The organism is Pseudarthrobacter sp. GQ63, assembly GCF_059758765.1.
Genome location: NZ_JCAXEF010000001.1, coordinates 281,056 through 931,269, shown reverse-complemented (window position 1 = coordinate 931,269; position 650,214 = coordinate 281,056). Strand labels below are relative to the sequence as shown.

The 650,214-nt window shown below is 64.9% G+C and carries 601 protein-coding genes, 9 tRNA genes, 1 other RNA gene, 4 pseudogenes and 3 riboswitches (1 of these 618 only partly in view); of the genes and pseudogenes, 233 read left to right on the top strand and 382 right to left on the bottom strand.

All coding sequences use genetic code 11. The annotated features are described in order from the left end of the window. Positions 1 to 279: 279 nt before the first annotated feature. The 5 genes from AC6CHP_RS04460 to AC6CHP_RS04440 all read left to right on the top strand — a co-directional run bounded on the left by AC6CHP_RS04460 (position 280) and on the right by AC6CHP_RS04440 (position 5,369). On the top strand, positions 280 to 1,524 hold the full coding sequence (locus tag AC6CHP_RS04460; protein ID WP_188728069.1) for a PucR family transcriptional regulator: 1,245 nt from the start codon (positions 280 to 282) through the stop codon (positions 1,522 to 1,524). A gap of 88 nt (positions 1,525 to 1,612) precedes the next feature. Beyond that, on the top strand, positions 1,613 to 2,542 hold the full coding sequence (locus tag AC6CHP_RS04455; RefSeq protein ID WP_498228284.1) for an ACP S-malonyltransferase: 930 nt from the start codon (positions 1,613 to 1,615) through the stop codon (positions 2,540 to 2,542). Continuing rightward, entirely contained in the window at positions 2,539 to 3,600 is a 1,062-nt protein-coding gene (locus tag AC6CHP_RS04450) for a beta-ketoacyl-ACP synthase III (protein ID WP_188728064.1), read from the top strand. The genes AC6CHP_RS04455 and AC6CHP_RS04450 overlap by 4 nt, the downstream gene beginning before the upstream one ends. 79 nt (positions 3,601 to 3,679) lie before the next feature. Continuing rightward, positions 3,680 to 3,925 (top strand): acyl carrier protein, encoded by a 246-nt coding sequence (locus AC6CHP_RS04445; RefSeq protein WP_009359314.1) that lies wholly within the window; start codon positions 3,680 to 3,682, stop codon positions 3,923 to 3,925. Positions 3,926 to 4,133: 208 nt separating this feature from the next. Continuing rightward, positions 4,134 to 5,369 (top strand): beta-ketoacyl-[acyl-carrier-protein] synthase family protein, encoded by a 1,236-nt coding sequence (locus AC6CHP_RS04440; RefSeq protein ID WP_188728062.1) that lies wholly within the window; start codon positions 4,134 to 4,136, stop codon positions 5,367 to 5,369. Between the two features lie 88 nt (positions 5,370 to 5,457). Here the strand turns inward: AC6CHP_RS04440 and AC6CHP_RS04435 are convergent, their stop codons facing one another. The 17 genes from AC6CHP_RS04435 to AC6CHP_RS04355 form a co-directional block, all read right to left on the bottom strand. Then, positions 5,458 to 5,961: a DUF3145 domain-containing protein gene (locus AC6CHP_RS04435; protein ID WP_066276789.1), complete on the bottom strand. Its 504-nt coding sequence runs from the start codon at positions 5,959 to 5,961 to the stop codon at positions 5,458 to 5,460. A 241-nt stretch (positions 5,962 to 6,202) separates the two neighbouring features. Then, positions 6,203 to 7,129 carry a tyrosine recombinase XerC gene (locus AC6CHP_RS04430; protein WP_498228283.1) on the bottom strand — a complete coding sequence of 309 codons (927 nt, stop codon included), beginning with the start codon at positions 7,127 to 7,129 and terminating at the stop codon, positions 6,203 to 6,205. Between the two features lie 109 nt (positions 7,130 to 7,238). Continuing rightward, positions 7,239 to 8,429 carry a DNA-processing protein DprA gene (gene dprA, locus AC6CHP_RS04425; RefSeq protein WP_377193076.1) on the bottom strand — a complete coding sequence of 397 codons (1,191 nt, stop codon included), beginning with the start codon at positions 8,427 to 8,429 and terminating at the stop codon, positions 7,239 to 7,241. Positions 8,430 to 8,440: 11 nt separating this feature from the next. Continuing rightward, positions 8,441 to 9,985, bottom strand: coding sequence for a YifB family Mg chelatase-like AAA ATPase (locus AC6CHP_RS04420; RefSeq protein WP_498228282.1), 1,545 nt, complete (start codon positions 9,983 to 9,985; stop codon positions 8,441 to 8,443). Continuing rightward, positions 9,986 to 10,342: a YraN family protein gene (locus tag AC6CHP_RS04415; RefSeq protein WP_066276799.1), complete on the bottom strand. Its 357-nt coding sequence runs from the start codon at positions 10,340 to 10,342 to the stop codon at positions 9,986 to 9,988. Positions 10,343 to 10,481: 139 nt separating this feature from the next. Continuing rightward, a complete protein-coding gene (locus AC6CHP_RS04410; protein WP_056335405.1) occupies positions 10,482 to 10,808 on the bottom strand; it encodes a DUF2469 domain-containing protein in 327 nt (108 codons plus the stop codon). A gap of 48 nt (positions 10,809 to 10,856) precedes the next feature. Next, positions 10,857 to 11,666, bottom strand: a complete 810-nt coding sequence (gene rnhB / locus AC6CHP_RS04405) for a ribonuclease HII (protein ID WP_229675225.1) — start codon at positions 11,664 to 11,666, stop codon at positions 10,857 to 10,859. A 2-nt stretch (positions 11,667 to 11,668) separates the two neighbouring features. After that, positions 11,669 to 12,496, bottom strand: a complete 828-nt coding sequence (gene lepB / locus AC6CHP_RS04400) for a signal peptidase I (protein ID WP_188728057.1) — start codon at positions 12,494 to 12,496, stop codon at positions 11,669 to 11,671. Next, the gene (lepB, locus tag AC6CHP_RS04395) at positions 12,497 to 13,171 is read right to left on the bottom strand and encodes a signal peptidase I (RefSeq protein ID WP_188728055.1); all 675 of its coding nucleotides are present in this window, start codon (positions 13,169 to 13,171) and stop codon (positions 12,497 to 12,499) included. 85 nt (positions 13,172 to 13,256) lie between these two features. Then, positions 13,257 to 13,616: a 50S ribosomal protein L19 gene (rplS, locus tag AC6CHP_RS04390; RefSeq protein ID WP_066276805.1), complete on the bottom strand. Its 360-nt coding sequence runs from the start codon at positions 13,614 to 13,616 to the stop codon at positions 13,257 to 13,259. Between the two features lie 282 nt (positions 13,617 to 13,898). Further along, a complete protein-coding gene (gene trmD / locus AC6CHP_RS04385) occupies positions 13,899 to 14,711 on the bottom strand; it encodes a tRNA (guanosine(37)-N1)-methyltransferase TrmD (RefSeq protein WP_498228281.1) in 813 nt (270 codons plus the stop codon). Beyond that, on the bottom strand, positions 14,712 to 15,260 hold the full coding sequence (gene rimM / locus AC6CHP_RS04380) for a ribosome maturation factor RimM (RefSeq protein ID WP_188728051.1): 549 nt from the start codon (positions 15,258 to 15,260) through the stop codon (positions 14,712 to 14,714). Positions 15,261 to 15,367: 107 nt separating this feature from the next. Further along, complete coding sequence (locus AC6CHP_RS04375; RefSeq protein ID WP_018759999.1) at positions 15,368 to 15,610, bottom strand: RNA-binding protein; 243 nt, start codon at positions 15,608 to 15,610, stop codon at positions 15,368 to 15,370. A 1-nt stretch (position 15,611) separates the two neighbouring features. Next, positions 15,612 to 16,034 (bottom strand): 30S ribosomal protein S16, encoded by a 423-nt coding sequence (rpsP, locus tag AC6CHP_RS04370; RefSeq protein WP_188728049.1) that lies wholly within the window; start codon positions 16,032 to 16,034, stop codon positions 15,612 to 15,614. A 215-nt stretch (positions 16,035 to 16,249) separates the two neighbouring features. Then, entirely contained in the window at positions 16,250 to 16,690 is a 441-nt protein-coding gene (locus AC6CHP_RS04365; protein ID WP_188728238.1) for a hypothetical protein, read from the bottom strand. 135 nt (positions 16,691 to 16,825) lie between these two features. Next, positions 16,826 to 17,701 carry a VOC family protein gene (locus AC6CHP_RS04360; protein ID WP_498228280.1) on the bottom strand — a complete coding sequence of 292 codons (876 nt, stop codon included), beginning with the start codon at positions 17,699 to 17,701 and terminating at the stop codon, positions 16,826 to 16,828. Between the two features lie 100 nt (positions 17,702 to 17,801). Next, entirely contained in the window at positions 17,802 to 18,884 is a 1,083-nt protein-coding gene (locus AC6CHP_RS04355; RefSeq protein WP_498228279.1) for an amidohydrolase family protein, read from the bottom strand. 77 nt (positions 18,885 to 18,961) lie between these two features. Further along, a riboswitch (TPP riboswitch) is annotated at positions 18,962 to 19,069 on the top strand. On the opposite strand from AC6CHP_RS04355, the gene thiC reads away from it, so the two are divergent. Next, positions 19,064 to 20,887: a phosphomethylpyrimidine synthase ThiC gene (thiC, locus tag AC6CHP_RS04350; protein ID WP_188728040.1), complete on the top strand. Its 1,824-nt coding sequence runs from the start codon at positions 19,064 to 19,066 to the stop codon at positions 20,885 to 20,887. (Overlaps the previous riboswitch by 6 nt.) Before the next feature lie 76 nt (positions 20,888 to 20,963). Here thiC and AC6CHP_RS04345 read toward each other — a convergent pair whose 3' ends face one another. Further along, positions 20,964 to 21,695 carry an alpha/beta fold hydrolase gene (locus AC6CHP_RS04345; protein WP_498228278.1) on the bottom strand — a complete coding sequence of 244 codons (732 nt, stop codon included), beginning with the start codon at positions 21,693 to 21,695 and terminating at the stop codon, positions 20,964 to 20,966. A gap of 107 nt (positions 21,696 to 21,802) precedes the next feature. Continuing rightward, on the bottom strand, positions 21,803 to 23,386 hold the full coding sequence (ffh, locus tag AC6CHP_RS04340; protein WP_188728037.1) for a signal recognition particle protein: 1,584 nt from the start codon (positions 23,384 to 23,386) through the stop codon (positions 21,803 to 21,805). 117 nt (positions 23,387 to 23,503) lie between these two features. On the opposite strand from ffh, the gene AC6CHP_RS04335 reads away from it, so the two are divergent. Continuing rightward, complete coding sequence (locus tag AC6CHP_RS04335; RefSeq protein ID WP_498228277.1) at positions 23,504 to 24,907, top strand: glucose-6-phosphate dehydrogenase; 1,404 nt, start codon at positions 23,504 to 23,506, stop codon at positions 24,905 to 24,907. 139 nt (positions 24,908 to 25,046) lie between these two features. On the opposite strand, the gene AC6CHP_RS04330 is transcribed toward AC6CHP_RS04335, so the two are convergent. Beyond that, positions 25,047 to 25,385 carry a P-II family nitrogen regulator gene (locus AC6CHP_RS04330; protein WP_104184824.1) on the bottom strand — a complete coding sequence of 113 codons (339 nt, stop codon included), beginning with the start codon at positions 25,383 to 25,385 and terminating at the stop codon, positions 25,047 to 25,049. Then, the gene (locus tag AC6CHP_RS04325; protein WP_188728033.1) at positions 25,382 to 26,743 is read right to left on the bottom strand and encodes an ammonium transporter; all 1,362 of its coding nucleotides are present in this window, start codon (positions 26,741 to 26,743) and stop codon (positions 25,382 to 25,384) included. The genes AC6CHP_RS04330 and AC6CHP_RS04325 overlap by 4 nt, the downstream gene beginning before the upstream one ends. Positions 26,744 to 27,024: 281 nt before the next feature. Between AC6CHP_RS04325 and AC6CHP_RS04320 the strand changes: the two genes are divergently transcribed. After that, complete coding sequence (locus tag AC6CHP_RS04320) at positions 27,025 to 28,215, top strand: MFS transporter (RefSeq protein WP_188728237.1); 1,191 nt, start codon at positions 27,025 to 27,027, stop codon at positions 28,213 to 28,215. A 16-nt stretch (positions 28,216 to 28,231) separates the two neighbouring features. Here AC6CHP_RS04320 and ftsY read toward each other — a convergent pair whose 3' ends face one another. Next, complete coding sequence (ftsY, locus tag AC6CHP_RS04315; RefSeq protein WP_498228276.1) at positions 28,232 to 29,440, bottom strand: signal recognition particle-docking protein FtsY; 1,209 nt, start codon at positions 29,438 to 29,440, stop codon at positions 28,232 to 28,234. Positions 29,441 to 29,516: 76 nt separating this feature from the next. Next, on the bottom strand, positions 29,517 to 33,104 hold the full coding sequence (gene smc / locus AC6CHP_RS04310; RefSeq protein WP_498228275.1) for a chromosome segregation protein SMC: 3,588 nt from the start codon (positions 33,102 to 33,104) through the stop codon (positions 29,517 to 29,519). A 233-nt stretch (positions 33,105 to 33,337) separates the two neighbouring features. Here smc and AC6CHP_RS04305 point away from each other — a divergent pair, with 233 nt between their 5' ends. Genes AC6CHP_RS04305 through AC6CHP_RS04295 form a run of 3 tightly spaced genes read left to right on the top strand, consistent with a single transcriptional unit; the run spans position 33,338 to position 38,090 of the window. Then, on the top strand, positions 33,338 to 34,360 hold the full coding sequence (locus AC6CHP_RS04305) for a 3-oxoacyl-ACP synthase III (RefSeq protein ID WP_188728026.1): 1,023 nt from the start codon (positions 33,338 to 33,340) through the stop codon (positions 34,358 to 34,360). Beyond that, on the top strand, positions 34,354 to 37,122 hold the full coding sequence (locus tag AC6CHP_RS04300) for an alpha/beta fold hydrolase (protein WP_498228274.1): 2,769 nt from the start codon (positions 34,354 to 34,356) through the stop codon (positions 37,120 to 37,122). The genes AC6CHP_RS04305 and AC6CHP_RS04300 overlap by 7 nt, the downstream gene beginning before the upstream one ends. Beyond that, the gene (locus AC6CHP_RS04295) at positions 37,119 to 38,090 is read left to right on the top strand and encodes an NAD-dependent epimerase/dehydratase family protein (protein WP_498228273.1); all 972 of its coding nucleotides are present in this window, start codon (positions 37,119 to 37,121) and stop codon (positions 38,088 to 38,090) included. The genes AC6CHP_RS04300 and AC6CHP_RS04295 overlap by 4 nt, the downstream gene beginning before the upstream one ends. A gap of 35 nt (positions 38,091 to 38,125) precedes the next feature. Here AC6CHP_RS04295 and mutM read toward each other — a convergent pair whose 3' ends face one another. The 5 genes from mutM to coaD all read right to left on the bottom strand — a co-directional run bounded on the left by mutM (position 38,126) and on the right by coaD (position 41,238). Further along, positions 38,126 to 39,097, bottom strand: coding sequence for a bifunctional DNA-formamidopyrimidine glycosylase/DNA-(apurinic or apyrimidinic site) lyase (mutM, locus tag AC6CHP_RS04290; RefSeq protein ID WP_188728020.1), 972 nt, complete (start codon positions 39,095 to 39,097; stop codon positions 38,126 to 38,128). Between the two features lie 2 nt (positions 39,098 to 39,099). Further along, positions 39,100 to 39,828 carry a ribonuclease III gene (gene rnc, locus AC6CHP_RS04285; RefSeq protein WP_498228272.1) on the bottom strand — a complete coding sequence of 243 codons (729 nt, stop codon included), beginning with the start codon at positions 39,826 to 39,828 and terminating at the stop codon, positions 39,100 to 39,102. A gap of 21 nt (positions 39,829 to 39,849) precedes the next feature. Continuing rightward, on the bottom strand, positions 39,850 to 40,053 hold the full coding sequence (gene rpmF, locus AC6CHP_RS04280; RefSeq protein ID WP_009356569.1) for a 50S ribosomal protein L32: 204 nt from the start codon (positions 40,051 to 40,053) through the stop codon (positions 39,850 to 39,852). Positions 40,054 to 40,089: 36 nt separating this feature from the next. After that, the gene (locus AC6CHP_RS04275) at positions 40,090 to 40,614 is read right to left on the bottom strand and encodes a YceD family protein (protein ID WP_188728016.1); all 525 of its coding nucleotides are present in this window, start codon (positions 40,612 to 40,614) and stop codon (positions 40,090 to 40,092) included. Positions 40,615 to 40,737: 123 nt separating this feature from the next. Continuing rightward, positions 40,738 to 41,238, bottom strand: coding sequence for a pantetheine-phosphate adenylyltransferase (gene coaD, locus AC6CHP_RS04270; RefSeq protein WP_104184832.1), 501 nt, complete (start codon positions 41,236 to 41,238; stop codon positions 40,738 to 40,740). Positions 41,239 to 41,281: 43 nt separating this feature from the next. Between coaD and AC6CHP_RS04265 the strand changes: the two genes are divergently transcribed. Continuing rightward, the gene (locus AC6CHP_RS04265) at positions 41,282 to 42,511 is read left to right on the top strand and encodes an aminotransferase class I/II-fold pyridoxal phosphate-dependent enzyme (RefSeq protein WP_498228271.1); all 1,230 of its coding nucleotides are present in this window, start codon (positions 41,282 to 41,284) and stop codon (positions 42,509 to 42,511) included. Beyond that, positions 42,511 to 43,296 (top strand): spermidine synthase, encoded by a 786-nt coding sequence (locus tag AC6CHP_RS04260; protein ID WP_188728012.1) that lies wholly within the window; start codon positions 42,511 to 42,513, stop codon positions 43,294 to 43,296. The genes AC6CHP_RS04265 and AC6CHP_RS04260 overlap by 1 nt, the downstream gene beginning before the upstream one ends. A gap of 28 nt (positions 43,297 to 43,324) precedes the next feature. Here AC6CHP_RS04260 and rsmD read toward each other — a convergent pair whose 3' ends face one another. The 4 genes from rsmD to thiL are packed head-to-tail and all read right to left on the bottom strand — an operon-like array spanning position 43,325 to position 48,210. After that, a complete protein-coding gene (gene rsmD / locus AC6CHP_RS04255; protein ID WP_104184834.1) occupies positions 43,325 to 43,948 on the bottom strand; it encodes a 16S rRNA (guanine(966)-N(2))-methyltransferase RsmD in 624 nt (207 codons plus the stop codon). A gap of 45 nt (positions 43,949 to 43,993) precedes the next feature. Beyond that, positions 43,994 to 46,261 (bottom strand): ATP-dependent DNA helicase RecG, encoded by a 2,268-nt coding sequence (locus tag AC6CHP_RS04250; protein WP_377193220.1) that lies wholly within the window; start codon positions 46,259 to 46,261, stop codon positions 43,994 to 43,996. Continuing rightward, a complete protein-coding gene (locus tag AC6CHP_RS04245) occupies positions 46,251 to 47,237 on the bottom strand; it encodes a DAK2 domain-containing protein (protein ID WP_498228270.1) in 987 nt (328 codons plus the stop codon). The genes AC6CHP_RS04250 and AC6CHP_RS04245 overlap by 11 nt, the downstream gene beginning before the upstream one ends. 22 nt (positions 47,238 to 47,259) lie before the next feature. Next, positions 47,260 to 48,210: a thiamine-phosphate kinase gene (gene thiL / locus AC6CHP_RS04240; protein WP_188728235.1), complete on the bottom strand. Its 951-nt coding sequence runs from the start codon at positions 48,208 to 48,210 to the stop codon at positions 47,260 to 47,262. Positions 48,211 to 48,468: 258 nt separating this feature from the next. On the opposite strand from thiL, the gene AC6CHP_RS04235 reads away from it, so the two are divergent. After that, positions 48,469 to 48,972: a DUF3515 domain-containing protein gene (locus tag AC6CHP_RS04235; protein WP_188728003.1), complete on the top strand. Its 504-nt coding sequence runs from the start codon at positions 48,469 to 48,471 to the stop codon at positions 48,970 to 48,972. A gap of 93 nt (positions 48,973 to 49,065) precedes the next feature. On the opposite strand, the gene AC6CHP_RS04230 is transcribed toward AC6CHP_RS04235, so the two are convergent. From AC6CHP_RS04230 to leuC, 6 genes are all read right to left on the bottom strand, one after another. Continuing rightward, positions 49,066 to 50,214 (bottom strand): D-alanine--D-alanine ligase family protein, encoded by a 1,149-nt coding sequence (locus AC6CHP_RS04230; protein WP_498228269.1) that lies wholly within the window; start codon positions 50,212 to 50,214, stop codon positions 49,066 to 49,068. A 2-nt stretch (positions 50,215 to 50,216) separates the two neighbouring features. Beyond that, the gene (locus AC6CHP_RS04225; protein WP_188727999.1) at positions 50,217 to 51,269 is read right to left on the bottom strand and encodes an NAD(P)H-dependent glycerol-3-phosphate dehydrogenase; all 1,053 of its coding nucleotides are present in this window, start codon (positions 51,267 to 51,269) and stop codon (positions 50,217 to 50,219) included. Further along, positions 51,266 to 52,039 (bottom strand): lysophospholipid acyltransferase family protein, encoded by a 774-nt coding sequence (locus AC6CHP_RS04220; protein ID WP_188727997.1) that lies wholly within the window; start codon positions 52,037 to 52,039, stop codon positions 51,266 to 51,268. The genes AC6CHP_RS04225 and AC6CHP_RS04220 overlap by 4 nt, the downstream gene beginning before the upstream one ends. A 9-nt stretch (positions 52,040 to 52,048) precedes the next feature. After that, positions 52,049 to 53,374, bottom strand: a complete 1,326-nt coding sequence (murA, locus tag AC6CHP_RS04215) for a UDP-N-acetylglucosamine 1-carboxyvinyltransferase (protein ID WP_066276889.1) — start codon at positions 53,372 to 53,374, stop codon at positions 52,049 to 52,051. A 151-nt stretch (positions 53,375 to 53,525) separates the two neighbouring features. Then, a complete protein-coding gene (gene leuD / locus AC6CHP_RS04210; RefSeq protein WP_188727996.1) occupies positions 53,526 to 54,137 on the bottom strand; it encodes a 3-isopropylmalate dehydratase small subunit in 612 nt (203 codons plus the stop codon). An 8-nt stretch (positions 54,138 to 54,145) separates the two neighbouring features. Continuing rightward, positions 54,146 to 55,600 (bottom strand): 3-isopropylmalate dehydratase large subunit, encoded by a 1,455-nt coding sequence (leuC, locus tag AC6CHP_RS04205; RefSeq protein ID WP_498228268.1) that lies wholly within the window; start codon positions 55,598 to 55,600, stop codon positions 54,146 to 54,148. Between the two features lie 113 nt (positions 55,601 to 55,713). Between leuC and AC6CHP_RS04200 the strand changes: the two genes are divergently transcribed. Both AC6CHP_RS04200 and AC6CHP_RS04195 read left to right on the top strand, forming a co-directional pair. After that, a complete protein-coding gene (locus AC6CHP_RS04200) occupies positions 55,714 to 56,433 on the top strand; it encodes an IclR family transcriptional regulator (protein WP_066276894.1) in 720 nt (239 codons plus the stop codon). A 50-nt stretch (positions 56,434 to 56,483) separates the two neighbouring features. After that, positions 56,484 to 57,029 (top strand): DUF1697 domain-containing protein, encoded by a 546-nt coding sequence (locus AC6CHP_RS04195; RefSeq protein ID WP_188727993.1) that lies wholly within the window; start codon positions 56,484 to 56,486, stop codon positions 57,027 to 57,029. Here the strand turns inward: AC6CHP_RS04195 and AC6CHP_RS04190 are convergent. From AC6CHP_RS04190 to AC6CHP_RS04155, 8 genes are all read right to left on the bottom strand, one after another. Then, positions 57,007 to 58,623 carry a GTPase gene (locus AC6CHP_RS04190; protein WP_498228267.1) on the bottom strand — a complete coding sequence of 539 codons (1,617 nt, stop codon included), beginning with the start codon at positions 58,621 to 58,623 and terminating at the stop codon, positions 57,007 to 57,009. The genes AC6CHP_RS04195 and AC6CHP_RS04190 overlap by 23 nt on opposite strands. Beyond that, positions 58,620 to 60,404 carry a dynamin family protein gene (locus AC6CHP_RS04185; protein WP_498228266.1) on the bottom strand — a complete coding sequence of 595 codons (1,785 nt, stop codon included), beginning with the start codon at positions 60,402 to 60,404 and terminating at the stop codon, positions 58,620 to 58,622. The genes AC6CHP_RS04190 and AC6CHP_RS04185 overlap by 4 nt, the downstream gene beginning before the upstream one ends. Before the next feature lie 112 nt (positions 60,405 to 60,516). Continuing rightward, positions 60,517 to 60,592 (bottom strand) — tRNA-Glu (locus AC6CHP_RS04180). Between the two features lie 137 nt (positions 60,593 to 60,729). After that, positions 60,730 to 60,801, bottom strand: a tRNA-Gln gene (locus tag AC6CHP_RS04175). 157 nt (positions 60,802 to 60,958) lie between these two features. Continuing rightward, a complete protein-coding gene (locus tag AC6CHP_RS04170) occupies positions 60,959 to 61,696 on the bottom strand; it encodes an HAD family hydrolase (protein WP_498228265.1) in 738 nt (245 codons plus the stop codon). 13 nt (positions 61,697 to 61,709) lie between these two features. After that, positions 61,710 to 63,224 carry a glutamate--tRNA ligase gene (gene gltX / locus AC6CHP_RS04165; protein WP_498228264.1) on the bottom strand — a complete coding sequence of 505 codons (1,515 nt, stop codon included), beginning with the start codon at positions 63,222 to 63,224 and terminating at the stop codon, positions 61,710 to 61,712. 50 nt (positions 63,225 to 63,274) lie between these two features. Continuing rightward, positions 63,275 to 64,051: a fumarylacetoacetate hydrolase family protein gene (locus AC6CHP_RS04160; RefSeq protein WP_188727985.1), complete on the bottom strand. Its 777-nt coding sequence runs from the start codon at positions 64,049 to 64,051 to the stop codon at positions 63,275 to 63,277. 10 nt (positions 64,052 to 64,061) lie between these two features. Continuing rightward, complete coding sequence (locus AC6CHP_RS04155; RefSeq protein ID WP_498228263.1) at positions 64,062 to 64,892, bottom strand: MBL fold metallo-hydrolase; 831 nt, start codon at positions 64,890 to 64,892, stop codon at positions 64,062 to 64,064. 138 nt (positions 64,893 to 65,030) lie between these two features. Between AC6CHP_RS04155 and AC6CHP_RS04150 the strand changes: the two genes are divergently transcribed. Then, positions 65,031 to 65,627 carry a hypothetical protein gene (locus tag AC6CHP_RS04150; protein ID WP_498228262.1) on the top strand — a complete coding sequence of 199 codons (597 nt, stop codon included), beginning with the start codon at positions 65,031 to 65,033 and terminating at the stop codon, positions 65,625 to 65,627. A gap of 85 nt (positions 65,628 to 65,712) precedes the next feature. Here the strand turns inward: AC6CHP_RS04150 and AC6CHP_RS04145 are convergent, their stop codons facing one another. The 10 genes from AC6CHP_RS04145 to ilvD form a co-directional block, all read right to left on the bottom strand. After that, positions 65,713 to 66,825 (bottom strand): branched-chain amino acid aminotransferase, encoded by a 1,113-nt coding sequence (locus tag AC6CHP_RS04145; RefSeq protein WP_498228261.1) that lies wholly within the window; start codon positions 66,823 to 66,825, stop codon positions 65,713 to 65,715. A 103-nt stretch (positions 66,826 to 66,928) separates the two neighbouring features. Then, the gene (locus tag AC6CHP_RS04140) at positions 66,929 to 67,981 is read right to left on the bottom strand and encodes a 3-isopropylmalate dehydrogenase (RefSeq protein ID WP_104184852.1); all 1,053 of its coding nucleotides are present in this window, start codon (positions 67,979 to 67,981) and stop codon (positions 66,929 to 66,931) included. 174 nt (positions 67,982 to 68,155) lie between these two features. Next, positions 68,156 to 69,715, bottom strand: coding sequence for a methionine--tRNA ligase (gene metG / locus AC6CHP_RS04135; RefSeq protein ID WP_188727976.1), 1,560 nt, complete (start codon positions 69,713 to 69,715; stop codon positions 68,156 to 68,158). Positions 69,716 to 69,749: 34 nt separating this feature from the next. Beyond that, positions 69,750 to 70,505, bottom strand: a complete 756-nt coding sequence (locus tag AC6CHP_RS04130; RefSeq protein WP_104184854.1) for an ABC transporter ATP-binding protein — start codon at positions 70,503 to 70,505, stop codon at positions 69,750 to 69,752. Then, the gene (locus tag AC6CHP_RS04125; RefSeq protein ID WP_498228260.1) at positions 70,502 to 73,297 is read right to left on the bottom strand and encodes an ABC transporter permease; all 2,796 of its coding nucleotides are present in this window, start codon (positions 73,295 to 73,297) and stop codon (positions 70,502 to 70,504) included. The genes AC6CHP_RS04130 and AC6CHP_RS04125 overlap by 4 nt, the downstream gene beginning before the upstream one ends. Before the next feature lie 209 nt (positions 73,298 to 73,506). Next, positions 73,507 to 75,096 carry a phosphoglycerate dehydrogenase gene (gene serA / locus AC6CHP_RS04120; protein WP_104184856.1) on the bottom strand — a complete coding sequence of 530 codons (1,590 nt, stop codon included), beginning with the start codon at positions 75,094 to 75,096 and terminating at the stop codon, positions 73,507 to 73,509. A 126-nt stretch (positions 75,097 to 75,222) separates the two neighbouring features. After that, entirely contained in the window at positions 75,223 to 76,248 is a 1,026-nt protein-coding gene (gene ilvC / locus AC6CHP_RS04115) for a ketol-acid reductoisomerase (RefSeq protein WP_188727972.1), read from the bottom strand. Positions 76,249 to 76,338: 90 nt separating this feature from the next. Then, complete coding sequence (gene ilvN / locus AC6CHP_RS04110; protein ID WP_009356538.1) at positions 76,339 to 76,851, bottom strand: acetolactate synthase small subunit; 513 nt, start codon at positions 76,849 to 76,851, stop codon at positions 76,339 to 76,341. Between the two features lie 2 nt (positions 76,852 to 76,853). Continuing rightward, on the bottom strand, positions 76,854 to 78,761 hold the full coding sequence (locus AC6CHP_RS04105) for an acetolactate synthase large subunit (RefSeq protein WP_104184858.1): 1,908 nt from the start codon (positions 78,759 to 78,761) through the stop codon (positions 76,854 to 76,856). Between the two features lie 343 nt (positions 78,762 to 79,104). Continuing rightward, a complete protein-coding gene (gene ilvD, locus AC6CHP_RS04100) occupies positions 79,105 to 80,823 on the bottom strand; it encodes a dihydroxy-acid dehydratase (protein WP_188727969.1) in 1,719 nt (572 codons plus the stop codon). A gap of 267 nt (positions 80,824 to 81,090) precedes the next feature. Between ilvD and AC6CHP_RS04095 the strand changes: the two genes are divergently transcribed. From AC6CHP_RS04095 to AC6CHP_RS04085, 3 genes are all read left to right on the top strand, one after another. After that, positions 81,091 to 82,296 carry a sunset domain-containing protein gene (locus AC6CHP_RS04095; RefSeq protein ID WP_498228259.1) on the top strand — a complete coding sequence of 402 codons (1,206 nt, stop codon included), beginning with the start codon at positions 81,091 to 81,093 and terminating at the stop codon, positions 82,294 to 82,296. Positions 82,297 to 82,345: 49 nt separating this feature from the next. Continuing rightward, positions 82,346 to 83,422, top strand: coding sequence for a PQQ-dependent sugar dehydrogenase (locus AC6CHP_RS04090; RefSeq protein ID WP_498228258.1), 1,077 nt, complete (start codon positions 82,346 to 82,348; stop codon positions 83,420 to 83,422). Between the two features lie 114 nt (positions 83,423 to 83,536). Further along, positions 83,537 to 83,612 (top strand) — tRNA-Lys (locus tag AC6CHP_RS04085). 224 nt (positions 83,613 to 83,836) lie between these two features. On the opposite strand, the gene AC6CHP_RS04080 is transcribed toward AC6CHP_RS04085, so the two are convergent. After that, positions 83,837 to 84,298, bottom strand: a complete 462-nt coding sequence (locus tag AC6CHP_RS04080) for a MarR family winged helix-turn-helix transcriptional regulator (protein WP_188728229.1) — start codon at positions 84,296 to 84,298, stop codon at positions 83,837 to 83,839. 96 nt (positions 84,299 to 84,394) lie between these two features. On the opposite strand from AC6CHP_RS04080, the gene bcp reads away from it, so the two are divergent. From bcp to AC6CHP_RS04040, 8 genes are all read left to right on the top strand, one after another. Beyond that, complete coding sequence (bcp, locus tag AC6CHP_RS04075) at positions 84,395 to 84,868, top strand: thioredoxin-dependent thiol peroxidase (protein ID WP_498228257.1); 474 nt, start codon at positions 84,395 to 84,397, stop codon at positions 84,866 to 84,868. Between the two features lie 98 nt (positions 84,869 to 84,966). Then, positions 84,967 to 85,048: transfer RNA gene (locus tag AC6CHP_RS04070), tRNA-Leu, on the top strand. 267 nt (positions 85,049 to 85,315) lie between these two features. Further along, the gene (locus AC6CHP_RS04065) at positions 85,316 to 85,990 is read left to right on the top strand and encodes a fasciclin domain-containing protein (RefSeq protein ID WP_188727963.1); all 675 of its coding nucleotides are present in this window, start codon (positions 85,316 to 85,318) and stop codon (positions 85,988 to 85,990) included. Between the two features lie 189 nt (positions 85,991 to 86,179). Beyond that, positions 86,180 to 87,850, top strand: a complete 1,671-nt coding sequence (locus AC6CHP_RS04060) for an ABC transporter substrate-binding protein (protein WP_498228256.1) — start codon at positions 86,180 to 86,182, stop codon at positions 87,848 to 87,850. A 79-nt stretch (positions 87,851 to 87,929) separates the two neighbouring features. Next, entirely contained in the window at positions 87,930 to 89,432 is a 1,503-nt protein-coding gene (locus tag AC6CHP_RS04055) for a malate:quinone oxidoreductase (RefSeq protein WP_377193254.1), read from the top strand. A 69-nt stretch (positions 89,433 to 89,501) separates the two neighbouring features. Then, on the top strand, positions 89,502 to 92,732 hold the full coding sequence (locus AC6CHP_RS04050; RefSeq protein ID WP_498228255.1) for an efflux RND transporter permease subunit: 3,231 nt from the start codon (positions 89,502 to 89,504) through the stop codon (positions 92,730 to 92,732). 137 nt (positions 92,733 to 92,869) lie between these two features. After that, the gene (locus AC6CHP_RS04045) at positions 92,870 to 93,979 is read left to right on the top strand and encodes an LLM class flavin-dependent oxidoreductase (protein WP_188727958.1); all 1,110 of its coding nucleotides are present in this window, start codon (positions 92,870 to 92,872) and stop codon (positions 93,977 to 93,979) included. Then, positions 93,979 to 94,461 carry a MarR family winged helix-turn-helix transcriptional regulator gene (locus tag AC6CHP_RS04040; RefSeq protein WP_104184868.1) on the top strand — a complete coding sequence of 161 codons (483 nt, stop codon included), beginning with the start codon at positions 93,979 to 93,981 and terminating at the stop codon, positions 94,459 to 94,461. The genes AC6CHP_RS04045 and AC6CHP_RS04040 overlap by 1 nt, the downstream gene beginning before the upstream one ends. On the opposite strand, the gene AC6CHP_RS04035 is transcribed toward AC6CHP_RS04040, so the two are convergent. Continuing rightward, positions 94,458 to 95,264, bottom strand: a complete 807-nt coding sequence (locus tag AC6CHP_RS04035) for a transglutaminase-like domain-containing protein (protein ID WP_188727956.1) — start codon at positions 95,262 to 95,264, stop codon at positions 94,458 to 94,460. The two genes, AC6CHP_RS04040 and AC6CHP_RS04035, sit on opposite strands and share 4 nt — an antisense overlap. 72 nt (positions 95,265 to 95,336) lie before the next feature. Beyond that, positions 95,337 to 96,149, bottom strand: coding sequence for a hypothetical protein (locus AC6CHP_RS04030; RefSeq protein ID WP_498228254.1), 813 nt, complete (start codon positions 96,147 to 96,149; stop codon positions 95,337 to 95,339). 145 nt (positions 96,150 to 96,294) lie between these two features. Between AC6CHP_RS04030 and AC6CHP_RS04025 the strand changes: the two genes are divergently transcribed. Beyond that, a complete protein-coding gene (locus tag AC6CHP_RS04025) occupies positions 96,295 to 96,957 on the top strand; it encodes a DUF1684 domain-containing protein (protein ID WP_104184871.1) in 663 nt (220 codons plus the stop codon). Positions 96,958 to 97,000: 43 nt separating this feature from the next. Here the strand turns inward: AC6CHP_RS04025 and AC6CHP_RS04020 are convergent, their stop codons facing one another. Genes AC6CHP_RS04020 through AC6CHP_RS04000 form a run of 5 tightly spaced genes read right to left on the bottom strand, consistent with a single transcriptional unit; the run spans position 97,001 to position 102,897 of the window. Beyond that, positions 97,001 to 98,155: a cysteine desulfurase family protein gene (locus tag AC6CHP_RS04020; protein WP_188727952.1), complete on the bottom strand. Its 1,155-nt coding sequence runs from the start codon at positions 98,153 to 98,155 to the stop codon at positions 97,001 to 97,003. Between the two features lie 3 nt (positions 98,156 to 98,158). Continuing rightward, entirely contained in the window at positions 98,159 to 99,076 is a 918-nt protein-coding gene (gene nadC / locus AC6CHP_RS04015) for a carboxylating nicotinate-nucleotide diphosphorylase (RefSeq protein ID WP_498228253.1), read from the bottom strand. Further along, positions 99,069 to 100,868: an L-aspartate oxidase gene (gene nadB, locus AC6CHP_RS04010; protein WP_498228252.1), complete on the bottom strand. Its 1,800-nt coding sequence runs from the start codon at positions 100,866 to 100,868 to the stop codon at positions 99,069 to 99,071. The genes nadC and nadB overlap by 8 nt, the downstream gene beginning before the upstream one ends. A 17-nt stretch (positions 100,869 to 100,885) precedes the next feature. Next, positions 100,886 to 102,190 carry a quinolinate synthase NadA gene (nadA, locus tag AC6CHP_RS04005; RefSeq protein WP_498228251.1) on the bottom strand — a complete coding sequence of 435 codons (1,305 nt, stop codon included), beginning with the start codon at positions 102,188 to 102,190 and terminating at the stop codon, positions 100,886 to 100,888. After that, positions 102,187 to 102,897, bottom strand: coding sequence for an NUDIX hydrolase (locus AC6CHP_RS04000; protein WP_174178087.1), 711 nt, complete (start codon positions 102,895 to 102,897; stop codon positions 102,187 to 102,189). The genes nadA and AC6CHP_RS04000 overlap by 4 nt, the downstream gene beginning before the upstream one ends. 257 nt (positions 102,898 to 103,154) lie before the next feature. On the opposite strand from AC6CHP_RS04000, the gene AC6CHP_RS03995 reads away from it, so the two are divergent. From AC6CHP_RS03995 to AC6CHP_RS03985, 3 genes are all read left to right on the top strand, one after another. Then, positions 103,155 to 104,537: an amino acid permease gene (locus AC6CHP_RS03995; protein WP_498228250.1), complete on the top strand. Its 1,383-nt coding sequence runs from the start codon at positions 103,155 to 103,157 to the stop codon at positions 104,535 to 104,537. Between the two features lie 73 nt (positions 104,538 to 104,610). Continuing rightward, entirely contained in the window at positions 104,611 to 105,450 is an 840-nt protein-coding gene (locus tag AC6CHP_RS03990; protein WP_377193272.1) for an alpha/beta fold hydrolase, read from the top strand. A 124-nt stretch (positions 105,451 to 105,574) separates the two neighbouring features. Next, complete coding sequence (locus tag AC6CHP_RS03985; RefSeq protein ID WP_188727940.1) at positions 105,575 to 106,222, top strand: phosphoribosyltransferase; 648 nt, start codon at positions 105,575 to 105,577, stop codon at positions 106,220 to 106,222. 187 nt (positions 106,223 to 106,409) lie between these two features. Here the strand turns inward: AC6CHP_RS03985 and AC6CHP_RS03980 are convergent, their stop codons facing one another. Then, complete coding sequence (locus AC6CHP_RS03980; protein WP_188727938.1) at positions 106,410 to 107,741, bottom strand: MFS transporter; 1,332 nt, start codon at positions 107,739 to 107,741, stop codon at positions 106,410 to 106,412. A 304-nt stretch (positions 107,742 to 108,045) separates the two neighbouring features. Between AC6CHP_RS03980 and AC6CHP_RS03975 the strand changes: the two genes are divergently transcribed. Beyond that, the gene (locus tag AC6CHP_RS03975; protein ID WP_188727937.1) at positions 108,046 to 108,780 is read left to right on the top strand and encodes an IclR family transcriptional regulator; all 735 of its coding nucleotides are present in this window, start codon (positions 108,046 to 108,048) and stop codon (positions 108,778 to 108,780) included. Here the strand turns inward: AC6CHP_RS03975 and AC6CHP_RS03970 are convergent. The 4 genes from AC6CHP_RS03970 to AC6CHP_RS03955 all read right to left on the bottom strand — a co-directional run bounded on the left by AC6CHP_RS03970 (position 108,777) and on the right by AC6CHP_RS03955 (position 115,515). After that, positions 108,777 to 110,075: an MFS transporter gene (locus tag AC6CHP_RS03970; protein WP_498228249.1), complete on the bottom strand. Its 1,299-nt coding sequence runs from the start codon at positions 110,073 to 110,075 to the stop codon at positions 108,777 to 108,779. The two genes, AC6CHP_RS03975 and AC6CHP_RS03970, sit on opposite strands and share 4 nt — an antisense overlap. Positions 110,076 to 110,318: 243 nt before the next feature. Continuing rightward, the gene (locus AC6CHP_RS03965) at positions 110,319 to 113,387 is read right to left on the bottom strand and encodes an AAA family ATPase (RefSeq protein ID WP_498228248.1); all 3,069 of its coding nucleotides are present in this window, start codon (positions 113,385 to 113,387) and stop codon (positions 110,319 to 110,321) included. Next, entirely contained in the window at positions 113,384 to 114,568 is a 1,185-nt protein-coding gene (locus AC6CHP_RS03960; RefSeq protein WP_498228247.1) for an exonuclease SbcCD subunit D, read from the bottom strand. Before AC6CHP_RS03960 ends, AC6CHP_RS03965 begins: the two co-directional genes overlap by 4 nt. Before the next feature lie 53 nt (positions 114,569 to 114,621). Continuing rightward, the gene (locus tag AC6CHP_RS03955; RefSeq protein ID WP_498228246.1) at positions 114,622 to 115,515 is read right to left on the bottom strand and encodes an aquaporin; all 894 of its coding nucleotides are present in this window, start codon (positions 115,513 to 115,515) and stop codon (positions 114,622 to 114,624) included. A 160-nt stretch (positions 115,516 to 115,675) separates the two neighbouring features. Between AC6CHP_RS03955 and AC6CHP_RS03950 the strand changes: the two genes are divergently transcribed. Continuing rightward, the gene (locus AC6CHP_RS03950) at positions 115,676 to 116,785 is read left to right on the top strand and encodes an ADP-ribosylglycohydrolase family protein (protein ID WP_498228245.1); all 1,110 of its coding nucleotides are present in this window, start codon (positions 115,676 to 115,678) and stop codon (positions 116,783 to 116,785) included. On the opposite strand, the gene AC6CHP_RS03945 is transcribed toward AC6CHP_RS03950, so the two are convergent. Both AC6CHP_RS03945 and AC6CHP_RS03940 read right to left on the bottom strand, forming a co-directional pair. Beyond that, positions 116,766 to 117,245 carry a DUF4395 domain-containing protein gene (locus AC6CHP_RS03945; RefSeq protein WP_377193286.1) on the bottom strand — a complete coding sequence of 160 codons (480 nt, stop codon included), beginning with the start codon at positions 117,243 to 117,245 and terminating at the stop codon, positions 116,766 to 116,768. The genes AC6CHP_RS03950 and AC6CHP_RS03945 overlap by 20 nt on opposite strands. Before the next feature lie 77 nt (positions 117,246 to 117,322). Next, positions 117,323 to 118,333, bottom strand: coding sequence for a 3'-5' exonuclease (locus tag AC6CHP_RS03940; RefSeq protein ID WP_188727923.1), 1,011 nt, complete (start codon positions 118,331 to 118,333; stop codon positions 117,323 to 117,325). Positions 118,334 to 118,415: 82 nt separating this feature from the next. Here AC6CHP_RS03940 and AC6CHP_RS03935 point away from each other — a divergent pair, with 82 nt between their 5' ends. Beyond that, on the top strand, positions 118,416 to 119,192 hold the full coding sequence (locus AC6CHP_RS03935) for a VTT domain-containing protein (protein WP_104184887.1): 777 nt from the start codon (positions 118,416 to 118,418) through the stop codon (positions 119,190 to 119,192). A 90-nt stretch (positions 119,193 to 119,282) separates the two neighbouring features. Here AC6CHP_RS03935 and rdgB read toward each other — a convergent pair whose 3' ends face one another. The 6 genes from rdgB to clpS form a co-directional block, all read right to left on the bottom strand. Next, on the bottom strand, positions 119,283 to 119,942 hold the full coding sequence (gene rdgB / locus AC6CHP_RS03930) for an RdgB/HAM1 family non-canonical purine NTP pyrophosphatase (RefSeq protein ID WP_498228244.1): 660 nt from the start codon (positions 119,940 to 119,942) through the stop codon (positions 119,283 to 119,285). Next, positions 119,939 to 120,697 (bottom strand): ribonuclease PH, encoded by a 759-nt coding sequence (rph, locus tag AC6CHP_RS03925; RefSeq protein ID WP_104184889.1) that lies wholly within the window; start codon positions 120,695 to 120,697, stop codon positions 119,939 to 119,941. The genes rdgB and rph overlap by 4 nt, the downstream gene beginning before the upstream one ends. Before the next feature lie 70 nt (positions 120,698 to 120,767). Further along, the gene (locus AC6CHP_RS03920) at positions 120,768 to 121,565 is read right to left on the bottom strand and encodes an MBL fold metallo-hydrolase (protein ID WP_104184890.1); all 798 of its coding nucleotides are present in this window, start codon (positions 121,563 to 121,565) and stop codon (positions 120,768 to 120,770) included. Beyond that, positions 121,562 to 122,560 carry a glutamate racemase gene (murI, locus tag AC6CHP_RS03915; RefSeq protein WP_498228243.1) on the bottom strand — a complete coding sequence of 333 codons (999 nt, stop codon included), beginning with the start codon at positions 122,558 to 122,560 and terminating at the stop codon, positions 121,562 to 121,564. The genes AC6CHP_RS03920 and murI overlap by 4 nt, the downstream gene beginning before the upstream one ends. Before the next feature lie 123 nt (positions 122,561 to 122,683). Then, positions 122,684 to 123,250 (bottom strand): DUF2017 domain-containing protein, encoded by a 567-nt coding sequence (locus AC6CHP_RS03910; protein ID WP_104184892.1) that lies wholly within the window; start codon positions 123,248 to 123,250, stop codon positions 122,684 to 122,686. After that, positions 123,243 to 123,614: an ATP-dependent Clp protease adapter ClpS gene (gene clpS, locus AC6CHP_RS03905; RefSeq protein WP_104184893.1), complete on the bottom strand. Its 372-nt coding sequence runs from the start codon at positions 123,612 to 123,614 to the stop codon at positions 123,243 to 123,245. Before clpS ends, AC6CHP_RS03910 begins: the two co-directional genes overlap by 8 nt. 155 nt (positions 123,615 to 123,769) lie before the next feature. On the opposite strand from clpS, the gene AC6CHP_RS03900 reads away from it, so the two are divergent. The 3 genes from AC6CHP_RS03900 to AC6CHP_RS03890 all read left to right on the top strand — a co-directional run bounded on the left by AC6CHP_RS03900 (position 123,770) and on the right by AC6CHP_RS03890 (position 126,887). Beyond that, complete coding sequence (locus AC6CHP_RS03900) at positions 123,770 to 125,098, top strand: nicotinate phosphoribosyltransferase (protein ID WP_104185158.1); 1,329 nt, start codon at positions 123,770 to 123,772, stop codon at positions 125,096 to 125,098. Between the two features lie 9 nt (positions 125,099 to 125,107). Then, the gene (locus AC6CHP_RS03895; RefSeq protein ID WP_498228242.1) at positions 125,108 to 125,746 is read left to right on the top strand and encodes an isochorismatase family protein; all 639 of its coding nucleotides are present in this window, start codon (positions 125,108 to 125,110) and stop codon (positions 125,744 to 125,746) included. 106 nt (positions 125,747 to 125,852) lie between these two features. Further along, positions 125,853 to 126,887 carry an AAA family ATPase gene (locus tag AC6CHP_RS03890; RefSeq protein ID WP_427117782.1) on the top strand — a complete coding sequence of 345 codons (1,035 nt, stop codon included), beginning with the start codon at positions 125,853 to 125,855 and terminating at the stop codon, positions 126,885 to 126,887. Between the two features lie 79 nt (positions 126,888 to 126,966). Here the strand turns inward: AC6CHP_RS03890 and AC6CHP_RS03885 are convergent, their stop codons facing one another. The 9 genes from AC6CHP_RS03885 to AC6CHP_RS03845 form a co-directional block, all read right to left on the bottom strand. Further along, entirely contained in the window at positions 126,967 to 128,748 is a 1,782-nt protein-coding gene (locus tag AC6CHP_RS03885) for a DEAD/DEAH box helicase (RefSeq protein ID WP_188727914.1), read from the bottom strand. Further along, positions 128,748 to 129,089, bottom strand: a complete 342-nt coding sequence (locus tag AC6CHP_RS03880) for a DUF3039 domain-containing protein (RefSeq protein WP_066277043.1) — start codon at positions 129,087 to 129,089, stop codon at positions 128,748 to 128,750. Before AC6CHP_RS03880 ends, AC6CHP_RS03885 begins: the two co-directional genes overlap by 1 nt. 98 nt (positions 129,090 to 129,187) lie before the next feature. Continuing rightward, positions 129,188 to 129,970, bottom strand: coding sequence for a glucosamine-6-phosphate deaminase (gene nagB / locus AC6CHP_RS03875; RefSeq protein WP_188727912.1), 783 nt, complete (start codon positions 129,968 to 129,970; stop codon positions 129,188 to 129,190). Between the two features lie 22 nt (positions 129,971 to 129,992). Further along, positions 129,993 to 131,564, bottom strand: a complete 1,572-nt coding sequence (locus AC6CHP_RS03870) for a transporter (protein ID WP_498228241.1) — start codon at positions 131,562 to 131,564, stop codon at positions 129,993 to 129,995. Continuing rightward, positions 131,546 to 132,421 carry an ABC transporter ATP-binding protein gene (locus AC6CHP_RS03865; protein ID WP_427117709.1) on the bottom strand — a complete coding sequence of 292 codons (876 nt, stop codon included), beginning with the start codon at positions 132,419 to 132,421 and terminating at the stop codon, positions 131,546 to 131,548. The genes AC6CHP_RS03870 and AC6CHP_RS03865 overlap by 19 nt, the downstream gene beginning before the upstream one ends. A 114-nt stretch (positions 132,422 to 132,535) precedes the next feature. After that, entirely contained in the window at positions 132,536 to 132,871 is a 336-nt protein-coding gene (locus AC6CHP_RS03860) for a DUF3253 domain-containing protein (RefSeq protein WP_498228240.1), read from the bottom strand. A gap of 10 nt (positions 132,872 to 132,881) precedes the next feature. Continuing rightward, positions 132,882 to 133,979, bottom strand: a complete 1,098-nt coding sequence (locus AC6CHP_RS03855) for an NADH:flavin oxidoreductase/NADH oxidase (protein ID WP_427117710.1) — start codon at positions 133,977 to 133,979, stop codon at positions 132,882 to 132,884. After that, positions 133,979 to 134,965 (bottom strand): co-chaperone YbbN, encoded by a 987-nt coding sequence (locus tag AC6CHP_RS03850; protein WP_498228239.1) that lies wholly within the window; start codon positions 134,963 to 134,965, stop codon positions 133,979 to 133,981. Before AC6CHP_RS03850 ends, AC6CHP_RS03855 begins: the two co-directional genes overlap by 1 nt. 52 nt (positions 134,966 to 135,017) lie before the next feature. Then, a complete protein-coding gene (locus tag AC6CHP_RS03845; RefSeq protein ID WP_498228238.1) occupies positions 135,018 to 136,724 on the bottom strand; it encodes a DUF8094 domain-containing protein in 1,707 nt (568 codons plus the stop codon). 191 nt (positions 136,725 to 136,915) lie between these two features. Between AC6CHP_RS03845 and AC6CHP_RS03840 the strand changes: the two genes are divergently transcribed. Then, positions 136,916 to 138,247, top strand: coding sequence for an AI-2E family transporter (locus AC6CHP_RS03840; RefSeq protein ID WP_188727900.1), 1,332 nt, complete (start codon positions 136,916 to 136,918; stop codon positions 138,245 to 138,247). A gap of 74 nt (positions 138,248 to 138,321) precedes the next feature. On the opposite strand, the gene AC6CHP_RS03835 is transcribed toward AC6CHP_RS03840, so the two are convergent. Both AC6CHP_RS03835 and AC6CHP_RS03830 read right to left on the bottom strand, forming a co-directional pair. Further along, a complete protein-coding gene (locus tag AC6CHP_RS03835; protein WP_188727898.1) occupies positions 138,322 to 139,122 on the bottom strand; it encodes an alpha/beta hydrolase in 801 nt (266 codons plus the stop codon). Between the two features lie 42 nt (positions 139,123 to 139,164). Further along, positions 139,165 to 139,521: an Rv1322 family protein gene (locus AC6CHP_RS03830; protein ID WP_066277065.1), complete on the bottom strand. Its 357-nt coding sequence runs from the start codon at positions 139,519 to 139,521 to the stop codon at positions 139,165 to 139,167. Positions 139,522 to 139,625: 104 nt separating this feature from the next. Between AC6CHP_RS03830 and nucS the strand changes: the two genes are divergently transcribed. Both nucS and AC6CHP_RS03820 read left to right on the top strand, forming a co-directional pair. Then, positions 139,626 to 140,321: an endonuclease NucS gene (nucS, locus tag AC6CHP_RS03825; RefSeq protein WP_188727896.1), complete on the top strand. Its 696-nt coding sequence runs from the start codon at positions 139,626 to 139,628 to the stop codon at positions 140,319 to 140,321. A 302-nt stretch (positions 140,322 to 140,623) separates the two neighbouring features. Next, complete coding sequence (locus AC6CHP_RS03820) at positions 140,624 to 140,827, top strand: cold-shock protein (RefSeq protein WP_011692441.1); 204 nt, start codon at positions 140,624 to 140,626, stop codon at positions 140,825 to 140,827. A 166-nt stretch (positions 140,828 to 140,993) separates the two neighbouring features. On the opposite strand, the gene AC6CHP_RS03815 is transcribed toward AC6CHP_RS03820, so the two are convergent. From AC6CHP_RS03815 to AC6CHP_RS03750, 14 genes are all read right to left on the bottom strand, one after another. Beyond that, positions 140,994 to 143,579 (bottom strand): DUF2156 domain-containing protein, encoded by a 2,586-nt coding sequence (locus tag AC6CHP_RS03815; protein ID WP_229675217.1) that lies wholly within the window; start codon positions 143,577 to 143,579, stop codon positions 140,994 to 140,996. Further along, the gene (locus tag AC6CHP_RS03810) at positions 143,576 to 144,886 is read right to left on the bottom strand and encodes an alpha/beta hydrolase (protein WP_498228237.1); all 1,311 of its coding nucleotides are present in this window, start codon (positions 144,884 to 144,886) and stop codon (positions 143,576 to 143,578) included. The genes AC6CHP_RS03815 and AC6CHP_RS03810 overlap by 4 nt, the downstream gene beginning before the upstream one ends. 5 nt (positions 144,887 to 144,891) lie before the next feature. Further along, positions 144,892 to 145,323 (bottom strand): DUF2550 domain-containing protein, encoded by a 432-nt coding sequence (locus AC6CHP_RS03805; protein ID WP_188727892.1) that lies wholly within the window; start codon positions 145,321 to 145,323, stop codon positions 144,892 to 144,894. 10 nt (positions 145,324 to 145,333) lie between these two features. Continuing rightward, positions 145,334 to 145,618: a F0F1 ATP synthase subunit epsilon gene (locus tag AC6CHP_RS03800; RefSeq protein WP_018760117.1), complete on the bottom strand. Its 285-nt coding sequence runs from the start codon at positions 145,616 to 145,618 to the stop codon at positions 145,334 to 145,336. Position 145,619: 1 nt separating this feature from the next. Then, the gene (gene atpD, locus AC6CHP_RS03795) at positions 145,620 to 147,074 is read right to left on the bottom strand and encodes a F0F1 ATP synthase subunit beta (protein WP_104184908.1); all 1,455 of its coding nucleotides are present in this window, start codon (positions 147,072 to 147,074) and stop codon (positions 145,620 to 145,622) included. An 83-nt stretch (positions 147,075 to 147,157) separates the two neighbouring features. Continuing rightward, positions 147,158 to 148,048 carry a F0F1 ATP synthase subunit gamma gene (locus AC6CHP_RS03790; RefSeq protein ID WP_104184909.1) on the bottom strand — a complete coding sequence of 297 codons (891 nt, stop codon included), beginning with the start codon at positions 148,046 to 148,048 and terminating at the stop codon, positions 147,158 to 147,160. A 73-nt stretch (positions 148,049 to 148,121) separates the two neighbouring features. Beyond that, complete coding sequence (gene atpA / locus AC6CHP_RS03785; RefSeq protein WP_188727890.1) at positions 148,122 to 149,759, bottom strand: F0F1 ATP synthase subunit alpha; 1,638 nt, start codon at positions 149,757 to 149,759, stop codon at positions 148,122 to 148,124. A gap of 79 nt (positions 149,760 to 149,838) precedes the next feature. Then, the gene (locus tag AC6CHP_RS03780) at positions 149,839 to 150,666 is read right to left on the bottom strand and encodes a F0F1 ATP synthase subunit delta (RefSeq protein WP_498228236.1); all 828 of its coding nucleotides are present in this window, start codon (positions 150,664 to 150,666) and stop codon (positions 149,839 to 149,841) included. After that, positions 150,666 to 151,217 (bottom strand): F0F1 ATP synthase subunit B, encoded by a 552-nt coding sequence (locus AC6CHP_RS03775; RefSeq protein ID WP_188727886.1) that lies wholly within the window; start codon positions 151,215 to 151,217, stop codon positions 150,666 to 150,668. Before AC6CHP_RS03775 ends, AC6CHP_RS03780 begins: the two co-directional genes overlap by 1 nt. A gap of 52 nt (positions 151,218 to 151,269) precedes the next feature. Further along, positions 151,270 to 151,473: an ATP synthase F0 subunit C gene (gene atpE / locus AC6CHP_RS03770; RefSeq protein WP_009356484.1), complete on the bottom strand. Its 204-nt coding sequence runs from the start codon at positions 151,471 to 151,473 to the stop codon at positions 151,270 to 151,272. A gap of 108 nt (positions 151,474 to 151,581) precedes the next feature. Further along, entirely contained in the window at positions 151,582 to 152,382 is an 801-nt protein-coding gene (gene atpB, locus AC6CHP_RS03765; protein WP_174179147.1) for a F0F1 ATP synthase subunit A, read from the bottom strand. A gap of 81 nt (positions 152,383 to 152,463) precedes the next feature. Beyond that, positions 152,464 to 152,802: an AtpZ/AtpI family protein gene (locus AC6CHP_RS03760; RefSeq protein WP_066277096.1), complete on the bottom strand. Its 339-nt coding sequence runs from the start codon at positions 152,800 to 152,802 to the stop codon at positions 152,464 to 152,466. Beyond that, positions 152,795 to 153,277, bottom strand: coding sequence for a hypothetical protein (locus AC6CHP_RS03755; RefSeq protein ID WP_498228235.1), 483 nt, complete (start codon positions 153,275 to 153,277; stop codon positions 152,795 to 152,797). Before AC6CHP_RS03755 ends, AC6CHP_RS03760 begins: the two co-directional genes overlap by 8 nt. Positions 153,278 to 153,385: 108 nt before the next feature. Further along, entirely contained in the window at positions 153,386 to 154,498 is a 1,113-nt protein-coding gene (locus AC6CHP_RS03750) for an MraY family glycosyltransferase (RefSeq protein ID WP_188727880.1), read from the bottom strand. A 286-nt stretch (positions 154,499 to 154,784) separates the two neighbouring features. Between AC6CHP_RS03750 and AC6CHP_RS03745 the strand changes: the two genes are divergently transcribed. After that, on the top strand, positions 154,785 to 155,681 hold the full coding sequence (locus AC6CHP_RS03745; RefSeq protein ID WP_498228234.1) for a glycosyltransferase: 897 nt from the start codon (positions 154,785 to 154,787) through the stop codon (positions 155,679 to 155,681). 24 nt (positions 155,682 to 155,705) lie between these two features. Here the strand turns inward: AC6CHP_RS03745 and AC6CHP_RS03740 are convergent, their stop codons facing one another. The 10 genes from AC6CHP_RS03740 to argS all read right to left on the bottom strand — a co-directional run bounded on the left by AC6CHP_RS03740 (position 155,706) and on the right by argS (position 168,522). Further along, entirely contained in the window at positions 155,706 to 156,479 is a 774-nt protein-coding gene (locus AC6CHP_RS03740; RefSeq protein WP_498228233.1) for a WecB/TagA/CpsF family glycosyltransferase, read from the bottom strand. Next, the gene (locus tag AC6CHP_RS03735; RefSeq protein ID WP_188727874.1) at positions 156,479 to 157,339 is read right to left on the bottom strand and encodes an L-threonylcarbamoyladenylate synthase; all 861 of its coding nucleotides are present in this window, start codon (positions 157,337 to 157,339) and stop codon (positions 156,479 to 156,481) included. Before AC6CHP_RS03735 ends, AC6CHP_RS03740 begins: the two co-directional genes overlap by 1 nt. Before the next feature lie 12 nt (positions 157,340 to 157,351). Then, entirely contained in the window at positions 157,352 to 158,224 is an 873-nt protein-coding gene (gene prmC, locus AC6CHP_RS03730; protein ID WP_498228232.1) for a peptide chain release factor N(5)-glutamine methyltransferase, read from the bottom strand. A 21-nt stretch (positions 158,225 to 158,245) separates the two neighbouring features. Next, entirely contained in the window at positions 158,246 to 159,319 is a 1,074-nt protein-coding gene (gene prfA, locus AC6CHP_RS03725; RefSeq protein ID WP_174179130.1) for a peptide chain release factor 1, read from the bottom strand. Positions 159,320 to 159,516: 197 nt separating this feature from the next. Then, positions 159,517 to 161,676, bottom strand: a complete 2,160-nt coding sequence (gene rho / locus AC6CHP_RS03720; protein WP_498228231.1) for a transcription termination factor Rho — start codon at positions 161,674 to 161,676, stop codon at positions 159,517 to 159,519. Between the two features lie 296 nt (positions 161,677 to 161,972). After that, entirely contained in the window at positions 161,973 to 162,947 is a 975-nt protein-coding gene (thrB, locus tag AC6CHP_RS03715) for a homoserine kinase (protein ID WP_498228230.1), read from the bottom strand. Between the two features lie 2 nt (positions 162,948 to 162,949). Beyond that, positions 162,950 to 164,056, bottom strand: a complete 1,107-nt coding sequence (gene thrC / locus AC6CHP_RS03710) for a threonine synthase (protein WP_498228229.1) — start codon at positions 164,054 to 164,056, stop codon at positions 162,950 to 162,952. Next, a complete protein-coding gene (locus AC6CHP_RS03705; protein ID WP_188727864.1) occupies positions 164,057 to 165,385 on the bottom strand; it encodes a homoserine dehydrogenase in 1,329 nt (442 codons plus the stop codon). Beyond that, entirely contained in the window at positions 165,386 to 166,852 is a 1,467-nt protein-coding gene (gene lysA, locus AC6CHP_RS03700) for a diaminopimelate decarboxylase (RefSeq protein WP_498228228.1), read from the bottom strand. Positions 166,853 to 166,857: 5 nt separating this feature from the next. After that, positions 166,858 to 168,522, bottom strand: a complete 1,665-nt coding sequence (gene argS, locus AC6CHP_RS03695) for an arginine--tRNA ligase (protein WP_498228227.1) — start codon at positions 168,520 to 168,522, stop codon at positions 166,858 to 166,860. Between the two features lie 181 nt (positions 168,523 to 168,703). On the opposite strand from argS, the gene AC6CHP_RS03690 reads away from it, so the two are divergent. The 7 genes from AC6CHP_RS03690 to AC6CHP_RS03660 all read left to right on the top strand — a co-directional run bounded on the left by AC6CHP_RS03690 (position 168,704) and on the right by AC6CHP_RS03660 (position 174,431). Continuing rightward, entirely contained in the window at positions 168,704 to 169,177 is a 474-nt protein-coding gene (locus AC6CHP_RS03690) for an FMN-binding protein (protein WP_498228226.1), read from the top strand. Between the two features lie 3 nt (positions 169,178 to 169,180). After that, on the top strand, positions 169,181 to 170,053 hold the full coding sequence (locus AC6CHP_RS03685) for an FAD:protein FMN transferase (RefSeq protein ID WP_498228225.1): 873 nt from the start codon (positions 169,181 to 169,183) through the stop codon (positions 170,051 to 170,053). Then, a complete protein-coding gene (locus AC6CHP_RS03680) occupies positions 170,050 to 171,594 on the top strand; it encodes a ferredoxin--NADP reductase (RefSeq protein WP_498228224.1) in 1,545 nt (514 codons plus the stop codon). Before AC6CHP_RS03685 ends, AC6CHP_RS03680 begins: the two co-directional genes overlap by 4 nt. Before the next feature lie 114 nt (positions 171,595 to 171,708). Next, positions 171,709 to 171,784: transfer RNA gene (locus tag AC6CHP_RS03675), tRNA-Arg, on the top strand. A gap of 369 nt (positions 171,785 to 172,153) precedes the next feature. Further along, entirely contained in the window at positions 172,154 to 172,849 is a 696-nt protein-coding gene (locus tag AC6CHP_RS03670; RefSeq protein WP_427117735.1) for a VldE C-terminal domain-containing protein, read from the top strand. A 135-nt stretch (positions 172,850 to 172,984) separates the two neighbouring features. Further along, entirely contained in the window at positions 172,985 to 174,037 is a 1,053-nt protein-coding gene (locus AC6CHP_RS03665) for a M4 family metallopeptidase (RefSeq protein WP_427117736.1), read from the top strand. A 61-nt stretch (positions 174,038 to 174,098) separates the two neighbouring features. Then, entirely contained in the window at positions 174,099 to 174,431 is a 333-nt protein-coding gene (locus AC6CHP_RS03660; protein ID WP_377193893.1) for a protealysin inhibitor emfourin, read from the top strand. 56 nt (positions 174,432 to 174,487) lie between these two features. Here the strand turns inward: AC6CHP_RS03660 and AC6CHP_RS03655 are convergent, their stop codons facing one another. Then, positions 174,488 to 175,456, bottom strand: coding sequence for a GlxA family transcriptional regulator (locus AC6CHP_RS03655; RefSeq protein ID WP_427117738.1), 969 nt, complete (start codon positions 175,454 to 175,456; stop codon positions 174,488 to 174,490). Between the two features lie 81 nt (positions 175,457 to 175,537). Between AC6CHP_RS03655 and AC6CHP_RS03650 the strand changes: the two genes are divergently transcribed. Beyond that, entirely contained in the window at positions 175,538 to 175,705 is a 168-nt protein-coding gene (locus AC6CHP_RS03650) for a hypothetical protein (RefSeq protein WP_181038013.1), read from the top strand. Positions 175,706 to 175,795: 90 nt separating this feature from the next. Beyond that, positions 175,796 to 179,791, top strand: coding sequence for an ATP-dependent RNA helicase HrpA (gene hrpA / locus AC6CHP_RS03645; protein ID WP_498228223.1), 3,996 nt, complete (start codon positions 175,796 to 175,798; stop codon positions 179,789 to 179,791). Positions 179,792 to 179,848: 57 nt separating this feature from the next. Here the strand turns inward: hrpA and AC6CHP_RS03640 are convergent, their stop codons facing one another. Genes AC6CHP_RS03640 through AC6CHP_RS03630 form a run of 3 tightly spaced genes read right to left on the bottom strand, consistent with a single transcriptional unit; the run spans position 179,849 to position 182,312 of the window. Continuing rightward, positions 179,849 to 180,274 carry an HIT family protein gene (locus AC6CHP_RS03640; protein ID WP_498228222.1) on the bottom strand — a complete coding sequence of 142 codons (426 nt, stop codon included), beginning with the start codon at positions 180,272 to 180,274 and terminating at the stop codon, positions 179,849 to 179,851. Next, on the bottom strand, positions 180,271 to 181,419 hold the full coding sequence (locus AC6CHP_RS03635) for an NAD(P)-dependent alcohol dehydrogenase (protein WP_498228221.1): 1,149 nt from the start codon (positions 181,417 to 181,419) through the stop codon (positions 180,271 to 180,273). Before AC6CHP_RS03635 ends, AC6CHP_RS03640 begins: the two co-directional genes overlap by 4 nt. Then, on the bottom strand, positions 181,416 to 182,312 hold the full coding sequence (locus tag AC6CHP_RS03630) for a sulfurtransferase (protein WP_427117743.1): 897 nt from the start codon (positions 182,310 to 182,312) through the stop codon (positions 181,416 to 181,418). Before AC6CHP_RS03630 ends, AC6CHP_RS03635 begins: the two co-directional genes overlap by 4 nt. A 76-nt stretch (positions 182,313 to 182,388) precedes the next feature. Here AC6CHP_RS03630 and AC6CHP_RS03625 point away from each other — a divergent pair, with 76 nt between their 5' ends. After that, entirely contained in the window at positions 182,389 to 183,492 is a 1,104-nt protein-coding gene (locus tag AC6CHP_RS03625; protein ID WP_498228220.1) for a PLP-dependent cysteine synthase family protein, read from the top strand. On the opposite strand, the gene AC6CHP_RS03620 is transcribed toward AC6CHP_RS03625, so the two are convergent. Further along, a complete protein-coding gene (locus AC6CHP_RS03620) occupies positions 183,489 to 184,145 on the bottom strand; it encodes an MBL fold metallo-hydrolase (RefSeq protein WP_498228219.1) in 657 nt (218 codons plus the stop codon). The two genes, AC6CHP_RS03625 and AC6CHP_RS03620, sit on opposite strands and share 4 nt — an antisense overlap. Before the next feature lie 94 nt (positions 184,146 to 184,239). On the opposite strand from AC6CHP_RS03620, the gene AC6CHP_RS03615 reads away from it, so the two are divergent. After that, entirely contained in the window at positions 184,240 to 184,704 is a 465-nt protein-coding gene (locus AC6CHP_RS03615; RefSeq protein WP_308421953.1) for a Fur family transcriptional regulator, read from the top strand. On the opposite strand, the gene AC6CHP_RS03610 is transcribed toward AC6CHP_RS03615, so the two are convergent. From AC6CHP_RS03610 to AC6CHP_RS03590, 5 genes are all read right to left on the bottom strand, one after another. After that, positions 184,701 to 185,579 carry a metal ABC transporter permease gene (locus AC6CHP_RS03610; protein ID WP_104184940.1) on the bottom strand — a complete coding sequence of 293 codons (879 nt, stop codon included), beginning with the start codon at positions 185,577 to 185,579 and terminating at the stop codon, positions 184,701 to 184,703. The two genes, AC6CHP_RS03615 and AC6CHP_RS03610, sit on opposite strands and share 4 nt — an antisense overlap. Further along, positions 185,579 to 186,394: a metal ABC transporter ATP-binding protein gene (locus tag AC6CHP_RS03605; protein WP_188727836.1), complete on the bottom strand. Its 816-nt coding sequence runs from the start codon at positions 186,392 to 186,394 to the stop codon at positions 185,579 to 185,581. The genes AC6CHP_RS03610 and AC6CHP_RS03605 overlap by 1 nt, the downstream gene beginning before the upstream one ends. After that, positions 186,391 to 187,380 (bottom strand): metal ABC transporter solute-binding protein, Zn/Mn family, encoded by a 990-nt coding sequence (locus AC6CHP_RS03600; protein WP_498228218.1) that lies wholly within the window; start codon positions 187,378 to 187,380, stop codon positions 186,391 to 186,393. Before AC6CHP_RS03600 ends, AC6CHP_RS03605 begins: the two co-directional genes overlap by 4 nt. Positions 187,381 to 187,513: 133 nt before the next feature. After that, entirely contained in the window at positions 187,514 to 188,584 is a 1,071-nt protein-coding gene (locus tag AC6CHP_RS03595; RefSeq protein ID WP_498228217.1) for a hemolysin family protein, read from the bottom strand. Then, the gene (locus AC6CHP_RS03590) at positions 188,581 to 189,987 is read right to left on the bottom strand and encodes a hemolysin family protein (protein ID WP_377193875.1); all 1,407 of its coding nucleotides are present in this window, start codon (positions 189,985 to 189,987) and stop codon (positions 188,581 to 188,583) included. Before AC6CHP_RS03590 ends, AC6CHP_RS03595 begins: the two co-directional genes overlap by 4 nt. 552 nt (positions 189,988 to 190,539) lie before the next feature. Here AC6CHP_RS03590 and AC6CHP_RS03585 point away from each other — a divergent pair. The 5 genes from AC6CHP_RS03585 (at position 190,540) to AC6CHP_RS03565 (ending at position 196,833) form a co-directional block, all read left to right on the top strand. Further along, positions 190,540 to 194,322, top strand: a complete 3,783-nt coding sequence (locus AC6CHP_RS03585) for a multifunctional oxoglutarate decarboxylase/oxoglutarate dehydrogenase thiamine pyrophosphate-binding subunit/dihydrolipoyllysine-residue succinyltransferase subunit (protein ID WP_498228216.1) — start codon at positions 190,540 to 190,542, stop codon at positions 194,320 to 194,322. A gap of 190 nt (positions 194,323 to 194,512) precedes the next feature. Further along, the gene (locus tag AC6CHP_RS03580) at positions 194,513 to 195,112 is read left to right on the top strand and encodes a GDSL-type esterase/lipase family protein (RefSeq protein WP_104184945.1); all 600 of its coding nucleotides are present in this window, start codon (positions 194,513 to 194,515) and stop codon (positions 195,110 to 195,112) included. An 84-nt stretch (positions 195,113 to 195,196) separates the two neighbouring features. Beyond that, a complete protein-coding gene (locus AC6CHP_RS03575) occupies positions 195,197 to 196,024 on the top strand; it encodes a DUF4097 family beta strand repeat-containing protein (RefSeq protein ID WP_498228215.1) in 828 nt (275 codons plus the stop codon). Beyond that, positions 196,024 to 196,635 (top strand): PadR family transcriptional regulator, encoded by a 612-nt coding sequence (locus AC6CHP_RS03570; RefSeq protein ID WP_498228214.1) that lies wholly within the window; start codon positions 196,024 to 196,026, stop codon positions 196,633 to 196,635. The genes AC6CHP_RS03575 and AC6CHP_RS03570 overlap by 1 nt, the downstream gene beginning before the upstream one ends. Positions 196,636 to 196,758: 123 nt before the next feature. Continuing rightward, the gene (locus AC6CHP_RS03565) at positions 196,759 to 196,833 is read left to right on the top strand and encodes a 50S ribosomal protein bL37 (protein ID WP_369299106.1); all 75 of its coding nucleotides are present in this window, start codon (positions 196,759 to 196,761) and stop codon (positions 196,831 to 196,833) included. 88 nt (positions 196,834 to 196,921) lie between these two features. Here AC6CHP_RS03565 and rsrA read toward each other — a convergent pair whose 3' ends face one another. After that, on the bottom strand, positions 196,922 to 197,182 hold the full coding sequence (gene rsrA / locus AC6CHP_RS03560; RefSeq protein WP_104184948.1) for a mycothiol system anti-sigma-R factor: 261 nt from the start codon (positions 197,180 to 197,182) through the stop codon (positions 196,922 to 196,924). Further along, positions 197,179 to 197,943: a sigma-70 family RNA polymerase sigma factor gene (locus tag AC6CHP_RS03555; RefSeq protein WP_188727825.1), complete on the bottom strand. Its 765-nt coding sequence runs from the start codon at positions 197,941 to 197,943 to the stop codon at positions 197,179 to 197,181. Before AC6CHP_RS03555 ends, rsrA begins: the two co-directional genes overlap by 4 nt. A 350-nt stretch (positions 197,944 to 198,293) precedes the next feature. On the opposite strand from AC6CHP_RS03555, the gene AC6CHP_RS03550 reads away from it, so the two are divergent. From AC6CHP_RS03550 to AC6CHP_RS03500, 11 genes are all read left to right on the top strand, one after another. Continuing rightward, positions 198,294 to 198,842, top strand: a complete 549-nt coding sequence (locus AC6CHP_RS03550; protein WP_188727823.1) for a DoxX family protein — start codon at positions 198,294 to 198,296, stop codon at positions 198,840 to 198,842. 6 nt (positions 198,843 to 198,848) lie between these two features. Beyond that, on the top strand, positions 198,849 to 200,237 hold the full coding sequence (aroA, locus tag AC6CHP_RS03545) for a 3-phosphoshikimate 1-carboxyvinyltransferase (protein WP_498228213.1): 1,389 nt from the start codon (positions 198,849 to 198,851) through the stop codon (positions 200,235 to 200,237). Then, positions 200,221 to 201,336, top strand: coding sequence for a ribosome small subunit-dependent GTPase A (gene rsgA, locus AC6CHP_RS03540; protein WP_498228212.1), 1,116 nt, complete (start codon positions 200,221 to 200,223; stop codon positions 201,334 to 201,336). The genes aroA and rsgA overlap by 17 nt, the downstream gene beginning before the upstream one ends. A 47-nt stretch (positions 201,337 to 201,383) precedes the next feature. Continuing rightward, positions 201,384 to 202,196 carry a histidinol-phosphatase gene (gene hisN / locus AC6CHP_RS03535; RefSeq protein WP_066277197.1) on the top strand — a complete coding sequence of 271 codons (813 nt, stop codon included), beginning with the start codon at positions 201,384 to 201,386 and terminating at the stop codon, positions 202,194 to 202,196. Positions 202,197 to 202,355: 159 nt separating this feature from the next. After that, a riboswitch (SAM riboswitch) is annotated at positions 202,356 to 202,469 on the top strand. Between the two features lie 34 nt (positions 202,470 to 202,503). Further along, positions 202,504 to 203,961, top strand: coding sequence for an aminotransferase class V-fold PLP-dependent enzyme (locus AC6CHP_RS03530; RefSeq protein WP_498228211.1), 1,458 nt, complete (start codon positions 202,504 to 202,506; stop codon positions 203,959 to 203,961). Positions 203,962 to 204,053: 92 nt separating this feature from the next. Continuing rightward, positions 204,054 to 204,812, top strand: coding sequence for a class I SAM-dependent methyltransferase (locus AC6CHP_RS03525; RefSeq protein WP_498228210.1), 759 nt, complete (start codon positions 204,054 to 204,056; stop codon positions 204,810 to 204,812). Between the two features lie 49 nt (positions 204,813 to 204,861). Further along, a complete protein-coding gene (locus AC6CHP_RS03520) occupies positions 204,862 to 205,602 on the top strand; it encodes a metal-dependent transcriptional regulator (RefSeq protein ID WP_377193859.1) in 741 nt (246 codons plus the stop codon). Continuing rightward, positions 205,599 to 206,027, top strand: a complete 429-nt coding sequence (locus AC6CHP_RS03515) for a fluoride efflux transporter FluC (RefSeq protein WP_188727812.1) — start codon at positions 205,599 to 205,601, stop codon at positions 206,025 to 206,027. Before AC6CHP_RS03520 ends, AC6CHP_RS03515 begins: the two co-directional genes overlap by 4 nt. Beyond that, the gene (locus AC6CHP_RS03510; RefSeq protein WP_104184955.1) at positions 206,024 to 206,443 is read left to right on the top strand and encodes a fluoride efflux transporter FluC; all 420 of its coding nucleotides are present in this window, start codon (positions 206,024 to 206,026) and stop codon (positions 206,441 to 206,443) included. The genes AC6CHP_RS03515 and AC6CHP_RS03510 overlap by 4 nt, the downstream gene beginning before the upstream one ends. Positions 206,444 to 206,497: 54 nt before the next feature. Beyond that, positions 206,498 to 206,866 carry a hypothetical protein gene (locus AC6CHP_RS03505; protein ID WP_104184956.1) on the top strand — a complete coding sequence of 123 codons (369 nt, stop codon included), beginning with the start codon at positions 206,498 to 206,500 and terminating at the stop codon, positions 206,864 to 206,866. 92 nt (positions 206,867 to 206,958) lie between these two features. After that, positions 206,959 to 207,093 (top strand): hypothetical protein, encoded by a 135-nt coding sequence (locus tag AC6CHP_RS03500; protein ID WP_268238372.1) that lies wholly within the window; start codon positions 206,959 to 206,961, stop codon positions 207,091 to 207,093. A gap of 2 nt (positions 207,094 to 207,095) precedes the next feature. Here the strand turns inward: AC6CHP_RS03500 and AC6CHP_RS03495 are convergent, their stop codons facing one another. The 6 genes from AC6CHP_RS03495 to ftsE form a co-directional block, all read right to left on the bottom strand. Further along, positions 207,096 to 208,079 carry a S1C family serine protease gene (locus AC6CHP_RS03495; RefSeq protein WP_377193857.1) on the bottom strand — a complete coding sequence of 328 codons (984 nt, stop codon included), beginning with the start codon at positions 208,077 to 208,079 and terminating at the stop codon, positions 207,096 to 207,098. Positions 208,080 to 208,271: 192 nt separating this feature from the next. Next, positions 208,272 to 208,640, bottom strand: a transfer-messenger RNA (tmRNA) gene (gene ssrA / locus AC6CHP_RS03490). A gap of 73 nt (positions 208,641 to 208,713) precedes the next feature. Beyond that, positions 208,714 to 209,187: an SsrA-binding protein SmpB gene (smpB, locus tag AC6CHP_RS03485; RefSeq protein ID WP_050054575.1), complete on the bottom strand. Its 474-nt coding sequence runs from the start codon at positions 209,185 to 209,187 to the stop codon at positions 208,714 to 208,716. An 84-nt stretch (positions 209,188 to 209,271) separates the two neighbouring features. After that, positions 209,272 to 210,720: a peptidoglycan DD-metalloendopeptidase family protein gene (locus tag AC6CHP_RS03480; protein WP_104184958.1), complete on the bottom strand. Its 1,449-nt coding sequence runs from the start codon at positions 210,718 to 210,720 to the stop codon at positions 209,272 to 209,274. A 26-nt stretch (positions 210,721 to 210,746) separates the two neighbouring features. Beyond that, positions 210,747 to 211,661, bottom strand: coding sequence for a permease-like cell division protein FtsX (gene ftsX, locus AC6CHP_RS03475; protein ID WP_104184959.1), 915 nt, complete (start codon positions 211,659 to 211,661; stop codon positions 210,747 to 210,749). Further along, on the bottom strand, positions 211,658 to 212,437 hold the full coding sequence (gene ftsE, locus AC6CHP_RS03470) for a cell division ATP-binding protein FtsE (RefSeq protein ID WP_188727803.1): 780 nt from the start codon (positions 212,435 to 212,437) through the stop codon (positions 211,658 to 211,660). The genes ftsX and ftsE overlap by 4 nt, the downstream gene beginning before the upstream one ends. 387 nt (positions 212,438 to 212,824) lie before the next feature. Here ftsE and AC6CHP_RS03465 point away from each other — a divergent pair, with 387 nt between their 5' ends. Next, positions 212,825 to 214,633 carry a S8 family serine peptidase gene (locus tag AC6CHP_RS03465; RefSeq protein ID WP_498228209.1) on the top strand — a complete coding sequence of 603 codons (1,809 nt, stop codon included), beginning with the start codon at positions 212,825 to 212,827 and terminating at the stop codon, positions 214,631 to 214,633. Between the two features lie 5 nt (positions 214,634 to 214,638). On the opposite strand, the gene prfB is transcribed toward AC6CHP_RS03465, so the two are convergent. The 8 genes and pseudogenes from prfB to AC6CHP_RS03425 form a co-directional block, all read right to left on the bottom strand. Further along, positions 214,639 to 215,757, bottom strand: coding sequence for a peptide chain release factor 2 (gene prfB / locus AC6CHP_RS03460; protein WP_498228208.1), 1,119 nt, complete (start codon positions 215,755 to 215,757; stop codon positions 214,639 to 214,641). 107 nt (positions 215,758 to 215,864) lie between these two features. Then, a complete protein-coding gene (locus AC6CHP_RS03455) occupies positions 215,865 to 216,311 on the bottom strand; it encodes a pilus assembly protein TadG-related protein (protein ID WP_498228207.1) in 447 nt (148 codons plus the stop codon). After that, positions 216,308 to 216,667, bottom strand: coding sequence for a hypothetical protein (locus AC6CHP_RS03450; RefSeq protein ID WP_308421952.1), 360 nt, complete (start codon positions 216,665 to 216,667; stop codon positions 216,308 to 216,310). The genes AC6CHP_RS03455 and AC6CHP_RS03450 overlap by 4 nt, the downstream gene beginning before the upstream one ends. Before the next feature lie 142 nt (positions 216,668 to 216,809). Further along, positions 216,810 to 217,187: a TadE/TadG family type IV pilus assembly protein gene (locus AC6CHP_RS03445; RefSeq protein ID WP_498228299.1), complete on the bottom strand. Its 378-nt coding sequence runs from the start codon at positions 217,185 to 217,187 to the stop codon at positions 216,810 to 216,812. A 51-nt stretch (positions 217,188 to 217,238) separates the two neighbouring features. Then, positions 217,239 to 217,487, bottom strand: coding sequence for a hypothetical protein (locus AC6CHP_RS03440; RefSeq protein WP_498228206.1), 249 nt, complete (start codon positions 217,485 to 217,487; stop codon positions 217,239 to 217,241). A 70-nt stretch (positions 217,488 to 217,557) separates the two neighbouring features. After that, a complete protein-coding gene (locus tag AC6CHP_RS03435) occupies positions 217,558 to 218,499 on the bottom strand; it encodes a type II secretion system F family protein (RefSeq protein WP_498228205.1) in 942 nt (313 codons plus the stop codon). Further along, positions 218,496 to 219,353, bottom strand: a complete 858-nt coding sequence (locus tag AC6CHP_RS03430; RefSeq protein WP_498228204.1) for a type II secretion system F family protein — start codon at positions 219,351 to 219,353, stop codon at positions 218,496 to 218,498. The genes AC6CHP_RS03435 and AC6CHP_RS03430 overlap by 4 nt, the downstream gene beginning before the upstream one ends. Next, a pseudogene (locus tag AC6CHP_RS03425) lies at positions 219,350 to 219,655 on the bottom strand (CpaF family protein); the annotation flags it as partial. The pseudogene AC6CHP_RS03425 and the gene AC6CHP_RS03430, both read right to left, overlap by 4 nt. A gap of 630 nt (positions 219,656 to 220,285) precedes the next feature. Between AC6CHP_RS03425 and AC6CHP_RS03420 the strand changes: the two are divergent. After that, positions 220,286 to 221,659, top strand: coding sequence for a recombinase family protein (locus tag AC6CHP_RS03420; protein WP_498228203.1), 1,374 nt, complete (start codon positions 220,286 to 220,288; stop codon positions 221,657 to 221,659). Between the two features lie 199 nt (positions 221,660 to 221,858). Beyond that, on the top strand, positions 221,859 to 222,953 hold the full coding sequence (locus AC6CHP_RS03415) for a DNA methyltransferase (protein WP_498228202.1): 1,095 nt from the start codon (positions 221,859 to 221,861) through the stop codon (positions 222,951 to 222,953). Between the two features lie 79 nt (positions 222,954 to 223,032). On the opposite strand, the gene AC6CHP_RS03410 is transcribed toward AC6CHP_RS03415, so the two are convergent. Further along, entirely contained in the window at positions 223,033 to 223,263 is a 231-nt protein-coding gene (locus tag AC6CHP_RS03410) for a hypothetical protein (protein WP_498228201.1), read from the bottom strand. Positions 223,264 to 223,325: 62 nt separating this feature from the next. Next, positions 223,326 to 223,559 (bottom strand): hypothetical protein, encoded by a 234-nt coding sequence (locus tag AC6CHP_RS03405; protein ID WP_498228200.1) that lies wholly within the window; start codon positions 223,557 to 223,559, stop codon positions 223,326 to 223,328. 266 nt (positions 223,560 to 223,825) lie between these two features. On the opposite strand from AC6CHP_RS03405, the gene AC6CHP_RS03400 reads away from it, so the two are divergent. Continuing rightward, positions 223,826 to 224,149 (top strand): hypothetical protein, encoded by a 324-nt coding sequence (locus tag AC6CHP_RS03400; RefSeq protein ID WP_498228199.1) that lies wholly within the window; start codon positions 223,826 to 223,828, stop codon positions 224,147 to 224,149. Here AC6CHP_RS03400 and AC6CHP_RS03395 read toward each other — a convergent pair. From AC6CHP_RS03395 to AC6CHP_RS03385, 3 genes are all read right to left on the bottom strand, one after another. Next, positions 224,135 to 224,476: a hypothetical protein gene (locus tag AC6CHP_RS03395; protein WP_498228198.1), complete on the bottom strand. Its 342-nt coding sequence runs from the start codon at positions 224,474 to 224,476 to the stop codon at positions 224,135 to 224,137. The two genes, AC6CHP_RS03400 and AC6CHP_RS03395, sit on opposite strands and share 15 nt — an antisense overlap. A 375-nt stretch (positions 224,477 to 224,851) precedes the next feature. After that, the gene (locus AC6CHP_RS03390; RefSeq protein ID WP_498228197.1) at positions 224,852 to 225,142 is read right to left on the bottom strand and encodes a hypothetical protein; all 291 of its coding nucleotides are present in this window, start codon (positions 225,140 to 225,142) and stop codon (positions 224,852 to 224,854) included. Continuing rightward, positions 225,132 to 225,473 carry a hypothetical protein gene (locus AC6CHP_RS03385; protein ID WP_498228196.1) on the bottom strand — a complete coding sequence of 114 codons (342 nt, stop codon included), beginning with the start codon at positions 225,471 to 225,473 and terminating at the stop codon, positions 225,132 to 225,134. The genes AC6CHP_RS03390 and AC6CHP_RS03385 overlap by 11 nt, the downstream gene beginning before the upstream one ends. Before the next feature lie 136 nt (positions 225,474 to 225,609). Between AC6CHP_RS03385 and AC6CHP_RS03380 the strand changes: the two genes are divergently transcribed. From AC6CHP_RS03380 to AC6CHP_RS03360, 5 genes are all read left to right on the top strand, one after another. Further along, complete coding sequence (locus AC6CHP_RS03380; protein WP_498228195.1) at positions 225,610 to 226,377, top strand: DUF2637 domain-containing protein; 768 nt, start codon at positions 225,610 to 225,612, stop codon at positions 226,375 to 226,377. Between the two features lie 76 nt (positions 226,378 to 226,453). Continuing rightward, positions 226,454 to 226,666 carry a hypothetical protein gene (locus tag AC6CHP_RS03375; protein ID WP_498228194.1) on the top strand — a complete coding sequence of 71 codons (213 nt, stop codon included), beginning with the start codon at positions 226,454 to 226,456 and terminating at the stop codon, positions 226,664 to 226,666. Positions 226,667 to 226,828: 162 nt separating this feature from the next. Next, positions 226,829 to 228,046 (top strand): hypothetical protein, encoded by a 1,218-nt coding sequence (locus AC6CHP_RS03370; RefSeq protein ID WP_498228193.1) that lies wholly within the window; start codon positions 226,829 to 226,831, stop codon positions 228,044 to 228,046. A 253-nt stretch (positions 228,047 to 228,299) separates the two neighbouring features. After that, on the top strand, positions 228,300 to 229,031 hold the full coding sequence (locus AC6CHP_RS03365; protein WP_498228192.1) for a hypothetical protein: 732 nt from the start codon (positions 228,300 to 228,302) through the stop codon (positions 229,029 to 229,031). Positions 229,032 to 229,106: 75 nt separating this feature from the next. After that, on the top strand, positions 229,107 to 229,739 hold the full coding sequence (locus tag AC6CHP_RS03360; protein ID WP_498228191.1) for a signal peptidase I: 633 nt from the start codon (positions 229,107 to 229,109) through the stop codon (positions 229,737 to 229,739). A gap of 121 nt (positions 229,740 to 229,860) precedes the next feature. On the opposite strand, the gene AC6CHP_RS03355 is transcribed toward AC6CHP_RS03360, so the two are convergent. Then, positions 229,861 to 230,415 carry a hypothetical protein gene (locus tag AC6CHP_RS03355; RefSeq protein WP_498228190.1) on the bottom strand — a complete coding sequence of 185 codons (555 nt, stop codon included), beginning with the start codon at positions 230,413 to 230,415 and terminating at the stop codon, positions 229,861 to 229,863. A 479-nt stretch (positions 230,416 to 230,894) separates the two neighbouring features. Between AC6CHP_RS03355 and AC6CHP_RS03350 the strand changes: the two genes are divergently transcribed. The 6 genes from AC6CHP_RS03350 to AC6CHP_RS03325 all read left to right on the top strand — a co-directional run bounded on the left by AC6CHP_RS03350 (position 230,895) and on the right by AC6CHP_RS03325 (position 237,235). After that, on the top strand, positions 230,895 to 231,635 hold the full coding sequence (locus AC6CHP_RS03350; RefSeq protein ID WP_498228189.1) for a M50 family metallopeptidase: 741 nt from the start codon (positions 230,895 to 230,897) through the stop codon (positions 231,633 to 231,635). Positions 231,636 to 231,678: 43 nt separating this feature from the next. Beyond that, positions 231,679 to 232,185, top strand: a complete 507-nt coding sequence (locus AC6CHP_RS03345; RefSeq protein WP_498228188.1) for a hypothetical protein — start codon at positions 231,679 to 231,681, stop codon at positions 232,183 to 232,185. Positions 232,186 to 232,734: 549 nt separating this feature from the next. Beyond that, positions 232,735 to 233,811 (top strand): hypothetical protein, encoded by a 1,077-nt coding sequence (locus AC6CHP_RS03340; RefSeq protein ID WP_498228187.1) that lies wholly within the window; start codon positions 232,735 to 232,737, stop codon positions 233,809 to 233,811. 15 nt (positions 233,812 to 233,826) lie between these two features. Further along, positions 233,827 to 234,228, top strand: a complete 402-nt coding sequence (locus tag AC6CHP_RS03335) for a hypothetical protein (protein WP_498228186.1) — start codon at positions 233,827 to 233,829, stop codon at positions 234,226 to 234,228. A gap of 15 nt (positions 234,229 to 234,243) precedes the next feature. After that, the gene (locus tag AC6CHP_RS03330) at positions 234,244 to 236,319 is read left to right on the top strand and encodes an FtsK/SpoIIIE domain-containing protein (protein ID WP_498228185.1); all 2,076 of its coding nucleotides are present in this window, start codon (positions 234,244 to 234,246) and stop codon (positions 236,317 to 236,319) included. A gap of 43 nt (positions 236,320 to 236,362) precedes the next feature. Then, positions 236,363 to 237,235 carry a hypothetical protein gene (locus AC6CHP_RS03325; RefSeq protein WP_498228184.1) on the top strand — a complete coding sequence of 291 codons (873 nt, stop codon included), beginning with the start codon at positions 236,363 to 236,365 and terminating at the stop codon, positions 237,233 to 237,235. 10 nt (positions 237,236 to 237,245) lie between these two features. Here AC6CHP_RS03325 and AC6CHP_RS03320 read toward each other — a convergent pair whose 3' ends face one another. Further along, positions 237,246 to 237,605, bottom strand: coding sequence for a hypothetical protein (locus tag AC6CHP_RS03320; RefSeq protein ID WP_498228183.1), 360 nt, complete (start codon positions 237,603 to 237,605; stop codon positions 237,246 to 237,248). Positions 237,606 to 238,109: 504 nt separating this feature from the next. Between AC6CHP_RS03320 and AC6CHP_RS03315 the strand changes: the two genes are divergently transcribed. Together AC6CHP_RS03315 and AC6CHP_RS03310 are read left to right on the top strand one after the other, a co-directional pair. Continuing rightward, a complete protein-coding gene (locus tag AC6CHP_RS03315) occupies positions 238,110 to 238,559 on the top strand; it encodes a matrixin family metalloprotease (RefSeq protein WP_498228182.1) in 450 nt (149 codons plus the stop codon). Between the two features lie 34 nt (positions 238,560 to 238,593). After that, positions 238,594 to 239,526: a hypothetical protein gene (locus tag AC6CHP_RS03310; protein ID WP_498228181.1), complete on the top strand. Its 933-nt coding sequence runs from the start codon at positions 238,594 to 238,596 to the stop codon at positions 239,524 to 239,526. 20 nt (positions 239,527 to 239,546) lie between these two features. Here AC6CHP_RS03310 and AC6CHP_RS03305 read toward each other — a convergent pair whose 3' ends face one another. From AC6CHP_RS03305 to AC6CHP_RS03295, 3 genes are read right to left on the bottom strand one after another with little or no spacing between them, the layout of a single operon-like run. Then, entirely contained in the window at positions 239,547 to 240,332 is a 786-nt protein-coding gene (locus AC6CHP_RS03305; RefSeq protein ID WP_498228180.1) for a metallophosphoesterase family protein, read from the bottom strand. A 39-nt stretch (positions 240,333 to 240,371) separates the two neighbouring features. After that, positions 240,372 to 240,698, bottom strand: a complete 327-nt coding sequence (locus tag AC6CHP_RS03300; protein ID WP_498228179.1) for a hypothetical protein — start codon at positions 240,696 to 240,698, stop codon at positions 240,372 to 240,374. A gap of 2 nt (positions 240,699 to 240,700) precedes the next feature. Continuing rightward, positions 240,701 to 240,928 carry a DUF2188 domain-containing protein gene (locus AC6CHP_RS03295; protein WP_498228178.1) on the bottom strand — a complete coding sequence of 76 codons (228 nt, stop codon included), beginning with the start codon at positions 240,926 to 240,928 and terminating at the stop codon, positions 240,701 to 240,703. Between the two features lie 435 nt (positions 240,929 to 241,363). Here AC6CHP_RS03295 and AC6CHP_RS03290 point away from each other — a divergent pair, with 435 nt between their 5' ends. After that, positions 241,364 to 241,705 carry a hypothetical protein gene (locus tag AC6CHP_RS03290; protein ID WP_498228177.1) on the top strand — a complete coding sequence of 114 codons (342 nt, stop codon included), beginning with the start codon at positions 241,364 to 241,366 and terminating at the stop codon, positions 241,703 to 241,705. A 344-nt stretch (positions 241,706 to 242,049) separates the two neighbouring features. Continuing rightward, complete coding sequence (locus AC6CHP_RS03285) at positions 242,050 to 243,939, top strand: cutinase family protein (protein ID WP_498228176.1); 1,890 nt, start codon at positions 242,050 to 242,052, stop codon at positions 243,937 to 243,939. A gap of 207 nt (positions 243,940 to 244,146) precedes the next feature. Here AC6CHP_RS03285 and AC6CHP_RS03280 read toward each other — a convergent pair whose 3' ends face one another. Further along, positions 244,147 to 244,446, bottom strand: a complete 300-nt coding sequence (locus tag AC6CHP_RS03280) for a DUF4193 domain-containing protein (protein ID WP_498228175.1) — start codon at positions 244,444 to 244,446, stop codon at positions 244,147 to 244,149. Between the two features lie 92 nt (positions 244,447 to 244,538). Between AC6CHP_RS03280 and AC6CHP_RS03275 the strand changes: the two genes are divergently transcribed. The 4 genes from AC6CHP_RS03275 (at position 244,539) to AC6CHP_RS03260 (ending at position 250,056) form a co-directional block, all read left to right on the top strand. After that, on the top strand, positions 244,539 to 245,243 hold the full coding sequence (locus AC6CHP_RS03275) for an SOS response-associated peptidase (protein WP_498228174.1): 705 nt from the start codon (positions 244,539 to 244,541) through the stop codon (positions 245,241 to 245,243). Positions 245,244 to 245,470: 227 nt separating this feature from the next. Next, positions 245,471 to 246,253, top strand: a complete 783-nt coding sequence (locus tag AC6CHP_RS03270) for a hypothetical protein (protein WP_498228173.1) — start codon at positions 245,471 to 245,473, stop codon at positions 246,251 to 246,253. A gap of 297 nt (positions 246,254 to 246,550) precedes the next feature. Continuing rightward, positions 246,551 to 248,134 (top strand): GMC oxidoreductase, encoded by a 1,584-nt coding sequence (locus AC6CHP_RS03265; RefSeq protein ID WP_498228172.1) that lies wholly within the window; start codon positions 246,551 to 246,553, stop codon positions 248,132 to 248,134. A gap of 71 nt (positions 248,135 to 248,205) precedes the next feature. Continuing rightward, positions 248,206 to 250,056 (top strand): glycoside hydrolase family 15 protein, encoded by a 1,851-nt coding sequence (locus tag AC6CHP_RS03260; protein ID WP_498228171.1) that lies wholly within the window; start codon positions 248,206 to 248,208, stop codon positions 250,054 to 250,056. Positions 250,057 to 250,484: 428 nt separating this feature from the next. Here AC6CHP_RS03260 and AC6CHP_RS03255 read toward each other — a convergent pair whose 3' ends face one another. Further along, complete coding sequence (locus AC6CHP_RS03255; RefSeq protein WP_498228170.1) at positions 250,485 to 250,808, bottom strand: histone-like nucleoid-structuring protein Lsr2; 324 nt, start codon at positions 250,806 to 250,808, stop codon at positions 250,485 to 250,487. A 174-nt stretch (positions 250,809 to 250,982) separates the two neighbouring features. Beyond that, complete coding sequence (locus AC6CHP_RS03250; RefSeq protein ID WP_498228169.1) at positions 250,983 to 251,753, bottom strand: hypothetical protein; 771 nt, start codon at positions 251,751 to 251,753, stop codon at positions 250,983 to 250,985. A 579-nt stretch (positions 251,754 to 252,332) separates the two neighbouring features. Between AC6CHP_RS03250 and AC6CHP_RS03245 the strand changes: the two genes are divergently transcribed. Further along, the gene (locus AC6CHP_RS03245) at positions 252,333 to 252,920 is read left to right on the top strand and encodes a recombinase family protein (RefSeq protein ID WP_498228168.1); all 588 of its coding nucleotides are present in this window, start codon (positions 252,333 to 252,335) and stop codon (positions 252,918 to 252,920) included. 90 nt (positions 252,921 to 253,010) lie between these two features. On the opposite strand, the gene AC6CHP_RS03240 is transcribed toward AC6CHP_RS03245, so the two are convergent. Then, entirely contained in the window at positions 253,011 to 253,691 is a 681-nt protein-coding gene (locus tag AC6CHP_RS03240) for a hypothetical protein (RefSeq protein WP_498228167.1), read from the bottom strand. Positions 253,692 to 254,389: 698 nt separating this feature from the next. Here AC6CHP_RS03240 and AC6CHP_RS03235 point away from each other — a divergent pair. The 6 genes from AC6CHP_RS03235 to AC6CHP_RS03210 all read left to right on the top strand — a co-directional run bounded on the left by AC6CHP_RS03235 (position 254,390) and on the right by AC6CHP_RS03210 (position 258,559). Further along, a complete protein-coding gene (locus AC6CHP_RS03235; RefSeq protein WP_498228166.1) occupies positions 254,390 to 254,845 on the top strand; it encodes an HNH endonuclease in 456 nt (151 codons plus the stop codon). A 337-nt stretch (positions 254,846 to 255,182) separates the two neighbouring features. Continuing rightward, positions 255,183 to 256,517, top strand: a complete 1,335-nt coding sequence (locus AC6CHP_RS03230; RefSeq protein ID WP_498228165.1) for a hypothetical protein — start codon at positions 255,183 to 255,185, stop codon at positions 256,515 to 256,517. A gap of 23 nt (positions 256,518 to 256,540) precedes the next feature. Further along, positions 256,541 to 257,224 (top strand): hypothetical protein, encoded by a 684-nt coding sequence (locus AC6CHP_RS03225; RefSeq protein ID WP_498228164.1) that lies wholly within the window; start codon positions 256,541 to 256,543, stop codon positions 257,222 to 257,224. Positions 257,225 to 257,370: 146 nt separating this feature from the next. Next, positions 257,371 to 257,535, top strand: coding sequence for a hypothetical protein (locus tag AC6CHP_RS03220; RefSeq protein WP_498228163.1), 165 nt, complete (start codon positions 257,371 to 257,373; stop codon positions 257,533 to 257,535). Continuing rightward, the gene (locus AC6CHP_RS03215) at positions 257,535 to 258,209 is read left to right on the top strand and encodes a helicase associated domain-containing protein (RefSeq protein WP_498228162.1); all 675 of its coding nucleotides are present in this window, start codon (positions 257,535 to 257,537) and stop codon (positions 258,207 to 258,209) included. The genes AC6CHP_RS03220 and AC6CHP_RS03215 overlap by 1 nt, the downstream gene beginning before the upstream one ends. Then, positions 258,206 to 258,559 carry a hypothetical protein gene (locus AC6CHP_RS03210; protein ID WP_498228161.1) on the top strand — a complete coding sequence of 118 codons (354 nt, stop codon included), beginning with the start codon at positions 258,206 to 258,208 and terminating at the stop codon, positions 258,557 to 258,559. Before AC6CHP_RS03215 ends, AC6CHP_RS03210 begins: the two co-directional genes overlap by 4 nt. Positions 258,560 to 258,969: 410 nt before the next feature. Here AC6CHP_RS03210 and AC6CHP_RS03205 read toward each other — a convergent pair whose 3' ends face one another. The 4 genes from AC6CHP_RS03205 to AC6CHP_RS03190 all read right to left on the bottom strand — a co-directional run bounded on the left by AC6CHP_RS03205 (position 258,970) and on the right by AC6CHP_RS03190 (position 262,310). Continuing rightward, positions 258,970 to 259,302 carry a hypothetical protein gene (locus tag AC6CHP_RS03205; RefSeq protein ID WP_498228160.1) on the bottom strand — a complete coding sequence of 111 codons (333 nt, stop codon included), beginning with the start codon at positions 259,300 to 259,302 and terminating at the stop codon, positions 258,970 to 258,972. A gap of 91 nt (positions 259,303 to 259,393) precedes the next feature. Next, on the bottom strand, positions 259,394 to 261,145 hold the full coding sequence (locus AC6CHP_RS03200; protein WP_498228159.1) for a hypothetical protein: 1,752 nt from the start codon (positions 261,143 to 261,145) through the stop codon (positions 259,394 to 259,396). A gap of 554 nt (positions 261,146 to 261,699) precedes the next feature. Next, on the bottom strand, positions 261,700 to 261,951 hold the full coding sequence (locus tag AC6CHP_RS03195) for a helix-turn-helix domain-containing protein (protein WP_498228158.1): 252 nt from the start codon (positions 261,949 to 261,951) through the stop codon (positions 261,700 to 261,702). Positions 261,952 to 261,986: 35 nt separating this feature from the next. Then, on the bottom strand, positions 261,987 to 262,310 hold the full coding sequence (locus AC6CHP_RS03190; protein ID WP_498228157.1) for a hypothetical protein: 324 nt from the start codon (positions 262,308 to 262,310) through the stop codon (positions 261,987 to 261,989). A gap of 49 nt (positions 262,311 to 262,359) precedes the next feature. On the opposite strand from AC6CHP_RS03190, the gene AC6CHP_RS03185 reads away from it, so the two are divergent. Further along, positions 262,360 to 262,638 (top strand): hypothetical protein, encoded by a 279-nt coding sequence (locus tag AC6CHP_RS03185; protein WP_498228156.1) that lies wholly within the window; start codon positions 262,360 to 262,362, stop codon positions 262,636 to 262,638. A gap of 288 nt (positions 262,639 to 262,926) precedes the next feature. Here AC6CHP_RS03185 and AC6CHP_RS03180 read toward each other — a convergent pair whose 3' ends face one another. Next, positions 262,927 to 263,541 (bottom strand): hypothetical protein, encoded by a 615-nt coding sequence (locus tag AC6CHP_RS03180; protein WP_498228155.1) that lies wholly within the window; start codon positions 263,539 to 263,541, stop codon positions 262,927 to 262,929. A gap of 226 nt (positions 263,542 to 263,767) precedes the next feature. Here AC6CHP_RS03180 and AC6CHP_RS03175 point away from each other — a divergent pair, with 226 nt between their 5' ends. Beyond that, positions 263,768 to 263,932, top strand: coding sequence for a hypothetical protein (locus AC6CHP_RS03175; protein ID WP_498228154.1), 165 nt, complete (start codon positions 263,768 to 263,770; stop codon positions 263,930 to 263,932). A 50-nt stretch (positions 263,933 to 263,982) separates the two neighbouring features. Here AC6CHP_RS03175 and AC6CHP_RS03170 read toward each other — a convergent pair whose 3' ends face one another. The 4 genes from AC6CHP_RS03170 to AC6CHP_RS03155 form a co-directional block, all read right to left on the bottom strand. Next, positions 263,983 to 264,498, bottom strand: a complete 516-nt coding sequence (locus AC6CHP_RS03170) for a hypothetical protein (protein ID WP_498228153.1) — start codon at positions 264,496 to 264,498, stop codon at positions 263,983 to 263,985. A gap of 1 nt (position 264,499) precedes the next feature. Then, on the bottom strand, positions 264,500 to 264,979 hold the full coding sequence (locus AC6CHP_RS03165; protein WP_498228152.1) for a hypothetical protein: 480 nt from the start codon (positions 264,977 to 264,979) through the stop codon (positions 264,500 to 264,502). A gap of 54 nt (positions 264,980 to 265,033) precedes the next feature. After that, positions 265,034 to 265,420: a hypothetical protein gene (locus tag AC6CHP_RS03160; protein ID WP_498228151.1), complete on the bottom strand. Its 387-nt coding sequence runs from the start codon at positions 265,418 to 265,420 to the stop codon at positions 265,034 to 265,036. 81 nt (positions 265,421 to 265,501) lie between these two features. Beyond that, positions 265,502 to 265,747 carry a hypothetical protein gene (locus AC6CHP_RS03155; protein WP_498228150.1) on the bottom strand — a complete coding sequence of 82 codons (246 nt, stop codon included), beginning with the start codon at positions 265,745 to 265,747 and terminating at the stop codon, positions 265,502 to 265,504. Between the two features lie 365 nt (positions 265,748 to 266,112). Here AC6CHP_RS03155 and AC6CHP_RS03150 point away from each other — a divergent pair, with 365 nt between their 5' ends. Both AC6CHP_RS03150 and AC6CHP_RS03145 read left to right on the top strand, forming a co-directional pair. Then, a complete protein-coding gene (locus tag AC6CHP_RS03150) occupies positions 266,113 to 267,279 on the top strand; it encodes a hypothetical protein (RefSeq protein ID WP_498228149.1) in 1,167 nt (388 codons plus the stop codon). Between the two features lie 21 nt (positions 267,280 to 267,300). After that, complete coding sequence (locus tag AC6CHP_RS03145; protein WP_498228148.1) at positions 267,301 to 267,900, top strand: hypothetical protein; 600 nt, start codon at positions 267,301 to 267,303, stop codon at positions 267,898 to 267,900. Between the two features lie 727 nt (positions 267,901 to 268,627). Here the strand turns inward: AC6CHP_RS03145 and AC6CHP_RS03140 are convergent. Both AC6CHP_RS03140 and AC6CHP_RS03135 read right to left on the bottom strand, forming a co-directional pair. After that, positions 268,628 to 268,858: an RCC1-like domain-containing protein gene (locus AC6CHP_RS03140; protein WP_498228147.1), complete on the bottom strand. Its 231-nt coding sequence runs from the start codon at positions 268,856 to 268,858 to the stop codon at positions 268,628 to 268,630. A 4-nt stretch (positions 268,859 to 268,862) separates the two neighbouring features. Beyond that, positions 268,863 to 269,134 (bottom strand): annotated as a pseudogene (locus AC6CHP_RS03135) (transposase); the annotation flags it as partial. Positions 269,135 to 269,495: 361 nt separating this feature from the next. On the opposite strand from AC6CHP_RS03135, the gene AC6CHP_RS03130 reads away from it, so the two are divergent. Both AC6CHP_RS03130 and AC6CHP_RS03125 read left to right on the top strand, forming a co-directional pair. Further along, entirely contained in the window at positions 269,496 to 270,068 is a 573-nt protein-coding gene (locus tag AC6CHP_RS03130) for a hypothetical protein (protein ID WP_498228146.1), read from the top strand. A gap of 38 nt (positions 270,069 to 270,106) precedes the next feature. Further along, entirely contained in the window at positions 270,107 to 270,463 is a 357-nt protein-coding gene (locus AC6CHP_RS03125; protein ID WP_498228145.1) for a hypothetical protein, read from the top strand. A gap of 121 nt (positions 270,464 to 270,584) precedes the next feature. On the opposite strand, the gene AC6CHP_RS03120 is transcribed toward AC6CHP_RS03125, so the two are convergent. The 14 genes and pseudogenes from AC6CHP_RS03120 to AC6CHP_RS03055 form a co-directional block, all read right to left on the bottom strand. Beyond that, positions 270,585 to 272,228 (bottom strand): hypothetical protein, encoded by a 1,644-nt coding sequence (locus tag AC6CHP_RS03120; RefSeq protein WP_498228144.1) that lies wholly within the window; start codon positions 272,226 to 272,228, stop codon positions 270,585 to 270,587. Positions 272,229 to 272,448: 220 nt separating this feature from the next. Next, positions 272,449 to 272,835, bottom strand: a complete 387-nt coding sequence (locus tag AC6CHP_RS03115) for a glutaredoxin domain-containing protein (protein ID WP_498228143.1) — start codon at positions 272,833 to 272,835, stop codon at positions 272,449 to 272,451. 80 nt (positions 272,836 to 272,915) lie between these two features. Continuing rightward, the gene (locus tag AC6CHP_RS03110; RefSeq protein ID WP_498228142.1) at positions 272,916 to 273,143 is read right to left on the bottom strand and encodes a hypothetical protein; all 228 of its coding nucleotides are present in this window, start codon (positions 273,141 to 273,143) and stop codon (positions 272,916 to 272,918) included. A 33-nt stretch (positions 273,144 to 273,176) separates the two neighbouring features. Next, a complete protein-coding gene (locus AC6CHP_RS03105) occupies positions 273,177 to 273,710 on the bottom strand; it encodes a hypothetical protein (RefSeq protein WP_498228141.1) in 534 nt (177 codons plus the stop codon). Positions 273,711 to 274,021: 311 nt separating this feature from the next. Next, positions 274,022 to 274,603 carry a hypothetical protein gene (locus AC6CHP_RS03100; RefSeq protein WP_498228140.1) on the bottom strand — a complete coding sequence of 194 codons (582 nt, stop codon included), beginning with the start codon at positions 274,601 to 274,603 and terminating at the stop codon, positions 274,022 to 274,024. A gap of 345 nt (positions 274,604 to 274,948) precedes the next feature. Then, on the bottom strand, positions 274,949 to 275,173 hold the full coding sequence (locus tag AC6CHP_RS03095) for a hypothetical protein (RefSeq protein WP_498228139.1): 225 nt from the start codon (positions 275,171 to 275,173) through the stop codon (positions 274,949 to 274,951). A 27-nt stretch (positions 275,174 to 275,200) separates the two neighbouring features. After that, on the bottom strand, positions 275,201 to 275,410 hold the full coding sequence (locus AC6CHP_RS03090; protein WP_498228138.1) for a helix-turn-helix domain-containing protein: 210 nt from the start codon (positions 275,408 to 275,410) through the stop codon (positions 275,201 to 275,203). Positions 275,411 to 275,457: 47 nt separating this feature from the next. After that, positions 275,458 to 275,868, bottom strand: a complete 411-nt coding sequence (locus AC6CHP_RS03085; RefSeq protein WP_498228137.1) for a helix-turn-helix domain-containing protein — start codon at positions 275,866 to 275,868, stop codon at positions 275,458 to 275,460. 50 nt (positions 275,869 to 275,918) lie between these two features. Continuing rightward, a complete protein-coding gene (locus AC6CHP_RS03080; RefSeq protein WP_498228136.1) occupies positions 275,919 to 279,473 on the bottom strand; it encodes a hypothetical protein in 3,555 nt (1,184 codons plus the stop codon). Between the two features lie 148 nt (positions 279,474 to 279,621). Continuing rightward, positions 279,622 to 280,092, bottom strand: coding sequence for a hypothetical protein (locus AC6CHP_RS03075; protein WP_498228135.1), 471 nt, complete (start codon positions 280,090 to 280,092; stop codon positions 279,622 to 279,624). A 133-nt stretch (positions 280,093 to 280,225) separates the two neighbouring features. Then, positions 280,226 to 280,615, bottom strand: coding sequence for a hypothetical protein (locus AC6CHP_RS03070; RefSeq protein WP_498228134.1), 390 nt, complete (start codon positions 280,613 to 280,615; stop codon positions 280,226 to 280,228). An 852-nt stretch (positions 280,616 to 281,467) separates the two neighbouring features. Next, positions 281,468 to 281,959, bottom strand: a pseudogene (locus AC6CHP_RS03065) (GntP family permease); the annotation flags it as partial. Positions 281,960 to 282,743: 784 nt separating this feature from the next. Then, positions 282,744 to 283,454: a hypothetical protein gene (locus AC6CHP_RS03060; RefSeq protein ID WP_498228133.1), complete on the bottom strand. Its 711-nt coding sequence runs from the start codon at positions 283,452 to 283,454 to the stop codon at positions 282,744 to 282,746. A gap of 308 nt (positions 283,455 to 283,762) precedes the next feature. Next, positions 283,763 to 284,113, bottom strand: a complete 351-nt coding sequence (locus AC6CHP_RS03055; protein ID WP_498228132.1) for a hypothetical protein — start codon at positions 284,111 to 284,113, stop codon at positions 283,763 to 283,765. A 159-nt stretch (positions 284,114 to 284,272) separates the two neighbouring features. Here AC6CHP_RS03055 and AC6CHP_RS03050 point away from each other — a divergent pair, with 159 nt between their 5' ends. After that, a complete protein-coding gene (locus tag AC6CHP_RS03050; protein ID WP_498228131.1) occupies positions 284,273 to 284,917 on the top strand; it encodes a hypothetical protein in 645 nt (214 codons plus the stop codon). A 96-nt stretch (positions 284,918 to 285,013) separates the two neighbouring features. Further along, a complete protein-coding gene (locus AC6CHP_RS03045) occupies positions 285,014 to 285,406 on the top strand; it encodes a hypothetical protein (RefSeq protein WP_498228130.1) in 393 nt (130 codons plus the stop codon). Positions 285,407 to 285,460: 54 nt separating this feature from the next. Here the strand turns inward: AC6CHP_RS03045 and AC6CHP_RS03040 are convergent, their stop codons facing one another. The 3 genes from AC6CHP_RS03040 to AC6CHP_RS03030 all read right to left on the bottom strand — a co-directional run bounded on the left by AC6CHP_RS03040 (position 285,461) and on the right by AC6CHP_RS03030 (position 288,284). After that, positions 285,461 to 286,435: a zeta toxin family protein gene (locus tag AC6CHP_RS03040; protein ID WP_498228129.1), complete on the bottom strand. Its 975-nt coding sequence runs from the start codon at positions 286,433 to 286,435 to the stop codon at positions 285,461 to 285,463. Continuing rightward, positions 286,436 to 286,870, bottom strand: a complete 435-nt coding sequence (locus AC6CHP_RS03035) for a hypothetical protein (RefSeq protein ID WP_498228128.1) — start codon at positions 286,868 to 286,870, stop codon at positions 286,436 to 286,438. A 688-nt stretch (positions 286,871 to 287,558) separates the two neighbouring features. Then, the gene (locus AC6CHP_RS03030; protein ID WP_498228127.1) at positions 287,559 to 288,284 is read right to left on the bottom strand and encodes a hypothetical protein; all 726 of its coding nucleotides are present in this window, start codon (positions 288,282 to 288,284) and stop codon (positions 287,559 to 287,561) included. A 302-nt stretch (positions 288,285 to 288,586) separates the two neighbouring features. Between AC6CHP_RS03030 and AC6CHP_RS03025 the strand changes: the two genes are divergently transcribed. Next, positions 288,587 to 289,801 (top strand): DUF805 domain-containing protein, encoded by a 1,215-nt coding sequence (locus AC6CHP_RS03025; RefSeq protein ID WP_498228298.1) that lies wholly within the window; start codon positions 288,587 to 288,589, stop codon positions 289,799 to 289,801. A gap of 266 nt (positions 289,802 to 290,067) precedes the next feature. Continuing rightward, a complete protein-coding gene (locus AC6CHP_RS03020) occupies positions 290,068 to 291,630 on the top strand; it encodes a hypothetical protein (RefSeq protein WP_498228126.1) in 1,563 nt (520 codons plus the stop codon). 195 nt (positions 291,631 to 291,825) lie between these two features. Here the strand turns inward: AC6CHP_RS03020 and AC6CHP_RS03015 are convergent, their stop codons facing one another. Both AC6CHP_RS03015 and AC6CHP_RS03010 read right to left on the bottom strand, forming a co-directional pair. Beyond that, positions 291,826 to 293,409 carry a hypothetical protein gene (locus AC6CHP_RS03015; RefSeq protein ID WP_498228125.1) on the bottom strand — a complete coding sequence of 528 codons (1,584 nt, stop codon included), beginning with the start codon at positions 293,407 to 293,409 and terminating at the stop codon, positions 291,826 to 291,828. Positions 293,410 to 294,599: 1,190 nt separating this feature from the next. Then, positions 294,600 to 294,977 (bottom strand): hypothetical protein, encoded by a 378-nt coding sequence (locus AC6CHP_RS03010; protein WP_498228124.1) that lies wholly within the window; start codon positions 294,975 to 294,977, stop codon positions 294,600 to 294,602. 256 nt (positions 294,978 to 295,233) lie between these two features. Here AC6CHP_RS03010 and AC6CHP_RS03005 point away from each other — a divergent pair, with 256 nt between their 5' ends. Continuing rightward, positions 295,234 to 295,407: a hypothetical protein gene (locus tag AC6CHP_RS03005; RefSeq protein ID WP_498228123.1), complete on the top strand. Its 174-nt coding sequence runs from the start codon at positions 295,234 to 295,236 to the stop codon at positions 295,405 to 295,407. 55 nt (positions 295,408 to 295,462) lie between these two features. Here AC6CHP_RS03005 and AC6CHP_RS03000 read toward each other — a convergent pair whose 3' ends face one another. From AC6CHP_RS03000 to AC6CHP_RS02980, 5 genes are all read right to left on the bottom strand, one after another. Continuing rightward, on the bottom strand, positions 295,463 to 298,504 hold the full coding sequence (locus tag AC6CHP_RS03000; RefSeq protein WP_498228122.1) for a type I restriction endonuclease subunit R: 3,042 nt from the start codon (positions 298,502 to 298,504) through the stop codon (positions 295,463 to 295,465). 4 nt (positions 298,505 to 298,508) lie between these two features. After that, positions 298,509 to 299,678 (bottom strand): restriction endonuclease subunit S, encoded by a 1,170-nt coding sequence (locus AC6CHP_RS02995; RefSeq protein ID WP_498228121.1) that lies wholly within the window; start codon positions 299,676 to 299,678, stop codon positions 298,509 to 298,511. Further along, positions 299,668 to 301,185, bottom strand: a complete 1,518-nt coding sequence (locus AC6CHP_RS02990; RefSeq protein WP_498228120.1) for a type I restriction-modification system subunit M — start codon at positions 301,183 to 301,185, stop codon at positions 299,668 to 299,670. The genes AC6CHP_RS02995 and AC6CHP_RS02990 overlap by 11 nt, the downstream gene beginning before the upstream one ends. A gap of 293 nt (positions 301,186 to 301,478) precedes the next feature. After that, positions 301,479 to 303,599, bottom strand: coding sequence for an AAA family ATPase (locus AC6CHP_RS02985; protein WP_498228119.1), 2,121 nt, complete (start codon positions 303,597 to 303,599; stop codon positions 301,479 to 301,481). A 338-nt stretch (positions 303,600 to 303,937) separates the two neighbouring features. Beyond that, positions 303,938 to 305,029 (bottom strand): TadA family conjugal transfer-associated ATPase, encoded by a 1,092-nt coding sequence (locus tag AC6CHP_RS02980; RefSeq protein ID WP_498228118.1) that lies wholly within the window; start codon positions 305,027 to 305,029, stop codon positions 303,938 to 303,940. 682 nt (positions 305,030 to 305,711) lie between these two features. Here AC6CHP_RS02980 and AC6CHP_RS02975 point away from each other — a divergent pair. From AC6CHP_RS02975 to AC6CHP_RS02965, 3 genes and pseudogenes are all read left to right on the top strand, one after another. Then, a complete protein-coding gene (locus tag AC6CHP_RS02975; RefSeq protein WP_498228117.1) occupies positions 305,712 to 307,769 on the top strand; it encodes a lysozyme in 2,058 nt (685 codons plus the stop codon). A 92-nt stretch (positions 307,770 to 307,861) separates the two neighbouring features. Next, positions 307,862 to 308,239, top strand: a pseudogene (locus AC6CHP_RS02970) (transposase); the annotation flags it as partial. A gap of 239 nt (positions 308,240 to 308,478) precedes the next feature. Next, positions 308,479 to 308,979 carry a GNAT family N-acetyltransferase gene (locus AC6CHP_RS02965; protein WP_498228116.1) on the top strand — a complete coding sequence of 167 codons (501 nt, stop codon included), beginning with the start codon at positions 308,479 to 308,481 and terminating at the stop codon, positions 308,977 to 308,979. Positions 308,980 to 309,095: 116 nt separating this feature from the next. Here AC6CHP_RS02965 and istB read toward each other — a convergent pair whose 3' ends face one another. From istB to AC6CHP_RS02930, 7 genes are all read right to left on the bottom strand, one after another. Next, the gene (istB, locus tag AC6CHP_RS02960) at positions 309,096 to 309,914 is read right to left on the bottom strand and encodes an IS21-like element helper ATPase IstB (RefSeq protein WP_498228115.1); all 819 of its coding nucleotides are present in this window, start codon (positions 309,912 to 309,914) and stop codon (positions 309,096 to 309,098) included. After that, on the bottom strand, positions 309,911 to 311,587 hold the full coding sequence (gene istA / locus AC6CHP_RS02955; RefSeq protein WP_498228114.1) for an IS21 family transposase: 1,677 nt from the start codon (positions 311,585 to 311,587) through the stop codon (positions 309,911 to 309,913). The genes istB and istA overlap by 4 nt, the downstream gene beginning before the upstream one ends. 258 nt (positions 311,588 to 311,845) lie before the next feature. Beyond that, positions 311,846 to 313,099 carry an oligosaccharide flippase family protein gene (locus AC6CHP_RS02950; protein ID WP_377193845.1) on the bottom strand — a complete coding sequence of 418 codons (1,254 nt, stop codon included), beginning with the start codon at positions 313,097 to 313,099 and terminating at the stop codon, positions 311,846 to 311,848. Positions 313,100 to 313,114: 15 nt separating this feature from the next. Next, positions 313,115 to 315,295, bottom strand: a complete 2,181-nt coding sequence (locus AC6CHP_RS02945) for a glycosyltransferase (protein WP_498228113.1) — start codon at positions 315,293 to 315,295, stop codon at positions 313,115 to 313,117. Positions 315,296 to 315,307: 12 nt separating this feature from the next. Continuing rightward, positions 315,308 to 316,729 (bottom strand): sugar nucleotide-binding protein, encoded by a 1,422-nt coding sequence (locus tag AC6CHP_RS02940; RefSeq protein ID WP_498228112.1) that lies wholly within the window; start codon positions 316,727 to 316,729, stop codon positions 315,308 to 315,310. Between the two features lie 3 nt (positions 316,730 to 316,732). Continuing rightward, entirely contained in the window at positions 316,733 to 317,731 is a 999-nt protein-coding gene (gene rfbB, locus AC6CHP_RS02935; protein ID WP_498228111.1) for a dTDP-glucose 4,6-dehydratase, read from the bottom strand. Between the two features lie 65 nt (positions 317,732 to 317,796). Further along, positions 317,797 to 318,546, bottom strand: coding sequence for a glycosyltransferase (locus AC6CHP_RS02930; RefSeq protein ID WP_498228110.1), 750 nt, complete (start codon positions 318,544 to 318,546; stop codon positions 317,797 to 317,799). Between the two features lie 239 nt (positions 318,547 to 318,785). Between AC6CHP_RS02930 and AC6CHP_RS02925 the strand changes: the two genes are divergently transcribed. From AC6CHP_RS02925 to AC6CHP_RS02900, 6 genes are read left to right on the top strand one after another with little or no spacing between them, the layout of a single operon-like run. Beyond that, positions 318,786 to 319,538 carry a glycosyltransferase family 2 protein gene (locus AC6CHP_RS02925; protein ID WP_188727776.1) on the top strand — a complete coding sequence of 251 codons (753 nt, stop codon included), beginning with the start codon at positions 318,786 to 318,788 and terminating at the stop codon, positions 319,536 to 319,538. Then, positions 319,538 to 319,924, top strand: coding sequence for a DUF2304 domain-containing protein (locus tag AC6CHP_RS02920; RefSeq protein ID WP_188728216.1), 387 nt, complete (start codon positions 319,538 to 319,540; stop codon positions 319,922 to 319,924). Before AC6CHP_RS02925 ends, AC6CHP_RS02920 begins: the two co-directional genes overlap by 1 nt. 2 nt (positions 319,925 to 319,926) lie before the next feature. After that, complete coding sequence (locus AC6CHP_RS02915) at positions 319,927 to 320,823, top strand: glycosyltransferase (RefSeq protein WP_498228109.1); 897 nt, start codon at positions 319,927 to 319,929, stop codon at positions 320,821 to 320,823. A 35-nt stretch (positions 320,824 to 320,858) separates the two neighbouring features. Then, positions 320,859 to 321,731, top strand: coding sequence for a glycosyltransferase (locus tag AC6CHP_RS02910; protein ID WP_498228108.1), 873 nt, complete (start codon positions 320,859 to 320,861; stop codon positions 321,729 to 321,731). Positions 321,732 to 321,786: 55 nt separating this feature from the next. Continuing rightward, a complete protein-coding gene (gene rfbA / locus AC6CHP_RS02905; protein ID WP_377193907.1) occupies positions 321,787 to 322,650 on the top strand; it encodes a glucose-1-phosphate thymidylyltransferase RfbA in 864 nt (287 codons plus the stop codon). A 56-nt stretch (positions 322,651 to 322,706) separates the two neighbouring features. Beyond that, on the top strand, positions 322,707 to 324,689 hold the full coding sequence (locus AC6CHP_RS02900; RefSeq protein WP_498228107.1) for a DUF6541 family protein: 1,983 nt from the start codon (positions 322,707 to 322,709) through the stop codon (positions 324,687 to 324,689). Positions 324,690 to 325,036: 347 nt separating this feature from the next. Here the strand turns inward: AC6CHP_RS02900 and AC6CHP_RS02895 are convergent, their stop codons facing one another. Genes AC6CHP_RS02895 through glf form a run of 4 tightly spaced genes read right to left on the bottom strand, consistent with a single transcriptional unit; the run spans position 325,037 to position 329,846 of the window. After that, positions 325,037 to 325,762: an ABC transporter ATP-binding protein gene (locus tag AC6CHP_RS02895; RefSeq protein ID WP_377193829.1), complete on the bottom strand. Its 726-nt coding sequence runs from the start codon at positions 325,760 to 325,762 to the stop codon at positions 325,037 to 325,039. Beyond that, complete coding sequence (locus AC6CHP_RS02890) at positions 325,763 to 326,644, bottom strand: ABC transporter permease (RefSeq protein ID WP_498228106.1); 882 nt, start codon at positions 326,642 to 326,644, stop codon at positions 325,763 to 325,765. Continuing rightward, the gene (locus AC6CHP_RS02885; RefSeq protein ID WP_188727765.1) at positions 326,641 to 328,662 is read right to left on the bottom strand and encodes a glycosyltransferase; all 2,022 of its coding nucleotides are present in this window, start codon (positions 328,660 to 328,662) and stop codon (positions 326,641 to 326,643) included. Before AC6CHP_RS02885 ends, AC6CHP_RS02890 begins: the two co-directional genes overlap by 4 nt. Continuing rightward, positions 328,659 to 329,846 carry a UDP-galactopyranose mutase gene (glf, locus tag AC6CHP_RS02880; RefSeq protein WP_188727763.1) on the bottom strand — a complete coding sequence of 396 codons (1,188 nt, stop codon included), beginning with the start codon at positions 329,844 to 329,846 and terminating at the stop codon, positions 328,659 to 328,661. The genes AC6CHP_RS02885 and glf overlap by 4 nt, the downstream gene beginning before the upstream one ends. 269 nt (positions 329,847 to 330,115) lie before the next feature. On the opposite strand from glf, the gene AC6CHP_RS02875 reads away from it, so the two are divergent. Then, a complete protein-coding gene (locus AC6CHP_RS02875; protein WP_498228105.1) occupies positions 330,116 to 334,288 on the top strand; it encodes an FtsK/SpoIIIE domain-containing protein in 4,173 nt (1,390 codons plus the stop codon). A gap of 20 nt (positions 334,289 to 334,308) precedes the next feature. Here AC6CHP_RS02875 and AC6CHP_RS02870 read toward each other — a convergent pair whose 3' ends face one another. Continuing rightward, positions 334,309 to 334,680, bottom strand: coding sequence for a hypothetical protein (locus tag AC6CHP_RS02870; RefSeq protein WP_229675212.1), 372 nt, complete (start codon positions 334,678 to 334,680; stop codon positions 334,309 to 334,311). 347 nt (positions 334,681 to 335,027) lie between these two features. Here AC6CHP_RS02870 and AC6CHP_RS02865 point away from each other — a divergent pair, with 347 nt between their 5' ends. Continuing rightward, on the top strand, positions 335,028 to 335,276 hold the full coding sequence (locus AC6CHP_RS02865) for a WhiB family transcriptional regulator (protein ID WP_015937605.1): 249 nt from the start codon (positions 335,028 to 335,030) through the stop codon (positions 335,274 to 335,276). Between the two features lie 120 nt (positions 335,277 to 335,396). Here AC6CHP_RS02865 and AC6CHP_RS02860 read toward each other — a convergent pair whose 3' ends face one another. Genes AC6CHP_RS02860 through AC6CHP_RS02845 form a run of 4 tightly spaced genes read right to left on the bottom strand, consistent with a single transcriptional unit; the run spans position 335,397 to position 343,751 of the window. Next, the gene (locus AC6CHP_RS02860) at positions 335,397 to 336,863 is read right to left on the bottom strand and encodes a sensor histidine kinase (protein ID WP_104184989.1); all 1,467 of its coding nucleotides are present in this window, start codon (positions 336,861 to 336,863) and stop codon (positions 335,397 to 335,399) included. A 28-nt stretch (positions 336,864 to 336,891) separates the two neighbouring features. Further along, entirely contained in the window at positions 336,892 to 341,745 is a 4,854-nt protein-coding gene (locus tag AC6CHP_RS02855) for an NAD-glutamate dehydrogenase (protein WP_498228104.1), read from the bottom strand. Between the two features lie 57 nt (positions 341,746 to 341,802). After that, on the bottom strand, positions 341,803 to 343,110 hold the full coding sequence (locus AC6CHP_RS02850; protein ID WP_188727755.1) for a CpaE/TadZ family protein: 1,308 nt from the start codon (positions 343,108 to 343,110) through the stop codon (positions 341,803 to 341,805). Then, complete coding sequence (locus tag AC6CHP_RS02845) at positions 343,107 to 343,751, bottom strand: hypothetical protein (protein WP_188727753.1); 645 nt, start codon at positions 343,749 to 343,751, stop codon at positions 343,107 to 343,109. The genes AC6CHP_RS02850 and AC6CHP_RS02845 overlap by 4 nt, the downstream gene beginning before the upstream one ends. 148 nt (positions 343,752 to 343,899) lie before the next feature. Here AC6CHP_RS02845 and AC6CHP_RS02840 point away from each other — a divergent pair, with 148 nt between their 5' ends. Continuing rightward, entirely contained in the window at positions 343,900 to 344,115 is a 216-nt protein-coding gene (locus tag AC6CHP_RS02840) for a helix-turn-helix domain-containing protein (protein WP_045729765.1), read from the top strand. Positions 344,116 to 344,155: 40 nt separating this feature from the next. Here AC6CHP_RS02840 and AC6CHP_RS02835 read toward each other — a convergent pair whose 3' ends face one another. Next, the gene (locus tag AC6CHP_RS02835; protein WP_377193811.1) at positions 344,156 to 344,728 is read right to left on the bottom strand and encodes a hypothetical protein; all 573 of its coding nucleotides are present in this window, start codon (positions 344,726 to 344,728) and stop codon (positions 344,156 to 344,158) included. A 96-nt stretch (positions 344,729 to 344,824) separates the two neighbouring features. Here AC6CHP_RS02835 and AC6CHP_RS02830 point away from each other — a divergent pair, with 96 nt between their 5' ends. Together AC6CHP_RS02830 and AC6CHP_RS02825 are read left to right on the top strand one after the other, a co-directional pair. Beyond that, on the top strand, positions 344,825 to 345,805 hold the full coding sequence (locus AC6CHP_RS02830; protein ID WP_498228103.1) for a LysM peptidoglycan-binding domain-containing protein: 981 nt from the start codon (positions 344,825 to 344,827) through the stop codon (positions 345,803 to 345,805). A gap of 41 nt (positions 345,806 to 345,846) precedes the next feature. Next, the gene (locus AC6CHP_RS02825; protein ID WP_188727747.1) at positions 345,847 to 346,344 is read left to right on the top strand and encodes an Rv3235 family protein; all 498 of its coding nucleotides are present in this window, start codon (positions 345,847 to 345,849) and stop codon (positions 346,342 to 346,344) included. A gap of 92 nt (positions 346,345 to 346,436) precedes the next feature. Here AC6CHP_RS02825 and secA read toward each other — a convergent pair whose 3' ends face one another. The 7 genes from secA to mtrA all read right to left on the bottom strand — a co-directional run bounded on the left by secA (position 346,437) and on the right by mtrA (position 356,689). Further along, positions 346,437 to 349,175, bottom strand: a complete 2,739-nt coding sequence (secA, locus tag AC6CHP_RS02820; protein ID WP_188727745.1) for a preprotein translocase subunit SecA — start codon at positions 349,173 to 349,175, stop codon at positions 346,437 to 346,439. Between the two features lie 84 nt (positions 349,176 to 349,259). Further along, positions 349,260 to 350,489 (bottom strand): winged helix-turn-helix domain-containing protein, encoded by a 1,230-nt coding sequence (locus tag AC6CHP_RS02815; RefSeq protein WP_377193805.1) that lies wholly within the window; start codon positions 350,487 to 350,489, stop codon positions 349,260 to 349,262. Positions 350,490 to 350,521: 32 nt separating this feature from the next. Then, positions 350,522 to 351,247, bottom strand: a complete 726-nt coding sequence (gene hpf / locus AC6CHP_RS02810; protein ID WP_104184996.1) for a ribosome hibernation-promoting factor, HPF/YfiA family — start codon at positions 351,245 to 351,247, stop codon at positions 350,522 to 350,524. A 144-nt stretch (positions 351,248 to 351,391) separates the two neighbouring features. After that, on the bottom strand, positions 351,392 to 352,315 hold the full coding sequence (locus tag AC6CHP_RS02805) for a ComF family protein (protein ID WP_377193803.1): 924 nt from the start codon (positions 352,313 to 352,315) through the stop codon (positions 351,392 to 351,394). A gap of 99 nt (positions 352,316 to 352,414) precedes the next feature. Continuing rightward, a complete protein-coding gene (locus AC6CHP_RS02800; RefSeq protein ID WP_377193801.1) occupies positions 352,415 to 354,133 on the bottom strand; it encodes an LpqB family beta-propeller domain-containing protein in 1,719 nt (572 codons plus the stop codon). After that, positions 354,130 to 355,875, bottom strand: coding sequence for an MtrAB system histidine kinase MtrB (gene mtrB, locus AC6CHP_RS02795; protein WP_364406462.1), 1,746 nt, complete (start codon positions 355,873 to 355,875; stop codon positions 354,130 to 354,132). Before mtrB ends, AC6CHP_RS02800 begins: the two co-directional genes overlap by 4 nt. A gap of 139 nt (positions 355,876 to 356,014) precedes the next feature. Next, a complete protein-coding gene (gene mtrA, locus AC6CHP_RS02790) occupies positions 356,015 to 356,689 on the bottom strand; it encodes an MtrAB system response regulator MtrA (RefSeq protein ID WP_104184998.1) in 675 nt (224 codons plus the stop codon). 513 nt (positions 356,690 to 357,202) lie between these two features. Between mtrA and AC6CHP_RS02785 the strand changes: the two genes are divergently transcribed. From AC6CHP_RS02785 to AC6CHP_RS02760, 6 genes are all read left to right on the top strand, one after another. Further along, positions 357,203 to 358,213, top strand: coding sequence for a DUF7847 domain-containing protein (locus tag AC6CHP_RS02785; RefSeq protein WP_498228102.1), 1,011 nt, complete (start codon positions 357,203 to 357,205; stop codon positions 358,211 to 358,213). Next, positions 358,203 to 358,880: a DUF4129 domain-containing protein gene (locus AC6CHP_RS02780; RefSeq protein WP_377193797.1), complete on the top strand. Its 678-nt coding sequence runs from the start codon at positions 358,203 to 358,205 to the stop codon at positions 358,878 to 358,880. Before AC6CHP_RS02785 ends, AC6CHP_RS02780 begins: the two co-directional genes overlap by 11 nt. Before the next feature lie 95 nt (positions 358,881 to 358,975). After that, on the top strand, positions 358,976 to 360,070 hold the full coding sequence (locus AC6CHP_RS02775) for a DUF4350 domain-containing protein (protein ID WP_377193795.1): 1,095 nt from the start codon (positions 358,976 to 358,978) through the stop codon (positions 360,068 to 360,070). Further along, on the top strand, positions 360,067 to 361,062 hold the full coding sequence (locus AC6CHP_RS02770; RefSeq protein ID WP_377193793.1) for an AAA family ATPase: 996 nt from the start codon (positions 360,067 to 360,069) through the stop codon (positions 361,060 to 361,062). The genes AC6CHP_RS02775 and AC6CHP_RS02770 overlap by 4 nt, the downstream gene beginning before the upstream one ends. After that, positions 361,062 to 362,354, top strand: coding sequence for a DUF58 domain-containing protein (locus AC6CHP_RS02765; RefSeq protein WP_377193791.1), 1,293 nt, complete (start codon positions 361,062 to 361,064; stop codon positions 362,352 to 362,354). Before AC6CHP_RS02770 ends, AC6CHP_RS02765 begins: the two co-directional genes overlap by 1 nt. A gap of 46 nt (positions 362,355 to 362,400) precedes the next feature. Then, complete coding sequence (locus AC6CHP_RS02760) at positions 362,401 to 363,114, top strand: DUF4166 domain-containing protein (protein ID WP_377193789.1); 714 nt, start codon at positions 362,401 to 362,403, stop codon at positions 363,112 to 363,114. Positions 363,115 to 363,138: 24 nt separating this feature from the next. Here AC6CHP_RS02760 and AC6CHP_RS02755 read toward each other — a convergent pair whose 3' ends face one another. The 9 genes from AC6CHP_RS02755 to AC6CHP_RS02715 form a co-directional block, all read right to left on the bottom strand. Further along, a complete protein-coding gene (locus AC6CHP_RS02755) occupies positions 363,139 to 364,206 on the bottom strand; it encodes a uroporphyrinogen decarboxylase/cobalamine-independent methonine synthase family protein (RefSeq protein ID WP_377193905.1) in 1,068 nt (355 codons plus the stop codon). Positions 364,207 to 364,208: 2 nt separating this feature from the next. Continuing rightward, positions 364,209 to 364,616: a chorismate mutase gene (locus AC6CHP_RS02750; protein WP_066277345.1), complete on the bottom strand. Its 408-nt coding sequence runs from the start codon at positions 364,614 to 364,616 to the stop codon at positions 364,209 to 364,211. A gap of 105 nt (positions 364,617 to 364,721) precedes the next feature. Then, positions 364,722 to 366,446: an ABC transporter ATP-binding protein gene (locus tag AC6CHP_RS02745; RefSeq protein ID WP_498228101.1), complete on the bottom strand. Its 1,725-nt coding sequence runs from the start codon at positions 366,444 to 366,446 to the stop codon at positions 364,722 to 364,724. Continuing rightward, positions 366,443 to 367,456 carry an ABC transporter permease gene (locus tag AC6CHP_RS02740; RefSeq protein WP_188727722.1) on the bottom strand — a complete coding sequence of 338 codons (1,014 nt, stop codon included), beginning with the start codon at positions 367,454 to 367,456 and terminating at the stop codon, positions 366,443 to 366,445. The genes AC6CHP_RS02745 and AC6CHP_RS02740 overlap by 4 nt, the downstream gene beginning before the upstream one ends. Positions 367,457 to 367,458: 2 nt before the next feature. Further along, on the bottom strand, positions 367,459 to 368,550 hold the full coding sequence (locus AC6CHP_RS02735; RefSeq protein ID WP_188727719.1) for an ABC transporter permease: 1,092 nt from the start codon (positions 368,548 to 368,550) through the stop codon (positions 367,459 to 367,461). Between the two features lie 142 nt (positions 368,551 to 368,692). Further along, positions 368,693 to 370,327, bottom strand: coding sequence for an ABC transporter substrate-binding protein (locus AC6CHP_RS02730; RefSeq protein WP_498228100.1), 1,635 nt, complete (start codon positions 370,325 to 370,327; stop codon positions 368,693 to 368,695). A 227-nt stretch (positions 370,328 to 370,554) separates the two neighbouring features. Then, positions 370,555 to 371,691: a tRNA 2-thiouridine(34) synthase MnmA gene (gene mnmA, locus AC6CHP_RS02725; RefSeq protein WP_427117460.1), complete on the bottom strand. Its 1,137-nt coding sequence runs from the start codon at positions 371,689 to 371,691 to the stop codon at positions 370,555 to 370,557. A gap of 207 nt (positions 371,692 to 371,898) precedes the next feature. Continuing rightward, entirely contained in the window at positions 371,899 to 373,128 is a 1,230-nt protein-coding gene (locus AC6CHP_RS02720; protein ID WP_498228099.1) for a cysteine desulfurase family protein, read from the bottom strand. Positions 373,129 to 373,174: 46 nt separating this feature from the next. Continuing rightward, positions 373,175 to 373,864: a hypothetical protein gene (locus AC6CHP_RS02715; protein WP_498228098.1), complete on the bottom strand. Its 690-nt coding sequence runs from the start codon at positions 373,862 to 373,864 to the stop codon at positions 373,175 to 373,177. A gap of 208 nt (positions 373,865 to 374,072) precedes the next feature. On the opposite strand from AC6CHP_RS02715, the gene AC6CHP_RS02710 reads away from it, so the two are divergent. The 4 genes from AC6CHP_RS02710 (at position 374,073) to AC6CHP_RS02695 (ending at position 377,224) form a co-directional block, all read left to right on the top strand. After that, complete coding sequence (locus tag AC6CHP_RS02710) at positions 374,073 to 375,023, top strand: J domain-containing protein (protein ID WP_188727711.1); 951 nt, start codon at positions 374,073 to 374,075, stop codon at positions 375,021 to 375,023. A gap of 22 nt (positions 375,024 to 375,045) precedes the next feature. Then, a complete protein-coding gene (locus tag AC6CHP_RS02705; RefSeq protein ID WP_498228097.1) occupies positions 375,046 to 375,513 on the top strand; it encodes a tRNA (cytidine(34)-2'-O)-methyltransferase in 468 nt (155 codons plus the stop codon). Positions 375,514 to 375,708: 195 nt separating this feature from the next. Next, a complete protein-coding gene (locus tag AC6CHP_RS02700) occupies positions 375,709 to 376,317 on the top strand; it encodes a sigma-70 family RNA polymerase sigma factor (protein WP_104185012.1) in 609 nt (202 codons plus the stop codon). Between the two features lies 1 nt (position 376,318). Continuing rightward, positions 376,319 to 377,224, top strand: a complete 906-nt coding sequence (locus tag AC6CHP_RS02695; RefSeq protein WP_498228096.1) for an anti-sigma factor — start codon at positions 376,319 to 376,321, stop codon at positions 377,222 to 377,224. Between the two features lie 82 nt (positions 377,225 to 377,306). Here the strand turns inward: AC6CHP_RS02695 and AC6CHP_RS02690 are convergent, their stop codons facing one another. The 4 genes from AC6CHP_RS02690 to AC6CHP_RS02675 form a co-directional block, all read right to left on the bottom strand. Beyond that, positions 377,307 to 378,086, bottom strand: coding sequence for a PIG-L deacetylase family protein (locus AC6CHP_RS02690; protein ID WP_498228095.1), 780 nt, complete (start codon positions 378,084 to 378,086; stop codon positions 377,307 to 377,309). A 4-nt stretch (positions 378,087 to 378,090) separates the two neighbouring features. Beyond that, positions 378,091 to 379,038 (bottom strand): electron transfer flavoprotein subunit alpha/FixB family protein, encoded by a 948-nt coding sequence (locus AC6CHP_RS02685; protein ID WP_377193767.1) that lies wholly within the window; start codon positions 379,036 to 379,038, stop codon positions 378,091 to 378,093. Between the two features lie 14 nt (positions 379,039 to 379,052). Continuing rightward, positions 379,053 to 379,853: an electron transfer flavoprotein subunit beta/FixA family protein gene (locus AC6CHP_RS02680; protein WP_188728208.1), complete on the bottom strand. Its 801-nt coding sequence runs from the start codon at positions 379,851 to 379,853 to the stop codon at positions 379,053 to 379,055. A 253-nt stretch (positions 379,854 to 380,106) separates the two neighbouring features. Further along, complete coding sequence (locus tag AC6CHP_RS02675) at positions 380,107 to 381,765, bottom strand: S1C family serine protease (RefSeq protein WP_377193765.1); 1,659 nt, start codon at positions 381,763 to 381,765, stop codon at positions 380,107 to 380,109. A 288-nt stretch (positions 381,766 to 382,053) separates the two neighbouring features. On the opposite strand from AC6CHP_RS02675, the gene AC6CHP_RS02670 reads away from it, so the two are divergent. The 3 genes from AC6CHP_RS02670 to AC6CHP_RS02660 all read left to right on the top strand — a co-directional run bounded on the left by AC6CHP_RS02670 (position 382,054) and on the right by AC6CHP_RS02660 (position 386,523). After that, complete coding sequence (locus tag AC6CHP_RS02670; RefSeq protein ID WP_498228094.1) at positions 382,054 to 384,087, top strand: TPM domain-containing protein; 2,034 nt, start codon at positions 382,054 to 382,056, stop codon at positions 384,085 to 384,087. Positions 384,088 to 384,197: 110 nt separating this feature from the next. Further along, complete coding sequence (locus AC6CHP_RS02665; RefSeq protein WP_188727696.1) at positions 384,198 to 384,989, top strand: PspA/IM30 family protein; 792 nt, start codon at positions 384,198 to 384,200, stop codon at positions 384,987 to 384,989. A gap of 100 nt (positions 384,990 to 385,089) precedes the next feature. Next, positions 385,090 to 386,523 carry a cryptochrome/photolyase family protein gene (locus AC6CHP_RS02660; RefSeq protein ID WP_377193761.1) on the top strand — a complete coding sequence of 478 codons (1,434 nt, stop codon included), beginning with the start codon at positions 385,090 to 385,092 and terminating at the stop codon, positions 386,521 to 386,523. Positions 386,524 to 386,570: 47 nt separating this feature from the next. On the opposite strand, the gene AC6CHP_RS02655 is transcribed toward AC6CHP_RS02660, so the two are convergent. From AC6CHP_RS02655 to AC6CHP_RS02635, 5 genes are all read right to left on the bottom strand, one after another. Beyond that, a complete protein-coding gene (locus AC6CHP_RS02655; RefSeq protein ID WP_188727693.1) occupies positions 386,571 to 387,503 on the bottom strand; it encodes a cytochrome b/b6 domain-containing protein in 933 nt (310 codons plus the stop codon). Positions 387,504 to 387,645: 142 nt separating this feature from the next. After that, positions 387,646 to 387,719: transfer RNA gene (locus tag AC6CHP_RS02650), tRNA-Met, on the bottom strand. A 135-nt stretch (positions 387,720 to 387,854) separates the two neighbouring features. Then, positions 387,855 to 387,928, bottom strand: a tRNA-Met gene (locus tag AC6CHP_RS02645). A gap of 122 nt (positions 387,929 to 388,050) precedes the next feature. Then, positions 388,051 to 391,035, bottom strand: a complete 2,985-nt coding sequence (locus AC6CHP_RS02640) for a UPF0182 family membrane protein (RefSeq protein WP_188728206.1) — start codon at positions 391,033 to 391,035, stop codon at positions 388,051 to 388,053. Positions 391,036 to 391,202: 167 nt separating this feature from the next. Then, positions 391,203 to 392,420, bottom strand: coding sequence for a YlbL family protein (locus AC6CHP_RS02635; RefSeq protein ID WP_377193759.1), 1,218 nt, complete (start codon positions 392,418 to 392,420; stop codon positions 391,203 to 391,205). Between the two features lie 132 nt (positions 392,421 to 392,552). On the opposite strand from AC6CHP_RS02635, the gene AC6CHP_RS02630 reads away from it, so the two are divergent. Next, positions 392,553 to 394,031 carry a zinc-dependent metalloprotease gene (locus AC6CHP_RS02630; RefSeq protein WP_377193757.1) on the top strand — a complete coding sequence of 493 codons (1,479 nt, stop codon included), beginning with the start codon at positions 392,553 to 392,555 and terminating at the stop codon, positions 394,029 to 394,031. A 35-nt stretch (positions 394,032 to 394,066) separates the two neighbouring features. Here AC6CHP_RS02630 and AC6CHP_RS02625 read toward each other — a convergent pair whose 3' ends face one another. The 3 genes from AC6CHP_RS02625 to nudC are packed head-to-tail and all read right to left on the bottom strand — an operon-like array spanning position 394,067 to position 397,881. Continuing rightward, complete coding sequence (locus tag AC6CHP_RS02625; protein ID WP_377193755.1) at positions 394,067 to 394,639, bottom strand: M48 metallopeptidase family protein; 573 nt, start codon at positions 394,637 to 394,639, stop codon at positions 394,067 to 394,069. Between the two features lie 26 nt (positions 394,640 to 394,665). Beyond that, positions 394,666 to 396,801 (bottom strand): ATP-dependent DNA helicase UvrD2, encoded by a 2,136-nt coding sequence (locus AC6CHP_RS02620; protein ID WP_377193753.1) that lies wholly within the window; start codon positions 396,799 to 396,801, stop codon positions 394,666 to 394,668. A 57-nt stretch (positions 396,802 to 396,858) separates the two neighbouring features. Further along, positions 396,859 to 397,881: an NAD(+) diphosphatase gene (nudC, locus tag AC6CHP_RS02615; protein WP_377193751.1), complete on the bottom strand. Its 1,023-nt coding sequence runs from the start codon at positions 397,879 to 397,881 to the stop codon at positions 396,859 to 396,861. Positions 397,882 to 398,024: 143 nt separating this feature from the next. Here nudC and AC6CHP_RS02610 point away from each other — a divergent pair, with 143 nt between their 5' ends. After that, complete coding sequence (locus tag AC6CHP_RS02610) at positions 398,025 to 399,314, top strand: macrolide 2'-phosphotransferase (RefSeq protein ID WP_377193749.1); 1,290 nt, start codon at positions 398,025 to 398,027, stop codon at positions 399,312 to 399,314. 43 nt (positions 399,315 to 399,357) lie between these two features. Here AC6CHP_RS02610 and AC6CHP_RS02605 read toward each other — a convergent pair whose 3' ends face one another. Genes AC6CHP_RS02605 through AC6CHP_RS02595 form a run of 3 tightly spaced genes read right to left on the bottom strand, consistent with a single transcriptional unit; the run spans position 399,358 to position 406,789 of the window. Further along, complete coding sequence (locus AC6CHP_RS02605; RefSeq protein ID WP_377193903.1) at positions 399,358 to 402,963, bottom strand: ATP-dependent helicase; 3,606 nt, start codon at positions 402,961 to 402,963, stop codon at positions 399,358 to 399,360. Between the two features lie 59 nt (positions 402,964 to 403,022). Continuing rightward, a complete protein-coding gene (locus AC6CHP_RS02600; RefSeq protein ID WP_377193747.1) occupies positions 403,023 to 406,376 on the bottom strand; it encodes an ATP-dependent helicase in 3,354 nt (1,117 codons plus the stop codon). Continuing rightward, a complete protein-coding gene (locus AC6CHP_RS02595; protein WP_377193745.1) occupies positions 406,373 to 406,789 on the bottom strand; it encodes an MGMT family protein in 417 nt (138 codons plus the stop codon). The genes AC6CHP_RS02600 and AC6CHP_RS02595 overlap by 4 nt, the downstream gene beginning before the upstream one ends. A 63-nt stretch (positions 406,790 to 406,852) precedes the next feature. Here AC6CHP_RS02595 and AC6CHP_RS02590 point away from each other — a divergent pair, with 63 nt between their 5' ends. The 4 genes from AC6CHP_RS02590 (at position 406,853) to AC6CHP_RS02575 (ending at position 410,340) form a co-directional block, all read left to right on the top strand. Continuing rightward, on the top strand, positions 406,853 to 407,563 hold the full coding sequence (locus tag AC6CHP_RS02590; RefSeq protein ID WP_104185031.1) for a 3'-5' exonuclease: 711 nt from the start codon (positions 406,853 to 406,855) through the stop codon (positions 407,561 to 407,563). Between the two features lie 326 nt (positions 407,564 to 407,889). Continuing rightward, on the top strand, positions 407,890 to 408,825 hold the full coding sequence (locus AC6CHP_RS02585) for an ABC transporter substrate-binding protein (protein WP_104185175.1): 936 nt from the start codon (positions 407,890 to 407,892) through the stop codon (positions 408,823 to 408,825). Between the two features lie 16 nt (positions 408,826 to 408,841). After that, complete coding sequence (locus AC6CHP_RS02580; protein WP_066277429.1) at positions 408,842 to 409,606, top strand: amino acid ABC transporter permease; 765 nt, start codon at positions 408,842 to 408,844, stop codon at positions 409,604 to 409,606. Beyond that, positions 409,603 to 410,340 carry an amino acid ABC transporter ATP-binding protein gene (locus AC6CHP_RS02575; protein WP_188727678.1) on the top strand — a complete coding sequence of 246 codons (738 nt, stop codon included), beginning with the start codon at positions 409,603 to 409,605 and terminating at the stop codon, positions 410,338 to 410,340. The genes AC6CHP_RS02580 and AC6CHP_RS02575 overlap by 4 nt, the downstream gene beginning before the upstream one ends. A gap of 121 nt (positions 410,341 to 410,461) precedes the next feature. Here AC6CHP_RS02575 and hemL read toward each other — a convergent pair whose 3' ends face one another. The 9 genes from hemL to hemE form a co-directional block, all read right to left on the bottom strand. Beyond that, positions 410,462 to 411,793: a glutamate-1-semialdehyde 2,1-aminomutase gene (gene hemL, locus AC6CHP_RS02570; protein WP_498228093.1), complete on the bottom strand. Its 1,332-nt coding sequence runs from the start codon at positions 411,791 to 411,793 to the stop codon at positions 410,462 to 410,464. 46 nt (positions 411,794 to 411,839) lie between these two features. Beyond that, entirely contained in the window at positions 411,840 to 412,937 is a 1,098-nt protein-coding gene (locus AC6CHP_RS02565; RefSeq protein WP_188727674.1) for an LLM class flavin-dependent oxidoreductase, read from the bottom strand. Further along, a complete protein-coding gene (gene hemB / locus AC6CHP_RS02560; protein ID WP_363955397.1) occupies positions 412,937 to 413,917 on the bottom strand; it encodes a porphobilinogen synthase in 981 nt (326 codons plus the stop codon). Before hemB ends, AC6CHP_RS02565 begins: the two co-directional genes overlap by 1 nt. Before the next feature lie 62 nt (positions 413,918 to 413,979). Further along, positions 413,980 to 414,867 carry a uroporphyrinogen-III synthase gene (locus AC6CHP_RS02555; RefSeq protein ID WP_498228092.1) on the bottom strand — a complete coding sequence of 296 codons (888 nt, stop codon included), beginning with the start codon at positions 414,865 to 414,867 and terminating at the stop codon, positions 413,980 to 413,982. 61 nt (positions 414,868 to 414,928) lie between these two features. Continuing rightward, positions 414,929 to 415,927 carry a hydroxymethylbilane synthase gene (hemC, locus tag AC6CHP_RS02550; protein ID WP_427117484.1) on the bottom strand — a complete coding sequence of 333 codons (999 nt, stop codon included), beginning with the start codon at positions 415,925 to 415,927 and terminating at the stop codon, positions 414,929 to 414,931. Beyond that, entirely contained in the window at positions 415,924 to 417,201 is a 1,278-nt protein-coding gene (locus tag AC6CHP_RS02545) for a ferrochelatase (protein ID WP_427117486.1), read from the bottom strand. Before AC6CHP_RS02545 ends, hemC begins: the two co-directional genes overlap by 4 nt. Beyond that, positions 417,198 to 417,899: a hydrogen peroxide-dependent heme synthase gene (hemQ, locus tag AC6CHP_RS02540; RefSeq protein ID WP_188727665.1), complete on the bottom strand. Its 702-nt coding sequence runs from the start codon at positions 417,897 to 417,899 to the stop codon at positions 417,198 to 417,200. The genes AC6CHP_RS02545 and hemQ overlap by 4 nt, the downstream gene beginning before the upstream one ends. A gap of 141 nt (positions 417,900 to 418,040) precedes the next feature. After that, positions 418,041 to 419,501: a protoporphyrinogen oxidase gene (hemG, locus tag AC6CHP_RS02535; protein ID WP_427117488.1), complete on the bottom strand. Its 1,461-nt coding sequence runs from the start codon at positions 419,499 to 419,501 to the stop codon at positions 418,041 to 418,043. Between the two features lie 4 nt (positions 419,502 to 419,505). Further along, positions 419,506 to 420,600, bottom strand: coding sequence for a uroporphyrinogen decarboxylase (gene hemE, locus AC6CHP_RS02530; protein WP_188727661.1), 1,095 nt, complete (start codon positions 420,598 to 420,600; stop codon positions 419,506 to 419,508). Between the two features lie 158 nt (positions 420,601 to 420,758). Between hemE and AC6CHP_RS02525 the strand changes: the two genes are divergently transcribed. Continuing rightward, on the top strand, positions 420,759 to 422,075 hold the full coding sequence (locus tag AC6CHP_RS02525) for a glutamyl-tRNA reductase (RefSeq protein ID WP_188727658.1): 1,317 nt from the start codon (positions 420,759 to 420,761) through the stop codon (positions 422,073 to 422,075). Positions 422,076 to 422,259: 184 nt separating this feature from the next. On the opposite strand, the gene moeB is transcribed toward AC6CHP_RS02525, so the two are convergent. Then, positions 422,260 to 423,459, bottom strand: a complete 1,200-nt coding sequence (gene moeB / locus AC6CHP_RS02520) for a molybdopterin-synthase adenylyltransferase MoeB (RefSeq protein ID WP_498228091.1) — start codon at positions 423,457 to 423,459, stop codon at positions 422,260 to 422,262. A gap of 83 nt (positions 423,460 to 423,542) precedes the next feature. Between moeB and AC6CHP_RS02515 the strand changes: the two genes are divergently transcribed. The 3 genes from AC6CHP_RS02515 to AC6CHP_RS02505 are packed head-to-tail and all read left to right on the top strand — an operon-like array spanning position 423,543 to position 424,821. Further along, entirely contained in the window at positions 423,543 to 424,208 is a 666-nt protein-coding gene (locus AC6CHP_RS02515; protein ID WP_104185043.1) for a TetR/AcrR family transcriptional regulator, read from the top strand. 48 nt (positions 424,209 to 424,256) lie between these two features. After that, on the top strand, positions 424,257 to 424,481 hold the full coding sequence (locus AC6CHP_RS02510; protein ID WP_174176440.1) for a DUF3107 domain-containing protein: 225 nt from the start codon (positions 424,257 to 424,259) through the stop codon (positions 424,479 to 424,481). Positions 424,482 to 424,518: 37 nt separating this feature from the next. Beyond that, positions 424,519 to 424,821: a hypothetical protein gene (locus AC6CHP_RS02505; RefSeq protein WP_104185045.1), complete on the top strand. Its 303-nt coding sequence runs from the start codon at positions 424,519 to 424,521 to the stop codon at positions 424,819 to 424,821. 161 nt (positions 424,822 to 424,982) lie between these two features. Here the strand turns inward: AC6CHP_RS02505 and AC6CHP_RS02500 are convergent, their stop codons facing one another. The 4 genes from AC6CHP_RS02500 to AC6CHP_RS02485 all read right to left on the bottom strand — a co-directional run bounded on the left by AC6CHP_RS02500 (position 424,983) and on the right by AC6CHP_RS02485 (position 427,770). Continuing rightward, positions 424,983 to 425,321: a 4a-hydroxytetrahydrobiopterin dehydratase gene (locus tag AC6CHP_RS02500; RefSeq protein WP_498228090.1), complete on the bottom strand. Its 339-nt coding sequence runs from the start codon at positions 425,319 to 425,321 to the stop codon at positions 424,983 to 424,985. A gap of 42 nt (positions 425,322 to 425,363) precedes the next feature. After that, positions 425,364 to 426,176 carry a thiazole synthase gene (locus AC6CHP_RS02495; RefSeq protein WP_498228089.1) on the bottom strand — a complete coding sequence of 271 codons (813 nt, stop codon included), beginning with the start codon at positions 426,174 to 426,176 and terminating at the stop codon, positions 425,364 to 425,366. 5 nt (positions 426,177 to 426,181) lie between these two features. Next, positions 426,182 to 426,418, bottom strand: a complete 237-nt coding sequence (thiS, locus tag AC6CHP_RS02490; protein WP_498228088.1) for a sulfur carrier protein ThiS — start codon at positions 426,416 to 426,418, stop codon at positions 426,182 to 426,184. Then, on the bottom strand, positions 426,415 to 427,770 hold the full coding sequence (locus tag AC6CHP_RS02485; protein ID WP_498228087.1) for an FAD-dependent oxidoreductase: 1,356 nt from the start codon (positions 427,768 to 427,770) through the stop codon (positions 426,415 to 426,417). The genes thiS and AC6CHP_RS02485 overlap by 4 nt, the downstream gene beginning before the upstream one ends. Further along, a riboswitch (TPP riboswitch) is annotated at positions 427,766 to 427,883 on the bottom strand. It overlaps the preceding gene by 5 nt. A 27-nt stretch (positions 427,884 to 427,910) precedes the next feature. Between AC6CHP_RS02485 and thiE the strand changes: the two genes are divergently transcribed. From thiE to AC6CHP_RS02465, 4 genes are all read left to right on the top strand, one after another. Continuing rightward, positions 427,911 to 428,660, top strand: coding sequence for a thiamine phosphate synthase (thiE, locus tag AC6CHP_RS02480; protein WP_188727647.1), 750 nt, complete (start codon positions 427,911 to 427,913; stop codon positions 428,658 to 428,660). 76 nt (positions 428,661 to 428,736) lie between these two features. Then, positions 428,737 to 430,227 (top strand): RNB domain-containing ribonuclease, encoded by a 1,491-nt coding sequence (locus AC6CHP_RS02475; RefSeq protein WP_498228086.1) that lies wholly within the window; start codon positions 428,737 to 428,739, stop codon positions 430,225 to 430,227. Positions 430,228 to 430,530: 303 nt separating this feature from the next. Further along, positions 430,531 to 432,219 (top strand): DEAD/DEAH box helicase, encoded by a 1,689-nt coding sequence (locus tag AC6CHP_RS02470; protein WP_188727642.1) that lies wholly within the window; start codon positions 430,531 to 430,533, stop codon positions 432,217 to 432,219. A gap of 8 nt (positions 432,220 to 432,227) precedes the next feature. Continuing rightward, entirely contained in the window at positions 432,228 to 433,100 is an 873-nt protein-coding gene (locus AC6CHP_RS02465; RefSeq protein WP_498228085.1) for a DNA-methyltransferase, read from the top strand. A gap of 61 nt (positions 433,101 to 433,161) precedes the next feature. Here AC6CHP_RS02465 and AC6CHP_RS02460 read toward each other — a convergent pair whose 3' ends face one another. Further along, positions 433,162 to 434,010, bottom strand: a complete 849-nt coding sequence (locus AC6CHP_RS02460) for a PHP domain-containing protein (RefSeq protein ID WP_188727639.1) — start codon at positions 434,008 to 434,010, stop codon at positions 433,162 to 433,164. 125 nt (positions 434,011 to 434,135) lie between these two features. Between AC6CHP_RS02460 and AC6CHP_RS02455 the strand changes: the two genes are divergently transcribed. Beyond that, a complete protein-coding gene (locus AC6CHP_RS02455; RefSeq protein WP_188727637.1) occupies positions 434,136 to 435,722 on the top strand; it encodes an aminopeptidase P family protein in 1,587 nt (528 codons plus the stop codon). A gap of 143 nt (positions 435,723 to 435,865) precedes the next feature. On the opposite strand, the gene AC6CHP_RS02450 is transcribed toward AC6CHP_RS02455, so the two are convergent. Then, entirely contained in the window at positions 435,866 to 436,774 is a 909-nt protein-coding gene (locus AC6CHP_RS02450) for a YflT domain-containing protein (protein WP_188727635.1), read from the bottom strand. 77 nt (positions 436,775 to 436,851) lie between these two features. Between AC6CHP_RS02450 and AC6CHP_RS02445 the strand changes: the two genes are divergently transcribed. The 3 genes from AC6CHP_RS02445 to AC6CHP_RS02435 are packed head-to-tail and all read left to right on the top strand — an operon-like array spanning position 436,852 to position 439,962. Beyond that, positions 436,852 to 438,135: a magnesium transporter MgtE N-terminal domain-containing protein gene (locus AC6CHP_RS02445; protein WP_066277496.1), complete on the top strand. Its 1,284-nt coding sequence runs from the start codon at positions 436,852 to 436,854 to the stop codon at positions 438,133 to 438,135. Beyond that, on the top strand, positions 438,119 to 438,820 hold the full coding sequence (locus AC6CHP_RS02440; protein ID WP_498228084.1) for a DUF1003 domain-containing protein: 702 nt from the start codon (positions 438,119 to 438,121) through the stop codon (positions 438,818 to 438,820). Before AC6CHP_RS02445 ends, AC6CHP_RS02440 begins: the two co-directional genes overlap by 17 nt. Beyond that, a complete protein-coding gene (locus AC6CHP_RS02435) occupies positions 438,820 to 439,962 on the top strand; it encodes an Mrp/NBP35 family ATP-binding protein (RefSeq protein ID WP_498228083.1) in 1,143 nt (380 codons plus the stop codon). The genes AC6CHP_RS02440 and AC6CHP_RS02435 overlap by 1 nt, the downstream gene beginning before the upstream one ends. A gap of 67 nt (positions 439,963 to 440,029) precedes the next feature. Here AC6CHP_RS02435 and AC6CHP_RS02430 read toward each other — a convergent pair whose 3' ends face one another. From AC6CHP_RS02430 to sigE, 3 genes are all read right to left on the bottom strand, one after another. After that, positions 440,030 to 440,437 carry a twin-arginine translocase TatA/TatE family subunit gene (locus AC6CHP_RS02430; RefSeq protein WP_188809721.1) on the bottom strand — a complete coding sequence of 136 codons (408 nt, stop codon included), beginning with the start codon at positions 440,435 to 440,437 and terminating at the stop codon, positions 440,030 to 440,032. A gap of 69 nt (positions 440,438 to 440,506) precedes the next feature. Next, a complete protein-coding gene (locus AC6CHP_RS02425; RefSeq protein ID WP_498228082.1) occupies positions 440,507 to 441,403 on the bottom strand; it encodes an anti-sigma factor in 897 nt (298 codons plus the stop codon). A gap of 7 nt (positions 441,404 to 441,410) precedes the next feature. Beyond that, complete coding sequence (gene sigE / locus AC6CHP_RS02420) at positions 441,411 to 442,025, bottom strand: RNA polymerase sigma factor SigE (protein WP_498228081.1); 615 nt, start codon at positions 442,023 to 442,025, stop codon at positions 441,411 to 441,413. 225 nt (positions 442,026 to 442,250) lie between these two features. Here sigE and AC6CHP_RS02415 point away from each other — a divergent pair, with 225 nt between their 5' ends. Further along, positions 442,251 to 442,883 (top strand): O-methyltransferase, encoded by a 633-nt coding sequence (locus AC6CHP_RS02415; protein WP_498228080.1) that lies wholly within the window; start codon positions 442,251 to 442,253, stop codon positions 442,881 to 442,883. A 58-nt stretch (positions 442,884 to 442,941) separates the two neighbouring features. On the opposite strand, the gene AC6CHP_RS02410 is transcribed toward AC6CHP_RS02415, so the two are convergent. The 4 genes from AC6CHP_RS02410 to AC6CHP_RS02395 all read right to left on the bottom strand — a co-directional run bounded on the left by AC6CHP_RS02410 (position 442,942) and on the right by AC6CHP_RS02395 (position 445,856). Then, complete coding sequence (locus AC6CHP_RS02410) at positions 442,942 to 443,109, bottom strand: DUF3117 domain-containing protein (protein WP_009357720.1); 168 nt, start codon at positions 443,107 to 443,109, stop codon at positions 442,942 to 442,944. A gap of 233 nt (positions 443,110 to 443,342) precedes the next feature. Then, the gene (locus tag AC6CHP_RS02405; RefSeq protein ID WP_498228079.1) at positions 443,343 to 444,638 is read right to left on the bottom strand and encodes a putative hexosyltransferase; all 1,296 of its coding nucleotides are present in this window, start codon (positions 444,636 to 444,638) and stop codon (positions 443,343 to 443,345) included. Continuing rightward, positions 444,635 to 445,018, bottom strand: a complete 384-nt coding sequence (locus AC6CHP_RS02400) for a DivIVA domain-containing protein (RefSeq protein ID WP_377089826.1) — start codon at positions 445,016 to 445,018, stop codon at positions 444,635 to 444,637. The genes AC6CHP_RS02405 and AC6CHP_RS02400 overlap by 4 nt, the downstream gene beginning before the upstream one ends. Before the next feature lie 55 nt (positions 445,019 to 445,073). Further along, positions 445,074 to 445,856 (bottom strand): LOG family protein, encoded by a 783-nt coding sequence (locus AC6CHP_RS02395; protein ID WP_104185063.1) that lies wholly within the window; start codon positions 445,854 to 445,856, stop codon positions 445,074 to 445,076. A gap of 105 nt (positions 445,857 to 445,961) precedes the next feature. Between AC6CHP_RS02395 and AC6CHP_RS02390 the strand changes: the two genes are divergently transcribed. From AC6CHP_RS02390 to AC6CHP_RS02375, 4 genes are all read left to right on the top strand, one after another. Continuing rightward, a complete protein-coding gene (locus tag AC6CHP_RS02390) occupies positions 445,962 to 446,717 on the top strand; it encodes an amino acid ABC transporter ATP-binding protein (RefSeq protein WP_188727622.1) in 756 nt (251 codons plus the stop codon). Positions 446,718 to 446,783: 66 nt separating this feature from the next. Next, a complete protein-coding gene (locus tag AC6CHP_RS02385; RefSeq protein WP_104185065.1) occupies positions 446,784 to 447,671 on the top strand; it encodes a glutamate ABC transporter substrate-binding protein in 888 nt (295 codons plus the stop codon). A gap of 85 nt (positions 447,672 to 447,756) precedes the next feature. Continuing rightward, on the top strand, positions 447,757 to 448,407 hold the full coding sequence (locus AC6CHP_RS02380) for an amino acid ABC transporter permease (RefSeq protein WP_104185066.1): 651 nt from the start codon (positions 447,757 to 447,759) through the stop codon (positions 448,405 to 448,407). Next, a complete protein-coding gene (locus AC6CHP_RS02375) occupies positions 448,404 to 449,243 on the top strand; it encodes an amino acid ABC transporter permease (protein ID WP_104185067.1) in 840 nt (279 codons plus the stop codon). Before AC6CHP_RS02380 ends, AC6CHP_RS02375 begins: the two co-directional genes overlap by 4 nt. A gap of 58 nt (positions 449,244 to 449,301) precedes the next feature. On the opposite strand, the gene dapE is transcribed toward AC6CHP_RS02375, so the two are convergent. After that, positions 449,302 to 450,438: a succinyl-diaminopimelate desuccinylase gene (dapE, locus tag AC6CHP_RS02370; RefSeq protein WP_377193707.1), complete on the bottom strand. Its 1,137-nt coding sequence runs from the start codon at positions 450,436 to 450,438 to the stop codon at positions 449,302 to 449,304. Positions 450,439 to 450,488: 50 nt separating this feature from the next. Between dapE and dapD the strand changes: the two genes are divergently transcribed. After that, on the top strand, positions 450,489 to 451,511 hold the full coding sequence (gene dapD, locus AC6CHP_RS02365; RefSeq protein ID WP_377193705.1) for a 2,3,4,5-tetrahydropyridine-2,6-dicarboxylate N-succinyltransferase: 1,023 nt from the start codon (positions 450,489 to 450,491) through the stop codon (positions 451,509 to 451,511). Between the two features lie 7 nt (positions 451,512 to 451,518). Then, positions 451,519 to 452,376, top strand: coding sequence for a transglycosylase SLT domain-containing protein (locus AC6CHP_RS02360; protein WP_377193703.1), 858 nt, complete (start codon positions 451,519 to 451,521; stop codon positions 452,374 to 452,376). A 61-nt stretch (positions 452,377 to 452,437) separates the two neighbouring features. Here the strand turns inward: AC6CHP_RS02360 and AC6CHP_RS02355 are convergent, their stop codons facing one another. Both AC6CHP_RS02355 and AC6CHP_RS02350 read right to left on the bottom strand, forming a co-directional pair. Then, the gene (locus AC6CHP_RS02355; RefSeq protein ID WP_498228078.1) at positions 452,438 to 453,049 is read right to left on the bottom strand and encodes a hypothetical protein; all 612 of its coding nucleotides are present in this window, start codon (positions 453,047 to 453,049) and stop codon (positions 452,438 to 452,440) included. 99 nt (positions 453,050 to 453,148) lie between these two features. After that, on the bottom strand, positions 453,149 to 453,751 hold the full coding sequence (locus AC6CHP_RS02350) for a TetR/AcrR family transcriptional regulator (protein WP_498228077.1): 603 nt from the start codon (positions 453,749 to 453,751) through the stop codon (positions 453,149 to 453,151). Positions 453,752 to 453,904: 153 nt separating this feature from the next. On the opposite strand from AC6CHP_RS02350, the gene galE reads away from it, so the two are divergent. Beyond that, positions 453,905 to 454,918, top strand: a complete 1,014-nt coding sequence (gene galE / locus AC6CHP_RS02345; RefSeq protein ID WP_188727612.1) for a UDP-glucose 4-epimerase GalE — start codon at positions 453,905 to 453,907, stop codon at positions 454,916 to 454,918. 156 nt (positions 454,919 to 455,074) lie between these two features. Here the strand turns inward: galE and AC6CHP_RS02340 are convergent, their stop codons facing one another. From AC6CHP_RS02340 to fdxA, 3 genes are all read right to left on the bottom strand, one after another. Beyond that, complete coding sequence (locus AC6CHP_RS02340) at positions 455,075 to 456,361, bottom strand: citrate synthase (RefSeq protein ID WP_066277559.1); 1,287 nt, start codon at positions 456,359 to 456,361, stop codon at positions 455,075 to 455,077. A gap of 227 nt (positions 456,362 to 456,588) precedes the next feature. Further along, positions 456,589 to 457,737, bottom strand: coding sequence for a succinyldiaminopimelate transaminase (gene dapC, locus AC6CHP_RS02335; RefSeq protein ID WP_377193699.1), 1,149 nt, complete (start codon positions 457,735 to 457,737; stop codon positions 456,589 to 456,591). A 14-nt stretch (positions 457,738 to 457,751) separates the two neighbouring features. Beyond that, positions 457,752 to 458,078, bottom strand: coding sequence for a ferredoxin (fdxA, locus tag AC6CHP_RS02330; RefSeq protein ID WP_026265673.1), 327 nt, complete (start codon positions 458,076 to 458,078; stop codon positions 457,752 to 457,754). Between the two features lie 136 nt (positions 458,079 to 458,214). Here fdxA and AC6CHP_RS02325 point away from each other — a divergent pair, with 136 nt between their 5' ends. After that, on the top strand, positions 458,215 to 458,454 hold the full coding sequence (locus tag AC6CHP_RS02325) for a putative acetyltransferase (RefSeq protein ID WP_377193697.1): 240 nt from the start codon (positions 458,215 to 458,217) through the stop codon (positions 458,452 to 458,454). 124 nt (positions 458,455 to 458,578) lie between these two features. On the opposite strand, the gene typA is transcribed toward AC6CHP_RS02325, so the two are convergent. Next, entirely contained in the window at positions 458,579 to 460,507 is a 1,929-nt protein-coding gene (gene typA, locus AC6CHP_RS02320) for a translational GTPase TypA (RefSeq protein WP_498228076.1), read from the bottom strand. 270 nt (positions 460,508 to 460,777) lie between these two features. Between typA and AC6CHP_RS02315 the strand changes: the two genes are divergently transcribed. Next, positions 460,778 to 461,659 carry an SGNH/GDSL hydrolase family protein gene (locus AC6CHP_RS02315; protein WP_498228075.1) on the top strand — a complete coding sequence of 294 codons (882 nt, stop codon included), beginning with the start codon at positions 460,778 to 460,780 and terminating at the stop codon, positions 461,657 to 461,659. Positions 461,660 to 461,728: 69 nt separating this feature from the next. Here the strand turns inward: AC6CHP_RS02315 and AC6CHP_RS02310 are convergent, their stop codons facing one another. The 8 genes from AC6CHP_RS02310 to ychF form a co-directional block, all read right to left on the bottom strand. Next, positions 461,729 to 463,435, bottom strand: a complete 1,707-nt coding sequence (locus AC6CHP_RS02310; protein WP_188727602.1) for a dipeptide ABC transporter ATP-binding protein — start codon at positions 463,433 to 463,435, stop codon at positions 461,729 to 461,731. A gap of 11 nt (positions 463,436 to 463,446) precedes the next feature. Continuing rightward, on the bottom strand, positions 463,447 to 464,397 hold the full coding sequence (locus AC6CHP_RS02305) for an ABC transporter permease (RefSeq protein WP_377193691.1): 951 nt from the start codon (positions 464,395 to 464,397) through the stop codon (positions 463,447 to 463,449). Next, positions 464,387 to 465,316: an ABC transporter permease gene (locus tag AC6CHP_RS02300; protein WP_377193689.1), complete on the bottom strand. Its 930-nt coding sequence runs from the start codon at positions 465,314 to 465,316 to the stop codon at positions 464,387 to 464,389. The genes AC6CHP_RS02305 and AC6CHP_RS02300 overlap by 11 nt, the downstream gene beginning before the upstream one ends. Before the next feature lie 129 nt (positions 465,317 to 465,445). Beyond that, positions 465,446 to 467,116 carry a peptide ABC transporter substrate-binding protein gene (locus AC6CHP_RS02295; RefSeq protein ID WP_104185080.1) on the bottom strand — a complete coding sequence of 557 codons (1,671 nt, stop codon included), beginning with the start codon at positions 467,114 to 467,116 and terminating at the stop codon, positions 465,446 to 465,448. Positions 467,117 to 467,378: 262 nt separating this feature from the next. Then, entirely contained in the window at positions 467,379 to 469,157 is a 1,779-nt protein-coding gene (locus AC6CHP_RS02290; RefSeq protein WP_498228074.1) for an ABC transporter family substrate-binding protein, read from the bottom strand. A 63-nt stretch (positions 469,158 to 469,220) separates the two neighbouring features. Further along, positions 469,221 to 470,843 (bottom strand): cryptochrome/photolyase family protein, encoded by a 1,623-nt coding sequence (locus AC6CHP_RS02285; RefSeq protein WP_498228073.1) that lies wholly within the window; start codon positions 470,841 to 470,843, stop codon positions 469,221 to 469,223. Between the two features lie 82 nt (positions 470,844 to 470,925). Further along, the gene (locus tag AC6CHP_RS02280) at positions 470,926 to 471,597 is read right to left on the bottom strand and encodes an SDR family NAD(P)-dependent oxidoreductase (protein WP_188727595.1); all 672 of its coding nucleotides are present in this window, start codon (positions 471,595 to 471,597) and stop codon (positions 470,926 to 470,928) included. Between the two features lie 39 nt (positions 471,598 to 471,636). After that, on the bottom strand, positions 471,637 to 472,722 hold the full coding sequence (gene ychF / locus AC6CHP_RS02275) for a redox-regulated ATPase YchF (RefSeq protein ID WP_188809700.1): 1,086 nt from the start codon (positions 472,720 to 472,722) through the stop codon (positions 471,637 to 471,639). Positions 472,723 to 472,822: 100 nt separating this feature from the next. On the opposite strand from ychF, the gene AC6CHP_RS02270 reads away from it, so the two are divergent. Continuing rightward, positions 472,823 to 474,064 carry a DNA recombination protein RmuC gene (locus AC6CHP_RS02270; protein ID WP_427117517.1) on the top strand — a complete coding sequence of 414 codons (1,242 nt, stop codon included), beginning with the start codon at positions 472,823 to 472,825 and terminating at the stop codon, positions 474,062 to 474,064. Positions 474,065 to 474,186: 122 nt separating this feature from the next. Here the strand turns inward: AC6CHP_RS02270 and AC6CHP_RS02265 are convergent, their stop codons facing one another. Both AC6CHP_RS02265 and AC6CHP_RS02260 read right to left on the bottom strand, forming a co-directional pair. After that, entirely contained in the window at positions 474,187 to 475,266 is a 1,080-nt protein-coding gene (locus tag AC6CHP_RS02265; protein WP_066277584.1) for a 4-hydroxy-3-methylbut-2-enyl diphosphate reductase, read from the bottom strand. Positions 475,267 to 475,275: 9 nt separating this feature from the next. Next, positions 475,276 to 476,127 carry a hypothetical protein gene (locus tag AC6CHP_RS02260; RefSeq protein ID WP_188727589.1) on the bottom strand — a complete coding sequence of 284 codons (852 nt, stop codon included), beginning with the start codon at positions 476,125 to 476,127 and terminating at the stop codon, positions 475,276 to 475,278. Between the two features lie 267 nt (positions 476,128 to 476,394). Between AC6CHP_RS02260 and xseA the strand changes: the two genes are divergently transcribed. Beyond that, positions 476,395 to 477,735: an exodeoxyribonuclease VII large subunit gene (gene xseA, locus AC6CHP_RS02255; RefSeq protein ID WP_498228072.1), complete on the top strand. Its 1,341-nt coding sequence runs from the start codon at positions 476,395 to 476,397 to the stop codon at positions 477,733 to 477,735. After that, a complete protein-coding gene (locus tag AC6CHP_RS02250; protein ID WP_066277590.1) occupies positions 477,728 to 477,946 on the top strand; it encodes an exodeoxyribonuclease VII small subunit in 219 nt (72 codons plus the stop codon). Before xseA ends, AC6CHP_RS02250 begins: the two co-directional genes overlap by 8 nt. A 28-nt stretch (positions 477,947 to 477,974) precedes the next feature. Here the strand turns inward: AC6CHP_RS02250 and AC6CHP_RS02245 are convergent, their stop codons facing one another. The 6 genes from AC6CHP_RS02245 to AC6CHP_RS02220 form a co-directional block, all read right to left on the bottom strand. Further along, a complete protein-coding gene (locus tag AC6CHP_RS02245) occupies positions 477,975 to 478,829 on the bottom strand; it encodes a polyphosphate kinase 2 family protein (RefSeq protein WP_427117521.1) in 855 nt (284 codons plus the stop codon). A 51-nt stretch (positions 478,830 to 478,880) separates the two neighbouring features. Beyond that, positions 478,881 to 480,101, bottom strand: a complete 1,221-nt coding sequence (locus AC6CHP_RS02240; RefSeq protein ID WP_066277595.1) for a pyridoxal phosphate-dependent aminotransferase — start codon at positions 480,099 to 480,101, stop codon at positions 478,881 to 478,883. A gap of 149 nt (positions 480,102 to 480,250) precedes the next feature. Beyond that, positions 480,251 to 481,213, bottom strand: coding sequence for an ABC transporter substrate-binding protein (locus AC6CHP_RS02235; RefSeq protein WP_498228071.1), 963 nt, complete (start codon positions 481,211 to 481,213; stop codon positions 480,251 to 480,253). After that, positions 481,210 to 481,956: an ABC transporter permease gene (locus tag AC6CHP_RS02230; protein WP_104185091.1), complete on the bottom strand. Its 747-nt coding sequence runs from the start codon at positions 481,954 to 481,956 to the stop codon at positions 481,210 to 481,212. Before AC6CHP_RS02230 ends, AC6CHP_RS02235 begins: the two co-directional genes overlap by 4 nt. After that, positions 481,953 to 482,633, bottom strand: a complete 681-nt coding sequence (locus AC6CHP_RS02225) for an ABC transporter permease (RefSeq protein ID WP_188809693.1) — start codon at positions 482,631 to 482,633, stop codon at positions 481,953 to 481,955. Before AC6CHP_RS02225 ends, AC6CHP_RS02230 begins: the two co-directional genes overlap by 4 nt. Then, positions 482,633 to 483,733: an ABC transporter ATP-binding protein gene (locus AC6CHP_RS02220; RefSeq protein ID WP_498228070.1), complete on the bottom strand. Its 1,101-nt coding sequence runs from the start codon at positions 483,731 to 483,733 to the stop codon at positions 482,633 to 482,635. Before AC6CHP_RS02220 ends, AC6CHP_RS02225 begins: the two co-directional genes overlap by 1 nt. Before the next feature lie 249 nt (positions 483,734 to 483,982). Here AC6CHP_RS02220 and AC6CHP_RS02215 point away from each other — a divergent pair, with 249 nt between their 5' ends. Then, the gene (locus tag AC6CHP_RS02215) at positions 483,983 to 484,996 is read left to right on the top strand and encodes a pirin family protein (protein WP_498228069.1); all 1,014 of its coding nucleotides are present in this window, start codon (positions 483,983 to 483,985) and stop codon (positions 484,994 to 484,996) included. Positions 484,997 to 485,010: 14 nt separating this feature from the next. Here the strand turns inward: AC6CHP_RS02215 and AC6CHP_RS02210 are convergent, their stop codons facing one another. Together AC6CHP_RS02210 and AC6CHP_RS02205 are read right to left on the bottom strand one after the other, a co-directional pair. Further along, complete coding sequence (locus tag AC6CHP_RS02210) at positions 485,011 to 485,958, bottom strand: N-acetylglucosamine kinase (RefSeq protein ID WP_427117525.1); 948 nt, start codon at positions 485,956 to 485,958, stop codon at positions 485,011 to 485,013. Positions 485,959 to 486,016: 58 nt separating this feature from the next. Next, the gene (locus AC6CHP_RS02205; protein WP_498228068.1) at positions 486,017 to 486,991 is read right to left on the bottom strand and encodes a LysR family transcriptional regulator; all 975 of its coding nucleotides are present in this window, start codon (positions 486,989 to 486,991) and stop codon (positions 486,017 to 486,019) included. A gap of 194 nt (positions 486,992 to 487,185) precedes the next feature. Between AC6CHP_RS02205 and AC6CHP_RS02200 the strand changes: the two genes are divergently transcribed. Beyond that, positions 487,186 to 488,424 (top strand): MFS transporter, encoded by a 1,239-nt coding sequence (locus tag AC6CHP_RS02200; protein WP_498228067.1) that lies wholly within the window; start codon positions 487,186 to 487,188, stop codon positions 488,422 to 488,424. A gap of 163 nt (positions 488,425 to 488,587) precedes the next feature. Beyond that, complete coding sequence (locus tag AC6CHP_RS02195; protein ID WP_498228065.1) at positions 488,588 to 489,091, top strand: Lrp/AsnC family transcriptional regulator; 504 nt, start codon at positions 488,588 to 488,590, stop codon at positions 489,089 to 489,091. Positions 489,092 to 489,133: 42 nt separating this feature from the next. Here AC6CHP_RS02195 and AC6CHP_RS02190 read toward each other — a convergent pair whose 3' ends face one another. Further along, entirely contained in the window at positions 489,134 to 490,381 is a 1,248-nt protein-coding gene (locus tag AC6CHP_RS02190) for an MFS transporter (protein WP_377194654.1), read from the bottom strand. A gap of 171 nt (positions 490,382 to 490,552) precedes the next feature. Here AC6CHP_RS02190 and AC6CHP_RS02185 point away from each other — a divergent pair, with 171 nt between their 5' ends. The 4 genes from AC6CHP_RS02185 to AC6CHP_RS02170 are packed head-to-tail and all read left to right on the top strand — an operon-like array spanning position 490,553 to position 493,044. Beyond that, positions 490,553 to 491,032: an Lrp/AsnC family transcriptional regulator gene (locus AC6CHP_RS02185; protein WP_188727573.1), complete on the top strand. Its 480-nt coding sequence runs from the start codon at positions 490,553 to 490,555 to the stop codon at positions 491,030 to 491,032. 28 nt (positions 491,033 to 491,060) lie between these two features. Then, positions 491,061 to 491,486 (top strand): DUF1761 domain-containing protein, encoded by a 426-nt coding sequence (locus AC6CHP_RS02180; protein ID WP_188727571.1) that lies wholly within the window; start codon positions 491,061 to 491,063, stop codon positions 491,484 to 491,486. 34 nt (positions 491,487 to 491,520) lie between these two features. Next, positions 491,521 to 492,516 carry a magnesium/cobalt transporter CorA gene (gene corA, locus AC6CHP_RS02175; protein WP_104185100.1) on the top strand — a complete coding sequence of 332 codons (996 nt, stop codon included), beginning with the start codon at positions 491,521 to 491,523 and terminating at the stop codon, positions 492,514 to 492,516. A gap of 3 nt (positions 492,517 to 492,519) precedes the next feature. After that, positions 492,520 to 493,044: a hypothetical protein gene (locus AC6CHP_RS02170; protein ID WP_498228061.1), complete on the top strand. Its 525-nt coding sequence runs from the start codon at positions 492,520 to 492,522 to the stop codon at positions 493,042 to 493,044. Here the strand turns inward: AC6CHP_RS02170 and AC6CHP_RS02165 are convergent. From AC6CHP_RS02165 to galU, 5 genes are all read right to left on the bottom strand, one after another. Then, positions 493,041 to 493,850 (bottom strand): CPBP family intramembrane glutamic endopeptidase, encoded by an 810-nt coding sequence (locus AC6CHP_RS02165; RefSeq protein WP_377194658.1) that lies wholly within the window; start codon positions 493,848 to 493,850, stop codon positions 493,041 to 493,043. The genes AC6CHP_RS02170 and AC6CHP_RS02165 overlap by 4 nt on opposite strands. 281 nt (positions 493,851 to 494,131) lie before the next feature. Next, a tRNA-Ala gene (locus AC6CHP_RS02160) sits at positions 494,132 to 494,204 on the bottom strand. Between the two features lie 139 nt (positions 494,205 to 494,343). Beyond that, complete coding sequence (locus tag AC6CHP_RS02155; protein ID WP_377194660.1) at positions 494,344 to 495,288, bottom strand: hypothetical protein; 945 nt, start codon at positions 495,286 to 495,288, stop codon at positions 494,344 to 494,346. 81 nt (positions 495,289 to 495,369) lie between these two features. Continuing rightward, on the bottom strand, positions 495,370 to 495,990 hold the full coding sequence (locus tag AC6CHP_RS02150; protein WP_377194662.1) for a GNAT family N-acetyltransferase: 621 nt from the start codon (positions 495,988 to 495,990) through the stop codon (positions 495,370 to 495,372). Positions 495,991 to 495,994: 4 nt separating this feature from the next. After that, on the bottom strand, positions 495,995 to 496,900 hold the full coding sequence (gene galU / locus AC6CHP_RS02145) for a UTP--glucose-1-phosphate uridylyltransferase GalU (protein ID WP_104185105.1): 906 nt from the start codon (positions 496,898 to 496,900) through the stop codon (positions 495,995 to 495,997). A 124-nt stretch (positions 496,901 to 497,024) separates the two neighbouring features. On the opposite strand from galU, the gene AC6CHP_RS02140 reads away from it, so the two are divergent. The 3 genes from AC6CHP_RS02140 to cpaB (AC6CHP_RS02130) all read left to right on the top strand — a co-directional run bounded on the left by AC6CHP_RS02140 (position 497,025) and on the right by cpaB (AC6CHP_RS02130) (position 498,914). Then, positions 497,025 to 497,648, top strand: a complete 624-nt coding sequence (locus AC6CHP_RS02140) for a 5-formyltetrahydrofolate cyclo-ligase (protein WP_498228058.1) — start codon at positions 497,025 to 497,027, stop codon at positions 497,646 to 497,648. A gap of 127 nt (positions 497,649 to 497,775) precedes the next feature. Further along, the gene (locus AC6CHP_RS02135; RefSeq protein WP_377194666.1) at positions 497,776 to 498,045 is read left to right on the top strand and encodes an FmdB family zinc ribbon protein; all 270 of its coding nucleotides are present in this window, start codon (positions 497,776 to 497,778) and stop codon (positions 498,043 to 498,045) included. Between the two features lie 104 nt (positions 498,046 to 498,149). Next, positions 498,150 to 498,914 carry a Flp pilus assembly protein CpaB gene (cpaB, locus tag AC6CHP_RS02130; protein ID WP_498228056.1) on the top strand — a complete coding sequence of 255 codons (765 nt, stop codon included), beginning with the start codon at positions 498,150 to 498,152 and terminating at the stop codon, positions 498,912 to 498,914. Between the two features lie 5 nt (positions 498,915 to 498,919). Here the strand turns inward: cpaB (AC6CHP_RS02130) and AC6CHP_RS02125 are convergent, their stop codons facing one another. The 7 genes from AC6CHP_RS02125 to AC6CHP_RS02095 form a co-directional block, all read right to left on the bottom strand. Next, on the bottom strand, positions 498,920 to 503,128 hold the full coding sequence (locus AC6CHP_RS02125) for an AAA family ATPase (RefSeq protein WP_498228054.1): 4,209 nt from the start codon (positions 503,126 to 503,128) through the stop codon (positions 498,920 to 498,922). 130 nt (positions 503,129 to 503,258) lie between these two features. Next, positions 503,259 to 504,848 carry a glutamine-hydrolyzing GMP synthase gene (gene guaA, locus AC6CHP_RS02120; protein ID WP_188727554.1) on the bottom strand — a complete coding sequence of 530 codons (1,590 nt, stop codon included), beginning with the start codon at positions 504,846 to 504,848 and terminating at the stop codon, positions 503,259 to 503,261. A 98-nt stretch (positions 504,849 to 504,946) separates the two neighbouring features. Next, complete coding sequence (locus tag AC6CHP_RS02115) at positions 504,947 to 505,477, bottom strand: DUF3817 domain-containing protein (protein WP_498228052.1); 531 nt, start codon at positions 505,475 to 505,477, stop codon at positions 504,947 to 504,949. Then, positions 505,474 to 506,310 (bottom strand): SURF1 family protein, encoded by an 837-nt coding sequence (locus AC6CHP_RS02110; protein WP_498228051.1) that lies wholly within the window; start codon positions 506,308 to 506,310, stop codon positions 505,474 to 505,476. Before AC6CHP_RS02110 ends, AC6CHP_RS02115 begins: the two co-directional genes overlap by 4 nt. A 92-nt stretch (positions 506,311 to 506,402) precedes the next feature. Continuing rightward, positions 506,403 to 506,891, bottom strand: a complete 489-nt coding sequence (locus AC6CHP_RS02105) for a PTS sugar transporter subunit IIA (RefSeq protein ID WP_188727548.1) — start codon at positions 506,889 to 506,891, stop codon at positions 506,403 to 506,405. 41 nt (positions 506,892 to 506,932) lie between these two features. After that, the gene (locus AC6CHP_RS02100) at positions 506,933 to 508,672 is read right to left on the bottom strand and encodes a glycerol-3-phosphate dehydrogenase/oxidase (protein WP_498228049.1); all 1,740 of its coding nucleotides are present in this window, start codon (positions 508,670 to 508,672) and stop codon (positions 506,933 to 506,935) included. A 120-nt stretch (positions 508,673 to 508,792) separates the two neighbouring features. After that, the gene (locus AC6CHP_RS02095; RefSeq protein WP_188727544.1) at positions 508,793 to 509,929 is read right to left on the bottom strand and encodes a GuaB3 family IMP dehydrogenase-related protein; all 1,137 of its coding nucleotides are present in this window, start codon (positions 509,927 to 509,929) and stop codon (positions 508,793 to 508,795) included. Positions 509,930 to 510,084: 155 nt separating this feature from the next. Here AC6CHP_RS02095 and AC6CHP_RS02090 point away from each other — a divergent pair, with 155 nt between their 5' ends. Continuing rightward, a complete protein-coding gene (locus AC6CHP_RS02090) occupies positions 510,085 to 510,690 on the top strand; it encodes a hypothetical protein (RefSeq protein ID WP_188727542.1) in 606 nt (201 codons plus the stop codon). Here AC6CHP_RS02090 and AC6CHP_RS02085 read toward each other — a convergent pair. The 7 genes from AC6CHP_RS02085 to AC6CHP_RS02055 all read right to left on the bottom strand — a co-directional run bounded on the left by AC6CHP_RS02085 (position 510,687) and on the right by AC6CHP_RS02055 (position 521,330). Further along, positions 510,687 to 512,531, bottom strand: coding sequence for an ABC transporter ATP-binding protein (locus AC6CHP_RS02085; RefSeq protein WP_498228047.1), 1,845 nt, complete (start codon positions 512,529 to 512,531; stop codon positions 510,687 to 510,689). The genes AC6CHP_RS02090 and AC6CHP_RS02085 overlap by 4 nt on opposite strands. A gap of 17 nt (positions 512,532 to 512,548) precedes the next feature. Then, positions 512,549 to 514,060, bottom strand: coding sequence for an IMP dehydrogenase (guaB, locus tag AC6CHP_RS02080; RefSeq protein WP_066277678.1), 1,512 nt, complete (start codon positions 514,058 to 514,060; stop codon positions 512,549 to 512,551). A 233-nt stretch (positions 514,061 to 514,293) separates the two neighbouring features. Continuing rightward, a complete protein-coding gene (locus AC6CHP_RS02075) occupies positions 514,294 to 516,372 on the bottom strand; it encodes an acyltransferase family protein (RefSeq protein WP_377090019.1) in 2,079 nt (692 codons plus the stop codon). A gap of 110 nt (positions 516,373 to 516,482) precedes the next feature. Next, the gene (locus AC6CHP_RS02070) at positions 516,483 to 517,589 is read right to left on the bottom strand and encodes a flavin-containing monooxygenase (protein WP_188727540.1); all 1,107 of its coding nucleotides are present in this window, start codon (positions 517,587 to 517,589) and stop codon (positions 516,483 to 516,485) included. Continuing rightward, positions 517,586 to 517,966, bottom strand: coding sequence for a hypothetical protein (locus AC6CHP_RS02065; protein ID WP_377194680.1), 381 nt, complete (start codon positions 517,964 to 517,966; stop codon positions 517,586 to 517,588). The genes AC6CHP_RS02070 and AC6CHP_RS02065 overlap by 4 nt, the downstream gene beginning before the upstream one ends. Positions 517,967 to 518,058: 92 nt before the next feature. After that, positions 518,059 to 519,702: a LuxR C-terminal-related transcriptional regulator gene (locus AC6CHP_RS02060; protein WP_498228044.1), complete on the bottom strand. Its 1,644-nt coding sequence runs from the start codon at positions 519,700 to 519,702 to the stop codon at positions 518,059 to 518,061. Between the two features lie 107 nt (positions 519,703 to 519,809). After that, positions 519,810 to 521,330 (bottom strand): ATP-dependent DNA ligase, encoded by a 1,521-nt coding sequence (locus tag AC6CHP_RS02055; RefSeq protein ID WP_498228042.1) that lies wholly within the window; start codon positions 521,328 to 521,330, stop codon positions 519,810 to 519,812. Positions 521,331 to 521,410: 80 nt separating this feature from the next. Between AC6CHP_RS02055 and AC6CHP_RS02050 the strand changes: the two genes are divergently transcribed. Further along, a complete protein-coding gene (locus AC6CHP_RS02050) occupies positions 521,411 to 522,016 on the top strand; it encodes a dihydrofolate reductase family protein (RefSeq protein ID WP_498228040.1) in 606 nt (201 codons plus the stop codon). A gap of 78 nt (positions 522,017 to 522,094) precedes the next feature. Here AC6CHP_RS02050 and groL read toward each other — a convergent pair whose 3' ends face one another. Next, positions 522,095 to 523,705, bottom strand: coding sequence for a chaperonin GroEL (groL, locus tag AC6CHP_RS02045; protein ID WP_498228038.1), 1,611 nt, complete (start codon positions 523,703 to 523,705; stop codon positions 522,095 to 522,097). 77 nt (positions 523,706 to 523,782) lie between these two features. After that, a complete protein-coding gene (gene groES, locus AC6CHP_RS02040) occupies positions 523,783 to 524,076 on the bottom strand; it encodes a co-chaperone GroES (protein ID WP_003805290.1) in 294 nt (97 codons plus the stop codon). Between the two features lie 227 nt (positions 524,077 to 524,303). Between groES and AC6CHP_RS02035 the strand changes: the two genes are divergently transcribed. Next, a complete protein-coding gene (locus AC6CHP_RS02035; RefSeq protein WP_498228036.1) occupies positions 524,304 to 525,236 on the top strand; it encodes a DMT family transporter in 933 nt (310 codons plus the stop codon). Here the strand turns inward: AC6CHP_RS02035 and AC6CHP_RS02030 are convergent. Then, entirely contained in the window at positions 525,164 to 525,535 is a 372-nt protein-coding gene (locus AC6CHP_RS02030; RefSeq protein WP_377194690.1) for a hypothetical protein, read from the bottom strand. The genes AC6CHP_RS02035 and AC6CHP_RS02030 overlap by 73 nt on opposite strands. Before the next feature lie 54 nt (positions 525,536 to 525,589). On the opposite strand from AC6CHP_RS02030, the gene AC6CHP_RS02025 reads away from it, so the two are divergent. Further along, positions 525,590 to 526,861, top strand: coding sequence for a THUMP-like domain-containing protein (locus AC6CHP_RS02025; protein ID WP_498228034.1), 1,272 nt, complete (start codon positions 525,590 to 525,592; stop codon positions 526,859 to 526,861). On the opposite strand, the gene AC6CHP_RS02020 is transcribed toward AC6CHP_RS02025, so the two are convergent. Both AC6CHP_RS02020 and AC6CHP_RS02015 read right to left on the bottom strand, forming a co-directional pair. Next, on the bottom strand, positions 526,845 to 527,654 hold the full coding sequence (locus AC6CHP_RS02020; protein WP_498228297.1) for a shikimate 5-dehydrogenase: 810 nt from the start codon (positions 527,652 to 527,654) through the stop codon (positions 526,845 to 526,847). The two genes, AC6CHP_RS02025 and AC6CHP_RS02020, sit on opposite strands and share 17 nt — an antisense overlap. Positions 527,655 to 527,761: 107 nt before the next feature. Continuing rightward, the gene (locus AC6CHP_RS02015; RefSeq protein ID WP_498228296.1) at positions 527,762 to 529,189 is read right to left on the bottom strand and encodes a glycoside hydrolase family 3 N-terminal domain-containing protein; all 1,428 of its coding nucleotides are present in this window, start codon (positions 529,187 to 529,189) and stop codon (positions 527,762 to 527,764) included. Between the two features lie 386 nt (positions 529,190 to 529,575). Between AC6CHP_RS02015 and AC6CHP_RS02010 the strand changes: the two genes are divergently transcribed. Next, positions 529,576 to 530,727 (top strand): glutamate--cysteine ligase, encoded by a 1,152-nt coding sequence (locus AC6CHP_RS02010; protein WP_188727522.1) that lies wholly within the window; start codon positions 529,576 to 529,578, stop codon positions 530,725 to 530,727. A gap of 112 nt (positions 530,728 to 530,839) precedes the next feature. Here the strand turns inward: AC6CHP_RS02010 and tsaD are convergent, their stop codons facing one another. From tsaD to AC6CHP_RS01980, 6 genes are read right to left on the bottom strand one after another with little or no spacing between them, the layout of a single operon-like run. Beyond that, complete coding sequence (gene tsaD, locus AC6CHP_RS02005; RefSeq protein ID WP_427117798.1) at positions 530,840 to 531,943, bottom strand: tRNA (adenosine(37)-N6)-threonylcarbamoyltransferase complex transferase subunit TsaD; 1,104 nt, start codon at positions 531,941 to 531,943, stop codon at positions 530,840 to 530,842. Continuing rightward, on the bottom strand, positions 531,940 to 532,446 hold the full coding sequence (rimI, locus tag AC6CHP_RS02000) for a ribosomal protein S18-alanine N-acetyltransferase (RefSeq protein ID WP_427117855.1): 507 nt from the start codon (positions 532,444 to 532,446) through the stop codon (positions 531,940 to 531,942). The genes tsaD and rimI overlap by 4 nt, the downstream gene beginning before the upstream one ends. A 44-nt stretch (positions 532,447 to 532,490) precedes the next feature. After that, positions 532,491 to 533,162, bottom strand: a complete 672-nt coding sequence (gene tsaB, locus AC6CHP_RS01995) for a tRNA (adenosine(37)-N6)-threonylcarbamoyltransferase complex dimerization subunit type 1 TsaB (RefSeq protein WP_427117800.1) — start codon at positions 533,160 to 533,162, stop codon at positions 532,491 to 532,493. Further along, entirely contained in the window at positions 533,162 to 533,704 is a 543-nt protein-coding gene (gene tsaE, locus AC6CHP_RS01990) for a tRNA (adenosine(37)-N6)-threonylcarbamoyltransferase complex ATPase subunit type 1 TsaE (protein ID WP_498228295.1), read from the bottom strand. The genes tsaB and tsaE overlap by 1 nt, the downstream gene beginning before the upstream one ends. 35 nt (positions 533,705 to 533,739) lie before the next feature. After that, positions 533,740 to 534,960, bottom strand: coding sequence for an alanine racemase (gene alr / locus AC6CHP_RS01985; RefSeq protein ID WP_188727517.1), 1,221 nt, complete (start codon positions 534,958 to 534,960; stop codon positions 533,740 to 533,742). A gap of 40 nt (positions 534,961 to 535,000) precedes the next feature. Then, positions 535,001 to 536,092 (bottom strand): carbohydrate kinase family protein, encoded by a 1,092-nt coding sequence (locus AC6CHP_RS01980; RefSeq protein WP_377194700.1) that lies wholly within the window; start codon positions 536,090 to 536,092, stop codon positions 535,001 to 535,003. Positions 536,093 to 536,161: 69 nt separating this feature from the next. Between AC6CHP_RS01980 and AC6CHP_RS01975 the strand changes: the two genes are divergently transcribed. The 3 genes from AC6CHP_RS01975 to AC6CHP_RS01965 all read left to right on the top strand — a co-directional run bounded on the left by AC6CHP_RS01975 (position 536,162) and on the right by AC6CHP_RS01965 (position 540,654). Further along, a complete protein-coding gene (locus AC6CHP_RS01975; protein WP_498228031.1) occupies positions 536,162 to 537,574 on the top strand; it encodes a family 4 glycosyl hydrolase in 1,413 nt (470 codons plus the stop codon). A gap of 75 nt (positions 537,575 to 537,649) precedes the next feature. After that, positions 537,650 to 538,915, top strand: coding sequence for a D-inositol-3-phosphate glycosyltransferase (gene mshA / locus AC6CHP_RS01970; protein ID WP_498228029.1), 1,266 nt, complete (start codon positions 537,650 to 537,652; stop codon positions 538,913 to 538,915). Positions 538,916 to 538,977: 62 nt separating this feature from the next. After that, a complete protein-coding gene (locus tag AC6CHP_RS01965) occupies positions 538,978 to 540,654 on the top strand; it encodes a formate--tetrahydrofolate ligase (RefSeq protein ID WP_498228028.1) in 1,677 nt (558 codons plus the stop codon). A 48-nt stretch (positions 540,655 to 540,702) separates the two neighbouring features. Here AC6CHP_RS01965 and AC6CHP_RS01960 read toward each other — a convergent pair whose 3' ends face one another. Next, a complete protein-coding gene (locus tag AC6CHP_RS01960) occupies positions 540,703 to 541,260 on the bottom strand; it encodes a DUF2306 domain-containing protein (RefSeq protein ID WP_498228027.1) in 558 nt (185 codons plus the stop codon). Positions 541,261 to 541,353: 93 nt separating this feature from the next. Between AC6CHP_RS01960 and AC6CHP_RS01955 the strand changes: the two genes are divergently transcribed. Next, a complete protein-coding gene (locus tag AC6CHP_RS01955) occupies positions 541,354 to 541,971 on the top strand; it encodes a MerR family transcriptional regulator (protein ID WP_377194710.1) in 618 nt (205 codons plus the stop codon). 127 nt (positions 541,972 to 542,098) lie between these two features. On the opposite strand, the gene AC6CHP_RS01950 is transcribed toward AC6CHP_RS01955, so the two are convergent. The 8 genes from AC6CHP_RS01950 to glmS all read right to left on the bottom strand — a co-directional run bounded on the left by AC6CHP_RS01950 (position 542,099) and on the right by glmS (position 554,884). Then, complete coding sequence (locus AC6CHP_RS01950) at positions 542,099 to 543,184, bottom strand: inositol-3-phosphate synthase (RefSeq protein ID WP_174176614.1); 1,086 nt, start codon at positions 543,182 to 543,184, stop codon at positions 542,099 to 542,101. 164 nt (positions 543,185 to 543,348) lie between these two features. Then, positions 543,349 to 544,389: an L-glyceraldehyde 3-phosphate reductase gene (gene mgrA / locus AC6CHP_RS01945; protein ID WP_188727504.1), complete on the bottom strand. Its 1,041-nt coding sequence runs from the start codon at positions 544,387 to 544,389 to the stop codon at positions 543,349 to 543,351. Positions 544,390 to 544,491: 102 nt separating this feature from the next. Then, a complete protein-coding gene (gene treZ / locus AC6CHP_RS01940; protein ID WP_498228024.1) occupies positions 544,492 to 546,261 on the bottom strand; it encodes a malto-oligosyltrehalose trehalohydrolase in 1,770 nt (589 codons plus the stop codon). Then, complete coding sequence (gene treY, locus AC6CHP_RS01935) at positions 546,258 to 548,585, bottom strand: malto-oligosyltrehalose synthase (RefSeq protein ID WP_498228022.1); 2,328 nt, start codon at positions 548,583 to 548,585, stop codon at positions 546,258 to 546,260. The genes treZ and treY overlap by 4 nt, the downstream gene beginning before the upstream one ends. Next, positions 548,582 to 550,822, bottom strand: a complete 2,241-nt coding sequence (gene glgX / locus AC6CHP_RS01930) for a glycogen debranching protein GlgX (RefSeq protein ID WP_188727499.1) — start codon at positions 550,820 to 550,822, stop codon at positions 548,582 to 548,584. The genes treY and glgX overlap by 4 nt, the downstream gene beginning before the upstream one ends. A gap of 66 nt (positions 550,823 to 550,888) precedes the next feature. Then, positions 550,889 to 552,484, bottom strand: a complete 1,596-nt coding sequence (locus tag AC6CHP_RS01925; protein WP_498228020.1) for an NAD(P)H-hydrate dehydratase — start codon at positions 552,482 to 552,484, stop codon at positions 550,889 to 550,891. A gap of 31 nt (positions 552,485 to 552,515) precedes the next feature. Next, positions 552,516 to 552,863, bottom strand: a complete 348-nt coding sequence (locus AC6CHP_RS01920; RefSeq protein WP_066277757.1) for a holo-ACP synthase — start codon at positions 552,861 to 552,863, stop codon at positions 552,516 to 552,518. Positions 552,864 to 552,991: 128 nt separating this feature from the next. Next, entirely contained in the window at positions 552,992 to 554,884 is a 1,893-nt protein-coding gene (gene glmS, locus AC6CHP_RS01915) for a glutamine--fructose-6-phosphate transaminase (isomerizing) (protein ID WP_498228018.1), read from the bottom strand. 106 nt (positions 554,885 to 554,990) lie between these two features. Here glmS and coaA point away from each other — a divergent pair, with 106 nt between their 5' ends. From coaA to AC6CHP_RS01895, 4 genes are all read left to right on the top strand, one after another. After that, on the top strand, positions 554,991 to 555,986 hold the full coding sequence (coaA, locus tag AC6CHP_RS01910; protein WP_188728180.1) for a type I pantothenate kinase: 996 nt from the start codon (positions 554,991 to 554,993) through the stop codon (positions 555,984 to 555,986). A 5-nt stretch (positions 555,987 to 555,991) separates the two neighbouring features. After that, on the top strand, positions 555,992 to 556,864 hold the full coding sequence (locus AC6CHP_RS01905; protein ID WP_498228016.1) for a M15 family metallopeptidase: 873 nt from the start codon (positions 555,992 to 555,994) through the stop codon (positions 556,862 to 556,864). Between the two features lie 113 nt (positions 556,865 to 556,977). Next, complete coding sequence (gene mscL, locus AC6CHP_RS01900) at positions 556,978 to 557,367, top strand: large conductance mechanosensitive channel protein MscL (protein WP_498228014.1); 390 nt, start codon at positions 556,978 to 556,980, stop codon at positions 557,365 to 557,367. Between the two features lie 181 nt (positions 557,368 to 557,548). Continuing rightward, positions 557,549 to 558,658 (top strand): hypothetical protein, encoded by a 1,110-nt coding sequence (locus AC6CHP_RS01895; protein WP_498228012.1) that lies wholly within the window; start codon positions 557,549 to 557,551, stop codon positions 558,656 to 558,658. Here AC6CHP_RS01895 and glmM read toward each other — a convergent pair. Then, on the bottom strand, positions 558,648 to 560,009 hold the full coding sequence (gene glmM / locus AC6CHP_RS01890; RefSeq protein WP_498228010.1) for a phosphoglucosamine mutase: 1,362 nt from the start codon (positions 560,007 to 560,009) through the stop codon (positions 558,648 to 558,650). The two genes, AC6CHP_RS01895 and glmM, sit on opposite strands and share 11 nt — an antisense overlap. Before the next feature lie 184 nt (positions 560,010 to 560,193). On the opposite strand from glmM, the gene AC6CHP_RS01885 reads away from it, so the two are divergent. Together AC6CHP_RS01885 and AC6CHP_RS01880 are read left to right on the top strand one after the other, a co-directional pair. Then, positions 560,194 to 561,432 carry a bifunctional glycosyltransferase family 2/GtrA family protein gene (locus AC6CHP_RS01885; RefSeq protein WP_498228008.1) on the top strand — a complete coding sequence of 413 codons (1,239 nt, stop codon included), beginning with the start codon at positions 560,194 to 560,196 and terminating at the stop codon, positions 561,430 to 561,432. Between the two features lie 178 nt (positions 561,433 to 561,610). Next, a complete protein-coding gene (locus AC6CHP_RS01880) occupies positions 561,611 to 563,428 on the top strand; it encodes an ArnT family glycosyltransferase (RefSeq protein WP_498228006.1) in 1,818 nt (605 codons plus the stop codon). Between the two features lie 63 nt (positions 563,429 to 563,491). On the opposite strand, the gene rpsI is transcribed toward AC6CHP_RS01880, so the two are convergent. Further along, complete coding sequence (gene rpsI / locus AC6CHP_RS01875) at positions 563,492 to 563,998, bottom strand: 30S ribosomal protein S9 (protein WP_364318834.1); 507 nt, start codon at positions 563,996 to 563,998, stop codon at positions 563,492 to 563,494. Positions 563,999 to 564,036: 38 nt separating this feature from the next. Further along, complete coding sequence (gene rplM, locus AC6CHP_RS01870; RefSeq protein ID WP_015937805.1) at positions 564,037 to 564,480, bottom strand: 50S ribosomal protein L13; 444 nt, start codon at positions 564,478 to 564,480, stop codon at positions 564,037 to 564,039. Positions 564,481 to 564,775: 295 nt separating this feature from the next. On the opposite strand from rplM, the gene AC6CHP_RS01865 reads away from it, so the two are divergent. The 20 genes from AC6CHP_RS01865 (at position 564,776) to AC6CHP_RS01770 (ending at position 580,986) form a co-directional block, all read left to right on the top strand. Beyond that, the gene (locus AC6CHP_RS01865; RefSeq protein ID WP_498228003.1) at positions 564,776 to 565,441 is read left to right on the top strand and encodes a prepilin peptidase; all 666 of its coding nucleotides are present in this window, start codon (positions 564,776 to 564,778) and stop codon (positions 565,439 to 565,441) included. 274 nt (positions 565,442 to 565,715) lie between these two features. Then, positions 565,716 to 565,916, top strand: a complete 201-nt coding sequence (locus AC6CHP_RS01860; protein ID WP_498228002.1) for a Flp family type IVb pilin — start codon at positions 565,716 to 565,718, stop codon at positions 565,914 to 565,916. 30 nt (positions 565,917 to 565,946) lie between these two features. Then, on the top strand, positions 565,947 to 566,147 hold the full coding sequence (locus AC6CHP_RS01855; protein WP_498228000.1) for a Flp family type IVb pilin: 201 nt from the start codon (positions 565,947 to 565,949) through the stop codon (positions 566,145 to 566,147). An 80-nt stretch (positions 566,148 to 566,227) separates the two neighbouring features. Beyond that, on the top strand, positions 566,228 to 566,626 hold the full coding sequence (locus tag AC6CHP_RS01850; RefSeq protein WP_498227998.1) for a TadE/TadG family type IV pilus assembly protein: 399 nt from the start codon (positions 566,228 to 566,230) through the stop codon (positions 566,624 to 566,626). After that, the gene (locus AC6CHP_RS01845; RefSeq protein WP_498227996.1) at positions 566,614 to 567,618 is read left to right on the top strand and encodes a pilus assembly protein TadG-related protein; all 1,005 of its coding nucleotides are present in this window, start codon (positions 566,614 to 566,616) and stop codon (positions 567,616 to 567,618) included. Before AC6CHP_RS01850 ends, AC6CHP_RS01845 begins: the two co-directional genes overlap by 13 nt. A 20-nt stretch (positions 567,619 to 567,638) precedes the next feature. Beyond that, positions 567,639 to 568,424 (top strand): Flp pilus assembly protein CpaB, encoded by a 786-nt coding sequence (gene cpaB / locus AC6CHP_RS01840; RefSeq protein WP_498227994.1) that lies wholly within the window; start codon positions 567,639 to 567,641, stop codon positions 568,422 to 568,424. Next, on the top strand, positions 568,421 to 569,620 hold the full coding sequence (locus AC6CHP_RS01835) for a CpaE/TadZ family protein (protein WP_400583445.1): 1,200 nt from the start codon (positions 568,421 to 568,423) through the stop codon (positions 569,618 to 569,620). Before cpaB (AC6CHP_RS01840) ends, AC6CHP_RS01835 begins: the two co-directional genes overlap by 4 nt. Further along, complete coding sequence (locus AC6CHP_RS01830; protein ID WP_498227991.1) at positions 569,617 to 571,074, top strand: TadA family conjugal transfer-associated ATPase; 1,458 nt, start codon at positions 569,617 to 569,619, stop codon at positions 571,072 to 571,074. Before AC6CHP_RS01835 ends, AC6CHP_RS01830 begins: the two co-directional genes overlap by 4 nt. Then, complete coding sequence (locus AC6CHP_RS01825) at positions 571,074 to 572,027, top strand: type II secretion system F family protein (RefSeq protein WP_498227989.1); 954 nt, start codon at positions 571,074 to 571,076, stop codon at positions 572,025 to 572,027. Before AC6CHP_RS01830 ends, AC6CHP_RS01825 begins: the two co-directional genes overlap by 1 nt. A 10-nt stretch (positions 572,028 to 572,037) precedes the next feature. Next, positions 572,038 to 572,910 (top strand): type II secretion system F family protein, encoded by an 873-nt coding sequence (locus tag AC6CHP_RS01820; RefSeq protein WP_498227987.1) that lies wholly within the window; start codon positions 572,038 to 572,040, stop codon positions 572,908 to 572,910. 29 nt (positions 572,911 to 572,939) lie between these two features. Beyond that, on the top strand, positions 572,940 to 573,131 hold the full coding sequence (locus AC6CHP_RS01815) for a Flp family type IVb pilin (protein ID WP_498227985.1): 192 nt from the start codon (positions 572,940 to 572,942) through the stop codon (positions 573,129 to 573,131). A gap of 263 nt (positions 573,132 to 573,394) precedes the next feature. Continuing rightward, on the top strand, positions 573,395 to 573,601 hold the full coding sequence (locus AC6CHP_RS01810) for a Flp family type IVb pilin (RefSeq protein ID WP_498227983.1): 207 nt from the start codon (positions 573,395 to 573,397) through the stop codon (positions 573,599 to 573,601). A 95-nt stretch (positions 573,602 to 573,696) separates the two neighbouring features. Further along, positions 573,697 to 574,071 (top strand): TadE/TadG family type IV pilus assembly protein, encoded by a 375-nt coding sequence (locus AC6CHP_RS01805; RefSeq protein WP_498227981.1) that lies wholly within the window; start codon positions 573,697 to 573,699, stop codon positions 574,069 to 574,071. Beyond that, positions 574,059 to 575,099 carry a pilus assembly protein TadG-related protein gene (locus tag AC6CHP_RS01800; protein ID WP_498227979.1) on the top strand — a complete coding sequence of 347 codons (1,041 nt, stop codon included), beginning with the start codon at positions 574,059 to 574,061 and terminating at the stop codon, positions 575,097 to 575,099. Before AC6CHP_RS01805 ends, AC6CHP_RS01800 begins: the two co-directional genes overlap by 13 nt. 29 nt (positions 575,100 to 575,128) lie before the next feature. Further along, complete coding sequence (cpaB, locus tag AC6CHP_RS01795; protein ID WP_498227977.1) at positions 575,129 to 575,866, top strand: Flp pilus assembly protein CpaB; 738 nt, start codon at positions 575,129 to 575,131, stop codon at positions 575,864 to 575,866. Continuing rightward, entirely contained in the window at positions 575,863 to 577,059 is a 1,197-nt protein-coding gene (locus AC6CHP_RS01790) for a CpaE/TadZ family protein (protein WP_498227975.1), read from the top strand. Before cpaB (AC6CHP_RS01795) ends, AC6CHP_RS01790 begins: the two co-directional genes overlap by 4 nt. Beyond that, the gene (locus AC6CHP_RS01785) at positions 577,059 to 578,594 is read left to right on the top strand and encodes a TadA family conjugal transfer-associated ATPase (protein ID WP_498227973.1); all 1,536 of its coding nucleotides are present in this window, start codon (positions 577,059 to 577,061) and stop codon (positions 578,592 to 578,594) included. Before AC6CHP_RS01790 ends, AC6CHP_RS01785 begins: the two co-directional genes overlap by 1 nt. Before the next feature lie 8 nt (positions 578,595 to 578,602). Then, entirely contained in the window at positions 578,603 to 579,535 is a 933-nt protein-coding gene (locus AC6CHP_RS01780) for a type II secretion system F family protein (RefSeq protein WP_498227971.1), read from the top strand. 7 nt (positions 579,536 to 579,542) lie between these two features. After that, the gene (locus AC6CHP_RS01775) at positions 579,543 to 580,427 is read left to right on the top strand and encodes a type II secretion system F family protein (protein WP_377194760.1); all 885 of its coding nucleotides are present in this window, start codon (positions 579,543 to 579,545) and stop codon (positions 580,425 to 580,427) included. A 94-nt stretch (positions 580,428 to 580,521) separates the two neighbouring features. Then, positions 580,522 to 580,986, top strand: a complete 465-nt coding sequence (locus AC6CHP_RS01770) for an Hpt domain-containing protein (RefSeq protein WP_188727453.1) — start codon at positions 580,522 to 580,524, stop codon at positions 580,984 to 580,986. Between the two features lie 6 nt (positions 580,987 to 580,992). Here the strand turns inward: AC6CHP_RS01770 and AC6CHP_RS01765 are convergent, their stop codons facing one another. After that, positions 580,993 to 581,781 (bottom strand): response regulator transcription factor, encoded by a 789-nt coding sequence (locus AC6CHP_RS01765; protein ID WP_498227968.1) that lies wholly within the window; start codon positions 581,779 to 581,781, stop codon positions 580,993 to 580,995. A gap of 254 nt (positions 581,782 to 582,035) precedes the next feature. On the opposite strand from AC6CHP_RS01765, the gene AC6CHP_RS01760 reads away from it, so the two are divergent. Then, positions 582,036 to 583,703 (top strand): sensor histidine kinase, encoded by a 1,668-nt coding sequence (locus tag AC6CHP_RS01760; RefSeq protein ID WP_498227966.1) that lies wholly within the window; start codon positions 582,036 to 582,038, stop codon positions 583,701 to 583,703. Here AC6CHP_RS01760 and AC6CHP_RS01755 read toward each other — a convergent pair. From AC6CHP_RS01755 to AC6CHP_RS01720, 8 genes are all read right to left on the bottom strand, one after another. After that, complete coding sequence (locus AC6CHP_RS01755; RefSeq protein WP_498227964.1) at positions 583,700 to 584,593, bottom strand: tRNA pseudouridine synthase A; 894 nt, start codon at positions 584,591 to 584,593, stop codon at positions 583,700 to 583,702. The genes AC6CHP_RS01760 and AC6CHP_RS01755 overlap by 4 nt on opposite strands. A gap of 32 nt (positions 584,594 to 584,625) precedes the next feature. After that, positions 584,626 to 585,222, bottom strand: a complete 597-nt coding sequence (rplQ, locus tag AC6CHP_RS01750; RefSeq protein ID WP_231454765.1) for a 50S ribosomal protein L17 — start codon at positions 585,220 to 585,222, stop codon at positions 584,626 to 584,628. A 71-nt stretch (positions 585,223 to 585,293) separates the two neighbouring features. Continuing rightward, positions 585,294 to 586,304 (bottom strand): DNA-directed RNA polymerase subunit alpha, encoded by a 1,011-nt coding sequence (locus AC6CHP_RS01745; RefSeq protein WP_013601812.1) that lies wholly within the window; start codon positions 586,302 to 586,304, stop codon positions 585,294 to 585,296. A gap of 131 nt (positions 586,305 to 586,435) precedes the next feature. Beyond that, positions 586,436 to 586,837, bottom strand: a complete 402-nt coding sequence (gene rpsK / locus AC6CHP_RS01740) for a 30S ribosomal protein S11 (protein ID WP_018769149.1) — start codon at positions 586,835 to 586,837, stop codon at positions 586,436 to 586,438. A 54-nt stretch (positions 586,838 to 586,891) separates the two neighbouring features. Next, positions 586,892 to 587,266, bottom strand: coding sequence for a 30S ribosomal protein S13 (gene rpsM / locus AC6CHP_RS01735; RefSeq protein ID WP_003803743.1), 375 nt, complete (start codon positions 587,264 to 587,266; stop codon positions 586,892 to 586,894). Positions 587,267 to 587,449: 183 nt separating this feature from the next. Next, positions 587,450 to 587,563, bottom strand: a complete 114-nt coding sequence (gene rpmJ, locus AC6CHP_RS01730) for a 50S ribosomal protein L36 (RefSeq protein WP_009358722.1) — start codon at positions 587,561 to 587,563, stop codon at positions 587,450 to 587,452. A gap of 70 nt (positions 587,564 to 587,633) precedes the next feature. Further along, positions 587,634 to 587,855: a translation initiation factor IF-1 gene (gene infA, locus AC6CHP_RS01725; RefSeq protein ID WP_009358723.1), complete on the bottom strand. Its 222-nt coding sequence runs from the start codon at positions 587,853 to 587,855 to the stop codon at positions 587,634 to 587,636. 171 nt (positions 587,856 to 588,026) lie between these two features. Then, the gene (locus AC6CHP_RS01720; protein ID WP_498227959.1) at positions 588,027 to 589,019 is read right to left on the bottom strand and encodes a P1 family peptidase; all 993 of its coding nucleotides are present in this window, start codon (positions 589,017 to 589,019) and stop codon (positions 588,027 to 588,029) included. 239 nt (positions 589,020 to 589,258) lie between these two features. Between AC6CHP_RS01720 and AC6CHP_RS01715 the strand changes: the two genes are divergently transcribed. From AC6CHP_RS01715 to AC6CHP_RS01705, 3 genes are all read left to right on the top strand, one after another. Beyond that, a complete protein-coding gene (locus AC6CHP_RS01715; RefSeq protein ID WP_181037972.1) occupies positions 589,259 to 590,215 on the top strand; it encodes a carbohydrate ABC transporter permease in 957 nt (318 codons plus the stop codon). 41 nt (positions 590,216 to 590,256) lie between these two features. Then, entirely contained in the window at positions 590,257 to 591,132 is an 876-nt protein-coding gene (locus AC6CHP_RS01710) for a carbohydrate ABC transporter permease (protein WP_498228294.1), read from the top strand. Between the two features lie 73 nt (positions 591,133 to 591,205). Beyond that, positions 591,206 to 592,549 (top strand): ABC transporter substrate-binding protein, encoded by a 1,344-nt coding sequence (locus AC6CHP_RS01705; RefSeq protein WP_498227956.1) that lies wholly within the window; start codon positions 591,206 to 591,208, stop codon positions 592,547 to 592,549. Between the two features lie 115 nt (positions 592,550 to 592,664). Here AC6CHP_RS01705 and map read toward each other — a convergent pair whose 3' ends face one another. The 23 genes from map to rpsJ all read right to left on the bottom strand — a co-directional run bounded on the left by map (position 592,665) and on the right by rpsJ (position 605,934). Beyond that, positions 592,665 to 593,492 carry a type I methionyl aminopeptidase gene (map, locus tag AC6CHP_RS01700; RefSeq protein WP_427117834.1) on the bottom strand — a complete coding sequence of 276 codons (828 nt, stop codon included), beginning with the start codon at positions 593,490 to 593,492 and terminating at the stop codon, positions 592,665 to 592,667. A gap of 72 nt (positions 593,493 to 593,564) precedes the next feature. Beyond that, a complete protein-coding gene (locus AC6CHP_RS01695; RefSeq protein ID WP_174176874.1) occupies positions 593,565 to 594,134 on the bottom strand; it encodes an adenylate kinase in 570 nt (189 codons plus the stop codon). A 5-nt stretch (positions 594,135 to 594,139) separates the two neighbouring features. Further along, the gene (secY, locus tag AC6CHP_RS01690) at positions 594,140 to 595,450 is read right to left on the bottom strand and encodes a preprotein translocase subunit SecY (RefSeq protein WP_104184330.1); all 1,311 of its coding nucleotides are present in this window, start codon (positions 595,448 to 595,450) and stop codon (positions 594,140 to 594,142) included. A 212-nt stretch (positions 595,451 to 595,662) separates the two neighbouring features. Further along, complete coding sequence (gene rplO / locus AC6CHP_RS01685; protein ID WP_066277850.1) at positions 595,663 to 596,148, bottom strand: 50S ribosomal protein L15; 486 nt, start codon at positions 596,146 to 596,148, stop codon at positions 595,663 to 595,665. Then, positions 596,149 to 596,355 (bottom strand): 50S ribosomal protein L30, encoded by a 207-nt coding sequence (rpmD, locus tag AC6CHP_RS01680; protein ID WP_066277852.1) that lies wholly within the window; start codon positions 596,353 to 596,355, stop codon positions 596,149 to 596,151. A 2-nt stretch (positions 596,356 to 596,357) separates the two neighbouring features. Further along, positions 596,358 to 597,080: a 30S ribosomal protein S5 gene (gene rpsE, locus AC6CHP_RS01675; RefSeq protein WP_066277854.1), complete on the bottom strand. Its 723-nt coding sequence runs from the start codon at positions 597,078 to 597,080 to the stop codon at positions 596,358 to 596,360. After that, a complete protein-coding gene (gene rplR / locus AC6CHP_RS01670; RefSeq protein WP_079596676.1) occupies positions 597,077 to 597,460 on the bottom strand; it encodes a 50S ribosomal protein L18 in 384 nt (127 codons plus the stop codon). Before rplR ends, rpsE begins: the two co-directional genes overlap by 4 nt. 2 nt (positions 597,461 to 597,462) lie before the next feature. Continuing rightward, entirely contained in the window at positions 597,463 to 597,999 is a 537-nt protein-coding gene (gene rplF, locus AC6CHP_RS01665; protein WP_104184331.1) for a 50S ribosomal protein L6, read from the bottom strand. 18 nt (positions 598,000 to 598,017) lie between these two features. Continuing rightward, positions 598,018 to 598,416: a 30S ribosomal protein S8 gene (gene rpsH, locus AC6CHP_RS01660; protein ID WP_041652213.1), complete on the bottom strand. Its 399-nt coding sequence runs from the start codon at positions 598,414 to 598,416 to the stop codon at positions 598,018 to 598,020. Between the two features lie 94 nt (positions 598,417 to 598,510). Further along, positions 598,511 to 599,092, bottom strand: coding sequence for a 50S ribosomal protein L5 (rplE, locus tag AC6CHP_RS01655; RefSeq protein ID WP_102975105.1), 582 nt, complete (start codon positions 599,090 to 599,092; stop codon positions 598,511 to 598,513). Then, entirely contained in the window at positions 599,092 to 599,454 is a 363-nt protein-coding gene (gene rplX / locus AC6CHP_RS01650) for a 50S ribosomal protein L24 (RefSeq protein ID WP_102975106.1), read from the bottom strand. The genes rplE and rplX overlap by 1 nt, the downstream gene beginning before the upstream one ends. A gap of 3 nt (positions 599,455 to 599,457) precedes the next feature. Next, positions 599,458 to 599,826, bottom strand: a complete 369-nt coding sequence (gene rplN / locus AC6CHP_RS01645; RefSeq protein ID WP_009358299.1) for a 50S ribosomal protein L14 — start codon at positions 599,824 to 599,826, stop codon at positions 599,458 to 599,460. A gap of 731 nt (positions 599,827 to 600,557) precedes the next feature. After that, positions 600,558 to 600,863 (bottom strand): 30S ribosomal protein S17, encoded by a 306-nt coding sequence (gene rpsQ, locus AC6CHP_RS01640; protein ID WP_013601827.1) that lies wholly within the window; start codon positions 600,861 to 600,863, stop codon positions 600,558 to 600,560. Then, positions 600,860 to 601,204: a 50S ribosomal protein L29 gene (rpmC, locus tag AC6CHP_RS01635; protein ID WP_498227950.1), complete on the bottom strand. Its 345-nt coding sequence runs from the start codon at positions 601,202 to 601,204 to the stop codon at positions 600,860 to 600,862. The genes rpsQ and rpmC overlap by 4 nt, the downstream gene beginning before the upstream one ends. Before the next feature lie 2 nt (positions 601,205 to 601,206). Next, positions 601,207 to 601,623 carry a 50S ribosomal protein L16 gene (rplP, locus tag AC6CHP_RS01630; protein WP_013601829.1) on the bottom strand — a complete coding sequence of 139 codons (417 nt, stop codon included), beginning with the start codon at positions 601,621 to 601,623 and terminating at the stop codon, positions 601,207 to 601,209. Next, positions 601,624 to 602,460, bottom strand: coding sequence for a 30S ribosomal protein S3 (gene rpsC / locus AC6CHP_RS01625; protein ID WP_104184333.1), 837 nt, complete (start codon positions 602,458 to 602,460; stop codon positions 601,624 to 601,626). Continuing rightward, a complete protein-coding gene (gene rplV, locus AC6CHP_RS01620) occupies positions 602,461 to 602,826 on the bottom strand; it encodes a 50S ribosomal protein L22 (RefSeq protein WP_009358304.1) in 366 nt (121 codons plus the stop codon). A gap of 38 nt (positions 602,827 to 602,864) precedes the next feature. Beyond that, a complete protein-coding gene (gene rpsS, locus AC6CHP_RS01615) occupies positions 602,865 to 603,146 on the bottom strand; it encodes a 30S ribosomal protein S19 (protein ID WP_003803803.1) in 282 nt (93 codons plus the stop codon). Between the two features lie 12 nt (positions 603,147 to 603,158). Beyond that, positions 603,159 to 603,998, bottom strand: coding sequence for a 50S ribosomal protein L2 (gene rplB / locus AC6CHP_RS01610; RefSeq protein ID WP_066277871.1), 840 nt, complete (start codon positions 603,996 to 603,998; stop codon positions 603,159 to 603,161). A 29-nt stretch (positions 603,999 to 604,027) separates the two neighbouring features. Further along, entirely contained in the window at positions 604,028 to 604,333 is a 306-nt protein-coding gene (gene rplW / locus AC6CHP_RS01605) for a 50S ribosomal protein L23 (RefSeq protein ID WP_102975110.1), read from the bottom strand. Next, positions 604,330 to 604,953, bottom strand: a complete 624-nt coding sequence (gene rplD / locus AC6CHP_RS01600; RefSeq protein ID WP_066277873.1) for a 50S ribosomal protein L4 — start codon at positions 604,951 to 604,953, stop codon at positions 604,330 to 604,332. The genes rplW and rplD overlap by 4 nt, the downstream gene beginning before the upstream one ends. A 4-nt stretch (positions 604,954 to 604,957) precedes the next feature. Further along, a complete protein-coding gene (gene rplC, locus AC6CHP_RS01595) occupies positions 604,958 to 605,608 on the bottom strand; it encodes a 50S ribosomal protein L3 (protein ID WP_013601833.1) in 651 nt (216 codons plus the stop codon). Positions 605,609 to 605,625: 17 nt separating this feature from the next. Continuing rightward, on the bottom strand, positions 605,626 to 605,934 hold the full coding sequence (gene rpsJ / locus AC6CHP_RS01590; protein ID WP_003803825.1) for a 30S ribosomal protein S10: 309 nt from the start codon (positions 605,932 to 605,934) through the stop codon (positions 605,626 to 605,628). Positions 605,935 to 606,344: 410 nt separating this feature from the next. On the opposite strand from rpsJ, the gene AC6CHP_RS01585 reads away from it, so the two are divergent. Beyond that, positions 606,345 to 607,781, top strand: a complete 1,437-nt coding sequence (locus AC6CHP_RS01585; RefSeq protein ID WP_498227944.1) for a GH1 family beta-glucosidase — start codon at positions 606,345 to 606,347, stop codon at positions 607,779 to 607,781. A 30-nt stretch (positions 607,782 to 607,811) separates the two neighbouring features. On the opposite strand, the gene AC6CHP_RS01580 is transcribed toward AC6CHP_RS01585, so the two are convergent. From AC6CHP_RS01580 to AC6CHP_RS01545, 8 genes are all read right to left on the bottom strand, one after another. After that, positions 607,812 to 607,937: a protein BatD gene (locus tag AC6CHP_RS01580; RefSeq protein ID WP_146072886.1), complete on the bottom strand. Its 126-nt coding sequence runs from the start codon at positions 607,935 to 607,937 to the stop codon at positions 607,812 to 607,814. A 101-nt stretch (positions 607,938 to 608,038) separates the two neighbouring features. Beyond that, a complete protein-coding gene (gene tuf / locus AC6CHP_RS01575) occupies positions 608,039 to 609,229 on the bottom strand; it encodes an elongation factor Tu (RefSeq protein WP_056334246.1) in 1,191 nt (396 codons plus the stop codon). A gap of 260 nt (positions 609,230 to 609,489) precedes the next feature. Then, positions 609,490 to 611,604 (bottom strand): elongation factor G, encoded by a 2,115-nt coding sequence (gene fusA / locus AC6CHP_RS01570; protein WP_104184337.1) that lies wholly within the window; start codon positions 611,602 to 611,604, stop codon positions 609,490 to 609,492. A gap of 68 nt (positions 611,605 to 611,672) precedes the next feature. After that, a complete protein-coding gene (rpsG, locus tag AC6CHP_RS01565; protein WP_026531948.1) occupies positions 611,673 to 612,143 on the bottom strand; it encodes a 30S ribosomal protein S7 in 471 nt (156 codons plus the stop codon). 1 nt (position 612,144) lies between these two features. Next, positions 612,145 to 612,519 carry a 30S ribosomal protein S12 gene (gene rpsL / locus AC6CHP_RS01560; protein WP_018773658.1) on the bottom strand — a complete coding sequence of 125 codons (375 nt, stop codon included), beginning with the start codon at positions 612,517 to 612,519 and terminating at the stop codon, positions 612,145 to 612,147. A gap of 387 nt (positions 612,520 to 612,906) precedes the next feature. Further along, complete coding sequence (locus AC6CHP_RS01555; protein ID WP_498227940.1) at positions 612,907 to 616,806, bottom strand: DNA-directed RNA polymerase subunit beta'; 3,900 nt, start codon at positions 616,804 to 616,806, stop codon at positions 612,907 to 612,909. Positions 616,807 to 616,923: 117 nt separating this feature from the next. Beyond that, positions 616,924 to 620,433: a DNA-directed RNA polymerase subunit beta gene (gene rpoB / locus AC6CHP_RS01550; protein WP_079596667.1), complete on the bottom strand. Its 3,510-nt coding sequence runs from the start codon at positions 620,431 to 620,433 to the stop codon at positions 616,924 to 616,926. Between the two features lie 293 nt (positions 620,434 to 620,726). Next, complete coding sequence (locus AC6CHP_RS01545; protein ID WP_427117842.1) at positions 620,727 to 621,200, bottom strand: hypothetical protein; 474 nt, start codon at positions 621,198 to 621,200, stop codon at positions 620,727 to 620,729. A gap of 265 nt (positions 621,201 to 621,465) precedes the next feature. Between AC6CHP_RS01545 and AC6CHP_RS01540 the strand changes: the two genes are divergently transcribed. Beyond that, complete coding sequence (locus tag AC6CHP_RS01540; RefSeq protein ID WP_427117843.1) at positions 621,466 to 622,665, top strand: acetyl-CoA C-acetyltransferase; 1,200 nt, start codon at positions 621,466 to 621,468, stop codon at positions 622,663 to 622,665. Then, entirely contained in the window at positions 622,665 to 623,162 is a 498-nt protein-coding gene (locus AC6CHP_RS01535) for an aminoacyl-tRNA deacylase (protein WP_190609663.1), read from the top strand. The genes AC6CHP_RS01540 and AC6CHP_RS01535 overlap by 1 nt, the downstream gene beginning before the upstream one ends. Positions 623,163 to 623,228: 66 nt before the next feature. Here AC6CHP_RS01535 and rplL read toward each other — a convergent pair whose 3' ends face one another. From rplL to AC6CHP_RS01490, 9 genes are all read right to left on the bottom strand, one after another. Then, the gene (gene rplL, locus AC6CHP_RS01530) at positions 623,229 to 623,603 is read right to left on the bottom strand and encodes a 50S ribosomal protein L7/L12 (RefSeq protein WP_066277893.1); all 375 of its coding nucleotides are present in this window, start codon (positions 623,601 to 623,603) and stop codon (positions 623,229 to 623,231) included. A 77-nt stretch (positions 623,604 to 623,680) separates the two neighbouring features. Continuing rightward, complete coding sequence (rplJ, locus tag AC6CHP_RS01525) at positions 623,681 to 624,265, bottom strand: 50S ribosomal protein L10 (protein ID WP_104184342.1); 585 nt, start codon at positions 624,263 to 624,265, stop codon at positions 623,681 to 623,683. 296 nt (positions 624,266 to 624,561) lie between these two features. Beyond that, positions 624,562 to 625,680, bottom strand: a complete 1,119-nt coding sequence (locus AC6CHP_RS01520; protein WP_104184343.1) for a GNAT family N-acetyltransferase — start codon at positions 625,678 to 625,680, stop codon at positions 624,562 to 624,564. Between the two features lie 7 nt (positions 625,681 to 625,687). Further along, positions 625,688 to 626,821: a GNAT family N-acetyltransferase gene (locus AC6CHP_RS01515; RefSeq protein WP_498227935.1), complete on the bottom strand. Its 1,134-nt coding sequence runs from the start codon at positions 626,819 to 626,821 to the stop codon at positions 625,688 to 625,690. Positions 626,822 to 626,948: 127 nt separating this feature from the next. Beyond that, positions 626,949 to 627,656, bottom strand: a complete 708-nt coding sequence (rplA, locus tag AC6CHP_RS01510) for a 50S ribosomal protein L1 (protein WP_066277900.1) — start codon at positions 627,654 to 627,656, stop codon at positions 626,949 to 626,951. 185 nt (positions 627,657 to 627,841) lie between these two features. Continuing rightward, the gene (gene rplK, locus AC6CHP_RS01505; protein WP_003803853.1) at positions 627,842 to 628,273 is read right to left on the bottom strand and encodes a 50S ribosomal protein L11; all 432 of its coding nucleotides are present in this window, start codon (positions 628,271 to 628,273) and stop codon (positions 627,842 to 627,844) included. A gap of 130 nt (positions 628,274 to 628,403) precedes the next feature. Beyond that, positions 628,404 to 629,207, bottom strand: a complete 804-nt coding sequence (gene nusG / locus AC6CHP_RS01500; RefSeq protein WP_104184344.1) for a transcription termination/antitermination protein NusG — start codon at positions 629,205 to 629,207, stop codon at positions 628,404 to 628,406. A 113-nt stretch (positions 629,208 to 629,320) separates the two neighbouring features. Next, a complete protein-coding gene (secE, locus tag AC6CHP_RS01495; protein ID WP_104184345.1) occupies positions 629,321 to 629,605 on the bottom strand; it encodes a preprotein translocase subunit SecE in 285 nt (94 codons plus the stop codon). Positions 629,606 to 629,686: 81 nt separating this feature from the next. Next, positions 629,687 to 629,759, bottom strand: a tRNA-Trp gene (locus AC6CHP_RS01490). Between the two features lie 277 nt (positions 629,760 to 630,036). Between AC6CHP_RS01490 and AC6CHP_RS01485 the strand changes: the two genes are divergently transcribed. Beyond that, a complete protein-coding gene (locus AC6CHP_RS01485) occupies positions 630,037 to 631,254 on the top strand; it encodes a pyridoxal phosphate-dependent aminotransferase (RefSeq protein ID WP_498227931.1) in 1,218 nt (405 codons plus the stop codon). Positions 631,255 to 631,402: 148 nt separating this feature from the next. Here AC6CHP_RS01485 and AC6CHP_RS01480 read toward each other — a convergent pair whose 3' ends face one another. Continuing rightward, the gene (locus AC6CHP_RS01480; RefSeq protein WP_181037973.1) at positions 631,403 to 632,086 is read right to left on the bottom strand and encodes a LuxR C-terminal-related transcriptional regulator; all 684 of its coding nucleotides are present in this window, start codon (positions 632,084 to 632,086) and stop codon (positions 631,403 to 631,405) included. Then, positions 632,083 to 633,504, bottom strand: a complete 1,422-nt coding sequence (locus AC6CHP_RS01475; protein WP_498227929.1) for an ATP-binding protein — start codon at positions 633,502 to 633,504, stop codon at positions 632,083 to 632,085. The genes AC6CHP_RS01480 and AC6CHP_RS01475 overlap by 4 nt, the downstream gene beginning before the upstream one ends. A gap of 124 nt (positions 633,505 to 633,628) precedes the next feature. On the opposite strand from AC6CHP_RS01475, the gene AC6CHP_RS01470 reads away from it, so the two are divergent. From AC6CHP_RS01470 to AC6CHP_RS01450, 5 genes are all read left to right on the top strand, one after another. After that, the gene (locus AC6CHP_RS01470; RefSeq protein WP_498227927.1) at positions 633,629 to 635,257 is read left to right on the top strand and encodes a PspC domain-containing protein; all 1,629 of its coding nucleotides are present in this window, start codon (positions 633,629 to 633,631) and stop codon (positions 635,255 to 635,257) included. A gap of 1 nt (position 635,258) precedes the next feature. Continuing rightward, on the top strand, positions 635,259 to 635,543 hold the full coding sequence (locus tag AC6CHP_RS01465) for a hypothetical protein (protein WP_377194790.1): 285 nt from the start codon (positions 635,259 to 635,261) through the stop codon (positions 635,541 to 635,543). Positions 635,544 to 635,546: 3 nt separating this feature from the next. Further along, complete coding sequence (locus AC6CHP_RS01460) at positions 635,547 to 635,804, top strand: PspC domain-containing protein (RefSeq protein WP_104184349.1); 258 nt, start codon at positions 635,547 to 635,549, stop codon at positions 635,802 to 635,804. 147 nt (positions 635,805 to 635,951) lie between these two features. After that, complete coding sequence (locus AC6CHP_RS01455; protein WP_104184350.1) at positions 635,952 to 636,977, top strand: ATP-dependent 6-phosphofructokinase; 1,026 nt, start codon at positions 635,952 to 635,954, stop codon at positions 636,975 to 636,977. A 78-nt stretch (positions 636,978 to 637,055) separates the two neighbouring features. After that, entirely contained in the window at positions 637,056 to 637,772 is a 717-nt protein-coding gene (locus tag AC6CHP_RS01450; RefSeq protein ID WP_427117851.1) for a GNAT family N-acetyltransferase, read from the top strand. Here AC6CHP_RS01450 and AC6CHP_RS01445 read toward each other — a convergent pair. The 5 genes from AC6CHP_RS01445 to AC6CHP_RS01425 all read right to left on the bottom strand — a co-directional run bounded on the left by AC6CHP_RS01445 (position 637,734) and on the right by AC6CHP_RS01425 (position 642,440). Beyond that, entirely contained in the window at positions 637,734 to 639,245 is a 1,512-nt protein-coding gene (locus AC6CHP_RS01445; protein ID WP_427117853.1) for a DHA2 family efflux MFS transporter permease subunit, read from the bottom strand. The two genes, AC6CHP_RS01450 and AC6CHP_RS01445, sit on opposite strands and share 39 nt — an antisense overlap. A 59-nt stretch (positions 639,246 to 639,304) precedes the next feature. Next, positions 639,305 to 639,709 carry an ankyrin repeat domain-containing protein gene (locus AC6CHP_RS01440; RefSeq protein ID WP_498227923.1) on the bottom strand — a complete coding sequence of 135 codons (405 nt, stop codon included), beginning with the start codon at positions 639,707 to 639,709 and terminating at the stop codon, positions 639,305 to 639,307. Beyond that, positions 639,706 to 640,791 (bottom strand): CAF17-like 4Fe-4S cluster assembly/insertion protein YgfZ, encoded by a 1,086-nt coding sequence (gene ygfZ / locus AC6CHP_RS01435; RefSeq protein WP_498227921.1) that lies wholly within the window; start codon positions 640,789 to 640,791, stop codon positions 639,706 to 639,708. Before ygfZ ends, AC6CHP_RS01440 begins: the two co-directional genes overlap by 4 nt. 99 nt (positions 640,792 to 640,890) lie before the next feature. Beyond that, positions 640,891 to 641,499, bottom strand: a complete 609-nt coding sequence (locus tag AC6CHP_RS01430; protein WP_104998656.1) for a nitrobindin family protein — start codon at positions 641,497 to 641,499, stop codon at positions 640,891 to 640,893. A gap of 173 nt (positions 641,500 to 641,672) precedes the next feature. Then, positions 641,673 to 642,440, bottom strand: a complete 768-nt coding sequence (locus tag AC6CHP_RS01425) for a permease (RefSeq protein WP_188727414.1) — start codon at positions 642,438 to 642,440, stop codon at positions 641,673 to 641,675. Between the two features lie 338 nt (positions 642,441 to 642,778). Here AC6CHP_RS01425 and AC6CHP_RS01420 point away from each other — a divergent pair, with 338 nt between their 5' ends. The 7 genes from AC6CHP_RS01420 to AC6CHP_RS01390 form a co-directional block, all read left to right on the top strand. Beyond that, positions 642,779 to 643,477: a winged helix-turn-helix transcriptional regulator gene (locus AC6CHP_RS01420; protein ID WP_066277942.1), complete on the top strand. Its 699-nt coding sequence runs from the start codon at positions 642,779 to 642,781 to the stop codon at positions 643,475 to 643,477. A gap of 33 nt (positions 643,478 to 643,510) precedes the next feature. After that, positions 643,511 to 644,482, top strand: a complete 972-nt coding sequence (gene mshD / locus AC6CHP_RS01415; RefSeq protein WP_188727412.1) for a mycothiol synthase — start codon at positions 643,511 to 643,513, stop codon at positions 644,480 to 644,482. Between the two features lie 131 nt (positions 644,483 to 644,613). After that, positions 644,614 to 646,863 (top strand): RNA degradosome polyphosphate kinase, encoded by a 2,250-nt coding sequence (locus AC6CHP_RS01410; protein WP_377194798.1) that lies wholly within the window; start codon positions 644,614 to 644,616, stop codon positions 646,861 to 646,863. A gap of 11 nt (positions 646,864 to 646,874) precedes the next feature. Next, on the top strand, positions 646,875 to 647,843 hold the full coding sequence (locus tag AC6CHP_RS01405; RefSeq protein WP_188727409.1) for an NUDIX hydrolase: 969 nt from the start codon (positions 646,875 to 646,877) through the stop codon (positions 647,841 to 647,843). Positions 647,844 to 647,924: 81 nt separating this feature from the next. Next, positions 647,925 to 649,556 (top strand): hypothetical protein, encoded by a 1,632-nt coding sequence (locus tag AC6CHP_RS01400; RefSeq protein WP_498227916.1) that lies wholly within the window; start codon positions 647,925 to 647,927, stop codon positions 649,554 to 649,556. After that, positions 649,553 to 649,951 carry a GntR family transcriptional regulator gene (locus tag AC6CHP_RS01395; RefSeq protein WP_498227914.1) on the top strand — a complete coding sequence of 133 codons (399 nt, stop codon included), beginning with the start codon at positions 649,553 to 649,555 and terminating at the stop codon, positions 649,949 to 649,951. The genes AC6CHP_RS01400 and AC6CHP_RS01395 overlap by 4 nt, the downstream gene beginning before the upstream one ends. A gap of 44 nt (positions 649,952 to 649,995) precedes the next feature. Next, on the top strand, positions 649,996 to 650,214 hold the 5' portion of the coding sequence (locus AC6CHP_RS01390; RefSeq protein WP_188727404.1) for a thymidylate synthase. Its footprint extends 585 nt past the window's final position; only the first 219 of its 804 coding nucleotides appear in the window; its start codon is at positions 649,996 to 649,998; its stop codon lies off the right edge, out of view.

Sequence of the window (650,214 nt, the reverse complement as noted above, 5' to 3'; positions counted from 1 at the left end):
CGTTCACTGGAGATGCTCGCCCGCCGCGGCGAGGTGGATGCGCAGGCCCCGATCAAGGCGATTGAGAAGTACAGGCTTCACAACGTCAATGCGGGCACCACGGGCAACGCTGGCGGCGAAGCCTAGCCTGTCTCCTAAGTAAAGACGCGACGGCGGCCCCCTCCGAAAGGCGGGGCCGCCGTCGTCCGTTAAGGCCCAGGGGCCATGTGACGCAGGGCAAGGTGGATTGTAGCCTTTGCACAAATGGAGGTTGCGGGACGCTGCCCGTATGCTCAAAGAATGCCAGCACCTGCCACCCCGTCCGCCAAGCGCAAACCGTCCACTCCGGGGGTTACTCCGGAGAAGTCGGAGACCCTCAAGAAACTGCGGGCAAACGTGGGCCAGCTGTCCACCACCACCATGCGCGAGCTGGAAAAGTCCCTGCCCTGGTACAGCCGGCTCAGCTCGGACGAGCGCTCGGCGCTGGGCATGGTGGCACAGAACGGCATTGCGGCTTTCGTCACGTGGTATGAGAGGCCCAGCTCTCCGTCGTGGATCCTGACGGACGTCTTTGGAACAGCACCCACCGAACTGACCCGCTCCATCAGCCTGCAGAAAGCGCTGCAGTTGATCCGGATCGTGGTGGAGGTGGTGGAGGACCAGGTACCGGTCATTGCACCGGAGGCCGACCAGCCGTCCCTCCGTGAAGCCGTGTTGCGCTACTCGAGGGAGGTTGCCTTCGCTGCGGCGGACGTCTACGCGCGTGCCGCGGAATCCCGGGGATCCTGGGATACCCGGCTCGAGGCCCTGATTGTGGACGCCATCCTGCGCGGCGAGAACACGGACGCTTTGCGCTCCAGGATCGCGGCGCTTGGCTGGAAAGCCCAGGAGCGCTTCACGGTCATGGTGGGCAACTCCCCTTCGGAGCCCAGTGCCAGCTACGTCAGCGAGCTGCGCCGGATGGCCGGCCGGTACGCGGAGGACGCGCTGGTGGGCATCCAGGGCGACCGGCTCATCCTCATCCTGGGCGGCGTGCAGGACAGGGAAACCGCATATGTGAAGCTCAGCGAGATGTTTGCTCCCGGCCCTGTGGTGTACGGCCCCGAGGCCGGTTCACTGTTGGAGGCCAGCGGTTCCGCCCAGTCGGCGTTTGCCGGCCTGACCGCGGCCAGGGCGTGGCCCTCGGCCCCCCGGCCCGTGGCTGCCGACGATTTGCTGCCGGAACGGGTCATCTCCGGGGACGACGCCGCCCGCCGTTCCCTGGTCAAGAACATCTACCGCCCCTTGCTGGCCGCGTCCAACGGGCTTGTTGAAACCCTCGGCACCTACCTGGAGCTGGGGCATTCACTGGAGGCGACAGCCCGGGAACTCTTCGTTCACGCGAACACCGTGCGGTACCGTTTGAAGCGCGTCTGCGACGTCACAGGGTGGGATCCGCTCCTGCCGAGGGAGGCTTTTGTCCTACAGGCCGCTCTCGTTGTGGGCCGTCTTTCGACGCCACCGAAAGCTGCGGTTGAACGCCAGCCGTCCCGGAATCAGCCCTGACGCGTTGTAGACTTCCTACAACCTGACCCCGTGAGCTTGGTGCGGACAAACACCGCTGGATCACACAGTAATTTGGAAAGCTGGATACGTGCTTGCAATAGTCTGCCCTGGACAGGGCTCACAGACCCCGGGTTTTCTGGCCCCCTGGCTGGAACTGCCCCCGGTGGCAGGCCAGCTGGCCGCCCTCAGCGACATCGCGGGCATTGACCTGATCGCCCACGGGACCACCTCAGATGAAGAAACCATCAAGGACACCGCCGTAGCGCAGCCCCTGATCGTCGCCGCCGGCCTGGTTGCAGCCGCTTCCCTGTTCGATGTTGAGCTCAGCTCCCTTCCGGTCATCCTGGCAGGCCACTCCGTTGGTGAAATCACCGCTTCCGCCCTTGCAGGCGTACTCACCGAGCAGGAGGCCATGACGTTCGTCCGGGAGCGTGCCAACAGCATGGCTGCAGCCGCTGCCGTCACCCCCACCGGCATGAGCGCAGTGGTGGGCGGCGACCCCGCCGAGGTCCTGGCGGCCATCACGGCCGCGGGCGCCACCCCGGCCAACGTCAACGGCGCGGGCCAGACCGTTGCCGCGGGAACCTTTGACCAGCTGAAGGCCCTGGCCGACAACCCGCCGGCCAAGTTCCGGGTCATTCCCCTGAAGGTGGCCGGAGCCTTCCACACGAGCCACATGGCTCCCGCAGTCAGTGCCCTGAAGGCGCTGGAACCCCAGCTGAAGCCGCAGGCACCGAAGGTGCCGCTGCTGTCCAACTACGACGGCGGTGAAGTCACCGACGGCCACGCCGCCGTCGGGAACCTCATTGCCCAGGTGTCACGTCCTGTCCGTTGGGACCGGTGCATGGAAACTATGGTCGCGCGGGGCGTCACCGGCGTCATTGAACTTGCTCCTGCCGGCACGCTTGCCGGCCTCGCCAAGCGGGGCATGCCCGGCGTCAAAACCGTCGCGGTCAAAACCCCTGACGACCTTTCCGCCGCACTGGCGCTTTTCGCAGAACTGGAGGGCAACGCATGAGCGTTCCCACGCTGAAACAGGCCCCGATTCAGGAGCACACCCGGATTCTCGGCCTGGGTGCCTTCCGGCCGGACGTTATCGTCACCAATGAGGACGTATGCCAGTGGATCGATTCCTCCGATGAATGGATCCGCCAGCGCACCGGCATCGTGACCCGGCACCGGGCCCCGGCCGGGGTCAGCGTCATCGACATGGCCGAGGGCGCTGCCCGCGAGGCCATGGATAAGGCTGGAATCCAGGCCTCGGACCTGGGGGCTGTCATTGTCTCCACCGTGACCCATCCCTACGCCACGCCGTCTGCCGCGGCCGCTCTGGCGGACCGCCTCGGCGCCACCCCGGCGCCTGCCTTTGACATCTCCGCGGCCTGCGCCGGCTACTGCTACGGCATCGCCCAGGGGGACGCCCTGGTCCGTTCAGGCGCCGCGAAGTATGTCCTGGTGGTGGGCGCCGAGAAGTTGTCAGACGTCATCGACAACCGTGAACGCACCATCTCCTTCCTGCTTGGGGACGGTGCCGGCGCCGTCGTCATTGGCCCCTCCGAAACTCCCGGAATCGCACCGTCGGTCTGGGGGTCGGACGGCAGCAAGTGGGACGCCATCGGCATGACCCGTTCCATGCTCGATGTCCGCGACCTTGGCCTGGCTGCCCGCCAGTCGGACTCGACAGGGGACCTTGCCCTGCTCGAGGAAGCCCAGGAACTGTACCCCACCCTCCGCCAGGACGGCCAGACCGTCTTCCGCTGGGCGGTGTGGGAGATGGCAAAGGTGGCCCAGCAGGCCATGGACGCCGCCGGAGTCCGAGCCGAGGACCTGGTGGCCTTCATCCCCCACCAGGCCAACATGCGCATCATCGATGAGATGGTGAAGAAACTGAAGCTGCCCGAGACGGTTACAGTGGCACGGGACATCGCTGATGCAGGTAACACCTCGGCAGCGTCCATTCCGCTGGCCACCCACCGCCTGCTGGCCGAAAAGCCGGAACTGAGCGGCGGACTGGCTCTCCAGATCGGATTCGGAGCCGGGCTCGTCTTCGGCGCACAGGTAGTTGTCCTTCCTTAGGAACGCCCCAACAGGCCGCAACCGCGTCCTGAACCATTTCCGGCAGCCCCTGCCGGCAATACAAGAAAAGGAGCCATCAATGGCTAGCAACGAAGAGATCCTCGCCGGCTTGGCTGAAATCGTCAACGAAGAAACAGGCCTGGCCCCCGAGGCCGTGGAGCTGGACAAGTCCTTCACCGAGGACCTGGACATCGACTCCATCTCCATGATGACCATTGTGGTCAACGCCGAAGAAAAGTTCGGCGTTCGCATCCCGGACGAAGAGGTCAAGAACCTCAAGACCGTCGGCGACGCCGTCAGCTTCATCGCCGGAGCACAGGCCTAGCCTGGGCTTTCGCCGTTGAATCGGCATGGCAGGGCTGCCGGTCCGGACGACCGGGCCGGCAGCCCGCCGCATTTTCCGGCACCTGCCCACGCAGGGACTGCTCCCAAGGGCCCTGTTCCTGGCAGTGTTGTTGCTTGCAGCAGAGTGCCGATCATCAATACGCGGGACCTCCGGCAGACGGATTCCCCACCGACGAAAGAGTGATCCCATGACACGCAAAGTAGTCATCACCGGTCTGGGTGCCACCACGCCCATCGGCGGCGATGTACCCACGATGTGGAACAACGCGCTCAAGGGGGTCTCCGGTGCCCGCACCCTGGAGGACGACTGGGTTGCCAAGTACGAGCTGCCCGTCCACTTCGCCGCGCGCTGCAGCACCCCGGCCCTGGACGTGCTCAGCCGCGTCGAGGCCAAGCGCATGGACCCGTCCACCCAGTTCGGCGTCATCGCAGCCCGTGAAGCCTGGGCTGACTCCGGCATCACCGACTTTGACAAGGACAGGCTGGCAGTCGCCTTCGCCACGGGTATTGGCGGCGTCTGGACGCTCCTTGATGCCTGGGACACCCTCAAGGAAAAAGGCCCCCGCCGGGTCCTCCCCATGACCGTTCCCATGCTGATGCCCAACGGTGTTGCCGCAGCCGTCAGCCTGGACCTCGGCGCCCGAGCCGGCGCCCACACCCCTGTTTCCGCCTGCGCGTCCGGCACCGAAGCCCTGCACCTTGGGCTCGACCTGATCCGCTCAGGCAAGGCCGACGTGGTCATGTGCGGCGGCGCCGAAGCCGCCATCCACCCGATGCCCCTCGCAGCCTTCGCCTCCATGCAGGCACTCTCCCGCCGGAACGACGACCCGCAGGGCGCCTCCCGTCCCTACGACACGGGCCGCGACGGCTTTGTCATGGGTGAAGGCGCCGGCGCTCTGGTCCTTGAGGCTGAGGAGCACGCGCTGGCCCGCGGAGCGCGCATCTACGGTGAACTGGCGGGAACGTCCGTCACCGCTGATGCCTACCACATCACGGCTCCTGACCCGGCAGGCCTGGGTGCCACCCGTGCACTCAAAGCTGCCATGTTCGATGGCCGCATCCAGCCTGAGGACGTGGTGCACGTGAACGCGCACGCCACGTCAACGCCGGTGGGAGACAAGCCTGAATACACTGCCCTCCGGGCTGCACTGGGAAACCATGTGGACAACGTCGCCGTTTCCGCGACGAAGTCCCAGATGGGCCACCTCCTGGGCGCATCCGGTGCTGTCGAGGCCGTCCTGACAGTGCTTGCTGTTTACGACCGGAAGGCACCGGTCACCATCAACCTGGAAAACCAGGACCCGGAGATCCCGCTCGACGTCGTCACCTCGGCCCGCGACCTGCCGGCCGGCAACATCGTGGCGCTGAGCAACTCGTTCGGCTTCGGTGGCCACAACGCCGTCATTGCGGTCCGCAGCGTCTGACCTTCAGGACGTTGTACCGCCTACAAGAGGAGGCCCCGCCATTCGGCGGGGCCTCCTCTTTGCTATGGAAAAATCAGGTCGACGGCGGTCAGCCCACCTGGTGGAGCCAACGAACGGGTGCGCCTTCGGCGGCGTGCCGGAACGGCTCGAGTTCCTCGTCCCAGGCCTCGCCGAGGGCAAGGGAAAGCTCGTGGTAGACGGCTGCGGGGTCACCGGCGCCTGACTCGTAGGCGTACCGGATCCTGTCCTCTGACACCATGATGTTGCCGTGCACGTCGGTGACAGCGTGGAAGATGCCCAGCTCAGGGGTGTGGGACCAGCGGCCGCCGTCGACACCCTGGCTCGGCTCCTCGGTGACCTCATACCGGAGATGCGCCCACCCCCGCAGGGACGACGCAAGCTGTGATCCCGTACCGGGGGCACCGGTCCAGGACAGCTCCGCCCGGAACATTCCGGGCGCGGCAGGCTGAGGGGTCCACTCAAGGTCCGTCCGCTTGTCCACGACAGATCCGATGGCCCACTCAACGTGGGGGCACAGAGCCGTAGGGGCCGAGTGAACGAACAGCACACCGCGGGTCATTGCAACAGACATTCCATCCTCCATAGCTCTAGGTACGTCTTCCCCAACGACCTCTGCCTGGATGGAACTGCCGTGCCGTGCACTGCGGCTGTGGTTCCTGCCTGCGTATTCAGATGTATCAGATAAAGCTGTGTCCGGGCTTACCGTGACGCAGGAAGCTGCTAGCTTCAAGCGGGACTTGAAAGTTGCCGGACGTGACTCTTATTGTGCCGTACCGCACCAAATTACGCCAGTGCGATTCTGCCCTTCGGACTTACGCCCTTGGGTGGGCCTGCTGGTAGCTCTGGCGCAGCCGGTCAACCGAGACGTGGGTATAGATCTGGGTGGTGGCCAGGCTGCTGTGCCCGAGGATTTCCTGCACTGCGCGCAGATCGGCTCCGCCGTCCAGCAGGTGCGTGGCCGCCGAATGCCGCAGCGCGTGCGGGCCTGACGCGGAGGTGTCCCCGAGTCCGGCGAAAAGGTCGTTGACCATGGAGCGGACCTGCCGCTGGTCCACCCTTCCGCCCCGGGCGCCCAGGAAGAGGGCCGGCCCGCTGTTGTCCCGGGCAAGCAGTGGCCTGCCGCGCCGCAGCCAGTCATCCACCGCGAGGGCTGCCGGAACACCGTACGGGACAGTGCGCTCCTTATTGCCCTTGCCGATGACGCGCAAAGTGCGCCGGTCCGGGTCCAGGTCATCAACATCCAGCCCCGCCAGTTCGCCCACCCGGACTCCCGTGGCGTAGAGCAGCTCCACGATGGCACGGTCCCGCAGGGCGAGCGGCGCACCCTCGGCCGCAGCTTCTTCCAGGGTGGACAGCAGCCTGGTCACCTGCCCGGCCTGCAGTACCCCGGGCAGGGACTGCCCGCGTTTCGGGGCCTTGAGCCGGAGCGCGGGATCGGTGGCGATACGCTCCTCCGCCATGGCCCAGGCCGTGAAAACCCTGACAGAGGCGGACCGGCGGGCCAGGGTGCTGCGCGCCGCACCCTCCTGGCTTTGGGCACCGAGCCATCGCCGGAGCGTTCCGAGCTCCAGGTCCTGGAGCCGGACAGCGCCTTCAGACGCAGCGTTGGACAGGAGGCTGCGGACATCGCCCAGGTATCCGCGGAGAGTGTGGGGCGAGACCGCACGCTCGGCGGAGAGGTACCGCGCGAAAGCGTCAAGCGCCCCGCCGAGCTCCGCCGGCAATCCCTCATGATCCACCCACCTACTCTCTCAGCTGCGGCAGGGAAACTACTGGCTGACACGCTCCACTCAACCGGGTGCCTGCGCTTCCCGTCCCGGGCGGCCCGGACCCGCCGGGCCGTGGGCGTCAGCCGGTTGCCCTGCCGCGTTTCCATCCTCCCCGTTCTGAGACGGCGAGGCCCAGCAGGCCCAGCCGGCCCAGCCCGGCCCGCACCGACTCCTGGGCCAGGCCAGCCACCACCGAGAGCTTTTCGACCGACGTCACGGAGCGCAGCGGCAGCGCGTCCAGGAGGATCAGATCCTCCAGCGTCAGCCCGTCCTGCACTGCAGCCTGCCCGTGGCGGGCATCAGGGAGGGCGGAGCCACTGGGGCCGGCCAGCTCGGCGACCTCGGCAGCATCCGTCACGCAGACGGCGCCGCCGTCACGCAGAAGCCGGTGGCATCCTGCCGAGTTGGCGCTGTGCACGGACCCCGGCACAGCGCCGACCGCCCGGCCAAGGGTCTCCGCGTGATGGGCGGTGTTGAGCGCCCCGGACCGCCACCTGGCCTCCACCACCACGGTCACGGCGGACAGGGCGGCAATGATGCGGTTGCGTTGCAGGAACCGGTAGCGGGTGGGGGCGGAGCCCGGAGGAACCTCGGCCAGGACGGCGCCCTGGTTGGATACGGCCCGCAGGAGGTCCTCGTTCCCCGAAGGATAGAACCGGTCCACTCCCCCTGCCATCACAGCAATGGTGGGGACCGCACCGGACGCTCCGGCGAGGGCGGCCCGGTGGGCATGCGCGTCGATGCCGTAGGCCCCTCCTGACACCACGGTGAAGCCACGCTGGGCCAGCGAGTAGGCAAGATCGCCGGTGACGGCGGCGCCGTAACTGGTGCTGTCCCGCGAGCCAACCAGGGCTATGGATGTTGCTGCTCCGGGCAGCGGCTGTTCCTGGCCCCGCCACCAGAGGCAGATCGGCTCCTGGATTCCGAGGTCTGCCAGCTGGACCGGCCACAATTCGTCCGACGGGATGATCAGCCGGCCGCCCAGTCGCGCCATGGTTGCAAGGTCCCGCTCGGGGGCCAGGTCGGGTATCCGGGGATGCCAGCGTTTCAGGGAAGCGGCCATCCCTGCCCAGCTGGTGCCGGAACCCCCGTCCGAGAGCAGCGCGGTGATCTCCCGCTCCAGCTCGGGGCCGGCTGACAGTTGCCCCGTGGCGATCCGCAGGGCGTCCACTGCGCCGGCCGCCTGCACCAGGGCAAGTCCGGCCGCGTCCTGGGGTTCCATGAGGCGTGAGAGGGCGGCTCGGGAACGCCGCTCGATGCCCATATCCATGGCTGCCTCCTTCATGCTGCCGCCGCCGCTGCCTGCCGAAGCCCCAGCGCCCGGCCGATGTCGTTGATGTCCGGTTGCTCCCGGTATCCCAAATCGGCAAGGGTCCATGCGAGCCGAAGCACCCGGTCATAGCCGCGCGCCGTGAGGACGCCGCGTTCCAGGGAATGGTCCAGGATGCGGGTGACTGCCGGCGGGAGCCGAAGCTCACCCCGGAGTATGCGGCCGGGGACCTGCGCATTGGTTTCCAGCCCGTAGGCGGCCAACCTCTCCAACTGACGGGACCGTGCGCCCAGCACCCGCCGTGCGACTGTTGCCGTGTCTTCCTCGGCCCCGGCCTGTCCGAAGTCGGCCAGGGAGACCCGTTCCACCTGAAGCTGGATGTCCACCCTGTCGAGGAGCGGACCGGACATCCTGGCCAGGTAACGCCGCCGCATCATGGGCGTGCAGGTGCAGTCGAGGCCTTTACCGGAGGCTTTGCCGCAGGGACAGGGGTTGGCGGCGAGCACAAGCTGGAACCTTGCCGGATAAGCAGCGGTTCCGGCTGAGCGGTGGATCACCAGTTCTCCGCTTTCCAGGGGTTGGCGGAGGGCATCCAGCACGCGGCGTTCGTACTCTGGTGCCTCGTCAAGGAACAGGACTCCGCGGTGGGCACGGGACGCGGCTCCGGGCCGGGGAAGCCCGGAGCCGCCCCCAATGATTGCCGCGGCGGTTGCGGAATGGTGCGGACTTTCGAACGGTGGCCGCCGGAGCAGCTGCACGGACGATGATGGCAGCCCGCACAACGAATGGATGGCCGTGACCTCCATGGACTCATGGTCGCCAAGATCCGGCAGGAGCCCGGGCAGGCGTTCCGCCAGCATGGTCTTGCCCGCACCCGGAGGCCCCGTCAGGAGGAGGTGGTGGGCCCCGGCAGCTGCGACTTCCAGTGCGCGCCGGGCATCCCCCTGGCCGGAGACGTCCGCCATGTCAGGGTAGGTGCCGGCCTCCACTCCTGCGTCCCCGGGGCTGTCCGGGTCCTCAGGTTCGAAATCCAGCGCAAGCTCCTGGGGATCCGCGCCGAATTCCAGCGCCAGCCGGGCCAGGGTGCTGAACCCCCGCACCCTGGCATCAGGAACCAACGATGCCTCCGCCAAGTTTGCCTGCGCTACGACGATGTCCGGATAACCGGCCTGCACCGAGGCCATCACCGCCGGAAGGATGCCGCGAACAGGGCGCAGCCGGCCGTCGAGTCCCAGCTCGGCGATAAACACCGTCCGCCCGGTGGGTTTGATGTCATTGGCGGCACGGAGTACGGCCATGGTCACCGCCAGGTCGAATCCGGATCCCCGCTTCGGCAGGGACGCGGGGATGAGGTTGGCGGTGATCTTCCGGCGGCTCAGCGGAATTCCGGAATTCTTCGCAGCCGACCGGATCCGTTCCTTGGCCTCGTTCAGGGAGGCGTCCGGCAACCCGAGCAATACGAATGCGGGGAGGGTCTGGCCAATGTCGGCCTCCACCTCCACGATGTAGCCGTTCAGCCCCACCAGGGCGATGGAGTAGGTGCGTCCCAGGGGCATTCAGCCCACCCCCCTGAGGTGCTCCACCAGGGGCGACCCGCCGCCGTCGTCAATCACCGCGATGACGTCAACGCGCCGCAGCGGCATCCGAAGCTCACGGTCCCGGCACCATGCGGCCCCGAGCCGGTGCAACCGCGCCAGCTTGTCCGGGCCAACGGCTTCAAAGGGATGGCCGTAATCCAGAGTACGGCGGGTTTTGACCTCGGCAATCACCAGGGCATCGCCGTCGAGCGCGACGATGTCTATTTCGCCCTCGGTGCAGCGCCAGTTGCGCTCCACCACGAGCATGCCAAGGGTTTCCAGGTAACCGGCGGCAAGGTCCTCCCCGTGCCGGCCCAGCAGGTCTTTCGATTTCATGTCTACCTCCGCAACCAGCCTGGACGGGCTGGGACACGAAGGACAGGACGGCGGTCCCCTATGTGGATGAACCTGGGCCGGCAGGCCCTGTGCAGGAAAGGTCAGCTGTGCAGGGGAAGTCCGGGCCCGCGCAAAAGCGCTAGTTGCCCAGGTCGACATCCTTGGGCAGGGCAAGCTCCTCGTTGCGCGGAAGCTCTTCGACGTTGACGTCCTTGAAGGTCAGGACGCGGACACTCTTGACGAACCGTGCGGAACGGTAGACGTCCCAGACCCAGGCATCCTGCAGGGTCAGGTCAAAGTAGACCTCGCCGTCTGCGCTGCGGGCCTGCAGGTCCACGTGGTTGGCCAGGTAGAAGCGGCGTTCGGTCTCGACAACGTAGCTGAACAGCCCGACGACATCGCGGTATTCACGGTAGAGCTGAAGCTCCATGTCGGTTTCGTAGTTTTCAAGATCCTCGGCACTCATGCTTCCATCTTGCACCATCGGCAGGGCGGCTGGTGTCCGGCGCGGGGCTCAGTCCCCCGCGGCAGCAGCTTCTTCCCCGCCTGGCCCTGCACCGTCCGGCAGGCCGGCGTCAGCCAGTTCCCCACCAAGGAGCCGCCAGCTGACCCGGTGGTATGGCGTGGGCCCGGCCGCACGGAGGACATCCCGGTGCAGTGCAGTGGCGTAGCCCTTGTTGACGTCCCAGCCGAAGTCAGGGAACTCACCGTGGAGCTCCCGCATCATCCGGTCCCGCTCAACCTTTGCGATGACGCTGGCAGCCGCCACGCTCAGGCACTGCATATCCGCCTTGACCTTGGTGTGAACCGGAGCGTCGCAGCTGGCCTCCACCATGGGCTCGTCGAACAGGGACAGCTGCCCGGCAGGTGAAAGCCAGTTGTGGCTTCCGTCCAGGAGCACCGCCTCGGGGCGGACACCCGCAGAAAGGACTTCCTGCCACGCCCTGGTTCCTGCAAGGCGCAACGCGGCGATGATGCCGATGGAGTCGATTTCCTGCGCTGAGGCGTGGCCCACTGCCGAGGCCACGCTCCACCGGCGGACCAGCGGGTCAAGGCGTTCCCGCTCCGCCGGGGCCAGAAGTTTGCTGTCCCGGACCCCGGCCAGGGGCTTCTGCCGTTCCAGGTCAACCACGGCGATGCCCACGCTGACGGGCCCGGCAAGCGCGCCGCGCCCCACCTCGTCCACACCGGCAAGGTACCGGATCCCCTGGGCCTTGAAGGTCCGCTCGTGCCGAAGGGTGGGCGCCTTCCCCGGTGAGGGAATTTTGGTGCCCGGTGAGGGAACCTTGGTGGAACCGGACCTGGGCTTGAGTGCGGCGGGCATGGTCAGGGCGCCGCCGGTACGTTGCGGAACACGTCCGGATAGTTGCCCAGGGTGGTGAACCGGCTCAGTGGCCAGGCAATGACGGCGGCCTTGCCTTCGAGGTCGGCAATGTCGATGAATCCGCCGTCGGAGTCCATGTGGGCGCGGGAGTCGGCGGAATGGTTGCGGTTGTCTCCCATCACCCACACCTTGCCCTCGGGGACAGTTACGTCGAAGTTGCGGATCTGCGGGATTTCAGCCGGATTGATATAGCTCTCGTTGATGGCGGTCCCGTTAATTGTCAGTCTACCGCCGGCATCGCAGCAGACCACATGGTCCCCCGGGAGCCCGATGACCCTCTTGACCAGGTGCTGCTCGGAGTTGTCCGGCAGCAGGCCAACGAACGTCAGCCCGTCCTGGACCCAGGTGAAGGGACCCTGCGGTTGTTCGGGCGCGGCCTGGAGCCAACCCTTGGTATCCCGGAAAACCACGACGTCGCCGCGGTTCAGTGCGAACGGCTCGGGGACCAGGAGGTTGACGAAGATGCGGTCGTCCACTTCCAGGGTATTGACCATGGATTCGGACGGGATGAAGAACGCACGGAACAGGAAGGTCTTGATCAGGAAGGAGAGGACGACGGCGATCACCACCACCGTGGCCACTTCCTTCAGCCATGCGAAGACGGGGCTGCCGGCGGGCTTCGCCGCTGACTTGGCGGCGGCGCGGCTGCCCGCGGCGCCGGACGCCGGCGCGTCAGGACCCTGGGCGGAAGTCCCGGGAACGGCATCGGCCGGAACGTCCGAAGCGCCTTCGTGGCGTGGTTCGGGAGTCCGCGCGTGGTTCTCGGGCATCTACTGTCCGTTCTCTGTTGTTGGTCCTGCAGGCGGACGGGGTACTGAAGCAAATCTATCAAGCGGCCAGATGATCTGGACCGGCCTGCCGATCACCCTGTCCAGCGGGACCATGCCGCCGCCCGGGGCTCCGAGCAGGCTGCGCGAATCGGCGGACACGGAGCGGTGGTCCCCCATCAGCCACAGCCGGCCATCAGGGACCACGGCACTGAACTTTTGGGTACTGGGGGCATCTCCGTTGAAGATGTAGGGTTCCGCCAGGGCCTCTCCGTTCACCGTCACGTTGCCGCCGGCGTCGCAGCAGGCCACCGAGTCCCCCGGGAGCCCGATGACCCTCTTGACGTAGGTGGTGTCGCTGCCGGTGAGGCCGATCCAGTGGGTGACGGCGGCCGCGCTGTCCACCAAGGGGCCGTTGCCGCTGTTGAGCGGGGCGAAACTGCCCCTTCCGTCAAAAACGACAATGTCCCCGCGCCGGATGGGCTCGGCGCGGAAGTCGGTCCGGGAAACCAGGATGCGGTCCCCGCCTTCCAGCACGGGTTCCATGGACGCGGACGGGATGAAGTACACATCAAGCCACAGCGATCGGACCAGTCCGCTGACCGCAACGGCCAGGATGACGGCCAGGAACGCAAAACGCCAGCCCATTTTCCGGGGCTGGCGTTTTGTGTGGTCCATGGTCCGTATCCTGGGCGCTGGTGCTGAATGGCTCCGGCGCTGGCCGGATACGGCTGCGGCCCGGCCTCTGCAGGTCCGAAAGGACCTACTTGGCGGTGCTGAAGTCGCGCTTTTCCTTGATCTTCGCAGCCTTACCGCGCAGTGCGCGCATGTAGTAAAGCTTCGCGCGGCGGACGTCACCCTTGGTGACGACCTCGATCTTGTCGATGATCGGGGAGTGAACCGGGAAGGTACGCTCCACACCGACGCCGAAGGAAACCTTGCGGACCGTGAAGGTCTCACGGACACCGTCGCCCTGGCGGCCCAGGACGAAGCCCTGGAATACCTGGACACGGGAGTTCTTGCCTTCGATGATGTTCACGTGCACCTTGAGGGTGTCACCCGCGCGGAACTCGGGAACATCGGTACGCAGCGAGGCTGCATCGAGGGAATCGAGAATATGCATAATTGCACTCCTGGTGAACGCCACAGGTCATTCACTTTGGGTCACGGCAGCAAAACCTGGGGCGCTCGTGGCGCACCGGGGATCTCCGCCGAAAGGTAAGTGGTCCGGCCACTTCACTGATTGATGAGGCCGGTTGCCTTAGCTGTTGGTTGCGCTCCCCCTGTGGCAGGTGCGGACCCAGCAGACACAAGGACTAATTTTGCCACACCGCGGGGGCTACAGCCAATCCTGCAGCTCCCGGAACCCAGGGAGCTGGCCACGGCAGCATGACGCATGAGGCCATTAGTCCTGCGGGATGCCTTCAGCGCCGGGGCGGCGGCGCAGGCGGCCGTCCACGACGTCGTATCCCAGGTCCTGCAGTTCGGTGCGGTCGGCACGTGGCAGCCTGCCGGCGTCGAACGCTTCGAGGAGGTCGGGGCGGCGCTCCGCCGTCCGCCGGAACTGTTCGTGGCGGCGCCACTGCGCGATCCTGCCGTGGTTCCCGCTCAGCAGCACGGCAGGCACTTCCCGCTCGCGCCACACAGAGGGCTTGGTGTAGACGGGGTATTCCAGGAGCCCGTCGGAATGGGATTCCTCCACCAGGGACTCGGGGTTGCCCACCACGCCCGGCAGCAGGCGTCCAATGGCTTCCACCATGGCCAGCACCGCAACCTCGCCGCCATTGAGGACGTAGTCCCCCAGACTGACGGGGCGGACGTCAAAATGCTCCCGGGACCACTCAATGACGCGCTCGTCGATGCCCTCGTAGCGTCCGCAGGCGAACGCAAGGTGCTCCTGCTCGGCCAGTTCGTACGCCAGCGCCTGGGTGAACCTCTCCCCCGCCGGCGACGGCACGATCAGGACCGGCCTGCCCGATCCCTCCGGGCGGTCGGCAGCGATGGACTCCAGGGCCTGCGCCCATGGTTCGGGCTTCATCACCATGCCGGCGCCCCCGCCGTAAGGCGTGTCGTCGACGGTGCGGTGCCTGTCCGTGGTGAAGGCGCGGAGGTCGTGGACGCGGAGGTCCAGGATCCCGTCCTGGCGGGCTTTTCCGATCAGGGACAGTTCCAGCGGTGCCAGGTATTCGGGAAAAATACTGACGACGTCGATCCGCATCTAGGCTTTCTCCTCCGGCTCCGAAGCGGCTGCCTCGTCCTCCGCATTCAGCTCGAAGAGGCCGTCCGGCGGCGTGAGGAGGATGAACCCGCCGTCAACATTGACCTCGGGCACGATCTGCTCCACGAAGGGAACCAGGATTTCCTTGCCCTCCGGCGTGGTGACCATGAGCAGGTCCTGGACAGGCATGGTGTTCAGTGCGGTGACCTTGCCGACCACGCGGGGACCGATCCTGGCCTCCAGGCCAACGAGTTCGTGCTCGTACCAGCCTTCGTCGTCGTCTTCGTCCAGCTCCTCGGTTTCGATGAAAAGCTTGGCGCCCCGGAGGGTTTCCGCTTCGTTGCGGGTCCCAATTTCGTCAAAGCCCAGCAGCAGGATGTCCTTGTTCCAGCGGGCGCTGATTACGGTGAGCGGGCCCGCTGACGCCGGCTCAACCACGAACTCGGTGCCCGGCACGAACCTGTCCCCAGGGGCGTCGGTCAGGACCTGGACCGTCACTTCGCCGCGGATGCCGTGCGGTTTGCCGATTCGTGCCACCTGAAGCTGCATGTGTTCCTCTGTGTTGAATGTGGTTTTCGGTGCTCTGGTAAAAGCACTCCGGCCCCTCCACCGCATGGGTGGAGGGGCCGGAGCTAAAACTGAATAGTGCCGAGCGCTCAGCGGCGGCGGTCGGTGTCGACAACGTCGACCCGCACCGGCTCGCCACCGGCCAGGGCTGCCACCACGGTGCGCAGTGCACGCGCCGTGCGGCCCTGGCGGCCAATCACCCTTCCGAGGTCGTCCTGGTGAACGCGCACTTCGAGGGTGTCCCCGCGGCGGTTGTTCTTGGAGCTGACCTTGACGTCATCCGGGGAATCAACGATTCCGCGGACCAGGTGTTCCAGCGCTTCTGCCAGCAATCTACTCAGCCTCGGTGGTCTCTGCTTCGGCCTCGGCGGGAGCTTCGGCTGCATCAGACTTGGATGCCTTCTTGGTGATGGCTTCCGGGATGATCACGGAACCTTTTTCCGGGGCGACGAAGGCTTCCTTCTGAGTCTTGGTCTTCAGGGTGCCTTCCTGGCCCGGCAGGCCCTTGAACTTCTGCCAGTCGCCGGTGATCTTGAGGATCGCGGCAACCTGCTCGGACGGCTGGGCGCCGACGGACAGCCAGTACTGGGCACGCTCGGAGTCGACCTCGATGTATGAGGGCTCTTCGGTGGGGTGGTACTTGCCGATCTCTTCGATGGCGCGGCCGTCACGCTTGGTGCGTGAGTCCGCGACGACGATGCGGTAGTACGGTGCGCGCATCTTGCCAAAGCGCTTAAGGCGAATCTTTACGGCCACTGTTGTGGTCACTCCTGTTTCAGAAAAGGGGGTGAACCCGGCGTTCTGCACCCGTGGGGCGGGCCGTACTTGCGGGTTCGAAGGACAGGATCCAGACGCGGAGAGAGGGGCCACGCAGATCGAGTACCTGTTTATTGTGCCAGATCAGCGCCAGGATTTCGACTCGGCGCGGCGTGACACGGGCGACGCCGGCTGGAGGTTCCGGCCGGATCAGCTCAGGCGGACCAGACGTACAGGCCGGTGCGCTCCGAGTCGTCAATTCCGCTGGCGAGTTCGGCCAGCCGCTGCACGTAGGTCCGCGCCTCTGCAGCGCCGAACGGCATGTCATCCTGCGCGGCCCATTGTTCGGCAACCTCTTCGAGGATGTCGCCTTCCCCTTCGGTTTCATAGGACAGCAGGTCCGCCAGGGCGCGCACCATGGCCGGGGGCACGGCCAGGAGCGAATCGCTGCCCACATCCACCATGGTCAGTTCGTAATCCGCTCCTCCGGCGTGCACGGCGGTACCGGCCAGGTCGCCCAGCTGCTCCACTTCGAAATCGCTGATGTCCGGGATCCGGACCGCGTCACCTGCGGGAGCGCTGCCGCCGCCGTCAAGGACGCCGGCACGCTTCAGTGCTGCGTCGTGGGTGGCAACAAAGATCTCGGTGAAGCCCATGGGGATTGCCCTCATTCCGTTGGCGGTGGTGCCGCCGGGAGGCTGCTCCTGCCCGGCCGTTCGAATTCAGCCTAGTTCGAATTCAGCCCAGTTCGGATTCAGCCCGGTTGGAATCATGCGTGGCACAGCCGGTGCTCAGCGCACAGCCACACGGATGCGGTTGCGCCACGGATCCCCGAAGCGGAGTTCGGCTCCGGTGTGGTGCGCGGCAACGCCGGCGACCTTGAGGCGGTCGGCGAGGGAGCCGACGTCGTCCCCTGACGGCACCTCGATAAGGACCTCGCCCAGGCCGAGGGTGTCCTTGCGCGGTCCCGCCCCGCGGCTGTTCCAGACGTTCATGGCCATGTGGTGGTGGTAGCGGCCGGCAGAGACAAACAGGGCCTGTCCGTGCCAGCCGGCGGTCTTCTCGAAGCCGAGGGTCCCCACGTAGAAGTCGCGGGCCGTCTGGACGTCGCCCACCTGGAGGTGCACGTGGCCGACGCCCGCCACGGACCCGAGCTGGCGCTCCAGGGAATCTTCCGTCAGGTGCTGCTCGAGGTACCGCTGCGGCGGGAGGGCCAGGCTGTCCATCACCACGTCAGTGCCGTTCCAGGACCAGTTGCTGCGCGGCCTGTCCCAGTAGAGCTCGATGCCGTTGCCCTCGGGGTCGTTGAAGTAGAAGGCTTCGCTGACAAGGTGGTCGGCGCTGCCGGTGAACGAGCGCGGTTCGAACCGGGCGGCGGTGGCGATGGTGGCGGCCAGGTCTGCCTGGTTCTCAAACAGCAGCGCAGTGTGGAACAGGCCGGCCTCTCCCCTGCCCGGAAGGTTCAGCCCGGGCGCGGGAGCCAGGTGCACAAGCGGCTTCTGCAGCCGGCCGAGGTAGATTCCGCCGTCCTGCTCGGCAATGACCTCCAGGCCGAGGGCGCGCTGGTAGTAATCGGTCATCACCTCCATGTCGCCCACCTTGAGCATCACGGTGCCCATGGCGAGGTCGGCAGGCAGAAGGTCCTGGCTTGCGGCTTGTGCAGTCATTGATAACTCCCGGTGCTGTGGGCCTTCCGGTCGGCAGCCCTTACACTCTTAAAATTACTTGAAGCTTCAATTTATTCCAAGTCCCGGGCCGGATATCTTTTCAGCGGATGACCCGACCGCCCAGGACAACGTGCGCCAGGCCATGGACCGCCTCCGGTACCTTCCGCGGGTCTTCCCGGCACACGACAACATCTGCCCGCGCCCCTTCTTCCAGGCCGTCCGCGCCCAGCCACTCCCGCGCACTCCAGCACGCGGCGTCCAGGGCAGACGCCATGGGCAGGCCCGCAGCATGGAGGGCCAGGATCTCGTCGGCGATCCTGCCGTGCCTGATCACGCTGCCGGCGTCGGTCCCGGCGTAGATCCGCACGCCTGCCTCGAACGCCTCAAGCACCCGTTCCTTCCGCCGTTCCCACAGTGAACGCATGTGCGCCGCATACCGCGGAAACTTGGGCGCCGCCTGGGCAGCAATGTCCGGGAACGTGGCGATGTTGACCAGGGTGGGCACAATGGGCACCTTCTGCTCCACGAACCTGGGCAGGTGCCTCGGCAGGAGGCCGGTGGCGTGCTCGACGCAGTCGATGCCGGCGTCCAGCACGTCACCGAGCGTCTCTTCCGCGAAGCAGTGGGCGGTAACGCGTGCGCCTTCGTCATGGGCGGCCAGGACGGCATCGCGGACGACGGCGGCAGGGAACGACGGCGCGAGGTCGCCGGCGTCGCGGTCAATCCAGTCCCCCACGAGCTTGACCCATCCGTCGCCTTCCCTGGCCTGTTTACGGACAGCTTCCACCAGGCCCTCCGGTTCGACTTCCTCAGCGAAACCCCGCAGGTACCGGCGCGTGCGCGCAACGTGGCGTCCGGCGCGGATCAGCACCGGGACGTCTTTTCTGTCCTGCAGCCACCGCGTGTCAGCAGGGGAACCTGCGTCACGGATCAACAGTGTGCCGGCCATCAGGTCCGTCCGCGCCTGCTCTTCGGCGGTCGGAGCATCCACCGCCCCTCCCACGCCGAGCCCGATGTGGCAGTGGGCATCCACGAAGCCCGGCAGCACCCATCCCGCCAGGATCCGGTCCGGGGCCTTTGCCGGCCGGCGGAACGTCAGGCGCCCGTCAACAGACCACAGTCCGCGCTGTCCACTCCCGGGTCCGGTCAGGACCGTCCCCGTGAACTCGATGATTTCTGCCATGTGCACCTCTTTCCTGCCCGGTCAGGCTAGCACCGGCAATGTGACAAGCCCCGAAAGAAAGGCTGTGGTAGCTTTCATCTTGACCACACGGGTGCCCCTGCAGGGGCTGAGATCGGGCTGACGCAGCCTGCGACCGTCGAACCTGTCCGGGTAATGCCGGCGAAGGAAGTGAGTATTCCTTGAATACACCAAATCAGCAGCTGAACCCTGCCCGCAACACCCCGGGTGCCACCACTGACGGGAACCCGCCCCCGGTGACGCAATCCCTGAAATCCCATTCCCTGGCCTACCTCGAGGACGCCGGGACCGGTATCCGTGTTCCCGTGACGGAAATCGCGTTGGAGCCGTCCCCCAACGGCGTTCCGAACCAGCCGTTCCGGACTTACCGGACGGCCGGTCCGGGGAGCGACCCCGTTCAGGGTCTTCCTCCTTTCCGCAAGGATTGGATCGAGGCGCGGGCAGACACGGAAGCGTACAGCGGCAGGGAGAGGAACCTGCTCGACGACGGCCGCTCGGCCGTGCGCCGCGGCGCCGCCAGCGCGGAGTGGAAGGGAGCGCCTCCCGTGCCCCGCCGCGCCGTCGAGGGACGGACCGTGACACAGATGCACTACGCACGGCAGGGCGTCATAACCCCGGAAATGCGCTTCGTGGCGCTGCGGGAAAACTGCGATGTTGAACTGGTCCGGAGCGAACTCGCCGCAGGACGGGCCATCATTCCCAACAACATCAACCACCCCGAATCCGAGCCGATGATCATCGGCAAGGCCTTCCTGGTGAAGATCAACGCCAACATCGGCAACTCTGCAGTGACCAGTTCAATCGCCGAAGAGGTGGACAAGCTGCAGTGGGCAACCCGGTGGGGCGCCGACACCGTCATGGATCTCTCCACCGGCGAGGACATCCACACCACCCGGGAATGGATCATCCGCAACTCGCCTGTCCCGATCGGCACCGTCCCCATCTACCAGGCCCTGGAGAAAGTCAACGGCGAGGCCAACGCCCTGACCTGGGAGATCTTCCGCGACACCGTCATCGAACAGTGCGAACAGGGCGTGGACTACATGACCATCCACGCCGGCGTGCTGCTCCGGTACGTTCCCCTGACCGCCAACCGCGTCACCGGCATTGTGTCCCGCGGCGGATCAATCATGGCGGGGTGGTGCCTGGCGCACCACCGGGAGAACTTCCTCTACACGCACTTCGACGAGCTCTGCGGGATCTTCGCGCGGTACGACGTCGCGTTTTCCCTGGGCGACGGCCTGCGGCCGGGCGCGACGGCGGATGCCAACGACGCCGCGCAGTTTGCCGAGCTGGACACCCTCGCCGAGCTCACGCAGCGTGCCTGGGAGTACGACGTCCAGGTGATGGTGGAGGGTCCTGGACACGTTCCGTTCCACCTGGTCAGGGAGAACGTTGAACGGCAGCAGGAGCTGTGCAAGGGCGCACCGTTCTACACGCTGGGCCCGCTGGTGACCGACGTTGCCCCGGGCTATGACCACATCACCTCCGCCATTGGAGCCACGGAAATTGCCCGCTACGGCACGGCGATGCTGTGCTACGTCACGCCCAAGGAACACCTGGGGCTGCCCAACAAGGACGACGTCAAGACAGGGGTGATCACGTACAAGATCGCTGCCCATGCGGCAGACCTTGCCAAAGGCCACCCGGGCGCCCACGAACGTGATGACGCACTGTCCAAGGCACGCTTCGAGTTCCGCTGGCGTGACCAGTTTGCGTTGTCGCTGGACCCGGAGACGGCCGAGGCCTTCCACGACGAGACCCTCCCGGCCGAACCGGCCAAGACGGCCCACTTCTGCTCCATGTGCGGGCCCAAGTTTTGCTCCATGCGGATCAGCCAGGACATCCGGGACGAATACGGATCCGCGGAGGCACAGGCAGCCCTTGCTGAAGCGGCAGCCGGCATGCGGGGCAAGAGCGAAGAATTCCTGGCTGCCGGCGGGAAAGTTTATCTGCCGGAGCTGAGCGTTCCGCCGGGGCGGTAGGAGCCTGCAGGTTCCGTCCGGCTGGTCATTGGGGGCCGGCCGGACGGGCTCCTGTGGAGGGCAGGTTCGGGCGGGATCAGGAGGCGCGTGCCTCCACGCGGCCTGAGTCGCTGATGAACGAACGGATGATGCGGTCCCCTTCCGGGGAGTCGTGGGGCCGGTGGCCGCCGGCGGCCGTGCGGTGATCCGCCCCGGTCTCACGGAGGTAGCCGGCGATCTCCTCGTAGAGCGGCTCCCAGCCGCCTGTCAGGACGAGCGTGGGCACGCCGGGAACGATATGCAGCGGGGCTTCCCAGGACGGCGCCTGCAGCCGCAGCCGCCTGGCAGAACGCTTCTCCTCGGCAGTCACCGGCTGCTGCAGGTCGGTGGCATAGACCCTGCGGACGAACTCGCGCTGGAAATCCTCGTCACTGAGTTGATGCCGGGCGTTGAACAGGGGCTGCATCAGCCCGATGTGCGCCGCCGTGGCCGGCAGTTCAGCGGTCAGGGACAGGCAGGCCGGCTCCACCAGGGTCAGCGAGTACACAAGGTCCGGACGTTCGACGGCGGCCATCATGGCGGAGATGGCTCCTTGCGCATGCGCCACGACGTGCCCGCCGGCGGTGCCCCGGCCGTCGTCCCCAAGGGATTCCAGCAGGATGCGCGTGTCCTCCGCGAACGAGGACGCAGTGGGTTCGGCAACGGGATCGAAGCCGTGGCGGCGCAGGAACAGGGCATCGTAGGACAGGGCTATCCCGTGCTGGCGGGGCCAGGCTGCGGCGCCGAAGCTGCCCGCGCCGTGCGCGAACACTACCCTCTGCTTGAACATGACCCAACCCTATTCCACGGCACCGGTATCCCAACCAAGTAGCGCCAAGTGTCGTTATGAACGGTCAAAACGACACCTGGCGCTACCTAGCTGGGAGAGGGGGATGGCTACTTGCCGAGGAACTTGTCGAAGCCCTTGGGCAGGTTCAGCTGGGAGGGATCGAAGTCGCCCGCCTGCTGGCCAAAAGCTGCGCCGGTGGGCAGCGCCTTGGCGGCGTTCGCCCGGCGGGCCTCGGCGTCCTTGCGCTCCTGCGCGGCTTTGGCCGGGTTGCCGGATTTGGCCTTCTTCTTGGGCGCGTTCTTGGCGTTCTTCCGGGCACCGCCGCCGGCCCCCGGCATCCCGGGCATCCCTGGCATGCCCGGCATCCCGCCCTGGGCCATCTTCTTCATCATCTTCTGGGCCTGCGCGAAGCGCTCCAGCAGGCCGTTGACCTCGGAAACGTGGACGCCGGAACCGCGGGCGATGCGGGCACGGCGGGAGCCGTTGATGATCTTGGGGGCCACGCGCTCATGCGGCGTCATGGACCTGACGATGGCCTCCACGCGGTCGATCTCGCGCTCGTCGAACTGCTCCAGCTGCTGGCGGATGTTCTGGGCACCCGGCATCATCATGAGCATTTTCTTCATGGAGCCCATGTTGCGGATCTGCTGCATCTGGGCCAGGAAGTCGTCAAGGGTGAAGTCCTCCTGGTCGGCGAACTTCTTCGCCATCCGGGCGGCTTCGTCCTTGTCCCAGGACTTCTCGGCCTGCTCGATCAGGGTGAGGACGTCACCCATGTCCAGGATGCGCGAGGCCATCCGGTCCGGGTGGAAAAGCTCAAAGTCGTCCAGGCCCTCGCCGGTGGACGCAAACATCACCGGCTTGCCCGTGACTGACGCGACGGAAAGGGCGGCACCGCCGCGGGCGTCGCCGTCGAGCTTGGACAGCACGATGCCGGTGAAGTTGACGCCTTCGTCGAAAGCGAGCGCCGTGTTCACGGCGTCCTGGCCGATCATCGAGTCGATGACGAACAGGACCTCGTTGGGCACGATGGCGCGGCGGATCTGGCGCGCCTGCTCCATCATGTCGGCATCGACGCCCAGCCGGCCGGCGGTGTCCACGATGACGACGTCGTGGAGTTTCTGGCGTGCTTCCTCCACACCGGCGCGGGCAACCTCAACCGGGTCCCCGGCAGGGTGTTCGAGCTCGGTGTAGGTGGCGCCGGGGTGCGGTGCGAAGACGGGCACCTTGGCGCGCTGGCCCACGATCTGCAACTGCGTCACGGCGTTGGGGCGCTGGAGGTCACAGGCCACGAGCATCGGGCTGTGGCCCTGTGCCTTCAGCCACTTGGACAGCTTTCCGGCGAGGGTGGTCTTGCCGGCACCCTGGAGGCCGGCCAGCATGATGACGGTGGGGCCGCTCTTGGCCAGGCGGATCCGGCGGGTTTCACCACCGAGGATCTCCACCAGTTCCTCGTTGACGATCTTGACGATCTGCTGGCTCGGGTTCAGTGCACCGGAGACCTCAGCGCCCAGGGCGCGTTCCCGTACCCGGCCGGTGAACTCACGGACAACTGGAACGGCAACATCGGCGTCCAAAAGGGCGCGGCGGATCTCGCGGACTGTGGCATCGACGTCGGCTTCGGTAAGCCTGCCTTTACCGCGCAGGTTCTTGAAGGTTGCTGTCAACCGGTCAGAGAGTGAATTGAACACGCGACGTGCACTTCTTTCAGTGGATGATCAGGGCAGTGGATGATCAAAGGCTGTTGATGATCGGGACTCGACTATCTAGGGTACCAAGCCGGGCCCGCAAGGTGGCATGCTGGCCAAATGACGAGCCAACCAACTGTTAAGACCCTGCTCATCCTCGGCGCCTCGGGGGACCTGACGGGCAGGCTGCTCCTGCCGGGACTGGCGCGCCTGGTGGCGAGGGGGCGTGCTGCGGGCCTCCGGCTGGTGGGGGCCGGATCCGATCCCTGGACCCCGGAACAGTGGCGGGAACGGGTGCATGCGTCCTTCGAGGCAGCCGCCGGGTCCGCAGCCGCCGACGGGAAGGAGGCCCTCCAGTCCCTTGAGAAGGAAACGGTATACCACCAGCTGGATGTCACCGCCGAGGGAGCGCTGGCCTCGCTTCTTGGGGCGCTCGAGGGACCCACCGCCGTCTACTTCGCCCTGCCGCCGCGCATCAGCCAGCTTGCCTGTGAGTCCCTCCGGCCGGAGCAGGTCCCGCCGGGCACGCGGCTGGTGATGGAAAAGCCCTTCGGTTCCAGTGAGGACTCGGCCCGCTCGCTCAACCAGACCCTGGTCCGGCTGGTCCCCGAAGACCATGTCCACCGGGTGGACCACTTCCTGGGCAAGGCCACGGTGCTGAACATCCTGGGCCTGCGGTTCGCCAACAATTTCCTGGAACCGGTGTGGGACCGGCACCACGTGGAAAAGGTGGAAATCATCTTCGACGAGGACCTCGCGCTGGAGGGGCGGGCCCGCTACTACGACGGCGCCGGCGCACTGCGGGACATGATCCAGAGCCACCTGCTGCAGATCATGGCCCTGCTGGCCATCGAGCCTCCGGCCACCATCGGTGAACGGGACCTGCGGGATGCCATTTCCGCCGTCCTCCGGGCCAGCAGCGTACCGGAGCCCTATGCCGGTTCCACCCGCAGGGCACGTTACACAGCCGGCCAGGCAGGAGGGAAGGACGTACCCGACTACGCACGGGAGGAAGGCGTGGACGCTGAACGCGGGACGGAGACGCTGGCCGAGATCCAGGTCAACATCGACAACTGGCGCTGGAACGGGGTCCCGTTCATTCTTCGGTCCGGCAAGGCACTGGGCGCCAAGCGGAAGGAGGCAGTGGTCACCTTCCGCCCGGTTCCCCACCTGCCCCGGGGCTTCACCGGCGTGGACTCCCCCAACAAGCTGCGCATCGGCTTCGGCCCGGACACCCTAAGGTTCGACGTCGACGTGAACGGGCCCGGGAACATCTTCAGCCTGAGCCGGGCCACCCTGGAAACCGAGCTCAGCGGCTCCGACCTCCTCCCCTACGGCGAAGTCCTGGAGGGGGTACTGGCGGGCGACCCGCTGCTGTCCGTCCGCGGAGATACGGCGGAGGAGTGCTGGCGGATAGTAGAGCCGGTCCTGCACGCCTGGCAGCAGGACTCGGTCCCCCTGGAAGAGTACGACGCCGGCTCTGCCGGGCCCGCAGCCTGGCCCACCGCGGTGCCCGGGGACTGAGCCGCAGCGGCTTGGGGCGGCGGCCAAGCCGCCGATCTGCGGCGCTGCCTTAAACAACGGAAGAGCGGGCAGGAAACCCTGGGGGTTCCTGCCCGCTCTTCTTGCTGTTCACGGATATTTCCGTGGAGTACCGCCGGCCCTAGATTGCGGCGACGCCGCGTTCACCGGTGCGGACCCGGACGGCTTCGGAGACATCCACGGTCCAGACCTTGCCGTCACCTGCCCGGCCGGTGTTGGAGCTGGCGATGATGACATCGAGGATGTCGTCCGCCTGCTCGTTTGTGGCCAGGACCTCCACGCGGATCTTTGGCAGCAGATCCACGTTGTACTCCGCTCCGCGGTAGACCTCGGTATAGCCGCGCTGCCGGCCATAGCCGCTGGCCGCGCTGACCGTCAGACCCTGCACGCCGTAGGCCTCCAGTCCTTCCCGGATGGCTTCGAGCTTTTCCGGCCTGACGATCGCTGTAATCAGTTTCATGCCCCCACGCTTTCCTTACCTGTTGCTGATTCTGTCTTCTGCGCACCCGTTGCTGCGTCGGATGCCTGCGCGGCGTCCGCCTGGGTCTTTCCGGTGATCATGTCGTGCAGGGGCTGGAAGCTTCCGCCGTGTCCCCCGACGCCGAACTCGTAGGCGGTTTCGGCGTGCAGGCTGAGGTCCACACCCACCGTCTCCTGTTCCTGCGAGACCCGGAAGCCCATGGTCTTGTGGATTGCCAGGGCGATGATCGTGGTCAGGATCGCGGAGTAGGCAATGGCAATGCCGGCTGCTGCGAGCTGCGCCCACATCTGGGTCATGCCGCCGCCGTAGAAGAGGCCGCCGCCGGCGCCTTCCTCGGGAAGGGCGATGAAGCCAAGGGCCACGGTGCCGATGATGCCGGAAACCAGGTGGACACCCACGACGTCGAGCGAGTCATCGAAGCCCCAGCGGAACTTCAGCCCAACTGCCAGGGCGGAGGCGACGCCTGCCACAATGCCCAGGCCAAGGGCACCGACCGGGCTGACGTTGGCGCAGGCGGGGGTGATGGCAACGAGGCCTGCCACCACGCCGGAGGCTGCACCGAGTGAGGTGGGGTGGCCGTCGCGGATGCGCTCCGTGACCAGCCAGCCGAGCATTGCTGCTGCCGGGGCGGCGAGGGTGTTGACCCAGATGAGGCCGCCCTGCTCTGCGGTGGAGGCTGCGCCGCCGTTGAAGCCGAACCAGCCAAACCAGAGAATGGCAGCGCCGAGCATCACGAACGGGATGTTGTGCGGGCGGTGGTTGGGGTCCTTGCCGAAGCCCCGGCGGTTACCGACGATGAAGACGAGGATCAGGGCTGCAACACCGGCGTTGATGTGCACCACGGTGCCGCCGGCGAAGTCGATGGCCTCGCCGAGTGCAGCGCCGACAGCGCCTTCGGTGCTGAACAGGCCGCCGCCCCACACCATGTAGGCAAGCGGGCAGTAGACCAGCGTGACCCAGACCGGAACGAAGACGGTCCAGGCGCCGAACTTGGCGCGGTCAGCGATGGCGCCGCTGATGAGGGCCACCGTGATGATGGCGAAGGTGGCGCCGAAGCCCACCGTGATGAGCCCGTCAGGGCTGTCAATGCCTTCAAGCCCGAAGTTGGCGAAGGGGCTGCCCACCATCTGAAGGAAGCCGTCCCCGGTGGTCATTGAGTATCCCCACAGGACCCAGATGACCCCCACCATGCCGATGGAGATGAAGCTCATCATCATCATGTTCAGCGCGGCCTTGGCCCGGGTCATGCCGCCGTAGAAAAATGCCAGACCCGGTGTCATCAACAGCACAAGCGCCGCCGACACCATGATCCATACGTGACCTGCGGTAAGTTCCATGGTGCACGCCTCTCTTGTCTATTTGGTCGAAATTGCGGAGATGATCCGCCTGCCAACGCCTTTTGCGTCCTGTAACGAGTGTGTCGGCGCTGTGTTTCGGCCGCGGAGGATTTGTATTGCGGGGCTGTTACAACAACCTCTAGGAAGTAAATGGTGCATATCTGGCTTGTTACGGTTATGTTTCACCCCTCCCGCCGAAGCCCGGCACCCACGTACGCAAGGACCACTGGACCATGACGGCAGATACCCGCGTGAGCCGCGCAACATTGCGGATTTTTTCGATGCTGCGCCGGGACAGGCAGAAGCTCCCGCGCGACATCAAGGTGATGCTGGCCGCGGCCTTCCTGATTGCGCTGGGATTCGGTCTTGTTGCCCCCGTGTTGCCGCAATTCGCCACAACCTTCGGGGTGGGAAATACCGAGGCGTCCGTGATCGTGGCCATCTTCGCGTTCATGCGGCTGGTCTTTGCCCCTGCGGGCGGCGCCCTGATAGGCCGGCTGGGCGAGCGCCCCGTCTATGTCACGGGGCTGCTGATCGTGGCGGCGTCCACCGCTGCGTGCGCCTTCGCCCAGGATTACTGGCAGCTGCTGCTGTTCCGCGGGCTTGGCGGCGCCGGCTCAGTGATGTTCACGGTGGCGTCGATGGCGCTGGTGGTGCGGCTCGCGCCGCCCGAGAGCAGGGGCCGCGTCTCGGGTGCCTATGCGTCCGCGTTCCTCATCGGGAACGTGTGCGGCCCGATCGTGGGCGGGCTGCTGGCAGGTTTCGGCCTGCGCGTTCCCTTCCTGGCGTACGCGGCTGCCCTGGTGGTGGCCGCCGTCGTGGTCCAGACGCAGCTGAGCCATCAGCGCCGGGGCAGCGGGCCCCGGCAGGAACGCCCCGACATGCCGCTGGCCGAGGCCCTTGCTGTAGGGACGTACCGGACGGCGCTGGTGTCCAGCTTCGTTAACGGCTGGGCCACGTTCGGGGTCCGGATGGCCACCGTTCCGCTGTTCGCGGTGGCCGCCCTCGGCGCGGGGCCTGAAGCGGCGGGGTTCGCGCTGGCGGTCTTTGCTGCCGGCAACGCTGCCGCCCTGACGTTCTCGGGCCGGCTGGCCGATACCTTGGGCCGCAAGCCCATGATGGTGGCCGGACTTCTCGTGGCGGGTGCCTCCACGGCTGCCATCGGCTTCACCACCGGGCTGGGCTGGTTCCTGGCGGCATCGGCGCTGGCCGGCATCGGCTCGGGACTCTTCGGCCCTGCCCAGCAGGCCGCCGTCGCCGATGTGATCGGCAACGGGCGGTCCGGCGGGAAGGTGCTGGCCGTGTACCAGATGACGTCCGACGTCGGCGCGATTGTGGGGCCGGTCCTGGCCGGCGTGCTGGCCGACCGGCTGGGCTACGGCTGGGCCTTCGGGGTGACCGGCGGCATCATGGTGGTGGCGGCGTGCACCTGGCTTGCCACCCGGGAGAGCCTGCGGAAGCCCGCGGCGTAACGGCCGGCTTCTGCTGCTAGTTCAGCAGCGCGTCCACGAAGCCCTCAACCTCGAAGGGGGCAAGGTCGTCCGCCCCTTCCCCGAGGCCGATCAGCTTCACCGGGACGCCCAAGGCCTTCTGGATTGCGACGACGATGCCGCCCTTGGCGGTTCCGTCCAGTTTGGTCAGGACGATGCCGGTGATGTTGACCACTTCGGAGAACACGCGGGCCTGGTTCAATCCGTTCTGGCCTGTGGTTGCGTCCAGCACCAGGAGGACCTCGTCCACCTCGGCCAGCTTCTCCACCACGCGCTTGACCTTCCGGAGTTCGTCCATCAGGCCCACCTTGTTCTGCAGCCGGCCGGCGGTGTCGATCATGACCACGTCGACTTCCTGGTCGATGCCGGCCTTGACCGCCTCGTAGGCAACCGAGGCGGGATCTGCGCCGTCGATGTCCGACTTGACGGTGGGAACGCCGACGCGCTGGCCCCAGGTTGCCAGCTGCTCTGCGGCGGCAGCACGGAACGTGTCCGCCGCACCGAGCAGGACGTCCTTGTCTTCTGCCACCAGCACCCGGGCAAGCTTGCCTACGGTGGTGGTCTTGCCGACGCCGTTCACGCCGACCACCATCATCACGGCAGGCCTGCCGGCGTGCCGCTGGACGTTGAGCGTGCGGTCCATGGTGGGATCGACGAGCTTGATAAGCTCCTCCCGCAGCAGCAGTTTGACCTGCTCAGGAGTCCGTGTGCCCAGCACCTTCACGCGTTCGCGCAGCGCGTCCACGAGCTGCATGGTGGGTTCGGTGCCGAGGTCTGCGAGGAGGAGCGTTTCCTCCACTTCGTCCCAGACGTTTTCGTCGATCTTGTCGCTCGAGAGCAGGGCCAGGAGCCCCTTACCCATGACGTTGTTGGAGCGGACCAGCCGTTCGCGGAGGCGGACCAGCCGGCCTGCCACAGGCAGCGGGGTTTCCACCGGAATGACTTCAAGTCCTGCGGCGTTGTCCGGGACCTCGGTGGTTTCCAGCCCTTCAAGGTCCGCGCCGTGCGGGGCCGTGCGGTCTGCCACCGAGCCCGGCCGGTCCTCCACGGCCGTGCTGCCGCCCCGCGGCTGGACGGGGTCGTTGGCGTCCCGCGTGCCGGGGTAGCGCGTGATGTTCTTCCGGGTCTTCATCAGGACCGGAATCAGCCCGCCGAGAACCACCAGGGCAGCAAGGATGGACAGAAGTATGGGAAGGATGTCATTCACTCCCCTAGCTTCTCATAGACCCCGGGGCTCTTTTGGGGGCCGGGGAGGCAGTTGACCTGCCGTTACACCGGCAGCGTCAGACTTCGGCCCCCAGCCTCTGGCTGATCACGGTGGAGACGCCGTCGCCGCGCATGGTGACGCCGTACAGGGCATCGGCAACTTCCATGGTCCGCTTCTGGTGGGTGATGACGATGAGCTGGCTGGATTCCCGGAGTTCTTCGAAGATCGTGATGAGCCGGCCCAGGTTGGTGTCGTCCAGGGCCGCCTCCACCTCGTCCATGACGTAGAACGGCGAAGGCCGCGCCTTGAAGATGGCAACAAGCAGGGCCACCGCGGTCAGCGAGCGTTCGCCGCCGGACAGGAGTGACAGCCGCTTGATCTTCTTGCCGGCGGGACGGGCCTCCACGTCGATGCCGGTGGTGAGCATGTCGGAGGGGTCGGTCAGGACCAGCCGCCCCTCGCCGCCCGGGAAGAGCCTGGCGAAGACCCGGGTGAACTGGGCCTGGGTATCCTCGAACGCCTCCGTGAACACCCGCTGGACGCGGTCATCCACTTCCTTGATGATGTCCAGGAGGTCCTTCCGGCTGGCCTTCAGGTCCTCCAGCTGGGCGCTGAGGAACTGGTGGCGCTCCTCAAGCGCGGCGAATTCCTCCAGCGCCAGGGGGTTGACCCTGCCCAGGCCGGCGAGGTCCCGTTCGGCCTTCTTCAGCCGCTTTTCCTGCTCTGCCCTGACATAGGGTTTACCCTCCACGATGTCCGCGCCGGTGTGGTCCACGGGGGCGCGAAGGGCGGCCCATTTATCACCGCTCTCCCCGGCCGGGACGGGAACCGGGACGTCCGGGCCGAACTCGGCCACCAGGGCATCGGGGGTGATCCCCAGTTCGTCAATGGAGCGGCTCTCGAGGGCCTCGATCCGTGCCTTTTGCTGGGTCCGGGCGAGTTCATCTCGGTGGACGTTGTCCGTGAGGTCGGCGAGCTCGCGGGCCAGCAGTTCGTTTGCGGTCCGGATCGCGGCGAGCTCCCGGTCCCGCTGCTCCCTGTTTTCTTCCGCAAGGTCCCGCTCATGCTGTGCCAGGTCCACGGACACGTCCACATGGCGAAGTGCCAGGCCGACGGCGGCGGAAACGGCTGCTGCCCGCCGCGCCTTGATGCGGCGGACGCGGGCGCGTTCGGCAGCTTCCTCGCGTGCCCTGCGTTCCGTGGCGGCTGCGCGCTCCAGGGATGCGGCCCGGTTCCGTGTGGCCGCGAGCTGCTCTTCGGCGCTGCGGAGCGACAGCCGTGCCTCCACTTCGGCGCTGCGGGCATGGGAGGCCGCTTGGGCCAGCGCGTCACGGTGCCCGGTGGAGGGCTCCTGTTCCAGCGGGACTTCCTGTGCTGCGGCCAAACGGGCGGTGACGGCAGCGAGCGCTTCCTCTTCAGCGGCAACGTTCTGCTCAGCCTTGGTCAGCGATGCCGCCAGGCGGTCGCTTTCCCCGACGGCGCTGCGAAGGACGGAGTTCAGGTGGCCCAGGCGTTCTGCCACGGCGGCCAGCCGGGCATCTGAGTCATGCAGCCTGTCCAGTGCGGCGTCGGCGCGCTCCTGCGCCTCGGCGCGTTGGGCCTCGGCGCCGGACAGGGCGAACCTGTTCCGCTCCAGGCCTGCCGTGACCTCGGCAAGCCCGCTCTCGGCGTCGTCCACGGCCGCCTGCACCTCAAGGAGGGACGGCGCCTTCGCCGAGCCGCCCGTGGCTGACAGGGCTGTAAAGATGTCTCCGGCCCGGGTGACGGCAGTCAGCTCCGGGTGGGCCGCCACCAGGGCGGAGGCGGCCTGGATGTCGGGGACGACGGCGGTGCAGGACAGCAGGTGCGCCACAAGCGGTGTGCACACGGACGCTGAGGTGACGAGGTCCGCTGCCCAGTGTGCCTCCTCAGGGAGGGGCACTGTGGCGTCCCCTGGCCTTTCCGCAGCGTCAGCGGCCGATTCGACGAGCAGCGACGCCCGTCCGGCGTCGTGGTCCTTGAGAAGCTGGACCACGGCAACAGCAGTTGCGGAATCCTGGACCAGGACGGCCTCGGAGGCCTCGCCCAGGACCGCAGCGATGGCGGTCTCGAAGCCCGGTGTCACAGTCAGTTGCCCTGCCAGGGTTCCGTGGATCCCTTCGAGGCCTGCATGCAGGGCGTGGCTTGCGCCGTCCTTCCGTTCGAGGCCCAGCTTCAGGGCGTCCCGCCGCGCCACCAGGGCGTCGCGCTTCCGAACGCCCTCGCTGACGGCGGCCTGGAGGCCTGCGATCTGCTGGACCACCATGTCCAGGGCGTCGCTGGCGGCCTCGTACTCGGCGTCGAGGGATTCCTCCCCCTCCTCAACGCCCGCCACCTGGTTTTCCAGGGCCGCGAATTCGGCCTGGGCGCGGGCCCGCCGTTCGGTCCCGGCGGCAAGTGATTCGCGCAGCCTGCCCAGCTCCGCCTGGGCGGATTCCACGCGGGACCTCGCCGCCGCCACCTGGCCGGCCAGGCGGGCCAGCCCCTCACGACGGTCTGCTGCCGCGCGGAGCTCTGCGGTGAGCCGCTTGTCCTCTTCCAGGGCAGCGCGTTCCGCTTCGGCCTTGTCCGCAGATGCTGTTTCGAGGGCGCTTCGCCGGTCCAGGATGTCGCGCTCCAGCTCGGCAAGCTCCTCACGGACCCTGGCCGCCTGGCGTTCCAGCTGTTCCGGATCGCGGCCGGGCGGCGGGGCCTCCACGGAACCGAGGAGGCTGTTGCGTTCCTGCGCCAAGGAGCACAGGGAACGCAGGCGCTCCCTGGTGGCGGACAAACGGTACCAGGCGTCCCTGGCGGCGTTCAGCTGGGGGGTTGCTTCAGCTGCACGCTGTTCCAGCACGGCCTGCTGGCGGCGGCCGGTCTCCAGCTGCCCGGCAACGAGGGCCCGGCGTTCCTTGAGGGCGGCCTCGTCCGCTACGTCCTGTTCCAGCGCCAGCTGCAGCTGGACGAGGTCGTCTGCCAGGAGGCGGGCGCGGGCATCGCGGACATCGAACTGGACACGCTGGGCCCGTCGGGCCACTTCGGCCTGCTTCCCCAAGGGCGTGAGCTGGCGGCGGATTTCTCCGGTGAGGTCGTTGAGGCGCTGCAGGTTGGCCTGCATGGCGTCCAGCTTGCGCACCGTTCTTTCCTTGCGCCGGCGGTGCTTCAGGATGCCGGCCGCTTCCTCGATGAAGCCCCGGCGGTCCTCCGGGGTGGCGTGCAGGACGCGGTCGAGCTGGCCCTGGCCCACAATGACGTGCATCTCGCGGCCGAGGCCGGAATCCGACAGAAGTTCCTGGATATCCAGCAGGCGGCACCCGGCGCCGTTGATGGCATACTCCGAGCCGCCCGAGCGGAACAGGGTCCGCGAAATGGTCACTTCGCTGTACTCGATGGGCAGGGCGCCGTCAGCGTTGTCGATGGTCAACGAGACGTGGGCCCGGCCCAGGGGCGGCCGGCCCGAGGTGCCGGCGAAGATGACGTCTTCCATCTTGCCGCCGCGAAGGGTCTTGGCACCCTGTTCCCCCATAACCCACGCCAAGGCGTCCACCACATTGGACTTTCCGGATCCATTGGGGCCAACCACCGCGGTAACCCCAGGCTCGAAATTGAAGGTGGTGGCGGACGCGAATGACTTGAACCCCCGGACGGTCAGGCTTTTGAGGTGCAAGGCGTTTCGGTTCTCCTGCTCGGCGGACGCGGATGGTGGGGACAGCCACGGATACCTACAATCTACTGCGGGGCCGGGGCATTTTCGCGCAGAAGCCCGCGCGGGCCGGGCCGGATGTCCTGCCAGGCATGTGCAGGAATGGACCGGCACCGGGCATGATTAGTCCTTGGGCTTTGTGCTTGAGGGGGCGGTTACCCGCCACAGCACAGGACGGACACGAACAGAGGCTTGATTTGATAGGGAATGCAACGTTCCGGCACCGCAACACCGCTCTGCTCTCGGTGATCAGCGTCCAGGCTCCGCGGATTGTCAGTTCCACGGAATTCGACCACCGGCTGGCATCCACCCTGCGCCGGCTGAAATTTCCCCCAAAGCTGCTCGAGCGGGTAGCCGGTGTCACGCACCGCAGATGGTGGGCCCCCGGTACCTCCTTCGACGACGCCGCCATCGAGGCGGGAGCGAAGGCCCTGGCGGACTCCGGCATTGAAGCGTCCGAGGTGGGACTGCTGATCAACACCTCCGTCACGCGGCGGAACCTCGAACCGTCTGTCGCGGTCAAGGTCCACCACGGACTGGGCCTCCCGTCCTCGGCCATGAATTTCGACGTCGCCAACGCCTGCCTGGGATTCGTCAACGGCATGACCCTGGCCGCGAACATGATCGACTCCGGCCAGATAAAGTACGCGGTGATCGTCAACGGCGAGGATGCCCAGGCCACGCAGGAGGCCACCCTGGACCGGCTGCAGAGGCCCGAAACAACCCGCGAGGACTTCAACCGCGAGTTCGCCACGCTCACGCTGGGCTCAGGGGCGGCTGCGGCCGTCCTGGGGCCGGCGGACGAACACCCGGGGGCGCACCGGATCCTCGGCGGCGTGATGCGGGCCGGGACGGAACACCACGAGCTGTGCGTCGGCGGCATCGACGGCATGGCCACTGACACAAAGGGCCTTCTCGACGGCGGCCTGCAGTTGGTGCTCGACGCCTGGCATGAGGCCCAGCCGGAGTGGGATTGGGGCTCGATGGACCGTTACGTCACGCACCAGGTGAGTACGGCGTACACCCAGGCCATCGTTGACGCCATTGACCTGGACCCGGACAAGGTGCCCATCACGTTCCCGCACTGGGGCAATGTGGGGCCGGCTTCCCTCCCCATGACGCTGGCCGCCGAGGCGCAGAACCTTAATGAAGGGGACCGCGTACTGTGCATGGGCGTCGGTTCCGGCCTCAACACCGCCATGGTGGAGATCGTTTGGTAGCCGCCGACTGGCCCGGCGTCGACCCGGAATGGTCACGCACAATCGATGTGCCGTCCACCTCAGGCGCGGATGAACCCGGAACGGTGCGCCGCTGGCACCTTCTGGACAACGGACCGCAGCTGTCCCGCCGCGGCCTGGCTCCCGCCGGCACGCTGCTGTGCGTGCACGGCAACCCGACCTGGTCCTACCTGTGGCGGACTCTGCTGGCCGCCGGATCCCATCCGGAGCAGCAGCCGTGGCGCGTGGTGGCCGTGGACCAGCTGGACATGGGCTTCTCCGAGCGGACCGGGACATTCCGGCGGCTGGCGGACAGGATCAACGATCTTGGCGACCTCACCGCCGCCCTGGGGCTGGACGGCCCCGTGGTCACCGTCGGCCACGACTGGGGCGGCGTGATCAGCCTCGGCTGGGCCCTGGCCCATCAGCAGCAGCTCGCCGGGGTGGTGCTGACCAACACCGCGGTCCACCAGCCTGCCGGCTCACCCATCCCGCCGGCGCTGCGGCTTGCCCTGCACCCCGCCGTGCATAAGTGGGGCACAACGACGTCGGACGCTTTCCTGCGGGTGACCCATGCCCTGGCCCGCCCGCAGCTTGCCCCCAAGGTCCGCCGCGCGTTTATGGCCCCGTACGCGGGCGCCGGCCGCCGCGGGGGCGTGGGGAACTTCGTGGCTGACATCCCCGCAGACGCATCCCATCCCAGCTTTGCCGCGCTCAGGCGCGTCGCCGAAGGGCTGCCCGGATTACACGTTCCAGCGCTGCTGCTCTGGGGCCCGCGGGATCCCATCTTTTCCGACCGGTACCTCAAGGACCTGATCGGCCGGCTGCCGGCCGCGAAAGTACACCGCTTCGAAGGAGCCGGCCACCTGGTTGCGGAGGACCGGGACATTGCCGGTCCCGTCTTCGAGTGGCTCGCCGGGTATGGCGGGGACAGTACGCCTGTTGGCGGAGGGACTGTGTCCGCGGCGGCAGCTCAGCCTGCCGTGCCTCGGCAGGCTGAATCTCCCGCGCCTGCGCCTTCCCCGACGCCGTCTTCACCCGCGGTGCCTTCAGCCACGGTGCCTTCCTTTGCGGAAGATTCCGGCACCCGCTTTACGCCTTTGTGGGAACCACTGGCGGAGCTCGCGGCAGGAGCGGCCGGCGGGGACACCGCCGTCGCGGAAATGGCCGCGGACGGGAGTGTTTCCCGTTCGCTCAGCTGGCTGGAGCTTGAACAGCAGATCGCCGCCGTCGCCAATGGACTCCGGCAGGCCGGGGTGCGGACGGGCAGTCGCGTGAGCCTGATGGTTCCACCCGGCGTGGACCTGACCGTGGTCCTCTACGCCTGCCTGCGGCTCGGCGCAGTGGTGGTGGTGGCGGACGCCGGACTCGGCACGCGGGGCCTGAGCCGCGCCGTCAAGGGCTCCGTCCCGGATTTCCTTATTGGCATCGACAAGGCCCTCGCGGCAGCATCGGTACTCGGCTGGCCCGGGCGGCGCATCAGCGTGCGGGACCTGCCGCCCGCCCGCCGCCGGCTCCTCGCCGTCGAGACCTCCCTCGCCGCCCTGGCCCGCCAGGGCAAGCTCTCGACACCTGTCCTGCAGGACCCGGACCCGGATGCGCCCGCCGCGGTGCTCTTCACCTCCGGATCCACCGGACCCGCCAAGGGTGTGGTGTACACGCAGCGGCGGCTGACAGCGATGCGGGATACCGTGGCCGCGACATTGGGGATCCGCCCTGGCGCACGCCTGGTGGCCGGATTCGCGCCGTTCGCGCTGCTGGGACCGGCCCTGGGGGCCGTCTCCGTGACGCCCGCCATGGACGTCACCGCACCGCGCACCCTCACAGCCCGCGCACTGGCGGACGCCGCCGCGGCCATCGACGCCACCGTGGTCTTCGCCTCCCCCGCGGCACTGCGCAACGTCCTCGCCACCCGGAACGGCTTGGGCCAGGCCGGCCAGCAGGCCCTGGGACGCGTGGAACTGCTGCTCTCGGCCGGCGCACCCGTGGCCGAAACGCTCCTCGCGGAGATGCAGCGGCTGCTGCCCCACGCCTCGCTGCACACCCCCTACGGAATGACCGAGGCACTGCCGGTCACCGACATCAGCTTTGAACAGATACGTGCCGCCGCGGCAGACGCTGCCGCCGGACATACGGCTGGTGCCGGCAACGGCGTGTGCGTGGGACGGCCGGTGCACGGCGCCCGCGTAGCTGTCATCCCGCTTGCTGCGGACGGTACCGCCCCCGGCAACACCCCCGTCACGGAGCCGGGAGTCACCGGCGAGATCCTGGTGAGCGCACCGCATGTGAAGGAAAGCTACGATCGGCTCTGGCTGACCCAGCGTGAGAGCATCCGCACGGCCGGCTGGCACCGCACCGGCGACGTCGGGCACTTCGACAGTGCCGGCCGGCTCTGGGTGGAAGGGCGCCTGGCCCATGTCGTGACCGCGCCGGACGCCGTGGTGACTCCGGTGGGCGCAGAGCAGGCCATCGAATGCGTGGCCGGCGTCGGGCTGGCGGCCGTCGTCGGCGTCGGACCTTCCGGGACGCAGGCCGTGGTGGCCGTCGTCGAGACGCTGCCGCAGGCCCGCCGGGCGGGTCCCGCCGCGCCGCAGCTCGCAGCGCGGGTCCGTGAAGCGGCCCGGACGGAAGGCGTCAGCGTCTCCGCCGTCCTGGTAGTCCCCTCCCAGCCCACCGACATCCGCCATAACGCCAAGATCGACCGGACCCGTCTGTCCCGGTGGGCCGCCGCCGTGCTGTCCGGCGGCCGGGCGGGCAGGCCATGAGGGTCCTGGTCACCGGAGCGAGCGGCCTGCTGGGCGGCGGGGTGGCTCGGCTGCTGGTCCGCCAGGGCCATGCCGTCAGCACCTTCCAGCGGCGCCCGGCCGGCGTCGACGGCGCCACGGACCATACCGGGTCCATCACGGACGACGACGCCGTCCGCCGCGCTGTTGCCGGCGCGGAGGGCGTTATCCACCTGGCCGCCAAGGTCTCCTTCACGGGCAAGGCCGCGGACTTCGATGCCGTAAACGTGGACGGTACGCGCCGCCTGCTCCGCGCGGCCCGCAGGGCGGGCGTCAGGGACGTGGTCTTCGTTTCCTCGCCGTCCGTGGCCAACTCGGGGGCCGCCATAGCGGGGTTGGGCGCCGAACCCGCGGACCCTGCCCGCGCACATGGAGACTATTCGCGCACCAAAGCCGAAGCCGAGCTGCTGGCGCTGGCTGCGGACTCCCCGGATTTCCGGGTCGCGGCGGTGCGCCCTCACATCGTCTGGGGCCCTGGTGACACACAACTGGTGGAACGGGTCCTGGACCGTGCCCGCCGCCGCCGGTTGCCCCTGCTCGGCGACGGGGCTGCCCTGATCGACACAACCTACGTGGACAATGCCGCCTCAGCCATCGCCGCGGCGCTGCACCGCATGGACCACATCCACGGCCGGGCGCTCGTGGTCAGCAACGGTGAACCACGGCCGGTGGGCGAGCTGCTGGCGGGCATCTGCGCCGCCGGCGGCGTCCCGGCTCCGTCCTGGTCCGTTCCGGGCGGCCTGGCGCGGGCGGCAGGCTCGCTGATCGAAGTTTTGTGGACCCGGGCCGGGCGGGCTGGGGAACCACCGATGACCAGGTTCCTCGCCGAACAGCTCTCCACCGCCCACTGGTTCGACCAGCGTGAAACCCGCCGGCTCCTGGACTGGGCACCGGCAGTGTCCATTGACGAGGGCCTGGCGAGGCTGGCCGGACACTACCGCGCCCGATAGCCGGCTGCTTTATCCGGCCTCCCGCGAGCGTTCCGCTACCAGCGGCCGTTCCGCGGCCGGGGCTGGCAGGCCGGGCAGGTGTAGGACGAACGGTTCATGAACTGCTCGCGCTTCATGCGGCTGGACACGCCAATTGCAGCGCAGCGCTTACACTCCAACCCTTCGCGGCCGTAGGCATTCAGGGACCGGTCGAAGTATCCGGAGGCGCCGTTGACGTTGACGTAAAGGGAGTCAAAGCTGGTCCCGCCGGCGGCCAGGGCGTCCAGCATGACCTCCCGGGCTTCCGCGATGACGCGTTCCGCCTCGGCACGCCGGAGCGTGTCCGTGGGCCTGGCGTAGTGCAGTCGGGCGCGCCAGAGGGCTTCATCGGCATAGATGTTTCCGATGCCCGACACCAGGCCCTGGTCCAGCAGTGCCCGCTTCAGCCCGGTTTTGCGTTTCCGGAGACGCCGGTAGAAGAGGTCGAACGAGAAAGCCGGGTCCAGCGGATCCCGTGCGATGTGCGCCGCCTCTCCAGCGATCAGCGGAAGGGGCGATTCACCGAGGCCGCCGGGGCCGCCGTCGTCTGTTGGAACCAGGCCCGTGACAAACAGGCCCCCGAAAATCCGCTGGTCCACGAACCGCAGCTGGTCGGGCATGCCGCTGCGCGGGCTGAGCCGGAAACGGACTTTGAGGTGCTTTTCGTCCGGCACGTCCCCGCCCTGCATCAGGAGCTGGCCGCTCATGCCCAGGTGTGCCATAAGCGCCACCTGCGGGACGCCGGCACTCTCCCGGGTTCCCGCCGGCGCGCCGGCGCCGGTGTCCAGAAGCGGCATCCAGAGAAACTTGCCCCGCCGCACAACGTCCCCGACGGTGGCACCCTGCAGGTTCCCGATAAAGTCCTCGGTGCCCAGCGCGTGCCGGCGGATCGAGCGTGGATCAACCACCTCCACCGCATCGATGGTCCGTCCCCGGACCCAGCTCACCAGTCCGCGCCGGACCACCTCGACTTCGGGAAGTTCGGGCACGGCTACGTTGCGGGGACGGAACCGGCGGACGTAGCTGCCCCCGGAGGGTTGCCGGCTCCGGAGAGTGCCCGCCAGGCGTCAGCAGCAGCTTCCTGCTCCGCTTCCTTCTTGGAGTGGCCGGAGCCCTTCCCGTAGGCGGTGCCACCGACGTGCAGGACTGCAGTGAAGGTCCGCGCATGGTCCGGCCCGGCACCATCCACGGCGTAGTGGATGGTACCCAGCTGGCGGCTGGCGGCCAGCTCCTGGATGCTGGTCTTCCAGTCCGTCCCGGCGCCCAGGGCGGCGGCGTCCTTGAGCAGCGGGCCGATCAGGCGCATCACCAGCTGGCGGGCTGTTTCGATGTCGTTGGAGACGTAGGTGGCGCCGATCAGGGCCTCCATGGTGTCTGCCAGGATTGACGCCTTGTTCTTGCCCTGGGTGAGCTTTTCGCCCTGCCCAAGGTAGATGAACTCCCCGATGCCCAGGCTGCGGCCGATGCCGGCCAGCGCGCGGGTGCTGACGACGGCGGAACGCCGTTTGGCCAGGTCGCCTTCGGGAAGGTCCGGGTTGTCCCGGTACAGGGCGTCCGTGACGGAGAATCCCAGGATGGAGTCGCCCAGGAATTCCAGGCGCTCGTTCGTGGGAATGCCGCCGTTTTCGTAGGCGTAGGAACGGTGGGTGAGCGCAAGACGAAGCGTCCCGGCGTCAATAGAGACACCGAGACGCTTCAGAAGCTCTTCAGTTGAAGACATCATGTCAGCCTGAGTGGCCGATTAGACGTCTGCGACCTTGCGTCCCTTGTACTCAAGGAACAGCGCAGTGCCGGCCGAGTCGGTGACGACCTTTGCCTGGTGCGGCAGGCTGTAGGTGACCTGGCCGTTCTCGACGGTCTTCACCAGGTGGGGGGCGGTCGCCTTCCACTGGGAGCGGCGGGCGCGGGTATTCGAGCGAGACATTTTCCGCTTGGGAACAGCCACGGCTAACTCATTTCTCTCTAGACAAACACGTACACATCAATTTTGCCGGTCAGGCTTAGCCATATCAGCTAGGGCAGCCCAGCGAGGATCCAGGACCTCGTGGTGGTGCCCCGGCTCGTCTTCCAGGCGAACTCCACATTCGGAGCAAAGGCCCTGGCAGTCTTCCCGGCACACCGGCTGGAACGGCAGCGCGGTCACTACTGCGTCCCGCAACACCGGTTCAAGATCGATTACATCGTGCTCGACTCGACGTTGCTCTTCATTATCTTCTTCGTCCGAAAGCTCCACGCCCTCATAGAAGAAAAGTTCCTGCACATTGACCTCAAGGTCATACGCAAGGGGATCCAGGCATCGGCCGCACTCACCTGTTACCTCGGTGAGCACGGTACCTGATACCAGAATTCCTTCGTGTACGGCCTCAAGCCTCAGGTCCAGCTCGACATCCGAGCCTTCCTGAACGCCAATGAGCGCCACACCAAGGTCACCTGGTGCGGGTACATGTTCCGTCAGTGTCCGCATGCTTCCCGGGCTGCGCCCGAGGTCCTTGACGTCGAACGCCAAGGGCGAACCAGCATCTCTTTTAATGAGAACTCCTGTTGAACATATGACCGACGTACCATCTTAGCCTGAAGAGCCACGGGGACTCAAACCGGCCGGCGCACAGTGCCGAAGTACCGGACAAGCTTACCCTTTTGGGTGCTGGTTGTGCGGAGGCTCGCCCGAGACCATCCGCCGCTGCACCGACCGGGGCACGTAGTCCGACACGTTGCCGCCAAGGCCTGCCACCTCCTTGATGAGGGTGGAGGACAGGTGAAGATAGTGCGCCTCAGCCGGCAGGAAGACTGTTTCCACGCCGCTGAGCTGCCGGTTCATGGTGGCCATGGGCAGTTCGTAGTCGAAGTCCGACGACGACCTCAGCCCTTTGACGATGGCTGAGACGCCCCGCTGCCGGCAGTACTCGGCCAGCAGCCCTTCCCCTACGGGTTCCACCACGATGCCCTTGAGTGAGGCGAGGGTTTCCCGCGCCATCTCCAGGCGCTCTGTCAGGGTGAACCTGTAGTTCTTGGCCTGGTTGGTGGATACGGCCACGATGACTTCATCGAAGAGGCCGGCCGCCCGTGCAATAACCTCGAGATGGCCGTTGTGGATAGGGTCGAAGGATCCGGGGCAGACAGCGCGTCTCATGCTCCGAACCTACCCCATGGGACGGCCGGGATACCATGACTGGATGCATGCACCACGGGAAGTTTCCGCCCCCACGGCTCCCGCTCCCTGGCAGCGCACAGCCCTCGGAGCAAACCTCCTCTCCCCCGGCGGAGGGCTGGGCGTCACTATCTTCGAGGAGATGACCACCCTGGCTGTCCAGACAGGCGCCATCAACCTCGGCCAGGGATTTCCGGACGAGGACGGACCACTGGAAATCAGGGAAGCCGCCCGGGCCGCCATCGCAGCAGGCGCGAACCAGTATGCGCCCGGTAAGGGCATCCCGGAACTGCGGGAGGCAGTGGCGGCACACCAGCAGCGCTTCTATGGCCTTTCGCCCGATCCCGCCTCCGAGGTGGTCATCACCACCGGCGCCACCGAGGCCATTGCCGCCTCACTCCTGGCGTTTGCCGGGCCCGGCGACGAGGTGCTGACGCTGGAACCCTTCTACGATTCCTACGGCGCGGTGATCGGCCTGTCCGGCGCAACCCACGTGACCGCCCCGCTGCTGGCCCCGGACTTTATGCCGCACATGGCAGCGCTCGAAGCCGCGTTCAGCCCCCGGACAAAGATTGTCCTCCTGAACAACCCCCACAACCCCACCGGCGCTGTCTTCCCGCGGGAAGTGCTGCAGCGGATCGTCGACCTGGCGCGCACCCACAACAGCGTCATCGTTACGGATGAGGTTTATGAACACCTCACGTTCGGCGTCAGCCACGTGCCGGTGGCATCCCTGCCCGGAGCCGCAGACCGCACCATCACCATCTCCTCCGCGGGCAAGACGTTCTCCCTGACGGGGTGGAAGATCGGCTGGCTCACGGGCCCGGGGGACCTGGTGGCCGCCGTGCGGACAGTCAAGCAGTTCCTCACCTACAGTTCGGGCACCCCGTTCCAGTCGGCCATCGCCCTGGGGCTGGGCCTGCCGGACTCCTTCTACGAGGGCATCGCGGCATCGCTGCAGAACAAGCGGGACATCCTGAGCGAAGGGCTCCGCGCCGCAGGGTTCGACGTCTTTTCCCCGCAGGGCACGTACTTCGTCAATGTTGACACTGCTCCCCTGGGCATCACTGACTCTGTGGACCTGGCCCGGAGGCTCCCGGCGCTGGTGGGAGTCGCCGCGATTCCCGTCCCCGTGTTCTGCCACGAGGAGGGTGCGCAGCGGACCCGAAGCCTGCTCCGGTTCGCCTTCTGCAAGAAGGACGGCGTCCTGCACGAGGCCGCCGGGCGCCTGGCTTCCCTCAGCGGCAGGCTCTGATGTCCGCCGGGCGTGAAACCCGGGCGCGGTTCCTGCGGACCACCGGGCAGCACGCGTCCATTGAACCGGATGCCTTCACCGAGGGCAGCTACGTCCTGAGTATCGGCGGCGCGGAACAGTCCCACGTCAACCTTGTCCGGCCGGAGGAAATCTTCTACGAGTACCTCCGCCGGATCGGCCACCTGGTGGACCTTGAAGCACCTGCCGGGGAGCCTGTCCGCGCACTGCACTTGGGGGCCGGGGCACTGACCCTGGCGCGGTACATCCAGGCAACCCGGCCGGGATCGGTGCAGTACGCCGTGGAGCTGGAGCGCGAGCTGCTTGACTTCGTCCTGCGCCAGCTCCCCCTGCCCGAGGGCACGGACCTGCGCACTGTCACGGGCGATGCCCGGGAATCACTGGCCCGGCTGGACCAGGAACTCCGGTTCGACGTCGTCATCCTGGACATCTTCTCCGGGCCGGAGGCACCGGCGCACCTGGCATGCAGTGCGTTCTACCGGGAAATAAGGGACCGGCTCAGCCCCGGCGGCGTGCTGATCGTCAATGTGGGTGACGAACCGGGGCTCACACTGGTCCGAAGCCAGGTGGCGGCCATGCGGGAGGCTATGGCGGATGTGGCTGCCTTCGCAGAAGCGGGCATGTTCGAGGGCCGCCACCCCGGAAACGTCATCCTCACGGGCACGCAGATCCCATGGCCCCGGGACTGGACAGCGAAACTGACCGCCCTGGGGCCGCACCCGGCGAAAGTCCTGGCCGGACTGGATCTGGACCCCTTCGCGGGCTGACCGTTAAACGGGGCAGGCTCCGGCCCGGCTAGCGTTCCGCCTGTTCCGCCGCTTCCGGAACGTCGCCCTCGTCAATGGCGTCAGGCACGTTGGGCTCCGCGTACCACAGCATGGTTTCGCCGTATTTCTTCTCGGCGAACCTGGCGAGGGCGTCAGGCCACTGCGGCTCCGGGGAACGGGATGACCGCTCCACCACCACCACGGCGGCAGCCGACAGGTGCGGTGCGAGCTTCTGGAGCGCGGCACTCAACGCCACCTCCTCAAGCGGGTACGGCGGGTCCATAAAGACAAGGTCCCACTCAGCGGTCTCCGGGGCACGGTCCAGGAAGGGTTCGACCTTCGAGCGGTGCACGGTGACGGCCTTGCGCCCCAGCACGCCGTTGACGAGGTCGGCATTGCGCTGGCACACGGCGCTTGCCTTTCCGTCCGATTCCACCAGGTCGACTGTCTGCGCTCCCCTGCTGCCGCTCTCAACCCCCAGTGAACCGGAGCCGGCATAAAGGTCCAGGACCCTGGCACCGGCAATGACGTTGAAGGCATCAAGCCGGGAGAAAAGCGCCTCCTTGACCCGGTCCGTGGTGGGCCTGGTCAGGGAACCGGGAACGGCTGTGAGGGGGGAGCCGCCGGCGGCCCCCGCAATGATCCGGCTCACTGGGCACTCCTGTCTGCGAAGCCAGGCAACCCGGCGCGCACCATGCTATCCGCGTTCAAGGAACGCCTCCTTTTCCGGATTGAGGTACTTCTCTATCGCTTCGGCAAGCTCGGGACGGTCCGCCAGGGCGGGGTCCCCGCCCACGATCTGCTGTGCATCTTCCCGTGCCCTGGCAATAACATCCCCGTGTTCCAGGACCCGCAGCAGCTTCAGGGTGGAGCGTCCGCCCGACTGCGAGGCCCCAAGGATGTCGCCCTCGCGACGCATCTTGAGGTCCTCCTCGGACAGCGCAAACCCGTCGGTGGTCGCGGCCACTGCCTCCAGCCTGCGCCGGCTGGGGTGGCCCGGCTCAAGGGAGGTTACCAGCAGGCAGGTTCCCGGGAGCCCGCCCCGGCCCACCCGGCCGCGGAGCTGGTGCAGCTGGGAGACCCCGAACCTGTCGGCATCAAGGATGACCATCAGGGTTGCATTGTGGACGTCCACGCCCACCTCGATCACGGTGGTGGACACCAGCAGCTTGATGCGGTTCGCCGCAAAATCGTCCATCACCCCGAACTTCAGGTCCGGCTCCTGCCGGCCATGGAGCGGCGCCAGCGGCACCCCGGACAATGACGGCTCCTCCAACAAATGCTCGACGACGGCGCTCACCGACGCGAGCTCCCGCCCGCCGTCGCCTTCCGTGTCCCCCGCCGGTGGCGCCGCTTCACCGGGACTGAAATCGCCGTCGTCGTCCGTACCGATCCTGGGGCAGACGACGTACACCTGGTGGCCCGCGTCAATCTCCTCCCGCGCCCTTGCCCAGATACGGCCTGCCCATGCCGGGTTCTCGGCGAGCCCCACCAGGTGCGTGGAAATGGGGGCCCTGCCGGCCGGCAGTTCGTTCAGGACGGACGTTTCGAGGTCACCAAAAACGGTCATGGCGACCGTCCGCGGGATAGGTGTGGCAGTCATGACGAGCAGGTGCGGGGGCTTCCTGGCCTTGGCCCGGAGCGCGTCACGCTGCTCCACGCCGAACCGGTGCTGCTCATCCACCACGATCAGGCCGAGGTCGTAAAAGGAAACGTTGTCGCTGAGCAGGGCATGGGTACCGATGACGATCCCCGCGGTTCCGGACGCGGCATCGAGCATGGCCTGGCGGCGTGCCGCTGTGGGCATGGACCCGGTGAGCAGCGAGACCTGGACGGAGGCGCCGTCCATTCCGCCCAGCAGGCCGTCGCTGGAAAGGGGTCCCAGCGTGCGGCGGATCGAATCGAAATGCTGCGCGGCGAGGACTTCCGTGGGCGCCAGCAGGGCCGCCTGGCCCCCGGCATCCACCACCTGCAGCATGGCCCTGAGCGCCACTACTGTCTTGCCGGAGCCCACTTCGCCCTGCAGGAGCCGGTTCATGGGGGTGTCCCGGGCCAGCTCGCCCCCCAGGGTCTCCCCGACGGCGGCCTGCCCGGCAGTGAGGGTGAAGGGAAGATCGGCGTCGAAGCGGGCCAGGAGACCGTCCGGAACGGGCCTGCGGGCGGTGGCTTCCTCCGCCGCAAGCTGGGCGCGGCGGCGGGCCAGCGCGGACTGCAGCACCAGCGCTTCCTGGTAGCGGAAACGGCGGCGGGCCTGCTGCCAGTCACCGGCTGACTCCGGCTCGTGGATCAGCCGGTACGCCGAGGCAATGGGGAGGAACTTCTCCCGTGCCGCGATGTCGGCAGGGATGGGGTCCGGCAGGGAGTCGAGGTCAGCGGTTTCGAGCAGCGTGGAGACGGCCTTCTGGATTTTCCAGCTGGGCAGCTTGGACGTGGCCGGGTACACGGGGATGGGCATGGCGGCCATCTTTTCCGGATCGCGGCCGTTGCCACTGAACATGTCCTCGTCCAGGAGCTGGTAGTCCGGGTTGGTGAGGCCGAGGGATCCCTTGAAGCTGGTGACCTTGCCGGAAAAGAGGGCCAGCCGGCCCTGGAGCAGCTCCGCCTGGGCCTTGTAGCCGTTGAAGAAGCTGATCTTGAGCGTCCCTGGCGCTTTGCCACGGTACTCCGTGCCACCTACCAGCCGAAGTCCCTGTTTCCCGTCGTCGTCCGAAACCACGACGTCGGTGATGGTGCCGCGCCGCGCCTGCATGCGGCGGGTGCTGCTGGACAGGACCCGCGCGATCAGGGTGACTTCCTCGTCCCGCGGGATCTCGCTGATGGGGGTCAGCTCCCCCCGGTTCATGTAGCGGCGCGGGTAATAGTTAAGCAGGCCCTCCACCGTGGTGATGCCCAGGTGCTTTTCAATGACTGCGGCGGAACGCTTGCCAAGCCGGCGTTCCAGCGCCAGGTCCAGTTCAGCGCTCATGCCCGCTGGAGTTCACTGCATCCGCTGCCGGATCGCGCGGCAGGGCTAGTTCGCTGATGCTGATGTTGGCTGGCTCACCGAGGGACCGGATGATCTCGACGGCGGGCTCCCCCTCGGGCACGTGGACGTGGACGCGCCACCGGTAGTTGCCCTCGGGATCGGGCCCGCTGCCCACCTGGCTCATGATGACCGATTCGCCGATCTCGTCCAGCCGCTGCCGGAGGGTGGCTGCGTTGAGCGGGGAAAGGCTGATGGTGCACATGACTTCCACGCCGTCGTCGTCCGGCATGGCGGTGTGGATGTGCGGATCCGACACGTCGTAGCCGTGCAGTCCGTCGAGGAGCTCGCTTTGGAGCTCCTCGCCCAGGATCGCCGAGCGCAGGCAATCGAGGATCAGCAGCATTCCCACCCCGCCGGCGTCCACCACGTGCGCGGAGGTCAGGGCGGCCAGTTGGTCTTCGGTGTGGATCACGGCTGCGAGGGCAGCTTCGACGGCGGCGTCCAGGGCGAGGCCCAGGGCGTGGTTGCTGTCGTCACCGTTTTGCCCTGCGTCCACGGCCGCGGCAGCCCGGGCTGCCGCTTCCATGACGGAGAGCATGGTGCCGGGAACGGGGTCGCTCAAGGCTGACCAGGCACGGATCTGGGCGCGGTTAAGCGCTGCTGCGAGGAGGGTGGATGTCAGGCGGGTGTGTCCCGCGAGCGGCTCAGCGGCGGCCGTCAGGAACACCGAGAGAAGCGTTCCCGAGTTTCCCCGTGCTTCCTCCATGGCGGCCTGGCCTGCGGTGGCCAGGACGGCGCCCACGTCCATCTGCGCAGGCTGGTCACCGCCGGCGGATACGGCCCGGGCGGCCGCCCGCACGGTGACGTAGAGGTTGGTCCCGGTGTCGCCATCGGCCACCGGGAAAATATTGATGGCATTCAGGCGGTCGCTGTGGTTGCCAAGTGCCGTCTCAGCCTTGCCCAACCACCTCTTCATCGCTTGCGCGTTGGCGGCAACCTTAGTGTGCAAAGTGATCCCATCCCCCGGTGTCCGCGGACCGGCCCGCTATTGTGACGACCGGGCGCTCGTTGATTCCCAGTGCTTGTATTGAGCCTATCGCAGTGAATCCGGCGGGCAGCAGGGTGCCGGAAGGGAATGTGGCCAGCAGCCCGTGGTCTTCCCCGCCGCCGAGCACCCAGCCGCCGGCATCCGTGTGCAGAAGGTCCGCTGCGGGCCGCAGGACGTCCTTGAGCCGCTCCAGCGGGCGCGGATGGAGGTCGACGGCGACACCGCTGGCTGCCGCCAGCCGCAGGCCGTCCCGCAGCATGCCGTCCGAGATATCCAGCATCGCTGTTGCGCCGGCAGCCCTCGCGGCAGGTCCCGCGGCCAGGGGCGGCCGCGGCCTGCACTGGAGTTCGGCCAGGCCGCGGAGCTCGGCGCTGAGTGTTTCCAGTGGAATGGTGGACTCCAGCAGGGCGAGGCCGGCGGCGGCGTGGCCGGCGGTGCCTGCGAGGGCAAGGGTGTCTCCGGGTTTGGCCCCGGACCGGAGGACTGCCGGGCCGCCGTCGAGGGTGCCCAGCACCGCAACCGTCACGGAAATTTCCCGGCCGCGCCCCAGGTCGCCTCCGGCCACCGAGCAGTTGGCTGCGCCGAGGTCCCTGATCCCGGAGGTGAGTCCGTCCGCCAGGTCCTCCACCCAGCCCACAGGGGTGTCAGGAGGAAGCGTGAGGCTCACCACCAGCGAGGTTGCGCTGGCCCCCATGGCGTTGATGTCGCTAAGGTTCTGCGCCGCTGCTTTCCAGCCGACGTCGAACCCGGTGGTTTTGTAGCCGCTTGGCCACTGGAGCCGGAAATCCTGGTCCTGGACCTGGGTGTCGATGCTGATGACAGTCCTGCCGTCCGGAGCGGCGATCACGGCAGCATCATCCCCCGGCCCCAGGAGGGTGGCGGCGCTGTGCGTGCCTTCCATGGCCAGCCGCGGAAAGATCCGGGCCAGCAGCTCGCCCTCGGAAAGGGCAGAGACAGGCGTGGCTGAGACAGGCAGGGCGGAGACAGTCAGCTGGGGCACGTCTGCAACGGGCTGGTCACTGCCGGATTGCGGACCGGGCTGGGGGCGGGAGGACGTGGGTTTTTCAGGCACCCCACTACGCTATCGCGGGGCCCTGACATTGAGGGCAGGCGGTGCCCGGCGTCGGGGCTGCCCCGTTCGCGGCGATAGGCTGGAGGGATGCACCGTCCCCAGCTTTCCCTGTCCGCCCGCACTGCCAGGCTGGCACTGATTGGGAGCCTTGCGGCCATACCCTTGACGTCCTGTTCGCCTCCCGTGGATGTTCCTGCCGCCCAGGACGCAGCCAACCCCGCCTGCGCTCCCATGATGGTGGCGTTGCCGGACGCGATTGGCGAGAACCCGCTCCGGAAGACCAACAGCCAGGCGACGGCCGCCTGGGGTGATCCATCCCTGGTGATCCTCCGCTGCGGCGTCAACGTCCCGGGACCCACGACAGACCGCTGCGTGACCGTTAACGGCATCGACTGGGTCATCAAGGAGGGCAACCCCGTCTGGACCCTGACGACCTATGGCCGCGAACCGGCAACCGAGATCCTGATGGACCCCGACAAAATCAGCTCTGCAACAGTCCTGGCAGACCTTGCAGCGGCCGCCGGCAAGGTACCGGCGGCCAGGAACTGCGTGGGCCAGGAGGACCTGCAGAACCTGCCGCCCAGCCAGTAAGGGTCCACGTTCCGGTCAGGGTGCCGGTGGTGGGCCCACGCCGGCAGGGTTCCCTGGCCGAAGCGGAGCGAGGTCAGGGTGCCGGTGGGAATGTCAGCGGAGCCCGGTTTTGCGGTGCAGCGCCAGGTAGATCAGTTCATCGATAAGGTCTGCGTAGCCCAGCCCGGAGGCCGCCCACATCTGCGGGTACATGCTCTTGGGCGTGAACCCGGGCATGGTGTTGATCTCGTTGATGATGAGCTCACCGGCGGGGGTGTAAAAGAAGTCCACACGGCTCAGTCCTTCGGCACCGACGGCGTCAAAGGCTGCCGCTGCGAGCTCGCGGACCCGGGCGATGGCTTCCTCGGGAATGTCTGCCGGGCAGCTGAGGGAGGCGGCGTCGTCCTCCACATACTTGGCGTTGAAATCGTAGAACTCGTGGGTGCCGCCGGCCACGGAGATCTCCCCGGGCATGGAGGTCCGCGGAGCGTCTGTGCCCCTGCCCTCGAGGACAGCGCATTCAATCTCCCGGCCAATAATCCCGGCCTCGATCACCAGCTTGAGGTCATGCTTGCGGGCTTCCTCGATGGCGGCGTCGAGGTCCGCCAGGGAATCAACCTTGGAAATGCCCATCGAGGAGCCTGCGCGGGCCGGTTTGACGAAGACCGGGAAGCCCAGCCGGTCCACCTGTTTCCGTACCAGCTCCGGGTCCTTGAGCCACTGCCGGTCGGTGACCGCCACATACGGGCCCACGTGCAGCCCGGCCGCCTCGAAGACCACTTTCATGTAGTGCTTGTCCATGCCCACGGCGGAAGCCAGGACGCCGGCGCCCACGTAGCGGGTGTCCGAGAGTTCCAGCAGCCCCTGGATGGTGCCGTCCTCGCCGAAGGGGCCGTGAAGCAGCGGGAAGACCACATCAACGGTTCCGAGCTCCTGGGGCACCTCGTTCGGGGAGGCCACGATCAGCTGGTGTTCGCCCCCGATTTCCGCCAGGGTGACGGTCTGCGGTGACGGCGCCACCTCTGGCAGGGCCGTCGACGCCAGGGACCATTGGGCGGTGTCGGCGCCCGCGAGGACCCATTGCCCGGTCTTGGCGATTCCAATCGGAATCACCTCGTACTTGTCCTTGTTGATGGCGCCGAGCACACCGGCAGCCGTTACGCAGCTCACGGCGTGCTCGCTGGAGCGGCCGCCGAAAAGTACCGCCACCCGGGGTTTCGCCCGCGGCGCGGTCTCCCCCGCGGCCAGGTTTTCGTGGGACATCGTCAGTAATCGCCTTCAGGTTTCAGTTCCCGGGACAGCAGGAGGGGCCCCAGTTGGTCAACGGACAGCTTGCCGGCCAGCACGGCAACGACGGCGGCAGTGATAGGCATCTCGACGCCCAGCTTGCCTGCCAGTTCGTGGACGGCCTGGCCCGATTTTATGCCTTCGGCGGTCTGGGTCATCTTCTGGCCCACCTCCTCCAGCGTGAGGCCCTGGCCGAGCAGCCGGCCCGCGGTGTGGTTGCGCGAGAGCGGCGAGGAGCAGGTAGCCACGAGGTCGCCCAGCCCGGCCAGGCCGGCCATGGTCTTGGCCTCGCCGCCCAGTGCCAGGGCGAGGCGGGACGTTTCGGCGAGGCCGCGGGTGATGACGGACGCTTTGGTGTTGTCCCCCATCTGTTTGCCCTCGCAGATGCCCACGGCCAGCGCAATGACGTTTTTCACGATCCCGCCGATCTCCACCCCAACGACGTCCGCCGTGGTGTAGGGCCGGAAATAGGGAGCGGTGCAGCTCCTGGCGATCCAGCCGGCAGCGGCGGAATCCGTGCAGGCAACCACCGATGCGGTTGGTTCTTCGCGGGCGATCTCCATGGCCAGGTTGGGACCGGACACAATGGCGATGCGTTCGGCGGGCAGGCCAAGCTCCTCGCCGATGACCTCGCTCATCCGGGCGTCCGTGCCGAGCTCAAGGCCCTTCATCAGGGAAACAACCATGGCGTCCGGCGCGATCAGGCCCTTCCACTCCCGCAGCTGCGGCCGTAAGGACTGCGCCGGGACGGCGATGACCACGAGGTCCGCGCCGTCCAGGACAGCGGCAACGTCCGTGGACGCCGAGATGCTCTCCGGGAGCGGGACGTCCTTCAGGTACTGCTCGTTGACGTGGCTGGTGTTGATCTGGTCCACCACTTCAGCGCGGCGGCCCCACAGCCTGATGCTGCGCGGATCCCCTGCTGCAGCCGCTGCATCAGCCAGGATCTTGGCGAACGTTGTCCCCCAGGAGCCGGCACCGAGGACAGCAACGGAACGGGCCGAGCCCGCCTGCCTTTCCCCAGCGGTCACGGAGTTTCCGTTCCAGTGCCGGGTTGCTGCTGTCCGCGCTCCACGAACCTGCCGTGCTTCGCCTGCTGCTGCTTGGCCGGGTCCCAGCGCTCCGCGGGAGGCTCTTCCTGGCGGATCTCCGCGAGAAGGCTGGTGATTGCGTCCATGATTGCGTCCGTGGCGCCTGTCAGTGTGGCTTTGTCCAGCGGACGGCCGGCGAAGGCGCTCAGGTCCACGGGATCGCCCACAACAACCCTGGACCTCTTGCGCGGGAACAGGTGGAACCGCTTGCCGTAGCGGGGGAAGACCTCGTGGGCACCCCAGTGGGCGATCGGCACCACCGGGATGCCGCCTTCAAGGGCGAGCCGCGCTGCGCCCGTGTGGCCCTTCATGGGCCACAGGGCAGGGTCACGGGTGAGGGTGCCCTCGGGATAGATGATGATGGCACCGCCCTCGGCAACGATCTCCTGCGCGAGCTGGAGGGAGCGGTTCGCCCCCGCCGTCGAACGCTCCACCGGGATCTGCTTGGTGGCCCGCAGGACCCAGCCCAGGACCGGAACCTTGAACAGGCCGGACTTGGCGAGGAAGTGCGGGGCAATCCCGTGGTTGTAGAGGAGGTGGCCCACGATCAGGGGATCGATCTCGGTGCAGTGGTTTGGCGCCGCAATAAAGCCGCCGGCAGGCAGCTTATCGGTGCCCTCCCACTTCTTGTCCATCATGAGGTTGAACAGGGGGCGGACTATTGCGGCGACCACCGCAAGGGTGGCGCGGCTCTTGGCCGGTTCCTTCACGTCTGCCCGCTACTTCGTGGTGGTGATGTCGAAGTCGGCACCCAGCCCGGCCAGTTTTTCGGTAAACCGTTCGTAGCCGCGGTTGATGATGTCGATGCCGGTCACGCGCGAGGTTCCCGTGGCCGCCAGTGCTGCAATCAGGTGGCTGAAGCCGCCGCGGAGGTCCGGAACGTCGATGTCGGTGCCCTTGAGCTGGGTGGGTCCGGAGATCACGGCCGAATGCAGGAAGTTGCGCTGGCCAAAGCGGCACGGCACGCTGCCCAGGCATTCCCGGTGCACCTGGATGCTGGCACCCATCCGGATGAGCGCATCCGTGAATCCGAAGCGGTTCTCGTAGACAGTCTCGTGAACGATTGACACGCCTTCGGCCTGGGTCAGGGCCACCACCAGGGGCTGCTGCCAGTCCGTCATGAAGCCGGGGTGCACGTCCGTCTCCAGGACCAGCGGGTTGAGCTTGCCGCCGTGGTGGTAGAAACGGATGCCGTCCTCGCCGATGTCCATCCCGCCGCCCACCTTGCGGTAGGTGTTCAGGAAGGTCATCATGTCCCGCTGGGATGCGCCTTCAACAAAAATGTCGCCCTTGGTGACCAGGGCAGCAGAGGCCCACGACGCTGATTCGTTCCGGTCCGAGAGTGCCCGGTGGTTGTAGCCGCCGAGGTCGCGGACACCTTCAATGCGGATGGTCCGGTCCGTCTGGACGCTGATGATGGCGCCCATCTTCTGCAGCACGGCGATGAGGTCGATGATCTCCGGCTCGGTGGCGGCACCGGAGAGCTCGGTGATGCCTTCGGCGCGGGTGGCGCTCAGCAGGACCTGCTCGGTGGCGCCCACCGACGGATACGGAAGGGAGATCTTTGCCCCGTGCAGGCCCTTGGGTGCCGAGATGTGGATCCCGCCGGGGCGCTTCTCCACCACGGCACCGAACTGGCGCAGCACGTCCAGGTGGTAGTCGATGGGGCGGTCGCCGATTTTGCAGCCGCCGAGATCGGGAATGAACGCCTCGCCGATGGCGTGGATCAGCGGCCCGCAGAGCAGGATGGGAATCCGGGAGTCGCCAGCGTGGGCGTCAATGGCAGTGCTGGAGGCCGTCTTGGCTGCCTTCGGATCCAGCGTGAGGTCCCCGTTGACCGGGTCCTTGACCACGGTGACGCCGTGCAGCTGCAGGAGGGAGGTGACCACCTCCACATCCTTGATCTCCGGGACGTTCCGCAACACCGAGGGTTCGTTGCCCAGCAACGCTGCCACCATCGCCTTGGGGACAAGATTCTTTGCTCCCCTGACGCTGACGCGGCCTGTAAGCGGGACTCCGCCGCGGATTGTCAGAACACTACTCATATACCGGTTTCCTTACGATCACTCGCCCCCAAATCCTTGCAAAGGCTCCAACCAAGCATAGGAGGTTGCGTTACCGAACCGAAATACGCAGGCGACGGCGGCAGGGCGTGGCGCGCCGCCGTCGCACCTTTTTATGACATGGAACTCTGCTTCAGCCCGCGGAGGAAAGGCGCGCAGGCAGGGTTTTGGGCTTGAACGAGGGCCGGGTGGCCTCGTAGGCCGTGATGTCCGCCTCATGCTGCAAGGTCAGCCCGATGTCGTCGAGGCCTTCCAGCAGGCGCCAGCGGGTGTAGTCGTCGATCTCGAAGGGCGCAACGATGTTTCCGCACACCACCGTCTTGGACACCAGGTCCACAGTGACTTCGGTCCCCGGAGCGTTCTCGAGTTCCTTCCAGATGAGCTCGATGTCGTCCTGGGAGAGCTCGGCGGCCAGCAGGCCCTGCTTGCCGGAGTTCCCGCGGAAGATGTCGGCGAAGCGCGAGGAGAGGACGGCCTTGAAGCCGTAGTCCTTCAGGGCCCAGACGGCGTGCTCGCGGGACGATCCGGTACCGAAGTCCGGGCCAGCCACCAAAACGGAGCCGGCAGAGAAGGGCTCCTTGTTAAGGATGAAGGACGGGTCCTTGCGCCATGCCGAGAACAGGGCGTCCTCGAAGCCGGTCCGGGTGATCCGCTTGAGGTAGACGGCAGGGATGATCTGGTCCGTGTCCACGTTGCTCTGCCGCAGCGGGACGCCGATTCCTGTGTGGGTGGTGAACTTTTCCATGGCGTGTCCTAGGCTGCGTCGGTGCGGATGGCGGCGGATTCGGGGGCCGGATCAAGGTCCGACGGCGAACTCAGGGTGCCCCGGATGGCGGTGGCAGCGGCGACCACCGGGGACACCAGGTGGGTGCGGCCGCCCTTGCCCTGGCGTCCTTCGAAGTTGCGGTTCGAGGTGGAAGCGCAGCGCTCCCCCACCTCCAGCTGGTCCGGGTTCATGCCCAGGCACATGGAGCAGCCGGCAAAGCGCCACTCGGCGCCGAAGTCCTTGAACACGCGGTCCAGGCCCTCGGCCTCTGCTTCCAGACGCACGCGCGCGGAGCCCGGAACAACCAGCATCCGGACGTTGGGGTCCTTTTGGCGTCCGCGGATGATGTCCGCGGCAGCCCGCAGGTCCTCCATGCGGGAGTTGGTGCAGGAGCCCAGGAACACCGTGTCCACGCGGATGTCCTTCATCGGGGTGCCGGCCTCCAGCCCCATGTACTGCAGCGCCCGCTCGGCGGCAGCCTTCGCGTTCTCGTCGCCGAAGTCCTCCGGGGACGGCACGGACTCGGACAGCGAGACGCCCTGGCCGGGGTTGGTGCCCCAGGTGACGAAGGGTTCCAGGGTGTCAGCGTCCAGGTCAACCTGGGCGTCGAAGACGGCGTCGTCGTCGGTGCGCAGCGTGTTCCAGTACTCGACGGCGGCGTCCCAGTCGACACCCTGGGGAGCGTGCGGACGGCCCTCCATAAAGGCGTAGGTGGTTTCGTCCGGCGCCACCATGCCGGCGCGGGCACCGGCTTCGATGGACATGTTGCAGATGGTCATGCGCGCGTCCATGGACAGCGAGCGGATGGCGGACCCACGGTATTCCAGGACATAGCCCTGCCCGCCGCCGGTGCCGATCTTGGCGATGACGGCCAGGATGATGTCCTTGGCGGTCACGCCGGGACGCAGTGTGCCCTCGACGTTGATGGCCATGGTCTTGAATGGCTTTAGGGAGAGCGTCTGGGTGGCCATGACGTGCTCCACCTCGGAGGTGCCGATGCCCATGGCCAGGGCGCCGAAAGCACCGTGCGTTGACGTGTGGGAGTCGCCGCAGACCACTGTCATTCCCGGCTGGGTGAGGCCCAGCTGCGGGCCGACCACGTGGACGATGCCCTGCTCCGCGTCCCCGAGGCTGTGCAGCCGGACACCGAACTCGGCGCAGTTGTTGCGCAGGGTCTGGATCTGGGTGCGGCTGGTGAGGTCGGCGATAGGCTTGTCGATGTCCAGCGTGGGAGTGTTGTGGTCCTCCGTGGCGATGGTGAGGTCCGGGCGGCGCAGCTTGCGCCCTGCCAGGCGCAGGCCTTCAAACGCCTGCGGTGACGTCACTTCGTGGACCAGGTGGAGGTCGATGAAGAGAAGGTCGGGCTGGGCGTTGGCACCGTCACCATCACCTTTGCGCACCACGTGTGCGTCCCAGACTTTCTCGGCCAATGTCTTTGCCATGGCCATCTCCCTTCACTGCTGTTTGGCTGATGAGATCAACTGAATCAGGACGGCTCGGCACTGCGCCAGCCGAAAGATTTGCATCTCAGATATTGAGACGGCAATATCATTACATGGACAATTCTAGTGGAGTCGGTGTCATTGATAAAGCGGCCCAGGTGCTTGATGCGCTCGAAGCCGGCCCCACCACGCTGGCGCAGCTTGTGGCAGCCACCGGCCTGGCCCGGCCCACTGTCCACCGCCTGGCCCTCGCCCTGGTCCACCACCGCCTGGTGAGCCGCGACATCCAGGGCCGTTTTGTCCTGGGAAGCCGCCTGGTTGAGCTGGCCTCGGCTGCAGGCGAGGACCGTCTGATAGCTTCCGCCGGGCCCGTCCTGATGCAGCTGCGCGACGCCACCGGGGAAAGCGCCCAGATTTTCCGCCGCCAGGGTGACTGGCGCGTGTGCGTTGCGTCGGCCGAACGGCCCATCGGCCTTCGCGACACCATCCCCGTAGGCACCCAGCTGTCCATGAAGGCAGGTTCGGCAGCGCAGGTGCTGCTCGCGTGGGAAGACCATGACCGCCTTCTCGAGGGACTGCAGTCAGCACGCTTCACGCCGACGGTCCTGGCAGGAGTACGACGCCGGGGCTGGGGACAGAGCCTCGGCGAACGGGAGCCGGGGGTCGCCTCCGTCTCCGCACCGGTGCGCGGACCGTCCGGCCGGGTCATCGCGGCCGTCTCCATTTCCGGGCCCATTGAGCGCCTCACCCGCCAGCCCGGCCGGCTGCACGCGGAAGTAGTGTGCAACGCCGGACGGCTCCTCACCGAAGCCCTCCGCAAGAACAACGACTGACGCCCGGCCTAGGCCGACGCAACCAGCCCGCCCGGCGCTAGGATTTCGCCATGGGCAGCTATGCGGTTTTTCTCCGTGGCATTAACGTGGGCGGCATCAACATCAAAATGGCCGCCTTGCGGGACGCCCTCCAGGCTGCCGGATTCCAGGACGCCGGGACACTGCTTGCGAGCGGAAACGTGGTCCTCACCAGCAACCTCGGCGCCGCCGCTGTGAAGCGCACCTGTGAGAAGTGCCTCCGGGATGCCTTTGGCTATGATGCCTGGGTGGTGGTCCTCGAGGCCGGCCGGGTCTCAGAACTCGTGGCGGCGTGCCCCTACCCGGACGACGACAAGGCCACCCATACCTACATCACGCTCTCCTCGGACCACGACGTGCTCGATGAACTCGACGCGGCCGGGGCCGCCCTGGAAGGACACCAGCAGAAGAGGCTGGGGCCGGAGGCGCTGGCCTGGCTGGCACCGGCCGGCGGAACCCTGGACAGCCCCTTCAGCAAGATCTCCGCCAAAGCGAAGTTCAAAGCCGCAACCACGACGCGCAACCTTCGGACACTGGTCAAGGTCCGGGACGCAGCTAGCCGGCTGCAGCCGTCCTGAGCGCAGCATCGAATGCGGCCTGCCTGCTGACCTCCAGCTCCACCGGTTCCACCACGAGTTCCTGCGCAACAGCAGCCACCGCGGCATTGAGCCTCTTCCGTGCCCTCGCTGCCCGTATGTTGGCCGCAGCCGCGGCTATGAAGCGGCCGGTGATGGCCAGGAAAATACCCAGCACCACACCCCCTGCAATCATCAGGGTGGGAATTGGCCAACCCTCCACCCGGGGCACCTCAGGCACGGGCATCTGGAAATAGCCCAGCGCAGCCAGGACGCCGAGCCAGCCCAGTCCGCCCAGGACGGTGAGCAGCGCCAGCCACTGCACCACGTTGAAAACTCCCCACCACCAGGACTTCCGGTTGGCGGCGAGGTCCGTTCCGGCGATGGCCTGGTCAAGTGCATCGGGCAGCCGCTCCCGCCCCTCCCTGGCGGCTCCCCGGATGGCGGCCCGCCAGGGCCCGGGAGCGCCGGTGCTCGCGGCGTCGGCGAAGTCACGCACGGCGGCGTCCGTGCGTGCCCGCTCCGGCGCACCTGCCGGTGGCAGGGATGTCCGGTTGAGCTCCGATGGCGCCGCGCTGCGCAGGTTGAGCCGCCGCAGCGGATCAGCACGGAACCGGGAGAGCCACCGGGTCACGGGCCAGCCCGTGCGCCTGACGGACTCCAGCCGGTAGGACTGGCCCACCGCGCGGACCACTACGGGAACGTTGGCTGCCACAGCCAGTTCGTCGGCAAGGCGGGTAATGGCCGCAGGCCGTACACCGGCTGCGGTTCCCTCGCCGGACACCGCGCCCAGCTCCGCTGATGCCTTGGTGATATCGGCAGAAAGCCGCTGCGACTGGGCCTTGCGTTTAATGGCAACCCCACGGATGGCAGCCCGGACCTGGTCAACGCCGGCTCCCGTCAACGCCGAAGCCGCAAGCACCTGGACCTTGGCAAGTCCGTCGCGGGCAAGGATGGAGCGCAGGGAATCCAGGACGGGCTGCACATCACGTTCCGGCAGCAGGTCCACCTGGTTCAGGACCACCAGGGTCACCGCGCCGTGCGAGGCCAGGCGGGACAGGAAGTCGTTGTGCACTGCCGCGTCGGCGTACTTTTGCGGATCAAGGACCCACACCAGGACGTCCACCATTCCCACCATCCGCTGTACCACCTCACGGTTGGATGCCTTGGTGGAGTCCAAGTCCGGCAGGTCCAGCAGGACCAGGCCGGTGTCCTCGTCCGCGAATCCTTCGACAGCAGCGGCGTGGTGGCGGTTGCGGACCTCCAGCCAGTCCAGCAGCGGTTCGCTGCCGTCCGCACCCCATACCCCTGCCAAAGGTTCCGACGTCGTTGGACGGCGCGCTGCCGCCGTCGCAATTTCCGCGCCGCTGACAGCGTTGAAAAGGGAGGATTTTCCGCTGCCCGTGGCACCAAAAAATCCCACCACCGTGTGGTCTGCAGAAAGCGACCGCCGCGAACTTGCGCGCTCCAGGACACTGAAGACTTCCTGCAGGGACTCGTCCGGAAGGACGCCTTCGCCAAGCTCGCGGGCGTCGTTGAGGGCGGAAAGCCGGCGGTCCAGCCGGGTCGCCTCCCGGGCGCCACTGTGGCGGCTCATGCGTTGTCCGCCAGCCGCACCAGGGCGGCGGCGTGCGCAGCCAGGGTGTCGGGAATGCTGCCGTCGTATTCCGGCAGGCGGGAGAGGAACTTGCGCCTCTCTTCCTGCAGCAGCACCAGGCATCGGGTGTGAAGGTCCTCGCGCGCTTTTTCGGCCATGCGCCTGACGGCGTCCTCGCCGAAGACGGCCTCGAGCAGCCGTTGGCCCACGACGGCGGTTCCTCCGGCGACACCCACCTCGAGTCCCGTGAGCCCCGCCGTCATGGAGAAGACGACGATCATCAGCGCGGCGCCGAGTCCGTTGATGCCGAAGGACAGCCAGCGGGCCTGCGTCCGCTTTCCCTGGCCCTCGGTGCGGATCATGTCCATCAGGGCTTCCTGCCAGGCCCGGATCTCTGCGGCGGCGCGGTCTTCAAAGCCCGGCGTTGTGCCGGAGAGGTCGTCCGTACCCAGCAGCTGGCGCCCGGCGGGATCGTTCCGCCAGCGCTGGTCCGTGTCCTCGGCGGCATTAACGGCCTCGTCAACAATGACTGCCTGCAGGCCGGTCTCGATGGCGGCTTCCACCCTGACGGCGGGTGCGGGTTCACCACGGAAGAAGGCACCCACGCGGTCGCGGAACCGTCCCACGTTCTGCTCGAGGGTGCGGAAGAATTCCCCCGTACCCACAAAGTCCTGCCAGCGGGCCAGCACCTCTCCCCTCAGGAGCGCGCCGTCCCTCGTGGCATCCAGGATGCGGTCCGCAGCGTCCCGGTAGGCCCCGACGGCCGCTTCTTCGAGGTTGGTGGCGGCGTGCTGCTGCTCCCGCGCGGCCTGCGAGACGGCGGAGACGCGCCCTGCCATCGCCCGCACAGTCCCGTTCAACGTGCGGCGGGCGATGTCGGAGCGGCCGGCGGCGTCGGCGGCCAGGTCCGCCAGCCAGGCCCGCAGCGGCTGGACGGCCCCGGCGGGCAGCATGCCCATCGGATCCAGGGTGGTCTCCGGAATGACGAACAGCTGCGCCGCGGCGAGGCCTTCCCGGTCAAGGAGGCTGCGCAGGTCCTCGCTGACTTCTTCTTCCGCACCCGGAGGAACCCTGTCCAGGACCACCCCCACCATGATGTCCCGCGAAGCGGCGTTGAGGAGCAGCTTCCAGGGCACGGCGTCGGCGTAACGGTTGGCAGTGGTAACGAAGACCCACAGGTCGGCGGCAGCCAGGAGCTGGGCAGCCAGCTTGCGGTTGTCATCCGAGATGGAATCAACATCCGGGGCATCCAGGACGGCAACTCCGGCGGGCACTCCCGGGTCTGCCACGAGGACAAGGGAAGACATGGCGGCTGCATCCGGAACCGCTCCTGCCCGGTTTGCCGGCACGGGGCTGTGGGTAACGGACCCACGAATCCTGCTGAGGCTCGGCAGCACACGCTGGCCCTCGAACCAGTCCGCCTCCGACGGGTGGTGCAGGAGGATGGGCTGGCGGGTGGTGGGACGGATGGCGCCTGCGCGGGTGACCGGGTGCCCCACGATCCCGTTCACGAGGGTTGACTTGCCTGCACCCGTGGAACCCCCGACGACGGCCAGGAGCGGAGCGTCAAGGCTCCGATACCGCGGAAGGATGTAATCATCGAGCTGGGCCACGGCGCTGGCTGCCTCACGCCGGGCCTGCTCCGAGTCAGGCAGGGCAAGCGGCAGCTCGGTGGCGGCCAGATCCTCGCGCACCTCTTCCAGCAGCGCGACGGCCGCCAGGGCTGCGGCACTGCCCGTGGGCGTGTGCTGCGGGTGGTCCTGCTCGTTCGGGGAGGTCACAGCAACATCATGCCAGTTCGGGCTCCACACGGCCGCAGTTCGGGCGCGCGTTGCCGGTGGGCTCCAGCACAAACAGAAAATGGCCCCGGGCTTGTGCCCGGGACCATTTCGCTGGTGACCCCAGCGGGATTCGAACCCGCGTTACCGCCGTGAGAGGGCGGCGTACTAGGCCGCTATACGATGGGGCCGTGTACTTTACCGTACTTTTGCCAGCGTTTCCGCTGGTCAAGCTCAGTGATTGTTTCACACACTTCGCTTTAGTTTCAAATCGGCGAACCGCCTGAAACCTTCCGTTTTGGGCTCTAAATCAGTGCTCAAACCAGAGCTGGGATACCAGGACTCGAACCTAGAATGACGGTACCAGAAACCGTAGTGTTGCCAATTACACCATATCCCAATGATACTTTCGGGCCGGTTTTCAGGGCGTTTGCCCTGCTCCGTGCGCCTCAGCACGAGAAATTACTTTACCCGAGACTTCGTGCTCGCACAAATCGGCCTCGGTGTGCCGGTCTGGGATGCGGGCCGGGCGTACGCCCGGCCCGCGTGGAGTGCCCTCAGGCGATAAGTTCGCCCAGCGACGACACCATGTTGCCCCGGAATTCCTGCACCTGTTCCCCCGCCCTGTTGAGCCAGACACCCAAGAGGCCGGCCGCCGTCGAGCCTTCCGCGTCCAGCAGGCGGTTGTCACCCACATAGAGCGTTTCCGCAGGTCCGGTGCCCAGGAGCCGGACACCTTCCAGGTAGATGGACGGATCAGGCTTTGCCACACCCAGCGTGTCCGTGCCCACCAGGCGCCTGACGCGTTCAAGTCCTGCGCCGTCCAGCTTGGCGCGCTGATAGTCGTGGACGTTGTTGCTAACCGCACCGTAAGGGACGCCGGCCTGGTCCAGCAGGTCCAGCAGCGGCATGACATCCGGAAACGGCTTCACGTAGGCGGGCTGCTTTTCCACGTATGCCGTGAGCCACTGGTGGGATTGCTCACCTTCTGCCAGCTCAACCCCGAAGTGGCCCAGGGCAGCGCGGCCGCGCAGCAGCCGCTGCTCGTTGAACGTCAGTTCCCCGGCCAGGTAGCGGTCGTAATAGTGGGTTGTTTCGTGCGTGAAGATGCGCCCGAACCTCTCCCAGCCAGCCTGGTCCATGCCCGGCAGCAGGTGTTCACTGACCTCCCGAAGGGCTGTGGTCATCGAAAACTCGAGGTCCACCAGCGTGTCGTCTATGTCGAACAGGATCCCGCGGACCGCCCCGAAGGGCGTGTCCAGGACACCGGCGCCGGCCCGTCGGGAAGCTGTCATCGCCGTGCGGTCATCAGCCACGGAAGGCCCGGAGCCTGCGAAGGGAGGATTCCCTGCCCAGGATGACCATGGACTCGAACAGCGGCGGGGAAATGCGCCGACCGGAAACAGCGGTGCGCACTGGTCCGAACGCGAGCCGGGGCTTCAGTCCCAGGTCTTCCACGAGAGCCTGCTTGAGCGCTGCCTGGATTTCTTCGGCGTTCCACTCCTGGACACTGTCCAGGGCCGCAATAGCTGCATCCAGTACCTCGTCGAGGTTTTGCGGAAGGCCTTTCCGGGCGTCGTCGGCAACGTCAATGGCGTCGTCGTCCTTGAACAGGAATCCGAGCATGTCCGGGGCCTCACCCAGAAGCGTGATGCGCTCCTGGATCAACGGCGCGGCTTCGGTCAGGATGTCCTCCTGCCGCGCCGTGAGCTCCTCCCCCACATAGCCCGCAGTGCGCAGGTAGGGCACCAGCCGCTCGCGGAAGTCCCCGGGGGCGAGCATCCGGATGTGGGTGCCGTTGATGGCTTCGGCCTTCTTGATGTCAAAGCGCGCCGGGTTGGCCAGGACGTCGTGGACGTCGAAGTTTTCGATGAGCTGGTCCACGGTGAAGATGTCCTCATCGGCGGAGAGGCTCCAGCCCAGCAGGGACAGGTAGTTCAGGAGGCCCTCGGGAATGAAGCCGCGGTCACGCAACAGGAACAGGTTGGACTGCGGATCACGCTTGGAGAGCTTCTTGTTGCCTTCACCCATGACGTAGGGCAGGTGGCCAAACTCCGGCATGTAGCTGGCAACACCGAGTTCCATGAGTGCACGGATGAGGACAACCTGGCGTGGCGTAGAGGACAGCAGGTCCTCGCCGCGCAGTACGTGGGTGATGCCCATGAGTGCGTCGTCAACCGGGTTCACCAGTGTGTAGAGGGGGGACCCGTCAGCGCGGACAATGACGTAGTCCGGGATGCTGCCAGCCTTGAACGTGATCTCGCCGCGGACCAGGTCGGTGAAGGTGACGTCCTCATCGGGCATCCGGACCCGCAGCACGGGCTGGCGGCCCTCGGCTTTGAAGGCGGCCACCTGTTCATCGGTCAGCTCACGGTCAAAGTTGTCGTAGCCCAGTTTGGGGTCGCGGCCGGCGGCGCGGTGGCGCGCCTCGACTTCCTCGGGGGACGAGTAGCACTCGTAGGCATAGCCGCCCTCGATCAGCTTGGCCACGACGTCCTTGTAGAGGTCCAGCCGCTGCGACTGACGGTAGGGCTCGTGGGGGCCGCCCACCTCCACGCCCTCTTCCCAGGTGATGCCAAGCCACTTCAGTGCCTCGAGCAGCTGCAGGTAGCTTTCCTCCGAGTCGCGCGCCGCGTCCGTGTCCTCGATGCGGAACACGAACGTGCCCTTGGTGTGCTTGGCATGGGCCCAGTTGAAGAGGGCCGTCCGGATCAGCCCGACGTGCGGGGTGCCGGTGGGCGACGGGCAGAACCGGACCCGCACGGGAGTGTCAGCAGAAACGGGGGGCAGGGAGGCAGCATTCGACGCGGAAGCAGTAGTCATAGTGGCTCCAACTTTACCGTCTGCCGCCAGGGGTCCGGGCGGCCCGGGCGTCAGCGGCGGACTATGGGGTTGGACAGGCGGCCGATGCCCTCGATCTCCACCTCAAAGCGGTCACCGGCGCTGACCAGGCCCACTCCGGCCGGCGTTCCGGTCATTATGACGTCGCCGGGCAGCAGGGTGAAGGCCTGGGACACGATGGACACCAGTTCGCGGACGCCCCGGATCATCTGGCTGGTGCTGCCGTCCTGCCGCAGTTCCCCGTTGAGCCGGCCCTGGATCTGCAGGTCCTCGGTATCCAGTTCCGTCTCGATCCAGGGCCCAAGCGGCGCCGAGGTGTCAAAGCCCTTGGCCCGGGTCCACTGCAGGTCGGTCTTCTGGACATCCCGGGCGGTGAGGTCGTTGCCGCAGGTGTAGCCGAAGATGACATCATCCACGCGGTCCTCGGGCACGTCCTTGCAGATCCGTCCGATCACCACGCACAGTTCCGCCTCAAAGGACACTTCTTCCGAGAAGTCCGGCAGCACCACGGGATCGTTGGGGCCCACGACGGCGGTGTTCGGCTTCAGGAACAGGAGCGGCTGGGCGGGGACTTCATTGCCCAGTTCATGGGCGTGCTCCACGAAGTTGCGGCCCACGCCGATGACCTTGCTGCGGGGGATGATCGGCGCCAGCAGCCGGACGTCCTCCAGCTTGTGGCGGACGGAGGTGCGCTCCACGCCGTTGAAGAAGGGGTCTCCATGGATGACAGTGATTTCCTCACTGCCGGTGTCACCTTCGACGACGCCGTAAAGGGGATCAGAATCAACGACAAACCTGGCAATACGCATGGCTCCTACCCTACCGTCTCGCCGGGCGTGGCTCCCCGGGCCACTGCTGCCCTGCGTCTCCCCGAAGGTAGTGGAGCTGGGCCGAGACGGACGTTTCGGCAGCGCGCCGCACGGAAGGGTCGACGTCGGCATAGACGACGTCCGCGACGTCACTGGCGGAGGCTTCCCGGCCGAGGCTGGCCAGCGCAGCACGCACCTGTTCGAGCCGGTCCAGGCGGTGCCTGCGATAGGCAAGGGCAACGTCTGCCAGGGACGGAAGGGTTGGTCCGTGGGCTGGGAGGACCGCTGCGGGACCTAGTGCCTCGAGCTTGTCCAGCGAGGCAAGGTAGTCGCCCAGGGTCCCGTCGGGGTAGTCAAGCATGGTGGTGCCGCGGCCGAGGATGGTGTCGCCGGAGAGAACCGAACCATGCAGCCCGTCACCGGGAAGGTGGAAGCAGACCGAATCTGACGTGTGGCCGGGAGTAGCCAGCACCCTCACCTCGAGCCCTGCTGCATGGATCACCTGCCCGTCCTTCAATGCAGCGCCTCCGCCGTGGCAGTGGGCCGCGTCTGCCGCCCGCACCGGGGCACCGGTCAGCTGGTGCAGCCGTGCAGCACCGGCAGTGTGGTCCGCATGGCGGTGGGTCACGAGGACCAGTTCAACGGGCCCCGCCGCGGCGAGTGCCCGCAGGTGGGCCTCGTCCAGCGGTCCGGGATCCACCACCACGGCGCCCGGGCTGCCCGGCGCCCTCAGGACATACGAGTTGGTCCCGTCCAGGCTCATGGGCCCGGGATTGGGCGCCAGGACGTACTGCGCCAGGGCGGAGCTGCGCTGGAGGACGGGACCGGAAGCTGAAGTCACTGTCCCATCCTTGCACTGCCTGCTGAACAAGGTGGGTTTCGGCCGCCGGAATAGAGCCGCCGGAATAGAACAGCCCGGTTTCCGGGTTGAGCACCCATGAAGACCACACGATCTCCCAGGAAGCCGGAATCACACACCATGAGCACCACAGTTACGCTTGCAGAGCTCCTCACCGACGCTGATGCCGCCGGCCACGACCATGCTGCCGCAGAGAAGAACAGCGGACTCCAGCACATCCACAATCACGCGACGGGCAGCATCGTGTGGTTTCCCACGTGGAAGAAGTTCCGCGAGACCGCCGATTGGAGCGAGGCAGTGGAGGGCGTGGCCGAGGATTTCCGGTCCGGGGCAGCCCCCGTAGACGAATGGGCGGCGAACTTCCTGGCTGAAGACCTGGATGTGCTCCTGGCACGTGCTGCCGCTTCAAGCGACGCAAACGTCTTTGTGCAGGAAAACCTCGTGCACCATCTGACCCGGACCTGGGCCGTAGGCGATGCCGTGGCAAAGGCAAAGGGGCAGGATCTTCCCACGGGCGGCACCACGCCCTCCGTCTTTGCCGCCTATCCCTATGACGTGTACGCCCAGGACGGCGGTGCCTTCGCGACGGCGCTTTGGAACGATGTTATTGACGCCCGGCGTAACCAGGCCATCGCCGAAGAAGCGGCCCGGAAGGCGCTGAAGCCTGTTTCGCGGAAGGCGCTGAAGAACGCTGCCCGAAAGTCCGCACGGCGCTGATCAGCCCGCCGGCGTCCTGCCGGACGAACGGCGCCTGCCGGACCCAAGTCCGGCAGGCGCCGTCGTATGTTCGAAAACTGGCAGGCTAGGCCAGGCGGGTAAGCCAGCCGTGCGTGTCCGGTACGGTGCCGGTCTGGATGCCGAGCAGCTGCTCGCGGATGGCCATGGTGGCCACCCCAGCTTTGGCGTTCTCGGAGCCAATGAATTCGGTGGCGTCCTTGAGGACTCCGATCGGCGTGATCACAGCTGCCGTGCCGCAGGCGAACACCTCGGCGATGTCACCGGAGGCAACGCCGTCGCGCCATTCATCGAGGGTGATCTTGCGCTCGGTGACCTCGCGGCCCATGTCCTTGGCCACCTGGATAACGGACATCCGGGTGATGCCTTCGAGAATGGTGCCGGTCAGCGCCGGGGTGACCAGTGAGCCGTCCTTCATCACAAAGAAGACGTTCATGCCGCCCAGTTCCTCGACCGCGTTATCGTTGAACTGGTCCAGGAAGAGGACCTGCTTGCAGCCGTTGGCTTCAGCCTCCTGCTGGGCGATCAGGGACGCTGCGTAGTTGCCGCCGCACTTCGCATCGCCGGTTCCGCCACGGCCGGCGCGGGCGTACTCCCGTGAGATCCAGATGGACACAGGCTTGAGTTCGCCGCCGAAGTAGTTGCCGGCCGGTGAGGCGATCACCCGGAAGGAGACCTCCCGTGCGGCGCGGACACCCAGGAACGCCTCGGTGGCGATCATGAACGGCCGCAGGTACAGCGCCTCACCTTCACCGGCGGGAACCCATTCCTTGTCCATGGCAACCAGTTCACGGATTGCGCCGAGGAAGTATTCGGCCGGCAGTTCGGGAAGGGCGAGCCTGCGGGCGGACTTGTTCAGGCGTGCCGCGTTTGCTTCGGGACGGAAGGTCCAGATGGAGCCGTCCGCGTGGCGGTACGCCTTGAGCCCTTCGAAGATCTCCTGGCCGTAGTGGAAGACGGCAGCCGACGGGTCCAGGACGATTGGCCCGTACGCCTCTATCCGGGCATTGTGCCAGCCGCCGTTGCCGTTCTCGTCCACGCTGTAGTCCACAATGGCGGTGTGGTCGGTGAAGTGGTTGCCGAATCCCGGGTTGGCCAGGATGGCTGCACGCTCTTCAGCAGACTTCGGGTTGGCCGAGGGCTGCTGGCTGAATTCGACGCCATGGGCAGTCTGAGTCATGGTTCCTCCACGATCGGCCGCCCCGGGTTCAGCGCTGAACGGCAAGGCGGCATTTGGTGATTCGAGACAAGCTTACGCCCGATGCCTGCGGCTCCGGCGCGGGTTAGAGTCCGGCCACGATGGCATCGCCCACGGCACTCGTGCTGCGGGCACCGCCGTCGCGCTTTTCGACGTCGGCAACCACTGCCGCTTCGATCTTGCGGGCCGCGGCAGTGTAGCCGAGGTGGTCCAGCAGGAGTGCGGCGGACAGGATCGCAGCGGTGGGGTCTGCCTTGCCCTGGCCGGCGATGTCCGGGGCGGAGCCGTGGACCGGCTCGAACATGGACGGCGCCGTGCGGTCCATGTTGATGTTGCCGGACGCGGCCAGCCCAATGCCGCCCGTCACGGCGGCGGCAAGGTCCGTGAGGATGTCGCCGAAGAGGTTGTCCGTGACGATCACATCGAAACGCGACGGATCCGTGACCATAAAGATGGTGGCGGCGTCCACATGCAGGTAATCGTGCGTGACATCCGGGAACTCGGTGGCCACGGCCTCAACCGTGCGCTTCCACAGATGCCCTGCGAAGACCAGGACGTTGTGCTTGTGGACCAAGGTGACGTGCTTGCGCTCACGGGCGCTTGCGCGGCGGAAGGCGTCGCGCACAACGCGCTCCACACCGTGCGCGGTGTTCAGGGAGACTTCGGTGGCCACCTCGTGGGGGGTGCCCGCACGCAGGGTGCCGCCGTTGCCCACGTAGGGGCCTTCTGTGCCCTCCCGGACCACGATGAAGTCGATGGCGCCCGGGTTGGCCAGGGGGCTGCCGACCGTGCCGTACAGCTTGGACGGGCGCAGGTTGACGTAGTGGTCCAGGCTGAAGCGGAGCTTGAGCAGCATCTCGCGTTCGATGATCCCCGACGGGATCCGCGTGTCGCCGGGGGCCGCGCCGACTGCGCCGAACAGGATGGCATCCCGCGTGCGGAGGTCCGCGAGGACTTCGTCCGGCAGGGTCTCCCCCGTGGCCAGCCAGTGCTCAGCGCCGAGCTTGTAGTGCGTCTGCTTGAGCTCGACGCCCTCCGCCGCCACGGCCTTCTCGAGGACCTTGACTGCCTCGGCAATCACTTCGGGGCCGATGCCGTCGCCGGGGATAACTGCAAGATCGATGGAGGATGCGCTCATGGATTCAGGTTAGCCAAGTTATCCATATGCTGGTCAAGCCGTCTCATAATCCGAACACCCCCAGGGACGCTCTCTCACTTCCTGCCGGAAAACAACCAACGCTCTCTCACCGCCTGTCCAGCGGTGAGAGAGCGTTGGGCCACAACCTGCAGGAAGTGAGAGAGCGTGGCCGGGTCAGGCGCCGGCCGGCTCCTCGTACTTGGGGAACACCGGCGACGGTGCGGGCAGCTCGGTCCCGGCCACAATCCGGGTGGGGATCGCTGCGAACTGCCGGGCTTCCCCCTCGGGCTGGCCGAGGGTTGCCAGCAGCGCACCGGTTGCCCGGGGCATGACCGGCTGGGCAAGGATGGCCACGATCCGCAGCACCTCAAGGGTCACGAACAGCACCGTGTTCATGCGTTCGACGTCGGTCTTCCGCAGGACCCACGGCGCCTGCTCCGCGAAGTAGGCGTTGGTGTCCCCCAGGACGCCCCAGATCGCCTCGAGGGCGCGGCTGAACTCCTGCTTCTCAAAAGCTGCCCGGGCTGACGCGAGGAGGGCGTCGGCCTGGGCCAAGATGGCAGTGTCCGCGGCAGTGAAATCCCCCGGGACGGGAACGCGGCCACCGCAGTTCTTGGCCACCATGGACAGCGAACGCTGGGCCAGGTTTCCGAAATTGTTGGCCAGGTCCGAGTTCATCCGCCCCACGATGGCGTCGTGGTTGTAGCTGCCGTCCGCGCCGAAGGGCACTTCCCGGAGGAAGAAGAAGCGCACCTGGTCCAGGCCGTACTGTGCCACGAAGTCCGCTGGGGCAACCACGTTGCCCAGCGACTTGGACATCTTCACGCCGTTGTTGTGCAGGAAGCCGTGGATCATTACCCGCTTGGGCAGCTCCAGGCCCGCGCTCATGAGGAAGGCGGGCCAGTAGATCGCGTGGAAACGGGAGATGTCTTTGCCGATGATGTGGACGTCAGCGGGCCAGAACTTCCGGAACGAGTCCGAGTCGACGTCCGGGTACCCCACGCCGGTGAGGTAGTTGGTCAGGGCATCCACCCACACGTACATGACGTGCTTGTCGTTTCCCGGGACCGGGACGCCCCAGTCGAAGGTGGTGCGGCTGATGGACAGGTCCTCCAGGCCGCGCTTGACGAAACTGATGACTTCATTGAAGCGGTATTGCGGGGCGCCGAATTCCGGGTGGGCCTCATACAGGGCAAGGAGCTTGTCCTGGTAGGCCGAAAGCCGGAAGAAGTAGCTCTCCTCAGCCGTCCACGTCACCTCGGTGTCCGTTTCCTTGGAGTAGCGCACACCGTCGTCCTTGACCACGGTGTCGTCCTCGCCGTAATAGGCCTCGTCCCGGACGGAGTACCAGCCCTCGTACTTGGACAGGTAGATGTCGCCGTTGGCCTCCATCTTTTTCCAGATGGCCTGCGAGGCGGCGTAGTGGTCCTCGTCAGTGGTGCGGATGAAGCGGTCGTAGGTGATCCCCAGGGCGGCGTGGGCCGCCTGGTAGACCTCCGCGTTCCGGTCCACCAGCTCCTTGGGCGTGATGCCTTCCTTTTCGGCCGCCTGGGCGATCTTCATCCCGTGCTCGTCCGTGCCGGTCAGGAACATCACGTCAAAGCCGTCCAGCCGCTTGAAGCGCGCCATCGCATCGGTGGCAATGTACTCGTAGGCGTGGCCGATGTGCGGCACGCCGTTGGGGTAGGTGATGGCCGTGGTGATGTAGAACGGCGTTTTCTCTGAAGCAGTCACGTGGAGGACGTTACCTTCGGTGGGGAGGGACGGGCTAGATGAGTTCGGTCAGGGTATCGCTGAGCCGGACAAGTTCGTGGTCGTGCGAGGCCACCAGCACGGCGATTCCGTCGGACGTGGTGTCCTTCAGGATGCTGATGATGCGGTTGGCGGAGGCCCGGTCAAGGCTCGCTGTGGGCTCATCCACCACCAGGACCCGGGTGCCCAGGATCAACGCCCGGGCTATAGCCACGCGCTGGCGTTCGCCGCCGGACAGCTGGGCGGGACGGTGCCGCATGCGCCGGCCCAGGCCAACAAGGTCCAGCAGGTCCTTGGCCATGTCCCGCCGCTGGTCCACTTCGCCATCTGGAACGGCCGGGAGGAGCACGTTCTCCAGGGCGCTCATTCCGTCGATCAGGGCGCCGCCCTGGTCAACGTAACCGATCAGCGCACGACGGCGGTCCGCAATTTCGTCGTCGCCCATGCTTTCGAGCGAATCGCCTTCCCAGAAGACGCGGCCCGACGTCGGCAGGGTCAGTCCGGCGCCTACGGTCAGGATGCTGGTCTTGCCGGAACCGCTTCGGCCGGCAACACAGTGCATCTCACCGGCGTGCAGGGTCAGGTCGAAGCCTTCGACCACGCTGACGGCTTCGGCGCCGCCCTTGCCGCCGCCATAGCGGATGGTGATGTCGCTCAGTTCCAGCGGCGTGGCGTGGTCGGCGGCCTTGACGATGGTGTTGGCCCGGGTCTGCAGGGGGACCTCACCGGAGCCGGACCGGCGGCTCCGCTGGACGTTGGTCGGGTTTGTCATTGGACCACTTTCGTTGCAATCGGTATCCAGCAAAGTACAGCCACGAGGCCGGCCACGCCCGCCCACAGCGCGGCGTAGGGTGCCAGCAGCAGGCCGATGCCCAGGGCGCCCAGGACGCCCAGGGGCAGGGCCACGGTACCCACCAGCGCGTTCTCGAACAGCCGGACCTGGCGGAGCATGTCCGGGTTCCAGCCCATGGCCTCGAGGATGCCAAGGTACTGGCGCTTGGCATTGAGTTCAAACCGCCCGGTGACCAGGGTCAGCACCAGCCCTACAGCAACTCCGGCGAGGGCCAGGAGGATGCTCGGAAAGGCAACGCTGGCCGCGGCCAAACCGCTTAGTGCGCTGGCGCCGGCAGCGCGCGGGATGTCGATGAGCAGGGCGGCCAGGCCGCCTGCTGCAGCCCCGAACACACCCACGGCTACGGCCAGGGACAGGGTGTTGAATTTGTTGGTGCTCAGCTGGCGGTTGGCGAAGGTCAGCGGTGAGTCCACCGGAATGAGCCGTTCGTCGTGCTGCGGTTCCTGGTCGATCTCGTCACGGTGGCGCAACTGCTGTGCGGCGAAGAACGCCGCCGCCGCGTACAGCACCAGGACAGACGCGGACACCAGGGCGGTGGAAAGGCTCCAGCTGGCCAGGCTCAGAACGATCCCGGCCACGGCCAGCAGGACCGCGCCGACGCCGAATTCCTCCAGGACCCAGCGGCGGATCCGGCCCTGGGTCCAGCCCATGGCACGCAGGGTTCCGGCTTCGCTCTTGCGCTTGCGGATGTAGCTCACGGTTGACGCGCCGGTCAGGAGCGCTGCGCCGCAGAGCGTCAGGAAGAGCAGGGTGATGTTCGTGCCGGACAGCGACCCGGTGACGGCCTCCGCGGCGTTCTGCCGGACCCAGGACTGCTTGACGGTCCCCAGGGCGGATTCCTTGCCGGCGTCGTCCTTGCTGTAGCCCGGAACGAAGATGCTGGCATCCTCCCGCGCGGAACCGGCCACGATGGTGGCCTCGAGGCCCATCTCGCGGATCTCCCCGGCCAGCTGTTCGACGTCGGGCTGTGCTTCCTTCCAGCTGCCGGGCGCCGTTGCACGGACCCGGACGGCGTCGATGACGCTGGCGTTTTCGGTGTAGCCGCGGGCAGCAGCAAGGCCGTAGTAGTCGGTAATGGCGCCTGCGGACTGGCTGGCGAGCCCGGTGGCACTCAAGGAGGGTTCAAGTTCCGTCGCGGGGACTTCGTTGCCCGCAGCGTCCTTGACCAGCGTGAAAGGGGTGGGGTCGTAGCCGCCCAGCGGCAGCTTGTTGACGTCCCCGGCGGCGGCGGAAACGGCCGAGGGATCGAATGTGCCGTAGACCATGGCGAGCGGGGCTGCTGCCTGCTCCCCTGTTTCCAGGTTTTCCCGGTAGGAGCGCTCATCCACGGGCTCGCGCTGGGTCTGGTCAACGGGCATGCCGTTGGCGCTCTTCTCGGGAAGCCGGTTGACGGTGACCCATTCGCCGGGCACTGCCGTCTTTGCCTCGGCACCGTTGGCGGCTGCTTCGCCGTCGGTGTACTTGGGCGCCGCGGCAAAGTCGGTGCTCCAGGTGGCGGGTGTGTAGAGGCCCTGGTTGAAGTTGCCGCTGCTGCCGAGCAGTGAGGAGTGGTCCGTGGAACCCGGCCATGACAGGACGAAGGGGTCCTTCGAAACGAAAGGCAGGTAGTCCTTGTCCAGGGAACGGGAGACGGTGCCGACGTCCTTGACGACCCTGCCGGCGTCGTCAATCTCTTCGATCCTGACGTTGTACTTCAGGTCCAGGGACGTCCCGGACCTGACGATCAGGGGAATGGCCTGGGAATCGTCAGTCAGCTGCCCGTTCCGCTTGGCCTGCTGGTACTGGGTCATCAGCGGCGCCCAGTACTTGAGCTTGACGCCGAGGAAATCCGGTCCTTCCTCCAGCTCGTCCAGGCTAATGCCGTTGGTGAAGAGTCCCTCGAGGTACCGTCCCACCGCGCCGGCGTCGCGGGCGTCACCCGGTGGCGCCTTTTCCAGCGGTGACAGGAAGTCGCCGGCGGAACCCAGGAGGGCGCGTTCGGCAGCCGGATCGACGGCGACCACGGACTCCGTTATTTCGGGGGCCATGGGCAGTGACACGGAAAGGTTGAAGAGGTTGTGTTCGGAGCCCCCGGCCGGGGCGGGAAACTTGATCCCGGTTTCGTCCCCGGGCGCTGCGATGCGGATGCTGCTGCCGCCGGCAGTCTGCTCCTCCACGAGCCTGGCCTTGCCAAGGGTGCCTTCGGCAGTGGATTTGAACAGCGTCTGCTCGGAGACGCCGTCGGAGCTGACTGCGCTGGCCGTCAGGCGGTACTTCCTGGTTTCATCGCCCAGGACCGATTCGGCAGCGGGCCACTGGTCCGGGGCGGTTGCCCCGGCGGCCTGGTCCGCGGTTGCGGTGCCGGCCAGCCCAGCGTTGTAGCCGAGGTAGTCCATGGCATCGAGGCGTGGGGATTCAAGGTTCTGGGTCACGCGGGAGACGAGGCTGATCGGGGCCGCCACGGAGGTGCCGGAGAGCTTCCTGATGGCCTCCAGCTGCTCGAAGCTGATGCCGCCGGAGCCATTGGCGATCTCGGGCTGCATGAGCGAGCCGGAGGAAGCCTTGGCCTGGACCAGGACGTCGTAGAGGCCGCGTGAATTTTCATCCACGGTCCTGTTCAGCGCTGCCTGGGACTGGCTTTGGACAAGGACCGACAAGCACATGGCTGCGATCAAGATGGCCGCGGTCAACAGCAGCACTTTGCTTCTGATGAACCTCTGGACGGCGTTCATGGAACTCCCTGAAACCTGGATTGCGTGCGCACATACGCGCCCCGCCCATGTGGACATGGACGGGGACGGATGAGCAAAAGATATTGGCCGGCCTGCCGGCCCGGTCCCGAACCAGGACCCAGCCATTGTAAGCAGACCGGCCAATCATACGTGGCCGTGCCGGGACTCGCCGCGGGCGGCCGGCGGTGCGGTGTTTCCCGGGGTGCGGGTTAGTCCTCCAGGTCCACTTCACGCACCATCTCGGCGCCGATGCCGGCCTTGATGGCGTCCAGGACCTGCTGGGGTACGGAGCTGTCGATGGTCAGCAGGGCAAGCACCTGGCCGCCTTCGTCAGAGCGTGCCACCTGCATGCCGGCGATGTTGATGTTGTTCATGCCCAGGATGTGGCCGATGGTTCCGATGACGCCGGGACGGTCCGTGTAGGCCACCACCACGAGGTGCTCGCTGATCGGGATTTCAACCTCGAAGCCATTGATGCCCACGAGCTTCTGGATCTGCTTGGGTCCGGTCAGGGTGCCGGCCACGGAGATCTGGGTGCCGTCACTCAGGGCGCCACGGAGGGTGAGGACGTTGCGGTACGACTCGGTTTCGGGTGTGGTGATCAGGCGGACGTTGATGCCCCGCTGCTCGGCGATGACCGGAGCGTTGACGTAGGAGACCTGCTCGGTCACGACGTCCGCGAAGATGCCCTTGAGGGCGGCCAGTTCCAGGACCTTGACGTCGAGGGACGAGATCTCGCCGGCCACTTCGACGTCGAACTGGGTCAGGGAGGCGTGCGTCAGGGCCGTGAAGATCCGGCCCAGCTTCTCGATCAGCGGGATGCCGGGACGGACGTCGGGGGCGATGACGCCGCCGGCCACGTTCACGGCGTCGGGCACCAGTTCGCCGGCGAGGGCGAGCCGGACCGATTTGGCGACCGACACGCCGGCCTTTTCCTGCGCTTCATCGGTGGAGGCGCCGAGGTGCGGGGTGACCACCACGTTGTCCAGCTTGAAGAACGGCAGGTCGGTGCTGGGCTCCTTGGAGAAGACGTCCACGCCGGCGCCGGCGATTTCGCCGTCCTGCAGGGCCGTGAAGAGTGCTTCCTCGTCCACCAGTCCGCCGCGGGCGACGTTGACGACGTAAGCGGTGCTCTTCATCTTCTTGAAGGCGTCAGCGCCCAGCATGCCCACGGTTTCCGGCGTCTTGGGCATGTGGATGGTGATGAAGTCCGCCTGTGCCAGGAGCTCGTCCAGGGTCACCAGCTGCACGCCGAGCTGTGCCGCCCGGGCTGAGGTGATGTAGGGATCGTAAGCGAGGATCTTGGTGTCAAAGCCCTTCAGGCGGGCAGCCACAAGCGCGCCGATCCGGCCCAGGCCGATGATGCCGATCTTCTTTTCGAAGAGCTCGATGCCCGTGTACTTGGAGCGCTTCCACTCGCCGTCCTTCAGGGCTGCGCTTGCCTGCGGGATGTGGCGGGCCAGGCTGAGGATGTGGCCAACGGTAAGTTCAGCTGCCGAAACGATGTTCGAGGTGGGCGCGTTGACCACCATGACGCCGGCCTGGGTGGCTGCCTTGATGTCCACGTTGTCCAGGCCTACTCCCGCGCGGGCGATGACCTTGAGGTTCTTCGCAGCGGCGATCGCCTCGGCGTCCACCTGCGTGGCCGAGCGGACCAGGATTGCGTCAACGTCGCCGATGGCGGACAGCAGCTGGGAACGGTCGGCGCCGTCGGTCTGGCGGATCTCGAAGTCCGGGCCCAGGGCCTCGACGGTAGCGGGGGAAAGTTCTTCGGCGAGCAGTACTACGGGTTTTGACACGGCTGATCCTCTGCGTTGCAGTCCGGGGGATAAAACAAGTCTAGGCCGACGGAAAGGCCGGGCTCACATTGTTAAGTGTGAACCCGGCCTCACAGTCTGTCTTTATAACGGCACGTTGAGCCAGGCTTAGCGGGCTGCGGAGCCTTCGACGTAGTCCACGTCCTGCTGCTGCCAGGCGAAGAGGGAGCGCAGTTCGCGGCCGACGGCCTCGATGGGGTGCTGCTCAGCCTTGGCACGCAGTGCCTTGAACTCCACGCCGCCGTTGTCCTGGTCCTCGATGAAGCGCTTGGCGAAGGCACCGGACTGGATGTCGGCCAGGACGGCCTTCATGTTTTCCTTCACCTCGGGGGTGATGACGCGGGGGCCGGAGACGTAGTCGCCGTACTCAGCGGTGTCGGAAACGCTCCAGCGCTGCTTGGCGATGCCGCCTTCCCACATGAGGTCAACGATGAGCTTGAGCTCGTGGAGGACCTCGAAGTAGGCGATCTGGGGCTGGTAGCCGGCTTCGGTGAGGGTTTCGAAGCCGTACTGGACCAGCTGGGACACGCCGCCGCACAGGACGGCCTGCTCGCCGAAGAGGTCCGTTTCGGTTTCTTCGGTGAAGGTGGTCTTGATGACGCCGGCGCGGGTGCCGCCGATGGCCTTGGCGTAGGACTTGGCCAGCTCCCACGCGGAACCGGTGGCGTCCTGCTCAACGGCGATGATGTCCGGGATGCCGCGGCCGGCTTCGAATTCGCGGCGCACGGTGTGGCCGGGAGCCTTCGGGGCGACGAGGATGACGTCAACGCCCTCGGGAGCCTCGATGTAGCCGAAGCGGATGTTGAAGCCGTGGGCGAAGGCAAGGGCCTTGCCGGGCTTCAGCTTGTCCTTGATGGAGTCATTGTAGATCGACCGCTGGTGCTGGTCCGGCGCCAGGATCATGATGACGTCGGCCCATTCGGCGGCGTCGGCAACGTTCTTGACCGTGAAGCCTGCGTCCTCGGCCTTGGCGATCGACGTCGAGCCCTCCTTGAGGGCGATGGCAACCTCGACGCCGGAGTCGCGCAGGTTGAGCGCGTGGGCGTGGCCCTGGGAGCCGTAGCCAACAATGGCTACCTTGCGGCCCTGGATGATCGACAGGTCGGCGTCGTCGTCGTAAAACATTTCAGTCACTTGCGTAACTCCTCTTGAGTGGGTTGTAGATAGGTGTCTTGTGGTGCGGTTGCGGGCGTTGCCTGCTGCCGGGCAGTGCCCGGCAGCTTCCTAGGCGGAACGCAACGCCCTGTCACTCATGGAGCGGGATCCCCGTCCAACGGCCAGGGTGCCGGACTGCACGATTTCGCGGATGCCGAAGGGCTCCAGCACTGAGAGCAGCGCTGCAAGCTTCTCCGGAGTACCGGTTGCCTCGATCACCAACGAGTCTGTGGACACGTCGACGACGGCGGCACGGAACAGGTCTGCAGCCTGGGTCACCTGCAGACGTGTCGCGGCATCCGCACGTACCTTGACCAGGATGTGGTCTCGCTGTACGGAAGATTCAGAAGTCAGCTCAACGATCTTGATGACGTTGATCAGTTTGTTGAGCTGCTTGGTGACCTGCTCGATCAGGTCGCCGTCGGCGTCGACGACGACGGTCATCCGGGAGATCCCCGGAACCTCGGTGGGTCCAACAGCCAGAGAGTTGATGTTGAAGGCACGGCGGGCGAAGAGGCTCGCGACGCGGGTCAGGACGCCGGGCTTGTCTTCGACCAGGACAGAGAGTGTGTGGCGGCTCATGGTCAGTCCTCTTCTTCCCATTCCGGGGTCATGTTGCGGGCAACCTGGATCTGGTCGTTGCTCACGCCGGCGGGCACCATCGGCCACACCATGGAGTTTGGGCTCACCACGAAGTCGATGACCACAGGCCGGTCGTTGATTTCGAGTGCCTTTTGGATGGTGGCGTCGATATCCTCGTCGCGTTCACAGCGGAACGCGGCGCAGCCGTAAGCCTCCCCCAGCTTGACGAAGTCCGGGATGCGGACGGTGTCGTGGCCGGTGTTGAGGTCCGTGTTGGAGTACCGGCCCTCGTAGAAGAGGGTCTGCCACTGCCGGACCATGCCCAGGGAGGAATTATTGATCACCGCCACCTTGATGGGGATCTTGTTGATGGCGCAGGTGGCCAGTTCCTGGTTGGTCATCTGGAAGCAGCCGTCGCCGTCGATGGCCCAGACCACGCGGTCCGGCTCGCCGACCTTGGCGCCCATGGCCGCCGGAACCGCATAGCCCATGGTCCCGGCACCACCGGAGTTCAGCCAGGCGTGCGGACGCTCGTACTTGATGAACTGCGCTGCCCACATCTGGTGCTGGCCCACGCCGGCAACGTAGACGCCTTCGGGTCCGGTCAGGGCGCCGATGCGCTCGATGACCCGTTGCGGTGCGCTGAGCCCGTCATCGGGTTCGGTCCAGCCCAGCGGGTAGGTCTCCTTGAGGTTGTTCAGGAAAGCCCACCAGGTGGTGAGGTCCGGGGTTCCGGATGCCTCGAACTGGGTGCGCACAGCTTCGGTGAGCTCAGGGATGATCTCCTTGACGGACCCGACGATGGGCACGTCCGCGGTGCGGTTCTTGGAGATCTCGGCGGGGTCGATGTCCGCGTGGATAACCTTCGCCATGGGCGCGAAGGTCTTGAGGACGCCGGTTACGCGGTCGTCGAAACGGGCACCGAGGGTGATGAGCAGGTCGGACTGCTGCAAAGCAGTCACGGCAGAGACGGTGCCATGCATGCCGGGCATTCCCATGTGCTGGGGGTGTGAGTCCGGGAAGGCGCCCTTGGCCATCAGCGTGGTGACAACCGGGGCTCCTGTGGCCTCGGCGAGTGCCAGCAGTTCCGCCGCGGCGTGCGCCTTGATGACGCCGCCGCCAACGTACAGCACAGGCTTGCTGGCCGCTGCGATCAGCTTGGCGGCCTCGCGCACCTGCTTGTTGTGCCCGCGGGTGACCGGGCGGTAGCCGGGCAGGTCGATCTTCGGCGGCCAGGAGAAGGTCATCTGGCCGACCTGAGCGTCCTTGGCCACGTCCACGAGGACAGGACCGGGGCGGCCGGTGGACGCCAGGTGGAACGCCTCAGCCATGACATGCGGGATGTCGTTGGGGTCCGTCACCAGGAAGGAGTGCTTGGTGATGGGCATGGTGATGCCCACGATGTCGGCTTCCTGGAACGCATCGGTTCCAATCACGCCACTGGACACCTGGCCGGTGATGGCCACCAGCGGAACGGAGTCCATGTGGGCGTCCATGATGGCGGTGACGAGGTTGGTGGCGCCCGGGCCCGAGGTGGCGATACATACGCCAACCCGCCCGGTCACCATGGCGTAGCCTTGCGCGGCGTGGCCGGCTCCCTGTTCGTGACGGACCAGCACGTGATTCATGCTCGAGGCCATCAAGGGGTCATAGGTGGGCAGGATCGCGCCACCGGGCAAACCGAAAATATCGTCGACGCCGAGTTCTTCGAGCGAGCGGACAATAGCTTGCGAGCCGGTCATCACCGTTGGGGGTACAACGTTGTTCGGCCCAAGGACAGGAGAGGCGGCAGCAAGGTCGGCGGCGACGACGGCCTGGTCGGCCGTCCGGTCGGCGCGTTCCGGAGCCTTGGTGGCTCCAGCGGACTTAGTAGCCATCAGCGAGGGGCTGATCGGCGATCCTTTGCTCATCGGACTCTTCCTTGTGGATCATCTGTGGTTCGTGGAAACTGCAGGAAATAAAAAAACCCCTCAGCCTGGCGGCTCTTCGAGGGGTTGCGCGTGACGGTTCGTTACCCGGGGCTAATGTGCCACGCGCTTGGTAAGGACGACGACGATGCCAGTAACGAAAGTCATGCGTTCAGTTTTCCCTCTGGGCAAGATGCGTGTCAACGAGCTGACCCGCGATCTCACCATGTGGACCCCATTGTCCACTCTATGGCTGCCCCCCAACTAGGTAGCAGCAAGTGTCGTTTTGAGCGTCCAAAACGACACTTAGTGCTACCTAGTTGGGATTGACGCCAATATACGGGTGCTACCCGCAGTATGCGCCCGTGCTGGCGCTGTGCACCAGCTTGGCATACTTGGCCAGCACGCCCTTGGTGTAGCGTGCCGGCAGGGGCTCCCAGCCCACCTTGCGGGCTTCGAGCTCTGCCTCGTCCACCAGCAGGTCGAAGCTGCGGGCGGCGATGTCCACGCGGATCCTGTCGCCGTCCTTCACGAAGGCGATGGGGCCGCCGTCGACCGCTTCCGGGGCCACGTGGCCGATGCACAGGCCGGTGGTGCCGCCGGAGAACCTGCCGTCCGTGAGGAGAAGGACGTCCTTGCCCAGGCCGGCACCCTTGATGGCGCCGGTGATGGCCAGCATCTCGCGCATGCCGGGGCCGCCCTTGGGGCCTTCGTAGCGGATCACCACGACGTCGCCGGCCTTGATCCGGCCGTTGTCCAGTGCGTCCAGGGCGCCCTGTTCGCGCTCGAACACCCGGGCGGTACCTTCAAAGACATCGGCGTCGAAGCCTGCGCTCTTCACGACGGCACCCTCGGGGGCCATGGTGCCGTGCAGGATGGTGATGCCGCCGGTCTTGTGGATGGGGTTGTCCAGCGCGCGGAGGATCTTGCCGTCCACGTCCGGCGGGTTGATGGCCTCGAGGTTCTCGGCCACGGTCTTGCCGGTGACGGTGAGGCAGTCGCCGTGCAGCAGGCCGGCGTCGAGCAGTGCCTTCATGATCACGGGCACGCCGCCGATCTTGTCCACATCGGTCATGACGTAGCGGCCGAAGGGCTTGAGGTCGCCCAGGTGCGGGATCTTGTCGCCGATGCGGTTGAAGTCATCCAGCGTCAGCTCAACTTCGGCCTCGCGGGCGATGGCCAGCAGGTGCAGCACGGCGTTCGTAGAACCACCGAACGCCATGGTGACGGCGATGGCGTTCTCGAAGGCCTTCTTGGTCATGATGTCGCGGGCGGTGATGCCTTCGCGCAGCAGGTTGACGACGGCTTCGCCGGACTTGCGGGCGAACTCGTCGCGGCGGCGGTCTGCCGAGGGCGGGGCGGCGGAGCCGGGCAGGGACATGCCGAGTGCCTCGCCGATGCAGGCCATGGTGTTGGCCGTGTACATGCCTCCGCAGGCTCCTTCGCCCGGGCAGATGGCCTTTTCGATGCGCGTCAGGTCTTCCATGCTCATCTTGCCGGCGGCGCACGCGCCCACGGCTTCGAAGGCATCGATGAGGGTGACTTCCTTCTCGGAACCGTCCTCAAGCTTGACCCAGCCAGGCATGATGGAGCCGGCGTAGAGGAACACGCTGGACAGGTCCAGGCGGGCTGCTGCCATGAGCATTCCGGGAAGCGACTTGTCACAGCCGGCCAGCAGCACGGATCCGTCGATCCGCTCAGCCTGCATCACGGTCTCCACGGAGTCGGCAATGACTTCGCGGGAAACCAGGGAGAAGTGCATGCCTTCATGGCCCATGGAGATGCCGTCGGACACGGAAATGGTGCCAAACTGCATGGGGAAACCGCCGCCCGCGTGAACGCCTTCCTTGGCGCCCTGCGCGAGCCGGTTCAGGGAGAGGTTGCAGGGAGTGATCTCGTTCCACGAACTCGCGACACCGACTTGGGGTTTTGCGAAGTCGTCGTCCCCCATGCCGACCGCCCGGAACATGCCGCGTGCGGGAGCCGCGTGGATTCCGTCGGTTACAACCCGGCTCCGGGGTTTGATGTCAGGCTTGTTCTCGGTTGCGATGTGGGTGTCACTCATAGGGGAAAGTCTATGGCTCCGCCGAACGGCGCAACGACAGATCCGGGACGATTGAGTGCAAAAAACAGAAAATTTCATTCAGATTATGGACAACCATCTCAAATAATGAGATGGATAGGGACTTCCCTCCCCCGCCTGTGGTGCGGCTCACGGATGTTGGCCGCCTGGGCCGGCGGCGGCCAACTTCCCCGTCAATCTGGACAGTTCTGACGGCCGGACGTAGCGTCGGGGAAAGTACACCTTGCCATCCGGACTGAAGGGCTTGCCATGGATTTTGTTTTCTGGATCATTTTGCTTGTTGTCATCGTGGGGGTCGTGTGGTGGCTGCTCAAGCGCAGCAGATCATCCACTGCGCCGGAGGCATCCGCCCCGGAGAGGACCCGTGCGGACGGAGCGCTTTCCAGCGGCAGTGCGGCGGCGTCCGCTGAAGCTGCCGGAACCACCGGCATCGCCGGCGCTGCAGGCTTTGGCAGCCCCGCCGAGCCGGCGGCTCCCACCACGGCCGACGATCGTGCCGGGGCAGCGGCACCGGCCCGCGAGGCAGAGACGGCACAGCCCACCGGCACGGAGGCGCGGGAAGGTTCCGGTGCTTCCTCCGCAGCCGCTGCTCCGGCAGCAACCGGCGTGGCTGGGGTCTCCGGATCCACCGCCGCCCCGGCTACGTCCGGGCAGGACGGACGCCGCCAGGACGACGACGAGTGGGAGACCCAGTGGTCGGAGGCTTCGGGCTCCTCCGCCGTTTCCCCGGGCGCGGCATCCAGGGGTGGCGCCTCCGCGGGGGGCGCTCCCACCCATGCAACCCAGGTGAATCCGGTTGGCGAAAGCGGCGTGCCCGCTGCAACGGGGCACCAGGCGGAACCAGCGGCAGCGCCGGATTCGGAATCCCACGGCGCCCCGGTCCACCACCCCGAGTACACCGGGCCCCACGCTCCCACGCTGCCGGGCGCGGAAACAGCCGCTGTGGAGGACGTTGACGACGCCGGGGCTGCAGGGCCTGCTCCGGCGCCTGCAGGTGCCGCCGGGCCACAGCCGGCCACCGGGATCAGCGCCAGCGCTGCGACACACGGGGGCGCCGGCGTAGCGCCCCGGCACGGCCAGGAAGGCAGTACAGCGGCATCCGCGGAAGCCGCCGTTGTTCCCGAGACCGCCGCCACAGCTGAGACCGCGGACCGCACCCAGTCTTCCGCGCTGGTGGAAACCGCAGCGGACCGCGACCAGCAGCCCCAGGCCGTTCCAACGCCCGAACCGGCGGGACACCTGGCAGCCGATGAGCCCTACGGCGCCGGCTCGGCAGCCGCCGGAACAGACGGCAGCGGCCCGGACGGGTACACCGTGAAGGGTGATGCCGGAGCCATGGTCTACTACGAGGAGGGACACCCCGACTATGAACAGGCCCGGGCCGACGTCTGGTTCGAATCGGAGGCGCATGCCGAGGCTGCGGGCTTCCGGGCACCACGGCGGCGGCGCCTCTAGCAGCGGACCAGCCGGCTCCGGCCAGCCCCCTCCCTGTCTCCGAAAGCGCTTGCCTGCTCTGGCTGCAGCCTGCCTCGTTGTGCTCCTGGCCGGCTGCACGGGCGGTGACGGCGGAGGGCCCACCGGAAGCACGACCCTCCCGGAGACAAATGACGTGCGGGTGCCGGACGTCGCCGAACGCCTTGAGCTTCAACTGAGCATCCCCTGGTCCGCCGTGTTCCTGCCGAACGGAACGGCCATCATCTCCGAGCGCGACACTGCCCGCATTATGGCAGTGCCGGCCGGAGGGGGCAGGGAAGCCGTAAGCCTTGGTGAAGTTCCAGGGGTGGCGGCCGCCGGCGAGGGCGGCCTGTTGGGACTTGCACTGTCCCCCGGCTTTGCCTCCGACCGCTACCTGTACATGTACTTCACCGCACTGGAGGACAACAGGATTGCCAGGGCAAGGGTGCAGGAAACCGGTGACGGTGGACTGTCCCTGGACCGGCCGGAGGTCATCTTCACCGGCATCCCGAAAGCCACCACCCACAACGGCGGCAGGATCCGCTTCGGCCCGGAAGGATTCCTGTACGTGGGGACGGGCGACTCGCAGCGGAGGGACCAGCCGCAGGACCCCGACGCCCTGGGCGGCAAGATCCTGCGGCTGACGGCCGACGGCGGTCCGGCGCCGGGCAATCCCTTCGGCAACGCCGTCTACAGCCTGGGCCACCGCAACGTCCAGGGCCTCGCCTGGGACAGCGCGGGACGGCTGTGGGCCAGTGAATTCGGCCCCGACGTCAATGACGAACTGAACCTGATCGTTGCCGGGGGAAATTACGGCTGGCCGGCGGTGACCGGCGCACCCCGCCGCCCCGAGTTCCAGGATGCAAAGGTCGTGTGGCCTTCAACCAGCGAATCGTCCCCCAGCGGCCTGGAGATCGTGGGATCCACCGCCTACCTCGGGGCGCTCCGGGGCCAGCGGCTGTGGACGGTGCCACTTGCGGGCGAGGAAGCCGGGACGCCTGTGGGCCATTTCACACGCCAGTACGGCAGGATCCGCGACGTCGTACGGACTCCGGAGGGCGGATTCTGGCTCCTGACCAACAACGAAAACCCTGATTTGGTGCTGGTTTTGCCCCCGTTCTCCTGATGCGGGAGCAGTCCAGGGCTCCGATTTCACATGGGCAAAAAGTTCGTGTAGAGTTTCATGTCGTTGCGGAGATCAACGGGGAAAGAAAAGCCCGATGATCACAGCAAATAAGATGCACCTCTAGCTCAATTGGCAGAGCAATTGACTCTTAATCAATGGGTTCCGGGTTCAAGTCCCGGGGGGTGCACCACTGGGAAAACAGCCTCCGGCTCGCGGAAACGCGAACCGGGGGCTGTTTTGTTGTGTGCCACATTGCAGGCGAATCTTTTGACATTCATTCCAAGTTTTCGCTTCCTGCTGCTGATCCTCAACAGGAGACCTTCGTCCGCCTCCACCAGACACCTGATGACCACCAAAAAAGGCGTGACCGCAGCTGAGAAGCTGTGGCCACGCCTGGGCGCTGGAGGCGCCGGTTTAGCGTGTTGACGGCGAGTTCTCTATCAATGCTCCCTCGCCGGGAGAATTGGCGAACTGGCTTGCGAGTTCCCGCACCACTGCCTGGAGCTCCTGCCGCAGCAGGTCCGGATCGATCGAGGCTGACGCCAGCACGGACCGTTCCATTTCCACCGCCGCCGCAACCGCTTCCTTGCCCTGCTCGGTAAGGGACACAACGTGGCTCCTGCGGTCCGAGGTGCTGCGGACCCGGACAATGTGCCCGTGGGCCTCCAAGCGGCTGAGCGTCTTACCCATAGTCTGGGCCTGGACGCGAACGTACTGCGCCAGCTGGGCTTGCGTCATGGGGCCCTGGGCATCCAGGACCTCGATGGCTATAACACCGGCGTGGGTGAGGCCGATGGCGCCAAGTTTTTCGTTCCAGGAGTGTTCGACGAGGCGCGCAGCAGTGGACAAGAGGCGCCCCGTGGGCCAGTGATCCATATCAGGCATAGCAGCCAGTATAGCCAAATAGGGATTAGCGCTGGTTCCCGGTGCTTACTAGGCTGGTGTGTCCCGCCTGCAACTAGGAGAAAAACATTGGCTGAAAGACTCGCTACCGGAGACGACGCGCCCGGTTTTACATTGAAGGATTCGTCAGGCACCGACGTCAGTCTGTCCCCCCGCCCGGGCCGCCACACCATTGTGTACTTCTACCCGGCGGCCGCCACACCGGGCTGTACCAAGGAAGCGTGCGATTTCCGCGACAGCCTGGCCTCCCTCCAGTCGGCTGGCTACGACGTCCTGGGCATCTCCCCCGATCCCGTGGAAAAGCTTGCAAAATTCGCAGCCAAGGAAGGCTTGGGCTTCCCTTTGCTCTCGGATACGGACCATGCGGTTGCCGAGGCATATGGCGCCTGGGGCGAAAAAAAGAACTACGGCAAGACCTATGAGGGGCTCATCCGTTCCACCATCGTGGTGGACCCGGACGGGAAGGTTGCTCTTGCCCAGTACAACGTCAGGGCCACAGGCCACGTAGCCAAACTTCGGCGGGACCTGAACCTGGGCGCCTGACAAAGATCCGCTAAGCCGGGGCCCTGCCGCGGCGACGCTACAATGGACACTGGCATCCGCCGTCGGGCCCTTTGGGGGCAGCAGCGGCCGGAAGCCCTGCGCGAGTGGTGAAATTGGCAGACACGCAGGATTTAGGTTCCTGTGCCTTCGGGCGTGGGGGTTCAAGTCCCCCCTTGCGCACTGTATGGTCCCCCGGCTGTGGCCGGGGGACCTTCGCATTTAACGCTCCTTTCGCCCCGCTCCCTCCGCCCGCCCCCTTCAGCGAGGTCCAGAAGGGGAATCCGGGCTCCGCCGAAAAACTCCAAGGAATTTACCCATCCACATCCTGCCGCCGGCCGAATAGACAGTGAGACACCAGCCAAGGGCAGGTGCCCACCAGCAAGTTTCGAATGACGCCGCAGGCACCACGCCCGCGGCGGGTAGATGCCACAACCAAGGAGAACCGACATGCAGACCATCAAGCGCACAACCTTCACCGTCGCAGGCGTTGCAGCAGCAGCCCTGTTCAGCCTGACTGCCTGCGGCGGGTCCGCAACCACCACCGCCTCCTCCGCCCCGGCAGCCGAGCCGTCCGCGTCCAGCATGGCCCCCTCGCCGTCGGCCAGCACCTCTGCCGCGGCCATGGACCCGGCCGCCAACCTGGTTGGCCCGGGCTGCGCTGCCTACGCCGAGCAGGTCCCCTCCGGCGCAGGCTCGGTTGAGGGCATGGCCCTTGACCCCGTTGCCGTCGCGGCATCCAACAACCCGATCCTCACCACCCTCACCTCGGCAGTGTCCGGGAAGCTGAACCCCAAGGTGGACCTCGTGGACACCCTGAACGGTGGAGAGTTCACGGTCTTCGCACCGGTGGATGACGCTTTCGCCAAGATCGATGCGGCCACCATCGAAACCCTCAAGACGGACGACGCGCTCCTGAGCAAGATCCTCACCTACCACGTGGTTCCGGGCCAGATCACTCCTGACATGATTGCCGGCACCCACGCCACCGTCGAGGGCGGCAGCGTGACCGTTACCGGCAGCGGCGACGAGCTCAAGGTTGACGACGCCAACGTGATCTGCGGCGGCGTCCAGACCAAGAACGCCACCGTCTACCTGATCGACTCGGTGCTGATGCCCAAGTAGGCACCAGGCAAGCCAGTTCCTTCCGGTAAAGCCGGGGGCCGTCCGAAAGGGCGGCTCCCGGCTTTTCTGCCCTGGCGGGAACCTGGCGGGAACCGTCCCTCCGGTTCCAGGTACCTCCAAGGAGCTTCTATTAGACTGGGCTCCGGCCCGCACGCGGCGGAGCCGGCAAAATCCCGAGGTGATAATCGAGTGCCCAGCAGTACATCGCGGCGGACGGTCATCAAGACCGGCGCTGTTCTCCTCGCCCTGGGCATGACCTCGTGCACCGCCGTCCCGGCCCCCTCGCCCTCCTCCGGCTCCCCCAGCACAACTGCCGCTCCCGAGCCCGGCGCCACCTTTAATTTCGGAACCGCAGCCCAGCCGCTAGGCCTGGATCCAGCCCTTTCCAGTGACGTTGAGTCCCAGCGCATCACCCGCCAGATCCTCGAAGGACTCGTGGGCGTGGACCAGATCACCGGGCAACCCACACCACTGCTCGCCACGGAATGGACCGAATCCAACGAAGGCCGCTCCTACACGTTCAAGCTCCGGACCGACGTTGTGTTCCAGGACGGAACCCCGTTCAACGCCGACGCCGTGTGCACCAACTTCAACCGCTGGTTCGCGTTCTCCCCCGACATAAGGCGGCAGGCGCCCGGCAGCTCCTTCAAGGGAGTCTTCAAGGCCCATTCGGATGAGCCGGAGCTCTCCATCTTCAAAAGCTGCACGGCCGAATCCGCGGACACGGTCCGGATAGACCTCACCCAGCGGTTCACCGCCTTCCTGCAGGCCCTCACCCTGCCTGCCTTCGCCATCGCCTCACCGGCAGCCCTCGCCGCGGGCACGGCTGACGTCCTGGACCAGAACCGCGGCGGCCAGCCCGTGTCATTCTTCGGGACCAATCCGGTGGGAACCGGGCCGTTCAGGCTCGCCTCGTGGGACGAAGGCAGTGTCACCCTAACCACCAGTACCTCCTATTGGGGGGAACGCGGCCAGATTGCCACCATCAACTTCGTGGCCTACGACCACCCGCAAGCCAGGCTCCAGGCCCTGCTGGACGGCAAGATCGACGGCTACGATGCCGTGACGGTGGGCAACTTCGACCAGCTGGTCAAGCGCGGAAAGCAGATCGTCCAGCGTGATCCGTTCTCCGTGATGTACGTGGGGATCAACCAGGACATTCCCGTGCTCAAGAATTTGAAGGTCCGCCAGGCCATCGAAATGGCGATCGATAAGGAAACGCTGATCCGCCGGTTCTTCATTGACAACACCGCCAAGGCCACGCAGTTCGTCCCGCCCAAGATCAGCGGCTTCAACAACGACGCCCCGGCCCTGGGCCATGACCCCGCCAAGGCCAAGGAATACCTCGAAGAGGGCGGGTACGCCGGTGAGGAGCTCAAGTTCTACTATCCCCTGAACGTCACCCGCCCCTACCTGCCCACACCCGAAAAGGTGTACGCCGAGATCAGCCGCCAGCTCACCGCCGTCGGGCTCAACATCCGTCCCGTGCCGGTGGACTGGGCGGACGGCTACCTGCAGAAAGTGCAGTCCCCCGGCGACCACGCGCTCCATCTGCTCGGCTGGAACGGCTCCTACTCCGATGCCGACAATTTCGTGGGCCCCCTCTTCGGGGAAAGGAACGGCGAGTTCGGCTACCACGACCCGCAGGTCTTTTCGAAGATCAACCGGGCGCGCGGGCTTCCGGAAGGCGAGGAACGGGATGAGCAATATCACACCATCAACGCCCAGATCGCAGCGACCGTACCGGCCATCCCCGTCGCCTTCCCCATCTCCGCCCTGGCCCTGTCCGACCGCGTACTGAGCTATCCGGCGTCCCCGGTCTTAAATGAAGTTTTCACGAAGGTGCAACTAAAGCCTTGACGGAGCGGCCCAATTTCAGTATGTCCGCTGCCCGGGGATATTCTGTGACAGCCAGAGCCGCTGCAATCGGAGACTGATCGTGACCTTCATTTCCAAGACCCCACATGCCGACGTCGTCCTGATTGGCGGCGGCATCATGAGCGCCACGCTGGGGGCATTCCTCAAGCAGCTTGAGCCGGACTGGACCATCTCCCTGTTCGAACGGCTGGACCAGCCGGGGCTGGAAAGCTCCGATCCGTGGAACAACGCCGGAACCGGCCACGCCGCCCTCTGCGAGCTCAACTACTCCCCTGCAGCCAAAGACGGCTCAGTGGACCCCTCCAAGGCGCTGCTCATCAACGAACAGTTCCAGCTTTCCCGCCAGTTCTGGTCCCACCTGGTGGACCAGAAGCTGATCGGATCCCCCAAAGGCTTCATCAACACCGTGCCGCATATGAGCTTCGTGATCGGCGAGGACCACACCCGGTTCCTGCGCGCGCGTTACGAGGCCCTCAAGCCCCACACGCTGTTCCGGAGCATGGAATACTCCGAGGACCACGCCCAGATTGCCAAGTGGGCGCCCCTGATCGTGAAGGGGCGCGACCCGAAGCAGCGCGTTGCCGCCACGCGCGCCGCCGAGGGCACCGACGTCGACTTCGGGGCACTGACGCGGGAGCTGACCACCTACCTCGGGAACAACGGCGTCGAAATCAACTACGGCCATGACGTGACGGGCATCTCCAGGGCGTCCGACGGCGGCTGGAACCTTTCGCTGAAGTACCCCAAGTCCGGTGAGCACAGCAAGATCCACGCCAAGTTCGTGTTTGTCGGCGCAGGCGGCGGCGCCCTGCACCTGCTGCAGGCCTCGGGCATCCCGGAAAGCAAAGGCTACGGCGGGTTCCCGGTCTCCGGGCAGTTCTTCCGCTGCACCGACGAAACCATTGCCGCGCAGCACAGCGCCAAGGTCTACGGCCAGGCATCGGTGGGCGCTCCCCCCATGTCCGTGCCGCACCTCGATACCCGGTACGTTGGCGGCAAGCGGTCGCTGCTGTTCGGCCCCTACGCCGGATTCTCCACCAACTTCCTGAAGAACGGCTCATACCTGGACCTTCCGCTGTCCATCAGGCCCAGCAACATCATTCCCATGCTGGCAGTGGCCAAGGACAATATGGACCTCACCGCCTACCTGGTGAAGGAAGTGGCCAAGAAGCACGCCGACAAGGTGGAGGCCCTGCGTGAGTACTACCCGGAGGCCAAGGACGGCGACTGGGAACTGATCACCGCCGGCCAGCGTGTACAGATCATCAAGAAAGATCCGCAGAAGGGCGGCGTGCTGCAGTTCGGCACTGAAGTGATCGCCGGCCGCGACGGTTCGATCGGCGCGCTCCTGGGCGCATCGCCCGGAGCATCCACTGCGGTACCTATCATGATCGAGTTGCTGAAGAGGACCTTCCCCCGGAACTTCAAGGGCTGGCAGCCCAAGCTCAAGGACATGATGCCCGGCTACGGGGTCAAGTTGGACGAGAACCCGGACCTGGCTGTCGAGCTGGAAAAGGCGACGGCCGCATCACTTCAGCTGGAGAGCGTTTCCGCCAACCACTGACCCTGCCGGGGCCGGCGGCCGGCACCTTCGGGTCCGTATCAGTCCCTCAACCCCACAGGAGATCATGCGATGTTCCGGCTGGCACAACTTTCACTTGCGAACCGGGCCCTGATCGCACTGATCACAGTCTTCGCCTCGGTCTTCGGCGTGATCACCATGTCGTCGCTGAAGCAGGAACTCATCCCCTCGATCGAGTTCCCGCAGATCACGGTGCTGACCGCCATGCCCGGCGCCTCCCCGGAGGTGGTGGACAAGCAGGTGAGCGGGCCGCTGGAGACGGCGCTGAACGGCGTGGAGGGGCTGGAATCCACCTCCTCCACGTCCCGCAACGGCGTCTCGCAGATCACCATGGTGTTCACCTACGGTTCGAACCTGGACCGTGCGAGGAACCAGATCGACCGCGCCATCTCCAACGCCAAGCGGTCCCTGCCGGAGGATGTCCAGCCGCAGGCAATTGCCGGCAGTATCAGCGACTTTCCCATCGTTTTCCTGGCCGTATCCTCGGACAAGACGCTCAGCGAGCTGAACGCAGACCTCCAGCGGCTGAGCGTGCCCCGGCTGCAGAAGATCGACGGCGTCCGCGGCGCTGACGTGACCGGCGGCGCCTCCCAGCACATCGAGATCCTTCCGCGCGGTGACGCCATGGCCGCGGCGGGTGCGAGCATCACCTCCATCCGGGACGCGCTGGAGAACAACGGTTCTCTGATCCCGGCCGGCACGCTCGAGGAGCAGGGCAAGACGCTCTCGCTGCAGATCGGCAGCCCCGTGGATTCCCTGACGGCCATCGAGGCGCTGCCGCTGGGCGGAGCCAAAGACGGAGCCACCATCGGCAGCGTGGCGGACGTGTCGCTGAAGGATGACGAACGGACATCCATCACGCGCACCAACGGGGAGGAAACCCTCGCCGTGTCCGTGACCAAGAAGCCCGAAGGCGACACGGTGGGCATCTCGCACGCCGTGCGTGACTCGCTGGACGAACTTGAGGCGGAACTGGGTTCGAATGCCAGGTTCACTCCGGTGTTCGACCAGGCACCCTTCATTGAGAAGTCCATCAAGGACCTCACCACCGAGGGCCTGCTGGGCCTGGGCTTCGCCGTTGCGGTCATCCTGGTGTTCCTGATGTCCACCCGCTCCACGCTGGTCACGGCGGTCTCCATTCCGCTCTCGCTCCTGATCACCTTCATCGGCCTGTCCGCCACCGGATACTCCCTGAACATCCTGACGCTGGGTGCGCTCACCATCGCCATCGGCCGCGTGGTGGATGACTCCATCGTTGTGATCGAGAACATCAAGCGGCACCTGAGCTACGGCGAGGACAAGGTCTCTGCCATCCTGACCGCCATCAGGGAGGTGGCCGGGGCCATCACCGCCTCCACCCTCACCACCGTGGCGGTTTTCCTCCCCATCGCTTTTGTTGGCGAGCTCGCGGGAGAGCTGTTCAGGCCGTTCGCCCTCACTGTCACCATGGCGCTGCTGGCCTCGCTGCTGGTCTCGCTGACCATCGTCCCGGTACTGGCCTACTGGTTCCTGAAGAACACCGGTGCCGCAGGCGCGGGGGCGGCAGCTCCCGCAGCCGCCCGGCGGAGCGCGGACGAGGCCCGTGCCAAGGCATTGGAAGCTGAACAGCGCAGCAGGCTTCAGCGCGGCTACCTGCCAATCCTTACCAAGACCCAGAAGCATCCGGTGATCACGCTGGTGGCCGCCGCCCTGGTCCTCGGTGCCACCGCCGCCATGACGCCGCTGCTGGCCACCAACCTCCTGGGCAATTCCGGGCAGAACAGCCTCACGGTCCGCCAGGTCCTGCCGGCCGGCACCACCCTCGCCGACACCAGCGCGGCAGCCATCCGGCTGGAGGAAGTGCTTCGCGGCATCGACGGCGTCAAGGACATCCAGGTGACCTCGGGCAACGCCCAGGCAGGTTTCGCCGCGCTGACCTCCACCGGCTCGTCCAACTCCACGTTCACCGTGGTGACGGATGAAAAGGCGGACCAGGAACAGCTGCAGGAGACGGTGCGCAGCGAACTGGCCAGGGTGCCCGATTCCGGCAAGATCTCGGTAGGGACGCAGCAGGGCGGTTTCGGCACCTCGTCCACCGTGGACATCACCCTCAAGGCGGCCAGCTCTGCCGACCTCCAGGAAGCCAGCGACACCATGGTGGCGGCGATGACCGGCGTGCCGGGCACCAGCGAGGTGGCGACCAACCTCGCGGCCAGCCAGCCCGTGGTCCAGGTCAGGGTGGACCGGGCCAAGACGGTAGCCGCCGGGCTCAACGAGGAACAGGTGGCCGGGGTCCTGGCGTCCACCATCAGCCCCATCCCGGCCGGAGAAGTCCGGATCGACACCAACGACTTTCCTGTCCAGATCGGCCAGGGCACCAGGTTCACCAGCATCGACGCCGTCCGTGGCATTCCCGTTCCGGCGGCGGGCGGGCCGGTGCCGCTGGGAAGTATCGCTTCCGTGGAACAGGTGGATGTGCCGGTGTCCATCACGGCCAGCAACGGCCAGCGCACGGCACGTGTGTCCGTAACGCCGTCGGACTCCAACCTGGGTGCGGTCAACGCGGAGGTCCAGAAGCGGCTGGCGGATGTCCAGCTGCCACCAGGGGTCACCGCTGATATTGGCGGTGCCACCACCCAGCAGCAGGAGTCCTTCCAGCAGCTCGGGCTGGCCCTGCTGGCGGCCATCGCCATCGTGTACGTGATCATGGTGGCCACCTTCAAATCCCTCATCCAGCCGCTGATCCTGCTGGTATCGGTCCCGTTTGCAGCCACCGGAGCCGTAGCACTGCTCCTGGTGACAGGCGTGCCCCTGGGACTGCCTTCGCTGATCGGCATGCTCATGCTGGTGGGGATCGTGGTCACCAACGCCATCGTGCTGATCGACCTCATCAACCAGTACCGGCAGCCCCGGGACGGCCGGCCGGGCATGAACGTGGCGGATGCGATCACGCACGGGGCACGGCAGCGCCTGCGCCCCATCCTGATGACCGCGCTCGCCACCGTGTTCGCGCTGACGCCCATGGCCTTGGGCCTCACCGGCGGCGGTGGCTTCATCTCGCAGCCGCTGGCGGTCGTCGTCATCGGTGGGCTGATCTCCTCGACAGCCCTGACCCTGGTGCTGGTGCCAGTCCTGTACAGGCTGGTGGAGGGCCGGCGTGAAAAGAAGGCGCTGCTCCGGGATCTCCAGGCCCGCCACGACTTCGGGCCCGGCCCGGACGTTGATGAGGAGTTCAGGGACTGGACGACGGGCATGGTTCCCAAGACCAGCGGCCGCCGCGCCGCTCCGGGCGGCCCCGCCTAAAGACCGGCCCGGGCCCGCACGGGCTTCACGGAATATTTTCCCAAGGGATGCGTTGTACCCTGCGGTAGATGCAAATGCATCTAAATTGGACTATACTGGGACCAAGCCCGGAGAGTCCACGAAGGGAAAGGCACATCATGCAGATCGGTGTTTTCAGCGTCAGCGACATCACCACAGACCCCACCACGGGGCAGACCCCCACCGAGAACGAACGCATCAAGGCGTCGGTGGCCATTGCCAAAAAGGTCGAGGAAATCGGGATGGACGTCTACGCCCTCGGCGAGCACCACAACCGCCCCTTCTTTTCCTCCTCCCCCACCACAACCCTGGCGTACATCGCGGCCCAGACTGAACGCATCACGCTGTCCACGGCCACCACGCTGATCACCACCAATGACCCGGTGAAGATCGCAGAGGACTTCGCGATGCTCCAGCACCTGGCCGACGGCCGTGTTGACCTGGTCCTGGGCCGCGGCAACACCGCGCCGGTGTACCCGTGGTTCGGCAAGAACATCCAGGACGGAGTGGAGCTGGCCATCGAGAACTACAGCCTGCTGCGGAAACTGTGGGACGAGGACACGGTGAACTGGTCCGGCAAGTTCCGGACGCCGCTGCAGAACTTCACGTCCACGCCCCGACCGCTGGACGGCGTCGCCCCCTTTGTGTGGCATGGCTCCATCCGCACGCCCCAGATCGCCGAGGTGGCGGCCTACTTCGGTGACGGCTTCTTCGCCAACAACATCTTCTGGCCCAAGGAGCACTACCAGCAGCTGATCGGCCTGTACCGCGAACGCTACGAGCACTACGGCCACGGCAAGGCAGACCAGGCCATCGTGGGCCTCGGCGGACAGTTCTTCATGCGGAAGAACTCGCAGGACGCCGTCAAGGAATTCCGCCCGTACTTCGACAACGCGCCGGTCTACGGCCACGGCCCCTCACTCGAGGACTTCACCTCGCAGACGCCGCTGACGGTGGGCAGTCCGCAGGAAGTTATTGAAAAGACCCTGACGTTCCGGGAGTACTTCGGCGACTACCAGCGCCAGCTGTTCCTGATCGACCACGCGGGCCTGCCGCTGAAAACCGTGCTGGAACAGCTGGATCTGTTCGGCGAGGAGGTCCTCCCCGTCCTGCGGAAGGAGTACGCGGCCCGCAAGCCGGCCCACGTTCCCGAGCCGCCCACGCACGCCGGCCGGGTGGCCGCGCTGCTGGCCGCCCAGGACGCGGAAAAGTCCGCCGCGGACGCGTGATGGCAGGCAAGAGCGCGGAGTCGCCGGTGCGGCTCGCCGCAGAAACCTGGGAGTCGCTGTTCCGGGCCCAGGTTGCGGTGATGCGGAAGCTGCAGTCCGGCCCGGCCTTCCGGAAGCTGGCAGTCAATGAGTACGACGTCCTGTTCACCCTGTCCCGGTGCCCATCCGGCTGGCTCCGGCTCAATGAACTCAACGACAACGTCCTGTTGAGCCAGTCCAGCCTCAGCCGGCTGGTGGAGCGGCTTGAGAAGCGGGGACTCATCGCGAGGATGCCCGCGCCGGAGGACGGCCGTGGTGTCCTGCTGAAGCTGACGGACGAGGGACGGGAACTCCAGAAGGAGATTGGCCGTGAGCATGTGCGCGACATCTCCGAACTCATGGGCCCGGCCCTGACACAGGCGGAACAGAAGGAACTCATGCGGCTCACCACCAAGCTGCGGAGTTCCCTGGGCCCGCGGCCGCCCCGGCAGGACCCCCGCTAGCCCAGGGCCACGAGCCTGGCGGGGTCCTCCACCGGCAGGCTGCCGTTGACCACGGCGGTGACCTGCATCTGGCTCAGGCTCAGGCTTCCGCCCACCGTGGACAGGAATGCGGTGTCGGCCGAGTCCCGCCCGGCCGTGATCCGCAGCATCGACTCGCGCGGGGCCAGGCCCGTGGGATCGATCACGTGCCATCCGCCTTCCACGTAGGCCTCTGCGACGGCATGGAAATCCATGGGGCTCAGGCCGGGGGCGTACACGGCGGCCAGGCGTGCTGGAATGTCCTTGGACCTCAGCAGCGCAATGGCCAGGTGGGCGAAGTCCCGGCAGACGCCGCGGCGGCTCAGGAGGGTTTCCACGGCGCCGTCGGTCCCGCGGGAGGAGCCGCTGATGTAGCGCAGCTCGCCGTTCACCCAGTTCCGCACGGCGTGCAGCAGCTCCCCGCCGGTGGCTCCGTCGAATTCCGCGTACGCGGTGGGCAGAAGGCGGTCCGACTCCGCGTAGCGGCTGGGCCGGACGTAGCGGATGCGGTCAGCAAGTTCCGCCTCCTCAGGCTGCGCCTTTCCGGCGACCGTGGCGGAGTACTCCACGACCACCTCGGACGGTTCCGCGAACTCCATGTAGTGGAGCCGGCCGCCGTGGTGGTCCGGCACCTCGCTCACGGGAACCTGCGCGCCGCCGGCCGTTATGGACAGGTTTTCCTCGAAGGACGAGTAGCCGGGGTTCCTGGCAGCGGCGATGGCCATGGCCACTTTGGTGTTGGGTGTGGTCTTGAAGACCAGGCGTGCGGAAACAGTGCGTTCCATGATTCTCCGGGGGTGTCGGCAGGAAAGAAGCCGCCGCCTGTCCCGGCCGGGGATGCGGGCAGGGAACGGGGACTAGTTCTTGATCTCCAGAGACATTAGCATCCGCTGGACGTTGGCGAAGTCAGCACTCTCGCCGGCGTACTTTGCGGCCTGCTCAAGGGTGTCGAATGCTTTGGCGGGCGCCACTTTTTCATCGGGCGCAAAGGCCCTGACGGACACCAGGTCACCGAAGGAGTAGTCACCTTTGCCCGCGGGCCCACGGACTATATTGCGCAGTTCGCAGGCCTGCCCGTCGGGGCCGCCAACCACGTTTGTGATGCCGTAGGAGCCGAAGAACCGGTACCCCTGGATTGCCCGGAACACCACCCTGGGCGGAATGGTCCCCTCCCCGCCAGCGGCGGACAGTTCAACAGGCACGCTGCTGATCACGGTGTAGGGCCGGCGGGCGTCCTCGGGACAGTCGGCGGACGACGGCGGGAGTCCCGTCCGCAGCGCCGCCATGAAGGTCCCGTCCGGCTTTTTCACCTCGATCTTCAAGGCACCGGGCAGGGTTCCCTCCTCAGGTGGGACCGATTGCGCTATCCAGGTTTCCGGCAGTTCGAAGATCACGGTTTTTGCCGGATCGGAGAAAGTCTTCCACGCGGAGGCTGTGGCGGCAGGCTGGGCTGTCGCGGAGCCGGACGCGGCGGGCGTGGCGCCTGGGGATGCCGCGGCCGATGCCGACCCTTCCGGCGGAGCGGTGGCGGTGGCAGCGGCGCCGGAATCACCGGGCTCCGCTGTCCACTCAGGCCCGCTGTTTGACGGGGTGGAGCAGCCGGCAAGGAGTGCGCCGGCCAGGAGCACGGCGGTCCCGGGCAGGACCCCCGCCGATGCAATGCGTCTCATGCAGCCAGCCTAACGGGACGGGGCAGCGGCAAGACCTGACCGAGGGCGGCGTTTCCTGCCTGCCAGAGGCGGCCGGAGCCGGGGCAACAGCGGTGCGTGTCGCCGCCGGCGGGGCATCACCGGCCCCGGGGACTAGGCTGGTGCTATGGCGGACATCCAGCACGGCGCAGCCGAAGATCACGTGGCGGGGATCTCCGCCGTCGACATTGCTGACTGGCGGCTGCGGACCTTTGCCTTGTACGACAATGTCCGCAAACTGTCCGTGGAAAGCCCGGCAGAAGCGCATTCCTACTGGCGGCACCAGCGCGACCTTCTTTTTGCCACGCACCCCGCCTCCGCGCTGTCCGAAACGGACAAGGCGCGCTTCTCCGGCCTGAAGACGGCTGACTATGATCCCATCTACCGTTTCCACGTCCCGCTGACCAAAGAGGGTGCGGGGCGGGAGATGAGCGTGGAAACCGGAACCGACGGGGTGGTGAACTTCGTCCGCCTTGGCACGTTCGACCTCCCCGAGATGGGGCAGCTCGCCGTGTGGAAGCTGCGGGGATACGGCGGCGGCATCTTCGTGCCGTTCCGGGACGCAACCGCCGGGCAGCCCGGCGGAACCTACGGCGCCGGGCGCTACCTGCTGGACACCATCAAGGGCGCGTTCCACGGGGTCAGTGGGACGGGTCCGGGCGCCGCCTTCGTCCTGGACTTCAACTTCGCCTACAACCCCTCCTGTGCCTACAACGAGGCCTGGGCCTGCCCCCTCCCGGGTCCGTCCAACCGGCTGGCCGTGGAAATCCCGGTCGGCGAGCTGTACTGACCGCTGAGGGCAGCAGCAAGCCCCAAAGCCTTGTGGAGGATGGCTAGCCGCCGAGCGCCCGCACGCTCTCCACTGCGTGGCGGACTGCCCCCGCTGCGGTGTTGAGGTCCTCCTCCGTGACCGCGGCATCGAAGCTGAACCGGACCGCTGTCTGAGCAACCTCAGCCTCATAGCCCAGCGCCGTCAGGACAGGCGACGGGGCATCGGACCCGGCTGCGCATGCTGATCCGCTGGAGCACACCACGCCCTGCCGCTCCAGCTCCAGGAGCACGGATTCGCCGCTGGTTCCCGGGAAACAGAACGATGCCACGGACGGCAGCCGGCGGGAAGGATGCCCGGTGAGGACCGCGCCCGGCACTCCGGTGAGCACTGCGTTGATGAAGGCATCGCGCAGGGCCGCCACACGACGTCGTTGTTCCTCCTGGCGGGCCTGGGCAAGCGTCAGCGCCGTGGCCATGCCCACGGCACCTGCCACGTTTTCCGTCCCGGACCTGCGGCCCCGTTCCTGGCCGCCGCCGTGAATGAGCGGCTCGATCCTGGTGCGGCCACGGACAAAGAGCACGCCGCAGCCCTTGGGCGCCCCCACCTTGTGGCCCGAAATGCTCATGGCGTCGATGCCCAGCGTCCCGGTGTCCAGGGGCAGCCATCCCGCCGCCTGGACCGCGTCCGTGTGGAAGGGAACCCCAGCATGCCGGGCCTCCGCAGCCAGCTCGGCCACCGGCTGTACGGTCCCCACCTCATTGTTGGCGTACATGATGCTGGCCAGCGCGGTTTCCGGACGCAGGACCGCACGGAGGGCTTCCGGCGTCACCAGCCCCGTGCTGTCCACGGGGACCACGTCCACCGCGAATCCGTGGAAGCGTTCCAGGTACCGTGCGGATTCCTCCACTGCCGGATGTTCGACGGCGCTGATCACCACCCGGTTAAGCTGCGGGCCGGCAGCCTGCCGCGCCAGGGCTATGCCCTTGACGGCCAGGTTGTCCGCCTCAGTCCCGCCGGACGTAAAGATCACCTCTCCCGGCCGGCAGCCCAGGACAGCCGCCACTGAGTCCCGTGCACCGGCGAGGGCCGTGGCAGCTGATTCACCCAGGGCGTGGTGGCTGGAGGGGTTCCCGAAGTCGCCGGTCAGGTATGGCCACATGGCTTCCAGCACCTCGCGGCGGACCGGGGTGGTGGCGGCTGCATCAAGGAAAATCATGGCTTACCCGGCTGTCAGTTCCACGTCCAGGCCAAGGTCCAGGGCTGCCACCGTGTGGGTGAGCGCCCCGACGGAGATGACGTCCACGCCGGTGGCGGCGATTCCCGCGACCGTGCTGAGGTTGACGTTGCCGCTTGCTTCCACGCGGGCCCGTCCGGCCACCAGCGAAACGCCCTGGCGGAGCTCCTCCAGTGTGAAGTTGTCCAGCATGATGGTGTCCACGCCTGCTGCCAGGACGGGTTCGATCTGGTCCATGCGGTCCACCTCGACTTCGAAGTGGGTGGTGTGTCCCAGCTGGGCTTTGGCCGCCAGGAGCAGCTCCGTCAGCCTGGCGGGGTCCCCTCCGGTCATCACGGCCAGGTGGTTGTCCTTCGCCAGCACTGCGTCGGAGAGGCTGTACCGGTGGTTGGCGCCTCCCCCGCACCGCACGGCGAACCGTTCCAGGATCCGGAGGCCGGGGGTGGTTTTCCGGGTGTCGGTGATCCGGGCCTGTGTCCCTTCGGCCAGCTGGACGAACTCCGCGGTCCTGGTGGCGATCGCTGACATGCGCTGGACCAGGTTGAGGGCCACACGCTCGGCGAGCAGGACCGCGCGTGCCCGTCCGCTGACCCGCGCAAGGTGGGTGCCGGCGTCGAACCTTTCCCCGTCCGCCAGCAGCAGATCCACCGTGGTGCCGGGGTCCACCAGCTGCATGGCGTCCCGGAAGACGGTGGCACCGCTGAAGACGCCGGGCACGCGGGCGTTCAGGACCGCCGTGGCGCGGGCATCGGCGGGAATGAGCAGCTGGGAGGTGATGTCCCCCGCCGGGGCGTCTTCGGCGAAGGCGCGCTCCAGGATCTCCCGGACGGGAGCCGCCGGCAGGGCGTGGTCCAGGCCAACGGCCCTGGCTGGCACGGGTGCGATTACGGAGTTTTCAGTCACGGACAAGGCTCGCTTTCGGGCGCAGGCGGGAGTGTTCTTGGAGTTCATCAGCGATGCCGGCGGCATCTGCAGGGCTGTCGCTCCGGTAATGGGCGCCCAGGGAGGCAGTCCGCTCCCGGGCGGCAGCCACGAGCAGCTGCGCAGCGAGCAGCAGGTTGCGGTCCTCATGCTCCCGCGGGCCCGGCCCGGCGGTTACTGTTCCGGGGAGAACGACGGCGGCCCACCGGTCAAGGGTTTCCGTCGCCTCCCGCAACAGCACCCCATTCCGCAGCACCCCGGCCTTGGCAGTCATCAAGCGCCGAAGAGCATCCCGCGAGAACGGCTCACTCCCCCCACCGAAGTTGGACGGCCAGCTCCCGAACGGAGCAACTGGCTCAGCTGGCGTCCCAGTTGGAAACCCCTTCGAAGGTGCGCTTCCCTCGTCGCCTGATGGGGCTCCGGAAGCGTACGTCAAAGGGAGGCCGCCCGCGGCCGAGCTAGTACGCGGAGGAGCTCCGTCAGGCGACACCCAACCAGAGACGGCACAGGAGGAGAGGAAGTCTTCAACAGCGCGGCGGCCGAAGACGAGTCCCTCGAGGAGGGAGTTGCTGGCCAGCCGGTTTGCCCCTTGGACGCCCGTGCATGCGACTTCCCCGGCGGCGTACAGTCCGGGCATCCTGGTCCTGGCGTGGAGGTCGGTGAGGACCCCGCCCATCCAGTAGTGGGCTGCCGGGGCCACGGGGACCAGGTCCCGGGTCCAGTCGATACCGGCCGCGAGGGTCTTTTCGGTGAGGGTCGGGAACCGCCGTGCCAGGAACCCGGCTCCCCTGGCTGCCTCGATGACGCGGGCGTCCAGGTACACGTGGCCGTTGGGGTCGCCGAGCTTGGCCAGGTGCAAGGCTATGCTGCGGGAGACCACGTCGCGCGGGGCAAGCTCTGCGTCCGGATGGTAAGCCCGCATGAAGCGCTTCCCGTTGCCGTCAACAAGGACCGCCCCTTCACCGCGGACAGCTTCGGAGATCAGCAGCGGCTCGCCTGGGGCGGGACCGGCTGGCCGGACCAGGCAGGTGGGGTGGAACTGGAAGAACTCCAGGTCGGCTGTCCTGGCTCCGGCGCGGACTGCGAGCGCCAGGCCGTCGGCGGTGGCGACTGCCGGGTTGGTGGTCTGGGCGAACAGCCTGCCGGCACCTCCCGTTGCCAGCAGGACGGCGTCCCCGTGCAGTGCTGCCCTCTTCCCGTCCTGCAGGAATTCCACTCCGGTGACCGTGCCGCCGTCGTGCAGGAGGGCGGTGGCGTGGGCGCCGGTGATGACCGTCAGGACACCTGCCGCCTGCCGGGAAAGCACAGCCTGGATGAGCGCGCCGGCCACCTTCGCGCCCGTGGCGTCGCCGCCGGCGTGGAGGATGCGCGGCGCGGAGTGGGCGGCCTCCAGCCCCAGCGCCGGGTCCCCGTCCGTCTCCACGTCGAAACGCACGCCGAACCGCTGCAGTCCGGCGATGTCACTCCGGGCCTCCGTGCACATCAGCCGGACGGCCTCGGCGTTGCAGTGCCCGGCACCGGCCTGGAGCGTGTCGGTGACGTGGGCCGCAACAGTGTCACCCGGGGATGGTTCATCCAGCACGGCCGAGATCCCGCCCTGGGCGTACCAGGTGTTGCTGTGGTCCAGTCCGCCTTTCGTCAGGAGAACCACGGACGCGCCGGCGTCGGCAGCCAGCAGCGCCGCATACAGTCCGGCAATGCCGCTACCCACGACGACGAGCCGGCGGCCCGCCGGCAGCACGGGCCCGCTGGACACTCTGTCCTCGCTGGACACTCTGGCCTGGCTGGACATTACGGCCTGGCGGCGAGCATGCGCTCGAGGGCGGTCCGGGCATGGTCCTGGACGGACTCTGCCACGGTGATGCGGTTGACCACCCGGCCGGCCACCAGCTCCTCCAGCACCCAGGCCAGGTACCCCGGGTGGATGCGGTACATGGTGGAGCAGGGGCAGATCACGGGGTCCAGGCAGAAGATGGTGTGCTGCGGGTACTCCGCTGCAAGCCGGTTCACCATGTTGATCTCGGTGCCGATCGCAAAGGTGGTTGGCTCCGTGGCAGCCGCGATGGCCTTCTTGATGAAATCGGTGGAACCGGCAGAGTCGGCGGCGTCCACGACTTCCATCGGGCACTCGGGGTGGACGATCACCTGGACGCCGGGAAAGTCTTTCCTGGCATTCTCGATCTGCCCCACGTTGAAGCGCTTGTGCACCGAGCAGAATCCGTGCCACAGGATCACCCGGGAATCGAGCAGGGCCTGCGCGTTGTTACCGCCCAGTTGCCTGCGCGGGTTCCACATGGGCATCTGCTCCAGCGGCACGCCCAGGGCTTTGGCGGTATTGCGGCCCAGGTGCTGGTCGGGGAAGAACAGCACGCGCTGGGCACGCTGGAACGCCCACTCTAGGACGGTCCTGGCGTTGGATGACGTGCACACGATGCCGCCGCGCTCACCACAAAACGCCTTCAGGGCTGCGGAGGAGTTCATGTAGGTGACGGGGAGGACCGGTACCCGGCCCTCGGCGTCGGGCTCGGTGCCGAAGACCTCCTCAAGCTGTTCCCAGCATTCGGCCACGGAGTCGGCGTCGGCCATGTCCGCCATGGAGCAGCCGGCCGCCAGGTTGGGGAGGATGACTGCCTGTTCGGGCGCGGAAAGGATGTCAGCGGTTTCCGCCATGAAGTGGACGCCGCAGAAGACGATCGCTTCCGCGTCCGGCCTGGTGAGTGCGGCGTTGGCCAGCTGGAAGGAGTCGCCCACGAAGTCGGCGTACTGGATCACTTCGTCCCGCTGGTAGAAGTGCCCCAGGATGACGGCACGGTCACCGAGGGCAGCCTTTGCCGCGAGGATGCGTTCGCCCAGCTCAGCGTCGCTGGCGAGCTTGTATTCCTCCGGCAGCTGGCCCTGGCGCGGGGTGGCGGCCGGCGCAACGTCTGCGCTGGAGGCGCCGGGACCATAGGCGGGGATTCCGGCGAGCGCCTCGGCGAGGTCGTAGTCCCACGGGCCCTTGGCCAGGGCGGGGCTGCAGGTGCTGCCTTTCGCCGTCGCGCCCTGTTCCGCCTGCTCGCGCGTGATCAGCTGGATTGCTGTGTTGACGCTGCTCATAGTGTGCTCCTGTTGTCTGGGTCAAGGCCGGGCCGGCCGGTAAAGCGGTAGAGGCGTGGGGGGCGGTGCTTGCCGCCCTGGAGGTACTCGCCGGTTTCCTCTATTTCGGGGGTGGACTTCAGCTGCCTGCGGAAGTTCGCCGGATCAAGCTCACGGTCCAGCACGGCCTCATAGACCTCGCGGACCTGGGCCAGCGTGAAGTACTCCCCCAGGAGGTGGTAGGCCACGGACCCGTAGGCCAGTTTGTTGCGCAGCCTCCAGAGGGCGTAATCCACGATCGCGTTGTGGTCGAAGGCCAGCTCCCCCAGCCGGTCCGCCCGGAACCATCGGACGTTTTCCGACTCATCGGCGAGCGCGGCTTCGGTCGGCTGGACCAGGGCCCAGTACACGATCGATACCACCCGCTGGGTGGGTGAGCGGTGCAACCCACCAAATGCATACAGCTGTTCCAGGTAGCTGGGGGCGAGCCCGGTGGTCTCCCTTAGGTTCCGGGATGCGGCGTCCTGGAGGGATTCCGCGTGGCTGAGCGGTCCGCCCGGGAGCGCCCAGAGCCCCTTGAAGGGCTCCCTGATCCGGCGGACCAAAGGCAGCCAGAGCGTGGGCCGGCCGGAGCTTTCGCTGGGCCGGAGGGCAAAGATGACGGTGGAGATGGCCAGGGAGGGGGGTGCCGCCTGGCGCTCCGACACGTTTGCAGAGCTGGAGTACATGTTCCACCGCCTTCCTGGCAGCAGGGGCGCTTCGTCGGCAAGGCGCCCGGTCTAGTTATAGTCAGTTTGACCAAAACTAATTGTACGGGCACCTGCTGGGAAAATGCCAAATGTTTCTGTCCGGCCGCTACGGCTGTCCACCAACCACTCGCCCTGCGCACTCCCCTGCGCCGAATACCGCCGGCGGGACGTAGACGGTAAATTCAAGTGGTCCCACAAGGAGCCACCATCCAGACCCCAAGAAGGTTCACGGCATTATGACGACGAAGTCCACCACAGCACATCCCGAAGGACGCCGCCTGCACCCCGTCCACAGCATGAAGCCCCGGCAGCTGACCATGATGGGGCTGGGCAGCGCCATCGGTGCCGGGCTCTTCCTGGGTTCAGGCGCCGGTGTGCAGGCCGCCGGCCCGGCGGTCCTCATTTCTTACCTGGTGGCCGGCACCCTCATCATCCTGGTCATGTGGGCGCTGGGAGAGATGGCAGCCGCGAACCCCAACAGCGGAGCCTTCTCCGTCTATGCCGAACGCGCCCTGGGCAAAACTGCCGGAGCCACTATCGGCTGGCTGTGGTGGCTCCAGCTCGTGGTGGTCATCGCCGCCGAAGCCCTCGGCGCAGCCGCCCTCCTCTTCTCCGTCTGGCCCGCCTTTCCGGTCTGGGCCTTGTCGCTGGTGTTCATGGTGGTCTTCACCGGCATCAACCTTGCCGGAGTAAGGAACTTCGGGGAGTTCGAGTTCTGGTTCGCCATCCTCAAGGTGGCTGCGATCGTGCTGTTCCTTGCGGTAGGCGCCGCCCTGCTCCTGGGCCTGCTGCCGGACGTCGCCTCGCCGGCGCTCTCCAACCTCACCGCTGATTTCGCCCCGGCGGGCCTTGGCGGCATCGCCTCGGCGCTCTTTGTGGTCATCTTTGCGTTCGGCGGTACGGAGATCGTGTCGGTGGCGGCAGCGGAGACCGAAAACCCGGAACGAAGCGTGGCCAAAGCCATCCGCACTGTGGTGTGGCGCATCCTGGTCTTCTACATCGGCTCCGTCTTCGTCATCGCCGCTGTCCTGCCGGCAACCTCCCAGAGCCTGTCCTCACCCTTCGCCGGCGTCCTGGACGCCGCCCGGATCCCCGGTGCCGGCACGGCCATCACCCTGGTGGCCGTCGTCGCACTCCTGTCCGCACTGAACGCCAACCTCTACGGTGCCTCACGCATGGCCTACTCCCTCGCCCAGCGCTCGGCCGCGCCCCGCTTCCTGACGCGGCTTTACGGCGCGAACGTGCCTATGCTGGCCGTCGGGGTCTCGGTGGCGTTCGGATTCATCGCCACCGTCCTGGAACTCCTCTTTCCCGAACGGATCCTGCCGGCGCTCTTCCAGCTGGTGGGGTCCACCTGCCTGGTGGTGTGGGGAAGCGCCCTCGTGTCGCAGCTGATCCTACGGCGCCGAGCTGACCGCGCCGGCACGCCCCTGCCCCTGCGGATGAAGGGCTTCCCCGGCCTGACCATCCTGGGACTTGTGCTCCTGGCCGTCATTTTTGCCGTGGGATTCAGCGCTGAAGGCAGCCGCATCCAGCTGTTCAGCACATTTGCGCTCATCGCGGGCATCGCTCTGGCCTGTGCGCTGGGCGCCCGGCTCACTCAGCGGTCCGGCAGGTAGAGTAACGTCCAAAAGCAAGAGGCACCGAAGCGCCGGGCCTGTCCGGGCGCCGTAGTTGATGAGGACTGACACCATGAGCGGCAGGCACAGCGGCCAACAGCAGACGCATACCGTGGAGGGCACGGACCCGCAGCTCTACGTGGCGGTGCACGAGCCCGCCGCTGACGCCGGCCTTCGCCCCGTCCTGCTGGTGCACGGCTTCTCTTCGTCGAGCAAGCTCAACTGGGAGGACACCGGGTGGGTGGCAGCACTTCTCGATGCCGGGCGGCGCGTCATCACGGTGGACCTGCCCGGACACGGCCGCAGCGGCGCGCCGGAAGACCTGGATTCGTACTCCCCCAGCAGGATCCGGGCGGACCTGCTGCAAACAGCGTTCGACGCCGGCGTTCGGCCTTTGCAGGAGGGGGAACCTTCCAGCGGCCTTGACGTGGTGGGCTACTCGCTGGGTTCCCGGCTCGCCTGGGAGTTCGGCGCAACCCAGCCGGAAATCACGCACCGCCTCGTCCTGGGCGGTCCCAACATCTCCGATCCTTTGGCGGAGTTCGATCTCCGGGCCGCACAGGACTACCTGGCCGACGGCACGCCGATCGCGGACGAATCCACGGCCCAGCTGCTCAAAATGGCGCTGCTGCTGCCCAGCAACAACATCTTCGCGCTGCTCTCCCTGGTGGAGGCCGTCAAAGCCGAACCCTACGACCCTGCAGAAGCCGTGCCCCACGTCCCCATGCTCCTGGTGGCCGGTGACAAGGACGAACGGGCCGGCAGCCTGCCGCAGCTTGCCGAGCTGGCGCGGAAGGCGGGCGGGACGGCTGAACAGTTGATCCTTCCCGGCCGTAACCACACAAACGCCGTCACCAGCAGGGCATTCAAGCAGGCGGCCGTCAGGTTCCTGGCGGGCCAGGAACCTGCCTGAGGGCTTCTTTATTCCGGCCCGTTCCGGAGACGGTTCTTCAGCGGATTTTGCCGGTCTCTGGAGGCGCCCGCCGTCCCCGCAAACGGTAGGCTGAACTTTAGGCTGGACGAGCCTGGAGGGACTGATGGGCACGATTTTCGAAGACCGTACGGACGCCGGTGAACGGCTCGCTGCTGTGCTCACGCAGTTTCGGGAGCGGCCGGACACAGTGGTCCTGGGCCTGGCCCGGGGCGGTATCCCGGTAGCGGCCGCCGTCGCCAAAGCCCTCTACCTGCCCCTCGGAACAGTCCTGGTCCGGAAGCTGGGGATTCCCGGCCACGAAGAAACGGCCTACGGGGCGCTTGCGTGGGTGCGGGGCCGCACCGTCCGGCTGATCAACAAACCGCTGCTGGACCGGGTCCTCGAACACGGCGTGCACCAGGAGTGGCTGGACGCGGTGGAACAGCGGGAGCGGGCCGAGCTGCTCCGCCGCGTGGAGATCTATCCCGGAGCGGACCTGGACGTTGCGGGAAAGACCGTCCTCCTGGTCGACGACGGGCTGGCCACCGGCGCCACCATGAGGGCAGCGGTAGAAGCAGTGCGTGAGGGCGGGGCGGCCACCGTCGTGGCGGCCGCCCCGGTGGGCTCCGTGGAGGCGGAGGCGTCCGTGGAACGGGTCTGCGACGCCGTGCTGTGCCTCCACCTGCCAGGCAAGTTCCGGGCGGTGGGCAGCTTCTACCGGCACTTTGACCAGCTGTCCGACGACGAAGCGATCAGCATCCTGGAGCAGTAGCGCCGCGGGCCTCTTCTTTTCGCAGTACGGCAATAGGGGACGAGCCGCCACGGCACAGGTGCCCAGACGGCGAAGCGGGCCGGACCGCCATGGTCCGGCCCGCCGTCGTCCTGCACTGAGCGGTGGTGGGCCCCCGCCGTCCGGGTTCCCTGACTGAAGCGAAGCGAGGTCAGGGGGACGGTGGGGATTAGTGGTGGCTGACGCCGAGCGGCCGCCCCTTGGTTTCCTTGGCCAGGACCACACCAACGGCGGAGATGACGCACAGGATCATGATGTAGATGCCGATGGAGCCTGTCCACTTGGTGGCCTGCAACAGGGTCTCAGCGATGGTCGCTGCGAACGCGCCGCCCAGGATGGCGCCGAACGCGTAGCCGATGGAGATTCCCGAGTAGCGCACGTTGGCCGGGAACATCTCGGCGTACATTGCGGACATCGGTCCGTAGGACAGTCCGAGCCCAATGGTGAGGACAAACAGCGCCAGTCCGTACAGCCAGATGTTCCTGGTATCGATCAGGGCGAACATGGGAATCATCCAGGCAAAGATGATGGCGTACCCGGTCAGGAAGGTCTTGACCCTGCCGATCCGGTCCGATATCCATCCGCCCGCCAGGGTGAAGATCAGCCAGCCGAAGGAGGCAAGCGTGGTGGCCAGGAGAACCTGGGGCGTTGGCATCTGCAGCGTCCGGGTGGCGTAGGCAATGAAGAAGGCGATCAGCAGGTAGCCGGCGGCATTGTTGCCAATGAAGATCATGGTGGAGTACAGGACCGGCTTCTTGTGGTTGCGGATCAGTTCTCCCAGCGGGGCCTTGCTTTCCTTCTTCCGTGCTGCCATTTCCTGGAAGACCGGGCTTTCGGCCACGGCGCGACGAATCAGGTAACCAACAACGATGAGGACAATGGAGAGAAGGAAAGGCACCCGCCAGCCCCATGAGGTGAAATCTTCCCGCGACATGCTGGTGTTGAGCAGGAAGAGCAGCCCGGTGGCCAGGATCATGCCGATCGGCACGCCAATCTGCGGGTAGGCGCCGAACAGGCCGCGCTTGTTGAGGGGTGCGTGTTCCACCGCCATCAGGGCCGCGCCGCCCCATTCGCCTCCTGCAGAGAACCCCTGGAGGATGCGGAGGAGGATCAGCATAATTGGGGCCCACGCGCCGATCTGGGCGTAGGTCGGCAGCATGCCGATCAAGGCGGTGGCAGCACCCATCATCACCAGGGTCATCACAAGGACTGCCTTGCGTCCCAGGCGGTCGCCCAGGTGCCCGGCCACCACGGCACCGAGGGGCCGGAAGAGGAAGCTGATGCCGATCAGGGCAAACGAGAGGATCTGCGCCAGGCCGGGGTCGGACTCGTTCAGCGGTGCCAGGAACAGCGGTGACAGCAGCGTTGCCGTCAGTTGCGCGAAGATGAAGAAGTCGTACCACTCGATGGTGGTACCGACGAGGGTGCCGGCGAGGACCTTGCGTTCCTCCCGCCGGGAGCTGGGACCGGCGAGTGTGTCCACCTTGGAAGGTGTGGTCATTGAAACTCCATTGTTCAAGGCAGCAGTGCTGCCGGGACGCCTTCAGGATTACCGACAGAACGGTCAGTTAGTTAGTAGGGTACACCGAAAATGTGAGGCGGAACACGGCCTTCCGGAACTTTCTTGCGCGGTTGGCAGAAGAGGCTTGCCTCTCCGTGGCGCCCGCTGCCCGGCATCCGGCGCCCGTGGACTCCCTGAAGCCCGAGTTCTATATTTGGAATGCCGTTTCTTATTCAGGACGCGAACCCGGGTAACCGGCCCGGTCTCGGGGCGTCGCCCATACCCGCAACCTAGGATGGACACCATGAATCCCACCGCCGCAGCCCAGGCCGGAGCAGCGCCGGCGCAGGCTTCCCCCTCCCAGACCCTGTCGCGGGGAATCCGTGCCCTGGAGATCTTGGCGGCAGCGCCCGGGCCGCTCACCATCGCGGAACTGGCGGATGCCATGGGCGTGCACCGCTCGGTGGCCTACCGGATCCTCCGTACCCTGGAGGACCATTCACTCCTGGTGCGTGACGACGCCGGCCGGGTCCAGCCGGGGCCCGGGCTTGCGGTCCTCGCGCGCGGCGTTTCCCGCAACCTGCAGGCTGCCGCACTGCCGGAACTGACGCAGCTGGCCAATGCCCTGGATATGACGGCCTTCGTCGCGGTCTGGGACCACCATGACTGCATCACCCTGCTCACGGTGGAGCCCCGGCATTCCGGTGCCACTGTGGCGCAGCATCCCGGCACCCGCCACCCCATCAACGCCGGCGCGCCCGGGATCGCCATCCAGTCCGCGCTCACCGAGGCGGAATGGGACCGGCTGGCCACGGGCATCCCCTACCGCCCCGAGGCTGCCGAAGCCCGCCGCAACGGCTATTCGGCCAGCCACGATGAGGTCATTGCGGGAGTTTCCTCCCTGGCCGCGCCTGTCAGGGTTCCCGGCGGCCGCCCTGCTGCGCTGGCGGTCGTCTATATCCGCTCATCCCGTGATCCCGCGGCGGTGGGAGCCGCGCTGGTTGAGAGCGCGGCAAGGATTGAACGGCAGCTGGCCTAGGGCTTCCGACGAAGAACGACGGCGGCTCCCGCTCCCAGCAGCGCCAGCCCCGAAGCTGCGCAGACCGGGACAAGGAAGGCCGCCGCGTAGCCGTGGGTTTCGGCAAGGTGGCCGCCCAGGGAAGACCCCAGAGCCGTGCCCGCCACGATGCCGCTGGCCAGAGCCGTCATCACGGTCCCCAGACGGCCCGCAGGAGCCACAGTCCCGCCAACAGCGAAAACCGTGACCATGACCGGGCCCACCGGGAGGCCCAGGATCAGCAGCGCCGCCACCATCGCGGGCATTGAAGACGGCAGGAGCAGCAACAGGGACAGCGCAGCCATCAGCGCGGCGCACAGTACCCAGCGCCGGGCCAGGCCGAAGCTCTGCGGCCAGTACGCAACGGACAGTGCGGCCACCGCCGAGCTCAGCCCCATGACGGCATACAGCAGGCCGGCTGCCTCAGAGCCTGCAAACCCTGCCGAGAAAGAACTCAGGGCGGTCTGGGTGGAACCGAAGAACGTCCCCATGCACACCATGGCGAACACGGGCAGGGCTACCGCCGCCGGGAGCCTTGCGGCCCGTGGCTGTGGACCGGCCGGCACCTGCCCACCCCTGGCGGGCCTGCTGGGCGGAACTGCCCGGTGCGTCCGGTGTACCGCAAAGGCGGGAACGAGGGTGATGGTCAGTGCAACCGCCACTGCGAGCGGCAGCCAGGGCGCCAGCAGGCTGGCCAGGATTCCCACCAGGGCGGGGCCCAGGACAAAGGTCACCTCATCTGCGGTGCTTTCGTAGGAAAGGGCGGTGTCCAGGTCCCGTGTTTGGTCCGTGGCCGAGCCATGGGCGGCCAGGGCCATCCATCGGACCCTGGCGAGCGGACCCACCTGGGGGCAGCTGGCACCGGAGACGAAGGAGGCGACAAGGACCGCTGCGGGGACACCCGGGGATTCCGCGGTGGCCCACACAGCCAGGATCAGGGCCACCACGGCAATGCTGTTCAGGAGCGCAGCGATCAGGAGCACGGGGCGCTGTCCCCGCCGGTCGGCAAGGGACCCCAGAACCGGCGCGCCCACGGCTGAACCGATACCCACGGCGCCTGCCGCCATCCCTCCGAGCGCGTACGAGCCACTGGCTGACGTGACCAGGGTCAGCGTTCCCACCGTCAGCATGGCCAGCGGCAGCCGCGCAAACAGGCCGAGGGGTATAAAGGCGCGGCCGGCAAGAAGGGGAAGCCTGGCGAAGCGGCCGCGGGAGGCTGCCGGGGTTTTTCCCGGGGCGGGTGGAGCAGCGGCGGCCGGTGCCGGAGGCGAGGGCAACTCTCCTGCGGCGGGGCCGGCTACGTGCGTGTTGGCTGGTGAAACGGGTGAGTTCAATTCCGGGCTCGTTCATGTCGTGCGCATCGTCCCTCCTCCCGATGCGCGCAACCCGGTAACACGGCAATTATACCGGCGCTTACGTATCCGGCCCGCAGCGAAGCCCGCCGGTTGTTGTGGCCGTACGGTCATCTGGCGCCTCTGCGCCGTCAGGTCACAGCGCAGATTGGCTAGAGGACCGCCCGGTCACACCGGCACGTCCGCGCCGTCCGATATCCGGAGGGTGGAGCCGTTCCGGCCCTTGAGCACTTGGAGCTGGGCGCCGATCCGCTGCTTCATCTCTGCGACATGGCTGACCAGTCCCACCACGCGGCCGCCGTCCCGCAGCCCTTCCAGGGCGTCCATCACCTGTTCAAGGGACTGCTCGTCCAGGCTTCCGAATCCCTCATCGACAAACAGGGTTTCAATTTCCACTCCGCCTGCCTCCTGCTGGACAACGTCCGCCAGGCCAAGTGCCAGCGACAGGGAAGCCATGAACGACTCCCCGCCGGACAGGGTGGAGGTGTCCCGGCGGAACCCGGTCCACTGGTCCACCACTTCAAGTCCAAGCCCCGATTTTGCTCCGCGCGCGGCCTTGGCGTCGGTGTGCTGGAGCAGGTAGCGGCCATCGCTCATGGCCACCAGCCGTTCGGAGGCGGCCACGGCAACCTGCTCCAGGCGGGCGGCCAGGACATAGCTGTTCAGGCTCATCCGGTAGTTGTTCTCGCCCCGCCCGGCCGCAGCATCAGCCAGCCCGGCCAGCATCTGAGCCCGCTCTGCCGGCTGCCGTGCTGAGCCTGCCAGGTCTTCGTACTCAGCACGGATGCCGCGCAGCGAGGCGAGGCAGCGGGCGGCCATCCCGGCAGCCAGGTCAGCATCCCGGGCATCCTGGAGGGCCTGTGCCGCAGCTTCACGCAGGGCGTCGAGCCGTGCCCCGTCCATCTCGTAGCCCGCGGACTTCTCCTCCAGCGCCAGCAGGACGTCGTCGGACGCGAACAACTCCTCCACTCTTGCTTCCTCGTCCTGGGCTGCCCGCACCCCTGCCTCGAGCGCAGCCGCCTCATCGGCGTCGAGCAGCTGCTCACGAGCCTCACGAGCGGATGTGAAACCGGCAGCAGGCAGGGCCAGTTCCAGTTGCTCCACTGCCTCCGCTGCCTGGGCCTCCATCCTGTCGAGGTGCGCCTGCGCCTCAACCGCCTTGTTGAGCACTGTCACCGCGGTCTCCAGCGCACGCAGCCGCTGGGCCAGGCTGCGGTGGGTACCCCTCAGCCCGGCCAGCGCCTGGTCCAGGGCCGAGGATTGTTCGGACACGTCGGCAAGTGACGCCGCGGTCCGGGCCAGGTCGCCTTCGGTACCGGTGCGGGATTCCTGGGCGGCCGCCGCTGCGGTCTCGAGTTTGCCGAGCCGCAGCCTGACTGCTTCCAGTTCCTTAACTGCCCCATCGGCGTCGGCGGCTGCCCGGCGCGCACCCTCCGCCGCGCTAAGGGCCTCGTCCTCCGCGGTGTCCCCGCCCTGCCCGGCGAGGACCGCCACCAGCTGGCTGGCCTCCCCCAGCTCGCGGGCCACCCGGGCAAAGGCGGCTTCCGCTGCTTCGTGGACCAGCCGGGCTTCTTCCTCTTCCTGGGCAAGTTCCGGGCCACCGGAGCTCCCCGCGGCCGGGGCGGGATGGTCCGGGCTGCCGCAGACGGGGCATTGTTCCCCGTGGACCAGCTTGGCAGCCAGCTCGGCAGCGGCATTGGCCAGCCGCTGCTCCCTCAGGTCCAGCCAGCGGCGTTTCGCCTCCAGCTGCCGGTCACGGCATTCGTCATGGCGGACCTTCACCAGGTCCCGGGCTGCAACGGCGGAGCCGTAGCGCCTGACCACGTCCAGCAGTTCCTCCGCTGCTGCAGCTTCCTTCCGGCGCAGGGCCGCAGTGGCCGCATGGTGTTCCAGGTCCTGCAGCCCGTCCTGGAGACGGCTCCGCTCGTCCGTCAGATCCTTGGCGCGCTTGCCGACTTGTTCCAGGTCCGCGGCAAGTTCCTCATGCTTCCCTAGCAGGCTGCTGTGGCGCTTCCGAAGGGCCTGCAGCCGGTCCTCGTCGGGCAGCCTGGCCTCGACCACGGCCAGGAGGGAGCGCAGCCGGCCCAGCTCGGTTGCAGCTCCAGCGGCAGGTCTTGCGGCATCCGCGACGGGGCCTGGCGCTAAGTGGAGTTCCAGCTCCGCCAGTTCGGGGTCCTCCCCAGCAGCCAGGCTGAGAAGGGTGAAGGCCGACTCCACGGCGGTAGCGGCGCTCCGGGCTTTGGCGGCACTGGCATCAACGTTCCGCAGCTGCCCCTGCAGGACCTCGGCCTTCCGGTGCCGGGCCAGCCGGAGGAGATGATCGCCAAGCAGCTGCGCGCCCTGCTCCACCGCCAGTTTCCGGGCTGCGGCGGAATCGAGCTTCCGGCGCCGGTCGGCGCGAAGTGTTTCGGCTTCAACTGCGTTCCTGCATTCGGTGCTGGCGGCCCCGGCCCGTCCTGCCTGCGCCGTCAGCTCCTCACGGCGGGCGGCCACCGCTTCCTCCAGCCAGCCGAGCCGCGCCTCGGTGTTCTCCGGGGAGGGAGCGCTGGAGCTGTCTAGGCTGAGGCGCGCAGCCTCGGCCTCCGCGCGGGCTGCCAGGAGTTCGAGCCGGCCCGCAAGGTGGGACACCTCATCCTTTGCTGCCTGCGCCTGGCGGGACAGCTCCTGCTCCACCGATTCAAACCGCTCGGTACCGAACAGCTTTTGCAGGAGTTCCAGCCGGTCCGTGGCCTTGGAACGCAGGAACGCGGCAAAATCTCCCTGCGGCAGCATCACCACGCGGGTGAACTGCTCGCGGTCCATGCCCAGCAGCGCCAGAATCTCAGCGCCTGCCTCGTCATTCCGGGCGGACTTGTCCGTCCAGGTCCCCCCTGTCCGTTCACGCAGCAGGGTCTTGGCCTGCTGGGTGGTAAAGCCGTTCTTCCCCCGGGCGCTCGGTTTGTCCCAGGCCGGGGACCGTGTCACTTCAAAGCGGCGTCCCTGGGCCGAGAACTCGCAGGTCACGGCGGGTTCCTGCGCCGGGTCCGCATGGTCGCTGCGGAGCCGCTTACCGTCCTGGCGGGCTCCCGGAACGGAACCGTAGAGGGCAAAGCAGATGGCATCCAGGACACTGGTTTTCCCGGCACCCGTGGGGCCGTTGAGCAGGAAGAGGCCGTGTGCGCTGAGCCGGTCGAAATCAATCTCCTCGGTGCCGGCGAAAGGGCCGAACCCCGAAATCTGCAGGCGGTGGATCCTCATCGGGAAGCCTCCAGGAGGCGGACGTTCTCCAGCGCGGCTGCGAGCGCCGCTTTTTCGGCGTCATCGGGGACCCTGCCCCGCACGTGTTCCAGGAAGCCGCAGCATACCGAGAGGTCGTCGGGTGCCTCGGCGAGCCTGCTGCTGTAGCTGGAAGCGGCCGCCGGGGTTCCACCCTCGGGGTCGAAGCCGAGGACCAGCGTGTCCGGGAACCGGGAACGGAGCCGTTCCATGGCCCGGGCTGGACGCTGGGCGTCTGTCAGCGTGACCTGGCAGTAGGCTGCTTCGGCCCACTGGTGCTCGGGCAGCTGAAGCAGCTCTTCCAGCGGACCGCGCAGCACGGCCAGCGCCCGGGGCGCTTCCCACAGGACTTCCTGCACGGAGCTGACACCTTCAGCTCCAACCTCCACGAGCCAGCCGCCCTTCCGGTGCGTGGCTTCGGAAAAGGAATACGCCAACGGCGAGCCGGAATACCGGACCTGCGGCGACAGGGCCTGGCGGCCATGCAGGTGGCCCAGCGCGGTGTAGCTAAAGCCATCGAAGAGGTCCAGCGGTACGGCTCCGACGCCGCCGATGCTGAGGTCGCGTTCGCTGTCCGAGCTGATCCCGCCGCTGGCAAACGTGTGCGCCAGGACCACGGAGTGGACGGCGGCGGACGCTGAACGCCGTTCGACATCCTCCCGGATCAGCGCTGTTGCCGCCCGGGTGACCTCGAAGTGGCTGGCAGTCTCCACCCCGAGCTGTTCGGCGACAAGACGGGGCTCGAGCCACGGTATGCCGTAGATGGCCAGCACAGCGTCAGCTGGGTGGCCGTCAGGGGCATCGTCCAGGGGCATCAACAGCGGCTGGTCCAGGCTCTCGACCCTGGTCCGGAGATGGACTCCCCCGCGTTCCAGGAGGCGGGAGGCGAAACCCAGGCGGATGGCGGAATCATGGTTGCCGCTGGTCAGCACCACCTGCGCGCCCGCAGCTGTCAGGCGGACCAGTGCATCATCCAGCAGGCGCACCACATCGACTCCGGGAAGGGCACGGTCATAGACGTCCCCGGCCACCAGGACGACGTCGACGCCGTGTTCAGTAACCGTGCGAACCAACTGATCAACGAAATCCCGTTGGGCATCGAGCATGCCAACGCCGTGGAAGGACCGCCCCAGGTGCCAGTCCGATGTATGTAGTAGCCGCATGTTTCTAAGCTATCGGCTGCCACTGACAGCAGGCGCAACCGCCGCGTTCACCGTCAGCCCCGTTTGCCGTCAAAGAATTCCTGGGCTTCGCTGGATCCGGGTTCGGCCGTTTCGGCGGGCTCCCCTGCCTCATTGGCTTCTCCGGTCCCGGCCTGCACAACGGCACCGGCAACGGCACCGGTACCAGCAGCTCCGATGCTCCGGAAGACCAGCCCGGCAATTGCAGCCCCCAAGAGCGGGGCGGCCAGGAATACCCAGAGCTGCCCCAGGGCCCAGCCCGAACTGAACACCGCAGACGCAACAGCGCGGGCAGGGTTGAACGGCAGGTTCCCTACCGACTGGCCCAGCTGCAGCAGCACCGCAAAGGTCAGGCCCACGGCCACGGGGGCCGCAGACCGGCTGCCCCCGTCCCGGGTGTCCCTGCCGGACGTGCCCAGGAAGACCGCGACGACAATAGCGGCTCCGAGCATTTCAAGGAGCAGCACTGCCGCCAGCGGCGCCTGGATGATGGAGTGTTCGCCGAAGCCGGCAGTCACGGTGTCAAAAGCGGTGCGGCCGTCCGCGATGCCCGGCAGGGTGCGCAGGATCCCGTAAAGCGCGAGGGCTCCTGCGAGTCCCCCCGCCAGCTGGGCGCACACATAGGCGGCCGCAGCTCCGGCCCTGATCCGGCCCGCCACAAGGTGCCCCAACGTGATGGCGGGGTTGAAGTGGCCGCCCGAAACGTGCGCGAACGCCAGCATCGCGGCGGTCACGGCCAGGCCCGCGGCGAGTGCCGCGGGAAGGGGGCTGGAATCCGGAATGGTGAACAGGGGCACGCCAAGGCCGGCCACCACGATGAACAAGGTGCCGAACGCCTCGGCCCCCAGCCTGGGCAGGAGCCCCGGCCGGGCGGCCTCCGGGCCGCTGGGCACCAGGACGTCGTGGGGGGCGGGTACGGGGGAACTCATGGCGGGACCCTTTGGTAGGCAGAAGATGGCGGTGCTGCCGCCGGACAACCCGTCCATTATTCCAGCCGACGCTGGACGTTTGCTGGTGCAGCGTATTTTGCGGAATGCCGGGGGTGGGCGCGCGTCCCGGCATCGCCGGAGGCCGCGGTAAATTTACAGCATGAGCATTGAACCCGGCCCGTCCGTGCCCGCCCTGAAATCCCGCATCCATGGCTGCCTGCTGGGCGGCGCGCTGGGCGATTCCCTGGGCTACGCCGTCGGCGCGGGGTCGGTTGAGGAGATCCCGAGCCGCTCCGGCGAGCTTGGCATCACCGCATTCGGCCCCATGCCCGGCACGTTCTCCGACGAAACCCAGCTGACGCTCTACACGGTGGACGGGCTGGTTGAGGCCCTGGAATGGGCGAATTCGGGCGTGGGCGCGGATGTGAACGCCTGCCTGTGGCTCGCCTACCTCCGGTGGCTGGCCACCCAGGGGGAAGCCGCTCCGGCGTCGGCCCCCACACCGCAGCCCCGGTGGATTGACGGGCACGCTGTGCTCCGCCAGCGGCGGAACCCCAGCACAACCTGCATTTCCGGGCTGGCAACGGGTGAAATGGGCACCTCGGTCCGCCCCGTGAACCCCGAATCGAAAGACTGGGGCACCGTGGTGCGGTCAGCACCGTTCGGGCTGATCCCGCACATTGCGCCCGACGCCGTCTACAAGCTGAGTGCCGACGCCGCCTGCCTGACGCACGGGCACCCCGCGGCGCGCCAGGCTTCCGGAATCTTCAGCCTGCTGGTTCACCGGCTGGTTTCGGGTGAAGCCCTGCCGGAGGCCGCCTCCGCCGTAACCGCCCACGCCCACACCCTGGGGGGTGTGGCTGAAGAATTGCCGGAACGCCTGGAAGCCGCGCTCTCACTCGCCGCGAGGGGCGGAACCACGCCGGAGGAACTCACCGAGGCGCTCGGTGAGGGCCGGACCGCCGAGGACGCCCTCGCCGTCGCGCTTTACGCCGTGCTCGCAACTGTCCCCGGCACGGGGACGGCTGGCGCAGGGACGGACGACGACGGCACGGACACCCTGCCCGTCCGTCACTTCCGGGAGGCGGTGTCCCTGGCGGTGAGCCATGGCGGGCGAAGCGATGCCACCGGTTCCCTGGCCGGGAACATCCTGGGTGCCTACTACGGCGAGGAGTGCCTGCCCGCAGACTGGCTGGAGTCGCTGGAGGCGCCTGAGGCAATCCGCGGCATGGCCGGTTTGCTGGTGGCCGTCACGACCGCCGAAGGCTGATGTTGTTGCACGCCTCGCAGACGTCCTCCGGGATCAGTCCGCGGCGCTGCAGGAAACCGAAGACCACGCATCCCAGGCAGAATCCGGCGAAGGCTTCAAGTGACGCCGCGACGATCAGGACGCCCAGCACCGCCCACGCCGCAGGGGCCGCTCCGGCCACGAACAGGGCAAGGGCTGCTGTGGAGACGGCCGCCCCCATGCCCTGCGCAAAGCGCTTGGGCGGTCCGGGCACCAGTTTCACCCGTCCCAGCCACGGGGTGATGACCTTGACGGACACCAGTGCCAGCGGCGAAATCCTCGGTCCGAAGAGCACGCGCAGCCAGAATCCGGCGGCGATGGCCAGCAGGCCCCACCCGGAGCCGACGGCAAGCGTGACAACCGCGAGTGCCACCACCAGTCCGGCAGTGACGCGGGCAGCGTACTCGTTGACCGGATTCGGGAAGGCGAACAGAGAACTCATGTGCCAAGGCTAGGGAGCGCTGGGTACCGGGGCAAAGGTTTGTTGCGCCCTGTGAAGAAGCTGCCGGACCGGGGGCCTCAGGCGATGGCTGCTGCCGCGAAGTCGCCCACCATCTGCAGGAACTCGCCTTCGGACAGTACTTCGATGGGCTGGCCGCGGTCATGAAGCTCCAGGACGCGCCGGGCTTTGCCGGTCAGCCGGCCGGAGCGGAGGTCGGAGGCAACAAAGCCGTCCCCCACCACCAGGACGGTGGTGCGCCCGGTCACCCGGCTCTCCGGCCGGGCGCCGACGTCGGCAGAGCGCCTTTTGGCTTCCGGGCGCCCTATGGACAGCTCCCCGGTGAAGACGACGGTCTGGCCGTACAGGGGGTGGCCCGGCTCGGCGTCGGGGTTGGGGAGCGGGTTGGCTCCCTCCTCCGGCCAGCCCGCCTGGAAGGGCCGGAGCGGCGCAGCCGTGCCGCCGCCGGCAGCGGCAAGGGCCGCGATGCTGGACTTGGACAGCCCGTCCGTGGCCGGGTCGAAAGCCTGCTGGCGCGGCATCACCAGCCCCAGCGACAGGTAGAGTTCGGCGATGCTGTTGGCCTGGTTCCGCCGGGCTATGTCGATCAGGATTCCCGCGCACGCCCGGGCGTCCTCGGCGGCGTCGTGGTGCTTCACCAACGGCACGCCGGCTTCCTCGGCGGCGAACGGCAGGGAGTTGGACACCAGCGAATAGCACCGCCGGGAAAGCATCACGGTGCACACATAGTCATAGGCGGGCCCCGGCAGGCCGGAGACCTCCAGGCCCGACCGGATCACGCCCAGGTCGAAGGCGGCATTGTGCGCGGCGAGGATGTCGTCGCCAATGAAGGCGCCGATTTCGGGGAAGAGTTCCCCGAAGCGGGGGTGCCCGGCCACGTCGTCAGCCCGGATGCCGTGGATCCGGACGTTGTGGTAGTCGAAGTGGTCGTGGTTCGGCGGAGGCCGCATCAGCCATGACGCCTCGTCCACGATCTGCCCGCCCCGTACTTTGGTCAGGCCAACCGCGCAGGGGGAGCCCCGGAAGCCGTTCGCAGTTTCAAAGTCGATCGCCGTAAAGTCCAAACCCACGGCCCAACCTTACCGCCGGACTGCTGTCCCTCCGTGCAGGCACAGCTCTGTCAAGTACCCTTGAGGGGTGAACTTTCCTGTGATGAATGACCTCGCCGTGTCCATGCTGGGCGGGGCAGGACCGGTGCAGCCCCAGCTCGCATCCTTCCTGCCCGACTGGCTGAACCCCCAGGTCTTCCTGGCCGATCCCGCCCTGGCGCCGTGGGTGGTGCTGCTCGTCTGCGGCATCGTCTTCGCGGAGACCGGGCTGCTGGTGGGCTTCTTCCTGCCCGGTGATTCCTTGCTGTTCACAGCCGGGCTCCTGGTGGCCACGGACACCATCAAGTTCAACGTGTGGGTCTTCGCGCTGCTGATCATGATTTCGGCCATCGTGGGCAACCAGACCGGCTACCTCATCGGGTCGAAGGCCGGGCCCGCCATCTTCAACAAACCCAACTCGCGCCTGTTCAAGCGGGAAAACGTGGAGAACGCGCACGCCTTCTTCGAAAAGCACGGCGGCAAGGCATTGATCCTGGCGCGCTTCGTCCCCATCATCAGGACTTTCGTCCCCGTCATCGTGGGCGTCGCCCAGATGAACAAAAAGAAGTTCTTCCTCTTCAACGTCATCGGCGCAGTGCTGTGGGGCGGCGGCGTGACGCTCCTGGGGTACCTGCTGGGCGACCGTATCCCGTGGGTCCGTGACAACCTGGACATCATCTTCATCGCGATCGTCCTGGTGTCCGTCCTGCCCATCGGCGTGGAGGTCCTCCGCGGCCTGTCCGCCAAGCGCCAGGCGAAGGCCTACGGTACCGACCCCGTGGAGGAGTTCATCGAGGAGCACGCCCCCGAGGACGAGCAGAAGACCCCCCGCCTCCCGTAATGTGCCCCTAAACCATCAAAGGTGTGCTCCCCGCCGCGGCGGGGAGCACACCTTTTTGGTTCACCGGCAACTGTTAAACCTCTGCGTCTGTCAGGCCTCTGCCCGGCGCAGCGCCTCAACGATGGCCGGCAGCAACGCGCGGAAGGCCTTGCCGCGGTGGCTGATGGCGTTCTTTTCCTCCGCGGACAGCTCGGCGCAGCTGCGGTCCTCCCCCGCCGGCTGCAGCACGGGATCGTAGCCGAAGCCTCCGCTGCCCCGCGGCTCGCGGAGCAGCACGCCCTCCAGCTGTCCGTACTCCACCACCTCGTGGCCGGGCCTGCCGTCCGTGTCCGGCACAGCCAGCGCCGCCGCGCAGACAAAGGCCGCACCCCGGTGGATGTCCGGCACGTCTGAGAGCTGGCTGAGCAGGAGCCGCAGGTTGGCGGCATCGTCGCCGTGAGTGCCGGCCCACCGGGCCGAAAAGATCCCCGGCGCTCCGCCCATCACGTCCACCGCAAGGCCGGAGTCGTCGGCAATGGCCGCCAGGCCGGTGGCCTCCGCAACGGCGCGCGCCTTCAGCAGCGAATTTTCGGCAAAGGTCACGCCGGTTTCGACGACGTCAGGGGCACCTGCCGCTGCCGCGTCCACCACCTGGGTGTCGACGTCGAGCCCCGGGACCTGTCCCCGCAGCAGCTCGCGGAGCTCCCGCAGCTTGCCCTTGTTGTGGGTTGCCAGGACCAGGCGGGGTACAGCTCCGCCGGCCGGGTTCACAGCGTGTCCGCCAGGGTCTCCCGCTGGATGGCGGCGAGCTGCGTGGTGCCCAGCAGCGCCAGGTCCAGGAGCTGGTCCAGCTCGGCCCGGTCAAAGGGTGCGCCCTCGGCCGTTCCCTGCACTTCCACGAACTTTCCCGAGCCGGTCACCACAACGTTCATGTCGGTTTCGGCCCGGACGTCCTCGACATACGGCAGGTCCAGCATGGGCACGCCGTCGATGATGCCCACGGACACGGCGGCAATGGTGTCGATCAGGGGCTGGGCATTTTTTGCGATCAGCTTGTTGTCGCGGGCGAAGCGGATGGCGTCTGCGAGCGCGACATAGGCGCCGGTGATGGCCGCCGTGCGCGTGCCGCCGTCCGCCTGGAGGACGTCGCAGTCCAGCACGATGGTGTTTTCGCCCAGGGCCTTGGTGTCGATGATCGAGCGCAGCGAACGCCCAATGAGCCGCGAGATTTCGTGGGTGCGGCCGCCGATCTTGCCTTTGACGGATTCGCGGTCGGAGCGGGTGTTGGTGGCCCGGGGCAGCATGGCGTACTCGGCGGTGACCCAGCCGCGGCCTTCCCCCTTGAGCCAGCGCGGTACGCCTGCTGTCAGGGACGCGGTGCACAGGACCCGGGTGTTGCCGAACTCGATCAGGGCGGATCCCTCGGCCTGGGTGGACCATCCGCGGGTGATGCTGATGGGCCGGAGCTGGTCGGGGGCGCGGCCGTCGGCGCGCACGATGGGTACTGCAGTTGCTTCAGAAGTCATGCCTTTAGCTTATCGACTGCACGCCCGGCCGATGCCGGGACCCGGAGCGAAGGCCGGGCAGACCGAAAGGCTAGATGGTGTAGTGCACTCCGGCGACCGCCACCGCGACGTCGCCGCCGAACACCGGGCGGGCCTCGGCCATCACCGTGGTCTGTGATGTCCACACGGGAATGTGCGTGAGCAGGAGCCGGCGCGCCCCCGCCGCCGCAGCCGCCTCCCCGGCCCGCTTTCCGGTCAGGTGGACGTCCTTGATGCCGTCATCACGGCCTTCCTCGAAGGCTGCCTCGCACAGGAACAGGTCGGCGTCCTTGGCCGCTTCCTCAAGCCCGGCACAGGAATCGGTATCACCGGAATAGGTCAGGGTCCGGGACACCAGGGTGCCGTCCTTGTCCGGCTCCACCACTTCCACCCGCAGGGCGTAGGCCTCCTCCACGGGGTGGTTCACGGCGAAGGGCGTCACGGTGAAGGGCCCCACGGTCACGGCTTCGCGTTCCGCCCAGTTGGTGAAGTCGAATTCCTCGTGCATCCCGGGGTCCAGCTCCAGGCCGTACGCCGTGGCCATCCGGTCTGCCGTGGCCGCAGGTCCCCAGACGGGGATCCGGCCGCGCCCCCAGCCGCCGGGCTTCCACCGGACAGCCACGTGCAGGCCGCACAGGTCCATGCAGTGGTCGGGGTGCAGGTGGGTGAGGAAGATGGCGTCAATGTCCTCGAGGTCAGTGTAGCGCTGGATGGCACCCAGCGCCCCGCTGCCCAGGTCCATGACCACTTTCCAGGTCCGCTCGCCGTCGTTTGCGGTCAGGAGGTAGCACGACGCCGGTGACCCGGGGCCGGGAAAGGAACCTGTACAGCCTACGATGGTGAGCTTCACTGGCCGGTTCCTCCGGTCACCGGGCTGCCCACGAAGTTGGAAATCCGCGGACGCGCTGCAGCGCTTTGGGCTGCGGCGATCATCTCCGGGGTGATCCGGGCCAGGCTCCCTGTGGGGTACTGGGCGGCCACGTGGTCCACATGCCGGACGGAGAGGACCTCGGGCCCGAGGAACCTCCGGGCCAGTGCCTCGAACTGGCCGGCGTCACCGGTGGCCACGAAGTGGTGCTCCGGCGGGGCAACGTCAGTGCGCTGCAGGTTGTGGGTGGCCAGGGCGCGGTAGACGTCCTTGGCCGTTTCCTCAGCGCTGGACACCAGGGTCACATCCGCCCCCATGACGTAGGAGATGACACCCGTGAGCAGCGGGTAGTGCGTGCAGCCCAGGACCACCGTGTCCACGCCGGCAGCCTTCAAGGGGGCAAGGTACTCCTCGGCGACAGCCAGCAGCGCCGGCCCGGTGGTGACCCCTGCTTCGACGTAGCTGACGAACTCCGGGCACGCCACGGAGGTGATGGCAAGGTCCGGCGCAGCGGCGAACGTATCTTCATAGGCGCGCGACCCTACGGTGGCGGAGGTGCCGATCACGCCCACCCGTCCGCTGCGGGTGGCGGCCACGGCACGCCGCACCGCAGGCTGGATGACTTCGATAACGGGGATGCCGTACTTGGCCGTGTACCTCTCGCGGGCGTCCCGCAGGACCGCGGCCGACGCCGAGTTGCAGGCAATGGTGAGCAGCTTGACGCCGGAGTCCACCAGTTCGTCCATCACGCCCAGGGCGTTGGCCCGCACCTCCGCGATGGGCAGGGGGCCGTACGGTCCGTGCGCCGTGTCCCCCACATAGAGGATGGACTCGTTGGGAAGCTGGTCGATGATGGAGCGGGCCACCGTGAGGCCGCCAACACCGGAGTCGAAAACGCCAATGGGCCGCGACTCCAGGGCGGCGGCGGGCAGGTCGCTGGCGTCGGACCCCGCTGCAGCGCCGGCTGACGGATCCATGCTTGAGGCTCTACTCATGATTATTCGAGGATAGGTCTTCCCCGCAGCTCCAGTCATGAACCTGTGGCCGGGAGCTCATGTCTGGTGTGTCACAGCGCAGGGACGGGGAGCAGTCCGCGCCGCTCACCGGCGGGAGTCCATGGACTGCAGCATGGCCTGGACGAGCGACTCCTGGAGCCAGGTGGCGAAGTTGTAGACCAGGGCCAGGTAGCTCTCCACGTCCTCGGCCTGGGACCAGTCCTGCATCAGGTGGACGTGCTCGGCGTCCTCCTCGTCCTGGATGTCCAGCCGCTCGGCGAGGACCAGCCGGACATCGTTCAGTGCCATGGACCAGTGCCGTGCGCCGTCGGACGTCAGGACGATCTCGTCCTTGTCCAGGTCCAGGGCCGCGGCCCGCAGGGCGCCGATCTTCGTTTCCCGCAGCGAGCGTTCGGTGAGCTGGCGGAACTCCAGGGAGGCGCCGGCGTCGTCCTTCATGACGTTGGGAAGCAGGCGCTTGACGGCCCGGTCACTAGGCTCTGCCACGTCCATGTCCAGGCCGATCAGGGCGGCCAGGGGATCCTGGCCGTCGCGGTCCTCCGGCTGGAGCATGGAGATGACGTCATGGATCAGGCTGCGCAGCAGGTCGCGTTCCGCGGGCTCAAGGTAGCCGGTGATGCCTTTGAGTCCGTACTTGAATGCCTTAGCCACGTTTTCCCTTGCCCTGTCCCCCGCCGGAGTTGCCGTTGTTCCCGCCGCTGGCTTTTTCCACGGTGGCCCACAGCCCAAACCCGTGCATGGCCACGGCATGGCGTTCCACCTGTTCCTTGCTGCCCGAGGCAACAATGGAGCGGCCCTTCTTGTGGACCTCCATCATGAGCTTGTTCGCCTTGCTCTCCGAGTAGCCGAAATAGCTTTGGAAAACATAGCTGACGTAGCTCATGAGGTTGACGGGATCGTTCCAGATCACCAGGTTCCAGGGGATGTCCGGTGCGGTCAGGGAATCTGTGGATTCCGCTGTTCCGGTCCGGGTGCCCTCCTGTGTATCAGGGCCGAGCGCAACGCTTAAGGTCATCTGTCCATTCTATGGGGATGCCGGACCCACGCCGGCGAGGGGCCCGCGGCGAAGCGAAGCGAGACGTGGGAGCCGGTGGGTGGGCCCACGCCGGCGAGGGGCCCGCGGCGAAGCGAAGCGCGACGTGGGAGCCGGCGGGGACTAGAGTGACTTTCGTGAGTACCTCCGCTGGCTGGGAGCATCCCCGCACGTCCTTTTACACCGACCACTACGAGCTGACGATGCTGCAGGCATCGCTGCATTCCGGGGCCGCGCACCGCAAGTCGGTGTTCGAGGCTTTTGCCCGGCGGCTGCCGGATGGCCGGCGCTACGGCATCGTGGCCGGCACGGGACGGCTGCTGGAGGGCATCGCCAACTTCCGCTTCGGGGACGCCGAGCTCGAGTTTTTGGAACGCACCAAGGTGGTCAATGCGCAGACGCTGGAGTACCTCGCGTCCTACCGTTTTTCCGGTGACATCTGGGGCTACCCCGAAGGCGAGGCGTACTTCCCGAACTCCCCCATCCTCATCGTCGAGGCCACGTTCGCCGAGGCCTGCATGCTGGAGACCTACCTTTTGTCCGTGTTGAACCATGACAGCGCCATCGCCTCGGCTGCTTCCCGGATGGTCACCGCGGCCGGCGGCCGGCCCTGCATCGAGATGGGCTCCCGGCGCACCCATGAGGAAGCAGCCACCGCTTCTGCCCGGGCAGCTATCATCGCCGGGTTCGACAGCACCTCCAACCTCGAGGCCGGGATCCGCTACGGGATCAAGACGGTGGGCACCGCCGCCCACTCCTTCACCCTCCTGCACGACACCGAGCGGGACGCGTTCGAGGCCCAGATTGCCTCGCTCGGCGACCACACGTCCCTGCTGGTGGACACGTACGACGTCGAAGCGGCCGTCCGCACGGCCGTGGACCTTGCGGGTCCTCGCCTGGGGGCGGTCCGGCTGGACTCCGGCGACCTTGTGGCCCAGGCGCAGTGGGTGCGCAGGCTCCTTGACGACCTCGGCAATGAAAACACCAAGATCGTGGTCACCTCCGACCTCGATGAGTACGCCATCGCCGCCCTGCAGTCCGCCCCCGTGGATTCCTACGGCGTGGGCACGTCCCTGGTCACCGGCTCGGGCGCCCCGACGGCGAGCATGGTGTACAAGCTGGTCAGCCGCACGGACGACGACGGAACGTTCGTCTCCGTGGCCAAGGCGGCCAAGAACAAGGCCAGCGTGGGCGGCCGCAAGTACGCGCTGCGCAAGCTCAACGAGCGCGGGATTGCCACAGCGGAAGTAGTGGGCGTCGGCCGCCGGCCGGAGGATGACGGCAATGACCGTCCCCTCCTGCAGCAGTTCATGAAGAACGGGGAGCTGCTGCCGGGCTGGACCGGCCACGAGGGCGTGCTGCGGGCCCGCCAGCGCCATGCGGATTCCATGGCGGAGCTGCCGCCGGTGGTCAACCGCCTGCAGCGCGGGGAAGCAGCCATCCCTACTCTCTATGAAGAAAACTGAGGAGAACCGATGTCCCGGGCACTGATCATCGTCGACGTCCAGAACGATTTCTGCGAGGGCGGTTCGCTGGCCGTTTCAGGCGGCGCGGATGTTGCCGGCGCCATCAGCGAATATGTGGACGCCCACCACGGCGAGTTCGACCACATCGTTGCCACCCAGGACTGGCATATCGATCCGGGGGAGCATTTCTCTGACACACCGGACTTCAAAGACAGCTGGCCGCCGCACTGCGAGGCGGGCACCCCCGGTGCTGAACTGCATCCCGACCTGGACACCGAATACATCCAGGCCTACTTCCAGAAAGGCCAGTTCTCCGCGGCCTACTCCGGATTCGAGGGCCTGCTGGCCCCCGAGGATGCGGTGCCCACCGGGGAACGGCAGCCCGGGGCCCTGCCCGGTCCCGCGGACGCCGAGAGGTTCGCTCCGGACGAAGACGCGATCGGGCTGGACGACTGGCTGCAGAGCCATGACGTGGAGGACGTCGTGGTTGTGGGAATCGCCACGGATTACTGCGTGATGGCAACGGCCCTGGACGCCGTCCAGGCCGGTTACTCCGTCACCGTCCTGCGCTCCCTGACGGCCGGGATCGCCGAGGACCTGGAGGAAGCAGTGGCCGAAATGGAACTAGGTGGCGTTGACGTAGCCTAGGGCAGCTACAGGAGTGGCCCGGCGCCCATGGGCAGCCGGCCCTTCGTTGTTTCACCCGCCCCTTGATCCCGGGGCAGGAACGGGAACCGGGTACTACAGTGGATGCATGGCTGCCAGCCGCAATCCGCTCGACGACCTGCGCGAAACCATCGGCCGCCTTGCCGATCAGCTCAAGCTGCCCGGCTCGGAGCGCGTGGACGACCTGGTCGGCGATCTCGTGGGTCCGAAGCCCGGGCCGGCCCGGCCATTGTCCGAGGTGCAGGCCGAGCTCGACGCGCTGGTTGGACTGGAGACAGTGAAGGAGCAGGTGCGGGCGCTCGTGGCACTGCTCCAGGTCCAGGCCCGCCGCAAGGCGCACGGACTGCCGGAGGTGGCCACATCACAGCATCTGGTGTTCCTCGGAAACCCGGGCACGGGCAAGACCACTGTGGCGCGGCTCCTGGCCGAGATGTACCGCGCGGTCGGCCTGCTGCAGAAAGGCCACTTGGTCGAGGTCGACCGTTCAGGCCTGGTGGGGCAGTACGTCGGGACGACCGCCATCAAAACGGATCGGGTGATCCGGCGTGCACTGGACGGCGTCCTGTTCATCGACGAGGCCTACGCGCTGTCCCCGGAGGACGGCCGGATGGACTTCGGCCCCGAGGCGATCGAGGTCCTGCTCAAGCGGATGGAGGACCACCGCCACCGCCTGGTGGTGATCGTGGCAGGGTATCCGCGGCTGATGGAGTCCTTCCTGCTCTCGAACCCCGGACTGCGCTCCCGGTTCGCCCGCGAGATCACGTTCCCCGACTACTCCGTGGACGCACTCCAGACGATCTTCAACCGGATGCTGACCCAGCACGGGTACAGGCTGGAGCCGGGCGCGGACCAGATGCTGCGCCGCATCTTCACCGGGCTCCACGCGGGCGAGGACTCCGGCAACGCACGGTTCGCCCGCACGCTGTTCGAGCAGGCGCTCAACCGCCAGGCGCTAAGACTGTCCCTTGACGAGGAACACAGCCTCGACGCGCTCGATCGTGAGGCCGTCATGACGCTCACCGCGGACGACCTCGTCGAGGCCGCGCTGGCCTTGGGCGAGGAACCGGAGCCGGAACCGACGCCGGAACCGGAGCAGCCACGCTGGTGGCGCTGGCTGGCCTGACCGGCGATGCGGCGGCTGCAAGGCGCACTTTCAGGGAGCAGTCCACTAAGCACCGGGCCACCTTATAGTGCCAGCCCCGCTATTTCCGGCCGATGAACCAGTCCTGGAGCTTCCGCAGTCGAGACTGCAACTGCTCCTCGTTCGCCTGGGCAACGGGCGGTCCGCCGCACACCGTCCGCAGCTTGGTGTGCACCACCCCGTGCGGAGTGCCGGTGCGGGCAGACCAGGCGGCCACGTTCTTGGCCAGCTCGTTGCGGAGGTCCATCAGCATCCGGTGGTCCGGGACGGCCGGAGCCGGGCTTTCCGCCGCCGCGGGTGCCTTCCGGTTCTTGCGGTTCAGCTGCTCGTGCTGGCGCTGCCGCAGCAGCGTGCCCACCTGCTCCGCGTCCAGCAGCCCGGGGATGCCCAGGAAGTCCATCTCGTCGTCGGACCCCACCTCGCCGCCCGTGCCGAACTCGCCGCCGTCGAACAGCACGCGGTCAAAGGACGCCTGCGAATCCAGGGCCTCGAACTTGCCCTTGGTGAGGCTGTCCGATGCCTTGTCCTCGCGGTTGGCCTCGGCCATCAGCGAGTCCTCGGGATTGAACAGGCCGTCCGCGTCTTCCTTCTCCGGGCGGTCCAGGGCGTGGTCCCGTTCCGCCTCCATAGAGTTGGCAAGGGCCATCAGCTGCGGCACCGAGGGCAGGAAGACCGACGCCGTTTCGCCCCGCTTGCGGGCACGCACGAAGCGGCCCACCGCCTGGGCGAAGAACAGGGGGGTCGATGTTGACGTGGCATACACGCCGACGGAAAGCCGCGGAACGTCCACGCCTTCGGACACCATCCGGACGGCCACCATCCAGCGTTTCTCGCTGGCGGTGAATTCCTCGATCTTGCTCGACGCCTTCGCGTCATCGGAAAGGATGACCGTGGGAGACTCCCCCGTGATCCTCTTGAGCTGTCCGGCATATGCGCGGGCGTCCTCGTGATCCGTGGCAATCACCAGGCCGCCGGCGTCGGGAACGGTGCGGCGCACCTCGCTGAGCCGCCTGTCCGCACCCGCAAGCACCGCCGGAATCCACTCGCCTGCGGGGTTCAGAGCGGTACGCCAGGCGTGGGACGTGATGTCCTTGGTCACCGCGGCCTCACCCAGCGACGCCGCCATCTCCTCGCCGGCACTGGTCCGCCACCGCATCTGCCCGGAATAGGCCATGAACATCACCGGGCGGACCACGTGGTCCCGCAGCGCATTGCCGTACCCGTAGGTGTAGTCCGCCTTGGAGCGGCGGATGCCGTCCCGGTCCTGGGCGTATTCGACGAAGGGAATGGGAGAGGTGTCGGAACGGAACGGCGTTCCCGTCAGCGAGAGCCGCCTGACCGCGGGGTCGAAGGCCTCGCGCAGCCCGTCACCCCAGGACAGTGCCTCGCCGCCGTGGTGGATTTCGTCAAGGATCACCAGCGTGCGCGCAGCTTCCGTCTTGGCGCGGTGGAGAAGCGGCTTGCTGGCCACCTGCGCATAGGTGACGGCAACGCCGATGAAGCCGCGGCCGTGCTGGCCGTCGGAGTTCTTGAAGTTGGGGTCGATGGCGATGCCCACCTTTGCCGCCGCATCCGCCCACTGCCGCTTCAGGTGGTCGGTGGGCGCCACGATGGTCACCCTGTTAACGGCGCCGGAGTCGATGAGGGTGGACGCCACCCTCAGCGCGAAGGTGGTCTTGCCGGCGCCCGGCGTTGCCACGGCGAGGAAGTCGCGTGGGCTGTTGCGCAGGTACAGGTCCAGGGCTTCCTGCTGCCAGGCACGGAGTTTCGGGGCGGTTCCCCAGGCTGCACGTTCCGGATAGGCCGGAGGCAGGGTGGGGCCGCCAAAGAGCGTCTCCGTCACTATTTGTTGTTGCCCGAGTCCCCTCCGGGACCCTTGCCGCCGTCGTTGCCCGGGCGGAGGCCGTCGTAGACCTCTTTGCACATCGGGCAGACCGGGAACTTCTGCGGATCCCGTCCCGGCGTCCAGACCTTGCCGCACAACGCGATGACAGGATCCCCGGTCAGCGCGGACTCCATGATCTTTTCCTTGCGCACATAGTGCGAAAAGCGCTCCCGGTCCCCGGGCTCCACTTCCTGGCGCAGTTCCTCGCGCTCAATGGTGGCTGTGGACGTTCCAGCCCCGGAAAGCTCGCGCATCGGGTCGTTTTCGAGAGGGTCCGTCGTGCTAGTCATGCCAACCATCTTAGCTGTTCCACCGGCCGGACGTTCGACGTCGGCGCGTCCCCTGCCGGCCGCCGTCGGACTTTGCGGCGGCGTGCGCCGGCAGCGGGCGGTGCGGGCTAAATCCCCTGCCAGGCGGGCTTGTTGTCATAAGTGTGCCGGTAGAAATCCGCCAGTTTCAGTGCCGACGCCGCGGCCTCGTCCAGCAGGACGGTGGCGTGCGGGTGGAACTGCAGGATCGACGCCGGGCAGATGGCGGCGACGGGACCCTCCACGAACTCGCGGACAGCCTGGGCCTTCTGCGCACCGGTTGCCAGCAGGATGACGTGCCGCGCGTCCATGATGGTCCCCAGTCCCTGCGTCAGGACATGGTGCGGGACGTCCGCCAGGCTGGAGAAGAACCGGGCGTTGTCCCTGCGGGTCTGTTCGATGAGGCTCTTGATGCGGGTCCTCGAAGCGAAGGAGGATCCCGGTTCGTTGAACGCGATGTGTCCGTCCGTTCCTACCCCGAGGAGCTGCAGGTCCACCCCGCCGGCAGCAGCGATCGCCTCCTCGTAGGCGCGGCAGGCAGCCGGGATGTCCGCGGCGGCACCGTCCGGCCCGTGGACGTTCTCCGGCCGGATGTTGACCCGGTTGGTGAACTCCCGGCGGACCACTTCCCGGTAGGACTCGGGGTGTCCGGGCGGAAGTCCCACGTATTCGTCCAGGGCAAAACCGGAAGCCCGGCTGAAGTCCAGGCCGTCGCGCTCATGGCGGGCAGCCAGCTCATCGTAGACCGGAAGCGGGGACGAACCCGTCGCCAGGCCAAGGACGGCATCAGGTCTGCGCCGGAGCAGGTCCTCGACGGCATCGGCAGCAAGCTTGGCGATGTGTTTGCTGCCGTTGAGGATGACGACTTCCATGCTGTTTCCTTCCGAATGCTCTTCAGCGGTTGACGGACACCTGGGCCAGCAGTTCGGGCCCGCGGGCGTCCAGCCATTTTCCGCCCAGCCTGACGCCTAGAACAAACAGGACCAGGCCCAGGACCGTCCCCGCGGTGAGGTTGATCCAGCCGAAAAGGCCGTTGCCCGTGACCACCTGCGCAACCAGGAGGCCCACCTGCGGCAGTACCAGGACCATAAGGACCAGCAGCCCTCCGAACTGCACCGCGAGGGTCTGCCCCACGTTGCCGGGCGGTTTCTTGAACGGGCTGTCGCCCGGCAGCGGAACAGCCACGGTGTACCGGGCCGAGACTACCGACGCCAGTCCCAGCCCGGTGAACAGGATGCCAAGGCTCAGGCCCAGCTGGCCGGGCAGGCCGGCCCAGTCCCCTGTCAGGGCGGAATACCCGAGGGCGAACACCAGCACCACCGGCAAGGCGAACGCCATGCAGGCCAGGGCGCGGCCCAGCCGGTCCGCCACTCCCCTGACGCCGGTGGCAAGGTGCAGGGCGAAAGCGGTGTTGTCGTAGGACACGTCGGCAGAGATGGACCAGGCAAGGATGAACGCGGAGAGCGGGGCAAGGATGCCCAGGCTGGTGAAGTCCCCGGTCTGGCTGCCCTGGAAGGCCAGCACCACGGGAAGCAGGGGGATCACCACCAGAGATCCCGAATACCGTGGATCCCGGAACCAGTACGTGAGGGACCTCGCCATGACCGCACCGGCCGGAGTGGCGGGCAGCACTCCCAGCAGTCCCAGCCTGCCGCCTTTGCGCCTGCCGCTGCCCGCGTACGGAGGAGTCACCAGCGCCCGTTCCAACAGTGATTTCCATGCCCACGCGAGCGCGGCCAGCGCTGCAACGGATACCAGCAGCTTCAATGCTGCCTGTCCCGGCTGCCCGGCGGCCACGTCACCGCCCAGCGACCACGGTGCGCCCAGCGGCGTCCAGGACAGCGTCCTGGCAAAGCCGGGCAGGAAACCGGTGGAGGCTGAGAGGCCCTGGCCTATTCCGGCCACAATGGGCCCCATCAATACCAGCGGCACCATGAACGCTATGGCGCTGATGTCCTTAAACCGCCGCGATGCGGCCAGGCTTGCCGTTGCCGTGGTCACCACTTTGGCGAGCACCACGCACGTCAGTACGCCCAGCACTGCCCCCACGAACGCGGCGAGCGCAGGAAGGACACCATGGGACCACGTGGCCACCGTGGACAGCGCCACCAGCGAAGTGGCCAGCCCCGGAATGCCGATCAGTCCGCCCAGGGCCAGCCCGGCCAGCATCTGCTTCATGGGGATCGCGAACGTAGTGAACCGTGCCGGATCCAGGGTCATGTCCGTGGCAGAGGCCACCACCGGCACGACGCCCCAGCCCAGGATGGCGGCGGATCCGCCGAGCACCACAGCGGTCTGGGCAAGGTCAAGAGGCGCGTTACGCAGCATCACCAGTGCCATCACAAGCGTTGCCACCATCCCCAGTGCGTAAAGCCCGGCGATGGCCATCCCCACCAGTTGCCACGGGCTGCGACGCAGGCCGTTGCGCAGCAGTGTCAGCTTGAGCCTTAGAAGGTGCGCAACCATTCCAGTCCTTCCGTGTGGCTGCGGCCGCCCACCAGCTGCACGAACCGGTCCTCCAGCGAGGCCCCGGCACGCACCTCGTCAACGGTTCCGGCGGCGAGCAGCCGTCCGTTGGCCACCACTGCCACGTGGTCGCACATGCGCTGCACCAGGTCCATGACATGGCTGGACACGATGACCGTGCCGCCCGAAGCGACGTAGCTGTCAAGGATGGAGCGGATGTTGGCCGCGGAGACCGGGTCCACCGCTTCGAAAGGTTCGTCCAGGACCAGCAGCCGGGGCGCGTGGATGAGGGCGGAGGCCAGCGCAATCTTCTTGGTCATGCCCGCCGAGTAGTCCACCACCAGGGTGCCGGCGTCATCCTGGAGATCCATGGCGGCGAGGAGGTCCGCAACGCGCGTGGCCACAGTCTCCCGGTCCATACCCCTCAGCAGCCCCGCATAGGTAATGAGCTGCTCGCCGGTGAGCCGGTCGAACAGCCGCACCCCGTCCGGCAGGATGCCCATCAGCCTCTTCGCGTCCAGCGGCCGCTGCCAAACGTCCACGCCGTGGACTGCCGCTGTCCCAAAGTCCGGACGCAGGAGGCCGGTTGCCATGGACAGCGTGGTGGTCTTACCGGCGCCGTTGGGGCCCACTATGCCGTAGAAGGAGCCGGCCGGCACGTCCAGGCTGATGCCGTCCACGGCGATCTTCCCGCCGAACCGCTTGGCAAGCCCGCGGATGGACAAGGCCGGCACCTGCGGTGCCGCACCGGGGTGCAGAGCCGGCACGGAATGCAGTGCATGGTCTGGTTGCGGGGCCGGCTCGCGTTGCGGGGCCTGATCGGGTTGCAGTGCCGGGTCGGGTTGCGGGGCAGTCATGAAGCCAGACTAGCCCTCGGGTACCCGCTGCGGGGTCCTCCCTGAGGAGTAGCGGGAAAGGCGTAGGAACCACTTCCGGCAGGACGCTGTCCGGCGACATCGTCCCGGGGCTCCCTAACGCACCTTCCGGATGCGGATGGGCCCCTTGGCGGTGGAGGGATCCACCACCGAGCCGCCTTGGGTGATCTGGACTTCGCCTGCGTCAACCAGCCGCCGCGCCGCCCTGCGGGCGGGCTCCATGAGGTTGCGCCACGTCCCGCCGCCGACAGCGCGGGCAGCCTCCGACGGGCAGATGGTGGACGTGGCGGCCCTGGCGGCCAGGAGTTCCAGGATGGCGGCTTCCAACTGCTGGTCGACCCCGCCGCCCGGCGCCGGCGCCCCCTCAGCAGCTGGCTCCCGCTCAGGGTCCGACGCGGGCTTTGGCGGAGTGCGGCGGTCCCGACTGGCCATCACGGGACCGTCAGAAGGTGCGCCGCGGAACGGCACGCTGGTATTGCGGCGGCCACGCGAGGTCATGGCCCAGTTCAAAGGCAGCCCTCAGCCACCAGTGCGGGTCCCGCAGTGCTGCCCTCGCGATGAGGACGCCGTCAGCCTGTCCTGTGGCGACGGCGTGTTCAGCCTGGCCTGCCGAGGTCAGCAGGCCAACGGTGCCGGTGGCCACTCCGGCTTCCTTCCGGATGGCTGCCGAAAATCCGGTCTGGTAGCCGGGGCCGGCCTTGATCTGCTGGTGGGCAACGGCGCCCCCGCTGGACACGTCGATAAGGTCCACACCGTGTTCGGCGGCCTGCCGTGCCAGGCGCACGGAAGCGGCCAGATCCACGCCGCCTTCTGCCCAGTCGCTGGCGGAGATCCTCAGGAGCAGCGGCATGGACTCCGGAATGACCGCGCGGACGGCGTCAACAACAGCCAGCATCAGCCGGTTCCGGCCCGTTTCGTTGCCGCCCCAGGCATCGGTCCGTGTGTTGATCAGCGGGCTCTGGAACTGGTGCAGGAGGTACCCGTGGGCCCCGTGGATCTCAATCGTGTCGAAGCCCGCGTCCACCGCCCGCACAGCGGCGTCGGCAAAGTCGCGCACCACGCCGCTGATCTGCTCCACGCTCATCGCCGCGGGGTCCGCGTACCCTTCGAAACCCAAAGGCGACGGGCCCACGGTGGTCCAGCCGCCGTCGGACTCCGGAACGCTGCCGTGCTTGCCGGAAAATGGCCAGTAGGTGGACGCTTTCCTGCCCGCGTGGGCGAGCTGCACGCCGATCTTGGCGTTGGCGGCGCCGTGCCGGTGGACAAAGGACGTGATCCGCTGCCAGGCTTCCGCCTGCTCACCGTTGTAGAGGCCGGCGTCGCGGGGGCTGATCCGGCCTTCCGCATTCACGGCGGCGGCTTCGGTCAGTATCAGCGCCGCGCCCCCGGTGGCGAAGGACCCCAGATGCATCAGGTGCCAGTCGTTCGGGACTCCCGGGGCGTCGTCGGGGTCGCAGCTGTACTGGCACATCGGCGACACCCAGCCCCGGTGCTGCAGCTCCAGCGAGCGGAGCCGCAGGGGCTGGAAGAGCGCCGGCACTAGAACAACACCCTCGCGAGGGCCTGGCGCGCCTTGGCAACCCGCTCGTCCGCGGTGCCCACCACATCGAACAGCTCCAGAAGCCGGACGCGGGCAGTCTCACGCTCCGGGCCGAAGTTCCGGCCAATGAAGGAGACCAGCCGGCTCAACGCATCCTCCACATGGCCGCCGGCCACATCAAGGTCTGCCACCCCCAGCTGGGCCTCAAGGTTGTCCGGCTCATTGGCCGCGAGCGTGCGCAGGGCTTCGCCGTCCTGGGCGGAAAGTGGCTGCAGCCTCCCCATCAGCTCCACCTGGGCCAGTCCGGCCTTGGCCTCATGGTCCGCAGGCATCTCGGTCAGCGCCTGGCGGTAGGCAACGGCCGCGGCAGCGTAGTCCCCCGCTTCGATGGCGTCGAACGCCGCCTGGTGCAGCGGCGGCAACGGCGGCGGAGCGTCCTCTTCCTCCGCACCGGCACCCAGGCTCCCGGTCACGCCGTTCGCGGCGGCCACTTTCAGCAGTTCGTCGAAAAGGCTGCGCACCTGCTGCTCGTCCGCGCTGCCCTGGAAGAGCGGCACCGGCTGGCCCTTGAGGACGGCCACAGCGGTGGGGACAGCCTGCACCTGGAAGGCTTGGGCAAGCTGCGGGAACGCTTCGATGTCCGCGGCGCCAAGGACCAGCCGGCCGCCGTAGCCGCCAACCACCCGCTCCAGGACCTCAAGCACGGCTGCCGACTCCGGCGAGTAGGAGGCCCACAGAGCAAACACCACAGGCACCTGCGCCGACAGCTCCACGAGCTGCTGGAAGTTGCCCTCGGTGACGTTGACCTTCAGTTCCTGGGCGCCGGGAGCGGCACCCGGCTGGGCGCCTTCCTGCGGCGTTCCGGTCCCGGCCGGTGAAGCTGCCGAGGCCGGGCGCTGCTTCAGGCTGGAAAGGTCGACGGCGCCGCGCAGGTTAAGCAGGTTGGCAGCGGCAGGAGGGACTGGGCGGGAAGCTGGCGAACTCATGCTTTCCACTCTAGCCACTCCGGCCGCTGCCGGGGCTACTGCAGGAAGGGGATTACTTGAAGCTGGCCCCCGTCAGGCCGCGGGTTGCCGCCACAAGCTTCATCGGGTCCGTTGAACCTGCCGGCGGCACGTACACGGCCACCGACTCGGCAAAGCTCAGGACCATGCCGGTGGTGGTTTCCTTGCCACCGGCCAGTGCCGCTGCGTCGTCACCGATGGTGAGCTTGTCGCCTGCGGCCTTGGGGGTCCCCTCGAAGCCGAAGTTGATCCGTCCCAGGACCAGCGCGCCGCCGTCAGCCGTGCGGAAGACAACAGTGCTTTCGGGGACCAACTTGTGGGTGAAGGAGAAGTTGCCGTTCTCACCGGACTTCACCACTTCGGCCTGGTAGGACAGGGTATCCGCGATGTACGGCGAGGACTCCCCTTCCACCAGCTTGTCCTTGAAGGCCGAATCTTCGGAGGTGAGGCGGTCCGCCAGGCCGGACAAGGCTTCTTCACCGCTGTAGAGCAGGCCCGTCTTGTCTGCGGGTGCCAGCGTCTCGGTGCCGTCCCGGCTGATGGTGGGGAACGTGGTGCCGGGCTGCAGCGGGTTGGTTTCCACGAGCTTGTAGTTCTCACGCGGCGAGGCCTGGACCAGCGTCAGCAGCTGCGGCACCACATTGCCCTCACCCTGGGTCACGGCCATGACGGACCGCGGCCATTCGCGGTCGCTGGTCACCACGGTGGTGAGGAGCTTGGTGGAGCGCACCGGCATGCGCGGCTCGTAGGAGCCTACCTGTGAACGGATCTTGTAGTTCTGGGTGCGGACTTCCAGTTCGGTCCCGCCCACACGGTCGGACAGCTTGGCGGCATCCTTGGCCGCATCTCCAGCGTCAACGGCGCTGGAGACCTGCTCCAGGATCCGGCGGAACTGGGCATCCAGCAGGACGGGGGAACCTGCCTCCTGCGCTGCGGGCGACGCCGTTGCCGCGTCCGCGGAAGGCGCGGGCGCGGGAGAAGTGGCACTTGCGGCGACGCCGGTCCCGGCCACCACGGCAGCGGCAACGACGCCGGCAGCAGCCATGGTCACCCGCGACGACGACTTTGCCTCGCTGCGGGCGCGGGCGCGCCGGGCAAAGCCGCTGCCCTCTCCGCCGCCCTCACCGTTGCGCCTGCGGGCAGAGAGCAGGGCCAGTACGATCCCGGCAACAACCAGCAGGGAACCAAGGACCATCAGGGGAACGGCCCAGGGTGTGGAGGTGTCGTTCGGGAACGTCATGGAGATGGAGGCAGGTGCGGGCTGCGTTCCGTCCGAGGCCAGCAGCAGGGTCCAGTCCCCGTCAGCCGGCGGGGTCCAGGAGTACTCAAGCTCCCCGCTGGCATTCTCGGTGGAAACCCAGAGGTCAGAGCCGGCAGGGTTGGGGGCAGTGGCCTCGCCGTCGGCGTGCTCAACCTGGAGCGACTCTCCGTCCTCGGTCACACCGGTAACGGTGTTGTGTGCGGCCTGGCCAACCCATGCGTCCACGTCGTCCGGCCTGCCGGAGGCCAGCATGAAGTTGCCGTCGCCCTCGATATCGATCTTGACTGTCCCGCCGTGAAGGGTCCGCAGGTTCTGGTCGATCACGGTGATCGGCGCAGCGGCAGCATCGGCCGGCGCGGAAGCCGTAAAGGTTTCGGAGGGGGCCCAGATGGTCCTCTGGCCGATGCCGGCCAAAAGTGTCAGGAGGCCGAGCAGCACGAGTGCGACTGCAGTCTTTAAACGCAAGGGAACACCTATCATCAGCGGGGGTTTAGTTTCAATAGTATCCGTTTTGTTATCGCGGGCCCGGATCGGGGCTTCGCGCAGGATCGCCAGCGGGGCTCTGAACAGGCCCTTCAGCTGTTGTTGACAAGGCTGCTGATAGTGTTTGCGATGATCATCACACCGGCCCGCCCATGCGGCGCCATGTACGGAACAGGCCCCAAAAACCAGTGACTGACAAGACGGACGAATCCTCCGCGGCACCAGAGAACCCGGGGGGCACGCAGCCGCCGGCAGCCGCTCCGCCTGGTCCTGGAAAAGGGCCTGGAAAAGGGCCTGGAACTGTCCGCCGGAAGAGGCCCGCCGCGGCTGCACTCGGGATGCTGGCCCAGCGGCTGCGGCAGCCTTTGCCGGGCGCCCAGCCACGTCTTCGGTTCGAGATGCCGCCGGAGTACACGCGGCAGGACGGGGACGGCGGAGGCGACAGCGGGGTGCAGCCCCAGTTCGGCAGTCCGGGCCCCCGAATTTCGCCACAGCACCCCCTGTATCTGGGCTTTATGGGAACCGTGGGCGTTGGGCTTGCACTGCTGGTCTACTGGATCGGCTCCAACACCACGCAACTGCTCCTGTGGATCGTTGCGGCGCTGTTCATCGCGCTGGGCCTTGAACCTGTCGTCAGTTGGCTGGAAGGCCGGAAAATCCCCCGTCCCGCCGGGATCCTGGTGTCCGTCACGGTACTGGTGAGCGCCGTCGTCGGCTTCTTCGCCACCCTTATCCCCACCATCGTCGAACAGGTCACGCAGATCGTCGAGCAGGCGCCGGTGTGGATCCGGGACTTCATCGATTCCGAGTTCTTCCGCAGCCTGGACGACCAGTTCGGTGTTCGCGACCGCGTCACGGAAGAGCTGGACAAGTTCGTGAACGACCCCGCGGCAATGGGCGGAATCTTTGGCGGCGTTGTCGGCTTTGGTTCCACCGTGGCCAACGGACTTTTCGGCACCCTGATCGTGCTGGTGCTGAGCCTGTACTTCCTTGCTGCCCTGCCCGCGATGAAGAAGTGGGGCTACCGGCTTGCGCCGCGGTCCCGGCGGCACCGTGTGGAGGCCCTGTCCGAGGAAATTACCCGATCGGTGGGCAACTACGTGATCGGGCAGGCGGTGGTTGCCCTCCTGAACGCCACCTTTGCCTTCATCGTGATGTCAATCGTGGGAATACCCTTCGCCCTGCTGCTGGCCTTCGTGGTGGCGCTGCTCGCCTTCATTCCGCTGGTGGGCGGAATGATTGCCGGGGTCGTGGTGCTGCTGGTCTCGCTTACGGAGGGCTGGCAGACCGCGGCCATCTACGGAATCTGCTACTTCTCCTACCTGCAGTTCGAGGCCTACTTCATCTCCCCGCGCATCATGCAGAAGGCCGTGGCCGTTCCCGGCGCCGTGGCTGTTATCTCGGTCATCGCCGGCGGCAGCCTGCTGGGGGTCCTCGGCGCCCTCATCGCCATTCCCACGGCGGCTGCTGTCCTGCTGCTGGTCAGGGAGATCTACATCGTCCGCCAGGACCAGCACTAACGCAGGAGCAGCACCACGGCAGGTCCAGCACCGGGCCGCCGCTGTGGGGCCGAACCGCGGCGGAACCAGGGATCCTAGGCGGAGGCTGTGGCGACGGGCCCGTCCCATTCCTGCGGCAGTCCCGCAGCGCCTGATCCTGCTTCGCTGACCTCATCCACGATTTCATTGAGGACCCGGGCAGCATACTTCTCCCCCACCCACAGGTGTTTGGCACCGTCCACGCCCACCACGCGGGCCTGCGGCACCAGGCTGAAGCGTTCGGCCGCCTCGGCAGGCTTGAGGAAGTCGTCGTGCTCCGGCACCAGGACCGCGAGCGGCTTTCCGGATGCCGCCCACTGCAACAGGTCCTTGTCCTTGGCCCGGTGCAGCGGCGGCGAGAGCAGGACTGCCCCCTCGACCTGGGACGCCACCGGCTCCACGGCCCCGTACATCAGGGCGAGTTCCGTGCCGAAGGACCACCCGACCAGCCAGCGGTTGGGCAGGCCGCGTTCGACGGCGAAGCGGACCGCGGCCTCCATGTCATGGCGCTCCCCTACCCCCTCGTCGAAGGCCCCGCTGCTGGTTCCGTGCGGGGATGCGGTTCCGCGGGTGTTGAACCGCAGCACGGCGATGCCGGCGAGCGCAGGCAGCCGGTAGGAAGCCTTGCGGTAGACATGCGAGTCCATGAACCCGCCGTGCGTTGGAAGGGGGTGCAGGGTGATCAACGTGGCATTCACGGGGCCGGATTCCGGCAGCGCCAGCTCGGCCACCAGTGTGTGCCCGTCTTCCGTATCCAGCTTCACCAGCTCGCGCTTGGCGGGCAGCACGGTGGAGGCACGGATGGGAGTGGGGCCTGGGCCCTGGCGGAATTCGTACGACGCCGGATCAAAAGTCATGCCTGCCAGCTTAGCGACAGCGGGCGCATCTTTGCCCTCAGGTCAGCGGTAGCGGTAACTGCGTGACATCCAGCAGTTGGTGTGCCAGTGCCGGCGCTCGGCCAGTCCGGCGGCAGCGCCGAACAGGTGGTCATCCTTCCAGACCACCAGGTGGGCCACACCGGGCGGCACGGCGGTGGAGCACTCGGGGCAGATATAGGTCTTTTCGGCGTTCCTGGCGGTCATGGTGCGCACCATCCACTCGCCGTCAGGGGCGCTTTCCCGCCGTGCAATCCCGGCACGCGCCCGTTCCAGGTCCAGCTCGGGCACCTCCCGGCTGCCCTTCTTTCCGGCGCCCGCCCTTCCGGACACGGAACCCTTTCCGGACACTGGGCGGCGGGGTCGGTTGGAGCGCGGCATGCATCCATTCTGCCCCAGCCGCCGTGCGGTTTCCTGCGGGCAGACCCCGGTGCGGTGGCCACCCCCTGCCAACTGCGTGCGCGGCAGACGGTAGTCTGTACGGCGTGCGACTTGTCATAGCCCGATGCTCCGTTGATTATGTTGGCCGGCTCAAAGCCCACCTCCCGCTTGCCACCAGGCTCCTGCTGGTGAAGGCCGATGGCTCCGTCCTGGTCCATTCAGACGGCGGTTCCTACAAGCCGCTCAACTGGATGAGCCCACCGGCCACCCTCAGGGTCTCCTCCCCGGAGGACGTGGATCTTGAGCTGGGGGTGATGGAGCAGTGGACAGTGCAGTCAGCCAAGACCGATGACCGGCTCATCATCAACATCCATGAAAAGCTCGATGAGTCGTCCCACGATCTCGGCGTGGACCCCGGGCTCATCAAGGATGGCGTGGAGGCAGACCTGCAGCGGCTCCTGGCGGAACAGATTGAAACGCTGGGGACGGGATACTCCCTCATCCGCCGTGAATACTTCACGGCCATCGGGCCGGTGGATATCCTGGCGCGCGACGCCGAGGGCGCCACGGTTGCCATTGAGCTGAAGCGGCGCGGCGATATCGACGGCGTTGAGCAACTCACGCGTTACCTTGAGTTGCTCAACCGCGATCCCCTGCTGGCCCCGGTCCGCGGGATTTTCGCGGCCCAGCAGATCAAGCCGCAGGCCAAGGTCCTGGCCAATGACCGGGGCATTGCTTGCATCACGTTGGACTACGACGCCATGCGCGGTGTTGACGACAGTGAGTCCCGGCTTTTCTGACCGTGCGGCCCGGCACTTCGTGGCCCGTTGCAAATGCCCCTGACGTGCGCATTAACCTCCTCTTCGCCCAAAATTTATCCATTTTGAAGCCCAAACCGTTGACCTGCGGGAACGGGCATGAAATTCTTATCTCAGTCTTTGTGTAGGTGTTTTTTCATGCTCGCAAGACATGTTGCGAGCGCGAAGCTCCTGCACCGCCGGTTCCTTTTCCAGGGGCGGCTGACCAGGATTCTTCTCGCGGAGTGACCAAGGCCGGCACGAGGTGTGCCGATCTTAAAAAGTTCCACAATGAGGAGAAATAAATGGCACAGGGAACCGTCAAGTGGTTCAACGCTGAAAAGGGCTTCGGCTTCATTACCCCGGATGATTCGGACGGTGACGTCTTCGTCCACTACTCCGAAATCCAGACCGGCGGCTTCAAGACCCTCGACGAGAACCAGCGCGTTCAGTTCGAAATCGGCCAGGGCGCCAAGGGTCCGCAGGCTACCGGTGTAACGCTGGTCTAGTCTCCGCCCGCCGCCGCACCAGCGGCCGGCAGCGAAAAATGGTCCCCGGCATTTGTGCCGGGGACCATTTTTATGTTCAGTTCCAGAAGCGGGAGTTGCCGGACAAAAGGTGGGGAAAACCCGGACGCCCTTGCGGGAGGAAATTCATCAGTAAATGCTGCGGCATTCACTTTCCTAAACTTCGCACCAAACGCGCGCCCTGCGCAAGCGAAAGCCCGGGGAGGTAGGCGCGGGTCAGTGCCCGGCCAATAGCCGGCAGGTGCAGCGGGTCCTGGTAATAGAGATAGAGTGCGCGGTACTCCGGCTTGAACCTTGATTTGAACGCCGCCAGGGACCGGAAACCGTAGACAGGTTCGAGGGCGTGCCCCACCAGGTCCAGGATTTTCACCAGGTTCTCCGGGCCCGGCTGCCCATCCTCCCTGCCGCCGGGGTTCTCCCCGGCAGGACCGCTTCCCGGCGCTCCTGCCTGCCCCACGGGAACCCGCGCCAGCGGGGAGCCGGACAGGGAGATCACCTCCACCGAACCGCGCAGCTCCAGGACCGCGGAGGCGATCAGGAATTCCATCACCCCGGGAAAACCTTCGGCGCCACGGCGCATGACGTCCAGTGTCCGGCTGACCAGCCGCCCGCCGTCGTAGACGGGAAGCCAGCTGGTGACGCCGTGGACGGTTCCGTTGCCGTCCACGGCGAGGCAGCACAGCACCTCCTCGTCCTCAAGCTCGTCCACACCGCCCAGGGTGAAGCCCATCTCGGGGACAGACTTTCCTGCTGCCCACTCTTCGGACACCTCGCTCAACCGTGACCGGAGCGCCGCCGGCAGCGAGTGGTACGGCCCCCACACGGCACGCACGCCCAGCTTGGCGGCCCGGTTCAGCGCAGTCCGGACGTTCTGCCATTCCTTTCCTTTGAACTCGAGCTCGCGGATCGGCAACCGCGTTTCCTGGGCAACGGCCACCCGGGCAAACCCCTGTTCCTGCAGCGCCGGCCACAGTGTGTCATCGCACGAATACAGCGCCGGAATCAGCGCGTGGCTCCGGCAATAGGCCAGGAATTCCCCGGTAACGCGCTGTTGGGCTTCCTTCGGTCCGAAGGCTCCGCCGAGGGTGAGGGCAACACTGCCGTGCTGCTGGAAGGCGACGGCGCCCTTGCCGTCGGAGCTGAACCAATAGGTGTTGGGTTCCCACAGCGCCATCCACGAGAGCGGACCACCGCCCTGGTGCAGCAGCGACCTGGCCCTGTCCCTGTCCTCCACGCCGGAATCGGTGCCGTGGGCCTTGCCCAGCAGCACCCACCACACTGCCGCCAGCGCGATGACCCAGAACACCGGTCCGGAATAGGCAAACAGCACGGACTCCAGGGCGTTACGGTCAGCGAAAACGCCGCGGTAGTGCTGCGGAATGGGAATGGGGACGTACTGCCTGGCCAGCTCAGCCAGCAGTCCCAGCAACCCGCCGTCGCGCTCCAGCCCTCCTGACCAGAACCAGGCCAGTGCATAGGAGCCGGCCAGGGCAAGCCACGTTCCTCCCGCCACCGCCGCCAGCACCCTGCGGGAGGACGGCGCTGTCTGCACCCGGAACTGCCGCCGGTTAGACCACAGGACCAGCGCCAGCAGCAGCGGCACCACCACAAGGGGAAGCACGTGGGCAAACGCGGAGCCCATCGGCCCGGCATTGGGCACCTGGCTCCTCGAGGGCAACAGGGCGAAGAGGGCAAGGTAGACGGCGGCCAGCGCCGTAACGGCCAACTGGATGGCGATGGCAATGTTCAGGGCAAGGCGGCGGCCGCGGCGCATGCCGTCCGCACAGATCAGCAGCAGGGCTACCGGAACCACCGCCAGGGCAAGCCCGACTGGACCGGCAAAACCGGCCCGGCCCTCTTCCAGGCAGGAAGCCTCCACCGTGGCGCCGCAACTGAACGCCAGCTGGCCAAGCGTCGGCAGCGGATTCAGGAGCACGTCGCGCAGCAGGGCCAGCGGGCCCGTGGGCGCCCGGGCGATCCCGGTCAGGATCGGCCCCACGGCAAAAACGGCGACCGTGAGGGCCAGGAGGTTCCTGGTTTCGCGCCCGGTTGACCGGTGCCGGTGGAGCTGCCCCTGGTCCCCCTGGATCCACCAGCCGGCCAGTAGCCCCAGCACGGCGCCCAGCAGCCCGATCACAGTTTCAGCGTGCCCTACATACAGGACCAGCAGGAGCGAGATGGACAGCACGGCTGTCCGCAGGCGGCGCTGCCACAGGACCGGCAGCCGCGCGCTTCCCGCCAGGCCCGCCGTCAGCAGCGGGGCATACGGGCCAACCAGGACGTCATCGGCCATCCGGTCCAGCCAGCCGTCCCCCACGTATCCCGCAACCTGGGTCACCAGCAGGAACAGCGTGACGGCGGCGAACTGGCCGCCCAGCAGCAGTGCGATGGCCGCCCGCGTTCCCAGCCTGCGCTCGGCGGGGCCCAGGAACACCACGATCATTAGCGCGGCAACAAGGTAGGCCAGCGGATTCGTGGCGAAGAAGAGGCTGGTGAAGAGGGACCACCAGTTGCCGTCCCGGAGCCCCGGCCCGCTGACACCCGCAAGCCCCATCAATTCTTCGGGCGGGCCTGCAGCGAAGCTGCCGGTCACTGCCCCCGCGGCCAGGAAGAGACCGAGCACCGCAAGCGTAAAGGGTGCCGCCTTCACGGCCGACGCCCCGTCCTTGAGGGCGGGCAGCACCACCGTGGACCAGGCAAGGCGGGCAGTCCGCACCTGCTTCTCAGCGGTCACCTGTCCAGCCCCCAGCGTTCGGCCAGGAAGTCGAGGGCATCGGCAATACGCTTCGAGGAGGTATCCCACGAGTGGCCGGTATGCTCCACCTCGTAGGCGCGCACCGTAAAGCCGGCATCCTCCGCGGCAGCGGCCAGGGTACGGAGGTACCCGACGAATTCCGGGTCGTCCTGCCCGGCGGTCAGGTAGAGTCCGCTGCCATCGAAGCGCTGCTCCTTCATGATGGCCAGGGGAGTCTGCCGGACGAAGGCCTCAGGGTCCCCCGGGAAGGACGCCTCGATGGTCTTGTGGCGCTCCTTGGCAATCGCCGGCTCCGCCTCGCCGGAGAAGGACAAAACCGAGGGGAAAAGGTCCGGATGCCTGGTTCCCAGCTGCAGTGCGCAGGTGCCGCCGAAGGAGAACCCTCCGGCCGCCCACCTGCGGTGGTCTGTGTCGACGGCGAGCGTGGACTTTATCCAGTGCGGGACGTCCTGGGAGAGATACGTGTCCGCGCGTGCTATCCGGCTGTCCATGCACATGGTGTTGGCGGACTGTGATCCGTTGGGGTCGGGCACCACCACCACGGGGGCCACTCCCCCGTGCGCGGCGGCGAAGGCGTCCATGTGGGACTGCAGTGCACCACCGGTCAGCCAGTCTGCAGGGCCGCCTGGCTGTCCCGCCACCAGCACCAGCACCGGGAGGGCGGGGCGGTTCTGCGCAAAGTAGGCGGGAGGGAGGTAGATGTAGGCTTCCCGGGTATCCATTCCGGAAACATCGCCCGGGATCACGGACCGGCGCAGCACTCCCCCGGCCGGCATCTCCTCCTGCGCTGTCCAGCCTTGGAGCGTGGCGCCGTCGGGCTCCCCAGGCTGGCGCATCAGCTCCCGCTCCAGCGCGGGGACCCTCGCCAGTGCCGTGCCAAAGAGGTCGCTGACCGTGCGGTTGAGGCCATAGTAGGCATTGATCTGTACCGCCGAGAGAGCCGCGACCAGGAGGACCGCGGCGAATCCGGTTCCGCGGCTCCGCCAGGTGCCGCGGGGCACCCGCAGGACCAGAAGGATGAGGGCGGCGACGGCGGCCACGATCCAGAGCAGCACAGCGTCCGGGATGTTCGCAGTGAAGACCGAGAAGACGTTGATGAGGGCCCAGTGCACGGCCGCGACCAGTGCGAACGCCGCCGCTGCGCCTGCCAGGACCCGGAAGAGCCAGTGCCGGGGGCGGGTGCCGTAAGGAGGCACCAGGAGGTACAGCGCCCCGGCGAGGCCCAGGATGAGGGAAACCCAGAAGACCGGCCCGTCCACGAGCCGGACCTCGAAGAGCCAGTCCACGTCGGCTAGCGCCAGGTGCCCACGCCGATGACCGGACCGGCCTCCAGCCAGGACGAGAGGCCTGTGTAGGCGTCGAATTTCATGGCGAGGCGCAGGTCCTTGCCTTCATACCGCAGTTCCACGATCACGACGTCGGGCTGGACCTTCACGGCCTCGGCCTCCGTGGGTTTGCGGCGGCCCAGCAGTTCAAGGCTGTGGCGCTTGAACTTGTGTTTGGGCCGGACGCTGAGGGAGATCAGGCGGAACCACTCGAGGTCGTTGTCCTGATAACGACAAACCCCCATCTGCCAGCTGTTTCCAGCCATGCAAATGGAGGCGTCCACCGTGCCGAGGGCACGCCGCAGGTTGAAGCGGCGCACCCCCGAAAGGCACAGTGCAAAGATCAGCAATCCAAAAGCGATTGCCATGGCGATGAACGGAAGACTCGATGCGTCCATCAAGGTGATGCTAGCGGATCCCAGCGGTAGCCGAGCCGCCCAGCTGGGCGTTGTCAGCAACGATGACCACGCGGTTGTTGTCCACGGAGAAGAACCCGCCGTCGACGTCTACCGCGATCCGGTCTCCCGATACCGGCTGGATCGCCAGTTCACCCTCGGCCAGGATCGCCAGCAGGGGCGAGTGGCCGGGCAGGATTCCGATTTCACCATCGCTGGTGCGGGCCTTGACCATCTTGGCCGCTCCGGACCACACGAAGTGGTCCGCTGCGACAATCTCAACCTCAAGCTCAGCCATATTACTTGGTCTGTTCCTGGATCTTGGCCCACTGGCGCTCGACGTCGTCGAGGCCGCCGACGTTGAAGAACGCCTGCTCCGCGATGTGGTCGAGGTCGCCGTCGCAGATCGCGGTGAAGCCTTCAACGGTGTCCTTGATGGATACCGTGGAGCCCTCGACGCCGGTGAACTGCTTGGCGGTGTAGGTGTTCTGGGACAGGAACTGCTGGATGCGGCGTGCACGCGACACGACGATCTTGTCCTCTTCGGAGAGTTCATCCACACCGAGGATGGCGATGATGTCCTGGAGTTCCTTGTTCTTCTGCAGGATCTGCTTCACGCGGACAGCCGTGTTGTAGTGGTCCTTGCCGATGTACTGGGGATCCAGGATACGGGACGTTGACGTCAGCGGGTCAACGGCCGGGTACAGACCACGGGAGGCGATTTCACGGGAAAGTTCCGTGGTCGCGTCGAGGTGTGCGAAGGTCGTTGCCGGAGCCGGGTCGGTGTAGTCATCTGCGGGAACGTAGATGGCCTGCATCGAGGTGATGGAGTGGCCCTTGGTGGACGTGATGCGCTCCTGCAGGAGGCCCATCTCGTCTGCCAGGTTGGGCTGGTAGCCCACGGCGGACGGCATGCGGCCGAGGAGGGTGGAAACCTCGGAACCTGCCTGGGTGAAGCGGAAGATGTTGTCGATGAAGAGCAGCACGTCCTGGTTCTGCACATCGCGGAAGTACTCCGCCATGGTCAGCGCGGACAGGGCAACGCGGAGGCGCGTTCCCGGCGGCTCGTCCATCTGGCCGAACACAAGGGCGGTGTCCTTGAGGACGCCCGCCTCTTCCATTTCAACCCAGAGGTCGTTACCTTCACGGGTACGCTCGCCAACGCCGGCGAACACCGAGGTACCACCGAAGTTGCGGGCCACACGGGTGATCATTTCCTGGATCAGAACGGTCTTGCCCACGCCGGCGCCGCCGAAGAGGCCGATCTTTCCACCCTTGATGTACGGGGTGAGGAGGTCGATGACCTTGATGCCGGTTTCCAGCATCTCGGTGGAGCCTTCGAGCGAGGCGAAGTTCGGTGCCTTGCGGTGGATCGGCCAGCGTTCGCTGATGTCCAGTTCCGACTCTGCAACGTCCAGGGGCTGGCCCAGCACGTTGAAGATGTGGCCCTTGACGCCGTCGCCAACGGGTACGGAGATGGGGGCGCCGGTGTCCACTACGTTGGTGCCGCGGACCAGTCCGTCGGTAGCCTGCAGGGAGATGGCGCGAATGAGGTTGTCGCCCAGGTGCAGGGCGGTCTCGAACGTGATGGTCTTGGTTACACCGTTGAGAGTAATCTCGGTGGTGAGGGCATTGTAGATGGACGGGATTGCGTCGGCCGGGAATTCGACGTCGACAACCGGGCCGATTACGCGCGCAATACGGCCGGTGGCACCGGACGTTGCGGCTACGTGTTCGGTAGCAGTGGCAGTCATCTCTCTCACTTCACTCAGTAGATGGCGTGGGTTTAAGTTTATCTTTGGTGGTGCAGGTCCAGCGGAATCCGGCCTGCTGCAGGCTAGGACGCGAGGGCGTCGGCGCCGGCAACAATCTCGGAAAGCTCCTGCGTAATTTCAGCCTGGCGGGCCGTGTTGCGCAGACGCGTGTACTTCTTGATGAGGTCCGTGGCGTTGTCGCCGGCGGACTTCATGGCCCGCTGGCGTGCAGCAAGCTCGGAAGCTGCTGCCTGCAGCATCGCCGCGAAGATGCGCGACTCGATGTAGCGCGGGAGCAGAGCGTCAAGAACGCGCTCGGTTTCCGGCTCGAACTCGTACAGCGGCAACAGGTCCGATTCAGAAGCAGCCTGTTCTTCCACTACTTCCAGGGGAAGCAGGCGGATGACCGTGGGCTCCTGGGTGACCATGGACTTGAAGCGGGTGTAAACCACGTGGATCTCGTCCACGCCGCCCTCTTCGTAGTCGGTCGCGAACTCGGCCAGCAGTGCCTCGCCAATTTCGCGCGCGGTGGTGAACTCAGGCGCATCTGTCCCTCCGGTCCAGACCCGTGCGTATTCACGGTTCCGGAAATCGAAGTAGGCCTGAGCTTTACGTCCAACGACGTAAGTCTTGACTTCCTTGCCTTCTTCGTGGAGCAGCTCGATGAGACCTTCCGCCTGCTTGAGCACGCTGGCCGAGTAGGAACCTGCCAGTCCGCGGTCCGCGGTAATTACCAGGACGGCGGCACGGCGGATCTGCTCCGGCTCGGTGGTCAGCGGGTGGTCGATTTCGCTTTGGCTTGCGACAGCAGAAACGGCGCGCGTGATCGCGTTCGCGTAAGGCAGTGAAGCTGCTACGCGCGCACGGGCCTTGCCGATGCGCGAGGTAGCGATCAGTTCCATCGCCTTGAAGATCTTACGCATCGACGTGGTCGAGCTGATCTTCTGGCGGTAGACCCGGATCTGGGCTCCCATACTTATCCTTTCCTAGCGTTCCGTAGGCCGGGTGTGCCGGGTCCTGTGGACCCGGCACACCCGGCCAATGGAACTAGCGCTTCTGCTTGACGATCTTTTCCTGGTCAACCTGGCCCTCGTCGATGGCGGCATATTCCTCATGCCCCGCACCGACCAGGTGGTTGTCACCCTCGCCAAAGAAGCCCTTCTTGAAGTCGACGATTGCCGACTTGAGAGCTGCCGCGGTGTCATCGTCCAGCACGTTGGTCTGCGCCAGCGTGGTGAGGATCGAGGACTTGTGCGCCAGGTGCTCCAGGAACTCGGACTCGAAGCGGCTGATGTCCTCAACCGGAACGTCGTCCAGGTAGCCGTTGGTGCCGGCCCAGATGGAGACGACCTGGTTCTCGACCGGGAACGGCGAGTACTGGCCCTGCTTCAGCAGCTCCATGAGGCGGGCGCCACGGGTCAGCTGCTGGCGCGATGCGGCGTCCAGGTCCGAGGCGAACATGGCGAATGCCTGCATGTCGCGGTACTGGGCGAGGTCCAGCTTCAACGTGCCGGAGACCTTCTTCATGGACTTCACCTGTGCGGCGCCACCCACGCGGGACACGGACACACCCACGTCAACAGCGGGGCGCTGGTTGGCGTTGAAGAGGTCCGACTGCAGGAAGATCTGGCCGTCGGTGATGGAGATGACGTTGGTCGGGATGTAGGCGGACACGTCGTTCGCCTTGGTCTCGATCAGCGGCAGGCCCGTCATGGAACCGGCACCCAGTTCGTCGGACAGCTTTGCACAACGCTCCAGCAGGCGGGAGTGCAGGTAGAACACGTCGCCCGGGTAGGCTTCGCGGCCCGGCGGGCGGCGGAGCAGCAGGGACACTGCACGGTAGGCCTCGGCCTGCTTGGAGAGGTCATCGAACACGATGAGGACGTGCTTGCCGCCGTACATCCAGTGCTGGCCGATGGCCGAACCGGCGTACGGTGCCAGGTACTTGAAGCCTGCGGGGTCGGATGCCGGAGACGCCACGATGGTGGTGTACTCCAGTGCGCCGTTGTCCTCGAGGGTCTGGCGGATGGCGGCGATGGTCGACGCCTTCTGACCGATGGCCACGTAGATGCAGCGGACCTGCTTGGTCACATCGCCCGAAGCCCAGTTGGCCTTCTGGTTGATGATGGTGTCGATCGCAATGGCCGACTTGCCGGTCTGGCGGTCGCCAATGATGAGCTGGCGCTGGCCGCGGCCGATCGGGATCATGGCGTCGATGGCCTTGAGTCCGGTCTGCATCGGCTCGTGCACAGACTTGCGCTGGGTCACGCCGGGAGCCTGGAGCTCCAGTGCGCGGGTGGTTTCGGCCTTGATCTCGCCGAGGTCGTCGATGGGCATGCCCAGCGGGTCGACAACACGGCCAAGGAAGGCGTCGCCCACGGGAACGGACAGAACCTGTCCGGTGCGGTGGACTTCCTGGCCTTCTTCGATGCCGGTGAAGTCACCGAGGATGATGACGCCGATTTCGCGGACGTCGAGGTTCTGGGCCAGGCCCAGCGTGCCGTCCTCAAAGCGAAGCAGCTCGTTCGCCATGACCGAGGGAAGGCCCTCAACACGGGCGATGCCGTCACCAGCGGTAGATACGCGGCCGACCTCTACGCGTTCTGCGTTTCCGGGTTCGTAGGACGCCGCGAACTCGTTCAGCGCATTACGGACGTCGTCGGCGTTGATGGTCAATTCGGCCATCTGCAGTCCCTGCTCTCCTGTTTTGTGATCACCGTTGCCGATGACCGGGGTTTCTATCAGTTTGTTTGTGCTTGTCCGGCTAGCCGGCCAGCTGGCGTTGCAGCTCGCCCAGCCTGGTGAGTACCGAAGCGTCGAGCACTTCGTCACCAACCTGGACGCGAATGCCGCCAATGAGTTCCGGATCAACGTTGAGGTTGATCTTCAGTTCCCGCCCGTACATGGCGTTCAAGCCCGCCTGAAGGCGTGCAAGCTGCGTCTGCGTCAGGGGACGGGTCACATTGACCGTTGCAATCCAGCGCTGCTGCCGCTTGGCCGCCAGCTCCGCGAAACGTTCCACCAGCCGGGTCGGCTTGATGCCGCGGGGCTGGGTAACGGCCTGCCGGATGAGGACTTTGGCTTCCTCACTGGCACCGGGCATCAGCTTTTCGGCAAATGCCGACTTGGCTGCGGCGCTGGCCTGTGTTTCGGACAGAGCACGTTGTACCTCGTGGCTGGAGGCAACAGCCTGGTTGAAGGAGAACAGATCGTTCTCCAGTTCTTCCAGGCCAGTGATTCCGGAGGCAGAAACGGCCGACTTGTTTTCAGCAACGGAAATGACCACCGTTGCGGCAAGAGTCTCGAGTGCATCGCCGATGTCACGGGCAGTTGCCCAGCGCAGGCTGGCCAGTCCGCTCGCGATATCTGCAGCATCAGCGGAGACTTTTCCGCCAACCAGCTGCCTGACCAGCGCCGACTTTTCGTCACCGTTGCGGGACGGGTCAGTCAGGGCGCGGCGCAAGCCAGCCGAGCTGTCCACCATTCCCAGAATTCCGAAGAGTTCCTTTGCCAGCTGCAGCGACGCCGTCGGAAGCTTGGCTTCCAACGCTGTCAGCGCTGTTGCCAGCGATTCGCTCGATACGCCTGCCATTACTTAGCTGCACCTGCGTTCTGGTTCTCCAGATCTGCCAGGAAGCGGTCCACGACCCGAGCTGCACGCTCGTCGTCGTTGAGCGATTCGCCGACGATCCGGCCGGCCAGGGTGGTGGCCAGGGTGCCGACCTCGGAGCGCAGGGACACAACGGCCGCCTGGCGCTCGGATTCGATCTGTGCGTGCGCCTGGGCCGTGATGCGGGCAGACTCTGCAGCTGCCTTCTCCTTGAGATCCGCGAGGATCTGGGCACCTTCGGCGCGGGCTTCCTCACGGATGCGGTTGGCTTCGGTGCGGGCGTCGGTCAGCTGCTGCTTGTACTCTTCGAGTGCAGCAGAAGCCTCAGCCTGGGCCTTTTCAGCCTTTGCAATGCCACCTTCAATGGCCTCGGCACGCTCGGCGAAGGTCTTTTCGAACATCGGGACAACGAACTTGACCACAATGAACATGAGGATGGCAAAGCCCACGAGGACAACGCCCATTTCCCAGACGTTGGGAACCAGGGGGTTGACTTCGCCCTCAGTGGCGGCTGAGATGATCAGCTGATTCATATTTCACCCGTCCTTTTCTACTCGGTTCTGTAAGTTCGCTTCGCTCTAAGGACTAGAGAACGAAGGCGAAGACCAGGCCGAGGATGGCGAGGGCTTCGGTGAGCGCAAGGCCGAGGAATGCGATCGGCTGCAGGACGCGCTGTGCTTCCGGCTGACGTGCAACGCCGTTGATGTAGGCAGCGAATACGAGGCCAACACCGATACCACCGCCGATTGCGGACAGACCGTAACCTACGAGGTTGAGATTGCCTTCCATTTTTCTTCCTTTCAAGATGCCACCCGTGTGGCAGGTTGTTTGGGTTGCTCTATCCCCGCGAGGGGAAGTTTTTATGTGCCTTGCGGCGCAATGCCGTGCGGCTGGTGCCTAGTGGCTGTCGGCGTGAAGCGCGCCTTCGATGTAGATCGCGGTCAGCAGCGTAAAGACGTACGCCTGCAGGACCATGATCAGGGCTTCAAGCATGTACATGGCGATCGCGCCGGCGAGGACCAGGAGCGAGGATCCCTTGAGCAGGATGTTCTCCTGCATGACGAGGAACTCGATGCCGTAGCCTGCGATCATCACGATGAGGTGGCCTGCCAGCATGGTGGCGAACAGACGGAGGCTGTGGGTGACCGGCCGGACCAGGAAGTTGGAGATGATCTCGATCGGGATCACGATCGGAAGAATGTACCAGGGAACACCTGAGGGCACGGTGGCCAGCTTGAAGTAGCGGAGCCCGTTCTTCTTGACGCCGATGGCGATCCAGGTGAAGTAGACGATACCGGCCAGCACATAGGCTCCGCCCACGTGGGAGAACGTGGGGAGCTGGAAGAACGGGATGGCGCCGTAGATGTTGTTAACCAGGATGAAGAAGAAGAGGCTGAACAGCAGCGGGACGTACTTGATGAAGTCCTTGCCGCCGATGATGTCCTTGGCGATTCCGTTGCGGACGAAGCCGTAGGCGGCCTCGCCGGCGAACTGGAGCTTGCCGGGTACCAGCTGCTGCTTGCGTGCAGCGAGCACGAAGAAGACGGCGATAAAGACGACAGAGAGGAGGACCAGCAGCATCTGCTTGGAGAATCCTTCTGCGGCACCCCACGGCAGGATTGCCGGCAAATGCATTTCGTTAATACCAGGAGGAGTGAATTCTCCTGAATCTTGGGCCGGGAGCGCAAGCGCGATCAACGCGTTTCCTCTCTGCAGTGTCCATCATTGGGCGTTGGGCGGGGATCGGCAGCCTGATGGCCTGCTGTTCCCCCTGTGAAATTATTTGGCATTAGTGTCGCCGTCCTGGGACGGCCCGCTGGCAGCATGACGCTCCCCAGCATTGTTTCGAGAACTGGTAAGGCCATGCATGTGGGAAAGGTAAAAACCTCCGACGGCTCCAAGCAGAGCGCCTGCGAGCACAATCCAGCGCGTTCCCCACACGTAATCCAGTCCCCACCCTATCAAACTCCAGACGATGATTCCGCCAATGATGTAGCTGAATACGGCCATGCCGGCGTTGTATCCGCCGCTGGTTCCGTCGCCTGATACACCGGGGGCGGAGCCGGTTGATCCGCCGTTGCCGTTGCGGCCTTCGTTGGGCTTCTTCGGATCACGCATCGGGGTTTTCCTTGGTTTCTGGATCGTTGTAGATCTGGAGGCGCGCTTTGCTGAAACCGTAGATCTCAGCAGCCTGCCACAGCACCACCGTGGTGACAGCGCCGGCAACAAACCAGCGCCCGTCCAGCCACTGCGGTGCTCCCACGACGAACAGGACGACGGCGAAACCGACCACCTTGACGAAGTAGGTTGCCACAAACATGCCAATGGCACCGGAAGGATTGCTGCGGCCCACGAAATGCCCTACAAGGAGGCTGATTCCGAAGAACAGCATCACCAACAGGCCACCGGACGTACTGGAAAGCGCCGCGTTCACGCCGTCCAGCAGCATGGCCGGTACAGCGCAAAGCAGCAGTCCGCACGCAGAAGCGATCGAGCTCAGCTTGAGGAGGTTCAGCCAGAGCGACGGGGTGGGGCCGGATGCGCCAACGCGTCCGTTGCCGGACAGAGGTCCGGACTCGGCGTTGGAGGTCATTCGATCCCAATCGTCGGCACCTGCGGAAGATCGTCAACAGGCTGTATGGAGGGGCAGCTTTGGCTGCCCCTAAATTCTACATGAGATAGAAATATTTCCGCACGGACGTTACGCCCGGGTCTCTTCCCCCCGGCGGGCAAGGTAGGGCCAGGCAGTGATGAGGCCCATGACCAGGGTGGCGAAGAGATCGATGGACAGAACAATCTGCCACGGGAATATGGCGAAGGCCAGTCCCCCGAAGGAGAGGATGGCGGTCCAGAGGTACATCAGGATGACTGCGGTGCGGTGCGAATAGCCGATGTCCAGGAGCTTGTGGTGCAGGTGTCCGCGGTCGGCAGACCAGGGCGAGCGGCCCCGGGCAGTCCGTCGCACCACCGCCAGGCCGAGGTCCAGCAGCGGAAGGAAGAGGACCGCGAAGGGAAGCAGGATGGGAATCACCGTGGAGATGCCGTTGACCCTGTCGTAGAGCCCCGAGGTGATCTGTCCCGTGGACACTACACCCGCCGAGGCCATCAGCAGCCCGATCAGCATGGCGCCGGAATCGCCCATGAAGATCTTGGAAGGAAACCAGTTGTGCGGCAGGAAGCCCAGGCAACTGCCCACCAGGACCGCGGTAATCAGCGTCGCAAGGTCTGAATAGTCCAGCAGGACCGCGTTGCGGTGCACCCAGTAGGCAGTGAAGAAGAACGCGGTGCCGCCGATGATGGCGACGCCTGCGGCAAGGCCGTCCAGCCCGTCGATGAAGTTGAACGCATTCATCGTGGTGACGATCAGTCCGGCAGTCAAGAGGACCCGGACGGTTTCATTCTCGAGGTAGATCGGCTCCGGAACCCAAGGCACGATGGTCATCTGAACTCCCCAGATGGCCACGGTCAGGCCTGCAATGCTTTGGCCGATCAGCTTCACCCACCACCGGATGTCCAGCAGGTCATCGGCAACGCCCACCAGCACAATGACGGCTGCGCCGGCGAGGACACCCCATGGCGAGAAGTTGTTCCGGTAGATGTCCTTCACGAAAAAGGACTGGCTGGCAACGATGAGGGCCACCATGACGCCGAGGAAGATCGCCACGCCGCCCAGGCGGGACATGGGAATGGAATGCATATCGCGGCTTCGGATGGGCATGTGGAGTTCAAGCCGGTGGCCGACGACCCGGGCCCCCCATGTAGCCGCATAGGACACGACAGCAGCCGTCAGTCCCATCAGCAGGTACATGATCATGGGGCGGGTTCCGTTTCCGGGGGGACGCTGCAGCCGGGCAACGGCACTGGCAGCTGGTCCTTGGCTATGGGGCTCACTGGCCGGGAATCTGTTCTTCGATAAATGAAACTTCTCCGTCGCCGAGCGCGCAGCAGGCAGTGCGTATTTCCTCATACGCGGTGCCTTACAGGGCTGTATTACAGTGGACTCTAGTCAAAGATACTAGCGCCAACAGCTTCATGGCTTCGCGCCACACTGGCGCATTGCGAGCGGGGAAATCCCTGTCAGCCATGCTGAAAGGACCCCCATGACCCCCCGCATAGCAGTTGCCGCCGTGACGTTCGACCGGCCGAAGGAACTGGCCGTCCTGCTGGATTCCATCAACGCCCAGACGGCCGCAGTGGACACAATCTGCCTGGTTGACAGCGGCAAAACCCCGGCGCGTGAAACAGCCGATGTGCATCCGAACGTTGATTACGTCCGCTCGGAGGCCAACCTCGGCGGTGCGGGGGGCTTCGCCCTGGCAGCACTCAAGGCAGTGGCCAGCGGAGCCAAATGGATCTGGATGATGGATGACGACGCCGAGCCGGCGGATCCGGAATGCCTCGCCACGCTGCTCCGTGAGGCTGAGGCAAGGGACCTGGAGGCGGTAGTTCCGCTGGTGACCGCGCCTGGCCAGCCGGACCGGCTGTCCTTTTTCTTCCGCCTCGACGGCAAAGTGACCCACAGCCGCGCCGAGGTGGAGAAGCTTGGCTTCCTGCCCAACGACGGGCACTTCTTCAACGGCGCGCTCATCCGCTCCGACGTTTTCTTCAAAGTGGGACTGCCGGACATGCGGCTGTTCATCCGCGGCGACGAGGTGGACTTCACCATTCGGCTGCGCAAGGCGGGCGTAAGGTTTGGCACCGTGACCACCACCGCCATCACCCACCCGCATGCGTTCTCGGAAACCCAGCATGTTTTTGGCGCTGGCTGGCACGTCATCGTCCCGGAGTCCGCGTTCAAGCGGTACTACTATTACCGGAACCGCGGCTACCTGATCCGCCGGTACTTCCGCGTCCGGTCCTTTATTGCGGACGTGGGCGGGTATGCAGGCTATTTCGCGCAGCGGCGGGACTTCAAAGGTTTCCTGGGGTGGGCCAGGTCCTTCTCCACCGGCCTGCGCGGCAAGGGCTTTGCCCCGCTGGAGGACCAGAAGTTCTAAGGAGCACTTCAGGACCTGCCGCGTTTATTTGCCGGGCCTGGGCACGGTTCGCTTCAAGCGGCGGCTTCCCAGGAGCCACAGCAGGACCCAGGGTTCTCCGAGCACACGGTAGGCAACACGGCGGGGATGCAGCAGCAGCCGCCAGGCCCATTCCAGCCCCATCCGCCCCAGCCAGCGTGGTGCAAGCTTCTGGAAGCCGGCCAACTGTTCGATGGCTCCCCCCACTGCGCAGTAGGTGGCCGGGGGCATGTCGGCGAGGCGCCGCTGCAGGACTTCCTCCTGGAGCGGCATGCCCAGGCCCAGCAGGACAAGCTGCGGCCGCTGCCCGTGCAGCCATTCAACAGCCCGGTCTTCGAGGTCCCCGTTCCAGCCCGCTCCGGGCAAACCTGCCACCCGGGCACCAGGGACAGTCAACTCAAGTTGCCTGACGGCCGCGGCATTTGCCTCGGCGCCGGCGCCGATCACGGCAATCCGCTCCAGACCGCGCACCTGGCCCAAAGCCGGCAGCCAGTCCGTGGTGCCCAGCCGGTAGTCCATGACCGGCCCTTCGGCTTTGCCGGTCCTCCCCCACAGCCAGAGCACGGGCGCACCATCCAGCAGGACCACATCGCTGCGCTGATAGAGGTCACGGAAACCCTCATCCGAGAGCGTCAGTGTGACGCTGTGCAGGTTGTGCCCCAGTACCGTGCGCGTGGAGCCTTCCTCGACGAAGCGGCTGAGTTCCGCCACCAGGTCCGGCACGCGAAGCGGGGTCGCGTCGACCTCCAGCACCGGGATTCGCTGGCGGTCAAGCGCCATCACGGTTCAGGGTTCCGGACCGGAGCCGGGACCGCTGCGGGCTCCTCGGCAGGAGACTCCACAGCGGCAGTCCGAACAACCGACGACCCGCCGGCAGGGGCTGCTTCTGCCGGTGCCGCTTCTTCCGCTGCTGCTTCTGCAGGCGCTGCTTCGTCAGGTGCCGCTGCCGCTTCTGCCGGTTCCTCCTCGGCCATGGGGATCTCGCCCAGGCCCAGGACTCCGGGTACGTGTTCGCGAAGCTGGTCCAGGGTCACCGCACCGTTCCGGACCACGCGCAGGCGCGGACCCGTGGCATCGACAATCGTGGACGGTACTGCGGCCTCACCTTCCAATGGCCGGAAGCCGCCTTCGAGGTAGACCTCCACGGAGTCCGCCAGCTGCTCGCGGGCGGCGGCGGCGGTCTGTCCGGGGGCATGGCCGGTGCGGTTGGCCGAGGATACGGCCAGGGGGCCGGTAAGGGTCAGCAGTTCCTGGGCGATCTCATCGTCCGGCATGCGGAGGGCCACAGTGCCTTTGGTCTCGCCAAGGTCCCAGTCCAGGGATGGCTGCGCGTGCAGGATGAGGGTGAGGCCTCCGGGCCAGAAGGCTTCCGCCAGTTTGCGGGCGTCGGCCGGGACGTCCGTGGCGAGGCCGTCCAGGGCGTTGATCCGCGGGATCAGCACGGGCGGCGGCATGGTGCGGCTGCGCCCCTTGGACACCAGCAGCATGGTCACGGCCTGGGGCGAGAAGGCGTCGGCGGCAATCCCGTAGACCGTGTCCGTGGGAAAGACCACGCACTTCTTTTCGCTGATGGCACGCTGGGCGTGCTCGAGTCCCTTGGCGCGCTCGTCGTCGCTGGTGCAGTTGTAGGTAGTGGTCACTCGCCTATTCTTTCACTCGCTGTGGTCCGGATCCGCGAGCAGGGCGCTGGTGGCGCGCTCCTTGCCGTTGAGGTCCAGATGCGTCCTGATCCCGGTCCAGTTTCCTGTACCGGCCAAATAGTCCGAAATCCAACCCGCCTGGACTTCTGCATGCTCCATCACGAAGTAGCCCCCCGGCCGCAGTAGGCGGGCAGCGGAGGCAGCGGCCGCCGTCGGAAGTTCCATGCCGTCCGCTCCCCCGCCGTACAGCGCCTCCGGCGGGTCATGAAGGGCGACTTCCGGCTCGGTGGGAATGGCTTCGGCGGGAATGTACGGCGGATTGGACACCACGACGTCGAAAGTTCCGTTAAGCTCGGGCAGCGCGTTCCGCAGGTCCCCCAGCACAAGCCGGACACCCAGCGGTGCCAGGTTTTTTGCTGCCCAGGCGTGGGCGAAGGGGCTGAACTCGACGGCGTGCACCTCCGCACCCGGCACCTCGTGGGCGATGGAGCCTGCGATGGCACCCGAGCCCGTCCCGAGGTCGACGATCCGCGGGCCGGCCATCCCGCGGACGTGGTCGATGACCAGCTGCGCCACCGATTCGGTCTCGGGGCGGGGTACGAAGACGCCGGGGCCAACAGCCAGCTCGAGGTAGCGGAAATGCGCCACTCCGGTGATGTGCTGCAGCGGTATGCGGCTGGCGCGCTCCGCCACCAGCGCCTCGTAACCCTCCGGCGCGGGCGCATCCCCCAGCATCATGGCACGCAGGCGGCCGAGCCCCACGTTCAGCAGGTGGTCGGCCAACAGCTCGGCGTCCACCCGCGGACTGGGGACGCCGGCGTCGCGGAGGATGTCCGTTGCCGCGCTGACAGCCTCCGCGAGCGACTGGCCTGGCTCGAGTGTCATGTCTGGAATTTACCGAAGGGACTAGTCGCCGATGGCGTCCAGGCGTGCCTGTTCGTCCATTTCGATGGCGGACTGGATGACCGGTTCCAGGTCGCCGTTCATGACCTGGTCCAGGTTGTACGCCTTGTACCCGGTGCGGTGGTCCGCGATGCGGTTTTCCGGGTAGTTGTAGGTGCGGATGCGCTCCGAACGGTCCATGGTGCGGATCTGGGATTTCCGCTGGGCGGAGTTCTCGGCGTCGATCTGCTCCTGCTGGTGCGCCAGGATGCGTGCCCGGAGCACGCGCATGCCCGCTTCACGGTTCTGCAGCTGGGATTTCTCGTTCTGCATGGCCACCACGATGCCCGTGGGAAGGTGCGTGATGCGCACGGCGGAGTCCGTGGTGTTAACGGACTGGCCGCCGGGACCGGAGGACCGGTAGACGTCGATCTTGAGGTCGTTCTGGTTGATCTCGAGCTCTTCGGGCTCATCCACTTCGGGCAGGACCAGGACGCCGGCGGCCGAGGTGTGGATGCGGCCCTGGGATTCGGTGACGGGAACGCGCTGCACCCGGTGCACGCCGCCTTCGAACTTAAGGCGGGCGTACACACCCTCGGCAGGATCGTTAGAGCTGCCCTTGACGGCAACCTGGACGTCCTTGTAGCCGCCAAGGTCGGATTCCGTGGCGGAGATGATCTCGGTCTTCCAGCCGCGGGACTCCGCGTAGCGGGTGTACATGCGCAGCAGGTCGCCGGCGAACAGTGCGGCTTCGTCGCCGCCTTCACCGCCCTTGACCTCAAGGATCACGTTGCGGGCGTCGTCGGGATCGCGCGGGATGAGGAGGCGGCGCAGTTTCGCGGCAGCCACCTCAAGGGCAGCTTCCAGCTCAGGCACCTCAGCGGCAAACTCGGGGTCTTCGGACGCCATCTCCTTGGCAGCGGCAAGGTCATCCCGGAGGCCTTCCCACTTGTGGTAGGCCTCAACAATGCCATTGAGCTGAGCCGAACGGCGCCCCAGTTTCCGGGCAAGCCGCTGGTCGGCATAGACAGCAGGATCCCCCAGCTGCGCCTGGATAGCATCATGCTCATCAAGCAGGCCCTGTACGGACTCAAACATTTAAAACCTCTTTCGACTTGTACAAGTCTAGTGACGCACACAGCGGCAGGTGACGTGCGCCGTCGTCGCATATTTTTGCCGGCCAGGGAGTGGCATCGGGCCTGTCGGAGCGTTGCGGCTGACGTACGCAGTATGTCAGCCGCAACGCGAAGGGGCGGGGCCGGCAAAAATATGCGACGGCCCCACCCCTGTTACAGCTACTTGTCGTTATCCGACTTCGCACCAAGCGTCGTCTTCTGGACCTGCATGAGGAACTCGACGTTGCTCTGGGTCTCCCGGATCTTGTTGGTCAGCAGCTCAAGGCTCTGCTGCGTTTCGAGTCCGGAGAGGACGCGGCGCAACTTCCACATGATCTTGACTTCCTCGGGGGAAAGCAGGTTCTCTTCGCGGCGGGTGCCGGACGCGTTGACGTCCACAGCCGGGAAGATGCGCTTGTCAGCCAGCTGGCGGGACAGGCGGAGCTCCATGTTGCCGGTGCCCTTGAACTCTTCGAAGATGACCTCGTCCATCTTGGATCCGGTCTCCACGAGGGCCGTTGCCAGGATGGTCAGCGAGCCGCCGTTTTCAATGTTGCGGGCTGCACCGAAGAAGCGCTTGGGCGGGTACAGCGCGGCGGAGTCGACACCACCGGACAGGATGCGGCCGGAGGCCGGTGCTGCCAGGTTGTAGGCGCGGCCCAGGCGGGTCATGGAGTCCAGGAGGACAACCACGTCCATGCCCATTTCCACGAGGCGCTTGGCGCGTTCGATGGAAAGTTCGGCCACGGTGGTGTGGTCGTCAGCGGGGCGGTCGAAGGTGGAGGCAATGACCTCGCCCTTGACCGTGCGCTGCATGTCCGTGACTTCTTCAGGTCGTTCGTCGACCAGCACCATCATGAGGTGGACCTCAGGGTTGTTGGTGGTGATCGCGTTGGCGATGGACTGCAGGATGAGCGTCTTGCCGGCCTTCGGGGGCGAGACGATCAAGCCGCGCTGGCCCTTGCCGATGGGGGCAACCAGGTCGATGACGCGGGGGCCGATCTTCTTGGGATCGGTTTCCAGCCGCAGGCGCTCTGACGGGTAGAGCGGAACCAGCTTGGCGAATTCAACGCGGTCCTTGAGCTCTTCGGCGGTCTTGCCGTTCACCGAGGTGACGCGGACCAGGGCGTTGAACTTCTGGCGGGCGGACTGCTGGCTGCGGTCTTCGCCTTCGCGGGGTGCGCGGATTGCACCGACGACGGCGTCGCCCTTGCGCAGGTTGTACTTCTTGACCTGTGCCAGGGAAACGTAGACATCGTTGGGCCCCGGCAGGTAGCCGGAGGTGCGGATGAACGCGTAGTTCTCCAGGACGTCGAGGATGCCCGCTACGGGCAGCAGGACGTCGTCCTCGGTAACCTCGACGTCATCGACGTCGGGTCCCTGGGAACGTCCGCGGCGGCGGTCGTTGCGGTCGCGGAAGCGGTCGTTGCGGGAGCTGTTGTCCCGGTCCTGGCCGCCGGAGCGGTCATTGCGGTCGTTCCGGTCGCGGCGGTTGCGCCGGTTGCGGCGGCTGCCGCCGTCGGAGTCGTCGCTGTCGCGGGTGTCGCGGTTGTCGTCGCGGCGGGCGCCTTCGCGCTGGCCTGCCTCACGGCTGCCGGCGTTGTCCCGGCCGCTGTCGGCATTCTCGCGGGCAGCGTTGTCGCGTCCGGCGTTGTCACGGCCGCGGGTGCGGCCGCCTTCGCGGCGGTCGGCGCGCTGGCCCGAGTCGCCGGTCTCCGCGGGAGCTTCGGTGCGCTGTTCCGGGGTCCGCTGTTCTGCAACGGCCTGTTCAGCGGGTGCTTCGGCGGCCTCTGCAGCCTGCGGCGCAGCGGCAGCTTCGCCACGGCGGCGGTTGCGGGTGCGCGGCTGGCGGCGTTCGGCAGCGCTTTCGGGCGCTTCGGTGGCCTCGGCGGCGGGTGCCTCAACCGGAGCGGCGGTGCTGGTTTCAGCGGTTGCCGGCTCAGTGGTTGCGGGCGCCACAACTCCGTCGCTGACGGCGCGCCGGCTGCGTCCGCGGCCACGTGCCCGGGTTCCTTCCGCGGGAGCTTCCGTTGCTTCTGCGGCAGCCGGGGAGGACACTGCGGGGGCGGCTGCCTGAGCGGCCGGGGTTTCGACGGCCTTTTCGGTTGCCCTGGCGGGAGCCTTGGTCATGGGGGTGCCGGCGCGGTGGGCGGAGATGGCCGAAACCAGGTCCCCCTTGCGCATCCGGGAACCGCCTGAGATGCCGAGCTGGCTGGCAAGTGCCTGCAGCTGCGCGAGCTTGAGGCCTGCAAGGCCGCTGCTCTTGGCGGGAGCTGCCGGTGATTCGGCAGCAGAAGATGATAGTTCCACAGCTGGCGACAGCTCAGTGGTTTCGGTCACGAAGGATCCTTCCCCCTCGACGGCGTCCAGACTGGGAGCTGGACGCGATGATTTGATCTGGGCTGCAGTTCAGATCTGCAGCCGGATTGCTCGGCCTTGCCGGTTGGATTTCGGCCAGCAGGGCCGGATACTGATTCACCTTGCGCTCCACCCATGGCGGGACGCCGGACTGACGCTTCAGGGGCAGTTTGAGTGCTGCAGATTCCTGCGACAGACCTAGCAGGCGGCACCGGAATGGATTGCGCAGTAAGAGACCAAGCGGCAACTAAGTGCAATAGCAGATCAGATAGGCGGAATTACCGCCGGTGCAACTCCACCTTAGCACCTTCGACGTCCACTGCCAGCTTCAGTACGCGCCAGGCAATATCCGGCGTGTTGGCCGCGGTGAACTGGCCGATGAAAGCCACGGCAGCGGCGGCTTCGGCCTCTCCGTTGGCAAGGACCAGCACCGTGGGCCCGGCACCTGAGACGACGGCGGCATGACCCGCGGCGCGCAGCGCACCAATGAGGGCTGCGCTGGGCCGCATCGCCTCGGCCCGGTAGCTCTGGTGGAGGTAGTCCTCGGTGCCGGCCAGCAGGAATTCGGGCTTGTGCGTCAGCGCGTGGATCAGCAGGGCAGCGCGGCCGGCGTTCATGGCAGCGGCGTGGTGGCCCACTGATGCGGGCAGCAGGGCACGCGCTGCTTCCGTGGACAGTTCGTAATCCGGAACCGCCACAACCGGGATGACCGGCTCCGCCACCGTGGCGCTGGTGCTGCTGTACTGGTCACTGTCCTGCCAGGACAGCGCCAGTCCGCCGAAGATGGCGGGAGCGACGTTGTCCGGGTGGCCTTCGATTTCACTGGTCAGCTGCAGGATCCAGTCCCGGCCCCGGCGGTCCGCCTCGGGAACCATGGCGTTGGCCGCCGAGACTGCGGCCACCACCGCGGAGGCGGAGGAGCCCAGGCCACGCCCGTGGGGGTTGACGTTGTCAGCGGTCACCTTCAGGCCGCCGTGGCGGAAGCCCAACCGTTCGAACGCCGCCTCCATGGCCCTGATCACCAGGTGGCTCGCGTCCCGGGGCAGGCTTTCCGCGCCCTCGCCGCGAAGCTCAAACAGGAGTTCGTCCGTTTCCAGGCTCTCCACCGTCAGGGTGTCGTGCAATGCAAGGGCCAGGCCCAGGCTGTCATAGCCCGGGCCCAGGTTGGCCGTGGTTGCCGGCACCCGAACGGTGACGATCTGGCCGGCCTCGATGGGTTGCAGTCCGACGGCGGCCGGCGAGGTGGTTTCCAAGGCTATTTTTCTTCCAGTCCCAGTTCAGCAGCAACGGTGACCACGTCGTTGGGTACTTTGACCGGCTGCACGTCGCTGCCGTCCTCGGTGCGCAGTGCCCACTGGGGGTCCTTGAGCCCGTGGCCCGTGACGGTGATGACGATGGTCTTGCCGGCCGGGACTTCCCCGGCGGCGTGCTTCTTCAGGAGCCCTGCCACGCCGGCAGCCGATCCCGGCTCGACGAAGACGCCTTCCCGGGCGGACAGCCAGCGGTGCGCGTTCAGGATTTCCTCATCCGTGACGGAGTCGATCAGTCCGCCGGATTCGTCACGGGCGCCGATGGCACCGTCCCACGAGGCGGGGTTGCCAATCCGGATGGCCGTGGCGATGGTGTCGGGCTCGGTGATGGGGTGGCCGGCGACGAAGGGCGCCGCACCCGCCGCCTGGAAACCCCACATCGCGGGGGTCCTGGTGGAGACTGCGGCAAGGGTGCCCGCTGTTTCGGACTCGAACGGAGCGGAGTACTCCTTGTAGCCCTTCCAGTACGCGGTGATGTTTCCGGCGTTGCCCACCGGCAGGACATGGATGTCCGGAGCGTCGCCCAGCGCGTCGACGATTTCGAAGGCGCCGGTCTTCTGTCCCTGGATTCGGGCCGGGTTCACCGAGTTCACCAGGAACACCGGGTAGGCCTCCCCCAGCTTCCGGGCGATGTCCAGGCAGTTGTCAAAGTTGCCGTCCACCTGGAGCAGCGTGGCGCCGTGGGCGATCGCCTGGCTGAGCTTGCCCATGGAGATCTTGCCTTCAGGCACCAGGACGGCGCACTTCAGGCCGGCGGCGGTGGCGTAGGCAGCAGCGGAGGCGGAGGTGTTGCCCGTGGAGGCGCAGACTACCGCCTGCGCGCCGGAGGCCACGGCGGCCGTCATGGCCATGGTCATGCCGCGGTCCTTGAAGGAACCGGTGGGGTTCATGCCCTCCACCTTGAGGTACACCTTGGAGCCGGTGAGCTCGGAGAGCTTCTGGGCATGCACCAGGGGGGTGCCGCCTTCGCCCAGGGTGATCACCCTGGTGGATTCCGTCACGGGCAGACGGTCAGCGTATTCGCGGATGACACCGCGCCATTGGTGAGCCACTTAGACTCCTTCTACCCGCAGAACGGATGTAACTGAATTGATGACGTCCAGGCCTTTCACGGCCTCGACGGTGGCCGCAAGGGCAGCCTCTGACGCACGGTGGGTGACGATCCGCAGCTCGGCGGATTCCACGTTGGACTCCGCGTCGCGGTGGATGGTCTGCCGCATGATCTCAATGGACACGCCATGCTCGGCGAAGAGCTGGGCGATCCTGGCCAGGACGCCGGGCTGGTCGGCGACGTCGAGCCCGATGTAGTAGCTGGTGACGGCCGCATCGATCGGCAGCGCCGAAACCTGGCCGGTGGTGGTTTCCGTCCGGCCCGGGCCGCCGAGGACCAGGCTGCGCGCGGCCGAGACAAGGTCGCCCAGGACAGCGGACGCCGTGGGGGTACCGCCGGCTCCCTGTCCGTAGAACATCAGTTCGCCGGCGTTCTCGGCTTCGATGAACACCGCGTTGAAGGCGCCGTGAACGGCGGCCAGCGGGTGCTCGCGGGGAAGCAGCGTGGGGTGCACACGCACGGAAACGCCCTCGCCGCCGCCTGTTTCTGTGTCTGCAACATTAAGCTTTTCCGCAATCGCCAACAGCTTGATGACAAAGCCGGCGTCCTTGGCCGCGGCGATATCCGCCGCGGTCACCGAGGTGATTCCTTCGCAGTGGACGTTTTCCAGGGCAAACCGGGTGTGGAAGGACAGCGAGGCAAGGATGGCGGCCTTTGCGGCGGCATCGTGGCCTTCAACGTCGGCAGTGGGGTCCGCCTCTGCGTAGCCAAGTCGCTGCGCTTCGGCGAGGGCATCGGCGAACTGCGCTCCGGTGGTGTCCATCTGGTCAAGGATGAAATTGGTGGTGCCGTTGACGATGCCCAGGACGCGCGTGATGCGGTCGCCGGCGAGGCTGTCGCGGATGGGCCGCAGGATAGGAATGGCGCCGGCAACGGCGGCCTCATAGGAAAGCTGGACGCCCGCCTTGTCAGCCTCCTCGTGCAGGGTGGGGCCGTCCTGCGCCACGAGCGCCTTGTTGCCCGTGACAACGCAGGCACCGTTGCGGAGGGCAGAGAGGATCAGCGTGCGGGCAGGCTCAATGCCGCCCATCAGCTCGATCACCAGGTCCGCGTCCTTCACCAGGGTGTCGGCGTCGGTGGTGAAGAGCTCCTGGGGAAGGTCCACGTCGCGCTGGGCGTGGACGTTGCGCACGGCGATGCCGCTCAGCTGGAGCTTCGCGCCAGCGCGGGCGGCAAGGGTGTCGGCGTCCTCAATGAGAATCCGCGCAACCTGGGCCCCAACGTTGCCACAGCCCAGCAGGGCCACTTTCAGGGTTCGCAATTCGGTCATTCAGACTCCCATGTCGCGGTTGAGCAGATCTTCTTCGGTTTCCCCGCGGACAATCAGCCGGGCAGATCCGTCGCGCACCGCGACAACGCCCGGCCGGGCCAGATAGTTGTAGTTGCTTGACAGGGCCCAGCAGTAGGCGCCGGTACCCGGTACAGCAAGCAGATCACCGGCTGCCACGTCCTCGGGCAGATATACATCTCTAACAACTATGTCGCCGCTCTCGCAATGTTTGCCCACCACGCGGGACAGCTGCGGGCCCGCTGCGGACGTGCGGGACGCCAGGATTGCCGAGTAATCCGCGTCGTACAGCACCGGGCGGGCGTTGTCGCTCATGCCGCCGTCCACTGAAACATAGCGGCGCGGATACGTAACGTTGTTGCCAGCGTCACTCGCGTCCCCGGCGGGCGCATCCACGCGCACGGTCTTGAGCGTTCCCACCTCATACAGGGTGAAGGTGGTGCTGCCCACAATGGCGCGGCCGGGTTCGATGGAGATGCGGGGAGAGTCAATGCCCAGTTCAGCGCAGGTGGAACGCACGACGGCGGCCATCGCCTCCGCAATTTCCGCTGCGGGGCGTGGGGTGTCCACAGGCGTGTAGGCAATGCCGTAGCCGCCGCCAAGATCCAGTTCGGGCAGGACGATGGAGTACTTTTCCTGCATGGCGGCGAGGAAGCGGAGGAGCTTCTGGGCGGCCAAGGCAAAACCGTCCGGTTCGAAGATCTGGGAGCCGATGTGGCAGTGCAGCCCCAGCAGTTCGATGCCCGGATGCGCCGACGCAGCCGCGACGGCTTCCTCGGCAGCTGACAGGCCCGCCTGTTCAGTGGTGTCCGCTGCCATGGAAAGGCCGAACTTCTGGTCCTCGTGGGCAGTGGCGATGAACTCGTGGGTGTGGGCGTGTACACCGGGCGTCAGCCGCAGCATGACTTTGGCCTGTTCCCCCCGACGTTCGGCGATGTCACCCACCCGGACCAGCTCGCCGAGGCTGTCCACCACAATCCTGCCCAGCTTCATGTCCAGAGCACGGTGGATCTCGAGGTCGGACTTGTTGTTGCCGTGCAAGGCAACGTCTGCGCCGGGTATGCCGGCCTTTGCCGCGACGGCAAGCTCACCGCCGGAAGCAGTATCCAGCCGGAGGCCCTCCTCTTCGACCCAGCGCACCACGGCGGTGCACAGGAACGATTTCCCGGCATAGTAGACGTCCACTCCCCCGCAGATATCGGCAAACGCATTGTTGAATGCATCGCTGAAGGCGCGTGCCCTGGCGCGGAAATCGTTCTCGCTCATGACGAACAGTGGTGTCCCGTACTGCTGCTGAAGCTCGCTGACCGGAATGCCGCCGACGGTGAGTTCGCCGGAATCGTTCCGGGCTGCGTCCTGTGCCCACATCTTGGGCTCCAGGGTGTTGAGGTCGGCGGGAACCGAAAGCCATTCGGGTGCCAGCGGGGAGTCTTTGCTCTGCGGTGACATGGGGGTCACATCCGTTCCGGGGCGGAGACGCCCAGCAGATCGAGGCCGTTGGCCAGCACCTGGCTGGTGGCGTCGTTGAGCCACAGCCGGGTGCGGTTGACGTCGGTCACGGCTTCATCGCCCATGGGCGCAATTCGGCAGGCGTCGTACCAGCGGTGGTAGGCACCGGCAATCACTTCAAGGTGCCGGGCCACCCGGTGCGGCTCGCGCAGCTCAGCGGCCTTGGCCACGATCGAGGGGTAGCTGCCCAGGTATGAGAGCAGCTCGTTCTCCGTGGCGTGGTCCAGCAGGGAGGCGTCAAAGGAGTCTTGGCCGTCCACCTGGCGTTCCACACCTGCGGCCACGGCGTTCCGGGCGGCGCCGCGGGAGCGGGCATGCGCGTACTGGACGTAGAACACCGGGTTTTCGTTGCTGTGCTTCTTCAGCAGCTCGGGATCGAGGGTCAACGGCGAATCCGCAGGGAACCGGGCCAGGGAGTAGCGGACAGCGTCCTTCCCGAGCCAGTCGATCAGGTCCTTGAGCTCGATGATGTTTCCGGCCCGCTTGGACAACTTGGCTCCGTTGACGGACACGAGCTGTCCGATCAGCACCTCGATGTGGAGCTCGGGATCGTCGCCGGCGCAGGCCGCAATGGCTTTGAGCCGGTTGATGTACCCGTGGTGGTCCGCGCCCAGCAGGTAGATCTTCTCGGTGAAGCCCCTGTCCTTCTTGGACAGGTAGTAGGCTGCGTCCGCGGCAAAGTAGGTGGGTTCGCCGTTGGCGCGGATCATCACCCGGTCCTTGTCGTCGCCAAAGTCCGTGGTCCGCAGCCACACTGCACCGCCGTCGTCGAACACGTGGCCCTGCTCGCGCAGCCGCGCCACGGCACTTTCGATGGCGCCGGCGTCGTGCAGTTCCTGCTCGGAGAAGAAGACGTCGAACTCCACGCCGAAGTCCGCAAGGGTGGCCTTGATGTCCTTCATCTGCGCCTGGTAGGCAGCAGCGCGGATGACCGGGAGGGCCGCTACTTCCGTCAGTTCGCGGATGTCCGGGTGCTCGGTAAGCACCTCGTGGCCAAGGTCGGCGATGTACTGTCCGGGGTAGCCGCCGTCAGGCACGGGAAGCCCGTGGAGCCGGTTGTAGACGGAGTGGGCGAAGACGTTCATCTGCGTGCCGGCGTCGTTGATGTAGTACTCGGCGGTGACCTCGGCACCGGAGGCGCGCAGGACGCGGGCGATCGCATCCCCCAAGGCTGCCCAGCGGGTGTGCCCGATGTGCAGGGGCCCGGTGGGGTTGGCGGAAACGAACTCCATGTTCACGGTGTGGCCGGCGAGCGCCGAGTTGGTGCCGTACTGCTTTCCGGCTTCGACAATCGCCTTGGCGAGCGCACCGGCGGCAGCGGCGTCCACAGTGATGTTCAGGAACCCCGGCCCGGCGATGTCCACGGCGGACACGCCGGCGATGGACTTCAGCCGTGCGCTGAGGATCGTGGCGAATTCCCGTGGGTTGGTGCCCGCCTGCTTCGCCAGCTGAAGGGCGATATTGGTGGCCCAGTCTCCGTGGTCCCTGTTCTTTGGACGCTCCACGCGCACCTCATCAGGCACAGCTGATGCAGGAAGGGCGATGTCGCCGGCGGCGACGGCTTCCTTCAGGCAGGCGGATATGGCGAGGGAGAGTTCTTCGGGAGTCACCCCTCTAGCCTACCGGGGGCCCAGTAACAGCAAGTAATTCGGGGCGTTTCCGATGCCTGGTGGTCCACAGGAACCGGTGAAGGCGGTCACAGGTTGAACCAATACGCTGGGTTTTGCGTTGACAACACCGTAACCACCCAGCAGTTCCTGCCCCGAGTCCACCGACGAAACGAGAGCCCTGATGAGACCCTCAGTCCGTAAAAGTGTTTATGCCGGAATCGCCGGCCTGTCCCTGGCAGGAACGGTGGCCGCCTGCGCCCCGTCTTCCGGAGACTCCTCCCCCGCGCCCGCAGCCTCCGGAAGCAGCACCACCGGAAGCAGTCCCTCGCCCGGCGCATCAACGCCGGCCGGCAGCGGATCCGGCTACAAGGACGGCACCTACAGCGCGGATGGAACGTACGTTTCGCCGAACGGCACCGAAACTGTGGGTGTTGAGCTGAGCCTGGCGTCCGGGACCGTCACGGACGTGCAGATCACCCAGCACCCGTCCAACCCGAACACCCGCAAGTTCCAGGGCGAGTTCGCCGGCGGGATCGCCGGGCAGGTGGTGGGCAGGAACATCGATGAGCTCAGTGTTTCCAAGGTTGCCGGTTCCTCCCTTACCAGCGGCGGCTTCAACCAGGCAGTGGAGCAGATCAAGTCGGAGGCCAGGTAGGACGTGCCGGGCGGCGGCTGGGAGGAGTTTGCGTTTGAGGGGATAGGCACGCACTGGGAGATATCCTCGCCGCGGCCCCTAGGTCCCCTCCTCCGGGCGCGCCTGCTCGGCCTGGTGGAGCGGTTCGACGCCGACTGGTCCCGGTTCAGGGCGGATTCCCGCGTCAGTGCCATGGCAAGGGAACCCGGAAAGTATGACTTTGCCGCGGAGGCTGGTGCGTTGGGGCAGCTGTACCGGGTTCTCTATGAGGCCACCGGCGGGGCCATGACGCCGCTCATCGGCCCAAGCCTGGAGCGCCTGGGGTACGGCGCCGGCTACTCCCTTCACCCCTCCGGCTCCGCACTGCCGGCGCCGGCCTGGGACGATGTGCTGGAGTGGGCCGGCAGCACCCTCACCACCGCGGCTCCCGTTGTGCTGGATATCGGTGCTGCCGGCAAAGGGCTGCTGGTGGACCTGGTGGCTGCCGAACTGGAGGCGGGAGGCGTGGACGCGTTCATCGTTGATGCCAGCGGAGACCTGCTGGTGAAGGGGCCGGATCCCGTTCCGGTGGCACTCGAACATCCGTACAACCCAACACAGGCCATAGGGGTGGTGCAGCTGGAGGGCCGGGCGCTGTGCGCCTCTGCGGCCAACCGGCGCGCCTGGGGCGACGGCCTGCACCACATCGTGGACGGAAAGACCGGCCGGCCTGTCAGGACCGCCGTGGCGACGTGGGCGCTGGCTGACACCACGATGCTGGCCGATGCCTTGGCAACAGCCCTCTTCTTTGTCCCCGGCGCCGGACTCCAGCAGGCCTTCGATTTCTCCTGGCTGACCGTTTTCTCGGACGGAAGTGCAGCCCACTCCGCAGAGTTTGAAGGGACACTGTTCACATGAGCCCTGTTGAAACCCCGAAGGCGCCGCCGGGCGCCTCCCTGGGCGCGCGGTTGGACACCGCGCTGGGCCGGTTCACCATGTACCGGCTGGTCCTCCTTGTCCTTGCAGTCCTGGCTGTGTACAGCCTGGTGCTCGATGCCCTTGGGTGGCTGACGTTCGGTATTCCCGAAATGCTGGCGCACCTGGTGCTGTGCCTCGGCCTGACGTACGCGTCGAACAGGGCGCTGGCGCCACTGTTCCGGGTCAGGCCGCACTCCGAGTCCTCGCTCATCACCGGCCTGCTGCTGTACTTCCTGTTCTGGCCCTCGTTCGCCCCGCTGGACGTGGCAGGCGTGGCGTTGGCCTGCGTGCTCGCGTCGGCATCAAAGTACGCGCTCGCCTGGCGCGGCCGCCACATCTTCAACGCCGCCGCGGCGGGAGCCTTCATGGCCGGGCTCACCGGGCTCAATATCGCAACCTGGTGGGCAGCCACCCCTGCCATGCTGTGGGTGCTGGTGCCGGGCGTCCTCCTGGTCCTGCACAGAACCCGGAAGTTCCTGATGGCCTCCGTGTTCCTTGCGGTGGCCACCGCCATCATCACCGCGGAACTCCTCCAGGCCGGCATGTCTGTTGGCATGGCGCTGTGGCAATCCCTGGCCCAGCGGCCGCTGCTGTTTTTTGTTGGCTTCATGCTCACCGAACCACTCACGCTGCCGCCTCGGAGGTGGCAGCAGCTGGCACTGGGTGCTGTTGTTGGCGTGGTGTTCGCTGTCCCCTACAACTTCGGTTTCCTGGCCAATTCTCCGGAGGCAGCGCTGCTGCTGGGCAATGTGATCGCGTTCCTGATGGGGCAGCGGGGCAGGGTGCTCCTCCGTTTCACCGGAACCAGGCCTTTGACGCCCAGCACCACCGAGTTCAGTTTCGAGCCGTCCCGGCCTGTCCGCTTTGTGCCTGGGCAATACATGGAGCTGGACCTTCCGCACGCAAAATCGGACGGAAAGGGACGACGCCGGGTGTTCAGCCTGACGGGTTCGCCCAGTGAACGCCTGGTCAAGTTTGGGGTGCGGACCGCGGAGCCCCTGTCCGCAGCCAAGAAGGTCCTCCTGTCGCTGAACCCGGGAGACGAGGTGACGGCCACGTCGGTTGGAGGGGACTTTGTCCTCCCCCGCGATCCGCGCAAGCCTGTCCTGCTGATTGCCGCCGGGATAGGCGTCACGCCCTACCTTTCGCACGTGTCCTCCGGAGGGTTGCGGGAGCGGGATGCAGTGCTGCTCCTGCTGGCCAGGAGCGCGGACGAGGTTGCCTATGCGGATGAGTTGCGGGCGGCCGGCATCCGCGTCCTGGTCCGCGTGGCGGATGGTTCCGTGCCGCCGTCGGGGTTGGCCAGCGCGTCCTGGGAAGGCACGCGGGTGGACGGCGAGGCCATCCGTGCCCTGGTCCCCGACGTCGCCGGCCGGGAGGTGTACGTCTCGGGATCCCCTGCGAGCGTTGCGTCACTGCGGCGGGCCGCCAAACAGGCCGGGGCGGCAAAAGTCCACGTTGACTCGTTCTCCGGCTACTGACTTTTCACCGCTTGGAGGCGCCTGGGGCAGTGCGGCCGCGCCGATTTTCCCTTGCGGGCCACCTTACTGCTAAGCTCTAGGACGTCCCGCCGGCAACGGCAGGAACCCCGGATTGCCCTCGTAGCTCAGGGGATAGAGCGTCTGCCTCCGGAGCAGAAGGTCGTAGGTTCGAATCCTATCGAGGGCACCAACGAGAACCACCAGAAATCACGGATTTCTGGTGGTTCTCTGCATTTCGGCGGGTGCTGCATTCAACCCGCACCCCAGGCCCGGGACTCCTCCCGTGGGAACTATTGGCCAGGGCTGTGAATTAAACCTTTCAGCAGTGCACCCCCTTTCCCCTCACCGGAGCACTGCCACCCAACGAAAGGCGCGTCATCGTAGGCCGAAACGCCGTGACAAGCACGAAAGTTCCCGGGCCGGCCCTGCCCCGGGAGCTGGCCAGTCCCACCCCCGATGTCCCGTTGCGGCATACCTGTGTGGTCCCATGCTGAGCCGCGACAGAACTCAAGGAGGCCGGCGCGGGCCGCTTCGACTGCTCCCGGGGTTTCTTGTTTTTGTGCTGTTCGCATCAGCGCTGGTACTCCTTGGGCCGGGCCTGCTCAGCGGTTTGCGGGGCGCCGGCGGTTCGCTGGTGTGGAACCCGGAGTGCATTGTGGAGACCCCTGACGGAAAGGTAGGGCTCAACCGTGAGGAGGCGCAACGGGCCACAACAGCCGTCGCACTCCTGGCCCGCGGTGTGGAGTCACCGGACACCTCCGGCATCGACGCGGCGGTGTTGCAGCAGCTGGCCGCCGGCCCACCCGGGGACGCCGGTCCTTCCCTGAGCTGCCGGGGCTCGGCCGCCTCGGGCCTGGTGGAACAGCAGCTGGGTGACACCGGCCTGACACCCCGTGCCGAGCGGCTGCGCGGAGCCATGACCGAGGTGTTCGGCACCCAAAGCCTTGGAGGGTTCGCGCCAGGCGGCGTCGGCCAGGGACATGGAGCTGAGTCCACGCACTACGACGGCCGGGCTGTCGATGTCTTCTTCCGCCCGGTGACCGGGGAGAACCGGCGTGCGGGGTGGATGCTGGCCCACTGGCTGGTCGCCCATGCCGACGAGCTGGAAATCCAGTACGTGATTTTCGACGACCGCTTCTGGAGCGTGCACAGCTCCCGGGGGCTATGGCAGGAGTACCGCGCACCCGAGCCCCGCAACGAGATCCTGCGCCACCTCGACCACGTCCACGTGGATGTGCTGGCCGGAGGCTCCTGACCACGGTCCGGGAACGGGACGGATTCAGTCTGGATTCTGTCTGGATTCGTACCGCAGACCAGGTGCGGCGTGAGCCTGCCAAGGATTGTCGGTGGCTCCTCGTAGTCTGAATTCACCAAGTTGAGGGGGTACGCCATGCACGGTCCGTTCTGTTCCATCGTCCCGCCCTACATGCTGAGGAGGCTGGCCAAACAGGGTGCGCCGGAGTTTTCGTCGGCGGCCAGGGCAGCCAGGGAAGCTCTAGGCCATGTCGAATCGTTTCGTTCAGCGCGGGCCCAGCCCGTACCGGACGTTCCGGCCGGCGTCCGCCAGGCCAAGCCCGGACCACCGCACCGGACCGTCTTTGACGCAAACAGCGCGGAAATTCTCCCTGGCACGCTGGTGCGCAAGGAGGGCGAGGCACCTGTCGGCGACGCCGCGGCCGACGAAGCCTATGACGGGCTTGGCCACACGCACCGGCTCTACGCCGACGTGTTCGGACGGAACTCCATCGACGGACGGGGGCTGCCCCTGAACGCCACGGTCCACTTCGGCCAGCTTTACGACAACGCCTTTTGGGACGGGAAGCAGATGGTTTTCGGCGACGGGGACGGTGAAGTCTTTGAACGGTTCACGAAATCCCTGAGCGTCATCGGGCACGAACTCGCCCACGGCGTTACCCAGTTTTCAGCTGCGCTCGTGTACCGGAACCAGGCCGGTGCCCTCAACGAATCCATGTCCGATGTCTTCGGCGCGCTGGTGGAACAGTACGTCAACAACCAGTCCGCTGCTGAGGCCAGCTGGCTTATTGGCGAGGGCATCTTCACGCCTGATGTGGAGGGCCGCGCCCTGCGCTCCCTGAGGGCCCCCGGAACGGCGTACGACGACGACGTGCTGGGCAAGGATCCCCAGCCGGACTCAATGGACACCTACGTGAGGACCAGCGCGGACAACGGCGGCGTCCACATCAATTCCGGCATCCCCAACCGTGCCTTCTACCTGGTAGCGGAGTCTCTTGGCGGAAACGCCTGGGACTCGCCCGGGCGCATCTGGTACGAGGCGCTCACCGGCGGATCGCTTCCGCCTGCCGCCACCTTCAGGGTCTTTGCCCGCGCCACGGCTGCGTCTGCCATGGAACTCTTCGGTTCCGGGTCCCCCGAGCATGACGCCGTACAGCTGGCGTGGGAAACTGTGAAGGTCAAGCTTTAACGGACGCCCGGCCGGCGCTTTTCGGCCGTCCGGGCTGTAGGGGAAGCCCAAGGACCAGGCCATGAAGATCAGCGTTGAGCGCACCGGAGGAATCGCCGCCATACCAAGGGTGTGGACGGTGGAAGCCCGTTCCGAGACCGCTATCAACCAGTGGCAGCCCATTGTTGAGGCGTGCCCGTGGGATTCGGTGCCCAGGACACCACGGGCCGCTGCGGAGAAGTTCGCCGGGCAGCAGCCGGACAGGTTTATTTATGCCATTCGGGCGGGGCAGCACCGGGCTGCACTTCCGGAGCAGGCAGTCACCGGGCCATGGCGGGTCCTGGTGGACAGCACCCGGGAAGCGGCGGAGGCATCGCGCGCCCAGCGGCGGCAGGACGGGGCATCCCCCGGCTGAGTGGTCCGGAAAGCCGGGCTTCGGCCGGAGTCCGGACCGCTTGTGCCAGGCAGGAGCTACCCCACCCCGACCAGCTGGCCGCGGAAGGCCCGGCGGTATGACTGCGGACTGGTGTCCAGGACCTTGGCGAAGTGGTGGCGCAACAGGACAGGGTGCCCGAAGCCTGACTCCCTGGCGATCTCGTCGATGGTGAGGTCAGTGGATTCAAGGAGCTCCTGGGCACGGAGTACACGCTGCGAGTTGAGCCAGGCTGCGGGGGTGGCTCCAGTCTCCGACCTGAACCGACGTGCAAAGGTCCTCGGCGACATGTGGACCCGTGCCGCCAGTTCATTCACGGTGTGCTCGTGCTCCAGGTTTTCAACCATCCAGCGCAGCAGCTTTTCCATGGGGGCTGAACCGCAGGTAGGCATGGGCCGGTCGATAAACTGCGCCTGGCCGCCATCGCGGTGCGGAGGAACCACCATGTCCCTGGCGATCGCGGCAGCCACGTGCGCCCCCAGTTCCACACGCACCAGGTGCAGGCAGGCATCGATCCCCGCGGCGGTGCCGGCGGAGGAGATGATGTTGCCGTCCTGGACATACAGCACGTTTTCGTCAACCTGCACGAGCGGATGTTCGGCGGCCAGCTGGCCCGAATAGTGCCAGTGGGTAGTGCAGCGGCGCCCGTCAAGCAAGCCGGCCCGGGCCAGGGCAAACGCTCCGGAGCAGATTGACATCACCCATGCGCCCCTGGCATCCGCAGCGCGGAGCGCCTCCAGAACCGGTTCGGGCAGTTCGTCGTCCCGGCCGTAGGGGGCCATGATGACCAGGTCCGCATCCTTTGTGGCCTCGAGTCCGAGGCCCACGGCCATGGACAGCCCCGACTTCAACGGCACGTTTCCCGGGTAGGGGGTGCACACCCGGAAATCGAAAGCCGGAACCCCGCTGCCCCGGGCCGATCTGTCGATGCCGAAGACCTCACACGCAGTACCGAATTCGAACATCGAGAAATTGGGAACCACGATGACTGCCACTGATCTGAGCATGCATCCATTGTGGCAGGAATTTAAGCTTTTTGGGCATTTCTGCCACTTCTTTCCTGCTGCTGACAGGAGAAGCATGGAGGCATGGAACTCCTCATCACCGCCCTCCTCATCGTGATCCTCCTCGTTCTCGCCGCCACCGTTTCAGCGCTTCTGCGTGACGGAAGGGGACATACGCCTCCAGTGGAATCCCACGAAGCGTGGTCAGCCCTGGACCTTCCCAGCATCAACTACACGCTCCGCGTCTTCTAAGCCGGCAGCACCTCCTCCGGCCAGCAAGGGCCGCAACTGCAGGCAGTCGAAGCGGGATGCCCGGGCTCCCGCAGTAGACTGTCAGCAGACATGACACTTCACATCGCCTATCCCGCTGAGCTGCCGGTCTCCGAACGGCGCGAAGACCTGATGGCAGCCATCGCAGCACACCAGGTCACCATCATTGCCGGCGAGACCGGCTCCGGTAAGACCACCCAGATCCCCAAGATGTGCCTTGAGCTTGGGCTGGGCGAGAATGGCCTGATCGGCCATACTCAGCCCCGCCGGCTGGCCGCGCGCACCGTGGCTGAGCGCATCGCCGAGGAACTGGGTGTGGACATCGGCCAGGAAGTGGGCTTCCAGGTCCGCTTCACCGGGGAAGTCAGCCGCGCCACAAAGGTCAAGCTGATGACGGACGGCATCCTGCTGGCGGAAATCCAGCGGGACAAGCTGCTGCGCAAGTACAACGCCATCATCATCGATGAGGCCCACGAGCGCAGCCTGAACATCGACTTCATCCTGGGCTACTTAAAGCGGATCCTGCCGCAGCGGCCGGATCTCAAGGTGATCATCACCTCCGCCACCATCGACCCCCAACGGTTTGCCAACCATTTCGGCACAGCCGACCAACCCGCCCCCATTGTCGAGGTCTCCGGGCGGACCTACCCCGTGGAGATCCGCTACCGCCCGCTGTCGCAGCCGCCCGGTGGTGCTGGCCTCGATGATGAGAATGGTTCCGACGACGAACTCGAGGAAGACCGCGACCCGCTCGACGCCGTCTGCGACGCCGTCGACGAACTTGCCGCCGAAGCACCCGGCGACATCCTGGTCTTCTTTTCCGGCGAGCGCGAGATCCGGGATGCGGCCGACGCGCTGCAGGCCCGCATCCAGTCCAACCGCCGGCTGGCCGGAACGGAAGTCCTTCCGCTCTTCGCCCGCCTGAGCCTGCAGGAACAACACAAGGTGTTCCACCCGGGCAGCAAGCGGCGGATCGTACTGGCCACCAACGTGGCCGAAACCTCGCTGACCGTGCCGGGCATCAAATACGTGATCGACACCGGAACCGCCCGCATCTCCAGGTACTCGCACCGCACCAAGGTCCAGCGCCTGCCCATCGAGCGCGTCTCGCAGGCGTCCGCCAACCAGCGTTCGGGGCGGTGCGGCCGCGTCTCGGACGGCATCGCCATCCGCCTCTACTCGGAGGAAGACTTCGAGTCCCGGCCCCTCTACACGGACCCGGAGATCCTGCGGACCAACCTCGCTGCCGTCATCCTCCAGATGACCGCCATGGGAGTGGCCCGCGGCCCCAAGGACGTCGAAAACTTCCCGTTCGTGGAACCACCTGAAACGCGGGCAATCAACGACGGCGTCACGCTGCTCCGGGAACTCGGCGCCCTCGCGGCCGCCCGGCCGCAGAACGGGACGGACGGAACGAAAAGCGGCGGCGGGCTCACCGCCGTCGGACAGAAGCTTGCCCAACTGCCGGTGGATCCCCGGCTGGGCCGGATGATCGTGGAGGCGGGAAAACGCGGCTGCGTCCGCGAGGTGATGATCCTGGCCGCTGCACTCACCATCCAGGACCCGCGCGAGCGCCCAACAGACAAGCAGCAACTCGCGGCGGAAAAGCACAACCGGTTCAAGGACGAGAACTCGGACTTTACCGGCTTCCTTAACCTCTGGAACTACATCCAGGAGAAGCAGCAGGAGCTCTCGTCGTCGGCCTTCCGCCGGATGTGCCGGGCCGAGTTCATCAATTACCTCCGGGTCCGGGAGTGGCAGGACCTGTTTGCCCAGCTGCGGCAACTGGCCCGGCCCCTGGGCATCAGCCTCGACAACAAGCGGCTTGCCGATCCGGTGGGCAACCACGAGGGCATCCACATCAGCCTTCTTTCCGGGCTCCTGAGCCACATCGGCATCCTTGACGAACGCAAGCGCGAGTATGCGGGTGCCCGGGGCAGCCGGTTCGCCATCTTCCCCGGCTCTGCCCTCTTCAAGAAGTCGCCCACGTTCGTGATGGCGGCGGAGCTGGTGGAGACCAGCCGCCTCTGGGCGAGGGTGGCTGCGAAGTTCGATCCTGTGTGGGCCGAACAGGTGGCGCCGGACCTGGTGAAGCGCAGCTACAGCGAACCGCACTGGTCCACCCGGCAGGGTGCGGTGATGGCCTACGAGAAGGTCACCCTTTACGGCGTGCCCATCATCGCCCAACGCAGGATCAACTACGGCAGGGTTGACCCCGTCGTCGCACGGGAACTCTTCATCCGCCATGCTTTGGTGGAAGGCGACTGGAAAACCCACCACAAGTTCTTCCACCGCAACCGGGCGCTCCTGCATGAGGTGGAGGAGCTGGAGGCCAGGATGCGCCGGCGGGACCTCCTGGTGGATGACGAGACGCTGTTCGAGTTCTACGATGCGCGGATCGGACCTGACGTGGTGTCCGAGCGGCACTTCGACAAGTGGTGGAAGGAGGCGCGGCAGAAGACCCCGGACCTCCTGGACTACGATAAATCGCTCCTCCTCAGCGATGACGCGGACGGCCTCGATGACTCCGCCTACCCTAAGACCTGGCTGCACAAGGGCTTCGAGCTTCCGCTGAGCTACGAGTTCCACCCGGTGGCTCCGGGGTCACCGCCCAACCCCTCCGACGGCGTTACCGCCGAGGTGCCGGTCCTGTTCCTCAACCAGCTGGACGACAAAGCCTTCCGCTGGCTGATCCCCGGGCAGCGCGTGGAGCTGGTGACAGCCCTGATCAAGTCGCTGCCCAAGCAGATCCGGAAGAACTTCGTTCCTGCCCCTGACGTGGCGCGCCAGGCGGTGGCAGTGCTGGAAACCGACTTTGATCCGGCGGCCGATGACCTGGAGCCGTCCCTTGAGCTTGCCCTGCGCCGCATCCGCGGGCATATCGTCCCGCCTGGATCGTGGAACTGGGATGCCGTCCCGGCCCACCTGCGCGTGTCCTTCAAGGTCGTGGACAGCAGGGGCAAGATCCTGGATGAGGGCAAGGACCTCGCAGCCTTGCAGGAGAAGCTGGCTCCGGCCACCCGGCGGGCCATTGCGGAATCCCTCGGCGCCACGCCCGCCTCCACGGCACCCGGCAGCGGCAAGTCCTCCGGCAACGGCAGGAAAGCGGCGCAGGCGTCCGGGACAGCGTTCGACGGCGGTTCCCCCGGAGGACAGCAGCCGTCCACAGTGCCGGGAACCGCAGATGCAGCCGGTTTCAGGGAGCAGGACGGCCTGGCGGAATGGAATTTCGGGACCCTTCAGCGGCAGGTGAGCAACTCGGTCAAGGGCCACACCGTCACGGGATACCCGGCGCTTGTGGACCAGGGAACGTCGGTGGCGCTCCGGGTGTTCCAGACGGCGGCAGAACAGGCGGAAGCGATGCGCGGGGGCGTCATCCGCCTGCTGGCCCTGCGCGTCCCGGCACCGGACCGCTACGTGCTGGAGCACCTGAGCAACACCGAGAAACTGACGTTCAGCCAGAATCCGCACGGCTCCGTCTCGGCCTTGATTGCCGACTGTGCGCTGGCGGCCATCGACAAGCTCACGCCCCAGGAACTGCCGTGGGACCGGGCGTCCTTTGACCGCCTGTATGAGGTGGTCCGGGCAGAACTGATCGATACGGTGTTCAGTGTGACGGCCGTGGTGGAGCGCATCCTTGCCAGCACCCGGCGGATCGAAAAGCAGCTGAAGGGGACCACCAGCCTGGCGCTGATTTCTGCCCTCAATGACGTCAAGAGCCAACTGGAGCAGCTGGTGTATCCGGGCTTTGTGGCACGGACGGGCTATGCACAGCTCAGCCAGCTCCCCAGGTACCTTTCCGCCATCGAAAAGCGGCTGGAACGCCTGCCGGGCAACGTCCAGCGGGATGCCCTCAACATGGCCGTGGTGCAGCGGCTCGAGGACGACTACGACGACGCCGTGTCTGCCCTGCTTCCGGGACGCAAGGCCGGACCTGAATTAACCCAGGTGCGCTGGATGCTCGAAGAGCTCCGGGTGAGCCTGTTCGCCGTCGAGCTCGGAACAGCGTACTCGGTGTCCGAGAAGCGCATCCGTGCCGTGCTCAACAAAGCGCTGGCCCCGGCCTAGGAGTCCCTCCCCCTGTCGCGGCGCGGACCCGCAGCCGGGTCCACGCCGGACTGGAGGTCAGGCCGGGACGAACTCGCCGTATCCCGCAGCCCGAAGGCCCTGGCGGAGTTTCACCGCATTGGCGTCCAGGACGTCCGGGTCCGGGTTCTGGTCCGCGGTGGCGAAGTTGAACTCCGCCATGCTCCGGGAAGGCCAGACGTGCACGTGGAGATGGTTGATCTCATAGCCGGCCACAATCAGGCCTGCCCGCGCCGCGTCGAAGACCTCCACCTGGACCGCGCCGATCCGGCGGGCCACTTCCATGACCTTGGCCAATGTCTCCGGGGATGCGTCGGTCCAGCGGTCCACTTCCTCGGTGGGGACCACCAGCGTGTGGCCGTCCGCGAGCGGCCCGGTGGTGAGGAAGGCAGCTACCTCCGGTTCCCGCCAGACAAAGCGTCCGGGGATTTCGCCGTTCAGGATCCTGGTAAACAGTGTGCTCATGCGTGTGCCTCCTTGGCGGGTGCGTGCAGGGTGCTGGTGTCCAGCACAAACCGGTATTTCACATCGCCTGCCACCATCCGGTCGTAGGCTTCGTTGAGCTGGTCGGCGCGGACCATCTCGATCTCCGCGGCCACTCCGTGCTCCGCGCAAAAATCCAGCATCTCCTGCGTTTCTGCAATGCCGCCGATGAGGGAGCCGGCGTAGGCGATCCGGCGCCGGATCAGTGCTCCCGGGTTGACGGGCGGCATCGGCTCCGAGGGGAGCCCCAGCTGGAAGAGTGCACCGTCAACGCGGAGTGTCCGGAAGTAGGGGTTGAGGTCGTGCGGAGCTGCCACGGTGTCGATGATGAGGTCGATGGTGCGGTTGGCGGCGGCCATCGCGTCCCCGTCCCGGGACAGGACAACCTCGTCCGCGCCGAGCTCAAGGGCGGCCGCAACCTTGGCCTCCGACGTCGTGAACACCACCACCCTCGCTCCCATGGCCTTGGCAAGCTTGACGGCCATATGGCCCAGGCCGCCCAGCCCCACCACGCCCACAACATCGCCGTCTTCGACCTCGAAGTGCCGCAGCGGGGAAAAGGTCGTCACCCCCGCGCAGAGCAGTGGCGCAGCGGAGGCAGGATCAAGCGCTTCCGGCACCCGCAGGACGTAGCGCCGGTCCACCACGATGGACGAGGCGTAGCCGCCCTGGGTGACGGCGTCACCGTTCCGGCGGTCCACGGCACCGTAGGTGCCGGTCATGCCGTTTTCGCAGTACTGCTCAAGGCCGTCCAGGCAGCTTTCGCAGTGACGGCACGAATCGACGATGCACCCCACGCCCACCCGGTCACCCACGGCGAAGTCCGCAACAGCGGAACCCACCCGGCTGACGGTGCCCACGATCTCGTGTCCGGGCACCAGCGGCCAGGTGCTGCCGCCCCACTCGCCGCGGGTGGCGTGCACATCCGAGTGGCACAGGCCGCAGAATTCGATGGCTATTTCGACGTCGTCGGCTTGGGGGGTGCGCCGGGCAAGGGTCAGCGGCACCAACCCGCTGTTCGGGGACGTTGCGCCGTAAGCGGCCGCCGGAACGCCTCCGCCGGACGCCGCCGTCAAAGGGGTGGCAGGGTGTGCAAGGGGCGGAGGTACGGGGCGTCCTGGAGTCATAGTGCGACGCTACCCTTGCCCGGAGGCGTGGTGCCACCCGGCCATCCGCTGCCGCGGCCCGGCTCAGCCCCGGTGGCCACGGGCAGGGCCGGGTTGTTGGACCATTCCGAGAATGAGCCCGGATAAAGTGCAGCGGGGAATCCTGCGATTTCCAGGGCTGCGACTTCGTGGGCGGCAGTAACTCCGGATCCGCAGTACACCGCGACCTGTACTCCGTCGCGGACACCCAGCGACTCGAACCGGCGGCGCAACGCGCCAGGGGCCAGGAACCGCCCGCTGCCGTCCACGTTTTCCGATGTCGGCGCACTGATAGCTCCGGGAATATGCCCGGCCCGCGGATCGATGGGCTCAAACTCGCCGCGGTACCTCTCCCCCGCCCGGGCGTCCAGCAGGAGGCCCGCGTCCGGCCAGGCGGCGGCTGCGGTGGCGTCGATGGCCTGCATCTTCCCGTTCGTCAGATGCACACCGCCGGGGTCCGGAACAACGGGCCCCGCTTCGAGCGGAAGCCCCGCGGCACGCCAGGCGGCCAGGCCGCCGTCGAGCAGGTATACCTCCGCCAGCCCGGCGTTACGGAGCATCCACCACACCCGCGCCGCCGCCATGTTGCCGCTGTCATCGTAGGCCACCACGACGTCACCGTCGTTGATGCCCCAGCGCCGGGCGCCCGCTTCGAAATCCTCGGCCGCCGGCAGCGGGTGGCGGCCCCGTTCGGGAACCGCAGGGGCAGCAAGTTCTGTCTGCAGGTCCACGAACACGGCACCCGGCAGGTGCTCCTGGAGGTAGTGGCGGTAGCCGTGGGGATCGCCCAGCGCCCAACGCACATCCAGCAGTACCGTGCGCCGGTGATCCGCCAGGCGGGCCTGCAGACCGGCAACGTCCATCAGGGGGTTCACTGCACTCCTCCAGCGGTGGTTTGGCCAACGGATCCACTCTATCGGCAGCCCTTCCCGCCGCGGGTAGGCTGGTGCGGTGAAGATCGAGCGAAGCGCCAGCCGGTACACCGCGGACCGGGACTGGGCGGACCAGGCAATCCGCAAGATCACGGCAGAAAACAACCGCTCCGCCGACACCCACCTCTACGCTGTTCCCCTTCCGGAGCACTGGGGCGTCCACCTCTACCTCAAGGACGAGTCCACGCACCGCTCCGGCAGCCTCAAGCACCGGCTGGCCCGCTCCATGTTTCTCTTCGGGCTGGTGAACGGCTGGATCCGGGAGGACACCACCATCGTGGAGGCTTCCAGCGGCAGCACGGCTGTGTCCGAGGCATATTTCGCGCAGCTCCTGGGACTGCCCTTTGTTGCCGTGATGGCACGCACCACCAGTCCCGAGAAGATCGCGTTGATCGAGCAGTTCGGCGGGTCCTGCCTGCTGGTGGAGCACGCGTCCGAGGTGTACGCGGCCGCACAGGAGGTCGCGGAGACCTGCAACGGCCACTACATGGACCAGTTCACCTACGCCGAGCGGGCAACTGACTGGCGGGGAAACAACAACATTGCAGAATCCATCTTTGGCCAGCTCGCGCTGGAGGAACACCCTGTACCCCAGTGGATCGTGGTGGGAGCCGGCACCGGCGGAACCAGTGCCACCATCGGCAGGTACCTCCGCTACCACAGCTACCCAACACAACTGCTGGTGGTGGATCCGGAAAATTCGGCGTTCTACCCGGGCTGGCGGGGCACGTCCGGCGCACCGGCAGGCCTGCCGTCCCGGATCGAGGGAATCGGGCGGCCGCGGATGGAACCCAGCTTCGTGCCGTCAGTGATCGACCGCATGGTGCAGGTGCCGGACGCCGCGTCAGTGGCCGCGATGCGCCACCTCCACGGCATCGCGGGACTCCACGCCGGCCCCTCCACCGGGACCAACCTTTGGGGTGTGTGGCAGCTGGTGGCAGAGATGGTGGCGACGGGCCGCTCAGGCAGCATCGTTTCGCTGATGTGCGACGGCGGTGAACGCTATGCGGGCAACTACTACAACCAGGACTGGCTGGCCGCCCAGGGACTGGACCCTGCGCCGTACGAAGCGGTCCTCCGGCAATTCATGGACACGGGCACCTGGACCGGAGACCTGGCCTAGACCTCCACAGACTCCCGGGCCGCCAGGTGCGTGTATTCGGTGCCGTACTTGGCACCGATCCGCTGGACATGGCCTTCCACAACCTTCAGGCCGTTCTCGTTGAGCAGCCCGTCGTGGATCTGGAATGCGCGCGGCGCCCTGACGCCGATCACGAAGTCCAGCACCTCGGCTGCCTTGCTCCACGGCGCGTGGAGGGGAACCAGCAGCGTCTTGACGCTGATGCCGTCCGGGATCACAAAGGAGTCCCCCGGATGGTAGACATTGTCGTCAATCACGTAGCCGATGTTGGCCACGATGGGGATCTGCGGGTGGATCAGGGCATGCTGGCCGCCGAAGCTGCGGATAGTGAAACCGGCCGCCTGGAAGGTGGAGCCCGGGTTCACGGCGTGAATGCGCGCGGCTTCGCCGGTGGCCTTGTCCTGCAGCTGGCCGGTAACACGCGCAGGGGCGAAGACTGCCAGTCCGGCGTTTGCGCGCAAAGCGTCCACCACGGCCGGAACGTCAATGTGGTCGGCGTGCTCGTGCGTTACCAGGACCGCTTCCGCGGACTGCAGGGCCTCAGCCGATTCCGAAAAGTTGCCCGGATCCAGGACCAGGACCCTGCCGTCTTTTTCCAGCCGGACACAGGAATGCGTGTACTTCGTCAGCTTCATAGCGCCAGCCTAGGGTCCGCCCCGGGACCATGTCCACGAAGCTCCGGCTGGTAATCTGGATCTTTGCCACCATCCTGAGGAAGCGAGTCCACCCATGCCCGTCGGCGCCAAGGCTGATTCCACCACGTCGTCCCCGGCGATGGGCGGCGGCAAGGAGCAGCGCGTCACGAAGCAGCGCAGGGCCGTCAGCGCGGCGCTGGATGAACTGGACGATTTCGTCAGCACCCAGGAGCTCTACCGGATCCTCCAGAACCAGGGCGTTTCGGTCTCACTGGCAACCGCCTACCGGATTCTCCAGTCGCTCGCGGACGAGGGCCTGGTGGACGTACTGCGCAACGGCGACGGCGAGGCCGTGTACCGCCGCTGCGCCGTTACAGGACACCACCATCACCTGCTGTGCCGGAACTGCGGCAAGGCAGTGGAAGTGGAGGCTCCGGCGGTGGAGACCTGGGCGGCGCGCACAGCCGCAGAGCACGGGTTCACAGAGGTGGCGCACACCGTGGAGATCTTCGGTCTGTGTCCGGACTGCACGGCGCGCAAGGCCGCCGGCAGCCTCTAAGCCGTTCCCGCCAGGACCCGCCCGTTGATTCCCTTCCGGGCCCGCACCGACCCAACCACCCGGCACACCACGTAGATCAGGAAGGACAGGGTGGTGACATAGGGGCTGATGGGAATGCGTCCTCCCAGCGCCAGCAGGATCCCGCCTACGGTGGCGGTCATCGCGAAGGCCACGCTGAGGAGCACCACGGCAACCGGCGAGGACGTCACCCGGAGCGCGGCCGCGGCAGGCGTGATCAGCAGGGCCAGGACCAGGAGGGCTCCCACCACCTGGATGGACAGGGCCACGCTGACGCCCAGCAGGACCATAAAGACGATGGCAAGCGTCCGCACGGGAACCCCGCGGGCCTCGGCAAGTTCAGGATCCACGCTGGCGAAATTCAGGGGCCGCCAGATGGCCACCAGGGCCACCATCACCACCACGGCCGTTCCGGCAAGCGCCTGCAGCTGGACCGTGTCCACGGAGACGATCTGTCCTGTGAGCAGGCCGAACTTGTTGGCGGCCCGGCCTTCGTACAGGGACAGGAACAGGATGCCCAGCCCCAGACCGAATGGCATGATGACGCCGATGATCGAGTTTTTGTCCCTGGCCCGGACACCCATCAGGCCCAGCAGCAGCGCCGCGGTGACGGACCCGATCAGCGATCCAAACACGATGTCGGCGCCGATGAGCAGCGCAAAGGCAGCCCCGGCGAAGGAGAGTTCGGAGATGCCGTGCACCGCAAACGCCAGGTCGCGCTTCATCACGAAGGTCCCCACCAGGCCGCCCAGGAGGCCCAGGACGGCACCGGCCCAGATGGAGTTCTGCACCAGCACCAGGAGTTCGCCGTAGTTTTCGAAGCTGAAGATCGCGCCGAGAATGCTGTCCGCGTCCATCAGGCTGCCTCTCCGGCCAGCACATGCGTTGGTGCATGGTGGTGGGTGGTGGCATCCGGCAGGCCCACCACCACGATGCGCCCGTTGGCGTGGATCACCTCAACATGGCTTCCGTAAAGGTCGGAGAGGACCTCGGTGGTCATGACCTCTTCGGGCGTACCCACCTTGAAGCGGCCGCCGGCCAGGTACAGCACCCGGTCCACGTAGTCGATGATGGGGTTGATTTCGTGCGTCACGAAAACCACGGCACTGTTCTGCTCACGGCACTGTTTGTTGATCAGGGCGCTGACCGCCTGCTGGTGGTGGAGGTCCAGGGAGAGCAGGGGTTCATCGCACAGAAGGATCTGGGGATCCGTGGCAAGGGCCTGCGCAACCCGCAGCCGCTGCTGTTCGCCGCCGGACAGCTGACCCACCGGAACTTTCGCGTATTCCGTGGCCCCAACAAGTTCAAGGAGCTGGTCGATTTTGCGGTTGGCCTTGCCCGGGGACAGACGCAGGCCCCACCGGTGGCCGTCAACGCCCAGGCCGACGAGGTCCCGGGCCCGCATGGGGGTGTCCGGGGCGAACGATTTCTGCTGGGGTATGTAGCCGATGAGGCTGCTGCCGCGTTCCACCGGGCGGCTGCCGAGCATGGCCTGCCCCCGGTGAAGGTCCTGGAGCCCCAGCAGGACCTTCAGGAAACTGGTCTTGCCGCTTCCATTGGGACCCAGTACGGCGAAGAACTCGCCAGGCATGATGTCCAGGTCCAGATCCTCCCAGAGCGCCCGCTTGCCGAACTTCAGGGACGCTCCGGTGAGGCTGACCACGGGTTTCAACTATTTGTCTCCAGAACGTTGGTGATGTTGTCCACATTGTCCGTCATCCACTCGAGGTACGTCTTGCCCTCCGGCAGTGTTTCACTGAAGTCAACCACCGGAACCCCCGCAGTTTCTGCCGCCTTCTTCAGCGACTCCGTCTGCGGGCCTTCGGTCTGGCTGTTGTAGGCGAGCAGGCGCACCGACTTCGAGGCCACAAGGTCCGAGGCGGCCTTGAGCACTGCCGGCGGGACGTCCGAGCCCTCTTCAATCGCAGCAGTGTAGTCCTCGGGCGTGGTGTTCACCAGCCCGGCATCCGCCAGGAGGTATACCGGCACCGGCTCAGTTACGGCCACCTGGGCACCCGCCGAAGCAGCCTTCAGTGCGTCCAGCTTTCCGTGCAGTTCTTCTATGCCGGCTTTAAAAGCGGCGGCGTTGGACTGGAATGTCGAGGCAGAGGCGGGCTCGAGTTCGGCCAGCTTGGCGGCGATCTCATCGGCCAGCTGTTCCACCGCCGGGAGGCTGTACCAGACGTGCTCGTTCAATTCGCCGTGGTCGTGGTCAGATTCGTCTTCTGCCGCGGGTTCCGTCGCCGGGGCGTCCGCGGTGGCTTCCTCTTCCTCAGGGTGGGCCAGGCCGGAAAGTTCGACGGCGTTGAGCACCTTCGCGTCGTCAAGGCCGCTGTCCTCCGCCAGGGTGTGGATGAAGTCGTCGTAGCCGCCGCCGTTTTCCAGGACGAGGTCGGCTTTCGAGACCGCAAGCCGGTCCTGGGCGGTGGCTTCGTAGGAATGCGGGTCCTGGCTGGTCTTGGTGATGATGGCGGTCACGCTGACCTTGTCGCCGCCAATCGTTTTGGCGATGTCACCATAGACGTCCGTTGAGGCCACGATGTTGATTCCGTCGGCGGCGTCCGGAGCGGGTTCCGCCTGCGGGCTGCACGCGGTTAGGAGCAGGCCGAGCCCGGCAAGGGCAGCGAGGGACGATCGGGCAGCGGCGGGACGGCGCACGGAAACCTCATTCAGTGGGGAGGGGCGAAAACAACCCTCCCAGCTTATACCTAAATGGGAATGATTCCTATTTAGAAAAGAAGGGTGCCATGGCAACGGTGCCCTCCGCCCACCGGAGAAGGGCACCGTTCCGCTATCCCCCGTTGGGCTGCCCCAGCCGCCGGATGCCGGTGGCCTGGGTTGCATCCCGGATCTCGCCGACGAGCTGCTCGATCACGTCTTCCAGGAACAGGATGCCCTTGGTGTTGCCATCGGGTCCGATCACCCGTGCAAGGTGGGATCCGGTGCGCTGCATAACGGACATTGCCTTCTCGATCTCATCGTCCAGCGCCAGGTTGGCCAGGGAGCGGATGCGGCTCTCGGCGATGGGCCGCTCATAGGCCTGCTCGGGGATGGACAGTACATCCTTAACGTGGAGGTAGCCGTACAGCATGTCGTCCTCGTCAAGCATGGGGAACCGGGAAAATCCGGTGCGGCTCACGGCCTTCTCGAACTCCACGGGGGTGGTGGCGGCCCGAAGCATGACCAGCTTCTCCAGGGGAACCATGATGTCCGCGGCTGTGTATTCGGAGAACTCCAGCGCGCCGGTGATGAGCCCGGCGTCGTCATCGACCAGCCCGTGTCGGGTGGACTCCTGAACAATGGACTGCACTTCCTCCAGTGTGAAGGAGGAGTTCACCTCATCCTTGGGCTCGATCCGAAGGAGCTTGAGGATGTGGTTGGCCGACCAGTTGAGGACCGAAATGACGGGGTGGACCAGCCGCGCAACGAACATCAGCGGCGGGGCAAGCAGGAGCGCCGCCTTGTCAGCCACGCTGACCGAGATGTTCTTTGGCACCATTTCCCCGAAGGTCACATGCAGGAACGTCACCAGCATCAGCGCCACCGCGAACGCAGCCACATCGGCAACTTCCTTCGGCAGGCCGAGCGTCTCGAGCGGTACGGCGAGGAGATGGTGGATGGCCGGTTCGGCCACCAGCAGGATCAGGAGGGAGCAGACGGTGATGCCAAGCTGGGCGCACGCCAGCATCAGCGACACGTTTTCCATGGCGCGGAGGGTGGTCTGCGCCCGCTTCGACCCGGCTTCGGCCAGCGGTTCGATCTGGCTGCGCCGTGCGGACATGACTGCGAATTCAGCGGCCACAAAAAAGGCGTTGCCGAGCAGCAGGACAGCCAGCCAGAAGATTCCGGCCCAGTCGCTCATCGTTCAGCCCTGTCGTCGCGTTGGTTCCTGCCGTTACGTGTGGACTTGTCGTCTTGCCTGGAATGGTCGTCCCGCTGGGAGCTGTCCGCCCGGTCGTTGTCGCCGGAGTCGGCAGCCGGCCGGAAGCAGATCCGGTCAATGCGGCGCCCGTCCATCCTGGTGACGCTCAGCGTGCCGCCGCCAACGGAGACAGTATCCCCAACGACGGCGATCCGGCCCAGCTTGCTCATGACGTATCCGCCCACCGTTTCGTAGGCTGCTTCGTCAGGGACGCTCAGCCGGGGAATCTGCTCTGACAGCTCGTCCGGGCGGAGCAGGCCAGGGAAGTACCAGTCCCCGGAGGCACTCTGCAGGAGTCCAGGGCGGACCTTGTCATGCTCGTCGGCCACCTCTCCCACGATTTCCTCCACCAGGTCCTCGAGCGTGGCGATGCCGGCGGTTCCGCCGTACTCGTCCAGGACGACGGCGAGCTGGAGGTTGCCTTCGCGGAGTTCCGCAAGCAGGGCGTCGAGGTGGATGGTCTCGGGGACCCTCAGCACCTCCGTCATGATGGCACCGGCTTCCAGGTTTTGGCGGCGGTCCCACGGCACAGCCACAGCCTTCTTAACGTGGACCAGCCCCCGGATGTCATCGGCGGAATCGCCAATCACCGGGAACCGCGAGTATCCGGTCCGGCGTGCAGCACTGAGGACATCCGACACGGGCTGGTCGGCATCGATCGTTTCCACGCGGATGCGGGGCGTCATCACGTCGGCCGCTGTCCGGGTGGAGAAGTTCAGGGTACGCGCCACGAAGTTGGCAGTGCCGGCGTCGAGCGTTCCCATGGCCGCGGACCGGCGCACCAGCGATGCGAGTTCCGCCGGTGTCCTGGCCCCGGAAATTTCTTCCTTCGCCTCCAGGCCGAAGACGTTCAGCACCTTGTTGGAGAACCCGTTGAGCAGCACGATGGCCGGTTTGAAGACAGCCGTGAATATCAGCTGGGGCCGGGCGAGCGCCCGCCCCACCGGGAAGGACAGCGCGATGGCCATGTTCTTGGGCACCAGTTCGCCCAGGAGCATCGAGAGCAGGGTGGCGAGCACCATGGCCAGGACCAGGGAGACCGAAGCGACGGCGACGTCGGGAAGTCCGACGGCGGCCAGGGGGGCTTCCAGGAGGCGGCCCACCGAGGGCTCCATCACGTAGCCGGTCAGGAGCGTTGTCAGAGTGATGCCCAGCTGGCAGCTGGACAGCTGCGTGGACAGCGATTTCAGGCAGGTGAGCAAAGGGACAGCGCCGGCGTCGCCGTCGTCAATGGCACGTTGGACCGTGGGCTGGTCCAGGGCAATAAGGGAGAATTCGACGGCCACGAAGAATCCCGTGCCGGCGATCAGCAGCAGGCCTGCTGCAAGGAGAAGCCATTCCACTCAGCATCCCGCCTGGAAGGCGGTGCTGAATGGCATGGCAAAGGAAGGGGAAATGCGGAGACTGGGCGGTCTTCCCGGCGGAGGGTGGTCGGCGGAAACCGGCGCCCGTTCCCCGGGGGCTCTGGACGGCTGTGCTGCCGGCGGATGATGGGCTCGTGTTCGGGGTTTGCCGGCTCTGCGGGTGGACTGCGCGGCGCTGCTCTTCATGCCCCGCTGACAGCCCCCAGGCCGGCACCTAGATTTACTGTCCATAAGAGCCTCAGTCTACAGGAGGCACCTGCGCCCGCTTCACCCGCGCTGCCGCCCGCCGGGCGCTTCGCGGGCGGCCTCTCCGGCGCCCCGCAACACACCGTTGATGACGCAGTTTCCCGCCATATTCCGCGATCCCCGCGTCACTTCATGATTTGGGTCACCCTTATTGGCAGTTAAGACACGATGCTCACTAGACTTGCAAAGGTCTGGGTTCAGAGGACGCAGAAATCGGTTCGAACGTGTTGCTGAAGCACCGTGGGGCCGGGGAGAAATCAAACTCATGGAAGAGGCGTATTTCAAGTGCCAGAGCAGCCTAGCCACCGTCTACCAGAGGAATTTGGCGGAAACGAGTGGCTCGTTGACGAACTGTACGAGCAGTACCAGCAGGACAAGAACGCCGTGGATGCCAAGTGGTGGCCGCTGTTTGAATCGTTCGGGTCGGGCAGTTCTTCTTCCAATGGAAATTCGGCCCACCCCGCTACCCGGGAAATGCCGTCAGTAAATGCAGCCCCGGCACCGTCGCCGGCAGCAGCACCAGCCGTCCCGCCGGTGCCGTCCGCACCTCCGGCGTCCGCGCCCGCAGCGGCAAAGAAGGCCCCCGCCACGGTTGCCCGCGACGGCGGCAAGAAGACGGAGGCCGGAACCGGCTCCCAGCCCATCCCGGCGCAGCTGCCCAAGAACGTCAAGGCACCCACCGCTCCTGAGGAAGACGTCGTCTCCGTCCTCCGCGGACCGGCAAAGGCAATCGCCACCAACATGGTCACCAGCCTCCAGGTGCCCACGGCCACCAGCGTCCGCGCCATCCCGGCCAAGCTGCTGATCGACAACCGCGTGGTCATCAACTCGAACCTGGCCCGCGCCCGCGGCGGCAAGGTTTCCTTCACGCACCTCATCGGCTACGCCGTGATCCGCGCTCTCTCCCAGTTCCCTTCCATGAACGTGTACTACGACGAAGTGGACGGCAAGCCCGTTGCCGTCCAGCCGGCCCACGTCAACTTCGGCATTGCCATCGACATGCCGAAGCCGGACGGCACCCGCCTGCTCATGGTGCCGAACATCAAGAAGGCCGAAACCCTCAACTTCTCCGAGTTCTGGCACACCTACGAGGACCTGATCAAGCGCGCCCGCAACGGCAAGCTGACGGCTGAGGACCACCAGGGCACCACCGTGTCGCTGACCAACCCCGGCGGCATCGGCACCGTCCACTCGGTGCCCCGCCTGTCCAAGGGCCAGGCTGCCATCATCGGCGTCGGCGCCCTCGACTACCCCGCGGAGTTCCAGGGCGCCAGCGAAAAGATCATCGCCCAGAACGCGATCAGCAAGGTCCTCACCCTGACCTCCACCTACGATCACCGCGTGATCCAGGGTGCCGGCAGCGGCGAGTTCCTCAAGCTTGTGCACCAGCTGCTGCTGGGTGCGCAGAACTTCTACGACGAGATCTTCGAGTCCCTCCGCATCCCGTACGAGCCCGTGCGCTGGAGCGCCGACAAGCAGGTTGATCCGGCAGACCAGATTAACAAGGTGGCGCGGATCCAGCAGCTGATCCACTCCTACCGGGTCCGCGGCCACCTGATGGCCGACACCGATCCCCTTGAATACGTCCAGCGCAAGCACCCGGACCTCGACATCCTGACTTACGGCCTGACGCTGTGGGACCTGGACCGCGAATGGCCCACCGGCGGCTTCGGCGGCAAGCCCATGCTCAAGTTCCGCGACATCCTGGGCGTCCTGCGCGATGCCTACTGCCGCACCACCGGCATCGAATACATGCACATCCAGGAACCGGAAGAGCGCAAGTGGTTCCAGGACCAGCTGGAACACCCCTACTCCAAGCCCAGCCGTGAAGAGCAGCTCCGCATTGTCTCCAAGCTGAACGCCGCCGAGGCCTTCGAGACCTTCCTGCAGACCAAGTTCGTCGGCCAGAAGCGCTTCTCCCTGGAGGGCGGAGAATCCCTGATTCCGCTGCTTGACGCCATCATGTCCGACGCCGCCGACGACGGCCTGGACGAAGTAGCCATCGGCATGGCCCACCGCGGCCGCCTGAACGTGCTCACCAACATCGCCGGCAAGACCTACGCCCAGGTCTTCCGCGAATTCGAAGGCACCCAGGACCCGCGCTCCGTGCAGGGCTCCGGTGACGTCAAGTACCACCTGGGCACCGAGGGGACCTTCACCTCGGACAACGGCAAGGAAACCAAGGTCTACCTCGCCGCCAACCCCTCCCACCTCGAAGCAGTGGATCCCGTTCTTGAGGGCATTGTCCGCGCCAAGCAGGACCGGCTGGACCAGGGCGAATCCTTCCCCGTCCTGCCCATCATGGTCCATGGCGACGCCGCCTTTGCAGGCCAGGGCGTGGTTGCGGAAACGCTCAACCTGTCCCAGCTCCGCGGCTACCGCACCGGCGGAACCATCCACGTGGTTGTCAACAACCAGGTGGGTTTCACCACGGCCCCGTCATCATCCCGCTCGTCCACATACTCCACGGACGTCGCCAAGATGATCCAGGCCCCTGTGTTCCACGTGAACGGCGACGATCCCGAGGCAGTGGTCCGCATCGGGCAGCTCGCCTACGAGTTCCGCCAGCGGTTCCACAAGGACGTCGTCATCGACATGGTCTGCTACCGCCGCCGCGGGCACAACGAGGGCGACGACCCCTCGATGACCCAGCCGCTGATGTACAACCTCATTGAGGCCAAGCGCTCCGTCCGCAAGCTCTACACCGAGTCCCTGATCGGCCGTGGCGACATCACCGAGGAAGAAGCCGAACAGCTGCTCCGCGACTACCAGGAGCGTCTGGAACGCGTCTTCGCCGAAACCCACGCGGCCCAGACGTCCCCGATCCCGATCGTCACGGCAGACACTGCCGCCGTCTCGGACATCGAGCGTCCCATCTCCCAGCAGTCCGACTCCGGTACCACTTCGCCGGTTTCGACGGCCATTTCCGCAGACACCCTGGCGCGGATCGGCAAGGCCCACGTGGAAATCCCGGAGGGCTTCACGGTTCACGCAAAGCTCAAGCAGCTGCTCGAGAAGCGCGAGCAGATGTCCCGCGAGGGCGGCATCGACTGGGGCTTCGGTGAAATCGCAGCCTTCGGTTCACTGATCATGGAAGGGGTCCCCGTACGCCTGGCCGGACAGGACTCCCGCCGCGGCACCTTCGTGCAGCGGCACGCCGTGTTCCACGACCGCGCCAACGGCAAGGAATGGCTGCCCCTCGGCAACCTTTCCGACGACCAGGCGAAGCTGTGGATCTACGACTCCCTGCTTTCGGAATACGCGGCCATGGGCTTCGAGTACGGCTACTCTGTTGAGCGGCCGGATGCGCTGGTCCTGTGGGAGGCGCAGTTCGGCGACTTCGTCAACGGTGCACAGACCATCATCGACGAGTTCATCTCCTCCGCGGAGCAGAAGTGGGGACAGCGGTCCTCGCTGGTCCTGATGCTGCCCCACGGCTACGAGGGCCAGGGTCCGGACCACTCCTCCGCAAGGATCGAGCGGTTCCTGCAGCTGTGCGCCGAAGAGAACATGATCGTGGCCAACCCCACCACCGCGGCCTCGCACTTCCACCTGCTGCGCCGCCAGGCCTACAACCGGCCACGCAAGCCGCTGATCATCTTCACGCCCAAGCAGCTGCTGCGCCTCAAGGCTGCCGCATCAACGGTGGAGGATTTCACAACCGGCACGTTCCGCCCCGTCATCGGCGAACACGAGCAGCTGGCGGGAGACGCCGTCGAACGCGTCCTCCTGGTCTCCGGCCGCCTGTACTACGATCTCCTGTCCACCCGGCAGAAGACGGACGACAAGACCACCGCGATCATCCGCGTGGAGCAGCTCTACCCGCTGCCGCACGAGGAAATCGCACAGGAACTCGCCAAGTACCCGAACGCAGAAGTTGTGTGGGCGCAGGATGAGCCCGCCAACCAGGGGCCGTGGCCGTTTATTGGCCTGAACCTGCCGGGCGCCCTGGAGCGCACCGTCCGGCTGGTTTCACGGCCGGCGTCGGCGTCCACTGCCGCCGGGTCCATGAAACGGCACGCCGCGGAACAGGATGTCCTCCTGAAGCAGGCATTTGCACGGAAGTAAGCACTAAGGCTGCCCGGCCGGACGTCGAAATCCCAGACTCCGGCCGGGCGGTTCTGTTTAATGGAGTCCACAGCGCTGATGGAAATACACAGCACTGGATGAAAAGCCCCAATCGCATGCACAGCCCAACCCCGTGGCCGGAACCAGGTCCACGGTGGCGGCGGCAAGGCACCGACGTAAAGAGGAACGCGTGGAAGACAGGAAGCTGCGGATTGCAGCTGTAGGAGATGAACTGCTGGCCGGACTGGGTGACCCCCGGGCCCTCGGCTGGCTGGGCCGCGTATTGGCCCGCACTCCCCGGGACAGCATGCTCCTCGAAAGCTACGCCCTCCCCTGCCCGGAGGAAGGAACGGAAGGCCTCGCTGCGCGCTGGCTGGACGAGGCCGGCCGGCGCTTCAGCGACAAAGCAGAGAACCGTCTGGTGATCGGGCTCTCCGGACGCGACATACAGTTCGGGCTCTCCACTGCCCGCAGCCGGCTCAACCTGGCCAACATCCTGGATTCGGCGTCCCAGAACCGCATCGAGGTCTTCGTCGTGGGCCCGCCGCCCACCCTGGACCCCGCGCAGAACAGGCGCCTTGACGAACTCAACACCGCCTTCGCCGATGTCACTACGCGGCGCAAGCACCTGTACGTGGACACCTTCTCCCCGCTCCTGAACCACGAACAGTGGCGCCAGGATCTGGCGGCCCAGGGCGGCACGCCCGGCCAGGCCGGCTACGGGCTGATGGCGTGGCTGGTGCTGCACCGTGGCTGGTTCCAGTGGCTCGGCCTCGACGCTCCGGAGTAACGCAGGTTCGCGATATATCTTGACCTGCCCCCACGGCGGGGGTACGTTGGGGAAGGTCAACACGATATATCGCCTGGAGGGCCCGTGACCGATCAAGAGTGGACTGTCACCAGTCCGGAGACCATCGACGTCGACGGCGTGACGTCACTGAAACTTGGCATGGTGCAGGGACGCTTCGACGTCGTCACGCACCAGGAACCCGTCACCCGGGTAGAGATCTCGGATGTGCACGGCGACCCGGTGGCTGTCTCCCTGAGCGGCGGAAGGCTGGAGGTCCGCCACCAACTGCACGGCCCCCAGGGCTGGTTCAAGAACCTCATGGGAACGGTCAACCACAACAGCGAAAACTCGGCCGTCATCAGCATTGCCGTACCCGCCCACGTCACCGTGGAGGCCGGCACCGTCAGCGGCGATGGGCTGGTATCCGCCGTAGCCGCGAACACCCGCCTCAGCACCGTCTCCGGTTCGGTCATGGCGGACAGCACAACCGGGGAACTGCACGTCCAGACTGTCAGCGGAGAAGTTTCCATCCGCAACCACACCGGGGTCCTGACAGCCAAGAGCGTCTCCGGTGAAGTGACGGCATCCGGCCGCCTCACCAACATCAGGGCGAACACGGTCAGCGGGCACATGAGTTTTGACCTCCTGGGCTTCACCCATGATTTCGGGGCAAACTCGGTCTCGGGAGACCTCACCATCCGGCTGCCCCACGATGTAGGCGTGGACATCATCGCCAAGTCCGCCAGCGGTGCGGTGGTGATCGGGGACCAGCGGTACACGGTGGTGGGGGGCAAGGTGGAGACCATTGCGGGCCCTGACGGCCAGCTGATGCTGGTGCGGACCAACTCAGTGTCCGGAAAGACCTCCATCTTCCACAGGACCGTGGCAGGAAACGCAGAAGCAGGAACCTGATGGCACCGGTCTTTGCCCACGGCGCGCTCCGGCTGTACCTTCTGGCGCTTCTTGAGTCCGGGCCCAAACACGGCTATGAGCTCATCAAGGCGCTCAAGGAGCGGTTCGGCGGAACATACTCCCCCAGCGCCGGCACCATCTACCCGCGGCTGGGCAAACTCGAGGAGGAAGGCCTGGTGGCCACCGAGTCCGCCGGCCGCCGCACGAATTACCACATCACCGCCGCCGGGCTGGCCGAGCTCAACCGCCGCCGTGACGAGCTGGCAGGCGTGGAGAGCGACATTTCAGCCTCTGTCCGGCGGCTGGCTGACAGCCTGCGCGAGGACATCCGCAGCAACATGAGGGGGCTGCGTGCGGATCTTGCCGCGACTGCGGAGGCAGCCCGTGCCAGCGCACTGTCCACCGACTTCAGGGTCCCCGGACGGCTGCCGGCCGAAAGCCAGCGGTCCCTCAAGGAAGCCGAAATGATGCTTCAGCAGTTCCGGGACGACCTTAGGGCGGAGCTGCGGCTGCATGCCGGCAGGCAACCGCTCAGTCCCGTGGCACTGGAAACGCTGAGGACCGTGCTGGAACAGGCCGGCATTTCCATCCGCAACTCGCTGAACTCCTAGCCCCCAGACGCCCCACCGCCGTCAATGCGCAGGTCATCCGGCTGTTCCTGGTTCGCGGGCCGCCCCGTGATGTGGGAGACTTGAGGGCAGCTCTTTTGAGTACCAACAGTAAGGAGGCCAGCTATGAGCAAGCGTGCACGCAAGCGTCGTGACCGTAAGCGTGGCGGCGCGAACCACGGGAAGCGCCCCAACACCTAGGCACATGCCAGGAACTACGGTTCAAACAAAGGACCCCGGAAGCCACGTGGCTTCCGGGGTCCTTTGTTGTCAGCTGGGCGGGGCGGTCCTAGGCGTCCACCGGCCGGATGGTATGGATCCGGTCAAGAATGGCGTTCTTCAGGTTCTCCGGAGCAGCTTCGGTGCAGGAGCGTTTAACCATGTTGCGGATCACGCACTCAAGGTCGTACTGCTCCGTGCATTCCGGGCAGTCATCAAGGTGGTTCTTGATCTCCGTAATGTCCTCGCGGGTCAGGGCACCGTCGAGGTACTCGTAGATGCGTTGCATCCGGCTGTCGTCGCAGTCGCCCAATCCCTGGCAGTCGCTCATTTCCTGCTCTCCTGTTGTGTGCTTCCTGCCGCGTCCTGTGAAGTAGCGGCCGTCTTGAACCCGCGCTCCGCGGCGTACTCCCCCAGCATGTCCCGCAGCATCCTCCGGCCGCGGTGGAGCCGGGACATCACCGTGCCGATGGGCGTGTTCATGATTTCTGAGATTTCCTTGTAGGCGAACCCCTCCACATCCGCGAAGTAGACCGCAAGGCGGAATTCCTCGGGGATGTCCTGGAGCGCCCTTTTGACGTCGGAATCCGGAAGGTGGTCCAACGCCTCTGCCTCGGCGGAACGGAGTCCGCTGGAGGTGTGTGACTCGGCCCGTGCCAACTGCCAGTCCTCGATGGTGTCCGAGTTGGACTGGAGCGGCTCACGCTGCCGCTTTCGGTACAGATTGATGTAGGTATTCGTCAGGATGCGGTACAGCCAGGCCTTGAGGTTGGTCCCGGGCCGGTACTGGTGGAAAGCAGAGAAGGCCTTGGTGTAGGCCTCCTGGACAAGGTCCTCGGCGTCAGACGGGTTCCTCGCCATGCGCATGGCAGCCGAGTACAGCTGATCGACGTACTGCATCGCATCGCGTTCGAACCTCAGGCGGCGCTGTTCCACCGACTCGGTGGAAACATCCACCAGGTCCCCGCCGGTTTCGGCAGGCGCCGGGACCACAGCCGAGTCCGCAGCCTCAGGCCCTGCTGCTGCGCTGCTCTTCGCTTCACTGTCGGAAGCCTCATACATGGCCGCGACGGCCGGATCCAGGGTGCTCATTGCCTTCAAGTCTACTGGGAGGCTGCGCGCACGCGGCGAGCCATAGCTCAGCGGTTCAGCCTCGAATGAGGCCATCACCACCGGGCCTGCTGTTTCAATTCCGTCCAACACCCGCGCCAAGGGCACAACTCCGCTCTGCTTGTCCATCCCTGTATCTGCATCTGGATATCTGCATCCGGCGATCTGTGCCTGCCGGCCGGTCCATGCTGTAGCCCATGGTTTCCCTGCGGCAGAGCATTCCCGGATGCGTCATGAATAACCTCATGCCTTCGGCAAATATTCCCCAAAAGTGCAAGACTAGAACGGACTCCGCCGCTTTCGATGCGGTTCGTCCATCCAGGAGGAAATCCATGTCCTTTTTCCGCACGCTCGCCCGCCCCATGCTGGCCTCCAGTTTCGTCATTGCCGGAGTGGATAAGCTCAAGAATGCCGATGACACCGCGCAGCAGCTTTCGCCGCTGCTTCGCAAAGCTGCCGCGTCCCTGCCCTTCAAGTCGGACGAGAAAACCCTGGCCCGCGTTATCGGCGGAACGCAAGTGGGAGCCGGCGTGCTTTTCGGACTGGGCAAATTCTCCAGGCTCTCGGCCACGCTGCTCACGGTGATCTCCCTGCTGAACACCTTTGTTGAGTGGCGCAGTGCGGACATCAGCACCAAGGAAGGGCGGGAAAGCCGCCGTAACCAGCTTCTCAAGAACCTGTCCCTGAGCGGCGGCGCACTGCTGGCGTCCGTTGACACAGCCGGCAAGCCGGGCCTGGCCTGGCGGGCGGAACACCTGGCCGCGGATGCACGCAGGAACGCCTCGCACCTGGCGGCCGACGCCCGGAAGACCACCAACAAGAAGCTCCACAAGGCGGACAAGGTTGTGCGGCGCGCTGTGGAACAGGCCACGGGGGCCTAACAACGCATGACCGCAGCAGCCGCCGTCCGGGATGACTCCGGAACGCCCCTTCCCCACTGGCCCGCGCCCTTCGCGTCCCGGCCCGTCGATGCCACCGTCACCGTGCCCGGTTCGAAGTCCCTGACCAACAGGTACCTGGTTCTTGCCGCCTTGGCCGACGCGCCGTCCCGCCTGCGGGCACCCCTGCATTCGAGGGACTCAGCGCTCATGATCGAGGCGCTCCGGCAGTTGGGCGCCACCATCACGGAGGTACCCGGGGACGGTGCCTTCGGGCCCGACCTGGAAGTGGTTCCGCTGGACCCGGATGCCGCGTCACCCCTCACAAGGATCGACTGCGGGCTCGCGGGTACGGTCATGCGGTTCGTTCCGCCGCTGGCCGCGCTGCGGAACGGCGAAAGCGTGTTCGACGGCGACCCCCATGCCCGCAAACGGCCGATGGGAACCATCATCGAGGCGCTCACTGCGCTGGGAGTGGCCGTTTCCGCAGAAGGGGGCGGGACGCCGTCGTCACTGCCGTTCGTTGTGGAGGGCACAGGTGAGGTCCGCGGTGGCCACCTGGTCATCGATGCCAGCGCGTCGTCCCAGTTCGTTTCGGCGCTGCTCCTGGTGGGCGCAAGGTTCACCGAAGGCCTGCACCTTGAACACGTGGGCAAGCCGGTGCCGAGCCTCGACCACATCAACATGACCGTGGCAGTCCTTCGCGGCGCCGGGGTTGCCGTTGATGACTCGGTGCCCAACCACTGGGTGGTCAGCCCCGGCCCCATCCGCGCCTTCGACCAGCGGATCGAGCAGGACCTCTCCAACGCCGGCCCCTTCCTCGCCGCCGCGCTGGCCTCCCGCGGAACGGTGCGGATCCCCGGCTGGCCGGACGAAACGCAGCAGGTCGGTGACCTCTGGCGCAGCATCCTGTCCACGATGGGCGCCGAGGTAACACTCGACGACGGCGTCCTCACGGTCACCGGCGGACCCCACATCAAGGGCGGAGATTTCGCCGACACGAGCGAACTCGCGCCCACCGTGGCCGCCCTGTGTGCATTGGCTACCGGCCCCTCCCGGCTTACCGGCATCGCGCACCTGCGGGGCCACGAGACGGACCGGCTCGCCGCCCTGGTCACGGAGATCAACCGCCTTGGCGGCGACGCTGAAGAAACCAGCGACGGCCTGGTGATCCGTCCCGCACAGCTGCATGCCGGCGTCGTGCACAGCTATGCCGACCACCGCATGGCCACCGCGGGAGCCATCCTTGGCCTCGCCGTGGAGGGCGTCCAGGTGGAGGACATCGGCACCACCGCCAAGACCATGCCGGATTTCCCCCGGCTGTGGGCAGACATGCTGGCGCAGAATGGCCCGGCCGAAACGGCGTCGGAGGGTTCCAGCGGTGGCGCGGAGCACTGATTCCTGGGATGAATCGGACGTCCGGATCCGGCCCAGCAAGAAGGGCTCCCGGCCCCGCACCAAGGACAGGCCAAGCCACGATGACGCCGTCACGGGACGCATCATCACCGTTGACCGGGGCCGGTACACCGCAGTGGTGGGAGAAGACTCCGGCAATGAGCGGGTAGTCATTGCCGCCCGGGCCAGGGAACTCCGCCGGAACCCGGTGGTCGCAGGAGACTTTGTCTCCCTGGTCGGCGACGTCTCCGGGGAGCCGGACACCCTGGCACGGCTGGTGAAGATCCAGGACCGCAAGACCCTGCTGCGGCGCAGCGCGGACGACACGGACCCTGTGGAACGGGCAGTGGTGGCCAATGCCGACCAGCTGGTGATCGTGGTGGCAGCAGCGAACCCCGAGCCGCGGACCGGCTTCATCGACCGTGCCCTGGTGGCCGCCTACGACGCCGGCATCGAGCCGATCCTGCTGGTCACCAAAGCGGACGTCAAGGATCCGGCGGAACTGCTGTCCAACTACACGCATCTGGACTTTCCCGTAATCATCAGCCGGACGGCCGATTCAGCGGCCTCGGGCATTGACGCCCGTTCCGACGACGGCCTGTCCGCCCGGCTGGACAGCTCGGCCGTCGCCGAGATGCGGGGCTACCTGGACGGCAAGGTCACCGTGATGCTGGGACACTCAGGCGTTGGAAAGTCAACGATGGTCAATGCGCTGACCGGGGCGGAACGGGCCACCGGCGGAGTGAACGCCGTGACGGGCCGCGGCCGGCACACGTCGTCGTCGGCCCTTGCGCTGAAGCTGGCGGATGCGCCGTCCGGAAGCTGGATCATCGACACCCCCGGCATCCGCTCGTTTGGCCTGGCGCACGTGGACCCGGACCGCATCCTCCGCTCGTTCCCGGACCTCTCCCCCGGCATCGACGACTGCGAGCGAGGGTGCAAGCACACTGCCACCGCGGTGAACTGCGGACTGGACGCATGGGTGGGCGCGGGGCACGCCGGCCCCACCGGAGCAGCAAGGCTTGGCTCCCTTCGGCGCCTCCTCGGCACGGACCCGCGGATGGAATCCCAGGAGGCAAAGGAACTGGGCAGCGTCACCTGACGGGCCCGCTTCCCGGCAGAACGGCGCGCAGACGGTAGTTTGGAACCATGATCCAACCCGCTTCGAGCTACAACGATGACCTGCGCCTGGCCCACGTCCTGGCCGATTCCGTGGATGACCAGACCATGAGCCGCTTCAAGGCCCAGGACCTCCACATTGAGACCAAGCCGGACCTGACGCCCGTCACCGATGCGGACAAGGCAGCTGAGGAAGCCATCCGCGGCCAGCTCTCCCGGTCCCGTCCACGCGATGCCGTACTCGGCGAGGAGTTCGGCAGCACGGGCCACGGGTCGCGGCGGTGGATTATCGACCCCATTGACGGCACCAAGAACTTCGTCCGGGGCGTTCCTGTCTGGGCCACCCTGATCGCGTTGGTGGATGAAGGCGAGCCGGTGGTGGGCGTGGTCAGCGCTCCCGCCCTGGGCAAGCGCTGGTGGGCTGCCAAGGGCATGGGAGCCTACATGGGGCGTTCCCTTGCCGCGGCCACCCGCCTCCGGGTGTCCAATGTCTCCAGCCTGTCCGATGCTTCCCTTTCCTATTCGAGCCTTGGCGGCTGGAAGGAACGCGGAAACCTTAATGAATTCCTGGGCCTTACCGAGGACGTATGGCGGACCCGGGCGTTTGGTGACTTCTGGTCCTACTGCATGGTGGCCGAAGGTTCGGTGGACATCGCCTGCGAGCCTGAACTGAACCTCTACGACATGGCCGCACTGGTGCCCATCGTGGTGGAGGCTGGTGGCCGCTTCACCTCGCTGGAGGGCGAGGACGGTCCGTTCGGCGGGAACGCCCTGGCCACCAATTCCATCCTGCACTCCGAGGTGCTGCGCCGGCTGAACCCGAACCTGGACGACCTCCTCTAGTCCCGGCAGCACGAATAATCAACGGCGGGCGCCCCCGACAGGAGGCGTCCGCCGTCGTGTTCTTCGGTTCAGGCGCCCCTTTTCAACCGTTCGTAACAAAGCCCTTAACATTTCCGCGGGCTTTTAACCTTCGCTGCCCATGTTCTACGCTCTTAACCAGGTCACGAGTGCCAGCGCAAAACCCCGGTTTGCTGGCCGGCAACCCTCCATTCGCGGTGGGGTGCCCCGGGTGACGACCAGGCCGGTCCGGAAGGGATGCGGCAAGCGCGGATTCCTGCATGGAGTCCTGTTGTGAAGTGAGGTCTCTGTGACAACTGCCACCGTCTCCCCCGAAGCCGTCTCCCCCCAAGCCGCTGTCCAGCACCAGGCAGCTGCCCTGCCGGGTTCGCCTTCGCTCTTTGATCAGCGCCGCACCGCCGCCGGCCGTCCGCTAGCAGCAGTCAGCGGCGCCGAAATCCAGGCTCCACTGATCCACGGCGGCCACGTCCGGTACGCCAACCTGGACTATGGCGCATCGGCCCCCGCCCTCTCGGTGGTGTCGGCCTACCTCAACGAGATCCTGCCCTTCTACGCCAGCGTCCACCGCGGTGCCGGCTACGCCTCCCAGATCAGCACCTCGGTCTATGAGAACGCCCGCGCCATCGTCCGCGACTTCGTGGGCGGCCGCCCGGACGATTCGGTGATCTTTACCCGGAACACCACTGACTCCCTCAACCTGCTGGCGGGCTGCCTGCCCGTCACCGACGGACGGCCCAACGGCGACGTCCTGTACCTCGACATTGAGCACCACGCCAACCTTCTGCCGTGGCAGGGCGTCCCCCACCGCAGCATCGTGGCAGCGGACACCATCGCGGAAACCATTGACGCCGTCCGTGCGGAACTGCGGCAGGGCGGCGTCAGCCTGCTCGCCGTGACCGGAGCTTCCAACGTCACGGGCGAAATCCTTCCCATCCGTGCCCTTGCCGCGCTGGCGCACGAGCACGGGGCACGGATCGCAGTGGACGCGGCCCAGCTGGCCCCACACCGGCGGATCGACATCACCGCGGACGACGTCGACTACATCGCCTTCTCGGGCCACAAGCTCTACGCACCTTTTGGTGCCGGCGTGCTGGTGGGCCGCCCGGACTGGCTCGATGCCGGAACACCGCACCTTGCCGGCGGCGGCGCCGTCAGGGAAGCCAGGCTCGACGGCGTCAGCTGGGCAACCGGCCCGGCCCGCCACGAGGGCGGATCACCGAACGTGCTGGGTGCGGCGACCCTGGCCCGCGCCACGCAGGTCATCGCGGAACTGGACCAGGACCGCTGGCATGCCCACGAATCAGCCATCCGCTCCTTCCTGGTGGAAGGCCTGCAGGAGATCGACGGTGTCACCGTCCACCAGATCTTCAAGGACACGAACCCGGACACCGACACCATCGGCGTGGTCAACTTCTCCGTAGAAGGCTACGACGCCGGCCTGGTGGCCGCCTACCTCTCGGCAGAACATGGAGTTGGCCTGCGCGACGGCCGCTTCTGCGCGCACCCGCTGCTGAAGCGGCTGGGCCTTCCTTCCGGTTCACTTCGGGCCAGCTTCGGCGTCGGCTCAAGGCTGGAGGATGCCGAGCGGCTGCTGGCAGGCATCCGGGACCTGCGGACCAAGGGCCTTGGCTGGGACTATGTGGTGGACGCTGGCCGCTGGATTCCCGCCAATGACAACCGCACGTACCCCCACTGGGCACCCAACACCCCGGGAACGGCCGGCGCCGCGCCCTGCATCGACGACTGACCCACGGCTGGCCTGGCGGCCGGCGCCCTGTGGCTGCGGCTGATGCGGTAAATTCGGAGGACACCAAAGGAACCGGATGAAGGAGGCCGCGCGTGGCACGGGGTGGCCCACGGCTGGATCACGGCCGGCGCCGGGAGCTCGGCCAGAGCTTCCAGGACGGCGGCAGGCACTACCAGCAGGTGCGGCCCGGCTATCCTGCCGAATCAGCGCGCTGGCTGGTGCCTCCAGGGGCACGCGATGCGCTCGACGTGGGCGCCGGTACCGGGAAATTCACCCACCTGCTGCTGGACCTCGGCCTGTCCGTCACGGCCGTGGACCCGTCAGCGGACATGCTCGGGCAGCTGGCTGAGCACTGCCCCGCCGCCACGGCTGTCCTTGGCACCGCAGAGGCTACCGGACTGCCTGACGCGGCTTTCGACGTCGTCACCGTAGCGCAGGCGTGGCACTGGTGCGATGCCCTGAGGGCCAGCACGGAACTGGCCCGCGTCCTCCGCCCCCAGGGAACGCTGGGACTGGTCTGGAACCAGCTGGACACGTCCGTCCCCTGGGTTCACCGGCTCTCCAGGATCATGCACGCCGGGGACGTCTACAAACCCGGCCACCGCCCGCTCATAGGACCCGAGTTCGAGGCGCTGGAGGACCACCTCACGCGCTGGCAGGACTCCGTGACAACCGCAGACCTGATGGAGCTGACAAAATCCCGGAGCTACTACCTGCGCGCCGGCGAGGCCACCCGGGCGAAAGTGCTGGCCAACCTGGACTGGTACCTTCACGACCATTTGGGCCACGGGCCGGACGAGGAATTGAAACTGCCGTACCTGACGCTCGCATGGCGGGCTGTCCGGGCATGAGCGCCCTCCCGTCCACGTGCGGCCAAGGGCAGCCGGTAGGCTGGATCCTGTGAAGACCAGCGCTCCCTCCTCCTCCATAGAGGATTACGTCAAGGTCATCTACTCCTTCACTGAGTGGCAGGACAAACCCATCACCTCCTCCCAGCTGGCACAACGCCTGGGTGTGGCCAACTCCTCCGTTTCGGAGATGGTCCGGAAGCTGAAGGACCAGGGCCTGGTGGACCACAAGCCGTACAGTGCCATCAGGCTCACGGAGTCCGGCCTGCAGCTTGCCCTCGCCATGGTGCGGCGCCACCGCCTGATAGAGACCTACCTCGTCCAGCAGCTGGGGTACAGCTGGGACGAGGTCCACGACGAAGCCGAGCTTCTGGAGCACGCCGTCTCGGACACGTTCATAGAACGCGTTGCGGCGAAACTGGGTAACCCGCAGCGGGATCCGCACGGCGATCCGATCCCCACGGCGGACGGCCAGGTCTTTATGCCCCGAGCGCACCTCATGGGAGAGCTGGACCAGGGCCACACGGGCCGCATCACCCGGATCAGCGATGACAACCCGGACCTGCTCCGCTACCTTGCGGCCGAGGAGATAGACCTCGACGCCGAAGTGGAGGTGGTGGGCCGCAGGCCGTTCGGAGGCGCCCTGGTGGTGCGTGTCCGGGACTCAGGCCGGACGCGCGACTACGACCTGGCCGATGAGATCACGTCGGCGCTGTGGGTCCACAGCGACCGCCCCCACCCAGGCTGCCTTCTCGCGGACGCCGGTTTTCCCCCCAGCTCGCCCGGGGCATGAGCGGGCCGAAGACATCGTGGGCACCCAGGGCAGGCGCCTGGCTGGCTGTTGCCGCAGGGGGCCTGGCGGGGACAGAACTCCGGTACGTCCTGGGGCTGGCCTTTCCGGAGCTCCCCGGATCCTTTCCCTGGACCACCCTTAGCATCAACGTGGCGGGCAGCTTTGTCCTGGCCGCCCTGACCACCGTCTGGATGGCCCGCCCGCGCACGCCCTTCTGGGTGCGGGCAGGGCTGGGGCCGGGTCTTCTGGGGTCCTTCACCACGTTCTCCGCTGTGGTCTTTTCCTTGGACCAGCTGGTGCGGGAGGGGCAGCACGGAGTGTGGACTGCGTACCTCGGGCTGTCCGTGGTGCTGGGGCTGGCTGCGGCGGGCCTTGGATGGCGGACCGGAAAACTTGTTGGCCGCCGGTCCGGGAGCGGTCAATGATTGCCGCGGTTTTGGTGGGGATTTTCGGGGTGGCGGGCGCCCTCCTCCGCTTCGGCATTGACAGCTGGTTCGCCCATCACAGCTCCCGGCAGACTGTGCGTGCCGGCGGCCATGGGGCCGGGACCTCCGTGAGGCTGCACTGGCCCTGGGCCACACTGCTGGTGAACGTGGCGGGGTGCTTCATAATCGGCGCTGCGCACGGTCTAAGTGCGGGACTGGGGCTGGGCGCGGAGTGGCAGGCGGGGCTGGCGACAGGCTTAGCCGGCGGGCTCACCACCTTCAGCTCCTGGACCACGGCCACGGTGCGGCTGCTGAGCGAGGAACGCCTCGGGTCGGCTGCGGTGAACGTTGCCGCCAACCTGGTCCTGGGCCTGGCTGCGGCGGCGGCGGGGATCGCCCTGGTATCCACGGTATAGGAAGCGCGGCCCCCGGGGGCCCTGATTTGGTGGGCTCCCGTATCGTGGATGGTGATGATTAGCAGACGCGACGCGGCCATTGCCCTTGACGTACCGATGGAGATGGCACAGCGCCACGGCCTTCCAAAATGGCTGACCGAGGCCCAGCTGGGCGAGATCCTGGACAACCCTCCGCCCTGGCTGGTCCAGTCCCGTGCCAACCGCACGGGCAAGCGCCCGGTCTGGGTACACCTCGAATGCGCGGTCTGCGGCTACGAGGAGGCGGCCCGCCCCAAGAAGTGGTGGCCCGACTTTACCTACGTGATCTGCGGCCACCACCGCCCGGACGAGGTGCCGGCGGTCCGCCCGGGGTTCGTCCGCAGCGAGTTCGACGGCGTGGGGACACGTTTTGTGGGCATCGCAGACGTGCCTGTTCCGGACTGATTCCGTGCCATTCCAGGCCATTACATTCGGGACTGAATAGGCGTAACTTACGAAGAGGGACGCAGCCCGTCCCCTGCTGTAAGGAGCACGCCATGCCGGACAAAACACCGCACCAGAACCTGGCAAAGAAGCCGGTCAAGACCATCAAGGAAAAACGCGCCGAGAAGAAGTCCAAGCACCCTGAGGCTGACCAGGACGCGGTGGCGCATTTGAAGAAGCGCCGGTAGTCCTACTGCCCGTTTGCCTGCATTTCTTCGGGGACGGCAACGAGGTCCTCTTCCCTGCCGCGCCTCAGCACCCTGATCTGCAGTGGCTGTCCGATCGCATCGGCGAACAGCAGCTTCTGCAGGCTCTCGGCGTTGCTGACGGCGCGGCTTCCGGCGGTCAGGATGACGTCGCCGGCCTCCAGGCCCGCGCGGTCTGCGGGTGACCCGGCCAGCACCTCCACCACCCTGAGCCCGTCCCGCTGGCCCGTCCTGATCACTGCGCTGGCGTTCAGCCGGATCGGCGTGCTGACCACACCCAGGTATGCCCTTTTGACCCGCCCATCGTTCAGCAGGGCCGCGATGATGCGCCGTGTTGTTGTGTTGATGGGAACGGCGAGTCCCAGACCGGCGCCTGCCACGGCAGTGTTGATGCCCACGATCCTGCCATGCGCGTCCGCCAGCGCGCCGCCGGAGCTGCCTGGGTTGAGGGCCGCGTCGGTCTGGATGACGTCCTCGATCACCCTCCGGTTGCCACCGGCCCAGACCGGGATGGAACGGCCCAGGCCGCTGACCACTCCGGCCGTGACCGAGCCCGCCAGCCCGAGCGGATTCCCGACTGCGATCACCAGTTGTCCCACTCGCAAGGTCTCGGCGTCGCCGAAACGGGCGGGAGTGGCTTTCGGTGCTTTCCCGCGGACCACGGCAAGATCCGACAACGGATCCACCCCCACGAGTTCGAGATCAGTCCGGCTGCCGTCCGCGAACGCAGCATGGCCTTTGTCTGTGCCGGCCACAACGTGGGAATTCGTGAGGAGATAGCCGTCCCCGGTAAAGAGGACGGCCGAGCCTGCCCCCACACGAAACCGTCCGTTCCGGCGGGCGCTGGTCATTTCGATGGCCGCGACGTACGGCGTCACCATCTCAGCCACGCGCATGACCGTTCGGGAGTACGAGTCCAAGGCATCGTCGTCGTACTCCCCCGGAGTGGCGCCGGGCATCCGGTCCATGGGTACCTCCTGGCGGCTCCGACCGCCACCGGCGCTCGACCGGGGACTGCAACGCCGGATCCTATAGGGGACAACCCAAGGACGGCCGCCGCTAGTCCCGGAACCGCTACGCCATCGGTGAACAGCTTTTAAGCAACGAAAGACCCGGACGGGTTGTCCGGGCCTTTCGTTGTACCTTGCGGTATTTTCAAAATGTGGAGATGGGGGGAATTGAACCCCCGTCCGATGTCGTGTTGTCAGGGCTTCTCCGGGCGCAGTTTGCGTCGGATTTTCTCGGCCCCAGCCATGCTGCAAACAGCTGGCTGATCCGGGCCCAGTCATCTAAGAGTCCCGTTCACCCCGATGACGGGGGTGGACAGCAGTGGCTATCTAAATGACGCCAGGATCCGGGGCGATAGCAACCTCGGGCTGACGGACTGTCTTACTGCTTAGGCAGCAAGAGCGAAGTCAGTGCGCTTAGATTCGGCACTTATTGGTTTGCAGACAGCGTTTACGAGATAATTCTGCATCCTCGGCCCGCTTCACCTGTCGCGACTAACATCGTCGAAACCGATCATCCCCATATTCTTTTATCAAACCGGCAGGCTGGCCCACCGGACTATTCATCATAACGCACGCTCGCGCCAAAACATTCCTAGCGGCGCCGGTTGCGCTCCCGCATTTCACGCTGCGCCTCGCGGTTGTCCTGCTGCTCACGCAGGGTCTGCCGCTTGTCGTACTCGCGCTTGCCGCGGGCCACACCGATTTCCACCTTGGCGCGACCGTCCACAAAGTAGAGCTGGAGCGGGACGATGGTGTAGCCCGATTCGCGCACCTTGTGGGAGATCTTGATGAGTTCCTCACGGTGCAGCAGGAGCTTCCTGCGCCGGCGGGCCGCGTGGTTGGTCCAGCTTCCCTGGTTGTATTCAGGGATGTGGATGGCTTCCATCCACAGCTCGTCGTTGTAGAAGGTGCAGAAGCCGTCCACCATGGAGGCGTGGCCCTCGCGCAGGGATTTCACTTCGGTGCCCATGAGCGCGATTCCAGCCTCGTAGGTATCCAGCACGTGGTAGTCGTGCCGGGCCTTGCGGTTGGTGGCCACCACTTTACGGCCACTTTCTTTAGGCAAGGGAAAGCTCCTCAGGTCAGTTCGGTTGTCCCCCGGGCCAACCGGCGCGGAGTCATACCAGTGTACGGCAGGGTGCAGACGGTGCTACAGCAGCCTCATCGGGTCCACCGGGCTGCCGTTCAGCCACGTTTCGAAGTGGGCGTGGCAGCCGGTGGAGTTGCCCGTGTTGCCGGAGTAGGCGATCAGCTGTCCCTGCGAAACCCGCTGGCCGTTGGAGACCACGATGCTGGCGTTATGGTAGTAGATGGTGTTCAGGGTATTGCCTTCGATGAGGCCGTGGGAGATCTTCACCCGCCAGCCGCCTCCGTCACCAGAGTTCCAGCCGGAGCTGAAGACTTCCCCTGCTGCCGCCGCATAGACGGGTGTGCCACACGCCGCGCCAAAGTCCAGCCCGGTGTGCATGTACCCGCCCTGGCCGTAGAAGTCGATGGTCCCCGGAGGGGTGGCCCGCCACCCGAAACCGGACGTGATGGGAACGCTGCCGTCAAAGGGATGCCGGAGGCCAAATGCCGACGGCGACCCGACCGGCGGCATGAACGACTGTGCCGGGGGCGCTGGCGGGGGCGGCTGGTTCCTGGCCGCGGCTTCAGCTGCGGCGGCTGCAGCCGCTGCTGCCGCAGCTGCTTCAGCCTTCCTGCGCTGCTCTGCTTCCCAGGCTTCCCGCAACCTGCGGTCGCGCTCCTGGATCTCGGCAGCCACCGCATTCTGGCTCGCCTGGACGCCGGCCAGTTGGGACTGGATGCCCGGCTTGGCAGCCTGCAGCTCCGCGTCAAGGCGGGTGGTGTCCGCGATCAGTTTATCGACCTGTTCCTTCTTCGCGGCCGCTTCATCGCGGGCGGCTTTTTCCCGCTCCAGGGCTGCATCCGCTTTGGCTTTCAAATCCTTGATTTCGGCCTCGACCGCCTGGAGGCGCGCTTCAGAGTTCACGTTGGTGGCGCTCTGCTGCGACAGTTTGTCCATGGCAGCGTTCTGGCTCCGCATGGCCTGGTCCGCCAGGTCCATGGTTTCGGTCAGGCTGCCGCCGTTATTGGACCCAAAGAAGAGGGACAGGTTGGAGGGTACGCCGCCGGACTTGTAGGCCTGCGTTGCTATCTGGCCGATCAGCTTCTTGGTGTCGGCAATCTTCTGCTTGTCAGACTCGAGTTGCTGCGTGATTTTGGCCTTGTTCTGCTGTGCCATGTCCACGCGGGCGGAGAGCGCCTCGACCTCCTTGACGGCACCGGCCACACGGCCCTGCGCTTCAAGGAGCGCCTGCTGTGCCCCGGGAAGTTGGCCCTGGTAGATCACCAGGTCGCCGGCTGCCTTGGCGATGCGCGAATCGACGAATTCCAGGGACTGCTGGACGCGTGAGGCCTCGGCCTCAAGGGCTTTCTGCCGGTCCTCAAGCTCGTCCGCGAAGGCCGCCGGCGTTGAAGATGCCAGCCCTGCGGCGAGGACAACAGCCAGCACACCACTGAGCAAGCTGGTGCGGGGCGCCACACTGCGCGCGCCGTTTCGCCGGGAGCGGGAAGCGTTTTTGTCCGGTGCATTCATGGGCATTCCTCGATTTATTTGCATACCTAGACGCGAAGGTATCTGCGTAAGGTCAAGAGAGACGAAATTCCAGCCAAGGATGCACCAAGGATTAGCAGTGCAGGAATCAGGATCAGCGTTTGGCCGGAGGATATGAAGGCAGTGTCGGGATACTGCTGGGACATGAATTCTCCGAGGAAGAAGTGTGCCACGGCCCAGAGCGTTGCCGACGCCAGGGCGGCGCCGATCACCGCGGCGATGACGCCCTCGAGGATGAACGGCAGCTGGATCACTGTCTTGGACGCGCCCACCAGCCTCATGATCCCCGTTTCGCGGCGGCGGCTGAACGCCGAGAGCCTGATGGTGGTGGCGATCAGCAGGATTGCACAGACAATCATGACGCCCGCGATGCTGACTGCCACCAAGGAGGCGCCGTTCATCACCGAGAACAGGCGTTCGAGTAACTGGCGCTGGTCAATGACCGTCTCAACGCCGGGCTGGGAGGAAAAGGTCTCGCTGATGATCTGGTACTTTTCCGGATCCTTCATGTTGATCCGGAAGGACGCCGGCAGCTGGTCAGGGGTCACCGAGTCCACGATGGGCGAATTGGAGAACTGGTCCTTGAAGTGGTTGTATGCCTCCTCCTTGGACTCGAACTGGAAGTCGTTAACGTACTGCGCCACGGCGGGAGACTCGAGCAGGGTGTTGAGGCTGGCCTGCTGTTCGGCGGTGACCGGCCCGCTGGCGCAACCCGCCGCCGTCGAACCTTCACTGCACAGGAAGATGGCCACCTGGACTTTGTCGTACCAGTAGCCCTTCATCTGGTTGATCTGCATCTGCAGCATGCCCGCTGCGCCCACGAAGGTGAGCGAGACGAAGGTGACCAGGATGACCGAGACCACCATGGAGAGGTTGCGGCGGAGTCCGCTTCCAATCTCACCGAGGATAAACGCGAGCCTCATCGCTGCCCCTCGCCTTCGCCGGGAACCCCAGCTTCGGGGGTGTCCCGCCCGCTGGCGTCCTTGAGCCTGCGGGACTGGCCTACAACCGGAATCATCGAGGTGTAGAGCGCCCTTGCCTCGTCACGGATGACGACGCCGTTCTTGAGTTCCACCACGCGTTTACGCATTTCATTGACGATGTCGTCGTCGTGGGTTGCCATGACCACGGTGGTTCCGTTTTGGTTGATCTTGTCCAGGATGCCCATGATGCCCATTGAGGTGGTGGGGTCGAGGTTTCCGGTGGGCTCGTCGGCGAGCAGGATCCCTGGACGGTTGACGACGGCGCGGGCGATGGCCACCCGCTGCTGCTCACCGCCGGAGAGTTCGTGCGGCATGCGGTGTTCCTTGCCCTCGAGGCCGACGGTCTTCAGGACCTCGGGGACGGTGTCGCGGATGACGCTGCGGCTTTTTCCGATGACCTGCATGGCGAAGGCGACGTTTGCGAAGACGTTTTTCTGGGGCAGGAGCCGGAAGTCCTGGAAGACGACGCCAATTCCGCGGCGGAGCCGTGGCACGCGCCAGCTGGAGATTTTGGCGACGTTCTGGCCGGCAACATAAACGGCACCGGACGTGGCCCGGTCCTCCTTGAGGACAAGCCGGAGGAAGGTGGATTTGCCGGAGCCGGATGCGCCCACCAGGAAGGCGAATTCGCCGCGGTCAATCTCAAGGTTGACAGAGTCCAGCGCAGGCCGGGCTTTCTGGTCGTAGACCTTGGTGACATTTTCGAATCGGATCATGGCCCTAAGTACCCTGCAGGGCATGGCTGATTCTGATGCAGCCCAGTTCTGCAGCCGGTGCGCGGGTTTCGTGTGGGGGAAGTAGGGCCCCGGCCCCTCGACTATACGCAGGAGTTTCCGCGTATCACACCGGTTTCAGGGGGCGTGTCGCGGGATCCGTGTGCCTGGCCCCGCTGTTGGGCCTATTTTTCGGCGTTGCCGGCAAATGGCCGTCCTGTGGCTACACATGCGGAAATGCCGCCAAAACCACTTGCTTTTGCCAAGGTTCCACATATTCCCCACAGGATCCCCTGAGGTTCGCCTGGAAGGCAATGGACTCCCCATAAGCTCAGATTCGATGGCGGGTGGTCAATTCAGCATCCGCCTAAGTTCTATGAGGAATCAAACATGCATTTCGCTTTCCTTGGGCGCGGCGCCCTTGTTGTCCTCCTGATCTCAGTCGTCACGCTCATGGCAGCTCCAATGGCGGCGGCTGGGGAAATGGCGCAAGCTGCTGCACGCCCTGTGGCGGTGAACGAGCCCGGGCGATACCTGGTTGAGTTCGCACCGGGTGTGGATGTCCCGCGGGAAGTGCTCGCACTGGAGTCCCAGGGAATCGGTGTCAGCCGCAAGTTTGGGACAGCGTTACGCGGTGCAGCAATCAAGGCGACGGCGCGGCAAGTGGAGGCGTTGGCCCGCTCGGAAAGGGTCGCCGCCGTGGAGATCGATGCACGGGTGAGTATTTCCGAAACCCAGCAACCAGCTCCATGGGGGTTGGACAGGTTGGACCAGCAAAACCTTCCCCTGTCCGGCTCCTATACTACTTTCTCCTCAAGCCAGTCAGGTGTCAGAGCCTACGTTCTGGACACGGGGATCCTTGCATCCCACTCGGATTTCGGCGGGCGCGTGACTTCCGGTTGGACAGCACTGAATGACGGGCGGGGAACCACGGACTGCAACGGTCATGGCACGCATGTCGCTGCAACCGTCGGCGGGCAAATCCACGGGGTGGCCAAGTCTGCGATGCTCGTCCCAGTCCGGGTATTGGACTGCAACGGTTCGGGATACTACTCAGATGTCATAGCCGGGCTCGACTGGGTTGCCACCGACCACCGTGACGGGAGCCCTGCCGTAGTCAACCTCAGCCTGGGCGGCCCGACCAGCAAAATGCTCGACGTCGCTGTCCAGAGTGTTATCAACGACGGCATCGCCGCAGTGGTGGCTGCCGGGAACTCCGCCATAGATGCCTGCAACAGCTCCCCTGCGCGGCTTCCCGCTGCCCTCAGTGTCGCGGCCAGCGATTCTTCGGACCGGCAGGCTTCCTTCTCAAACTACGGAAGCTGTGTGGATTTGTACGCCCCGGGCGTCGGAATCAGTTCCGCTTGGCACACGTCTACAACCGCCACCGCGTCGGCGAGCGGGACTTCAATGGCGGCACCCCACGTAGCTGGGGCCGCGGTGCTCCTGCTGGCCCGGGACCCCCTCCTGACGCCTGCCCAGGTATCCGAGACAATAGTCTCTGCAGCTGTGACAGGGGTCATTGCAAGGTCAGGAGCTAACACGCCAAACCGACTGCTGCATCTGCGGCCGGCAAAGGCCTCCGCGCCGTCTACAGCGTCCCCCTTCACAGACGTGGCCCCCGATCACGCTTTCTACAAGGAGATAACGTGGCTCGCTGGCAACGGGATCAGCAACGGCTGGACCGAACCCGATGGCACTAAGACCTACCGTCCAACACTCGCAGTGTCCCGCGAGGCCATGGCCGCCTTCATGTACCGGCTTGCAGGAAGTCCCGCCTACGTTCCATCAGCAACTTCCCCCTTCACCGACGTAGCCACTAATCACGCGTTCTACAAAGAGATAACATGGCTCGCTGCCAACGGGATCAGCAACGGCTGGACCGAACCCGATGGCACTAAAACCTACCGTCCAACCCTCGCAGTGTCCCGCGAGGCCATGGCCGCCTTCATGTACCGGCTCGCAGGAAGTCCCGCCTACGTTCCATCAGCAACTTCCCCCTTCACCGACGTAGCCACTAAGCACGCGTTCTACAAAGAGATAACATGGCTCGCTGCCAACGGGATCAGCAACGGCTGGACCGAACCCGATGGCACTAAGACCTACCGTCCAACCCTCGCAGTGTCCCGCGAGGCCATGGCCGCCTTCATGTACCGGCTTTCAGCCGCTCGCCTGATCGGCGACCAGCCACCGGCCTGAGCAATCTAGGACTTGGCGGCGTTGCGGTTATCCGTGCGCCACCGGATGCCGGCGTCGATAAAGTCGTCAATTTCGCCGTCGAACACGGCGGAGGTGTTGCCTACCTCGTGCTCCGTCCGCAGGTCCTTCACCATCTGGTAGGGGTTGAGGACGTAGGACCGCATCTGGTCACCCCAGGACGCCTTGACGTCGCCGGCCAGAGTCTTCTTTTCGGCGTCCTCCTCCTCCTTCTTAAGGAGCAGGAGCCTGGACTGCAGCACCCGCATGGCAGCGGCGCGGTTCTGCAGCTGCGATTTCTCGTTCTGCATGGAGACCACAGTACCGGTGGGGATGTGGGTGAGGCGGACGGCAGAGTCAGTGGTGTTGACTGACTGGCCGCCGGGGCCCGAGGAGCGGAATACATCGACGCGGATCTCGTTATCCGGGATTTCGATGGAGTCGGTCTGCTCGATCAGCGGGATGACCTCCACCGCGGCAAAGGAGGTCTGGCGCCGTCCCTGGTTGTCGAAGGGGCTGATCCTGACGAGCCGGTGGGTGCCCGCCTCGACGCTGAGGGTGCCGAAGGCGTAGGGCGCCTTTACCTCGAAAGTTGCGGACTTCAGGCCGGCTTCTTCGGCGTAGGACGTGTCCATGACCGTGGTGGGGTAGCCGTGGCGCTCCGCCCAGCGGAGGTACATGCGCATCAGCATCTCGGCGAAGTCGGCAGCGTCCACGCCTCCGGCCCCTGCACGGATGGAGACGACGGCTTCCCGCTCGTCATATTCTCCGGAGAGGAGGGTGACCACTTCGAGTTCCTTGAGGGCCTTCTTGATGGACTCGAGTTCGGCGGCCGCCTCCCCCATGGAATCGGCGTCGTCCTCGTCCTGTCCCAGCTCCACCAGGACTTCGAGGTCATCGATCCGTGAGGCGAGCTTATTGAGGCGCTCGAGTTCGGACTGCTTGTGCGAAAGCTTTGACGTGATTTTCTGCGCCGCTGAGGGGTCGTCCCACAGGTCCGGCTCGCCTGCCCGCTCGCTCAGTTCGGCGATGTCTTCCTTGAGCGCGTCTACATCAGAGACCCGCTCAATGGAGTCGTAGGTGGCGCGAAGGGCGCGGATTTCAGCGGAAAAATCAATATTGGCCATGGTTGTTTAACCCTACGCTATCCGGCACAAGCTTCGGCATGGACTGGCTACTCTGCCGTGCGCCAGCCCGGCCGGTGCAGGCCGCAAGCATCCCTAACCCTTTCCGGTCAGCGCGTCAGGCGCGAGCGCGCCGTCGACGTCGCTTCGATCCTTATGCCGTCCGGCACCAGGAAGTTGACCACCGGAGGGTGGACAGCAGCTGTCAGCACGACGACGGCGGTGGAGCCGTCGGGGCTGCCCGTTGACCCCGCCACGGCGAGTCCGCTGAAACGTTGGGCAGCCGGGCTCCTTGAGACGAAGTCCGCCGCGACGTTCCTGACCCGGGCGGGGCTCAGTGTTGCTGAAGGACTTTCGCCCTGTGTGTCCACGTCCCCAAGGGTGTAGCTGTCTGCCGCCGCCAGGGAGGCACCGTCAGCGAGGGAAAGCAGCCGTTTGTGTTCCAGGTACACAGAGGAAATGCCAATGACCACAGTGGTGACAAGCAGAGCCAAGGTCACGTACCCGAGGATCATCACCATCATCTGGCCGTCTTCGTTGTTTGTCCTGGCGGTCATCTGAATCTGCCCACCAGTTGCGTTGCGGAGGCCTCAACCTCGCTTGCGGCCAACCGGAAGTCATTGTTGAAGGGCACAAAAGGCAGGGGCACCGACAGGCTCACCGTGATGGTCACCGCGGCGCCCGGAGCTTGGCAGTCGGCGGGGTCGCATGTCGTTGAGATGCTTGCCTTATCAGGCTGGTGCCCGAAGTCGGCAAGGGCGATAGACACCGCCTGTTCGGCGGCAGCCTGCGCCGTCGGTTCGTCAGGCTGGGCGACGTAGACCTTGGCTGCCTGGTCCGCTGCTCCCACCACGGCAAAAGACCCGCCCTGGATTTGCCCCACGGTAATGACGAAGTACACCAGCGGCACCATAAGAAGGAGTCCAAGGAAGGTAAACTCGACAACGGCACTCCCCCGCTCGTGTTCTTCCCTGTCTTCCTGTCCTTGAGCTGCTGAGAGTGGCCGCAGGCACAGAACTTGGACCATCCTGCCTTTCAGGAGTCGTGCCCCCAGCCTATGGCTGCACTGCGGCATGCCCCTTCACCTCCAGCATGTCACGGGGGCCGATGAGCCCGATGACGGGCAGCGGCGCCCGCACTGTCACTTCCAAGGTGCGGAGGCCTTGAACAGTCACTTCGCTGGTGCTCACCTGTTGGGCAAATCCGGCAGTCAAGGCCGAGCCGATCAGGCTGCGGGTCCGTTCCTCGGCGTCGGCTGCTCCCCGGTCCGCGAGGGTGCCGTACCTGGCGCCTGAGGCCGCGGCATCGATCAACGTGTTGCGAACGTGCAGGATCAAGGTCAGCTGGATGATGGCCAGGAAGAACATCGTGAGGAGTCCTCCCACCAGGACAAAATCCACCACTGCCGAGCCCTGCTCCCGCGTCGCGGCCAGGCCGCGGACTCCGTGGGCCGGACTTGACGGGTGGGAGGACCTCTGCACCGCTTAGCTTCCCACCGTATCCATCGCCTGGTTGAACATCGCCTCCAGCGCAGGTCCGGCAAGGGCCAGCAGCGCCGCCACCAGCACGGCCGACATCAGGGTGATCATGACCCAGCCCGGCACGTCGCCCCTTTCCTTGTGGTTGCAGCCCACACTATGGTCGCCGCGACGGTCTGACGCGCAAAGGGCCGTGCCCAGGGCGGCGTTCACGACGAAGAGCAGGGATGCCCAGCGATTTCCCATTAGTTTCATTTCCCGTCCTATTCCTGGTTCGGTTCTTCGGTGGTTCTGCATTCTTGCGGCCTCCAGTGGCGTCTTTTCTTCACAAGCCCAGGTTGATGGCCGCGAGGCCCGGGAAGACGGCGAACACCACTGTCAGCGGGAGCACGCCAAAAACAAGCGGCACCATCATGGCGATTTCTTTCTTGCCGGCAGCTTCCATCAGGTCGCGTTTTGCTGTATCCCGCACGTCTTGGGCCTGGGCACGCAGAACATCGGCCAACGGGGTGCCTCTCTGGACGGCAACGATGATGCCGTCCACGAACCTCACCAGCGGTGCCAGGTCCGTACGTGCAGAGAATTCCTGCAGTGCCTGCACCAGAGGCTTGCCCGCCCGGGTCTCGGCAAGAATGTCTGCGAACTCCTTGGTGAGCTCACCCTTGGCACTCCGGCAAACCCTGTCCAGGGCACCGGTGGCGCTTTCCCCTGCGCTGACCGCGAGTGCCATCAGTTCAGCGAGGCTCGGAAATTCCGCCATCATCCTCGATTCGCGCCGCTTCACCTGCACACCGAGCCAGTAGTCCCGCAGCATGAAGCCGCCCACAGCGCTGCCCAGGATGGCGACAGCGGCGAGCAGGGGGTTGGACCTCCCGGCGGCGGCTCCCATCGCGGTAATACCAAGCGCGGCCACAAAGCCGGCAGCCGCCCACAAAAGCTGTTCCGCCCGGAAGTCAATGGAAGTCTTGTTGATTCCCGCCTGCGCCAGTCGTCGCGCAGTCGCCCCCGGCGACGGGTTCAGCCTCCCCAAAGCCGCCATGCCGTCACGGAACACCGGACGCAGAATCCTTCCGAGCGGGCCGAAAGGCGTGGGGTTGGCTTTACCCGGGCTTAAGAGCCGTGATTCCAGGTTCTGGGACTTCAGCTGCGGCTCGATGCGTTCCGTCAGGGTTGTCGCGCGCATCAGCGGGGACCTGAAGATGGCGAGCCATAGACCGATTCCCAGGAGGATTCCGCAGCCGACGGCGGCAGGAGCTACGTCGATCACCGGAGCACCCGCTCATCCTGGGGCAGGGCCCCAATCCTCAGCATGATGGAGTAGCAGAGCAGCGAAACTACCAGGCCACCGAGCAGGACTGCTGCACCCACAGCGGTGTTGTATGCCTGCACCGCCTCCGGCCTTGTTGCCAGCAGGATCATGACGATCCACGGGGCAGCCACCGCAAGGCGTGCGGCGTTGACAGTCCAGGACTGCCTCGCCTCAAGCTCGCTCCGGGTGCGGGCGCTCTCGCGGAGGAACTCAGCCAACGTTCCGAGCAACTTTCCGAGGTCTGAACCGCCAACTTCGCGGGTCAGGCGGAGGGCTTCGACGATGCGGTCGGCAACCGGGTCCGCGAGCCGGTGTTTGAGCTTGTTGAGGGACGCATCGAACTGGCCCCCGGCGCGGTAGTCGGCACCGAACTCCCGGAATACGTGCCGGAGCTCTTCAGGACCCTTTTCCCCGAGCTGGATGAGGGCTTCCGGTAGCGGCAGGCCGGCCCGGATCGCAGAGCGGAGGTGGTCAACGACGTCGGGCCACAGTTGGCGCAACAATGCGCTTCTCTTTCTCGCCCTCCAGCGCAGGATGCTGATGGGAAGCCACGCTGCGAACAGTGCGAAACAGCCGGCGATAGGCCAGGATCGGCTGACGGCGTAAAACACCAATGCCACGAAAAGACCGAGCCCCGCGCACGTGCCGATGAGGCTGCCTGGGGATACCTTGTCGACGCCGGCGGAGGCGAGAAGGTCACCCAGGCGGCTGACCTTCCGCTCCTTGGGACCTTGTACAGGTGTCTCCCAAAGGGACCACCAGATGAGGAAGAGCCCCGTCCCCGTGGTAATCCCCAGCAAAGCCGCCGTCATCGCTGATCCAGCAGCGCCGCGACGTCGTACCCTGCCCGGCTGAATTTTTCTGCGGCCGGCATCGAGCTTGCCCGGGGCTGCAGGGCGCCGTCCACCATCGCAAAGACCGGGGACGACTCGATGATGCCGTTTTCCACCCGTCGGCCCAGTGAGAGGATTTCGGTTACCTCCCTGCGGCCGTTGCCCTGCCGGCTGCAATGAACCACTAAATCAATGCAGGATGCGACTGTGGGGACGACGAAGGCACTTGAGATGTTGTCGCCTGCGAGCAAGGGCAGGGTACAGATCTTGGTGACGGCGTCAGGGATACGTATAGAAAAGCGTGTACCCAAGGAACAGATTGGTGCCCTTCTTGCTGCAGGTCCATCTACTGAACGGCGCGTTAGTGGCGCCGGCGACAGTTTTTCGCGTAAACATGATGCCTGTGAAACCTACGAAACATACACAAGAAGTTTCTGCAGCAGAGGAAGTCCCGGCAGGCATTGGTCACCGCTTGATGTTTTCCGACCCCAACTCCATAGAGGCGAGTGCTTCAAGCGACCGTGGGTTCTCGGGGACCTCCCTGGTTCCGGCTTTCTCGCACCAGTAACAAGAAGATGAAACGACCGAGGCAGCTGGAATAAGCGGTTCCAAGCCATTCTGCAAACATGCCAAGGAACCCACGCGTCGTTTTCTCCGCCCAAGTTGTGAACGAACGGCAATCGACCGTGCACAACTCTCGCTACCAAACCGACGTGGGGAGCAGACTTGAGTGTAGGCAGGGCATGAGCTTGCTTAGTGACGCAACTCCACGACTCAGCCAGCTGACCAAGGTTTGAGTACCTGATCCCACGGCACCGGTCGGGCTGCAACATCCCCGAATCTGTCACAGGCATGTTGCACGTCCGGCGTGTACGCCCGTGACGTGGCAGCAATCCCCCTAACCTGATTTTGTGACCACTCGCGCTGTTCTCTATGCCCGCATATCCAAGGACCTTCAGCATGAAGGTCTAGGCGTTGAGCGTCAGCTGGTCGACAGTCGCCGCTATGCTCTGGAGCGCGGGTACGAGATCGTAAAGGAGCTCCGAGACAACGACATCTCGGCGAGCGGGCTGAAGAAGCGTCCCTCCTACATAGAACTCCGCCAGATGATGGAGGATCGTGCTGTCGATCTGGTCGTTGTCTATGCAATGGACCGGCTTCACCGCAACATGGCGGAGCTGCAGGAATACATAGCGCTTTCAGTGAAAACTGATGTAGGAATTGCCTCTGTCACCGACGGAGGAGAAGTCGATCTCTCCTCACCAGACGGGAGGCTCCGCGCGAATATCGTCGGGGCGGTAAGTGCCCACGAACGTGAGCGACTACAGCTCCGGATAAAGCGTAAGCATCTTGAGTTGGCTGAAAAGGGCGCTTGGCCGGGGCGTCGAGTCTATGGTTATCTTGCAGATTCCACCGTTGTCGAGCCTGAAGCAGTAATCGTTAAGGAAATCTGCCAGAGAATCCTGGATGGGGAAGGATTCAACGACATCGCACGCGATCTGAATTTGCGGGGAGTTCCCACCTTGACGGGTTCCCTCTGGCGTGCCAGTTCCATTGTCGGTATAGCAAGATCCGCACGCATCGCTGGCCATAGAGAGCACCACGGTGTCATCACCGCGCGAGACGCCTGGCCCTCAATCATTGATCAGGAAACCAGCATGCTCCTGCGCATCCGACTCGCCCCCGGGCAATCCGGCCGCATCCGGGGAGGACCACGCAAGTATCTGCTGACAGGTTTACTGCGATGCGGCAACTGTGGCACCGGTCTTGTACGCGGGCTTGCAGGAAAGACCAGGGTCCCAAACTACCGCTGCCCAAAAAACCAAGGCGCAGCTGCTTGTGGTCGTATCAGCATCAGCTTCGAGGCCACCGAGACGTTCCTAGCCGAAGCTCTCTTCCTGGCTCACGATCGGATCATCACCGAAAGCGGATCCGGCAACGACGAAGACTTGTCGGCGTGGGCTGAGAAGCGTAAAGAGCTAGAGGCACGAAAAGCAGCGCTGGCGAAACTTCTCGGAGCCGGCGCAATGGACCCTGAAGAATGGGGGGTGGCTTCCGGCGAGATAAAGCGCGCACTGGCAAACCTGCCCGAGCCCCGTGTCGCTCCCACGCGCTCCCGGACGACCGGGGCGGAGCTTCGGGCGGCATGGCCTCACTTATCTACCCATGAGAAACGAGCCCTACTAGAGGACGCGTTCGTGAAAGTGACCGTTCTACCCCGCCTGATTGTTACTGGCCCAAAGGTCTTCGACCCTAGGCGGCTCGAGCCGGAGTGGCGGTACTAGGTGGGACGGTAGCAGCCTTGGAGTTAGCCGCGTCGACGGCGGCAAGAACCCGCGCAACTGCCCCACGTTCTTCGATGACCATTGGCAAGTTCTGGGCAGACCTTGTGCGGCGGACCCAAGCGATTACATCGGCATTTTCGTTCATGGCCGTCATGTGTGCGGAATGCCAAAAAAGCTCTTCACTACTGAAAATAGGACAGTGGCAGTGATTCAAAACGGCTTTACCCCGAATGCAATTCACCAGGGAGATGCGCGACACGTACTACCTGAGCTCGTTGCAGCCGGAGGGGCAGATCAGGTCAAGCTTTGTTATCTAGACCCACCTTTCAACACCAGGGGCGCGCACTCCGCTCGCAAGCACTACCGGGACCACCGCACGTCTACGGATTGGGCGGATCTCCTGCGGGACGTCATCAAGAACGTCCACAGTTTGTTGCGTGACGATGGGTCGCTGTGGCTCCATCTCGATTCCAACGAGCTGGGGAGCGCAAAGCTGATGTGTGAAGAAATCTTTGGCACCCAAAACACGGTCGGCGTCATTACTTGGGAAAAGACCCGACGACCGGCTTTCCTTCATGGCCAAATGTCGTCAGTAACGGACTTCATCCTTGTCTTTGCCAAGGATCGCAGCAAGCTGCCGCCGTTCACGGAGGGTATGACGGAGTCGGGTAAACGGATACCAATTGCCCACAGGGGAAACAGGCTTGCAACCCTGTCGCTTCCCCCAGGATCAGTGCGGTTCAACAGCTCGGACGGGACCTACCCAGCCGGGGACCACTCGTCCCCCGCCATCAACGCCAAGCTCCTCGAGAGTGTGATTGTTGAGAAAGGCCGTAACCTAGGTTGGTTGCGGATGACGCTGCCTTCGAGGTACTCCGAAGCGAAGCTGGCCAAGATGGTCGCCGAAGGAGCTGATTTTCTAATTCCCAAGGTCCCCTTTCGCCCCAGCTACATTGCCCCAGCGGGAAAGCCTAAGCTGATTAGCAATCTCTGGAGTTGGCAGCTTGAACCCATAGAAACCAATGAAGACGCAGCCCGGCAGCAGGAACAGCTGTTTCCCGGGCGTCCATTTGCAGGCGCGAAGCCGGAGGGCCTGCTCCGCAAAATCATCACTCTGGCTTCGAAACCAGGAGATATAGTTCTGGACTGTTTCGCTGGATCTGGAACTACACCGGCCGTGGCTCAATCGCTCAGTCGCAAATGGATTGCCGTCGAGGAGCGAGCCGAGACAGTGGAACTCTATCTCCTGCCCCGGATGACAGCGGCAACAGTACCTTCGAATGGCTGGCCATAGTGATTGCCTCCGTGGCGCATTCACCCCTTCGAGCTACAACTACCACTCCTCTGATTAACCTTCCGCAGAAGTCGGGCGCCTAACCTTCACGCATACCTTCTGTTGCTCCCTGTTCAGGGCATGGACCTCGTTTTTCCATGTACTTCGTCACGGTCATGGCGACCCAGTCACTCAGGTGTTCGTACCCCTCAGCCGTGGCTATTTCCCGAGCAAGGTCTGCTTTCTGGATCGGCAAGCGGAAGTTGATAACGCGCCGCTCCCCTTTTGACTTACGTCCGCCGCGGGTTTGAATCGTTCGGTCAGCGGCCATGAGATCTCTCCTGTGGATCAGTGGTAAGGAAGAAGTTTTTGCATTCCGGAAGGCGCGGGATCTTACGACGCCACCTGGTTGGGAACCGCGCCCAGCTGACTACGGAACTCCGGCCGCTTCTTGTCTCGGGCTAGCTGTTTGGCGAGAGCGTCGGCTACATAGTCATTAACAGTGAGCCCCTTGGACGCGGCGATGAAGGCAACGTCATCCGCCGTCTTTTCCTGGACGCGAAAACCGATGAATTTGCGGCTGCCTTTACTGGGCCGCCCACCGGCTGCGTTTGGTCGTATTGCCATGTTCCGTCCTTTGACTGGATACAGCCCAGGGCTGAAGCTTGTCACAATGTCGAAAAGCGGCCTGCCAAAGACGGGGTTCCCTGTTGACCGCTAATGGTGAAGCTATCACCGGGTTTAGTGGCTCCCGGGGATAAAGCTTGGCGTGTTCAATCGCGTATTTATAGGCCAGAACAGCACTTTTGCGTAGCACTAAGAGAAAATTAGCAAGTCAATCCGGCCACTAATCTGCGCACCCTGCTGGCCCCTAATCACATAAAATTCGTGGCATGGAGCTGGAGCGCGTCACCAATGAAATGAGCGGCTGCTTCGCCGTGCGGACTTCCAGCGGCACGCTGTACAGCGTCGATCTTGACTCCAATCCGCGAAAGGTCGTCCGGCTCGCGGAGGACAAGCGGCCAGAGGGCGATTATGTCCAGCTATCCGTGTCGAGGCTGCGCAGAGACGGGGAAGAAATCCCGCTTCTGGCCATCGCAAAACTGGCTGTAGGTGAGCGGGCACAACTGTGGCTCGACATTAGAGGGGATGGGGTGGCCACGTTCAGGGAAACGACACCAGTGCTGTCGATCCACCGGCTCTCAGGCATGGTCTGAGTCCGAGCCCGCCCCTAACGCGCTTTCGTTCCAGGGGTCCGCCATCGCCCAGTAGTCCTCCTGCGGCAGACCCTTGAGTGCGTGGAAGAGGACGAGGTCCGGCTCAACATGATGCGGGCAGTTGTGCTCGACCTCCAGAATTGCTCGCCGGGAGATGGTCCCAGTAGCCAAGGCTACGATGTTCAGCCAGCACGCCTGGCAGACGGCATGGGGCAGCACCATGCCAGTGGACGAGTAGAAGGCGAGGCGGATGCTGTCAGTGGTCGCATTTACCGGCAGCTCAGTGCGGCCTACCGTGTCAATCGGATTTGTCGTCATGACCTTCATGTGTGCGGCGAATGTAGTTCCTCTCCCCGGTCCAAGAAAGGAGACGCAGGAGCACTTCCAGCACGTGATTGCCGGGTCAGGCCTCTGTGGGCGGGTTGCCTCTCAAGAGACGCCAGTCAACCCCCGGGCTTTCTCTCTGGCAAGGAAGTCATTTACGGTCCGCCGTTCCCAGAACCAAGCCCCGGCCATCTTTCCGACAGGTGCAGGGAAAGAGGGGACGCTGCGGCCGGCCGCTTTGCGGCACATCCGCGTACGAATGGCTATCTCCGAGACGCCCATGGTCTGGGCTAACTCCTTGAGGGTCATGGTCTGAAGCAATGGCTTTGTGCTCATGATCCCGAGGGTAGCAGCTCGCAACAGATCCGTTGCAAGCTTTCAGGAAGTCGCCGCGGGGCCTAAAGCACTGCCGGAAGTGGCTTTCTCGCCCCTCGCAGCTTCCCGCCGCCGCCGGTAAGCCACAATGTCAGCCTCATCCCACAAGGCTGCACCGGCAAGGCGGTCCGCAATGGGCGCCGGGAAATCCTTCGGCCCGCCCGGCCCGTCGACAGCCCTCCGCTTCTCCCACGAGCGGAGCGTGCCCCGTGCGATTCCCAGGTATTCGGACACCCGCTCGGCATCCATCAGCCCACGCACTGCCTTCGTATGGTCCGGGAGCTTACTGGCCATGGCTGGGGTCCTTCGCGTTCAGAGTAGCGATGTTTGGGTTTCCAAATTTGCGTTCGTGCGCCTCGATCGCTGCGCGGAGCACACGCACGTCGTCAACGTCGTATACGAAGGCGCCGTTGATCATGAAGGCCTGGGACGGATCCCCTGGGTCCTTCACCGGGTCGGGCAAGCACGTGCAGAGGGCCTTGGATTTCGGCCGGCCCCGCTCAATCCATGCCTGCCGGCGCTTTCGCCAGACCCGAAAGGTCGATTCGGGGACGCCCAGATAATCAGCCAGGTCTTTCGGTTGCACGAGCCCCCGAAGATGCCTCGGCCCCTCGTCGCTTGTCATGGCTCAAGCATTTCACGGCCACGCTCCAATGTCAGGGGAGCGTTTCATACCGTGTCGTGAAAGGCGCTAACACCTGTTATGCTTAATTGGTACACCATATAAGCACTGAACAAGTACAGGCAAACTTTGGAGCACGATGTCACCTGCAGGCAAGGCCGCACGCATTAGCGCGGAGAGCCGCCCCATCGCCTTCACCGCTGTCGGCGTCGCTGCCCTCATCTACGCCGGAGCGTTCACTACCAGCTTCTTCGGACAGGCTGCCCTGGCCGCCCATATGGCAATCCCCCCTGCGCTGCAGTATGTCGTACCCATCGTCATCGACCTGGGACTGGTCCTCTTCACCCTCGGTACGCTCTTGAAGAAGACGCGGGGTGAATCAACCCTCTGGACGAACTGTGCCACCGCCTTCTGGACGACCGTCTCTATCGCAGCAAACGTCTTGCACGTCCTGGTCCCGGCCGGCCCCGCGGGATCCTGGGGCTTTGGCACCTACACCGGCGCCGCCCTTTCAGCGCTGATGCCTCTGGGCGCTCTCGGGGCTTCCCTGGTCCTCGAGAACCTCTTGATCGAGCCTCCCGCCTCTACCCCGGCGGCGCGGACCGCACCTGCTGCCAACGAGCCCGATACTGCAGCAGCCGTGGCAGCTGTACCTGCGACGCCTGCTCCTGCGCGTTCCAAGCCAGCGCGGGTGGCAGCTGCCCAGAAGCCCGCCACGAACTCATCCGACCTTGTTGACCAGGTTCTCGCCCACAAGGCCGCCGGTCGCTCTAACCCGGCGATCGCCGGCCTGGTCGGGAAATCCGAGTCCACCGTGAAGCGGATCATCGCGGAGGCCAAGGCGACGGCCAAAGCTGCCGAAGCTGCCGGCCGGGCCGGACAAGATTCCGAAACGCGCGCAGCGTAGGGGCTAGACGTTTGAGTTAACCGCGCGCTACTGCGAAGTGAAACGCAAGCATAACAATAGGCAAGAAAAGAGAGACATGAGCACCGTACTGATTCACGACCGGCCCAGCATCCTCCACCGGCTGCTGTGGTCGATCGCATTCGCCATCTGCGGATATTTTCTCGCCAGGACTCTCGGGTTCGACCCCTTAGTCCTCCTCGTCTGGGACGCTGTGACGGAGGTGGCGCCGGCGGTCCTGGACGAACTCCGCGCAGCCGTAGATGTCATCCGCACTGCGACCAGCAAGTAGAGAGAGGCCTACTCGGGAACGGTAGCAGCCAGCGAAGCGGTTCGAGTAGACTGCAAGTATGCAACGGATCCGTTGCGGAGGACTCTATGATGCCATACCAAGAGAACGGCACGAATACCATTGAAGAGTACGGAAACGACCAGCGCTGGCACGAGTGATTCCGTGGCGGTCCGCAAGAAGACCTTGCAAAAGGTCGCAGCAGGCGCCGTCGGCCTCGTCCTCGCCGGTGCAGGCTTCGCTGCAGTCAGCACCCCGGGCACCAGCCTCAGCGGCTGGGAGGGCTCTCAGCCTGGCACTGAAGCCGTGATCGACGCGGGTGAACTCACACTCACGCTGGGCACAGACCACGGCTGGTTCGACCTGACCGGCTTCCCGTCGAATCAGCATGCAACGGCCGTAGACCCAGGCTTTTACGCCATCACCCCGGGCGACAGGCTCGAGAGGGTCCAGGAGATCTCGCTCAAGCTGAGCGGTGACAACATCGCAGCAGAACTGACCGCCGACATCAAGAGCATCAAGGGCGCCCTGGCCGGCCAGGGCCTCACCGGCACCGTGCGGTTGGTCAAGGGCTCATACACCCCGACATCCGGTCTGCAGCCTGCGGATGTGGTCGCCACCACCCCGATCATCGACAACCCCAAGGCCCCTCAGTTCACGTTCAACTCGGCTGTCACAGCAACTGACGGCCGGTATACGGTCTTGACCGACCTCGTCTTCAACCAGGGGGCGGTGCTGGGGCAAAGCGCAACTGGCATCCTGGACAGCACTAGCTTCAACCTGAAGCAGGTACGCAAGGGCCAGCCAAAACCCTGGGTGATCCCGGATTCGAATTTGGCCTGGTACGTTTCCGACAAGCTCGGCGTCCCGCAGGACGAACTGACGCAGGATGACGCGCTTCAGCTGACCACTTTGGATCTGACTGGCTGGTTCAATGTCGCATCCCTTGAGGGCATGCAGTACGCAACGAACCTGACCTCCGTCAACATTTCACACACTCAGATCAGCAGCGTTGCTCCCCTAGCCGGTGCCAACAAGCTGACGGACTTTACCGCCAAGAGCGTCTCCAACCTCACCTCGATCGACCCCCTGGCGGGGCTGAAGCTGGTGAACGTCAACTTCCAGTGGACGCAGCTTGACTCCATCTCGGCCTTGTCAGCGATGGACACTCTCCAGAATGTCGACCTGTTGGGGGTCCTGGGCCTTTCGGACATCAGCGCCCTGGCAGGGAAGCCGAGCTTGGCAAAACTCTCGATCCGCCTGACTGCAACCCACAGTCTTGAGCCGCTGCGGTACAACGCTTCACTGGTGTACCTCGACGCACTCCAGATCCCGGCCACCGACTGGTCCCCCGTCGACCACGTCACCACCGTCCTTCGGTAGCCGGCGCCTAAAGGGCGAAGCCAGCCCTGGGACCTTCCCTCAGGGCTGGCTTTTCTTCTATTGTTGTCACGCTTGCATGACAACGTGGCCGCGATACGAACAAGCACTTCTCCACAGCGCAGAAAGCTGTTAGCCCCTCATCAACCGCCGTTTTTTTGCAACAGAAATGTTGCAAAGGACGAGGAAACTAGTTAATGTTGGACCGTCGGGACGATTAGTACCGATTCCGCACCTAATGCCCTGAAAGGCTTGAATGAGCACGCAGACAGTCCCCGCCGAAAGGGCCCTCGCCGGTTCGCCCGCCCCCGCCGACCGGAAGCGTTCTAAGAAGAAGCTCATCGGCGCCGCTGTGACCCTCACTGCCGGCATCGCCGTACTGCTCTCCTCCCTCCCCGGGACCAGCCTCGCCGGGTGGGAGGCAGGGATTGACCAGCCCGGCGCAACGATCCAGTCGGGCGCCCTGGGCATCGCAACTGCGGGTGCTCCGGGGTACTTCGACACCTCGCCCGACAAGGCGGCGCCGACCGCCATCGACCTGGCGACGTTCCGGACCGTCCCGGGGGACCAGGTCTCCATTGGTCAGGCCCAGGCCATCACCATGGTCGGCACGAACCTGAAGGCCGACTGGATCGTTGAGATCCCCGCCGGCGGTGCATTGACCGGTGCACTCGCTACCCCGGGGTCCGGGGTCAGTGGAAAGGTCTACGTCGGCAAGGGCACCTACGATCCGGCCACGTTCACTCCGGCCTCGGCGCTGGCTTCGGCTCCGCTGGACGGTACCGGGCCCACTGCGGTCGTGCACTTCAACCAGCCGGCCCTGAATGGCGGAGCAGCGGACCTGAATGACGGCACACTGACTGACGGCACGGCAAAGCTCTTCGCCGTTGTGGTCATCGATTACGACGCCGGCACGACGGACACCACTGTCCAGGCGACCCAGGCCGACCTTTCGGCGATCCACTACACCCTGAAGCAGGTGCGCTAGGACTTGCCTCAGAGAAAGGCCCCGGCTTTCGGCTGGGGCCTTTCTCCTCCAAAAGACTCACTGAAAGAGATCCCCTTGACTATCGCAACCCCGGACACGACGGAAGTGCCGACAGTGCAGGAGGTTGAGACAGCACTCCCCCGGCGCCGCTTCTGGCGGTTGGCTGCCAAGATGGCGGCCCATGTTGTCACTTGGCCTCTCGCTGCAACGTTCGCAGCACTCGTCATTGCCGGTGGGATTGCCCCTTCTCGCCCCTTCCTGGATGCGGCGAAATTGACCATCCTCACCGGCTCCATGAAAGGCACCTACAACCCGGGCGACGTCGTCGTGGTCAAGCCGCAGGACGTGACGTCCTACAAAATTGGCGACGCGGTCACCTTCCAGGCGATCAGCGGGGACGACAAGAGCCTCACCACCCACCGCATCATCGCCGTCAGCTTTGGCAACGGGCCCGGTTCGATCGACGGCGTCGCCGGCTTCACCACGCAGGGGGACGCCAACAGTGTCCCCGACGAGCCCATAGAGGCCGGCCAGGTCAGGGGCGAGGTTTTGTACAGCGTCCCGTACATCGGCTACGCGAGCCAGTGGTTCGCCAGCCTCCCGCTGGCAAAAGTGGCGGTCACGGTCGGCATGGGCCTGATTGCTGGGGCTGTACTGTCCCTCATGCCGTGGCGCAGATTGATCCGCCTCCGGTCGCCCAAGTATTAAAAACTTCCGGACGTTCGCGCGGAGCGTCCGGACCTCACTGCGGGCAATGGAGCCCACGCAGGAGAAGGACCCTCACTGATGGGGATCAGGTGAGGGTCCTTCTCTTTTTCTCTGCGCTCTTCTAGGCGGAGAGCAGCTTGGCGCGGCTTTCAGCGAGTTGGCGCCGACGGGCCAGGTGATTGAGGATTTGTTCCTCGCGGGCTTTCACATCCTCGACGGTCCACACCCGCCGGGTGCCAATAACACCGGCTGGCTGCGGGAGGAGCTTCCCGCGCGCTGCCCACTCACCTGGATACCGTGCGCCGTTCTCGCCGAGACCAAAATGCTCCCCAATCATTTCTGCATCCATCAGTCCGAGGACATGGGGCATCCCCTCCCGGTACTCCCGCCGCTCGGCTAGGAACTCAAGGGACAGCGGCTGCCGCTCGATGCGCGGGGCGTTGCGCACCACCTTCCGCTTGGCTTCCAGGATGGCCGGCAAGGCCGCCTCGAGCTCCTTCACATCCCAAACCATCGAGCCGCCCAGGATCCCTACTGGCCGCGGCAGGGCTGCACCGACGCCGTAGTCATAGCTGGTGCTCACCAGGGCGTTCAGGCGCTGGCGGTTGAAGCCGAGGGCAGCCTGCAGACGCCCGGAATCAACCGCACGACCGATGGGTGCGAAGTCGATGCTCATGGTTGCAGTGTACGGCACTACGCTTTTTTGGCGCTTTAGGAGTAGACGGCACTACGTATTTTGGATAGGCTTGGGTCATCCCCAGAAACCGCGTACAAGGAGAGCAACAATGGCACAAGCATCGCCAGCCGCTACCCCACGCAGAAGCTGCTTGATCTGCTCGCCTATGAGCAGGTGAAGGCGGAATGCTTCGGGACGCCAGTCCCCCGCACGGCCTGATACCACGTCCGTGAGCTCGAATCCCGGCTCCCGGAGCTTCGCCTGCTCGTTGAGGCAGTCGCGGAAGCTGGCGCCCTGACTACCTGGTACCTCAAGACATCCTCATCGCGGCAGAGGAGGCGATCACAGCACCTTCCCCCGCTCCAACAGCCGTATAGCGACACCCTTCGCACCGCACCCCGAACTCCACCCCTCGGATGGCGGGGTGCGTTCATGTAAACAGCCACCCGGTTGGCAGATAGAAGGTCAGAATTCAGCCTGTGACAGATGTCGTGGGGCTCCTTGGAGAGAAGCTTGCTGCTGGTCTCATCCGGGCCCATCTGCCGGTGATCCCCCTTTGGGAGATCCTCGGCGTCTTCCTGCTTGCAGGCGCTCTGTGCCTGCCGGCAGTCTGGAAATACTCCAGCCTCTTCACCGCCCTGGTTCACGAGCTCGGGCACGCCGGCGCCGCGATCACTGCCGGCCGCTTCGTCACAGGCATACGCATCCACCGCGACCATTCAGGCGAGACTCACACCTTCGGCCTGGCCGGCGCACCCACCATCTGGTCGATGTTCTGGGGCTATCCAGTGCCGGCCGCTGTAGGCGGCGCCCTGGTATGGGCGGCCCTGACCGGCTGGGGGCAGCTGGCGCTCACCATCGGTGGGGCGCTTGTGCTGCTCTCTTTGCCGGCAATCCGCAACCTCTTTGGGGCCGGGGTCGTACTTGGCGCCGCGGCTATCCCCCTGGCGCTCGTGTGGGCCGGTAACCCGCAGCTCGGCGCACACGCCACACTAGTGCTTGGCGCCGCCCTTCTCGTCGGGTCACTCCGAAGCTTCGGCGAGGTTCTGGCCATCCACACCAAGTACCCGGAGGATCTCGACTCATCGGACGCGCACATCCTGGCCCTAGAAACGGGAGTGCCGGCTGGCGTCTGGCTGACCTTGCTCGGGACGGCTATTGCGGGCAGCTGGTATGGGACCCTCGCAGCTCTCGCGCCTCTGCTTCACCTGACTGGATAGGGTGCCGGTGCCCTCAGACTCACAATAATGTACAGTTGCGCATATGGTACACAATAAGCCGCTGGATGAAGGCTATATCCAGGAGAGAGTCGAGAAGTTCCATGCCGATCTCACGCGCGAGCTCTTCCCGGAAATAGCGCGTCCGGACGCGGTAGACGCCCGTACGAGGGCACTCGCCGAGCTGCGGGTGCGTGCCTTGATCCTTGGCGACACCAAGAAGTGGCTGCAACCCTATGTGGATGCAGCCCGCGCCGCCGGCGGCACCTGGAAGCAGGTCGCGGAGACGATGGATCTGGCGCAAGCATCTTCCGCCCAATGGACGTATGGGCAAGGGCACGAAGACCGCGCCGAAAAGTTGCGTAAGCGGCAAGCGGAGAGTCGGAAGAGCGGCCCGAAGGAGCCTGCGCCCGGGGTCTCTGCTGTCGAGGCTGCCAAGATTCTGGGTATAGATCCGCGAACTTTGAAGAGCCGCGCAAGGAAGGGCGAATTCCGCACTGTCACCGTGAAGAGCTCCAGTGGAAACGACAGGGTCCGCTACATTCTCGACTAGCCGCGGCACGGCTACCGCCGATGGCGCCAAAAGAGCGCCTGAGCTGTCTACGCTTCTTGAGCGACAGGTTTAGTCAGCCGTCAACCAGTCTCTCCTTTTGGATTACTGGTGAGCCAGGGAAGACCGGGCACCCCTCCTTTGCAGAAGATGTGCCCAAGGAGAGGCCGTTAGGACATCTATCCTGGCGGTCTTTTTTTGCGCCGGTGACACTTCTGGAAACCGTCGCACACACGACGTTTGTGAGCAGAGGAAACCGGGCACCGCCCTTGTCGCAGAAGATGTGCCCAGCCACTTGCCAAGCAGGGTTTCCCTTCCGCCTGCTTGACGAGATGCAAAACGGGCACCGCTCTTAGTCGCAGAAGATGTGCCCACGAAAAGACCGTCAGGACGTTTGTCTTGGCGGTCTTTTCTTCGTTGGTGAGACTTCCGGAAGTTGCCGCACACATAGGCACAGAAGGGGTTATCACCTTCCAGAATGTCTGTTAAGGTATGTTCATACGGTACACCGTAGCTACATAATAGGCGTTCGAGAGACTTTGAAAGGGCTTCATGAGCCAGCACAAGCAGCACACGGCGCAAGGTCAGGAGCGCGGGTTGATGGACGGCACCGTGATGGGAGGCTACACCTCGCAGCAGAAGGCTGCCGGCACGGGGATCAGTTGGTCACTCCGCTTGAGCTGGTTCTTCCTGACCTTTGGCCTCACATTGGTCTTTGGCTTCATCAGCGACCGACCTTCGCGGGTCGCCGCCCTTGCTGCTCAGGCCGAAAGGGGCGAGCAGACCGACCAGAGCAAGAAGGTCCTGGCCCGCCTCGCTGTGTGGTTGTCGGCTGCCTTCCACATCGGCGTCTCCCTTACTCTGCTCAGCGGCTTTGCCTCCACCGCCGTCTCCTCCATTTCCCTTGCGGTCCTGATCGGCCTCGTTCACCTTCCGCTGGCCGTCCTGATTGCAGCCCGGCGCCGTTCGGGCCACAAGAACGCGCCCTACAAGATCAAGACGCTCACCGAGGACGTAAAGGACATCCTCATGGGCGCCCCGGACGGCGAGTCGCTCAGCAGTGACGAAGTCCGGAGCGCAATGATCTTCCGGTACACGGTCCTGTCCGCTATTGGTGCCACTGCCCTGCTCGGCATCCTCAGCCTCTTTAAGCTGCCCGTGGGAGGGTTCCTCCTCCTGGCAGGCGGCATTACCTGGGCCCTGTGGATGCACATCGCTTGGAAGGCCGCGGGCAAGAACATGGCCGTTGAAGCCGGCAACACTGAGATTCGCGTCCGGGCTATTGCGATCCTTCGTCAGGTGTTCGGCGGCGCGGCCGCTGAATGGGACGGAGTGGTAATCGACATGGAGGGAGCCGACCTGGTCGCAACCAACATCCCGCTCTTCGTCGCGCTGCGCACCGAGGACGCCGATTCGATCCTTGCCAAGATCGCCCCGGAATGGGAGCTGGGCGACTGCACGCCCGACCGCATCGTCCTGCAGCGGACCTCCGATGACACCCTGGCAAGCCGCGCTGAAGAGGCCCGTTCCGGCGGACTCATCTCACGCCGGATCGACTCCACGACCACAGAAGAAGTAGAGACCGCACCGACCGCTGCCGTGACACTCACAGGCGCGAACTTCTCCTAACAGAAAGGCTCCATCATGTTTCGCAATCCATTCCGCAAAGCAAGCAACCCGAAGGACGACTCCGGCTTCACAGTGAGCGACAAGATCATCGTGGATCGGCATGATCGCCTGCTCAGGGAAGGGCTGGAGTCAGAGGACATCTCCGCCGCCGACGCTTTCCTGGAGGAGCACGGCTGGTCACGCGACTACGCCCTGGCCGTCCACGATCACTTCTACCCCTATACGGACGAACAGGTCGAAGTGGGGGTGGAGATCATGGCTTTGATCATGGCCGCTGACCCAGAGAGCGAAGACGACATGGTACTCCCCCGCGCCATGATGGCGGAGTCGGGGCTGACCCTGGACGACGTCAATGGCTGCCGCAGGCAGTACGCAATGCAGGTGCAGAACGGCACCATAACCAACGTCGGCGCCTAACCCGGAAAGGACACCTTGTTCACTCTGTTCAAAAACAAGCAGCGGCCAGCCAGCAGCCAGGGCGGACTGAATGCAGCCCAGGCTGCTGGCGCCAAGGCTGCTGTGGAGTTTCACGAGAACGGGAACGCCGTACTTGCCGAGAAGATGCTCGGCAAGCACGGCCTGACCCTTGAGGCCGCACAGGCCTATGTGGCTTCGCTGACCCCGACCGCCGGGGAAGCCACAGAGCCTGCACCGGCCAACCCGGGTCCCATCTTCGCTGGCGGTATCGAACTGATGACCATCAACACCCCGAACGGCTACATCGACACCGTTGAGCAGCGCGGGAAGCTGATCGCGATGCTGTGGGCCGAATTCGGCGAGGGCTGGCAGGTCGAGTCTTTCAACCCGACGACCATCAGGGTCGTCCGTGGCGCGCAGCCGTCTATCCGCCCAGGTGCAGCGGTCTACGAGCTGGGGTCGAAGGCAACGACCTCGAATGGAGAGTCCGTTGCGGCTAAGCACGCGGAGAGCGGGCGGACGGTGGTGGGGTACAACCCCTTCGCAGGCATTACAGGCATCGCTGAGACTGTGGTGCTGCCGCCGGCCACTGTTGAGCTGCGTAACCGGCTGCTGCGCAAAAACCCGCGGCAGAAATCGTGGGAGCTTGAGATCCTCCCGATCTTCGGAGTCCGGGACGGCGAGGGTTATCTCGCCAAGGTGATCGTCCAGCGGGCCGACCAGGTCTCTCAGGATCGGGAAAAGGAAGTCGCCTACTGGCTGGGTGTCGCCAGGAACACGGTCGGCCACTCCGGCTGGTGGGTCAAGGTTGATGACAAGCTCGGCACGGTGGAGATGATTGCCGGCATCCCGCTGCGCATCCCCGACATGGTCGGCTACGACTTCGCAGCGGTGGACGCTGGCTCTTGGGGAGACATCTCGATCGGCACTGACGGCTACGGTGAACCGGTCCAGCTGGACCTGGCGTCCAACCCGCACACGATGGTCGTTGGAAAGACCAACTCCGGCAAATCCGTTGCGCTTCGCTCGATCATCTTCTCTGCGCTGGTGCACGGCTGGGATCTGGTCGTCATCGACCCGACAAAGCGCGGCCTCGACTTCACCTGGGCGCGCGGCTATGTCCGTGACGGAGGGTGGGGATGCCTCAACTTTCCCGAAGCCCAGGCCACCATCGAGGCGGTCTACGCGGAGGGAAAACGCCGACTCGAAATTCTCGTGGAGCAGGACGTGGAGAAGTGGACCGAACTTCCCGCTGACTTCCGCGAGGAGAACGGCATCAAGCCGATCATGGTCATCATCGACGAGTTCACATCCCTGGCAAAGATGCGTGCTGTACCGAAGCTCCTCGAGGACCACGACCAGCGCAAGATCGACGCGCTGGAGGCCAACCTGGCGAAAGAGATCCTGCTGCTGACAACCGACAACATCCTGCGCGAAATGCGTTTCGTGGGGATTCACGTTTCCATCGGTACGCAGGTTTGGAATGTCACGGACATTGGCACCGGCGCCGGCGGCATGCGCACGAATATGGGTAACCGCCTCCAGTTCGGGCGAGCATCCAACAGCCAGCTGAGCATGGCATTCTCGGACGCATCTGAGGCCGCGGAGGCCTACGAACTGGCGCATAACGTTAAAGCCGAGCTGACAGATGCAGCAGCTGCGAGTAAGAAGGGACGTCCGGGGCGTGGTATCGCCGAGCTCGACGGTGTCGGCTACGTGCCGTTCCAGGGCGCTTTTGCTACCAAGCAGGAGTTGGCTGCGGAGCTCAAAAAGCGCGGTATCTGTCCGCGTGAGACGATCCGCACCATCGGCGGCACCGACCTCACGGACGCAGATGTGACCGACCTGGGCGTGCTGGACCTCGACGAGATGGACCTCGACAGCTTCGAGAATGAGTCGGAGGAGTCTGCCGACCCGGCATGGGCTACCAGCGCCGAAAAAGAGGAGGACCCTTTCGCCACTCCGGCGCCTCCCGCCAAGGTCTCGCCCGCCCGGGCCACAGGCCCGGATGAGGACGACCCGTTCGCCGCCCCGGCCCCGAAGAAGAAGTCCGCGCTCGACTCGGTGGATGACTTCTCCTGGACCGACTGAGCCACACAGAAACCACCAGCCCGACCGATTGGAGAGAGATCAGATGTGTAAGCACAGCAACGAAGGCGGGGCCCGGTGCCTCCCGCACAGCCCCGAGGCGAGGGCTGAGAACCGCGCCTCCCAGAAGCTATGGGACTGCCTCACGGACCTGAAAGAGCGGGCCAGTGCGTTCTGGCGTGAGGCTCCTCCCGTCGAATCCCGCGGCGCGGCGGAGCAGGCCCTCTCACGCTGGTCTGCAATCGTCCAGAAGATCATGCTGGCCTTCCATAAGGCCCGCATCGACCGGGCCGAGAAGCGGGCGGCGCTGCGGGAAGTGCGTCGGGCGCGGGATGAGGAGTTCATCGAGCAGCTCCGGCAGGCCGAGCAGGAGCGCGTCAAGAATGGCGAGAAGCGCTGGGGACAGGAGGCCATCGAGCGGGCCGAGCGCGCAGCCCAGGACGTTGAGAAAGCCACCCAGGACGTCGAGAACGCAGAAGAGGCCCTGGCCGATGCCGAGGAAGACTTGGCCTGCACTCTCCCGGGTGACTTCGCCCTCTCGCCCTACGAAACGGTGAGGTTTCAGCACGCCCTCGCTCAGGTTGATGCCGAAGACGCCAGGGACGCCTACTATGCGGCCTTGGCCAGGCAGAAGTCGGCCGACCTGATCCCGGATCCAAAGACGGGGCTTCCGTCACGGAAGCAGCGGGATCTGCAGCGGCTCAAGAGGCGCATGGACGCTACCCAGCAGATGGCGCAGGCGTGGAAGGCCCGTCTGGAGAAGACCATGACGCAGGCAGAGGCAGAGGCTGCCAGGGACGCTGCAGCGGCCCACCTGGAGGCGGCGCAGGCACGCCTGGAGGTCGCCAAGGTGAAGCGTCACGCAGCCCGGTGCGCGACGCGTGAGTCATCTGCAACGGAGCTGGAGCTGGCTGCCTAACAAGGAAGGGCTATTCAGCGGGCGGTGTCACTACGATGGCACCGCCCGCTGCCGTATTCATCGTGGCCGTGTAGCCAGGTGCCTCTGTGGTGGTCCCGATGATGGTGAAGTCGTATCCGACTGGCGAGACCTGAACGGTGAGGGTAGTCCCCTGGGAGACCGTGCAGGCAGCCACTTCGGCAGCTGCCTGGGCTTGAGTGCGGTGGCCGCCGGTGAAGAAGAAGTCGGAGGTCAGTTCCAGCCTGCAGTTCTGCACGTCGGCGGTCAGGTTGTGCATGCGTGCGGCTGCAACACCCACCTCAAGGATGTAGGAGCCTCCTGCGGCAGCAACGGCCACTGCCAGGATCGTCGTGGTGATGGGTGCCTGCATGGTGCCTGCTTTCTTCAGCTTCGTGGCCTGCTCGTTTCTAGCCGAGGTTGATATTGCCGCTTGATGCAATTTGCTCTTTCAGTGTACCGTATTTACATGCGCAGGCCTCCATACACTTTTCCCCGTCGTCAGATTGGACGGGCGATGTCCGTCTTCGCGCTTGTGGTGGGCATGGTGTTTCCCGTATTCCCCGCCTCGTCGGACGCGCCGGTCAAGGTCGCTGTCGAATCTCCATACAAGGCCGGACAGCAAGCCCTAGCTGCGGTAACTCCGCGGCCCGCACCGACGTCCCCTTCGCGCCCGGCGCCCGGGTTGATTCAGGCCTCGCACCCACTGGGCGCGCCCGCACCCCTGACGGAGCCCAGTGACGAATACTCCTTCAGGCGCGTGAACCCTGACGGGTCTCCTATTACCTATGACCCGTGCCGGCCCATCCATTACGCCACTCGACCAGCAAACCAGCCGGCAGACGGACCGCAGGTAGTCAAGGAGGCCATCGCATCAGTGTCGAAAGCGACGGGCCTTGTGTTCATCGACGACGGAGAGACGGACGAAGGGCCCGGCCCCATCCGCGAATCCTTCCAGCCAGAGCGCTACGGAGACCGCTGGGCGCCGATCCTCATCGCTTGGGGGGCTCCGCACGAGAAGCCGGGCTTTGCCGACGGCAGCGTGCTGGGTTGGGGTGGGAGCCAGTCGTATTACTTTGACCCCTCCGCATCCAACTACGTCACCGGCACGGTCAGCCTCAACGCGGAACTGCTCAGCACCAGCCGCTTCAACAGCACTACTTTCAAGAGGACTGTTTTGGAGCATGAACTCGGCCACGTCCTGGGACTGGGGCACCACGAGGGGCAGCTGATGGCGCCAACCGCCTCGTATCAGCAGTCCGGATTCCTGGCCGGCGATCTCGCGGGGCTCGCCGTCCTGGGTCAGGGGCGCTGCCTGGGTCTCTAGTGCAGGTGTTGCACTTACGGTGTACTATAAAGACATGCACGAACTGTTGAACCACCGCAAGGCGACCCGCGCCACCGGAACCGCCACAATCGTCCTGGCCGCCCTTGTGATGACTGGCTGCGGCGCCCCTGCAACTCCTGTAGCCGCCGAGGACGCTCCCGCCGCGGCGCCAACGTACGACGCTGAGCACGGGGTTCCCGATGGAGGCAAACCTTTACGCCCTATGTCGGACATGTTCTCCGTCCTCCCGGCCCCGCTCATGGACGGCTACGCCAACTTCACAGGTGAAACCGCATCCATCGCCAACCCCGACTATGACTTCGTGACGATCTACGACAAGCCTGCCGGGGAGGAGATCGGGGCTCTCTCTCCTGAGCAAGTTGTGCCCGTCGTAGGTCGGGCCGTGGCTAAGGCACCGGGCGTACAGGCCCCGGACGGCGTGTGGCTCCGCGTGATGCTGCCTTCGCGCGTTGCGCTCCCCAGCAAGGCCGGAGACCAGCTGCGACCGCACATCAACGAGGGGACCGCGTGGGTCTGGGGCAAGGACGTAAAGGTGACCGGGTCCAGGACGCACATCTTCATCGATAAGGCGGCTGGCAGTGTCACCGTGGGCTCCATTGGCGGAGCACAGAGGGCCACTTTCCCCGCCGAGATCGGAACCAATGTTCCCACCGGCCCGACCTTCGTGGCTAAGCACTTCACCACCAGCTGGGACTGCAGCGGAGGATCTTTCCTGCCGCTCAGCGCTCAGGGCACCAACGCGGACGGCCTGGAAGGGCAGAGCGTCAATCCGATCGCAATCGCGGGACCCGGTGATGACTGCTTCACCGGCGGCGATGACATGACGCCGGTGCTGCCAAACATGGTCCGGCTCTCTCCTGCCGACTCCGTGGAGCTCGCCAAGTACGCCGTCCCGGGAACCCCTATCGACGTCATCGCAAGCGCTGCTACCGCCATTCAGAGCTAACCCGCCGAGCCCGTGCCGGTTCAGGAGACCCTTATCAGTAGCGGGCTGACGTCGACCTCACCGTCGGCCCCCATGACGACTTCCGCCAGGTTGCCAGCCCATGACTGCTCCGCCGCGAGGACTTCGACCCTCGTGTGGGTGCCGTCGTCCCAGGCCAGCTCAGAGCAAAGCCGCTGGTGCCAATGGCCGGCGAACAGCACCTTCGGCCGGACCTGACTGACCGTCTCCTGCAGCAGGACGCGGGTTCGGTTGGCCTCCTGCAATGTCTGTTTAGACAATCCCGGCAGCCCTTTCAGGCCGGAGACCTCCATCGGGACATCGTGGGTGAGAAGTATGTCGAGTCGAGGGCCCTTCGCGCACGCGGAGATAAGGCGCTCGGCTTCTTCGGCCGTGGGCTCCTCCTGAGGCCACCAATCACGGCCCTCGGTCCTGTGCTTCCGGTCCACGCTGTAGGCTCCGCCCAGGGCCCCGATGCGCACGCCGTCACGTTCAATCACCGCGCCATTGGGCAGGTTGGAGTTGCGGTCAGAGATCCGGCGTGTGCCATCCGCATTCACCGGCCGCGTATTTAGAGAGTCGTGGTTGTCGTGGTTGCCTACCGCCCATATGAACTCGACGCCGTCCTCCTCCAGGAGGAGGCGCATGCGCTTCTCCGTCTTTCCGCGGAAGGCCCCCGGAAAATCGAAACCCACGTCGCCAACGCCTAGCAGCAGGTCGATCCCAGCACTCTTCAAGGTTCGTGTCACGGCGCGGAAATGCTGAATGTTGCCGTGAAAGTCGCCCATAACGGCTGCGCGGAAGGTCATGTCAAGATCCTAGGCCCACCGCAGGCGCCAGCCCTTGCGTCATGACGGCGGTGCGACCTCCGTGCTAGTTGCCAGGTCGATCAGGGTGCCGTCGGTGTCCGTGATCGTGGCAATGCCTTGTTTGAGTGCGGCCTTGGCGCACTTTTTGCAACCACTCAGAAGAAACCAAGCACGGGCCACGCGCGCTGCCGGCTGTCCACACATCGTGCCCGTGCTCTGTGGGGTCTTCAGGGCAAGGTGTGTGGCCGTTCCCCCAGGCGTGTTGACGACCAACACGTCCTGGATGCGCTTCCAGTCCAGCCCGTAAGCCTCGTTCGCCAGGATGTTCGGCACGCTGTTGCGGATCATGACCTCATCTTCTTGCATGGTCAGCCTGGCACGTTCCGCGGGTCGTTGCCGTAACTGTTCTTGCCGGAGATGGTGCCGTCTTGGTTCTTGATGACGTGTTCGACCTTATCGGCTTGCGCAGCTTCGCGGCCGGCGGCAATCGCCTCGTCCTTGGTGCCGTACCCGGCGCCGAAGGCCCGGTCGACGCCTTCGCGGCGGTTCTTCCAGGAGCCGTCTTCCCAATAAGTCTCGATGTCGCCCTGTGCCACTGCGCTCTCCCTTTTTCGGTCCGGAACCATGGAACCCGCCTGTTGCTGCGGGTAGAGGAAAGCCCCGCATTACGAGTCGCTAGCGGGGCTTTCCGGGACAGCAACTCCGCCTAATGGGGGGATAGGCGAAGAAGCTACCCAACGGTAACCGCAACACCGTCCACACCTCAAATTGCCACGCCAGTGTTGCAACTCAAGTCGAAATACACTTTTTGGGTGACCGTTACCGGAACAGTGTCCAACCCAGATGGGAGCTACAGCCAAGTAGAAACCGAAGGCGCGACTTACGAAGAGGCGCGCAACAACCTCGACGAGCGCATGCAGGAGGGGCAGTAGCTCGTAGTCATCCGCACCGACCGCTACTAACCGCCCCTGTTGTCGGCCGCTGGTGGCCTCGCGGTGGTCAGAGGCGCCGGTGGGCCCTAGGCTTGCCTCATGATGCCGTACCTGATCGAGTCCTACGCGCAGTCCGGGCCGACCCAATGGTGGCACATCCTCGCTGCCCTGGGGCCGTGGATTCTGCTCCTGGCGGTCTGCATCGTTGGCTTCGTCTGGTGGCTGGCTCTCCGGCAGGAGACCCAAGACGTGAAACGGAATGATCAGTGGCGCCGGGCCGTGTGGGCACTTGAAGCAAGCCTGGACACGAACCCGAAGAAGCGGCGGGCAGGCAATGCCGTTCTTGATCTACTGGGCAGCAAGGCCGCCACAGGTTCCGACGAGGCCAGGATCATCTCCCGGGCGCGACAGGGACACGCTCGACAAAACGGCGGACAGTAGACTTAGGCAGGTGGCCGGACTGGCAGGGCTGGGACTTGCGGCCAGTCTGTTCGTCAGTTACGAGGCCGATTGGCGCTTTTTATCGTCAACCTGACAGCGACGTTGAATGGGCGGATACCTCCAAAAAGCTACTGGAGCGCGTGGCCCTGCCGGTATGAGTTGGCATCACGGACACGACCGTGTTTCCGGCTCAGGGCACGATAATCCGTCAGTTCTTATTGACAGGTCAGTGAGGGTCCCGTAAACCTGACCCATCGCCATCCATTGGCTGAGTGGGCGCCTTGGGGGCTCCACGCACGTCCTGCCCATTTCGATACGAAAAATACGGTCTCGAGAAGGAAGTGATGGCCGTGTTTTTCATGCACTCAGAAAATCATCGATCCGTTTCGGCTCGTAAGCCACCGAATGGAGCGTTATGCCGGCTCAGAGTAACAGTTGCCGCGGTCACTGCAGCCTTACTCATAATAATTTCGTTGTTCGGGTTGAGTGCGCCCCCTGCGTTTGCTGCCACCCCGTCAGGATGTCCGGATGTTCTCCTAATCGGCGCCCGGGGGTCAGGCGAGACCGCACTGAGGAATTCGGGTCTTGGGCCGGAAGTGCTGACACTCTACAAGCAGTTGCAGTCCGACTTGCCAAAGAAGCTGAGTATAGAAAGCTTCCCCGTGGACTACCCGGCTGAATCCGTCGATGTTCTGGAGCCGGACGGTGACGTGCTCCATTACAAGGAGAGGCACCTGGATGTGTTCACTGCGAGCATCAACCAGGGCATCTCAGCTGCATTGAACGAGCTCACGACAAGAACACAACTGTGCGGCTCAAAGACTCGAATTGTGTTAGCAGGATACTCTCAAGGCGCGATGGTCATGCACCAGGTGCTCATTCGCCTCACCGCCGCCAATAACGTTGGTATCCTCAATCGAATTGCGGCGACTGCTTTGATTGCTGACGGTGACAGGGTTCCAGGAACGGCAGCGACCAGCGTATGGTCATCCAAAACCGCACCCAAGAACTCAGGCGTCCGGTTCTATTTCCTTGGAGGAATAGACATTCCCCCTGCTATCGCCGCGGACACTTACAGCATCTGCAATGCAGGAGACATCGTTTGCGACTTCAGTGAAGCGATGTTTTACAACTCCAAAGCAGGAATTGACATTCACACAAGCTATGTGAATACCAAGTTGGTGAAGGGAGTCGGCACACGGATCGCCAACCGTATCCTTCCGCCAGCTGCATCTCTTGACCACATAGTGATCAGCCCCAGCTCGGCTTCTGTCCAGGCGGGTCAGACCAAGACCTACACCGCCGCAGGCTATGGCAGCTTCAACAACCTCCTGGGCGACGTGACGGTATCTACGAAGTTCTCCATCTTTCCGGACGGGTCATGCACAGGGGCGGTCTGTACAGCGACCACCCCTGGGGCGCACACCGTGGTCGGTACTTACGGCCGTTTGCGGTCCACTGCGACCTTGAACGTACAACCCATACCCGACCCCAAACCCATACCGACGGGCCCCGCGCATCTGTACTGGACCACCTATTCCAGTGGAAATGTCATCAAGTCCAACTTGGACGGCACGGGCGTAACCCCGATGGTCACGGGCCTAGTCACCCCATATGGGATGGCGGTAGACAGCAGCCACCTCTATTGGACCTCCCACGACTCTGGAACGGTGAGCAGGGCTAACCTGGACGGCACCGGCGTAACCACCCTCGTCACGGGCCAGAACAATGTGTTCGGGATGGCACTAGACAGCAGTCACGTCTATTGGACCTCTTTTTACGACGGAACGATCAGCAAGGCCAACCTGGACGGCACCGGCGTAACCACCCTAGTCGGCGGCCAGAAAGGCCCGTACGGGCTGGCGGCAGACAGCAGCCACATCTACTGGACCGATCACTACGGAACGATCAGTAAGGCCAACCTAGACGGCACAGGCGTAACCACCCTGGTCACAGGCCTGAGCAGCCCTAGTGGGATAGCGGTAGACAGCGGTCATTTATATTGGGCTGAAACCAGCCTCGGCACGATTAGCGAGGCGAACTTGGACGGGAGCGGCGTGACCACACTTGTAGCAGGACAGAACACCCCGTATGGGGTGGCGGTGGACAGCAGTCACCTCTACTGGACTAACATCGTCGACTTCAACATTAAGGGGGCCAACCTGGACGGCACCGGCGTAACCACACTGGTCACCGGCCAGGACGCGTCCTTCTTGGCGGTCGGACCGCAGTAAGCCTCGGGCTGTATGTCAGGGGGGCGAAGCAGGTCTCGGGTAAGTTCACCTGCATCCCGAGCAGATCGGGCTGCAGGTGAGCTGAAATCAAGGCCGATTGCGGGCGATGTCCTCCAGGTACTGCAGAAGCCTGTCCTAGTGCTCCAGGACGGCGACCGGCTGGATGCCTGCCACCACTGTCGGTCAATGCTTGGCCAGTAGCGCGGCTCAGCCTTCACATTCAACGCAGTACCCGTGGCCGTCCTTCTCACGGACCATCTGGGAGCGGTGGCGGACCAGGAAACAGGAGTAGCAGGTGAACTCGTCGCTGGCCTGGGGAATCACCTCGACGACGAGTTCTTCGGCGATGAACTCGCCACCGGGGGTGAGACCGTCGAAGACGTCGGCCTCGTCGAGTTCCTGCACAACGGACTTGGCATCCGGGGCTTTTGCGGACTGGAGGGCCTCCAGCGAGCTGTCCTGGGATTCCTTGACGTCGGTGCGCAGTTCGTCGTAATCAGTTGCCACGGAAGTGCATCTCTTCTCTGTAGTTGGATTGTCGGCGACTGCAACATGCCGGATGCCGGAAGAATTCCCTAGCCGTGGGGCAGAATGGGCCCATGTGCGGCAGATACGTGATGTCCAAGGCCACCGGCGACCTTCTGTCCTACTTTGACGCCAAAGAGGTGGAGGGCACACCGCCGCCGCCCAGCTGGAACGTCGCGCCCACCCAGGCCGTGCCGATCGTGGCCGAACGGCTTGATGAGGGCAGTATCGAGCGGCATTTGCTGGTGGCCAAGTGGGGCCTGGTCCCGTCCTGGGCCAAAGACGCCAAGATCGGCTCCAAGCTGATCAACGCGCGCAGCGAATCGGTCCTGGAGAAGCCGTCCTTCCGGAAGGCAGCCGTGAAGAGGAGGGCCGTGATTCCAGCCGAAGGGTACTTCGAGTGGCAGAAGACCGAGGACGGCAAGAAGATCCCCAACTACCTGTACTCCGAAAAGGAGCCGCTTCTGGGCTTTGCCGGCCTGTACGAGTTCTGGGCCGACCCGTCCCTGCCGGAGGACGATCCGGGCCGGTGGCTGCTCAGCTGCACAGTCCTGACCACGACCACCCAGGACGCTCTGGGACACGTGCACGACCGCAGCCCCGTTATTGTGCCCCGGGACCGGTTCGCCGAGTGGCTGGATCCGGACCTCACGGACAAGGCTGACGTGCAGCACCTGCTGGACTCCCTGCCGGAACCCACCTTGGTCCCGCGGGCCGTCAGCACCAGGGTGAACAGCGTCCGCAACAACGGACCCGAGCTGATCGAGCCAGCCGAGTGAGCGTGCCTCCTGAAAAGTTCGGCTGGCTTCCTGAGGCCCTGGAGCCTGTTGCCCTCCGGCTTGCCCGGGCTGATGCTCTCGCATTCCAAATCGGCGACATCGGGTCCAAGTGGTCCTTGGATGGCCCGGTTGCGTTTGAGCAACGCCGACGGGGCGGCAGCGCGCAGATGGTTGTGAAGTCTGTGCGGCCCGTTCCTCCCGAGGCATCCTTACTGTTCAGTGAAGCTGTGAACCACCTTCGTGCCGCCGTGGATAACGCGGTCTGGTACCTGGTCGAGGGGCAGGGCCCGATGGGCGGCCCGCTCGGGTCCCTCGTTAGCATGCCGATTACCGAGACGCAGGACGCTCTGAAACGGTGGGACGCGAAGGTGCGCAAGATCCCGGCCCTGGGCGCTGACACGAAGCTAGGCCGCCGGATTCGAGCTCTTCAGCCCCTTGTCGACGTGGAAAGTGCGATTCCGTCACTCGGCAGTGTCCTGGCCGGCCTCCTCCGCGTCGACGTCGAATTCGCTCATCCTCTCCGCCTCCTGCAGGCATACTCCAACGCGGACAAGCACCGCTCGATCCGCCTCGCCGCCGGCCGGACCTTCAGCTCGACAGATGCCTCCCCGATGGCGGAGCAGGACCTTGCACCGAGGGAGCTGAAAGTCGACGATCCGATCAGTCCCCTGAGGCCGTGGGGGCAGCTAGCGATCGTGGAAACCAACACGGCCATCATGGTTCAACGGCCGGAACCCTTTTCGAGCTGGGTGAACCCGGTCAAAGAGCTCAATGCCATGCGCCGACATGTCAGCCAGGTGGTCCTGCCTATCCTGCTCACGGGACTCGAGATGCCAACCGGACTGCCGCCGGTTATGGACGTGACCGATAACGGAAGATCCAGCCGCGAGAGACTTAATGACGGGCAGTGGGGCGACGTTGAAGCACGTCTTGAACCGATCATCCGTGCGAGATACGAAGAAGCCGAATCCGTGGGCCTCCAGTTCGCGCCCGTCGTGGAGGAGGATTAGCGCCTCCCCCACGCGTCCTCCCCTTCCCGCGGTTACCGGAAAAGTGGTTTCATGTGGCCACTGCCAGTTTCGGCCACGGAAAGATGAGGTTTAACAAGTTCAGGAGATGCAACCGCCGAAACGGGGACCGTTTGGGCGGGGTTGCCTTCCGGGTTCCACAGCGCCACCTTTTGTGGAAAGACCTTCCCCTGCCATCGCCCGGCAGTAACGCTGGGGTAACGGCCAGCGCGGCATCATGACGTCGCACACGTTCGTTGAGGTGACGAGCTTAGGGCGCGCATTTGAAAGGGTGGGATGATGAGAGATCTTCATTCAGCGGCGGAAATCGAAAACTTGATTATAGGAAGCGGCCCTGTTGGCTGCACTTACGCGAAGTATTTGTGTGAGGCCGGACATACGGTACTAATGGTCGAGGCTGGAGCGCAACACTCAGTTAGACGCGGTGAGCACCTGAAGAACGCCTACGTGTACCAAAGAAATTTGGATGCCTTTACTCAGATAATACAAGGTCTTCTTCAGCCTTACTCAATATCAACTGCCGAACCCCTGCCGTCGACGCTTGATCCGTTTGCCTTTCGCCCAACCAAGCGAGATCGTGGTGCACACAATCCAAATCAGATTGCTGATCTAAACTTGCCGGCCGCCGCTGCCTCTTACGGTGTCGGTGGCATGTTTTCCCATTGGACGAACAATACGCCAAGGCCATACGATGCTGAGCGCATCGACTTTATCCCAACAGAGGATTTGGATTCAATCCTAAATACTGCGGAGAGATTGCTTCACACGAGCAATGACCTCTACGAGGATTCAGTCCGGCAGCACGTACTTCTAGACGTACTTAGCAAGGGGTTCAGACATCTTCCGGAAGACCGAGGCGTAAGGAGTCTACCGATCGCGGCCCGGAGATTAGATGGTCAAGCAAACAGGTTTAGGTTCACCGGCGCTGACACAATCCTCGGCGACGACCTAGCGCTAGGCGACACTCCAAATTTCACGTTAAAAGCAGAAAACAGGGCGCGGCGATTACAATTCCATGGTACCAAGGTAACTTTTGTCGAAGTGGAAGACCTGGAGACCGGACAACTCACCCTGTATGCTCCGGAAAACGTCATCATTTGTGCCGGCTCCATTTTAACACCCCAACTGCTATGGGCCTCAGGGTACAAGAAGCCCCCGCTCGGCCATTATCTGACGGAACACCCGATGACGTTCTGTCAGGTAGTACTCCGAAAGGACATCGTCTCGCGCATGAGAGACTATCGCGGCGAAAAAGACGGTATCGAAATAGACCCGGAGAAGGTTCCAATTCCACATGATGACCCACCACCAATGATATGGATCCCTATTTCGAAAGACAGACAATGGCATTGCCAGATTCATCGCGACTCGTTCAGCTTTGGCGCCCTACCCGAGGACATCGATGACCGGCTCGTTGTTGACCTCAGATGGTTCGGACGAGTAGATCCTCGAGAGGACAACTACGTGACTTTCGAGGAGGAGTACTCCGATAGGTTCGGGATGCCGCAGCCGACGTTCAACTTTCGCCTGTCCGACGACGACAGGGCAAGGGCGCACGCGATGATGGCGGACATGACACAAACTGCCCACTTGTTAGGGGGCTTTATGCCAGGCTCAGAGCCTCGTTTCATGCCCCCAGGCACGTCCCTTCATTTCATGGGGACTTACAGGATGTCGCAAGACGAGAGAGATGGTGTTGTCGATAGCTACAGCCGTGTATGGGAATACGACAACCTCTTCCTGGGAGGAAACGGTTTGATACCTACCTCGACCGCGTGCAATCCCAGCCTCACGAGCATTGCTCTGGCAATCCGTTCGGTCGCCAGCATCCTGGGCGTCTCGGCAGATGCACTCAGCTCATAAGATGGCTGAGCGGCCGTTAACGGCCGGCGCAGCGCACCAATGGGCACTAATAGCTGAACCGCGATGCTGACATGACTCGCCTCGAGGACTACGCCCTAATAGGCGATTTACATACTGCTGCACTAATTTCTCGGGATGGCTCAGTCGACTGGTTATGCCTGCCGTCTTTTGATTCACCAGCATGCTTTGCCGCCATATTGGATTCACCTAATGCCGGGCGCTGGCTTCTGGCACCCGCCATCCAGCCAGCTACAGTGACCAGAAGATACCGACCTGGGACACTTATCCTGGAGTCGGAGTGGGAGATCGACTCCGGCAAGGTAAGGGTTACAGACTTCATGCCGGTCAGGGACATCAAGGCAGACATCGTAAGACTCGTTGAGGGTATAGCCGGCGAGGTTTCGATGTACAGCGAGTTGATTCTCCGATTTGACTACGGACATGTGGTGCCGTGGGTGAACCGAGCACCACATGGACTTCGAGCTATCGCCGGACCCGATTCCGTTTATTTGTCAACGTCAGTCCCAATCCAGGGTCATGATATGCGCAGCATAAGTGAATTCTCCGTTCACGCCGGAGAACGGGTCTCGTTCGTGCTGACCTGGTCACCAAGCCATCTACGCCGGCCGCATAGTGCAGATCCTATGTTGGCCTTACATGAGACGGAGAACTATTGGCTGGAGTGGTCTTCTCGCGTGAACGGTTTGGGTCCACACTCTGATGCCGTTCAACGTTCCCTAATAACGCTAAAGGCTCTGACATACGCTCCTACTGGCGGGATCGTTGCCGCTCCCACCACATCTCTCCCAGAGGAAATTCAAGGAAAGCGGAACTGGGACTATAGATACTGTTGGCTGCGCGATGCCACCCTGACTTTACAATCACTGATTGCCGCCGGCTATACGGACGAGGCTGCGTCATGGAGGGAATGGCTACTTCGAGCAGTAGCGGGCGAGCCGTCAAAATTGCAGATCATGTACGCGATTAACGGTGGTCGGCGTCTGCCCGAGATGAAGTTGCCCTGGCTGGCAGGTTATGAAGGTTCTCGACCTGTGCGAGTTGGCAACGCAGCTGCCAAACAGCTGCAGCTTGACGTCTGGGGTGAAGTACTGGATGGGCTATCTCTCACGCGCCATGCGTTACTTGACTTTCCCGACGACTCATGGAACCTCCAAAAAGCTTTGATGGAGTACCTGGAAGGGGCCTGGCGTAAGCCGGACAATGGTCTGTGGGAGATGCGTGGGCCGCGAAGACATTTCACTCATTCCAAAGTTATGGCGTGGGTGGCGTCCGATCGGATGATTAAGGGTGTGCTCTACAGCGGGTTACCAGGTCCTGTGGATAGGTGGCTTGCTCTACGCGATGAAATCCATGCAGAAGTAGTTTCGCGGGGTTTTAACACCGAAATGAACACATTCGTCCAGTCATATGAGGGAAAGGAGTTGGACGCTAGCCTGCTCCTAATTCCGCGCGTCGGCTTTCTTCCGCCGAAGGATGCTCGCGTCTTAGGCACTATTGATGCAATTCAGAAAACTCTGTCCGCGGAGGGCTTTGTCCGTCGCTACAATCCGCTCGAGGTCAACGACGGGGTGACCGGCGGTGAGGGTGTCTTCCTGGCTTGCTCATTCTGGCTTGTAGACGCACTACTTGGTGCTGACCGCCGCAAGGACGCGTCCGATCTATTCGAACGGCTATTAGAGGTCCGGAATGACGTCGGGCTCTTAAGTGAAGAATGGGATGTCAAGACGCGACGCCAACTCGGCAACACCCCCCAGGCGTTCACACACTTAGCCCTGGTGAATAGCGCATTGCAACTTCACCACGGGCGGCCTCAAGCAAGTAACACCCCTATACCCACACCCGAAAGCGTTCTTTTCTCGCCAGATCCAAGCGACAAGCCCAGTCCTGGTCTCCCATATTGAAGCTTTACAGCGTTCGTCGTCTGTGTCGTATAGGAACCGAGGGTTAGCGGGTCGTCACTCGTCAGCCTGATTTCGGGACATCTTGACTGGCGCGCACGTTAGCACCCATGCCGTCACTACCAGTTGGGACAGCGCCGCCCGGGTCCTGAACCTGATCGATGGTTGCTGTGGTCATCCGCAATCTGCCTCCTAACAACCCACAGTGACAACGAGATGACAGTACTCATCTCCGAATCAGCGGCCACGGTATCGTTTTCGTAGCGGATGCGGCCTTTCAGGCGAATAGGGCTTTCGTCCCGGCACTGTAAATTTCTAATGCATCGCCATACTCGGTAGCGCATTTTTACGGCAAACCCACCCGTTACCTCCCTGACGCCGGGTGAAGAGCTTGCTGCCTCCCAACCTAGAGCGCGTCGCCCAATACGCGCCTAGCTAAGCGAAGCTACATACCGCTGGACCACGCCCTCCTTGATGCGGCCGCGGGGGTTCACTTCAAGACCGTTCGCTGACGCCCAGGCTCGGACAGCCTTGGCGTCAGTTACCGGTGCCAGCCGGCGGACGCTGGCGGTCTTTCCTGCACTCTCTTTGCGAGCAACCGCGATAAAACGGGTAAGTTCGCTCCGGAGTGCATCCGCGTTCTGCCCTGCCAGGTCAATTTCATACTCGATGCCGTCCAGTTCAAAGCGGACAGTCTCAGTCGCCTCGGATCCGTCGAGGTCGTCAATCAGTTCAATCACGGTGCGTGTAGCCATCCGATGATGGTAACCAGACAGCAAGCTGACTATGCGGAGCAACACTTCAGCCAGAAGGTGATTCAGATCACATGAACGCTCCACTCCTCAGTCAGCATCGTCGGAACTTAGCACCCCCGGGACTCAAACCAACTTGGTCTTCAAGATGGCGACGGGCGCACGCCTTGTTCAGGTTCAGGCACTGTGGTGGTGATGTCCCAAGTAGATTGCGCCAAACCGGATCACCAAGGGTCGCAAGCCACTCACAAAATACTCATTCAATCCCGAGATAGCCCTGTAGCTGTCTATAGCAGCAAGGATGGCCCCACATGCCGCCACGGACACACGGTCTTGAGTGATGGGTTCCTGATATAAGTCGAAACCCGTATCTGGGTCGAACGAAAAGTAAGGTGCGGCACTCAGGAGAGTTGGATGTGACACCTGCGTTTCCAAGAGCCACTGCTGGTACATGTGCCCGTACTTTTCCAAGTCCGTATCCACTACATGCTTTAGCGCTTGCAGATTGTCGAAGGTGACTAAATCTTCGTCCTGCTCCTGGATGGCTGCTTCCATTTTCTCTATAAGCTCGGGGCCATGCTGCCAACCGCTCCTTTGGGCTTCAATAATCTTCTCAAGGCTTTTAGCGCGCATGCGTAGGGCAACTTCAACAAATTCGGCACCCGCAGCTTGTGCCCACCGAAGCCTTATTCCGTGCTCCATCATCGATCGGATGAGAGGTGCGGCTTCCTCCGCATAACCTGCCGCTTCAAGCTTTAGGGCGGCTTCCCCTGTCCTACTCACCCGAACCAACCAACCCCAAGCCAAGGCAACGGCAAATGCTTCAGCCTGCTCCTGCCGACTCCAATTAGTCATAGCTTTTGGAGGTGGCATGGGGGCTTCTTGCCAGAGCGCAACGAAATCAGCGTAAAGCAGTTCCGGGGAATCAGCACTCTGACTTTTCTGCATTTGCGATCTCCTATCGACGAAGGACTCTTGCAGCTGGTCGCTTGACTTTAGAGTGAACGGTCACGAGAGTACCGGATAACGTTCTGCCGGACGACTGGCCGCCGGAGGTGAATCAGTATCCGTATTCCGTGTTTCCGCCTCTTATCCAGCACTTTGATGCGACCGACGTCAGTCGGACGATGCCCGGAGATGCGGTGTCGCGATGACCTCCCCCATGACAATCGACTCAACGAGGGTCAAGCGGGCCCGTCCCTTCTCTTGCTGAAAGGGCCTAGTGTTCCTTGGCCTATTACTGCAGGTGAAGGATGGCCTGGAGTGGGGATGTGGAGAAGTGCGAGTGCGGCCGTTAGCTGGGACGAGCGACCCACGATCGAGAGATGCCCAGCGCTTCTAGCCCCAAGATCCGGGCGCCAAAACTCTCAGAATCACGATCCTTTCCGCGAGCCCGTTCCACTCCCCCTGTCAGACCCCCTAAGTACTCTCAGAACAGTCGCAGAATCTATCCCTCACTTGGGGTTGTGTTTTGCGAGACTCATCTCGAACAGGACCAGGTGGCCGAACTAAGAGGGGTGGAGACGAATGGTGACCATAGGCTACGCGAGAGTCAGCACGGTGAGTCAGTCGCTCCAGGCGCAGGAAGCCCATCTACGTGCCGCCGGCTGCGAGGTCATCTATGCGGACGTCATGACCGGATCGGCCGCATCGCGGCCCGAGTGGGACGCCTGCAGAAAGGCGCTGCGACCTGGCGATACCTTGATCATCACCCGCCTGGACCGAATGGGGCGGAGCATCAAGCACCTGCTTGAAGTGGCCGAGTCCCTGCAGGAAAAGGGCGTGACGCTGCGAGTTCTTGAGCAGGCGATCGACACATCAACGCCGCAAGGCACGCTCACACTGCATCTGCTTAGTGCGCTGGCGCAGTTCGAGCTGAGCCAGGTATCGGAGCGGACCCGCAGTGCCCTAGCCGGGCGGGCGCGCGGGCGGAAGGGCGGTCGACCTAAGGCACTATCCCCCAAGGCCATGCAAAGGGCTCAGGAACTCTACGATTCCAGACAGATGACGGTTAAAGAGGTGGCAAGGGCTGTCGGCGTCAGCGAGGCCACGATTTACCGATCCATAACGACGGAGGCCGAGCGTCGAAAGGCAGGAGCTCCGCCTCGGCATTAGGTCCTCGCCGGCACCGCGCAGGGGACCAGACGGCACGAGACCGAAGCAGTGTCCTGAACTGGCGGCCGCCACCGTGCACCGACGGATGGCCTAGGCTACGTGATAAGTCACCCGTCTGGAACCGAATGGACCGTCTTGAAGCAGAAGCCTCATGTACCCCGAACTCGGGATTCTGCGGATAGCCGCGACCATTTGGCTGACTGTTCGGCGAAGGTGGTCGTACTCAGTCAGTTCGACTTGAACAAAGTCGATTTTGGGGGTTGCAGAAAAGATGACAAACCAGTAGTCGCGGTTGGGGTAAGCCTCCGCCAAATGGTCCCTCAGTTCTGGCAGCAGTAGGAGTAGTTGGACCGCGTCACGCTCACTGCCTCGCTTGTCTCCTAACTGAACAGTGCATCTTACCCGGTGGGCATTCAGCGCCCGGCGAGTCTTGGCTTCGCCCCAGGATCGAAAAAATTCACGCGCTTGCTTCCAGACATGAATAAGCACATCGGTGGCTACTCCCGTGGCGATCGCCAAAATGATTTCTCCTGCGCCTCCCAAACCTTTGAGTGGCATGGGGGCAACGTTGAGACCAGCGCGAGAAAGATAATCCAAAACGAACTTTCGGATTTCTACCGACGATGATTCCTCGTTGAATGCACCGTCACCTACTGCTACGCCCACGGTTCCCTCCGGGTTGTAGGGAATATAGCCACAGGCGCTCGTCGCAGGTGTGCTATCACTGCCTGGGGTATCGCCCGCATCGAAGTGGTCAGTTGCTCGTACCATTTATCCACTCCCACTTCAGGCATCCTGGTGCTGTGATTCGTACCTTAGCCTGCCACATCTACGATTAGTGGACTGCCCTCGGCACCAGCTAAAAGCGTGATGAATGTGGTCGAAATCAAGCCCGGCGGTTTCACCCAACCAACACGGACCTCGGCCTACGGAGCCACCTTGCAGAATCCACCGGAGCCCTATCGTTTTCCGGTAGGAATAAGGCATGACCAGTTCCACGTACGACAAGCCCATGACTGTTCCCGTCAGTCCTGCCACCAATTTCTGGTGGGCATTCCAGACCCAGAACTTCCGGCATGTCTACCCCGACGGCACGTTGTGGGCACCCTTGCGAGGGGCGAGCGGGCAGCGCGTCGCCTCTTGGGAGACGCTGCATGATGTCCGGCCGGGAGACGTCGTGCTGAACTTCAAAAGCCCGGCAGTTCAGGGCATCAGCCTCGTGGCCACCCTACCGACGCCTTCTTATCCGCCTGTTCGCGGATACAGGGAGCCAGCCGACACGAACGGCATCCTGGTACTCACCGATCCCCTCTGCGAAGTTTGGATACCGCGGGAGGACGCCTATACGATCCTGCCACCAGGCGAAGGCCCGGTCACAGCGATAGGCGGCTCCAACAACGGGTACCTATACCCTATTGACCGCGACGCCGCCCTGAAACTGCTGTACCAGGCAGAGCTGGAAATCGGCGATGGCGGAGATAGAGAGCTGGACAGGGGGGTGGCCTTCCGAGCCATACCTCGGCGGCCCAAGCGACAAGTTGACCCTCGCCGCCGTTCGGACCGAGCAGCGCTATCTGCGGAACCAGCAACTGCAGCTCCGGGGCAGCTCGTGCTCTCTCTGCGGGCACTCCTATCCGGACGAGTTCTTGGTCGCCGCCCATATCAAACCCCGCTCGAAGTGCTCCGAGAGGGAGCGCATGGACACTCGCAACGTGTCGATGCTGGCTTGCCTGTTTGGTTGCGATGCGCTCTTTGAGCGCGGCTACCTCATCGTCGGTGCTGACGGAACCATCGGGGCTGGCAAATCGGGACACGGACAGGTTCGGGACTACCTCGGGACCCTCTTCCGACGCACCTGCCTCGCTCATGACGAGCGGTCGCGGGACTACTTCGCCTGGCATCGGGAGCACCACCTGCCGGGGTAGCTGACCGACCCTAATCCCGTGTTGGCAGTCCGGGTTACCTCGAAGGAACTTGAGACAACAACTTGAACCGGGTTGCTGAGACAATTTTGACCTCGAAAGCAGGAGACAGAAGGTTTAGGGATCCTGGTGTTATTACCTATAGTTCGTGAGACAGTCCGAGCGCCCGTCGCTTGTCATGCACTTGGGGAGCCCGTAGTACTTTTGACTAATGGGGGATAGACGCGGGGAAAGAATTCGTACAAATCGCTACTCGGAGTTTCGTCAGGCGACCCGGCGCCACGCGCCTTCGGAACTAATCCCTTTCGTTGCCGCGCTGTCTGCTCCTCAGACCTATGAAATGGACATGCAGAAGTGGGCCAAAGTCGTCCCGCCGTGGGCATATGCGGCGATGGCACGAGACTGTTTACTCCACAGTGACGAACGCCGTCACAAGCAGGTAGACGAGCGAGCCATAATCCACATGCGCGAGTTGTTTACCAACGCGCATGAACCATACAAGGAAACCCCGGGTATCTTCGCGATGATCTCCGGCTATGTGTACGAGCAGGCTCTCTACCAGCGGACCGAATCGCAAGAGATGGCGCGGTCGTATTTGCTCTACACCCAGACCCGTGTCGACCAGCGGCATCAGGAGCCGTCGGAACAGGACTGGGCGGAATACCTCGGTCTACCTCTGAGAACGGCGTTGACGGCGTCATTTATCCTGTGTGCCCTTACTGCGGAACAGGGCGGGAGGTTTGACCCCAGCTTCATTGGCTCAGAAACCTACGCGGCAATGGATAGCGTTCTGCCTGCCGAGCATCTGCAGCGTGCACTAGATCTCCTTACAACGTCTGTTCCTGAAGCTAAGGCCCGGGCAAGAGAGACGACACAACTGCCACCCGAACTCCAGCGGTATGCATTTAGCCCACTTGTTGAACGCCCGTTTGTGGCTTTTGAGACGCCAGGCGTGCGGTACGCCCCTCAACCCAAATTCATTAGTAGGGCCTTCTCGACCGAAAACCTCTACTACAGGGGGATCAAAAGATGGGGTGAGAAGTTCGGACCTGCCTTTGGTGCTCGAGTCGAGGCGTACACCGGCATGCAATTGAAGCACACTGGTCAGCACATCGTGTTTCCCGAATTTTCCTGGCATAAGCCCCGGGCGGGAAAGATGCTCTCGTCCGACTGGTTCCTTATTACACCGGCGGCAACTGTCTTGATCGAGTGCAAGTCCGCCAGAATGAGCCTGGAAGCTAAAGCCGGCACCGCCGCGGCCGATGATCTCCTTGATAGGTATGTTGGGCGCGCCTACCGTCAGCTGGCGCAGAATGCCGCTCAAATCACCAAGGGAAATCCGGCCTTCGCACATATCCCCGCAGACCGGCCACTGATAGGTCTCGTCGTGACCGCGGAGCCTATGTTTGGGGCTAACCATGTAGAGATGCGTGAGCGCTTTGGAACTCCGAACCTACCCGTCTTGACTGCCTCACTGGAGGATATAGAACTAATCTCATCCTTGTCCCCTGAATTGGTCGGTGAGTCCCTCCTGCAGATAACCACGGATCCGGAGCTTGCGACCTGGAGCGTCAGGGAATCGGTTATGCAGACGATCGGGCGTGAACATATCCCGCACAATGAATTGATTGAGCTTACTTTTGACGAGCTCGTGCCGTTTGGGGACAGGCCTTAAGAGGGCGGGAGGAATTACCCTCGATGAACTTGAACCCATCCCGCCGCCCGTGGACGTTCGCCGCGGTCTGCGTCATGGTCCCCGCGCTGACGCTGATGGTGTTCAACCTGGCCGATCCCGTGATCCAGCTGATGCCCTGGTACGTGGCCACCTACCTGTTGATCGGGACCTGCATCTTCGGCCCAACCGGGAGAGTGCCGTCGCTGCGGCAGGCCGTTGCGTTCCTGCTTCCCGGCGCCCTGCTCGTGGCGCTGGCTCTGACAGACTTCGGCTGGTGGTGCGGTGGCTGGCTGCTCGGGCTCCCGGCCTGGGGTCTGCTGCTGAGCCGGTGGACTCCGGAGAACCCGCTCCCGGCAGTGCAGGTGCTGAAGTTCCTTGGACTGTTGCTGCTGGGCATGACGATCTACACGCTGAACATCATCTACCCACTCTTCAGCTTCACCGTGTTCTTCCTGCCGATCATCGCCCTCGTCCGGCTGACCGACCCCGAGTACCGGGTAAGGCACCGGCAGTCCGCCACCGAAACCCTCCTCGCCTTGGCCGCGGTCGTGGTGGTCTGTGCGATTCCCGTCCCCAAAGGGGCGTACAGCTCCCCCTGGATGTATGCCGGCGCGGCCGCCAGTGCAGGGCTGGTGATCGCCTTTTGGGCGCAGCGTGTCCCCCGCAGATTTCGGCGCACACTGCTCAATAACGGGGCCATCATCTAGGTTCGCAGTTTTGGCGTCGACAACGATCAAACGGCCGCGAACGGAGGAATTGAGCAGGGTGCGCTCAGCGAACGGGGGCGCACCTTTTTTGTGCCCGGCCGATGGTGAGTCGCCTAGGCTGAGGGCACCGACTATTGGGGGTAGTAATGACTCTGACACCAGCGTTTGGCATCATTGGCATCCTGTATGCGATCTTCATGATCGTGCTGGCCGGGTTGGCGGTCTACGCCCTTGTCCTGGTCATCGTCTTCCTGCGGCTGCGGATCGCCGAGCTGAAGCGGGCAGCCCCGCCCAGGAATCCGCAGGTCTGATGAAGCAGATCAAACGGCCGGCACCGAATCCGGAGTGGGTCCTGATGTACCGCAAGGGCATCCCGACCTCGAAGATCGCTGCTGGCGCCGGCGTCGCCGAGACCACGGTCCGCTACCATCTGGCGATTGCCGCCAAGCAGGACCCGGGCCTTCGGGCGGACCACCAGGCGGCCCTGCCGCCGGCTGCGCCGTGGGTGACCGCGCAGGGCCAGCGCAACATGGAGGAGGTCCTGGCGTTCTACAAGGCCGAGGGCAGGCTGCCCGTCGCCAGCCGATCCGCCCGGGAAACCGTCTTGGCCGGCTGGCTGGTCCGGCGCCGTGCAGAGGCTGCCGCACGCACCCTCTCCCCCGCCTATGCTGCCCTCGACGCGATCCCGAACTGGCGTGACTATCCGGCCAAACGCGATGCCGACGCAGCCCGGTGGAACCAGCGCTCGGCTGAGGTCGCCGCCTACCTGGCTGCAGGCAACCAGTGGCCCCGGCACAAGAAGACTGAGGACCAGTACGAACGCACCCTGGGCGTCTGGCTCCACGGTCAGCGCATGGACTACCGGGCCGGGAAGCTGACCGCGGCCAAGGAGGCCCGGCTCAACGAGGTCATCCCCGGCTGGCGTCAGGGCAGGAAGCCGGGGCGGGGAGCAAAAAAGCGTCCGGGCGAGAGGCATTCAATGTGAAGATCACTTTGACCGTCAAGGACTGGGTCTTGATTGACGCGACCATCGACAGCACCGTCGCGATCGCAGCCCAGGATGGTCACGCGGCCACAGCCGCACACGGCTACGCGATCCGGGAGAGCGGCTGGGATGCCTCGCGCAGCCATCCCGAGGCTGGACAGGGGTTCGCTGGCTGGCCGCCCGAGGATGCGGAACTGGCCCGAGACCTGCCAGTCGAGGCCTGGCGGTTCAGCGTCGACCAGCTGCGCCGATGGGACAAGGTGGACAACTTCATCAGCCCCCGCAGCGAAGGAGAGCCGGAATCAAAGAAGCAGGATCTGGCGCGCAAGCTTGAAGAGTATGTCAGCTGAAGCTGAGGTGCATCGATTTCTCTGAAGCGGACTCTGGCAGGCGTTCGACCCAGTATTCTGCATGGCATGACTATTGGGGAACAGACGTCGATACGGACACAGGGACACAGGTCTCGCCGATCGAGGACGGCGGCTCGATGGAGCTGGTCCGCTTGCCTGCGTGGGAGGTCAAATTTAGACGGGCGACAACCCGGATGAACTCGCGCACTTCGTGTGCTGCCCGGATCTGGACTGGCGAAAGACGCTGTGCGGCTACGAAGCAACAGAAGACGACGTCATCCTGCCTGACTACAGCATGATTTGCACCATGTGCGTCGAAGTCTGCCGAGGCATGGGAGTCGAACCGGGATCCGGGCAGTGCCCCATCGACAACCAGCCGTGCCCAGACAATGAAGAGGTTGACCGGCTCATCAATGAGCGCACCTCGGACTAGAAGTCGACAGCGTTGGGAGTCCCTGGCTAACCGGAGATGCTGAAGAAGGACTTCGGTCGTCGGCGCCCAGCAGGTCGTGGTGGAACATAATGGCGTCCACAGGCCGGGTGTCCACGAACAGGACCGCGACCTCACGGGAATGGACCACGGTGTAGCGGGTGAGGTCTTCCACCCAGGAATGGATCCCGGTGTGCTCCTCGACAAACAGCCCGTCCCCGAGCAGTCCCCGCTCCTCAAGCAGGTCATAGACAACATTCCAAGCGAGATCCATCAGTTCATGGATCGCCGCCTGAACCGTTGGAGTCGTCATAGCTCGATGGTCCTCCCGGGCACGGAGATCCTTCCGGAGGCGCCGTGGCGTTAATTTCGGCCAGTCGGTGCAGCAAGATTCCAGTCGCTTGTTATCCCCCGCCCGATGCGGCGCTCGTAGCGACGAGAGCTAGGTATGCCAACCACACTGCCACACCTGATGAGGCCAGCGAAAGAAGTGCCACCAACAAGGACCAACGCTGCGATCGGATGCCCTCGATGGAAGCGTTCAAACTACTGGAGAGGCCGAGGATGCTCAAAAGCTCACGGTCGAGGTCAGCCAGCCTGCGTGCATCGTCTGCCTGCCGCTTAGCCCAATCCTTCAAGAGGCCATTCTTCGACTCTCCCCAGCTATCAGCTACACGTCTGCGGGTCGCCAGCTCGGGAACCTCCCACTCATAGCGGTGGGCACTGGCTGCCAGCGCCTCAATGTCACGGGCGACGGTAGCCATGTCGAGGCTTGACCGGAGGACAGATTCTCGCAGCTTCTTAGCGCTTACGACCGGTCGACTGGAGTGCAGAGAGCTTGCCTGGTCACGGGCACGAGCTACGGCCTTCTGTTTGATTCGCAGCAGCTCAAATAATCCGTAGCGAGTGATCAATCCAGGGGCACCGTATTGAACATCGATCATGATCCCTTGCTCGCTACGCTTATCACCCTTGTATTTGAATTCATTCTTCCGCCCGAGCGCATCATTATAATTGGCAACCAATGCCAAGCCTGCATCACGCGAATCGCGATTGGTAGTTTCGAATTCGTAGTCCATAATCCTTAGGCTTTCCCACTGCGGCGCGTGGAATAGCGAGAAAGGGTTCTCATCCAGGCCCAGAGCACGTTCAAAATTCGTGTTATTGCGGTCATGTTCTATTGTCGTAAACGGATCGAATTTCTGAGTGAATAGAAGGTCGAGTGCTGGATGCGAGGCCCTTGCTTCGATGGCGAAGAGACCCGGAAGCTCGCGCGCGAGCCAATCTCTCCCCGCTTGATGCAGTTCCTCGCGTTTCATTTGCACAGCTTCGAGCGCCACAAACATACGTTGACGGACGTGCAGACGCCCCCTGTCCATGCGAAGCCGCGGCTGGTAGTCCGCCCGCAGAGCGTCGTCGAGTGATGCGGCGGCGGCATCGGTCAAGTCGAAACGAGCCACAACTGCGGTTAGAGCAGATCCAAGTGGCAGCAGGCTAAGAGAAATCGTCTTGAATGGGTCGGGCAGACGCGTCCGCACCGCGCCTGGAAAGAAGCCTTGGCGGTCATGACTAACTAGCGTCGCAAAGTTGTTTATACCGAGCGAACCGGCACGCTGGCGTCCCTGTCGAACAGTATCGCCGGCTGATCCCGGTCGCATGAACTCTGCCCGACTCCACTTGCGCGATCCGATCCGTCGTGCCAGGTCCTCAGCGTGGCTGGGTGAATAGTATTCGACCAGCCAGAAGTACGGTAAAGACACCTTTTCACCTTCGGGAACGACCACGTTGTATAACGGGTCATCAAGGTCGGAAATCTTTTCCCGGTCGTAATGGTTGAAAATTCGCAGCCAGTTTTGCGCCCGATTGATTGCCCGCCGTGCAGCGTTGGGCATTTTCGCCCAGTAGCGCCGGCGTACGAACATGAGATTTAGCAGCCGATAGGGCAGGTCATACCACCGAAATGCCATACCGATCTCCGGCACTAGACGAAACTGCCGATCCACTTCGTCGCGTACACGAATGTCATTCCCAACCAAGGGTTCTGCTGGTTCGCTAGAGGCTACCGCACTTCGGTCCTCAGACACCGGTACCTGATCCGAGACTGGTGAGGCAGCTGATTCGTCCTCAGAGAAGGCACCGTCGTCTTCAATTGTCATGCCTCCATCGTATTCGGAGGTCTATTGTTTACCGTCCGGCTGCCTTCAGGAGGGTGCCTGAAGCGGAGCTGGCTTATGTCGCGGAGCTGCATGAGTAGTCGATTCCGAAAACGTGCAGTTAGATGCGCGGTCGCCGTGATTGCGGACGTCGCGTTGGTCTTTTGCAGTTCGGCTTCTAACGGCGAGCCGGGAAAGAATCGTGGGCGAGGTTAAGCCCCCCTCATACCTGCTTTTCAGGAGTGCCAGAAGTCGACATTCTGCAGTCAAATCGTCGCTCCCATTTCGGCACCTAACCGATGGCTTTTTGGAGGTCAGATGCCAGCTGTTGCGGTCCTCGCAGGGGTATGCCCGCAACGGCTTTTTGCCGGGCATCCCTTTGGCGTGGATGGCCTCCAGGGCGCGCAAGGCCAGGCCCTGGTTCGGGTAAGCGTTTTTCTGGCAGACCCTTTGGGGTCCTTCGTTCGGTTGACCGAACGGTTTACACCCGCCTACAGCCGCCATCTTCACAGCGGTCTTGCGGGACGGACCATGCCACACGGCAGAGACTTCGGCCTCTATTCCTCACCAGTCTCGCCCTCGTCCTTGAGCTCTCCGGCGGCGATGCGCTCTGCTGTGCGCCGGTACGCCTCAGCAATGTAGTCCTCGACGTCCTGAATGCCGATGCGCCACACGCCCCGGCCGCCAACCTGTAAAGCTCGAAGGTCGCCGGACTTGATGAGGGCCCGGATCTGGTTCTGGTTCACGTTCAGCTCTTCCGCTGCCTGCGGAATGGTCAGGAAGCGGCGCGGGCGCGGTTCGTCACTCACCCGGCCATCCTATGTGCGGCCCTGCCGGGCACTGCTCATTCGCGCTGCCGGCGGCCGCGAACGCTGATGACCTCGGTAACGCCGGCCAGGGCCAGCGGGAATGATACGACGGCGGCCAGGTGACGCAGCAGGCTGTAGGGATCATCCATCGTCGCCCAGCCCACGAGGATCCCTGGCAGCCCAACACAGACGGTCACCCAGACGGGGTTGCCCCGGACGCCCGACCATATGGCGGCAGCGAGGGACAGCGCGCACCGAAAGAAGATGTAGCGGTTACCGATCCACACCTCCTGCTGCTCGGCGGGAGCCGGCGACATTACGAGGGGCGGACCGTTGACACCCAAACCCGTGGCGGTCATTCTGAGTGGGCTGGGGAGCTTTGATCCATAGCACCCACAGGAGACCAGGATGAAGATTGAGTTCGACTACGGCGGAAGAACATTTCTCGTTGAAAAGAGGGACATTCTGAAGTGGGACATCTTCGCCGTGAACGTAGCCGTTGGTGGAAAAATCTCACTTGAGAAAGACCTCCACACAGGCGAGGACATATATGTGAACTGGGACCACGTAGGAGTATTTCGCCGGGTCACGACAAGTTCGGATGATGCGGAACCCGCTGTCCCGCCACATATCCCTTCCAAACAGGAGCGGAGGTTAATAGCCCGAGGCCTCCGAGAGTCAGAGTAGCCGGCGGATCCCTGAACGGGTTCGACCTGGATGACCTGAACTGTGTCCACTCGGTGCCGCGGTGGTTCGGTTCAACATCCGGCCCGTTCAAAGGTGTCGGTGGTGCCGCAATGACCTGGTTCCAGCTCACCGTCGTCTACTCAGAGAAGGTCATGGTGCTGTTCGCCAACGACCGGCTGTACGGGGTCGCCCCGTTCGACGCCGAGGCGCTGATGAGGGTGGACCCGGACGACTTACCCGCACGCCGCTGCCGGCACCGGGGCGGGAAGCTTCGCAGCGATAGTCGTCCTACACCTCTTCGACGTGCCGCTCCGTGCCCTGCAGCCTTTCGAAGGAGCCGATAAGCCGGGTGTTGTCCGCCAGCTTTTCTGCAAGTTGTTCCGCGGATTCACGAGCATCCCAATACTCGTAAGAAGAGCCACCACCATGAACGTGATAAAGGACGGCTAACAGGTCCAGCTCGAGCCGGCTTCTGAGATCCTGGATGCCTCTTTCCAGGTCTCCTAGCTGCCCGTCATACTCAGGCTTCCTAGCGGCGTCGGCGAGAAATTCACGTGTCGATCTGTCTGACCGCTCCTTGTAAAGGGCGGATCTTGTAGCCTCCAGTTGCTGGGGTGTTGCCTCGTCCGTACCCCGCCGGCCATTCCTGATAGCGATGACCAGTCCGATAATCGCAACGATCGTCTGCACGCCATCAAGGACGAGATGGACGTCCCACGGGTTCTGATACGAGATCTCCCTAACCGTGATTAGGCTTCGGTATCGCGTAAAGAAGTCCGGCGGCGGGTCGCGGGGGTCTATGTCTTCGGCGCTGGCGAGGGTGGCCGCCAGGCTGACCTCATCAACAACAGCCCGGAGGAACAGCTCGGCGTCTTCAGCGGAGAGCTCTGGCTCGGTGTACATGACATAGCGAAGCATTTCAGCACACTGTCTTATATGCCATGGCGGCCTCCTGACGCAGGTGTGTCAAGGATAGGACCTCGCATGGCCCCGGCGGCAAGGCGGGGAAGCCAGATTAGGTAGGCACAGGAGACGAACCAGTAGTTGTGGGATACACCCCTACTGGTAGGTTTTTGCTTCGGCGGCTTTTGCTATGCCCGTATTGCTGGGGCACCGTACAGGGTTGGTCATGTATAAATACAGCCGTGGCGGACTCAGTGCTCTGGCGTACATGCAGAACCTCTACCGGCACGGCGGCTTCATGGGCTACCCCGAAGACCTGCTGGAAGACATCGAAACTGAACAGCGCCACATCAAACGCCTCACCGCCGAGGCGCTTGCCAAAGCCTTCTAGGCCAACAGAGAGGCCGCGGTCTGTTCAGTCGGATCGGGGCCTCTCCCGTGTCAGGCTGAGCGCTTGGCCTCTTCCATGAGGAGCTTGTCGAAGCTGTCCAGACCGTAGTCGGGGGCGGTGACGGTGGCGACAATCTGCCGGTCTGTGGTTCGGTCACCCGTGGCTTTGAGCTCCAGGCAGGGGACTCCGTTGATGCTCAACGGAAGCTTGCCGCTGAACTCAATCAGTTGCCGGAACCGGTCCACGGTGATCCGGCTGGAGGGGTCGCCGGTGCTTTCAACGAGGAACTCGTTGACGGCCTCCGTCAGGTTCGTTAGAAACCGCTTCTCCCGCTGTATTTCGTTAGTGACGAAAAGGATCGTGAGCACCAAAGATGAGACAGCGGAGACGGTGAATACCACCCCGACATTCCGCAGCGGCGGGATAAAGATCATGAAGAACAGGCACACGACGACCATCATGATCACGGCACCGACGAATTGGTACCCGGCGTCCTTCGCCGGCCGGCCGGACCACTGCTTTTGGGTGATGCTGGCGATGATTTTCACATGCATTGCAGGAGCCATGTCAGTTACCCTTCACTTCGAGCAGCGCCTCGGCCATCACAACGGCCTCCCTGGCAGCCTTCAAATCGTCCTGGAGCCCACCATCCGGGGTAGCGACGGCGATGCCCTCCGCTGTCCCGGCCAGCCCCAGCATGGCCTCACTGAGCCGCGCCCTCTCCCCCGCCAGCTCACGTGAGGACGTCAGCTTCTGCTTACTCAGCTCAAGGTTGTGCAGGGACCCGTCGATCTGGTCAACCTTGGCTTGGACTGCTGCCAGGCGGGCATTGACCCGCTCCGACCGGCCGTGGAAAACGGCCACCATGTTCGCCGCTACCCCTTGGAGGTCTTTGAGGCCGGCCGAGCGGGCCGGATCCCCGCCCCGCAGAAGCGCCTCCAGACGGCTGCTGCGCTCGGTCCACTCGTCGAAACCGAACTGATTCTGCTCGGCCGCGGTGCTGACCGCCCACAGGATGTAGCTGAGCTTGGTCTGCCTGGTCTTCAAGCTGGCTGCAGCCGTATCGAGGCGCTGTAGGAATTCCGCATAGTTGTCCACGTGTCAGATCCCCGAGTAAGACGGCGCAGCCTCTTCCTTCATCTCGCGCGAGAGACCCATGCCCATGAGGACGAGCAGCGGGACCGCCAGGAGAACGGTGAAGAAGAGGATCGCGCCGCCGGCAAACGGGATGGCCATGAGTGCGGCGAGCAGGGCAAAGCCGGCGAAGCTGATGGCGGTAATCGGCGCACCGCGGGTCTTTCCGCGCTGCATTGCCAGGAGCACGATACCGGAGGCGATATTGCCCAGGGCGGCGATCAGCAGGAGGAGACCGGCGATCACGTTGGCGCCAAAACCCACGCCGGAAGCGAGCAGCAGGATAAGGCCCAGCACGATACCGACGATGCCAGCGGCTACCCGGAATCCGGAGGACTTGGGCTTCGGTGGCACTGGCTGAGACCATTGCGGGGCGTACTGCTGGGGCGGGTAGGGAGCGTACTGGGGCTGCTGCGGACCCGGAGGCTGCTGCTGCTACGTGCAGGGCTGCTGGCCATACGGCGCAGGTGGCGCCTGGTTGTACTGCGGCTGCTGGCTGCCCTGGAAGTTGCCGGGCGCCGTGAACGGCTGGCCTTCAGGCTGTTGCGGAGCCGGCGGCACCGGCGGGTAGTTCTCGGTCATTGCATCCCCCAGGACGTAGTGATGGTTGAAGTCAGGGTACAGGTGCCCGCCCTTGGCACAGGACAGCTTTCGATCAAGGCTTCCGAAGTATCTCCCCACCTTCCGAACTTTTCCTGACCGGCACAGGAAAGCCCCGAGCCATCGAACTCCTGCTGACTGCCGTGGTCTTGTTGGCAACCGGCTTTGCATTTCTCAGCCCGAGAGGCGCAGCCCGGGAAACGGTCCGTACATCGGCCTCGTCCTAGCATGCATCCTCCGTCCCTCCGGCGAGATGGCCTACTCCGGCTGCCTGCTGCGAAACGGTGGCGAGCGTTACTCCGTTTACTGGAACTCCGGTACCCGTTGGCGGGTGAATCGCCCTCCTTCATGTGGACCTTCGCCGCGCTGCGTGACCAAATTGGAGGTCAATCACCTGGGTAGGCGATACTTACTGGCTAGTTGCTAAATACGATTATGGGGGCCCTGTGGGACTTGAAGAAGACGCCGTTGTTGTTCCGCTCGTCCCACTGGAAGCGGAGCCCAGCACGGAGGTGATGCTCCGCATGCTGATGAATCGAGAGGCGCTCATCATCAGCCGCGTCGCAAAGCCCGCGGGCAGCACCCCGACGGGCATGGTCGCGCAAACCTCGGGAGCATTCGCGAAGGCAATTAGCCAAGCGGCAGGACAAGCCGGCCGTGCCGCATCAACCGAAGGTCTGTACCAGGTTATCCTGCCAACCGGATCGGTGGCACGGGATCTCGTCCCTGCCGTTGGGGGCGGTTTTCGGGGAATCGCCCGCGCCAGCGGGTCAACAAAAATCGTCGGGCACGCACGGCTGGTACCGGCGGTGGCGGGCACTGGTGCCACCGTTGCAGCTGGGCCTCTCATCGCAACCGTGGGCCTTGCCGTTGCCGGAGAGATGCTCGCGCAGCACCAGATGCACAAGAAGCTCGACGCGATCAAAAACGCCGTGACCGGGATTCAGGTCCGTATGGATGAGCAAGAGCGCTCCGTGTTGACAACAGCAGAGCAACAAGCTCGAAAGGTTGCCGGGTACTTGTTGGATCAGGCGCATATACCCTCTATTTCGTCTGCTGCACATGCATTCGGCGAGCTCGATGCCCTGACAAACACATACATCAACCGCCTCGATCGTTGGCTGGAGACCGCCGAGAAATACCAGGGCTCGGACCGTGTGTACGGACCGGATCTTATGAAGGAGCTCGTCGACAAACGGGACAACCAAGCACAGAAATTCGAGCAGATGGTAGTCCAGACTTATCAGGCACTTGCACTAAGGGCACGAGTGGTTGTGCTTGAGAAGATCGCAGCTGAGTTCTCCAACGGGGATCGTTCGCTTCCTCATGTCGAGAAGGTCCTCCGTAGCGAGCTTCTGGTACTCGCCGACCGACAGTCGCAGCTCGTGGGCCTGCTTGATGACCTCAATGTTTTGCAGATTGATTCAAGCAAGGTACCTATCGCATTCGCAGGTAAGGGCACCATTGGGGCTCGGACCAGCTTCGGCCGTCTCGCACGAGCACTTCACGCTACTCCGGACAGTTTGCCCCTTTTGACTGAGTCTGATCAGACCGTCCTCGAGCTCGCTCCGACATCAGAAGGATTGGCGGTCATCGAGCCGGCCGAGAAGTAGCCAGTGTGGAATGCTTCGAGCATGACTAACGCAGACTCGACATCGTACGATTTGCCTATCGAGGCATGGGAGGTTCTCCTCCGCGCGCACCAGGACTTCCAGTCCGAGGCCTCGCCAGCCTATGACGAGGTGTTCTTTGAAATTAGCGAACGTGTGCGCGATTCAGCCAGCATCGGCAAGGCCGACATTGGCTCCCTGCTTTTCTGGAAGAGGTTACGCGCCGATACCCGCTGGGTCAGGGACCTGTTGGCCATGAGAGACGCTGAGGTTCGCCTAGTCACAGCGAAGGCTGTGGCAGCTGTCAGCGACACTTCCAGGGGCGTACCCGCTGCTGCTAGCGCGGGCCGCGCCGCCCTGTCCACGCTGCCAGGTTTCGTGCGAGGAGATGCTCTGGCATCGGCGCTTCTGACGGCAGCCGCGCCGGCACACATGGCCGTGTACGACCGACGCGCCCAAAAGGGATTGGAAGCGCTCGGGCTCTCGTTGTCTTCAGCGCGGGGAAGGTATGGACGCTACATGCAAATCGTCGGCGACCTCTCATCTGCGGCGAAGGGGCACGGCCACGATTGGTCCGCTCGCGAAGTCGACCTTGCACTGTACTGGTTGGGCGGCCGAGTCTGACTTCGCATAGGGTTCTGCCCCGCCTCCCGCTTGCCCATACCAGCTCCCGCCGTGCCAAGGGAACACGCCTAGCCCAGGCATCATGAAGGGGTTTCTCCGCTTCGCAGCCTTAGTTCGCCACGCACTCGGCGCTTGGATTTCGAGATCGGCTGATGTTCGCAGAACCTTTTACCCATTGTTCTCTTCGACCGCAGAACTTTAGGTTCTTCAGGTTCTTCATGCCTCCTCCGGACTTTTCCTACGAGCGGTGAGGCCGATTCACTCCTTGACGAGATGTTCTCCAGAACCGAACCTTCTCGAAATTCAGACCTTTCGAGATTCGGCAAGAGACGCACATTCGACAGCCTCGTCCTGGCCAACATCGCCGAAATGCCAAGTACGCCCGGACCCGCCTGGTTTGAACCCTAACAAGAAACCTGGCTCCGAAACGGAGATAACAAGACGTCCAAAGCAACGTCAACCACCATGCCCCGGCCGCCACCGGTCCAACCTGGCTCACCCGCTAACCAGCACAGACGGCGTCACCAGCATGTGCTCGTACCCGAACTGCCTTAGATCGCTGGCAGTACAAGACATCTGCCCTCAACCAGCGCGACATATAGCGATCACAGAACGCCGCCACTTATCGGCAAAATCCACACCCTGTGACTGCTTGCTCAGGTTCTTTGAAAACGAAGGATCCCGAGAATCGAGGCAATCGAGAACGAGAGTTCCCCTTCGTCAGGCCTCAGCCCACTTGCACCGGCACCGTGGAGTTGGAGGTGGTGCCGTTGCCAAGCTGACCTCGGTCGTTGAGACCCCAGACCCATACGCTTTCGTGGTCGTCACCGCGTATCCCGATTCGTAAGAGGTGGTCATGTCCTGGACGCCCGTCAGCCCCGTGACGAGCTATGTCTGCCGCTCCATCTTTCGCCAGTTGCAAACCATCATGGCTTGACAGAACCCATAGAAGAGTCATTTTGGTTGATGTCCCTGGCATGATAGGCAGCAGCCCGGTACGGAATCTCATTCTCCTGCTCCAACAACCGATTCCGCTTCTTCAGCTCCCGCATCTCGGCCGACTCCGCAGCCGCCGGGCCGGCCTCGGATTCCTTACGCTCAGCGGTCGCAATCCAGCGCTTGAGCGTCGTGACCGAAAGCCCGAACCCTTCCCGATCTGCTCCAGCGGCGCCTCACCTTTGCGGGCCACATCAATAACATCGTCGCAGAACTCCGCCCCAGAAGCCGTGGGCATGGTCAACATCCTTCCCACGAGGACAAGCTCGCTAGGTCAAGGAGTCAACAAAACCAGGGGCAGTCCCAGCGGTACCTCTAGCGCTCGGCACTGATGCGCAGTAACCTAACTCTCTCGACGGCGAGCGTTTGCAGTGCCGTTGTGGTTGGTGAAGAGGGCAAGAGGTGACGATATGGAACTTCCCGACCAACTCCTGGGCCTCCAGCCCATTGGAGGAGAGACTTCGTCCTACTGGCGAGCTTCAAGTGACGACGGTATGAGGCTTCGCTTGGAACGAGACGAAAGGGTGCAGCTTGTCGGACAGTGCAGGGTGAAAAGTTCCGCTGAGGGATGGTCTCTCCCCGATGACACTGTGATAGTCGTGACTGACCGCCGGATTGCGTTCCTTACCCTGAACTTCGATAAGGGGGGAGGATGGATTGGGTTTGGGGCAGCGGGCTTGGCCATTTCTCTGGCCGCCAATGCTGTAAGCAAGCGTAGGGCCGCCAACCGTAGCGCAGGCTTGGTCGCCATAGGGCAGATTAGACACGAGTGGATCGAATCCGTGGAGCTGCGCATGCAAAAGGCACTGATTGGCGCAGTGGATACTTACATTGATCTGTGGACTCGGACAGCTAAGGGGAGCGTCGATATTAGTCTGTGGGGTCCTCACGTCGTTGACGAAAAGCTAGGCCGGTGGCTTGTCTCGCTGCTGGTCTGGCACCGATCGTTACTCGAAGCACATCTGACCAACGAGGAGTTGGTTGACTTAGAGAAGATGCGCAGTCTCCAGATGGATAAGCCATTGAGCGCCCGAGAGGGGACGAAATGGTTCTTGCCGGGCAACATCGAGCACCTGATCCCAACTGTCGCCGCCCATTGGTCGCAAACCGAAGCTCATTCGCTGCCACCGAAGCCCAATTACTCACCGGAGGCTGGTACAAACCAGATCTAACCCCTACAGTCAAGAATTTGGGGTCGAAAGGATCAGTCATGCAGGCTGCCCAACAAAAAAGCCTAAAAATGCCTCAACTTGTCCCTGTAGCAGCCATCGTCACTACCGCGCTTTGTGTGTGTTTGTCGACCGGGTGCTCTAATACCGGGACACCCACTTGTGATGAATACGCCGCAAAGACTTTTGAAGAAAAACAAGACGCACTTAGGTCTCTACTTGCATCACACGATCTGAACGCGTACGACGTAGGAAATATCGCCGGAGTGACGTATGCGGTTACTTCATTTTGCGGTGTAACGGGGCTCCCCGGGGAGAAGACCGCCAACCGCAACAACAGCGCGTCTATCGATGACGCGGTTGACTGGTCGTCGAATCAGTGGCAAATCGGAAGTTGAAAAATGGGCTGCGTCCATCCAACAAACAGGAGTGGCGACCTATGTTGTAGGGGCAGTAGGGGAAGGGCGACACTCTTTCGCTTTTGTTCGCTCTTATAGCAGGCTCACTACGGCTGGAGCACTACTGCCTGATAAGCTCTGACGCGATTTCGAGAGAGTTCCACGTGATGTCTATATGCAGACCCGTCACGGTACGGGTGAGCCTGGCGGTCACGATTTTGATGCATCTCTTGTCAGGATCCCGATCGATAACCTCCCTGAACTGGACGAGGTTACCTTCCCGCTTTTCCTCGGTCCAAGTGCCGCTGCAATTCAATTGCGGGTAGTTCACCTTCCCATGCAGACTTCCTTCCAAGTCCTGTAGTTCAAGTTCCAGGTCATACCAGTTCTGATGCCCGGTTACGGGTCCCTTCCAGTTTCCAACCAGTTCACGATTCTCACCTAGTGGCACTACAGAGGCAGTGGGTGCCGCCGTCGATCCGGGAGCCCTTCGGGAGAGGGTGATGACGTACCCGTCCACGTTCAGAAGGACATCTATGGTGGCACCGAAGCCTGTGGCCGATGTCCTCACGCCGGTCCAAACCCAGGAGAGCAGCTCTGAAACTGTCGCCAGGAATATTTCGTCTACGCCCCGTTCTCGGGCCAATTCTTCGACCACCTGGCTAGTGCATGCCATGGCGAGGTCATACGCGTCGTTGAGGAATTTTGCTGCCTTCGCGCTGTCGCTAACATCAGCCATGATTACGGACTGTAAGCCAATCAAGCAGTCCGCCGAGTCCATTGCGTATCCAATAGTTTTGAGCGCGACGTTGTCTTTGTATATTTTGTTGTAAATCATTTGCGCCGTCTGACCTGCAAACCAGATGGCCGTCGCACCATAGGCTGGTCCGGAAGGGTCGACTCGGACTTTGGCTGCAGAGGTTGCATGAAAGTTGTACTCGATAGTCTCTCCCGGGCCCACTATGTCCACTGTGTTCCCGGTCCCGAACGGAGTGATCCAGTTCGCGAACTGGCCAGGGACCACGTCACCGAAAGAAGCGAGACTCCTTGTGACTGGGGAGAGACCGGGCGTCCTCTCAAGGCTTACGGCATATGAGCGGGAGTTATTAACTTTGAGCACAGTCAGGCCGCTGCTGTTCTGTCCAAGGCACCACTTCACTGCGCCTCCACCGTCACTTTGAACCTGGATCTCTTCCCGCGCTCGATATTCCCCCTCGCACTTAGGTTGTTCGCCATGTCCTGCAGACGCATTGATCCTGTCCATTTCGCCGCGAAGCCAGTCAAGGGTGTCGATGTACCAGTTCGAGAAGTGACTAGTCTGCACAACCAGGTCTTTTCCGGATACCTGGACGTCTTGGACATAGGTGACAGTGTCACCCGCGTTCTCGTTGTATCCGACTAGGGGTGTAGGGCGACCTGACACTAGGGCGTCCTTGAAAGTGATGGTGACTTTGCCAATGAGCTCTGCACCTGACAAGTCAACATGCCAGCCTTTTCGACCTTCGTCGAGTTCCACGGGCGTCACCTGTAGCTGACCTTCACCCGAGACGGCGCTGCCCGGGATTGTGATCTCCGGTGAACCTTCCCGGCTGGGGTAAACGACGTCCTCGCCCTGCTTCACTGCAATGCTGTGGACGGCCGGCTCAGAGGTCTCCTGGGAGGCCTCTTTGCCCCAAGGTGCGGGCCAAAGGCCCGATACTGTCAGCCCCACTGCCACCACACATAGCGTCGCAATGATCACCAAAGCTAACCGCCACCGTTTCATAGAGCTATTGTGATGGCAGCGTGCCTGGAAGTGTGAGGAACAAACGAAAAAGACCCAGGTCATTCTTCACAAGATGCCAGCTTCGAATCTAGACATCCGCTGCTACTTCCGCCCTGACCGCACCACCACCTACCCCATCCCGGGTGCGCCGTTGACCATCGCAGCAACGCCGAATGGCACAGCGGCTGGTAGGACGGGGAACCCCTGCTCTTCATTCCGCCTACGCAGCCATGAAATCAGGGGAGGCCGCGGCGATTTCGGTTGCATTCTTGGCTGCTGCCTTCGGGGTCATGGGGAGGCGGACTGCCCACGCGTCCATCTGTGTCGGGTTGAAGCCGCCCCAGGCATCGGCGACGGTGCCGTCGGCGGCGCGGACAACGCACAGAGGCGCTGACGTCACGCCCAGGCTGTTGCCGAGTTCGCGTACGCCGTCCTGGTTCAGCTCGTCGTCCTCGTGCAGGCGGGCGTCCACATAGACGATGCCGTTTTTCTTCGCCTTGCGGTGGGTGGCGCCGCACTGGACGCAGGCGGGCTTGGAGTAGACCTCGAGCGTGAACGTTCCCCGTTCATCCGAGGTTGCGGGGGCATCAAGGACAGCAGCGGACATGGGTTCTTCTTTCTGTTGGGGATCAGTGGCCGTTCGGCCGGTTAGGCCCTGATTTTCGAAGGGTGCGCACACGGAAGTCATCAACGAAGTACACCCGCGTCATCAAGAAACATGGCGGCCGCGAACTCGTCTTCTCCTGGGCGCGTGCGGCACATCATGTCGACCGCCAGGGAGTTCGGTGCCAGGGCCTTGTCGGAGGGGAACAGCTCGACGACTTCGCCGCCGTCGGCCAGTTCTTGCAGGAGCTCGCGGTACGGCCGGGAGAGTACGCCAGAGCGCTTTGTACGGAGCTGGTCGACGTTCTTCATTTCAAGTCCCCTTTCGAGTGGTGTGAGGGGTTATTACCAGTCGAAGGTGTCAGCACCCGCGGGGGCGGCGCCGCTGGTCGGTCTAGCAAAGGCAGAGCGGAAGCCGGCGAAGTCCGGACCGAAGGCTTCTTTGGCGAAGAACCGGCTCGTCGCAAGCGTGAGATCGGGGTGGCCCTTGATGACTGCTGCAAGGAGGACAGACAGCAGCTCTTCGGTGGCGTAGGGGACAACACGGCGGGCATGCTTCCGGCCGGCCAAACCAGCGATCACGGCGTCTTCGATGCAGGACCCCTTTCGGTACTGGTCCTCATCTGCAGGACCGGCACTCAGGAAGTGGACGGCCATCTTGTCGATAGCGGCCAGGAGCGCGGACGACCATGCGGACTTGCCATCGGACCGGAGGCCGATCACCAGAGTGTCGAAGGCCAGGACGAGTGCGTCGAACTGCTCCGATGGATCCAGCTGGGCGAACTGCGTCTCGAGGGCCGAGCCGTCGGCGGAGTTCTTCCGTCCGAGGGAGCGCTCGAACGAGGTGTAAACCTCGGTGGAGGCCAGGATGGTCGTCATTTGGTGCCTCTTTCTGTGGTGTTGGTATCGGCACTGCGGGCTTCAAAAGCTTCCAGGAGGCGGGGCTGAAAGAGGACAAAACTCCCCCGCCTCCCAGGAGCGTCAGACGCGCCATCCTCCGGGTACCAAGCGGAGGAGATCTGGGGAACGGCTTATTGCTCTTTCAGTGTACCGTATATGCATTCAAAGCGGTACATCTGGCAATGCATTTGTTGCGCGTTCGCCAGGGGAATAATGCTTCGCTGCTCTCTATGCGCCCTGGGTCCCGACAGGCCTCCCTCATGTCCGCGAGGGAGGACTGTCGGCCTGAGCTATAGGGCCTTCCTGACCAGCCTCATGTGCATCAGCTGCGGACGGGCCTTTCTGAACCTCTTCAGCGCGTGGAGCAGGCCCTTCTTACCGGCGGGCAGCGTGTGGAGTCCGTTGACGTGGCCGTAGCCGGTGCCACACTCGGGCAGATCCCGCTGAGGGACGATACCCACGGACTTGGCCCAGGCTTTCAGCTCCTCCTCCGTGTGGTTGCAGACGCAGAGGAGGTGGTACCAGTCGGGCTCGCCGGGCTCCCGGAGGGGGTGGCGGTAGCCGTTGGCGACGAACTTTTCGACGTCGTCGAAGCGGAACAAGGTGTCCTCGAAGGACGGAGCCCGCAGGCCCACGATCGCGGCTCCTGCCCATTCGCTGTAGTTTTCCAGGGTGAAGTACGAGAGCCAGTGGATGGCCTCCTGATCGCCGCTTTCCACGTAGTACTCGTCAGGGTTGATGTCCTGGAAGAGCTCCTCGAGGTCCGGGAGGTAGGGGTAGAGGCGACCGTCCCGGAACGTGGCGGGGACGAGGTGCTTCCACGCCTCGGTTGGGATGGTGCGTTCGATTGCTTCGGTCTGGGGTGCGGTCATGAGTAACCTCTGTCTCTCTGTGCAATTTCTGCGCGGGTTGGTTTGGTCGGGTCCACCATCCGTTGTGGTGTCCCCTGCCTTGCTTCTATGCGGTCCGGATCCCGACGCCTGTCACTTTCTGCAGCTCCTGTTGGCGGGCCGGTGACGGATTCGAAATCCGCGATCGGGGCACCATCCGTTGTGGTGCCTCTGCCTTGCTTCTATGCGGTCCGGGTCCCGACGCCTGTCACTTTTTGCTGCGCTTGCGGGTTGGCCGGCGGCGGATTCGAATTCGCGGCTGGTCGGGGCCACCATGCGTTGCCGTGTCCCTACTTTGCTTCTATGCGGCCTGGGTCCCGACGGGCCTCACGGCTTTTCACACTGGCCACCAAAGACGCCGTCGACGTACACGAAATGGCGGTCCTCGTAAGGCTCTTCGAGGCGCTTGATCACGACGGTTTTCGAGGTGCCGTTCTTCCTGAAGACCTTCACCGGCCCGAGCTGCATGACCGACTGCGGCCCCACAACGAACCAGCCCCGGGACTCATCGAAGCGGAAACGGGGCGCCACATACCGCGGCGGCCTCTTCACCCTGGGCCTTTGCTCCGTCAGCACGGCCTAGGCGTGCTTCTGGACCGGGATGATGGCGTGTTCCTCGAAGTAGGACGCAGGTACCAGATGCCTGCGCCCTACCCGGCAGGTAGGAATCTTGCCGGCCATCATCTGCTGGTAGACGGCGCTGAAGGTCTTCCCCGTCGCCTCTGCAGTCTCCTGCAGGGAGTAAGCGACGCGTTCAACCGTTCCGCTGTGCTGCATCGTTTTCCTCATGTATCCAGTATACGTATTCGTTATGGATAACGCTTTATCTTACGGCGTTATTTCCGGAGATCGAGCACCGGGGCGTCCAGCCCGGCCTGGGCAAAGAAGCCCGCCGGCACCAGGCGCCTGGCGCCGTCCTTGTAGGTGGGAATCACCTTCCGGGACGCAAGCCCGTAGATGTTCGGGATGGCCGAGCCGAGGGCTGCGGCGACCTCCGCCACCGTGTACGCCGCCGGTACCCCCAGGACCGCACCGTCGGCGTACTGCATCCGTGCCGGGGTCTCCAGGCCCCGCTCCGTGAAGAAGCGGGCCGGGATGAACACCCGGCCGCCGACCTTCACGTGCGGGATGGCGCCGCTCTCGACCTGCTGGTAGCAGGCTGCCAGGGTCAGGCCGAGCGCTGCGGCCACCTCCTTGACCCGGTAGGCAACCTGAGGGACGTTCTCGGCCTCTGCATAAGCGGGCATGCCGCCTCCTTTCTAGTTCAACTTTACGGCGTAAAGTTGTATACCTCCGGCTAGAAGTCGTCGTCGAAGTCGAGGTTGTCGGTGCCGACCGGCACAGCCACGGGCTTCGGTGCCGGCTTGGCTGCCTGCTTCGCGACAGTCGCAGCGGGGGCCGCCACCTCGCCAACAGGGACCAGGTCGAGCTCCAGGCTCTCCACCGAGAATGTGTAGCAGTTGATCTGCTTCTTGATACGCAGATCGGATTTGGCCTTGTCGCCCGGCTTGGTGCCGGGGCGGACGAAGTCCGCCATCATCCCCTGGAACTGCTTGGCGCTGACCTCCGTCAGGCCAGCCAGCTTGCGGAAGGTGTTCATGGCGTTGGCCGGAACGGCGATCCACTTCCGGTCCTCGGACAGGTAGCCGCCCAGCATCCGGTTGCCGTAGCCCCACTGGTCCCGGAAGTCGTCCCACTTCCAGCCCAGGTTCCGTTCGTTGCCGTGGGGCACTTTCAGGGTGTGGCTCTCAACGTAGGCCGCGTCACCGGCGATCATCTCGCCGATCTTCCGCAGTACCAGGCTGCCCGGGGACAGCTCGGCAGTGCTGGCGGCGTTCTCGGCAGCCACTGCCAGGAGTGTCGCGGTGACCTCATCCATCGACGGCAGGGCGTCGCTGAGGCCCTTCTCCGCTGCCCAGTCGTGCAGGTACATCCAGCCGACGGCCAGCACCGATGCGGTCTCCGCGGAGCGGCCGCTGGTGTCGCTCTCCCAGCCCTTCTTGCGCTTGCTGACCTCCTCCTTGAAGGCTGCGATGCCGCCAAGGTCAATCCGGCGGATGATCCACTGGATGTAGCTCGCGTACGTGGCCCGTGCCAGCCCGGTGTTGGCGAACTCGTCGATAAACGTGTCCAGTGGGGAGGCGTTACGAGGGGTGATCCGGTAGTCCTCGGCGTTCATCTGGATCTTGACGTAGCGGCTGTGGATGGCCGTGCCGGAGGAGGCAGGGGCGCCCTCGCCGGTGATCAACGACGTGGTGGTCGCGGTGGTGGATGCACGCAGACCACCCTCGGCAGAACCGGCTGCCCTGCCGTCCGCGCCGTAAGAGCCCTGGATGATGGCTTCGAACGCCGCAGTCCGCTTCAGGTCGTCCTGGACGATCCCGGACATCCGGTAATCGTCGAACGTGCCCAGGCTGTTGGAGTGCCAGCCGGCCACCAGCCCCGCACCGATGGCGGTGCTCTTGTTGGAGAAGGTCATGCTGTAGCTGGCGCCGTCCACCCCGACGCCGGAGTAAAAGGCCTGCACGCTGGAGGCACACATGCTCTTTCCCGAGAAAGGGGGTGCGTAGAGGACGACGGATGTGTACCGGTTCATCGGCAGCGGTGCGGCGATCAGGGCACCAAGCGTAGCGATGCCGTGATCAACACGCTCGGGCGTAATCGCCATGTAGGCCTTGTAGGCCTTCACCCCCTTGACGAGCTCTTCACCCTCGGCGATGTGGTCGAACCCCATTGCAGCCTGGGACGGGCGCAGCGCGTTGTCCTGCGAACCGGCAGGAGCGTCGACCGAGTAGGCGTGGGTGACGCCTTCGGCGTTGATGGATCCTGCCGGAGCCAGGTAGACATGCTTGCCGTTCTCGTTCAGGATTCCCGTGGAGGTGAACTGGTCGAGCAGACGCTGGGCGTCGTGACGGCCGAGGGCGCGCAGGGTGTTCTCCATGTGCTTTTTGTGATCGACCTTGACCGGCAGCGTGGAGCCGCTGTTCAGCTTTTCCAGCACGACGGCCGCGTCCACGGAGTCCTTGGCGCTGAGCCCATCCACCTCGTACAGGCCGTAGTCGTTGAGGAGCTGCACGGTGTACTTGGCATCCGCTGCGGGCATCGACTTCCCTTCGGGTGACAGGCGCCGTGGCGCGATCGCCTCGCTGCGCCAAGCGACCCAGTCGGTGATGCGGCGGAACTTCTGGCTCTTGTTGCCCTTGTCGTCCTCAACCCAGAAGGACTCCCAGAGGCCGGTGGCGCCCGGGGCGACCTGGATGAAGAAGTTCTCTGCGCCGGGGATCTTCCACTTCAGGGACTTTTCGCCGGCGAAGGCTTCGCGGGCGGTGGGCTCCGTGGGGATCTCGACGGCAGCCAGGGCGTCGTTGATCTCGGCCTGGATTTCCTCGCCAACCTCCACGGCACGACCCGGGGCGGTGTCATCAACGACGTCGATCTGGGTGTCGGTCTCGTCGTAGTAGGGAGTGCCGGCGCTGAACGGATCCTCGATGTCGGCGGCGGGGACAGGGAACTGCTCGGCGAGCTCTTCAGCCGTCGGGCCGGTCTGCAGCAGCTCCACCAGGCCGTCGGCGTCGTCCTCGAAGTGACGGGCGATCCGTGCTGCCAGATGCTTGTCCCCCTTGCACCAGTAGCTGATGAGCAGGCCAAACGAGCTGCAGGAGCGGGAGCCGTCGAGACCCAGATCGGCTGAGGTTCGCTCACCGTAGACCTTGACCAGCTCGGCGCCGTCACCCGCAGTGTAGAGGGCAGCGTGGACAGCGCCCTGCTCGTAGTGGCCGTCCCAGGGGGCCGTGAATTTGTCGCCGTTGCGCTCAAACTCCAGGACATCCTCGAGCAGGACGGAGACCGGCAGGCTGTGGGAGAGCTTGGTGCCGGGCAGTGCGTCCTTCTCTGCCTGGGTACGGGTAGAGAGCGGGCGGACCGCCACCGTACCGTCGTCGTTGACGACCCGGCGCTCATGGCGGGGATCGACGTACTCGGGGAGCAGGGCGATGTCCTCGGCGGTGAAGGCGGCGTCGGGCTTGCAGCTCACGGTCTCGATCGGGGTGTAGTACACCGCATCCTCACCCTTCCCTTTGAGGGAACCGGCCGGCCGCATCACGCGGGTGGTCTCCAGGGTGCTGACGTCGATGTGCATGCCGTAGCTTTCCTTGACGCCGGCCCAGTAGGCCTTGAAGCGGGCCAGGGCCTGCTCCTGCTCTTCGAGGCTCATCAGCTTCGCGGACCGGTACCAGATGTGGTACCCACCTCCGGTCCAGATCTCAAGTGTGGATTCGAACGGGCACTCGTCCACCCACTTCTGGGCCAGTTCGGCAGACGGAAAGATCTTCACTTCCTTGCCGTCGTCTGCCGGCTTGTCGAGCTTGTGCTCGTCGTGTTCGGAGGACTCCATGTTCACGTCCAGGTCCAGCGCAAAGCCAGGCATGGCGTAGCAGTCAGTCTTGGCTCCGCGGATCCACATCAGGTCGGTGGCCTTCAGCTTTTTGCGCTGAACCCTTCCGGCTTTGATGTCTTCCGCCTTCTCTTCGTTGAAAGCGCGGACCTCGTCGCCGTGCTCCGCGTTCCAGGCCTTGTTTTCCTCAACGCGTTCGAGGAGCTTCTCCATCGAGCGCGGCGCGATGCCGATCCACACTTTACGGTCGGAGCCGACCTTGCTGAGGACCTTCCAGACCGCAGCCTCGTCGATCGGCACGTGGACGGAAGCCTTGGCGCTCTTGCCAATGGTCTTCTCGTAGGTGACCGTCAGCACGGCATCCGCGGGGTATTCGTGGAAGCCCCAGAATGCATTGAAGTGGTCGCTAAAGGCCTCGCGGTCGAGGCGGCTTGCTTGCAGGGGGATCGTGGTGCTCAACAGGACCTCTTCCTCTTTCGATGTAGCGCGCTGGTATCCAGTATACATAAATTCTCATAACGTATATGGATACTGAAAGAGGTTTTTGGCCGATTTGCGGAGTTTCCACGGCCCTTGTCCCGGATGTGATCCGAGTCGCGCTGGAGGACTAGGCGGAAGTGGCTCCGAAGTCGGCCGGATCGCTGAGGATGCGGTTCTGCCCCAGGGCGTTCTTGGTGACCTCGAGCTTCCCGGCCTCGATCCAGAGGTATACAGTCCGGCGTGTCCTGCCGGCCTGCCGTGCCCATTCCGAGACAGACAGGCCAGGCCCCTGGCCCGGCCGAGCCCCTGTCCTGGACTTCTTCTCCCCCTCTGGCACCAGCTCGCGCTCCCGCAGCGCTTTCACAGAGGGATCGTTGCGGTGGATGCGCCACTGCGCCTGGGTGTCGGTCAGGCCCGTCACCTCCGAAATCCGGGACCAGGTCATACCAAGGTCCCTGGCCGTCTCGATCTCGTTCAGCATGAGGTCCTCGGCGGCCGTCAGGTTCTCGCGCGCCTCCCTCTCCCCCGCGGCCGCGGCACGAAGCCGCGTCTCGGCCAGTCGGAGCAGCTTCGCATCGTCGTTCTGTGGCGTAGTCATGTGAACAGTTTTTCACACAGTCAGTTCCGTATACGGATACGCCGCGCCTGAGCGTCGTCAGAATGAGCGGCCGGTGGTGCGTGTACATTCTCAACTCCCCGGCCCCTTTCCCAAGGCAATCATCGAGCAGTACTCAGGCAGCATGGAGGGCTGCGGAAAGCTCTTCGACCTGAACGCGAGGGAGCATCATCAGCAGAGGTGTATCTGCGTCGATGGCAACGCTCATCTCGCCGTTCCTGGCGATGAACGGGTAAACGGCACCTCCGACGGCCGGCACCAGAAGACGATGTGCATCCGCGAGGTAGTTGAAGGTATTGGGTCCCCGGCCAAGGCCCTGGGCATCCATGAGGGCCCAGAAGGCGGCTTCCACCTCCGGGAAGCATGCCAAGGCGGTGTCGGCCAGGTCCTGGAGGGCCTCAAAGGCAGAGTCGGGCAGGTGTTCGGTTGTGCCGTAGGCGCCAAGGACCTCGACGGCTTCCCGAAGGGGCAGTGTCAGAAGGGCGGCGGTGAGGTGGTGGTTCATGTCTTCTCTCTTCTTGGTGGCGGTCTTGCTCTCATCGAAGAATTTTTTCCCCTAGTAGTAAGGAGTGCGGCAGAGGCGCCTACCCTCACCGGTTGGGCGATTTTGGGCACCAAAAACAGCTAGAAAGTGATGAACGTCACTAGAATCTCGACGATCGGGGCTGAGGAGGGGGGCAGGCGCTAAGAGCCGGCTTACCAAATGAGGTCGCGGTCTCGGCGCTTTCGAGGGCAAGGTACGCGACGTGGCCTTGAGAACCAGACACTTCGGTAGCTGTGCGCTTTCCTGATTGCCAACCACAGAGGAGAGTGCCTCACCACGGTGAGACAGGTTGATTGGCCAATTTTCCACTTTTATCCAGGTCTCTCCACCTTCTCTCCACCAATTTTCCACTTGCAAAAAGCCCTACATCCCTTTGTTTTCAAGGATCTTGATAGTTCTCTCCAGTTTTTCCAGTTTTTGAAAGGTATAGGCCCTCGTATGAGGCTGACTCCCTGATCTCCTCTAATGAACAAGGCGCATCGTGTGCCACGTACATAAAGGAGTGGGTGTACTGCTGGAAAACTGGAGAATCTGGAGAGAGCTCTCCAAAGTCCGCGCCAGCACTGGGAAGTAGGGGCGTTGGCGGGATGGAAAATATGTGGAAACAGGTGGAGAAACGGCCCTCAAAAGTGGATAAAAGTGGATAGGCCGCCGATTTGGCCGCTCCGGGGCGGTGCGTGGCATCTTCGAAGGCAAAGAAAGACCGGCCCTGGACGATCCAAGGCCGGTTTCTCTCGCTAAGTCGCTACCAGCGGCGACCGTCACGATGTGATCCACGGGCTCCAGTCGGTGACGTTGATCCACCTGCAACCGAAGGGTGTTCAGCCCGGTGTTCATGAAAATCAGGACCAGCGGCAGGAGCAGCAGGGCAACAATGGTGCGGAAGCGCGGCGGGTGGGATTCGGCTTCAGCGGTGGCGTGGCCCAGGATTTCCGGAACGGGCAGCACCAGCTTCCTGCCGGTGTAGAGGCCGTACAGGTAGGCGGTGACGTACCAGGTGGGGATGGCCACGATGAGGCCGGCGATGGTCACCAGGCCGATGTTGGCGTCGAAAAAGGCAGCCGCGGATACGGGACCCGGGTGCGGCGGCAGGAAGATGTGCATCACGGAGAAAGCGCCGGCGGCGGGCAGGCCGTAGCGGAGCACTCCCCCGCCCAGCCGGTGGGCGACGGCGAAGACCACGGGCAGCATGACCACCAGGCCGGCGTCGAAGAAGATGGGGAAGCCGAAGATCAGGGACGCGAGGCCCAGCGCAAACGGGGCACGCTTCTCACCAAAGAGCCCGATGAGGTACTCGGCTAGGACAATACAACAGCGCGACGACGTACCGCAACGGCTCGAGCTCGGTGACAGGGGAGAATGCGACCGAGAGGTATTCACATTGGCGAGGTCGAAGCTCACAGGATTTCGAGGCTGGCAGGGTGGTTGTAGAGACTGCCCTAGCGACGAATATACGAGGGTCTTGTGTGTCCGACGGCTGGCACCAGCAGGGGTGAGCGCCGCTGGATGGAGCCGGAAATTTCGGGATCTCCAGAACGCTACAACGCCCGCTTGCTGCCCGCGCCCTCTCCCCCGAAACGCGGGCAGGCCCGCCCTATCTGTCCGTGACCGTTATGGCCGGCATCAGGGCTTCAAGGGCGGTAGACGCCTCATCCTCTGCGCGGCACACAGCCCCAGGACAGCCCAGCACGCAGCGATCACCTTCTCGTCGGCGAGCACGAGGCGAGCATAGAAAGTGTTGGCCTCCCGTTGCTCTCTGCATCTTCGAGGTCCTGCGACTCCATGTCCCGCTGTTTGCTCAGCAACCCGATTATCTCCCCGACCACTGGCTACACAAGGGTGGCCCCTTCACTCGGCTGGGAAAGGGTCTCCACGTCCGGTGCCCCAGGGACGAAGGCACAGTTGGCAGCCGTGGAGGAGGCTCACCAGCCTGGTGCCGCCGGCGTTTCTATGTTCCCCAAATCCCCTGGGGTGGCGGGTCAGGGTTGCCGTTGCACCAGGACATCCAGCTAACAACCCCTCCTTAAACATGAACAGAGCCCTTCAAGCAGAGCCATACTCGACTGCAAGCCCAACCGGGAGGTGCACCTTAGTGCTGCCGACGCCGGAAATTGAGCACCAGGGATGCCGTGACAATGGCCGTGACCACAATCGTTGAAAGAGTTCTCGAACTCCCAATCCCCGCAGAATCGTCAGGTACGCTCAGCTCATCATGCCGAATCCGGCGTTGCCTGTTCGTCCTCCTGATAGTCCTCCGGACTTCCCGGTCCTGTATGACTTCCTGCCATGGAGTTGGTCTTAGGTGGCTATAGACGATGTCTTTGATAATGGACAGCAACGGAACTATCTGGCCGATCCCGAAAACCGCCACGATCTGGTTGAGGCTCGAGGCGTTTAGTCGGTGCTTCTCCATCAGCTCATTGGACGTGCAATCGGGATGGTACGCAGGATCTATTGGGCAGGCCAGGACAATCAGCCAGTCGTCCCTGTAGAGTTCCGAGGCGACTGCCATCAGTGCCAAGAGAAGCAGGGCAATTGCAATGGCTGCGGCTGTGTCAGATCTCTGTTTCAGGTCGCCATGGACGAAGACTGTCCAGCCTGACGTGATCATGGCCAGTGCCAGCGCACCGAACAGCACTGCAAGCAAGAAATTGTGGCCAAAGCCCAGATTGAAGGCAACGAGAACCGCGGCGGCTGCTGGCACCAGACCGCAAATGCTGAGAACAACGCCTGTGACAATGCTTTTTGAAAAGGCGTCGACGTCTCTTTGTGTTCTTGGCGACTCAGGTGGCTGGGTCATCGAAGCCTCCTTCAGTTTGGGACCGGACGATACGCCTTGCGTAGTCGCCCGGCAAGACCCGAGGTGAGCAACTGCTAGGGTTCCGTACACATGGGCCTCATGACTGAAACTGCGACACCGCCGCCCGCGCCGGACTTTGCCCTTTACCTGGCGGCCGCAAGCGCCCGGCAATGGAGCTCCCGGCATACCCGGCGAATAACGGCATTTGAGTGATCACCAGTGCCCGACTCCACCTCGCTATGGGGGTCGGGCCAGGAACAGGAGGGGCCCGTCTGTAAGGATAGGTAGGACCCTTGGTGCTCGGTGAGTCAGCCGGCAGGCGCCGCGGGTGGAGGGCTCTTGCGTGGCCGACCCACACTGCCGGCCGAGGCCTCAACGACGGGCCGCATCTTCTCAAGGTCAGCGACCCGCCAGACCGGGCCGCCGTTCAGGTAGCCGGCCGGATCAGGCAGCACGGCCAGAATCCCTGTGGGCTGCTTGCCGGCACGCAGCGCAACGACCAGCTTGGCCAGCCACGTGGAAACGCGCTTGCCGGGCGCCTTGTCATCCGGGTCGTCACCTTCAAGGCCCAGCAGCGCAGCGGCAGCCCGGGCGTCCACCAGCTTTTCGACGGGTGCCGTTGAGTGCTTCAGGGCTTCAATTCTGGCAAGTCTGTCCATAGCTAAATTGTAGCAATCAGCTACTTAAGCGACGCAACGAACAGGTAGCCAAGAGTTATCTTTCCGTTACGAAGCAACTCGTTGAAAAGGTAGCTGATAGCTACCTTTATTGCTAGGATTGAGGAGTACAGCAGGAACCGAAGAAAGAGGGACGAGACAATGTCTGCAGCATCCACCGCCAAGGTCACCCCGTCATTCGCCGCCGTTGACGGCATGAGTTGGAACCGCCTCAACGACCTGGCCCACACCTCCAAGAACCGTCAGCTCCTGGCCCGCATCGTCCACGCCGAGAACGCCTGCATCGCTGACGCACCAGGCCACCACATCCGCGACAACCGAACCATCACCGTCGTCGTCGGCCGTGCCATCCAGAAAGGCTGGAGCGACGTCCTCGAATCGACCGTCACATCCCGGCACATGGCACTGCAGGACTACGCAAGCATCCTGCGTTGCGGAAAGATCTTCACGGAAGAGGTCTACCAGGGCATCCTGAACTCCCCTGCCGCCGAAAGTCCAGCCATCCTGAGCATGCTGCGGGACGCACCTTACGCTTCCGTCAAGGAAGGCGTAGAGGTCAAGCGGACCGCCGTGGTGATCGAAACCATCGAAGCGGCACACAAGGATCCTGAGGCGTTCGCCGTCGAGGATGACGCCGAGCACCCCGAGGTCTCCCAGGCGGTAACCGTTGCCCTGGCCCTGGGCCGGCACGATCTGCTCGCCGGGCTGGTCCGCACGGGCTGCACCGGCTCCCTCACCGCGGACCTCATCACGATGAGCCCCGGCGCACTGCTGCAGGCCGCCTAACCTAACCTGCCTGCGTTGCCCGTGCCCACCCGTCGGACACTCCGACGGCCAAAAGAGTTTACCAACCCTCAAGGAACGAAGAGAGCGAGACACCACATGAACACCGAGACCGAAGCCCGCATCACCCGGGCCGTCGAAGCCGTCGAGACCGTGTACGCCGAATCAGGCATCAACTGGAACACCCTTTGGGAAGCTGCCGAGCGCGAGCAAGATGCCTACGGCATCAACCGCGGAGCCGGCGACGACGAGGAAGGCACGTACCGTGCCCGGCAGACATGGATCGATGCGCACGCGGAGCTGGTAGAACCAGTCGCGCAGGCCATGGAGGTCTTCGGCATCGAAGCCGGTGGGTGCATCGATTATGGCGTCTACTCCATCGGCAACGATGACATCTACGCCGATGACGAGCGGGCCGGCATCCGCAGCATGGCCGCAATCCTGGTCCAGTGCCAACACGCAATCCGTGAAGCGATCGAAGCCGCGGAGTAGCCGTAGGTCACATAGGACTTCCCCGCCTTCGCGGGGTACAGCCCGCCCAGGAAGTTACGGGGCGGGCTTCTTCATGGGGTACGGCAGCCAGGAGTCCATCGGATCGCCCGCGGCCGGCGCAAGTGGCGCAGGCGGCGGCTCAGGTTCGCTCAAGTACCGCGGCACTGCAGTCCGGTAATGTCCCACCGTGCGCAGGTACCTCTGCTCTGCAGCGCCTGACTGGGCGACGATCAGTTCGACGACGTCAATGTCATTCGCCCCGGGGTCCGTGAAGAGGTCCACGGCATTTTTGTTGCAGAAGCTGTATTCGCCGGCGGCATCGTAGATCTTCGTTATAGCGTCCCTCGGAGTGAACCGGCCGCCGCCGTTTGGCTTTCCCGCAATGGCCTCCGTACGGCCTTCGGCCCACCTCGTGTACGCCTGCTCCAGGGCCGTGGCCATGTCGACCTCGACGTCCAGGATGGTCATCTTCTTGTAGTCATTCAGCGCGAGCATTCGGAGATACCGCGGCGGCAGTCCGCGCCAAGACAGCGTCCCCTCGATGACTACGTTCTCTTGTGCCTCCAGGCAGCGCTCGATCAGTCGGTCGGCAAGGAAGACACTTTCATTGTGAACCAGCGAGGAAACCTCGTTGGGCATGATCGGGAAGCCATCGGCAAGGGTGCGCGAGAACACACTACCAAAGCGCCCGTCTGCCACAGCGGCTTCCAGCAGCTTCCGTTTGATCTCGTCCGGGTCAATACGCCGCCAGCCCTCGTCGGCCAATCCATGGTTGTCGATGGCTGTTGATTTGCCCGCACCTGGAGGGCCCGCCGTGATGAGGACCGCGACGCGGCCGCCCTTCTCCACGTTCTCCTCGCCCTCATCAATGAAGTCATCCAGGAGCCGACGCTGAAAGCGGACACGGTCGGCACTGAGTGCCACCTCCGGATCGTAAGTGGCCAGGGCCGAATCGCGGTTCAGCTCTCCACCGGGCGCTGTGAGGGCATCCAGCTGCGCTTCGACGGGGCGGAGCTCCTCGTACTCCACCTAGGCGGCCCGCGGGTGGGCCGTGTGGACGAGCTCTTCGTAATCCTGGAGATCGATTAGGTCGCGGTGGACTGCATCGACGATGTCATCCCATGATCCGTGCGTCAGGGCGCCCTCCGGATTGCCCGGCTCAGCGTCCTCACCGAAGGTGTAATCCCAGGTCTTTAGCTCATCGAGCATCGCCTCGTGGCTGCTGATTCTGCCGGCGTGGAAATCGAGGATAACTTCCTTCGGGGTACGCTCGAGCAGCTCCGGGAACCGCTGCGCCTTACGCAGTATCCGGCTGACTTCAGGCTGCGAGAGACCCAGGCGGTGGGCGATTTCCCCCTGCCTCAGGCCCTTCTGCTGAGCCGTCACGCAGGCACGGAGGAGATCGAGACGGTTCAGCTCGCGGGCTGCGAAGACCCGGGCCAGCTCCTCCTGAATCGTAAGCATCGCTTCTCCGATCGGCGTCTATACAAAATGTATAAGAGCTACGTTACCGGTACGCCGAGGATAAAGCGCCCCTCACTGTGATGGAAATCACATGCAGATCACATGCACCCAGAAAGCGAGTGTCGGGAGATCCTCGGGCGACCTGGATGATTTTCCCACAAAGAAAGGTAGCACCAAGCTTTAGGCGCTATCCTTATGGTGTACCGAAAGACCAAACGAGGAGCACACCATGACGGCAGTTGTGGAGATCTCCGCCTGCGCAGCAATCCGGCAGGCACAGAACCTGCGGGACCGCGCCCAGGTTGACGGAACTTCCATCCTGGCGAACACCCCAGCCAACGAAATCGCCGAGGTCATCGAGACCTCGTTTCGCGTACCGACGATGTCAGAATCAAGGCCGCAGCTACGGAGCTGTGGCAGATGACGGAAGCAGAGCGCATCGCGGAGTTCTGCATGGAGGAGGACGACCCGAAGTCCTACCTGGCAGCCGTGCAGCCCGTCAGCCGCCTAAGCGCCTACTAGACCAGAAAGCCCGCACCACATGGGCTATCCGTGTGTCCTCTGGGTATGGCCTTACTGGTCCGCGGCTTTGCCTCCGGAGCTGAATTACCTTGACGCCGACGTCCTCACTCCTTCCCAATTGCTCATCACTTCCCATGCAGGGGGCTACGGGCATCGGCAAGAGACCCTACCCCCTTACGAAAGGAGTTTCGGGGGGAACGTTAAGGGGACGCACTACTCCGCTGACGGGCACCACCGTTGGAAAGGCAAACCAGCCCTCGGTGTGAAACAGGGTCAGAGATGGAACATCCTTTTTCAGGTGTTCCAGCATCTGGAGGACATGGCTGTCAGTCACAGGAAGGCCTGCCCCTGCCCGCAACGTGAAGCGGGTGACTTTCTTACCCCGAGCACGGAACTCGAACTCAAAACAACAGGTAGGGTACTCCGCCTCGAGTTCTTGCTGAAGTTCAGGGAGGACCAGAAGAAGAGTACTGGCCATATCCTGCCACCTGTCAGGACCGGAGCTCCGAGGCTCGATGTGGTCAGCAAGGAGCGTTACAACTACTCGTGGAAGTAATTGGCGGCGTGTTCGTGCCGCCACGCGTGCATGCCAGGCCAACGCGAACTTTACGAACTGGATCGTGGGGCCAATCACTTTCATGTGCTCAAAGAGAACCTCCGCAACGGCCATCGGTCCGGTCGTGGCTCCGATTCCCACAGGAACCGCCTTTTCACACGCGATACCTGCCCGCTCTAAGAACGCACGCACGAAGAGGGACATCGCCTCTCCGTCTGGCTCCGCCAGTGAGCTGGAAGCCGGCATTGCTGACGATCTAAATGGATTAACCTTCACGTCCACGCCCACCCTGCCGGCGCGAGCATCCATGAAGTCCAGCCATATTCTCTTATCCATGCGCTCTTGCGCAGTCCTCGTGTCCTTGTGCTCTTGCACGGCCTTTGTCGCCACGATTGCGCCCTCCCCTTCCCCGGCAGTCTTACAACCCATGCAAATTAAGACAGTTTAGTTAGCTCAGTTTGCGAGCAAGAACCTCTGCCGTCTTGCCCCCTTCTCATGTAAGGGGGCCCAAGACTCTAGCCATCCCCACGCCTCAAGCGCAGAATAAACGAACGCATCTGGGCTCTGCTCTTCTTCGGAGAGCTGGGGGGCGCGTAACGGTCTCGAAATTGAAGTTCGCTTTTCTTCGAAGGAGAGAAATGTCGCTTCTAGAGGCCGTTCAAGCCTGCCTGTCCAAGTACGCAACGTTTTCTGGTCGAGCTAGGCGTTCAGAATTTTGGATGGCCGGTCTGGCGCTCTTCCTTGCCCTAATGGGCTGGAGCGTCCTGATTGCAATCACAAATTGGGATCTCATCAGATTCCTTGCCGGCATCTTCATGTTGGCCTGCATAGTGCCGCTTTTTGCCGTACAGGTCCGACGCCTCCACGACGTTGGCCGCTCCGGTTGGTGGCAGTTAATCAGGGTTATACCTCTCGTCGGGGACATCGTCATAATCGTGTTTTCCGCCACTGACAGCGAGCCGTTCACCAACAGTTACGGCCCGCCCCCCAAGCCCGTTCCCTACCTCTACCCACCTGGAGCAGGGCTGCTGCCACCAGTTTCGACATCAGCCGATGAACCAGAGTTTCCTTCACATAAGGCACACCAAAACGTGGCCCCGGAAGTGTCGGGCAGGCAACGTTACGAATCTCCAGAGCCGACGCTGGATTCCCAGAAGATTGAGAACTACTTCGCAGCGACGCGAGGCCGGGAGGCAGCTCCCAATCACGCACCGAAAAGGACTTTCAGCTTCTCGGCTCTGAGCCAAAAGACGCGTGGTCTCGCAGCCGCTGGGCTCGCTCTGGTAGTGCTCCTGGTCGGCATCTTCTTGGGGCAGAACTCGTGGAGACCATCAACTCAGGAGTCAGTCCAAGCGGCAGGTTCGATTCCGCAACCCGCAGTCGTGCCGGCAGTGCCGGCAGACACACCTACGTCGCAAGCCCGTCCCAGCCCGCCCCCGACAGCCGAGGCGGCAGCCACTGCGACCGTGCCGGCGCCGGTCACACCGCCGGTGGCACAGGCTTCCGCACTTCAGCCCGGTGATCTGGGCCTGACGTCGCCCCTGCGCCCTGTCGCTTGCACAGGCCAGTACATCGTTGTCTACCACTCATCGACGGAGCCATCGGTGTACGCCCAAGACGTTCAAACGAACCTGCAGAGTCACCCAGGATCCAAGTACCTGCTGACTCTTACTAGCTGCACGGCCTTGAATCGGATGTCGGAGGCGGGAAACATGATCTACACCGTCTACGGTGGCCCGTATGACACCTTGGCCCAAGCGTGTGTAGCGGCTTCCCGGTACCCCGATGAGTCTTATGTGAAGATCATGGACAGCGCCATGGCACCTGACCAGGCTGTTCAAACTTGCCAATGAACGGCAATGAAGGGAAACCGTGGTCCCGCAGCCGTCGTTTCCACCGACTCTGCATGCAGCTGACGTGCTTGGTCACGGTCTGCGCTGTGGGGGTCCTAGCTGCCTGCACCGGCCCTCCTCCAGAGCATCCTGCCAGCGCCGAAACACCGACGGCACAACCCGCCCTAAACACACCAACCCCCTCAGCTCAGGTCCACGCCACCGTCAGCTTCCCCGGGGTTTCAGGTCTGGAAGCTAGGGTGGCAGACCGTCCTCAGATTCCTGAGATGCAAGCCGCGCTCCCAGCCCAAGTTTCCTTGGGTCAAGTCGTCGACCTTGACATGAAGAATGGCACGTTCCCTGCCTCGGGCGCCGAACTCACGTTTAGGCTGGCTCAACCGCTGCCAGCCGATAAAGTCGCGCTTATTGCCAACTGGGACCTTGGCGACCAAACGTGGGTCCCAATGGCTAGTCAAACATCTGAGGACGGGACCAGTGTAAGCGCGAAACTGGAACACTTCTCTACCTACGGCCTCCTGGATGTCAGCCGTAATGCCATCGGTCAGCTTGTTGGCGTGCGGACGTCGCCACCCGAATGTAAGTTTGACCCGCCTAGCTGGGACGATAAGGATGCGCCCCAGTTCTTCGACGACCTCAATGGTCCTGTGCTTTGGTGTGCCACGAGCGATCCTGACCATCCTGACGACCTCGTGATCAAGCTCAAAGTGAACCGTGGTGCCGGAGCGTCAATCACTACAGCAGTCACCCCGGTATCGGTCCGCAGTGATTTGTGGGAGGCGCTCAAGCCCGAGACCTGGGCCACAATGGCTCTGGGCGGCCATCCTCCGCTTATGCCAAACCCCGACACATACTTCATCCAGCCGACCGGCGAGTATGAGTTCCGGTTCGAGAAGACAGATGTCATGGACTTTTGGCACTCTAGTCGCACCCAACCGCTGGTCGAAGTCAGTACGTCGCTGGCGGATGCGCTTGCCGGGGTCCTCTATGCGCTATTGTCAGAAGTCGCGGCCACCAATGACGTGATGTTCTTGGTCACCTCGGCGATGGCGATCAATCAGTGCACCTCCGACATCACGACGTCCGTCGGTGATTCGGCGCTTTCTGCCTCAACTCTAGCTCCTAAAATTCGGGGGGCCCTAGGTGCAATCCCGCCATGTTTGGCGGGGCAAAGAGAATTCGTGGCTCACTCGGCGGCACGTTTCATCGCAGCCAGAAACCCGGCCTGGACTTTCGAAGAGCTGAGAACCAAGACGGGCTCGTCGGTCAAAGGCGTCATTTTTTGGTCCAGAGTTGTTGTAGCCGTTCAGGTTCTTATACCCCTTGCTGAAGCGTCCATCGACATGTTCCTCGACCCGATCGCACGGCAGTTCATCTTCCAGCCCAGCGACCATGCCCTGAAGGAATATGTTCAGAACAATAGGCCAACTATCGCAGGCCTTCCAAGGGAACTCGAGGGCAAATGGTGCTCTAGTTTGAACCCGGGCACATGCTTCAGTGTGGCCGAGAAGAAGGCTCAGGCCCCGGAGTTGTTCATATCGTACAGCGCACCTGCAACGGATGCGCCAGGCGCAACACAATACGTTTTTTGCACCCGTCGCATGGACGACGCCGGTGATACGTGTATCACGGCAGCATCCATCTTCCTTCGCTATTACCCGTCTGGCGTCGGGTGGGACTGCTCAAAGAACCACTTTCAGCTGCCCACCTGCGACCCGGATTATTCATCCGCTCACGACTTGTCCAAGCCCAGGCTCGTCGTCCTTTATAACCACCAACAGGACAAGGTTTACCACGATTCAGAGCCAATGTATCTGGTCAGCGGGAACTGAGGCTGACAGTCAGAGACAGGTCCACTCTCGGGCACTTTTTAAGGACCTGAGGCGGAGGCACCGGATCGGGACTGGGCCGTGCCCCTCGTGTCAACATACAGGCGCGCGACCAGGTGGCCGTTGGCCCTCGTTAGATCAGCTGATTGGGTAGCCCAAAGGTCGAGCCCTCAGTGCGCTTCGCAAAACTGGTGTCCCCTAGGCTGCCAGGGCCACATCCTGGAGGATCAGCGTCGCCAGACGTTCGGCCAAAGACTTCTCGTAGCCGCGGTGCCGCAGTCGGTTGCGCAGTTCCGATTCGAAGGCGTCCCGCTCCCCTGTCCGCATCTGTATGCCCTGCATGTGCACGATGGTGCTCTTTATCCAGACGGTCTTCACCGACTGTTCTTCGGTGGCCAGCGGGATGCTCTCCTCGGGCCCGAGCAGCGGGCGCGCATTCCCCATTACCTTGTCGGCGATCACAGTTACAGCGTCCCCGTAGCCCCGCGCCTTGAGCCGGCGCTTGAGCTCGAAGGTCAGGGCCTTCCGGCGCGCCTCCGTCATGGGCGTCTTGGCGATCGCCCGGGAGGCGCCTGCCACCCAGTTATCCCGCTTCTCCTCCGCTGCGTCCGCCTTCGGGATGGATGCCACCAGGCCGAAGAGCTTATCCATCTCGGGACGGGCATCGGTGCGCAGCTGGCGGACCTTGGCGAGCTCGTCGGTCCGGGCCGCCGCATTGGCCTTGTACGCCTCCTTGGCAGACGCCGCAGCCTCGTAAGCACCGGTCTTCTTGGCCCAGAAATTCAGGGCCTCCGAGAGTTGGCCAGGGAGGTCCGTTATTACATCATTGGTGTCCCCTTGTTCTGACCCGTTCAGGAGGTCCAAACCGGCCTCAACTTTGAGCCGGTTCAGGGCAGGGATGGACCGCTTCGAAACACCCAGCTGAACCGGGTCAACCCCGGCCGCCTGAGCCAGGGTCAGGAGCCATGCTCTGGCCCCCAGCGGCTCCGTTCCATAGGTCCAGGCAGGGTGGTTCACGGACCGGGTCACAGCGGCCACCAGAAGGTCACTTTGACCCGGTTCATTGTCGCGCCCGGCCAGGGCGCCGATGGCATCGTACAGACCCGGTTCAATGACCTGGCCGTCCTCGTCCTTGACCTGCTTCACCAGGGTCATTTGGTCCTTGGTCAGGTGGCCGCTGATCTTGAACCGGCGGGCCGAATCGGGTCGCTGACCGCCGACTTCCCGGATCCATCCGATGTCGACGAGATCGTTCAATGCAGCCTTGGCCGTCGGCCATGACACCCCCATGCGAAGCGCCAGCCACGGGTAGGAAACCATGATGGTGTTCCAGCCCTTCTCGCCGTTGATCGACCGCAGCTGTTCCCCGCTGAGCACGGCCAGGGCAGCCCGCGCCCGGATCTGCTTTGCCTGCGTCAGGACCGGTGCGCCGGCATCATCCACCGCCACAGGAGTGAGGATCCGGCCCAGGGTGAGCCTGGCTGTTTTGACGGCGTTGTCGGCCGCCCCCGCAGGGGAGGAAGAAAGAGCCGCCCTGCGGCAGGAAGCGATGAGACGACGGTATGCGAAGCGGTCAGTAAGCAGGGAGGAAAGACCAGGACGGTTAGCAGTCTGCTTTTTCAGGAAGCGGATCAGCTCGCTGTCGGTTAGCCCAATCGAGAAGGCCCTGACGGCGATGTCCCGGGCGAAAGCCCGAGGGGCGACGGTCGAGGCAGGAAGAGACGCAGCAAGCTTGACCAGCTCTTCGATCGGAGCTGAGGTCATGGATTGTTTCGCAGGCATGACAATATTTTATAGCCTCTATGCGCTGGAGCGTAAGCGACAAGCGCTATAGGAAGGCTATAAAGATTGCGGCTTGGAGATGCCGAGGCTTTTACATTCCCGGGAGGCACCAAGGAGACGAAGGGAGAAGACCGGCAGTCAGGGGAAGCGGCCAAGATCTTCCAGGCACAGCCGAAGGCTGGAAAGCCGGAGGGCATATCTGAGGCAGGACAGCAGCAGCCAGGGCAACAGATCGGTTGCAGTCTTTTAGCAGTCTTTGTGTTAGCGGTTCGCTGAGCTGGGTGGTGGCGTTACGGCGAACGCCGGCTCCGGGCTTCGCCCTACGACGGCTTATCGAGGCGCTGAGCAGACAGGACGTACACAGAGCGTTGACCTAGACGCTACGGAAGGCTGCTTGATGACCATTCAGCTTCTCTTTTAGATACCTCTTAGATTCACTGTTCGCTGACTCTTTGGTTCCCTGTTCGTTACTCTTTCCGTTCTCTTCCGCCGGCCCCCGATTTTTCGGCCCCTCCCCCTGGACTCTTTCTGGCACCCATCGAGGACCTGTCCTATGCACGCCTGCGTCGCGATCGTCCAGAAGGACGGACAGCCCGAGGACCAGGAGGATCATTCCCGGGAACTCGTCATTTTGGAGGCAAGAAGCTGCACAGCTTGCGGTACAGCCCCGACTCTCTGGCCTTCAACTTCGAGCAGATGACAGCGGTGGCCCGGACCCTTGGCTGGGAGGTCCTCGGCGACTGGGATGTCCTGGACGGCTGAGCCTTCGCTGTCGTTGAGCAGGTCAACGACCTGGTCTCTGACCCCGCCGATCCGGCGCCTTCTGACCCTGCGTGACCGGCTCTCCGTGACCCTGTTTCGGGCCGCCCAGATCCGGCGGACCTGAGCTGGCTTGAACGGTTCAGTTTGACCCGCCTGAACCGCCCATCCTGACCCCACAGTGAACCGCCTCAAAGTGGGTCATGAAGACCCTTTCCTGGACTTTCGAGTCCAGCCCATTTTGACCCTGCCCAACCCGTTTCTGACCTGTTCGTTCTGAGCCTCATTTGCCCGGCTCAAGACGGTTCACTTGGGTCGCTTTTCTGGGCGTTGCGGCTGGAGATATGCTTGCCGGTGCACCGGTTCAAACCACGCTCACTTCCCGGTCCGCCGGGCTCAAAATCGGAGCGACTAGCCGGTTCTGGTGTCGACTACCAAGTCGCCTCGAATGCGTATGTCGCAGCGGTGAGCAGCTGGTCGGGGTCGTCCAGGTGGTCGATTGGGCGGTCCTGGGCGGCGAACAGGCTGCTGGGCGAGATCAAAAAGTACGCGACGTCCCACGGAGGTATTTCGTTGCGCCTAGCCAGAGCCAGGAGCGCGGGGATAACCTCGCGGACGGAGGCGCCTCTGAATTGATACCGCGGAAACCTGAGATCGCCTTGATACTGGATGCCGAGCAGATCTCCGGACTCAACAAGTTGCCTGACCCGGCTCGCGTCAGGGTCTCGGGGATTCAGGAGTGCGGCCACCTCCTGCATGCCCAGCGTCTCCTTGGCAACTTCAGCCTGCCACCGTCTTTGATCAGCCATTGATCGTTCATACGCATCATTTTCTGGTGCCACAGTTGCCCCTGGTCGTTCGCTCATTGTCTCGAGTACTTACGGTACGCCCGCGGACTGTTGAAGGCTGCTGACCGACGACGAACTCGGCGAATCCGTCGACGCGCCCACCTTGGACTTCGCCTCAAAGCAGCGAGCCGCAGGCAGCTTGATCGGTGTCAGACGGCCTGACGGGTACAGGTATCCGGGGTTTCAGGTCGATCGCGGTGAGCGCGCCATTAGACCTGTGATCAGCGACCTCCTGAAAGCTGCGAAGGAAGCCGGGCGGTCGGAGGAAAGTCTCGCGCTGTGGGCGATGACTCCGACGGGTTACCTCGACGGTGCCCGTCCCGTCGACCTGCTGGAGCACGCGGCCCGGCTGGTGGCCGCTGCCAGGCAGGCCTTCAGCGTCGTATGGTGAGGGCCCGGATCAAACAGCACAAAGCCAGTAATGCAGTCGCAGCTGACGGGCAGGTTCAGTAATTCTCGGCGACGTAGGCGTAAGCCCGGTCGAAGAGTTCCCCCGAAGCGGGCAGCCCATATCTGACCAGGACTTTCCGGACCGCGATGCGGACCGCCCTGTCACCCTCTTTCGAGTTGTTCCAGCCGTCCCAGCGGACTTCCTTCACGATGGCGTCAATATCGGCGACGACCTTCCCGACGATCACCGGGACGCCGGCGGGTTTGTACTCCTCGAAAATCTGGGTGAGGGCGCCCACGTTCGGGTCCGGCAGAAGATCCAGTCCGGCTTCCCCTAAGTCGTCTTCCGCCTTTTCGGCCGCAGCCATGTCCCTGGCCAGATCCAGCAGGTCGCGCAGGAAATCCACAGAGTCGTGGGCTTTGGCCAGGTTGCGTTCGCGGAGCCGCTCCAGCCGCTCGGAGAGCGTCTTGTAGGCGCGGTGGCTACCATGATCCCCGGAGAGCCGTTTGTGGAGCCTGGAAGCAATATTGTCGATGACTGCTCCGGCTGTGGTGACGGTAGGATCGCTGCTGCCTTCGTCTGGGTCAATGACTCCGGCCTCAATGAGCCGCTTGATCGTCCCCTCATCGGCTATCACCACGTCGACACCGGTGTCGCTAACGGTTACTTCACCGATGTGGCCGTGGACGAGCTCGAGGGTTTTCGCGCCCAGCCGGTGCCAGAGCAAGTCCCGGGTGTCATCCGCGGGGGCCACGGAGGCATACACCTTGGACAGCCATTTGTAGTCCGCCCGGTGGTTCTCCAGCCGCAGGTCAGGATACGCGGCCTCCCAGATGCCTTGCAGCATTCCGTACTGGGCAGCGAAGCGCTCCATAGCCTTGTCATCCGGCAGCCGGTCGTGGGCCGCCTGAAGGGCTTCAAAGCCGGTGCTTTCGCGGTCGATACCGGCAAACCTGTCCAAGACGTTGGCGATTTCGATGTCGAACTGCTCCAGGAGCGCATCGGTTTCAATCTGCTTACGGGCGTGCTCCGGGTTCGCCGGCGACATGGCGCGGGCGAAGCCGTCACCGAGGCCCACGTAGTCGACTATGAGGCCGTAGCGCTTCTCCTGGCCCGTGACCGGGTTCTTCCAGTTTCGGTTCGTCCGGGTGATCGTCTGGTACAGGGTGTGCAGTTTCATCGGCTTGTCCAGGTACATGACACCCTCGATGGGTGCGTCAAAGCCCGTACCGAGCTTGGAAGTGACGACGATGAATTTCAGCGGGTCCCCAAGCTGCCGGAAGCGGTTGAGGAGCGCCTCTTCCTTTTCGTCCGTCAGCTTGTACTTCTGCCAGGCTGCGTCATCCTTGGACTGGATAGACATGACAATGGCCGCTTCATCGGGGGTGCCGGAAGCCAGGCCCTCTTGGGCACGGGCCTGCAGCTGGCGGGTGAGTTCGTCCTGGTAAGCCACGCACAAACCCCGGTCATAGGCGACGACCTGGGCCTTCATGCCTAGCGGGTCCACGGTCGAATAGAAATGGTCAATGATGTCGGCGCAGACCTTCCGAACCCGTTCCGGGTTGGCGAAGAACGTGCGGGTATCGGTGGCCTTTGCAGCAACGTACTCCTGTTCCTCCTCGGTGAGGCCCTCCTCTGCGGCGAGCTCGTCGAAGGCTTTGTCCAGGTCATCTTTCCGGATATGGAAGTCGACCAGGCGGGGTGAGACGTGCATTGGCACCGTTGTGCCGTCGGCGATGGAGCGGTCCGAGTCGTAGGTGTTCATCGCGTGGTTCGGGTCGTCCGGGTCCCCGAAGAGCTCGTAGGTGTTCCGGTCCTCGTCCGCGATGGGCGTGCCGGTGAAGCCGAAGAAGCGGGCGTTGGGGAACGCGGCCCGCAGGAACTTGCCCAGCTGACCTTCCTGTGTCCGATGGGCTTCGTCGACCAGGACGATGATGTTCTCCCGGGTGTTCAGCACCCCGGCGTTCTTGAACTTGTGAACGGTCGTAAAAATGATTCCCCGCCGGTCCTCGGCCAGAATGCGGCGCAGGTCAGCTGCCGTCTCTGGGGCCTGCAGCGAGGGCATGCCGGCACGCAGGAACTGCCGGTACATCTGGGTGACCAGCTGGACCCGGTCGGCGATCAGGACGATGGACGGGTTTTTCAGCTTCGGCTCGTTCACGAGTTTTACGGCGGCAAACAGCATGGCCAACGTCTTGCCCGAACCCTGGGTGTGGTGGATCAGGCCCTGCCTTTTGGTGCTGTGCAGGGCGCGGGCGTGGATGGCCCGGACAGCTTCGACCTGCGGATAGCGGGGGACGATCTTGTGCAGCCGCGGCAGGCCAGAGTGCTTGCCTTTGAGCTCGTAGGCGGTGAAGTCGGCGATTACCGACAGGACGGTTTGCGGATTCAGCAGCAGCTCGACGCTGCGTTTCACCCGCGGCCAACCGGTCGAAAGGATGTCCTCTTCCGTGTTGCCCCAGACGCCCCACGATTCGATGTCCTGGCCGACGGCGCCGTAGTGGAAGTCCTTGCCGTCGGTGGCGACAGAGAACGCGTTGGGAACGAAGATCTCCGGCCAGCCCGGCTCGTAAACGGCGTGGATTTCGTGGGCGGCCTTCAGCCAGGTGATCCGGGCGTCCAGCCGCGTCTTGGTTTCGATGATGACTAGCGGAATGCCGTTCACCCACAACACCAAGTCAAATCTGCACGAATGGCCGGGCGTGCCGAATGTGACCTCATCGGAGGCGACCAGGATGTTGTTTCCTGGGTTCCGGAAATCGACCAGTTGGACGGGGTCAAATCCGTCCCGGCCCTGGAAGCGGTGGGTCTTCTGTCCGCGCAGCCATTCCAGGAAATGCTGGTTGGTCGGGACCAGCCCGTCATCGTGCGCGGACAGCATTAGGCTGCGCAGCGGGGACATCAGTTCCGCCGCACGAGTTGGTTCCTCGGCTATGGCAGGGTTGTGCCGCGCCAGCGCGGCCCGCAGGTCGGACTCGATCAGGACATCTTCGGTGTGCCGGTCCAGCTGATGCCCCGGAACGTGCTTCCAGCCCGCAGCTACCAGTAGGTCCAAAATTGGTTGCTGCACCGCGTTCGACTCATTGAATCCCGCCATGAACCTACGCCCCCATTAGCTCGTCATACATCTGTGGAATTCTATGTGTACCGGACAGGAGGGCTGACGTGATCTGAGTCCGAACCTCATCCGCCCTGCTGGCCGTATGCCGCGTGGCGTCTTCCATGGCTTTGATAGCCGTGATCAACTCCAGCTCTGCCCCCAGCAATCGCGGGTCCGGTATCAGAAACTCGCTTATCTGGCCTGCGCTGAGCATTGGGACGTGACCTGCCGACTTTTGAACCAGTTCCACGTAATTCAGGAACGAAGTGGAGTGAAATGAAGCCAGTACAAGAGGGAGGTGAAGCGGTTCAAACAGGCGGACGCGGGCCACTCGCTGTACGAGATAGCACGGCAAGTCGCCTTGGGTCACCACTGACGCCTTAGCCCCCGCTTTGATAATCGGCCTATTCAACGAAACAACGATGTCGTCAACGGCGAGGTCATAGCGGGCGTGCCGCGCATTCTCCTTGTCCGGAGGCAGGTGTCTGACGCTTTCCCATTCAACCCTGCCGGTGCCCACATTATCGTTGCGAAGAAGCCTCTTATGATCTGGGTTCGTGGTAAATTCGGCGCTCTTGAACGCGAACCCTGAGAGGACACTCGCAACCTCTTCTATGCGGACCAAGGGAGCTTCTGCGTATAAACGCGCCACCTCAGCACCAAGGACGTTATGGCAGCTGGCGGACAATGAATTCACCGCCTCGTTTGCGGAATCTAGGGCGTCCATAATTTCCACAATGCGCTGCTGCTCCACCATAGGAGGCAATTTGACAGGTACTTGAGCCAACTCCCTCTGGGACAAGGAGACGTTAGCCGTGCCCTGCATCCTCGGAACTATCAGGTCGTCCTTGAAATGCTGGAGGTAGACATGAAGGAACCGTGTGCTGCATGCCGCAGGATTCTTGACCTCACAGGCCGTCACGATATTGGCAACTGCAAACTTGCCGCTCGCGTAGTGCACGCGTTTTAGGGATGCATGCCCGTGACCAGTGGACGAAACCATGGGGATGCACACAGCCTCACCTTCGAACTGAAACTCAGCTGAGGACAAAGGCTCGGCGCCTGTGACGATTAGCGGGTATTCGCCAGGGAGAGTCTTCTGGGTTGGGGATGTACCCTTGGTGAACTTGCACAGGTCTCCCAACAAAACCGTTGCCCACTCAGATGACAAAGCCGGCCGCCTTCAGCTTGTCAGCCAACACAGCTTCGGCGGCAGCGAGCTGTTCGCGACTCTCCTGGTAGGCGATGAGTGCCTCCTCAACATTGACCTCGGCGATGCTTTCGGTCTTGATGTACCGGCCGATGTTGAGGTCGAAGCCGTTTTCTTCGATTTCTTTCCGCCCGACTAGCCGCAGATTCAGTCCACCTTCGCCGTCGATGTCGTCCCCCTGTTTGTAGGCGGCGTCGATGATGTTGATGTCCTCTTCGGACATGGTGTTCTGATTCTTGCCGGGAACGAACCGTTTGGATGCGTCGATGAACAGCACCTTGTCTTGGCGTTCGGTTGGTTTGTGCTTCCGAAAAATCAACAGGCAGACGGGTATAGAAGTTGAATAGAAGAGGTTATTGGGCAGGCCAATAACAGCTTCCAGCAGGTTCTTCCGAACGAGACACTCCCGAATTGCTCCTTCTTTGCCGCCGCGGAACAATACGCCGTGCGGCATGACGACTCCGACTCGACCGGTGTCCTCCTTCATGGACGCGACCATGTGTTGAATCCATGCGAAGTCGCCGTTTTTAGCTGGCGGCACCCCACACACCACGCGGCCGTATGGGTCGTTGGCCCAGCCTTCGGCGCCCCAGTTCTGCAATGAGAACGGCGGGTTGGCGATCACGACGTCAAACTTCTGCAGTCCGTCGCCGTCAAGCAGTTTCGGTTCGCGGAACGTGTCGCCGCGAACCACCTTGAACTCTTTGAGACCGTGCAGGTAAAGGTTCATTTTCGCGATTGCGGACGTGGTCAGGTTGATCTCTTGGCCATGGAGGCGCAGAGTTCGGGGGTCTCCGCCTTGCTCCTTTACGGCCGTCACCGTCTCTACGAGCATGCCGCCGGAACCACATGCGGGATCGGCGATTGTATCGCCAGGCTTGGGATCGAGGATCTTGACGAGGAGGTGCACGACGTGACGCGGGGTAAAGAACTCGCCGGCCTTCTTGCCCGACGCTTCCGCAAATTCACGAAGCAGGTACTCATAGGCTGATCCGAGCATGTCCCCGTTGACACGGTCAGGATCCAGCCGGACGGAATGGAATGTATTTAGCAAGGCAGCTAAGGCCGGTTGTGGGAGCCGATCCTGGTTGGCCCACTGCACATCACCAAAAACACCGGCTAAGGCATCCGGGTTGGCCTGCTGAATGCGCTGCAGTGCAGCGTCGAGCTTCACACCAGTTTGCTGGGAGGTCTCGATCACGTCTGCCCAGTGGCAGCCGTCGGGGATGACAAACGTGTGGTAGTCGGCTTCGATCTCCTCTGTCAGCGCATCGCCAAAGTCTTCGAGGGCTTGGGCGTGCTCATGGTCCCAGCTGTCGCTGATCCATTTGAAGAACATCACGGGGAAGACATATGCCTTGAAATCTCCGGGGTCCACTGGCCCACGAAGGGCGTTGGCAGCCGACCAGAGTGTTGACTCGAGTTGCCGTTGGCTGAGGTGTCCAGGCTCGGTCGTCGAGAGCGTCAAGGTGTTCCGTTCCTCTAAATTCGTATTGTCAGCGTCAGCTCCGGTTTTTGGCCCCATGGTTCGACGCCAAGTCAGTCTATGCGGGCCTCGTGAAGACTCAATTCGGGGCGCGCCGCGATGCAACCTCCGGTGGCTTCCCGGCGCGCCCGGAGTGGTGGTGGCGGCACGGCTAATCCTGCGCTCACGTCACCGCCACCTACTACACGTGGCACAGCCGTGTGGCACCTTACGCGGTAACCAATGCTGGGCAGCGCGCATACGGCCGCACCCCGGGCGTTAGCCGCCATATTTCGCTAGTCTCCTGTTTTCGGGTCCCATAGCTTGTCGCGCGCCCCAATCAAGGCCAGTTCCTGGACCTTTAACGCCAGATCCACGAACTCAGCGGGTATCTCTTCCGCTGCCTCCGCCGCCCTATGGACGTCCTCACGACTGAACGATCCGCCTCGAGCCTTACGCAACCATGACTTGAAGTCATCCTTTGTAACGCCCGCGGCAAGAGCCTTATCGAAGTCAGCCTCGAGCTGAGTCCACGTCGCTTCACCAGAAAGAAAGCAAGAAGGGGGCAAATAGCAGAGTATGTCACGCTTGGATAGGCCAATGGGGTGAATTCGGTGCAAGACCCGGGCATCAATGGCTCTCTCCCCCAGCGCGTGAAGCCAGACCAGCTCTCCTCCAGAGCCTTGACTCAGCAGCTCAGCCAGTGCTGCCCTTGCTTGCTTGTGCCTTCCCTCGAGATAAAGCCCCGTGGCGCTGTCCCAAATCTCCAGGGCCTTGGGGCCATTGACGTTATCGATGACGAAAACAACAGCGGCATCAGTGGCATCGAACAGGATCCGTGCATCGGCGATCGATCGGGCGTGGGCTGCCCCATTGATGGGCAAAATTCGACCACCTGCCCTACGAAGGTCTTTGCCAATCAGTCTGCTGAGCACGATCTCGTCGTGCACACCTTCCACCAATACAAAAACGCGAGTCAACTGGAGCAGGTCGCTGGGGGTAAGGCCAAGGTTAGTAGCGGTCTCAGAAGTTAGAGACGTTGTCCCCAAATCAACGTTGCGAAGAACGGTCGGATAGCCGCGTAAGCGAGACACATGATGAAGGGCTGCGTCCACTCTCACGTCCAGGAATGCCGGCGCGTGCGAGGCTGCTAAAACCATCAGTGTCGTCGAATTGTTACGAAGGGCGTTGAGCATATGAGGAAGTTCTCGCTCTCGCATCCGATGAAGCCCCCGCTCCGGCTCATCAATAATGAGGATCTGCGGTCGACTTTCGTCAAGCCCGGACAGTGCCCACTGCAAGGATGCCAGGGCCCAGCGCAGTTCAGCGCTCGACAATCGGCCAATCGAGATGCCTCGGCCCTCCACCGTTGCTGTCCACTCCGGCACCTCCCCGACAAACCACTCACTAGGCGACTTCAGCTCCAGGGCCAAGGTAAAGAAGTGCGGCCCGGTCATCTCCAAAAACAGGTTCGCGTCTCTTTCAAGTTGCGCCACACCCGCCGTAAAGCTTGGGTTCATAACTGTTGTCGTAGCGTCCGCTATCTCGATCAACTCGCCGTGCTGCTCAGCAAGCTGGACCAGCATGCGATTGGTGGTGTCAGTGACGCTGGCAATGGTTCCTCTGTCAGAAATGACGTGAACAGGCGCATCTAGCACCTCGCCAAGCGGCGCCACCGGTATTGAAAAGTGCTGTGGCCAGTGAGACAGGTAGTCTCTCTCCAGTTGGCCTTCATCTTCGACGAGGCGGTTCCAAAAGGTTTCCTCGAAATCGATCAGCGGAGAGCGCAAGCCTCTCATCTGATCTAGATGCTTGACGTCAGGATCCGCCAGCATGGCACTCATTGCATCTCGAAATTTTTCGTTGTACACACGCAGCGATGCCCATTGTTCCGCGCTCAACTGTGCACTCAAGTAGGTCTGCCATGCCGGGCTTGCAAGAGTGCCACTTGGAACCAGAGAAAGATCAATGCTCGTCTGCTGGGCCAGGAGGGGTACGTCCCATATCCAGTCAGAGTGCAAGTCGGACGATTGACCCAGAAAGTCATTGGTCAGCATGTGCCAGGCTTCGCGGCGATCCCAATTTTCGGACAGTCGCCCGGGATCGAATTCCGACCCGCCGACAGAATCGAGAAGGGCACGTTCGAAAGGAGACATAGCAAGGCCGCGACCGCGCTCGTCCAATCGGGTGAGTCGGATGTGTAGGCATGACCGCCTGGAGGCAGCGCCACCAACTTCCGTGGGACCGATGCCTTGGAGGACAGCTTCTGCCTCACGAAGAATGGAGGTCTTGCCGCTGCCGTTCAGTCCATAGAGGACCGTTAGTTTGTCATGGAGGTCCAGGTGAACCGAGTCCAAGGGCTGCGGCCCGAAGAGACTTATTCCCACTACTTCGAATCCGTGGCCTTTGAGCGCCATAACTTCCTCTCTCTGTCGGAGTTGATTACATCATGGCGGTTATTCATGCTCGTCCATCCAACACGGCCGCGAACCTCGCTTGTGAACAGGCTGTGTGGCAGGCGTCGGCCGCAAAATTTGAAACACTTCACGGGGCTGATGCGGCGGCCAACTTGGCAAGACCCAGTCGGCGACCGATAGCACCTACCGCAGACGAAGGAGCCAGCCCGTCTCAGTCCAGGGACCGCAGCACTAGGACTAAAAGCCCTCGCGACAAACGTGCTCATCTCCTTCCTTACAAGCGACGCCACAGATTGTTTGCCATTACATCTCCGAAACCGGTGACACGGTGTTTTCGGTCACGGTCCCCGGTGACCGATGGCGTTATTCCATGTGCTGTGCGGGTTCAGACTTCTGGCGCAGGATCGAAGAGGCCTTGTCCTTGGCGGGTACACCTCGACACCCAGATGTTTCGTTGACTGAACAAGCCAGCCACGTCCTCCACGTACACGCTTTTCTGTACGTGTCGCTTCGTGGGCAGAATTTGCGTGCACGGTGCACATGCCGGGAAGCCCGCTGTTTAAGGCAATGAGCATATCCAGGCTCTCCGCTTCACGGACCTCCCCCACGACCAGGCGGTCCGGACGCATCCGGAGCGCTTCCTTAACGAGGCGGCGCAGCGGTATTTCGCCTTCGCCTTCAAGGTTTGGCTGGCGGCACTGAAGGCCGACGACGTCGCGCAGGGGAAACTGAAGTTCGAAAATCTCCTCCACGGTGATCACACGCTCCCGGCTGCCGATGCTGGCCGCCAGGCAGTTGAGCATGGTGGTCTTGCCGGCCTGGGTGGCGCCCGAGACCAGGATGTTGAGCCCGCTGGATACGGCTGCGCCAAGGAAGCGGGCTGACTGGGGCGTCAGCGTGCCCAGGTCGACGAGATGCTCGAGGCGACTGGCCTTGACCACGAACTTCCGGATATTGACGGCCCAATGCCTGCGCGTCACGTCCGGGATGACCACGTGGAGCCTGGACCCGTCGGGAAGGGCAGCGTCCACGAACGGAGAGGACATGTCCAGCCGTCGGCCGGAGCTTTTCAGCATCCGCTCAACCAGATCGCGGACCTGCTGCTCACTGAGGCTCAGCGAAGTCAGCTCGGACTCACCGTTCCGGGCCACAAAAATTTCGTTGGGAGCGTTCAGCCAAATCTCTTCAATGGCTGGATCGTCCAGGAGGGGCTGCAGGACGCCGAACCCGGCGACGGCGTCGAAGAGGAATTTGCGGGCCGCATCCAAAGGACCAATCGGAGGAAGCGGACCCATCAGCGCCCGCTCGTCGTAATCCGTTACCGCCGCCTCCACCAGCCGGCGCACCTCACCGGCCTGATGGAGCGGATCAAGCCCTCGGCGACGGATGAGCTCGCGGACTTCATCTTCGACTATTCCCAGCGCGTCCATGTGTTCCCCAATACAACTGCCGCCCCCCGGCGGAGGCAGTGCAACTGGGATAAAGACTAGGTACCAGACAGTAGCCTGCCAAGTCACAAGGATCGTCTGTGGATAACGCAGGATTGCCACAGGATCATCACATGCACCAGGAGCACCTCTGTTTTCACCAGCAACACGGTGCTATGGTGAGCGCGTTAAGTGTCAAATCCCTGTTCGGCTGATTCCTGGGGGAACCATCCGAAGCAGCAACCCAGATGAGGACTCGCAGGAGCTCCTCATTGTTTCCGGAGCCAAAATGAAGCGGAACCTGTCTCAGTCCCGTCGCCCCGTCATGAAGTCCCTCGGGATAGCCCTTCTGACTGCCTCCCTTGTGGCCGGCCCAGGTTTGGCGGGTATCGCGTCCGCCGCTGAGCCCGCTCCAACGCCGACAACGTCGTCACTGACGGGTGCTTCCTCGCCTGCTGTCGCACCCTCTCCGACGACTCCCTCGGCACCGCCGTCCCCCGAAGAAACAGCCCCCGCGGATGCACCGTCTGTTGAGCCCAGTGCCGAGGCTACGCAGTCAATGGCGGAAGCAGTTGGCGTCGGCGGGGCCGAGATGGGGCAACGGTCCGCTCGCGTCACCGCGTCGGCTCCTTCCAATTCCTTCAAGCGGCTAAGTACGGAGTCGCTGTCTACCGAAGGCACCTGGATGCCAACTTTTGGCATCCAGGGACTGGACGTCAGCGGCCACCAACCGACCGTGGATTGGCAGCAGCAGTGGAACATGGGGTCACGGTTCGCTTACGTGAAGGCCACTGAAGGTAATTACTACAAGAACCCCTCTTACAGCTCCCAATATCAGGGGTCCCGCAACGTTGGGATGATCCGCGGCGCGTACCACTTCGCCATTCCCAATTGGTCTTCAGGCGCAGACCAGGCGCGCTACTTCGTGCAGAACGGCGGAGGTTGGTCCTCAGATGGATACACCATGCCGCCAGTGCTCGACTTCGAGTTCAACCCATACGAGGGCCGGACGATCAACGGCTTCTATTTCGGCAACACCTGCTACAACATGTCCCCCTCCCAGCTCACGTCGTGGGTGCGGGATTTCGGCAACACAATGCAAACGATGACGGGCCGGTTGCCTGTCATCTACACCAACACGAGCTGGTGGAACCAGTGCCTGGGCAACCCTTCTGGTTTTGGTGACTACCCACTCTGGGTTGCGGCCTACCCCAACTCCCCCACTAACAATGCAGGACCGGTTCCGACAGCCAGCTGGAGCACCTACAGCATGTGGCAATACAGCAGCACTGGACCATTCGCTGGTGACTCCAATGTCTGGAACGGGGATTACGCCTCCCTCCAACGGTTCGCCGGCGTCCGGATGCCCGTCGGCAACTTCGACGATCTTGCGGTCAGCCGGGATGGAAGCACTGTCTCGCTTCGGGTACGCGGCTGGTCTGTCGATCTGGCTAACTCGCCGGCGGCGAACGAAGCACATATTTATGTCACCGGGCCCGATGGGCGAACGACAGGTTACCCCTGGAAGGCGAATGCATACCGGCCGGACGTTGACAAGTCGTTCGGCTACGGGTCCTCCCACGGTTTCGACGGCAGCATCGGCATCGCTACTTCGGGGACTTACAAGGTGTGTGCCCACTCCATCGGCGCGTTCGGCAATACTGCGCTCGGCTGCAAGAGCATCACGGCATCCGGGGTGGAAGCTCCCATCGGTTCTTTCGACAACATAGGCCAGGTTAGAACGGCCCAGAACGTCTCGCTTCACCTGAAAGGCTGGGCGATTGATCTAGCCAAACCCGCAGCAAGCACCTATGCAGATACATACGTCACGGGCCCTGACGGAGCCACCACGGGATTCCGCATGACCGCCAATAGTTCCAGGCCTGACGTAAATGAAGTTACCGGTCTGGGCTCGTCACACGGTTTCGACTACCAAGTACCCCTAAAAATGGCTGGAACATACAAAGCCTGCGTTTATGCAATCGGGCAAAACTCAAATGTCCTTCTGTCGTGCAAGACACTTACGGTGGCTCCAAGTCCGCCGCCCATTGGCAGCTACGACGCCCTTGCCCTGAAACAAACTCCTAATGCCGCGTCTCTACAGCTGACGGGCTGGGCGCTTGATCCCGCTCTGCCTGCCAGCAGCTCGTCCGTAAGTGTCTACTTGGTGTCCAAAGACGGCTCAGGCGGTGCCAATCCAGGCACCGTTTTCAGCGCAAACCTAAAGAGGCCGGACGTGAACGCTGCGCTGGCAACAGTCGGCGATCATGGTTTCCAGGCCTCGATTGCCATCAGCGCCGCCGGTAGCTACACGGCATGTACTCAGGCCCTTGGGGCTGCGCCACTTTCCACTGGGCCGACACTATTGGGCTGCAGGGACATCACCGTCAACTCCACACCACCCACAATGGGGCATTTGGACAGCGCCGCCGTGCAGGTTTCCAACGGTCAAGCTTCTCTCGTGTCACAGGGCTGGACGTTGGATCCGTCGTTTCCGGGCTCATCCATTCCAGTTCACGTTTATGTCAAGTATCCAGACGGAAGCACACGAGGTTACCCGTTTACTGCTAGCGGCAGTCGCCCAGATGTAAACAACGCGCTGCAGACCATTGGAAACCATGGCTTCGTCACTGCTGTGCCTATATCGGCGCGAGGCCAATATAGCGTTTGCGCCTACGGGGTCGCGGTTTCTGTCTTCAGTACCAACAACTCGCAGTTGGGTTGCCGGTCACTGACGTACTAGTCATAGCTGCCAAGGCTGTCGTCAATAGTTCCCTCCCATGCGTGCCTTTGTGGCGGCGCCCCTTTGACTTCGTGGTGTCGAAGCCAAAGGGGCTCACCGCACTGTTCGCCGACCACGCCCACGTCGAGATCGAGGCGACCTGGGGCATCTATCAACGGATGATCGCCGCCTACTTGCACGACGACCGACGCAAAGGTCGCGAGCTGATGGTCAAGCTGATCCACTCGATCAGTGGCGGCGTCCCCAAGGCATTGGCCGAGATCACCAAACTAGGCCGGACCCTGGAGAAGCGCGCCGCCGACGTGCTGGCCTACTTCGACTGGCCCGGCACCAGCAACGGACCGACCGAGGCGATCAACGGCCTCCTGGAGCATCTGCGTGGCTCCGCATTCGGGTTCCGCAACCTGACCAACTACATCACCAGATCGCTGCTATACGCCGGCGGATTCAGGCCGCGACTACACCCTCGGCTGCGAAGAGCCACCCACCCTTTGAAACCCTCAGAAGCGCAGAGCCGATCGACGCACGCTAAAATTGCGGAGAACGTCGGCGAGGGCTGCAACGGTGATGAGGAACTCCTCTTCTGGGCGACCCCTATGACTATGTCAACCTTTTTTGGCCCCAGCATGACGGTTATTCCTGGCCCCACTGAGGAAGCTTCGGGTGACGGCTAACGGGCCCTGGATACGCGCTCGAATAGAGTGGTCAGATGCCAAAGCCGCAACCCACTGCCCGACTGCAGTTCCGCGAAATGACTCATGCCGACCTGAATAACATGGCCTCTCTGCTCGGAGACCCCGAGGTGATGCGTTTTTATCCCGCTCCTAAGTCAACGGCGGAAGCCGCAAGCTGGATTCAGTGGAACCAGGCCAATTATGCAGAGTACGGGTACGGGCTATGGGTGGTCGAAACACATGAGGGAAAATTCGTCGGCGACTGTGGCCTGACCTGGCAACTGGTAAATGGAGTACGGAAGCTTGAGGTCGGATACCACGTGCGATCAGACCTACAGGGCCAGGGCTTTGCAACAGAGGCAGCCACGGCTTGCCTCAATTTCGCGGAAGAACATACTGAGGCCACCGAGCTCGTAGCGATCATCCATCCTGATAACCGGGCCTCTGAGCGGGTAGCCGAGAAAATCGGAATGTATCGTGTCGCTGATGATCGAGGCGGAAACATCATTCGAACAGTCCTCAGCGTGCAATTGTAGACAAGCCCAGGGCATGCCTTGCGGTGACGGATCATCCACCCAAGCATTTGGCGCCGGAGAGAAAGTTGTGACGAGGGATCGCGATCTGAACCCTGTATCCGGCCCCGTCGGCTTCTTTAGCTAGGTGCCTGTTGGGCTATGGTGCGGGCGAGGCGGTATGAGTCGGTGCCGGTTTCGATAATCGTGCCGTTGAAGGTCAACCGGTCCACGATCGCGGCGCAGAGGCGGGGGTCGCTAAAGGTTTTCGTCCAGCCGGAGAATGATTCATTGGAGGCGATCGCGATGGAATTCTTCTCCTCTCGTTCGGTCAGGACCTGGAAGAGGAGTTCGGCGCCTCGGCGGTCCAGTTCCATGTAGCTCAGCTCGTCGATGCAAAGCAGGTCCACGCGGCCGTAGCGGGCGATGGTCTTGGCCAGGACCTTCTCATCGGCAGCTTCGACGAGTTCGTTCACGAGCCGGGTGGCGAGGGTGTACTTGACCCTGTAGCCCTTCCCGGCGGCGGCAGTGCCGAGTCCGATGAGCAGGTGGGATTTGCCGGTTCCGGAGTCCCCGATCAGGCAGAGGGGTTGTCCCTTGCGGATCCATTCCCCGGTGGCCAGGGTGTGGATGGTGGCGGGGTTGATGTTCGGGTTTGCATCGAAATCAAAGTCCCCGAGCCATTTGTCCCGGGGAAAGTTCGCGGCTTTCACTCGGCGGATCGAGGAGCGCCGGTCCCGGTCGTCGCACTCGGCCAGCAATAGCTCGGCCAGGAAGCCCTGGTAGGAGAGTTGTTCCTTCCCGGCGACGGTGAGGGCTTCGTCCAGGACCGCGCGGATGGTGGGCAGGCGCAGCCGGCGGCAGGCCTGGTCCACGGCGGCGACCGCTGCATGTTCGGTCAGGCCGCGGCGCCGGCGCAGGGTCGGGGTGATGGTGGTGGCCGGTGCGGTGGGGCTCATGAGATGTTCTCCTTCGACGCTGTTCCTGCAGGGTGTTCGGTGCGTTTGGCCAGCAGCTCGTCATAGGCATTGACTGAGGGCAGGGGCCGGGCGTCCGGCGGGAGCCCTGCGATGACGGCGGCGGGGTCCATAAGCCGGCGCTGGGTGAGACTGACAACCCGTTGCGCTTTCTCTTCAGCATTAGCATCGGGATGACGGTCGGAACTGGCCCCACCCCGAGAAGAGGTCGTGGCGTGTCTGCGGGCTTCGACCGCGACGACGTCGGCACTGACTGCGCCCACTCCCAGCGCGGCAATGATCCCTGCCTGGATGTCTCCGGCGTCCATGGACCGGTGGAGGAGCAGGACGTCGATCAGTTCGCGGGTCCCGTTGGCGTCGCCGTTGACCCGGCGGGAGGCGGCCCAGAAGGCTTCGTGGGCGGACGTGAACGTCCCGGACTCCCGCGCCCTGGCCAGAGCGGTGGAGCCGGAGAGGGCGCCGGGTTTGGTTTTGAGGACTTCGAGATAGTGATCCAGCTGGACCGACTGCCCGGACCGGGCGGCTACCCGCTGATGCCGGGCGACAACGGCACGGCCGTCGAAGACGAGAACTTCTGAGGCCCGCAGCGAGACCCGGACCTTCTGGCCGATGAACCGGGCAGGGACGGAGTACTTCACCATCCGGACCGTGATCATCGAGGACCTATCAACTCGTGGGTTCAGTACCAGACCCGGATCAAATTCCTCCGCCGGCAGCGGAGCCAGACGAGGTTGTTCGTGGTCGAAGTCCTGCCCGACGGTGCGGATCCTCTCCCTGATCCGCCGACGATCGTCCTGGGCTTCCCATACCCGGATGCGATCGTTGAGCTCATCCAGAGACTCAGCGACGGGCATTAGCGAGAGCCGGTTGCGACGGAACCGGCCCACCTCGCCCTCAACCCCGCCCTTTTCATGCGCCCCTGAGATGCCAGGCTGGCAATAAAAAGCATCAAAATCATAGAACGAACGGAACAACACCCACCGGTCATTCTCCCGGCGCTGCCGGCCCTGCCCGAACACCACCGCCGTGACAGCGCTGGTGAGATTGTCGTAACGGATGTGTTTAGTGGGGACGCCGCCCAGAACGTTGAAGGCCTCGATGTGGCCTTCCAGAAATGCTTCCTGCGCCTGCGTCGGGTAAATCCGGTGGATGGCCTTACCGGAGTGGGACAGCCGGAACACAAACATGTGGCACTTAGTCTTCACACCGTTCAGCACAACCCAGACCTCGCCGAAATCCACCTCCGCCTCCGCGCCCGGCGCATGCTCCTGGGGAACGAACACCTCAACGCGGCGTCCGGCCTCCACATCGATCTGGGCCCGGCGGACCCTCACGTAATCACGCACCGTGGAATACGACAACTCCTGCGCGCCGTGCTCCTCAATGAGCCGGGCCAGGATCCTGCATGCAGTGTGGCGCTGCTTCCTCGGCGCCGTCGTATCCTCGATCAGCATCCCATCGATCGCGCCCTTGAATGGCTCCAGCCTCCACGACACACCTCGTCTGGGTTTGCGTTCCGGAGGGGTAGCTGAGTCCAGTGCCTGCCTCACCGTTCTTCTGTGAACTCCATGCCGGACCGCCAATGCACGAACCGACAGCCCCTCAACCCGTGCGTCCCTTCGGATCCGTGCGAACAATTCCACTCTCGACTCCATCCAGACCAGCCTTCCGCCGCATCCATCCACTGATGAATCCAACGTTGAAGGTGGGGCCACAAATAACCGTCACAAGGTGCCCGGCGAGTCATGAAGCGGGGCCAGGTAGAACCGTCCCACCGGGGCCATCCAAACCTGTCACAGCCACCCCTACGATCCCGGAATCCGGACCCCTGGAAAACAGGATGTGCAGACCACAAACGCACTGGAAATGCGGGAAGGTCAAAGTCGGCGCGGGACCTTCATGGACATGACGAGTTACCCTGAAATCACGGATGGCCGGGAACCAGTACGTGGAATACGCGAAAGGTGTTTGAGGGACGGGGGCAAGATAACCAGCACCAACAGCAGTTCGCTTAGCATGAATCCGGCAGCTACTCCCGTGGCTCCGAACATCTGACCGAGCAGATACATGGCTACAACACCCGACAATGCTCCAACGGCCGTCCCGGCAAGAACGAAACGGGTCTTTAGGGACGGGACCAGTATGTTTCTGATCAGGGGCGTTGACACAGACACGGCAAAGAAGGCACCACCGTAAAACCACATGGTAAGTGAATCAGCTTTGACGGCCTCACCGAACAAAATTTCGGTACCGAATTCACCCAAGAGTCCCAGTCCAAGCATTCCAAATAACCCTAGAACCGAGTGAGCGCCAATTGCTCCCATATGTCGCCGCCTGGGGCTCTCCGCGGCAGGGTCTAGAGTCCATGCTTGCAGAGTATTTCCGAGTGTTGTCACCGTGATAAGCGCGAAGCGGTAAAGCTTGTCAGAAGAGGCGACGCTACCGGCGACTGACGCACTCCCTGTTGCTCCTGCCACTGGCACGGGAGCAGATACGTATACTCCACCAAGGGCGTCGATACCTGCTACACCCAGCCTGGCCCGCAGGCCACGGAGGATTTCGGTAAAACTCCGCCCCACATAAAGCGAGGGCCATTGGAACTTCCGCTGTACCGCAATCGGGCCCACAATGGACGACAATATCCACAGGACAGGGTACGACCAGAGTGATTGGGTGATGAAGATGAGCACAGCCGCCAACAGCGTGGCTACCAAGCGGGGAAACATCTCATAAAGAGCGAGTCCCCTGGGATCTCCAGCACCAATAAAAAACCAGTTGGGCGTCAAGCCATTTAGGCAGAAAGCAAGCGCCATGGCTACCGTAAAGGGTTTGTAACCCTCCGCACCTAAGGCCCACGAGATAACACCAGCTACCGGGAGAACAACTGTAGAAAGAAGTAGCCGCTCGCCCAGCGACTCGGCCCACAGCTTGTGCCTAAAAGCCTCGTCACTTGATTTTGCAACTAGGGCGGGGCCGAGGACATTCCAGCCGTAGGTGATAACAATGCTTCCAAAAGTGCCAACCGCCTGCCCAACAGACAAGCTGTACCATCCGTCTACTCCACCGACGCGCGCAGCAATGGGCAATAGGAGCAAGGGGGCAAGAGTTCCCACCAACGGCACGAATGTGAAGCCTGCGAAACGCTTTAGCAGTAAAGTCCTGCTCATTGGGAGGACCAACCCCTAGGCCCCACGGGTTACCGCTGCCTCAAAATTAGCTGCCGCCTTCGTTGGGCTGTTTTCTCTCATGTCAGACAGACCTCGTGCGGCTAACTTCTCAGCCAGCTGGTGGTCATTGAGAAGGAGCTCAATGTTTTGTTCAAGGCCGGAAGCATCACCCACGGGAGAAAACAGAGCACCGTTTTCCGCATAGGCCCTCACGCCACCAATATCAGTGGAGACCACTGCGCATCCGCTGGACATCGCTTCTGCAGGCGGCAGGTGCCAACCTTCTCCGTCGCTGGCGCAGAGATAAAGTTTGGATGATTGATACGCAGATCGAATCTCCGCTTTAGTCGGATTCTTGATGTACTTCACGGCCGAGTGAAGAGAAATGGGCCTTTCACCCGTACCGAAAGTTATAGCGCGGACTCCTGATTTGTTGCTGACTTGCGAGTTCAGAACCTGGACCACAAGGTCCGCCCTCTTCCAGGGAACATCGGAAATCATGGCACAGATGTCGTAGGCACGTTCGCTGAGCGGAGGCCCCGCCGGGAATTCCTCGGGGTCGATACCGTTCGGAACGAGATCGCATTCCTCCCCCAATGACCTCATGTGGGCTTGCAGCCAAGGAGCGATAACGATTTTTCTTATGGGGAGTTTCCAAGTCGCATCAATAAATTCAGGTTCAGCCGACCAGTCCTCATAGTGTTGGATGAAGTAGGACGCAGGAATTCCCTGCCGCCGCGCTGCTTTTTCAACAAGCTTCGCCGTCTGAACTTCCGTGGCCACGAGGTAGTCAGTCCTGGGCAGCATTGCGGGCATCAAATAGGGCAGCGTATAGGATCGGATCCTCGTGTCCAAGTCCATCCATTTCGGCTTGCGAAACGGGCGCAGCCCAGAAATGACGGATGAGATAGGTCGCCGGAAGTCTTTGTCCCGGCGCTTGGCGCCCCACAGAAGTAATGCGTGAATCAACGTCACCTCATATCCCCGCCCGGCCAGGAAATTCGCGTAGCCGTAAACCACTTTGTAGCCGCCGATAGGGTACTTACTGAACCCGGGGAGAACAATCGCTATCTTTCCCCGATAGGACGACGTGGCACCCAAATTTGATCCTTGGGACTGCTTCTTATCGTTCGGCACTTCTCTCCGTAATAGCTTGGTCAACAACACATTCTTCTCAGCTTTCCCAGTTTTGCCTGGGCGGGTCTCCAAGCGTTTGCCACGGTTGATCAACTCCAGTGGCATGCCCGCCAGGAACTCTACGAAACAGGGCACGGCGATATCCCCTCGCTGCAGCCCTGTGACCAGGGTCCTCAACGTCGTTGTCCACCGATGTCCGCTTTGGAAAGGAGCAATGCCTGCTTCAAATCCGTGGACAGGTCGCGTGACCCGCGCAGAGAGGGTGTCCGCCATCACCTTGCGCCACCCGAAGCTCAACCCATGCGCTGTTTTCAGGATCGAAATTGGGCTTGCGCTGCCTTCATATTTTCTGGAAAGAGCAACCAGGTGTTGGAAGGAGGCAAAAATGCTTTTCTGTGCGCCTACCTCGCCCAACACGTTTCCTCCGTGTTGTACGTAGTCTTGGATAACGTCACCCAGCACCGCGACTCCCCCCGAGGATTTCGCACAGACCGCCAGCCAGTGGTCATGAACCTGGGAGACAGTGTTCAGCCGCGGAAAAGGCAGCGCCAAGTCCAGCAAATCAGACCGAAAAAGCGCCAAGCTGCCTGTCACCTGGTTCTGGGCCAGCAGCGCGTCGAGGTCAACATTCTTCCTTTGGGTGGAGGAGGTGATCACTTCATTACCGGGAAGTCTGATCACCCGTGCTTGCCCGGACACGAGGCTTGCGTTCTGCAGGTGCGGAAGCATCACCTCAAGCTTGGATGGATACCAATAGTCGTCCTGGTCAGAAAGCGCCACCCATTCGGCTTCGGAAGGGACATTCCGAAGTGCCCGCTCGAAGTTTCCGAAAAAGCCCAGCCTGTCATCGAAGCCAATGACCTGGAAGCGCTCGTCGCCAGGCAACTCGTGGTCAACGAAGTCGCGGATTTGCTCTGATCCGCCATCTGCCGAGATGACGCACAGAAAGTTCGAATGAGTCTGTTGCTGAATTGACCGCAACTGGGCAGCGAAGAGCTTCAGGTCAGGCTGATAAGCCGCGAGTGCGACCACGCCGAAAGAATTGGCATCAAAGGGCATGAGGTCTTACCGCTATTCCGCCAGTACCTGGCCGAGGTACGCTTTCAGGGCATCCCGGGCAGGTCGGGGCTGGAAACCAGACACCTTAATCTTGCCGAGATCCAGAGCGCTGTTGAGTGGTCGAGGAGCTGCAGACTTGCCGCGGAAGTATTCCTCCGTACTGACACCTGTAACGGCGTCACGCCCACGCCCCGACAGCTCGAAAACATCGCGGGCTACCTGAGCCCACGACTGCGGTTCCCCGTCATTGCTGAGGTTGTACGTTCCGTACTCTGCCTCTGACTCCAGCAGATGTCGGATGCCCGCTGCGATGTCTTCGGTGAAGCTGAGCCGGCCAACCTGGTCGTTGACCACGGACGGCTCTATGCCTCGGCCAGCGAGGGATGCCATGGTCCGCACGAAGTTGTTGCCCTCACCGATAACCCAGCTGGTCCGCACGATGTAGTGGCGGGGAACCACGCTGACCACGGCGTCCCCTGCGGCCTTGGTCTGGCCATACACACCCAGAGGGGTGAAGGGTTCGGTTTCGCCATGGCTCTCCCGGGCACCATCAAAGACGTAGTCGGATGAGACGTGCACAAGGGTGAGGTCATGTTCGACGGCGGCGCGGGCCAGCCGAGCGACGGCGGCAACGTTGACGGACCAGGCGGCCGCCCTGCCCTCCGCCGTTTCCGCAGTGTCGACCGCGGTGTAAGCGGCGGCATTGATGATCGTGGAGTAGTTCTTCCAGTTCCGCTCCAAGAAGGACGCTTCGCTGTCCAGATCGAAGCCGGCGCGCCCGGCAAACTCAACAGTTGCGTCTGCGTCGTACAGTTTCCGCAGCGCCTTACCCAACTGACCGTCTGCACCTACAACGAGGATCTTCTTGGGCGGCATCGGTACAACATCCGAGAGGCGGGGGTGCGCCTTGTCCTTCTCGGACAGTTCTGCTTCCTCCAGCGGCACTGGCCAGCTGATCGCCGCAGTCTCGTCCGCGAGGTTCAGGAAAGTGTATTGGCCCTGGGCATCCGCTGACCAATGGTCGTTGACCAGGTAGGTGTAGGCCGTGTTGTCTTCCAAGGTCTGGAAAGCGTTGCCCACGCCGCGCGGAATGAAGATCGCCTGGCTGGGGTCCAGTTCAGCGGTGAAAACTGCACCGAACGACGGGCCCTCGCGGAGGTCCACCCATGCGCCGAAGATCCGCCCGGTGGCCACCGAGATGAACTTGTCCCACGGTTCGGCGTGGATGCCGCGCGTGGTTCCGGCCTTCTCGTTGAAGGAGACGTTGTTCTGGACGGGGCGGAAGTCCGGCAGCCCGAGGGCCACCATCTTTTCCCGTTGCCAGTTTTCCTTGAACCAACCACGGTTGTCGCCATGCACCGGCAGATCGTAAAGGACGACGCCGGGAATCGGCGTTTCGTGCGCGGTCAGCTTTTTCGAGAAAGCGATCTGCATCGTCTACTGGCCCTGTTCCTTGTACTTGGCTTCGGTCTGGGCCTTCTGCGGGCGCCACCAGTTTTCGTTCTCGCGGTACCAAGCGATGGTGTCCTCGATGCCGGCGTCGAAATTGGAAAACTTCGGTTCCCAGCCGAGCTCGTCGCGGAGCTTGGTGGAGTCGATGGCGTAGCGCAGGTCGTGGCCCGGGCGGTCCACCACATGGTCATACGCGTCCGGGGCCTGGCCCATGTGTTTCAGGATCAGTTCAACAACGTCCTTGTTGTCCTTCTCCCCGTCGGCTCCGATCAGGTAGGTCTCGCCGATTTTTCCCTTGGCGATGATGGCCAGTACGGCCGAGGAGTGGTCGTTGGCGTGGATCCAGTCGCGAACGTTCTCGCCCTTGCCGTAGAGCTTGGGCCGGATTCCGTCGATCACGTTGGTGATCTGGCGCGGGATGAACTTCTCCACATGCTGGTATGGGCCGTAATTGTTGGAGCAGTTGCTGATGGTCGCCTGCAGCCCGAAGGAACGGACCCAGGCGCGGACCAGCAGGTCAGAGCCGGCCTTCGTGGAGGAATACGGGCTGGACGGGTTGTACGGGGTCTGCTCGGTGAACCGCTCCGGGTCATCCAGTTCCAGGTCGCCGTACACCTCATCGGTGGAGATGTGGTGGAAACGCTTGTTGTGCTTCCGCGCGGCCTCGATCAGCGTGTACGTGCCAATGATGTTGGTATCCAGGAACGGGCGGGGATCATGCAGGGAGTTGTCGTTGTGTGACTCCGCCGCGTAGTGGACCACAACGTCTGCCTGCGCAACCAGTCCCTCCACCAGGCTGGCGTCAACGATGTCGCCCTGCACGAACGTGAACCGTTTCTCTGGCAGCCCCCGCAGCGACTCCAGGTTCCCCGCATACGTCAACTTGTCCAATACCGTGACATGGTCGTCGGTATTTTCCAGAACATAGTGGACGAAATTGGAACCAATGAAGCCGGCACCGCCGGTGACAAGGAGATTCTGCATTGTGCCAGCTTACCGGTTGCCGAGTGGGCGTTTGGCGGGATCCCGTCATGCGGTCCAGGGGTAGATTACCGTTTTAGCCGCCGCCTAGCCTCCAGGATCAGCCGCGCGAGCATAACTCGCGCGGCAATGATCCGGCCAAGCGAACGGAATCCGGCGGGGGTTTCATTGCTGTCGTGCAGCCGCCTTAACAAGGTGGATTTTTCCAAGTGCGTAATTGATCTCGAGAGATTGCCGCAGATAGCCAGCCAGAGATCGTGCGACTCGTGCACGTAGGAAGGAATCGGAGTGAAGACGGGCACCATGTCCCGCCGGAATGCCATCCCGCATCCATAGTAGGCGCGGTAACCGATCATCACGCCAAGCAGATTTGCAATGGGTTTCCTGTCCCATGCGGAGAGCAGCCGCGGAATCCATGGCCGCGGACCGCCACCAAGCATTTCAAAGTTCGAGGCAACAACTCGGGCTGACTCCAGGGCTTCGACCATGGCTGCGACCCTTCCCGGGATCCAGACATCGTCCTGGTCTGAAAGGAAGATGTACTCGCCCCGGCTTGCTGCGACCGCCGCTTCGAACGAGCGGACGTACCCACGGTTCTGCGGACTCTCGATGAGCCGGATCCTCGGGTCAGTGATCGAGCGGATGACTTCGATGGTGTTGTCCGGGGATGCATCGTCGACGATGACAACTTCATCGTTCGCGCCAAGCTCCTTGAGTATGGACTGCAGTTGCTCCGCGATATATGGCGCGCCGCGGTAGCTTGCCATGCAGACGCTGACTCGGATGGCATAAGGCGGTAGAGGCTGATCGCTCGTCATGAACCCGACACTAACGGATTCGGGGATTGAAGCATTACTGGAGGAATTGGGCCGGCACCTTCCGGGCGCTCGGCAGCAAAGCTGCGGACGGGACCGACTCGCTCGTACCGCCATGCTCGCGCTAGGATGCGAGACGCTGGGACGCTGGATCCGTTTAGATGACAGCCCAAGATGCCCGCACTGTCCGCGCGGGGCCCCGGTTCGGGCCCCAATCGCAGCGTTGATATAGTTGGGATAATATGCGCAATTTGGAAAACAACCGTGTGCTTGTCATCATGCCGGCGTGGAACGAGGCTGATTGCGTAGGGGCAACTGTGGCCGAAGTGCTGACCCTCGACGAACCCTACGATGTGCTGGTGGTGAATGACGGCTCCACCGACGAGACCCCTCGTATAGCGGCGTCCGCGGGCGCTACAGTCCTCAACCTCCCCTTTAACCTTGGAGTTGGCGGCGCCATGCGGGCCGGGTTCCGGTACGCCCAGCGCCTTGGATACAGTCAGGTTATTCAAGTTGACGCGGACGGGCAGCACGATCCCAGAAACATCCGAGAAGTACTCAACGGCCTGGAATCAGCGGACATCTCGATTGGTGCCCGTTTCGCCAATCGCGGAGATTACACGGTGAAGGGTCCCCGCAAATGGGCCATGAAACTTCTGGCCTCTGTCCTCTCCAAACTGGCCAAAACGACTCTCACGGACGTCACCTCGGGCTTCCGCGCAGGCAACAGCAGGGCGATTGTCCAATACCTTGACCACTACCCGGCGGAGTACCTTGGCGACACGATCGACTCCTTGGTGGTAGCCATTCGTTCCGGACTCTCAGTCACGCAAGTGCCGGTAGAAATGCGCCCACGGCAAGGCGGAACTCCCAGTCACCATCCCATTAAGGCGGCGGTGTACCTGGGGCGCTCGTTCTTTGCGCTGGCGTTTGCGCTGACTCGCCGGCGGTCCCACGTGGCATTGCCACTTCAGACAATGGCAGGACAGAAATGATGCCGAACATCGCCGCTTTTCTTCTGGCTCTGGCAATTGTCGGGCTGGTAGCTGAGATGCTCCGCCGGAAGAAACTGCGCGAAAAATACGCAATATGGTGGCTCGTCGTTGGAGTCGCCACGCTTGTTCTGGCTGCGTTTCCCCAGCTTCTGGTGTATATAGCAAGGGTCGTTGGCGTCCAACTGCCTTCCAACCTTTTGTTTATCCTCAGCATCCTCATGCTTCTTGGTGTTTGCCTGCACCTTTCGTGGGAAATATCCGTGGTAGAGGAGGAAACCCGTGCCTTGGCGGAGGAGGTTGCAATACTCCGCATCCAGGTGGAGCGGCTTACCGGCCTATTGCCGGTCAGTGGGGGTAACGGCAGCCAAGATCCGGAAGGTCAGTAGCAGTGACTGAGACCTCCTTGGATATTTTTGTTCCATACTGGGGCGACCCCGATTACATGAAGCTGACTGTCGACAGTGTCTTGGCGCAGACTAACCCACGTTGGTTCCTCACCATTGTGGACGACGCCTACCCGGATCCGACCATTGAGGAATATGTGGCCGGAATTGCGGACCCTCGGATCACTTACTTTAAGAAGCCTAAAAACGAAGGCATCACTGAGAGTTTCAGGACGTCCATTCAGATGGCGCGGCAAGAACTGGTTGCGGTGGTTGGTTGCGATGACGTCCTCCTGCCCAACTACGTGAAAACCGTTCTGGAAGCACACGACGCCTATCCGGACGCCGACATTATCCAGCCGGGCGTACGCGTCATCGATGCGGCAGGCCAACGCGTGAAGACCCTCGTGGACACTGTTAAACAACGGATCCTCAAACCCCGGTCTACGTCACCACTCTTGCTTTCGGGCGAGAAGCTGGCCAGCAGTCTCCTGCACGGCGACTGGCTGTATTGGCCCTCGCTCACCTTCAAGACCGACTCGGTGCGAACAGTTGACTTTCGTGACGAATTCCCCATTATTCAAGACCTTGCCCTCATTGTGGACATGATCCTGCAGGGAAGATCTCTGCTGCTGGTGCCGTCGGAAAGCTTCGCATACCGCCGACACACGGAAAGCGCATCCTCGCGGCTCATTGTGGATGGGTCTCGCTTTACCGGCGAAAGAGACTATTTCTCTTTGGCCGCGCGCCTTGCCCGTGCTCAGGGGTGGCGACGGGCGGAGTTGGCTGCGCGGCTGCATCTCACTTCCAGACTGCACGCTTTGTCGCTGATACCTGCCCTGCTGAGGTCCCGCGACAGCGGCGCTTTTCGCACCATGGTCCGTCACGGGCTGGGAACATAATGGGCAGGGCTAAAAGTACAGTGACGGCTGCCGTCGTGAGCACCTTCAATCCTCAGCCCAACCTCATTCGAAACTGTCTCGCGCTCCTTGAACAGTGCTCCGAGGTGGTAGTCGTAGATGATGGAAGTACTTCCCCTGACGAAGCTGTCTACGCTCAGCTGGGCGCGCTTGGCTGTGTCGTTCTGCGCCTCGAGAGCAATATGGGCATCGCCGCGGCACTCAACAAGGGCGTTGAAGTGGCCCGCTTGCGTACTGCCGCTCTTGAATTCGTACTGACTATGGATCAGGATTCACTCGTACCGCCGGGCTTCGTTCATGCTCTTGAACACGCTGCTGCCGCTGCTGCCGCTGCTGGGCTTTCTGTTGGAATGGTTTCGCCCGGCAAGGTCAGCGGATTGCCAAGCCGGCCACTAACAACACATAAAGGCGTGGTCATCGGTGATGAGCCAGTCCAATCAGGACTACTGATACCCGTTGCTTCCCTGGACAAAGTGGGCCAATTTAACGAGAAGCTGTTTATAGATGGCGTCGACAGTGAGTTCTACCTGCGGGCAAAGGCCAACAAGCTACTTTGCATCATTGCCCCCGGACCCGAACTGGTTCATTCACTGGGAGCCATGGTTCCGGCCAGAATCGGCAGTTGGCATCTGAGGCGGGGCCGCAAACCTCTGATGGTGAGAACAGCAGCGCCTTGGCGCTACTACTTCATCGTCCGTAACCGCGTCCTGCTGGCCAGGAGGTTCGCGCTTCAGGAACCATACTGGAGCATGAGAGGGCTGGTGCTGGACTTACGGCACCTGTTACTGGTGAGCGTTCTGGCACCGGGTAGACGTGAACGGCTCTCCTACGCCCGGCTTGGCCTTCGTGACGGCCTCCTGGGACGCAGCGGTCCACGACCAGAACAGTAGGCCTCGTGCAACTGCCGTTTTGGCACTGGATGCAGAGTGGTGAATGATTGAAGCCATGCGTGGAATTATTCTGGCCGGCGGAACTGGATCGCGGCTGCACCCGATCACCCTTGGCATCAGCAAGCAGCTCGTCCCGGTGTATGACAAGCCAATGATCTACTACCCGCTGTCCACACTCATCCTCGCGGGAATCAGGGATATTCTCATCATTACCACTCCCCATGACGCAGACCAGTTTCAGCGTCTCCTGGGAGACGGGTCGCAGTTCGGCATCAATCTGACCTACGTGCAGCAGCCCTCCCCCGATGGCCTTGCCCAGGCTTTCATTTTGGGTGCGGAACACATCGGGGACGAAACTGTCGCCCTCGTCCTAGGGGACAATATCTTCTACGGCCAAGGGATGGGCACGCAGCTCCGACGCCATGCGAACATAGACGGCGGCGCCGTGTTTGGCTACTGGGTAAAAGATCCCAAGGCCTACGGAGTCGTTGAATTTGATGATGACGGCAGGGCCCTCTCGCTCGAAGAAAAGCCGGAGAAGCCAAAGAGCCACTACGCGGTGCCCGGGCTGTACTTCTACGACAACAACGTTGTGGACATAGCCAAAAGTCTCAAACCTTCCCCGCGCGGGGAGCTCGAAATTACGGACGTCAACAGGATTTACCTTGAACGAGGCAAGCTTCAGGTTGAGATCCTCCCACGCGGAACCGCGTGGTTGGACACCGGAACATTCAACGACCTCAGCGACGCATCGAATTTCATCCGCACTGTCGAGAACCGTCAAGGTCTTAAGATCGGGGCTCCAGAAGAGATTGCTTGGCGCCAGGGCTTCCTGACCGACGACGAACTCCGCTCCCGGGCAGAACCGCTTGTCAAGAGCGGTTACGGAAGCTACCTCTTGGGCCTTCTGGAGGACTAAGGTCCGCGGCGTGAGCCGCACCTGCCGTCTACCTGCCGTCTTTCCGTGGAGTCTTCATGAGTTGGTTTTCTGTCATTCCCATGGCCGCCGTATGCTTAGCCCTGCTGTTTCTGCCTGGCACGCTACTCATCCTGGCTCTCGGCCTTCGCAACCCTGCCTTTATTGCTGTTGCTCCCCTTCTGACAGTAAGTATTGTGGCCGTCACCGCCATATTGACACCATATTTCGGAGTGGACTGGTCGGTCCTGCCAGTAGCAGTTGCATCACTGTCGCTTGCCGCAGTTTTCCTTGCAGCCCGAAGAATTCCGAAACTACGGCAGCCGCACCAGCCATGGCGGACCGCCATCGGAAGTTCCAGACGGATGCTGGTTCTCGCAACAGTGGGCTTTGCTCTCGGCGCTGTCTCGATAGGGCTGCAGTTGCGCGCGGCGTTTGGCCGGCCTGAGAACATCTCCCAGACCTTCGACAATGTCTTCCACCTGAATGCCATCCGTTACGTCCTGGAGACTGGAAACGCCTCTTCGATGACGATTACGGGGATGACCAACGGCGACAATCCTCCATACTTTTATCCCGCTGCTTGGCATGGCTTGGCATCGCTTCTTATACAAGTAACGGGCCTCCCCTTGCCAGTCGCGGTCAACGTACTCAACCTTTGTGTCGCTACAACCGTCTGGACCCTGGGCTGCATGCTCCTGGTGAGGTCGATAATGGGCTCAAACGCCTATGCCATCGGCGCGGCAGGCGTTCTGGCAGCCGGCTTTGGATCCTTTCCCATCCTGTTGCTGGACTTTGGGGTCCTGTACCCGAACTTCCTGTCTGTAAGCATGCTTCCGGGAGCACTGGCCTGCGTAAACGTGTTTTTCGGAACAAGTATCTTTGCGAACGTTGGCCCGCTTGCAAGGTACTCGCTGGCCCCACTTTCAGCCCTCGGCGTTGCCGTCGCTCACCCTAACGGTGTGATGTCTTTGGCAGCCATGTCTGTTCCAATCCTTCTCGCTGCCTTTACAACCTTCGCGATAAGGCAGCGTAGGGCGGGTAGGCCAGCAGGCGTAACGATCCTCGCGGGCGCGGGACTGCTGATAATTCTCGCCATTATTGCTGTCCTTTGGATGTACGTTCGTCCACCGGCCGCGGCCGCAACGTGGCTGCCCGTACAGACTCCCGGACAGGCAGTCGGGGAGATTCTGACAAATTCCGCCATGCAGCGGCCCCCAGCTTGGCTTGTCAGCGTCCTCGTCATCGCAGGCCTAATTTATGTCTTGAAGCGTCCTTCCTCTGCATGGCTTTCCGCTTCCTTCGCGGTCATTGCGGCACTCTTTGTCATGGTTTCCGCTGGCCCTGCAGGGACGCTTCGCGACACTCTGACCGGAGTCTGGTACAACGACAGCTACCGCCTAGCCGCACTGCTCCCGGTGGCCGGGGTGGCCCTGGGAGCTATCGGTGCGGCGTGGGCCATTCAATCACTGCAGAACCGCATCACATCGATTTCCCAACAGACTGCCTTCACTTCCACACTGCGAACACCGGTTGCTATGTACACTGTTGGACCCCTTGCCTTCTTGGCTATGCTGGGAATCCTCCAGGCACCACCAATGCTTACGCCGGTCCGGTCCGCACAAGCGAATTACTCAACATCGCCTGACTCCCCCTTGGTCAGTTCCGATGAAATGGCTCTGATCGAAGAACTCGATCAGTATGTACCGCCGGAAGCCACTATTGCGGTCAATCCCTGGACCGGAGGTGCGATGGCGTTTGCCATGGCCGACCGCAACACAACATCCAAGCACACACTCACAACGTATACAAAGGCCACCGAACTGTTGAACGACAAATTTCGGGAAGCAGCAAGCGACCCGGCCGTATGCCCTGCTGCGCGCGTCAACAACGTTCGCTTTGTACTGGACTTCGGGACCCGGGAGGTCCATGGGGGAAACCACGGTTTCCAAGGGCTGCAGATTCCCGATGCGACACCGGGGTTCGAGCTTCTGGCCCAGCATGGCGAGGCCAAGTTGTTTGAGGTTACCGCCTGCGACTGACGTCGACGTATCGCAGCCGGTTCCAGGGCCTGCCTCACCGTCCTCTTGTGAACCCCGTGCCGGACCGCCAGCGCACGAACCGGACAGGCTTCAACCCGGGCATCCCTTTGGATACGTGCGGACAACTCCACTCTCGACTCCATCAAGACCGGGCCTCCGGCAATCCATCCACTGATGAATCCAACGTTGAAGGCGCGGCCGCGAATAACAGTCACAAGCCACTGGGCCATCTTTGCGCAATAAGCACGCGCTTGAGGGCGCCAGGGCGCACAGAACCAAGCTAATGCTGCAGGGCCTACAGCGCGTTCGCACCCATGAACTGAGGTTCTTTGCTCCTGCGGCCGGGATCAGGACCGCAGAAGAGCAACTGCTTCATGAATGGAACCATCAAACTTGACGTTGCCGTGCTCCAACAGAATCCCACGCTCACAAATCCGGGACACAAGATCGAGGTCGTGGCTTACCACGACGAGAGTCTTCCCGTCGCGGGCCAGTTCCTGAATCTTGTCTATGCACTTCCGTTGGAACGGCTCGTCGCCGACAGCAAGGATTTCGTCAATCAGGAATACTTCAGGATCGGTGTGGACAGCTACCGAGAACGCCAGCCGAAGGTACATCCCCGAGGAGTAGAACTTCACCTCAGTATCGATGAACTGACCAATTTCCGAGAACTCGACAATGTCATCGAACCGGTCCCTGACCTGCTGTTCGGTCATTCCCAGAATGGCCCCGTTCAGGAAGACATTGTCCCGGCCGGAGAGGTCCGGGTGGAAGCCTGCCCCGACCTCAATGAGGCCGGCTACTCTCCCCCTCGTCCTCACAGATCCCGTATCCGGCAGCATGACACCCGAGATGTGTTTCAGCAATGTAGACTTCCCGGATCCATTCAACCCCAGGAGTGCCACAGTTTCACCGGTCTTGATCTCGACAGTGACGTTCTTCAGGGCATGGAACTTCTCCGAAAGGTCGCCCTTGCGGCCTTTCACCAGCCACACCACTGCTTCCTTAATGGAGCGGGTGTGGCGCAGCACGAATTGCTTGCTGATATCCGTGACTTCGATTGCGTTGACCACTTACAGCTCCTGCGCGAAACGGCCCTCGAGGCGCCGAAAGGTGAATTGGCCCAACGTAACTACTGCCAGTGCGACCGCGAGGCCAACTGGCAGCCACAGGCTAAAGAGATCAGGGGGCATCGCAGCCGTGCCGTCCGTCGTGGGGAACCAGAAGGCGTAGTGGAACAATTCGACCCCGATGGTGATCGGATTGGCTTGGTAAACGGCGAACCATCCTGAGCCCAACTTCTCGTGCACCATGGTCCAGGCGTACATAACGGGCGAAGCCCAGGTAGCCACCATCAACAACATGTCCACGAGGTTTTCCGAATCGCGGAAGTAGACGTTGGCGGCTCCGAAGAGCAGCCCCAAGCCCGTAGCGAGCAGCCCTACGATGAGAAATCCGGCCACAGCAGCAAGCAACTGAACGAAGTTGGGTTTCCATCCGGCGATGACGCAGCCGGCTACGAGCACCACCAACTGCGGGAAAAAGTGGACTGCCGACACCCATACGGAAGCCACAGGAAAGAGTTCCCGCGGCAGGTAGATCTTCTTGATCAGGTTCCCGTTATTGACGATCGACCGCGCAGCGTTACCCAGAGCTTCAGAGAAGAAATTGATCAGAACTATGCCGGAGAAAAGGTAAACGGCGTAGTTGGCCAGCCCGTCGGGATTTCTTGGGCTGCGCTCCAGCCCTAGAAAAACGCCCAGGGCCACGTAGAAAACGACGAATTGCACTCCAGGCTTGACGTACGACCACAACAGCCCGAGAACGGAGCCGCGGTAGCGGACCTTGAGTTCCTTGCGCACCAACAGCTTAAGAAGGAAGCTCGACTGCTTTATGTCGCGCAGACCGCTCCCCAGCCCAGGCGTGGTCAGTTCGCTTGGAGAAATTGCGCTCACTTGATCTCGTTCTGGGTGTGCTGCTCGAACGTCTTCCTCCAGGACTCAATGGAGGTGAGGTCGTGCAGGGCAGCCTTGTATTTCTTGCTGAGTGCGGGCCACTCCTTGAGGAGGGTAGCGTGAACCCGAGCGCTTTCCGCCAACATTTTCCGGAGCTGCTGTGGATCGCGCCGGTACCAGGACGCACCGGTTCCTTCGGCGTTCGAGACGACGGCACTGTCGTACTGTGCCATGCGCCACCAACGGTTGTCCTGGTGGGCAACCGTGGTTTGGGGCCGTTCGGCAGTGCTGCCTTTGACAGGGCTTGCCAACTGCCGGACAACGGTCTTGGCTGCCCACGGCAACAACGTGATCTTTGACGGCTGCGAAGGTCCATGACCGCGGCGGGGCGGCTTGTCCATCTTTGGCGAGGGAAAGTCCTCCGGATCCGGACGGAAGACAGAGTCCGAGTGTCCTGACATCATCTCGCGGATCTTGGGCAGTTTTGTGTCAAGCAGGTCCGGCAGCGCCGACGGGCCCTTAAGGACGTCTTCCAGCGCCCATTGACGTCCCTCTGCTGTTGCGTATTGCATCGACACCAGATGCTTTACGTCGGCGTACTGGGATTCCTTGATCACACGGCCGCCAAATTCGTAGGGGCTGTGCAGGAGAGCCGCCACCACCCGGTTCCTGGCGTGGAAGTACGCCTGCCATCCGACAAGGTCGTCCTTGTCAATCCAGGAAACATGCCATACGGCGGAGCCGGGAAGCGAAACAGTCGGATAACCGTGGGCCTTGGCCCGCAGGCCGTATTCAGAGTCGTCCCATTTGATGAACAGCGGAAGCGAAAGTCCTATCTCCCGGATCACCTGGGTGGGGATCAGGCACATCCACCAGCCGTTGTAATCTACATCGCAGCGGCGGTGCAGCCAGGACGTTTGACGCAAATTCGAGGACATGAAGTCGTGACCCAGAATCATGTCCTCGCTGGGCAGGGACGGCTGGAACCTATACGGGTTCACAATCTCGCCGAAGGTGTGCAGCACAGTTCGGTTGTACAGGTCAAACATGTGGCCGCCCACGAGGGTGGGCGTCTTGCAGCGATCGGCGAAGGTCAGGAGTCGAATGATGCTTTCAGGTTCGACGACGACGTCATCGTCCATGAGCAGGACGTAGTCGCTGCCGTTTTCCACCGCTTCAAACATGCCCCGGGCGAACCCGCCGGACCCGCCGAGGTTGGTCTGGTTGATAATGCGCAGTTTCCCGTTCAGCGACTTTTTGACGTCGTCGAAGCCTTCTGCCTCGGAAAGCTTCTGGGTGCCTTGATCGACGATGAGGATCTCTTGAACATGCTCGAGCGCTTCCTCGGCCTCGGCAAGCAGGCGGAGATTGTTGAGGCAAAAGTCAGTCTTGTTAAGAGTGGTGATCTGAAGAGTGACAGATCCTGGTTTGCTCTCCGCAGCGGGCCCCTGCCACTCGGCGTCGAGCATAATGAGCGGCTCCGTGCCGGCGAGAAGGTCAAACCAGTACCAGCCGCCGTCACCGAAGGGCGCGAGGGAAAGCTCGAAGTGGTTGTCTGCAATCCCCTCGACACGGCGCGTGTCCACGCGCTGCAGAGAGCCCCGGGCATTGGACTTATACACGATGACTGAACCCGTGCCTTGAGTCCGGACCTGGAGTCGAATCTTGTCCACGGTCGTCCAGCGCCGCCAGTAGCTGGCGGGGAATGCATTGAAGTAGCTGCCAAACGATACCCGCTCGCCTGCACGCACGGACGTCGAATGCCGGGAAAGGAAGTCCTCAACGTGGGCTTCCTTTGTCGGGCTGCTAATAGTCCGGGCACTCGCAGGCTTACCGTCCCGGTCACCCACGGTGGGCAGTTGAATGCCGGTGGCAGTCCCCATATCCATGTAGAGGGGGACCGTGTCCATCTGGCTTGCACTCGGGAGTATCACCCGCTGCAGTGTGTCCCATCGTTCAGAGGCAACCCTGTCCGCAGCAGCCGTCGTGTTCTTTGGGCTTTTGGTTGAGACACTCATGCGTCCACGCCTCCGCTTTCGAGCTCTGCGCCGCTTTCATAATGCGGCCGGATCTTGTTGTCGAACATGCTTAGCGCCGATCCGATGGCCATGTGCATGTCCAGGTACTTGTAGGTGCCAAGCCGGCCGCCAAACAGGACGTCTTTCTCTGCGGCAGCGAGGTCGCGGTACTTGAGTAGGCGCTCCCTGTCGGCGGAGGTGTTGACTGGGTAGTACGGCTCGTCGCCCTTTTCGGCGAAGCGTGAGAACTCACGCATGATGACGGTCTTTTCCGTCTGGTAGTCGCGCTCCGGGTGGAAGTGGCGGGGCTCGATAACCCGGGTGTAGGGGACGTCGTCGTCGTTGTAATTCACCACTGACGTGCCCTGGAAGTCCTCGATATCGAGGACTTCCTCCTCGAAGTCAATGGTGCGCCACGAGAGGTCGCCCTCGGCGTAGTCGAAGTAGCGGTCAACCGGCCCGGTGTACACGACGGGGATGTTGCCGACAACCTTGTTCTTGCTGTACTCGTGCGACTCGTCGAAGAAATCGGTATTCAGCCGCACGTCGATGTTCGGGTGTTCTGCCATCTTTTCGATCCAGGCCGTGTAGCCGTTCGTGGGGAGGCCCTCGTACTTGTCGTTAAAGTACCGGTTGTCGTAGTTGTAACGCACAGGCAGCCGGGAGATGATGCCGGCGGGCAGGTCCTTGGGATCCGTCTGCCACTGCTTGCCGGTGTAATGCTTGATGAACGCTTCATACAAAGGCCGCCCGATGAGCTGGATTCCCTTGTCGTTGAGGTTCTGGGGATCAGTTCCAGCAAGTTCGCCGGCTTGTTCCTGAATGAGCTCCCTCGCCTGGCCGGGGGTGAGGTTGGCGCGGAAGAACTGATTAATGGTGGCCAGGTTGATTGGCAGGGAGTAGACCTCGCCCTTGTGCACGCCGTACACCTTGTGGACGTAGTTCGTAAAGGTGGTGAACCGGTTGACGTACTCCCACACGCGCTCGTTGGACGTGTGGAACAAGTGCGCACCGTACCGGTGCACCTCGATGCCGGTCTGCTCTTCCTTCTCGCTGTATGCATTGCCGCCGATGTGGTGGCGGCGGTCGATGACGACGACCTTCAGGCCGAGCTCGGTAGCGGCCTGTTCTGCGATTGTCAGGCCAAAAAAGCCGGACCCTACAATGACGAGGTCAGCGGTCACAAAATCTCCTGGTTTGAATGCGGGCAGCGCAATGGTGCGCATTGTCTGCTGCTCTAGCCTACCCGAGTGATTGTGGCGCCCGTCGAATCGGGCTGCTGTCACCCCTCGTCTCACTGGGCAGTGCTGGGGGTCCCGGCTGAGCACTGGGGCGGTCCACAACATGTCTGCCAGCGCACCCGGGGAGCTTATCCACATAGGACATAACGGAGCGGCGCGCATTCAGCGCCTCTGGCTAGCGTGAGTGCAAAGGCACCAAAGGATCTGCACCCATGACGCTTCACTGCACCCTGGTCCGAGGCCCGCAGTCGCCGCAGGCCGGACTACCCCTGGAACTCACTGTCACGGCTCCTCCCGGCACGTCCGGTGAGGCAATCCACGCTGAGCTCGTCAGGACGTTCGGCACGGGAGCTGTCTTTGTTGGCGGGGAGGACCTGTGCTCCCTGAGCCTCGGAACGGCGCCCCTGGTCCCGGGCGCCGTGCTGGTTGACGGCGGAAGCCAGCCCGCTGGCCGGAGATCCCGGCGGCGGCCCGACTCCGATCCCGCCGCCCCCATCGCTTTGGCTGTTCACAGCGGCGCCGGAGCCGGCACCCTGATCCCCCTGCAGCGCGGCACGTACACCATCGGCAGAAGCAATACGCGCATAGTGATCCCGGACCCTGAACTTTCCCGGGAACATGCCCGCCTGGTAGTCACCGAAAAGGACATCATGATCGTCGATCTGGGCAGTGCCAACGGCACGTACATCGACGGCGAACGGGTCCGCCATGCACTGATCTCGACGGTTTCCTCCATCCGCTGCGGCAGTTCGATGATGTCCCTGGTCTTTCTGGATGCCCCGGACAAAGCACTTGCCGACGCCGGCACTTCAGTCCAGGATCCCCTCACCGTTGCGGGGCGTCCAGAGTCCGGCAACCGTGGCATCCTTTTGCTTACTGCCGTGCTCCCCCTGGCCGTCGGCATCGGACTCGCAGTCCTCACAGGCATGTGGATGTTCCTTGCTTTCGCTGCGGTTTCGGCGGTATCCGTGCTTATCCCGCTGACCTCCGGGCGCCGCCAGCGGCGGGAATTCACGAAAAGGATCAGCGCCGCGGTCAAGGATGACCAGAAGCGGCGGAACCGCGCCGGTCCGTCACTGGCGCTGCTGGTGCTTGCTGCGACCCACGCCCAGGTTGCGCCTTCTACAGCACGCGCGGAGGCCAGGGTGTGGCTGCGGCTGGGACTGGCTCCCCAAACGGCCAACCTGAAGATTGAATCAGGGAGCGCTCAGCACGCCATTCCGTCTGTCGGGGAAGTGCCCGTGATGTTGAACCCGGCGCATAGCCCCACCACCTTGCGGGGATCGCGCACCATGCTGGACGGAATGCTGCGATCACTCGTCATGCAACTGGCCGGGTATCCAGGAGGCTGCAGGACACGCATGGTGATCTGCGGCCGTCCAGTAAGCCTTCCCCTGCCTGCCCGTTTTCTCCATAGTGTGACTTTCGCCGTGTCCCGGCAGGCGTGCCTGCGCGCGATCACCGACGGTTTTACTCGTGACTTTGACCATGGCATCCTCCTGCTCACGGCCTCCCTGGGCAAGGATGCGGCAGGGCTGCGCGAAACGGCGGCTCAGCAGAACTGGCAAGTGCTTGAGTTTTCTGCGGCTGACTGCCCACCCGGCGTCTCCGACATAAAACTGACCGAGGGGCAATCACGCCTGCGGGAACCGGGCAGGGAGGTTACGTTCGTCCCGGACCTGGCACCTGATGACGTGTTCAGCAGCTACTGCAGACAACTGGCAGCTTTTCCAGGACTGCTCAACCGCGTGGAGAACTCAGTTCCCCCCGCCTGCAGCCTTGACGACCTGCTGCCGCCTTCCCCCGCCCACACTGCTGCCCGCTGGAACTCGACTGCCCGCGCAGGAACCCTGGCAGTCCCCCTGGGCATGCAGGCAGCGGGCCCCCTGGTCCTGGACCTGCAAACCGACGGTCCGCACCTGCTGGTTGCAGGGACAACGGGCTCAGGCAAATCGGAGCTGCTCCGCACTCTGGTGCTGGCACTGGCGCTCACCCATCCGCCCGACCGGATCAATTTCCTCTTTGTGGATTTCAAAGGCGGTGCAGGTCTCGGCCCTCTGGCCGGACTGGTCCACTGCGTCGGCGTCCTGACCGACTTGTCGGCCCATGAGCTCGAACGGACGCTTACCTCGCTCAAGGCTGAAATCAGGCTCCGTGAGCAAGCCCTCGCCGCGGCACAGGTTCCGGACCTTGCCTCCTACCGGGAAACACCAGCATCCCGGGATCTTCCACTTCCCCACTTGGTCATCGTCATCGACGAGTTCCGCATGCTCGTGGACGACGCACCCGAAGCGCTCCGCGAACTGATGCGCATCGCCTCCATCGGCCGCTCGCTTGGCCTGCACCTGGTCATGGCCACCCAGCGGCCCCAGGGAGCACTAACCGCCGATATCCGGGCAAACGTCACCTCCAGCATCGCGCTCCGCGTCCAATCCGACGTGGAGTCCCACGACATCCTCACCACAAAGGCCGCTGCCGGAATAAGCCTCAGCACGCCGGGCCGCGCCTTCATTGCCCGCGGCACGGAACCGCCTCTGGAGTTTCAATCTGCGTCCACCGGGATACCCACCCCGGACAGTGGCGTAAATGAAGTCAAGGTTCAGCTCACCACCGATTTCCTCTCGGCCCGCGACCAAGACAACCCTGCCGGAACAGACGCCCCGGGCCGGACCCCAGCAGAGGCAGCAGCCCCTCTCGTTGCGATGGTTCGGGATCTTTGGGCGTCGCAGGCAGGATCTGCACCCCGGCTTCCGGTAGCCCCTCCGCTGCCGCTCAAGGCCGCCCGGCCCGAAACAGGTCCGGCCGGGGCGCTCCCGGAACTTGGCGGGACACGAGGGAAGGCCGGTGCTTTGGGCCTGGTCGATGTGCCCCACCAGCAGGAAATCAGATCGCTGGTCTGGAACCCGTCAAAAGACGGCCATCTTGCCTTGATAGGAAGTCCGGCGTCAGGAGCATGCGAAGCCCTCGAGCTGGCAGTCCACGACGTGGCAGAACATGCCGACGAAACACACTGCTACTTCCTGGACGCTTCCGCGGTCTTCAACGGGCTGGCAGTGCACCCTCGGACCGGAGCCCACACCGGGCTGCATGAGCTGCGGCGCGGCGTCCGCGTCCTGGAACGGCTGGGCCGGGAAATGGCTGCCCGACTGAGCCGGACTGACCACGGGGGCGTTCCGCTGCTTCTCGCCATCTCCGGATGGGGTTCCTGGGTCTCGGCTTTTCCGGCCGGCCCGTTGGCCTGGGCCGAGGAACTGGTGCAGGATCTTGTCCGCGACGGCGCCAGGGCGGGTATCACCGTCATCATTTCCGGGGAGCGGGAACTCGTCACCGCCAGGTTCTGCGGGTCCCTGCCCAACCGCATCTATTTCCCCACCGGTTCAAATGAGGAGAGCAGGACAGCCTGGCCAAGGATGCCGTCCACTGCCGCGGTCAAGGGCCGGGGAGTAGCTTTTGGTTCCATCGCCTGCGGCACCGCGTCTGTGTGCCAACTTTACGAACCCGCTCCTGACGTTTCCGGGCCCGACGGCGCCGGATGGAAGGCGACGCAGCAATCCGGGAAGCGGCCGTTCCACATTGAACCGCTGCCCGCCCTGGTAACAGCCGCGGAGGTCAGGGCGGCAGTGGAACGAATGGAGGATCCGGGACTGGAAGCGGACCCGGGACAGTCTTCGTCCAGGAATGCAGTCACGCATGAAGCGGGGACCGGGACAGCCGACGCCGGGGATGCCGGGGATGCCGGGGAGGCCGGGGAGGCCGGGACGAATATTCCGGAAGGCTTATCGGCTCCCGGCGTGGTTCGGGTCCCACAGCGCCGGGAGACCTGTCCTTCAACGACGTGGAACGTGCTTTTCGGCGTCGGTGGCGACGAACTTGACCCCGTCTTTGTGCACGTCCCGTCCGGGGGTACCTTCGCCGTCCTGGGGGGACCAGGGTCCGGGAAAACGAACTTCCTGCAGACCCTGCAGACGCTGAATCCCGATGCGGACCGCTGGATTCACCCAGGCCGGATGAGTGACCCCGGCGAGTTATGGAAGGAAACCTTGAAAAAGGCGAGGGAGGGAAGACTGCCTGGAAAAGCAGTGCTGTTGGTGGACGACATCGACCTCCTGGCTGCGGGGCCCCAGCGGGACATCTCTGACTTGCACGCGTTGGGCCATGCAGTAATCTTCACGGCCAACTACAGTCCTTTGCTGATCCAGCGCGTCCCGCTGGCCATGGACGCGCGCGCCGCCGGGACTGGACTCCTGCTGTCCCCGCGGTCAACGTCGGAGGGAGACCTCTACGGAATCCGCTTCGAGATAGAACCCAATCCGCCCGCAGGCAGGGGTGTGCTGATTGCCCGAGGCAAGTCCTCGGCGGTTCAGGTGGCCTGGACAGGCACGTAGTGACACGACGTGGCAGCCGGTCACAGCGCCGGGGTGGATCGCCCGGTGCGGGAAGCGTAGCTGATCACTGTGCTGTGGAAAAGGAGCACGATCGCGGCGACCGCAGGAAGCAGCATTGCGAGGCCGACGAGCACGAGGCCACCGCTAAGGGTTGGCAACCCGATGGTCAGAACGAACAGCTGCGCGACAAGGGCAGCGGCACGGGTCCAGCGGTAGCCCCGGTAAAGATAGACGCCCACCGCGTACAGCCACGCCGAAAAAGCCAGCAGTAACCCCAACGTGAAAACCGCTCCCCAGAAGGACAGGACCGGGCTTCCGATGGCCAGCTGGTACCCGTACCAGCAAGCAGCGAGCAGAAGGGCCGTGGCTTCCACGGCAACCACCAAAGTCACGACAATCACCGCCGGCGGCCGGGGACCCTGGGCACCCCCATCAGGCCTCTGCGGCCCCTGGCCGGATTCTTCGGAAGAGGAAGGCGGGTTCGCTGGGTTTATTGGGGGTCTTGACACACTGGCACCCTACCGGACATAGTCGGACAGTGGTTGGGGCCATCACCGCCAGTGTGACGCATCGCTCAGCTTTCCGCGGATATCAAGCGTTATTACCTCTTGTTTACACGCCGTTAACATGACAGGCTTGATCCAGATGACCAAGGGGGCCCTGCCGGGCCCTTTTCCTTTGTAGCCACTAGTGAATAATTTCACAAGGGCTCTTCCCAGAAATGGAGCAACTGATCAGCATGGATTGGCGTAACCGCGCAGCGTGCCTTGAAAAGGACCCCGAACTCTTCTTCCCCGTCGGGAACACCGGGCCAGCCCTTCTGCAGATCGAAGAAGCAAAAAGCGTCTGCCGCCGCTGCCCCGTCGTGGACACGTGCCTGCAGTGGGCTTTGGAGTCGGGCCAGGACGCAGGCGTCTGGGGCGGTATGAGCGAAGACGAGCGCCGGGCGCTGAAGCGCCGCGCTGCCCGCGCCCGCCGCGCCTCCTAGGAACACCTCACCCACAAAACAACAGCCCCGGCCGCAACCTCAATGGTTGTTGCCGGGGCTGTTGTTGTTCGGCGAACCAACGTGAACGTCGGGGCCAGCCAGAGCTTCCTGGGCCTGAACCTATTTGCCAGCCAGGCTGATCCGGATCTCCACTGCGGTGCCGCCGCCTTCGCGCGGCCGCCACTGGATAGTCCCGCCGAGCTCGCTGGTCACCAAGGTCCGTACGATTTGAAGCCCCAGCCCCTCAACGTGAGGCGTATCCGGAAGTCCCACGCCGTCGTCGGCAATGGTGACGGTGAGTTCCTCACCGTCATCCCCCTCGGAGCGGTCAGCGATGAGCCAGACAGTCCCGGCCCTGCCCTCGAGCCCGTGCTCCACAGCGTTGGTCACCAGTTCGTTGATGACCAGGGCCAGCGGGGTGGCAAGATCGCTCGGCAGCTCTCCGAAAGTGCCGGATCGTTCCGTCCGGACCTGCTGCGAGGGTGAGGCGACTTCGGCCGACAGCCGGAACTGGCGCCCGATCAGCTCGTCGAAATCAACGCTCTGCGTGAGCCCCTGGGACAGTGTCTCGTGGACGAGCGCAATGGTGGCCACCCGGCGCATGGCCTGCTCCAGCCCTTGCTTTGCTTCGTCGCTGACCATGCGGCGGGACTGCATGCGCAGCAGCGCCGCGACAGTCTGCAGGTTGTTCTTGACCCGGTGGTGGATCTCGCGGATTGTGGCGTCTTTGGTCACCAGCTCCATTTCACGCCGGCGAAGCTCCGACACATCACGGCACAGGACCAGTGCACCGAACCGTTGCTGCTCGTCCCGCAGCGGAATGGCGCGCAGTGACAGGCTCACGCCACGGGATTCAATTTCGCTGCGCCAAGGCATCCGCCCGGTAACCACCAAGGGCAACGTCTCATCAACCATGCGGCGGTCCTTCAGCAGGCTGGCGGTCACCTCGGCCAGTGAGCGGCCCTCCAAGGACTCCCCGTCACCGAGCCGCCTGAACGCAGAGACTCCGTTGGGGCTCGCGTACTGCACGATTCCCTCCGCATCCAGCCGGATAAGTCCGTCCCCAACCCGGGGTGCGCCGCGGCGGGAACCTGTGGGCGAGGCGAAGTCCGGCCACAGCCCCAGCGTGCCCATCCGGAGGAGGTCGTATGCACACTGCCGGTAGGTCAGTTCAAGGCGCGAAGGCATCCGCGAGCTGGAGAGGTCCATGTGGGTGGTGACCACCGCCAGGGTGCGCCCGTTGCGGACCATGGGAACGGCCTCCACGCGGAGGGCCATATCGCTGCTCCAGTTGGTTTCACTGGAGCGCTCGATGGAACGGCTGTTCCAGGCCTTGTCCACAAGGGGCTGCAGGTCCGAGCGGATGCCCTCCCCCACGAAGTCCCCGTGGAACACGGTGTGCGTGGTGGAGGGCCGCACGTGGGCGAGCGCCACGTAGCCAAGCTCAGGGTGGGGAAACCACAGGGCAAGGTCCGCGAAAGCAAGGTCCGCAACCATCTGCCAGTCCCCCACCAGGAGGTGCAGCCACTCGGCATCGCCCGGCCCAAAATCAGCGTGTTCCCTGATAGGGTCCGTAAAGATTGCCACTGCACCTCCATTTTCGACGCCGGACTTGCTAGCGTCGGACGATTGACCTCAAGAGCCTCAATGCTACCGACAGTGACGCCATATCGTCCGCCTCGAGCGAATTCACCTCGTCAAACATGCTCTTCGCCCTGGTGAGCTGCTCTGCATTCCGGGCCTCCCAGTCCTTCAGCCGCGCCTCCGGCGAGTCAGCGGCGGCAGTGGCGTCCAGCACCGCCGTCGTCATGTCCGAGATGGTGGAGTACAGGTCATCCCGCAAGGCTGCCCTGGCCAGCGCCTGCCACCTGTCCTGCCGGGGGAGGCTGCTGATCCGTTCCAGCAGTGAATCTGCATGGAACCGGTTGAAGACGGTGTAGTAGACGGCGGCGATCTCTTCCACCGGGTCCTTGCGCACGCGGGCAATCTTGGCGATGTCCAGCAGCACGAAGCTTTCGAAAAGCTCTGCCCAGCGCAAGGCCAGACCTTCCGGCAGCTCCCACTCGCGTGCGTTCTCCAGCCAGCTGGCAACCCGTTTCCGGTCATCGCCGCGCAGGTACTCCAGCAGGCGCGCGCGCATCGGTTCCATCACCGGTTTGAACTCCGAGACCACGTCTGCGATGGGCCGCGACAGCGTTCCCTGTCCCAGGAGCCAGCGGACGGCCCGGTCCAGCAGCCGCCGGATGTCCAAGTGGACAGTGCTCCAGTGCTCCGTGGGGAAGGACGCCGGGAGGTTGTTCAGTTCCCCCACCATGGTGTCCAGATCGTAGACCTCCCTCAGCGCAACAAACGCCTTGGCCACGGCCACTTCGCTGGCGGACGTTTCCTCCATCACCCGGAAGGCGAACGTAATGCCGCCGAGGTTGATGATGTCGTTGGCAACCACCGTGGCAATGATTTCGCGGCGGAGCGGATGGGTGTCCAGTTCGGCGTCGAAGCGTTCGCGCAGCTGCGCGGGGAAATAGGCGCGCAGCGTCTGCCTGAACCAGGGGTCATCGGCCAGGTCGCTTTCCCGCAGCGCCGTCGCCAGCTCGATCTTCGCGTAAGCGGCCAGCACCGAAAGTTCCGGTGATGTCAGTCCCTGCCCCTGCTGCAGCCTCTCGTGCAGGGTCTCCGTGGTGGGAAGCGCCTCAAGGTCCCTCTTCAGGTCGGCCTTCTTCTCCAGCCAGTCCATCAGCCGTTCATAGCTGGGGCTCCACTCGGCCACCCTGGTCCGGTCATTCAGCAGCAGGATGTTCTGGTCGATGTTGTCTTCGAGCACCAGCCGGCCCACTTCGTCCGTCATCGACGCCAGGAAGCCTGCACGTTCCTCGGGCGACAGCTTTCCGGCCGCCACCATCCGGTCCACGAAAATCTTGATGTTCACTTCATGGTCGGAGCAGTCCACGCCGGCGGAGTTATCGATGGCGTCCGTGTTGAGGATGACGCCCTGCAGCGCCGCTTCAATGCGCCCGCGCTGCGTCATGCCGAGGTTTCCGCCTTCGCCCACCACCTTGACGCGCAGGTCCCGGCCGTCGACGCGGATCGCATCGTTGGCCTTGTCCCCGACCATCGCGTTTGTTTCGGTGCTCGCCTTGACGTATGTACCGATGCCGCCGTTGTAGAGCAGGTCCGCGGGGGCCAGGAGGATCGCGCGGAGGAGTTCCGGCGGGCTGAGTTCGGTTGTATCGGCCGGCAGGCCCAGCGCGGCACGAACCTCGGTCGATACCGGAATGGACTTGGCCTGTCGGGCAAAAACGCCGCCGCCCTCACTGATCAGCGATTTGTCGTAGTCATCCCACGAGGACCTGGGCAGCTCAAACAAACGCTGCCGTTCCACGAACGAGGCTTCCTCGTCGGGGTTGGGGTCGAGGAAGATGTGCCGGTGGTCGAAGGCGGCGAGGAGGCGGATGTGGCGGGAGAGCAGCATGCCGTTACCGAACACGTCGCCGGACATGTCACCCACGCCGACCACGGTGAACGGCTGGGTCTGCGTATCAAGGTCGAGCTCGCTGAAGTGCCGCTTCACCGACTCCCAGGCGCCTCGGGCGGTGATGCCCATAGCTTTGTGGTCGTACCCCACGGAGCCGCCGGACGCGAACGCGTCCCCAAGCCAGAATCCGTACTCCGCAGACAGGCCGTTGGCAATGTCCGAGAAGGTCGCAGTGCCCTTGTCGGCAGCCACCACGAGGTAGGAATCGGCGTCGTCATGCCTGACAACGTCCGACGGCGGCACGAGACTTTCGCTGTCACCTTCCGTAATGAGGTTGTCGGTAATGTCCAGCAGGCCCCTGATAAAGGTCTTGTAGCTTTCGATCCCTTCCGCCATCCAGGCGGCACGGTCTGCAGTGGGGTCCGGCAGCTGCTTGGCGAAGAACCCGCCCTTGGCGCCCGTGGGCACGATGACCGCATTCTTTACTGTCTGCGCCTTCACCAGCCCAAGGATCTCGGTGCGGAAATCCTCGCGGCGGTCGGACCAGCGCAGCCCGCCGCGGGCCACCTTGCCGAAGCGGAGGTGGACGCCCTCGACGCGCGGCGAGTAGACCCAGATCTCGAACATGGGGCGCGGGAACGGCAGGCCCTCGATCTGTGATGGATCGAGTTTGAAGCTCAGGTGAGCCCTGTCCTGGTAGTAGTTCGTCCGGAGCGTCGCCTCGATCAGGTTGACGAACGTGCGCAGGACCCTGTCGGCGTCGAGCGTTGCCACCTTCTCGATGGACACGTCCAGATCCTTGCGGACGGAGGCTTGGGCCTCGGCCCGCTCGTCGTCGCTTAGGGACGGGTCGAAGCGCGCCGCGAACAGGGCGTTAAGCCCCTTGGTCACCCGTGGGTTAGCCAAAAGGGTGTCTGCCATGAACCCAAATGAGTTGGTGTTGCCCATCTGGCGCATGTACCGCGCGTAGGCCCGCAGCACGGTGACCTGCCGCCAGTGCAGCCCCTCCCTCAGGACCAGCCGGTCGAAGCTGTCCGACTCGGATGCGCCCGTAACGGCAGCGCCGAAGGAATCGGCCAGCAGTTGCCCGGTTGAGAGCGGATCCACCTTGGCCGGGTACTTCAGGCCCAGGTCATACAGGAAGAAGTCGCGGCTGTCCGCGGTTTCAATTTCGAAGGGCCGCTCGTCCAGGACTTCCAGGCCAAGGTTGTGGAAGTACGGGAGGATCTGGCTGAGGCTCTTGGGTTCCAGCATGTAGAGCTTGACGCGTGCGTCCTCCTCCAGCGTTGCACCCGCCCCTTCCGGAAGGTAGACGTGGACGCCGGGCCGCTCCTGGACAGCACCTTCGGCCCGTTCCGCGGCGGCGCCGTACTTCTCGAAGCGCGCAATGTCTTCGAGGGCGTCCTCCACTTCGTAATCCACGCGGTAGCTGGCCGGGAATGCCTCGGACCAGATGGCGGCAAGCTCCTTCGCGTCGGCAACGTCCCGGCTCTCGCGCAGCACCTCTGCGATGCCTTCGCTCCACGAACGGGCGGCACGGACAAGGCGCTTCTCGAGTTCCACGGTATTTACGCCACTGAAGTCGGCATTCTTGGGCAGCCGGATGCGGAAGAACAGCCGCGCGAGGGCCGACTCCGTCATGCGGGCCTCGTAGTCGATGGAAACAGCCTGGAACGTTTCGCGGAGTTCCTGCTCGATGCGGAGCCTGACGTTGGTGGTGTACCTGTCCCTGGGAAGGTAGACCACGGCGGACATGAACCTGCCGTAGATGTCCGGCCTGAGGAAGAGCCTGGTGCGGCGGCGCTCCTGCAGCTTCTGGATCCCGAGGGCCGTTGCGGCCAAATCCTGGATCTCGATCTGGAACAACTCATCCCGGGGGTACGTTTCCAGGATCCCCAGCAGGTCCTTCCCGGAGTGGGAGTCCGGCGGGAAGCCGGCGCTCTGGAGCACCGCATCGACCTTTTCACGCACGATGGGAATGGCCCGGACGGAGCCGGTGTAGGCGCTGGTGGCAAAGAGCCCAATGAAGCGGCGCTCCCCATTGACGTTGCCCTCGGCGTCGAAGCTCTTGACCCCGATGTAGTCCAGGTAGGCCGAACGATGCACGGTTGACCTGGAGTTTGCCTTAGTGATGACCAGTGCACGCTTTTCCCGCGCTTTTTTCCGGCCAGTATCCGTGAGGTGCTGGATGTGGGGCGAGTCTTCGGAATCCCGAAGCAGCCCCAGGCCGCTATTGTCGCGCAGCTCCAGGACGTCTTCGCCGTCGACGTTCACCAGGTCATACTCCCGGTAGCCAAGGAACGTGAAGTTCCCATCGTCGAGCCAGCGCAGCAGGTCCTTCGCCTGCCGGAGCTCCGCGATCTGTGCAGGATTTGCGATCTGGTCCAGGCTTTCGGCGATCTGGACGGCCCTCTGGCGCATCTTTGGCCAGTCCTCGACGGCGGCGCGCACATCCTTGAGGACACGTTCGAGTCCCTCGAGGAGGGCTGCCTTTGCCTCCTGTGAGACACGGTTAATCTCGACGGCGATCCAGGACTCCATGTGGGAGGCATTCCCGCCCTGGGCAATCAGGTGCGAAAGGTTGGGCATGGCAGCCGTGTCGCCGCTGGATATCCCGAGGTGCGCAGGGACCCTGTTGACCTTGGCGAGCTCGCCGCTCTGCCGGTTACGCGTCGCCACGAACAATGGGTGGAGTACCAGCTTGATGGCGGCATGCTGCCGGACAAGCTCGGCATTCACGGAATCGACCAGGAACGGCATGTCATCGGTAACAACGAAGACGACGCTGCTGTCTTCCTCGTCCATGATGGCAATTTTCGCCTGGCCCTTTTGCCGGACCGAGGCAACGTCCCGGTGGTGGTCCGCCCGCGCCACCAGCACGTCCCGCGGGTAGGCCCGGGCGTCCTCTTCGGCTAGGTGCTGGTAGTAGTCCCCAATGAAACCCTCATCGCCTTCAATGGAAAGGGGCTGATCCTCCACGCTGGATCCAGACGACATCGACAAACGCCTCCATCACGAAATATTTGCTGCACCATTGCAGCCCTTATGGCGAGCCTAGTCCTTCGCCCGGCGCCTTGCTGTGGAAGAAAAGACAGAGGATTTTCGCTTTTGTTGGGCGGGTGCACAAACGAGTTCGCGGATGGCATGGCGGAGCGGGGAATCGGGGGCGGCTTCAAGCAGCAGTGAGCCTCCCAGGAGGGCAGCGTCTGCCGCGGCAGGGTCATGGGGCAGGAACCCTTTCAGTTCGGATGCCGGGCCGTATCGTTCCCACGCGTCCCTCAACTGGCGTTCCGGCCCCCTGCCGACGGACGAAGCACGCACCCGGTTCATGACGACAATGGGCGAAACGCCGGGAACAGCCTCTTCCAGCTCGGTGAGACCGCGCACCAGCCGTGGGACCCCGACAGGATCGGCGGCGCCGACCGCGTAAACCGTATCGGCCAGTTCAAGGGACCGTAGCGTTGCCGCATTCCGGCGAGGCGCCATCGTGTCGAAGCTGAGCTCCTCATCCGCTTCAAGGCAAAACCCGGCATCCACCACCACCACGTCAGCTAACTCCCGCGCGCGGTCGAGGACGAGCGCGAGGGCTGAGGCGCGAAGCTCCGTCCAGCGGTCTGCACGCGTGATGCCCGTGAGCACTCTGAAAGTACCTGACTTTGTTACCACTGGAGCTGCAATTTTTCCCAGTGCCTCCCGGTCCAACAGGCCCTGGTCTGCGAGGCGGCACGCCTGCGCCAGGCCAGCGGACTCATCGAGGAGCCCGAGCACGGCTGCAATGCTGGCGCCGTAGCTGTCAGCGTCGACAAGGATCACTCCTTTTCCATCCACCGCCAGTTCGCCTGCGATGTTCGCAGCCAGGGTGGTCCGGCCGGGCGCTCCAGCCGGACCCCAGACGGCAATGATCCTCCCCTGCCCAGGTTCCTCCGGGCCTGGAGACGGCTCCACCGGGACCGGCTTCAGAGCATCGCCGGGATCAGCCGGGCTGCTCCTGGGGGCAGCGCGCAGTCCCGATCCCGACAGCTGGGACACGGCCTCGGCAATCCGGTCCGACAGTGCAGCGGACTCCACGCCGGTCAGCGCGGAATCTACCCCTATCGCCCGCAGCCTGGCCGCTTCATCGGCGTTGTCCGTCAAGGCAACAATGGCCACCCCAACAGCTGAAAGCCGGTCCACCAGCGAGGACGTCAGCCCCTCGGACCCCTCCGCTACGACCGCCGCCCGCGCCAGCCCGCTTTGGCATGCAGCAAGAAGCTCGGGAAGTTCCGTACATCTCCGGACCACAGTGACAGGACCGTGCAACCGTTCCAGCCCACCGACCAGATCTTCCCGGCTCTGGCCAACGGTGACCACCGGTATGCTCATTTGGCGCCGCCGCCCGGGTTCCAGACCACCGAGATCTTTGCCCCGTTTGCTTGGGCTCCCAGCAGCGCAGGCATGTGACTGTCCTCCACCAGCACCATGAGGACGGTTTTCCTCGATGATCCCAATGCCGTGGAGCCGGCTGTTACCTCGGCGATCTCAGCACCGGACAGGAGGAGCTTCGGCTCGCTGAAGCCGTTTCGGGCGTCCGCCTGGGCAACCCAGACATCCACCCTGGCTCCGGCTACTGCCTGCGCCGGGAGCGCTTCATCGATGGAAAGCGCCACCGGCTTCCGGTCGAGTTCGTCCACCGCGCCAAGGCTGGCGCGGGGAACCAGCTGGTTCTTTCCAATGCGCTGAACCGCCACGACGCCCTCCGGGAGCCCCGACTCTGCCGTGATGTACTGGCTCTCGGTGTCTCCCAGGCGCACTTTGGCACGCACCACGTTGTCCCGGGTCAGGCGCTCCCCTACTGCGATACCGTCACGTGCCGCGAAAACTTCGGTTGTCCGGTCCGCGCTGCCGGTGAGGAAGACGACACCGGCCACGGAAACCAGGACCAGGAGGATCCCCGCCAGCAGCCGGGGATCCTTCCAGGACGGCCGCTTCAGCCGTGCCGCTGTGGCAGATACTTCAGGCACCATCTCGTCTTCTCCCCCTGTAAGCCGGCCCTGCTCGCCGTTTCACCCTCATTGTTACCGCCGGGACGCCGGAACAAAAGTCATAACTGCAAACAAGGCCAATCTGTGGATAACAACAGCACCTGCGGCCATTCGATGGCAAAATGGAAGCATGCCCAGGTTCCTTACGCTCGCAGATGTTGCCGAGCAGCTCCAGATCAATTCTCCGGCCGCGTACGCGCTGGTCCGCAGCGGTGAACTGAAAGCAATCCAGGTTGGCGGACGGGGTCAGTGGCGAGTGGAAGAGAAGATGCTGGAGCAGTACATCGAGGAGCGCTACGCCGAGGCAAGCCGGATGATCCAGGAGTCGAAGTCGAAGTCCGTCTGACACCCGCGTGGATCATTCACTGGCCCAGTGGACGAGGCCATTAGAGTTCGCCGGACCGCCGGGACCTGATGGCAGCCAGGGATGCCAAGGGGATGACCGATACCTGGTTGACCTGACTGCTGCGTCGCGACTCCCCGGGACTGTAGACGGCCAGGTCCAGGTGGTCCTTCCCCACCCTGTCGATCACTCCCGTGAGCCTGACAGGTCCAGAACCCTGCCCCCTTAATGTCACGGACAGTTCCGCGCGGTCCCTTGCGAGACCGCGCAGTGCGTGGGCAAGTCCAATACCCCTGCGCACCTGTGACGGCTCTGCCACAGCTATCCGGCCCAGCCCTTCGTACCACATCACCGATGCGTACGGAATAAGAACCTGGTGCTGCTCCTCGTCCATTACAAGGGCATCCGCGCCTGCATGGCTCAGTGCGCCCCGGACCACTTCCCCACAGTCGAGATGCGCGGCGAGCCGGCAGCCAAGCACTCCCCGCAACCGATCCGCAAGCTCCATAGCCACCATCTCAGCCCTGGTGCGTTCATTGATTTCGGCGTCAAGCGCCAACCGCTCTGACTCGGCAAATTGGCTTTCCATGTCGTTGAAAAGGGAATCCCAGCGCATTGCGTCAGCGTAGGACCCAGCGGGAGACCGGTCAACCCAAAGAAACTTCTCTCCAGCGTATGGACAAATCTTAACCATCGACTCCAAAATGAGTTTATGCGAACCAAACTGCATCAAACTGCATCAAATGAAGTAAATAGCGCCAAGGCTGGGGCTGCCGGACAGCCCGGTGACCTCCTGACAGCGCTGGGGGTGCTGCTCCTGGGCCTTCTTCTTTGCTTCATCGGGTCAGGCCTCCTTGGCCAACTGGGGGACGCTTCCGCCCGGAAACAGGAAACGGGTGTCGAGGAACTCCTCGGGTTGGGCGCAGCTGCTGCCGGCGCAGGCATTGTGGCGTGGTGGATCCTGTCACTCGCATGTGCTGCCGTCACGGCCATTCTGGAGCGGAAGGGCCGTCCAAATGCAGCGGCAGCCACCCGAAGACTTTCACCCGCGTTCATGCAGAGACTGGTACTGGGCGCACTGTCCGTCCATCTTCTGGCGGGACCGGCAGCCCATGCCGCAGTTACCGGGCCGGGGCCTGAATGGGCTCCGACGCAAAGACAATCCTCCTCGGCTCCTGCCGTCCCTGCCACCGAAGGAGCCACAAGAGGGGAATCGGGTACACCCGGCGCAGCCCCTACTCAGGGCCATACCCCGCGGGCCAGCGGTGAGCCGCTGACCGCCGCACCGGAACTGGCCACCGTACCGGAAAGCGCTACTGAACGGGAGCCGTCCACGGCACCGGAACACGCCTCTGTACCGGAACTGGCCGGAGCGCCGGAAGCAACTCCCCCGTCAACCTTCCACCCCGGCTGGCAGCCTGCCACGCCTGTCCCAGACCCGGGAATGCTCGCGGCTCCGTACCACCGTGCCGTTGAAGGGAAACACGGTCAGCAGGACGAGGGTGTCACCGTCCACGCCGGAGACACCCTGTGGGACATAGCGGCCCGTCATTTGGGACCCGGCGTATCCGACCTGGACATCGCACTTCACTGGCCCCGCTGGTACGAGGCCAACCGAAAAGTCATCGGACAGGATCCCGATGTGCTGCTCCCAGGGCAGATTCTTCAGCCACCGCTGGCTGGACAGAAATAGCCCAGCCCGGACCAGTCGCCAACAAAGTAAGGGGAAGACCAATGACTGCAGCAACACCGCTACACGCCGTTCGGGACAGGACTGCTCCCGGAGCAGCCGAGCCCGACCAGCAACCTCACGCGCAGTCTACAACTGCGCCCGTGGTGCCTTTCCGCGACGGAGGTCCGGCACCTCTGCGCCCGGTGGACCCCATGGCGGACGTCCGCGCGATCACCCGCGGCACAGTCCAGGCGGCAATGGAAGTCCTCGCCGGCATCAGGCCGATCCATCAGCTCGCACGACGACTAGACCCCCGCTGCCTTGCCGCACTGCAGCACCGAGCCGCGTTGATCAGGAGGGAAATCACCCGGACCGGCAATCCGGCGCTCGCCCGGCTCCACCGCAACTCCACGGTCCGCTCCGTCCGCGTCTGCGAAGTCCGCGATGGTGTCTACGAAGCCAGTGCGGTGGTGGTGGACGACGTGCGCGCACGCGCAGTAGCCGTCCGGCTGGAGCGGAGCAAACAGGTGTGGCGGGTGACTGAACTTGTCATCGGCTGAAAGGCAACAGAACGCGGCAGGGCCGGGAACACTGTTCCCGGCCCTGCCCTCACTATCTTGACCCAAGCCGCGACTGGCGGCTCACACCACCGTCAGCGGCGCTTCTTCTTCGCCGGACGTTTGGCCGCGTCCTGTGCTGCCGCCTTGGCCGGATTTCCTGACCTGCCCGAGGAGCGCGTCTCCACCCGGGTCTGCGTTCCACCGCTTTCGCTGGGGGCGGTGTACTGCAGCTGGGCCGGCTTCTCGGGCGCTTCAAGCCCTGCAGCGTGAACCTGCGGCTGCACATGCTCGGTGTGTTCGCCGGCGTCGTCCGCGACCACCACGTCCTGGGCGGGCGTGACCTCAACCTCAAGGTTGAACAGGAATCCGACGCTCTCTTCCCGGATGGCTTCCATCATGCCCTGGAAGAGAATGAAGCCCTCACGCTGGTATTCCACCAGCGGATCACGCTGGGCCATGGCGCGCAGCCCGATTCCTTCCTTGAGGTAGTCCATCTCATACAGGTGTTCCTGCCACTTCCGGCCAATGACGGAGAGGACCACGCGGCGTTCAAGTTCACGCATGCTTTCCGAACCCAGGGCTTCCTCCCGCGCCTGGTACACCAGCCGCGCGTCGGAGAGCAGTTCCTCCTTCAGGAACTCCACCGTAAGCCTGGACTTGCCGCCGGCCTCCTCGATGATCTCTTCCGGCGTGACGCTCACGGGATAGAGGGTCTTGAGATTGGTCCAGAGCTGGTTGAAGTCCCAGTCGTCGCCGTTGCCTTCTGCCGTTGCCGCATCGATGAGCGCGGTGACGGTGTCTTCGACGAAGAACTGGACTTTCTCGTGCAGGTCGTCGCCTTCGAGGATCCGCCGCCGGTCACTGTAGATTGCCTCACGCTGGCGGTTGAGGACGTCGTCGTACTTCAGGACGTTCTTGCGCTGTTCGGCGTTGCGGCCCTCCACCTGGCCCTGCGCTGACGCGATCGCCCGGGACACGAGCTTTGATTCCAGGGCGACGTCGTCGGGCACGGAACTGTTCATGAGCCGTTCCGCGGCGCCCGAATTGAAGAGCCTCATGAGGTCATCGGTCAACGACAGGTAGAAGCGCGACTCGCCAGGGTCACCCTGGCGGCCGGAACGTCCGCGAAGCTGGTTGTCGATGCGGCGTGATTCGTGGCGCTCGGTTCCAAGGACGTAGAGTCCGCCGAGGTTCAGGACTTCCTCGTGCTCGTCCTTGACTGACTGCTTAGCGGCTTCGAGTGCTGCCGGCCAGGCGGACTCGTACTCCTCGGAGTTCTCCTCGGGATCCAGCCCGCGCTTGGCCAGCTCGGCCACGGCGGTGAATTCAGCGTTGCCGCCGAGCATAATGTCCGTACCGCGGCCGGCCATGTTGGTTGCCACCGTGACGGCGCCCTTGCGTCCGGCCTGGGCGACGATGGCAGCTTCGCGTGCGTGGTTTTTCGCGTTGAGGACCTCGTGCCGGATGCCTTCCTTGGCAAGGAGGCGGGACAGGTATTCACTCTTCTCGACGCTGGTGGTGCCCACCAGGACCGGCTGGCCCTTTTCATGGCGTTCGGCGATGTCCCGCACCACGGCGTCGAACTTCACCGTTTCGTTCTTGAAGACCAGGTCCGGCTGGTCGATGCGCTGCATGTCGCGGTTGGTGGGAATGGCCACCACGCCCAGCTTGTAGGTGCTCATGAATTCCGCTGCCTCGGTTTCGGCAGTACCGGTCATGCCTGAAAGCTTCTGGTACATACGGAAGTAGTTCTGCAGCGTCACTGTGGCCAGGGTCTGGTTCTCGGCCTTGATCTCGACGCCTTCCTTGGCCTCGATCGCCTGGTGCATGCCCTCGTTGTAGCGCCGGCCGGCGAGGATGCGGCCGGTGTGCTCGTCGACGATCAGGACTTCCCCGTCCAGGATGACGTAGTCCTTGTCCCGCTTGAAAAGTTCCTTGGCCTTGATGGCGTTGTTGAGGAACCCGATGAGCGGCGTGTTGGCGGACTCGTACAGGTTTTGGATACCGAGGTAGTCCTCCACCTTCTCGATCCCGCTCTCCAGGACGCCGACGGTGCGCTTCTTTTCGTCGACCTCGTAGTCCTTGTCAGGCTGGAGCCGGAGGACCACCTTGGCGAATTCGCTGTACCAGCGGTTGGTGTCCCCCTGCGCCGGCCCGGAGATGATGAGCGGTGTGCGGGCCTCGTCAATGAGGATGGAGTCCACTTCGTCAACAATGGCGAAGTGGTGTCCGCGCTGGACCAGCTCGTTCTTGTCCCAGGCCATGTTGTCGCGGAGGTAGTCGAACCCGAACTCGTTGTTGGTGCCGTAGGTAATGTCAGCGGCGTACTGCTGGCGACGGACCGCGGGATCCTGGTTCGAGAGGATGCACCCGCTGCTCAGGCCCAGGAAACGGTAGACACGTCCCATCAGGTCCGACTGGTACTCAGCGAGGTAGTCGTTCACGGTGATCACGTGGACGCCCTTGCCGGTGAGCGCGTTCAGGTAGGCGGGAGCGGTCGCCACCAGGGTCTTGCCTTCACCGGTCTTCATTTCCGCGATGTTGCCCAGGTGCAGGGCGGCGCCGCCCATCATCTGGACATCGAAGTGGCGCATCCCCAGGGTCCGCGAGGAGGCTTCCCTGACGGCGGCAAACGCTTCCGGAAGCAGGTCGTCGAGCTTCTCACCGTCCTGGTGCCGTTCCCTCAACCGGTCGGTTTCCTCCCGGAGTTCGGCGTCCGTAAACGTCTTGAACGAATCTTCCAGGGCATTGATGGAGTCGGCATAGTTCCGCAGTTGCCGGAGGGTTTTTTTATCACCGGTGCGGAGAAGTTTTTCGATAAGTGATGCCACGTGAAGATGCTCCCAGTCTTTGCCGCCGAATTCTGGCGTTTTTAGTCTACGGGAGAGACACCGCCGAGGTGCCCGCTTGTTCCCTCAGAGCGGATAGTCCACTTCGGTGCGTACGGCACGGGCGAGGCCGCCGGCCAGGTCGCCAACGGGGAAAACTTCAACGTCGGGCAGGCCCAGCCAGTCGGCCATGAGGCGTAGCTCTGCAGCAAGTTCGACGGCGGTGTCCGGCGGCGCGCCAGGTTCGGCAAAGGAAGACCTCACCAGCAGTTTCGCTGCCTTTCGGTCAGCCTTGAGGTCCACCCGCGCCACGACCCTGTCCCGGAGGAGGAAGGGAAGGACGTAGTAGCCGTACCGCCTTTTGTGCTCAGGAGTGTAGATTTCGATCCGGTAGTGAAAGTCGAACAGTTCCTGAAGCCGCCGGCGTTCGAAGACCAGTGAATCGAAGGGGCTCAGCAGCGCACGGCCCGTGGCCCGCCGGGGCAAAGTTGCGTCCGCATGGCGGAAGACGGCACGGTCCCAGCCCGGCACAGTCACCGGTTCCAGCCTTCCCCGCTGCACAAGGTGCGCGACGGCGTCCGCTGCCGCTTTGACGGGCGTGCGGAAGTAGTCTGCGAAGCACCGTACGGTTCCGATGCCGTGGGCCTGCGCGGCGGCATCGATCAGGCGGTGCATCGCCTCGGCCGGAGAGACGGCGCCTGTCTCACCGACGGAAAGCTGCGGCAGCACTTTGGCAGCCAGCGTGTACCTGCGCTCGAACTGTTCCGTCCGAGATGCAGCGCAGACCGTGCCGTCCTCAAACAGGTGTTCCAGGACCCTCTTCACGGCATTCCAGTTCCACCCCCAGTTCGCCGTCTGCGTTTCCTCGACGTGGCCTATCCGGGCGGTCAACTCAGCAGCGGTCAGGGGGCGGGACCGTGCGAGGGTGTCGAGGATACGCCCGGTGATGTCAGCACGAAGCCCGGGGTCCATCCGGGACGCACCCACCCAGGTCCGTTTCTGCCACAACAGGAGGTCCGCATAGTGTTCCGGCCGGATGTAGCTTGCCTCGTGCGCCCAGTACTCCACCATGCGCCGCGGATGGACGGCGGACATCCGCTGGAGGATCGTGCGGTCGTAGTTGCCGAGCCGGGAAAAGAACGGAAGGAAGTGGCTCCGGGAAACGACATTGACGGAATCGATCTGGACGAGCTGGATCCGGGCAAAGGTGCGGCCCACCGTCCGTGATGTCACGGGGCCGGCGGGCCGTCCTTTGTCGAGTCCCTGCGCTGCCAAAGCGATCCGCCGTGCCTGGTCCAGGCTCAGCGTCGCCGGCACATCAGTCCTCTCTGTTGATGGTTTTCACCAGCCTAGGCGTTGGCCGGGGTGTCGTCCGAGCGGTACGCCAGGACTTTTTCCTCCACCACGGTGTCTCCGGGTTCGCACTCGTGGTCCAGGGTGATCACCCCGTAGGTCCAACCGCGGCGGCGGTACACGACGGATGGCGTGTTGGTGGCCTTATCCACGAAAAGGTAGAAATCATGGCCCACAAGTTCCATGTTGTCCACGGCGTCGTCGAGGGAGAGCGAAGCGGCGGGGAAGACCTTGCGACGGATCAGGACCGGGGAATTTCCGGCCGGGATGTCGTTGTCGACATCGTAGGGAGACTTGTCTTCAGGGGCGGCCACGGCCTCGTTCCGGTGGCTTGCCTCGACGTAGAGGGGCTCGTTCGGGCTGGCGGGTTCGAGGGAGGCGGTAGCTTCGCGGACAGCCTTGGGTGTGTGCCGTCCATGGTGGACCTTCTTGCGGTCCTTGGCGCGCCGGAGCCGTTCCAGCAGTTTGTTGTAGGCGAGGTCGAATGCTGCGAACTTGTCAGCGGCGCTGGCCTCAGCGCGGATCACGGGCCCCCTGCCCAGGACTGTCACCTCAACGGTCAGCTGATCGCCGGTCTGCCGGGCATTGGTCTCCTTGGAGACTTTCGCATCGACCCGCTGGACCTTGTCCCCAAGCGATTCGATTTTCGAGATCTTTTCCCCGGCGTATTCGCGGAACCGGTCTGAAACTGTCAGATTTCGTCCGCTGATCATAAACTCCATGGTGCCCTCCAAATGACTTCGGTGACACGACGGCGGCGCTTCCCTGGGCCGATCTGCCTGACAGTCGAGCCCCTCTCCGAGCCGCCATCGAAAGGTACATTCTGTTCTTGGTACCCACCACCGACGTTAGTTCATAGGCACCCGTTATTCATCCTTTCCCGGTTTATTTTTTTCTAAGTCATGGCAGGACCCGCGGGCCTGCGCGGGTGCGGCGGTGCCGCCATCGGCATCCGGCGGGCGTGTCGCCGCGAGCACGACGGCGCCCGCCACCTGTGCCCCCGCCGCATGGAGTGCCCGGGCTGCTTCAGCCAGCGTGGCTCCGGTGGTCAGCACGTCGTCGACGATGATGCAGGGGTGTCCGGCGACGATGCTCCGGACCCGCCGGCGGACCCGCATGGACCCGCGTACGCGCTGTGCCCGGGCACCCCGGCCGAGGCCTTTTTGCCCGCCGGGCAGCTGCAGCCCTGCCCCGCGTGCTTTCGTGAGGACGTCTGCAACATCCAGGCCGGGCAGCCGTCCTGCCGCGCCGCGCAGGAGCAAATGGACGGGGCTGAAGCCACGGTTCAGATACGCCCTGGTGCTGGTGGGGACAGGGACCAGGAGGAACTCTCCTGAACCTTCCGTAGCCGCACGGACCGCTCCGCCCAGAGCTCGTCCGAGGCTTCTCTTGAGCTGGTGCTGCCCATGCCTTTTGAAGGAGAGCAGCGCCTGGGCCAGCTCTTCGCGGTACACGCCGGCTGCGACCACTGGAAGCAGCACCGTCCCCGCCACGTCCATCAGCGCGGGGGCTCCGCTTTCCGCACGGAACGGCGCCGCGGTGAGCCGCCGGATGTGGCGGTCGCACCGGATGCAGAGCGCCCGGTCTTCGGCGCCGCAGCACACGCAGTCCACGGGAACTGCCAGGGACAGCAGGTCCGCCGCCGCCCCCGTGAGCTGATCCAGGATGCGAAAGACTGTGCTGCCGTGGTCTCCGCGGTGCCTGGCGCTGAACGCGGGAGGCGGGGTGAGGTCGGGGTCCAGACGGACAGGTGCTGCTGCCCTGTCACGCGATCCTGTTCTGGTGGCCACTCCCCGACGATCCACCCTGCGGCGGCGCCATCACAGCACCCGGCTGCCATATGTGGACAAAGCCCTGACTGCAGGACCCAGCCTCCGGGAGAGGGTTTCTTAGCCTGGAAACGAGGGGTCGGTGGGGCCTTTGATCTGTGGAGACCACCCGTTGCCGAGGCGTTGGAAGATGCCTTCCGCCGACTGGGCATAAATGTCCTCGGGCCCGTTCCCGGCGCTCAAGGCGACGAGGCCAGGCCAGGGCGCCAGCTGCTGCGGCTGCCCGGAGGCGAGTGACAGCAGCTCCGGCGTGACGTTCGACGCCGCTGAGCCCTTCATGACAGCGATGGTCGTATCGGTGACCCACGCGCCCTGGTCGGGGTCACTGCCGGTTGCCAGGGTGATGGGCGGCGTCAGTTCCCGGGGTGTCCCGTCACCGCCGCGGATAATGCCTGTCACCTGGACCCGGGTTTTACCGTTCTGCTCCGAAATCACCAGCGCACGGACCCCTTCCCTCGAAATCCGGAACTCTTTGACAGTCCGGCCGGCCAGCCAGGCCGGCGTCAGGGTGACCGAGGGTACGGTGGCCCCCTCGGCGATACCGGCCGGGCGGTAAGCCACCACTTCGGTGTCCCCCGAGCCTCCCGGGCCGGCCGACCATACCCATTCATTGAGGCCGAAGGATGGCCGGCTCAGGGTACTCCTGGTGGTGAGTGCCCTCGCCGGCTGGCCGGGACTGATGCTGTACAGCGTGGTCCGGCTGTCATTGAGGAAGGCAGCAGTCTGCGACACGGGAGATTCTGCGGGAAGCCTGGGGTTGAGGGAGGACACGGGCTGCATATCGGGCAGCGGCGAAACCCTGTTGTTTTCGTAGCGCACCAGGTCATTGCCGCTGATGGCGATCTGGCGGGACGGCACGTTCTTGTCCTGCACCGGCGGAAGCACGGACCCGTCGTCTTCCACCCGCACCAGGTCCTGGTTGGCGCGCAGCTCGACGTTGACGACGTCGGGCTGGCTGCGGAACGTCAACGTCAGCTGCATCTGCATCCGCAGCCGGTCCTCCGGAGACGTCTCCATGAGTTCCTTGGCCGTGAGGTCCACCTGCGCGGCACCGGAAACCACCGGGACCGACTCGCGGGCCAGCTTGATGCCGGAGGGAAAGGCGCTTGCGACGGCGCCGCGGAGGTAGGGTGCCGGTCCGGCCAGCAGGGCACTGGTCATCGCCTTGACCGTCTTGTTCTTGATGAACCAGCGCACATCCGGGACCGCGAACGTAAAAGAGGGATCGTAGAAGTAGATGGGGAACGCGCCGTAGATGACCTTGAAGGTTTCCTCCGCGATGGCGGTGCCGTCCGGAATGGCGGAGATCCTCCACTCACCGTCCACCTGGGTGACGGTCACAGGGATGTTTTCAATCGTTCCCTCCGGGGACTGCGTGGCGATCCCGTCAGCATCCACGGTGTAGGCGACGTCCAGCTCATAGTTGTAGACGTTTTCGGTGCCGGTTGCCACCACCCGCGCTTCCCGGTAGACGAGGGCACGCTGGTCCGGTTTCCAGGAGACGGAAGAGGCCTGCGTCAGGTACTGTCGCGCCACCGCGTAGTCGTCTTCGTAGCCGCTGCCTGCCCGGTAGAAGTAATCGATGATGGTCTCAGGTGAGGCGCCCGGCTGTGGCGCGGCCGGCAGGAACACCGGCGCACTGAGGTTCCCTGCGCTGCCCTCGCTGCTTTTGCCCACCGGCCCGGACGTGGGGATTCTGGCACAGCCGGCCAGCAGGACGAGCAGGAGGACCAGCAGGGAAGCGGACAGTTTCGCCTGTCGGCGGGCATGGCCCGTCATGTTCTCTCCTCCTGGGCAGGTCCCGTTCCTGCCGGTGCGCCTGTTCCCAGGACCAGCATGTTGCTGGTCCCCGGCTCTCCGGGCATCACGATGTCCTCCGGCTCGAGCTGGACCGGCGATTTGTCGATTTCTTCCCCCTGGCGCAGGGGCAGCGTCAGCCGGAAGTTGGCCCCGCTGCCTTTCTTGCCCCATGCCTGGAGCCAGCCGTTGTGCAGCTTGGTGTCCTCCATGGCGATGGACAGGCCAAGGCCGCTGCCGCCGGTAGTGCGGGCGCGGGCGGGGTCGGCCCGCCAGAAACGGTCGAAGACGCGCGCTGCCTCTGCCGGCGCCATTCCGATTCCGTGGTCCCGGACGGCAATTCCAACGGCGGTCTGGCTGGCTGCGACCGTGACGGTGACCGGCTTTCCTTCGCCGTGCTCCACCGCGTTGAGGATCAGGTTCCGCAGGATCCGGTCGATGCGCCGTGCGTCCATCTCCACGATGATGGCACCTTCGGGTGCCCTGAGGACAATCTCCGAACCGTATTCCGCAGCCACGGGGGCAGCGCCTTCAATGGCGTGTGCGACCACCTGCAGGATGTCTTCGGCTTCGGCGTCGAGCACTGCCACACCGGCATCAAAGCGGGAGATTTCAAGCAGGTCCGACAGCAGAGACTGGAAGCGCTCAACCTGGTTGTAGAGCAGCTCGGCGGAGCGCTTGTTGATGGGGTCGAAGTCGTGGCGCGCGTCGTACAGGACTTCCGCCGCCATCCGGACTGTGGTCAGCGGCGTGCGCAGTTCGTGGGAGACGTCGGAGACGAACCGCTGCTGCATCTGCGAAAGGGTTGCCAGCTGGGTGATCTGCTCCTGGAGGCTGGCTGCCATGTGGTTGAAGGATGCGCCAAGGCGCGCAACTTCGTCTTCCCCCCGGACAACCATCCGTTCCTGCAGCTGGCCGGCAGCGAGTTTCTCCGACACCATGGCGGCATGGCTGACCGGACTGACCACGTTGCGGGTGACGTACCAGGCGACGGCGCCGATCAGCAGGACCAGCACGGCGCCGCCGGCCCAGAGGACACTCTGGATCTCGTCCAGGGTCTGCTGCGCGGTGTTCAGGTCGTAGATCAGGTACAGCTCGTAGACGGTGCCGTTAAATGTCACCTTGTTGCCCACCGCAATGCCGGGGCGGTCTTCGGTGCCCACCGGAATGACGGTGGAGGCCCAATACTGGTCCTTCCCCGACTCCTGCACGGCCTTGCGCAGTTCGGGCGGGATGACGCTGACCGTCAGCTGGTCCGAGGCCCGGGATTCGACCCAGCGGTTCCTTGGCTTCGTCTGTTCCGGCATGGCCTCAAAGACGTACCTGCGCTGGATGACCGAACCGCGGCCTTCCACTGCGTTGAGGGTGTCGTACACCAGGGTGATGACGCTGGCCTGGTCGGTGACCTGCGCGCCGTCGAACGTGTCCTGCACCTGCTTGACGTGGTAGCTGGTTTCGGACTCGGCCTGCGCCAGCCGCTCCTGGAAAAGGTTGTTGGCGATCTGGTTGGACAGGTAGGCGCCCACAACCGCGAACGAGGTGACGGCCAGGAGGAGTGTGGTGAGGACGGTGCGGAACTGCAGCGACCGGCGCCACCGCCGGTGAAGGGACCGGCCGATGAAGCGCAGCGCCGGCAGGAACCGCCGGAATCCGGTCCTCACAAGCCGTGCAACGCGCAGGCTGACGATCAGGGCGCGCCGCTGCCAGAGATGGGCGCGGAACATCAGGTCCCGGAGACGGGCACTGGCGGCGTCGGTGTGCTCGGGGCCAGGGGGCAGGCCGACCCCGCTGGGATGTCCGGCGGCGGGATTGCCCGCGGGAGCGGGCGCGCCCTCACCGGGCGCACCGTCCTGTGCCGCGGGTTCAGGCCCCTGCTTTGTAGCCGACACCACGCACCGTCAACACGACTTCCGGAGCTTCCGGATCCTGCTCGATCTTGGACCGGAGCCGCTGGACATGGACGTTCACGAGGCGCGTGTCAGCAGCATGACGGTAGCCCCAGACCTGCTCGAGCAGCAGTTCCCGGGTGAACACCTGCCATGGTTTCCGTGCCAGGGCCACCAGGAGGTCGAACTCCAGGGGCGTCAGCGAAATCCGGTCGCTGCCCCGGCTGACCGTGTGTCCGGCGACGTCGATGGTGATGTCCGCGATGCGGAGGGTTTCCGGCGCCTTCTGGTCGCCGGGGCGGAGCCGGGCGCGGACGCGCGCCACCAGTTCAGCGGGTTTGAAGGGCTTGGGCACGTAATCGTCGGCGCCGGACTCAAGTCCGCGGACGACGTCGGACGTGTCCGACTTGGCGGTGAGCATGACGATAGGCACATCCGATTCTCCCCGGATCTGCCGGCAGACCTCGATGCCGTCCACGCCCGGAAGCATGAGGTCCAGCAAAACCAGGTCCGGCCGCGATGACCGGAAAATGTCGAGCGCCTGGGCGCCGTCCGCGCAAAAGACCGGCTCGAAGCCGTCATTGCGGAGGACAATTCCAATCATTTCGGCCAGCGCTTCGTCATCGTCTACCACCAGAATGCGTGCCTTCATAGTTATATATTCCCTTATCAGGATGGCTTTGTCCTGTTCAGCGCCCTCCGGCATGGCGGGGCGCTAGGATGCCCGACGCCGGAACTATAGGCTGGTGCCACGCCGGACGTTTCGATCGCCACGCCGGAATTGCGAAGCCGGCGCCAGGCCGACGGCGGACTGGATGGGGGAAGGAACATCGTGTCACCAAAGGATTACGACGCGGAGGAGCCCGGAGACCCGGGCCGGCCTGCCTGGGGGCAAACTCCGGAGCAGCACCAGCCTTCGGGAGGGCACCACCCGGCGCAGCAGCCGCCAGGCTGGCCGCCGCCGGCGGATCAGCAGAGTCCCTGGGGTGCGCCGGCGTGGCAGCAGCCATGGGGCCAGCCGGGTGCGCCATATCCGGGCTCCCCGGGCCCGCAATCCCCCAGCCTTGGGTATCCCTCCCAGGGCCATCCGTATGGCCAGCCACGATATGTTGCTCCGCCCAAACCGGGCATCGTCCCGTTGCGCCCCCTGATGTTCGGGGAGATCATGGACGGTTCGTTCCAGACCATCAGGCGGAATGCCAAAGCCATGCTGGGCGCTTCGCTGCTGGCGCAGTCCCTCGCCGCCATCCTGACGGCTGTCCTTACAGCAGCCACGGCCACGTCGATGGGCTCCATCGAAGCCTGGGCGGAGAGCGCCAGCCCCGCCGACCTCACGTCACTCGGCCTGGGCTTCGTTGCCGCCATTGTGCTGGTTGCCGTCCTGACCATCTTCATCGCCTCCGTCCTGCAGGGAGCCATGGTGGTGCCGGTGGCGCGGTCCATCCTTAACCGCCCTACCGGTTTCAAGCAGATGTGGGTCCTGGCGAGGCCGCGGGTCGGGGCACTGATGCGGCTGGCGGCGCTACTGATGGTTGCCGGGCTGATTGCCATCCTCGTCCCGGCAGCGGCCGCCGTCGCGTTGATCGCCAGCATGGAACGGATGGGCGTCCTGTTGCTCATTCCCATGTTCCTGGGCTTTGTTGCCTTGTTCGTGTGGATCTACATCAAACTGCTGGTGGCCCCGGCCGCGGTCGTGGTTGAGGAACTGGGTGCGCTGGACGCCCTGCGCCGGTCTTGGGACCTGACCCGGGCCAACTGGTGGCGGATCCTTGGAATCACCGTGGTGGTGGGGATCATGGTGGGCGTCATCAGCCAGGTGGTCATGATCCCGGTGAGCCTTGTAGCCCCGCTGATGGCAGGCTTCCTTTCGCCCCACGGGGGCGCCGGGCAGGACGTGTCCATCGCCGTCGCCGTCGGCATCATCACCGCCGTCCTCGGTGCACTGGCAGGAGCGCTGGGCTATGCCTTCCAGACGTCCGTCATGGCGCTGATCTACATGGACCTCCGGATGCGCAAGGACGGACTGGATATCTCGCTGCTCCGCATGATGGAGTCCGGAGCGGATCCGGACGGCATCCCGGGCCGCGGCCAGGCGGCGGCCCGGCCCGGAGGTTACCCCGGTGGCTGGAACTCCGGCACCGGGCCTGCGCCGGGGGCCTGGCCGGATGGCCGCTGAACCCCCGGTGCTGCCCGGGGCGGAGGAAGCCCGCCGTTGGGCAGCAGAGGAGCTTTCACAACCTGAATACCGCGACGCTGCCCCGGGATGGGTCGAGACGCTGTGGGAGAACTTCCTGGACTGGCTTTCGACCCTGGACGGATCCGCGGATGCAGGCAGCACCGTGCCAAGCCCCGTCATTGGACTCGTGATCGCCGTGATCATCGCTGCCGCGGTGATCATCGCAAAGCCCCGGCTGAACCCCAAAGCGCGGCAGGTCAAGGAGGTGTTCGAACCCGAGGGCGAGCTGGCGGCGGGCGAGTACCGTCTGCGTGCGGAGACCTCCGCAGCGGCTGGAAGATGGGGTGACGCCGTCGTAGACCGTTTCCGGGCTCTGGTCCGTTCTGCCGAGGACCGCACCATCCTGGACACCCAGCCCGGGCGGACAGCCGATGAGGTGGCCCGGGACCTGGCGCTCCCCTTCAGCACCGAAGGGCAGCGCCTGGACAGGGCGGCGGGCATGTTCGATGCGATCCGCTACGGGAACAAGACGGCCGACGCGGGCGACTACCGGGCCATGGCCAGCCTGGATGACGCGCTCGAAGCCCTCAAGCCCGTCCGCCGGCCGGGCAATCGGGACGAGGGCCACCCGGACTATGAGCCACCCCGCCCGGCGGTCCTGCCATGACCGGGGCGGCTCCGGCTTCCGCGGTGCAGGGAGGGACCGATGCGGACCAGGCGTCTGTCCGCAGGACAGGGTGGCTCCGGCGGCACCGTGCCTTTGTGGCTTGGGCCGCCGTGGTGGCTGCCGCGCTGGTCCTGGTTCTCTGGGCGCAACTCAGTCCCAAGGGGGACGCCGTTCCGATGTCGGTCCACAACGCCGGCCCCGATGGCGCCCGCGCGGTGGCGCAGATCCTGGGCCGGCACGGAGTAGCTGTCCACGATGCAGGAAACTACGGGGCAGCCATGGCAGCACTGGAGGCCGGTTCTTCGCCCACGCTGCTGCTGTACGACAGGAACGGCTTCCTGGACGGGCCCCGGCTCCGCAGCCTGGCGGCCTCCGCCCAGCGGGTGGTGGTGGTATCGCCCCGGCTGCAGACCCTGGACGCACTCGACGCCGGCATCCGGCAGGCAGGGGTTGTGCCGGACGCGTCTCCAGTGCTGGAGCCCGGCTGCAGCCTGCCTGACCCGGAGGCCGCAGGTACCGTTTCCGGAGAGTCCGGCTTCCTGTACGACGGCGGGACGACCTGCTACCGGCCGGACGGCTCCAGCGCAGGGCTCCTTGCCGTCAGCAGCGATGGCCAGCTCACCGTGGTGGGCAGCACCGCCGTCTTCAGCAACGGACAGCTGGACAGCCTGGGGCATGCCGCCCTGGCCACCCGGACCCTCGGCCCGTCTCCTGACCTTGTGTGGTACATCCCTACCCTTGAGGACCTGGACACCGGGGGCAGCCCCGCCAGCCTCGACGAACTGGCCCCCGGCTGGGCGCGTTTCCTGGGCCCGTGGCTCGCCCTGGTTGCCCTGGCGGCAATAGCCTGGCGCGGCAGGCGCCTGGGCCCGCTGGTGTTTGAGCCCTTGCCGGTTGTGGTGAAGGCAGCGGAGACTGCAGAGGGCCGGGCGAGGCTCTATCAGGACTCCCGCGCCGTGGACCAGGCGAGGGACAACCTTCGGGCCGGCAGTCTGGTACGGCTTTCCGGGCATCTGCGGACCGGGCCAGGGGCTACCGCCGACCAGGTTATCGACGCAGCTGCCGGACTCCTCGGCAAGCCGGCCCGGGAGCTCCGCGAACTTATCAACGAACGTCCCGGCACCGAGGCGAGGCTTGTGGCCTGGTCCCGGGAGCTGGACACCCTAGAGAAAGAAGTCAAAAGCCGATGAGCGAGCAAGGCAGCAGCCCCCGGGTCCTGGACCACATGGATCATGATTCCGCCCGGCAGGCCCTGCTGGACGTGCGGCACGAGGTGGCCAAGGCCGTCGTGGGGCAAGACGCCACCGTCACGGGAATGCTGATTGCCCTCCTTTCCCAGGGCCACGTGCTTCTGGAGGGGGTCCCGGGCGTCGCCAAGACTCTGCTGGTGCGTGCCCTGTCGGCGGCCCTGAGCCTGGACACGAAGCGCGTGCAGTTCACCCCGGACCTCATGCCCGGAGATGTCACGGGATCCCTGGTCTACGACTCGCACACCTCCGAATTCACGTTCCGTGAAGGGCCGGTGTTCACCAACATCCTGCTGGCAGACGAGATCAACCGGACGCCGCCCAAAACGCAGGCGTCCCTGCTCGAGGCCATGGAGGAACGGCAAGTTTCCGTGGACGGAGTGTCCCGGCCGCTCCCAGCACCGTTCCTGGTTGCTGCCACGCAGAACCCTGTTGAGTATGAAGGAACCTATCCCCTGCCCGAAGCGCAGCTGGACCGGTTCCTGCTCAAACTGACCATGCCGCTGCCCGGGCGCCAGGACGAAATGGAGGTCATCCGGCGCCATGCTGCTGGCTTTGACCCGCGCGACCTCACGGCTGCGGGGGTCCGGGCAGTAGCCGGTGCGGCAGACCTGTCGAAAGCCCGGCAGGCCGTGGCGTCGGTGGCGCTGGACCCTGAAATCATCGGCTACATCGTGGATCTGGTGCGCGCCACCCGCTCGGCCCCGTCGTTCCTGCTCGGAGTCTCTCCCCGCGGGGCCACGGCCCTGCTGAACACGTCCCGGTCCTGGGCCTGGCTGTCCGGCCGGGGCTTCGTGACCCCGGACGACGTCAAGGCCCTCGCACTCCCCTGCCTGCGGCACCGCGTGGCGCTTCAGCCGGAAGCCCAGATGGACGGGGTCCGGGTGGATGACGTGCTGGGCAGCATCCTGGCCTCCGTTCCCGTTCCCCGCTGATGGCCATCTCCGGGCGTTTCGTGCTGCTGGTGCTGCTGGGGGTGGTGCCGGTCCTCCTGCTGCCCGGCTGGGGAACGGTACTGCTGGTGTCCGGGGTGCTGACGGCCCTTGCCGCCGTCGACCTTCTGGCAGCGGCACCGCTGCGGACGGTCAGCCTGCTGCGCACACAGCCCGGAAACGTCACCCTGCACGCGGCGGTGGATGCCGTGCTCATGGTCCGGAACGACGGCGGGCGCCGGCTCCGCGGCGTCCTGCGCGACGCCTGGCAGCCCTCGGCGGGAGCGCAGAACGCCGTACAGGACATTGAGGTTCCGGCCGGTGAGAGCAGGCGCGTCACGGTACGGCTGCATCCCGTCCGGCGGGGAGACCTCCGGGCACCGCACGCCACCCTCCGCTCGTTTGGCCCCCTGCTGCTGGCAGCGCGCCAGAAGACAATTCACAGCCCCGGCTCGCTGCGGGTGCTGCCGCCTTTCCACTCCCGCAGGCACCTGCCGTCCAAGCTGCGGAAACTGCGCGAGCTCGACGGCAAGGCCGCGGTGCAGATCCGCGGCGCGGGCACCGAGTTCGATTCCCTCCGGGACTATGTCCGGGGCGACGACGTCCGGTCGATTGACTGGCGGGCCACCGCACGCCGGTCCGCGGTGGTGGTACGCACCTGGCGGCCCGAACGCGACCGCCGTGTGGTCATGGTCCTCGATACCTCCAGGACGTCGGCGGCAAGGATCGACGACGAAACGCGCCTGGACACGGGCATGGAAGCGGCCCTTCTGCTGGGTGTCCTCGCGGAGCGGGGCGGGGACCGGGTGGACTTCCTCGCCTTTGACCGCCGGACCCGCTCCAGGGCAGGGTCCGCCGGGCAGGGGAACCTTCTGGGCCAGCTGGTCCAGGCCATGGCACCGCTTGAGGCCGAACTCATTGAGATGGACTGGCCAGCCGTCCCGGCGCAGGTCCGCGCCGTTTCCGCGCACCGGTCACTCGTTGTGCTGATCACGTCGCTGGACGGCGGTGCGCCCGAGGAGGGTCTGATTCCCGTCGCGGCCCAGCTGGCCCGGCAGCACGTGGTGGTGGTTGCGGCGGTCCGGGACCCGCAGCTGGGAACCATGCTGGGAGAACGCGGCGACGCCACGGGTGTCTACCGGGCCGCGGCGGCGGAGCGGGCTCTCCTGCAGCGTGCGGCGATCAGCGCAGAGCTCCGGCAGCACGGTGTGTCAGTGGTGGACGCCGAACCCCACCAGCTGCCGCCGCGGCTCGCTGACATGTACATCAGGCTCAAGGCTGCCGGTACATTGTGAGGTCACAGCACCTTGTTCCAGCCGCTTTCCCAGCAGGAGGTCCCCCATGAACGTTCCCATCTACCAGCAGGCCCTCGGCGCGGACTTTTCGCGCCTGCAGCCCGAGCTGCAGGAGTACTTCTCGCTGGTGCCGGGCTCGGGCCGCTACGGCGTGGGTGAAGGAACGTTCGACGTCGTGGGCTGCCGTCAGGAATGGCTCCGGCCCTTGCTGCGGCTCACCAGCGGCGAGGAAGCCTTCTTCCCCGAGTACGGCGAAGACATTCCGTTCCGCATCGAGAACCACGCCCACCAGGACCCTTTTGGCCGCTCCAGCCTCACGGCCCGCCGTGAGATCCGTTTCCCGGGGCGCACCCGCATTTTCCAGGACACCACAAGCGCCACCCGCCGGAACGGTGCACCCCAGCTGGTGGATTACGTGGGCCGGTACCGGCGGCTGGTCACCGACCTGAACCTGAGTGTCACGGCAGAGGGCCGGCTCCGGGGCGTATCGGAAGCATCACGGCTCCTCCTGGGCCCCCTCCGTATCCCCCTTCCTGCCGCCCTGGATGCCAAAGCCTACGCAGAACAATGGTGGGACCCGGCAGAAGGGCCCGCCGGTAAGCACCGGATCCAGGTGAAGGTCATCCAGCCGCAGATCGGCCTGGTCCTGGTCTACGCCGGGAGCTTCGACTACCGGCTGCGCCCCTACAGCGGCGGCAGCTCGGCCCACAGCTTCCTGCCGCGCTACGCGCAGCCGGACCGCTGGGAGAACCGGATCTGACGCCGCCTGCGAAAGCCGCGCCGGCTAGCCCTGGGCGAGCTGGTTCAGCCCGTCCGCAAGCTGGGTAAGCCTGCCGAGCACCGCTGTGGCCTGCGACGGCGAGCCGCCGGCAAGCCCGGCCGATGGTGTCACCCGAATGGAGGCCAGGGTGTGTGCCGGAAGGCCCAGCTGCCGCCAGGGCCGCCACACGGCCTCCACCGATTCGGCGACCTTGGGCAGCGGACCGCCGGCTGCCTCCACGGCGCCGAGCCACAGGCTTGAGCCTGATTCCACCGCTCCGGCCAGCTGCTCCCACTGCCGGGAGGTCAAAGCCTTCAGGGGAACAGCTATGCCGTCCGCGCCGGCAGCCAGGATCTGTTCGAAGGGCGCTTCCACCTCGGGAACGGAGATCACCGCTTCGGCGGCGCCCGCGACCCGCAGGGCGTCAAGGACCAGCCGCCACGATTCGCGCGCTTCAGACGCCGGCACCGCCCGGAGGGTGCGGTAGCCGCTGGAGGTGGGAATGGTACCGGCCAGCACCGCGGCGATCTCCGGCTCGTCCACCTGGACTACCAGGCGCGCACCCGGTACGGCGGCCGCCACCCGGGAGAGGTACCCGCCCACACCCGCGGCGAGCGAGGCCGCAAGGTCCCGCCGGGCGCCGTAGTCGAGGAGGGCGCGCTCGCCGTTGTGCAGGTGGAGCCCGGCCGCCAGGCTCAGGGGCCCCACCAGCTGGACCTTGATCTCTGCGGCCGGATTTTCCTCGGCTCCGGCCACGTCGGCGAGGACGTTGATGTCCGTGGCCAGGGCTGACGCGGCGCGGCGGAAGTCCTTGCCGGGACGGTCGACCAGCCGCCATCCGTAGGGCTGGACGTCGACGGCCAGCTCGGCAAGGAGGCTGGCCGTACGCCCCAGGGCATCGGAACCAACTCCGCGGTCCGGCAGTTCGGCGAGGAAGGGCAGGTGCGGGCTGCCGAGTTCGCCCCGGATGATCCGGGCGGCCTCCACGGGGTCTTCGCCCGGCCACGGTCCCAGCGCAGTGGCCGTCACTTCCCGCGGCGGAGCGGGCGCCGGTGAGGAGGCGCCACCACGGGCTTCGTGCCTTTTGACCATGCTCACGCGAGGGCTGATGCCTGCGGGTGCTGGCCCGAGGCAGCTTCGTGGTCTTCGGCGATCGCCTCGTGGTGCCTTATGACTTCCCCGATGATGAAATTGAGGAACTTCTCGGCAAAGGCGGGGTCCAGATGGGCGTCCTCGGCGAGGCGGCGAAGCCTGGCGATCTGGGCGGCCTCGCGGCCGGGGTCCCCGGCGGGCAGCCGGTGGGCGGCCTTGAGGAAGCCCACTTTCTGGGTGGCCTTGAAGCGCTCGGCCAGCAGGTAGACCAAGGTGGCATCAATGTTGTCGATGCTTGAACGGATGGAGAGCAGTTCAGCCATCACCGACTGGTCCACCTGGTCCGCCAGCGAACTGGCTGAGGGGTCGTAGTCATCGGCATCAGGAGTGTGAAGGTTGTGCTGCGTCATGGTTCAAGTCTATGGGCAGGCACCGGAATCCCCCGGCTGTTAAGCGCCGGTGCCGGTATCCGGCACCGGCACTTCGGGCTCCGACGCGGCGCTGCGTCCTGCCGCTCAGATGCCCAGCAGGGCGCGGTGCGCTTCCCTCCGCTTCGCCTGTTCCTGCGGATCGGGCACGGGCAGGGATGCGATGAGCCGCCGCGTGTAGTCGTGCTGCGGGTTTCCCATCACCTGGCTGCCGATCCCCTGCTCTACGAGCCTGCCCTTATAGAGGACGCCCACCCAGGAGGAGAGCGTGTCCACCACGGCGAGGTCGTGGCTGATGAACAGGCAGGCAAAGCCGAACTCCTGCTGGATGTCCCTGAACAGTTCCAGGACCTTGGCCTGCACCGAAACATCCAGTGCGGACGTCGGCTCATCGGCGATCAGCAACCGGGGATTCAGGCTGAGTGCCCGTGCCAGCGACGCCCGCTGGCGCTGGCCGCCGGACAGTTCGTGCGGGTACCGTCCCGCGTACGACGCCGGGAGCTGGACTGATTCAAGCAGCTCGCCTACGCGTTTGCGCGTCTGCGCCGGGCTTGGCTTCGTGTGGATGACCATGGGTTCGGCGATGCAGTCCCCGATGGTCAGCTGCGGGTTGAAGGACGCCGCCGGGTCCTGGAACACAAACCCGATGTCCTTGCGGAGCGGCTTGAAGGTCCGTTCCTTGAGGTTCAGCATCTCGTATCCCAGCACCTTCAGGCTGCCGCCGGTGGTCCTGTTGAGGCCGGCGATGGCCCGCCCGATAGTGGTCTTCCCGGAGCCGGACTCCCCCACCAGGCCGAACACTTCGCCCCTGGACAGCGTGAAGCTGACCCTGTCCACTGCCTTGAAAGCCGGTGTTCCCAGCCTCCCCGGGTATTCGATGGACAGGTTGTTGGCCTCCACGAGGACTTCCTCCTCCTGGTGGGCCCGGCTGGTTAGTCCCTGGGAGGCGGAGTTCCGTCCGAGGTGCGGCACCGCGGCGAGGAGGCTGCGGGTGTAGTCCTGCCGCGGTTCTGCGAACAGGGTACGGGCCGGAGCCTCCTCCACCACGTCGCCCTGGTACATCACCACCACCCGGTCGGCAAGGTCCGCCACCACCCCCATGTTGTGCGTGATGAGCACGATGGACGTGCCGTACTTGTCCCGCAGGTCCCTGAGCAGTTCCAGGATTTCCGCCTGCACTGTGACGTCCAAAGCCGTGGTGGGCTCATCGGCGACAATCAGCCCGGGGTTCAGGGCCAGAGCCGCGGCGATGACCACCCGCTGCTTTTGCCCGCCCGAGAACTGGTGGGGGTAATAGTTGACCCGGTGTTCCGGATCGGGGATGCCCACCTTGCGCAGCGCTTCAATGGCCCGGGTTTTGGCCTCCTTGGCTGAAACCCGCTTCCCGTCGCTTCCGGTGTGCGCCCGGATGCCTTCGGCAATCTGCCAGCCCACGGTGAACACCGGGTTCAGTGCGGTGGACGGTTCCTGGAACACCATGGCAACGTCCCGGCCGCGGATCTGGCGCAGCCGGGCGGCGCTGACGCTGATCACGTCTGCCCCGTTGATCAGCACCGCCCCGGAGCTGCTGGCCGTTTCCGGGAGCAGGCCCAGGATGGTCTTGGCGGTGACCGTCTTGCCGGATCCGGACTCCCCCACGATCGCCAGTACCTCCCCCTTCCTGACCTCCAGGCTGACGTCCTTGACTGCCTGGACCGGACCGCCGTCCGTGGCGAACGTGACCTGGAGGTGGTCGATGTCGAGAACGGGACGGCTGGCGTCGGGCTCTCCGTTGGGGCTCCGCCCGGACAATGGATCGATATTGACGGTCATGATGCCCTCACTTCGGTTGCGATGGCGGCGTTGTCCACCGGCGCCGGGGAACTGCCGCCCGTGCTCTTGCGGCCGCGGAGGCGTGGATCGTTCAGGTCGTTGATGCTCTCGCCCACCAGGGTCAGGCCCACCACGGTCAGCACGATGGCCAGGCCGGGGAACAGCCCGGTCCACCAGATGCCCGACGTGGTGTCGGCGAGCGCCTTGTTGAGGTCGAAGCCCCACTCCGCGGCTGAGCTGGGCTCGATGCCGAAGCCGAGAAACCCAAGGCCGGCCAGGGTGAGGATGGCTTCGGAGGCGTTCAGGGTAAAGATCAGCGGCAGGGTCCGGGTGGCATTGCGGTAGATATGGCGGGTCATGATGCGGATGTTGGACGCTCCCACCACTTTGGCGGACTCCACGAAGGGCTCAGCCTTCAGCCTGACGGTCTCGGCCCTGATGACCCGGAAATACTGCGGAATGAAGACCAGCGTGATGGCCGTGCCGGCAGCGAAGATGCCGCCGATGAGGCTGGACTGTCCGCCGCTGATGACGATGGCCATGACAATGGCCACCAGCAGTGACGGGAAGGCGTACACGGCGTCGGCAATGACCACCAGGATCCGGTCGAGCCACCCGCCGAGGTAGCCGCTGACCAGGCCAAGGACAACGCCGATGACGATGGACATGGACACGGCGACGACGATCACCAGGATCGCCGTCTGCGCGCCCCAGATGACCCGCGAGAGGACGTCGTAACCGCCCACAGTTGTCCCCAACAGGTGCTTGCCGCCCGGGGCCTGCTGCGTGGGGAAGTTGCCGTCGGCGTCGGAAAGCTGGGAGAAACCGTAGGGTGCCAGCAGTGGTGCGAAAAGTGCCGTCAGGACGAACAGTCCGGTGAGGACCAGCCCCGCGACCAGCATGCCGCGCTGGAGGCCGACGCTTTTGTTGAAGTGTGAGACCACCGGCAGGCGGCGGTACCAGGGAGCCCGTGGACTTTCCATCGGGACGGGAACGGCCGGGATGCTCATGCTCAGTACCTCACGCGGGGATCGATCAGCGCGGCAATAATGTCCACGATGAAGTTGGTCATGGCCACGATGATGGCGAGCAGCACCACGATGCCTTGCACGGCCACGAAGTCGCGGGCCGTGAGGTAGTTGGCGAGCTGGAATCCCAGGCCTTTCCATTCGAATGTCTTCTCGGTCAGGACCGCCCCGCCGAGCATCACTGCTATTTGCAGGCCCATCACCGTGATGATGGGTATCAGCGCGGGCTTGTAGGCATGCTTGGTGACCAGGCGGTATTCGCTGACGCCCCTGGACCGGCCGGCCTCAATGTAGTCCCTGCCCAGGGTGCCAATGACGTTGGTCCTGACAAGGCGGAGGAAGATGCCGGCTGTCAGCAGCCCCAACGCCACCGCGGGCAGGACGGCGTGGGCCAGGACATCTCCCAGGGCGGCCATGTTGCCGCTTCGAAGTGCGTCCAGCCAGTAGATACCGGTGGGTGCCTCCAGTGACGTCAAGGCCAGTTCGCTGGACGTCCTGGCCCGCCCTGCCACCGGCAGCCAGCCGAGCCAGACCGAGAAGGTCAGCTTCAGCAGCATGCCGGCGAAGAACACGGGGGTGGCATAGCAAAGAATGGCGAAGACGCGCAGGACCGCGTCCGGCGCCTTGTCCCGGCGGTGGGCCGCCACCATTCCCAGCGGAATACCGACCACGAGGGCAACGAGCAGGGCGTTGATGCTCAGCTCCAGGGTGGCCGAGCCGTAGGTTGTCAGCATTTCGGAGACGGCGCGATTGTCCGTGAGCGTCCGGCCGAAGTTGCCGGTGGCCAGCTGGCCGAGGTACTCGAAGTATTGGACCAGGATGGGCCGGTCGTAGCCGGCCGCCTGGATCCGCTCCTGGAGCTGGTCCGCCGGCAGGCGCCCTCCCATGGCTGCGGTGATGGGGTCGCCGGTGATCCTCATCAGGAAGAAGACCATGGTTACCAGGATGAAGATGGTGGGAAAGATCAGCAGGAAACGGACCAGGATGTACTGTCCCAGTCCACCGCCGGATGATTTCTTGGCGGGCGGCAGGAGTCCGTCCGCGTCAGTTGGTGGCGCGTCGATCAATGTCGTCATGGGTACCTCAGGTTGTCTTCGCGGCGCCCGCGGCGGGCCGGCACCGCATCCCGTCCAGCACGCGGGGCGGGACACGGGCGCCTAACAACAGGCGCACCGTGTCCCGCCCCGTGTGCGGTCAGAGCCGGATGGTTCGGTGGACTTACTTGGACATCACGCCAAGACGGGTCTTGAACGAGGCATCGAGGGTCTTTTCGACTCCCTGGACATCCGTTCCGGCCACCATGACCTGGGCGCCCTGCAGCAGCGGCAGCGTGGAGAGGTCCTTGGCGATGGCTTCCTGGGCCTCTCCCAGGAGTTCGCTCCGCTCAGCCTTGTCCGTGGTGACCAGCTGCTGCTTCACGATGTCCGTCACGGCCGGGTTCTCATAGTGGTTGCCGAGGAAGTTGCCCGGGATGAAGAACGGCGTCAGGTAGTTGTCCGCGTCCGAATAGTCCGGGAACCAGCCCAGCTGGTACACGGGGTAGGCGTCGGCCCGGCGTTCCTTGGTGTAGGTGGTCCACTCGGTGGACTTGAGGTCGACGGTGAAGAGCCCTGACTTTTCGAGCTGTTCCTTCACCAGTGCGTACTCGTCGGCCGCGGACGTGCCGTAGCGGTCCGTGTACTGCAGCTTCACGTCAACCACCGAGGTGATGCCGGCATCGGCCAGGACCTGCTTTGCCTTGTCCAGGCTCGGCTTGCCGCTCCCGTCACCGTAGAGGCTCTTCAGCGGCTCGGTTGCGCCTTCGAATTCCTTGGGCACGTAGGAGTAGACCGGAGTGTAGGTGTCCTTGAAGACCTGCGAAGCAATGACGTCACGGTCAACGAGGTGGGCGATGGCCTGGCGGACGGCAAGGGCCTTGGCAGGATCGGCTTCCGGGGTCTTCGCGCCGAACGGCATGGTGTCGAAGTTGAACACCATGTAGCGCAGTTCCCCGCCCGGGCCCTTGTGGACCTTCACCTTGTCGTCGCCTTCAAGGTCTGCGACGTCGGTAGCGGTAAGAATGCGCCCGGCGACGTCGATGTTGCCCTGCTGTACATCGAGCTTCAGGTTGTTCGGGTCCGCGTAGTGCTTGAGGGTGGCTCCGTCGTTGGACGCAGCGCCCAGCAGCCCCTGGTAATCCGGGTTGGGCTTGAAGCTGACCAGTTCGTTCTTCTTGTAGCTTTCAATCGTGTACTGGCCGGCGAACGGCTTGGCCGCAACGATGGCGTCGTCGTCCATGATCTTGTCCGCCGGGAAGACTTCCTCGTCCACGATCGGACCGGGGTTGGAGGCAAGCACGCCCGGGAACACCTGGTCGTTTCCGGCTGCAAGGGTGAACACCACGGTGTTGGCGTCCGTCGCCTCGATCTTTTCCATGTTGGCAAGCAGTGACGCCGGCCCGTTGGGGTCGTCGATCGTCTTGACGCGGTTGAAGGAAAACACGACGTCTGAAGAATCCAGCGTATTGCCGTTGGCAAACTTCAGGCCGGGCTTGAGCTTCACGGTGTATTCGGTGGGGCTGGTGAAGGAGGCGGACTCCGCGATGTCCGGGGTGGCATCTGCAGTGCCGGGTTTGTAGTTGAGCAGGAACGGGTAGATCTGGTTCATGACCATGAAGGATCCGCCGTCATAGGATCCGGCCGGGTCCAGGGTGACCACTTTGTCCGTGGTGCCGTACGTGATGGCGCCACCCCCGGCATCGCCGGTCGAGGTTCCACCGCCGCCGCCTGAGGGGCCCGTGCAGGCAGTCAGGGCGAGGGCGGAAATGCCTGCCAGCGCGATTGCGCCGTGCAGTGCTTTGTTGCTCTTCGTCATCTAAGAACTTTCTGTTCGATGAGTGCGCGCCCGCCGACCGCTGATGGGTGCATTTGCTCAGGCGGGAAGCGCGCGGTGCTGATGCCTAGATTCAATCAGAGAGTCAACACTCATCCCGGACCATTTTGTGAGTTGAGACACAAAATTTACCTGATTGCCCCCGCACCCACGGCACAACCAACAACACCGCCCCGGCGGAACCGGGGCGGTGTTGGGGACACGCTGTTCTAGAGCTCGGCGCGCTGAAGCGAGCGGGCGGCGTCGATGGTCGCCTGGCCCAGCACCCGGCTGCCCTGGTAAAGGACAATCGTCTGGCCCGGGGCCACTCCCCGCAGCGGGGTGGTGAGCCGGACGACCAGCTGGCCGGCTGCGCCCCCGTCGTCGCCTGCTGCTTCCATGCGGGCCGTCGCGGGCACGGGGTCGCCGTGGGCACGGACCTGGGCGTGGCAGTCGAATTCCGTGCCCGTCTCCACCTCGGCGATGGGCAGTCCTGCCCAGGAGACCTTGATGCCGCGGATCTCGTCGATGGCCAGCAGGGCCTCCGGGCCCACTACCACCTTGTTTTCCTTGGGGCGGATCTCCAGGACGAACCGGGGCTTGCCGTCGGCGGCCGGAGTGCCCAGTTTCAGGCCGCGGCGCTGGCCCACGGTGAAGGCGTTGGCCCCCGGGTGCTCGCCGACCTTTGTGCCGGTTTCGTCCACGATGTCCCCGGTGGACATGTCGATCTTTTCGGCGAGCCATCCGGCGGTGTCACCGTCGGGGATGAAGCAGATGTCGTGGCTGTCCGGCTTGTTGGCTACGGAGAGTCCGCGGCGTTCAGCCTCCGCACGGACTTCAGCCTTGGACGGCGTGTCGGCCAGCGGGAACATGGAGTGCTTAAGCTGTTCGTGGGTCAGGACGCCCAGGACGTAGCTCTGGTCCTTGGCCCAGTCAGCGGCCCGGTGCAGTTCGCGGTTACCGTCGGCATCCTCGATGACCTTGGCGTAGTGTCCGGTGCACACGGCGTCGAACCCCAGGGCGATGGCTTTTTCCAGGAGCGCGGCGAACTTGATCCGCTCGTTGCACCGCATGCAGGGGTTGGGGGTGCGGCCGGCGGCGTACTCATCGATGAAGTCCTGGACAACGTCTTCCTTGAACCGCTCGGAGAAATCCCAGACGTAGTACGGGATGCCAAGGACGTCGCAGGCCCGCCACGCATCGCGGGAGTCCTCGATGGTGCAGCAGCCGCGGCTTCCGGTGCGGAGCGTGCCGGGCATGCGCGAGAGCGCCAGGTGGACGCCGACGACGTCATGCCCCGCCTCGACGGCGCGGGCGGCGGCGACGGCGGAGTCGACTCCGCCGCTCATGGCTGCTAGAACTCGCATGGTGGCTTTCCCTCGGGTTTTCCCGGCTCCGGGCCGGTGCTGGCTGACGTGCGCGGGCTGGCGGCGCTGGATAAGGACGCTGGGTCCCGGCGCTGATTTCCGGCGCTGATTCTTAAGGCTGATTCTTAGGGCAGGCAGGCTCCCGGAAACGATCCTTGCCTATCTATTCTACGGCCTCAGCACAGAGCCCCGTCAGGCCGGGCTCCGTCAGCCGCCGTTGAGGGGCCGGCGCGCAAGCGTTCCTGCGGTCTGGATGCTGGACTCGTGCCCGGCCATCCCCGCCTGCCGCGCCCGGGCATAGGCGTCAGGCAGCGCGGCCAGGAGGGCGTCGACGTCGCCCTCCACCGAGGCATGGCCCAGGGTGAACCGCTGCGCGCCCCGCGCCGTCTCCTCGTCCAGGCCCATGGCCAGCAGAACGTGGGAAGGCCTGGGCACACCCGCCGTGCAGGCCGAACCGGTGGATGACTCCACGCCGGCCAGGTCCAGGAGGAACAGCAAGGAATCTCCCTCGCAGCCGGGAAAAGTGAAATGCGCGTTGCCGGGGAGCCGGCCGTTTCCGGCGGCACCGCGCAGGACGGCTTCCGGAACCCGTTCCAGGACACCGTCAATCAGCCGGTCGCGGAGGCCCGTAATGCGTGTGGACTCGGCGCCCAGGGTGGCTGCGGCCTTCTCAGCGGCAGCGGCGAAGGCTGCGATCGACGCCGTGTCCAGGGTGCCCGAGCGGACGTCCCTTTCCTGGCCTCCGCCGTGCTGGACGGGGGTAAGTTTCACGGACCGCCCCAACAGGAGCGCACCCACCCCAACCGGGCCGCCGATCTTGTGGCCGGAAATGGACATGGCGTCAAGACCTGAGGCCTTGAAATCCACGGGGAGGGAACCGAACGCCTGGACCGCGTCCGAGTGCACGGGGACCCCGGCGGCGTGCGCCAGCTCCACGATCCTGCTGATGGGCTGGATGGTGCCCACCTCGTTGTTGGCCCACATCACGGTAACCAGGGCAATGGTGCCCGGGTCACGGGTAAGTTCAGCGTCAAGGACGGCGAGGTCCACCACTCCGTCGCTGTCCACCGGCAGCCAGACCACCTCGGCGCCTTCGTGGCGTTCCAGCCACTCCACCGTGTCCAGGACTGCATGGTGTTCGACGGCGGAGCAGAGGACGCGGCGCCGCGCGGGCACGTCAGCCACGCGGGACCAGTACAGCCCCTTCACGGCAAGGTTGTCAGCCTCCGTACCGCCCGAGGTGAAAATGACTTCCGACGGGTGCGCTCCCGCGGCGGCAGCAACAGCCTCCCGGGCGTCCTCCACGGCACGGCGGGCCCGCCGGCCGGAACCGTGCAGCGATGACGGGTTTCCGGTGCGGGCCAGTTCACGGGTCAGCGCGGCCAGCGCCTCAGGTGCAAGGGGGGTGGTTGCTGCATGATCGAGGTAAACGGGCACCCTGCAATTCTACCGGCCCGCCCTGCCGGGCAGGCGCCGTCCTCAGCTAGGCGGACGGCGGGATCACCGGCAGGAAACGTGCGACGTCGGCCCTCGCCCCTGCGAGCGCGGCAGCGTCCGGGCACGCGAGGGAGATGTAGACGGAGGACCCGGCCGTGCCGAACAGCCTGGCCAGCACCGCAGTTGCCCTTCCAGCCGGCTGGGCTGCCTGTTCCAGGGCCAGGACCTCGACGGTCCGGCCGGGCCCTGCCGGGTCCGCGCCCCACCGCAGTGTCTCCGTCTTCAGGTAGCCGGGCAGGATGGACGGGTCCAGGTACTCAAAAAGCGCAACGGTGGATTCCCTGTCGTCGCCCCGGACCAGGGCAGCCTGGTTGGTGCGCACCCTGGCTGCCACCAGGCAGCCGTCTTCCTTCTCGTACCGGGCTTCGGCGGCCACGCTGCCGGCGGCCTTCCATCCCGGGGCTTCCTTCAGTCCGTCCCCGATGCCTACGGGCGTGCCGGGGGCAAGGCTGCCGCCGGCGGCAAAGGGAAGGTCCTGCGCGGCCACGGCGGCAGCATCGTGGCCAGGCGTGATGGTGGGGGTGGCAAGCCCCGGCGTGCTGGCGACAGGTTGCGGAGCTGCAGGGTCCCGCACCTCCACGCTGCAGCCGCCAACCAGCAGAGCTCCCATTGCGGCTGCCAGCACCGGCACCACCCGCCGCCTGGCCCTGTTAGCCATTCCCGCCGTCGTCGGCATATCCATTCCTGCCCCAATGCGTTCAGCCGCAGCCGGGACGGCCGCGCATGCACGAGTCTAAAGGCACTTGCCTGCGGCGCCCGCACCCGGTCCGCGAGCCCTCGGGGGAACCCTGGGGGCCCGGAGCGTCGTTGTTCAGGACAGGCCGTTAAACTGTGCGGACCGGGCTACCTGCGAAGACTGGCCATACCAAGAGAAGGATGAGGGCTTGACCGAGAGCAGCAGCTCCTATTACCAGGTACTTCGCGTGGCGGTAACGGCCACGGAGAAGGAGATCAAGGTGGCCTACCGCCGGGCTGCCCGGACGGCCCATCCGGATCACGGCGGTGATGCCGCCGCATTCCGGCAGGTGACGCGTGCCTACGAAACCCTTATCGACCCCACCCGCAGGAAAGCATACGACCGCTCCTATGCCGCCGGCACGCTGCGCAACGAGGACGCGGACACGGAGGCGCATTTCGACGCGCCACCGGCGGGCAGCCGCGCGTCGGCCACTGTGCACCGGCAAGGCAACGTCCGCAACACCGCCGGCGACCCCCCTGTGTACGTCCCGCCGTATGAGGATGCCCCTTCCGGCGAGGTTCCGCTGATTCCCCTGGAAGTCGCCCGCCAGCAGGTGCACGGCATGCCACGCAAACGCGGTATTTTCGGGGCTGAGGCACGCATCCAGCGGGAGATGCGCACGGTCCAGCTCCTGAGCCGGCAGGTCCTGCCGGCCATCCCGGCCGCACGCCTGATCAACGGCCTCCAGTCCCCTGCCGACAACAGCCACATCGACCACGCCGTCCTGTCCGGCTACCGGCTGGCGCTGGTCGGCTCCATGCTGCTGCCCAAGGGCGCCTATGCCTGGGACGGGCGCACACTGAACCACGGGGGCCGCTCCATTGCCCCGCCGCAGCTCGCGCACGTTGTCCGGGCCATGCAGGACATTTTCCCGGAACTGAACGTCACGGGCTGGACCGTGGTGCTCAACCCTGGCGGCAACCTCCATGAGCCGGTGATAGACAACCACCGCCGTTCAACCGGTGCCCTCGAGGCCGTGCAGGTGGTTAACGCGGCAGGGATGGTGCGCGGCCTGAAGGAATTCCTTGCGTCCGGGCCCGCGCCCAATTCGGTGAATGTTCCGGTGCTGGCGAGGCTGCTGCGCGGCATGCACTGACAACGGTGGCTAGGATGGGACGGTGTTCCGCATCCTTTTCCACGCCCCCGAAATCCCCGGCAATACCGGCAACGCCATCCGGCTCGCAGCCATTACCGGCGCCGAACTGCACCTCGTGGAGCCGCTGGGTTTCGATTTCTCGGACGCGAAGCTTCGCCGTGCCGGCCTGGATTACCACGACCTCGCCGTCGTCACCGTGCACCCCAGCATCGAGGATGCGTGGAAGCACCTGCAACCGGAGCGGGTCTACGCCTTCACTTCTGACGGAACCGCCAGCTACACCGATATCTCCTACCAGCCGGGCGACGTCCTGATGTTCGGCCGTGAATCCGTGGGGCTGCCGCCGGAACTGAAGGCCGATTCCCATGTGACGGCCACAGTGCGGCTGCCCATGCTGCCGGCCCTGCGTTCCCTGAACCTGGCTAACGCCGCGTCCATCGCCGTCTACGAGGCCTGGCGCCAGCAGGGATTTGCCGGCGCCAAAATCTGACCCTGCAAAAGCCGGCAACTTCTTTGCGCCCCCGGCCAATCCATCCGGGCGGCTGTTCCGAATCACTCCTGACAACATTCCCAGGCGTTCGAGGAGCTGCAGGTGACATTGCTGGAGTCAGGTTCCAGGACCTCCCGCAGCAGCCACGGCGCTACTGCTGAGGATTCGCGGTCCGGAGACTTATGCTTGGTAGTGATGGAAACCCCCAACGCGCCACAATCCGAGGCCCAGGCCGCGGTGACAGACCCCCCGGCCGACCTCAGCCACCGGCTTTCAGTCCTGCTGGAACGCATAGGCCGGGGTGACCAGGCGGCCTTTGCCGAGTTCTACCAGCTGACCTCCCGCCGCGTTTTCGGGATGGCCCGAAGGGTCCTGATCGATCCCGAACTCAGCGAGGACACCACGCAGGAGGTCTTCCTCCAGGTGTGGCAGAACGCATCGAAGTTCGACCCCAAGGCAGGGAGCCCGCTCTCCTGGCTGATGACCATTTCGCACCGGCGGGCCGTGGACAGGGTCCGTTCCTCGCAGTCCTCCACGGACCGCGAGGCCAAGTACGGCGCCAGCACCCAGGACATCGACCACGACTCCGTGGCCGACCAGGTGGGAAGCAGGCTGGAGGCAGAGGCCGTGGTGCGGTGCCTGGAAACGCTGACTGAAACGCAACAGGAGTCTGTGCGCCTGGCGTACTACGGCGGCCTTACCTACCGTGAGGTTGCCGAACGCCTGAACGCCGCAGTTCCCACCATAAAATCCCGTATCCGCGACGGATTGATCCGACTGAAGACCTGTCTGGGGGTGAGTTGAGATGACTGAAACCAACAGCGGCCGCAATGGCCGTTCCGGTTCGTTTGGCGACACCGTTGCCATGGACCTGGCTTCCGGCCGGGCGGTGGACCTGGCCGAACTTTATGCTCTGGATGCGGTAACGGAAGAGGAGCGCCGGGCGATCGAACAGTACATGTCGGCCGCGCCGGCGGCGGAACGTACCGAGTTCTTCGACCGGGTGCGCCAGGCAAGGGAAACTCTCACAAGGACCTTCCGCGTCGAGGAGCAGCCTCCGGCTGACCTTTTCGACCGTATCGTTGCCCAACTGCCTGTCCAGGGCAGCGGGCCGGTTGCAAGTACCCCGGCTCCGCCTGCCCCAGGACACGTGGCAGCAGGACACGTCGCACCGGGGCAGCCCGTAGCGTCGCAGCCAGCGAGTGCGCAGCCTGCCGGAGGAGACGAACTCGCCCAGGCCCGGCAGCGCCGCGAGGAACGGCGCCGGCCCGGAGGCACCCGGCGCTGGCTCGCCGGAGTGGCGGCTGCTGCCGCCATAGCATTGGGCGGTGTCGGAGTGGGGTCCTACCTGGCAGACCAGAATGATCCCCTGAACCAGGTGGTCCGGGCCGGAGACCTGCGGGAAGCATCGGTGGACGTGGCGGGAGGCGGTACAGCGACCCTCCTGATCTCCTCATCGGAGGATGCCGCCGTCGTCAAGATGAACGGCGTTCCCGCCCCGCCGGCGGGGAAGGTTTACCAGATGTGGCTGATCCCCAAGGACGGCTCGGCCCCGGTGTCCCAGGGACTGATGGATGAGGAAGCCCTGTCCAGGCCCGCCGTGGTGGAGGGGATCTCCTCAGCCGCAGCGCTCGGGATCACTGTTGAGCCGGCAGGCGGCTCCCAGTCCCCCACCCTGCCCACCGTTGCCGCTGCACCGCTGGGGGCATAGCGCAGAAGCCGGGCAAGACGCACAAAGCGCCCCGTTCCATTCCGTCAAGGGAAGGAGCGGGGCGCTTTCGTCGGCAGCCTGTTCAGAAGCCGGCGATGGTTCCGGGCCCGTTGACCGCCACCACGTGGAAGGCCTCAGCGCTCCTGCCGTCCGCAAGGCCCGCACGGGCAGCGTTGGCCTGCATGCCCTGCCGGACCGTTGCTTCCATGGCGTCCACGTCGGGGTGCTGGCTGACGTGGACGTGGATCGCCCTGAGCTTGGACTCCACGTGCTCCGTGACATCCACGAAGTGGTTTTCCCGCTGCTCGGGCCCGGCGTAAAGCCACAGCCACGGGAGCTTGTAGGCGTCCAGGCCGGCCTCGGCGAGTTCCGGGTAGGCGAACGGGTTTTCCACGGCAGGGTACACGGCGCGGGTAACGGCCTCACCCACCGCGAGGTGGTCCGGGTGGCTCTTCTGGATGCGCTTCCAGTTCCGTTCCGGGTGCATGGACAGCACGACGTCGGGACGGATTTCCCTGATCAGCCGCACCACGCCCTTCATCACCTCGTGCGACGGTTCAAGGTAACCGTCCCGCTGGTGGAGGTAGTGGATGTCGGTAACCCCCACCAGTTCGGCGGCACGGCGCTGTTCGGCGTCGCGAAGGGCGATGATGTCGGCCCGGTGCACGGGATCAAAGCCGCCCGCGTCGCCGTCGGTCATGATGCAGTAGCTGACCTGGACGCCCGCGGCCGTCCAGGCAGCGATGGTGCCGGCAGCACCAAAATCGATGTCGTCGGGGTGCGCCGCAAAACAGAGCACCCGCCCAACCCGGTGTTCGTCCGGGTTGAACGGGCTCTGTGCCTGCTGGGGAAAGGCAGTCAAAGAATCAGCCTTTGCGTTTCTTGATCTCTGCCGTGGCCTGCGGGAGGACGTCGAACAGGTCACCGACGATGCCGAAGTCCGCGATCTCGAACACCGGGGATTCGGCATCCTTGTTCACGGCAACGATGACCTTGGCCGTCTGCATGCCGGCTTTCTGCTGGATGGCCCCGGAGATGCCCGCCGAGATGTAAAGCTGCGGGGACACGGTCTTTCCGGTCTGCCCCACCTGCGCGTCGTGGCTGATCCAGCCGGCGTCGGTGGCCGCACGGGAGGCGCCCACTGCTGCCCCAAGGGCATCGGCCAGTTCTTCCACCGGCCCGAAGTCCCCGTCCAGGCCGCGTCCGCCGGCTACGACGATCCGTGCGTCCGTGAGGTCCGGGCGGCCGCTGGCAACCTTCTGTTCCCGGGCGGTGATCCGGGCCGCGGCGCTGACGGCAGGAACGTCAACGGTGACCGTCTCCAGTGCAGCCGGGGCGGCAGCGGGTTCGGGAACCACATTGTTCGCCTTCACGGTCAGGACGCTCACCGGAGTCCCGGCCTTGCAGGCGGTGTTGTAGGAGCCGGCCAGGACAGACTTGTGCGCGGTGCCGTCCGCATCTACGGCCACGACGTCCGTGATGACGCCCGCGTTGAGGCGGATTCCTGCCCGTGCAGCAATTTCCTTGCCCTCGGGCGAGTTGTCGAGCAGCACGATATCGGCACCGGCCTGCCCAGCAGCAGCGGCCAGGTAGGCCGCTTTGGGTGCCACCAGGAAATCATCAAGGTCCTCGGCCGAGGGAAGCAGCACCGTGCCGACGCCGTACTCCGCAAAGGCGGCGGCGACGTCGTCGTGCAGCTTTCCGTTGAGGGCAACCACGGTTTCCCCGAGCGCGCGGCCCAGGGTGAGCAGCTCGAGGCTGCTCTTCTTGAGCGACGTGCCGGGATTGTCAATGAATACAAGTACTTTTGCCATGTCTGTGGTCCCTCTTAGAGCAGCTTCTGGGCGGCCAGGAAGTCAACGAGCTTGATACCCGCGTCGCCTTCGTCGGTGATGATGGTGCCGGCGGTCCGGGGCGGACGTTCCTCGGCGCTGAGCACGCTGGTCCAGGACCCTGCGTGTCCAACCTGCGCCGGGTCCACCCCGATGTCAGCCAGGGAGAGGGTGGTGATGCTCTTGCGCTTGGCAGCGATGATGCCCTTGAAGTTGGGGTAGCGCGGCTCGTTAATCTGGTCTGTCACCGAGACCACAGCCGGAAGCGGCGCCTCCACTGTCTCGGAGGACGTGTCGGCGTCCCGGCGTGCGGTGAGCCTGCCGCCGTCCACCTCCAGCGACGACGCGAAGGTGACCTGCGGCAGGTCCAGGCGCTCCGCAAGCTGCGCGGGGACCAGCGAGGTTTCCCCGTCGGTTGACGCCATGCCGGTGAGGACCAGGTCCACGGGGGCGTCGCTGCCCAGGTGCCGGATGGCGGCAGCGAGCGCCAGCGACGTGGCCGCGGCATCTGAACCTGCCAGGGCGCCATCGGTGAGGTGCACACCCTCGGTTGCACCGATCTGCAGCGCCTTCTTGATGGCGTTGACGGCACCCGAGGGGCCCATGCTCAGCGCGATGACCTGGTTTCCCGCCTTGGATCCGCCACGGGCTTCGGCCAGCTGCAGCGCCGCCTCCAGGGCGTATTCGTCAAGCTCGGACAGGATGCTCTCGTCCCGGTCAGTTGTGTAGCCCTCACCGGTGAGGTGGCGGTCAAACTGGGCGTCCGGTACATGCTTGACCAGGACGATGATCTTCAATGTATCTTCCACTGTGTTTACAGCAGCCTTCCATGCTTGTGGACAGCCAGCCGGGTGAGGTCATGGCCGCGGAATGCCCGGCATGCGGGTAGCTCCTAGCTAACCATATAGGCGAGCCCCGGCGCCCTCTTCCGTTAACGCCTGTGTCAGCGTTCCCCCAGCCGCTGTCCGCGGCGGATGCATCACGACGGCGGCGCCCGCCAGGTGGGGATGCCGCCGTCGTGTGTTCAGCCTGTGTGCTGTTGGCGCCGTGCTAGCTGGCGGCGGCGCCCAGGGTGACCTCGAACGTCTGTTCCTTGCCGTTTCGCAGGACAGTGATCCTGACGCTGGACCCGGCGGGCTGTTCCCGGACCGCCGCGGTCAGCTGCTCCGGTTCCCCGATGGCGAGGTCGTTGAACTTGGTGATCACGTCGCCCACCTTGATCCCTGCCTTGCCCGCCGCAGAGTCCGCCTCCACAGTGGCAACGTCCGCGCCCACCGAGAACCCGGAAGCGGCGCTTGAGGCAGTCTTCTTCTTGACGCTGACACCCAGCTGGCCGTGCGAGGCCCTGCCGGTGTCAATGATTTCCTGCGCCACCCGCTTGGCGTGGTTGATGGGGATGCTGAAGCCGACGCCGATGTTTCCGCTGGTCGAGGATGCGCTCGATCCCGCGGACGCAATGGCCACGTTGACGCCAATCACCTCGCCGCTGCTGTTCACCAGGGCACCGCCGGAATTTCCGGGGTTAATGGCGGCGTCAGTCTGGATGACGTTGATGGAAATTTCGCCCTGGTCCGCCGTCTGCTGGCTCTGTCCGCCGCCCGGAGGCGCGAACTGGAATCCGCCCTCGTCATCGCCCTCGGCATTGTCCCCCTCCTCTGGGGCGGCCGCGGAGGCAACGCTGATGGTCCGGTTGAGCGTTGAAACGATGCCGTCGGTCACGGTGCCGGTCAGGCCCAGCGGCGAGCCGATGGCAATGGCGGTGTCGCCCACGTTCAGTTTCCCGGAATCGCCCAGGGTGGCGGGGGTCAGGCCGTTGGCGTTATCGACCTTGATCACGGCGAGGTCAGACAACGGGTCTGTGCCAACGAGTTTGGCGGTGAGGACCTTGCCGTCACTTGTCCGCACTTCAAGGGCAGCGTCGGCCGTCTGGCCATCCAGGGTAACGACGTGGGTGTTGGTGAGGATGTGCCCCTGGTCGTCCAGGATGATTCCGGAGCCCGTGCCGCCCGAGCCGCCGCTTGAGGCACTGATGGTCACCACGCTGGGTGACGCCTTCACGGCGGCTGCCGTAATGGCGTTCACATTGTCCTTGTTATTGACGATGACTGTCCCGGGCTGGCTGTTGCTGCTCACTGCGGCACCCGAACCGGCGTTGCCGAACAGTTCCGCGGAACCGACGGTGGCCACTCCCCCTCCCACCAGTCCGGCCGCGAGGATGCTGGCTACGAGGGTGCCCACGCCGAATGTCGCTTTCCGGCGCGGCGCGTCCTTCGGGTTGGGCGCGAAGGCAGTCCCGCTGTGGACGCTGTTGGCACCATGCAGGGTGTTGGCGCCCTGGTCCTGGCCCGCGTACCGGTTTTCCGGGCGGCCCGGGCCGGCGTAGCCGTAACCGGGGTGGGGCACCTGGTGCCCGGGCGCCTGCGGCGCGGACGGGTCCTGCCCGGCCGCGTGCTGACCGCCGTAGAAGGGCTGCCGCTGGGGGTAGACGGGACGCTGGGCTCCGGGGATTTCCTGGGTGGGGTTGTTGTCCTGCTGCTCAATCCGCTCTGTGGGGTACTGGCGGGGGCCGGACCCATTCGCCCCGGGATCACCTGCCGGCTGCTCCCCCTCAGCCGGCTCCCCTGCCTGTCCGGCGTGCTTCCCCCAGGGATCCTGCCGGTCCTGGCCGCTGTTCCGCGAAGCCGGACCCGGCGTCTGGTTCTCAGTCATGGGACTTCCTTTCATCCTCGTCTGCATTAACTATGGACTCCCTGGCTGGAACAAGCTCGGATGTTTGCTGAGAGCTTCCTGAGGGTCCGTCCCTGACCCGGCTGCCGTGTGGGCCCAACGTTTCGCTGCTGGCATATTCGGGCCGATGGACGGGCTGTGGGGTGCACCATAGAATCAAGATGAATTGCCACAGCGACCTGCGGCTTCACACCAAGCGTGGGGGCGCTGCTGGATTCTGAGACGACTGATTCGTCCCGAATCGGTGTCAGGCGTGCTGAAGGGTTGCACATGCGGTCAAAGTTCAAACGTTTATTCGCCGTGATCGGCCTTACCGCCTTCCTGGCGTTGCCCGCCGGCGCGGCCTGGGCCGAGGATCCGGTCACCATTCCCTCCGGCCAGAACATCGTGGATAACGCGAATGTACTTGGAAGCCGTGAGGGCGAAGTCCAAGAAGCAATCCAGAAGCTGCTCAAGGACGACAAATACAACCTCTACGTCGTGACCGTGGACAGGTTCACCAACCCGACTGTGCCGGCAGACTGGGCCGCAGCCGTTGCCACGCAGAAAGGCATGGGCAGGTCAGACGCCATCCTCGCAATAGCCAAAGACGACGGCAAATTCAGCTTTGTCCTGAACTCTGCCAGCCCCATTAAGTCCAAGCAGGGGGCCATTAGCCAGAACGCGGTCACGGCCAACCTGGCCGGTGGAAATCCCGATTTCGCCCAGGCAGCAATTGACACAGCAGCGGCAATCGGAGATGCCGCCAGCGGGGGCAGCGGAAACGTCCCCTCAGATGAAGGTGCTGGCGCGGCTGTCCTCGTAGGAACGGGCGTACTAGCTGCCGGAGGCGCCGGTGCGTACCTCTACTTCCGCAACAAGCGCAAGAAGGCAGCCGGCCAGGCAGCCAACGCCAGCTACGGTCCGCAGGGCGCTGAGCTCGATCCGCTGGCGTCGCTGAGCATTGAGGAACTTCGCCGCAAGGGCGGCTCCCTCCTCATTGAGGCGGACGATGCCATCAAGTCCAGCGAGCAGGAACTCATGTTCGCGCAGGCACAGTACGGTGATTCCGCCGTCGGCAATTTCACCAAGGCGCTTCACGAAGCCAAGGCCCACCTGAGCGAATCCTTCAAGCTGCAGCAGCAGCTGGACGATCACATCCCGGACACCGAAGAGCAGCAGCGGACATGGCTCGGCGAGATCATCCGCCGGTCCGAAGCCGCGCTGGCGTCCCTCCAGGAGCAAAAAGCGGACTTCGATTCCCTGCGCGAACTTGAGAAGAACGCACCGCAGGCCCTGGCAGCTGTGAACGCAGGTGCGCGCGAAGCAGACTCGAAAATCTCCAGCGCAGAAGGGTCCCTTACCTCCCTCCGCGCCAAATATGCCGAGAGTGCCCTGACCCAGGTTTCTGACAACATCCTGCAGGCCAAGGAACGCCTGGCATTCGTCCAGAACGCCACCGCCACCGCCCAGCAGAAGCTGGCTGAGGGCGAGGCCAGCCTTGCCGCGGTAGCAGTCCGCGCAGCCGAAGAAAGCCTGCACCAGACCAACGTGCTGCTCGACGCCATCGCCAAGGTTTCCTCCAACCTGGATGAAGCCCGGGGCAGCCTCGAGAGTGCGGTAGTGGACACCTCCCAGGACCTCGCCCAGGCACGGGCCATGATCCAGTCGGGCGCCCACCCCGAGCTCGCCGGTCCGGTGGCCGGAGTCGAGAACGCCCTCGCGCAGGTGAAGGCGGAGATCCAGGGCGGCAAGATCGACCCCATTGCCACCCTGCAGCGCGTTGAGACTGCCCACCAGTCGCTGGACCAGGCGCTCAGCGGCATCAGGGACCAGCAGGAACAGGCCCGCCGGGCGCAGGCCTCGCTCCAGCAGACCATCATGTCTGCCCAGGCCCAGATCAGCGCAACCGCGGACTACATCACCGCCCGCCGCGGCGGTGTGGGGACAGAGGCACGCACACGCCTGGCGGAGTCGCAGCGGAACCTGGATTACGCTCTGTCCATTGCACGCACCGATCCTGTGACGGCCCTGACCTACGCCCAGCAGGCGCACGCCCTGGCAGCACAGGCAGCCCAGCTGGCCCAGGCCGATGTCGACCACTTTGGCGGCTACGCCAACCAGGGCTACGGCGGCGGCGGGATGTTTGGCGGAGGCGGCGGCGGAGGCCTCGGCGGCGCCATCCTGGGCGGCATCCTGATCAACTCCATCCTCAATGGAGGCGGCGGCGCGGGCTGGGGCGGTGGCCACAGCGACGGCGGCGGCTGGGGCGGCGGAGATTTCGGCGGAGGCGACTTTGGCGGAGGCGACTCCGGAAGTTTCTGATCGCCGCAGACTAGCACCGGCCCGAAACCCGGCGCCCGCAGCATCACAGCCACAACACAACTGTTCACTGATTTCAGTGGTCACCACAGAGCAGGACGAAAGGTAGCAACATGGTTAAGCAGTCCATCTTTGGCCGTATCGCACAGCTGGCTAAGGCAAACATCAACACTTTGCTGGACAACGCTGAGGATCCCCAGAAGATGCTGGACCAGATGGTCCGCGACTACACGAACAACATTGCTGAGGCTGAGTCCGCCGTGGCGCAAACCATCGGCAACCTGCGGATGCTCGAGGACGACTACCGCGAGGACGTCAAGAACGCACAGGACTGGGGCAACAAAGCCCTTGCGGCCTCGCGGAAGGCGGACGAATACCGGGCCAGCGGGGACACTGTTGATGCCGAGAAGTTCGACAACCTTGCCAAGGTGGCCCTGCAGCGTCAGATGTCCGCCGAGAATGAGGCCAAGGGGGCAGAACCCAGCATCGCCTCCCAGCGCGAAGTGGTGGACAAGCTCAAGTCCGGCCTGGACCAGATGAAGGGCAAGCTCAACGAGCTGACCAGCAAGCGGAACGAGCTGGTGGCCCGGTCCAAGACCGCTGCAGCCCAATCCCAGGTCCACGACGCCATCAAGAGCATCGATTTCATGGATCCCACCAGCGAAGTGGGCCGCTTCGAGGAAAAGATCCGCCGCGAGGAGGCCAAGGTCCTTGGCCAGCAGGAACTCGCAGCTTCCAGCCTGGACGCGCAGTTCAACCAGCTGGAGGACCTCGGTGAGCAGGTTGAGATCGAGGCACGCCTGGCCGCGCTGAAGTCCGGCAACTCGTCGAAGCCGGCCCTCGGCGCCGCAGGCTCGGCAGCAACGGGCTCAACGGTGGACGAAGCAGACTTCGACAAACTCTGATCGGCGGCGGGACGTTCCGCCTGCTCTAGAGACAACCGATAGGGCCGGGGCCATCGTGGCCCCGGCCCTGTCCGTTCCCGCCAGTGTGTAGCGTGGTTGCATGGCTTCCTCCACTGAGACTTCCATCGTCTGGCTCCGCGACGACCTTCGGCTTGATGACAACCCCGCGCTTTCCGAAGCAGCCGCGCTCGGGCTGCCCCTGACGGTCGTCTACATCCTGGACGAGGAGTCCGAGGGCGTCCGGCCGCTTGGAGGAGCCACGAAGTGGTGGCTGCACCATTCCCTCGCCTCACTCGCGGGTGCGCTGGAAGCCAAAGGCTCCAGCCTCCTCCTTCGCCGCGGGCCTGCCGAGGAGATCATCAGGGAACTCGCCGTCGAAACCAACGCCCGCCACCTGTTCTGGAACCGCCGCTACGGCCGGCCGGAGCGCACGGTGGACGCCGCTGTCAAGGCGTGGGCCACTGATAACGGTTTACAGGCCTCGAGCTACCAGGCAAACCTCCTGTTTGAGCCCTGGACTGTCCGAACAGGCGCCGGCGGGCCGTATAAGGTGTTCACGCCGTTTTGGCGGGCCTGCCTTGCCAGCGCTGATATCCGCGACCCTCTCCAGGTTCCGGGAACGCTGCCGGCGCCTCCGAAGCGAACCGGCACCGTGCAGGCGGGCGACACACTTGATGGCTGGGAACTCCTGCCCGCCGCCCCCGATTGGAGCGGCGGACTCGCTGCTGTTTGGGAACCGGGCGAGGACGGCGCCAGGCGCCGGCTCGAAGATTTCCTGGACGGACCGGCGGAGGAATACGGGACGGGCCGGAATATTCCGGGCGTGGAAGGTACCAGCCGGCTTTCACCCCACCTGCGGTTCGGCGAAGTCAGTCCCTTCCGCGTGTGGCGGCAGATCCGCCGTCGCTATCCAAACAAAGTGCCTGCCGACGTCGGCATCTTCCGCTCGGAGCTTGGCTGGCGGGAATTCTGTTGGCACCTTCTGTACACCAACCCGGATCTTGCCACCCGCAACTACCGTCCGGACTTTGACCGGTTCGAATGGGAGAGGCCCGGCAAGGATGAACTGGAAGCCTGGCAGCAGGGCCGGACCGGGTATCCGTTCGTCGATGCAGGCATGCGCCAGCTGTGGCAGACCGGCTGGATGCATAACCGGGTGAGGATGGCCGCGGCGTCTTTCCTGGTCAAGAATCTCCTGACGGACTGGCGCGTCGGGGAAGCCTGGTTCTGGGACACCCTTGTGGACGCGGACGCGGCCAGCAATCCCGCCAACTGGCAGTGGGTTGCCGGCTCAGGGGCAGATGCCTCACCGTACTACCGGATCTTCAACCCCGTCACCCAAAGCAAGAAATTCGACGCCGCGGGCACCTACCTGCGCCACTTCATCCCCGAGCTGGCGGACCTGGACGCAAAGTCTATCCACGAGCCCTGGAAGTCGGGCATGGAACTGGTGGGATATCCAGGGCCGCTGGTGGACCTGCCCGAGTCCAGGGAGCGGGCCCTCGAGGCTTATCAGAAGCTCAGGGACAGCTGACCCGCTCCAGGGGCAACCGCAGCCGCCGGGCGCCCGTCAGGCGCCCGTCAGCGGCTGACCTTGCCCATCAGGGAGGCGATGGGCCGCAGGAACAGCGGGCGGGCCAGGAACCAGGCGGCCACCATGACCACAACCGAGGCGAGGAACACCCAGAAACCAAACCACCCGTCGTCGTCGCGCACGCCGTACATGTGGTTGAGGTTGCGCAGGGCTCCCGTGGCGAGCACCAGGAAGACGTGCACCGCAATGAAGGCCACGAAGTAGATCATCACCGGGAAGTGGACGGCGCGCGCCCACTCGATGGGGAACGCCTTGTTAAGGCCGGCAGCCTTCTTGGGCCAGGCACCGGACATCCGCAGGCCAGTGATGAAGGCCAGCGGAGCGGCGATGAAGACTGTGGCGAAGTACGAGAGCAGCTGCAGCGCGTTGTAGTTGACCCAGCCGTTCTCCGTGGGCCAGTCCAGGGATGCGTACTGCAGTGCCGCAGACAGCGCGTTGGGGAAGACGTCCCAGCTGGTGGGAACAATCCGCATCCACTGGCCGGTGGCGAAAAGCAGCACCGCGAAGATCAGGCCGTTCAGGATCCAGAGGACATCCAGCGTCAGGTGGAACCACAGCTCGAGGCTGATCTTGGTGGGCGGGTTCTTCGTTTTGATCAAGCCTTTGTTGTTCCGTGTCCAGTGCCCGCTGGGGCGGGTGGTGGTCCGGACCTGCCACCCGGTACGGATGATCAGCAGCAGGAAGAACGCGTTCAGGAAGTGCTGCCATGCAAGCCAGGCCGGAAAGCCCACAGGAGCGTTGTCCGGAAGCTCCGAGTGGCCCGGATAGTCAGCCACGAAGGAAGCCACGGCAGGCAGCCCCATCAACCACTTGGCAACCAGCACCACCAGGACCAGCCCTCCGAGGACGGCAGGCACCCCCCAATAGAGTCGCGACCGCTGACCCGCCGCGGTACGGGGCTTCTTCGTGGGTGTGGACATCGAACAACATTCCTCTCGAGAATGACTGGCCAAGTGCTCACGGCGTGTGAGGCTCTGCGAAAGAGAATACTAGGAACTGCACGTATCCACGGAAAAAAGAAGACCCCGGCCGGCTGATATGCCGGTCGGGGTCTTCACATAGTTGCGGGGACAGGATTTGAACCTGTGACCTCTGGGTTATGAGCCCAGCGAGCTACCGAACTGCTCCACCCCGCGTCGCTGCAACAACACTACCCTAGTTTTCCGGCCACGTTTTCCACTCGGGGATTTTCCCCTCGGGCGGCAGGAAATCCCTGGAGCTTAAACAAAAACATCCGGACACTGTTTCCAGTGTCCGGATGTTTTCATCAGTTGCGGGGACAGGATTTGAACCTGTGACCTCTGGGTTATGAGCCCAGCGAGCTACCGAACTGCTCCACCCCGCGTCGCAAGAACTACTTTACCGGTACGTGAACACCAGGCCAAATCGCGGGCGCGTGATCTCCGTCTCGCCTACGGAAACGGCACCTGCCCCACAGGGAACAGGTGCCGCTTGCCGCCGTCGTGATCAGCTGGTGGCTGAGGGTGACGGGCTCGCTTCAGGTGCATCGGTGGCTGCCGGCGCGGGCGTGGCCTCAGGTGCGGCAACCGGGATCTTGGCTTCCGCAGCCACGGCCTTCTGGAGGGCAGCCGCGATCTTCCTCTGCGCCTCGCCATAGGCTGCGAAGTCCCCTGCGGCAAGAGCCGACTGGCCCTCCTGGATCGCCGCATTCGCTTCATCCAGTGCGGCCTTCAGCTCTGCCTTGGCGTCAGCTCCCGCAGGCGTTCCCGGCGCGGCCGGATCTACCGGGGTCTGGCCATTGTTGTCCGAATCGCCCGCGGCAGCTCCGGAGTCTCCCCCGAAGAGCTGCTTCAGTGCCTCATCCAGGGTGGGAGCGAAGCCCACCTTGTCGCCGAAGGCCACCAGGACGCGCTGCAGTGTGGGGTACGACGTTTCGCCGGTCGACTTGAGGTAGACAGGCTGGACGTACAGGATACCGCCGCCTACCGGAAGCGTCAGCAGGTTGCCGTTGAGCACTTCAGACGCTCCCTGGCGCAGCAGGTTGAGGGCCTGCGAAACCGTGGGATCGGAGTTGAACTTGTTTTGCGCCTGGCCGGGACCCGGCACCTGGATCTCCGGCGGGATCTGGAGCAGCCGCAACTTGCCGTAGCTCTCCGCCTTCACACCCGCCTCGTTCCCGGCATCCGAGTCAGCGGCCAGGAAGCCATAGAGCACGTTGCGTGCGTTCCCGTTGACAATCTGCGGAATGAACGACGACGTCAGCTGGAAGGCGGGCTTGTCCTGGTCCGGCATCTGGAGGGACATGTAGAACGGCGGCTGCTTGACGCCGCTGTTGGAGTCAACGGTGGGATCCGCCGGCACGCTCCACACATCCTTGGTCTGGTAGAACGTGGACGGATCCGTCACGTGGTACTCCCCCAGGAGCTGGCGCTGGACCTTGAACAGGTCCTCCGGGTACCGGACGTGGCTCATGACATCGCCGGACATCTCCGAGAAGGGCTTGAGTGAGGTGGGGAACACCTTCTGCCAGGACTTCAGCAGCGGGTCCTGGTCGTCCCAGGCGTACAGGGTGACCGAACCGTCGTACGCATCAACCGTGGCTTTCACGGAGTTCCGGATGTAATTGACGGTGCTGTTGGGCAAGGCAACCGCGCGGCCGGAAGTGGTCTGGGTGTCCGCCGTGGCATCGGAAAGCCGCTCCTGCTGGGAGTACGGGTAGAACTGGCTTGTGGTGTAGCCATCCACAATCCATTTGACGCGGCCGTCAACCACCGCCGGGTAGGCATTCCCGTCCACGGTCAGGTACGGGGCAACCTTTTCCACGCGCTCACGGGGACTGCGGTCGTACAGGATCTGCGACTCGGGGTTGACGCCGTCCGAAAGCAGCAGGTCCGAGGACTGGAACTTGATGGAATACAGCACGCGGTTGAAGAACGTTCCCACGTTGGGACCGCCGTTGCCTTCAAAGGTGTACTGGTTGTCCCCCTCGCCTTCCCTGCCTGACGGCCGGTCCTGCTCGCGGGCAGGGGCGCCGTCCGGCGCGCCAACGATCGAGTAGTCGGGCGAGGATTCACCGAAGTAGATCCGGGGCTCATAGGTTGAATCGTCACCCAGGACACCCGTTGACGGAATACCCGACTGCAGGAATTCCGGCTTGCCGTCAACGGTGAACTTGTTGCCCTTTGCAGCCACGACACCGTAGCCGTGGGTGTACACAACGTGCTGGTTGAGCCAGCCCTGCTGGTTGGTTGCCACGTTTGCGGGGTTGAGTTCGCGGACCGCGATCACCGTGTCCTGGATCTTGCCGTCCACCTCATACCGGTCCACATTGAGGGCTTCCGGGAACTGGTAGTACGGGCGGTACTGCTCAAGCTGGGAGAACGCATCCGAAATCAGGTTCGGGTCCAGCAACCGGATGTTGGCCGTGGTCTGCGCATCCGGGGCCAGGGCCCCGGTACTGGCCGTGTTGGTGGCGTTGTAGCGGTCCACCTGGATCTTGTCCAGGCCGTAGGCCTCACGCGTGTTGTTGATATTTCGCTGGATGTATTCCTTTTCCAGCGTCTCCTCCGAGGGACGAACCTGGAACTGCTGGATCACCCAGGGGTAGACACCGCCGGCCAGGATGGACGTGATGACCAGCATGGCGGTTCCGATAACCGGCAGCCGCCACTTGCCGATGATGGCAGCGACAACGAACAGGATGGCAACGAGCACCGCCGCTACGGCGAGGATGGCCTTCGTGGGGATGACGGCGTTGACATCCGTGTACAGGGCGCCGGCCCAGCGTCCGCTGTTGCTCTGCACGGCGGTGAAGCGGTCCAGCCAGAAGTTGAGTCCAAGGAGCACCAGGAATGAGGCACCGGTCACGGCGATATGGATTTGCGCAGCCCGGCTGGTGAAGACGCCGCGTTCCATCAGGCGGATGCTGCCATAGAGATAGTGCGTCAGGATGCCCGCGATCCCGGCAATCACCACAACGCTGATCAGGAAGCCGGTTACGAAACCAAAAAACGGGAGCGACATCAGGTAGAAACTGATGTCCATACCAAATTCAGGGTCTTCTTTCCCGAAGGGCTCCTGGTTGAAGAACAGGAGGACCTTCTGCCACTGGCTGGCGGCGGCGCTGCCGGCGAAGAGTCCAAAGAGGACGGGGAGCCCGATCATGACAACGCGGCGGACGGGTTCCAGCTGCGCCTGGTACCGGTTCAGGTTGTCCCTGATTTCAGAGTCGGGCGCGTACACCGGCCGGGCGTTGTACGCGATGCGGATCGCGAAGAACACCGCCAGGAACATGATGGCGAAACCGGCGGCAAAGATACCGATCCGGACCAGGTTCTCGGTGACAAAGACCTCGATGAACCCCAACTGCCGGTACCAGAGGACGTCGGTCCAGACGTTGGCAAAGAAGATGAAGCCCACTACCACCAGGGCAACAACGATCAAGGTGGGCGTCAACGCCCCGCGTCGTGAAGGGGGTCTGCCTGTGGACATGGTGCTGGCGGGACGGGACAAACTGGGTACCTCATAGCTGGTCGTCAGATAAATCAGAGCGTGCGTGCGGGCGACGTCCGGGACCGGTCAAACGGCCGGTTTCGTCCGTCATATTTGCCACGAGTGGCGGTGGAGCTTAGTTCCTGTCGAGTCTAGTTGCGCCCAGTCTAGTTGCCCGGGCACGCCGGAAGGCCGGACGTGTCCTGACCGTTACCCGCACGTTCGACGGCGTCGCGCGCCTCAGCCAGGGTCTCCACCCTCACTACCTGCAGCCCGGCGGGGATGTGCCCTGCTACTTCCCCGCAGTTTGCGGCGGGCGCGAGGAACAACGTTGCTCCCCCGGCCCGTGCCCCCTGCAGTTTTTGTTGGATGCCACCGATGGGGCCCACGAGGCCGTCCGGGGAGATGGTGCCGGTCCCCGCGATGTGTTTGCCACCCGTCAGGTCTCCCGGTGTAACCGTGTCGATGATCCCCAGGGAGAACATCAGCCCCGCACTGGGGCCGCCGACTTTCTCAAGCGAGATCTCGACGTCGAAGGGGAAGGTGAACAGGTACTTGAGCATCACTCCGAGGATGAAGCGGCCCTCGCCGTTGTCCTTGGGGGTGATGGTCTCCGTGACGGACTGCCCGTCACGCTCCACCACCACAGAGACCGGCGCGCCGTTTCCCGCGGCCAGTTCCTCCTGGACGACGGACAGCGAGGTGATGTCCTTGCCGTTAATGGTCTTCAGGATGTCGCCGGGCTGGATCTTCCCGTCCGAGGCTGAATTTTCGGAGAGGCCGGCTGACTGCAGCTGCTGCCCGAAGGGAATATCCAGCTCTTTGAGGGCAGAGGCTACGGCGTTCTCCTGTGACGTGGTCATGGCCACGGAACTCTGTTCCTCGGCCTCTTCCCTGGTGGTACCCGTGGGGTAGAGCAGTTCCACGGGGTGCACGGCTTTGGAAGGGTCAACCCACGCGGAAAATGCATCAAGGATGCTGACCGGCCCGTTGGGGCCGCCGTCCACGTAGACAGTGGTCAGGTCAAGGTTTCCCTTGGCTGGATACGTTTCCCGGCCGCTGATGCTGATGACCGGGCTCCCCTGGCTTTCACCAAGGGTGTTGTACGTCGGTCCGGGTGACTCCACGACGTAAGGAACGGGAAGGGTGCCCACGGCGATTCCCAGGCCCAACGCCGACAGTCCCGCGAGCAGCATCGCCGACACTTTCCTGTCCCGGGGAGCCCGTTCCAGGGCGGGCGCAGCACCCGCCGTGCCGTCGTCGGCCCCCTCTCCATAGGCGGACGTGCCCGGCACGCGTGTTTCACCTGTTTGCGCAGGCAAGCCGCGGGTGAAGAGCTCAGGAGCGTGGTCCTCTGAGGGGTGGCCGCCACGGGTTGTAGTCACCCAACCAAGACTACGCGGTGCCGGTGGATGCCAGCTCTTTGCCTAGAGCGAACGACGACGCCGTCCGGCAGACAGCCGACCATGGCCGGGGTACCGTGAAGGTTGACAGCCACACCGACGATCGGCGGGATCATGACCTCCAATCCACTCAATCCGTCCAACGGCGACGACACCCCCAAGGATCCGTTGACCGAGATGCTGCAGAACCTGATGGGCGGCAAGGGGATGGAGAATTTCGACCCCGCCGAACTGGCCAAAGCTGCGGGGCTTCCGAACGACCCCAACCTCCTGGCGCAGATGTTCTCCCAGGTGCAGGCAATGATGAGCGCCCCTTCGGAGGGGCCCGTCAACTGGCAGCTTGCCCACGACAACGCCCGCCGTGTTGCCGCGAGCGGCAGCGACCCTTCGGTAACGTCCCAGCAGTCGCGCGAGGTTGATGAGGCCCTGCGCCTTGCGGAACTGTGGCTGGACCCCGTCACGGACCTTCCCGCCACCGGCCTGATCGGCCGGGCGTGGTCCCGGGCTGAATGGGTCGAGGCCACGCTGGGCACCTGGAAGCGGCTGACCGAACCGGTGGCCAACAGCATCGCGAATGCCCTCTCCTCGGCCATGACGGAGCAGATGCCCGAGGAAATGAAGTCCATGATGGGCGGGGCGTCCTCGATGCTCCAGAACATGGGCGGCGCCATCTTCGGCATGCAGCTGGGCCAGGCCATCGGTGCCCTCTCCGCTGATGTGGTCAGTTCCACCGACATCGGGGTCCCCCTCGCGGACCTGGAGATGGCACTGCTGCCCGCCAACGTCGCGGCGTTCGGGGAGGGCCTGTCCCTGCCCGAGAACGACATCCGGCTCTTCCTCGCAGTGCGGGAAGCCGCCCACGCGCGGCTGTTTGTCCAGGTTCCCTGGCTCCGCGGACACCTGCTGGGAGCCATCGAGGCGTACGCCCGCGGCATCCACATCGACACCTCACGCATCGAGGAACTTGCACGGGACCTTGACCCCAGCAACCCGGAAGGCATCCAGGAGGCCCTGTCGCAGGGCGTCTTCATGCCGCAGCGGACGCCGGCGCAGGACCAGGCCCTTGAGAAGCTTGAGACCGCCCTGGCACTGGTGGAGGGTTGGGTGGACGAGCTCACGGCCGCGGCCACCGAGAAGCTGCTGCCGTCCGCGGGTGCGCTGCGGGAGACCGTACGGCGCCGCCGGGCAACCGGCGGTCCGGCCGAGCACGCATTTGCCTCCCTGGTGGGCCTGGAGCTGCGGCCCCGCCGGCTGCGCGACGCCGCAACGTTGTGGGCCACCCTCAAGGAAGAGCGCGGCATCGAGGGCCGCGACGCCATCTGGCACCACCCGGACCTGCTGCCCACTGCCGAGGACCTGGACGATCCCAAGGGCTTCAGCGGACGCCGCAAGCTGGCAGAAGCAAGTGACAGCGAAGTGGATGACGCCTTGCAGAAGCTCCTCAGTGGCGGCTTCGACTCCGCGCCGGAGGCAGAAGAAGGCACTGAGCCTGGCGTAGAAGATGGCACCGCCGAGACTGCAAAGGACGACGGCGGGCATCCCGACGAGGGCAAGGATGGCCAGGAGGGCCCAGACGGCCAGCCGAAAGTCTAGGACGCCGCCCCGGCGCTGACTGCTGCAGGACGGAGTCAGTCGGCGTCGGGGCCGGCCATGCCGCGTCCGGTGGCGAAAGAAACACCCTCAAGGAACGCCTTGGCCCGCTGCGTTTCCGGATACGCCTCCAGCAGCTGCCAGAAGGCAGCGTTGTGCGCAGCCACCAGCAGGTGGGCGAGCTCATGGAGCAGGACGTAGTCGATCACCCACTGGGGCATGGGACGCAGTTTGTCCGAGAGCCTGATGGTTCCCTCTGCCGGAGTGGCGGAACCCCATCGCGAGTTCTGGTTGCTGACCCAGCGAACCGACGTCGGTACGGCGCGTCCCCCCAGGTACTTGGCAGACAATTGGGCCGCATGTTCGGCGAGGGCAGCGTCCGTGGCCGGCCGCCTCTTACCCGCTGCTGCCCGCCGCTCCCCCTGGCGCTGGAGTTTGGACACCATCTTGTGCACCCATTCGGCCTCTTGGGCAGCCGTGAACCGGGCGGGTATCGCGACCACCGCGGTTCCGTTCTCCCAGAAAGCGGCTACGGTGCGGGTACGCCGGGACGAACGCCGTACCACTACAGGCGCACCGTCCTCCGTGGTGATGGAAGAAGCAGCCGCCACCTGATGCCTCGCGGAGCGGCCGGCCATTACAGCGACGTGCTTTCCGTCAGGACACGCAGGACGTCTTCCCCATACCGTTCCAGCTTTGCAGGTCCCACCCCTGCCAGCCGGGCGAGCTCCTCGAGCGACGCGGGGCGTGCTTCGGCAATGGCCGTCAGGGTTGCGTCGGTGAACACCACGAATGCGGGCACCTCGGCGGAGAGGGCAACCTCCCGGCGCCAGTTCCGGAGGGCGTCGAAGGTTTGTTCCTCGTAGCCGGGCGGACAGGAGTTGCACCGGCCCACTTTGCGTTCCGCGCCCGTACCGAGCATGCTTCCGCAGACCCTGCACATGGCGGGCGCGGCGGCTTTCCTGCGGGTCACGGTCACCTTCCCCCGGGTGTTGGAACTGGCCACGGAGTCGGGACGCAATCCATCGAGGAACCTTGAGGGTTTGCGGTTGGCACGGCCGCCCGGGGTCCGGGCGGTGGACCATGACAGCGACAAGTGTTCGCGCGCGCGGGTGATTCCCACGTACAGGAGCCGGCGTTCCTCGTCCACCGATTCCGGGGAGTCGGCAAAGGAAATGGGCATCAGCCCTTCACTGAGCCCCACCAGGAATACAGCGTCCCATTCCAGGCCCTTGGCGGCGTGGAGGGAGGCAAGGGTCACCCCCTGGACGGTGGGAGCGTGCTGGGCCAGGGAACGTTCCTGTAGTTCGTTGACGAAGTCGGCCAGGCTGAACTGTGCGCCCCGTACCTCGACCAGCTCATCGGCAAGGGCAACCAGCGCCGCCAGAGATTCCCAGCGCTCCCGGAGGGCGCCGCCGCTGTGCGGGGCCGAATCCGTGTAGCCGAGCGAGGAGACGATGTCCCGGACCAGCTGCCCGAGCGGTTGCGGGGAGTCCGTTTCGGCAACAGCCCGGGTGGCTGCGCGCAGCTGCAGGATGGCGTCGCGAACCTCCTTGCGGGCAAAGAACCGTTCACCGCCGCGCAACTGGTAGCCAATTCCGGCAGCGGCCAGGGCCTGTTCGTAGGCCTCGGACTGGCCGTTGGTGCGGAACAGGACAGCAACCTCGCTGGCGGGTGTGCCGGCGTCGAGCAGTGCCTTGATCTTTTGGGCAACCGTAGCCGCCTCAGCCTCGTCATCGGCACATTCCGTAAACTGCGGCGCCGGGCCGGCCGGCCGCTGGGCCACAAGCTGCAGGGGCGAAGCCCAGGCGGCGTCGGCCACGGGGCCGCCGCTGCGCCTGCCCGCCAACAGGTCGTTCGCGAGCTTCACCACCTGCGGTGTGGAGCGGTAGTCCCGGATGAGTTTGACAACGTTGGCCTGCGGATAACGGGCTTTGAACTCCAGCAGGTGTTTGGGGGACGCTCCGGTGAACGAATAAATGGTCTGGCTTGCGTCACCGACAACGCAGAGCTCGTCGCGGCCGCCCAGCCAGAGTTCCAGGAGCCGCTGCTGCAAAGGGGAAACGTCCTGGTACTCGTCCACCACGAAGTGGCGGTACTGCTCGCGGACTGTGGCAGCGACCTTCTCGTCCTCCTGGAGAATTCCCACTGTGATCAGCAGGACGTCCTCAAAGTCAATGACGTTGCGGTCGGTCTTGACGTCCTCGTAGGACTGGAAGACCCGGGCCACGGCGGTGAGGTCGAAGCCGCCCGGGGCTCCCCTGTCCTGCGCGTTTTCCAGGTAGTTTGCCGGCGTGAGCATGGACACCTTGGCCCATTCGATCTCCGAGGCGAGATCGCGGATGGAGGCCCTGTCGGTGCTGAGCCGGAGCCGCCGCGCGGCCTCGGCCAGCATCTGGGCCTTGTGGTCCAGGAGGTTGGGCAGGGTGCCGCCCACAGCCTGCGGCCAGAAAAACTGCAGCTGGCGTAACGCCGCGGCGTGGAAGGTGCGCGCCTGAACGTTGCCTGCTCCAAGGTCACGCAGCCGGCTGCGCATCTCGGCAGCAGCGCGGGCCGTGAAGGTCACGGCCAGCAGCCGCTGCGGCGAGTAGACGCCGGAATGGACGCCGTAGGCGATGCGGTGGGTGATGGCGCGGGTCTTGCCCGTCCCTGCCCCGGCCAGGACGCACAGCGGGCCGTTCAGGGTGCTGGCCACCTCCCGCTGTTCCGCGTCCAGGCCTCCCAGGATGCGGTCCTCAAGGGACGCTGCCCCGTCAAATTGTTCTGTAGTCACTTCTGCTGCTCTTTGTCTCGACTACCGCGTGCTGGAGTCTGGTGGATTCGTGGTGGGTCAGGCCTCGGCCCGGTCCTGGATGCGTCCGCCATACCAGTGCTCTATCAGCGAGCGGGCAATGGAAAGCCGGCTTGAAATGGTGATATCGCCGGCAAGCACAGCCTCCTGGAGTTCCTCCCGGCTGAACCAGCGCGCCCTGGTGACCTCAACGCCGTCGGGCCTTGCCTCGGCGTCTTCGGTGACGGCGGTAAATCCAAGCATAAGGGAGGCGGGGAACGGCCACGACTGCGATCCGAGGTACTGGCATGCAGTCACCCGGACTCCCACCTCCTCATAGATCTCGCGGACCACGGCCTGTTCGAGTGACTCCCCGGGCTCCACGAAGCCGGCCAGCGTGGAGTAGTTCCTGGCGTCCAGCGGACCGCCGCCGCCCAGCAGCAGCCGCCCGTCAGGGCCCACCACAGTCACGATGATGGCCGGGTCTGTCCGCGGGTAGTGCTCCGATGAGTCCGCAGGACACCGGCGGACCCAGCCGCCGGCCTCGACGTCGGTGGGGGTACCGCAGCGCGGGCAGTGCGTGTGCCCGGCGTGCCAGTTGGTGATGGCACTGGCCTCCACAAAGAGGGCAGTGTGCGTGGAGTTCAGCCCCGCTGCGACCTCGCGGAAGCCGGCCCAGCGGGCATCGGACGGGATACCGGCTGTACCCGGAGCAACCTGCTCAGGGAGGACATAAAGCAGGAGCCCGGTTCCAGCCGGCAGATCCGAATCCGGAAGCGCGGAGCCCAGGAAAACGACCAGTTCAGGCGCCGACCCGGCTGCAGTGAGCTCCTGGAGCAACGGCTGTGCGGCGGCTAAACACAGGCCGCCGCCCTGTACCAGGCCCTGCCGCCCGGACAGCACAACTGCCAGCGTTCCGGCCTTGGCCAATTGTTCGTCCACGATTCCGGGGGCTGTCCGGACAACCGACCCGCGGTCCACCAGCGCCGGCCGGACAGGAAGGAGGGTGTCCATGAGGTGGTTCGCGGGCAGCGTTGCCGGCTGCCCCTGGTAGACCGGTGTAACAGACTCCGCATGGCTCATATATCCACCGTACTGACTGGGGCTGACAATTGACATTTCCAGCCTGGCCCACGGTGCCCCCAGCCCCCCCCTATTTGCAGGTATCTCAAGACTCGCCGCCGCCGGACCGGCCTCCCGGCCCGCAGGCAATCTACCGTTGAAAGGTGAGAAGAAAAGCGATTGAACTGGCAGCCGTTGCAACCGCGGCAGTCCCCGGGCTGACCCCGACGGCCGTTAGCTCCGCCCCGGACGACCCCGCGGACTTCGACTCAGCGCTGCTCCTCGACTCGGAAGGGAAGCGCTGGCGGGTCAGGTCGCCGCGCCACGCCGAGGCCAGCGCCCGGCTCGAAACAGAATTCCTGGTGCTGCGCGCCTTCGCCCCGGCCATCCGCGCCGAGCTGCCTTTCCTGATGCCCACGGTCGCCGGCAGCGTGCGCCTGGGAAGCCTGAGCACTTTCGTCTACTCGCATCTGGGCGGCAGCACCCGCAGCGTTGAGGAACTGACGGCCGGGCCGGATGCTTTGGCACGGGAAATCGGCGTGGCGCTGGCAGCCATCCACGATCTGCCCCGCGCGATCGTCAGCAACGCCGACCTGCCCAGCTACACCCCCAACGAATTCCGCCAGCGCAGGCTGAACGAGCTGGACCAGGCCGCCACCACTGGAAAGATCCCTCCGTCCCTGCTGCTGCGCTGGGAGCACGCACTTGAGGACGTGTCCTTGTGGCGCTTCAATCCCTCCGTGGTGCACGGGGACCTGCATGAGGACAACCTGCTCGTGGAGGGCTCCCGGGTCACCGCCGTGACCGGCTGGACGGACCTCCGCATCGGCGACCCCGCGGACGACTTTGCCTGGCTGGTGGCGTCCAACGAGCAGGACTTCGTGAACGCCGTACTGGACGCTTACACCGCCGGCCGCCGCGACAAGCCCGACAAGCACCTGCTTCGGCGGGCAGCGCTGTCGGCCGAGTTCGCCCTGGCCCAGTACCTGGTCAAGGGCATCGCGGCCGGGGACGCCACCATGGTGGCGGAGGCGGAGGAGATGCTGTCCACCCTGGCCAGCGACATTGCAGAGCACGGCGGGCAGCCCATCAGCGTTGAGCCCCTTCCGTCCGCATCGCCTGCCACTGTCCCCGGCGCGGCTGCGCCGGTTGCCGTGGAACCTGCCGCGGGGGCAGGGGCTGGCCCCGGATTACGGGCGGCCGACGACGGTGTGCCGGCCGCGGTGCCTCCGGTCACTGTCTTTCCGGTACCGGCAGTCCAGCCGGCCGTGCATGTGACGCCTATTCCCGCTCCTGCACCTGCAACTCCCCCTGCCCGCACTGAAGGCGGCGCCGGCGGCGGAAGCAGCACTGGCACGGCCAACGGCACCAAGACCGGCGCCCCTGACGCACAAGGCGGTCCGGATGACACGTCGACGGCTGCCCTCACCATTGTTGACGCCAACAAGAACTAGCCGCAGGGCGGGTGTCAGCTAACCAACGTCCACGACGCGCCTATCAGGCAGAGGTGAAGGCAGCCGCCACCATCTCCTCCAGCTGGTCAGCGGATCCGAGGTCATGCGGCCGCACAATCTCGTTGTCCGCAACGTAGAAGAACGCCGCCCGGACATCCTCCAAGGGCACGCCTTTCAGCCGCGACCACGCCAGCCGGTACACGGCCAGCTGCACTGCCCGGGTCCGCAACTGGGTCCCGGACGGCCGCCGTCCGGTCTTCCAGTCCACCAGGTCCCAGCGACCGTCCGCGTCCTGGAAGACGGCGTCGATACGTCCACGGACCACAACCTCCCCAACACGGGTTTCCACCGGGACCTCAACAAAGGCCGGGGAGCGGTGGGCCCATGGGGAGGACCTGAAGGTGGCCACCATGGCGTCGAGGTCGTAGGCCGCATCGATGTGGTCATCGGAGCCCGGTGCCTCGCCGAGGTCGAGCATGCCTGCACTCCCGAAGTACTCTTCCACCCAGGCGTGGAATGCTGTTCCCTTCCGTGCCGACATGCCCGGTTCCCGCGGCACCGGCCTGCGGAGCCGCCAGAGCACCGCCTCCGGGTCTTCATTGAGGTCCACAAGTGTGGATGCGGAAATATGGGTGGGAAGGTGGACTTCCTGGCCGGACGACTTCCTTGCCCGGCGTTCCAGCAGGAGCGCTGCTTCCCTCGCCCAGCCGGCAGCCGGGCCGCTGAGCTGCGGATCCGGGACCATGATGGTGTCCTGGCCGGACAAAGCATTCGCGGGCGCTCCGGTGTCCGGCAGGGGCAGGGCCGGCTCATGGGGCAGGGCCCGTCCATGGTGCATGGCCTCCAGGGCAGCCGCCACCCGGGTGGCCGCCCGTTCCATGGCATCCCTGCGGCCCCCGGCAAGGCGGAGGCGGCCACCCGTACGGGGATCCACCGGCCCCTCCAAGGGATCGTAGGGCCATCCGGCCACCTCCACATCGAGGGTCAGTGGGCTGGCGTCCGGCAACGCAGCCTCCTCCACAGACCGTGGGTGGATGCCTGCCTGCACCGGAAGACCTTCGCGGGCCGGTGCGGCCATTGGCTCCAGCTCTGCCAGGAACGGTGACATGTCAGCCCGCCCGGACCTCGACCCCACCCAGGCTGCGCTGGACGCCCAGAGGACGTGCTTGGCCCGGGTGTAGGCCACGTAGGCCAGGCGGCGTTCCTCCGACTCCCCGTGCGCCTGGACGGCTGCCTTGAAGTCCTTTTCCGCGTCCAGCCATCCTTTCTGGTCCGGCTGGTCCAGGTCCCACTGGGGCAGGTCCGCCCGGTCACCGCGCAGCGGCCAGGGCAGGGCCGCGGATCCGCTGCTCCAGCGTGAGTCACGGTCGCTGGGAAAGTCCTTGGCATTCAGCCCCGGAACGAAGACAACATCCCATTCCAGGCCTTTGGAGGCATGCACGGTGAGCAGCTGGACGGCCTCGCGGTTGACATCGCTCGGCGGTGCTTCCAGGCCGTTTTCTTCAGCTGATGCCGCTTCCAGCCAGGACAGGAAGGCAAGGATATCCACGCGCTGGGAGGTGCGCAGGAAGCCGGCGGCTGCATCCTGGAAGGCGTCAAGGTTCCGGCGGGCCTGGTGGATGCTGATGCCCGGCCTTGCGGCAACCTCGATATCAAGGAGCATGGCCCTTTCCACTTCCCCCAGCAGGGTGGTGAGGTCGTCTCCCAGGTAGCCCCGGAGCTGGCGCAGCTCCGCCGAAAGCCGGAGCATCCGCCCGCGCGCGGCCGGGGTGAGGGACCTGCCGTTCGATGAAATCCACCCCTCCCGCGGCAGCCAGTCCAGGGCTTCCACCAGGCTGGCGGCGTCTGTCAGGTCGCCTTCCAGGACGGCCGGTTCTGCATCCGGCACGGTGTCATCGGCCGCTCCGGCCTGGCCGCGTCGCCGGGCGAGCTGGCTGGACCAGTCCCTCAGCGCCATCAAATCTGCCGGGCCTATCCGCCAGCGGGCCCCCGCGAGCAGGCGCATCAGCGCGTCGGAGCGGCCGGGGTCGGCGAGGACGCGCAAGGTGGCCACCAGATCCACGATTTCCGGTGTATCGAGGAGGCCGCCGAGACCGACGATCTCATAGGCGATGCCGCGGGCCTCCAGCTGGCGCCGGATGGGTTCCATTTGCGCACGACGCCGGCACAGAACGGCGATAGCGGGCGGAACCGGGGAACCGTCAGGCTTGAGCTCAAAGTCCGTCACACGGTATTTCAGGATGTCTTCAGCGAGCGCGGCAGCTTCGTCCACGTCGCTGGCAAACCGGCCCAGCACCACGGATCCTGCCGCCGCGTGCGGACTGGGCTGCAGCGGCGGAACTTCGGGGGCCACGGATCCTCCCCCGCCGGCGGGGCCGCGCTGCTCGGCCGCCCGGCCCAGGGATTCGGACATGACGTTGGCCGCGGCCAGGATCGAGCGGCCGTTCCGCCAGGCCGTCGTCAGGTAGGACGTCGGCGCAGGAGCCCAGGGCCCGGTGTCCTCCGCGGCCCGCACCCCCGCGGCACCTTTCTCCGCTGCCGCCTGACCGGTGGTCCCCGTCCTCACCGGAAACTCCCGGACAAAATGGAAGAGCTGCCCGGCCGACGCTCCGCGGAATCCGTAAATCGACTGGTTGGGATCACCCACGGCCGTCACCGCATGTCCGCCGCCGAAGAGCCGCGAAAACAGAACGAGCTGGGCGTGGGACGTGTCCTGGAACTCGTCCAGCAGTACCACTTTGTAGCGCTGCCGCTCCATCTGGGCAGCCAGCGGGACTTCGCGTGCCACTCGGGCAGCGAGGGCCACCAGGTCGCCGAAGTCCAGTGCACCACGGGCCCGCTTGGCCGCTGCGTAGCGTCCCACCATGTCGGCCACGGATGCCCTGGTCCGCAGCATCCCGGCGAGATCGGCCGCTGCCTGCGGGGGGTTCTTCTTTTTGTCGGCAAGGTAAGGGAGTGACTCGAAGTCGGACAACCGCGCCATCAGCCAGGCTTCGACGTCCTCGGGCTCCTGGAGGTGCTCGGCGCATTCACCGGCCAGCTGGATGACTGCCTTGACCAGCGTGGACTTGGCAGCCCGGAAATGCCCGTATTCGCCGTCGTAGGCCTCCACGACCTCACTCGCCAGCTGCCAGGCCTGCGCACCGCCCAGCAGGACCACATCACGCTCCACTCCCAGCCGGAGCCCGTAGTCGGAGACAATGCCGCTGGCGAACGAGTGGTAGGTGGAAACTTTCGGTTCCAGGGCGTCGCTGCTGAGCAGTCCCTCCGGGAAAACCCCGTGACCGTTATCCCGCTCAGCCTTGTCCTGGGCCATCCTGTCCTGGGCAACCAGGCGCTGGAGGGCAGCCAGCTTCGCACGGATGCGCGACGCGAGTTCACCGGCTGCCTTCCGGGTGAAGGTCACGCCCAGGACTTCCTCCGGCCTGACCCACCCGTTGGCCACGAGCCACACCACGCGGTCCGCCATGGTGGCTGTCTTCCCCGATCCTGCCCCCGCAATGACCAGCCGCGGGGTCAGCGGCGACGCAATGATCGCCGACTGTTCCGCGGTGGGCATGTTCTTTTCACCCAGCAGCACGGAAAGCTCTTCCGGGCTGAACCGCGGCCGGGGCGGTGTGGCGGCAGCGGCCATCTCCCGGGCAGCCATGGCCGTGGCACCTGAAGGTCCAGCGGCAAGGGTAGCCTCCTGCTCTTGCACGTCCTGCATCATTCAGTCACTTGCCTTCCACGCACGCACAACGGACAGACCTCGGGGAGCCGGCAGCCGTGGCCGCCGTGGCTGCCTTTGGACGGATCGTGCCGTGCCTCGAAGGCCCTGCCGCCCATTACCGAAGCTGCATCCTTCACCATGTCCAGGGCCCAGTTGTCCTGCTGATCGATCGGGTCCTGCTGCTGGATGGCCGGATTTTTTGCTCCGGTTCCCAGCTGGGCCAGTACCGCCCCGCCGGGTACCGGGCCCGCGTGGCTGCCCGGACCGTCGTCGAACCCGCCGGCAAGCACCGCTGCCTGGTAGGCACCCAGCTGCGGATGCCGGGCCAGTTCCCCCTTGCCGGGCTGACGTTTTCCCGTCTTCAGGTCCACAATCACCAGACGGCCCTCGGCATCGATCTCCAGCCGGTCCACCTGGCCGCGCAGGACCGCGTCCCGGTCACGGGCATCATCAACGGGGACTGTTCCAAGCGTCACCTCGAAATCCTGCTCAACGCCAACGAGGCTCCTGCCCTCGCTCCGCATCAGGAGGACATACTGGGCCAGCTTTCGCACCATGGACTCGGCACGCTGGAAATCAAGCCTGCCCTCCCAATTGTCCTTCATGCCCAGCGCAGGCCAGCGCCGGACGAGTTCCGCGACGTACTCGGAGCCGGAGGCGTCAGGCAGTTCCTGGGCAATCGCGTGGACCAGGGTGCCCAGGCTTCGGGCGAAGTCGGTGGCAGCCTCACCCCCTGCGGCCTGGACGAACCAGTCGAGCGGTGATTTATGGACTGTCTCCACTTTTGACGGTGACACGAACACCGTGCCGCCGGGTGGAACCACCGCCGCTTCGGAGCTCAGCGGGGGAAGGCCCCACCAGCTCTGCGGATGCGCGCCCGGAACGGGCGGCTCTGCCCTGGCCAGGCGCGCAAGCACCCTGGCCGCTTCCTCGGCCTGCGGAGCGTCCGTTCCGTCCAGCTGGGCGTGCTGCCGCAGTTCGGCAACGAGCGCCCGGAGCGTCATGGGGCGCTCTACTGCAGTGAAGCCGCGGGTTTCCTGGCCAGGAGCCAAGGGCGCCACATAGTCGAGGAATGAGGACGGCTGGTCGTCCTCGGAGGATACGGCGGTGCATACCAGCAGTTCGCGGGCCCGGGACACTGCTGTGGAGAAGCTCCGGAGCTCGTCATACCGGATATCGCGAAGCCGGCTCAAGGGATCCCGTTGCAGGGCGTAGCCTGCGCCGTGCTCCACCGCATCGCTGTACAGGGTGCTTCCAAGAAGCTCGCCGCGGAGCCGGGTGTTGGGCCAGACGCCCTCCTGGAGGCCGGCAACAATCACCACCGGCCATTCACGTCCGGCTGCACTGGCAGGCGTCATCAGCTCCACGGCGTCATCCACCTGTGCGCGTGCGGCAAGGGTGTCCATGGGGAGCTCCTGGTTCAGGAGATATTCAAGGAACTGCTCGGGGCCTGCCCCGGGCATCTGGTCTACGTACCGCTCCGCGGTGTGGAAGAGCGCCATCATGGCGTCCAGGTCACGGTCCGCACGCGCCCCGTGGGGTCCGCCGGAGAGCGCCGTTTCGGTCCAGGCGCCGGCGAGCCCGGTGGAGTCCCAGAGGGCCCAGAGGACTGATTCAGCGTTGGCCCCCGGTTCAGCAGCCGCCCTGCTGCCTGCCTGGATCATGCGTGCCGCACGGCGTGCGGCACGGCCCTCGATGCCAAGGCTTGACAGCGCGTTAGGCTCCAGCAGCGCTTCGACCAGCAGTGCGTCGCTGGTCCGGCCTCCGCCTCCCAGGATTTCTTCCCTTCTCAGCGATTGCCGCAGCCGGCGGAGCTCGATGGACGTTGCCCCGCCGATCCGCGAGGTCAGCAGCGATACGGCGGCCTCGGGGGTGAGCAGTGCCGGGTCCAACGCGATGGCGAAGGCATCAAGCAGCGGACGGACGGCCACCTCATCCCGGACAGCGGACTCTGCCACGGGAACACGCACGGCGATTCCCTGTCCGGACAGATAACGCTGGAACTCGCTGACCTGGGCGCCGTTGCGCACAATGACCGCGACGTCGGCCAGGTCACGGCCGTGGTTGATGTGCTGGTCCAGGATCCGCTGGGCCACGTACCGCAGTTCGTGAACGGCGGATGGAACAAGGTGTGCTTCCACTGCCCCTTCCGGCTCGTCGCCGCCAGGCTGATCGAGGCGCCTGGCCAGCTGGCCGCCCGCCCGCTGGGAGATCCGTCCGGCGACACTTAGCCAGGCACCGGCAACCGCGGTAGCTTGCCGGTGGGCATGCCGCAGCGGACGCTCCACCACTGGCGCCCCCGGCGACAGCAGGTGCGGCAGCTCCGCGACGAGGTCCGGCCTTGCCCCACGGAAGCCTTGGACGACGGTGTCCGGGCAGAAGGTGACGAAGGAGTCCTTGCCGCCCGCTATATCGGCCAGCAGCTCAAAGACTGCGGGGTTGGCCTCCTGGATGTCGTCCACGAGGATGACCTGCAGCCGGTCCCGTTCCGCGGCCAGGAACGCAGGAAAATCCTGGAAGACCTGCCGGGCGGCCGTGATGATCCCGGCGGGGTCGAAAGCCTCAGGCATCCGCAGGTCCAGGATGTCCCGGTACTCCGAGTACAGCGCAGCAGCGGCAACCCAGTCCGGCCTGCCGCAGTCACGTCCGAGCCGCACCAGGTCCTCCGGGGTGCGCCCTGATTCGATGATCCGATCAAACAACTGCCGGACTTCCTGCCGGAAGCCGCGCGTTTCCAGCGCCCCCTCCATATCGGCAGGCCAGGGCAGTTCCAGGCCCGGGAGCCGGTGTCCTTCAAGGAGTTCCTTGATGATGAGGTCCTGCTCCGGCCCGGAGAGGAGCCTCGGCGGCCTGGACAAGGACAGGAGCCCTTCAGCTTTGGCGCGCCTGATGACATCGAAGGCGTAGGACGCCCAGGTACGCGCCGGCGTTGTGCTCAGGCTCCTGTCCAGCCGTGCGGTGAAGCGGTCACGAAGGGTGTCTGCTGCGAGCCGGCTTGGTGCCAGGATCAGCATGCGCTCTGGATCCACGCCGTCCCTGAACGCCCGGCGGACGGCGGCCTCGACGAGGGTGGTGGTCTTGCCGGTTCCCGGGGCACCGGGCATCAGTACCGGCCCGGCCCCCTGGGGAACATCAACCGCGGCCTGCTGGTCCGCCGACAGCAGGGGCTCTGCCGCATGGACGTGGCGGGGCGGCAGCAGCCTTAGGCCTGTCGCGGCCGGGCTTCCCTGACTGCGGTCCGTGCTGCCGGCTCCAGGGCCCGCCGTTGCGTCCGCATCAGGTGCAGGACCTTCCGGGGAGTCATCCCGGTACTCGTCACGTGGACCGGTGAAGGGCGTTGTTACTGTCACACAGACATTCCATCATCAGCCACCGACAATCCAGGCAGCCGCCGCTCCAGCTCCTCGGCAACGGCATCAATCACGTCCAGTTCATCTTCGGCGGGCGCCCACCGGGCGGCCTGAAGATCCACACGCCAGCGTCCTTCCCCGGTCCGCTGGTATTCGAAATAGGCGCCCAGGAGGGGCGTCCCCTCGGCAAGGTAGTGGCGGAGGGCCTCAGCCTCGTGCCCGGCAGGTGCATGGCCGCTCGCCTTGAGGATCCGCCACCAGGGCACGCCGCTCCCGTAGTGGCTCATGACGGCGCCCACCTGCCTGGGGCCGCCGGAGCCCAGAAGCTCGGCAACGTCGCCGTACGCCACGGCGGATGCGGCGGGCACCAGTTCCACGATGGCCAGCACTGCCTCCACGTACTCAATCCGCATCGATCCAATCTAGCGGCAGTGGCGCTCCACGGAATTGTCAGTGGTGCCCTTTAGCGTTGATATATGAGCACCTGGAACACCCTCCCCCGCGCAGCGTTCGACCTCGAAACCACGGGCCGCAACTCGCGGGCTGCACGTATTGTCACGGCCTCCGTAACGGTGGTGGACCACAACGGCGACGTCATCAGGGAACATGAGTGGCTGGCCGATCCCGGGGTGGAGATTCCCACGGAAGCCAGCGACGTACACGGTGTCACCACCGAAAAGGCCCGGCGGGAGGGCAGGCCTGCACACGAAGTAACGCAGGAACTTGCCGCCGTCCTGCAGGACCTTTTTGACACGAACATCCCCGTCATCGCTTTCAACGCAAGCTACGATTTCACTGTCCTGGCCGCGGAATCGGCGCGCTACGGCGTGCCCCAGCTGAGCCGCTTCCCGGTCCTGGACCCCTACATCATGAACAAGCAGGTGGACCGCTACCGGAAGGGCAAGCGCACCCTGACGGCGCTGTGTGAAGAGTATGGGGTGGTCCTGGACAATGCCCACACGTCTGCGGCCGATGCCCTGGCAACGCTGCGGGTCCTGGACGCCATGGCCGGGAAATTCCCAAAGCTGATGATGCCCGCGACCCAGCTGCACCAGCTGCAGGTGGACTGGGCCACAAGCCAGGCGGCTGACTTCCAGGGCTACCTCCGGAAAACCAAGCCGGCTGCCGTCATCGAGGGCGACTGGCCGGTACTCCCCCCGCAGGACGCGAGCCTCGGCGGCTTCTGACATCGTGCTGCCGCACGGATGCGAGGCAAGTCACAGTAACAGGGCTTCACATTGGCGGGCAGACAACCACCTCCCGCATTCGGCATACCCTTGCCCAGACCGTTCAGTCGGAGCGTATTATCGCCGACCCATTGAATAGCCTTTGCTACTGACCGGATCAGGGGTGCTTTTGTTCGAATCACAACCGAAAAAGCGCAGGTGAGAGAATAAAGTTTTGCGGTCACCCCTGCCCTGCCGTGCTTGAACAGCGCCGGGCAGGTGCCAGGCGCCACCAGCGCAGCCTCGCGGCCCGGTTGACTAATGACTCAGATGAAAGCGACAACTTGATGAAAATCAAAGCGATGAAGTGGCTCACCACGGCTCCCGTGGCACTCGCCCTGGCTGCCTCCCTCGCCGCGTGCGGCTCAGGCTCCGCCGAGCCGACAGGGACACCCACGGACGCCCTCGCCGGCAGCGACCAGCAGACGCTGGACAAGTACACCACCGCCGACGTCACCCCGGTCGACCAGATCGACACGACCAAGCTGGGCCTGAACACCGAAGGCAAGCTTGAGGTGGGCACCCTGTCCGACGCCCCGCCGAACATTTTCATCGACCCCTCGGGCAAGTTCACGGGCTACGACAACGAACTGCTGCGCGCGATCGCCGGCGAGCTCGGCCTTGAGGTCGAATTCGTGGCCACCGATTTCTCGGCGCTCCTGTCCCAGGTGCAGACCAAGCAGTTCGACGTCGGATCCTCCTCCATCTCCACCACGGACGCCCGCCGCCAGAACGTCGGCTTCACCAACGGTTACGACTTTGGCTTCATGGCCGTGGTTGCCAAGACCGACAGCGACGTCAAGGGCTTCGACGACCTCACCGGCGACCTTCGCATCGGCGTGGTCCAGGGCACCGTCCAGGACGATTACGTCACCAACACCCTCAAACTCGAGCCGATCCGCTTCCCGGACTACGCCACCGTGTACGCCAACGTGCGCAACGGCCAGGTGGACGCCTGGGTGGCGCCGTCCCAGCAGGCGACCGGCCAGGTCAAGGAAGGCGACGGCACCGTCATTGCCGAATCCGTCGTCAACACACAGAACTTCACCGCCTACGCCGTGGCCAAGGACAACCAGCCGCTGATCGACGCGCTGAACTCCGGCCTTGACGCCGTGATCGCCGACGGAACCTGGTCCAAGCTGACCAAGGAGTGGTACCCGGACCGCGAGATGCCGGCCGACTGGAAGCCGGGCAGCAAGGCCGCCACGGTTCCGCAGAACTGATTGAGCCGGGACGTTTATGGATCTCTTGGACCAACTGGCTGACACTTTCTTCAACTGGGAGGAAATGGCCAAAGTCATTCCCGCCCTGCTCATGGTGGGCCTGCCCAACACGCTGATACTGGCTGTGGCTTCCGGCATCTTCGGTTCCCTGCTGGGACTCGCGCTGGCCATGATGGGCATTTCCCGCAACGCGGGAGCCCGGTGGGTGGCACGTATCTACACCGACATCTTCCGTGGCCTGCCCGCCATCCTGGTGATCCTGGTCATCGGCATCGGGCTCAGCCCCATCGCCAGGGAAATCACCGGGTCCCGGAACCCGTACCCCCTGGGAATCCTCGCCCTGACCCTGATCGCGGCTGCCTACATCGGTGAAATTTTCCGTTCGGGTATCCAAAGCGTTGAGAAGGGCCAGCTTGAGGCTTCCCGGGCGCTGGGATTCAGCTACGGCAGTTCCATGCGCCTGGTGGTGGTGCCGCAGGGAATCCGGCGGGTCCTGCCCGCACTGGTGAACCAGTTCATCTCGCTGCTGAAGGATTCGTCGCTGGTGTTCATGCTCGGACTCGCTGCTTCCGACCGGGAAATTTTCCGGATCGGAAATGACGCCATGGCCAATACCGGAAACCTGTCTCCGCTGGTGGCCGCCGGGGTGCTGTACCTGATCCTGACCGTCCCGCTGACGCACTTCGTGAACTTCATCGACAACCGGCTGCGCACCGGCAAGCCGGAAAAGAAGGAACCGGACGAGCTGGCAGCGCCTATCGGCAAGGGGGCACAGGCATGACGGAATTCGCTTCCGGAACCCTGACCGGAAAGAACCTGCACCTTTCCTTCGGCCACAACCATGTTCTCCGCGGCATTGACCTGCATGTGGAGAAGGGCACTACGGCCTCTGTGATCGGCCCGTCAGGATCCGGCAAGTCCACGCTGTTGCGCGTGATGAACCGGCTGATCGAACCCGACCAGGGTGACATTCTCCTGGACGGCCGTTCGGTACTGAAGGACAACCCTGACGAACTCCGCCAGCGGATCGGCATGGTGTTCCAGCAGTTCAACCTGTTCCCGCACAAAACGGTGGTGGACAATGTGTCCCTGGCGCTGCGGAAGCTGCGGAAGCTGTCCAAGGATCAGGCCCGCGCCGAAGCCCTGGAACAGCTGGACCTGGTGGGCCTGAAGCACAAGGCCGACTCCCGCCCGGCCAACCTTTCCGGCGGACAACAGCAGCGTGTGGCTATTGCCCGGGCCCTGGCCATGAAGCCTGAGGTCATGTTCTTCGATGAGGCGACCTCGGCCCTTGACCCGGAGCTCGTCAAAGGCGTCCTGGCGCTGATGGCCGACCTGGCGAAGGGCGGCATGACCATGGTGGTCGTAACCCACGAGATGGGATTCTCCCGCAACGTGTCGGACACCGTGACCTTCATGGATGCCGGCGTTGTGGTGGAATCCGGCCCGCCGGAGCAGATCTTCACCGCGCCCCGGACGGACCGGCTGAAGGGCTTCCTCTCGGACGTCCTCTAAGTTCACAGGCAGGCACAGCCAGAAATCCCCGCCTCCCGGACTTTTCCCCCTTGCACGCAAGGGAGATTTGTCCGGAAGGCGGGGATTTCTTTGTGTTGAGGAATGGGGAACGACGGCGGAGCTAGCCTTGCGCCGCGGCGGCGGCCTTCGCTGCGGCCGGCAGTGCGTCGAAGATCCGGTTCATGGCCGTGTCATCGTGCGCGGCGGAGAGGAACCAGGCCTCGAACACCGACGGCGGCAGGTATACCCCGGCCTCCAGCATCGAGTGGAAGAACGGCGCGTAGCGGAAGCTTTCCTGCGCCTGGGCGTCGGCGTAGTTGTGGACGCCGTTGGCCGAGGTGCCGAAGGCCACCGAGAAGAGGTTGCCGGCGAACTGGATGGAGTGGTCCACCCCGGCGGAGTCCAGGGCGCTGGACAGGGCCGAGGAAAGTTCCAGCGAGCGGACATCGATAAAGGAGTAAACGTCCCGGGTGGCGTGGGTCAGGGTGGCCACACCGGCCGCCATCGCCACCGGGTTTCCGGAGAGCGTTCCGGCCTGGTAGACGGGACCCGTGGGGGCCAGGTAGTCCATGACGTCGGCACGCCCGCCGAGGGCCGCCGTCGGCATTCCTCCGCCGATGACCTTGCCGAAGGTGAGCAGGTCCGGGGTCCACGGCTCGGCGGCGTCGGGCGCTCCGCCGGTAAGCCCCCAGTAGCCTGAGTAGCCGGTACGGAAACCGGTGAGCACCTCGTCCACGATGAGCAGTGCCCCGTGTTCACGGGTGATGCGTGACAGGCCAAGGTTGAAGCCTTCCCCCGGGGTCACCACGCCCATGTTGGCGGGGGCGGCTTCCGTGATCACGGCCGCGATGTTCTGCCCGTGCGCGGCGAAGGCTTCCTTGACGGCGGTGAGGTCGTTGTAGGGAAGCACCAGGGTTTCTGCGGCGGTGGCCTCCGTGACACCTGCGGAGCCGGGCAGGGCGAGGGTGGCGACGCCGGAACCTGCAGCCGCGAGGAGGCCGTCCAGGTGGCCGTGGTAGCAGCCGGCGAACTTGATGATGAGGTTGCGTCCCGTGAAGCCGCGCGCCAGGCGGACGGCGGTCATGGTGGCCTCGGTGCCGGTGGACACCATCCGGAGGCGTTCGACGGCGGGAACGCGTTCCTTGACGATTTCGGCCAGGTTCGCCTCATCCGGGGTGGAGGCGCCGAAGGACAGTCCGCGGTCCACGGCCGCGTGGACCGCGTCCAGAACAGCGGGGTGGGCGTGGCCCAGCAGCGCCGGACCCCAGGAGCAGACCAGGTCCACGTATTCCTTGCCGTCGGCGTCGGTCAGGTACGGACCCTTGGCTGAGACCATGAAACGCGGCGTTCCGCCCACGGACCCGAAGGCACGGACCGGCGAGTTGACCCCGCCCGGCATGAGCTGGCGGGCGCGGTCGAAAAGTTCCTCGTTGCGAGGGTTGCTGGAAGTCATGGTTCCTATTCTCTCAGGTGGCCGGCGCTGTCTTTTGCCGGATGCGTCAGGTGCCGAGCAGTTCTGCCACGCGGGGTGCCACCGCCGTGCCCATCAGCTCAATGGAGCGCATCATGGCGGAGTGCGGCAGCGGCCCATTGCTGTATTTGAGGTCGAATCGGTCGACGCCCAGGTTCTGCTTCAGCAGGACGATCTTCCGGGCCACCGTCTCGGGAGAGCCGACGTAGAGTGCGCCCTCGGGTGCGCACAGGGCGTCGAACTCGCCCCTCCCCGCCGGTCCCCAGCCCCGCTCCGCGCCAAGTTTGTTCCGCAGCTTCAGCCAGTGCGGGAAGAGTTCCTCGCGGGCCTGCTCGTCGGTGTCCGCCACGTGTCCGGGTGAATGGGTGGCGACCTGCTGCATGGGGTGGCCGTACTTGGCCATGGCTTCCCGGTACAGGTCCACGAGCGGACGGAAGGCGCGGGGTTGGCCGCCGATGATGGCGAAAATGATGGGGTAGCCGTACTGGGCGCAGCGCAGTACGGATTCCGGCGTGCCGCCCACTCCGATCCAGGTGGGCAGCAGGTGGCGCTCCAGCGGCGGGTACACGCTCAGCCCGGACACGGCCGGCCTGGTGCGGCCTTCCCAGTGCACCGGTTTCTGCGCCCGGACCTTGTCGAACAGCTCGAGTTTCTCCTCGAACAGGACCTCGTAGTCGGCCAGGTCCAGTCCGAACAGCGGAAACGATTCGATGAAGGAGCCGCGGCCCAGCATGACTTCGGCACGGCCGTTGGAGATGGCGTCCACGGTGGAGAACCGCTGGAACACCCTGATGGGATCATCGGAGCTCAGGACGGTGACCGCCGAGCCCAGCCGGATCCGGGTGGTGCGGGCGGCAGCGGCGGCGAGGAAGACTTCCGGCGCGGACACCGCGTAGTCCTTGCGGTGGTGCTCGCCCACGCCAAAAGCATGGAGTCCGACGGCGTCCGCCAGTTGGGCCTCTTCCAGCAGCTGGCGCAGCACCCGGGCATGCGGCTGCGGGCTTCCGTCCGGGTTCTCACCGACATCGCCGAACGTGTTCAGGCCCAGGAGGATCCGGCCTGGTCCAACCGGGGTGGTGGGACCCTCGGGAACCGCTGCGGATCGGGGAGCCGGGGTGTCGCTCATCAGGACTCCTTCAGCCAGCCGGCCAGTTCGGCGGCCCAGTAGGTCAGGACCATGTGGGCGCCGGCGCGCCGGATGCCCAGCACGGACTCGGTGATGGCGGCGCGCCGGTCGATCCAGCCGTTGGCGGCAGCGGCCTCGATCATGGCGTATTCGCCGGAGATCTGGTACGCCGCCACCGGGACCGGGCTCATGGCGGCGACATCGGCCACGATGTCCAGGTAGCTCATGGCGGGTTTGACCATCACGATGTCGGCCCCCTCTGCGAGGTCCAGTTCCACCTCGCGAAGGGCCTCCGTGCGGTTCCCGGCGTCCATCTGGTAGGTCCGCCGGTCGCCTTTCAGCTGGGAGTCGACAGCTTCGCGGAACGGGCCGTAGAAAGCGGAGGCGTATTTGGCGGAGTACGCGATAACGGATGTGCTGGTGTGGCCCGCACCGTCCAGGGCGGAACGGATGGCGGCGATTTGGCCGTCCATCATGCCGGAGGGGCCCAGCATGTGGGCGCCGGCGTCAGCCTGGGCCACGGCCATGCGTGCGTAAATCTCCACGGTGCGGTCGTTGTCCACGTATCCGTCGGCGTCGAGCACGCCGCAGTGGCCGTGGTCCGTGAATTCGTCCAGGCACACGTCGCTCATGACCACCAGGTCGTCTCCCACCTCGGCGCGCACGTCCCTGATGGCCTTGTTCAGGACGCCATCCGGGTCAAGGGACGCCGTTCCCTCGGCGTCCCGGGTTTCCGGGATGCCGAACAGCATGATGCCGCCCAGACCGAGCTCCACCGCTTCAGCAGCAGCACGCTTCAGGGTTTCCGTGGTGTGCTGGACAACGCCCGGCATGGAGGTGATGGGGTTGGGTTCCGTGAGGCCTTCACGGATGAAGGCGGGAAGGATGAGTTCCGCCGGTGCCAGGCGGGTTTCGGCGGTCAGCCGGCGCATGGCGGGCGTGGTGCGCAGGCGGCGGGGGCGGTGGCTGGGAAAAGTCATGGTCCTGTCCTTGGCGTTGGTTCGGGCGGTGAGTGGGTGGCCGCTGGCGGGCGTCCCGCGCGTCAGGGTGGTTCTCCGCCTTCATCCTCCGGTGCGATGAGCGCTGCCGCGACGGCGGCTACAAGCCCTGCCGGCGACGGCTCAGCCGCGATGGCAGCCACCGGCATGCCAAGCGCGGCGGCCTGGTCCGCCGTCGAACGCCCGATGGCCACGAAGCGGCACCCGAGCAACGGGGACAGCGCATGGATGCGCCGGGCGGCGCTGGGGGAAGCTGCAATGACGGCGTCGAGGCGGCCGTCCGCCAGCTCAGCTGCGGCGTCTTCAGGCGTCAGCAGGGCGTACGACGGCGGCTGCCGGGGCGCTCCCCCGCCTTCCGCCGGGATGGCCAGCCTGCGCTCCGCCGCGGCGGGGTAGTCCACCGTGCGGTATGCGGTCACTGCCGTCACGGTGCTTCCGGCTGCCGACAAGCCTTCCGCCAGGCGCGGTGACGCGATGTCCGCCTGCGGCAGCAGGACCTTGCCGTCCCCTCCCGCCCACACAGCGAGCAAGCCTGCCGCGGACTGGTCATCCGCTGGTGTCAGGGCCACGGCAAGCCCCCGGTCCTCCAGGAGCCTGCGCGTCGCCGCCCCCACCGCGGCTATGCGGGTGGCAGCCGGGATCCACTGGGCAGGCACCAGTCCACGTTCGGCGGCTTTGGCCGTGAGCACATGGACTGTAGTGGCGCTGCTGACCACCAGCCAGTCGAATGCCCCGGCACCGAGGGCATCGCAGGCCACATCGAGGGAGTGCTGGTCCGGCGCACGCTCGAAGTCGATCAAGGGCAGCAGGAGTGCGCTGGCACCTGCATCCTGCAGCGCGTCCACGAGCGCCAGCGACCGCTCCGGGCTGCGCGTGATCAATACCCGCTCCCCGGCCAGTGGCCGCTCCCGCGGCCGATCCTTGTCCCGCATGCTTATCCGCGTCCCGGCCGGGCCTGCCGGACGCACAGGACAGGCAATCGCATGGCCGGAATCAGGAGGCCTGCAGGTCTGCGATGTCCGCGGCACCGGCGGCCAGCAGGACTTCGGCCAGTTCAATGCCCAGCAGCGTGGCACCCACCTCAGTGAGGCCGTCGGTTGCGCGCTTGTCCCGGACCGAGGCCGTGCCGTCCACGGCGCACACCACGGCTTCCAGGTAGAGCATGCTGCCCTTGCGGAAGGCGTAGGCGCCAACCGGTGCCGCGCAGCCGGCCTCCAGGCGGGCCAGCAGGGCCCGTTCAGCCGTGACCGCGAGCCGCGTATCCGGATCGTCAAGTGCACTGAGCGCCTGGGCCAGGACGTCCCTGGAGCCCTCGGCAGAGCCGGGGCGGGGCGGGGCGTCAGCCGTGCGGCACTCGATGGCCAGCGACCCCTGCCCGGCGGCGGGAAGCATAACGTCCGTTTCGAGGAACTCGCTGACTGTATCCAGCCTGCTGATGCGTTCCAGGCCTGCGGCGGCCAGCACCACGGCGTCCAGGTCGCAGGACTTGCCGGGTACCACCTCGGTGACGGTGTTGCCCGGCAGCCCGGGGACGCGGCCCAGGCGGGTGTCCACATTGCCGCGGATGTCGATGATCTCCAGGTCCGGCCGTGCGGCGCGAAGCTGGGCGGCGCGCCGGGGCGAGCCGGTACCCACCCGTGCGCCCTTGGGGAGGTCAGCCAGTTTCAGCCCGTCCCGGGCGCACAGGACGTCGCGGACATCCACCCGCCGCGGCGTGGCCGCTAGGCTGAGCCCGACGGCCGCGCCGGTGGGCAGGTCCTTGAGCGAGTGGATGGCCACGTCGCATTCGTTGCGCAGCAGCGCATCCCGCAGGGCGGCGACAAAAACGCCGGTGCCGCCCATCTGGGAGAGCGAGCCGGTCAGGACATCGCCGTCGGTCCGGATGTGGACGAGCTCCACCGGAAAGCCTCCGACGGCGGCCAGCTGGTCCGCTGTCTGCTGCGTCTGGGTAAGCGCCAGCTTGCTGGCGCGGGTGCCGATCCGGACCGTCACTGCTGCGGCGCTCCCCCGGCCGCCGCTGGCTGGCTGGCGCCGGCTTCGCCGGGATAGGCGTCATGCCCGGCGCCCACGGTGGTGTCCGCACCGGCAATGGTGGGCTTTTCGCCCCGGAAGTTCTGGCAGCATCCCGGCCGGCAGACGTCGTACCAGGGACCGAGGTCCGTCAGCGCCGGGCGGTCAGCGATGTTGTTGGCCGCCGTCCGCTCCGAAATCAGGTCCACCATGCCGTTGACGAACTTGCGGTGGGTGCCGGGTGTGGGGACGCGCGTGGCGGTCAGCCCCAGGTTGGCGCAGGTTTCCAGGGCCTCGGTGTCCAGGTCCCAGACAACTTCCATGTGGTCACTGACGAAGCCGAGCGGGACGATAACGATTCCCTTGACATCCTGGCCGGCAAGTTCCTCGATGGCGTCGTTGATGTCCGGTTCCAGCCAGGGCACGTGCGGTGCCCCGGAGCGGGACTGGTACACCAGGGACCACGGTGCCGTCAGGCCTGATTCCTCTTCCACGCGTCGGATGACAGCGGCAGCCGTGGCGAGGTGCTGGGCCACGTAGGCGGACCCTTCCGCGAATTCGCGGGGTTCGCCTTCGGAGCGGCCCGCGGCCTCCGCATCCCGGGTGGGGATGGAATGGGTGGCGAACAGGATCTGCACCGGCGCGTCGGGGGTGCCTGCGGCTGCAAGCTTTTCCCGGACTTCCGCGAGGCCGGCGGCGGTGCCCTCAACGAACGGCTCCACGAACCCGGGGTGGTCGAAGTACTGGCGCACTTTGTCCACTTCCAGCCGGCCGTCCAGTCCGGTTTCGGTCAGCGCCATGCCGATGTCCTCACGGTACTGGCGGCAGCTGGAGTAACAGGAGTAGGCACTCGTGGTGATCATCAGCAGGCGGCGGTGGCCGGCGTCGTACGCGTCCTGCAGGGTCTGCGGAATGTACGGCGCCCAGTTGCGGTTTCCCCAGAGGACCGGCAGTTCGATGCCGCGGGCAGCGAGTTCCGCTTCCAGGGCGGCCTTGAGCTCGCGGTTCTGCTGGTTGATGGGGCTGATGCCCCCGTTGGCGCGGTAGTGGTGCGAGACCTCTTCCAGCCGCTCATCCGGGATGCCGCGCCCGCGGGTGACGTTGCGGAGGAACGGAATGACGTCCTCCTGGCCTTCCGGCCCGCCGAAGGAGGCGAGGAGGACGGCGTCGTAGTTCTTGGGAGCCATCCGCCCGGCCTCGGTGACAGGGTTGACGCCGGCGGCGCCGCCGGCGTTTGTGGGGTCCAGCTGGCTCATGCGAGCACCTCCGCTACTTCTGCCGGGGAAATCCGGCGTCCGGTGTAGAACGGGACTTCCTCCCGGACGTGGTTGCGTGCCTCGGTGGCGCGCAGGTGGCGCATCAGGTCCACCAGGTCCACCAGTTCGGGGGCCTCGAGGCCCAGGATCCATTCCCAGTCGCCCAGGGCGAACGAGGAAACGGTGTTGGAGATGACCTGCGGGAACTCCCGGCCCAGGAGGCCGTGTTCCCGAAGCATTGCGCCCCGCTCTTCCTCAGGGAGGATGTACCACTCGTAGGAGCGGACGAACGGGTAGACGCACAGCCATTCCGCCGGTGCCACCCCGCGGGAGTATGCGGGCGTGTGGTTCTTCGCGAACTCTGCCTCACGGTGCACGCCCATGGCGGACCAGACAATCTCGGTGCCCGAAAACAGGGTGCTGCGGCGGATGTCGCGAATGGCCTGCTGCAGCGCTTCCGGCTTGGGGCCGTGGAGCCACACCATGACGTCAGCGTCTGCCCGCATGGCGGAGACGTCGTAGCTTCCGCGGTGCGTCACGCCGGCCCTGGCCAGCCGTTCCAGGAGGGCTCCGAAGTCAGCGGCGGCGTCGGCGCTGCGGATCAGGGTTTCGGAGCGCTTGAATACCGTCCAGAGGGTGAAAAACTGCTCGGCTGATTCTTCGGTTTTAGTGACAGATTCGGCAGAAGTGTGGCTCATGGTTACAAGTTTGCCCCTTCGTACCCGCCAAGTCGAAACCAACAACTTCTACAAGCCGTAGAAGTGCGCAACGTCACATCCGTTGAACGATGCCGTGGCTGAGGGAGCCGGCGAAGATCGCCGAAAGAAGTGCCAGGGGATTTAGCGGTCCAGGTTCCGGATTTGTTCAATCGTGTCGGAGACCACAGCGGCCAGCCCGTTGCCGGCCACCCAGCCGCCGACGACGGCCAGGTTACCCACCGCGGCACAGGCCTTCCGGATTTCGGCCACGCGGGCGCGGTGCCCCACGGCGGCGAAGGGCAGGGACCCCCGCCACCGGACCACATCCCAGTCCATGACGTCCTCCGCGGCGATGGCCACGCCCAGCAGGGCCTGTGCATCCCGCAGGGACGCGGCAAAGAGTTCCTCGTCGGTGTCCGGGCCGCCGGGCTGCCCGCCGGCCCCGTCCACCCGGCCATACGAGAGCCTGACCACGTGCCGGCCAGGGCCGGCCGCGTCAGCCAGCCAATCCCATTTGCCGGTGGCGTGGGTCAGGGCCTTCGCTTCAATGCCGGGGGTCTGGGGCGCCACCAGGATGCCTGTGCCGCGCGGCCGGCGGTCCAGTTCGGGCTTGTTGACCACGAGTGTGACGAGTTTGACGTCCGGTCCAGCAGGGGGCCGGCGTCCCGCCAGCGCGGGTACTGCGGCTTCCAGGAGGTCGACGGCGGCCGGACCGTCCACGCCCACAACCAGCGTGCCGGCGTCGAACGTTGCTCCGTGGGAGCTGACCCGCCACCCTTCAGGCGTCCGGACCACCGCTGAGGCAGGCGTCCCGGACAGGAGCGTCACGCCCCGCTCGCGGAGGTCGCCCACCAACGCGGTGACCAGCGTGTGCATCCCGCGTTCAAGGCCGGCAACGGCCGAGCCCGCCTTTGCACTAGCTGGGGGCTCCTGCCTGGGGCCGTTGTTCGCAGGTGACCCTGCGCCGGCGCGACGCTGGGCGGAAACCGCGGCAGCCAGGGATCCGTGCCGCCTGATTCCGGCGCGAAGCCCCGGGGCCACCATGTCGACGTCGAGCAGTCCGGGATCCGCGGAGTGGACGCCTCCTACCACCGGCGCCACCAGGCGCTCCAGGACTTTGCTCCCCATGCGTGCCTTCACCAGGGCGGAGACGCTGGTGACGGCCTCCGCCGTCCCCACCGACGCCGGCAGGAACCTGTCCAGCGCGGCCCTAAGGGTTCCCACGGGGCCCAACGACCTCCGGACTTCCGGGTCCCAGGGGTTGGCCGGGATGCCCAGGACGCCCGTCTTGGGAAGTTCGCGCGGGCCGTCCGGGAGCTGGACCCACGCTCCTCCGGGCCGCGGCGGAACAATGCTGCCGGCAAGGCCAAGCTCCGCAGCAAGCCGCGCAACGGCGTCGGACCGGGTGGCGAAGGATTCCGCACCGCTGTCCAGGGTCAGGCCGGCAACGGTGTGGCTGCCCACGCAACCGCCCCACTCCGTTCCGGCTTCCAGGACTGTGACCTGATAGCCGGCGGAAGCCAGCTCCCGGGCAGACAGCAGTCCGGACATGCCGCCGCCCAGCACCAGCGCGGTCCGGGCCTGTGCCGGCGTGCTGCCCATGGGACTACTCCGGGGAGATGGAGTGGATGAGTTCAACCACCCGCGTGAGGACGGCGGGATCAGTCTCCGGCGGGACGCCGTGCCCCAGGTTGACCACGTGTCCGGGGGCTGCCGAGCCTGCGGCTACGACGTCGCGGACGTGGGCCTCGAGGATTTCCCAGGGCGCCGGCAGCAGGGCAGGGTCGATGTTTCCCTGCAGCGGCACCGTGCCGCCCAGCCGGCGGTTGGCCTCATCGAGCGGAAGCCGGTAGTCAACGCCCACCACATCCACTCCCACGTCACGCATGGCCACCAGGAGCTCCGACGTGCCTGTGCCGAAGTGGATGAGCGGAGCGCCGAGGTGCCGCACATGGTCCAGGGCGCGTGCCGAGGCCGGCGCCACATACCTGGTGTAATCGGCCAGGCCCAGGGAACCTGCCCAGGAGTCAAACAGCTGGGCTGCGGAGGCGCCGGCCTCAAGCTGTGCCTGCAGGAACATGCCGGAGGCGTCTGCCGCCCAGTTGGCCAAGGCGTTCCAGGTTTCAGGATCGGCATGCATCATGGTGCGCGGGCCCAGGTGGTCACGGGACGGCCTGCCCTCCACCATGTAGGCAGCCAGCGTAAACGGTGCGCCGGCGAAGCCGATCAGGGGGGTGCTGCCGAGTTCGGCCACGGTGAGGCGGACCGCTTCGCGGATCGGTTCCAGTGACTCCCAGGTGAGCTGCGGCAGCGCTGCCACGTCTGCGGCAGTGCGGACCGGAGTGTCCAGGACGGGTCCCACTCCAGGCACGATGTCCACGCCTACCCCGGCAAGCTTCAGGGGAATGACGATGTCGGAGAAGAAGATGCCCGCATCAACGTCGTGCCGGCGGACCGGCTGGAGCGTGATTTCGGAAGCCAGCTCGGGGCGCAGGCAGGAGTCCAGCATGGCGACGCCTTCGCGGACCTTGAGGTACTCGGGCAGTGAGCGTCCGGCCTGCCGCATGAACCAGACGGGGCGTCGGGACGGTTTGCCTCCGCGGTAGGCCGTGATCAGCGGGGAATCTGCGGTGCGGCCGTCCAGCAGCGGGTGGTCTGCGGCGAGGGCGCCGGCAGGGGACATGGCAGGGCTGGAAGTCATGCCTCTGATTGTGCCGAAAATCGGCTGCAAAAGATAACGACAAAGTGTCATCCAGAGGCGCTCCGGCCGCGCCGTGGCAGGAATCACAGCTTCCGCGTGCGACGGTCCGGGCCTGGAGTTGTTCTACCGAGTAACGAAAAAGCTATGATTGTCCTGCTGTGGTTCTTTTTTCATTGGTGGCTACACACGCCGACATCGATCTTGAGACCGTTGCTCAGTTGAGCAGCGGTTCTTCGGGGATCGCCACATCCGCCCTCTCCGGATCGCCGGCAGTGACGGGTGCCATTGTCCTTGCCACCTGCAACCGCTACGAAATCTATGGCGAGGCCCCCCATCCGGACGATGTGGAGGCTGCCCGCGCCGCTTTGGTGGCCCAGATCAGCGAAGTCAGCGGGCTGAGCGAACCCCTCGTCTCACGCTCCTTCAGTACCCGCACCGGTCCGGAAGTCAGCCAGCACCTCTTTGCCGTCAGCGCAGGCCTGGACTCCGCCGTGGTCGGAGAACGCGAAATCGCCGGGCAGGTCAGGCGGGCCCTTATTACCGCCCAGCATGAAGGCACGGCAAGTTCCGGCCTCGTCCGGCTGTTCCAGGCGGCCTCGAAGACCGCCAAGGATGTCGGCGCGCAAACTGCCCTCGGCTCCCGGGGACTGTCCATCGTGTCCGTCGCGTTGGATCTGGCAACGGACCTGTCCGAGAATCCGGACTGGTCCAGCAAGAAGGTGGTGGTCTTCGGCACGGGAGCCTACGCCGGCGCTACCATGGCCCTCCTGCGCGAACGCGGCTGCACCGACATCTCTGTTTTCTCCTCTTCCGGCCGCGCCGAAGGTTTTGTGGCAACCCGGGGCGGCACCGCCCTCGACGCCGAATCACTCCGGCCGGCCGTGGCGGCGGCGGACGTGATGATCGGCTGCAGCGGTTCCGACACCAGGGTGGAAGCTGATGAACTGGCTGACGTCCGGGCGGATTCCCCGCAGCCGCTGATTGCCATCGACCTCGCACTCACCCACGACTTCGACCCCGGCGTTGGCGAACTGGACGGCGTGGAGCTCCTCACCCTGGAGTCAGTCCGCCTTGCGGCGCCCCAGGAGCAGGCCGAGTCGCTGGCCCAGGCCAGCGGCATCGTCAGTGGCGCCGCCAAGGCCTTCGAGCACGAGCGCGAGGTCCGGTCCGTGGACTCCGCCATCGTTGCCCTGCGCCGGCACACCATGAGTGTCCTGGACGCGGAAATGGAAAAGGTCAGGGCCCGGCACGGCTGCACGGCCGCCGCAGAGGAAGTGGAATTCGCGCTCCGCCGTATGGTCAAGCAGCTCCTTCATGTACCTACGGTGCGCGCCCGCGAGCTTGCCGCCAACGGCCAGCAGGACGACTACGTTGCAGCCCTTGAAGCCCTTTACGGCATCACCGTGGAGCAGCCGGCCGCCGCCGCCCCGCAGGCCGAATGCCCGGTGGACCACCGGGGCCTCGAAACCGCCTGACGCGCCGCTCCCCCGGCGACGCTCTCTCACATCCTGCGCCCTTTTTACCGACGCTCTCTCACTTGACGCGCTGTTCCCGGCGACCCTCTCTCACCCTCTGCTGGCAGGTGAGAGAAGGTTTCGGGTTTTCCCGCGGTAGGTGAGAGAGCGTTTCGATTTAACCGACATCAAGTGAGAGAGCGTCCTAATAGACGGGTTTGTTGGGTTCCACCTCGCGCACCCAGGCGAGGATCCCGCCGTCGAGATGGCTGACCCGCTGGTAGCCCGCTTTCCTGGCCGCGGCGAGGACGTTGGCCGACCGCGTGCCGGCCTTGCAGTGGAACACGATGTCCCGGTCCTGCGGGAGTTCCTTCCAGGCCTCCCCCGCGAGGATCCTGCCCTGCGGGATCAGCACAGCGCCGTCGATGCGGACAATGTCGTGCTCGCCCGGTTCCCGCACGTCCACCAGGTCAAAGTCCTTGAGGCCTGCCTTCCGCGAGGCCAGCATGGTGGCGAGCTGCGCGGCCGTGACGGAATGTTCGGTGTCCGCCTGTTCTGCCGGCGCAATCCCGCAAAAGGCCTCATAGTCCGTCAGCTCCGTGATCGGCTCCGCCGCCGGGTCCTTGGATACGCGGATCTCCCGCCAGCTACCGCCCAGCGCATCAAACAGCGCTACCCGCCCCAGCAGGGAACGGCCGACGCCGGTAATCAGCTTGACCGCTTCAGTCACCATCAGCGACCCCACGGCCGCGCACAGCATGCCGAACACACCGCCCTCGCCGCAGGAGGGCACAGAGCCCGCGGGGGGCGCCTCAGGGTAGAGGTCCCTGTAGGTGGGCCCGTACTTTTCCCAGAACACGCTGACCTGTCCGTCAAAACGGAAGATGGAGCCCCAGACGTAGGGCTTGCCCAGGATGGCGGCAGCGTCATTTACCAGGTAGCGGGTGGCGAAATTGTCAGCACCGTCGAGGATGAGGTCGTAGCCCGCGAACAGTTCCAGTGCGTTGGTGGCATCAAGGCGGACATGGTGCAGCCGGACGTCCACCTGGGGGTTCAACGCGGCGATGGCATCGCGTGCCGACTCGATCTTGGGGCGGCCAACGTCTGCCACCCCATGAATGACCTGGCGCTGCAGGTTGCTGAGGTCAACGTCGTCGTCGTCGATGATTCCCAGCGTGCCCACGCCGGCGGCGGCAAGGTACAACAGCGCAGGGGACCCGAGCCCGCCGGCACCGATCACCAGCACCTTTGCGTTCTTGAGCCGCCGCTGCCCGAGGGCGCCAATCTCGGGGATGATGAGATGCCTCGAGTAGCGTTCCACCTCTGCGGCGGTGAGGTCGGCTGCCGGTTCCACCAGCGGATCCAGGGACACAGATGAAACATTTGCGCTGATTGTCGAAGCCATACTTCAATGTATGCCCCGGGATACCGCCCGGTCATATTACCCCGCAGTAAAGTGGAGGTAACTGCAACGAAAGAAGGACAACCGTGGTCCATGAAGCACGGGCTAACCGCCCGCCGGCCGCCGAACCGCAAGCTCCCTCGCGTCCTGCAGGCCAACGGTCAGCCAGGCTTCCCCGGGACGAGCGGCGCGCGCAGCTCCTCATGGCAGCCCAGGAAGTCTTCGTGGCCAACGGTTACCACGGTGCAGCTATGGATGAAATCGCCGAGACGGCCCACGTCAGCAAGCCGGTGCTCTACCAGCACTTTCCCTCAAAAAGGGAGCTGTACCTGGCCCTGCTGGAGAGCCACCTGGCGTCCCTGACGGACCTTATGCTGGGGGCCCTGAACTCCACCACGGACAATGACGAGCGCGTGCAGGCCGTCATGCGGGCCTACTTCCAGTTCATCGCCAACGATGACCAGGCGCACCGGCTGGTGTTTGAGTCGGACTTGGTCAATGACCCGGACGTCAGCGCACGGCTGGAAACCTTCAACAGGACGTTTGCCGACGCCATCGCGCGCGTCATCGCCGAGGACACCAAGCTCCCCCATCTGGAGGCGCAGCTCCTGGGCCGGGGACTCGCTGGAATGGCGCAGGTCAGTGCCCGCTACTGGCTTGAAACGGACGGCAACCTGGACCTCGATGTTGCCAGCGACCTCATCTACCGTTTAGCTTGGCGCGGAATCTCTCGCTTCCCCAAAGAGTCCTAGACTACAAATAAGACATAACCAACGAACGTGAATGGCTGGGAGGCCCCTGTGGAAATTAAGATCGGCGTTCAGAATATCGGCCGCGAAATTGTCCTGGAATCAAACGAGGATGCGGATTCGGTAGCCAAGATCGTGGAGGCTGCCATCACCAAGGGCAGCGAACTCCGCCTGAAGGATGACAAGGGACGCCTGATCATTGTTCCCGGAAACGCCCTGGGCTACGTGGAGATCGGAGCCGAAGAGGCACGGCGCGTAGGTTTCGGCCAGTTCTAGGGCCTGCCGACGAACCACCCGTAGCCCAAGGAGGACCATGCTTTCGCTGACCATTGTTGTACTGGCGGCCGCCGCCGCAGGCTTTATTGTCTGGGCAAACGACAAGCGGCATGCCAAGTACGGGGCTGGCGTGCCCGCCGGGGTTTCCGTGGCCGTGGCAGCCCTGGCATGGATCATCCTGATGGCCGCCGGATTCGGATACCTGCCGGGACGCACCTGGATCCCCTGGGTCCTGCCGATCGTGCTCGGAGCCGCGTCCGCAACGGCGGCCGCCATCTACCTGGGCCGTTCACGTGCGCGCCAGGATACAGAACGGCTCACGGCAATCCTTCGGGCCTGAGGCCTGCCGGGCACCTCGTGCAGCGCACTTCAAGCCCACCGGCAGTGGCCGCTATCCCCTTGGGGGTGGCGGCCACCGCCGGTTAAGGACACAGGGGCTGGTGGCGCGGACGCTCAGCGACCCGACTGTTCTGCTGGGGGCAACCAACGCTGCGCAGCCAGCTAATGCCCCTGCACGTACTTTGCCGGCTCTGCCTTGGCGCCCGCCGCTGCCGCTGCTTCACTTGCTCCTGCGGCTGCGGCGAGGTCCCGGCCGGTCACCTGTCCCCCGGCGTCGTGGGACGTGTAACGGATAAAGACGCGGTTGTAACGCCAGTCGAGGTCCGGATGGTGGTTCTGTTCCTCGGCCAGGCGTCCGACGGCGGCAATCAGCTCAAGTGCGGCAGCCGCCGTCGGCATCTTGAAGACAGTGACCAGCCCGCCGTTGCCGGCCCGCCAGTCAGGCAGTTCAGCCAGGGCTTCGTCGATCCGTTCCGGGGGAAGTGCATCTTTGCCGGCCACTGCTGCTCCTGGGATCAGGGCGCCGGCCGGCAGAAGGCGGGCCTACAGGAACTCGGCCCGGCCCTCCATTGCCGACGACGCCAGCGCATGTTCACGGCGGGGTATGCGACCAGCCGCTTTCGCCAGCCTACCGGCGATGACGGCGTGCTTGAAGGCCTCCCCCATCAGGGCAGGGTTCTGCGCCCGGGTCACCGCCGTGGCCAGGAGCACGGCGTCGCAGCCCAGTTCCATGGCGAGGGCTGCGTCGGAGGCCGTGCCGATGCCCGCGTCAAGCACCACCGGTACCGAGGCCCGGGACACGATGAGCTCGATGTTGTGCGGATTGAGGATGCCCAGGCCGGTGCCGATGGGCGAGCCAAGCGGCATCACAGCGGTGGCTCCGAGGTTCTCCAGCCGCAGGGCCAGCACGGGGTCGTCATTGGTGTACGCGAAGACCTTGAATCCCCTGTTGACCAGCTGCTCTGTGGCGTCCACGAGCTCCACGGCGTCCGGCAGGAGGGTGTGTTCGTCGGCGATGACCTCAAGCTTCACCCAGTCGGTTTCCAGGGCCTCCCGTGCCAGTTCAGCGGTCAGCACAGCATCACGTGCAGTAAAACACCCCGCGGTGTTGGGCAGGACCCGGATGCCGTGGTCCACCAGCAGCTGGAACAGCGAACCCGCCTCATCCGGCGAATAGCGGCGCATGGCCACGGTGGTCAGTGAGGTGCCGGAGGCCAGGAGTGCGGCGCCCAGGCCGTCCAGGCTGGGCGCGCCGCCGGTGCCCATGATGAGCCGGGATGCCAGTGGGACGCCGTCGATCACCAGGGGGTCCTGGACGCCGGAGAGCTGGCTGTTGGTGATGGTGGTTCCGGTCATGGTGGTCAGCCTCCCTGTACTGCCGTGACAAGTTCGACGTCGTCGCCCTCGGCGAGCGCCGTGGCGGACCACAGGCTCCGGGGCACCACCTGGGCGTTGCGGGCTACGGCCACACCCAGCTTCCGCCCGTCCGTGGCCCGGCCGTCCGCGGCCAGTGGACGGCCGGTGACCTCGCTGACGAGCGCGGTGATGGAAGCGTCGTTGGCCACGGTGTGGCCGGTTCCGTTCAGGGTGATATTCATGCTGTCTCCTGGGTGTTGGGTGGGGTTGCAGCCGCTTCAACCAGGTGGGAGGGAGCAGCGGGAAACCGGCCGGGGTTGAACGGGGCCCACCGGGGGTCCTCGATGCCGTCCATGAGTTCGCGGCAGATTGCGGCCGCAGCCGGGGTGAGCAGGATGCCGTGCCGGAAGAATCCGGTGGCAATGATGAGCCCTTGCACGTGGCGTGACCCTTGGGCGCCGGGCATTTCAGACGCCGTCTGCCGGTCCTCAGGTCCTCCGGGCAGCGGCACCCTTCCGAGCAGCGGGGCGTTGTCCGGTGTGCCGGGCCGGGCGCGGGCCGTGCACTCGAGCAGCTCCAGCTCAGCGACCGCGGGCACCAGCACCTGGGCATCGCGGAGAAGCTGGTATACGCCTCCTGCCGATACCGCCCCGGCGCTGGAGCCCGCCCCCCTGCCCAACGCGTCCTCACGCTGGGTTGCCCCGATCACCACTGTTCCGTCCTGCCGCGGAACGATATATACGGGGACACCGCGCACGAGTCCGCGGATGGTGGAGGTCACCAGGGGCCTGAGGTGCGCCGGTACCGCAAGTCGAAGGATGTCCCCATGGACCGGCCGCAGCGGCAGGTGCAGGCTCACTGGCAGTCCGGTGAGTCCCGGGGCGTGCAGTCCGTTGGCCACCACCGTCTCCCCGGCCAGCACGGTACCCCCGCCCTCCAGGGCTACCCCGGCTACGGCCCCGTCCTGCCAGAGCAGGCCGGCTGCCTTGTCCGGCACGGCGAATCCCTCTGCGGCGCGGGCAACGCCGCTTACGGTCGCGCGGGCACCCCCCGCCAGGGCCCGGCGGAGGCAGGCCACCAGCAGCCGGGGGTCCACCTGGTGGTCCCCCGGCGTATCCAGCGCACAGGCAATGCCCGGACTCAAGAGGGGCTCGCGGCGCCGGGCCTCGCGGATGGTGAGCGGTTCAACCGTGAGGCCGTTGGCCTGCTGGACGGCACGCAGGTCCAGCAGCGCCCGCCTGTCCGCGGCATCGGCACCCACGGCGAGGGTCGGCGTCGTAAGATATCCGGGATCCGAGTCCGCGGCCGCAGCGAGGTCCGCAGCGAAACCGGGCCAGCGGGCGGAGGCTTCGAGCATGAGTTCCAGGAGGTCCTCCTCCTGGTAGTGCAGTTCGCTCACCGGCGCAAGCATCCCTGCGGCCGCCCAGCTGGCTCCGGAGCCGGGGGCGTCGTCGATCACCACCACCGAACGGCCCGACCGCCTCGCCTCCCAGGCGATGCCGTGGCCGATGGCTCCTCCGCCGATCACCGCAACGTCGGTTGTGATTGTGGAGCCGGAAGACGGGGGGCCGCTTACGGCATGCACGTCAGGCATCGGTAGTCTCCTTCCCTACGCCGGTATTAACCGGATCAGGTCAAGCGGTCGGCTCTGACGCCCTCTCAGCCCGGCGCTTTGTGACAGCTGCCGCGGCTCCCGCAGTACGAGCCCAGTGTAAAGGAATTAGGCTGGCTCCCATGAATGTGTCCCACCCCCCTGCCGCCGCTTCCCGTCCGTCCGGAACAGACGCCTTTATCAACGCGGAGGGCAGCGCCGGTTTGCACAGTGCGCGCCTTTACCTCTGCACGGACGCGCGCCGCAGCAGGGGCGACTTCGAACAGTTCGTGGATGCCGCATTCGCTGGCGGCGTGGACATCATCCAGCTCCGGGACAAGTCCATCGAAGCCGCCGAGGAGCTGGAACTTTTAGCGATCCTAAAGGAGGCGGCGGTCCGCCACGGCAGGCTATGGGCAGTCAACGACCGCGCCGACATTGCCGTGCTGTCAGGAGCGCCGGTGTTCCACATCGGGCAGAAAGACCTTCCCCTCAAGGCAGCCCGGACGCTGCTGAACGGGAACGCCGCCATCGGCCTGTCCAGCCACAGCCCTGAACAGGTGGATGCCGCCCTGGCCGCGGCCGCCGGCCCGGCGGCGCTCGACTACTTCTGCGTAGGCCCGCTGTGGGCAACACCCACCAAGCCCGGCCGCGCCGCCGTCGGCCTGGACCTGGTGACGTATGCGGCCGCCGCTTCAGCGGCGCAGGGGCAGGGACAGTCCGACGGCGGCGTGCCCTGGTTCGCGATCGGCGGGATAGACCACGGCAACGTGGAACAGGTGGTGGAAGCCGGGGCCAGCAGGATCGTGGTGGTCCGGGCCATTACGGAAGCCGACGATCCGGCAGCCGCAGCCGCATCGCTGCTCGACGCGCTGGACGCCGCCCGCCCGTGACGCGGCGCCGGATCTGCGGCGCATCCCGCGGGCGGTTCCCTGCACTATTCGCGGAATTCGGGCTACGCTGATTTTCGTGTCACATCATCGGCTGGCCCCCAGTGTCCACGAGCACACCAACGCCCTCGAGGCTGCACTCAGCGCCCTGCGGACGGAGCTTGAGCTGCCGGGCGACTACCCGGAAGATGCCGTGGAGGACGCCGAGGCCGCGGTGTCGGCACTGCAGCTGCCGTCCCATGACCTGACGGGCATCGACTTCATCACCATCGATCCGGCGTCGTCCACGGACCTTGACCAGGCGCTCCACATTGAACGGGACGGCAGCAGCTACCGCGTGCTCTACGCCATCGCCGACGTGCCCTCATTCGTGGCTCCCGGCGGTCCCCTGGATGCCGAGACGCGGCGCCGCGGCCAGACTTTCTACACCCCGGACGGCCGCATTCCGCTGCACCCGGAGGTCATCAGCGAGGGCGCCGGAAGCCTCCTGCCGGGGCAGGACTGTTCCGCGTTCGTGTGGGACTTCCGCCTTGATGCCCGCGCCGAGGTCACAACCGTGACGGTCAGGCGGGCTCGGATGCGCAGCCGCGCCAAGCTCAGCTACAAGGGTGCCCAGGCGGAACTGGACGGCGGCAGCCCTTCAGACGTCCTGGTCCTCCTCAAAGAGGTGGGGCTCAAGCGCGTGGAGCTGGAGCGTGCCAGGGAGGGTGCCAGCCTGAACATGCCGGACCAGGAGATTGTCCAGCTTCCCGACGGCGGCTACCGGATTGCCGCGGCCCCGCAGCTTCCGGTGGAGGACTGGAACGCCCAGATCTCGCTCATGACGGGAATGGCGGCGGCGCAGCTCATGCTGGCCGGCAAAGTGGGCATCCTCCGCACCATGCCCTCACCGGACGAGCGTTCCCTGCACCATTTCCGGCTCCAGACGGAGGCACTTGGGAAGCCCTGGGACGGTGAGGTCAGCTACGGCGAATACCTCCGCAGCCTGGATCCCACCGATCCCCGCCAGCTGGCCATCATGCACTCAGCGGGAATGCTCTTCCGCGGTGCGGCGTATACGGCGTTCGACGGCACGGTCCCTGAGGACGCCGTGCAGTCAGCCATCGGGGCCGCCTACGCCCACACCACCGCACCGCTGCGCCGCCTGGTGGACCGCTTTGTCCTGGTGACCTGCGAGGCCCTGTGCAACGGCGGCGAGGTGCCCGGCTGGGTCCGTGAGGCGCTGCCGTCGCTTCCCGAGATCATGGCCAGCTCGGACCAGTTGGCGTCCCGGATGGAACGCTTGGCCCTGGACACAGTGGAGGCGGCGCTCCTCGTGAACCACATCGGACAGGAGTTCGACGCGATCGTGATCTCCGGATCCAAGCCCCAGAAGGAAAACGGGAACGGCGGCAACGGAAAGAACGGCAACGGCAACGGCGGCTCGGGCATCATCCAGATGGCCGAGCCTGCCGTCACGGCCCGTTGTGCCGGCGAACTGGTGGCCGGAACCAAGGTCCGGGTACGCCTGGTGTCCTCCGACATTGCCACCCGGGAAGTGCATTTCGAGCTGGTCCCGTCCTTGTCCTGAGAGGGGCGGTTCTTCCTGCGGGTAGGCAGGCACACCGGGCCAAAGCCGGGTTTCCGTCCCCGTGCGGCTAGACTGAAGAGGTAGAAATGGATGCCCGGTCGTTGATTTCCTTGATTTGAAACCAACAAGCCCGCCCCTACGCGATCTTGAGATACACCCGCTGGTCACCAGTGCCAGCATTTTAGATAGCCCGCGATCGGCTTCCACTGGAATTGCTTGCGCGCCTGAGCGTGCTCCGGAACGGCCTTGGGCCGGCCCGTTGAGCAGGCAGCGCCAATGCCCAAATGAATAAGGAAACTCCACGTGAGTGAATTGCATACCCACCAGCTCCTGACGGACGACTCCGGCACCGAAACGATCGAGCCGGAAGAGACCATCATCTCCGACGAGAAGCCGCACGAGATTGAGGAGAAGTCCTTCGCGGACTTCAACGTCCGCGCCGACATCGTGGAATCCCTCGCGGACGCCGGCATCACCCATCCCTTCCCCATCCAGGCCATGACCCTGCCGGTGGCCCTCTCCGGCCACGACATCATCGGCCAGGCGAAGACCGGCACCGGCAAGACCCTGGGCTTCGGCATCCCCGCCCTGCAGCGGGTGGTGGGCCGGGACGACGCCGGCTACGAAAAGCTCGCTGTCCCCGGCGCACCGCAGGCCCTGGTCATCGTTCCCACCCGTGAACTCGCGGTGCAGGTGGCCAACGACCTGCAGACGGCCTCCCGCAAGAGGAACGCACGCATCGCCACCATCTACGGCGGCCGGGCCTACGAGCCCCAGGTGGAAGCCCTGAAGAATGGCGTGGAGGTTGTGGTGGGAACCCCCGGGCGCCTCATCGACCTCTACAAGCAGAAGCACCTGAGCCTGAAAAACGTCAAGGTCGTCATCCTGGACGAGGCCGACGAAATGCTTGACCTCGGCTTCCTGCCCGACGTCGAAACCCTGATCGCGGCCACGCCGGCAGTCCGCCAGACCCTGCTGTTCTCCGCCACCATGCCCGGCCCCGTCATTGCCATGGCCCGCCGCTACATGACCCAGCCCACCCACATCCGTGCTGCTGATCCGGATGACGAAGGCCTCACCAAGCGGGATATCCGCCAGCTGATCTACCGTGCGCACAGCATGGACAAGATCGAAGTGGTGGCCCGCATCCTCCAGGCCAAGGGCCGCGGCCGGACCATCATCTTCACCAAGACCAAGCGCACCGCGGCCAAGGTCGCCGAGGAACTGGTGGACCGGGGTTTTGCCGCCGCCGCGATCCACGGCGACCTGGGGCAGGGCGCACGCGAGCAGGCGCTCCGGGCTTTCCGCAACAACAAGGTGGACGTCCTGGTGGCAACCGACGTCGCCGCCCGCGGCATCGACGTGGACGACGTCACCCACGTCATCAACTACCAGTGCGTGGAAGACGAAAAGATCTACCTGCACCGGGTGGGCCGCACCGGCCGTGCCGGCAACAAGGGCACCGCCGTGACCTTCGTGGACTGGGACGACATGCCGCGCTGGGGACTGATCAACAAAGCCCTGGGCCTGAGCGTGCCGGAGCCCATTGAAACCTACTCCTCTTCTCCGCATCTTTTTGAGGACCTGGACATTCCCGTAGGCACCAAGGGCCGGCTTCCGCGCGACAAGCGCACCCTGGCCGGTGTTGACGCCGAGGTGCTGGAGGACCTGGGCGAAACGGGCAAGAAGAACGCCCGCGGAGGCCGCGACGCCGGCAGTTCCCGCGACCGCGACGGCCGTGGCCGCGACAGCCGTGACCGCGGGGCCAAGCGCGAAGGCGGCCGCAGCGGCGACTCCGCTGCCCGCTCCGGCGAGCGCCGCCGTCGTACGCCCGAGGCAGCCGCAGCACCCGCAGCTGCCGGTGACGCTCCGGCAGCAACCGAGGCCGAGCAGCCCTCACGCACCCGGCGCCCCCGCACCCGCACCCGGCGCCGCAACGGTGAAGTGGTGGGCGGCGGGAACGCCGCACAATCCGGCAGCACCGAGGCCTAACACCCTTCATGACTGACACTGTCTGGGCGCCGGACGGCAGCAGCCTGGTGGTCCACGCGGACAACGCGGACTTCCTCCCCTCGCTGCCGGACGGCGCCTTCACACTTATCTACGTGGACCCCCCGTTCAACACGGGCCGGGCCCAGCGGCGGCAGCAGACCACCATGGTGGTCAACGCGGACGGCACCGGCGACCGCGTCGGCTTCAAGGGGCGCTCCTACGACACCATCAAAGGCGCGCTCCACCGCTACGACGATGCCTTCAGCGACTACTGGTCCTTCCTGGAGCCGCGGCTCGTGGAGGCGTGGCGGCTGCTGGCGGAGGACGGCACCCTGTACCTGCACCTCGATTACCGCGAGGTGCACTACGCCAAAGTGATGCTGGATGCGATCTTCGGCCGTGAATGCTTCCTGAACGAGATCATCTGGGCCTACGACTACGGCGCCCGGGCCAAGAACCGCTGGCCCACCAAGCACGACAACATCCTGGTGTACGTCAAGAATCCCGCGAAGTACCACTTTAACAGCGCCGAGGTGGACCGCGAACCGTATATGGCACCGGGCCTTGTCACGCCTGCCAAACGCGAACTGGGCAAACTGCCCACGGACGTCTGGTGGCATACCATCGTCTCGCCCACCGGCAAGGAAAAGACCGGGTACCCGACGCAAAAGCCGGAGGGCCTCATCCGCCGGGTGGTGGCGGCGTCCAGCCGGCCCGGTGACTGGTGCCTGGACTTCTTCGCCGGTTCCGGAACCCTGGGTGCGGTGGCCGCAAAGATGGACCGCAGGTTTGTGTGCGTGGACCAGAACCAGCCGGCCATCGACATCATGGCCCAGCGCCTGGGTGCCCACGCCGAGTTCACCGCGTTTCCGCCCAACTAGGTAGCAGCACATGTCGGTTTGAGCCTTCAAAACGACATGTGCTGCTACCTGGTTGCCGTGATCAGGGACGGACGACGGCGGTCCCTGTCCCCAGCTCCTCGATCCTCGCCAGGACGTCCGGCTCGGTGAGGTTCTCCCCCAGCAGGTTCGGTTTGCCGGTGCCGTGGTAGTCCGATGATCCGGTAATCAGGAGGTCGTGCTTGCCGGCGAGCCGCCGCAGGAACCGGCGCCCTTCTTCCGGATTGTCACGATGGTTGATCTCCAGGCCCGCCAGGCCGGCGTCGATCATCTCCTGGTACACCCGCTCACCTACGATCCTGCCGCGGGAGGATGCCACGGGGTGGGCGAAGACAGGGACCCCGCCGGCAGCACGGACCAGTTCGACGGCGATGGCCGGCGCGGGTGCGTAGTGCTGGATGAAGTAGCGCGAGCGTGAGGTGAGGATGGAGGCAAAGGCCTCGGAGCGGTCCTCCACCACCCCGGCGGCCACGAGGGCGTCCGCAATGTGGGGGCGGCCGAGGGTTGCGCCGGGGGCCACATGGTGGATGACGTCGTCCCAGGTGAGGGGGTAGTCCTCCGCAAGCAGGGTGACCATGCGCTCGGCACGGGTATGCCGCGCGTCCTTGGCCTTGGTGATTTCCTCCAGTAGTCCCGGATGCTTCGGGTCGTGCAGATAGCTCAGGAGGTGGACGCTGATGCCCTCCTCTGTCCGGCAGGAAACCTCCATCCCGGGGACCAGGGCTACTCCGTGCTCAACGGCCGCAGCAGAGGCCTCATCCCAGCCTGCCGTGGAATCGTGGTCCGTCAGCGCTATGACGTCCAGGCCGGCGCGGGCGGCGGAAGCCATGACGTCTGCGGGATTCTCGGTGCCGTCCGAGACATTGGAGTGGGCATGCAGGTCGATCCTCACCTGTCCAGACTAGTTGACCCGGCGTTCACCCTGTGTATGCCCGGCCGCAACTCCCCCGTACCGGCCCCCGCCCACACGGGCTGCGCCTGTTCGCGCAGCCGCGACGCTGGTGAGACGATGGTGCGGTGAAAGATGCCGAAAACACCCCCACCTCTGCTTCCCAGCCGCTGGAGGAGCGCGTCAACAACCGCTCGCAGCGGCCCAGTTCCGACGCTTTCAGGGCCTTCATGGCCGGCAACTGGGCGCCCGCCAGCCAGGAGCTCCCGGCACGTGACGCCGTAGCCGGCCACGCCTCGGCCCGGCGCAGGGCAATCTCCGGACAGTTCAAGGGCGAACGCCTGGTGATCCCCGCCGGCCCGCTGAAAGTCCGCTCCAACGACTGCGACTACCGCTTCCGCCCCCACTCCGGATTCGCGCACCTCACCGGGCTCGGCCTCGACCACGAGCCTGACGCCGTCCTGATCCTTGAACCGGTCGGGGAAGGAAAGGGCGACGACGGCGGCCACCACCGGGCGACGCTCTACTTCCGGCCGCTGGCAGGGCGGGACACGGAACAGTTCTACGCGGACTCCCGGGCCGGCGAGTTCTGGATCGGCGCCCGTCCCACCCTGGCCGAGTTCGAGGCACGCCTTGGCATGGCAACGGCACACATCGACCAGCTGGAGACAGCCATCACCAAGGACGTGGGCGCCCCGGAAATCGGCGGCATCTCCATCCGACTGGTCCGCAAGGTGGATGAGAACATCGACGCGCTGGTGGACACCGCCCGATACAACACGGCCAAGGACCCGGACAACCTGGACCTCGCCGTCCTCGATGCCCTGGACGAAAAGCTGAGCGAAGCCCTCTCCGAACTGCGCCTGCTCAAGGACGACTGGGAGATCGAGCAAATGAAGCTCGCCGTGGCTGCCACCGTTGAAGGCTTCGAGGAGGTGGTGAAAGTCCTGCCGCGCGCCCTCACGCATGCCCGCGGCGAGCGCGTGGTGGAAGGCGCCTTCTTCGCCCGGGCACGCGAGGTGGGGAACGAACTGGGATACGACACCATCGCGGCCTCCGGTAACAACGCCACGGTGCTCCACTGGACCCGCAATACCGGAAAGATCCACGCCGGAGAGCTCCTCCTGCTGGACGCCGGCGTGGAAGCGGATTCCCTCTACACGGCGGACATTACCCGCACCCTTCCCGCCAGCGGCGTGTTCACCGACATCCAGCGCAAAGTGTACGAAGCGGTGCTCGACGCGGCCGACGCCGGGTTCGCCGCCGCGCAGCCCGGGGCGAAGTTCCGCGACATCCACACTGCAGCCACCACCGTCCTGGCCGAGCGGCTTGCGGAGTGGGGGCTCCTCCCGGTGACGGTGGAGGAGGCCATCAGTCCCGAGGGCCAGCAGCACCGCCGCTGGATGCCGCACGGCACCAGCCACCACCTGGGGCTGGACGTCCACGACTGCGCCCAGGCCAAACGGGAGCTCTACCTGGACGGCATCCTCACCGAAGGAATGGTCTTCACCATCGAACCCGGCCTGTACTTCAAGGCCGAGGACCTGGCGATCCCGGAGGAATACCGCGGAATCGGCGTCAGGATTGAGGACGATGTCCTGATGACCGCCGACGGCCCGGTCAACCTGAGCGCGGCCCTGCCGCGCAAGGCCGAGGACGTGCAGGACTGGATGGCGGGCATCTACCGTGAAGCTGACGGGGCCCAGGAAGCCTAGTCCCCGCGGGCCCCGGGTTTTGGGATGGCTACCGTATGAGCCTTCCATCCTCGGCAAACCTGCTGATTAAACCAACAAAGCGGGGCTGCCGGAACACATGTTCCGGCAGCCCCGCTTTTGTTTCCCCGTCAGGCCGCTGCGGGCTACTGCCGCGGCTCGCCCGGGTGCTGCTCAGGAGCGTGCCCCGGTGCGTCCGGCTGGCCGTCAACCCGCTGACCCTGCGTGGCCTGCTGACCGGCGTCCGGGTGGCCTGCGTCAGCGGTGGGCTCCTGCGGCAGCCGGACGCCGTACTGCGGCCGGCCGTCCGGCAGGTCCGGGTACCGTACGGCCCGGGCCGGGGCGGGCTGCTCCTGCTGCGGGGCAGCAGCCGGGCCCTGGTCCGCCTGGACAGGATGCGCCTGGGCGGAGGACCCGGAAGACTGCTGGCCATAAGGATCGTTCCAGCCCGAGGGACGGGCAGGACCCTGGCCGGGCTGGTTCTGCTGGTAGGGCTGGCTGTTGTAGTCGCGCTGGGTGTAGGGGCCACCGCCGGCGGCCGCATCCGAGCGGGTCATCGGCAGCTGCTGGAGCAGCCGCCGTGCCTCGTGGGCAGCCTCCGGCGACACCACGACGTCGTAGCTGGTGGCCACCACCTGGTTGGTGGAGGTGAAGTCACGCTTGCCGCGCTGCATGGCGTAGGTGACGATGCCGAAGAGCATAAAGAACGCTGCGCCCATCAGCACCGAGGTAAGTATGGAGAAGTATCCTGGCGACGGTGCGAAGAAGGACAGCATGACACCCACGAACAGGCCGAACCACATGCCGCTCAGCGCTCCGGAGAGTGCCACCCTGGGGTAGCTCAAGCGGCCGGTCACCCGCTCCACCATCTTCAGCTCGTTGCCTACGATGGACACCATGTGGACGGGAAACTGCTGGTCCGCAAGGTAGTCCACGGCCTTCTGGGCATCCAAGTAGGACGTGTAGGAACCCACGGTATCGCCGGTGGGAACGGCCCGGGCTTCATCCATTCCGCCGGGCCCGCCGGCCTTGGGAGCACCAAATATGTTTGCCATACCCCCATTCTTGCCCATGAGCATGTGTGCTGCCTGTAAATTCAGCTAAAAGAGAGCAGACTCGGTAGCCTGTAGGAGTGAGCACAACTCCTACCCGCGTCTTCGTGGCGCGCCTTTTGGGCCTCGACGTCTTCGACCCGCTGGGCGACCGGCTGGGCCGGCTGCGCGATGTTGTTGTGCTGTCCCGGGGAACGCAGGGCGCACCGCACGTGGTGGGCATCGTCGTCGAAGTCCCCGGCAAGAAGCGCGTCTTCGTGCCCATGACGCGCATTACCTCCATCGACCAGACCCAGATCATCTGCACCGGGCTGGTGAACCTGCGCCGCTTCGAGCAGCGCGGCGCCGAAACGCTGGTGGTGGCCGAGATGTTCGACCGCCGCGTCACCCTGCGGGACGGCAGCGGCGACGCCACCATCGAAGACATTGCCATGGACCAGCACCGCTCCCGCGACTGGTTCGTCAGCAAGCTCTTTGTCCGGCGCGGCCATTCCCTCTCCCCGCTCAGCCGGCTCCGCCGCAACGAAACCCTGATCATCGACTGGGCCGACGCCCTCCAGGGTCCGCGCACGGAGCCGCAGGCCGCCACCCAGTTCGTGGCCAACCATGAGGACCTCAAACCCGCAGACTTCGCAGAAGCACTGCAGGAAATGAGCGACAAACGCCGTTTCGAGGTGGCCAGCGAGCTGCAGGACGAACGCCTGGCCGACGTCCTCCAGGAGCTCCCGGAGGACGACCAGGTGGAGATCCTCTCCGCCCTTGACGTGCAGCGCGCAGCCGACGTGCTGGAGGAAATGGACCCCGACGACGCCGCCGACCTCCTCGGCGAGCTCCCCTCCGCCCAGGCGGAGGAGCTGCTTCAGCTGATGGAGCCGGAGGGCGCAGAGGACGTCCGGCGCCTGCTGGAATACGACGAGGACACCGCGGGCGGGCTCATGACCCCGGTGCCGGTGATCCTTCCTCCCGAGGCCACGGTTGCCGAAGCCCTGGCCCACGTGCGCCGCGAGGAACTCTCCCCCGCGCTTGCCTCGTCCATCTTCATCGCCAGGCCGCCGCTGGAAACGCCGACCGGCCGTTTCCTGGGTGTTGTCCACATCCAGCAGCTGCTCCGGTTCCCGCCGTTCGAGCCGCTCGGCAACCTGGTGGACAAGAACCTGGAACCGTTGTCGGACCAGGCACACATCAGCGAAGTGGCGCGGACGCTGGCTACCTACAATTTGAACTCCCTCCCCGTGGTCAATGACGCCGGCCGGCTTGTGGGGGCGGTGACTGTTGATGACGTTTTGGATCATCTGTTGCCGGATGATTGGCGCGCCCACGATGGCGAAGCCCCGATAAGAAGGCTTGGTGGCCGTATTGGCTGAGAGCAGCGCACCAAAAAATCCGAACCAGCGGACACCCGCCAGGAAGACGGCGGACAAGGGCAGCCTGGACACGCCGCTGAGCGGCCGCCAGCGGATCCTGCCCAAGTTCTCGCCGGATCCCGATGCCTTCGGCCACGCCACAGAGGGCTTTGCCCGTTTCATGGGTACGCCGCAGTTCCTGGTCTACATGACGGTCTTCGTGGTCATCTGGCTGGCCTGGAACACCTGGGCACCGCTCGAGTGGCAGTTCGATTCCCGCGCCCTCGGTTTCACCCTGCTGACGCTGATGCTGTCCTTGCAGGCCTCCTACGCTGCGCCGCTGCTGCTGCTGGCCCAGAACCGGCAGGACGACCGCGACCGCGTCTCGCTCCAGCAGGACCGCCAGCGCGCCGAGCGCAACCTGTCCGACACTGAGTACCTCACGCGGGAACTCGCCTCCCTGCGGATTGCGCTGCGCGAGGTTGCCACACGTGATTACGTCCGTGCCGAGCTCCGTTCGCTCCTTGAGGACATGCTGGAGGCCCAGGAGGAGCTCCGGACCCATGATCCCTCCGGCCAGGGGCAGCACGAATCCCCCCGCGACAAGGTCAAGGAAAAACTCAAGGAACAGCGCGACCGTCAACGGAGCCCCCGCACCCAGCAGATCCCCCGGGTCAAGCCCGGCCATTCCACCCAGGACCGTTAATGAACGAACCCATTGCCAACACTGCGTTGGCTGAGGCAGTCAACGCTGCCCTGGCCACGGTCATCGACCCCGAGCTCCGCCGCCCCATCACCGAACTGGGCATGGTGGAGTCTGTCGCCGTGGATGACGCCGGCCGGGCCAGCCTGGTTGTCCTGCTCACCATCTCCGGCTGCCCCCTGCGGGAGACCATCACGGCAGATGCCACGAACGCGCTGCTGGCAGTTCCGGGAGTGGCCGCCGTCGACGTTGAACTCAAGGTGATGACCCAGGAACAGCGCGATGCCCTCAAGGAGCTGCTCCGCGGCCAAGGAGGCCAGCGCGGCATCCCCTTCAACGAGCCTGGTTCCCTGACAAGGGTCTACGCGGTGGCAAGCGGCAAGGGCGGGGTCGGGAAGTCCTCGGTGACCGTCAACCTGGCCTGTGCCCTTGCAGCGCAGGGCCTGCGCGTCGGCATCGTGGACGCGGACGTCTACGGCTTCTCCGTCCCGGGCCTGATGGGCATCACGCAGCAGCCCACGCGGGTGGACGACATGATCCTCCCCCCGGTCGCCTACGGGGTGAAGGTAATCTCCATCGGGATGTTCGTCAGCGGAAACCAGCCTGTGGCCTGGCGCGGACCCATGCTGCACCGCGCCCTCGAACAGTTCCTTACTGACGTCTATTTTGGCGACCTGGATGCCCTGTTCCTCGACCTGCCGCCCGGCACCGGTGACATTGCGATCTCCGTGGCCCAGCTGCTGCCCAAGGCGGAAATCCTGGTGGTCACTACGCCGCAGGCTGCTGCCGCCGACGTCTCCGAGCGCGCGGGAGCCATCGCCACGCAAACGGGCCAGAAGGTGGCGGGCGTCATCGAGAACATGTCCTACCTGGAAATGCCCGACGGCGGCAGGATGGAATTGTTCGGCAGCGGCGGCGGGCAGGTCCTCGCCGAGCGGCTGACGGCAACGGTGGGGGCAGAAGTGCCGCTCCTGGGCCAGATTCCGCTGGACATCCAGCTGCGTGAAGGCGGGGACATCGGCGTGCCTATCGTCCTCGGCCAGGCCGGTACACCGGCCGCGGCGGCACTGTCAGGTATCGCCGGACAACTGGCGGCAAAACCGCGTGGACTGGCCGGGATAAAACTGGGCCTTCAGCCGCGCTGAGCCGGCGGCAGCCGGCAAGGGTGCAGAAAAGAGCAACTGTCGGGGAGCTGCTGTGCGCCAGGCGCTGCTAGGTGGCTTCGGTGTCGAAGGGTGCAGCCTCGCCCGGCGGCAGTGATTGGAGCACCCGTTCCGGCCGCCTAGGCGCGGCATCCGCTGCCACGGCGGCGGCCCCGGATACTGCGGCCACAGCGGCCGGCGCGCCGGCGCTGACGGGTTTGGAGTCGTCGTCGAGGAGCGCCTCTTTGATGATGCGGCGGGGATCGTACTGCCGGGGGTCGTATTTCTTCCAGTCGACATCATCGATGTCGATGCCGACTTCTTCCTTGATCTGCTCACGGGCACCGGACGCCATGCGCCGGACTTCCTTGACCAGGTTCGCCAGCTTCTGGGTGTATTCGGGCAGCCGCTGGGGGCCGATCACCAGAACGCCAATGATCAGCAGAAGAAAGAACTCCGGGCCGTTGATTCCAAACACTTTAGGAAGATTACCCTCTCCGGGCTGCCAGTGACGATTTCAACCCGGGGCTCGGGAGAACTGCCTGCGCTACGGGACGAAAAAGGCCACAATCCGGTTGGCCCCGCGCTGCAGCCGCGTCGTGAGCGGTTCCCCGCCCGCTTCCGCAGAAGGCGGGATTCCGGCGGCAACGCCTTCTTCAGCCCTGGTGCCCATGCTCTGCAGGATGGGGACGGCGTCATCGGCCCGTTCCGCCGGCAGGTCGGACTCGTAGGTAAAGCTGTGCCCCGGCGTCAGGTAGGTTGCCGACCACGGCGAAGACTGCCACACGCGAAGGTTGTTACCGGCCGTGCCGGCTTCCAGGTCCGCAGCCCCCTTCTGTCCGCCGGGGTCCTGGCCGTCACCGCCCTGTTTGGGGAGCCGCTGTTCAGTCACAGTGGCGTAGTGGGCCCCGTCGGTCAGCCGCAGTTCAACCGCCGGCTGCCCGTTGAGCACGGTGGCCCTTGCCGACTCAAGGTGGAAGCCCATCGCTTCAAGTTCCGGGCAGGCCCAGCCTTCGGAACGCAGCCTGGTGAGCTGTTCAGCGTTCAGCTGCCTGCCGTCCGCCGGCGTCTGGGATGACACCTGCGAGAAGGCGGCGGGGTTTCCGGTGGCTTCCCCGGGCAGGGGGTCCCCTGCAGCCGCAAAGGCACCTGCAGCCAGGACCGCCGCAGCGGCCGTGCTGCCGCCGGCGGCCAGCGCCAGGACCCGGACAGCCGTGCGCGGCGACGCGGGCCGCTGGGCGGGACGGTGCGGGACGGCAGCCAGTTCCTGCGTCCGTGCCAGCAGACGGGCCGTCAGGTCATCGCTGGCGGGAGGGATGGGGGCATCGCGGAGCCGCTCCAGGTACTGGCGTTCCCGCCGCAACGCTGCAGAGCATTCGTGGCAGGACTGGAGATGGCTGCGCGTGCGCTGGTGCCTGCGTCCGAATGGAGTCCGGGACCTCATGCGCCGTTCAGAGGATACCGGCGATACGCGGCATGGACAGTTTGCGGCGCGAGTGCTGGGGACGCGGATCCCGGTGTGCCAGCTTCTCCCGAAGCATGGTCCGTCCGCGGTGGATCCGGGAGCGGACAGTGCCCAGCTTGACGCCCAGCGCTTCCGCCACTTCGTCGTAGGACAGGCCTTCGAGGTCGCAGAGGACGACGGCGGCTCGGAAGTCCGGCGGTAGTTCCTCCAGCGCAGCCTGGACATCCACGTCCAGGTTGTTGAGCTCGAAGCTCTGTTCCGGACCCGGTTCACGTCCGGGAAGCCGGGATTCGGCATCCTCGGCGAGGGCGTCGAACCTGATCCGGGTTTTCCGCCGTGCCTGGTCCAGGAAGAGGTTGGTCGTGATCCGGTGCAGCCAGCCGTCCAGTGTGCCCGGCTTGAAGTTCTCCAGCGAGCGGAAGACGCGGACAAACACCTCCTGGGTGAGGTCCTCGGCGTCGTACTTGTTGCCCGTCAGGCGGTAGGCCAGCCGGTAAACCTTCGCCGAGTGGTTGGTGACCACTTCTTCCCAGGTGGGACGCACCCACTCAGCCGCAGGATGGTTTGTTGCAGGGACAGGTGCCACAACTGAAGATGACATCGTCCACTCCCCTCGTGGAATACTAACGCCCGGATACTGTTGACATCTCTGATTCGGCGCCGGTCACCTTTTGGATGAGCGGATATTAATCATTTCAAACTTGTCTGGGAATTTCCTGATTGTGGAAAAGTTCAGCCATAGGCGCAACAGCCTGCCTTCCCTGCCGTTGCCATCGGACACAGTAGGCTGTAGAGGACATTCCCTGCCGCCCAGAAAGCGAAACCCATGAGCGCCGACAAGTCCACCAGCTGGTCCTATGCAGAAGATCTTCCTGCTGAGGATGAGGTCATGCTTCGGGCCAGGGAGCGCTCCTTCGAGCTCGGTGTGACGCCCATTGGCCCGGGAGTGGGAGCAGTCCTCACCGTGCTGGCTGCCGCATCCAAGGCCCAGACCGCCGTCGAGATCGGGACCGGAGCGGGCGTTTCAGGAGTGTGCCTGCTGCGCGGCCTTGGCCCCCAGTCCGTCCTCACCACCATCGACGTCGATGTCGAACACCTTCGGGCGGCGCGCGAGGCATTCTCCGAGGCGGGCAGCCCTGCCAACCGCACCAGGACCATTTCCGGACGGGCGGGCGACGTCCTCCCCCGGCTGACGGACCGCGCCTACGACCTCGTCTTCATTGACGCCGACAAGCCCGGCCTTCCCGGATATGTGGAACAGGCAATCCGGCTCCTGAAGCCCGCAGGGCTGCTGATCGTGAATGACGCGCTGGACAAGGACAAGGTGGCCAACCCGGCAAGCCGGGACGCCACCACCGTGGTCCTGCGCCAGGTGGGCAAAGCAATACGCGACGACGACAGGCTTGCCTCGGCCATGCTTCCCACCGGCGACGGCCTGCTGGTGGCCGTGAAGAAGTAGGGATTGGAAACAGGCAGGGCCCGCAGCCTGGTGGCTGCGGGCCCTGCCTTGTCACGATTTACTCGGTAACGCCGACCAGGCATTCCTTGAGGTTGGCTGCCTCAGCAGCGTTCAGCTCGACCACCAGTCGCCCGCCGCCTTCGAGCGGGACGCGCATGATCAGGCTGCGGCCCTCCTTGGTGACTTCCATTGGGCCGTCGCCGGTGCGTGGTTTCATAGCCGCCATGAGGAATTCCCCTCCATTTAGTCCCAGGACTGATCAGCCCGGGCGGGCTGTGTCCGCATGTAGATCAAGCTGCCACGGCGGAGTGGTTGGACACCGCCCGGGCTGCGCGTATTCTGAATGCTTTTTGTCCTTGCTTACTTACTATTATCGCGGAATTACCCGCACGTAGCTAATCGATGGACATTTCCGGCGTCGTGGTATTTCAGCCCTGACCTGCGCGAAAGCCCCAAAGGCTAGGGTGGATAATCCCCGCCGCCGGGCAATTGCGCCCACGCCCACAACCACACGATCCAAACGATCTGCAGCAGCAGGAACATGAGGACCACCGTCCCCCGGTAAGCCCGCGACCTGGAGACCAGGGCAGCACCCAGTGCCAGCGGAAACAGCGGCAGCAGCATGCGGAAGGTACTGGTCTGCGGGTGCAGGAACACCACCAGGTACCCCATGTAGCAGGCGCACCACAGCCGGAGTTCGACGCCGATTTGCCGTACGGGGGGAAGGAAGAGCATGGCGGCGAAGAGGGCCACGAAAATGAAGGGCGCCAGCACCCCCAATACCGGTCCGAAAAGGTTGATGCCGGTGTCGAACCAGGGCTTGAACGGCACCAGGTCGTGGCCGCGCCAGGCTGTTTCGGTTTTTGTGTAGGCCTGGATGTCCCCGGTTGCCGCCCACGCCGCCGTGGGCCAGGCGAGCGCCATCGCGCCTCCGACGCCGGTCAGGACAGCAAGGGCCGCGAGGTCACGGGTTGAATGGGTTCCTTCCTGCGTCCCGGCACCCGATGTGACGGCACCGAATCTGGCATTACCGAACCGATCTTTGCCGAACCGCGCCCAGAGACGGTGCAGGAGAAGCAGCCCCAGCATGGCCGCAAAGGGAACACCCACCGGACGGGACAGGCACAGGAGCACCACCACCGGAACGGCCCAGAGGTACTGTCTCCGGACCACCAGCAGCAACGCTGCCGCGAGGAGCAGCAGGGACAGGGGTTCGGCATACGGCACCTGCAGGACAGCAGCCACAGGGAAGGTAGCGAAGAAAACTACGCCCCAAAATGCCGGTGCGTGGGAAGCCTTGTGCCGGAACAGGACGTAGACAACCAGCGCCGCTCCCCAGCCCGCAAGCATGGCGATGAGGGTCAGGGCTGCCGCGGGGGCCATGCCGGTGAGTCCGCTGAGCCCTCCGGCCAACGCTGGAAACAAGGGATAGAAGGCCCACGTGTTTTCCTGGACGTTGCCTGCGGCATCAGTCGGCAGCACGGAGGGGTAGCCCCCGGCAATCACCTGCGCGTACCAGCGCGCGTCCCAGATGTTGATGAAATTCCAGTAATCAGGCTTTGCCGGAAACCAGGGATTGGGACCCTGGTGGAGGGCAGCGGCCATGAAAATGCAGGCGCTGACAAGGCGGGCGGCCACATAGACGGCGGTGACCTGCAGCCACCACGGCCAGCCCCGGAGAGCCGTACCCGCCCGCCCGGCCACGCCTTGAAGCGACGGGAGCAGGCCTGAGCGGCGACGAGCCACTGTGCTCACAGCGTGTTCTTTCCAGCGGACGCGGTCCCGCCGGGTTCAGCAGTGCCGGCTTCCCGCAGGGCCCGCAACTCAGCCTGCAAGGCGTCAATCTCTTCCTGTTTGGAGGCGAACTGGTCCCGCAGCTCATCCAGGACCTGGTCCACCTGGTCCATCCTGTAGCCACGGAGGCCAAGGGAGAAGCGCACACGGTCCACATCCTCCGGCGCGGCCTGGGCGGGCAGCAGGACAGGGGGAAGGTTGGCAGGCGGCTGCTCGAAGCCGCCGTCGAGCAGGACAGGCAACGGACCGTTGCCTGTCCTGCCGGAACGCAGGCCAAGGCCCACCCAGAAAACCGCCCCGACCAGCCCGATGGCCAGGAAAACCAGAAAGAAACTCACCATTCCATCGTGCCAGACCGGGTGGCTGCTGCCAGTCCGGACACCCGGGCGGGACCGGTTACTCCGGCCGCTGCTCTCCCTTGAAGGAGGGAGTAACGGCGCCGTGGAGCACGCGGTCCACGGCCTCGGCGGGATCGTCAACCACCTGGATCAGGTCCAGGTCCTTCTCGGAGACCATGCCCTCAGCCACGAGTGTGCCCCTGATCCACTCGATCATGGGACCCCAGAAGTCAACGCCGAGGAGGACGATCGGGAACGATGTCACCTTCCGCGTCTGGACCAGCACCATGGCCTCGAACAGCTCGTCGAGTGTTCCCAGCCCGCCGGGCAGGACGATGAAACCCTGGGCGTATTTGACGAACATGGTCTTGCGGGCGAAAAAATACCGGAAGTTGATGCCCAGGTCCACCCACTGGTTCAGGCCCTGCTCGAACGGCAGCTCGATCCCCAGGCCCACGGACACGCCGTTGCCTTCCACGGTGCCACGGTTGGCAGCCTCCATGGATCCGGGACCGCCGCCGGTGATGACGGCAACGCCGGCCTCCGCCAGTTTCCGCCCCACCTCAACGCCCATCTCGTAGTAGGGGCTGCCGGGCTTGGTGCGTGCTGAACCGAAGACGCTCACGGCCTTGCCGATGTCCGCCAGGGCACCAAACCCTTCCACGAACTCGCTCTGGATGCGCAGGACCCGCCAGGGATCGGTGTGGACGAACTGCCCGGGGCCCTTGGTGTCGAGCAGATGCTGGTCCGACATCTCCACGGCCGCCTGTTTGCGGCGCAGCTCAAGGGGCCCCTTGCGGCGTGGCTGGGAATTTCTTGCCGGATCTGCACTGATGCTCATTCCCCTAGGCTAACCTGCCGGCGGGAGGTATCTCTTGAATCACGATCCGCAGGAAACATGGGGTGATTCGCGTCATAAGCCGGTGTTGTTCGCTAGATTCTTCCTATGACTACTCATGTGCCCGGCGATGCCCTCGTCTCCCTGAACGCCGTAAACAAGCATTACGGCCAGCTGCACGTACTGAAGGACATCAACCTCCAGGTCCGCAAGGGCGAGGTTGTTGTGGTCATCGGGCCTTCGGGCTCCGGTAAGTCCACCCTTTGCCGCGCCATCAACCGCCTGGAAACCATCGAGGGCGGGACCATCAGCATCGATGGAAAGGTCCTCCCCGAGGAAGGCAAGGAGCTGGCGCAGCTGCGTGCCGACGTCGGAATGGTCTTCCAGTCGTTCAACCTCTTCGCCCACAAAACCATCCTCGAAAACGTGACCCTGGGGCCCATTAAGGTCAAGAACGTCCCTAAGGCAACCGCGGACAAGGACGCAATGGCGCTCCTCGAACGCGTTGGCGTGGGCCACCAGGCCCCGAAGCTCCCGGCACAGCTGTCCGGCGGCCAGCAGCAGCGTGTCGCGATCGCCCGGGCGCTGGCCATGAAGCCCAAGGTCATGCTTTTCGACGAGCCCACCTCAGCACTCGACCCGGAAATGATCAATGAGGTGCTGGATGTCATGATCCAGCTGGCCAAGGAGGGCATGACCATGATCGTGGTCACCCACGAGATGGGCTTCGCCCGCAAGGCCGCGGACCGCGTCGTCTTCATGGCGGACGGCCAGATCGTTGAGGACGCCACCCCGGAGGAGTTCTTCACCAATCCCAAGAGCGACCGCGCCAAGGACTTCCTCTCCAAGCTCCTCACCCACTGATCCACCCGGACAAACATCCAAGTTCGCACCCAGGCCGTGACCCACGGCCGCAATGAAAGGAATGTCATGAAGGCATTTATGACCCGGCGGAAGTCATTCTTCGTGGCGGCTACCGCCGCCCTCGCCCTGTCCCTGAGCGCCTGCGGCGGAGGCGGCACCGACGCCGGGGGCGATCCCTCGGTTGCTGCAGAGCCCACGTTCGCTGCCGGAACCACGATGGAAAAGCTCGCCTCGGCCGGCACCATCAAGATCGGCACCAAGTTCGACCAGCCGCTCTTCGGCCAGGTGGGACTGGATGGTAAGCCCATCGGCTTCGATGTGGAGATCGGCAAGCTGATCGCGGCCAAGCTGGGCATCCCGGCCGACAAGATCGAATGGTCCGAGACCGTTTCGGCCAACCGCGAGCCCTTCATCGAGCAGGGCCGGGTTGACCTGGTCATCGCCACGTACACCATCAACGACAACCGCAAGCAGGTTGTCAGCTTCGCGGGCCCGTACTACGAGGCCGGCCAGGCGCTGATGGTCAACGCGGACAATGACACCATCAAGACTCCTGAGGACGTCAGGGGCAAGAAGGTATGCTCCGTGACGGGTTCGACGCCGGCAGCCACCATTGTGGAGCAGTACGGTGCAGAACTCGTTCCGGCGGCAACCTACTCGGCCTGCCTTGAGCCGCTGCGCAACAAGCAGGTGGAAGCCGTCACCACAGACAACGTGATCCTTGCCGGTTTTGTGGACAAGGAGCCGGAGGCTTTCAAGCTTGCTTCCGACGAGACGTTCACCAAGGAGCCTTACGGCATCGGCCTGAAGAAGGACGATACCGAGTTCCGCAACTGGATCAATGACCAGCTGGAGGCATTCGAGGAGGACGGTTCCTACGAGAAGGCCTGGGAAGCTACCGCAGGCGCAGTCATCAAGACTGCCCCCGAGCTGCCCGAGATTGACCGTTACTAAGAAACTCCCGTAGTTGCCGGGGCTGCTCCGCGGCCCCGGCAACCGCCGTCTTCGCTCCCGTCCGCGCCCACAGCCGAAGGATCCTATGGACGTCATACTTGAAAACCTCCCCCTGTACTGGGAAGGTTTTCTCCGCACACTTTTCCTGTCCGCCGTTTCCGGGGTCATCGCACTGGTACTCGGCACCCTGCTCGCGGCAGCCAGGGTCTCCCCGGTGGCAGCACTCCGCGGCTTCAGCATGGTTTACGTGGAAGTCCTGCGGAACACTCCGCTGACCATCGCGTTCTTCTTCGCCGCAATTGTCCTCCCCCGGCTCGGCGTGACATTCGAGCAGTTTGAGGTCGCTGCCATCATCGCCCTCAGCACCTACACCGCAGCGTTCATCGCCGAAGCTGTCCGCTCAGGTGTCAACAGCGTCCCGGTGGGCCAGGCCGAAGCCGCCCGCAGCATCGGCATGAACTTCGGGCAGGTCCTGAACCTCATCATCCTCCCGCAGGCCCTGCGGACAGTGGTTCCGCCGTTGATCAACATCCTGATCGCATTGGTCAAGAACTCCTCGGTGGCCGGCGCGTTTTTTGTCCTCGAACTGTTCGGCTACGGCCGCCAGCTCGCGAATGCCAACGGTGACGCCGTCATCGCCGTGTTGCTGGGCACTGCATTCTTCTATCTGCTCCTCACCGTTCCGCTGGGCATCCTGGCCAGCACGGTGGAACGAAAGGTGGCGATTGCCCGATGACCTCTGTCCTTTATGACGTTCCCGGCCCTAAAGCCCGGCGTATTTCCCTCATCGGATCCATCGTTGGTTCGCTGCTGATTCTGGGACTGCTGGCCTGGATCATCCTGACCCTTGCCCAGCAGGGCATCTTCGAAGGCCGCCGCTGGCAGATTTTCACCCGGGCCGATGTCTGGACGCTCCTGGCCAACGGCTTGGGGGCAACCCTCAGCGCGGCAGCCCTGGCGGCTGTGATCGCCTTCCCGCTGGGCCTGCTGCTCTGCCTGCTGCGCATTTCCGATGCGGCCTTTATCCGGATCCCCACCCGGGTGGTGCTGGAGTTCCTCCGCGGCATGCCGGTTGTCCTGATGATGCTGTTCGTCCTGCTGGGCTTTGGCACGTCGCCCTTCATTGCTGTTGTTACCGGCCTGGTGCTGTACAACTCGGCAGTGTTTGCCGAAATCATCCGCGCCGGCATCCAGTCGCTGCCCAAGGGGCAGCGTGAGGCCGGCCTTGCCATCGGTCTCACCAGTTTCAAGTCACGCATGCTGATCGAGCTTCCGCAGGCGGTCCGGCGCATGATGCCGTCCCTGGTGGCGCAGATGGTGGTGCTCCTCAAGGACACCTCGCTCGGCTACATCGTGGCGTACGGCGAGCTACTGCGCGCCGTGCAGGTGATGGCTGACTTCCTGGGAACGCAGTTCCTGTTCCCGATCTTCTTCGTGGCGGCAGCCATCTACATCGCCATCAACATCCTCGTTTCGAGGATCGCGGTGTGGATCGAGCGGCGCGGATCCAAGAAGGCGGCCGGCGGTGTGGCCAAGGCCGAACCCGAAGCTGCCGAAGCAGCTGTTCCCTGATAGTCCTTCCTCAACGACGATGGCCCGGACCAACTGGTCCGGGCCATCGTTTTTAAGTTCAGGTTGCCAACCACTTCCGCAGCGCCGCCAGGCAGGTGCGGATGGCGTCTGCGTGCACGTGTTCGTTGTCCTTGTGTGCCAGCAAGGGATCACCCGGTCCGAAGTTCACCGCCGGGATGCCCAGTTCGCTGAAGCGGGCGACGTCGGTCCAGCCGTACTTCGGCTTGGGCTCGGCTCCGACTGCGGCAACGAAGGACGCGGCGGCCGGATGGTGCAGGCCGGGCCGGGCCCCGGCGGCAGCATCGGTGCGGACGACGTCGAAACCTGCCAGCAGGTCCCGAACGACGGCCTCGGCCTGGTCTGGGGTTTTGTCCGGGGCGAACCGATAGTTGATTTCCACCACGCACCGGTCCGGAATCACGTTGCCGGCCGTCCCGCCGTTGATCTTCACGGCATTGAGGCTCTCGCGGTACTCGAGTCCGTCCACGGTGATGGTCTGCGGTTCGTAGGCGGCCAGCCTGGCCAGGATCGGTGCCGCGGCGTGGATGGCGTTGCTGCCCATCCATGCACGGGCGGAGTGGGCTGCCTCCCCCACAGTGGTCACCTCAAACCTGCTGGTGCCGTTGCAGCCGCCTTCCACCGTGCCGTGCGTCGGTTCGAGCAGGATGGCGAAGTCGCCGTGGAGCAGGTGGCCGTGGTTGCGGACCAGGCGGCCCAGGCCGCTCTTGACGGCTTCCACTTCCTCGTGGTCGTAGAACACAAAGGTGACGTCCCGCTTTGGCGAGGCGCCGTCGTCGAACATTGTGGCCGCCAGGGCAAGCTGCACCGCAACGCCGCCCTTCATGTCGGTGGCGCCACGGCCGTACAGGATCCCCTCCCCCGGAACACCCGACTCCCAGCTGGAGGGAACGGTCCCTTTCGCATCACCTGCCAGGGGCAGCGGCACCGTGTCGAGGTGTCCTGCCAAAATGACGCGTTCGGGAAGGCCCAGTTCGGTGCGGGCGATGATCGAATCGCCGTCCCGGAGCACGCTCAGCTGGGGAACTGCCAACAGGGCCGCTTCAACGGCGTCCGCAAGTTCCTTTTCGTGGCCGGACACGCTGTTAATGTCCATAATGTCGGCGGTGAGGAGCGCAACATCCTGGCGGAGGTCGAGCTGCACGGTGGAAGGCTGGGGTGCGGTTTCGGCAGTCACGAAGCCAGTCTAGTTCGGCCCCTGTCCCCGCCCGTCGATAGACTGGGGCCATGACTGAGACTGCTTCTTCTGCCGTGCCCGAAACCTCGCATGCATCCACCGACCACCGCTCCGCCTACGGCTTCGGTGTGGCCACCGTTTCCACCGCTGACGCCAGCGTCCTGGATGTCTGGTTTCCCGCTCCGGCGCTTGGTGTCGCCGCCGAAAACCTTCGTTCCGTCGAGAACGCGGATGCGTCGCTGACCAGCATCGCCGAGCATGGAGCGGACCAGGACCGCGGCACCGAGCAGAAGGTGGTTTTTGTCCAGATCCACCTCGATGAAGCCCCGGCCGACACCGCCGATGCCTACCTGCGCCTGCACCTCCTCTCGCACCGCCTGGTCCGGCCCAACACCATCAACCTTGACGGCATCTTCGGCAAGCTGCCCAACGTTGTGTGGACCAACTTCGGCCCCGCCGCAGTGGAAGGCTTTGAGCTCACCCGTGCGCGGCTGCGGCGCCGCGGTGCCGTGACCGTCTACGGCATCGACAAGTTCCCGCGCATGGTGGACTACGTTGTGCCTTCCGGAGTGAGGATCGCCGACGCCGACCGGGTGCGGCTGGGTGCGCACCTGGCCGAAGGAACCACCGTGATGCACGAAGGGTTCGTGAACTTCAACGCCGGCACCCTGGGTACGTCGATGGTGGAAGGCCGCATCTCAGCGGGCGTGGTGACCGGCGACGGCAGCGACGTTGGCGGCGGCGCCTCCATCATGGGCACGTTGTCCGGCGGCGGCAAGGAAAAGATCACCATCGGCGAGCGGGTGCTGCTGGGGGCGAACTCCGGCGTGGGCATCAGCATCGGTGACGACTCCGTGGTGGAGGCCGGCCTGTACGTCACGGCCGGAACCCGGGTCCGCGTGCCCGGGCCCAAGGACGAGGTGGGCGAGGACACCACAAAGATCGTTAAGGCTGCCGAACTGTCCGGTGTGCCCAACCTGCTGTTCCGCCGCAACTCCACCACGGGCGCAGTGGAGGTCCTCCCCCGCCAGGGCCAGCCCGTGGAGCTGAACGACGCCCTCCACGCCAACTGATCATTCCATGGCACGAAGACGCGGACTGCGCCGCCTCACAGTACTGGTGCTGGCCCTGGCACTGGTGGCAGGCGGCGTTTACTCTGCCGTCTTTTTCCTGCAGCGCTCCGAAACGCTCGTTTCGGAGCGCTGCAGGGCCGTTATTGGCGAGCGAACCTCGGAACTCGCCCCGGACCAGGCCGTCAACGCTTCCCTGATCACCGCCGTGGCGGTGCAGCGCGGGCTTCCGCCGCGGGCTGCCAGCATCGCCCTCGCCACCGCCATGCAGGAGTCCAAACTCCGGAACATTGACCACGGGGACAAGGCCGGCCCGGACTCCCGCGGGCTGTTCCAGCAGCGCCCCTCCCAGGGATGGGGAACCGAAGCACAGATCATGGATCCCTACTACGCCGCCAACGCCTTCTACGACGCCCTGGTCAAGGTTCCAGGCTACGAGTCGCTGGAGATCACGGACGCGGCCCAGCGCGTCCAGCGCTCCGCCTACCCCACCGCCTATGCCCAGCACGAAGAGATGGGGCGAACCTTTGCTTCCGGGCTGACCGGCCAGACGCCCGAAGCCGTCCGGTGCACCCTCCGCGCGCCCGGCACCGGCGGGGATACCGCCGCCTTGTCAGCTGAACTCAGCCAGGCCTACGGGCCGCTGGGGACGGCTGTTGAGGGTGAAACGCTGGTGGTGGACGCTGGTGGCAGCCATGCCTGGTCCGTGGCGCAATGGGCGGTTGCCAACGCCAAAGGCTTCGAGGTCACGCAGGTGGACGTCGCCGGCCGGAGCTGGAACCGGGAGGCCCGGGACGGATGGCAGGCCTCGGCGGCCACGGACGGACAGGTACGGATCACGGTGGCGGCGGAAGGGACCGGCAGCTGAACAGCTGCTGCAGGAATACTGCCCCCTTGGCTGCCGGCGGCCTGCTGGCGGGTGGAGGTCCCTAGACGAGGATCTCAACCACCGGCTGCACGTAACTGCGGAAGAGCTCAGGCTCGGCCATCAGCCGGTTGCTCATAATGATCTTGTCCGGCTCCAGGTACCAGGCCCGCTGCTCGTTCAGCGGAAGCTCGATGATGGTCAGCTTGAAGTCACGGGAATCGCGGCCAACCTCCATCAGCCTGTCGTCCACCAAGTCTTCCAGCAGCTGGTCCGCGCCGCTGGCAGCCCGCTCCGCCTCAATTTCGGCGTATTCGCTCCTGCGCTCCCGGGCCCAGGTGAGGGCGGACCCGAAGTGGGCCTGAAGCACGCGCTGCAGGGCAGGAGAATTTCCAAAGGCTTCAAAGTCCGGCGGCGACAGCTCGGGAGACGTCTGGGGATGTGCCTTGAGCAGTTGCTCCCACCATGCCTCCCACTCTGTCTTGAGGGCACTCAGGCCGCCGACGTCCGCGGTCAAGTGTGAATGATCGGCGCTGCGTACCTTGGGCGCTGCGTGGGACAGCGCGGGGTGCCCTGCGCCGTCGAGCCCCGCAGTGTCCCGGACGAACAGGGCTATCATCATCGGCCCCGACGTGTCCGCGGTGATTTGCCACCTGGTACCGTTTGTCTGATACATCCGACGTCCTTCCGTCGCGTGCCCTTGCCGGGAGGGGTGATCCGGTAGCGCCCCCGACTCCAAGTCTATTCCCCCTGATGCCCACGTTAGTGGCAGACATCACATCCCGTCGAGGTGCTGTTCCAGGACGTCCACGCACATTTCCCGGGTCATCCATCCGGGCTGCAGCAGGGCGTGCATGCACAGCCCGTCCAGGGTCGCGAGCAGCCGCTCGGCTTCGACCACCAGGCTTTCCTTCGGCTCGTCCCCGGGCCTTAGGGCGCTGATGACCCTGCCCACGATGACGGCCACCTCCCGGTGGCTACGGTCTGCCTCAGCGGCGAGGAACGGGCGGACTCTCGCGGCATTCCGGAACGCCATCCAGGCACACACCTCAAGCGCCCGGGGCCCGTCCAGGGGCAGGAGCCCGCACAGGAGGGTTAATATGGCCGCGCGGTGCTCAGGGGTACCGGGGTCCGCCGCGTGCACGTCAGGCATGGATGCCTCCAGGCGGCGCACGATGCGGTCCACCACAGAGGCGAAGGCGAATGCCAGCAATTCCTCACTGCCCGCGAAATAGTGGCGGACAGAACCCACAGCCAGCCCGGCTTCGTCCGCCGTTTCCCTGAGGGAAGCCCGTTCCAGCCCGTCACCGGCGATGATGCGGAGAACTGCTTCAACAACGTCCTGGCGCCGGGCTTCGGCATCTACGATTTTTGGCACTCCTCCTATTTAGCACGGATGTGCTCCTCTGGACGGTCCGGCATGCCGCTCCGCCGCCGTGACCTGCTGCGCCCCACCGTGGCACAGATGGGCGCTGCCCGGCATCCGGAACACGGCGGCGGCAGCCGCCGTCCTTGGGATAGCGTTAGAGGCATGAAAATTCTGGTCACCGGGGGCACCGGCTACATTGGTTCCCACACTGTTTTGTCCCTGCAGGAAGCCGGCCATGATGTGGTGGTCATCGACAACCTGGTCAATTCCAGCGAGGAATCGCTCCGGCGCGTTGCCGAGCTCAGCGGCAAGACCGCGGAGTTCCACCACGTCGACCTGGTGGATGAGGCCGCCGTGGAGCGTGTCTTCGCCGCCAGCCCCATTGACGCGGTGATCCACTTTGCCGGACTGAAAGCCGTTGGCGAATCCGTCCGTGAGCCGCTGAAGTATTACCACAACAACCTGGTGGGGACCCTGAACCTCATCCGGGTCATGGACCGCCACGACGTCCGGTCCATCGTCTTCAGTTCCTCGGCCACCGTCTACGGCGAGCACAACCCCATTCCCTATGTGGAGAAGATGGAGATCGGGGCCAACAACCCCTACGGCCGCACCAAGGAGCAGATCGAGGACATCCTCTCGGACCTGGGTGCCGCGGACACCCGCTGGCACATAGCGCTGCTGCGTTATTTCAACCCGGTGGGCGCCCACCCCTCCGGCCGGATCGGCGAGGACCCCCAGGGCATCCCCAACAACCTGGTTCCCTTCATCGCCCAGGTGGCCGTGGGCCGCCGCGAGAAGCTGATGGTCTTCGGCGGGGACTACGATACTCCGGACGGCACCTGCCTGCGCGACTACATCCACGTTGTGGACCTCGCCGAAGGCCATGTGGCCGCGCTGAACTACGTTGCGGACCGCACCGGCGTCTTCCGCTGGAACCTGGGCTCGGGCAAGGGCTCTTCCGTCCTGGAGGTGCTGCGGTCCTTCGAGAAGGCAGTCGGGCAGCCGATCCCCTACGAGATCACGGACCGCCGTGCCGGCGACCTACCTGCCTTCTGGGCTGACGCCACCTCCGCGCTGGCGGACCTCAGCTGGTCCACCACCAAAACCGTGGACCAGATGTGCGAGGACCACTGGCGCTGGCAGAAGAACAATCCGCAGGGCTACAGCTCCTGATCTCCCCCATCGGTTGCTCCGTAGTGGGAGTTTTGACTCCTCAAAACGACACGTACGGAGCAATGGATGGTGATTAACGACCGCCGGCCGCCCATCTCTCACGAGGTGGGCGGCCGGCGTCGTAATTTATCCGGTGGCTTGGGGGCCAGCGGGGATTTAGCGGACCGGGTAGTCCCGCTCCGGCTCGCCGATGTAGAGCTGGCGTGGGCGGCCGATCTTGGTGTTCGGGTCGCTGATCATTTCGCGCCACTGGGCGATCCAGCCGGGGAGGCGGCCGATGGCGAACAGTACCGTGAACATCTTCTCGGGGAAGCCCATGGCCTTGTAGATCAGGCCAGTGTAGAAGTCCACGTTCGGGTAGAGCTTGCGCTGGATGAAGTAGTCATCGTTGAGCGCCTTCTCTTCCAGGCGCAGGGCGATGTCCAGCAGTTCGTCGTTGCCGCCGAGCTTGCTGAGGATCTCGTGGGCCGTGGCCTTGACGATCTTCGCGCGCGGATCGTAGTTCTTGTAGACGCGGTGCCCGAAGCCCATGAGGCGGACGCCGTCTTCCTTGTTCTTCACCTTCTCCATGTAGTCCTCGGGCTTCGTGCCGTCGGCCTGGATCTGGCGGAGCATCTTGAGCACAGCCTCGTTGGCGCCACCGTGGGCGGGTCCGAAGAGCGCGTTGATGCCGGCGGACACCGACGCGAACAGGTTCGCGTTGGACGAGCCCACCAGGCGCACGGTGGACGTTGAACAGTTCTGTTCGTGGTCCGCGTGCAGGATCAGCAGCAGGTCCAGCGCCTTGGCAATGACCGGGTCCACCTCGTACTGCTCGGCCGGCAGACCGAAGCTCAGGCGCATGAAGTTTTCCACGAGGTTGTGGGAGTTGTCCGGGTACAGCATGGGCTGGCCGATGGACTTCTTGTGCGCGTATGCCGCGATAACCGGCATCTTGGCCATCAGGCGGATGGTGGAAACTTCCACCTGCTCGGCGTTGAACGGATCCAGCGAGTCCTGGTAGAACGTGGACAGCGCGGACACTGCCGAGGACAGCACGGGCATGGGGTGCGCGTCCCGCGGGAAACCGCTGAAGAAGCCCTTGAGCTCTTCATGCAGCAGGGTGTGGCGGCGGATCTTCTGGTCGAACTCCTCCAGCTCCGTGGGGCTGGGCAGGTTGCCGTAGATCAAAAGGTAGGACACCTCGAGGAAGCTGGAGTGCTGGGCCAGCTGCTCGATGGGGTACCCGCGGTAGCGCAGGATGCCCGCATCGCCGTCGATGTAGGTGATCGCCGAGGTGGTTGCTGCCGTGTTCATGAAGCCGGGGTCGAAGGTGACTGCGCCCGTCTGCTTCAGCAGCTTGGAAACGTCGTAGCCCTCGTTTCCTTCAACAACCTGGATGCGCGGCAGCTTGAGCTCGCCTCCTGCGTGGTGCAGGGTGGCCGCATTGTTGGTCTCAGTCATGGAGTCCCCTTCATGAGGCTTCTGGGCCTCTGTCGAAAGCTTGATCCAACATCAGGTGAGCCGCGCACGAAGCCTGAGAACACAGGTTCCAACACCCGGGCTGCCTTCTTGTAGAAAGCCACCATTGATAGTCACTTAAAAAGTACCGCCCCTTGGCGGGTGCCACTAATCCGAGACGGTCCGGAAGCCCCTAAAACCGGGCCGTTGTGGCGCGAGTCACAGTATTGTTACGGTGCCGCAACGAGCCGGGACACTGCTGCGTCGACACGCTCGTCCGTTCCGGTCAGCGCCACGCGGATATAACCGTTGCCCGCCTCGCCGTAGAAAACCCCGGGGCCCACCACAATGCCGCGGTCCGCCAGCCGGGCCACCGTGTCCCAGGTGCTTTCCCCGGCGGTGGACCACAGGTACAGTCCGGCGTCGGAATCCTTGATCTCGAGGCCGAAGTCCAGCAGCGCCGGAACCAGCCGCTCACGCCGCCCCCGGTACAGGTCCTTCTGCGCCTCCACGTGGGCGTCGTCGCCGAGCGCCACGCGCATGGCCTCCTGCACCGGATAGGGCACGATCATGCCCGCGTGCTTGCGGCTGTTCACCAGGTTGGGCATGAGGCCGGGGTCGCCGGCCACGAATGCTGCCCGGTAGCCCGCCACGTTGGACTGCTTGCTCAGGGAGTAGACAGCCAGCAAGCCCTGATGGGATCCGCCGGCTACGCGCGGATCGAGGATGCTGGGAACGGCTTGGCCGCCTCGCTGGACATCCCAGTCGCCCCAGCCAAGTTCTGCGTAACATTCGTCGGAGGCCACCACGGCACCCAGTTCCCTTGCCTGCTGCACCAGCGCCTTCAGGGATTCGACACCCCGGACGCTGCCGGTCGGGTTCCCCGGGGAATTAACCCAGATCAGCCGGACGCGCGCACGGGTGGCGTCATCCAGTTCGCCCAGATTGTCCGTTGCCACGGACGTCACGCCGGCAAGGGTGGCGCCGATATCGTACGTGGGGTACGCAACCTTGGGGCGGACGACGACGTCTCCCGGCTTGAGTCCCAAGAGGAGCGGCAGCCAAGCCACCAGTTCCTTGGAGCCCACGGTGGGCATAACGTTGCGGGGATCCAGCCCGGCCACGCCGCGGCGCCGTTCAAACCACCCTGCGATGGCTTCACGCAGTGCCGGTGTGCCGTGCACCGTGGGGTAACCGGGGGCGTCCGCCGCGGCCTTGAGCGCGTCCTGGATCAGGGCCGGCGTAGGATCCACCGGGGTCCCAATGGAAAGATTGACGGCCCCGCCCGGGTGCTGCGCTGCCTTGGCGGCGTAAGGCGCCATGGCTTCCCACGGGTAGTCGGGCAGGTCCAGGCCGAACGTCCTCGCTGCTGCGGTCACGGTATCTTCCCGCGTCAGTGGTCTTGGTTCTGCGGCGGCAGTGCGGCGATCATCGGGTGGTCCTTGCCGGTGTTCCCGACCTTCGCTGCTCCGCCCGGCGAGCCGAGGTCGTCGAAGAACTCGACATTGGCCTTGTAGTAGTCCGCCCATTCCTCCGGGGTGTCATCCTCGTAGTAAATGGCTTCAACAGGGCACACCGGTTCACAGGCACCGCAGTCCACGCACTCGTCCGGATGGATGTACAGCGAACGCTCACCCTCATAGATGCAGTCGACGGGGCATTCCTCAATACATGCCTTGTCCTTGACATCTACACACGGCTGCGCGATTACGTACGTCACGTCCCTGGCCTCTCCACGTTGGTTCCGGCAACCCGCCGGCACTTGCATCCGGCGCTGCGGCCGGACCCTTGACATCTGAGCCTATTATCTCCCAGCCCGTTCCCGCGAACCTAGCCGGACACCCTAGTATGAACTGGTGAGTCAGCCTGTTCCTACCCCCGCCGGGTTCCTCTCCGGCGCAACACCCGGAATGCGGGTGGTGGTGCGCTACCGCATCGAGGGCGGCCTGACCGACGCACTGGGCCATCTGGTGGCGTGCGACGGCGGTGTGTGCACCATCCGGACGCGGAAGGCCGACGTCGTTATCCAACTGTCAGACGTAGTGGCCGCCAAGGAAGTCCCGCCGGCACCCGAGAGGCGCCGGCCCGCACAGTAGGTGCGGCCCACCGCGGCCGAGTTGGCTGCGCAGGCGGGGCGGCCCCGCAGGACAAAGAAAAAGCCGGTACGACGGCGGGAATCCCCACCGCCGTATCGGCACTTTCAGTAACGGGCTTTGGCGACTAGACCTTGGCGCGGGCGCGGTTGGCCTTGGCGCGCTCGTTGGTGTCCAGGATGACCTTGCGGATGCGGATCGATTCCGGGGTCACTTCCACGCACTCGTCCTCGCGGGCGAATTCGAGGGACTCTTCGAGGGTCAGGTCGCGCGGGGGCGTCAGGTTCTCGAAGGTGTCGGAGGAGGCTGCACGCATGTTGGTGAGCTTCTTTTCCTTGGTGATGTTGACGTCCATGTCGTCGGCGCGGGAGTTCTCGCCCACAATCATGCCTTCGTAGACCTCGGAGGTGGGCTTCACGAAGAACGAGCCGCGCTCCTGCAGGTTGATCATGGCGAACGGCGTGACAACACCGGCGCGGTCAGCGACCATCGAGCCGTTGGTGCGGTACTCGATGGGGCCGGCCCACGGCTCGTAACCCTCGGAGATGGACGCTGCGATGCCGGCGCCGCGGGTGTCCGTGAGGAACTTGGTGCGGAAGCCGATCAGGCCACGGGCCGGAACGATGAATTCCATCCGGCACCAGCCGGTGCCGTGGTTGGCCATGTTGGTCATGCGGCCCTTGCGGGCTGCCATCAGCTGGGTCACGGCGCCGAGGTACTCCTCGGGGACGTCGATGGTCATGTGCTCCATCGGTTCGTGGATCTTGCCGTCGATGGTCTTGGTGACAACCTGCGGCTTGCCCACGGTCAGTTCGAAGCCTTCGCGGCGCATCTGCTCCACCAGGATGGCCAGCGCCAGCTCGCCACGGCCCTGGACTTCCCAGGCGTCGGGACGCTCAGTGGGGAGAACCTTGATGGAGACGTTACCGATCAGTTCCTTGTCCAGGCGGTCCTTCACCTGGCGCGCGGTGACCTTGGCGCCCTTGACCTTGCCGGCCAGCGGCGAGGTGTTGATACCGATCGTCATGGAGATCGCGGGATCGTCCACGGTGATCAGCGGCAGCGGCTGCGGGTTCTCGGCGTCGGTCAGGGTCTCACCGATGGTGATCTCCTCGATGCCGGCGACGGCGACGATCTCACCCGGGCCTGCAGACTCCGCGGGAACGCGGTCCAGGGCTTTGGTGGCCAGGAGTTCGGTGATCTTCACGTTCTTGAGCTCACCGTTGGCGCGCGCCCAGGCAACGGTCTGGCCCTTGCGCAGGGTGCCGTTGTAGATGCGGAGCAGGGCGAGGCGGCCCAGGAAGGGGGAAGCGTCCAGGTTGGTGACGTGCGCCTGCAGTACACCCTCCGGGTTGTAGGTGGGTGCCGGGATGTGCTCGATGATGGTCTTGAACAGCGGCTCCAGGTTTTCGTTCTCCGGAGCGGTGCCGTCAGCGGGCTGGTCAAGGGAAGCGCGGCCAACCTTGGCGGCTGCGTAGACAACGGGAACTTCGAGGATCTTGTCCAGGTCCAGGTCCGGAACTTCGTCCGCCAGGTCCGAGGCAAGGCCCAGGAGGAGGTCCATGGACTCGTGGACGACTTCCTCGATGCGGGCGTCGGGACGGTCGGTCTTGTTGACCAGCAGGATGACGGGCAGGTGCGCGGCAAGGGCCTTGCGCAGTACGAAGCGGGTCTGGGGCAGCGGGCCCTCGGAAGCGTCAACGAGGAGGACGACGCCGTCGACCATGGACAGGCCGCGCTCCACTTCGCCGCCGAAGTCGGCGTGGCCGGGGGTGTCGATGACGTTGATGGTGATGGTCTCGCCGTTGGAGGACGGTCCGTTGTAGGCCACGGTGGTGTTCTTGGCCAGGATGGTGATGCCCTTTTCGCGCTCCAGGTCACCGGAGTCCATCACGCGGTCTTCAAGGTGGTTGTGCTCGGCAAAGGAGTTGGTCTGCTTGAGCATGGCGTCGACCAGGGTGGTCTTGCCGTGGTCAACGTGGGCCACAATCGCGACGTTGCGGAGGTCACTGCGTGATGCAGTGGCGACCGCGGTGTTGGTGGTGGTTTCAGACATGCGTAATGGCTCGATTCAGTGGTGAAAGTCAGCTGTTGTATCGCGACATTTCCAACCGGAACGCACGACGGATCAGGCCCTTAGCACAGGGCGCCTTCCTTCATTCTAGCGCCAGTGCCATTTATTGGCCTAAATTCTCCGGCGGCGTGCGGGCATCGCGTGGCCCTGACACTGCCCCGCCACGGAAAATTGTGCGCAAAATCACTGGCCATACAGGACGGCATGCAACATGATTGCTCTGACAGACCGTGCCAGCCCGAAAGACACCCGATGCGAAAAACCCTGGCCGCCAAGGCCTGGACCCGTTGTGCCGCGTCCGGCGTCGCTGCGGTTGTTGCCTTGTCTGCCGGACTCTCCGGCTGCGGCATGCCCGCCCCGTCCCCCGGGAATCCTGAACGTCCAGTTGCGGCGGCGGCTGCGGCGGGATCCCACGGGGCACAAGGGAATCCTGTTGGAGTAGCTGCCGGTTCCCGCGTCCTGAACCCGGCCAACGGGCGGCTTGAGGCCGTTGTCCCGGAGGTCAGCAGGACGGTCCTGCTGATCGGTGATTCACAGTCCGAACCCGTTGACGGCTGGCCGCGGCTGGGCCTGGCTGCGGCGGGCTACAAGGTGTACTTCTGCGGCCGGGGCGGGACCGGCTTTGTCTCCTCGAACGGTGCAACAGGCAACTACATCGATGCCCTGCTGCGCGGCGACTGGCTGCTCCCGTCCGGCACGCCGGCGCTCATTGTCATTCAGGGCGGCGGCAATGACGCCGCCGGTGCAGCGAGTGACATCCAGATAGCCGCCAATGCCGAACGCCTCATCGCCGAGCTCCGGGAGCGCTACCCCGGCACGCGCATGGCGATGATCGGAACGCTTGCCCGTGGGGAAGCCCACGGCGGCGGACGGCGGACCGAAGTCGATGCCCTGTTGGGGTCGGTGGCAGCGTCCCATGCCCTCCCCTTCGTATCCGTGGGTGACTGGTTGACCCGGTACGGCCTGGTCAAGGACCTCGCGGACACAGTGCATATGACCCCTGCGGGACGCCAAAAATTGGGAGTCCTCCTCGGGGGCAGCCTCCGGGACCTGGGCCTGGACCGCAAGCCGACGGCGGACCAGCAGCCGCTGCGGGCTTCAGGCACCCTGGACGACGGCCCGGGCCAGGACTGAAACACAGACGGCTGGAGCCGGGACCCGAAGGCCCCGGCTCCAGCCGTACTTGTTGCGCGGGCAGCCCGCTTATGCAACTTCCGGCGGAAGCATCAGCTTGGCCCCCGGGATGGCGTTGAGCAGCGCCTGTGTGTACTCCTGCTGCGGCGCGTCGAAGACGTCGTCCGTGGATCCCGTCTCCACCAGGCGCCCCTTCTCCATCACGCAGACGTGGTCTGCGATCTGGCGGACCACCGCGAGGTCGTGGGTGATAAAGAGGTAGGTCAGGCCGAGGTTGGACTGCAGGTCAGCCAGGAGGTTCAGCACCTGCGCCTGGACCAGGACGTCCAGGGCGGACACCGCCTCGTCACAAATGATGACTTCGGGATCCAAAGCCAGCGCGCGGGCAATGGCAACGCGTTGCCGCTGGCCGCCGGAGAGCTCGTTCGGGTACCGCTGCATGGTGGACTGCGGCAGCGCCACCTGGTCCAGCAGCTCGCGGACCTTCTTTTCGCGGCTGGCTTTGTTCCCGATCTTGTGGACCCGCAACGGCTCCTCAATGGTCCGGTAGATGTTGTACATCGGGTCCAGGGAGCCGTAGGGGTCCTGGAAGATGGGCTGCACTCGGCGCCGGAACTTGAACAGTTCCGAGGGCTTCAGCAGCTGGGTGTCCACGCCGTCGAAAAGTATCTTGCCGTCGGTCGGCTTCTCCAGCTGGAGCACCATCTTGGCCACTGTGGACTTGCCGGAGCCCGACTCCCCCACGATCGCCGTCGTGGTTCCGCGAAGGACGTCGAAGCTGACGCCGTCCACCGCCGCAAAGTCCGAGGATTTGCCCAGGCCCTGCCGAAGCTTGTACACCTTCCGCAGGTCCTGGATCTGCAGGACGTTGTCGGCGGTGAGCGCCTCGGCGGCCGGAGCCAGGAGGTCCGCCGCTTCCACGCCTTGTTCCTTGGCAACCTGGATGCGCCGGCTGGCCAGGGACGGTGCCGACTCCACGAGCCGCTTGGTGTAGGGATGCTGCGGGTTCTGCAGCAGCTCCAGAGACGGCCCTGATTCGACCACCTGACCCCGGTACATGACCACAACCTTGTCCGCGCGTTCGGCGGCAAGGCCGAGGTCGTGGGTGATCAGCAGGACAGCCGTGCCGAGCTCGGACGTCATGCCTTCGAGGTGGTCCAGGATCTGCCGCTGCACCGTGACATCCAGCGCTGACGTGGGCTCATCCGCAATCAGCAGCCGGGGCTGGCAGGACAGGCCAATGGCGATCAGGGCCCGCTGGCGCATGCCGCCGGAGAACTCGTGCGGGTACTGCTTCGCGCGGCGGTGCGCGTCCGGAAGGCCAGCCTCGGACAGGACCTTCGCGATGTCCTCCGGTCCGCTGGGCCTGCCGTTGGCGCGCAGGGTTTCCTTGACCTGGTAGCCGATCTTCCACACCGGGTTGAGGTTGGACATGGGGTCCTGGGGCACCATGCCGATGGTGTTGCCGCGCAGCTCAATCATCCGCTTTTCGGGCGCATGCGAGATGTCTTCGCCGTCCAGAAGGATCTGTCCGCCGGAGACCCGGCCGTTGGCAGGCAGCAGCCCGATTGCTGCGAGTGCGGTTGTAGATTTTCCCGAGCCGGACTCGCCCACGATCGCCACGGTCTCACCCGGCATGATGGTCAGGTGGGCATTCCGGACAGCGTTCACCTCGCCGTTGCTGGTGTTGAACGTGATGGCCAGGTCCCGGATTTCCAGGAGCGGCCGGTTTGCGGGTGTTCCGGCTTCAGTAATGGTGACATCTGATGCAGTCACGTGTGCCTCCTTCATCGCTGGCGGCTCTTCGGGTCAAGAGCATCGCGCAGGGCGTCGCCCAGCATGATGAAGCTCAGGACGGTGATGGACAGTGCGGCAGCCGGGTAGAGGAGCACGGCGGGATTGGTGCGGATGGACGATTGTGCGGCATTGATGTCGTTACCCCAGGACATGATGCTGCCTGGGAGCCCGATGCCAAGGAAGGACAACGTCGCCTCCAGCACGATGAACACACCGAGCTCCATGGTGGCCAGCACGATGATGGGGGCGAGGGCGTTGGGCAGCACATGCTTGATGAGGCTCTGGATCCTGGACACGCCGAGCGATCGGGCCGCCGTGATGAAGTCGGCGTTGCGGACTTCGATCACTGCGCCACGGGTCAACCTTGCCATCTGGGGCCACGCAAGCAGCACGATGATCGTAATGACCGTCCACACACTCTTGTTCTCCCTGAAGTACGGGAGCTGGACAACGACCAAGGCGCCGAGTACCAGCGGGAGTGCAAAGAAGATGTCGCCGAGGCGGGCGATCACGGCATCGATCCAGCCGCCGTAGAAGCCGGCCAGTGCGCCCAGGGTTACCCCAATGATGAGCACGCCGATGACAGCGAACACGCCAACCATGACAGAGGCCTGTGTGCCGTAAATGACGCGGGCGTATACGTCGCAGCCCTGGAAGGTGAACCCGAACGGATGGCCGGCCGAAGGCGCGCCATCGGAATTTGCCAGCTGGCAGTTCTCGTTGGGGGCAGTCTGGGTGAACAGACCCGGGAAGAAGGCCACTACCAGGATGACCAGGATCATCACTGCCGAGACGATGAACAGCGGACGACGGCGGAGCTTCCGCCAGGCGTCAGCCCACAGGCTCAGCGGGGCCTGGTCAGTCTTCACCGCATCCGTTGCCAGCAGAGGGGTCTCCTCGATGGGGGCAACGAAGTGCGTGGTGTCTTGGTTACTTTTCATAGCGAATCCTTGGATCAAGCCAGGCGTACAGCAAATCAACCAGGAGGTTGGCGATAACGAAGACGAGCACCAGCACACTCACGATCGCGACGACGGTGGGTCCTTCGCTGCGGAGAATCGCCTGGTAGAGCTTCTGCCCCACACCGGGGACGTTGAAAATGCCTTCGGTGACGATGGCACCGCCCATCAAACCGCCGAGGCTGGCGCCCAGGTAGGTGACAACGGGAATCATCGAGTTGCGGAGGATGTGCGCCATGACCACGCGGGGCCGGGACAGCCCCTTCGCAGTGGCGGTACGGACGTAATCGGCCGTTGAGTTTTCAATCACCGACGCGCGGGTGAGGCGAAGCACGTAGGCGAAAGAAACCAGCGCAAGCGCGAACGCCGGAAGCAGCAGCGTGCTCCAGCTGACGTCCGTACCCACTGTGGGTTTGGCCCAGCCAAGGTACACACCGAACACCAGCTGCAGGACGAAGCCGAGGACGAAGATGGGGATGGCGATGACGACGAGCGAGGCGAGCAGGACCGTCGAGTCGAAGATCTTTCCCTTGCGGAGGCCGGCGATGAGTCCGAAACCGATGCCGAACACTGCCTGGATGACGAGCGCTTCGACGGCCAGCATCACGGTGACGGGGAAGACGCGGCCGAGCGTGGCGGCGATGGGCTGGCCGGTGAAATCGACGCCCAGGTTGAACGTAAAGAGATTCTTGAGGAACAGGCCGTACTGGATCCAGAACGGCTGGTCCAGGTTGTACTGCTGGCGGAGCGCCGCGATGACGGCTTCGCTCGGCGGACGGTCTCCGAAGAGCGCCCTGATGGGGTCCCCGGGGAGGGCAAACACCATGAAGTAGACCAGCAGGGTGGTGCCCAGGAACACGGGAATGGCTTGGAGCAGGCGCCGGAGAATGAACTGGATCACAGCTGACCCTCCGGGGCTTGTGGAGATGGGGGGAATTTCATGTAGGACAGCTTCCTGCCGGTATCAAGGCTATGGGGGCCCGGCTGGTGCCGGACCCCCACTAGCTATTTGAGTTGGACGGTCTCAGGACTACTTTGCGGTGATGTTGTAGTACTGGATGACACCGTTCCAGCCGCTGTCCACGTTGGTGACGTTCTGGCTCCACACGACCTGGCGGGCGGAGTACCACAGCGGGAGGTTGGGCAGGTCCTGGAACAGGATTTCCTGGGCCTCGGTGAACTTCGCGTTGGCGTCGTCGGTGGACTTGGAGCCCAGGCCTTCGTCGAGCAGCTTGTCGAACTCAGGGTTCGAGTAGCCCTCGTAGTTGGCGCTGGCACCGGTCCGCAGCAGCGGGCCGAGGAAGTTGTACAGCGACGGGTAGTCTGCCTGCCAGCCGGCCCGGGCGAAGCCGGGAAGTGTCTGGGACTTGCGCAGGTCCAGAAGTTCAGCAAACTTGGCGAAGGGCTGGCCTTCAGCCTGGATGCCGAGGTTGTTCTTCAGGTTGTTGGCAACGGCGTCGATCCATTCCTTGTTGCCGCCATCGGTGTTGTAGCCGAGCTGGAGGGTCTTGTCTGCCGGCCACGGGCTGATGGCGTTGGCCTTTTCCCAGGTTTCCTTTGCCTTGGCGGCATCGAACTTCAGGACGTCGGATCCCTCGACGTTCTCGTTGTAGCCATCCACGGCCGGGGAGGTGAAGTCCTTGGCCGGGATGCGGGTGCCGCTGAAGATGACCTTGGTGATCTCGTCACGGTTGATGGCCATGGAGATGGCCTGGCGGCGCAGCTTGCCTGCTTCGCCCTGGAACTCGGGCAGGTAGCCCGGGATGTTCAGGGTGGAGTTGCCTGCGTACGGCTTGTTGAGGTGGTTGTCCGGGAAGTCCATGGTGTAGGTCTTCAGGGCGTTGGTGGGCAGGACATCCGTGACGTCCAGGTTGTTGGCCTGGATGTCGGTGTAGGCAGGAGCCGGGTCCGTGTAGAACTTGAAGGTCACGCCGCCGTTCTTGGCTTCGCGGGTGCCGGCATAGTCCTCGTTCTTGACGAGTTCAATCTGGCTGTCGTGCTGCCAGGCGCCTTCCTTGGCCATCTTGTACGGGCCGTTGCCAACCGGGTTCTCGCCGTAAGCCTTGGGATCAGCGATGGCTTCGGAGGGAAGCGGCATGAAGGCGGTGTAGCCAAGGCGCAGCGGCCAGTCGGCCTCCGGCTGCGTCAGCTTGACCTCGATGGTGGAGTCATCCTTGAGGACCAAGCCGGAGAGGGTCTCTGCCGTAGGGGCGGGGACTTCCGTTTCGCCTTCCTTCTTGGTGGCGCTGACGGCGTCGTAGCCCTCGATGGATTCGAAGAAGCTGCTGTTCGCCTGGGCGTTGGTGCTCAGCGCGGCGAAGTTCCATGCGTCAACGAAGCTCTTGGCGGTGACTTCCTCGCCGTTGGTGAACTTGGTGCCGCTCTTGACCTTGATGGTGTAGTTCTGGCCATCCGGGGATTCGATGGACTCAGCCAGCGCGTTGACCGACTCGCCACTGGGGCTGTAGCTGGTCAAGCCTTCAAAGAGAAGCTCAACAACGCGGCCGCCATAGACCTCGTTGGTGTTTGCCGGCAGCAACGGGTTCTGGGGTTCGTTGCTGTAAGCCGTGATGATCTTGGCCGGATCGCCTGCGGCGTCGCTTGCCCCTTCATTGCTGCCGCCTCCAGCGCCGCAGCCGGTCAGGGCGAGGGCGGCGATTGCCACCATGCCCAGTGCTTTGGAAGTGCGCGTAAAACGCATTCCGCCTCCTATGAGTTGTGGGAGATAACGAGGGGGGAATCTGGTGGTTCCCCGCAGGCGAGACGCAGCTTTCGACTGTGACGCAACCTACATATACGAGTAGCCTAACCGCACGAAGTCCAGATACTGGTACTCCGTTGCCAAACCGTGACCGGCTTGAACTGAACGCCTAGTCGGTCAACGGAAGTTGTGCAAGTCACATGCTACTCGCCGGTAGCCCCTACGGCGAATCGGGAAGGAGGGAAGGTTTTTGCCCCGGATATCAGGACGACGCCGGCTGGGCCAGGCGCCAGTCCCACACGTTCCACCAGACACCCAGGGGGCCGGCGCTCGTCTTGACCCCGGCCACCCGGGCGCTGAAGGCTGTGGTGCCAATGGTCTGGTAGAGCGGGAGGCCATAGGCGTTTTCCCAGATCTGTTTGTCGATCTCGGCCAGGAGCTCATCCTGCTTGCCCAGGTCCGTGGTACCGGCCAGCTGTTCCATCAGCCTGTCGGCGTCGCCGTCGGAAAAGGCGTTGAAGTTACTGCCGGCGCCGGTACGGAAGATCTGGGGAACCCGGCTGACCCCCGCTGCGGTGCCAATCCACCCCAGCAACGCGGCGTCGTAGCCTCCGCCCCCGAGCGCCCGGGCCCAGTCAGCACTCCCCTGCCCCGCATCGACCACTTGGAAGCCGGCCTGCGCGGCGGAATCCCGAATCAGGGAAAATGCTGTGGCGCGGTTGGGATTGTCCCGGTTGTAGAGGATCCGGATAGTCGGGGTGTCACCATCCAGGAGCGCCTTTGCCCCGTCGATGTCCACCTCCGCATAGTCCGACGAGCCGTTGTTCTTGACGGTGTCGCCGTATTTGGGCTGGGCCGGCAGGAACACGTGCGAATCCAGGGGCGCGGCGTCGGGCTGCCGGTCCCCCACCACGGCGTCGATGATGGCTTGGCGGGGTACCGCCTTCAGGAATGCCTGGCGGACGTCCTTGTCGGCAAAAGGCCCGGAGAACGTGAGGTCCAGGTGGTCGTAGCCTGACTGGTTGTACCACTCAACGGTGTTGCCCTGGTCCGCCAGTCCAGTCAGGAGTTCCCCGGTTTCCGCCGAGGGCTGGGGGGAGATGATGTCGGCCTGGCCGTTGCGGAGCGCTTCGACTGCCGTGGGCACGGAGCCTGTGAAGCGGACGGTTATTTCATCCAGCCAGGGCTCCTGGCCCCACACGTAGTCGCGGTTCCGGACGAGGGTCATGGAGACTTCAGGGACGATATCGCGGACGATGTACGGGCCGTTGGAGAGATACACGGACGGGTCGTCGGGCAGGCTCTTGGAGTCGAACCCCGAGTTCCAGAAGTCACTGACCCGCCTGAGGGGTTCGTTGACTGCGGGCTCTTCCCCATTGCCGCGGGGTGAGTCCCGGATCAGGTCGATCAGCTCTTCTTCGTCGTTCAGGCCGCTTTTCGCTGCCACCACGTGTGCCGGCAGGCCGACGTCGAACGCCACTTCCCAGTCAGCGTAGGGCACGGCGTATTCCAGGGTGATGGAACGGCCGTCCGCCCCGATTTCCGGCAGCACGGTGCCGGCAAGGCCGCTGGTGTCGGAGGCGACCGCAAAGTATGTGTTGCCTGTCCCCGCCAGGGGGTCGGCGTCGTCAAAATACCCTGACCCGGCCGCCCAGCTCAGGAGGAGGTCGCCGGCGTCGACCGCCTCGCCGTCGGACCATTTGACGCCCTCGTTGACGGTGTACCTCACCTTCAGCGGCTGGTCCGAGACCTTCTCGTAGCGCCCGAATTTTTCGTTCCGCACCACTCTTGCGGCGTCATCCAGGTAGTAGAAACCCGAGTGGGTGACGTAACCGATCTTGGAGTTGATATCGGTGTTGCCGTCCGCGCTGTACGGGTTGAAGGACGAGAACGCGTTGACCTCCGCGACGCTCACGCTGCCGCCGCGCTCGGCCTCCCCCACCACCACAGGGGTGGTGCCGCCGTTGCCCGAGCACCCCGACAGGACCAGGGCGGCAGCCACCGCCGCGGTGATGTAGTGCACCAGACGCCTGAACGGCATGCCGCCTCCTTGTTTTCCTTCTGCGGGAGGGGCTCCTGGAATCGCCAGGATCACGCCCTGTACTCAGGATAAGGCGTGCGGGCCCTCGATTGGCGGTGCCGTCCGCAGCAGCCGTGTTGCTTCCCGTCCTGCGCCGAGCAGGGCTTCAGCACGACGGCGGTGCTCCCGCCGCTTGTCCGGGTCCATGTTGTCCAACAGGGAGACCACCATCCGCGAGCGGGGATTTCTTTCGAAGACCTCCCGGTGGTCGTCGATGAAGGTCCAGTACAGCCCGTCCCAGTCTTGGATCCATTCCCCTGCCGGCAGGTCCGACATCCTGCGGAGGTAATTGCTGCCCGAAACGTAGGGCTTCGTGGTGATCTCCTCCCCCGCCGCGAACTGGCTCATGGCGTACACGTTGGGGACCATCACCCAGTCGTATGCGTCGATGAACAGTTCCATAAACCACTCGTAGACGTCGTCAGGATGGATCCGCAGCAGGGACATGGCGTTGCCCAGGACCATCAGCCGCTCAATGTGGTGGGCGTATCCCGTGGCAAGGACCCGCGAGACCACCATGTCCACGGGAGCCAGCCCGGTGTCCGCGTCCCACCAACCGTCACCCAGCCCGTTCCGGTGGTTCAACCGGTTGGCTGTGCGCAGCTGCCGGCCGCGGGTCCGGTAGGTGGCGCGCATGTATTCCCGCCAGCCAATCACCTGCCGGACGAATCCCTCCAGGGAGGCGAGAGGAGTATGTGGGCCTGCACCCGCGAGCACGGCCTCAAGGACTTCCCGCGGGTCCAGCAGTCCGATGTTCAACGCCGGGGTGAGCAGGCCATGGGCGATGAACGGATGCGTGGTGGATATTGCGTCCTCGTAGGGACCGAAGTCGTCCAGCCGTTCGCGGACGAACTCGTGGAGGTGCCTGCGTGCCTCGTCCGCGCTCGTGGGCCAGGCAAACAGGAAGGGATCGCCCGGAGCGTCCGGGAACTCTTCCGCCACCCAGGCAATCGCCTGTTCGACGTCGTCCGAGGCTGCGTCTCCGGCAGCGGCTTCTTGTCCGGTGAGGGCTTCAAAGTCGAAGGTCCCTTGCGGCTGATGGATGGGGTGGCGCGCAAACCGGCCCACCGTGCGGGGTGTGTACCCCCGAGGGAGCTTTTTCCGGTTGTCCGCGTCGAAGGACCACTTCCCGCCTGCCGGCTGCCCGCCGCCGTCGATAAGGACGCCGAGGCGGCGGCGCTGCCACACGTAGAAGTCGTGCATGCGGGCTGGGTTGGCGCCAAACCAATCGTCAATCTGCCCGCGGTCGGTGAGGAAATTCGGCGTCTCCAGCACGTCTTCGCCGCGCATCCGGTAGCCGCCACCGGCCAGGCCGGAATACAGGTCCTGTTCAAGCCAGTCGTCCACCACGTCGAACCAGGTCACCTGCTCCGGGCGGCGGTGGCGCACAAGGTCTGCGAGCTGCTGGTGGGAGCTGCGGCCGGCCTCGCTGTGGAGGACGACAACCTCGTGGCCCTTCGCGCCAAGGCGGCGCGCAAACCGGCTCATGGACGCCCGGTGCAGGACCAGTTTGTGGGAGTGGAACGAGTACTGGCGAAAGAGCAGGTCATGCTCGATCAGCACAAACACCGTACCGTCTGCCGCATCGAGGTGTTCGCGGAACAACTGATGCGGCAGAACCAGTCGCAGGTGCGGGCCGTACGTCATTCCCCCACCCTAGGGGGCTTTGACGCCTCCGCCGCCAGCGGTAAACCAGCCTCGGGGTCCATTAGCTTCTGTGGCGCTGGGTTCAAAGACTTGGAACAGCCTGGAAGGCGGTGCTGGGCAGATCCTTCTCGCCATCGACGATCGCAGCGATGATCCGCGCTGCAACCAGGTCCGGATCCAGCCCCGCGCCGAACCGCGGCGCCGACCCGGCGATCGGATGATCGGACAGCGCGGTGGCAGTGTGCCCTGGGCGGGCGTCCACGATTCGGATGCCCGCACGGCGATACTCGCGCGCCGCCGCGACAACGAAGGCCGCGAGCCCAGCCTTCGACGCCGAGTATGCCGCCAGGCCGGCGACGGGTGCCTCGGCCACAACGCCGCTCAGTGTGACAACGAAGGGCTCGCGGCCCTCACGTGCCGAGGCGGCGAGGTAGGGCTGGCTCTGCGTAATGAGCTGGATCGGACTGGTCGTGTTCACAGCGAAGAGTTCGTCCACCGTGGCGGGTTCAAGGTCTGATGCGGCGCCGAAGGCGACGACCCCGGACGCCACCACCAGCCCGTCGAGGCGTCCGTGCTGCGCATTCGTGTCTTCCAGGACTTCCCGGATCACGGAGGGTGCACGCAGATCGTGCCCGGCAGACTTTGACGACCGGGCGACGATAGCGCCGTTACTTTCCAGCTGGGCGGCCATGCGCGAACCGAGTCCGCCGGTGGCGCCGACTACCAGAACAACCGCACCCTGAAGAGTCGTCATGGGTAGATCCTAAGCCACGTGCCCGAAAATCCTGTGGGCTTAGACGTTGAAGCGGAACTCCACCACGTCGCCGTCGGCCATCACGTATTCCTTGCCCTCAATCCGGACCTTGCCGCGGGATTTGGCCTCCGCCATGGACCCGGCTTCCACCAGGTCGTTGAAGGACACCACCTCGGCCTTGATGAAGCCACGCTGGAAGTCGGAGTGGATTACCCCCGCTGCCTGCGGCGCAGTATCGCCCTGCCGGATGGTCCAGGCACGGGTTTCCTTGGGGCCGGCGGTCAGGTAGGTCTGCAGCCCCAGCGTGTGGAAGCCGACGCGCGCCAGCTGGTCCAGCCCGGATTCGTCCTGGCCATTCATTTCCAGCATCTCGCGGGCTTCTTCCTCGTCCAGTTCCACGAGGTCGGCTTCGAGCTTGGCATCAAGGAAAACGGCGTCCGCCGGGGCAACCATGGCCCGCAGTTCCTCCTGCTTTTCGGGACTGCCCAGGATGCCTTCGTCGGCGTTGAAGACGTAGATGAACGGCTTGGCCGTCAGGAGGCCGAGCTCCTTGAGGTGTTCCATTTCGAGCTTGTCGCTCTTGATGGAAGAGAAAATGGTGTCGCCGCGCTCCAGAACCACCTGGGCTGCCTTGATGGCGGCAAGCTCCGCAGCTTCCCGCTTCTTGATCTTGACTTCCTTTTCGATCCGCGGGATAGCGTTCTCGATGGTCTGCAGGTCTGCCAGGATGAGCTCGGTGTTGATGGTTTCCATGTCGGACTGGGGGTCCACCTTGCCGTCGACGTGGATGACATCGGGGTCATCAAACACCCGCACCACCTGCGCAATGGCTTCGGCTTCGCGGATGTTGGCCAGGAACTTGTTGCCCAGGCCTTCTCCTTCAGAGGCTCCCTTGACGATGCCGGCGATGTCCACAAACGACACCGGCGCGGGCAGGAGGCGCTGCGATCCGAAGATCTCAGCCAGCTTCTGAAGCCGGGGGTCGGGCAGGTTCACGACGCCGACGTTGGGTTCGATGGTGGCGAACGGGTAGTTCGCGGCCAGGACCTGGTTGCGGGTGAGTGCGTTGAAGAGAGTTGATTTGCCGACGTTGGGCAGTCCGACGATGCCAATAGTAAGAGCCACGAGGATTTATTCTACCCGCAGCGGGCGGCCCGGGGTCCGGCGCCGGTCAGGGAAAATGTCGCTTCGGCAAAATGTCACAGCCCCATGCGACAGTGAGGGCATGGATGGTTTCGCGTTGATTCTTGCTTTGTTCATGCTGCTGCTGGGTGCCTTTGCGGGTGCTGCCGCCGTGTTCTTGGTGCTGCGGAAAAACACCCGCGGCCTGGAAGAGGACTTCGACGCCGTGTCGTCACGGCTTTCGGAGGTCAGCGCGCAGTTCGCCGCGGCCGACGCCGAGCGAAGGCTTTTGGCGGCACAGAACCGCGAGCTGGGTGAGGCAAGGACGCAGGACGGCAGCGTGCTGCGCGCACTTGCCCCGGTGGCGGAGAAACTGACGGCTGTCCAGCAGCAGGTGGCGCTGCTGGAACGGGACCGGGTGGAGCAGTACGGCCAGCTCGCCCAGCAACTGCAGGAAGCGCGGCTCTCCGATGAACAGCTCATCCGTTCCACCCACGCCCTGGAGTCTGCCCTGAGGTCCAACAGTGCCCGGGGCCAGTGGGGCGAAGTCCAGCTCCGCCGGGTGGTGGAAGCATCGGGAATGCTGCGGCACGTCGATTTCGTGGAGCAGGTCCACTGTGCCGGTCATGATTCGGGCATAAGGCCGGACCTGGTGGTGCAGCTGCCGGGCGAAAAGCAGCTGGTGGTGGACGCAAAAGTACCGCTTTCCTCCTACCTGGAAGCCCAGGAACTTGGTGCGGCGCAGGACCTCCGTCCGGATTCCGGCGCCCGGCACACCGGACCGCTGTCCGGGAGCGACCGCCGGAACCAGCAGGCGCTGCTGGCCGCCCATGCCAAGGCACTGCGGGCACACGTTGATTCCCTGAGCAGCAAGAAGTACTGGGACATTCCGGGCAACTCCCCCGAGCTGGTGATCTGCTTCATTCCTGCCGAGTCCATCCTGGCCGCCGCGCTCATGGCCGACGCCGGGCTCCTCGATCACGCGCTGTCGAAGAACGTGGTCCTGGCATCTCCCAGCACCCTGCTGGCTGTGCTCAAATCCGTGGCCTTCACCTGGCGGCAGGACGTCCTCACGGACAACGCCCGGGAGTTGTTCGAACTGGCGCGGCAGCTGTACGACCGGATGGGGACCCTGGGCGAGAACGTCACCAAGCTGGGCTCGTCCCTGAAATCGTCAGTGGACCGCTACAACGCCATGGTGGGGACCCTGGAAGCCCGCGTCCTTCCCACGGCCCGGAAGCTGAACTCGCTTGAGGAATCCGGGCTTGCTGCCCCTCCGGTTGTTGAGGTTACCCCGCGGGCCCTGGCGGCACCTGAGCTGCAAAGCGACCACGAAGCCGCCTGACAGCGACGGCAAGAGGCACCAAAAAAGTGGGCCCGGCAGGTGCCGGGCCCACGTCCACAAAGATCAGATACGCGGTCACTGGCTGACGCACCGCGGGCTGCGCGGTCTCGGCCGTGTGCAGGTCAGTCGCGCGAGCGGCGTCCGCCCAGGGCACGGCTGACGTCGCCGGCCTGCTTGAGTGTTGCCCGGAGTTCCTTGGGCAGCGAGAAGAGCAGGTCCTCCTCGGCCGTAACAACTTCCTCCACGGTGCCGTAGCCGTACTCGGCCAGCAGGCGCAGGACGTCCTGGACCAGGACTTCCGGGACTGATGCCCCGGATGTCACGCCGACAGTGGCGACGCCTTCAAACCAGGCCTCATCAACCTCGTTCGCGAAATCCACGCGGTAGGACGCCTTCGCCCCGTACTCCAGTGCCACTTCCACCAGCCGGACAGAGTTGGAGGAGTTCGCTGAGCCCACCACGATCACCAGGTCTGCCTGCGGCGAGATCTTCTTGATGGCCACCTGGCGGTTGGTGGTGGCGTAGCAGATGTCGTCGCTGGGCGGATCCTGCAGGGTGGGGAACCGCTGCTTGAGCAGGCGGACCGTTTCCATGGTTTCGTCGACGCTGAGAGTGGTCTGGGAAAGCCAGATCACCTTCTCCGGGTCCCGGACGGTTACCTTGTCCACCTCATGCGGGCCGTTGATGATCTGGATGTGTTCCGGCGCTTCTCCCGCCGTGCCCTCGACTTCCTCATGGCCGTCGTGGCCGATCAGCAGGATGTCGAAATCGTCCTTGGCAAACCGGACGGCCTCCTTGTGGACCTTGGTCACCAGGGGGCACGTGGCGTCAATGGTGCGCAGGCCACGGTCCTCGGCGGACTGGACCACTGCAGGCGATACTCCGTGGGCCGAGAAGATGACCAGGGCACCTTCGGGCACTTCGTCCGTTTCGTCGACGAAGATGGCACCCTGTTCCTCCAGGGAGCTGACCACGTGCACGTTGTGGACGATCTGCTTCCGCACGTACACCGGAGGACCGTAGTGTTCCAGGGCCTTCTCGACGGCGATGACCGCACGGTCAACGCCGGCACAGTAACCGCGGGGAGCAGCGAGCAGCACCTTCTTGGTTCCGGAGACGGGGGCTGCGGCAGCTACTTCCTCAGGTGAGCGGCGCCTACGCGGGATGGTGGGCATCGAAAGGGAAACAGCTGAGGGGGTCATTACTCCATGCTACCGGCTTGCCCGGGCCCGCTTTCGCGTGGCGAACCCGGCCACCAGGCCCAGGAGCAGCAGCGCACCGCCGCCGGCGGCCGCTGCCATGGTCCAGCCCCGGAAATCTGCTGCGGCCGCCGCCACCAACTCATCCCTGAACATGTTGGCAACCTCATTTCCGCTGTCCGCGGACACAGCGGCAGCGGAGGCAATCCCGGAGCCGAGGGTCCATGCAGCCGCCAGCAGCAGCGCGCCTGCTCCTGCGCCGGCAATTACTGTCCAGCGCCGGTTCGCCGCCACCAGGGCAAGGAGCAGAGCGATCGCCGACCCTCCGGCCAGAAGGTAGCCGGCGGGGGCATAGGTGGTGAGCCTCTCGGTCCATTCCTTGTGCTCAGGCTGGCCCACGTTGATGAGGGTCTGGTCCGGCGGATCCAGGGGCAACCCCGTGGTGCGTGAAATTTCCCCGGCCCCCAGCGACACCAAGGGAGCGACGTCAAGGGTGAGGGACGACGCCGGGGCTGATCCGCCGTCGTCCGTCGCCGGACTGGCAAAGCTCAGCCGGTGGCTGTTGCGCAGGGTTTCCTCCCATGCGGCCGGATACTCCGGCAGGGCGGTCAGCGCGGACGCGGCGTCCTCCAGCACCGGTTGGACCAGGTCCGAAAGGAACCCTGGAACGGCGCTGGTGTCGATGGTTGCCACCGCTGCCACGGCCAGCTGCTGCTGGAACCCGGGGTCCCTTCCGAGCGGAGCCGCCAGTTCAACGAAGCCCTGCTCCTGGACGATGTTGCGGTCCAGCCAGATGGCGGGGACTGCGACGGCGGCCAGCAGCACGGCCAGTACGGCGGCGGCAGCGGAAACAAAACTACGCACGGAGAATCCTTCATGTTGGCGGGGGTCACCCCATCCTAGGCGGGGCCCGGGGCGGCACCCTTGTCAGTCCGTGGTGGTAGAGCTTATGGATAAGGTTGAATGACCGCCGGCCACCACCGGCTTAAATTCCAACCGGCTTTATTCCAACCAGCTCTTATTTCAAAGCGCTATTCCGACCAGCCCATTTCCAGCCAGCGACGAAACAACCAGCCGACCAACGGACGAAGGACCCCATGCCCGCAGCTACAGCCCGCCACGAGCGTCCGCATGTCTGAACAGGCGTCGCTTCCGGTCCCCGGCCAGCAGCTCGAGGCGCCCACCACGCTGCCTGCCACTGCTGCCGAAACCAGCCCGGACAACCCGTGGCCGCTCCAGCTGCTGTCACAGAAGCTCAAAGCCCATATCGACCGTACGCCGTCTGCGTGGGTTGAAGGGCAGGTTATTGAGCTGAACCGCCGGGGCACCAACGCCTACCTCACCCTGAGGGATGTCGACGCCGAGGTGTCGCTGCCCGCCTCCGTGTGGACCAAGGTGCTGGAACGCCAGAACCTGCCGCTGGAGCGGGGCTCCCGCGTGGTTGCCCTGCTGAAGCCGGAGTTCTGGCTCAAGACCGGCCGGCTGAACATGTTGGTCAGGGACATCAGGCCTGTGGGCCTGGGCGATCTCCTGGCCCGTATCGAGCGGCTGCGCCAGGCGCTCTCCGCCGAAGGGCTCTTCGCGGACTCCCGCAAGAAGCCCCTGCCCCTGCTGCCGCACCGCATCGGCCTCATCACCGGCCGCGATTCCGACGCCAAGAAGGATATCCTGCGCAACGCTGCCCTGCGCTGGCCGGCAGTCGAGTTCGAAATCCGGGAGGTGGCCGTGCAGGGGAACACCGCGGTGGCCCAGGTGGTCCGCGCCCTCCGCGACCTGGACGCCCTGCCCGAAGTGGATGTCATCGTCATCGCCCGCGGCGGCGGCGCCCTGGAAGACCTCCTGCCCTTCAACAGCGAAGAACTGATCCGTGCCGTGGCCGCCGCCGCCACCCCGGTGGTCAGCGCCATCGGCCACGAGGCGGACCGTCCGCTGCTGGACGACGTCGCGGACCTGCGGGCTTCCACGCCCACGGACGCCGCCAAGCGGATTGTCCCGGAAGTGTCCGAGGAACTGGCAGGTGTGCGCCAGGCAAGGGTGCAGCTGCGCCGGTGCATGGAACGGCTGGTGGACAGGGAAGCGGACCGCCTGGCGTCCCTCCATTCACGGCCGGTGCTGGCAGCGCCGGAAGGACTCGTGACCATCCGGTCCGAGGAAATTGAGCGGCTGCTCCGGAGGTCCTCCGCCGCCGTCAGCTCCTCCGTGGTCCGCGCGGCCGACCAGCTGGAGCACCTGAAAGCCCAGGTGCGGGCGCTGTCACCGCAGAAGACGCTGGACCGGGGGTACGCCGTCGTCGAACTCGCCGCAAGGCGGGCGGAAGAAGCCGGCACCGCCGGCCATGCCGTGGTGCGCCGCCCGGCCGAAGCTCCGCCCGGCTCGCCCCTGTCCATCCGCGTGGCTGAAGGCCGCTTCGGCGCAACCTCCACCGGGACACTTGAACAGCCCATTACCGAAACCGGAGAACTGAATGACTGAGCAGAAACCAGCGGCCGACATCCAGGCACTGAGCTATGAGGAAGCCCGTGAGCAGCTCATCGCTGTGGTGGGAAAGCTTGAGGCCGGCGGCGCCAGCCTTGAAGAATCCCTGGCCCTGTGGGAACGCGGCGAGGCCCTGGCCGCACGGTGCGAGGAATGGCTGGAAGGCGCCCGGAAGCGGCTGGCAGCTGCCCGCGACCAGCCGCTCTAGGCCCGCGGCCGCAGGCTGAAAGGAAGCGTCAGGACCGCACTACCAGCTCGCGTTCCAGGGCGACGTCGAACTCAGCCTTGGGCCATTGAAGGTCCATTCCGTTCAGTGCACCCAGCAGCAACTGCTGGACGGCGATCCGGGCAAACCACTTCTTGTTGGCGGGGACCACGTGCCAGGGCGCGTTCGCGGTGTTGGTTTCATCAATGGCCGCCTGGTAGGCATTCATGTAGTCCTCCCAGAAAGCCCGCTCGTCAAGGTCGCCACGGCTGTACTTCCAGTGCTTGGCCGGGTTGTCCAGCCGTGCCAGCAGCCGCTCCTTCTGCTCCTCTCCACTAATGTGGAGCATCACCTTCATCACCGTGGTTCCGGAGCCGCTGAGCCTGGCCTCGAACTCGTTGATGGCCACATAGCGGCGCTTGATCTCCTCCGGGCTGGCCCAGCGGTGGACGCGGTGGATCAGGACGTCCTCGTAGTGGGAACGGTCGAACACCCCCACCATCCCGGCGGCGGGTACTTCCTTTTCGATCCGCCACAGGAAATCGTAGGATTTTTCCTCATCCGTGGGAGCCTTGAAGGCCTTGAACTGCACACCCTGGGGATCCATGGCGGCCATCACATGGTTGACGATGCCGCCCTTGCCCGCGGTATCCATGGCCTGGAGGATCAGCAGGATGCGCTTGCGCCCGCCGAACCGGGACTCGGCGAACAGCTTTTCCTGCAGCTGCGCCAGTTCATCGTCGAGTTCCGCCAGCAGTGCCTGGCCGTCCTCTTTGGTGCCCTTGAAGCCCGGCGTGGAATCAGGGTCCACGTCGGCCAGCGAAAAACCCTTCCCTGCCCGCAGGGTCTCAGAAGGGTGCTGATCAAAGCCTGTGGCGCCGGACATGGGAAATCCTTTCGCGAAGTTCCACGGGACCGAAGCGCCCGTGAACACAGGCTAGTTGCCCTGGTACCTGCTGAGGAAGTCCCCCATCCGCCCCACCGCTTCTTCGATGTCCTTGACGTTGGGCAGGGTGACCATGCGGAAGTGGTCCGGGCGGACCCAGTTGAAGGCCCTGCCGTGGGACACCAGGATCTTTTGTTCCCTCAGCAGGTCCAGGACGAACTTCTCGTCGTCGCGGATGTGGTACACCTCGGGGTCCAGCTTCGGGAAGAGGTAGAGTGCGCCCCGCGCCTGCTGGGTGCTCACGCCGGGGATGGCGTTGAGCATGTCGTAGGCCTTGTTGCGCTGCTCCAGCAGGCGCCCGCCGGGCAGGATCAGGTCGTTGATGCTCTGGTACCCGCCCAGGGCCGTCTGGATGGCATGCTGGGCCGGAACGTTTGCACACAGGCGCATGTTGGCCAGCAGGCTGATGCCTTCGAGGTAGTCCGCCGCATCCTTCTTGGGGCCGGAGATGGCCATCCAGCCGGCCCGGTAGCCGCATACCCGGTACGCCTTGGACAGGCCGCTGAACGTCAGGCACAGGACGTCGTCGCCGGTCAGTTTGGCCAGGTTGATGTGGACCGCGTCCTCGTACAGGATCTTTTCGTAGATCTCGTCGGCGAAGACCACCAGGCCGTGCTTCTCAGCGAGGGCGACGATCTTCTTCAGCGTCTCTTCCGGGTAGACCGCGCCGGTGGGGTTGTTCGGATTGATGACCACGAGTCCCTTGGTGCGGGGCGTGATCTTGGCTTCCATGTCCTCCAGGTCCGGCTGCCAGCCCGTTTCCTCGTCGCAGAGGTAGTGGACGGGCCTGCCGCCGGCCAGCGCCACGGAAGCGGTCCACAGCGGGTAGTCCGGGGTGGGGATCAGGACCTCGTCACCGTCATTGAGCAGGGCCATCAGGGACATGGTGATGAGTTCGCTGACGCCGTTGCCCAGGTAGATGTCATCCACGTGGATGTTCTGGATGTCCCGGGTCTGGTAGTACTGCGAGACGGCGGTCCGTGCGGAGAAGATGCCCCGGGAATCGCTGTAGCCCTGGGCGTGCGGCAGGTGGCGGATCATGTCCACGAGGATGGCGTCCGGCGCTTCAAAGCCAAACGGCGCGGGATTTCCGATGTTCAGCTTGAGGATCCGGTGCCCCTCCGCCTCCATCTGCTGGGCAGCCTGGAGGATTGGCCCACGAATGTCATAAAGGACGTTGTTGAGCTTGGTGGACTGCCTGAATTCTGCCATTCCTCAAATATGCCACAGGAAGGATGGACGGCCGTTGAGACGTCAGCCACAGGGTGCGCGCGCCGCCACCCGGAACGGACGACGGCGGCTGCCGGACTTCTGGAAGTCCGGCAGCCGCCGTCGTACTGCTTGTGGTCAGGTAGGAAGTCCTACTTGACGATGCCCTTTTCCTTGAGCCACGCGTCCGCCGCTTCCTTGGCACCCTGCTTCTGGCTGCCGCTGACGGCACGGTTCAGGTTGATGAGGTCCTCGGTGGTCAGGATGCGGGACACCGAGTTGAGGGCCTCCTTGGCCGTGTCGGTCATCTTCGCCTCGTTGTACAGCGGGACCACCTGCTGGGCGATGAAGTTGTTCTTGGGGTCTTCAAGGACCACAAGATCGTTGTCGGCGATGGACGGGGTTGTGGTGTAGATGTCCGCCACCTGCACCTGGTCTTCAAGGAGCGCCTTGAGCGTCACGGGACCGCCGCCGTCACTGAACGGCTCCAGTTTCTTCGGCTCGCAGTTGTAGTTCTCCTTCAGGCCGGGCAGCCCGTAGGCACGCTCGGCGAAGGTGGCGGGGGCGCCCACCACGATCTCGCTGCACACCTTGGCCAGGTCCTCAAGGGACTTCAGCTGGTACTTCTCGGCCGTGGCCTTGGTGACCACCATGGCGTCCTTGTTCTCGGCCTTGGAGGGTTCCAGCACCGCCAGTCCGTCCGGCAGCTTCTCCGGCAGGGCCGCCGCGATGTCGTCCGCCGACTCCTCGGACGCTTCCTTGTCCACGTGCAGCAGGAGGTTGCCCGTGTAGTCCGGAACCACGTCCACCGATCCGTCCTGGACGGCCTTGATGTACACCTCGCGGGAGCCGATGTTCGGCTTGGTGGTGGCGTTGATGCCGGCGGCGGTCAGGGCTCCTGCGTAGAGTTCCGCCACGATCTGGCTTTCCGGGAAGTCAGCCGAGCCGACGACGAGGGACGTCGCTTCCCCGGAGGCTGCTCCGGTGGTGGCCGGCGCGTTGCTCAGCGGATCGGAGGATCCTCCGCACGCGGACAATGCCATGGCCAGGCCGAGCCCGGCGGCGAGCCCGCTGAATGCCCGCCTGCCGAGGTGGTGTGGACGGCTTTCCTTCATGATTTACCTCCTTGTACCACAGCCTCCGTTAGGACGGGGTCTGTGAGATCGGCCGCAGCCTGCTGGCTGCGGCGGGACTGGCCAGAGGCGCCTGTTGCCAGGAACAGCCTCTGGAAAAGGGACAGGACGAGGTCGACGGCGATGGCGAGCGCTGCGATGAGCAGGGAGCCGCCGAGCATCTGCGGGAAGTCGCTGAGGACCAGGCCGTCGAAAAGGTAGCGGCCCAGGCCGCCCAGGTTGATGTAGGCCACCACGGAGACGGTGGCGATGACCTGAAGCACGCCGGTCCGGAAGCCGCCAAACATGACGGTCAGGGCGTTGGGCAGCTCTGCCCGGAACAGGACCTGCAGTTCGGTCATGCCCATGGCGCGGGCGGCATCCACCACGTTGCGGTCCACGCTGGAAATTCCGGCATAGGTGCCGGCCAGCAGCGGGGGGACCGTGAGGATAACGAGCGCCCAGATGGGCGGCATCAGCCCGATCCCGGCGAGCAGCACGAAGAGTGTCAGCAGCCCCAGGGTGGGCAGGGCGCGCAGCGCACCGGCGAGCGCCACCACGGCAACCCTTCCCCTGCCCGTGTGGCCGACGTACATGCCAACGGGGACGGCAATGGCAACAGCGATCAGCATGACCAGGCCGGTGTACTGGAGGTGCTCTCCCAGCCGGGCGGGTATTCCGGCGGCGCCGGTCCAGTGCAGCGGATCGGCCAGCCAGGCGAAGGTGTCGGTGAAAACGTTGCTCATGCCCGGTCCCCCTCAGCCGCCGGCACCAGTCCCGGGCGGATCTTTCCTGCCCGCTCCCACGGCGTGAGGAGCCGTTCCAGCAGGACAAGCAAAGCGTCCATCAGCAGGGCGAGGACAAGGATGGCAATAATCCCCACCACGATTTCCGTGATGAAGCCCCGCTGCAGCCCTGATGTGAACAGCATGCCCAGGTTTCCGATGCCAAGCAGCGCTGCCACGCTGACCAGTGAAATGTTGCTGACGGACACCACCCGGAGCCCGGCGAACATCACCGGCAGGGACAGCGGCAGGTCCACCCGCAGGAACCGGGCCAGCGGTTTGTATCCCATGGCCACAGCGGCTTGTCCCACGTCCTCGCTCACCGAGTCGAAAGCGTCCAGGGCGGCACGGACCAGGAGTGCCACCGCATAGATGGTCAGGGCCACCACCACGTTGAGCGGGTCCAGGATCCTGGTGCCCAGGATGGTGGGAAGGATGATGAAGAGTGCCAGTGAGGGAATGGTGTACAGCAGCGAGGAGGCCGTCAGCACCACCGAGCGGAGGGCCCGGTTCTGCCGGGCCAGCTGCGCCAGGGGAAGGGAGATGACCAGTCCCAGGACCATGGGGACGAGGGCAAGCACCAGGTGCTGGCCGGACCGTTCCAGGACCATGTCGATGTTGGCCAGGAACCACTCCATCAGAGTGCAGCCTGCCGGAGCTGGCGTGCTTCTTCAATGAGGGCCAGTACTTCTCCGCCCCGGATGACACCCTGCACCCGGCCCTCCGCATCCACTGCGACGCCGAGGCCCGACGGCGAGGACAGCGCCGCGTCCAGTGCGCGGCGCAGGCTTTCCCCGGGGCGGAACAGCGAACCTCCCGGAATGAGGCCGGTGGCGGTGCCGGGCGTGGACCATCCCAGCGGGCGCATCTCTTCGTCCACCACCAGCTGCCAGCCGCTTGTTGCGTCCGGATCGGTTCCGGAGCCGCTGCGGCCGCGGACGATCGTCGGCACCGAGTGGAGGGCGACGCCGTCGGAAGAGGTGAAGCCAAGGTGCCGGAATCCCCGGTCCCGTCCCACGAAGGAGGCCACGAAGTCGTTTGCCGGGGCACGGAGGATTTCCTCCGGCGTGGCGTACTGGGCAAGCTTTCCGCCCACCGCGAAGACGGCCACCTTGTCGCCCAGGACGGTGGCTTCATCGATGTCGTGCGTGACAAAGACGATGGTCTTGGCCAGGTCCTTCTGGAGCCGCAGCAGCTCCTGCTGGAGCTCGTCGCGGACCACGGGATCCACGGCGCTGAACGGCTCATCCATGAGCAAAATGGGTGGATCGGCGGCAAGCGCACGGGCTACCCCCACGCGCTGCTGCTGGCCGCCGGACAGCTGGGACGGGTATCGCTTGGCGAGTGGCCGGGCCAGGCCCACCACGTCCAGGAGTTCCTCGGCGCGCCGGCGGGCGTCGGCCTTGGACACGCCGTTCAGCCGGGGCACGGTGGCAATGTTGTCCAGCACGGAGCGGTGCGGCAGCAGCCCGGCCGACTGCATCACATACCCCATCGAGCGGCGCAGTTCGGGCGCCGGCACGGAGGTGACGTCCCGGCCGTCCACCGTGATGGCCCCGGAGGTGGGTTCCACCATCCTGTTGATCATGCGCAGCGAGGTGGTTTTGCCGCAGCCCGACGGGCCCACAAAGACGGTGATGGATCCCTTGGCGATGGACATGGAGAGGTTGTCCACGGCCGGTTGCCCGCCCTGGAACTGCTTGGTAACGCTCTGAAACTCGATCATCGCCTGGTCCATGGTGCGGACTCACCTGTTCTCTGGGACGGCCTCTGAAAGCACCGCGACATTGTCATCAGCACGCTGATAGTTACGGTAACCCAAACCGGGGCCGGCAACACCTGCAGCGCCCCGAATCCGGGCAAAGGAATCCCTACTGTAACCATTCGGAGCCGGGACCGCGCCGGATGGGAATGACCGTTCCGGCGAGGAACCGCTGTGGCCCGGGACGCTGTTCCGCCGCGGGCAGACCGGCCTTAAAGTGGTGGGGTGACCAACTTGGAAATAGTGCCGCAGCAGGAAGTATGTCCGCCGGCAGCCCCTGAGGGGAGTTCCGGACCCTGCCTTCAGCTGTGGCCGCAACGCGAGGTACCGCTCGGCGGAGTACGAGCCATGAACGTCCAGCGGACTCTGCCGCAGCGTGGCCTGCCCACCATCGGGGCATGGTGTTTCCTGGACAGCTTTGGCCCGGACCGGACTGCGATGTCCGTACTCCCCCACCCCCACATTGGCCTGCAGACCGTAACCTGGCCCCTGGCCGGCCACATCCGCCACCGGGACAGCGTGGGCAGCGACGTTGTGGTCCGGCCGGGTGAACTGAACATCATGACGGCGGGCCACGGCGTCTCCCATTCCGAGTTCGCCGTGCTTCCGCCTGCCGGCGAAGCCCTGCCGGTGCAGCGCGGGCTGCAGCTCTGGGTGGCCCTGCCCGGCGGTGAACGGCACCGGGAACCGGCATTCGAGCAGCACCGTGAGCTTCCCCGTGCCAGCGGGGAGGGCTTCACCGCCACGGTGATGGTGGGTGAATTTGCCGGTGTCACGTCACCGGCAACCATGTACTCACCGATCGTGGGTGCGGACGTCTCCTGCGGCGGGGCCGCCGTGCTGCCGCTCACTGCAGGGTTTGAGCACGGCATCCTTGTGCTCGACGGCGGCCTGGCGGTGGACGGCCAGGAGGTTCCACCGGGCCCTCTGGGCTACCTGGGCACGGGCCGCACGGAGCTGCAGGTGCAGGCACTCCCCGGGACGCGCTTCCTCCTCATCGGCGGCGAGCCCTTCCAGGAAGAGCTGCTGATGTGGTGGAACTTCGTGGGGCGCACCCACGAGGAAGTGGAACAGGCCAGGAGCGACTGGGAAGCCCAGGCCGGCCTGCAGGAAACGCAAACGGCTGTGGCACGGTACGGCCTGGTCCCCGGCCACGGTCCGGACGCGGGGCCCGAGGCGGGACGCATTCCCGCCCCTCCCCTCCCGGGCGTCCGGCTGACGCCCCGGAAACGGCTCTAAGGGACCGGACCGGATCAGGCCTGCTCTGCCACCAGTTGCAGCACACCGAAGACTGGTTCCTGGTCCAGCACGCGGATATCTGTCACGCCGGCATCCATCAGGTGGCGGCGGAAGGAGTGCTGCAGCGGTGCCACGTTCATGCCCAGGCCGCCGCCCAGGATCACGGGGCCGGTAATACCCAGCTGGTGCAGCACCTGCAGCGCCAGGCCGGCAAGGTCCTTCCCTGCCTGGTCCAGCAGCGCCTGGCTTTCAGGGTGGCCACCTGCCGCGGCCTCCACCACATACCGGGCCTGCTGGGCCCAGAAGCGCCGCCCGGTCTTCGGTGAATGGAACAGCGCGATGAGGCGGTTGGGGTCGCCCACCCCGCAGGACTGCAGCAGGGCCGTGGTGAGTTCGTCGGCGGGCAGTCCCCGGTTCATCCGGCCCAGGCTGTGCCGCACTGCTTCGCGGCCAAGCCAGTAACCGCTGCCTTCATCGCCCAGGAGGTAGCCCCAGCCGCCTGCCCTGGCCTCGCCGCCGTCGGCATTCCTGCCCCAGGCGGCCGAGCCGGTGCCCGCTATCACCGCGACTCCCGTGCTCGCGTGCCCGGCGGCCAGCAGCAGGCGTGAATCATGCACCACGGTCACCCGGGCACCGGGCACGTGGGGCTGGATCAGGGACGCCAGGGCTGCGGCGTCGTCTTCGGTGTCGATGCCGCCCGAGCCCGCGTAGACCTGGGATACCTGCCCTCCCCCGATGCGCGAGAAGAGGTCGGCGAGGTTGGCGGCCGCCTCGTCGCGGCTGACGTTCTGCACGTTGGAGCTGCCGGCGGACTCATCGGCAACCGGCACCCCGTCCTCGAAGCGGACCCCGTGGGTCTTGGTGCCACCGATGTCCAGCCCGATGATGACACCGCCGGGCGGAGTTGATGCGGGAACCTGCGGGGCGGCGGGGAGGGCGGAGGAATTTTCGGTGTTGGTCACGTCACAAGGGTAATGGTGCGGGGGCGGCGGACGGCCCTCCCCGAGTCTTCCGGCCCAGTCAGCGGGACCGCTGCCGCACCAGCCCGGCCAGCAGTCCGGGCCCTTCCGTCACCACCATGTCCCGGAACAGCCGTACCGGCACCGGCTCCGAGCCAGGTTTCCGCCGCCGCCAGGACAGGCCAACTTCGCGGAACGCCAGGGCGGAGTCCAGGGGAACTTCGACCCAGCCCAGGTTCCCGGTTTCTGGGCTGACGGTACGGCCCGGGGCATCGCCTCCCGGCGGCAGGATGCTGACGCCCAGGCCGGCGGAGACCAGTCCCCGGACCGTGTGCGAGTCCTGGCTTTCGAACGCGATGCGCGGCCGGTAGCCGGCCTCGCGGAACAACGCATCGGTGAGCGAACGCATGCCGTACCCGGGCCCGAGCGCCACGAAGGGGTCTGCCTTGATATCGGCGAGCTTGGCGGAGGGCTGCGCGGCGAGGGGGTGGCTGTGGTGCACCACCAGGCGGAGCGGCTCGCGGTACAGCGGCGCCGAGGTCAGGTTCCGGCCGGCCGGCGCTACGGGAGCCGTCAGTGCCAGGTCCGACTCACCCGAGGCCAGTTCGTCAAGGCAGGCGTTCCGGGCGCCCTGGCTCAGCGTGAAGGCAGCGCCGGGATGACGGGTCCGGAAGGCACTGATCAGGAGCGGCAGGGCTGCCTCGCCGAACGTGTGCTGGAAGGAGAGGGAAATCCTTCCCCGCACCACGTCCGACTCGTCGCGGACGAGGTCCAGTCCCGCCTGGAACGCCGTGAGGGCCTGCTCGATGTACGGCAGCAGGGTGCGGGCGGCGGGTGTCAGCCGGACTCCCCTGCCGTCCCGGACCAGGAGTTCGGTACCGACGACGGCGCTCGCCCGGGCCAGGGCGCGGCTCACCGTGGACTGGGGTACTCCGAGCAGTTCCGCGGTTTCCGTGACGTGCTCGGTGCGCCCCAGCTCAGCGAGCACGGGCAGGAGCGGCAGCAGCTGCACGAGCTGTTTCTGGTCCGGTTCCACGGGCCGGCCTCCTTCCTGCTCGCCGCCGGCCCAACTAGGTAGCGCCAAGTGTCGTTTTGACGACCCGTAACGACACTTGGCGCTACCTAGTTGGGAAAAAGCCGCCGAGCTTGGGAAAAGCATGCGAAATTGCTATCAGTTTTACACAATGCATGCATTGGATGCATCTATGCGGGAAAAGCTAGGCTGGCCGCATGGCACACATCGTCCGCCCGGACAGCACTCCGTCCCCGCGCTGGAACGGACATGCAAAGGGCTCGACGGCGTACGCCAGGATCCTCGCCGGCCTGTCCTTCGCGGGCGTGGCCACCTTCGCCCAGCTTTACTCCACCCAGGCCGTGCTGCCGATCCTGGCCTCAGACCTGCGGGTCAGCGCGGCGGAGGCCGCCCTGACCATTTCGCTGGCCACGGTGGGACTTGCGGTGACAGTGATTCCCTGGTCTTTCCTGGCGGACCGGATCGGCCGGGTCCGGGCCATGGCGTGGGGCATTTCGATAGCCACAGTCCTTGGCCTGCTGGTTCCGCTGTCCACCAGCTTTGGCATGCTGCTTGCCCTGCGGCTCCTGGAAGGAATGGCGCTGGGCGGCATCCCGGCCATCGCCATTGCCTACCTCAACGAGGAAGTCACCAAAGCCCACGCGGCCCTGGCAGCCGGAAGCTACGTTGCCGGTACCACCCTGGGCGGGCTCGCCGGACGGCTGGTGGCCGGTCCGGCCGGCGAACTGTGGGGCTGGCGCGCGGCGGCACTGGCGGTGTCCATCCTTGCCACCCTCGCCGCCGTCGCCTTCCTCATCCTGGTGCCGAAGGCCCAGGGTTTTGTCACCGCCCCTGCCGCCGGGCTGCGTGGGGCGTTCCGGACGCTCGGCGGCCACTTGCGGAACATCCGGCTGCTCGTCCTTTATGGCCAGGCCTTCCTGATGATGGGCGGGTTCGTGGCGGTGTACAACTACCTGGGGTTCCGGCTTTCCGGCGACCCCTTCGGCCTTCCGGGAACACTGATCAGCCTGATCTTCCTGGCCTACCTGTCGGGGACCGTCACGTCGCGCTGGTCGGCGGGGCTGACCCTTCGCTTTGGCCGCCGGACTGTCCTGCTTGCAGGCCTGGCGTTGTCCACAGCGGGCCTTGCCCTGACGCTGACGCAGTCCCTTGCCTTGATCCTGGCCGGCCTGGTGGTGTTCACCGGCGGCTTCTTCGCCGCCCACAGCATCGGGGCCGGTTGGACCGGCGCCCTTGCCAGCACCGGCCGGGCCCAGGCCGCCTCGCTGTACAACCTGGCCTACTACCTCGGGTCCAGCATCATCGGCTGGGCCGGCGGCCTGGTGTTCCAGTCCCTTGGCTGGAATGCCCTGGCCGCGGCAGTCATGGTCCTTGCCTGCCTGACTGCGGCGGCTGTCGCCGTCGTCCATTCCGGTAAGGAACGCGCCGCGGCCTAGAAGACGGCGGCACTGCGGTTCCGTCAACCAGGGTGCTCCCGTGAAGATTCTGCTCTCTGCCCGGGAAGCGGCAGCGCGAAATTCGGCGGCCAGACCGCACATTACCTGGTACCGCAGCCGGGCGCGGCTAGGATGAAACCCAGGATCGTCACGAGGAGCTGCAGTGAGCACGAATGCCAGGAACGCCAGGCCGGGAGCGCATCTGGAACCGCTCGACGCGATTGACGAGCGGCTCCTGGCGGCCCTGGTGGCCGATGCCCGGATCTCCAACAAGCAGCTCGCGGAACTGGTGGGAATCGCCCCTTCCACCGCCCTGATGCGCACCCGCGCCCTGTCAGAGCGGGCAATCGTCCAGGGCTACGAGGCTAAGCTCAACCTGTCAGCGATCGGCCGGTCCGTACAGGCGCTGGTTGCCGTGCGGCTCCGTGCCCATGACCGCGACCAGATTGACCGATTCACGGGCAGGGTGCCGCACCTGCCTGCCGTGCTGTCCACCTTCCACACCTCGGGCTCTGTGGACTACCTGCTGCATATTGCCGTCGCAACCACCGAGGACCTGCGGGACTGGGTGCTGGACAACCTGGCTACGGACCCCGTGGTGGGGCACACCGAGACAACGCTGGTGTTCGAACACATCCAGGGCAATCACGGTCCGTTGCCGGATTAGCAGGGCTGCCCGAACCTGCCTGCCGGAACGTGCCGGGGCAGGCTACCCGCGCCGCCCGATGAGCGCGAGCCGGAGCGTCACGGCCGACAGGATCAGTGCTGCACCGCCGCACAGCCCCACGAACCCGGCCACGGCAGCGGGCAGGCCGAAGACGCCGGCTGCCCAGCCAAGGCCGAGGACCGGCACCGCGCTGCCAAGGTAAGTGATGACGTAGACGGTGCTGACAATCTGTGCGTGCCGCGATGCCTCCACCCTGGCCGCAACGTCGTTGAAGACGGTGCGGAACGCGGTTCCCTGGCCCACACCGGCGGCAAGGGCGGCGGCCACCAGCAGCACGGGACTGTGCCACGCTCCCGCCGCCCCCAGGAGCACGACGGACACGCCCATGACTGCCAGTCCGGCCGGAACCGTGTAGCGGCCGCGGAGGGTCAGCAGTTGGCTCAGCGCGGAGGACGCCAGGGCGAGGCCGGCCAGGACGCCCACCAGGGGGCGGGAATCGGTGTGCAGCACCTGCGCAAAGTAGCCGGGGGCCAGCGACAGGCAGAATCCGAAGACCGCAAAGCTGAGGAATCCGACTCCGGCGGCAAGCCAGAAGGCTCCCCTCGCCTCGCGGGACACGGAAGGGCGGCGCGGCGCGAGGGCCTTCAGCGGCCGGGAGGGTGCGGGGAGGCTGATCGCGGGGCGGGCACGCAGCAGGAACAGCGGCACCAGGAGCCCGGCCAGGATCAGTGAATGGACATAGTACGGGGCTGTGGTGGCGCCCGGGAGGAGTGACAGCAGTCCCCCAATGACCGGCCCCGCCGCCACTCCCCCGGATGAGGCCAGCAACGTGAAGCGGGAGGCCCACTCCGGGCGGGACGGAAGGAGTTCGCGCAGGGCCGCGGCACTGGCACCCGTGGCCAGCGCAACCGCTGCCCCCTGCAGGGCCCTGCCCGCGCACAGCGCGGCGAGCGTCTCTGCTTCAGCGAAGAGCCACCCGCCGGCCAGTCCTGCAAGGACGGCCAGGATGAGCGCAGCCCGCCGGCCGATGTGGTCAGACCAGTGCCCGGCCAGCATCAGCGTGGCAACCAGGGACAGGACGTAGCTGGCGAATGCGGCTGTGACTCCCAGCGTGGACAGCCCCAGTTCGGCCTGCAGGAGGGGATACAACGGTGTTGCCAGGTTGGCGCCCACCAGGAGGGTGAAAATTACGGTTCCCGCCATCACGAGCCGGGTTGTGGTGGATGCATCCCACCCGGCGGAGGCAGCAGCCGGGGCCGGGCGCATGCGGAGTTCACTGAAGACCGTCATCGTATGCCGCCTCTGGTTCATACCGCGGTGGAAATCCTTGTGGGAGTCCGGCGCGGGGTGGATATCCGATGCCTTAAGAGTGCGTTAGTGCTGCTCCTTTGATCGGATTTTCGTGGAAGAATTGCGCAGGATCATCAATATTGCCGTCCGTGTGTGACTGAGAGTGACTATATGAACCAGTTGGACCCCACCGACCTCAAAATTCTCCTGGCAATGATCCGCGATCCCCGGATCCAGATCGGCGAACTGGCCGAATCGCTGGGCATAGCCCGGAACACGGCCCAGACCCGGGTCCGGCGCCTCCTCCGTGCGGGAGTGCTGCGGCCCGGCGGCCGCGAGGTGGACCTGGAGGCGGTGGGCTATGACGTGGTGGCCTTTGTGACCATCGAGGTCTCCCACCGCGAACTGGACGGCGTGGTCGCTGCGCTCCGGTTGATACCCCAGGTCCTGGAGGTCCACGAAATCTCGGGCCGTGGGGATGTCTGGTGCCGGGTGGTGGCCACAGACACCCACAACCTCCAGTCCTCCCTCCGGCAGGTCCTGAGGATCAAGGGCGTGATCCGGACCGAAACGGTCCTGGCGCTGCACACCCACATCCCCTACCGCACCGAGCCCCTCATCAGCGGCCTCGCCAGGGCGTCCAACACCTGACCACGGCCGGGCGGCTAGGATTTCCAGAATGGATTGGCTCTCATACGTTTCACAGATCAACTGGCTTGCCGTGCTGCTCGCCTTCGTCGCAAGCATGGCCATCGGCTTTGTCTGGTACATGCCTGCAGTGCTCGGCAACCGCTGGATGGCCGCGATCGGCAAGACGGAGGACGACCTGAAGAACATGGGCGGCGGCGCCGGCATCTGGCTGCCGATGATGGTGGCTGCGGCACTGACGGCGATCCTGCTGGCTGTCCTGATCGCCAGGCTTGGGCTGGACAACGCCCTGGCCGGCGGCTTGTTCGCCCTGGTTATGGGGCTGGTCTTCCGCGCAGGCGGCCACGTCATCCACAACGGCTTTGCAGGACGCCCCGCAGCCGTCACCCTCATCGATTCCGGCCACGACCTGGTGGCGATGGCGGTCTCCGGTGCGATCATCGGAGGAATGTCCTGATGGCTGCACGCCCCTCGCCCGGGGCCCGGCGCCCATGACCATCATCGACAATGCCGTCTATGTGGACGGCGTACGCCACGTGGAACCCGAGAGCCTCGAGCAGACCTTTGACATGCTTGCGCACCACGGTGGAATGGCCTGGATCGGGCTGTACCGGCCCACGCCTGAGGAAATGGCGGCGGTGGCAAGCGAGTTTGGCCTCCACGACCTTGCGGTGGAAGACGCCATCTCCGCGCACCAGCGCCCCAAACTGGAGCGCTACGACGACAGCCTGTTCACGGTCCTCCGGCCCGCCCGGTACGTTGACGACTCCGAAAGCGTGGAATTCGGCGAACTCCATATCTTCACCGGCAAAAACTATGTGGTCACGGTCCGCCATGCAGAGATGGCCGGCGTGGCCCGAGTGCGGCGCCGCATGGAGGCCCGGCCCGACCTCCTGCGCCACGGGCCCGAAGCAGTCCTGTACGCACTGCTGGACCGCGTGGTGGATGACTACGCACCTGTGGTGGCCGGACTCGAAAACGATATCGACGAGATCGAGGACCAGCTTTTCAGCGGCGACACCACGGTGTCCCGCCGGATCTACGAACTGGCCCGGGAAGTCATCCAGTTCCAGCGGGCCATCCATCCGCTGCCGGACATGTTGCACCAACTTGAACGCGGATTCGAGAAGTACGGCGTGGAAACGGACCTGCGGCACAGCCTCCGCGACGTTGAAGACCACGTAGAGCGCGTGATCTCCCGGGCGGATTCCTTCCGGGACCTGCTGCAGAACGCGCTCACCTTGGACGGCACCCTCACCGCAAACAGGCAGAACGAGGCCAGCGCCGAACAGAACGAACAGGTGAAGAAGATCTCCTCCTGGGCCGCGATCTTCTTCGCGCCGTCTTTCGTTGCCGGTGTGTACGGGATGAACTTTGACCACATGCCTGAGCTCCACTGGGAACTGGGCTACCCGTTGTCCATTGGCATCATGATCGCGATGGCGGCCCTCATGTACGGCATCTTCAAAAAGAAGGGCTGGCTGTAGGCCATGGCCGCCGAGCCGGAGCGGCCAGCCCTCCCCGAGAGCCGCATCCTGGTGCCCGGCAGCAGCCGGCAGCTGGCGGTATACGGCCTCTTCCCGCCACCACCGGGCCGGCACCGGGCGGCACATGCCGGGTCCCGCGTCTTTGCCGCCAAGGCCTGCGAACCGGAACTGCTGTGGATCAGCTTCGACGAACTGTGCGCCCCGGGTACCTCCAGGGAAGACTATTCCCTCCTCGCAGCGGGGGCGGAGCTGTGGGTCATTGATGGTGTTCCGCCGCCTGAGCCATCGGATGCCGGTCCACAGGCGGAAGCATGGGAGCTCTTTGCTGCCGCACTTGGGGCAGCGGCGGCCCGCGGAACAACCCTGTTCGTGGTTGGTACCGCCCCGATGGACTGGGGTGCCGCGTCCGTGTCTGCGGATGACGCGCGGCTTCGGTCCGCATTGGCGGAGACCGCCCGGCTCCTTGCGAAGCTGAAGCGGGTGGAGTCCGATGAAACTGTTGCCGTGGAGGGCGTGTCAGGGAGTTAGTGTGCGGGCCTGGGCGCACCCTTCACCAGGTCGCGGCTGCCGGCGTAAGCGACCGCTGCCACGGCCAGGACGGCAACCACTCCGGCCAAAACCCACCACGCCACGAGGTAGGGGTAGGGACTGCCCTGCAGGTCGGCGAGGAAAAACTTCGTGAAGCTGTTGAAGGCGGCATGGAACAGGACAACAACCGGCAGGCTCGCCTGAGTGCTGTTGTACAGCCAGGCAAGCAGCACCGACTGCGCAAGGATATACACCGCAAAGGGCGTCAAAGGACGCTGGCCCGGGTCCGACACCAGTTCCGGAAGGTGCCAGGGAAACCACGCCAGCCCAATGATCAGCGCGGCCCGCAACGCGCTGTAATCCCGTTGCAGCCGCGGCAGCAGAAACCCTCGCCAGCCGAGCTCCTCAAAGGTGCCGACAATAACAATCGTGACGACGATCGAACCGGCAACCTGCAGCAAGTCAGCCGGCTCCCAGCGCGGAACCGGTGCCCCTGCGGCCACTGCAGCCCACAGGGCAAGGCCGGGGGCAACCAGCGGCATACCCAGTGCCACGCCGTACCACGCAGGGTTGACCCGCCAGCGTCCGAACTGGCGCAGAAGGCCCAGCAACTCAGGGCGGCCTCCCACGAGGAAAGCAACCAGGACCGCCGCCAGCCCCGGCCCGAAGGGCACCAGTGGACTGCTCTCCGGGTTCAGGAGCACCAGCGGCCAGATGGACCAGGAAATGACGTACGCCAGCCCAAGGTAAAGCGCAATGTCGTGCCGGGCCGCCCAATCCCGCAACCGGTGGCCGTGAACCGCCATCACAGACCTTCTTAGAGTCGTGCCTGAGTGAGGGTTAAGTCTGGCATTCAATGCTGCCGCCAGGCAGCCAACCATGCCCCCGATAAGACGTTAGGTAGGTCATTGGGGTTGGGGGTGGACCGCGTGGGACAACCGGTCAAGAGGCTCGGCCGCGCAAACCGGTGGCTGAATAAAATGAAGTGGCCCATGGTGCCGGGGGTTCCAGGGCAACCCCGGAGATCATCTGGCCAATTGACGAACCGGATTTCAGATCACATCCCCTGCCCGGGGGCTGCGTTGTGTGGAGCTAAGGAGATTCGAACTCCTGACCTCTTCGATGCGAACGAAGCGCTCTACCAACTGAGCTATAGCCCCGGATGGATTCGCCCCTGCAGGAGCGGCACCGGTGACCCTAGGCTACAAATTTTCCCGGCTTAATGCCAAACTGCAGCCTCCAACCCCGCACCAGCGTGCCGGTGGGATACGTAGGGCTTCGCCTGACGGCGCCCACCAGTCAGGCGCGGCGGCGCTGCAGGACGTCGTCGAGGTTGCTGAGGGCACTCTGCGCCTTGGACAGTTCCTGGCCCTCGGCGGCTGCCGGCGGCGCCGGCGGCGCGGCGGCAACGCCCTGCTTGAGGGACGGCTTGCCCGTGGCTTTCGGTGCCTCCGGGAGCTCCAGCGGCTCAGGCGCCGGGCGCTCGGCCTTGGCTGCCTCAACATAGACGGGTTTGGGAACCTCCACCGGTTCCCACGTGGACGGAGCAGCTGCACTGGCCGCGGAGCCGGCAGATGCCGCGCTTGAATCGCCCGCGGCAACCGCCACAGCAAGGGCGGCCTCACGCAGTTCCATGGCAGTCAGCGGCCTGATCCTGGGCTCGTGCGCCTCGGCGTCGAAAAGGGGGTTGTCCTGCTTCGCCGGAGCCGCTTCCGGCCGTGGCGGGAGGCTGGCAGCGGGTTTGGGCTGCCGGGCCGGTGCGGTCATGGCGGCCCGGAAGGCTGCGTTGACCTTTGCCCTCCTGTCCCGAACGGCCAGCCAGCGCAGGAGGACAACGGACCCGGCGGTGAGCGCCAGGCACGTCAGGGGAAGGACAGGAGCGCCCAGCCCGAAGAGCAAAAGCACACCGGAAACGAACGCGGTGACCAGCGACAGCAGCCCAACCAGGGCAATGCCGGTGCGGCCGTAGCGAATCCGGAACGTACCCCCGGTTGGGGAGCCGGCAGTGGCGGTCGCGGGTCCGGCACTCTTCCTGGTGTCCATGGCTTTCTCCTGCTGGGCGGCGACGTTCAATACCAAAGCGGCTGGCGGTTCCGGTGTTTCATCTGCTGCGGGCTCCGCCGCGAAATCGCCGGCGGGCTGGAACTGGTGCCTGCGGTTCCGGAGGACGTAGGGCGCAACCCACACAATCCAGAGCACGACGGCAACCACAAGGATCACTGAGCTGCTAAGGGGGAAGTCCACACTCAAAACCGTATGAGCATCCTGTCCGCTGCGGCAGCATTAGCTGCGGTGTGTCGTGGCGCAGCCGGCAAATCAATGGATTTATGACGGCCGTGAGGCGAGCCAGGGCCGGAGCAGCCCGTCCGGGACCTCTTCCGCGGTCAACGCGAACGACCGGTGGTCAGCCCACTCCCCGTTGATGTGCAGGTAGCGGGGCCGGTATCCCTCGTCCCGGAAGCCCAGCTTTTCCACCACGCGGAGGCTTGGTCCGTTCTCCGGCCTGATGTTGATTTCCATCCGGTGCAGGCCAAGTGTCCGGAAGCAGTGGTCCGTAACCATGGCCACGGCAGTTGGTGCAATGCCATGGCCTGCCCGGCCCCGGTCCACCCAGTAGCCAAGGGTCGCCATCATCGCTGATCCCCACACGATCGATGAAACGGTCAACTGGCCAATAATGGCGGGGCTCCCGGCGGTGGGAATCCGCTCGGTGATAACGAAAGGCAATGCAGTAGCCTGCGCTGCCTGCGTCTTCAATGACCGGACCATTTGCCGGTAGACCGGGAGGCCTCCGGCAGGATCCGGGTTGGAAGCTTCCCACGGAGCAAGCCACTCACTGTTGCGGGACCTGACCTCAGTCCACTCCTTCTTGTCCCGGTACCGGATGGGCCGCAGGACCAGATCCCCGCACTCCAGGGTTACGGGCCAAATGGGACCAGCGCGCACGGCGCTACTTGGACAGGCCGGCGGTGAACCCCGGCAGCCACTCCCGCAAGCCCGGCCCCAGGTCCTCGCTGTCAATGGCGAGCTGAACGCAGGCCTTGAGATAGCTGAGCTTGTCCCCGGTGTCGTAGCGGCGCCCACGGAACACAACGCCGTACACTCCGTATCCCTCGCCTTCGCCGGTCGCCAGTTCCTGGAGGGCGTCCGTCAGCTGGATTTCGTCTCCGCGCCCGGGGGCGGTGCGTTCCAAGACCTCAAAGACGGCAGGGTGGAGGACGTAGCGGCCGATCAGCGCAAGGTTGGACGGCGCCTCTTCGGTGCTTGGCTTCTCCACCAGGCGGTTGACGCGAACGTAGGATTCGCCGTCGATCGGCTGGACGTCAGCGCAGCCGTAGGCGCTGATCTCGGACGGTTCCACTTCGATGAGCGCGATGACGGACCCTCCCGTTTCCGCCTGCACGTCGATCATGGTGCCCAGCAGTTCGTCCCGGGCATCGATGAGGTCATCGCCCAGCAGCACGGCAAAGGCTTCATTACCAACGTGCTGCTTCGCGCGCAGCACGGCGTGGCCCAGTCCGTGCGGGTCTCCCTGCCGGACGTAGTGGATATCGCCCAGCTTGCTGGCGGCCTGGACGGATGCGAGTTTCTCGGTGTCCCCCTTGCCCTCAAGGGTGGATTCGAGGGACGGCACGCGGTCGAAGTGGTCTTCCAGTGCCCGTTTGTTGCGCCCGGTGATCATGAGGAGGTCGTGGAGGCCGACGTTCACGGCTTCCTCAACCACGTACTGGATGGCAGGCTTGTCCACGACGGGGAGCATTTCCTTGGGCATCGCCTTGGTTGCCGGCAGGAACCTGGTACCGAGTCCGGCGGCAGGAATGACGGCTTTGCGAACTCTCGGGTTACTGGTAGTCACCGGACTAATCTAACGTCAGCGTCAAGCATTCAGTAAACAACGGAGCCAGCGGCCCCTGCGGGCACCCGACGGATGAACCACACGGATAACCGGCCGCCGGCGCGCGGCAGTATGGAGGAAACACATGACGCTTGAGGAAACGAAAGCAGCCAAGGACCTGATCCGTGCTGCCCACCGCCGCCGAAGGGCTGCGATGACATTGCTGGAACGCGAGGAGGCCGGAACCGCCCTGGCCAAGCATGGCGCGGCGTGGGCGGCTTCGGTGATGCCGGCAGAGGAGGCCACGGTGTGCGTCTACCTGGGCGTCGGCGCGGAACCGCCCACGCTGCCGCTGATTGCAACACTGCACCACGACGGCCACAGGGTTCTGCTTCCCGTCTGCGAACCAGGGCGTGAACTGGGATGGGTCTTCTGGGCGCCGGGCATTGAGCTGGCACGCAGCAGGTTCGCCCCGATCCTGGAACCGGTCGGGACCCGGCACGAGATTGAGGTTGCCGGCCAAGCCGCTGCGCTGTTTATCCCTGCCACGGCCGTCGATCTCGCAGGCAGCAGGATCGGCCAGGGCGGCGGCTACTATGACAAGTTCCTGGGCCACCTCGCGTCCGCCGGGAAGCATATTCCCCTTGCCGCAGTTCTTTATGACGGGGAATTACTGCCCGCCGGCGCGATTCCGGTGGAGGAATTCGACCGTCCCGTGCCTGGCGTCGTGCTTCCTTCCGGATTCAGGGACCTGGTGAACGCCGCCTGACCGCAAAATCCGGGCGCAGGGGAATGCTAGAATTGGCACTCAGGCCCTGTGACTGCTAATGGGACATCCAGTTGGATCACCAAGCGACAGTCCGGGACCTCTCGTTTGCCCAAGAGGAGGAGCACCAGTGCCAACGTATGCCTACGCCTGCAAGGATTGCGGTCATGCCTTTGACATCGTCCAGTCGTTCTCGGACAGCTCTCTGACGTCCTGCCCCGAGTGCCAGGGTGCCCTGCGCAAGAAGTTCAACAGCGTGGGCGTCGTCTTCAAGGGTTCCGGCTTCTACCGCACGGACTCCCGGGACGCCAAGGGCAGCACGGTTTCGGCTACTCCCGCTGCTCCTGCCGCGGCACCGGCACCCGCGCCGGCCGCTTCGGCCCCCGCCGCTGCCAGCTGACGCACGGTCCTCGACTCAAAGCCCGCCTGGCGGTTGGGCAAGGTTGTCCACATACCCGCTCAGGGCACTGCCGTATCTCTTTGCGCCGCCCCTAGCGTAGGCACATGCCTTCATACCGCCAGTCCAGCCGGAACACCTCAAGCGCGCCACATCCCGGACTCTTCCGGAAACCGCGGCTGCGGCGCCGCCCTGGCAGGGTCCGCGGCTCCGGCCGCGTTACAGGCAGGCGTCCTCCCGCGCGCTTCGCGGGCTGGCTGAGCCGCAACAGGCGCCTCGCTGTCGCGTTGCTGCTCTGCGCCGCGGCCGCCATCACAGTGCACCAGCTCACCCCCGCCCCGGTCTACACGGTGACGGCGCTGACCGCCGCGAGGGATCTCCCCGCCGGCGCCGCACTATCGGAGGCAGACCTCGCCGCTGCACAGGTTCCGCCCGGCATGATCGCCAGCGGATTCCTCAAGGAACCGGGTGAGGCGGCAGGCAAGCAGCTCGCGGCGCCCCTGCGCAAGGGTCAGCTGCTCACGGATGCCCAGCTTGTCGGTCCAGGCCTCCTGGCCGGCACTCCCCCGGGATCCGCTGCCGTACCCCTACGCATGGCCGATCCGTCATCCATCCAGCTGGTCTCCCCGGGGCAGCTGGTGAACGTGGTCCTCACCTCGGCCAACGGCTTCGACCAGCAGGACCCGCCCCAGATCCTGGCCTCCGGCGTGCCCGTGCTGTGGACCTCCGGCCAAGGCGGCCAGACTGGACAGTGGCTGGGTACCGCCGAGACAGACGGCCTGATAGTCGTGGCCGCCACCGCGGAACAGGCAGCCCGGCTCGCAGGCGCCTCCACCCAGGGCAAGCTGTTCTTCGTGCTGGTGGCGCCGTGAAGACCTCAGCCCCAGTGCGGCGGTTTCTGCTCCTTCAGCCAGGCGTCGTGGTCGTCGTCTTCCCGGTCGCCCCAGGCGCGGGGGTCGTCCTCGGAGGCCTTGTTGGGCACGGCCGGCCCCGCGGGCAGCGCAGAACTGTTGGGCCCCGTGCCGGGTGTTCCGTCCAGGTCCTGTCCGGCATCAGTTTCGGCGGGCTGCCCGGCGTCTGGAGCGTTGTCTTCTTCGCGGTCCTGGGGCATGGTGCCCGCCTCCTTGCTGTCCTGGTCTTCGGCCTTAGTGGGATCATCGCTCTGCGCAGCGGGCCGGCTTTCAGGGGCTGGCCCGGAGTCGCCCTGGCCAGCATCAGCCATAGCCGCCCGTTCCCGCTCGCCCTGGCTTTCGGCGTCGATCCCGTTGAGCGCCTGGTCCACATCGTCGTCCAGGAAGGCGACGGACGCGGCGGCACGCCCGGAAAGGGCCATCTTCTCGAGTCCCAGGTACCCGGCAATCCTGTCGGCGCAGGCGGAGGGATCGGTGAACACCTCGATGGTCCACAGCGGCATGTAGCGCCATCCCAGGCGCTCCAGCAGCTGCGGGCGCAGCCGGCTCCGCTCCCGCACACTCATGGTCCGGTACTGCTCCGTGCCGTCCGATTCAATCGCAACCGGCCACGGCAGGTCCGCGTGCTCCTGCCCCATGGTGCTGAGGGGATCAGCGGCGGCAACCACGTCGATGGCGCCGTCATACTGATGCCACACCCGTGCGCCGCGGGCCCGCAGGCGGTCCCCGAGGTCGGCAACCAGGGGATCTGCCCCCAGCGCCTGCTCGCTGGCCGCAGCCCGTGATGCAGGAGTTCCGAGATCAGTATTCCCCGCAATTTCACGGTCCAGCAGGGAGTACAAGTCCACGGCGCCGTGGCTCAGCCTGGTGTGGTCCAGGTCCTCGGGCCGGAAACAGGTAAGGACGTGCAAGGACCGGCGTGCCCGCGTCATGGCCAGGGCAAACTTCTCCCGGCCGCCCTCGGCGGAAAGCGGCCCGAAGTTGTGCAGGGCGCGGCCGTGCGGGGTGCGGCCAAAACCGGGCGAGAAGATGACGTGATCGCGCACCAGTCCCTGCGCCCGTTCCAGGTCAACCACCCGGAAGGACTCGGGGCCGGCGCCGAAGAACCCGGCCAGGCCGGGGTAGTTGGGCAACTGCAGCCGGATGGACTCCCCGATCCGGGCCGCATGGCGGAGGCTGGCCGTGACCACGGCCAGGGACGTACGCGGGCGGAGCCGTGCGTGCTCGAAGACCAGCTGGACAACGCGGTTGACTTCCGCCACCACGGACTCGACGCCTTCGTGGTCGGCGCTCGGCAACCCGGTGCCGTCCGGGAGGTATTCAACCAGGAGGGAACGGTCAAGCCCGGTGGCGGACTGGCCTTCCGGCAGCCGCCGCAGGCCGCCGTCGTAAAAATTCTTGCTGAGCTGCAGCACAAGGTCCTCGTCCACCGCACGGTAGACAAAGTTGAGCCGCCACACGGGAAGCACCTGCGACAGTGCGCTAAAAGCACTGTCCACGCGGTGGTGCGCTGACTCTCCGGGTGCGAGCCTTTCCACTCCCACCGTGAAAGTCCGGGGGCTGGCGATCCGCGCGTCACCGAACGCGATGACCTGTTTGGCCCGGGCAACGGACGGCAGCACAGCCTGGAGGGACGTCGCTTCCGCGTCCAGGATGACCACCGCGTCGAAGTGCTGTTCCGCCGGCAGCAGGCCGGTCATCAGGTAGGGGCTGACGGACCAGACCGGGACCAGCGTGCCGATCAGTTCCGGCGCCTGGGCCGTCAGCGACGGCAGGGATACCCGTCCGTCCTTGAGCAGGCTCCGGAGGAGATCCGCCTGGCGGGGATGGGTGGCGAGGGCGCTGCGCCAGCGCTCTGCGAGGTCCCAGCGAAGGCGCGCGGCACCGCTGGCGATGTGGGCGTTGTCAGCCAGGCGGTACTCGGCCTCCAGCCTGCGGAGGGCGTCGCCGTCGGACATTGCCAGGTAGTCGTCGCCGCTGATCATTGCCTCGAGCGCCGACTGCCACCACGCGAGTTCAAGCTCGGCGGCAACCGAGCCGGCCGGAACTTCCCGCTCCGCGAGGTCGGCCAGGAGCTCGCCCAGGCCGTGCTCACGCATGTTCTCCACCAGCAGCGTGCGCTCCGGAAGTGTCTTCAGTGTGTCCGTGTCCGCCACCAGCCGTTCGAGGCGCTCCATCAGCTCTTCGTACCGGACCGTGGCGAGCGAGCCGCCGGCCGCCGTGTGCCGGAGGGCCTCCCCCAGACGGGCAAGGTCGCTGTCCAGGGACCTGTACATGGCGTTCATTTCGGCGAGCCCCGACGGAACGGCGGGATGCCGCTGGGTGGTGGCATAGCCTGCCCACAGTGCCCGCTGCTCCTGGACCAGGAGCAGCGAGGTGTGAAGGTCGGCGATGTGGACTCCGGGCCTGACGTACTCCTTCGCCACCCTGCGCAGCCTTGAGCGCTGCATGGACGTCATGTCGATGCCGCGTTCCTTGCGCCAGGATGAGGGCGCGGTGGCGGAAATAAGGTCGGTGACCGGACGGTCGAAGATGTCCGGTGTGAACTTGTCCAGGCTTCCGCGTACCGCCACCAGGAGCTCAAGCTGCTCGCCCCACTCGGCGAAGGAGGCACCGAGCCGGATTTCGGCGTGTTCGGCAACTGCCTTCATGCGGTCGCGGAGGGCGGGCAGGCTCTTCTCCACGGAGCGGACCAGATCCTGGGCTTCCTCGGTCTCCTTCCGCGTCAGCAGCCGGGCGCCATGCCAGGGGCTGGTGGTGGAGGCCTTGCTGAAGCTGCCCAGCTCCGCCGCACGCTTGAGCCTGCCTGCGAGCTCCTCGCGGTCCCGGATGTTGTCCAGGACGCTCCGCTTCAGCCGCACCGTGGTGGCCGGCGCAGGGTGGATTGACGTCAGCTCCGCCAGCGACTGCATGGCCTGGTACGGCGAGCATCCCCACCGCTGGCGGACGTTGTGGAGCGAGGCCACATGGTCCATCAGGGCGTGGCGGTGCTCGGTCAACGTGCTGTGGAGGTTTCCAAGCTGTGGTTCCAGCGACTTTTCGTTGCGGACAATCGCACGGACCAGCTGGGCCTTGAGCTGCTGGGCGGTGACGTTCCCCGACAGCTGGAACAGGATGGACTCCAGGCCCAGGCCTTCCAGCTGGCCGGACACTTCATTGAGGCTGGCGCGGCGGTCCCCGACCACCAGCACAGTCTTTCCGGCATCCACCAGCGCACCGATGGTGTTGATGGCTGTCTGCGTTTGTCCGGTACCCGGCGGGCTGCTGACAACCAGGGAGTCGCCGGCACGGGCAGCGTCAATGACGTACTGCTGGTCGGTGTCCGCGTCCAGCAGGAGCAGCTCGTCCTTGGGGTGCCTGCTGTCCAGGGAAGGGAAGCGGGAGGGGTCCGGCTGCTCCACGTCCACAATTTCGCCGCCGCCCGCAGTGGCCAGGGCGGAAATAAGCGGGTTGGAGTCGTTGATCCAGGGGTCGTCCAGGTTGCCGGAGAGGTCGGCGAAGGTGGAGACCAGCAGGTTGTGCTGCGCCTCGGCGCCATGGATGGGCCTGATCAGGGTGCCGAGCCGGTCCAGGACGGGCTGCGGATCGAAACGGGCGGTGCTGTAGGCCAGCCGGGTGACGGCATTGACGTCGAAGACGATGCCGTGGATGTTCTTCAGGTGCCGTACCAGCGCGGGGTTGATATGCGCCTGCTCCGTCAGCTGGAGTTCGTAGTCATCCTCCCCGGGCCGGACCGTCAGCGAGATGGCGGTGAGCATGACCGGCGCCGAGATGCGCTGCGGTTTGCCGCCCACGGCGGACGTCCACACAACGGTGCCGGCAGAGAGGTAGCCGGCGTCGATGCCGCGGTCGTTGGCCAGCTCGAAGATCTTCGAGCGGATGTTCCGGGAGGCCCGGGCTGCCACCACGTACTGCTGCCGGTCCCGGATCAGGGTGGAGAGGCGCGTCTTGCGCCCGGCCATCAGCTGGGCCAGGCCGGAGGGGTGCGCGTGCGTCAGGTCGATGGAGCCTTCAGGCGTTTTGGTGAAGCGCAGCATCGTGTCTGCCCCGGTAACGGGTTTGAGCCCGGACAGCCATTTGCGGAGCTCCTCGGAGCCCTCCGGGTGGCCTTGACCAACTGACACTTCTGCCTTCTTTTCTGCGTTTACACGTGACGTCCTGGACCATACCGGCATAGGTTCGAGCGTAGCCGCTAAGACGGCGGGACTGAGAGACCGCAACACGTGATGGGCCTAATTTGCGGAGGTTTTTGCCCCGGGAACACCAGTGGCCGGCTCCCTTGGCGGAAGCCGGCCACTCAGGATGCTATTCCCACTCGATGGTTCCCGGCGGCTTGCTGGTGACGTCCAGCACCACACGGTTCACGCCCTCCACCTCGTTGGTGATCCGGTTGGAGATCCGGGCCAGCAGTTCGTACGGGAGCCGTGACCAGTCCGCCGTCATGGCGTCCTCGGAGGAGACCGGACGGAGCACGATCGGGTGTCCGTAGGTGCGGCCGTCACCCATGACGCCCACGCTGCGGACATCCGCCAGCAGGACGACCGGCATCTGCCAGACTTCGCTGTCCAGGCCGGCTGCGGTGAGCTCGGCGCGGGCGATTGCATCGGCCTTGCGCAGCAGGTCGAGCCGTTCCTTGGTGACCTCGCCGACGATGCGGATACCGAGGCCGGGGCCGGGGAAGGGCTGGCGGCCAACGATCTCCTGCGGCAGGCCAAGCTGGGCTCCGACGGCGCGGACCTCGTCCTTGAAGAGTGCACGCAGGGGTTCGACGAGTTCGAACTGCAGGTCCTCGGGAAGGCCGCCCACGTTGTGGTGGCTCTTGATGTTCGCCGCACCTTCGCCGCCGCCGGATTCGACGACGTCCGGGTAGAGGGTGCCCTGGACCAGGAACTTGATCTTCTCGCCGTGGGCTGCAGCCTCGGCGATGATGGCAAGTTCAGCTTCTTCGAAGGCGCGGATGAATTCGCGGCCGATGATCTTGCGCTTGGTTTCGGGATCGCTCACCCCGGCCAGGGCGGACAGGAAGCGTTCCTGTTCGTTGGCGACATACAGCTTCACGCCGGTGGCCGCCACGAAGTCGCGCTCCACCTGTTCGGCTTCGCCCTCGCGCAGCAGGCCGTGGTCCACGAACACACAGGTGAGCTGGTCCCCGACGGCGCGCTGGACAAGCGCGGCGGCGACGGCGGAGTCCACGCCCCCGGAGAGGCCACAGATGACCCGGGCGTCGCCGACCTGCTTCCGGATCCGCTCCACCTGCTCGTCGAGGATGTTGCCCGTGGTCCAGTTGGGTTCCAGCTTGGCGCCCTTGAAGAGGAAGTTCTCCAGGACCTGCTGGCCGTAGGCGGAGTGCTTCACTTCGGGGTGCCACTGCACTCCGAACAGGCCTTTGTCCTCGTTGGCGAAGGCAGCCACTTCGGCGCCCGCCGTCGTCGCAAGGACCTCGAAGCCCTCCGGCGCCTCGTGCACGGAGTCGCCGTGGCTCATCCACGTGTTCTGGTGCTGGGGCATGCCCTCCAGCACGGAACGGCCCTCGCCGAGGATGGTGGTTTCAGTGGAGCCGTACTCCCGCAGCCCGGTCTTGTCCACCTTGCCGCCGAGGGCGTTGGCCATTGCCTGGAAGCCGTAGCAGATGCCGAAGACGGGGACGCCGGCTTCGAAGAGGTCGGCACCGACGCGGGGGGCGCCGTCGGCGTAGACACTCGAGGGGCCGCCCGAAAGGATGATGGCGGCGGGATTTTTGGCCAGGAGCTGCTCGGTTGTGTAGGTATGCGGAACCACTTCCGAATACACATTCGCTTCCCGGACGCGGCGGGCAATAAGCTGCGCGTACTGGGCACCGTAGTCAACAACCAGCACCGGCTTCTGGGAAGTCTGGGATGCAGTGGGAGTAGTCACCGTACTAGCCTACTGGGCGCCGTTGCACCGGCGCATCTTGAGAAGCCGGGCTGTGACGGAGCGAACTGTCAGCGCCCGCATTGCCGCCCGGCAGCCGGTCAGTAGCGCTGGGGCGCCCGGGGGTTCGCCGCGAGCTCGGCTTCCACCTCGGCGTGGAACTTCTTTTCGACGATGAAGGAGAGGAACGGGACCACGCCGCCGAGGGCCAGCAGGATCAGCTTGAGGAACGGCCAGCGCATCAGCGCCCAGAGCCGGAAGTTGGACATCAGGTACACCACGTACATCCAGCCATGGACAATCAGGACTGTGACAGACAGGTTGACCCCGCCCTCAACCCCCTTTGGCTCGGCATCAGCGAAGCCGAACCCAAAGGGCTCGCCCGTGACGGCATTGGTTCCCCCGGCGAAGAGGGACTGCCCGAAGCCGTAACGGGCAACCAGTTCGGCGCACAGCAGCAGCAGCATGCCACCGGTGAGATAGGCGAGCACCTTGTAGAACTTCAGGGCCGAGCGGATCTGGGCTTCGGTTCCGCCAAAACGGCGCTTCTTGCCGCCTGCTTTAGGGCCTGCATTTATGCCTGTGTCAGTGCCTGAGGCAGACGCTGGGTTTGCCGGTTTAGGGTCAATCATGGTTGTACCTTTTGCTGGTTGTGGTCTGGGTGCTGGTTGTCTTCATCGCTGTCCTCGAGGCTTTCTTCAAGGTCGCGGTGGTAGTCGTCCTTCACGAGCCGCCACCAGATGAAGAGGGCAAAGCCGGCGAAGACCACCCACTCGAGCGAGTAGAAGAGGTTGAGCCAGTTGATCTGCTGCGCGGGCGGCTGCGGGCCGATGTCCAGGGGAAGAATCTCACCCGGCACCGCGGCGGCGCTGAGGTCCACGCCGTCGGCTACTTCGGCGGTGGCGGCCACGAACCCGGGGTAGCTGCTGACCTCCCAGTAGTTGATCAGCTCTGCCACGGACACCGCCGTCGCCTCACCTGGTTTTGGTGCCGTCCCCGGGACGGGCGCCTCGGACGGCAGAAGCCGCCCGGTCAGTTCAAGGGTGCCCGACGGCGGTGCGGGGGCGTCGCCGGGTTCCGCCACCCAGCCGCGGGCCACCGGGATCCAGGTCTGCGGTGAGGCTGCGGCGCCGGTCAGGGCGGGTGCCCCGTCGACGGCGAACGCGGACACCACCCAGTAGCCTGTCTTGCCGTCATGCAGCCGCCCCGGCACCAGGAGCTGTTTTGCGGGGTCGTAGGATCCCTGCGCCGAGACCATCTGGTCCGCATCGGTTCCGTGGAAGAACTCGCCCGGCTGGAGGGTGTCCGTCAGCGGCTGGACCTGCTCGGTGGCCGGGTTGGTGGGCACTTCAGGCTGGGTGGAGCGCCCGAACTGCCACTGGCTCAGCAGCACGAAGACCCCGGACACAGCGATCGCGAAGACAAAACCGGCGATCCATCGGGGCTTAAGGGCTGTTTTCCACACGTCTTAACCGTACTTCGTAGCGCTGTAGAACAACTAAACGCGAGGCCAGGGGCGGGGTCCTGCCTCCTCGCCGGACCAGTGGCGCGGTCCGGTCAGTGATCGAAGAACACCAGGCTGGAGTTGATGAGTTCGGCGATCATGTCGGGATCGTAGGCCCGGCGCAGCGACTCCCGGAACGATTCCTTGGAGAGGGACCGGGCCAGCGTGGCCAGGACCTCGAGGTGGTCGGAGAACGAACTCGCCGGGGTGGCAATCAGCAGGATCACCGTGGCCGGACCGTCCGCGGCACCGAAATCGAGGGCGTGCCCGTATTTGGTGATTCCGACCGCGATCGAGGTGCGGGAGACGAACTCGCTGCGGGCGTGCGGCAGGCCGATGCCGCCCGGCAGTCCCGTAGCCAGCTGGTGTTCCCTGGCGTTCACATGCTTGAGGAAGCCGTCCAGGTCCGAGATCCGCCCGGCGGCGTGCAGCCGCTTGGCGAGCTGGGTGGCGGCGTCGACCTTGTCCTTAGCCTCCAACTCCAAAATCACCATATCGGGCGTGGTGAGCTCGGCATCGTACCGGTCAAGTGGTTCGGCCAAGGCGTATCCCTTCAGTCAGCGTTGCTGGTGCCGTGAATCCCTCAGCGCAGGGGCACGATGTCTTCCACGCCCAGGCGGGCGGCGTCTGCGGATTCGTCGTCCGGCTGTTGCTGGCTGAGGCGTTCGGCCTCCACCCGTGCGATGTAGTGCCGCACTTCGTTTTCACGCTGGGCGTCACTCCAGCCAAGGACGTCACCCATTAGTTTAGCGACAACAGGCACGGCGGACACTCCGCGGTCCCAGGCCTCGATGGAAATCCGTGTCCGTCGGGTCAGCACATCATGGACGTGGCGGGCACCTTCGTGGGTGGCGGCGTAGACGGCCTCGGCCTGAAGGTAGTCGTCGGCGCCCGGAAGGGGCTCCGCCAGGGCCGGATTCTCCCCGATGATGGACAGGACCTCGGAGGTCATGGATCCGTAGCGGTTCAGCAGGTGCTCAATCCGGGCAACATGCACGCCGGACTCCTCGGCGGTACGGTTGCGGCGGTTCCAGGCCGCCCTGTAACCCTGCGCGCCAAGCAGGGGGATCGTCTCCGTGCAGCTGGGCGGCACGCGCTCATCCATGGTGCGGGTGGCCTCGTCCACGGCGTCCTTGGCCATGACCCGGTAGGTGGTCCACTTCCCGCCGGCCACCACCACCAGGCCGGGAACGGGATGGGCCACCACGTGTTCACGGGACAGCTTGGCGGTGGAGTCGTTCTCCCCGGCGAGCAACGGGCGGAGGCCCGCGTAGACGCCCTCGACGTCCTCGCGGGTCAGCGGACGCTTGAGGACCTTGTTGACGTGTTCCAGGATGTAGTCGATGTCCTTGCTGGAGGCGGCCGGGTGGGCCTTGTCCAGATTCCAGTCGGTGTCCGTGGTGCCGATGATCCAGTGCCGGCCCCACGGAATCACGAACAGCACGGACTTTTCGGTGCGCAGGATCAGGCCGACGGTGGACTGGAACCGGTCGCGCGGTACCACCAGGTGGATGCCCTTGGAGGCACGGACCTTCAACTGGCCGCGGTCGGTCACCATGGCCTGGGTTTCGTCCGTCCACACCCCGGTGGCGTTGATGACCTGCTTGGCGCGGATGTTGAACTGCGTCCCGTCCTCGTGGTTCACCACCTTGGCCCCCACCACCCGCTCACCTTCGCGGAGGAAGTCCACCACCTTCATCTGGTTGACGGCGTGGGCCCCGTAGTACGCGGCGGTCCGCACCAGGTTGGCGCAGTACTTGGCGTCATCCACCTGGCCGTCGTAGTACCGGATGGAGCCCACGAACGCGTCATTCTTGAGGCTGGGGGCAGCGCGCAGGGTGCCCCGGCGGCTGAGGTGCTTGTGGAACGGGACTCCCCTGCTGTGCCCGCTGGAGACGGACATGGCGTCATACAGCGCGATGCCGGCACCCACGTAGGGCCGCTCGATGAAGGGCTTGGTCAGCGGGTACAGGAAGGGCACGGGCCGGGCCAGGTGCGGCGCCAGTTCCGAGAGCAGCAGCCCCCGCTCCTGCAGCGCCTCCTTCACGAGGCCGAAATCGAGCATCTCCAGGTACCGGAGGCCGCCGTGGATGAGCTTCGAGGACCGGGAGGACGTACCGGCAGCCCAGTCGTTGGCTTCAACGATGCCGACGCTGAGGCCGCGGGTGACGGCGTCCAATGCTGCCCCGGTGCCAACGATGCCGCCGCCGACGATGAGGATGTCCAGTTCCTGGCCGGGGTCCGCCGTGGCGCGCAGCCGTTGGATGGATGCTTCCCTGGCTTCCGGGCCAAGGGCCCCGCCGTTAACAGGAAAATTCTTCATTGAACGCCTCCAGTGCCTCAAGTGCCGGTAGTAAAACCACCCTACTTGCTTGCGGCACGCTTGGGCAGGAGGGTGGCGGCGGGATACCGCCGCCACCCTCCCGGTTCCATGAGGAGAGTGTCAGTTTCCGGAGTACGGGGAAACCACGACGTCGACCCGCTGGAATTCCTTCAGGTCCGAGTAGCCGGTGGTCGCCATGGAGCGGCGCAGCGCGCCAATGAGGTTGGAGGTTCCGTTGGTGTGGTGGCCGGGCCCGAAGAGCACTTCCTCCAGGGGTCCCACGGTGCCCACGTTGGCGCGGTCGCCGCGGGGAAGTTCGAGGTGGTGGGCTTCCTGGCCCCAGTGCCATCCCTTGCCCGGTGCTTCTTCGGCCCGCGCCAGGGCGCTGCCGAGCATCACGGCGTCGGCTCCCATGGCGATTGCCTTGACGATGTCGCCCGAGGAGCCCATGCCGCCGTCGGCAATGACATGGACGTAACGGCCGCCGGACTCGTCCATGTAGTCGCGGCGGGCAGCGGCGACGTCGGAGATGGCGGATGCCATGGGCGAATGGATGCCCAGGGCCCGGCGGGTGGTGGTGGTGGCGCCCCCGCCGAAGCCCACCAGCACGCCGGCGGCACCGGTGCGCATGAGGTGCAGCGCGGGCGTGTAGCCGGCCGCGCCGCCCACGATCACGGGAACATCCAGCTCGTAGATGAACTGCTTGAGGTTCAGGGGTTCGTGGTCCTTGGAGACATGCTCGGCGGACACGGTGGTGCCACGGATGACAAAGATGTCGACGCCGGCGGCCACCACGGTCTTGTAGTGCTCCTGGGTGCGCTGCGGGGTCAGGGATCCCGCCACCGTCACGCCGGCCTCGCGGATTTCCGCCAGGCGGGATGTGATCAGCTCAGGCTGGATGGGCGCCTTGTACAGTTCCTGCATCCGTCCGGTCACGGCCGGGCTGTTGGTTTCATCCTCCAGCGCGCCGATCTCGTCCAGGATGGGCTGCGGGTCCTCGTACCGGGTCCACAGGCCTTCAAGGTCCAGGACGCCGAGGCCGCCGAGCCTGCCCAGTGCAATGGCGGTCTGCGGGGACATGGCCGAGTCCATGGGCGCCGCAATGACGGGCATGTCGAACTTGTAGGCGTCAATCTGCCAGGAGACGGAGACGTCCTTGGGGTCGCGGGTACGACGGTTAGGGACGATTGCAATGTCATCCAGGGAGTAGGCACGACGCCCACGCTTGCCACGGCCGATCTCGATCTCGTAAGTCACTGCTCTAGGTTATCCCAGCGGCCGTGATGTCCTTGTCTGTGCCGGACGGGCCGGCAGCGCAGGCTACGAGCCGCCCTGAACGCCGTGGGCGGCCTGCGATCCCGCCACCGCGGCCTGCAGGCACCGGCCGGAGCCCTGTTGGCTACAGTTGCCTTATGGGTTCACGGTGGGTATTCGACGGCCACATTGCCGGCATAGGCACGGCCTCCGGCCTTCGCGCCGTGGTGGGCATCTGGCAGGAGTCGCCCTTCGGGCCCTTTGCGGACGTGATGGTCCAGCAGCCCTCCGGCCACCGGCAGCTCCTGGCCCCCAGCCCGGAGGTGGCGGACTTCATCGCCGCCACGTACACGTTCGACGACGTCACGGAGGTGGACCTGTCGGCGCGGCTGGGCCACGGGACGCTGGAGGTCGACGCCGGTCCCCTGGCGATCAGCGCACGCCTCGGCGGGCGGGCCCTCCTGGGCAGGATGCTGCGGGCAGTCCCCCGGCGCCTTGCCGTGCACCCCGGCTGGCTGCACGCCATCAGTCCTGTCGCCGGGATCCTCAGCAGCGGCTCCCGGACCTCCGGCACCGCGGGCAGCGGCCGGCGGGAGTATTACGGGGTGAGCGACCTGCACACCATCACAGCCGCCGTCGTGAGCTGGAACGGCATTGACGCCGGCGCGCTGGCGCCGGTCCGCCCCGCGGTGACGTTCGGGTTCAGCAGTGTCCCGCCGCGTCCGGGCATTGCGCGGGTCCGCACAACGGTGGCGGAGTCCTAGACTCCGCCTGTTTCCGGGCTTGCTCCCGTGAGCTGGGATTCGAACATCCTGAAGTAGCGGCCGCGAAGCGCGACGAGTTCCTTGTGCGTCCCCTGCTCCACGATCCTGCCGTCCTCCAGCATGAACACGGTGTCCGCCTTCTCGATGGTGGCGAGCCGGTGGCTGATGGCGATGATGGTGCTGCTGCGGTCAGCGAAGAGGCGGGTGAAGATCCGGTGCTCGGCCAGGGCGTCGATGGCCGAGGTTGGCTCGTCCATCACCATGAACGAGGCATCCCGGTAGAAGTTCCGGGCCATGGCCAGACGCTGCCACTGCCCGCCCGAGAGTCCGCTGCCCTTACGCCCGCGCGGGTCCTCCATCCAGTTGCTGACATGGTTGTCCAGGCCGTTGGGCAGCTTGTTGATGAAGTCCAGCGCCTCGGCATCCGCTGCAGCCTTGCGGATGCGGGCGTCGTCGCGGGGCGAGTCGACGTCCCCGAAGTAGATGTTCTCCGCGGCCGTGGCGAACTCGTACTTGAGGAATTCCTGGCTCAGCACCGCGAGGTGCCGGTGCCACGAGGTGACGTCGACGGCGGCGAGGTCCACGCCGTCCAGCAGCACCTGCCCGGAATCCGGGCGGTAGAGCCCTGCCAGGATCCTGATCAGCGTGGACTTTCCGGCGCCGTTCTCCCCCACGATGGCGATGTGCTGGCCCTCGCGGATGGTCAGGCTGATCCCGCGGATCACCTCGATGTCGCTGCCCGTGTAGGTGAAGCGGATGTCCTTCAGCTCCACGGTCTTCGGTGCCTGCAGCAGCGGCGGGGCGTGCTCCGAATGCACGGGCATGGCCATGAACAGCTCGTAGTCCTTGAGGTTCGCCAGGTCCTCGTCGATGGAGCTGAGGGAGGACACCAGGTTGTTCGCCGTGGACAGCGCCCTGCTGACAATCTGCTGCACGTAGAGGAACTGGCCCACAGGCTGCGCGCGGGCGATGATCTGTCCCACCACCCAGACCAGGGACACCACTTCAGCGCCGTACTGGAGCGCATCGGCGGCGAGCTGCTTGGGGATGTACCGCTTCTGGTAGTCCAGCCGCCGGCGCTCGTCCGCGTCCCGCAGCCGGGACCTGAAATCCATCAGGTAGCCCACAATCCCGTACAGCCGCATCTCGGCGATGTGCTGCGGGCGGAGGAGGTTGGTCTCGATCATGCGGCGCTGCCGGCGTGAGTCCACCTGGGTGTTCCAGTGGGCGATCTGTTCCCGCGAAAGTTTGAACTGCAGGTAGACGCTGGGGACGATGGCGACAAGGACGATCACGGCAATCCACCAGCTCACCAGCAGCAGGGCGCCGACGGCGAGGATCACCGACACGAGCTGGGTGAAGATGGCGGCGATGCGGTCCAGGACGCGGGCGTAGGAGTCGGAGAACCGCTTGGCGCGGTCGTAGAGGTCTACGGTTTTTTTGTCGTCGTACCGCCAGAATTCCAGGCCCAGGAACCGCTCGTACATCTGGTCCCCCACGATGGCCCCCACCTTGAAGCTCATCAGCTGCTGGATGTAGCGGTCCACGCTGCTGAACGCGCCCCAGAAGAGCCCCAGGGCGGCGGTGATGATGACGTAGACGATCGCCCGCTGGCCGGCCTCGGCGTCACCAGCATAGGCAGCGGCCAGCGCCGTGGTGGTCAGGGCGGCGAAGTAGGTGGTGACCAGAGGAAGCACGGCCGAGATCAGCGAGCCGAGCACCTTCATGACCACGGCGCCAGGCGAGGCCCGGAAACTGACCCTCAGCACCTGGGCTACGGCCCGGGCATACGGACGAAGGGCCAGCCGCCGTGGCGGCTGGCCCTTCGTCGGGGTGTTCACCCGTTCAGGAGGCGTTGTCAGCGGGAACCGTAGTTCGGCGCTTCGACGGTCATCTGGATATCGTGCGGGTGCGATTCCTTCAGGCCGGCCGGGGTGATCCGGACGAACTTGCCGCGGGCCTTCAGCTCGGCCACGGTGGGCGCGCCGGTGTAGAACATGGTCTGGCGCAGGCCGCCCACCAGCTGGTAGGCCACCGAGGACAGCGGACCGCGGTAGGCCACACGTCCCTCGATGCCTTCGGGAATGAGCTTGTCATCGCCGGAGACGTCGGCCTGGAAGTACCGGTCCTTCGAGTAGGAGGTGTTCTTGCCGCGGGACTGCATGGCGCCCAGGGAGCCCATGCCACGGTAGGACTTGAACTGCTTGCCGTTGACGAAGATCAGCTCGCCCGGGGACTCGTCGCAGCCGGCCAGCAGGGAGCCGAGCATCACGGTGTCGGCGCCGGCAACGAGGGCCTTTCCGATGTCGCCGGAGTACTGCAGGCCGCCGTCGGCAATCAGCGGCACGCCGGCGGGAATGGCTGCCTTGGCGGATTCGTAGATGGCGGTGATCTGCGGGACGCCCACACCGGCCACCACACGGGTGGTGCAGATGGAGCCCGGTCCCACGCCCACCTTGATGCCGTCGGCGCCGGCGTCGATCAGGGCCTGGGCGCCTTCGCGGGTGGCGGCCTGGCCGCCGATGACGTCCACGTGCGCCGCCACGGGATCGGACTTGAGGCGTCGGATCATGTCCAGCACGCCCTGCGAGTGGCCGTTGGCGGTGTCCACGAACAGGGCATCGACCCCGGCGTCCACCAGTGCCATGGCGCGCTCCCAGCCGTCCCCGAAGAAGCCGATGGCTGCGCCCACGCGGAGACGGCCTTCGTCGTCCTTGGTGGCCAGCGGGTACTGCTCGGCCTTGGTGAAGTCCTTGGTGGTGATCAGGCCCTTGAGCCGGCCCTGCTCATCCACCAGGGGAAGCTTCTCGATCTTGTTGGTGGCCAGCTTGTGCGAGGCTTCCTCGCGGCTGATCCCCACGTGCCCGGTGACCAGCGGCATTTTGGTCATGACGTCGCTGACCAGCCGCAACGGGAAGTCGGACTCGGGGACAAAGCGGGTGTCGCGGTTGGTGACGATGCCGAGCAGGCGCATGTCCTCGTCCACCACGGGCAGGCCGGAGACACGGTACTGCGAGCAGATCTCGTCCAGCTCAGCAAGCGTGGCCTGCGGGCCGATGGTCAGCGGGTTGGTGATCATCCCTGACTCGCTGCGCTTTACCCGGTCCACCTGGTCCGCCTGGTCCTGGATGGACAGGTTGCGGTGGATGACGCCCAGGCCGCCCTGGCGTGCCATGGCGATGGCCATCCGTGATTCGGTGACAGTGTCCATGGCCGCGGACAGCAGCGGCGTGTGAACCGAAATCCGCTTGGAAATCCGCGAGGACGTGTCAGCCTCCGACGGGATGACCTCGGTGTGTCCGGGCAGGAGCAGGACGTCGTCGTAGGTCAGGCCAATGAAGCCAAAGGGGTTGTGTTCGGGCTCGGTCATGAGTGCGCCTCTTACCTTGGTTGCTGGACGGGTAGGGGTTGCAGCCGATGACCAGCCCGTCATTACGGGACTGGCCTGTGCAGGAAATGTTCCAGGACCGCCGCGGCAGGCGGGGACCCGGAGGCCGGAAAGTATTGAGTAAATATTAGAACCTCAGCGCCCATCCCCCTATTCCACGCGTGGAATGTGAGCAACCGCACTCCCCACCCTGCCCCGCAGATGCTGGGGAACAGTCAGCTCCAGCCTGTGGCGGCCAGCAGCCGCTGCTCGAACATGGGGATCATGCTTTCCACGTAGGTCCGCGTGAGGTGGTTGTCGTCCTTGTAGACGTAGACGTTGCCCACCACCCCGGGACAGATGCCCCGCGCGCAGATGAAGTCGCTGAGATCCATCAGGTGCAGTCCGTCCAGTTTGCCCCGGTAGCTTTCCAGCGGGGACGGTTCCACCAGGGATTCCTCCAGGGACACACTGCACTCCGGCGCGTCCGGGCCGTTGCGCTGGATGCATTCCGGCATGTTGAACGTAAAGCGCGGGTTGTCCCGGATGCCGATGACCTCGATCCCGGCCTCCGCGAACGGCTGCACCCCTTCCAGGTAACCCGGGACCTCGGTCTCGAACGGGGCTTCCTCGTGGGTCAGCGACGCCACCGTGAACACTGCGTCCGGCTGATGTTCCAGGACGTAGGCGGCGCTGGCCTGGTTGTAGGCGTTGCACTCCGCATTCCGTTCCAGGGACTCCGCCCCGAAGCGGCACGCCGGCATCAGCAGCGTCACCAGTTCCCAGCCCCGCGCGGCGGCAATCGGCGCCAGCGCACCCAGGTACTGCTGGGAGTGGGAGTCGCCCAGGACCACGATGCGCTTGGTTACCTCACCGTCCGGAACCTCCTGCCTGCATCCTTCGAGGATGGGGTTGCTGGTGGCGTTGGCACCGGTGCAGGGCGCGTGGATTCCAGCCCAGTCGTTGTCCAGCGCCGAGGGGCCGGGGATGATCCTGGCCTCCGGGGCGGGCACGGCGGCGTTCTCCGGGTTGAGCGCGGCGGCCCCTGGCGTGAGCTCCCTCGGCTGGGCCGCCGTCGCGCTTTCCTCTGCGGTGAGCGTGGTCTGCCAGACGGCCACGGGTCCGGCCAACAGCGCACCGCAGGCAGCGATAACGACGGCGGTGCGCCAGGCCCGGCGCTGCGGCCAGTGCCAGTCGCGCAGCGGCTTTTCAACGAAGCGCGTGGTGAGGACGGCAAGCACGATGGAGGCGCCCACGATGCCCAGGCCCTGGACCAGGTTGGGTGCCTCCACGCCGGTGGCGGCAAGCGCAAGCACCAGGACCGGCCAGTGCCAGAGGTACAGGGCGTAGGAATTGTCTCCCAGCGCCACCAGGGGCTTGCTGCTGAGGAACCTGTCCACGCCGAAGCGGCTGCCGGATTGTCCCGCGACGATGATGGCGGCGGCCGCCAGGGTGGGCCACAGCGCCACGAAGCCGGGGAACGAGCGGTCCACCGTGAGCAGCAGGCCGCAGGAAACCATGGCCGCCAGGCCTGCCCAGCCCAGGACCACACGGAGCGCCCGGGCCGGTTTGACGTAGGGCAGGGCCAGCGCCAGGAGCGAGCCCAGCGCGAACTCCCAGAGCCGCGTCCGGGTGTCGAAGTAGGCGTACGCCTGGTTGCCGGCGGTCTGCTCCACGGAGTAGGCGAGGGACACGGCGAAGACTGTGCCGAAGACCAGGGCCAGCAGCCCGCGGTAGGTGACCCGGGTGAGCGCGGGGATCCGGTGCAGCAGCAACAGCAGTCCGGCGGTGCCGGCAAAGATGAGGGGCCAGAGGATGAACACCTGGCCTTGGATGGACAGCGACCAGAAGTGCTGGAGCGGGCTGGCTCCGGCGTGGTCCTGGGCATAGTAGTCAACGGCAGTGTCCGCGAGCAGCCAGTTCTGGCTGTACAGCAGGGATGCCCAGGCCTGGTCCAGCACCTGCGGCCAGCGGCTCTGGGGCAGGATCAGCCACGTTCCGGCGAGGACTCCCAGGATGACCACGACGGCGGCGGGCAGCAGCCGCTTGAACAGGTGCAACCAGTGCCCAAGGAGCCCGAAAGGCCGCCCTGCCTCGGCTTTCCGGACAAAGGACAGGGTCAGCAGGAACGCGGAGATGAGCAGGAAGATGTCCACTCCCCCGGACACCCTGCCCAGCCAGACGTGGTAGGCCACCACCATCAGCACGGCGAGCGCACGGAGCCCCTGGACCTCCGGCCGGAAGGTCGGCTTCCGGCTTTTGGCGGCTGCTTCGGGCACCGGGCGCGAGGCAGCCGCGGTTCTCGCTATCGACACAAAAGACCTTCCAGCGATGGACAAAACATCAATTCTACCGAGGCATGGCGGATTTTCCGGGAAAGGTAACGGGCATCACGGCCCGGTACAGGTGGCGAAGCCGGCGCGGCTCAGGCGGCGGCCACCGCGGATCCGTGAACGGCGGGGGCCGGAATCCTGGCCGCCAGGTAACGCGCGTCGCGGCCGAGGCCCGGAAGGGTGTCCGATACTTCCGCGTACAGGAACCGCTGCCCCAGGAAGAACAGGCCTGGAGAATCCAGAGCCACACCACGCCACTGCCGGGGCATTGCGCCGCCGTCGAGCAGGGCCGGATCGATCCAGCTGAAGTCCTCCCGGAATCCGGTGCACCAGACCACATTGGCGACTTCGAGGCGGGTCCCGTCCGCCAGCACAGGCATCCCGTCGGCCACCCCGGTGACCCTCGGCACGACGTGCACGCCGGCGGCCTCGAGGTCCCTCGTCTTCGTCCTGATCAGCGGTTCGGCGTGCGCTTTCATCGCCGGCGCCATTTTCCGGCCAATCGGTGAACCAAGCGTCAACACGTACAGGCCAAGGAAGCGCACCACCGGGAACGCGTAACGTGCCGCCGCTTTCCCGTGCTTCACCGGAATCTCACCCGTGGGCTTGCCGGCCACCAGCGCCGGCCGGGTCCCGGAAACTTCGAGGCCGATCTCCGCTCCCGAGTTCCCCAGCCCCACAACCAGGACCGGACCTTCCTGGAGCTGCTGCGGGTTCCGGTACTGGCTGGAATGCACTTGCCTGATGGAAGGGGCCAGTTCACCTGCAAAGCCTGGCACCTCGGGCGTCTGTGTGGAGCCTGTGGCCACCACAACGTTGCGCGCTTCCCACCGGCGGCCGTTGGCGGTGGCCACGTAGTGGTCCCCCTCCCGCCAGAGGTGCTCCACGCGGATGCCGTGGCTTACCGGCAGTTCAAATTCCGCGGCATACCATTCGAGGTAATCCGCCACTTGATCCTTGGTGGGGAAGGACAGCCGGTCCGCCGGGAACAGTGCGCCGGGCAGGCCGTCGTACTTGGCGGGCGTGAACACCCGGAGCGAGTCCCACCGCTGCCGCCAGGAATCGCCGGTTCTTTGGCACGCATCCAAAATCAGGAACTTCCGTTTCTGGCCTTTCATGAAATAACCCATGGCAAGTCCGGCCTGTCCGCCGCCGATGATGATGGCGTCCAGCATGCCGGCCCGATTGTTGTTGCTCATGGCCGCGCTCCTTTGATCGCAAGTGGATTCTTAAGGCTGAACCCTCCCGCTGGGCTGCCGGCCGACGCACTCTCTGCTGTGATGCCGGCCGCTGCGGTGCTGGCTGCTGTTTCGTGCCCCGTTTCCCTGTAGCGCAGCCACCATGCCAGCATCAGGGCGGATGCCAGGACGTAGGCCAGGTGGAGGACCCAGATGGGACCTGCAGGAAGATTGAAAACGTAGATCGAGTGCACCGCGTTGGCCACGTTGCTCAGCACCAAATTGCCCAGGCTGTATGACGCAAGGTCCTTGGTGCGAGCAGCCTTCACAAGCATCGGCAGCATACCGACGGCAAAGAGCACCGTCGACACGGTTCCGGCGAGCACTGGAAGGTTCATGTTTCGAGGCTACGGGCGCAGCCTCCCCCTCCGCGTCGGCCGAATGATGTAACCCGTACTGGACGGGTCGTGGGTATTTATCTGCAGGCGGCCTACCCGGCCAGCCCGTGCTCATAGGCGTAGCTGGTGGCGGCCGCCCTGGAGGACAGGCCCAGCTTGAGGAAGATATTGCTGATGTGGCGCGCCACGGTCTTTTCACTGAGGTAGAGCTCCGCGGCTATGGCGCGGTTCCCTTTTCCTGACGCCACCAGCCGGAGCACTTCATTTTCCCTTGGGGTCAATGGCCCGGCGGCGCCTGCCCCTTCGTCGGCGCCTGCCCGCATCAGGGAGGCCGCCCAGGCGGCGGCGGGCGCTGCCCCCAGCTCCAGGAATTCCGCATGGGCAGCTTCGAAGTCCATCAGCGCCGAAGGCTCATCTCCCAGGTCGCGGCATGTACGCCCGATCAGTGCCCGGCAGCGGGCTGCCTCGTACGGAACGCCCAGCTTCTGCCACAGCCTCCACGCCTGCCGCAGGGATTGCGAGGCGCCGGCGGCATCACCTTCGGCGAGCCGGACCGCCCCGTCAGCCTGGCCGGCGACGGCTTGGAGCATGGGTTTGGGGTGGTCCCCGGCAATGGTTTCCAGCTCGTCCGCGCACCGCCGCGCCGCCCCGGGATCACCCGCGGCCAGCTCGATGTCCACCAGCGCCGGCAGCAAATGGCAGCGGGTGGCCGCATCCGCAATCCCCGCCGCCCGGCGGATCATCGACTGCGCCTGCCGCGCCTCTCCGCGGGCCAGCAGGAGGAGTGCCAGGCCTGGCTGCGGTTCCCACCCGCTTCGGGCAGCCTGCCGGTAGCATTCCTCCGCAGCGTCCAGCTTCCCGGCGAGGCGCTCCACTTCGCCCTGCTGGTAGAAACCGCCGAAAAGTGCTTGTGGATCACCCCTGGCGGCAAGTCCCTGGGCAGCGGCAGCTGCCTTGAGCGCTTCGGCCCATGCCCCGTGCAGCCGGAAGAGCTCGGCGCGGTGGGAATGGCACTGGCCGCTGAACGCCACCATGTCGGGCCGTGCCCTGCACCAGCGGTCCAGCGCCACCGTCCACTGAAGCGCCCTCTCCAGGTCAAAGGCAAGGTGGCAGTTGCCAATCACCGCACAGTAGATGATTCCTGAAGGGACCGGGGACAGCTCCCCCGCGGTAACGGCCACCATGACTTCATCGAACATCCCCAGGCCCTCCTCCGCACGCCCCAGCATCAGCGTTGCCTGTCCGGTTCCGAGAAGGGCCAGCGCCGCCAGGTCCCTGTCCTGGAACTGCCGCGCGACAGAGCCCGCTTCGGTGAAAAACTGCAGCGCGCCTGCGGCGTCACCCCCGTAGAGTTTTCCCAGCGCGACGGGAAACAGCAGCAAGCCCGCCACCGGACCCGGTTCATCAAGCTCATCCACCAGGGTCTTACCCCGCGCAAACCAGCCCGCGCTCCTGGCCGTTTCGCCAAGGTTCAGCAGGTGCATACCCAACCACACCGCGCACCGCATCGCGCCGGTGATGTCACCGACAATCAGGTATTCCTCGTGCGCGCGGGTGAGGGTGTCCAGGCCCGTTGTGGTGTTGCCGGTCAGGATTTCGGCCGTTGCCAGCCGCTCAAGGTCGGCTGCGGGGAGTCCGCCGCGCCTGTCCGCGTCGGCGTAGTTCCTGGAAGCGTCAGTCCAGCGATGTTCCCGAAACGCGGACCGCCCTTCGTCAATGCCCGTTTCAGTTGACACTCCGGCCTCCTCGGACACCACCCGTCCAGCTGTCCTTCTACGGCCGCGCGCTGGACGCTGAGGTACTTAAGCGTCACGGTACGCCCGCAGACGAACCGGCACAACTGCTAACGAAGCAGTCCGCGCAGCGTCTGTATGGTGTCCGCTTCCGCGGCCGTTTTGTCCTCGCGGTACCGCTTGACGCGGGCGAACCGGAGCGCGATCCCACCGGGGTAGCGCGGGGACTGCTGCACACCGTCGATGGCGATCTCCACCACGGTGACGGGTTCCATCCAGACCGTACCGGCCGTGCGCCGGACCTCAAGCTCCTGGAACCGCTCCGTCTGCCAGCGCAGCAGCGCATCGGTGAGGCCCTTGAAGGTCTTGCCCACCATGACGTAGCCGCCGGGTTCACCGAACTCGCCGGCCGGATCGAAGGCTCCGAGATGCAGGTTGGAGAGCAGCCCTGTGCGGCGGCCCGACCCCCACTCGCAGGCAAGGACCACGAGATCGTAGGTCAGCACCGGCTTTACCTTGATCCAGTTGGAACCGCGCCTGCCGGCGGCGTAGGCCGATCCCACCGCCTTCACCACCACGCCCTCGTGGCCCGCGGCGAGCGCATCGCGCGAGACCCTTTCGGCAACACCCGGGTCCGCCGTGATCTCCCCCGGAATCCGGTGCTCCGGGGCGATCCGCTCCAGCACGCCGATGCGCGTGGACAGCGGTTCGTCCAGGAGGTCGCGCCCGTCGATGTGCAGCACGTCGAAGAACCAGGGATGCAGCACCGTGCTCCGTGCCGCGTCCGCCCCGAACCGGGACATGGTCTCCTGGAACGGCCGGGGGCCGCCGTCTTCGTCGAGGGCCAGGGTCTCGCCGTCCAGGATCACGTTGCGCACCGGCAGCGCGCGCACCACCTCGACCACCTCGGGCAGCCGGTGGGTCACGTCGGCCAGGGTGCGTGTGTAGATGCCCACGTCGTCGCCGGAGCGGTGCACCTGGATGCGGGCGCCGTCGAGCTTGTATTCCACGGACGCCTCGCCCGTCGCCTCAAGCGCGGCGCCGGCGCTGGCCGCGGTGGAGGCAAGCATCGGCTGGACCGGCCGGCCCACCACGAGGCCGACGGCGTCGAGCTGGGCTGCCGTGCCCGTGATGGCCAGCAGGGCTGTTTCGCCGAGGTCACCGGAGAGCATCGCGGCGCGGCGCACGGAGTCGACAGGCCGGTCAGAGGCCCGGGCAACGGCATCCGTCAGAACCCCCTCAAGCGCACCCGTGCGCAGCTCCCCGAGCAAGACGCCGGCGATGAAAGCCTGCTCCCGTTCGGTGGCTGCCGCCGTGAGCGTCCGGAGGGTCGCGGCGCGCTCCGCCGCAGACCCGGCGCCGCCGGCGGCAAGCAGCCGGTCCAAAGCCGCGTCGACGTCGGCGACGGTAAGGCGGGGTTCCGCGGCGGGCTCCCCCATGGCCGCGGACATGCCGCGCCAGCCCACCCCCACCCGGCCCTGGCGCGGCCTGGCGGTGAGCAAACCGACGGTGGTGGCGATCTCCCCTGGCTCCAGCCGGCGCAGCAGGTCCGCCAGGGCGTCCACCTTCGCGAGCCGGGAACGGGTGGAGGCAACCTTATCCGTAGTTTTCACGAGCTCGTCGAGCAGCATGGCATCAGTCTGCCACGCCCGCCTGCCCGGGCAGTGCCGGAGTGCTGGACAGCGTGGGAGCGCTGTCCCAGACTGGACGGGTGGGAATCATCGTCGCGAACCTGTTCCTGACCCTCGACGGCGTCTACCAGGGGCCCGGCGGCCGCGAGGAGGACACCGAAGGCGGTTTTACCTTGGGCGGCTGGCAGTTACCGGTGTCCGATGCCGAAGCCGAGGCAGCCATCGAGGCAGGGATCGGCCACATCGATGCCCTGCTTCTCGGACGGAAGACCTATGACATCTTCGCGGCCTACTGGCCGCACCAGTCCGATGACATTGGCGGCACGCTCAACCGGGTGCCCAAGTTCGTCGTCTCCAGCACCCTGACTGATCCGACGTGGGGGGGGGGAACGACGGTCCTCCCGGACGCCGCCGCCGCGGGCCGGCTCCGCGACGAGTACAACCAGGTGCACATGTTCGGCAGCGGCGTCCTCATCCGGTCACTCCTTCAGGCAGATGTCCTGGACCGCCTCCACCTGTGGCTCTATCCGGTCACGCTCGGGCAGGGCAAGCGGCTTTTCGACGCCGGGACCGTTCCCGCCACGTTCCGCCTCGCCGAGCCGGCCCGCAGCTTTCCAAAGGGGGCGGTGTCACTGGTCTACGAGCGCGCGGGCGACGTGGAGACGCAGAACATGCCAGGAACCTAGTCTCCAAGCCACAAAAAACCGGTCCAGCGGATGCTGGACCGGTTCTTTGTTTGCACGGTTGCGTGCGGAACTGCAGGGTTAGTGGCTGTGGCCTGCGTGCTCGTCCTCTTCGGCCGGCTTCTCCACCACCAGGGTCTCGGTGGTGAGAACCAGGGCAGCGATGGAGGCCGCGTTGCGGAGGGCCGCACGGGTGACCTTGACGGGGTCGATGACACCGGCAGCGATGAGGTCCTCATACTCGCCCGACTTGGCGTTGAAACCGCTGTTGGTTTCCAGGTCGGCGACCTTGGACGTCACAACGTAGCCGTCGAAGCCCGCGTTCTGGGCGATCCAGCGCAGCGGCTGGACCAGGGCGCGGCGGACGATGCCCACGGCAGCAGCGGCGTCGCCTTCGAGTGCCTTGACGGAGGGGTCCTCATCCAGTGCCTTCAGGGCGTGGATCAGGGCCGAACCACCGCCGGCAACGATGCCTTCTTCAAGGGCAGCGCGGGTGGAGGACACAGCGTCCTCGATGCGGTGCTTCTTTTCCTTGAGCTCAACCTCGGTGGCGGCGCCAACCTTGATGACACCAATGCCGCCGGCCAGCTTGGCCAGGCGCTCCTGGAGCTTTTCACGGTCCCAGTCGGAATCGGTGCGGGTCAGCTCGGCGCGGAGCTGGGCTACGCGTGCTGCCACGTCTTCGGCCGAACCTGCGCCGTCAACGATGGTGGTGTTGTCCTTGGTGACCGTGATGCGGCGGGCGGTACCCAGCACCTCAAGGCCAACGGTGTCCAGGCTCAGGCCCAGTTCCGGGGAAACAACCTGTGCACCGGTGAGGGTGGCGATGTCCTGCAGCATGGCCTTGCGGCGGTCGCCGAAGCCCGGAGCCTTGACGGCAACAACGTTCAGGGTGCCGCGGATGCGGTTGACGATCAGCGTGGACAGGGCCTCGCCGTCAACGTCTTCGGCGATGATGAAGAGCGGCTTGGAGCTCTGCAGCGCCTTCTCAAGCAGCGGCAGGAATTCCTGGATGTTGGAGATCTTGCCCTGGTTGATCAGGATGAGGGCGTCCTCAAGGACTGCTTCCTGGCGTTCCGCGTCGGTGACGAAGTACGGGGACAGGTAGCCCTTGTCGAACTGCATGCCCTCGGTCAGGACCAGTTCGGTCTGCGTGGTGGAGGATTCCTCGATGGTGATCACACCATCCTTGCCAACCTTGCCGAAGGCCTCGGCGAGAAGTTCGCCAACCTCGTCGCTCTGGGCGGAAATCGCTGCAACGTTGGCCACCTGGGTGCCTTCAACGGGGCGGGCGTTCTCGAGCAGGCGGGCAGCGACGGCTTCAACGGAAACCTCGATGCCGCGCTTGATCTGGCCGGGGGCGGCGCCTGCCGCTACGTTGCGCAGGCCTTCCTTGACCAGCGCCTGCGCCAGGACGGTTGCGGTGGTGGTGCCGTCACCGGCAACATCGTTCGTCTTGGTGGCTACTTCCTTGGCCAGCTGCGCGCCAAGGTTCTCGTAGGGGTCGTCCAGTTCCACTTCGCGGGCGATGGTGACGCCGTCGTTCGTGATGGTGGGAGCGCCCCACTTCTTGTCCAGGACGACGTTGCGGCCGCGGGGGCCGAGCGTCACCTTGACGGTGTTGGCGAGCTTATCGATGCCGGCTTCAAGAGACCGGCGGGCAGCGTCGTTAAACGCAAGCTGCTTTGCCATGGTTTTGTCCTTTCAAGACAGAACCCCGCGCAGCTGACCAGCAAAGAGCATGACCAGCGGCACGGGGATCCGGAGAGTTACTTTACGACGATCGCCAGGACGTCGCGGGCGGAGAGCACGAGGTACTCGGTGCCGCCGGTCTTGACTTCAGTTCCGCCGTACTTGGAGTAGATGACGACGTCGCCAACGGCTACGTCGACGGGAACGCGGTTGCCGTCTTCGAAGCGGCCGGGGCCTACTGCAACAACTTCGCCTTCCTGCGGCTTCTCCTGTGCGGAGTCCGGGATCACCAGGCCGGAAGCCGTGGTCTGCTCGGCTTCGAGCGGGCGGACAACAATACGATCCTCAAGAGGCTTAATAGAGACCGACACTCGGACCTCTCCTTCTTCGTCAGCAAATTCGTGGACTGGAAAGCTTTCCGCCGTGGCTGGCAAACCGTCGTCGCGGTGCCGGCAGCAGCCTGGCTGGCAGCTCTTCATGTATTAGCACCCTCCTAGGGAGAGTGCTAATACAGACTGTATGCAAGGGTTAGCACTCGGTCAAGGCGAGTGCCAGAGTTTCGTCATGGGCGGAACATGGGGACGTGTAGATTTGCCGGGTGCGAGCCGCTGTTTACCTGATTCTTGCCACCCTCTTCTGGGCGGGCAACTTTGTTGTGGGCCAGGCTGCCATGCAGACCATGCAGCCGCTCCAGCTGACGTTCTGGCGGTGGGCCCTGGCCGCTGTGCCGCTGCTGGTCCTGGCGCAGCTGGTGGAAAAACCGGACTGGCGCGCCGTCCTGCGCCACTGGCCGGTGCTCCTGCTCCTGAGCTGCCTGGGCATGAGCGCCTACACCCTGCTGCTGTACAGCGCGCTGGGGCACACCTCGGCCCTGAACGCTTCCCTGGTGACTGCTGCGAACCCTGCCCTGATCACGGTCCTGGCCGTGGTCCTGCTCCGGGACAGGCCGCGCCCGCTGGGTTGGGCAGGGATTGCGCTGGGCATCTGCGGAGTCCTGCTGGTCCTTACCGGAGGCGACCTGCAGCGGCTGCTGACCTTCTCGATCAATGCCGGCGAGCTGCTGATCGTCGCGGCCATCACCGTGTGGGGCTTCTACACGATCACCGCCCGCAGGCTGTCCGTCCCGGCGATCACGTCCACCGCCGTGCAGGTGACCATGGCGGCTGTTGTCCTGGTCCCCTTTGCAATGGCCACGGGGGCCGGGCTGCCGGCCACGGCCTCCGAAGGCTGGTCGCTGGCCTACATCGTCCTCTTCCCCTCACTGGGTTCCTACCTGCTGTGGAACCTGGCGCTCAAACGCACCACCGCTGCAAACGCCGGGAACTACCTCAACCTCATCGCCGTGTTTACCGCCATCATCACGGTCGTCCTGGGCCAGCCCATCACGGTCCCCCAGGTCCTGGGCGGCATCCTGGTTATTTCAGGGGTCCTGCTGACCAGTACCGGCGGCACAGCACCTCAGCGGCCCAGGTCCTCGAAGTCGACGTCCTCTCCGCCGTCGCCCTCTCCGGCCGAGTTCCGCCCGCGGTAAAGCAGCACCGCGGCAGCCGCGGCCGTCATGAGCGATACAACCAGGAAGAAGATGCTGCCCGCGCGGGCTCCGGCGTACAGCCCGCGGATGTCCTGGGCCTCCTGCGTGTCGTCCTGGATGCTGCTGCCGCCCACCGAATAGACGGTGGCGTTGAAGGCATCCAGGAAGAAAATGATCACCAGAAGCGCGATGCACACCACGGCAACCACGGCGCTGACAATCAGTGCCGGGCGGGCGAACCGCGCCAGGCCCCCGGGGTGGTGCTGGCGGGACTGCGGGGTACCTGCACTGTCTTTCATGGCTTCAACACTATCGGCCCGCCGGCATGCCGCTCCTCCACTAGGCTGGAACCCATGGCTCAAGCTCCCCAGGACCAGATTGCACCACTGCTCACCCCGGAAGGCTGGGAGCTTCTGGCGTCCCTGGGCCCTTACCAGGAGGAGAAATCCTTCGAGCTGAACTCGGCCCTCCGCAAGGCCGGCCACTCCCCTGAACTGGTCTCCGCCGTCCTGACCCAGTCCAGGCTCCGCACCAGGGCGGCCGCAAAGTTCGGCGAGTTTGCCCGGAGCATGCTGTTCACCCAGGCCGGACTGGAACAGGCAACCCGGCTCAACGTTGCCGCACGCCACGCCCAGCGGTTCGCGGAGGCCGGAATCAGCCACGTTGCAGACCTGGGCTGCGGGCTGGCGGCGGACTCCCTGGCGCTGGCTTCCATGGACATCAACGTCACCGCCGTGGAGATGGACGAGACCACGGCAGCCTGCGCCACCGTCAACCTGATCCCGTTCCCCAACGCCACCGTGGTCCATGCGGACGCCACGGCAGTGCCGCTGGACGGGGTCGACGGCGTCTGGCTGGACCCGGCGCGCCGTGTCACTTCCACGTCGGGCACCAAGCGGATCTGGGACCCCGAGGCTTTTTCCCCGCCCTTGTCCTTCGTTGAGGACCTGGCGGCCTCCGGCCTGGCCGTGGGGGTCAAGATGGGGCCGGGCATGCCGCACGATTCCGTTCCGGCAAGCTGCGAAGCGCAGTGGGTCTCCGTGGCCGGGGATGTGACGGAGGTGGCGCTGTGGTTCAACGCAGTGCGCCGTCCGGGAGTCCGCCGGGCTGCGCTGGTGCTCGGCGCCCAGGGGGCGGCTGAGCTGACCAGCGGAGAAGACTTCGGCGCCGGCCCCACGGCTCCGGTGGGCCCGGTGGAAGGCTACCTCTACGAACCCGACGGCGCGGTGATCCGGGCCGGGCTGGTGGCGGACATCGCGCTGCAGCTTGGCGGACACCTGGTGGATGAGCACATCGCCTATGTGTGCGCGCCCGAACTGGTGGACACACCGTTTGCCCGGGCCTACAAGGTCCTGGAGGTCATGCCCTACAACGTCAAGGCGCTCAAGGCCTGGGTGAAGGACAACGGCATCGGTGTGCTGGACATCAAGAAGCGCGGCACCGCCGTCACGCCCGAGGAGCTCCGCAAGCAGCTCCTCCCCGGGGGAAAGAGCGCAGCCGGCAAGAAAGCCGGAACCAAAACAGCCACCCTGGTCCTGACCCGCATCGGGGAGGACCGGGTGGCCATCGTGGTGGAGCCGGCGCAGGGCGCTGCCCGCGAAGAAACTGCTACTGGGCCCGCATAAACTCTTCGGCAGCACGCACCTGCTCAGCGGTGGGCCGCACGCCGGTGTAGAGCACGAACTGTTCAAGAGCCTGGATGGTGGCCACTTCCGCACCGGTGATCACCGGCTTTCCCGCGGCCCGCGCGGCCTTGATCAGCGGGGTTTCGGCCGGCAGCGCCACGACGTCGAAAACCACCTGGGCGGCGTCGATGGCCTCCTGCGGGAAGGCGAGTGCGTCAGCTTCCGCCCCGCCTGACATACCGCCTGCCATACCGATAGGCGTCACGTTAATGATCAAGTCCGCCGTCCCGCCGTCGAGCGTTTCCTGCCACCTGAAGCCGTACTGGTCCGCGAGCGCACGCCCGGCAACCTCGTTCCGGGCGATGACCGTGACATCCGCGAAGCCGGCGTCGCGGAGCGCGGCAACGGTGGCCTTGGCCATGCCGCCCGCTCCCTGGACCAGGACCGAATAGCTGGTGGGCACCTTATTGGTGGCCAGGAGCTGCTCGATCGCGGTGTAGTCGGTGTTGTACGCCTTCAAGCGCCCGTCCGTGTTCACAATGGTGTTGACGGAGTCGATGGCCTTGGCCGAGGGGTCCATCTCGTCCACCAGCGCAATCACATCCTCCTTGTACGGCATGGAGATGGCGCAGCCGCGGATGCCCAGGCCGCGAACGCCCGCAATGGCCTGTTCCAGGTTCGTGGGGGCGAACGCCTTGTAGATCCAGTTGAGGTTCAGCTGCTCGTACAGGTGGTTGTGGAAACGGGTCCCGTTGTTGCTGGGCCGCGCCGAGAGCGAGATGCAGAGGGTCATGTCTTTATTAAGAATGGGCACCCGACCATTAAACGGGATTCCCAACCAGGTAGCAGCAGATGTCGGTATAGGGGTCCAAACGGACATCTGCTGCTACCTAGTTGGGATCAGGGGCAGCCGGTTCCCGCCGGGAAGTTTCCGACGGCGGCCGGCAGCTTACCCGGTGCGCCCGCCTTCCCCGCCAGGACAGCGGCGAGGGCATCGAAGGCGCCGTCGCTCCGACCATAAAGGGCCACCTTCACCGGCGCCGTCGAGTCCCGCAGCGGCCAGGGAGCATCCAGTGCCACGGCAATGTCCCCTCCCGCACCCCGGCCGCCGTAGCCGATCAGGCTGACCAGCGGTCCGGAGCCTAAGGCCAGGCCGGCCCTGGCTGCGGCTGCCTCGAAGCGCGCCCTGTCAGCCGGCGTGCCACCGTGCACCCGTACCGCGCCGGGAACCAGCGGGCCGGTGCAGGGTCCGGAGAGCATGGTGACCGCTGAGGCGGAGACGTGGGCTGACAGGGCTCCGCCGCTACCTGCCGGGGCGCCGGCTGCCGCGGCTGTCCGGCCGTGCCAGGCCATCATGGTGGCCACCCGGCGGGCTGCCTCGTCCAGCCGCTCCGGGGGCAGGGCGCCGGAGGACACTGCATGGACGATCGCGGCGTGGGCCTGGGCTACGTCGGCGGGCATCAGCAGGAGGTCCGCGCCGGCGGCGAGGGCCATCACCGCGGCGGCGCCGCCGGGGTACTGCTTGGTCACGGCGCCCATGTTCAGGGCATCCGTCACCGCCACCCCCTTGAACCCGAGCCCCCGCAGTGCCGCGTAGGCAGGGCCGGAGAGCGACGCCGGGACGCCGGGTTCCAGCGCCGGGACCGCAATGTGCCCGGTCATCACCATCGGAGATCCGGCGTCGATGGCGGCCCGGAACGGCCTCCAGTCGCGGGCGCCGAGCTCCGCCACCGTGGAGGGCTGCGCCGGGAGGTTGTGGTGGGAGTCGACCGTCACGGAGCCGTGCCCCGGAAAGTGCTTCACGGCCGGCAGCACCCCCGCGGCGAGCATTCCCTGCGAGAACGCCACGCCGAGCGCGGCGGCAGCGTCGGGGTCCGCGGACATGGACCTGGCGCCAATGGTGGGATCGGCGGGTCCGATGGTGACGTCGGTGCCGGGTGCGAAATCCAGGTTGAACCCAAGGGGCACCAGTTCCGCGGCCAGGCCCTGCCCCGCTTCCCGGGCCAGCGGCACGCTGCCGGCTGCGCCGTAGCTCATGGGGGTGGGCCATTCGGTCAGGGGCAGGCCCAGCCGGGCAACCTGGCCGCCTTCCTGGTCCACCGCGATGATCCCGGGCCACGGCCGTCCCCCGGCGGCGGCAGCCAACCGCTGGTTGATGGCAGCCATGCCGTGCACGTCCATCCTGCCCTGGGCGTCAAGGGGAACGTTGTCGCCCATGATGATGGACCCGGCGAGGTGCAGCCGCTCGATGGCCGCTGCGTGGGACTCCACCTCCTTGCCCTTGAAGAAGGGAAGGAGGACCTGGCCGGCCTTCTCCTCGGTGCTCATCGCCGCCACTGCCGCAGCTGCCGCGTCCTGGTCGCGCTGTTGGGGCCCCCAGCCCAGTGGCCGGGTACCCGGATCGGGTGACGGGGAGGGCGTGGCGGGCGCCGTCGTCGTACGTGGCGTGGGGGTGGCAGACGGTGCAGAGGGGGCAGATGGGGCCGACGACGACGGGGCAGGGCCCGGCGCTGCCGTGCAGGACGCCAGGGCTACTGCGGCAGAGGCTGCCGCGATGAAGGGGAGGGATGTGTGAAGACTGTCACGCAGGGGTCGGAACAAGGCCATCAATACGATGCTACCCCTGCACTAGACTTGAACCACCCGTTCGCCTGCCGGCAGCAGACTGTCAGTGACGGCGTGAGCCAGCGGCAAACAGGACAGTTAGGACATGCGTGAAGATCGATTTCGCTACATCAAGGCAGTCAACCCTTGGTGTTGAATGGGAACTCGCGCTGGTGGACGGCCGGACGGGCGAACTCGCATCCGTGGCCAATGAGGTGCTCCGAGGCGTGGCGTCCCGCCACCCCGAGCTGAACGAAGACGACGAGCACCCGCACATCAAGCAGGAACTCCTGCTGAACACGGTGGAACTGGTCACGGGTATCTGCGAAACCGCGGCCGAAGCCAAGGAAGACCTCAGCCGTTCGCTGACCGCCGTGCGCGAGATCACCGATCCCATGGGCGTGGAACTGTTCTGCGCCGGAAGCCACCCGTTCAGCCCACCGCAGCTGCAGCCGGTCACGGACAAGGCGCGCTACGCAAAACTCATCGACCGCACGCAGTGGTGGGGCCGGCAGATGGTCATCTATGGCGTGCACGTCCACGTGGGGCTGGACCGCCGGGACAAGGTGCTGCCCGTGCTGGACGGGCTGGTCAACTACTTCCCGCACTTCCAGGCGCTCTCCGCGTCCAGCCCGTTCTGGGGCGGCGAGGACACCGGCTACGCATCCCAGCGGGCCCTGATGTTCCAGCAGCTCCCCACGGCCGGCCTGCCTTTCCAGTTCCACTCCTGGGAGGAATACGAGTCCTATGTGCAGGACATGTTCACCACCGGGGTGATCGACACGCTCTCGGAGATCCGCTGGGACATCCGGCCGGTCCCAAACCTGGGCACCATCGAGATGCGGATTTGCGACGGCCTGGCCACCTTGGAGGAGGTGGGCGCCATCGCAGCCCTCACCCAGTGCCTGGTGGACGAGTTCTCCACCACCCTGGACAACGGCGGGACCATTCCCACCATGCCGCCCTGGCATGTCCAGGAAAACAAGTGGCGCGCTGCCCGCTACGGCATGGACGCCATCATCATCCTCGACGCCGCGGGCAAGGAGCAGCTGGTCACCGAGCACCTGCTGGAAACCCTCAACCGGCTCGAACCCGTGGCCGCCAAGCTGCGCTGCACGGACGAGCTTGCCGACGTCGAGAAGATCATCCGCCGCGGGGCGGGCTACCAGCGCCAGCGCCGCGTGGCAGCCGAACACGGCGGTGATCTCCAGGCCGTGGTGCTGGACCTGGTCAAGCAGATGCGCAACGGCCCCACCGCCTGACCCTGCCCGCCCGAAACGGGGCTCATCGGCACGGACACGCCCGCCGCCGTCGTGAATTACGACGGCGGCGCCCCCCAAAGTGCCCCGCGACGGTTCGCAGGGCCTACTGTCTTTAGGCCGGCAGGGACACCGACGTGACCGGCATCGAGGAATCAGGGGCGAAGCGGATGCCGCTGGGTTCCACCCCGGCCATCACCAGCTGCGCGCCCAGGGCCGCCACCATGGCGCCGTTGTCCGTACACAGGTCCAGCGGCGGCACGTGCAGCCGGATCCCGGCCGAGGCACAGCGCTGCCCGGTCAGCTCGCGGAGCCGGGAGTTGGCCGCGACTCCGCCGCCCAGGAGCACGTCCTTGATGCCGTGTTCCCGGCAGGCCAGCACGGCCTTCGAGGAAATGATGTCCACGACGGCTTCCTGGAACGCCGCCGCAATGTCAGCCACCGGAATCTCCTCCCCGCGAGCCTCAAACTGCTCCACGCACCGGGCCACCGCGGTCTTGAGGCCGCTGAAGGACCAGTCATACCTGTGCTTGCCCGGTTCCTCGGCGGTCCCCATGTACTTGGGCTGGCTCAGGCCGCGGGGGAAGCGAATGGACTTCGGATTGCCGGTGCGGGCCACCTTGTCGATGGCGGGCCCGCCCGGGTAGCCGAGGCCCAGGATGCGGGCCACCTTGTCATAGGCTTCGCCCGCGGCGTCATCGATGGTGGAACCCAGGAGCTGCACGTCGTCGGTGATGCTGTTGATCCTCAGGATTTCGGTGTGGCCGCCGGATACCAGCAGCGCACCGAGGTTCTCCGGGAGCTGCGGGCCTGCGCCATGGTGCCGGCCGCCGCCTGCCCCGTCCAGCAGCCCCACGCCGACGTGGGCCACGAGGTGGTTGATGGCGTACAGCGGCTTGCCGGTGGCCACGGCCAGGGCCTTGGCGGCGCAGACTCCCACCATGAGGGCTCCGGCCAGGCCCGGACCCGAGGTGACGGCGATGGCGTCCACGTCATCGAGGGCCACGCCGGCGTCGGACAATGCCTGCTCCAGCGTGGGGACGAAGGCGTCCAGGTGCGCGCGGGAGGCGATCTCGGGGATGACGCCGCCGAACCGGACGTGCTCGTCCATGGAAGATGACACGGTGTTGGTCAGCAGCGTGGCTCCGCGCACGATTCCCACGCCGGTCTCGTCGCAGGACGACTCGATGCCCAGCACCAGTGGCTGCGTGCGGTTCATGGCTGGGGTCCTTCCTGGGGGTCCGCGGCTTCGGGATTCGCGTTGTGGGGGTTCGGGGCGCCTGTACTCCCGGACGTGCCGGCGAGCTGGAGGCGCATGATCAGGGCATCGACGCCGTCGCGGTAATACCGGGGGCGGACGTGGATCTGCTCAAAGCCAAACCGGACGTACAGCTGCTGCGCCCGCGGGTTGTCCGCCCGGACCTCCAGCAGGACGTCCGCAGCCCGCCTGCGCCGGGCCTCGTGAATGAGGGCGGTGAGCAGCGTGGTGCCGATGCCCCGGCCCTCATATTCGGGGACGACGGCGATGGTCTGGACGTCCGCGATGGGCTCAATGCACATCAGGCCCGCGTAGCCCACAATGCCGTCGCTGCCCTGCGCCACGAGGTAGCGGCGGGTTTCCGGCTGGGAGAGTTCGTCGAGGAACATCTGGAGGGGCCAGGCGTCCACCGGGAAAAGCCGCTGTTCCAGGGCGCTGACCGAGGGGACATCGTCCAGCGTCATATCGCGGACGGTCACGCCAGCACCGGGGCGGCCGGGTGTGCGGTTCACAGGGCCCTCTTCCGCGGTCCGGGGACCTGGGCGTCGGACTCCCGGAGGTACAGCGGCGTGGAGTCGAGGAGGCCGTTGCCCGCTTCGAGCCGTGCCAGCGCGAACTTGCCCAGGTACAGGGCATCCGGCTGTTCCTGCGCAAAGCCGGGGTGGGCCTTCAGCGCATCAGCGTAAAGACCGGCACCGGCCCCGAAGGCGGGCAGGTCCGGGAGGTTGGCGGCGAAGCTGACGTGCGGGCCGTCCTCCAGGACCGGAAGCCGGCCGTCGGCGAGGCTGTAGCGCGCCCAGTAGACCTCTTTGCGGCGTGCGTCCGTCGCCACCAGGAACTCGGGGACGGCCGCCGCGGATTCAGCCACTTCCAGGGCCATGGCGTCCAGGCTGACCAGCCCGTGGAGGGGTTTGCCCCAGACAAAAGCCAGGGTCCGCGCGGTGGCGATTCCGGACCGCAATCCGGTGAACGGTCCGGGACCCACACCCACCACCAGGGCGTCGATGTCGTTTCCGGTCACGCCGGCGCCTGCGAGCATCTCCTCGATCCCGGGGGCAAGCACCTCGGCGTGGCTCCGGGTGTCCTCGGTGGAGAAGCTGGCCAGCACGGAGCCCGGCGCCTCAGAGGAAACCAGGGCGGCGCTGGCAACGGCGGAGGTGTCAATGGCCAGGATCAGCATCAGCGCACCCCTTCCCTGGCCGCGCCAAGTTCCGGGGCTTCGGGCCACCGCGGGCCGTAGCCGCGCATCACGATGGTGCGGGGTTCGTCCGCATCCCCGGTGTCGAAGTCCAGGCTGGCGGAGGGCAGCCCGTCGTCAAGTCCAACTGCGCGGTGCAAATCGATCTCGAGCCTGCTCTCGCTGAGGTGCTCCACCCGGTCCCGGCCCCACTCCACCACCGTCACGGAGGAGTCCATGGTGTTTTCCAGGTCGATGTCGTCAATCTCCGCGGCCGAGTCCAGCCGGTAGGCGTCCACGTGCACCAGGTCCGGGCCACCGGGCCGCGGCCCCGCAGGCAGGTTGGGGTGGATGCGGACCAGGACGAACGTCGGCGAGATAATGCCTTCCCGGACGCCCAGCCCCTCCCCCAGGCCCTGCGTGAATGTGGTCTTCCCGGCACCCAGCTCACCGCTGAGCACCAGCAGGTCCCCGGCCTGCAGGACCGCCGCGAGACGGAGGGCCAGCGCATGGGTCTGCTCCGCCGTCGTCGCTGTTAATGTCATTTCCCAGTTGGGCCGGGGAGCCTGGCCGTTGGTGGTCACGAGAGCTTCTCCTGGCTGGATGCGGAGGTCCGGTCCTCTTCGTTGATGAAGCGCCGCGGCACCCTGGGGCTGATCCTGGTGACGATCTCGTAGTTGATGGTTCCGGCGGCGCGGGCCCAGTCATCGGCGGTGGGGCCGCCGTCGGCTCCGTCCCCGAACAGTTCCGCCTCGGCACCCAGCAGGTCCGCACCCGCTCCGCCGATGCCGCCGAGGTCGATGACCATCTGGTCCATGGCAATCCGGCCCACCACCGGGTAGGTCCGGCCGGCCACCCGTACGGGACCGCCGGTGGCGGACCGCGGCACCCCGTCCGCGTAACCCACCGGGATCAGGCCCAGCGTGCTGTCTCCCCGGGTGCGGTAGTGGAGGCCGTAGGAGACGCCCTGCCCGTCCGGCACCTCCTTGCACTGGGACACCAGGGTCCGCAGGGTCATGGCCGGGCGGAGCCCCAGTTCGGCGGAGCTCTGGCCGGCGAACGGGGACAGCCCGTAAATGCCCAGGCCAACGCGGACCAGGTCGAAGTGGGTATCGGGCCGGGACAGCGTGGCGGGAGTGTTGGCCAGGTGGCGGACCTCCGGGTCCACGCCGGCGTCCTCCGCCACGGCCAGGACTTCGCGGAACGTGGCCAGCTGCTGGTCGGTTTCGGGACGCTCCGGCTCATCGGCGACGGCGAGGTGGGAGAAGATGCCCACCACGCGCAGCAGGCCCTGGTCCTGGTAGTCCATCGCCTCGCCCACCAGCTGGTCCCAGCTGTCCAGGGCCGCGCCGTTGCGTCCCAGTCCGGTGTCCACTTTCAGGTGGACGCGGGCCGGGCGCTCCTGTTCCCGAGCTGCGGCCACAATGCGGTCCAGTTCCCAGCCGGAGCAGCCAATGTCCACGCCGGCAGCCACGGCGGCTCCGAAGTTGCTTTCCGTGGTGTGCAGCCAGGCCAGCAGCGGCGCGTCAATGCCGGCAGCCCGGAGCGCCAGGGCCTCCGAAATGTGGGCCACGCCCAGCCAGGACGCTCCTGCCTCCAGGGCTGCCCGCGCCACCGGCACGGCACCGTGCCCGTAGGCATCTGCCTTGACCACGGCCATGACTTTCGCCGGGGATGCGGCAGCGGCGAGGCGGCGGACGTTGTGCCGGATGGCGTCCAGGTCAATCACGGCGGACCGTTCATAGCGGGAGCCGTGTCCCGGGGCGGCACTGAATTCGCCGGTTGTTGCGGGGTAAGTCACCCTAGTGATTCTAGTGCTGGCGCTTCCGGCCGAATAATCGTCAGGCGTCCGAGAGGTGTGCGATGGTGGCTGCGGCCCTGCGCTGCGCGGCGAGCGGGACGTCCTGGATGATGTCGGCCAGGAAACCGAAGCGTCGCAGCCACTGGCTCATCTGCCGCTCCGGCCGTGCGTTGGCGCGCTTCCACCAGTCGGCAATGTCCCCCCACCCGGGGGCCGCCAGGGAACCGCCCACCTCCTGCACCGCCAGCGAGGCGCAAAGGTTCGCAAAGCGGAGCCTGTCCCCCAGCGGCCAAGCGGCCAGGCTGCCAACGATGAACGCGGCGTCGAAACAGTCACCTGCGCCCGTGGGGTCGTAAGCCTTCACCGGAAGCGAGGGCACCCATTCCTCCTCCCCCGTCTCAGAGTCCACGGCCATGGCCCCCTGCGCGCCGAGCGTCACCACGGCCACCGGAACGCGGTCTGCCAGCGCATACAGGGCAGTCCAGGGATCGTCCTTCCCCGTGAAGGCCATGGCCTCGCGCTGGTTGGGGAGGAAGGCATGGAAGTACTGCAGGTTGTCCAGCCGGGCAGGCGCCCATTCTCCGCTGGGGTCCCAGCCGACATCGCCGAACAGCTTGACCCCCGCGTGGTGCGCAGCCTTCGCCCACGGCTCGATCTCCCTGCCCACTTCCGCGATGCCTGCGAGCGCGGGCGGCGGGTCCCCGATCAACTCGGAGGATGAGATGGGCGCGGCGTGGCCGTGGGTCACCATGGACCGGTCCTTCTCCACGCAGAGGGAGACTGTGACGGGTGAGTGCCAGCCGGGCACTTTCTGCGACAGCGAGAGGTCCACGTGCTCCTGGCCGGACAGGATCTTCCAGTTGAAGTCACCGTAGCCGTCGTCGCCGAACGCGGCGGCGAGTCCTGTCTTCAGCCCCAGCCGCGCCGCGGCGATGGCCTGGTTGGCGACCCCGCCCGGGCAGCTGCCCATGCCGTCGCTCCAGATTTCGGTGCCGGGCTCCGGCGCGTGCGGAAGCCCTGTGAAAATGATGTCCTGGAAAACCGTTCCGGCCAGCAGCAGGTCGAATCCGGGAGTGGAGGGCGGGCGGACGGCTGCCAGGGGGTCGTAGGGGCGGGCTGGGATCGCGTCCATGTCCGCACACTACGCCCTGCCGCGGACATGCGGTAGGGGCCCGCCGGGCGCGGGCCTAGACTGCTGGTTATGCGGCTTCTCATTGCCGGCGGCGGGGGTTTCCGGGTGCCGCTGATCTACCGGGCGCTGGCCTCCGGACGCTTTGCGGGGATGGTCAGCGAGCTGGTGCTGTACGACGTCGACCCCGCCCGCCTCCAGGCCGTCACGGCTGTCCTGCACAGCATGCCGGGTGGTCCGGATGCCCGGGTTCCGGTACACGCCACCACCAACCTGCCGCAGGCGCTGGCGGGTGCCGGGATGGTGTTCGCGGCCATCCGGCCCGGCGGAACGTCAGGACGGGTGGCGGACGAAAAGGTGGCGCAGGACCTTGGCCTGCTGGGTCAGGAAACAACCGGCGCTGGCGGGATCTCCTATGCCCTGCGGACCATCCCGCACATGCTCAACCTGGCACGGCTGATGAAGGAGCACTGCCCGGAGGCCTGGCTGGTCAACTTCACCAATCCAGCGGGCATGGTCACCGAGGCGCTGCTGCCCGTGCTGGGCCGGAAAGTGATCGGGATCTGCGACTCGGCCGGCGGCCTGGTGCAGCGGGCGGCGCGGGCGGCCGGGGCGCCGCTGCCGGAGGGAAGGCTCGACGGCGTGGGCTACTACGGCCTGAACCACCTGGGCTGGCTGTACCGGCTGGAATCCAACGGGCAGGACCTTCTACCGCGGCTGCTCGCCGATCCGCTGGCCCTGGCCGCGTTCGAGGAGGGCCGGCTCTTCCCCCAGCCGTTCCTGGCGGAGCTCGGCGCGCTGCCCAACGAATACCTCTATTACTACTACCAGTGGGACGCCGCCCGTGAGGCTATGCGCACCATGGCCCGGACCCGCGGCGAGACCATCCACAGCCAGCAGGAGGAGCTATATCCGCGGCTGGCCGCGGGCGGCGCCGATGCGTTCCGGCTCTGGGAGGAGGCGCGCCGGTCCCGCGAGGAGGGCTACCTGGCTGAGGCACGCACCCAGGGCGCGCAGCGGGACGAGGCCGACCTGGCCGGCGGCGGCTACGAGCGGGTGGCCCTCGCCGCCATGCGTGCCCTGTCCGGAACCGGTGACACACAGCTGATCCTGAACACCCGCAACTCCCCCGTACCGGACACAGCCGCCGCCCAAACCACGGCCCGGCCGGCCGCCCCTGAACCGGCCATTCCGGGGCTGCCGGCGGACGCCGTCGTCGAAGTTCCCTGCACGGTGACGGCCGACGGCGCGCTGCCGCTTCCTCAGCAGGCTCCGCCGGAACCGCAGCTGGGACTGCTGCGGCAGGTCAAGGAGGTGGAGCGGCTGACCGTGCGGGCCGCCGTCGAGGGTGACCGCGAAGCCGCCCTCGCGGCGTTCGCCGGGCATCCGCTGGTGGACTCGGAGGCCCTGGCGCAGGCCCTGCTGGACGGCTACGAGCGGAAGTTCCCCGCGCTCCGGGATCTGTGGCGCCCAGGTGTCCTGTGAGGGAGGAGTAGTGTTTTATCGGATGCGCACTCTACCGGCGCTGCCCATACACGCCGGTAGCCGGAAGGAGGTCCCATGGCACTGATCCGCAGGGTTGCTTTGCTCTCCCTCCACACCTCCCCCATGGAGCAGCCCGGTTCCGGTGACGCCGGCGGGATGAACGTGTACATCCGCGAACTGGCATCGGCCCTGGCGGAAGCGGGCGTCGAGGTGGAGATCTTCACCCGGTCCACCGCGGCCAACCAGCCCGCCGTCGAACACCCCGATCCCGGCGTCTGCGTGCACAACGTCCTGGCCGGGCCGCTGAAGAAGATTCCCAAGGAAGAGCTGCCGGGCCTGCTGCACAGCATGGTGGCGGAGATCGAGCAGATCCGCCGCCGGCAGCCGCACGGCCGCTACGACGTCATCCATTCCCACTACTGGGTGTCCGGGATTGCCGGCCTAGAGCTGTCCGAGCTCTGGGGCGTGCCGCTGGTCCATACGATGCACACCATGGCCAAGGTCAAGAACCTGCTGCTGGAATCCGGTGAACAGCCGGAGCCGCGGCGGCGTGAACTGGGCGAGCACCGCATTGTGGACGGCGCCGCCCGGCTCATCGCCAACACCAGTGCCGAGGCCGCCGAACTGGTTTCGCACTACGGCGCCACGTACGACCGGATCGACATCGCCCCGCCCGGCGTGGACCTGGGCACCTTCACGCCTGCTTTCCGGGCACGGTCCAGGGCGGAGCGGGGCATCAACCCCGGGACGTTCCACCTGGTCTTTGCCGGGCGCATCCAGCGGCTGAAGGGGCCGCAGGTGCTGGTCAAGGCCGCGGCGCTGCTGCGGAAACGGCGGCCGGACATCGATCTCCGGGTCACCATCCTGGGCTCGCTGAGCGGCAACAAGGAGTTCAACCTCCGGCGGCTGGTGTCGGAGGCGGAGATGGACGACGTCCTCACGCAGCTTCCCCCGGTCAAGGCACCTGAGCTTGCGGCCTGGTTCCGCGCGGCGGACGTGGTGGTGATGCCCTCCTTCAGCGAGTCCTTCGGGCTGGTGGCGCTCGAAGCCCAGGCCTGCGGCACGCCGGTGGTGGCCACGCGCGTTGGCGGCCTGTCGCGGGCCATCTTCCACGGCAGGACCGGTCTGCTGGTGGACGGCCACCACGCCGCCGACTGGGCCGACGCGCTCGAAGCCCTGCACGACGACCCCGCCACCCGCGAGGACATGGGACGGGCCGCCGCCATCAGGGCCCAGAACTCGGGATGGGCCCGCACTGCTGCGATCACGCTCGAAAGCTACCACGCCGCCGTCGACAACCATGTGGGAACCCGGCTGGTGCAGGCCTTTCCCGCGTCCTGACTGTCCCTCCACGGAAACCTGACCCCACCCGCCAATCACCAATCACCAATCAAAGGACAACGATGTCTTCCACCCCCAGTGACCTTGAGATTGCCCGAGCGGCACGGATCCGGCCCATCGAGGAGATTGCGGCGGCTGCGGGCATCAATGCGGACGCCCTCGAGCAGTATGGGCGGTACAAAGCCAAGATCGATCCCGCCCGGCTGCAGGCCCCTGCCCCTGCCGGGAAGGTGGTGCTGGTCTCGGCAATGTCCCCCACGCCTGCCGGCGAGGGAAAGTCCACCACCACCGTAGGGCTCGCCGATTCCCTGGCACGGGCAGGCCACAAGGTGATGATCGCCCTGCGTGAGCCCTCGCTGGGCCCGGTCCTGGGCATGAAGGGCGGCGCCACCGGCGGCGGCTACTCCCAGGTGCTGCCCATGGACGAGATCAACCTCCACTTCACCGGCGACTTCCACGCCGTCACAGCCGCCAACAACGCGCTGATGGCCCTGGTGGACAACCACATCTACCAGGGCAACCAGCTCAACATCGACCCCCGGCGCATGACGTTCAAGCGGGTGCTGGACATGAACGACCGCGCCCTGCGGGAGGTGGTCATCGGTTTGGGCGGGCCCACCCAAGGCGTCCCGCGGCAGGACGGCTTCGACATCACCGTCGCGTCGGAAATCATGGCGGTCTTCTGCCTGGCCACGGACCTGGCCGACCTCCGCTCCCGCCTCGGCCGGATCACGTTCGGCTACACCTTTGACCGGACGCCTGTGACCGTGGCGGACCTCGGCGTGCAGGGGGCGCTCACGCTGCTGCTGAAGGAGGCCGTCAAGCCCAACCTGGTGCAGACCATCGCCGGCACCCCGGCAATGGTTCACGGCGGCCCGTTCGCCAACATCGCCCACGGCTGCAATTCGCTCATTGCCACCCAGACGGCCCGGCGGCTGGCGGACATTGTGGTCACGGAGGCGGGCTTCGGCGCCGACCTGGGCGCCGAGAAGTTCATGGACATCAAGGCTCGGACCGGCGGCCTGGCGCCCTCGGCGGTGGTGGTGGTGGCAACGGTGAGGGCACTGAAGATGCAGGGCAGGGTGGCGAAGAACCAGCTCACCGAACCGAACATCGCCGCCCTCGAGGCGGGCGTGGCCAACCTGCACCGGCACGTCCGGAACGTGGAGAAGTTCGGGGTGCCGCCCGTGGTGGCGATCAACAGGTTCTCCTCCGACTCGGCCGAGGAACTCGACTGGCTGCTGGCGTGGTGTGCGGCGGAGGGAGTTCCGGCCGCCGTCGCCGATGTGTGGGGACGCGGCGGCGGTGGTGACGGCGGGGATGACCTTGCGGCCCTCGTGGCCAAGACGGTGGCGGGGCCAAACAATTTCCGGCACCTGTACGCGCTGGGACTGCCTGTGGAGGACAAGATCCGGACCATCGCCCAGGAAATCTACGGGGCGGACGGGGTGGACTTCTCCGTACCGGCCCTGAAGCGGCTGGCCGATATCGAGCGGAACGGCTGGGGCGGCCTCCCTGTGTGCATGGCCAAGACCCAGTACTCGTTCACGGACGACGCCTCACGCCTGGGCGCCCCGAAGGGATTCACCATCCACGTCCGCGACCTCCTGCCCAAAACTGGGGCCGGATTCATCGTGGCGTTGACCGGAGCGGTGATGACCATGCCCGGGCTGCCCGTTGCACCGGCCGCGATGCGCATGGACGTGGACGGCGACGGCAACCCGGTGGGCCTCGCCTGACCCCTGCGACGCTCTCTCACCTGATGCGGCCTTTCTACGGACGCTCTCTCACCTGATGTCGGCTTTCCGGCGATCCTCTCGCACTTCCCGCGAGTCAGGGACCCGTGCGGACGCCGCTTTTACGGTCACAACGGTCCGCGACCTCCCGCCCACGCGGCCTCCCCGCTTCACTGAAACGAAGATCACCGCCGTGCTCAGCACCACGAGTCCGCAGACGAACGCCACGGAGGAGGGGTCGGTGGCGAGCAGATCAGGAATGGCACGGCCCGGCACAGTCACTGCGAAGATGAAGGCCACGACGATGCCGACGTAGCTGCCAATCATGTTTCCCCTATGCGAGGCGATGTTGCCGCGAACGGCACTGACCAGGCCCAGGGTTACGGTCACGATGGTGAAAGCCGAGAGCCCGTGCAGCCAGCTGAAATGCCCGTCGGACACAATCCAGAAACTGCTGAAGCAGACGTAGTACATGGCAGCCACCCAGAAGTAGCCCATGGTGCGGTGGATACGGTCTCGCCGTCGGCGCAGTATCTGCAAGGGCCCGATGGCCAGCACAAAAAGGGCGCCAACCACATGGCTGGCAAGTAGAACATTCCATGGCTCCATAGCCTTAGGATAGAGCCACTATCCATGCGTGTACATCAGGATAGCCGGGCTCGAATTCACTATCCATTGACACGGGCAGGTAAGGAGATCGGGATGCAGCTCAATGAACTGAGTCAGCGGTCAGGAGTCACACCCGCAAGCATCAAGTACTACCTGCGCGAAGGTCTGCTGCCACCGGGAGAGGCCGTTCACGCAACCCGTGCCGAGTATTCAGCCAGGCATCTCGACCGGCTCGAATTAATCCAGGCGCTCCGCCAGATCGTGGGCCTCAACATCGGGCAGATTCGCGGCCTCGTGAGAATAGCCGACGACGGCGTGCCCCGCCTCGATCTCCTTGCTGCGGTCCAGCGGGTGGTTCTGGATCTTGGAAACTACACCACGTCGATCGGCGGGGAAGCGGCAGGGGCGACTGACGCCGTCGTGCGTCTCCGCGGTTGGCCGGATTCCGCAAGTGACGCCCGGAACGCCCTCACTGCCCACCTGGAGCTGATGGCGGGCCTCAAGATTCCTGTATCTGAGACAGTGCTGGAGGCGTACAGCAAGGCGATGGACGACGTGGCCGGACTCGACATTGCCGCAACGACCGCCCCGGAGAGCACCGACAGGCTCATCCTCACTGCCGCCGTCGGCATGCATATGCACAGCCAGCTTCTCCTTAAACTCCTGGCACTCGCCCAAGCCAGCCACGCCATCCGCCGCTACCACGGTTAAAGGGGCGGCGCTCCCCCACCGAAGTGAGAGAGCGCCGCGTGAAAACCCACATCATGTGAGAGAGGATCGTCCAGAAACCGCAGTTAAGTGAGAGAGCGTCCCAGGGGTGGGCAGCCGGACTGAAGGCTTAGCGCTCCAGGTCGCCGCGGATAAAGGCTTCCACCTTTTCGCGGGCGAGGTCGTCGTTGAACTGCTCCGGCGGGGACTTCATGAAGTAGCTCGATGCGGAAAGCAGCGGGCCGCCGATGCCGCGGTCCAGGCCGATCTTGGCGGCACGGATCGCGTCGATGATCACGCCGGCGGAATTGGGGGAATCCCAGACCTCCAGCTTGTACTCAAGCGAGACGGGAGCGTCGCCGAAGTTGCGGCCCTCGAGGCGGACGAAGGCCCACTTGCGGTCGTCAAGCCACTGGACGTAGTCGGACGGGCCAATGTGGACGTCCTTCGCGGCCAGTTCGGCCTCCACGTTGGAGGTGACGGCCTGGGTCTTGGAAATCTTCTTGGACTCCAGGCGGTCGCGCTCCAGCATGTTCTTGAAGTCCATGTTGCCGCCGACGTTCAGCTGGTACGTGCGGTCCAGGGTGACGCCGCGGTCCTCGAAGAGCTTGGCCATGACGCGGTGCGTGATGGTGGCGCCGATCTGGCTCTTGATGTCGTCGCCCACGATCGGGACCCCGGCGGCGGTGAACTTGTCAGCCCATTCCTTGGTGCCGGCGATGAACACAGGCAGGGCGTTCACGAAGGCAACGCCGGCGTCAATCGCTGCCTGGGCGTAGAACTCGGCTGCTTCCTGCGATCCGACGGGCAAGTAGCAGACCATCACGTCAACCTTGGCGTCCTTGAGCGCCTGCACAACGTCGACGGGCTCTTCGGTGGACTGCTCGATGGTCTCGAGGTAGTACTTGCCGAGGCCGTCGAGGGTGTGGCCGCGCTGGACGGTGACGCCGGTGGGCGGCACGTCGGCGATCTTGATGGTGTTGTTTTCGCTCGCCAGGATGGCATCGGAAAGGTCAACGCCGACCTTCTTGCCATCCACGTCAAACGCGGCGACGAACTCAACGTCACCCACGTGGTACTGGCCGAACTCAACGTGCATCAGGCCCGGGATCGTGGCCTTGGGGTCGGCATCCTTGTAGTAGTGGACGCCCTGGACCAGCGAAGCGGCGCAGTTGCCTACGCCGACGATTGCAACACGAATCGGATGTGAAGACACGGAACTCCTTTGAGGACAAACGTCAGCCCGCCGGCGTCGCGTCCAAGAGAGGACGACGGCGGCGCGGCAGGCTCTGCGCCAAAACGGCGCCTTTTCATAGTAACCAACAGAGTGGGACGCGGGGTTGTTCCCTTGTCCCACTCTGCGGAATCACCGTAACGGAATCAGGCCGGCTGCTTCCAAAGGTTGATGTCAGATTCCACCGCGAACTCGTCTATGGCGTTCAGCTCATCGGCGGTGAATGCGAGGTTGTTGATGGCGGACAGGGTGTCCTCCAGCTGGGTGACGCTGGACGCACCCACCAGGGCCGACGTGACGGGCGAACCTTTGGGCTGGTCCCGCAGGATCCATGCAATGGCCATCTGGGCGAGGGACTGTCCGCGCCCGGCGGCGATGGCGTGCAGGCCGCGGATCCGGTCCAGCTTCTCCTCGGTGATCGCATCCTCGGAGAGGAAGCGGGCCTTGGCTGCCCGGGAATCTGCGGGGATGCCGTTGAGGTACCGGTCGGTGAGCATGCCCTGTGCGAGCGGGGAGAAGGCGATGGAGCCTGCCCCCACCTGGTCCAGCGCTTCGTAGAGGTTGGGCGAACCGTTCTCCGTCCACCGGTTGAGCATCGAGTAGCTGGGCTGGTGGATGAGCAGCGGCGTCCCGAGGTCCTTCAGGATGCGCGCGGCCTCAATGGTCTGCTCCGGGGTGTAGGAGGAGATGCCCGCGTACAGTGCCTTGCCTGAGCGGACGGCGTAGTCCAGGGCGCCCATGGTCTCTTCCATCGGCGTTTCCGGATCCGGCCTGTGGCTGTAGAAGATGTCCACGTAGTCCAGGCCCATGCGCTGCAGCGACTGGTCCAGGCTGGAGATGAGGTACTTGCGGGAGCCCCATTCGCCGTACGGGCCGGGCCACATGTAGTAGCCGGCCTTGGTGGAGATGACGAGTTCGTCCCGGTAGGGCTTGAAGTCGTCCTGGAGGTGCCGGCCGAAGTTCGTTTCGGCGGACCCGTCGGGCGGGCCGTAGTTGTTGGCGAGATCGAAGTGGTTGACGCCGAGGTCGAACGCGCGGCGCAGGATGGCGCGCTGTTCGTCGAAGCGCTTGTCATCGCCGAAGTTGTGCCACAGGCCAAGCGAGATGGCGGGGAGCTTAAGTCCGCTGCGGCCGACGCGGCGGTAGGGCATGGATTCGTAGCGGTCTTCCGCCGCGGAATAAGTCATGTGTTCCATCCTGCCAGCTGTGACCCGCGCAACAGGCCAGGGCGGGAAAGTTACGCCGCGGGCTGACATCAGCCCGCGGCGCAACACTGCCCAAATGGGGCGTCAGGACTTGACGATTGCCGCACTCCAGGGCGCCAGGGCGAGGGCCTCGCCGTCAAGGCCGGTCCCCTCGTCCGTTGCCAGCAGCACAGCCCCGGAAACGTCCTCCAGCCGCACCTTGGCGTCTGAGAGGTTCAGCAGTACCTCAACGCTTCCGCGGCGGAACCGCAGCCAGCCGGCGTCGTCGTCGAACGTCACCTCCGTCTCGGTGAAGCCGAGACCGGCAAGCTCCGGGTGCTTACGCCGCAGCGCTGTGAGGGCACGGTAGAGCTCCAGCAGCCGGGCGTGGTCCCCGGCGGAGGCTTCATCCCAGTTCAGCTTGGACCGGCGGAAGGTTTCGGGATCCTGGGGGTCGGGCACGACGGCGGGATCCCACCCCATGCGCTCGAACTCCTTGATCCGGCCTTCCGCGGTGGCCTTGCCCAGCTCCGGCTCCGGGTGGGAGGTGAAGAACTGCCAGGGGGTACTCGCCGCGAACTCCTCGCCCATAAACAGCATGGGCGTGAACGGGGACGTCAGCGTGAGCACTGCGGCCATCGCCAACTGTCCGTGGGACAGCGACTGCGAAAGCCTGTCCCCCGTGGCGCGGTTGCCGATCTGGTCATGGTTCTGGTTGCAAACCACCAGCGCCGCAGGGTGCACCAGCGAGGCATTGATGGGCCGGCCGTGGTGCCGTCCGCGGAAGCTGGAGTAGCTGCCGTCGTGCAGGAACCCGTCCTTCAGGACCTTTGCCAGCACCGCCAGGGACTGGAAGTCCTCGTAGTACCCGGTGGTCTCACCGCTGACGCTGACGTGAACCGCGTGGTGGAAGTCGTCGCTCCACTGCCCGGCCAGCCCGTACCCGTTGACGTCCCGTGGGTACAGCAGGCGGGGGTTGTTCAGGTCCGATTCCGCGATCAGGGTCTTCGGCAGCCCGGTCTCCGCCGAGACGGCGTCGCCCAGGGCACCGAACTCCTCGAGGATGTGCACGGCGCGTTCGTCCTTCAGCGCGTGCACGGCGTCCAGGCGGAGGCCGTCCACGTGGTAATCCCGGAGCCAGAGGGCAAGGTTGTCCAGGATGTATTCCCGCACCACATCGGAGCCGGGACCGTCCAGGTTCACCGAGTCGCCCCAGGTGTTGGCATCCCCCTGTTTCAGGTACGGGCCGAACTTGGACAGGTAGTTCCCGCTCGGGCCGAGGTGGTTGTACACCACGTCCTGGATGACGCCCAGGCCGGCGGCGTGGGCAGCGTCCACAAAGCGCTGGTAGGCCGCAGGCCCGCCGTAGCCTTCATGGACCGCGTACCACTGGACGCCGTCGTAGCCCCAGTTGTGGGTCCCGTTGAAGCCGTTGACCGGGAGCAGCTCGACGAAGTCGATGCCCAGGTCCGCAAGATAGCCGAGCTTTTCGGCTGCAGCGTCCAGGGTCCCCTCGGGGGTGAAGGTGCCGATGTGGAGTTCGTAGATCACCGAACCCTTCAGCTCCTTGCCGTTCCAGCCGGAGTCCTGCCAGGCATGGGCTGCGGGGTCGAACGTCCTGGAGAGCTCATGGACGCCGGCGGGCAGGCGGCGCGACCGCGGATCGGGAACAGGATGGCTGTCCCCGTCCAGCAGGTAGCCGTAGTCCACCTCGCCGTCAGCCGGAGCGTCCGGGGCTGTCCACCAGCCTTCAGAGCCCGGCGCCGTCTCCTTCTCCACCATGGGGTACTGCTGCCCGCCGGCCAGCAGGACAACGGACGTGGCATCAGGAGCCCAGACGTCGAAACGCGCGGGCCCGCCATTCACGAGGGTCATGCCTTTTCTCCATCCACAGGTACGAGCAAAGCCACGGGGTAGGTGCCCAGGACGTCGGCCACCGGAACGGACCCGGGTCCGTAGCTGTTGCCGGTGAGTTCGTCGCGCACCGCAACGGAAAGTTCGACGGCGGTGTCCCGCCATCCGCCGTCGGCCGCCAGTCCGGCGGGAAGCCGGGTGGCAAGGGTCAGGGCACCCAGGGCGCCGTCACCGCCGCGGTGGAACGCGAGGACATGATCCGCCGCAGGACCCTTGGCTGTCACGGGACTGTAGCCCTGGAACAGTTCGGGCCGGTCGCGGCGGAGCCGGAGTGCGCGGGAGGTGACCAGGAGCTTGCTGGTTTCCGTGCCCGCGGCGGGAAGGGTGCCGGCGTCGAGCTTTGCAAGCTCCTGCCGGCGGACCTCAAAGTCCACCGGCCGCCGATTGTCGGGGTCGGTCAGGGACCGTTCCCAGAACTCGCTGCCCTGATAAACGTCCGGGACGCCGGGCATGGTCAGCTGGACCAGTTTCGCGGACACGGAGTTGGACGCGGCGTACGAATCGATCCGTGCCACGAAGTCCTCCACCGCTTTGGTGACCCGGCCGTCGTCGAACGCTGCGTCCACCGCGGCCTTGACGGAGGATTCGAAGTCCTCGTCAGGGCTTGTCCAGGTGGTGGAGTTGCCGGCTTCCCGGGCAGCCTTCTCGGCGTATCCCTGCAACCGTTCCCTGCTCGCGGGCCACGCCCCCACCACAGCCTGCCACAGCAGGTTCTCGTAGGGGCCGTCCGGAATCGGGGCGAGTCCGCGGAGCGTGGCCAGGGTGTCCGCCCACTCCTCCGGCAGCTCGGCGATGACCGAGATCCGGGCCCGTGCGTCCTCGCTGCGCTTGGTGTCATGCGTGGACATGGCGGTCATGGACAGGGGCAGTTCCTGCTGGCGCCGGGCCATCCGCTGGTGGAACTCGGCTGTGGAAACAGAGAACTCTGTGGGTTCGGCCCCCACCTCCGTCAGGGTGCCCAGGCGGGTGTAGCGGTAGAACGCCGTATCCTCGACGCCCTTGGCCATCACCATGCCGGAGGTCTGCTGGAAGCGGACCGCGATGGGGTTGGCGGGATCAAAGAGCAGCGGCAGCAGTGTGCCCACGGCTACCTCGAGATCGGGCCGGTGCGCCGCTGCTGATTCGCACGCCTCCTTGAGGATCTCGGCGCCGGTGGGCAGGTACGTCCGGTAGACCGGGAACGCAGCGATGACCTCGGCAATGGCATCCGCTGCCTGCTCCACCGAAAGCCCATAGGACTCCGGCACCAGGCGGGCCAGGCGCAGGACTTCGGACCGCAGGATGCCGTCCGCGATCATCCTCTTGGTGCCCCGGATCATCTCTGCGTAGTCCGCAGGGGTGTCGGAGCCGCGAAGCTTCGCGTCCAGCTCGTCCAGCTCCTGCTGGCCTGCGGGGTCCACGAACACCCGGTCCACGTCCGCGAGGGCGTCGTATCCGGTGGTGCCCTCGGTAGCGAAGTCCTGGGGCAGGGTTTCGCCCGGCTCGAGGATCTTTTCCACCAGGAGGTAGGCTCCGCCGCTGAGGTCCTTCAGCCAGCGCAGGTAGCCGGCGGGGTCGGCCAGGCCGTCCGGGTGGTCAACCCGCAGGCCGTCCACCAGGCCTTCCTTGAACCAGCGGCCCACCTCGGCGTGTGCCTCCTCGAAGACCCTGGGGGTTTCCACCCGGATCCCGGCAAGCGTGGTCACTGCGAAGAAGCGCCGGTAGTTCAGTTCCGCGTCCGCCCGGCGCCAGTCCATCAGCTCATAATGCTGGCGGCTGTGGACCTCCTGGGGGGAGTCGCCCTCAGAGTAGCTTCCGGAAGCGAGCGGGAACCGGTGGTCGTAGTAGCGGAGCTCGCCGTCCTTGATCTCCAGCTTGTCCAGGTCCTCGTCCGAGCCAAGCATGGGCAGCCGGATCTTCCCACCTGCCAGGTCCCAGTCGACGTCGAAGGCGTCGGCGTAGGGCGAGCCCTGCCCTTCCTTCAGCAGGGACCACCACCAGGGGTTCTGCACGGGCGTGGCAACGCCCACGTGGTTGGGCACGATGTCCACCAGGACACCCATGCCGTGCTCGCGGGCAGCCTTGGACAGGGCCAGCAGGCCCTCGGGGCCGCCCCGCTCCGGGTCCACCGCGGAGGGGTCGGTCACGTCATAGCCGTGGTCCGAGCCCTGCTCCGCGGTGAGGATGGGCGAGAGGTAGACCCAGTCAACACCGAGATCCTTCAAATACGGGACCTTCTCGGCGGCATCAAACAGGGTGAAGCTGCTGCGGATCTGCAGGCGGTAGGTCGAAGCCGGGACCCTCATGCCTCGGTAGCCCTTGCCTCGCTCGCTTCCGCTGCCTTTGTCTGGGCATCCACCATCTCCCCTTGGGCTTCCTCCTGCTCCACCATGGAAGCCAGGGAAGCGGCTGCGGAATAATCAACCTCCATCTCAGGTCCGGAGTAGGCGCGCAGGACCACCATGGACTTCGCGTCGAGCGTCAGCGTTGCTCCCGCCTTGAGCGGCTCGTAGGCCTCCGCCTGAGCGGCCGTGTCAAACAGGACCTCCCAGTTCGGGGAGTACTCCTCGGAGGGAAGGCAAAAGTCCACGGCGGCGTCGTGGGCGTTGAATGCCATCAGGAAGCTGTCATCGGTGATCCGCCGGCCCCGTGAATCCTGTTCCTGGATCCCATGGCCGTTATAGAAGACGCCGATGGTCCGGCCGAAGCCACTCCCCCAGTCTTCCGGCAGCATTTCGGTACCGTCGGTCTTCAGCCACACGATGTCCGGCAACTTTTCGCCTTCACCGCGGCGTACCGGGCGGCCATCAAAGAACCGGCTGCGGCGGAATGTGGGATGGTCGTGCCGCAGCTTGTTTACGAAGGCGGTGAACTCCACCAGCGGCTGGTCCATGGCTTCCCAATGGATCCAGCTCAGCTCGGAGTCCTGGCAGTACGTGTTGTTGTTGCCCTGCTGCGTGCGGCCCAGTTCGTCGCCGTGCAGCAGCATCGGCACGCCCTGGGAGAGCAGCAGTGTGGCAATGAAGTTCCGCTGCTGGCGCGCCCGGAGGGTCAGCACCTTGTCGTCGTCCGTGTCACCTTCTACGCCGCAATTCCAGGACCGGTTGTGCGATTCGCCGTCGTTGTTGCCCTCGCCGTTGGCATTGTTGTGCTTCTCGTTGTAGGACACCAGGTCCCGCATGGTGAAGCCGTCGTGGGCTGTGACGAAGTTGATCGAGGCCACCGGACGCCGCGCCGAGCTTTCGTACAGATCAGCGGATCCGGTCAGCCGGGAGGCGAATTCGCCCAGGGTCGACGGCTCACCGCGCCAGAAGTCGCGGACGGTGTCGCGGTACTTGCCGTTCCACTCCGTCCACTGCGGCGGGAAGTTACCCACCTGGTATCCGCCGGGGCCCACGTCCCACGGCTCAGCGATGAGCTTTACCTGGGAAACCACCGGATCCTGCTGGATAAGTTCGAAGAAGGTGGACAGCTTGTCCACGTCATAGAACTCACGGGCCAGGGTGGAGGCGAGGTCGAAGCGGAAGCCGTCCACGTGCATTTCCGTGACCCAGTACCGGAGGGAGTCCATGAGCAACTGCAGCGAGTGCGGATGCCGCACGTTGAGGGAGTTGCCGGTGCCGGTGTAATCCATGTAGTGCTTGAGGTCGCCGTCCACCAGGCGGTAATAGGCCTGGTTGTCGATGCCCTTGAAGGACAACGTGGGGCCGAGGTGATTGCCTTCCGCAGTGTGGTTGTAGACGACGTCGAGGATCACCTCGATGCCGGCCCGGTGCAGGTCGCGCACCATGGCTTTGAATTCCTGGACCTGCTGGCCGGTTTCCCCGGTGGAGCTGTAGGTGTTCTGTGGGGCGAAGAAACCGATGGTGTTGTAGCCCCAGTAGTTGTTGAGCCCTTTTTCCATCAGGGTGCCGTCGTTGACGAACTGGTGGACGGGCATGAGCTCGATGGCGGTGACGCCGAGCTTCTTCAGGTGATCGATCACTGCCGGGTGGGCCACACCGGCGTACGTGCCGCGCTGGTCCTCAGGGATTTCAGGGTGCAGCTGGGTGAGGCCCTTGACATGCGCCTCGTAGATGACCGACTCGTGGTACGGGATCCGCAGCTGGCGGTCGCCGTCCCACTCGAAGAACGGGTTGATGACTACACCGTGCATCGTGTGCGGCGCCGAGTCGGCGTCGTTGCGGGAATCAGGGTCCCCGAATTCGTAGGAGAAGAGCGCGGGGTCCCAGTCGATCTGGCCCTGGACAGCCTTCGCATACGGGTCCATCAGCAACTTGTTCGCGTTGAACCGGTTCCCGTTCTCCGGATCATACGGTCCGTGGACCCGGTATCCGTACTTCTGTCCGGGCTGGATGTGTGGAAGGTAGCAGTGCCAGACGTAGCCATCGACTTCGGTCAGTTCGATCCGCGTCTCGTTCAGGTCATCGTCCAGGAGGCAGAGTTCAACCCGCTCCGCGAGTTCGCTGAACAGGGCAAAGTTGGTGCCGGTTCCGTTATAGGTGGCGCCAAGGGGATAAGCCGATCCGGGCCAGACTTCCATAATGCTCCTCTTTGTGATTCGGCAGCAGAAGAGCAGGAGCGCCCTGCTGCCGGTACGAACTAATGCCTACCGTAACGGTTGGGTGTGACTATTACGTTTCCGCATCCCTGAGTTACTAAGCGTGCTTACTTTACCCCAAGTCTGGGGTAGGGAGCCCGCGATACCCCCCGCGGTGACCGGTCCCCCGGCGTTGGAGTCCGACGCCGACCTTCCGGCTTTGCCGTGCAGGGCGGCTCCCAGCGCGGCAATGGCGGCCCAGCGCACGTCCGGTTCCACGCCCTCTTTGCTGAAACGTCCGACGTCGTTCCCCGCCTGGGCGAGCAGCGCACCGATGACGCCGGCCAAGACGTCCCCGCTGCCGGCAGTCGCCAGCCAGGGGGTGCCGTCCGCCTGGCTGAACACGTCACCGAAGGGTGCGGCGACCAGGGTGGTGGCACCCTTGAGGAGCACCGTGGCGCCGGTCAGTTCCGAGGCGCGGCGTACCGCGGCCAGGGTTCCGGCTTCCACCGTGTCCCGGTCCTCTGAGCGGCCCAGGCGTTGCAGCAGCGAGGCCAGCTCGCCGGCGTGGGGGGTGAGGACCACGTGCGGGCCGAGGGTTTCGGGAAGAGCGGGAAGGGCACCCGCGTCCGCAACGACCGGCAGGCCCGATCCGACGGCGTCGCGGGCCCGCCGGAGCTGCTCGTGGTGTTCGGGACCCATGCCGGAGCCCACCAGCCATGCCTGCACGCGGTTGTCCGCTACAGAGCCGGTACTGCAGACCACCTCAGGGCACGCCTGCCTCACAAGGTCCGCGACTTCGGGCGGGCCAAGGTACCGGACCATCCCCACGCCCGCTGCCAGGGCGCCCCGGCAGGCCAGGACGGCGGCGCCGGGATAGTCCACGGAGCCTGCAACCACCCCCAGGACGCCGCGGGAGTACTTGTGCGCGCGCCGGGCCGGATGGGGCAGCAGCCGGGCCAGGTCCGCCTCGTCGAGCCGGCTAAGCGAAGGCTGCGGCAGGTGCTCCTCAATACCGATGGGCACCACCAGCACCCGGCCGGCGTAGTCGGCACCGGGGTCCGCGAGCAGGCCGTTCTTGGCACCGCCAAAGGTGACGGTCAGGTCCGCCGGCAGCACCGGCTCGAAAACTTCGCCGGTATCGGCGTCAACACCGCTGGGAAGGTCGCAGGCAACCACGAAGGTCTGTCCGTTGCCGTTTGCCAGCAACTCGGCGACGGCGGAAACCAGCGCGGCAGCACTCCCCCGCAGCCCGCCTTTGGCGCCTGTGCCCAGCACAGCATCGATGACGACGTCGGCGCGCGCCGCTTCTGCGGCAAGTGCGGCGGGTGCCGTCCCGTCGAGACGGTGCACCCGGCCGCCGGCGCGCTCAAAAGCAGCCAGTGCCTGCGGGTGGGCTGTGTCTCCGGTGAGCACCGCCGTCGTACGCATGCCGCGTGCCGCGAGGAAGGAAGCGGCGTACAGGCCGTCGCCGCCGTTATTGCCCTTGCCGGTGAGGACGGAAACGCTGGCGCCGTAGATGCCCAGGCCACGGGAACGGCGTTCCCTGATGACGGCGTTGGCCAGGCCGTGGGCCGCGCGCTGCATGAGGACGTTCCCCAGTCCGGAGGCGAGGAGCGGCTCCTCAGCCTGCCGGACCTGGGTTCCGGTGTAGGCGCTGATCACGGCGTCAGTTCCCGTGGGTGCCGGAGCAGGTTCAGCCTTCGGCCAGGACGGTGGCCGTGGCGATCCCGCCGTCGTGGCTCATGGAGAGGTGCCAGCGCTTGACGCCCTTGGCCTCGGCCACAGCCAGCACGGTGCCCTTGACCTGGACGGTGGGTCCGTTCTGGTCAAGGCCGATCCAGCAGTCCTGCCAGTTCATGCCGGCGGGCGCACCGAGGACCTTGGCAACAGCTTCCTTGGCGGCAAAGCGTGCAGCCAGTGACCGGGTGTTCAGCTCGCGCTCAGCCGGAACGAACAGCCGGTCCCGGAGGCCGGGGGTGCGTTCAAGCTGGCGGCCGAACCGCTCGATGTCTACAACGTCTACGCCAATGCCAACAATCATGTCACTACTCTACGTGGACGGTCCCGGCCCGCTGTGCGCAGCACGCGCGTGGCAGCCGGCAGAGACGAAGGAAGCCCCGGGCACCTGGCCCAGGGCTTCCTTCATGAATCAGTACCGGATCGGCCCGTTTACTCGACGGTGACGCTCTTGGCGAGGTTGCGGGGCTGGTCCACGTCGTAGCCCTTGGCCTGGGCCAGTTCCGCGGCGAAGATCTGCAGCGGGACCGTGGTCAGCAGGGGCATGAGCAGCGTGGGGGTTTCGGGAACGTAGAAGACGTACTCGGCGTAGGCCTTCACTGCTTCGTCCCCTTCCTCGGCGATGACCAGGGTGCGGGCGCCGCGGGCGCGGACTTCCTGGATGTTGGAGACCACCTTGGCGTGCAGGGAATCCCGGCCGCGCGGGGACGGGACCACCACGAACACCGGCTGGCCGTCGTCGATCAGGGCGATCGGGCCGTGCTTGAGCTCGCCGGCGGCGAAGCCCTCGGCGTGGATGTACGCGATTTCCTTCAGCTTCAGCGCGCCCTCCAGCGCCACCGGGAAGCCCACGTGGCGCCCCAGGAACAGCACCGACTTCTCGTTGGCCATGGACCGGGCCAGTTCGCGCAAGGGTCCGGCGTTGTCCAGGATTTTCTGGATCTTGGCAGGGATCTTGTTCAGGTCCGCGAGGACGTCCTTGATCTGGCCGGAGAAGATGTTTCCGCGCAGCTGTGCCAAATACAGGCCCAGCAGGTAAGCGGCGGTGATCTGCGCCAGGAACGCCTTGGTGGAGGCCACCGCGATCTCCGGGCCCGCGTGGGTGTAGAGCACGGCGTCGGATTCACGGGGGATGGTGGAGCCGTTGGTGTTGCAGATGGAGATGGTCTTGGCGCCCTGTTCCCGGGCGTAGCGGACGGCCATCAGGGTGTCCATGGTTTCGCCCGACTGGCTGATGGACACCACCAGGGTGTTCGCGTCCAGGATCGGGTCCCGGTAGCGGAACTCGTGCGCCAGCTCCACCTCCGTGGGGATCCGGCACCAGTTCTCGATCGCATACTTGGCCACCATGCCCGCGTACGCGGCGGTGCCGCAGGCCAGCACGATGATCTTGTTGACCTGCTTCAGCAGCTCAGGGTCGATCCGGAGCTCGTCCAGGGTCAGTTTGCCGTTGATGTCGGAGCGGCCCAGCAGGGTCTGCGCCACGGCGTCGGGCTGGTCATGGATTTCCTTCTCCATGAAGGAGCTGAAGCCGCCCTTTTCGGCCGAGGCCGGGTCCCAGTCCACGTGGTATTCCTTGCCGGCGGCCGGGTTGCCGAAGAAGTCGGTGATCTCCACGGTGTCCGCGGTGATGGTGACGATCTGGTCCTGGCCCAGCTCCACGGCGCGGCGGGTGTAGTCGATGAACCCGGACACGTCCGAGCCCAGGAAGTTCTCGCCCTCGCCCAGGCCCACCACCAGGGGTGAGTTGCGGCGGGCGGCCACCACGACGTCGGGCTGGTCGGCGTGGACGGCCAGGAGCGTGAAGGCGCCCTCCAGGCGCTGGCAGGCCAGTTCCATGGCGCGGGTCAGGCGCCCGTCAGCGGTGTCACCGGCGAGCTTGTTCCGGTAGATGTCGGCCAGCAGCGCCGCGGCCACCTCGGTGTCCGTCTCGGACAGGAAGGTCACGCCCTTGTCCAGCAGCTCGAGCTTGAGTTCGGCGAAGTTTTCGATGATGCCGTTGTGGATCACGGCGAGCTTGCCGCCGTCGGCCAGGTGCGGGTGCGCGTTGCGGTCCGTCGGCCCGCCGTGCGTGGCCCACCGGGTGTGGCCGATCCCCGTCACCGTCTCCGGCAGCGGGTGCGCCTCCAGCTCGGCAATCAGGTTGCTCAGCTTTCCCGACTTCTTCCGCGATTCGATCGCGCCCTTGGACACCACGGCGACCCCGGCGGAGTCGTAGCCCCGGTACTCCAGGCGGCGCAGTCCCTCAAGAACAACATCCAGCGCGCTGTGACCGGCAATTCCGCCGTCGACTGAACGGCCCACATATCCCACGATTCCACACATAGCCTCAAGACTATCGGCAGGGGCACCCCAGATCTAAACCGGCAGAGCCCCCGCAGGAGGAGAATATTGCGGCTGCCGCCGCGCGCAGGCCGTGCTCCATTTCGCTATGTGCCGGGCGCGGGGCAGAATCTCTAGAGTGACTTTGCAACGCAACGAGGCGAACGGAGAGGGTGTCTCCCCGTTCGTTGAGCTGGACCGGCAGACCTGGTCCAGGCTCGCAGACGAGATGGAGCAGCCTCTCAACCAAGAGGACATCATCCGTCTTCGTGGCCTCGGGGACCCCCTGGACATGAGGGAGATCCGCGAGGTCTACCTTCCGCTCTCCAGGCTCCTGCACCTGTATGTGGAGGCCGCCGGGCAGCTGCACGCCGCCACCACCACGTTCCTGGGTGAACACACCCAGCGCACGCCGTTTGTGATCGGCGTGGCGGGGTCTGTAGCCGTGGGCAAGTCCACCATTGCCCGCGTGCTCCGTGAAATGCTGCGGCGCTGGCCCGGAACCCCCAATGTGGAACTCATCACCACGGACGGCTTCCTCTATCCCCTGGCTGAGCTCAAGCGGCGCCAGCTGCTGGAGCGCAAGGGTTTTCCGGAGTCCTACGACCGCCGGGCGCTGCTCCGTTTCGTGAGCGAGATCAAGAGCGGCGCCGAGGAAGTGCGCGCCCCCTGGTACTCCCACGTGACGTATGACATCGTTCCGGGCAAGGAAGTGGTGGTCCGCCGCCCTGACGTTTTGATCGTTGAGGGGCTGAACGTGCTGGCTCCGGCGCGTCCCCGGCACGACGGCCGGCAGGGCCTGGCGCTGAGTGACTTCTTCGACTTCTCCATCTACGTGGATGCCAAGACCTCCTACATCGAGGAGTGGTATGTGGACCGGTTCCGCAAGCTGCGGAGCACCGCGTTCGCGCAGCCGGAGTCCTACTTCCACCGGTACGCCACCCTGTCCGACGAAGAGGCGGAGACCACGGCGCGGGACATCTGGAAGCGCATCAACGAGCCCAACCTCGAGGAGAACGTCCTTCCCACCCGGGGGCGTGCGCAGCTGGTGCTGACCAAGGAGGCGGACCATTCGATCCGCCGCATGCTCCTGAGGAAGGTTTAACACAGGTGTGCCAGGACTGCTCCCCTGCTTCCGGGCAGACGCCGAGCCGGCGCAGCTTCACGCGCTTCCTCGCGGCGGGCGCCGGACTCACTGTCCTAACAGCCTGCACGCCGGAGGCACCCAACGCCGTGCCGCCGTCGTCGGCCCCTGCCTCCACTTCCTCACCGGCAGCGGTGACCGCCACGCCCACGCCGGAAATTACGACGGCGGCGCCCACCACGGAGGCTGCGGCACAGGCCGCGCCGTCCCCCACGCCGTCGGCTGCGCTGCCGCGGCAGTTCTCCCTCACTGATCCGGCCAGCCCCTGGCTGATCGTGAACAAGCACCGGCCGCTGGTGCCGGCGGACTACGTCCCGGCTGACCTGGTGCGTCCCTCGATCGCCATGACGGCTTCCGGTGAGGCGTCGCTGTTGAACAGCACGACGGCAGCTGCTGCGGAGGCGATGTTCGCGGCGGCCGCGCAGGACGGCGTGACGATGGTTTTGGCTAGCGGGTACCGCTCGTACACCACCCAGGTGGCCACCTACAACGGGTATGTTGCGGCCCGCGGCCAGGCCGACGCGGACACGGCCAGCGCCAGGCCCGGCTATTCGGAGCACCAGACGGGCTGGGCTTTCGACATTGCCGACGGCAACGGCGCCTGCGGGTTCCAGCCGTGCTTCGCGGACCAGCCCTCGGCCGTCTGGGCCAAGGCGAATGGGCACCGGTTCGGGTTCGTGGTGCGGTACCCGTGGATGTTCCACCCGATCACGGGCTACTACTACGAGCCGTGGCATCTGCGGTTCATCGGGGTGGAGGCGGCCACGGACATGGTGAACCGGGGGATCTTTACGCTGGAGGAATACTTCGGCGTGGAGGCAGCTCCGGGGTATCCGTAGGGCTGTGCGACGCCCGGGCTATACGATCGGCAGGCTGGCTTAGTTCCCGACACGGGCCCGGATTTTACGTTGCTGTCATGTGGGGCTCACATGGGTGCGCTAGCTTGGTCGGTATGTTGACAGGATTCAAGAATTTCATCATGAAGGGCAACGTCGTAGACCTTGCCGTCGCCGTCGTGATGGGTGCCGCTTTCGGCGCCGTCGTCACCTCCATCGTCGAAGGCCTGCTCACACCCCTGATCGGCCTCCTCTTCCAGGCGAAAGGCATCGAGGAGATGCAGTGGGAGGGGTTCCTGTACGGACAGGTCATCTCGTCCGTCATCTCTTTCCTGCTGATCGCCGCCGCGATCTACTTCGTGGTCATCATGCCCATGAACCACATGATCGAGCGCCGCAACCGCAGGCTCGGGATCGGCCAGGATGTGAAGGAGGAGTCCGCCGAGGATCCCCAGATCGCCCTGCTCACCGAGATCCGGGACGCGCTGAAGACCCGATCTTCCTAACCGGCTTTCTACCGAATGAGGCCCGTTTCCTTCCGAAAACGGGCCTCTTTTGTTGCGTCGGACATGCCACACATTGACATTCATGCCACCCAAGCAAAATGATGACCCAATGGGGGAATCAACGACGGCTCAGGGTGGCCGAACACGCCAAAGAAAATGGGATCTGCCTATACCTGTTCTTTTGAGCGGTTTCGTCATCGCAGCAACAGCGCGGTTGGCGTTCTTGCCATACGTCAGCGAGGACTCGACGTATTTCCTAATCCCGTGGATGCAAGAGTTTCGCGATCACGGCGCAGCTGCTCTGAGCGGAGAGTTCTCCAACTACAACTTTCCTTATTTGCTCTTGATGTTCCTTGCCGGCCTTTTGCCGGTTGAGCCACTGATCGCGATCAAGGTTGCCTCCCTCCTAGGGGACGCCTTGCTTGCAGTCTCTGTTTACGCACTTGCAGCGAACTATCGAACTATCGGAGTTTCGCCCAAGCTGGCAGCACTGATTGCACTCTTCTTACCCACTGTCCTGGTCAACGCAAGCATGTGGGGACAGTGCGACGCCATCTACACGGCATTCCTGGTGCTCTCGCTGAGGAGCCTTCTCAGAAACGACGGACGCAGTGCGTGGCTTCTCTGGGGCATTGCTTTTGCGTTCAAGCTTCAGTCTGTTTTCTTTCTGCCAGCCTTGCTACTCATCTCCCTGCGCAACAGATATAGCCTGAGGTTTCCCCTTATGGCCTTTGGAGTCTGGGCTATGCTGAGCCTGCCACCTGCCTTTTTTGGCCGGTCCCTGGCGAGCACGTTCAGCGTCTACATCAATCAGACCCAGGAATACCGACTGGTTGCGGGAGCAGCAAACGTTTACGCCTGGTTCCCTACGGCAACTGCCGAACAGGGGAGGTTTCCTGCCCTGGTAGTCTGCGGAACTGCTCTTCTGATGACCGCGGTTGCCTATTGGCGCGGGCCGGATACCACTGAACGACGCGTCCTTTTGACAATTACAGTTCTCGCCGTTTGTCCGCTTCTACTGCCTCAAATGCACGACAGATACTTCTTTGCAGCGGAGGTAATGGCACTTCTTCTTCTACGGCATAAGGACCTGTTCCTGACGCCGTGGTTCTTCGCCACGACGGGAGGCTTAGTGTACGTCCTCTACTTCTTAAGTAACCAGTACGCACTACCTCTCATGCTGGGGTCAGTCGTTCAATGCCTTACAGTCGGCCTCCTCTTTCGGGCTTTATGGCGAAGACATAGCGGGCGCCAAGAACTGCGTCAGCCGACTATCGGTATCAGTCCGTAACCAGTTCCAGGGCAAGTTCGGCGCGGACCACCTGGGCCAGGTGCTCAGCGATGGAGTGGGCGGTTTCTTCGTCCGCGGCCTCCACCATTACGCGCACCACGGGTTCCGTGCCGGAGGGGCGGAGCAGCACCCGGCCGGTATCGCCGAGCGCGGCTTCCGCTGCCGCCACGGCCTGCGCAAGGACCTCGTTACTGCCCACCCTGGTGCGGTCCACGCCCTTGACGTTGATGAGGACCTGGGGAAGTTTGGTCATCACCGTGGCGAGCTCCTTGAGCGGCTTTCCGGACAGGGCGATCTGGGCAGCGAGCTGCAGTCCTGTGAGGACGCCGTCGCCCGTGGTGGCGTAGTCGGCGAAGATCACGTGTCCCGACTGTTCGCCGCCAAGGTTGAAGCCGCCGTCGCGCATCTCTTCCAGGACGTAGCGGTCCCCTACTGCCGTCTCGCGGATGCTGATGCCGGCCTGGCGGAGGGCGATCTTGAGGCCGAGGTTGCTCATGACGGTGGCTACCAGGACGTCGTCCTTGAGCTTTCCGGACTCTTTCAGGGCAACGGCGAGGATGGCCATGATCTGGTCGCCGTCCACCACGTTGCCCTCGTGGTCCACGGCGAGGCAGCGGTCGGCGTCGCCGTCGTGGGCGATTCCCAGGTTGGCGCCGTACTTCAGCACAGCGTCCTTGAGCGGACCAAGGTGGGTGGAGCCGACGCCGTCGTTGATGTTGTGACCGTCCGGTTCCGCGCCAATGACGATCACCTCCGCGCCCGCGTCCTTGAACACCTGGGGCGAGCAGCCGCTGGCCGCACCGTGGGCGCAGTCCAGAACCACTTTGATGCCCTCCAGGTTGTGCGGGAGGGTGCCCAGGAGGTGGACGATGTAGCGGTCCTCGGCGTCGGAGAAGCGCTGGATGCGGCCGACGTCGGCGCCGATGGGGCGCACAGCTTCCTTGGTCATCTGGGCTTCAATGGCGTCCTCGACGTCGTCCGGGAGTTTCTGGCCCCCGCGGGCGAAGAACTTGATGCCGTTGTCCGGCGCAGGGTTGTGGGAGGCGGAGATCATCACGCCGAAATCCGCGTCGAGGTCAGCGACTAGGTAGGCTGCTGCCGGGGTGGGGAGGACGCCGGCGTCGTAGACGTCCACGCCTGAGCTGGAGAGCCCGGCCTCCACCGCGGCGGCGATAAACTCGCCGCTGGCGCGCGGGTCGCGGGCCACCACAGCGCGCGGCCGCGTTCCGTTGGCGTTGCGGTCGTGGCCGAGCACGACGGCGGCCGCCTGGGCCAGCTGCATCGCCAGCTCCGCTGTCAACAGACCGTTCGCCAGGCCCCGGACACCATCAGTTCCAAATAATCTAGACACCGGTCAAGTCTAGAGGATGGGGTGCGTGGCACCTGCGTAGCCTGCATGTCGCCGCTGCTTCTACTTGTTGAGTACCTGCGTTCCAGCGGGGGCGATTACTGGGACTACTTGGTTCTTTTCGTTCTTACCTGTCTTTCTCCAAAAGCCTCGCCACGGCTGTTTCGGCGCCCCTACGATCCAATGCATGACACCTAGCTATGGGGGCTTGGCGCTCGAAATTGTTGTACCGGTCTTCAACGAGGAAGCGGTACTCGAAAACAGCATCACAAGGCTCGCCGCATACTTGACGCACGAAATGCCGTCGACGTGGAAAATAACCATCGCCGATAATGCAAGCACCGACCGGACTCCGGTGATTGCCGCTCGACTCAGCGAGCACATGCCGAACGTTGAATACCGCCGCCTTGAGGTCAATGGACGGGGATACGCCCTGAGAGATGCCTGGGGCGCTTCCGACGCGAAAGTCCTTGCCTATCTGGACGTGGACCTTTCCACCGACCTGGCTGCGCTGCTGCCTTTGGTCGCTCCGTTGTTGTCCGGCCATTCCGACATCTCCATTGGCACCCGTCTGGGCCAAAGTTCACGTGTTAGCAGGGGACCCAAACGCGAATTTATCTCAAGGTCCTACAACTTCCTGCTTCGGAGGACGATGCAGGTGCGTTTTTCTGATGCCCAGTGCGGTTTTAAAGCGATTCGCGCTGACGTTGCGAAGCGCCTCCTCCCCCATGTGGAGGACAACGGATGGTTCTTCGATACGGAGCTCCTGATCATTGCCGAGCGCTCCGGACTGCGTATTCACGAGATTCCCGTCGACTGGGTGGATGACCCGGACAGCCGTGTTGACATTAGGCAGACTGCTCTCGACGATTTGCGCGGTATGGTCCGGGTGGCGGGGTCCTTGGTGAAAGGGGTAATTCCGGTAGCGGCGATATATGCAGAGCTGGGGCGCCGACCCATCGTGCCATCGGGCCGGCCCAGCTTCTTTGGCCAGGTTCTCCGTTTCGGACTGGTCGGGGCTGTCTCCACGTTGGCTTTCGCCTTGCTTTACCTCGTTCTCCAAGGATCCTTCGGGGCCCAGGAGGCCAACTTCCTGGCCCTCCTTCTTACGGCTGTCGGCAATACTGCCGCTAACCGCAGGTTCACCTTCGGGATTAGTGGCCCTGCGAAATTGTTCACACAACAGTTTCAGGGCTTGATTGTTTTTCTACTGGCTTGGACCATAACGTCCTCGTCGTTGCTAATCCTTCACGCAGCAAGCCCTGACGCGGCGCCAAATCTGGAACTCCTGACACTGACACTGGCTAATGTCTTTGCCACGCTAATGCGGTTTGTCCTCCTCAGGCTCTGGGTATTCCGGGTGAGGCGCAGTGGTAAGCGGGCTCCCGTCCTCTCCGCGCTAGTTCCGAGAGAACGCGTCCTGTGAGCCGTTTTGCTGACGTACAAGAAGTGTCAGGAGTACCGTCACAGGTGGTTGATCGATGATACCCACTTCGCCGTTCGCTGAGGCCGTCTCAGGTGTTCCTAGCCGAAAGGATCGGTTTAGGACTCGCGCCCCTTACCTTCTGGGGAAACTATGGCGTGGGCGTCCTCAAGATCCGCGCTTGGAACGTCCCGCACTACTGGCAATATTGGCCGCAAATGCAACACTTTACAGCTGGAATCTAGGCATCAACGGCTGGGCCAACTATTTCTATAGCGCGGCCGTTCAGTCCGGCACCATGGATGGGAAGGCGTTCTTCTTCGGTTCATCAGACTGGGGCAACTCAATCACCGTCGACAAGCCTCCGCTGAGCCTGTGGCTCATGGGCCTGTCAGTCAGGATATTCGGATTCAGTCCGGTAGCTATGTTGCTGCCCCAAGTGATCATGGGTGTAGGAACGACTCTATTAATCTACTTAGTCTTACGGCGCTGTGTCTCAGGGGTGTCAGCGCTGTTCGGGGCCACCGTCTTTTTCACGACACCGATCGTTACGCTGATGTCTCGATATAACAACCCGGACCCTCTGATGTTGCTGCTGATGGTGGCGGCCGTTTGGTTCGTGCTTCGGAGCATTGAAACTGGACGGGGCCACTTATTCGCAGCTGCTGGCGCCCTTTTGGGTTTGGCTTTCATGACGAAACAGTTGCAGGGAATGCTCAGCGTGCCAGCTCTCGGCTTGGCATTTATCGTGTTCAGCCCGCAGCCTTGGCCGCGACGGTTGGGAACTACCGTCGCGGGTATCAGCGCTCTAGTGATTTCCGGCGGACTTTGGATGATGATTGTGGACTTGATTCCCAGCCATCTAAGGCCCTATATCGGTGGGTCGCCGTCCAACAGCGTCCTAGAATTGACATTCGCATACAACGGTGTTGACCGCATTATTAGCAAAAGCGAAGCGCCCACGGCTATGCAGGTCCCGGTCCAATTTCGACAGGTTGACAGCGACGCTGGACTCCTGAGACTGCTAAACGCCAACTACAGTCAGGAGGCCTCCTGGCTACTCATCAGTGCGCTGTTCGCTGTCGGATTGATCGCAATTCTCTGGAGAAAGATTCCCCGAGCCGGGGCCGTCCGCCCTCTCGCCCTGCTCTCAGGAGTCTGGCTTCTCACAACTTTTCTCCTGCTGAGTTACATGGGAGACCAAATTCACACGTATTACACAGCCACATTGGGGCCGCCACTAGCATTGGTGTTGGGCATTACCCTCGACATGCTGATTTCAGGCCGAAATTCGTTACTTATGCGAATGGGTGGAGCTGTTATCGCCCTAATTTCCCTATTAACAGCCTGGCTTGTACTAGGGAGCGCAGAATGGCCAAGCTATTTGCCGGAAATTGTGCTCGGTGTGGGAATCGGTGCAATAGCCGCGCTGGTTATCAAGCCGCCCGCGATCAAGGTGGAGTTCGGAGCAGCAGGGCTTTTAGCGATCGCGCTGCTAACCGGCCCCGTTGTTACTTCAGTTGCAAACGTGACTGTAGGGTTCAATGGGTCCAATCCGGTCTCGGGTGTTCTCTCCAAGAATCCCGCAAGCATCAGTCATCTTATGGAATCCATGCGCAAAGGCGAGCTAGCCTGGGCCCACGACATTGCTTTCGGCCGCGTCCCAGACGCCCAGGTCGTAGAGGCGCTAGTAGGGACCAGCGGTTGCACATGGGCAGCAGCCACTTACGCTAGTCAAACCGCAGCGAGACTCCAGCTCGAATCTGGTCGCGCCGTCATGCCTTTGGGTGGATTTTCCGGAAGTGACCCCTCCCCCACCTTGGAACGCTTTAAGGCCCAGGTAGATGCCGGGGAGATCTGTTACTTTATTCAACAGGAAGCCTTCGTCGAGGTACAGTCCTCCGACACTGAGTCGACTGCGATCTCACGCTGGGTTAAGGAGAATTTCTCTTCAGAGGTGCTCGACAACACGACTGTGTATCGGTTGACGACTGGCTAGCTTCAGCCGAATGACAGAAGCCCGCCCCACCGATTGGCGGGACGGGCTTCTGGGTAAGCGGATTTAGCGCTTGGAGTACTGCTGAGCCTTGCGGGCCTTCTTGAGGCCGGCCTTCTTGCGCTCGATGACGCGGGCGTCGCGAGACAGGTAGCCGGCCTTCTTCAGGGTGGCGCGGTTGTTCTCGACGTCGATCTCGTTCAGCGAACGGGCGATGCCGAGGCGCAGTGCACCGGCCTGGCCGGAGATGCCGCCGCCATGGATGCGGGCGATGACGTCGTAGGCGCCTTCGAGATCAAGGATCTTGAAGGGCTCGTTGACGTCCTGCTGGTGCAGCTTGTTCGGGAAGTAGTTGTCCAGCGCACGGCCGTTGATGGTCCATTTGCCGGAGCCGGGCACAACGCGGACGCGTGCAACGGCTTCCTTGCGGCGGCCAACAGCTGCGCCGGCAACGGTCAGGGCCGGGCGCTCCTTCTTCGGCGCAGCGGCGTCAGCAGCTGCGCTTTCAGAGGTGTAGCTGGTCAGGGTTTCCTCAGCCTCAACGGCTTCGGTGGTCTCTTCGTTCTGAGCCACGGTTCTCCTTGTATAGATAAGTTGTTTGGTGGCCAGGACTACTGGGCGACCTGGGTGATTTCGAAAGTCTTGGGCTGCTGGGCGGCGTGCGGGTGCTCAGCACCGCGGTAGACCTTCAGCTTGCCCAGCTGCTGTGCAGCGAGGGAGTTCTTGGGGAGCATGCCCTTGATGGCCTTCTCAACGGCGCGGACCGGGTTGGATTCCAGGAGTTCCGCGTAGTTGACGGAGGTCAGGCCGCCCGGGTAGCCGGAGTGGCGGTATGCGCGCTTCTGCTCCAGCTTGGCGCCGGTGAGGGCAACCTTTTCAGCGTTGATGATGATGACGAAGTCGCCCATGTCCATGTGGGACGCAAAGGTGGCCTTGTGCTTGCCGCGCAGCAGGATTGCGGTCTGGCTCGCGAGACGACCAAGGACAACGTCTGTGGCGTCAATGACGTGCCACTGGCGGTTGATATCGCCGGGCTTCGGGGTGTACGTACGCACGGTGTTTGCCTCGTTCTTGTTCTGGCGTTCTTGTTTAGGTGTCACTAGCTCGTGCACCTACTATCTGCGCGCTACCGGAACAGAGGTGAGGGCTCTATGTAACCAGTCATCCTGTGGTTCCGAATGTGCACGTTGAGTAGTTATCCTGCAACCGGATACTCAAGCGGGCACGCACCATCGGAATAGGACACGCACAACGACTCCCAAGATTAGCGCGTTAAGGGCTTCAGGGTCAAAATGGGGGTAGCCGGAGGTTGCCCAAGCGCCTGCTGGCCTGACGGACGCAGGGGGTCGCGTGTTTGCATCTGGTCTTGACGGTTCCGCCGGGTGGCTGCTGGTCGTCTCAGCCACGCTCTTAGGACTGGCGCTGTCCCCTTTCGTTGAGATCCTCATTTCCAAGCGGCTTCCCCGGCTGGGGGGCCTCCCCGTGCTCCCCGTCACGATTACGACGGCGGTACTTACCGGCCTTCTGTGCGGCGCCTTAACTTGGCGGCTCGGAATGGAATTAGCGCTGCCGGCTTTCCTGTTCCTGGCAATTCTCGGCGTGCAGCTGTCCCGGATCGATATCGCGTTGCATCTACTACCCAACCCGCTCGTATCCATACTGTTTTCTGGCGGTTTCTTTCTCTTGCTGATGCCAGGGCTGCTGAATACGCAGTTCGGCGACCTGCTTCGCGCGGCACTCGGAGCCCTGATTTTGCTTGCCGGTTACCTCATCCTGGGGCTTGTTTCCCCCGGCGCCATCGGAATGGGCGACGTAAAGCTCGCCGCTCCCGTCGGCCTGTATCTCGGGTACTTAGGGTGGAGCCAACTCCTGTACGGAGGCCTTCTTTGCTTCCTCCTCAACGGAGTGGTCACGTTGTTCTACTTGGGCAGAATAGGCCGAAAACAAGCCACAGAAGTGCCTCATGGGCCTTCAATGATCGCCGCCACAGCGGCGATGGCACTATTTTCCTCTTAGCCCACCCGGCAACATCCGGCAGACGCCGCCGTCGTTCATGAAAGGCGAACCAAGTAGTCTGCCGCGTACTCGACTCGGCGCCTGAGTACTACCCGATCATTTCGAGTACGTAGTTTTGGCGGATACGAAAAAAATCGAGTACTACTACGCATTGTTGCCTCTACGCAGCACTGACAATCTTTTCTTAGCGAAGTCCAGCCGCTGAGGAGTTATGGGGGCAGCTGGAAATTCGTTGAAATCAAAAATCCATTTCACCGAATTAAAGGAAATTAAAATGACTTCTCTCATGGTCTCGATGATGGCATTTGTCGCCGGCGTCAAGGATCGGTTTGAATCCGAAAAGGGCGCGACCGCAACGGAGTACTCGCTGTTGGTAGGGCTGATCGCCTTGGTAATTGTTGCAGGCGTCACTCTTTTTGGTGGCAACCTCAACACTTTCTTCAACGGCCTCGCAGGCAAAGTCGGCGCCTGGTAAAGCGAGACGCAGTAAAGGAAGGCCGGAAGAATGCTTGATTTCAAGGCAACGCTTCGACAATTGGTCACGACCGTTCGGGCGATCTTCACTAACGAGAAGGGCGCAACAGCGACAGAATACTCGCTACTCGTGGGGCTTATAGCCCTGGTCATTGTTGCCGGCGTGACGCTCTTCGGCGGAAACCTGAATACCTTCTTCAACAATCTCGCCGGGACTGTCGGCGGCTGGTAGCTCAGGATCAACGGTGTGCCGCGCCAACCGCGCGGCACACCGCACCTATTTCTCACGCTGCAACCGTCCAGGGGGACACGTTGAAACGCAGTAAAAAAAACGCGCAACACAGGGAGCGCGGCGCAGTTGCCGTCGAGTTCGCTCTTGTCGCCCCAATCCTCGTTGCGATCATCATCGCGATTGTCGAGTTCTCGAACGCTTACAACGTTCAGGTTTCAGTAACTCAGGCCTCGCGGGAGGCAGCCAGAACTATGGCCATTACTAAGGACGCGACGAAGGCAACTGCTGCCGGCAAAGCGGGGGCACCCTCAATCAATTCAGCACTACTGACTTTTGACTATTCGGCGGCGACGTGTCCCGCAACTACACCGGCATCAACTGCCCTGGTGACAGTCACATATAACGGATCGTCGCTCACCGGCTTCTTCGGACCCGGTCTTTCACTCACGGGCAAAGGAGCCATGCAATGTGGCGGCTAGTCAGAAGAGCACGAGCTACGGATTCGGATGAACGTGGAGCCGCAGGCGTAACCGTCGCAGTCATGATGCTGGTCCTCATCGGAGCCGGCGCCATGGCAGTGGACGTAGGGCAGATATATGCCGAACGGGCTCAACTTCAAAACGGTGCCGATGCAGGAGCGATGGCCGTCGCCCTTAGCTGCAAGAACGGCCCATGCAATACCGTGCTGGCAGACGGACTTGCCAATACCAACTCCAACGACGCCGCCAGCAAAGCCGTTGTTGACCTCACCGTTCCCGGACAAGTCACGGTGACAACGTCAACAATCAACGGTTCGTCCAGTTTTCTCACAAATCTCTTTGCCAACGCCTTGAATGCTGGTCCGGTGACGGTCGGAGCGCAAGCCACAGCTGGCAGCATGCCCCCGGGCGGCGGATCAGGATTCCCTCTGGCACTTTCGGAAAACTGCTACAACCTAACGACCGCCAGCCCGACGGCCACGGTTCAGCGAATCTCTTACAAACCAGGCGGCACCTGCACCGGGCCCTCCGGGACAGAAATTCCAGGCGGCTGGGGATGGTTAGACGAATCCTCGCCATGCAATGCCACGACCACTGTTGGAACCAGCGGAATGGCTTCAGACCCTGGTAACAATCCGCCCAGTGGCTGTTCCACAATCCTCACGAACTGGAAGAACACCATTCTCGCCGGAGGGGAGGTCGAGGTGCAGTTCCCTGTCTTCGACACATCATCCGGCACCGGCAACACAGGAAGCTTCAACATCATCGGCTACGCCACGTTCAAGATCTGGGGCTGGAAGTTCGGCAACAACCACGAATACGAGTTCCGCAACAGTGCCAGCGATCCCGGAATGACCAGTTCCCTCGCATGTGATGCAGGGCAAGACCGCTGCATCATCGGTCAGTTCATCAAATACAACATCATCGGCTCCGGTAGCAGCGTTCCCGGCGGAACGGACCTGGGCACGTCGGAAATTCGACTTATCAAGTAGTTCCACCAAAGGGGAAAGTAATGAAAGCACGCCTACTGGGAGGCATTGCCGCATTGGTTGTCGCAATCATAGGCACCGTCCTTCTCTTCAACTACGTGCAGGGCGCGGATCGCAGGGCCCTAGCAAACACGGAAACGGAAGACGTCCTTGTGGTCAAGCAGGAGGTTGCCGCGGGGACGCCGGCCAGCCAACTGAGTCAATATGTCACCACGAAGACGGTTCCTCGAACAGCAGTGGCCGAAGGAGTCGTTGAGGACCTTGGATCGCTCGGGTCGAAGGTAACTGCCGTCGGGCTGAAGCCTGGAGAGCAACTGCTCACTAGCCGCCTGGTTGACGCGAATGCGTTTCTGGGTCCCGCAAGGGTTGAGGTTCCCGAAGGTCTCCAGGAAATCACCGTACGCCTCAGCATCGACCGGGTCGTCGGCGGCAAGATACAGGCTGGAGACACGGTGGGAGTGTTCATTTCACTCGGCGATGGCGCTTCTTCGGCCGACGGCGAGGGCGGCAGCGGAACACAGCTGACTTTCCACAAAGTCCTTGTAACTGCCGTCCAGTTCAGTTCAGGCCAGGCAGCCCAGACTCAGGGCGAGGCAACCCAAGCCAGTTCGCAGGGTGCCCTCAATGCCGAGAGTAAGGACAAGCAGACTTCAAGCGACTCCTACCTGATCACATTCGCCAGGAACGCCGTTGATGCTGAAAAGCTGGTGTACGCCGCGGAATTCGGGAAGATCTACCTCTCGAAAGAGCCGGCGAGCGCCACCGAGGGCACCAGCGGAGTCGTCAACCAGACAAAGGTATTCCGATGAGCCGCTTCATTTTGATCTCACCCTCCGCAGATTATGAACGTAAAGTTCGGGCATCTGTAGCCCCCTTGAGCGGATCGCTCCAGTACTTCCAGGCGGCATACCTGCCCGAATCCCCGGAGGACATTCTTCGGCAGCAAGCCGGCGAACCGCCCGAGGTCCTGATCCTTGGCCCCGGACTGCCCCAGGATGAGGCACTGAAGTTCGCAGCAATCCTGGACCTGCAGTACCCCGAAATCAGCATTGTTTTGGCAGCGGAGGACGACGGCGAGCTGGCACTGAACGCCATGCGTTCCGGCATCCGGGATCTCCTTCCGCCCTCGGCCGACATGGACCAGGTGCGGGCTTTGGTGGAACGCGCAAGCCTTGCTGCGGCTGGTCGTCGACGTGGACTTGGTCCCAACACGGCGGAACGTCCAACTACCGAGGGAGGCCGGGTAATCGCCGTCATGTCGCCCAAGGGCGGCGTTGGCAAAACAACGATCGCCAGCAACCTTGCCATCGGTCTGGGACAAATCGCTCCCATGAGCGTCGTTGTGGTGGATCTGGATCTCCAGTTCGGTGACATCGGCAGTGGTCTCATGTTGGAGCCCGACTTCACCATTACGGACGCAGTTGTTGGCGCGGCGAGCCAAGATGCCATGGTCCTCAAGACTTACCTGACGCTTCACGCCGGCAACATCTACGTCCTCTGTGCCCCTCGCAACCCCATTGATATGGACAGGATTAGCGGCGAACACATCAGCCACCTATTGCGCCAGCTCCGCGCCGAATTCCAGTACGTAGTGGTGGATACGGCTCCCGGGCTTGGTGAACACGTCCTCGCAACCCTGGAACAAGCAACAGATGCTGTTTGGGTTTGCGGCATGGATATCCCGAGCATTCGGGGTTTGCGAACGGGGTTCCAGATTCTTTCGGAGCTTGACCTGCTCCCAGATCATCGACACGTGGTCCTCAACATGGCCGATCGCAAGACTGGCCTCACGGTTCAGGACGTAGAAGCGACAATCGGTGCTCCGGTAGATATAGTCCTTCCCCGTTCCAGGAATGTCCCCTTCTCGACTAACAAAGGCGTTCCCCTACTGCAGGACGGGAGCAGGGACCCGGCAGCGAAAGGCCTCAGGCAGCTGGTGGAGCGCTTCAAACCGAACTGGGAGGCTCCACGCAAGAAGCTGCACAGAAGGGCGGTAGTCCAGTGACTCTCTCACATCGATTCGCGAAGTTGCGCGGCGACGAAGTCGGCGAGCTGGAGATGCCGGCGTCTTCCACATCACAGCAACAGCCAGCTACACTCGGCGCCATCCAGCAGGCGCAGGCGACGCAGCAGGCTCAGGCCCCCGCTGTGATGGAGGTGACCACCGGAAACGCCAGCGAAGCCTTGTCGGGCTTGAAAGAGCGTGCCAGCCAAGCACTTTACGAACGGCTGGGATCGCGAATCACCGACTCCTCCTTGGACGAAACAGAGCTTCACCAGTTCGTCAAAGACGAACTGAAAGCCGTCGTCGATGAAGAGCAGGTCCCTCTGTCACAGGGCGAGCGCCAGCGGCTAACCCGGGAAATCATCGACGATGTCTTGGGCCATGGGCCGATGCAGCGTTATCTGGACGACCCTACAGTCACGGAAATCATGGTCAATCGGGCGGACCAGATCTATGTGGAGCGTAACGGCCACTTGTTCCTCACGGATACCAAGTTCAGTTCCGAAGAGGCGCTGCGGCGAGTGATTGAACGCATCGTGACGCGCATCGGCCGGCGGATCGATGAGTCGTCGCCGCTGGTGGACGCCCGCCTGCCAGATGGTTCACGTGTGAACGCCATCATTCCGCCCCTGGCTGTCAACGGGGCATCCCTCACCATCCGAAAGTTCGGCAGGGAGGCGCTGACGGTTCAGAAGCTCATAGGATTTGGAAGCCTGTCCCCTGAAATGGCTGAGCTGCTGCAGGCATGTGTACTTGCCCGAATGAACATCATTGTTTCGGGCGGTACGGGTACCGGCAAGACGACGATGCTAAACGTGCTCTCATCCTTCATTCCGGCCACGGACCGCATTGTCACCATTGAGGACGCGGTTGAACTGCAACTCCAGCAGGACCACGTCGTCAGGTTGGAGAGCCGGCCGGCAAACATCGAAGGCAAGGGCGAAGTTTCCATCCGTGACTTGGTGCGCAACTCTCTTCGCATGCGGCCGGACCGGATCGTTGTTGGTGAAGTCCGCGGTGGTGAGTCTTTGGACATGCTCCAGGCAATGAATACGGGCCATGACGGCTCGATCTCAACCGTCCACGCGAACTCCCCCAGGGATGCAGTGGCCCGGTTGGAGACCTTGGTCCTCATGGCGGGTATGGACCTTCCACTTCGAGCCATCCGTGAACAGATCGCATCAGCCGTAAACCTCATTGTGCATATTTCGCGGCTTCGCGACGGATCCCGTCGGGTAACGCACATCACGGAGGTCCAGGGAATGGAGGGAGACATCGTCACGCTTCAGGACGCCTTTGTCTTCGACTACTCGGCCGGCATCGACGCCAACGGGCGATTCCTGGGGAAGCCAATTCCCACGGGCGTGCGGCCACGCTTCACAGACCGTTTCGAGGAACTGGGCATTAAGATCTCTCCCGCTGTATTCGGCGCACAAGCGGTCAGGGGGCGGTGATGGAAACTCCAGAAGCCCCAATGCTGATGTTCTTAGTGGGCGTGCTGCTGATCTTCACTGCGATGACAGTTCTGTTCGTCGTCGTCCTCAAGCCTGGAAACACGATTCCCCTCTCGCGGCGTCGGCCGGATGTCGCCTCCGCTAGCTCCAGGCTGACCGTCCTAACCGATTCGGCGGTAGGGGCAATTAACAAGCAGCTGAAGGGAAAGAACGACTTCCTGGTAAGCCGGGAGAAACTCGAACGGGCAGGCCTAAAAACCCAGCCCGCCGACTTCCTGCTCATGATGGGCGCAGGCACCGTCGCGGGCAGCGTCTTCGGATTCCTCTTGGGTGGACTGTTCTTCGCGATTCTGATGATCGCCGTCGTACCCGCCGGCATGATGGCTTTCCTTTCCGTCTTGACCTCGCGCCGCAAAAGCAAGTTCGACGAGCAACTCCCCGACACACTGCAAATGCTGACGGGGAGCATGCGGGCAGGGCACAGTCTCATGCGGGCAATTGATGCTTCTGCTCGGGAGACGGATGCGCCAATGTCCGAGGAGCTGAGCCGAATCGTCAACGAAACCAGGATCGGGCGGGACCTTGGGGAGTCCATGATCGACGTCTCCGTACGCACCGGCAGTGAAGACTTTGCATGGATCTCCCAGGCCATCGAAATACACCGGGAAGTGGGCGGTGACCTTGCTGAGGTGCTTGACCACGTGGGTGAGACCATCCGAGATCGGAATCAGATCAGACGCCAGGTCAAAGCCCTCAGTGCAGAAGGAAAGATGTCGGCGGCGGTTCTCATGGGACTCCCGGTAGTGCTTTTCTTCGCTCTGATCCTGATCAACTCGCAGTACGCCAAGACGTTCACCAGCACTGTCCCAGGATTCCTCATGCTTGGGGCCGCAGCTGTGATGCTCACAGCCGGCGGCTTCTGGCTCAGCCGCCTGATCAAACCGAAGTACTAGGAGGGTCGACATGTCACCCATGGCACTTGGCGCAATTCTGGCCATAATTCTGCCCATCACGTACCTGGTGTGGTCCGTCGCGGCGACCGACAGGGTTGCCTTACGGAACATCCAAGCCAATCTTGGTCAGCGCGCAAGGAATGCGGCGCCTCAGAACCTCGCGGCAGAGTTCGGCGACATTGCACGCAAGGTCACGCCAGGAGGCTACGTTGCCTGGCTGGACAAGCAACTGGCGGCCGTGGGCCGACCGAAAGAGTGGCCCCTGGAGCGGCTACTGATTGTAAAGCCAATGCTGGCGCTCGGCGCGGGTGTCCTTGGGCTCTTCAACTTCCTCGCCTCGCCGGCTCCCGCACGCTTTGCCATTCTTGTCGCAGCACTGGCATTCGGCTACTTCGCACCGGACCTACTGGTACGCACCAATGCTGAGAAGCGGAGGGCCAAAATTCGCCAGGAGCTGCCTAATACCCTGGACCAGATGCTGATCTCAGTGCAGGCTGGTCTGGGATTCGAGGCGGCGATGGCCCGCACCGCCCAAAATGGCAGCGGACCGCTTGCAGATGAGATGACCCGGACCTTGCAGGATATGCAGGTGGGACGCTCGCGCAAGGAGGCCTACTTGGCCATGTCTGACCGTGTCGACGTACCCGACCTCCGTTCCTTTATTCGGGCGATTGTTCAAGCCGACGCCTACGGCATCGCCATCGCCAAGGTCCTGAAAGTTCAAGCCAACGAGATGCGGCTCAAACGCCGCCAGCGGGCCGAGGAGCACGCGATGAAGATTCCAGTGAAGATCCTTTTTCCTCTTATCTTCTTTATTTTTCCGACCCTCTTCATCATCCTGCTGGGGCCGGCCGTCATGAACATCGTCGCCGCCTTTTCATAGGAGGAATTTTGGATCGTCTAACTAGGATCGTGATCCACGTATCCGCGTTGTTCACCCGCCTGCGCGACCAGGAACGCGGCGCCACCGCCACGGAGTACAGCATCCTCACGGGGTTCATAGCCATGGTGATTGTAGCCGGTGTGGGTTTGTTCGGGACCTCACTCAACTTGTTTTTCGGTTTCCTCACCACTGGCGTGAGAACCGCTCTGGGCATCCCCTAGCAACTCCATGAAAATCGCGCCGTCAGGCGCCCACATACCGGACCCCCTCGGCACCCAGAACCGAGGGGGTCCGCTTGTGTCCCTAAGGAAATGCGAATCCCAGCGTTAGCGCAGCGAAATCCATGCAAAGGCGCAGGAAAAGTACACGCCGTAAAGCCTTTGCGCAGGATGCTCCAAGATCCGGGATCAGCGGCAAATTCGATTGCTAACTTCGTTTCAGTGCTGGTGCAGGGCCAGCCATCCGTCTCGCTCAGGAGTACAAAATGCTTTCTCTTTACACCAACCTCATGATCCGCCTCCGCAGCGAAGAGAAGGGCGCTACCGCTGTTGAATACGGCATCATGGTCGCCCTCATCGCCGTCGTTATCATCGCCGCTGTTAGCACGCTCGGTGGAACCCTTAACGAAATGTTCACGACTGTAGAGACCAAGATCCCAGCCCCCACCACGGCTGCCACCACCACTCCCTAGTTCCCTCGGTTCCGGCCCCCCCCCCCCATATCGGAACCGCACCGCCTCAAAGAAGCAGGCACAGAACACGAGTCATCCAAGAGGAGGTGCAGCAGGTGTCACACGATTCGGAACGCGGTGCAGCCGCCGTCGAATTCGCGATCCTGCTGCCCCTCCTCTTGACGCTTGTCCTCGGCACCATCGAATTCGGCCGGGCCTACAACGCCCAGATCACCCTCACCAATGCAGCCCGCGACGGCGTCCGGGTCATGGCCATCGGCAACGATCCGGCTGGAGCCAAGACCGCCGCACAGAACGCGGCAGCATCCGTCAGCAGCACCATCCCCACCTCGGACATCACGCTCAGCACCAACGCGTGCAGCACGGGCGCCCAGGTGACCCTCACCATCAAGTACAACCTGTCCACCATCACCGGCATCGCAGGACCGTTTCCCATGACGGGCAAGGGGGTCATGCTGTGCGGCGGTTGACCACGGACGAAGCAACAAACGAGAAAGGCGCCATCAGCGTCATCGTGGCCATCCTTCTGGTGACCCTCCTCGGGTTCGTGGCCATCGCCGTGGACGTCGGGGTGATCTACTCGGAGCGCGCACAGCTGCAGAACGGCGCCGACGCTTCCGCCATTGCCCTCGCGCAGAAGTGCGCACGGAATGCAACGGACCCGGTGTGTGCCACGACGTCTCCCCTCGCCACCAGCCTGGCCAACCAGAACGCCCTGGACGGCATGAGCAACGTGCACACCATCGAGCTCGACAAAACCGCCCGGAAAGTCAGCGTCACCACCTCCGCCAAGGAAGTAGGCGGCACGGACAACTCTGTTTCCCTCTTCTTCGCGGACGTTCTCGGCGTTCCCACCAAGGAAGTGGGTGCCCGGGCATCGGCCATTTGGGGAAGCCCCAAGGCCGGCCGCACCGCTTTTCCCTTGGCATTCTCCATCTGCCAGGTCAAGGACAACATTGGCGGCAGCCTCCAGCTCCTCCAGGAACACGGAAAGAACGCCAACGCCGACTGCAACTACGGCCCGTCCGGGGCGGCAGTTCAGGGCGGCTTCGGCTGGCTGGTCCAGGACTCCGGAAAGTGCGGCGGCACCATCGACCTCGCTGTCAGCGAAGGCGGCAGTGACCCCGGCAACAACGCTCCCGGCAACTGCACCACCGAACTCAACCGCTGGGCCAGCGACATCACCGCCGGCCGGGACGTCATTGTCCTCCTCCCGGTGTTCAACAAGGTCACCGGAACCGGCGCCGGCGCCGTCTACGGGCTCGTCTCCTTCGCAGCCTTCAAAGTCACCGGCTGGAAGTTCAGCGGCGGTACGGGCCTACCGTACGAATTCCGAAGTGAGAGATCCACGACGACGGGCGTCACCACCGCCACCGAGTGCAAAGGTGAGTGCCGCGGCGTCATCGGCAGCTTCGTCAAGTACGTCTCCCTCGCCGACGGCTACACCCTCGGGCCCGTGGACGAATACGGCGCCACCATCGCCCGCCCCACCCTCTAGCCACCACCCCAGATACTCAGGAGCTGAAAGTGAAGTCTCGCCTGCTCGCCGGAACGGCCGCGGTTGCCCTGGCGCTCGTGGGAGCCCTCCTCATCATCTTCTACGCGAACGGCGCCGACCAGCGCGCCCTCGCCTCCACCGAACCCGTGGACGTCCTGGTGGTAAAGACCGCTATTCCGGCCGGGACCCCGGTCAACGACATGGCCGCCTCCCTCGTGGTCGAGAAGGTCCCGGCAGCAGGCAAGTCAGACAGCGCTCTCAGCACCCTGGAAGGCAAAGCCAACACGGTCAGCGCAGTGGACCTTGTCCCAGGCGAACAGCTCCTGGACGAGCGCCTGGTCGCTCCAGCAGACGTCAAAGAACAGGGCGCCGTAGAGGTCCCCGCCGGCCTCCAGGAAGTCTCCTTCCAGCTGGAGCCGCAGCGGGTCGTCGGCGGACGGATCAACGTCGGAGACCATGTAGGCATCTCGTTGAACTTCGACAACGGCGCCTACAAAGCCAGAGCCGAGGACGCCACCACGCAGCTCACCCTCCGCAAAGTCCTCGTCACCGGTGTCCAAGGGGCGGCGAGCGCCGAGACTGCCGAAGGCGAAGAGAACACAGCCCTCCCCGAAGGCTCCCTCATGCTGACCGTGGCCGTCAGCGACGTCGACGCCGCCAAGATCATCTTCACGTCGATCAACGGCAGCCTCTGGCTCACCAAGGAACCCCTGGACGCCCAGGACAACGGACCCCGGATCGAACGCAAGGAAGTGGTCTACAAGTGAGCCGGTTCGTCCTCCTCTCCCCCAGCGCCGAGTTCGACCAGAAGCTGCGGGCCGCCGTCGCCCACGGCCTCCGCGGCTCCGTCCAGACCATCGCCTCGGACATCCTCCCCGCGGGCCCGGCCGAACTGTTCGCGCTTCTCAACCAGGAGCAGCCCGAAGTCCTGATCATCGGCCCGGATGTCCCCTACGAGGAGGCGCTGCGGTTCGCCAAGGTCTTCGACGTCCAGCTCCCGGGCCTCAGCCTGGTGCTGGTCAGCGACATCGAGCCGACCTTCCTGGTTCACGCCATGCGCGCCGGCATCCGGGACATCCTCAGCCCGCAGGCGGACGCCGCCGAGATCCGTGTGCTGCTGGAGCGTGCCTGCCAGTCCTTCGCCACCCGGCACCGGAGCCCCGAAACGCAGGCGGCGGACAACGGCGGCAAGGGCCTGGTGATCGGCGTCTTCTCGCCCAAGGGTGGCGTGGGCAAAACCACCCTCGCCACGAACATCGCCATCGGCCTGGGCCAGATCGCGCCCATGAGCGTAGTCATCGTGGACCTTGACCTGCAGTTCGGTGACGTAGCCTCAGGCCTCTACCTCAACCCCGAGCACACGGTCACGGATGCCGTCACCCCCGCCGCTGCCCAGGACTCCCTGGTCCTCAAGGCCTTCCTCACGGTGCACCCCGCCGGGATCTACGCCCTGTGCGCGCCGCCGAACCCGGTGGACGCGGACCACATCACGCCGGACCAGATCACCCGCCTGCTGGAACAGCTTGCCCAGGAATTCCAGTACGTCGTCCTGGACACGGCCCCCGGCATGCCCGAAATCGGCCTGGCCGCCATGGAACAGTGCACGGACGTGGTCTGGGTCAGCGCCATGGACATCCCCAGCCTCCGCGGCCTGCGCTCGGGCCTTGAGGTGCTCCGCCAGCTGGAGATCATGCCCGAGTCCCGGCACGTGGTCCTGAACATGGCCGACGCCAAAGCCGGCCTCAACGTCCGGGACGTCGAGTCCACCATCGGCGCCCCGGTGGACGTCAGCGTTCCCCGGTCCCGCGCCGTGGCCCTGTCCACCAACCGCGGCATCCCCGTCCTCCAGGAATCCAAAAAGGACCCCGCCGTCAAAAGCCTCCGCCAGCTGGTGGAGCGCTTCAACCCGGCGTGGCGTACCCAGACCCAGCGGAAGCTGCACCGAAGGGTGGTCATCTGATGAAACTCTCCGAACGGATCAGCGCGGTCCAGGACCGCAACCAGTCCGCCGGCAGCAGCGTTGCCGTGCTCGAACCACCGCGTCCCGCGGCTGCCCCGGCCAGGACCGGGGAGAGCGAGCCGCGGCACCGTCCCGCCGCTCCCGCCGTCGTGGTTCCAGCGTCCGACGCCGGTGCCTCCCCGGTGCCTTCAGCTCCCTCAGTGCCCAAGGCCCAGTCCGTGGATGTCTTCGCCGCCATGAAGCACCGTGCGGCCACCGCACTTTTCGAGCGGATGGGCGCGCGCTTCAACGACGCGACGGCCACCGAGCAGGAGCTGCGGAGCACGGCCAGGGAGGAACTGAGCCGGATCATCGACGCCGAACAGGTTCCGCTGACGCCCGAGGAACGTACCCGGCTTGTCCAGGATATTTCTGACGACGTCCTGGGTTTCGGGCCCCTCCAGCGCCTGCTGGATGATCCCGCCGTCACCGAAATCATGGTCAACCGGATGGACCAGATCTACGTTGAGCGTAAGGGCAAGCTGACCCTGACGGAGTCCCGCTTCAGCTCCGAGGAGCACCTGCGCAAGGTCATCGAGCGGATCGTGTCCAAGGTGGGCCGCCGCATCGACGAGTCCTCCCCGCTGGTGGACGCCCGCCTCGAGGACGGCTCACGCGTCAACGCCGTCATCCCGCCGCTGGCCGTGGGCGGCTCATCACTGACCATCCGTAAATTCAGCAAGGTCCCCCTGACCGTCCGCAACCTGATCGATTTCGGCACCCTCACCCCCGAGATGGCCGAGCTGCTCAACGCCTGCGTCAAGGCCAAGCTCAACATCATCGTCTCCGGCGGTACCGGCACCGGCAAAACCACCCTCCTGAACGTGCTGTCCTCCTTCCTGCCCGCGGACGAACGGATCGTGACCATCGAGGACGCCGTGGAACTGCAGATCCAGCAGCAGCACGTGGTCCGGCTCGAAAGCCGCCCGCCGAACACCGAGGGCAAGGGCGAGGTCACCATCCGCGAACTGCTGCGGAACTCGCTGCGCATGCGCCCGGACCGGATCGTGGTGGGCGAGGTCCGCGGCGGGGAATCACTGGACATGCTCCAGGCCATGAACACCGGCCACGACGGCTCCCTCTCAACGGTCCACTCCAATTCCCCCCGGGACGCGGTGGCCAGGCTTGAAACCCTGGTGCTGATGGCCGGCATGGACCTGCCGCTGCGCGCCATCCGCGAACAGATCGCCTCCGCCGTCAACCTGATCGTCCAGATCTCCCGGCTCCGTGACGGCTCCCGCCGCATCACCCACGTCACCGAAGTCCAGGGCATGGAAGGGGACATCGTGACCCTTCAGGACGCCTTCGTCTTCGACTACTCCGCCGGCGTGGACGCCCACGGCCGCTTCCTCGGCAAGCCCGTGGCCACCGGCATCCGGCCACGCTTCATCGACCGGTTCGAGGACCTGGGCATCCACGTCTCCCCCGGCGTCTTCGCCGGACCCCAGGCGTCGGTGGGCCAGTCCCCGGCGGGCCAGAACCACGGCGGACGGTGACGGCCGCCATGATTCTTGCTGCCGGAACCGCCATCCTCCTCATAGCCGTAACCCTGTTCGGCGCCGCGGTGCTGCTGCCGAGCGCGCCGGACGTGCCGCTGGACCGCCGTCGTCCTTTTGATCCCGAACCTTCCTCTTCCCTGACGCGTTTGGCGCTCTCCGCCGTCCGGTCCTTCGAGCGGCTCCTCGCCGGCCGGAACATCTCCCTCTTTGCCCGGCCCGAGCTTGAGAACGCCGGACTCCGGCTCAGCCAGGCCGAATTCTTCCTGCTGGTGGGAATCGGCGCCGGCGTGGGGATGCTGGTGGGCACCGTAACCGTGGGACCCCTCGTGGGGCTCCTCCTGGCGCTGCTGGGGCCCTTCATCGGAAAACTCGTCCTGGGATTCCTGGCCGGAAAACGGCGGGCCACCTTCGACAGCCAACTGGGCGACACCCTTCAGCTCCTGTCCGGCGGCCTCCGCGCCGGGCACAGCATCCTGCGCGCCATCGATGCTGCGGCGGCAGAATCCCAAAAGCCGACGTCGGAAGAAATGCGACGCGTGATCACGGAAACCAGCCTGGGCCGGGACCTGCTCGCCGCCCTCAACGACACCGCGGACCGGATGAAGAACGAAGATTTCGTCTGGATCTCCCAAGCCATCCAGATCAACCGCGAGGTGGGCGGCAACCTGGCCGACGTCCTGGACCAGGTCAACGAAACCATCCGCGAGCGCGCCGAGATCAAGGGCCATATCAAGGCACTGGCGGCCGAGGGCAAGTTTTCCGCCTACATCCTCATCGCCATGCCGTTCGGCATTGTGGCCATGCTGTTGGCGGTGAGCCCGAACTACATGAACTCCATGTTCACCCACCCCCTGGGCTGGGCCATGATCGGGGCCTCGTTTGTCCTCATGACCATCGGTGCGCTGTGGATGCGCAAGATCATCGACCTGAAGTTCTGAGGACGCCATGAACCTGACCGTTCTCCTCTCTATCCTGCTGGTCTGCGTCCCCCTGGCCGGCCTGGCATGGTCCGTCCTGACGGTGGACAAGCAGGGCCGCGTCGCCGTCAACGACCTCCTGTCCCGCGGTGCCGCACCCGTGGCTGTTACCGCCTCCGGCAAACCCGGGATGTTAGAAGGCATCGGCCGGCGCCTCACTCCCCCGGCGTATGTGGCCTTCCTTGACCGGCTGCTGGCCCTCGCCGGCCGGCCCGCCTCGATGCCGCTGGGCAAGGTCCTCGGCTCCAAGCTGGCGATAGGCCTGGCGGGCATCACGGTGGGCATCTACCTGACGGCCATCGGAAGTACCCCGCTGATGAAGCTCTCCGGCCTCTTTGTCCTGTTCCTGGGCTACTTCATCCCGGACCTCCTGCTCTACAGCAAGGGGCAGGAACGCCAGAAGGTCATGCAGCTGGAACTGGCCAACACCCTGGACCAGATGCTGATTTCCGTGGAGGCGGGCCTGGGCTTCGAAGGTGCCATGGCCCGCGCAGGGGAAAACGGCAAGGGCCCGCTGGCTGAAGAACTGGTCCGGACGCTGCAGGACATGCAGGTGGGCCGCAGCCGCCGTGAGTCCTATACCGCCCTCGCCGAACGGACCAGCATTCCGGAGCTGCGCAGCTTTGTGCAGGCAGTGGTGCAGGCGGACACCTACGGCATCGCCATCAGCCGAGTGCTGCGGGTGCAGGCCAAGGTCATGCGGGTAAAGCGGCGCCAGCGGGCCGAGGAGAAGGCGATGAAACTCCCGGTGATGATTCTGTTTCCGCTGCTTTTCTTCATATTTCCGGTTCTCTTTATCGCCATTCTTGGACCGGCCGTCATCAATACCGTGGTGACTTTCAGCGGACAGTAAAGCCAACGCAGTACCGCCTGAAAGATCGCTCAAGGTTTCCACAGGATCCCCCGAAATAGGACAACGGAAGAATTTCAGGAAGTAGCCTTGAACAATGCACAGTCAAGATCCCGGCACCAGCCGCGAGGCCGCCGCTGCGGGCTCCCTGCCGCCAGGGATCGCTTCAGCTGCCGGGACCGCGCTGCCACAGGAAGCGGCCGGTCACTTGCCGCTCGTTGACGCAGCCGTCCTTGAAGAGCTGGAAGACGAACTGGCCGGCTCCGGCCTCGCCCAGCGGTTCGCCCGCGACTATGCCGCCATGTGGGACCAGCGCTACGCCCGGCTGGCTGCGGCGGTGGACGAGCAGGACAGCGCCTCCGCCCTGGACGCCGTCATCAGCCTCAAGATCACGTCCGCCATGGTGGGCGGCCTGCGGCTGGCGAAACTCGCGGAACTGCTGGAGTCCGTGATCCGCCTGGGCGACTTCGGCCAGGGCCAGGCGCTCATGGAACGCGTGGCCCAGGACGGCGGGCAGACGGTCACCGAACTCCAGGCCACCTACATCCTGGAAAACGACTGATCCCGCCTACTCTTCGAACGGCCTGCTGGGGGCCAGCCGGTAGCCCACGCCGCGGACTGTCTGCAGCCAGCGCGGGGACAGCTGGTCCTCCTTGAGCTTGCGCCGCAGGTTGCCCACATGGACTTCGACGGCGCGCTCGTCAGCTTCGCTGATGTACGTGTCATGCTCGTAGAACTCGCCGCGCACTGCCCGCACAAGGTCAGCCCGGGTGCACACCGCACCGCCGCCCCGGAGCAGCACGTGGAGCAGGTCGAATTCGCTCCGGGTCAGCCCGAGCGGTTCGCCTTTGATCTCCACTGTCCGGGTTCGGTGGTTCAGGGTCAGGCCGTTGTGCTGCAGGACAGCCGAATCGTGGCTGACCGGCGCTGGGGCCGCCGTGGCAGGTGTTCCCCATGCCGGCGCGGGCCTTTGCCCATTAATTTCATGCCGCGGCCGGCGCATCATGGCGGCCACCCGTGCCCGGAGCTCCCTGGGCCGGAAAGGTTTGGCGATGTAGTCGTCCGCTCCCGCGTTGAGGGCAGACAACAGGTCCGGCTCCTCTGTCCGGCCGGTCAGCATCACCACGTAGGCGTTGCTGAAATGGCGGATCCGCCGTAACACTTCAAACCCGTCGATGTCCGGAAGGCCGATATCCAGCGTGACAACATTGGCCTGTTTGCTGCGGACCACTTCCACGCCGGCACGTCCGTCCACCGCTGTATGCACTTCGAATCCCGCCTGGGTCAGCACCCCCTCAAGGAGGTTGCGGACATCGGCATCGTCTTCAATTACTACAGCCACACCAAGTTCATCCATTGATATCCCTGTGCCAGGCGGACATGGCCCCCCATCAGCCCAGCGCCAATGCCATACCCGCTCCAACCATTTATACGCTACTAGTAAGCCCTGCTGATCACATCCTTTTGGGCAGTCATTTTGGAAAGTCAATTACTATGACAAGACATGTGGATTATGAGACGAAAGGATGTGCCTGGGAGTGGCCAGCAGGAATTCGAGCGCAAGCGCTGACCGGCTGTCCGGTCCAGGCCGCGAGGACCTGAATCCCGCCAATGGCTGAGCACCTGTTCCAGCGCGGACCTGCCCGCTTCTTCCGTAGCCTCGGACCACGGGCGCAGGTGGCCTTGTGCCAGCTGCCGCTGACGTTGATCGTGGCGGCGCTGGCCGTGGCCACTCCCTTCGCCTGGCCAACCCTGCTGCACAGCCCCGTTTACCTGTCCGGCATCCTCCTTCACGGCGCCCTGTTCCTCGGCTGCCTCCTGGTGCCCTGGGAGCGCCTGGCCCACCGGCCCTACCTGCTGGTCCCGGTCCTGGATTTCCTGGCCATCGGGCTGCTCAGGAACGGCGCCGCACCCCTGCTCCCGGGACTGGCAGTCCTGGCGGTCTTCCCGGTGATCTGGCTCTCGGCCTCGGGCATGCTGGCCCGCAGCAGCCTGGTCCTGAGCTTCTTCGGCACCATGCTCATCATGGTCCCGTCCCTGGCCGGCCGTTTCCCCACCCTGACAGCCTCGGACATCACCACCGTGCTCCTCTTTCCCCTCATGATGCTCTCCGTCTCCCTCGCCATCCGCTTCGCCAGCGTGCACCTCCGGCTCCAGCAGCAGGAACTGGCCAAGAAGGACGGGGAGCTCCGGAAGCTGCTGCACGAAAGCCGGGAACGGGAAAAGCTGCTCCAGACGGTCCTTGACGCAACAGACGTCGGCATTGCCGCCGTCGACCGTTACGGGCATTTCCTGGTCTCCAACAGCCGGCAGCGGCATTTCCGCCAGGCCACCGGAGCGGAGGGCGCCGTCCCAGGCCAGGGGCACCAGCTGATTTTCGGGCAGGACCGGCGGACCCTGCTGCCGCCCGAGAAACGCCCCATCAGCCGGGCCATCGCCGGGGAGTCCTTCGCGGACTACCTGGTCTGGGCCGGAGAGGGAGCGGACCAGCGCGCCGTGTCCACGGCTGCCAGGCCCCTGGTGGGCGAGGACGGCAGCTTCAACGGCGCCGTTGTGGTGTACAGCGACGTCACCGGCTGGGTGGAGGCACTGGCCGCCAACCAGGAGCTCGTCTCGAATGTGTCCCACGAGTTCAAGACGCCACTCAACTCCATCATCGGCAACATAGACCTCGTGCTGGACGACGCCGGCGCCCTGCCGCCGCAGCTTGCCCACCGATTGCTGGTGGTCCAGCGGAACGCGGAACGGCTGCTGGCCCTGGTTGCGGACCTGACGGCCTCGGCGTCGGCGGCCCTGAATGTGCACCCCAAAAGGACAGACCTCGCCAGCCTGGTGGAGACAAGCCTGGGGTCGGCCCAGGCGGAGGCCGAGCGGGCCCACATCCGGCTCAGCGCGGACGTGCCCTCGCCCCTGTGGGCCTACGCGGATCCGCTCCGGATCGGGCAGGCGCTGGACAACCTGGTGTCCAACGCCATCAAGTACTCCCCCGACGGCGGCACGGTAAGCATCAGTGCCCGTGCGGGCAAGGACTGGGTCCAGCTCAGCGTCAGCGATACCGGAATGGGGATGTCCCGGGAGGACAGCGCCAGGGTGTTCAAACGCTTCTTCCGCACGGAATCAGCCCAGCGGGCCTCAATCTCGGGGGCAGGGCTGGGCCTCTCCATCACCAAGATGATCGTGGAGGGCCACGGCGGCACCATCAGCTGCGAGAGCGGCCAGGGAAAGGGCAGCACGTTCACGGTGACCCTGCCCGCGGACGGCCCTCCGCCGTCGTTCTAGTATTCGCGCCGCGCCCTGGTCAGCTCCGCCCGGGCCAGCAGCTCGTCGTCGGACGGGTAGGCAACCTCTTCCAGCACCAGCGGATGCGGCGCGGCAAGGACCGACTTCGCGTCCCGCTTCTTGGCCAGGAGCCGCTCGTGCAGCCAGCCGGGTTCCTCCACGCCCTCCCCCACGTACAGGGCAGACCCGATCAGTGCCCGGACCATGTTGTGGCAGAACGCGTCAGCCTGCACCGTGGCAACAATGACGCCGTCCTCGCCCCGCGCAAACTCGAAACGCTGCAGCTCACGGATGGTGGTGGCGCCCTCGCGGGGCTTGCAGAAGGACAGGAAGTTCTGGAGCCCCAGCAGCTTGGACGAGCCCTCGTTGAGCAGCACAACGTCCAGCGGGTTCTTGTACCAGAGAGTGAAGTAGCGTTCCAGCGGGTCCCACAGGGCGGGCCCGTCCGCGATGCGGTAGCTGTACCGGCGCCAGAGGGCGGAGAATCGGGCGTCAAAGCCCGCTGGTGCCAGAGAAATGCGGTGCACCTCTACGGCGCCTGTCAGGTCGCCGAGGATCCGGCTCAGCGCACCGCGGACGCGGCGCAGCATGGCGACGGCGGGATCGAGTTCGTGCCCCCGCGGCAGTCCCTGCCACTCGGCTTCCGTCAGGTCCAGGTGGACCACCTGGCCGCGGGCGTGCACGCCGGCGTCGGTGCGCCCGGCCACGGTCACGCGGACAGGGCGGCGGACCAGCAGGTGCAGGGCTTCCTCCAGGACGCCCTGGACAGTCCTGCGGCCCGGCTGCAGCGCCCACCCGCTGAAGGGGCCGCCGTCGTACGACACATCAAGCCGGATACGCAAAAACCCGCCGCCCCCCAATACGGGGGCCGCGGGTTTTTGGTCGTTCATAGACTCAAGTCTATGCGAAGAACATCAGCGAATTACTTCGCGTCCTTTTCCTCGGCTGCGGGAGCCTCGGGTGCTTCCTCAGCGGCCGGAGCCTCTTCGGTTGCAGCTTCTTCAGCAGCAGGTGCCTCAGCAGCTTCGTCAGCGGCGGGAGCCTCAGCGGCCTCAGCCTCGGGAGCCTCTTCTGCAACCGGAGCAGCAGCGGCTTCCTTCTTGTCGGCGTCGCGCTTCGCAGCGGAGGTAGCCTCGGCTACAACGGCCTGCTTGGCGGAAACCGGCTCAAGAACCAGTTCGATGACAGCCATGGGAGCGTTGTCGCCCTTGCGGTTGCCGATCTTGGTGATGCGGGTGTAGCCGCCATCGCGGTTCTCCACTGCCTGTGCGATGTCGGTGAACAGCTCGTGGACGACGCCCTTGTTGCTGATCAGGCCGAGAACGCGGCGGCGGGAAGCGAGGTCGCCACGCTTGGCGAAGGTCACCAGGCGCTCTGCGTACGGCTTCAGGCGCTTGGCCTTAGTCACCGTGGTGGTGATCCGCTTGTGCTCGAACAGGGATGCTGCCAGGTTCGCGAGCATGAGGCGCTCGTGAGCCGGGCCGCCTCCGAGGCGCGGACCCTTAGTGGGGGTAGGCATAATTGTTTCTCCTCAAATGGAAGCCGTGGGCTGTGCACACCATGGTGCCTGCCCGCCGGCCAAGGTCTGGTTTAGAGTTCGTCGTCGCCGAAGGCGGCGTCGTCCTCTTCGATTGCTGCGGCGCGTGCTGCGAGGTCAAAACCGGGAGGCGAGTCCTTGAGGGACAGGCCCAGTTCAACCAGCTTTGCCTTGACCTCGTCAATGGACTTTGCACCGAAGTTGCGGATGTCCATCAGGTCAGCCTCTGAGCGGGCAACGAGCTCACCCACGGTGTGGATGCCCTCACGCTTGAGGCAGTTGTACGAACGGACGGTGAGGTCCAGATCCTCGATCGGCAGTGCCATGTCGGCTGCCAGGGCAGCGTCGGTGGGCGACGGGCCGATCTCGATACCTTCAGCTGCGGTGTTCAGCTCACGGGCCAGACCGAACAGTTCCACCAGGGTGGTGCCTGCGGAAGCGACGGCATCGCGCGGGGCGATGGCCTGCTTGGTCTCGACGTCGACAATCAGCTTGTCGAAGTCGGTGCGCTGCTCAACACGGGTTGCTTCCACGCGGAAAGTAACCTTCAGCACCGGCGAGTAGATGGAGTCGACCGGGATACGGCCGATCTCTGCGTCGCCGGACTTGTTCTGAGCTGCCGAAACGTAGCCGCGGCCGCGCTCGATGGTCAGTTCGAGTTCGAACTTGCCCTTCGAGTTCAGCGTGGCGATGTGCAGATCCGGGTTGTGGAATTCGACGCCGGCCGGCGGAGCGATGTCCGCGGCGGTGACGACTCCGGGGCCCTGCTTGCGCAGGTAGGCAACAACCGGCTCATCGTGCTCGGAGGAAACCGAGAGGCTCTTGATGTTCAGGATGATCTCAGTGACATCTTCCTTGACACCCGGAACCGTGGTGAACTCGTGCAGCACGCCATCGATCCGGATGCTGGTTACAGCAGCACCGGGGATGGAGGAGAGCAGGGTACGGCGGAGGGAGTTTCCGAGGGTGTAGCCGAAGCCCGGTTCCAGCGGTTCAATGATGAAACGCGAACGGTTTTCGGAGACTACCTCTTCGGAGAGGGTGGGGCGCTGTGCAATGAGCACTTAGGTTTCCTTTCGGCGAGCATCCGCTATATGACGCAACACAGGTGGTGGAAATTCGGTCTAAAGACTTAACGCGCTGGGCTTGCCCGGACCATCAACGGTCCGGGCAAGCTCATGCGGCGTGGAAAGCCTTAGACGCGGCGGCGCTTCGGCGGGCGGCAGCCGTTGTGCGCAGCGGGGGTGACGTCCTGGATGGAGCCAACCTCGAGGCCTGCGGCCTGCAGCGAACGGATCGCGGTCTCGCGTCCGGAACCCGGTCCCTTGACGAAAACGTCAACCTTGCGCATGCCGTGCTCCTGGGCACGCTTGGCAGCAGCCTCGGCAGCCATCTGGGCTGCGAACGGGGTGGACTTACGCGAGCCCTTGAAGCCAACCTCACCTGAGGAAGCCCAAGAGATAACAGCGCCGTTCGGATCCGTGATGGAAACGATGGTGTTGTTGAACGTGCTCTTGATGTGCGCCTGGCCAAGCGCGATATTCTTCTTGTCCTTCTTACGCGGCTTGCGAACCGCGCCACGAGTCTTCGGGGGCATTATTTCTCCTACAGAAAGTTATTGGGGAAAAGTCCGTTAATCCCGGCGGGGATTTTAACGGGCCTTCTTCTTGCCGGCGACGGTGCGCTTCGGGCCCTTGCGGGTACGGGCGTTGGTCTTCGTACGCTGTCCGCGTACGGGCAGGCCCTTGCGGTGGCGCAGGCCTTCGTAGCTGCCGATTTCAACCTTGCGGCGGATATCTGCTGCTACTTCGCGGCGAAGGTCACCCTCAACCTTGTAGTTGCCTTCAATGTAGTCACGCAGCTCAACCAGCTGTGCATCAGTCAGGTCCTTGACGCGAACGTCGGCGCTGATGCCAGTGGCAGCCAGGGTTTCGTGTGCACGGGTCTTGCCCACGCCGTAGATGTAAGTAAGCGCAATTTCCAGCCGCTTTTCGCGGGGAATGTCTACGCCAGCGAGACGAGCCATAGTGGCAGTACTCCTTGAATAAACCGGAGGTCGTAGGCAGTACACCCGCACGTTCTGTGCGGCCCCAGCCTCCGACCGGGGGTTAGCTGTCCGGACTCTTTCGAGCTAAATGTTCCAGATCAGCTTGTGCTGCCTTTATTTACTTGCGTGGGTTAGCAACCCAGGATTTCCCGATGAAGGGAATTAGCCCTGGCGCTGCTTGTGGCGCGGGTTCTCGCAGATCACCATGACCCGGCCATTACGGCGGATCACTTTGCACTTTTCGCAGATCTGCTTGACGCTCGGCTTGACCTTCATGGCATTCCTTTGCGTGTAACAGTTGGTCAACTGGAGCGGCAGCCAGCTTGCACTGGAGCCGCCCAGCAATTTACTTGTAGCGGTAGACGATACGACCACGGGTGAGGTCGTACGGGCTCAGCTCCACCACTACGCGGTCCTCAGGGAGGATTCGGATGTAGTGCTGACGCATCTTTCCAGAGATGTGTGCCAGAACGATGTGCTTGTTGGTGAGCTCAACGCGAAACATCGCGTTAGGCAGCGCCTCGGTCACAACGCCTTCGATCTCAATGACCCCGTCCTTCTTGGCCATACCCTCCGCTAACTGTTGTTGCCGCAGCCCCGCCGGATTGCACCGGACATGGCCACGAACGTTTTGGTTGGATCGATTGCCGGCTCCAGACCCAAAAGGGCGTGGCAGTCCAGACAACCAACAAGCAACACTACTCTGTATCGCTGAAAAAGTTAAATCGGCAATGGTAACCTACCGGGTGCCGAAGACACCATAATCGCCGGCGGGAGTGCTGACGGCTTCCGCGCTGGCCACGCCGTCAAGGATGGCCAACCGGACGACGTCGGCTGCCGCACTCTGGAGGGTAATAAGGCTGATCTGCCGGGCAGCTTCGTCCGAACGGTCGAGTGCCACGGCCTGGGTAGACAGACAGAAAAGCGTGTCTCCGTCAGCCAACGTGTGCGAAGGATTCAGAGCCCTCGCAATACCAGCATGTGATGCGGCTGCAGTCCGCTTGCACTCGGCCACATCAAGGACAGCATTGGTAGCCACCACAACAAGGGTGGTATTAAGGGGTGGCAGGGCCGCACCCCCTGAAGGGGAATCGGGAACCCGGAAGCGCGCGTCTAAGGGAGGAACGACCGAGCGCGCGGAGGGTTCGGGATTGCCCGACTGCGTCACCGGAAGACCAAGGGCATTCACCACGGCCAGTGCCCCCACCACGATGCCGCCTTCGAGGGTGACCGAAGCAGTCCCGACGCCGCCCTTGTAGGTCCTTGCCATGACGGCGCCGGTGCCGGCACCCACGTTGCCGCGCCCGACGTCGTGCCCTTCCGTCTGCGCCGCAGCGGCGGCGGTTGCCCCGTAGCCCATGTCCGCCGTCGGACGTGCCGAGAAGTCCCCGCCCCTGCCCAGGTCGAAGATCGCGGCTGCCGGCACGATAGGGACCACTCCCCCGGGCACCGGGAACCCGCGGCCGTTCTCCTCGCACCAGCGCTGGGCGCCGGCGGCGGAGGCGAGGCCGTAGGCGCTGCCGCCGGTGAGCACAACGGCGTCGACGGTGCTGACGAGCGTGGTGGGATCCAGGGCGTCGGTTTCATGGGTGGCCGGCCCTCCGCCCTGCACATCAACCGACCCGCAGGTCCCGGGCGGCGGCAGGACCACCGTGACGCCAGTCAGCCAGCCGTCGCCGGACTTCTGCTGGTGTCCCACCCGCATTCCCGGCACGTCAGTGATTGCTCCCATGGCACCCATTCTGCCCTTTTGGCCATCAAACGGATGAATACGGGCGGGTCCCTGCCTTTCAAACAAACTTTGTGCAAGACTGCAGGCAACACAGCGTTAACGGGCAACGAAGCCTCGGATAACAGTCCTTTGACGAGGACACTTGCGGCTTTCTGCCTACTGACCATGTGGTGAAGTAATGGCTAGACTCCCCCGACCACGGCCAGCCACGAGCAGGCACGAATCCCGTGAGAGACCGCATGACCCGTCAACTCGCACCCCATCCGTCCACCAAGCCCACGAAGCCCGGACCTGCCGCCGCCCCAAAACGCCGGCGGTGGACGCAGAGAACCCGGCGGGACTTCTTCGTGTTCCTTGCCCTCGCTTTGCCTAACCTGGTACTGATCGCCGTCTTCACCTACCGGCCGCTGGTCAGCAACATCTACTACTCAACGCTGGACTGGACCCTGGGGTCACCGTCAGCCACCGTGGTGGGCATCAACAACTACGTCACCTTCTTCACCAGCGACGACGCCTCCAAGGTACTGGGCACCACCGCGATCTTCACGGTGGTCACGGTGGGCGGATCCATGATCCTGGGACTGCTCATCGCCCTGGCGCTGAACGCGAAAGTCCGGGGTACCACGTTCGCCCGCTCGGCGGTATTCGCCCCCTACGTCCTGTCCGGCGTCGGCGTGGGCCTGGTATGGCTCTTCATCTTCGATCCCGGCTACGGCGTCCTGGCCTGGCTGCTCCGGGGCATCGGCCAGCAGAGTCCACAGTGGATCAACGACCCGCAGCTTTCCCTGGTCATGGTCATCCTCGTGTACGTCTGGAAAAATCTGGGGTACTGCGCGGTGGTGTACCTGGCAGGGCTCCAGTCCCTGCCGCAGGACGTGATGGAGGCGGCCTCCCTGGACGGCGCCAACGGGTTCCGGCGGTTCATCACCATGTCGCTGCCGCTCCTGTCCCCCACCACGTTCTTCCTGCTGATCACCAGCTTGCTGAGTTCGCTTCAGGCCTTTGACCTGATCAGGATCATGACGCCGCTGGGAACCGGCACCAGCACCCTGATCTACGAGGCCTACCTCCAGGCCTTCGGCGCCTTCAACCGGGCCGGCTATTCCGCGGCCATCTCGGTGATCCTGTTCGCAATCCTCCTGGTGATCACCGTGTTCCAACTGCGGTTCGTGGAACGGAAGGTGCACTACTCGTGAGCTCCCTGTCCCCGGTCAACCCGGACCCCACAGCCCAGCCCATGCAGGCCGCGGATCCAGTGATCCCCCGGGACCGGCCCTTCTCCCGCCGGAACCTGGTGCAGGCCATCCTGGGCGGGTACGTCCCACTGATCCTGGCAACACTGGTGGTTTTCCTGCCGCTGCTGTGGATGGTGCTCAGCTCGTTCAAGCAGCCCGGTGAAATCATCACCATGGATCTGGAGATCCTGCCGGAAGGCCTCAACCTTCAGAACTACCAGATCGCCATGACCACCGTGCCCTTTGGCCAGTTCTTCCTTAACAGCGCCATCGTCACCGCCGCGGGCGCCAGCGTCAAGGTGGTCCTTGCCATCCTCACGGCCTATGCCCTGGTGTTCGTCCGGTTCCCGTTCAAGAACGCCATCTTCATGCTCATCCTGGTTGCACTGATGGTGCCGCCGCAGGTGTCCATCCTGCCCAACTACATCCTGATTTCGGGGATGGGCGGGAAGAACACCCTGTGGGGCATCATCCTGCCGGGCCTCGGAACCGCCTTCGGCACCTTCCTCCTGCGGCAGCACTTCCTCACCCTGCCCAACTCCATCCTCGAGTCCGCGGAAATCGACGGGGCAGGCCATTGGCGCCGGCTGTGGCGCATCGTGGTTCCCATCTCCGTTCCCTCCATCGCCACGGTGGCGCTGGTGACCATTGTCAGCGAATGGAACGAGTACATCTGGCCGCTGATCATCACGGACCGTCCCGACACCATGACCCTGCCGGTGGGCCTGACGCTGCTCCAGAACTCCGAGAGCAACGCCTCCGGATGGGGCATCCTCATGGCCGGCGCCGTCCTGGTGATTGTTCCCATCCTCATCGTCTTCGCAGCCCTCCAGCGTTACATCGTCGCCGGGCTCACCCAAGGCAGCGTCACCGGGTAAGCCCGTGCCGCCGTCGTTCATCACAGAAGAAGCACCCAACTCCTCCATGTGGCACCCAACGAAAGGACCTGCAATGACACAGCACCTCGATCGGAGGCACTTCCTGGGACTCGCCGGGGTCACGGCGTCGGCCGCTGCCCTGGCAGCCTGCGGCGGCCCGTCCACGAGCGGCACCCCCGTGGCCAGCGAAGCCGCCGAACTCGACTTCAGCGGGGTGAAGCCGGCCGCGCAAATCGATTTCTGGTCCAACCACCCCGGCAAGTCGCAGGACGTCGAAAAGGCCATTATTGAGAAGTTCCACGCCCAGTTCCCGGACATCCGGGTCAACCTGGTCACGGCCGGAGCGAACTACGAGGAAATCGCGCAGAAGTTCCAGACCTCGCAGGCGGCAAAATCCGGCCTCCCGGGCGTGGTGGTCCTCTCCGATGTGTGGTGGTTCCGCTACTTCACCAACGGCAGCATCATCCCGGTGGACGCCCTCGTCAAGCAGCTGGACATCAAGCTGGACGATTTCCGGAAGTCACTCGTGGACGACTACAAGTACAACGACAAGCAATGGGCCCTCCCCTACGGGCGCTCCACTCCCCTGTTTTACTACAACAAGGACCACTTCCAGGCCGCCGGGCTGCCGGACCGGGCACCCAAAACCTGGCAGGAGTTCGGCGAGTGGGCGCCCAAGCTGAAGGCCAGCTCAGGCGCACAGTACGCCTACATCTACCCGGCACTGGCGGGCTACGCGGGCTGGACCCTGCAAAACAACCTGTGGGGCTGGGGCGGCTCCTGGTCCAAAGAGTGGGAGATCACCTGCGATTCACCTGAATCCATCGAAGCGTTGCAGTGGGCCCAGGACTCCATCTACAAGAACGGCTGGGCAGGAGTCTCCTCCAAGGAAGCCGCAGATGACTTCTCCGCAGGGCTGACCTCATCCACGATCTCCTCCACCGGGTCCCTCCTCGGCGTGCTGAAGTCCGCGCCGTTCAACGTGGGCGTGGGATTCCTTCCCGGCGGACCGAAGGCCGAGACCAACGTCTGCCCCACCGGCGGCGCCGGCCTGGGCATCCCCAGCGGCATCACCAAGGAGGAGCAGCTGGCCGCCGGCACGTTCCTGAAGTTCATGACCGAGCCGGAAAACAGTGCAGCCTTCTCGGCCGCCACCGGCTACATGCCCACCCGCGAGTCGGCGGACATGGAGGCGGTCCTGGCCCAGACCCCGCAGATCCAGACCGCCGTGGACCAGCTGGCCGTGACGCGGGTCCAGGACAATGCCCGTGTGTTCCTCCCGGGCGCTGACCAGGAACTGGCCAAGGCGGCCGCGGCGATCCTCACCCAGCAGGCGGACGTGAAGTCCACCATGACCAGCCTGAAGATGACGCTGGAGGGCATCTACGAGAAGGACGTCAAGCCGAAGCTCGGCTGAGTTTCTCCCTAAGGAAGAAGCGCCAGCTGCCGTTGCGGGATCACAACGGCAGCTGGCGCTTCTGCTTGGGCTTTCGGGCCGCGGACTGGAGGTCCGTGGGCCCGCGGGCCCGGCGCTACGGGATAGGTACGGGCGTCACGCCCAGCGGCACCAGGTGCTCCGCGCCGCCGTCGGGCGCTGACAACACCCAGATGCCCTTCTCGTGGACCGCAACGGAGTGCTCCCACTGGCACGACCGCTTCCCGTCGGTGGTGACGACTGTCCAGTCGTCTTCCAGGACCGCTGTTTCGATGCCGCCGCGCACCAGCATGGGCTCGATCGCCAGGCACAGTCCCGGCTTGATCTTGGGGCCGCGATGGGTGGTGCGGTAGTTCAGCACGTCAGGGGCCATGTGCATTTCGGAACCGATGCCGTGGCCCACGTAGTCCTCGAGGATCCCCAGCGGCTTACCGGGAACGGACGAGACGTAATCGTCGATCGCGGCCCCGACGTCGCCCACGTGCTTTCCGGTGGCCAGCGCGGCAATGCCATGCCACATCGCTGCGCGGGTCACGTCCGAGAGGCGCTGGTCCTCCGGATCGGCCGTGCCTACGATGACGGTCCTCGCCGAGTCGGAGTGCCAGCCGTCCACGATCGCGCCGCCGTCGATCGAGATGATGTCCCCGTCGTTGAGGACGCGGCTGCCCGGGATGCCGTGGACCACTTCCTCGTTGACCGAGGTGCAGATGGTGGCCGGAAAGCCGTGGTAGCCAAGGAAGTTGGACTTTGCGCCCGCTTCGTTCAGGACAGCGGCGAAGACGTCGTCGAGGTGCTTGGTGGTGGTTCCAGGCACTGCGGCGGCGACGGCTGCGTCCAGTGCACGGCTCAGGACCAGTCCTGCCTCGTGCATGGTGCGCATCTGGGCGTTGGTCTTGTATTCGATGCGGGGCTGGCCAAAGGCCATGGGATTCCTTCTTTCAAATGGCTGAGGCTCCTCCCGGTTGCCGGGAGGAGCCTCGGAATACGTTCGCCTGGATCAGGCTGCCTGTGCCGCCTTGATGGCCTGCATGACGCGGTCGGTGACTTCGTCGATGCCGCCGATACCGTCAACCTGGGTCAGGATGCCGCGCTCTGCGTACTTCGCCACCACGGCTTCGGTCTGCTCGTGGTAGAGGTCAAGGCGGTGGCGGATGACGGCTTCATTGTCGTCGCTCCGGCCCGTTTCCTTGGCGCGGCCGAGCAGCCGGTGGACCAGTTCCTCATCGTCGGCAGTCAGCTGCAGGACGACGTCGAGCTTTTCCTCACCCTTGGCAAGGATTTCGTCCAGGTAGTCCACCTGGGCGGTGGTGCGGGGGTAGCCGTCCAGCAGGAAGCCGGTCTCGACGTCGGACTCGCTGAGCCGGTCCCGCACCATCTTGTTGGTGACGCTGTCCGGAACAAAGTCGCCGTTGTCCATGTACTTCTTGGCTTCAATGCCAAGCGGCGTCTCGCCCTTCACGTTGGCGCGGAAGATGTCGCCGGTGGAGATCGCCACAACGCCGAGGCGCTCTGAAATCCGCTCCGCCTGCGTTCCTTTTCCGGAACCGGGAGGTCCAATAATCAGCATTCTCGTCATCGCAAAAGCCCTTCGTAGTGACGTTGTTGTAGCTGCGCATCAATCTGCTTGACGGTCTCCAGGCCAACGCCCACCATGATCAGGATCGAGGTGCCACCGAACGGGAAGTTCTGGTTGGCGTTGATCAGCACCAGTGCAACCAGCGGGATCAGCGCCACGAAGCCCAGGTACAGGGCTCCGGGGAGGGTGATCCTGGAGAGCACGTACTGCAGATAGTCAGCGGTCGGCTTACCCGCGCGGATACCCGGGATGAAGCCGCCGTACTTCTTCATGTTGTCCGAGACCTCTTCAGGGTTGAAGGTGATCGCGACATAGAAGTAGGTAAAGAACACGATCATGGCAAAGTACAGCACCATATAGATCGGCTGGTCGCCGCGGACCAGGTTGTTGTTGATCCATTCGACCCACGGCTGGAGCTGCTCGCCCTGCCTGGGCTGGTTGAACTGCGCAATCAGGCCGGGCAGGTAGAGCATTGAGGAAGCGAAGATCACCGGGATAACGCCGGCCATGTTCACCTTGATGGGGATGTAGGTGCTCGTGCCGCCCACAGTGCGGCGGCCAATCATCCGCTTGGCGTACTGCACCGGGACCCTGCGCTGCGACTGCTCAACGAAGACAACCAGGGCCACTGTGAGCAGGCCGACGGCGAGGACAATGAAGAAGGTTCCGGGACCCTGTGCGCTCCAGATGGCACCAAGGGAGGTGGGGAACGTAGCGGCGATGGACGTGAAGATGAGCAGGGACATACCGTTGCCCACGCCCTTCTCGGTCACGAGCTCGCCCATCCACATGATCAGGCCGGTGCCGGCCGTCAGGGTGATGATGAGCAGGATGGTGGTGATAACGCTGCTGTCAGGAATGATCGGCAGGTTACAGCCCGGAAGCAACTGCCCGGAGCGCGCAAGGGATACCAGCGTGGTGGCATTGAGCAGGCCCAGCGCGATGGTGAGGTACCGGGTGTACTGGGTCAGTTTGGACTGGCCCGAAGCGCCTTCTTCGTAGAGCTGCTGGAACCGGGGAATGACCACCCGGAGCAGCTGGACGATGATGCTGGCCGTGATGTACGGCATGATGCCCAGCGCGAAGATGGACACCTGGAGCAACGCGCCGCCGCTGAACAGGTTAACGAGCTGGTACAGCCCCTCTGCCGTCTGACCGTTCTGCAAGCATTGCTGGACATTCTGGTAGTTCACACCAGGCGAGGGAATGAAAGCACCCAAGCGGAAAATGGTGATGATTCCCAGCGTGAACAACAACTTGCGTCGCAGATCAGGCGTGCGAAAGGCCCGGCCAAATGCGCTAAGCAAGCGTCCTCCTGTGGTGTGAAGAGTGGTGTGATGGGGATCTATGAATCCCGACAACCGAGTCTAACGGGTGTATGCGCCCTGCGAACAATCCGCAGTGGCGCCGCTGCGCCGGATGGCGGCGAAAAAACGGCGGGCGGATGGAAAAAACTCCCGGCCCCGGGGCGGTAGCCCCAGGACCGGGAGTTCAACAACGGGCTTGGCGCCCACCGGCTCTAGAGAGCGGTGGTGCTTCCGCCTGCTGCGGCAATCTTTTCAGCGGCGCTGGCCGAGAATGCGTGGGCGGTGACGTCAACCTTGACGGTGATGTCGCCGGTGCCCAGCACCTTGACGGGCTGGTTCTTGCGAACGGCACCCTTTTCGACCAGGTTCTCCACGGTTACTGCGCCACCTTCGGGGAACAGCTCGTTGAGCTTGTCCAGGTTTACAACCTGGAACTCAACCCGGAACGGGTTCTTGAAGCCGCGCAGCTTCGGCAGGCGCATGTGCAGCGGCAGCTGGCCGCCGGCAAAGCCAGCCTTGATCTGGTAACGGGCTGCAGTACCCTTCGTGCCACGGCCAGCGGTCTTACCCTTGGAACCTTCACCACGACCAACACGGGTCTTGGCGGTCTTGGCACCCGGGGCGGGACGCAGGTGGTGAACCTTCAGGGCGTTCTGCTTCTCAGCAGCCTGTGCCTTATCAGCAGTGTTCTCTGCCATTTACTTCGCCTCCTCTACCTTTACCAGGTGCGGAACCGTGTTGAGCATCCCAACGGTCACGGCATCGGCGGTGCGGACAACAGTCTGTCCAATACGCTTCAGGCCGAGGGACCGCAGGGTGTCGCGCTGGTTCTGCTTGCCGCCAATGGCGGACTTGATCTGAGTGATCTCCAACTGAGCGTCGGAGGGAACCAGGTTCTTAGCCATAACTAGGCACCTGCCTTCGTGTTCAGAAGGGCCTTCACCAGTGCCGGCGGAGCAATCTCGTCGAGGGGCAGGCCGCGGCGTGCTGCCACTGCTGCCGGCTCTTCGAGGCGCTTCAGGGCATCAACGGTCGCGTGAACGATGTTGATGGCGTTGGAGGAACCGAGCGACTTGGAGAGGATGTCGTGGATGCCCACGCACTCCAGTACTGCACGGACCGGGCCACCGGCGATAACACCGGTACCGGCGGAAGCCGGACGCAGCATTACGACGCCGGCAGCAGCCTCACCCTGAACGCGGTGCGGGATGGTGCTGCCAACGCGGGGAACGCGGAAGAAGGACTTCTTAGCTTCTTCAACGCCCTTCGCGATTGCGGCAGGAACTTCCTTAGCCTTGCCGTAGCCAACGCCGACCATGCCGTTACCGTCACCGACGACGACCAGGGCGGTGAAGCTGAAGCGACGACCACCCTTGACCACCTTGGAAACGCGGTTGATGGTGACGACGCGCTCTACGAACTGGCTCTTCTCGGCTTCACGGCCGCCGTCGCGGCCGCCACGGCCACCACGGTCGCCGCGGCCCTGGCCACGGTCGCCACGCTCGCCGCGACGAGCGCCGCCACGGCGGTCGTCGGCAGCTGCGGGGGCAGTGGTCTCAGCGGCAGCTGTGGCTTCAGTAGCCTTCTGATCTGCAGACACAGTGTCCTTTTCCTTGTTTGCTTCCGTCACAGTGACAGCCCACCTTCACGTGCACCGTCAGCGACGGCGGCGATCCGGCCGTGGTACTTGTTACCACCGCGGTCGAAGACAACAGCTTCGATACCGGCAGCCTTGGCACGCTCGGCAACCAGTTCGCCAACGCGCTTGGCCTTGGCGGTCTTGTCGCCGTCGAATGCACGAAGGTCGGCTTCCAGAGTGGAGGCGCTCGCTACGGTCAGGCCCTTGGTGTCATCGACAACCTGGACGAATACGTGGCGTGCTGAACGGTTGACGACCAGACGCGGACGTACAGCCGTACCGGAGATGCGCTTACGGATACGAAGCTGGCGGCGGCTGCGCGAAGCAGACTTGCTCTTGTTCGTACGCTTCTTGTTAATTGAGATGGCCATGGTTACTTACCAGCCTTTCCGACCTTGCGGCGGATGACTTCGCCGGCGTAACGGATGCCCTTGCCCTTATAGGGGTCCGGCTTCCGCAGCTTGCGAATGTTGGCAGCAACCTCGCCGACCTGCTGCTTGTTGATACCTGAAACAGAGAGCTTGGTCGGGGTCTCAACTGCAAAGGTGATGCCGTCCGGGGCGGTGACGCTGACCGGGTGGCTGTAACCAAGAGCGAACTCCAGGTCGGATCCCTTGGCCTGAACGCGGTAACCGGTACCAACGATTTCAAGCTTCTTCTCGTAGCCCTTGGTAACGCCCTCGATCATGTTGGAGATCAGGGTGCGGGTCAGGCCGTGGAGTGAACGGGAGGCGCGCTCGTCGTTCGGGCGGGCGACAGTCAGGGTGTCTGCATCCAGGGTTACCTCGATCGGGCTGGCCACAGTGTGGTTCAGCTCGCCCTTGGTGCCCTTGACGCTGACGACAGAGCCGTCAACCTTGACCTCAACGCCGGCAGGAACGGTGATGGGGAGACGTCCAATACGTGACATTATTCTCTTCCTTTCCCGTTACCAGACGTACGCGAGGACTTCGCCGCCCACGCCCTTCTTGCCGGCCTGCTTGTCAGTCAGGAGGCCGGAAGAGGTGGACAGGATTGCGACACCCAGGCCACCGAGCACGTGCGGCAGGTTGGTGGACTTTGCGTAAACACGCAGGCCCGGCTTGGAGATACGGCGAACACCAGCGATTGAACGCTCGCGGTTCGGTCCGAACTTGAGCTCGATGGTCAGCTTCTTGCCAACCTCAGCGTCCTCTTCCTTCCAGCCGGCAATGAAGCCTTCAGCCTTGAGGATGTCGGCAACGCGTGCCTTGAGCTTGCTGTACGGCATGGTCACGGTGTCGTGGTATGCCGAGTTTGCATTGCGCAGACGCGTAAGCATGTCTGCGACAGGATCTGTCATTGTCATGGTGGGCTCGTGCCCTTCCTCGTAACGGTTTCCGCGGTGCTGCTTTCCTGACCGGAGTCAGAAGCCATTCCGCCGGACCTTTTACGTAGTTAGATTAGTCTTCGGCCTTGAACGGGAAACCAAGCGCCTTGAGCAGCGCACGGCCTTCGTCATCGGTCTTGGCAGTGGTAACAACCGTGATGTCCATACCGCGGACGCGGTCGATCTTGTCCTGGTCGATTTCGTGGAACATAACCTGCTCGGTCAGACCGAAGGTGTAGTTGCCGTTGCCATCGAACTGCTTGCCGGAGAGTCCGCGGAAGTCGCGGATACGGGGCAGTGCCAGGGTGACAAGACGATCCAGGAATTCCCACATGCGGTCGCCACGCAGGGTAGCGTGTGCACCGATGGGCATGCCTTCGCGCAGCTTGAACTGTGCGATCGACTTGCGGGCCTTGGTTACCTGCGGCTTCTGGCCGGTGATCTGGGTGAGGTCGCGGACAGCGCCGTCGATCAGCTTGGAGTCCTTGGCGGCATCTCCAACACCCATGTTCACAACGACCTTCACGAGGCGGGGAACCTGGTTGACGTTCTGGTACTTGAATTCCTCAATGAGCGTGCTCTTGATGGATTCTGCGTACTTGGTCTTCAGACGAGGAACGATCTTCGTTGCCGGAGTCTCGAGAGTCTCAGTCATTAGATGTCCTTCCCTGAGCTCTTGGCCACGCGGATGCGGACTTCGCGCTGCTTGCCGTTACGCTCAACGGTTTCAGTGCGGAAGCCGACGCGGGTGGGCTTCTTGGTGGACGGGTCAACCAGAGCCACGTTGGAGATGTGGATCGGGGCTTCAACAACCTCGATGCCACCGGTCTTGGTGCCGCGCTGCGACTGACCGACCTTGGTGTGCTTGGTTACGCGGTTGACGCCTTCAACCAACACGCGGTTGGTGTCGGTGAACACGCGCAGGACCTTGCCCTGCTTGCCGCGGTCGCCGCCGCGCTCAGCCTTGGCACCAGTGATGACCTGAACAAGGTCACCCTTCTTGATCTTAGAAGCCATGGACTAGAGCACCTCCGGAGCCAGAGAAACGATCTTCATGAACTTCTTGTCACGGAGTTCACGACCAACCGGTCCGAAGATACGGGTACCGCGGGGGTCACCGTCGCCCTTCAGGATCACAGCTGCGTTCTCGTCAAACTTGATGTAGGAACCATCCGCACGGCGGCGTTCCTTCTTGGTACGGACGATGACTGCCTTGACAACATCGCCCTTCTTTACGTTGCCGCCCGGGATTGCATCCTTGACGGTGGCGACAATGACGTCACCGATGCCTGCGTAGCGACGGCCAGATCCACCGAGAACGCGAATGGTAAGGATTTCCTTAGCACCCGTGTTGTCGGCGACCTTGAGTCGCGACTCCTGCTGAATCACTATTTACTCCTTGCGTCGCGCCGGTTCTCAGACCGAAAATCTTCCTACGGAATGAGCCTTGCGGAACGGTTGATCGGGGTGTCTCTTGACCTGCCTGGATTTTGCCAGACCAGGCCTAAACTCCCGTGCCAGAAGCAGTTGCTCCCATCCGGTCCAGGACTGCTCCTGGGCGCAAGGGGGCACTATGCCGTGGCACGCTTGTTTACGAGGTTGATGACGGCGCACGAAAGGCGCCATACAAACTCAATATCCTAGCACAGTTCGGTCCAGTCCCCATATCACCGGCAGCGCTCCCCCGCAACACCGCCAGGCCTCTCCCACTCCCTGCACCTTTTGGGCAAACCATCTCTCACTCCCTGCACCTGTTGGTCAAACCATCTCTCACTCCCTGCACCTGTTGGTCAAACCTTCTCTCACTCCCGATGGCCGCTCGTAGGAGAGTGAAAGGGCGTTCGGGAAAAGCCGACGTTAGGTGAGAGAGCGTCCGGGAAAAGCCGACGTTAGGTGAGAGAGCGTCTGGGGGCGGACGACGGCGTCACGCACGGCAGCCTGTCGGCGCACCAAGGGTGCCTCTCCCCCGCAAAGAAGCGGCGCCGCCGTCGTGCCTTCTGCAAAAGCCTTTCCGGCGTGACGGACCCAGGACGGCACCCCCACGGCGGACTCCCCCGGTTAACGCGGAAACCCCCGCTCCCAAAAGGAGCAGGGGTTTCCGGTTACCGAAGCAGCAGGTGCTACTTGGCCTTCTCGAGGATTTCCACGAGCCGCCAGTTCTTGGTGGCGGACAGCGGACGGGTCTCGGCGATGACAACCAGGTCGCCGATGCCGGCGGTGTTGTTCTCATCGTGTGCCTTGACCTTGGAGGTACGGCGGATGACCTTGCCGTACAGGGCGTGCTTCACACGGTCCTCAACCTGAACAACGATGGTCTTTTCCATCTTGTCAGAGACCACGTAGCCGCGACGCGTCTTGCGGTAACCGCGCTGCTCAGCCGTGGCTGCGGTAGCAGTTTCCGTCACGTTCTCGTCCTTTTCACTCACTTGGCATCCTCCTCGGTCTCAACCGTTTCAGCCTTGGGGGCCTCAGCCTTAGGGGCCTTCTTGGTTGCTGCCTTCTTGGACTTCTTTTCTTCCTTGGCTTCCACAACCGGTGCGGCAACCTCGACACGAATGCCCAGCTCGCGCTCACGGAGAACGGTGTAGATGCGGGCGATGTCCTTCTTTACCGCGCGCAGACGACCGTGGTTCTCCAGCTGTCCGGTGGCGGACTGGAAACGCAGGTTGAACAGCTCTTCCTTGGCCTTGCGGAGTTCTTCAACGAGACGCTCGTTGTCGAAACCGTCCAGCTGTGCGGGAGCCAGATCCTTGGATCCTACTGCCATTTCTATTCACCACCTTCGCGACGCAGAATGCGTGCCTTCAACGGGAGCTTGTGGATTGCCAGGCGCAGTGCCTCGCGGGCTACCGATTCCTCGACACCGGAGATCTCGAAGAGAACCCGGCCCGGCTTGACGTTTGCGACCCACCATTCCGGTGAACCCTTACCGGAACCCATGCGGGTTTCGGCAGGCTTCTTGGTCAGGGGACGGTCCGGGTAGATGTTGATCCAGACCTTACCGCCACGCTTGATGTGGCGTGTCATCGCGATACGGGCAGACTCGATCTGACGGTTGGTGACGTATGCCGGGCTCAGGGCCTGGATGCCGTACTCACCGAAGGAGACCTTGGTGCCGCCCGTAGCAGCGCCGGAACGACCCGGGTGGTGCTGCTTACGGTGCTTGACTCGACGTGGGATAAGCATTTAAGCCTGTCCTCCTTCTACAGCTGCAGCAGGTGCAGCCTCAGCTGCCGGTGCTTCGGCAGCAGGAGCTGCGTCAGCGGCCGGGCGGTCGTTGCGACGGCGGCGGTCACCACGGTCAGCGCCACCCGGGCGGCCCGGACGGTCGCTGGGACCGCGGCCACGGGACGGGGCGGAAGCGGCCTGCTGGGCCAGTTCCTTGGCGGTGACGTCACCCTTGTAGATCCAGACCTTCACGCCGATGCGGCCGAAGGTGGTCTTGGCTTCGTAGAAGCCGTAGTCGATGTTCGCACGGAGGGTGTGCAGGGGCACACGGCCTTCGCGGTAGAACTCCGAGCGGGACATTTCAGCGCCACCCAGTCGACCCGAGCAGGCGATACGGATGCCCTTGGCACCTGCACGCTGCGCGGACTGCATGGCCTTCTTCATGGCGCGGCGGAATGCCACACGTGAAGTCAGCTGCTCAGCAACGCCCTGGGCAACAAGCTGTGCTTCCATCTCGGGGTTCTTGACCTCGAGGATGTTCAGCTGGACCTGCTTGCCGGTGAGCTTTTCGAGCTCGCCGCGGATGCGGTCTGCTTCTGCTCCGCGGCGGCCGATGACGATTCCGGGACGGGCCGTGTGGATGTCCACGCGGACGCGGTCACGGGTGCGCTCGATCTCAACCTTGGCGATACCGGCGCGCTCCATGCCCGTGGACATGAGCTGGCGGATGCGGATGTCTTCGCGAACGAAGTCCTTGTACCGCTGGCCTGCCTTGGTGCTGTCAGCGAACCAGTGCGATACGTGATCGGTGGTGATGCCGAGTCGGAACCCGTGCGGGTTTACTTTCTGTCCCACTTAGCGAGCCTCCTCTTTCTCCGGGGTAGCGACTACCACGGTGATGTGGCTGGTGCGCTTCTTGATCTGAAATGCGCGACCCTGGGCACGCGGCTGGAACCGCTTCATGGTCGGGCCTTCATCAACAAACGCTTCGCTGATGATGAGGTCACCTTCGTCAAACGCAACGCCGTCGCGGTCCGCGAGGACCCGGGCGTTGGAGATTGCCGACTGTACTACCTTGAATACCGGCTCTGAAGCTGCCTGGGGGGCAAACTTCAGAATTGCCAGAGCCTCATTCGCTTGCAATCCACGAACAAGGTTGACGACGCGCCGGGCCTTCATAGGCGTTACGCGGATGTGGCGCGCAATTGCCTTGGCTTCCATTGCTTTCCTTCTCTCGTCTTTGACGTAAGTGCAGGCGCCTAGCGGCGCTTGCCCTTACGGTCGTCCTTGACATGGCCGCGGAATGTCCGCGTGGGAGCGAATTCGCCGAGCTTGTGCCCGACCATCGACTCAGTGACAAACACCGGGATGTGCTTGCGTCCGTCGTGTACGGCGATCGTGTGTCCGAGCATGTCGGGGATGATCATCGAACGGCGGGACCAGGTCTTGATGACGTTCTTGGTGCCCTTTTCGTTTTCCCTGGCTACCTTCACAAAGAGGTGCTGGTCGACGAAAGGACCTTTTTTCAGGCTGCGTGGCATGTGTCCAGGCTCCTATCGCTTGTTCTTGCCAGTACGACGGCGACGAACAATAAGCTTGTCGCTCTCTTTGTTGGGGCGGCGGGTGCGGCCTTCCCGCTGACCGTTGGGGTTGACGGGGTTACGTCCACCGGACGTCTTACCCTCACCACCACCGTGCGGGTGGTCAACCGGGTTCATGGCGACACCACGGACGGTCGGGCGGACGCCCTTCCAGCGCATGCGGCCGGCCTTGCCCCAGTTGATGTTCGACTGCTCGGCGTTGCCGACCTCGCCGACGGTTGCGCGGCAGCGCACGTCAACGTTGCGGATTTCGCCGGAAGGCAGACGCAGCTGGGCGAAACGGCCTTCCTTTGCAACGAGCTGGATCGATGCGCCGGCGGAGCGGCCCATCTTGGCGCCGCCACCCGGACGCAGTTCAACTGCGTGGATAACGGTACCCACGGGGATGTTGCGCAGGGGCAGGTTGTTGCCAGGCTTGATGTCAGCGTTGGCGCCGGCCTCTACGAAGTCACCCTGGGACAGCTTGTTCGGGGCGATGATGTAACGCTTGGTGCCATCAACGTAGTGCAGGAGGGCGATGCGAGCCGTACGGTTCGGATCGTACTCAATTTCAGCAACGCGGGCGTCAACGCCGTCCTTGTCGTGGCGACGGAAGTCGATCAGACGGTACTGGCGCTTGTGTCCGCCACCCTTGTGACGGGTGGTGATCTTACCGGTGTTGTTACGGCCGCCCTTTTTGGGCAGCGGACGTACCAACGACTTTTCCGGCGTCGACCGCGTGATTTCGGTGAAGTCCGCTACGCTCGAGCCACGACGGCCCGGGGTAGTCGGCTTGTATTTACGGATTCCCATAATTTATTTCCTCGTTAAAGTGGTCTCCGCTACGAGAGCGGACCGCCGAAGATGTCGATGGTGCCTTCTTTGAGGGTGACAATCGCACGCTTGGTGTTCTTGCGGGTACCCCATCCGAATTTGGTGCGCTTGCGCTTACCGGCACGGTTGATGGTGTTGATCGAGTCGACCTTGACGGAGAAGATTTTCTCCACGGCCAGCTTGATCTCGGTCTTGTTCGAACGGGGGTCCACCAGGAAGGTGTACTTGCCCTCGTCGATCAGGCCGTAGCTCTTTTCCGACACGACGGGTGCAAGCACAACGTCGCGGGGATCCTTGATGGTGGCTGCACTCACTTGGCATCCTCCTCGTTCTTTGCCACTGCCTTGCCGGCAACGAATGCGTCGTAGGCAGCCTTGGTGAAGACAACGTCATCGGAGACGAGAACGTCGTAGGTGTTCAGCTGGTCTGCGTACAGAACGTGAACACCGGCGAGGTTGCGCACGGACAGTGCGGCAACATCGTTGGCGCGCTCGATGACGACCAGCAGGTTCTTGCGGTCGGAAACACCGCGCAGCGCTGCCAGTGCGGCCTTGGCGGAGGGCTTGGTGCCTTCAACCAGTTCGGCGACAACGTGGATGCGTCCGTTGCGTGCCCGGTCAGACAGTGCGCCGCGCAATGCAGCAGCAATCATCTTCTTGGGGGTGCGCTGGCTGTAGTCACGCGGGGTGGGACCGTGGACAACGCCACCACCGGTCATGTGAGGAGCACGGATGGAACCCTGACGGGCGCGGCCGGTGCCCTTCTGCTTGAACGGCTTGCGTCCTGCACCGGAAACTTCAGCGCGGGTCTTGGTCTTGTGGGTACCCTGGCGAGCAGCAGCGAGCTGGGCAACGACAACCTGGTGCAGCAGCGGCACGTTGGTCTGAACGTCGAAGATCTCTGCAGGCAGGTCAACCTGGACAGTGTTAGCCATTGAACTAGGCTCCCTTCACGGCGGTGCGTACGAGGACGACCTGGCCGCGGGCGCCGGGGACGGCACCCTTGATAAGGAGCAGCGACTTCTCGACGTCAACCGCGTGGACCGTGAGGTTCAGCGTGGTGTGACGAACGGCGCCCATGCGGCCGGCCATTTTCATGCCCTTGAAGACGCGGCTCGGGGTGGATGCGCCACCGATTGAACCGGGCTTACGGTGGTTCTTGTGGGCACCGTGGGAAGCTCCAACGCCGTGGAAGCCGTGACGCTTCATAACACCGGCGAAGCCCTTACCCTTGGTGGTGCCGATGACGTCGATCTTCTGGCCGGCTTCGAAGACCTCTACGGAGAGCTCCTGGCCCAGCTCGTACTCAGCAGCATCTGCGGTACGGAGTTCGACGACGTGGCGGCGAGGCGTGACGCCTGCCTTTTCAAAGTGACCAGCCAGCGGCTTGGTGACCTTGCGGGGATCGATCTGGCCGTAGCCGATCTGAACGGCGACGTAGCCATCAGCTTCTGCGTTGCGCAGCTGGGTGATGACGTTCGAATCTGCCTGGACCACAGTGACGGGGATGAGCTTGTTGTTCTCGTCCCAGACCTGGGTCATGCCGAGCTTCGTGCCCAGCAGGCCCTTTACGTTACGGGTTGCGGTCATAGTTTCTCAGCACCTCCCTACAGCTTGATTTCGATGTTCACGTCAGCCGGCAGGTCGAGACGCATAAGCGAGTCAACAGCCTTCGGCGTGGGATCGATGATGTCGATAAGACGCTTGTGCGTGCGCATTTCAAAGTGCTCGCGGCTGTCCTTGTACTTGTGCGGAGAGCGGATCACGCAGTACACGTTCTTCTCCGTAGGCAGCGGCACGGGGCCCACTACCGTTGCGCCTGCGCGCGTGACCGTCTCAACGATCTTCCGTGCTGAAACGTCAATGACCTCGTGGTCGTATGACTTCAGCCGGATGCGGATTTTTTGTCCCGCCATGTCGCCTGACTCTCTTTCAGTCTGTGCTTCCCCTGGTTAGGGCTGCCCTGTTCATTTCTCGTTGTATGGCTGCCGAAGCATTTGAAGTCGTAACTACCACCCGCCGCACAAACTGAATCCGGATGAATCCGGGTTCCTCACCTTGCCGGCGCAACCGACCCCCGCGGTCGGGCGTGTCGCGCTTTTCACGCATACAAATCCGCTATCCATGGGGAGTGGGTTATGTTTGGTCTTCCACTTGGACCCTGACACCCGGCATTATCCGGATCGGGACACGAAGAAGCGCTTGAACAACTCATCTAGTATGCCGGAATTTATGGCCAGAAGCGAATCGGTCCCTTCTGAAACGTCCTGCCCATTGTCCTGCCAGCACCATTGCCCACGGTCATTTCCGAATGGATGATAGGGGAATGACTCTGGAAAGCACCGAATCGGCGACCGAACTGGCGAACCGCATGCCGCCGTCGTTCACCCTGGGGGTTGCGGCAGCGGCCTTCCAGATTGAAGGAGCACTGACCGACGGCGGCCGCGGCCCCTCTGGCTGGGACGCCTTCGCCGAGAAGCCCGGGACCATCATGGACGGGCACTCCCCCGCCGTGGCGTGCGACCACTACAACAGGTTGCCGGAGGACGTTGCGCTGCTCCAGGACCTCGGCGTGGACTCCTACCGCTTTTCGCTGTCCTGGCCGCGGATCCAGCCCGACGGGCGGGGGGCCTTCAACAAGGAGGGCCTGGACTTCTATGACAGGCTGCTCGATCAGCTCCTCGCGGCCGGGGTCTCCCCCATGGCCACTCTTTACCATTGGGACACGCCGCTGCCGCTGGAACACCGGGGCGGCTGGCTGAACCGGGAGACGGCCGAGCGCTTTGGCGAATACGCCAGTGCCGCGGGCGAGCGTTTCGGGGACCGCGTTGCGCAGTGGGTCACGCTGAATGAACCGGTCTCCGTGACCCTGAACGGCTATGCCCTGGGTGTCCATGCTCCCGGGCATGCGCTGATGTTCGATGCCCTCCCCTCCATCCACCACCAGCTGCTGGCACACGGACTGGGCGCCCAGGCCCTGCGCGCCGCCGGGGTGTCCGGCGGTATCGGCGTCACCAACCTGCATGCCCCCGTCCGGCCGGCAACCCGAAAAATCGGCGACCGGCTGGTGGCGCACCTCTATGACCTGCTCATGAACAGAATCTATGCAGATCCGGTGCTCCTGGGGCGGTACCCTGCCCTCCCCCTGTATGCCAAACCCTGGCTTCGGTCCATCGGGAAAATCTCCGACGCCGACCTGCGCACCATCCACCAGCCCCTGGATTTCTACGGCCTTAACTACTATTTCCCGGTGAAGGTAGCCCTCGGTCGAGGGTCTGCGTCAATTCCCGCGGATGTGCATAAAGCCGTGGCAAGGCTGCCGTTCCATGAGGTGGGCTATCCGGAATACAACAGCACCGGGTTCGGGTGGCCGGTGGCCCCGGACCATCTGGGCGTCCTGCTGAAGGAACTTCACGACCGCTACGGCCAGGCACTCCCCCCGGTGTACATCACGGAGGGCGGCGCCAGCTTCCCTGAACCGGACACCGTTTCGGGAACCCTGGCGGACGAGGAACGGGTGTCCTACCTGGCGACCCATCTGGGCGCTGCCCTTGACGCAACAGCCCCCGGCGGGATTGCCGCCGGCGTGGACCTGCGCGGCTACTACGTGTGGACCCTGATGGACAACTTCGAATGGGCAGCCGGCTACTCCCAAAGATTCGGGTTGGTCCATGTCGACTTCCAGACACAGGAAAGAACCCCAAAAAAGTCTTTCTACTGGTACCAGGCACTCAGCCGGGCGCGGAAAGCCAAGGGCGCGTAGCCCCTGTGTTCCAGCCTGGCCCGGTAGTGGCTACAGGTTCTTGTTTGCCCGGTTGATCCGCTTGGCGCGGTCGATCTCGTTGCGGAAGTGCTTCTTGGCCCAGAACACCCCCGCGACGACGGCAACTGCGATGATCAGGAAAATAAGCCAGCCCATGATGAACTCCTTTCGGTCCAGCAACAGTATCAGGGACACATTAACCCAAAAGAACAGCCCCGCTGCAGTAGCAGCGGGGCTGTTCTTCAGTTCAACAAGAATTACTTGATGATCTTGGTAACGCGTCCTGAACCAACGGTGCGGCCGCCTTCGCGGATTGCGAAGCCGAGGCCCTCTTCCATTGCGATCGGCTGGATGAGCGCAACGGTCATCTCAGTGTTGTCGCCAGGCATAACCATTTCCGTGCCCTCGGGCAGGGTGATAACGCCGGTTACGTCCGTGGTACGGAAGTAGAACTGCGGGCGGTAGTTGGAGTAGAACGGGTTGTGACGTCCGCCTTCGTCCTTGGAGAGGATGTAGACGTTGGCCTCGAAGTCGGTGTGCGGGGTGATGGAACCCGGCTTGACGACAACCTGGCCACGCTCGACATCGTCGCGCTTCAGACCGCGGAGCAGGAGGCCACAGTTCTCGCCGGCCCATGCTTCGTCGAGCTGCTTGTGGAACATCTCGATACCGGTAACCGTGGTCTTCTGGACCGGGCGGATGCCGACGATCTCGACCTCGGAGTTGATGGCGAGGGTTCCACGCTCGGCGCGGCCCGTAACAACGGTGCCACGGCCGGTGATGGTGAAGACGTCCTCGATCGGCATCAGGAACGGCTTGTCGCGGTCGCGTACGGGGTCCGGAACGGACTCGTCAACAGCGGCCATCAGGTCCTCAACGGACTTGACCCACTCGGGGTCGCCTTCCAGGGCCTTGAGGCCGGAAACGCGAACCACGGGTGCTTCGTCACCATCGAAGCCCTGCGAGCTCAGGAGCTCACGAACTTCCATTTCAACGAGGTCCAGCAGTTCCTCATCGTCAACCATGTCGGCCTTGTTCAGCGCGACCAGCAGGTAGGGAACACCAACCTGGCGGGCGAGCAGAACGTGCTCGCGGGTCTGAGCCATGGGGCCGTCAGTAGCGGCGACCACGAGGATAGCGCCGTCCATCTGGGCAGCACCGGTGATCATGTTCTTGATGTAGTCAGCGTGACCCGGGGCGTCTACGTGTGCGTAGTGGCGCTTTTCGGTCTGGTACTCCACGTGGGAGATGTTGATGGTAATGCCACGCTGACGCTCTTCGGGAGCAGAGTCGATTGACGCGAAGTCGCGCTTCTCGTTGAGATCCGGGTACTTGTCGTACAGCACCTTGGAAATCGCGGCCGTCAACGTCGTCTTACCGTGGTCAACGTGACCAATGGTGCCGATGTTAACGTGCGGCTTAGTCCGCTCGAACTTTGCCTTTGCCACAGGTTCCTCCTAGAACGTTTTCAAATGACATACCCTTCAGCCGCGCTTGTCGCGGCGGAAACTCAGGTAAGTCTACTTGGGGGGCTTTGGATTGGTGAAATTGCAGATTCAGGAACTAATACTAGTCTCTTGAGCCTGTTCGTGCAGACGGCCAAGCCAGCTTGACCGGATGAATCCGACCGGCCTGGCCACCTGCACCGGCTGTGCTTTCCGGAATCGAAAAGCGCACCCGAGGTTGTTCGCCGCGAACGTCCGAAAGACTATTCGCCGCGGGTCTTCTGGATGATCTCGTCGGCAACTGCCTTCGGGACCTCGGCGTAGCTGTTGAACGTCATGGAGTACACAGCGCGGCCCTGGGTCTTCGAGCGCAGGTCACCGATGTAGCCGAACATGCCGGACAGCGGAACGTGCGCACGGATGACCTTGACGCCCTGTGCATCTTCCATGGACTGCATCTGGCCACGGCGGGAGTTGAGGTCACCGATAACTTCACCCATGTATTCCTCAGGGGTGCGGACCTCGACATCCATCAGCGGTTCGAGCAGAACCGGGTTCGCCTTGCGTGCAGCTTCCTTGAAAGCCATACGGCCGGCGATCTTGAACGCCATTTCCGAGGAGTCAACATCGTGGTACGCGCCGTCTACCAGCGTGGCCTTGATGCCGACGACCGGGTAACCGGCCAGGACGCCGTCGTTCAGCGCGTCCTGGATACCAGCGTCAACCGACGGGATGTACTCGCGGGGAACGCGGCCACCGGTGACCTTGTTCTCGAACTCGTACAGCTCGCCCTCTGCGGTGTCCAGCGGCTCGATGGCAATCTGGATCTTTGCGAACTGGCCCGAACCACCGGTCTGCTTCTTGTGCGTGTAGTCGTGACGCTCTACAGCACGCTTGATGGTCTCGCGGTAGGCAACCTGCGGCTTGCCAACGTTGGCCTCGACCTTGAATTCGCGGCGCATGCGGTCCACCAGGATGTCCAGGTGGAGCTCGCCCATGCCGGCGATGATGGTCTGGCCGGTGTCTTCGTTGAGGGACACCTGGAAGGTGGGGTCCTCAGCGGAGAGCTTCTGGATGGCCGTGGAGAGCTTCTCCTGGTCACCCTTGGTGTTGGGCTCGATGGCAACCGAGATCACGGGCTCGGGGAAGCTCATGGACTCCAGGACGATCTGGTTGGCGGAGTCGCACAGGGTGTCACCCGTTGTGGTGTCCTTCAGACCGATGGCTGCGTAGATGTGGCCGGCGGTAGCGCCCTCAACGGGCATTTCCTTGTTGGCGTGCATCTGGAACAGCTTGCCGATGCGCTCCTTCTTGCCCTTGGTGGAGTTGACCACCTGGGCGCCTGCTTCCACGTGACCGGAGTACACGCGGATGAAGGTGAGCTGGCCGAAGAACGGGTGCGCTGCAATCTTGAACGCGAGGGCCGAGAACGGCTCTTCCGAGGACGGCTTGCGGGTCAGTTCCTTCTCTTCGTCGCGAGGATCGTGACCGATCATCGGCGGGACGTCGAGCGGGTTCGGCAGGTAGTCCACGACCGCGTCGAGCATCGGCTGAACACCACGGTTCTTGAAGGCTGAACCACAGAAGATGGGGTACAGCTCAGAGTTGATCGTCATCTTGCGGATGCCGGCCTTGAGCTCATCGATCGAGATCTCTTCGCCTTCAAGGTACTTGTCCATGAGCTCTTCGGAGGACTCTGCAACGGCCTCAACGAGGGCTGCACGGTACTCCTCGGCCTTTTCCTGGAGGTCAGCCGGGATCTCACGGATCTCGTACTTCGCGCCCATGGTCACGTCACCCTTGGCGTCGCCGGGCCACACGAGGGCACGCATGTAGAGGAGGTCCACCACGCCGATGAAGTCGTTCTCTGCACCAATGGGCAGCTGCATGACCAGCGGCTTGGCGCCCAGGCGGCTGATGATGGTGTCTACGGTGAAGTAGAAGTCAGCGCCCAGCTTGTCCATCTTGTTGACGAAGCAGATACGCGGAACGTTGTACTTGTCAGCCTGGCGCCATACGGTCTCGGACTGAGGCTCGACGCCTTCCTTGCCATCGAAGACGGCGACGGCACCGTCGAGGACGCGCAGTGAGCGCTCAACCTCAACGGTGAAGTCAACGTGGCCGGGGGTGTCGATGATGTTGATCTGGTTGTTTTCCCAGAAGCAGGTCACGGCGGCAGACGTGATGGTGATGCCGCGTTCCTTTTCCTGTTCCATCCAGTCAGTGGTCGAAGCGCCGTCGTGCGTTTCGCCGATCTTGTGGTTCACACCCGTGTAGAACAGGATGCGCTCGGTTGTGGTGGTCTTGCCGGCATCAATGTGGGCCATGATGCCAATGTTGCGGACCTTACTAAGGTCGGTAAGCACGTCCTGTGCCACGGGGTCTCCTTTTGGGATTGACTACGCGTTCGCCGCCGGCTCGATTGAGCCGGCGGCGCCCGGGAGTATTACCAGCGGTAGTGTGCGAAGGCCTTGTTGGACTCGGCCATCTTGTGGGTGTCTTCGCGACGCTTCACAGCGGCACCGAGACCGTTGGATGCATCCAGGATTTCGTTCTGGAGGCGCTCGGTCATCGTCTTTTCGCGGCGGGCCTTTGAGTAGCCAACCAGCCAGCGCAGTGCGAGGGCGGTGGAGCGGCCCGGCTTGACCTCAACCGGAACCTGGTAGGTGGCGCCACCGACGCGGCGTGAGCGGACCTCGAGGGAAGGCTTGACATTGTCCATGGCCTTCTTGAGGGCTGCTACGGGGTCGCCGCCGGACTTGGCGCGGGCGCCTTCGAGGGCACCGTAGACGATGCGCTCTGCCGTGGACTTCTTGCCGTCAACGAGCACCTTGTTAATGAGCTGGGTGACCAGCGGGGAGCCGTAAACGGGATCTAGTACGAGCGGCCGCTTGGGGGCCGGACCCTTGCGAGGCATATTACTTCTTCTCCATCTTTGCGCCGTAGCGGCTGCGTGCCTGCTTACGGTTCTTGACACCCTGGGTATCGAGGGCGCCACGGACGATCTTGTAGCGGACGCCCGGGAGGTCCTTCACGCGACCACCGCGGACGAGCACAATGGAGTGCTCCTGCAGGTTGTGGCCAACACCGGGGATGTAGGCGGTAACTTCAATGCCACCGTTGAGGCGTACACGCGCCACCTTACGGAGAGCCGAGTTCGGCTTCTTCGGGGTGGTGGTGTAAACGCGGGTGCAAACACCGCGGCGCATGGGGCTGCCGTTAAGCGCGGGAGCCTTGGTCTTTTTGACCTTCGGCGTGCGGCCCTTGCGGACCAGCTGGTTAATCGTAGGCACTCTCGTGTTCTCCGTTTTATCCGGAGTGGCCGCTTCCAGCCACTCTCCTTTGCGTTGCCCCGCCGCCTGGGCCTTGAAGAAGATCTCCATGGCAGCGAAGGCGAAGCCTTAATAGTCGGATCGCATACGCAGGGCATGACCTGACTCGCGTCTTCAATGGCCCCTAGGCATGCAAAAATGTGGCATACGTTGCACAAGAACCCTGCAAACCGGAAACGTCGCTCTGGTTCAGCTTTTCAGCTCAACCGGCGCACTCATCCACTGCCACAATAACAATTGGTAACAAGTCTAGCATGGACCGTCCCTACCCCTTAATCGGCGGTGTTAAACGGGGATGGTCCCCCACCTTGCGGTGAAGGACCATCCTTGCGTCAGGCGTTTCCGGTTTTAGCGGAAGTCGTTGCCCAGGTCGTAGTCATCCAGCGGGATGGCGTGGAACTCGGGAGCTCCGTCCCCACCCAGGGTGTCGTACGAGAAGTCACTGAACGCGTTGGGGCCGGTGAACAGGTTGGCCTTTGCTTCCTCAGTGGGCTCGACGGTGACCTCGGTGTAGCGCGGGAGGCCCGTGCCGGCCGGGATCAGCTTACCGATGATGACGTTCTCCTTGAGGCCGAGCAGCGGGTCGCTCTTGCCTTCCATGGCCGCCTGCGTCAGGACGCGGGTGGTCTCCTGGAAGGAAGCTGCGGACAGCCAGGACTCGGTTGCCAGGGACGCCTTGGTGATGCCCATGAGCTCGGGACGTCCGGAAGCCGGAGTCTTGCCTTCGGACACAACGCGGCGGTTGGCATCCTCGAAACGGCTGCGCTCGGCGAGCTCGCCGGGCAGCAGGTCCGATTCGCCGGACTCGATGACCGTGACGCGGCGCAGCATCTGGCGGACGATAACCTCGACGTGCTTGTCGTGGATACCGATGCCCTGGCTGCGGTACACGCCCTGGACTTCGTCCACCAGGAACTTCTGTGCCGCACGCGGACCCATGATGCGCAGGACCTGCTTGGGATCCACCGGACCGTTGATCAGCTTCTGGCCGACGGTGACGTGGTCGCCATCCTCGATCAGCAGTCGTGAACGGCGCAGGACCGGGTAGGCGATCTCTTCGGTTCCGTCATCGGGGGTGATGACCAGGCGCATCTGGCGCTCGGACTCTTCGATGGTGATGCGGCCGGCTGCTTCAGCAATCGGTGCGACACCCTTCGGAGTACGGGCTTCGAAGAGCTCCTGGATACGGGGCAGACCCTGGGTGATGTCGTCGCCACCGCTGGCGGAAACAGCACCACCGGTGTGGAACGTACGCATGGTCAGCTGGGTACCGGGCTCACCGATGGACTGTGCGGCGATAATGCCGACGGCCTCGCCGATGTCCACGGTCTTGCCGGTGGCCAGCGAACGGCCGTAGCACAGTGCGCAGGTTCCGACGCTGGACTCACAGGTGAGTACGGAGCGGACCTTGACCTCGGTGATGCCTGCCTTGAACAGCTCATCGATCACCACGTCACCGCAGTCGGTGCCGGCGGCTGCGAGGACCTTGCCCTCGGAGTCCACGACGTCGACGGCGAGCGTACGTGCGTATGCACTGTTCTCGACGTTCTCGTCCAGGACAAGCTCACCGTTGGAATCGGCGACGGCGATGGGCGTGACCAGGCCACGCTCGGTGCCGCAGTCCTCTTCGCGGACGATGACATCCTGGGAGACGTCGACCAGGCGACGGGTCAGGTAACCCGAGTTGGCGGTACGCAGTGCGGTGTCAGCCAGGCCCTTACGGGCACCGTGCGTGGCGATGAAGTATTCCAGAACCGACAGGCCCTCGCGGTAGGAGGACTTGATGGGACGGGGAATAATTTCACCCTTCGGGTTGGCCACCAGGCCACGGATACCCGCGATCTGGCGGACCTGCATCCAGTTACCACGTGCACCGGAGGACACCATGCGGTTGATGGTGTTCATCGGTGACAGGCTGTCGCGCATTGCCTGGGCGATCTCGTTGGTTGCCTTGTTCCAGATCTCGATGAGTTCCTGGCGACGCTCGTCGTCGTCGATCAGGCCCTTGTCGTACTGGCCCTGGATCTTGGCGGCCCGCTCCTCGTAACCGGCGAGGATCGCCGGCTTCGCAGCCGGAACCTCGATGTCCGAGATGGCGACGGTGACGCCTGAACGCGTGGCCCAGTAGAAACCGGCATCCTTCAGGTTGTCCAGCGTTGCCGCGGTGACCACCTTCGGGTAGCGCTCGGCGAGGTCGTTGACGATTCGGGACAGTTCGCCCTTGTCGGCAACGGCTTCCACCCAGGGGTAGTCCTCGGGCAGGGTCTCGTTGAAGAGGACCTGGCCCAGGGAGGTCTGGACGAGTGCGGGCTGACCCTGCTCCCAGCCTTCCGGAGCTTCCCATCCTGCGTAGGGCACGAAGCCTTCAAGGCGGATCTTGACCTGCGAGTTCAGGTGCAGCTCGCGGGCATCGAACGCCATGATGGCTTCCGAAACCGAGCCGAAGATACGGCCTTCGCCAGCCGAACCCTTGCGCTTGGTGGTCAGGTGGTAAAGGCCGATGATCATATCCTGCGAGGGCAGGGTGACCGGACGTCCGTCGGAGGGCTTCAGGATGTTGTTGGAGGACAGCATCAGGATGCGGGCTTCAGCCTGGGCTTCGGGGCTCAACGGCAGGTGGACTGCCATCTGGTCGCCGTCGAAGTCGGCGTTGAAGGCGCCACAAACCAGCGGGTGGAGCTGGATGGCCTTGCCTTCAACAAGCTGCGGCTCGAACGCCTGGATACCGAGGCGGTGCAGGGTAGGTGCACGGTTGAGCAGCACCGGGTGTTCGGTGATGATCTCTTCCAGCACGTCCCAGACCTGCGGACGGTAGCGCTCCACCATGCGCTTGGCCGACTTGATGTTCTGGGCGTGGTTGAGGTCAACCAGGCGCTTCATCACGAACGGCTTGAAGAGCTCCAGGGCCATCTGCTTGGGCAGGCCGCACTGGTGCAGCTTCAGCTGCGGGCCGACGACGATGACCGAACGGCCGGAGTAGTCGACGCGCTTGCCGAGGAGGTTCTGGCGGAAACGGCCCTGCTTGCCCTTGAGCATGTCGCTCAGGGACTTCAGCGGACGGTTGCCCGGTCCGGTGACCGGACGGCCGCGGCGGCCGTTGTCGAAGAGGCTGTCAACAGCTTCCTGAAGCATGCGCTTCTCGTTGTTGACGATAATCTCCGGAGCACCCAGGTCAAGCAGGCGCTTGAGGCGGTTGTTGCGGTTGATCACGCGGCGGTACAGGTCGTTGAGGTCGGAGGTCGCGAAGCGGCCACCGTCCAGCTGGACCATGGGGCGCAGTTCCGGCGGGATCACCGGGACGGCGTCGAGGACCATGCCAAGCGGGCTGTTGTTGGTGGTCAGGAACGCGTTGACCACCTTCAGGCGCTTGAGGGCACGGGTTTTGCGCTGGCCCTTGCCGTTGGCGATGATGTCGCGCAGCAGGTCGGACTCGGCCTGCATGTCGAAGCTTTCAAGGCGCTTCTTGATTGCTTCGGCGCCCATGGAGCCTTCGAAGTACATGCCGTAGCGGTCGCGCAGCTCGCGGTACAGTCCTTCGTCACCTTCGAGGTCGGCGACCTTCAGGTTCTTGAAGCGGTCCCAGACCTGCTCGAGGCGCTCGATGTCGGCGTCGGCGCGCTTACGCACGTTGGCCATCTGGCGGTCGGCGGAGTCGCGGGCCTTCTTCTTGTCGGCAGCCTTTGCACCTTCACCCTCAAGGCGGGCAATCTCGCCTTCGAGGTCGCGGGCGATCGCCGCGATGTCGGAGTCGCGGTTGTCGATCAGCTGCTTCTTCTCGATGTCGTGCTCAACCTGCAGGTTGGGCAGTTCCTCGTGGCGGGCGGCTTCGTCAACGCTGGTGATCATGTAGGCAGCGAAGTAGATGACCTTTTCGAGGTCCTTCGGTGCCAGGTCAAGGAGGTAGCCCAGGCGTGAGGGAACACCCTTGAAGTACCAGATGTGCGTGACGGGAGCGGCCAGTTCGATGTGGCCCATGCGCTCACGGCGGACCTTTGCGCGGGTGACCTCAACGCCACAACGCTCACAAATGATGCCCTTGAAGCGCACGCGCTTGTACTTGCCGCAGTAGCATTCCCAGTCCCGGGACGGGCCGAAGATCTTCTCGCAGAAGAGTCCGTCCTTCTCGGGCTTGAGCGTGCGGTAGTTGATGGTTTCCGGCTTCTTAACCTCGCCGTAAGACCAGCCGCGGATGTCTTCCGCGGTGGCGAGGCCGATCTGCATGAGGCCGAAGGAGGATTCGCTGGACATATGGTCCCTGTTCTCTCTTGTTCTCTAAATTCTGAAGTCTTGGGTGCGGAATGAGGGAGGGAGCGTACCGGAATAAGACAGCGCGGGTGGCGCCGCTTTTCCCGGTACGCCCGCCTGCTAGACCTCTTCTACAGAACTGGGCTCTGCACGAGACAGATCGATGCCCAGTTCCTCCGCAGCCGTGAAGACTGCGTCATCAGAGTCACGCATTTCAATTGTGGTTCCGTCCGTGGAAAGAACTTCCACGTTCAGGCACAGCGACTGCATTTCCTTGATCAAGACCTTGAAGGACTCGGGAACGCCCGGCTCGGGGATGTTCTCGCCCTTGACGATGGCTTCGTAAACCTTCACGCGGCCATGGATGTCATCAGACTTGATGGTGAGGAGTTCCTGGAGCGTGTAGGCGGCGCCGTAGGCTTCGAGCGCCCACACTTCCATTTCACCGAAGCGCTGGCCACCGAACTGTGCCTTACCACCCAGCGGCTGCTGCGTGATCATGGAGTACGGGCCGGTGGAGCGCGCGTGGATCTTGTCGTCCACCAGGTGGTGGAGCTTCAGGATGTACATGTAGCCGACCGAGATCGGATCCGGGAACGGCTCGCCGGAACGGCCGTCGAACAGGCGGGTCTTGCCGGAGGAGTTGATCAGGCGTTCGCCGTCGCGGGTCACGTTGGTGGAGTCCAGCAGGCCCGTGATTTCCTCTTCGCGGGCACCATCGAACACCGGCGTTGCAACAGTGGTCTGGCCACTTTCGCGCGGCAGGTTCGGCAGCTGCTTGACCCACTCGGGCTCGCCTTCGATCTTCCAGCCGGTCTTGGCAACCCAGCCGAGGTGCGTTTCGAGCACCTGGCCCACGTTCATACGGCCCGGGACACCCAGCGGGTTCAGGACGATATCAACGGGGGTGCCGTCGGCAAGGAAGGGCATGTCCTCAACGGGGAGGATCTTCGAGATAACACCCTTGTTGCCGTGGCGGCCGGCGAGCTTGTCGCCGTCGGTGATCTTGCGCTTGGCAGCGACGTAGACGCGGACCAGCTGGTTCACGCCCGGGGGCAGCTCGTCGTCGTTGTCGCGGTCGAAGACGCGCACGCCGATGACGGTGCCGGACTCGCCGTGGGGAACCTTCAGGGAGGTGTCGCGGACTTCGCGGGACTTCTCACCGAAGATGGCGCGCAGCAGGCGCTCTTCCGGGGTCAGCTCGGTTTCACCCTTCGGGGTGACCTTTCCGACCAGGATGTCCCCTGCTTCAACCTCGGCGCCGATGTGGATGATGCCGCGCTCGTCCAGGCCTGCCAGGACTTCCTCGGACACGTTGGGGATGTCACGGGTGATTTCCTCGGCACCAAGCTTGGTGTCGCGGGCATCGATCTCGTGCTCCTCGATGTGGATGGAGGAAAGAACGTCCTCGGCAACAATGCGCTGCGAGAGGATGATGGCGTCCTCGAAGTTGTGGCCTTCCCATGACATGAATGCCACGAGCAGGTTCTTGCCGAGGGCGAGCTCGCCCTGGTCCGTTGCCGGGCCGTCGGCGATGATGCCGCCAACTTCCAGGCGCTGGCCTTCGTTCACCAGGACGCGGTGGTTGTAGCAGTTGCCCTGGTTGGAGCGGGCGAACTTGTTGATGCGGTAGTTGGTCTCCGTGCCGTCGTCGTTGAGCATGATGACGAGCTCGGCTGAAACCTCGGTGACCACACCGGCCTTCTTGGCGATGACAACGTCACCGGCGTCGACGGCTGCGGCGCGCTCCATGCCGGTACCCACGAAGGGGGCCTCGGAACGGACCAGCGGCACGGCCTGGCGCTGCATGTTGGCACCCATGAGTGCGCGGTTTGCGTCGTCGTGCTCCAGGAACGGGATCAGGGCGGTAGCCACGGACACCATCTGGCGCGGGGAAACGTCCATGAACTCGACGTCCTCGGCGGGAACGAGGACGGGCTCGCCTCCACCACCGCGGGCACGGACCAGGACGGTCTCTTCGGCGAACTTCTTGTTCTCGTCCAGCGGCGCGTTGGCCTGGGCGATCAGGACTTCAGCCTCGTCGTCGGCCGTCAGGTACTGGACGTCGTCGGAAACGACGCCGTTCTTGACCAGGCGGTACGGCGTCTCAATGAAGCCGAACGGGTTGATGCGCCCGTAGGATGCCAGCGAACCGATCAGGCCAATGTTCGGGCCTTCAGGGGTTTCGATGGGGCACATACGTCCGTAGTGGGACGGGTGCACGTCACGGACTTCCATGCCGGCGCGGTCACGGGACAGACCACCCGGGCCAAGGGCCGACAAGCGGCGCTTGTGGGTCAAACCCGAGAGCGGGTTGTTCTGGTCCATGAACTGGGACAGCTGGGAGGTTCCGAAGAACTCCTTGATGGCCGCAACCACGGGGCGGATGTTGATCAGGGTCTGCGGCGTGATGGCCTCGACGTCCTGGGTGGTCATACGCTCGCGGACAACGCGCTCCATGCGGGACAGGCCGGTGCGGACCTGGTTCTCGATGAGCTCGCCGACGGCGCGGATGCGGCGGTTGCCGAAGTGGTCGATGTCGTCGATTTCGACGCGCAGGTCCACTTCCTGGCCGTCACGGGTGCCCTTGATGGTCTTCTCGCCGGCGTGCAGCGCAACGAGGAACTTGATCATGGCAACGATGTCTTCAACGTGCAGGACCGAGGCTTCCTTGTCGCCAAGGGAGCGGTCGATGCCAAGCTTGCGGTTGATCTTGTAGCGGCCAACCTTGGCCAGATCGTAGCGCTTGGAGTTGAAGTACAGGTTGTCCAGCAGGGACTGGGCAGCCTCGACGGTGGGCGGCTCGCCCGGTCGCAGCTTCCGGTAGATGTCCAGCAACGCGTCTTCGCGGGTCTCGGTGGCGTCCTTCTCCAGCGTTGCGCGCATGGAGTCGTACTGGCCGAACTCTTCGAGGATCTGGCCTTCGGTCCAGCCGAGGGCCTTCAGCAGGACCGTGACGGACTGCTTGCGCTTGCGGTCGAGGCGAACGCCGACCTGGTCGCGCTTGTCGATTTCGAGCTCGAACCAGGCGCCGCGGGACGGGATGATCTTCGCGGTGAAGATGTCCTTGTCGCTGGTCTTGTCGGCGGCACGCTCAAAGTAGGCGCCCGGGGAACGGACCAGCTGGGAGACGACGACACGCTCCGTGCCGTTGACCACGAAGGTGCCCTTCTCGGTCATCAGCGGGAAGTCGCCCATGAACACGGTCTGCTGCTTGATTTCGCCCGTGTTGTTGTTCATGAACTCGGCCTTGACGTACAGCGGAGCGGAGTACGTAGCGTCCCGGTCCTTGCACTCGGCCATGGTGTACTTGGGGTCAGCGAACTCCGGATCGGAGAAGCTCAGGGACATGGTGCCCTGGAAGTCCTCGATCGGGGAGATCTCTTCGAAGATGTCCGACAGGCCGGACGTGGTGGCGACGCTGAGATCGTTTTCTTCGACAGCCTTCGCTACGCGTGCCTGCCAGCGTTCGTTGCCGACCAGCCAGTCAAAGCTGTCCGTCTGCAGGGCAAGCAGATTCGGAACGTCAAGAGGTTCGTGAATCTTTGCGAATGAGAGCCGGCGAGTGGCACCATCAGTGCTGTCGGCAGTGTTAGCGGTTTCGTTATTAGAGGTGCTCGAGGCGACCAAGAGGGATCCTTCCACAGACCTTCAGGCGTTTTCAGATCTCCCCCGCTGTGCACCCTGCGGAATGCTCCGCAGTGCTACCATCCGGTTCCGCTATATGACCCGGGGCCCGCGCTGACCATGCTGTGACGTGGTTGACGGCACGTTGATTGTCAGCTGCTAGGCAAAGCCCACCGCTATATGAAGGCTGAAGGTAAACAGGGAAGACGCAAATATCTACGATACGGCAAAATAACCTACATGTCTACCCCATGTCCGGCCGGAATGCAAGCACCGGTTTTCGCGCTTCTTCGGGACTACAGCCGCAGCGTGACCCCGGCGTCCGTGCAGGTCCCGGCGTTGGCAAAGACGGCGTCCCGGACAGCGTCTTCCGACTCCTGCGCCGGCCCACTCGCGGATCCGGCGGCACCCGAACGGTCAATAGCCAGCAGGCTCAGTGATGCGAACAGGCCGCGAAGGTCGCCGGACACCGTGCCCTTTGCCTCTTCAGCCTGCAGGTAGATGTCCTCGTAGCCCCCGGAATCTCCGGAAGGAACAGCCGCGTAGCGTTCAAAGAGGGAGTTGAAAAGCTCGCACGCCGCCTTGGTGCCACTTGCAGGGGACGACGACGGCGTCCCGGCACTGCCGCCGACGGCGCCACTGGTGCGGGTGGGGCCTGGCTCCGGCTGGGATGGGGGCGCGGACGAGGCCTCCTGGTCGGGCAAAGATACGGAGCAGGCGGTGAGCGCCGCGAGGGCGGCGGCTGCCGCCGTGGCGAATAGTCTTTTCACGCTGCTGCTCCAACCTTCCCCGGGGCAGGACCCGCTGTTCCCCCTGCATAACTGTCCGCAGTCCACCCTACGCACGCCGCCGCCGTCGTGCACGTCCAGGGGATGGGGACCTCTCCCCTGCCGGGAAGCCGAAGCGGACTTGTGCCCGCAGCGCGCTGCGCCGGGGCGGAATGCACATGCGGCTCCGGGCGTTTGAATACTTAGGTGACCAGGGTCACGATAGCCTTGGTGGCTTACACCGGAAAACGGATCGGAAGAGATAACCATGGGCAACTCCCGTGACAACACTGACGTTGTCATCCTCGCAGCAGCGCGCACCCCGCAGGGCCGGATCAATGGGCAGCTGGCAAGCTTCACCGCCGTGGAATTGGGTTCCCGCGCCATCAAGGCCGCCCTGGACGCCAGTGGCGTGGATGCCGGCGACGTGGAAGCCGTCATCATGGGCCAGGTGCTGCAGGCCGGTGCCGGCCAGAACCCCGCCCGACAAAGTTCAATCGGTGCCGGCATCGGCTGGGACGTCCCTGCCGTGACCATCAACAAAGTTTGCCTGTCAGGACTCACTGCGGTGATCGACGCCGCCCGGATGATCCGCTGCGGCGAGGCGGCAGTGGTGGTGGCCGGCGGCCAGGAATCCATGACCCGGGCCCCGCACCTGCTGCCCGGCTCGCGGCAGGGCTGGACCTACGGTTCAATCCAGGCCCTGGACGCCGCCGCGCACGATGGCCTGACGGACGCTTTCGACGGGCAGTCCATGGGCCTGTCCACCGAGACCCGCAACCTGGCCCTGGGCATTGACCGCACATCGCAGGACAACGTGGCCGCCCAGTCCCACCAGCGAGCTGCCCTGGCCGCCAAGAATGGAACGTTCGACGACGAAATCGTCCCGGTCAGCATCAAGCAGCGCAAGGGCGATCCACTCGTGGTCTCCGTTGACGAGGGCGTCCGCCCCAACACCTCCGTGGATTCGCTCGCCGGGCTGCGCGCAGCTTTCGTGACGGACGGGACCATCACCGCAGGGAACTCCTCTCCCCTCTCGGACGGGGCCGCAGCCCTGGTGCTGGCCTCCCGCGGCTATGCCGAGGAACACGGCCTGGAATATCTGGCCGTCGTCGGAAAACCCGGGCAGGTTGCCGGACCGGACAACTCGTTGCACTCACAGCCGTCCAATGCCATCCGGGATGCCCTGGGACGGGCAGGCTGGACCACAGCCGAACTGGACTTCATTGAGATCAATGAAGCCTTCGGATCCGTGGCCGTCCAGTCGCTCAAGGACCTGGACTACCCGCTCGAGAAGTGCAACATCCACGGCGGTGCCATTGCGCTGGGCCACCCCATCGGCGCCTCGGGCGCACGGCTGGCCGTCCATGCTGCGCATGAGCTGAAGCGCCGCGGAACGGGTAAAGCCGCCGTGTCCCTGTGCGGCGGCGGCGGGCAGGGCGAAGCGCTCCTGCTCTACCGCGACTGATGGCGGGCCCGGTTTTGAGCGGGGCGGACGGCGCCGGACACGGACGGTTCCTGGCCGACGCCTCCGCCCGCGGGCTGGCGGTGGACATCGTGGAACGGCCGGCCGCCAGGAGCCTCGAAGAGGCGGCCGGCATTCTGGGAATCAGCCCCGCGGACATCGTCAAGTCGCTGGTGGTCAAGCACAAGGACGGTACTTTCCTGTTTGCGCTGATCCCCGGCGACCGCCAGATCTCGTGGCCCAAACTGCGAACCTTGGTGGGTGTCAACAAGCTGTCGCTGCCTCCCGCGGACATGGCCCTGGAGGCGACGGGGTATGAGCGCGGCACCATTACGCCGCTGGGCAGCACCACCAGCTGGCCGGTTTACGCGGACGCCACTATCACCGGGCGCCGGATTTCGATGGGCGCGGGCGCCCACGGCTACAGCGCCTTCGTGGACGCGGACGCCCTGACCGCTGCCCTGGACGCTGTTGTAGCGGATATCTCCGATCCCGCTTAACCCGCTTTAAAGCAGGAAGCCCCGCCCACAAACGTGGACGGGGCTTCCTGAGGAAAAGGCGCGTTACTACTTGAGGGTAACGGTTGCGCCTGCAGCCTCGAGCTGCTCCTTGGCCTTCTCGGCAGCTTCCTTGGTTGCACCTTCGAGGACAGCCTTGGGAGCGCTGTCAACCAGGTCCTTGGCTTCCTTGAGGCCCAGGGAAGTGATGGCGCGAACTTCCTTGATCACTGCGATCTTCTTGTCGCCGGCAGCTTCGAGGACGACGTCGAAGTCAGTCTTCTCTTCAACCTCTTCAGCAGCAGCGCCGGCGGGGCCAGCAACAGCAACAGCAGCAGCGGTAACTTCGAAGGTCTCTTCGAAGAGCTTGACGAACTCGGAGAGCTCGATGATGGTCAGTTCCTTGAAAGCTTCAATGAGCTCTTCGTTGGTGAGCTTCGCCATGGTAGGCGTCCTTCCTGTTGTGGTGTTCAGCGGCACGCGGCCGTGCTTCACACCGGAGTCTTGTGAGGTAAAGAGAGTTAGTTCTCTTCAGCTGCGGGAGCTTCGGCTGCAGGAGCCTCTGCTTCTGCGGCGGGAGCTTCTTCAGCGGCGGGCGCCTCGGCAGCTGCCGGTGCACCGTTCTCTTCTTCAAGCTTGAGGCGCAGAGCGTCAATGATGCGTGCAGCGGCGGCAGCAGGGGCCTTGAGGACGCCTGCAACCTTGGCGAGCTGCAGCTCGCGGGACTCGAGAGCTGCCAGTGCGGCAACCTCGCTGGCGTTCAGTGCCTTGCCCTCGAAGTAACCGGTCTTGATGACCAGCTGCTTGTTGGTCTTGGCAAAATCCGTCAGGCTCTTGGCAGCGGCAACTGCGTCACCCTTGATGAACGCGATTGCAGTGGGGCCGGCAAGCTGGCCGTCGAATGCTTCGACACCGGCTTCCTTGGCTGCAATGGCGGTCAGGGTGTTCTTGACGACCGTGAACTTGGTGTCCTGGCCGAGAGAAACACGCAGCTGCTTGAGCTGTGCAACGGTGAGCCCACGGTATTCGGTCAGGACAGCGGCGTTCGATTCCTTGAAATCGTTAGTGATCTCAGCTACTGCTGAAACCTTGGTAGGCGTTGCCATAACCCTCCTTCCGGGGATAGTGCCGGTATTCGACGGTCCCCGCTCGGATGAGCTAAAACTAAAAACGCCCCGCGCAGATGCACGGGGCTTGGCTCAACACAGGTATTCCGTGGAGCTTTGCTTCGTTCACCTGCGCCGGCCGCCCTGCGTTGAGGGTCCTTCGTCCGGAAAACCACTTCTATCCCCCGCGCAGAACTGCAGAGTTGAGCCATGCTCAGGGGAGTGGATTTCCAACAACCGACGGTCTTTGGTCATCCCAGTCTAAGGGAGGGCCCGCCGCTCCGCCAAATCGGCAGTCAGCTGTTGCTGGTGCGAAGGTGCGGAAGCTCCTTCTGCCAGATTCCCGTCACGCCCGCGGTCCGGAATCCCAGTTGCTGATTGACGGTCAGGAGGTAACGGTTTTCCGGCGCGTTCCAGGTGTAGATGACCCGGGCATCAGGAAACTGCTCCGTCAGCCGCTCCATGTTCGCCACCTTGATCAGGAGTCCCAGCTTGTTCCCGCGGTGCTCCTGCAGGACGAGGGTATCGTCCTGGAAAACCACGTCCGCGCGGTGGGCCAGCACCGTGATGGTGGTCAGGCCCACCAGGGCCCCGCTGGCGAGGTGCTCGACGGCGGTGACCACCGTACGCCGGCCCTGCGCAATGGCAACGTCTTCGGCCTCCCGGAGGATGGCGCCGTCGAACACCATGTCCTGCTCCACTGGCACCTGCAGCGAGGGATCGACGTCGGCCCCGGCCTGGTTTTCGAGGACGGCGACGGCCTCCAGCCAGCGGTCCGGGCACCGGTCCGTCCAATGATGCAGCCGGTACCGTCCGTTGTTGGCGTCCTCCGCTTCGGCCTGCAGGTCCGCTACCAGCTTCGAGTCCAGCGGCAGCAGGCACGAACTGAACTGCTCAATGTGCTGCAGGGTGTATCCGGTGCGTTGGGCGAACTCCACCTCGCGGCTCTCCAGCGGCACGAAGCCCTGACCCGATCCGGGGACCAGCTGGGCACGTTCGAATTCGTGCAGGGACGCCCCCGGATGGTTGGTGTCCACCAGGATCATGGTGCGGCCTTCATTGCGGGCCAGCTGCTCGGCGGCCTGGAGCAGCCTCCTCCCGACGCCCTGGCGCTGGAACTCGGGCAGGATGTCCAGGGTGAACTCCGCCAGGTCCAGGTTGTCCGTGAGGGGAAGGGCAATGTCAACGGTGCCCACGATCTCACCGTCCACCTTGGCGACGAGGATCAGTTGCCGCTCATAGGGATCGGCGAACTCAAGGAGCTTTTCCAGGGGGCCGTAGGCGAGGTCGTCGCTGCCCCAGGTCTGCATGCGGACTTTGCGTCCCACTTCGACGGCAGCCAGGAAGTCCGCAGCGTCCGGCGCCTCGAGCGAGTCAGGGATCCAGAGCTGCTCGATCTTCACGTCTTTTGCCATAGGCGAATCATCCCAGCCGTTTCTGCCACTCACCTTCATAACCAGCCGGCCTGAATCCAAGGGCAATATTTATGGCCAGCATATGTTGGTTTTCACTGGCGTTCCACGTCAACACAGAACGCGCCGCCGGCCATCTGCCCTGGGCACGCCGTAGATTTGCCACCTTCATGAGCATGCCCAGGCGGCGGCCGCGGTGTTTCGCGGTGACCAGGGTGTCCTGCTGGGCAATGGAGGCCGGCACACCGGGCCGCCAGTTGAGGACCGTGTAGGCAACCAGCTCCCCCGTGGCGCTGTGCAGTGCGGCAGTCACCGCGGACTGGACGCCGCCGCGGGCCATCGTTTGCTCCTCCTCCCGCACCCTGGCCGCATCCCAGTCCTCGCCCTCCCAGTCCATCCCGGCGATGGGAACATCCGTGCTCATCCGTGCTTTGAGAAGCGCGTAGGCCTGCACCAGGTCGTCGGGGCAGGTGTCGTCCCAGCCCGTGATGCTGTAGCCGCCTGCTCGTGCTGCTGCGTCTGCCTCCAGCCGGTCCAGCAGCTCAGGCGCGACGGGAAGGTCCAGCCGGCTGGACCGTTCCACCTGTTCCAGCTCATAGCCGGAAGCGGCGGCGAACGCCACTGCAGGTTCAGTGACCGGCAGGCCCCCGGCACCGGACTTGGCGGGGAGCAGGGTTTTCCCGTCCGCCGCGGCCAGCGGAACCTCGTGGTACCCGTAGAGGGATGTCCGGCTCCGTGTCGTGGCAATCGACTCTGCGTGTAACAGCAGCGTCCTGCCCAGCCCCCGGCGCCGGTGGGCGGGCGCGATCAGGACATCGACACCGGCGGTGTGGGTGTTCTCGCGGAGCGGCAGTTCCACGGAGCACATACCGACGGTCTCCCCATTCAGCCTTGCCAGGAAGAGATGCCGCTCCTCGTACTCATTGCCCCGCCAGAACTCGGCAGTTTCCTGGAGTGTGGGGCATCGGTCCAGGTTGCCCCACAGTGCGAGCTCGTGCTCCACCCGCAGGGCGTGGCATTCCCTGAGATCCGCTGTGGGCCCTGCAGAAGCGGCATTGATGCCGGGTTCCGGCATCACCTTAACGGCTTTGATAACGGGAGCAGCGGGGGCCCCTGTGAAGGTATCCGACTCTGGGTCAGCCATTCCTACAGCTTAGGCAAAAGGTACCGGCGCCGGGATAGTTCCACAGTTAAACAAAACCGCCCGGCACGGGTGCCGGGCGGTTTTGTTGCGGCGGAGAGGTTCCGCTGCAGGAGTTTCAGACGAGGATTTAGGCCTCGGTCAGAACCTTGGTGACGTTCGGGTCGACGGAGATGCCGGGACCGAAGGTGGTGGCAACCGTGGCCTTCTGGATGTAGCGGCCCTTGGAAGCGGACGGCTTCAGGCGAAGCACCTCTTCCAGTGCTGCTGCGTAGTTCTCGGCCAGCTTGACGGCGTCGAAGGAGACCTTGCCGATGATGAAGTGCAGGTTGGAGTGCTTGTCGACGCGGAAGTCGATCTTTCCACCCTTGATGTCGTTGACGGCCTTGGTGACGTCGGGGGTCACGGTGCCCGTCTTCGGGTTCGGCATCAGGTTACGCGGGCCCAGGACCTTACCGAGGCGGCCAACCTTGCCCATGAGGTCAGGGGTGGCGACGGCGGCGTCGAAGTCGGTCCAGCCGGCTGCGATCTTTTCGATCAGGTCATCGGAACCAACGAAGTCGGCGCCGGCTGCGATTGCTGCCTCAGCCTTGTCGCCGGTAGCGAAGACCAGGACGCGGGAAACCTTACCGGTGCCGTGGGGCAGGTTGACGGTGCCGCGGACCATCTGGTCAGCCTTGCGGGGGTCGACGCCGAGGCGGAATGCAACCTCAACGGTGGCGTCGAACTTGGACGGGTTGGTGTCCTTGGCGAGGGTCACTGCCTCGAACGGCGCGTAGAACTTCTCCGCGTCGATCTTGGCGGCTGCTGCCTCATATGCTTTACTGCGCTTTGCCATGCTGCTTATTTCTCCTTGTGCAGTTGTGGTCTGCGGACCGCGCTGGGCCCTGCCACAGTTGGTGGGCGGGCTCGTTATCCGTGCCCGTTTCCCAACATTTCAGTTTTGGTGGTGCCGGTGTTCCGGCGGTGCCGCCCGTCGTCGTACCCAGATTCCCGGGCGCAACTCTAAAGCGGCGGAAGCGGCTAGCCTTCGACGGTGATGCCCATGGAGCGGGCGGTGCCGGCGATGATCTTTGCTGCGCCTTCGAGGCTGGTGGCGTTGAGGTCTTCCATCTTGGTGGAGGCGATCTCGTTGACCTGGGCCTGGGTCAGCTTGGCAACCTTGACGGTGTGCGGGGTTGCTGAACCCTTGGCGACGCCTGCAGCCTTCTTGATGAGCTCTGCAGCCGGCGGGGTCTTGGTGATGAACGTGAAGGAACGGTCCTCGTAGACCGTGATTTCCACGGGGATGACGTTTCCGCGCTGGGCTTCCGTCGCAGCGTTGTACGCCTTGCAGAATTCCATGATGTTGACACCGTGCTGGCCAAGCGCAGGACCGATCGGCGGGGCCGGGTTAGCGGCACCTGCCTGGATCTGCAGCTTGATGAGGCCGGTGACCTTCTTCTTGGGAGCCAATGTAGGGTCCTTCTCTCAATAACGTCCTGGGGCACAGGAGCGTGCCTCAGGTTTGTGGCCGCCATGGCAAGGCGGCCGGCCGTTCCGGTGCTGCTAAGCGGGCAGCCCCGGGACGAAATCTTGGGTGGTGCTAGATCTTGGTGACCTGGTTGAACGCCAGGGTAACCGGCGTTTCGCGCTCGAAGATGGACACGAGCACCACGAGGGTCTGGGATTCGACCTTGATCTCGGAAATGGTGGCGGGAAGGGTCTCGAACGGGCCTTCCTTGACGATGACGGACTCGCCAACCTCGAAGTCAACGTCCACGGGGGCCTGGTTCTGCTTGTTCACCGGCTTGCCCTTCTCGGCCTGCTCTTCCTCGAAGACGGGAGCAAGCATGGAGAAGACCTCGTCCAGGCGAAGCGGCACGGGGTTGTGGGCGTTGCCCACGAAGCCGGTGACACCCGGGGTGTGGCGGACGGCGCCCCACGAGGCGTCCGTGAGGTCCATGCGGACCAGCACGTAGCCGGGGATGCGGACGCGGTTGATGACCTTGCGCTGAGCATTCTTGATCTCAACGACTTCTTCCATGGGCACCTGGATTTCGAAGATGTAATCTTCCATGTCCAGGGTCTGGATGCGGGTTTCCAGGTTGGCCTTCACGCGGTTTTCGTAACCGGCGTAGGAGTGAATGACGTACCAGTCACCTTCCTGGCGGCGCAGCTTGGCCTTGAACTCCTCGGCGGGGTCAACGTCTGCTTTAGCGGCGGCAGCGGCGAGGGCGTCAGCGGACTCCTCTTCGGAGCCGGCGTCTGCCTCGGCGTCAAAGTCGGAACCGGCATCCTCGGATTCGGGCGCGGAGGAATCAACCTCAGACTCGTCACCGGCTTCTGCCGTGACGTCCGCGGACTCTTCCAGCTCAGTCTCGGTTACCTCGAGCTCCTGCTCAGACACTTGGTCTCCTGCTTCCTCATTGCCTAACATGCCTATTTAAATGGCTCAATTCCGCACACCGGCATTCCGTCCGGGAATCCCGGAGGAATACGCGGCCTGCGGACCGTGCAGCGTTAGCTGTCCGTAGTGCCGGTCCCGCCAAAGACCCAGCCGACGGCGGTTCCAAAACCGATGTCCAGCAGGCTGACGATGACCATCATGATGCCCACGAATACCAGCACCACGAGCGTGTAATTGATCAGTTCCTTGCGGGTGGGTGCAACAACCTTCTTCAGTTCGCCGATGATCTGGCGGACGAAGAGTGCAATGCGGGCGAAGAAGTTTGCCTTGGCGTCCTTCTTAGCTGGGCGGCCCTTGGAGCTGCTGGCAGCTGTTTCGGTCACCTGGTCCTCGCTCATCTTTGCAATGTTGGATTACCCGGCCCTGAACAGAACCATGGTTGCTGCGCTTGCCCCGGATTTTCGCCCGGGGCGCTTGCGCAGGGCAGACAGGACTCGAACCTGCAACCTGCGGTTTTGGAGACCGCTGCGCTACCAATTGCGCCACTACCCTATGGAGTGAATTCCACTCTCTGACAACGAGCCGCCTGTTTGAACTGGGGCGCACGTCATCATCCGTGTTTCAACACCGGTGAACCAGTCTACGCAACAACTTCGCGTTCGTCGAACCGGCCCATTTCCGGCCCTCACCTGATGGCCTGCCTGACATTTGACCGGGAAACAGTCACAAATCAAAACCGGCAACCCGGAGGGTCCGGTGAACAGCATAGAGTAGAACTCGTCGAATCCCACATTCCAGCCCCAGGCTGCAAGCGAAGAACGGACCTGCCATGTCTGCCGCCCGCGTTTCCCAGCGCATTTCCGCAATTGCCGAATCCGCAACCCTCGCCGTTGACGCCAAGGCGAAGGCGCTGAAGGCAGCGGGCCGGCCGGTTATTGGGTTTGGTGCGGGCGAGCCGGACTTCCCCACGCCGGACTACATCGTCCAGGCGGCCATTGAAGCTGCCGGCCAGCCGAAGTACCACCGCTACTCCCCTGCCGGCGGATTGCCGGAACTGAAGAAGGCCATCGCCGAGAAGACGCTGCGCGATTCCGGCTATGCAGTGGACGCCTCCCAGGTCCTGGTAACTAACGGCGGCAAGCAGGCCGTGTACAACACCTTCGCCACCCTGGTTGATCCGGGCGATGAGGTTATTGTCCCCACCCCGTTCTGGACCACCTACCCGGAGGCCATCCGCCTGGCCGGCGGTGTGCCCGTGGAGGTCTTTGCGGGCCCTGAGCAGGACTACCTGGTGACTGTGGAACAGCTCGAAGCAGCCGTTACGGACAGGACGAAGATCCTGTTGTTCGTGTCGCCGTCCAACCCCACCGGCTCTGTCTACTCGCCGGAGCAGGTGGCGGAGATCGGCAAGTGGGCAGCGTCCAAGGGCCTCTGGGTGGTCACGGACGAGATCTACGAGCACCTGACATACGACGGCGTTCCCTTCACTTCGATCGCCACCGCGGCGCCGGAACTGGGCGACAAAGTGGTCATCCTGAACGGTGTTGCCAAGACCTATGCCATGACCGGCTGGCGCGTGGGCTGGATGATCGGTCCGGCCGACGTCATCAAGGCCGCCACCAACCTTCAGTCGCACGCCACCTCCAACGTCTCCAACATCATGCAGATCGCCGCCCTCGCCGCGGTCTCCGGCCCGCTGACGGCTGTTGATGAGATGAAGGTGGCCTTCGACCGCCGCCGCAAGGCGATCGTTGAGGGCCTGAACGCCATCGACGGCGTGGAATGCCCGACGCCGAAGGGCGCCTTTTACGTCTACGCGGACGTCCGCGCGCTACTGGGCAAGGAATTCCCGACGGCGTCCGGCACCGCCACTCCGCAGACCTCCGCTGAACTGGCTGCACTGATCCTGGACGAGGTTGAGGTGGCCGTGGTTCCGGGTGAGGCCTTTGGCCCGTCCGGCTACCTGCGCCTTTCCTACGCCCTCGGCGACGAGGACCTGGCGACCGGCGTGCAGCGTCTGCAGGACTTCCTGGGCAAGGCCCAGTAGGACGCTCTCTCACTTAACGCAGGAATTCCCTAAACGCTCTATCACTCCCTTCACGGTGAGTGATAGAGCGTTTGGCGTTAAGGCGCATCAAGTGAGAGAGCGTTTGGCGTTAAGGCGCATCAAGTGAGAGAGCGTTTGGGGTGCCTGGTCAGAGGAGGCGGCGTTCGGCGGCCCACTTGGTCAGCTCGTGGCGGCTGGAAAGCTGCAGCTTCCGCAGCACCGCTGATACGTGGGTTTCCACCGTCTTGATGCTGATGAACAGCTCCTTGGCTACTTCCTTGTAGCTGTAGCCGCGGGCGATGAGGCGCATGACCTCGAGTTCCCGCGCGGACAGCCTGTCCAGTTCGTCGTCGGCGATGTCCGCGGGGGCGGTACCAAAAGCGTCCAGGACAAAGCCTGCAAGCCGGGGCGAGAAGACCGCGTCACCGCCGGCAACCCGGTACACGGCGTCCGTGATTTCCGCCCCCGAGATGGTCTTGGTGACGTAGCCGCGTGCTCCCGCCCGGATTACCGCCACAACGTCCTCGGCCGCGTCCGAGACGCTGAGGGCCAGGAACTTGGTGGCAGGGAGCAGGGCTGCGGAACCGGCGATGACCTCACGGCCCCCGCCGCCCAGGCCGCCGGGCAGGTGGACGTCCAGCAGGACCACGTCCGGGCGCTGCTGTGCTATGACGGCGATGGCCTGTTCCACCGTGGCTGCCTCGCCCACCACGTGGATACTGGGGTCCAGGTCCGCTTTCAGGCCCGAGCGGAAGATCGCGTGGTCGTCGACAATGACCACCCTGGCGGACCTGGCGGCCGGATCCGAACCCGGTCCCTGCGTTGTGTTCATGGCTTGCCTTCCGTGCTGTCCTGTGGGGCGGCGGGAAAGCCCAGCCGCACCTCCGTGCCATCGCTGCTGCTGGCGATTGCCGCCGTGCCGCCGTGGCGGTTCATGCGGCCGATGATGGATTCCCTGACCCCGAGCCTGTCCTCCGGCACATGCTGCAGGTCGAACCCGGGGCCGCGGTCCTTGATGAACACCTCAGCACGGCCACCGGATGCTTCCAGGTAGACCGAAACTGTCCCGCCGCCGTGGCGGGAGGCATTGAGCATGGCCTCCCGGCTGGCCTGGATCAGCGCTTCATGGCCCTCCGTGACGGCAGTGTCCCCCACGCAGACCACCTCAACGGCGTTGCCCAGCAGGTCCTCCACTTCGGCTGCCACGGCCTTGATCCGGTCCGACAGTTGCCCGGCGTCCTTGCCGGGATCCGCAAAAAGCCAGCCCCGCAGCTCGCGTTCCTGGGCACGGGCCAGCCGGACGACGTCGTGCTCGCTGGCCGCCCGACGCTGGATCAGGGCCAGCGTCTGCAGCACCGAGTCATGGAGGTGGGCGGCAATCTCGGCCCGTTCGGTCTCCCGGATCCTGCCGGCCCGTTCCGCCTCCAGGTCGCGCCAGAACTTCAGCGCCCACGGCAGCAGGACCAGCACCACCCCGCCGAGGACAGCCACCGAGGCCAGCAGCGCCAGCCAGGTCTGCTCCCAGGAACCAGAGCCGGACACCATCACCAGGACGCCGGCCACCACCAGCGCCAGGCCCGCAGCAAGCCGGGCCCAGCCCCCTGCCTGGTCCGCCTTGGTTTTGTCCACGAGCCCCGCCCGCCGGGTCTCATCCAGTTGCATCCAGGCAATGGAGGCGCCGCCGAGCACTGCCGCTGCGGGTATCAATGTCCCCAGTGGCACATCCACGCCCAGCAGTTGGGCGATCAGGATGCCCGCCACGAGCAGCAGCCCGGCCCCGAGCAGGATTTCCTTGCCGTAGCGCATCTCCCGGAACCGGAACCAGGGCGGCCGGACGGGCTCGGACACGGACGCTGCGGCGTCCCCCTGGGCCGGGTATCCAAGGCCGCGTGGCGAGGCAGTATCCGTCCGAAGGCCGCCATCGGGCGCGTTGGGCGAAGCGATCCCGCCGCCTGCCGGCGCCACTGTCCAGGGCACGGCGGCCGGCGCAGTCTCCCGGCTGACAGCCGGTGCAATGGGCGACGACGGCCGGCGCGCCTGGCGCCGCGCGCTCTCGTCAGCCGTGGGGACCATGATCCACAACCAGGCATAGAAGACGACGCCGGCCCCGCCGGCCAGCGAGGCAAGGACCATTGCCACCCGCACGTGGACCACGGGTACGCCCAGGTGGGCGGCGAGGCCGGAGCACACGCCTGCGATGAAGCGGTCGCTGCTGCGGACCAGCGGGAGGCGTGTGGGGACGGTTGTCATGGATCAATCCAAGCACGGATCAGGGTTTCCCGGCCCGCAATCCGGCCGGATCCGGGGTCCTCTCAGGGGCTGTTCAGGGTGTCCCCCAGTAGAGCCGAGGCTCCTCAAGCGGAAGGATTGAAGCATGAACTCGCAAACCCCTACCCCTGACGACGGCCACCCGACGGAGCCCCTCCCCAAACGGGAAAACGAAAACCCCACCAAGCCCCTCCCGCCGGCTGACTCCCCATCGGCGCCTTCCCCCTCACCTGCTCCCCCGTCGGCGTCGGACCGGAATCCGGAGCACGAAGACGAGGACGGCCCCGCTCACGGATCCATGCGGGATGACGCGGCGTACGATGGCGCCGGCTCGGCTTATGCCGGGCAGCCGGCCGGAGCGTACCCGGGCCAGGGCAGCCCCGGCCCGGGCAGCGCAAGCCAGGGGGCAGGCAGCTACCCCTATGCCGGAGCACCCAACCAGCAGACCGACTTCTTCGGCTGGGTGCGCAGCCATGGGATCACCCGCGGCCAGGACCGCTGGATCGGCGGCGTCTCCAGCGGCATTGCCCGGCGCCTGGGCATCGACCCGCTGATCGTCCGCGGCGTCTTCATCGTGATGACCCTTTTCGCCGGCATAGGTGTACTTTTCTACGGCCTGGCATGGGCCTTCCTGCCAGAGCCCGATGGAAGGATCCATGTCCAGGAAGCCGGCGCAGGCCGGTGGACCAGCGGCATGACCGGTTCCCTGATCGCCGTCATCCTGGGCTTCAGCGGACTGGGCGGCGACTTCTGGGGCTGGAGCAACCACGGTTTCGGCGCCTTCCTCTGGACCCTCTTCTGGGTTGGCGGCGCCATCTACCTGGTCTACTACCTCGCGCAGCGTAACAAAGCAGCGGTGGGCACGCCGGCGGGTGCAGCCGCACCCGGCGCCACCTCCTACCCGGGCAACCAATACCCCGGCACCACCATGCACTCTGGCGCAGCCTCCACGGCAACGGCGCCCCCGTACTCGGACGTTGCAGGGACCGGCCCATTTACCGGCAGCCCCTACGGCGCCGGCGGCTCCGGCAGCGGCGGCTGGGACAACAAAGGCGCCGGCAGCACCTGGCAGCCGCAGGGTCCTCCGCCGGCACCCAAGGTGCGCCCCTCAGGTCCCGGTGCCCCCGCCGTCGCGATCGCTGCCGGCAGCGCACTGATTGTCGGCGCGGGTTTGAAAGCCCTGGACGTCACCAACATCATCGACCTCGGTGACTCCACGAACGCCATCGCCTGGGCCAGCGCGGCGGCGGTCCTGGGCCTCGCAATCCTGATTCTGGGCTTCCGCGGCCGCACCTCGGGCATCCTGTCGTTCTTTGCGGTGGCAGCCCTCATCACGGGAGGAATCTTCAACGTGGTGGGCAACAACGGCGAGCGCGTCCGATTCCAGGAAGTTGACTGGGCACCCACGAGCATCCAGCAGGCAAGCGAGGGGCTGAACATCACGGCGGGACGCGGAACCGTTGACCTCACCGGCCTCGCCCTGGACGCCCCCCTCGAGTCCGAGGTGCTTGTCCCCCTCGATTTCACCGCCAGCAACGTCACGGTGTTGATCCCCGACTCCGTGCCCGTGGACATCCGCGCCGATATGACCCTGGGCAACCTCACGGAAGGCGGAAGCCAGCGAGGCGGGACAACCACACGCGAAAGCAGCTACAACACCGACAAGCCCGGCAGCCCACTGATCATCGAGATCGACGGCACCGTCAGCAACGTCACCATCAAGGAAGGTAACTGACATGAGCAGCCAGACACCGGCGCCGGACCCGTACATCCCCGGGAGCTCCGCGGCGGCACGCACCGACTCCGTCCCTCCCTCCGGGGCGCGGGTGGGAACCATCGTATGGGGCCTGATCGTGCTCGCCCTGGCAGCCCTGATCATCATCGCCCAGCTCGGAATCGTCACCCTCAACGGGACCTACGTCCTGATCGGACTCATGATCGGGGCGGGAGCGGCCCTGGTGGTCGGAGGTCTCCTCTCCGCCAGGAAAAGTGACAACGACACCACAACACGGAAGTCTTGAACCATGGATAAATTCTTCAGCATCGTCAGGGGCCTGGGCCTGAAACGCGGACCCCAGCGCATCCTGGGAGGCGTCCTGGGAGGGATCGCGGCAAAACTGAACGTGGACGTGGCCTACGTCCGCATTGCCTTCCTCCTCTTTGCCCTCCTTCCCGGCCCCGCCTTCGTTTTCTACCTCGTGGCCTGGGTAATCCTGCCGGACCAGCGGAACGTCATCCCGCTGCAGTCGTTCCTCGACAGGCGTTCACTGAACCGCCCATGAGAAACGGCCACTACGGGCCCCGCTCCCCTCGGAACGGGGCCCTTCGTGTAACCAGTTTGTGTCGTACCGCACACACCGCACTAGACTCTATGTGAGCTCAGCGTGGCGCTCTGCCTGTAAACCCTCTCCCCAGGATTTGAGCGAGACATGAAAATTGGAATCCTTACCAGCGGTGGCGACTGCCCCGGACTGAATGCGGTGATCCGCGGAGCAGTCCTCAAGGGAATTGCCATCCACGGCCACGAGTTCGTCGGTTTCCTCGACGGCTGGCGCGGCGTTGTTGAGGGCGACATCATCGACATCCCCCGGACCATGGTCCGCGGCATTGCCAAGCAGGGCGGCACCATCCTGGGTACCTCCCGCACCAACCCGTTCGAAAACGGCGGCGGCCCCGAGGTCATCAAGGCCCACATGGAGCGCCTGGGCATCGATGCCATCATCGCGATCGGCGGTGAGGGCACGCTGGCGGCAGCCAAGCGGCTTACCGACGCAGGGCTGAAGATCGTCGGTGTCCCCAAGACCGTTGACAACGACCTCGACGCCACCGACTACACCTTCGGTTTCGACACCGCCGTGCAGATCGCCACCGAGGCCATCGACAGGCTCCGGACTACCGGAGAATCGCACCACCGCTGCATGATCGCCGAAGTCATGGGCCGGCACGTCGGCTGGATCGCCCTGCACGCCGGCATGGCTGCAGGTGCCCACGCCATCCTCATTCCGGAACAGAAAGTCAGCATCGAGCAGATCACCGAGTGGGTGAACGAGGCCCATGCCCGTGGCCGTGCGCCGCTGGTGGTCGTGGCTGAGGGGTTCGTTCCCGAGCACATGGAAACCCCGCATTCCGAGCGCGGCCTGGACACCTTCGGCCGGCCCCGCCTGGGCGGCATCGCAGACCAGCTGGCCCCTGAACTGGAAGCCCGGACCGGCATTGAAACCCGGGCCACCATCCTGGGCCACATCCAGCGCGGCGGCGTGCCGTCCGCCTTCGACCGTGTCCTGGCCACCCGGCTGGGCATGGCGGCCATCGACTCGGTGGTTGAGGGCTACTGGGGCACCATGGTGGCGCTCAAGGGAACGGACATTGAGCACGTGGGCTTCCAGGAAGCGCTGGGCAAGCTGAAGACCGTCCCGCAGAACCGCTACGACGAAGCTGCCGTCCTGTTCGGCTGAGCCGACCTGCACCCCTGAAGTGCCGGCGGCCGATGTGTCCTGTCCAACGGGACCGGTTGCCCGTCCTAGGCTGGGAGCATGACACTCGACCCCGGTTCGGCCGCCATCATCCAGCTTGCGTGGGCCCGGCGCCTGGGGCTGGATGATGACGCCTTCAGCTCCGCCCTGGCCTCCGGGGAACGCATAGTCCGTGCAGACGAGTCGGCGCGGACCGTCGAGTTCGTCCGGCTGTTCGGCAGCTCGGCGCTGGTGGGACCGCAATGGGTCATTGATGCCGCGGCTGCCCTCCCCGACGAGGAAATGGCGCAGCACGTCACCCTGCTGACCCTCACCAGGTCGCACGGCGGGCACGGCATGGGGGCAGCCGCACTCTTTTTTGCGGACGACCTGCCCCTGAGGCAGCCGCCGGAGGAAATGACCGTCTCGCACGGCAACGCCGAAGCGATCGAGCTTGAGGGCCGGTGCCCGCCCGACGACGTCAACGAAGTGGGCCTTTCAGACCTGGAGAACCGCTACACCATCGTCCATGAACTGGAGGGGCGCCGGGTGCCCCTGGCCTGCGGGGCATACACGGAGTGGGAAGGTCTACTGGCGCATCTTGGCGTCCTGGTGGACCCTGAGTGGCGCCGGCGCGGACTGGGCTCCCTGGCAGCCTCGATCGCCGCCCACGAGGCGCTTGCGGCGGGGCTGACCCTCCAGTGGCGGACGGACGTCAGCAATACAGGCTCCCTGGCGCTGGCCCGGAAGCTGGGCTTGTCAGCCGGCGGAATCCAGACCAGCGTCCACCTTGGCTGACCCCGGCACGCCCCAGCCCTGAACCGGCTGCGGCTTGGCGAAGAACAGCGCCACCGCCGCGCCTGCCAGGATGACCCCGGCAGGCAGGAGCATGGACTGGCCCATCGCCGTCGAAAAACCGCCGTGGAGGGCCTCAGGCAGGCCTCCGGACAGGGCCAGGCCCTCGCCCGCTGCCCCGCCGGGGCCACCGGCCGGAAGCTCCGCGGCCAGCCGCGCCTGGATCAGCACCGCAATGGCTGCGCTGCCCAGCACGGCGCCGATCTGCCGCGTGGTGTTGTAGACGCCGGACCCGGCCCCGGCCTGCCGCGGGGGAAGGTTGCGGGTGGCGGTGGTGCTCAGCGGGGCCCAGATACCTGCGTTGGCGAATCCCAGGATGGCGCTGGGCAGGAGGAACAGCAGGATGGGGGTGTCCGGCTGCATCAGGGCCGAGTTCCAGAGCAGGGCCACGGCCATCAGCACCAGGCCGGCGGCGGCGATGAACTTCGGGTTGACCCTGTCGATGATCTTCCCCACCACCGGCGCCAGGCCGCCCGAGATCAGTGCCATAGGCACCATCATCAGCGCCGACTGGGTGGGCGTGAGGCCGCGGACCAGCTGGTAGTAGAAGATGAGCGGCAGGCTGAACGCGGTCACGGTGAAGCCAACGGTGGTGATTCCGATGTTGGCCAGTGAAAAGTTGCGGTCCCGGAAGAGCGCCAGCGGCAGCAGCGGCTCGCCTTTGTTGAACCGTTGCCAGACCACAAAAAGCCCCAGCACGGCAAGGCCCGCGATGATCAGGCCCCACACCGTGACAGGCCCGGCGATGGTGCCCCAGTTGTAGCTTTCGCCCTCCTGGATGCCGAACACCAGAAGGAAAAGTCCGACGGCGCTCAGCACCACGCCGGGAATGTCGAACCGGTGCGGGTGGGTGCTCAGGGCCGGTACGTTGCGCAGGGCGAGGATAAAACCGGCGATGCCGATGGGGACGTTGATGAAGAAGATCCATTCCCAGCCGAGTCCGTCCACCAGGACGCCGCCCAGGATGGGGCCCACGAGGGTGGCCAGGCCGGCGGTGGCACCCCAGATCGCCATGGCCGCGCCCCGCCTGTCCGGCGGAAAAATGCGGGTGATGACTGCCATGGTCTGCGGCGTCATCATGGCGGCGCCGAGCCCCTGCAGCACGCGGGCCGCGATGAGTGTCTCCACGTCGCCGGACAGCCCGCACCACAGCGATGCCATGGTGAAGACCACCAGGCCTGAGAGGTACAGCTTCTTGGGGCCGAAGCGGTCGCCCAGCCTGCCGGTGATGAGCAGGGGGACCGCATAGGCCAGGAGGTAGGCGCTGGTGACCCAGATGACCGAGTTGATGTCCGCGTCAAGGCCCTCCATGATCCGCGGGTTCGCCACGGACACAATGGTGGTGTCGACCAGGATCATAAAGAACCCGATCACCAGGGACCACAGGGCCGGCCAGGGTTTTGCGACGTTTTCCACGGTCATCCTTCGTCAGGTGGTTGCTGCCGGGCGGGACCGGGTGAACGGCTGGGTCCCGCCTAGGCCAGGAGGTCCAGGATCTCCTGGCGGGCGAACATCTGGGCAGCGGCTCGGGCCGACGGCGCGCCGGCGTCCGGGTCGGCGCCGGCATCCAGCAGGACCCGGGCCACATCGGTGTAGCCCTTGAACGCCGCTCCCGCGAGCGGAGTCTGGCCGCGGTCATTGGCGGTGCCGGGCTCGGCGCCGCGTTCCAGGATGAGCTGCACGGTCTCCGCGTGCCCGTGGTAGGCGGCCAGCATGAGGAGGGAATCCCCTGCCGAATTGGTCAGGGTGGCGGGAGCGCCGGCGTCCAGGTAGGCACGGAGCAGCGCCGTGTCCCCCTCCCGGGCAGCCTGGAAGAGCGTGTGCGCCAAAGCAAGCGCGTCGTCGTCGGGCCCTGGATCGGGCTGTACGTTGTCCGTCATGGTCGTGGCCCCCTGAGGAATCCGGTCTGGCGCCCCACCACCTGGCCGGCGTCGGGGGCAACGATGAGTTCCTGCACGGCAGGGTATGGCTCGTCGCCGTCCAGGACCGTCAGTATTTCATCCGGGGCGACCGAACGTTTTATGACTGCCAGTGCAACCGGGCCCATCTCGAAATGCTGGACCACGGACGTCACCGCCCCCACTTTGCGTTCCCCCGCCAGGACCGGGCTGCCGGCCTCGGGCAGGGTGTGCTGGGATCCGTCCAGCTGGAGGAACACGAGGCGGCGGGGCGGGTGGCCGAGGTTGTGCACCCGCGCTATGGTTTCCTGGCCCTTGTAGCAGCCCTTGGCCAGGTGCACCGCGGTCCGGAGCAGGTCAAGTTCGTGTGGGATGGTCTTGTCGTCCGTTTCCGCCCCGATCCGGGGGCGCCAGGCTGCCACGCGCAGCGCTTCGGCGGCAAGGACGCCCGCAAGGGGACGCCCCGCAACCGTCTCCTCCAGGTCGTCGGCCGGAACGAGGTATTCGAACCACGGGCGGTCAAGCCCGGGGTGGTTGGCCTCAGGGACGGTCGCATAAGAGTAGCCGCCTGCTCCCACGTGCGGCCACGGGTCCTGCCAAGCCAGCAGGCTGGACCACTCCGGGACAGCTTTGGTGCTGCCAACAACGGCCCAGTCCGCGGAAACATCGGCGATCTCCACCCGCAGCATGAACTTCATCCTGTTAAGGAACTCCGCGAGGGGTGCGGCCTCGGCAGCTTCGGCGATCAGCCACGTGGTGGCGCCGTCGTCAATGACCCGCGCGTCAAAATCAATCCTGCCCTGCACGCTCAGGAGGAGGAGTTCACTGGACTCATTCGGCTGCAGGCCGGCGACCTGCTGCGAGGAAAGGGTGTTGAGCCAGCCCAGGCGGTCCGGACCGGTCACGGAGACAACGCCGCGGTGGGAGAGGTCGACGACGGCGGTTCCGGCCGCGAGGGCGCGCTGCTCGCGCAGGGGCTCACCGTAGTGGGCGGCAACGCCGGCGTCCGCGCCGGCCGCCTCAACGGCGCCAGGGCGCGACAGCAGGGGGCTGGGAGTAGTCATATGTAGTAGAAGTCCTTGGGGCTCGGCGGTATTCCGGATTTTCATGGCCGGAGTGGATCCGGGCCGCCTGCGTCTTTCATGCCGAAGGACCGGGAGGAGTCAGGAAACCTTTTTCAGGAAGGCCGAGGCATGCGCTTCCAGGCCTTTGCCTTCCTTGCCGCCAACAGCAACATCCCAGCGCCACAGGAGGTTGCCGTCCACCAGGCCGAAGATGCGGGTGGCGGCGCTGTAGTCCTTGGAATGGCTGCCGCGCATCACCATATCCGTGGTGAGCTGGATCTGCGGGCCCTTGATCTGCCCGTAGTACAGCTCGGAAATGCCCCCGGGGTGGGAGATGGACACCGAGATGTCGAACCCGCCCTCGCTGTTGCGCAGGGCCTCTACCTCGTCCGCGCTCTTCAGCGCCGGAACGATGTCCGCGGGGATCAGGCCGGGGCCGCCGTCGGCATCAAGCTGTTTACGCTCCAGCGCCCAAAAGCCTGTCTCGACAGTGAGCGGCCGCAGGCGCGTGCCGTCGTCGTCCGTCAGCCAGCTTTCCGCACGGTACTGAAGGTACGGCAGCCCGTTGTGCGTGAAGGACACATGCTGCAGGAAGTGCTCCGAGTCCTCGTCACCGCTGCCGAGGCGGCCGCGGCCCTCCCACTCACCAATGAGCCAGGAAAGCGGGACGAGTTCTGGAGTCAGGTCTGTAGGAATCTCAATGGGCACAGCGACTACCTCTGGAAATCGGCTAGCTCCGGAAAAAGGCGTCTACTTCTGGCCCTTGAAGAGGCGGTAGACCACGAATCCGGCAAACCAGGCCATGGCGAGGCTGGCGATGCCGAGCAGGACAAGGAAGAAGATTTCAAAAGCAAGTACGGACATGATGCCATCCTAACGCGTTAGTAGATGAGGAGTTTGTCTATGAAGTAGGCAAGGGAACCCACCGCCGAGACAGGGGCAAGGCCCATGCTAAGCGCAGCGGGGATGTTCAGGGGCGCACCCCGCAGGGTGGCCAGTCGCCGGAAGCTCGCCAGCACCGCGCCCACCACCACGCCGAAGATGGCTGCCGGCAGGACGGCGATATCCGAGAGCACCAGCCCGGCGAGCGGTCCCGCAAGGCCTGCCATCACAATGCCCAGGGGCGCCACGACGCTGTCCGGCCAGCGGATCAGCCCGGCCAGCAGCGCAACTGCGGCGCTGATGGCCGCCACCAGGAGCATCTCCCGGACGCCGTTGAACCGTGCCCCGGCTATCCAGCCGGAACCCAGGCAGGCGAGCAGCACACCCGCGCAGCAGCCCAGGGTGGATTCCAGTCGCTGGGCCTGCCCTGTTCCGCGGAGCAGCTGCACGATGAACACGGCCATCATGCCCAGGGCAATGAACGCCGGGGTCCAGTCCAGGTAGCCGGGGGCAGGGGCCAGGCCGGCAGCAACCGCTGCCCCGGCCCCTGGCACGGCAATCACGGCGGCCAGGGTCTTCTTGGCGGGAATCCGAAGGAAGTGCGGCCACCCGATGCCGACGGCGGCGGCCATGGCAACAGCAACGGCCACGAGGACTTCACGGGAGGTGTAGACGCCGGCGATGATCGCAGCGAGGCCGGCCATCCCCACGACGCCGATAGTCCATGAGCCCAACGACCGCGCCGGTGCCTGCAGCTCCGCGGTCATGCGGAGCCCGGCCTGGATTTAGTTTCTGCACTCACTGCGCTGCAATCCCATCCTGGCGTCGACCTGGAAGGGCGGGGCCGCCCTTCGCGGAGGGCGTCGGGGCCCTGGCTCAATCCTGCCTTATGTGAACAGGATATGTCGCAAAACGTCCCTTTATCCGGGCCGGATCCGTGGCTCCGGAGAGGCCTGCGGGTATACTCAAAGCTCAGCTAAGCTCACTGCTGAGGTGGCAGGCCGGCTCTTTTCCGCTGGCCCAACGCCGGAGCAGGAAGCCAGTACCGGCCGGTGAAAACCCGGTTCAGTCGCCCAATGATGCGCGGACGGCCCATGGAGGAACAATGTCGCACATCCTGCTCTTGACGAACAGCACTGGCTCTTCGGTGGACATCCTGCCTGCCCTGGAATTGCTGAACCACCGGGTCCACATCCTTCCCGCCGAGCCCACTGCCCTGCTGGAGACCGATCCGTGCGACATTGTGCTGCTGGATGCCCGGAAAGACCTGGTGGGCGCCCGTTCGCTCACCCAGCTGCTCAAAGCCACCGGCCTCAGCGCGCCCCTGGTCCTGATCCTGACCGAGGGCGGCATGGCGGCCGTTTCCTCCGCATGGGCCGTGGATGACATCGTGCTCGACTCGGCAGGCCCGGCCGAGGTGGAGGCCCGCATCAGGCTGTCCGTTGCCCGGGCCGTCCCGGACCATGAGGACGCGCCGACGGAGATCCGCGCTGCCGGCGTCGTCATCGACGAGGCAAGCTACACCGCCCGCGTGAACGGTGCACCGCTGAACCTGACCTTCAAGGAATTCGAGCTGCTCAAGTACCTGGCGCAGCACCCCGGCCGCGTTTTCACCCGGCAGCAGCTGCTCACCGAGGTGTGGGGCTATGACTACTACGGAGGCACCCGCACCGTGGACGTCCACGTCAGGCGCCTGCGGGCGAAGCTCGGTGCCGACCATGAGAACCTCATCAGCACCGTGCGCAACGTTGGCTACCGCCTTACCCTGGTCCGCCAGCAGGAAGACGAGCTCACCGAGGCCTGAGCACCCTTGCGGCTTCCCGTATAGCCTTGCCTCATGACTCCAGCGCATCCTGAGAAGTGGCCCGTCCATACAGAACGGGGCGCTGTTGACCAGCAGCTCCTGAGGGACTGCCGGAACCTCCTGGCAGCGGCAGAAGAATCTGACGGCAACCCCTCCATTTCTGAACAGACCCTGGTGACCATGCGCACCGGCGGATCGGCCGGGCAGTCACCGCTGACCCTGGCGCTGTATGCCCCGGACGAGGACTCCGACCCGGCCACCGGCCAGGACCTGGCCGGATTCGCTGTGGTGGTGGAGGAACCCGACGGCACCGGCGTGCTTGAGATCGCTGTCCATCCCAGCTACCGGAACCAGGGTGTGGCGGACCGCCTGGTGGGTGCGCTCAATGGCAGCCGCGGGCTGGAGGGGCTGAAGGCGTGGTCCCACGGCAACCATGAGGCCGCAGCAGACCTGGCCGCCCGGTATGGGTTCGGCCCGGTCCGTGAACTGTGGAAGATGAGGATGACGACGGCGGGGGCGGACCTTCCCGAGGCCGCCCTTCCGGAGGGCGTGTCCCTCCGGACCTTCGTGCCCGGCCAGGATGAGGACGCGTGGCTGGCGGCGAACCGGGCCGCTTTTGCGCACCATCCTGAACAGGGCAGCCTCACCCGGGCCGATCTCGAGGCGCGGATGGCCGAGGACTGGTTCGACCCCTCGGGTTTCCTCCTGGCCGAGGACGGGCAGGGCCGGCTGTTGGGCTTCCATTGGACCAAGGTCCATCCGAAGCACGGCCCGCACCCGGCCATCGGCGAGGTCTACGCGGTGGGCGTGGCGCCGGAAGCCCAGGGCATGGGACTGGGCAAGGCCCTCACGGTTGCCGGTATCCGGCACCTCCAGGAGCTGGGGCTGCACGCCGTCATGCTGTACACCGACGCCGACAACGCAGCTGCTGTGTCGCTGTACCGGAGCCTGGGCTTCACCCGCTGGGACATGGACGTCATGTACGGACAGGTGGCTGCTGTTTAGTCCAGCAGGCTGACATACGGTTTCCCGTGCGGGAAATGCACGGCCTTCGGCGCACTGATTGCTTGTAAGGTTGAAGCAGAACCCGCGCAGGCCGGAAGCGCCAGCATCAACCGCCAGGTAAAGGAGATGCCATGAACCCGGAACCTTCCGGAGCAGTCACGTCCCAGGACGTCGCAGTGCCGGTCCGCGCCCGCTTCGGCTCCTCGGAAGTCCCCGCCTCGCGCGCCACCCAGGACCGTATCGATATCCCGGAGTTTGCGCCAAACCTGCAACCGGAGGGCGACATCCGCCCGGACCGGTTCCTGGACCGTGAACTGAGCTGGCTCAGCTTCAACTCCCGCGTCCTGGAACTGGCGGAGGACCCCACACTCCACTTGCTTGAGCGCGTCAGCTTTCTGTCGATCTTTGCTTCCAACCTGGACGAGTTCTTCATGGTCCGGGTGGCTGGCCTGAAACGGCGCATCGCCACCGGCCTCGCAGTTCCCTCCCCCGCGGGCCTGAGCCCTGTTGAGGTGCTGGAGAGGATCAGCGGCGAAGCCCACAGGCTCCAGCAGCGGCACGCGCAGGTCTGGGCCGAACAGATCCGTCCGGCGCTGGCTTACGAACACATCCACCTCATGCACTGGGACGAGCTGGACGACGCGGCGCAGGAACAGCTGAGCGTGATTTTCCGCGAGAAGGTGTTCCCCATCCTCACGCCCCTGGCGGTGGACCCGGCGCACCCCTTCCCCTACATTTCCGGCCTCTCGCTGAACCTTGCCGTGGTGGTACGCAACCCTGTGAGCGACAAGGAACTCTTCGCCCGCGTCAAGGTGCCGGACCAGCTGCCGCGCCTGATGTCCATCGACGGTCCGCGCGCCGGGGCCGTGGCCGGACGCGTGGCGCGCTTTATTGCGCTTGAGGAAGTCATCGCGGTCCACCTGGACAAGCTGTTCCCCGGGATGGAGGTCCTGGAGCACCACAGCTTCCGCGTCACCCGGAACGAGGACGTGGAAGTGGAAGAGGATGACGCCGAAAACCTCCTCCAGGCCCTCGAGAAGGAACTCCTGCGCCGCCGGTTCGGCCCGCCCGTCCGGCTGGAGGTCACCAACGACATCAACCCGAACATCCGCGCGCTGCTGATCCGCGAGCTCGGCGTCGAGGAATCCGAGGTCTATTCCGTCCCGGCCCCCCTGGACCTCCGGGGACTCTCCGTGATCGCCGGCATTGACCGCGCCGACCTTCACTACCCGAAGCACGTTCCGCATACGTCGCGGTACCTGAACGAGTCTGAGACGTCCAAGGCCGCCAACGTGTTCGCCGCCATGCGCCGCCGGGACATCCTGCTCCACCACCCCTATGACTCGTTTTCCACCTCGGTGCAGGCGTTCCTGGAACAGGCCGCCGCCGATCCCAAGGTGCAGGCCATCAAGCAGACCCTGTACCGCACGTCCGGCGACTCCCCCATCGTCGACGCCCTGATCGACGCAGCCGAGGCCGGAAAGCAGGTCCTGGCCCTGGTGGAGATCAAAGCCCGGTTCGATGAGCAGGCGAACATCTCCTGGGCCCGGAAGCTGGAACAGGCCGGCGTGCACGTGGTGTACGGCATTGTTGGCCTCAAGACGCACTGCAAGCTCTCGCTCGTGGTGCGCCAGGAGGTTGACGGGCTGCGGCGCTACTGCCACATCGGCACAGGCAACTACCACCCCCGCACCGCCCGCTACTACGAGGACCTGGGCCTCCTGACCGCCAACGAGCAGGTGGGCGAGGACCTGTCCAAGCTCTTCAACCAGCTCTCCGGTTACGCCCCCAAGTCCACGTTCAAGAGACTGCTGGTGGCGCCGCGTTCCGTCCGTTCAGGGCTGATCGACCGGATTGAGACCGAAATCCGCAATGCCCGCGCGGGAATCCCCGGCCTTGTGCAGATCAAGGTCAACTCCATGGTGGACGAGGCCATCATCGATTCCCTCTACCGCGCCTCGCAGGCGGGAGTAAAGGTTGACGTGGTGGTCCGCGGTATCTGCTCGCTCCGCCCCGGGGTGCCCGGGCTCAGCGACAACATCACCGTCCGGTCCATCCTGGGCAGGTTCTTGGAGCACTCCCGGGTGTTCGCCTTCGCCAACGGCGGGGATCCCGTGGTGTACATCGGCTCGGCTGACATGATGCACCGCAACCTTGACCGCAGGGTGGAGGCCCTGGTCCAGCTGTCCAGCACCGACGACATCAACTACGTCCTTGACCTGCTGCGGCGCTACATGGCCCCCGAAGCCTCCAGCTGGCACCTGGACAAGGAAGGCGTCTGGACCCGGCACCACCTCTCCGACGACGGCAAGCCCCTTGAGGATGTCCAGTCCTGGCTGCTGGCGTCCCGCCCCCGGCAGCGCAGCCTGAGCCGGCGTTAAGGGCTCCTGTTTTGTCGAGCGATGCACTCGTAGCAGACCAGACAGACCACCCGGGGGAACCAGTAGCCGTTACGGCTGCCGGCGCCGTGCCGTGGCGCGTGGTCAAGGACAAGCTTGAAGTCCTGCTGATCCACCGGCCGCGCTACGACGACTGGTCCTGGCCCAAGGGCAAGATCGACGACGGCGAAACCATCCCCGAGTGCGCGGTCAGGGAGGTCCAGGAGGAAATCGGGCTCACCGCCCAACTGGGCATTCCGCTGCCGCCCATCCACTACCACGTGGCCTCCGGCCTCAAAGTGGTCTATTACTGGGCCGTCAAGGCTAACGGGGCAAGGCTCCTTCCCGACGGCAAGGAGGTGGACAGCATCATGTGGTGCGCCCCCGAAAAGGCCGCTTCGCTGCTGTCCAACCCCTCCGACGTCGTGCCGCTGCAGTACCTGCAGGAAGCCCACGGGCGCGGGCACCTGGACACGTGGCCGCTCCTGGTGCTCCGCCATGCCAAGGCAAAACCGCGCTCCTCCTGGAGCAAGGCCGAAGGCGAGCGGCCCCTGGCCGCCACGGGGACACGGCAGGCGCAGGCGGTAAGCCGGCTCCTGCACGCCTGGAAACCGCTTCGGGTGGTGACCAGCCCCTGGCTGCGGTGCGCCGCAACCGTCGCACCCTACGCCAAGGTGGTTGGTGCCAAGGTGAAGCTCGCCGAGGCGCTGACCGAGCACCGGCACGCCCGCAGCCCGAAGAAGACGGCCGCCGTCATTGAAGCCCTTTTCGACAAGCAGCGCGCGGTGGCTGTCTGCACGCACCGCCCGGCACTGCCCACCGTGTTCGGGCAGCTCGCGGAGCACATGCCGCAGCACCTGAGGGCACTCCTGCCGGGGAAGGAGCCCTACCTGTCCCCCGGCGAGCTGGTGGTGTGCCATGTGGCTCCCGGCGGTAAGCGGCGGATCGTGGCGGTGGAGCAGTTCAAGCCTTTTGACGACTAGGAACGGCCCTGCCGTTGCGCTTGACCCCCGGCGCTTTGTATCAAAGACTTAGTACATTGATGCACAATTCTGGGGGATGACGTGCCGTTTACCGATGCAGCTCTTTTCAGCAATGTTCCGCCCATGGCCGTGGTGTGGCCCTTTCTGCTGGCGGCCGGCAGCTACCTCCTGCTTCGGTGGGTCATCTGGGGACCGGGCAGCGGGTCCGCTGCCACTGCCTCCCAGCACGCATTCTGGGTGGGGATCATGGGGTGGCTGGCCAGCTCCCTCCAACCGGCCGGAAACGCCGGCATCCTTCACGTCAATCCGGTCTCGCAGCCGCTTATCAGCACCGCAGCCATCGTGCCCGCCCTGGCCTGGCCGGTACTCGGGTGCCTGGCCGTGCACGCCATCGGCCAGCTGAGTTATCCCGGCCCCCGGCTCCCCCGGCGCCAGGCGGACCTGGAAGTGCGGCGGGTCCGGGACTTCCTGCCCCGGCCACTCGCCTGGACCGTCCTTGCGGTGTTTGCAGGGACCGCCCTGCAGATCGGCTGGATGGCCACGCTTCCCGGCTACGATCCGGTCCCCTACCGCTCCCTCCCCGACCCCGTCCACACCTATGTGACGTCTGGCGGCGACGGCCGGGTCCCCGGCATCGAACTGGCTTCCTACCTCGGCCCTGCCCTCCTTGTCCTGGCAGTGGGAACCTGGCTGGTGCTGGTGCTGATCACGCGGCGCCGCCGGCTTGAGGCGCTGGACACCGAGGAGAACAACCTCCTCAGGACCATTGCCATGAACAGGTTGCTCCGGACCGTGGCCACCATAGCCTCGGGCCTGGCGGCCATCGCGGGCAACCACGCAGCACGGCCCGATCCTTCCCTTGTTGCCGGCGGATGGATCAACGCGGCCGGGGCGGTAAACCTCGCAATCCTGCTGGCCATGTGGTGGTGGGCGCCGCCCAAGCTCCCCGCGGTCCAGGCAGACGGCGGCGGGCCGGAACCCCGTGAACCGGCAGCGGCCTCCCACCCCGCCGCCCGGCTCTGCATGTCCCTGGGCGCAGCCCTGGGGCTTGCCGCTTTTGTCCCCGTCCTGGTGGCGGTGATCATTCCGGGGGCCGTGACGGGGCATCCCGCCCTGGTGGTGGCCATGGCCGCCGCGCCCGTCCTGCTGGTCACGGCCGCAGGGGAACTGCTGATCCAGCGCAACTACGGAACCCTCGAAGCGCCGCGGGAGTGGCCGCGGCAGCCCGTCAGCCCGGCCCTGCTCACCACCGGCATCGCAGCCCTCACCATACTGGCCGCAGCCGTCGTCGTGACTGCCTCCGTCCAACCGGACCTTGGCATCCTGCCGACGTGGGCTCCAACCCTGTGGGCGTGCGCTGCCGTGGCGCTCCTCGCAGGCGTCCCCCTGGCTGCCGCGAAAAGCCGGGAAGGCATTCCGACGACGGTCCCCGGGCTGGACGCCGCGCTTCGCGCCATCACCGTGCACAGGGTGGTCCGGACGCTTGCGGCCTGTTTCATGGTGCAGGCCGGGGTGCTGCTGCTGTCAGCGGGGCCGGACATACAGCGGGCACTGGACCTGGAACCTGCCTCCTGGGCTTGGGCCTGGGATGCGGCCCCCTTCACCGGTGTGCTGTTGTGCACTGCGGGGATCGTCATTGCCGTGATTCCCGTGCGCAGCTTCGCCCGCACCACAGCCTCAGGCCGCACTTCTGCGAAGGAACCGGCCACATGAGTGCCGGGATTACCGTGGACCTGCGCTCCCCAACACCTCCCTACGAACAAATACGCTCGCAAATCAGCTCCCTGATCGCGTTGGGTGCACTCGCCCCAGGGAGCCGCCTGCCTACTGTCCGCAGCCTCGCGGCCGACCTTGGCATCGCAGCGGGCACCGTTGCCCGGGCCTACAAGGAGCTGGAGGCTGCCGGGCTCGTGGATTCCCGGCGGCGGGGCGGGACAGTCGTTGCCGCACCAGCCGCCGGAAGGCCGGGCAGCCGCGGGACGGTGCCCGTCCCTGCATCGGTGCAGGCCGCCGTCGACCATTACATCGCAGCCGGCCGGGCAGCCCACCTGAGCGACGAAGTTCTGCTGGATGTGTTGCGCGGCAAGCTGGGAAGGGACGCAAGGTGACACGGACACGCAGCCTCCCCGCGTTGTCCCAGTAGACTTGAGCCGTGAGCATCCCAACGCCTTATGAAGACCTCCTGCGCGATGTCCTGGCCTCCGGCACGCACAAATCGGACCGCACGGGCACCGGAACCACCAGCGTTTTCGGACGCCAGATCCGCTTTGACCTGGCCAAGGGTTTCCCGCTGATCACCACCAAGCGGGTCCACTTCAAGTCCGTGGCCGTGGAGCTCCTGTGGTTCCTGCGCGGTGAGACCAACGTGAAA

Excerpts from the sequence above, each read along its gene's own strand:
- AC6CHP_RS03320 (WP_498228183.1), bottom strand. The coding sequence starts at position 237,605 with ATGCAGGCACCCATCACCACGACGATCCTGGCAGTGGCCGTTGCTGCC.
- rplL (WP_066277893.1), bottom strand. The coding sequence starts at position 623,603 with ATGGCGAAGCTCACCAACGAAGAGCTCATTGAAGCTTTCAAGGAACTG.
- AC6CHP_RS03865 (WP_427117709.1), bottom strand. The coding sequence starts at position 132,421 with ATGACTGCCCCGCAACCCGACCCGGCACTGCAACCCGATCAGGCCCCG.
- AC6CHP_RS02765 (WP_377193791.1), top strand. The coding sequence starts at position 361,062 with ATGGCCATCTCCGGGCGTTTCGTGCTGCTGGTGCTGCTGGGGGTGGTG.
- AC6CHP_RS02485 (WP_498228087.1), bottom strand. The coding sequence starts at position 427,770 with ATGCCTGACGTGCATGCCGTAAGCGGCCCCCCGTCTTCCGGCTCCACA.
- AC6CHP_RS04440 (WP_188728062.1), top strand. The coding sequence starts at position 4,134 with ATGACACGCAAAGTAGTCATCACCGGTCTGGGTGCCACCACGCCCATC.
- AC6CHP_RS01885 (WP_498228008.1), top strand. The coding sequence starts at position 560,194 with ATGACACCTAGCTATGGGGGCTTGGCGCTCGAAATTGTTGTACCGGTC.
- AC6CHP_RS01820 (WP_498227987.1), top strand. The coding sequence starts at position 572,038 with ATGTCACCCATGGCACTTGGCGCAATTCTGGCCATAATTCTGCCCATC.
- AC6CHP_RS02270 (WP_427117517.1), top strand. The coding sequence starts at position 472,823 with ATGGATGGTTTCGCGTTGATTCTTGCTTTGTTCATGCTGCTGCTGGGT.
- nadA (WP_498228251.1), bottom strand. The coding sequence starts at position 102,190 with ATGAGCAGCGTCAACACAGCAATCCAGCTGATCACGCGCGAGCAGGCG.
- AC6CHP_RS03355 (WP_498228190.1), bottom strand. The coding sequence starts at position 230,415 with ATGAGCATCGACTTCGCACCCATCGGTCGTGCGGTTGATTCCGGGCGT.
- AC6CHP_RS02945 (WP_498228113.1), bottom strand. The coding sequence starts at position 315,295 with ATGCCCTTTGATGCCAATTCTTTCGGCGTGGTCGCACTCGCGGCTTAT.
- hemE (WP_188727661.1), bottom strand. The coding sequence starts at position 420,600 with ATGACTTCCAGCCCTGCCATGTCCCCTGCCGGCGCCCTCGCCGCAGAC.
- leuD (WP_188727996.1), bottom strand. The coding sequence starts at position 54,137 with ATGGAAAAGTTCACCACCCACACAGGAATCGGCGTCCCGCTGCGGCAG.
- rplO (WP_066277850.1), bottom strand. The coding sequence starts at position 596,148 with ATGGCAGAGAACACTGCTGATAAGGCACAGGCTGCTGAGAAGCAGAAC.
- AC6CHP_RS03000 (WP_498228122.1), bottom strand. The coding sequence starts at position 298,504 with ATGGCGGGATTCAATGAGTCGAACGCGGTGCAGCAACCAATTTTGGAC.
- AC6CHP_RS03640 (WP_498228222.1), bottom strand. The coding sequence starts at position 180,274 with ATGAGCACACTGTTTACCAGGATCCTGAACGGCGAAATCCCCGGACGC.
- AC6CHP_RS03365 (WP_498228192.1), top strand. The coding sequence starts at position 228,300 with ATGAGCACGCAGACAGTCCCCGCCGAAAGGGCCCTCGCCGGTTCGCCC.
- AC6CHP_RS03965 (WP_498228248.1), bottom strand. The coding sequence starts at position 113,387 with ATGAGGATCCACCGCCTGCAGATTTCGGGGTTCGGCCCTTTCGCCGGC.
- AC6CHP_RS04040 (WP_104184868.1), top strand. The coding sequence starts at position 93,979 with ATGGCAGGCAAGAGCGCGGAGTCGCCGGTGCGGCTCGCCGCAGAAACC.
- AC6CHP_RS02700 (WP_104185012.1), top strand. The coding sequence starts at position 375,709 with ATGGAAACCCCCAACGCGCCACAATCCGAGGCCCAGGCCGCGGTGACA.
- AC6CHP_RS02360 (WP_377193703.1), top strand. The coding sequence starts at position 451,519 with ATGGCACGAAGACGCGGACTGCGCCGCCTCACAGTACTGGTGCTGGCC.
- AC6CHP_RS04320 (WP_188728237.1), top strand. The coding sequence starts at position 27,025 with ATGCTGCGCCGGGACAGGCAGAAGCTCCCGCGCGACATCAAGGTGATG.
- AC6CHP_RS01845 (WP_498227996.1), top strand. The coding sequence starts at position 566,614 with ATGTGGCGGCTAGTCAGAAGAGCACGAGCTACGGATTCGGATGAACGT.
- AC6CHP_RS03890 (WP_427117782.1), top strand. The coding sequence starts at position 125,853 with ATGGCTGCCAGCCGCAATCCGCTCGACGACCTGCGCGAAACCATCGGC.
- AC6CHP_RS02855 (WP_498228104.1), bottom strand. The coding sequence starts at position 341,745 with ATGTCGTCTGGATCCAGCGTGGAGGATCAGCCCCTTTCCATTGAAGGC.
- AC6CHP_RS03380 (WP_498228195.1), top strand. The coding sequence starts at position 225,610 with ATGTCACCTGCAGGCAAGGCCGCACGCATTAGCGCGGAGAGCCGCCCC.
- rplF (WP_104184331.1), bottom strand. The coding sequence starts at position 597,999 with ATGTCACGTATTGGACGTCTCCCCATCACCGTTCCTGCCGGCGTTGAG.
- AC6CHP_RS03045 (WP_498228130.1), top strand. The coding sequence starts at position 285,014 with ATGAACACCGAGACCGAAGCCCGCATCACCCGGGCCGTCGAAGCCGTC.
- AC6CHP_RS02435 (WP_498228083.1), top strand. The coding sequence starts at position 438,820 with ATGAACGAACCCATTGCCAACACTGCGTTGGCTGAGGCAGTCAACGCT.
- AC6CHP_RS02655 (WP_188727693.1), bottom strand. The coding sequence starts at position 387,503 with ATGTCCACACCCACGAAGAAGCCCCGTACCGCGGCGGGTCAGCGGTCG.
- AC6CHP_RS02695 (WP_498228096.1), top strand. The coding sequence starts at position 376,319 with ATGACTGAAACCAACAGCGGCCGCAATGGCCGTTCCGGTTCGTTTGGC.
- tsaB (WP_427117800.1), bottom strand. The coding sequence starts at position 533,162 with ATGCTGATCCTGGCCATTGACACCTCCGCCGTTGCCAGCGCCGCCCTG.
- dprA (WP_377193076.1), bottom strand. The coding sequence starts at position 8,429 with ATGGATATGGGCATCGAGCGGCGTTCCCGAGCCGCCCTCTCACGCCTC.
- treY (WP_498228022.1), bottom strand. The coding sequence starts at position 548,585 with ATGAGGGTCCCGGCTTCGACCTACCGCCTGCAGATCCGCAGCAGCTTC.
- AC6CHP_RS01775 (WP_377194760.1), top strand. The coding sequence starts at position 579,543 with ATGAACCTGACCGTTCTCCTCTCTATCCTGCTGGTCTGCGTCCCCCTG.
- AC6CHP_RS03945 (WP_377193286.1), bottom strand. The coding sequence starts at position 117,245 with ATGAGTTCTCTGTTCGCCTTCCCGAATCCGGTCAACGAGTACGCTGCC.
- AC6CHP_RS02595 (WP_377193745.1), bottom strand. The coding sequence starts at position 406,789 with ATGCGGATTGAGTACGTGGAGGCAGTGCTGGCCATCGTGGAACTGGTG.
- gltX (WP_498228264.1), bottom strand. The coding sequence starts at position 63,224 with ATGACTACTGCTTCCGCGTCGAATGCTGCCTCCCTGCCCCCCGTTTCT.
- AC6CHP_RS04330 (WP_104184824.1), bottom strand. The coding sequence starts at position 25,385 with ATGAAACTGATTACAGCGATCGTCAGGCCGGAAAAGCTCGAAGCCATC.
- AC6CHP_RS01720 (WP_498227959.1), bottom strand. The coding sequence starts at position 589,019 with ATGGGAGCAATCACTGACGTGCCGGGAATGCGGGTGGGACACCAGCAG.
- AC6CHP_RS03990 (WP_377193272.1), top strand. The coding sequence starts at position 104,611 with ATGAGCGGCAGGCACAGCGGCCAACAGCAGACGCATACCGTGGAGGGC.
- infA (WP_009358723.1), bottom strand. The coding sequence starts at position 587,855 with ATGGCCAAGAAGGACGGGGTCATTGAGATCGAAGGCGTTGTGACCGAG.
- AC6CHP_RS03480 (WP_104184958.1), bottom strand. The coding sequence starts at position 210,720 with ATGAATGCACCGGACAAAAACGCTTCCCGCTCCCGGCGAAACGGCGCG.
- AC6CHP_RS03745 (WP_498228234.1), top strand. The coding sequence starts at position 154,785 with ATGACCCCCCGCATAGCAGTTGCCGCCGTGACGTTCGACCGGCCGAAG.
- cpaB (WP_498228056.1), top strand. The coding sequence starts at position 498,150 with ATGCCTTCATACCGCCAGTCCAGCCGGAACACCTCAAGCGCGCCACAT.
- AC6CHP_RS02605 (WP_377193903.1), bottom strand. The coding sequence starts at position 402,963 with ATGGCTGCCCGGGAGATGGCCGCTGCCGCCACACCGCCCCGGCCGCGG.
- AC6CHP_RS01585 (WP_498227944.1), top strand. The coding sequence starts at position 606,345 with ATGACTCTGGAAAGCACCGAATCGGCGACCGAACTGGCGAACCGCATG.
- mtrB (WP_364406462.1), bottom strand. The coding sequence starts at position 355,875 with ATGTTCCGCGCCCATCTCTGGCAGCGGCGCGCCCTGATCGTCAGCCTG.
- AC6CHP_RS03405 (WP_498228200.1), bottom strand. The coding sequence starts at position 223,559 with ATGGCAATACGACCAAACGCAGCCGGTGGGCGGCCCAGTAAAGGCAGC.
- AC6CHP_RS03385 (WP_498228196.1), bottom strand. The coding sequence starts at position 225,473 with ATGACAAGCGACGAGGGGCCGAGGCATCTTCGGGGGCTCGTGCAACCG.
- AC6CHP_RS01420 (WP_066277942.1), top strand. The coding sequence starts at position 642,779 with ATGTCGCACATCCTGCTCTTGACGAACAGCACTGGCTCTTCGGTGGAC.
- AC6CHP_RS03100 (WP_498228140.1), bottom strand. The coding sequence starts at position 274,603 with ATGACCGCACCCCAGACCGAAGCAATCGAACGCACCATCCCAACCGAG.
- AC6CHP_RS02665 (WP_188727696.1), top strand. The coding sequence starts at position 384,198 with ATGGTTAAGCAGTCCATCTTTGGCCGTATCGCACAGCTGGCTAAGGCA.
- mgrA (WP_188727504.1), bottom strand. The coding sequence starts at position 544,389 with ATGACTTATTCCGCGGCGGAAGACCGCTACGAATCCATGCCCTACCGC.
- rimM (WP_188728051.1), bottom strand. The coding sequence starts at position 15,260 with ATGCAGCTTCAGGTGGCACGAATCGGCAAACCGCACGGCATCCGCGGC.
- AC6CHP_RS03975 (WP_188727937.1), top strand. The coding sequence starts at position 108,046 with ATGAATCCCACCGCCGCAGCCCAGGCCGGAGCAGCGCCGGCGCAGGCT.
- AC6CHP_RS04295 (WP_498228273.1), top strand. The coding sequence starts at position 37,119 with ATGAGGGTCCTGGTCACCGGAGCGAGCGGCCTGCTGGGCGGCGGGGTG.
- AC6CHP_RS04415 (WP_066276799.1), bottom strand. The coding sequence starts at position 10,342 with ATGAAATCGAAAGACCTGCTGGGCCGGCACGGGGAGGACCTTGCCGCC.
- AC6CHP_RS03020 (WP_498228126.1), top strand. The coding sequence starts at position 290,068 with ATGCAAGCCGCGCTCCCAGCCCAAGTTTCCTTGGGTCAAGTCGTCGAC.
- secE (WP_104184345.1), bottom strand. The coding sequence starts at position 629,605 with ATGAGCGAGGACCAGGTGACCGAAACAGCTGCCAGCAGCTCCAAGGGC.
- AC6CHP_RS01855 (WP_498228000.1), top strand. The coding sequence starts at position 565,947 with ATGCTTGATTTCAAGGCAACGCTTCGACAATTGGTCACGACCGTTCGG.
- AC6CHP_RS03245 (WP_498228168.1), top strand. The coding sequence starts at position 252,333 with ATGGTGACCATAGGCTACGCGAGAGTCAGCACGGTGAGTCAGTCGCTC.
- AC6CHP_RS03955 (WP_498228246.1), bottom strand. The coding sequence starts at position 115,515 with ATGAGTTCCCCCGTACCCGCCCCCCACGACGTCCTGGTGCCCAGCGGC.
- AC6CHP_RS03340 (WP_498228187.1), top strand. The coding sequence starts at position 232,735 with ATGAGCCAGCACAAGCAGCACACGGCGCAAGGTCAGGAGCGCGGGTTG.
- AC6CHP_RS03750 (WP_188727880.1), bottom strand. The coding sequence starts at position 154,498 with ATGATCATGTACCTGCTGATGGGACTGACGGCTGCTGTCGTGTCCTAT.
- AC6CHP_RS02025 (WP_498228034.1), top strand. The coding sequence starts at position 525,590 with ATGGCTCAAGCTCCCCAGGACCAGATTGCACCACTGCTCACCCCGGAA.
- AC6CHP_RS04250 (WP_377193220.1), bottom strand. The coding sequence starts at position 46,261 with ATGAGCGCTGAACTGGACCTGGCGCTGGAACGCCGGCTTGGCAAGCGT.
- AC6CHP_RS04160 (WP_188727985.1), bottom strand. The coding sequence starts at position 64,051 with ATGCGTATTGCCAGGTTTGTCGTTGATTCTGATCCCCTTTACGGCGTC.
- AC6CHP_RS02925 (WP_188727776.1), top strand. The coding sequence starts at position 318,786 with ATGCGCAATTTGGAAAACAACCGTGTGCTTGTCATCATGCCGGCGTGG.
- AC6CHP_RS02920 (WP_188728216.1), top strand. The coding sequence starts at position 319,538 with ATGCCGAACATCGCCGCTTTTCTTCTGGCTCTGGCAATTGTCGGGCTG.
- AC6CHP_RS01780 (WP_498227971.1), top strand. The coding sequence starts at position 578,603 with ATGATTCTTGCTGCCGGAACCGCCATCCTCCTCATAGCCGTAACCCTG.
- AC6CHP_RS04130 (WP_104184854.1), bottom strand. The coding sequence starts at position 70,505 with ATGACAAACCCGACCAACGTCCAGCGGAGCCGCCGGTCCGGCTCCGGT.
- AC6CHP_RS03960 (WP_498228247.1), bottom strand. The coding sequence starts at position 114,568 with ATGCGGCTACTACATACATCGGACTGGCACCTGGGGCGGTCCTTCCAC.
- AC6CHP_RS03395 (WP_498228198.1), bottom strand. The coding sequence starts at position 224,476 with ATGAAGGTCATGACGACAAATCCGATTGACACGGTAGGCCGCACTGAG.
- cpaB (WP_498227994.1), top strand. The coding sequence starts at position 567,639 with ATGAAAGCACGCCTACTGGGAGGCATTGCCGCATTGGTTGTCGCAATC.
- AC6CHP_RS02355 (WP_498228078.1), bottom strand. The coding sequence starts at position 453,049 with ATGTATCAGACAAACGGTACCAGGTGGCAAATCACCGCGGACACGTCG.
- rpmC (WP_498227950.1), bottom strand. The coding sequence starts at position 601,204 with ATGGCAGTAGGATCCAAGGATCTGGCTCCCGCACAGCTGGACGGTTTC.
- AC6CHP_RS03985 (WP_188727940.1), top strand. The coding sequence starts at position 105,575 with ATGGGCACGATTTTCGAAGACCGTACGGACGCCGGTGAACGGCTCGCT.
- AC6CHP_RS01770 (WP_188727453.1), top strand. The coding sequence starts at position 580,522 with ATGCACAGTCAAGATCCCGGCACCAGCCGCGAGGCCGCCGCTGCGGGC.
- ilvN (WP_009356538.1), bottom strand. The coding sequence starts at position 76,851 with ATGAGCCGCCACACACTCTCTGTCCTGGTCGAAGACAAGCCCGGCGTC.
- tsaE (WP_498228295.1), bottom strand. The coding sequence starts at position 533,704 with ATGACATTAACAGCGACGACGGCGGAGCAGACCCATGCGCTGGCCCTC.
- AC6CHP_RS03740 (WP_498228233.1), bottom strand. The coding sequence starts at position 156,479 with ATGGCGCTTGACCGCCAGCGAATCCCGGTGCTGGAGGTCGACGCGACC.
- prmC (WP_498228232.1), bottom strand. The coding sequence starts at position 158,224 with ATGACACTCGAGCCAGGCCAGTCGCTCGCGGAGGCTGTCAGCGCGGCA.
- AC6CHP_RS02780 (WP_377193797.1), top strand. The coding sequence starts at position 358,203 with ATGGCCGCTGAACCCCCGGTGCTGCCCGGGGCGGAGGAAGCCCGCCGT.
- lysA (WP_498228228.1), bottom strand. The coding sequence starts at position 166,852 with ATGTCACCGCAGAGCAAAGACTCCCCGCTGGCACCCGAATGGCTTTCG.
- AC6CHP_RS02840 (WP_045729765.1), top strand. The coding sequence starts at position 343,900 with ATGCCCAGGTTCCTTACGCTCGCAGATGTTGCCGAGCAGCTCCAGATC.
- AC6CHP_RS03255 (WP_498228170.1), bottom strand. The coding sequence starts at position 250,808 with ATGGCTACACGCACCGTGATTGAACTGATTGACGACCTCGACGGATCC.
- istB (WP_498228115.1), bottom strand. The coding sequence starts at position 309,914 with ATGAGCCCCACCGCACCGGCCACCACCATCACCCCGACCCTGCGCCGG.
- AC6CHP_RS02400 (WP_377089826.1), bottom strand. The coding sequence starts at position 445,018 with ATGGTGAGTTTCTTTCTGGTTTTCCTGGCCATCGGGCTGGTCGGGGCG.
- AC6CHP_RS02975 (WP_498228117.1), top strand. The coding sequence starts at position 305,712 with ATGCCAACTTTTGGCATCCAGGGACTGGACGTCAGCGGCCACCAACCG.
- AC6CHP_RS03650 (WP_181038013.1), top strand. The coding sequence starts at position 175,538 with ATGGAACTCCTCATCACCGCCCTCCTCATCGTGATCCTCCTCGTTCTC.
- AC6CHP_RS02235 (WP_498228071.1), bottom strand. The coding sequence starts at position 481,213 with ATGAAGGAAAGCCGTCCACACCACCTCGGCAGGCGGGCATTCAGCGGG.
- rpsS (WP_003803803.1), bottom strand. The coding sequence starts at position 603,146 with ATGCCACGCAGCCTGAAAAAAGGTCCTTTCGTCGACCAGCACCTCTTT.
- tsaD (WP_427117798.1), bottom strand. The coding sequence starts at position 531,943 with ATGAACCGCACGCAGCCACTGGTGCTGGGCATCGAGTCGTCCTGCGAC.
- AC6CHP_RS04265 (WP_498228271.1), top strand. The coding sequence starts at position 41,282 with ATGCATGCACCACGGGAAGTTTCCGCCCCCACGGCTCCCGCTCCCTGG.
- AC6CHP_RS02670 (WP_498228094.1), top strand. The coding sequence starts at position 382,054 with ATGCGGTCAAAGTTCAAACGTTTATTCGCCGTGATCGGCCTTACCGCC.
- AC6CHP_RS02940 (WP_498228112.1), bottom strand. The coding sequence starts at position 316,729 with ATGCAGATCGCTTTCTCGAAAAAGCTGACCGCGCACGAAACGCCGATT.
- AC6CHP_RS01955 (WP_377194710.1), top strand. The coding sequence starts at position 541,354 with ATGCAGCTCAATGAACTGAGTCAGCGGTCAGGAGTCACACCCGCAAGC.
- AC6CHP_RS04050 (WP_498228255.1), top strand. The coding sequence starts at position 89,502 with ATGTTCCGGCTGGCACAACTTTCACTTGCGAACCGGGCCCTGATCGCA.
- galE (WP_188727612.1), top strand. The coding sequence starts at position 453,905 with ATGAAAATTCTGGTCACCGGGGGCACCGGCTACATTGGTTCCCACACT.
- AC6CHP_RS03240 (WP_498228167.1), bottom strand. The coding sequence starts at position 253,691 with ATGGTACGAGCAACTGACCACTTCGATGCGGGCGATACCCCAGGCAGT.
- AC6CHP_RS04345 (WP_498228278.1), bottom strand. The coding sequence starts at position 21,695 with ATGTTCAAGCAGAGGGTAGTGTTCGCGCACGGCGCGGGCAGCTTCGGC.
- AC6CHP_RS04065 (WP_188727963.1), top strand. The coding sequence starts at position 85,316 with ATGCAGACCATCAAGCGCACAACCTTCACCGTCGCAGGCGTTGCAGCA.
- AC6CHP_RS02495 (WP_498228089.1), bottom strand. The coding sequence starts at position 426,176 with ATGACCGGAACCACCATCACCAACAGCCAGCTCTCCGGCGTCCAGGAC.
- typA (WP_498228076.1), bottom strand. The coding sequence starts at position 460,507 with ATGTCTGAAACCACCACCAACACCGCGGTCGCCACTGCATCACGCAGT.
- AC6CHP_RS02505 (WP_104185045.1), top strand. The coding sequence starts at position 424,519 with ATGCTTTCGCTGACCATTGTTGTACTGGCGGCCGCCGCCGCAGGCTTT.
- AC6CHP_RS03310 (WP_498228181.1), top strand. The coding sequence starts at position 238,594 with ATGCACGAACTGTTGAACCACCGCAAGGCGACCCGCGCCACCGGAACC.
- AC6CHP_RS03635 (WP_498228221.1), bottom strand. The coding sequence starts at position 181,419 with ATGACTCCAGGACGCCCCGTACCTCCGCCCCTTGCACACCCTGCCACC.
- AC6CHP_RS02375 (WP_104185067.1), top strand. The coding sequence starts at position 448,404 with ATGACCTCTGTCCTTTATGACGTTCCCGGCCCTAAAGCCCGGCGTATT.
- AC6CHP_RS03505 (WP_104184956.1), top strand. The coding sequence starts at position 206,498 with ATGATTAGCAGACGCGACGCGGCCATTGCCCTTGACGTACCGATGGAG.
- AC6CHP_RS04410 (WP_056335405.1), bottom strand. The coding sequence starts at position 10,808 with ATGAGTGCCGAGGATCTTGAAAACTACGAAACCGACATGGAGCTTCAG.
- AC6CHP_RS03325 (WP_498228184.1), top strand. The coding sequence starts at position 236,363 with ATGTGTAAGCACAGCAACGAAGGCGGGGCCCGGTGCCTCCCGCACAGC.
- glgX (WP_188727499.1), bottom strand. The coding sequence starts at position 550,822 with ATGGAAGTCTGGCCCGGATCGGCTTATCCCCTTGGCGCCACCTATAAC.
- AC6CHP_RS03515 (WP_188727812.1), top strand. The coding sequence starts at position 205,599 with ATGAGCGGGCCGAAGACATCGTGGGCACCCAGGGCAGGCGCCTGGCTG.
- dapD (WP_377193705.1), top strand. The coding sequence starts at position 450,489 with ATGACTGAGACTGCTTCTTCTGCCGTGCCCGAAACCTCGCATGCATCC.
- AC6CHP_RS01695 (WP_174176874.1), bottom strand. The coding sequence starts at position 594,134 with ATGCTGATTATTGGACCTCCCGGTTCCGGAAAAGGAACGCAGGCGGAG.
- rpmD (WP_066277852.1), bottom strand. The coding sequence starts at position 596,355 with ATGGCTAAGAACCTGGTTCCCTCCGACGCTCAGTTGGAGATCACTCAG.
- hrpA (WP_498228223.1), top strand. The coding sequence starts at position 175,796 with ATGACACTTCACATCGCCTATCCCGCTGAGCTGCCGGTCTCCGAACGG.
- AC6CHP_RS03375 (WP_498228194.1), top strand. The coding sequence starts at position 226,454 with ATGAGCACCGTACTGATTCACGACCGGCCCAGCATCCTCCACCGGCTG.
- AC6CHP_RS03300 (WP_498228179.1), bottom strand. The coding sequence starts at position 240,698 with ATGCAAGAAGATGAGGTCATGATCCGCAACAGCGTGCCGAACATCCTG.
- AC6CHP_RS03510 (WP_104184955.1), top strand. The coding sequence starts at position 206,024 with ATGATTGCCGCGGTTTTGGTGGGGATTTTCGGGGTGGCGGGCGCCCTC.
- rsrA (WP_104184948.1), bottom strand. The coding sequence starts at position 197,182 with ATGAGCGACTGCCAGGGATTGGGCGACTGCGACGACAGCCGGATGCAA.
- AC6CHP_RS02100 (WP_498228049.1), bottom strand. The coding sequence starts at position 508,672 with ATGAAGAATTTTCCTGTTAACGGCGGGGCCCTTGGCCCGGAAGCCAGG.
- AC6CHP_RS04095 (WP_498228259.1), top strand. The coding sequence starts at position 81,091 with ATGGATTTTGTTTTCTGGATCATTTTGCTTGTTGTCATCGTGGGGGTC.
- AC6CHP_RS04235 (WP_188728003.1), top strand. The coding sequence starts at position 48,469 with ATGCACCGTCCCCAGCTTTCCCTGTCCGCCCGCACTGCCAGGCTGGCA.
- AC6CHP_RS03070 (WP_498228134.1), bottom strand. The coding sequence starts at position 280,615 with ATGAACCACCACCTCACCGCCGCCCTTCTGACACTGCCCCTTCGGGAA.
- AC6CHP_RS02770 (WP_377193793.1), top strand. The coding sequence starts at position 360,067 with ATGAGCGAGCAAGGCAGCAGCCCCCGGGTCCTGGACCACATGGATCAT.
- AC6CHP_RS03345 (WP_498228188.1), top strand. The coding sequence starts at position 231,679 with ATGGTACACAATAAGCCGCTGGATGAAGGCTATATCCAGGAGAGAGTC.
- AC6CHP_RS02590 (WP_104185031.1), top strand. The coding sequence starts at position 406,853 with ATGAGCACCTGGAACACCCTCCCCCGCGCAGCGTTCGACCTCGAAACC.
- coaA (WP_188728180.1), top strand. The coding sequence starts at position 554,991 with ATGTGCCGGGCGCGGGGCAGAATCTCTAGAGTGACTTTGCAACGCAAC.
- AC6CHP_RS01860 (WP_498228002.1), top strand. The coding sequence starts at position 565,716 with ATGACTTCTCTCATGGTCTCGATGATGGCATTTGTCGCCGGCGTCAAG.
- AC6CHP_RS03105 (WP_498228141.1), bottom strand. The coding sequence starts at position 273,710 with ATGACGACCATCCTGGCCTCCACCGAGGTTTACACCTCGTTCGAGCGC.
- AC6CHP_RS02185 (WP_188727573.1), top strand. The coding sequence starts at position 490,553 with ATGAACCAGTTGGACCCCACCGACCTCAAAATTCTCCTGGCAATGATC.
- AC6CHP_RS03275 (WP_498228174.1), top strand. The coding sequence starts at position 244,539 with ATGTGCGGCAGATACGTGATGTCCAAGGCCACCGGCGACCTTCTGTCC.
- AC6CHP_RS03790 (WP_104184909.1), bottom strand. The coding sequence starts at position 148,048 with ATGGGAGCCCAGATCCGGGTCTACCGCCAGAAGATCAGCTCGACCACG.
- AC6CHP_RS04125 (WP_498228260.1), bottom strand. The coding sequence starts at position 73,297 with ATGAACGCCGTCCAGAGGTTCATCAGAAGCAAAGTGCTGCTGTTGACC.
- AC6CHP_RS02070 (WP_188727540.1), bottom strand. The coding sequence starts at position 517,589 with ATGAGCAACAACAATCGGGCCGGCATGCTGGACGCCATCATCATCGGC.
- leuC (WP_498228268.1), bottom strand. The coding sequence starts at position 55,600 with ATGGCAAAGACATTGGCCGAGAAAGTCTGGGACGCACACGTGGTGCGC.
- AC6CHP_RS02240 (WP_066277595.1), bottom strand. The coding sequence starts at position 480,101 with ATGGCAGAATTCAGGCAGTCCACCAAGCTCAACAACGTCCTTTATGAC.
- AC6CHP_RS02825 (WP_188727747.1), top strand. The coding sequence starts at position 345,847 with ATGACTGCAGCAACACCGCTACACGCCGTTCGGGACAGGACTGCTCCC.
- thiE (WP_188727647.1), top strand. The coding sequence starts at position 427,911 with ATGAATGTGTCCCACCCCCCTGCCGCCGCTTCCCGTCCGTCCGGAACA.
- AC6CHP_RS04450 (WP_188728064.1), top strand. The coding sequence starts at position 2,539 with ATGAGCGTTCCCACGCTGAAACAGGCCCCGATTCAGGAGCACACCCGG.
- AC6CHP_RS03880 (WP_066277043.1), bottom strand. The coding sequence starts at position 129,089 with ATGGTTGGCATGACTAGCACGACGGACCCTCTCGAAAACGACCCGATG.
- corA (WP_104185100.1), top strand. The coding sequence starts at position 491,521 with ATGACCATCATCGACAATGCCGTCTATGTGGACGGCGTACGCCACGTG.
- AC6CHP_RS03610 (WP_104184940.1), bottom strand. The coding sequence starts at position 185,579 with ATGGACGCGGACAGCATTCTCGGCGCGATCTTCAGCTTCGAAAACTAC.
- treZ (WP_498228024.1), bottom strand. The coding sequence starts at position 546,261 with ATGACCCTCGTGAATGGCGGGCCCGCGCGTTTCGACGTCTGGGCTCCT.
- AC6CHP_RS02200 (WP_498228067.1), top strand. The coding sequence starts at position 487,186 with ATGGCACACATCGTCCGCCCGGACAGCACTCCGTCCCCGCGCTGGAAC.
- rplS (WP_066276805.1), bottom strand. The coding sequence starts at position 13,616 with ATGCATATTCTCGATTCCCTCGATGCAGCCTCGCTGCGTACCGATGTT.
- AC6CHP_RS03205 (WP_498228160.1), bottom strand. The coding sequence starts at position 259,302 with ATGACGACTCCAACGGTTCAGGCGGCGATCCATGAACTGATGGATCTC.
- AC6CHP_RS03115 (WP_498228143.1), bottom strand. The coding sequence starts at position 272,835 with ATGTCCGCTGCTGTCCTTGATGCCCCCGCAACCTCGGATGAACGGGGA.
- AC6CHP_RS01540 (WP_427117843.1), top strand. The coding sequence starts at position 621,466 with ATGGGCAACTCCCGTGACAACACTGACGTTGTCATCCTCGCAGCAGCG.
- AC6CHP_RS03465 (WP_498228209.1), top strand. The coding sequence starts at position 212,825 with ATGCATTTCGCTTTCCTTGGGCGCGGCGCCCTTGTTGTCCTCCTGATC.
- AC6CHP_RS03555 (WP_188727825.1), bottom strand. The coding sequence starts at position 197,943 with ATGAGCACCCTGGATCCGGCCGTCGCGGCCATGTATGAGGCTTCCGAC.
- AC6CHP_RS04365 (WP_188728238.1), bottom strand. The coding sequence starts at position 16,690 with ATGGGCTTCACCGAGATCTTTGTTGCCACCCACGACGCAGCACTGAAG.
- AC6CHP_RS02630 (WP_377193757.1), top strand. The coding sequence starts at position 392,553 with ATGACCTCCAATCCACTCAATCCGTCCAACGGCGACGACACCCCCAAG.
- ftsX (WP_104184959.1), bottom strand. The coding sequence starts at position 211,661 with ATGAGGCTCGCGTTTATCCTCGGTGAGATTGGAAGCGGACTCCGCCGC.
- AC6CHP_RS02740 (WP_188727722.1), bottom strand. The coding sequence starts at position 367,456 with ATGAGCATCCCGGCCGTTCCCGTCCCGATGGAAAGTCCACGGGCTCCC.
- AC6CHP_RS01920 (WP_066277757.1), bottom strand. The coding sequence starts at position 552,863 with ATGATTGTTGGCATTGGCGTAGACGTTGTAGACATCGAGCGGTTCGGC.
- atpE (WP_009356484.1), bottom strand. The coding sequence starts at position 151,473 with ATGGAAGGCAATCTCAACCTCGTAGGTTACGGTCTGTCCGCAATCGGC.
- AC6CHP_RS04435 (WP_066276789.1), bottom strand. The coding sequence starts at position 5,961 with ATGTCTGTTGCAATGACCCGCGGTGTGCTGTTCGTTCACTCGGCCCCT.
- AC6CHP_RS01580 (WP_146072886.1), bottom strand. The coding sequence starts at position 607,937 with ATGGGCTGGCTTATTTTCCTGATCATCGCAGTTGCCGTCGTCGCGGGG.
- AC6CHP_RS03755 (WP_498228235.1), bottom strand. The coding sequence starts at position 153,277 with ATGACCTCCAACGCCGAGTCCGGACCTCTGTCCGGCAACGGACGCGTT.
- AC6CHP_RS01960 (WP_498228027.1), bottom strand. The coding sequence starts at position 541,260 with ATGGAGCCATGGAATGTTCTACTTGCCAGCCATGTGGTTGGCGCCCTT.
- AC6CHP_RS02745 (WP_498228101.1), bottom strand. The coding sequence starts at position 366,446 with ATGACCGTCAATATCGATCCATTGTCCGGGCGGAGCCCCAACGGAGAG.
- atpD (WP_104184908.1), bottom strand. The coding sequence starts at position 147,074 with ATGACTGCCACTGCTACCGAACACGTAGCCGCAACGTCCGGTGCCACC.
- AC6CHP_RS01515 (WP_498227935.1), bottom strand. The coding sequence starts at position 626,821 with ATGGCTGACCCAGAGTCGGATACCTTCACAGGGGCCCCCGCTGCTCCC.
- AC6CHP_RS03845 (WP_498228238.1), bottom strand. The coding sequence starts at position 136,724 with ATGATAGGTGTTCCCTTGCGTTTAAAGACTGCAGTCGCACTCGTGCTG.
- mnmA (WP_427117460.1), bottom strand. The coding sequence starts at position 371,691 with ATGCGAGTTCTAGCAGCCATGAGCGGCGGAGTCGACTCCGCCGTCGCC.
- prfA (WP_174179130.1), bottom strand. The coding sequence starts at position 159,319 with ATGTTTGAGTCCGTACAGGGCCTGCTTGATGAGCATGATGCTATCCAG.
- AC6CHP_RS02950 (WP_377193845.1), bottom strand. The coding sequence starts at position 313,099 with ATGAGCAGGACTTTACTGCTAAAGCGTTTCGCAGGCTTCACATTCGTG.
- AC6CHP_RS03760 (WP_066277096.1), bottom strand. The coding sequence starts at position 152,802 with ATGCGTGATCCGAAGAAGCCCAACGAAGGCCGCAACGGCAACGGCGGA.
- AC6CHP_RS04145 (WP_498228261.1), bottom strand. The coding sequence starts at position 66,825 with ATGACTCAGACTGCCCATGGCGTCGAATTCAGCCAGCAGCCCTCGGCC.
- AC6CHP_RS02755 (WP_377193905.1), bottom strand. The coding sequence starts at position 364,206 with ATGGTCAAAAGGCACGAAGCCCGTGGTGGCGCCTCCTCACCGGCGCCC.
- rplB (WP_066277871.1), bottom strand. The coding sequence starts at position 603,998 with ATGGGAATCCGTAAATACAAGCCGACTACCCCGGGCCGTCGTGGCTCG.
- map (WP_427117834.1), bottom strand. The coding sequence starts at position 593,492 with ATGGCCTTTGGCCAGCCCCGCATCGAATACAAGACCAACGCCCAGATG.
- ygfZ (WP_498227921.1), bottom strand. The coding sequence starts at position 640,791 with ATGACTACTCCCAGCCCCCTGCTGTCGCGCCCTGGCGCCGTTGAGGCG.
- AC6CHP_RS03060 (WP_498228133.1), bottom strand. The coding sequence starts at position 283,454 with ATGACCCAGCCACCTGAGTCGCCAAGAACACAAAGAGACGTCGACGCC.
- AC6CHP_RS02845 (WP_188727753.1), bottom strand. The coding sequence starts at position 343,751 with ATGGTGCCTGAAGTATCTGCCACAGCGGCACGGCTGAAGCGGCCGTCC.
- rfbB (WP_498228111.1), bottom strand. The coding sequence starts at position 317,731 with ATGCAGAATCTCCTTGTCACCGGCGGTGCCGGCTTCATTGGTTCCAAT.
- AC6CHP_RS02985 (WP_498228119.1), bottom strand. The coding sequence starts at position 303,599 with ATGGCGCTCAAAGGCCACGGATTCGAAGTAGTGGGAATAAGTCTCTTC.
- AC6CHP_RS04245 (WP_498228270.1), bottom strand. The coding sequence starts at position 47,237 with ATGAAGAGGTGGTTGGGCAAGGCTGAGACGGCACTTGGCAACCACAGC.
- AC6CHP_RS03235 (WP_498228166.1), top strand. The coding sequence starts at position 254,390 with ATGGCGGAGATAGAGAGCTGGACAGGGGGGTGGCCTTCCGAGCCATAC.
- AC6CHP_RS03690 (WP_498228226.1), top strand. The coding sequence starts at position 168,704 with ATGAGACCCTCAGTCCGTAAAAGTGTTTATGCCGGAATCGCCGGCCTG.
- AC6CHP_RS04445 (WP_009359314.1), top strand. The coding sequence starts at position 3,680 with ATGGCTAGCAACGAAGAGATCCTCGCCGGCTTGGCTGAAATCGTCAAC.
- AC6CHP_RS02580 (WP_066277429.1), top strand. The coding sequence starts at position 408,842 with ATGGATCTCTTGGACCAACTGGCTGACACTTTCTTCAACTGGGAGGAA.
- AC6CHP_RS02015 (WP_498228296.1), bottom strand. The coding sequence starts at position 529,189 with ATGAGCACCGAGGAGAAGGCCGGCCAGGTCCTCCTTCCCTTCTTCAAG.
- AC6CHP_RS04200 (WP_066276894.1), top strand. The coding sequence starts at position 55,714 with ATGGACAATTCTAGTGGAGTCGGTGTCATTGATAAAGCGGCCCAGGTG.
- AC6CHP_RS03570 (WP_498228214.1), top strand. The coding sequence starts at position 196,024 with ATGGCACCGGTCTTTGCCCACGGCGCGCTCCGGCTGTACCTTCTGGCG.
- AC6CHP_RS03110 (WP_498228142.1), bottom strand. The coding sequence starts at position 273,143 with ATGAAGAACGTCGACCAGCTCCGTACAAAGCGCTCTGGCGTACTCTCC.
- AC6CHP_RS04045 (WP_188727958.1), top strand. The coding sequence starts at position 92,870 with ATGCAGATCGGTGTTTTCAGCGTCAGCGACATCACCACAGACCCCACC.
- AC6CHP_RS03830 (WP_066277065.1), bottom strand. The coding sequence starts at position 139,521 with ATGCCGCGCTCCAACCGACCCCGCCGCCCAGTGTCCGGAAAGGGTTCC.
- AC6CHP_RS02305 (WP_377193691.1), bottom strand. The coding sequence starts at position 464,397 with ATGAAAAGTAACCAAGACACCACGCACTTCGTTGCCCCCATCGAGGAG.
- thiS (WP_498228088.1), bottom strand. The coding sequence starts at position 426,418 with ATGAATATCACCCTGAACGGAACCGGCCACACCGTGGCCAACGACGCT.
- AC6CHP_RS02750 (WP_066277345.1), bottom strand. The coding sequence starts at position 364,616 with ATGACGCAGCACAACCTTCACACTCCTGATGCCGATGACTACGACCCC.
- AC6CHP_RS02125 (WP_498228054.1), bottom strand. The coding sequence starts at position 503,128 with ATGCCGGTATGGTCCAGGACGTCACGTGTAAACGCAGAAAAGAAGGCA.
- AC6CHP_RS04170 (WP_498228265.1), bottom strand. The coding sequence starts at position 61,696 with ATGACAGCTTCCCGACGGGCCGGCGCCGGTGTCCTGGACACGCCCTTC.
- AC6CHP_RS03935 (WP_104184887.1), top strand. The coding sequence starts at position 118,416 with ATGAATGACCTCGCCGTGTCCATGCTGGGCGGGGCAGGACCGGTGCAG.
- rpsH (WP_041652213.1), bottom strand. The coding sequence starts at position 598,416 with ATGACAATGACAGATCCTGTCGCAGACATGCTTACGCGTCTGCGCAAT.
- AC6CHP_RS03775 (WP_188727886.1), bottom strand. The coding sequence starts at position 151,217 with ATGAATCAGCTGATCATCTCAGCCGCCACTGAGGGCGAAGTCAACCCC.
- AC6CHP_RS02250 (WP_066277590.1), top strand. The coding sequence starts at position 477,728 with ATGACTGAGCAGAAACCAGCGGCCGACATCCAGGCACTGAGCTATGAG.
- atpA (WP_188727890.1), bottom strand. The coding sequence starts at position 149,759 with ATGGCCGAATTGACCATCAACGCCGACGACGTCCGTAATGCGCTGAAC.
- AC6CHP_RS01980 (WP_377194700.1), bottom strand. The coding sequence starts at position 536,092 with ATGGACGCGATCCCAGCCCGCCCCTACGACCCCCTGGCAGCCGTCCGC.
- AC6CHP_RS03660 (WP_377193893.1), top strand. The coding sequence starts at position 174,099 with ATGAAGATCAGCGTTGAGCGCACCGGAGGAATCGCCGCCATACCAAGG.
- AC6CHP_RS01535 (WP_190609663.1), top strand. The coding sequence starts at position 622,665 with ATGGCGGGCCCGGTTTTGAGCGGGGCGGACGGCGCCGGACACGGACGG.
- AC6CHP_RS03180 (WP_498228155.1), bottom strand. The coding sequence starts at position 263,541 with ATGTACACCGAGCCAGAGCTCTCCGCTGAAGACGCCGAGCTGTTCCTC.
- AC6CHP_RS03550 (WP_188727823.1), top strand. The coding sequence starts at position 198,294 with ATGTCCTTTTTCCGCACGCTCGCCCGCCCCATGCTGGCCTCCAGTTTC.
- AC6CHP_RS03655 (WP_427117738.1), bottom strand. The coding sequence starts at position 175,456 with ATGCTCAGATCAGTGGCAGTCATCGTGGTTCCCAATTTCTCGATGTTC.
- AC6CHP_RS04355 (WP_498228279.1), bottom strand. The coding sequence starts at position 18,884 with ATGGCAGAAATCATCGAGTTCACGGGGACGGTCCTGACCGGACCCGGG.
- AC6CHP_RS02245 (WP_427117521.1), bottom strand. The coding sequence starts at position 478,829 with ATGTCCGGCGCCACAGGCTTTGATCAGCACCCTTCTGAGACCCTGCGG.
- hemQ (WP_188727665.1), bottom strand. The coding sequence starts at position 417,899 with ATGAGCCACACTTCTGCCGAATCTGTCACTAAAACCGAAGAATCAGCC.
- AC6CHP_RS03805 (WP_188727892.1), bottom strand. The coding sequence starts at position 145,323 with ATGGACGCATCGAGTCTTCCGTTCATCGCCATGGCAATCGCTTTTGGA.
- sigE (WP_498228081.1), bottom strand. The coding sequence starts at position 442,025 with ATGTCATCTTCAGTTGTGGCACCTGTCCCTGCAACAAACCATCCTGCG.
- AC6CHP_RS02090 (WP_188727542.1), top strand. The coding sequence starts at position 510,085 with ATGGGTTCACGGTGGGTATTCGACGGCCACATTGCCGGCATAGGCACG.
- AC6CHP_RS01485 (WP_498227931.1), top strand. The coding sequence starts at position 630,037 with ATGTCTGCCGCCCGCGTTTCCCAGCGCATTTCCGCAATTGCCGAATCC.
- AC6CHP_RS02265 (WP_066277584.1), bottom strand. The coding sequence starts at position 475,266 with ATGACCCCCTCAGCTGTTTCCCTTTCGATGCCCACCATCCCGCGTAGG.
- AC6CHP_RS04030 (WP_498228254.1), bottom strand. The coding sequence starts at position 96,149 with ATGAGACGCATTGCATCGGCGGGGGTCCTGCCCGGGACCGCCGTGCTC.
- hemB (WP_363955397.1), bottom strand. The coding sequence starts at position 413,917 with ATGACTTTTCCCAGCCACCGCCCCCGCCGCCTGCGCACCACGCCCGCC.
- AC6CHP_RS03120 (WP_498228144.1), bottom strand. The coding sequence starts at position 272,228 with ATGAAACGGTGGCGGTTAGCTTTGGTGATCATTGCGACGCTATGTGTG.
- AC6CHP_RS02575 (WP_188727678.1), top strand. The coding sequence starts at position 409,603 with ATGACGGAATTCGCTTCCGGAACCCTGACCGGAAAGAACCTGCACCTT.
- AC6CHP_RS01785 (WP_498227973.1), top strand. The coding sequence starts at position 577,059 with ATGAAACTCTCCGAACGGATCAGCGCGGTCCAGGACCGCAACCAGTCC.
- AC6CHP_RS02565 (WP_188727674.1), bottom strand. The coding sequence starts at position 412,937 with ATGAGCGACACCCCGGCTCCCCGATCCGCAGCGGTTCCCGAGGGTCCC.
- hemG (WP_427117488.1), bottom strand. The coding sequence starts at position 419,501 with ATGGGCAGCACGCCGGCACAGGCCCGGACCGCGCTGGTGCTGGGCGGC.
- AC6CHP_RS04420 (WP_498228282.1), bottom strand. The coding sequence starts at position 9,985 with ATGCCCCTGGGACGCACCTACTCCATCGCCCTGGTGGGGCTGAACGGC.
- AC6CHP_RS01765 (WP_498227968.1), bottom strand. The coding sequence starts at position 581,781 with ATGGATGAACTTGGTGTGGCTGTAGTAATTGAAGACGATGCCGATGTC.
- AC6CHP_RS02875 (WP_498228105.1), top strand. The coding sequence starts at position 330,116 with ATGACGCTTCACTGCACCCTGGTCCGAGGCCCGCAGTCGCCGCAGGCC.
- AC6CHP_RS01715 (WP_181037972.1), top strand. The coding sequence starts at position 589,259 with ATGACCCGTCAACTCGCACCCCATCCGTCCACCAAGCCCACGAAGCCC.
- AC6CHP_RS03850 (WP_498228239.1), bottom strand. The coding sequence starts at position 134,965 with ATGAGTTCGCCAGCTTCCCGCCCAGTCCCTCCTGCCGCTGCCAACCTG.
- AC6CHP_RS01825 (WP_498227989.1), top strand. The coding sequence starts at position 571,074 with ATGGAAACTCCAGAAGCCCCAATGCTGATGTTCTTAGTGGGCGTGCTG.
- rph (WP_104184889.1), bottom strand. The coding sequence starts at position 120,697 with ATGACTTCTGAAGCAACTGCAGTACCCATCGTGCGCGCCGACGGCCGC.
- AC6CHP_RS01965 (WP_498228028.1), top strand. The coding sequence starts at position 538,978 with ATGTCTTCCACCCCCAGTGACCTTGAGATTGCCCGAGCGGCACGGATC.
- AC6CHP_RS01440 (WP_498227923.1), bottom strand. The coding sequence starts at position 639,709 with ATGACGGACAACGTACAGCCCGATCCAGGGCCCGACGACGACGCGCTT.
- AC6CHP_RS02295 (WP_104185080.1), bottom strand. The coding sequence starts at position 467,116 with ATGCGTTTTACGCGCACTTCCAAAGCACTGGGCATGGTGGCAATCGCC.
- lepB (WP_188728055.1), bottom strand. The coding sequence starts at position 13,171 with ATGGACCACACAAAACGCCAGCCCCGGAAAATGGGCTGGCGTTTTGCG.
- rimI (WP_427117855.1), bottom strand. The coding sequence starts at position 532,446 with ATGACGCTGGACGATGTCCCCTCGGTCAGCGCCCTGGAACAGCGGCTT.
- rplR (WP_079596676.1), bottom strand. The coding sequence starts at position 597,460 with ATGGCCATCTCAATTAACAAGAAGCGTACGAACAAGAGCAAGTCTGCT.
- AC6CHP_RS02715 (WP_498228098.1), bottom strand. The coding sequence starts at position 373,864 with ATGCCGACGACGGCGGGAATGGCTAACAGGGCCAGGCGGCGGGTGGTG.
- AC6CHP_RS03225 (WP_498228164.1), top strand. The coding sequence starts at position 256,541 with ATGAACTTGAACCCATCCCGCCGCCCGTGGACGTTCGCCGCGGTCTGC.
- AC6CHP_RS03200 (WP_498228159.1), bottom strand. The coding sequence starts at position 261,145 with ATGACAATTGAAGACGACGGTGCCTTCTCTGAGGACGAATCAGCTGCC.
- AC6CHP_RS02585 (WP_104185175.1), top strand. The coding sequence starts at position 407,890 with ATGAAAATCAAAGCGATGAAGTGGCTCACCACGGCTCCCGTGGCACTC.
- hisN (WP_066277197.1), top strand. The coding sequence starts at position 201,384 with ATGATCCAACCCGCTTCGAGCTACAACGATGACCTGCGCCTGGCCCAC.
- hemL (WP_498228093.1), bottom strand. The coding sequence starts at position 411,793 with ATGACTTCCAGCAACCCTCGCAACGAGGAACTTTTCGACCGCGCCCGC.
- AC6CHP_RS03450 (WP_308421952.1), bottom strand. The coding sequence starts at position 216,667 with ATGGTGCCGCTGGTGTACTTCGTCATTACCGTGGGGCAAATCCAGGGC.
- AC6CHP_RS01810 (WP_498227983.1), top strand. The coding sequence starts at position 573,395 with ATGCTTTCTCTTTACACCAACCTCATGATCCGCCTCCGCAGCGAAGAG.
- AC6CHP_RS03995 (WP_498228250.1), top strand. The coding sequence starts at position 103,155 with ATGACGACGAAGTCCACCACAGCACATCCCGAAGGACGCCGCCTGCAC.
- AC6CHP_RS01555 (WP_498227940.1), bottom strand. The coding sequence starts at position 616,806 with ATGTCCAGCGAATCCTCCTTCGGCCTCATGCAGATCGGCCTCGCCACC.
- AC6CHP_RS01475 (WP_498227929.1), bottom strand. The coding sequence starts at position 633,504 with ATGACAACCGTCCCCACACGCCTCCCGCTGGTCCGCAGCAGCGACCGC.
- clpS (WP_104184893.1), bottom strand. The coding sequence starts at position 123,614 with ATGACCTTAAGCGTTGCGCTCGGCCCTGATACACAGGAGGGCACCCGG.
- AC6CHP_RS02425 (WP_498228082.1), bottom strand. The coding sequence starts at position 441,403 with ATGAGGTCCCGGACTCCATTCGGACGCAGGCACCAGCGCACGCGCAGC.
- moeB (WP_498228091.1), bottom strand. The coding sequence starts at position 423,459 with ATGGCTTCGACAATCAGCGCAAATGTTTCATCTGTGTCCCTGGATCCG.
- AC6CHP_RS02865 (WP_015937605.1), top strand. The coding sequence starts at position 335,028 with ATGGATTGGCGTAACCGCGCAGCGTGCCTTGAAAAGGACCCCGAACTC.
- coaD (WP_104184832.1), bottom strand. The coding sequence starts at position 41,238 with ATGAGACGCGCTGTCTGCCCCGGATCCTTCGACCCTATCCACAACGGC.
- AC6CHP_RS02290 (WP_498228074.1), bottom strand. The coding sequence starts at position 469,157 with ATGCCGTTCAGGCGTCTGGTGCACTACATCACCGCGGCGGTGGCTGCC.
- AC6CHP_RS02190 (WP_377194654.1), bottom strand. The coding sequence starts at position 490,381 with ATGACGGTCTTCAGTGAACTCCGCATGCGCCCGGCCCCGGCTGCTGCC.
- AC6CHP_RS02230 (WP_104185091.1), bottom strand. The coding sequence starts at position 481,956 with ATGAGCAACGTTTTCACCGACACCTTCGCCTGGCTGGCCGATCCGCTG.
- AC6CHP_RS01470 (WP_498227927.1), top strand. The coding sequence starts at position 633,629 with ATGAACTCGCAAACCCCTACCCCTGACGACGGCCACCCGACGGAGCCC.
- AC6CHP_RS02140 (WP_498228058.1), top strand. The coding sequence starts at position 497,025 with ATGACGCTTGAGGAAACGAAAGCAGCCAAGGACCTGATCCGTGCTGCC.
- AC6CHP_RS03620 (WP_498228219.1), bottom strand. The coding sequence starts at position 184,145 with ATGAAGCTGACGAAGTACACGCATTCCTGTGTCCGGCTGGAAAAAGAC.
- rpsG (WP_026531948.1), bottom strand. The coding sequence starts at position 612,143 with ATGCCTCGCAAGGGTCCGGCCCCCAAGCGGCCGCTCGTACTAGATCCC.
- rplX (WP_102975106.1), bottom strand. The coding sequence starts at position 599,454 with ATGGCTTCTAAGATCAAGAAGGGTGACCTTGTTCAGGTCATCACTGGT.
- AC6CHP_RS03175 (WP_498228154.1), top strand. The coding sequence starts at position 263,768 with ATGTATAAATACAGCCGTGGCGGACTCAGTGCTCTGGCGTACATGCAG.
- nagB (WP_188727912.1), bottom strand. The coding sequence starts at position 129,970 with ATGGAAGTCGTCATCCTCAACGGCAGCAAACACATCGCCAAGCTTGCT.
- AC6CHP_RS03075 (WP_498228135.1), bottom strand. The coding sequence starts at position 280,092 with ATGACTACGCCACAGAACGACGATGCGAAGCTGCTCCGACTGGCCGAG.
- AC6CHP_RS03495 (WP_377193857.1), bottom strand. The coding sequence starts at position 208,079 with ATGGACCGGATGCCCGGCGCCACTCCGGGGGAGTACGACGACGATGCC.
- AC6CHP_RS04035 (WP_188727956.1), bottom strand. The coding sequence starts at position 95,264 with ATGGAACGCACTGTTTCCGCACGCCTGGTCTTCAAGACCACACCCAAC.
- AC6CHP_RS02030 (WP_377194690.1), bottom strand. The coding sequence starts at position 525,535 with ATGAAAGACAGTGCAGGTACCCCGCAGTCCCGCCAGCACCACCCCGGG.
- AC6CHP_RS02900 (WP_498228107.1), top strand. The coding sequence starts at position 322,707 with ATGAGTTGGTTTTCTGTCATTCCCATGGCCGCCGTATGCTTAGCCCTG.
- rpsM (WP_003803743.1), bottom strand. The coding sequence starts at position 587,266 with ATGGCTCGTCTCGCTGGCGTAGACATTCCCCGCGAAAAGCGGCTGGAA.
- AC6CHP_RS02830 (WP_498228103.1), top strand. The coding sequence starts at position 344,825 with ATGCGAACCAAACTGCATCAAACTGCATCAAATGAAGTAAATAGCGCC.
- AC6CHP_RS02065 (WP_377194680.1), bottom strand. The coding sequence starts at position 517,966 with ATGAACCTTCCAGTGCTCGCCGGAACCGTGTCGACGGTGCTCTTTGCC.
- AC6CHP_RS02555 (WP_498228092.1), bottom strand. The coding sequence starts at position 414,867 with ATGCGGGACAAGGATCGGCCGCGGGAGCGGCCACTGGCCGGGGAGCGG.
- AC6CHP_RS02850 (WP_188727755.1), bottom strand. The coding sequence starts at position 343,110 with ATGAGCATACCGGTGGTCACCGTTGGCCAGAGCCGGGAAGATCTGGTC.
- AC6CHP_RS03185 (WP_498228156.1), top strand. The coding sequence starts at position 262,360 with ATGAAGATTGAGTTCGACTACGGCGGAAGAACATTTCTCGTTGAAAAG.
- AC6CHP_RS03035 (WP_498228128.1), bottom strand. The coding sequence starts at position 286,870 with ATGCTTACGATTCAGGAGGAGCTGGCCCGGGTCTTCGCAGCCCGCGAG.
- rplC (WP_013601833.1), bottom strand. The coding sequence starts at position 605,608 with ATGACCGCAACCCGTAACGTAAAGGGCCTGCTGGGCACGAAGCTCGGC.
- rpsJ (WP_003803825.1), bottom strand. The coding sequence starts at position 605,934 with ATGGCGGGACAAAAAATCCGCATCCGGCTGAAGTCATACGACCACGAG.
- AC6CHP_RS01450 (WP_427117851.1), top strand. The coding sequence starts at position 637,056 with ATGACACTCGACCCCGGTTCGGCCGCCATCATCCAGCTTGCGTGGGCC.
- rpmJ (WP_009358722.1), bottom strand. The coding sequence starts at position 587,563 with ATGAAGGTCAAGCCGAGCGTCAAGCAGATCTGCGAAAAGTGCAAAGTG.
- AC6CHP_RS03950 (WP_498228245.1), top strand. The coding sequence starts at position 115,676 with ATGAGCATTGAACCCGGCCCGTCCGTGCCCGCCCTGAAATCCCGCATC.
- AC6CHP_RS03410 (WP_498228201.1), bottom strand. The coding sequence starts at position 223,263 with ATGGCCGCTGACCGAACGATTCAAACCCGCGGCGGACGTAAGTCAAAA.
- nudC (WP_377193751.1), bottom strand. The coding sequence starts at position 397,881 with ATGAGCCATGCGGAGTCTGTTACACCGGTCTACCAGGGGCAGCCGGCA.
- AC6CHP_RS02545 (WP_427117486.1), bottom strand. The coding sequence starts at position 417,201 with ATGAGCCAGCTGGACCCCACAAACGCCGGCGGCGCCGCCGGCGTCAAC.
- AC6CHP_RS03870 (WP_498228241.1), bottom strand. The coding sequence starts at position 131,564 with ATGGTTGCGCACCTTCTAAGGCTCAAGCTGACACTGCTGCGCAACGGC.
- rnc (WP_498228272.1), bottom strand. The coding sequence starts at position 39,828 with ATGTCTTCAACTGAAGAGCTTCTGAAGCGTCTCGGTGTCTCTATTGAC.
- istA (WP_498228114.1), bottom strand. The coding sequence starts at position 311,587 with ATGGAGTCGAGAGTGGAATTGTTCGCACGGATCCGAAGGGACGCACGG.
- AC6CHP_RS03430 (WP_498228204.1), bottom strand. The coding sequence starts at position 219,353 with ATGACGGCGGCTTTGCTGGGGATTACCACGGGGACGGGGCTCTTCCTC.
- AC6CHP_RS02835 (WP_377193811.1), bottom strand. The coding sequence starts at position 344,728 with ATGCGCTGGGATTCCCTTTTCAACGACATGGAAAGCCAATTTGCCGAG.
- AC6CHP_RS03170 (WP_498228153.1), bottom strand. The coding sequence starts at position 264,498 with ATGGCTCCTGCAATGCATGTGAAAATCATCGCCAGCATCACCCAAAAG.
- rplA (WP_066277900.1), bottom strand. The coding sequence starts at position 627,656 with ATGGCAAAGCGCAGTAAAGCATATGAGGCAGCAGCCGCCAAGATCGAC.
- AC6CHP_RS01480 (WP_181037973.1), bottom strand. The coding sequence starts at position 632,086 with ATGAACACAACGCAGGGACCGGGTTCGGATCCGGCCGCCAGGTCCGCC.
- rplD (WP_066277873.1), bottom strand. The coding sequence starts at position 604,953 with ATGGCTAACACTGTCCAGGTTGACCTGCCTGCAGAGATCTTCGACGTT.
- rplQ (WP_231454765.1), bottom strand. The coding sequence starts at position 585,222 with ATGCCTACCCCCACTAAGGGTCCGCGCCTCGGAGGCGGCCCGGCTCAC.
- AC6CHP_RS03190 (WP_498228157.1), bottom strand. The coding sequence starts at position 262,310 with ATGACCGCCACGGGTTTGGGTGTCAACGGTCCGCCCCTCGTAATGTCG.
- AC6CHP_RS01520 (WP_104184343.1), bottom strand. The coding sequence starts at position 625,680 with ATGGCAAAAGACGTGAAGATCGAGCAGCTCTGGATCCCTGACTCGCTC.
- mshA (WP_498228029.1), top strand. The coding sequence starts at position 537,650 with ATGGCACTGATCCGCAGGGTTGCTTTGCTCTCCCTCCACACCTCCCCC.
- AC6CHP_RS04325 (WP_188728033.1), bottom strand. The coding sequence starts at position 26,743 with ATGGAACTTACCGCAGGTCACGTATGGATCATGGTGTCGGCGGCGCTT.
- AC6CHP_RS01755 (WP_498227964.1), bottom strand. The coding sequence starts at position 584,593 with ATGAACGACCAAAAACCCGCGGCCCCCGTATTGGGGGGCGGCGGGTTT.
- AC6CHP_RS02220 (WP_498228070.1), bottom strand. The coding sequence starts at position 483,733 with ATGGACCAGGCGATGATCGAGTTTCAGAGCGTTACCAAGCAGTTCCAG.
- rplJ (WP_104184342.1), bottom strand. The coding sequence starts at position 624,265 with ATGGCAACGCCTACCAAGGTTTCAGCAGTAGCTGAGATCACTAACGAT.
- AC6CHP_RS02735 (WP_188727719.1), bottom strand. The coding sequence starts at position 368,550 with ATGACGACATTGATCGACGCGCCACCAACTGACGCGGACGGACTCCTG.
- AC6CHP_RS03010 (WP_498228124.1), bottom strand. The coding sequence starts at position 294,977 with ATGGCTGATCAAAGACGGTGGCAGGCTGAAGTTGCCAAGGAGACGCTG.
- AC6CHP_RS02965 (WP_498228116.1), top strand. The coding sequence starts at position 308,479 with ATGCCAAAGCCGCAACCCACTGCCCGACTGCAGTTCCGCGAAATGACT.
- AC6CHP_RS02380 (WP_104185066.1), top strand. The coding sequence starts at position 447,757 with ATGGACGTCATACTTGAAAACCTCCCCCTGTACTGGGAAGGTTTTCTC.
- AC6CHP_RS02315 (WP_498228075.1), top strand. The coding sequence starts at position 460,778 with ATGCGAAAAACCCTGGCCGCCAAGGCCTGGACCCGTTGTGCCGCGTCC.
- AC6CHP_RS03030 (WP_498228127.1), bottom strand. The coding sequence starts at position 288,284 with ATGGATAAGAGAATATGGCTGGACTTCATGGATGCTCGCGCCGGCAGG.
- rplE (WP_102975105.1), bottom strand. The coding sequence starts at position 599,092 with ATGACTGAGACTCTCGAGACTCCGGCAACGAAGATCGTTCCTCGTCTG.
- AC6CHP_RS03705 (WP_188727864.1), bottom strand. The coding sequence starts at position 165,385 with ATGACCGAATTGCGAACCCTGAAAGTGGCCCTGCTGGGCTGTGGCAAC.
- AC6CHP_RS02395 (WP_104185063.1), bottom strand. The coding sequence starts at position 445,856 with ATGAGCATCAGTGCAGATCCGGCAAGAAATTCCCAGCCACGCCGCAAG.
- AC6CHP_RS03595 (WP_498228217.1), bottom strand. The coding sequence starts at position 188,584 with ATGAGCGACTGGGCCGGAATCTTCTGGCTGGCTGTCCTGCTGCTCGGC.
- lepB (WP_188728057.1), bottom strand. The coding sequence starts at position 12,496 with ATGCCCGAGAACCACGCGCGGACTCCCGAACCACGCCACGAAGGCGCT.
- AC6CHP_RS03145 (WP_498228148.1), top strand. The coding sequence starts at position 267,301 with ATGACTAACGCAGACTCGACATCGTACGATTTGCCTATCGAGGCATGG.
- AC6CHP_RS03895 (WP_498228242.1), top strand. The coding sequence starts at position 125,108 with ATGTCCCGGGCACTGATCATCGTCGACGTCCAGAACGATTTCTGCGAG.
- AC6CHP_RS01460 (WP_104184349.1), top strand. The coding sequence starts at position 635,547 with ATGGATAAATTCTTCAGCATCGTCAGGGGCCTGGGCCTGAAACGCGGA.
- guaB (WP_066277678.1), bottom strand. The coding sequence starts at position 514,060 with ATGACCGAGCCCGAACACAACCCCTTTGGCTTCATTGGCCTGACCTAC.
- thiL (WP_188728235.1), bottom strand. The coding sequence starts at position 48,210 with ATGGAAGGCACGCACAGCGCCGCCACCCTCCTGGGGCCGGGGGATGAT.
- AC6CHP_RS02390 (WP_188727622.1), top strand. The coding sequence starts at position 445,962 with ATGACTACTCATGTGCCCGGCGATGCCCTCGTCTCCCTGAACGCCGTA.
- AC6CHP_RS01975 (WP_498228031.1), top strand. The coding sequence starts at position 536,162 with ATGCGGCTTCTCATTGCCGGCGGCGGGGGTTTCCGGGTGCCGCTGATC.
- AC6CHP_RS04025 (WP_104184871.1), top strand. The coding sequence starts at position 96,295 with ATGGCGGACATCCAGCACGGCGCAGCCGAAGATCACGTGGCGGGGATC.
- AC6CHP_RS03305 (WP_498228180.1), bottom strand. The coding sequence starts at position 240,332 with ATGACCTTCCGCGCAGCCGTTATGGGCGACTTTCACGGCAACATTCAG.
- groL (WP_498228038.1), bottom strand. The coding sequence starts at position 523,705 with ATGGCAAAGCAGCTTGCGTTTAACGACGCTGCCCGCCGGTCTCTTGAA.
- AC6CHP_RS03090 (WP_498228138.1), bottom strand. The coding sequence starts at position 275,410 with ATGAGGAAAACGATGCAGCACAGCGGAACGGTTGAACGCGTCGCTTAC.
- hpf (WP_104184996.1), bottom strand. The coding sequence starts at position 351,247 with ATGGAGTTTATGATCAGCGGACGAAATCTGACAGTTTCAGACCGGTTC.
- AC6CHP_RS03440 (WP_498228206.1), bottom strand. The coding sequence starts at position 217,487 with ATGAAACTAATGGGAAATCGCTGGGCATCCCTGCTCTTCGTCGTGAAC.
- AC6CHP_RS04150 (WP_498228262.1), top strand. The coding sequence starts at position 65,031 with ATGAGCACCACAGTTACGCTTGCAGAGCTCCTCACCGACGCTGATGCC.
- AC6CHP_RS02385 (WP_104185065.1), top strand. The coding sequence starts at position 446,784 with ATGAAGGCATTTATGACCCGGCGGAAGTCATTCTTCGTGGCGGCTACC.
- mscL (WP_498228014.1), top strand. The coding sequence starts at position 556,978 with ATGTTGACAGGATTCAAGAATTTCATCATGAAGGGCAACGTCGTAGAC.
- AC6CHP_RS04230 (WP_498228269.1), bottom strand. The coding sequence starts at position 50,214 with ATGTCCCACGAAAACCTGGCCGCGGGGGAGACCGCGCCGCGGGCGAAA.
- AC6CHP_RS03085 (WP_498228137.1), bottom strand. The coding sequence starts at position 275,868 with ATGCCCGCTTATGCAGAGGCCGAGAACGTCCCTCAGGTTGCCTACCGG.
- AC6CHP_RS02415 (WP_498228080.1), top strand. The coding sequence starts at position 442,251 with ATGAGCGCCGACAAGTCCACCAGCTGGTCCTATGCAGAAGATCTTCCT.
- AC6CHP_RS02660 (WP_377193761.1), top strand. The coding sequence starts at position 385,090 with ATGGCTTCCTCCACTGAGACTTCCATCGTCTGGCTCCGCGACGACCTT.
- AC6CHP_RS04080 (WP_188728229.1), bottom strand. The coding sequence starts at position 84,298 with ATGGATCACTGGCCCACGGGGCGCCTCTTGTCCACTGCTGCGCGCCTC.
- mshD (WP_188727412.1), top strand. The coding sequence starts at position 643,511 with ATGACTCCAGCGCATCCTGAGAAGTGGCCCGTCCATACAGAACGGGGC.
- AC6CHP_RS03780 (WP_498228236.1), bottom strand. The coding sequence starts at position 150,666 with ATGGCAGGCGTATCGAGCGAATCGCTGGCAACAGCGCTGACAGCGTTG.
- AC6CHP_RS03615 (WP_308421953.1), top strand. The coding sequence starts at position 184,240 with ATGCCCGTCGGCGCCAAGGCTGATTCCACCACGTCGTCCCCGGCGATG.
- AC6CHP_RS03820 (WP_011692441.1), top strand. The coding sequence starts at position 140,624 with ATGGCACAGGGAACCGTCAAGTGGTTCAACGCTGAAAAGGGCTTCGGC.
- ftsE (WP_188727803.1), bottom strand. The coding sequence starts at position 212,437 with ATGATCCGATTCGAAAATGTCACCAAGGTCTACGACCAGAAAGCCCGG.
- AC6CHP_RS02115 (WP_498228052.1), bottom strand. The coding sequence starts at position 505,477 with ATGATTGACCCTAAACCGGCAAACCCAGCGTCTGCCTCAGGCACTGAC.
- aroA (WP_498228213.1), top strand. The coding sequence starts at position 198,849 with ATGACCGCAGCAGCCGCCGTCCGGGATGACTCCGGAACGCCCCTTCCC.
- ilvD (WP_188727969.1), bottom strand. The coding sequence starts at position 80,823 with ATGAGTGACACCCACATCGCAACCGAGAACAAGCCTGACATCAAACCC.
- AC6CHP_RS01835 (WP_400583445.1), top strand. The coding sequence starts at position 568,421 with ATGAGCCGCTTCATTTTGATCTCACCCTCCGCAGATTATGAACGTAAA.
- AC6CHP_RS02980 (WP_498228118.1), bottom strand. The coding sequence starts at position 305,029 with ATGGACGCGCTGGGAATAGTCGAAGATGAAGTCCGCGAGCTCATCCGT.
- mtrA (WP_104184998.1), bottom strand. The coding sequence starts at position 356,689 with ATGAAGGCACGCATTCTGGTGGTAGACGATGACGAAGCGCTGGCCGAA.
- AC6CHP_RS03215 (WP_498228162.1), top strand. The coding sequence starts at position 257,535 with ATGAAGCAGATCAAACGGCCGGCACCGAATCCGGAGTGGGTCCTGATG.
- AC6CHP_RS03400 (WP_498228199.1), top strand. The coding sequence starts at position 223,826 with ATGGAGCTGGAGCGCGTCACCAATGAAATGAGCGGCTGCTTCGCCGTG.
- AC6CHP_RS03055 (WP_498228132.1), bottom strand. The coding sequence starts at position 284,113 with ATGGACAGACTTGCCAGAATTGAAGCCCTGAAGCACTCAACGGCACCC.
- AC6CHP_RS02930 (WP_498228110.1), bottom strand. The coding sequence starts at position 318,546 with ATGACGAGCGATCAGCCTCTACCGCCTTATGCCATCCGAGTCAGCGTC.
- AC6CHP_RS01710 (WP_498228294.1), top strand. The coding sequence starts at position 590,257 with ATGCAGGCCGCGGATCCAGTGATCCCCCGGGACCGGCCCTTCTCCCGC.
- AC6CHP_RS03980 (WP_188727938.1), bottom strand. The coding sequence starts at position 107,741 with ATGACCACACCTTCCAAGGTGGACACACTCGCCGGTCCCAGCTCCCGG.
- rplP (WP_013601829.1), bottom strand. The coding sequence starts at position 601,623 with ATGCTTATCCCACGTCGAGTCAAGCACCGTAAGCAGCACCACCCGGGT.
- AC6CHP_RS03680 (WP_498228224.1), top strand. The coding sequence starts at position 170,050 with ATGAGCCCTGTTGAAACCCCGAAGGCGCCGCCGGGCGCCTCCCTGGGC.
- AC6CHP_RS03500 (WP_268238372.1), top strand. The coding sequence starts at position 206,959 with ATGCCGGACAAAACACCGCACCAGAACCTGGCAAAGAAGCCGGTCAAG.
- AC6CHP_RS01465 (WP_377194790.1), top strand. The coding sequence starts at position 635,259 with ATGAGCAGCCAGACACCGGCGCCGGACCCGTACATCCCCGGGAGCTCC.
- AC6CHP_RS02280 (WP_188727595.1), bottom strand. The coding sequence starts at position 471,597 with ATGACGACTCTTCAGGGTGCGGTTGTTCTGGTAGTCGGCGCCACCGGC.
- AC6CHP_RS04195 (WP_188727993.1), top strand. The coding sequence starts at position 56,484 with ATGGGCAGCTATGCGGTTTTTCTCCGTGGCATTAACGTGGGCGGCATC.
- AC6CHP_RS02410 (WP_009357720.1), bottom strand. The coding sequence starts at position 443,109 with ATGGCGGCTATGAAACCACGCACCGGCGACGGCCCAATGGAAGTCACC.
- AC6CHP_RS04260 (WP_188728012.1), top strand. The coding sequence starts at position 42,511 with ATGTCCGCCGGGCGTGAAACCCGGGCGCGGTTCCTGCGGACCACCGGG.
- AC6CHP_RS02340 (WP_066277559.1), bottom strand. The coding sequence starts at position 456,361 with ATGACTGAGACCAACAATGCGGCCACCCTGCACCACGCAGGAGGCGAG.
- AC6CHP_RS03260 (WP_498228171.1), top strand. The coding sequence starts at position 248,206 with ATGACTCGCCTCGAGGACTACGCCCTAATAGGCGATTTACATACTGCT.
- AC6CHP_RS04190 (WP_498228267.1), bottom strand. The coding sequence starts at position 58,623 with ATGAGCCGCCACAGTGGCGCCCGGGAGGCGACCCGGCTGGACCGCCGG.
- murA (WP_066276889.1), bottom strand. The coding sequence starts at position 53,374 with ATGAGTAGTGTTCTGACAATCCGCGGCGGAGTCCCGCTTACAGGCCGC.
- AC6CHP_RS01425 (WP_188727414.1), bottom strand. The coding sequence starts at position 642,440 with ATGACCGCGGAGCTGCAGGCACCGGCGCGGTCGTTGGGCTCATGGACT.
- AC6CHP_RS02450 (WP_188727635.1), bottom strand. The coding sequence starts at position 436,774 with ATGGCAAACATATTTGGTGCTCCCAAGGCCGGCGGGCCCGGCGGAATG.
- AC6CHP_RS03265 (WP_498228172.1), top strand. The coding sequence starts at position 246,551 with ATGAGAGATCTTCATTCAGCGGCGGAAATCGAAAACTTGATTATAGGA.
- AC6CHP_RS03455 (WP_498228207.1), bottom strand. The coding sequence starts at position 216,311 with ATGACCGCCAGGACAAACAACGAAGACGGCCAGATGATGGTGATGATC.
- AC6CHP_RS03015 (WP_498228125.1), bottom strand. The coding sequence starts at position 293,409 with ATGCCTGCGAAACAATCCATGACCTCAGCTCCGATCGAAGAGCTGGTC.
- AC6CHP_RS02675 (WP_377193765.1), bottom strand. The coding sequence starts at position 381,765 with ATGACTGAGAACCAGACGCCGGGTCCGGCTTCGCGGAACAGCGGCCAG.
- AC6CHP_RS03025 (WP_498228298.1), top strand. The coding sequence starts at position 288,587 with ATGTCGCTTCTAGAGGCCGTTCAAGCCTGCCTGTCCAAGTACGCAACG.
- murI (WP_498228243.1), bottom strand. The coding sequence starts at position 122,560 with ATGGATCCGTCAGCCGGCGCTGCAGCGGGGTCCGACGCCAGCGACCTG.
- AC6CHP_RS04360 (WP_498228280.1), bottom strand. The coding sequence starts at position 17,701 with ATGACTGCACAAGCCGCAAGCCAGGACCTTCTGCCTGCCGACCTCGCC.
- rpsK (WP_018769149.1), bottom strand. The coding sequence starts at position 586,837 with ATGCCCCCGAAGACTCGTGGCGCGGTTCGCAAGCCGCGTAAGAAGGAC.
- AC6CHP_RS01455 (WP_104184350.1), top strand. The coding sequence starts at position 635,952 with ATGAAAATTGGAATCCTTACCAGCGGTGGCGACTGCCCCGGACTGAAT.
- AC6CHP_RS02885 (WP_188727765.1), bottom strand. The coding sequence starts at position 328,662 with ATGAGTGTCTCAACCAAAAGCCCAAAGAACACGACGGCTGCTGCGGAC.
- AC6CHP_RS04020 (WP_188727952.1), bottom strand. The coding sequence starts at position 98,155 with ATGATTTTCCTTGATGCAGCCGCCACCACCCCGGTCCGCCGCGAGGTG.
- AC6CHP_RS03250 (WP_498228169.1), bottom strand. The coding sequence starts at position 251,753 with ATGCAGAAAAGTCAGAGTGCTGATTCCCCGGAACTGCTTTACGCTGAT.
- AC6CHP_RS01410 (WP_377194798.1), top strand. The coding sequence starts at position 644,614 with ATGAACCCGGAACCTTCCGGAGCAGTCACGTCCCAGGACGTCGCAGTG.
- AC6CHP_RS03230 (WP_498228165.1), top strand. The coding sequence starts at position 255,183 with ATGGACATGCAGAAGTGGGCCAAAGTCGTCCCGCCGTGGGCATATGCG.
- rnhB (WP_229675225.1), bottom strand. The coding sequence starts at position 11,666 with ATGCCCGCCGCACTCAAGCCCAGGTCCGGTTCCACCAAGGTTCCCTCA.
- AC6CHP_RS03665 (WP_427117736.1), top strand. The coding sequence starts at position 172,985 with ATGCACGGTCCGTTCTGTTCCATCGTCCCGCCCTACATGCTGAGGAGG.
- AC6CHP_RS04140 (WP_104184852.1), bottom strand. The coding sequence starts at position 67,981 with ATGAGCGCATCCTCCATCGATCTTGCAGTTATCCCCGGCGACGGCATC.
- AC6CHP_RS03125 (WP_498228145.1), top strand. The coding sequence starts at position 270,107 with ATGCAGGCTGCCCAACAAAAAAGCCTAAAAATGCCTCAACTTGTCCCT.
- AC6CHP_RS03835 (WP_188727898.1), bottom strand. The coding sequence starts at position 139,122 with ATGACTTTTGATCCGGCGTCGTACGAATTCCGCCAGGGCCCAGGCCCC.
- AC6CHP_RS04000 (WP_174178087.1), bottom strand. The coding sequence starts at position 102,897 with ATGTACTCCAGCTCTGCAAACGTGTCGGAGCGCCAGGCGGCACCCCCC.
- AC6CHP_RS02170 (WP_498228061.1), top strand. The coding sequence starts at position 492,520 with ATGGCCGCCGAGCCGGAGCGGCCAGCCCTCCCCGAGAGCCGCATCCTG.
- AC6CHP_RS02285 (WP_498228073.1), bottom strand. The coding sequence starts at position 470,843 with ATGACGTACGGCCCGCACCTGCGACTGGTTCTGCCGCATCAGTTGTTC.
- AC6CHP_RS02685 (WP_377193767.1), bottom strand. The coding sequence starts at position 379,038 with ATGGCAAAAGTACTTGTATTCATTGACAATCCCGGCACGTCGCTCAAG.
- AC6CHP_RS03335 (WP_498228186.1), top strand. The coding sequence starts at position 233,827 with ATGTTTCGCAATCCATTCCGCAAAGCAAGCAACCCGAAGGACGACTCC.
- AC6CHP_RS02020 (WP_498228297.1), bottom strand. The coding sequence starts at position 527,654 with ATGACCCTCTGCATCTCGCTCTCGGCGCGGCCCAGCAACAACGGGACC.
- AC6CHP_RS02640 (WP_188728206.1), bottom strand. The coding sequence starts at position 391,035 with ATGTCCACAGGCAGACCCCCTTCACGACGCGGGGCGTTGACGCCCACC.
- AC6CHP_RS03290 (WP_498228177.1), top strand. The coding sequence starts at position 241,364 with ATGATGCCGTACCTGATCGAGTCCTACGCGCAGTCCGGGCCGACCCAA.
- AC6CHP_RS03860 (WP_498228240.1), bottom strand. The coding sequence starts at position 132,871 with ATGGCCAGTCGGGACCGCCGCACTCCGCCAAAGCCCGCGTCGGACCCT.
- trmD (WP_498228281.1), bottom strand. The coding sequence starts at position 14,711 with ATGCGGATCGACGTCGTCAGTATTTTTCCCGAATACCTGGCACCGCTG.
- AC6CHP_RS03285 (WP_498228176.1), top strand. The coding sequence starts at position 242,050 with ATGGCCGTGTTTTTCATGCACTCAGAAAATCATCGATCCGTTTCGGCT.
- rfbA (WP_377193907.1), top strand. The coding sequence starts at position 321,787 with ATGCGTGGAATTATTCTGGCCGGCGGAACTGGATCGCGGCTGCACCCG.
- AC6CHP_RS04105 (WP_104184858.1), bottom strand. The coding sequence starts at position 78,761 with ATGAGCAAAGGATCGCCGATCAGCCCCTCGCTGATGGCTACTAAGTCC.
- AC6CHP_RS02165 (WP_377194658.1), bottom strand. The coding sequence starts at position 493,850 with ATGGCGGTTCACGGCCACCGGTTGCGGGATTGGGCGGCCCGGCACGAC.
- AC6CHP_RS02800 (WP_377193801.1), bottom strand. The coding sequence starts at position 354,133 with ATGACGGGCCATGCCCGCCGACAGGCGAAACTGTCCGCTTCCCTGCTG.
- AC6CHP_RS03800 (WP_018760117.1), bottom strand. The coding sequence starts at position 145,618 with ATGGCTGAGCTTGAGGTTGAGATTGTCGCAGCGGACCACTTCGTGTGG.
- AC6CHP_RS03140 (WP_498228147.1), bottom strand. The coding sequence starts at position 268,858 with ATGACTCTTCTATGGGTTCTGTCAAGCCATGATGGTTTGCAACTGGCG.
- rplV (WP_009358304.1), bottom strand. The coding sequence starts at position 602,826 with ATGGAAGCCAAGGCAATTGCGCGCCACATCCGCGTAACGCCTATGAAG.
- xseA (WP_498228072.1), top strand. The coding sequence starts at position 476,395 with ATGTCTGAACAGGCGTCGCTTCCGGTCCCCGGCCAGCAGCTCGAGGCG.
- AC6CHP_RS03390 (WP_498228197.1), bottom strand. The coding sequence starts at position 225,142 with ATGGCCAGTAAGCTCCCGGACCATACGAAGGCAGTGCGTGGGCTGATG.
- glmS (WP_498228018.1), bottom strand. The coding sequence starts at position 554,884 with ATGTGTGGAATCGTGGGATATGTGGGCCGTTCAGTCGACGGCGGAATT.
- AC6CHP_RS02180 (WP_188727571.1), top strand. The coding sequence starts at position 491,061 with ATGGATTGGCTCTCATACGTTTCACAGATCAACTGGCTTGCCGTGCTG.
- AC6CHP_RS01760 (WP_498227966.1), top strand. The coding sequence starts at position 582,036 with ATGGCTGAGCACCTGTTCCAGCGCGGACCTGCCCGCTTCTTCCGTAGC.
- AC6CHP_RS02730 (WP_498228100.1), bottom strand. The coding sequence starts at position 370,327 with ATGACGAAGAGCAACAAAGCACTGCACGGCGCAATCGCGCTGGCAGGC.
- AC6CHP_RS02225 (WP_188809693.1), bottom strand. The coding sequence starts at position 482,633 with ATGGAGTGGTTCCTGGCCAACATCGACATGGTCCTGGAACGGTCCGGC.
- AC6CHP_RS04460 (WP_188728069.1), top strand. The coding sequence starts at position 280 with ATGCCAGCACCTGCCACCCCGTCCGCCAAGCGCAAACCGTCCACTCCG.
- AC6CHP_RS02785 (WP_498228102.1), top strand. The coding sequence starts at position 357,203 with ATGGACGGTTCGTTCCAGACCATCAGGCGGAATGCCAAAGCCATGCTG.
- prfB (WP_498228208.1), bottom strand. The coding sequence starts at position 215,757 with ATGGCCAATATTGATTTTTCCGCTGAAATCCGCGCCCTTCGCGCCACC.
- AC6CHP_RS02055 (WP_498228042.1), bottom strand. The coding sequence starts at position 521,330 with ATGCTGCTCGACGAGCTCGTGAAAACTACGGATAAGGTTGCCTCCACC.
- AC6CHP_RS01705 (WP_498227956.1), top strand. The coding sequence starts at position 591,206 with ATGACACAGCACCTCGATCGGAGGCACTTCCTGGGACTCGCCGGGGTC.
- AC6CHP_RS03220 (WP_498228163.1), top strand. The coding sequence starts at position 257,371 with ATGACTCTGACACCAGCGTTTGGCATCATTGGCATCCTGTATGCGATC.
- AC6CHP_RS04335 (WP_498228277.1), top strand. The coding sequence starts at position 23,504 with ATGACGAGCCAACCAACTGTTAAGACCCTGCTCATCCTCGGCGCCTCG.
- AC6CHP_RS01395 (WP_498227914.1), top strand. The coding sequence starts at position 649,553 with ATGAGTGCCGGGATTACCGTGGACCTGCGCTCCCCAACACCTCCCTAC.
- AC6CHP_RS02760 (WP_377193789.1), top strand. The coding sequence starts at position 362,401 with ATGAACGTTCCCATCTACCAGCAGGCCCTCGGCGCGGACTTTTCGCGC.
- AC6CHP_RS03050 (WP_498228131.1), top strand. The coding sequence starts at position 284,273 with ATGTCTGCAGCATCCACCGCCAAGGTCACCCCGTCATTCGCCGCCGTT.
- AC6CHP_RS02465 (WP_498228085.1), top strand. The coding sequence starts at position 432,228 with ATGACTGACACTGTCTGGGCGCCGGACGGCAGCAGCCTGGTGGTCCAC.